This window comes from Vibrio algicola (genome assembly GCF_009601765.2).
Taxonomy (GTDB): domain Bacteria; phylum Pseudomonadota; class Gammaproteobacteria; order Enterobacterales; family Vibrionaceae; genus Vibrio; species Vibrio algicola.
In genome coordinates this window covers 865,071-1,787,816 of record NZ_CP045699.1, presented here as the reverse complement: position 1 = coordinate 1,787,816, position 922,746 = coordinate 865,071, and the positions used below count along the sequence as shown (strand labels likewise).

General features: G+C 42.0%; 822 protein-coding genes, 15 tRNA genes, 1 other RNA gene, 15 pseudogenes, 3 riboswitches and 1 other annotated feature (2 of these 857 running past the window's edge). Of the genes and pseudogenes, 468 read left to right on the top strand and 385 right to left on the bottom strand.

All coding sequences use genetic code 11. The features are described from left to right. From prfC to deoD, 8 genes are all read left to right on the top strand, one after another. On the top strand, positions 1–1,335 hold the 3' portion of the coding sequence (gene prfC, locus GFB47_RS08180) for a peptide chain release factor 3 (protein ID WP_153447545.1). The gene continues 246 nt to the left of window position 1, outside the view; the window shows 1,335 of its 1,581 coding nt (coding positions 247–1,581); its start codon lies beyond the left edge, outside the window; it ends in the stop codon at positions 1,333–1,335. Positions 1,336–1,501: 166 nt separating this feature from the next. Further along, on the top strand, positions 1,502–1,732 hold the full coding sequence (locus GFB47_RS08175) for a hypothetical protein (protein WP_407701675.1): 231 nt from the start codon (positions 1,502–1,504) through the stop codon (positions 1,730–1,732). 3 nt (positions 1,733–1,735) lie between these two features. Continuing rightward, positions 1,736–2,476 (top strand): TatD family hydrolase, encoded by a 741-nt coding sequence (locus GFB47_RS08170; protein WP_153447544.1) that lies wholly within the window; start codon positions 1,736–1,738, stop codon positions 2,474–2,476. Positions 2,477–2,742: 266 nt separating this feature from the next. Beyond that, the gene (locus tag GFB47_RS08165) at positions 2,743–3,996 is read left to right on the top strand and encodes a NupC/NupG family nucleoside CNT transporter (protein WP_153447543.1); all 1,254 of its coding nucleotides are present in this window, start codon (positions 2,743–2,745) and stop codon (positions 3,994–3,996) included. Between the two features lie 437 nt (positions 3,997–4,433). Then, positions 4,434–5,207: a deoxyribose-phosphate aldolase gene (deoC, locus tag GFB47_RS08160; protein ID WP_153447542.1), complete on the top strand. Its 774-nt coding sequence runs from the start codon at positions 4,434–4,436 to the stop codon at positions 5,205–5,207. A 191-nt stretch (positions 5,208–5,398) separates the two neighbouring features. Then, the gene (gene deoA, locus GFB47_RS08155) at positions 5,399–6,748 is read left to right on the top strand and encodes a thymidine phosphorylase (protein WP_153447541.1); all 1,350 of its coding nucleotides are present in this window, start codon (positions 5,399–5,401) and stop codon (positions 6,746–6,748) included. A 33-nt stretch (positions 6,749–6,781) separates the two neighbouring features. Continuing rightward, positions 6,782–8,002 (top strand): phosphopentomutase, encoded by a 1,221-nt coding sequence (gene deoB / locus GFB47_RS08150; RefSeq protein ID WP_153447540.1) that lies wholly within the window; start codon positions 6,782–6,784, stop codon positions 8,000–8,002. Positions 8,003–8,124: 122 nt separating this feature from the next. After that, a complete protein-coding gene (deoD, locus tag GFB47_RS08145; RefSeq protein ID WP_153447539.1) occupies positions 8,125–8,847 on the top strand; it encodes a purine-nucleoside phosphorylase in 723 nt (240 codons plus the stop codon). 167 nt (positions 8,848–9,014) lie between these two features. Here deoD and GFB47_RS08140 read toward each other — a convergent pair whose 3' ends face one another. Beyond that, complete coding sequence (locus GFB47_RS08140) at positions 9,015–9,617, bottom strand: YtjB family periplasmic protein (RefSeq protein WP_153447538.1); 603 nt, start codon at positions 9,615–9,617, stop codon at positions 9,015–9,017. A 214-nt stretch (positions 9,618–9,831) separates the two neighbouring features. Between GFB47_RS08140 and serB the strand changes: the two genes are divergently transcribed. Next, positions 9,832–10,812: a phosphoserine phosphatase gene (gene serB, locus GFB47_RS08135; protein ID WP_153447537.1), complete on the top strand. Its 981-nt coding sequence runs from the start codon at positions 9,832–9,834 to the stop codon at positions 10,810–10,812. 88 nt (positions 10,813–10,900) lie between these two features. Continuing rightward, a complete protein-coding gene (gene radA, locus GFB47_RS08130; RefSeq protein ID WP_153447536.1) occupies positions 10,901–12,283 on the top strand; it encodes a DNA repair protein RadA in 1,383 nt (460 codons plus the stop codon). 98 nt (positions 12,284–12,381) lie between these two features. Here the strand turns inward: radA and mtgA are convergent, their stop codons facing one another. After that, on the bottom strand, positions 12,382–13,071 hold the full coding sequence (gene mtgA, locus GFB47_RS08125; RefSeq protein WP_153447535.1) for a monofunctional biosynthetic peptidoglycan transglycosylase: 690 nt from the start codon (positions 13,069–13,071) through the stop codon (positions 12,382–12,384). A gap of 285 nt (positions 13,072–13,356) precedes the next feature. Between mtgA and fusA the strand changes: the two genes are divergently transcribed. Beyond that, complete coding sequence (gene fusA, locus GFB47_RS08120; RefSeq protein WP_153447534.1) at positions 13,357–15,447, top strand: elongation factor G; 2,091 nt, start codon at positions 13,357–13,359, stop codon at positions 15,445–15,447. 153 nt (positions 15,448–15,600) lie between these two features. Here fusA and GFB47_RS08115 read toward each other — a convergent pair whose 3' ends face one another. From GFB47_RS08115 to GFB47_RS08080, 8 genes are all read right to left on the bottom strand, one after another. After that, entirely contained in the window at positions 15,601–15,813 is a 213-nt protein-coding gene (locus GFB47_RS08115) for a VF530 family protein (protein ID WP_153447533.1), read from the bottom strand. 55 nt (positions 15,814–15,868) lie between these two features. Continuing rightward, on the bottom strand, positions 15,869–17,548 hold the full coding sequence (locus GFB47_RS08110; RefSeq protein ID WP_153447532.1) for an AMP-binding protein: 1,680 nt from the start codon (positions 17,546–17,548) through the stop codon (positions 15,869–15,871). A gap of 231 nt (positions 17,549–17,779) precedes the next feature. Further along, a complete protein-coding gene (locus GFB47_RS08105; protein WP_153447531.1) occupies positions 17,780–18,919 on the bottom strand; it encodes a glycerate kinase in 1,140 nt (379 codons plus the stop codon). A gap of 150 nt (positions 18,920–19,069) precedes the next feature. Further along, on the bottom strand, positions 19,070–20,281 hold the full coding sequence (locus GFB47_RS08100; protein ID WP_153447530.1) for a sugar diacid recognition domain-containing protein: 1,212 nt from the start codon (positions 20,279–20,281) through the stop codon (positions 19,070–19,072). Between the two features lie 107 nt (positions 20,282–20,388). Then, positions 20,389–21,627 carry a nicotinate phosphoribosyltransferase gene (gene pncB / locus GFB47_RS08095; RefSeq protein ID WP_153447529.1) on the bottom strand — a complete coding sequence of 413 codons (1,239 nt, stop codon included), beginning with the start codon at positions 21,625–21,627 and terminating at the stop codon, positions 20,389–20,391. A gap of 261 nt (positions 21,628–21,888) precedes the next feature. Then, entirely contained in the window at positions 21,889–22,920 is a 1,032-nt protein-coding gene (gene dapD, locus GFB47_RS08090; protein ID WP_153447528.1) for a 2,3,4,5-tetrahydropyridine-2,6-dicarboxylate N-succinyltransferase, read from the bottom strand. 237 nt (positions 22,921–23,157) lie between these two features. After that, entirely contained in the window at positions 23,158–23,799 is a 642-nt protein-coding gene (locus GFB47_RS08085) for a MarC family protein (protein WP_153447527.1), read from the bottom strand. A 140-nt stretch (positions 23,800–23,939) separates the two neighbouring features. Beyond that, positions 23,940–24,242 carry a YebG family protein gene (locus GFB47_RS08080; RefSeq protein ID WP_153447526.1) on the bottom strand — a complete coding sequence of 101 codons (303 nt, stop codon included), beginning with the start codon at positions 24,240–24,242 and terminating at the stop codon, positions 23,940–23,942. A 196-nt stretch (positions 24,243–24,438) separates the two neighbouring features. Between GFB47_RS08080 and GFB47_RS08075 the strand changes: the two genes are divergently transcribed. Then, positions 24,439–24,822 carry a cytochrome b562 gene (locus GFB47_RS08075; protein WP_153447525.1) on the top strand — a complete coding sequence of 128 codons (384 nt, stop codon included), beginning with the start codon at positions 24,439–24,441 and terminating at the stop codon, positions 24,820–24,822. Between the two features lie 55 nt (positions 24,823–24,877). Here the strand turns inward: GFB47_RS08075 and GFB47_RS08070 are convergent, their stop codons facing one another. Continuing rightward, entirely contained in the window at positions 24,878–25,078 is a 201-nt protein-coding gene (locus GFB47_RS08070; RefSeq protein WP_153447524.1) for a type 2 periplasmic-binding domain-containing protein, read from the bottom strand. 17 nt (positions 25,079–25,095) lie between these two features. On the opposite strand from GFB47_RS08070, the gene GFB47_RS08065 reads away from it, so the two are divergent. After that, on the top strand, positions 25,096–25,953 hold the full coding sequence (locus GFB47_RS08065; RefSeq protein WP_178306465.1) for an alpha/beta hydrolase: 858 nt from the start codon (positions 25,096–25,098) through the stop codon (positions 25,951–25,953). Between the two features lie 55 nt (positions 25,954–26,008). Here the strand turns inward: GFB47_RS08065 and GFB47_RS08060 are convergent, their stop codons facing one another. Further along, complete coding sequence (locus GFB47_RS08060; protein ID WP_153447522.1) at positions 26,009–26,905, bottom strand: LysR family transcriptional regulator; 897 nt, start codon at positions 26,903–26,905, stop codon at positions 26,009–26,011. A 207-nt stretch (positions 26,906–27,112) separates the two neighbouring features. Here GFB47_RS08060 and recC point away from each other — a divergent pair, with 207 nt between their 5' ends. The 4 genes and pseudogenes from recC (at position 27,113) to GFB47_RS08040 (ending at position 37,290) form a co-directional block, all read left to right on the top strand. Continuing rightward, positions 27,113–30,748, top strand: coding sequence for an exodeoxyribonuclease V subunit gamma (gene recC, locus GFB47_RS08055; RefSeq protein ID WP_153447521.1), 3,636 nt, complete (start codon positions 27,113–27,115; stop codon positions 30,746–30,748). Position 30,749: 1 nt separating this feature from the next. Then, positions 30,750–34,513 (top strand): annotated as a pseudogene (gene recB / locus GFB47_RS08050) (exodeoxyribonuclease V subunit beta). Then, positions 34,513–36,813 (top strand): exodeoxyribonuclease V subunit alpha, encoded by a 2,301-nt coding sequence (gene recD / locus GFB47_RS08045; RefSeq protein ID WP_153447520.1) that lies wholly within the window; start codon positions 34,513–34,515, stop codon positions 36,811–36,813. Before recB ends, recD begins: the two are co-directional and overlap by 1 nt. A gap of 15 nt (positions 36,814–36,828) precedes the next feature. Beyond that, positions 36,829–37,290, top strand: coding sequence for a YhcH/YjgK/YiaL family protein (locus tag GFB47_RS08040; RefSeq protein ID WP_153447519.1), 462 nt, complete (start codon positions 36,829–36,831; stop codon positions 37,288–37,290). 300 nt (positions 37,291–37,590) lie between these two features. Here the strand turns inward: GFB47_RS08040 and argA are convergent, their stop codons facing one another. Then, a complete protein-coding gene (gene argA, locus GFB47_RS08035) occupies positions 37,591–38,922 on the bottom strand; it encodes an amino-acid N-acetyltransferase (RefSeq protein ID WP_153447518.1) in 1,332 nt (443 codons plus the stop codon). A 271-nt stretch (positions 38,923–39,193) separates the two neighbouring features. Between argA and mltA the strand changes: the two genes are divergently transcribed. Then, positions 39,194–40,285, top strand: coding sequence for a murein transglycosylase A (gene mltA, locus GFB47_RS08030; protein ID WP_407701701.1), 1,092 nt, complete (start codon positions 39,194–39,196; stop codon positions 40,283–40,285). Positions 40,286–40,404: 119 nt separating this feature from the next. Further along, positions 40,405–41,217 carry a tRNA cyclic N6-threonylcarbamoyladenosine(37) synthase TcdA gene (gene tcdA, locus GFB47_RS08025; protein WP_153447517.1) on the top strand — a complete coding sequence of 271 codons (813 nt, stop codon included), beginning with the start codon at positions 40,405–40,407 and terminating at the stop codon, positions 41,215–41,217. 74 nt (positions 41,218–41,291) lie between these two features. Here tcdA and rnhA read toward each other — a convergent pair whose 3' ends face one another. Beyond that, a complete protein-coding gene (gene rnhA / locus GFB47_RS08020; RefSeq protein WP_153448188.1) occupies positions 41,292–41,762 on the bottom strand; it encodes a ribonuclease HI in 471 nt (156 codons plus the stop codon). Between the two features lie 68 nt (positions 41,763–41,830). Here rnhA and dnaQ point away from each other — a divergent pair, with 68 nt between their 5' ends. Both dnaQ and GFB47_RS08010 read left to right on the top strand, forming a co-directional pair. Further along, positions 41,831–42,580, top strand: a complete 750-nt coding sequence (gene dnaQ / locus GFB47_RS08015) for a DNA polymerase III subunit epsilon (protein ID WP_153447516.1) — start codon at positions 41,831–41,833, stop codon at positions 42,578–42,580. Between the two features lie 53 nt (positions 42,581–42,633). After that, a complete protein-coding gene (locus GFB47_RS08010; RefSeq protein ID WP_153447515.1) occupies positions 42,634–42,885 on the top strand; it encodes a DUF2999 family protein in 252 nt (83 codons plus the stop codon). A gap of 270 nt (positions 42,886–43,155) precedes the next feature. Here GFB47_RS08010 and fadE read toward each other — a convergent pair whose 3' ends face one another. Then, positions 43,156–45,651 carry an acyl-CoA dehydrogenase FadE gene (gene fadE / locus GFB47_RS08005; RefSeq protein WP_153447514.1) on the bottom strand — a complete coding sequence of 832 codons (2,496 nt, stop codon included), beginning with the start codon at positions 45,649–45,651 and terminating at the stop codon, positions 43,156–43,158. A gap of 336 nt (positions 45,652–45,987) precedes the next feature. Between fadE and lpcA the strand changes: the two genes are divergently transcribed. Further along, complete coding sequence (gene lpcA, locus GFB47_RS08000) at positions 45,988–46,569, top strand: D-sedoheptulose 7-phosphate isomerase (protein ID WP_153447513.1); 582 nt, start codon at positions 45,988–45,990, stop codon at positions 46,567–46,569. Between the two features lie 72 nt (positions 46,570–46,641). Further along, on the top strand, positions 46,642–47,475 hold the full coding sequence (locus GFB47_RS07995; RefSeq protein ID WP_153447512.1) for a class II glutamine amidotransferase: 834 nt from the start codon (positions 46,642–46,644) through the stop codon (positions 47,473–47,475). A 261-nt stretch (positions 47,476–47,736) separates the two neighbouring features. On the opposite strand, the gene purN is transcribed toward GFB47_RS07995, so the two are convergent. Next, positions 47,737–48,393: a phosphoribosylglycinamide formyltransferase gene (gene purN / locus GFB47_RS07990; RefSeq protein WP_153447511.1), complete on the bottom strand. Its 657-nt coding sequence runs from the start codon at positions 48,391–48,393 to the stop codon at positions 47,737–47,739. A gap of 118 nt (positions 48,394–48,511) precedes the next feature. Then, positions 48,512–49,552, bottom strand: coding sequence for a phosphoribosylformylglycinamidine cyclo-ligase (purM, locus tag GFB47_RS07985; protein WP_153447510.1), 1,041 nt, complete (start codon positions 49,550–49,552; stop codon positions 48,512–48,514). Positions 49,553–49,782: 230 nt separating this feature from the next. Between purM and upp the strand changes: the two genes are divergently transcribed. Beyond that, entirely contained in the window at positions 49,783–50,409 is a 627-nt protein-coding gene (gene upp, locus GFB47_RS07980) for a uracil phosphoribosyltransferase (protein ID WP_153447509.1), read from the top strand. Positions 50,410–50,617: 208 nt separating this feature from the next. Continuing rightward, a complete protein-coding gene (locus tag GFB47_RS07975; protein WP_178306464.1) occupies positions 50,618–51,832 on the top strand; it encodes a DUF2066 domain-containing protein in 1,215 nt (404 codons plus the stop codon). A gap of 55 nt (positions 51,833–51,887) precedes the next feature. Here the strand turns inward: GFB47_RS07975 and GFB47_RS07970 are convergent, their stop codons facing one another. The 3 genes from GFB47_RS07970 to GFB47_RS07960 all read right to left on the bottom strand — a co-directional run bounded on the left by GFB47_RS07970 (position 51,888) and on the right by GFB47_RS07960 (position 55,378). Beyond that, positions 51,888–52,508: a glutathione S-transferase family protein gene (locus GFB47_RS07970; protein WP_153447507.1), complete on the bottom strand. Its 621-nt coding sequence runs from the start codon at positions 52,506–52,508 to the stop codon at positions 51,888–51,890. 457 nt (positions 52,509–52,965) lie between these two features. Continuing rightward, positions 52,966–54,117 (bottom strand): iron-containing alcohol dehydrogenase, encoded by a 1,152-nt coding sequence (locus GFB47_RS07965; RefSeq protein WP_153447506.1) that lies wholly within the window; start codon positions 54,115–54,117, stop codon positions 52,966–52,968. A gap of 241 nt (positions 54,118–54,358) precedes the next feature. After that, complete coding sequence (locus tag GFB47_RS07960; protein ID WP_153447505.1) at positions 54,359–55,378, bottom strand: NADP-dependent oxidoreductase; 1,020 nt, start codon at positions 55,376–55,378, stop codon at positions 54,359–54,361. Positions 55,379–55,503: 125 nt separating this feature from the next. On the opposite strand from GFB47_RS07960, the gene GFB47_RS07955 reads away from it, so the two are divergent. Beyond that, complete coding sequence (locus tag GFB47_RS07955) at positions 55,504–56,430, top strand: LysR family transcriptional regulator (protein WP_153447504.1); 927 nt, start codon at positions 55,504–55,506, stop codon at positions 56,428–56,430. Positions 56,431–56,687: 257 nt separating this feature from the next. After that, positions 56,688–58,766: a DUF4962 domain-containing protein gene (locus GFB47_RS07950; protein WP_153447503.1), complete on the top strand. Its 2,079-nt coding sequence runs from the start codon at positions 56,688–56,690 to the stop codon at positions 58,764–58,766. A gap of 224 nt (positions 58,767–58,990) precedes the next feature. Here GFB47_RS07950 and GFB47_RS07945 read toward each other — a convergent pair whose 3' ends face one another. The 4 genes from GFB47_RS07945 to bepA all read right to left on the bottom strand — a co-directional run bounded on the left by GFB47_RS07945 (position 58,991) and on the right by bepA (position 62,118). Further along, positions 58,991–59,419, bottom strand: a complete 429-nt coding sequence (locus GFB47_RS07945) for a DUF2069 domain-containing protein (protein ID WP_153447502.1) — start codon at positions 59,417–59,419, stop codon at positions 58,991–58,993. 179 nt (positions 59,420–59,598) lie between these two features. After that, positions 59,599–60,222 (bottom strand): NAD(P)H:quinone oxidoreductase, encoded by a 624-nt coding sequence (gene wrbA, locus GFB47_RS07940; RefSeq protein WP_153447501.1) that lies wholly within the window; start codon positions 60,220–60,222, stop codon positions 59,599–59,601. Further along, on the bottom strand, positions 60,219–60,569 hold the full coding sequence (arsC, locus tag GFB47_RS07935; RefSeq protein WP_153447500.1) for an arsenate reductase (glutaredoxin): 351 nt from the start codon (positions 60,567–60,569) through the stop codon (positions 60,219–60,221). The genes wrbA and arsC overlap by 4 nt, the downstream gene beginning before the upstream one ends. 97 nt (positions 60,570–60,666) lie before the next feature. Further along, the gene (bepA, locus tag GFB47_RS07930; RefSeq protein WP_153447499.1) at positions 60,667–62,118 is read right to left on the bottom strand and encodes a beta-barrel assembly-enhancing protease; all 1,452 of its coding nucleotides are present in this window, start codon (positions 62,116–62,118) and stop codon (positions 60,667–60,669) included. 227 nt (positions 62,119–62,345) lie between these two features. Between bepA and GFB47_RS07925 the strand changes: the two genes are divergently transcribed. Next, entirely contained in the window at positions 62,346–62,588 is a 243-nt protein-coding gene (locus GFB47_RS07925; RefSeq protein ID WP_153447498.1) for a sulfurtransferase TusA family protein, read from the top strand. Continuing rightward, complete coding sequence (locus tag GFB47_RS07920; protein ID WP_153447497.1) at positions 62,576–63,649, top strand: AI-2E family transporter; 1,074 nt, start codon at positions 62,576–62,578, stop codon at positions 63,647–63,649. The genes GFB47_RS07925 and GFB47_RS07920 overlap by 13 nt, the downstream gene beginning before the upstream one ends. A gap of 85 nt (positions 63,650–63,734) precedes the next feature. Here GFB47_RS07920 and bcp read toward each other — a convergent pair whose 3' ends face one another. Further along, positions 63,735–64,199 (bottom strand): thioredoxin-dependent thiol peroxidase, encoded by a 465-nt coding sequence (gene bcp, locus GFB47_RS07915; RefSeq protein ID WP_153447496.1) that lies wholly within the window; start codon positions 64,197–64,199, stop codon positions 63,735–63,737. 19 nt (positions 64,200–64,218) lie between these two features. Next, the gene (locus GFB47_RS07910) at positions 64,219–64,758 is read right to left on the bottom strand and encodes a glycine cleavage system protein R (RefSeq protein ID WP_153447495.1); all 540 of its coding nucleotides are present in this window, start codon (positions 64,756–64,758) and stop codon (positions 64,219–64,221) included. 237 nt (positions 64,759–64,995) lie between these two features. Here GFB47_RS07910 and dapA point away from each other — a divergent pair, with 237 nt between their 5' ends. Next, complete coding sequence (gene dapA, locus GFB47_RS07905; RefSeq protein ID WP_153447494.1) at positions 64,996–65,874, top strand: 4-hydroxy-tetrahydrodipicolinate synthase; 879 nt, start codon at positions 64,996–64,998, stop codon at positions 65,872–65,874. 95 nt (positions 65,875–65,969) lie between these two features. Then, positions 65,970–67,034 carry an outer membrane protein assembly factor BamC gene (gene bamC / locus GFB47_RS07900; protein ID WP_153447493.1) on the top strand — a complete coding sequence of 355 codons (1,065 nt, stop codon included), beginning with the start codon at positions 65,970–65,972 and terminating at the stop codon, positions 67,032–67,034. Positions 67,035–67,102: 68 nt separating this feature from the next. Here the strand turns inward: bamC and GFB47_RS07895 are convergent, their stop codons facing one another. Genes GFB47_RS07895 through GFB47_RS07880 form a run of 4 tightly spaced genes read right to left on the bottom strand, consistent with a single transcriptional unit; the run spans position 67,103 to position 69,584 of the window. After that, entirely contained in the window at positions 67,103–67,336 is a 234-nt protein-coding gene (locus GFB47_RS07895) for a DUF2897 domain-containing protein (RefSeq protein ID WP_153447492.1), read from the bottom strand. Positions 67,337–67,351: 15 nt separating this feature from the next. Next, entirely contained in the window at positions 67,352–68,044 is a 693-nt protein-coding gene (locus GFB47_RS07890) for a M15 family metallopeptidase (protein ID WP_153447491.1), read from the bottom strand. After that, positions 68,044–69,183, bottom strand: a complete 1,140-nt coding sequence (gene dapE / locus GFB47_RS07885; RefSeq protein WP_153447490.1) for a succinyl-diaminopimelate desuccinylase — start codon at positions 69,181–69,183, stop codon at positions 68,044–68,046. Before dapE ends, GFB47_RS07890 begins: the two co-directional genes overlap by 1 nt. Positions 69,184–69,239: 56 nt before the next feature. Continuing rightward, positions 69,240–69,584: an ArsC family reductase gene (locus GFB47_RS07880; RefSeq protein WP_225874256.1), complete on the bottom strand. Its 345-nt coding sequence runs from the start codon at positions 69,582–69,584 to the stop codon at positions 69,240–69,242. A 243-nt stretch (positions 69,585–69,827) separates the two neighbouring features. Here GFB47_RS07880 and GFB47_RS07875 point away from each other — a divergent pair, with 243 nt between their 5' ends. Beyond that, on the top strand, positions 69,828–70,115 hold the full coding sequence (locus GFB47_RS07875) for a helix-turn-helix domain-containing protein (RefSeq protein WP_153447489.1): 288 nt from the start codon (positions 69,828–69,830) through the stop codon (positions 70,113–70,115). Between the two features lie 16 nt (positions 70,116–70,131). On the opposite strand, the gene GFB47_RS07870 is transcribed toward GFB47_RS07875, so the two are convergent. After that, positions 70,132–70,422, bottom strand: coding sequence for a DUF2956 domain-containing protein (locus GFB47_RS07870; protein ID WP_407701700.1), 291 nt, complete (start codon positions 70,420–70,422; stop codon positions 70,132–70,134). 257 nt (positions 70,423–70,679) lie between these two features. On the opposite strand from GFB47_RS07870, the gene GFB47_RS07865 reads away from it, so the two are divergent. Both GFB47_RS07865 and GFB47_RS07860 read left to right on the top strand, forming a co-directional pair. Then, the gene (locus GFB47_RS07865) at positions 70,680–71,138 is read left to right on the top strand and encodes a DUF2919 domain-containing protein (RefSeq protein WP_153447487.1); all 459 of its coding nucleotides are present in this window, start codon (positions 70,680–70,682) and stop codon (positions 71,136–71,138) included. Positions 71,139–71,211: 73 nt separating this feature from the next. Then, positions 71,212–72,114 carry a Dyp-type peroxidase gene (locus tag GFB47_RS07860; protein WP_153447486.1) on the top strand — a complete coding sequence of 301 codons (903 nt, stop codon included), beginning with the start codon at positions 71,212–71,214 and terminating at the stop codon, positions 72,112–72,114. Between the two features lie 260 nt (positions 72,115–72,374). On the opposite strand, the gene crr is transcribed toward GFB47_RS07860, so the two are convergent. The 5 genes from crr to cysZ all read right to left on the bottom strand — a co-directional run bounded on the left by crr (position 72,375) and on the right by cysZ (position 77,252). Next, on the bottom strand, positions 72,375–72,884 hold the full coding sequence (gene crr / locus GFB47_RS07855; RefSeq protein ID WP_153447485.1) for a PTS glucose transporter subunit IIA: 510 nt from the start codon (positions 72,882–72,884) through the stop codon (positions 72,375–72,377). A gap of 51 nt (positions 72,885–72,935) precedes the next feature. After that, positions 72,936–74,660 (bottom strand): phosphoenolpyruvate-protein phosphotransferase PtsI, encoded by a 1,725-nt coding sequence (gene ptsI / locus GFB47_RS07850; RefSeq protein WP_153447484.1) that lies wholly within the window; start codon positions 74,658–74,660, stop codon positions 72,936–72,938. A 176-nt stretch (positions 74,661–74,836) separates the two neighbouring features. Then, entirely contained in the window at positions 74,837–75,094 is a 258-nt protein-coding gene (locus tag GFB47_RS07845; RefSeq protein WP_017025938.1) for an HPr family phosphocarrier protein, read from the bottom strand. Between the two features lie 303 nt (positions 75,095–75,397). Further along, positions 75,398–76,366, bottom strand: coding sequence for a cysteine synthase A (cysK, locus tag GFB47_RS07840; protein WP_153447483.1), 969 nt, complete (start codon positions 76,364–76,366; stop codon positions 75,398–75,400). A gap of 124 nt (positions 76,367–76,490) precedes the next feature. Further along, entirely contained in the window at positions 76,491–77,252 is a 762-nt protein-coding gene (gene cysZ / locus GFB47_RS07835) for a sulfate transporter CysZ (RefSeq protein ID WP_153447482.1), read from the bottom strand. Between the two features lie 423 nt (positions 77,253–77,675). Here cysZ and zipA point away from each other — a divergent pair, with 423 nt between their 5' ends. From zipA to GFB47_RS07815, 4 genes are all read left to right on the top strand, one after another. Then, complete coding sequence (zipA, locus tag GFB47_RS07830) at positions 77,676–78,698, top strand: cell division protein ZipA (RefSeq protein ID WP_153447481.1); 1,023 nt, start codon at positions 77,676–77,678, stop codon at positions 78,696–78,698. Positions 78,699–78,828: 130 nt separating this feature from the next. Further along, complete coding sequence (ligA, locus tag GFB47_RS07825; RefSeq protein ID WP_153447480.1) at positions 78,829–80,847, top strand: NAD-dependent DNA ligase LigA; 2,019 nt, start codon at positions 78,829–78,831, stop codon at positions 80,845–80,847. A gap of 539 nt (positions 80,848–81,386) precedes the next feature. Further along, the gene (locus GFB47_RS07820; RefSeq protein ID WP_153447479.1) at positions 81,387–82,463 is read left to right on the top strand and encodes a porin; all 1,077 of its coding nucleotides are present in this window, start codon (positions 81,387–81,389) and stop codon (positions 82,461–82,463) included. Positions 82,464–82,542: 79 nt separating this feature from the next. Next, a complete protein-coding gene (locus tag GFB47_RS07815; protein WP_153447478.1) occupies positions 82,543–83,340 on the top strand; it encodes a DUF2057 domain-containing protein in 798 nt (265 codons plus the stop codon). Between the two features lie 97 nt (positions 83,341–83,437). On the opposite strand, the gene GFB47_RS07810 is transcribed toward GFB47_RS07815, so the two are convergent. Together GFB47_RS07810 and GFB47_RS07805 are read right to left on the bottom strand one after the other, a co-directional pair. After that, on the bottom strand, positions 83,438–84,292 hold the full coding sequence (locus tag GFB47_RS07810; RefSeq protein WP_153447477.1) for a tetratricopeptide repeat protein: 855 nt from the start codon (positions 84,290–84,292) through the stop codon (positions 83,438–83,440). A gap of 237 nt (positions 84,293–84,529) precedes the next feature. Beyond that, positions 84,530–85,456 (bottom strand): TIGR01777 family oxidoreductase, encoded by a 927-nt coding sequence (locus GFB47_RS07805; RefSeq protein WP_153447476.1) that lies wholly within the window; start codon positions 85,454–85,456, stop codon positions 84,530–84,532. Positions 85,457–85,577: 121 nt separating this feature from the next. Between GFB47_RS07805 and yfcE the strand changes: the two genes are divergently transcribed. Then, positions 85,578–86,111, top strand: a complete 534-nt coding sequence (gene yfcE / locus GFB47_RS07800) for a phosphodiesterase (protein ID WP_153447475.1) — start codon at positions 85,578–85,580, stop codon at positions 86,109–86,111. A 108-nt stretch (positions 86,112–86,219) separates the two neighbouring features. On the opposite strand, the gene GFB47_RS07795 is transcribed toward yfcE, so the two are convergent. Both GFB47_RS07795 and GFB47_RS07790 read right to left on the bottom strand, forming a co-directional pair. Further along, on the bottom strand, positions 86,220–86,726 hold the full coding sequence (locus GFB47_RS07795) for a regulatory protein ToxS (RefSeq protein ID WP_153447474.1): 507 nt from the start codon (positions 86,724–86,726) through the stop codon (positions 86,220–86,222). Between the two features lie 13 nt (positions 86,727–86,739). After that, complete coding sequence (locus tag GFB47_RS07790; RefSeq protein ID WP_153447473.1) at positions 86,740–87,585, bottom strand: winged helix-turn-helix domain-containing protein; 846 nt, start codon at positions 87,583–87,585, stop codon at positions 86,740–86,742. A gap of 210 nt (positions 87,586–87,795) precedes the next feature. Between GFB47_RS07790 and htpG the strand changes: the two genes are divergently transcribed. The 3 genes from htpG (at position 87,796) to hemH (ending at position 91,674) form a co-directional block, all read left to right on the top strand. Beyond that, the gene (gene htpG / locus GFB47_RS07785) at positions 87,796–89,721 is read left to right on the top strand and encodes a molecular chaperone HtpG (protein ID WP_153447472.1); all 1,926 of its coding nucleotides are present in this window, start codon (positions 87,796–87,798) and stop codon (positions 89,719–89,721) included. Between the two features lie 222 nt (positions 89,722–89,943). After that, the gene (adk, locus tag GFB47_RS07780; RefSeq protein WP_153447471.1) at positions 89,944–90,591 is read left to right on the top strand and encodes an adenylate kinase; all 648 of its coding nucleotides are present in this window, start codon (positions 89,944–89,946) and stop codon (positions 90,589–90,591) included. Positions 90,592–90,690: 99 nt separating this feature from the next. Next, positions 90,691–91,674, top strand: a complete 984-nt coding sequence (gene hemH, locus GFB47_RS07775; RefSeq protein ID WP_153447470.1) for a ferrochelatase — start codon at positions 90,691–90,693, stop codon at positions 91,672–91,674. 210 nt (positions 91,675–91,884) lie between these two features. On the opposite strand, the gene GFB47_RS07770 is transcribed toward hemH, so the two are convergent. Next, a complete protein-coding gene (locus GFB47_RS07770) occupies positions 91,885–93,384 on the bottom strand; it encodes a peptide MFS transporter (protein ID WP_153447469.1) in 1,500 nt (499 codons plus the stop codon). Between the two features lie 408 nt (positions 93,385–93,792). Between GFB47_RS07770 and rfaH the strand changes: the two genes are divergently transcribed. Beyond that, positions 93,793–94,293, top strand: a complete 501-nt coding sequence (rfaH, locus tag GFB47_RS07765; RefSeq protein ID WP_153447468.1) for a transcription/translation regulatory transformer protein RfaH — start codon at positions 93,793–93,795, stop codon at positions 94,291–94,293. 218 nt (positions 94,294–94,511) lie between these two features. Here the strand turns inward: rfaH and asnB are convergent, their stop codons facing one another. From asnB to nagA, 4 genes are all read right to left on the bottom strand, one after another. Continuing rightward, positions 94,512–96,176: an asparagine synthase B gene (gene asnB, locus GFB47_RS07760; RefSeq protein ID WP_153447467.1), complete on the bottom strand. Its 1,665-nt coding sequence runs from the start codon at positions 96,174–96,176 to the stop codon at positions 94,512–94,514. 214 nt (positions 96,177–96,390) lie between these two features. Beyond that, positions 96,391–98,013: a cation:proton antiporter family protein gene (locus tag GFB47_RS07755; RefSeq protein ID WP_153447466.1), complete on the bottom strand. Its 1,623-nt coding sequence runs from the start codon at positions 98,011–98,013 to the stop codon at positions 96,391–96,393. A gap of 142 nt (positions 98,014–98,155) precedes the next feature. Next, complete coding sequence (gene nagC, locus GFB47_RS07750) at positions 98,156–99,370, bottom strand: DNA-binding transcriptional regulator NagC (protein WP_153447465.1); 1,215 nt, start codon at positions 99,368–99,370, stop codon at positions 98,156–98,158. A 1-nt stretch (position 99,371) separates the two neighbouring features. Continuing rightward, complete coding sequence (nagA, locus tag GFB47_RS07745) at positions 99,372–100,508, bottom strand: N-acetylglucosamine-6-phosphate deacetylase (RefSeq protein WP_153447464.1); 1,137 nt, start codon at positions 100,506–100,508, stop codon at positions 99,372–99,374. A 526-nt stretch (positions 100,509–101,034) separates the two neighbouring features. Between nagA and nagE the strand changes: the two genes are divergently transcribed. Together nagE and glnS are read left to right on the top strand one after the other, a co-directional pair. After that, entirely contained in the window at positions 101,035–102,597 is a 1,563-nt protein-coding gene (nagE, locus tag GFB47_RS07740) for an N-acetylglucosamine-specific PTS transporter subunit IIBC (RefSeq protein ID WP_153447463.1), read from the top strand. A gap of 220 nt (positions 102,598–102,817) precedes the next feature. Next, entirely contained in the window at positions 102,818–104,482 is a 1,665-nt protein-coding gene (gene glnS / locus GFB47_RS07735; protein WP_153447462.1) for a glutamine--tRNA ligase, read from the top strand. A gap of 170 nt (positions 104,483–104,652) precedes the next feature. Here the strand turns inward: glnS and fcrX are convergent, their stop codons facing one another. The 4 genes from fcrX to GFB47_RS07715 form a co-directional block, all read right to left on the bottom strand. Further along, positions 104,653–105,102, bottom strand: a complete 450-nt coding sequence (gene fcrX, locus GFB47_RS07730; RefSeq protein ID WP_153447461.1) for a ferric iron uptake transcriptional regulator FcrX — start codon at positions 105,100–105,102, stop codon at positions 104,653–104,655. A gap of 165 nt (positions 105,103–105,267) precedes the next feature. Then, the gene (gene fldA, locus GFB47_RS07725; RefSeq protein WP_153447460.1) at positions 105,268–105,795 is read right to left on the bottom strand and encodes a flavodoxin FldA; all 528 of its coding nucleotides are present in this window, start codon (positions 105,793–105,795) and stop codon (positions 105,268–105,270) included. A gap of 81 nt (positions 105,796–105,876) precedes the next feature. Next, the gene (locus GFB47_RS07720; protein WP_153447459.1) at positions 105,877–106,098 is read right to left on the bottom strand and encodes a DUF2788 domain-containing protein; all 222 of its coding nucleotides are present in this window, start codon (positions 106,096–106,098) and stop codon (positions 105,877–105,879) included. Positions 106,099–106,208: 110 nt separating this feature from the next. Next, positions 106,209–107,006 carry an alpha/beta fold hydrolase gene (locus tag GFB47_RS07715; RefSeq protein WP_153447458.1) on the bottom strand — a complete coding sequence of 266 codons (798 nt, stop codon included), beginning with the start codon at positions 107,004–107,006 and terminating at the stop codon, positions 106,209–106,211. Between the two features lie 224 nt (positions 107,007–107,230). On the opposite strand from GFB47_RS07715, the gene GFB47_RS07710 reads away from it, so the two are divergent. From GFB47_RS07710 to pgm, 3 genes are all read left to right on the top strand, one after another. Beyond that, positions 107,231–107,671, top strand: coding sequence for a c-type cytochrome (locus GFB47_RS07710; protein ID WP_153447457.1), 441 nt, complete (start codon positions 107,231–107,233; stop codon positions 107,669–107,671). A gap of 310 nt (positions 107,672–107,981) precedes the next feature. Then, positions 107,982–108,518, top strand: a complete 537-nt coding sequence (gene seqA, locus GFB47_RS07705) for a replication initiation negative regulator SeqA (RefSeq protein ID WP_153447456.1) — start codon at positions 107,982–107,984, stop codon at positions 108,516–108,518. A gap of 96 nt (positions 108,519–108,614) precedes the next feature. Continuing rightward, positions 108,615–110,255: a phosphoglucomutase (alpha-D-glucose-1,6-bisphosphate-dependent) gene (pgm, locus tag GFB47_RS07700; protein WP_153447455.1), complete on the top strand. Its 1,641-nt coding sequence runs from the start codon at positions 108,615–108,617 to the stop codon at positions 110,253–110,255. 121 nt (positions 110,256–110,376) lie between these two features. Here the strand turns inward: pgm and GFB47_RS07695 are convergent, their stop codons facing one another. After that, the gene (locus tag GFB47_RS07695; RefSeq protein ID WP_153447454.1) at positions 110,377–111,186 is read right to left on the bottom strand and encodes a DUF1853 family protein; all 810 of its coding nucleotides are present in this window, start codon (positions 111,184–111,186) and stop codon (positions 110,377–110,379) included. Between the two features lie 139 nt (positions 111,187–111,325). On the opposite strand from GFB47_RS07695, the gene GFB47_RS07690 reads away from it, so the two are divergent. Next, positions 111,326–112,090 carry a Nif3-like dinuclear metal center hexameric protein gene (locus GFB47_RS07690; protein ID WP_153447453.1) on the top strand — a complete coding sequence of 255 codons (765 nt, stop codon included), beginning with the start codon at positions 111,326–111,328 and terminating at the stop codon, positions 112,088–112,090. A 170-nt stretch (positions 112,091–112,260) separates the two neighbouring features. On the opposite strand, the gene GFB47_RS07685 is transcribed toward GFB47_RS07690, so the two are convergent. Further along, positions 112,261–113,550 carry a citrate synthase gene (locus GFB47_RS07685; protein WP_153447452.1) on the bottom strand — a complete coding sequence of 430 codons (1,290 nt, stop codon included), beginning with the start codon at positions 113,548–113,550 and terminating at the stop codon, positions 112,261–112,263. Positions 113,551–113,938: 388 nt separating this feature from the next. Here GFB47_RS07685 and sdhC point away from each other — a divergent pair, with 388 nt between their 5' ends. From sdhC to sucD, 8 genes are all read left to right on the top strand, one after another. Then, on the top strand, positions 113,939–114,331 hold the full coding sequence (gene sdhC / locus GFB47_RS07680; protein WP_153447451.1) for a succinate dehydrogenase cytochrome b556 subunit: 393 nt from the start codon (positions 113,939–113,941) through the stop codon (positions 114,329–114,331). Then, positions 114,325–114,672, top strand: a complete 348-nt coding sequence (sdhD, locus tag GFB47_RS07675; RefSeq protein ID WP_153447450.1) for a succinate dehydrogenase, hydrophobic membrane anchor protein — start codon at positions 114,325–114,327, stop codon at positions 114,670–114,672. The genes sdhC and sdhD overlap by 7 nt, the downstream gene beginning before the upstream one ends. Further along, positions 114,673–116,439 carry a succinate dehydrogenase flavoprotein subunit gene (gene sdhA / locus GFB47_RS07670; RefSeq protein WP_153447449.1) on the top strand — a complete coding sequence of 589 codons (1,767 nt, stop codon included), beginning with the start codon at positions 114,673–114,675 and terminating at the stop codon, positions 116,437–116,439. A 14-nt stretch (positions 116,440–116,453) separates the two neighbouring features. Next, complete coding sequence (locus GFB47_RS07665) at positions 116,454–117,167, top strand: succinate dehydrogenase iron-sulfur subunit (RefSeq protein ID WP_153447448.1); 714 nt, start codon at positions 116,454–116,456, stop codon at positions 117,165–117,167. A 148-nt stretch (positions 117,168–117,315) separates the two neighbouring features. After that, positions 117,316–120,126 (top strand): 2-oxoglutarate dehydrogenase E1 component, encoded by a 2,811-nt coding sequence (gene sucA, locus GFB47_RS07660; protein ID WP_153447447.1) that lies wholly within the window; start codon positions 117,316–117,318, stop codon positions 120,124–120,126. 128 nt (positions 120,127–120,254) lie between these two features. After that, entirely contained in the window at positions 120,255–121,475 is a 1,221-nt protein-coding gene (gene odhB / locus GFB47_RS07655; RefSeq protein ID WP_153447446.1) for a 2-oxoglutarate dehydrogenase complex dihydrolipoyllysine-residue succinyltransferase, read from the top strand. A gap of 174 nt (positions 121,476–121,649) precedes the next feature. After that, the gene (gene sucC, locus GFB47_RS07650; RefSeq protein ID WP_153447445.1) at positions 121,650–122,816 is read left to right on the top strand and encodes an ADP-forming succinate--CoA ligase subunit beta; all 1,167 of its coding nucleotides are present in this window, start codon (positions 121,650–121,652) and stop codon (positions 122,814–122,816) included. Next, entirely contained in the window at positions 122,816–123,688 is an 873-nt protein-coding gene (sucD, locus tag GFB47_RS07645; RefSeq protein WP_153447444.1) for a succinate--CoA ligase subunit alpha, read from the top strand. The genes sucC and sucD overlap by 1 nt, the downstream gene beginning before the upstream one ends. A 111-nt stretch (positions 123,689–123,799) precedes the next feature. Here the strand turns inward: sucD and znuB are convergent, their stop codons facing one another. Then, on the bottom strand, positions 123,800–124,585 hold the full coding sequence (znuB, locus tag GFB47_RS07640; protein WP_153447443.1) for a zinc ABC transporter permease subunit ZnuB: 786 nt from the start codon (positions 124,583–124,585) through the stop codon (positions 123,800–123,802). A gap of 3 nt (positions 124,586–124,588) precedes the next feature. Further along, positions 124,589–125,392, bottom strand: coding sequence for a zinc ABC transporter ATP-binding protein ZnuC (gene znuC, locus GFB47_RS07635; protein ID WP_153447442.1), 804 nt, complete (start codon positions 125,390–125,392; stop codon positions 124,589–124,591). A 91-nt stretch (positions 125,393–125,483) separates the two neighbouring features. On the opposite strand from znuC, the pseudogene znuA reads away from it, so the two are divergent. From znuA to feoB, 7 genes and pseudogenes are all read left to right on the top strand, one after another. After that, positions 125,484–126,447: pseudogene (gene znuA, locus GFB47_RS07630) on the top strand (zinc ABC transporter substrate-binding protein ZnuA). Positions 126,448–126,559: 112 nt separating this feature from the next. Then, positions 126,560–126,877, top strand: coding sequence for a hypothetical protein (locus GFB47_RS07625; RefSeq protein WP_153447441.1), 318 nt, complete (start codon positions 126,560–126,562; stop codon positions 126,875–126,877). An 11-nt stretch (positions 126,878–126,888) separates the two neighbouring features. After that, positions 126,889–127,380, top strand: coding sequence for a hypothetical protein (locus GFB47_RS07620; protein ID WP_153447440.1), 492 nt, complete (start codon positions 126,889–126,891; stop codon positions 127,378–127,380). Next, on the top strand, positions 127,307–127,807 hold the full coding sequence (locus GFB47_RS07615; protein ID WP_178306463.1) for a peptidoglycan DD-metalloendopeptidase family protein: 501 nt from the start codon (positions 127,307–127,309) through the stop codon (positions 127,805–127,807). Before GFB47_RS07620 ends, GFB47_RS07615 begins: the two co-directional genes overlap by 74 nt. A gap of 143 nt (positions 127,808–127,950) precedes the next feature. Further along, positions 127,951–131,445, top strand: a complete 3,495-nt coding sequence (locus GFB47_RS07610) for a helix-turn-helix domain-containing protein (RefSeq protein WP_225874312.1) — start codon at positions 127,951–127,953, stop codon at positions 131,443–131,445. Between the two features lie 713 nt (positions 131,446–132,158). Next, entirely contained in the window at positions 132,159–132,389 is a 231-nt protein-coding gene (locus GFB47_RS07605) for a FeoA family protein (RefSeq protein ID WP_153447437.1), read from the top strand. After that, entirely contained in the window at positions 132,386–134,674 is a 2,289-nt protein-coding gene (feoB, locus tag GFB47_RS07600) for a Fe(2+) transporter permease subunit FeoB (protein ID WP_153447436.1), read from the top strand. Before GFB47_RS07605 ends, feoB begins: the two co-directional genes overlap by 4 nt. Before the next feature lie 243 nt (positions 134,675–134,917). Here the strand turns inward: feoB and GFB47_RS07595 are convergent, their stop codons facing one another. Continuing rightward, positions 134,918–135,349, bottom strand: coding sequence for an HIT domain-containing protein (locus GFB47_RS07595; RefSeq protein ID WP_153447435.1), 432 nt, complete (start codon positions 135,347–135,349; stop codon positions 134,918–134,920). Between the two features lie 82 nt (positions 135,350–135,431). Here GFB47_RS07595 and lpxM point away from each other — a divergent pair, with 82 nt between their 5' ends. After that, complete coding sequence (gene lpxM / locus GFB47_RS07590) at positions 135,432–136,400, top strand: lauroyl-Kdo(2)-lipid IV(A) myristoyltransferase (protein ID WP_153447434.1); 969 nt, start codon at positions 135,432–135,434, stop codon at positions 136,398–136,400. A gap of 153 nt (positions 136,401–136,553) precedes the next feature. Here lpxM and argS read toward each other — a convergent pair whose 3' ends face one another. Further along, positions 136,554–138,287, bottom strand: a complete 1,734-nt coding sequence (argS, locus tag GFB47_RS07585) for an arginine--tRNA ligase (protein ID WP_153447433.1) — start codon at positions 138,285–138,287, stop codon at positions 136,554–136,556. A gap of 197 nt (positions 138,288–138,484) precedes the next feature. On the opposite strand from argS, the gene GFB47_RS07580 reads away from it, so the two are divergent. Together GFB47_RS07580 and GFB47_RS07575 are read left to right on the top strand one after the other, a co-directional pair. Further along, the gene (locus GFB47_RS07580; RefSeq protein WP_225874255.1) at positions 138,485–139,138 is read left to right on the top strand and encodes a VOC family protein; all 654 of its coding nucleotides are present in this window, start codon (positions 138,485–138,487) and stop codon (positions 139,136–139,138) included. A 147-nt stretch (positions 139,139–139,285) separates the two neighbouring features. Further along, positions 139,286–139,888, top strand: coding sequence for a pilus assembly FimT family protein (locus GFB47_RS07575; protein ID WP_153447432.1), 603 nt, complete (start codon positions 139,286–139,288; stop codon positions 139,886–139,888). A gap of 30 nt (positions 139,889–139,918) precedes the next feature. On the opposite strand, the gene GFB47_RS07570 is transcribed toward GFB47_RS07575, so the two are convergent. After that, entirely contained in the window at positions 139,919–140,371 is a 453-nt protein-coding gene (locus GFB47_RS07570; RefSeq protein WP_153447431.1) for a type IV pilin protein, read from the bottom strand. A gap of 101 nt (positions 140,372–140,472) precedes the next feature. Between GFB47_RS07570 and GFB47_RS07565 the strand changes: the two genes are divergently transcribed. The 4 genes from GFB47_RS07565 to GFB47_RS07550 are packed head-to-tail and all read left to right on the top strand — an operon-like array spanning position 140,473 to position 143,374. Then, positions 140,473–141,009, top strand: coding sequence for a GspH/FimT family pseudopilin (locus tag GFB47_RS07565; protein ID WP_153447430.1), 537 nt, complete (start codon positions 140,473–140,475; stop codon positions 141,007–141,009). Then, on the top strand, positions 140,990–141,649 hold the full coding sequence (locus GFB47_RS07560; protein WP_153447429.1) for a PilW family protein: 660 nt from the start codon (positions 140,990–140,992) through the stop codon (positions 141,647–141,649). Before GFB47_RS07565 ends, GFB47_RS07560 begins: the two co-directional genes overlap by 20 nt. Next, on the top strand, positions 141,646–142,920 hold the full coding sequence (locus GFB47_RS07555) for a hypothetical protein (protein WP_153447428.1): 1,275 nt from the start codon (positions 141,646–141,648) through the stop codon (positions 142,918–142,920). Before GFB47_RS07560 ends, GFB47_RS07555 begins: the two co-directional genes overlap by 4 nt. Next, the gene (locus GFB47_RS07550) at positions 142,910–143,374 is read left to right on the top strand and encodes a type IV pilus modification PilV family protein (protein WP_153447427.1); all 465 of its coding nucleotides are present in this window, start codon (positions 142,910–142,912) and stop codon (positions 143,372–143,374) included. Before GFB47_RS07555 ends, GFB47_RS07550 begins: the two co-directional genes overlap by 11 nt. A gap of 144 nt (positions 143,375–143,518) precedes the next feature. Here the strand turns inward: GFB47_RS07550 and purU are convergent, their stop codons facing one another. Beyond that, the gene (gene purU / locus GFB47_RS07545; protein ID WP_153447426.1) at positions 143,519–144,361 is read right to left on the bottom strand and encodes a formyltetrahydrofolate deformylase; all 843 of its coding nucleotides are present in this window, start codon (positions 144,359–144,361) and stop codon (positions 143,519–143,521) included. Between the two features lie 194 nt (positions 144,362–144,555). On the opposite strand from purU, the gene GFB47_RS07540 reads away from it, so the two are divergent. The 5 genes from GFB47_RS07540 (at position 144,556) to rnd (ending at position 151,346) form a co-directional block, all read left to right on the top strand. Continuing rightward, positions 144,556–146,472, top strand: a complete 1,917-nt coding sequence (locus GFB47_RS07540; RefSeq protein ID WP_153447425.1) for an ATP-dependent DNA helicase — start codon at positions 144,556–144,558, stop codon at positions 146,470–146,472. Positions 146,473–146,653: 181 nt separating this feature from the next. Next, positions 146,654–147,370: a tRNA (adenosine(37)-N6)-threonylcarbamoyltransferase complex dimerization subunit type 1 TsaB gene (gene tsaB, locus GFB47_RS07535; protein WP_153447424.1), complete on the top strand. Its 717-nt coding sequence runs from the start codon at positions 146,654–146,656 to the stop codon at positions 147,368–147,370. Positions 147,371–147,375: 5 nt separating this feature from the next. Then, positions 147,376–148,317, top strand: coding sequence for an alpha/beta fold hydrolase (locus GFB47_RS07530; protein ID WP_225874254.1), 942 nt, complete (start codon positions 147,376–147,378; stop codon positions 148,315–148,317). A 119-nt stretch (positions 148,318–148,436) separates the two neighbouring features. Further along, positions 148,437–150,140 (top strand): long-chain-fatty-acid--CoA ligase FadD, encoded by a 1,704-nt coding sequence (fadD, locus tag GFB47_RS07525; protein WP_153447423.1) that lies wholly within the window; start codon positions 148,437–148,439, stop codon positions 150,138–150,140. Between the two features lie 87 nt (positions 150,141–150,227). Beyond that, the gene (gene rnd, locus GFB47_RS07520; protein WP_153447422.1) at positions 150,228–151,346 is read left to right on the top strand and encodes a ribonuclease D; all 1,119 of its coding nucleotides are present in this window, start codon (positions 150,228–150,230) and stop codon (positions 151,344–151,346) included. Between the two features lie 100 nt (positions 151,347–151,446). On the opposite strand, the gene minE is transcribed toward rnd, so the two are convergent. The 3 genes from minE to minC are packed head-to-tail and all read right to left on the bottom strand — an operon-like array spanning position 151,447 to position 153,198. After that, positions 151,447–151,707 (bottom strand): cell division topological specificity factor MinE, encoded by a 261-nt coding sequence (gene minE, locus GFB47_RS07515; RefSeq protein WP_153447421.1) that lies wholly within the window; start codon positions 151,705–151,707, stop codon positions 151,447–151,449. A gap of 1 nt (position 151,708) precedes the next feature. After that, positions 151,709–152,521 (bottom strand): septum site-determining protein MinD, encoded by an 813-nt coding sequence (gene minD / locus GFB47_RS07510; protein ID WP_153447420.1) that lies wholly within the window; start codon positions 152,519–152,521, stop codon positions 151,709–151,711. An 11-nt stretch (positions 152,522–152,532) separates the two neighbouring features. Further along, entirely contained in the window at positions 152,533–153,198 is a 666-nt protein-coding gene (minC, locus tag GFB47_RS07505) for a septum site-determining protein MinC (RefSeq protein WP_153447419.1), read from the bottom strand. A gap of 225 nt (positions 153,199–153,423) precedes the next feature. On the opposite strand from minC, the gene GFB47_RS07500 reads away from it, so the two are divergent. The 4 genes from GFB47_RS07500 to GFB47_RS07485 all read left to right on the top strand — a co-directional run bounded on the left by GFB47_RS07500 (position 153,424) and on the right by GFB47_RS07485 (position 159,253). After that, positions 153,424–153,699, top strand: coding sequence for a YcgL domain-containing protein (locus GFB47_RS07500; RefSeq protein ID WP_153447418.1), 276 nt, complete (start codon positions 153,424–153,426; stop codon positions 153,697–153,699). Between the two features lie 33 nt (positions 153,700–153,732). Then, positions 153,733–154,713: a lytic murein transglycosylase gene (locus tag GFB47_RS07495; RefSeq protein ID WP_153447417.1), complete on the top strand. Its 981-nt coding sequence runs from the start codon at positions 153,733–153,735 to the stop codon at positions 154,711–154,713. Positions 154,714–154,915: 202 nt separating this feature from the next. Further along, the gene (locus GFB47_RS07490; RefSeq protein WP_153447416.1) at positions 154,916–156,073 is read left to right on the top strand and encodes an efflux RND transporter periplasmic adaptor subunit; all 1,158 of its coding nucleotides are present in this window, start codon (positions 154,916–154,918) and stop codon (positions 156,071–156,073) included. A 12-nt stretch (positions 156,074–156,085) separates the two neighbouring features. Beyond that, entirely contained in the window at positions 156,086–159,253 is a 3,168-nt protein-coding gene (locus tag GFB47_RS07485) for an efflux RND transporter permease subunit (RefSeq protein WP_153447415.1), read from the top strand. A 261-nt stretch (positions 159,254–159,514) separates the two neighbouring features. Here GFB47_RS07485 and folD read toward each other — a convergent pair whose 3' ends face one another. Beyond that, a complete protein-coding gene (folD, locus tag GFB47_RS07480) occupies positions 159,515–160,372 on the bottom strand; it encodes a bifunctional methylenetetrahydrofolate dehydrogenase/methenyltetrahydrofolate cyclohydrolase FolD (RefSeq protein WP_153447414.1) in 858 nt (285 codons plus the stop codon). 264 nt (positions 160,373–160,636) lie between these two features. Here folD and GFB47_RS07475 point away from each other — a divergent pair. From GFB47_RS07475 to GFB47_RS07425, 12 genes are all read left to right on the top strand, one after another. After that, positions 160,637–160,713: transfer RNA gene (locus GFB47_RS07475), tRNA-Arg, on the top strand. Between the two features lie 157 nt (positions 160,714–160,870). Next, positions 160,871–161,458 carry a hypothetical protein gene (locus GFB47_RS07470; RefSeq protein WP_153447413.1) on the top strand — a complete coding sequence of 196 codons (588 nt, stop codon included), beginning with the start codon at positions 160,871–160,873 and terminating at the stop codon, positions 161,456–161,458. Positions 161,459–161,676: 218 nt separating this feature from the next. After that, the gene (locus tag GFB47_RS07465; RefSeq protein ID WP_153447412.1) at positions 161,677–162,288 is read left to right on the top strand and encodes a hypothetical protein; all 612 of its coding nucleotides are present in this window, start codon (positions 161,677–161,679) and stop codon (positions 162,286–162,288) included. Between the two features lie 503 nt (positions 162,289–162,791). Then, positions 162,792–164,096 (top strand): trigger factor, encoded by a 1,305-nt coding sequence (gene tig / locus GFB47_RS07460; protein ID WP_153447411.1) that lies wholly within the window; start codon positions 162,792–162,794, stop codon positions 164,094–164,096. Between the two features lie 305 nt (positions 164,097–164,401). Continuing rightward, a complete protein-coding gene (clpP, locus tag GFB47_RS07455) occupies positions 164,402–165,028 on the top strand; it encodes an ATP-dependent Clp endopeptidase proteolytic subunit ClpP (RefSeq protein ID WP_153447410.1) in 627 nt (208 codons plus the stop codon). A 137-nt stretch (positions 165,029–165,165) separates the two neighbouring features. Beyond that, positions 165,166–166,446 (top strand): ATP-dependent protease ATP-binding subunit ClpX, encoded by a 1,281-nt coding sequence (gene clpX / locus GFB47_RS07450; protein ID WP_153447409.1) that lies wholly within the window; start codon positions 165,166–165,168, stop codon positions 166,444–166,446. Positions 166,447–166,692: 246 nt separating this feature from the next. Continuing rightward, on the top strand, positions 166,693–169,044 hold the full coding sequence (gene lon, locus GFB47_RS07445) for an endopeptidase La (protein ID WP_153447408.1): 2,352 nt from the start codon (positions 166,693–166,695) through the stop codon (positions 169,042–169,044). Positions 169,045–169,250: 206 nt separating this feature from the next. Next, positions 169,251–169,526 (top strand): HU family DNA-binding protein, encoded by a 276-nt coding sequence (locus GFB47_RS07440; protein ID WP_153447407.1) that lies wholly within the window; start codon positions 169,251–169,253, stop codon positions 169,524–169,526. A gap of 170 nt (positions 169,527–169,696) precedes the next feature. Then, on the top strand, positions 169,697–171,556 hold the full coding sequence (gene ppiD / locus GFB47_RS07435; RefSeq protein WP_153447406.1) for a peptidylprolyl isomerase: 1,860 nt from the start codon (positions 169,697–169,699) through the stop codon (positions 171,554–171,556). Positions 171,557–171,774: 218 nt separating this feature from the next. Beyond that, positions 171,775–172,737 carry an OmpP1/FadL family transporter gene (locus tag GFB47_RS07430; protein ID WP_225874253.1) on the top strand — a complete coding sequence of 321 codons (963 nt, stop codon included), beginning with the start codon at positions 171,775–171,777 and terminating at the stop codon, positions 172,735–172,737. Between the two features lie 33 nt (positions 172,738–172,770). Beyond that, positions 172,771–172,962, top strand: coding sequence for a hypothetical protein (locus GFB47_RS16565; protein WP_225874252.1), 192 nt, complete (start codon positions 172,771–172,773; stop codon positions 172,960–172,962). Between the two features lie 186 nt (positions 172,963–173,148). Then, the gene (locus tag GFB47_RS07425) at positions 173,149–173,445 is read left to right on the top strand and encodes a ComEA family DNA-binding protein (protein ID WP_153447405.1); all 297 of its coding nucleotides are present in this window, start codon (positions 173,149–173,151) and stop codon (positions 173,443–173,445) included. A 53-nt stretch (positions 173,446–173,498) separates the two neighbouring features. Here GFB47_RS07425 and rrtA read toward each other — a convergent pair whose 3' ends face one another. Continuing rightward, the gene (gene rrtA / locus GFB47_RS07420; RefSeq protein WP_225874251.1) at positions 173,499–174,035 is read right to left on the bottom strand and encodes a rhombosortase; all 537 of its coding nucleotides are present in this window, start codon (positions 174,033–174,035) and stop codon (positions 173,499–173,501) included. 44 nt (positions 174,036–174,079) lie between these two features. On the opposite strand from rrtA, the gene GFB47_RS07415 reads away from it, so the two are divergent. The 5 genes from GFB47_RS07415 (at position 174,080) to GFB47_RS07395 (ending at position 179,363) form a co-directional block, all read left to right on the top strand. After that, on the top strand, positions 174,080–174,754 hold the full coding sequence (locus GFB47_RS07415) for a tRNA-uridine aminocarboxypropyltransferase (RefSeq protein ID WP_153447404.1): 675 nt from the start codon (positions 174,080–174,082) through the stop codon (positions 174,752–174,754). 124 nt (positions 174,755–174,878) lie between these two features. After that, positions 174,879–175,892, top strand: a complete 1,014-nt coding sequence (locus tag GFB47_RS07410; protein WP_153447403.1) for a hypothetical protein — start codon at positions 174,879–174,881, stop codon at positions 175,890–175,892. Between the two features lie 3 nt (positions 175,893–175,895). Beyond that, entirely contained in the window at positions 175,896–177,047 is a 1,152-nt protein-coding gene (locus GFB47_RS07405; protein WP_153447402.1) for a BamA/TamA family outer membrane protein, read from the top strand. Continuing rightward, positions 177,047–178,042 (top strand): alpha/beta fold hydrolase, encoded by a 996-nt coding sequence (locus tag GFB47_RS07400; protein ID WP_153447401.1) that lies wholly within the window; start codon positions 177,047–177,049, stop codon positions 178,040–178,042. The genes GFB47_RS07405 and GFB47_RS07400 overlap by 1 nt, the downstream gene beginning before the upstream one ends. 58 nt (positions 178,043–178,100) lie before the next feature. Beyond that, positions 178,101–179,363, top strand: a complete 1,263-nt coding sequence (locus GFB47_RS07395; protein WP_153447400.1) for a DUF4056 domain-containing protein — start codon at positions 178,101–178,103, stop codon at positions 179,361–179,363. 82 nt (positions 179,364–179,445) lie between these two features. On the opposite strand, the gene yfbR is transcribed toward GFB47_RS07395, so the two are convergent. Both yfbR and GFB47_RS07385 read right to left on the bottom strand, forming a co-directional pair. After that, a complete protein-coding gene (gene yfbR, locus GFB47_RS07390) occupies positions 179,446–180,108 on the bottom strand; it encodes a 5'-deoxynucleotidase (protein ID WP_153447399.1) in 663 nt (220 codons plus the stop codon). Positions 180,109–180,198: 90 nt separating this feature from the next. Further along, positions 180,199–181,413, bottom strand: a complete 1,215-nt coding sequence (locus tag GFB47_RS07385; protein WP_153447398.1) for a pyridoxal phosphate-dependent aminotransferase — start codon at positions 181,411–181,413, stop codon at positions 180,199–180,201. A 147-nt stretch (positions 181,414–181,560) separates the two neighbouring features. Between GFB47_RS07385 and GFB47_RS07380 the strand changes: the two genes are divergently transcribed. The 6 genes from GFB47_RS07380 (at position 181,561) to GFB47_RS07355 (ending at position 188,656) form a co-directional block, all read left to right on the top strand. Then, positions 181,561–182,868, top strand: a complete 1,308-nt coding sequence (locus tag GFB47_RS07380; RefSeq protein ID WP_153447397.1) for an isochorismate synthase — start codon at positions 181,561–181,563, stop codon at positions 182,866–182,868. Further along, entirely contained in the window at positions 182,865–184,739 is a 1,875-nt protein-coding gene (menD, locus tag GFB47_RS07375) for a 2-succinyl-5-enolpyruvyl-6-hydroxy-3-cyclohexene-1-carboxylic-acid synthase (protein ID WP_153447396.1), read from the top strand. Before GFB47_RS07380 ends, menD begins: the two co-directional genes overlap by 4 nt. Beyond that, entirely contained in the window at positions 184,729–185,541 is an 813-nt protein-coding gene (gene menH, locus GFB47_RS07370) for a 2-succinyl-6-hydroxy-2,4-cyclohexadiene-1-carboxylate synthase (protein ID WP_153447395.1), read from the top strand. Before menD ends, menH begins: the two co-directional genes overlap by 11 nt. 87 nt (positions 185,542–185,628) lie before the next feature. Next, a complete protein-coding gene (gene menC / locus GFB47_RS07365; protein WP_153447394.1) occupies positions 185,629–186,681 on the top strand; it encodes an o-succinylbenzoate synthase in 1,053 nt (350 codons plus the stop codon). A gap of 74 nt (positions 186,682–186,755) precedes the next feature. After that, entirely contained in the window at positions 186,756–188,258 is a 1,503-nt protein-coding gene (gene menE / locus GFB47_RS07360; protein ID WP_225874250.1) for an o-succinylbenzoate--CoA ligase, read from the top strand. A 215-nt stretch (positions 188,259–188,473) separates the two neighbouring features. Further along, on the top strand, positions 188,474–188,656 hold the full coding sequence (locus GFB47_RS07355; RefSeq protein ID WP_225874249.1) for a hypothetical protein: 183 nt from the start codon (positions 188,474–188,476) through the stop codon (positions 188,654–188,656). A gap of 32 nt (positions 188,657–188,688) precedes the next feature. On the opposite strand, the gene GFB47_RS07350 is transcribed toward GFB47_RS07355, so the two are convergent. The 3 genes and pseudogenes from GFB47_RS07350 to GFB47_RS07340 form a co-directional block, all read right to left on the bottom strand. Continuing rightward, positions 188,689–189,621 (bottom strand): YeiH family protein, encoded by a 933-nt coding sequence (locus GFB47_RS07350; protein WP_153447393.1) that lies wholly within the window; start codon positions 189,619–189,621, stop codon positions 188,689–188,691. Positions 189,622–189,798: 177 nt separating this feature from the next. After that, positions 189,799–191,067 (bottom strand): annotated as a pseudogene (locus tag GFB47_RS07345) (MFS transporter); the annotation flags it as partial. A gap of 92 nt (positions 191,068–191,159) precedes the next feature. Further along, the gene (locus tag GFB47_RS07340) at positions 191,160–191,771 is read right to left on the bottom strand and encodes a TetR/AcrR family transcriptional regulator (protein WP_153447391.1); all 612 of its coding nucleotides are present in this window, start codon (positions 191,769–191,771) and stop codon (positions 191,160–191,162) included. A gap of 179 nt (positions 191,772–191,950) precedes the next feature. Between GFB47_RS07340 and GFB47_RS07335 the strand changes: the two genes are divergently transcribed. Continuing rightward, positions 191,951–192,829: a Tim44 domain-containing protein gene (locus GFB47_RS07335; protein ID WP_153447390.1), complete on the top strand. Its 879-nt coding sequence runs from the start codon at positions 191,951–191,953 to the stop codon at positions 192,827–192,829. Positions 192,830–192,961: 132 nt separating this feature from the next. On the opposite strand, the gene pta is transcribed toward GFB47_RS07335, so the two are convergent. Next, positions 192,962–195,103 carry a phosphate acetyltransferase gene (gene pta / locus GFB47_RS07330; protein ID WP_153447389.1) on the bottom strand — a complete coding sequence of 714 codons (2,142 nt, stop codon included), beginning with the start codon at positions 195,101–195,103 and terminating at the stop codon, positions 192,962–192,964. 133 nt (positions 195,104–195,236) lie between these two features. Further along, the gene (locus GFB47_RS07325) at positions 195,237–196,433 is read right to left on the bottom strand and encodes an acetate kinase (RefSeq protein WP_153447388.1); all 1,197 of its coding nucleotides are present in this window, start codon (positions 196,431–196,433) and stop codon (positions 195,237–195,239) included. 349 nt (positions 196,434–196,782) lie between these two features. On the opposite strand from GFB47_RS07325, the gene yfbV reads away from it, so the two are divergent. From yfbV to GFB47_RS07300, 5 genes are all read left to right on the top strand, one after another. Beyond that, a complete protein-coding gene (gene yfbV / locus GFB47_RS07320) occupies positions 196,783–197,232 on the top strand; it encodes a terminus macrodomain insulation protein YfbV (protein WP_153447387.1) in 450 nt (149 codons plus the stop codon). Positions 197,233–197,466: 234 nt separating this feature from the next. Continuing rightward, entirely contained in the window at positions 197,467–198,435 is a 969-nt protein-coding gene (locus GFB47_RS07315) for an ABC transporter substrate-binding protein (RefSeq protein WP_153447386.1), read from the top strand. A gap of 167 nt (positions 198,436–198,602) precedes the next feature. Beyond that, complete coding sequence (locus GFB47_RS07310) at positions 198,603–199,535, top strand: ABC transporter permease (RefSeq protein ID WP_153447385.1); 933 nt, start codon at positions 198,603–198,605, stop codon at positions 199,533–199,535. Next, positions 199,532–200,326, top strand: a complete 795-nt coding sequence (locus GFB47_RS07305) for an ABC transporter ATP-binding protein (RefSeq protein ID WP_153447384.1) — start codon at positions 199,532–199,534, stop codon at positions 200,324–200,326. Before GFB47_RS07310 ends, GFB47_RS07305 begins: the two co-directional genes overlap by 4 nt. A gap of 130 nt (positions 200,327–200,456) precedes the next feature. Next, positions 200,457–201,929 carry a sensor domain-containing diguanylate cyclase gene (locus GFB47_RS07300; protein WP_153447383.1) on the top strand — a complete coding sequence of 491 codons (1,473 nt, stop codon included), beginning with the start codon at positions 200,457–200,459 and terminating at the stop codon, positions 201,927–201,929. On the opposite strand, the gene dusC is transcribed toward GFB47_RS07300, so the two are convergent. Further along, positions 201,922–202,869, bottom strand: a complete 948-nt coding sequence (gene dusC / locus GFB47_RS07295; protein ID WP_153447382.1) for a tRNA dihydrouridine(16) synthase DusC — start codon at positions 202,867–202,869, stop codon at positions 201,922–201,924. The genes GFB47_RS07300 and dusC overlap by 8 nt on opposite strands. Positions 202,870–203,046: 177 nt before the next feature. Here dusC and GFB47_RS07290 point away from each other — a divergent pair, with 177 nt between their 5' ends. Together GFB47_RS07290 and GFB47_RS07285 are read left to right on the top strand one after the other, a co-directional pair. Continuing rightward, complete coding sequence (locus GFB47_RS07290; protein WP_153447381.1) at positions 203,047–203,703, top strand: YecA family protein; 657 nt, start codon at positions 203,047–203,049, stop codon at positions 203,701–203,703. Positions 203,704–204,230: 527 nt separating this feature from the next. After that, on the top strand, positions 204,231–205,271 hold the full coding sequence (locus GFB47_RS07285) for a porin (RefSeq protein WP_456119758.1): 1,041 nt from the start codon (positions 204,231–204,233) through the stop codon (positions 205,269–205,271). Between the two features lie 594 nt (positions 205,272–205,865). On the opposite strand, the gene dsbB is transcribed toward GFB47_RS07285, so the two are convergent. Continuing rightward, the gene (dsbB, locus tag GFB47_RS07280) at positions 205,866–206,390 is read right to left on the bottom strand and encodes a disulfide bond formation protein DsbB (RefSeq protein WP_153447379.1); all 525 of its coding nucleotides are present in this window, start codon (positions 206,388–206,390) and stop codon (positions 205,866–205,868) included. A gap of 134 nt (positions 206,391–206,524) precedes the next feature. After that, complete coding sequence (nhaB, locus tag GFB47_RS07275; RefSeq protein ID WP_153447378.1) at positions 206,525–208,114, bottom strand: Na(+)/H(+) antiporter NhaB; 1,590 nt, start codon at positions 208,112–208,114, stop codon at positions 206,525–206,527. Positions 208,115–208,625: 511 nt separating this feature from the next. Here nhaB and fadR point away from each other — a divergent pair. After that, positions 208,626–209,465, top strand: coding sequence for a fatty acid metabolism transcriptional regulator FadR (fadR, locus tag GFB47_RS07270; protein WP_153447377.1), 840 nt, complete (start codon positions 208,626–208,628; stop codon positions 209,463–209,465). Between the two features lie 24 nt (positions 209,466–209,489). Here the strand turns inward: fadR and GFB47_RS07265 are convergent, their stop codons facing one another. Together GFB47_RS07265 and metG are read right to left on the bottom strand one after the other, a co-directional pair. Next, positions 209,490–210,314: a hypothetical protein gene (locus GFB47_RS07265; protein WP_153447376.1), complete on the bottom strand. Its 825-nt coding sequence runs from the start codon at positions 210,312–210,314 to the stop codon at positions 209,490–209,492. A 159-nt stretch (positions 210,315–210,473) separates the two neighbouring features. Then, positions 210,474–212,537, bottom strand: coding sequence for a methionine--tRNA ligase (gene metG / locus GFB47_RS07260; protein WP_153447375.1), 2,064 nt, complete (start codon positions 212,535–212,537; stop codon positions 210,474–210,476). Between the two features lie 247 nt (positions 212,538–212,784). Here metG and apbC point away from each other — a divergent pair, with 247 nt between their 5' ends. The 4 genes from apbC to GFB47_RS07240 all read left to right on the top strand — a co-directional run bounded on the left by apbC (position 212,785) and on the right by GFB47_RS07240 (position 217,767). Beyond that, positions 212,785–213,885 (top strand): iron-sulfur cluster carrier protein ApbC, encoded by a 1,101-nt coding sequence (gene apbC, locus GFB47_RS07255; RefSeq protein WP_153447374.1) that lies wholly within the window; start codon positions 212,785–212,787, stop codon positions 213,883–213,885. A gap of 237 nt (positions 213,886–214,122) precedes the next feature. After that, complete coding sequence (udk, locus tag GFB47_RS07250) at positions 214,123–214,764, top strand: uridine kinase (protein ID WP_153448181.1); 642 nt, start codon at positions 214,123–214,125, stop codon at positions 214,762–214,764. A 49-nt stretch (positions 214,765–214,813) separates the two neighbouring features. Beyond that, entirely contained in the window at positions 214,814–215,395 is a 582-nt protein-coding gene (gene dcd, locus GFB47_RS07245; RefSeq protein WP_153447373.1) for a dCTP deaminase, read from the top strand. A 167-nt stretch (positions 215,396–215,562) separates the two neighbouring features. Further along, on the top strand, positions 215,563–217,767 hold the full coding sequence (locus tag GFB47_RS07240) for an AsmA family protein (protein ID WP_153447372.1): 2,205 nt from the start codon (positions 215,563–215,565) through the stop codon (positions 217,765–217,767). A gap of 249 nt (positions 217,768–218,016) precedes the next feature. Here the strand turns inward: GFB47_RS07240 and cobO are convergent, their stop codons facing one another. The 3 genes from cobO to rne all read right to left on the bottom strand — a co-directional run bounded on the left by cobO (position 218,017) and on the right by rne (position 224,112). Then, on the bottom strand, positions 218,017–218,616 hold the full coding sequence (gene cobO, locus GFB47_RS07235) for a cob(I)yrinic acid a,c-diamide adenosyltransferase (RefSeq protein ID WP_153447371.1): 600 nt from the start codon (positions 218,614–218,616) through the stop codon (positions 218,017–218,019). A gap of 128 nt (positions 218,617–218,744) precedes the next feature. Next, positions 218,745–220,304: a SulP family inorganic anion transporter gene (locus GFB47_RS07230; protein ID WP_153447370.1), complete on the bottom strand. Its 1,560-nt coding sequence runs from the start codon at positions 220,302–220,304 to the stop codon at positions 218,745–218,747. A gap of 730 nt (positions 220,305–221,034) precedes the next feature. Then, a complete protein-coding gene (gene rne, locus GFB47_RS07225; protein ID WP_153447369.1) occupies positions 221,035–224,112 on the bottom strand; it encodes a ribonuclease E in 3,078 nt (1,025 codons plus the stop codon). A gap of 595 nt (positions 224,113–224,707) precedes the next feature. Between rne and rluC the strand changes: the two genes are divergently transcribed. Then, positions 224,708–225,652: a 23S rRNA pseudouridine(955/2504/2580) synthase RluC gene (gene rluC / locus GFB47_RS07220; RefSeq protein ID WP_153447368.1), complete on the top strand. Its 945-nt coding sequence runs from the start codon at positions 224,708–224,710 to the stop codon at positions 225,650–225,652. A 10-nt stretch (positions 225,653–225,662) separates the two neighbouring features. On the opposite strand, the gene GFB47_RS07215 is transcribed toward rluC, so the two are convergent. Next, complete coding sequence (locus tag GFB47_RS07215; protein WP_153447367.1) at positions 225,663–226,250, bottom strand: Maf family protein; 588 nt, start codon at positions 226,248–226,250, stop codon at positions 225,663–225,665. 209 nt (positions 226,251–226,459) lie between these two features. Between GFB47_RS07215 and yceD the strand changes: the two genes are divergently transcribed. The 15 genes from yceD to GFB47_RS07140 all read left to right on the top strand — a co-directional run bounded on the left by yceD (position 226,460) and on the right by GFB47_RS07140 (position 239,652). Then, a complete protein-coding gene (gene yceD, locus GFB47_RS07210; protein WP_153447366.1) occupies positions 226,460–226,984 on the top strand; it encodes a 23S rRNA accumulation protein YceD in 525 nt (174 codons plus the stop codon). A gap of 44 nt (positions 226,985–227,028) precedes the next feature. Beyond that, positions 227,029–227,199: a 50S ribosomal protein L32 gene (gene rpmF / locus GFB47_RS07205; RefSeq protein ID WP_153447365.1), complete on the top strand. Its 171-nt coding sequence runs from the start codon at positions 227,029–227,031 to the stop codon at positions 227,197–227,199. A 9-nt stretch (positions 227,200–227,208) separates the two neighbouring features. Beyond that, entirely contained in the window at positions 227,209–228,234 is a 1,026-nt protein-coding gene (gene plsX / locus GFB47_RS07200; protein ID WP_153447364.1) for a phosphate acyltransferase PlsX, read from the top strand. Positions 228,235–228,239: 5 nt separating this feature from the next. Next, positions 228,240–229,190, top strand: a complete 951-nt coding sequence (locus GFB47_RS07195; protein WP_153447363.1) for a beta-ketoacyl-ACP synthase III — start codon at positions 228,240–228,242, stop codon at positions 229,188–229,190. A 75-nt stretch (positions 229,191–229,265) separates the two neighbouring features. Beyond that, positions 229,266–230,192 (top strand): ACP S-malonyltransferase, encoded by a 927-nt coding sequence (gene fabD, locus GFB47_RS07190; protein ID WP_153447362.1) that lies wholly within the window; start codon positions 229,266–229,268, stop codon positions 230,190–230,192. Positions 230,193–230,294: 102 nt separating this feature from the next. Beyond that, positions 230,295–231,029 carry a 3-oxoacyl-ACP reductase FabG gene (gene fabG / locus GFB47_RS07185; RefSeq protein ID WP_153447361.1) on the top strand — a complete coding sequence of 245 codons (735 nt, stop codon included), beginning with the start codon at positions 230,295–230,297 and terminating at the stop codon, positions 231,027–231,029. A gap of 181 nt (positions 231,030–231,210) precedes the next feature. Further along, positions 231,211–231,444, top strand: coding sequence for an acyl carrier protein (gene acpP, locus GFB47_RS07180; RefSeq protein ID WP_153447360.1), 234 nt, complete (start codon positions 231,211–231,213; stop codon positions 231,442–231,444). A gap of 106 nt (positions 231,445–231,550) precedes the next feature. After that, positions 231,551–232,795: a beta-ketoacyl-ACP synthase II gene (gene fabF / locus GFB47_RS07175; protein ID WP_153447359.1), complete on the top strand. Its 1,245-nt coding sequence runs from the start codon at positions 231,551–231,553 to the stop codon at positions 232,793–232,795. 99 nt (positions 232,796–232,894) lie between these two features. Continuing rightward, positions 232,895–233,761: an aminodeoxychorismate lyase gene (gene pabC, locus GFB47_RS07170; protein WP_153447358.1), complete on the top strand. Its 867-nt coding sequence runs from the start codon at positions 232,895–232,897 to the stop codon at positions 233,759–233,761. Continuing rightward, positions 233,758–234,780 carry an endolytic transglycosylase MltG gene (mltG, locus tag GFB47_RS07165; RefSeq protein ID WP_153447357.1) on the top strand — a complete coding sequence of 341 codons (1,023 nt, stop codon included), beginning with the start codon at positions 233,758–233,760 and terminating at the stop codon, positions 234,778–234,780. Before pabC ends, mltG begins: the two co-directional genes overlap by 4 nt. Then, positions 234,780–235,424: a dTMP kinase gene (tmk, locus tag GFB47_RS07160; RefSeq protein WP_153447356.1), complete on the top strand. Its 645-nt coding sequence runs from the start codon at positions 234,780–234,782 to the stop codon at positions 235,422–235,424. The genes mltG and tmk overlap by 1 nt, the downstream gene beginning before the upstream one ends. A 12-nt stretch (positions 235,425–235,436) precedes the next feature. Further along, a complete protein-coding gene (locus GFB47_RS07155; protein ID WP_153447355.1) occupies positions 235,437–236,402 on the top strand; it encodes a DNA polymerase III subunit delta' C-terminal domain-containing protein in 966 nt (321 codons plus the stop codon). A 129-nt stretch (positions 236,403–236,531) separates the two neighbouring features. Then, a complete protein-coding gene (locus GFB47_RS07150; RefSeq protein ID WP_153447354.1) occupies positions 236,532–237,305 on the top strand; it encodes a TatD family hydrolase in 774 nt (257 codons plus the stop codon). Positions 237,306–237,561: 256 nt separating this feature from the next. Continuing rightward, positions 237,562–239,181 carry a PTS transporter subunit EIIC gene (locus GFB47_RS07145; RefSeq protein ID WP_153447353.1) on the top strand — a complete coding sequence of 540 codons (1,620 nt, stop codon included), beginning with the start codon at positions 237,562–237,564 and terminating at the stop codon, positions 239,179–239,181. Between the two features lie 3 nt (positions 239,182–239,184). Further along, complete coding sequence (locus tag GFB47_RS07140; protein ID WP_153447352.1) at positions 239,185–239,652, top strand: RDD family protein; 468 nt, start codon at positions 239,185–239,187, stop codon at positions 239,650–239,652. Between the two features lie 105 nt (positions 239,653–239,757). Here the strand turns inward: GFB47_RS07140 and GFB47_RS07135 are convergent, their stop codons facing one another. Both GFB47_RS07135 and GFB47_RS07130 read right to left on the bottom strand, forming a co-directional pair. Next, a complete protein-coding gene (locus GFB47_RS07135) occupies positions 239,758–239,859 on the bottom strand; it encodes a MetS family NSS transporter small subunit (RefSeq protein WP_153447351.1) in 102 nt (33 codons plus the stop codon). A 1-nt stretch (position 239,860) separates the two neighbouring features. After that, positions 239,861–241,333, bottom strand: a complete 1,473-nt coding sequence (locus GFB47_RS07130; RefSeq protein ID WP_153447350.1) for a sodium-dependent transporter — start codon at positions 241,331–241,333, stop codon at positions 239,861–239,863. A 641-nt stretch (positions 241,334–241,974) separates the two neighbouring features. Between GFB47_RS07130 and GFB47_RS07125 the strand changes: the two genes are divergently transcribed. Then, the gene (locus GFB47_RS07125) at positions 241,975–243,168 is read left to right on the top strand and encodes a patatin-like phospholipase family protein (protein ID WP_153447349.1); all 1,194 of its coding nucleotides are present in this window, start codon (positions 241,975–241,977) and stop codon (positions 243,166–243,168) included. Between the two features lie 239 nt (positions 243,169–243,407). Further along, a complete protein-coding gene (tagH, locus tag GFB47_RS07120; protein ID WP_153447348.1) occupies positions 243,408–244,538 on the top strand; it encodes a type VI secretion system-associated FHA domain protein TagH in 1,131 nt (376 codons plus the stop codon). Positions 244,539–244,639: 101 nt separating this feature from the next. On the opposite strand, the gene pyk is transcribed toward tagH, so the two are convergent. Beyond that, positions 244,640–246,085, bottom strand: a complete 1,446-nt coding sequence (gene pyk / locus GFB47_RS07115; protein WP_153447347.1) for a pyruvate kinase — start codon at positions 246,083–246,085, stop codon at positions 244,640–244,642. A gap of 426 nt (positions 246,086–246,511) precedes the next feature. On the opposite strand from pyk, the gene mlc reads away from it, so the two are divergent. Next, positions 246,512–247,726: a sugar metabolism global transcriptional regulator Mlc gene (gene mlc, locus GFB47_RS07110; RefSeq protein WP_153447346.1), complete on the top strand. Its 1,215-nt coding sequence runs from the start codon at positions 246,512–246,514 to the stop codon at positions 247,724–247,726. Between the two features lie 124 nt (positions 247,727–247,850). Here the strand turns inward: mlc and GFB47_RS07105 are convergent, their stop codons facing one another. Further along, entirely contained in the window at positions 247,851–248,591 is a 741-nt protein-coding gene (locus tag GFB47_RS07105) for a YciK family oxidoreductase (RefSeq protein ID WP_153447345.1), read from the bottom strand. 181 nt (positions 248,592–248,772) lie between these two features. On the opposite strand from GFB47_RS07105, the gene sohB reads away from it, so the two are divergent. Further along, positions 248,773–249,834, top strand: a complete 1,062-nt coding sequence (sohB, locus tag GFB47_RS07100) for a protease SohB (protein ID WP_153448180.1) — start codon at positions 248,773–248,775, stop codon at positions 249,832–249,834. Positions 249,835–250,127: 293 nt separating this feature from the next. Continuing rightward, on the top strand, positions 250,128–250,976 hold the full coding sequence (gene focA, locus GFB47_RS07095; RefSeq protein ID WP_153447344.1) for a formate transporter FocA: 849 nt from the start codon (positions 250,128–250,130) through the stop codon (positions 250,974–250,976). A gap of 390 nt (positions 250,977–251,366) precedes the next feature. Here focA and GFB47_RS07090 read toward each other — a convergent pair whose 3' ends face one another. Continuing rightward, the gene (locus tag GFB47_RS07090) at positions 251,367–251,624 is read right to left on the bottom strand and encodes a DUF2498 family protein (protein ID WP_153447343.1); all 258 of its coding nucleotides are present in this window, start codon (positions 251,622–251,624) and stop codon (positions 251,367–251,369) included. 372 nt (positions 251,625–251,996) lie between these two features. Between GFB47_RS07090 and topA the strand changes: the two genes are divergently transcribed. Continuing rightward, complete coding sequence (gene topA, locus GFB47_RS07085; protein WP_153447342.1) at positions 251,997–254,639, top strand: type I DNA topoisomerase; 2,643 nt, start codon at positions 251,997–251,999, stop codon at positions 254,637–254,639. Positions 254,640–254,727: 88 nt separating this feature from the next. Here the strand turns inward: topA and GFB47_RS07080 are convergent, their stop codons facing one another. Beyond that, positions 254,728–255,696 (bottom strand): LysR substrate-binding domain-containing protein, encoded by a 969-nt coding sequence (locus tag GFB47_RS07080; RefSeq protein ID WP_153447341.1) that lies wholly within the window; start codon positions 255,694–255,696, stop codon positions 254,728–254,730. Between the two features lie 147 nt (positions 255,697–255,843). Continuing rightward, entirely contained in the window at positions 255,844–256,602 is a 759-nt protein-coding gene (gene miaE, locus GFB47_RS07075; RefSeq protein WP_153448179.1) for a tRNA isopentenyl-2-thiomethyl-A-37 hydroxylase MiaE, read from the bottom strand. Between the two features lie 232 nt (positions 256,603–256,834). Between miaE and GFB47_RS07070 the strand changes: the two genes are divergently transcribed. From GFB47_RS07070 to serS, 6 genes are all read left to right on the top strand, one after another. After that, positions 256,835–258,073 carry a methyltransferase gene (locus GFB47_RS07070; protein ID WP_407701699.1) on the top strand — a complete coding sequence of 413 codons (1,239 nt, stop codon included), beginning with the start codon at positions 256,835–256,837 and terminating at the stop codon, positions 258,071–258,073. Between the two features lie 213 nt (positions 258,074–258,286). After that, entirely contained in the window at positions 258,287–258,781 is a 495-nt protein-coding gene (lrp, locus tag GFB47_RS07065) for a leucine-responsive transcriptional regulator Lrp (RefSeq protein ID WP_153447339.1), read from the top strand. Positions 258,782–258,973: 192 nt separating this feature from the next. Further along, complete coding sequence (locus GFB47_RS07060) at positions 258,974–262,240, top strand: DNA translocase FtsK 4TM domain-containing protein (protein ID WP_153448178.1); 3,267 nt, start codon at positions 258,974–258,976, stop codon at positions 262,238–262,240. 121 nt (positions 262,241–262,361) lie between these two features. Next, positions 262,362–262,973 (top strand): outer membrane lipoprotein chaperone LolA, encoded by a 612-nt coding sequence (gene lolA, locus GFB47_RS07055; protein WP_153447338.1) that lies wholly within the window; start codon positions 262,362–262,364, stop codon positions 262,971–262,973. Positions 262,974–263,017: 44 nt separating this feature from the next. Next, entirely contained in the window at positions 263,018–264,367 is a 1,350-nt protein-coding gene (locus tag GFB47_RS07050; RefSeq protein WP_153447337.1) for a replication-associated recombination protein A, read from the top strand. A 178-nt stretch (positions 264,368–264,545) separates the two neighbouring features. Next, a complete protein-coding gene (gene serS, locus GFB47_RS07045; RefSeq protein ID WP_153447336.1) occupies positions 264,546–265,856 on the top strand; it encodes a serine--tRNA ligase in 1,311 nt (436 codons plus the stop codon). Positions 265,857–265,940: 84 nt separating this feature from the next. Here serS and GFB47_RS07040 read toward each other — a convergent pair whose 3' ends face one another. Together GFB47_RS07040 and bioA are read right to left on the bottom strand one after the other, a co-directional pair. Next, complete coding sequence (locus GFB47_RS07040) at positions 265,941–266,513, bottom strand: ATP-dependent zinc protease family protein (protein ID WP_153447335.1); 573 nt, start codon at positions 266,511–266,513, stop codon at positions 265,941–265,943. A 235-nt stretch (positions 266,514–266,748) separates the two neighbouring features. Then, positions 266,749–268,071, bottom strand: coding sequence for an adenosylmethionine--8-amino-7-oxononanoate transaminase (bioA, locus tag GFB47_RS07035; RefSeq protein ID WP_153448177.1), 1,323 nt, complete (start codon positions 268,069–268,071; stop codon positions 266,749–266,751). Positions 268,072–268,244: 173 nt separating this feature from the next. Here bioA and bioB point away from each other — a divergent pair, with 173 nt between their 5' ends. The 4 genes and pseudogenes from bioB to bioD all read left to right on the top strand — a co-directional run bounded on the left by bioB (position 268,245) and on the right by bioD (position 272,113). Beyond that, on the top strand, positions 268,245–269,291 hold the full coding sequence (bioB, locus tag GFB47_RS07030) for a biotin synthase BioB (RefSeq protein WP_153447334.1): 1,047 nt from the start codon (positions 268,245–268,247) through the stop codon (positions 269,289–269,291). Between the two features lie 31 nt (positions 269,292–269,322). Further along, a pseudogene (bioF, locus tag GFB47_RS07025) lies at positions 269,323–270,477 on the top strand (8-amino-7-oxononanoate synthase); the annotation flags it as partial. A gap of 125 nt (positions 270,478–270,602) precedes the next feature. Further along, positions 270,603–271,439 carry a malonyl-ACP O-methyltransferase BioC gene (gene bioC, locus GFB47_RS07020; RefSeq protein ID WP_153447333.1) on the top strand — a complete coding sequence of 279 codons (837 nt, stop codon included), beginning with the start codon at positions 270,603–270,605 and terminating at the stop codon, positions 271,437–271,439. After that, positions 271,436–272,113: a dethiobiotin synthase gene (gene bioD / locus GFB47_RS07015; RefSeq protein ID WP_153447332.1), complete on the top strand. Its 678-nt coding sequence runs from the start codon at positions 271,436–271,438 to the stop codon at positions 272,111–272,113. The genes bioC and bioD overlap by 4 nt, the downstream gene beginning before the upstream one ends. Before the next feature lie 138 nt (positions 272,114–272,251). Here bioD and GFB47_RS07010 read toward each other — a convergent pair whose 3' ends face one another. Continuing rightward, the gene (locus GFB47_RS07010) at positions 272,252–272,404 is read right to left on the bottom strand and encodes a hypothetical protein (protein ID WP_178306460.1); all 153 of its coding nucleotides are present in this window, start codon (positions 272,402–272,404) and stop codon (positions 272,252–272,254) included. 351 nt (positions 272,405–272,755) lie between these two features. Between GFB47_RS07010 and htpX the strand changes: the two genes are divergently transcribed. Next, the gene (gene htpX / locus GFB47_RS07005) at positions 272,756–273,619 is read left to right on the top strand and encodes a protease HtpX (RefSeq protein WP_153447331.1); all 864 of its coding nucleotides are present in this window, start codon (positions 272,756–272,758) and stop codon (positions 273,617–273,619) included. A 215-nt stretch (positions 273,620–273,834) separates the two neighbouring features. Here the strand turns inward: htpX and rsmS are convergent, their stop codons facing one another. The 3 genes from rsmS to dinG form a co-directional block, all read right to left on the bottom strand. After that, on the bottom strand, positions 273,835–274,017 hold the full coding sequence (gene rsmS, locus GFB47_RS07000; RefSeq protein WP_225874311.1) for a pleiotropic regulatory protein RsmS: 183 nt from the start codon (positions 274,015–274,017) through the stop codon (positions 273,835–273,837). A gap of 37 nt (positions 274,018–274,054) precedes the next feature. After that, entirely contained in the window at positions 274,055–274,621 is a 567-nt protein-coding gene (locus GFB47_RS06995; RefSeq protein ID WP_153447329.1) for a primosomal replication protein, read from the bottom strand. 79 nt (positions 274,622–274,700) lie between these two features. Beyond that, entirely contained in the window at positions 274,701–276,791 is a 2,091-nt protein-coding gene (gene dinG / locus GFB47_RS06990; RefSeq protein WP_153447328.1) for an ATP-dependent DNA helicase DinG, read from the bottom strand. Between the two features lie 587 nt (positions 276,792–277,378). Here dinG and GFB47_RS06985 point away from each other — a divergent pair. The 3 genes from GFB47_RS06985 (at position 277,379) to GFB47_RS06975 (ending at position 281,389) form a co-directional block, all read left to right on the top strand. Further along, on the top strand, positions 277,379–278,395 hold the full coding sequence (locus tag GFB47_RS06985) for a porin (RefSeq protein ID WP_153447327.1): 1,017 nt from the start codon (positions 277,379–277,381) through the stop codon (positions 278,393–278,395). Positions 278,396–278,866: 471 nt separating this feature from the next. After that, positions 278,867–279,877 (top strand): porin, encoded by a 1,011-nt coding sequence (locus GFB47_RS06980; RefSeq protein ID WP_153447326.1) that lies wholly within the window; start codon positions 278,867–278,869, stop codon positions 279,875–279,877. A gap of 207 nt (positions 279,878–280,084) precedes the next feature. Further along, positions 280,085–281,389 carry an inosine/guanosine kinase gene (locus GFB47_RS06975; protein WP_153447325.1) on the top strand — a complete coding sequence of 435 codons (1,305 nt, stop codon included), beginning with the start codon at positions 280,085–280,087 and terminating at the stop codon, positions 281,387–281,389. A gap of 86 nt (positions 281,390–281,475) precedes the next feature. Here GFB47_RS06975 and GFB47_RS06970 read toward each other — a convergent pair whose 3' ends face one another. Then, entirely contained in the window at positions 281,476–281,892 is a 417-nt protein-coding gene (locus tag GFB47_RS06970) for an H-NS family histone-like protein (protein WP_153447324.1), read from the bottom strand. Between the two features lie 410 nt (positions 281,893–282,302). Next, positions 282,303–282,598, top strand: a riboswitch (Lysine riboswitch). A gap of 104 nt (positions 282,599–282,702) precedes the next feature. On the opposite strand from GFB47_RS06970, the gene GFB47_RS06965 reads away from it, so the two are divergent. The 12 genes from GFB47_RS06965 to GFB47_RS06910 all read left to right on the top strand — a co-directional run bounded on the left by GFB47_RS06965 (position 282,703) and on the right by GFB47_RS06910 (position 295,421). Next, the gene (locus GFB47_RS06965; protein WP_153447323.1) at positions 282,703–284,283 is read left to right on the top strand and encodes a Na+/H+ antiporter NhaC family protein; all 1,581 of its coding nucleotides are present in this window, start codon (positions 282,703–282,705) and stop codon (positions 284,281–284,283) included. Positions 284,284–284,533: 250 nt separating this feature from the next. Next, positions 284,534–284,657, top strand: a sequence feature (His leader region). A 57-nt stretch (positions 284,658–284,714) separates the two neighbouring features. Next, entirely contained in the window at positions 284,715–285,611 is an 897-nt protein-coding gene (gene hisG / locus GFB47_RS06960; RefSeq protein WP_153447322.1) for an ATP phosphoribosyltransferase, read from the top strand. 5 nt (positions 285,612–285,616) lie between these two features. After that, positions 285,617–286,975, top strand: coding sequence for a histidinol dehydrogenase (hisD, locus tag GFB47_RS06955; RefSeq protein ID WP_153447321.1), 1,359 nt, complete (start codon positions 285,617–285,619; stop codon positions 286,973–286,975). A gap of 12 nt (positions 286,976–286,987) precedes the next feature. Beyond that, a complete protein-coding gene (hisC, locus tag GFB47_RS06950; RefSeq protein ID WP_153447320.1) occupies positions 286,988–288,034 on the top strand; it encodes a histidinol-phosphate transaminase in 1,047 nt (348 codons plus the stop codon). Between the two features lie 184 nt (positions 288,035–288,218). Next, the gene (gene hisB, locus GFB47_RS06945; protein WP_153447319.1) at positions 288,219–289,292 is read left to right on the top strand and encodes a bifunctional histidinol-phosphatase/imidazoleglycerol-phosphate dehydratase HisB; all 1,074 of its coding nucleotides are present in this window, start codon (positions 288,219–288,221) and stop codon (positions 289,290–289,292) included. After that, positions 289,292–289,945, top strand: a complete 654-nt coding sequence (hisH, locus tag GFB47_RS06940; RefSeq protein WP_178306459.1) for an imidazole glycerol phosphate synthase subunit HisH — start codon at positions 289,292–289,294, stop codon at positions 289,943–289,945. The genes hisB and hisH overlap by 1 nt, the downstream gene beginning before the upstream one ends. An 18-nt stretch (positions 289,946–289,963) precedes the next feature. Next, positions 289,964–290,701 (top strand): 1-(5-phosphoribosyl)-5-[(5-phosphoribosylamino)methylideneamino]imidazole-4-carboxamide isomerase, encoded by a 738-nt coding sequence (gene hisA, locus GFB47_RS06935; RefSeq protein ID WP_153447318.1) that lies wholly within the window; start codon positions 289,964–289,966, stop codon positions 290,699–290,701. Further along, positions 290,683–291,456: an imidazole glycerol phosphate synthase subunit HisF gene (gene hisF, locus GFB47_RS06930; protein ID WP_153447317.1), complete on the top strand. Its 774-nt coding sequence runs from the start codon at positions 290,683–290,685 to the stop codon at positions 291,454–291,456. Before hisA ends, hisF begins: the two co-directional genes overlap by 19 nt. Next, positions 291,453–292,136: a bifunctional phosphoribosyl-AMP cyclohydrolase/phosphoribosyl-ATP diphosphatase HisIE gene (hisIE, locus tag GFB47_RS06925; protein WP_153447316.1), complete on the top strand. Its 684-nt coding sequence runs from the start codon at positions 291,453–291,455 to the stop codon at positions 292,134–292,136. Before hisF ends, hisIE begins: the two co-directional genes overlap by 4 nt. A gap of 207 nt (positions 292,137–292,343) precedes the next feature. Further along, positions 292,344–292,766, top strand: coding sequence for a MarR family winged helix-turn-helix transcriptional regulator (locus tag GFB47_RS06920; RefSeq protein ID WP_153447315.1), 423 nt, complete (start codon positions 292,344–292,346; stop codon positions 292,764–292,766). An 18-nt stretch (positions 292,767–292,784) separates the two neighbouring features. Next, positions 292,785–293,876 carry an HlyD family secretion protein gene (locus GFB47_RS06915; protein ID WP_153447314.1) on the top strand — a complete coding sequence of 364 codons (1,092 nt, stop codon included), beginning with the start codon at positions 292,785–292,787 and terminating at the stop codon, positions 293,874–293,876. Positions 293,877–293,900: 24 nt separating this feature from the next. Next, entirely contained in the window at positions 293,901–295,421 is a 1,521-nt protein-coding gene (locus tag GFB47_RS06910) for a DHA2 family efflux MFS transporter permease subunit (RefSeq protein WP_153447313.1), read from the top strand. A 113-nt stretch (positions 295,422–295,534) separates the two neighbouring features. Here GFB47_RS06910 and GFB47_RS06905 read toward each other — a convergent pair whose 3' ends face one another. From GFB47_RS06905 to GFB47_RS06890, 4 genes are all read right to left on the bottom strand, one after another. Beyond that, positions 295,535–296,041 (bottom strand): YchJ family metal-binding protein, encoded by a 507-nt coding sequence (locus GFB47_RS06905; RefSeq protein ID WP_178306489.1) that lies wholly within the window; start codon positions 296,039–296,041, stop codon positions 295,535–295,537. Positions 296,042–296,048: 7 nt separating this feature from the next. Next, positions 296,049–297,281: an EAL and HDOD domain-containing protein gene (locus tag GFB47_RS06900; protein ID WP_153447311.1), complete on the bottom strand. Its 1,233-nt coding sequence runs from the start codon at positions 297,279–297,281 to the stop codon at positions 296,049–296,051. A 193-nt stretch (positions 297,282–297,474) separates the two neighbouring features. Continuing rightward, positions 297,475–298,215 carry a UDP-2,3-diacylglucosamine diphosphatase gene (lpxH, locus tag GFB47_RS06895; RefSeq protein ID WP_153447310.1) on the bottom strand — a complete coding sequence of 247 codons (741 nt, stop codon included), beginning with the start codon at positions 298,213–298,215 and terminating at the stop codon, positions 297,475–297,477. A gap of 88 nt (positions 298,216–298,303) precedes the next feature. Then, positions 298,304–298,798: a peptidylprolyl isomerase gene (locus GFB47_RS06890; RefSeq protein ID WP_153447309.1), complete on the bottom strand. Its 495-nt coding sequence runs from the start codon at positions 298,796–298,798 to the stop codon at positions 298,304–298,306. A 246-nt stretch (positions 298,799–299,044) separates the two neighbouring features. Here GFB47_RS06890 and cysS point away from each other — a divergent pair, with 246 nt between their 5' ends. Next, complete coding sequence (cysS, locus tag GFB47_RS06885) at positions 299,045–300,427, top strand: cysteine--tRNA ligase (RefSeq protein WP_153447308.1); 1,383 nt, start codon at positions 299,045–299,047, stop codon at positions 300,425–300,427. Between the two features lie 99 nt (positions 300,428–300,526). Beyond that, positions 300,527–301,105: a thymidine kinase gene (locus GFB47_RS06880; protein ID WP_153447307.1), complete on the top strand. Its 579-nt coding sequence runs from the start codon at positions 300,527–300,529 to the stop codon at positions 301,103–301,105. Between the two features lie 235 nt (positions 301,106–301,340). On the opposite strand, the gene GFB47_RS06875 is transcribed toward GFB47_RS06880, so the two are convergent. The 5 genes from GFB47_RS06875 to cmoA form a co-directional block, all read right to left on the bottom strand. Continuing rightward, positions 301,341–302,318, bottom strand: a complete 978-nt coding sequence (locus GFB47_RS06875; RefSeq protein WP_153447306.1) for an alpha-L-glutamate ligase-like protein — start codon at positions 302,316–302,318, stop codon at positions 301,341–301,343. A gap of 3 nt (positions 302,319–302,321) precedes the next feature. Then, on the bottom strand, positions 302,322–303,830 hold the full coding sequence (locus GFB47_RS06870) for an inactive transglutaminase family protein (RefSeq protein WP_153447305.1): 1,509 nt from the start codon (positions 303,828–303,830) through the stop codon (positions 302,322–302,324). A 134-nt stretch (positions 303,831–303,964) separates the two neighbouring features. Continuing rightward, on the bottom strand, positions 303,965–304,741 hold the full coding sequence (locus GFB47_RS06865) for an ATP-dependent zinc protease family protein (protein WP_153447304.1): 777 nt from the start codon (positions 304,739–304,741) through the stop codon (positions 303,965–303,967). A 122-nt stretch (positions 304,742–304,863) separates the two neighbouring features. Then, complete coding sequence (gene cmoB, locus GFB47_RS06860; protein ID WP_153447303.1) at positions 304,864–305,835, bottom strand: tRNA 5-methoxyuridine(34)/uridine 5-oxyacetic acid(34) synthase CmoB; 972 nt, start codon at positions 305,833–305,835, stop codon at positions 304,864–304,866. A gap of 57 nt (positions 305,836–305,892) precedes the next feature. Further along, positions 305,893–306,621, bottom strand: a complete 729-nt coding sequence (cmoA, locus tag GFB47_RS06855) for a carboxy-S-adenosyl-L-methionine synthase CmoA (protein ID WP_153447302.1) — start codon at positions 306,619–306,621, stop codon at positions 305,893–305,895. A gap of 444 nt (positions 306,622–307,065) precedes the next feature. Here cmoA and aspS point away from each other — a divergent pair, with 444 nt between their 5' ends. The 16 genes from aspS to nadA all read left to right on the top strand — a co-directional run bounded on the left by aspS (position 307,066) and on the right by nadA (position 321,707). Further along, positions 307,066–308,838 (top strand): aspartate--tRNA ligase, encoded by a 1,773-nt coding sequence (gene aspS, locus GFB47_RS06850; protein ID WP_153447301.1) that lies wholly within the window; start codon positions 307,066–307,068, stop codon positions 308,836–308,838. 124 nt (positions 308,839–308,962) lie between these two features. Then, positions 308,963–309,484 (top strand): crossover junction endodeoxyribonuclease RuvC, encoded by a 522-nt coding sequence (ruvC, locus tag GFB47_RS06845; RefSeq protein WP_153447300.1) that lies wholly within the window; start codon positions 308,963–308,965, stop codon positions 309,482–309,484. Positions 309,485–309,572: 88 nt separating this feature from the next. Further along, a complete protein-coding gene (gene ruvA / locus GFB47_RS06840) occupies positions 309,573–310,190 on the top strand; it encodes a Holliday junction branch migration protein RuvA (RefSeq protein ID WP_153448174.1) in 618 nt (205 codons plus the stop codon). 45 nt (positions 310,191–310,235) lie between these two features. After that, positions 310,236–311,243 carry a Holliday junction branch migration DNA helicase RuvB gene (ruvB, locus tag GFB47_RS06835; protein ID WP_153447299.1) on the top strand — a complete coding sequence of 336 codons (1,008 nt, stop codon included), beginning with the start codon at positions 310,236–310,238 and terminating at the stop codon, positions 311,241–311,243. Between the two features lie 471 nt (positions 311,244–311,714). Continuing rightward, positions 311,715–313,301 (top strand): cytochrome ubiquinol oxidase subunit I, encoded by a 1,587-nt coding sequence (locus GFB47_RS06830; protein ID WP_153447298.1) that lies wholly within the window; start codon positions 311,715–311,717, stop codon positions 313,299–313,301. A 14-nt stretch (positions 313,302–313,315) separates the two neighbouring features. Beyond that, complete coding sequence (cydB, locus tag GFB47_RS06825) at positions 313,316–314,452, top strand: cytochrome d ubiquinol oxidase subunit II (protein ID WP_153447297.1); 1,137 nt, start codon at positions 313,316–313,318, stop codon at positions 314,450–314,452. Positions 314,453–314,464: 12 nt separating this feature from the next. After that, positions 314,465–314,572: a cytochrome bd-I oxidase subunit CydX gene (gene cydX / locus GFB47_RS06820; RefSeq protein WP_153447296.1), complete on the top strand. Its 108-nt coding sequence runs from the start codon at positions 314,465–314,467 to the stop codon at positions 314,570–314,572. A 13-nt stretch (positions 314,573–314,585) separates the two neighbouring features. Beyond that, positions 314,586–314,867, top strand: a complete 282-nt coding sequence (locus GFB47_RS06815; RefSeq protein ID WP_225874248.1) for a cyd operon YbgE family protein — start codon at positions 314,586–314,588, stop codon at positions 314,865–314,867. 310 nt (positions 314,868–315,177) lie between these two features. Next, complete coding sequence (gene ybgC, locus GFB47_RS06810) at positions 315,178–315,609, top strand: tol-pal system-associated acyl-CoA thioesterase (protein WP_407701698.1); 432 nt, start codon at positions 315,178–315,180, stop codon at positions 315,607–315,609. Then, complete coding sequence (tolQ, locus tag GFB47_RS06805) at positions 315,599–316,285, top strand: protein TolQ (protein ID WP_153447293.1); 687 nt, start codon at positions 315,599–315,601, stop codon at positions 316,283–316,285. The genes ybgC and tolQ overlap by 11 nt, the downstream gene beginning before the upstream one ends. Before the next feature lie 2 nt (positions 316,286–316,287). Further along, complete coding sequence (gene tolR, locus GFB47_RS06800) at positions 316,288–316,737, top strand: protein TolR (protein WP_153447292.1); 450 nt, start codon at positions 316,288–316,290, stop codon at positions 316,735–316,737. Between the two features lies 1 nt (position 316,738). Continuing rightward, positions 316,739–317,734 (top strand): cell envelope integrity protein TolA, encoded by a 996-nt coding sequence (tolA, locus tag GFB47_RS06795; RefSeq protein WP_407701674.1) that lies wholly within the window; start codon positions 316,739–316,741, stop codon positions 317,732–317,734. A gap of 13 nt (positions 317,735–317,747) precedes the next feature. Further along, entirely contained in the window at positions 317,748–319,097 is a 1,350-nt protein-coding gene (gene tolB, locus GFB47_RS06790) for a Tol-Pal system beta propeller repeat protein TolB (protein WP_153447291.1), read from the top strand. Positions 319,098–319,134: 37 nt separating this feature from the next. Next, complete coding sequence (pal, locus tag GFB47_RS06785; RefSeq protein WP_153447290.1) at positions 319,135–319,656, top strand: peptidoglycan-associated lipoprotein Pal; 522 nt, start codon at positions 319,135–319,137, stop codon at positions 319,654–319,656. 12 nt (positions 319,657–319,668) lie between these two features. Next, complete coding sequence (gene ybgF, locus GFB47_RS06780) at positions 319,669–320,430, top strand: tol-pal system protein YbgF (RefSeq protein WP_153447289.1); 762 nt, start codon at positions 319,669–319,671, stop codon at positions 320,428–320,430. A 215-nt stretch (positions 320,431–320,645) separates the two neighbouring features. Next, a complete protein-coding gene (gene nadA, locus GFB47_RS06775) occupies positions 320,646–321,707 on the top strand; it encodes a quinolinate synthase NadA (protein ID WP_153447288.1) in 1,062 nt (353 codons plus the stop codon). A gap of 112 nt (positions 321,708–321,819) precedes the next feature. Here the strand turns inward: nadA and GFB47_RS06770 are convergent, their stop codons facing one another. Continuing rightward, the gene (locus tag GFB47_RS06770; RefSeq protein WP_153447287.1) at positions 321,820–322,395 is read right to left on the bottom strand and encodes a UPF0149 family protein; all 576 of its coding nucleotides are present in this window, start codon (positions 322,393–322,395) and stop codon (positions 321,820–321,822) included. A gap of 298 nt (positions 322,396–322,693) precedes the next feature. On the opposite strand from GFB47_RS06770, the gene GFB47_RS06765 reads away from it, so the two are divergent. Together GFB47_RS06765 and GFB47_RS06760 are read left to right on the top strand one after the other, a co-directional pair. Next, positions 322,694–323,167, top strand: a complete 474-nt coding sequence (locus GFB47_RS06765) for an L-alanine exporter AlaE (protein ID WP_153447286.1) — start codon at positions 322,694–322,696, stop codon at positions 323,165–323,167. Positions 323,168–323,293: 126 nt separating this feature from the next. Then, positions 323,294–323,381: transfer RNA gene (locus tag GFB47_RS06760), tRNA-Ser, on the top strand. A gap of 214 nt (positions 323,382–323,595) precedes the next feature. On the opposite strand, the gene GFB47_RS06755 is transcribed toward GFB47_RS06760, so the two are convergent. The 5 genes from GFB47_RS06755 to GFB47_RS06735 form a co-directional block, all read right to left on the bottom strand. Beyond that, positions 323,596–324,069 carry a hypothetical protein gene (locus tag GFB47_RS06755; protein WP_153447285.1) on the bottom strand — a complete coding sequence of 158 codons (474 nt, stop codon included), beginning with the start codon at positions 324,067–324,069 and terminating at the stop codon, positions 323,596–323,598. Between the two features lie 51 nt (positions 324,070–324,120). After that, on the bottom strand, positions 324,121–324,582 hold the full coding sequence (locus GFB47_RS06750) for an NfeD family protein (RefSeq protein WP_153447284.1): 462 nt from the start codon (positions 324,580–324,582) through the stop codon (positions 324,121–324,123). A 2-nt stretch (positions 324,583–324,584) separates the two neighbouring features. Beyond that, a complete protein-coding gene (locus GFB47_RS06745; RefSeq protein WP_153447283.1) occupies positions 324,585–325,532 on the bottom strand; it encodes an SPFH domain-containing protein in 948 nt (315 codons plus the stop codon). 162 nt (positions 325,533–325,694) lie between these two features. Further along, entirely contained in the window at positions 325,695–326,612 is a 918-nt protein-coding gene (locus GFB47_RS06740) for an EamA family transporter (RefSeq protein ID WP_153447282.1), read from the bottom strand. A gap of 125 nt (positions 326,613–326,737) precedes the next feature. Continuing rightward, positions 326,738–327,586, bottom strand: coding sequence for a patatin-like phospholipase family protein (locus GFB47_RS06735; RefSeq protein WP_153447281.1), 849 nt, complete (start codon positions 327,584–327,586; stop codon positions 326,738–326,740). A 203-nt stretch (positions 327,587–327,789) separates the two neighbouring features. On the opposite strand from GFB47_RS06735, the gene GFB47_RS06730 reads away from it, so the two are divergent. Then, positions 327,790–328,920 (top strand): GGDEF domain-containing protein, encoded by a 1,131-nt coding sequence (locus tag GFB47_RS06730; protein ID WP_153447280.1) that lies wholly within the window; start codon positions 327,790–327,792, stop codon positions 328,918–328,920. Between the two features lie 47 nt (positions 328,921–328,967). Here GFB47_RS06730 and GFB47_RS06725 read toward each other — a convergent pair whose 3' ends face one another. Beyond that, positions 328,968–330,155, bottom strand: coding sequence for a sugar efflux transporter (locus tag GFB47_RS06725; RefSeq protein ID WP_153447279.1), 1,188 nt, complete (start codon positions 330,153–330,155; stop codon positions 328,968–328,970). 199 nt (positions 330,156–330,354) lie between these two features. On the opposite strand from GFB47_RS06725, the gene GFB47_RS06720 reads away from it, so the two are divergent. The 3 genes from GFB47_RS06720 (at position 330,355) to udp (ending at position 333,498) form a co-directional block, all read left to right on the top strand. Further along, positions 330,355–331,893, top strand: coding sequence for a bifunctional GNAT family N-acetyltransferase/carbon-nitrogen hydrolase family protein (locus GFB47_RS06720; protein ID WP_153447278.1), 1,539 nt, complete (start codon positions 330,355–330,357; stop codon positions 331,891–331,893). A 136-nt stretch (positions 331,894–332,029) separates the two neighbouring features. Then, on the top strand, positions 332,030–332,446 hold the full coding sequence (locus GFB47_RS06715; protein WP_153447277.1) for a CBS domain-containing protein: 417 nt from the start codon (positions 332,030–332,032) through the stop codon (positions 332,444–332,446). A gap of 281 nt (positions 332,447–332,727) precedes the next feature. After that, entirely contained in the window at positions 332,728–333,498 is a 771-nt protein-coding gene (gene udp / locus GFB47_RS06710; RefSeq protein ID WP_153447276.1) for a uridine phosphorylase, read from the top strand. A gap of 131 nt (positions 333,499–333,629) precedes the next feature. Here the strand turns inward: udp and GFB47_RS06705 are convergent, their stop codons facing one another. Then, on the bottom strand, positions 333,630–334,790 hold the full coding sequence (locus GFB47_RS06705; RefSeq protein ID WP_153447275.1) for a Card1-like endonuclease domain-containing protein: 1,161 nt from the start codon (positions 334,788–334,790) through the stop codon (positions 333,630–333,632). 425 nt (positions 334,791–335,215) lie between these two features. Here GFB47_RS06705 and hinT point away from each other — a divergent pair, with 425 nt between their 5' ends. The 13 genes from hinT to GFB47_RS06640 all read left to right on the top strand — a co-directional run bounded on the left by hinT (position 335,216) and on the right by GFB47_RS06640 (position 343,495). Further along, on the top strand, positions 335,216–335,566 hold the full coding sequence (hinT, locus tag GFB47_RS06700) for a purine nucleoside phosphoramidase (RefSeq protein WP_153447274.1): 351 nt from the start codon (positions 335,216–335,218) through the stop codon (positions 335,564–335,566). A 97-nt stretch (positions 335,567–335,663) separates the two neighbouring features. Continuing rightward, positions 335,664–337,049, top strand: coding sequence for a COG3014 family protein (locus GFB47_RS06695; protein ID WP_153448172.1), 1,386 nt, complete (start codon positions 335,664–335,666; stop codon positions 337,047–337,049). Next, entirely contained in the window at positions 337,046–337,438 is a 393-nt protein-coding gene (locus tag GFB47_RS06690) for a YcfL family protein (protein ID WP_153447273.1), read from the top strand. The genes GFB47_RS06695 and GFB47_RS06690 overlap by 4 nt, the downstream gene beginning before the upstream one ends. Before the next feature lie 11 nt (positions 337,439–337,449). Further along, a complete protein-coding gene (gene lpoB, locus GFB47_RS06685; RefSeq protein ID WP_153447272.1) occupies positions 337,450–338,040 on the top strand; it encodes a penicillin-binding protein activator LpoB in 591 nt (196 codons plus the stop codon). A gap of 43 nt (positions 338,041–338,083) precedes the next feature. Next, positions 338,084–338,980: a phosphotransferase gene (locus GFB47_RS06680; RefSeq protein ID WP_178306458.1), complete on the top strand. Its 897-nt coding sequence runs from the start codon at positions 338,084–338,086 to the stop codon at positions 338,978–338,980. 169 nt (positions 338,981–339,149) lie between these two features. Further along, positions 339,150–339,689: an alpha/beta hydrolase YcfP gene (ycfP, locus tag GFB47_RS06675; RefSeq protein WP_153447270.1), complete on the top strand. Its 540-nt coding sequence runs from the start codon at positions 339,150–339,152 to the stop codon at positions 339,687–339,689. 402 nt (positions 339,690–340,091) lie between these two features. Continuing rightward, a complete protein-coding gene (locus GFB47_RS06670; RefSeq protein WP_153447269.1) occupies positions 340,092–341,381 on the top strand; it encodes an NAD(P)/FAD-dependent oxidoreductase in 1,290 nt (429 codons plus the stop codon). A 547-nt stretch (positions 341,382–341,928) separates the two neighbouring features. After that, positions 341,929–342,204, top strand: a complete 276-nt coding sequence (locus GFB47_RS06665) for a hypothetical protein (protein ID WP_153447268.1) — start codon at positions 341,929–341,931, stop codon at positions 342,202–342,204. 475 nt (positions 342,205–342,679) lie between these two features. Then, positions 342,680–342,753: transfer RNA gene (locus tag GFB47_RS06660), tRNA-Cys, on the top strand. A gap of 26 nt (positions 342,754–342,779) precedes the next feature. Then, a tRNA-Gly gene (locus GFB47_RS06655) sits at positions 342,780–342,855 on the top strand. Positions 342,856–343,043: 188 nt separating this feature from the next. Next, positions 343,044–343,130: transfer RNA gene (locus GFB47_RS06650), tRNA-Leu, on the top strand. A gap of 31 nt (positions 343,131–343,161) precedes the next feature. Beyond that, positions 343,162–343,237 (top strand) — tRNA-Gly (locus GFB47_RS06645). 184 nt (positions 343,238–343,421) lie between these two features. Next, positions 343,422–343,495: transfer RNA gene (locus tag GFB47_RS06640), tRNA-Cys, on the top strand. A gap of 102 nt (positions 343,496–343,597) precedes the next feature. Here GFB47_RS06640 and GFB47_RS06635 read toward each other — a convergent pair. The 3 genes from GFB47_RS06635 to mfd all read right to left on the bottom strand — a co-directional run bounded on the left by GFB47_RS06635 (position 343,598) and on the right by mfd (position 348,537). Further along, positions 343,598–344,134, bottom strand: a complete 537-nt coding sequence (locus tag GFB47_RS06635; RefSeq protein ID WP_153448171.1) for a GNAT family N-acetyltransferase — start codon at positions 344,132–344,134, stop codon at positions 343,598–343,600. A gap of 66 nt (positions 344,135–344,200) precedes the next feature. Beyond that, complete coding sequence (locus GFB47_RS06630; RefSeq protein WP_153447267.1) at positions 344,201–344,965, bottom strand: peptidoglycan binding protein CsiV; 765 nt, start codon at positions 344,963–344,965, stop codon at positions 344,201–344,203. A gap of 65 nt (positions 344,966–345,030) precedes the next feature. Continuing rightward, a complete protein-coding gene (gene mfd, locus GFB47_RS06625) occupies positions 345,031–348,537 on the bottom strand; it encodes a transcription-repair coupling factor (RefSeq protein WP_178306457.1) in 3,507 nt (1,168 codons plus the stop codon). Between the two features lie 431 nt (positions 348,538–348,968). On the opposite strand from mfd, the gene lolC reads away from it, so the two are divergent. The 3 genes from lolC to lolE all read left to right on the top strand — a co-directional run bounded on the left by lolC (position 348,969) and on the right by lolE (position 352,280). Next, positions 348,969–350,180 (top strand): lipoprotein-releasing ABC transporter permease subunit LolC, encoded by a 1,212-nt coding sequence (gene lolC, locus GFB47_RS06620; protein WP_153447266.1) that lies wholly within the window; start codon positions 348,969–348,971, stop codon positions 350,178–350,180. Between the two features lie 67 nt (positions 350,181–350,247). Beyond that, the gene (lolD, locus tag GFB47_RS06615) at positions 350,248–351,021 is read left to right on the top strand and encodes a lipoprotein-releasing ABC transporter ATP-binding protein LolD (protein ID WP_153447265.1); all 774 of its coding nucleotides are present in this window, start codon (positions 350,248–350,250) and stop codon (positions 351,019–351,021) included. Positions 351,022–351,023: 2 nt separating this feature from the next. Further along, positions 351,024–352,280, top strand: a complete 1,257-nt coding sequence (gene lolE / locus GFB47_RS06610) for a lipoprotein-releasing ABC transporter permease subunit LolE (RefSeq protein ID WP_194704530.1) — start codon at positions 351,024–351,026, stop codon at positions 352,278–352,280. A gap of 316 nt (positions 352,281–352,596) precedes the next feature. Here the strand turns inward: lolE and GFB47_RS06605 are convergent, their stop codons facing one another. Continuing rightward, positions 352,597–353,106: a DUF2062 domain-containing protein gene (locus tag GFB47_RS06605; protein ID WP_153447263.1), complete on the bottom strand. Its 510-nt coding sequence runs from the start codon at positions 353,104–353,106 to the stop codon at positions 352,597–352,599. Between the two features lie 8 nt (positions 353,107–353,114). Between GFB47_RS06605 and GFB47_RS06600 the strand changes: the two genes are divergently transcribed. From GFB47_RS06600 to kdsB, 5 genes are read left to right on the top strand one after another with little or no spacing between them, the layout of a single operon-like run. Then, complete coding sequence (locus tag GFB47_RS06600) at positions 353,115–355,457, top strand: DNA internalization-related competence protein ComEC/Rec2 (RefSeq protein ID WP_153447262.1); 2,343 nt, start codon at positions 353,115–353,117, stop codon at positions 355,455–355,457. Positions 355,458–355,487: 30 nt separating this feature from the next. Further along, positions 355,488–357,254 carry a lipid A ABC transporter ATP-binding protein/permease MsbA gene (msbA, locus tag GFB47_RS06595; RefSeq protein ID WP_153447261.1) on the top strand — a complete coding sequence of 589 codons (1,767 nt, stop codon included), beginning with the start codon at positions 355,488–355,490 and terminating at the stop codon, positions 357,252–357,254. A gap of 42 nt (positions 357,255–357,296) precedes the next feature. Continuing rightward, positions 357,297–358,295, top strand: a complete 999-nt coding sequence (gene lpxK / locus GFB47_RS06590) for a tetraacyldisaccharide 4'-kinase (protein ID WP_153447260.1) — start codon at positions 357,297–357,299, stop codon at positions 358,293–358,295. Next, a complete protein-coding gene (locus GFB47_RS06585) occupies positions 358,285–358,464 on the top strand; it encodes a Trm112 family protein (protein WP_153447259.1) in 180 nt (59 codons plus the stop codon). Before lpxK ends, GFB47_RS06585 begins: the two co-directional genes overlap by 11 nt. Next, positions 358,464–359,216, top strand: coding sequence for a 3-deoxy-manno-octulosonate cytidylyltransferase (kdsB, locus tag GFB47_RS06580; protein WP_153447258.1), 753 nt, complete (start codon positions 358,464–358,466; stop codon positions 359,214–359,216). The genes GFB47_RS06585 and kdsB overlap by 1 nt, the downstream gene beginning before the upstream one ends. 105 nt (positions 359,217–359,321) lie before the next feature. On the opposite strand, the pseudogene GFB47_RS06575 reads toward kdsB, so the two are convergent. Then, positions 359,322–359,759: pseudogene (locus GFB47_RS06575) on the bottom strand (arsenic resistance protein); the annotation flags it as partial. An 81-nt stretch (positions 359,760–359,840) separates the two neighbouring features. Here GFB47_RS06575 and GFB47_RS06570 point away from each other — a divergent pair. Beyond that, positions 359,841–360,511 (top strand): annotated as a pseudogene (locus GFB47_RS06570) (transposase). Positions 360,512–360,689: 178 nt separating this feature from the next. On the opposite strand, the gene GFB47_RS06565 reads toward GFB47_RS06570, so the two are convergent. Continuing rightward, positions 360,690–363,146 (bottom strand): YgiQ family radical SAM protein, encoded by a 2,457-nt coding sequence (locus tag GFB47_RS06565; protein WP_153447257.1) that lies wholly within the window; start codon positions 363,144–363,146, stop codon positions 360,690–360,692. A gap of 271 nt (positions 363,147–363,417) precedes the next feature. On the opposite strand from GFB47_RS06565, the gene GFB47_RS06560 reads away from it, so the two are divergent. Both GFB47_RS06560 and GFB47_RS06555 read left to right on the top strand, forming a co-directional pair. Beyond that, complete coding sequence (locus GFB47_RS06560; protein ID WP_153447256.1) at positions 363,418–364,098, top strand: hypothetical protein; 681 nt, start codon at positions 363,418–363,420, stop codon at positions 364,096–364,098. 105 nt (positions 364,099–364,203) lie between these two features. Then, positions 364,204–364,398 (top strand): DUF4250 domain-containing protein, encoded by a 195-nt coding sequence (locus GFB47_RS06555; RefSeq protein WP_153447255.1) that lies wholly within the window; start codon positions 364,204–364,206, stop codon positions 364,396–364,398. A 28-nt stretch (positions 364,399–364,426) separates the two neighbouring features. Here GFB47_RS06555 and GFB47_RS06550 read toward each other — a convergent pair whose 3' ends face one another. After that, positions 364,427–365,356: a LysR substrate-binding domain-containing protein gene (locus GFB47_RS06550; protein WP_153447254.1), complete on the bottom strand. Its 930-nt coding sequence runs from the start codon at positions 365,354–365,356 to the stop codon at positions 364,427–364,429. A 328-nt stretch (positions 365,357–365,684) separates the two neighbouring features. Between GFB47_RS06550 and metE the strand changes: the two genes are divergently transcribed. Further along, positions 365,685–368,099 (top strand): 5-methyltetrahydropteroyltriglutamate--homocysteine S-methyltransferase, encoded by a 2,415-nt coding sequence (gene metE / locus GFB47_RS06545; RefSeq protein WP_153447253.1) that lies wholly within the window; start codon positions 365,685–365,687, stop codon positions 368,097–368,099. A gap of 85 nt (positions 368,100–368,184) precedes the next feature. Here the strand turns inward: metE and GFB47_RS06540 are convergent, their stop codons facing one another. Then, complete coding sequence (locus GFB47_RS06540) at positions 368,185–368,940, bottom strand: hypothetical protein (RefSeq protein WP_153447252.1); 756 nt, start codon at positions 368,938–368,940, stop codon at positions 368,185–368,187. Positions 368,941–369,249: 309 nt separating this feature from the next. On the opposite strand from GFB47_RS06540, the gene GFB47_RS06535 reads away from it, so the two are divergent. Then, complete coding sequence (locus tag GFB47_RS06535) at positions 369,250–369,915, top strand: DUF1214 domain-containing protein (protein WP_218619080.1); 666 nt, start codon at positions 369,250–369,252, stop codon at positions 369,913–369,915. Between the two features lie 173 nt (positions 369,916–370,088). Here GFB47_RS06535 and GFB47_RS06530 read toward each other — a convergent pair whose 3' ends face one another. After that, positions 370,089–370,526 (bottom strand): META domain-containing protein, encoded by a 438-nt coding sequence (locus tag GFB47_RS06530; RefSeq protein WP_153447250.1) that lies wholly within the window; start codon positions 370,524–370,526, stop codon positions 370,089–370,091. A gap of 213 nt (positions 370,527–370,739) precedes the next feature. Here GFB47_RS06530 and GFB47_RS06525 point away from each other — a divergent pair, with 213 nt between their 5' ends. Beyond that, complete coding sequence (locus tag GFB47_RS06525; RefSeq protein WP_153447249.1) at positions 370,740–371,018, top strand: DUF1289 domain-containing protein; 279 nt, start codon at positions 370,740–370,742, stop codon at positions 371,016–371,018. A 216-nt stretch (positions 371,019–371,234) separates the two neighbouring features. Here GFB47_RS06525 and rplY read toward each other — a convergent pair whose 3' ends face one another. The 3 genes from rplY to GFB47_RS06510 all read right to left on the bottom strand — a co-directional run bounded on the left by rplY (position 371,235) and on the right by GFB47_RS06510 (position 374,841). Continuing rightward, positions 371,235–371,513: a 50S ribosomal protein L25 gene (gene rplY / locus GFB47_RS06520; RefSeq protein WP_153447248.1), complete on the bottom strand. Its 279-nt coding sequence runs from the start codon at positions 371,511–371,513 to the stop codon at positions 371,235–371,237. A gap of 144 nt (positions 371,514–371,657) precedes the next feature. Then, a complete protein-coding gene (locus GFB47_RS06515; RefSeq protein WP_153447247.1) occupies positions 371,658–373,448 on the bottom strand; it encodes a DEAD/DEAH box helicase in 1,791 nt (596 codons plus the stop codon). Positions 373,449–373,608: 160 nt separating this feature from the next. Then, the gene (locus tag GFB47_RS06510) at positions 373,609–374,841 is read right to left on the bottom strand and encodes an outer membrane protein transport protein (protein WP_153447246.1); all 1,233 of its coding nucleotides are present in this window, start codon (positions 374,839–374,841) and stop codon (positions 373,609–373,611) included. A gap of 756 nt (positions 374,842–375,597) precedes the next feature. On the opposite strand from GFB47_RS06510, the gene rsuA reads away from it, so the two are divergent. The 10 genes from rsuA (at position 375,598) to fabV (ending at position 389,165) form a co-directional block, all read left to right on the top strand. Further along, positions 375,598–376,296, top strand: a complete 699-nt coding sequence (rsuA, locus tag GFB47_RS06505) for a 16S rRNA pseudouridine(516) synthase RsuA (protein WP_153447245.1) — start codon at positions 375,598–375,600, stop codon at positions 376,294–376,296. Between the two features lie 155 nt (positions 376,297–376,451). After that, positions 376,452–377,639, top strand: coding sequence for a Bcr/CflA family multidrug efflux MFS transporter (locus tag GFB47_RS06500; RefSeq protein WP_153447244.1), 1,188 nt, complete (start codon positions 376,452–376,454; stop codon positions 377,637–377,639). A gap of 59 nt (positions 377,640–377,698) precedes the next feature. Beyond that, positions 377,699–378,346 (top strand): DUF2913 family protein, encoded by a 648-nt coding sequence (locus GFB47_RS06495; RefSeq protein WP_153447243.1) that lies wholly within the window; start codon positions 377,699–377,701, stop codon positions 378,344–378,346. A 132-nt stretch (positions 378,347–378,478) separates the two neighbouring features. Next, positions 378,479–379,153, top strand: a complete 675-nt coding sequence (locus GFB47_RS06490; protein ID WP_153447242.1) for an ABC transporter ATP-binding protein — start codon at positions 378,479–378,481, stop codon at positions 379,151–379,153. Then, entirely contained in the window at positions 379,134–381,587 is a 2,454-nt protein-coding gene (locus tag GFB47_RS06485; protein ID WP_153447241.1) for an ABC transporter permease, read from the top strand. Before GFB47_RS06490 ends, GFB47_RS06485 begins: the two co-directional genes overlap by 20 nt. Beyond that, positions 381,587–382,699 (top strand): lipocalin-like domain-containing protein, encoded by a 1,113-nt coding sequence (locus GFB47_RS06480; protein WP_153447240.1) that lies wholly within the window; start codon positions 381,587–381,589, stop codon positions 382,697–382,699. Before GFB47_RS06485 ends, GFB47_RS06480 begins: the two co-directional genes overlap by 1 nt. A gap of 189 nt (positions 382,700–382,888) precedes the next feature. Beyond that, positions 382,889–384,079 carry a Na+/H+ antiporter NhaA gene (gene nhaA, locus GFB47_RS06475; RefSeq protein ID WP_153447239.1) on the top strand — a complete coding sequence of 397 codons (1,191 nt, stop codon included), beginning with the start codon at positions 382,889–382,891 and terminating at the stop codon, positions 384,077–384,079. 627 nt (positions 384,080–384,706) lie between these two features. Further along, a complete protein-coding gene (locus GFB47_RS06470; RefSeq protein WP_153447238.1) occupies positions 384,707–385,336 on the top strand; it encodes a TetR/AcrR family transcriptional regulator in 630 nt (209 codons plus the stop codon). A gap of 91 nt (positions 385,337–385,427) precedes the next feature. After that, positions 385,428–387,722, top strand: a complete 2,295-nt coding sequence (locus GFB47_RS06465; RefSeq protein WP_153447237.1) for an acyl-CoA dehydrogenase — start codon at positions 385,428–385,430, stop codon at positions 387,720–387,722. A 240-nt stretch (positions 387,723–387,962) separates the two neighbouring features. Then, positions 387,963–389,165 carry an enoyl-ACP reductase FabV gene (fabV, locus tag GFB47_RS06460; RefSeq protein WP_153447236.1) on the top strand — a complete coding sequence of 401 codons (1,203 nt, stop codon included), beginning with the start codon at positions 387,963–387,965 and terminating at the stop codon, positions 389,163–389,165. A 119-nt stretch (positions 389,166–389,284) separates the two neighbouring features. Here the strand turns inward: fabV and GFB47_RS06455 are convergent, their stop codons facing one another. The 7 genes from GFB47_RS06455 to GFB47_RS06425 form a co-directional block, all read right to left on the bottom strand. After that, positions 389,285–390,205 carry an IS5 family transposase gene (locus tag GFB47_RS06455; RefSeq protein WP_153447235.1) on the bottom strand — a complete coding sequence of 307 codons (921 nt, stop codon included), beginning with the start codon at positions 390,203–390,205 and terminating at the stop codon, positions 389,285–389,287. A 230-nt stretch (positions 390,206–390,435) separates the two neighbouring features. Next, positions 390,436–392,118: an aspartate:alanine antiporter gene (locus GFB47_RS06450; RefSeq protein ID WP_153447234.1), complete on the bottom strand. Its 1,683-nt coding sequence runs from the start codon at positions 392,116–392,118 to the stop codon at positions 390,436–390,438. A gap of 371 nt (positions 392,119–392,489) precedes the next feature. Beyond that, a complete protein-coding gene (locus GFB47_RS06445) occupies positions 392,490–392,756 on the bottom strand; it encodes a GrxA family glutaredoxin (protein WP_153447233.1) in 267 nt (88 codons plus the stop codon). A gap of 141 nt (positions 392,757–392,897) precedes the next feature. Continuing rightward, positions 392,898–393,758, bottom strand: coding sequence for a MurR/RpiR family transcriptional regulator (locus GFB47_RS06440; RefSeq protein WP_153448169.1), 861 nt, complete (start codon positions 393,756–393,758; stop codon positions 392,898–392,900). Positions 393,759–394,081: 323 nt separating this feature from the next. Next, positions 394,082–395,740 (bottom strand): pyridoxal-dependent aspartate 1-decarboxylase PanP, encoded by a 1,659-nt coding sequence (panP, locus tag GFB47_RS06435; protein WP_153447232.1) that lies wholly within the window; start codon positions 395,738–395,740, stop codon positions 394,082–394,084. A 159-nt stretch (positions 395,741–395,899) separates the two neighbouring features. Beyond that, the gene (locus tag GFB47_RS06430; protein WP_153448168.1) at positions 395,900–396,427 is read right to left on the bottom strand and encodes a hypothetical protein; all 528 of its coding nucleotides are present in this window, start codon (positions 396,425–396,427) and stop codon (positions 395,900–395,902) included. A 193-nt stretch (positions 396,428–396,620) separates the two neighbouring features. Beyond that, positions 396,621–397,526, bottom strand: a complete 906-nt coding sequence (locus tag GFB47_RS06425) for a lysine exporter LysO family protein (RefSeq protein WP_153447231.1) — start codon at positions 397,524–397,526, stop codon at positions 396,621–396,623. Between the two features lie 481 nt (positions 397,527–398,007). On the opposite strand from GFB47_RS06425, the gene GFB47_RS06420 reads away from it, so the two are divergent. After that, complete coding sequence (locus GFB47_RS06420) at positions 398,008–398,601, top strand: TfoX/Sxy family DNA transformation protein (RefSeq protein WP_153448167.1); 594 nt, start codon at positions 398,008–398,010, stop codon at positions 398,599–398,601. 123 nt (positions 398,602–398,724) lie between these two features. Here GFB47_RS06420 and GFB47_RS06415 read toward each other — a convergent pair whose 3' ends face one another. Beyond that, entirely contained in the window at positions 398,725–399,282 is a 558-nt protein-coding gene (locus tag GFB47_RS06415) for a hypothetical protein (protein ID WP_153447230.1), read from the bottom strand. A gap of 345 nt (positions 399,283–399,627) precedes the next feature. Between GFB47_RS06415 and GFB47_RS06410 the strand changes: the two genes are divergently transcribed. Together GFB47_RS06410 and serC are read left to right on the top strand one after the other, a co-directional pair. Next, the gene (locus GFB47_RS06410; protein ID WP_178306456.1) at positions 399,628–400,893 is read left to right on the top strand and encodes a DUF945 family protein; all 1,266 of its coding nucleotides are present in this window, start codon (positions 399,628–399,630) and stop codon (positions 400,891–400,893) included. A gap of 189 nt (positions 400,894–401,082) precedes the next feature. Continuing rightward, positions 401,083–402,165, top strand: a complete 1,083-nt coding sequence (serC, locus tag GFB47_RS06405; RefSeq protein WP_153447228.1) for a 3-phosphoserine/phosphohydroxythreonine transaminase — start codon at positions 401,083–401,085, stop codon at positions 402,163–402,165. Between the two features lie 253 nt (positions 402,166–402,418). On the opposite strand, the gene cydC is transcribed toward serC, so the two are convergent. The 4 genes from cydC to GFB47_RS06385 form a co-directional block, all read right to left on the bottom strand. Further along, on the bottom strand, positions 402,419–404,140 hold the full coding sequence (gene cydC / locus GFB47_RS06400; RefSeq protein WP_153447227.1) for a heme ABC transporter ATP-binding protein/permease CydC: 1,722 nt from the start codon (positions 404,138–404,140) through the stop codon (positions 402,419–402,421). Next, positions 404,133–405,917 (bottom strand): heme ABC transporter permease/ATP-binding protein CydD, encoded by a 1,785-nt coding sequence (cydD, locus tag GFB47_RS06395; protein WP_153447226.1) that lies wholly within the window; start codon positions 405,915–405,917, stop codon positions 404,133–404,135. Before cydD ends, cydC begins: the two co-directional genes overlap by 8 nt. A 135-nt stretch (positions 405,918–406,052) precedes the next feature. Next, positions 406,053–407,009, bottom strand: a complete 957-nt coding sequence (trxB, locus tag GFB47_RS06390) for a thioredoxin-disulfide reductase (protein WP_153447225.1) — start codon at positions 407,007–407,009, stop codon at positions 406,053–406,055. Positions 407,010–407,184: 175 nt separating this feature from the next. Further along, positions 407,185–408,021: a DUF2797 domain-containing protein gene (locus GFB47_RS06385; RefSeq protein ID WP_153447224.1), complete on the bottom strand. Its 837-nt coding sequence runs from the start codon at positions 408,019–408,021 to the stop codon at positions 407,185–407,187. A gap of 319 nt (positions 408,022–408,340) precedes the next feature. Between GFB47_RS06385 and GFB47_RS06380 the strand changes: the two genes are divergently transcribed. Next, on the top strand, positions 408,341–408,577 hold the full coding sequence (locus GFB47_RS06380) for a diguanylate cyclase domain-containing protein (RefSeq protein WP_153447223.1): 237 nt from the start codon (positions 408,341–408,343) through the stop codon (positions 408,575–408,577). On the opposite strand, the gene GFB47_RS06375 is transcribed toward GFB47_RS06380, so the two are convergent. The 4 genes from GFB47_RS06375 to GFB47_RS06360 form a co-directional block, all read right to left on the bottom strand. Continuing rightward, a complete protein-coding gene (locus tag GFB47_RS06375; RefSeq protein ID WP_407701673.1) occupies positions 408,578–409,348 on the bottom strand; it encodes a SanA/YdcF family protein in 771 nt (256 codons plus the stop codon). Positions 409,349–409,546: 198 nt separating this feature from the next. Then, a complete protein-coding gene (locus GFB47_RS06370; protein ID WP_153447222.1) occupies positions 409,547–411,238 on the bottom strand; it encodes an NAD-dependent malic enzyme in 1,692 nt (563 codons plus the stop codon). 544 nt (positions 411,239–411,782) lie between these two features. Further along, positions 411,783–412,886, bottom strand: a complete 1,104-nt coding sequence (locus GFB47_RS06365; RefSeq protein ID WP_153447221.1) for a phosphoribosylaminoimidazolesuccinocarboxamide synthase — start codon at positions 412,884–412,886, stop codon at positions 411,783–411,785. Positions 412,887–413,115: 229 nt separating this feature from the next. After that, a complete protein-coding gene (locus GFB47_RS06360) occupies positions 413,116–413,523 on the bottom strand; it encodes a hypothetical protein (protein WP_153447220.1) in 408 nt (135 codons plus the stop codon). Positions 413,524–413,858: 335 nt separating this feature from the next. Between GFB47_RS06360 and aqpZ the strand changes: the two genes are divergently transcribed. Continuing rightward, positions 413,859–414,563, top strand: coding sequence for an aquaporin Z (gene aqpZ / locus GFB47_RS06355; protein ID WP_153447219.1), 705 nt, complete (start codon positions 413,859–413,861; stop codon positions 414,561–414,563). 170 nt (positions 414,564–414,733) lie between these two features. On the opposite strand, the gene GFB47_RS06350 is transcribed toward aqpZ, so the two are convergent. Together GFB47_RS06350 and GFB47_RS06345 are read right to left on the bottom strand one after the other, a co-directional pair. Further along, positions 414,734–414,919, bottom strand: a complete 186-nt coding sequence (locus GFB47_RS06350; protein WP_153447218.1) for a hypothetical protein — start codon at positions 414,917–414,919, stop codon at positions 414,734–414,736. Positions 414,920–415,063: 144 nt separating this feature from the next. Further along, positions 415,064–415,756: a DUF2786 domain-containing protein gene (locus tag GFB47_RS06345; RefSeq protein ID WP_153447217.1), complete on the bottom strand. Its 693-nt coding sequence runs from the start codon at positions 415,754–415,756 to the stop codon at positions 415,064–415,066. Positions 415,757–416,007: 251 nt separating this feature from the next. Between GFB47_RS06345 and ydiJ the strand changes: the two genes are divergently transcribed. Beyond that, positions 416,008–419,226: a D-2-hydroxyglutarate dehydrogenase YdiJ gene (ydiJ, locus tag GFB47_RS06340; protein ID WP_153447216.1), complete on the top strand. Its 3,219-nt coding sequence runs from the start codon at positions 416,008–416,010 to the stop codon at positions 419,224–419,226. A gap of 86 nt (positions 419,227–419,312) precedes the next feature. Here ydiJ and artM read toward each other — a convergent pair whose 3' ends face one another. The 6 genes from artM to GFB47_RS06310 all read right to left on the bottom strand — a co-directional run bounded on the left by artM (position 419,313) and on the right by GFB47_RS06310 (position 423,938). Further along, positions 419,313–419,987 (bottom strand): arginine ABC transporter permease ArtM, encoded by a 675-nt coding sequence (gene artM, locus GFB47_RS06335; protein WP_153447215.1) that lies wholly within the window; start codon positions 419,985–419,987, stop codon positions 419,313–419,315. After that, on the bottom strand, positions 419,984–420,685 hold the full coding sequence (gene artQ / locus GFB47_RS06330) for an arginine ABC transporter permease ArtQ (protein ID WP_153447214.1): 702 nt from the start codon (positions 420,683–420,685) through the stop codon (positions 419,984–419,986). Before artQ ends, artM begins: the two co-directional genes overlap by 4 nt. Before the next feature lie 95 nt (positions 420,686–420,780). After that, positions 420,781–421,512 carry an arginine ABC transporter substrate-binding protein gene (locus tag GFB47_RS06325; RefSeq protein ID WP_153447213.1) on the bottom strand — a complete coding sequence of 244 codons (732 nt, stop codon included), beginning with the start codon at positions 421,510–421,512 and terminating at the stop codon, positions 420,781–420,783. A gap of 63 nt (positions 421,513–421,575) precedes the next feature. Then, entirely contained in the window at positions 421,576–422,304 is a 729-nt protein-coding gene (artP, locus tag GFB47_RS06320; RefSeq protein WP_325076687.1) for an arginine ABC transporter ATP-binding protein ArtP, read from the bottom strand. Positions 422,305–422,641: 337 nt separating this feature from the next. Beyond that, positions 422,642–423,355, bottom strand: coding sequence for a DUF3581 domain-containing protein (locus GFB47_RS06315; RefSeq protein ID WP_153447211.1), 714 nt, complete (start codon positions 423,353–423,355; stop codon positions 422,642–422,644). A 280-nt stretch (positions 423,356–423,635) separates the two neighbouring features. Beyond that, positions 423,636–423,938: a hypothetical protein gene (locus GFB47_RS06310; RefSeq protein WP_153447210.1), complete on the bottom strand. Its 303-nt coding sequence runs from the start codon at positions 423,936–423,938 to the stop codon at positions 423,636–423,638. Between the two features lie 456 nt (positions 423,939–424,394). Between GFB47_RS06310 and thrS the strand changes: the two genes are divergently transcribed. The 11 genes from thrS to GFB47_RS06255 all read left to right on the top strand — a co-directional run bounded on the left by thrS (position 424,395) and on the right by GFB47_RS06255 (position 436,522). After that, complete coding sequence (gene thrS / locus GFB47_RS06305; RefSeq protein ID WP_153447209.1) at positions 424,395–426,320, top strand: threonine--tRNA ligase; 1,926 nt, start codon at positions 424,395–424,397, stop codon at positions 426,318–426,320. A gap of 3 nt (positions 426,321–426,323) precedes the next feature. Beyond that, positions 426,324–426,875 (top strand): translation initiation factor IF-3, encoded by a 552-nt coding sequence (gene infC, locus GFB47_RS06300; protein ID WP_153447208.1) that lies wholly within the window; start codon positions 426,324–426,326, stop codon positions 426,873–426,875. 144 nt (positions 426,876–427,019) lie between these two features. After that, positions 427,020–427,214: a 50S ribosomal protein L35 gene (gene rpmI, locus GFB47_RS06295; protein ID WP_027695677.1), complete on the top strand. Its 195-nt coding sequence runs from the start codon at positions 427,020–427,022 to the stop codon at positions 427,212–427,214. A gap of 43 nt (positions 427,215–427,257) precedes the next feature. Beyond that, positions 427,258–427,611: a 50S ribosomal protein L20 gene (gene rplT / locus GFB47_RS06290; protein WP_153447207.1), complete on the top strand. Its 354-nt coding sequence runs from the start codon at positions 427,258–427,260 to the stop codon at positions 427,609–427,611. A gap of 467 nt (positions 427,612–428,078) precedes the next feature. Beyond that, positions 428,079–428,558, top strand: coding sequence for a YgjV family protein (locus GFB47_RS06285; protein ID WP_153447206.1), 480 nt, complete (start codon positions 428,079–428,081; stop codon positions 428,556–428,558). A gap of 84 nt (positions 428,559–428,642) precedes the next feature. Next, a complete protein-coding gene (locus tag GFB47_RS06280; RefSeq protein ID WP_153447205.1) occupies positions 428,643–429,173 on the top strand; it encodes a GNAT family N-acetyltransferase in 531 nt (176 codons plus the stop codon). Positions 429,174–429,235: 62 nt separating this feature from the next. Then, positions 429,236–429,775, top strand: a complete 540-nt coding sequence (locus tag GFB47_RS06275; RefSeq protein WP_153447204.1) for an NUDIX domain-containing protein — start codon at positions 429,236–429,238, stop codon at positions 429,773–429,775. A gap of 301 nt (positions 429,776–430,076) precedes the next feature. Further along, the gene (gene pheS, locus GFB47_RS06270; protein WP_153447203.1) at positions 430,077–431,057 is read left to right on the top strand and encodes a phenylalanine--tRNA ligase subunit alpha; all 981 of its coding nucleotides are present in this window, start codon (positions 430,077–430,079) and stop codon (positions 431,055–431,057) included. Between the two features lie 13 nt (positions 431,058–431,070). After that, positions 431,071–433,473, top strand: a complete 2,403-nt coding sequence (pheT, locus tag GFB47_RS06265; protein WP_153447202.1) for a phenylalanine--tRNA ligase subunit beta — start codon at positions 431,071–431,073, stop codon at positions 433,471–433,473. Positions 433,474–433,931: 458 nt separating this feature from the next. Beyond that, on the top strand, positions 433,932–435,548 hold the full coding sequence (locus GFB47_RS06260; RefSeq protein WP_153447201.1) for a peptide ABC transporter substrate-binding protein: 1,617 nt from the start codon (positions 433,932–433,934) through the stop codon (positions 435,546–435,548). A 278-nt stretch (positions 435,549–435,826) separates the two neighbouring features. Then, positions 435,827–436,522 (top strand): TPR domain-containing protein, encoded by a 696-nt coding sequence (locus tag GFB47_RS06255; protein ID WP_153447200.1) that lies wholly within the window; start codon positions 435,827–435,829, stop codon positions 436,520–436,522. 7 nt (positions 436,523–436,529) lie between these two features. Here GFB47_RS06255 and GFB47_RS06250 read toward each other — a convergent pair whose 3' ends face one another. The 3 genes from GFB47_RS06250 to nrfA form a co-directional block, all read right to left on the bottom strand. Beyond that, positions 436,530–437,129 carry a Fic/DOC family protein gene (locus GFB47_RS06250; RefSeq protein ID WP_153447199.1) on the bottom strand — a complete coding sequence of 200 codons (600 nt, stop codon included), beginning with the start codon at positions 437,127–437,129 and terminating at the stop codon, positions 436,530–436,532. Continuing rightward, a complete protein-coding gene (locus GFB47_RS06245) occupies positions 437,119–437,271 on the bottom strand; it encodes a hypothetical protein (protein ID WP_178306454.1) in 153 nt (50 codons plus the stop codon). The genes GFB47_RS06250 and GFB47_RS06245 overlap by 11 nt, the downstream gene beginning before the upstream one ends. A 498-nt stretch (positions 437,272–437,769) precedes the next feature. Further along, positions 437,770–439,236 carry an ammonia-forming nitrite reductase cytochrome c552 subunit gene (gene nrfA, locus GFB47_RS06240; RefSeq protein WP_153447198.1) on the bottom strand — a complete coding sequence of 489 codons (1,467 nt, stop codon included), beginning with the start codon at positions 439,234–439,236 and terminating at the stop codon, positions 437,770–437,772. A gap of 487 nt (positions 439,237–439,723) precedes the next feature. Here nrfA and nrfB point away from each other — a divergent pair, with 487 nt between their 5' ends. From nrfB to GFB47_RS06205, 7 genes are all read left to right on the top strand, one after another. After that, positions 439,724–440,329, top strand: a complete 606-nt coding sequence (nrfB, locus tag GFB47_RS06235) for a cytochrome c nitrite reductase pentaheme subunit (RefSeq protein ID WP_153447197.1) — start codon at positions 439,724–439,726, stop codon at positions 440,327–440,329. Position 440,330: 1 nt separating this feature from the next. Further along, a complete protein-coding gene (nrfC, locus tag GFB47_RS06230; RefSeq protein ID WP_153447196.1) occupies positions 440,331–441,023 on the top strand; it encodes a cytochrome c nitrite reductase Fe-S protein in 693 nt (230 codons plus the stop codon). After that, positions 441,020–442,000 (top strand): cytochrome c nitrite reductase subunit NrfD, encoded by a 981-nt coding sequence (gene nrfD / locus GFB47_RS06225; RefSeq protein ID WP_153447195.1) that lies wholly within the window; start codon positions 441,020–441,022, stop codon positions 441,998–442,000. Before nrfC ends, nrfD begins: the two co-directional genes overlap by 4 nt. Before the next feature lie 126 nt (positions 442,001–442,126). Beyond that, complete coding sequence (locus GFB47_RS06220) at positions 442,127–444,136, top strand: heme lyase CcmF/NrfE family subunit (RefSeq protein ID WP_153447194.1); 2,010 nt, start codon at positions 442,127–442,129, stop codon at positions 444,134–444,136. Beyond that, positions 444,129–444,608 (top strand): heme lyase NrfEFG subunit NrfF, encoded by a 480-nt coding sequence (gene nrfF / locus GFB47_RS06215; protein ID WP_203218751.1) that lies wholly within the window; start codon positions 444,129–444,131, stop codon positions 444,606–444,608. The genes GFB47_RS06220 and nrfF overlap by 8 nt, the downstream gene beginning before the upstream one ends. A gap of 360 nt (positions 444,609–444,968) precedes the next feature. After that, on the top strand, positions 444,969–445,265 hold the full coding sequence (ihfA, locus tag GFB47_RS06210) for an integration host factor subunit alpha (RefSeq protein WP_153447193.1): 297 nt from the start codon (positions 444,969–444,971) through the stop codon (positions 445,263–445,265). Between the two features lie 65 nt (positions 445,266–445,330). Beyond that, on the top strand, positions 445,331–445,975 hold the full coding sequence (locus tag GFB47_RS06205) for a thiopurine S-methyltransferase (protein WP_153447192.1): 645 nt from the start codon (positions 445,331–445,333) through the stop codon (positions 445,973–445,975). A gap of 48 nt (positions 445,976–446,023) precedes the next feature. Here GFB47_RS06205 and purT read toward each other — a convergent pair whose 3' ends face one another. The 7 genes from purT to GFB47_RS16765 form a co-directional block, all read right to left on the bottom strand. Then, a complete protein-coding gene (gene purT / locus GFB47_RS06200) occupies positions 446,024–447,199 on the bottom strand; it encodes a formate-dependent phosphoribosylglycinamide formyltransferase (RefSeq protein ID WP_153447191.1) in 1,176 nt (391 codons plus the stop codon). 171 nt (positions 447,200–447,370) lie between these two features. Further along, entirely contained in the window at positions 447,371–448,261 is an 891-nt protein-coding gene (gene cdd / locus GFB47_RS06195) for a cytidine deaminase (protein ID WP_153447190.1), read from the bottom strand. 342 nt (positions 448,262–448,603) lie between these two features. Then, entirely contained in the window at positions 448,604–449,290 is a 687-nt protein-coding gene (locus GFB47_RS06190; RefSeq protein WP_153447189.1) for an LrgB family protein, read from the bottom strand. 1 nt (position 449,291) lies between these two features. Beyond that, the gene (locus GFB47_RS06185; RefSeq protein WP_153447188.1) at positions 449,292–449,687 is read right to left on the bottom strand and encodes a CidA/LrgA family protein; all 396 of its coding nucleotides are present in this window, start codon (positions 449,685–449,687) and stop codon (positions 449,292–449,294) included. A gap of 22 nt (positions 449,688–449,709) precedes the next feature. Continuing rightward, on the bottom strand, positions 449,710–451,134 hold the full coding sequence (sbcB, locus tag GFB47_RS06180; RefSeq protein ID WP_153447187.1) for an exodeoxyribonuclease I: 1,425 nt from the start codon (positions 451,132–451,134) through the stop codon (positions 449,710–449,712). Positions 451,135–451,641: 507 nt separating this feature from the next. Beyond that, positions 451,642–451,788: a phage integrase N-terminal SAM-like domain-containing protein gene (locus tag GFB47_RS16770; RefSeq protein WP_218619079.1), complete on the bottom strand. Its 147-nt coding sequence runs from the start codon at positions 451,786–451,788 to the stop codon at positions 451,642–451,644. Continuing rightward, positions 451,749–451,928: a phage integrase N-terminal SAM-like domain-containing protein gene (locus tag GFB47_RS16765; RefSeq protein WP_218619078.1), complete on the bottom strand. Its 180-nt coding sequence runs from the start codon at positions 451,926–451,928 to the stop codon at positions 451,749–451,751. Before GFB47_RS16765 ends, GFB47_RS16770 begins: the two co-directional genes overlap by 40 nt. 355 nt (positions 451,929–452,283) lie before the next feature. On the opposite strand from GFB47_RS16765, the gene GFB47_RS06170 reads away from it, so the two are divergent. Both GFB47_RS06170 and GFB47_RS06165 read left to right on the top strand, forming a co-directional pair. Next, the gene (locus tag GFB47_RS06170; RefSeq protein ID WP_153447185.1) at positions 452,284–453,198 is read left to right on the top strand and encodes a hypothetical protein; all 915 of its coding nucleotides are present in this window, start codon (positions 452,284–452,286) and stop codon (positions 453,196–453,198) included. 112 nt (positions 453,199–453,310) lie between these two features. After that, the gene (locus GFB47_RS06165) at positions 453,311–454,030 is read left to right on the top strand and encodes a hypothetical protein (protein ID WP_153447184.1); all 720 of its coding nucleotides are present in this window, start codon (positions 453,311–453,313) and stop codon (positions 454,028–454,030) included. Positions 454,031–454,096: 66 nt separating this feature from the next. Here the strand turns inward: GFB47_RS06165 and GFB47_RS06160 are convergent, their stop codons facing one another. Beyond that, positions 454,097–454,546 (bottom strand): tellurite resistance TerB family protein, encoded by a 450-nt coding sequence (locus GFB47_RS06160; protein ID WP_153447183.1) that lies wholly within the window; start codon positions 454,544–454,546, stop codon positions 454,097–454,099. 241 nt (positions 454,547–454,787) lie between these two features. Here GFB47_RS06160 and GFB47_RS06155 point away from each other — a divergent pair, with 241 nt between their 5' ends. The 8 genes from GFB47_RS06155 to GFB47_RS06120 all read left to right on the top strand — a co-directional run bounded on the left by GFB47_RS06155 (position 454,788) and on the right by GFB47_RS06120 (position 462,488). After that, positions 454,788–455,477 (top strand): sulfite exporter TauE/SafE family protein, encoded by a 690-nt coding sequence (locus GFB47_RS06155; RefSeq protein WP_178306488.1) that lies wholly within the window; start codon positions 454,788–454,790, stop codon positions 455,475–455,477. A gap of 154 nt (positions 455,478–455,631) precedes the next feature. After that, positions 455,632–459,654, top strand: coding sequence for an ATP-dependent RNA helicase HrpA (gene hrpA, locus GFB47_RS06150; protein WP_153447181.1), 4,023 nt, complete (start codon positions 455,632–455,634; stop codon positions 459,652–459,654). A gap of 129 nt (positions 459,655–459,783) precedes the next feature. Further along, positions 459,784–460,275, top strand: coding sequence for an outer membrane beta-barrel protein (locus tag GFB47_RS06145; protein WP_153447180.1), 492 nt, complete (start codon positions 459,784–459,786; stop codon positions 460,273–460,275). A gap of 188 nt (positions 460,276–460,463) precedes the next feature. Continuing rightward, positions 460,464–460,754, top strand: a complete 291-nt coding sequence (locus GFB47_RS06140) for a YkgJ family cysteine cluster protein (protein WP_153447179.1) — start codon at positions 460,464–460,466, stop codon at positions 460,752–460,754. Between the two features lie 118 nt (positions 460,755–460,872). Then, positions 460,873–461,121 carry a DUF3297 family protein gene (locus tag GFB47_RS06135; RefSeq protein ID WP_153447178.1) on the top strand — a complete coding sequence of 83 codons (249 nt, stop codon included), beginning with the start codon at positions 460,873–460,875 and terminating at the stop codon, positions 461,119–461,121. A 154-nt stretch (positions 461,122–461,275) separates the two neighbouring features. Continuing rightward, positions 461,276–461,629: a YkgJ family cysteine cluster protein gene (locus GFB47_RS06130; RefSeq protein WP_153447177.1), complete on the top strand. Its 354-nt coding sequence runs from the start codon at positions 461,276–461,278 to the stop codon at positions 461,627–461,629. 36 nt (positions 461,630–461,665) lie between these two features. Beyond that, on the top strand, positions 461,666–462,028 hold the full coding sequence (locus GFB47_RS06125) for an MmcQ/YjbR family DNA-binding protein (RefSeq protein ID WP_153447176.1): 363 nt from the start codon (positions 461,666–461,668) through the stop codon (positions 462,026–462,028). Positions 462,029–462,062: 34 nt separating this feature from the next. Then, positions 462,063–462,488 (top strand): GFA family protein, encoded by a 426-nt coding sequence (locus GFB47_RS06120; RefSeq protein WP_218619077.1) that lies wholly within the window; start codon positions 462,063–462,065, stop codon positions 462,486–462,488. 34 nt (positions 462,489–462,522) lie between these two features. On the opposite strand, the gene GFB47_RS06115 is transcribed toward GFB47_RS06120, so the two are convergent. Both GFB47_RS06115 and GFB47_RS06110 read right to left on the bottom strand, forming a co-directional pair. After that, positions 462,523–463,017, bottom strand: a complete 495-nt coding sequence (locus tag GFB47_RS06115) for a peptidylprolyl isomerase (protein WP_153447174.1) — start codon at positions 463,015–463,017, stop codon at positions 462,523–462,525. A 14-nt stretch (positions 463,018–463,031) separates the two neighbouring features. Continuing rightward, positions 463,032–464,537: a carboxypeptidase M32 gene (locus GFB47_RS06110; protein WP_153447173.1), complete on the bottom strand. Its 1,506-nt coding sequence runs from the start codon at positions 464,535–464,537 to the stop codon at positions 463,032–463,034. 214 nt (positions 464,538–464,751) lie between these two features. Between GFB47_RS06110 and GFB47_RS06105 the strand changes: the two genes are divergently transcribed. The 7 genes from GFB47_RS06105 (at position 464,752) to GFB47_RS06075 (ending at position 471,285) form a co-directional block, all read left to right on the top strand. Next, a complete protein-coding gene (locus GFB47_RS06105; protein WP_153447172.1) occupies positions 464,752–465,393 on the top strand; it encodes a LysE family translocator in 642 nt (213 codons plus the stop codon). A 137-nt stretch (positions 465,394–465,530) separates the two neighbouring features. Next, complete coding sequence (locus GFB47_RS06100; protein WP_178306453.1) at positions 465,531–465,689, top strand: hypothetical protein; 159 nt, start codon at positions 465,531–465,533, stop codon at positions 465,687–465,689. A 72-nt stretch (positions 465,690–465,761) separates the two neighbouring features. Continuing rightward, the gene (locus GFB47_RS06095) at positions 465,762–466,460 is read left to right on the top strand and encodes a hypothetical protein (RefSeq protein ID WP_153447171.1); all 699 of its coding nucleotides are present in this window, start codon (positions 465,762–465,764) and stop codon (positions 466,458–466,460) included. A gap of 208 nt (positions 466,461–466,668) precedes the next feature. Further along, positions 466,669–467,364 carry a GntR family transcriptional regulator gene (locus tag GFB47_RS06090; RefSeq protein ID WP_153447170.1) on the top strand — a complete coding sequence of 232 codons (696 nt, stop codon included), beginning with the start codon at positions 466,669–466,671 and terminating at the stop codon, positions 467,362–467,364. A 215-nt stretch (positions 467,365–467,579) separates the two neighbouring features. After that, a complete protein-coding gene (prpB, locus tag GFB47_RS06085) occupies positions 467,580–468,446 on the top strand; it encodes a methylisocitrate lyase (protein ID WP_153447169.1) in 867 nt (288 codons plus the stop codon). A gap of 102 nt (positions 468,447–468,548) precedes the next feature. Next, complete coding sequence (prpC, locus tag GFB47_RS06080) at positions 468,549–469,751, top strand: bifunctional 2-methylcitrate synthase/citrate synthase (protein WP_153447168.1); 1,203 nt, start codon at positions 468,549–468,551, stop codon at positions 469,749–469,751. Positions 469,752–469,824: 73 nt separating this feature from the next. Beyond that, a complete protein-coding gene (locus tag GFB47_RS06075; protein ID WP_153447167.1) occupies positions 469,825–471,285 on the top strand; it encodes a bifunctional 2-methylcitrate dehydratase/aconitate hydratase in 1,461 nt (486 codons plus the stop codon). Positions 471,286–471,432: 147 nt separating this feature from the next. Here the strand turns inward: GFB47_RS06075 and GFB47_RS06070 are convergent, their stop codons facing one another. Both GFB47_RS06070 and GFB47_RS06065 read right to left on the bottom strand, forming a co-directional pair. Next, positions 471,433–471,915 carry a YajQ family cyclic di-GMP-binding protein gene (locus tag GFB47_RS06070; protein WP_153447166.1) on the bottom strand — a complete coding sequence of 161 codons (483 nt, stop codon included), beginning with the start codon at positions 471,913–471,915 and terminating at the stop codon, positions 471,433–471,435. 60 nt (positions 471,916–471,975) lie between these two features. Continuing rightward, positions 471,976–473,037, bottom strand: a complete 1,062-nt coding sequence (locus tag GFB47_RS06065) for a 3-deoxy-7-phosphoheptulonate synthase (RefSeq protein WP_153447165.1) — start codon at positions 473,035–473,037, stop codon at positions 471,976–471,978. Positions 473,038–473,241: 204 nt separating this feature from the next. Between GFB47_RS06065 and GFB47_RS06060 the strand changes: the two genes are divergently transcribed. From GFB47_RS06060 to GFB47_RS06040, 5 genes are all read left to right on the top strand, one after another. Next, positions 473,242–474,150 (top strand): putative PEP-binding protein, encoded by a 909-nt coding sequence (locus GFB47_RS06060; RefSeq protein WP_153447164.1) that lies wholly within the window; start codon positions 473,242–473,244, stop codon positions 474,148–474,150. Positions 474,151–474,320: 170 nt separating this feature from the next. Continuing rightward, on the top strand, positions 474,321–474,800 hold the full coding sequence (locus tag GFB47_RS06055) for a PaaI family thioesterase (protein ID WP_153447163.1): 480 nt from the start codon (positions 474,321–474,323) through the stop codon (positions 474,798–474,800). Positions 474,801–474,949: 149 nt separating this feature from the next. Further along, positions 474,950–475,786 (top strand): CvfB family protein, encoded by an 837-nt coding sequence (locus GFB47_RS06050; protein WP_153447162.1) that lies wholly within the window; start codon positions 474,950–474,952, stop codon positions 475,784–475,786. Between the two features lie 612 nt (positions 475,787–476,398). Continuing rightward, on the top strand, positions 476,399–477,463 hold the full coding sequence (locus tag GFB47_RS06045; RefSeq protein ID WP_153448164.1) for a porin: 1,065 nt from the start codon (positions 476,399–476,401) through the stop codon (positions 477,461–477,463). Between the two features lie 350 nt (positions 477,464–477,813). Continuing rightward, on the top strand, positions 477,814–478,071 hold the full coding sequence (locus GFB47_RS06040; RefSeq protein ID WP_153447161.1) for a hypothetical protein: 258 nt from the start codon (positions 477,814–477,816) through the stop codon (positions 478,069–478,071). Between the two features lie 234 nt (positions 478,072–478,305). On the opposite strand, the gene rsmF is transcribed toward GFB47_RS06040, so the two are convergent. The 4 genes from rsmF to GFB47_RS06020 all read right to left on the bottom strand — a co-directional run bounded on the left by rsmF (position 478,306) and on the right by GFB47_RS06020 (position 485,677). Beyond that, a complete protein-coding gene (gene rsmF, locus GFB47_RS06035) occupies positions 478,306–479,745 on the bottom strand; it encodes a 16S rRNA (cytosine(1407)-C(5))-methyltransferase RsmF (protein ID WP_153447160.1) in 1,440 nt (479 codons plus the stop codon). A gap of 112 nt (positions 479,746–479,857) precedes the next feature. After that, on the bottom strand, positions 479,858–482,497 hold the full coding sequence (locus tag GFB47_RS06030) for an MlaD family protein (RefSeq protein ID WP_153447159.1): 2,640 nt from the start codon (positions 482,495–482,497) through the stop codon (positions 479,858–479,860). Continuing rightward, the gene (locus tag GFB47_RS06025; RefSeq protein ID WP_153448163.1) at positions 482,487–483,713 is read right to left on the bottom strand and encodes a paraquat-inducible protein A; all 1,227 of its coding nucleotides are present in this window, start codon (positions 483,711–483,713) and stop codon (positions 482,487–482,489) included. The genes GFB47_RS06030 and GFB47_RS06025 overlap by 11 nt, the downstream gene beginning before the upstream one ends. Positions 483,714–483,844: 131 nt before the next feature. Continuing rightward, a complete protein-coding gene (locus tag GFB47_RS06020) occupies positions 483,845–485,677 on the bottom strand; it encodes an ABC transporter ATP-binding protein (protein WP_153447158.1) in 1,833 nt (610 codons plus the stop codon). Between the two features lie 67 nt (positions 485,678–485,744). On the opposite strand from GFB47_RS06020, the gene GFB47_RS06015 reads away from it, so the two are divergent. The 13 genes from GFB47_RS06015 (at position 485,745) to rmf (ending at position 507,479) form a co-directional block, all read left to right on the top strand. Then, positions 485,745–486,218: a GAF domain-containing protein gene (locus GFB47_RS06015; protein WP_153447157.1), complete on the top strand. Its 474-nt coding sequence runs from the start codon at positions 485,745–485,747 to the stop codon at positions 486,216–486,218. 102 nt (positions 486,219–486,320) lie between these two features. Further along, on the top strand, positions 486,321–486,971 hold the full coding sequence (gene proQ, locus GFB47_RS06010; protein WP_153447156.1) for an RNA chaperone ProQ: 651 nt from the start codon (positions 486,321–486,323) through the stop codon (positions 486,969–486,971). Positions 486,972–486,988: 17 nt separating this feature from the next. Then, entirely contained in the window at positions 486,989–488,995 is a 2,007-nt protein-coding gene (prc, locus tag GFB47_RS06005; RefSeq protein WP_153447155.1) for a carboxy terminal-processing peptidase, read from the top strand. A 168-nt stretch (positions 488,996–489,163) separates the two neighbouring features. After that, complete coding sequence (locus tag GFB47_RS06000) at positions 489,164–489,832, top strand: hypothetical protein (RefSeq protein ID WP_153447154.1); 669 nt, start codon at positions 489,164–489,166, stop codon at positions 489,830–489,832. A gap of 289 nt (positions 489,833–490,121) precedes the next feature. After that, on the top strand, positions 490,122–492,728 hold the full coding sequence (gene pepN, locus GFB47_RS05995; RefSeq protein WP_153447153.1) for an aminopeptidase N: 2,607 nt from the start codon (positions 490,122–490,124) through the stop codon (positions 492,726–492,728). A gap of 327 nt (positions 492,729–493,055) precedes the next feature. Next, positions 493,056–497,936, top strand: a complete 4,881-nt coding sequence (locus GFB47_RS05990; protein ID WP_153447152.1) for an NAD-glutamate dehydrogenase — start codon at positions 493,056–493,058, stop codon at positions 497,934–497,936. A gap of 149 nt (positions 497,937–498,085) precedes the next feature. After that, entirely contained in the window at positions 498,086–499,096 is a 1,011-nt protein-coding gene (gene pyrD, locus GFB47_RS05985; RefSeq protein ID WP_153447151.1) for a quinone-dependent dihydroorotate dehydrogenase, read from the top strand. 155 nt (positions 499,097–499,251) lie between these two features. Next, positions 499,252–499,797, top strand: coding sequence for a cell division protein ZapC (locus GFB47_RS05980; protein ID WP_153447150.1), 546 nt, complete (start codon positions 499,252–499,254; stop codon positions 499,795–499,797). A gap of 781 nt (positions 499,798–500,578) precedes the next feature. Next, a complete protein-coding gene (gene rlmKL, locus GFB47_RS05975; protein WP_153447149.1) occupies positions 500,579–502,717 on the top strand; it encodes a bifunctional 23S rRNA (guanine(2069)-N(7))-methyltransferase RlmK/23S rRNA (guanine(2445)-N(2))-methyltransferase RlmL in 2,139 nt (712 codons plus the stop codon). 44 nt (positions 502,718–502,761) lie between these two features. Next, entirely contained in the window at positions 502,762–503,097 is a 336-nt protein-coding gene (locus GFB47_RS05970; RefSeq protein WP_153447148.1) for a glutaredoxin family protein, read from the top strand. After that, positions 503,075–505,021, top strand: coding sequence for an ABC transporter ATP-binding protein (locus GFB47_RS05965; RefSeq protein WP_153447147.1), 1,947 nt, complete (start codon positions 503,075–503,077; stop codon positions 505,019–505,021). Before GFB47_RS05970 ends, GFB47_RS05965 begins: the two co-directional genes overlap by 23 nt. A 52-nt stretch (positions 505,022–505,073) precedes the next feature. Beyond that, the gene (locus GFB47_RS05960; RefSeq protein ID WP_153447146.1) at positions 505,074–507,056 is read left to right on the top strand and encodes a DUF3466 family protein; all 1,983 of its coding nucleotides are present in this window, start codon (positions 505,074–505,076) and stop codon (positions 507,054–507,056) included. A gap of 249 nt (positions 507,057–507,305) precedes the next feature. After that, entirely contained in the window at positions 507,306–507,479 is a 174-nt protein-coding gene (gene rmf / locus GFB47_RS05955; RefSeq protein ID WP_153448162.1) for a ribosome modulation factor, read from the top strand. 129 nt (positions 507,480–507,608) lie between these two features. On the opposite strand, the gene fabA is transcribed toward rmf, so the two are convergent. Both fabA and GFB47_RS05945 read right to left on the bottom strand, forming a co-directional pair. Further along, positions 507,609–508,133, bottom strand: coding sequence for a bifunctional 3-hydroxydecanoyl-ACP dehydratase/trans-2-decenoyl-ACP isomerase (gene fabA / locus GFB47_RS05950; RefSeq protein ID WP_153447145.1), 525 nt, complete (start codon positions 508,131–508,133; stop codon positions 507,609–507,611). 64 nt (positions 508,134–508,197) lie between these two features. Next, entirely contained in the window at positions 508,198–509,871 is a 1,674-nt protein-coding gene (locus GFB47_RS05945; protein WP_153447144.1) for a S16 family serine protease, read from the bottom strand. A gap of 335 nt (positions 509,872–510,206) precedes the next feature. Here GFB47_RS05945 and matP point away from each other — a divergent pair, with 335 nt between their 5' ends. After that, complete coding sequence (gene matP, locus GFB47_RS05940; protein ID WP_153447143.1) at positions 510,207–510,656, top strand: macrodomain Ter protein MatP; 450 nt, start codon at positions 510,207–510,209, stop codon at positions 510,654–510,656. 286 nt (positions 510,657–510,942) lie between these two features. After that, positions 510,943–511,239, top strand: coding sequence for a c-type cytochrome (locus GFB47_RS05935; RefSeq protein WP_153447142.1), 297 nt, complete (start codon positions 510,943–510,945; stop codon positions 511,237–511,239). A 465-nt stretch (positions 511,240–511,704) separates the two neighbouring features. Here the strand turns inward: GFB47_RS05935 and GFB47_RS05930 are convergent, their stop codons facing one another. Then, positions 511,705–512,124: a hypothetical protein gene (locus tag GFB47_RS05930; protein WP_153447141.1), complete on the bottom strand. Its 420-nt coding sequence runs from the start codon at positions 512,122–512,124 to the stop codon at positions 511,705–511,707. A 215-nt stretch (positions 512,125–512,339) separates the two neighbouring features. Here GFB47_RS05930 and ccoN point away from each other — a divergent pair, with 215 nt between their 5' ends. The 11 genes from ccoN to ttcA all read left to right on the top strand — a co-directional run bounded on the left by ccoN (position 512,340) and on the right by ttcA (position 522,866). Then, positions 512,340–513,770 (top strand): cytochrome-c oxidase, cbb3-type subunit I, encoded by a 1,431-nt coding sequence (ccoN, locus tag GFB47_RS05925; RefSeq protein ID WP_153447140.1) that lies wholly within the window; start codon positions 512,340–512,342, stop codon positions 513,768–513,770. 12 nt (positions 513,771–513,782) lie between these two features. Then, complete coding sequence (gene ccoO, locus GFB47_RS05920) at positions 513,783–514,400, top strand: cytochrome-c oxidase, cbb3-type subunit II (protein WP_153447139.1); 618 nt, start codon at positions 513,783–513,785, stop codon at positions 514,398–514,400. A 14-nt stretch (positions 514,401–514,414) separates the two neighbouring features. Beyond that, entirely contained in the window at positions 514,415–514,594 is a 180-nt protein-coding gene (locus GFB47_RS05915; RefSeq protein WP_153447138.1) for a cbb3-type cytochrome oxidase subunit 3, read from the top strand. Further along, positions 514,594–515,619, top strand: a complete 1,026-nt coding sequence (gene ccoP, locus GFB47_RS05910) for a cytochrome-c oxidase, cbb3-type subunit III (RefSeq protein ID WP_153447137.1) — start codon at positions 514,594–514,596, stop codon at positions 515,617–515,619. Before GFB47_RS05915 ends, ccoP begins: the two co-directional genes overlap by 1 nt. A 55-nt stretch (positions 515,620–515,674) precedes the next feature. Next, on the top strand, positions 515,675–516,154 hold the full coding sequence (locus tag GFB47_RS05905; protein ID WP_153447136.1) for a FixH family protein: 480 nt from the start codon (positions 515,675–515,677) through the stop codon (positions 516,152–516,154). A gap of 9 nt (positions 516,155–516,163) precedes the next feature. Further along, entirely contained in the window at positions 516,164–518,599 is a 2,436-nt protein-coding gene (locus GFB47_RS05900; RefSeq protein WP_153447135.1) for a heavy metal translocating P-type ATPase, read from the top strand. Continuing rightward, positions 518,599–518,802: a cbb3-type cytochrome oxidase assembly protein CcoS gene (gene ccoS, locus GFB47_RS05895; protein ID WP_153447134.1), complete on the top strand. Its 204-nt coding sequence runs from the start codon at positions 518,599–518,601 to the stop codon at positions 518,800–518,802. The genes GFB47_RS05900 and ccoS overlap by 1 nt, the downstream gene beginning before the upstream one ends. Then, positions 518,799–519,470, top strand: a complete 672-nt coding sequence (locus GFB47_RS05890) for a sulfite exporter TauE/SafE family protein (RefSeq protein WP_153447133.1) — start codon at positions 518,799–518,801, stop codon at positions 519,468–519,470. The genes ccoS and GFB47_RS05890 overlap by 4 nt, the downstream gene beginning before the upstream one ends. 139 nt (positions 519,471–519,609) lie before the next feature. Continuing rightward, positions 519,610–520,356: an FNR family transcription factor gene (locus GFB47_RS05885; protein WP_153447132.1), complete on the top strand. Its 747-nt coding sequence runs from the start codon at positions 519,610–519,612 to the stop codon at positions 520,354–520,356. Between the two features lie 205 nt (positions 520,357–520,561). Then, entirely contained in the window at positions 520,562–521,503 is a 942-nt protein-coding gene (uspE, locus tag GFB47_RS05880) for a universal stress protein UspE (RefSeq protein ID WP_153447131.1), read from the top strand. 409 nt (positions 521,504–521,912) lie between these two features. Further along, complete coding sequence (gene ttcA / locus GFB47_RS05875) at positions 521,913–522,866, top strand: tRNA 2-thiocytidine(32) synthetase TtcA (protein ID WP_153447130.1); 954 nt, start codon at positions 521,913–521,915, stop codon at positions 522,864–522,866. 94 nt (positions 522,867–522,960) lie between these two features. Here ttcA and GFB47_RS05870 read toward each other — a convergent pair whose 3' ends face one another. Genes GFB47_RS05870 through GFB47_RS05860 form a run of 3 tightly spaced genes read right to left on the bottom strand, consistent with a single transcriptional unit; the run spans position 522,961 to position 525,211 of the window. Beyond that, complete coding sequence (locus GFB47_RS05870; RefSeq protein WP_153447129.1) at positions 522,961–523,617, bottom strand: DUF2987 domain-containing protein; 657 nt, start codon at positions 523,615–523,617, stop codon at positions 522,961–522,963. Further along, positions 523,617–524,402, bottom strand: coding sequence for a glucosaminidase domain-containing protein (locus GFB47_RS05865; RefSeq protein WP_153447128.1), 786 nt, complete (start codon positions 524,400–524,402; stop codon positions 523,617–523,619). The genes GFB47_RS05870 and GFB47_RS05865 overlap by 1 nt, the downstream gene beginning before the upstream one ends. Continuing rightward, positions 524,399–525,211, bottom strand: coding sequence for a hypothetical protein (locus GFB47_RS05860; RefSeq protein WP_153447127.1), 813 nt, complete (start codon positions 525,209–525,211; stop codon positions 524,399–524,401). Before GFB47_RS05860 ends, GFB47_RS05865 begins: the two co-directional genes overlap by 4 nt. Before the next feature lie 331 nt (positions 525,212–525,542). Between GFB47_RS05860 and potA the strand changes: the two genes are divergently transcribed. The 4 genes from potA (at position 525,543) to GFB47_RS05840 (ending at position 529,579) form a co-directional block, all read left to right on the top strand. After that, positions 525,543–526,694, top strand: a complete 1,152-nt coding sequence (gene potA, locus GFB47_RS05855; RefSeq protein ID WP_407701697.1) for a spermidine/putrescine ABC transporter ATP-binding protein PotA — start codon at positions 525,543–525,545, stop codon at positions 526,692–526,694. A 4-nt stretch (positions 526,695–526,698) separates the two neighbouring features. Further along, a complete protein-coding gene (potB, locus tag GFB47_RS05850; protein ID WP_153447125.1) occupies positions 526,699–527,556 on the top strand; it encodes a spermidine/putrescine ABC transporter permease PotB in 858 nt (285 codons plus the stop codon). After that, positions 527,556–528,341, top strand: a complete 786-nt coding sequence (gene potC / locus GFB47_RS05845) for a spermidine/putrescine ABC transporter permease PotC (protein ID WP_153447124.1) — start codon at positions 527,556–527,558, stop codon at positions 528,339–528,341. Before potB ends, potC begins: the two co-directional genes overlap by 1 nt. A 194-nt stretch (positions 528,342–528,535) precedes the next feature. Then, a complete protein-coding gene (locus tag GFB47_RS05840) occupies positions 528,536–529,579 on the top strand; it encodes an extracellular solute-binding protein (RefSeq protein ID WP_153447123.1) in 1,044 nt (347 codons plus the stop codon). Between the two features lie 142 nt (positions 529,580–529,721). Here GFB47_RS05840 and cobB read toward each other — a convergent pair whose 3' ends face one another. Further along, the gene (gene cobB, locus GFB47_RS05835) at positions 529,722–530,441 is read right to left on the bottom strand and encodes a Sir2 family NAD+-dependent deacetylase (RefSeq protein ID WP_153447122.1); all 720 of its coding nucleotides are present in this window, start codon (positions 530,439–530,441) and stop codon (positions 529,722–529,724) included. 268 nt (positions 530,442–530,709) lie between these two features. Between cobB and GFB47_RS05830 the strand changes: the two genes are divergently transcribed. The 3 genes from GFB47_RS05830 (at position 530,710) to GFB47_RS05820 (ending at position 534,347) form a co-directional block, all read left to right on the top strand. Beyond that, complete coding sequence (locus GFB47_RS05830) at positions 530,710–533,061, top strand: ATP-binding protein (protein WP_153447121.1); 2,352 nt, start codon at positions 530,710–530,712, stop codon at positions 533,059–533,061. A gap of 1 nt (position 533,062) precedes the next feature. Beyond that, positions 533,063–533,953 carry a mechanosensitive ion channel family protein gene (locus tag GFB47_RS05825; RefSeq protein WP_153447120.1) on the top strand — a complete coding sequence of 297 codons (891 nt, stop codon included), beginning with the start codon at positions 533,063–533,065 and terminating at the stop codon, positions 533,951–533,953. A 121-nt stretch (positions 533,954–534,074) separates the two neighbouring features. After that, positions 534,075–534,347: a DUF2960 family protein gene (locus GFB47_RS05820; protein ID WP_153447119.1), complete on the top strand. Its 273-nt coding sequence runs from the start codon at positions 534,075–534,077 to the stop codon at positions 534,345–534,347. 327 nt (positions 534,348–534,674) lie between these two features. Here the strand turns inward: GFB47_RS05820 and nagK are convergent, their stop codons facing one another. Then, positions 534,675–535,601 carry an N-acetylglucosamine kinase gene (nagK, locus tag GFB47_RS05815; protein WP_153447118.1) on the bottom strand — a complete coding sequence of 309 codons (927 nt, stop codon included), beginning with the start codon at positions 535,599–535,601 and terminating at the stop codon, positions 534,675–534,677. A gap of 205 nt (positions 535,602–535,806) precedes the next feature. Here nagK and GFB47_RS05810 point away from each other — a divergent pair, with 205 nt between their 5' ends. The 4 genes from GFB47_RS05810 to GFB47_RS05795 all read left to right on the top strand — a co-directional run bounded on the left by GFB47_RS05810 (position 535,807) and on the right by GFB47_RS05795 (position 539,474). Beyond that, positions 535,807–536,271: a C40 family peptidase gene (locus tag GFB47_RS05810; protein ID WP_153447117.1), complete on the top strand. Its 465-nt coding sequence runs from the start codon at positions 535,807–535,809 to the stop codon at positions 536,269–536,271. Between the two features lie 166 nt (positions 536,272–536,437). Further along, positions 536,438–537,310 (top strand): fructosamine kinase family protein, encoded by an 873-nt coding sequence (locus GFB47_RS05805; protein ID WP_153447116.1) that lies wholly within the window; start codon positions 536,438–536,440, stop codon positions 537,308–537,310. A 373-nt stretch (positions 537,311–537,683) separates the two neighbouring features. Next, positions 537,684–537,887, top strand: a complete 204-nt coding sequence (locus tag GFB47_RS05800) for a CPXCG motif-containing cysteine-rich protein (RefSeq protein ID WP_153447115.1) — start codon at positions 537,684–537,686, stop codon at positions 537,885–537,887. Positions 537,888–538,100: 213 nt separating this feature from the next. Next, positions 538,101–539,474, top strand: coding sequence for an MATE family efflux transporter (locus tag GFB47_RS05795; protein ID WP_153447114.1), 1,374 nt, complete (start codon positions 538,101–538,103; stop codon positions 539,472–539,474). Positions 539,475–539,568: 94 nt separating this feature from the next. Here the strand turns inward: GFB47_RS05795 and GFB47_RS05790 are convergent, their stop codons facing one another. Next, entirely contained in the window at positions 539,569–540,456 is an 888-nt protein-coding gene (locus GFB47_RS05790; RefSeq protein WP_153447113.1) for a DNA ligase, read from the bottom strand. 235 nt (positions 540,457–540,691) lie between these two features. On the opposite strand from GFB47_RS05790, the gene hxpB reads away from it, so the two are divergent. Further along, positions 540,692–541,345, top strand: coding sequence for a hexitol phosphatase HxpB (gene hxpB / locus GFB47_RS05785; RefSeq protein ID WP_153447112.1), 654 nt, complete (start codon positions 540,692–540,694; stop codon positions 541,343–541,345). A 76-nt stretch (positions 541,346–541,421) separates the two neighbouring features. Here hxpB and GFB47_RS05780 read toward each other — a convergent pair whose 3' ends face one another. From GFB47_RS05780 to GFB47_RS05745, 8 genes are all read right to left on the bottom strand, one after another. Then, complete coding sequence (locus GFB47_RS05780; protein ID WP_178306452.1) at positions 541,422–542,489, bottom strand: formate dehydrogenase subunit gamma; 1,068 nt, start codon at positions 542,487–542,489, stop codon at positions 541,422–541,424. 11 nt (positions 542,490–542,500) lie between these two features. Then, positions 542,501–543,163, bottom strand: a complete 663-nt coding sequence (gene fdh3B, locus GFB47_RS05775) for a formate dehydrogenase FDH3 subunit beta (RefSeq protein WP_153447111.1) — start codon at positions 543,161–543,163, stop codon at positions 542,501–542,503. Between the two features lie 11 nt (positions 543,164–543,174). Next, positions 543,175–546,036, bottom strand: coding sequence for a formate dehydrogenase subunit alpha (locus tag GFB47_RS05770; RefSeq protein WP_153447110.1), 2,862 nt, complete (start codon positions 546,034–546,036; stop codon positions 543,175–543,177). A gap of 11 nt (positions 546,037–546,047) precedes the next feature. Beyond that, positions 546,048–546,266, bottom strand: a complete 219-nt coding sequence (locus GFB47_RS05765; RefSeq protein WP_153447109.1) for a transcriptional initiation protein Tat — start codon at positions 546,264–546,266, stop codon at positions 546,048–546,050. A gap of 141 nt (positions 546,267–546,407) precedes the next feature. Beyond that, positions 546,408–547,130 (bottom strand): TorD/DmsD family molecular chaperone, encoded by a 723-nt coding sequence (locus GFB47_RS05760; RefSeq protein WP_153447108.1) that lies wholly within the window; start codon positions 547,128–547,130, stop codon positions 546,408–546,410. Between the two features lie 2 nt (positions 547,131–547,132). Then, positions 547,133–548,824 (bottom strand): 4Fe-4S binding protein, encoded by a 1,692-nt coding sequence (locus tag GFB47_RS05755; RefSeq protein ID WP_153447107.1) that lies wholly within the window; start codon positions 548,822–548,824, stop codon positions 547,133–547,135. 236 nt (positions 548,825–549,060) lie between these two features. Then, positions 549,061–549,906 carry a hypothetical protein gene (locus GFB47_RS05750; protein WP_153447106.1) on the bottom strand — a complete coding sequence of 282 codons (846 nt, stop codon included), beginning with the start codon at positions 549,904–549,906 and terminating at the stop codon, positions 549,061–549,063. After that, positions 549,896–550,339: a DUF3305 domain-containing protein gene (locus GFB47_RS05745; RefSeq protein WP_153447105.1), complete on the bottom strand. Its 444-nt coding sequence runs from the start codon at positions 550,337–550,339 to the stop codon at positions 549,896–549,898. Before GFB47_RS05745 ends, GFB47_RS05750 begins: the two co-directional genes overlap by 11 nt. A gap of 208 nt (positions 550,340–550,547) precedes the next feature. On the opposite strand from GFB47_RS05745, the gene GFB47_RS05740 reads away from it, so the two are divergent. The 9 genes from GFB47_RS05740 to GFB47_RS05700 all read left to right on the top strand — a co-directional run bounded on the left by GFB47_RS05740 (position 550,548) and on the right by GFB47_RS05700 (position 558,491). Next, positions 550,548–551,375 (top strand): formate dehydrogenase accessory sulfurtransferase FdhD, encoded by an 828-nt coding sequence (locus GFB47_RS05740; RefSeq protein WP_407701691.1) that lies wholly within the window; start codon positions 550,548–550,550, stop codon positions 551,373–551,375. Between the two features lie 104 nt (positions 551,376–551,479). Then, positions 551,480–552,298, top strand: a complete 819-nt coding sequence (locus GFB47_RS05735; RefSeq protein ID WP_407701690.1) for a substrate-binding domain-containing protein — start codon at positions 551,480–551,482, stop codon at positions 552,296–552,298. A gap of 53 nt (positions 552,299–552,351) precedes the next feature. Continuing rightward, positions 552,352–553,050 (top strand): ABC transporter permease, encoded by a 699-nt coding sequence (locus GFB47_RS05730; protein WP_153447102.1) that lies wholly within the window; start codon positions 552,352–552,354, stop codon positions 553,048–553,050. A gap of 125 nt (positions 553,051–553,175) precedes the next feature. After that, the gene (locus tag GFB47_RS05725) at positions 553,176–553,883 is read left to right on the top strand and encodes an ABC transporter ATP-binding protein (protein WP_153447101.1); all 708 of its coding nucleotides are present in this window, start codon (positions 553,176–553,178) and stop codon (positions 553,881–553,883) included. A gap of 9 nt (positions 553,884–553,892) precedes the next feature. Then, entirely contained in the window at positions 553,893–554,492 is a 600-nt protein-coding gene (gene mobA, locus GFB47_RS05720; RefSeq protein WP_153447100.1) for a molybdenum cofactor guanylyltransferase MobA, read from the top strand. Between the two features lie 13 nt (positions 554,493–554,505). Beyond that, on the top strand, positions 554,506–556,308 hold the full coding sequence (locus GFB47_RS05715) for a bifunctional molybdopterin-guanine dinucleotide biosynthesis adaptor protein MobB/molybdopterin molybdotransferase MoeA (RefSeq protein WP_178306484.1): 1,803 nt from the start codon (positions 554,506–554,508) through the stop codon (positions 556,306–556,308). Positions 556,309–556,572: 264 nt separating this feature from the next. Next, positions 556,573–556,649, top strand: a tRNA-Val gene (locus GFB47_RS05710). A gap of 60 nt (positions 556,650–556,709) precedes the next feature. Beyond that, positions 556,710–556,786, top strand: a tRNA-Val gene (locus GFB47_RS05705). A gap of 400 nt (positions 556,787–557,186) precedes the next feature. Next, positions 557,187–558,491: a dicarboxylate/amino acid:cation symporter gene (locus GFB47_RS05700; protein ID WP_153447098.1), complete on the top strand. Its 1,305-nt coding sequence runs from the start codon at positions 557,187–557,189 to the stop codon at positions 558,489–558,491. 238 nt (positions 558,492–558,729) lie between these two features. Here the strand turns inward: GFB47_RS05700 and thiE are convergent, their stop codons facing one another. From thiE to thiD, 6 genes are read right to left on the bottom strand one after another with little or no spacing between them, the layout of a single operon-like run. Next, complete coding sequence (thiE, locus tag GFB47_RS05695) at positions 558,730–559,395, bottom strand: thiamine phosphate synthase (protein ID WP_153447097.1); 666 nt, start codon at positions 559,393–559,395, stop codon at positions 558,730–558,732. A 43-nt stretch (positions 559,396–559,438) separates the two neighbouring features. After that, positions 559,439–560,281 (bottom strand): hydroxyethylthiazole kinase, encoded by an 843-nt coding sequence (gene thiM, locus GFB47_RS05690; protein WP_153447096.1) that lies wholly within the window; start codon positions 560,279–560,281, stop codon positions 559,439–559,441. Between the two features lie 51 nt (positions 560,282–560,332). Further along, the gene (locus GFB47_RS05685) at positions 560,333–561,280 is read right to left on the bottom strand and encodes an ABC transporter substrate-binding protein (protein ID WP_153447095.1); all 948 of its coding nucleotides are present in this window, start codon (positions 561,278–561,280) and stop codon (positions 560,333–560,335) included. A gap of 28 nt (positions 561,281–561,308) precedes the next feature. Then, positions 561,309–562,109: an ABC transporter permease gene (locus GFB47_RS05680; RefSeq protein WP_153447094.1), complete on the bottom strand. Its 801-nt coding sequence runs from the start codon at positions 562,107–562,109 to the stop codon at positions 561,309–561,311. Then, positions 562,102–562,854, bottom strand: a complete 753-nt coding sequence (locus GFB47_RS05675) for an ABC transporter ATP-binding protein (protein WP_153447093.1) — start codon at positions 562,852–562,854, stop codon at positions 562,102–562,104. The genes GFB47_RS05680 and GFB47_RS05675 overlap by 8 nt, the downstream gene beginning before the upstream one ends. 8 nt (positions 562,855–562,862) lie before the next feature. Continuing rightward, complete coding sequence (thiD, locus tag GFB47_RS05670) at positions 562,863–563,738, bottom strand: bifunctional hydroxymethylpyrimidine kinase/phosphomethylpyrimidine kinase (protein WP_153447092.1); 876 nt, start codon at positions 563,736–563,738, stop codon at positions 562,863–562,865. Between the two features lie 97 nt (positions 563,739–563,835). Beyond that, a riboswitch (TPP riboswitch) is annotated at positions 563,836–563,934 on the bottom strand. Positions 563,935–564,022: 88 nt separating this feature from the next. On the opposite strand from thiD, the gene GFB47_RS05665 reads away from it, so the two are divergent. Further along, positions 564,023–564,829 carry a sterol desaturase family protein gene (locus tag GFB47_RS05665; protein ID WP_178306483.1) on the top strand — a complete coding sequence of 269 codons (807 nt, stop codon included), beginning with the start codon at positions 564,023–564,025 and terminating at the stop codon, positions 564,827–564,829. Positions 564,830–565,002: 173 nt separating this feature from the next. Here GFB47_RS05665 and GFB47_RS05660 read toward each other — a convergent pair whose 3' ends face one another. The 10 genes and pseudogenes from GFB47_RS05660 to GFB47_RS05615 all read right to left on the bottom strand — a co-directional run bounded on the left by GFB47_RS05660 (position 565,003) and on the right by GFB47_RS05615 (position 572,036). Then, on the bottom strand, positions 565,003–565,899 hold the full coding sequence (locus GFB47_RS05660; protein ID WP_153447090.1) for a DMT family transporter: 897 nt from the start codon (positions 565,897–565,899) through the stop codon (positions 565,003–565,005). 144 nt (positions 565,900–566,043) lie between these two features. After that, positions 566,044–566,988, bottom strand: a complete 945-nt coding sequence (locus tag GFB47_RS05655; RefSeq protein WP_153447089.1) for a zinc transporter ZntB — start codon at positions 566,986–566,988, stop codon at positions 566,044–566,046. A gap of 205 nt (positions 566,989–567,193) precedes the next feature. Further along, positions 567,194–567,805: a glutathione S-transferase family protein gene (locus GFB47_RS05650; protein WP_153447088.1), complete on the bottom strand. Its 612-nt coding sequence runs from the start codon at positions 567,803–567,805 to the stop codon at positions 567,194–567,196. A 51-nt stretch (positions 567,806–567,856) separates the two neighbouring features. Next, the gene (locus GFB47_RS16685) at positions 567,857–567,982 is read right to left on the bottom strand and encodes a hypothetical protein (RefSeq protein ID WP_267904240.1); all 126 of its coding nucleotides are present in this window, start codon (positions 567,980–567,982) and stop codon (positions 567,857–567,859) included. Next, positions 567,979–568,647, bottom strand: a pseudogene (locus GFB47_RS05640) (transposase). The gene GFB47_RS16685 and the pseudogene GFB47_RS05640 overlap by 4 nt, the downstream one beginning before the upstream one ends. A gap of 105 nt (positions 568,648–568,752) precedes the next feature. Further along, on the bottom strand, positions 568,753–569,070 hold the full coding sequence (locus GFB47_RS05635; protein WP_153447087.1) for a heavy metal-binding domain-containing protein: 318 nt from the start codon (positions 569,068–569,070) through the stop codon (positions 568,753–568,755). Between the two features lie 109 nt (positions 569,071–569,179). Beyond that, the gene (locus GFB47_RS05630) at positions 569,180–569,473 is read right to left on the bottom strand and encodes a YciI family protein (protein WP_153447086.1); all 294 of its coding nucleotides are present in this window, start codon (positions 569,471–569,473) and stop codon (positions 569,180–569,182) included. Between the two features lie 112 nt (positions 569,474–569,585). Beyond that, positions 569,586–569,975: a VOC family protein gene (locus GFB47_RS05625; RefSeq protein ID WP_153447085.1), complete on the bottom strand. Its 390-nt coding sequence runs from the start codon at positions 569,973–569,975 to the stop codon at positions 569,586–569,588. Positions 569,976–570,085: 110 nt separating this feature from the next. Further along, entirely contained in the window at positions 570,086–570,478 is a 393-nt protein-coding gene (locus tag GFB47_RS05620) for a hypothetical protein (RefSeq protein WP_153447084.1), read from the bottom strand. A gap of 1,021 nt (positions 570,479–571,499) precedes the next feature. Then, on the bottom strand, positions 571,500–572,036 hold the full coding sequence (locus tag GFB47_RS05615) for a DUF2058 domain-containing protein (RefSeq protein ID WP_153447083.1): 537 nt from the start codon (positions 572,034–572,036) through the stop codon (positions 571,500–571,502). Positions 572,037–572,206: 170 nt separating this feature from the next. On the opposite strand from GFB47_RS05615, the gene GFB47_RS05610 reads away from it, so the two are divergent. The 3 genes from GFB47_RS05610 to dbpA all read left to right on the top strand — a co-directional run bounded on the left by GFB47_RS05610 (position 572,207) and on the right by dbpA (position 574,563). Then, on the top strand, positions 572,207–572,776 hold the full coding sequence (locus GFB47_RS05610) for a DUF1415 domain-containing protein (RefSeq protein WP_153447082.1): 570 nt from the start codon (positions 572,207–572,209) through the stop codon (positions 572,774–572,776). Between the two features lie 34 nt (positions 572,777–572,810). Next, positions 572,811–573,038: a glutaredoxin family protein gene (locus tag GFB47_RS05605; protein WP_153447081.1), complete on the top strand. Its 228-nt coding sequence runs from the start codon at positions 572,811–572,813 to the stop codon at positions 573,036–573,038. Positions 573,039–573,162: 124 nt separating this feature from the next. Then, positions 573,163–574,563 (top strand): ATP-dependent RNA helicase DbpA, encoded by a 1,401-nt coding sequence (dbpA, locus tag GFB47_RS05600; RefSeq protein WP_153447080.1) that lies wholly within the window; start codon positions 573,163–573,165, stop codon positions 574,561–574,563. A 76-nt stretch (positions 574,564–574,639) separates the two neighbouring features. Here dbpA and GFB47_RS05595 read toward each other — a convergent pair whose 3' ends face one another. From GFB47_RS05595 to GFB47_RS05570, 6 genes are all read right to left on the bottom strand, one after another. Then, entirely contained in the window at positions 574,640–575,422 is a 783-nt protein-coding gene (locus GFB47_RS05595; protein ID WP_153447079.1) for a MipA/OmpV family protein, read from the bottom strand. 15 nt (positions 575,423–575,437) lie between these two features. Then, positions 575,438–577,063, bottom strand: a complete 1,626-nt coding sequence (locus tag GFB47_RS05590; RefSeq protein WP_153447078.1) for a phosphoethanolamine transferase — start codon at positions 577,061–577,063, stop codon at positions 575,438–575,440. Between the two features lie 96 nt (positions 577,064–577,159). Then, the gene (locus GFB47_RS05585; protein ID WP_153447077.1) at positions 577,160–578,464 is read right to left on the bottom strand and encodes an ATP-binding protein; all 1,305 of its coding nucleotides are present in this window, start codon (positions 578,462–578,464) and stop codon (positions 577,160–577,162) included. Positions 578,465–578,466: 2 nt separating this feature from the next. Next, entirely contained in the window at positions 578,467–579,168 is a 702-nt protein-coding gene (locus GFB47_RS05580) for a response regulator transcription factor (protein ID WP_153447076.1), read from the bottom strand. A 105-nt stretch (positions 579,169–579,273) separates the two neighbouring features. Continuing rightward, entirely contained in the window at positions 579,274–579,798 is a 525-nt protein-coding gene (locus GFB47_RS05575) for a lipocalin family protein (RefSeq protein WP_153448160.1), read from the bottom strand. Positions 579,799–579,897: 99 nt separating this feature from the next. After that, complete coding sequence (locus tag GFB47_RS05570) at positions 579,898–580,230, bottom strand: DMT family transporter (protein WP_153447075.1); 333 nt, start codon at positions 580,228–580,230, stop codon at positions 579,898–579,900. A gap of 244 nt (positions 580,231–580,474) precedes the next feature. Between GFB47_RS05570 and GFB47_RS05565 the strand changes: the two genes are divergently transcribed. Together GFB47_RS05565 and GFB47_RS05560 are read left to right on the top strand one after the other, a co-directional pair. Further along, entirely contained in the window at positions 580,475–581,734 is a 1,260-nt protein-coding gene (locus GFB47_RS05565) for a D-amino acid dehydrogenase (protein WP_153447074.1), read from the top strand. Positions 581,735–582,002: 268 nt separating this feature from the next. Continuing rightward, a complete protein-coding gene (locus GFB47_RS05560; protein WP_153447073.1) occupies positions 582,003–582,578 on the top strand; it encodes a nucleoside triphosphate pyrophosphohydrolase family protein in 576 nt (191 codons plus the stop codon). A 301-nt stretch (positions 582,579–582,879) separates the two neighbouring features. Here the strand turns inward: GFB47_RS05560 and btuD are convergent, their stop codons facing one another. The 3 genes from btuD to GFB47_RS05545 form a co-directional block, all read right to left on the bottom strand. Further along, positions 582,880–583,629 carry a vitamin B12 ABC transporter ATP-binding protein BtuD gene (gene btuD, locus GFB47_RS05555; RefSeq protein WP_153447072.1) on the bottom strand — a complete coding sequence of 250 codons (750 nt, stop codon included), beginning with the start codon at positions 583,627–583,629 and terminating at the stop codon, positions 582,880–582,882. Between the two features lie 279 nt (positions 583,630–583,908). Continuing rightward, positions 583,909–584,904 carry a vitamin B12 ABC transporter permease BtuC gene (gene btuC, locus GFB47_RS05550; protein WP_153447071.1) on the bottom strand — a complete coding sequence of 332 codons (996 nt, stop codon included), beginning with the start codon at positions 584,902–584,904 and terminating at the stop codon, positions 583,909–583,911. A 3-nt stretch (positions 584,905–584,907) separates the two neighbouring features. Further along, positions 584,908–585,852, bottom strand: a complete 945-nt coding sequence (locus GFB47_RS05545; RefSeq protein WP_153447070.1) for a precorrin-2 dehydrogenase/sirohydrochlorin ferrochelatase family protein — start codon at positions 585,850–585,852, stop codon at positions 584,908–584,910. Positions 585,853–586,327: 475 nt separating this feature from the next. Between GFB47_RS05545 and GFB47_RS05540 the strand changes: the two genes are divergently transcribed. The 4 genes from GFB47_RS05540 to GFB47_RS05525 all read left to right on the top strand — a co-directional run bounded on the left by GFB47_RS05540 (position 586,328) and on the right by GFB47_RS05525 (position 590,540). Next, positions 586,328–587,350, top strand: coding sequence for an amino acid ABC transporter substrate-binding protein (locus tag GFB47_RS05540; protein ID WP_153447069.1), 1,023 nt, complete (start codon positions 586,328–586,330; stop codon positions 587,348–587,350). A gap of 101 nt (positions 587,351–587,451) precedes the next feature. Continuing rightward, complete coding sequence (locus GFB47_RS05535) at positions 587,452–588,660, top strand: amino acid ABC transporter permease (protein WP_153447068.1); 1,209 nt, start codon at positions 587,452–587,454, stop codon at positions 588,658–588,660. Between the two features lie 13 nt (positions 588,661–588,673). Next, positions 588,674–589,771 carry an amino acid ABC transporter permease gene (locus GFB47_RS05530; protein WP_153447067.1) on the top strand — a complete coding sequence of 366 codons (1,098 nt, stop codon included), beginning with the start codon at positions 588,674–588,676 and terminating at the stop codon, positions 589,769–589,771. A 19-nt stretch (positions 589,772–589,790) separates the two neighbouring features. Further along, positions 589,791–590,540, top strand: coding sequence for an amino acid ABC transporter ATP-binding protein (locus GFB47_RS05525; protein ID WP_153447066.1), 750 nt, complete (start codon positions 589,791–589,793; stop codon positions 590,538–590,540). A 140-nt stretch (positions 590,541–590,680) separates the two neighbouring features. Here the strand turns inward: GFB47_RS05525 and GFB47_RS05520 are convergent. Beyond that, a pseudogene (locus tag GFB47_RS05520) lies at positions 590,681–592,432 on the bottom strand (glycoside hydrolase family 19 protein). 336 nt (positions 592,433–592,768) lie between these two features. Between GFB47_RS05520 and GFB47_RS05515 the strand changes: the two are divergent. The 3 genes from GFB47_RS05515 to GFB47_RS05505 all read left to right on the top strand — a co-directional run bounded on the left by GFB47_RS05515 (position 592,769) and on the right by GFB47_RS05505 (position 595,326). Continuing rightward, the gene (locus GFB47_RS05515; RefSeq protein ID WP_153447065.1) at positions 592,769–593,647 is read left to right on the top strand and encodes a hypothetical protein; all 879 of its coding nucleotides are present in this window, start codon (positions 592,769–592,771) and stop codon (positions 593,645–593,647) included. A gap of 248 nt (positions 593,648–593,895) precedes the next feature. Next, positions 593,896–594,558, top strand: a complete 663-nt coding sequence (locus GFB47_RS05510) for a Bax inhibitor-1/YccA family protein (RefSeq protein WP_153447064.1) — start codon at positions 593,896–593,898, stop codon at positions 594,556–594,558. A gap of 438 nt (positions 594,559–594,996) precedes the next feature. Then, the gene (locus GFB47_RS05505) at positions 594,997–595,326 is read left to right on the top strand and encodes a TusE/DsrC/DsvC family sulfur relay protein (protein WP_153447063.1); all 330 of its coding nucleotides are present in this window, start codon (positions 594,997–594,999) and stop codon (positions 595,324–595,326) included. Positions 595,327–595,350: 24 nt separating this feature from the next. On the opposite strand, the gene yccX is transcribed toward GFB47_RS05505, so the two are convergent. After that, positions 595,351–595,623: an acylphosphatase gene (gene yccX, locus GFB47_RS05500; protein ID WP_153447062.1), complete on the bottom strand. Its 273-nt coding sequence runs from the start codon at positions 595,621–595,623 to the stop codon at positions 595,351–595,353. Between the two features lie 162 nt (positions 595,624–595,785). Here yccX and GFB47_RS05495 point away from each other — a divergent pair, with 162 nt between their 5' ends. After that, on the top strand, positions 595,786–596,973 hold the full coding sequence (locus GFB47_RS05495) for a class I SAM-dependent methyltransferase (RefSeq protein WP_153447061.1): 1,188 nt from the start codon (positions 595,786–595,788) through the stop codon (positions 596,971–596,973). 103 nt (positions 596,974–597,076) lie between these two features. Continuing rightward, the gene (locus GFB47_RS05490) at positions 597,077–597,427 is read left to right on the top strand and encodes a DUF2750 domain-containing protein (protein ID WP_153447060.1); all 351 of its coding nucleotides are present in this window, start codon (positions 597,077–597,079) and stop codon (positions 597,425–597,427) included. Between the two features lie 141 nt (positions 597,428–597,568). Here the strand turns inward: GFB47_RS05490 and GFB47_RS05485 are convergent, their stop codons facing one another. The 4 genes from GFB47_RS05485 to GFB47_RS05470 all read right to left on the bottom strand — a co-directional run bounded on the left by GFB47_RS05485 (position 597,569) and on the right by GFB47_RS05470 (position 600,680). Then, the gene (locus tag GFB47_RS05485) at positions 597,569–597,913 is read right to left on the bottom strand and encodes a rhodanese-like domain-containing protein (RefSeq protein ID WP_153447059.1); all 345 of its coding nucleotides are present in this window, start codon (positions 597,911–597,913) and stop codon (positions 597,569–597,571) included. 75 nt (positions 597,914–597,988) lie between these two features. Continuing rightward, complete coding sequence (queC, locus tag GFB47_RS05480; RefSeq protein ID WP_153447058.1) at positions 597,989–598,678, bottom strand: 7-cyano-7-deazaguanine synthase QueC; 690 nt, start codon at positions 598,676–598,678, stop codon at positions 597,989–597,991. Between the two features lie 23 nt (positions 598,679–598,701). Then, positions 598,702–600,186 carry a bifunctional NUDIX hydrolase/phosphatase PAP2 family protein gene (locus tag GFB47_RS05475; RefSeq protein WP_178306451.1) on the bottom strand — a complete coding sequence of 495 codons (1,485 nt, stop codon included), beginning with the start codon at positions 600,184–600,186 and terminating at the stop codon, positions 598,702–598,704. 17 nt (positions 600,187–600,203) lie between these two features. Beyond that, positions 600,204–600,680 (bottom strand): GNAT family N-acetyltransferase, encoded by a 477-nt coding sequence (locus GFB47_RS05470; protein ID WP_153447056.1) that lies wholly within the window; start codon positions 600,678–600,680, stop codon positions 600,204–600,206. A 214-nt stretch (positions 600,681–600,894) separates the two neighbouring features. Between GFB47_RS05470 and GFB47_RS05465 the strand changes: the two genes are divergently transcribed. Then, a complete protein-coding gene (locus tag GFB47_RS05465; protein WP_153447055.1) occupies positions 600,895–601,518 on the top strand; it encodes a LysE family translocator in 624 nt (207 codons plus the stop codon). Positions 601,519–601,708: 190 nt separating this feature from the next. Then, positions 601,709–603,097, top strand: coding sequence for an L-cystine transporter (locus GFB47_RS05460; RefSeq protein WP_153447054.1), 1,389 nt, complete (start codon positions 601,709–601,711; stop codon positions 603,095–603,097). A 140-nt stretch (positions 603,098–603,237) separates the two neighbouring features. On the opposite strand, the gene GFB47_RS05455 is transcribed toward GFB47_RS05460, so the two are convergent. After that, the gene (locus tag GFB47_RS05455; protein ID WP_153447053.1) at positions 603,238–603,786 is read right to left on the bottom strand and encodes a 3'-5' exonuclease; all 549 of its coding nucleotides are present in this window, start codon (positions 603,784–603,786) and stop codon (positions 603,238–603,240) included. 309 nt (positions 603,787–604,095) lie between these two features. Between GFB47_RS05455 and GFB47_RS05450 the strand changes: the two genes are divergently transcribed. The 4 genes from GFB47_RS05450 to GFB47_RS05435 all read left to right on the top strand — a co-directional run bounded on the left by GFB47_RS05450 (position 604,096) and on the right by GFB47_RS05435 (position 610,587). Continuing rightward, on the top strand, positions 604,096–604,722 hold the full coding sequence (locus GFB47_RS05450; protein WP_153447052.1) for a DUF2760 domain-containing protein: 627 nt from the start codon (positions 604,096–604,098) through the stop codon (positions 604,720–604,722). After that, positions 604,722–606,605 carry an Hsp70 family protein gene (locus GFB47_RS05445; RefSeq protein ID WP_153447051.1) on the top strand — a complete coding sequence of 628 codons (1,884 nt, stop codon included), beginning with the start codon at positions 604,722–604,724 and terminating at the stop codon, positions 606,603–606,605. Before GFB47_RS05450 ends, GFB47_RS05445 begins: the two co-directional genes overlap by 1 nt. 81 nt (positions 606,606–606,686) lie before the next feature. Next, entirely contained in the window at positions 606,687–609,509 is a 2,823-nt protein-coding gene (locus tag GFB47_RS05440) for an Hsp70 family protein (RefSeq protein WP_153447050.1), read from the top strand. A gap of 469 nt (positions 609,510–609,978) precedes the next feature. Continuing rightward, the gene (locus GFB47_RS05435) at positions 609,979–610,587 is read left to right on the top strand and encodes an HD-GYP domain-containing protein (RefSeq protein ID WP_153447049.1); all 609 of its coding nucleotides are present in this window, start codon (positions 609,979–609,981) and stop codon (positions 610,585–610,587) included. A 2-nt stretch (positions 610,588–610,589) separates the two neighbouring features. On the opposite strand, the gene GFB47_RS05430 is transcribed toward GFB47_RS05435, so the two are convergent. The 8 genes from GFB47_RS05430 to GFB47_RS05395 form a co-directional block, all read right to left on the bottom strand. Further along, entirely contained in the window at positions 610,590–611,981 is a 1,392-nt protein-coding gene (locus tag GFB47_RS05430; RefSeq protein WP_153447048.1) for a mechanosensitive ion channel family protein, read from the bottom strand. A gap of 44 nt (positions 611,982–612,025) precedes the next feature. Continuing rightward, entirely contained in the window at positions 612,026–612,409 is a 384-nt protein-coding gene (locus tag GFB47_RS05425; RefSeq protein ID WP_153447047.1) for a VOC family protein, read from the bottom strand. Between the two features lie 145 nt (positions 612,410–612,554). Next, positions 612,555–613,031, bottom strand: a complete 477-nt coding sequence (locus tag GFB47_RS05420) for a DUF2947 domain-containing protein (RefSeq protein ID WP_153447046.1) — start codon at positions 613,029–613,031, stop codon at positions 612,555–612,557. 124 nt (positions 613,032–613,155) lie between these two features. Next, positions 613,156–614,757: a transcriptional regulator TyrR gene (gene tyrR, locus GFB47_RS05415; protein ID WP_153447045.1), complete on the bottom strand. Its 1,602-nt coding sequence runs from the start codon at positions 614,755–614,757 to the stop codon at positions 613,156–613,158. A 68-nt stretch (positions 614,758–614,825) separates the two neighbouring features. Beyond that, positions 614,826–615,992, bottom strand: a complete 1,167-nt coding sequence (locus GFB47_RS05410; RefSeq protein WP_153447044.1) for a YcjF family protein — start codon at positions 615,990–615,992, stop codon at positions 614,826–614,828. Next, positions 615,989–617,395 (bottom strand): YcjX family GTP-binding protein, encoded by a 1,407-nt coding sequence (locus GFB47_RS05405; RefSeq protein WP_153447043.1) that lies wholly within the window; start codon positions 617,393–617,395, stop codon positions 615,989–615,991. Before GFB47_RS05405 ends, GFB47_RS05410 begins: the two co-directional genes overlap by 4 nt. 130 nt (positions 617,396–617,525) lie before the next feature. After that, positions 617,526–617,720 carry a hypothetical protein gene (locus GFB47_RS05400; protein WP_153447042.1) on the bottom strand — a complete coding sequence of 65 codons (195 nt, stop codon included), beginning with the start codon at positions 617,718–617,720 and terminating at the stop codon, positions 617,526–617,528. 110 nt (positions 617,721–617,830) lie between these two features. Further along, entirely contained in the window at positions 617,831–619,348 is a 1,518-nt protein-coding gene (locus tag GFB47_RS05395; RefSeq protein ID WP_153447041.1) for a fumarate hydratase, read from the bottom strand. 255 nt (positions 619,349–619,603) lie between these two features. On the opposite strand from GFB47_RS05395, the gene GFB47_RS05390 reads away from it, so the two are divergent. From GFB47_RS05390 to GFB47_RS05375, 4 genes are all read left to right on the top strand, one after another. After that, positions 619,604–621,073, top strand: a complete 1,470-nt coding sequence (locus GFB47_RS05390; RefSeq protein WP_153447040.1) for a chorismate-binding protein — start codon at positions 619,604–619,606, stop codon at positions 621,071–621,073. A 69-nt stretch (positions 621,074–621,142) separates the two neighbouring features. Next, a complete protein-coding gene (locus GFB47_RS05385; protein WP_153447039.1) occupies positions 621,143–621,739 on the top strand; it encodes a CoA pyrophosphatase in 597 nt (198 codons plus the stop codon). A 224-nt stretch (positions 621,740–621,963) separates the two neighbouring features. Continuing rightward, complete coding sequence (locus tag GFB47_RS05380) at positions 621,964–623,220, top strand: aromatic amino acid transport family protein (RefSeq protein WP_153447038.1); 1,257 nt, start codon at positions 621,964–621,966, stop codon at positions 623,218–623,220. 84 nt (positions 623,221–623,304) lie between these two features. Continuing rightward, positions 623,305–624,666, top strand: a complete 1,362-nt coding sequence (locus GFB47_RS05375) for an L-serine ammonia-lyase (RefSeq protein WP_153447037.1) — start codon at positions 623,305–623,307, stop codon at positions 624,664–624,666. A gap of 121 nt (positions 624,667–624,787) precedes the next feature. Here GFB47_RS05375 and GFB47_RS05370 read toward each other — a convergent pair whose 3' ends face one another. After that, entirely contained in the window at positions 624,788–625,084 is a 297-nt protein-coding gene (locus tag GFB47_RS05370; protein ID WP_153447036.1) for a hypothetical protein, read from the bottom strand. 572 nt (positions 625,085–625,656) lie between these two features. Between GFB47_RS05370 and asnS the strand changes: the two genes are divergently transcribed. Beyond that, entirely contained in the window at positions 625,657–627,057 is a 1,401-nt protein-coding gene (gene asnS / locus GFB47_RS05365; RefSeq protein ID WP_153447035.1) for an asparagine--tRNA ligase, read from the top strand. 127 nt (positions 627,058–627,184) lie between these two features. On the opposite strand, the gene GFB47_RS05360 is transcribed toward asnS, so the two are convergent. Next, entirely contained in the window at positions 627,185–627,526 is a 342-nt protein-coding gene (locus GFB47_RS05360; protein WP_153447034.1) for a hypothetical protein, read from the bottom strand. Next, a complete protein-coding gene (locus GFB47_RS05355) occupies positions 627,519–628,712 on the bottom strand; it encodes an MFS transporter (RefSeq protein WP_225874298.1) in 1,194 nt (397 codons plus the stop codon). Before GFB47_RS05355 ends, GFB47_RS05360 begins: the two co-directional genes overlap by 8 nt. Positions 628,713–629,008: 296 nt before the next feature. Between GFB47_RS05355 and GFB47_RS05350 the strand changes: the two genes are divergently transcribed. The 4 genes from GFB47_RS05350 (at position 629,009) to GFB47_RS05335 (ending at position 635,503) form a co-directional block, all read left to right on the top strand. Beyond that, positions 629,009–630,199, top strand: a complete 1,191-nt coding sequence (locus tag GFB47_RS05350) for an amino acid aminotransferase (RefSeq protein WP_153447032.1) — start codon at positions 629,009–629,011, stop codon at positions 630,197–630,199. 295 nt (positions 630,200–630,494) lie between these two features. Beyond that, entirely contained in the window at positions 630,495–632,648 is a 2,154-nt protein-coding gene (locus GFB47_RS05345) for an FAD-dependent oxidoreductase (protein WP_153447031.1), read from the top strand. 190 nt (positions 632,649–632,838) lie between these two features. Beyond that, complete coding sequence (locus tag GFB47_RS05340; RefSeq protein WP_153447030.1) at positions 632,839–634,773, top strand: DUF294 nucleotidyltransferase-like domain-containing protein; 1,935 nt, start codon at positions 632,839–632,841, stop codon at positions 634,771–634,773. Between the two features lie 10 nt (positions 634,774–634,783). Then, the gene (locus GFB47_RS05335; protein WP_153447029.1) at positions 634,784–635,503 is read left to right on the top strand and encodes a 3'-5' exonuclease; all 720 of its coding nucleotides are present in this window, start codon (positions 634,784–634,786) and stop codon (positions 635,501–635,503) included. Between the two features lie 80 nt (positions 635,504–635,583). Here GFB47_RS05335 and GFB47_RS05330 read toward each other — a convergent pair whose 3' ends face one another. From GFB47_RS05330 to GFB47_RS05300, 7 genes are all read right to left on the bottom strand, one after another. Beyond that, on the bottom strand, positions 635,584–637,158 hold the full coding sequence (locus GFB47_RS05330) for a BCCT family transporter (RefSeq protein ID WP_153447028.1): 1,575 nt from the start codon (positions 637,156–637,158) through the stop codon (positions 635,584–635,586). Between the two features lie 273 nt (positions 637,159–637,431). Next, positions 637,432–638,100, bottom strand: a complete 669-nt coding sequence (locus tag GFB47_RS05325; RefSeq protein WP_153447027.1) for a response regulator transcription factor — start codon at positions 638,098–638,100, stop codon at positions 637,432–637,434. Between the two features lie 12 nt (positions 638,101–638,112). Beyond that, positions 638,113–639,483: a cache domain-containing protein gene (locus tag GFB47_RS05320; RefSeq protein ID WP_153447026.1), complete on the bottom strand. Its 1,371-nt coding sequence runs from the start codon at positions 639,481–639,483 to the stop codon at positions 638,113–638,115. A 186-nt stretch (positions 639,484–639,669) separates the two neighbouring features. Next, the gene (locus GFB47_RS05315) at positions 639,670–640,965 is read right to left on the bottom strand and encodes a TRAP transporter large permease (RefSeq protein ID WP_153447025.1); all 1,296 of its coding nucleotides are present in this window, start codon (positions 640,963–640,965) and stop codon (positions 639,670–639,672) included. Continuing rightward, complete coding sequence (locus GFB47_RS05310) at positions 640,962–641,522, bottom strand: TRAP transporter small permease subunit (RefSeq protein ID WP_153447024.1); 561 nt, start codon at positions 641,520–641,522, stop codon at positions 640,962–640,964. The genes GFB47_RS05315 and GFB47_RS05310 overlap by 4 nt, the downstream gene beginning before the upstream one ends. Before the next feature lie 92 nt (positions 641,523–641,614). After that, entirely contained in the window at positions 641,615–642,709 is a 1,095-nt protein-coding gene (locus GFB47_RS05305) for a TRAP transporter substrate-binding protein (RefSeq protein WP_153447023.1), read from the bottom strand. A 521-nt stretch (positions 642,710–643,230) separates the two neighbouring features. Beyond that, positions 643,231–643,638, bottom strand: coding sequence for a MarR family transcriptional regulator (locus GFB47_RS05300; protein ID WP_153447022.1), 408 nt, complete (start codon positions 643,636–643,638; stop codon positions 643,231–643,233). A 207-nt stretch (positions 643,639–643,845) separates the two neighbouring features. On the opposite strand from GFB47_RS05300, the pseudogene GFB47_RS05295 reads away from it, so the two are divergent. Both GFB47_RS05295 and GFB47_RS05285 read left to right on the top strand, forming a co-directional pair. Then, positions 643,846–644,298, top strand: a pseudogene (locus GFB47_RS05295) (DUF2982 domain-containing protein). 51 nt (positions 644,299–644,349) lie between these two features. Continuing rightward, positions 644,350–645,270, top strand: a complete 921-nt coding sequence (locus tag GFB47_RS05285) for an IS5 family transposase (protein ID WP_153447020.1) — start codon at positions 644,350–644,352, stop codon at positions 645,268–645,270. A 105-nt stretch (positions 645,271–645,375) separates the two neighbouring features. Here GFB47_RS05285 and GFB47_RS05280 read toward each other — a convergent pair whose 3' ends face one another. The 7 genes from GFB47_RS05280 to gyrA all read right to left on the bottom strand — a co-directional run bounded on the left by GFB47_RS05280 (position 645,376) and on the right by gyrA (position 655,081). Continuing rightward, positions 645,376–646,029 carry an MBL fold metallo-hydrolase gene (locus tag GFB47_RS05280; protein WP_153447019.1) on the bottom strand — a complete coding sequence of 218 codons (654 nt, stop codon included), beginning with the start codon at positions 646,027–646,029 and terminating at the stop codon, positions 645,376–645,378. 123 nt (positions 646,030–646,152) lie between these two features. Next, a complete protein-coding gene (locus GFB47_RS05275) occupies positions 646,153–647,259 on the bottom strand; it encodes a DUF1513 domain-containing protein (protein WP_178306450.1) in 1,107 nt (368 codons plus the stop codon). 4 nt (positions 647,260–647,263) lie between these two features. Beyond that, complete coding sequence (locus tag GFB47_RS05270; RefSeq protein ID WP_153447018.1) at positions 647,264–648,328, bottom strand: imelysin family protein; 1,065 nt, start codon at positions 648,326–648,328, stop codon at positions 647,264–647,266. Positions 648,329–648,340: 12 nt separating this feature from the next. Continuing rightward, on the bottom strand, positions 648,341–649,795 hold the full coding sequence (locus tag GFB47_RS05265) for a di-heme oxidoreductase family protein (RefSeq protein ID WP_153448157.1): 1,455 nt from the start codon (positions 649,793–649,795) through the stop codon (positions 648,341–648,343). A 116-nt stretch (positions 649,796–649,911) separates the two neighbouring features. Beyond that, entirely contained in the window at positions 649,912–651,186 is a 1,275-nt protein-coding gene (locus tag GFB47_RS05260; protein ID WP_153447017.1) for an imelysin family protein, read from the bottom strand. 390 nt (positions 651,187–651,576) lie between these two features. Next, positions 651,577–652,176, bottom strand: a complete 600-nt coding sequence (locus GFB47_RS05255; protein WP_153447016.1) for a GTP cyclohydrolase II — start codon at positions 652,174–652,176, stop codon at positions 651,577–651,579. Between the two features lie 244 nt (positions 652,177–652,420). Beyond that, the gene (gene gyrA, locus GFB47_RS05250; RefSeq protein ID WP_153447015.1) at positions 652,421–655,081 is read right to left on the bottom strand and encodes a DNA topoisomerase (ATP-hydrolyzing) subunit A; all 2,661 of its coding nucleotides are present in this window, start codon (positions 655,079–655,081) and stop codon (positions 652,421–652,423) included. Between the two features lie 313 nt (positions 655,082–655,394). Between gyrA and ubiG the strand changes: the two genes are divergently transcribed. The 4 genes from ubiG (at position 655,395) to yfaE (ending at position 660,486) form a co-directional block, all read left to right on the top strand. After that, complete coding sequence (ubiG, locus tag GFB47_RS05245; protein ID WP_153447014.1) at positions 655,395–656,105, top strand: bifunctional 2-polyprenyl-6-hydroxyphenol methylase/3-demethylubiquinol 3-O-methyltransferase UbiG; 711 nt, start codon at positions 655,395–655,397, stop codon at positions 656,103–656,105. Between the two features lie 462 nt (positions 656,106–656,567). Then, entirely contained in the window at positions 656,568–658,856 is a 2,289-nt protein-coding gene (nrdA, locus tag GFB47_RS05240; protein WP_153447013.1) for a class 1a ribonucleoside-diphosphate reductase subunit alpha, read from the top strand. Positions 658,857–659,058: 202 nt separating this feature from the next. Further along, positions 659,059–660,192, top strand: coding sequence for a class Ia ribonucleoside-diphosphate reductase subunit beta (nrdB, locus tag GFB47_RS05235; protein WP_153447012.1), 1,134 nt, complete (start codon positions 659,059–659,061; stop codon positions 660,190–660,192). 15 nt (positions 660,193–660,207) lie between these two features. Next, the gene (gene yfaE, locus GFB47_RS05230; protein WP_153447011.1) at positions 660,208–660,486 is read left to right on the top strand and encodes a class I ribonucleotide reductase maintenance protein YfaE; all 279 of its coding nucleotides are present in this window, start codon (positions 660,208–660,210) and stop codon (positions 660,484–660,486) included. Positions 660,487–660,502: 16 nt separating this feature from the next. On the opposite strand, the gene GFB47_RS05225 is transcribed toward yfaE, so the two are convergent. Continuing rightward, a complete protein-coding gene (locus tag GFB47_RS05225) occupies positions 660,503–661,720 on the bottom strand; it encodes a CinA family nicotinamide mononucleotide deamidase-related protein (RefSeq protein WP_153447010.1) in 1,218 nt (405 codons plus the stop codon). Positions 661,721–661,932: 212 nt separating this feature from the next. On the opposite strand from GFB47_RS05225, the gene GFB47_RS05220 reads away from it, so the two are divergent. Together GFB47_RS05220 and GFB47_RS05215 are read left to right on the top strand one after the other, a co-directional pair. Continuing rightward, on the top strand, positions 661,933–662,796 hold the full coding sequence (locus GFB47_RS05220) for a DUF3943 domain-containing protein (protein ID WP_153448156.1): 864 nt from the start codon (positions 661,933–661,935) through the stop codon (positions 662,794–662,796). A 104-nt stretch (positions 662,797–662,900) separates the two neighbouring features. Then, positions 662,901–663,446 carry a glycine cleavage system protein R gene (locus GFB47_RS05215; protein WP_153447009.1) on the top strand — a complete coding sequence of 182 codons (546 nt, stop codon included), beginning with the start codon at positions 662,901–662,903 and terminating at the stop codon, positions 663,444–663,446. Positions 663,447–663,459: 13 nt separating this feature from the next. On the opposite strand, the gene GFB47_RS05210 is transcribed toward GFB47_RS05215, so the two are convergent. Continuing rightward, the gene (locus GFB47_RS05210) at positions 663,460–663,810 is read right to left on the bottom strand and encodes a hypothetical protein (RefSeq protein ID WP_153447008.1); all 351 of its coding nucleotides are present in this window, start codon (positions 663,808–663,810) and stop codon (positions 663,460–663,462) included. 38 nt (positions 663,811–663,848) lie between these two features. Beyond that, a pseudogene (nspC, locus tag GFB47_RS05205) lies at positions 663,849–664,919 on the bottom strand (carboxynorspermidine decarboxylase); the annotation flags it as partial. On the opposite strand from nspC, the pseudogene GFB47_RS05200 reads away from it, so the two are divergent. Next, positions 664,920–665,276, top strand: a pseudogene (locus GFB47_RS05200) (transposase); the annotation flags it as partial. A gap of 76 nt (positions 665,277–665,352) precedes the next feature. Here the strand turns inward: GFB47_RS05200 and GFB47_RS05195 are convergent. The 4 genes from GFB47_RS05195 to uvrY all read right to left on the bottom strand — a co-directional run bounded on the left by GFB47_RS05195 (position 665,353) and on the right by uvrY (position 670,545). Beyond that, positions 665,353–667,152, bottom strand: coding sequence for an AMP-dependent synthetase/ligase (locus tag GFB47_RS05195; protein WP_153447005.1), 1,800 nt, complete (start codon positions 667,150–667,152; stop codon positions 665,353–665,355). A 264-nt stretch (positions 667,153–667,416) separates the two neighbouring features. Next, positions 667,417–667,977 carry a CDP-diacylglycerol--glycerol-3-phosphate 3-phosphatidyltransferase gene (gene pgsA / locus GFB47_RS05190; protein ID WP_153447004.1) on the bottom strand — a complete coding sequence of 187 codons (561 nt, stop codon included), beginning with the start codon at positions 667,975–667,977 and terminating at the stop codon, positions 667,417–667,419. Between the two features lie 46 nt (positions 667,978–668,023). Then, on the bottom strand, positions 668,024–669,895 hold the full coding sequence (gene uvrC / locus GFB47_RS05185) for an excinuclease ABC subunit UvrC (RefSeq protein WP_153447003.1): 1,872 nt from the start codon (positions 669,893–669,895) through the stop codon (positions 668,024–668,026). Positions 669,896–669,900: 5 nt separating this feature from the next. Continuing rightward, a complete protein-coding gene (uvrY, locus tag GFB47_RS05180; protein ID WP_153447002.1) occupies positions 669,901–670,545 on the bottom strand; it encodes a UvrY/SirA/GacA family response regulator transcription factor in 645 nt (214 codons plus the stop codon). Positions 670,546–671,077: 532 nt separating this feature from the next. Between uvrY and GFB47_RS05175 the strand changes: the two genes are divergently transcribed. The 3 genes from GFB47_RS05175 (at position 671,078) to GFB47_RS05165 (ending at position 674,638) form a co-directional block, all read left to right on the top strand. Next, positions 671,078–673,540 (top strand): DNA polymerase II, encoded by a 2,463-nt coding sequence (locus tag GFB47_RS05175; protein ID WP_153447001.1) that lies wholly within the window; start codon positions 671,078–671,080, stop codon positions 673,538–673,540. Between the two features lie 172 nt (positions 673,541–673,712). Then, positions 673,713–674,282, top strand: a complete 570-nt coding sequence (gene efpL / locus GFB47_RS05170) for an elongation factor P-like protein EfpL (RefSeq protein ID WP_153447000.1) — start codon at positions 673,713–673,715, stop codon at positions 674,280–674,282. A 35-nt stretch (positions 674,283–674,317) separates the two neighbouring features. Then, positions 674,318–674,638: an HI1450 family dsDNA-mimic protein gene (locus tag GFB47_RS05165; RefSeq protein WP_153446999.1), complete on the top strand. Its 321-nt coding sequence runs from the start codon at positions 674,318–674,320 to the stop codon at positions 674,636–674,638. A 162-nt stretch (positions 674,639–674,800) separates the two neighbouring features. Here the strand turns inward: GFB47_RS05165 and rluB are convergent, their stop codons facing one another. Beyond that, a complete protein-coding gene (gene rluB / locus GFB47_RS05160; RefSeq protein WP_153446998.1) occupies positions 674,801–675,817 on the bottom strand; it encodes a 23S rRNA pseudouridine(2605) synthase RluB in 1,017 nt (338 codons plus the stop codon). Positions 675,818–676,088: 271 nt separating this feature from the next. Here rluB and GFB47_RS05155 point away from each other — a divergent pair, with 271 nt between their 5' ends. Then, entirely contained in the window at positions 676,089–676,778 is a 690-nt protein-coding gene (locus tag GFB47_RS05155) for a DNA-3-methyladenine glycosylase I (protein WP_153446997.1), read from the top strand. A 93-nt stretch (positions 676,779–676,871) separates the two neighbouring features. Here the strand turns inward: GFB47_RS05155 and GFB47_RS05150 are convergent, their stop codons facing one another. Next, positions 676,872–677,492, bottom strand: a complete 621-nt coding sequence (locus GFB47_RS05150; protein WP_153446996.1) for an L-threonylcarbamoyladenylate synthase — start codon at positions 677,490–677,492, stop codon at positions 676,872–676,874. 36 nt (positions 677,493–677,528) lie between these two features. Then, positions 677,529–678,416 carry an RNase RNM gene (gene rnm, locus GFB47_RS05145; RefSeq protein WP_153446995.1) on the bottom strand — a complete coding sequence of 296 codons (888 nt, stop codon included), beginning with the start codon at positions 678,414–678,416 and terminating at the stop codon, positions 677,529–677,531. Positions 678,417–678,944: 528 nt separating this feature from the next. On the opposite strand from rnm, the gene GFB47_RS05140 reads away from it, so the two are divergent. The 10 genes from GFB47_RS05140 (at position 678,945) to gspS2 (ending at position 687,921) form a co-directional block, all read left to right on the top strand. Beyond that, entirely contained in the window at positions 678,945–680,606 is a 1,662-nt protein-coding gene (locus GFB47_RS05140; protein WP_153446994.1) for an anthranilate synthase component 1, read from the top strand. Positions 680,607–680,616: 10 nt separating this feature from the next. Continuing rightward, the gene (locus GFB47_RS05135; protein ID WP_153446993.1) at positions 680,617–681,210 is read left to right on the top strand and encodes an aminodeoxychorismate/anthranilate synthase component II; all 594 of its coding nucleotides are present in this window, start codon (positions 680,617–680,619) and stop codon (positions 681,208–681,210) included. Positions 681,211–681,268: 58 nt separating this feature from the next. After that, positions 681,269–682,267, top strand: a complete 999-nt coding sequence (trpD, locus tag GFB47_RS05130) for an anthranilate phosphoribosyltransferase (RefSeq protein WP_153446992.1) — start codon at positions 681,269–681,271, stop codon at positions 682,265–682,267. Between the two features lie 17 nt (positions 682,268–682,284). Beyond that, the gene (gene trpCF / locus GFB47_RS05125; RefSeq protein WP_153446991.1) at positions 682,285–683,736 is read left to right on the top strand and encodes a bifunctional indole-3-glycerol-phosphate synthase TrpC/phosphoribosylanthranilate isomerase TrpF; all 1,452 of its coding nucleotides are present in this window, start codon (positions 682,285–682,287) and stop codon (positions 683,734–683,736) included. Between the two features lie 10 nt (positions 683,737–683,746). After that, positions 683,747–684,937 (top strand): tryptophan synthase subunit beta, encoded by a 1,191-nt coding sequence (gene trpB / locus GFB47_RS05120; protein WP_153446990.1) that lies wholly within the window; start codon positions 683,747–683,749, stop codon positions 684,935–684,937. Then, positions 684,937–685,764, top strand: a complete 828-nt coding sequence (gene trpA, locus GFB47_RS05115; protein ID WP_153446989.1) for a tryptophan synthase subunit alpha — start codon at positions 684,937–684,939, stop codon at positions 685,762–685,764. The genes trpB and trpA overlap by 1 nt, the downstream gene beginning before the upstream one ends. Before the next feature lie 145 nt (positions 685,765–685,909). Beyond that, positions 685,910–686,449, top strand: a complete 540-nt coding sequence (locus GFB47_RS05110; protein WP_153446988.1) for a septation protein A — start codon at positions 685,910–685,912, stop codon at positions 686,447–686,449. 96 nt (positions 686,450–686,545) lie between these two features. Beyond that, entirely contained in the window at positions 686,546–686,941 is a 396-nt protein-coding gene (gene yciA, locus GFB47_RS05105; protein ID WP_153446987.1) for an acyl-CoA thioester hydrolase YciA, read from the top strand. 277 nt (positions 686,942–687,218) lie between these two features. Then, on the top strand, positions 687,219–687,518 hold the full coding sequence (locus GFB47_RS05100; RefSeq protein WP_153446986.1) for a YciI family protein: 300 nt from the start codon (positions 687,219–687,221) through the stop codon (positions 687,516–687,518). Positions 687,519–687,528: 10 nt separating this feature from the next. Further along, complete coding sequence (gene gspS2, locus GFB47_RS05095) at positions 687,529–687,921, top strand: type II secretion system pilot lipoprotein GspS-beta (protein ID WP_178306447.1); 393 nt, start codon at positions 687,529–687,531, stop codon at positions 687,919–687,921. Positions 687,922–688,110: 189 nt separating this feature from the next. On the opposite strand, the gene GFB47_RS05090 is transcribed toward gspS2, so the two are convergent. The 3 genes from GFB47_RS05090 to GFB47_RS05080 all read right to left on the bottom strand — a co-directional run bounded on the left by GFB47_RS05090 (position 688,111) and on the right by GFB47_RS05080 (position 691,130). After that, positions 688,111–689,046, bottom strand: coding sequence for a class I SAM-dependent methyltransferase (locus tag GFB47_RS05090; RefSeq protein ID WP_153446984.1), 936 nt, complete (start codon positions 689,044–689,046; stop codon positions 688,111–688,113). Positions 689,047–689,073: 27 nt separating this feature from the next. Continuing rightward, entirely contained in the window at positions 689,074–689,790 is a 717-nt protein-coding gene (locus GFB47_RS05085; RefSeq protein WP_153446983.1) for a TIGR01621 family pseudouridine synthase, read from the bottom strand. A 140-nt stretch (positions 689,791–689,930) separates the two neighbouring features. Then, the gene (locus GFB47_RS05080; protein ID WP_153448155.1) at positions 689,931–691,130 is read right to left on the bottom strand and encodes an amino acid permease; all 1,200 of its coding nucleotides are present in this window, start codon (positions 691,128–691,130) and stop codon (positions 689,931–689,933) included. Between the two features lie 418 nt (positions 691,131–691,548). On the opposite strand from GFB47_RS05080, the gene cls reads away from it, so the two are divergent. After that, positions 691,549–693,003 carry a cardiolipin synthase gene (cls, locus tag GFB47_RS05075; protein WP_153446982.1) on the top strand — a complete coding sequence of 485 codons (1,455 nt, stop codon included), beginning with the start codon at positions 691,549–691,551 and terminating at the stop codon, positions 693,001–693,003. 44 nt (positions 693,004–693,047) lie between these two features. Continuing rightward, positions 693,048–694,238, top strand: a complete 1,191-nt coding sequence (locus GFB47_RS05070) for a cystathionine beta-lyase (protein WP_153448154.1) — start codon at positions 693,048–693,050, stop codon at positions 694,236–694,238. Positions 694,239–694,349: 111 nt separating this feature from the next. On the opposite strand, the gene GFB47_RS05065 is transcribed toward GFB47_RS05070, so the two are convergent. From GFB47_RS05065 to pspA, 4 genes are all read right to left on the bottom strand, one after another. Further along, a complete protein-coding gene (locus GFB47_RS05065) occupies positions 694,350–694,922 on the bottom strand; it encodes a DNA-3-methyladenine glycosylase I (protein ID WP_153446981.1) in 573 nt (190 codons plus the stop codon). 107 nt (positions 694,923–695,029) lie between these two features. Further along, a complete protein-coding gene (gene pspC, locus GFB47_RS05060; RefSeq protein WP_153446980.1) occupies positions 695,030–695,425 on the bottom strand; it encodes an envelope stress response membrane protein PspC in 396 nt (131 codons plus the stop codon). Positions 695,426–695,428: 3 nt separating this feature from the next. Beyond that, positions 695,429–695,647, bottom strand: a complete 219-nt coding sequence (gene pspB, locus GFB47_RS05055; protein WP_153446979.1) for an envelope stress response membrane protein PspB — start codon at positions 695,645–695,647, stop codon at positions 695,429–695,431. Between the two features lie 114 nt (positions 695,648–695,761). Next, positions 695,762–696,430, bottom strand: a complete 669-nt coding sequence (pspA, locus tag GFB47_RS05050; protein WP_153446978.1) for a phage shock protein PspA — start codon at positions 696,428–696,430, stop codon at positions 695,762–695,764. 291 nt (positions 696,431–696,721) lie between these two features. Here pspA and pspF point away from each other — a divergent pair, with 291 nt between their 5' ends. The 5 genes from pspF (at position 696,722) to GFB47_RS05025 (ending at position 701,542) form a co-directional block, all read left to right on the top strand. Beyond that, the gene (pspF, locus tag GFB47_RS05045; RefSeq protein WP_153446977.1) at positions 696,722–697,750 is read left to right on the top strand and encodes a phage shock protein operon transcriptional activator; all 1,029 of its coding nucleotides are present in this window, start codon (positions 696,722–696,724) and stop codon (positions 697,748–697,750) included. A gap of 175 nt (positions 697,751–697,925) precedes the next feature. After that, a complete protein-coding gene (locus tag GFB47_RS05040) occupies positions 697,926–698,888 on the top strand; it encodes an ABC transporter permease (protein ID WP_153446976.1) in 963 nt (320 codons plus the stop codon). Further along, complete coding sequence (locus GFB47_RS05035; protein ID WP_153446975.1) at positions 698,875–699,762, top strand: ABC transporter permease subunit; 888 nt, start codon at positions 698,875–698,877, stop codon at positions 699,760–699,762. The genes GFB47_RS05040 and GFB47_RS05035 overlap by 14 nt, the downstream gene beginning before the upstream one ends. Beyond that, complete coding sequence (locus tag GFB47_RS05030) at positions 699,762–700,757, top strand: peptide ABC transporter ATP-binding protein (RefSeq protein ID WP_153446974.1); 996 nt, start codon at positions 699,762–699,764, stop codon at positions 700,755–700,757. Before GFB47_RS05035 ends, GFB47_RS05030 begins: the two co-directional genes overlap by 1 nt. Beyond that, the gene (locus GFB47_RS05025) at positions 700,754–701,542 is read left to right on the top strand and encodes a peptide ABC transporter ATP-binding protein (RefSeq protein WP_153446973.1); all 789 of its coding nucleotides are present in this window, start codon (positions 700,754–700,756) and stop codon (positions 701,540–701,542) included. The genes GFB47_RS05030 and GFB47_RS05025 overlap by 4 nt, the downstream gene beginning before the upstream one ends. Positions 701,543–701,608: 66 nt before the next feature. Here GFB47_RS05025 and GFB47_RS05020 read toward each other — a convergent pair whose 3' ends face one another. After that, entirely contained in the window at positions 701,609–701,998 is a 390-nt protein-coding gene (locus GFB47_RS05020; RefSeq protein ID WP_153446972.1) for a DUF2750 domain-containing protein, read from the bottom strand. Positions 701,999–702,100: 102 nt separating this feature from the next. Beyond that, the gene (locus GFB47_RS05015; protein ID WP_153446971.1) at positions 702,101–703,006 is read right to left on the bottom strand and encodes a manganese-dependent inorganic pyrophosphatase; all 906 of its coding nucleotides are present in this window, start codon (positions 703,004–703,006) and stop codon (positions 702,101–702,103) included. 319 nt (positions 703,007–703,325) lie between these two features. On the opposite strand from GFB47_RS05015, the gene GFB47_RS05010 reads away from it, so the two are divergent. Then, complete coding sequence (locus GFB47_RS05010; RefSeq protein ID WP_153446970.1) at positions 703,326–703,565, top strand: TIGR02647 family protein; 240 nt, start codon at positions 703,326–703,328, stop codon at positions 703,563–703,565. Positions 703,566–703,815: 250 nt separating this feature from the next. Here the strand turns inward: GFB47_RS05010 and mukB are convergent, their stop codons facing one another. From mukB to cmoM, 4 genes and pseudogenes are all read right to left on the bottom strand, one after another. Next, entirely contained in the window at positions 703,816–708,282 is a 4,467-nt protein-coding gene (gene mukB, locus GFB47_RS05005; protein ID WP_153446969.1) for a chromosome partition protein MukB, read from the bottom strand. 118 nt (positions 708,283–708,400) lie between these two features. Further along, positions 708,401–709,043, bottom strand: a pseudogene (gene mukE / locus GFB47_RS05000) (chromosome partition protein MukE); the annotation flags it as partial. Between the two features lie 4 nt (positions 709,044–709,047). Next, the gene (gene mukF / locus GFB47_RS04995; RefSeq protein ID WP_153446968.1) at positions 709,048–710,400 is read right to left on the bottom strand and encodes a chromosome partition protein MukF; all 1,353 of its coding nucleotides are present in this window, start codon (positions 710,398–710,400) and stop codon (positions 709,048–709,050) included. 66 nt (positions 710,401–710,466) lie between these two features. Further along, a complete protein-coding gene (cmoM, locus tag GFB47_RS04990) occupies positions 710,467–711,249 on the bottom strand; it encodes a tRNA uridine 5-oxyacetic acid(34) methyltransferase CmoM (RefSeq protein ID WP_153446967.1) in 783 nt (260 codons plus the stop codon). Positions 711,250–711,360: 111 nt separating this feature from the next. Here cmoM and elyC point away from each other — a divergent pair, with 111 nt between their 5' ends. The 7 genes from elyC to GFB47_RS04955 all read left to right on the top strand — a co-directional run bounded on the left by elyC (position 711,361) and on the right by GFB47_RS04955 (position 718,543). Then, positions 711,361–712,155 carry an envelope biogenesis factor ElyC gene (elyC, locus tag GFB47_RS04985; RefSeq protein WP_153446966.1) on the top strand — a complete coding sequence of 265 codons (795 nt, stop codon included), beginning with the start codon at positions 711,361–711,363 and terminating at the stop codon, positions 712,153–712,155. Positions 712,156–712,571: 416 nt separating this feature from the next. Continuing rightward, a complete protein-coding gene (locus GFB47_RS04980; protein WP_153446965.1) occupies positions 712,572–713,576 on the top strand; it encodes a substrate-binding domain-containing protein in 1,005 nt (334 codons plus the stop codon). A 310-nt stretch (positions 713,577–713,886) separates the two neighbouring features. Beyond that, entirely contained in the window at positions 713,887–715,044 is a 1,158-nt protein-coding gene (locus tag GFB47_RS04975; RefSeq protein WP_153446964.1) for an ABC transporter substrate-binding protein, read from the top strand. Between the two features lie 56 nt (positions 715,045–715,100). After that, positions 715,101–716,894 (top strand): ABC transporter permease, encoded by a 1,794-nt coding sequence (locus tag GFB47_RS04970; protein WP_225874296.1) that lies wholly within the window; start codon positions 715,101–715,103, stop codon positions 716,892–716,894. Beyond that, complete coding sequence (locus GFB47_RS04965; RefSeq protein WP_153446963.1) at positions 716,891–717,604, top strand: ATP-binding cassette domain-containing protein; 714 nt, start codon at positions 716,891–716,893, stop codon at positions 717,602–717,604. Before GFB47_RS04970 ends, GFB47_RS04965 begins: the two co-directional genes overlap by 4 nt. Beyond that, positions 717,594–718,232, top strand: a complete 639-nt coding sequence (locus GFB47_RS04960) for a CDP-alcohol phosphatidyltransferase family protein (protein ID WP_153446962.1) — start codon at positions 717,594–717,596, stop codon at positions 718,230–718,232. The genes GFB47_RS04965 and GFB47_RS04960 overlap by 11 nt, the downstream gene beginning before the upstream one ends. Continuing rightward, positions 718,229–718,543 (top strand): putative signal transducing protein, encoded by a 315-nt coding sequence (locus GFB47_RS04955; RefSeq protein ID WP_153446961.1) that lies wholly within the window; start codon positions 718,229–718,231, stop codon positions 718,541–718,543. Before GFB47_RS04960 ends, GFB47_RS04955 begins: the two co-directional genes overlap by 4 nt. 41 nt (positions 718,544–718,584) lie before the next feature. Here GFB47_RS04955 and GFB47_RS04950 read toward each other — a convergent pair whose 3' ends face one another. After that, complete coding sequence (locus GFB47_RS04950; RefSeq protein WP_153446960.1) at positions 718,585–719,400, bottom strand: alpha/beta fold hydrolase; 816 nt, start codon at positions 719,398–719,400, stop codon at positions 718,585–718,587. 96 nt (positions 719,401–719,496) lie between these two features. On the opposite strand from GFB47_RS04950, the gene GFB47_RS04945 reads away from it, so the two are divergent. Next, on the top strand, positions 719,497–719,913 hold the full coding sequence (locus GFB47_RS04945; protein WP_153446959.1) for a VOC family protein: 417 nt from the start codon (positions 719,497–719,499) through the stop codon (positions 719,911–719,913). Between the two features lie 93 nt (positions 719,914–720,006). Here GFB47_RS04945 and pyrF read toward each other — a convergent pair whose 3' ends face one another. The 7 genes from pyrF to aroA all read right to left on the bottom strand — a co-directional run bounded on the left by pyrF (position 720,007) and on the right by aroA (position 726,898). After that, positions 720,007–720,702, bottom strand: a complete 696-nt coding sequence (gene pyrF / locus GFB47_RS04940) for an orotidine-5'-phosphate decarboxylase (RefSeq protein WP_153446958.1) — start codon at positions 720,700–720,702, stop codon at positions 720,007–720,009. A 119-nt stretch (positions 720,703–720,821) separates the two neighbouring features. Next, positions 720,822–721,991 (bottom strand): lipopolysaccharide assembly protein LapB, encoded by a 1,170-nt coding sequence (gene lapB / locus GFB47_RS04935; RefSeq protein ID WP_153446957.1) that lies wholly within the window; start codon positions 721,989–721,991, stop codon positions 720,822–720,824. Between the two features lie 12 nt (positions 721,992–722,003). Further along, on the bottom strand, positions 722,004–722,294 hold the full coding sequence (locus tag GFB47_RS04930) for a LapA family protein (protein WP_153446956.1): 291 nt from the start codon (positions 722,292–722,294) through the stop codon (positions 722,004–722,006). Between the two features lie 265 nt (positions 722,295–722,559). Beyond that, positions 722,560–722,844: an integration host factor subunit beta gene (gene ihfB / locus GFB47_RS04925; protein WP_153446955.1), complete on the bottom strand. Its 285-nt coding sequence runs from the start codon at positions 722,842–722,844 to the stop codon at positions 722,560–722,562. A gap of 73 nt (positions 722,845–722,917) precedes the next feature. After that, complete coding sequence (rpsA, locus tag GFB47_RS04920) at positions 722,918–724,588, bottom strand: 30S ribosomal protein S1 (RefSeq protein WP_153446954.1); 1,671 nt, start codon at positions 724,586–724,588, stop codon at positions 722,918–722,920. Between the two features lie 171 nt (positions 724,589–724,759). Beyond that, positions 724,760–725,440 carry a (d)CMP kinase gene (gene cmk / locus GFB47_RS04915; RefSeq protein ID WP_153446953.1) on the bottom strand — a complete coding sequence of 227 codons (681 nt, stop codon included), beginning with the start codon at positions 725,438–725,440 and terminating at the stop codon, positions 724,760–724,762. Between the two features lie 174 nt (positions 725,441–725,614). Beyond that, a complete protein-coding gene (gene aroA, locus GFB47_RS04910) occupies positions 725,615–726,898 on the bottom strand; it encodes a 3-phosphoshikimate 1-carboxyvinyltransferase (RefSeq protein ID WP_153446952.1) in 1,284 nt (427 codons plus the stop codon). 180 nt (positions 726,899–727,078) lie between these two features. On the opposite strand from aroA, the gene aat reads away from it, so the two are divergent. The 3 genes from aat to infA all read left to right on the top strand — a co-directional run bounded on the left by aat (position 727,079) and on the right by infA (position 728,837). Next, positions 727,079–727,801, top strand: a complete 723-nt coding sequence (gene aat, locus GFB47_RS04905; protein ID WP_153446951.1) for a leucyl/phenylalanyl-tRNA--protein transferase — start codon at positions 727,079–727,081, stop codon at positions 727,799–727,801. Positions 727,802–727,809: 8 nt separating this feature from the next. Continuing rightward, complete coding sequence (locus GFB47_RS04900; protein ID WP_153446950.1) at positions 727,810–728,502, top strand: arginyltransferase; 693 nt, start codon at positions 727,810–727,812, stop codon at positions 728,500–728,502. Positions 728,503–728,618: 116 nt separating this feature from the next. Then, complete coding sequence (gene infA, locus GFB47_RS04895) at positions 728,619–728,837, top strand: translation initiation factor IF-1 (RefSeq protein ID WP_001040192.1); 219 nt, start codon at positions 728,619–728,621, stop codon at positions 728,835–728,837. A gap of 145 nt (positions 728,838–728,982) precedes the next feature. Here the strand turns inward: infA and clpA are convergent, their stop codons facing one another. Continuing rightward, positions 728,983–731,247, bottom strand: coding sequence for an ATP-dependent Clp protease ATP-binding subunit ClpA (gene clpA / locus GFB47_RS04890; protein ID WP_153446949.1), 2,265 nt, complete (start codon positions 731,245–731,247; stop codon positions 728,983–728,985). A 100-nt stretch (positions 731,248–731,347) separates the two neighbouring features. Further along, entirely contained in the window at positions 731,348–731,668 is a 321-nt protein-coding gene (gene clpS / locus GFB47_RS04885) for an ATP-dependent Clp protease adapter ClpS (protein ID WP_153446948.1), read from the bottom strand. Positions 731,669–732,108: 440 nt separating this feature from the next. Between clpS and cspD the strand changes: the two genes are divergently transcribed. Then, positions 732,109–732,327, top strand: coding sequence for a cold shock domain-containing protein CspD (gene cspD, locus GFB47_RS04880; protein WP_153446947.1), 219 nt, complete (start codon positions 732,109–732,111; stop codon positions 732,325–732,327). Positions 732,328–732,401: 74 nt separating this feature from the next. Here cspD and GFB47_RS04875 read toward each other — a convergent pair whose 3' ends face one another. The 14 genes from GFB47_RS04875 to GFB47_RS04810 all read right to left on the bottom strand — a co-directional run bounded on the left by GFB47_RS04875 (position 732,402) and on the right by GFB47_RS04810 (position 746,056). Further along, positions 732,402–732,965 carry an HD-GYP domain-containing protein gene (locus GFB47_RS04875; protein WP_153446946.1) on the bottom strand — a complete coding sequence of 188 codons (564 nt, stop codon included), beginning with the start codon at positions 732,963–732,965 and terminating at the stop codon, positions 732,402–732,404. 276 nt (positions 732,966–733,241) lie between these two features. Then, complete coding sequence (locus GFB47_RS04870) at positions 733,242–735,482, bottom strand: NADP-dependent isocitrate dehydrogenase (protein ID WP_153446945.1); 2,241 nt, start codon at positions 735,480–735,482, stop codon at positions 733,242–733,244. A 624-nt stretch (positions 735,483–736,106) separates the two neighbouring features. Further along, a complete protein-coding gene (locus tag GFB47_RS04865; RefSeq protein WP_153446944.1) occupies positions 736,107–737,108 on the bottom strand; it encodes a phage major capsid family protein in 1,002 nt (333 codons plus the stop codon). A 37-nt stretch (positions 737,109–737,145) separates the two neighbouring features. Next, entirely contained in the window at positions 737,146–737,403 is a 258-nt protein-coding gene (locus tag GFB47_RS04860; RefSeq protein WP_153446943.1) for a hypothetical protein, read from the bottom strand. After that, positions 737,404–737,607, bottom strand: coding sequence for a hypothetical protein (locus GFB47_RS04855; RefSeq protein WP_153446942.1), 204 nt, complete (start codon positions 737,605–737,607; stop codon positions 737,404–737,406). A 1-nt stretch (position 737,608) separates the two neighbouring features. Then, on the bottom strand, positions 737,609–738,196 hold the full coding sequence (locus GFB47_RS04850) for an HK97 family phage prohead protease (protein WP_153446941.1): 588 nt from the start codon (positions 738,194–738,196) through the stop codon (positions 737,609–737,611). 508 nt (positions 738,197–738,704) lie between these two features. Next, complete coding sequence (locus GFB47_RS04845) at positions 738,705–739,040, bottom strand: hypothetical protein (RefSeq protein WP_153446940.1); 336 nt, start codon at positions 739,038–739,040, stop codon at positions 738,705–738,707. Further along, positions 739,033–739,512 (bottom strand): hypothetical protein, encoded by a 480-nt coding sequence (locus GFB47_RS04840; RefSeq protein WP_153446939.1) that lies wholly within the window; start codon positions 739,510–739,512, stop codon positions 739,033–739,035. Before GFB47_RS04840 ends, GFB47_RS04845 begins: the two co-directional genes overlap by 8 nt. 249 nt (positions 739,513–739,761) lie before the next feature. After that, positions 739,762–740,526: a hypothetical protein gene (locus GFB47_RS04835; protein WP_153446938.1), complete on the bottom strand. Its 765-nt coding sequence runs from the start codon at positions 740,524–740,526 to the stop codon at positions 739,762–739,764. Between the two features lie 2 nt (positions 740,527–740,528). Then, complete coding sequence (locus GFB47_RS04830) at positions 740,529–740,843, bottom strand: hypothetical protein (RefSeq protein ID WP_153446937.1); 315 nt, start codon at positions 740,841–740,843, stop codon at positions 740,529–740,531. Positions 740,844–741,434: 591 nt separating this feature from the next. Next, the gene (locus GFB47_RS04825; protein WP_153446936.1) at positions 741,435–743,282 is read right to left on the bottom strand and encodes a hypothetical protein; all 1,848 of its coding nucleotides are present in this window, start codon (positions 743,280–743,282) and stop codon (positions 741,435–741,437) included. A 152-nt stretch (positions 743,283–743,434) separates the two neighbouring features. Then, positions 743,435–744,247, bottom strand: coding sequence for a hypothetical protein (locus tag GFB47_RS04820; protein ID WP_153446935.1), 813 nt, complete (start codon positions 744,245–744,247; stop codon positions 743,435–743,437). A 283-nt stretch (positions 744,248–744,530) separates the two neighbouring features. Continuing rightward, positions 744,531–744,839, bottom strand: a complete 309-nt coding sequence (locus GFB47_RS04815) for a hypothetical protein (RefSeq protein WP_153446934.1) — start codon at positions 744,837–744,839, stop codon at positions 744,531–744,533. Continuing rightward, complete coding sequence (locus GFB47_RS04810) at positions 744,836–746,056, bottom strand: tyrosine-type recombinase/integrase (RefSeq protein ID WP_153446933.1); 1,221 nt, start codon at positions 746,054–746,056, stop codon at positions 744,836–744,838. The genes GFB47_RS04815 and GFB47_RS04810 overlap by 4 nt, the downstream gene beginning before the upstream one ends. Before the next feature lie 186 nt (positions 746,057–746,242). On the opposite strand from GFB47_RS04810, the gene GFB47_RS04805 reads away from it, so the two are divergent. The 5 genes from GFB47_RS04805 (at position 746,243) to GFB47_RS04785 (ending at position 751,706) form a co-directional block, all read left to right on the top strand. Beyond that, complete coding sequence (locus GFB47_RS04805) at positions 746,243–746,944, top strand: pseudouridine synthase (RefSeq protein WP_153446932.1); 702 nt, start codon at positions 746,243–746,245, stop codon at positions 746,942–746,944. Between the two features lie 108 nt (positions 746,945–747,052). Further along, on the top strand, positions 747,053–748,213 hold the full coding sequence (gene mnmA / locus GFB47_RS04800; protein ID WP_153446931.1) for a tRNA 2-thiouridine(34) synthase MnmA: 1,161 nt from the start codon (positions 747,053–747,055) through the stop codon (positions 748,211–748,213). Positions 748,214–748,278: 65 nt separating this feature from the next. Further along, on the top strand, positions 748,279–748,896 hold the full coding sequence (hflD, locus tag GFB47_RS04795) for a high frequency lysogenization protein HflD (protein WP_153446930.1): 618 nt from the start codon (positions 748,279–748,281) through the stop codon (positions 748,894–748,896). A gap of 87 nt (positions 748,897–748,983) precedes the next feature. After that, positions 748,984–750,354 (top strand): adenylosuccinate lyase, encoded by a 1,371-nt coding sequence (gene purB / locus GFB47_RS04790; RefSeq protein WP_153446929.1) that lies wholly within the window; start codon positions 748,984–748,986, stop codon positions 750,352–750,354. 191 nt (positions 750,355–750,545) lie between these two features. Beyond that, entirely contained in the window at positions 750,546–751,706 is a 1,161-nt protein-coding gene (locus tag GFB47_RS04785) for a ribosomal protein uL16 3-hydroxylase (protein WP_153446928.1), read from the top strand. A gap of 1,065 nt (positions 751,707–752,771) precedes the next feature. On the opposite strand, the gene GFB47_RS04780 is transcribed toward GFB47_RS04785, so the two are convergent. From GFB47_RS04780 to GFB47_RS04660, 25 genes are all read right to left on the bottom strand, one after another. Further along, positions 752,772–752,969, bottom strand: coding sequence for a hypothetical protein (locus tag GFB47_RS04780; protein ID WP_153446927.1), 198 nt, complete (start codon positions 752,967–752,969; stop codon positions 752,772–752,774). Continuing rightward, positions 752,969–754,561: a hypothetical protein gene (locus tag GFB47_RS04775; RefSeq protein WP_153446926.1), complete on the bottom strand. Its 1,593-nt coding sequence runs from the start codon at positions 754,559–754,561 to the stop codon at positions 752,969–752,971. The genes GFB47_RS04780 and GFB47_RS04775 overlap by 1 nt, the downstream gene beginning before the upstream one ends. After that, complete coding sequence (locus GFB47_RS04770) at positions 754,558–755,208, bottom strand: baseplate complex protein (RefSeq protein ID WP_153446925.1); 651 nt, start codon at positions 755,206–755,208, stop codon at positions 754,558–754,560. The genes GFB47_RS04775 and GFB47_RS04770 overlap by 4 nt, the downstream gene beginning before the upstream one ends. Continuing rightward, the gene (locus GFB47_RS04765; protein ID WP_153446924.1) at positions 755,201–756,097 is read right to left on the bottom strand and encodes a hypothetical protein; all 897 of its coding nucleotides are present in this window, start codon (positions 756,095–756,097) and stop codon (positions 755,201–755,203) included. The genes GFB47_RS04770 and GFB47_RS04765 overlap by 8 nt, the downstream gene beginning before the upstream one ends. Next, the gene (locus GFB47_RS04760) at positions 756,075–756,554 is read right to left on the bottom strand and encodes an enoyl-CoA hydratase (protein WP_153446923.1); all 480 of its coding nucleotides are present in this window, start codon (positions 756,552–756,554) and stop codon (positions 756,075–756,077) included. Before GFB47_RS04760 ends, GFB47_RS04765 begins: the two co-directional genes overlap by 23 nt. Continuing rightward, positions 756,547–757,266: a hypothetical protein gene (locus GFB47_RS04755; RefSeq protein ID WP_153446922.1), complete on the bottom strand. Its 720-nt coding sequence runs from the start codon at positions 757,264–757,266 to the stop codon at positions 756,547–756,549. Before GFB47_RS04755 ends, GFB47_RS04760 begins: the two co-directional genes overlap by 8 nt. Continuing rightward, positions 757,266–758,846 carry a phage tail-collar fiber domain-containing protein gene (locus tag GFB47_RS04750; protein WP_153446921.1) on the bottom strand — a complete coding sequence of 527 codons (1,581 nt, stop codon included), beginning with the start codon at positions 758,844–758,846 and terminating at the stop codon, positions 757,266–757,268. The genes GFB47_RS04755 and GFB47_RS04750 overlap by 1 nt, the downstream gene beginning before the upstream one ends. 14 nt (positions 758,847–758,860) lie before the next feature. After that, the gene (locus tag GFB47_RS04745; RefSeq protein ID WP_153446920.1) at positions 758,861–759,550 is read right to left on the bottom strand and encodes a phage tail protein; all 690 of its coding nucleotides are present in this window, start codon (positions 759,548–759,550) and stop codon (positions 758,861–758,863) included. Then, the gene (locus GFB47_RS04740) at positions 759,543–760,727 is read right to left on the bottom strand and encodes a baseplate J/gp47 family protein (RefSeq protein WP_153446919.1); all 1,185 of its coding nucleotides are present in this window, start codon (positions 760,725–760,727) and stop codon (positions 759,543–759,545) included. The genes GFB47_RS04745 and GFB47_RS04740 overlap by 8 nt, the downstream gene beginning before the upstream one ends. A 20-nt stretch (positions 760,728–760,747) precedes the next feature. Then, positions 760,748–761,086 carry a DUF2590 family protein gene (locus GFB47_RS04735; protein ID WP_153446918.1) on the bottom strand — a complete coding sequence of 113 codons (339 nt, stop codon included), beginning with the start codon at positions 761,084–761,086 and terminating at the stop codon, positions 760,748–760,750. Continuing rightward, the gene (locus GFB47_RS04730) at positions 761,079–762,968 is read right to left on the bottom strand and encodes a phage tail tape measure protein (RefSeq protein WP_153446917.1); all 1,890 of its coding nucleotides are present in this window, start codon (positions 762,966–762,968) and stop codon (positions 761,079–761,081) included. Before GFB47_RS04730 ends, GFB47_RS04735 begins: the two co-directional genes overlap by 8 nt. Before the next feature lie 21 nt (positions 762,969–762,989). Next, positions 762,990–763,133 carry a DUF6890 family protein gene (locus GFB47_RS04725; protein ID WP_153446916.1) on the bottom strand — a complete coding sequence of 48 codons (144 nt, stop codon included), beginning with the start codon at positions 763,131–763,133 and terminating at the stop codon, positions 762,990–762,992. A 41-nt stretch (positions 763,134–763,174) separates the two neighbouring features. Continuing rightward, a complete protein-coding gene (locus GFB47_RS04720; RefSeq protein ID WP_153446915.1) occupies positions 763,175–763,459 on the bottom strand; it encodes a putative phage tail assembly chaperone in 285 nt (94 codons plus the stop codon). 36 nt (positions 763,460–763,495) lie between these two features. Further along, entirely contained in the window at positions 763,496–763,792 is a 297-nt protein-coding gene (locus tag GFB47_RS04715) for a hypothetical protein (protein WP_153446914.1), read from the bottom strand. 42 nt (positions 763,793–763,834) lie between these two features. Next, entirely contained in the window at positions 763,835–764,146 is a 312-nt protein-coding gene (locus GFB47_RS04710; RefSeq protein WP_153446913.1) for a hypothetical protein, read from the bottom strand. A gap of 56 nt (positions 764,147–764,202) precedes the next feature. Next, on the bottom strand, positions 764,203–764,625 hold the full coding sequence (locus tag GFB47_RS04705; RefSeq protein WP_153446912.1) for a DUF5675 family protein: 423 nt from the start codon (positions 764,623–764,625) through the stop codon (positions 764,203–764,205). After that, positions 764,619–764,840: a TraR/DksA C4-type zinc finger protein gene (locus GFB47_RS04700; protein WP_218619092.1), complete on the bottom strand. Its 222-nt coding sequence runs from the start codon at positions 764,838–764,840 to the stop codon at positions 764,619–764,621. The genes GFB47_RS04705 and GFB47_RS04700 overlap by 7 nt, the downstream gene beginning before the upstream one ends. Positions 764,841–764,865: 25 nt before the next feature. Continuing rightward, positions 764,866–765,321 (bottom strand): phage protein, encoded by a 456-nt coding sequence (locus GFB47_RS04695; RefSeq protein WP_153446911.1) that lies wholly within the window; start codon positions 765,319–765,321, stop codon positions 764,866–764,868. A 24-nt stretch (positions 765,322–765,345) separates the two neighbouring features. After that, entirely contained in the window at positions 765,346–766,464 is a 1,119-nt protein-coding gene (locus tag GFB47_RS04690) for a DUF2586 domain-containing protein (protein WP_153446910.1), read from the bottom strand. 32 nt (positions 766,465–766,496) lie between these two features. Beyond that, positions 766,497–767,255: a phage virion morphogenesis protein gene (locus GFB47_RS04685; RefSeq protein ID WP_153446909.1), complete on the bottom strand. Its 759-nt coding sequence runs from the start codon at positions 767,253–767,255 to the stop codon at positions 766,497–766,499. Continuing rightward, positions 767,252–767,746, bottom strand: coding sequence for a phage tail protein (locus GFB47_RS04680; RefSeq protein ID WP_153446908.1), 495 nt, complete (start codon positions 767,744–767,746; stop codon positions 767,252–767,254). Before GFB47_RS04680 ends, GFB47_RS04685 begins: the two co-directional genes overlap by 4 nt. Further along, a complete protein-coding gene (locus GFB47_RS04675; protein ID WP_153446907.1) occupies positions 767,743–768,207 on the bottom strand; it encodes a head completion/stabilization protein in 465 nt (154 codons plus the stop codon). The genes GFB47_RS04680 and GFB47_RS04675 overlap by 4 nt, the downstream gene beginning before the upstream one ends. A gap of 151 nt (positions 768,208–768,358) precedes the next feature. Beyond that, entirely contained in the window at positions 768,359–769,087 is a 729-nt protein-coding gene (gpM, locus tag GFB47_RS04670) for a phage terminase small subunit (RefSeq protein WP_153446906.1), read from the bottom strand. Positions 769,088–769,104: 17 nt separating this feature from the next. After that, a complete protein-coding gene (locus GFB47_RS04665; protein WP_153446905.1) occupies positions 769,105–770,121 on the bottom strand; it encodes a phage major capsid protein, P2 family in 1,017 nt (338 codons plus the stop codon). A 54-nt stretch (positions 770,122–770,175) separates the two neighbouring features. After that, complete coding sequence (locus tag GFB47_RS04660) at positions 770,176–771,051, bottom strand: GPO family capsid scaffolding protein (RefSeq protein WP_153446904.1); 876 nt, start codon at positions 771,049–771,051, stop codon at positions 770,176–770,178. 187 nt (positions 771,052–771,238) lie between these two features. Between GFB47_RS04660 and GFB47_RS04655 the strand changes: the two genes are divergently transcribed. Further along, entirely contained in the window at positions 771,239–773,032 is a 1,794-nt protein-coding gene (locus GFB47_RS04655; RefSeq protein WP_153446903.1) for a terminase large subunit domain-containing protein, read from the top strand. A 5-nt stretch (positions 773,033–773,037) separates the two neighbouring features. Continuing rightward, positions 773,038–774,135 (top strand): phage portal protein, encoded by a 1,098-nt coding sequence (locus GFB47_RS04650; protein WP_153446902.1) that lies wholly within the window; start codon positions 773,038–773,040, stop codon positions 774,133–774,135. A 66-nt stretch (positions 774,136–774,201) separates the two neighbouring features. On the opposite strand, the gene GFB47_RS04645 is transcribed toward GFB47_RS04650, so the two are convergent. Beyond that, entirely contained in the window at positions 774,202–774,387 is a 186-nt protein-coding gene (locus GFB47_RS04645) for a hypothetical protein (protein ID WP_153446901.1), read from the bottom strand. A 93-nt stretch (positions 774,388–774,480) separates the two neighbouring features. Beyond that, complete coding sequence (locus tag GFB47_RS04640; protein WP_153446900.1) at positions 774,481–775,053, bottom strand: hypothetical protein; 573 nt, start codon at positions 775,051–775,053, stop codon at positions 774,481–774,483. Between the two features lie 147 nt (positions 775,054–775,200). On the opposite strand from GFB47_RS04640, the gene GFB47_RS04635 reads away from it, so the two are divergent. Continuing rightward, positions 775,201–775,452 carry an ogr/Delta-like zinc finger family protein gene (locus GFB47_RS04635; protein ID WP_153446899.1) on the top strand — a complete coding sequence of 84 codons (252 nt, stop codon included), beginning with the start codon at positions 775,201–775,203 and terminating at the stop codon, positions 775,450–775,452. 3 nt (positions 775,453–775,455) lie between these two features. On the opposite strand, the gene GFB47_RS04630 is transcribed toward GFB47_RS04635, so the two are convergent. The 11 genes from GFB47_RS04630 to GFB47_RS04580 all read right to left on the bottom strand — a co-directional run bounded on the left by GFB47_RS04630 (position 775,456) and on the right by GFB47_RS04580 (position 781,182). Further along, positions 775,456–775,668, bottom strand: a complete 213-nt coding sequence (locus tag GFB47_RS04630) for a hypothetical protein (protein ID WP_153446898.1) — start codon at positions 775,666–775,668, stop codon at positions 775,456–775,458. Between the two features lie 97 nt (positions 775,669–775,765). Beyond that, positions 775,766–776,080, bottom strand: a complete 315-nt coding sequence (locus tag GFB47_RS04625; protein ID WP_153446897.1) for a DUF4406 domain-containing protein — start codon at positions 776,078–776,080, stop codon at positions 775,766–775,768. Continuing rightward, positions 776,077–776,640, bottom strand: a complete 564-nt coding sequence (locus GFB47_RS04620; RefSeq protein WP_153446896.1) for a 3'-5' exonuclease — start codon at positions 776,638–776,640, stop codon at positions 776,077–776,079. Before GFB47_RS04620 ends, GFB47_RS04625 begins: the two co-directional genes overlap by 4 nt. A gap of 4 nt (positions 776,641–776,644) precedes the next feature. Then, the gene (locus tag GFB47_RS04615) at positions 776,645–776,866 is read right to left on the bottom strand and encodes a hypothetical protein (RefSeq protein ID WP_153446895.1); all 222 of its coding nucleotides are present in this window, start codon (positions 776,864–776,866) and stop codon (positions 776,645–776,647) included. Then, on the bottom strand, positions 776,859–778,868 hold the full coding sequence (locus tag GFB47_RS04610) for a rolling circle replication-associated protein (protein WP_153446894.1): 2,010 nt from the start codon (positions 778,866–778,868) through the stop codon (positions 776,859–776,861). Before GFB47_RS04610 ends, GFB47_RS04615 begins: the two co-directional genes overlap by 8 nt. A gap of 15 nt (positions 778,869–778,883) precedes the next feature. Next, positions 778,884–779,168 (bottom strand): hypothetical protein, encoded by a 285-nt coding sequence (locus GFB47_RS04605; RefSeq protein WP_153446893.1) that lies wholly within the window; start codon positions 779,166–779,168, stop codon positions 778,884–778,886. Beyond that, the gene (locus tag GFB47_RS04600) at positions 779,165–779,398 is read right to left on the bottom strand and encodes a hypothetical protein (protein ID WP_153446892.1); all 234 of its coding nucleotides are present in this window, start codon (positions 779,396–779,398) and stop codon (positions 779,165–779,167) included. Before GFB47_RS04600 ends, GFB47_RS04605 begins: the two co-directional genes overlap by 4 nt. Positions 779,399–779,630: 232 nt before the next feature. Beyond that, positions 779,631–780,032 (bottom strand): hypothetical protein, encoded by a 402-nt coding sequence (locus GFB47_RS04595; RefSeq protein WP_325077402.1) that lies wholly within the window; start codon positions 780,030–780,032, stop codon positions 779,631–779,633. Between the two features lie 26 nt (positions 780,033–780,058). Next, on the bottom strand, positions 780,059–780,271 hold the full coding sequence (locus GFB47_RS04590; protein WP_153446891.1) for a hypothetical protein: 213 nt from the start codon (positions 780,269–780,271) through the stop codon (positions 780,059–780,061). A 27-nt stretch (positions 780,272–780,298) separates the two neighbouring features. Beyond that, positions 780,299–780,835: a phage regulatory CII family protein gene (locus tag GFB47_RS04585; protein WP_153446890.1), complete on the bottom strand. Its 537-nt coding sequence runs from the start codon at positions 780,833–780,835 to the stop codon at positions 780,299–780,301. A 134-nt stretch (positions 780,836–780,969) separates the two neighbouring features. After that, complete coding sequence (locus GFB47_RS04580) at positions 780,970–781,182, bottom strand: hypothetical protein (protein ID WP_153446889.1); 213 nt, start codon at positions 781,180–781,182, stop codon at positions 780,970–780,972. Positions 781,183–781,254: 72 nt separating this feature from the next. Here GFB47_RS04580 and GFB47_RS04575 point away from each other — a divergent pair, with 72 nt between their 5' ends. From GFB47_RS04575 to xthA, 5 genes are all read left to right on the top strand, one after another. Further along, positions 781,255–781,935: a phage repressor protein CI gene (locus GFB47_RS04575; protein ID WP_153446888.1), complete on the top strand. Its 681-nt coding sequence runs from the start codon at positions 781,255–781,257 to the stop codon at positions 781,933–781,935. Positions 781,936–781,963: 28 nt separating this feature from the next. Continuing rightward, positions 781,964–782,479, top strand: coding sequence for a hypothetical protein (locus GFB47_RS04570; protein ID WP_153446887.1), 516 nt, complete (start codon positions 781,964–781,966; stop codon positions 782,477–782,479). Positions 782,480–782,497: 18 nt separating this feature from the next. Continuing rightward, complete coding sequence (locus tag GFB47_RS04565; RefSeq protein WP_153446886.1) at positions 782,498–782,872, top strand: hypothetical protein; 375 nt, start codon at positions 782,498–782,500, stop codon at positions 782,870–782,872. Between the two features lie 3 nt (positions 782,873–782,875). After that, positions 782,876–783,928, top strand: a complete 1,053-nt coding sequence (locus GFB47_RS04560) for a phage integrase (protein ID WP_153446885.1) — start codon at positions 782,876–782,878, stop codon at positions 783,926–783,928. A gap of 85 nt (positions 783,929–784,013) precedes the next feature. After that, positions 784,014–784,820 carry an exodeoxyribonuclease III gene (xthA, locus tag GFB47_RS04555; protein ID WP_153446884.1) on the top strand — a complete coding sequence of 269 codons (807 nt, stop codon included), beginning with the start codon at positions 784,014–784,016 and terminating at the stop codon, positions 784,818–784,820. A gap of 397 nt (positions 784,821–785,217) precedes the next feature. Here xthA and GFB47_RS04550 read toward each other — a convergent pair whose 3' ends face one another. The 4 genes from GFB47_RS04550 to GFB47_RS04535 all read right to left on the bottom strand — a co-directional run bounded on the left by GFB47_RS04550 (position 785,218) and on the right by GFB47_RS04535 (position 788,450). Further along, positions 785,218–785,895, bottom strand: coding sequence for an ABC transporter permease (locus tag GFB47_RS04550; RefSeq protein ID WP_153446883.1), 678 nt, complete (start codon positions 785,893–785,895; stop codon positions 785,218–785,220). 2 nt (positions 785,896–785,897) lie between these two features. Beyond that, a complete protein-coding gene (locus tag GFB47_RS04545) occupies positions 785,898–786,644 on the bottom strand; it encodes an ABC transporter permease (protein ID WP_194704529.1) in 747 nt (248 codons plus the stop codon). 69 nt (positions 786,645–786,713) lie between these two features. Then, entirely contained in the window at positions 786,714–787,484 is a 771-nt protein-coding gene (locus GFB47_RS04540; protein ID WP_153446882.1) for an ABC transporter substrate-binding protein, read from the bottom strand. A gap of 195 nt (positions 787,485–787,679) precedes the next feature. Continuing rightward, positions 787,680–788,450, bottom strand: coding sequence for an ABC transporter ATP-binding protein (locus GFB47_RS04535; RefSeq protein ID WP_153446881.1), 771 nt, complete (start codon positions 788,448–788,450; stop codon positions 787,680–787,682). A gap of 317 nt (positions 788,451–788,767) precedes the next feature. Between GFB47_RS04535 and GFB47_RS04530 the strand changes: the two genes are divergently transcribed. The 11 genes from GFB47_RS04530 (at position 788,768) to GFB47_RS04480 (ending at position 805,901) form a co-directional block, all read left to right on the top strand. Further along, the gene (locus GFB47_RS04530) at positions 788,768–790,432 is read left to right on the top strand and encodes a mechanosensitive ion channel family protein (RefSeq protein WP_153446880.1); all 1,665 of its coding nucleotides are present in this window, start codon (positions 788,768–788,770) and stop codon (positions 790,430–790,432) included. A 269-nt stretch (positions 790,433–790,701) separates the two neighbouring features. Next, positions 790,702–792,186, top strand: a complete 1,485-nt coding sequence (locus GFB47_RS04525) for a diguanylate cyclase domain-containing protein (RefSeq protein WP_153446879.1) — start codon at positions 790,702–790,704, stop codon at positions 792,184–792,186. A gap of 249 nt (positions 792,187–792,435) precedes the next feature. Next, positions 792,436–793,827: a sensor domain-containing diguanylate cyclase gene (locus GFB47_RS04520; RefSeq protein ID WP_153446878.1), complete on the top strand. Its 1,392-nt coding sequence runs from the start codon at positions 792,436–792,438 to the stop codon at positions 793,825–793,827. 718 nt (positions 793,828–794,545) lie between these two features. After that, positions 794,546–796,822, top strand: coding sequence for a formate C-acetyltransferase (gene pflB / locus GFB47_RS04515; protein WP_153446877.1), 2,277 nt, complete (start codon positions 794,546–794,548; stop codon positions 796,820–796,822). 192 nt (positions 796,823–797,014) lie between these two features. Continuing rightward, the gene (gene pflA, locus GFB47_RS04510) at positions 797,015–797,755 is read left to right on the top strand and encodes a pyruvate formate lyase 1-activating protein (RefSeq protein WP_153446876.1); all 741 of its coding nucleotides are present in this window, start codon (positions 797,015–797,017) and stop codon (positions 797,753–797,755) included. 147 nt (positions 797,756–797,902) lie between these two features. Further along, complete coding sequence (locus tag GFB47_RS04505) at positions 797,903–798,403, top strand: YfbU family protein (RefSeq protein WP_153446875.1); 501 nt, start codon at positions 797,903–797,905, stop codon at positions 798,401–798,403. 288 nt (positions 798,404–798,691) lie between these two features. Further along, positions 798,692–800,626, top strand: coding sequence for a PrkA family serine protein kinase (locus tag GFB47_RS04500; RefSeq protein ID WP_153446874.1), 1,935 nt, complete (start codon positions 798,692–798,694; stop codon positions 800,624–800,626). Positions 800,627–800,724: 98 nt separating this feature from the next. Then, positions 800,725–801,996 (top strand): YeaH/YhbH family protein, encoded by a 1,272-nt coding sequence (locus GFB47_RS04495; protein ID WP_153446873.1) that lies wholly within the window; start codon positions 800,725–800,727, stop codon positions 801,994–801,996. 10 nt (positions 801,997–802,006) lie between these two features. Then, positions 802,007–803,569 carry a SpoVR family protein gene (locus tag GFB47_RS04490; RefSeq protein WP_178306444.1) on the top strand — a complete coding sequence of 521 codons (1,563 nt, stop codon included), beginning with the start codon at positions 802,007–802,009 and terminating at the stop codon, positions 803,567–803,569. A gap of 477 nt (positions 803,570–804,046) precedes the next feature. After that, entirely contained in the window at positions 804,047–805,654 is a 1,608-nt protein-coding gene (locus GFB47_RS04485) for an ABC-F family ATPase (RefSeq protein ID WP_153446870.1), read from the top strand. Positions 805,655–805,739: 85 nt separating this feature from the next. Further along, complete coding sequence (locus tag GFB47_RS04480; protein ID WP_153446868.1) at positions 805,740–805,901, top strand: hypothetical protein; 162 nt, start codon at positions 805,740–805,742, stop codon at positions 805,899–805,901. A gap of 88 nt (positions 805,902–805,989) precedes the next feature. Here the strand turns inward: GFB47_RS04480 and GFB47_RS04475 are convergent, their stop codons facing one another. Beyond that, positions 805,990–806,361 (bottom strand): LysM peptidoglycan-binding domain-containing protein, encoded by a 372-nt coding sequence (locus GFB47_RS04475; protein WP_153446867.1) that lies wholly within the window; start codon positions 806,359–806,361, stop codon positions 805,990–805,992. Between the two features lie 114 nt (positions 806,362–806,475). Next, positions 806,476–807,009, bottom strand: coding sequence for a YeeE/YedE thiosulfate transporter family protein (locus tag GFB47_RS04470; RefSeq protein WP_153446865.1), 534 nt, complete (start codon positions 807,007–807,009; stop codon positions 806,476–806,478). 368 nt (positions 807,010–807,377) lie between these two features. Here GFB47_RS04470 and GFB47_RS04465 point away from each other — a divergent pair, with 368 nt between their 5' ends. Beyond that, positions 807,378–809,948: an MMPL family transporter gene (locus GFB47_RS04465; RefSeq protein WP_153446862.1), complete on the top strand. Its 2,571-nt coding sequence runs from the start codon at positions 807,378–807,380 to the stop codon at positions 809,946–809,948. A gap of 97 nt (positions 809,949–810,045) precedes the next feature. Next, a protein-coding gene (locus GFB47_RS04460; RefSeq protein WP_153446861.1) for an IS3 family transposase occupies positions 810,046–811,202 on the top strand; the annotation gives its coding sequence in 2 pieces (ribosomal slippage) (positions 810,046–810,301 and positions 810,301–811,202; 1,158 coding nt in all). On the opposite strand, the gene GFB47_RS16760 is transcribed toward GFB47_RS04460, so the two are convergent. The 5 genes from GFB47_RS16760 to GFB47_RS04440 all read right to left on the bottom strand — a co-directional run bounded on the left by GFB47_RS16760 (position 811,135) and on the right by GFB47_RS04440 (position 814,952). Continuing rightward, positions 811,135–811,470, bottom strand: a complete 336-nt coding sequence (locus tag GFB47_RS16760; RefSeq protein ID WP_407701689.1) for a DUF6538 domain-containing protein — start codon at positions 811,468–811,470, stop codon at positions 811,135–811,137. The two genes, GFB47_RS04460 and GFB47_RS16760, sit on opposite strands and share 68 nt — an antisense overlap. 320 nt (positions 811,471–811,790) lie before the next feature. After that, positions 811,791–812,663 carry an NAD-dependent epimerase/dehydratase family protein gene (locus tag GFB47_RS04455; protein WP_108092694.1) on the bottom strand — a complete coding sequence of 291 codons (873 nt, stop codon included), beginning with the start codon at positions 812,661–812,663 and terminating at the stop codon, positions 811,791–811,793. A gap of 274 nt (positions 812,664–812,937) precedes the next feature. Next, the gene (locus tag GFB47_RS04450) at positions 812,938–813,408 is read right to left on the bottom strand and encodes a GNAT family N-acetyltransferase (protein ID WP_153446859.1); all 471 of its coding nucleotides are present in this window, start codon (positions 813,406–813,408) and stop codon (positions 812,938–812,940) included. Between the two features lie 274 nt (positions 813,409–813,682). Next, a complete protein-coding gene (locus tag GFB47_RS04445; protein ID WP_153448149.1) occupies positions 813,683–814,279 on the bottom strand; it encodes a tyrosine-type recombinase/integrase in 597 nt (198 codons plus the stop codon). Positions 814,280–814,469: 190 nt separating this feature from the next. Next, positions 814,470–814,952 (bottom strand): MepB family protein, encoded by a 483-nt coding sequence (locus tag GFB47_RS04440; RefSeq protein ID WP_153448148.1) that lies wholly within the window; start codon positions 814,950–814,952, stop codon positions 814,470–814,472. Between the two features lie 472 nt (positions 814,953–815,424). Between GFB47_RS04440 and GFB47_RS04435 the strand changes: the two genes are divergently transcribed. Next, complete coding sequence (locus GFB47_RS04435; protein ID WP_153446857.1) at positions 815,425–815,982, top strand: hypothetical protein; 558 nt, start codon at positions 815,425–815,427, stop codon at positions 815,980–815,982. Positions 815,983–816,300: 318 nt separating this feature from the next. On the opposite strand, the gene GFB47_RS04430 is transcribed toward GFB47_RS04435, so the two are convergent. Together GFB47_RS04430 and GFB47_RS16755 are read right to left on the bottom strand one after the other, a co-directional pair. Next, on the bottom strand, positions 816,301–817,230 hold the full coding sequence (locus tag GFB47_RS04430) for a PD-(D/E)XK nuclease superfamily protein (protein ID WP_153446855.1): 930 nt from the start codon (positions 817,228–817,230) through the stop codon (positions 816,301–816,303). A 140-nt stretch (positions 817,231–817,370) separates the two neighbouring features. Beyond that, positions 817,371–817,523 (bottom strand): DUF4113 domain-containing protein, encoded by a 153-nt coding sequence (locus tag GFB47_RS16755; RefSeq protein WP_153446853.1) that lies wholly within the window; start codon positions 817,521–817,523, stop codon positions 817,371–817,373. Positions 817,524–817,718: 195 nt separating this feature from the next. Between GFB47_RS16755 and GFB47_RS04420 the strand changes: the two genes are divergently transcribed. Next, the gene (locus tag GFB47_RS04420; protein WP_153446851.1) at positions 817,719–818,051 is read left to right on the top strand and encodes a YegP family protein; all 333 of its coding nucleotides are present in this window, start codon (positions 817,719–817,721) and stop codon (positions 818,049–818,051) included. Between the two features lie 60 nt (positions 818,052–818,111). On the opposite strand, the gene GFB47_RS04415 is transcribed toward GFB47_RS04420, so the two are convergent. From GFB47_RS04415 to GFB47_RS04365, 11 genes are all read right to left on the bottom strand, one after another. Continuing rightward, the gene (locus tag GFB47_RS04415; protein ID WP_153446849.1) at positions 818,112–819,272 is read right to left on the bottom strand and encodes a Y-family DNA polymerase; all 1,161 of its coding nucleotides are present in this window, start codon (positions 819,270–819,272) and stop codon (positions 818,112–818,114) included. 4 nt (positions 819,273–819,276) lie between these two features. Beyond that, positions 819,277–819,681 carry a LexA family protein gene (locus GFB47_RS04410; protein WP_153446848.1) on the bottom strand — a complete coding sequence of 135 codons (405 nt, stop codon included), beginning with the start codon at positions 819,679–819,681 and terminating at the stop codon, positions 819,277–819,279. A 422-nt stretch (positions 819,682–820,103) separates the two neighbouring features. Continuing rightward, complete coding sequence (gene cas6f / locus GFB47_RS04405; protein ID WP_153446846.1) at positions 820,104–820,715, bottom strand: type I-F CRISPR-associated endoribonuclease Cas6/Csy4; 612 nt, start codon at positions 820,713–820,715, stop codon at positions 820,104–820,106. Further along, a complete protein-coding gene (gene csy3, locus GFB47_RS04400; RefSeq protein ID WP_153448147.1) occupies positions 820,712–821,743 on the bottom strand; it encodes a type I-F CRISPR-associated protein Csy3 in 1,032 nt (343 codons plus the stop codon). Before csy3 ends, cas6f begins: the two co-directional genes overlap by 4 nt. A 28-nt stretch (positions 821,744–821,771) precedes the next feature. Beyond that, positions 821,772–823,871, bottom strand: a complete 2,100-nt coding sequence (locus GFB47_RS04395) for a type I-F CRISPR-associated protein Csy2 (protein ID WP_153446844.1) — start codon at positions 823,869–823,871, stop codon at positions 821,772–821,774. Between the two features lie 2 nt (positions 823,872–823,873). Beyond that, complete coding sequence (locus GFB47_RS04390; protein ID WP_153446842.1) at positions 823,874–825,085, bottom strand: TniQ family protein; 1,212 nt, start codon at positions 825,083–825,085, stop codon at positions 823,874–823,876. Positions 825,086–825,206: 121 nt separating this feature from the next. Beyond that, the gene (locus GFB47_RS04385; RefSeq protein WP_153446840.1) at positions 825,207–826,952 is read right to left on the bottom strand and encodes a restriction endonuclease subunit S; all 1,746 of its coding nucleotides are present in this window, start codon (positions 826,950–826,952) and stop codon (positions 825,207–825,209) included. Beyond that, positions 826,952–828,451 (bottom strand): N-6 DNA methylase, encoded by a 1,500-nt coding sequence (locus GFB47_RS04380; protein WP_153446838.1) that lies wholly within the window; start codon positions 828,449–828,451, stop codon positions 826,952–826,954. Before GFB47_RS04380 ends, GFB47_RS04385 begins: the two co-directional genes overlap by 1 nt. A gap of 81 nt (positions 828,452–828,532) precedes the next feature. After that, on the bottom strand, positions 828,533–829,528 hold the full coding sequence (locus GFB47_RS04375) for an Abi family protein (protein WP_153446836.1): 996 nt from the start codon (positions 829,526–829,528) through the stop codon (positions 828,533–828,535). 239 nt (positions 829,529–829,767) lie between these two features. Next, entirely contained in the window at positions 829,768–832,224 is a 2,457-nt protein-coding gene (hsdR, locus tag GFB47_RS04370; RefSeq protein ID WP_153446834.1) for an EcoAI/FtnUII family type I restriction enzme subunit R, read from the bottom strand. 130 nt (positions 832,225–832,354) lie between these two features. Then, complete coding sequence (locus GFB47_RS04365; protein WP_153446832.1) at positions 832,355–832,876, bottom strand: hypothetical protein; 522 nt, start codon at positions 832,874–832,876, stop codon at positions 832,355–832,357. 112 nt (positions 832,877–832,988) lie between these two features. On the opposite strand from GFB47_RS04365, the gene GFB47_RS04360 reads away from it, so the two are divergent. Further along, a complete protein-coding gene (locus GFB47_RS04360) occupies positions 832,989–833,303 on the top strand; it encodes a helix-turn-helix domain-containing protein (protein WP_153446830.1) in 315 nt (104 codons plus the stop codon). On the opposite strand, the gene GFB47_RS04355 is transcribed toward GFB47_RS04360, so the two are convergent. The 6 genes from GFB47_RS04355 to GFB47_RS04330 form a co-directional block, all read right to left on the bottom strand. Next, the gene (locus tag GFB47_RS04355) at positions 833,300–834,328 is read right to left on the bottom strand and encodes a TniB family NTP-binding protein (RefSeq protein ID WP_153446828.1); all 1,029 of its coding nucleotides are present in this window, start codon (positions 834,326–834,328) and stop codon (positions 833,300–833,302) included. The genes GFB47_RS04360 and GFB47_RS04355 overlap by 4 nt on opposite strands. Continuing rightward, positions 834,328–836,196: a Mu transposase C-terminal domain-containing protein gene (locus GFB47_RS04350; RefSeq protein ID WP_153446826.1), complete on the bottom strand. Its 1,869-nt coding sequence runs from the start codon at positions 836,194–836,196 to the stop codon at positions 834,328–834,330. The genes GFB47_RS04355 and GFB47_RS04350 overlap by 1 nt, the downstream gene beginning before the upstream one ends. A 5-nt stretch (positions 836,197–836,201) precedes the next feature. Then, complete coding sequence (locus tag GFB47_RS04345) at positions 836,202–836,825, bottom strand: TnsA endonuclease N-terminal domain-containing protein (RefSeq protein WP_153446824.1); 624 nt, start codon at positions 836,823–836,825, stop codon at positions 836,202–836,204. 119 nt (positions 836,826–836,944) lie between these two features. After that, positions 836,945–837,041: signal recognition particle sRNA small type (gene ffs / locus GFB47_RS04340), an RNA gene on the bottom strand. A 162-nt stretch (positions 837,042–837,203) separates the two neighbouring features. Further along, positions 837,204–837,665, bottom strand: a complete 462-nt coding sequence (locus GFB47_RS04335; protein ID WP_225874306.1) for a GGDEF domain-containing protein — start codon at positions 837,663–837,665, stop codon at positions 837,204–837,206. Positions 837,666–837,691: 26 nt separating this feature from the next. After that, a complete protein-coding gene (locus tag GFB47_RS04330) occupies positions 837,692–838,531 on the bottom strand; it encodes a substrate-binding periplasmic protein (protein ID WP_153446821.1) in 840 nt (279 codons plus the stop codon). Between the two features lie 94 nt (positions 838,532–838,625). On the opposite strand from GFB47_RS04330, the pseudogene GFB47_RS04325 reads away from it, so the two are divergent. Together GFB47_RS04325 and GFB47_RS04320 are read left to right on the top strand one after the other, a co-directional pair. Continuing rightward, positions 838,626–838,766, top strand: a pseudogene (locus GFB47_RS04325) (IS5/IS1182 family transposase); the annotation flags it as partial. Between the two features lie 273 nt (positions 838,767–839,039). Further along, entirely contained in the window at positions 839,040–839,345 is a 306-nt protein-coding gene (locus tag GFB47_RS04320) for an MGMT family protein (protein ID WP_153446819.1), read from the top strand. A 17-nt stretch (positions 839,346–839,362) separates the two neighbouring features. Here the strand turns inward: GFB47_RS04320 and GFB47_RS04315 are convergent, their stop codons facing one another. Next, complete coding sequence (locus GFB47_RS04315; protein ID WP_153446817.1) at positions 839,363–839,824, bottom strand: YbaY family lipoprotein; 462 nt, start codon at positions 839,822–839,824, stop codon at positions 839,363–839,365. Positions 839,825–839,921: 97 nt separating this feature from the next. On the opposite strand from GFB47_RS04315, the gene tesB reads away from it, so the two are divergent. Both tesB and GFB47_RS04305 read left to right on the top strand, forming a co-directional pair. Beyond that, positions 839,922–840,785 carry an acyl-CoA thioesterase II gene (gene tesB, locus GFB47_RS04310; RefSeq protein ID WP_153446815.1) on the top strand — a complete coding sequence of 288 codons (864 nt, stop codon included), beginning with the start codon at positions 839,922–839,924 and terminating at the stop codon, positions 840,783–840,785. Positions 840,786–840,821: 36 nt separating this feature from the next. Then, entirely contained in the window at positions 840,822–841,877 is a 1,056-nt protein-coding gene (locus GFB47_RS04305) for a PLP-dependent cysteine synthase family protein (RefSeq protein ID WP_153446813.1), read from the top strand. A 95-nt stretch (positions 841,878–841,972) separates the two neighbouring features. Here the strand turns inward: GFB47_RS04305 and GFB47_RS04300 are convergent, their stop codons facing one another. Further along, complete coding sequence (locus GFB47_RS04300; RefSeq protein WP_153446811.1) at positions 841,973–845,086, bottom strand: multidrug efflux RND transporter permease subunit; 3,114 nt, start codon at positions 845,084–845,086, stop codon at positions 841,973–841,975. Beyond that, the gene (locus GFB47_RS04295) at positions 845,086–846,258 is read right to left on the bottom strand and encodes an efflux RND transporter periplasmic adaptor subunit (protein WP_153446809.1); all 1,173 of its coding nucleotides are present in this window, start codon (positions 846,256–846,258) and stop codon (positions 845,086–845,088) included. The genes GFB47_RS04300 and GFB47_RS04295 overlap by 1 nt, the downstream gene beginning before the upstream one ends. Positions 846,259–846,514: 256 nt before the next feature. Here GFB47_RS04295 and GFB47_RS04290 point away from each other — a divergent pair. The 10 genes from GFB47_RS04290 to GFB47_RS04250 all read left to right on the top strand — a co-directional run bounded on the left by GFB47_RS04290 (position 846,515) and on the right by GFB47_RS04250 (position 854,329). Then, positions 846,515–846,599: transfer RNA gene (locus GFB47_RS04290), tRNA-Tyr, on the top strand. A gap of 146 nt (positions 846,600–846,745) precedes the next feature. Further along, a tRNA-Tyr gene (locus GFB47_RS04285) sits at positions 846,746–846,830 on the top strand. A 130-nt stretch (positions 846,831–846,960) separates the two neighbouring features. Further along, positions 846,961–847,045, top strand: a tRNA-Tyr gene (locus GFB47_RS04280). 130 nt (positions 847,046–847,175) lie between these two features. Continuing rightward, positions 847,176–847,260, top strand: a tRNA-Tyr gene (locus tag GFB47_RS04275). A 591-nt stretch (positions 847,261–847,851) separates the two neighbouring features. After that, the gene (locus tag GFB47_RS04270) at positions 847,852–849,378 is read left to right on the top strand and encodes a nucleobase:cation symporter-2 family protein (RefSeq protein ID WP_153446807.1); all 1,527 of its coding nucleotides are present in this window, start codon (positions 847,852–847,854) and stop codon (positions 849,376–849,378) included. Positions 849,379–849,551: 173 nt separating this feature from the next. Continuing rightward, a complete protein-coding gene (locus GFB47_RS04265; RefSeq protein WP_153446805.1) occupies positions 849,552–850,934 on the top strand; it encodes an 8-oxoguanine deaminase in 1,383 nt (460 codons plus the stop codon). Between the two features lie 462 nt (positions 850,935–851,396). Continuing rightward, a complete protein-coding gene (locus tag GFB47_RS04260) occupies positions 851,397–852,722 on the top strand; it encodes an anaerobic C4-dicarboxylate transporter (protein ID WP_153446803.1) in 1,326 nt (441 codons plus the stop codon). 408 nt (positions 852,723–853,130) lie between these two features. Then, positions 853,131–853,286, top strand: a complete 156-nt coding sequence (locus tag GFB47_RS16555; protein ID WP_225874294.1) for a DUF5993 family protein — start codon at positions 853,131–853,133, stop codon at positions 853,284–853,286. A 9-nt stretch (positions 853,287–853,295) separates the two neighbouring features. Then, a complete protein-coding gene (locus GFB47_RS04255) occupies positions 853,296–853,838 on the top strand; it encodes a disulfide bond formation protein B (RefSeq protein ID WP_153446801.1) in 543 nt (180 codons plus the stop codon). A 188-nt stretch (positions 853,839–854,026) separates the two neighbouring features. After that, on the top strand, positions 854,027–854,329 hold the full coding sequence (locus tag GFB47_RS04250; protein WP_153448146.1) for a cysteine-rich CWC family protein: 303 nt from the start codon (positions 854,027–854,029) through the stop codon (positions 854,327–854,329). A 9-nt stretch (positions 854,330–854,338) separates the two neighbouring features. Here the strand turns inward: GFB47_RS04250 and GFB47_RS04245 are convergent. Continuing rightward, positions 854,339–855,493 (bottom strand): annotated as a pseudogene (locus GFB47_RS04245) (IS3 family transposase). A 61-nt stretch (positions 855,494–855,554) separates the two neighbouring features. Between GFB47_RS04245 and GFB47_RS04240 the strand changes: the two are divergent. Then, positions 855,555–855,719, top strand: a complete 165-nt coding sequence (locus GFB47_RS04240; protein ID WP_325077460.1) for a winged helix-turn-helix domain-containing protein — start codon at positions 855,555–855,557, stop codon at positions 855,717–855,719. Between the two features lie 99 nt (positions 855,720–855,818). Here the strand turns inward: GFB47_RS04240 and GFB47_RS04235 are convergent, their stop codons facing one another. From GFB47_RS04235 to GFB47_RS04210, 6 genes are all read right to left on the bottom strand, one after another. After that, positions 855,819–857,240 carry a glycoside hydrolase family 1 protein gene (locus GFB47_RS04235; protein WP_153446797.1) on the bottom strand — a complete coding sequence of 474 codons (1,422 nt, stop codon included), beginning with the start codon at positions 857,238–857,240 and terminating at the stop codon, positions 855,819–855,821. 516 nt (positions 857,241–857,756) lie between these two features. Then, complete coding sequence (locus GFB47_RS04230; RefSeq protein ID WP_153446795.1) at positions 857,757–858,719, bottom strand: LacI family DNA-binding transcriptional regulator; 963 nt, start codon at positions 858,717–858,719, stop codon at positions 857,757–857,759. Between the two features lie 220 nt (positions 858,720–858,939). Continuing rightward, positions 858,940–859,248 carry a PTS lactose/cellobiose transporter subunit IIA gene (locus GFB47_RS04225; RefSeq protein WP_153448145.1) on the bottom strand — a complete coding sequence of 103 codons (309 nt, stop codon included), beginning with the start codon at positions 859,246–859,248 and terminating at the stop codon, positions 858,940–858,942. Positions 859,249–859,326: 78 nt separating this feature from the next. Further along, positions 859,327–860,724: a glycoside hydrolase family 1 protein gene (locus GFB47_RS04220; protein WP_225874293.1), complete on the bottom strand. Its 1,398-nt coding sequence runs from the start codon at positions 860,722–860,724 to the stop codon at positions 859,327–859,329. A gap of 88 nt (positions 860,725–860,812) precedes the next feature. Continuing rightward, positions 860,813–862,135: a PTS sugar transporter subunit IIC gene (locus GFB47_RS04215; RefSeq protein ID WP_153446794.1), complete on the bottom strand. Its 1,323-nt coding sequence runs from the start codon at positions 862,133–862,135 to the stop codon at positions 860,813–860,815. 180 nt (positions 862,136–862,315) lie between these two features. Then, positions 862,316–862,621 (bottom strand): PTS sugar transporter subunit IIB, encoded by a 306-nt coding sequence (locus GFB47_RS04210; protein WP_153446792.1) that lies wholly within the window; start codon positions 862,619–862,621, stop codon positions 862,316–862,318. A 187-nt stretch (positions 862,622–862,808) separates the two neighbouring features. On the opposite strand from GFB47_RS04210, the gene GFB47_RS04205 reads away from it, so the two are divergent. The 7 genes from GFB47_RS04205 to GFB47_RS04175 all read left to right on the top strand — a co-directional run bounded on the left by GFB47_RS04205 (position 862,809) and on the right by GFB47_RS04175 (position 870,290). Then, positions 862,809–864,089, top strand: a complete 1,281-nt coding sequence (locus GFB47_RS04205; RefSeq protein ID WP_153446790.1) for a PTS sugar transporter subunit IIC — start codon at positions 862,809–862,811, stop codon at positions 864,087–864,089. A gap of 158 nt (positions 864,090–864,247) precedes the next feature. Next, positions 864,248–865,153 carry an ROK family protein gene (locus GFB47_RS04200; protein WP_153446788.1) on the top strand — a complete coding sequence of 302 codons (906 nt, stop codon included), beginning with the start codon at positions 864,248–864,250 and terminating at the stop codon, positions 865,151–865,153. Positions 865,154–865,539: 386 nt separating this feature from the next. Further along, entirely contained in the window at positions 865,540–866,901 is a 1,362-nt protein-coding gene (locus tag GFB47_RS04195) for a PTS sugar transporter subunit IIC (RefSeq protein ID WP_153446786.1), read from the top strand. 68 nt (positions 866,902–866,969) lie between these two features. Beyond that, the gene (locus GFB47_RS04190) at positions 866,970–867,275 is read left to right on the top strand and encodes a PTS sugar transporter subunit IIB (RefSeq protein WP_153446784.1); all 306 of its coding nucleotides are present in this window, start codon (positions 866,970–866,972) and stop codon (positions 867,273–867,275) included. An 82-nt stretch (positions 867,276–867,357) separates the two neighbouring features. Then, entirely contained in the window at positions 867,358–868,767 is a 1,410-nt protein-coding gene (locus GFB47_RS04185; RefSeq protein WP_153446783.1) for a GH1 family beta-glucosidase, read from the top strand. Between the two features lie 41 nt (positions 868,768–868,808). Next, the gene (locus GFB47_RS04180) at positions 868,809–869,147 is read left to right on the top strand and encodes a PTS lactose/cellobiose transporter subunit IIA (protein ID WP_153446781.1); all 339 of its coding nucleotides are present in this window, start codon (positions 868,809–868,811) and stop codon (positions 869,145–869,147) included. A 129-nt stretch (positions 869,148–869,276) separates the two neighbouring features. Then, the gene (locus GFB47_RS04175) at positions 869,277–870,290 is read left to right on the top strand and encodes a LacI family DNA-binding transcriptional regulator (protein ID WP_153446779.1); all 1,014 of its coding nucleotides are present in this window, start codon (positions 869,277–869,279) and stop codon (positions 870,288–870,290) included. A gap of 69 nt (positions 870,291–870,359) precedes the next feature. Here GFB47_RS04175 and GFB47_RS04170 read toward each other — a convergent pair whose 3' ends face one another. Beyond that, entirely contained in the window at positions 870,360–871,043 is a 684-nt protein-coding gene (locus GFB47_RS04170) for a MalM family protein (protein WP_153446777.1), read from the bottom strand. A gap of 493 nt (positions 871,044–871,536) precedes the next feature. On the opposite strand from GFB47_RS04170, the gene GFB47_RS04165 reads away from it, so the two are divergent. Both GFB47_RS04165 and GFB47_RS04160 read left to right on the top strand, forming a co-directional pair. After that, entirely contained in the window at positions 871,537–872,748 is a 1,212-nt protein-coding gene (locus GFB47_RS04165) for a carbohydrate porin (RefSeq protein WP_153446775.1), read from the top strand. 305 nt (positions 872,749–873,053) lie between these two features. Beyond that, positions 873,054–874,052 carry a LacI family DNA-binding transcriptional regulator gene (locus GFB47_RS04160; RefSeq protein ID WP_153446773.1) on the top strand — a complete coding sequence of 333 codons (999 nt, stop codon included), beginning with the start codon at positions 873,054–873,056 and terminating at the stop codon, positions 874,050–874,052. Between the two features lie 87 nt (positions 874,053–874,139). On the opposite strand, the gene GFB47_RS04155 is transcribed toward GFB47_RS04160, so the two are convergent. The 6 genes from GFB47_RS04155 to GFB47_RS04130 all read right to left on the bottom strand — a co-directional run bounded on the left by GFB47_RS04155 (position 874,140) and on the right by GFB47_RS04130 (position 881,603). Further along, positions 874,140–875,159, bottom strand: a complete 1,020-nt coding sequence (locus GFB47_RS04155) for a LacI family DNA-binding transcriptional regulator (RefSeq protein WP_153446771.1) — start codon at positions 875,157–875,159, stop codon at positions 874,140–874,142. 189 nt (positions 875,160–875,348) lie between these two features. Beyond that, positions 875,349–876,398 (bottom strand): murein tripeptide/oligopeptide ABC transporter ATP binding protein OppF, encoded by a 1,050-nt coding sequence (gene oppF / locus GFB47_RS04150; protein WP_225874292.1) that lies wholly within the window; start codon positions 876,396–876,398, stop codon positions 875,349–875,351. Then, positions 876,398–877,366, bottom strand: a complete 969-nt coding sequence (gene oppD, locus GFB47_RS04145) for an ABC transporter ATP-binding protein (RefSeq protein WP_153446769.1) — start codon at positions 877,364–877,366, stop codon at positions 876,398–876,400. The genes oppF and oppD overlap by 1 nt, the downstream gene beginning before the upstream one ends. 15 nt (positions 877,367–877,381) lie before the next feature. Further along, positions 877,382–878,284 (bottom strand): oligopeptide ABC transporter permease OppC, encoded by a 903-nt coding sequence (gene oppC, locus GFB47_RS04140; RefSeq protein WP_153446767.1) that lies wholly within the window; start codon positions 878,282–878,284, stop codon positions 877,382–877,384. Between the two features lie 15 nt (positions 878,285–878,299). Continuing rightward, positions 878,300–879,220, bottom strand: coding sequence for an oligopeptide ABC transporter permease OppB (gene oppB / locus GFB47_RS04135; protein ID WP_153446766.1), 921 nt, complete (start codon positions 879,218–879,220; stop codon positions 878,300–878,302). 751 nt (positions 879,221–879,971) lie between these two features. Continuing rightward, complete coding sequence (locus tag GFB47_RS04130) at positions 879,972–881,603, bottom strand: ABC transporter substrate-binding protein (protein WP_153446764.1); 1,632 nt, start codon at positions 881,601–881,603, stop codon at positions 879,972–879,974. Positions 881,604–882,311: 708 nt separating this feature from the next. Here GFB47_RS04130 and GFB47_RS04125 point away from each other — a divergent pair. Continuing rightward, positions 882,312–884,846: a glycosyl hydrolase family 18 protein gene (locus GFB47_RS04125; protein ID WP_153446762.1), complete on the top strand. Its 2,535-nt coding sequence runs from the start codon at positions 882,312–882,314 to the stop codon at positions 884,844–884,846. A 108-nt stretch (positions 884,847–884,954) separates the two neighbouring features. On the opposite strand, the gene GFB47_RS04120 is transcribed toward GFB47_RS04125, so the two are convergent. The 5 genes from GFB47_RS04120 to moaA all read right to left on the bottom strand — a co-directional run bounded on the left by GFB47_RS04120 (position 884,955) and on the right by moaA (position 889,149). Beyond that, a complete protein-coding gene (locus GFB47_RS04120) occupies positions 884,955–886,541 on the bottom strand; it encodes a polysaccharide lyase family 7 protein (protein WP_153446761.1) in 1,587 nt (528 codons plus the stop codon). Positions 886,542–886,809: 268 nt separating this feature from the next. Continuing rightward, entirely contained in the window at positions 886,810–887,280 is a 471-nt protein-coding gene (gene moaE, locus GFB47_RS04115) for a molybdopterin synthase catalytic subunit MoaE (RefSeq protein ID WP_407701688.1), read from the bottom strand. A 1-nt stretch (position 887,281) separates the two neighbouring features. Beyond that, positions 887,282–887,527: a molybdopterin synthase sulfur carrier subunit gene (gene moaD / locus GFB47_RS04110; protein WP_153446759.1), complete on the bottom strand. Its 246-nt coding sequence runs from the start codon at positions 887,525–887,527 to the stop codon at positions 887,282–887,284. Positions 887,528–887,539: 12 nt separating this feature from the next. Further along, the gene (gene moaC, locus GFB47_RS04105; RefSeq protein WP_153446757.1) at positions 887,540–888,016 is read right to left on the bottom strand and encodes a cyclic pyranopterin monophosphate synthase MoaC; all 477 of its coding nucleotides are present in this window, start codon (positions 888,014–888,016) and stop codon (positions 887,540–887,542) included. A 77-nt stretch (positions 888,017–888,093) separates the two neighbouring features. Next, the gene (gene moaA / locus GFB47_RS04100) at positions 888,094–889,149 is read right to left on the bottom strand and encodes a GTP 3',8-cyclase MoaA (protein ID WP_153446755.1); all 1,056 of its coding nucleotides are present in this window, start codon (positions 889,147–889,149) and stop codon (positions 888,094–888,096) included. Beyond that, positions 889,138–889,325, bottom strand: a riboswitch (molybdenum cofactor riboswitch). Its footprint overlaps the gene before it by 12 nt. Positions 889,326–889,506: 181 nt before the next feature. Here moaA and yvcK point away from each other — a divergent pair. Further along, positions 889,507–890,397: a uridine diphosphate-N-acetylglucosamine-binding protein YvcK gene (gene yvcK, locus GFB47_RS04095; RefSeq protein WP_153446753.1), complete on the top strand. Its 891-nt coding sequence runs from the start codon at positions 889,507–889,509 to the stop codon at positions 890,395–890,397. 91 nt (positions 890,398–890,488) lie between these two features. On the opposite strand, the gene uvrB is transcribed toward yvcK, so the two are convergent. Continuing rightward, positions 890,489–892,519, bottom strand: coding sequence for an excinuclease ABC subunit UvrB (uvrB, locus tag GFB47_RS04090; protein ID WP_153446752.1), 2,031 nt, complete (start codon positions 892,517–892,519; stop codon positions 890,489–890,491). 593 nt (positions 892,520–893,112) lie between these two features. Here uvrB and GFB47_RS04085 point away from each other — a divergent pair. From GFB47_RS04085 to GFB47_RS04035, 11 genes are all read left to right on the top strand, one after another. Beyond that, positions 893,113–893,188: transfer RNA gene (locus GFB47_RS04085), tRNA-Asn, on the top strand. 181 nt (positions 893,189–893,369) lie between these two features. After that, positions 893,370–893,948, top strand: a complete 579-nt coding sequence (rsxA, locus tag GFB47_RS04080; RefSeq protein WP_153446750.1) for an electron transport complex subunit RsxA — start codon at positions 893,370–893,372, stop codon at positions 893,946–893,948. A gap of 3 nt (positions 893,949–893,951) precedes the next feature. Further along, complete coding sequence (rsxB, locus tag GFB47_RS04075; protein ID WP_153446748.1) at positions 893,952–894,581, top strand: electron transport complex subunit RsxB; 630 nt, start codon at positions 893,952–893,954, stop codon at positions 894,579–894,581. Between the two features lie 10 nt (positions 894,582–894,591). After that, a complete protein-coding gene (gene rsxC / locus GFB47_RS04070) occupies positions 894,592–897,024 on the top strand; it encodes an electron transport complex subunit RsxC (protein ID WP_153446747.1) in 2,433 nt (810 codons plus the stop codon). Continuing rightward, positions 897,024–898,076, top strand: a complete 1,053-nt coding sequence (gene rsxD, locus GFB47_RS04065; RefSeq protein WP_153446745.1) for an electron transport complex subunit RsxD — start codon at positions 897,024–897,026, stop codon at positions 898,074–898,076. Before rsxC ends, rsxD begins: the two co-directional genes overlap by 1 nt. Positions 898,077–898,082: 6 nt before the next feature. Next, entirely contained in the window at positions 898,083–898,709 is a 627-nt protein-coding gene (gene rsxG, locus GFB47_RS04060; protein ID WP_153446743.1) for an electron transport complex subunit RsxG, read from the top strand. A gap of 91 nt (positions 898,710–898,800) precedes the next feature. Beyond that, entirely contained in the window at positions 898,801–899,499 is a 699-nt protein-coding gene (locus GFB47_RS04055) for an electron transport complex subunit E (RefSeq protein ID WP_153448141.1), read from the top strand. 122 nt (positions 899,500–899,621) lie between these two features. Beyond that, a complete protein-coding gene (gene nth, locus GFB47_RS04050; RefSeq protein WP_153446742.1) occupies positions 899,622–900,257 on the top strand; it encodes an endonuclease III in 636 nt (211 codons plus the stop codon). Positions 900,258–900,310: 53 nt separating this feature from the next. Further along, entirely contained in the window at positions 900,311–900,727 is a 417-nt protein-coding gene (gloA, locus tag GFB47_RS04045; RefSeq protein WP_153446740.1) for a lactoylglutathione lyase, read from the top strand. Positions 900,728–900,901: 174 nt separating this feature from the next. Continuing rightward, on the top strand, positions 900,902–901,546 hold the full coding sequence (gene rnt, locus GFB47_RS04040) for a ribonuclease T (protein WP_153446738.1): 645 nt from the start codon (positions 900,902–900,904) through the stop codon (positions 901,544–901,546). Between the two features lie 61 nt (positions 901,547–901,607). Beyond that, the gene (locus GFB47_RS04035) at positions 901,608–902,927 is read left to right on the top strand and encodes a Na+/H+ antiporter family protein (RefSeq protein WP_153446736.1); all 1,320 of its coding nucleotides are present in this window, start codon (positions 901,608–901,610) and stop codon (positions 902,925–902,927) included. A 107-nt stretch (positions 902,928–903,034) separates the two neighbouring features. On the opposite strand, the gene GFB47_RS04030 is transcribed toward GFB47_RS04035, so the two are convergent. Then, positions 903,035–903,370, bottom strand: coding sequence for a Grx4 family monothiol glutaredoxin (locus GFB47_RS04030; RefSeq protein WP_153446734.1), 336 nt, complete (start codon positions 903,368–903,370; stop codon positions 903,035–903,037). Positions 903,371–903,669: 299 nt separating this feature from the next. Here GFB47_RS04030 and sodB point away from each other — a divergent pair, with 299 nt between their 5' ends. Continuing rightward, positions 903,670–904,254, top strand: a complete 585-nt coding sequence (gene sodB, locus GFB47_RS04025; RefSeq protein ID WP_153446732.1) for a superoxide dismutase [Fe] — start codon at positions 903,670–903,672, stop codon at positions 904,252–904,254. A 297-nt stretch (positions 904,255–904,551) separates the two neighbouring features. Next, positions 904,552–905,214 (top strand): SDR family oxidoreductase, encoded by a 663-nt coding sequence (locus GFB47_RS04020; protein WP_178306442.1) that lies wholly within the window; start codon positions 904,552–904,554, stop codon positions 905,212–905,214. A 243-nt stretch (positions 905,215–905,457) separates the two neighbouring features. Here the strand turns inward: GFB47_RS04020 and adhE are convergent, their stop codons facing one another. After that, complete coding sequence (gene adhE, locus GFB47_RS04015; RefSeq protein WP_153446729.1) at positions 905,458–908,142, bottom strand: bifunctional acetaldehyde-CoA/alcohol dehydrogenase; 2,685 nt, start codon at positions 908,140–908,142, stop codon at positions 905,458–905,460. 636 nt (positions 908,143–908,778) lie between these two features. On the opposite strand from adhE, the gene GFB47_RS04010 reads away from it, so the two are divergent. Both GFB47_RS04010 and GFB47_RS04005 read left to right on the top strand, forming a co-directional pair. After that, positions 908,779–909,417, top strand: coding sequence for a YchE family NAAT transporter (locus GFB47_RS04010; protein WP_153446727.1), 639 nt, complete (start codon positions 908,779–908,781; stop codon positions 909,415–909,417). A gap of 72 nt (positions 909,418–909,489) precedes the next feature. After that, entirely contained in the window at positions 909,490–910,353 is an 864-nt protein-coding gene (locus tag GFB47_RS04005) for an ion transporter (RefSeq protein WP_153446725.1), read from the top strand. Positions 910,354–910,537: 184 nt separating this feature from the next. Here GFB47_RS04005 and asd read toward each other — a convergent pair whose 3' ends face one another. Together asd and yejK are read right to left on the bottom strand one after the other, a co-directional pair. Further along, the gene (gene asd, locus GFB47_RS04000) at positions 910,538–911,653 is read right to left on the bottom strand and encodes an aspartate-semialdehyde dehydrogenase (protein WP_153448140.1); all 1,116 of its coding nucleotides are present in this window, start codon (positions 911,651–911,653) and stop codon (positions 910,538–910,540) included. A gap of 280 nt (positions 911,654–911,933) precedes the next feature. Then, positions 911,934–912,935, bottom strand: coding sequence for a nucleoid-associated protein YejK (gene yejK / locus GFB47_RS03995; RefSeq protein ID WP_153446724.1), 1,002 nt, complete (start codon positions 912,933–912,935; stop codon positions 911,934–911,936). A gap of 101 nt (positions 912,936–913,036) precedes the next feature. Here yejK and GFB47_RS03990 point away from each other — a divergent pair, with 101 nt between their 5' ends. From GFB47_RS03990 to GFB47_RS03975, 4 genes are all read left to right on the top strand, one after another. After that, positions 913,037–913,252 carry a YejL family protein gene (locus tag GFB47_RS03990; RefSeq protein WP_153446722.1) on the top strand — a complete coding sequence of 72 codons (216 nt, stop codon included), beginning with the start codon at positions 913,037–913,039 and terminating at the stop codon, positions 913,250–913,252. Between the two features lie 41 nt (positions 913,253–913,293). After that, on the top strand, positions 913,294–915,114 hold the full coding sequence (locus GFB47_RS03985) for a DUF3413 domain-containing protein (protein WP_153446720.1): 1,821 nt from the start codon (positions 913,294–913,296) through the stop codon (positions 915,112–915,114). A 75-nt stretch (positions 915,115–915,189) separates the two neighbouring features. Continuing rightward, a tRNA-Ser gene (locus tag GFB47_RS03980) sits at positions 915,190–915,280 on the top strand. Positions 915,281–915,359: 79 nt separating this feature from the next. After that, the gene (locus GFB47_RS03975; RefSeq protein ID WP_153446719.1) at positions 915,360–915,875 is read left to right on the top strand and encodes a hypothetical protein; all 516 of its coding nucleotides are present in this window, start codon (positions 915,360–915,362) and stop codon (positions 915,873–915,875) included. A 24-nt stretch (positions 915,876–915,899) separates the two neighbouring features. Here GFB47_RS03975 and GFB47_RS03970 read toward each other — a convergent pair whose 3' ends face one another. The 3 genes from GFB47_RS03970 to GFB47_RS03965 are packed head-to-tail and all read right to left on the bottom strand — an operon-like array spanning position 915,900 to position 917,455. Further along, on the bottom strand, positions 915,900–916,817 hold the full coding sequence (locus tag GFB47_RS03970; protein WP_233282233.1) for an IS3 family transposase: 918 nt from the start codon (positions 916,815–916,817) through the stop codon (positions 915,900–915,902). After that, on the bottom strand, positions 916,745–917,065 hold the full coding sequence (locus GFB47_RS16550; RefSeq protein ID WP_225874291.1) for a hypothetical protein: 321 nt from the start codon (positions 917,063–917,065) through the stop codon (positions 916,745–916,747). Before GFB47_RS16550 ends, GFB47_RS03970 begins: the two co-directional genes overlap by 73 nt. Before the next feature lie 21 nt (positions 917,066–917,086). Next, positions 917,087–917,455 carry a hypothetical protein gene (locus GFB47_RS03965; RefSeq protein WP_218619091.1) on the bottom strand — a complete coding sequence of 123 codons (369 nt, stop codon included), beginning with the start codon at positions 917,453–917,455 and terminating at the stop codon, positions 917,087–917,089. Between the two features lie 402 nt (positions 917,456–917,857). On the opposite strand from GFB47_RS03965, the gene GFB47_RS03960 reads away from it, so the two are divergent. Beyond that, positions 917,858–918,565 carry a GntR family transcriptional regulator gene (locus GFB47_RS03960; RefSeq protein WP_153446716.1) on the top strand — a complete coding sequence of 236 codons (708 nt, stop codon included), beginning with the start codon at positions 917,858–917,860 and terminating at the stop codon, positions 918,563–918,565. Positions 918,566–918,693: 128 nt separating this feature from the next. Here GFB47_RS03960 and GFB47_RS03955 read toward each other — a convergent pair whose 3' ends face one another. After that, positions 918,694–919,893: an enolase C-terminal domain-like protein gene (locus GFB47_RS03955; RefSeq protein WP_153446714.1), complete on the bottom strand. Its 1,200-nt coding sequence runs from the start codon at positions 919,891–919,893 to the stop codon at positions 918,694–918,696. 261 nt (positions 919,894–920,154) lie between these two features. Between GFB47_RS03955 and GFB47_RS03950 the strand changes: the two genes are divergently transcribed. After that, positions 920,155–921,588: a PTS transporter subunit EIIC gene (locus tag GFB47_RS03950; RefSeq protein WP_153446712.1), complete on the top strand. Its 1,434-nt coding sequence runs from the start codon at positions 920,155–920,157 to the stop codon at positions 921,586–921,588. Positions 921,589–921,694: 106 nt separating this feature from the next. After that, a pseudogene (locus GFB47_RS03945) lies at positions 921,695–921,931 on the top strand (PfkB family carbohydrate kinase); the annotation flags it as partial. A 558-nt stretch (positions 921,932–922,489) separates the two neighbouring features. Here GFB47_RS03945 and GFB47_RS03940 read toward each other — a convergent pair. Next, a protein-coding gene (locus tag GFB47_RS03940) for a GGDEF domain-containing protein (protein ID WP_153446710.1) crosses the window boundary here: on the bottom strand, positions 922,490–922,746 show its 3' end. 1,126 nt of this gene lie beyond the right edge of the window; the window shows 257 of its 1,383 coding nt (coding positions 1,127–1,383); its start codon lies off the right edge, out of view — the gene reads right to left on this strand; it ends in the stop codon at positions 922,490–922,492.

Sequence of the window (922,746 nt, the reverse complement as noted above, 5' to 3'; positions counted from 1 at the left end):
CTACTCGATACTCCTGGGCACGAAGATTTCTCGGAAGATACTTACCGTACATTAACCGCTGTCGATTCATGCTTGATGGTGATTGATGCGGCGAAAGGTGTCGAAGACCGTACGCGTAAATTGATGGAAGTCACTCGTCTACGTGATACGCCGATCGTAACCTTTATGAACAAATGTGACCGTGATATTCGTGATCCAATGGAGTTGTTAGACGAAGTTGAAAACGAATTGAATATGGCTTGTGCACCAATATCATGGCCAATCGGCAGTGGTAAAGAGTTTAAAGGTGTTTACCATATTCATCGCGATGAAACGATTTTATACGCTACGGGTCAAGGTCATACCATTCAAGAAGAGCGCATCATTAAAGGGTTAGATAACCCTGAATTAGATAGCGCAATAGGTGAAGATCTGGCGGCGAATTTACGCGATGAACTTGAGCTTGTGATTGGCGCTTCAAATGAATACGACCAAGAGCTTTTCTTAGCGGGAGAGTTAACCCCTGTTTATTTTGGTACCGCTTTGGGTAACTTTGGTGTTGACCACATGCTTTCTGGTTTAACCGAGTGGGCACCATCGCCAATGGCGCGTGAAGCCAATCAGCGTAAAGTTGAAGCTACAGAAGAAAAATTCTCAGGTTTTGTGTTTAAAATCCAAGCTAACATGGATCCAAAGCACCGTGACCGTATTGCTTTCATGCGTATTGTGTCGGGCACTTACAGCCAAGGCATGAAGATGAACCATGTTCGCAGTGGTAAAACTGTCAGCATTTCCGATGCCGTGACCTTTATGGCTGGTGACCGTACTCGCGCCGAACATGCGTATGCAGGCGATATTATTGGTTTGCATAACCATGGCACCATTCAAATTGGTGATACCTTTACTCAAGGCGAAGCATTGAAGTTTGCTGGTATCCCTAACTTTGCGCCAGAATTATTCCGTCGTATTCGTCTGCGTGATCCGCTTAAACAAAAGCAATTGCTTAAAGGTTTGGTACAGCTTTCAGAAGAAGGCGCGGTGCAAGTATTCCGTCCATTACAAAATAATGATCTGATTGTTGGCGCGGTAGGTGTGTTGCAGTTTGATGTGGTAGTGGCGCGTTTAAAATCTGAATATAACGTGGAAGCGATTTATGAAGGCGTAAATGTGGCAACCGCGCGTTGGATCGAATGTAATGACGAGAAAAAACTGGATGAATTTAAGCGTAAAAACCAAACGAACCTCGCATTAGATGGCGGCGATAATCTATCGTATGTTGCCCCGACCATGGTCAATTTGAACCTGGCCAAAGAGCGCTTCCCTGAAGTGAACTTTAGAGCAACACGCGAGCACTAAGAGCGAAAGCTGAAACGGACGTAATTCGTTCTTAGAATAAAGTTAAATGACCGCTGTAGTGATTTAGATAGTTTTGATTATCTATATTGCTTAAGCGGTTTTTATTTATCGCCGTCTTGAGGCTATACTGAAATCACTCACCTCAATGACAGTAAAAGGAGTGGCTATGTGGTGTTCTGGTTTTAAAATATTTAACGCTTTGGGGCGATGGAAACAACAATGTAAAACTTACCTTGCTCGTTACGATGCTTGGTGTGAGGAATTGGGTTTAACTCCTGAGCATAAACGCAGCTGTTGCGCTTATAAAGCCGATCCTATCCATCAAAAAACACCAGCAGACAAAATCTATCAGGCACCTGCCCAACACCATCCCGTTACACCAAACTTTAAAGCTTAGAAAATGACTGACTCCTCGTGCTTGGTCGATACGCATTGCCATTTTGATTTTTCTGCCTTTGATGATACCCAACATCACCTTGATATTGCTCAGCAAGCGGGCGTGACTAAAATCATTATTCCTGCGATTGGTGAATCTAACTGGTCGAAACTCGCAAACCTTTCATCACAATTTCCCTCTTTATACTACGCTTTGGGGCTTCATCCGTATTTTATGGCTCAACATGGCGATGATGCGATTTTAAAGCTAAAGCAATCGTTATCTTGTCGCAGTAGCAAGTGTGTCGCAATTGGAGAGTGTGGACTAGACTTGAGGCTGGAAGAGCAATGGCTCACACCCGAGAAGCTCGATAAGCAATATCAGTTATTTGAAGCCCAGGTTTTATTGGCGATAGAATTTGAATTACCATTGATAATTCACGCACGTAAAGCACATGATCAGGTGGTGAAAATTCTGCGTAAACACCAACCCAAAAAGGGCGGCGTTATTCATGCTTTTAGCGGCAGTTATCAGCAAGCAATGGAGTACATCAAACTCGGTTTTTATATCGGAGTGGGTGGGGTGATCAGTTACCCACGAGCCAGCAAAACACGCGATGTTATTTCACGACTTCCGTTATCGTTTTTGTTGCTCGAAACCGATGCGCCGGATATGCCATTAGATGGATTTCAAGGTGAAAACAATCATCCTACGCAGCTAAAATTGGTTTTTAAAGCGCTTGTTGAGTTGCGATTAGAAAATTAAAAACAGCTCGAAAAACAACTTTGGTTAAATAGTCACCACTTATTTTGTTTGTAAAGATAGAAATAGTGAATAAAAAGCAACCGTTTGCCCTGTGTTAATTATTGTTTAAGTGATCTAAGTCACGAACATTTGTGTTTTTCATTATATTTACATTAATAAATGAGATTAGGGTATTACTTTGTTACGGGATGTCAGCGTATAATCGCCCTCTCTTTAGAGCTCCACCTTGAAATACACTTTAACTTACTATAAGGAAGTCATATACCATGAGCCTGGTTATGAGTATCGTCGGAATGATCTTTTTGCTAGCAGTAGCAGTTCTATTTTCTGACAACCGAAAAGCAATTAATTTAAGAACCGTGGGTGGCGCATTTGTCATTCAATTCTGTCTAGGTGCATTTGTACTTTATGTTCCTTGGGGGCGTGATGTTTTAGCCTCAATGACGAATGGCGTACAGCATGTATACGACTTTGGTAATGAAGGTATTGGGTTCCTTTTTGGCAACCTAGTAAACTTCTCTGTTGATGGTGTTGGCTTCATTTTTGCCTTTAAAGTTTTGCCTACTATCATCTTCTTCTCTGCGTTAATTTCAGTGTTATATAACATTGGTGTTATGCAGATCGTTATCAAACTTCTAGGTGGTGGTTTACAAAAAGCCCTAGGTACTTCTCGCGCAGAATCTATGTCAGCCACAGCAAACATTTTTGTTGGCCAAACAGAAGCACCGTTAGTGGTTCGTCCTTTTGTCCCTAAGATGACTCAATCTGAACTATTCGCAGTAATGTGTGGTGGTTTAGCTTCGGTTGCTGGTGGTGTTATGGCGGGTTACGCAGCAATGGGTGTGCCACTGTCTTACCTAATAGCAGCATCATTTATGGCCGCTCCTGGTGGTTTACTGTTTGCTAAAATCATCAAGCCAGAAACTGAAACACCAATTGATCAATTGGGTGATGAAGATGTTCTTGATGAAGACAAGCCTGCTAACGTAATCGATGCTGCAGCTGTTGGCGCATCAGCTGGTTTATCTCTAGCCCTAAACGTTGGTGCAATGCTACTTGCTTTCATCGGCTTGATTGCACTGCTTAACGGTATGCTTGGTGGCATTGGTGGTTGGTTTGGTATTCAAAACTTAACTCTAGAACTTATTTTAGGTTACATCTTTGCACCTGTTGCATGGTTGATTGGTGTTCCTTGGAGTGAAGCAACAATTGCAGGTTCATTTATTGGTCAGAAAACCATCTTGAATGAATTTGTGGCTTACTCTAACTTTGCCCCATACCTAAAAGAAGGCGCAGCGGTTATTCTTGATGAGAAAACCAAAGCCATCATTTCTTTTGCATTGTGTGGTTTTGCTAACCTTTCTTCAATTGCGATTTTACTAGGTGGTCTGGGTGGTCTTGCACCAGAACGTCGTTCTGAAATTGCACAGATGGGTATGAAAGCAATCCTTGCTGGTACATTATCTAACTTAATGGCAGCAACTATTGCTGGTTTCTTTATCACATTACAAACCATGTAATTGATATAGACGCTAGAAAATAAAACTAAGCCGCAGCTATTCACATAGCTGCGGTTTTTTGTTTTTAAGCAACAACAACAATAAATTTCCACTCTCAAAAAAAATGTGATTGATTTAACATTTTTTTTGAGATACAAACCGTTTGCGTTACATCAGAAAACAGATAACGCCAATTTAATCAGTATAATTAATATGACTACACAAGATGTGTATATACCTAAGTTATTTGGGTATACAGCCTATTGAACTAGGTTGTGCGGTGACAAGGATTGCAATTAATGCCGAGTGTTTCTGGCATTAAGTCTTCAAGGAACCAAGTCCGTTCATTTCATACTATTTATTAGGGGGAATCCCCAATCAGTTTTGATTAATGAGCTAAACTTGAAAACAACATTGATCAAAGCTTAATCGATATAATTTACCAATCGGAGATAGAAATGAGCGATTTACAAGCAGCAGCTTTACGTGCACTAAAATTAATGGATCTCACTACGTTGAATGAAGACGATACGGATGAGAAGGTGATTGCTTTATGCAAGAATGCAAAATCACCGGTTGGCAACACTGCCGCCATTTGTATTTACCCACGTTTTATCCCTATTGCGAAGAAAACTCTACGCGAACAAGGCACTCCTGAAATCCGTATTGCAACCGTCACTAACTTCCCACACGGCAACGATGACATTGATATTGCAGTAGCAGAAACCAAAGCGGCGATCGCTTACGGCGCCGATGAAGTGGATGTGGTTTTCCCATACCGCACTCTAATTGCCGGTGATGAAAAAACTGGTTTTGAATTAGTGAAGCAATGTAAAGCCGCATGTGGCGATGTATTACTAAAAGTGATCATTGAAACCGGCGAGCTAAAAGAAGAAGCCTTGATCAAACGTGCTTCACAACTTTCAATTGAAGCTGGTGCGAACTTTATCAAAACTTCAACGGGTAAAGTGCCAGTGAATGCAACGCCAGAATCGGCTGAAATTATGCTGCAGGTGATTGCGGATATGGGTGTGGCGAAAACTGTTGGTTTTAAACCAGCTGGTGGCGTTCGCACTGCAGAAGATGCACAAGCTTACCTTGCTATGGCGGATCGTATTTTAGGCGCAGATTGGGCCGATAACATGCATTACCGTTTTGGCGCTTCAAGCTTATTAGCTAACTTGCTAAACACTTTAGGTGAAGGCGAGAAAGCGGCGGAAGGCGGTTACTAATCTCTTTGTTTTGAGAATGTAATGCTGTCTATACCTAAGCGACATCTTTAAGTTAGATATTTAAGTCAGCCGGGTATATCGAGATAACCTGATTGTTAGGGTTAGGTTATCTTTGTTCTTTTTCGCCATGAAATATTATTGCTGAATTGAACAAATAAATATCGTTCAGATAAACAAGCAGGCAGGTTGTGATGTTTTTACCTCAAGAAATTATTCGAAAAAAACGTGATGGTGAAGTGCTCACTACTGAAGAAATCAATTTTTTCATTCAGGGCGTAGCCAATGACACTGTTTCAGAAGGTCAAATTGCTGCGTTTGCGATGACCATCTTTTTTAATGAAATGACGATGCCCGAGCGAATTGCACTGACCTGTGCGATGCGCGATTCAGGTATGGTGATTGATTGGTCACATATGAATTTCTCTGGCCCGATTGTTGATAAACATTCAACGGGTGGCGTGGGCGATGTGACCTCTTTAATGCTTGGCGCAATGGTCGCAGCTTGTGGTGGCTTTGTTCCTATGATTTCAGGGCGTGGCCTTGGTCATACTGGCGGCACGTTAGACAAATTAGAATCTATTCCTGGTTACAATATTATGCCAAATAATGAACTGTTTGGCAGCGTAACCAAAGAGGCGGGGGTGGCAATTATTGGTCAAACTGGTGATTTAGCACCAGCCGATAAACGTGTTTATGCCACTCGTGATATTACGGCAACGGTCGATAATATCTCTTTGATCACCGCGTCTATTTTATCGAAAAAATTAGCTGCAGGCTTAGATTCATTAGTGATGGATGTCAAAGTGGGTTCTGGTGCATTTATGCCAACCTATGAAGCCTCAGAAGAGCTAGCACAATCTATTGTTGCTGTCGCCAATGGCGCTGGGACTCAAACCACCGCTATTCTTACCGATATGAACCAAGTGTTGGCCTCATCGGCAGGTAATGCAGTTGAAGTGCGTGAAGCGGTGCAGTTCTTAACTGGTGAGAAAAACTCTCGCGGTGAAGTGCGTAATCCTCGTTTACTCGATGTCACCATGACTCTATGCGCAGAAATGTTAGTGCTTGGTAAATTGGCGGATGAGACTGAGCAAGCTCATACCAAATTACAAGCGGTACTCGATGACGGTAGCGCAGCCAAATGCTTTGGCAAAATGGTTTCAGGCTTAGGTGGTCCGAAAGATTTTGTTGAAAACTATGATGCATACTTACCAAAAGCCGAGATTGTAAAACCGGTTTACGCTAAGCAATCTGGTACGGTTACTGCGATGGATACTCGCGCGATTGGTATGGCGGTAGTATCGATGGGTGGTGGTCGTCGAGTGGCTAGTGATGAGATTGATTATGCGGTTGGTTTTGAGCAGTTTATTCGTTTAGGTGAAACCGCTAATGAAGCAACGCCACTGGCAATGATCCATGCTCGCAATGAAGCGCAGTGGCAACAAGCTGCTGATGAATTGCAGCAAGCGATCACGGTTTCAAATGACACTTATCAACAAACACCGAATATTTATCGTCAAATTCGAGCACAAGATCTGTAATATGATCTTGCGTGCTTGGTAGGAGAGCTAATTATGAAACGTGCAATAATTCTAGTACTGGACTCTTTTGGAGTCGGTGCTTCGCAAGATGCAGATAAATTTGGTGATGTTGGCGCAGATACTCTCGGCCACATAGCAGAACAATGCAGCCAAGGCCTAGCAGATAATGATTTGCGTAGCGGCCCATTGCAGCTGCCAAATTTATCGAAGTTAGGCTTAGGAAAAGCGGGGCAAGAATCAACCGGAAAATTCCCAATTGGTCTAGATGAAGATGCCGTGATCACTGGCGCTTATGCCCATGCTGCCGAGTTATCTTCGGGTAAAGATACCCCGTCTGGTCACTGGGAAATTGCAGGTGTGCCAGTATTGTTTGATTGGGGCTATTTTAGCGATAAAACCAATAGCTTTCCTCAAGAGTTACTTGATAGCATCGTAAAACGCGCAAAGCTGCCTGGTTATCTTGGTAACTGCCATTCATCGGGTACGGTTATTCTTGATGAGCTTGGTGAAGAGCACATGAAAAGCGGTTGGCCGATCTTTTATACTTCGGCAGATTCTGTTTTCCAAATTGCTTGCCATGAAGAAACCTACGGCTTAGATAACTTACTTGAGCTGTGCGAGATTGTTCGTGAAGAGCTAGAACCTTATAATATTGGCCGTGTTATTGCGCGTCCATTTATTGGCGCTAAAGCGGGTGAGTTTGCTCGTACTGGTAATCGTCATGATTTATCACTTGAGCCGCCAGCGCCGACAATATTGCAAAAATTAGTCGACGAAAAAAATGGTGAAGTGGTCTCTATCGGTAAGATCTCTGATATTTATGCTGGCTGTGGTATTACGCAAAAATTCAAAGCCACCGGCCTAGAAGCATTATTTGATGCCACGCTTGAGCAAGTAAAACGTGCCGGTGATAACACCATCGTATTTACTAACTTCGTTGATTTTGATTCTTCTTACGGTCACCGCCGTGATGTGGCAGGTTATGCTGCCGCATTGGAATACTTCGACAAGCGCTTACCAGAAATTCAAGCACTGCTAAAAGAAGACGATATTCTGATCTTAACCGCCGACCATGGTTGCGATCCAACCTGGCCGGGTAGTGATCATACGCGTGAACATATTCCAGTGTTAGTATCAGGACCTAAGATCCCAGCCGGCTCTTTAGGTCGTCGTGATACTTTTGCCGATATTGGTCAAAGCCTAGCGAAGTATTTTGATACTTCTGATATGGATTACGGCAAGTCGTTTTTGTAAGCAAGAACGAAAAACTCGAAATATAATCGTCGTCATCCCTGAGACGACGATATAAACAGAATAATTATTTTAATTACTGCTTTAAAATGAGCAGTGAACGAAAACTAATAAAGGAAAACAACATGGCAACTCCACATATTAATGCTGAAATGGGTGACTTTGCAGACGTAGTATTGATGCCTGGCGATCCGCTACGCGCCCAATACATCGCAGAAAACTTCTTGGATGGTGCGGTTCAAGTTTGTAATGTTCGTAACATGCTTGGTTACACTGGTACTTACCAAGGTCGTAAAGTCTCAGTAATGGGTCACGGTATGGGTATTGCTTCTTGCTCTATCTATGTCACTGAGTTGTTTAAAGATTTCGGCGTGAAAAAAATTATTCGAGTGGGCAGCTGTGGCGCAGTAAGCGATAGCATTAAATTGCGTGATGTTGTGATTGGCATGGGCGCATGTACTGACTCTAAAGTGAACCGTATGCGCTTTAAAGATCACGATTTTGCAGCGATTGCGGATTACCACATGGTAAAAAATGCCGAAGAAGCGGCGAAAGCGCGTGGCATTAACGTGAAAGTGGGTAACCTTTTCTCTGCTGATTTATTCTACACTCCAGATCCAGACATGTTCACCGTTATGGACAAATACGACATCCTAGGTGTTGAAATGGAAGCGGCGGGCATCTATGGTGCAGCGGCAGAATACGGCGCAAAAGCAGTCGCAATTTGTACGGTATCGGATCACATTAAATCGGGTGAGCAAACAACATCTGATGAGCGTGCAACCACGTTTAACGAAATGATCCATATCGCACTAGACTCTGTGATTTTAGGCGATAAAGACGCTTAATCTATCGTTTAAATAGCATTGTGAATCTAATGCTAAGCGGTAACTAAAAAAACTCCAATGGCTGATGCGATTGGAGTTTTTTGTTAGCGCGTAATCAAGAGAGTTATAACAATTTGAGTCATTGGGTGATCAGAACTCGGCTATTCAAATAGTAAATGGAATCGGTACTACAAATCTTTCAATAAGATATTTTCGATATTGTCTTTAGGCTTGTAAATCAGTAGCAAACACAGTAAACCGCCACTAAAGAAACTGATGATAAGCATCAAATACATTAAATGATCACTATTGCGGTAACGATGGTCTGAAATAGCGGTCACTAAACCTTTCTCAAAAGTAATGCGGATAAAGCCAATTGCATTGTGGTCGTTAAAAATAGGTTCGACCAATTGTTCGCGGCCAATGTTAGAGCTTTGAAGTGGGGTATCTAAGCCTAAAGTTTCTCGTACCGATTTTGCATCGTCGCTGGCGGCTAAGCGAATGCCTTCTGCGTTATAAATGGTTGCATCATGCACTAAAGGTTCGGCTGAAATTTGATTGGTTAATTTTAATAACGCATCTTGCTCATCATTGACAATAAGATCGCTGGCCGACATCGCCGCTTGAGAAATGAGTAGGTTAGTCAAAGTATCAAGTTGATGATTTTGAATTCGTTCATTATCTCGACTGATCACAAAGCTGTTTATAATGGTGTAAGCAAACAGACCGCTGAGCAGTACAATCGCCAATAAACGCAAAAAAACACGCCATGAAAATAAAGAGGTTTGCATAGAGACCTTAACCGATAAATAACACTATTGATAAGTATAACTGAAGTCTGGGATTTTCTGAAAGTAATATACCCAAGCGAATTCAAGTAGCTGCTTGAAGTTACCTAGTGAAAACAGGTTAGAAACAAGAGATTTATCATTTGAGTGAGTGAAATACTTGCATAACTAATTTGCAATAGGGTAACTTGGAGGCAGTTAAATAAGGATATGAAACATGGATGTCGTAAAAAAATTAAAGATACAGCGTAATATCTCACTGCAAAAGCGCTTTCCTGAAACTCAAATTCACAGCAGTTTAGCCAAAGTGAACTCGCAATGGATCGTGTTTGGTGAGTATTTACCACCTGAGTATTTTGATGCCATTGATACTTTTACCGGTGTTGAACATGCGGTGCTGGATGCTTGGAAAGTGGGGCGCTACGAAGTGGTGTTGATGTCTGGTGAGTTCTCGCCAGAGTTGATGGAATTTGTGCATGGTATGAAGCTCGACTGTGCGCCGGTCACGATACTCCCTGAATTGCATAAACCCGGTTTAATTGTGATGGATATGGATTCCACCGCGATTCAAATTGAATGTATTGATGAGATCGCTAAATTGGCAGGTGTTGGTGAACAAGTGTCAGCCATTACCGAACGGGCAATGCAAGGGGAATTAGATTTTGAAGCCAGTTTGCGTGAGCGAGTCGGCGCATTAGCGGGCGCGAATGAATCAATTCTTGAGCAAGTACGTTTGACATTACCGTTTATGCCAGAGTTAGAAGAGTTGATTAATACCTTAAGCTTACTGGGTTGGAAAACCGCGATTGCATCCGGTGGCTTTACCTATTTCTCCGATCATCTTAAATCAGTATTAGGACTAGATTTCGCTCAATCCAATACGCTTGAAATTGTCGATGGTAAGCTAACCGGACAAGTATTAGGTGATGTGGTTTCGGCGCAAACCAAAGCCGATATTTTGGTGAGTCTCGCCGATGAATATGATGTTGAAGCGCATAATACCATTGCCGTTGGTGATGGGGCCAATGACTTAGTCATGATGGCAACCGCAGGCTTAGGGGTGGCGTATCACGCTAAACCCAAAGTTGAACAACAAGCACAAACGGTAGTCAGATATGCCGGTCTTGGCGGTATCGTATGTATCTTATCCGCGGCATTAATTAAACAAAAACGTGTCAGCTGGAAAGCGATCCCGTAGAATTAGTGCAAGTTTAAAACTTCAAACAAAGGCAGGGCTTAATCGTTCTGCCTTTTTCCATTAAATGATTGAAAATTGAGAGAACTTGATGGCGAGTAAAGCAAAACGCGCTTATGTGTGTAATGACTGCGGAGCAGATTTTCCACGTTGGCAAGGGCAGTGTAGTGCTTGCGGAGCATGGAACACCATTACCGAAGTACGACTGGCCGCCTCACCGCAAGTGGCGCGTAATGAACGTTTATCGGGTTATGCCGGTGGCAACACTGAATCTCAAGTTCAAAATTTATCTGAAATTGACTTACAAGAAGTGCCACGGGTATCGACCGGCTTTAAAGAGTTTGATCGAGTCTTAGGTGGCGGCATTGTACCTGGGTCGGCGGTTTTGATCGGTGGTAATCCTGGCGCAGGTAAAAGTACTTTATTGTTGCAAACCGTGTGTCGTTTAGCCGCGCAAATGCCCACATTATATGTCACTGGCGAAGAGTCGCTGCAGCAAGTAGCAATGCGCGCGTCCCGTTTGGGGTTACCAAAAGATCATTTAAAAATGCTGTCAGAAACCAGCGTAGATAAGATTTGCCAAATAGCCGAAAAAGAACAACCTAAGATCATCGTGATCGATTCGATCCAAGTGATGCATGTAGCAGACGTGCAATCTTCACCAGGCAGTGTGTCTCAAGTGCGGGAATCGGCCACCACCTTAACCCGTTATGCCAAACAAAATAATGTGGCAGTATTTTTAGTCGGGCATGTGACCAAAGATGGCACACTCGCCGGGCCTAAAGTATTAGAACATATTATCGATTGTTCAGTATTGCTCGATGGTGGCGCGGACAGTCGCTTTAGAACATTACGCAGTCATAAAAACCGTTTTGGTGCGGTGAATGAACTGGGCGTATTTGCTATGACAGGGCAAGGCTTAAAAGAAGTCAGTAATCCATCGGCGATTTTCTTATCGCGCGGCGATGAAGAAACCTCAGGCAGTTCGGTGATGGTCGTGTGGGAAGGTACCCGTCCACTTCTGGTTGAGATCCAAGCGCTGGTGGATTATTCGCAATTAGCCAATCCGCGCCGAGTGGCGGTAGGCTTAGATCAAAATCGATTATCAATGCTGTTGGCGGTATTACATAAACATGGCGGCTTACAAATGGCCGATCAAGATGTCTTTATCAATGTGGTTGGTGGGGTTAAAGTTGCTGAAACCAGCGCCGATTTAGCATTGTTGATGGCGTTGCTTTCGAGCTTTAAAGATAGGCCATTACCCAAAGATGTGGTGGTGTTTGGCGAAGTCGGCTTAGCGGGAGAAATTCGCCCAGTGCCAAGTGGCCAAGAGCGCTTAATGGAAGCACATAAGCACGGCTTTAAACGCGCGATTGTGCCAGCTGCCAATATGCCTAAAGGCGGTATTGCGGGCATGCAAATCCACGGGGTAAAAAAACTCTCAGAAGCCATTGACGCTTTTGATGAGCTTTAAGTGTTCTATTGTTCAGGGAGCGTGGCGTGTGATCTCTTATACCAATTCCATTTAATATTTGCTCAATTTTGAACGATCATTAAATTTATGGCTTGGTATTATTTCATTTCTTTTAGATAACCTAAGCCAAGTTGATTCATTTGAGTTTCAATCCAACTCATGCGTTGCCATTGGTATGGCGTGGGTTGGTTGACTTTAAATAAGTAGGGATTAGGTAATACCGCCGCCAGTCGCGCTGCTTGTGTGGCAGAAAGTTGGTTGGCATTAATACCGAAAAAATGTTGGCTAGCCGCTTGCACTCCGAAAATACCCGGACCAAATTCGGCTAAGTTTAAATAAATCTCGAGAATGCGCGGCTTGTTCCACTCGAGTTCAACCAACACACTTAACCAAGCTTCAATCCCTTTACGAACTAAACTCTCACCTGGCCATAAAAATAAATTTTTTACTGTTTGTTGAGTGATAGTGCTGGCACCACGTCGACGTTCGCCAGTAATGATATCTTCCACCGCTTTGGTAGTGGATTCAAAATCAATGCCGTGATGATTAGGGAAGTGTTGATCTTCGGATGCGATTACCGCGAGTTGCATATAAGGAGAAATAGCATCAATTGTGACCCATTTTGCTGCTGGCTGAGGTTGATAATTTTTAGGCGGCGCGAATTCACGCTGTAATTGCCAACTCCAAAGTACCGGATTTACCCAACGTAACGGCAGCGTAATGAGTATAGATAAGCCGATAAAACCAATAATTAGACGTAATAGCCATTTTTTTATCCATTTTCTCATGCTAATCCTTTCGCTTTTTTTATTTTTGCTTAAAATGCGTTCACAACATCCATTGTTCGGTGAGATAAACCATAGCAGATATTGTAAGTTGGTGATATTCAAGCTGTAACAATCAAGACGTAAATAGAGAGAACGTATCAAAAATCAGTATTAATCACCAAGATTTAGCCGCTTGATACAAGCGAAGAAAAAGATTTTTTATGCAAATGTGCACAGGGGATATCAGTCTTGACAGATTGTGTTATACTCTGCGCGAACTTTATATCCTATTAATAGAGTAAGACAATGACTGACTTATCAAAATACAGAAACATTGGTATTTTTGCCCACGTTGATGCGGGTAAAACAACCACCACTGAGCGTATCCTTAAGCTAACAGGTACTATCCACAAAACGGGTGAAGTACATGATGGCGAATCAACTACTGACTTCATGGAACAAGAAGCTGAGCGCGGAATTACTATCCAGTCAGCAGCAGTAAGTTGTTTCTGGAAAGACCACCGTTTTAACGTTATCGATACTCCTGGACACGTTGACTTCACTGTTGAAGTATATCGTTCTCTTAAAGTTCTTGATGGCGGTGTTGGTGTATTCTGTGGTTCTGGTGGTGTTGAGCCTCAGTCAGAAACTAACTGGCGTTACGCTAACGAATCTGAAGTTGCACGTATCATTTTCGTAAACAAACTGGACCGTATGGGTGCAGATTTCTACCGTGTTACAGAGCAAGTGAAGAAAGTACTTGGTGCTACTCCACTTATCATGACTCTACCAATCGGTATTGAAGATGACTTTAAAGGCGTTGTAGACGTTCTTTCTCGTAAAGCATATATCTGGGACGAAACTGGTCTACCAGAAAACTACACTGTTGAAGATGTTCCTGCGGACATGGTTGACGATGTAGAGCAATACCGTGAAGAAATGATCGAAACTGCTGTTGAGCAAGACGACGACCTAATGATGGCTTACATGGAAGGTGAAGAACCTTCTGAAGAAGAAATCAAGCGTTGTATCCGTAAAGGTACTCGTGACCTAGCGTTCTTCCCAACATACTGTGGTTCTGCATTTAAGAACAAAGGTATGCAACTAGTACTTGATGCTGTTGTAGATTACCTACCAGCTCCAACTGAAGTTGATCCACAACCTCTAATGGATGAAGAAGGCAACGAAAATGGCGAGCACGCTATCGTGTCTGCTGATGAAACATTCAAAGCACTTGCATTCAAAATCATGGATGACCGTTTTGGCGCGTTAACTTTCGTTCGTATTTACTCTGGTAAATTGAACAAAGGCGACACCATCATGAACTCATTCACTGGTAAAACAGAGCGTGTTGGCCGTATGGTTGAGATGCAAGCGGATGATCGTAAAGAGCTTACTTCAGCACAAGCGGGCGATATCATCGCTATCGTTGGTATGAAGAACGTGCAAACTGGTCACACTCTTTGTGATCCTAAGCACCAAGTAACTCTAGAACCAATGGTATTCCCAACTCCAGTAATCTCGATTGCTGTACAGCCTAAAGATAAAGGCGGTTCTGAGAAAATGGGTATCGCTATCGGTAAAATGGTTGCAGAAGATCCATCATTCCAAGTTGAAACTGATGAAGAAACAGGCGAAACCATCCTTAAAGGTATGGGTGAGCTTCACTTAGACATCAAAGTAGACATCTTGAAGCGTACTTACGGCGTAGACCTTATTGTTGGTCAACCACAAGTTGCTTACCGTGAAACTATTACTCAAGCAATTGAAGATAGCTACACGCACAAGAAACAATCTGGTGGTTCTGGTCAATTTGGTAAAATCGACTACCGTATCAAGCCGGGTGAGCAAAACTCTGGCTTTACGTTCAAATCTTCTGTTGTGGGCGGTAACGTTCCTAAAGAATTCTGGCCTGCAATCGAGAAAGGTTTTGCTGGCATGATGGACAACGGTGTTCTAGCGGGCTTCCCAACTCTAGACGTTGAAGTTGAACTATTCGATGGTGGCTTCCACGCAGTCGATTCATCTGCAGTAGCATTTGAAATTGCAGCGAAAGGTGCATTCCGTCAATCTATGCCTAAAGCTGGTGCTCAACTTCTTGAGCCTATCATGGCAGTTGACGTGTTCACTCCTGAAGATCACGTTGGTGATGTTATCGGTGACCTTAACCGTCGTCGTGGCATGATCAAAGACCAAGAAGCTGGCGTTACAGGCGTTCGCATCAAGGCAGACGTACCGCTTTCTGAAATGTTCGGTTACATCGGTTCTCTACGTACAATGACATCTGGTCGTGGCCAATTCTCTATGGAATTCGCTAACTACTCACCATGTCCAAGCAACGTAGCAGAGCAAGTAATTGCTGACGTTAAAGCACGCAAAGAAGCTGAGAAGAAGTAATTCTTATTAGTCACTTTTAAAGCTTAAATAAAAACCCGCTAGTGATAGCGGGTTTTTTTATGTCTTAAATTTGGTTACTGGTTACTGGTTACTGATTACTGGCGCTTTTTGTCATCAATAATTGGAGCTAACCAGATCTTTTCGTACGAAGTATTACCCTTTAAGTCCAATATAAATATTCTCAACCTTCACGCGCGCCCATTCGGTTTTACGCAAAAATTTCAAACTCGATTTGATACTCGGATCGGAAGTGAAACAGCGAATGTTAACCATCTGTCCTAATTGCTCCCAACCGTAATGCTCCACTAATTCAGTGAGTAATTTTTCAAGAGTAATACCGTGTAGTGGGTTGTTGTTTTGCGACATAATAAGCCTAAAGGTAATTGAACTATGGCCAGTATATAGCAATCTGGCCTTAGACTCATTCCTCCCACACCACAAATTTATCACTTGGCCAGTTAGCACCAACATCATGATATTTTTTCTCTAGCACATGACGTTTGATTTTTAAGGTTGGGGTTAAGATATTATTTTCAATCGACCAAGGTTCTTTGATCATTAACACGCCTTTGATTTTGGCATGGGATTCTAAATCTTGGTTAATTTGAGCAATGATCTTTTTGGTCTTTCGCTCATAACGATCGCGATCAAAGTGTTTAAAGGCGTGCGGGATCACCAGTAAAATTGGCGCGGGTAAGCCCAATCCAATTAAACACATCATTTCGACTCGCGAATGCTCAAAGATTTTTTTCTCAATCGGAACAGGGGAAACAAACTTGCCTTTAGCGGTTTTGAAGGTGTCTTTTTTACGCCCTTCAATGGATAAGAAGCCTTCATCATCCAAACTGCCAATATCACCAGTGTGTAGCCAACCATTGTCATCAAAACTTTCTTGAGTCGCTTGATCATTCTTGTAATAACCGGCAAATAATCCATGACCACGCACCATGATTTCTTGATCGCTGGCAATTTGTATTTCTACCCCAGGACCTGCTGGGCCAACGGTGCCAATTTTATCGGCTCTAAATGGATAGTTAATAGTGCTATAAGCAAAGGTTTCGGTCATGCCCCATGCTTCGGTGATATTCATGCCAACCTTGTGATACCAGTCTAACAACGCAGGTGAAATTGGCGCAGAGCCACAGCCAAGTACTCGCGCTTTATCTAGGCCTAAACCGGTGGCGATTTTCTTTTTAACGATAGAGTTAATAAACGGGATCGCCAGTAAAATGTTTAACTTACGTTGTGGCATTTTATCTAAAATACGTTGTTGGAATAGCGTCCATAAACGTGGCACCGAGATAAACAAAGTAGGTTGCTGGTTTTTAACATCATCAATAAAGGTATCTAAGCTCTCGACAAACCCCGTCGGCACGCCACCAATCATTGACGAGCCTAGGATATACACTCGCTCGGTAATATGGGCCAAAGGAAGGTAAGATAACAATTTATCGTCGTTTTCGAGTACGATATGGTTGCTAATGTTATGCGCACTCCACGCAAAGCCGCCATAAGTGAGCATTGCGCCTTTCGGCAGGCCAGAGGTGCCCGAGGTATATACCAGCGACATCAAGGTGTCAGTACGGTGATTGGGTCTCTCTGTGCTTGGCTGATGGCTTTCAACTAAAACAGAATATTCATGCTGACAAGTGGGAACATTGGTATACGGTAAACTTATTGACACTATTTCAGGATGAGCCGCTAACACTTCAACCGTGGCTTGATTGTCGTCTAATTTACCCACAATCACCGCTTTGGCTTCACTATGGGTTAAGCAATGTTCAATCGTTTCTCCGCCTGCAGTTGGGAAAATCGGTACACTCACATAGTCACCCAGCATTAAGGCTAAATCACAAATAAACCACTCGGCGCAGTTTTTTGAAATGAGGGCGATTTTATCTCGTGGCTCGAAACCTAATCCTTGTAATGCTGTGACTAAACTTAAGGCTTGATCGACCACTTCAAAATAAGTGAAGGTTTTCATTTTTCGATCAATTGGTTGCGATAAATAAATTTCGTTTGGACGCTGTTGTGCCCACTCTAATACCTTTTCGTGCGGCATGCTTAACGTATTGAAATCCATCTCTAAGCTTGAGCTCATAATCACACCTTGTGGTTGTTTTTACATAATATTAACATTTGTAGCGTGATAATTAGCAAAGCACAATAAGACAAAGGTCCAACCAGTTGATATTTGTGATCGCAGTAGCCGCTTACTGTGTAAATATTTATGTCGGTGTGATGTGTTGCATTTAATTGATTCAATTGGTTCAACTGATTTGGTTAATCAGGTTAATTCGATTATGGCTGTTGTTTTGTGGTGCTGGTTTAACTACCGGCTAACTTGCCAAACCCGTGCCACATTCTCGGCTAAGTTCGCCATGTTGATTTCAGCCTCGGCAAAAGCGGTGGCTAGGTCTAACGGGCGAGGAATGGCGGCAAAGACCGCGTCAATACCGTAGTCATACACTTCTTGATAGTTATCACCTAAACAACCCGCCAATGCAATCACAGGGATATCATAGCGTTTCGCGGCTTTGGCGACTCCGACTGGGGTCTTACCATGAGCACTTTGCCAATCAATGCGGCCTTCACCTGTAATGACTAAATCGCTACCTTTTAACTGAGTGTCGATGTTTAATGTTGCTAATACGATTTCGATACCTGGCTTTAAAGTGGCAGAAGTAAAGCCGAGGAAGGCCGCCCCTAAGCCGCCAGCCGCGCCAGCACCTTGGATGTCTTTTACTGATTTTCCCAGTTGTTGCTCGATTAAATCAGCGTAATGACTGAGCGCTTGATCAAGTAGCTGAGTGTCTTGTGCACTGGCGCCTTTTTGCTGACCAAAAGTGACGGTTGCGCCATCTTCGCCGCATAATGGATTATCCACATCACACGCGATCTCAATGTCACAATTGGCTAAACGCGCATCAAGGCCACTGATATCAATCGTTTTTATTTGAGTTAAGCCAATACCATTACCTGCAATGGGTTGTTGGGCCTCATCTAAAAAACGCACTCCTAGAGCTTCTAGCATTCCCATACCACCATCATTAGTGGCGCTGCCGCCTAGGCCTAAGATTAATTTTGTCACGCCATTATTGAGTGCATGCAAAATCAACTCTCCAGTGCCAAAGCTGGTGGTGAGTTTAGGATCGCGCTGTTCAGATTTAACATGGTGTAACCCGCTGGCAGCCGCCATTTCGATAATTGCGGTTGATTGGTTATCTCCACCAAGTCGTCCATAAAAAGCCTCAACTGGCATTTTTAATGGGCCAGTTACACTAAGTTCGATCAACTCACCTTGAGTGGCATCAATTAAAGATTGCACGGTTCCTTCGCCGCCATCGGCAACAGGAACTTGTACATATTCGGCTTGAGGCCACACACGGCGCAGACCATCTTCAATGGCTTGGCACACTTGCTTGGCGGTTAAACTTTCTTTAAATGAATCGGGGGCGATAACAATTTTCATTTTGATGTCCTTTACCCTGTTATGAAGGTTTTATTATGGCAGCAAGTATGGATAAATCCTTTAGCGATAGTGCCAAATATCACAAGCGGTGAAATGTCAAAAACTGTGCAAATGAACAATAAGAATGCGAAGTCGAGTTCATGCCCCAATTTATGCTGTTACCTCTATTAGCTGTGACGAAATATACAATTCAACCAATCCGGTAAAATTATGCGGTGAAATATGAGTGATCGATTCAATTTTATCGAGGCGATAACGCAGAGTGTTACGGTGAATAAACAGACTTTCAGCGCAAGCTTTTAAATTACCTTGATGCTCAAACAGTGCGTGCAAGGTTTTAAGTAATTGTCCTGACTTATCTTGTTGCTTTAAGCTCGCTACAGCTTGGCTGAGTTGCTCACCTTGCCATTGCTGCGCTAAAGGCGATAACAGTACCGGCAAACGAAATTCATCAAATAGATATTTGGCTTGTTGTGGTGCTTTATTTTTCCCACTGGCGAGAACTTGCAAGGCACTTTGATAAGACAAATGGATATGATTAAAATTGGTAAAAAACTGTCCGAGGGCGATATGTAAGTGATGGATGCCTTGGCGTTTAAGTTGGATTAATAGTCGGTCTATTTTTTTACTCTCAGTCGCAGGAACCCTTTGACCCTTTTTTATATGGCAAGGCGCCAGCACCACGATTTGATTAGTAGACGTGACCGCCATTAAATTATTTTTAGTGGGATGTTCAAGCGAATTAACCGCTTGTTTAATCGAACTAAAGTCATTAGCGTCAATATCCTTATCAAGCTCGATCAGCATAGCAATTCTTGGTTGAGAAAGATCCAATTGCAGTCTATTCGCCCATAAGTTTAGTTGTTCTTGATCCAGTTGATTGGTTATCAATAAAGAAATAAATTCCTCGATATGGCGTTTATCCCACTGTAATTGCTCGACCAAAAATGAATGTTCAATCAACATTTCAGCTGTCATTTTAACCAGCTTAGCGTAGGTGCGGATTTGCTCGGGATCGCCGGTGATCCCAACCACACCAACGATTTTTTGTTGGTGTTTAAGCAATAGATTTATTCCAGCTTTAACCCCTTTTAACGTGTGTTCGCTATCATGATCAGATTGGCTCACCTCCACCGTGTCATCATGCTGAATCGCTAATAATGCCCCATCATGTAATTGCCCAATACGGCTAGGATCACCACTTGAGATAATTCGACCGGTGTTATCCATCACATTAATATTGGTGTTAATGATCGCCATCGTACGGTCAACGATTTGCTGCGCTAAATGTGTCTCTAGAGATTGATTTGTCAGTGAACGATTCGAAAGTAACTGAGTGGTGGAAAGATTGTTAAGCGGCATGAGAGCGTCCTACTAAGATAACCTGCATTGAGATTATCTTAGAAAGAGCGCTTTGTCAGTGATGAGATGATAAGTTGTGATTTAGAGTTAATTGTGAGCTTGCACAATTACGATGCCAGCTTAAATGCTTTTTTTAACTGCTGTAAATAAGCTTCGTCGCGACACATACTTTTGCCAGGTTCATCGGAAATCTTAGCCACAGGTTTGCCTTGGCAAGCGGTCAGCTTTAATACGATGTTTAAACTATCGACATTTGGGATATCGCAGGTCAGCTTAGTGCCAATGCCGAAACTGGTTTGAATACGCCCAACAAAGTGAGTGTAGATTTCGGTGGCTTTTTCAAGCGATAGACCATCAGAAAAGACTAAGACTTTGGTGGTTGGATCAATGCCTAGCGTTTGGTAATGACGAATTGCTTTCTCGCCCCATGCGATTGGAGCACCACTATCATGACGCAAACCGATAAATTGATGCGAGAAGTCCGCGTTAAAATCACGCAAAAATGCATCCATAGTGATGCAGTCGGTTAACGCCAGCCCAAGCGTGTTGGGGTATTCTTTTAACCATGAGCTTAATGCCATTTGCTGTGAATTGGCCAAAACAGCGCAGAGTTGCTGATGTGCTTGGAACCATTCATGCGCTTGAGTGCCGACTGCAGGAATATTGTATTTATACGCCAGCGCATAATTTGATGTGCCGGTAAATTGCGGGCAGTGCTCAATCAGCTCACTTACAATCGCGTCTTGTACTGCTTTAGAAAAACGGCGACGCGTACCAAAATCAATTAAATTGAAATCAGAAATGTTTGGCTGTTGATTAAAGAGGGCAAGCTTGTGCTTTAAGTGAGTCACCGCATCACTGACTTGAATATCAGGGTATTTTAGTTGCAAACGTAATTCACTGATGATCGCCAGTAATGGCACTTCCCATAAAATCACATCCAACCATTTTCCGCTTAACTTGACCTTGAGTTGTCCTGCTTGCACGCAGACCTCAATGGTATCTTCACTGAGCTGAAATTGTGCCAAATACGCCAGATAATCGGCTTGATAAAAAGGTAATGATGCAAGGTAATCTAACTCAGGTGCGGTGAAGCGTAATTGGCATAAGGCGATAATTTGAGCTTTTAGTGGTTCGAGTAATGCGCTTAAGTCTTCTTGGCTACGACAATGAAACTCGGCCACCACATCAACATTCGGATATTGATGAAAAACCGCTTGTTGCATATGCAGTTTATAGGCATCGGTATCAAGCAGTGAGTCGATAATAACTGAGCCTACACTCGCATCTTCAGCAAGGGTCGGGGTGGTTTGTGTCGATTGGATCGCAGAGTGAGAAATAGTCATAGCATAATTCAAATTACAATAATCTGGCTATTTTACCTGACAACGGGGCGTATGGGAAAGATTCTCACTATTACGTTATTTTTGAGTACTAAAACTATTTGGCCTGCTATGATCTAAAAGCTTTTGGGTCATGATAGGTTCCCCTTGGTTTAGATACAAAAAATCCCAGATAAATTCTGGGATTTCAATTAACTAGCGGGTTCATGTTTTTAAGTGTTGAGCTTTTTAGCTATCACAACCTAAAAGGATAAATACCATCAATTAGTTATTGCTGTGTAGCTCACTGTTAAGCTCAACCGCTGACTTATTGGTGAGGCATTCAATCTTACCTGTCACTGAATTGCGACGGAATAAAAGATCAGGTTTACCAGCAAGGTCGCGTGCTTTTGCCACTTCAACTTCATTGCCAGAGGCATCAAGCATGGTTACTTTAGTACCAGCGGTAATGTAGAGACCTGATTCAATGGTACAGCGATCGCCCATTGGGAAACCAAGACCGGCGTTGGCACCAAGCAGGCTGTTTTCGCCAATCTTGATCACCACTTTACCGCCACCAGAAAGCGTACCCATGATAGACGCGCCGCCACCGATATCAGAGCCTTCGCCAACCATCACGCCAGCAGAGATTCGACCTTCAACCATGCTTACCCCAGTAGTACCTGCATTGAAGTTAATGAAACCTTCATGCATAACCGTTGTACCTTCACCCACATGCGCGCCAAGACGAACACGAGAAGTATCGGCAATACGCACTCCTGTTGGAACAATGTAGTCCACCATTTTAGGGAATTTATCCACGCAATCGACCGTGATCACTTCACCTTTTAGGCGAGCATCAATTTGACGCGCCGCAAGTTCAGGTAAATCGATAGGACCTTGGTTAGTCCAAGCAATATTGTGCAGCAGGCCAAAAATACCATCTAGCACAATACCGTGTGGCTTAGCTAAACGATGAGAAATAAGTTGCAGTTTTAAGAAGCCTTCAGCAACCGACGTTGGCTGCTCATCGGTGGCTAAAATAACGAGCACTAATGGCGCTGATGATTGCGTTGCTTTTTCAGCAAAATCGGCATTGGCAATATCACCTTGAGCTGCAAAAGCGGTTGCCAATTCTGATGCGATTTCAGGAGTGATCTCAATCGCTTGGTTGCCTTGCTTGTAACCAGTCACTTGAGAAATCGCCGCGACCAAAGTATCGGATGGATTGATTACTGGGCTTGGGAAGAATGCTTCGATGATTTTGCCATCACGGTTTTTAGTTGCGGTGCCGAAGGCAAGTGCGAAATTAGCCATTTAAGATGTTTCTCCATATAAAATAATTGGTATCAAGTTGATTGAATCGACTGATTGAATGTAAAACTGTTAGTTCAATCATAATGATTGCGCCGCGCAGTGAAAAGGCTTGAAGTGAAAATAATGTAATTAATTGAGGCAGACAATAAAAAAGCTAATCGCAGTATTTAGCGATTAGCCTTCAATATTCAGCCTTCTCATTGGATAAACCATGAAGGCGTGAAGCTATAAGTCAGCTTAAGTGAACGCTTTGAATGCTTGCTCAATACCTTCAATCAGCATTTGCATACCGATAACCGCCAAAATTAAACCCATCATTCGAGTGACCACATCCAATGCACTTGGACCAATCGCTTTGACAAATCGCTCGCCAAACACAAATAAGAAATAGGTTAAAATACACAGTAGCCCAAAAGAAACAATGGTGGTGACCAGTTGGGTTATGCCACCAGAAGCGGCGAAGTTCATCGCGGTTGCTATGGTGCCGGGACCGGCCAAAAGAGGCATTGCAAGGGGGGTAATCGCTAAGCCCAAAGCGGCTTTTTTTTGTGCTTCTATATCAACATCTTTAGTTTGCGGTTTATCGGCTGGCGACTTGCCTTGCAGCATGTGAAAACCAATTAAAAATACCAAGATCCCGCCGGTAATGCGTAAGGCGTATAAGGTAATACCAAAGATATCGAAAATGACCTTACCACTGATGGCGAAAATGGTAATAATAATAAACGCGAGGAAAGTGGATCGTAACGCCACCGATTTTGTGGTCGCTCTATCATCACCTTTAGTTAAGCCTAAAAAAATCGGCGTATTTGCGATAGGGTTCATGATGGCAAAAAAGCCCATAAATACGGTTAAAACATGAATGATTAACTCTTTCATTTTAATGCCTTTTTAATTTATTAATAGCATCAACACTAATCCTTCTGTGCGTTAACTTCAATTACTTCGGCAATAAAAAAGGCAACAACCGCGATTTGCGATTATTGCCTTCTGGTATTTAAAATCAGATCAGGGAAAAACTAAGCCGCATCTGCGTCATCGCTTTCTTCATCAGTCTCTGGGACTGCTTTTACCGCTTTCTTTGGTGTTGGTTTACGTTTAGCACCAAGCGCGTAAAGGACTTCATCTTTGTTTTGAGCCAGATAAAGCGACAATTCTTCTTTTTGTGCGTCATCTTCGATCAGTTTGCTGGTTTCTAACAAAGTAAATAGCTCATCCGCCATATCTAACATTTTGTCATAAGCGTCAGCTTCAGCTTTAGAAGTAAAAGTCATCTTCTCTTCTCCGTTGCGTTCCACCACGTACTTGACGATTACAGCCATGGTTATCCCCGTATTATGTAAGTTTATTTCGACTGGGTTTTTATACAGTTTTTTAAGCTGATTGTCCAGTAAGGTTGAGGAGGGAGCTTCGGCTTCTGTTCACCTCGTAACACCTTGTATACAAGTTATGCTTGTGTCCAAAGCGCGCCTTTGGTTACACTTTCATCACTATTCAAACACTTAATAAAGTTGTGCTATGAAAAATTTAATCCCGTTTATTGCCTTATTGGTTAGCGCCAATGTTTATGCTGCCGGATCGGATCTGAAAGCGACGATGAAAGAAATGAAACTCGAATTCAAGCATGCGGCTGAAGCGCAAACTATCAGCGAGATGCAAGTGCCAGTGACCAACCTGACTGAGTTGATTGATAAAGCGAAGTTAGGTGCTTATCCACCAGAAAAGCAAGACTTGTACTTGGAAGGTTTTAATAAATTAACGGTTACGTTGGAGAATGTAGAAACGAGCCTAAAAGCAGGGGAACTTGATCAAGCGAAACAACAATTACGCCAAGTCGATGAGCTTAGAATTGAATACCATGATAAGCGCAACCCAAGTATTTGGAGTAAATTGTTCGGTTAAAATCTATCTTTTAGCTGAAAGTACCTCCAATAACGAGAGAATGAAAACACACGGTTCAAACAGAAAATACGTCGGTTTTTAACTCTTTAGTGCGCTTAATTAAATAGTCTTTAAATTCTCGTACTCGCAGTGGCATTTTATATCTTGGTTGGTAATACAAGCTGAATTCAAATTCACTGCGGGTATAAGGTTGAAGTAGCGCAATCAATTTACCTGAGTCAAGTTCCGTTGTGACCAACACCTCATTATGACGCATTGAGTTCGCGCGAAGGGTTGGCAAGCTTAACGAAAGCCTATACCCCAACGCCAAAAGGCAATCTTGATATTGTTAATGTGGATGTGAATACCAATGGCCGACGTATCCCTGCGCGTATCTATCATAAGCCATTGAGCAATAAAGCGACTAAGCCAGGTGTGCTTTTCTTTATTCATGGCGGCGGGCACCTTAGCGGTTCGGTCGGTGTGTATGATCCTATCGCTCGCAATTTGGCATTGGCAACGGGTGACATTGTGGTGGCGGTCGATTATCGTCTTGCGCCAGAAAATCCTTACCCAGCGGGTTTGAATGATGCGCGCGCCGTTTTACTGCAAACATACTCTTTGTTAGACAGCCAACATATCGCCTATCAGCATAATCTAACCTTAGCTGGCGACAGTGGTGGTGGTGCTTTTAGTGCGACTCTAGCGGCGGAATTTCAAACCTCACATGCCGGATTTATTAACCAACTTGTTTTAATTTACCCTAGCTTGGATTACACCCTTGCTTGGCCTTCATTAAAAGAAAATGGCACTGGTAAATTATTAGATGAAACTAAGATCAGTTGGTACTTCGATCAGTATTTCCAAAATAAAGAAGATCGCCGTGAGCACTCGCCATTATATATGCCAATAACCAAGGCTTATCCAAAAGTGTTGTTGTTTACCGGTGGGCTTGATCCCTTGCGTGATGAAGATTTTGCTTATGCGGCGCGTTTAAAAGCCGCTGGAGTTCCAGTTCAACATCAACATTTTCCAACCGTGACACATGCGTATTTGATGATCCAAAATCTTGTTCCAAAAGAAGTGCAAACCACCTACCAGCTTATTGGTGAATTTGTCGTGCATAACAGCACGCAGACGAGTGCAAAATAAGATCTGTAATCAAGTGAGAGCTAACGTTAAGTTGGCTCTCATTGGTTTTACTCCACTAACCATGCTTTGGCAGTTTCCAGTCAGAGCAAAACTGAATAAAGGTTTTTAATAGTGGGCTTTGGTATTTTTCTTTATGCACCAATAGCCAAAAACGGCGGGTCATATCTAATGGTAGTGGGATCTCTATGACTCGTTTACTGTTAATGGCTGATTGCGCCGCCAGACGAGATAAACAGGCTAAGCCTAGGTTGGCGGTGGTAGAATTTAAAATGGCTTCGGTGGTATTAAGTTGAAATGCCTCATGCCAATTCTCTAGTCTTGGCGCGATGGTACGTAGGAAGAATTCTCGCGTGCCGGAGCCGGGTTCTCGTAATAACCATTCACTTGATTCTAAATCGCTAATGCGTAAATTGCTTTGCTGAGCCAGTGGGTGATCGGGCGAGCACACGACGCACATTTCATCTTGTCCCCATTCTTGCATGATCAATTGATCGGACTGAACTTTCCCTTCGACCAAGCCAATATCAAGCTGATAATCCATGAGCTTTTGGCAAATCAGCGCGGTATTCGAAATAAATAAACCTTGGTGATGATGTTGAGTTTGCAGACGAAAATCGCGTAATAAATACGGTGCCACTTGGTTGCCAATGGTGTCACTCGCGCCAACTTTTAGTTCACCGTTTAAGGCATCGTTGGCTTGGAATAAGCTGCCAATATCCTCGGTGCGGTGCAATAACTCATCAGCAAGAGGCAACAGTCGTTTACCTTCTTGGTTTAATACTAAGCGATTATTGACCCGATCAAATAATGAGTGGCCGAGTTGACGCTCTAATTCTGCTAAAGACAAACTGACTGCTGCTTTGGATAAGAACAACTTTTCAGCCGACACCGTCAAGGTTTTATGTTGGGTGATGGTGGCGAATACTTTGAGTTGTTTCAGTGTGATGTTCATATTTGTCCTGGGTAATGAGGCATTGGCTTTGAAACTAACAATCGGCCTATCTTACACGCGTGTATTGATGGTGGGAAATCAATTACCTTATTTTGTGATGATGGGGTTTTAAGATTGTAATGTTCGATTTATCAAATGCCTATAGGGTGAAAAATGGCTTTTGTGATAGTCTTTTACCATCCCTCCAAAATTATTGTCAGGTGCCTTGTGTTTACTATTTACCATTCCAACCAAGTTGATGTGCTTAAATCATTATTAGTGGAATTGATTCGTTTAAATCCACTGCAAAATCCGTTCGATTCAGAGCAAATCTTGGTGCAAAGCCCAGGCATGTCACAATGGTTAAAAATGGAAATGGCGCAAGAGTTTGGTGTGGCAGCCAACTTAACCTTTCCGCTACCGGCGACCTTTATTTGGGAAATGTTTACCAAGGTGCTGACTGATGTTCCAAAGCGCAGCGCTTTTAATAAAGAAGCGATGACCTGGAAATTAATGCAACTGTTGCCGCAGCAATTAGAACTAGCCGAATTTTCGCCACTTAAACAGTACCTGCAAGACGATGATGACCAATCCAAACGCTATCAATTAGCCGAGAAAATTGCCGACACTTTCGATGGTTATTTAGTTTATCGCCCTGAATGGATCGCCACTTGGGAAGCGGGTGAGGTGGTGGAAGAGCTCGGCGATGAGCATCCATGGCAACCTATTTTATGGCAAGCTTTGTACGATCAAACCGTGGCGCTCGATCAATCACCTTATCATCGAGCCAATCTCTATGATCATTTCATTGATACATTAGAATCTATGCTGGAAACGCCACAAGGATTACCACCGCGTTTATTTGTGTTTGGTATTACCGCGCTACCCCCTCGATATATGGATGCGCTGCATGCTCTTGGCCAGCATATTGATGTACATTTAATGTTTACCAATCCTTGTCGTTATTACTGGGGCGATGTGAAAGACCGTAAATATCTGGCCAAGTTGGCGGCGAAAAATCGGCAAAAAATGCGTTGGTTGCATAATCACTCTGAGTTAGGTGAAGCCACCGAACAATTGAAAGGCAGCATTGAACAAAATGCTCAACCAGAATGGCAACAACTGCATACGGAAGAGGCGGTAGGCAATAGTTTATTGGCTTCTATGGGCAAACTTGGGCGCGATAATCTGTATTTGCTGTCTCAACTGGAAGCCAATGAAATCGACGCGTTTGTCGATATTGAGTCGCAAAGTTTACTGCATTGTATTCAAGCCGATATCTTAGAATTACGCGAACATCAAGACGATCAAAAACTAAACGATAGTGAGCACAAACCCGTTATAGCGTTGGGCGACCATTCGCTGCAATTGCATGTTTGTCATAGCCCGATGCGCGAAGTAGAAGTGTTACATGATCGATTATTGGCCATGTTTGATGCCGACCCTAGTTTAAAACCGCGCGATATTATCGTGATGGTGGCGGATATTAATGCCTACAGTCATGCCATTCAGGCAGTGTTTGGCAATGCGCCCAATGAGCGTTTTATTCCTTATTCGATTTCCGATCGCAGCGCCGATCAAGAAAATCCTATTCTGCAAGCGTTTATGGCTTTATTAGCGTTGCCAAAACAGCGTTGCCAAGCATCCGAAATTTTACAACTGCTAGAAGTGCCGGCGGTGATGGCGCGATTTGGGATTGAACCACAGCAATTTGAACGAGTGACTAATTGGGTTGAGCAAGTGGGGATCCGGTGGGGATTAGATGAGAAAACCGCACAACAGTTTGAATTGCCGAATCAAAAACACAACACTTGGTTATTCGGTATCGAACGGATGTTGATGGGGTATGCGATTTCTGAGCAATCAGGATTATTTCATGGTGTCGAAGGGGATATCGCACCCTTTGATGAAGCCCAAGGCATGGATGCGGAGCTTGCCGGTAAATTAGCCGAATTTGTGCGCTGTTTGCAGTATTATCGCGACCAATTGCTACAAACTCAATCCTTTGACAATTGGCAACATACCTTATTTAAACTGTTAGAGGATTTCTTCTCGGTCGACTTAGAAGGCGAAAGCGTGTTGGCGTCGATTCGCGCTTGTTTGCAGCAGTTACAGCAACAATTAAGCGATGCCGGCGTTACCGATGCGATTTCACCGCAAGTACTAGAGCAATATTTACAAGATCACCTCTCCAGTTCGCGTGTCAGTCAGCGCTTTTTAGCTGGACAAGTGAACTTTTGTACCTTGATGCCAATGCGCTCGATCCCCTTTAAAACTGTATGCTTGTTAGGCATGAATGATGGTTTGTATCCACGCAGTGTCAATCCTGAAAGTTTTGATTTGATCGCAGGGCGAACTCGCGCAGGTGACCGTTCGCGCCGAGATGATGATCGCTATTTGTTTTTAGAAGCCCTGCAATCGGCGCAAAACAATTTATACATCAGTTACGCAGGGCGCTCGATCCAAGATAACAGCGCCAAAGAGCCATCGGTGCTGGTGGCGGAGTTATTGGAATACTGCCAACAAAACTATGCCTTAATTGGTAGTGAGCACTTACCAAGTGATGATTCTGGTGTGGCGCTTATAAACACGATCACCCATTATCATCCGCTGGTGCCCTTTAGCCCCAGTGTGTTTGCTACCGGCAATGCACACGATAACGACTACGATCCCGCCATTGCCAGTTATGCCAAAGAGTGGCTTCCGGTGGCACGTTCAATTGACGTGGCGGATGGCATTGATAATTCAAGAGATAATGAAGCGCCAGCGGAGTTAGAACCTTACATCAAACAACTTGAACCGGACCACCTTGGGGTGTATTCACTTGAACTGCAAGAGTTACAACGTTTTTGGCGCTTGCCGGTTAAGTACTTCTTCAATCAACGTTTAAAAGCGTATTTTGATGGCAGTGAAGCATTATCCAATTGCAGTGATGATGAACCGTTTAACCTGAATGGTTTAGAGTCGTACCAGATTAGTGAACACTTACTTAGCGCATGGTTGGCAGCGCGAGTTAATGGCGATCCAAACCACGATTTTAGCTCGATAGCTCAGCAGGTGATTGGGGAACAAAGCGCGCAAGGGAAATTACCCTTGGCCCAGTTTGGCCAGCTAACTTCGACGCAATTGATCAATAAGGTCGAACAACTGATCCCGCCATTAACTCAGTTAACTGCGCAGTTGCAACCGGACATTGAAATCAATCTTAGCCTTACGATTGAGCTTGATGGGGTGGTTTACCCACTTAAAATCAGCGGCTGGTTGAATGGTCTTTATCGACACTCAGCTCCCGATGTTACTTCAGACGCCGCTACTTCAAATAAAACCAGTTTGGTTCGCTACCGCACCGGCTCAATACATGGCGTTAATATGCTGGGGTGCTGGTTAGAACATCTGTGCATGAATGCCAGTGGCGTGTGTCAAACCAGCGAACTGTTGGGGCTGAATAAACAAGGTTTGCAACACTTTCAGTTTCAAGCTCTTGAGCAAAATATGGCTTTAGATTTACTCACCGAATTAGTGAGGTATTACTACCAAGGCTTAAATGCGCCGTTATGCTTTGTGCCAAAAACCGCCATGGCTGGAGTCGAAGTAGGGTATGAAAAATCCGATTGGAGTCAAAATAATTCGACTTGGTTTGGGTTTACGAAAGAAAGTGATAAAGAAAAAGCAATCAAAGCGATGGCGAAAGTTTTCCAAGACAGTTACAGCTTTGCCGGCGAAGGCAGTAACGATTATATTCAACGAATTTGGAAGCAATGGACGCCAGAGTTGGGAGCTGAATTATTACAACGTGGTGAGGCGGTGTTAAAACCTATGCTTGATAAAACCGTGGCAGTTTCAGACCAAACAGGGAAACAATAATATGACGCAATCACTTAATAGTATGACGTTTCCTTTGCATGGTGCGCGCTTAATTGAAGCCTCTGCTGGAACCGGAAAAACCTTCACCATTGCGGCGTTATATTTGCGTTTATTGCTGGGTCATGGCGGTAAAAGCGCTCATGAGCAACCATTAAGCGTTGATCAGATTTTGGTGGTGACCTTTACCGAAGCGGCAACAATGGAATTGCGCGGTCGTATTCGCAGCCGTATTCATGAAGCCCGCATCGCGTTTAGTCGCGGCGAGAGTGACGATGCTATTATCTGTCGGCTATTGGACGAGGTGACCGATCACCAAAGTGCGGTGGCAATTTTACTGCAAGCGGAACGCCAAATGGATGAAGCGGCCATTTTTACTATTCATGGTTTTTGCCAACGGATGCTGACCCAAAATGCCTTTGAATCGGGCAGTCGTTTCCAAAATGAATTACTCACCGATGAAAGCCAATTAAAACTGCAAGTGGTGAGTGACTATTGGCGTCGCACTTTTTATCCGATGTCGGCCGATTTAACCATAAAAGTCAGCCAAGTGTGGTCATCCCCGCAAGATTTATTGCATGAGATTTCAAATTATTTATCTGGTGAAGCGTTAACTTTTCCTAATGATATGAGCACCGATCCCAAAGTGGATTTAGATCTGTTGTTGCAAGAAAATCTTAAACGGATTGATAAGGTGAAGCAATTATGGCGCGATGCTAAAGAGAACTTTAATGATGTGATCAGTGAGTCTGCGGTCGATAAACGTTCTTACAGTTCGCGCAACTTGCCTAATTGGGTGGCGCAAGTATCCGATTGGGCGCAAAGCCAAGACCGAAGTGGTTTTATCCATGAGCATGTAGAGAAGTTTTCTCAGCAAAGAATCAACGACAAAACCAAAAAATCGCCAGTGGCTACCCATGAGGTTTTTACTGCGATTGATGAGCTACTTGATAACCAACCAGACTTTGGCTTGTTCTTCAAATATCGCGCCATTACCCAATGTCGAAAAATGTTGCTGGAAGCGAAAAAAGCCCATAGTTGGTTATCATTTGATGATTTATTAAGTCAGCTTGGTGGTGCGATTGAAAGCGATGAACAAGGGCTATTAACCGAACGTATTCGCCAATTATTTCCCGTTGCCATGATCGATGAATTCCAAGATACCGATCCATTGCAATACCGAATCTTTAGCCGTATTTATCTTGAGCACTCCCAATGTGGTTTGTTTATGATTGGCGATCCTAAACAGGCGATTTATGGCTTCCGTGGCGCGGATATTTTTACTTATATTCAAGCTCGCAATGAAGTTAGTGCTCACTACACCTTAGACACCAACTGGCGCTCTAGCCAAGCGGTCATTGAGGGAGTGAATGGCATCTTTGAATTTGATCAATACCCATTTATTTATAACGATGACATTCCATTTTTACCGGTCAATGCCAGCCCCAAAGCCGATCTTATGCATTGGAGCCTCAATGGGCAACCGCAACCCGCACTCAATGTTTGGCTGCATAAAAGTGATGATGGCGCGCCAGTGAAAGCCGATGATTACACCGCTGAAATGGCCAATGCCACCGCCTATCAAATCAATCATATTTTATCGGCGGCGCAACAAGGTAATGGGGTCTTTAATGATAAAAAAGGCCAGCCTCACGCCATTCAAGCCAGTGATATTGCAGTATTAGTGCGCACCGGACGCGAAGCCAAACAAGTCAAACAAGCGCTGTCACAGCAAGGCATTGCCAGTGTGTATTTGTCTAATCGTGACAGTGTGTTTGATAGCGTGGTGGCAAAAGATGTATTGCGCTTATTAACGGCCGCGCTCAATCCAAGTGATGCCGGTTCGCTGCGCGCTATTTTGGCCAGTGATTTATTTGATTTGAGCATGGGACAACTCGATAGTTTTAACACTGATGAAAATGCGTGGGAAACGATCGTGAATGAATTTGAAAACTATCAACAGATCTGGTTAAAACGTGGTGTATTACCTTTGATCCGCGCGGTATTAACGCAACGTCATATTGCCGAACGTTTGTTAGCAAAAGCCAGTGATGGTGCCGATAAGGATCATGACGGCGAACGTAAACTGACCGATCTGTTGCATTTAGCCGAACTGACGCAACAAGCCAGCTTAGAACTCGATGGTGAAAGCGCGTTGATCCGTTGGTTAGCCGATAATATTGAACAGCACGATGATGGCGCGGGCGATCAAGTGCAACGTTTGGAATCGGAGCGTAACTTGGTGCAGATCATCACCATTCATAAATCCAAAGGCTTGGAATATGACTTGGTATTTATGCCGTTTGTGATGAACTACCGCGCAAGCAGTGTGGCGAAATACCACGACGATGAAGCCCAAATAACCATGCTCGATTTATCCAAACCTGAAGAGGGGTTGGAACTGGCAGAAAAAGAACGCTTAGCCGAAGATTTGCTTGCTTATTGTATGTTGGCTTAACTCGCGCTGTGTATGGCTTGTTTATTGGCGTGACCTCGATTAAAAAAGGCAATGGCAAAGTATCGAGCAGCGAAAAAAGTGCGCTCGGCTATTTATTGCAACATCATGAGACATTAGACCCAAGTGGTTTGAGTGACGCTTGTGCTGAATTGGCAGGCAAAGTGCCAGCGGTGACGATTTGTGATGCACTGCCAGATACCCCAGCCAGTCCATATATTCCCCAACCAAGTAAAATTACGGATTATCAAGCGCTACAATTGAAAGCGCGTATTGACCGCTGCTGGCACATGACCAGTTATTCAAGCTTGATTAAGCAATCTCATGCTCATACTAGCGATGCTCATCAATCAGCGGAATTTGATGTTGCGGTGGATTTAGACAAACCAATTGATAGCGATGCGGTGCTCGATAGTCAATGGGTTCAATCCGATGCCAATGGGGATTGGGATCTCGATGATCCTAATGATGCACAGGCGCAGATTGAAGCCGATCCTTGGTCGATGTTTGCCTTTCCGCGTGGCGCTCGTCCTGGCACTTTCTTGCATAGTGTGTTTGAAAATATTGAATTTACCCAAGCGGCGACCAGCGCTGACAATACCGCGCAAATTGAAGCGTTATTAAAGCAAGAAGATTACCCGCTTGAATGGTTGCCAACGTTGCAAACCATGGTTGATAACGTGCTCAACACGCCATTAGACGGGCAAGATTTGTGTTTATCGGGCTTATTGCCAGCGCAACGTTTGGTTGAAATGGAGTTTTTATTGCCTATTGAAGCGTTATCGGCCATGCCGCTGAATAACATCCTTCATCAACATGATCCGCTTTCTGCCCAAGCGCAAGATTTAGGTTTCTTTCCGGTGCAAGGTATGTTGAAAGGCTTTATTGATTTGGTGTTTGAGCATCAAGGAAAGTATTACGTGCTTGACTGGAAATCCAATCATTTGGGCGATCGTTATCATGATTATCAACAACACCAATTGGAAAATGCCATGCTCGATCATCGTTATGATCTGCAATATCAAATCTATTCGCTGGCACTGCATCGTTACTTGCGCAGTCGTTTAGCCAATTATGATTATCAGCAGCATTTTGGCGGAGTGTATTATGTTTTCTTACGCGGGTTCTCAAAACCGGATCCATTAGAGGTTAAGGCTCAACCTCATGGCGTGTTTAATACTCGTCCAAGTTTGGCTTTTTTGACCGAATTAGATGCACTGATCGCCGATGTTTCATCTGACATAAATAAACCTAGCACCGATAAAAACAGCATTGATAAAGATGAAGGCCAACAACAAGGAGAGCTTTTCTAATGGAGACTCAAATTCAAGAAAATGCTAACCGCGCACTCAGCTTTATGCATCGGTTGCAAACCGATGGTCTATTACGAGCCATTGATGTGCAATTAGGTGGCTGGGTGTATCAACAACAGCTTTTATCTCAACCACAAGTGCCCAATTTAGTGGTGACAGGGAGCCGCACCACCCATGCAGAATCGATGGCATTACTGGCCTGTATGGTGAGTTATGAGTTTGGTCGTGGCCATATTTGCCTTAATCTGGATGAATGGGATTTGTTTGAAAGCCTATCGCTGCGTTTCTTATTTAAGCGCCAACCAAAGTTACAGCAAGATTATGGTGAGTGGCTCGAATCGCTTAAATCGTGTGACTGGCAGCAAGTTTGTCGCGATTCATTATTAGTGACACTCGATCCAAAATTAGCCGACCTTGGCAGCAGTGCGCCGCAACCTTTGGTGTTGGAAAATCGCCGTATTTACTTAAATCGGTATTGGCAATACGAAAGTCAAGTGGCAGAGCAATTGCGTCAACGCGCCGAACCGTTGGCCTTAAGCTCATTACAAATTAAGCAACTCACTCAAACCTTAAATCGCTTGTTTTCGCGCGATTATGGTTATTTATGGGATAAGCTTTGCGATACGTTATCCAGTCAAATTCAGCGCCAGCAATGGGTGTGTGAAATGTTGGATGTACAACTTGATAGAATGGCATCTGAAACGACTCTTGATTGGGCGGCAATTGATACCGCGCTAACTCAAGCTAAAACGGTGGATGACCTACAGGTTTTAGACTTCTTAGTGCCGCAATCGGTGTGTCTAAATTGGCAAAAAGTGGCGGCGGCGGTAGCATTAACCCGTCGTTTTGCGGTGATCTCAGGTGGCCCAGGTACCGGAAAAACCACCACGGTAGCGAAATTATTGGCCGCCTTGATTGAGCAATCGCTGGGCGAGTCCGATCCAACTCAAGTGAAGGTTCCTACCATTAAGCTGGTGGCGCCAACCGGAAAAGCGGCCGCGCGTTTAACCGAATCCATTGGCAATGCTATCGATCAACTGCCGATTGCGCCTCAAGTGAAAGCGTTATTGCCAGCCCAATCTAGTACCATTCATCGCTTGTTAGGCGCAAGACCCAACACCGTAGCGTATAAATATAACCGTACTAATCCATTGCATGTGGATATTTTAGTGGTCGATGAAGCCTCAATGGTCGATTTGCCTATGATGTTCCGATTACTCGAAGCACTACCAAAACAGGCGAGATTAATCTTATTGGGTGATAAAGATCAACTGTCGTCGGTAGAAGCGGGGGCCATTTTAGGGGATATTTGCCGATTTTCTGAGGTGGGATACCAAGCTAATTATTTGCACACACTGGCGACATTAACCCAGTTCGACACTCTGCCATGTGCCACTCAAGGCAGTTCGATTGCCGACAGTTTATGCATGCTGCAAAAGAGTTATCGTTTCCATGCCCGCTCTGGCATTGGTCAATTAGCCAAAGCGATGAACGCTGGCGATGCACAACAAATGCAACGCACTTGGCAACAAGGTTTTAATGATATTACGTTGCATCCGTTTTACCCCGATACGGCAGTGTCTGCTGCGGATGGCCAAGCCAGCACTAGTATTGCAGATGCCCCATTAACCCAAAAGCAAATTCGCCCTCAATTGTTGGCTTTATTGGTGCAAGGTTTCCAAGCGTATTGTAATGGTTTATCCGGTGGCGTCAGTGAGAAAAGCAAAACTGAGATGGAGCAAAAGGCTCGTGATGTTCTCAATGCTTTTGCCTCGACTCGTTTATTGTGCGCAGTGCGTGACGGGGAGTTTGGGGTACAAGGCATGAACGATGCAATTGAAAAAGCGCTGACTCAAAAGCGCCTTATTCAGCCGATAGATAATGCACAATGGTATGTCGGTAAACCGATTATGATCAGCCAAAATGATGCCTCGTTAGGTTTGCATAATGGGGATATTGGGATGTGTTTACTGGATGAATCGGAAGAGGTGGCAAGACTGCGAGTGTATTTTGAAATGCCAGATGGTCGAATAAAAGGCATCCTGCCTAGTCGGATCCCATCCCATCAATTGGCTTTTGCGATGACGATCCATAAATCGCAAGGCAGTGAATTTGAGCATACTGTTTTGCTTCTACCTGTGAAATTAAACCCTATTCTAACGCGCGAATTAATTTATACTGGCGTTACACGAGCTAAATCTCGCTTAGATTTATTCGCCAATCCACAGGTTTTGGCGCAAGGTGTTACCATTAAAACCAAGCGTACCAGTGGTTTGAGTGAAAAATTAATAAAAAATTAGAATGGACAATAGCCTATGTATTTTGGAAATGTAAAACGTTTGGAGTGGAGTTTTCTACCGGCTCATTTTTTAAATTATCTTGAGCAAGCACTGACAATTGCGGCAAATCATGAAGAAACCGGTCGTTATAATATTGATGGCGACAACGTTTTTTGTGTACTGATGACACCAGAAACCGAGCCAAAAGAGTTGCGAAAAACAGAAATTCACCGTGATTATCTTGATATCCAACTTCTACTTGAAGGAGAAGAAACGTTTGGTTATTCAATTGAAACGCCTCAGCCATTGTTAGATAAGCCGGAGTACACCAATGATGTGCTGCTGTTTAATGAAGTCGGTAATGAGAGTTATATTTCCTTGCGTGCGAATGACTTTATTATTTTCTATCCGGGTGAATCACATCGACCACAATGCGCGACGCGCGAGCCAATGGCGATCAAAAAAATCGTGGTAAAAGTGCATAAGAGTATGATTTAGGCTAGAGAACCGAGAGTCTGGTATCGAGAGCCGAAAAGTTAAAAGCAAAAACCGAAAACGCTTCGCTGCGAGATCAAAGCCTTTACTGAGGTAACTTTGATCTGGTGCGAAGCGTTTTTTTTGAGGTGATTATCGGATCAATTGAATACGCCGAAAAGACGCTGTCCCATCCTTGGACGCTTGAGAAAAGGCCATCCATGGCCTTTTACACTTTTCTCTGTACTCAATCTTGATCGGTCATTAAATTTATGAAATTTACCCGCAACCCGAGCGTAGCGTCCTCGCATCCCGCGCTTCAGTTCAAACCTTCAATACCAAAATTTTTGATTTACGTTGATAGTTATACAAACCTTGTTTTGCCATTGGTAGCGATTCCACCCCAACTTCCTCAAAGCCTTGTTCTCTAAACCAGTGCAAACTGTGAGTGGTGAGGACAAACAGTTTCGTGATCCCTTTTTGCTTGGCTTGTTGACGCATGTGATTGAGCAATAGTGCGCCGCGATCGCCATCTCGGTAATCAGGATGAATGGCCACGCACGCCATTTCTGCCATTTTATCGTCGATATAAGGATAGAGGGCGGCACAGCCTATGATCAGGCTGTCTTTTTCGATAATGGTAAATTGATAAATTTCTTGTTCAAGTTGTTCACGCGAACGACGCACTAAAATGCCTTGTTCTTCTAAAGGGTGGATCAGATCTAAGATCCCGCCAATATCGTGAATGTCAGCATTACGAGTTTGTTCAGCGCTGGCCATGACGATTTGAGTACCAATCCCATCAAAGGAGAACAACTCTTGCAGCAGCGCACCATCAGCTTTGTAACTGACTAAGTGACAGCGAGGCACGCCGGCACGACAGGCACTGATCGCGCCACGTAAAAAACGAAATGTACCGCTGGAGTGGCCATTTTCGGTGTCATGTTGCGCTTCAATGTCTTGAACGATTTTTTCGGCGCACGTTGGGAATAATTCGGGGATCACGTGGTTTTCGTTATCAAGAATGCCTTGCTCTGAGCAAAATCCGATCAGTTTATAAGCTTTAAGACGAATGGCAACTTGAGTAGCCACATCTTCGTACATTAAGTTAAAGCTTTCTCCGGTGACCGAACTGGCGATAGGGCCGAGTAGCACGATCGAGCCCATATCTAACATGCGATTAATGGCGGCGTGATCAATACGGCGAACTTTGCCGCTATGACAATAATCGATACCATCATCCACTCCCAGCGGCTGGGCAATGATAAAATTACCACTGGCGACATTCAGTTGAGTGCCTTGCATTGGCGTATTACGCAAACTCATCGATAAGCGGGCAGTGATGGCAAGTTGTAATTGTCCCGCCGCTTGCATCGCCATGCCGAGCGCATTTTCATTGGTGATACGAACGCCTTTATGATAAGACGATTCACATTGATGTTTGGCTAAATTGGCATTAATCTGAGGACGAGCGCCATACACCAACACAATTCGGACTCCTAAGCTGTGCAGCAAAGCGATGTCGTTGATGATGTTGTCAAAATTGCTATCGGTAAAGGCTTCTCCACCGAGCATGATTACCATGGTTTTACCACGATGAGCGTTAACGTAAGGGGCGGATTGACGAAATCCTTTCACTAATGCAGTACTGCGCATTCTATACAACCTTCCATGATTACTTATATTAAAATAATGACTAATTATTCATTGTGGTGCAATGGTTATTTTATAATATTGATCGTAATACACTGTGCCATAAACCAAATAAAATGTTGAGAGATGTGTCTTAACTGTTCATCTTGCTTGTGCCTTTTGGGTATTTTTGTCATGCTGCTCGAAACTCTCTCTTAACCCCTTTTATGGTGATTATCTCGTGTCTCTATTCTCAATATTTTCTTCATTGTCTAGTTTGCCTGCTTGGTCGACAGTGAAGCGTTATTCTCAACTGACCTTGGCCTGTGGCGGCGCAATTTTAATGGTGGGGTGTGCCAGTCCAACCGAGCGAGGACAGCAATATTTAGATGGGTCTTTGTCGGCCACGTTAACCGCTGAAGATAAAGTCGATTCAACCGCCGCGCGCGATTACACTACCTTTGCCGCTCAAGCTGCGGAAGTCGAGAAAAAATCCCCCTCTTTAAAAGCGAAATATCATAATTTATACGCGCAATTAAATGTGTGGGCACAAGAAAGTGGCGATCCTAACGAGTTAGCCAAATATGGGGTGAATTTTGATCAACTAGGCGGCGCTGATAAAAAAGGCAATATCTTATTTACCGGTTATTTCTCGCCTGTGATTGAAATGCGTCATACCCCAGATCATTTATTTAAATACCCCGTTTATGGCAAACCTGAATGTGGTGCCGTGTGTCCAACTAGGGCGCAAGTTTATGACGGCGCTTTAGAGGGGAAAGGATTGGAATTAGGCTACGCCTCTAACATGATCGACCCATTTTTAATGGAAGTGCAGGGTAGCGGCTTTGTCCATTACGCCGATGATGACACCTTAGATTACTTTGCTTACGCCGGAAAAAATAACCATCCTTATGTCAGTATTGGACGAATATTGATCGAGCGCGATATTATTCCTAAAGAAAAAATGTCGATGAAAGCAATTAAAGATTGGGTAGCTAAAAACGATCCTGACACGGTAAAAGAGTTGCTGGAGCAAAATCCATCGTATGTCTTCTTTGATCGCCAGCCGGGTGCAAGAGTGGCCGGTTCAGCCGGTATACCGTTATTGCCAATGGCATCGGTTGCCGGCGATCGCAGTATTTTTCCTATGGGAACCCCAATCCTTGCCGAAGTGCCATTATTGGACGCTAACGGCAAATGGACTGGGGTGCATATCATGAAATTGATGATCGTGTTAGATACCGGCGGGGCTGTCAAAGGTGGCCATTTAGATTTGTATCATGGCATGGGCGCTCGCGCTGGTATTGCGGCGGGTCATTACCGTCATTTTGGTCGAGTGTGGAAATTAGATTTAACAGCGCCGCCATTAGCACTGCCAAAGAATTAATTATTCTACCCAGTTGATGTTTTGTATAAGAGTGTGCATTTCGCCTCGGATTTTGAGGTATAATGCGCGCTCTTTTTTTATTGGTGCTTGCGCTCCGTTAGACTCACAAAGGCTTACCTATGAACACACAACAACCCGCATCAGACAGTTATAACCAACGTTTTGGTGGTACTCGCCGTTTGTATGGTCATAGTGAAGTGGATATTTTACGCGCGGCGCATGTGTGTGTGATCGGGATTGGTGGCGTGGGTTCGTGGGCGGTGGAAGCCTTAGCTAGAACGGGGATTGGGCATCTCACCCTTATCGATATGGATGATGTGTGTGTCACCAATATTAACCGTCAAATCCATGCAATGACTGGCACGGTTGGGCAAAGCAAAATTGAAGTGATGGCTGAACGTGTCAGGCTAATTAATCCTGAATGTGAAGTGACGTTAATCGATGATTTTATCACCCCAGATAACACTGCTGAGTATATCTCTAAAGAATTTGATTACGTATTAGATGCGATTGATAGCTTAAAACCAAAAGCGGCCTTACTCGCTTATTGCCGCAGTAATAAAATTAAAGTGATCACGATTGGTGGTGCGGGTGGACAAGTTGATCCGACTCAAATCAAAGTGGCGGATTTATCCAAAACGGTGCAAGACCCATTAGCCAAAAAATTGAAAGACACCTTGCGTCGTTTGCATAATTTTAGCAAAAATCCGCAGCGTAAATTTGGCATTGATTGTGTGTTTTCAACCGAACAATTAAAATACCCACAACCTGATGGCAGTGTGTGCGGGGTGAAATCCACCGCCGAAGGGCCTAAACGTATGGATTGTGCCAGTGGCTTTGGCGCAGCAACCGTAGTAACCGCCAGCTTTGGTTTTGTCGCAGTGGCAAGGATTGTAGAAAAAATCTTGTTAAAAGCTAAAGCTAAAAACTAGCCACGAGAGCCGAGGAGCTTAATCGTCTTTTGCTCTTCGGAGCTCGAGTGAAGCGTCCTCGGAACTAAGCTTTACTACTTATCACTCCGCTCAAAGCCAGTATCTTCAGCAGTTGGCGATTCGGCGGCGGCACGCGCAATATCATCACAGATTTCATTTTCTCGATGACCTGCATGGCCTTTGACCCATTTCCACTCAACCTCATGGCGGGCGGTTTCAGCATCTAATGCTTTCCATAAATCGACATTTTTAACCGGTTTTTTGGCCGCGGTTTGCCAGTTTCTTTTTTTCCAGCCGTGGATCCACTCAGTAATGCCTTTACGCACATATTGACTGTCGGTGGTAAGCGTTACTTTGCAGGGCTCTTTGAGTGATTTTAACGCTACCACCGCCGCCATCATTTCCATGCGGTTATTGGTGGTCAGTTGAAAACCTTCAGATAAATATTTTTCTTGTTCTTTATAGCGCAGCACAATGCCATAACCGCCAGGGCCGGGGTTGCCTAAACAAGAACCATCAGTGAAAATCTCAACGTATTTCGTTATCATTTGCTATAGTGACCTTAATTTTTATCTGGGGCTTAAAACCCTCATAGTCTGACACAGAGTTTATTATGAATACCAGTACCAATTCATCTCATGACCGCATCATTGTTCTGGATACCGAAACCACGGGTATGAACCGCGAAGGTGGGCCGGTTTATATAGGCCATCGGATCATTGAAATTGGTGCGGTTGAAATTATTGATCGTAAACTGACGGGTCGTCATTTCCATTGCTACATTAAACCGGATCGTCAAAGTGATCCTGAAGCCATTGGGGTGCATGGTATCACCGATGAATTCTTGGTCGATAAACCACAATATAAAGCGATCCATCAAGAATTTATTGAGTTTATCCGTGGCGCTGAATTAGTTGCTCACAATGCGCCCTTTGATACCGGATTTATGGATTATGAATTCAAACTCAATGGCAGCAATGAGAAAACCGCAGAATTGTGCAAGGTTACCGATACCTTGGCAATGGCGAAAAAAATCTTCCCTGGAAAACGAAATAATCTCGACATTTTATGTGATCGTTACGGTATCGATAACTCGCATCGTACTTTGCACGGCGCGTTACTCGATGCCGAAATTCTAGCCGACGTTTATTTACTGATGACCGGCGGACAAACCAGCATGCAATTTAATGCGGGTCAGTCTAAAGACGGCGGGGTGGGTGAAACCATTCGCCGTGTATCGGCCGATCGCGTTTTGCGAGTATTAAAAGCCAGTGAAGAAGAGCAACAACAACATGAAGAACGTTTAGACTTGGTAGCCAAAAAAGGCGCTTGTTTATGGCGTGAAACGGTTGTTAACGATTAATCCAATTAAAGCTATTAATCCCCAAAAAATAACCCCAAAAAGGTAATGCCACAATGAACCCAATTATTGCAATGTTAAAAGAAAACAATATCCAAGATGCGCAAATTCGTGAATTGTTTGAAATCATGACTCAAAACCCAATGGCGGCAATGGCAACCATTAGTCAATTGGGTTTACCGCAAGATCAACTGCAAATGTTAATGGCGCAAGTCATGCAAAACCCTGCCTTGCTGAAAGAAGCGGTGAATGAGCTAGGTTTAGATTTTTCAAAAGTGGAAGCGGCGAAAGATCAATTGCAAAAGTAATATCAATTCCATTTAATATTTGATCAATTTGAATACGCCGAAAGACGCAGCTCTGTCCTTGGTCGCTTGAGAAAAGACCATCTATGGCCTTTGATACTTTTATTTGACCTCAATTTTGAACCATCATTAAATTTATGGAATTGGTATCATCCTGAAACTTGATACTAAAAAGCACGAAACCACATCAAGGGGTTCGTGCTTTTGTTTTTCTAGTTTCTAGCTTCTAGCTTCTAGCTTCTAGCTTCTAGCTTCTAGCTTATGTCACTATTTCTAAGCCACTTGACTCAATGGCTTACTCGGCTTTTTTACTATTAACTCACTTGGATCAAAATCATCCACGTTGATGGTTTCTAAACGTACTGTCTCGGCATCGCGTAGTACTTGTGCTTCTTGCTCGCTGATCCAGCCGTTGTCTAAACCTAGTTGCGCCACTTTATCCAATTGGGTAAATGGGCGACGTTTTTCGGCTTTTTTACAAATAGCATCGAAAATAGGCTCGGCCTTTAGAATGGTTTCTAATGCAAATTCAATTTTTCCTACTGGGTTATGCTCACTTGGTTCAAGATACTGATTACGTCCGATACGAGAACGAGTGGCCGATGGCGTTTGTAGAATTTGCGCCACTTGGTTATCTAGTGCATCACTTGGCGCACGGCGCACGGTTCCTAGTGGCAAAATAAGCACGCGTAATAAAGTTGCCGCACTGCGCGATGGGAAGTTACGCAATAGTTCGGTTATTGCCTCTTCGGCTTGGCGCAAACTGTCTTGTACACTCCAATGCACCAGGGGTAAATCGGATTCTTGATAACCTTCCATTTCAAAACGTTTTAGAGTGGCTGAGCTTAAGTACAATTGGCTTAATACATCCCCTAAACGCGCCGATAAACGCTCTTTACGTTTCAGTGATCCGCCCAGTACTGCCATCGATACATCCGATAGCAACGCCATATTGGCACTGTAACGGTTAAGTTTTTGGTAATAACCTTTGATTTGGTCGTGCACTACGCCGTTAAAATTAGGATCGTTTGGCACTGGCGAGTCTGAGCCGCGACCATCGGTAATACCCAACCATAAACTGCGAACGGCGTTACTCATACTAAAGCCGATATGACCAAATAATGCGCTATCAAAACGGGCGAGAGCATTGCGTTCAGTTGAGTGTGCGGCATCCATTTCTGCCAGTACATAAGGGTGGCAGCGGATCGCGCCTTGTCCGTAAATGATCATTGAACGGGTTAAAATGTTCGCGCCTTCCACCGTTACCGCGATTGGCGAACCTTGGTAACCACGCGCTAAGAAGTTGGCAGGGCCTAAGCACACACCTTTACCGCCGGCGATATCCATAGCATCAATTAAGCAGCGTTGGCCGCGATGGGTACAGTGGTATTTCACAATTGCAGAGATAACCGATGGCTTCTCGCCTAAATCAATTCCTGCAACGGTTAATTGGCTCGCAGCATCCATCATATAAGCATTACCCGCCAGACGTGCTAGTGGCTCTTCAATGCCTTCCATGTGTCCGATCGGTTGTTTAAATTGACGGCGAATTCGAGCGTAAGCCCCGGTTGCCAATGCGGCGCTTTTAGTACCACCGGTTGAGTTGGAAGGTAAGGTGATACCACGACCCACTGATAAACATTCCACTAGCATGCGCCATCCTTGACCTGCCATATCTGGGCCACCGATGATGAAATCTAAAGGCACAAAAATATTGTCGCCTTGCGTGGGACCATTTTGAAAAGGAACGTTCAGTGGGAAGTGGCGTCGACCTATTTTTACGCCTTCCATATCGGTTGGAATCAGGGCGCAAGTGATACCAATATCTTTCTTGGTTTCGCCTGCTTCATCTTTAAGCCCCAATAAACCATCTGGATCTTGTAATTTAAACGCCAAACCTAATACCGTCGCCACTGGAGCAAGGGTAATGTAGCGTTTATTCCAAGTCAGGTTCATGCCTAACACTTCTTGGCCTTGCCATTGACCTTTACATACAATGCCGTAATCGGGAATGGCGCCTGCATCAGAGCCAGCTTCTGGGCTTGTTAATGCAAAACAAGGAATTTCTTTGCCTTCTGCTAGGCGAGGTAAGTAGTGATCTTGTTGCTCGGTAGTGCCGTAATGTTGAAGTAACTCGCCAGGGCCTAAAGAGTTCGGTACGCCAACGGTCGAGGAGAGTACCCCTGAAACGCCGGTCAGTTTTTGTAGCACAATCGATTGAGCGTAAGCGGAGAATTCTAAGCCGCCGTATTTTTTCTTAATGATCATGGCAAAGAATTTATGATCTTTGAGGTACTGCCATACTTCTGGTGGTAAGTCCGCCAGTTCATGGGTGACTTCATAATCGTTGGTCATGCGGCACACTTCATTGACTGGGCCATCAATAAAGGCTTGTTCTTCAGCGCTTAATTGCGGCGCTTGAATATCGGTCAGCTTGCTCCAATCAGGCTTGCCTTTAAATAGCTCGGCTTCCCACCATACGGTACCTGCATCAATTGCTTCTTTTTCGGTTTGCGACATCGCCGGTAGAATTTTCCGGAAAACTTGTAATGTCGGTTGGCTAAACAAGCGGCGACGTACGGCTGGGATGGCAATGAGCCCGCAGCCAATAAGGTATAAAACAAACAACACTGGGGTGGTCCCCGTCAGCAGTGTTGCGGCTGCAAAAATAATCCCTACCACAGCCAAAGTGACACGTTGTGAACGGCGGTGATAGAGACAAATACCAAGCGCTACAAAGGCAAGGATAAGCGTGAATAAGATGGTCATCGTTATATTCCTTATTATGATGTCGCAGACCATTTTTAGACTGAATGATAAAAGTGGTCGTACCAGATAGATCCATTGTAATGGAGTTGTTGATAAAATGTAAAATAGCAATGTATCTGAAAAGTGATCTCAAGCAGAAAAATTTTTATTTAGCGCTGAAAATCTTCTTGAAACAAAAATAGCGGACTTTTGGTCGACAGGCTTTCAGCTTTATAGGTACACTCTAATAATAGTAAGAAATAACAATAAAATGAGCCTGTATCTAAAGTGACTGGGTATAAAGGCTGAACTCTATCCTCTTTGCCTAAAAGAGAGCATTCAACAAGAGAGAAATATATGTATCAAGATTTGATCCGAAGTGAATTAGCGGAAGCGGCTGACGTACTCAATGCTTTTTTAAGCGATGACAAAAACCTACAACAAATTGAGGCGGCAGCAAAAATGATTGCCGATTCCTTTAAGCAAGGTGGCAAAGTGTTATCGTGTGGTAACGGTGGTTCACACTGCGATGCAATGCATTTTGCCGAAGAGCTCACCGGTCGCTATCGTGAAAACCGCCCAGGTTATCCTGGTATCGCTATTTCAGATCCAAGTCATCTGTCTTGTGTTAGTAACGACTTTGGTTATGACCATGTATTCTCTCGTTATTTAGAAGCGGTCGGTTCGAAAGGCGATGTGGTATTTGGTTTGTCGACATCGGGTAATTCAGCCAACATCTTAAAGGCGATGGAAGCGGCTAAAGCCAAAGGCATGAAGTCGATTGCTTTAACGGGTAAAGACGGCGGCAAAATGGCGGGTGTTGCGGATATTGAAATTCGTGTACCGCATTTTGGTTACGCCGATCGGATCCAAGAAATCCATATTAAGATCATTCATATCGTGATCCAGTTGATTGAAAAAGAAATGGAACAAGCTTAAATCGCCAGTTTGAAAAGGTATTAAGTTTATGTACCCAAAATCAGACGGGTATAATAATAAAAGGGAATTTGGATGTGCGAACTACTTGGCATGAGTGCTAATGTACCAACGGATATTTGCTTTAGCTTTACCGGTTTGATCCAGCGCGGTGGAAAAACCGGTCCTCATAGTGATGGCTGGGGGATCACGTTTTATGAAGGCAAAGGCTGCCGAAACTTTAAAGATCCTAAGCCGAGTTGCCATTCAAAGATCGCAGAACTGGTGCAAAATTATCCGATTAAAAGTTGTGCAGTGATCAGCCATATTCGACAAGCTAATCGGGGTGAAGTGAATTTAGAAAACACCCATCCGTTTACCCGTGAATTATGGGGAAAAAACTGGACCTTTGCCCATAATGGTCAGTTGAGTGGTTATGATGATTTGCAAACCGGGCGACATCGTCCAATTGGTGAAACCGACAGTGAGCAATCTTTTTGTTGGCTATTAAAGCAACTGGAAGACAAATACCCTGAGCCGCCTCATGCCAGACAAATGCCACAAGTGTTTCAATTTATCGCCGCGTGTTGCGATGAGCTTAAGCAATTAGGCGTGTTTAATATGCTGCTGAGCGATGGTGAGTTTGTGATGATGTATTGCACCAATAATCTGCATTGGATCACTCGCCGCGCGCCTTTTGGTAAAGCCTCATTAATTGATGAAGAAGTCACCATCGATTTTCAGCAAGAAACCACCCCCAATGATGTGGTGTCGGTGATCGCCACTCAGCCATTAACCGATAACGAACGGTGGCACAAAATGAAACCAAGTGAATACGGTGTCTTCCAATTCGGTGAGCTGATTTTAGATAACAGCTTAGATTTGATTGATCAGCCGTTTGCACCCAAAGCGTCCCCTTGTGGTGATTAGGTCGCACTCTGGTTTCAGCCTTGGGATCGGATAACTCAAAAATAATAAAAGCTCGATCATGATGTGATCGAGCTTTTGTATTTTTGGGCGTAATAAATGGCTTACAGATTCGAATCACACCAATGGCAATCATTTTATGATGGATCAATATTGGATACAGAGAACAGTGTCAAAGGCCATGGATGGCCTTTTTCAAACGTCCAAGGATGGGACAGCGTCTTTTCGGCGTATTCAAATTGATCCATTTTTAAGTGGGGGATTTTAATCTTCGGCGTAGCCATGTAATCCAAGCACCTTACCATCTAGATATGCTTGCCCGCCTTGCATTTTTAAACGCTCCTCGACAAACCATTTGGTCACCAGTGGGTAAATATGATGCTCTTGAACTAATACACGGTCGGCAAGATCATCGGCGGTATCATCTTCAAATACCGGTACTTTGGCTTGCAGAACAACAGGCCCGCCGTCTAATTCTTCGGTTACAAAATGTACGCTAGTACCGTGTTCACTATCACCGGCGTCAATGGCGCGCTGGTGAGTATGAAGCCCCGAGTATTTTGGTAGCAAAGAAGGGTGGATATTGAGCATTTTGCCTAAGTAGTGGGTCACAAAATCACGGCTGAGAATGCGCATGTAACCGGCAAGAATAATCACATCCGGCTGATAAGCATCGATTTGTTTCATTAACTCGGCATCAAATGCTTGGCGATCGGATTTGCCATCGGCTTTTAAAAAGGGCTGAGCGGAAACAAAATGGCCATCAATACCATGTTTTTTAGCGCGCTCAAGACCATAGGCATCTTGTTTATTAGAAAATACCGCGCACACATTCGCTTGGATTGAACCGGATTCACATCCATCGATGATGGCTTGTAAATTACTGCCTGAACCTGAGATAACAACAACAATCTTTTTCATGAGATAACCTTGCAGATAAAATTAGGCCCTTAGACTTTATCAGTTAATAACCGAAAAGCTAAGGGCCTAATCTCGTCATATTTGAATAACCAAAGCGACTATTACCAAAAAACGACGATTAGTTAATAACGACTTGCTCTTCACCAGCTTCAGCCGTAGCCACTGCGCCGATAACCCAAGCGTTTTCACCTTCAGCGTTGAGTAAATCAACGGCTGCTTGTGCTTGGTCTTGCGGTAATGCCACGATAAGGCCGACACCACAGTTAAAGGTACGGTACATTTCAAAGGTATCAACGTTACCTTTTTGCTGTAACCAAGAGAAGATAGCCGGCCATTGCCAACTGTTTCCATCGATCACCGCTTTAGTGCCTTCAGGTAATACGCGTGGGATATTTTCCCAGAAACCACCACCTGTAATGTGTGAGATAGCATGAATGTCATGCTCTGCAATCATTTTAAGGGCGGATTTGATGTAAATTTTAGTTGGTTCAATTAAGTGCTCGCCAATAGTGCGGCCATTTAAGTCTTCGGCTAAATCAGCTTGAGAAACTTCAAGAATTTTGCGAACTAACGAGTAACCATTTGAGTGTGGGCCACTCGACCCTACTGCGATTAATGCATCACCTGGTGCGACTTTAGTGCCATCGATAACGTCCGCTTTTTCAACTACGCCAACACAAAAGCCTGCGACGTCATAATCTTCGCCTTCATACATGCCTGGCATTTCAGCGGTTTCACCACCGATTAATGCACAACCTGCTTGAATACAACCTTCGCCAATACCAGTAACCACTTCGGCCGCAGTATCAATATCTAGCTTGCCAGTGGCGTAGTAATCGAGGAAAAAGAGGGGTTCTGCACCTTGTACGATCAGGTCGTTGACACACATGGCCACTAAATCGATGCCAATGGTGTCATGTTTTTTCATATCCAGTGCTAAGCGTAGTTTTGTGCCTACACCATCAGTACCCGATACTAGAAGAGGTTGTTTGTATTTGGTTGGCAGTTCGCATAACGCACCAAAACCACCGATGCCACCCATTACTTCAGGGCGACGAGTACGTTTCACTACACCTTTAATTTTATCGACTAATGCGTTACCTGCATCAATATCAACACCAGCGTCTTTGTAGCTTAGAGATGAATTGTTACCACTCACAGAGAAATCCTCGCCTTTAATTAGGTTGTCTTTAAAATATAGGTTTTAAAATATTTCGTTTCAGGTGAAAAACGGGGCTATTCTAACAGGGGATGAAGTGAAAAGGAAAACGTTTGCGTCAGTTTTTTTTATGGCCTTTTTTTACCGAATAAATAGAGATAGAACAATGCAATTTGACCGCTTTGCAGTATAATCAACGCGTTTGTAAAAATTTAAGCATGGAGTTGGACATGAAAGTTGTAGAAGTAATGCACCCACTGGTGAAACATAAACTTGGTTTGATGCGTGAAAATGACATTAGCACTAAACGTTTCCGTGAATTGGCAACAGAAGTGGGCAGCTTGTTAACTTACGAAGCAACCGCTGATTTTGAAACTGAAAAAGTGACGATTGAAGGCTGGAATGGCCCAGTAGAAATCGATCAGATTAAAGGCAAAAAAGTAACGGTTGTACCTATTCTGCGTGCTGGTTTAGGCATGATGGATGGTGTATTAGAACACATGCCAAGTGCGCGTATTTCGGTTGTCGGTGTTTACCGCGATGAAGAAACTCTTGAGCCAATCCCATACTTCAACAAGTTAACCTCTAGCATTGATGAGCGTATTGCTTTAGTGGTTGATCCTATGCTGGCAACTGGCGGCTCTATGATCGCAACTATCGACTTATTGAAAGAACATGGTTGTCAGAGCATTAAAGTATTGGTTTTGGTGGCAGCGCCAGAAGGTCTGGAAGCATTAGAAAAAGCGCACCCAGATATCGAACTTTATACGGCCGCGATTGATGAGAAATTGAATGACAAAGGCTACATCGTTCCTGGTTTGGGCGATGCTGGTGATAAAATTTTCGGTACTCAATAATCTGAAAATTATTTCTGCTCAATAGCTTATTGAAGCGCTTCTAAATAGAGGCGCTTTTTTATGTTTGAATTTATGTCTTTCACTGCGGTCTAACTAAAATTAAAGTAGAATATAAAGCGACTCAGCACTATCGGTTGTATTTAATTCTTTTTTCTCATTAATGATGATGGGCTTATCCTGTCTCATTATGATCTTTGACAGGTTTATTATGCGTTACATACTCACATCTTTTCTATGCTTACTGGCGTTTAGCTCAGCAGCGTATGCTAAAACGAAAGTCGATATTTATCATGTCGAAGTACCCATGACGGATGTGAAAAATGCCAAAACAGTGGCATGGGCGCAAGGATTAAAGCAGGTATTAATTAAAGCTTCAGGCGATACTAAGATTATTAATAATGCGGTAGTAAAAAAAGCACTCACCGATCCTTCCGATTACCTTGCTCAATTTGAATCGGGCAGTATGGATGACACTCCAAGCATGGTGATGGATTTTAGCCCCGAGCCAGTGCAATCATTATTGTCTCAAGCGCATGCTATTTTTTGGCCCCAGTTACGTAATAATGTTTTAGTGTGGGTGATTGAAGATCAAAACTTTGAGCGTCAAATTGGGTGGGAACAGTCTGGCCTTGATAGTATCGCGCCTTTGCAAGCCTCAAGCTTAAAAGCCGGTTTACCTATCACGCTGCCTTTAGGTGATATGGATGATATGACCCATATTACTGCGCCCGAGCTATGGGGCAGTTTTGATCAACCGTTAGCCAAAGCTAGCCAACGTTATCCAGTGGATGGGGTATTGGTACTTAAAGTGACCCGAATGGGTGATGGCGCTCAGGTTGATTGGGCTTTGCATGATATTGCACCCAATAAAATTGCGACTACACAACGTGAACCTGTCACCGGCTCAACCGAAGGGTCCCTTCAAGACAGTATCAATAATGCGATTGTGCAAGTGAGTGCTTATTATGCCAAACAAAATAAAGTGGCGGTAAACCAAGCATCGGATGATTCATTACTTGGCCATTTTAATGGTATTAATTCGGCTCAAAATTTCTTTACCTTAGAGCGTATGTTGAAAGGGTTAAGCAGTGTGGCGGCTGTGCAAGTTCACCAGATCCAAGGCGATAATATTGTGTTTAAAATTGATTTATTGTCGGATGTTGAAGAGTTTAAAAAAGAAGCGGTAAATAAACAGCAATTGACTCAAATCCAAGCCCCTGTCGCTTCAGATGAATTAACACAACAGGATGCTAGCCAAGAGTCAGTAACACAAGAGCAATCATCAGGAAACGAAGCGGCAGTTGCTGATGGAGTCAGCGCAGATGCAACAGCAATAAATGCGAAGCAAACAACGCCTGCCAAAGAGCCTTCATCACAGCCAACGCAAGATGATAATCAGTTGTGGTTTGATATAAAAGAGTAATCGCTTGAAGTGATAGTTCAACAAAAGGGAGCCTTAATATGGCTCCCTTTTGGGTTTAAATCTGGTGCTGTTTTTCTAGTTGTTGTGCTTTTTCTGCCGCAGGACGTTGATGTAAAGCGGCCAGATATTGTTGTAATACCGGGTAGTTGGTAAGTTGCTCAAGTTTATAAGCGGTTTCAATAATGAAAGACAATAAGATATCGGCGGCGGTAAATTGATCACCCACAAGCCAAGTGTTGTTGTCTAAATGATCGTTTAAATAACCAAGAATTAAATGCAATTCTTTTAGGCTGTAACCACTCAAGAACGGCGGTTTACTCCCGTCAATTTGAACCAAGTAATGCATTAATAGAGGCAATGCAGCAGAGCTTTCAGCAAAGTGCAACCACTGTAAGTAATGGGCATATTCTGGAGTGTTTTTAGCTGGAACTAACAAATTTGCGGCGTATTTTTCTGCCAAGTATTCAGTAATTGCGCCCGATTCAGCTAATACTAAATCATCTTCTTGAATAACTGGAGACTTACCGAGTGGATGGATCTGTTTAAGTTCAACTGGAGCTAAGTGGGTTTGTGGATCACGTTGATAGGCTTTAATTTCATAAGGAACTTGTAGCTCCTCTAATAACCAAATGATACGTTTTGAGCGAGATTGAGCTAAATGATGCAGGGTGATCATAGTGATATCCTTGTCGAATGTGAGGTGTTTCTCTGTGGCTCTGCGTATAAAAAGACTCTCTTATGGTGCTAGGGGATGTATTGGCAGTGGACTGTCGTTACATGCACCATAAGAGAGAAATCAAGATTTAGATGCTAATCAGAACCTTGATATTTTTTATCGTTAGATTAGGGGCTGTTGATCTTTCGTGATTAAATTTTGTTCGAGATAAAAGCCTTTTAATCGAGGAAAGTCGATTGAAGCCTAATTATTCTAAGTAAATGAGACTTAACGAAGAGTAAAAGGCTTTTAGCCGAACCCTTCGGGCTGCGTTTGTTGGTCTTTCCTACTTCGTCATCGGCTTTTCGTGTAGCCAGCTACACCACAAAGCCTCTTCCTTGTATAAAAATCCAACAATTCGCAGCAAAAAAAAACACGAAAGATCAACTGCCCCTAATTGCTTAAGCGTAATATTGGCTTATAGCGCAGTTTGATAAATTTGACGTGAACGCTCTAAATCGATAGAACCATTCTCGCCAAGTTTAGTCATGCCGTGTGCTTCTAAGCTTGCCATTGCGGTATCAATATCCGCTTGAGTTAGGTCAATTTCACTTAATGATACTGGCGTGTTCATATCAATGAAGAACTGCTTGGTTCTTGTAATGATTGCATCGATACGCGCGTCATCAGATCCTTCAGTAATGTTCCATACACGTTCACCATATTGCAGTAATTTCGCTTTTTTCTCTGCGCGACATACTTGCATAATGGCAGGAAGTATAATGGTTAAGCTACGACCATGATCCACACCAAAGTTACCGGTTAGCTCGTGACCAATCATGTGGGTAGCCCAATCTTGAGGAACACCAACACCAATTAAACCACTTAGCGCTTGAGTCGCCGCCCACATCACGTTAGTACGTGCTTCGATGTCTTGTAGATCGGTCATTAATTTAGGACCTTCTTCGACCAATGTCAGCAAAATACCTTCCGCAAAACGGTCTTGGATTTTTGCGTTTGCAGGGTAAGTTAGATATTGCTCCATTACGTGGATAAAGGCATCCACTACTCCGTTTGAGGTTTGACGCTCAGAAAGGCTAAGCGTCGTTTGAGGATCAAGAACCGCAAACTGAGGTCGCACAGAAGGGTGCATAAATGCTAATTTTTCTTTACCGCGAGTAACCACAGCGCCGATATTGGTTTCAGAACCGGTTGCTGGTAGCGTCATGATGCAACCTAATGGCAATGCTGATTCAATCTTGCCTTGTTTGGCTAAGATATCCCACTCTTCTTCGCCTTGGTAGCTGACTGCTGCGGCAATAAATTTAGTGCCATCAACTACTGAACCACCACCAACCGCAAGTAGGTAGTCAAAACCTTCCGCGCGGATACGCTCAACCGCTTTCATTAGTGTGTCGTATTGTGGGTTTGGCTCAATACCAGAAAATTCATCCCAGTTATGTTCGCTAAGCGCCGCAACGACTTGATCGTAAACACCGTTACCTTTGATAGAACCGCCACCGTAAGTCACTAAGATTTTTTTATCTTTTGGAATGCTGTTAGCGATCGCGGCGATTTGACCTTGGCCAAAATGAATTTCTGTGGTGTTTTGGTAACTAAAGTTGTTCATGTATTGCTCCTGTAGAACGATTATCCCCTTCGTACTTGAAGCTGCAGCTTTGTTGGTTACGTTCACTCACCCCAATCACTTAGACGAGCTAAGCTCATGGGGCTTCGTTTACTTGCCGCCGCACTGCAACATCAATTACTTTGGGGAATGATAGACCGTTTACTAATAAAATTTATTGTTTAAATGATTAAGGTGAATGAGCATATATTCATAAATATGCAGTTTCAAATACAAGGACTAATTAAAGTTGGATCAGCATCTTGCCGATATTCTCACCTTTGAATAAACCCAAGAAAGCATCGGGTGTTGATTCAATACCTTGGCGAGTGGTTTCTTTCCAGCTGACTTTGCCTTCTGCCGCCCATTGGCTTAATTGTGCCACATAGCTTGGGTAATGCTCCCAATGATCAGACACGATGAAACCTTGAATTTTTAAGCTTTTCTTAACGATGTTAGCCAAGTTGTTTGGACCGGCTTTAGCATCGGAAAGATTATATAAATCAATCATTCCGCACACCGCCATTTTACCGTAACGGTTTAATAAATTTAACGCGGCCTCTAAATGATCACCCCCGACGTTTTCATAACAAACATCAACGCCATTCGGACAATGTTCGGCTAATGCGGCCTCTAATTCTGCTGCGTTATTGTAGTCTTTATAGTTGATCACCGCGTCAACACCGAGTGATTTCAACCACTCGACTTTTTCGGCGCTACCAGCACTACCGATCACGCGACAACCTTTAATTTTTGCAAACTGACAAACTAAACTGCCGACTGCGCCAGATGCGGCAGACACTAAAACAGTATCGCCTTGTTTTACTTCACCGATGATATTTAAACCGACCCAAGCAGTTAAACCAGGCATGCCGGCAACGCCTAAAAAGCTTTGCTCTGGTAATGAAGTTGCCGGTAATTTTTGCACCATATCGCCGTTTGAAATGGCATATTCACGCCAACCTAGCATGCTGTTGACTTTATCACCGACTTTAAAGTCTGGATGTTGCGATTCGATGACTTCACCAATCGCTGAACCTTGCATCAATTCACCAAGTTGAAATGGTGGGACGTAACTTTCAGCATCACTCATGCGGCCACGCATATAAGGATCAACCGATAACCACAAGTTTTTAATAATGAATTGACCTTGAGAAAGTGAAGGCAAGGTTTCAGTTTGTAGTTCAAAGCAGTCCGGTGTTGGCATTCCATTTGGACGTTGCTTGAGAGCATAACCGCGACTGGTGATAGTGTTTACTGACATGGTGACCTCGTTATTTAGGGCAAAAATACAATAAGAAGGAAGTAAATTTGAGTTGGTATAATAGACCGGTAAGTATTATATTCCTAATGCATGAAATTAATTATAGAAATGACTTAGGATCATAAATGTCAAAACTCAATCAAGTGGATTTAAATTTACTGGTGGCATTGCAAGCGTTGTTACGGACTCGCAGCGTGACCAAAGCGGCGATCCAATTAAATGTGACTCAATCTGCTATGAGTCGAACATTGCAGCGTTTGCGTCATCAATTTGGCGATCCTTTGTTTGTGCGCAATCGAGGCGGATTATTGCCTACCGAGCGCGCGCAAAGTCTTGCCACAAGCTTAGACTGTTTATTACAAGATGCTGAATCTTTATTAACACCCGCCGAATTTGATCCGCTGCAAGCGACCACCCAATTTAGCTTTATGATGACGGATTTTTTCTCGCAAGTGTTTATGCCTCCGGTGTTCCAATCATTATTTGAACAAGCGCCAAACATGAGAATTCAATGTTTAAATAGCCAACCGAACTTGATGGAGATGTTAGCGCAGGGGGAAACCGATCTTGGCTTTAGTAGCTTGGCTGGCGCCGTATCGGCCGATATCTATGCGCAAAAGCTCGGCCAAGATAGTTTAGTCACCGTGATGCGAAAAGATCATCCGTTAGCGGGGCAAGAGTTAACCTTAGAGCGTTATTGCCAAGCTTCACACGCTTTGATCACCATGGGCGGCGATCACCTCGGCACCATTGATGTGGCACTCGCAAAGCTGGGTTATAAAAGACATGTCGCACTACGGATGCCACATTTTACTGCTGCGCCTCATGCGGTAGCAAAAACGGATTTATTGCTCACCTTACCCGGCTGTTTAGCGGCGCACATGGCAGAAGCGTTAGATTTAGTGATCGTGCCACCACCATTAGATATGCAACCTTTCACTTACTATATGGTGTGGCATGCAAGGCAGCATAACAATATTGCCCATCGCTGGTTACGGCAACAACTGCAACAAGTGATCACTCAGCGTTGCTTAGAAGGGAATTGTTTCTAATCTAAGCGTAGTAATTATCTAATTACTACGCTTGGTAAAAGGGGAGAAGATCTTGAAGTGGCCTCTTAACGCATCATATTATGCGAAAAAATTAAATGATGAAGGTAGATCCCACTTACTTGGTTGAGGGGATCATCACAGTTTTAATCTAAAATTGAAGGGTGTATTTTACTTGCTTGCTTATTTTGTACTACAATAAGATTAATTGGTATTTATCACCTATTTTTTAAATTTTATTATTGAATAAGAGAGTCCGCATGAGCAACCAAAAATCTCTTGATGCGATCAGGAAGATCAAGCTAGAAAACGACACATCAGCAGGAAACCTTGTTGATTTAATGCCGATCGAAGTTCAGAAACGCGATTTCGATTTATCTTTTCTGGATACCTTAAGCGAAGCACGCCCACGTCTTTTGGTTCAATCAAAAGATCTTGCAGAATTTAAAGCTAAAGTGAAGCAAGATGATTCTTTTTGCATGTTCGATGATTTCTTCAATAATTCTACGGCTAAATTCTTAGAGACAGCGCCGTACGACGAGCCGCAACCTTACCCAGAAGAAACGGTAGGAAAAGCATCGTTATGGCGTCCTTACTGGCGTCAAATGTACGTTGATTGTCAAATGGCGATGAATGCAACCCGTAACTTATCCATTGCGGGTATCGTGAAAGAAGACGAAGCCATTATTGCGAAAGCGAAAGCTTGGACCCTAAAACTGGCGACTTATGATCCAGATGGTGTGACTTCTCGTGGTTACAATGATGAAGCCGCGTTCCGCGTGATCGCAGCGATGGCATGGGGTTATGACTGGTTACACGCTTACTTCACGGAAGAAGAGCTTGAAATCGTACGTAACGCACTTGTGACTCGTTTAGATGAAATAATGCATCACCTGAAAGTGACGATAGACCTATTGGCTAACCCACTTAACAGCCATGGTGTTCGTTCAATTTCTTCTGCCATTATTCCGACTTGTATTGCGCTATACCATGATCACCCGAAAGCCGGTGAATACATTGCTTACGCGTTAGAGTACTACGCTGTCCATTACCCGCCATGGGGCGGTGAAGATGGCGGTTGGGCTGAAGGTCCTGACTACTGGAATACCCAAACCGCATTCTTAGGCGAAGCATTCGATCTATTGAAAGCGTACTGTGGCGTTGATATGTTTAATAAGACATTCTATGAAAACACCGGCGACTTCCCATTATATTGCATGCCAGTTCACTCTAAGCGTGCTAGCTTTTGTGATCAGTCTTCCATTGGTGATTTCCCTGGTCTTAAATTGGCTTATAACATTAAGCATTACGCTGGTGTTAACCAAAAACCAGAATACGTTTGGTACTACAATCAATTAAAAGCACGTGATACAGAAGCGCATACTAAATTCTACAACTTCGGTTGGTGGGACTTTGGTTATGATGATCTTCGTTTCAACATTCTTTGGGATGCGCCTGAAGAACAAGCACCATCAAACGATCCATTGTTGAAAGTCTTCCCTATTACGGGTTGGGCGGCGTTCCACAACAAAATGACTGAACGTGATGAGCATATCCATATGGTCTTCAAGTGCAGCCCATTTGGTTCGATTAGCCACTCACATGCGGATCAAAATGCGTTCACACTGCATGCCTTTGGTGAAACATTAGCATCGGTTACCGGTTACTACGGCGGTTTCGGTGTGGATATGCACACTAAATGGCGTCGTCATACTTTCTCTAAAAACTTACCGTTATTTGGTGGCAAAGGTCAGTACGGCGAGAATAAGAATACTAATTTCGAAGCTCACCAAGACCGTTTCTGCATTGAAGCCGGTGGCAACATTACCGATTTCGACACTGAATCAGAGGTGAAATTTGTTGAAGGTGATGCCACTAGTTCTTACGCTTACTTCGTGCCAGATCTAGAATCTTACAAACGTAAAATTTGGTTTGTGAAAGGCAAAGTATTCGTGATGCAAGACAAAGCGACACTGAAGTCTGAGCAAGACATGACTTGGTTGATGCACACTACATTCACTAATGAAGTCGCGGAAAAATCCTTTACTATCCGTGGTGAAAAAGCGCATTTAGATGTTAACTTTATCAATAAAAATCCAGATAACATTGTTTCAATTAAAAATGTTGAAGGCTTTGGTGAAGTAGACCCGTACGAATTTAAAGACTTAGAAGTTCACCGTCACGTTGAAGTTGAATTTAAAGCGGCCAAAGAGCACAACATCCTAACGTTATTGGTTCCTAATAAGAACAATGGTGCGCAAGTTGAAGTGTCTCATCAAGTCATCGGCAATTCGCTTGAACTTACGGTAGACGGCGAAACGGTAACGATTGAGTTGTAATTCCATAAATTTAATGATGGTTCAAAATTGAGTACATAGAAAAGTGTCAAAGGCCATGGATGGCCTTTTCTCAAGCGAGCAAGGACGGTTCAGCGTCTTTTCGGCGTATTCAAATTGATCAAATATTAAATGAAATTGGTATTATATCTAATCGCTCCAAATAAAAAGACCATCGTTAACTATTATTTTTAGTTAACGATGGTCTTTTTTATTGTTTGTGTTGCTTACTTTATCTCAGACTCATAACGTGCTTTTTCTTGTTTTTCTACGATCGATAAGCGCGTCAGTTTTAAGCCTAATGCTTTACCTTTATGGCGAGCATATAAAATATTAGCCACAAAGCTTAAGGAAGTTAATAGCAATTCGACTGCCCCTAACCAGCGTTCTCCTTCATCAAGATACAACACTGTTAAAGAGTGCAGAAAATAGAACATCAAAATAAAGTTGGCCCACGCATGGGTGTAGGGTTTGCCTTTAAGAATGCCGATTAATGGTAAAAGTAAGGGGATCATCCACGCTACCGTTAAGCCGATATAATTAATGTGTGGGTGAGGGGAGATAAACGCATGCCAAGCCAATACCCAACTCACCAAACAAAGGTAGCTGATAAGGGCGAAATAGCGCGACGGTCGAGAGTGAGTAATCTGAGTCATAACTGCCTTGTAATAACTATGAAAGATTATATCAATACGCTTCTATCGATATTGTTAATGGAGAAAAGTGTCAAAAGAACATGGATGTTCTTTTCCAAGTCCCCATGGACGGTTTAAACGTCTTTTGGTAATCAACAATATTCTTAGAAGCACTTGCTGAGAAACACTTAGTTAGAAACTTAATTTAATACTTTTAACCGTTTAGCAATCGTCGCTAAACGTTGTCCTTGTGCAAACGCGAGTGTTTTGACTTGCGTGTTTAAGCTGATGCCACCGTGATTGACAGGATCACCACTGATTGAACTAGCACCATAAGGAGTGCCACCTTGCGAACTGGTGTGTAAGTCGGGTTCAGAATATGGTAAGCCCATCACCATCATGCCATGATGAAACAAAGGTAACATCATTGATTGCTGGGTGGTTTCTTGTCCACCATGAGGCGAAGAGGATGAGGTAAACACACAAGCTGGTTTATCAATTAAACTGCCGGACACCCATAATGAGGTGGTGTTATCCCAAAAGTGCTTCATTGCTGCGCTCATGTTACCAAACCAAACCGGACTGCCTAACGCTAATCCATCACAATGGGTTAACTCTTCAAGCCTGATCACAGGATCGCTGCTGGTAGTGTGATCGCGTGGCGCTATTTCACTTTCTATACTTGTTATTTCTGCCACAGTGCGAAGTAGCGCTTGGCAACCTGTGACCGATTCAACCCCACGGGCTATTTGACGTGCCAATTGCAAAGTGGTGCCATGTCGGCTGTGATACAGCACCAGAATGCGGGTCGGTTCAGTACTCATAAAATCTCAAGCACTTGCTCTGGTGGTCGTCCGATACGGGCTTGGCCATTTTTGACAACAATAGGGCGTTCAATCAGTTTTGGATGTTGTTGCATGGCTTCAAATAACGCTTCATCATTGACCTTGCTGTCGCCCAAATTTAACGCTTTATACTCATCTTCTTTGGTGCGCATCATACCGCGAACGCTTGCTAAGCCTAATTGTTGGAAAATGGTTTTTAAGACTTCTATGTTTGGGGTATCGTCTAAGTATTTGACTACTTGTGGCTCAATACCTTGCTCGGTTAACAATTCAAGCGTTTGACGGCTTTTTGAGCAGCGTGGGTTGTGGTAGATAGTGACAGACATATTTATTCCTTAAATTCATGTGATGTTAAATGTCGATGCTCATAAGCAAAACAAACTTAACGGATTACATTAATGTTCTTTTAAAGTGCCATTGACGTTATTTTAAAGCAGCAAAGCGTTGTTGAGAAAAACGCAATTGATCGATTCTGGCATCGTATCTTGCTTGTTCTAAACTGCCTAATGTGGCCATTTGACTGGCTCGGGTATAATTCTTTATCGCTTTATTCCAATCGGCGCGCAAGGCAAATAATTCAGCTTGAGCTGCCAATTGTTCTTTTTCATTGCTAATACTGGCATTAGCATCGGCTAGCAATGACCAACCAACCGTATCATCAGGGTTGCTATGGGTGTAGCGCTGCAAGATAGGGATGGCTTCTTTACTCCGCTGTGCTTCCATCAAGATGTTGGCATAATTTATGGTTAATACCGCATTGTTGGGTTTTCTTTGCAGCGCTTTTTGTAGCAAATTAAGCGCTGTGTTGTATTCTTTTTTCTTCGAATAGAGATCGGATGCGGCATCCAAATAAAAATTATTATAAGGATCATTGGCCAATAATCGCTTCATGATGGCTTCCGCTTTAGCGACCTTTCCGGTATCGATATAAACCAGCGCTTCGCCATATTCAATGGTGGGTTTTAGGATCGGGCTGGATTTTTTTAAATGACGGGCAAACCAATCAAGCGAGCGATCAGAGTCTATATTGGCATAACGTGCAATCACGCGGGCTTGGGCTAAATGAAAATTCAATGATACCGGCAGTGACACTCTTGGGTAGTTATTGGCACGGTCTCGAGCTTCGGTTAAACGCGCCGCCGGTAAGGGGTGACTTAATAGCATCGGGGGCGGGGTGCTGGCATAGCGATATTGATCGGCTAAGTGACCAAAAAAATCCGGCATGCCTTTAGGGTTAAAACCGGCACGCGCTAAAGTAGCAATGCCAAATCGGTCGGCTTCTTGCTCATTAGAACGAGTGTAGTTAATGCTGGCTTGCATAGAACCGGCCGTGGTCGCATTCAATGCGGCAATACCCGCTTCCGGTGACGCGATAGCTAATAGAAGTGAACCGACTAACGCCGCAATAGTTAAAGGCGTATTACGGGCTTGCGCTTCCATGTGTCGAGCTAAATGTCGTTGGGTAATGTGCGAGATCTCATGGGCAAAAACCGACGCTAATTCGCTTTCATTATTGGCGTGCAAAAACAGCCCAGTATTGGCTACGACATAACCACCAAAGAAGGCAAAGGCGTTAACACTGCGGTCGCGGATCAAGTGAAAATGGAAAGGGGTTTTGACGTTATTTGCATGGGCGACTAATTGATGACCAAGGTTACCAATATATTCATCCATAACAGGATCGCTAATAATAGGGCTACTGGCACGCAAAATTCGCATGTAAGCATCGCCATACTCTAGCTCTTTATCTATGGTTAAGGTGCCGGCGGCTGTGGTGCCAATATCAGGTAAATCTTGATCGGCATAGGCTAAAGTTTGGGTGCAAAGTAGTGCTGAGAGCACAATACCGACAGTGGTACGTAAAAATCGCTGCATATTGACTATATAAAATCCATTTCTGACCGTTAGGATAAATTTAAGATGCCAAATTCGTCACTTGGTTTCTTTTTCATATACAATATACCCGTTTCACTTAGAGCGGCACTTCGTTCTTTATAACGGACTGCAACTCCAAATACTTTGGGTATCGTTAACTTAAAAAAGTGAAAGTTGACCATAAACCAAATCATACGCTAACTCTATCATAAAGTTTGAATGAAATAATGAATGCTGATTATCTAGATCTTCGAACCGAGCGATGCCCGATGGCACTGTTGCTGGCTAAAAGAGCGGCAATGCAATTAAATGCTAAGCAACAACTGACAATTTTGTCCGATGATCTTGCTTCGATAAAGGATATGATGTTTTTTTTCGCACAACCACCTTTTGAAGTGAAAGTGGATAAAATAAACGATATAACGACTTTATATGTCACCAAAAGGAACACGCTGAAATGTTCGAAATGATTATCCGTTGGTATAAACGCCGTTTTTCCGACCCGCATGCGGTGAGCTTGGTTGCCACCTTAATTATCGGTTTTATCATTATTTATTTTTTCGGGCATCTGATTGCTCCGCTGCTTATTGCCATCGTGTTAGCTTATTTATTGGAATGGCCGGTAGCACGTTTAAGAAAGTGTGGCCTACCAAGACTACCGAGCGTGCTCATCATTGTGGCACTGTTTATTGGTTTAATGTTATTGGCTTTGTTTGGTTTAGTACCGACAGTCTGGCGACAAGTGGCTAATTTACTTAATGATATGCCGAATATGTACAATACCACACAAGCTTACATTACCAGCTTGCCGCAACGCTATCCCGATCTTGCCAACCTTCAGGTTATTGACTTAATTGTAGAAAACACTCAAACCAAAGTACTCGGCATGGGCGAAACGGTGCTGCGTGGCTCAATGACTTCTTTGATGAGCATTGCGACCTTAGGGGTGTATTTAGTGTTAGTGCCATTATTGATCTTTTTCTTGCTCAAAGATAAAAATACCATGTTGTCGGCATTAAGTGGCATTTTGCCGAAGAATCGCCGTTTGGCAACCAAGGTTTGGGATGAGATGCACAGCCAAATTTCCAATTACATCCGCGGTAAAGTGGTCGAAATTGTGATTGTTGGTGTGGCGACATACTTGGTGTTTTTGATCTGTGGTCTGCGTTATCCAGTATTATTAGCGGTTGCCGTTGGCCTGTCTGTGCTTATTCCGTATGTTGGTGCGGTAGCCGTGACAGTGCCAGTGGCTTTGGTTGCGCTATTTCAATGGGGTTTAACGCCAGATTTTTATTGGCTGATCATCGCTTATGGCGTAGTGCAAATGCTAGATGGGAACGTGCTAGTACCGGTGTTGTTTTCAGAAGCGGTTAATTTGCATCCAGTAGCGATTATTGTTGCGGTGTTAGTCTTCGGCGGCTTATGGGGGTTCTGGGGAGTGTTCTTCGCTATCCCGTTAGCAACACTTGTGAAAGCGGTATTGCATGCGCTACCGAGTGTCGACGAACCTCAGGATTCCTCAGCAGCATAATTCTGTACGAGATTAAGATTATCAGACATTAAAATGCCCAATCCACTTGATTGGGCATTTGGGTTTTTATTACCGAGTTTTGGGATTATTGAGCAAAATAATCCAAAACCACTTGATGATGATCTTTGGTCTTAAATTTATTGAATACATGTTCAATCATGCCATTCTCATCAATTAAAAAGCTAATACGATGCAGGCCATCATAGGTTTTGCCCATGAAACGCTTTTCGCCCCACACACCAAATTGCTCTGCCACCGCGTGATCTTCATCGGATAATAGCGTGAAGTTTAACTGGTCACGCTCAATGAATTTCCCTAAACGTTTGACTGCATCAATGCTGACACCAAGTACCGCAATATTTAATCCATCAAGTTCGCTTTTAATATCACGTAAACCTTGTGCCTGAACGGTACAGCCAGGTGTCATCGCTTTAGGGTAAAAATAAAGCAGAATTTTACGACCTTTAAAACCGCTTAGAGAAACGGTGTTGTCGTCTTGATCTTGTAAGGCAAAATTTGGCGCAGGGACGCCAGCAGTTAAGGTTTGCATGCTATATCCTTATATTATTTTATTCGTGATAACTAATTTTAATGGTGCCAGTGACTGCAAGTGATTGGCATAATTGGTTAAAGTCGGCTTGTAACCCATCAGGGACTGGCGCGTCTTTACTAAGGCCTGTCATGCTGATTGAAAAGTGTTTTTGATGAGCCTGGGGATCGGTCTCTTTAGTAAGGGTTTTGGCACTTAACTTGGAAATGCTCAACTCTCTTTGAGAAAAGAAATGAGTGAAAGCATCGATGAGACCCACTTTATCTTCGGCTTCTATTTTTATATCGATTTTATAAATATAGCTTGGCGTTTGATGGGTTGCGGTGCGTTTCATCACAACCATTAAATCTTGAGCGGAACCCATAACAGGCAAAAGGGTCTCAATACGAGTAATGGCCGATGCTTCTCCAGAAACTAGCATGATTAAGGTAAATTCGCTGCCGAAAATGGCGATGCGACTATCAATTATATTGCCGCTGGCTTGCGAGATGATATTAGTAATTCGATTACAAATTCCGGGCCTATCGGTGCCGATTGCGGTAATAACTAAGTGATGCATGCGAGTTCCATCGTCCTTATGAAAGAGGCCATCATGTTAGCACATATTATTCGCTCCGTGATCAGCGTATAAGATCAATAATTTTCATCACCATATTTGTTATTTATGAGTGGTTTGTGGCTGTAAAGAGGATAGATGACATTATTTAGTGGTAAATGTCGAGAAAGGTAGGGAGAGTGCTTGTCTTTATTGATGGGGTTAAAGTAACATGCCAATAGAATTTATAAGGAGAAAACCATGTTCTCAGGAAGCATCGTTGCACTAGTTACGCCTTTTAATCATAGCGATGAAGTTGACTATGATAGTCTCAAACAACTAGTGGAATATCACATTAAGTCTGGAACGAGTGCGATTGTGGCGGTCGGTACCACCGGCGAGTCAGCCACTTTAACCGTTGAAGAGCATGTTAAAGTTGTGAATAAAGTGGTTGAATTTTCAGCCGGACGTATTCCAGTGATTGCAGGAATGGGCGCTAATGCCACTCATGAAGCAGTCACTTTTAGTCGCTTACTCAATAACTCAGGTGTTGCTGGTTGCCTAAGTGTGACGCCATATTACAATAAGCCAACTCAAGAAGGCTTATATCAGCATTACAAAGCGATTGCTGAAGTGAGCGAAGTGCCGGTGATTTTATATAATGTACCTGGTCGCACTGGGGTCGATATGCTACCAGAAACCATTGGGCGCTTATCTAAATTAGATAAAATTGTTGGTGTAAAAGATGCTACCGGTGATACCTCGCGCGTGAAACAGTTTCGCGAATTCTGTGGCGACGATTTTGTTTTATTAAGTGGTGATGATGCGACTGGTTTAGAGTTTGTTAAGCTGGGTGGTGATGGCGTTATTTCAGTGACCAATAATATTGCAGCAGCAGAAATGGCGACTATGTTCTCTCTGGCAGCGCAAGGTAAATACGACCAAGCTGAGATAATCAATCAACAATTAATGCCACTTCATACGCATCTTTTTGTCGAGTCGAGCCCTATTCCTGTTAAATGGGCGGCACATAAATTAGGCTTGATTGCTCAAGGCGATTTACGTTTACCACTAACTGAATTAAGTGCATCAGCACAACCTATTGTAGAGAAAGCATTAAAAGACGCTGGTATTCAATAACAGTGTGGGGCGATAACCGATAACGGTGATGGCTTTCATCGAAGGTGACCTTTAGCAGATATTGACCAAAATGTATTTCAGGAGTTTCAAACCATATGAAGTTTTCCCATCAACTTGTGCTTAGCTCGCTTGCTGTTTTGGTGTTGTCTGCTTGTTCAGGCGACCCTGCTTCACGCCGTCAAGCCAAAGATGATTTTAAATATTTAGATACTAAGCTTGACCAACAATGGGTACTGCAAGCTGATGCTCAGCCGCAGTTTTACCCGCAATACAATATTCCTCAAGGGGATTTTAAAGGCGCTACTGGTCGTGATGTTGATATCCGCCCTCCACAAGAAGTGTTAGAACTCATTCCTGGTGCGCGAGTTGAACGCAGTGATAACAGTGTGATCTTATGGTTAGTCAGCAAAGATGAGTTGGATAAAATATGGGGTATGATCCATACCACCATTAGCGATAAAAAGATTAAATTACGCCAAGATACGCCGACCTCGATTGAAACCGATTGGGTCGATTTAAGCGCGCAAGATGAATCTTTCCCAATCGCAGCACGTTATAAAATTGACCGCATTGAACAGAATAATCGTTATGCATTCCAAGTGACATTGGTGCAATTTCGTGAAAACAATAAAGAGCTCGATCTCACCCCAGAAATCGAAGACCGTTATTCCAGTAATATGGTGAATAACATCACCAATCAATATGATAAACAAGTGACCGAAGAAGCCCGTATTCGAGCACTTGAGTTATTGAATAAAATTCCGGTTACCATGGGTAAAGACCGAAGCGGTTTACCTGTGATCATTGCTCGTGCTCCGTATGATGTGATGTGGTCTAAGTTTGCGGGCGTATTACCATTAATGGGCTTTACGGTTGATGATAAAAACCAATCGCAAGGCACGGTGGAAACGAAATATGAAGCGCTGGATGATGAGGTTTGGAGTGAAATCAATATCAGACCACTCTCCATTAAAGATGGTAAATATACTTTCTTGGTTGGTGATTTAGATAACCGAACCTCAATCAATGTGACCGACAGTAAAGGTAAACCGATCCCTGAAAGTGATATGGAATCCTTTATCCCTGCATTGCAGGCTTACTTAGATAATAATTCGAAAGCCAGTCAAGTGGCTGAGCAGGAAAAGAAAGATAACGAGTAATATTTAGCGCTATTACTTTATACAAAAAAACCGCCAGCTTTGAGTTGGCGGTTTTTTATTGATTGGTATTAATCATCTGATTTTTGAGATGGGTTTTCTTTATTTGGCTGTGATGTTGAGGTCTTTTGCTCTTGTGCATCTTTTTCTTTATAAATGGCGATCAGCTTTTCAAGTTCGGTCTTTTTGTTGGGGTTTTTGCGCGCCAAATGCGTTTGACCTAAATGCTTCATTGAGGCTAAGTTGCCGATAATAAAGACCACGATGATCAGGCTTATCACCCAAGGGTTAGTAATGTACTCCATACTGCAGATCCTGTGTTATGGCGCTTGGTAAGGCGTCACATTGATGATGTATTGATTATAGAGCGTCTGCTGATTTTTCAATACAGTTTCTAGCCCCAAAAATGGATATTGCTGCCAAACTTGTTGTAGATCATCAGGAGTGAGTTGATCTTGCATCATTTGACTGGTTTCACCATGGCTGATATGCCAAGGTTCAATGGCGACCCCACCTAATTCTTGTTGATAGGGGAGATAAAAACCGTATTGTGGTAACGCTTGTTGTAGCCAATCGGAGAACTCTGCTTGATGACCGGTTTGATACTCCCAAGGCTCAAGTTGTAACTTGGTGTTCTCGGGTAGGCAGTTATGTGCATAGATATCTAACTCGCATCCCCAATGATGACGACTGGCACCGGGTAGCGCCGACCATCGCATAATGGCATGGATCTTCTCTAATGCGCTTAATAATGAGCTGTCTAATGGTTGGCTTTGATTATCTAAAATCGGACGTTGACCACTAAATTTATTATTCCAAATAACGGCTTGTTGTTGATAATCGCGAAAGCTGCTGGCAATCGAAAAATCAAAACCATGGCCTTGAGCAGACGCAATTAAGCCTTGTAACGCTAATTTTATTTCTTTATGAATAAGAAATTGACGTTGACCGACCGTGATGGACTCAAGATGACTTTGGCTCAATCCGGTTAACTGCTCAAGGGAGTATTTCATTAGACTAAACAATTCTCCAAGGTTTTTTGATACATATCGGTTAGCTTTTCTAAATCAGCAATGTTGACGCACTCATTGACTTTATGAATGGTGGCATTAACGGGACCCAATTCAACCACTTGGCTGCCCATGCGAGCAATGAATCGCCCATCGGATGTACCGCCGGTAGTTAATAACTGTGCCGGTTGATGATTGACCGCTTTTACTGCTTTGACTACGGCATCAATGAGTAGCCCTTCCGAGGTTAGGAATGGGTTACCGTTCAATGTCCACTTGATATCATAATCTAACCCATGGCTATCTAAAATGGCATGCGCGCGGCGTTTAATATCCGTATCGGTGAGTTCGGTACTAAAACGTAAGTTAAATTGCACCTGTAACTCACCAGGCACCACGTTTGATGCGCCGGTGCCTGCGGCAATATTGGGGATCTGAAAACTTGTGGGTGGGAAGAAATCATTACCGTTATCCCAAACCGTAGCGGCTAATTCCGATAACGCCGGCATTGCCTGATGAATAGGATTTTTAGCTAAGTGTGGATACGCGACATGACCTTGCACACCTTTAACCACTAAATCGCCAGTGATAGAGCCACGACGACCATTTTTAATTACATCACCAACATGATCGGTACTTGATGGTTCACCCACAATACACATATCAATGATTTCATCGCGCGCCATCAAAGTATCAATCACGCGAGTGGTGCCATTAATAAATGGACCTTCTTCGTCAGAGGTAATTAAAAAAGCAATCGAACCTGTGTGCTCAGGGTGAGCAGCAATAAAACGTTCTACCGCGACCACCATACAGGCTAATGAGCCTTTCATATCCGCAGCGCCACGAGCATGCAGATAGCCATCAATGATGGTTGGTTCAAAAGGAGGGGTGTGCCATTGTTCAATTGGTCCAGAAGGCACAACATCGGTATGACCGGCAAACGTGAAGAGTGGCGCTTGGTTGCCACGTCGTGCCCAAAAATTGGTGGTGTCATCAAAGACCATGATTTCGATTTCAAAACCTAATGCTTTTAGGCGTTCAATCATCACTTGTTGGCAACCGGCATCTTCAGGGGTGACTGATTGACGTTGCAGTAAATCCTTGGCCAGTGCGAGTACTGGGCTATCTGTGTTCGACATCCGTGTGTTCCCTTATTTTGAAAGTATTGAAACTAAAAACTATTGAGAAATATAAATTATTTAAAAAAGTCTGCGTATTGTTCAGCTTTAAAACCAATCATGCCTGAAGTCGCTGAAATGACGATCGGGCGTTTTATCATGGCTGGATATTCAATTAACAGCGAGATTGCGCTGCTTTCATCTAAATCGTCTTTTTGTTGCTGCGTTAATTGACGATAAGTGGTACCGCGTTTATTGAGTACTTGCTGCCAACCAAAACGTTGACAAAAATCTTGCACTAATACTTGGTCGATACCTTGTTTACGATAATCGTGAAACTGGAATTCAATACCGGTTTGCTCAAGCCATTTTTTGGCTTTTTTGATAGTGTCGCAATTTGGAATGCCATACATGGTGATCATTTGATTTTCCCTTTGATTATCTTACCTCTATGACTAAGAATCCTACACAATTCGCGAGCGGAGATAAATGAACAATGATTAAAAAAGCTATTTGCTTGGAAAATTCACATATTGCTTTGGAAATACACATAATAGTGGCATGTTTTGATCCTACTCAAAATGGTGAACTCGTAATATCGCATAATGGGTCGCGTAAATAAGTGAATAAGGAATGTCACTTAATGAATTTTTGAGGAATCTGTAATGGAATTAAGCCCTGTTTTTGCCAAGCGACTGTATTTAGCGCTATTAGTCGCAGATATTGAAAGACCCAACGTGCCAAAATTAATTGAATTAACCGGATGGCCACGTCGAACCATACAAGATGTACTAAAAGCCTTACCTGCGATAGGTATCCATTTGGAATTTGTCCAAGATGGTTGTCGCTATAATGACGGCTATTATTCAGTAAACGATTGGGGCCCTTTCGATTGCCAGAAATTACATGGTTGGAAAAACGACATTGCCCACGATTTAGGTTTTAACCATTAAGACGCTGCTCTCTCGATCACGCCAATGAAATATACGCGATAAAACCTACCCAACTGATCACAAGCAATATCCAAGCGATGTTGTTTGTGGTTTGCTTATTTGATGTTAAATCGATGGATTCATCATGGGGCGTAGTAGGCGTATTGCTCTCGGTTTTATGCTGCTTTTTACGTAACTTATCGGCTTCACGTTGTTTTTCTTTCTGCTGCTTTTTGTATAAAGTAATGCCTTTCTCGATCCCCTGTGCTATCAACTTAGTTTGATCTTTCGTTTGGTTTGGTTTTTGGATTGAACGAGCAACTTTCATTGCCTCTTGCTGGGTTTCCGGTGATGGTAGGTCTTTTTTCGCTTTCATAAGATTGTTGCTCTTTCTTGTTGAAAAGGGTGAAGAATTTTCGAAATAGACTGGTGATAAGTGTCAGGCTAGAATGCTATTATATCGACTAAAATAGGATAAACCAGATAATACCAATTTAAGTCACTATCGGATCATCGAATGACTGAGATTGGTATCAAAATCAGACCCAAAGCGATGGATTTAAATTAAAGGATAAAGGAGTTAACTTGCGCTACGCAATTGAAGATTATGATAAAAATGGTTTCTTAAAACCGTCTGCGTGGTTATGGTTAGGCTGGATATTTTTAGCTAAAGCTTGGATTGTGTTTATTGTCGCCAGTGCCAGCCGAGATTTGAGTGTTAAGTTATTAACTTTAATTTACCCAGTGAATAATAGTTTATATGCAGGTTTAATTGTTGGATTACCCGTTGTGGCGTTAGCGTGGTGTATTGGGCTTAGAAAGCCAGAACGCAAATGGCTCAATCGGTTAATAAGCCAAGGTTGGTTACTCACCACTTTAACCGTCGCGATTCAATTTGGTTTAACCCTTTATCATTTAAGTTTTACCTATTGGAGGTTCAACTGGAGTGATGCCTTAACCTTGCTCGGCTTAATTTGGTTTTTACTTTTCTTGCTGCAGTCACAAAAAACCAAAGATACCTTTGTGGCTCCCCATATTGATTAGATTAGCTCACATATTAATTAGATTAACGCAGTACGGATATGTACCACGTTGCGGATTTTAAAAGGAATAAAATATGTCACAACCTCAATTGGCGATAACGCCAGATGCAAACCCATTTGCACTCTATAGTTTAATTAAAATAAAACAAAATCATGCGCATGTTTTAGCGCAACTGCAAGCTCTGCCATCATTGGTTGAGCAACTTAACCAACAGCAATCTGGGGCGAATTTAGTCTTATCGTTATCTTTTACTCATGCTTTTTGGGGGAAGCTGAATCAAGCGATGCCTGCAGAATTAGAACCATTTTCTGTTTTAGGTAATGGGGATGTTATTGCGCCGACGACCGATGTTGATGTGTTATTGCATTGTCATTCATTACGCCATGACTTGCATTTTTATTTGCTGCGCAAGCTGATGGAACAAATTGAACAAGATGTTGAGATTGTTGATGAAACTTACGGATATCGTTATTTAGATTGCCGTGATATGACCGATTTTATTGATGGTACTGAGAACCCGAAAGATGAACAACGTCATGAAGTGGCGATTATTCCTGAAGGTGAATTTGCTGGTGGCAGTTATGTGATGGTGCAACGCTTTATCCACAAATTACCGGCTTGGAATCGTTTAGGCGTAGCAGCACAAGAAAAGGTGATTGGTCGTACTAAGCCAGATTCCATTGAGCTTGATGATGTGCCGGCCGCTTCGCATGTGGGTCGAGTCGATATTAAAGAACAAGGCAAAGGCTTAAAACTGGTTCGCCATAGCCTGCCGTATGGTTCAGTATCGGGTGAGCATGGTCTACTGTTTATTGCTTATTGTAATCGACTGCATAACTTTAAAGTGATGCTAGAAAGTATGTATGGTGTGACTGATGGCAAAACCGATCAGTTATTACGCTTTACTAGCGCGGTAACGGGAGCGTACCTTTTTGCCCCATCACAGAAAATGCTGGCTGAACTGAAACTAGCGTAAAGCCCAAAGGTACAGTTCTATCCATATTGTTGATGGAGAAAAGTGTCAAACTACATGGGTGTTCTTTTCTAAGTGCCCATGGAGGGCCTTTTCTCAAGCGCTCAAGGATGGATCTGCGCCTTTCGGCGTATTTAAATTGATCAAATATCAAATGGAATTGGTATTAGAAGGTAGTATCAGTTTGAGCATCAGGTATAAATAGTTTGATACAAACAAAAAACGCTGCCTAAGGCAGCGTTTTTAATATCAGAAAGTAAAGATTACTTAACGATACTGATAACCGGAGTTTCACCAACAACAACGCTACCAGAAAGTTTGTTCAACTCTTTGATTTCGTCCATGTTAGAGATAACGACTGGCGTTAGTGTTGATTTTGCATTTTCTTGCAAGTAAGCAAGATCAAATTCAATCACAGTGTCGCCAACTTTAACCGTTTGGCCTTCTTCAGCGATACGAGTAAAGCCTTGACCTTTAAGTTCAACAGTATCGATACCGAAGTGAACGAAAAGCTCAACACCGTCATCAGATTCGATTGAAAATGCGTGGTTAGTTTCAAAAATTTTGCCGATTGTACCGTTTACTGGTGCAACCATTTTGTCGCCGTTTGGCTTAATAGCAATACCATCACCAACGATTTTTTCAGCGAATACGACATCAGGCACATCTTCGATGTTCACGATTTCACCAGAAATTGGCGCGATGATTTCGATCGCTCCGGCATCAGCTGTGTCGTCAGATACTAGCTTCTTAAGTTTGTCAAACAGACCCATGTTGTGCTCCTAAGCAGTTAATTTTTAATCTCTAGTCGAATGATTATATTATTAATTCGACTTTTCTGCGATAAATTTATCAACGCAAGCTTCAATTTCTGCCGCGGTAGCCATTGCAAGTGCTTCATCAGCCATTGCTTTAACTTCTGCGTAGTTTGAATTACGGATGATTTTCTTAACGCGTGGGATAGAAATACCGCTCATGCTGAACTCGTCTAGTCCCATGCCTAATAGCAATAGAGTAGCACGTTCGTCGCCAGCAAGCTCGCCACACATACCAGTCCATTTTCCTTCTTTATGAGAAGCATCAATTACTTGCTTAATCACAGTCAGGACAGCTGGAGATAACGGATTGTATAGGTGAGAAATAAGCTCATTACCACGGTCAACTGCAAGAGTATACTGAGTTAAGTCGTTAGTACCAATACTAAAGAATGACACTTCTTTGGCAAGGTGGTGAGCAATCGCTGCTGCCGCTGGTGTTTCAACCATCACACCGATTTCGATATTTTCGTCAAAAGCCAGACCTTCGCTGCGAAGTTCTGCTTTATATTGTTCGATCGCCGCTTTCAGTTCACGAATTTCTTCCACTGAAATGATCATTGGGAACATGATACGTAAGTTACCATGTGCCGATGCGCGTAAAATACCGCGTAGCTGATCTTTTAAGATGTCACGACGATCTAGGCTGATACGGATTGCACGCCAGCCTAAGAAAGGGTTCATTTCTTTTGGCAGATCCATGTATGGAAGATCTTTGTCGCCACCGATGTCCATGGTACGAATGATAACCGCTTGGTCACCCATCGCTTTCGCGACTTCAGTATACGCTTTGTATTGCTCTTCTTCTGTAGGAAGGGCATCACGATCCATAAATAGGAACTCGGTACGGTATAGACCCACACCTTCGCCGCCATTACGGATAATGCCGTCACAGTCTTTCACGGTACCAATGTTGCCACATACTTCAACGTGACGTTCATCGGTTGTGACCGCTGGAAGGTCTTTTAATTTGGCTAATTCTTCTTTTTCAGCAATAAAGGTATCGCGAATTTGTTTCGCTTCAGCCAGTTCTGCCTCAGAAGGATTAATAATTATTTTGTTGTTGATCGCATCAAGAATCAACGTATCACCATTCTTAACTTGTTTGGTGATGTCGTTAGTACCGACAATCGCTGGCAATTCTAAAGAACGCGCCATGATCGAGGTATGAGAAGTACGACCACCGATATCACAAGCAAAACCAAGAACGAAGTCTAGATTGATTTGCGCTGTTTCTGAAGGGGTTAGGTCATTAGCAACCAAGATAACTTCTTCATTAATCGCGCTCAAAGATACGATGTTGATGCCTAATGCATTTTTTACGAAACGGCTGCCGATATCACGGATATCTGTTGCGCGTTCTTTAAGGTAATCATCATCAAGTGACTCAAGGGCAACGGCTTGCTCTTCAATAACAGAATAGATAGCAAAATCAGCCGACATTTTGTCTTTTTTGATCAGTGCTAAAATCTCTTCTTCTAGTTCTTCATCTTCAAGCAGCATGATATGCCCTTCGAAGATGGCTTCTTTTTCTTCACCAAAAGTTTCAAGTGCTTTTTGTTTAATCCCTTCTAATTGCTCAGAAGATTTATTACGAGCATCAAAGAAGTTTTTTACTTCAGCTTCAACTTGATCGTCAGAAATAGGAGTTTTATTTAGGACAATTTCATCTTCTTGAAGAAGTAGTGCTTTACCGAAAGCAATACCAGGAGATGCTAGAATTCCAGAAATCATAGCCTTACCTTAATTTGTTCAAATTTAAAAAGTAGGTGGAGATACCCAACATTACTGATGCAGCAATAAGAGATTAACTAAAGCCTCAATCGCTTAGTCTCGCTAAGCGATAAAGGCTCAATTTAAATCTACCAAGCTGCAGCGTTAACACGGGTACCACTAAACACTAGGTGTGATTAGTGTAGCTCATCCATAAGAGCGACTAGGTGATCAACAGCTGCTTCAGCTTGTGCGCCTTCAGCAGAAATTGTCACAACAGTACCTTTTACTAGGCCAAGAGTTTGTAGTTTGAAAAGGCTCTTAGCACTTGCACTTTTACCGTTAGAAGTCACAGTGATGTCAGCATCAAATGCTTTAGCTTCTTTAACAAACTGAGCCGCTGGACGTGTGTGAAGACCGTTTTCTGCAGTGATTTCTACTTGCTTCTGATACATGTGTGTTACCCCGATTAATTTACTTTGTTATAGGATTTGAAAACAGTTTAGCTTACCTTCTTATGCGCTGCTTCGCTAGTTCATAAAATGGTGCACAAAACAGTCTTCGTTCCAATTATTTAAGTCATGTTTATCTATTTAGTACATGAGCGTCTATTTTTTTAATAGTCATTGTGCTACTAAATTAGCCTCTTTATTTTGAAGCTTAAAATAAAACATCCTGATTATTACTAAAGGTGTACTAGGGATCAACAAAAAAGCCCCATAAAGGAGCTTTTTTCGGTAAAAAATTGATTTGAACCCTTATTGTTGATTCTCTTTCTCAGTAAATAGTCCTGCAAATAATGCCGTGCTGAGGTAACGCTCGCCCGAACTTGGAAGGATGGCAACGATTGTTTTTCCTTCAAATTCAGGTAGTTCTGCTATCTTGTTGGCGGCTACAACCGCCGCGCCTGATGAGAATCCGGCTAAAATACCTTCTTCTTCCATTAAACGGCGTGTCATTTCAATTGATTCTTCAGAAGTCACGCTTACGGCTTTATCAATTAAGCTTAAATCTAAGTTACCCGGAATAAAGCCTGCGCCAATACCTTGGATTTTGTGTGGCCCAGGTGTCAACTCTTGTCCTGCCAATGCTTGAGCAATCACTGGTGATTCAGTTGGTTCAACCGCAACTGTGGTGATCGCTTTGCCTTGAGTGTTCTTAATATAACGGCTTACACCGCTTAAAGTACCGCCAGTGCCGACACCCGCGACAAACACATCAATTTGACCATCGGTTGCTTCCCAAATTTCAGGACCGGTGGTTTTTTCATGAATAGCAGGGTTAGCTGGGTTGTTAAATTGCTGCAATAATAAATACTTGCTTGGGTCGCTGGCGACAATTTCTTCCGCTTTGGCAATGGCGCCTTTCATGCCCTTGGCCGCTTCGGTAAGCTCTAGATTCGCGCCTAATGCTTTTAATAACTTACGACGTTCGATGCTCATTGAATCCGGCATGGTTAGTGTCAGTTTGTAACCACGCGCGGCGGCAACAAAAGCCAATGCAATCCCAGTATTACCTGACGTCGGTTCTACAAGTTCAACCCCGGGCTTTAATTGTCCCGCTTTTTCTGCTTCCCATACCATATTAGCGCCAATACGACATTTAACACTAAAGCTTGGGTTGCGCGATTCAACTTTCACTAACACATTGCCTTTACTCACTCGATTAAGTCGAACCAGTGGTGTGTTACCGATAGTTTGGGTGTTGTCTTCATAGATCTTAGTCATGTTAATGTTCCTTCATTCACGGTGAGTGCGATTTATTTGGCCTAACAGATGCTAGGCGATAGCAAAATCATAATTCCTCATCCTGGGTTGGAAAAGGAATAAATAGTTATAAGATATGGGAAATTTAATTTCTTTGCTGGTAGCGCTCGACCCACATTGCGGTCGCGCCACATACGGCAACCGGCATCACAATTAAGTTTATAATTGGGATCATGGTACATATCGCAACCAAGCTGCCAAAGCTATAAGACAGCATTTTATCCGAGGCTAAATCGTCTTTCATTTTAGCAAAGGTCACTTTATGGTTATCAAATGGATAATCGCAATATTGAATCGCTATCATCCAAGCGGTAAACAAAAACCACAGAATAGGCCCGATGGTTTGCCCTAATGCGGGAATCAGCAGCAAGATCAACAAACCGAGTGCTTTAGGAATGTAATACACCAATTTTATCCATTCACGATGCAAGATGCGTGGCGTATCTTTAACTAAAGAAAACAGCGATTGATCGGTTAAGGTTTGTCCTGTTAATTGGATCTCTAGTTTTTCCGCTAGCAGACCATTAAAAGGGGCGGCAATCCAATTGGCAACAGTACTAAAAAAGTAACTAAATGTGGCAATAATGGTAAGAGCAAGAATTGGGAACAACAGATATGATAACCAAGATAAAAAGCTTGGAATGGTGTCGATCCAATGTCCGAGCCAATCACTTAAGTTGGAGTACAAATAGTAGAGTGAGCCACCAAATAACAGGATATTAATCAGTAGGGGGAAGATGACAAAGCGTCGAATGCCTGGTTGAAAGCACAATTGCAGCCCATACATAAAGTAGCCAAAGCCGCTTCTGGCAGGGTATGACGATACAGGTGTCGGCGTTGGGGACATAAAAACTCCATCAGAACGATTGTGAAAAACAGCTTGCCCGACTATTCTACTGATATAAACCAAGAAGAAAAGCGAAGCAATAACAAACTGAAATGAAGACAGTAACATTCTGATAACGCTTGAATAGATTAATTTTGAGGCTGCGTTAGATGCTCAATTATTCAACAGTGATGAGCTGTGAACGAAAAATTAAATGGTTTGAGTGTTCTTTGAATTGTGATGAAAGGCAAAAGGCGTGATAAAGTATTCAGAATATTGACATTTATAGGCTCTAAAAAGAGATAAATTTTGATAAAGTAACTCAATATCCAAGTCACTTGGGTATACTAGGCTTTGTAGTGCCTTGAAACCCCGCTAAAACCAAGACGGGCGAAGGATGCAAGGTAGATTCGAATCATAACATTATAGAATTGAGAGTGACCAATGCATGAATTGCGACTAGTACTCATTATTGTTGGCGGATTGTTGATTATCGCTTTGTTAGCACATGGGATCATGTCTAATAGAAAAGAGGGTAAATCAAAATTTGCGGATAAACCATTAAGTAAGCTTAAAGAAGAACAAGAGCCAAGCTTAGCGGCTGCACCGGTTGTAAAAGCACGAAAAGAACCTGAATTTAACAGTCAAGATCCACTTGATGAACATCCCGATCCATTGTTTGGCGAATCGGATGTTTCGTTTGCCAGTAGCAATAAATTTTCAGCCACTGATAATATTGAGTCTGTTGTTATAGATAACCAACACCATAACGATGGTGAGCTCAATACGAATGTAATGGCAGAACAAGACCCATTACTTGCTCAAAATGATAGTTTTTCTACCCCCTTGCGCGAACAGAGTCACTTAAATGAACCGATCTCTGTAAATGAACTAGATACAAACATAAATATCACGAGCGATTTGGCACCGGCTGACTATAAGCAACCAGTTGTTGAACCCGTCATAACTAAACCGGATCCTTTCAGCGGTAATGCCGCAGTTAATAATGAGCAGGAACCGGTGCAAACAGCAACAAGTGATGATGCATTAGAAGTTATTGTGCTGCATGTGCACGCGGCGGGTAGTACAGAATTTAATGGTACAGAGCTGTTTTCAAGTATGAATAGGAATGGCTTGTTTTTCGGCGCGATGGATATATTCCATTACCATGAAGCGAAAGATAGCAATGGGAAAGTGTTATTTAGCGTGGCTAATATGATGAAACCAGGCACCTTGGTTTGTGATGATCCGGATCAGTTTTCGACCAAAGGCATCTCTTTCTTTATGGCGCTTTCCGGTTATGGTGATAGCGATCAAACCTTTACTGATATGTTGCGTACTGCGCAGCAAATTGCCGATGATTTAGGCGCTAATGTGCTTGATGACCAACGTAAATTAATGACTCCAAATCGTCTTTCTACCTATCGTCAGCAAATTCGTCAATATATCAACAAAACCTTTGACTAGAAATTAACATCAACTTTAATTGGGCTTCCTATTGGGAGCCTTTTTTGTTTTAACCGTGGTAGACATACCGAAAACACTCTAGTTGAATTATTAAATATGAGTGATCAGATGTAAGTTAAGTGAGAACAACATGACACAAGAAATAGCACAAAAAATTGAACAATTACGCGAAGATCTTCATTACCACGGTGTGCGTTATTACGTTGAAGATAACCCTCAGATCACGGATTCAGAATACGACCGTTTGATGCGAGAACTTATCGATTTAGAGAAAGAATATCCACAGTTTATTTCTGATAGTTCACCCAGTATGCGTGTCGGTGGCAAACCATTAGCCGGTTTTACCCAAGTCGAGCATGAGATCCCGATGTTGTCGCTCGACAACGCATTTGATGACCAAGAATTGGAAGCATTTGATAAAAAACTGACTTCTCGTTTGGATGCTAGAGGGCGAGAAACTTTTTGCTGCGAACCTAAACTCGACGGTTTAGCGGTCAGTTTGCTGTATGAAAACGGTGTATTAGTTCAAGCGGCAACTCGCGGTGATGGTGCGACTGGCGAGAATATTACTACCAATGTGAAAACCATTAAGTCGATCCCATTAAAGCTACAAGGTACCGACTGGCCAGTGCGAATTGAAGTGCGTGGTGAAGTGTTTATGTTGCTTGATGGTTTTAATGCATTTAACGAAAAAGCATTACAAAAAGGCACCAAACCTTTTGCTAACCCACGTAATGCCGCGGCTGGCAGTTTACGTCAACTCGATTCCAAAGTGACCGCTACCCGACCGTTAAGCTTTTATGCATACAGTGTTGGGGTGGTTGAAGGCGCTGAATTACCTCAAAGCCATTATCAACGTTTTTTGCAGCTTAAATCATGGGGATTACCTATGTGCCCAGAAACCAAGGTGGTGGAAGGTCTTGAGCAAGTAAAAGCCTACTATCAAGATATATTGATTCGTCGCGCACAACTTGCCTATGAAATTGATGGCGTGGTGATCAAGGTGGATGATATTGCCTTGCAACAAGAGCTAGGTTTTGTCGCGCGCGCCCCTCGCTGGGCGATTGCCTATAAATTCCCTGCCCAAGAAGAGATGACTACCCTCAACGATGTTGAATTTCAGGTTGGGCGAACCGGCGCCATTACGCCTGTTGCCAAGCTTGAACCTGTGTATGTTGGCGGGGTGACGGTCAGTAATGCAACTTTGCATAATGCTGATGAGATTGAGCGTTTGGATATTCATATTGGCGATACCGTGATTGTGCGCCGCGCCGGAGATGTTATTCCTAAAATTGTCGGAGCTGTACCTGAGCGTCGCTTAGCAGGGGCAACAGCAGTGCTGTATCCACAACACTGTCCAGTTTGTCATTCAGAATTAGAACGAGTTGAAGGTGAAGCGATCACTCGTTGTACTGGCGGGCTGATTTGTAAGGCGCAACGGATTGAAGCGTTAAAACATTTTGTCTCTCGAAAAGCGATGGGTGTCGATGGTTTAGGGGTGAAAGTACTTGAGCAATTAGTCGAAAAAGAAATGGTCGAAACCCCAGCCGATCTATTCAAATTAAGTGCGGGTCTATTAACCGTACTGGATCGAATGGGGCCTAAATCGGCACAAAATGTAGTGAATGCGTTAGAAAAATCGAAGCAAACTACCTTACCGCGTTTTTTATATTCTTTAGGGATACGCGAAGTTGGGGAAGCCACCGCATTAAATTTAGCCCTACATTTCACTCAAATTGAAAAGATCAAACAAGCCACCCAAGAGCAATTAATTGAAGTGTCCGATGTAGGAAAAGTCGTCGCAGAACATATTGTCCACTTTTTTGCACAGACTAAAAATGTCGAGGTAATGGAACAATTAATCGAACAAGGCATCCATTGGCCAGATATTGTGCCCCAACTTGATACTGCTGAATTACCGCTAGCGGGCAAAACGGTAGTGATCACTGGCACCTTTGAAGCCATTAATCGCAATGAAGCCAAAAACAAATTACAAACTTTAGGGGCAAAAGTTGCCGGTAGTGTGTCGAGAAAGACCGATATTGTGTTTGCAGGAGCCGCGGCAGGCTCTAAATTAACCAAAGCACAAGATCTTGGCGTCGAGATACAAGATGAACAACAATTATCCAATTGGCTTAATTTAAAGTAAGATGTTGATTATTAAGAGTATATTTTAATATTTAAACTTAGTTTTAAAGAATAAAAAAGCGTTAACAATATCGTAGTGAAAACCAAAGGTGCCATTTATTGGCGCCTTTTTTTTTGCCTGAAGGTTTCTATGATTAAGTGTGCCTATTGATTTGGTGGGATGATAAATCACATAAATAATAATAAATATAAAAAAATGTGATCTTTATGTTTATTTATATCTATTATATTGTTTTTAAAGGGTTTTGTTTTCATCTTGGCGCTTAGGTGATGAGTGTGATCCAGATCGCTTTAGTTCGAAAACTTTGCGGTCACTCATGTTTTATTGTTAATAAATTAACTTAATGTTGATGTTTTTTTACATGAAGATAGTCTTAATAGCGTGAATGCACACAGTGTATGAAACATCAGAAAGATAAGTTTTTCGTTTAGTTAGTTTACTTAGCGAAATAATGAAAATTAGCCTTGTTGCTTTCGGCGGCCACTTAAAGCAGCAAGGTACTCAAAAAACAGCTATGTCCAATTTTTAGGAGTTATTCCATGGAAAAGATATTTAAACGTACGCTACTTGGCGCTGCAGTTTCTCTAGCAGCAGTATCTGGTGCAGCAAACGCGGTTGAAGTTGGTCTTAATTCTGACTTTAAAGTAGAAGTGTATGGTGTTGCCGCGATTTCGGTTGTTAATTACAACGTTGGTGACAATCGTGATGCAAGTACAGGCGCAGTGATTGAAAATGAATCACGCATTGGTTTCCGTGCAGATAAAGATATCATTGATGACTTAAATGTCTTTATGCAAATTGAATCTGGTTATGTAGATAATACTGATTGGGGCCAAGGTGGTAACCCTGGTGGTGTTTTAGGTTTCCGTGATACCTTTGTAGGTCTTCAAGGTGATAGTTGGGGTAAAGTACGTTTTGGTCGTATGCTAACACCAATGTATGAAATCATTGACTGGCCTTTCTCTAACCCAGGTCTAGGCAGTGTGTTTGATTGGGGTGGTGTGCAAGCTACTTATGATCGTCAATCTAACCAAGTTCGTTATGACTCATTGAATTATGGTGGTTTCTCATTTGCCGCTTCTGTTGGTCGTGATACTGGTGGTAGTGCATTTGGTGGCGGTAACGCAACTCGCGATTCTTATTTTGGTGGTTTGAATGCTAAATACACCATCAGCAAAATTACCTTCATGGGTGCACTTGAAACTGGTACAGATTTCAAAGGTGTGAAAGGCGATGATAACTTCGCATACATCGCAGGTGTGGATATTGCATTGCCAGCTGGTTTTGGTCTTGCAGCAGCGTATAAGCATGAAGAAATTAATGCTGATATGAAAGCGGGTGATAAATCTCAAGACTCTTACTCAATCATTGGTCAATACTGGTATGACAATATTGGCTTTAAATTAGGCTATGCAGCTAATTTAGATTCTGAGCAAGGTGGAATTGATATGGATGATGACATGAGTACTATTTCAGGACAATTGATGATGACAGTTAATGGTTTTGTTCCGTACATTCGTGTTGCAGGCCGTAAGGCACACCGCACTGATTCAGCTAAAGTAGCAACAAATGATACAGATATTGTGACACGTGTTGGTATTGAATACGGTTTCTAATTCCTTTTTTTCGATATAATACGTAAACCCAGACGCTGGCTTAGGCCAGCGTTTTTCTCCTTAAAGTAGTAGGTGACATATGAAAAAGGTTTATTTTTTATGTTCAATATTATTATTATCAGCATGTTCAAATTTTGCTGATGATGGTGACTATTCGGATGCAATTCAAAAGGTTGAAGACAGATCTAATTTTGTTGAGGTTCAAGGAAAAGCATTTTCAACAGGTGATATCATTGTTGGAGATAGTCAAATATTAAATAGTGCTGCTAATATTACAGCCATTTTCCCTAAAAAAGATTCAAAAAATCTTGAATTATCGCATGTTGCGATGAGTATGACCTTTTTCAAAACATATAACTTCTACACATCAGCTATTTATAATGGCAAAACAGTTGCTTTAAAAGACTACAAAGTATCAAGCGAAGTTTGTAATGATAACTGTACAACAACGCAATATGTTACATTTCCGGTTGATATGGAAACACTTCAACAAGCAAGAACTACAGGGCTTGTTTATCAAATCGTGACTCCAAATAAATCCTCTGTAATCGATTATAAAATTCCAGCTGGATATGTCGAAGCATTGTTTAATGAGGCCAATGGACATATATCAAATTCTACAAATATTGCGGCAGCGACAACAATTGCACCTATCACTCAAGCGAGTAAGCCACAAGAAATGGTACAGTACTGGTTCGATGAAGCATCGGCTGAACAAAAGCAAGCCTTCTCAAGTTGGGCATTTCAAAACCGTAAACAAGTGGCGGGTGAGCTAAAAGGCAGCGATAAACCAAGTCAAATGTTGGATTACTGGTATAAAAAAGCCACGCCAGAGCAAAGAAGCGATATTCTCTCTTGGTTACTTAAAAACGAATAGCGTTTATTGCCAATAAAAGTAATAGAAGCACCTAAAATAAAACCGCTCATAAGATAAACTTATACGCGGTTTTGTGTTTTTAAAAGGCTTAGAAACGCTAATACAACAACGAATAAAGCTGGCGACGATAACGGCTGGCTAAACTATTGCCTTGCCCTAAAGCGGCGAGGATATCCATACAAGCTTTCTTAATTTCCCCATCCAGCGCGTGCAAATCTTGCTTCAACACTTGCATCAATAATTCCAGCGCTTCTTCATCACGATTCACTTGATGGTACTGCAACGCTAATTCGCTTAACACCGATAAATCATCAGGCGCTTGCTGGTATTGTTGCTCTAATAATTGAATTTCTGGACTGTCGGCAGCTTGGAGGTGCAATTGAAGTTTAGCGATTAAACCTTTGTAATAACTGTCTTGGTATTCCAGTGGGATAGATTCTAATTGGCTGCTGGCAAGATCAAATTGTTGCGTTTCGAGTAAGCAGTCTGCAATGGCCAATTTTATATCGCCGCGCTGATTCAACTCTTCTGGTAAAGCTTGCAGTAAAGCCAATGCTTCAGCGTGCTGCGCCGCTTCCATCATCTCGATCGCTTGTTTAAGCTGTAAATCTTCTTGGCTAGGTAAATGTTTATTTAACATCTGCATGATGGCTTCAATCGATTGCTCGCCGCCCATGCCATCCACCGCTTGACCATTAGAAAATAACGCAATGGTCGGGAGAGATTGTACCCCGAATTGGCTTGCGAGTGCCGGTTGTTGTTCGCAATTTAATAACGCGACTTGCACAACACCTTGGTATTGCTGAGCGAAGCGCTGTAAATCAGCGATCACATTTGAGCTTTCAGGCATGGAAGGTGCCCAGAAATGGATTAATACCGGTGTATTGGCTGAATCTTCGATCACAGGACGAAAATTTTGCTCATCGAGTTCGATAATGATGCTTGGTTGCATGTCACATTCCTTAATCTAGAGGGCAGGGATCCCTGAGTCTGATTAAGTAATTAGGGCAAAGCTGAAATTTTCAAGAGTGCAGCAAGCAGAAAAGTACTACCACCAAGCCAATACACAGCCAGTTAAGTTTATTTAACGTCATAATTCCTCAATAAAACATAAAATGAGAAATTCATAATAACCTTAAATTATTAAGGTTTAATGACATTAATAAATAGATATTATCTCCACAGGGTATTAACGGGATCCGGTTGATTGTAATAGCTGCTTTAACGCCGGTTCTAGCCTTGAATAAGTAAAGATAAAACCTATTTCAGTCAGGTGTTTGGGTTTGGCTCTTACGCTATCAAATAAGATTGCTCGAGATTCCCCCATGATCAATTTGAACACCCATTGTGGCGTGCTGATCAAGCAAGGACGACGCAATGTTTTTGCTAATAGACGACTAAAGTGCTTATTTGGGACCGGGTGAGGAGCGCATAGGTTAAAAGTGCCACTCGTTTGTGATTGTTGCAGCAGGTAAGTGATAGCGCGAACTTCATCTTGAATATGAATCCATGGCATATATTGATTTCCGCGTCCCAACTTTCCGCCAACGCCAAAACGAAAGGGAGGGAGCATGGCAAGTAAAGCTCCACCTTGAGAGCCTAAGACAATCCCGGTTCTTATAATACATACCCGAGTCTTTGTGCTTGAGGCTTGCATAGCAATATTTTCCCATTGTTGGCAAACATGATGGGCAAAGGAATGATTGATAACGATTGGAGGGGTATTTTCCATAACAACATGTTGCTTCTGATCTCCATAATAACCAACAGCTGATCCACTGATCAGCGTGTGTGGTGGGTGTTGACTGGCTTTAATTAAACTGACAATTTGCTGAGTAATATCCCAGCGACTATGGCAAATTTTTTGTTTTTGGCTTTCAGTCCAGCGTTTGGTTGCAATAGGTTCGCCAGCAAGATTAATAATGGCATCTATATGATCGAGGTTATGCCAAGTAGATAGACAGCTGACATAATCAATATTTGAAAAATCAGCATGCTTCAATTTAGATTTTGCTTGATCTGATGAACGAGTCAATACCGTGATGTGATGGTCAACTAAATGTTTGATAAGTTCAGAACCAATAAAACCGGTTCCTCCGGTGAGTAAGATATGCATACGGCCTCCTTGTAATCAAATTATAGTGCGAATTGAGACAAAACCTAGTTTATTGCTAAAACGGTATCTTGTGGTGGTATATAATTGATTCATCATAATCTTACTAGATGACGTTAATACGATGAAACTGTTTTTTATTTCAGATTTACATGGTTGTTTACCTGCTACTCAACAAGCTCTCGCTCTCTATAAAGCCTCGCAAGCGACCCAACTTATTCTATTGGGGGATGTGCTAAATCATGGCCCTAGAAATCCGATCCCTGCTGGCTATGATCCTGCCGCTGTTGCTGATGCTCTCAATCAATATGCCAGTGAAATCATTGCAGTACGAGGCAATTGTGATAGTGAAGTTGATCAAATGCTATTAGATTTTCCTATGATGTCGGACTACGCGGTAGTGTTACTCGAAGATGGACGTAAATTATTCCTCACTCATGGTCATACTTATAACCAAGATAATCTACCGATGCTAGCCAAAGGCGATGTGTTATGTCACGGCCATACTCATATTCCAGTGGCTAAAAATGTGGATGATTTATTTATTTTTAATCCTGGTTCGGTGACTTTTCCACGTCAAGGCTACACTGCCAGTTATGGCTTGTATCAAGCAGGACAATTTAGCGTAATGGATTTTGCAGCAAAGCAATTTCTGTAATAGAAGATGGTAAGGAGTTGGATTGGAAAGGACATCAAATATACTTTCAATTTGAAAGAGTATTTGATGCCCTTTTATGGGGCGATGTTAATGCTATTTAGTTTGATATTACTGTGAATACAATATGGTCGAACCATGCTCTAGCGTGGTTAACAGCAAGGCATTATCATTAATCACATCGATTTTACGGCTTTGTTGTGAACTGACTTTAAATAGCTGTTTGATGTGAGTTAACTGTGGCTTTGATAAGCCTGCTGTTATCGCTGTCGAAGTATCTTTAAATACTTCAGGTGTAATAATGATGTAGTGATCACTCAGTTCCCACTGTCCCGATTCAGAAATATTTAACTCAATAGGTTGTTTGAACTTTTTACTGTATAAATTCAGTGACGATATTTTTAAATAGGTGCCATTTGGCAAATACTTCACATTAGAAATGATTTTTGCTTTATCAACAATATGGGATTTATTCCATTCCGACATATGAGCTACTAAGGTAGATTGCCATTCTCTGGAAATTAATACTTTCTTTAATTTAAAATCACTGTGCCAATAGACCCAACCACTAAAAATGATTGAACTTGCAAGCGCCACTGTGGTGATTATTTTTTTCATTTTTAGCTTATCCTTAGTGACAAACAGAAGAAAAATCAGTTTGGTCGACAAAGATTAATATCGACTGATTTTGGCTCGAATGATCAGCGTCATGAATAAAGTTCAGCGCCATTTGACCATTTAGGCTGCCAGTCGCAATGATCTTTTCTAAGCTTGAAGAGCCTTCAATTCTGCTGCGATAAATCTTAGTGCAACGTTCAATTGCCGGTAACCACGATTTAATTTCAGGGTGGTTTTCAGGCTGTAGTAATGGCACATCATTGACCAAAGTAACTTGATCAAATTGAGTCGATGACGGCGCGTTGACCGATAATGCTAAAAGCGGTAATAACAGGATCACTGCCCATATTAATCGAAATCCCCAAACTGGTTTGGGTGATATTACAGCTACTGGTGATATTGGAGCCTCGGGAGTAGTAGGGGCAATAACCGGCGCTTCGTTTACCGTTGCGGATAAATTGTGACTTAAGTCATCATCGGTTTTATCTTCTTGTGGCGCCTCTGCATTGTTGGCCGAGCAACTTTCGACCGTAGAAATCAATTGATAACCACGTTTTGGAATAGTTTTGATAAATTGTGGTGACTTGGTGGAGTCACGCAACATTTTTCTTAAGGTGGATATTGCCTGAGTTAAACTTGAATCATCGACCTGAAATCCTTGGTCGCGCCAGACGTATTCATGCAATTGATCTCGGCTTACCACTGTGGTGGACTGCTCAATAAGAATTAATAGAATACGGCTTTCGTTACTCCCTAAGCGTATGACTTCATTATCATTTAATTGATCAAGTAAGGTATTGCTGTACGGATCAAAGATGAATTTTTGGGCAAGAATATATTTAGTGCCGATGCTAGTCATTTAGGTATTCTCAATGATAAAAGGGTTTAGTGCTTTATTTCACAGTGATAAAATCCAGTGAAATTTAGTTTTTCTGATATTTTCCGCTGCTATCATAATAAAAATTGATAAGAAAAACACGGTTTTGATGAATTTTTACCTTGAATTTATATTTGTCAGCCCAATTTAGTTAGTAATGATTTCAATAACACTAACTATGTTGGAGTTCTAATGAGCGATACAAAGACACAAAATAAAGAAACACGCGGGTTTCAATCAGAAGTAAAACAACTACTGCATTTAATGATCCACTCTCTTTATTCAAATAAAGAAATTTTCCTACGTGAGTTAATTTCTAATGCGTCAGATGCGGCGGACAAACTGCGTTTCCAGGCATTATCCGATGGCGGGCTATACCAAGGTGATGCTGATTTAGGGGTCAAGCTGTCTTTCAGTACTGAAACCAACACTCTAACCATTATCGATAATGGTATTGGTATGACGCGCGATAATGTCATCGAACATTTAGGCACTATCGCCAAATCAGGCACCGCCGATTTCTTCTCAAAATTATCGGAAGACCAAACTAAAGACTCACAATTAATTGGTCAATTCGGTGTTGGTTTCTACTCAGCATTTATCGTAGCCGATGCAGTAACCGTTCGTACTCGCGCGGCAGGTGTGCCCGCGGATCAAGCAGTACAATGGCACTCTGCAGGCGAAGGTGATTACACCATCGAAGACATCAATAAAGAGTCTCGTGGTACCGAGATTATTTTGCACATGCGTGAAGATGGTAAAGAGTTTTTATCCGAGCACCGCTTGCGTGATGTGATTGGTAAATATTCTGATCATATTGGGATCCCTGTTTCGATCTGGACTGAAAAAGACGTCGAGACCGATGAAGAAAACGAAGATGGCACCAAGGTTACGAAAAAAGAAAGCGGCTGGGAGCAAATCAACAAAGCTCAGGCGCTATGGACTCGTGCCAAATCTGATATTAGTGACGAAGAATATAATGAATTTTATAAACATGTTTCGCATGACTTTAGCGATCCGATGACTTGGAGTCACAACAAGGTTGAAGGTAAGAACGATTACACAAGCTTGTTGTATATTCCTGCTAAAGCCCCATGGGACATGATGAACCGCGATCATAAAAGTGGTTTGAAATTGTACGTCCAACGCGTGTTTATTATGGATGACGCCGAGCAGTTTATGCCGTCTTACTTGCGTTTTGTGCGCGGTTTGATTGATTCAAATGATCTGCCACTTAACGTATCGCGCGAAATCCTGCAAGACAACAAAGTGACCCAATCACTGCGTAATGCCTGTACTAAGCGCGTATTGGGTATGTTAGAGAAAACCGCCAAGCGTGATGAAGAAAAATACCTAGCGTTCTGGAAAGAGTTCGGCATGGTATTAAAAGAAGGCCCAGCGGAAGACTTCTCTAATAAAGAAAAAATTGCAGCTTTATTGCGTTTTGCTTCAAGCGATGTTGATTCTTCTGAGCAAACCGTGGGGCTGGCCTCTTACGTTGAGCGGATGAAAGAAGGCCAAGATAAGATTTATTATCTTACAGCCGACAGTTACGCTGCCGCTAAAAACAGTCCGCACTTAGAACAATTTAAGTCGAAAGGCCTAGAAGTGATCTTAATGGTTGATCGCATCGATGAATGGTTAATGAATTACTTAACTGAATTCGATGGCAAGCAATTCCAATCGATCACTAAAGCAGGTTTGGATTTATCGAAATTTGAAGATGAAGCTGAAAAAGAAAAACACAAAGAAACTGAAGAAGAGTTCAAGTCTGTTGTTGAACGCACGAAAACCTATTTAGGTGATCGCGTTAAAGAAGTACGCACTACCTTTAAACTGGCCACCACGCCAGCAGTTGTCGTGACGGATGATTACGAAATGGGCACTCAAATGGCAAAACTGCTGGCGGCTGCCGGTCAAGAAGTGCCAGAGCTGAAATACATTTTGGAATTAAATCCAGAGCATGAGATGGTAAAACGCATGGCAGATGAAGCAGACGAACAAGCTTTTGGTCGTTGGGTTGAAGTGTTACTTGGTCAGGCGATGTTATCAGAGCGTGGTGCGATGGATGATCCGAGCCAGTTCTTAGCGGCAATGAATGGTTTGCTAGAGAAATAAATCGCCAATTAGATAATAAAATACTGTGATAAGCGTTGGCTTTTGCTGACTTTGATATCATAAACGCAGATAAGGTCAGAATTTGTGATAGAATTCTGGCCTTAATTCAGTCAATAGGACGATCTGATTATCAATTAATCATCCGCTCTATCCTTATACCGAAACTTATCGTGTCACACATTCTGTGAGCTTCGGTATAACAACAAAATAAGAGGAATAGTCATGCGCATCATTCTTTTAGGTGCTCCAGGTGCTGGTAAAGGTACTCAAGCTCAATTCATTATGGAAAAGTTTGGTATTCCACAAATTTCTACTGGCGATATGCTACGTGCGGCAATTAAAGCCGGTACTGAAATGGGCAAACAAGCGAAAGCGGTTATCGATGCTGGTCAATTAGTATCAGATGATATTATTCTTGGCTTGATTAAAGAGCGTATCGCACAAGATGATTGTGAGAAAGGTTTCCTACTTGATGGCTTCCCTCGCACTATCCCACAAGCAGATGGCCTTAAAGGCATGGGTGTAGCGGTTGATTACGTGATTGAGTTTGACGTAGCCGATAGCGTTATCGTTGAGCGTATGGCGGGTCGTCGTGCTCACCTTGCTTCTGGTCGTACTTACCACATGATTTACAACCCACCAAAAGTGGAAGGCAAAGATGACATCACCGGTGAAGACTTAGTGATCCGTGATGACGACAAAGAAGAAACGGTTTTAGCTCGTCTTGGTGTGTACCATGAGCAAACAGCACCACTTATCGAATACTACGGTAATGAAGCAGCAGCCGGTAACACCACTTACCTGAAGTTTGACGGCACCAAAGCGGTTGACGTTGTGAGTGCTGAACTTGCAGCAGCATTAACCAAATAATCTCGATCCAATCAATTGATAATTTGGTATATTAGGCGACTATATTGTTTATAGTCGCTTTTTTATGCCCGCTTTAATTCGAAGGAATGAATGTTAATCATGCGAAATTGTTCAGATCTAAATAGTGACACACAAAAAAAACAAGGTGTATTACTGGTTAACTTAGGCACCGCAGACGAAGCCACGCCAGCGGCGATCCGACGCTTTCTAAAAGAATTTTTAAGTGATAAGCGAGTGGTGAATATGACTCGTTTGATCTGGTATCCATTGCTTAATGGCGTCATTTTGCCGATCCGTTCGCCCAAAGTCGCCAAAGTTTACCAACAAGTGTGGATGGAAGAGGGATCGCCTCTGTTGGTGTACTCCAAGCGCCAAGCTCAAGCACTACAAACAAAGTTAGCCATGCCTGTGGAACTTGGTATGACCTATGGCAACCCCAGCCTGCAAAGTGGGGTTGAGGCCCTGATGGCGCAAGGATGTGAAGAAGTGATCATTTTGCCGTTATATCCGCAATATTCAGGTACGACGACTGCAGCAGCATCGGATGCATTAATCCGCGCGTTTAAAACCATGCCAGTGATCCCTGCTTATCGCTTTATCCGTGATTATCACGATCATCCTTTGTATATAAGAGCCTTAGCACACAAAGTTCGTCAATATTGGCAACAACATGGTCAAGGCGATTATTTACTGTGTTCCTACCATGGTATTCCACAACGATTAGCCGATGAAGGGGATATCTACCCGCAGCATTGTGAGCGCACAACCGAGCTATTAAAACAAGAGTTGGGTTTATCTGAACAACAAATGGGAATGAGTTACCAGTCTCGTTTTGGGCGAGAAGCATGGTTACAGCCTTATACTGACCAAACCCTGAAAAATTTAGCTCAGAAAAAGTTGAAAACTTTAGACATCATCTCACCCGCTTTTTCGGTTGATTGTATTGAAACCCTAGAAGAGATCGCGATTGAATGTCGGGATATTTATCAGCAAGCAGATGGTATGGAATACCGTTATATCGAGTGTTTAAATGACTCGGATGAGCACATTGAAATGATGGCCGCGCTGGCGACATCGGCGTAATTTTTGTCGAGCTCTTTAAGCTGCATTGTTATTTGAAGTCGTATTGTTATCTTAAGTTACATTGCTATCTATGTCGTATCGTTATATCAATACCCATCATGTGATGATTTATCTTTATTGAGAATAAAAAAACGCAGCTTATTATAAGCTGCGTTTTTATTTATCTTCAGAGCCGCCTTGAGATGGATACTCATCACTTTGTTGTGAGGCTTATTGAATACCTTGATGTTGCTTATCAAGTTTACGCATTAACGGCAGAAACACCAGCGCAATGAAAGTACACACTACTGCAGCGATACCCAAATTATTAAATAGGCTAGTGTAGATTTCAAGACTCTGCAATGGATCGGTCATGCCTTTTGGAATACTTGCATAGTTGGCAACCACACCACCTAAATATTGAGCAATACCAGAAGCCACATAATAGGCGCCCATCATAAAGCCGCCCATACGCTCTGGTACATAGCGTGCAATCATCGCAAGACCTAGACCACTTACCAGCAATTCACCCAAAGAGTAAGAGCCGTAACCGGCAATCATCACCCAAGAGCTTGTTTTACCATTCACAGCAAAGTTACCTGCAAAACCATAAATGAAGAAACCAATTGCAACCACGGCAAAACCTAATGCAAACTTACCCGCGATGGATAAATCTTTATTATTTTTACCAGCTTTGGTGTAGATAAGCGCCAAGATTGGGCTCAATAGCATAATGAAGATTGGGTTTAATGCTTGGTACTGAGCAGGAGACCACGTCAGTATATGGGTACCAAATACCACAAAGTTTAAATCAACGTTACGCAATGCAAATAGTGCAAGTGAGGTTGACATTTGTTGGTAGAAAATAAAGAAGAACACGGTTTGAATGATCAGCACTAGCGCGGCAATTAGACCAGCACGTTCATGTTTTTCACTGCTACGAATAAGATGGACAAAAATCGCAAGTACCACAATACCGGCTACGTATACAAATAGACGAGCCAATTCTTGGTATTCTAAAATTAACGCTGAAACACCGACTGCAACCAATGAGCCGAGTAATACTAATACCAACTTGTTTTTGTTGACAGGCTTAGTATCAGGTTCAGAGCCGTAATTCGCTAACGCTTTGCGCATGACAAAATAGTTAGCCATACCAACTAATAGACCCACACAACAAACAGCAAAAGCAGCATGCCAACCGAAATTGTTACCGTAATGCTCATTGACGTAATCTTTGATCCATGGTGTTAGCAACATAGAGATAGTAGAACCCACGTTAACCGCCATATAATAGATAGTAAACGCACTGTCTATTTTAGAATCATCACCTTCGTAAATTTTACGAACTAGATTACCGGCATTAGGCTTAAACATACCGTTACCAACAACGATTACACCTAGTGCAAGGAACAGAACCCAAGTATTTTCAGATGGGATCGTCATCAAGGCGTAGCCTAAGGCTAGAATGGCTGAACCAATCAACATGGTACGCTTAGTGCCTAAGATTTTATCGCCAATCCAACCGCCGATCGCCGGTGATACATAGATTAACGCTGCACAAGCACCCCAAACGAGGTTGGCGCGACTATCATCGAAGCCAAGACGTTGGATCATGAAATATACGATTAACGCTTGCATGCCGTAATAGCCGAAACGTTCCCAGAGTTCGATAAGTGAAACGGTCATAAATGACTTGGTTTTACTCACTGTTACTTGTTGTGATGTCATGTGATTTATCCAAATTAAAAATAATTGACCTGTACTCCGTTATGTACAGTTTGCGGTAAATTCTGTTGTGTTTATACTTTTCTCTAAAAGCTATAGTTATTGTGTCCAAATCCATTTGGCTCAAGCATCCAAAATATTCGCATTAGTTTTGCTAATCCAGATGACCACGTAAACTAATGTAGCCATTATATATACAGCGCATGTAGCAAAACTACAATGCTTTAGCGCGATAAATCGGATAAGTGCGAGTTATTCGCTTAAAAAATGTGCTACATGTTATTTGTTACGGTTTAATGTAAATGGTAAGTTAATGTTTCAAGCTGTGGGATGTATAAAAGTAACTTATGCTTCTGAATGGGGTTTTGTTAGCACAAATGTTAGAATGTGAAAAAATGAAAGGGTGTGGTTATGAAATCTTGGTATTTGTTGTACTGCAAGCGCGGTGATCAACCACGTGCAAAGTTACATTTAGAGAATCAAAACGTGGTGTGCTATTACCCTGAAGTGGATATTGAGAAAGTGGTTAGAGGCAAGCGAAAAATGGTGACAGAGCCATTATTTCCGTCTTATGTGTTTATTCAATTTGATGCAGACACAGGACCGAGTTTTACCACTATTCGATCTACTCGTGGAGTGGTAGATTTTATTCGTTTTGGTGCTTTACCTTCTATTGTGCCTGATGCATTAATTGCTGAGCTTAAAAAAATTGAAGCACAGACTGAAGGTGTGATGTCAGGGTTGCCACAGATTGGTGATACGGTTCAAGTGACTGGTGGACAATTCTCCGGCTTTGATGCTATCTATAAAGAAGCCGATGGTGAGAAGCGCTCTATTTTGTTGGTTACCCTAGTTAACCAGCAAGTTAAAGTAAAAGTCGGCAATCAAGATATTGCTTGGCAAAAAAACTGAAAAAGAGATGTAATACCAATTCCATAAATTTAATGATCGTTCAAAATTGAGTACAGAGAAAAGTGTCAAAGGCCATGGATGCCTTTTCTCAAGCGATCAAGGACGGATCAGCGTCTTTTCGGCGTATTCAAATTGATTAAATAGAATGGGTATTATTGATACAAAAATATCCCTGTAACGTCCGTTGCAGGGATATTTTTTTCACGACTTATCTAAGATTAATAGGCGTCGTTATGGATTGCTTTCACTGCGCGACCAGATGGATCTGCGTTGTTTTTAAACGATTCATCCCACTCAATCGCGGTAGCAGATGAACAAGCGACCGATGGGCCACCAGGGACACACATCGCGGCGGACTCTAATGGGAATAGCTCAGCGAAGATTTCACGATACACATAGCCTTCTTTAGTGGTCGGCGTGTTGTATGGAAACTTAAAGGCAGCGCTTTCTAATTGCTGCGCGGTCACTTTTTGTTCCGCTTGCTCTTTTAATGAATCAATCCAGTTATAGCCAACCCCGTCAGAGAATTGCTCTTTTTGACGCCATGCAATTGATTCTGGTAGGTAATGCTCGAAACATTCACGTAATACGTGTTTCTCCATTTTTCCGTTGCCACACATTTTATCGGCAGGGTTTAAACGCATTGCGACATCAATAAATTCTTTATCTAAGAAAGGTACGCGGCCTTCAACCCCCCAAGCGGCCAGTGATTTGTTGGCACGAGCACAATCGAACATGTTTAAAGCGAGTAATTTACGCACCGTTTCTTCATGGAATTCTTTGGCATTTGGCGCTTTATGGAAGTATAAGTAGCCGCCAAAAATTTCATCGGCACCTTCACCAGACAATACCATTTTAATCCCCATCGCTTTGATCTTACGCGCCAGTAAGAACATAGGGGTTGAAGCGCGAATGGTGGTGACATCGTAAGTTTCGATGTGGTAAATCACATCACGGATAGCATCAATACCTTCTTGTACCGTATAAGTCATTTCGTGGTGAACGGTTTCTAGTTTTTGTGCTACCGAGCGAGCGGCGATAAGATCGGGTGCACCTTCAAGACCAATGGCAAAGGAGTGCAGTTGTGGCCACCAAGCTTGTGACTCTTCGTTATCTTCAATCCGCATCGCAGCAAAGCGTTTGGCTACCGCAGAGGTAATTGAAGAATCCAGACCACCAGACAGCAGAACCCCATAAGGCACATCGGTCATTAATTGGCGCTTCACCGCATCTTCTAGTGCTTTAGTTAGGTCTTCTTTGCTCGTCAAGTTGCCTTGAACCGCGGCATATTCCATCCAATCGCGTTGGTAATAGCGTACCGGCTCAGCATCTTCAGAACGGTAATAGCTACCTGGAGGGAATTCACTGATGGTTTTACAAACCGGTACTAAGGCCTTCATCTCTGAGGCAACATAATAGTTACCGTGCTCATCGTAGCCTTGGTATAGCGGAATAATACCAATGTGGTCACGTCCAACTAAATAGGTGTTTTTTTCTTCATCATACAATACGAAAGCGAAAATACCGTTCAGCTCTTCGAGTAAATCTTCACCCAATTCTTGGTATAACGCCAAGATAACTTCACAGTCGGATTCGGTCTGGAAATTGAATTTATCGGCGTATTTAGCGCGGATTTCTTTATGGTTATAGATTTCACCATTAACCGCCAAAATGTGTTTTTTATCTTCACTGTAGAGCGGTTGCGCCCCACTGTTTAAACCGACGATAGATAGACGTTCATGAGCTAAAATTGCATGCTCGTTAGCATAAATACCAGACCAGTCAGGGCCGCGATGACGAAGTTTTTTAGACATTTCTAATGCGCTAGCACGCAGTGCGAGTGGGTCTGATTTGATGTCTAAGATGCCAAATATTGAACACATACTATTTCCTTAAATCCATTTGAAATTCTGTACCCCTCTCGTGAAGGGTTATTGTTTTGCGTTACATTCAATTTGCCACTATCAACAAAAAATGCAATATATAATCAGCAATAAAATGATTAAATAGCAGCAAAGGTGAATCTCATTCTCTATATGTTGTTTCTTGGTGAATGAAATCCATTCCTGGTTGTGTTTTAATCAATAAATATATGAGTTAGAGTAAATCGACACTTTTATCCCAATTGCCAGGCTGCATAGGTTTGAATTGAGGATCAAGCTCATCACAAACGTGGCGAGCAAAACCGGCGCCGGCTTCGTTATAAATATTAAAAGCAGCATCGACGCCATTCTCACAAAATTCGGTCACTTGATCGGGGTATTCTGCGATAGCGGCGGTTTGGCCTTGGAAGTTACGCGACTTAAGTTGCTCTAATGCAAATTTATTCCCTTGGTGGTGCGGCATTGCCAACAAGACGAGTTTCACATTGGCAATATCAAGAATGCGCTCCCAAAAATCGGAGTCGGTCGCATCACCTTGTATCACATTGCGGCCACTTTGAATGTGGGTATTGACCATATCTTGCCGAGTTTCCACCCCTAAACATATTTTGCCATAACGACTGCGAATTTCATCATACGCACCGGTTCCAATGCGGCCCATGCCTAAGATCAGCACTTGAGCATTACCAGGGTTAATACGTTTATCGCGTAGATTTAGGTGCTCATCAGTTTGTTCTTTCAGCCACTTAGAGCAATAACGATAAATTTTATGGCCCATATTGTTGAGTGGCGCTGAAACAATAAAAGATAGCGAAACGGCAATCGCGATCGCTGCCATCATTTCCGCCGGTAGCCAACCTAATTTGTAAGCAAGGCCGGCCACAATTAAACCAAACTCACTAAAATTGAATAGGGTAAGGGTCGCCAACAACGAGGTACGAACTCTAAACTTAAAGCAGTTGATTGTCACAAAGTACAAGATGCCTTTTATAGGTAGCAGCAACAAGAATATCAGCGCCAAAATAAAGGCATCTAATGTGGGGTCGCCAGACAAACCAATGTTAAGGAAAAAACAAACTAAGAAGAGTTCTTTGATATTAAATAATGATTTAGATAGCTCCGATGCCTTATGGTGTCCAGCCAGTAGCATGCCTAAGATTAACGCCCCTAAATCGGCTTTCATCCCAACCAAGGTAAACAACCCTGCGCCCATCACTAATGCCATAAAAAAGCCATACAGAACCAGCATTTCACCGTGTCCACTTTTGTCTAATACTTTGTAAAATAATGGACGTAAGAAGGGGAGGATAAATAAAACTACCGCATACCATTCAGGAATTTTACCTGTTGATACCGTTAAGAAAATTACGGCAAAAATATCTTGCATCACCAATATACCAATCGAGATCATGGCATAAGTTGAGTTCATTGCGCCTTTTTCTTCTAGGCTTTTAATCGCAAAAACAGTACTAGAGAAGGATAAAGCAAAGGCAAGTAACAATAACTGTGGTAATTGAATATCAGATAAGAGGGTAATGCCGACGGTTTTTAACCCAATTAACGCGAGGGTAAAAAATAAAGTCGAGGCAATATTATGCACCGACGCACTGGCCCATACTTCTTTATTGAGCAAGACTTTGACATCGAGTTTTAGACCGATAGTAAATAGCAGTAAGGTGACGCCGAGATTAGACAGTGTATCCAATGTGGAACTGGTTTGAATGCCATAGTATTGCAACACAAAACCGGCAATCAAAAAGCCAACAAGGGGTGGGAGGTTAACTCGTAATGCGATAAAACCGGCTACGAATGCCGTAACGATAAGAACAATATCCATATTTATCCGCGTGGTGAAAATACCAATCGTAATCATTAGCGGATCACTATGATTGGTATAGGGCAAAATCAGAACATATATTGCTAATATGACAGCAACATGAATACGCTCTAAAATCTATTAGAGCGTGCACTTTATATTGTTAATTTTCTAACAGTTTTTGCAATAACACCCCATTGAGCATAGCGCGTTTGATCATGGCAAAAGCACCCATGGTTGGTTGGGTGTATAATTGAGATTCGACAATAGGTAGATTTTGATGAAAAGTCTTTAATGAATGATTTTGTATGTTGCGTTCAATCGCATGAAAGATGATTTCTTTGGCTTTAACAATTTCACCAGCAATGATGATTTTTTGTGGGTTAAATAAGTTAACCGTCATCGCAATAGCTTTTCCTAAATGGTTGCCTACACGAGTTAATGCTTGGGTGGCTAATTCATCACCACGATTCGCATGTTCGCAAATTGCAGTCATATCGAGCGGGTGTATATTTTGCAGCGATGAAGGGTAACCTTGATCGAGACGTGATTGAATATGAGCAATAATGGCAGGATTCGCCGCCACGGTTTCTAAACAGCCAAAATTACCGCATTGGCATTGTTCGCCTAAAGATTCAATTTGAATATGACCTATCTCGCCAACATTGCGATTGGTCCCAAGGAACACTTGGCCATTAACAATGATACCCGCGCCCGCACCACGATAGACACTGACTAAAATAGAATCTAAGCAATCTTTACTGGCACCAAAATAATGCTCAGCTAAGGCTAAACCGCGAATATCATTACCTACGAAGGCTTTTACACCAAAGGTTTCACTGAGTAAGTTACCAAGAGAAAGATTATCAATCTCGGTGTTCGGCATGTATTCAACCACGCCAGTTTCTGGGTTCACTAAGCCGGGAAGGATAAGACCAATCGCGATCAACTGTTTAATCGAATCTTTATTTTGTTCAATGAAGTGATGGGTATAACGAACCACACCATCGAGAAGATCGTGTTGATTATCATATTTGAAAACGGCGTGGTGCTTGGCAAGTTCAAATCCGCTTAAATCATATAAGCTGAATTGAATATAATCACGACCTAGACGGATTGCGATTGAATGAAAGGGAGCGGTTTCTGTGGTTAAAGAAATCGCACGTCGGCCTCCGGTGGAAGCTTGTTGTGCCACTTCTTTAATTAATCCTCGCTCAATTAATTGGCGAGTGATTTTAGTCACACTGGCGGGGGCAAGTTGGCTAACATCCGCGACTTGGATCCTAGAGATAGGACCCTGTTGATCGATTAAACGATAAACCGCCGCGCTATTAAGTTGCTTTACTAAATCTACATTACCAATTTGTCCGCCATTCATGCTATGTCTGCTCGTATTGTCCGTTAACTATTGTCGCCTTAACTTTGAAGTTACGGTCAAACACGGTTAGGTTTGCCACCATTCCTTGTTTAACTTGACCAAGTTTATCATCTGCGCCGATTGCGCGCGCAGGATAAAGCGTTGCCATACGTAAAGCTTCGTCTAAAGCGATGCCTACATGTTCCACCGTGTTTTGTACGGCTTCTATCATGGTTAAAGCTGATCCACCTAATGTGCCGTTTTCATCAACACACTTGCCATCTCGGTAATATACTTTCTTACCGACAAAAATAAAGTGATCCATTACAGCACCTGCTGGAGCTGTGGCATCGGTCACTAATATGAGCTTATCGCCTTTTACTTTGTGAGCGATTCGGATGTTAGCGTAATCAACATGGAAACCATCTGCAATAATACCAGCATACACCTCAGGGGTATCATAAATCGCGCCCACTACACCCGGTTCGCGACCCACCATTGGCGTCATCGCATTAAATAGATGAGTAGCAAAACTGATGCCGTTGGCAAAACCTTCACGTGCTTCAGAATAGGTTGCATTGGTATGGCCGATTGAAACCACAATACCCGCGTCACGTAAGCGTCGAATATGTTCAGGATTATTTTGCTCTGGCGCTAAAGTTACCTTGGCAACCACATCGCTGTTATTACAGATAGCAGCAATCATATCATCGTCTGACTTACGAATAAAATCAGGACGGTGAATACCTTTCTTTAATACATTGAGGAACGGGCCTTCAAGGTGTAATCCGAGAACCTGGTGTTGGTATTTAGCAAGATATTCACGACCGGCTTTAAGTGCTTGGTGCATATCTTCATCTGAAGAAGTGATCAAAGTCGGTAAGTAGCTGGTACAACCTGATTTTAAGTTGGCTTGATGCATAGTTTGCATGGTATCAACCGAGATCAGGTCATTAAACATCACCCCTCCACAACCATTAAGTTGCAAATCAATAAAGCCAGGGCAAAGAATATCGCCTTGTAAATCCTTGGTTTCAATACCTTGTGGTAAATCTTCTGCTTTAATTACAGCATGAATTTTACCCGCATCAACCAATACAGCGTGCTGGGTAAGCACATCATGTCCGGTGTAAATTTTTGCATTAAGCAGCGCATACATAGGGAGCACCCTTCTAATTTATTTAAAATCTTGATGGTTGTCGGCTTTGGTTAGTTATCGTTATACTTTTTCAAAGCAGAGCAACAAATGTGAGTATAAAATAGACTTATACCATTATCGTTTAACTTGGCGTGTTTGGCAGTCTAAAAACAGCTAACTGTGTTGATTCACACGATTAAACAGCAAGTTTGCGAGGCAAAGCAACCGTATTAAAGCTGATACACGTCAAATTCAGAGACTATAGGTTAAGCAAGCAAGAACCTTTATATAGCCATTTAGAATGAATTCATGTTAAAGGAAAAAAACCATTAATTCGAATGATAAAATAAGTTTTCAAAACTATCTAGTCCCAAGATGCTAAAATTGGCGTAATTAGCTGCGATCAGACAAATAACTCTTGATTGAGATCACAAATAATGAGGTTTTAATTTGCGGGCTAAAATTAATCACATAGACTGTCGCTGTACTAAATTTTTTAATAAAAATAAGTTTTGAAGTTCATACAAAATCCTTAGGGGGGAATTCAATGAATATTCTGGGATACGCACAAAGATTAGGTAAAGCACTAATGCTACCTATTGCAACACTACCTGTTGCAGCGTTGTTATTACGTTTAGGTCAACCTGATATATTGGATATCGCATTTATGGCATCTGCTGGTAATGCAATCTTTAGTCAGTTACCTTTACTATTTGGTTTAGGTATCGCGATTGGTTTATCGAAAGATGGGGCTGGTGCTGCTGGTCTTGCTGGTGCAGTTGCTTATTTTGTTATTACCGCGACAGCTCAAAATATCGATTCAACTATCGATATGTCATTCTTTGGCGGTATTTTTGCCGGTATCATCGCAGGTCACTGTTATAATGCGTTCCATAAAACGCGTTTACCTGAGTGGTTAGCTTTCTTCTCTGGTCGTCGTTTAGTGCCTATCATGGCTGGTCTTGTGGCTCTAGTTGCTGGTGCTATTTTCGGTGTGATCTGGCCTGTGATTCAAAACGGTCTTGACGCACTAGCACACGGTATTTCTACTTCTGGTGCAGTCGGTCAATTTATTTACGGTACATTAAACCGTGCATTAATTCCTGTTGGTCTACACCATGTGCTTAACTCTTACTTCTGGTTCGGCATGGGTTCATGTCAAGAAATCATGGTAACAGGCGTTGGTGCATTCTCGAATATTCACCAATTATGTGTTGACCCAGCGATTGCTAAAACATTAGTTGTTGGTCAAGAGCATACGTTTGATTTTGCTAACTCTGTTACTCCTCATATTACTGCAGTTGTGAACACTGTGACTGATACGATTAAAACCGGTGATTTGAACCGTTACTTCGGTGGCGATAAATCTGCTGGGGTATTCATGAATGGTTTCTTCCCAATCATGATGTTTGGTCTTCCTGCTGGTGCGTTTGCTATGTACCTTGCCGCTCCAACAGAGCGTCGTAGCCAAGTTGCTGGTGCATTGTTCTCAGTAGCATTCTGTTCTTTCCTAACTGGTATTACAGAACCTCTAGAATTTATGTTCATGTTCCTAGCACCGGGTCTATACGCTGTTCACGCGGTATTTACTGGTCTGTCTCTTGTTGTTGCTAACATGTTTGGCACATTACATGGCTTTGGTTTCTCAGCCGGTCTTATCGACTTCGTATTGAACTGGGGCTTAGCAACCAAACCTTGGACTCTACTTGTTATTGGCCTATGTTTTGGTGCGCTATACTTCTTCACATTCAGCTTCCTAATCCGTGTTTTCGATATGAAAACGCCTGGTCGTGAAGACGAAGAAGTTGAAGTAGAAAGCAAACCTGGTGCAAGCAAAGGAAAAGGCGATGTTGCTCGTCAATACCTAAAAGCGCTTGGTGGTCATGAAAACGTGACAACTATCGATGCTTGTATTACTCGTCTACGTTTAACGCTAAAAGATCGCTCTATCGTTAACGAAGCGGTGCTTAAGAAACTTGGCGCGAAGGGTGTGGTAAAACTTGGTGAGAACAACCTTCAAGTTATCCTTGGCCCACTAGCTGAAATCGTAGCCGGCGAAATGAAAGAAGTTCCAGCTTCTGATGACCTATCAGATGTTATCCTTCCATAGTTTCAACTAAAACGAAAACTTGATTGAAGCCCCGAAGTTCGGGGCTTTTTTTATACCTGAAATCGATAGGGCGTTCTGAATTGGCGATAAAATAGCAACTTGGATTTAAATTGATGGGATTTGCAAAGAAAATGACGGTTGTTGTTGTGTAACGGCGCAGAATTGTGGATCATTAGTCCCTATTAAAAACCACTCTATTATTTTTACCGAGGTACTGTCGATGAGTGAAGTCGAGGCACGTCCATCTAATTTTATCCGTCAAATTATTGATAAGGATTTAGCCGATGGCAAACACACAGGGATCCATACTCGTTTCCCACCTGAACCAAATGGCTACTTACATATAGGCCATGCTAAATCCATCTGCTTGAACTTTGGTTTAGCTCAGGATTATCAGGGGCAGTGTAACCTTCGCTTTGATGATACTAACCCTGCCAAAGAAGACATCGAATACGTTGATTCTATTAAAACTGATGTTAATTGGTTAGGTTTTAATTGGGATGGTGAGATTTGCTATTCTTCTAATTATTTTGATGCCTTGTATGGTTATGCGATAGAGCTTATCAAGAAAGGCTTAGCTTATGTTGATGAACTCTCTGCGGATGAAATGCGTGAGTATCGCGGTAGCTTGAAAGAAGCTGGCAAAAACAGCCCATACCGTGAACGTAGTGTGGAAGAAAACCTAGCATTATTTGAAAAAATGCGTGCCGGTGGCTTTGAAGAAGGCAAGGCATGTTTACGTGCTAAAATCGATATGGCGTCATCGTTTATCGTGATGCGCGATCCGGTTATTTACCGTGTGCGCTTTATTGAACATCATCAAACGGGTGACAAATGGTGCATTTACCCAATGTACGATTTTACTCATTGTATTTCGGATGCGTTGGAAGGTATCACTCACTCGGTTTGTACGCTTGAATTCCAAGACAACCGTCGCTTATACGACTGGGTGCTCGACAATATCACGATTGACGCGCGTCCACATCAATATGAGTTTAGCCGTTTAAATCTTGAATATACCGTGATGTCTAAGCGTAAGTTGAGCCAACTGGTAACTGAAAACTTGGTTAATGGTTGGGATGACCCACGTATGCCAACCATTTCAGGCTTGCGTCGACGCGGCTTTACTCCTAACTCTATCCGCGAATTTTGCTCGCGCATTGGTGTCACCAAGCAAGATAATATGATCGAGTTTGGGTCACTTGAAGCGTGTATTCGTGAAGACTTAAACGAAAATGCACCTCGCGCAATGGCGGTGCTTGATCCGGTTAAAGTGATTATCGAGAACGTGGGATCGGAAGAAACCTTAACCATTTCTAATCATCCAAACAAACCTGAAATGGGCACTCGTGAAGTCCCATTTACGCGTGAGCTTTGGATTGAAGCAGACGATTTCCGTGAAGAAGCCAATAAGAAATACAAACGTTTAGTATTGGGTAAAGAAGTACGCTTGCGTGGCGCTTATGTTATTCAAGCGAACCGTATTGAAAAAGACAGCGCAGGTAATATCACCACTATCTTCTGTTCTTATGATCCTGACACGCTAGGTAAAAATCCAGCTGATGGTCGTAAAGTGAAAGGCGTGATCCATTGGGTTTCTGCCGATAAAGGCGTAGCGGCAGATGTTCGTTTATACGATCGTCTATTTACCGTGCCAAATCCAGCTGCAGAAGAAGATTTTACCGCGGTAATTAACCCTGAATCATTAGTGGTTAAAAAAGCATTTGTTGAGCCAAGCTTAACACAAGCGGAAGCCGGTAAAGGGTTCCAATTTGAGCGTACCGGTTACTTCTGTATTGATGCCAAAGATTCGACCGCAAACCAATTGGTGTTTAACCGCACTGTTGGTTTACGTGACACTTGGGCAAAAATAGAAAGTAACTAAATCTAGTAGCTAAGCCTAATAGCTTGGTCTAGTAGCTTGCAAAAATCGAGGTGGCTAATTGCTGCCTCGACTTGTTTTTAGGGATGAAAATTTGATATAAAAAAATGCACCTAATTGATTAGGTCCATTTTTTAGATGTATACTTTTTGGTGAGTAGAGAGTGAAAAGGCTTATTTACGTGCTTTGTGCGCGTTAGCATCGCCTTTACAGCTACCACTTGCACAGCGACCGTAAAGGTAAAGGCTGTGGTTGGTTAGTTCGACATTATAAAGCGCGGCAATTTCTTTTTGACGCTCTTCGATCAAATCATCCGAAAACTCAATTACCTCACCACAATCTAGACAAACGAGATGGTCATGGTGATGTTGAGTGGATAATTCAAAAACAGATTTTCCGCCTTCAAAATGATGGCGGGTCACAATGCCTGCATCATCAAATTGGTTTAATACACGGTAGACGGTAGCAAGGCCAATTTCTTCACCTAGATCGATCAGTCTTTTATATAAATCTTCAGCGCTAATATGTTGGCAGTCTGGTCTTTGCAATAACTCGAGGATCTTTAAACGAGGTAAAGTGACTTTAAGACCTGCTTCCTTTAGTGCTTGGTTATTATCTGACATTCTACTTTCCTGTGTAATTCTGCTTATTTCTTGAGTATACCTGTGAGTCGTATTAACAATAAACTACCTACTACAAAGAGTTAAGCATTATGTTGTAATTATGTAGAGAGACTCAGAAATACTAAAAAAAACGCCTCAGAGTGTGAGGCGCCATTTTTATGATTTTTAGTCAGCAAGCTCTGCAAGACACATCTCATCATAAATCTGCTTAGACCAAGCTTTTACTCGAGTATCGGTTAGTTCTGGTTGGCGATCTTCATCAATACATAAACCAATGAAGTTATTATCATCAACTAATGCTTTTGATGCTTCAAATTCGTAACCTTCGGTTGGCCAGTAACCAATGATAGTGCCGGCTTTAGCTTCGACGATATCACGCACGGTACCCATCGCATCACAGAAATACTCTGCATAATCTTCTTGGTCGCCACAACCAAAAATAGCCACGAGCTTAGTTGAGAAATCGATGCATTCAAGTTCTGGGAAAAAATCATCCCAATCACATTGAGACTCACCGTAATACCAAGTCGGAATACCTAGCAGTAATAGATCGAAGTTATCAATATCTTCTTTGCTGCTTTTAGCGATGTCTTGAACATGAACCAGTTGTTTGCCCAGTTCTTTTTGAATCATTTTAGCAACCGCTTCAGTATTACCTGTATCACTGCCAAAGAAGAGTCCTACACTTGCCATAGAATATTACCTATCTATCATTACCGGAAAACGCCGGTAGCTATCAAATTGAAAATACGAATTAAGATTAAAAAAGTGGAATTAACCGAGTCCCGTGCCTTCCCAGCTAATTTGTATCAGGCCTTTAACCACAAAACCGAAACAGCCAAGAAAGAGAACTAACCATACAATCCGGCGTCCAAATACTGGAACATTACCTTGTTTTAGTACATCTTTAATCGCCAGCCCAATCAATAAAAAGAGTGCGGCAAAAAAGAAATCTAATCCAAGTGATTCGATAGTATCGATATGATCATAAAGCATGGTTAACACCACCGTTCTTATTTATGTTGCGACTATATCATTGTTAGCCAGTAAAGTTAATCTGAGAGGCGATCACAATGCGTCTAAATCTCACTTAATTATCTAATTTGTTATTTTGTTATAAAGCGACGCAATGAGCGTAATACTTCAGTTGGCTTTTCTGCGTGTAACCAATGTCCGGTATTGTTAATGATATGCGCTTTACTGTGTGGAAATTGCGCTTGGATCTGAGCTTGATGTTCAATCCCAATATAATCGGAATCGGCACCTTTTAAAAATAGCGTTGGATTATTGAAAGGAGCGATGTCTGACCATGCTTGAATATGATCATATTGATCACTTAAGGCTTTGAGATTGAAGCGCCACTGCAGGTGATTATCGCTATTTTGATCAGATTTAGGATGAAATAACGACTTAGCTAGAAACTGTCGAACCCCTTCTATTTCAATATGTTCCTCCATTATCGCCAGCGCTTGTTGTCGATTGGTAGGTGGATTATCGACGACGGCCTGTAAGCCGGCCAATACATTGTCGTGGCGACGTTGTTGGTAGGCAACCGGCGCCATATCTAACACCGCAAGATGATGAATGTTATCGGGGATCATGCTGGCCAGTTTCATCGCAGCTTTTCCGCCCATTGAGTGCCCAACCACCGCCAAACTATCGACGTTAAGATGATTGAGTAATTGAATGAGATCCTTAGCCATTGCCTCATAATTCATGCTATCGCAATGAAAAGAGCGGCCATGATTGCGTAAATCGACATTGATGACGGTGTGATCGAGGCGTAAATTTCGCGCTAACACTCCGAGGTTATCCGCACTGCCAAATAAGCCATGGATAAGAAGAATAAACGGACCTTGTCCTTCAACGGTGTGATGCAGTAAAGGATACGAGGGATGAGACATGGACACTTGACCTATAAAGAGAACGAAAAAACACGATCATAACCTAACTTGCACAATATAATGTTTTGTTTTTGTTGCTAATAGTTAGAATCGTTAACAAATGTGTCTGTTATTAATGCTGTATTGAATAAAGAATAGTGCATTGGATTGTGAAAAATTGAAAAGCCTCAACTAAAATAATGATAAATAAGCAGTAAGACTTAACTCAACTAATAGGAAGTTATATGCGAACGAAACTAATAGCAACGACATTCTTGCTGTTACCTCTCTTTGCTTCGGCAACCACGCTACCGAAAGAAAAAGAAAGTGTAGTAGCGTTTTGTTCTACCTGCCATGGGGTGACAGGGGTATCCACTTTGGATCATATTCCTAATTTATGGGGGCAGTCTCAAAGCTATTTACGCGAGCAGATTGAAAAATTTCGTGACAAAAAACGTCATACGACCTTTATGGATGCGTTCATATATCAAATTTCAGATCAACAAATTGATCAAGTGGTTAAGCATTATTCTTCGGTACCTGCAGCCGATACCTTTAAGTTGCAATGGCGTGGGGATAAATGGCCGGGTGATATGCAGTTAGGTGAAAAAATTGCTTACACCGGTAAAATGGACGCCAATGTTCCGGCTTGCGTGCGTGTCATGCACCGAACGGGGTTGGGGTGAAACCTTCATTGCCACGCATCGGCGGTCAAAATTTTGCTTATTTAGTCAATCAAATGAAATCATGCCAAAGACTCTCAATATGGTAAACCGTCTCCGGATGATAAACATATATTAGGTTCTAAAGCCTATTAAACAATAAAATGTTGGATTGGGAGTTTGTATAAAGATCAGGCTCTCAATCTACATATTCGAACAGACAGTGATCTATTCGATCTTTTTTCTTTCGCTGTCACTTGAATTGGCATAGAGAATCAATCTAGATAAGGGTATAATCGCGCCAGAGTTAATTGATTGAGATTGTGAAAAGCACATGAAAACCATTGAAATAGATGAAGAACTGTATCGTTATATTGCGAGTCAAACCCAACATATTGGTGAAAATGCCTCGGATATTTTACGTCGACTTTTGATCGGTGATCAGCAAGGATCACAAGTTGTTGTAGCTAAAAAAACCACAGTAAGCGATAACAAAGAAAAGACCCCAATCGCGACACAAGCCGTGGATAAAGTTAAAGCAATGCGCTCGGTACTTATCTCTGATGAGTTTGCCAGCAAAGATAAAGCGATCGATCGTTTTATGTTGATCTTATCGTCGCTTTACCATATAGAAAAAGCGGGTTTTGCAGAAGCTGCGAAAGTCAAAGGTCGTACACGCGTTTACTTTGCTGATAACGAACAAACCCTCTTAGAAAGCGGTAAAACGACTAAGCCTCGCTCAATTCCGACTACACCATTTTGGGTTATTACCAATAATAACACCAATCGTAAGCGTCAAATGGTGCAGCAGCTTATGACTCATATGGGCTTCCAAGCCGACTTGATTGAAAAAGTGTGTAACGCGATTTAATGTAAAGTGGGCACTAATATTTCTAGAAACCTCATAATATTGCTAATGACGTATTATGAGGTTTTTTTTGTATGTAATTTTTTGAAGGGTTATTTTATGGCGATTCATCCTAGAGCAGGGACTAAAACTTTACCTGAAGATTTGATTAATATTCCAGCCTTAGTCAGTGATTATTACGAGATTAAGCCGCAAGCAGATAATAATGCCCACCGGGTGCAATTTGGTACTTCTGGTCATCGTGGCACGTCACTAAAATCGACCTTCAATCAAACACATATTCTTGCGATTGCACAAGCCGTGGTGGATGAGCGTAATCGCGCCGGTGTCACAGGGCCTTTATTTGTCGGTAAAGATACTCATGCGTTATCAGAGCCTGCATGTCGTACACTGTTGGAAGTTTTAGCTGCTAATGATGTTCAGGTTATTGTTCAGGCTGATAACGGCTTTACCCCAACACCGGGTATTTCTCATGCCATTCTAACGCATAACTTAGCCCATACGGATAAAGCGGACGGCATTGTTATTACCCCTTCTCATAATCCGCCACAAGACGGTGGTATCAAATACAACCCAAGTCACGGTGGACCGGCAGAAGGCGAAATTACCCAACGAATTGAAGATGACGCTAATCAATATATTGCCAATGATTTGCAAGGGGTTAAGCGCATTGATTTAACCAGCAACGCCGCCAATATTACAGCAAAAGATTTAGTGCAACCGTACATTGATGATTTAGTGAATGTGGTTGATATGGGCGCAATTCAAAAATCCGGCCTAAAAATTGGTATCGATCCACTCGGCGGGGCCGGGATTGAATATTGGCGCCGGATTGCGCAAACCTATCAACTGGATATGACCTTAGTAAATCAAACCGTGGATCCTTCATTCCAGTTTATGACGCTCGATAAAGATGGTGTGATCCGCATGGATTGTTCATCCCCTTATGCAATGGCAAGCTTGTTGTCGTTAAAAGATGACTATGATCTCGCCTTTGGTAACGACCCAGATTATGATCGCCACGGCATTGTGACGCCGGAAGGTCTTATGGATCCAAACCATTACTTAGCCGTTTGTATTGATTATCTATTCCGTCATCGTGAAGGCTGGGGCACAGAAGTACAAGTCGGTAAAACGTTAGTGTCGAGTGCGATTATTGATCGCGTTGTGGCCGATCTTGGCCGGACATTGTGCGAAGTACCGGTTGGCTTTAAATGGTTTGTGGATGGTCTTTATGAAGGTCGTTTTGGTTTTGGCGGCGAAGAAAGTGCAGGGGCATCCTTCTTGCGTAAAGATGGCACCCCGTGGTCAACCGATAAAGACGGCATTATTTTATGTCTCCTTGCGGCCGAGATCACCGCAGTGACCGGTATGAATCCACAGCAATATTACAACCAACTGGCAGCGAAACACGGCGCTTCGGCTTATAACCGTATTCAAGCGGTTGCTAATGTGGCGCAAAAAGACGTATTAAAAAGTATGTCGGCTGAAATGGTCAGTGCTAATGAGTTGGCTGGCGAAACCATCACCGCACGCTTAACTCACGCTCAAGGTAACGGCGCTGCAATTGGCGGTTTAAAAGTGACCACTGAAAATGGTTGGTTTGCCGCTCGTCCATCAGGCACAGAAGATATTTATAAAATCTACTGCGAAAGCTTTAAAGGCAAAGATCACTTAGCCTTGATTGAGCAACAAGCACAAGAAATCGTTAATCAAGTGTTTAAAAACGCTGGTTTGTAGAGACGAAAATTAAGGCCAAGAGCTGAGGATACTTCGCTCGGGAGCCGAAAAATAAAAGCTCGATACTGATTAAAGTATCGAGCTTTTTTATATAACGCACGCTATGAACTTGAAATGAGTATTAACCATGCGGCCAAGTATCGGGCAAAACAAACCAAAATCGACCTGACTCAGATTGGCAATGGACAAATTGATCGTTTGTTTGCTGTAACAATTCACTCTCTCTATCCTTACCCGTTAACCATTGTCCTTTTTTTAACACATATAACGATTCATGGATTAAATCCCGTTGATGATAAAAACACCAATGGCCGTTAATTTGACTCGCATCGATGTCATGACCTAAACAGGTCGTGGGAATTGTTTGGGCGAGAAAAGGATTAGTATATAAGCGTCCTTGTAATAAAAGCTTGGGCTTTATGTGATCAAATTGAGGGGCATTAAATTTGCCGTGATGCGCTTTAAATGAGGGGTGTTGTGACATCTGAAGCTGGTGGGTCAACATGTGGTTTAACTTTAAATCTAACCTATCTTGGCTATTGGGCCCATACCAAAGACCATCAAATAATAAATAAAATTTGCTCGCCACTTCCCAATGCTCAACCGTTTTGCTCGGTATATGCTCAAGAATAAAGTCTATTGCGCCAATGGTTCGCCCGTTTTGATTTAGCTGTATTTCTTCTGCCACAACATGATAGTCAGGGTGAGATTGAAAGTGCTGTAAACATAAATGTTGATACCAAAATCCAAGACGAGCATTACCTGAATAGGGAAGCGAAATTGTGCGTTGTTCAGCAATAAAAGGCAGCGCTGCGAGGGTGTGACCATCGGGTTGCATAATTGGAGGATGACGTGCAATCCAATCACTGATTTGGTTAAAGAACACCTGTTGCTGGCTGTGATTAATGTTATTGTTTTTTGTCACTGGCATTATGCATCCTTGCGTCAATATTTGAAGATCTCATTTCTTTGATTGGTATGAGTCATTACCGTACTTAATTAAGGCAAATCTTGCTATTATTTACTAATAAGTAATGATTTATCGAGAAACTACGACCTATTGAGAAACTATGAATAACTTAGAATTAGAGCAGCTATTAAATCAAACTTTATCACCGCAGTTGATAAAAGACTATTGTCCGAACGGATTGCAAGTGGAAGGTAAGCCCCAAGTCTCGACTATCATTACCGGCGTGACCGCTTCACAAGCCTTGATTGATATGGCGATCGAAAAAAATGCCGATGCCATTCTGGTTCATCATGGCTATTTTTGGAAAGGAGAAGCAGAGGCGATCCGTGGCATGAAAGGGGCGCGCATTCGCAGCTTGATCAAACACGATATTAATTTATATGCCTACCATCTTCCGCTCGATATTCATCCACAGTTAGGTAATAACGCCCAATTAGCCTCCCTATTGAGTATAAACACATTAGGAGGGCTGGAAGGTCATCCACAGTCTGTTGCTATGTATGGTGAGTTTGAGATTGCTTTAAGCGCGAATGAGTTGAAACAAAAAATCACCACAGTGCTTAATCGTGCGCCATTGCATATTGTCTCAGAGCAGGGGCCGGCCAACAAAAAAATTAAAACCATTGGTTGGTGTACTGGTGGCGGGCAAGATTACTTAGAGTTAGCCGCGCAGCAGGGGTTAGATGCGTTTATTTCGGGCGAGATCTCAGAGCGAACCACTTATATTGCGCGCGAATTAGGTATTGATTATTTTGCAGCCGGACACCATGCCACCGAACGATACGGCGTAAAGGCGCTAGGGGAGTGGTTAGCTGAAAATCATGGCTTAAATGTCGAGTTTATTGATATCGATAATCCGGTTTAATCCTAATAGTTTTATAATCGATCAACATTGATCAAATGTTAAGTGGGATTGGGTTGAGGGGTAATTCACCATAAAACCATAAAACAAAAAAGCGAATCACTTCGACATTATCAAGTGGTTCGCTTTTTTTAGGTTTATATTTTCTAGCAACTAGCAACTAGCAATCGGTATTACTCTCTTTCATGCAGAGGTTTAAAATCACGTTGGTGCTGGCCAGTATAAAGCTGACGAGGGCGACCAATACGATTGCTTGGGTCATCGTGCATTTCATTCCAGTGAGCAATCCAACCAATAGTACGAGAAATTGCAAAGATAACGGTGAACATTGAGACCGGAATTCCGATCGCTTTCAAGATGATACCTGAATAGAAATCGACATTAGGGTACAGTTTTTTCTCAATGAAATATGGGTCTGAAAGCGCAATGCGTTCTAATTCCATCGCGACATCAAGCAGTGGATCTTCAATGTTGAGTTCTTGCAATACATCATGACACGCTTGACGCATAACCGTGGCGCGAGGATCGTGGTTTTTGTAAACACGGTGACCAAAGCCCATTAAACGGAACGGGTCATCTTTATCTTTCGCTTTTGCGACATACTCTTCAATTTTATCGACACTACCAATCTCTTCTAGCATCTTCAAACAGGCTTCGTTAGCACCTCCGTGAGCGGGTCCCCAAAGTGATGCAATACCCGCTGCAATACAAGCAAATGGATTCGCACCAGAAGAACCGGCCAGACGAACCGTTGAGGTAGAAGCATTTTGTTCGTGATCGGCATGCAAAGTGAATATTTTATCCATAGCACGTGAAACCACAGGATTAACCACATATTCTTCACAAGGATTAGCAAACATCATGTGTAAGAAATTACCCGCATAATCTAAATCGTTACGTGGATAAATGAATGGTTGACCCATCGAATATTTGTAACACATCGATGCAAGGGTTGGCATTTTAGACAGTAAACGGAATGCGGTGATTTCACGATGTTTTTCATTGTTGATATCTAACGCATCATGGTAGAAAGCAGCTAAAGCGCCAACGACACCACACATCACTGCCATTGGATGCGCATCACGACGGAAGCCGTGGAAGAAGCTGGAAATTTGCTCATGCACCATAGTGTGATTCGATACGATTTTTTTGAATTTTTCGTACTCTGTGCGAGTAGGTGCTTCGCCATAAATTAGAATATAACAAACTTCTAAATAATCAGCATTATTAGCCAACTGATCAATAGGGTAACCGCGATGCAAAAGGATCCCTTTGCCACCATCAATATACGTGATTTGAGATTCACACGATGCTGTAGCAAGAAAACCTGGGTCGAAAGTGAAATAACCACTGGCACCTAATTTTCGTACATCAATAACATCTGGACCTTCTGTTCCAGTTAATATTGGGAGTTCAATAGGTGCTTGACCTTCAATATGAAGGGTAGCTTTCTTATCCGCCATGACATTCTCCTTGTTTATTATTATCCATCCGGGATTTTTTGTGTGTGGTTTTTGTACTTAGATTCGCGGTTAAAGTCAATTTTTCTGCTCGAATCTGTGTGTTAGTGTTCATTTTTAACATGGAAAAAGTTAAAAATATGTTCTACGTAGCATATTTTGTTACAAGAATTGAAATTATGTGTTACCAGTCGTATAGTGCAATTGAAAATTTTAGTTAGTGCCTTATATTATCAGGGGTTAGAGGCTATTTCTTGATAAGTGATAACAGATGTTAACGAGAATTTGATGGGAGTTTTGGGTGCCCATCCGAATTAATTGTTAATAAAATGCGGCAAAAGGCAATTAATTGATCTATGTCGATAACTATAAATGCTCTAGATGGAGCTGAGTGAGCAAAACCGTGAAAGAAAAAAAATCCAGACCAGTAAACCTTGATTTACAAACCATACACTTCCCGATAACTGCGATAGCGTCTATTTTACACCGTGTATCTGGTGTGATTATGTTTGTTGCGGTGGGCATTTTATTGTGGCTACTTGCTATTTCCCTATCCTCTCCCGCAGGTTTTAACCAAGCGGCAAATTTAGTCGACGGTTTTTTCGTCAAATTCATTCTCTGGGGCATTTTAACCGCCTTGGGGTATCATATCGCGGGTGGTATTCGTCACTTGCTTATGGATATGAAATATTTTGAAGAACTTGAAAGTGGTGCATTAAGTGCCAAAGCTGTGATGGCGGTTGCCGCTGTGTTATCAATTCTGGCGGGGATCTTAGTATGGTAAAATCGATTTCTTCTGTTGGGCGCAATGGCGTTCACGATTATTTATTAATTCGCGCTTCCGGCATCCTACTGACACTGTATACCTTGTATATGGTGTGCTCTATTGCCTTTGGCGGCGACATTAATTACCTCAGCTGGACTGCATTTTTTAGCGGAACCTTTACCAAAGTTTTTACCATGATCGCCTTGGTGGCCATCCTGGTTCACGCTTGGATTGGTTTATGGCAAGTGATCACCGATTATATTAAACCCGCTAAACTGCGCGCACTGGTTCAATTTGCAGTGATTGTTGCATTATCAGCGTATTTCTTCTCTGGCCTATTTATTTTGTGGGGTGTCTAAGTGTCTATTCCTGTTCGTGAATTCGATGCCGTTGTCATTGGCGCAGGTGGTGCGGGTATGCGCGCTGCCTTACAAATTTCAGAGCAAGGCCTATCATGTGCCTTGCTATCAAAAGTATTCCCAACTCGTTCTCATACGGTCTCTGCTCAAGGCGGCATTACCGTTGCATTGGGTAACTCGCATCAAGATGATTGGCAATGGCACATGTACGATACCGTTAAAGGGTCGGATTACATTGGTGATCAAAATGCGATTGAGTACATGTGTAAAAATGGTCCTGAGTCGGTTATCGAATTAGAGAAAATGGGCTTGCCTTTCTCTCGTTTTGAAGATGGTTCGATTTATCAACGCCCATTTGGTGGTCAATCAAAAGATTTTGGTGGTGAGCAAGCGGCTCGTACTGCCGCTGCCGCTGACCGTACTGGTCACGCTTTATTGCACACCCTTTATCAGCAAAATATTAAACACAAGACCACTATCTTTTCTGAGTGGTATGCGCTGGATTTAGTCAAAAATGAAGATGGTGCCGTTTTAGGGACCACCGCGCTTTGCATGGAAACTGGCGAGATTTGCTATTTTAAAGCTAAGGCGACTATTTTAGCCACTGGCGGTGCCGGCCGTATTTATCAATCGACCACCAATGCGCATATCAATACCGGAGATGGTGTGGGTATGGCGCTGCGCGCGGGCGTTCCGATGCAAGATATCGAAATGTGGCAATTCCACCCAACCGGTATTGCTGGCGCTGGCGTGCTAGTGACTGAAGGGTGTCGTGGTGAAGGGGGTTATCTGCTTAATAAAGATGGCGAACGCTTTATGGAGCGTTATGCACCTAATGCCAAAGATTTAGCCGGCCGTGATGTGGTCGCGCGTTCCATGATGATTGAAATTCGTGAAGGCCGTGGCTGTGAAGGTCCTTGGGGGCCTCATATTAAATTGAAACTTGATCACTTAGGTAAAGAGGTTTTGGATGCTCGCCTGCCGGGTATTTTAGAGCTTTCTCGTACTTTTGCTCACGTTGATCCAGTGAAAGAGCCTATCCCTGTTATTCCAACTTGTCATTATATGATGGGTGGCGTTCCAACTCAGGTATCGGGTCAAGCTATTAAGCAAAATGCTGATGGCAGCGATAGCGAAGTTCAAGGCTTATTTGCTTGTGGTGAAATAGCTTCAGTTTCGGTGCATGGCGCCAACCGTTTAGGCGGAAACTCACTGCTTGATTTAGTGGTATTTGGCCGTGCAACCGGTTTGCATCTGGGCGAAACATTGGCGGCACAAGCGGAAGCAAAACCAGCAACTGATGAAGATATTCAAGCCTCACTTGCTCGTTACAATCGTTGGGAAAGCAGTACCGGCGGCGAGGACCCATTCCAAATTCGCAAAGATTTACAAAGCTGTATGCAAAATAACTTCTCGGTATTCCGTGAAGGCGATGCAATGGCAAAAGGTTTAGAAGAACTAAAACTTATCCGTGAGCGTTTAAAAAATGCTTACCTGTCAGATAAATCAACCGAGTTTAATACCCAACGTATTGAATGTTTAGAGTTGGATAATTTGATGGAAACAGCATTTGCGACCGCAGTGGCAGCGAACTATCGTACCGAAAGTCGTGGCGCTCATGCTCGCTTTGACTTCCCAGATCGTGATGATGCCAATTGGTTATGCCATTCTATCTACAATCCGGTGACTGAAGCCATGTCCAAACGTGATGTCAACATGCAACCCGTGTTGCGTGAAGCCTTTCCACCTAAAGCTCGTGTTTACTAAGGGAGTAAAGAACAATGAACGTAATTTTCTCTCTGTATCGCTATAACCCAGATGTCGATAATAAACCTTACATGAAAGACTACACGTTGGACGTGGAAGAAGGTTCCGACATGATGGTGCTCGATGCACTTATTTTGTTAAAAGAGCAAGATGCCAGCATATCATTCCGCCGCTCATGTCGTGAAGGTGTATGTGGTTCAGATGGCCTAAATATGAATGGTAAGAATGGCTTAGCTTGCATTACCCCATTGTCAGCGCTGCTTGGTAAAGGTAAAGTGGTGATTCGCCCATTGCCTGGTTTGCCAGTGGTGCGCGATTTGATTGTCGATATGACGCAGTTCTACGACAACTACGCCAAAGTGAAACCATTTTTGATTAATGATGGTGAATTACCACCATCGCGTGAACATTTACAATCACCAGAAGATCGTGCGCATCTTGATGGATTATATGACTGCATTATGTGTGCGTGTTGTACCACTTCATGCCCATCATTCTGGTGGAATCCGGATAAGTTTATCGGTCCTGCTGGTCTATTGGCGGCGTATCGTTGGTTGGTTGACAGTCGTGATACCGCAACAGATGAACGCTTGTCAGATCTTGACGATGCATTTAGCGTTTTCCGTTGCCATGAGATCATGAACTGCGTTAACGTTTGTCCTAAAGGATTAAATCCGACTAAAGCGATTGGTCATATCAAGTCGATGCTGATTAATCGTTCAGTCTAACACTTATTTGAAAAATTGAGTTTGCTGTCGGTCTTCGGGCCGACTATTTCAAAGGTCAACACTGGTATTAGGCAAATACTGGCTACAGTAAATGCACAATATTAGGAATGGCCAAAGCATAGAAAAACCATAACGGTTAAGGGAAAATATGCACAACGGCGTGATGAAGGCATGGCTCGAGTCTTCACACTTGGCTGGCGCCAATGCAACTTACGTAGAAGATCTCTACGAATTGTATCTTAGTGATCCGGATCTGGTCAGTGATGAATGGAAACGTGTGTTTGAAGCTTTGCCAACGCAAGCTTCACAAGAGGAACAACCTCACTCACGTGTTCGTGATTACTTCAGACGACTCGCGAAAGAAACAAAGCATTACAATGTCCAAGTTAGTGATCCTGATGTCGATGCAAAACAAGTAAAAGTTCTCCAGTTAATCAATGCTTACCGTTTCCGTGGGCACCAAGCTGCGAACCTTGATCCTCTCAATATTTGGAAGCGTGAATCGGTTGCTGAACTGGATCCTGCTTTCCATAACCTCTCCCAAGATGACTTTGATGAGTCATTTAACGTGGGGTCTTTTGCCGTCGGGCAAGACACCATGGCACTTAAAGATATTTTCCAAGCTCTCAATAAAATCTACTGTGGTTCAATCGGTGCTGAGTATATGCACATCACCAACACAGAAGAAAAACGCTGGATCCAAGACCGTTTGGAATCTGTGATTGGTGAAGGTAGCTTTACGCTAGAAGAGAAAACCACGTTCCTTGATGAGTTAACCGCCGCAGAAGGGCTTGAGCGTTATTTAGGCGCAAAATTCCCAGGTGCGAAGCGTTTCTCATTAGAAGGTGGTGATGCTCTTATTCCAATGATCAAAGAATTGGTTCGCCAAGCCGGAACACAAGGCATGCGCGAAGTGGTTATTGGTATGGCGCACCGTGGCCGCTTGAACATGTTGATTAACGTGTTAGGTAAAAAGCCACAAGACTTATTCGATGAGTTTGCCGGTAAACACGGCGAATCATGGGGCACCGGTGATGTGAAATATCATCAAGGTTTCTCAGCTGATTTTGCCACCCCTGGTGGGGATGTGCATTTGGCGTTAGCCTTTAATCCATCACATCTTGAAATTGTTAACCCAGTAGTCATTGGTTCGGTCCGTGCCCGTCAAGATCGTTTAAACGATAAAGATGGCGGTAAAGTTCTGCCGATCACCATTCATGGCGATTCGGCTATTGCCGGACAAGGTGTGGTCGCAGAGACGTTTAACATGTCTCAAGCGCGTGGTTATCAAGTCGGCGGTACGGTTCGTATCGTGGTCAATAACCAAATTGGATTTACCACTTCAAATCCGCGTGATATGCGTTCAACCATGTATTGTACCGATATCGCCAAGATGGTGCAGGCACCGATTTTCCACGTCAATTCCGATGATCCTGAAGCAGTAGCCTTTGTCACTCGCGTGGCGCTGGATTACCGTAATACCTTTAAGCGAGATGTTGTGATTGATCTGGTTTGTTATCGCCGTCATGGTCATAACGAAGCGGATGAGCCAAACGCGACTCAGCCTTTGATGTATCAAAAAATCAAAAAACACCCAACGCCACGTAAGCTTTATGCTGATGTTTTAGTCGATCGAAAAGAGATTAAACTTGAAACGGCGACGCAAATGGTGAACGAGTATCGTGATGCTTTAGATCGCGGTGAAGTGGTGGTGAAAGAATTCCGCCCAATGGCATTGCATTCGGTTGATTGGGCACCTTATATCAACCATGAGTGGAATGAAGAGTGGGCCAATAAGGTTGACCATGACCGCTTAATTGAATTGGCTAATAAAGTGTGCCAGTTCCCTGATAGTCATCAATTGCAAAGTCGAGTGTCTAAGCTCTACAACGATCGCCAATTAATGACCAATGGTGAAAAAGCGATTGATTGGGGCATGGCTGAAACCTTGGCTTATGCCACGATTGTTGATGATGGCAAGCGTATTCGTATTTCGGGTCAAGATTCTGGCCGTGGTACTTTCTTCCATCGTCATGCGGTGCTACATAACCAAGATGACGCAAGCACTTATGTTCCATTATCGAATATTCATGATAAACAAGGGCCATTCCAAGTGTATGACTCAGTGTTATCAGAAGAAGCGGTATTGGCGTTTGAATATGGCTATGCCACGGCAGAACCAGGTGGCTTAACCATTTGGGAAGCTCAGTTTGGTGATTTTGCCAATGGCGCGCAAGTGGTGGTCGATCAGTTTATTTCTTCTGGTGAGCAAAAATGGGGGCGTTTATGCGGCTTAACACTTTTGCTTCCTCATGGTTATGAAGGTCAAGGTCCTGAGCACTCATCGGCACGTTTAGAGCGTTATTTACAACTGTGCGCTGAGCAAAATATGCAAGTGGTGGTGCCATCAACACCGGCTCAGGTGTATCACATGATCCGTCGTCAAGTGGTGCGCCCAATGCGTCGCCCGTTGATCGTGATGTCACCGAAATCGCTACTGCGTCATCCATTGTGTACTTCAACCCTCGAAGAGCTGTCACAAGGGACGTTCCAACCGGCGATTCCTGAGGTGGATGAACTTGATGCAAGCCAAGTCAAGCGAGTGGTTTTATGTTCGGGGAAAGTCTATTTTGATTTACTTGAGCAGCGCCGTAAAAACGAACAGCATGATGTGGCGATTGTCCGTGTCGAGCAGCTTTACCCATTCCCGTATGAGGATGTCAGCCAAGCTATCGCACAATATACCAATGTAGAAGACTTTGTTTGGTGTCAAGAAGAGCCGCAAAACCAAGGTGCATGGTATAGCAGTCAACATAATATGCGCTTTGCATTGCCAGATGGTGCGGTCTTGAAATATGCAGGTCGTCCAGCTTCTGCGTCACCGGCGGTCGGTTATATGTCGGTTCACTTGAAGCAACAAAAATCGTTAGTGGAAGATTCATTGAACTTGAGTTTTTAACGCGATTACATTTTTTTAGCGATGCTCGTCAGTGGTATTGATTTACCACTGACTCAAAAAATAATTGAGTGTTAGCGGTTGCCAAAGGGCGGGCTAGCATTAATCAGCTCAAAAGGATAAGACAGATTATGACCATTGAAATTCTTGTTCCAGACCTACCAGAATCTGTTGCCGATGCAACGGTAGCAACATGGCACAAACAACCCGGTGATGCCGTTTCGCGTGACGATATCTTAGTGGAAATCGAAACCGATAAAGTCATTTTAGAAGTTCCTGCACCTGAAGATGGCGTATTAGAAGCGATCATTGAACAAGAAGGTGCCACGGTATTATCGAAGCAAGTGATTGCTAAGTTAAAACCTGGCGCAGTGGCGGGCGAACCGACCAAAGACACGACTGAGTCAACCGAAGCCTCTCCAGATAAACGCCATACGGCTGCGTTATCAGAAGAAACTAACGATGCGCTAAGCCCAGCGGTTCGTCGCTTAATGGCTGAGCACAGTCTTGAAGTCTCACAAGTAAAAGGCACCGGTGTCGGTGGTCGCATTACGCGTGAAGATGTGGATGCTCACCTTGCTAACGCGGCTAAAACCAGTGCAGCAACGACCGAAACGAAAGGCAGCGCAGAACTAGAAGCACCAGCGGCGGCGCGCACTCAAAAACGCGTACCAATGACTCGCTTACGCAAAACAGTAGCAAAACGCCTACTGGAAGCGAAAAATAGTACCGCGATGCTAACCACATTTAACGAAGTGAACATGAAACCTATCATGGATCTTCGCGCGCAATATAAAGATCAGTTTGAAAAACGTCACGACACTCGTTTAGGCTTTATGTCTTTCTACGTGAAAGCCGTGACAGAAGCACTTAAGCGTTACCCTGAAGTAAATGCTTCGATTGATGGTGATGATATTGTTTATCATAACTATTTTGATATCAGCATGGCGGTTTCAACCCCGCGCGGTTTAGTGACTCCAGTACTGAAAAACTGTGACTTACTCGGCTTTGCTGATATTGAAAAAGGCATTAAAGAGCTCGCCATCAAAGGTCGTGACGGCAAGCTGCAAGTGGAAGATTTAATGGGCGGTAACTTTACTATCACGAACGGTGGTGTGTTTGGTTCATTAATGTCTACCCCGATTATTAACCCGCCACAAGCAGCTATTTTAGGTATGCACAAAATTCAAGATCGCCCAATGGCCGTCAATGGCAAAGTAGAAATCCTGCCAATGATGTACCTTGCATTGTCTTATGATCACCGTTTAATTGATGGTCGTGAATCAGTGGGCTTCTTAGTCACAATTAAAGAATTGCTGGAAGATCCAGCTCGCTTATTACTTGACGTATAAGCGGATCTGATCCCGACTAAGTGAGCGTTTATCTAAACTAACGCTTAGTCGGCTCCCATATCAGATGAGCAACACCGAAAGACCCTACGAGATAGCATTTACGAAATAGCATTTTAGTGTAAATGCTAATGGAAATAATAATTCCTTACGGATAAAAAAAACGGAAGTAACACTATGAATTTGCATGAATATCAAGCGAAACAATTGTTTGCTGAATTTGGATTGCCTGTACCTGAAGGTTACGCTTGCGATACTCCACAACAAGCCGCTGATGCCGCAGGTAAAATTTCGGGTGATAAATGGGTAGTAAAATGCCAAGTTCACGCTGGCGGTCGCGGTAAAGCGGGCGGAGTTGAGCTGCATGATACTAAAGATGGCATTAAAGCATTTGCCACCAAATGGCTAGGCCGCAACCTAGTCACTTATCAAACTGATGCTAAAGGTCAGCCAGTACGTAAAATTTTGGTTGAAGCGGCGTCTGATATTGCTAACGAATTATACCTTGGCGCGGTGGTGGATCGCGGTTCTCGTAAAGTGGTTTTCATGGCCTCGACAGAAGGTGGCGTGGAAATTGAGAAAGTAGCAGAAGAAACGCCTCACCTTATTCACAAAGCGACAATCAATCCATTGGTCGGTCCTCAACCCTACCAAGGCCGTGAATTGGCGTTTAAATTAGGCTTAAAAGGCGACCAAATTAAACAATTCACTAAGATCTTTATGGGTCTAGGTGCGATGTTTGATAAATGTGATTTGGCCTTATTAGAAATTAACCCTCTAGTGGTGACGGGCAATGGTTCTTTAGTGTGTCTTGATGGCAAAATCACCATCGATTCAAATGCCATGTATCGTCATCCTAAATTGCGCGAAATGCATGATCCTACACAAGAAGATGAGCGCGAAGCGCATGCCGCTAAGTGGGAATTAAACTATGTTGCGCTGGATGGCAATATTGGTTGTATGGTCAATGGCGCAGGTTTGGCAATGGGCACCATGGATATCGTTAACTTGCATGGCGGTCAACCGGCGAACTTCCTTGATGTCGGCGGCGGCGCAACCAAAGAGCGCGTAACCGAAGCCTTTAAGATCATCTTGTCAGACGATAACGTTCAAGCGGTATTGGTGAATATCTTCGGCGGCATTGTTCGTTGTGATTTGATTGCAGAAGGCATTATCGGCGCGGTGGAAGAAGTTGGCGTAAAAGTACCGGTTGTGGTGCGCTTAGAAGGCAACAATGCTGAACTAGGTTCGAAGAAATTAGCTGAAAGTGGATTAAATATTATTGCAGCAACGTCATTAACGGAAGCTGCAGAGAAAGTTGTAGCTGCTGCGGAGGGTAAATAATGTCAGTATTAATTAATAAAGATACAAAAGTTATCTGCCAAGGTTTTACTGGTGGTCAAGGTACATTCCACTCAGAGCAAGCATTGGACTACGGCACTCAAATGGTGGGTGGTGTTTCTCCTGGTAAAGGCGGCACGGTTCACTTAGGTTTGCCGGTCTTTAATACCGTGCGTGAAGCTGTCGAAACCACAGGTGCAACCGCATCGGTTATCTATGTACCCGCGCCATTTTGTAAAGATGCGATTCTAGAAGCTATTGACGCGGGCATTAAGCTTATCGTTACTATCACCGAAGGTATTCCAACGCTTGATCTTGTCGATGTTAAGGTCTGCCTAGATGAAGCGGGTGTGGTGATGATTGGTCCTAACTGCCCAGGGGTGATCACTCCCGATGAATGTAAGATTGGTATCATGCCAGGACACATTCATAAGAAAGGTCGCGTCGGCATTGTGTCACGCTCAGGAACATTAACGTATGAAGCGGTAAAACAAACCACAGACGAAGGCTTTGGTCAATCGACTTGTGTTGGTATTGGTGGCGATCCGATCCCTGGCTCTAACTTTATTGATATCTTGAAGTTGTTCCAAGAAGATCCAGAAACTGAAGCGATTGTGATGATTGGCGAAATCGGCGGCACTGCTGAAGAAGAAGCGGCGGCTTATATCAAAGATCACGTCACCAAACCTGTAGTGTCTTACATTGCAGGGGTGACCGCTCCTGCTGGTAAGCGTATGGGCCATGCTGGCGCTATCATCTCTGGTGGTAAAGGCACGGCGGAAGATAAATTCCAAGCACTAGAAGCGGCTGGGGTTAAAACCGTGAAGAGCCTAGCCGATATTGGTAAAGCACTGCGCGAAATTACTGGTTGGTAATCAACCTTCATACTTCAAGCGGTCGCTTCAAGTATTGTAGGTAATGAGTAATAGAAAAAGGCCACTGAAAAGTGGCCTTTTTGTTGGTTTAAAGTTTTAAAAACAGATCACCTAAGCATTGGTTTTCTTAAATTGGCTAAGCATAAACAGCGCTGTAGCTGAAATCACCACCGAAGGGCCGGCGGGGGTGTCATAAAACCAAGATAAATTTAAGCCTGCAAAAACCGATACCACACCAATGCATGAGGCACCGATTGCCATTTGCTCGGGTGTTCGTGCAAATCGTCTTGCGGTGGCAGCGGGGATGATCAAGAGCGAGGTAATAATTAAAGCCCCAACAAACTTCATGCCAACTGCAATCACTAGTCCAACCAACAGCATTAATACCACTCGCATTAAAGGGACATTTACCCCTTCAACTCCGGCTAATTCTTCACTAATGGATGAGGATAATAAAGGCCGCCAAAAATACACCAGTAGCGATAGGGTCACAATACCGCCGATGTAAATAAAGATCAGATCAGATGGGCTAACGGCCAGTAAATCCCCAAACAAATAACTCATTAAATCGACACGAACATTATCTAAAAAGCTCACCGCCACCAAACCAAGAGACAGCGCACTGTGGGCTAAAATCCCCAATAAAGTATCAGTAGCGACTACTTTTTGTTCTTGCAGAGTAGCCAGGATCAAGGCAATGGCAAGACAGCAAACCACCAGAGAAAGGTATAAATTCACATCTAACAAGAAACCCAGTGCCAAACCAAGCAATGAGGCGTGCGCTAATGTATCGCCAAAATACGCCATCTTACGCCATACCACTAAAGACCCAAGTGGCCCCGCAATAATGGCGATACCTAAGCCGGCAAGAACGGAAGGGAAAAGTATATCAAACATAGATTATTGACCGCTTTTGGGTGTGTGTGATGAAGAATGTGAGCAATGTTGGTGCTCACAATCAGTAGCTTCATCTTCGATTGCCTCGCCAGATAAATCATGGTGATGATGATGCTGGTGGTGGTAAACCGCTAAAGTATCTTTGGCGGTTTGACCAAACATGGCAAGGTAAGAAGGGTGCTGAGTAATGGCTTCTGGTGCGCCAGAGCAACAAATATGATGTTGCAGACAAATAACTTCATCGGTTTGCGCCATCACTAAATGAAGATCGTGAGAGATCATAAATACTGCGCAACCAAATCGCTGGCGAATGGTGTTAATTAAGGCGTACAGTTCTATTTGGCCTTGTACATCAACCCCTTGCGCAGGTTCATCTAATACTAATAAATCGGGTCGTTGCAATAATGCTCGGGCTAATAATACTCGTTGGTTTTCACCACCAGACAGTTTATGCATATCATTCGTGGCTAAGTTTTCCGCCCCCACCAAACGCAACGATTCCATCCTCTCTTGAGTACTATAACGTCCTGCTAAGCTCAGAAATCGATCGACCGTTAACGGTAAGCTGTCGTTAAGTCTGAGTTTTTGCGGTACATAACCAATCCGAAGTTTTTTAATCCGCGTTATGCTGCCGCTATAGGTTTTATGTAGACCTAGCATCACTTTGACTAACGTTGATTTGCCGGCACCATTGGGACCGATCACTGTGGTGATCTGCCCTTTTTGGACGGTTAAACTAATATTACTTAACACCGCTTTATCATGAAACTTAACCGTGACGTCTTGTAATTGAATGAGATCAGACATGTTTAAACCAACTTGAGTAATTGTTATGTTATATAGTAACATTGCGGTCGCAGTTTACCAATACGCTGTATTTTATATAAGGGAGATGAAAATGCACCAAAGTATCGGAAGTAAATGGACAAAATTCACATTGGCGGTGGCAATATTGTTCACTTCGGCTCAAGCGATGAGCCAAGAGACAAAGCTAACTGTGATGACATCAATTAAACCTTTGCAGCTTATTACTCAAGAATTGACATTAGGTGTGACCGATACACAAGTACTGCTCAATGCGACTGCGTCTCCTCACGATTATGCATTACGACCATCTGATATGAGAAAAATTAAAGGTGCCGATCTATTTATTTGGGTTGGACCTGGTTTAGAATCCTTTTTAGAGAGCGCACTGGAAGGGAATACTAATACCTTACAACTTGATCAATCGGATCAAATTACTAAGTTGAAGTATGGTGAAGAAGGCGATCATGACCATGCCGACCATGACAGCCACGACCATGCCGCACATGAAGATCACGATGATGGCCATCACCATCACGGTGGCTATAATCCGCATTTATGGCTTGGTCCACAACAAGCACAACAAATGGCGAAAGTGATCAGTGATAAATTAATGGCACTGGATCCTGAACATAAAGCGACGTATCAAAAAAATTATCAAGCGTTTGTTACTCATCTTTCAGCCACAATTTCTGGAATTAAACAACAATTAGCCCCCGTGAAATCTCACGGCTATTATGTGTTTCATGATGCCTACAGTTATTATGAAAATTACTTTGGGCTAAATAACCTCGGGCATTTTACAGTTTCTCCCGATCGCCGACCTGGCGCTAAAACACTTATTACGATTAGAACTGCGTTGCAATCAGATAAAGCCTATTGTGTGTTTTCTGAACCGCAAATTTACTCCAGCCGTGATCGATTCTGTTACCAGAGGCACGAATGTAAAGCACGGCTCTTTGGATCCTTTAGCCACCGATTATCCGGTTAAACCAGGATCCTATTTTACCTTCCTACAAGATTTAGGGCATAGTTTCTCTACTTGTCTTACTCGCTAGGAAATCTGCTTGTTCAAATTGAACTTATTTCATCAATATAAACCACGCCACCTTATCCGGTGGGGGTGGTTTATTATTACTCGGACTGAGTTTAATCGCGGTCATTATTACTTTGGTTATCAAGCTTAGAACTCCTGATCTTGACAGCAAGCCACATTTCAATAACAGTCAACAGCAAAGTGAGCCTTATGATGCAGTGATCGAGCGCGATGACCCTGCATTTTTAGAGCAAGAAAAACAGTTCACTGGGCAGCAACACGCGCAATCAAACCTACCCGAACTTGTCCATACCACAAGTACACCCGATCTTATCCATAGCCATACCGTAACAGATGGTCAAAGCCTCAAAACTATTTTTGATTTATATGGTTTAAAGTCAGCGGATTTATTGGCCTTAATCAAAGCCAACTCCACACCGCGCTGCAAATAAAAGACAATCAAGTGATCGAGTGGCAATTAACCTCGACAGGCAAAATCGCATCATTATCCATTTTCCGCACCCCTAAATTAGTCAGTCAATTTCGTTGGGAAAATGGCCAATATCAGTATCGTCCATTGCGTAAAAAAGGCATTCATAAAACTCGAATTTACCGAGCCAGTATGGAAGGCAATTTTTTCCACACAGCTTCGGATATAGGGTTAACCCCACCACAAATACGCAGTATTTATCAAGCGTTGTATTGGGATATTGATGTTACTCGTCAAGCCAAATTAGGGGACCAGTTAAAGGTTGCTATTGCGCAGAATGTCATTGGAAATCAAATTGTCGGTCAAGGAAAAGTGATCGGAGTCAGTTATCGCACCCAGCATCAACACTGGTTATTACTACGGGCTGATAATGGGCAATTCTATGCTCCCGATGGTAGCAGTAATCAGAAAACCTTACGTCGTTGGCCGCTGTCACAGCCTTATAGGATCAGTTCTGATTTTTAATCCACAACGTTTAAATCCGGTCACACACCGAATTGCTCCGCATTATGGCACCGATCTCGCGGTACCCGTTGCCACACCAGTATTGGCGACAGGGGAAGGGCAGGTTGTACGAGTAGGGGAGCATCCCTTAGCTGGCTTATATGTAGTGATCAAAAATGGCCCAATTTACAGCACTCGCTTTTTACATTTGAGTCGAATTTTGGTTAAGGTAGGACAACAGGTTCACCAAAATGAAGTGATTGCTTTGTCAGGTAATACTGGTCGCTCTACTGGGCCTCATTTGCATTATGAATTAAGGAAAGAGGGGGTTCCGGTGAATGCAATGCTTGCACCTTTGCCGCAAGCAAGCGGGCTAACTCAACGGCAGAGCGCGCAATTTAAACAAAAAAATCGTGTATTAATTCATCAATTAAGTGATCCGTTTTAAAAAACAGCCCCAAAATAGTCGTTCTCCTTTCTTGTATTTCCTAACTAGGATAAATTAGACATTCATAATTATTAGCGCGAAATATCAATAAAAAAACCATCCCGCGCTGAGTTCTATTTATTTTGTGTTAAGGCTTGCTCGTGATGCTGCGTATTGGGCGTTTATTCGCATTACTGATGATTTCATTTTCAGTTAATGCACTAGATGCAAATTCAATTTTTTATCCGTTACCTAGCCAAACGCAAGGGCAATTCCTGACGGCCAAAAAATTGTTTCCAAATCCTAAAGGTGGTATCTGGGTTCAAGATATTCGCAATCATATTCATTTCTATGATGGGCAGCACCTACTCACCAATAAAAATCGAAGTCTGGATGGTAATACCGAAAATATGGTGTATGCCGATGGTGATTTTTGGTTCACAGAGGCGAATAAGCTTTATCGTTTATCGTCTGACGGTCAGCGTGATGTGGTGTTAAATTTAGTCAATGCGCAATCATTTATAAAGGTCGGCTATTCTAGTGGCAAGATCTGGGCATTTTCGGCAAAATTTTTTCATAGTTATGATTTAACCACCGGAAAAGTTCGTTCTATTCCAACGGTTGAGATCACGCAAGCAGCTATTGGGGAAGATGTTCAAATAGAATCGGCTGTTTTTATTCATCAACACTGGGTGGTGAGTACTCAATATGCGGTTTTCTTATTGGGCGACACCGGGATAAAAAAGCTGACCGGTAATGAAATAACAGGCATCAATAAAATCTATTATGACCAACAACAAGATCGAATTTTATTGGCTACGCAAACAGGGGTTAAGTGGCTTAATGGAACCACAGGGGCGCTGCAACCACAAAGTATTGGGAGTGAAGATGTCACCAGTATCGCGATAAGCGCAACCGATTATTGGATAGGCACTCAAAATGGCTTGTTGGTTTATAATATTCACCAAGCTTCAACCACAATATTTCAAGCCAACTATCAAGATGATTATTCCCTCGCTAATAATTCGATTTTTGATCTGGCCTTAGATCAAAAAGGGGGGATATGGATAGCCACCGCGCGTGGAGTCAGTTATTACTCACAATCAAGTGCGATGTTTAAGCGCGTACGTTTTGGCACACAAAAAAATCAAATTCCATTTGGTCGAATTAACAATATGTTAGTTAATAATGATGGCGATAGTTGGTTGGCGACGACAACCGGGTTATATCGAATTCATGCTGCTAAAAATGGTGATAAAGCGGCCAAAGTAGAACGTATAATGACCGGAAATATTCGTAGTATTGTCAGAGTAAAAAGTCAATATTGGCTTACTCGGGATAATGAATTATGGTGTTTTGATCCGATCACCTACCATAATCAGAAAATCAATGTGGAGGAAGGCCGATTTAACGATACCATTACCCATTTAAGTGCGGATTCGGCACAAACGCTATGGTTTTCAACTGCATCTGGCTTGTATCGTTATTTCCCAACCAATAATAGTATAAAAAACTTTTCCCTGACTTGGATGCAAAAGGGCACGATTAACGGAGATATTACCGATTTATATGCGGATAAATATGGGCGGGTTTGGATAGGAACCGATCATGGTTTATATGAGTACCATAAAGGGCGTATTTTATTTGATACCTTTAGCGCAGAGTTTGGCGGTACCGACAGCATTAGTCAAGTGAGTGATAAAACGCTGTGGGCGGTGAATAACTATGGCGTGATCTCTATTGATATAGCCAAAAGCCGTGTCGTCCCCGTACCGCTGCAAGACTCGAATAGTTCGGCTTTATGTGTTGCAACGGCAGCCAATGGCACCTGGCTTGCCACGACCAAAGGAATCAGCTTTTATAATCCCGCAGGCTTATTAGTCAAACACTTCTCATCGCCTTTTGGCATGGTTTCAAATGAGTTTTTACCCGATGGCTGTGCGTTATCGCCCGATGGTAATCAATTGGTACTCAGCAGCAAACTTGGACTGGTTCAAGCCTCCACTCCACAGTTACTTATGGCTCAATTACCTGAAAATAATGTCATAGTTGGAGAAGTGTTACTTGATCGCTCTCGGGTGGCCATTTCTCCTAATCCAGACCGTGAATTACACTTGAGTTATGGTAAAAGTGTGACGTTTTTATTTGGGGTATTGCCGGATCTGGATGTGCCTCATTTACAATACCGATTAGTGGGTAGCCATAAACATGATTGGGTCTCCCTACAGGGCTCACAGGTGACGTTTAATAAATTAAGCCCTGGTAGCTACGCAATTGAATTTAAAGCTTTGTCTCAATTCGGTAGTAATAAAAAGAATACTCAATACCGTTTTATTATTGATAAACCTTGGTATTTAACCTCTTGGTTTGCCATTTTAACCATAGTGTTAATGCTGCTGCTAATTCTTGCTATTTTTGTTTGGCGCGCGCGAGCCATGATGAGCAAGAACATTCGTTTGCGTCGATTGATAAATTTGAAAACTAATCAATTGAAACATCAAAGTCAATTATTGATCAGCAGTAATGCCGAGTTACGCCGCCAAGCAGAGACTCGAGAATCACTAATTAATGAGGTCAGTGAAGAAGCGGCAGCGTGTATTGAAAATATTAAAATTAATATGGATCAATACTCAAAAAGTACGCAATTAGAGTTGTTACAACAATCGTTGAGCTACTTAGAACAAATCAGTCTTTTGCATTTATCCAGTGAGAAAAAAGTGATCCCTCAAGGCAAAATGGTGTCATTGGTGATTAAAGCCATTACTCAAGGTTGGCAATTGGATGCTGAAAATGCAGGTGTTAAATTGGTGGTATATGACGAGACACCAAATTGCATGATAAGAGTACGTTACGCGAATTTTGATACTGTATTGAATAGTTTACTGGCGAGTGCGTTGATACGGGCGAAGAAGGGTCAAGATGTTACCTTATCCACCAAGTTAAAAGATAATCAGCTACAAGTGATAGTGCAAGATCAAGGTATTGGGATTTCAGAGTCAGAAATTTTAGCTTATGAAGCTCAAGAATTCGGTCTCGACATTACGCCTATTACTCATAAACCTCTCAATACCACTCTAGCGGTGATGGCGGAATTAGTGCAACAAAATGGTGGAACCTTTAGCTTTACCACCAATACTATTACTCAGGTGACTCAATTAATCGTGACATGGCCGATTGATGGCTATCGAATAAATGCATTAGCAGAGGGTGTGATATCGACCAAATCAAGTGAGATTCTAGATACAGATGCCTTGGTTGATATGGAAGAAATTGATAGTAAGCACTTGCAAATTAATGGTAGTGAAGGGGATGATAAAGTCCTTATTGATCTTAAAGAGCAATGGCTAACCAAGGTATACGACTTGGTAGAGCAGAACTTTTCGGATCCTGATTTTGGCACCAGTGTGGCAGCCAAACTATTATTTGTTTCAGAGCGTAGCTTACAACGTAAATTTAAAAATTTAACGGAACGTTCCTTTATGGATTATTTGACTCAGTATCGTTTAGAAAAGGCGTGTGAAATGCTAATGTCGGGCTATAAAGTGGCTGATACCGCATTTGAATCCGGTTTTAACGACCCTTCTTACTTTAGCCAGCGCTTTAAAACCCACTTTGGGCTGACCCCTTCTAAATTTATTGAAAATACCCAACAAGATTAGCACTGTTGCTGATCAAGGCTGCTAGGCTTTTACAACCTTATCAATTCTATCTAATACCAATCAAATCAAAGGCAATCAACCGCAATATGGCACAATTTATGCCGTAATAGGTTGTTAGACGCAGTGATTGATTTGAATAGTGCTTATTTTAATAGGGAAATAAAGTAGATTTGTAATAGATAAAAAGGATAACTAAGAGGGTGACAACAAGTGCCATATTCAAGATATGGCACTCATCAGTCCAGAATAAAAAAAACGTGACACGGCCGGGGGGACTATGTCACGGGTGCCAACGACACCTTCGCTTGCTGCCGAGTGTATTGATTGCTCAACACACCTCAGGAATAAAATTCGTTAGGGTGTTCCCTATCGACAAGGTTATTTATAGCGCGACTGGGCTTAATTTGCGCATAAAAATAACGACAAGTTATCATGATAAAAGCGACAATATAAATTTTATTGAAAATAGCTGTTTTTATTCAATGGCTTATAGCCTGGTCCTTGTTGGTATAAATAAAAATAAACCCCATCACTTTTAGTTAAATTGACGTTTTTGACAATAGAGAACAATTTCAAATCTGACGTTTTTGACGGTGGTAATGAGAATAACTATCAAATAACAGGATAAATTGATATATATCAAAAAAAGTTACTGACTTTACCTGTATCATGAGTGAAAATAGGAATGGTTATCATTAATGGTTGGGTTTTACATGAAATTAAGTGAACTTAAAAGTGGGCAAAGTGCTCGCATTGTTGATCTATCAGAATTAACACCAGATATAAGGAAGAAACTGATGATCATGGGAATGCTGCCAAACACCCAAGTTAAGTTGATTCGTAAAGCGCCAATGGGTGATCCATTACAGGTCGAAGTCAGAGGGGTATCACTTGCTATCCGTGGCAAGATTGCCTCTGACATTGCAATAGAGGTAGAGGTATGAACTTTAATATTCTAACCGTTGGTAACCCTAATAGTGGTAAAACGACATTATTTAATGGTCTTACCGGTGCCAAGCAGCAAGTTGGCAATTGGGCGGGAGTCACGGTTGAGAAAAAAACCGGCTCATTTGAATTTAATGACGAATCCTTCAGTCTTACTGACCTGCCTGGTATCTATTCTTTAAACAGTGCCAATGATGCCAACAGTGTCGATGAATCTATTGCTTCTTCCGCTATTTCGTCTATGCCTGCCGATTTAATCATTAATGTGGTCGATGCCACCAGTTTAGAACGTAGCTTATATATGACACTGCAACTGCGTGAATTGGGCCGCCCAATGATCGTGGTGTTGAATAAATTAGATGCCCTACATCGTGAACGCCAAGAAATTGACGTTAAAGCACTGCAACAAGAGCTAGGTTGCCCCGTCTTTATACTGTCGGCGATTAATAAAAAGCAGGTGGCGCAATTTAAAGCCGACTTGCATAAGATTGCACATCAGAATTTACAGGTTGATGGATTAGTTCTTCATTATCCAGGCAACATAGAAGCGGCAATTGAGCAAATCAATCCACTGTGGCCTCAAGATGGTATTTTGCTTCCTCGTGCACTTTCTATTCGTGCAATCGAACAAGATGGTTTGGTGACAAAAACCCTTTCAGACCGTGATCAAGCGGTATTGGAGGCGTTAACTCAGCAACTCTCAGCAACAACCGATATCGATCTGGCGGTTACCAACAGTAAATTTGAATACTTGCATCAATTGTGTCATCAAGTTCGTCAATTAGATTCTTCATTCAGTAAGAGTTTTACCGAGAAACTCGATCAGTTTGTGCTCAATAAATGGTTTGGTATTCCGGTGTTTTTCGCCATCATGTATTTGATGTTTATGTTCTCCATCAATATCGGTAGTGCGTTTATCGATTTTTTTGATATTGGGGTCGGCGCATTATTGGTTGACGGCGGCCATCATTTATTAGATCCGCACTTACCTGTGTGGCTTGTGACTGTGATTGCGGATGGTTTTGGTGGTGGTATTCAAACCGTTGCTACCTTTATTCCGGTGATCGCTTGTTTGTATCTATTCTTAACCTTACTAGAAAGCTCTGGTTATATGGCGCGCGCTGCTTTCGTATTAGATAAAGTGATGCAAAAAATAGGCCTGCCAGGTAAAGCATTTGTGCCTCTTATTTTAGGTTTTGGCTGTAATGTGCCCGCTATTATGGCAACTCGCACTTTAGATCAAGAACGTGAGCGTAAACTGTCGGCGGCGATGGCACCATTTATGTCTTGTGGGGCGCGCCTACCGGTTTATACATTATTTGCCGCTGCATTCTTCCCAACCAATGGTCAAAACGTGGTATTTGCTTTATATCTACTGGGTATTTTAGCGGCAGTGTTTACCGGCTTAGTGTTGAAACACACCCTGTATCCAGGTAAGAGCACCAGCTTTATCATGGAAATTCCAGATTATGAAATTCCCACTTTGCGTAATGTGGTGCTAAAAACATGGCAGAAATTGAAACGCTTTGTTTTTGGTGCGGGTAAAACCATTGTATTGGTAGTGGCGGTGTTAAGTTTCTTTAATTCATGGGGTGTCGATGGTTCATTTGGTAACCAAGACAGCCAAAATTCGGTGCTATCCCATGCGGCAAAAGTAGTGACACCGGTATTATCTCCCATGGGGGTCGAGAAAGATAACTGGCCAGCAACGGTTGGTATTATTACCGGTATCTTTGCTAAAGAAGCGGTAGTGGGCACATTAAATAATTTATATTCCGACCCTTCAGGTGAAGAAGAAGAATTTAATTTAACCGCGAGTTTAATGGCTGCGCTGCAAAGTATTCCAGATAATTTAGCCGCGCTTAACTTCAGCGATCCATTAGGCATTGAAGTAGGCGATTTAGGCGATAAAGATGCAGCAGCGGCCGACCAAGGTGTGAGTAGCGGTGTGTTTGGAAATATTCAAGCTTACTTTGTTACCGGTGGCGCGGCGTTTGCCTATTTAGTCTTTATCTTATTATATACGCCATGTGCGGCGGCAATGGGGGCTTATGCGCGTGAATTTGGCCGTAATTATGCGATATTCATTGCATCTTGGACCATGTTTTTAGCTTATGCCTCGGCAGTGGTGGTCTATCAGGTTTCGAGCTTCGAGATGCACCCAATGATGAGTTCTATCTGGCTTGCGATCATCACGGTCATTTTATTGGCGGTATTCTTCACCATGAAACGCATCGGTGCTAAAGAGCAAAGCATGCGGATTGATATTGTGAACATCAGCTAGAAAAAGCGAGCCACACTTGAAGCAATAGTAATAGTAATAGTAATAAGTAGAAATTTAATGATTTATCAAAATTGAGTACAGAGAAAAGTGTCATAGACCATAGACGGACAGCCTTTCTCAAGCGACCAAGAACCAATCAGGGTCTTTTCGACGTATTCATATTGATCAAATATTAAGTGGAATAGGTATCATTAAAAATGCTCAGATCATCCGATCTGGGCATTTTTCTATCCGGAAGAAAAATCAAGTTGGAGTAAATGGAACCTGATGCAGGCTAAACGCTTGTTGCAATTGCTGAACTAATTGCTGTTGCGCGTCACAAGGGCGAGATCGTCCTTCGGTATTGCCCCACACTGGACCTGGCCAAGCAACGTCGCTTTCAAAACGTGCAATATGATGGATATGCAGTTGCGGCACCATATTACCCAGTGCGCCAAGATTGAGTTTCTTGGGTTTAAAGCTAAGCTCTAAAGCTTGAAAGACCACTTGAGATTCAAGTAAAAATTGCTGCTGATCCGGCATTGGCAGATGGTGTAATTCTTGTAATCCGGCCACTTTGGGCACTAAGATCACCCAAGGGCCAATGTGCTCTTTATGCAGTAAAGCGATGCTGAGTGGGAAATCACCAATAATATCAGTATCGGCTTGCAATTGAGGGTGTAATGTAAAGCTCATAGTGGACCTTCTCATCTTTTTAATTCTAGCGGATTGTTATACCATACCTTTTATATCAAATTAGGCGATCAATAATAATAATATGAGTAAATCAGAGACCAACTCCCCTCAAGCAGCAACCACAGATAAGCATCTTTATAATCCAACCTTTGAATGGCGCTTTTTGCATCCTCGTCATTGGCTAACTTGGATAGGCTTATTTTTTGCTGTGTTTTTAGCTTTCATCCCGCATCGTCTACGTGATCGTTTGGCCGCTAAGTTGTCTCGTCTAGCCTTAAGGCGAGAAGGTGGGCCGATGAAAAAAGCGCGCTTAAATTTACTCAATTGCTTTCCCGAGAAATCTGATCAAGAACGTCAAAAGCTGATTGAAGATTGTCTGGCGACCGCAGGGCAATTTATGTTTGGTTATCCAGAGCTTTTGTTGCGTAGCCGTAAGCATAACCAGTCGCGTGGTGTGGTGCATGGTGGTGAAAACCTATTCCCATTATTGGATAAAGGCGAGAAGGTCATTGCGTTAGTGCCACACTTTTGGGCAATTGATTACGCTGCCGTCATGATTGCCGCGCAAGGCTACCAAGTTTCCTCGATTGTCAAAGAGCAGCGTGAACCTATTACTAACTGGCTTATTCACCGTCAACGTATGCAATATGGCGGTAAAATTTATGAGCGCAGTGTCGGCATTAAACCGTTTTTAAGAAGCGTTAAAGACGGGTATTTAGGCTATTACTTACCAGATGAAGATCATGGCGCGCAAAATTCAGTCTTTGTGCCTTTCTTTGCCACCCAAAAAGCGACCTTAAAAGGTTTCGGTAAAGTCGCGAAACTCAGTCGTGCTAAAGTGGTGCCAATGCTTCCGGCCTATAATGCCGAGTTGGGTAAATACGAATTGCATATTCTGCCGGTGATTGAAAATTTGCCGAGTGGCGATGAAGAAACTGATGCCCGAGCGATGAACAAAGCGGTGGAAGATTTGGTTAACATCGATCCTAAACAATACATGTGGATTTTAAACTTACTGCGCACCCGACCGGATGGTACAAGATTGTATTAAGTGTATTAAGTGTATTGAGTTTCCGCTTATATTTGAAATGATGCTTTAATCGCGGTATTCAAATATTCAATGAAATTGGTATAAAAATGCCCATAACGACATGATCGTTATGGGCATTTTTTATAGCCGACTGAGTAGAGTCAGTTCAGTTGTTTACATACGTTCTAGCGTTTCAATGCCTAATAAGTCTAAACCTTGCTTGATGGTTTTAGCCGTTAGTGCAGCCAATTTTAAGCGGCTTTGTTTAACGGTGTCATCTTGATTGTTTAGAATTGGGCAAGCTTCGTAGAAACTTGAGAACTGACCCGCTAATTCAAACAAGTAGCTACACATTAGGTGCGGTTGACCTTCTTTGGCGACCGATTGAACCGCTTCATCAAATTGCAGTAATTTAGATACTAGCGCTTTTTCACGCTCGTCACCGATGAGGATCTCACCGGTTAGGCTGTTCATATCAATGTTTGCTTTAGCAAAAATAGAGGCTACGCGGGTATAAGCGTATTGCATGTAAGGCGCAGTATTGCCTTCAAATGCCAACATGTTATCCCAATCGAAGATGTAATCTGTGGTGCGGTGTTTTGATAGATCAGAATACTTAACCGCAGCCATGGCGACTGTGTTGGCAATCTTGGCTTTTTCTTCGGTCGCAAGATCAGGGTTTTTCTCTTCAATCAGTTTTTGTGCACGTTCACAGGCTTCATCGAGTAAATCAGCGAGACGAACCGTACCACCGGCGCGAGTTTTAAATGGACGACCATCTTTACCAAGCATCATACCAAACGCATGGTGTTCTAATGATACCGACTCTGGCACATAGCCCGCTTTACGCACGATAGACCAAGCTTGCATTAAGTGCTGGTGCTGACGTGAATCAATAAAGTAAAGCACGCGATCTGCGCCGAGGGTTTCGTAGCGGTATTTAGCGCAAGCAATGTCGGTGGTGGTGTATAAGAAGCCACCATCACGTTTTTGCACGATAACGCCCATCGGATCGCCATCTTTATTTTTGTATTCATCAAGGAAAACCACTTGTGCGCCATCACTTTCAACCGCCAAGCCTTTTTCTTTTAGATCGCTCACAATCACAGACAACATAGGGTTGTACATGCTTTCGCCCATGACGTTTTCACGCGTCAGAGAAACATTTAAGCGATCGTAGTTAAGTTGATTTTGGATCATGGTCACATCGACCAGTTTTTTCCACATCTTAGCGCAATGCTCATCGCCACTTTGCAGTTTCACCACATAAGCACGCGCGCGAATCGCAAACGCTTCATCTTCATCATATAATTTTTTCGATTCGCGATAGAAGCCTTCAAGATCGGCCAGTTCCATCGACACTTCACCTTGCTCTTTTTCAACGCGTTCAAGGTTGGCAATCAACATACCAAATTGAGTTCCCCAATCACCAATGTGGTTGGCACGGATAACATTGTGACCTAAAAACTCAAGGGTACGAACCACCGCGTCACCAATGATGGTTGAGCGTAAGTGGCCAACGTGCATTTCTTTGGCAACGTTTGGTGCAGAGTAATCGGCAACGATGGTTTGAGCTTGCTCAGCCGCAACCCCTAAACGCTCATCAGACAATGCGCTAGAGGCTTGTTTGGCTAAAAATTCAGGGTCTAAAAAGATATTAATAAAGCCCGGACCTGCGATCTCAGTTTTATTAGCAATGCCATCGAGATCAAGTACGTCTAATACTTTTTGCGCAAACTCACGCGGATTCATGCCTAATTTTTTTGCAACGCCCATAACTCCATTCGCTTGGTAGTCACCAAATTGGGCTTTGGCTGATTGACGAACAGCGGCAGGGCTTCCTGCAGGAGCGCCAGCGGCTTCTAAGGCTTGAGATACTTTGTCATTGATCAGTGCTGCAATATTCACACGTGCTTCCTATGGTAATGTCTGGATTGAAAAACAAAGCTTCAATCGAGCGCAAATTTTTAATCAGAAAATGTGAACTATGATACCAAATAATAGAAGGTTATTAAAAAATAAATCGTCATTTTTATCTATTGGTGACAAATGGCTTAGGTTACACTCTTCTAGCGTCTTTAACTTGCTTTAAAAGGAATGGAATTTTGTCTTCTTCATTGTCGAAACCTCAATCAATAACGACCGAGCAATCAATAGAAAAAGAACCGCTTATTGATCCGCTTATTCAACAACTCAGCCCCGCGGCTATGGCGTTGTCAGTGGTTGATTTTTGGCAAAAAATGGACGCATTAGCCCAATTGATTGGTTTGGATTACCACGATCTAAAAGCCGACCATTTAGCGATGCGGATTAACGATCAAGTTGTGGCGGAACAAGTTCATCGAGCTTGGTTGAGTGAAGGACAACAAATATCCAATGCGATGATCAACGGTCGCGCTATTATTGTGATCCATTTAGATTCAGCCTTGCAAGTGACTGACCACAAGATCGACTGTTTAGAGTTACCTTATCCCAGCGACAAAGCCTACCCACAGCAAGGTTGGGAGCATGTGGAATTTGTGGTACCAAGTAAAGCCCAAACTGCAGAGCAATTAGTCGAGCAGATTAAACGTCAGTTTCCGTTAATGGCCAAGAAATGGGGGAGATTTGCCGAACTTGGGGTCAAAGTGAAGTTATCGAGCCCGCAAGGCGCGGGGGAACGCTTGGTCAATCCGACCGTGGCATTTAAGCATCAAGGCGTGTGTATTAAACTGCATCCACATAGCCTGCAAGCGGTGATCGCCAGTGAGGCGAAATAGTCGTTATCCTATGAGATAGAAGGTCGTGAATACAGAGAGATTCTTAATATTGAGAATGGGGCGCTATTAACAACGATGATGAGTTTCTCAGTAGTTTTTTAATGCCTAGCCTAAAAAGATGACGTGATTTTTTTAGGCTCGGTTGCAATGCATCAAATCTCACTAGACAAAATATCGGCTCGAACAAAAGTAACGCTCAAACAAGCATCGGGTTTTACCTTAATGGAAGCTATTATTGGCTGCGTGGTGCTGAGCGTATTATTGGTAGCAAGCGTGCCCTCGTTACAGGATTTATTTGAAAAGCTTAAAATGCGCAGCTTAGCCAATGAAGTGACCAATATCGTGATGATGGCCAAGACCGAAGCGGTGTTTAAGCGGCATCCGGTGTGGCTGCACTTTGTACAAAAAACCAATAGCGCAATTTATCAAGGTGGTTGGGTGTTTAGCCTACAGAACAATAATGCCACGGTGGATTATACCACCTCCAAACACGGCGCCATTTATTACCTTAATGGTGAGCGCTTTAAAAATATCAGCGTTTTCTCAACCCTTAACTTCCACAAAATTAAATTTGACCAAGTTCATGGTAAACCAATGGGGGTGGCAAGAAGTTTTACTTTCTACATCGACCCCGCTCGCGGTTTAAAAGTGAATCTGCATAATATTACCGGCCGAGTCCGAGTGTGCGGTATTAATATTGCTAACCAAGGCAACAGTGACAAATATTATTATGGTTACCCAGAGTGCTGAGTGGTTGTCTTTCTTCGTAACCAACAGCCTCTACCAACACCCATCGACAGCAACACCCGCTTTGTTTGCCGTGCCCACAGAACCTGCGTTTAAGCTTAAGGTGCCACATTTGTCTTTTATTTGGGGGGAGTTTTTTCTTGGCACTGCCTTGATGGTATAAGCCTCCATGTTTGTTGCCGAACTTTCTGTCACAGAAAATGTATAGCGTTCGCTGTCAGTATCACAAAAGTCACAACTGCCACCTGAAACGATGGTTGCAGAATTATAAGCTCCAATCTTGCTTTTACTCAGTTCCATTTCAATTTGGATCTTCAACATATCTGCCATTGCCGAAGAACGGTGTCCTTTCAGTACATGTTCTTGATAGCTTGGATAGGTGATAGCGGCTAGCACACCAATGATGGCGACCACTATCAATAATTCGATCAATGTCATTCCTTTATGTCGCTTGGTGTTTTGCATACATCCATTTTTACGAATCATTTCTATAAGTTCCTTCTGTAAACTTCGACCATTGTTATTAAGTGTTAGCATCAGTTCAACCAAAAAACTCAGGATGTAACCAGTTGCAAAAGAATTTGGGAATGGAACGAGGGTTTTCCCTCATAGAATTGATGATAACCATCGTAGTGATGACCATTTTGCTGGCAGTAGTGGCACCCTCGATGGGCTATTTCAATGAAAAAGCAAAAATGCAGCGCCTAGCGAATGAATTAAGCGGTTTTCTTATTCAAGCTCGCTCAGAAGCAGTGATGCAAAATAAAACCTTGTACTTATCTTTTTTGCCTAACACTCCATTAGGCTCTGCTCCAACCACTTACGATGGTAAATGGGGACTAGCGCTGCGAGCCTCAAGTGCGATTCCAGGCAGCCTAGCCGCGCAACAAAACAATGCTGAAATGTATTTATCGGGTATGGCATTTAAAAATATGACTATCTCTACCAATAACCATTGGCCAGCATTAGATAGTGTCAATGGACGACCTGAAGGGGGTAGTAATTCTGAAGTGACGTTTTCTATTGATACAGAGAAAAAATTGAAAATTATTCAGGAAGGTATTTCTGGCCGAGTCAATATTTGTGGAGTAGGAGGAGATCTTTATGGCTATCCGGGATGTTAAGTCGCAATGTAACCGGTCATTAAAGCAACAGGCAGGCATGTCTTTGATTGAATTGTTGGTTGCTTCTACCATTGGTATTTTAGCGATCATGGCGGTGGGCAGCATGTTTATCTCTGGCCAAAAACTGGCGACGGAACGCAGCTTAAAGTTATTAGTACTGCAAAATATGAATGATGCAATGCGCTATATAAAAGAAGATGCACAGCGCGCAGGTTTTAACGGTAATAATGGCAGTTCATTGATTTTGTCGGGTGCCAGTGAGGTGATCACGGTGACGTCATCTGCGGTGGGAGCGACCTTGGCTTATATCTATGAAAATAATAATGGTGATATTACTTACACTAAATTCACCGGAGATACAGGAACTAAAAAATTAGGTATCTGCACTAAAACTAATATCAGCCGTGTATCACCAGTAATGCCTACATGTAGCGCAATAGGTGAGCCAGGGTTATCGCTTATGGATGATAGTCGAGTGATATTGAGCCAATTTGTTATTGATGAAACACCATTAGGCAACAGTGTTAGTTCTGCTTATTTCACTATCACAATGAAAGCAAAGCTCGCAAGCCCGCCAACATCTGGTCAGGATTATGAACAAACAATGGTAACCAAAATCAAACAAAGGAATTGGCAGTGATGAAACATCAAAAAGGCGCGGTGACATTACTCTATACCGCCATGCTGTTGATTGCGATTTTGACTCTTTCAATTGCGTCGTATAAGAATGTTTTCTTTCAAGCCAAGCGTGCGCAAAATGAAATTACTTCACGACAACTACATTGGGCTGCGGAAGGGGGATTGGAGTGTGCTTTTGCTGAGATTCAAGCATTAAAAGCGTTACCAACTGATTTTTTAAACTGTTTAAGTTTAAGTGGTGCTGAGATCACACCAGATATAGGTTCACCATTAATACTCAATTCTTATTATGGAAACACAAATATCAAAAAAACAGTTTTAATGCCAGGGAATAGGAGCTCTGGGGCACTTAAGTCATCCTCAAACCTATATTTTAAAGGTTCTTTTAATTTCCTTCCAGATCCTGGGAGTCTATCCGCGACAGCGGATAAATGGGAATGCATGGCTGTACGATATAAAAATATATTTGAATTATTTGGCACTATAGGAAATAGTCAATTTGTTGCAAACCAACCTTATAGTGGCTTCCCTACAGGCCAAAGTTGTGTCGCAGATCATTGGACCCATGCTGCACTTAGGATATCCGATACTAAAAATGATTTCTTTCAAGATATTAATCTAGAACCTTTTGAAGATCTTTTTGGTACACCAAGAAATGAATGGATGGATGTGATGTATGATGAAAATTTTGCTCGTATCCCATCAGGGTTAGGTGATGTAAAACCTAGTAATGGTGTGCTTCCAATTAGCACTCAGTACTTAACAGATTGTGCTGATAAAATTGTTGACCAAGTTAATGATGGTAAAGATTTAATTTGGATTTATGGTAGTTGTGAGTTGGCGAATGATTCAACAACCTCTAGAACTGACTTAGATAAAATAGAAACAGCGATAGATAATAAATTTCCTGGTGCTGGAATTGTCTTAGTTATACAGGATGGTATATTTTCAGTAAAAGGGGCGCATGAATTCCCTGGAATGATATATCACTTTGAATCTGTACCATCTGCATATACTCCTAGCAGTACTATTTGGGATACGATGCTCTCTCATCAAGGTAATCCTATACCTTCCGCTGTCCCTTTAGATAAAACTATGTACTACCAATCAGGATCATTTGTTCCACTTGGAGGATATGTGATGGATGCTCCTGGCAAATACGCTGTCTTTGGTTCATCAATGAATTTTCGTTATAACAGAGATGTTGTGGAGAATGCGTTGAATAAAATAAGAAAAATAAAATGGCTAAAAGGATCTTGGCATGACTTCTAAACAGCAAGGCTTTAGCCTCATTGAAGTATTGATCGCTTTTTTGGTATTGGTGTTTGGTGTGATCGGTTTAATTAAACTGCAAAGCTACATGGAGCGCCAATCGGATTATGCTATCCACAGTATACGCGGGCTGCACTTGGCTGAAGCGAAGCTAGAGTTATTTCGTACTCGTTCAATTAGTGGAGCCAATGGAACCTTAGCATATAGCGATATTGGCAGTGGTTGTGAAATTGTACTAGGCAATGACTCGGTAAGTACGACAATTATTAGCGGGGGAAGTTGTACTTTACCGTCAACTTCGGGAGCCTATCAAGTGACATGGACAGTAGGTGAATCGTTATCTGGTGCGTTAAAAACGATAGATATGAACAGCAGTTGGAAAGGTCGTTGGAACGAAACTCAAAGCCTTGCTCTCAAAACTATGCTGTCGAAATATAACGAGTTTGATAATTAATAGCGTCAAAACCCGTCATCCCATGCATGAGCCGAAGCGAAGAGACAGGGGATCTCGCTTTGGGCTGCCGCAATAAAGAAAAAAGCGAGATCACGGTTAACCCATGCCTCGCTTTTTCAAAAACGTTATTGTTAAGATATGACCTTACAAAATCACCGTCTTATTGCCGTAAACAAACACATGGTCATTGACCACCTTGTTTAACGCCTTGCTTAATACATTCTTCTCCACATCCCGGCCCGCTTGCGCCATATCACTGGCACTAAAGTTATGATCCACTGGGATCACGTCTTGCTTAATGATAGGGCCTTCATCGAGATCGTTAGTAACAAAGTGCGCGGTCGCACCAATGATTTTTACGCCGCGATCAAATGCTTGTTGATATGGTTTCGCGCCAATAAACGCAGGTAAAAAGCTGTGGTGGATATTAATAATTTTATGCGGAAATTGCGCCACAAAATTGGCGGTGAGCACTCGCATGTATTTGGCCAATACCACATAACGCGGATCGTAAGATTTAATCACATCGAGCATTTTGTCTTCATGCTGCTCGCGAGTTAAACCTTCGTGTGAAATATGATGATACGGAATATCAAAACGTTCCGTTAAGGTTTGCAGCTTGTCGTAGTTTCCGACCACCGCTGCAATCTCAACATCTAAGCTACCATCGTAGGCTTTCATTAAAATATCACCCAAACAATGGGCTTCTTTGGTGACCATGATCACCACTTTTTTACGTGATGAGCTGATAAGCGAGCGCTTGCTGTTGGTTGGCAACGCTTGATCTAAATCGGCTAATAATTCGTCATCATGGAAAATGCCTTCCAGTTCAGTGCGCATAAAGAAGTGGCCACTGGCGTTATCAACAAACTCATTATTGTGGATGATATTGAGTTTATGTTGGTAACAAATATTAGTGATTTTTGCGATTAAGCCGTATTCATCGCTACAATGAGTGAGCAGGGTTTTACGTTCTGTGTTTAGCATACTGCTTCCAAATATAAAGAGGTTGATAGAGATCACATACTGATAATCTAACGGTCATTGAACTTTTAGGCAAGCATATCAAGCGAGCTTGGTACGACAACCCGCCATTATTCCGATCGGTTTCAATCACATTCATTTCACCTGTTGCTTAAAGCTGTCATAATTGCGCTAATTTCTTTTTAAGACAAGATGCGATGATAGCCAAAACATTCTCAGCCTCCGGCGCATTAGGTAAAGCCATTCCCGGTTTTCAACCACGGCAGCCGCAAATCGATATGGCGCAAGCGGTGCAAGATGCGATCACTCATCAACATCAATTAGTGGTGGAAGCGGGCACGGGGACAGGTAAAACGTTTGCCTACCTGGTTCCTGCATTATTAAGTGGCAAGAAAGTTATCATCAGCACTGGATCAAAAAATCTGCAAGAACAACTGTTTCACCGTGACTTACCTAAAATGGTCGATGCACTCGGGTTTATGGGCTATGTAGCGCTGCTAAAAGGGCGATCTAACTATTTGTGTCTTGATCGACTCAGTCGTCAGCTGGTGGAAAGCCACAGCAATGAAGCCGACCCTGAGTTACTGACTCATTTAGTGAAAGTTCGAGCTTGGTCATCCAGCAGTAAAAGTGGCGATTTAGGCGAATGTGATGACATTGCCGAAGACAGCCCAGTGATCGCAACCATTACTTCAACCAATGATAATTGTTTAGGCAAAGAATGCCCCAGTTATCAAGATTGTTTTGTTTTGAAAGCGCGTAAAAAAGCGATGGACGCTGATGTCGTGGTGGTCAATCATCATTTGTTTTTGGCCGATCTCGCGATCAAAGAAACTGGCTTTGGTGAGCTTATTCCTGAGGCCGATGTATTTATCTTTGATGAAGCGCATCAAGTGCCCGATATTGCCAGTCAGTATTTTGGCCAGTCGATTTCCAGTCGTCAAATGCAAGAGTTGGCCAAAGACATTGAAATTGGTTATCGCACCGAAGCCAAAGACATGCGCCAGTTGCAAAAAATAGCGCTCAAGATCACTCAAACCTTTATGGATCTACGGATTATTTTGGGTGAAACCAATGCTCAAATGCGTGGCAATTGGCGAGAAGCAATTAAATCGGTCGCTGTGCAGCGTGAAATTAAACGTTTGCATGAGGCGCTTGATTTAGCTTTGGAAGTGTTAAAAATCGCCTTAGGTCGTAGCCAGCTATTAGATACCGCTTATGAACGTGCCAGTTTGATCAAAAATCGATTATTGCGAGTGTGTGACACCAGTATTACCGGCTATTCATATTGGTATGAATGTTCGCCGCGTCACTTTACGCTGCATATTACCCCGCTGTCGGTGGCGGATAAATTTCAGGAACAAATTGAACAAAAGCAAGGCGCTTGGATCTTCACTTCGGCGACCTTAGCGGTCAAAGATGATTTTAGTCACTTTACTCAACGGCTTGGCATTACGCCTAAGCAGCAATTTACTCTGCCAAGCCCGTTTGATTATCCTAACCAAGCGTTATTATGTGTGCCTCGTTACTTACCTGAGCCCAATAGTGTTGGTTTGGCGGACAAACTGGCCGAGATGTTAGCACCGGTGATCGTCGCTAATAAAGGACGTTGTTTCTTCTTGTGCACCTCGCATAAAATGATGCGTCAGCTAGCGGATTTATTTCGGGAGTCGTTAGATCTTCCGGTTTTAGTGCAAGGCGAAACCAGTAAGCAAAAACTGCTAAACGAGTTTATGCAGTTAGGTAATGCGGTGTTAGTCGCTACTGGCGCGTTTTGGGAAGGGATAGATGTTAGAGGCGACACCTTAAGCTGTGTTATTATCGACAAATTACCCTTTACCGCTCCAGATGATCCACTGTTAAAGGCGCGAATTGAAGATTGCCGTTTAAAAGGCGGAGAACCTTTTGCACAAGTACAATTGCCCGATGCGGTGATCACCTTAAAGCAAGGAGTGGGGCGATTAATTCGCGATGAAACCGATAAAGGTGTGCTGATCATTTGTGATAATCGATTAGTCACACGCGATTACGGCGGCTTATTTTTACAAAGTTTGCCACCGATCCCACGCACTCGGGATCTCAATAAAGTGTCCCAGTTTTTATTGACACAATAATCGCGCTATAGAGAAAAAATACCGTTTGATCTGTGTTATTGATGAAGAAAAGAACAACAGTAGAAAGTGATACTTTCTCAGTGCCCTGTGAGGGTTAGATGTTTTTCGCAATCGGCAGCACGGTTTGGATGTTGAGAACATTATTCTATTTAAAACTAAAATAAATTAGCTTGAGGCTTACATGAGCGCAAAAATTCTTGCCTTAGATACATCAACAGAAAATTGCTCTGTTGCATTAATGATTAACGACCAACTTTATACGCGCAGTGAAATTGCGCCGCGTGATCACACCAAAAAAATTCTACCTATGGTCGATGAAGTACTCAAAGAAGCAGGCGTGTCATTACATGATTTAGATGCGCTGGCGTTTGGTCGCGGACCGGGCAGCTTTACCGGCGTTCGTATTGGCATCGGTATTGCGCAAGGTTTAGCTTTTGGCGCTGAGTTGCCGATGATTGGTATTTCAACGCTTGCTGCTATGGCGCAGGCAACTTACCGTCAGCATCAATCAGAGAAAGTGGTCGCAGCCATTGATGCCCGCATGAGTGAGATTTATTGGGGACAATACCAACGTCAAACCGATGGTCAATGGAGTGCGATCGCGATTGATGATGGTCAGGCTGAATGTGTGATCCCGCCAAGTGAACTTGTTGCCCATCTTGTTAAGGCACAAGGGGATTGGACTCAAGCCGGTACTGGTTGGCAGGCGTATCAAGAGCCACTGGCAGATTTACCTTTGTCACAAGTACAAGGTGATGTTTTATACCCTGAAGCGCAAGATATTGCGGTATTGGCTCAGTTTGAATGGCGCAAAGGCAATAGCGTAGAAGCTGAACAAGCAAGCCCGACTTATCTGCGTGATAAAGTCACCTGGAAAAAACTGCCTGGGCGTGAGTAAGCGATTTGAATTTAATCCATGTTACTTGCTTACAAGAAACCCGCATTAGCTTACCTCATTTGTGCCTTGCGGGTTTAGAACATAGCACGGCGCAAGATGCCGATATAAGCGTGGTTTTTATTCATGGTTGGCTAGATAACGCCGCCAGTTTCACCTCATTGCTTGAGCAATTACCGCCCTCAATCGACAATAACAAGATGCATTACTTGGCGATTGATTTACCTGGGCATGGTTTATCTCAGCATAAATCGACGAGTAATTTTTATCCATTTCACGACTATATCTCCGATATTCAGCAATTATTACGCCAAATAGCGCCCAAAAACCTGATTTTAGTCGGTCATTCACTTGGTGCTTTGATCGCAAGTTGTTATAGTGCCGCCTTCCCAGAAAATGTGCTGGCTTTGATTCAAATTGAAGGGTTAGGGCCATTAGCCGAATCGGCGGACAACAGTGTGCAACGTCTGCGTAAAGGGATACTCAACCGACAAAGATTTGCGGCTAAACCATTACGCGGTTATGACTCGAAAGCGCAAGCCTTACAACACCGAATGCATGCCAACCAATTAAGCGCTGATCAACTTGAGCCTTTAATTACTCGTGGTTGTGTGTTTGATGGTGAGCGTTGGCAATGGCGATACGATCCTAAACTTCGTTGTGATTCTTTGTACCGTATGACCCAAGATCAAGCACTCAATTATTTAGAGGCAGTGGTATGCCCTAATTTATTGATATTAGGTACCGAGGGTTATCCCGCTATCAAACAAGCGACCCAACGAATACCAAGTTTAACTAACATACAACAAGTGGAGGTTGAAGGTGGGCATCATTGTCATCTACAACAACCGCACAAAACTGCTCAGCTCATTGAGCAATTTATCCAACAGTTTGAACTGGATTCGACAATCACTAAAAATGTTGAGTCAAAGTGTGATTCAAGCAAATGAGATTTTTGTTAATAGTGCGTAACCTGTTTCAATAGCATTAGCTGCTTGAGATGGAAAATAATCATTGCCTAAAATGAAAATACTCGTTGCTTAAGATAACAATAAGAAAGGAAATTAACGTGGAAAAAGCGTGGCTAAAACGTTACCCAAAAGACGTACCTGAAACAATCAACCCAGATCAATATTCTTCGCTCGTCGATATGTTTGAGCAATCGGTACATAAATTTGCCGACCAACCTGCCTTTATGAATATGGGCTCGGTGATGACCTACCGTAAACTCGAAGAGCGCAGTCGTGCTTTTGCGGCCTATTTACAAAATGATCTCAAATTGAAGAAAGGGGATCGTGTCGCATTAATGATGCCAAACGTACTGCAATACCCGATTGCGTTGTTCGGTATTTTACGCGCCGGTATGATCGCGGTTAACGTCAACCCGCTGTATACCCCACGCGAATTAGAACACCAACTTAGCGATGCCGATGCTAAAGCGATCGTGATCGTCTCGAACTTTGCCCATACCTTAGAAAAAGCGGTCGCCAATACCCCCATTAAACACGTTATCTTAACGAGTCTTGGGCAAATGCTGCCGAAAGTGAAAGGGACTGTGGTCGATTTCGTGGTTAAGTACGTCAAAGGTATGGTGCCAAAATATCATTTACCCGGTGCCATTTCTTTTCGTAAAGCGTTGTACCGTGGTCGCCGTTTGCAATATGTTAAACCATTTATTGAGGGCGATGATATTGCGTTCTTACAATATACGGGTGGCACAACCGGCGTTGCCAAAGGCGCGATTTTAACCCACCGTAATATGGTGGCGAACGTACTGCAAGCCAAAGGGGCCTATGGCACATTCCTACGCGATGGTCGTGAATTAGTGGTCACCGCGCTGCCGCTATACCATGTGTTTGCACTAACGATAAACTGCTTATTATTCTTGGAAGTGGGTGGACGTAACTTGCTGATCACTAACCCAAGAGATATTCCGACCTTTGTTAAAGAGTTAGATAAATACCCATTTACCGCCATTACAGGGGTGAACACCTTATTTAATGCATTAGTCAATAATGAAGATTTTAAAGAATTAGATTTTAGCCATTTACGTTTCGCGGTTGGCGGCGGCATGGCTGTGCAACGTGCAGTGGCCGAAAAATGGCATAACATTACCAATCGCTACTTGCTAGAAGGCTACGGTTTAACTGAGTGTTCACCATTAGTAGCAGCCTATCCGCATGATTTAACCGACTATAATGGTTCGATTGGTTTACCAATGCCATCGACGGATGTGCGTATTATCGATGATGAAGGGAATGTCTTGGCGTTTGATCAAACTGGTGAGCTGCAAGTGCGTGGCCCACAAGTGATGGAAGGCTATTGGAAACGGGCCGAAGCGACCAAAGAAGTGATCACCCAAGATGGTTGGTTATCGACTGGCGATATTGTGCGCTTTGATGACGAAGGCTTTATGTTTATTGTCGATCGTAAAAAAGACATGATCTTAGTCTCCGGTTTTAATGTTTATCCCAATGAGATTGAAGACGTGGTGGCGATGCACAGTAAAGTGCTCGAAGTAGCTGCCATTGGTCAACCGAGTGAGAACTCTGGTGAGATCGTAAAAATTTATGTAGTAAAAAGTGATGCGAGCCTAAATAAAGATGAGTTGATTGCCCACTGTCGCGAGCACTTAACCGGCTATAAAATACCAAAAGTGGTTGAATTTAGAGATGAGTTGCCAAAAAGTAATGTTGGTAAGATCTTGCGCCGTGAGTTGCGTGATGAAAATATTGCAAATCTTGATAAATCAGCGTCGCAAAAAACAGCTTGAACATAAAGTAAATTAATTAAATTATTATATTGTATCCAATGCCAGCAACGATTTAGCTGGCATTGTTGTACTTTAAAAAGGATTGTTGTGAATTATAAAATAATTACCACTACGGAAGCACTAGAACTTGTATGCCAACAGGCTCGTTTAGTCGATGTTGTGATGCTCGATACTGAATTTGTCCGTACCCGCACCTATTATCCTCAACTTGGTTTGATTCAGTTGTACGATGGTGAGCAACTGGCATTGATTGATCCGGTCGCGATTGACGATATGTCCGCTTTAGCCTCGCTATTAAAAGATGAGTCGGTACTTAAAGTGCTGCATGCTTGTGGCGAAGATCTTGAAGTATTCCAACACGCCTTTAAGTGCATCCCAACACCGATGATTGATACCCAGTTAATGGCGGCGTTTTTAGGTAATGGATTATCGACGGGCTTTGCGACTTTAGTGAATGAGTTTCTTGGCGTTGAGTTAGATAAAAGTGAGTCGCGCACTGATTGGTTGGCCCGCCCATTAACACAAAGACAAATGGAATATGCTGCGGCCGATGTGTACTACTTATTGCCGTTGTATCAAAAGCTAAAACAAGCGGTCGAAGATGCCGGTTGGAGCGAAGCGGCGATGCAAGAATCGCAAGCCTTGATCAAAAAACGAATTAAGAAAGTCGATCCTAATAAAGCCTACCTAAATGTGAAAGGAGCATGGATTTTAACTCCTGAGCAATTAGCGACTCTTAAAATAATGGCAAAATGGCGCTTACAAGAAGCGATCAAGCGTGATCTAGCACTGAACTTCGTGGTTAAAGAAGCCAACATGCTAGAGATTTGTCGCCAACAAATGACCAGTTTGCGCTTAATGGACGCGGCTGGATTCGATCAACGTGAGATCCGTCGCCACGGCAACACACTTATTCATTTAGTGCAGCAAGCTCAAGCCGTGCCAAGTGAGCAATGGCCTGCTAAAATCACCCGTTTAATGGACAACCCAGACTATAAACAATTGTTTAAAGTGCTAAAAGATGAAGTGAAAGCGGCGTCAGAAGACACAGGTTTAGCCTCTGAATTTTTAGCCTCGAAAAAACAGCTGAATCAATTTATTACTTGGGTATGGAAACATGAACGCAATGAAGCCAAATTGCCCGATGTAATGAAAACGTGGCGCAAAGATGTGTTAGGTGATCGTTTGAATGGAATGATGGAGTAGCCGGGTGGTGTAATAAAAAAAGCCGATATGTCACCAGTGAAGTGACATATCGGCTTTTTTGTAGTCTAGAAACAGCTAGCCAATAGAGGTAGCTGTGACGTTAGTCTTTCTCTGGTAACTGAATGTTTAGCTCCAGTACCGACAAATCATCATCGCTTTGTTCTAAGCTCACATTGACCATTTGCGGATCAACATCCACATACTTACTTAGCACCTTCAAAATGTCTTCTTTCAACTGGGGTAAATAAGAAGGGCTAGCACTGCCTTGATTGCGACGCTCGGCAACGATGATTTGCAATCGCTCTTTTGCTAAGTTAGCGGTGTCTTTTTTCTTAGGTCGGAAGAATTCTAATAACGACATATCAACCTCCAAATAAACGCTTAAAGATGCCTTTTTTCTCTTCGGTTAAGAAGCGAAATGGCTTTTCCTCACCTAACAAACGCTCAACAGTATCGCTGTAGGCAAGGCCAGCATCAGACTCATCATCATGGATAACTGGAACACCTTTGTTAGAAGCATTAAGAACAGAGGTACTTTCTGGGATCACGCCAACTAAAGGAATATGTAGGATTTCTTCCACATCTTCCACGCTTAGCATCTCACCGGAGGTGACGCGCGCTGGGTTATAGCGAGTTAACAGTAAATGTTGTTTAACCGGCTCAAGCCCTTGCTCTGCGCGTAACGATTTAGAATCAAGCAGGCCTAAAATACGGTCAGAATCACGCACCGATGAGACTTCAGGGTTGGTAGTGATCACCGCTTCATCAGCAAAGTAGAGTGACATTAACGCACCTTGCTCAATACCGGCAGGGGAGTCACAAATAATGTAATCAAAGCCCATATCATGCAGTTCAGTTAGGACGCGTTTTACGCCCGTATGGGTTAATGCATCTTTATCTCGCGTTTGAGAAGCAGGTAGAATGTATAAATTCTTGCAGCGCTTATCCTTGATTAATGCTTGGTTTAGCGTGGCTTCACCATTGATAACATTAACAAAGTCATACACCACACGGCGCTCACAGCCCATGATTAAATCTAAATTACGCAAACCGATATCGAAATCAATTACAGCGGTTTTCTTTCCGCGTAACGCAAGGCCAGCGGCAATTGCTGCGCTGGATGTGGTTTTGCCCACACCGCCTTTACCGGACGTCACGACAATAGTACGTGCCATTTTATTTCCTTTTAAATGCTGAGTAGTTCAAATTGCAAGCGTGTATCTTGCAATGTAAGTAAGACTTTTTTCTGCCAAAATTGGCTGTCGATTTGATCGATAAGCTGATAATTACCGGCAATAGACACCAGTTCGGCCTGTAAATCTTGGCAAATGATGCTGGCATTTTTTTGTCCACTGGCTCCAGCTAATGCACGGCCACGACAAGTACCATGAATATGAATACTACCATCGGCAATCACTTCTGCGCCGGCACTGACATGGTTTAAGATCACTAAATCACAATCTTTGGCATAAACTTGCTGCCCTGAGCGTATTGGAGTGCGTATTACTTTGGTAGGCACTATTTCAGCCGGTGCTTGATACGGTGTTTTGCTAGTGGACATCACTGCAAATCCGGCAGCATGAACTAAGCTTTTTACCGTGTTACTGTTTGAACCTGTGACCCCAACTGGGATCATGCCAGATTTAACTACGCCTTGATGCAGTGCTTTGAAATCAATATCAACTTGGGGTGCATTTTCAATATTAATTACCAAAGGAGCATGAGTAAAAAATGCGGGCGCTTGATCGACCTTGTTGTGTAAAAATTGTAGACAGTTTTCGACATTATCTTCTGTCAGTTTCAAGACAGAAAGTGCAAAACTGCTGCCTTTTAAATCTGGTTTTGAGGCCATATGAGTGAATACCCTAACGATTAAATAAATGGCTGAATGCACAATTGGTTAGCACCAGAGAGAATCTATTATTAATAGCCTTTTTGCTTAGAAAACCTAGCAATTGTTTAGCAATGTAAAATGATAACAAATTTCTGATGTTCTTGTTATAGTCTATCTCAATATTCTCTGAGTTAAGTGCTTGTCAAATAATTGCTTAGAGAACCATCTATTAAGGAATGAGTTATGTTGTGTTCTGTTTATAAAAGCGGAAAAAAAGAAGGGATGTACCTTTATATTTCTAAAAAAGATGACTTTTCTAGTGTGCCAGAGACTCTAATGCAAATGTTTGGAACCCCAAAGTTTGTGATGGTGATGAAAATGGAAGGGCGCAAACTTGCCACTGTCGATATCGAAAAAGTGAAACAATCCCTGCAAGACGATGGTTTTTTCTTACAACTGCCCCCACCGCCAGTCAATCTGCTAGAAGAATATAAAGCGAATAAACAAAATCGGTCATAGAGCTTTTAAATATTTATAAGTAAGGAAAGTATAATGAGAAAAGCATGGAGTGGGATTGCCGTGATGTTACTGGGTTGCAGTGTGAGTGTGTCATCATACGCTACCGAAAAAGATGATTTTCAATCTTATGTGCAAAAGTTGAAAACTCAAGCGAGTGAGTCGGGTATTAGTAAAACTACAATTGATGCCGCATTCAAAAATGTCACGTTTAAGCCTAAAGCAATAAAAGCAGACAATAATCAGCCAGAAAAAAAACTCACTTTAGATGAATATATTCCGCGCGCAGTACCCGATTGGAAAATAAAACAAGCTAAGCGTTTATATCATGAGAACTTTGATGACTTGCAACGAATTGGTAAAGAGTATGGAGTACAGCCTCGTTTTATTGTCGCGTTATGGGGGGTTGAAAGTAATTTTGGTCGCTTTACTGGCAACTATAATGTGATTAACGCTTTGACCTCACTTGCCTTTGATGGTCGCCGCGAAGCCCTTTTCCGCAAACAAACTATGGCCGCGTTAACCATTATCGAACAAGGGCATATTAGTGCTGATGATATGAAAGGGTCATGGGCAGGTGCGATGGGCCAATGTCAGTTTATGCCAACCTCATTTTTATCTTTTGCCCAAGATGGCAATGGTGACGGTAAAAAAGATATCTGGAACACCAAAGCGGATGTTTTTGCTTCAGCGGCTAATTACCTTAAGCAAGAAGGGTGGGATGATACCTATACTTGGGGGCGTCAAATTCATGTGCCAGTGGGTATTGATCAAAATTTACAAGGCCGCGACGAAAGCAAAGGTAAAATGCTACAAGAGTGGAGTAAATTAGGAATCACCCGTTTAGATGGCAAGCCATTACCTAAGTTAAATCAAGATATTAAAGCTTGGTTGATCATGCCTGATGATGAGTCCGGTCGCAGTTATCTCGTTTATAACAACTATAATGTGCTGATGAAATGGAACCGTTCTTATTATTTTGCTTTAGCGGTGAGCTCTCTCGCAGATAGCATTTAAAACAGTTACTTACGACAGGTAGGAATGCACTTCGGTGGCTGGTTTTTTTGCTGAGTGTTTTTTTATCTATCGTAAATTTATGTAAACAGGGGATTTTTTGATTTCAATTGGTCAAAGATAAGTATACTTTTCTCATTGTCACAAATTTTATTTACAATTTATGGGTCTTTTTTTCCATAACTTATTTATTTGAGAAACTACTATGCACACGAAACGATTATATGCCGGTTCATTGTCTGTCTTACTAGTGCTAGCCTTAGCGGGCTGTGATGCTAAAAAAGAAGCGCCAAAAGCGGCTGCACCACAAGCTGCGCAGGTTGAAGTTATCACTATGGCGAAAAAGCCAACTACTATTTTCACTGAATTACCTGGCCGTATCGTTTCGACTCGTGTTGCAGAAGTTCGCCCACAAGTAACGGGCATTCTACAAAAACGTTTATTTGAAGAAGGCCAAATGGTGCATAAAGGCGATTTACTTTATCAAATTGACCCATCACCTTATCAAGCCGATGTAAATAGCGCTAAAGCCGCATTAATGAAAGCGCAAGCGGATGAATCTGTAAGTAAGAAAACTGCGTTACGTTATAAAGATTTGGTCAAACGTAAGCTGATCAGTCAAGAAGATTACGACACCGCCGATGGTAATTGGAAGAAAGCAAGAGCTCAGTCTGCTGTGGCAAAAGCGGCGTTAGATAATGCCAATATTTCTCTTTCTTATGCCAAAGTGAAAGCGCCAATTACAGGACGTATCGATATCTCAACCGTGACTGAAGGTGCTTTAGTGACGGCTAACCAAGCACAAGCACTTACTAGTATTGAGCCTCTGGATCCTATCTATGTTGATATGACGCAATCTTCTCTCGCCATGGCGCGTATTAAAAAGAGTTTAGGTGCTAACACTAATCCAAGTGTTGCAGTTAAATTAGAAGATGGCAGTCAATATGATCAAATGGGTACACTGACCTTCTCTGGTACCAAAGTAGATACTTCAACTGGTAGCGTCACGCTACGTGCAAAAGTGCCAAATGCAGAGTCTATTTTATTGCCGGGTATGTTTGTTCGTGCGCAAATTATTACCGCTGATAAAAAACCATTGTTCACCTTGCCACAATCTCTTGTGGTTTACGGGAAAGATGGCAGTGCTTCTGTATTAGTGGTTGAAAACGGTAAAGTTGCGGTACGAAAAGTCACCACTGGCGACACAGTGAATAAAGGTACCGACTGGGTTATTACATCGGGATTAAATGATGGCGATACTGTGATCGCAAATAATTTGCTGCGTGTGCGTCCAGGCATGGCAGTGAAAGTGGTGAGTACGGATACCGCATCAGCTAAATCAACTACTCCTGCAACAAAATAGGTAGCGATAATTATGGCTAATTTTTTCATCGATCGCCCTATCTTTGCTTGGGTTATCGCAATTTTGGTAATGCTTGGTGGTGCGCTGGCCGTGATCGGCTTACCAGTACAGCAATATCCAACCATTGCTCCACCTGCGGTACAAATTAATGCAACTTACCCGGGTGCGTCGGCGCAAACTGCTGAAAACTCGGTTACTCAGGTTATTGAGCAGAATATGACAGGTTTGGATAACTTGTTGTACATGTCTTCTTCAAGTAGCTCATCTGGTTCTGTTACGGTTACTTTGACGTTTGCTTTGGGGACTGACCCAGACATTGCTCAAGTTCAAGTTCAAAACCAATTAACACAAGCTACCAGCCAAATGCCTAGCGAAGTGCAAAAGCAAGGCCTGAGTGTGCGTAAATCATCTTCGACCTTTATGTCGGTTATCGGTTTTATTTCCGAAGATGGCAGTATGACATCGAGTGACATTAAAGATTATGTTAACTCACATATATCAGACCCTGTCAGTCGTGTTAACGGGGTTGGTGATACTCAAGTATTTGGTTCACAATACGCAATGCGTATTTGGTTAAATCCTGCAAAGCTTACCAGTTACCAACTAACGCCAACGGATGTATACAATGCGATTGAAGCACAAAATACTGAAGTGACGGTTGGTCAAATTGGTGGTGCGCCTGCGGTTCCTGGTCAAATGATCAATGCCACCATTACTGCGCAAAACCGATTGGAAAGCGTAAGCCAGTTTGAAAATATCTTATTGAAAGTGGGGACTGATGGTTCTCAAGTTCGAGTAAAAGACATTGCTCGAGTTGAGTTAAACGGTGAAGACATGAGTGTGCTTCCTCGCTTTAATGGCCAGGGTGCATCAGGTATTGGTATTAAACTGGCAACTGGTGCCAATGCGATTGATACTCAAAAATTAGTGGATCAAAAGTTAGCTGAACTCGAAAAAAACATGCCGAAAGGTCTGAAAATGGTAAAAGCAATGGATACTATTCCATTTGTTAAGCTTTCCATTGAAGAAGTTATCCATACATTATTTGAAGCCATCGTACTGGTATTCTTAGTAATGTATTTGTTCCTACAAAATATTCGCGCAACCTTAATTCCAACCATCGCGGTACCAGTCGTACTTCTCGGTGCGTTCGGTGTTATGTCGGCAATGGGCTTTAGTGTTAACACCTTAACCATGTTTGGTATGGTGCTGGCCATCGGCTTGCTGGTGGATGATGCCATCGTAGTGGTGGAGAACGTTGAGCGGGTCATGGCAGAAGAAAATCTGCCGCCCAAAGAAGCCACCAAAAAAGCAATGAGCGAAATCTCAGGCGCTTTAGTGGGTGTTGCGATGGTACTGTCGGCGGTATTTATCCCTATGGCCTTTATGAGTGGCTCAACCGGTGCGATTTACCGTCAGTTCTCATTAACTATTGTAGCCTCAATGGTGCTTTCTGTTCTGGTTGCGATGATCTTTACGCCAGCATTATGTGCCACTATGTTGAAACCATCACATGGTGAGAAAACTACTGGCTTCTTTGGTTGGTTTAACCGTAAATTTAACAGCACCAGTAAAAGCTACACTGCGGGTGTGGGTAAGCTATTAAGCCGACCAAAACGCTTATTCGTTGTGTACGTAGTTATCCTGCCGTTAATTGGTTGGATGTTTATGAATATCCCAGCAAGTTTCCTACCGGATGAAGACCAAGGTAACTTTATGGTCTTAGTACAACTTCCTGCTGGTGCGACACTAGAGCGTACCGAGAAAGTGATGGATGATGTACGCCAATACTTTGACGAAAATGAAAAAGATAATGTTGAGTCTTTCTTCCAAGTCGCGGGCTACAGCTTTGTTGGTCAAGCACAGAATGCGAGTATGGCATTCGTAGGCTTAAAAGATTGGTCAAAGCGGACTAACCCCGATCAAGATGTAAATGCCATTATTGGTCGTGCAATGAAACACTTTGCCGGTAATAAAGATGGCGTGATCTTTGCTGTTAATCCACCAGCTATCCGTGAACTCGGTCAAGCGACTGGTTTTGACTTCTTCTTAGAAGATCAGGCGGGCTTAGGTCATGATAAATTAATGGCGGCGCGTAACCAACTGTTGCAAGCAGCGGCAAAAAGCCCTGTGTTGCAAAAAGTGCGTCCTAATGGCCTAGAAGATACCGCTCAGTACTATATCGATTTGGATTACGAAAAAGCCAAAGCGCTTGATGTTAGTATTGGTGATATCAACCAAACGTTGTCGATTGCATGGGGTTCATCGTATGTGAATGACTTTATTGATAAAGGCCGTGTTAAGCGTGTCTACATGCAAGCAGATGCGCCATACCGTATGTCACCAGACAATTTAAACGACTGGTATGTACGCAACGGCAAAGGAAAAATGGTTCCATTTAATGCCTTTAGTCATTCGCATTGGGGAACCAGTTCTCCGAACTTGCAACGTTACAATGGTAACTCGGCAGTTGAAATCTTAGGTGAGGCAGCACCAGGTTATAGTACTGGTGATTCTATGGATGCCATTGAAGCTATCGCTAAAACGCTACCACCTGGTGTGGCGGTGAGTTGGACCGGGATGTCTTACCAAGAACGAATGTCAGGCTCGCAAGCACCAATGTTGTATGCGATTTCAATGGTTATCGTATTCTTGAGCTTGGCGGCACTGTATGAAAGCTGGTCGATCCCAGTGGCGGTTATTCTGGTGGTACCTTTGGGTATTCTAGGTGCATTGGCGGCAACCATGATGCGCGGTTTAGAAAATGATGTGTACTTACAGGTTGGTCTGTTAACCACCATAGGGTTATCCGCCAAAAATGCCATCTTGATCGTTGAGTTCGCCAAAGATCTCTACGATAAAGGGATGGGCTTGATGGAGGCGACGATGGAAGCGTGTCGTCTACGTTTACGACCAATCCTAATGACATCATTTGCCTTTATTCTTGGGGTAATGCCATTAGCGTTAAGTACCGGTGCGGGCGCGAACTCTCGCCATGCGATTGGTACTTCGGTTATCGGTGGTATGTTAACTGCGACCTTCCTTGCGATTTTCTTTGTACCATTGTTCTATGTAGCAGTGATGAAAATTTTCGGTGGTAAGCGACCAGAGCCAACAGCGGAAGTGGAACAAACTGCACCCGCTGAACCTGTTCAACTTGATAAACCCTCTGAATCGTAATTGATAAATGATCCCGTCGTCAGGCGGGGTAATGCGAAATAGAGATATGAAAAAGGCTTGCCATTACGGCAAGCCTTTTTGGTTTGAAAACAAGTCAAAAATTAATACCAATGCCATAAATTTAATGAGCGTTCAAAATTGAGTACAGAGAAAAGTGTCAAAGGCCATGGATGGCCTTTTCTCAAGCGACCAAGGACGGATCAGCGTCTTTTCGGCGTATTAAAATTGATCAAATATTAAATGGAGTTGGTATAAGTGGTATTACTCTTGCGAAAATTTCTCACAAGCGAGCATGGTATTTTCAATTAAACTGGCGACAGTCATTGGTCCCACACCACCAGGTACTGGCGTTATATGGCTGGCCTTGGTTTTGGCCACATCGTATTCGACATCGCCAATTAACTTACCATTGTCCATACGGTTGATGCCAACATCGATCACGATTGCGCCTTGTTTGATCCAGTCGCCAGGAATAAAGTTAGGCTTACCCACCGCGACAACTAACAGATCGGCCTGACGTACATGACCTTCTAAATCTTTAGTAAAACGATGGCAAGTGGTCGTTGTACAACCGGCTAATAGCAACTCTAGCGTCATAGGACGACCAACGATATTTGAAGCACCGACAATCACAGCATGCTTACCGTGAGTTTCAATGTTATAACGCTCTAATAAGGTGATGATGCCTTTGGGAGTACAAGAGCGTAATTTTGGCATACATTGGCATAAACGGCCGACATTATATGGGTGGAAACCATCAACATCTTTTTCTGGTGAGATGCGTTCTAAAATTTTAGTGCTATCGATGCCAGCAGGAAGAGGAAGCTGAACTAAAATACCGTCAATTTCAGCATCGTTATTAAGCTTATCAACGATGGTAAGTATTTCAGCCTCGGTGGTGGTGGCTGGTAGGTCAAACGATTTAGAAACAAAACCGACTTCTTCACAAGCGCGGCGTTTACTTCCTACGTACACTTGAGAAGCAGGATCGCTTCCTACTAGCACTACAGCCAGACCAGGTGCTCGTAATCCGGCATCTACTCGAGCTTGAACTCGCGCTTTGACTTCGGTACGAACCGTTTGTGAAATTAATTTTCCATCAATAATTTGAGCAGACATGATATTCCTTAATATCTTCAACACCAGCTAAGCTGACAATGGCGGTATTGTCGCAAAAAATGAGATTAACATCCATAGTGCAATCGATTGCTTTTTCGGGCGAAAGGGTAATTCTTTGGTGATGTCGCTTACTTCTTTGCTCGGCCCTAGTACAACGACTATTATTTGACAATTAGTGTAGTGGCTTTTTTTTCATCACTTAACTTCTAGAGCAATACAAAGCCTTGACCTCTCACGGTTAACTCGTATAATTCACCCCATAACGCGCCCTTAGCTCAGCTGGATAGAGCACGTCCCTTCTAAGGATGTGGTCGTAGGTTCGAATCCTACAGGGCGTACCAAATTGAAACCCCTGATAACAGAGATGTTGTCAGGGGTTTTTTGCATTTCTACCACAGTGAATTTTTTGATCTATTTGATGAACTTTTATTCTTTAGATAGTCACTAATGAATAAATCACTTACAGTCGATATATTGGAAATAAGAAGGGTAAAGCACATGGCTCGATTAGGAGTGGTAATACAGACGATTTTAGCGGCGTCAATATTTTATTTGGGTTACACCATTTATTCGTTTACCTCGACCATTACCTCGGTGGTGGAAACCTATCCACAGGTGTTGAGTGATATTAATGCTACGGCAGATAAATTGCAGATTGATCAGTGGCTAAAAGTGGCGCGTACATTTGAAAACCTTACTCCAAGAGCCTTAACCGTAGCAGAAAAAATGCAGGGTACGGCAAGTGATATTAATAAGACGGTCGGGGATGTCAACAAAACGGTCGCCTCGGTGAATAGAAAAATCCCAGGTATAGTGAAAGAAGTGCATGGCGTAAATAAACAAATTCCAAATATTTTAAGTGAAGTTAAAGCGGTACGTACACAAACTGTTCCAGCTCTTGTTAAGGAAACATCAAGTATTCGCAAGGAATTACCACCGATGCTAGTACAAGTGAATCAGATCCTAGATAAGAGTGGAGAGCTGTCTGAACAAGCGGCTCAAGGTGCCGTAAAAGGAGTAATATTGTCACCCATTAACCTAATTAAAGATGCTGGAGAAGGCATTAAGTCGAAAGTAAGTAAATAAAATGGCATATCAAGCACCATCATCCGCTCCGCTTTGGCATAAAAAATTGACTAAAAAAGACAAAAAATAATCGCATCTGGTTATTCTAATTAATGCCAAGCAAAACCGCAGTTTTTCGATATGAGAAAGCTGCGGTTTTTTTATTCTCATCATTGTTTTTATTGGCTTTAAATTAGAATGAGCTAGAGTATTGCTAATGATCACAAGAGGGTATCGCTATGTTTTCAATGCATCTAAAGGTGTTAAAACGTTGGTGTCAGCTTAGCTTAATAGCTTTGCTGACCTTGTTTGTGATGGGGTGTTCAAGTAGTACGCCCAGTAACACATCCCAATATTACTTTACTAATGGCAGTGATGGCTGGTGGTATGACGACTATTGGTTCTATCAAGATCATGTCTACCCAGATTGTTGCCATGGTGATGGTGAGTTTAAACAAGCGGTTAATAGCTGGTGGCATACCTTAGATCCAGATAAACAAGCCGAAATAAAAGATAAAGTTAAAAACTGGAAAGATGGTGATGGCCCTGATATTTCAGCGCTAAAACAAGATCTCAATACCAAATATCAATCGCTACCGGCGGATAAACAACAAGCCTTGTCAGAAAAACGTGACCAAGTACGCGAGCAAATGTCGGGTAAGAGCTTAACCACCGAGCAAAAAAAAGCCGTGCGCACCAAATGGGAAAGCAAACAACGCCCAACGCTGCAACGCGCTAATGTTTCGCGTCCAAATATATCTCGCCCTGCGGTACTTCCGCAATTTTCACGCCCATCCGGTGGGTTTGGCGGAGGTGGACACTTTGGTGGTGGTGGTCACGGTCGCCGTTAGTTGGTATGCAGTAAAACATAAGTGGTCATACCTGTCGTTTTTTTGAGCAAACAAGCTAGGTGGAATAAAAAAAACCGTTAATCCCTTGAAATCAATTCGGTCAAGCCCCATTACTGAGTTGTGAACATTCTGGCTTTCGTTATCAAAATCACGAAAATATCGAAAAATACAGAATGTGAGCGTGAGAATTTAGGTCTTGGCTCGACAGGCTGTATTCATGCCGCTAGAATGGCGCGTCTGAATTTTTATCCTGAGACTAATAGGAGAGGCCTTTGATGAAAGAGCATGGCTTTTTTGTAGAAGGTTTCACTCATTAGTTCAATTATTGGTTACAGCGGAAGTTGCCATCGTGCAGTTTTAGTTGATAACAGATAGTTGATGCTCACTAATTTTAAGTGTTCATTTGAACGCCACACAAGCAATGATGTTGAATTTCGCCCATTGGGTGCAATTATTCAGCTCATGCGCTCAGAAAACTGAGCCAGTTTTGAGGTTTATATATAATGCAAGCTACTGTTGAAACTCTAGAAGGCCTAGAACGCCGTCTGACTATTACTGTTCCTGTTGCAAACATCGAAGATGCAGTTACTGCTGAACTACGCAAAATTGCGAAAACTCGTCGCTTTGACGGTTTCCGTAAAGGTAAAGTTCCGATGAAAATGGTTGCTCAAATGTTCGGTCACTCAGTACGTCAAGACGTAATGGGCGAAGTAATGCACCGTCATTTTATCGAGTCTATCGTTAAAGAAAAAATTAACCCAGCTGGCGCACCAACATTTGCACCAGTAGAAAACGAAGCTGGCAAAGATGTTGTCTTTACTGCAACGTTTGAAATTTACCCAGAGCTTGAGCTTAAAGGTCTTGAAAACATCACTGTTGAGAAACCAGCAGTAGAAGTTAAAGACGAAGACGTTGCTGAAATGATCGAAACCCTTCGCAAGCAACAAGCGACTTGGGCTGAGGTTGACGAAGCAGTGTCTGAAACTTCACGCGCAACTATCGACTTCGTTGGGTTTATTGACGGCGTAGAATTCGAAGGCGGCAAAGCCGATGCATTCCCTCTTGAAATGGGCCAAGGTCGTATGATCCCTGGTTTTGAAGATGGTGTATTAGGTAAAAAAGCGGGCGAAGCATTCTCTATTGATGTGAATTTCCCAGAAGATTACCACGCAGAAAACCTAAAAGGTAAATCTGCTAAATTCGATATCACATTGAGCAAAGTTGAAACACGTGAACTAGCCGATATTGATGACGAGTTTGTGGCTAAATTTGGCGTAAAAGAAGGCGGCGTTGACGCACTTAAAGCTGAAGTTCGCAAAAACATGGAACGTGAGCTTAAGCAAGCGATCAAAGGTCGTATTAAAGAGCAAGCAATCAACGGTTTGGTTGAGCAAAATGCAATGGACGTTCCATCTGCACTTATCGATCAAGAAGTTGAAGTTCTTCGTCAGCAAGCATCTCAACGTTTCGGTGGCAACCCTGAAGCCGCAGCTCAACTACCACGTGAATTGTTCGAAGAGCAAGCTGCACGTCGCGTTAAAGTTGGCCTATTGCTAGGTGAAGTGATCAAAACTGAAGAGCTAAAAGCAGACGATGACCGTGTTAAAGCGCTTATCGAAGAAATGGCGACGGCTTACGAAGATCCATCTGAAGTGATTGCTTACTACGAGCAAAACGAGCAAATGATGAATAACATCCGTAACGTTGCTCTAGAAGATCAAGCTATCGACGCTATCATTGCTAAAGCGAACGTTTCTGATAAAGAAGTGAGCTTCAATGAACTAATGAACCAGCAACAACCTGCTTAATTACTAGGTGAGTTGCACTGGGATAAAGAGTGAGAATACTTGCTCTTTATTATACTTAAGTCTACTTGTATTATTCGATAGACGATAAGTATACGATGGCTCGATATGACACTCTGCAGAGGCGTTCATTTCGGGCCATTTATTTTTTATAGCTAGCTGTTAATAGCGGGCTTATAGGTTTATGATTAATAGGCTGTTGTTAGATAAGTTGATGTTAAGCGAATTTTTGATAACAAGATTTTTTAACGCCAATTGATTCTAATAGCATGACAGTGATTATGAATCTACTACAGGGAAAGCGGAATATGAGCTACCAAGAAAATAATACAATGTCTCCAATTATTGATGCGCTGGTACCAATGGTGGTAGAGCAAACTTCTCGCGGTGAACGTTCGTACGATATCTATTCTCGTCTATTAAAAGAACGCATTATCTTTTTGACTGGCCAAGTGGAAGACCACATGGCAAACCTAGTGGTAGCACAATTGCTATTTTTAGAGTCAGAAAGCCCAGACAAAGATATTTTCTTATACATTAACTCTCCAGGCGGAAGCGTAACAGCAGGTATGTCTATCTATGACACCATGCAGTTTATCAAGCCAAATGTGAGCACAGTATGTATGGGGCAAGCATGTTCAATGGGTGCATTCCTATTGGCAGGCGGCGAAAAAGGCAAGCGTTTCTGCCTACCAAATTCACGCGTGATGATCCACCAACCACTTGGCGGATTCCAAGGTCAAGCGTCGGATATTCAAATTCACGCCCAAGAAATTCTAACCATCAAGCAACGTTTGAATGGTTTACTTGCAGAACACACCGGCCAGCCATTAGAAGTGATTGAACGCGATACAGATCGCGATAACTTCATGTCTGCCCAGCAGTCAGTCGATTATGGTTTAGTCGATTCAGTACTGAGCAATCGTCCGGCGTAAGCGGTTTTTATGGTGTAATAAAATGCCAACCGCGAACCAAACAATTTATCTTGAATCAAGCAATCAAGTTGTAATAGGCAATCCAAGATAAATTGTTGTAGACTGAAATAAAGAATTAAAGGTTAAGAGGATAGCGAATGACAGATAAAAGCAAAGAGGGTGGTAGTACAAAACTGCTGTATTGCTCTTTCTGCGGCAAAAGCCAGCATGAGGTTCGCAAACTGATCGCAGGTCCTTCCGTATACGTATGTGATGAATGCGTCGATTTGTGCAACGATATTATTCGTGAAGAAGTTAAAGATGTCGTGCCACAGAAAGAATCGGAAGCATTGCCTACACCAAAAGATATTCGTGAACACTTAGACGATTACGTTATCGGCCAAGATTACGCTAAGAAAGTGCTATCTGTGGCAGTGTATAATCACTATAAACGCTTGCGTAATGGTGACACTACCAAAGATGGCGTCGAGTTAGGTAAAAGTAATATTTTGCTAATCGGTCCAACCGGTAGTGGTAAAACCTTACTGGCTGAAACGTTAGCGCGTTTCCTAGATGTACCGTTTACCATGGCCGATGCCACCACGTTAACTGAAGCTGGTTATGTGGGCGAAGACGTGGAAAATATCATCCAGAAATTGCTGCAAAAATGCGATTACGATGTAGCTAAAGCCGAGCGCGGTATTGTTTACATTGATGAGATTGATAAAATTTCACGTAAAGCTGAAAACCCATCAATTACTCGTGATGTATCGGGCGAAGGTGTACAGCAAGCCTTACTGAAACTGGTTGAAGGTACCGTTGCTTCTGTTCCGCCTCAAGGTGGTCGTAAGCATCCTCAACAAGAGTTTTTGCAAGTTGATACTTCTAAGATCTTATTTATCTGTGGTGGTGCATTCTCAGGCCTTGATAAAGTGGTTGAGCAACGTGTTGCCATCGGAACCGGCATCGGTTTTGGCGCAGACGTACGCAGCAAAGACGAAAGTAAAACGATTGGTGAATTATTCAAGCAAGTTGAGCCAGAAGATTTGGTTAAATATGGTTTGATCCCTGAGTTTATTGGTCGTCTGCCTGTCACCACAACCTTGACAGAGCTTGATGAAGAAGCCTTGATCCAAATCCTATGTAAGCCAAAGAATGCGCTGACAAAACAGTACGGTGCATTGTTTGATTTAGAAGGTGCTGAACTTGAGTTTCGTGAAGACGCGTTAAAAGCGATTGCTAAAAAAGCAATGGATCGCAAAACGGGTGCTCGTGGTCTTCGTTCGATTTTGGAGTCGGTTCTACTTGAAACCATGTATGAACTGCCATCAATTAAAGATGTGACCAAAGTTGTGATTGATGAATCTGTTATTAAAGGAGAGTCTGAACCTCTTTTGATTTATCAAAACGCCGAAAACCAGATCGCAAGTTCTGAATAACATCATGTTATACAAAAAATAACATCAAAAGGGGGCTATAAGCCTCCTTTTTCTATTTATGTTATTGAATCTTACCATCCCGCCCCCATATACTTTTCAGTAGTGTTAAAAAACTCAATCAATATGACCTTTAATGATTGGAGAGAAAATACGTTGCTGGCGATACGTGACTAATTATACGTTGCCGACCAAGTGACAACTCCAAACACGAAAGGTACCGAGTACCAACGGAATAGAGAGAATAATATGAACTTGGAGCGTTCCGAGCGTATCGAGATCCCGGTATTACCTTTACGAGATGTCGTGGTTTATCCCCATATGGTCATTCCATTGTTTGTGGGTCGTGAAAAATCGATCCAATGCCTAGAAGCAGCAATGGACAATGACAAACAAGTGTTACTAGTGGCGCAAAAAGAAGCGGATACTGACGAACCTAGCACGGAAGAATTATTTAAAACCGGTACCGTCGCCACCATTTTACAATTATTGAAACTGCCAGACGGTACAGTAAAAGTCTTAGTGGAAGGCCAACAAAGAGCCAAAGTTCACGCTTTTATCGAACATGATTTCTTTATGGCTGATGCCGAGTTTTTACCGACTCCGACCATTGATGAGCGCGAGCAAGAAGTGATTATTCGTAGTGCGATTAATCAATTTGAAGGTTTTGTAAAGCTCAATAGCAAAATTCCACCAGAAGTGCTTACCTCGCTTAATGGTATTGATGATGCCGCGCGTCTAGCCGATACCATTGCCGCTCACATGCCTTTAAAACTGAATGATAAACAGCGAGTGTTGGAAATCTCAGATGTGACCGAGCGCCTAGAGTTCCTAATGGGGATGATGGAATCGGAAATCGACATACTGCAAGTTGAGAAACGCATCCGTGGCCGAGTGAAAAAGCAGATGGAAAAATCTCAGCGCGAGTACTATTTGAATGAGCAAATGAAAGCCATTCAAAAAGAACTGGGCGATATGGATGATGTTCCCGATGAATTTGAAGCGCTGCAGAAAAAAATCACTGCTGCTAAAATGCCAAAAGAAGCTCGCGAGAAAACCGAGCAAGAACTGCAAAAGCTCAAAATGATGTCACCGATGTCAGCAGAAGCGACCGTAGTGCGTAGCTATATTGATTGGATGGTTGGCGTTCCTTGGGCTAAGCGTTCAAAAGTGAAAAAGAACTTAGCCAAAGCAGAAGAAGTACTTAATGCCGATCATTATGGTCTAGAGCGTGTTAAAGAACGCATCTTAGAGTATTTAGCGGTGCAAAGCCGAGTGAATAAGCTCAAAGGCCCAATTCTGTGCTTGGTCGGTCCTCCTGGCGTGGGTAAAACCTCTCTAGGTCGCTCGATCGCCGAAGCTACGGGTCGTCAATATACTCGTATGGCATTAGGCGGCGTGCGCGATGAAGCAGAGATCCGTGGGCATCGCCGCACCTATATTGGTTCTATGCCAGGCAAGTTGATTCAAAAAATGTCGAAAGTTGGGGTGAAAAACCCATTATTCCTATTGGATGAAATCGATAAAATGGGCTCTGATATGCGCGGTGACCCATCGTCAGCGTTACTTGAAGTGTTGGATCCTGAACAAAATAATGCCTTTAACGACCATTATCTTGATGTGGATTTTGATTTGTCCGATGTGATGTTTGTGGCAACATCGAACTCAATGAATATTCCAGGTCCGTTATTGGATCGGATGGAAGTTATTCGCCTTTCGGGTTATACCGAAGATGAAAAACTCAATATTGCCAAAGATCATTTAACTGAAAAACAAATTGAACGTAATGGCTTAAAACCTTCAGAGATCACCATCGAAGATTCAGCGATTGTGGGCATTATACGTTATTACACCCGTGAAGCGGGCGTGCGTAGCCTAGAGCGTGAGATTTCCAAGATTTGCCGTAAAGCGGTAAAAAATATCTTGTTGGATAAAGATCTTAAAACCGTCACCGTTAATATGGAAAATCTTAAAGATTATCTTGGAGTTCAACGCTGTGATTACGGTAAGGCTGATGACAGTAACCGCATTGGTCAAGTGACAGGTCTTGCCTGGACTGAAGTAGGTGGCGACTTACTCACCATTGAAACCCAATCTATGCCAGGTAAAGGCAAGCTTACTTATACCGGTTCGCTGGGTGATGTGATGCAAGAGTCGATTCAAGCAGCCATGACCGTGGTGCGTTCTCGGGCTGAAAAATTGGGTATTAATCCTGACTTTTACGAAAAACGTGATATTCATGTACATGTACCTGAAGGAGCAACACCAAAAGATGGTCCAAGTGCCGGTGTTGGCATGTGTACCGCATTGGTGTCGAGCTTAACCGGTAATCCGGTACGCGCCGATGTGGCGATGACGGGTGAAATTACTCTGCGCGGTGAAGTGCTTCCGATTGGCGGATTGAAAGAAAAACTATTGGCGGCGCATCGTGGCGGGATCAAAGTTGTACTCATTCCGAAAGAAAATGAGCGTGATTTGGAAGACATTCCAGCCAATGTTATTGCCGATCTGGTGGTCAAGCCAGTGCAGTGGTTAGATGAGGTTTTAGCTGTAGCACTAGAAAATGACCCTACAGGTTGTGTGATTGGTATCACAAACTAGTGATATTAAACATATTTAGTTAAAAGATTAGCGCTGACAAGGCGGAAAGTACTTGTCAGCGTTTTTTTTCAAGGCTAAGTTAGGTCTTTATAGACCCGAGCTACTGGTCGCAAAGACTTTAGCAATAAAGGCTCAGGCTACAAATTAATTTTATTATGGAACGGATGCTACTTATTGACATAAGTGGCGATAGAGGGGAGCAACAAGTGAATAAGACTCAATTAGTAGAAAAAATTGCTGGCGACGCAGACATCTCTAAAGCAGCCGCTGGTCGTGCATTAGATGCACTTATTGAAACAGTAACAGAAACACTAAAAGCAGAAGACCAAGTCGCATTAGTTGGTTTTGGTACTTTCAGTGTTCGTACTCGCGCAGCTCGCACTGGTCGTAACCCTAAAACGGGTGATGAAATTCAAATTGCTGAAGCAAAAGTACCAGCATTCAAAGCAGGTAAAGCACTGAAAGACGCGTGTAACGCATAATAAATCATATAAAATTGAGTTTTTTCGAATTAACTCAATCTTTCTCAATCAAAAGGCGCATCTTACTGGTGCGCTTTTCTTTTTCTGATATTATCGTAGACATTATTTTAATCTTGCCAAATGCGGTTATCGCGCTTGGTGACAGTCAGTATTTAGAGAGCAATTAAATTATGATGGATCGACTACGCGAAGGCGTAAATGGCATCGCAATTAAAATCATCTTAGGATTAATCATCCTTTCATTTGTATTTGCGGGTGTAAGCAGTTATTTAGTGGGTGGCGGCAGCAGTGTTGCAGCAAAAGTCGGACATACTGAAATTGATCGTAGCTCGTTTGAACAAGCTTATCAAAATCAACGTAATCGAATGCAATCTCAAGGTGGCAATCAATTCTCTGCCATGATGGGTGATCCTCAATACGTGGCGGCATTTCGTAAAAACGTATTAGACCAAATGATTAATGATGAGCTATTACAACAATATGCTGAGTCGTTAAATCTACGTATTAGTGACAAGCAAGTGCGCGATCTACTGTTGACCATGCCTGAATTCCAAAAAGACGGTAAATTCAACCAAGATATTTATTCTGCTACGCTACGCCGTGCCGGATTCTCAGCCGACAGTTTTGCGGAATACCTGCGTAAAAACTTAGTCCGCAGCCAAGTCGCCAATTCTATCCAAGCCAGTGAGTTTGTGTTGCCAACTGAAGTTAAAATGGAAACGCAACTTCTTACTCAGCAACGTGATATTCAATCATTTACCTTGAATGTGGCCGATTTCGCTAAGCAAGTGAAAGTGACAGGCGATGAGCTACAAGCGTATTATAAGTCGCATCAAGAAGCCTACACTCGCCCAGAGCAAGTGAAAGTCGCATACCTTGAGCTTTCTGCTGAGCAATTGAAAAAATCTATTACCATCACAGATGCAGACACACAAAAATACTACCAAGACCATTTAGATAAATACTCATCGAAAGGTCAACGTAAAGTGGCGCACATCTTAATTAAAGGTGATGAAGCGAAAGCAAAAGCTATTTTGGCGCAATTAAAAGGCGGAGCAGACTTTGCGACTTTAGCCCAAAAAGATTCTGCTGATGTTGGCAGCGCAAAATCAGGTGGTGACTTAGGTTGGATTGAAAAAGGGGTTATGGATCCAGAATTCGAAAAAGCGGCTTTTTCACTCAAAAATAAAGGTGAAATTTCAGATGTCGTGAAATCAAGCTTTGGCTATCACATCATCATGCTAGAAGACGAGAAACCAGCTCAAGCTAAACCTTACGCTGATGTTGTTGCCAGCATTAAAGCCGATTTGATCGATGAAAAAGCAGTCGATAAATTTTATAAACTGCAAACCAAACTTGAATCAGTTGCATTTGAATCACCAGATTCTTTGGACGATTCAGCCAAAGCGGTCGACGGTACGATCCACAAGACGGATTTTATTTCAGAAGCCAATGCACCAGAAATACTTAAGTCAAAAGATGTGTTGAAAGCACTAAAAAGCTCTGATGTTAAGAATGAAGGCTTAAACTCATCCGTGATTGAGATTGCACCAGAACATGTGGTTGTAGTTCGCATTGAAGATAAGCGCAGTGAAACTGTATTACCATTTGAGCAAGTGAAACCTCAACTTGAGCAAGCGGTCGCGGCAAGCAAAGGTGAGCAAGAAGCGCTATCAACGGCGCAAAAAATGGTGAAAAGCCTTAAAGCGGGCGATGATTCTGTTCTTAGCGCGCAGAATGTGAGCTTTGGCAAATCACAAACCATCGACCGTCGCTCTCCATTGGCTGTGAATGTTTATGCGATGCCCCATCCTGCAGGTGATAAACCGGTTTATGGCCAATCTCGCGATCAACAAGGCAACATCGTGGTGGTGAAATTAAATAAAGTGACCACTAATGATAATGCGCAATTTGCTCAACAGATCAGTAACCAACTGCTACAAATGAATAATCAACAAGATCTCGCGGCCATCATTGCATCATTACGTGAAACGACATCAATTGAATATCACGGATTAAAAGAGCAATAAACTCACCGTTATATATATTGAGACTAAAAGGTTGCCGCTGGGCAGCCTTTTTTTATAACACTACAAGGTGCTTGTGTGAGTCCTTGAATGTCCAAGCAATGTAAAATAATCCAAATTTGAGAACACTCACTTTTTAATATATAAAAAGACGATAAAGATCAAAAACTAAACACATTATCTATACTATTAATAGTTGCATCAAATTTTATTAATCCCTTTTGAGTAGAACCGTTATTAAACCTTTAGGTAAGTTCATTTTTCCATTGGCATTAGTCAGTGCTTCTGCCATGGCAGCAGGACCTTCTTTATACGAAATTGGTACAGATGATGTCGGTTTAGCTGCCGCCGGCATGGCAGCACGGGCGCAAGATGCGTCAGTACTTGCAATTAACCCTGCGGGTTTATCACATGTTAAAGGCAAGTCTTTTACCGGTGGCGCACAATTATTAGTTGGTGATAATGACTATACCCGAGATACTGGTCAGACTGCTGATAATGTGGTGGGTGCATTGCCAACGGTATCGGCGTTTTATAGTCAACAGTTAGATGACAAATGGACGGTTGGTCTTGGTACTTACGGCAACTACGGCAGTGGTGTTGATTTTGGCGATGCATTGAATGTCGGTAATAAAGCCACAGTGTTAAATAAAGCGACCTTAATGTCTTTGATTAGCGCACCTTCGGCTTCTTATCGATTTAATGAACATTGGTCGGTTGGTGCGGCGCTTGATATTAACTACGGTATTTTAAAGCTTGAACGCAACGGTATTGATGGCGGAAAACTAAAATCGGATGATCACGATTTTGCTTTTAGCGGAAAAGTTGGGGTACTCTATGAATACAGTGATGATACTCGTTTTGGTTTGAGCTATTTAAGTGAAACGGACTTTGATCTGGATGCAAAAGACCTATCTGACTATGGTTCACTGGGCTTAAATTCGGTGGTCAAAACCCCACAGCAAGTGATGTTCAGTGCATTTCATCAACTAAATGCTTCTTTCGCCATTATGGGCAACATTGGTTGGCAAGATTGGAGTCGTTACTCTGATAGTGAAATTAACGCCAATGCTAACATTAAGGGTAACAATGTATCGTCCTCTGGTTCTTCAGGTGACTCATTATTTAGGGGTGCAATATCAAATCAATCAAGATTGGTTATGGAATATGGGGGTTGCGTTTGATTCTAGCTTCTATAGAAACCAAGATATACTTCATTGACCGTACCTTCTGGCGATGCGTGGCGTATCGGTACAGGGGTGAAGTATCAGCTTGATGAGACACAATCAATTGGTTTAGCATTTGAATATGTGCCAATTGAAGATTCATACGTTCAAGGCCTTGTCAGTGGCTCTTATGCTAGTGCCTTATACTTCCTGATGATGAACTACAGCTGGCAGAGCATCTAAACAATGATCGTAGCGTTGATGAGTTCAGCATTGTAATGAGGGTGCATCAACGCACATAAAGTTGTAATTATGATGTTGTTCAACAGAGTGTCTCTATGCGAAATGTCCCATGTCCATATTTGAGACACCGCTAGATTGAAATCTTTACTAGGCTCAAATTTCAACTTTAAAATGGAGATTTAGCCGATGCGAATTTTACGCAGTTTATGTTTATTATTGATGGTCACTTTTTTACCTATGGGGGTTGCGGTGGCTGCGGATACCGACGCTCAACACGAAGGGATCGAGATTACGGTCAATGTTAATACTGCCGATGCTAATGAAATAGCCACAATGCTCAAAGGTATTGGTGAGAAAAAAGCGCAACAGATCGTTGACTTTCGGACTGAAAATGGAAAATTTAAAGATCTGGAATCGTTAAAGCAAGTCAAAGGGATCGGGCAATCGACCATTGATAAAAACAAAGACCGCATTTTGCTGTAGCTTTAAGAGAGAAATAAGGTTTAACAGTAAAAGCAGTTATACGATTTTAGCGCTTAGCTTATCCCTAAGCGCTTTTTTGTACTTACAAAAGCAGGATGGGTAAAGCATAAAGCTAAAATTAAACCAGTGAGTGAGCCAAATAGATGAGCATTTATCGCAACCCCTGCACCAATTAATGCTTCACTGCCGGTAGGCGAGCCAAAGCATTGTTCCCAAGTGATTTTCACCGCTAATCCAATCGCGAGTAACAAGCTTGCTTTACGTCCTTGTCGCCATTCTTTTATCGCATAAAAACCAAACAATCCATGTAATACGCCAGATAAACCTACGTAAACTTGAATGGAGGTTAACAATAATAAGCTGCCAACCGATAAACAAAGCAGCAACAATACTGCAGTATATGTTCGGATGGTAAATTCTGCTCGGAAGATATAGCTGATCAGCCATAAACCGGCCATGTTCATACCTAAGTGATAGAGATTGGTATGAGTGAAATTTCCTGTTACGATCCGCCATACTTGCCCACCGGCAATCAAATGACTATCCCATAGCATCCAATTGTGCAATGTAGGCAATTGAAACAGCGCCATGACAGCACTTATTATCATTAGTAAACGGAACAAATAACGTCCTTATGTCTCGATATTGTCTTCAATGCGGCAAAGCTAAACTTGCTTGTATTTGCCAATGGATCACACCAATTTTCGCCCAAACGCAGTTGGTGATCTTACAGCATCCATCAGAAACCAAACGTCCGATGGGCAGCGCTAAGATTTTAACATTAAGCTTAAAGGATTGTTTGTGTTTTGTGGGAGAAGATTTTAGTAAGCACCCGCAACTTAATACCTTATTGAGTGAGCCTAATGTTAATACCGCAGTTTTGTATCCCAGTGATAGCAGCCTAGCGATAGAGGATTGGTTATTATTACTGGGTCAGTCGCGCATGCTTAGCAAGCAAGATAAGCAGTCACCGGCTCAAATGACGGGCACAGAACAGAGTGTGACAAAGCAGCGCTTAATTTTACTCGATGGTACTTGGAAGAAAGCCTATAAAATGTGGCAACTGTCCAGTAATCTTCATCACTTAACCAAAGTTCAACTCTCGGCCGATGTGATGGGAAATTATCGTATTCGTAAAGCGCCAAGTAGCCAGCATCTTTCTACCCTCGAAGCGGGCTGTTATGCATTACAGGTACTTGAACCTTATATTGATTTTAGTTCGCTTATTTATTGTTTCGAAAAAATGGTGGATTTTCATATTGCCCAAATGCCCGATGGTGTATTTGAACGTAACTATCTAAATAAATAAGGGACATGAATAGATAATAAAACTAAGTCGCTATGATTTATTTTGCTAAATAGATGAGTGAAGTGTATCCTTATTTCTAGCTAGTCAGTAGGAAGACGCATGCATTCGGTTTTTTAAGGATAAAATGTTTAACCAAATAATCATTTCATTTATAGCGTTTACTGCTTTGTTGTCTACTGCCGTTGGTGCACAGACAAACCAATCTCACGCGTCAAATCCTCAATCAAATGACCTTATCGGCCCGCAAGAAAACCCAAACAACGATCGTATGTTTCCAATTTGGGGAAAAGAAGCGCGCGACCGAGGCTATGTGTTACCAAAAACCTACGGCTTATCCTTAAGCTATTTTTCGATGGATCAACCGATCAATATTAATTCTATTAACCTTTCTGGTCCTATCAAAGGCTTACCAAATAAAGATTTAAGCACGGTATCTAATGCCATATTTGACCAATATCTTGATATATCGGATGCCAAACAAGAAGCAACCAATGTGACGTTACGGGCCGATATGTGGCTATTTCCGTTTTTAAATGTTTATGGTTTGGTTGGCGTGACCGACGGTACTAGTTCAGCTCCTATTACCTGTAAATCTGGTCGTCCTACACGAGTGATTGGTAATCCTTTAGCGCCGATAATGAATCAAATCTGTGGAAAAAACCCAGACGAAACCCGCCGGATTGGCACCTTTGATCTTGATTATCGAGGGACGACTTATGGCGTCGGTATGACTGTCGCTGGAGGTGTCGGCAATTGGTTTACTATTGTGGATATGAATTATAGCCGTACCGAACTCGACATTTTAGATGGACAAATTGATTCGGTCGTAATTAGCCCACGGATCGGTTATCGCTTTATGCCACTAAATAAAGAGTTAAGAGTCTGGGTTGGCGCGATGTATCAAGGAGTGCAACAAGAAATGGGTGGCGAACTTAATGATATTTTATCAGGTCAACTGCGCGCCAAGGTGAATCAAATCGCTCCAGATGGCAAGTTCAATGTAAAACAAGAACTCGAATCAGAATGGAACACCACGCTAGGCTTTAACTATGTATTAAATTCAACATGGGATGTGATCACAGAGTTTGGTTTTGGTGAAAGAACCAGTGCGTTTGCTGGCTTAGAGTATCGATATTAATTGATGAAAAACATTTTTATTTACTTCAGTGTTGTGGTGTTTTACTCGACCCAAGCTTGCGCGGTGGTGCCACTATGGCCAGAGAAAAAAGATCATAAAAAAAATGCGATCGATCGGATGTTAGATGGTCTTGGTGCCAGTGGCGATTATGATCCCAGTAAAAAAATAGATTTTTCGGTATTACCTGGGCCATTTTATACCCCTGAAATGGAATTTGGTATTGGCGTTTCTGCCGTCGGGCTTTATCATGCGGCCAGTGATACGAGCCATGAACAACCTTCCAGTGTGACCATTAACGGCTTTGCTTCCAGCAATTTTTCAGCCGGTATTACGGTGCATAATATTACCTTTTTAAATAATGGAGAGCATCGGCTTGAGTTATTAGCCGAAATATCAAAAGCGCCGGATGTGTATTATGGCAGCGGCTATGATGCAGGAAAAAAAGACAGTAATAAGATTGATTTTACCCATGAGATCTTCCAGTTTTCTCCCAAGTATTACTATAAATTAAGACCAAATTTATTTGTTGGGGTTGGTTTTGATTATCAAAAAGTTCAAGCCAGTAGCGCAGAATTTAATAATGTCGGCGTAGGTATGCCAGAGATATTAGATGATAACGAAGCGTTAGGTCTGGTGGTTAACTTAACGTATGATTCACGCGATTATGTATTAAATCCTTATACCGGATGGCTGTTTCAGGTGGATATGGCGCAATATTTTGAAGCACTAAGCGATGAAAACTTTACCACTTATAATGCGGTGCTATCGAACTATATTGATTTAGAGCCGGTACCAGGGGTGCTAGCTTGGCAAGTGAAAGGCGCTTTTACTAATGGTGACGTGCCGTGGAATTACTTACCCGAAGTGGGCGGTGCGGACAATTTAAGAGGCTATATTGAAGGTCGTTACCGTGATAATCAAATCCTCTACACTCAAGTTGAGTATCGTTTACCTTTATATGGGCGTACCGGCATGGTGACTTGGGTCGGGGCGGCAAGTTCGGGCGAACAAGTTAATCAAATCGGTAAAGATGTGTTAATGAGTTATGGCGTTGGCTACCGTTTTCGAGTCAAAGATAGAGTGAATTTACGTTTAGATTATGCCATTGGTGAGGATGAGTCTATGGTGTATTTCAATGTTAATGAGGCATTTTAATGAAGAATATTGGCTTAGTGATATTGTGTCTGTTACTAAGCGCCTGTAGTGCGACCACCAACCTCTCTGTAGATCATTTAGAATCGAGCCTGCAAAGTGAGAATTTCACAGAGCATACTGTGACGCTTAATAACCGCGAGCATCATACTCAATTCCATTATTGGGATAACCAAAAAGTCAGTGACAATACTGTGATCCTGATACATGGTGTCGGTGGCGATGCCTTATCAAACTGGCAATCGACCATGTTAGCTTTAGGTGATAAATATCGAGTGATCGCGCCAGATATTTTATGGTATGGCCAATCGATTAGCGATCTCACTCCAAGTTTAGAAGACCAAGTCACCGCATTAGCAGACTTGCTTCAGCAGTTGGACATTCAGGGAAATGTACATTTAGTCGGCCATTCTTATGGGGGGTTTATTGTGTACGGTTTGCTCGCCAATAATGACCTCGCGACCACTGCCACTATTATTTCTAGCCCCGGCGGCGCATTTGATCAAACCGATCTCGATGCGCTAATGACTCGCTTTGATATTAAGCAACCGAGTGATTTATTTGTACCGCAAGATGATGTGGGATTAAAGCGTTTAATGAATGCCACCAGTGAAGACCCATTACATGTTCCCGCCTTCACCATGGGTGGATTTTATGATAAATATTTTGCCAGTAACGCACAACAAAAATCGTATATGCTCAATCACTTGATTGCGTCACGTGATGATTTAGTTGCAAAAGTAACGCATAAAAAATCGCAGCCTAACGGTTTGCCCCCGATGCAACTTATTTGGGGTGAAGATGACCGAATTTTCCCACTTGAAAATGGAATGTTGCTGTCGAAACAATTGAGTGCGCCTCTTTATATTGTGACCGGAACGGCGCATAATATTTTGCTAGAAAAGCCCGATACCATAAATCGATTGTTGAATCACTTTATTAAGCAACATGCTGCTCTATCGGACATAAACCTATCGCCTCAACTTGCCGTGAAATAGCAAGGCCGTAAATATAGACACTTAATATGGGCACTTTAATCGTTAAGGTAGAACCTGCATGAAAAACACACCATGGATATTTGCTTGCTTGTTGTTTGGAGTAACGGGTTGTTCATCAAACTCATGGCAAGAAACGACTCAGCCGCAAGCCAGCGATGTGGCTCAGATCCTCGCGTCGGCCAAACCTATCCGCCAAGACACGATATCAAGCGCAACCAGTTTTGAATTGCCCACCGAAGTGCGTCCTTGTTGCGCTTTTGGTAATCGTCAACGAGTGGAAGTGGGCAAGATTAAAGTGCCGTTTTTCCAACTGCCGAATACTGCAGATATTGATGCTTTAGGTTTGCATATTTATGGTTCTAGTCAGTTTTCAATGCGAAAAAGTGATGATTCAAATGTGGTAGAAGGTGAGCATAATGGTATTTTGTATACCGTAAAAGGCGGCTTTATCGATCTGGCGCATGTTCGTGACACTGCCGATAATACCGTCGGGCTTTTTTATAAAATCTACCCTAAGTTGGGGCAAGAATTTAGCATCGAATTAGAGCCAGAATTAGGTGCGCGCAGCATTCACTTTAAAGCGTTCCCAACCGAGCATTTAACTGAGCAACAAAAAAGAACATTGAGTATTGAACTTGCGGCCTATTACGCATTTAAAATGGCGCAAGGGCATGAAATCTCACAATGGCATGGATTTAAAAGCTTTCCACTGTTTCCAGAGTTAGTGTCGGCTTATTCATTAGAAGATCTGTATTCCAATATGTTAGGCGCTAAGTTGGCCTCTAAATTGGTGATTGATAATCTTGCCCTTTCACTCAATAGTTACAACCGCAATATGACAGTCTGGATCCAGCAAGCGCTTGAGTATTTACAGCCACTTAATAAAGAATTAAGTTCTGCTGCGTTTAATGCGGTAGATGGTATTTGGTGGGACTCACATGTGCCAATCCCACAAAAATACATGATATTAAAGCGTAACTATCAATTAACCATGCAACAAACACCGGCGTTATTGACTCGCTCAATAATCAATCAAGGGGACAATACAGATCTTGACCCTGTGATACCCGATGATATTAAACCGTTAACTTTATCTTTAACCGATCGCGATTTTAATATTGTGTTTGATGATATTTCGTCGATGAGCATGAAAATAGAGAATAGATACCTGGATTCCTTTAGCGATCATATTCCTGCAAACTTATATCCGGATAATACCTTAGATAGCAAGGTATACCCACAGATTGGATTATATGATCAACAGTTCGATAAAAAAGAATACCAAGCAATAATGGACAAGCGGGAGCAAAAGTTGCAATAAGGGTTGTGAGTATTGAATCGTTAATGGGAGCAGAAGGATCAAACCGATGATCCTTCTATTTTACTAAAGGGGATTAATGACGTTAGCTAATCTCATCTAACGTCAGTTCAAAGCTTGGTGCGAATACGGTTAAGAAATAACGCATTTCAGGAGTTTCGCGCTGCTTTAGGGTTAACTCTAAACGGGCTTTTGCTTGTTCAAATTCATGGTTTCCTGCCGAAAGTTCTTCTAAGCATTTTAAATAAGCACACAGGCTATCGGCTTGTTTTACTAGCGCTTGATCTTGTGGGTCGATGGCATCACTAATCAAAAATGGTGCAAAATCTTGTTGTATCTCTTCGGGCAGCATTGCCACCAGTCTTTTCTCTGCTTCAAGCTCAATCTTTTTATATTCTTTAGCAATCGCTGGGTTGTGATATTTGACCGGGGTCGGTAAGTCGCCAGTCAACACTTCGCTGCTGTCGTGATACATACCCAGTAACGCGATCCGCTCTGGGTTCACATTGCCGCCAAATTTTTTGTTTTTAATGATGGCAAGGGCATGGCCGACAAACGCGACTTGCAGGCTGTGCTCAGAAATATTTTCAGCTGAAATTGAGCGCATTAATGGCCAGCGTTGGATCAGTTTCATTCGCGCCAGATGAGCAAAAAAATGGCTTGGTTGGTGCGGGTTATTATCTGGGTTATTGTTTGCGGTATTGTCTGGATTATTTTGTGGGTGGTTATTATCGAATTCAGCGTTCATACGACGTCCTGCTAGATGAGAATCATAAAGGAGAGATAGGGGAATAAAATCGGCTTTATTCAATCCGTGTCGAATAAAGCCGAATGTTCATTATTGAGAATAAGTAGACAAAAATCGCTCAAAACGACCAATGGCAACTTCAAGATCCTCTACATGCGGTAAGGTGACGATACGGAAGTGGTCTGGTTGCTTCCAATTAAAGCCAGTGCCTTGTACCAGTAATACTTTCTCTTGTACTAAGAAATCGAGCACCATTTTTGCATCGTCTTTGATGTTGTATTTTTTGGTGTCAATTTTAGGGAACAAATACATCGCCCCTTTAGGTTTGACACAAGTGATACCGGGGATCTGAGTGATCAACTCATAGGCTTTATTACGTTGTTCGAGTAAACGTCCACCAGGCAATAATAATTCATTGATACTTTGATAGCCACCCAGCGCCGTTTGGATCGCATGTTGCATCGGCACATTGGCACACAAGCGCATTGACGACAGCATATCCAAGCCATCAATATAGCCTTTGGCCAAATGTTTTGGTCCAGTTAAGAACATCCAACCGCCACGGAAGCCACACACACGATACGCTTTTGATAGTCCATTAAAAGTCGCCATTAGCACATCGTCGGCTAGGGTTGCGATCGAAGTATGGGTTGCGCCTTCGTACAATACTTTATCGTAGATTTCATCAGCAAAAATGATCAAACCGTGTTGGCGGGCAATTTCCACCACTTCGAGCAAAAAGTCACGGCTATAAACAGCGCCGGTCGGATTGTTTGGGTTAATCAATACAATCCCGCGGGTGGTCGGGGTGATTTTCTTTTTAATATCCTCGAGATCAGGATACCAATCAGACGACTCATCACAGATATAATGTACCGGCTTGCCACCTGCCAGTGAGGCGGCTGCGGTCCAAAGTGGGTAGTCGGGAGCGGGGATCAATATTTCATCGCCATTATTGAGCAGAGCTTGTAGAGACATAACGATCAATTCGGAGGCGCCATTACCAATGTAGACATCTTCAACTTCAAGCTCACGCAAGCCTAATTTCTGATAATGTTGCACCACCGCTTTACGCGCTGAATAAATGCCTTTTGAGTCACAATAACCTTGAGAAGTTGGCAGGTTACGAATTACATCGACTAAGATTTCATCAGGGGCATCAAAACCAAATGGGGCAGGGTTACCAATATTGAGTTTTAATATTTTTTGCCCTTCTTCTTCCATGCGCTTGGCATGTTTTAAGATCGGACCTCGAATGTCGTAGCAGACATTATCGAGCTTTGATGACATCTCGATGTTTTTCATGGCAGGTTCTCGGCTTTCGGAAATGATAGTGATTTAAGTTACACTATTTTTTAGGTGCAAACCACTGAAAAAACAGGTGAGCACAAGTAAGGGGATGAGGTATAATGCGGTTATTGAACATCATTAAAAATAGATTGAGAGGTTGGCTTGTCTGATTTGCATCAAGTGATTTTATCCTTAATTGAACGAGTGGAAAATGGACAAGCGGCGGATGGAAATCGCCTCAGTAAAAGCGTAACAATACCCAATGATTTTTGCAGTATAGATTGGTTAGAGGCGCAACCACTATTTCCTAAGTTTTATTGGCAATCACGCGATGGCCGAGAAGAAGTGGTCGCTTTAGAACAACTGCATGCGTTTACCGATCCTTCTGCTGCCTACACGATTTTAGGCGATAATCAGCGCGTGTGGGGCGGTAAAGCGTTTGATAATGAGCAATCGAAAACTCAGCGTCAGTCTTGCTATTTCTTTTTACCTATCGTTGAGTTGATCCGTCAAGATGATAATTGGAGCTTGAATATCAATCTATCAAGTGACGTTCAGCGTACCTTACAAGTCTTGCATCATCTAAAAACCCAATATAGCCCGATCCCGCCACTGCAACCTCAAGTGGGTAACATTCATTATTCTCCTCAATTTAATGAATGGCAGCATATTGTTAATAAAGCTTTAAGCGCGATTGATAATGATCAGTTTGAGAAAGTGGTGCTAGCGCGTAAAACCAATGTTGAATTACCCGCGCCGATCCGAGCCACCCATTTGCTTAAAGCCAGCCGCGCGATTAATCATAATAGCTTTCATTTTTTGCTGTCGTTTTCAGAGCATCATGGTTTTATGGGCTCCACTCCAGAGCGATTATACAGCCGAATTGGGGAAAGTTTAGCTACCGAAGCGGTCGCTGGAACCATTGGTCGCAGCGACGATGCACAAGAAGATGCACGTTTATCACAATGGCTATTATCCGACGATAAAAATTTGCGTGAAAACCAAATCGTCGTCGATGATATTGTGCAGTGCTTAGCGCCTTATACCAGCAATATCGACGTGCAACCGGACGCGGCTTTAATTCAACTACGAAAAGTGCAGCATTTGATTCGGCCGATCCATGCAAATCTATCTTCAAATGTCAAAGGGGTGCAATTGCTGTCGGCGTTGCAACCGACCGCGGCGATGGCGGGATTACCGCGTGATGATGCGATCCAATTTATTCGCACTAATGAGCCCTTTACCCGTGGTTGGTACAGTGGTTCGGTCGGCTATTTTGGTCACGATAAAGCCGAGTTTTGCGTCGCGATCCGCAGTGCTTTAATTAACGATAATACCGTTAAGCTATATGCCGGTGCGGGAATTGTTCCAGGCTCAGAAGCGCAATATGAATGGCAAGAATTGAATCGAAAAACCGCCACCTTGCTCAGTCTTATTTCCGATCATAACGATAATGAGGAGTTGGCGTGAGTCAGGCAGGGATCAACCGAATTTGGGCGCAAGCTCTGTTAGAAACCTTGGCGGAGAACGGAGTGAAACATATCTGTATTGCGCCGGGATCTCGCTCAACGCCATTAAGCTTAGAAGCATTAGAACTTGCTGAGCAACATGGCTTTACGCTGCATACTCACTTTGATGAGCGCGGATTGGCGTTTTTAGCCCTTGGTCTTGCCAAAGCCAGTCGAGAAAAAGCAGCGGCGGATAAACAACAAGCAGTTGAGCGAGTCGCAATTATTGTGACCTCTGGCACCGCGGTAGCCAATTTATTGCCTGCGGTGGCTGAAACAGGGTTAACGGGGGAGTCATTAGTATTGCTGACCGCCGATCGCCCCGAAAATTTAATTGGTGTTGGCGCTAATCAGGCCATTCAGCAACAAGGTATATTTTCATCGCATGTGGTGACCAGCGTGCATTTACCAAGCCCAAGTATTGATACGCCTTTAGCGGACAGCTTGCTTGAAATCCAATCGGCTTTAGCACTGCAAGCGAGTCAAACGGGTTCGCTGCATATTAACTGTCCCTATCCAGAGCCGCTGTATTTGCAGTCTGAGCAACAAAAGCTGCAATATCTGCCGTATTTGCAACAAGCACGCTGCCAAGCTAAATCTCAAGTTCAAGCTCAATGCCACAACAAGCATACCATTCAATCGGCATTGAACGCCGAAGTGAGCAATCAACGCCAGCAAGCGTTACTCAATCAAATTGGGGATAAAAAAGGCGTGGTCATTGTTGGTAAAATGCCACTTAAACAAGCGCAGTTGGTTCGACAATTTGCCGAGCAACTCGGATGGCCTGTGTTGTGCGATCCTCAAAGTGGGATCAGCAGCGGTTGGGCGCATTATGATCTGTGGTTACAAAATGATGGCTACCAAAAGCAGCTATCGGCAGCGGATTGTATTTTGCAATTTGGCGCACGATTAGTCTCAAAACGGCTTGGTTTTTGGATTAAATCGATGGCTAACCATGAAACCTGCCCATATTGGTTGTTTGATCCTGCAGCCAGTATTTTAAACCCCGATCATTTACCACAACTGCGCACTGTCTCGTCAATCGAAGCAAGCCTTGGTTTATTACAAGTTGCGATTAACGACCAAACACAGAATACCCAACATTGGGGCGATGATTTACAACAAGCATCGTCGGTGGTGGGTAAAGCGGCGCAAAACGTGATTAATCAATCTACGGCTGTTAATCAACCGGCTGCGCTCAACCAAGCGATGGTGTTAAAACCACAAGCCGCGCTGACTGAATGTCAACTTGCCGAGCAATTACCCGCTTTGTTAGCGGCGCTAGGAAGCGGTGATTTATTTATCGGCAATAGCTTGATTGTCCGATTAGTCGATATGCTGAGTGCGATCCCAGATACATCGGTTTATACTAATAGAGGTGCATCGGGCATTGATGGTTTAATTGCCACCACTGCCGGTGTTCAACGTGAAAAACAACAGGCGATGTTGACCTTAATTGGCGACACCTCTTTGTTATATGATCTCAATTCACTGTCACTTTTAACCTGTGTGCCTAAGCCACATGTGGTGTTAGTGAGTAATAATGATGGTGGCGCGATTTTTGATTTACTGCCAGTGCCCGATGCGCAAAAACAAACGCTTTATCAAATGCCACACGGCTATCAGTTTGAATTTGCGGCCAAACAATTTGGGTTAGATTACTTGCAACCCGCACTACTGACACAATGCTTGCAAGGGATAACCGATTACGTGCAACGCTTTGAACAAGGCGAAACCAATACAGCTTTGGTGGTGGAAGTGATCACACCACCCGAGCAAGCTTCCACTCAAATTCAAACTATTTTACAGGCGGTAAAAGTTCATGTTGTATAGCCAAGTAATGGATAACTCAAGCGAGGCTGGATCCGTTCAGCCAATTCCGGTGTTTTTACATGGATTTTTAGGCTCGACGCAAGATTGGAAAAGGTGTCTTTCTTATCTTAAGTCTCCTCAATCAATTCAAGTCGATTTACCTTGTCATGGTATGAGCAAATACTGTGAAGTGGATGACTTTGAAGGGGCTTGTCAGCAAATTCAATTGACCATTTTGGCACAGTTGAAAAAACGCAAATTGCCTTTAGATTCACCGTTAGTGCTGGTGGGTTACTCTTTAGGTGCACGTATCAGTATGTATGGTATTTCGCAAAAGAGCTTGCCAGAACTGAACATTAAAGGTGCTATTTTAGAAGGCGGCAATTTCGGTATCCAAGCGGAAGAAGATAAAATGCAGCGCTGGGAAGGCGATAAACATTGGTCGAAACGCTTTGCGACCGAATCAATGGAAGAAGTGTTGTTTGATTGGTATCAGCAAGGTGTGTTTGCTACTTTAACTGAAGAGCAACGTGAATTGTTAGTCGAAATGCGTAGCGATAATTTAGGCTCTCAATTAGGTTGTATGCTGCGTGCGACTTCATTGTCGAAACAGCCTTATCTGCTGGATGCGTTAAAAGCTCAGTCATTGCCGTTGCTGTATATTTGCGGTGAACACGATGCAAAATTTAGAGCATTAGCTGAAGAAAGTGGTTTGAATTGTAAAATAGTCACGAACTCGGGGCATAACTCGCACCATGAACAACCGCAGCAATATGCTCAAATCGTGGATGAGTTTCTTATCTCACTTGATTTAGCTAAATAATCACAGTAAAAAGTTATTAATAAGGCGTGTGAGTATTGTTCACATGCCTTTTTCGTTTTTATAAATACGCATTAATGATGGTTTCTTATGACAAATACAACTCGCCAAGCTTCTCTTTACCGTTATCAATTGCCAATGGACAGCGGGGTGATTGTTCGCCAGCAACGCTTGTTGCAACGCGAGGGTTTGATCATTGAATTGAGTGACAACGAGCGCATGGTTTATGCTGAAGTTGCACCACTACCAAGCTTTAGTGACGAAACGGTTGAGCAAGCCCAAGCTCAGTTGCTGCCATTGCTCGAACTTTGGCAAGCGACAGGTCAATGGCCACAGTTTGAGGTGTTATATCCTTCGGTTGCTTTTGGTCTATCAATGGCGCAGTTGGAGTTGAATAACGAACTGCCAGCACAAGGACAATACTTGACCGCACCCTTGTGCAGTGGCGATCCGGATGAATTATTGCCGGTGTTTGAAAAAATGCAAGCGGCAAATTTATTGCAAAAAGTGGCCAAAGTAAAAGTGGGCCTGTATGAGCCTATTCGTGATGGCATGTTAGTGAATCTATTTTTAGAATCGATCCCAGATTTATATTTGCGGTTAGATGCTAATCGTAGTTGGCAGTTAGCCAAAGCATTAAAATTTGCTCAATATATTGCACCTGAATACCGCTCTCGCATCGCCTTTTTAGAAGAGCCATGTCAAACACCAGAACAAAGTGTTCAATTTGCTCAGCAAACCGGCATTAATATTGGCTGGGATGAAACAGTGCAACAAAGTGTGCAGCAGCATTCGAGCCAAGCAGAGTTCAATTTTGAGGATCTCTGCTTTGATGGTGTCAATACCATAGTGATCAAGCCAACATTGATTGGTTCGATTGCACGTTGTATTGAATTGATTGAGCAAGCAGAGAAAAATGGACTGCAAGCGGTTATCAGCTCAAGCTTAGAATCGACAATCGGTTTAACACAACTGGCTCGTTTTGCTGCTTGGAAAACGCCGCAACAAGTCCCAGGTTTAGATACGCTGCAATTGTTTAAAGCACAACTCCAGCTGCCGTGGCCAGAAAGCACCTTACCGGTGATCCCACTATTGCAACAACAAAAAATCTGGAGCAGTGTCGAACCCTCTAAAGATATTTAACCGTCAACAGCCCCTAGAGTCGAATGTTGGCGTGATTGATTCCTTGTTTTTCGACCTTTAATGCGAGTAGCACGATGAACGATATGATCCAGCATTGGCATCAGAAAAGTGTGGAACAAGCCAATATGTTGAAAGCGCCTGCTGCTAAAGCAGTCGCTTTGAAAACAGCAGATTGCAGTTATAGCTGGCAACAACTGGATCAAAAAATTGATGCGGTGGCGCAGAATTTGGTAACTCAAGGATTGGCTGCTAACAACATTGTAGCGGCGGTTGGAAAAAACCATCCTGATATGGTGATCTTGTATCTAGCATGTGTGCGATTGGGGGCATTATGTGCGTTGATCCCACCGCAATCACCAGCCTTGCTGCAGCAAAAACTCGATATTATCCAAGCGCAATTCTTATGGTTAGGAGAAGGTTGTAGTGCGTTGGATTCATCTTTGTTTACCGCTCATCCAACACACAACGCACAGATTGTGGCACTTCAAATCGATGGGGTTAATAATAGTGGCGCTAGCACTGTCACTAGCCGTTCAAACCCGCAACTCAATCAATACCAGCCGACTAACCCTGCCAGCATTGTGTTTACCTCAGGCTCTACCGGCACTCCCAAAGCGGTGGTGCATTTAGCCAAGCAACATCTTGCTAGCGCCCAAGGTTTAATCGCTGAATTTGAATTTAATGCGCAAGACTCATGGTTGCTCAGTTTACCTATGTACCATGTTTCGGGCTTATCGATTATCTGGCGTTGGTTATCTCAAGGGGCGCAATTGGTGATTGGCAGCGGCGAGTTAATCTGCGATCTGCAAGGCGTTACACATGCATCACTGGTGCCGACACAGCTACAACGGGTGTTAGATGCAGCAGTGTCAGCGCCGTTAAAACTCAAACGAGTGCTGCTTGGCGGCGCACATATTCCAGTTTCACTCACCAATCAAGCGGCCGAGCAAGGGATCGAATGTTGGGCCGGTTATGGCATGACGGAAACGGCGTCAAATGTGATCGCCAAAAAGTGCGATGGCTCGCCAACGGCTGGTCATGTGCTTGCGCATCGTAAAATCAAACTGCAGCAAGGGCGTATTTATGTGGCGGGCGAAGTGTTGGCGGCAGGTTATTTATCGCAAGGTAAACTCACCCCTTTAGTGACTCAGCAACAACCTTGGTTTGATACTAAAGATCTCGGCATAGAGCATGAGCTAAAAGAGGATAAAGGGGATCTCTGCGAGATAGAGATCGTGGGCCGCGCCGATAATTTATTTACTTCCGGTGGTGAGAATATCCATTGTGAAGAAATTGAAGCGGCGTTAATCCAACATCCACAGATCAGCCAAGCCATCGTGATCCCAGTAGCTGATGCTCAATATGGTCATCGCCCGATTGCTTTTTTACAAACCACAAGCTTACAGACTGAGCCTGAATATAAAGCCTTCCTGCTGTCATATTTAGATAAATTCAAATGCCCAGATGGCTACTTTCTGATTCCTCGATCTCTTCTCTCTACGGGAATTAAGATCTCCCGCGCTGAGTTGAAACGTTATTATCTCAATTCAATAAAGGTAATGAAGGATCAAAATTGAGTACAGAGAAAAGTGTTAAAGGTCATGGATAGCCTTTTCTCAAGCGATTAAGGACGGATAAGCGTCTTTTCGGCGTATTCAAATGGGTCAAATATTAAATGGAATTGATATAATACGGATAAAGTTATGTATTAGTCCAAATCGGAATTTATCCCCCAGCAATGATTAAGCCATAATTATCATCAAGTGCATCAAGTAAAAGCATTCAAGGATTGATGATGAAGATAATATTAGTGATTGCAGTATTGGCATTGATTGCGGTTTCGATAAGTTCGCAAGGTTTGAGCTCAGCTATTGCAGAATTAGGGGCGTTTATTTTAGTGGTGGTCTCAGCTTTTAAGTATCAAAAGCGGCGCAGAGCAGATAAAAAAGAGGCCCAAATTGAGCCTCATGTTTGACCCTAAATGTGATCATCGCGCCATATAGGGTGTTACTGAATATGAGTCAATATCCAAGTCAGGGAACTGACCGAAATAACTACCCACAGTATCACGCCAAAAATCATAGGTTTCGGGCCTGTGGCTTTTAGTTTTTGAATTGAAATGCCACAGCCAATCAAGAATAAACACAAGACTAATGTTTGTTTTGCGAAGGTATAAATCGCATGATAAACGGCAGAAAACTGTGGTACTTGGTCACTAAATACAATCGCACCGATATAGAATAAAATGAAGAAAGGAATGGTGATCTTCTTACTGTCATTCTTAAATAATAAGGCACTGATAAAAGCGACCGGCACAATCCATAACGCACGTGCTAATTTTAACGTAGTGGCAATTTGCAGCGATTGTTCACCATAAGCTTGCGCCGCGCCGACCACCGATGAGGTATCGTGGATCGCAATTGCTGCCCAAGTTCCAAACTGAGACTGGCTTAAGCCTAATGCGTGCCCAATCACTGGGAACAAAAATAACGCCACGGAATTTAACACATAGATCACAGCTAAAGACATTGCTACCGGTTGATCTTTAGCATTAATCGCAGGGGCTACGGCGGCAATCGCGCTGCCGCCACAAATCGCGGTTCCTGAAGCGATTAAATGCCCAGTCTCTCTTTCTAATCCCATTCGTTTTGCTAATAAGGTACCAATGATCAAGGTACTAAAAATAGTAGTCACAATAATGCCAAAGCCATTTTGAGTGGCGCTTACTGCTTGTTGGATATTGATACCAAAACCTAAGCCAACGATAGAATACGCTAATAACTTCTTGATGATTTTGGTTAACGGGATAGTGTGGGGAACAAAGCCAAAGCTTACCAGCAAAAAACCAATGGTTAATGCAATTGGCGAGTTTACCCAAGGGGTAAAGCACATTAATGCGGCAAAAGTAAACACACCGTACTGACGTAAATAATGGATCATAACAAACCTAACAATAGCGAGAACAGAAAAGGACCGTGATAATACCCTCATTTTTAATAATAGTTGGGTTTAATATTATTAACCTATTGTTTGGTTTTTTTTAACGCTAAGAGGTATTAGATGAGTATTTTTGCTTCACTCGTTTATTATGCTGTCATTTTATGCCACGGAAGCGGCTTTATACCAAAGAAGAAAGATAACCACAGCGTTGCATGCCGCTAACAGTTCAAAAAAATCAGGAATGGATAAATTGAGCATCGCTAAACAGATGATACTAATAAGCGCGCTTGCCACCATGAAAATGGCATTGTAGATATTATTGGCGGCGATCACTTGGGCGCGTTGGTTCGGCTGCGCCAAGATTTGCATTTGAGTGTAAAGCGGCACAATAAATAACCCTCCAGAGATCCCTAAACCAAATAGACTAATGAACACACCCCACAGGGATGGCTGAGCAATAAAAGCCCATAAAGAACTGCTTGGTGTGATAATGCTTGTCGTGATAGCACTTGGGGTACTAAAGCCGAGTAAGAAACTGCATACCGAAATCAGTGCACCACCGAGTAACACTAACTTCAGATTCACTTGATGGCGGGAAAGTCTAGCGCACAATAACGACCCTACCGCGATGCCGACTGAGAACAGAGTGAGTAGCAAAGAAACACTGGCTTGATTGCCCAATAAATAGTGTTTAGTAAAATTAGGAAATTGGGTTAAATAGCAAGCGCCAAGAAACCAAAACCAGCTGATCGCTAAGATAGAGAGATAAATATGGTTGTTTTGTTTGGCGATCGCCAATGTTCGCTGAGTTTGTGTAATTGGCTGCCACTGAAATGGCTGGTGGCTTTTTTCTGCAGGTGCTGCTGGGATCTTATTGCTGGCGATAAAGCCCAATATAGCAAATATGATCACCATCACTGCTGCTATCACTTCTGCATGACCGCTACCAGCAATAAAGCCCGCGCCAATAGTTCCAAATAAAATGGCCAGAAAAGTGCCAGTTTCAACCAATGCGTTGCCAGAGACTAATTCACCTGCTTTAAGATGTTGCGGTAATAACGCATATTTAACGGGGCCAAAAAAGGCTGATTGGGTCCCCATCAAGAACAACAGGATTAGCAAGGAGAGGTAGCTATGAAATAAAAACCCAATTGCGGCTAGCAACATAATGATGACTTCTGCCATTTTTATTATGCGTATAAGTTTCGACTTTTCATAGTTATCAGCCAAGACACCAGCAGTGGCAGAAAAGAGAAAAAACGGCAGAATAAAAAGGCCAGCAGCCAAATTAATAAAAATATCGGAGGATACGGGGAGGGTGTCTACTGCGGCGAATGCCACCAATAATAACAGTGTATTTTTGAAAATATTATCATTGAAAGCACCGAGGAATTGAGTGATGAAATAAGGCAGAAATCGACGTTTTTTCAATAAAGAAGATGACATAAATTGTCTGCCTTAAATAAGATAAATCAAGCATGTTGTTGCTGTATCTCGATTGGTGTGACTCACATCAGAGCTGCGATTTTCTCACATGACTATTGTTTTAAATCAGAAGCTTTTAAACCAGAGAAATAATTATCAAAGAAGTTATGGATCAGTGCTTTGCCTTCTAACTCAGAGTTAGTGTAAAACTGATCACCAATACTAAGCTCAGTAATACCATGCACAGAACCCCAAATGATTCGGCTGATGGTGACTACTTTTTGCTCGGATTGTTCAGGATCTATTAACCTGATTTGAGTTTCAAGCATTTGGATAACGCGAAATATTCTTTCAGCGGCGTGTTTGGGTAATTCATCACCATGCATATTATGCTCGAACACTAACTGCCAACGATGGGGTTGACGCGTCGCAAATTCAAAATAACAAATAGAGAAAGCTTCTAAAGTATCAAGTGGTGATAATTCTTGTTTTTGAATTATTTCATACTCTTGATATAGCTCATCCAAGGTTTGTCCAACCACCTCGAGCAGCAGTAGATTATAACTACCAAAAACATTGATTAAAGTGCTGGGTACATAGCCAATCATAGTGGCAATTTTACGTAAACTTAATGAATGGTAAGGGCGTGTTTCTAAAAATTCGCGCACCTTATCTAATGTAAGCGCGAATAACTCTTCACGCGTGTGGTCATTTCTTCTTGCCATAGGAAACCGTAGGTAATTAATATAGGTGAATAATACGGAGAATGTCAGTGTAACGTCAAGGCGTTATAGCATTATTTGATGCGGGTACTGCAATATTCTGAAACATAGCATAAGTAGATTCTTCTTAGATAGCAGCTATGATGCATACAGATTCTTCAATTTAATAAGAAAGGAATAATATGAAACGTTTTCTTGTCATGATGGTTGCATTGGTGACGGTAACGATGATGTCAGTACCAACAGCTGAAGCGAAGCGCTTTGGTGGTGGTAAATCATTCGGTAAAAGCTTTAAGACAGCACCAGCGCCAAAACAGAATATGCAAAACACTAATAACCTAAATAAACCAGGCGCAACCAATTCACCACGCCGTGGCATGATGGGTGGAATGCTTGGTGGTTTATTGGCGGGGGGCTTATTAGCGTCTTTGTTTATGGGCGGTGGTTTTGAAGGTATTCAATTTTTCGATATTCTGATCATTGCGGGTATCGCTTTTGTGGCATTTAAGTTTTTACGCGGCATGATGGGGGCAAAAAAAACAACCATCAATCGAGGTCCTCAAGCTGCATACTCTTCTGGCGCAATGAATCGTCAACAGTTCGAACAACCTAACGTACAAAATTTTGAACAAACTCAAAATGGCGGTGGTTTTGGGGCGACAGGGCAATCGGATGTTCCGCATAACTTCCCACCAGGATTTGATCGGGTGGCATTTGTGGAAGGTTCGCGTGAACATTACCGCACGCTGCAAGGCGCATGGAATTTTAATCAACTAGAAACGATTGAAGAATATGTTTCCCCAAGTTTGTTTGAGCAATTAAAAGCGGAACGTGCCGAGCTTGAAGGTGAGCAACATACTGATGTTATGTTTGTTGATACTGAAATTGTTCGCGGTGAATATGATGCCTCAAAAGCACAGTTAAGCTTGCAGTTTAGCGGTCGTTACCGTGATACTGTGGAAAACGTAGAGCAAGATATTGATGAGGTATGGCATTTAGAACGTGATTTAACCGCGCAAAATGCACCTTGGTTGATTGTTGGTATTCAAACTAACTCATAACCTTAATAACCGTAGCTCGGCTTTAACCACGAGCTTAGGTAATAAAACAAGCTTACGTAATAAAAAGAAACCCCAGCAATTTAATCATTGCTGGGGTTTTATTTTTTGCGAGCTTAACAATCTAATAAAAGATTATTTAGCGTCTTGTTGACCGGCTTGAATAGCGGTTAGAGCAACAGTGTAGACGATATCGTCAACCAATGCGCCGCGGGACAAATCGTTCACAGGCTTGCGCATGCCTTGTAGCATTGGACCGATTGATACTAGGTCTGCAGAGCGCTGTACAGCTTTGTAAGTTGTGTTACCCGTGTTTAGGTCTGGGAATACAAATACAGTCGCTTTACCGGCTACAGGAGAGTTAGGCGCTTTAGAAGCCGCAACGTTCTCCATGATAGCAGCATCGTACTGCAGAGGACCGTCGATAACTAAGTCAGGACGTTTCTCTTGAGCAATACGAGTTGCTTCGCGTACTTTATCAACGTCTGCGCCTTTACCTGAAGTACCGGTAGAGTATGAGATCATCGCAACGCGAGGGTCAATACCGAATGCTTTGGCAGAATCGGCAGATTGAATTGCGATTTCAGCCAATTGCTCAGCGTTTGGATCTGGGTTGATTGCACAGTCACCGTAAACCAATACTTGATCAGGCAGTAACATGAAGAAGATTGACGATACGATAGAAGCATCTGGCGCAGTTTTGATGATTTGGAACGGAGGAACGATAGTATTTGCCGTGGTGTGAACCGCGCCAGAAACCAAACCGTCAACTTCGCCCGCTTCAAGCATCATAGTGCCTAAGAATACAGAATCTTCTAGTTTCTCGCGTGCCACAACTTCAGTCATGCCTTTCGCACCACGTAGTTCAACTAAGCGTGCCACGTAGTTTTCACGAACGTTAGCAGAATCGATGATCTCAACGCCAGCACCAAGCTCAACACCTTGCTGTTGTGCAACACGACGAATTTCGTCAGGGTTACCAAGTAGTACACAAGTTGCGATACCGCGTTCAGCACAGATAGCTGCCGCTTTAACTGTACGTGGCTCATCACCTTCTGGAAGCACAATACGTTTGCCAGCACGACGAGCAAATTCAGTTAACTGGTAACGGAATGCTGGTGGGCTTAGACGACGAATGCCTTCAGTGCCTTCAGATAAAGAATCAATCCAAGGACCATCGATGTGGCTTGCCACGTGATCGTTGATGTATTCAATACGTTCTTTATCGTCTTGTGGTACTTCAAGGTTAAAGCTTTGTAGGTTTAGCGAAGTCTGCCAAGTGTTACCTTGAGCTTTAAAGATCGGCAGACCTGATTCAAATGCAGGCTTACATAGATCAATAATTTTCTCAGGGATATCGTAACCACCGGTTAGCAAGATCGCACCAATTTCAACACCGTTCATAGAAGCAAGTGCCGCAGCAACGATCACGTCTGGACGGTCAGCAGAAGTCACTAATAGTGAACCTGGCTTGAAATGTTCAATCATGTTTGGCAGAGAACGTGCACAGAAAGTAATGCTCTTAATACGGCGAGTATTGATTTCACCTGCATTAATGATGTCCGCATTTAAGTGCTTGGCCATATCGATAGCACGAGTGGCGATCAGTTCAACATTCCAAGGCACGCAACCTAATACACGGATTGGGCTAGAGTTGAAGATCTGCATTACTTCGATATTCGCTTGTGCGATAGTTTCATCAAAGATGTCAGACAGGTCAGGACGAGTACGGCCAGCTTCATCCACAGGTGCATTTAGCTTGTTGATGATAACGCCAGAAATGCTCTTGTTTTTAGTGCCACCAAAGTTAGAACAAGCAACCTCAATACGCTCTTTAAGTTGCGCTGGGTTGTTGTTAGCAGGTGTCGCAACAAACACGATTTCTGCGCCAAGTGTTTTGGCGATTTCAGCATTCACTTGGTTGGCAAATGGGTGCTTACGTGTTGGGACTAAACCTTCAATTAGCACGACTTCAGAGCTAGTGCTAACAGCATTGTAACGGGCCACGATTTGCTCAAGCAATTCGTCCATTTTTTCGTTACTAATGAACGCGCCTGCTTCAGACATTGGTGTTGATTCGGCAATCTTCATATCACTGCTTGCTGCGATGATGCTAGAGGTTAGATCTGGCACATCTTTGCCGCCACGAGGCTGAGCGATTGGTTTGAAGAAAGAAACATTAACACCCTTACGCTCCATCGCGCGTAGGACACCCAAACTAACACTAGTAAGACCAACACCAGCGCTAACAGGAACAAGCATTATAGTACGAGACATGAAAAATATTCCTCTAACTATTCCCTCATTGATTGAAGTGGTGACTTCAAGTTTTGAGGGTATATGTAAAATGGCAATGAGGGATTCATTAACCAGAAAGAAAACAGGCTAACCGAAGTTAGCCTGTTAGATTTTATAGGCCAGTTAGGCGAGCAGTATCTTCTGCAATAACCAATTCTTCATTGGTTGAGATAACCATTGCTGGAATGCTGCTGTCATCTGCTGTGATAACACCTTCACCGCCGAAACGAGCAGCAAGGTTTTTGTCGTTATCTAGTTTGATACCAAAGATGCCAAGACGGTTAAGGACTTGCTCACGGATTGGACCAGAGTTTTCACCGATGCCACCTGTAAATACGATAGCGTCAAGACGACCATCTAAAGTCGCAGTGTAACCGGCAATGTATTTTGCTAGACGGTGACAGAAAACATCCATCGCACGTTTTGCTTCTGGCTTATCTTGGTAGTTGTCTTCAACAAAACGACAATCCGAAGTCACTTGAGTTAGACCTTGTAGGCCTGACTCTTTGGTTAGGATAGTGTTGATTTTTTCAACAGAGTAACCTAGTGCATCGTGCATGTGGAAGATGATCGCAGGATCAAGGTCACCACAACGTGTACCCATTACCAAACCTTCAAGCGGCGTTAAGCCCATTGAAGTATCAACAGATTGACCATTTTTGATAGCACAAACCGATGCGCCGTTACCGAGGTGACAGTTAATGATGTTAACTTGATCAACTGGCTTATCCATGATGTTTGCAACTTCACGGGTAATAAATAGGTGAGAAGTACCGTGCATACCGTAACGACGGATGCTGTTCTCTGTGTATAGGTTGTATGGAATCGCGTACAAGAACGCTTCTTCCGGCATTGTTTGGTGGAATGCAGTATCAAATACAGCTACATTCTTAAGATTAGGGAATGCAAGTTTAGCCGCTTCAATACCTGCAATCGCTGCTGGGTTATGAAGAGGAGCAAGAGTAGTAACATCTTTAATTTCTTGCACAACAGCATCAGTAATAAGAACAGATGATGTGAATTTTTCACCACCATGTACAACGCGGTGACCAATTGCCGCCACGCCTTCGCCTAATTCAGGCTTAGAAGCTAGGATAGTATCTACGATAAATTTAAGTGCTTCAGCGTGCGCAGCACCATTACCTAGTTGAGCTTCATGCTTTCCATCGAGCTTCCATTTAATACGAGCTTCTGGAAGGCCTAAACATTCAGAAAGGCCGGTAAGAAGTTCATCGCCAGACTCCGCATCAACGATTGCAAATTTAAGTGAAGAACTACCGCAGTTTAAAACTAGGACTAGCTTTGACATGAGTGAATACCTGTATTCGTTCAGAAAATTAACTGTAATGAAATAAAACAATTCAAAAATAGACGACAACCAAGGATAGTCGTATTATTCTTAAATAGGTAACGCATTACGATAACAACCGCCATAACAACGGATTGTGGTAAGAAATGCGTTAGTACTAAAAACGATTTATGCGATTTACATCACCATAACCACTGCAAAAAAATGCAATGTAAGGTTGTAATCGCGTAAAGGATAACGATTATAGCGTAAGATAACAAAAAAAAGTTGTATCAATATTAACTTTAATCAATTTTTTACAGTTATTTTTTAATTGTTATAAAATTTTTTTAGCAAAAGGAAGGTTGGCATGAGTCGAGTAAGCTTTATACATCGATTTAAAGAGGGTCAACATTATATGGATCACTGGCCAGTTCGCAAAGAATTGGCGCCTATGTTTCCAGAACAACGTATGATCAAAGCAACTCGTTTTGGCATTAAAGTGATGCCGGCAGTGGCGGCGATAAGTATTTTGCTACAAATGACGTTTAATAACCAAGCCGCGATGCCGCAAGCGATTGTGATCGCATTGTTTGCTATTAGTTTACCTTTACAAGGGATTTGGTGGCTAGGAACACGTTCCAACACACAATTACCACCAAGTTTAGCCAACTGGTATCGCGAGTTGTATCAAAAAGTCGCCGAGTCCGGGATCGCGCAAGAACCGATCAAGCCTCAACCGCGCTATAAAGAATTAGCTAGCATGTTAAAGCGTGCTTTTAAACAACTGGATGAAGCGACATTAGAACGTTGGTTTTAATCGCAATCGCCTAGCAACCCCATATCTAACACCCCAGTATTTTTTGCTAATCAAAGCCTCAATGACCTAGTTCTCTTATGAATTAGTGCTTGGGGCTTTATTGTTACGGTAATGTGAACTCAAAGACTTCCTTTTTTTGTTATTAGCTGATAATAATGTATTAATCACTACCATTAATGGTAGTGATTAATGATAACAGAGCTACAACACAAATTGCTGGATCAAGGAGTTAAGATGAAAGCAAAAAACATTATTGCAACAGCGGCATTAGCTGGGGCGGCATTATTGTCATCGACAGGTGTATTAGCAAAAACAGTGAAAGTGGATGTATCACAAATTGTTGAACACCCTGCGCTGGATGCCACTCGTAACGGTTTGATCGATGGATTAAAATCGCACGGTTACGAGCAAGGTAAAAATCTTGAACTAGAATATCGCACTGCGCAAGGAAATCCTGCCATAGCCTCACAGATTGCCCGTCAGTTTGTTGGGAATGAACCTGATGTGTTAGTGGGTATTGCCACGCCTTCCGCACAAGCATTGGCAGCAACCACCAAGAATATTCCGATTGTCTTTACCGCGGTTACCGACCCAGTTGAAGCAAAGTTGGTCAAGTCGTTAGATAACCCTTCTGGCAATGTTACTGGTCTGTCGGATATGTCACCGATTGCTCAGCATCTTGATTTAGCCAAAGAGCTTATCCCAACCCTAAAAACCATTGGGGTAGTGTATAACCCAGGCGAAGCCAATTCAGTGGCGTTAATGACAGTACTGAAAAAAGAAGCGGCGACTCGTGGCATTGAGATTGTAGAGAGTACTGCGCTAAAGAGTGCGGATGTACAATCGGCAACTCAAGCGATCGTGGCAAAGTCTGATGTAATCTACGCCATGATTGATAATACCGTTGCCAGTGCGATTGATGGCATGATTGCCGCAGCAAACCAAGCCAAAAAACCGGTATTAGCAGCCTCTGTTACTTATGTTGACCGTGGTGCGGTGATTGGTTTAGGCGCAGATTACTATCAAATCGGGATACAAACCTCTGACTATGTGGTATCGATTTTGGAAGGCAAGAAACCCAATGAGTTACCGGTGCATGTTGCCAAAGCATCAGAGCTTATTATTAACCCAGCGGCAGCTAAAAAATTGGGTGTCACTATCCCAACCACGATTGTTGATCGCGCTAAGGTATTCAAAAAATAGTGCGCCAATAAAGGAGGTGAGTTGGAGATATATTCCAACCACCTGCTCGTTTTATATGCCCAGATGAAAGGGTGTATTGTTATTTAGCATACCTTAACAATTTAAGGTGTTGTATCACTCTACTGAGTATGGATTGCGTAGAGTGAATAAGCAGAAAAGGAGTAGTTATGTCTGCTTTTGCCTTCTATGGCGCGTTAGAGTTAGGCCTTGTATATGGCTTAGTGGCTTTGGGCGTTTACATTACTTTTCGAGTTCTCGATTTTCCCGATTTAACCGTTGATGGTAGTTTTCCGATGGGCGCTGCAGTAGCCGCGACGGCTTTAGTGGCGGGCGTTAATCCTTGGGTCGCTACAGGGCTGGCTTTTTTTGTCGGCAGTTTGAGTGGCCTAGTAACGGCTTTTCTCGCGGTTCGCTGTGGCATTCTTCACTTATTAGCTTCCATCTTGACCATGCTAGCCGCTTTTTCGATAAATATCCGTATTATGGGAAGGCCTAATCTTTCTCTATTAGGGGAAGAGACGATTTTTACTCCACTAGAAGCGTTCGGAGGCGATTTATTTATTCGTCCTTTAGCGGTGGCGGTTGTGGTTGTGGTGGCAGGATTATTAGTCATCCGGTTGTTAAACAGTGATTTTGGTTTAGCGTTAAGAGCCACTGGGGTGAATGCTCGTATGGTGTCGGCTCAAGGCGCTAGTACAGCGTTTTATACTTATTTTGGATTAGCACTATCCAATGGCTTGGTTGGCTTTGCTGGCGCTCTTTTAGCGCAAACCAGTGGTTTTGCCGATGTCACTTCTGGCGCAGGAACCATAGTGGTTGGTTTAGCTGCGGTGATTTTAGGTCAAACACTTATTCCTAGTCGTAAGATCTGGGTCGCAGTAGTGGCGGTAATTGTGGGGTCGGTGCTCTATCGTATTGCGATTCAATTTGCACTCAATACCGGCATGTTTGGTATGAAAGCGTCTGATCTTAATTTAGTCACCGCGTTATTAGTTGCGGTAGCCCTTGTTGCACCAAAAATAAAAAGCAGTATGAAAGCAAAAAAGGCAGCCAAACTCGCCATTATACAAGCGTCAGATGCCAATAAGGAGTCACTATGATTGAGCTAAAAAATATTGAAGTGACCTTCAACCCTGGCAGTATTTTAGAAAATAAAGCATTGCGTAAAGTGTCACTTAAAGTGCCGCAGCATCAGTTTCTTACTGTTATTGGTTCTAATGGTGCGGGTAAGTCGACTTTACTAGGCGCTGTGACAGGTGAAACGCCGATGATCGGTGGCCAAGTTCAGATTGATAATGTCGATGTGACTAAGAAATTGGTGCATCAACGTGCTCAAATGTGTGCGCGGGTATTTCAAGATCCGTTGGCGGGAACCTGTGGCGATCTGACCATTGAAGAAAATATGGCGATTGCTTATTCACGGGGTAAACGACGCGGGTGGAATATGGCATTGTCTGCTTCACGTCGTAAAATATTTCAAGATCGCATTAGTATTTTAGGTTTAGGCTTAGAAGATCGCTTAGGTGACAATATTGGATTGCTTTCTGGCGGCCAACGTCAAGCGGTGAGTTTGGTGATGGCAACCTTATCGGAGAGCAAACTGTTACTGCTTGATGAGCATACCGCCGCGCTTGATCCTCGGATGGCAGCGTTTGTGATCGATCTAACCAAAACAGTAGTTAAAGAGTTTAATTTGACTGCCATGATGGTGACTCACTCGATGAAAGATGCCTTGGCTTGTGGTGACCGCACCATTATGTTACATCAGGGCGAGATTGTACTGGATGTCGATGGTGATAAACGTAAAGGGATGCAAGTTCCTGAGCTATTAGAAATGTTTTCTAAAGTGAGAGGAGAGGAATTAAGCGATGACAGTTTGTTGCTGAGTTAACTAAAATGTAAGTAATGATGGCGCAATCGGTTGCGCCATCATTACTATCTCTCTCTTTAATTCACTGCTATTTAACTGATTAGACATCTGATATAGTGTTTTAGTCTAACTTTTTGGTTTCTCCTTTCTTATGTATCATCAATCGAAAATCACCTATAAAACTGCTATTTTAGCGCCTTTAGCATTAGCTTTAATGATGGTTGCTATTTTGGCGCTAAATTACGCCAAAAGCTTAGGCGAAGAAGTGAATATTGAATATGGCCGAATGACTAGTAAGCTGGAGCATTCGATTAAAGTGTTAGGGGCAACTAACTATATATTCTCAACATATTTCACCAATGGTAGCCCGAAAAGTACCCGTAATATCCCCTATAATCGCCAAACGGATAGTGAAGGTTTTTGTACTTGGTTTCCTAGTCAAGAAAAAATGCAATCCGCTTATCGCACTGATAACAAAAACGTCTTAAAAGTGAACTATGCCGTTAAAGGCTTAGAGGGCAGTTGCGATCCTAACAGCCCAGTCTATCAAGATATTGAGAGTAAATTGACCGTAGCCTCTTCGTTCTCATTTTTAAGTGAGTTGGAGCCGTACATTGCGGGTTTATATTATATTTCGCCGAAAGGTTATATGGTAGCCTCGCCAGCAGAAAATGTGCGTTTGCTGGATAAAAATGCAGTTCCGATTTTAACCCATAGAAACTATTGGCAAAATACCCAAGATAGCACTAATAATATTACTCTTACTGGTCCGCATAACGACGTTATATCTGGTAAACCAATATTGACGGTATCTACAGGGTTATATGATAACGATCAATTCGAAGGGGTGGTGATATTAGATATATTGATCTCAAAATTATCTCTCGCCTCAGAGCCTCTGAGTAAAAATATTCGCTTTAGCCCTGATGATGAGCGAGCCTTGCCAAGTGATGCACGGATGCCAAGACCGGTTTGGATTGAAGGGGTTAAAACTAATCAAGTGATGTATTTTCAATGGTCTTGGTTAGAAGAAGTACAAGGCTTTTTCAATAATAATATCCAAAGATTAGTTGGGATTTTATTATTGTATATTTTTACCACCTCTATTTTTATTTATCTCAAACTGAATTACGAGCGACATTACTTCCGTGAACTGTCACAGCGTGATCCCATGACCTCATTGCTAAATCGTCGTGGACTAGAACTGGCATATAAAGGTGTGATCCAACAAGAATTTGAAGGTGTCGCAATCTTTGATATTGATGACTTTAAAACCATTAATGATACTTATGGTCATGATATCGGTGACGAAGTGATTTGTTATATCGGCCAAGTTTTACACCGTAATACGCGCGCATCTGATGTTGTCTCGCGCTTTGGTGGTGAAGAGTTTGTGGTGTATATGCAAGGCAGTAATGAAACCAAGATTATCGATGCGCTGACCCGAGTTCAAAAAGAAATCACCAAAGGTTCACATCGAGTGATGAAAAGTGGTTTTTCAGTTTCAGGTGGCGCAATAATCAGACCAACTGGAGAAAAACATACCTTCGATTCATTATTAAAAGAAGCGGATGACAAGCTGTATGTTGCTAAGCAATCCGGTAAAAACAGAGTGATTATTTGATCTGATCTTTCAAAGCCTGAATATAATCAATAATCGGTTCAGCTTTGTTGAACCGACGGATATTACGGAATAAATCATCAGCTTGAGCGTATTCTTGGCGCAAGTAAGCTAACCATTGTTTAATCCGATTGGGGTAATATAACCCTTTATCGCCTTCGATCTCGTACATTGAATAGTCCAGCATTAGGTCAACCACTTTCTCCCACGCCATTACCGCTTGGTTATGTTTAACTACATTACCAAGATTGGGCACATTAAACGCGCCTCGGCAGACCATTAAGGCATCGGCTTTGGTTTGCGTTAAGCAGTCTTGTCCATCTTGATAATTCCAAATCTCCCCATTGGCAATAATCGGCAGTTGGCACCGTTGCTTGATTTGTTCGATATATTCCCACTTAATTTCACTGGCTTTATAACCGCCCATTTTGGTGCGGGCATGAACGGTCAGTTCTGTCGCACCGGCTTGTTCAATTGCATCGACAATCTCAAAACAATCTTGTGGATCTTCCCAACCTAAGCGGATCTTGGCGGATACTGTAATATCTTTTGGAATAGCATCACGGCAAGATTTTACTATTTGATAGATCAATTCGGGGTGTTGTAACAGTGCTGCGCCACCTTTGCTTTTATTGACCATTTTAGCGGGGCAACCAAAGTTAATATCCATGCCATGAGAGCCTAACTCCACCGCGCGCACCGCATTTTCAGCCATCCAATTAGGATCTTGTCCCAATAACTGTAACCGAACTGGCGTACCCGAACGGGTGGTACAACCATGCAATAATTCAGGGCAAAGCCGAGTAAAAACATGTTCCGGTAAGAGGCGATCCACCACACGCACAAATTCGGTTACGCATAGGTCATAATCATTAAGATTGGTGAGTATTTCTCGCATTAAGTGATCGAGAACCCCCTCCATTGGACCAAGAATAACGCGCATAGTGAACCTCAAATATATAACAGCGAAGAAAAGAGGCGAGATTGTAGAGGCAAAGCTGGGAAATGTCACTGGCTAGCGTGATCTTATAGTAGCAACGTTCATTGGGTTACTGGGTTTTTAATGGCTGAAAAAGGCGGAACTGGTACACTAAGCGAAAATTTAAACGAGATAATATTAATGAATGATTTAATCGATAATGAAACTGTGAGTAGCAGCCAGTATCCAGCCGAATTTTGGGAAGGGGTGATCTTAGCGGCTAATATGAGCCCAAAACCTTTAACACCAGAGCAGTGGATTGAACCACTAATAGCCGATATTGAAGCGGATACCAAACAAGCCTTAGTGACTCGCTTTGAACAACAATATGCTTATTTAATGGTGTCAGATTATGATTTATTCACGCTATTGAAAATCACGTTAACCGAGCCTTTAGGATCAGTGAATACTGATTTAGTGGATCATGCAGCCTTGCAAGCAACGGCACAGGGTTTTATGTCAATATGGCCAGTGGTGGAAAATGGTTGGAATGAAGCAGGACAAATTTCAGATGGTAGCGTGCGAATGCTACAGGCGTTATTGACTACTTTTATGTTGATTGTTGATCAAGAGCAAACACAACAACAAATGCAAGCAGCTGGCATAACAGAAGTGCCGTGTTTAAAACAAATGTTGCCGCAATTAAACTTGATGATTAACGAAGTTGCTCATAGTGCCAATGAATTAATGCAAGGTAAACAAGCACAGTACATCAATCCGTATAAAGGCTTGGGGCGAAATGATCCTTGTCCATGTGACAGTGGTAAGAAGTTTAAACAGTGTTGCGGTAAATCGTAATAAGTTTATTTTAAACAAACATACGTAATGATTGAGTCTTTTTCTCTGTACATAGAAATATTTCCCATACGATAAAATCGCCTTATCTCAGTCAATGAAGGAGGCGGTTTTTTCTTAATAGCCATGAATTCATCGGTGAAACAAACCATTAGGTATAATCATTGTCGATATAGATCACACATTTAACCATAAATAAATAAAAAAAAATCTAAATTACGATGGGGTTATTAAATAATTTAAAATCTTTTAATTCCAATGGTTTCTATTGTTATCAGTGTCTTACGGGTTTATTGGCGTTTTTGACGAGATTTTGGATGAGATATTAGTATTTTTTACTTATCGAAATGTGAACTTTCACGTAAAAAGTACCCACACCGTTACCAATAAGCGTGTCTATACTGTTTTGGTGATAAAAAAGAATTCATGACTGCTAGAGAACCAAATGTTAGTGGAAACCACTGACTTCAAGAAGTTCTCAACAGTTTAACTAGTAAGAAGATACCTTCTTAAATATTAGGATAATGACAATGAAAAAGACTCATATTGCTTTAGCTATCGCAGCTCTTGCTGCTGCTGCCGGCGCTAACGCTGCCACTGTTTACAAAAATGATTCTACTCAATTAGACATCGGCGGTCGTGCCGAGTTCCGTGGTGACTTTATTGGTCAAGATAACGGCGATAAAATTGACGGTACGATGCATAATGGCTCACGTTTCCGTATTAACGTTGGTGGTGAAACCAAAATTACTGATAGCATCTCAGGTATTGGTTTCTACGAAGCTGAGCAAGATGTGAATTCATCTGGCGATAATAGTAACGATAATAATGGTTTTAACCTACGTTATGTATTTGCAGGTTTCAAAACCAACGTCGGTGATTTCACTTTCGGTCGTCAAGATACTTCTACCGTTATGATTTCTCAAATGTCAGATATCTCAACTTACTCTGGCGCGCAGAAAAACATGATCGCAGCTGGCGATGAGCAAGTAAATAACAACATTCAATATGCAGGCAATTTCCTAGATAATGATGCATTAACGGTTAAGGCCAACGTTATTTTAGGTGATAAAGATAATACTAACGGTTACGGTGTTGCTGCGAAATACACCCTGCCAATGGGTGTTGGGTTTGCGGTAGGTTATGCTTCAAACGGTATCGAAGATAATGCTGGCGTAGCTTATCGTGGTGATACAGCAGATCAAATTATTGCAGGTGTTAGCTATGGTGTAACTACTGAAGGTCTATACCTTGCAGCGACTTACACTAATGGTGATTTAAACGATAAACAAGATTTTGATGGTGTTGAAGCATCTGCGCAATACAAATGGAACAATGGTTTCCGCGTAATTGGTGCTTACGAGAACCAAGAAGCTGATAGCGATACTATTAATAACTGGTACGAATTAACCGGTGGTTATGACTTCACTCCAAATCTATACGCTTACGTTTCTTATAAACTAAACGGTCTTGATAAAGGCGATGCCACATTCAATGATTACCAAGTTTCTGGTGCGACACTTCGTGATGCTGAAGATAGCATGCGTCTAGGTCTTCTTTATACTTTCTAATTTGAGAGTATAAAAGGTAATATTTATTAACGTCAGCCTGAGTGCTGGCGTTTTTTTATGCCTGAAATTTAATCATCCTATCCAATCATTGTTAATGATGCTAACGGTCGTAGCCACTACTTGGTTATCTAATGTCAATTCCATTTAATATTTGATCAATTTGAATACGCTGAAAAGACGCTGATCCGTCCTGGCCGCTTGTGAAAAGGCCATCCATGACCTTTGACACTTTTCTCTGTACTCAATTTTGAACGATGATAAATTTATGCAATTGGTATAACCTCTCCCTGTTGGGTCTTTATGTGGGTTATTGCCTATTGCCATCTCTAATTTTTACCACTCCGCAGAGCTTTAAAAGCATCTGCCAGTATTTTAGAACCTAAGTGCTGTGGGATAATCCTGATATCGCTGATGGATACGAGGGATGAAACTAGCTTCACCCATTCACTCATTTATTCACTAACTCACAATGCGTCAAGCCTGGTGAGGTGATGCGTTCTCACTGTGAAGCGAACGTGACACAAAAAAAGACCCTATCAACCACGATTAATAACCGAAGCGATAGGGTCTTCTCAATTATGGTGTTGTAGGTGGCTATTTGGCTTTAGAAAACTGAGCTAAAATAATCACAGTGACCGCAATTAAGTTACAAGCAAAAATGACCACTAACCATTGTGGCATTGATAAGCTTAAAAATTGCCACACAATTTTAGAGCAATCGCCGGTAGGTTCAAACATCCATGGTGCCCATTGATTGAGCGGTGCCCAATTTGGAAATTGCGGAAAAATATCGCAGGTCGAAAAAGGGGAAGGGTGGAGTTGAAAGCCAACGTGCTCACGGGCTAATTCAAACCCTCTAAAGGCGGTATATGCCCAACCTGCAAGCCCTATATAGCGCAGCATGGCGTTACGAGGGTTTATTAAACCAATCAAGGCTGCGCTTGCCACGCCTAACATCGCCACACGTTCGTATACGCACATAACACAGGGCGATAGCATCATAACGTGTTGGAAAAATAGTGCGCAAGATTCAAAGAAAATAATAAAAAGGAACAATATCAGCCATGCACGGCGCTGGAGTGAAAACTGTTTTAATGATGGTAGGAAAGACACGAACATATCCTTTTAGAGTCTAATAAAGTTATTGCTATTACTATGTTGGTATATAGATGGCAAAAAGCTCTGAAAGTTCAGAGCTTTGAATGCTTTTTATTAATAGCAATTATGAAACGACTTTTATTAATAGTAAACCATTAATGCCCTATTACGGGTGATCCCTGCGTCGCAATTTCAATTGTGGTGGTAGTGATCCAGCCAATATGATGGAAATAAGCGGTTAGAGGTTCTAATAAATACTGAATGCCAAGATAACCGACAATAGCCAGTACGATGGTATAGGGCAGTGCCATGATCACCATTCGGCCGTAGGACAATCGGATTAACGGTGCTAATGCTGAAGTAAGCAAGAATAAAAATGCAGCTTGACCATTTGGCGTGGCTACCGACGGCAAGTTAGTCCCGGTATTGATCGCAACTGCTAATAAGTCGAACTGTTTACGGCTGATAGCACCTTCAAGTAATGCGGTTTTGACTTCATTAATATAGACGGTTCCAACAAAGACGTTATCCGATACCATCGACAGTAAACCATTGGCGATATAGAACATCGAGATTTGCTTGTTGCCTTCTAGCTCCAACACCGCATGGATGATCGGTTTGAATAGGTGCTGATCAATGATCACCGCAACAATGGCAAAAAAGACGGCGAGTAATGCGGTAAAGGGCAACGCTTCTTCAAATGCTTTACCAAGCGCATGCTCTTCGGTGATGCCAGTAAATGAAGTGGCAAGAATAATAACGGATAAACCAATCAAACCAACTGCGGCTAGGTGCAAGGCTAAACCGGCGATCAACCATACGGCGATAATGCCTTGAACATACAGTTTGGCAATATCTTGCTTAGTACGTTTTTTTTGTTCTTCTTGATCAACTTCTAGCAATATAGTGCGCACGTTATCAGGCAGTTCAGCGCCATAGCCAAATATTTTAAACTTTTCAACTAAAATACAAGTGATGATACCGCACACAAATACAGGGACGGTAATCGGTGCCATACGCAAAATGAATTCGCCAAATCCCCAACCTGCTTGGTCTGCAATGATCAAGTTTTGCGGTTCACCCACCATAGTCATTACGCCGCCAAGCGCAGTACCGACGCCCGCATGCATCAATAAAGAGCGTAAAAAGGCGCGGTAATCTTCTAAATCGGTACGAGTAATATCCGGCACCATTTCATCGGTAGTATGATCATGATGTTGTGAATTCGGGTTCGATACAACGCGGTGGTAGATGGCATAAAAACCAATCGCCACACTAATGATCACGGCGATCACCGTTAAGGCATCTAAGAAAGCAGAAAGAAAAGCGGCCGTAACACAAAATGCGACTGATAAAAGAATTTTTGAACGCACGCCGAGTAAAATTTTGGTAAACATAAACAACAACAGTTGTTTCATGAAGTAGATACCGGCCACCATAAAGATAAGCAGTAACAAAACCTCAATATTAGCGGCAAGTTCATGTTTTACTTGCTCGGCACTGGTCATGCCAATCGCAACCGCTTCAATCGCCAGTAGGCCACCTGGTTGTAATGGGTAACATTTTAATGCCATTGCTAAAGTGAAAATAAATTCAGCGACTAGTAACCAACCAGCCGTAAAGGGATCGATCAGAAAGAATACGAATGGGTTAATTATTAAGAAAGCAATGATGGTTAATTTGTACCAATCAGGTGCTTTACCAAGGAAGTTCTTAGTAAATGCTCGTCCTAAGCTCATGGTCATGGTTATACTCTTTTTTCGATAAAAGTTGAAATCAGGTACTATTATGCCTGATTTTTAATTCAAAGTTGCCAATAAACGCAAATTTGCAAAGCTCATAAGGGTCAAGTAAGTCATATATTTCAAGTGTATAAATAACAAGGCAACCGTTCATAAAGCCGATTGTTTAAATTCAAACAAAAGGATACACATCAATAACAATTAGTAAACATTAATGGTTGAAATTATCGAACCACATAGATTTTTATATGAAATCAAAAGTAACACAATTAAATTGATACAATTTGTTTCTGAATCGAAGGCTTAATACTGTTGGAAACACCTCGATTTATAGCCGTTATAATACTCTCATTTATAATTAGGGCATATAATATTACAAATTAAAGCGTGAAATCTAATCATGTAAAATTGAAAGACCAATAGTGTGACGAGGGTATATTGTAAGTTTTGTGTCAGTTGTAAGTAGTGGTATGATGAGTCGCATCGATACACCTCATTTGGACTCAGTGAATACATGGTCATTAAGGCAAAAAGCCCAGCAGGGTTTGCAGAAAAATACATTATTGAAAGTATCTGGAATGGCAAGTTTCCACCAGGTTCTATTTTGCCCGCAGAAAGAGAGCTTTCTGAGTTGATTGGCGTTACTAGAACGACGCTACGAGAAGTTCTGCAACGTCTGGCACGCGACGGATGGCTAACTATTCAACATGGTAAACCAACCAAAGTAAATAATTTTATGGAGACATCAAGTCTACATATTTTAGATACTTTAATGACTTTAGATAGCGATAATGCCACCTCTATTGTTGAAGACCTTTTAGCCGCGCGCACCAGTATTAGTCCTATTTTTATGCGTTATGCGTTTAAATTAAACCCAGATGCTTGTATTAATACTTTAAATCGTGTGATCAGTTCATGTGAGTTAGCATTAAAGCATGATAATTGGGAAGCCTTTTTAGCCGAATCACCATACGCTGATAAAATTCGCTTAGCAGTGCGTGAAGAGAATGAAACCGATGACGCTAGACGTAATGCTATTTTGATGGCGAAAACCTTCAATTATTACGATTACATGTTATTTCAACGTTTAGCCTTTCATTCTGGTAATCAAATTTTTGGCTTTATCTTTAACGGTATCCGCAAGTTATACGATCGAGTGGGTGGGTTTTATTTTTCAAACTCAGAGGCTCGTCTATTAGCCTTGCAGTTCTACAAGCAACTGTTAGTGGTGTGTGAATCTGGTGATCGTGAGCAACTTCCCGCCCTTATCCGTGAATATGGTGTGGAAAGTGGTCAAATCTGGATGGTGATGAAAGAAAATCTACCGGTTAATTTCACCGAAGATGACAGTTAATCGATAGATTTTATGTTTAAACATTTAAGCCTGTTGAATATCAACAGGTTTTTTTTCGTCTGATGAACCCGCTATTGTCGGCAGAGGTAAGTACAATGATTCACATAGTGCAGAGATCACTTGATCATATAAAGTGAAGATCACGCTCGAGATCTCAGAAGACATTTGATATAAGTCTTCTTCGCATAATTTGGCAATATGAGAATTCTGCAATTGGGTCAGACGAGTCTCTTGCGCCATATCAACAAAGGTCAGTGGGCTTAATAAAGATAATTTATTTAAACGACGACTTAATGATTGTGCACTTCGTTCCAGTTTTATCTGACCTTGCTCTGAATTTTTATCAATAATCGCAATACGAAATTGCGTTAAGCTGTCTAAGCCATCAAAAACGTCGAGCCAATCACTGCTGTATTGTTCTATCAGATCCTCTTTACCCGATTCAGTTAGCCACATGATCATGGTTTCATCAATAAGATACAATGATTGCCTGATCAAACGTCCGTGCACGATTTGGTTGCGTGCTAAGTTAAATAACGCCCATTTTTGGTGCATAAGCTGAATTTGTTCTTGTAAAATTCGAAACTCAGAATGGGGATTAACACGATCTAGCTTTAGCTGTAGTTCACTAATGTTTGCTTCTGATATAGCGATGGTATCTGCCATATTGGCTGTGCCGTTAATATGCTGATGAGTCAGTTGGCGATGCTGACGTAGAAGCGAGACCAACTGGCGTAATAAGAAGATGGTTTGAAATCGAACTTGATGATTCTTTTCTCTTTTCTGTGCCAGTAAAAACAATAAGGCCATTATACCCAATGCGATTGCAATACATAGATAAGTAAACATAGCCGCTCCTACTTCATTTCGGCAAATACCCATTAAGTAGTAGCAATAATGATGCCAGATTGAACGTTATAATCTTGAAATAAAAAGCCCCTCAACTAATATCGATTTAGCTAGGGGCCTTTAGGCGTTGGTTTAGATGTTAAATCATGCTTTACAAGATTACATTACTCGCATGCCTGGTTGAGCGCCTTCATGCGGCTCTAAAATCCACAGATCTTTTCCACCAGGACCCGCGGCTAAGATCATGCCTTCCGACATGCCAAACTTCATTTTACGAGGTTTAAGGTTGGCCACCATTACGGTTAACTTACCTTCAAGCTCTTCAGGGGTGTAAGCTGATTTAATGCCCGAGAACACTTGACGAATTTCGCCGCCAATGTCGAGTTGAAATTTAAGCAGCTTGTTGGCTTTAGGTACTGCTTCACATGAAATGATTTTAGCGATACGCATATCGATTTTAGCAAAATCATCAAATTCGATTTCATCGGCAACCGGTTCTTTATCTAGTTCAGTTTGAGCGCTCTGCTCGGCTTGTTCTTTCGCCGCCATTTCAACCGCTGCATCTTCTTTTGATGCTTCAACCATGGCTTCAACATGCTTAGGATCGATACGGTTAAATAATGCTTTAAACTTAGTCACTTCATGGTTAGTCAACGGAGTGGCCATGCCTTCCCACGTTAATGTATCGTTTAAGAAGTGTTCAGTACGCGCCGCCAATTCTGGCATTACAGGTTTTAGGTAAGTCATCAATACGCGGAATAAGTTAATACCGACTGAGCAAATATCTTGCAGTTCTTGATCTTTACCTTCTTGTTTGGCGATAACCCAAGGGGCTTTTTCATCCACATACTGGTTGGCTTTATCGGCCAATGCGGTGATTTCGCGGATGGCGCGACTAAATTCACGCGTTTCAAACGATTGAGCAATGCTGTCAGCGGCATCAACAAATTCTTGATATAACTCAGGCTCTGCAAAATTGCTTGATAACTTGCCATCAAAACGCTTAGCAATGAAACCTGCATTACGTGAGGCTAAGTTTACAATTTTGTTGACTACATCGGAGTTAACGCGTTGGGTGAAGTCTTCAAGGTTTAAATCAAGATCATCAATGCGGCTGTTGAGTTTTGCGGTGTAGTAATAACGCAGACACTCAGGGTCTAAATGCTGTAAATAAGTGCTGGCTTTAACAAAGGTGCCTTTTGACTTAGACATTTTGGCGCCATTGACGGTGACATAACCATGAACAAATACATTGTTTGGTTTACGGAAACCGGCGCCATCTAGCATTGCTGGCCAAAATAGGCTGTGGAAGTAGACGATGTCTTTGCCAATGAAGTGGTAAAGCTCAGTGGTGCTGTCTTTTTTCCAGTATTCATCAAAGTTAAGCGTGGTGTCACCAGCGGCTGCGCGTTTATCACATAGGTTTTTAAATGAGCCCATGTAGCCGATCGGCGCATCAAGCCAGACGTAGAAGAATTTGTTCGCTTCACCTGGGATCTCAAAACCAAAGTAGGGCGCATCACGTGAGATATCCCATTGTTGCAAGCCGGATTCAAACCATTCTTGCATCTTGTTGGCGGTTTCAGTTTGCAGTGAGCCAGAACGAGTCCACTCTTTTAACATCGCTTGAAATTGCGGTAGGTCGAAGAAGAAATGCTCCGAATCTTTCATGACTGGAGTCGCGCCAGAAACCGCCGATTTTGGATTAATAAGATCGGTTGGGCTGTAAGTTTCGCCGCAGTTGTCACAGTTGTCGCCATATTGGTCTTCGGCTTTACATTTCGGGCAAGTGCCTTTAACGAAACGATCAGGTAGAAACATTTCTTTTTCAGGATCGAAAAGCTGAGAAATAGTACGGCTAGTGATAAATCCGTTTTCTTTCAAACGCAGATAAATCATCGAGGCTAATTCGCGGTTTTCATCGCTGTGGGTGCTGTGGTAGTTATCAAAACTAATATTAAAACCGGCAAAATCGGTTTGGTGTTCTTGTTGCACAGCGGCGATCATTTCTTCTGGTTTAATACCCAGTTGTTGAGATTTCAACATGATTGGTGTGCCGTGGGCATCATCGGCGCAAATAAAGTTAATGGTGTTACCACGTAGGCGCTGATAGCGAACCCAAACATCCGCTTGAATATGTTCTAACATGTGGCCAAGGTGAATTGAGCCATTAGCATAAGGAAGGGCACAGGTTACGAGAATTTTTCTTGGGTCAGTCGCCATTATTATTCACTTCTTAATTCTTTGATAGGAGGCTATAAATTCGTATTTTAGGGTTAACTAAGTCGAACTCGCCATAAACTTGTTAAGATTCTACCTTATGCAAGCCATGACTCCAAGAAACCCGTCCGGTAAACGATGATATTTTTCTATTTTGGTAACGAATTTTATTGCGACTCAAACTGCAACTGGCGGTAACTTGGGTATATACTGCTAGGATATTCAATTCATCAACTGAGTTCGAGGTCGCATGTCTTTATTTTCTTCAAAGTCTTCATCAAGTGAGCCGTTATTGCCATCCGTATTAAGCCAATGGTTAAATCAATTTGAACATCCTCAACTTATACCTCAATGGGCTGATACGGCAGGTTTAATTGCGTTAAAACCCGATGAAAGTGTTGTGGTCACGCTGCCTTTTTATGCTCAAGGGCTACAAAGCCAATTAAAAGCATGGATTGAAGAGCAAAAAGTACAATATGATGATTTGCCTGTGATCGAGGTGGTCACGAAAGTGAAAACCATGAAAGCCACCAATGCCACGCCAGTTAAAGGCGTTAAAAATATTATTGCGATCACATCGGGCAAAGGTGGGGTGGGTAAATCGACCACAGCGGTTAATTTTGCGCTGGCACTGCATAAATTGGGAGCAAAAGTTGGCTTGCTCGATGCTGATATTTACGGTCCATCGGTGCCATTAATGCTTGGCACGCAAGGCAAAAAACCGGCGGTTGTGGATAATAAATGGATGCAACCAGTAGAAGCGCATGGTTTATACACTAACTCGGTGGGGTATTTAGTGGCGCAAGATGATGCGGCAGTTTGGCGTGGCCCAATGGCGTCAAAAGCATTAGCCCAAATTTTAAATGAAACCCAATGGCCCGAGTTGGATTACTTAGTGATCGACATGCCACCAGGCACTGGTGATATCCAACTAACTCTCTCTCAACAGATACCTGTGACTTCTGCGTTAGTTGTTACCACTCCTCAAGATCTAGCATTAGCCGATGCCGTCAAAGGGGTCGCGATGTTTGATAAAGTCGGCGTTCCTGTGTTGGGCGTGATTGAGAATATGAGTTATCACATTTGCTCAAACTGTGGTCATCATGAAGCGTTATTTGGTCAAGATGGTGCCAAGAAAATGGCGCAAGATATGGATCTCGCGTTATTGGCACAAGTACCGCTGCATATTGATTTACGCAGTGATATCGATAATGGTTGCCCAACCGTTGCCGCCAAACCAAGCAGTGAACATGCGCAGATTTATATTGAATTGGCAGCGCAAGTGAGTTGTCGATTATTTTGGCAAGGCGATCCTGCGCCAGAAGCGATTTTATTCACCGAAGTAAAATAATAAACATAAAGAAATGAAAGCACCTAGATAGGTGCTTATTTTTTATTCTTTTTTCCCTCACTTAAACCATTTCGTCGTTAAAGAGGATATTTTGCGAGCATCGAGCTGGAGTTTTTTGCCAATACATGGCGAGCGACGCTGCCTTTTTAATGAAATCAGTATATAATCAAACGGTTTATTTGCCCTTAGGGGTTCCGTTATCATTGACCTTGGGTGCTTTACATGTCAGAACAACAAATACCTGAAACAAACAAATGTGTCATCGTCGGAATTGCCGGCGCGTCAGCTTCAGGGAAGAGCTTAATTGCTAGCACCATTTATAAAGAATTACGAGCCAAGGTTGGCGATCATCAAATTGGAGTGATCACAGAAGATTGCTACTACCGTGACCAAAGCCATTTGAGCATGGAAGAACGTGTTAAAACTAACTACGATCATCCCAGCGCGCTAGACCACGATTTGCTATGCGAACAATTACAACTATTGATGGCTGGTAGTGCAGTAGACATTCCAGAGTACAGCTATTCAGAGCATACTCGCACAAAAAACACCACTACCATGACACCTAAAAAAGTGATTATTTTAGAAGGAATTTTATTGCTGACTGAACCTCGTTTGCGTGACTTGATGCACGCGTCGGTATTTATGGATACGCCACTCGATATTTGTCTACTACGCCGCGTAAAACGTGATGTAGAAGAACGTGGCCGAACCATGGATTCAGTGTTAAAGCAATATCAAAAAACAGTCCGTCCGATGTTTATGCAATTTATCGAACCATCGAAACAACACGCGGATATCATCGTACCGCGCGGCGGAAAAAACCGTATCGCGATTGATGTTTTAAAAGCGCATATTGCCCGTTTATTAAAAGCTTAATTCATTATTTACGTCGTACCGATTGGCGTGAAACGAGGAGATAAAATCTGTGAGATTGTGTGATAGGGATATAAAGAAATACATGGCGGAAGGTAAAATCACCATGACGCCAGCCCCATCTGAAGATAGCATTAGTGGTTTAACAGTCGATGTTCGTTTAGGACATAAATTTAGAGTGTTTAATGACCATTGTGCGCCATACATTGATCTCTCAGGCAAGAAAGAACAAGTTACGGCTCAGCTTGAAAAAGTGATGAGTGATGAAATTGAAATCCCTGATGATGGTGAGTTCTTCTTGCACCCTGGCCAATTGGCACTTGCGGTGACTTATGAATCGGTCGATTTGCCGGCGAATATCGTGGGTTGGCTCGATGGTCGTTCTTCATTAGCTCGTTTAGGCTTAATGGTTCATGTGACGGCGCATCGGATTGATCCCGGTTGGTCTGGTCGTATTGTACTGGAATTTTACAACTCAGGCCGCTTGCCGTTAGCTTTAAAACCTATGATGCCAATCGGCGCGTTGAGCTTTGAAGTATTATCAGGTGAAGCAGAAAAACCTTATAACAAGCGTGAAAATGCCAAATACAAGAATCAACAAGGCGCTGATGCGAGCCGTATCAACCAAGATTGATCCGAGTCCATTTAGAGTCACTTTAATTGTTTAAAAATTAATTGTTTAAAAATGGACTGCGGGATATGCAGCCATTTTGCTTAGCATTCATTATCATGCTCTGGCTTTCATCATGATAATGGACTGTCTTTGTCAGTCTTTTCATTTGTACTGTGTGAGGGATCTCCATGAAAAAAGTACTCATTTTCTTATCTGTTCCTATTATCGCCATTGGTATTGCCGTTCTGGCATTAGTTGTGTTCGTTAATCCTAATCAATTCAAACCTCTCATTATTGAACAGACCAAAGCGCAAACTGGTTTTGATCTTGTTATCGATGGTGATATTGAGTGGTCTTTCTTTCCGCATTTGGGTTTTAATATTGGCAAAACAGAATTACTTAATCCAAATGGCTTTAAGCGCCCGCAAATTGTCAAAATTGATTCAGTCGGTTTAGATGTATCTGTTCTACCATTGCTTGAACGCCGCTTAGATATTGGTGATATTAATCTTACTGGCGCTGATATTTTTATTCAGACTAAAAAAGATGGCAGTTCAAATCTTGATATCGCCAAGCAGTCTCTTGAACATAATGCTCAAGAAGAAAGTGGGCAACAAAATGAAACGCAGCAAGATTCGGAAAGTGGGCCAACGCCAGACTCACCTGCCTCAGATCAAATAGGAAGTCAATGGACAGTAAGCCTCGCAGGTATTACGGTAAATAATGCAAAATTGGAAATGCTTGATCAACAAAAAGGCACCGAAATTGCGTTGTCTAATGTGAATTTTGCGTTATCGCAGTTTGCTTTTGATGAGTGGAGCCAAGCTGAATTTAGTTTGTCTGGCCGTAATAATAAGCAAACTTTTTCTGCGGCGGGCAAAACAGAATTCAAGCTTTCGCAAGACTTAAAAAATTATGAGCTACGCAATTTGGATACCCAGGCCTCGTTTAAAGACGGAGCGACCGATATCAAGAAGATTTCTTTACAACTGGCGACATTCAAATTTGATCAAGCCAATGAATTGAAGTTAGCGGTGCAAGGTAGCGCTTCTGGTATGAATATCGATATGACGCACAGTGCCAAATTGACGGTCAATAAAGCGATGTCGTTGGTTCGTTTAGATGATATGGATCTTAAAGCGAAGTTGGATGGAAAAACACTGCCACTAAGCCCGATGACGATTGCGATGAAATCATCACTCAGTTTTGATCTCAATAAGCAATATTTAGACTTGAAGTTAAATAAACTCACCGCCAATGATTTAGTCTTTGATGGTTCGACTCAAGTATCGTTAGCCGCCAGTATTCCTAAAATTGTGTTTGCTTTGCATAGCCCTGAGATTAATGTTGATGCGTTATTAAAGCAAATGGAAGCGCCGCAACCAGCGGCAACAAAAACCGCTTCGGTTGATAGTAAAGACAAGACGTCTAAACAATCGACCTCTAAACAACAAGCACCTAAGCAACAGACAGCGACAAAATCGACATCGGCCACCGAACCCGATTTGAGTGCCACGCGGACGTTAGATGTCACAGGTAAAGTCACGATTGATAAATTGGTGGCCAGTAATGCAAAAATGCAAAATGTTGCCACTCAATTTAAAGTTAACCGTGGCGTGATTGACCTGCAACGCTTTGCAGCCAATTTATACCAAGGTTCTGTCTTAGCGACTGCGCACATTGATGCTCGTAAGTCGGTTGCCAGTTATAAAGTGCATAAGGTTGTTAAAGGTGTGCAAGTTCAACCGTTACTTGCCGATGTGTCAGAGATGGATTTTGTGTCAGGTACCGGCAATATCAATGTCGATGTGAGTGGTAAAAGCTTGATCCCCGACACCTTGAAAAAGAACCTTGCTGGCACAGTTAAAATAAGCTTCCAAGATGGTTCTTTATATGGTGTTAACTTACCGTATGAGTTCCGCAATGCCAAAGCGAAGCTAAAAGGTGAAACTATCGCAGCGGATAAAGTTAAGAAAACGGACTTTAGTGCATTAACTGCAACAATGAAGTTGTCAAAAGGGGTGATGACCACCAATAACCTGACGATGCAATCACCACTCTTACGTATTTTAGGCAGTGGACATGCCAACTATGTGAATGAGACGCTCGACTTCTTAGTCAAAACCTCGGTGGTTGGCAGCATGAAAGGTCAAGGCGGTAAAGATCTGGATGATCTTAAAGATCTGACTATTCCGGTCACGTTAAAAGGGTCGTGGGCCGCGCCAAGTGTCGGGATTGATCTTAAGTCTATGTTCAGTTCAGAGAGCAAACAAAAAGCGCAAAAAGAAATCAATAAAGGCATTGATAAGCTTTTAGGCTCTGATAAAGACTCCGATAAAAATAAAGAACTAAAAGAAGCCGCTGGTGGCTTGCTGAATAGCTTATTTAAATAAGCGGTCGTTGCCTTAGTTTAAAAGATAAAGCCCAGTTTGATCTTAATGAGCAAACTGGGCTTTTTATTGTTTATTAGTCCAATTCCATAAATTTAATGAACGTTCAAATTGAGTACAGAGAAAAGTGTCAAAGGCCATGGATGGCCTTTTCTCAAGCGACCAAGGACGGATCTGCGTCTTTTCGGCGTATTCAAACTGATCAAATATTAAATAGCATTGGTATTAGTATGATTTTAAGATACTGAACGCCTACCAATCTATCCCTTTACGAGCTTTAATGCCAGATTCGAAAGCATGTTTGACATTGCGCACCTCTGAGACGGTATCGGCAATTTCAATTAAGCGGCGATGGGCGGCGCGACCTGTGATGATCACCGATTGCATGGCAGGGCGGCTCTCAATCGCTGCGACAATCTCTTCAAGTTCAATATAACCATAAGTGACCATGTAGGTTATCTCATCTAATAACACCACATCTAGGAGGCTATCTTGCAGCATGCGTTGGCATTGTTTCCATATTTCTTGGGCGGCAAGTGTATCGGCGTTTTTATCTTGTGTTTCCCAGGTAAAACCGGTCGCCATTACATGAAATTCTACCCCTAGTTGTTCAAGTAGATTTTTTTCACCGTTATCCCAAGTGCCTTTAATAAACTGGGCAACGCCGCATTGTTGTTGATGGCCGACCGCGCGAGCCACCATTCCAAATCCAGACGTCGTTTTGCCTTTGCCGTTTCCTGTGATGACTAACACTAAGCCTTTTTCTTGTTTCGCGGCATCGATACGTGCATCCACCGCTTGTTTAAGCTTTTGTTGGCGCAGCTTATGTTGTTGGGTATTTTGATTAGGCATAAAGTCGTCCGTGAATAAATGATTGGGCAATGATAAAGCAAATCATCGTTTATAAAAATGTTTCAGCGAAATAAAAATAAACCCAGCACAATGGCTGGGTTTGAATGAATTAGCAGAGATACCCGATATTAATCGGCGAGTAAATCAGTGATCACTTTATAAGTTGGATCTTCTTTTACGTTAATTTCCACTAAGCTGCCGGCTTTATGCAGCAAGGTGTGGCAATCTTGGCTTAGGTGACGTAAATGTAGAGTTTTACCTTGTTTAGAGTAACGCTCGGCAATGGTTTCAATCGCTTCAATTGCTGAATGATCCGCTACGCGTGACTGAGCAAAATCGACAATAACATCTTGTGGATCGTTTTGTGCGTCAAACAGATCGGTAAAATGTGAGGCAGAACCAAAGAAGATTGGACCGTTTATTTTATAAACTTTTGAGCCGTCTTTATCAATAGAAGAAACGGCATTGATGTGTTTCGCGTGTTGCCATGCAAACATTAATGCAGAAGCAACGACACCAACACCAACCGCAACCGCAAGGTCTGTCATCACGGTTACGATAGTCACTAAGATAATGATAAAGAAATCTTGTTTTGGTACGCGACGAGCCAGTTTAAAGGTTGCCCATTCAAATGTGCCAATGACCACCATAAACATGACGCCAACTAATGCTGCTAATGGGATCATTTCAATCCACTTAGCAGTAAATAAAATAAAGCACAGTAGAGCAACAGCGCCAACAAAACCAGATAAACGACCACGTCCACCTGAGTTAATGTTGATCATCGATTGACCAATCATAGCGCAACCACCCATAGCGCCAAACACTGAACAAGTTAAGTTACCAATACCTTGACCGATACACTCACGGTTACCTTTACCACGAGTATTGGTCATTTCATCAACCACAGTTAATGTCAGTAGTGATTCAATCAGACCAATTGAGGCGATAATTAAGGCATAAGGGAAAATAATTTTCAGTGTTTCAAAAGTAAATGGTACAGCCGGAATGGCAAATTTCGGTAAATCACCCGCAAGTGTCGAGCTTGGATCGCCAGACATGGTACGTAAGAAATCGACCACAGTACGAGTATCAAAGTTAAACACTTGGGTAATCGCAGTTACCACAACAATCGCCACTAGGGACGAAGGGATAGCTTTGGTTAATTTAGGTAAAAAATAAATAATTGCCATAGTTAATGCAACAAGGCCCAACATGATCATCATTTGACCTTGTGGTAACCAAGTCATGATGCCATTGATATCAGGTGCTTTGAATTGACCTAATTGAGCGGTAAAGATCACAATCGCTAAGCCGTTAACAAACCCGATCATAACTGGGTGCGGTACGATACGGATAAATTTGCCCAGTTTTAAAATGCCGGCAGCAATTTGCAGTATGCCGACTAATAACACTGCGGCAAATAAATATTGTACGCCATGAACAGCGACTAAGCTGACCATAACAACAGCGGTTGCACCGGTTGCGCCTGAGATCATTCCAGGACGACCACCGAAGATGGATGTCATTAAACCCATAATGAAGGCGGCGTATAAACCAACCATAGGGTCAACGCCAGCAACAAAGGCGAAAGCGACAGCTTCAGGGACCAATGCTAAGGCGACGGTTAAACCAGATAGAACATCATTTTTGATAGATTGAGTAGAAATTTGTGGAAATTCGAACATGTATTCTCAGTTTTAGGTAAGGGAATAGCCACGTCATTAAACTGCAGAAACTGAGTGTTAAAAGATTACAGTTAACTCGGTGGGTGATTATACCAATCGCAGTAACTATCTGGTCATCCTTGCTGGTTAAAAATCTCGATAACTACGTTGTAAATTTTGATTGTAGAATACTACTAATCGAAAATTTACGCTTTGTTCTCAAGCTTTTTTTCTACGCAATATCTGATCATCTAATTACTTTGATTGGTATTAATTGCATGCGAATGTTACAGAATGGTTGAAATAACTGCAACATCTTCTGTAAGTGTGATCCTTATTTCCCATTAATGAAACAGATTGAAGAGGCTAGGGGCTGTTGATCTTTCGTGGTTGTTTTTGCTGCGAATTGTTGGGTTTTTATATAAGGAAGAGGCTTTGTGGTGTAGCTGGCTACACGAAAAGCCGATGACGAAGTAGAAAAGACCAACAAACGCAGCCCGAAGGGTTCGGCTAAAAGCCTTTTACTCTTCGTTAAGTCTCATTTACTTAGAATAACTAGGCTTCAATCGACTTGCCTCGATTAAAAGGCTTTTATCTCGAACAAAATTTAATCACGAAAGATCAACAGCCCCTAATAATAGAGGTCAGTTTAAGTGTCAGTATCAATGATTGTGTTGTTTATATTCAATAATAAAAAAGACCACACGAGGTGGTCTTTATATTATTAATTTACCAAGTGGGTAATTAAGTATTACTCACTGAGTGTTTTCGACATTGCTGCTGATGCTTGTCCTGCCGCACTGTTACTACCGGCAACTTTGCCCGTGTAAGTTGAGGTGCGGAAAGGCGCTGCCACGACAGTGATGTCTTTTAGTTCACCAGAACCCGATGCTTTTGCCATTGGTGCGCTAATGTGAGTTTTCACTTTAACGTCGCTCGGCGCTGTCGCGGGTGCTTGAGCTGCTTTTGCAACTGGCTTGACTTCAGTTTCAACTTTAACCGCTGAAGTTTCGGCTGTAGCTTGTGCCATAACTTTATCTTCAACTGGCGTGGTAGCAACCGCAACAGGAGCTTCAACCACTGGTGTGACTTCTGGTGTGGTTACCACAGGCGCTGCTACTGGCTCGACTTTAGCCGTTGGTGCCGGCTTAGCTGTAGGCTCAATTGGCGCTTGAACTTGTTGCTCGATAGCTTTTGGACGGTAGATAACCACTTTGCCCATCGACATTTCAGGACAAGCAACGCCACCAAAGCTTACTTTAGCTTCAACGGTATTGGTTGTTTGAACGTCTGCTACTTGCTCTTGAGCTAGCGCGATATCTTGTACCACAGGTGTTTGTGCATGGTGTTGTGGTTTGTTTGGCGTATATTGCGGCCAAACTTTACCCATTGCCATCTCAGGAGAGGCAACACCACCAGAACGTAAGCGGTATGGATTAGGACGACGGTCACGAGTACGGCGACGACGTTGACCGCTAGCACGAAGGTGACGAGGTGAACGGCGATTACGACGTTGCTGACCGTCTTCTTTTTGCTCAACCTTCGCTTCGGTGTTGGTCGCAGTTGTTTCAGTCGAAACAGCTTCTGTCGATACGGTTTCAGTCGCTACAACAGCATTGGCATCAGAAGTTGCTACCGCAGTGACGGTTTCTTCTTCTTTGGCCGGTTGATTAACACGAACTTTTTTCTTCATCTGACGACGTTGACGACGCTGTTTCACTTGCGTGGTTTTTTCTTCGTGAGATGTGGTTACGTTCGCTTGAGCATCTGCCGCTATTTGCTGACCTTGTTCTGCCAGTTTACTGGTGTCTTTAGTCTGCGCTGCAGATTTTCTGTCTTGCTTAGGTTTGCGTTTTCTTTCTTGACGAACTTCTTGCTCAACTTTGGTATCAAGTGGTTGTACTTGTTCATCTTCACGAGGTTTACGACGCTTATTGCGCTGCTCGTTATTACGCGAATCATTATTGCGGTCGTTACGATTATTACGATCGTTACGGTCACGATAATTATTATTACGGTTACGGTTATTACCTTGCTCATTACGCTTGTTGCGTGGCTGAACTTTTGGTTTTTCCACTTCTTTCGGTGCTTCTTCTTTCGCGGGCTCACTTGAACCTAAGAAGAAGTTGGCAATGGCTTTAAAGAAACCGCCCGATTTTTCTGCTTTTGGCGCAGTGGTGGCAACGGGGGTTACTGGCGCAGCAGTTGGCGCTGGAGCCGGTTCCGATGCAGCAAAACCTTTTAGCACAGGTTCTTCAATACGACGAGGCTTAATGGTTGCCACAGGTTCACGGCTTTCTGCTTCTTTAATCGCTTCAACACGTTGAGGCAATAAGTAAGACAAAATCTTGTGTTCTTCGCCATCACGTAAACGAACGACATCAAAGTGTGGCGTTTCCATGTCTGCATTTGGCACAACAATAATGTTAACTTGCTGGTTTTTCTCGATATGTTGAATCGATTTGCGTTTTTCATTCAATAAGTAAGACGCAATAGGCACAGGGACAACCGCAAGCACTTGCGAACTGTTGTCTTTTAGCGATTCTTCTTCAATTAAACGTAATACCGATAATGCTAATGATTCATTGTCACGCACGACACCGGTACCGCTACAGCGAGGGCAAATATGATGGCTCGCTTCAGCAAGAGATGGACTCAAGCGTTGACGAGACATTTCAAGCAAACCGAAGCGAGAAATACGACCGATTTGAACACGAGCACGATCCATACGAACCGCGTCACGCATGCGAGTTTCTACTTCACGCTGATGACGAACTGGGGTCATATCGATAAAGTCGATCACCACTAAACCACCTAAGTCGCGTAGACGCAATTGACGAGCAATTTCATCTGCAGCTTCAAGGTTAGTATTTAATGCGGTTTCTTCGATGTCGCTGCCTTTGGTGGCGCGCGCTGAGTTGATATCAATCGAAGTCAATGCTTCAGTAGGATCAATAACGATTGAACCACCAGAAGGTAGACGAACTTCTCGTTGGAAAGCCGATTCGATTTGAGTTTCAATTTGGTAGTGAGTAAATAGAGGGATCTCACCATCGTACTTTTTGACACGAGAAACGAAATCTGGACGAACCACTTCGATATGTTCTTTAGCGCGTTCATAAATGGTGTTGCTATCGATAAGGATTTCACCGATATCACGACGTAGATAATCACGAATTGCGCGAACAATAACGTTACTTTCTTGGTGAATTAAGAACGGGGCAGGAGCGGTATCCGCTGCGCCTTTAACCGCAGTCCATTGCTTTAATAGGAATTTAAGATCCCATTCAAGCTCTTCTGCTGTTTTACCTACGCCAGCGGTACGAACAATCAGTCCCATGCCGTGTGGTAATTCTAAAGTGCTTAATGCGGCTTTTAATTGGGTGCGCTCATCACCTTCGATGCGACGAGAAATACCGCCGGCACGAGGGTTATTAGGCATAAGAACTAAATAGCTGCCTGCTAAAGAAATGAAGGTGGTTAAGGCTGCGCCTTTTTGACCGCGTTCTTCTTTCTCAACCTGTACAATTACTTCTTGACCTTCTTTTAGCACTTCTTTAATGCTAGGGCGGCCTTGGTAAGTGTAACCAGCAGGGAAATATTCTTTGGCAATTTCTTTAAGGGGAAGGAAACCGTGGCGATCTGCTCCGTAGTCTACAAATGCAGCCTCTAAGCTTGGTTCTACGCGTGTAATACGGCCTTTATAAATATTTGCTTTCTTAGATTCATGGCCTGGGCTTTCGATATCTAAATCAAATAGCTTTTGACCATCAACTAATGCGACGCGCAACTCTTCTTTTTGAGTCGCGTTGATCAACATTCTTTTCATTGTGTTTTTTCTCGTTGTTTTTCTTCGTGATAATTGCTTATCGCTTTAGTCGTCCAAAGGTGCCAGATCCCATGGCTTTGGCTTCAGCCTCACGGCTGTAAAGGGGATGCTCTGGGGCACAATAGTCACCAGACAATATAAGATTGCCTGGTCCGATTCGAGTCGGTATTACTTCTGCATTGGTTACGTGAGTAGGCGATAAGTTGATCTTCTTAGTGTTATGTCTTACGCCAAATGCAGCACGCACATAAGAAGCTTTCTACTCAAAATTGCAAATGAGTGGGATGAAATTGTATAGGAAATATTCAATCTACCATTTGCAGGTGTGAACTATAGCAGCGCCAAGAAATATCGGCAATCAGCTTTGTTGTAAAGTGAGTAAATAAATAGGAAAACCTGTGGTTAACTTTAAACAATGCACTTAGGATAGTGATTTGTATCATGGATAATAACGTTATAAATCAGTTTTTTAGCCTGTACATGTGTTATTTTTTGAACAATTACAGTGCAATGACTAGGCAACGGGATAAAATAGTAATAATGGTTTGGTTATTATTGTGACACATGTCGCCATTTGAGTGGTAGAATACGCGCTATGAACGAAATTAAAACTGAAATAAAATTTGTCGAGATTGATGCCGATATGGCAGGGCAAAGAATTGATAATTTTTTGCGCAATCAACTTAAACAAATCCCAAAAAGCATGATTTATCGAATTTTGCGTAAGGGAGAGGTCCGAGTAAATAAAAAACGGATTAAAGCCGAATATAAATTACAAGCGGGTGACTCGGTGCGTATTCCTCCGGTGAGGATCACGTTAGAAGAAGATGCTCCACAGTTGAGTACTAAGCTTGATAAAGTGTCGCAACTTGAAAACTGTATTATTTTTGAAGATGACAGCCTACTTATTCTAAATAAACCTTCTGGTACTGCGGTACATGGTGGGAGCGGTTTGAAATTTGGTGCAATTGAGGCATTACGTGCGTTGCGCCCCGATGCGCGCTTTTTAGAATTAGTCCACCGTATTGACCGTGATACGTCGGGCATATTGTTGGTGGCAAAAAAGCGTTCGGCGCTGCGTCATCTGCAAGCTCAGTTTCGCGAAAAGACGGTACAGAAATATTATTTCGCGTTGGTAATGGGGCAATGGAAGCCAAGCTGTAAATCAGTTAAAGCACCATTACTTAAAAACGAAGTCAATAGTATTGTACGTGTGAACCCAAATGGTAAGCCATCTGAAACTCGCTTTAAAGTATTAGAAAAATTTGAGCATGCGACCTTGGTTCAAGCGAGTCCTATTACTGGACGCACCCATCAGATCCGTGTGCATTGCCAATATGTTGGTCACCCGATTGCTTGGGATGATCGCTATGGTGATCGCCGTTTTGATGCTTACACCGCCAAAGTGGGCATGAAACGCTTATTTCTGCATGCGGCTAATATTAAATTTACGCATCCCGCGACGGAAGACAAATTTGAAATATCAGCGCCAATGGAAGCCAAGCTTGAAGCCGCGTTAACGAAATTACGCGGCCAATAAACAAGCTGGTTTAAAGTACGTCGAACCCTTGTCGCGCTAACATGTCGGTTAACGTGATAAGTGGCAGGCCGATTAAACTATTGGGATCGATGCCTTCTAAGCGTTGAAACAGGGCAATGCCTAAGCCTTCACTTTTAAAACTGCCGGCACAATAGAAAGGTTGTTCTTTATCGACATAGTTTTCGATTTGTTTGACGGTTAGTTGACGGAAATGAACGATAAAAGTATCTAGCTGTACCTCACATTCTGAGGTGGCAGAGTTATACAAAGCCACACCGGTATAAAAGGTAATAGCACGGCCATTGGCTTGGGATAATTGAGCAATAGCATTGTCACGATCAAGCGGTTTACCTATAATCTGGTCATCAATCACGCAAACTTGATCAGAACCAATCACTAAATGATGTTGGTTGGGGTTTAAATGGCAAGATTGCGCTTTTGCTTGTGCCAGTCGCCTCACCAATTGTTGCGCGCTTTCACCAGCCAGTGGGGTTTCATCACACTGAGGTTCGAGTGTGCTAAAGGGTATCGATAATTTTTCTAGCAAGGCTTTTCGGTAAACGGAAGTAGAGGCTAGAATTAAGTTGGTATGCTGCATTATGGTTGTACCTAAAGTCAGTAACGCTAATAAAGGTTATAGCACTAAAGTGGTGACTAATGTTACGCGCTACGATAAAGCAATTAGCGGTTCGCGTCATATAGATTTGATTCGAGCTAAGATTTAAATAAAAAATTGGCAAGAATAAGTGTAAGTTTTTTACCTTTTTCTTTGACTAAATTTGTTTTGAAGGATAAGATTCGCGCCCTATGCAAAAGGTAAAAATACCGCGTACAGTAGACCCAGCAAAATCTGCTCAAAAACGCTTAGATTATCAAGGTATAATCCAAGTCAGTTTATTAAAGCAAATTGCCGAGTTAACTGAAGGCGTTAAACGTGACGCAGAAGTCACATTGAGTTTTGAGTTAGATGAACAGCGACTCACCGTTATCTCTGGTAAAGCTAACGTTGAAGTTGATTTAGAGTGTCAACGCTGTAATCAAAACTTCACCCATTTGTGTGAAGTAGAGTTCACTTGTACTCCTTATTATAATGAGAAAAGTGAACAAGACGCACCGGAAGAGTACGATTTGGTAGATCTAAACGAGTACGGTGAGTTGGATTTGATTAAATTAGTGGAAGACGAGTTCATTCTAGAATTACCTCAAATTGCAATGCATGACGAATCTGTTTGTAGCGTTAAATCAAACAATTTGGTATTTGGTCAACTTCCAGATGAACTTCTAGAAGACAAACCGAATCCATTCGATGTTTTAAAAAATTTGAAGCGTTAGTCCTTGATAAAAGCACCAACGTCTAAAAACAAAGGAGTAGGGTCATGGCCGTACAAAAAAGTAAAAAATCACGTTCAATGCGTGGCATGCGTCGTTCACACGATGCGCTAACTACAGCTTCATTATCTGTAGACGCAACTTCAGGTGAAACTCACCTACGTCACAACGTGACTGCTGACGGTTTTTACCGTGGCAAAAAGGTTATCAATAAGTAAGGTTAACCTTTGCAAACTATAACCGTTGCACTTGATGCAATGGGCGGGGATTTCGGTCCTCGCGTAACAGTGCCTGCCGCCGTGCAGGCATTGTCACATTTCCCAGAGCTGAAAGTTATTCTTGTCGGTGATCGTGAGCTTATCACGCAACAACTGACCACTATCGGATTTAGTCCGACCCATCGTCTCGTCATTAAACATAGTGACAGATGCATTTCTAATTGTGACAAACCTTCTCTTGCACTGCGAAATAGTGTAGGCAGCTCGATGCGTATTGCTTTGGATCTGGTTGCAGATGATGAAGCCAATGCTTGCGTGAGTTGCGGTAACACTGGTGCACTAATGGCGTTATCAAAATTTCGTCTAAAATTATTACCCGGTATCGATCGCCCTGCATTGGTCAGTGTTTTGCCGACCACCACTGGTAACAAAACCTGGATGCTCGATCTCGGTGCCAACGTATCGGTTGATGCCGACACCTTATTTCAATTTGCTGTTATGGGTAGCGCTTTAGCCGAAATTCATATTAATGAACGACCTAAAGTGGCGATCTTAAATATTGGTGAAGAAGAAATTAAAGGCAATGATTTGGTTAAACGCTGTTCAGAGCTTCTGACCCAAACCAAAGAAGTCAATTATTGTGGTTATATTGAAGGCAATCAACTGTTTCATAATGTAGCGGATGTGGTTGTTTGTGATGGATTTGTCGGCAATGTATGCTTAAAATCTTGTGAAGGTGTTGCGCATTTATTTCTTGATAAAGTCAAAAACCACTTTAGTTCGTCGAAGTTAAAGGGCTGGATTGCAAAAAAATTATTTTCTAGCTTATTTAATGAGCTAAAAGTACTGAACCCCGACCAGTATAATGGTGCAAGTTTGCTAGGATTGCGGGGCACTGTTATTAAGAGTCATGGTCAAGCAGATACATCTGCTATTATCAATGCAATTGGTGAAGCGGTACATGAAGTCAAACAGCAAGTCCCAAGCCGTATCAGCGATCGTCTAGAAGCAGTATTACTCGAGAGGCATTATTAGTCTGCATGAATAGTAAAATTTTAGGAACGGGCAGCTACCTGCCACAACAGGTGCGTACTAACGCCGATTTAGAAAAAATGGTCGATACCAGTGATGAGTGGATTGTCACTCGCACCGGCATTCGTGAACGCCGTATCTCGGCGGTAGATGAATCGGTTGCAGATATGGCTTTTCAAGCATCATTAAATGCGATTGAAATGTCAGGTGTCGATAAAAATGATATCGACTTGATTATTTTAGCAACCAGTACCGCCAGTCATAAATTCCCATCTTCAGCCTGCCAAGTGCAAGCAATGCTAGGTATTACCGGTTGTCCAGCCTTCGATTTATCGGCCGCTTGCACTGGTTTTGTGTACGCATTATCGGTTGCCGACCAACATATTAAATCGGGTATGGCGAAAAATGTGTTAGTGATCGGCGCAGATGCGTTATCAAAAACCTGTGATCCAACCGATCGTGGCACCATTATTTTATTTGGTGATGCAGCGGGTGCTGTGGTACTGGGTGCTTCTGAAGAGCAAGGCATTATCTCAACGCATTTACACGCCGATGGCCGTTTTGGTGAGTTATTGAGCTTAGAAGAAGCAAAACGTGGTGAGCCTATCGATGCTTGGCTACACATGGCCGGTAATGAAGTGTTTAAAGTCGCCGTGACTCAATTATCAAGATTGGTAAAAGATACCTTAGAAGCGAATGGCATGGCCAAAACCGAACTCGATTGGTTAGTGCCGCATCAAGCGAACTTGCGTATTATTTCAGCCACAGCGAAAAAACTGGCAATGTCATTAGACCAAGTGGTGGTTACTCTTGATCGTCATGGCAATACTTCTGCTGCCACGGTCCCAACAGCGCTGGATGAAGCGGTGCGTGATGGTCGTATTCAACGTGGTCATATGCTATTGCTTGAAGCCTTTGGTGGTGGATTTACTTGGGGCTCAGCTCTGGTTAAGTTCTAGGGTTAAATTTTAATTTCTATTGGCAGATCATCTAAAGTGGTCTGCTCGTTTCATTTAAGTAAAAGGAAATTTGCAATGAGTAAGTTTGCTGTAGTATTCCCTGGACAAGGCTCACAAAGTGTCGCAATGTTGGCCGAACTTGGTGAGCAATACGATGTAGTCCAAAAAACATTTGCCCAAGCATCTGAAGCACTAGGTTACGATCTTTGGGCTTTGGTTCAAAATGGCCCGGTGGAAGATTTAAACGAAACTTTCCGTACTCAACCGGCATTACTTGCCGCTTCAGTAGCGATTTGGCGTGTTTGGCAGGAAGTGGGAGGGGAACAACCTCAACTGATCGCAGGACATAGCTTAGGAGAGTATTCTGCTTTGGTATGCGCGGGCGTGATTGATTTTCAACAAGCGATCAAGCTGGTGGCACTGCGCGGCGAACTGATGCAACAAGCGGTTCCTGCGGGTATTGGCGCAATGTATGCCATCATTGGTTTAGATGATGCAGCGATTGCCAAAGCCTGTGAAGAGGCTGCGCAAGGTGAAGTAGTTTCTCCGGTAAACTTTAATTCACCAGGTCAAGTGGTGATTGCGGGCAATAAAGCAGCGGTCGATCGTGCTGGGGTATTATGTAAAGAAGCGGGCGCGAAACGTGCCTTGTCACTACCAGTTTCAGTGCCTTCACATTGTGCATTGATGCAACCGGCGGCAGAGAAGCTTGCATTGGCATTAGCGGACATTGAATTTAGTGCGCCAATGATCCCGGTGATCAACAATGTTGATGTGATTGCACAAACCGATCCGGCTAAAATCAAAGATGCGCTTGTTCGTCAATTACATAGCCCGGTTCGTTGGACGGAAGGCGTGGTTAGCATGCATGAGCAAGGTATTGAAAACTTATTAGAGTTCGGCCCAGGCAAGGTTCTGACCGGCTTAACAAAACGCATTGTGAAGACGTTAACGGCACAAGCGGTAAATGATGTCGCATCACTGGATGCCGCGCGCGGATAATATTGAGTCTCAACCAGAGCAATTATCGGTACCGTTCATTCCTTTGGTTGGGATAATACAATTATTTAATGATGATTATTGTCGTGATAATAAGGACATAAAATGAAGCTTGAAGGTAAAATTGCACTGGTCACCGGTGCGAGTCGTGGTATTGGCCGAGCCATTGCTGAGTTATTAGTGGAGCGTGGCGCAACTGTAATTGGAACCGCGACCAGTGAATCTGGCGCACAAGCTATTAGTGATTATCTTGGTGATAAAGGTAAAGGCTTAGCGCTTAATGTGACTGATTCTGATTCTGTTGCTATCACTATCAAAACGATCAATGATGAATTTGGCGCTATTGATATTCTAGTTAACAATGCTGGTATTACTCGTGATAACTTGCTGATGCGTATGAAAGACGACGAATGGCAAGATATTATGGATACCAACCTAACTTCGATTTTCCGTTTATCAAAAGCGGTCCTTCGTGGCATGATGAAAAAACGTCACGGTCGTGTTATAAATGTAGGTTCTGTGGTCGGTACCATGGGTAATGCAGGTCAAGCAAACTATGCTGCGGCTAAAGCTGGTGTGATTGGTTTTACTAAATCAATGGCTCGTGAAGTGGCTTCTCGTGGTATAACTGTTAATACAGTTGCACCTGGTTTTATCGAAACCGATATGACAAAAGCACTGAATGATGACCAACGTGCTGCTACACTTGCACAAGTGCCAGCAGGTCGTTTAGGTGATCCGCGTGAAATTGCATCAGTTGTTGCCTTTTTAGCTTCAGATGATGCGGCTTACATGACTGGCGAAACGCTACATGTAAATGGTGGTATGTATATGGTTTAAGTCTATATGTTGGTTTTTTAATCGCCACATGTATGATTTAAGTCAAAAATATATTAATTTTCAGTAAAAAAGTGGAAAATTGTGGTTCGACCAGTAAGGTCAGGCTTGCAACTTTTCTAACTTTGCATAAACTACTGTCAACATCGCATTTAAGCGAACTCTCTGTAATAGGAAAAGAAAAATGAGCAACATCGAAGAACGCGTAAGAAAAATCATTATTGAACAACTAGGTGTAGATGAAGCAGAAGTGAAAAATGAAGCTTCTTTCGTTGATGATCTAGGTGCTGATTCATTAGATACAGTAGAGCTAGTAATGGCTTTAGAAGAGGAATTCGATACTGAAATCCCTGATGAAGAAGCAGAAAAAATTACTACTGTTCAAGCTGCGATCGACTACGTAAACAGCGCACAGTAATAATAACATCCCCAGGCGGTCTCCTAGACCGCCTGAGTTTTATCTATTGAACACCTCTCTTTTTATATCTCTCACATTCTCTCAATAATTCTCCGGAGAAAAAATCGTGTCCAAACGTCGTGTAGTAGTTACAGGCATGGGGATGTTATCACCGGTTGGTAATACCGTTGATTCTTCTTGGAAAGCCTTATTAGCCGGTCAAAGTGGTATTGTAAATATCGAACACTTTGATGCCACCAATTTCAGTACTCGTTTCGCAGGTCTAGTTAAAGATTTTAACTGTGAAGAGTACATGTCGAAAAAAGATGCGCGTAAAATGGATTTATTTATCCAATACGGTATCGCTGCGGGTATTCAAGCCTTTAAAGATTCAGGTCTAGTGGTAACAGAAGATAATAACGCCCGTGTTGGGGTGGCGATTGGTTCTGGTATTGGCGGCATTGGTATCATTGAACAAGCCGCCGTTGCTCTAGAGACTAAAGGTCCGCGTAAAATCAGTCCATTCTTTGTACCATCAACCATCGTCAATATGATTGCAGGGCACCTGTCTATCATTAACGGTCTACGAGGTCCAAATATTGCGATTTCAACCGCTTGTACCACAGGTTTACATAATATTGGTCACGCGGCACGTATGATCGCTTATGGCGACGCTGACGCAATGCTTGCTGGTGGCGCTGAAAAAGCTTCAACCCCACTTGCAATGGGTGGTTTTGCCGCGGCTAAAGCATTATCAAGTCGTAATGATGAACCACAACAAGCTTCTCGTCCTTGGGATAAAGACCGTGATGGTTTTGTGCTGGGTGATGGTGCTGGAATGATGATGGTTGAAGAATACGAACACGCGAAAGCTCGTGGCGCAAAAATTTACTGCGAAATTGTCGGTTTTGGTATGAGTGGCGATGCTTATCACATGACGTCACCAAGTGCTGATGGCTCGGGTGGCGCGCTGGCAATGGAAGCGGCGCTGCGCGATGCTGGCATTACCGGCGATAAAATCGGTTATGTCAATGCTCATGGTACTTCGACTCCTGCGGGCGATGTGGCCGAAACCCTTGGGATTAAACGTGCTCTTGGTGAAGAAGCGTGTAAAACTGTCTTGGTATCATCAACCAAATCTATGACGGGTCATTTACTTGGCGCGGCCGGTTCGGTTGAGTCGATCATTACTGCGATGAGTTTGGTCGATCAAATTGTACCGCCAACCATTAATCTCGATAACCCTGATGAAGGTTGTGATCTAGATTATGTTGCTCATACCGCGCGTAAAGTCGAAAATATGGAGTACGCTCTATGTAACTCATTTGGCTTTGGCGGTACTAACGGTTCATTGATCTTTAAACGACTGTAATATCTGTCGGGTATTTATTGTTTGATAAGATGAAAAAAACGGCTTAATGCGTTAGCATTAGGCCGTTTTTATTGAATTGTAAAATGGAATTGAAACTCAATGTTTTATGTCAATGGTAAGCCACAAACCGAGATCGCGATAAGCGACCGTTCATTTCAATATGGCGATGGTTGCTTTACCACTATGCTGGTGGTCAATGGACATATTCAGCATTGGGCTTTACACCAACAGCGTTTAGAACAAGCGCTATCAGTGCTGCAAATGCCACTCCCTGATTGGAAACAAGTCCAGCAGTGGCTAGCTATTGCGCTTGAACCTATTTTACAAGCCTCATTGGCATCATCAATTATACGAAGTGGGCTGAAATTACATATTAGCCGTGGATGTGGCGGACGAGGTTACAGTGCGATTGGTGCCGATACTCCTTTGATCACTATTCATACTTTTGATTACCCGCAACACTACCAAGCATGGCAGACAAATGGTATCAAACTTGGCATCAGTGATTTGTCGCTCGGCCTCAACCCGATGCTGGCTGGGATTAAACATAATAATCGTTTAGAGCAAGTGCTGATCAAGTCCAAATTTGCTCACACTTGTTATGATGATGTGGTGGTGTGTGATATCAATCAACAGGTGATCGAAACTAGCGCTTCCAATTTATTTTGGATAAAAAACAATCATCTGTACACGGCGGATTTGAGTTCTTGTGGTGTGACAGGTACGATGCGTCAGCAAGTTTTACCATTGGCCCAATCGTTCAACTTAAACGTTAACATGGCTAATTATGTGTTGGCGGATTTGCTCGGCGCTGACGAAGTCTTTATCTCCAATGCGCTGCATGGCATTGTACCAGTGGTGAAGATTGACACAGGCAATAGCCATTTAGCTAAAAAAGATAACCCGCAATATTGTTATCCCATTGGAAACCAAACACGTCAATTTCAGGAGAGACTAAATTCGTGATAAAGAAATTACTTATTTTACTTGTGCTATTAGCTGCAGCTGCAACCGCGGTGGTGTTCTATGCCAAAGCGCAAGTGCAACATTATATCGAACAGCCTGTTGCAGTGAGTTCGCCACAATTGTTAACCATCTCTCATGGCATGACGTTACGCATTGCATTGCGAACAATGGAGCAAGATAATTGGTTGCAATCAACGCCTTTTACTCGCTTATTGCCGCGTTTATATCCAAATTTGGTGCATCTGAAAGCGGGAACGTATCAAGTGATGCCAAAGCAATCATTAAAGTCACTATTAACCACAATGGTTTCAGGCAAAGAACATCAATTCTCCATCACCTTTATTGAAGGCAGCCGCTTTAATGAGTGGCTCCCGTTACTGAAAAATGCGCCAGGCTTAATCCATAAAACTCAAAACATGAGTGAAGCTGAAATTGCGCAATATCTTGGCGAAGATAAAACCAAATTAGAAGGTTTATTGTTAGCTGAAACGTACCATTACACCGAAGGCATGAGCGATCTCGAAATTTTAAAACGTGCTCATCATGCGTTGAACCGCGAACTTGATTTGGCATGGAAAAACCGTGAGAAAAACTTGCCGCTGAAAACCCCATATCAAGCACTCACGTTGGCTTCTATTATAGAAAAAGAAACCGCGATTGAATCGGAGCGTAAACGTATTGCATCGGTTTTCATTAATCGATTAAACCGCCACATGCGATTACAAACTGATCCTACCGTGATCTATGGCATTGGCGATAAATATGACGGCAATATTACGCGTAAAGATTTGCGCACCCCAACGGCTTACAATACCTATGTGATTAATGGCTTGCCACCAACGCCAATCGCAATGCCAGGAGTGGAATCTATCCAAGCGGCGTTAAATCCAGAGAAAAGCCATTATCTGTATTTTGTCGCCAGTGGTAATGGCGGTCATGTATTTACCTCATCATTGGCTGAACATAATCGAGCTGTACGCAGTTATCTTAGAACCTTAAAAGCGAATAAGAATAAATAATGAGTAATCCAAAATTTGTGGTAGTCGAAGGCTTAGAAGGGGCGGGTAAAAGTACCGCGATTAGTACCATTCTGGATGTATTTTCCGAGCAAGGTCTTGGTGATGTCGCCCAAACCCGCGAACCGGGTGGAACCGTGCTAGCAGAGAAAATGCGTAGCTTAGTTAAAGATGATCACGATGGTGAGCAACTGCAAGATATTAGTGAGCTATTACTCATATATGCAGCAAGAGTACAATTGGTTGAGAACGTGATTAAGCCTGCTCTGGCTCAAGGGCGTTGGGTATTGGGTGATCGCCACGATTTATCTTCTCAGGCTTATCAAGGTGGTGGTCGTAAGATCCCAGCTGACATCATGGCAAATTTGAAACAGATCACCTTAGGGGATTTTAAACCCGCTCTAACCTTGTATCTTGATATCGATCCAGAGCTTGGCTTACAACGCGCCAGAGGCAGAGGTGAACTTGACCGTATCGAAAAAATGGATCTGAGTTTTTTTGAGCGTGCCCGTGATCGTTACCTACAAGCGGCGCAACAAGATCCAACGATTATCACTATCAATGCCAATCAAGATTTAGAATCGGTGACGGCAGATATTCGCCATGCCTTAAATACTTGGTTTCAACACTCTATATCCGCTAACTAGGAGTACTTTTTGATGTCAGAATATCCTTGGTTAGTCTCTACATGGCAGCATTGGCAAGACCTTTTACAACAAGGCGCTTTGCCTAATGCCATATTATGCCAAGCCAAATCAGGCACTGGGATCGAGGATATTGTCGAAAAATTAGCAATGGCGGTGGTGTGCAAAAACAGCGAGCAACAAGCGTGTGGATTTTGTCATAGTTGTGAGTTGAGTAAAGGTGAAAATCATCCGGATATCCATTGGATCCGACCTGAGAAAGAAGGCAAAAATATCATCGTTGATCAAATTCGAGAAGCGAATCGATTAGCGTTAGAGTCGTCACAGTTGGGCGGTAAACGCATTATTATTATTTCACCGGCTGAAGCGATGAACGAGTCAGCGGCGAATGCATTATTAAAAACATTAGAAACCCCACCCGAGCAGTGTCATTTTGTTTTATTGACCACCGATAAATCCCGCTTATTAGCGACCATTACTAGCCGTTGCCAAACATGGTTGGTAGGTGCGTTGAATAAAGAGGCACTGTTGAGTTGGTTAAGCACTCAACCGACGCTCGACAATCAAATTCCGCCGGATTGGCAGCATATTAAAATGTACGCCGATTCCCCATTACTCGCGGTTGAGTTTATTAAACAAAAGAAAACTCAAGAATTTGAACAATTACAACGATTACTACTCAAGGTTGTACAAACCAAGCAAGTTAATATTACCGAGGCACAAACCTTATTCAAATTAGAACCGTTGGATAAAATTCGTTGGTTAACCTACATTTTGAGTGATGTGCAAAAATCTCATTTTGGAATATTAACCGAGATTAATAACTCCGATTTCATTCAACTATCTCAGCTTTTACCTTACCAATTGGCTTATGAGCAATATCATGCATTAGTGAAACTGCAGCAATTGCTTAGCACTTCCAGCGGGCTCAATACTGAATTGCTGATTGTCGATTGGCTGCTAAAGTTCACACTAGCTTAATGCTTAAACCTAGCTGATTTGAAAGGGTACGACTAAATGTACCGATTTTGCAGTGGCTAGGGTTTTGATTTAACGCGCCTCTTATTCTATTTTTACTTTTATTCATCTCTAATTTGGGAATGCACTCACATGTATATCGATTCACACTGCCATTTAGACAAACTTAATTATACTGATTTGCACCTTGATGTAGCCGATGTCATTGCCAAAGCAAAACAGGTTGGGGTAGAACAAATGCTGAGTGTTGGCGTGACCTTAGAAGCCTTTCCAAATATGCTTAACATGATCGAAGCGTTCGATAACGTGTATGCCTCTTGTGGTGTGCACCCACTCGATTGTGAAAGTGAATTTGATTACGCGCAATTTAAAGCATTTGCTGCCAATCCCAAGGTGGTAGCAATAGGTGAAACGGGGTTTGATTTTTTCTATCAACCTGAAACCGCTGTGCGCCAAACTGAATTATTTGAGCAGCATGTTGAATTAGCAGTAGAAGTCAATAAACCTCTGATCATCCATACACGTAATGCTCGGGCTGAAACGTTAGATCTGCTCAGAAATGGTCATGCTGAAAAATGTGGTGGGGTGATCCATTGTTTCACTGAAGACTTAGCCTTTGCAGAAGCTGCAATGGAACTCGGTTTTTATATTTCCTTGTCAGGCATTATCACCTTTAATCAAGCCAAAGAATTACAACAAGTGGTGAAACGTTTGCCTTTGGAGCGATTATTGATTGAAACTGACTCACCTTTCCTCGCACCGGTTCCGCATCGAGGCAAAGAAAACCAACCGGCTTATGTGGTCGATGTGGCTAAAAAGCTAGCAAAATTACAACAGTGTGATTTAGAAACTGTACAGCAAACAACCACGTTAAACTTTCAAGAATTATTTATTAATCGTCATTAATAACTGTTAAAAATTATAAATATCGTCTACTTTTTAGCCATCTCTCTGGTTTTTAAAATATGTGATCATGGTCACCTTTATTGATATTTAAAGCTTTTTTTCGATACAAAAATTAAATGAGATCAAAAAAAACACAGTCTTTACGCTTACGAGGGTTGAATGGTTTGACAAGCTATACAAGGGCGAATAAGGTACGCCCACTAGGTATTTTTGTAATATTTAGTAAACATAATTATAATTTAAGGAGTAAGGGGTTATGAAAGCCTTTTTTAGTAAATTATCGCAAGCTTTAATGCTTCCGATAGCGCTGTTGCCAGCAGCAGGTATTATGCTGGGTATCGGGGGAAGTTTCACCAATCAGAGTATGATTGATGCATACCAAATTTCAATTTTACAAAACGGTACGGTACTGAATAACTTCCTGCAAGTTATGACTGCTGCCGGTGATGTTGTTTTCGGTAACATTCCACTGCTATTTGCGCTTGCAATTGCCATTGGTTTTGCTCGTGCTGAGAAAGGTTCTGCCGCTCTTGCTGCTGCTATCTCTTACCTAGTAATGAACGTTGCTATTGCTAAGACACTTGCAGTATCTGGCATGGTAGATGGTAATACAGTGGTACTGATGGGGACCCATTATGCTGGTATTTTAGGTGATATTTTAGGTATCTCTAATACGTTAAGCATGGGTGTATTTGGCGGTCTTATTGCGGGTGGTTTCACCGTTCTACTGCATAATAAATACCATGATGTCGTTCTTCCAGATTACCTAGGCTTCTTTGCGGGTGCTCGTTTCGTTCCGATCATCTCTGCTTTTGCGGCATTGTTCTACGGTATCGCGCTTGTATTCATCTGGCCTTACATTGGCGCAGTATTCGGTTCTATCGGTGCTGCTCTTGGTGATATGACAGCTTCTGGCCACGGTTATATTGCTTCATTTATCTTTGGTATCGTTGAACGTTCTTTGATCCCTGTTGGTCTTCACCATGTATTCTACTTGCCACTATGGCAAACAGAGATTGGTGGCACTGCACACATTGCCGGTCACGTGGTTAAAGGTACGCAAAATATCTTCTTCGCTTCACTTGCAAGCGGCGATTACTCACAATTCTCTTCAACCAACTTTATGACGGGTAAATTCCCATTCATGATGTTTGGTCTTCCAGCAGCTGCGTACGCGATGTACACACTAGCCGATGATGCAAACAAGAAAGTAGCGGGTGGTTTACTATTCTCTATCGCATTAACCGCATTCTTGACAGGTATTACTGAACCAATTGAGTTCACATTCCTATTCTTGTCTGCACCACTTTACTACTTGATCCACGTGCCACTAGCGGGTATCTCGTTCATGCTTATGGACTTGTTAAACGTGAAAGTTGGTATGACATTTAGTGGTGGTTTCATTGACTTCAGCTTATTTGGTATGTTGCCAGGCTTAACGGGTACGGCAAACAATTGGTACTACATTCCAATCGTTGGTGCTTTTTATGCTCCAATCTACTTCTTCCTATTCCGTTGGTACATCGTGAAATTCGATGTTAAAACTCCAGGTCGTAAAGGTAGTGCGATTGCAGTGGTTTCTAAGAAAGATTTCCATGCAGCTAAAGCGGCAGAAAAATCAGGTAGCAGCGATACCCAAGTTGATGCCATGATTGAAGCTCTTGGTGGCGCAGACAACATCAACGATGTTGATGCTTGTATTACTCGTTTACGTATCAGCGTAAAAGATGGTAGTAAAGTATTAGGTAACGATCACTGGACACAAGAACTGGGCGCGAAAGGCTTAGTGAAAGTCGGTGATACGGCTATCCAAGCGATTTACGGCGCACAAGCTGCCAAATACAAAGCAGCGATTAACTCTAAGCTTGGTCGTTAATGAATGAGCTTTAAGCAAAAATATAAACGAACCGGTTCATTTGTCATCGATCTCGCTATTGTGCAGATGTTTGCCAAAATAGCGAGTGAGATCTACAGTGGGGTACTGGCGTATGCTTCCCAAGGTACAGGTGTCTCGGTTTCGTTTCATGATGCGATAGCCTTACCGGTTTTGCTGCTTATTATCATCAGCGTGTTGTTTATTACGATTGGCGTTTATATGGGGTATCACTGGCTGTGTTATCGATTGCTTGGCAATTCATTCTCACGATATTTTTTGCGTCTTTCGGTCGAGTCGTTAACCGATGAACCGATGACACAATCGCGCTACTTAAAGCGTGAATTTCAAAAGATATATTTAAGTGTGGCAACGTTAGGGGGCTATGTTTTATACAGTGGCGCTCAATACCTTACTCACTCAAATCCACCTTGGCATGATAAGAAGTTTTCGACCACAGTAGTTGAATATTGAGTTCGAATACTAAATCATTGCTATTGAGTTTATAAATAAAAAGCCCATTTCTTCAATCGAGGAAATGGGCTTTATTTTATATCATGTACTCAGTTTGAGTACTCGCTATTGGTTACTACTATTCATTGCTCTGCGGATACAAAGAGCAGCGCCGCCCCAAGTAATACCAAGACCAATGATCATCATAATAATGGCACCTGTTGTCATATTAGGCCTCTTTCTTGTTGGTTACGTTAATGATAATGGCGATGACTAGCATGGCAGCTAATAAGCCCCAGCCGAGTAACATCAAATCGAATTGCCCATAACCGCCATAACCTTCATTAACGGTATCAATGACTTTACTGCCAAAGATATAAGCAATAATGACAGGGCTTAGGAAACGGATACATAAATCAAACCAAACCCCAATAGTCACTTCCGATATCTTATTGGCATAATCCCGGATGTCGGCAACTTTAAACAACCAACCGACCAAGATTAACTCAATTAAACAACTAGCCAATAGAGCAATATTGTTGATAAAGAAGTCGACTAAATCCAATAGAAGTAGACCCCCGTTAGTGGCAAATGAAAGCGAGACTAATAGCCCTGTACCACACACGATGGATACCGCTTTTTTACGTGATAACTTAAGCTTATCAATAATAGATGATGTCACCGCTTCCATAATTGAAATATGCGAACTCAGGCCGGCAACCACTAATGCTAAGAAGAACAGTGGGCCTAAGATATAAGGTGCTGGCAGTAGGTTGATAGCGGCAGGAATGGTCACAAAGGCTAAACCAACCCCAGCGGTGACCACTTCGGTTAACTCTTTGCCTTGTCCTTGTGCCATATAGCCAAGCACAGAGAAAATCAAAATACCGGATACGATAGAGAAACCACAGTTAATCAATACTGTCATCAAAGCATTATTGGTGATGTCTGATTTTTCTGGTAGATAACTTGAGTAAGCCAGCATAATGGCGAAACCAACAGAAAGGGTAAAGAATATTTGCCCATAGGCAGCGGCCCACACGGTTGGGTCGCTTAGCTTGCTAAAATCAGGCTCAAATAAGTAGTTAAGACCATCAAGCGCACCAGGAAGGAACACCATACGACCAATCAGCGCCAAGACCATGATAAATAGAACGGGCATCATGATCTTGCCGGCACGTTCAATCCCGCCTTTAACACCACTGAAAAGTGCCGCAAAGGTAATGCCCCAAGCTACAATCATAGGAATCGCAATATGCCATTGCACACTCCCCAGTTGGCTTGGACTGTTACCATCACCGAGTTGTAGATATTCACCAAAGAAATAAGCGTTAGGATCAGCGCCCCAACTTTGATCGACCGCTAAACCAACATAAGAAATAGCCCAGCCGATGATCGCAACATAGTACACACCAATTACGGCGGCGATCATTACTTGAAACCAACCCAGCCACTCAAATTTAGCGTGGATTTTGGCTAATGTTTTCGGCGCTGAACCACGGAATTTGTGTCCCATGGTGAATTCTAAAATCATAAAAGGAATACCAGCGGTGAGCATGGCAAAAAGGTAAGGAATAAAGAAAGCACCGCCACCATTTTCATACGCCATATATGGGAAGCGCCAAATATTGCCCAAGCCGATGGCAGAGCCAACCGCCGCTAGAATAAAGCCCGTACGTGAGCCCCATTGTTCTCGTTTCATATTTACATCCTCTGTAGCGGTATTTATCCAAGTCAGCCGCACCGAATACCGTCGGTTTTTTATTCTAATTGGCGACTAACAAATCAGGTTATTATTCTAAATATTGTCAGTAGTAGCAGGAAAAAGCGCTGTTATGCACTCTCAGAGTATCGACCGATAAAAAAGAACGCAATAGGTAACTGTTAAGGTGTATTAATAGCAGTATAAAGTATTTATCTTGATATTTTTATCATGATGTTACATACAACCAACTAATTGTTAATTTTTAGTGTTATAAACTGCTTTTGTCGAATAAAGCATAAGATAAATATTGTTTAAATTGTCAGATTTATTGATGAATAAATAGCCAACATTTGAACTGATACGATATTTTATGCCAATTTATACTGAGTTAGTCGCGTAATGACTAGATAGTGAGCAGGATAGAAAAGTTATTTTATTGTTGTGATTTGCTCACCTCTTACTTGTTGATTCGTGTTAGAATTTCAGTTGTTTTTACCTCTAGGAGTATTATTATGAGTCGTGATTTTAAAATTGCTTTATCTGTGATTGGTAGCATTATGGTTTTCTTGGCAATTTTTGTCGTGATCGTTGCTACACATCGCTAAGCGTTTCTTTAGTTGATGTAACATGGAGGTTGTGTGAATAACAGTGGCGTTGTAACGGATGTAGATATTTCTGTCGATCACACGATCCTTAATAAGTATGCCAACGGACGGCATGCTTTAATCGCCCAAGGTGGTGGTCAAAAAGGTATTTTTACCACTGGAGTATTAGACAGTTTATTAGCGGCAGCCATTGATCCATTTGATGTTTTTTATGGTACATCCGCTGGGGCATTAAATGTTGCATCTTTCCTTTCGCGTCAATCTGGTCTAGGTAAAGCTTTCATTACTGATTTAACGACTCGCCCTGAATTTTTCCGCTTATTTTCTCATATCCGTAATAAACAACGACTCGATCTTGATTGGGCTTTCGAGCTTCTGCATACGCCTCAATATTTACTTGATATGGATGTGGCGCGTTTTTCTCTAGGCGAGCGGCAGGCTTATGCGGCGGTCACTAATGTCGCCAGTTTACATGATGAATATTTACCGATAATGACCACCAACTGGCGGGATGTCTTGCGAGCCACTTGTGCGATCCCTGGCTTATATCGTAAAGAAGTACAAATTAATGGTCAGTGTTATGTTGATGGTGGCGTGTCGGCATCGATTCCCACGCAAGAAGCTTGGCGACAGGGTGCGCGTATGATAAGTGTGATCCGTACCGAACCAGTTGGCTTGCCAATAGATATGGAAGAGGAAAGTCACGAATCTTTTCTTAATCGAGTGGGCTTAAATAATCATTTTGAAGCGATTCAAACACGGATCGTCAATCGAACCGCGGGGTGGCGCAAAGATTTTAGTGGATTTCTCCAGCAACGCATTGCGAAATCCCTTGAAATCGTAACTGACAAGCCAAAGCCGTTATTAAATGGTGGGCGCTGGTTATTCGGCGGCAGTGATGTGTACCGTTTGTGTCATTTAATGGGTGATCAGTTTGATTCCGGTTTGATGGATATGTTGATGGTGCATCATCAAACCTATTCGATGACACATAACTTTATGCTCAATCCACCCGATGATTGTTATGTACTGCAGATTGCCCCTGAGCAACCATTAAGATCCTCATCTTTATTGAGCAAGTTAGATGATCTCGAGTTCGATTATCAACTCGGAATAGAAGCGGGAAAAAAATACGTTGAATTACTGCTGAGCTTAGAGAGTAAACCGGATCTGATTCATTCATCTGCCTATATTCGAGACAATAAACGTTGGTTAGATAGCGAATAAATGTCGTTCAAAGATGATTTATTTTTGAGTTAAGTTAACCGTGTCGCAGAAACTAATCTGCTACTTTTCCCCGTCAGATTTTTATCCCACTATTAGCCCTATAACCTACTTAGTTAACTCTGAGTAGGAGGATGACATGCATCTAGAGGTCATTGAATACCAACCGTAGTAACTATCTAATTACTTTGATTGGGATAAGATCCAAGTTTTCCATCGCTAAGCGTAGTCAGGGAGTGAATATGGAAGAGCAACTTTTTTTAACCTTTGTTGTTATGAATACCCGTTTATTGAAGACCGGTGGGGCGGCTTCATTTCAATTTAAGCAACAGGGTGGTTTCATTGGTAACGATGATACTTGCCATTGGGTTTTACCGGATCCAAATAATGCTTTGATCACCCCATATTGTCAGATCACATTTAGCGATAAGCAGTATCATCTGGTGGACTTGCAAGGTGGTATTGGCATTAATAATCAAGAGCCTAAATTTGAGCAAAATAATACGACATTGATCCGAAATGGTGATGTTTTTCGCATTGGTTCTTACCAGATTAAAGCGCATGTCAAAATGGTTGAGGTCGAGGTAGAAATGATGCATGAATATCAGGCATCAAGTCAGCAATCCATTCAAACTCAACAGACAAGCCAAACAAGCACCACCCAATCTTATATCCCTCAATTGGATATGGAGGTGCCAGCAGCCAAAACAACGCTAATCCCGAGTGCCAAGGTAGAAGCCCCAACCGTTACTCAAGCGGCAGTATCTAACAGTGAGACACCACCCGAAACAGCGCCAACCACTTCTATTGAAGTAGAAGTACAGCAAAGTTCAGTGCACAAGGAGCAAAGCATGACGGTAACGGATAGCCAAACAGTCACCGATGTAAAAAAACAATCTTTACAGGCTTGTCTACAAGGCTTACTGGCCATACACCAAAGGCAAGATAGTCAATTTCATTTGTTAAACCGCAGTTTCCAACCGATCCAAGATAATCCGCTGCAAATGGGGTTAGGCTTAGAGGAAACAGAGGAAGTCATGTTTGGTGGCGAAAAGAGTCTATTTCATTTAGAACCAGCGCAAGCAATCAGTGAGAGTTTAAAATCGGTAGAGTCGCACAATGAGCGAGTCCATAAAGCCACAGCCACTGCACTGCAATATATCTTGAATGAATTGTCACCGGACACATTAAAAACCCGATTTGACACTTATCGTAAAAATGCACCCGCTAATGTCGATGCTGATGCGTGGGCTTGGAAGATGTATCAATCGTATTTTTCTGAATTGACATCAGGTCGCCAAAAGGGATTTGAAAAACAGTTCTGGGAAGTATTAGAGCAGTCTTATGATTCCTTGCGGCGTCAAGGCTCGTAAGCCATTTTAGTGCAGGTAACGCTAAAAAATTAAAAGTAAGAAAGGAGCTAATTTAGCTCCTTTTTGTTTGGTTTTACATTGAGTAATGTATTTTATTGGTATTATTCTACTTCAATAATACGCATACAGTTAGTTGAGCCAACCAGATCCATCACATCACCTTGAGTAATGATCACAATATCCCCTTTTACCAATAAATGCTTTTCTTTTAGAGTGTTAATCGCTTCGATAGCGCAAGGTAAACCGGAGCCTGCGTCGTTGTTGAAATATACGGGTGTAACACCACGATAAAGGGCGGCACGATTTAGGGTTCTTTCATTTCGAGACAAAGCGAAAATCGGTAAGCCTGAACTCAAACGAGACATCATCAATGCCGTGCGGCCAGATTCGGTTAATGAAATCATGGCGGTAATGCCTTGCATATGGTTGGCAGAGTACATGGTCGCCATCGCGATGGTTTCTTCTGCCGATTCAAACTTACGGTCTAATCGATAATTCGACACATTAATTGATGGCATTTTTTCAGCGCCAACACAAACTTCGGCCATTGATTTGACGGTTTCTATCGGAAATTGCCCTGCCGCAGTTTCAGCCGATAACATCACCGCATCAGTACCATCTAATACCGCATTGGCCACATCCATGACTTCCGCTCGAGTTGGCATAGGGCTGGTGATCATCGATTCCATCATTTGGGTCGCGGTGATCACGTTACGATTTAAGCTACGAGCGCGGCGGATCAGTTGTTTTTGCACACCGACTAACTCCGCGTCGCCAATTTCAACGCCGAGATCGCCACGTGCTACCATCACTACATCCGATGCTAAAATAATATCGTCCATCGTTGCTTCACTGACCACGGTTTCGGCGCGTTCAACCTTCGCTACCAATTTTGCTTCTAAGCCTGCGTCGCGTGCTAAACGGCGAGCGTAATGCATATCTTCGCCATTGCGAGGGAAAGACACCGCTAAGTAATCTACTTTGATTTGCGCGGCGGTTAAGATGTCTTGTTTATCTTTTTCGGTCAGAGCATCAGCCGATAAGCCTCCGCCTTTTTTATTGATGCCTTTATTGTTGGATAGAGGGCCGGCAACGGTGACTTCGGTATTTACCTTGGAGCCTTCAACCGACAACACTTTAAGTTGTACCCGACCGTCATCAAGCAGCAATATATCTCCCGCAAACACATCATTTGGTAGCGCTTTATAGTCTACACCGACGGCATATTGGTCGCCGAGGCCTTTGGCCATTTCACTATCTAAAGTGAATTTATCACCAATAGTTAATTGAATTTTACCGTCTTTAAATGTCGAAACGCGAATTTTAGGGCCTTGTAAATCCCCCAAAATGGCGACATGAATGCCTAAATTAGCGGCAATTGTGCGCACTTTCTCTGCGCGAATAATATGATCTTCCGCCGAGCCATGGGAAAAGTTCATTCGTACCACGTTGGCGCCAGCTTTGATGATTTCCTCTAGTACATTATCTTTATCGGTGGCAGGACCTAAAGTAGTGACAATTTTAGTACGTCTTAATTTTGTTGACATGAAAACTCCATTTTTGATTACAGCCCAAATGCCGATATGTTGGTTTAAAACATCGAGATAGACAGGTGAGCACACGAGTGAAATTATTCCCAAGTTATCATTAAACAAGCGTAATTTTGATGGGTAAATTATTATTTTGTGGCTTACATAGCATAGTTTATTTTAAAACAGCATAGTTTATTTTAATCGTGAAAATATGACTTTATCGTGAACATTTGTAACGGTTTAATCTGATGTGAACGATTCATTACCTTGTTTTAAACGCATGCTTGCATACATAAAATCAATGAGATTGAATATAAAAATGCTTATTTTAGGCTGAAAAAAAATTATAACGTGATACTTGTCACGCTCCGTTGCCTTTAGACTTCACAATTAGTTCGCAGTGTAAAAAAATTAGCTATTGGATTTCATTTGGAGTGCGTTATGTACATGGCTCAGCCTGGTCATATTGATCAAATTAAGCAGATAAACAGCGGTCGTGTCTATAAGCTGATTGACCAATATGGGCCTATATCGCGTATTGACCTATCCAAATTGAGCGGCTTGGCTCCGGCGAGTATCACTAAAATTTCACGTGAATTAGTGGATGGTCATTTAATCCATGAAACCGTGGTGCAAGAGTCGATTAGCCGAGGTCGTCCTGCGGTTGGATTGCAAACTAATAACCAAGGTTGGCAGTTTTTATCTATTCGTTTAGGCAAAGGGTATCTGATCATTGCGCTGCATGATTTAGGCGCAAAGGTGTTGGTTGAGCATCGAGTAACAATTGAAGAGCGAGATCAAACCTCGTTATTAGTAAGAATATTAGCCGAAATCGAACATTTTTTTGCACACTATGCTGATAAACTTGAGCGAGTCACCAGCATTGCATTGACCTTACCGGCACTGGTTGATTTTGCGCAAGGCACGGTGATCCAAATGCCGTTTTATCATATCCATAAACTGGCGTTAGGACCTGAAATTTACGATAAAACAGGACTGCCAGTTTTTATTGCCAATGACATGAGCGCTTGGGCATTAGCTGAAATGTTATTTGGTAATGCTCAAGAAGTGGATAACTCATTGTTGATCAGTAACTTTCAAGGCGTAGGGGCAGGGGTTATTTTAAATGGCCGTTTGATCTATAACCGTTATGGTAATATTGGTGAGCTGGGTCATATTCAAATCGATCCCAATGGTGCGGTTTGTCAATGTGGCAAAACGGGCTGTTTAGATACAATTGCTTCGGCCGAATCAGTGTGCACATCGGTGGTAACGCGGATTGCGAATGGTGAGCCTTCCTGTTTAGATATCAATAACATCAGCATGGAAACGATCTGTTCGGCTTCAATAAATGAAGATGCCTTAGCTAAGGGCGTGATTGAGCAATTGGGTCGAGATTTAGGCAAAGGCATTGCCATGATGGTGAACATCTTTAGCCCTGAGAAAATCTTACTTGGCGGCGCGCTTAATCATGCAAAGTCGATTTTGTATCCAGTGATTGTCGAGACCTTAAAGCAGCAAAGCTTGTACCCAGAACATAGGGAAGTACAATTGGCTGAAAGCCGTTTCTTTACCCAAACCACTATGCCAGGCGCAGCGTTAATCAAACAAGCTTTGTATAATGGCAGTTTATTACTCAAGGTAAGCGAAGGTTAAGAGTGTGTAATGGTAGGTGCTTTGGACGTAGCGCCGAGTTATTAAACAGAAATGCCAGCCTATCATCGGCTGGCATTTTGTTTCATTGACTCAGAAATAATAATGAGGCAAGTCTCGAGCTGATTTATTTAGGCTGAGCATCAATACATTGTCCGTGCACATCGCCACATTCATCACTGACTAAATAGAGATACAGCGGCATAATATCGGCCGCCGTTTTTAATAAATTTGTATCTTCTGCTGGGAAGGCAGAAGCGCGCATTTTAGTGCGAGTGGCACCTGGGTTAATCGCATTCACACGAACCTGAGTATCGGTTAACTCGTCGGCTAATGTCATCATCATGCCTTCGGTGGCAAATTTTGAAATCGCATAACTGGCCCAGTAAGCTTTGCCCACATGACCCACAGTGGATGAAGTAAACACAATACGACCATGCTCAGCCGCTAAGATCAAAGGTAAGACCGCTTGAGTCATCAACAATTGTGCTTTGACATTAATTTGCATCACTTCATCAAAGGTTGATTCTTCAATTTGTGCAAATGGGGTCAGGACACCTAACATTCCCGCATTATGTAATACCGCATCTAAACGACCAAATTGTTGCTTAATGGTCTCACTCATATCGATATAATGTTGCTTGGTCGCGCCTTGCATATCTAAAGGGATGATGGCGGCTTGCGGATAACCTTTGGCTTCAATTTCATCATACACAGAGGTTAATTTAGCCACGGTGCGGCCTAATAAAATCACGGTGGCGCCATGTTGAGCATAATGCAACGCGGCTTCTCTGCCGATCCCATCACCGGCTCCGGTGACTAAAATAACCTTATCTTCGAGTGCATTGGCGGGAATAGTGTAATTCACAACGTTTTCCTTATAGGCAGCCCGCAGAGCAGGCAGAGAAAAAATAGTAATAGAGACGAAAAAACACTCTATTTAATCGACGTTAAGTACAGAGCATAAATGGATAATTTGAGTCTAAAACTGCATCTTGACGTGCTTTCGGTATACAATACACCAATTGATTGGATATGAGGAAATGACATTGGAATTTTTGTTGGATTACGGATTGTTTTTAGCCAAGATCGTGACGTTTGTTGTCGCGGTTATTGCATTAATTGTTGGGATTAAACTGTTAGGCAGTAAAGGCTCTAGCGCCACTGGTGAGCTTAAAGTAACGGATTTATGCGAAAAATATAAAGATACCGTTGCTCAACTGGAAGATCATTTGCATGACGAAACCTATTTAAAAGCACGGGATAAAGCGCAAGCCAAAGCCGATAAAGCCAAACATAAACAACAAGCGAAACAAGCCAAAAAAGAAGCCAAATCGGGGGAGTTAACATCTGATCGTAAACCGCATTTATTTGTATTGGATTTTAATGGCAGTATTGATGCCAAAGAAGTGAGCAGTTTACGCGAAGAAATTACCGCTATTTTATCTGTCGCTAAGGCCGAAGATGAAGTGTTGCTTCGTTTAGAAACCGGTGGCGGCATGGTGCACGGTTATGGCTTGGCTTCATCACAATTGGATCGCTTGAAAAAGGCCAATATACCGCTCACGATTGCGGTAGATAAAGTTGCCGCTAGCGGTGGTTATATGATGGCGTGTGTGGCCGATAAGATTGTGTCGGCCCCGTTTGCAATAGTCGGTTCTATTGGCGTGATCGCGCAAATTCCAAACTTTCATAAAGTATTGAAGAAGAACGATATTGAGTTTGAACAACTCACCGCCGGCGAATACAAACGCACTTTGACCATGTTTGGTGAAAACAGCGATAAAGCACGCGATAAATTCAAACTCGAGTTAGAAGAAACGCATGTGCTATTTAAAGACTTTATTCATGAACATCGTCCAGCGTTAGATTTAGATAAAGTGGCGACAGGTGAACATTGGTTTGGTTCGAAAGCGTTCGAGCTTGGCTTGGTGGATGAGATCAAAACTTCAGATGATTTGATTATCGACGCGACCAAGCAAAAAGCCGTATTAGCATTGCACTATGTGAAGAAGAAGAAGCTGTCCGACAAATTTGCCGGTACCGCAGCCAAAACCGCAGACAATGTATTTTTAAAATTGTTATCGCGTGGTCAACGACCGATTGTTTAGAGACTGATTATTTAGCGGCGATCGCGAACGTTAAATCGCTCTATCTCGATTTAAATGGAATAAGCTCACAGATTTGTGGGCTTTTTTTTCATCAAAAAGTCGCATTATTTAAGTTTTGTGCCATTTTTATACTGTATCGTTTGTTTTCTTGAGTTAATGAAGATGTTTTAGCGCAAAAAAGCGTAAGGAAATAATTATTTTACCTGTTGATATAAAAACTTGAATTTTATCACAGTAACGTGCAATATCAGCCTCCCAAATTAATCCTGTACCTAAAATGTTACGAGAGAGCAATGGAACATAATCAATTCGAATCACTGATGCCAGCTGAAATGGCGCAGAAAGCGGCGGAAGCCGGAGCTTACAAAGTAAAGAAACCATTTTTTAAAACCTTTATGCTGGCGGTTACCGCAGGCATACATATTGGTATCGCGTTTATTTTTTACACCACCGTCACCAGTGGCACACAAGATGTCGCACCTGGCTTTTCACACTTTGTTGGTGGCCTTGCGTTTAGTTTAGGTCTGATTTTAGTTGTGGTCACTGGCAGTGAGTTGTTCACTAGCTCAACCTTGACCGTGGTGGCTAAAGCCAGCGGCCTTATCACTTGGGGCCAACTGGTTAAAAACTGGATTTATGTATACTTTGGTAACTTAGTCGGCTGTCTTATGCTGGTTGTTATTATGTTAATTGCTCAGCAATATATGAGCGATAACGGCGGTATCGGTATTAATGCGATGCATATCGCGCAGCATAAAATGCACCACAGTTTTTCCTCTGCTGTCGCACTTGGTACTATGGCTAACTTATTGGTTTGTATTGGTGTTTGGATGTCTTATGCCGGTCGTACAGTGACCGATAAAATGTTGATTTTGATCTTGCCGGTTGCCATGTTCGTATCATCTGGCTTTGAACATAGTATTGCCAATATGTTCCAAATTCCATTTGCGATTGGGATCAAAACCTTTGCTCCAGACAGTTTTTGGCAGATGACGGGCACAACGGCTAGTCAGTTCGCGGATTTAAATATGATGGATTTCATCACCAATAACCTTATTCCGGTGACGATTGGTAATATCATTGGTGGTAGCGTATTTGTGGGTGGTTGGTTCTGGTCAATATTCTTACGTAAATCGAAGTAAGATTGCAGTCTAAATTGCTAAAAAATGCCCTAGCTTATCACTAGGGCATTTTTGTATGTTTCTAGGTTGGGTATTAACCAATCGTGCTATTACCATTGGTTATCACTATCGAGCCGTCAACAGACTTAGGGGCAGTTGATCTTTCGTGATTAAATTTTGTTCGAGATAAAAGCCTTTTAATCGAGGCAAGTCGATTGAAGCCTAGTTATTCTAAGTAAATGAGACTTAACGAAGAGTAAAAGGCTTTTAGCCGAACCCTTCGGGCTGCGTTTGTTGGTCTTTTCTACTTCGTCATCGGCTTTTCGTGTAGCCAGCTACACCACAAAGCCTTTTCCCTGTATAAAAAACCAACAATTCGCAGCAAAAACAACCACGAAAGATTAACAGCCCCTAGTGAACCGTGTGTTCGAGAGTGAATTCTTTTGACAGGTGTAGTGCAAGGTATTTAAAGATATTAAACACCGCCATGGTTTTTTCGGTCGGAATGCCTTGCTCATCTAGAAAATAGTCACCTTTAAAGATCAAAACATCGTCTTTTTCGGTTACCGATGTGGCGCGTATACCTTCGATGTAGTTTTCATTTTCTTGGATCACCTGATTGGCAATAAGAAGAAGTTCGAATTCTGAAATGCTTTTTTTCTCAGTCATAATAAACCTGCTTGTGAATAGAAATTGGCGAGTTTGCAGTGCCAATAACCATAGTGTAAATCGAAAAAACGACTGAGGTAAATAAAAAAAGCCAACAAGATATATATAAGAGCGAAGTCTGGAGGGAAATTAATGACCAAGTCAGCCAAGATGGCGCGATTTGTATCCGAACCTTTATCTGCAAGCATCGCAATCGGTTAGCATATTGAAATAAAAGCGGGTTTTTTGTCTAGTTGTCGCTCATTTAGATAGAAATATGAAAAAATTGGTTGATCTTATTTAAAACTCACTCGATAGTAAAAAAAGAAGCAATTTTATAAAAGTGCATGCAGTTAGTACAAATGCAGCCGATGAGGATGTGTAAATTTAGTTATGGGTAAATCTCTAGTTATCGTGGAGTCACCAGCCAAAGCGAAGACGATCAACAAATATCTTGGTAAAGATTTTGTGGTTAAGTCGAGTGTTGGTCATGTACGTGACTTGCCCACTGCCGGTCAGAGCAGTGGCAAAAAAGCAACACCTATCTCAACCAAAGGGTTGAGCCCAGAAGAAAAAGCTCGCATCAAGAAAAAGAAAGATAAAGCCGCATTAATTAAAAAAATGGGGATTGATCCTTTCAATGGCTGGGAAGCGAACTATCAAATCCTACCGGGTAAAGAGAAGGTGGTTGCGGAATTACAAAAACTTGCTAAAGATGCAGACTGCATTTATCTCGCGACCGATTTGGACCGCGAAGGAGAAGCCATCGCGTGGCACCTTCGTGAGATCATCGGTGGTGATGATTCGCGATACAAACGTGTAGTGTTTAACGAAATTACTAAAAATGCCATTCAACAGGCGTTTGAAACACCGGGCGAACTGAACATTGATGGTGTGAACGCGCAGCAAACGCGTCGTTTCCTTGACCGTGTGGTTGGCTTTATGGTGTCACCGCTACTTTGGAAAAAAGTCGCGCGTGGATTATCTGCCGGTCGCGTTCAATCAGTTGCGGTAAAATTGCTGGTGGAACGTGAGCGTGAAATCAACGCATTTATTCCGGAAGAGTTTTGGGATATTCATGCCGATACTCAAACGCCAGATAACACAAATTTCCGTTTATTAGTCGCCCAACAAAATGGTTCGGCTTTTAAACCCGTCAACGAAGCGCAAGCAAAAGCGGCGTTAGCGGTATTAGATAAAGCCAAATACGAAGTGTGTAAGCGTGAAGATCGCCCAACCTCAAGTAAGCCATCTGCGCCTTATATTACTTCAACATTGCAACAAGCGGCCAGTACCCGTCTTGGTTATGGTGTGAAAAAGACCATGATGCTCGCTCAGAGGCTCTATGAGGGTGGTTACATCACTTATATGCGTACCGACTCAACTAACTTGAGTTCAGAGGCTGTAGAGGCTTGTCGTGGCTTTATTGAATCTGAGTTTGGTGACGCATATCTGCCTGCCAAAGCGTTAGTTTATGGCAGTAAAGCCGGCGCACAAGAAGCGCACGAAGCGATCCGACCATCCAGCGTCGAAGTTAAAACCGACGACTTGCAAGCAATGGAAGCCGACGCGCATAAGTTGTATAGCCTAATTTGGAATCAATTTGTCGCTTGTCAAATGACACCCGCTAAATACGATTCAACCACGGTGAGCGTCAAAGCCGAAGAGTTCACATTAAAAGCCAAAGGTCGCATCCTTAAATTTGATGGTTGGACTCGCGTGCAACGTCCAATGGGGAAAAATGAAGATCAACTTCTGCCAGCGGTAAGCGTAGGGGATACTTTATCTCTGCAACAACTGGACCCTAAACAGCACTTTACTAAACCGCCAGCGCGTTTCACTGAAGCGGCATTAGTAAAAGAGCTTGAGAAAAAAGGCATTGGTCGCCCATCGACCTACGCTTCCATTATCTCAACCATTCAAGATCGTGGTTACGTTAAAGTCGATCAACGTCGTTTCTACGCTGAAAAAATGGGCGAGATCGTAACCGACCGCCTAGATGGCAGCTTTAACGATTTAATGAACTACGACTTTACCGCTCGTATGGAGCAAAAACTTGACCAAATCGCCGAAGGTGAAGCCTGTTGGACGGATGTGCTGGATAACTTCTTTGATGATTTCACTACCGATATTGAAAAAGCGGATCTGGATGAATCGGAAGGTGGCATGACGCCAAATAAGATCGTCGAAACTGATATTCAGTGCCCAACCTGTTCGCGTCCAATGGGCATTCGCACCGCCTCAACGGGTGTGTTCTTAGGCTGTTCGGGTTATGCGTTACCGCCAAAAGAGCGTTGCAAAACTACCATCAACTTAGGTGATGAAGAAGGCATTATCAACGTACTGGAAGAAGACGTTGAAACCGCAGCATTGCGCGCCAAAAAACGTTGTCCGATTTGTGAAACCGCAATGGATGCTTACTTAATTGATGAAACTCGTAAAATGCACGTTTGTGGTAACAACCCAAATTGTGATGGTTATGTGGTTGAATTTGGTGAGTTTAAACCAAAAGGTTACGACGGTCCGTTAGTTGAGTGTGACAAATGTGGTTCAGACATGGTGCTGAAAAACGGTCGCTTTGGTAAATATATGGGCTGTACCAGTGAAGACTGTAAAAACACCCGTAAGATTTTACGCAATGGTGATGTTGCGCCGCCTAAAGAAGATCCGGTTCACTTGCCTGAATTACCTTGTTCGAATTCAGATGCGTATTTCGTCTTACGCGATGGCGCTTCTGGTCTGTTTATGGCAGCAAGCAACTTCCCGAAATCTCGCGAAACCCGTGCGCCATTAGTAGCTGAAATGGTGGAATACAAAGACCGTATCTCACCTAAGTTCCAATACTTAGCCACTGCGCCAGTTGCCGATCCAGACGGCTTGCCAACTGTAGTTCGCTTTAGCCGTAAATCGAAAGAGCATTACGTTCGTTCAGAAGTCGATGCAAAACCAACCGGTTGGACAGGTTTATACGTCAACGGCAAATGGGAAATTACCGACAAACGTAAAAAGCCTAAAAAAGAAACCAAAGCAGGCTAATTAATTCGTTAGTTCTTATATACCCCAGTCACTTCAATGTGGCTGGGGTTTTTGTTTTAAGCGAGCTGGATTTTTAACTGAAGTAGGATCAATACTGCGGCAGGCTAAAGCTTTGTGAGAGTTTCTTGATCTCTAAATCATTCATGGTGACAATTTTTTCCATGGTTTCACGGGTAAGGTGAGGGCAGAAATGCTCAATGAAATCGTAGGTGTGACGCTGCAAGAAAATATTGCGGCTAAAGCAGATCCAAGCGCTGCAAGATGGCAGTTCTTCAATATCAATGGTAACGATATTGTCATCATGAATGTTATTGGCGGCTACGGAGGCGACAATACCAACCCCGAAGTTCATATTGACGTATTTTAAGATCACGTCGACATCCATTACCGTCATAAAGTAATTGGGCGTTAAGCCTCTTTCTGAGAAAGTTTGCTCTTGCACAAGCTTGCCAGTCGAGCCCGCTTCGTAACTAATAATAGGGTAGTTGGCCACATCGGCTAAGGTGACTTTAGATTTAGCGGCTAGTGGGTGATCTTTTGGCACTACCAAAGACATGCGCCATAAATATGCGGGCAAAATGATGGCGTTTGATTCGGGTTTCACATCTTGCGCGATGATGGAAAAGTCTGAGTGACCTTTTTGAATTAAAGAGCCATTTTGATCCGGTTGTACTGCGCCAATATGGAAGGTGATTTGTGGGTAGCGTTTAACAAATTTATTCACGGTTGCTGGCAGGATAAATCGAGCAATAGTGTTGGTGGTGTAAATGTTAAGGCAGCCATTATCTGGATTGACGAAAGTTTTCGAGATCTCAAGTATTTTGCTCTCAATTTCGAGCATTTTCTCCACTTCATTTAAAATCAACTTCCCTTCTGGGGTAATGGAATTTAAATGCTTGCCTTTGCGCTCGAAAATCTTCAACCCTAATTCTGCTTCAAGCAAACCAATTTGTTTGCTCACGCCCGGTTGAGTGGTGTAGAGGCTTTGAGAGGCTAGCGAGATATTTAAGTCATTTTTTACGATGGCGCTTAAATACTTAAGCTGTTGTAATTTCATCCATCCTTCCTATGGTAAATTTATCCCTTAATATTTTTAAGATGCTTGATTATTGTGAATGTGGCAAGCGATTTTGATAAGTACAGCAATAAATACCATTTTCCTAGATTGTTATAGTAGCCTACGCACTTATCAATTTTGTAAAGGCTATTCGGTTGGGCTGCCACTGTGGAAGCGAAATGATGAGTCCGGCGCTTGAATAAGTTGCGCTTCATGTAAACCGATCAAAGTGACACGCTCACTAATATCTTCACCCGCAATTGCCGCGGCAAGGGATAAATAATCTTGGTAGTGACGAGCCTCTGAGCGTAATAATGAGACATAAAATTTATTCAATTCATCATCTAAAAATGGTGCTAATTTGGCGAATCGCTCACAAGAACGGGCCTCAATGTAAGCACCGATGATCAGCTTATCAATTAAAGCTTGTGGTTCATAAGTCCGCACCATTTTCATCATGCCTTTTGCATAAGTGCCAGCGGTCATATTTTGATATGCAATATCTCGGCTTTGCATAATATCGAGCACTTGCTCAAAATGATGAAACTCTTCTTTGATTAAACGCACCATTTTATCGACTAGATCTTGCCCGTGTGGGATGTTGTCTTTCACGGTTAAACTGGCCGACTGCATAATGCTTTTTTCTGGGAAGGCGACATCTCGAATGCAACGATAGACATAATCTTCATAAGGCTTAGCCCATTGCATTAATGTGGCGGTACTGTCTTTAGTAATGGCGTATTTTCTTACCACAAACATTGCCGTTTGCGCCGCTTTAAGCTCACAGTTACAATGATCAATTAATAATGACGTCAATTGCTGTGGTTGGCGTGCTTTTTCAATCCAAGCATCCGGCGTGGTACATTGTAAAAAAGCATCAATCGGTTCGAGCAGTTGTTGGATCATTGATTGTTGAGGCGTGGCCGTTATAGATTTAGCGGTTATAGGCTTGGCATTTATAGAATTGGCTGTTATAGACATAGCAATTATCAGATCGTTAAAATAATGATAAGTGCGATTTTATCATAGTGAGCATGCATTTGGGCATTTCACTTTCAAATCATACTGCGATTGACTCCGCGACACACAAGGCACTCCTTTTATAATGCAACCGCAACTTTCTCAATCATGTAAAGATTTGGCTCAATCATTTACAACCTTGGATGTTCAACTGCACCAGACCCAAGCGCTATGGCGTTTTGAACCGTTTCATCAAAGTCTATCGCCAGTTCTGCCTTGGTTAGATAGCCACCCGGAACTGTGTGAGTGTTTAAGCGCGCTAACCGATGACGACATTCTTGATCTAAAAGAGGATACGCCGCGATTAATTCAATTGTTATCGCCTTTTATTCCACAATTAAGCCAATTGACTCGTCTGTGTGAACTGCCATCAAATTTACCGGAAGAATTAGCGCTACCGCAAGGATTTGAGGTTGGGATCCCAGGGCGTAAGTGGCAACAAATTTGCGCGATGGGACAAGCGGCACTGACAAATAATAACAGCAGTGAGTGGTTAGAATGGTGTGCAGGAAAAGGTTACTTAGGTCAGATTTTAGCTCAGCAATCTCAATTGCCAGTCATTAGCTTTGAATGGCAGCAAAGTTTATGTGATGCCGGACAAATGATAGCCCAACAACGTCATTTACCGATGAGCTTTATTCAAGGTGATGCATTATCACAGGGCGCCAAACAGGTGTTAAAGCCCAATCAACACGCGGTTGCCTTGCATGCGTGTGGGGATTTACATGCTCATTTAATTGAAATGGCCGCAGAGGTGGGGTTATCGGCGTTGACCATTTCGCCTTGTTGTTATCATCTAACTCGCTCGGATGGTTATAAAGCGTTATCAAACTTAGGGCAGCAAGCCTTATTGCAGCTGACCAAACAAGAACTAAAAATCCCACTGCAAGAAACTGTCACCGGTGGACAAAGAGTTCAATTACATCGCCGCCAAGAAATGACTTATCGCTTAGCGGTGGATAGTTTATTGAGAGAAGGGCGGTGCGAGAAACATTATACGCGGTTGCCTAGCATCAAAAAGTCGCAATTAAGTTTAGGCTTTGAGCATTTTTGTCACTGGGCTAACCAGTACAAACCTCTCAATTTATTAGTGGATAATGACGAACAGAGTAATATGTCTAAATGGTTGTATCGCGCAGAACAGCGTTTTATGTTGATGGAGCGTATGAGCCTGGTGCAACAAGTATTTCGAAGAGCACTAGAAATGTGGTTAGTGTATGACAAAGCATTAAAGTTAGAAGAACAAGGCTACCAAGTAAGCCTAAGTACATTTTGCCCGCGATTGGTGACACCGAGAAATATTCTCATTCAAGCTCAAAGAGTTAACACTGAGTCGTACACCAGCTCCTTTTTATAGGGCGTTTTTCGACTCACAGCACTGTTTTTTGCTTCTAAAGCTTGTGTCTATCCTTATTTTGTCTTTAATATTGGGTTTTATACCTATTTTTAGGTTATTCATTGGATAAAAATGAAGTATAGTAGGGTTTCAGTGATATTTGCTACTAACTAATAAATCACTCAGTTAAAAAGAATATATTTTTTGCAAGGACGTAAAATAAGGTGGAAGTAAATGATAGATAACGAAAAGAGACCGTCCAAGGATTTGGATCGGATTGATCGCAATATTCTTAATGAACTACAAAAAGACGGACGTATTTCTAACGTCGAACTGTCTAAGCGAGTTGGTCTTTCTCCAACCCCATGTTTAGAGCGTGTGCGCCGTCTAGAACGCCAAGGCTATATTACTGGCTATACTGCACTACTTAATCCTCAGTACCTTGATGCCTCACTATTAGTGTTTGTGGAAATTACCCTAAACCGTGGCGCGCCAGATGTGTTTGAGCAATTTAATACCGCAGTGCAAAAACTGGATGATATTCAAGAATGTCACCTTGTTTCGGGCGATTTTGATTATCTATTAAAAACCCGAGTATCAGATATGGGTGCTTACCGTAAGCTACTTGGTGATACTTTATTGCGTCTTCCTGGGGTGAATGACACTCGCACTTATGTGGTGATGGAAGAAGTAAAACAATCCAGTCAACTTGTGATCCAAACACGATAGAACAAAATTCAACCTCATCGTTGCCAAGATGCGTTTAAATCTGCGTCTTGGCGGCGTTTTGGTGTAGGTTTTTTTCCTTGTTTCGGTTATTGTTAGCAGGTGTTGTCTACCGAGCGACTTAGGTCGCTCGTTGTATTTTAAGACCACTGAGCTCGGAGATAGGGGAACATTTTGTTTACGACCAGCAAAAACATTTTCAAACTAAATAAAGCGCAAGCCGTTACGGTTATTAAAGCCAAAGAAACGAAAGTAAGACCACGTTTGAATGGATCAGAACGCCTAAAAGAAGGCGGATTTATTGTGGGATTATTAGTGGCGATCTTGATGATGGTGGCGTTATTCTCTTTTAATCCAGCCGATCCTTCATGGTCCCAAACAGCATGGGGTGGGCCTGTACACAATGCTGGTGGCTATATTGGTGCATGGCTTGCCGATACTCTATTCTTCACCTTTGGCTCTTTTGCTTATCCACTTCCTTTTATTATCCTCGGCGCGAGCTGGGCTTTTTTCCGTTCTCGAGATGAAGATGAATCAATTGATTTATTATTGTGGGGCACGCGTCTGCTTGGCTTAACCATTATGTTGCTTACCAGCTGTGGTTTAGCTGATATTAACTTTGATGATATTTGGTATTTCTCATCCGGCGGGATTGTCGGTGACGTATTAACCTCATTATCGATGCCTGCGCTTAATAATCTCGGTTCAACTTTAGTGTTTATGTTTTTATGGGGCGCGGGTTTTACGCTGCTTACCGGTATTTCTTGGCTGTCGATTGTTGAGAACTTGGGTCAGTGGTCATTACGAGCTTGTCAGCGTATCTTTAACCGCAGTCGTGGTGAACAAACGCAAGTCCTGTCTTCGGCTGGTTTCCAACAACAAGAATTAGCGTCATTACAATTTGATGATGTTGAAGAAAAAGATCTGTCTTTATCATTAGATGCAGTAGACGATAGCAGTGAAGAGATTGAAGCGGCTCAAGAACCAGAGAAAAAAGCCCCCCGTTTTAATATTCACTTCCCACGCAAAGCGAAGAAAACGACGCATCAAGAACCGGTGATGTCTAGCAATGAATCGATCCAACCAAGTGAAGAGGATCTTAATGATCCGTTGTTTTCGGCTCCTGCGACAGCAACCCCAATTAGCTCTCATTCAGCGAGTCCAATAACAGATCCTCAACCTGTCACTCAAATGCTAACAACCAGCAGTGAGCACAGTGCCAATATTACCCAAACCGCTGACGTGATTAGTCAAAGTGAACAGCCAGCAGCGCCTGTGGCTCAAGAAACACAAGACCGATACCAGAATCTGAATGCGACCATTGCGGAACTTGATCATGACGCCGAATTGCATGGTGACTTTGCCTCGCAACAATCTGAAAATGAAAATAATGTGAGCCCTGATCCACAAGCAAACCAACAAGTGAGTGTTGCGCCTTCGACATTCAATATTGATCCTGTTGATGATATTACGCCATCATTAGGCAATATTGATATCGCAGTAGAACCAGAAAGCCCGATTGTGGTTAATACCGATTTAGTTGAAGATGACTCACAGCCATTGGTTGCGGCTAATACTGCGCAGGCGGTGACTCAAACCAATGAAAATCACAATAGTGAAAACCAGGCGATTGTTCAGCCAAATATTGAACCTCAAGCGCCAAGCACCAATGAACCGGTTACTCAGTCTGAAGCTGAGGCCGCGCCATCTGTGACGGCAAGTCATTCACAAAACCGGATTCCTGCTGCGACACAAGAGCAAAGCGTTCATTCTGAGGCTGTGGCAGTAGAAAGCGCAACGGCCACTGAGCAGGTGAGTACTGCGGCTATCGACACTGACACGGCTGTCCATACTGATGCGGATAGCGCCGCATTCCAAAATATGGTCGCAACCGCTCAGGCTCAACAAATGGCCTCGCAAAATCCATTTTTGATCCAGTCTGATCATAATTTGCCAGTACCTACTGCGCCAATGCCGACTCTTGAATTGCTTTACCATCCTGAAAAGCGTGAGAATCATATCGATCGTGATGCGCTTGAAGGGATTGCTCGTTTGGTTGAATCAAAACTTGCCGATTATAAAATCGAAGCGCGAGTAGTGGATATTTTCCCAGGTCCTGTGATCACCCGTTTTGAGCTCGATCTTGCGCCTGGCGTTAAGGTGAGTCGTATTTCGGGTTTATCAATGGATTTAGCTCGCTCATTATCAGCCATGGCAGTGCGCGTGGTTGAAGTCATTCCGGGTAAACCGTATGTCGGCCTTGAATTGCCGAATATGAGCCGCGAAACCGTGTATTTATCCGATGTAATTAGCTCTGATCAATTCCAACATAATAAATCCCCGACCGCTGTCGTGTTGGGGCAAGATATTGCTGGTGAAGCGGTAGTAGCTGACCTAGCTAAAATGCCCCATGTTTTGGTCGCGGGTACCACTGGTTCGGGTAAGTCGGTTGGCGTGAACGTGATGATCTTAAGTATCTTATATAAAGCGACGCCAGAAGAAGTGCGCTTTATTATGATCGATCCGAAAATGCTAGAACTGTCTATTTACGAAGGCATTCCACATCTACTTTCCGAAGTCGTAACAGACATGAAAGATGCGTCAAATGCACTGCGTTGGTGTGTTGGCGAGATGGAACGCCGCTATAAATTGCTTTCAGCTGTCGGGGTACGAAATCTAAAAGGTTACAACGACAAACTTAAAATGGCTGCGGAAGCGGGGCATCCTATCCACGATCCATTATGGCAACCTGGTGATAGCATGGATGAAATGCCACCACTATTGGAAAAATTGCCGTCTATTGTGGTGATCGTAGATGAATTTGCGGATTTGATCATGGTAGTGGGTAAAAAAGTGGAAGAGCTTATCGCCCGTTTAGCGCAAAAGGCGCGTGCGGCTGGTATTCACTTGGTGCTTGCGACTCAACGCCCATCGGTGGACGTTATTACCGGTTTGATTAAAGCCAATATTCCCGCTCGCGTGGCATTTACTGTATCCACTAAGACCGATTCACGTACTATCTTAGACCAAGGTGGCGCAGAATCATTATTAGGTATGGGCGACATGTTGTATCTTCCTCCTGGTTCTAACCACCCAGTACGTGTGCACGGTGCCTTTGCTTCTGATGATGATGTCCATGCAGTTGTGAATGATTGGAAGGGACGTGGCAGACCGGTTTATATTGATGAAATTGTCCATGGTGAGCCGACGGCAGAAAGCTTGCTTCCAGGTGAGAAACTGGAAGATGAAGAAGAAATGGATCCATTGTATGACCAAGTGGTGGAGTTTGTGACCGATTCTCGTCGAGGTTCTGTATCAGGGGTGCAGCGCCGCTTTAAAATTGGTTATAACCGCGCGGCGCGTATTGTTGAACAGTTAGAAGCGCAAGGCATTGTGAGCACGCCAGGGCATAACGGCAATCGTGAAGTGATTGCGCCTCCTCCGGTGAAGCAGTTCGACTAATTTACCCTTCATATTTGAAATTACGGCCTCGCTGTAACTCCAACAACTTTGGGTAGACTCTGCGTACTTGTCGCGATAAATATATAGTTAGCAAATATTGATGATTTTAAAGGATTCGACAATGAAAAAATGGTTAACGGTTTTGTTATTTGCTGCGGCATCTGTGTCGAGCACTGCCGCTTTTGCTAATGCGAAAGATGTCTTAAGTTCTCGCCTAAGTCTAAATGACGGTTTTAGCAGTGATTTCTCACAAAAAGTGACCAGCCCGGAAGGCGAAGTGTTAATGGATGGTAAGGGGAGCGCGCAGATCTCACGCCCAAGCCTTTTCCGTTGGGAAACCAAAACCCCCGATGAAACGATCTTAGTCTCTGATGGCAAAAGCGTTTGGTATTACAGCCCATTTGTTTCGCAAGTCACCATTTTGAGCCAAGCACAAGCCACTGCGCAAACGCCATTTGTGTTACTAACACGTAATAAAGCCAGTGATTGGGCACAGTATACTATCACTCAGAATCAAGATGTCTTCACTTTAAAACCAACCGCTAAAGACACCACTGTCGGTACATTCCAAATTGCCATTGATGCCAAAGGCGTGGTGAAAGCCTTCAATGTAATTGAGCAAGATGGACAAAAAAGTGAGTTCGAATTTAGCCACTTTAAAATGGAAGTCCCAAATAAAGCGCTGTTTAGCTTTAAAGTGCCAAAAGGGGTCGAAATCGACGATCAACGTTAATAGTTGATACCTGAATATCTGCGTGGATTAATGGGTTATAGAATATGAGCAATTTTAATTTAGACTTTTCAGCTGATGAGGATTTTCGCCCATTAGCCGCGCGTATGCGACCAATGACAGTCGAACAATATTGCGGTCAACAACATATTCTAGGCCCGAATAAACCGCTGCGCCGCGCGCTAGAAGCCGGTCATATTCATTCTATGATTTTATGGGGCCCACCGGGTACCGGTAAAACCACCTTGGCAGAAGTGGCGGCTAATTACGCCAATGCAGAAGTAGAGCGTTTATCGGCGGTCACATCTGGAGTAAAAGATATTCGGCTGGCGATTGAAAAGGCGCGCGAGCATAAATTATCTGGCCGCAAAACCATTCTATTTGTCGACGAAGTACACCGCTTTAATAAAAGCCAACAAGATGCTTTTTTGCCACATATCGAAGATGGCACCGTAACCTTTATCGGTGCGACCACTGAAAACCCTTCTTTTGAACTCAATAACGCATTGTTATCGCGCGCGCGGGTATATAAATTAACCGCATTAGATTCAGCTGATATTTTGCATGTGGTGGATCAAGCGATCCAAGATAGCGAACGTGGTTTGGGTAATATTGCCGCCCAGTTTGAAGATGATGTCCTGGAGCGCTTAGTCGAGTTGGTCAACGGTGATGCGCGTATGTCGCTTAACTACCTTGAGCTTATTTACGATCTGGCCGAAGAAAATGAGCAAGGTATTAAAGTCATCACCTTGGCATTATTAGCGGAAGTGGCCGGGGAAAAAATTGCCCGTTTCGATAATAAAGGCGATATGTGGTACGACTTAATTTCAGCGGTGCATAAATCGATTCGAGGTTCCAATCCCGATGCCGCGTTATATTGGTCGGCGCGTATGATTGCCGCTGGTTGCGATCCTTTATACCTAGTGCGCAGATTACTTGCGATCGCATCAGAAGATATTGGTAATGCCGATCCCCGCGCTATGCAAGTGGCCGTTTCCGCTTGGGATTGCTTTACTCGTATAGGCCCTGCGGAAGGCGAACGCGCCATTGCTCAAGCGGTGGTATATTTAGCTTGTGCACCTAAAAGTAATGCGGTTTATACGGCTTGGAAGCAAGCGTTGCAAGATGCGCATAATCAACCTGATCATGATGTCCCTCATCACTTGCGTAATGCCCCAACCAACTTAATGAAAGATCTTGGTTATGGTGAAGAATACCGCTATGCCCATGATGAGCCTGGATCGTATGCCGCTGGTGAAAACTATTTTCCTCCCGAAATGGCACAAACTCGCTACTATCATCCCAGCGATCGAGGCTTAGAAGCTAAAATTAGCGCTAAACTAGAATATTTGGCTGATTTAGATTTAAAAAGCCCACAAAAGCGCTATCAAAAGTAGTGCTTTTTGGGTATTTTAGTAAGCAATAAATAACCTCATTATTTGACGTTACGTTCAGGTGACCGTTTGGTAAACATCCGATAAATCTGATTAACAAAAACGTCAAATAAAGCGGATACCTTTTCTTTAAAAGCAGATTTTGACTGCTTTATTCACACTTAGACCAACAGGATTAGCAATGCTTGATTCTAAATTATTTCGAACAGAGCTGGATGAAACAGCTGCCAAATTAGCCCGTCGTGGTTTTACTCTTGACGTAGAAACCATTCGCAACCTTGAAGAACAGCGTAAGACGTTACAAGTTAAGACTGAAGAGCTGCAAGCATTGCGTAATTCCCGTTCGAAATCCATAGGTCAAGCAAAGGCACAAGGCGATCACGAACAAGCTGAACGCATTATGCAAGAAGTCGGCACTTTAGGCGCCGATCTTGATAACGCCAAAGCGGCATTAGTTGAATTGCAAACCGAGCTTGATACTATTACTTCTGCGGTTCCAAACTTGGCAGATGATTCTGTACCGCAAGGTAAAGACGAAGAAGACAACGTCGAAATTTCGCGTTGGGGCGAGCCGAAAACGTACGATTTTGAATTAAAAGACCATGTTGATTTAGGCGAAATGGCGGACGGTCTTGATTTTGCTAGCGCGGTTAAAATTTCAGGTTCACGTTTTATCGTAATGAAAGGTCAGTTTGCGCGTCTGCATCGTGCCATTGCCCAGTTTATGCTCGACCTTCATACTCAAGAGCACGGCTACACAGAAATGTATGTTCCGTATCTTGTTAATACCGACAGTTTATTCGGTACGGGCCAAATGCCTAAATTTGCTGAGGATTTATTCCATACTAGTCCGTTGACTGAGCAAGTAAGTGAAGTGCCATTAAAAACGCTTTCATTGATCCCAACCGCTGAAGTGCCAGTAACCAACATGATGCGTGACACCATCAGTGATGAAGCGGATCTACCGATTAAAATGACCGCTCATACCCCATGTTTCCGTTCAGAAGCTGGCTCTTACGGGCGTGATACTCGTGGTCTTATCCGTATGCACCAATTTGATAAAGTTGAATTAGTGCAAATCGTAAAACCAGAAGATTCTATGGCGGCGTTAGAAGAGCTGACGACTCACGCAGAAAAAGTACTTAAATTGCTGGAATTGCCGTACCGAAAAGTCGTGCTATGTACTGGCGATATGGGCTTTGGCGCAACCAAAACTTACGATTTAGAAGTGTGGGTTCCTGCGCAAGAAACTTACCGTGAGATTTCATCTTGTTCAAACTGTGGTGACTTCCAAGCTCGTCGTATGCAAGCGCGCTTCCGTCGTAAAGGCGAGAAAAAACCAGAATTAGTCCACACTCTTAATGGCTCAGGCCTTGCCGTTGGCCGTACTATGGTGGCGATCTTAGAAAACTATCAACAAGCTGATGGTCGCATTGAGATCCCGCATGAGTTACGTTCATACATGAATGGCTTAACGCATATTGGTGGCTAGTAAACCCCAATAAAGAATCAATAAAAAACCGAAGCCTATTAAGCTTCGGTTTTTTTATGATTAATTTTTACTAAGTGAAATATATTACTTAGCCGTTTTAGTCTCGGCAGCGAGTTTTGTTTTTGGTTGCAGATAAGCATGGGACACATCGACAACCGCTTCTTTATCGATAAAAGTACGGCCAATCAATACTGGGAATTCTAATTGGCTACGATCGACTAAAGTGAAATCAGATTTAGTTTTATGATCGCCAATTTGGATATTAAGATCAATAACAGGACGAGAAGCGGAAGCTTTAGTTGTACTCGCTTGTTTTACTTCTACCCAACGTTTTACCGGCGCGGTAAACAGTTTTGAAGTCCAATCATCATGGGCCAATTTATAATCGACCATGTTCTTGCCATCTTTTTTGTAAAGACGAATGTTAACGGCGCTGATGGATGAGGTGGTGGCACCGGTATCAATACGCGCTTTGATATTGCGATTGATGTCGGAAACATAGACCCATTCCGTCTCGCCTAAAATCAAGTCACCATTTTTAAGATGAGTTGCGACAGGAATATCCTTTGCAGTAACGGTACTAACCGGTTGTGCTTTTTCTGCTGCAATTGCTGAAAATGAGCAAGAGAATAGTGCGATAATTAACCATTTAAACATATTAGGGAACCTTTTATTCCATCTGAAAAGAGCTGAACAAATACTAACATAAAGCGCGCTCTGCATGCAGGGTGTGCTGGGATTTTTCGTTAGATTTTACCTTGCTACGAGATAGGGCGTTTTTTGGCAACCAACCATATCCCTTCATTACTATCATGTTAGTATAGCGCTTGTTGTCCGCTAGTATTCATTTTTGTGATGTTTCGATTTTATTTATGTGTTGTGGAACTCAATTCTATTTTTGAAAACAAGCGTCATCACATAACGCACTCTCGATTGCTTGGATCAATTGCACAATATGATCCGCCGCTGAGATATAAGGAGGCATGATATAAATCAGCTTACCAAAAGGGCGGATCCAGACGCCATGCTTAACAAAGTGAGCTTGGATGTTTTCCAAATTAACTGCAATATGAGTTTCAACCACTCCAATCGCGCCTAACCACCGAACGAATTTGACCTTGTCGTTTTGCATAAGTTCCGGCAGTTTCTGCTCAAAAATATGTTCAATACCCAACACCTGTTGTTGCCAAGCACCCGTTTTAATCAAATCCAAACTGGCGGTGGCGACCGCACAAGCTAATGGGTTGGCCATAAAAGTAGGACCGTGCATAAAACAACCGGCGTCACTGCTGCATACTCCATCCGCAACTTTGTTGCTGGTAATAGTGGCGGCTAAGGTCATGTAACCACTGGTGAGTGCTTTCCCGATACATAAAATATCAGGTTGGATTTGTGCATGCTCACAAGCAAACAGTTTACCGGTTCGCCCAAACCCAGTAGCAATTTCATCCACGATCAGCAATACATCATAGTGGTCGCATAAACGCCGTACCGCTTGCAAAAACTGTGGGTGGTAAATGCGCATTCCCCCCGCGCCTTGCACTATAGGCTCTAAAATCACTGCGGCCAATTGTTGATGATGTTGGATTATTTTTTGCTCAAAATCGATAACATCGTTGCGATCAAATTCAGGCCATTTGCCATCTTGTCTCTGAGCATGTGGTGGCGATTGGGCAAAGATATGTTCGGGTAAAAATCCTTTGTACATCTGGTGCATCGAATTGTTAGGGTCGGTCACCGACATGGCCGCAAAGGTGTCGCCATGATAACCATGTTCTAAGGTCAAGAATTTGGAACGCAGCGGAGTATTGCTGGTCGCTCTTTGCTTTGCTTCTTTTCCATACCAATACTGCAACGCCATTTTTAAAGCCACTTCGACCGACACCGAGCCAGAATCGGCTAGAAAAACGTGTTCTAAGTTAGAGGGCACTAAATCCAAAATATTTTTGCACAACGCAATGGCGGGATCATGGGTTAGGCCGCCAAACATAATGTGCGACATTTTATCAATTTGCTGATGCGCCGCTTGATTGAGCTTGGGGTGGTTGTAGCCATGAATAGCCGACCACCAAGAAGACATACCATCAATCAATTGTTGGCCATCTTCTAAATGGATCATCACACCATTGGCATGTGAGACCGGATAACAAGGTAGGGGGTTAATGGTTGAAGTATAAGGATGCCATATATGGTGGCGGTCAAATTGTATATCTATCATTAGTGGTGCTCGATAAGTACGCGGCTGTAAACCTTTGCGATTATTTTGTGTTGACAGTGTATAGGCTGCGAGTAGACTAGCCAAGCTTTATCCCTCTTGCGGCTATCTGAAAGGGAAGCGCATCAACTTTGGTCATCCCAATTGTTCAATCTAAATTTAAGGAATTTGCAGTGGAAGCTCGTCAAAACTGGACTGTTCAACAAGTACAAACCTTACTCAATAAACCTTTTATGGACTTGTTGTTTGAAGCTCAGCAAATTCATCGCCAGTATCAGCAAGTCAATCAAGTTCAAGTCAGTACTTTACTGTCAATCAAAACCGGTGCCTGCCCAGAGGATTGCAAATATTGTCCGCAAAGTGCTCATTACCGTACTGATGTTGAAAAAGAGCGTTTAATGGAAGTGGATCGAGTTTTAGAGGCGGCGCAAAAAGCTAAGCATTCAGGTTCGACGCGTTTTTGCATGGGGGCGGCGTGGAAAAACCCTAAGCAACGCGATATGCCGTATTTAACCGAGATGATCAAAGGCGTTAAAGAGCTAGGGTTAGAAACCTGTATGACGTTAGGGATGTTAACCCCAGATCAAGCCGATGAGTTATCCGATGCGGGTTTAGATTATTACAACCATAACCTTGATACCTCACCGGAGTTTTACGGCAAAATCATCACCACTCGTACCTATCAAGATAGATTGGATACCTTGTCACATGTTCGCGATGCAGGGATGAAAATCTGCTCTGGCGGCATTATCGGTATGGGCGAAAGTGTGTCGGATCGCGCCGGTTTATTGGTGGAGTTGGCAAATCTACCGACTCAACCAGAAAGTGTCCCGATTAATATGTTGGTCAAAGTAAAAGGTACACCGATGGAAAATGTCGATGATGTTGAGCCTTTTGACTTTATCCGTTTAATCGCCATTGCGCGAATTATGATGCCTCAATCGGCGGTGCGCTTGTCGGCTGGGCGCGAAAATATGAATGAGCAAATGCAAGCACTGTGCTTTATGGCGGGAGCCAACTCAATTTTTTACGGTTGTAAGTTATTAACGACACCCAACCCTGAAGAAGACACCGATCTGCAATTATTTCAAAAACTGGGCATTAATCGACAACCAGTGCAACAAAAGCCAGATCAACAACAAGAGAATGATTTACTTGAACAAGTGATTGAACAGACAGCGATCAGACCAAGCGCTAATGACCTATTTTATCCGGCTTAAATGCCGCTAATGAAAAAGAATGAATTTGAGAATGGTGATGTTCAGTCAACGTATTTCACAGCAACTACAACAACGTCAACAAGCGGGACTGTCGCGTCAATTACAGCCTGTGACACAGCTCAATAACGGCGAATTAATCGATCAGCAGCAACAGCGATTGGTAAATTTTTCCAGTAATGATTATTTAGGATTAGCGCAAGATCCCGAGTTGCAACAAGCATGGCAACTCGGCATAGCTAAGTTTGGCTGTGGCAGTGGGGCATCGCCTTTAGTGACTGGATTTAGTTCGGCCCACGCAGATCTTGAAGCTCAATTGTGTGAGTGGCTGGGGTTTGAACGAGCGATTTTATTTAGCTCTGGTTTTAGTGCCAACCAAGCGATGTTGTTTGGTTTGATGCAGGCGGGCGATGTGCTTATTCAAGATAAGTTAAATCATGCTTCGTTAATGGAAGCCGGTTCATTGTGCGCCGCAGAGATGCAACGGTTTAAACATAATGATATTGCGCATTTAGAGCAGCGTTTACCGTCACAGGATAATAAGCCTTGCTTAGTGGTGACAGAAGGGGTGTTTAGTATGGATGGCGATCAAGCGAGATTATCAGCGATTGAGTCCGTTTGTCATCAGCATCAAGCTTGGCTGGCGGTGGATGATGCCCATGGTATTGGGGTTTTAGGTGACAATGGCACGGGCAGTTGTGCGGCGGCGGGTATTAAGCCCAATATATTGGTGGTGACATTTGGTAAAGCGTTTGGTTTGTCGGGGGCCGCGATTTTATGCGACCGTAATACTGGCGATTATTTGACTCAATTTGCACGTCATCATGTTTATTCAACCGCGATCCCGCCTTCGCAAGCTTATGCTTTATCTCATGCGGTCAAGATGATCCAAACTCAGCAATGGCGACGCGATAAACTCAATGATCTTAACGAGTGCTATGCGGATCAATGCCAAAAACTAGCAGGGTATGTTGCGACTAAAACGCCGATAAAGCCGTTTATTTATGGCAGTGTGAATAAGGTGATGCTGGCGTCAGAAAAGTTAAAGCAAGCGGGTTTTTGGGTGGGCGCGATCCGCCCGCCTACGGTGGCCCAAAATAGCGCTCGGTTACGCATTACCCTAACCGCCAATCATAGCCAAGCCCAAGTGCAACAATTAGCGCAATGTCTTATTCAGTTAGCGCAAGAACGTTCGATACTCCAAACTAGCGACATGTCTTTTAAAAGCGCAGCTTGTATCGACGCAGCTTGTACCGATGCACTTTGTAGCAAGGAAACCGCTACTAATGAACTTGGCATAAGAGGGGGGATGTAATGAGCTTTGCTACTCTTGAGCAAGAATGCCACCACAGCCGAGTGAGTGATAAGCAAGCCATTGCGGATGCTTTTAGCAAAGCGGCCAGAACTTATGATCAGCATGCCGCTTTTCAGCGAGAGGTTGGCCAGCGCTTAATGGATAAATTACCCAACGACTTATCTGGTTTATCGGTATTAGATTTAGGCTGTGGAACCGGCTATTTTACTGAACAATTATTAAAACGTGGTGCTGATGTGACGGCCTTTGATTTGTCATATTCGATGCTAGAGCAATGCCAACAACGTTGTGATGGGGTTATGGCCCAAAGTGACAATGTATCAAGGGTGAGTTATCAGCAAGGTGATGCGGAAGACCCTCCTTTTTCCGCCGCTAGCTTCGATATTATTTTCTCCAGCTTGGCTATTCAGTGGTGTCATGACTTATCTCATTTGTTTCAGATGTTAAGCCGAATGTTAAAAAAAGAGGGGCAATGTTATTTTTCGACATTGTTAGAAGGTTCTTTGATTGAATTAAAGAGATCTTGGTCACAAATTGATAAATATCAACATGTGAACCAATTTCATCAGTGGGATCAACTAAACTTTGCGTTAGCGCAAACTTCAGCGCAGCGCTATCACGTAGACTCAACCGAAATTCAAGTTTGGTATGACTCCGCATTTGAGTTAATGAAAGATTTAAAAGGCATAGGCGCAACCCATGTTGATGGTCGCAGTGCCGGTTTAACCAAGCGTCGTTCATTACTGGATGTAGAGAAAGCATACCAACAATTTCGTAATCCATTAGGTCAGCTACCTGCGACCTATCATGTTTGTTTAGGGCTTATTTTAAAATGATGAATTCAGTATTTATTGCCGGTACGGATACCGATGTAGGTAAAACTATGGTATCTCAGGCACTATTGCGTGCTTTTACAGAAAAAGGATTCTCAACCTCAGGTTATAAACCAGTGGCTTCAGGCTCGGAGATGACAGAGCAAGGGCTACGAAATTCAGACGCATTGCACCTGCAAAGCGCTTCAAGTGTTGAATTAGACTATGACACAGTGAATCCTTACACCTTAACCATGCCAGCTTCACCCCACTTTGCGGCGCAAAAAGACGGCGTAGTGATTGATTTTAATGCATTATCGACAAGCTTGGTGGCGCATAAAGAAGCGGCCGATTTGGTTGTGGTTGAAGGGGCTGGCGGCTGGCGAGTTCCTGTTACCGAACAAACCTGTTTATCCACTTGGGTTCAGCAAGAAAAAATGCCGGTTATTCTAGTGGTTGGGATCAAGCTAGGCTGTTTGAGTCATGCGATGTTAACCGCAGAAGCGATTGAAAACGACGGTTTAGAAATCGTCGGTTGGATCGCCAATCGCATTAATCCAGGTACAGAGCACTATTCAGAAATTATTCGTATGTTAGAGCTAAAAATTAATGCCCCTAAACTGGGTGAGATCCCATATTTACCTGGCTCAAAGCGCAAAAATGCCAATAAATATTTGGATGTTTCAAGCTTGATTTAATAACATTGACATTATGTATTTAGCATACAAAAACGCGACTCCAAAAGAGCCGCGTTTTTTTATGTTCAATTTTTACATTTTGACAAAGGTATCTGCGTAATGAGTCATCTTGTTACTAATGAGGATTACGTTAACCCTTCACTGCTTTAAATTGACACCAGGGATCACAACGTTCACTTCTTCGTCTTTGTTTTCATTAATGCCTAAATGCTGCTTAGCTTCATCCTCTGAGAGTCCCAGATGGCAAGATAATAAATCAATCGCCATTTGGTAGTTCGCTTGCTCTGACATCTTACTATCCCTATTATTTATTGAAGTCTATAGATAAAATAAAGGGCTAGCGTTTATAAATCAATACGACCAAAGTCTTAGCTAACATGGTTCAATGAGTTTGAATCTCATCATAATGACTAGGGGCTGTTGATCAATGTAGTCGTTAAATCAACGGGAATTTAACCTTGTTTAAAATGTGGAATTTTGAGTGCTATCACATTGTTTAATAATAAAAATCAATATTCAGTGCGATATTTATCAAGCAAACAGATAAAGACATCAAATGTTTCAATTTAACGCTTAACCTATGATGAGAAATCTACGATTATAGCGAAAGATAATTAAGCTTCTAATTTTATGGAGACAACGATGAAGCGAGTGATGTTATTTTTAGCAACCAACCTAGCCGTCGTGCTGGTGTTAAGTGTTGTTCTGAATATTGTTTATGCAGTGACTGGAATGCAACCGGGCAGTTTATCGGGTTTATTGCTGATGGCGGCGGTATTCGGCTTTGGCGGTTCATTTATTTCTTTGCTAATGTCGAAAAAAATGGCTCTGCGTTCTGTGGGGGGGCAAGTTATTGATCAGCCACGTAATGAAACCGAACATTGGTTAATTCAAACCGTGACTCGCCAAGCGCAACAAGTTGGAGTCGGTATGCCAACTGTGGCGATTTACGAATCCCCGGATATTAATGCATTTGCCACAGGCGCTAAACGAGATGATTCATTGGTTGCGGTGTCGAGTGGTTTATTGCATAGCATGACAAGAGAAGAAGCCGAAGCGGTTTTGGCCCACGAAATGAGCCATATTGCTAATGGTGATATGGTCACTATGACCTTGATGCAAGGGGTAGTGAATACTTTTGTGATTTTCTTATCGCGCATGATCGCCAATATTGTCAGTTCAAATAATAGCGATGAAGGCCGTGGTGGCAGTATGATGAGCTATTTCATTATTTCTATGATACTGGAAGTGGTGTTTGGCTTCCTCGCCAGCTTTATTACCATGTGGTATAGCCGTCATCGTGAATTTTATGCCGATGCGGGCGCTGCTCAATTGGTAGGCAAAGAGAAGATGATTGCTGCATTAGAGCGATTAAAAATGAGTCATGAGCCACAATTAGAAGGCTCAATGATGGCATTTGGCATTAATGGTAAGCAAACCATGATGCAATTATTAATGAGCCATCCACCGCTAGATAAGCGGATTGAAGCACTGCGTAATAGCTGATTATGTATAGATAGCAATCATAAAGGCTTGGATCTCATTTGAGACCAAGCCTTTTTTTGTTTGTGGTTATACTAATTGCATCAATCTAATGATCGTTCAAAATTGAGTACAGAGAAAATGTCAAAGGCCATGGATAATCTTTTCTCAAGCGAATAAGGATGGATCAGCGTCTTTTCGGTGTATTCAAATTGATCAAAACTTAAATGGAATGGGTATTATTTTGATTGCTTTTTTAAATCAGTCTTAACGATCTCAAGCGCCTTTAAAGCCACGCTAGGGTCAATATTATGACTTTCTAATAAGTAAATCAGATCAACCGCTAGCTTGATCTCATCGGGTGCATTATCAAGTGGGCTCGATACCGAGTCACTATCATTAGCACGATCACTATCATTCACAATTTCGGTTTGTCGCTTTTGTTCTGCTGGATTGGATTTAGACATAATCGTTACTTGGGTTGTGTTTTTCACGGTAAGTGATTTGGCGTTCAATCTTTAATTTCGCTTCTTTACAACGCGCTAAACGTTGCTCTGCGGTCATTAAATCTTGTTGCGCTTGTGTTTGGTTATGTTGGCCAGTGTGATTCAATGCGGCGGTCTTTTGGCGAACTAAATCCTGTAAACGGGTTTCCCATTCTTGGTGCTGAGCTAAATTTTGATATAACTCGCTGATCGGTTTGCGGTAATGACTGCTGTGTTTTATTTCGGTATTGCGGATTTTTTGGGTAGCGAGTTCGCGTTGGATTGCGCCTAATTGGGATAATAATAATTGGGTTAAATGCTCTGCGCGCAATGCGGTTAACCGTTTTGCGGACTGTTCGCGAATAATGGTGTCATAGGTTGCGCGTGTTTCTGCCACACAAGGGACAAGCAGGCGAGCACGACAGCGAAATAAATGCTCATCAAATAATGCTTGATGGTGTTCGCCTTTTTGTCGGTCGCGACTGGCAGCTTGAATCGACATTTGGTCAAGTTTGCTGGCAATGTCGTTAAATGTGCTCATAAGTGACCTTAACTATCATGATATATGAATTTCTCATTTGTATGTGCGTTGTGCTCCTCACTTCAATATGAGCATAGCCTCAATACTCAATATTACGAGCAAAAGGGGGGAGGGAATCTAACAATGCCTTGCCATAACGCTTACTAATAATACGGCGATCAAGCAATACAACTCTACCAGAATCTTGCTCTTTACGCAGCAGTCGTCCGACCGATTGGATCAGTTTCTTGCTCGCTTCCGGCACCGAGATTTGTAAGAACGGATTGCCACCTTTATGGCTAATGTATTCTGAGTGGGCTTCTTCTACTGGAGAAGTTGGAACGCCAAAAGGGATCTTAGTGATGATCAAGTTTTCTAATAGCTTACCTGGTAAATCTAACCCTTCTGAAAAACTGCCGGTACCAAATAGAACACTGGTTTGGCCAAATTGGCAATAAGCACAGTGTTTTTTAAGAATTTCGCCGCGTGAGGCTTTACCTTGTACCTGCAAATTCCATTTATTCTTAACCGCGATCTTGTCTAACGCTTCGGTGACTTTGTTCATTTGCCAATAAGATGAGAAGAGTACCAAATTGGCTTTTTTCTCTTCGATGTATTTTGGTAGTAACTCAATTAAGTAGTCAGTGAATTCTTGCTGTTGCGGTTCTAATTTTAGTTTAGGGATCAATAACTCAGCATTGTTGGCGTAGTCGAATGGTGAGGCCAAGGCTAAAAATTGAGTGGCATCTTCCGGTTTTAAACTGACCCCAGCTTGAATCGCAAAGTATTGGAATGAATTCAGCGCGCGCATGGTGGCAGAGACTAATACCCCACCATAACAACGACTCCAAAGCTTTTGATCGAGTCGCCAACCGATTTCTAATGGAGACACATTTACAATAAAGTCATTATCACGCTCAGGGCTGATTTCAAGCCAACGGGCCAGCGGTGCGCCTGTTTCATGGTTAGGCTCAGCCATTAATTGCCAAACCTTCGCGAGATTTTCCAATCGTTGTAAGTAAAAGCCAGCTTCGGCTAATGCAGGCTCTGCGATGCGGCTTGAGAGTTCGCCATCTTTCACGCGCTCGCTAATTAAGTCGGTGATTTTTGCCATTGCTTTATTGGCTTTTTGAGTCAGCGATTTTAAGCCTTTGGATTCTTCTTCCAGCCACGCGGGCAGTTCGCCATGTTCAAAGCGATAAACTTGGTCTTTAAATTGTTCGGCGTTGAACTGTTGGCTTAATTGAGTCAGTGATGGGATCAATTGTTGAATCGCATCAATCAAATCATTTTGAAAACGACCGCTGCGTTTTATATCGGTCAGACCCGTAAACTTAGTGACCGATTTATTTAAGCTTTCTAGCCAACTGGTGACGCCTTTTAAACTTGCCGCCGCAGAAGCATGCTCACGCGCCACTTTTGGTAAATGATGCGCTTCATCAAAGATATAAATGCTTTGTTCAGGTTCGGGTAAAATTACGCCACCGCCTAAATCAATATCGGCCATCACTAAGCTGTGGTTGGCAATAATGACATCGACCTTATCTAAATTAGCTCGAGATTTTTGGAATGGGCAGTCTCGGTGAGAAGGCATCGAATTATTGCAACTGTGCTTATCGCTGGCAATCACTTTCCAAATCTCATCAGAAATTGTGGCAGGCCAACTGTCTCTATCACCATCCCACTTATTGTTGCTGATCGCTTTAAACAAAGATTGCAGTAATTCAATATCTTTGGTTTTTGGCTTGGTTTCAAACATACCCAGTTGCGAGCCGCTGCCTTGCGCGGAATTTTGCCCACTGGCGGCAACTAATTTTTCTAAACAGCAATAGCGTTGACGACCTTTGGCTAAGATAAAGCTAAAAGGGGTTTCAGTCAGCCTACGATAAAGCGGCATATCTTTATGCACCAGTTGTTCTTGCAGTGCCACGGTAGCGGTCGAAATAATGATTTTCTTTTGGCTAAATTGTGCGAAAGGAATGGTCGCCATTAAATAGGCCAGAGATTTACCAATACCCGTTCCTGCTTCTGCCACAATCATGCGATTGGAATCATGATAAGTGCCCGACAAGGTTTTCGCGATTTCAGCTACTAAGTAGTTTTGCGCTCGGCGGGGTATGAACCCATCCAGTTGATGAGATAGGTTTTGATAGCTTGTTTTGATGGCTTTTTGAATGGTTGGCGACAGCATAGATTCTTCTCATTAATTGATGCTGAGATAGTAGCATAAAATGCCGTTTTGGCCTTTAAATGAGATAGAAAGGAAGTTGTTGTAAAATTGTTGGGTTTATCAATTGAGCTAATAAAAGCTAAAACAAACAGTTTTTAGTGGCTTTTACCAATGAAAACAAGACGCTTATCACAAAATAAGATGGAACTTTTAAAATAAAGGCGTTAAGTATCGAATTCCCATGTTGCCTTTGTGTTAATTCTTTGTTGTGGGCTATTCGTGATATTTAACTCTAAATAAATGTTGTTTTTTAGTGTTATACGTTGATATTTTGTTTTGTTCTCGTGTGCTGTGTTGATTTCGAGTTACAATGCACTTTTATGAAAATGGATGTAATTAATAGTTAAATCATTATAAGTAAAGGGTTTTTATCATTTTTTATATGATCGATTATGTTTTTTTATGAAATTTGACACTTTGACGGAACTTTAGCAATCTTGTTGTGCGAATCAGATGTATGGCTTGTTGGTCGGAGTTACCGATAAGCATAAATAACAAGAAAGGAATCCCAAAGGGAATTTCAAAACAATTAAAGGCAGTGGATTATTATGAAAAAATCGTTAATCGCATTAGCAATTGCAGCAACGACAGCCGCAGGCTCTGTAAGCGCGGCAGAGATTTATAAAACAGATGAAGGCTCAATTAACTTTTATGGTCAACTTCGAACTGAGCTGAAGTGGAACGACATTGGCGAAAATAACCCTGAACTTAGTTCTGGTTCTTCACGCATGGGTATCGATGGTGCTTATAAGTTAACAGATGACGTTAAAGTTATTGGTTTAGTTGAAGTTTCTGTCGATGAAGACTCTGATATGTATGTACGTCAGCATATATTTGGTTTGGCAAGTGATAGCTTAGGTACAATTAAATTTGGTAAACAGTGGACAGTTTCGGATGATGTGTATGGCGCTGATTACTCTTACTTCTATGGTGGTTCAGCGCTTCGTTACGGTACACTGTCTGGTGCCGAACATGATGCAATGATTAAATATGAGTATGTGGCTGATAGTTTTTGGATTAAAGCTGATTATGGCCTGCCTAATAATGATAAGGAGCAGGAGCTTGCAGAATTATTTGCAGGTACGTCATTTGGTGATTTAGATGTTCATGTTGGTGGTGGTTATAATATTGACCAAGCTATAGATGTGAAGAATACTTACGGTGAAGCTACTGCAGAATATAATTATTCGAAAGGTGTTATTGGTTTTACGTATTATTACGCTAAATTAGAAAGTCAATCTGCAGTGGACTCAAGTATTGAAGAGAATGGCTTCTCATTAGCAGGAACATTTGCTTGGTCTGATAAAGGTACAGGCTACGCAGGTTATGAATATACAAAGCAAGATCCTGATTCCGGCAATCTAGATTCTGAAGATGGTACATTGATTTACCTTGGTTCTGACTACCAAATGCTAGAGTTTGTGAGGGTTTATGCGGAAGTTGCATATGCTGACGGCACAACTTTAGGTTATGAAGCTGGTGGCTCTGGCAGTGGTAATTTTGTTGGTCCAACAATGGTTGATTCTGAAGTTCTTTTAGGTCTAGGTGCTCGCTTCTACTGGTAATTACTAATTTTAAGCACTCAAACAATAAAATAGCTCCTGATAGGAGCTATTTTTTTATCTGTAGATAAATTCACTAAGAAAACTTACAAAAACGTGATCTCGAACATTGTTTTTTATTTGCGTTTATTTTGAACGTTGTGCAATTTATTCTGTTGAATATTCCTCATCTACGGGGTTATGGCAGGATATTTTGTGAAAATATCATTGATCGGGAGAATGTTTAATATCTGATATCATAGTTTCCATGAATGCCAATGTTATTCGCATGGTTGAATTTTAAGGTATTTCTTATCCATCTAATTGATAATTAGAGTGTTTTATGTTTTTTTACCTTGTTTGACTTTTTTGTGTCTATTTTGCATTCTTGTTTCAGCTTGAAAGCGGTATCGATCGCATCTTTACGCTTACTGTTTTCGTATAGCCAAAACAATAAAGACAAATGGAATTAAATTGAAAAGGCAGTAATTAACTATGAAAAAGACTTTTATAGCGTTAGCAGTGATAGCTGGCACGGTATCGGGAGCCGCGCAAGCCACTGAAGTTTACAAAAACGATACAACGTCAATCGACTTAAATGGCCGTTTTTACTCAGTCGTGGAAACGGTAAAGGCAAACGGGCATACCAATACCGATGTTAAAATTGATGACTCTCGCTTGGGAATGAACCTCCGCCATCAAGCGAATGACTCTTTAGCATTAATTGGTAAATATGAGCTTCAATTTACTACTGCAGAGGATGACAGTGCATTTGAAAATCGTGATGCATGGGCAGGCTTTGATTTTACCAATATTGGTCAGTTAACTTTTGGTCGTAACTCTACCGTTTATGATGACTTTTACCTTGGTGGCTTTGATGAATACTATGGCTTTAGCCAAACATTAGCAGACCGTGGTCGTGATAACGGCATGATTAAGTTTGTTTCTGCGCCAGTATTCGGTGGTTTAACTGTTGCGGGTAACTATCAAACTCGTAATGAAGCGGAAAGTATCCGTGGTGCGTATACCGCTGGTGTAAAGTATGATTTTACATTTGATGAATCGACGCTAACAATTGGGTTGAGTAATTTTGATTACGATATTATTAATAGCTCGGATCATGTCACCGGACAAAATCTAGGGGCTAAATATGCATTAACAGATAGCTTTGCCGTTGGTGCCGATTATGGTCTACAAAACAATCGTCTAGCGGGTGCAGGTAAGACGAAGACTGCAGTTGATTCTGATATTACGTTATGGCGTGCTGGTGCCGAGTACACCGGTTTTTCCGATTACCGTATCTATGGTGGTTTAGGTCAAGTGACTGTTGATGATAAAACAGCAGCGAAAAAGGACGGTCAGGGTTACTATGTAGGAATGTCTTATAATATCATTCCAAACGCCTATGTATTTGCTGAGTACGCGTCATATGATAAAGATACCTTAAACGCGAGTGGGGATGCTGGTTCAGATAAATTTGCTCTCGGCCTTAACGTTAACTTCTAATGTTATCGTTATACCCCCATAATGTGTTGTGAAATCATTTGGGTATAGTCTACTTTATATAAAGCCACTTCCTTTAGTGGCTTTTTTCATTTATGGAGAATAAATGATTTTTTGCTTATCGCAACCGATTGCTATTTGTCTCCATATTGATGAAGTCCACTTCTGACGCTACAATCCATAACCCTGTCCCTACTAAATATACTCATTATGAAATTTCCTGGTCAACGTAAGTCCAAACACTATTTTCCTGTCCATGCTCGCGATCCATTAGTCAGCCAAGCACAAGAAAGCAAAACAATGACACGCACTCACATTATTGGTATTGATCAAACCTTGGTTGATATTGAAGCGAAAGTCAGTGACGACTTAATCGAAAAATATCAATTAAGTAAAGGACATTCATTAGTGTTGGACGACGATAGAGCAGAAGCTTTATATAATGAATTAAAAGAAAAGGACTTGATCACCGATGAATTTGCCGGTGGCACCATAGGCAATACACTGCACAATTACTCAGTATTAGCCGATGATAAATCGACCTTATTGGGCGTGATGAGCAACAATATTAAGATCGGTAGCTATGGTTACCGCTATATCTGTAATACTTCAAGTCGTATGGATTTGAACTATTTACAAGGGGTTGATGGCGCGATTGGCCGTTGTTTTGCATTGATCAGTGATAATGGTGAGCGTACCTTTGCTATCAGTGAAGGAAAAATGAATCAACTTTCCCCCAATAGTATTCCGGAATCTATTTTCCCTGGTGCGTCAGCATTAGTATTAACTGCTTATTTAGTGCGTTGTAAGCCTGGCGATCCTATGCCAGACGCCACAATGAAAGCAATTGAATTTGCCAAGAAACACCATGTTCCAGTGGTATTAACACTTGGTACTAAATATGTGATCCAAGATGATCCTGAGTATTGGCGAGAATTCATTCAACAGAATGTTTCAGTGCTGGCCATGAATGAAGAAGAAGCGGAAGCATTAACGGGCGAACATGATCCATTAGTGGCCTCAGACAAAGCTTTAGAGTGGGTTGATCTTGTCTTGTGTACCGCAGGGCCGGTTGGTTTATATATGGCAGGTTATACTGAAGACGATGCAAAACGGGAAACGACACTACCGCTATTACCGGGTGCGATTGGTGAATTTAACCGTTTTGAATTTAGTCGACCAACGCGTCGATTTGAATGTAACAATCCGATTAAAGTCTATTCTCATATTGCCCCATATATGGGGGGTCCTGAGAAGATTAAAAATACCAATGGGGCAGGCGATGCCGCGTTATCGGCAATATTGCACGATATGGCCGCCAATAAATACCACAAAGAAAATATCCCTAATTCCAGTAAGCATGAATATCCATTCTTAACCTATTCATCATTTGCTCAAGTTTGTAAATATGCTAACCGTGCCAGTTATGAAGTGTTGGCGCAACATTCTCCTCGTTTATCTCGCGGATTACCTGAAAAAGAAGATAGCTTAGAAGAAGCGTATTGGGAAAGATGAACATCGCTTTTAATTGACGATGGTAAAAGGTTAGACACAAAAAAGGGGCGCTAAATTAGCGCCCCTTTTAACGTTTTAATCAATGATTACTTGATTAAAAATGTATCAATTGATTTGCCAGAGTCAAGAGCTTCTTGGATAACAGAAGGTGTACGACCTTGACCAGTCCAAGTTTTTACTTCGCCATTTAGCGTGTATTGATATTTTGCAGGGCGTGGCTCGCGTTTTTTACGAGACTTAGTTTTTACTTCGCCGCCGCTCATCGCTGCAACAAGATCTTCTAAGTTAATGCCATCTTTTGCGAGTTTATTTGCGTAATCCGCTAAAATTGCATCACGTTCAGCTTGTTGAGCAAGCTCTTGTTCTTCAGCTGCTTTTCTTTCTTCATATACAGTAGAAAGTTTTTCTAGTAGCTCTTCTACTTCTTGTAAAGTGAATTCTTCACGAGTGAAAGCGCGCAAGCTGCGAATATTAAGCAGTGCTGATTTTTTGATTTCTGACATGGTTGATCCTATTTGGTATTAGGTAGAATAATTAATAGTGTTGTTGCATCTGTGTGTAGATAATAACGTTCTTTATTTTATATGTGAAATTTTATTTTAACTAATGTGTAAAATTATTTAAAGATACAGCTATAAGATTAGACAAATCCGACGAAGTTCAATTATATATTAAATTATTTTGTATATCGTTTGATTGCTGCTCGATATCATACATAGCGTTTAGAATAGTACTGGGCTTATCGTTTATATATAAGCCACTTACTGTATGTATGTATGTATATGAAGAATGGTGGAGATTGATTAGTCATTTATCTTGCCATTTTCCTCTGTATCATTACAATAAGCGGCATCTTTCCCTATGGCATCTTGAGATCCGCTAAAATGCGTATCTTGACTAGATGGTTGTATTGAAAAGATGTAGAGGTGCAAGTTTCATCAGTAACTTATGCTAGGGTGATGCCGATGAGTATAAGTGAAAGGGATATTTGCCGAAGTAAGAATAAAATTGCCACGATAGTGCTTATTTTATTGATATTTATCAAAATAACTTACTGGGGGTGCATCGAATAGGTGTACCACTGCCATAGTTTATATTTAAAAGAACCGACATAATGCATTCAACTGCTGTCTGTTTTATCTACGCTTGCTGTTGGCGTAATGTCGGTTTAAATATATTATTTACCCACTATGGAGCGCTACTGTAAGCAAACCTACTCATAGCTTTGCTTGTGCTAAGATATTTTATTGTTTGTAATGCTCAATAATATCCTTTCTGCAGTAGATCTCTGACCAATTTTGGTTCTTAAGATCATGAATTTAATAGATTTTACATCCTCTCCGGAATCCTTGCTCCCCCCATTAGTTGCACTCACGATGGCGATCTTAACTCGCCGTGTATTGTTGTCATTAGGGCTCGGTATCTTGCTCGGTGGCTTTTTGCTGGCTGATTACTCTTTGGTCCATACTTTCTCTTATGTCAGCAGTAAAGCACTTGGCGTGTTTGTCGATGGTGCAAGTTTAAATTGGAATAATATCTTTATTCTTTTTTTCCTTATCTTGCTTGGTATGACGACTGCGTTATTAACGTTATCTGGCGGGACTTATGCTTTTGCCGAATGGGCGCAAAAACGCATCAAAACCAAACGTGGAGCAAAGTTACTCGCTGTTTGGCTTGGGGTATTCATCTTTATTGATGATTATTTTAATAGTTTGGCGGTAGGAGCCATTGCGCGCCCAGTGACCGATCGTTATTACGTTTCACGCTCTAAATTGGCTTATATCCTCGATTCAACCGCTGCGCCTATGTGCGTGATCATGCCAGCGTCGAGTTGGGGGGCGTATATCATGACTGTGGTCAGTGGCATCCTGGTCTCGCATGGTATTACTGAGTATTCAGCATTAGGAGCTTATATGCGCCTGATCCCAATGAACTTTTATGCCATCTTTGCTTTGTTAATGGTGTTTGCAGTCGTATGGTTTGATTTAAATGTGGGCCCAATGCGTCAACATGAACTCGCGGCTAAACAAGGTAAAACCGATGATAAAGATGATAACGCGGTCGATTTAACCGAAGAGTCTGAGATCGAAGAGAGTAAGAATGGCCGAGTGTCCAATCTGATCTTGCCAATCGTGGCGCTGATTGTGGCCACGGTATACTTTATGATTGCCTCGGGTGCCAATGTATTAGAAGACGATGGGCAAGCCTTTAGTTTATTAAAAGCATTTGAAAATACCAATGTCGGACAATCACTTTGTTTTGGCGCTTTAGTTGGTATCGTGGTTGCTTTAATTACCGTAGCAAGACAAAAAATGCCAATTAAAGATGTGGTAATCACATTATGGATTGGCGCTAAATCGATGTTTGGTGCGATTTTGATCTTGGCATTTGCTTGGACCATTGGCGCGGTCATTAAAGATATGGGTACGGGTGCGTATCTTTCTACCTTGGTGGAAGGCAGCATTGATGATCACTGGTTGCCGGTTATTTTATTCTTGCTCTCTGGTGTGATGGCGTTTTCTACCGGTACCTCGTGGGGCACATTCGGTATTATGTTACCGATTGCAGGCGACATGGCTGGCGCAACGGATTTAGCGCTAATGTTGCCAATGCTCAGTGCGGTATTAGCGGGCTCTGTGTTTGGTGACCACTGTTCGCCAATTTCAGATACCACTATCTTGTCATCAACTGGCGCACGTTGTAATCATATCGATCACGTCTCTACTCAGTTGCCTTATGCACTGGCTACGGCGTTTATTTCAGCGGTTGGTTTCTTAGTGCTAGGCTTAACGGTCAATGTATGGTTGGGTCTATTAGCATCGAGTATTACCTTTGTGCTGGTTTGTTTTGCGCTTTCTATTATTGCAAAGTCGAAGATGCCAACTAAAGCTTAAGTCTCGCCTGCTTATACATAAGGTATTAACAATAAACCGTTTAGCTCGCCATTTGCGCTGCTAAGCGGTTTTTCGCTTTAGCCGTTCAATGCACTTGGCAGATCCCGTATTGATGAAAAATCCAAGTTTCGGCTAACATCTTAAAAATAATTAAATTAATAGTTGAAAAAATTGGCGAGCTTCGATAATGTGAACTTATACAAACTGATTAACAAAAGTGAAAACTTATGCGTACATTTGATATGAACATTCATCATCACCATCATCCTGTTTTATCTTGCGGGTGAGTGTATGCATCCGGAAGATAACTCTTCCGGCGCTGAATCAGTAACAGATTCAAACCCTCGGAAGAGTAATCTCTCCGGGGGTTTTTTCATTTTGGACGGTTTTAATTAATACATTTAATAAAACAAATTACAGGGATAGAGATTATGCAAACCAAACGATTAAGAATTGCGATTCAAAAAAAAGGCCGTTTAAGCAAAGAGTGTCAATTGTTGCTTAAAAAATGTGGCGCTAAGTTCAATATTGCCGGTGAGCGCCTAGTGGTACACAGTGAAAACATGCCAATTGATTTATTGCTGGTTCGTGATGATGACATTCCGGGCCTGATCATGGATGGTGTGGTTGATTTAGGTTTTATTGGCGAAAACGAATTAGAAGAAGTGCGTCTTGATCGTAAAGCGCTGGGTGAGCCATGCGAATTTAACACTTTGCGCCGTTTGGATTTTGGTGGTTGTCGTTTGTCGATTGCAATTGATAAAGACGAAGCTTACAACGGCCCGCAAGATCTCGCCGGCAAGCGTATTGCGAGCTCTTATCCACACTTGTTAAAAAGCTACATGGATGAACAAGGCATTAACTTTAGCGCTTGTATGCTCACCGGTTCTGTTGAAGTTGCGCCACGCGCCGGTCTTGCCGATGCGATTGCGGACTTAGTCTCAACTGGCGCCACTCTTGAAGCCAATGGGCTAAAAGAAGTCGAAGTGATTTTCCGCTCAAAAGCGACGCTTATCCAACGCAAAGGGGAATTCTCTCAAGATCAACTTCAATTGATTGATAAATTACTGACTCGCATGCAAGGCGTTATTCAAGCCAAAGAATCAAAATACATCATGTTGCACGCACCATCGGACAAACTAGAGCAAATCAAAAAATTACTGCCTGGCGCAGAAGATCCAACCGTGTTGCCACTTTCTCAAGAAAAAAATCGGGTTGCGGTCCATTTAGTCAGTACTGAAAATCTATTCTGGGAAACGATGGAAGGCTTGAAAGAGCTAGGTGCAAGTTCGATTTTGGTATTGCCAATTGAGAAAATGATGGAGTAAGCACGATGAAAACAGTGGTTTGGCAATCATTAAGTGAGCAGCAACAACAAAGTATTTTGGAGCGTCCTGCGATCAGTGATGGCGCGAATATTACCGATATTGTCACGGGTGTCATCAAGCAAGTGCAACAAGACGGTGATGCGGCGCTGAAAGCATTAACGCAAAAATTTGATAACGTGGCACCAGATTCCATATGTGTGTCAGCGGCTGAAATTGACGCCGCATCAAATCGTTTATCCGATAAAATGAAGCAAGCGTTGCAACAAGCGCATAAAAATATTTCAGCTTTTCACCAAGCACAAAAAGCGAAGCCATTAAGTGTTGAAACCCAACCGGGCGTGGTGTGTGAATTAGTCACTCGCTCGATAAATAAAGTCGGCTTGTACATTCCAGGTGGCAGCGCGCCATTACCTTCAACGGTATTAATGCTCGGTGTGCCGGCACAAATTGCCGGTTGTCGCAAAGTAGTGTTATGTTCGCCACCGCCGATTGCCGATGAAATACTCTACGTTGCCAAGCTCTGCAATATCGATGAAGTGTATAACGTGGGTGGCGCTCAAGCGGTGGCTGCCATGGCTTATGGCACCCAAACTGTGGCAAAAGTCGATAAAATCTTTGGCCCGGGTAACGCATTTGTGACCGAAGCGAAACGTCAAGTCAGTAATGATTTTTCTGGCGCGGCGATTGATATGCCAGCGGGCCCTTCTGAAGTATTAGTGATTGCCGATGAAGGCGCGGATGCCGACTTTGTAGCGGCCGATTTATTGTCTCAAGCCGAACACGGACCTGATTCTCAAGTGGTGTTATTAACCCCATCAGCTACGATTGCCGATCAAGTTGCAGATGCGATAAAGCAGCAACTTAAACAGCTTTCGCGTAGCAATATTGCCGAACAAGCATTGGGTTCAAGTGTGCTTATTATTACAGAGTCGCTAGAGCAATGCGTTGAGATTTCCAATACTTATGGCCCTGAACACTTAATTGTTCAAACCCAAGACCCACGGGCATTACTGCCATTATTGGATAACGCGGGTTCGATTTTCTTAGGTCAATGGTCACCAGAGTCGGTGGGTGATTATGCCTCAGGCACCAATCATGTCTTACCAACCTATGGTTACACACGCACTTATTCTAGTTTAGGTTTAGCCGATTTTTCAAAGCGTATGACAGTGCAACAATTAACCCAACAAGGTTTACAAGGTTTGGCCGATACCGTGGTGACGATGGCAGAGGCGGAAGGGTTAGATGCGCATAAACGCGCGGTGACGATCCGTATCGAAAAGCTAGGCCGTATTGAAAAGCTAAGTAGTATTGATCAGTTAAGCCGCACTGAAGAATCAAATCAAAGCCAGTTAGGCGATTAATTAGGAGTCAACATGGAAAGGTTAGCTCGTAAACAAGTTCAAGCATTAACCCCTTATTTATCTGCTCGTCGTATTGGTGGCTGCGGTGATGTGTGGCTCAATGCCAATGAATCGCCATTTGATAATGAATATAAAACCAATTTCTCACGTCTTAATCGTTACAGCGAGTGCCAACCGAAAGCATTAATTGATGGCTATGCCGCTTATGCCGGTGTCGCGCCAGAGCAAGTATTAACTTCTCGCGGCGCTGATGAAGGCATTGAGTTATTGATCCGCGCATTTTGTGAGCCCAATGAAGATGCGATTTTATATTGTCCACCAACCTACGGAATGTATGCGATTAGCGCTGAAACTTCGGGTGTTGAGCGTAAAGTGGTACCTTTAACCTCTGATTGGCAATTAGATCTTGAGGCTATCCAAGCAAATCTGGCTAAGGTAAAACTGGTGTTTGTGTGTAGCCCTAATAACCCAACCGGCAATCTGATCAAGCGTGAAGACATTATTCGTTTATTAGAGTTGACGCAAGATAAAGCGATTGTGGTGATGGACGAAGCTTACATTGATTTTTGCCCTGAAGCGTCTACGGTTGATTTACTGGCGCAGTATCCAAACTTGGCTATTTTGCGCACCATGTCGAAGGCTTTTGCTCTAGCTGGACTGCGTTGTGGCTTTACTCTTGCCAATCCCTCTATTATTGAGGTGTTATCAAAAGTGATTGCGCCGTATCCAGTGCCAGTGCCGGTGTCGGATATTGCGGTGCAAGCGTTATCAGAAGCAGGCCTTGCTCGAATGCGATATCAAGTGTTGGATTTAAGTGCCAACCGAGCGTATTTACAAGCCGGTTTAGGTATGCTCGATGGTATTGAAGTGTTTGAAGGTTGGGGTAACTATTTATTAGTTAAGTTCAATGATGGTGACGCAGTATTTAAGGCTGCGTGGGATAACGGCATTATTTTACGTAACTCACCGATCAAAGATTGTGTCCGCATTAGTATCGGCAACCGAGATGAGTGTGAGAAGACGTTAAGTTTTCTGCGCAACGCTTTGATCGCCGCTTAAATAAAATCATTAAATATATACCCAAAGTAATTGATGTTGCAGTGCGGCAAGTAAATGAATCCCATGAGTTTAGCTCGTCTAAGTGATTGGGGTGAGTGCACGTAGCCAACAAAGCTGCAGCTTAAAGTACGACAGGTATACACGGCAGTCTAGGATTGCCGTAAGCTCTGAGAAGGAAATCGATGTGAGCCAAGCCAATAAAATTCTTTTTATCGACCGTGATGGCACCTTAATTGTTGAGCCTCCGGTTGATTTTCAAGTCGACCGTTTAGACAAACTTAAGTTTGAACCAAACGTGATCCCCGTATTATTAAAGCTGCAAGATGCCGGTTATCGTTTAGTGATGGTGACCAATCAAGATGGGTTAGGTACCGACAGTTACCCGCAAGCGGATTTTGATGCGCCGCACGATATGATGATGGAAATCTTCGCATCACAAGGGGTGAAGTTTGATGATGTGTTGATCTGCCCACACTTTGAGGCTGATAATTGTTCTTGCCGTAAGCCGAAACTGGGGATGGTAAAAGATTATCTGCAAGCGGGAAAAGTGGATTTCAAAACCTCAGCTGTGATTGGCGATCGCGCCACTGATATACAACTGGCTGAAAATATGGCGATTCGCGGTATTCAATACAACCCAGAAAGCATGAACTGGTTGGATATTCTAAAAGACCTAACCGTCAATGCTCGTAAAGCCACCGTGATCCGTACCACCAAAGAAACCGATATTAAAATCTCGGTGAATCTCGATGAGCAGGGCGGTAATAGCATTTCAACCGGTATGGGCTTTTTTGATCACATGCTCGACCAAATTGCCACTCATGGCGGTTTTCAAATGGTGGTTGAGGTGGAGGGGGATTTGCATATCGATGATCACCACACCATAGAAGATACGGCTTTAGCACTGGGTCAAGCACTCAAAGAAGCATTAGGTGATAAGCGCGGTATTGGTCGCTTTGGCTTTAGTTTGCCAATGGATGAATGTTTAGCTCAATGCGGTTTGGATTTATCTGGCCGTCCTTATTTGAAATTTGACGCTGAATTTAGCCGCGAGCAAGTCGGCGAACTATCAACCGAGATGGTGGTGCACTTCTTCCGTTCACTCACCGATACGCTAGCGTGTACCTTACACTTATCTTCTACTGGGCATAATGATCACCACATCATCGAGAGCTTATTTAAAGCCTTTGGTCGTACTTTGCGTCAGGCAATAAAAGTAGAAGGTAATGAACTGCCAAGCAGTAAAGGGGTGCTTTAATGTCGCTAATATCCTCTGATATAAACAATCAAAAAGTCGTGATTATTGATACCGGCTGCGCCAATGTGTCATCGGTACGATTTGCGATTGAACGCTTAGGTTATACGGTCACGATTTCTAAAGATCCCGCGGTGGTTTTGGCGGCAGATAAGCTATTTTTACCGGGTGTCGGCACCGCATCGGAAGCGATGAAAAACCTGCAGCAACGTAATCTCATCGAATTGGTTAAGCAAGTCGAAAAGCCCTTACTTGGCATTTGTTTAGGCATGCAGCTTTTGGGTAAGTTATCAGAAGAAAAAGGTCAGCAAGGCGCTCAAACTAACTCGCAAGACGTCGCGTGTCTTGGCTTGTGTGATGGTGAAGTTCGTTTGATGGACAGCGGCGATCTGCCATTGCCACACATGGGTTGGAATACAATTCAACCGGTGGCAGGACACCCATTGTTTAACGGTATTTCGCCAGAGAGTTATTTTTATTTTGTGCATAGTTATGCGATGCAAGTTGGTGATCATACTATTGCCCGTTGTGATTATGGTCAGCCGTTTACCGCGGCGTTGCAAAGTGGCAACTATTATGGGGTGCAATTTCACCCAGAACGCTCCTCGAAAGCTGGATCTAAGTTGATCCAGAATTTTCTCGAATTAGATGGATAAATTAAAAAGGATTTAATCGTGATCATTCCTGCACTCGATTTAATTGATGGTCAAGTAGTACGCTTATTTCAAGGCGACTACGGACAGAAAACAGAATACAAAGTAGACCCAGCTGAACAATTTAACCTATATCATCAAGCGGGAGCGAACTGGCTTCACTTGGTGGATTTAACCGGCGCGAAAGACACCAATGCGCGTCAGTTAGATTTGATTGCAAAGTTATTAGCCAGCACCCCAGCCAACATTCAAATTGGTGGTGGTGTACGCACAGAGCAAGATGTGGTCGATTTACTTGAAGCTGGAGCACAACGTGTTGTAGTGGGCTCAACTGCAGTAAAACAATCTGAGCTAGTTAAAGGTTGGATGAGTAAATACGGTGCTGAAAAAATCGTGTTAGCGTTAGATATTAATATTGACGCGCAGGGTGTACGTAATGTGGCGATTTCTGGTTGGCAAGAAGACTCAGGCGTCACCATTGAAGCGCTGATAGAGGATTATCTCACGGTCGGCTTAACCCATGTGCTGTGTACCGATATTTCGCGTGATGGCACATTGACCGGTTCGAACGTTGAATTGTATATCGACCTTTGTAAACAATACCCACAAGTGCAATTTCAATCTTCAGGTGGCATTGGCAGTTTAGAGGACATTGCGGCGTTAAAAGGCTCAGGAGTTGCGGGCGTGATTGTTGGCCGCGCATTACTTGATGGTAAGTTTAGCGCCGAGGAGGCATTCTCATGTTGGCAAAGCGAATAATTCCTTGTTTGGATGTAAAAGATGGCCAAGTAGTTAAAGGGGTGCAATTTCGTAACCACGAAATTATTGGTGACATCGTCCCTCTGGCGCAACGTTACGCGGATGAAGGCGCTGATGAGTTAGTATTTTATGATATTACCGCATCCAGTGACGGGCGAGTGGTAGATAAAAGCTGGGTGGCGCGAGTCGCTGAAGTGATTGATATTCCTTTTTGTGTTGCTGGTGGCATTAAGTCTGCCGAAGATGCAGCGCGAATTTTAGAGTTTGGCGCGGATAAAGTGTCGATCAACTCGCCGGCATTAGCAAACCCTGAACTTATTACCGAACTGGCGGATAAATTTGGCGTGCAGTGTATTGTGATTGGTATCGATTCTTACTTTGATAGTGAAACCGGAAAATATCAGGTTTACCAATTTACCGGTGATGAAGAACGCACTAAGGCAACAAAATGGGAAACCCGAGATTGGGTGATTGAAGTGCAAAAACGCGGCGCTGGTGAAATCGTGTTAAATATGATGAACCAAGATGGCGTGCGTAATGGCTACGATTTAGAGCAATTAAATATGGTACGGGAAGTGTGCCATGTTCCGTTGATTGCATCAGGTGGCGCGGGTGAAATGGTGCATTTTAAACAAGCCTATCAAAAGGCCAATGTTGACGGAGCGTTAGCCGCTTCAGTTTTTCATAAGCAAGTGATCAACATTGGTGAATTAAAACAGTATTTGAAAAATGAAGGCGTGGAGATACGTTTATGAGTGAAGTAGCAAATCAAAATCAACTTAGCGCATTTCAAGCATCGGATTGTGCAACTTTAACGGCGCGAATTAACTGGGAAAAAGTCGACGGATTACTGCCAGTTGTAGTGCAAGATTTTCAATCAAGCCAAGTGTTAATGCTCGGCTATATGAACTCAGACGCGCTGCAAAAAACCGCGCAAACCGGCTTAGTCACCTTCTTTTCAAGAACCAAGCAACGCTTGTGGACTAAAGGTGAAGAGTCGGGTAACTCGCTTAATGTCGTTAATGTGGCGCTTGATTGCGATCAAGACACCTTATTAATCCAAGTTAATCCGATTGGGCCAACGTGCCATACTGGCACCACCACATGTTTTGATGCAGGCCAACAAATTGACCCGAGTAAACACAGCGAAAGTCAATTGGTGTGGCTTCATCAACTTGAGCAGTTATTGGCTGCCCGCAAGAGTGCCGATCCCGAGTCCTCTTATACTGCCAGTTTATATGCCCGTGGCACTAAGCGTATTTCGCAGAAAGTGGGCGAAGAGGGCGTTGAAGTCGCGCTTGCGGCAACGTCGGGTGACAAGGCGGAATTAGTGTGTGAGTCTGCTGATTTGATGTATCACTTATTTGTTTTGCTGCAAGACCAAGACTTGTCGTTTAACGATGTGATTAATAAGCTGAAAGAACGTCATCAATAACGCCGCATAAAAAATCAGCAATCAGAAAATCGCTTAATGTCTACTGACATTAAGCGATTTTTTTGTCTGTTATTATTTTTATTACCCACTTGTGCAGTAAACGCTTGTAAATTTAATAAGCAATGCTTACTATATGTGTGACTTACCGCACGTCATCATGAGTGTGAAATGTTCATTCAATCATAACTAATTGATACAAAGGTTTTTATGGCTAGGGCACCGATTGGGTATTTATTATCAGACGTTTCGCGTTTGATTCGACATGAATTTCAAAGCGATCCCGCGATGGGCGAAATGACTTTAGCGCAAGCCAGAGCATTAAGTTTGATTTCTCGCCATGAAGGGATCAAACAGGTCGAGTTGGCTGAATTGCTCGAAATTAAACCTATGACATTAGGGCGAATTATCGATCAATTAGTAGAAACGGGGTTGATTGAACGACGCCCAAATCCTAGTGATCGCCGCGCCTATTTGATTTATTTATTGCCAGCTGCACAACCAGAACTCGATCATATTCAAATGGCTGGAAGCCGAGTATGGGCCAATGCTTTAGAAGGGTTATCTGAAACAGAGATTGAAGCCTTTGTACAAACATTAGAACGTATCCATAAAAACTTACCGTCTTATTAACTTTGGAAATATTTATATATGACTAAGCCATCTACCGATAATGACTCACCTGAAACAAAGACGGTTGAATCTCTATCGCCAGCAGTGAAAAGCCCTAAGAAGAAAGCGAAACGTGTTGTCCTCCTTTTTGTCGTGCCTCTTCTTATTATTGCGGGCAGTGGTTTTATCTATTTGACTGGTGGTCGTTATGTTGAAACCGACAATGCCTATGTTAAAGCGGATAAAACATTGATTAATGTTGAAGTACCAGGACGTGTCACTAAAGTATTGGTAAAAGAAAATCAACAGGTTAAATCCGGTCAACTATTGCTCACCATAGATGCAAAGCCGTATAAAATTGCGGTTCAACAAGCGCGTTCTCACCTTGATGATGTACGCACTGGGCTGCTGACCACTAAGGCTGAATACAAGAGTAAACTGGCTAACTTAGCCGTATCAGAAAACCAATATAACTTCGCGAAACGTGAAGAAAAGCGTCAATACGATTTATGGCAGAAAAAGTATTCATCGCAAGCAGAATATGAAGCAGCGGAAAATAAATCGTTATTATTTCAACTTCAAACCAATATGTTTAAAACCCAGTTAAAACAAATTGCGGAAAGTTTAGGGGGCGATATCGAACGTCCTGTTGAACTACACCCTAAATACAAATTGGCACAGGCGCAATTAGCCCAAGCCAAATATAACTTGCAACACGTTGAATTACGCGCCCCAGCAGACGGTGTAGTTTCTAAGGTGATGAAAAAAGGTCAGTATATTTCACCAAATAACACCACTATGTTACTGGTTGCTAATACTCACCTTTGGATTGAAGCGAACTTTACGGAAAAAGAAATGACCAATGTAAAAGTAGGTCAAAAAGTGGCTATTGATGTCGATTACGCGCCTGATAATCAATGGACAGGTCATGTCAAAAGTATTAGTCCCGCCACCGGCGCCGAGTACTCTGTGATCCCTGCGCAAAACGCAACCGGTAACTGGGTGAAAGTGACCCAACGTTTACCTATCCGTATTCAAATTACGCCACAAAAAGATGCACCACAACTGCGTGCGGGTATGAGTGCCACAGTGACGGTTGATACCCAAAATGAACGCCATTTAGACCTGTAATTATTGAATCAGTCCGAGGTTTAAATGAGCCAAATTATTGTCAGCCAAGAAGAAAAAGATTTGAAGTCGAAACGACTACTGATCACTTTCTCGGTGATGCTTGCCACCATAATGCAAGCATTAGATACCACTATTGCCAACGTTGCTCTGCCACACATGCAAGGCGCGATGGGCGCGACTCAAGATCAAATATCTTGGGTATTAACCTCGTATATTGTTGCGTCGGCAATTGCGATGCCGATGACGGGGTTTGTTGCCGCTAAAATTGGCCGTAAGCGCCTGTTTATTTTTTCTGTGATTGGTTTCACCTTAGCTTCGGCCCTATGTGGCGCGGCGCAATCGCTTGATCAAATAATTACGTTTCGTTTGCTGCAAGGGGTATTTGGTGCCAGTTTAGTACCGTTATCTCAAGCGGTGATGTTAGATACTTATCCGAAAGAGCAACATGGATCTGCAATGGCATTGTGGGGCATGGGCGTGATGGTGGGGCCGATTTTGGGGCCTTCACTTGGCGGTTGGTTAACCGAGTATTATAACTGGCGTTGGGTGTTTTATATTAATATCCCATTTGGCGCTTTGGCTTGGTTTGGTATTGCCGCTTATGTGAAAGAAACCTCGTTGGATGCGAAACGAAAATTCGATATGTTCGGCTTTGCGTTAATAGCGGTGGCGATTGGCTCATTACAATTATTTCTGGATCGAGGCGAGTCGCAAAACTGGTTCTCAAGTATGGAAATCGTGATTGAATGTGCATTAGCCGCGATCACGCTGTATATGTTTTTGGTCCACATGTTTACTGCCAAAAAGCCATTTTTAGAGCCGACTATGTTTAAAGACCGCAACTTTGTGGTTGGGGTAACAATTGGTTTTATGATGGGGGTGGTGCTGCTTGCTACCATGGCATTATTACCACCCTTTATGCAAAGTTTGATGGGTTATCCTGTGTTGGATGTTGGTTTCCTTTTAACGCCTCGCGGTTTTGGTACCATGACCAGCATGATGATAGTAGGACGAGTGGCTCGTAAGGTCGACCTACGTTATCTGATGTTTATTGGTGTGTGCTTAATGATTTTCTCATTATGGGAGATGACGTTATTTACGGCTGAAGTCAGTTCGTGGGATATTATTCGAACCGGTGTAGTACAAGGACTCGGTTTAGGTTTGGTGTTTGTGCCATTATCCACCATGACATTCTCTACGCTACCCACACACTATAGGACCGAAGGCACTGCGTTTTATAGCCTGATCCGAAATATTGGTAGTAGTATTGGGATCTCGGTGGTAACCACTTATCTGGCGCATCGAGTGCAGATCAATCATGAGTCATTTTCGCAATTTATTACCCCATTCAGTTTGCCGCTTAAAATGGCATCGGAGCATGGATTATACAATATTTCGACTCAAGCAGGCTTGTTATCGATCGATGCAGAAGTGAACCGACAAGCGGCTATTTTAGGTTATTTACAAGATTATCGTTTGATGATGTTTGTCTGTTTGTTCATGTTGCCGTTGTTATTTTTATTTAAAAAGCCGAGTAAGCAATAACGAATAGACGACAAATTTATTGCTATGAATATGATATAAAAAATGCCCAGCTCTCTTTAACTGATAGGTAAAGAGTCTGGGCATTTTTAGATTAAAGTGAAGCACAAATGGTATTAACCGCAACACTTCTTAAATTTCTTACCACTGCCACAAATACACGGATCATTACGACCCACTTTTAAGCTTTGAATGCTTTGATTTAATCGAGGATCATCGCTTTGAGTTAACTGGGGTGATTGTGGCATAAAACCATCAATGTAAGTCCAAAGTCCATTTTCTTTAATAAATCGTGAACGTTCGTGCAAACAAAATTCGTTCTCTCCTTCCATAAAGTAAGCTTTAAATTCGACATAACCTTGGTCGTTATTGACCGAACTCGCGGCGACGACTTCTAAACGGCACCACTGGCTTTCAATTGATTCTGCAATCGCGGCACGCTGCGCAGGAGCTTGGCAGGATGAATGATAGGTATCCACCACAAAATCGACTAATTTCAGGACATGAGCACTATAGCGAGCACGCATTAATTGCTCGGGCTGCTTGGCTAATGTCACATCATTATGAATAGGCTGACAGCATTGTGAATAGGGGATGTTACTGCAACAAGGGCAAAGCATAATCGATCTCTTATTGTTTTAAACCCGATACCGAAGTGTCGATATCAAGATAACGAAATTCTGGGGTGGACCAATCATTAGCTTGAGCAAAAACCTGCAAAGCCTGATGGGTTTCAAGTGATAATGTAGCGCTTAAATTGACGATATTGTCGGCTTGATTGTTTTCTAAGGCAAGCGCAAGTTTTAATATATCGCCCAGTATTCCCTGTTGTTGAGTTAAGGCAAGTTTGGCCGCTGAGGTCAGTGGTAGCGATTGGATTAAATCGGCCAAAGGTTGTTCAAACAATTTATCCAGTTGTGAAAACATACCAATAAAGTAAGCCTGATCAGCATCTATTTCGAGTGGGCTGAGTTTTGCTAATTGAAAACAGCATTGAGCGCGTTGCATCGACGATTGATAATAAGGTGACGGTACCGAATCATGCTCAGCAATTATTGATAGCGAGATAAATAATTTGATATTTTCATTGCCAAGTAACTGTAATGATTGTTGCACTGAGACAAACGTACTTGGGTGGTGCGCAGTCATAAAATGCATCAACTTATAGGTCATAGTGATGTCATTTTCAATTAAATGGGCGACATAATCACAGTCAATAATATCTTGTTGCACAGCTTGTTTGAGCTCTTCAATCATAAAAGAGGCCGATTCAATCCGGCGTTTTCGGATGATTTCAGGTCGATGAAAGTGATAGCCTTGAAAGTAGTGGAATCCTGCCTGAATACAAGCTTGAAATTCGCTATCATCTTCAATTTTTTCTGCCAGATATTTTAGCTTAAATGCCTTGTTTTGATGCATAAAAACTTGCGCCTCAGCAATGCTGAACTGGCGAATATCAAATTTAATTAAGGTAATAAAAGGTAAGAAACGTTGCCATTTATCCGAAGGCACAAAATCATCTAATACGATGCGATAGCCTTTGCTGTGCAAGGATTGTATCGCGTCAAAGAGTTCGTCATTGGGCGGACAGTCTTCCAATACTTCGATCATTAATAACTCAGATGGAAATAGAGTAGGCATTTGTTCAATTAAGCTTTGATATGGGAAATTGACCAAGAATATCTGGCGATCAATATCTTTCACATTGGTCAAAAAGAAATGCTCGATCAATAACCGGCTGGTGGCTTTGTCGGGATCCATCTGCGGAAAGGTATTAACTAAGCTCTCACGAAATAATAACTCGTAAGCTACGATGGAACTGTCTAGATCAACAATAGGCTGGCGTGCAATGTAAGAGTACATCTGCTCATCTCTTTTATTTTTGTAAATATCGCTTGGTAATATCAACAGTGTAGTGGATATAACCGGTTCGTGTATGAGTTCAACACGCGACAATAACGAAATACGCTTGGACCATATATGAAAACGATTGCATTTACTATTTTAACAACAGTATTTTGTGAACTGCCTTTGTGTTAGTTATTTAGATGCTGGATTATCGGTCGCTTTGGGAGATAAAACGGCGAGTTTGTAGCGATGTTGATTCAGGAGTGCAAACTAAAACTGACCCTTGCTCATACCAATCGCCTAATACAATCCGGGTGGCGTTGCCTTGTTTGGTCTGAAGTTGATGCACCAATGGACGGTGTGTATGGCCGTGGATCATCTGCGTTACTTGGTAGGATTCTAATACCGCAATCACTTCACTGGGCGTGACATCCATTATATTCATTTGTTTGGTTTGCTTAACTTGTTTGGCTTTATTTTGTACGTGAGACACAATTTTTTGGCGAATGAATAATGGGATATGATTGAATAAGAACTGTAGCCAAGGTTGATGCACGCGAGCGCGGAATTTTTGGTAGTTTTCATCCATAGTGCACAAGGTATCACCATGCAAAATGACCGTTGGAATGCCGTATAAATCAATTAAACACACATCGTCAAGCAAGGTTACGCCAGTTTGCTGACAAAATCGTTTACCCAGTAAAAAATCACGATTTCCTTGAATAAAGTAACACTTAACCCCTTGTTTGGTTAAGCTCGAAAATGCTTGTTTAATCGTGTGGTTGAACGGGGTGTCATCATCATCACCGATCCAAAATTCAAATAAATCGCCTAATACATATAAGGCTTGCGCTTGTGGTGCTTCGGTTTGCATAAAATGCAGAAAACAATCCGTAATATCAGGACGTAATGGAGAGAGGTGCAAATCTGCAATAAAAAGCGTGCTCATTGAGGCCTATGTATTTGGGAATTTTAGAAAGAGGAAATTGAATAAAAAGGAGAGAACATAGCCTCTCCTTTTTACGGCAATGAAACTATTAAGCTTCGATAGTGGTACTCGTGATCAGTACGTCTTCTAGTGGTACATCTTGGTGCATACCGTAAGAGCCAGTGTTTACATTTTTAATTTTTTCAACGATGTCCATACCTTCAACTACTTCAGCAAATACGCAGTAACCCCAACCGTTCATTGATTCAGATTGGAAATCAAGGAAAGTGTTGTCATTGACGTTGATGAAGAACTGAGAGCTAGCAGAATGTGGTTCGTTTGTACGTGCCATAGCAAGTGTACCGGTTTTGTTGCTTAGGCCATTGTTAGCTTCATTTTTGATTGTTGCGCGAGTGGTTTTTTCTTTTAGGCCAGAAGTCATGCCGCCGCCTTGAACCATAAATCCGTCGATAACACGGTGGAAAAGCGTGTTGTCGTAGAAGCCATCTTGACAATATTGTAGGAAGTTAGCACTGGTTAGTGGTGCTTTTTCTTCGTTTAACTGAATTTTAATATCGCCGAAGTTGGTGTGCAGGATGATCATGGTGTAGTCCTTTCGTTCTTGATTAAATCTATACTTTGTTACATAAGTATAGGAGAAGTGAGTAAGGGTAATTTTATAGTAACTCGGGGTGAAAGCAACCGTAAGCCACTTAGGAATAACATTTGTCGCTATGCTGCTTAAAAAAGAGCCGATCAAGCACCAGAAAAGGCTTGAGGTTATCGACTTAATCGCCGCTTTGAGTATAATGAAAAACTTGAATTTTTACCCAATCAATAGATAGAGATCATGTTAAGAATATATAACACATTGACCCGACAGAAAGAGGAATTCAAACCCATTCATGCTGGCAAGATTGGCATGTATGTTTGTGGGGTAACCATCTACGATCTCTGTCATATTGGTCATGGTCGTACTTTTGTCTCTTTTGATGTTATTTCACGCTATTTACGCTTTTTAGGCTACGACCTAACGTTTGTGCGTAACATTACCGACATTGACGATAAAATCATCAACCGCGCAGCGGAAAACAAAGAAACTTGCGATTCATTGACTGAGCGTTTAATTGAAGAAATGTACGCCGATTTCGATGCGTTAAATATTAAACGCCCTGATGTTGAGCCTCGTGCGACTCGTTTTATCTCAGAAATTATTGACTTGGTTGAACGTTTAATTGAACGTGGTTTTGCTTATGTTGCCAGCAATGGTGATGTGATGTTTGAAGTGAAAAAATTTGAACAATACGGCAAATTATCCGGTCAAGATCTCGAGCAACTGCAAGCTGGTGCTCGTGTTGATATCGACAGCGCTAAACGCAGCCCGATGGATTTCGTAGTGTGGAAAATGTCTAAACCTGGTGAGCCAACATGGGAATCACCTTGGGGGCCTGGTCGCCCTGGTTGGCATATTGAATGTTCGGCCATGAACTCGTCTATTTTAGGCCAACATTTTGATATTCATGGTGGCGGTTCTGATCTGCAATTCCCGCACCATGAAAATGAAATCGCTCAATCTTGCTGCGCTCACGATACCCCTTATGTGAATACTTGGATGCACAGCGGTATGGTGATGGTTGACCGTGAGAAAATGTCTAAATCACTGGGTAACTTCTTTACCATTCGTGATGTATTACAGCATTATGATGCCGAAACTGTGCGTTACTTCTTAATGTCGGGACATTACCGCAGTCAGTTAAACTACAGTGAAGAAAACCTGAATCAAGCACGAGCTTCTCTTGAGCGTCTATACACGGCATTACGCGGTTTAGATCTTAATGCTGCGCCTGCTGGTGGTGAAGAATTTGTTGCCCGTTTTAGCAGCGCAATGAATGATGACTTTAATACCCCTGAAGCTTATTCAGTTTTGTTTGATATGGCGCGTGAAGTTAACCGCTTGAAAACACTTGATATGGACAAAGCTTCAGCATTGGGCGCATTAATGCGTGAACTGGCGGATGTGATTGGTATTTTGCATCAAGACCCAGACAGCTTCTTAAAAGGCGATGCCGGTAATGAAGATGAAGTGGCTGAAATTGAAGCCCTGATCAAATTACGTAACGATTCTCGTGCCAACAAAGATTGGGCTAATGCCGATGTGGCACGTGATAAGTTAAATGAGCTTGGTATTGAGCTTGAAGATGGCGCACAAGGCACTACTTGGCGTCGTAAATAAACGGATACCGATACATTTTAAAAAGGGAAGGCTGGTGAAAAACCAGCCTTTTTTATAACTATATTTTTTATAACTACAGACTTCGAATAGGTATTTCTTGTGGCTCAGATGTATTTCTATTACTCGGCAATGAATGCGGGCAAATCGACAACTTTATTACAATCTTCATTTAACTATCGCGAACGTGGCATGAATTCAGTGATTTTTACTGCTGAAATTGATGATCGCGATGGCGTGGGTAAAGTGAGTTCGCGTATTGGTTTGCAATCGGATGCGCATTTGTATAACGCTAACACCGATATGTTTAGCGCGGTTAAAACATTGAACCAGGCTGAGAAAATTCATTGTATTATGATCGATGAATGTCAGTTTTTATCCAAGCAACAAGTGTATCAATTATCTGAAGTGGTCGATAAATTGCATATTCCGGTATTATGCTATGGACTGCGCAGTGATTTCTTAGGTGAGTTATTTGAAGGCAGTCAGTATTTACTCGCTTGGGCGGATAAATTAATCGAATTGAAAACCATTTGTCATTGTGGACGTAAAGCCAATATGGTGGTGCGCATGGATGAAAATGGGGTCGCGATAGCCGAAGGGGATCAAGTCGCCATCGGGGGTAACGATCGCTACGATTCAGTATGCCGCATGCATTACAAAGAAGCGCTAGGTAAGTAATACCAATTTCATTTAATATTTGATCAATCTGAATATGCCGAAAAGACGCTGATCCGTCCTTGGTCGCTTGAGAAAAGGCCATTTATGGCCTTTGACACTTTTCTCTGTACTCAATTTTGAACGATCATTAAATTTATGGAATTGGTATAAGACAATTTGTATTATTTGTAAGCAAAGACAAAAAAGCCGCCGATATAAAAATATCGGCGGCTTTTACATTTAACGAGTATAAAGCTTAGAACTGCGGTTTGGCTGCGAACTGCTCGGCAGCATAAGCGACGCGCTCTGCCGGTTTCGGGTAGTTGGCTAGAACGGGTGTACCCAAACTTTCTATATGATGTAAACGAGGCAGTAGACCTGCGCCATTGGCAATTTGAATGGCTAAACCCGGACGGGCATTCAATTCAAGCACCATTGGGCCTTCTTCTTTATCGAGTACCATATCGGTGCCCATGTATCCCAAGCTAGTCATCTCCCACGCACTGGAGGCTAAAGTTAATAACTTTTCCCAGTTCGGCACGATCAAGCCATTCAATGGTTTATCGGTATCAGGGTGATTAGCGATAGGGCGATCATATTGAACCGCACGTACGGCGCGTCCGGTGGCAATATCTAAACCGACACCTACTGCGCCTTGGTGTAAATTGGCTTTACCATCAGAAGCAGCTGTAGAGCAACGCATCATCGCCATTACTGGGTAGCCTTGAAACACAATCACGCGAATATCTGGCACGCCTTCATAGCTATAACCTTCAAAGGCAGTATCATCAAACTTGATCAAGTTCTCAACCACGGCAACATCGTTTTTACCGCCTAAAGAAAATAAACCCGCCAATGCATTACTGATATGACGTTCGACATCTTCTTTGTTGATCGCTTGTCCAGAGGGTTTGATATAAACACCATCTTTATGCGAGATAATAACCAAAATACCTTTGCCGCCCGAACCTCGAGCAGGCTTTATTACAAAGCCAGGCCATTTATCGACCATGGCATGAATCGTTCTCACTTGCGCCTGTTGGGTAATCACACCAATCAGTTTAGGTACGGTTGCGCCGTGTTCTTGGGCAATGATTTTGGTTTTTAATTTATCATCTACTAACGGGTATTTTGAACGGTCGTTGTAGCGCCCGATATAGGCGCCGTTACGTTTGTTCATACCCATCACGCCTTTCGCGTTTAGCTTTTGCGGTGAGGTAAACATAGAAAACATAATTTAGTCCTCCGCAAGTGGTTTGAATCTTCTCAGCTCAAGTAAGCGATAGCCGGTGTAGTTACCGAGAGATAAAATACAAGCTAAGATAATGAACTGCGTACCGATAAAGTTAAAGGTGTAATGCTGGACATATGGGTTAGTCATCGCAAGATAAATAATCACAGCGGTAAGTAACGAACCACCACCTTGCATAACCACTTCTTTCGCACCTTCTTCTTCCCATAGAATAGACATACGTTCAATCGTCCAAGACAAGATGATCATTGGGAAGAATGTAATAGTCAGACCTTGAGTTAAACCGATATTAAACGCCACTATAGTAAAGACCGAGATGATCAATATTACCGTGATGATCACCGCGGATATTCGCGACACCAGAAGTAGGTTAAGTTTGGATAAATATCCCCTGATGATTAAACCAGTACCGACAATTAATAGGAAACCGACAATGCCGGGTAACAGTTGAGTCTGAACAAACGCTACTGCGATCAATACTGGCATGAAAGTACCAGAGGTTTTTAGACCGATTAACACGCGTAAGAACACCACAATAAATGCCCCGATAGGGATAAGCATTATGGTCTTAAACATAGACTGCTCTTCTAGCGGTAAGCTGTGAATCGAGAAGTTTAATAATTTATCCGCAACAATTTTTTGTTTGGTTGCATTGGTTGGTGACACGTCATGCGAGAGCATGGAGAAGTAAACTTTACTGTTTTTACCGCCAATAACATCCAGCAATGATACATTCGATTCATCCCAAATAAGCATGTTGTCACTCACGCCTTGCTCATTGGTGTCGGAGTTAAAGAGCTGCCATGCATTGCCATCCCAAACTTCTATCATAGGAATAATAGACTGGCGACGACGACCATCTTCCATTTCTAACACACCCACGGTTTTGTTGTAGATTTTTGAGGTGGCTAATAATTTAGAAATGGCATCGACTTTATTCATATCATCAAGCAATAAAGAAGCATTCTGATTATCAGGGTCATTAAACTGTTTAATAATCTCACGGGTGAGAGTGGTATTATCCGATGAGCGTTGTGATGCTTGGTTTAAAATTGAAGTTGCTGCAGCTTGCTGAGGGCCTGTGAGTGTTGGCTCAACAAAATCCTTAGCCACTGGCGGTATTGTTGATACGTGCGCTTGTGGATCAACTAAAAACTGGGTTTTATAATAAATCGTTTGTGGGCCGTTTGCATGACGAATAGACCATTCAGCGCGGCGACCAGTATCGGTTTTGATATAAGAAAGGCCATAACCAGGAGATGAAGCGCTTTCATCCACTAAGGTAAATCCATTTTGAGTATGAGGAGCGGCTAAAGAAACTTTAACCGGACCATCAGAGGCAAGAAATTCCACTCGCGCTTCGATATCCCAGACTTGTCGTGTTTCACCTGGAGTCCAAGGTACGCCATAGTCTTGATGGCGCATCACACTGAGCGTTACCCCAGTGGCGACCAAAATGGCAATGAGAAAATAAAAGGCTACTTTAGACGTCATAATTTTTCCTTAAATCAGTCTATACCCATGTTGTATTGAAATTATAGCTTCAATTGCGTTGGGTAATATTTATATTAATTGTTGTTAGTATACCTAAATTAATCAATGTCTTGTCACTTTATAATGACGAAAGATCATTTTTTAGTTTCAGCATGATGTTTTTTCTGTATGAATTTACGGCTCACATCGACTACGGCAATATCTTGAATGAATTCCCTTCCTAAAAGTATTGGATAATCCATTTGTGAACGGTCTGCAAGGGTAAATTGTGCTTTTTCATGTACCTTGCCAATTTGAATCCAAAGTTCAACCACAGGACGACGTTCTACTTGATCGCTACTTGATTGACGAATCTTGACATGGCGTATAATCGGCGCTTCAACCCATTTACGGGCCTTAGGATCGCTATCATCAGACACATGGAACTTAACCCAACGCTTACCGTTACGGTCAAACTCTTGCATATCGACAGCGTTGATGGATGAGGTGGTGGCACCGGTATCGATGCGCGCTGTAAATTCTGATTTAACCACATCGATATAAAGATGCTCCAAAGAGCCCAACGCAATCATACCGGCTTTTAAATTGGGCACGGTACTGGCAAGCAACTCTGGTTTGTCTTTGTTACTGCTTGATGTTGCTGCACGAGTAGGGGAGCTGACTCTGGTAGTACGTTGGTTTTTCTTGAGTACTTCAACTTCGTTGGTGAGGTTGATGATAGAAGACTCTAAACTTTCGATATAATCGGTTTGATTACTCAAGTTTAAATTTACTGATTCTAGTTGTTGAGACAACTTCTGATCACTCTTTGCCATTGCATCGAGTGTTTTTTGTGAATATTGGTCACCATCTACTAATGTGCAAGCAGAAAGTAGTGAAAGTAGTGCGAGACTTGCTGTTACTTTGAACATACTAAAAATCATCATCCTTGATATTAGTGCAATAAGTTAAGTTATTGTTAGTAAAAGTTTAGCCGATCTAATTCATGAGGTGAAGCACTCATGATAAAGCTTGAGTGATCACGAGCAAAAATTTAAGGATTAGTGGCAATTAAAACTGCACGGCGCGGCGCAGGGTAACCTTCAATGGTTTTACTTGGATCGGTTGGATCTAAATAATCGGGTAGAGAATTGTGCGTCATCCAATCAGTTGTGCGCTGTTCACCGACAGATGTGGTATTTTCATCCACAATTTTAACATCAATGAAACCACATTTTTCCAACCACATTTTTAACGCTTTTGCCGATGGGAAGAAATAAACATTACGCATTTGAGCATAGCGATCGACTGGCACTAAAACGGCGTTTTCATCTCCTTCAATCACTAAGGTTTCAAGCACCAATTCCCCACCAGACACTAACTGGTTTTTAAGTTGGTATAAATGATCAAGTGGTGAGCGGCGATGATACAACACGCCCATACTAAACACGGTATCAAAGGCTTTGAGTTCGGGTAATTGCTCGATACCGAGTGGCAGAAGATGAGCGCGTTGGTCGCTGCCCATTAATTTACGCATCGCTTCAAACTGGATTAAAAATAGGTGGGAAGGGTCGATACCGACACACATTCGCGCGCCTGCGCCCAACATACGCCACATGTGATAACCATTACCACAGCCCACATCGAGCACTGAGCGATTGGTCAGATCAGAAATATGCGGTAACACACGGTCCCACTTCCAATCGGAGCGCCATTCGGTATCAATATTTAAGCCGTGTACATGATATGGACCTTTACGCCAAGGGTGAAATGTGCGTAATAGGCTCTCAAGTTTTTTTTGTTCGCCAATCGCCAATGCTTGGTTGTTAGTGATCCGCACTTCCTTGCTAATTTCAATGTTATCTGGGTGCTGGTCTGAAATTTTATTTAACGCTCTTACCCAACGTTCAAAATCACCATGTTCGGCATTTTGCCAATCGGTTAATTGCTGCGGCAGCGTATTTAACCAAGGTTGAAGGCGTTGGTCTTGAGCAATAAGTTGATAAAAACTAGCAAAGTTAAACATAAAATTATCTTTTTTAAGTGAATGTATAGAGCGTGTTTACGCGTCAGTCGAGTGGTATTACTTGATGGCAAACATCGAACCAAAATTAAAGCACTGGAACCATACTTCGTAACTGCTAAAACCGATGCTTTTAAAGCGGGCTTTATGAGTGTCGATACTGTCTGGTTTCATCACGTTTTCAATCGCACTGCGTTTTTGACTGACTTCAAGTTCGCTATAACCGTTGGCGCGTTTAAAATCATGGTGTAAGTCGATCAATAACTCATTCGCTTCGTTGTTTTTGAAAATATATTTTTCCGACAAGATCAAAATGCCGCCTGGACGTAGACCGTCATAAATTCTTTCTAGCAAAGTGAGGCGATCATCGGGGGTCAAAAATTGCAGAGTGAAGTTTAAAACCACCACAGATGCATTTTCGATAACCATGTTACGGATATCGGCTTCAACCACAGTAACAGGGGTGTCGGAGCGATAGGCATTGATATGCAATTTACAGCGCTCGACCATGGCAGGAGAGTTATCCACCGCAATGATTTGACAGTTTTCTTGATTAATATGACGACGCATAGACAACGTAGCCGCACCAAGTGAACAACCTAAATCATAAACATTCGAGCTAGGTTTGGCGAAGCGTTCCGCCAGCATACCAATGGCAGAAATAATATTGCTGTAGCCTGGTACCGAACGTTGGATCATATCAGGAAAGACTTCGGCTACTTTCTCATCAAAAGTAAAGTCACCCATTTTCTCAATTGGGGCTGAAAAAATCCTATCACGTTGAGTCATACGTTCTCGCTTACTAGCTAAGTTTGGCAAACAAATGCTTAAATATTGAATGGTTATTTTAAGGCAACTTGCGTGCTTCTGCTATGGCTGAAAGGGGATATTTGTCATTATTTTACCGAGTTGACACAAATGGATAAAAGATGGACGCCAATTGTTGTTTGTTTGAACAAATAGTGTTTCCAATTTTGCGTGAGGAACTCGATTGTCGTTTGTGCGCATTAACCGCTTTCTCTTATGGTGAACGATGATCTGAATAACAATTGACCAGTTATTCTCGCTTGTTAAATGAAAACGATGGAAATCAAACAAATTATTTCGGTAGTGGTCGATTTTTGTTGTCTTTCCAAGTATAAATAGTCAGATATAAATCCGGACGGCATTTTCTGTATTACAGAGAGTTTGTCGTCATTCGAACACTAAATTAGAGAGATTGGGAAATTCATTATGCGCACCCAGTATTGTGGTCACCTGAACAAAGCCCTTGCGGGACAAACTGTAGAACTTTGCGGATGGGTTAATCGCCGTCGTGATCTAGGCGGTCTTATCTTTATCGATATGCGTGATCGTGAGGGTATTGTTCAAGTTGTCATCGATCCAGATATGACCGAAATTTTCGCTCAAGCGAACCAATTGCGTAATGAATTTTGCATTAAATTAACCGGTGAAGTTCGCGCTCGTCCTGATACGCAAATCAATAAAGATATGGCGACTGGCGAAGTTGAAGTGTATGCCACTGGTCTTGAAATCATCAACCGCTCTGAAGCGCTGCCATTGGATTTCAACCAAACTAACTCAGAAGAGCAACGTTTAAAATATCGTTACATCGATTTACGTCGCCCTGAAATGAGCGACCGTATTAAGTTGCGCGCCAAAGCTTCTAGCTTTGTACGTCGCTTTTTAGATGATAGCGGCTTCCTTGATATCGAAACGCCAGTATTAACCAAAGCCACGCCAGAAGGTGCGCGTGATTACTTAGTACCAAGTCGTGTGCATAAAGGCAGCTTTTACGCATTGCCACAATCACCTCAGCTATTTAAACAATTGCTGATGATGTCGGGTTTTGACCGTTATTACCAAATTGTAAAATGTTTCCGCGATGAAGATCTTCGCGCCGATCGCCAACCAGAATTTACTCAAATCGATATTGAAACCTCATTTATGTCGGCTGAGCAAGTGCGCGGCGTAACTGAAACTATGGTGCGTGACATGTGGCAAGAGCTGCTGAATGTTGACCTTGGTGATTTCCCAATCATGCCATTCTCTGAAGCGATCCGTCGTTTTGGTTCAGATAAGCCTGATTTACGTAACCCACTTGAACTTGTCGATGTTGCCGACCTAGTAAAAGATGTTGAATTTAAAGTGTTCGCCGGCCCTGCAAACGATGAAAAAGGCCGTATTGCGGTTATTCGAGTACCAGGTGGCGCGTCGCTTTCTCGTAAGCAAATTGACGAGTACGGCAGCTTTGTGGGTATTTACGGCGCCAAAGGTTTGGCTTGGATGAAAGTCAACGATCTGGATGCCGGCTTGGAAGGTATTCAATCACCAGTAGCTAAATTCCTGAATGAAGAAGTGATTAAAGGTATTTTAGAGCGTACCGGCGCACAATCTGGCGATATTATTTTGTTTGGCGCAGATAAAGCCAATATTGTATCTGAAGCCATGGGTGCGCTGCGTGTTAAATTAGGTAACGATCTAGAATTAACCGATAATGCTGCTTGGAAACCACTTTGGGTGATTGATTTCCCAATGTTTGAACAAGATGATGAGGGTAATTTGCATGCGATGCACCACCCATTCACATCGCCATTAAACCTAACAGCTGAAGAATTGCTTGCTAATCCTGCTAGCGCGATTTCAAATGCTTACGATATGGTGATCAATGGTTATGAAGTGGGTGGTGGTTCTGTTCGTATTCACAACACTGAAATGCAATCGGCAGTATTTGGTTTGCTCGGTATTGAAGAAACAGAGCAACGCTTGAAGTTTGGTTTCCTATTAGATGCACTAAAATACGGCACGCCTCCTCATGCTGGTCTTGCGTTTGGTTTGGATCGCTTAGTGATGCTACTTTGTGGTACTGATAATATTCGTGACGTTATTGCCTTCCCTAAAACTACGGCTGCAGCATGTCCGTTAACTAATGCGCCAAGTCTGGCAAACCCAGCAGCATTAGAAGAGTTGTCGATTGCGGTTGCGATTGCAAAAGACAACACCTAAGAAAAATAACATAACCTTTATTATGCTCAAGTGAGCGCAAGGGTTTACTAATTAACACCTACATTCTATTGATTAGTGTGTAGGTGTTTTTGTTTATAATGGCTTTGTTGCCACAAGGAAAACCATGACCATTATCCTCGGTATCGATCCTGGCTCTCGCATTACAGGCTATGGCGTGATCCGACAAGAAGGCCGACATTTGCAGTATTTAGGCAGTGGCTGCATTCGTATGTCTGAAAAAGAATTACCGGGGCGCTTAAAGCAAATCTATGCGGGCGTTTCAGAAATTATTACCCAGTTTCAGCCAGATGTATTTGCTATCGAGCAAGTGTTTATGGCCAAAAACCCTGATTCGGCGTTAAAGCTTGGTCAAGCTCGTGGCAGCGCGATTGTGGCTGCCGTAAATGTCGATTTGCCAGTGTATGAATATGCGGCACGATTAATCAAGCAATCGGTAGTGGGAACCGGCGCAGCTACCAAAGAACAAGTTCAACATATGGTGCAAAGTATGTTGAAATTGTCGGCCAAACCACAAGCCGATGCCGCCGATGCATTAGGCGTAGCAATTTGTCATGCTAATACCAATAAGACCTTAATAGCGTTAGCCGGTAAAGCCAGCGGTGCTCGGCGTGGCAGGTATCGATAAATGTGCAGTTTAATTTAATATGTACTGGATGTTTATCCAGTAACTTATTATGATTGGCGATATAATCAAGTTTAAGAAGGAAAGTGGTGTGATTGGTCGTTTACGTGGCAATATTATAGAAAAACAACCACCGGAAGTATTAATTGAAATTGCAGGCATCGGCTATGAAATCAAAATGCCAATGAGCTGCTTTTATGAGCTGCCCAATGTTAATGAAGAAGCCATTATCTATACCCATTTTGTGGTGCGCGAAGATGCACAACTTTTATATGGTTTTAATACCGTGAAAGAACGCGCGCTGTTTCGCGAAGTAATTAAAGCCAATGGTGTCGGTCCAAAACTCGGTTTGGCTATTTTATCGGGTATGACCGCGTCTCAATTTGTCACTTGTGTTGAACATGAAGATGTCACCACGTTAGTCAAATTACCCGGAGTAGGTAAGAAAACCGCTGAACGCTTAGTGGTCGAAATGAAAGATAGATTGAAAGGCTGGACCAGCCATGATTTGTTTACGCCTGCAACTGATGCTGCGCCAATGGATTCTGGTTTTACGTCTTCGTCGCAACACGCGGAAGAAGAAGCGGTCAGCGCCTTGATCTCACTCGGTTATAAACCACCGATGGCGTCAAAAGTTGTCGCACAGGTTGCCAAGCCTGACATGAGCAGTGAAAACATTATCCGTGAAGCATTAAAGTCAATGGTATAAAATACCCGACTTAATCTCTCTTAAACTACGTTATATAGGTCTTAAATGATTGAAGCTGATCGCCTAATTGCTCCCGAAAATCCGATATTTCGCGATGAAGATATTATCGACAGAGCAATACGTCCAAAAAAATTGGCAGATTACCGTGGGCAAGATCATGTGCGCGACCAAATGGAAATTTTCATAAAAGCGGCACAGATGCGCAGTGAACCGCTTGATCACTTATTGATTTTCGGGCCTCCAGGACTTGGTAAAACCACGTTAGCCAACATTGTTGCCAATGAAATGGAAGTGAATATTCGCACCACTTCGGGGCCGGTGTTAGAAAAAGCGGGCGATCTTGCCGCTTTGCTGACCAATCTTGAAGAAAACGATATCTTATTTATCGATGAGATCCATCGTTTAAGTCCAGTGGTAGAAGAGATCCTTTATCCTGCAATGGAAGACTACCAATTGGATATTATGATTGGTGAAGGTCCGGCAGCACGTTCAATCAAAATTGATTTACCGCCATTTACTTTAATTGGTGCCACCACGCGCGCCGGTTCACTGACTTCGCCATTACGCGACCGATTTGGTATTGTGCAACGTCTTGAATATTATAAAATTGAAGATCTGCAATTTATCGTTAAACGGAGCGCTGATTGTCTTGGCCTTTCGATGGACGATGATGGCGCATTAGAAGTGGCAAGGCGGGCTCGCGGAACACCGCGTATTGCTAACCGTTTATTACGTCGAGTACGTGATTACGCTGAAGTTAAAGGTAATGGTCATATTTGCGCCGACACCGCCGATAAAGCGCTTAATATGCTCGATGTCGATAATCAAGGTTTCGATTATATGGATAGAAAACTGCTTTTGGCGATCATGGAGAAGTTTGCCGGTGGCCCTGTGGGGTTAGATAACTTAGCGGCGGCGATTGGCGAAGAAAAAGATACCATTGAAGATGTGATCGAGCCTTATCTTATCCAACAAGGCTATTTGCAGCGCACGCCAAGAGGGCGCATTGCCAGTGATCGTGCCTACCTCCATTTTGGTATCGATCGAAAATAATTTATCATTCAATTTAAAATAGCGACACCGCATTGTAGAAAAGATAATTGTTAGTGATGTTAACGAACAATTATCTTATCTTTTATTTTGTATGTATCTGCTATTCCCCGCGCTACAGTTTCCCTATTTTTATTCCTTTCGATGCTATTTTCTAGATTAAAGCGTGTTTATTTTTCCTCATTAATGATTTGACACAACTTGTCAGGCTATTTCTACTAAACCGGATTGATTGAATAAGTGAGTTTTGATTCAAATCAAAGAAAAATTAACAAGAAACCTTTTGTAACATGAGAATTTAACAAGTAATATTAGCGCAGCTTTAATTGGCTGATATTTAACATAAAATAACTATTTATGTACATTTTTGTAACAACTCGGTATTGCGGGTTATTTTACAAAAGGGTACTAACACTACTTATCCTAATCGCCAGTTACCCTCTAATGAGGTAGGTGAAATAAAAAGGAGTTACCATGATTGATGTTGTTGATCTATCGCGGTTGCAATTTGCAATGACAGCGATGTATCACTTCCTATTTGTTCCTTTGACTCTCGGTATGGCATTTTTACTTGCCATTATGGAGTCAGTTTATGTAATGACTGGAAAGCAAATCTACAAGGACATGACTAAGTTCTGGGGTAAGCTTTTTGGTATCAACTTTGCACTTGGTGTGGCAACTGGCCTAACCATGGAGTTTCAGTTCGGTACTAACTGGTCTTACTATTCGCACTATGTAGGTGATATTTTTGGCGCCCCTCTGGCTATCGAAGCACTGGTTGCATTCTTCTTAGAATCAACTATGGTCGGCTTGTTCTTCTTTGGTTGGGATCGTCTATCAAAACGTCAACACTTGGTGGTAACTTGGTTAGTGGCATTTGGCTCTAACTTCTCAGCATTGTGGATCTTGATCGCCAATGGCTGGATGCAAAACCCAGTCGGTGCAAACTTTAACTATGAAACCATGCGTATGGAAATGGTGAGCTTCTCTGAAGTGATCTTTAACCCAGTCGCTCAAGTTAAATTTGTCCATACCGTTTCTGCTGGTTACACCTGTGGTGCAATGTTCATTCTTGGCGTAAGTGCTTATTACTTACTAAAAGGTCGTGACATTCCATTTGCTCGCCGTTCATTTGCTATTGCTGCCTCTTTTGGTATGGCTGCGATCATGTCAACGTTAGTACTTGGCGATGATTCTGGTTATGAATTAGGCGATGTTCAGCAAACTAAACTTGCAGCAATTGAAGCAGAATGGCACACACAAGAAGCACCTGCATCATTCACTGCATTTGCTTTCCCAAGCCAAGATGAGCAAACCAACAAATACTCAATTGAGATCCCATATTTAATGGGTATTATTGCGACACGTTCATTAGATACCCAAGTTAAAGGTATTGATCAGCTTCAAATTGAACATGAAGGTCGTATCCGTAACGGTATGATTGCGTATGGTTTACTAGAGAAACTACGTGCCGGTGATAAGTCACCAGAAAACGTGAAAGCGTTTGATGAAAGCAAGAAAGATCTTGGTTATGGCATGCTACTTAAGCGCTATACCGATGATGTTCCTCATGCAACAGAAGAACAAATTCATAAAGCAGTGAAAGATTCGATCCCAACGGTTTGGCCGTTATTCTGGTCGTTCCGTATCATGGTTGCTTGTGGTGTTGTGATGCTGTTGGTATTTGGTTTTGCCTTTGTACAGACTTGTCGTCAACGTATTGGTCAACACCCTCTACTCCTTAAAGTGGCACTTTGCAGCATTCCACTGCCTTGGATCGCTATCGAAACCGGCTGGTTTGTGGCTGAATTTGGTCGTCAACCGTGGGCGGTAGGTGAAATATTACCAGTGAACATGGCGGTGTCTTCATTGTCTCGTGGTGATGTATTAACCACTATCTTTGGTATTATTGCACTGTATACGTGCTTCTTAGTGGCTGAAGTTTACCTAATGGTTAAATTCGCACGTAAAGGTCCTAGTAGCTTGAAAACAGGACGTTATCACTTTGAGCAAAACGACACTTCTTTAGAAAGTAAAGTTTCTCGTCAAGTTGAAGTATAAGCAGGGGATCATTTATGTTTGATTATGAAGCATTACGATTTATCTGGTGGGCATTGATCGGTGTACTATTCATCGGTTTCTCAATCACAGATGGATTTGATATGGGTGTGGGCGCGTTAGTCCCACTTATTGGTAAAACGGATACAGAGCGTCGCGTGATGATTAACTCAATCGCACCGCACTGGGATGGAAACCAAGTTTGGTTAATTACTGCTGGTGGCGCATTATTTGCGGCATGGCCAATGGTATACGCGACTTCTTTCTCTGGTTTCTATTTTGCAATGTGTCTGACACTTGCCGCGCTTTGGTTGCGTCCAATCGCGTTAGATTACCGTTCTAAAATTGAAACACCAAAATGGCGTAACAATTGGGACATTTGTATTTCAATCAGTGGTTTTGTTCCACCATTAATTTTTGGTGTGGCATTTGGTAACCTACTTCAAGGCGTACCATTTGAACTGAATGATTTCATGATGTCTCAGTACCATGGTGGTTTGCTTGGCTTACTGAACCCATTCGCATTAGTATGTGGCTTGGTCAGTGTGTCAATGTTTGTACTTCAAGGTTCAACTTGGTTACAAATGAAGACTTCTGGTGAGGTTTACCAACGTGCTCGTGCAGTATCGGTTATTACTGGTCTAGCGGTTGCAGTACTGTTTATCGCAGCAGGTTTCTGGGTTCAAAACATTGACGGTTATGTATTGAAAAGTGTTATTGATCACAATGGTCCATCAAACCCTCTTCTTAAAGAAGTGGCACGTGAACCAGGTGCTTGGATGAACAACTTTGTTGAATACCCGTTGATGTGGATTGCTCCAGCATTAGGTGTGGTGATGGCATTGTTTGCTGTGGTTGCGACTAAAGCACAGAAAGGCGGATTGGCATTTGTTGCTTCAAGTTTGACTTGTGCTGGCGTTATTTTAACCGCTGGTTTTGCCATGTTCCCATTCGTTATGCCATCAAGCTTGAACCCTAATGATAGCTTTACTATGTGGGATTCGACCTCAAGTCTGTTGACACTGGAAATTATGACCGGTGTTGCCGCTGTGTTTGTGCCGATTATTCTTGGCTACACTTCGTGGACTTACTACAAAATGTTTGGTCGTATTGATGATAAATTCATCGAAGAGAACAAAAACTCACTTTACTAAGGAGCAATCAATATGTGGTATTTTGCTTGGATTCTAGGCGTGTTACTCGCCTGTGCATTCGGTATTGTCAATGCTCTTTGGTTAGAGCACTCAGAAATGATGGACGAGGATCGTGAATAATATTAGTCAAAAAATGACTGATATACACGCGCCAATGGATAGGGCTCTTTTTAGAGCCCTGTTTTTTATTGTTGCGATGTTTCATATCAGTATGTTTATGTGGTTACCAAAAGCTTATGCCGAGCAAGTAGGTGGTTTTAACTTGATTTTGACCATCTTATTTATTTGGTCAATTTGCAGCACCATGATCTACAGTGTTGGTTTTAAACCCATTTACTGGTTATGGCAGGGTTTATTTAGCCCATACATTTCTGGTGTGATCTTACTCTTCTTTTCTTATCTGTATTTTGTATAAATAGATTTGATTATAAAATAAACAAAGTGGCACCATCGACAACTTGCGTCGATGGTGCTTTTTTTATTTATAGCGCTACGGTTATGAAATAAATATTAAACATAATAAAAACGATGCAAAGGGAAGGCTTTGTGGCTAATCTTCCAGGCTGTAATGCCTATTGTGCACCGCTCAAACTAGTAATAAGCTGAAGATGACGCAAAAGTGAGCGATATCTGTTCAATTGAGTCTGTTTTGGATAAATTTGTACGTATGTTATTATTGAATCTCGTAACTTACTGTATAGTGAATAGTAATAGATATATTGTCGATGGGAAGTGACATGGAAGAACAAGCAACATCTGCATTCAAATGGCCAATTACCATTTATTATGAAGATACAGACGCAGGTGGCGTTGTATATCATTCTAATTACCTCAAATTTTTTGAGCGCGCGCGTACTGAGCTACTGCGCATGCTTGGCATTTCTCAATTTACTCTACTTGAACAAGAGATTGGTTTTGTGGTTCGCCATATGGATATCGATTACATCCATGGCGCGACGTTAGATCAACAGTTAAACGTCATCACCACTATTTCTAGCCTTAAAAAAGCATCAATAATATTTTGTCAGGAGTTAGTCAATCTTGATGGCAAAGTGTTGTGTAAAACAAATGTTAAGGTAGCCTGTGTCAACATTACAAAAATGAAACCACAAGCTATCCCTAGCTCAATTATGTTGGAGTTAACCCGTGTCAGCTGATATTTCAATTTTTGACCTTTTTTTACAAGCGAGCTTATTGGTTAAGCTTGTTATGCTTATTCTGTTAGGAATGTCGGTGCTGTCTTGGGCTGTGATCCTAAAAAGAAGTAAATTACTCAACCGAGCATCTAAAAATGCCTCAACGTTTGAAGATAAGTTTTGGTCAGGTATCGATCTGTCTAAGCTTTATCAAGAAGTGAAAGGGCGTAAAGATGAATTAACTGGCACCGAGCAAATTTTTTATGCAGGTTTTACAGAGTTTGCCCGTTTGCGCCGCACGCCAGGTGCTTCTGCTGAATACGTGATGGATGGTGCAGGTCGCACAATGCGAGTGACACTCTCAAAAGAAATCGATGAGCTTGAAAATCAACTGCCGTTTTTAGCTACGGTAGGTTCAATTAGTCCTTATATCGGCTTATTTGGTACGGTATGGGGTATTATGACGGCGTTTATCGCATTAGGTCAGGTAAAACAAGCAACCTTGGCAATGGTCGCTCCAGGGATCGCGGAAGCTTTGGTGGCTACAGCAATGGGTTTGTTTGCGGCGATCCCTGCGGTAATGGCATTTAACCGTTTAACCAATCAAGTGACTAAGCTTGAGCATAACTACGTTACGTTTGCCGAAGAATTCCACAGTATTTTACATCGCCAAGTTATGACTGAGAATAAGGAATAATCATGGCGGGTTACGGTCGTAAAAAACGTCAACTTAAAGCTGAAATCAATGTCGTCCCTTATATCGATGTGATGTTAGTGCTATTGATTATCTTTATGGTGACCTCACCTTTTGTTACCCAAGGGGTGGAAGTTGAATTGCCGAAAACAGAAAGCGCTAAGCCAGCGTCAGATATTGCCGGTGACTCTGGTGCCAGTTTTATTATTGTTGAGATCAACCAAAAAGGACAGCTTGGACTAAGTGTCAATGATGAGGATATGATCCGAGGTCTCACTATGGACCAAGTCGTTACTCGAGTGAAAGCAGAACGCAGCATTAACCCTGAATCTCCAGTGGCAGTCGGTGGAGATGCGAAGACTTCTTATGCCGATGTTGTCTTGGTCTTAGATCAACTTAGTAAAGCAGGCATAGAGAAAGTCGGTCTGCTCACTGATATTAAAGAGAACAGCTAATTTGTTGATATTTAGCAAAGAATACAAATCAGCTATATTGTTTTCGATAGCTCTGCATATTATCATCCTAGTGCTTCTTGTGGGCGGCTCGTGGTTTTCTGAAACTGAAAAAAAACCGCAGCATAAAATGGTAGAGGCGGTGGTGATTGATCCAAAAGCGATCGCACAGCAAGCGAAAGGTATTCGCGAAAAACGTGAAGCCGCCCAAAAAGCCGAACAACAGAAAATTGAAAAGCTACGCCAACAAGCGCAGCGAGTTGAGCAGAATAGAAAGAAAGAAGAACAGCGCTTAAGAGCGGAAAAAGAACAACAAGTTGAAGCGGCCAAAGCAGCGCGTGATGCCGAACGACAAAAGCAAATCGAACAAGAAAAGCAAAAAGTTGCAGCCCAAAAAGCGAAAGTAGCCAAAGAACAAGCAGCTAAGGCAGAAGCGCAACGTCAAGCGAAAGCAAAAGCAGCGGCAGAAGCAACCGCTCTAGCTGAAGCCAAAGCTGCAAAAGTTGCGGCCGAGCAAAAAGCTAAAGCCGACGCAGAAGCAAAAAAACAAGCGAAGGCTAAGGCCGATGCCAAAGCCAAAGCTGACGCTCAAGCGAAAGCCGAGCAAAAAGCAAAATTAGCCAGAGAAAAGAAAGCGCAAGATGAAGCTTTAAATGATGTTTTCTCCGGACTTGAAGCCGAAAAAGCACAGGTTTCAGTGGCGAGACAACGTTATATCAGTTCTGAACTGGATAGATATGGCGCAATTTATACCCAAATGATCCAAGCAAAATTGTTAACCGAGGATTCATTTAAAGGTAAATCGTGCAAAATTAATATTAGATTAGTTCAAGCAGGCAAAGGCGCTATTATTAGTAAAGTATCGCCGATCGATGGTGATGCGCGGCTTTGCTCTGCTGCTAAACGAGCGGTTGCTCAAGTAGGGACATTCCCATTGCCAACCGAGCAAGATGTGATTGACCAACTTAAAAACATCAACTTGACCGTTCAACCTGAATAGAAAGGAATTATCAGTGATTAAACGTATATTACTAGGATTGTTTATTCTGCTCACTGCAAGCCAAACGGCCAATGCAGCGCTAGAGCTTGTGATTACCGAAGGTGTCAATTCGGCCCGTCCAATCGGTGTGGTGCCTTTCCAATGGACAGGAAAGACCGCAATACCTCAAGATGTTGCCGCCGTTATTGCCTCTGATTTACAACGTAGCGGTAAATTTAGTCCTGTCGCGACCTCAAAAATGCCACAAACGCCTTACTCGGATTCGGAAATTAATTTTTCGCAATGGAATTCAATGGGGGTTGATTCCTTAGTTACTGGCTCGATTAGCCAAAATGACAAAGGTGATTACATTATTAATTATCAATTAGTTGATATTGTGCGTGGTCAACTGAATAATGGTCAGAACAAAGCCTTAGATAGTGATGGTAAACTCGTATTATCTAAAGATTATTTGCTATTAAATAAGCGCGCAGTAGTGCCGGCGAAGCGATTACGTGAGTATGCTCACCGTATTTCGGATTTAGTTTATGAGAAACTAACGGGTGAAAAAGGTGCATTTCTAACCAGAATCGCCTATGTTGTTGTAAGTAGTAAAAGTAATTATCCGTATCAATTAAGAATTGCCGATTATGATGGCTACAACGAACGATTGGTTTTACGCTCTAAACAACCGTTAATGTCACCAGCCTGGTCACCAGACGGGCGTAAATTGGCGTATGTCAGTTTCCAAACCGGTCGTGCAGAGTTGTACATGATGGACATCTATACGGGTAAATCGGAAGTGCTAACTGCATTCCCTCGTCATAATGGTGCGCCAGAATTTTCGCCAGATGGTAAAAAATTAGCGTTAGTGCTATCCAAATCTGGCAGTTTACAAGTTTATATTCTCGACCTACAAACCCGTAAGTTAGACAGAGTCACGACGGGATGGGCGAATAACACTGAACCATTTTGGACTCCAGATGGTCAGTCACTCATATTTACTTCTGATAGAGGTGGTTTACCGCAAATCTACAAAGTGAATTTGTCAGATCAAGCGACGACTCGTTTGACTTGGCAAGGTAGCCAGAATCTTGGTGGGCAAATTACCCCTGATGGTCGATTCCTTATTATGGTGAATCGTAATTCAAATGGGTTTAATATTGCGAAACAAGATCTGGAAACAGGAGCAGTTCAAGTGCTAACAAAAACGCAATTGGACGAATCTCCTAGTTTGGCGCCAAATGGTAGTATGGTGATTTATAGCTCGATGTATCAAAGCCGAAATGTGTTATCTATGGTTTCGATTGATGGTCGATTTAAAGCTCGTTTACCGGCGACAAATGGGAGAGTTAAAGCACCTGCTTGGTCTCCATTTTTATAATTAAGAATAACAATTTTACAATATAAGGAAGATATACATGCAACTTAATAAAATTCTAAAAGGTTTAATTATTGCCCTGCCTCTTTTAACCGTTGCAGCTTGTAGTTCTAGTGATGATGCAGCAAACAACACTGACTCACAAACGAGCTCACAAGAAACAGCAGTAACAACACCAGTTGTTGACGATGGCGCAATGTCTGAGCAAGATATCGCAGCTGCACAACAAAAACTGCGTGAAAACTCTACTGTATTCTTTAAATTTGATACTTCAGAAATCTCTTCTGAGTACGAAGATACATTGGCAGCACACGCTAAATTCCTAAGCACAATGCCAGATGTTAAAGTAACTATCGAAGGTTATGCTGATGAGCGTGGTACTCCAGAGTACAACATCGCACTAGGCGAACGTCGTGCTGAAGCGGTATCTAAATATATCCAAGCACTAGGTGTTCAAGCTGACCAAATTTCTATCGTAAGCTACGGTGAAGAAAAACCTTTAGAAATGGGCCAAACAGAAGCGGCTTATTCTAAAAACCGTCGCGCAGTTATCGTTTACTAATAGGCGATATCTATGCTTAGTAACATAAAGCGAGTTATTACGCTTTCGTTACTCGTATTAGCAGCAAGCCCTGCGCTTGCTGCTTCTACTTCAGTATCTGATGTTAATAGCTCTAGCCGTTCAGAAACCGACATTCAACGTGTCCAGCGTTTACTTGATAACAGTAATCGTGTCCAAGCTCGTCTGCAACAACAGGTTGATGCGCAAAATGCAGAAATCACCACTCTACGCGGCACCATAGAACGTAGTAACTATGATATGAAGCAATTGGTTGAACGCCAACGTCAACTCTTTATTGAGCTTGATAATCTGCGTACCGATGTTAAAAAAGCCAAAGTAGCGCCCACCACTGCATCGGCGGTTACATCAACGGTGGCTGCCATTCCAGCATCAACGTTTGATGCCAGCAAAGACGAACAATCTTCTTATCAAACCGCGGTTGATATGATTTTAAAAGACCGTAACTATGACGGCGCTATTACCGCATTCCAACAATTCAAAACCCAATATCCAAACTCTAGCTTGTCTGGTAACGCGAATTATTGGTTAGGCCAATTGTATTTTGCTAAGAAAAAAGATGGCGATGCTGCCAGAAGTTTTGCTGCTGTGATCTCAGAAGCTAAATCACCAAAACGACCAGATGCCTTGGTTAAACTGGGTGATATCGCCAAGAGAAACAATAAAGCGGATATCGCTAAAAAATACTACCAACAAGTCATTAAAGAATATCCAGACTCTTCAGCGGCTAAACTCGCGCAAGGCAGTTTACAGTGACAGTTTGTGTATAGCTCAATATGTCTTATTACTTGATTGAAAACCATCTTAACCGATGGTTTTTGTTTTTAATCATCTCGCGATTGGGATTATATCAATTAGTTAGGGTATGTTAGGGGTGAAATCGTCATTTATCTGCCGGCGAACGGTAACTTCAATTCGTTTGGCTATCGGTGTACAATGCTGAGAATATTTGATTGCCGAGAGTAAGAGCAATGACGTACATTACCGATACCATCGATACTATTTATCCATTTCCAGCAAAACCGGTTCCGTTGACTCAAGATCAAAAAGATCAGCATATAACCAATATTAAAAAGCTGCTAATTGAAAAAGATGCAGTGCTTATCGCGCATTATTATACTGACCCAGAAATTCAAGCATTAGCAGAAGCGACGGGTGGTTATGTTGGCGATTCGTTAGAAATGGCTAAATTTGGTAACCGCCATTCAGCCAAAACGCTGATCATTGCTGGTGTACGCTTTATGGGTGAATCGGCAAAAATTTTGACGCCAGAAAAACGAATCTTAATGCCTACTCTAGAGGCAGAATGTTCACTTGATTTAGGTTGTCCAACCGATGCTTTCACCGAATTTTGTGATGCCCATCCAGACCATGTTGTGGTGGTATACGCCAATACTTCTGCCGCAGTCAAAGCACGCGCTGATTGGGTGGTGACTTCAAGTATTGCACTGGAAATTGTTGAACACTTAGATGCCCAAGATAAAAAAATCATTTGGGGTCCCGATCGCCATTTAGGATCCTACATTGCTAACCAAACTGGCGCAGATATGTTGCTATGGCAAGGTGAGTGTGTGGTACATGATGAGTTTTCAGCTAAAGCTCTAAAAGACATGAAAGCGCTATATCCTGAAGCAGCGGTATTGGTTCATCCTGAATCACCTGCTAGTGTGGTAGCGTTAGCCGATGCAGTAGGTTCAACCAGTCAATTGATTAAAGCGGCTAAGTCCTTACCGAATAACAAATTGATCGTGGCAACGGATAAAGGCATTTTCTTTAAGATGCAGCAATTAGTGCCAGAAAAAGAATTGGTTGAAGCACCAACGGCAGGTAACGGCGCCACCTGTCGCAGTTGTGCGCATTGTCCGTGGATGGCAATGAATGGCTTAAAAGCGATAGAAAACGCCTTACAGCAAGGTGGTGCTGAGCATGAGATCTTTGTTGATGAGGCTATCCGAGTAAAATCGCTGATCCCGCTTAACCGAATGCTTGATTTTGCCGAATCCTTAAACATGAAAGTCAAAGGCAACGCATAAACACAAATTTCAGTTTGATGTGTATTGAATTTGATATGCATTAAAAAAGAGGTCGATAAGTGAGTTCTTATCGGCCTCTTTTTATTTGCTTATGCTTTGTACTTAGGGCGGTTTAATGATTAGCTTGTTGGGCTAAAGCATGACCTCGTTGAGTTAAACCACATAGCATTAATGGAATGGCATTATAAATTTCTTGGAATTCATCTAAGCCAGTTAAACCTTGGTCAGATAACGTGGTGATCGCCGTTTCTGGATCGTACAACATGCTGATAGACAACAATACACCTCCAAGCAGTGCATCATCTTCGCTATCTTCTGGCATTAAGGTTTCCCAATCATCACGGGTTAGTTGCCAACCTTGTAAAAGACCCTCAGCAAAGTCACGTACTGCTTCTGTAACCACTTCTTCTTCATCTAGGTCATAACCTTCCGGCCAAGCCCAAGAACCGTCTAATAGAGCAGGGTGGATAATATTCCATTGCTCAATCACAAGTTCAGCATATTGCTCAAATTGCTCTGCAGTTTCAAAAGGAGCAACCTCATCACCACCCCATAAATAGGCGAGCCAATCCGATGGATCCAGCAAATGTGGCGCGGCAGCCATTGCGGTTAAAAAACCGATCGTTTGCTCATTATTAAGCAGTTTGTTCTCGAGTTCGGGTTGGCTGAGTAGTTGGTTTAAAGTCACGATAATATCCTTACAAGAATGTATAGCACTATGATAACAAGGTGTGAGGTTTTTAAATACAGCTGTACCGAAATAGAGCTAGTGAACCGTGCTGGTATATTAAATTTATCTAGCTTTTAAAACTGGTTTACCAGCTAAAAAGCAATCATAAAAACTAGATATTGACTCAAGAATAGTGATATAAACTTTGTTTTTTACCTGGTAAAGGTCATATAATCTGCAATTATCCGGTGAGGGCAGAATAAGCGCCCAAATCGAAATCAAATCCTAGCAGTATTGATGACTTTAAGGCGCAGCAATGACAGCAACTAACCAATTACGCTTTCGACAATTAGCGGCAGATACCTTTGCCATGGTCGTTTTTTGCTTTATCTCAGGCATGCTGATTGAAATTTTTATATCTGGCATGACGTTTCATCAGTCATTGGCATCGCGTCTTGTTTCGATCCCTGTCAATATTGCGATTGCGATGCCTTATGGTGTGTTCCGTGATTGGATGCTACGCCAAAGCAACAAAATATCGTCTAATACATTGAGTAAAAAAATTGCTGATATGCTGGCTTATGTACTGTTCCAGTCACCAGTCTATGCATTGATCTTATTGTTTGTTGGCGCATCGCCAGAACAGATCATTACCTCAGTGCTGAGTAATGCAGTGGTCTCTTGTGGTTTGGGGGTTTTGTACGGCACATTCTTGGATCTATGTCGCCGTTGGTTCCGCGTGGCAGCGTACCAAGAAAGTCAGGAAGTGGTAGAAACAACCGCCGCTTAACCAGTGAAAGTGTTAAATAATGAGCAGTTAAACCATAATAGAGTAAAAATCGGCATTTAAGCTTGACCTTACCCTATAGAATCATTAAATTAGCGCTTCGTTAAGCAAAGCCTTAACACACAATACGGTGAGTTGTCCGAGTGGCTTAAGGAGCACGCCTGGAAAGCGTGTATACGGCAACGTATCGAGAGTTCGAATCTCTTGCTCACCGCCAAATTATAAAGGTCTGATTATTCAGGCCTTTTTTCATTTCTAAAGGTTAATGACAACATGATAGCCCACACTGAGCTAACACATGTTATCTAAGCACCGCTTATCATCACGTAAAGCCACCTACCAATCACCAGTAAAACAGGGGGTTATTCCTTTCGTTGGAACATCCGAATTGATGGTATTTTTATACGTTCTGTACGGTTACAATGTGGGTTTTAACCATCATATTCAGACTCGCACTGAAGTCCGTGATAATACTGCATATCATCAATAACTGATTTATCTTCTGTCGTTTGAGATATAGTGCGGATCGCTTGACTTAGATCGGTAGGGTTCAAGACATCACTTTTCCCCCAATATTTGTCTCCCCATAAGACTTCAGATTGACGGAAGATAATATCTTCACCGTTATTGTCTTCTGTGCGGATAGTGACAACATGGAAAAGCGCATCAGGGTATTCAGTTTCAAGTTTTGCGCGATAGGCATAACTGGCTTGAAGTTGTTCGACGATATCGATCGCATCAGCTTGAAGTTGTGTATTTCCATCGGCAATAAAATCGCTGTAAATATCATCAACTGTGATGTTGTATTGATTAGCGATACGATACTCTTCATGTTCCATATCATCTTGCAATTGCAGATAGGTATCTTGATTAGACTTTAATTCAGCACATGTTTTACCTTGCAAGGTTGGGTAGTTTCCTTTAATTGAATCCCAAAATGAATATTTGCTTAAACCTTAGTCCACACTTTCTACCCACAAAACACCGACGTCTTGCTTTACAACACTAACCGTTTGTCCTTTTGATAGCGGTTGTTGACTACGTACTTTCCAATTAATACCAGAATAAGCATGTAATACCGTATCACTGGAGGAGTTAACATCGTCCGTTAACACAAAAGTGATCTGAGCAAAATCGGTACGTTGATGTTCTTTATCAACAGGTTTGTTTTGTAGATGTTTAAGCGGACGCCATAAGATTAGAGCAAAGATACACGTTAAAACACCACCGAGCCAAATAGCGTTGTGGATGTTAGCTTCAAGCAAATTAAACTGCATGCTCAGGCCGGTAAAAAACACGCCGAGTCCCATGAAAAATAATAAGAATGTAGAAAAACCAAACACCGCAATCTCAATAATTAGTAGCACAATACCGAGGGCCATTAAAACTTGCGGGAAATAACTGTGTATCAAATCCATAATTAACCTTTAGGGCGATTTAATGAGTTAATAATCGACATGCCTTGTGCCACTAATGAGCTGGCGTCAGTGCCGTTTTCTGGTAGTAATACCACCGATGACTCTTTGGCAATTGCATGTTTGGCTTCAATCGCTTTTGTGGCAAGATCAAGCTGAATCGCTTTTTGGCCTTCTTCGGTATTGGCGGCATCACCGACGGTTCTTAGTGCTTCGGCTTGAGCTTCAGCAACCGCAATAATCGCTTTTGCTTCACCTTCTGCTTTTAAAATCTGCTCGGTTTTATCCGCTTCAGCCGCTAATACTTGAGCTTGTTTTTTACCTTCTGCAACGTTGATTGCCGCTTGGCGATCACCTTCAGATTCTAAAATTTGAGCTCGTTTTACCCGCTCAGCTTTCATTTGTGCTTCCATCGATTCCATGATGGAACTTGGTGGCACAATATCTTTGATCTCGTAACGTAAAACCTGAATACCCCAAGGTTCAGCCGCCATATTGATTGCAGCCACAATGTTGGTATTCAGTACATCACGCTCTTCAAAGGTTTTATCCAATTCCATTTTGCCAAGTTCAGAACGCATTGTTGTTTGCGCTAATTGAGTCACGGCAAATGCGTAATCATCGACACCGTAAGTCGCTTTGTATGGGTCTAATACGCGGAAGTAGAGAATACCATCCACTACTAATGAGATATTGTCACGCGTGATGGCCGATTGAGATGGAACGTCTTGAGCTTGTTCTTTTAAACTACGTTCTGCAGAAATACGGTCAATGAAAGGAACAATGAAATTGATACCTGCCACTTTTGTTGAATGGTATTTACCAAAACGCTCCACTAACCAAGCTTGGTTTTGGGGAACAAATTTTATCCCACTTTTTAAAATCGCGATGATAAAAATAAATAGGACAATGGGGACAATATTGCCAAATAAAATATCGATTATAGGGTTCATACGTTTCCTTGTTGTATGTCATTAAGTGATGGCTATTATTCTACTCTTTATTCGCTTGATTGGCTTGTATAACAAAGATAAGCCACATACGGATACAGAACAAAACGACCATTATCGCTTTTTTATGTAACTTATAGAGTTGTAAAGGCGACGATCATTGGTCTAATTGGCATTAAAACCAGAGTCTCTTTGGTTTTGTACCCATAACTTGATTTTTTGATTAAAAATATAAATACACAAGCCAATGATGATGATGCCGCAACCCATAAATTGTAGCGAATTCAGTGTTTCGCCTAAAATAAACGAACCTGAAAATAATCCGATCACCGGCACGAGAAGCGCAAAAGGCACCACGTTAGCGGTGCCATGTTTGGCGATCACAAATCCCCAAGCGCTGTAGCAAAATAATGAGGCAGCAAAAGCAAGGTACACAATCGTTAAGCCACTGGATAAGGTAGGGTAGCTTATCGCTTGGATCACTAACTCTCTATTATCTAACAAATAACTTGAAATGAAGAATGGCAACACTGGGACTAAAGAGGCCCAAACAACCAAGTGGATCATATTGGTATGCGGGTAGCGCACTGAAATAGTGCGGTTACAAATGTTGCCTACACCCCAAGAACATGCCGCACACAAGGTGAAAAAATAACCGGCAAAACTGATATGGGTGTCTAATACGCCTATCAACAAACAGACCACGCCACTAAACGCGATAAAACCACCGAAGAGTTGCAGTCGATTTATTGTATCTTTATAAATAGTCACTCCTAGAATAGCAGTTACGAACACCTGCATTTGTAATATGAGTGAGGCTTGACCCGATGGCATTCCAACATGTAAGGCGTAGAATAAAAACGCAAATTGACCAAAACTGATGGTTAAGCCATACCAAATAATCCAGCGCCAAGGCACTTGAGGTTTTGGTATGAAAAAAATGAGAGGCAATGCGACAAAAATGAAACGAGAGCCTGCCAGTAAAAAAGGCGGCATGTCTTGTAGCCCTAGCGTAATAATGACGAAATTAATGCCCCAGACAAACACCACTAATAAAATAAGAAATACGCTGCGAGCATCCATGTAAAACCTCTAATCTTAACCGCGATCTCATCATCCACATGCTGGTAAATCGCGCCAATGTGGATGAATGACAAATCAACAAATGTACAAAAAAGTTACCATGGCACGTGTTGTTTAATTAAGCATTAATTATTTATTGTACTGAGGTAATGCTTGGCCTGTTCGACACCCATTTGATAACCAATATCTAGCTTTTGTCGGTCTTTGGTTAAACGGCCAACGGGGAAGTCATCGGGTGGGGCAATCACATGAATAATACAATCATGCGGTGGATTGTTAATAAAATTGATGGTGCGGTTATATATCTGAGCTCGTTGTAGCGCAGCTTCTGCCAAATTAGGATGACGAGCTAAAAATTTGCGTGTTAACCACGGCGCTCTGCTAGTTTTTTTTATATAGCCTAAAGGGCGCGACAAAATGACGGTAATTTCTTTGGCGCCCATCTGGTAGGCTTTTTCTACTGGAATAGAATCGGCCACGCCGCCATCAGTCATCGGTTGCTGTTCAATCATAGGGAAATGTCGATAAGCAAGCGGCACCGAACAAGAGGCTTTTAATAACTCGACCACATTAGTTGGGGTGGCTGCAATGTAATGGGCCTTCCCTGTCTCTACATTGGTTGTTACCACATACAACGGGATAGGTTGAGCAAATAATGCTTCAGTATCAATAGGGATTTCATCAATAGTGATTTGCCATAACCAATCTAAATCGAGCCAATGACCCCCTTTTAAAAAGCGCCCAAAGCGAATAAATTCTGGTCGGCAGGAGTAATCGGTTATCACGGTGTAGGTTCGTATTTTTTGATTGGCGAGCCAAGAGGCCAAACTGGTTGAGCCGGCAGAAACCCCTAAACAAAAATCAAACGAGGTATAATCCGTGTCAATAAAATGGTCGAGTACCCCAGAAGAGAAAATGCCACGCATAGCCCCACCTTCCACTACTAATGCGTGTGCATGAGAGAATAATTCCATTTGTATTTTGCCTTGTATGACTCAATATTTAATCTATTAAATCATGCCTAAATTGCTATTTGCAATCAATCGCATGGCTTTAAGGTTAAAAGATAAAATCAACCACTAAAAGGAAGCGTTTTTTTACGAGTGAAGAGGTTATTTTTGTTATGTTTTGGCCAAGAAGTGATAAGCTGATACAAAGTTTAAAGAGAAGCGAAACTATGGCTCAAGTACATCAAACATTGTCTGAACAATTAAGAATTGGCGAACATGAAATTGAACGTCGTAAGTATTTTATGGGATTTACAGAACAAGATAGTGATTTACTTAAATCATCACGTTCTTGGGTAGAACCATTAGTGCCAGCACTGGTTAATGAATTCTATATATTGCAAACTTCAATTCCTGAAATCTCCTTAATTATTGGCGATAGAGAAACGTTAAGTAATTTGCATAATAGTATGAGCCAATATGTATTGGATCTGTTTAGTGGAGACTATCAATCTGAATACGTCGATAAGCGATTACGCATTGGTAAAATTCATCACCGCATTGGCCTAAGTCCGAAGTTGTATTTGTCGGGTATTAATCAGCTGCAATTATTAATTGAAGATATGATCGATGATAATGCAGGAGAGTATGATATCGATTCGCTCGCGCTTAAACGAGCGGTACGTAAATTATTGTATTTTGATAATCAATTTGTGTTTGAGACTTACATTGCGGCATTGCAAAATGAAGTTGAAATCGTCAATACCCAACTTGAAAAATATGCTGCAAGCTTAGAAGACCAAGTTGCGCTACGTACTCGTCAATTGACTGAATTATCGATGCGAGATCCATTGACCAATTTATATAATCAACGCGCGTTTTATGAACAACTTGAAAAAGATGCCGCGATAGCACAACGTAGCGAAGGTTATTTTTCACTACTATTTATTGATATTAATAAATTTAAACAAGTGAATGATACCCATGGGCATAAAGTCGGTGATGAGGTATTAGTTGCAGTGGCGAAAGCTATTGAATCAACGGTTCGCAAAGCAGAAACTGCAGCGCGTAACGGCGGTGATGAATTCTGTATTTTATTACCTAATACCAAAGTTGAAAACTTGACCTTTTATTGCGATCGCTTATTTGCTGAATTCGATAAAATCAAGCCACTCGATATCACATTAAGTGTCGGTGGGGCCGAAATTTCACCTGAGAATGGTTTTGATATTGAAAACTTAGTGCATCGTGCGGATAGAAAGATGTATGAAGCGAAACAATTAGCCCATAAATCAGGTAAGAGTGAGCTGATATTAGACTTATCATCCTTCAATAAAAATAATAGTATAACCACAGTCTAGCGCTTAAGAATAAGCGTTGACTGTGGTTTTTTTATGGCTTTTTACTGCTAGGCTTTTGCTTCTTTTACCGTCCACATCGCTAACAGGGCGACAAGAGTCATGGCTGCCGAAACAAAAAACACCGCATGAAAACCAAAGTACTCAGCTATGCTGCCAGCAAATGCGCCGCCTAATATTCCGCCGGTTTTAATCGCATTAGAGTAAAGAGTGGTAACTTGCCCCATTTTCTTGGGTTTAAGATCTTGGAAAAAAGAGATCCCAAGCGCCGCCGTTACGCCAATAAATACCCCATTCAGAATTTGCAACGCGATAAAACCGCTTAAGCTGGTGTTGACTATGATGCCAACATAAAACAAAGCACCGGCGACAATCGAGACCATCATCATAGGTTTTTTGCCAAACCGTGCCGCATAGCTGCCACATAACAACATGATTGGAATTTCAATAAATGCGGCGGTTCCCATCATCCAACCCGCCACGGCCGAGTCCATGTGTAAATTGGTCGTGATGTACAGCGGCATACTGATCAAATACATATTATTCGAGCAATACATAAACACGAATGCAATCGAGAGCAGCATAATATTTTTGTCTTTCCACAACGATTCATCGATCTCTGTTGGGTTTTTAGGGGTGGGCTCTATGGTTGGAAAAGTTTTGTGGATCACGATACATAAAATAACAAACATAAATGCAGCTAATAAAAACAGCTGAGTAAAACCAAACCCAGTGGCAATAAAGAACGCGATCGGTGGGCCAATCACCCAGCCTAAGGAAATTTGGGCTCTCAGTACGGTGCTGAATTTTTCGGAAGGTTTGGTGCTGCGATCTAGAATTTCTCGTGCTAAAGCAAAGATTTGCGGAATAGAGGCAGAAGTGGTGCTAATAAAAATAGCCGAGCAGGCGAGTAATACCCAATAATTACGGTTGAAGGCAAAGATCATAAAACCCAGTGCGCCCATGATGTTACATACTAAGATTAAGCGTTTTCGATCAATACCATGATCCGACCACCAACCGATCACTTGGCTGATTAGCACGCCAGAAATGGTCATCACCATAAAGAAAATGCCGATCAATAATGGGCGAGCGCCAACTTCTTCCGAGATGAATAAACTCATTACCGGCGCGGTAAAAGCCCCTGCAATCCCAACAAAGAAGCAACTAAAGAGCAAAGAGGTAGTGATACGATCGGGTTGAGAACCGGGAAAGAACGAATAGATTAAGCGTTTCATAATAGCAACATGTCGAAGAAAAATTCGCCGATAGTTTAGCAAGATCAATAATCTAAACCTACCACTAATTGATAAGTGTGGAGGTAATGATGATTAAATAAGCAAACAGAGAATGAATTTCTCATAAATCCTTGTTTGCTCACTGGAAATTTTTAATCTAGATTGCATAATGGAATAAGAATACAAGGAAGGAATACTCATGGACGAAAATAATACCCCGTTACTTAATCTTAGGGTTGTCACCCCAGAAGATTATCACGAGCTCGCGGCATTAATGGATTTGGTTTTTCCAGATGTGGGCGGCGCTTGGCCAGAGTCCACCATTATGGAACTGGTGACCCAATTTCCTGACGGCCAAATTTGCCTAGAAGATGACGGCAAAATTATTGGCGCCGCGTTAACCATTAAAGTCGATTACTCGCGTTTCTCTTTGCCACATAAATACACCGATATCGTCGATTTAAAAAATGTTGCACAACATAATGTTAAAGGCGATGCGATTTATGGTTTGGATGTATTTGTGCACCCAGATTATCGAGGGTTGCGCTTAGGCCGTCGTTTATATGAAGCGCGAAAAGAATTATGCCGAGCCGCTAACTTAAAAGCGATTTTAACCGGTGGTCGAATTCCTGGCTTTCAACAATATTCCGATCAAATGAAGGTCAGCGATTATATTGAAAAAGTGAAACGTCAAGAACTGCACGATCCAATTTTGTCATTCCAACTTTCCAATGATTTTGATGTTAAACGCTTGATGCGCGGTTACTTACCAGAAGATGAAAAGTCACAAGGTTATGGCACGCTACTTGAGTGGGATAATATTTTTTATGAAGAAGAATTAGAATCAATCCACCAAAATGAAAAAAGTATTGTCCGAATTGGGGTGGTACAATGGCAAATGCGTCATGTGATGTCGCTAGATGATTTGGTGAATCAGGCAGAATTCTTTATTACCTCGTTAGCGAATTATCAGTCCGATTTTGCCTTATTCCCAGAATTTTTCAGTGCGCCATTAATGGGACTGGCACCAGATCTTCGCTCGGTTGAGGCTATGCGTTATTTGAGTGAATATTCAGGCGAAATTATCCAACGATTCTCGCACCTCGCAGTGACCTATAATATCAATATTATTTCTGGCAGCTTGCCGGTTCAACAAGATGGCAAGATGTATAACGTCGCTTATATGTTGCATCGTGATGGCAGTATTGAAGAGCAATATAAGATCCACATTACCCCGCATGAAGAATGGGATTGGGTAATCGAAGGTGGCAATCAAGTTAAAGTGATGGAAACCGATGCCGGAAAAGTAGGTATTTTGATTTGTTACGATGTTGAATTCCCAGAGCTTGGCCGAATGTTGGCCGAACAAGGGGTGCAAATCTTGTTTGTTCCATTTTGGACCGATACTAAAAATGGCTATTTGCGAGTGAGAATTTGCGCCCAGGCGCGCGCGATCGAAAATGAATGTTATGTAGCGATAAGTGGCAGCGTTGGTAATTTACCTAGAGTCGACAACGTGGACATTCAATATGCGCAATCGGCGGTATTTTCACCATCGGATGTGTATTTCCCCCATGATGCGATTATCGCCGAAGCCGATCCTAATACCGAGATGATGATTTATGCCGATGTGGATCTGTCTAAATTGAAGTTATTACACAGTGAAGGTTCCGTGACCAACCTAAAGCATCGTCGCCCAGATTTATATCAATTTACAAAAACCAACCCTAAAGCTTAAAACGTAAGTTATCATTGATTGAGTTTGACGATAGATAAAATAGTTAAAATCCATTTAGTAAAATCAAGAAATTAGACGACACTTAACTTAGGGCAGCAAAAATGCCCATCACAGATAATGAATGATAGGAGTGCTTATGGCATCTTTAAAAGTGCGAGATTATATGCGTCCACGTGCAGTGACATTTACCGAAGATATGTCACTGTCAACGGCGATGGAAAAAGTATTAAATGCCATCAATATTGGTGGGCCTGTCATTAACGATAACCATGAAGTCGTCGGATTTTTATCAGAGCAAGATCTTCTCAATCGCTTAGTGCAAGTCAGTTACCACTGCCAAGATACTCATACAGTGGGTGATTGCATGAATAGAGAAGCGCTGACCATTAGCCCTGAAATGTCCGTTTTAGCCTTAGCCGAGATGATGGAAGTTGGCAAACCTAAAGTGTATCCAGTAGTGGAAAATAAAAAGCTAGTGGGAATAATTTCACGCCGTGAAGTGTTAAAAGCGGTCAGTGATAATTATGATACTTGCTTTAAAAAGCCAGTATAGATTTAAGCTTCGAGTCTTTAAGCTCCAACAATGCCACTGATTGTATAAGTGCCTTTAGACACAAGCCGAAATAATTATTCGGCTTGTTCTATTTTGTGGTGATGCACAGCGCGCCAATTATGAGAGGGCAACCGATTAGCTATGTATGTCATTAATGTCGCTCATTGGTAGATGTGAGCATGATCACTCAATCGTCCTCGGTTATTGACTAGATTAGGGCTAAGCAATTTTTTGAATAAAACGGTTGTATTTACCAACCTATTTTTTGTAAGGAGTCATCCGTGACAGCATCGAACTCTTCAAACGTATTTCATTTAGGCATTAACCAAAGCGACTTAAATGGCGCAACCTTAGCCATCATTCCTGGCGATCCGGGTCGTGTTGAGAAAATCGCACAATTAATGGATGAGCCTGTATTTTTAGCCAGTCACCGTGAATATACTGTTTTTCGTGCCAAATTAAATGGTAAGCCAATTGTGGTCTGTTCAACCGGTATCGGTGGTCCGTCAACGTCTATTGCGGTTGAAGAGTTAGCCCAGCTTGGGGTGCGTACTTTCTTACGTGTTGGCACAACCGGTGCGATCCAATCACACTTAAATGTGGGTGATATGATCGTGACTACTGCCTCTGTTCGTCTTGATGGTGCCAGTTCGCATTTTGCTCCAATCGAATTTCCAGCGGTTGCCGATTTTGATGTTGCCACTGCGATGAAGCAATCTGCACAAGAAGCTGGCGCGGTCGTACACACCGGCATTACTGCATCAAGCGATACTTTCTACCCAGGACAAGAGCGTTACGATACTTTCTCTGGTCGTGTGCTTTCTCGCTTGCAAGGCTCAATGGATGAGTGGCAGAAAATGGGTGTATTAAATTTTGAAATGGAATCAGCGACCTTATTCACCATGTGTGCAAGTTCAGGCTTACGCGCAGGTTGTGTGGCGGCAGTGATTGTAAACCGCAGTCAAGAGGAAATCCCAGATCAAGAAAAACTCAAAGCGGCAGAGAACAACTCATTACAAATTGTGATCGGTGCAGCTGCAAAGTTGATGTAAGTATCTTTGTTTAGTGTTTAAGGCAAACAAAAATGCCCTGACTTTAACTAGAAATAGAGTTAAGTCAGGGCATTTTTTCAGTTAAAATTTTGAATGGTTCAAAACGGTTGCCAAAAAAGAGTATTTTTTAGTTATAACTCTTCTTGGCCTCCTGCGTCATTAAACCAATTTGTTAAGTAAGTTTTGAGATCTTTAAGCTCATCAGGGCCAATTAGAGCTAAACCTAAATCTTGTGCCCGTGATATATCATTATGTCGCATAGGACGAAAACTGACGAGCATGGCGCGGGCTTGTAAACCACCTAATAGATCACGTAATGATTCCAGTTTATACAGAGTATCATCGCCATCATCACGCATGCCTTTGGTTTTACATTCGATAATGTGCAGCTTGTTATTAACCACAGTAGCAACATCTAGTTCATTACGAACCTCACGATCACCAATTTCGCGATAGACTTGAACGTTTAAAGAGTGGTCTTGAATGGTTGTTAACTCATCTTGGATTTCGCATACAATATTGTGCACATAATTTTCTAGCCATTCACCATTAGAAAAACGACGCGCATCTTCATTATGGAAGGTGAGAGTACCGTTTTCATAAGTGGCTAATTGAATATCGACTAAATCACTCAACAGCATATCGAGTTCTTTATAACCTTGCTGCTTTTCAGTTAAGGCTACATCGAGTTTTTGTTCCTTACGACAAGTGGTGGCGAGGTAGTTAAGGGTGGCTAGACCTGGGCCGAGTTCTAAAGCATTATTGGCCCAGCGTTTACATAGAGTGTGTAACTTTGCATCTAAAGAGGTGGGGATTTCGGTGACAGGAAATTCGCAGCGAGCGCCAAAAATAGTCAGGTAATCACTGATGCGAATATGATCTTGTACTTGTCGGTCTTCAAGAGAATCAGGATAAAGCCAGCACTGTTTATCACTAAAAGGTTCGACCACAAAAATTGGCCAATTATAACTGCGAAAAACTTCATAAACCGAGAGTAGGCGGTGTCTTAAACCACAACTGGCATTAAACTTGATGACCTTTTCACGTGTAATAAGCTGCTCGGCAAGTTTTTTAACATGACGTTTGATTTCTGAAGTATCAACAACACTTGAGATTTCAAAAAATTCAGAGGTTAATCCACGATAGCTTAAAACAAAAGCTAATCTTTCATACATTTTAAATTGGCGACGGTCACCAATAAAAATCATATGGCTGCATTCAGATCGGCTATCAAGTAGTGGAGTAATTAGTCTCACAGGATCTTGGTCTATAATACCAATGCAAGTCGCCATATCATTTCCTTCTGGGCCGAGTTGGCCATTTTAATCAAAATACGGGTCATTATCTTTGCTGTACATCTAAAATGAGATTATGGAAAATGGTACAAAAAAAGATAACTACGTTTAATCAATATGGGGCTGATCTCATTGAATTACAAGTGTATTCAATATGAATTAACCCGATAGCGGTTAGGCTAATGGTGCTTATTGCAATTTCTTCAATCGAGTTAGCCAATAGACAGCACAAATACCCAGAGGTTCAGCCTAAGAGTGAAATTATCTCAGATATTTTATCTATAAAAGTTAAAATAGCGCAAAATTGTTATAGTATATGATTAAGCTAAGCTAATAAGTTCAATCGATATTTTTTTGAGCTTGAGACTTAAGTATTAATTACTATGAGTGGACAATACAGTTCTGGTCACATGGAGAGCAACATGGCGGAAGAAACCTTATTTAGTAAAATTATTCGTAAAGAGATCCCTGCCGATATTTTATATCAAGATGATTTAGTGACGGCGTTTCGTGATATCAATCCGCGAGCACCAAGTCACATCCTGATTATTCCGAATAAAATCATTCCAACTACCAATGATGTGGAAGAGGAAGATGAAGCCTTAATGGGGCGTTTATTTACCGTAGCTAAAAAGCTAGCTAAGCAAGAAGGGATTGCAGAAAATGGCTATCGCCTGATAGTGAACTGCAATGCTCATGGTGGCCAAGAAGTGTACCATATCCATATGCATTTAGTTGGTGGTCAACCGTTAGGGCCGATGCTGGTTAATTAATTTTTGGTTTAGCAACGAAAAGCACATGAATAAATTAAAAACATCACAATTAAATGTAAATAGACATTGGTTTGGTTTCGCACTGTCACATTGCCGTATGGCGCTAGTGTTGGTGGCAACCTTGTTTTTATCTGCCTGTGCCAATTTATCTGCTGGTAATTTGTTTAGTCATTATTCGGCGCAAAATCACGATGCCTACAAAAATGTGATGGTGGGTGACTATCAAGAGGCGGCGGAAGAGTTAAAAGAGTCTGACGTCGGTGGCCCTATCTTGAGCAATATGGAGAAAGGGCGGGTGACGTTCTTAGCTGAACGCTACCCCGATAGTTTTTCTGCCTTACAACTTAGTGATAAAGCGGTCAACACCTTAGATCAACGTGCTACGGTTTCCGTAAGTGAAAGCGCCAATCAAGCTGGCTCGTTAGCGACTAATGATAATTTAACCACTTACGAACCGGCTGATTATGAGCTCGGTTATTTGCATTTGTATTTAGGCTTAAACTACTTACAACAAAATGATTTGTCAGGGGCATTGGTTGAAATGCGTCGCGCCAATCAAGTGCAGGAAAAAGCGCAAAAACGCCGCGAAAAAGAACTAAAAGAAGCACAAGCCGATATGGCAAGTAACGGTGTAAAGCCAAATATGGGTAGCGTGCTTTCAAACTATCCCGCTGCCGGCAATACCTTACAAGCGGTGCAAAATGCTTATTTACTCTATTTATCGGCATCATTATATGAAGCTGGCGATCAGTTAAACGATGCGTATATTGATTACAAACGAGCGCTGGCGGTTTACCCAGAAAATAAACAAATTATTGAAGCAACACTGCGCGTGGCGAAGCAATTAGGGATGCGCCAAGATCTAAGTATGCTAACCAAACAATATGGCGAGCCGAAATCTATTCCGAAAGGCCAAGGTCAAGTGGTTATTTTAGATGAGCAAGGGATCGTAGCGGCAAGAGATAACTGGCGTTTAAACCTGCCATTATTCAATAGCCGTGACCAAGTGAAAATTTATAGTGTGACCTTACCATATTATAAATCCATTCCTAACCAACATTTTAATGCTATCCAATTAGAAGGACATTCGTTAACACCAAGTTTACTTGCTGATACCAATGTAATGGCAAAAAATGATCTATCGGAACGGATCCCTGCCATGGTATTAAAGCAAGGTTTACGTTTATATGTTAAAGACCAAATGCTTCATCAAGCGGCAAAAAATGATGATTCAGGCATTGCGAATATCATCGTTAATATTTGGAATGTCGCCACCGAACAACCAGATACCCGCAGTTGGCAAACGCTACCAGGAAAAGTGTATAGCAGCAGTATTAATTTACCAGCAGGGGATCACGCCGTTACTATAGGGGCAAAATCTTATACATTACCGGTAAAAGCGAATCAGAGAATGTTGGTATGGGTTTCAAGACAGGGAAATTCAGTTACTATGTGGCATAAGCAATTAGGAGAAATCGAATGAAAAAATGGATGATTGCCTGTTTCGCTGTCATAGCGTTAGCAGGGTGCTCAAGTAATAATACTTCGGGTTTAAGAATAGACAGTAGCAGCCAACAAGTGCTTTATGGTGATAGCGAGCTTGATAGTCGTTTAAGCATCAAAGATATTAGCACCAAAAATTTGAACGGCAATACGCGCGGCGTGGTGCAAGTTGAAAGCAAGTACAAAGGTGACCAACAGCTTCAATACCGCTTCTACTGGTATGATGAAGATGGAATTGAAGTTAATGCCAAACAAGGTGCATGGCGTCAGTTTATCCTACGTGGTTCAGAATCAATCAGTTTATCTGAAGTATCGGTGAACCCGAATGCGAAAGAGTTTCGTATTCAAATTCGCCCACAAGATCAATAAGGAAGTTTGTAATGAAAAAAAGTACCATAGTATTATTAAGTCTAGCGGTCGTGTTAGGCGGTTGTGCGAATAAAGTAGAATATGGTGATGCCAATGCAGCAGAAACCACTACGGTCGATTTCGGTTCAACCGATCTACAAAAAATCGCCAATGAAATGGTCGATAGCATGTTAGCGTCAGGCTCGGTTGCCGCGATCACCAAAGACAGCCGTCCGATTGTGTTTGTCGATAACATTAAAAACAAAACCAGTGAGCATATTGATACAGAATCTGTTACCGATTCGGTCAGTACTAAAATGCTAAACTCGGGTAAATTCCGTTTTGTTGATATGGATAAAGTGGAAACCGTGCGTAAGCAACTGAACTTCCAAAATAATGATCAACTTGTAGACCAAAGCAGCGCGATCAAGTTCGGTCAAATGGTCGGTGCGCAATACATGCTGTACGGCAATCTGTCTAGCATTGTAAAAGAAGCCGGCAGCGACAAAGATGTTTACTACAAAATGACCATGCGTTTAATGGACTTGAAAACCGGTCTGATTGAATGGGCGGATGAAACCGAAATCCGTAAGCAAGAGTCTAAAAGCTTCTTTGGCATGTAATGTCAGTGCTTAAAGATGTCAGAAGTTGTCGATAGACATGGTTATGAATAGTTGGCAACAAGCGCTTAAACAAGAGCCAAATTTAAGCGCGCTACTGCAACATCTGACCAAACCACCGGTGAGCGCGATAGCTCTGACCGGTGGTTTAACCAATCAATGCTGGAAAATAACCACCGATTGCGGCAAACACTTTGTATGGCGACCTTACTCAGCCTCTACCGCACAACTGTCGTTAAACCGTACCGATGAATACCAGATATTACACGCGTTGCAAGCTGCCACATTCTCTCCGAAAGTGGAGTGTTTACTCGAGCAAGGGTTATTACTTGAATGGGTAGAGGGTGAAAATCTAAACTGCGCTAGCCACGATGAATCGCAGCGTCATGTTATGCACTCGTTAGCCAAACTACATCTCTATTCAATCCCTGATGCATCTTATTTAGCCTCAATTAATACATTTGATTATCAAGCCTGTATTGAAGGTTATTGGCAACAACTTCCGCCACATCAGCACACATCACTCCAGCGACAACGATTAGACTATTTCTCTTCTAAAGTGAATGTTTTATACGCGCGGAGCTTAGCGTTCGCACCACAGTGTTTATGCCATTTTGATTTAGGGATCTATAATATGATCCAACAGCCAGATTCGAGCGTGGTGGTAATTGATTGGGAATACGCTGCACTTTCAACCCCGATAGTCGATTTAGCCACAAGCGTATTGGCGGGGCAGTTTGATGTACTAAAAAGTGTTGAAAGCTATGCAAGTCATCAAGATATCGATAAAAAGCAGTGGTTTAATTTAGTCAATCAATGGATACCGTATTTACGCTTTATGGCAATGTTATGGCATCAACTTGCACTTAATCTTCATGCTAGACAATCGGATAAAGATGCGATTAAAATATTGAATCATCAATTAGAATTAGATGGTTATTGAGTTTGGGCGAGTAGTTTTAGGTTGTCGTTTAAACCAAACAAGCAACACAGATCACTTTTTATTACTTTATAGAAAAATAAATACACAATCAGCCGTTTAAAACCTTAATAATCATGGTAGATTGAAGTGATTAAAGGAAAGTGCGCATTCAAGAACTGAGGATGGTTCAATGATAATTTATTTACATGGCTTCGACAGTACAAGCCCGGGAAACCACGAAAAAGTACTGCAACTTCAATTTATTGATAGCGATGTGCGATTTGTAAATTACAGCACCCAACATCCAAAACACGATATGCAGCACTTACTAAAAGAAGTGTCTAAATTGGTTGAAGAAAGCAAGGATGATGCGCCATTGATCTGTGGTGTAGGCTTAGGTGGATACTGGTCGGAACGCATTGGCTATTTATGCAATATTAAGCAAGTGATTTTTAATCCCAACTTGTCACCAGAAGATAACATGCAAGGACGAATAGATCGCCCTGAAGAATATACTGATATTGCCACTAAATGCATCAGTGAATTCCGAAGTAAAAACAAAGACAACTGTTTGGTGATTTTGTCTAAAACCGATGATATTCGTGATAGTAATCTAACCAATGAAGCGCTTTCTCCGTATTACACTATCGTATGGGATGAGAAAGAAGGGCATAAATTTAAAAAAATCTCACAGCACCTACAACAAATAAAAAACTTCAAAGCAAAATAGAAAATCATCTGTTTTCGTACAAAAAAAGAGCTGGCATTGGCTCTTTTTTTGTTTCTGCCATATTATTCATACCGATTTCCTCCTTTTTTATTGATCCTAATTTTTGTGTGGATATAATGAGCCAGATCAAATTTTTGATGTTTACTATGATAACTTAATAAAATAACGATCTATATCAATCAATACGACCCATTTTCTTTCTCAGTTATAGGTTCTTTACTTATCGTTATGTTGCTGCTGTTATCGAAAGCAAAATGGCGAAACAAGATGAAGACTGTAGACTGGAATACTCCTTTTTAGTATTGAAAGACCCAAATTTATTGGATTGGCATTTGTCGGTTACCGAGATAATCGATTAATGCCAAACAAGCCTGTTTTATTATTATCATTTAGGAGTGTCAAATGACGCGGATTGTAGTTGTTGGTGGAGGCGCTGGTGGTTTAGAGTTAGCGACAAAGCTAGGTCGTACATTAGGACGTAAACGTCGTGCTGAAGTTACATTGGTCGACCGTAAAACCAGCCACCTTTGGAAGCCATTATTGCATGAAGTTGCCACGGGTTCGTTAGATGAAGGTGTGGATGCATTAAGCTACCGTGCGCATGCAAAAAATCATCATTTCGATTTTCAAATGGGCAGCCTCAATGCTATCGATCGTGATAGTAAAAAAATCACATTGAGTGAAATTCGTGACGAACACGATGAATTATTAATTCCAAGTCGAGAAATTGAATACGATATTTTAGTGTTGGCGATTGGTTCAACCTCTAACGACTTTAATACCCCAGGTGTACGTGACCACTGCATTTTCTTGGATAGCCCAGAACAAGCGCATCTTTTCCGTAAAGAAATGAACAATTTGTTTTTAAAATTGCATGCACATCATGGTGAAGGCAAAGTTGATATTGCGATTGTAGGGGGCGGCGCAACCGGCGTTGAACTTTCAGCAGAACTGCATAATGCCATTAAAGAATTACATACCTACGGCTTTGAAGACCTTGATTCTAGTAAATTAAACATTAATTTGCTTGAAGCGGGTGAGCGAATTTTACCTGCATTACCCACGCGTATATCGGGCGCAGCACATAACGAACTGGTGAAGCTAGGGGTTAATGTTCGCACTCAGACTATGGTCACTCAAGCGGATCAACATGGTTTAACCACTAAAGATGGTGAGCATATTCCTGCTCAGTTAATGGTGTGGGCAGCAGGGATAAAAGCGCCTGACTTTATGAAAGATATCGCAGGGCTTGAAACAAACCGCATTAATCAATTGGTTGTTAAGTCTACTCTGCAAGCCACACGTGATGAAAATGTGTTTGTCATTGGCGATTTAGCCTCTTGTCAGCAAGCCGATGGATCTTTTGTGCCGCCACGCGCGCAAGCTGCCCATCAAATGGCCAGTCGAGCTTACAATAATATCGTAGCTAAAATTAACGACCATGATCTTAAAGATTACGTGTATAAAGATCATGGCTCATTAGTCTCATTGAGCCGCTTTTCGACGGTAGGCAGTTTAATGGGCAACTTAACTAAAGGCTCGATGATGATAGAAGGGCGTATTGCTCGTGTTGTCTATATTTCATTATATCGGATGCACTTGGTGGCATTACATGGTTGCTTTAAAACCGGCTTAATGATGCTAGTTGGCCGTATTAACCGGGTATTAAGACCAAACCTGAAATTGCACTAAATGTTAAACTAAGCTTCATTATAAAATATCTAATCATATATTTGATTAATAAGTTAGGGGGATCTGTGAATTACGCAGATCCCCCTTTTTTAATTGTGACTTTTATTTTTTGATATGGATTGTCGATGGAATAGTTACCGTTTTATAAAAAGCAATGAGTTTATCGCGACTGTAATAGTTAAAAAGTCCCTCGTCGCAAATGTAAAGGTAAAGTAAATTGAATGTTGATAAATTGTTTTAATTTCGGTAGTGTCATTGCGTTTAAATTAAGGGTGATATGATAAAATGGAGTAAAAACAAGGATGAAGCTAGAGAGAGTAATGCTATTGTTAGCGATGTTAATAGGATTGACAGCGTGTACATCTCAGGATGATATAGTCGAATCAAAAGAACCTAAATGGGAAAATATCGAAATAACAGGTGATGGCACAGGTTACTATTACTGGGATGAGGGAAAGCCGGCAATAAAAATAAAATTAAATGGCACTATTTATAAGGCCAAGTTTAAAAAATTGAGATTGGCGGTAATTTTGGCAACAAGTGTGAAATGTTTATATTCGATCATAAAGTGTTCGGTTGTTATGTTTTGCATCCAAAGGAAATCATCAATAAAGATATCTATATTGGAATGTGTGATACAGAAAATTTCGATCCTGATATATTAGCTTGCGAGTTGATGGAAAATTATAACATCAAAAAACTACGAATTAAGTCCGTTTCTCGCTCGGGAGGGATAAAAGAAGTGTGGTTTGCACATCCCCCAGAAATTATTCCTGAAAAATATCTTGATGGGCGAATAAAAACCTTATCTGTATTTAGGTAGATATTTATTGCTCACTAAAGGCTTACTCGCAACTCAAATTGGTCATCTTCTGCTTTAGGGGAAATGACCTGTTTTCCGTGTGAATGTTTGTGTTAAAGAGTGATAGCTAAAAAAGCATGTTAGATATTGATAACCAGAGCTGAATCGATATGCTTGGATACAGATAATAAGTGTAGTACTAGGATTACACGGTGAGCTAAGAGGTAGGGAAAACGCTAGAATTCGTGTTTAACCTGTTTTTAAGCAGAAAGATGTTGGAAGCAAAGCAATATAATTTTCATATTATAAGCTGTTAACACCTCGTTTTTGCTAGAAATTTGACCAAATTAACGGTTTTTGTTTATAAAGTCGGCAAACGAATTAAAAATTAAAAAATAGTGTTGACGTACCTGTCGGAATCCGTAAAATGCCACCCCGTACTCAAGAGGAACTTCACACGGTCTTAGAGGCTGTGAAAAGGGAATCTACAAGGTAAGGCGCCTTGGCAGAGTGGCTATGCAGCGGATTGCAAATCCGTGGACCTCGGTTCGACTCCGGGAGGCGCCTCCAATTACTTTGATGAGTTACAACGGAACGCGACACTAGCTCAGCTGGTAGAGCGCAACCTTGCCAAGGTTGAGGTCACGAGTTCGAGCCTCGTGTGTCGCTCCAAATTCAAATAACATTGCAATGCAGTGTTATGATACATGAGAAACCTTGCCAAGGTTGAGGTCACGCCTTAAGCCTTGAAGATCGGGAGCCTCGTGTGTCGCTCCAAAAATTTGCGATATTGAATGTGAGTTCAGTATCAAGATGGTGTCTTAACTTTTCAGTTAGGCGCATCGCAATAAGAATTGCGTGCCCTGGTGGTGGAATTGGTAGACACAAGGGATTTAAAATCCCTCGGCGTTCGCGCTGTGCCGGTTCAAGTCCGGCCCGGGGCACCATCTATTAAAAAGTCTGTAGCAATACAGCAACGCGACACTAGCTCAGCTGGTAGAGCGCAACCTTGCCAAGGTTGAGGTCACGAGTTCGAGCCTCGTGTGTCGCTCCAAATTAATATCACATTTACACGGTGATATGGCATATGAGAAACCTTGCCAAGGTTGAGGTCACGCCTTAAACCTTGAAGATCGGGAGCCTCGTGTGTCGCTCCAAATAACTAAGCCCTAACAGTTATGTTAGGGCTTTTTAATTCAAACACTATGATCAAATTATCATGGTGAGTAAAAAATAATGGCGCCTTGGCAGAGTGGCTATGCAGCGGATTGCAAATCCGTGGACCTCGGTTCGACTCCGGGAGGCGCCTCCATTATTCTGTAAAATGCTTGAAAATTATTGCAAAAAAGTCCTAACAGCAATGTTAGGGCTTTTTTACGTCGGTATAAAATCGTTCGATTTTGAGACGGCTGTTTTAAGGCACGATAGCGAAGACAAGAGCGTCTTTGGGTTTTCCTTGGAATATGTATCGATTTCTTGCTATTCCTTCATCTAGCGCTCCACAGGCGAGTGCTAGTTTATGGCTGACGGTGTTCTCAGGATCGCAAATCAATTCTAAACGCGTCAGTTTTAATTGCTCAAAGCAGAACTGGATTAAAGCTTGCATGGCTTCTTTGGCATAACCACACTGTTGAAAATTATCACACACCCAATAGCCGAGACTACCAAGGTTAAACCCTACTCTTTGGTCGGTTAATGCTGCCATACCAATAAACTGGTCGGTTTCTTTATCAAAGATGCCAAAGCCATACGCGAGGTTTTTTACCCAGTTTAATCGGGTGCAGGTTAAGAATTTTTGCGCTTCATGCAAGCTGAAATCAGCATGACACCAATCAAGCCAAGGATACAAAGACGCAGAGCTTTGAATGGCAGTGGCGAAAAGGTTAGCTTGTTGAATATCAATCAATCTTAAAGTCAGGCGTGCAGTGCTAAGTGAGAAGTCTGGAGTCATGATCTGGATATTAAAACGTGTTGTCTTGGCATAAAAAAAGAGGCTCATCAGAGCCTCTTAGCGAGATTATCTTGCTTTGCTTACTTTGATTATCATACCTAAATATGGATTATCAAGGTAGTGCGTCTCACCACTGCGCATTTGGCGTTTTTGCTGCATGCGGTAGCTGTTTAAGAAATCTTTTACTTCAGTCTTAGGTTTAATCGGTTCAAGATTGCCGACCTGAACTTCTGCATCATCGTCGTTATCATCAGAAGCGGTATCGGTGACGGCATCTTGTAGCACTACTTCATGTTGGCCTGGGATCTTTAAATCTAAGTTGGTTTTAACATATAAGTAATGCTGAACGTAGACTTGCATGGTTCCATCAAGTTCGTTAACCGGACCTTTGGCAAGGGCTGGTGGCACGGTGCCGTCTGGTGACTCATCTTTAATTTGAGACAAAGAGCGTCCGTCATTAGCAAAGGTGCCAGAAAAATCTTGTCCAGCTTGAATATGGAAGATTGGTGCACGGCTAGGTCCACGGTCGGTTTGACGCCATGCAACGTGCACTAATGGTTTAAAACCGGCGTGACGATCTAATGCTTGATATTGTTTATTTAGGCGATAGTAGCCACTTGGAAGTAAAAAAGCGCCATTAGATGACATCATCTTTTTGTCACGGTAAGAAAATGAACGATCAAAGTCGATAGGCTCAATCGAACTTGGCCATGCTTCATTCACTTGTGATGGCTCAACATTGCGTTTAAAAATAATCACTTCGATATCAAATGATCGTGCAAAGGTTGGTACTGAAACAAAAACCAATAGAAGTAGGATCAGCTTTTTCATTGTTGCTCCGTTATAAAAGATACGCCTGAAAATAAGAGTATCTTTGTTAATTTAATAATTATTGTTTATTTTTGTGCTTTAGGCAGTTGGTTTTGCTTAAACTGCATTAATAAATCATTTATAAAAGCGATACGGTCACGTCTATCTGCTAATGGTACAGTAAACTTGAACTTTGTTGGGCCTTCCATACCATATTTTTTTGGTTCGGATTGCAGCAATTTGACCAAAAATAGTGGGTTAATATCCGCAGTTGGTGAAAACTCGATGTAACCGCCTTTTTCATGACCTTCAATTTTTTTCGCTTTTATCTGCGCGGCTTGCAATTTCATTTCGCCGATCACCAGTAAATTTTTCGTCGCATCGGGTAGTGTACCAAAACGGTCAATCAGTTCTACTTTCATTTCAGCCAATTCATTTTCGTTGTTCACACTGGCAATACGCTTATACATGGATAAACGCGTATTGATGTCAGGAATATAATCATCGGGCAGTAAAGCTGGTAGGCGCAATTCTACCTCAGTTTGTTGGCGTAAAAGTTCATCTAATGACAATTCTTTGCCTTGTTTTAAGGCTTCGACCGCTTGTTCGAGCATTTCCATATACAAAGAAAAACCCACCGATTGAATTTGACCACTTTGATCGTCACCCAATAATTCACCCGCGCCACGAATTTCCAGATCGTGTGTGGCCAAAGTAAAGCCTGCCCCAAGATCTTCAAGAGAAGCAATCGCATCCAAACGCTTCACCGCATCTTTGCTTAATGCTTTAGGATGAGGGGTGAGTAAATAAGCGTAGGCTTGATGATGAGAACGACCGACACGACCACGGAGTTGATGCAATTGAGCAAGGCCCAGTTTATCGGCCCGATCCATAATGATGGTGTTGGCGGTTGGGACATCGATACCGGTTTCAATGATGGTGGTACAGACTAAGAGATTAAAACGCTGATGGTAGAAATCATTCATTATGCCTTCTAGTTCACGCTCTCGCATTTGCCCATGAGCGGTAGTCACACGCGCTTCAGGGATCAATTTGGCCAGATCTTCGGCCACTTTATCTATGGTATCCACTTGATTGTGTAAGAAATACACTTGGCCACCACGCATGACTTCGCGTAGAACCGCCTCACGGATCACCGCGTCATCATTTTGACGAACAAAAGTTTTAATCGCTAAACGACGAGCTGGCGGGGTGGCGATGATGGACAGATCACGCATACCGCTCATCGCCATATTTAAGGTTCTTGGAATTGGGGTGGCGGTTAAGGTCAAAATATCGACATCGGCGCGCATTGCTTTCATTTTTTCTTTTTGACGCACCCCAAAGCGATGCTCTTCATCCACTACTAATAAACCTAAATCACCAAACTTGATATCATCTTGCAGCAGTTTATGCGTGCCGATGATAATGTCGACTTTGCCTTCAGCCAGATCCGCTAAGATCTGCTTTTGCTCTTTGGCTGATTTAAAGCGCGATAACACTTCCACACGTACTGGGAGATTGGCAAAGCGGTCACGGAAGTTTTCAAAATGCTGCTGTGCTAACAAGGTGGTCGGAACTAATACCGCCACTTGTTTGTTGTTATCCACCGCTAGGAATGTGGCGCGCATGGCAACTTCTGTTTTACCAAAACCTACATCACCACACACCAGTCGGTCCATCGCTTTAGCTTGGCACATATCCGACAAGACGGCGTTAATCGCCATATCTTGATCATCGGTTTCATCAAACGGGAAGGTGGCTTTAAAGTTGGCGTATTGTTCGCGGTCTTGAAGAAATTTAAAGCCTTTTTTGATTTCTCGTTTGGCGTAAATATCCAATAGTTCGGCGGCAACATCACGTACTTTTTCAGCGGCGCGTGTACGGGCTTTGTTCCACGCGTCACTGCCTAATTTATGCAATGGGGCGGTTTCTTCTGCGCCGCCAGAGTAACGGCTGATCAAATTAAGCGATGAAACGGGCACGTACAACTTGGCATTGTTTAAATATTCTAAGGTGACGTATTCAGTCAACATCCCGCCGGCTTCAAGGGTTTGCAGCCCAATATAACGGCCAATACCATGATCAAGATGCACCACAGGTTGGCCCGATTTTAGTTCAGCCAAATGGCGGATCACGGTATCGCTATTGACCGCTTTACGATCTTTTTTGCGGCGTTGGATCACCCGATCGCCTAATACGTCGCTTTCACAAATAAAGGCAAAGTTTGGTAGGCTAGCATCGCTGGATTGATGAATAAAACCGTGCTCAGTCGAGCCTAGTACTAAACAATAGGTGTCTTTATTGGTCAAAGCATCTTCGAGTGATTTGGCGGCTTTCGGGCGAACTTTACTGCTTTTCAGTAGCTCGTTTAACGCTTCGCGACGACCTTCCGATTCGACCGAAAAAATCACTTTTGCAGTGGCATTTTGTGATAAATCATTATTTTCAGACAAATAATGCTCTAAAAATTTACGCAGCTCTGCTAACGGCTCTTTTAACTGATGTTGCGCATGTAAATTCGGCAGGGCGCTGACATTGGCATTCACCCGTCCGGTTTTTTCTTGCAACGCTTCAATGCTCAGCGTGACTTGCGGCATGGCTTTGAAATGGCCAAATAGCTCATCTTTTTTCAGCCATAACTCATGCGGTTCAAGTAATGGACGTAATGGGTCGACTTTGCGTTGATCATAGCGATAATCGACATCGGTCAAAAAGGTATCGATCTGCGCTTCCAAATCACCGATAGTCAGCAATAAGGTGTTATCGGGCAGGTAGTCGAATAGGGAGTCAGTGTGATCAAAAAACAAAGGCTGCCAGTACTCAATACCACCCGGCCAAGTCGCTTTTGATACCTGCATATAGACAGATTCAGGTTCACGACGAGCTTCAAAACGTTGACGCCAGCGAATACGGAAATCTTCAATTGCGCTTTCTGTAGTTGGAAATTCATGCGCGGGCAGTAAACGGATCTCATTAATATCTTCAATGGTGCGCTGTGATTCGGCATCGAAGGTGCGAATGCTGTCGATCTCATCATCGAAAAAATCAATCCGGTAAGGATTATCACAACCCATTGGGAATAAATCGATGATCGAACCACGATGGGCATATTCGCCCGGAGCAAAGACCTGATCCACATGACGATAACCAGACTTTTCTAATTGCAGGCGCAGCTTTTCTAGCGAATATAAATCGCCATTTTTGACCATTAAGGTACTTTGTAGCAAATATTCTTGCGGAGATTGGCGTTGCAATAGGGTACTAATTGGGATGATCAATAAGCCTTGTTGCTGAGTTGGCAATTGATACAGTTGAGCAATACGATCGGAAATAATATCTTGGTGTGGCGAGAAATTATCGTATGGCAAGGTTTCCCAATCAGGAAATAGCGACACCGATTGTTGAGTAAATTGGCCGACTTCGTGTTGCAGTTTGATCGCCATTTGGTGATCGGGAACCGCTAATAAGGTGACGCCTGAATGCTGTTGAGTGTATTTGGCGATGGATAATGCCAGCGCGCCACCGACCAATTGGCCTAGGTGTTTTTTATCTCCCGCTTTGGTTGGCATTGGGATATTTACTAAAGCCATGGAGCCAATAGCAGAGTTTGACGAAGTCTTAGTCATAATTTTGATTGGGCTTTTTTGATTTAGGTCGAACCAGAATAAATATCTGGCTTGAATAATCATTTGATTATCGTCATGTGGCGTAACTAATCAAGTATATCCAACAAATTGAGGTTATTTTCTTGCCAAGTTTAGTTGAAGTGGCAATAGCAATAGCAATAGCAATAGCAGAAGTGGCCACTTTGTGCTTTCGCCACATTTTACCTTTCATCGTTGTCTGGTTAATCTCTCCTCAATCATTTGGTTATCGGTCAATCGAAATGCATCAAATACGCTTAATTGACAATAAAACATTCAAAATGACCAAAAAGTGACGTTTGAGTTATCGAATATTGGTAAATCCATGTCACAATCGTTATTCTTTGTTTTCTTTCTTGTTTGTAGGATCTTTTCTCATGTTTCATCCTGTCTCGGCCTTTATTGGATTACGTTATTTACGAGGTCGTTCCGGTGATAAATTCAGCCGTTTTGTGTCTTATATGTCCACCGCTGGGATTTCTATCGGCGTGTTGTCTTTAGTCACGGTCTTGTCGGTTATGAATGGCTTTGAAGGGCAGTTAAAACAAAAAATCCTTGGCGTATTACCACAAGCAGTGGTGAGTCAAGCCGATGGTAAAACCCAGTTTGATTCCCAGAAACCGCCCGCATTTTTAAGCAAAATCCCCAATGTTGAACAGATCTCGCCAGTGGTGCGCAGTGAAGCGATTATTCAAAGTGCTTCGCGTTTAAGTGCGGGATTGATGGTTGGGATTGAACCTAAGTCATCCGATCCGATCGCCGAGCGCATGATGATGGGGCAGATCTCAGAATTGCAATCGGGTACTTATCGCGTTTTTCTCGGTCATACCCTAGCCAGAACCTTAAATGTTACTTTGGGCGATAAAGTCCGCTTGATGGTCACTGAAGCCAGTCAATTTACCCCGTTAGGCCGTATACCGAGCCAACGTAACTTTACCGTGGCAGGAATTTTTAATACCGGCTCTGATGTCGATGCGATGTTGATGGTGACCAATATTGAAGATGCAGGCCGTTTGCTGCGTTATTCTCCTAATACTATTTCAGGCTGGCGTTTATTTTTTGATGACCCGTTTATTGTGTCAGATTTAGCCCAAAAACCGTTACCGACTGGTTGGCATTGGTCTGATTGGCGCGAGCAGCGCGGAGAATTATTTCAAGCGGTGAGAATGGAAAAAAATATGATGGGTTTAATGTTAGGGCTGATCATCGCAGTGGCAGCATTTAACATTATCTCAGCCTTGATCATGGTGGTGATGGAGAAGCAATCTGAAGTCGCGATCCTAAAAACACAAGGCATGACTAATCATAAAATTCTCGCCATTTTTATGGTGCAAGGGGCGAGCAGCGGTGTGATCGGCGCGTTGGTTGGTGGCGCTCTTGGTACACTATTGGCGTCACACCTCAATCAAGTGATGAACACGGTCGGTTTATCTCTCTTTGGCGGTGGCATGCTGCTGCCCGTCGTTATCGAACCGATGCAAATTGGACTGGTGATCTTTATGGCGATCATGCTGAGTTTGTTAGCCACCTTATTTCCTTCTTATCGCGCAGCGTCAGTCAAACCGGCTGAAGCGTTACGTTACGAATAAAAACCTTGTCGATACTTATCGTCATGCTGCTGAGTTTAAGTAGCTGTTAAAAAATAGAGTAGTCATTATGAAACCGTTAGTCAGTAGCCCTTTATTAAGCAGTCCTTTGTTAAGTTGCAGTAATATCTGCAAAACCTACAAAGAAGGTAGCCTTGAGACTGAAGTGCTTAAAGGTGTGAGTCTTGAAATTCATCAAGCCGATTTCTTGGCAATTGTCGGGTCATCGGGCTCGGGAAAAAGTACTTTATTGCATATCTTAGGCGCGTTAGACAACGCAAGCCAAGGCGATGTGACCTTATTAGATCAATCTTTACTCCGCCTTTCTGCCAACAAACAAGCTAAGTTACGCAATCAGCATATTGGCTTTGTGTATCAGTTCCACCATTTGCTCGCCGATTTTACCGCGCTGGAAAATGTGTCGATGCCTTTATTGATTGGTGGCATTAAACCGGTGCAAGCGAAACAGATGGCCACCGAAGTATTAGAAAAAGTCGGCTTAGCTCATCGATTAGAACATCGACCTTCAGAGTTATCGGGTGGGGAAAGACAACGTGTGGCGATAGCGCGTGCGTTAGTTAATAAACCAGATTTGGTGTTGGCGGATGAACCAACCGGTAACCTAGATCAAAATACTGCCTTGGGCATTTATGATTTGATGCGCCAGTTAAATCAAGATTTTGGCACTGCGTTTTTGGTGGTGACTCATGATAACGATCTGGCGCAAAAAATGGACAAACAATTTACCATGCAAGATGGCATTTTAGATTGGCACTCTCCAATCAATAATGCAGCAAGGAATAGTGCTGTAAGCGATCTCGTTTCGACTACGGTAGGTGAATAACCATGTTGTTATCTCTTTTTATTGGCCGAAAATTTAGCCGCGCTAAAGAGCGTAATAAGTTAGTGTCATTCATCTCATTGTCGTCAACCTTAGGCATTGCAGTTGGCGTTGCCGTGATCATCATTGGTTTATCGGCCATGAATGGCTTTGAGCGCGAATTAGAAAATCGAGTATTGTCGGTGATCCCTCAAGCTGAAATTGAAGGAGTGCGAGGTCCTATCGAGGATTGGCAGCAGGTGGTCAACATTGCCACTAAAAATAAACAAGTGAAAGCCGCCGCGCCTTATGTGCGTTTTACGGCGTTAGTTGAGCGTGGAAGTAAATTAAAAGCGGTAGAAGTGCGTGCAGTAGATGCCGATTATGAGCGCGCAGTATCTCAACTGTCTCGCTATGTTGAAGGCAATGCATGGCAAAACTTTCGCCCAGATCAAAAGCAAATCATTTTAGGCAAAGGTGTTGCCGATCAACTTAAAGTGAAAGTGGGGGATTCGGTTTCAGTGTTGATCCCGCCCACTCATGTTCAGCAAAGAGGCGGCAGTGTGGCTCAATTAAGCACGCCTAAAAGAGTTCGTCTCACCGTGGCAGGATTACTCAACCTGGGTGGACAAATTGACCATGGTTTGGTGATGGTGCCGTTACAAGATGGTCAGCAATACATGAAAATAGGTGACGGTGTCACGGGTGTGTCGTTAAAAGTTGATGATGTCTTTAACGCTGATACCATTGTGCGCCAAGTAGGTAGTCAACTGCCGGTTTACGCTTATTTAAAAAGCTGGAAAGAAAAATACGGCTTTTTGCATCACGATATTTTAATGGTGCGCAGTATTATGTATCTGGTGATGGTGTTAGTGATTGGGGTGGCGAGTTTTAATATTGTCTCAACCTTGATGATGGCTGTTAAAGATCGCGCTTCGGATATTGCGATTTTGCGCACCATGGGTGCCAGTGACGGTTTGATAAAGCGGATCTTTATTTGGTATGGCGTGTTATCTGGCGTGTTGGGCAGTATTGTTGGCAGTGTGTTTGGGGTATTGGTGGCATTGAACTTAACGCCATTGATCAAAGGCTTAGAAAGCTTACTTGGCCATCAGTTCTTATCGGGTGATATCTATTTTATCGATTTCTTACCATCACAGGTAGTGTGGTCAGATGTGATGTTGGTTTCCGGCACCGCGATAACATTAAGTTTATTAGCGACTTGGTATCCCGCTTCGCGCGCCAGTAATCTTAATCCTGCGACAGTGCTGAGTGCGAAATAGTGATAAGAATTATCTAATAACAATTCCAAGATGCAATGATCTATTAAGGCAGGATACGCAGAAAAGTATCAAAGGCCATGGACGTGCTTTATCAAGCGCCCAAGGATGGGACAGCGTATTCAAATTGATCAAATATTAAATGGAATTGGAATGACTTAGTTCCGTCTTTGTCTCAAAAAAAGAGTGCTATCAGTTTGGTTCATTAAGAACGTTAACTGGATAGCACTTTTTTTTATGTTTTCAATTTATTGTTGAGCGGCAGACTACACTGATATCGGATGTTGGATTGCGGTATACATGCGTGTGGGTACCCGAGTTAGCGTAAACGTCGCTTTTGCCAACTGCGCACCACCGAATAACGCCATAAGCCTTTAATGCCGAAGTAACCAACAAATGACAATACCGCGCCACAAACAAAACAACCTAGTAATAACGGTGGCCCAATAGTGTGGATTTGTTCAACAAAAAAGCTCCACGATAATTCAAAATGAAAACTTTGCGGCGGGGTGTGGATGATCCAAGTGCCAATTCGATAAGCAAAATAAAATAATATCGGCATAGTCAGCGGATTACTGATCCAAACTAAAGCGACCGAGAGTGGCAGATTAACCCCACACATAATAGCAGCGCCGGCAGCCATGATCATTTGGCTTGGCAAAGGGACAAAAGCAATAAACAGTCCAACCGCAAACGCACCGGCAGCGGAGCGACGATTCAAACACCATAAGTTTGGGTTATACAATACATTGCCAAATATCTTTAAGGCTTTTTGGCGTTTGATCGTTTCATGATCGGGCATGAAACGTTTAATTAATTTTTTTGGCATAAGTCAGGATGGCTCATATTAATCGCAATTGGAATTGGCTCTGTTTTATTCTCACTGTCGCAAGTGGCGCGTTGTGGCCATGGATGCCGACAGGATTCTGGCTAGTGCCTATTGTGTTTCTTTTTATCATTATCAGCCTCGTCCACTCGTTTAAGTGGGGGCGTGGCATCATTCTCGGTTGCTTGATTGTGGTACTGCAAGCAAATTACTTTAGTTTAATGACACACACACTGTTTCAAAGCGGTGAGAATATTAGCATAAAAGGTCAGATTACCGACTTTTTTAAACCACAAGAACATGGTGGCAGGCTAATTCTTCGTGTCGAGCAAATTAATCAGCAACAACTCGCGTGGTGGTCATCGCCTAAGATTAACGTATTTTTACCGCAAACTCCTACCAGTTTAATGATTAATTCGAGTCCACAGCTTGGAGAGCAGTGGCAATTTAAACTAAAGGTTAAACCTATTATAGGACGTTTAAATCAAGCGGGCTTTGATAGTGAACAGTATTACGTTGCGAATGGTTGGCATGCCAAAGCGGTTGTGGATGCGAGTCACGCCGAAAATAAGCGGCTTAAAGATAGCGGATTACTGCGTAATACGCTGCATAAACGTGTGAAATCAATGATTACAGATTTGGCGAGTCAGCCTTATTTATTAGCATTAAGTTTTGGTGATCGCTCGTTAATGTCTACGCAAGATTGGCAATGGTTAAGAGATAGCGGTTTATCCCATTTAATGGCGATCTCAGGTTTGCATATCGGGCTGGCATTTTTTATTGGCTGGTGGCTCGGCAAGCGAGTGATGAGTATCATGCTGATGTTGAGCCGCTTTGATCGTTTAGCGGCAGTTATTCCTTACCTTTTTGCAATTTGTTGCGCTGGCAGTTATGCCTATTTAGCCGGTTTTTCATTGCCAACCGAGCGAGCTTTTATTTTTGGTTTATGTTTTTTATTACGTCATTTCTTACACGCACATTGGTCGTTATGGCAAGTGCTGCTGTATTCTTTAGCCATCATTCTTATTATCCAACCTTTTGCGGTTTTACTCGCCAGTTTTTGGTTGTCTTTTAGCGCTGTGATCGTAATTTATCTCTGTTCGTGGTTTTGGCTCAAAGCTCAGAGTACTCGCTATGTATGGGCAGTCAAAATGATCAATATCGCGCTGCTCCAATGTGGTTTATTTATTGGTTTAATGGCGATCACGATATTTATTTTTGGCGGTTTTAGTTGGGTATCGCCAATGGTTAATATTGTGATCATACCTTGGGTCAGTTTATGTACTGTTCCGCTCATTTTTATGGCGCTAGTGATGAGTGCTTTAGTCGAAGTTGGCGTGCCGTTGCAGTGGGGAACATCCTTATGGCAATGGGCCGATTGGAGCCTGTCGTGGGTAATAATGGTAATGCAGTGGGTACAAGGAAGTTGGCTGCTGGTATCAGAACTCTGGGCTTACGGCGCATTAATTTTGATGATGTCTCTGCTGATGAGCCACTATTGTGGTTGGTACCGTAGCGCAGTGGTATTTATGGTGTTGTTTGTTGCCGCCTACTTTGGGACGCGGCCAGCCCCTAAATGGCAAGTGGAAATCTTAGATGTTGGACAAGGTCTGGCGATTTTGATTGGTCAGCAAGATAAATGGTTATTATATGATACCGGTAATAAATGGCAGGGCGGCAGTATGGCGCAATCGGTCATTCTTCCTATATTGCGACAACAAGGCATAAGTCAATTAGACGGTTTTATTGTCAGTCATTTTGATTCCGATCATGCGGGTGGACGCGATATTATCGAGCAACAACTTCAACCCAAATGGCAACGAAGTAGTCAACAATTAACCGGATATTTACCTTGTGTGGCAGGAGAAGTTTGGCAGTGGAAAGACCTAACTTTTAATGCGATTTGGCCGCCTCGTTTAGTGAATCGAGCCTACAATCCTCATTCTTGTGTGATCCAAATAACCGATGGTCAATATAGCGTGTTATTAACCGGAGATATCGACGCGATTGCTGAAATGATCATGGCAAGAAAACACTATCCTTGGCATTCAAAATTAAAATCAGACGTAATGATTGTGCCGCATCATGGCAGTAAAACGTCGTCAACCGCTTCTTTTGTGCAACAAGTGAATCCCGAGATCGCGATTGCCTCTTTGGCACGCAATAATCAATGGGGTTTACCCAATGCTTTAGTGAAGCAGCAATATCAAAAACTCGCGGCAAAATGGCTCGATACAGGTGAACAAGGACAGATAAGTTTGCGTTTTAATGCCAACAATTGGTCTGTTCGCTCATTAAGACAGCAGCAATATTCGCCTTGGTATAGGCAGATTGTGCGTAAGGGGTTAGAATGACAGTAATTGTCTAATAAATTATAAGCCGATATGACTAAGAAAAAAGACGCGCCATTACAAAACGATGAAACGACTTTCCAAACCTTTAAAAAATTATGGCCGATGGTCAGCATTTATAAAGCCGGTTTGATTGTGGCAAGTATTGCACTGGTGATTAATGCCGCCAGTGATACTTACATGGTGTCATTATTGAAACCGCTGCTCGATGAGGGTTTTGGTAAAGCAGATTCCAATTTCTTAAAGATCCTGCCATTTATTGTTATGGGCATGATGATTGTGCGTGGCTTGAGCGGCTTTGTGTCGACTTATTGCTTAAGTTGGGTATCGGGCAACGTGGTGATGCAAATGCGTCGCAGATTGTTTAATCATTTTATGCAAATGCCAGTCAGCTATTTCGATAAAGAATCAACCGGTTCATTATTATCGCGCATTACTTATGATTCTGAGCAAGTCGCCTCGGCCACCAGTAAAGCACTGGTCAGTATTGTGCGTGAAGGCGCCAGTATTATCGGTTTGTTGTTCTTAATGTTTTATAACAGCTGGCAGTTATCGCTAGTATTAATTGCTGTCGCGCCCGTGGTGGCGTGGGCGATTGGTATTGTTTCGAAGCGTTTTCGTAAGATCAGTAAAAACATGCAGAACATGATGGGTAACGTGACGTCATCTGCCGAGCAAATGTTAAAAGGTCATAAAGTTGTCTTAAGCTATGGCGGCCAAAGCGTTGAAAAAGAACGTTTTGATAAAGTCAGTAACAACATGCGTCAGCAATCAATGAAAATGGTGTCAGCGCAAGCCGCCGCCAACCCAATCATTCAAGTGATTGCCTCTATTGCACTCGTCGTGGTGTTATATCTTGCCAGTATTGATTCGATTAAAGATCAGCTAACTCCTGGTACTTTCTCTGTGATTTTCTCGGCCATGTTTGCCTTAATGCGTCCATTAAAATCTTTAACCAACGTAACGTCTGATTTCCAAAAAGGTATGGCAGCTTGTCAGACTTTATTTGGTCTGATGGAGATGCAAGCAGAAGTCGATAACGGTAAATTTGAAAAACCAAAAGCGGTGGGTGACATTAAAGTTAAAGATGTGACGTTCTGCTACCCAACCAAAGATACGCCGGCGCTGCGTAATGTCAGCTTTGATCTACCCGCCGGTAAAACAGTGGCATTGGTGGGGCGTTCGGGCTCGGGTAAAAGTACCATCGCCAATTTATTTACCCGTTTTTATGATGTCAATGAAGGTGAAATTTTCTTAGATAATACTGAATTGCGTGATTATACCTTGTCTAATTTGCGCACTCAGTTTGCTTTGGTTTCACAAAATGTGCATTTATTTAATGACACTATTGCTCATAACATTGCTTATGCCGCGCAAGATCAATACAGCATCGAGCAGATTAAGCATGCCGCAACCCTAGCGCATGCAACCGAATTTATCGAAGCGATGGATAACGGTTTTGATACCATGATCGGTGAAAATGGAGTTAGCCTTTCTGGTGGTCAACGTCAACGTTTAGCCATTGCGCGTGCGTTATTGCGCGACTCGCCTGTGCTTATTTTAGATGAAGCGACTTCTGCGCTGGATACAGAGTCCGAGCGTGCGATTCAAGCTGCGCTGGATGAACTGCAAAAGAATAAAACGGTATTGGTGATCGCGCACCGTTTATCGACCATTGAAAGTGCTGATGAGATCTTAGTGGTGGATGAAGGTGAAATTATTGAACGTGGTGATCATGCGCAATTGATTGAAAAAAATGGTGCTTATGCTCAATTACACCGTATTCAATTTGGTGAATAATAAACGCCGGCATGGCAATTTAGCGAATGGATGGCGCATAAGATGATCGAAAAAATTTGGTTTGAGCGCCATTGGCTGGGTTGGCTGTTGTCACCGCTTTTGTGGCCATTAAGTCGTGTATTTAAATGGATAAGCGAACGTCGTCGTCAGCAATATCAATCCAATGCGAAAGCCAGTTACCGCGCTAAAGTGCCCGTGATTGTCGTGGGAAACATTACCGCCGGTGGTAATGGTAAAACGCCGGTTGTGATTTGGCTGGTGGAAACGCTGCTCGAATTAGGCTTTAAACCGGGCGTGGTGTCACGTGGTTATGGCGGTAAAGCGCCGCAGTATCCCTTTATGGTGCAGCAAGAGTCAACTCCCGCACAATCGGGTGATGAGCCTTTACTGATCAAGCGTCGCACGGGAGTGGCGGTGGTGGTCGATCCTATTCGCAGCCAAGCAGTACAAGCATTGGAAGCGCAAGGGGTCGATATTATTGTGACCGATGATGGTTTGCAGCATTATGCCTTGCAACGTGATATTGAATTTATTGTTATTGATGGTCAAAGACGTTTTGGCAATCAACAATTTATCCCATTTGGTCCTTTGCGCGAAGGCTTAGAGCGTTTATCGCAAGTGGACTTTTTGATAACGAATGGTGGTCAAGCGCAAAATCAAGAAATTGAAATGAGTTTGCAACCTAGCATGGCCATCAATTTAAAAACCGGTGATAAAAAATCGGTCAGTGACTTAACGCGTTTGGTTGCTTTTGCTGGTATTGGTCATCCTCCTCGATTTTTTAATACCCTGAGCGAGCTTAACGCTGCGGTGATCAAGACCCAAGGTTTTGCCGACCATCAAGATTTCGAACAAGCTGAACTTGATGCACTGGCAAAACAAGGCGATCACCTCATTATGACTGAAAAAGATGCGGTAAAATGTCACCAGTTTGCCCAAGATAATTGGTGGTACTTGCCGGTGTCTGCCAAGATCAGCGACCAGAACAAACAACATATTATTCAAAAAATTATTAAGGTAAAAAGCGGTTATGGATCATAGATTACTTGAGATTGTGGCGTGCCCTGTGTGTAAAGGCAAAGTGGTACTGGATAAAGAGAAACAAGAACTGATTTGTAAGTTTGATCGTCTTGCTTACCCGATTAAAGATGGCATTCCTATGATGCTTGAAGTGGAAGCTCGTAAGATGGGAATGGACGAGGGTCGATAATGTCTTTTACGGTTGTTATTCCTTCTCGCTATCAATCTTCGCGCTTGCCGGGTAAGCCTCTAGCCGATATTGGCGGAAAACCTATGGTGCAATGGGTGTACGATCAGGCAATGCAATCTGGCGCTGAGCGTGTGATTGTGGCAACTGATGATGCACGGATTAAATCGGTGGTGGAGAGTTTTGGTGGTGAAGTGTGTATGACCTCGCCCGATCATCAATCCGGCACGGAACGTTTAGCCGAAGTGATCGAAAAAATGGCGATTGCCGATGATCATATTATCGTCAATGTGCAAGGTGACGAACCTTTGATCCCGCCAAGCATTATTAAGCAGGTGGCGCATAATTTAGCCAATAGCATTACGCCAATGGCAACATTAGCGGTTGAAATTGATCATGAAAGTGAAGTGTTTAACCCCAATGCAGTCAAAGTGGTGACCGATCAAAATGGTTATGCTTTGTATTTTAGCCGCGCCTCTATTCCATGGGATCGTGATGCGTGGGCAACCGAGCCTAAAACGATTGTCCATCCATTAATGCGCCATATCGGAATTTACGCTTATCGTGCTGGCTTTATTAATACTTACATTGGTTGGCAGCCAAGTGCGCTTGAACAGATTGAATCATTAGAGCAACTGCGCGTGCTTTGGTATGGTGAGAAAATTCATGTTGCAGTGGCAAAAGAAGCGCCAGCAGCAGGGGTTGATACTCCAGAAGATTTGGAAGTGGTGCGACAGATCATTGCACAAAGGTAAGTGTGAGCGCTCGTTGTTGTACGGTATTTAAGCAATAAAAAAGCTCAGTTCGGTATTCTCTTTCTCGTTGAAAGAAGATAAGAACTGAGCTTTTTTGTGTTGCTATTATTTATTTACGCGGTAGTTTTGCTTCATTTTCAATACCATGTTAACCAAGAAGAACAGTACTGGGACTTCAATTAGTGGTCCAATTACACCCGCAAATGCTTGGTCAGAATTAATCCCAAACACGGCAATCGATACCGCAATGGCCAATTCAAAGTTATTACCGGTCTCGGTATAGGCGATAGAGGCATTTTTATCAAAATCGATACCGAGCTTTTTACCAATAAAGAAACTGCTAAAGAACATCACTACAAAATAAATCGTCAACGGAATCGCAATTAAAACCACATCCATTGGTAATTCAAACATCATTTCGCCTTTTAGGCTAAACATCAATACGATGGTCGCCAGCAACGCAATAAGCGTAATGGGTGAAATGCGCGGAATAAATACTTGGGTATACCATTGTTCTCCTTTCGCGGCGACAAGCCATTTACGGGGCTTTGTTGCGTAATTCGATGGAACTAAATGTGAAACTGACGATCAGATCGTTTACTCCCCACTAAACCATCGATATTCATACCAAAACCTCGTTATAAGACCAAAAACTGGAAGTTATATAATCAATCACTGATTAAACGTGGTTCACTGACTTTCTGGATTGATGAAGAAGCTATCCAAGAATGGAAAGAAGCTAAACAAGGGGTGCGTGGTAGACCTCGTATTTTCAGTGATTTAGCAATAACAACAGCGCTTATGGTAAAACGTATATTTTCAATGCCCTTAAGGGCATTGCAGGGATTTATTGATTCTGTATTTCAACATTGCTAATGTCCCGCTCACTTGCCCCCATTATTCTTGTATTAGTCGTAGGGCTAAAGAGGTTGAAGTCTCATTCAAAACGAAAGCTCGTGGCACGATACTCGACAATGCTATGAAGCCTTCGTATCAAAAAAGCCACCCCACTTGTGCCCCCAAGACTTGGTGCAGTCTTTTGGGAAAAGGGACATCCGCGAAATTTATCCGTCGGGTTTCAACAGTTTTATGGTTCTAATAAGCAGTGGAAAACACGGTTTGGGTATCATAAAAGGTCAATTTCAGAAACGGCAATGCATCGAGTGAAAAAGCTATTGGGCGGAACACTCAGCTTAAGAAATTATAATGCCCAAGTTGGAGAAGCTTACGCAATGATCAAAGCTTTAAATAAACTAACAGGGCTAGGTATGCCTAAAACTTACCGAATTGATTGAAATAATACCATTCTAGTGTTGTCACCTCTAAATTTGAATTACGCAACAAAGCTTTGTTAAAGTGAAAAAGATAATTGCAGAGAGAGGTAGGGTTTAGCCTATGAGAAATAACAAAAAACGCCAGCAATCTCAGCTAGCGTTGTCGATGTGAACGTTATTAATAAGCTACAGAAGAAGCCTAGAACGGCTGCCGAGTTCGATTTGGTTTCTTACCTGAGCTCGATGGTTGACTGGCATTCGGCTTCTTTGTCCGATTCGGTTTGTTCGAATTGGATGGGGTGGTTTTACCTTTTGCCTTAGCTTGTCCACCGTTCGCTTGCTCGGAGCGAGCTTGATGGGGCTTAGTGCTAGAAGAATGGTTGCCGTTATTTTTCGGGTTGCGATTTTTATTGTCGCCTGACTTCTGTTTTCGGCTATTTTCGTTGCGAGGATCTTCTTTACGAATATCCGGCTGACCACCATCATTTTTACTGGTGAAATTGGTGTGCTTGGTAGCAAAACGCTTAGCACCATGACGACCGGTTTGACGACGTTGCGCCGGTGTTAAGGTATTGGCCGCATCTTCAGCAGGGATCAGGCAGCTTGGTTTATCCCCAATAAGATGCTTTTTACCCATATTGATCAATGCTTCACGAATAAGCGGCCAGTTGGCAGGATCGTGATAACGCAATAATGCTTTATGTAAACGGCGTTGACGCTCACCTTTTGCCACTACCACATCTTCGCGTTGTTTATACTTCACTTTTTTCAGTGGATTGGTTTCTGAGTAATACATCGAAGTGGCATTGCACATAGGCGATGGGTAGAAGTTTTGCACCTGATCACACTCGTAACTATTGCTCTTTAACCATAAGGCTAAATTCAACATATCTTCATCTTCTGCGCCAGGATGAGCGGAGATAAAATATGGGATCAAATATTGCTTCTTACCGGCCTCTTTGCTGTATTTCTCAAACATATCTTTAAAAGTGTCATACGCGCCCATGCCCGGCTTCATCATTTTATCTAATGGGCCTTTTTCGGTATGTTCTGGGGCAATTTTTAGGTAGCCACCGACATGGTGTGTCACCAATTCTTTGACATATTCAGGCGATTGGATCGCAAGATCGTAACGTACGCCAGAGGCAATCATCACTTTCTTAATACCCGGCACTTTGCGCGCCGCGCGATATAAATTAATGGTGTGCTGATGATCGGTATCGAGCTTATTACAAGTACCAGGGAAAACGCACGATGGACGGCGGCAGTTTGCTTCGGCCTTTGGATCGGAGCAGCCTAAACGATACATATTCGCGGTAGGGCCACCAAGATCGGAAATTGTGCCAGTAAAACCAGGAACTTTATCGCGGATTTCTTCTAACTCGGTCAAGATCGATTGTTGCGAACGGTTTTGAATAATACGCCCTTCATGCTCGGTAATGGAGCAGAATGAACAACCACCAAAGCAACCGCGCATAATATTAACCGAGGTTTTGATCATGTCGTAAGCTGGGATCTTCGCTTTACCATACATAGGGTGCGGAATACGGGCATAAGGCAGACCAAACACAAAGTCCATTTCTTCAGTGGAAAGCGGAATAGGGGCTTGGTTAACCCATAACTCACGGTCACCATGTTTTTGAATTAGCGCACGACCAGAGTAAGGATTGGTTTCAAGGTGCATAACGCGAGTGGCATGCGCGTATAAAATACGGTCGTTATTCAGCTTTTCGAAAGGAGGTAGACGAACTGCGGTGGTTTTTGAATCGTGACGAGGTGTGCGATCCAATTTAATGTTCGCAGGTTGCATCTCAACCACTTGGGTTTTGGCCGCATCTTCTGCTTGTTGATCTTTTGATTGGGTGTCGCAGTTGCTTTCGACTTCATAAGGGTTGATCGGTACAAAGACGGCTTTGCTTGGTTTTTCAATTCGTGAAGAATCGATCACAGTGTAGCCTTCCGGTTCAGCGGCAATATTGATCGCAGTACCACGAATATTGGTCATGTCTGCAACCAGTTCATTGTTGGCAAGGCGATGCGCCACTTCAACTAAGGCGCGTTCCGCATTACCAAATAATAAAATATCGGCTTTGGCATCAAATAATACCGAACGGCGGACTTTATCTGACCAATAATCATAATGGGCGATGCGGCGTAAACTGGCTTCAATTCCGCCTAAAATAATCGGGGTGCCTTTGTAGGCTTCACGACAACGTTGCGAATAGACTAACACTGCGCGATCGGGGCGTTTGCCACCTTCGTTATTAGGAGTGTAAGCATCATCGTGACGTAGTTTGCGATCTGCGGTGTAGCGGTTGATCATCGAATCCATGTTACCGGCGGTGATACCAAAAAATAAATTCGGTTTGCCTAAGGTCATAAAATCGTTTTTATTGTCCCATTTCGGCTGGGCAATGATCCCCACTCGAAAGCCTTGAGATTCCAATAAACGGCCGATCACTGCCATACCAAAACTTGGGTGATCGACATAAGCATCACCGGTTACAATAATAATGTCACAGCTATCCCAACCAAGGGCGTCCATTTCTTTTCGACTGGTCGGTAAGAGAGGCGCTGGGCCAAAGCACTCGGCCCAATACTTAGGATATTGGTCGATAGGGGTTGGCTTCGATGAGAGTTGGATGTCGCTGTACATAAATTGACCTCTGATTTGGGATGCCAAAGTATACAGATTTCGTACTGAAACGACTAGTAGAAAGTAAAACTATTTTATCGTGATAGCCTCATTTTATAAGGGGTTAAGTCGGTATTCTGATAACTTAGTTAGCCTTTTTATTCTGCCAAATAAGCGTAAATTTTAAACGCTCTCTTTGTGGTATTTATAAGATATTACACAAGATTTTAAACCATAAATTTGCTAATATTCGCGTCATAAAAATAATGAAAACTGGAAGCTTTACTTTACTATGTATACTTATTTACTTAGCGTGATCCCCCCAATGCTGCTTGGCGCTCAAGTGGTTTTACTGGTTATTTTACTCAAAGGGGATATTTGCCCAGGACAGCGAGGTCGTATCCATAAGCAATTCCCCATTATTGCGGTTGCTTGGCTGGCGCTGGGGCTGTTGTATTGGCCGTTGGCATTGGTGGGGGCGCTTATTTTGTTCTTCTTCTCACAAGTCAAAGTGAAAAAAACACGCGATTCAGGACCGATTTGGTTGTTATATGTTGCGATCGCGGTGGCCGCATTCTTCAATATCCAACTTATATTAGGCGGCGATTGGGGCAATATGCTGTTTATGCTGGTGGCAATGGTGACACTCGGCGCAAGTTTGAGTCATGTGTTCTTACTGCTCGCTCGTTCACGCTTGCAAGCTTTTCATCGTTTATTGCCTGTGGTGGCGATCATTGGCGCGATGTTAGTCAGCATTGTGGTTTTATTGCAAAGCTCTCAATACAGCATCGCTTATATGCATGACATTACCTTGCCACTTATCGTGTGTTTTGTTTCTTTGATTGTCAGCGTGGTGTTTTCAAGTTGGCATTTGTTTACCCAAAAAACTATTCAAAAGACGCAACCTATTTGTGGCTTTATTGTGTCGTTTTCAGCCTTGGTTGGCTTTAGTTCATTATTGTTTCAATTTTAACCTGACTGAAAAGATCACAGAAAATTTATCGCGCACGGTCTATGCTTATTGCTAGATGTCCCGACATAAGCGACATCCTTTGATTTGATAAGCAGGAGCGTGACGATGGACTTAAGCAACGTAAAAAGAGTCGATAGTGTGATTTTACTGGGCATTGTGAACGAAAAATTACGCTTAGAATGCGACAGTTTTAATGAGTTGATCAGCATGTATGAAATGGACACTGAAGATCTGGTTGGTAAACTCGATATGCTAGGTTATCAGTATGATCCATTAACCAACCAGTTCAAAGCAAGATAAAACACATTCGATCAACCGCCCCTAAAAACTACGCCATCTTGATCCCATCTAAATGACTTTGGCACTGCTGCTTAGCGGTGCTAAAGAATGCGTCTAAATAACGTTTATCTTTTTCTGAATTTCTGACCGCGGCAAATAAACGTCGCCATAAGCCTTTATCATTTGGGGTATTGGAAATAAGCGGTTTGCTAGTAATTAATCCTTGGCGAGAAAACTCACTGATCGCCCAATTAGGCAGCGCCGCCACACCTAATCCAGCCGACACCATTTGCACCAACATTAAAGTATTGTCAGCCTGTTTCCACTTCGCAGGCTCAATTCCGGCAGGTTGGAGGAAGTGCTTTACCACATCTAAGCGTTGTTTTTGCACCGGATATGACAGCATAGTTTGTGATGCTAAATCTTCAGGGCTAATGAACTCTTTGTCTGCGAGTGGATGATTGGTGGCGGTGATCAAGCGCATTTCAAAATCAAATAACGGCTCATAATGCACCTCTGAGCGCGGCTGTATATCGGAAGTGATCACCAAATCTAGTTCACCTGACACTAATGCCGGCAAAGGTTCAAACCCAAAGCCAGAAGAAAAATCCAGCGTCACACTGGGCCAAGTGATTTGATATTCTTTCAGTGCTGGCATCAACCATTGAAAGCAAGAATGGCATTCGATCGCCATGTGCAAACGTCCATTAACATCTTCTTTTAAGCTGGCAATGTCATTCTCAGCCCGCGCCAGTTTAGGTAACAGTTCTTCTGCCAATGCTAATAAAATAGCGCCTTCTGAGGTGAATTTAACGGGCCGAGTCTTGCGCAAAAATAATTGGCCACCAAGGCGAGATTCTAACTCCTTTAATTGGTGAGATAAGGCCGATTGAGTTAAGTGCATCATGGTCGCCGTCGCGGTCAATGATCCGGTATCGCGTAATGCCACCAGCGTTTTTAAATGTTTAATCTCAATCATTGATCATCCTTAATCTGTTGTTTTCGATTGATTTATCCGTGCTTTGTTTATCAGGCTGATTTTTTACTCAGTGACCTGTTTTACCAAGTGACCTGTTGTACCAAGAGATCTATTTTACTGAGCGATTTATTTTCATAAGTGCTCTGTTTTAACAAGCTACTGGTTTCAGGCTTGGTTGTAAACGTCTAGATGTCCAAAAATGGATGGGGAACGCTCTATTTATGAAAAAAATTCATATTGATTGTGAATTTATAGACATTGCTCATGTTGCTGTGAAAAGGGATTATTTAGCCATCCAGACGGATTTATTTAGATAAGGATATTCATTATGACAACTTCAACGCATTCAACTAATAAAACCATTACTCACATTCTTGGCTATCCGCGAGTGGGAGACAAACGTGAACTTAAATTTGCCCAAGAGCAATATTGGAAAGGGCAGATCAATCAAGCCCAACTCAAACAAGTCGGCAGTGATTTACGCCAACGTCATTGGAATGATCAATCGACTAGTGGATTAAGCTATGTGGCGGCGGGCGATTTTGCTTGGTATGACCATGTATTAAGCACCAGTTTGTTACTCGGACATGTTCCGGCCAGACATTCTAACGGTGGTTTCCCTGATTTAGATACCTTATTTAAAGTGGCGCGTGGTCAATCGGCCTCAGAAGGCGACAGTTGTGGTTGTGGCTCTGTGCATGGCTCTGATCATGCGGGTGATAATAATGGCGCGGCCGCCGGTGACATGACCAAATGGTTTAACACCAATTACCATTACATCGTGCCCGAGTTTAGTCAAGAGGACAGTTTTCAAGTCAGTTGGCCGCAATTATTTGAAGAAGTAAACCAAGCCATTCAAGCCGGTCACAAGGTTAAACCAGTGTTACTTGGGCCATTAAGCTATTTGTATCTAGGCAAAGAAATTAATGCTGAAGAAGTTGACAATGGCTTTGATCGATTAAGCCTATTACCACGGTTATTATCGGCCTATCAAGCGATCTTGAGCAAACTAAAATCACTCGGGGTGGAATGGGTACAAATTGATGAGCCAATCTTAAGTTTAGAGTTAGAGGATAAATGGTCAAATGCTTTCAAATTGGCGTATCAGATCTTACAAAGTGATGTGAAAATCCTCTTAACCACTTATTTTGATTCGGTGGAAGATAACTTAGCCAAAATTGTGGAGCTTAATGTTGATGGCTTGCATATTGACTTATCGGCATCACCACAACAACTGGAAGCGGTTAATGCTGCGATCCCACAAGATTGGGTGTTATCGGTCGGGGTGATCAATGGGCGAAATGTGTGGCGCGCCGATCTGCAAACTTGGCTTGAAAAGCTGCAACCAGTCAAAGCGCAACGTGGAGATAAATTATGGGTAGCAAGCTCGTGTTCATTATTGCACAGTCCGATTGATTTAGAGCTTGAAACGGATCTCAGTGAAGAAGTAAAAAGTTGGTTTGCGTTTGCGAAACAAAAACTTAATGAGGTGAGTTTGCTAGGGGCGGCACTCGATGGAAATGGACATGCCATTGAAGCTTGTGCCACTTACAGTCAGCCAATTAAAGATCGCTTAACCGCCACGCATGTTAATAAACCTCAAGTTCAGCAACGCTTAAAGGGATTAACCAAGGCGCTAACCCAACGCAGTGCCAGTTATCCCGAGCGTGCTCAGCATCAAGCGCAAGTGTTAGGTTTGCCTTTATTGCCGACCACCACCATTGGATCTTTCCCTCAAACCGCCGACATTCGTCAGCAACGCAGTGCATTTCGCCGTGGTCAATTAAATGCGGATGATTATCAGCAAGCATTAAAAGGCCATATTCAAGATGCGGTTAAACGCCAAGAAGCGTTAGATCTTGATGTCTTAGTGCATGGTGAAGCCGAACGTAACGACATGGTGGAATATTTTGCCGAAAATCTTGCCGGCTTCCAAGTGACTCAATTTGGCTGGGTACAAAGCTATGGTTCACGCTGCGTAAAACCGGCCATTGTTGTGGCCGATATCGAGCGTGAAAAATCAATAACAGTTGATTGGTCGGTATACGCGCAATCTCTCACCTCAAAGCAAATGAAAGGCATGCTGACCGGTCCGGTGACGATCCTTTGTTGGACTTTTCCACGCGAAGATATCACTCGCAAACAAATTGCCGACCAACTGGCGTTTGCCCTACGTGATGAAGTCGAGGATTTACAGCGAGCGGGAATTAATATTATTCAAATTGATGAGCCAGCTATTCGTGAAGGGTTGCCACTGAAAAAACGCGATCATAAAGCATATTTAGACTGGGCAGTGGACGCATTTAAAATATCAGCTTCCAGCGCGAAACCAGAAACTCAAATTCATACCCACATGTGTTACAGCGAGTTTAATGAGATCATCGATTCAGTTGCCGCGTTAGATGCCGATGTGATCACGATTGAAACCTCGCGTTCAAATATGGCGTTATTAAAAGCGTTTGAAGAATTTAATTACCCTAATGAAATTGGACCGGGGGTTTACGATATCCATTCGCCTAATATTCCAAGCCAACAATGGATCGTGAGTTTATTAAAAACGGCCGCCACTAAAATTCCGATTGAGCGTTTATGGGTCAATCCAGATTGCGGATTAAAAACCCGTAACTGGACAGAAACCGAAGCGTCATTAAAAAATATGGTCGCTGCGGCTAAAACATTACGTCAACTCTATCAAGTGACCGATACGGTTAAGGCCGAAGAGTTAGAGACAGAATTAAGCTAACCACATTTATATTAAAGCCTAATTGTCACAATTAGAGAGCAATAAAGCACCGCAGTTAATAGCTGCGGTGTTTTTAGTGGGGGAACTATTGAGTGGCACAAATAACATTAAAGCGAATAGGGGACAGGTGTTGGCGAACATCGATTTTATTATTAATCCGACGAATCGTTTCATTGGATGTGAGCCAGAATTGTGATTTAGCTGCATACTCAATTACAAATTTCGTGTCGGATAATAGCGCTTTATAATCACTGAAATTAGCAATATGGGCATCGGCGCTGCGACACACTTCTTGAGCTTGTTGATAGGTAAATAGCCCTAAGTTGGTGTCATTATAGTGAGTCACATTTCCTTGATATTGGTTGCCATAGATGGGTAACAATAAATGAGTCTTAGCTTGTTGTTGCACCAATAGCATTTGAGGCAATATTTTCACCGATGATTTACTTTTGATCAATGTGATATTGGTCAGTGGGGTATATTTAATTAAGGCATCTTTATAGCCGAAAGAATGCATAATGGCTTGCACTCGATACACATCGCTCAATGCCAAAGGGCCAATAAAAAGGCGAAAGCCTTGTTTAAAAAGTTGATGGGTTTGAGGTAAGCCGTGTTTTTGTTGATATTGCATTTTTAGTTTTTCATAACTGGCGATATCAACATACTTAAACTGTACAAAATAGACTGATTTTTTGGCAATGCTTTGATTGGTATGATCAAAAATGTTCAGCTGGCAGTTTTGTGAAAGTTGCTGATCGGAATACACACTGGCTTGAGTGATTTCACAGGCTTGAGCGGGTAAGACAAGGACGATAAGTAGAATGAAAATAGACTTCAACAATCAAATCACCTTATATCAAGTCGAGGGAATAAACCAAAATAACGTAAATATCAGTAAAAGTCAGCACTAATAACATAGAGTTAACATTGAATTTGAATATTTGAAAATATGATACGTTGATCTCCCTTGTAATAAGTGAGGCTTTTAATACCAGATATCTAGGCGGCAAATCCACCGAAACAACGCTTTATCGATCCAATTAATAAACGCTACCCGACCTTACCATTCTTTGATGAGCGTCATTTCCAAAATCTCTATGATATCGTCTCGGTTGAGCCGGTAAAAGAGCAAGATAAAGTGATGATGGGGATGCTGAAATCTCTTGGAATAGAGAAGGGTAAGCCTTTTGCACCGGATGCTATCACTAAAAAAGCCATGCGCCAAGGGGCCATTGATGCTTGGTATTATGTGCAGCATTGGTATGATAATCCACCGAAGCGTTTTTTCTTCTGGTCGAATCGTCACTACGCATCATTACTACAATCTGATGCCAATAAGCGTTTTTCATTCACATACGATGACAGTATTGATATAACCGCGCGTGCGGCTCAATACGTATGGTGTACCTATGTGCCGAAAGTACTAAGCGATACACCAGCCAATTGGTACTTAGCCGCAATGGATGATGCCGATGGCAATAAGTTGGAAGCAGGTAAGCTGTATAAAGTCACCGTACCGACGAATATGCCGGTCAAACAATTCTGGGCATTAACGGTTTATGATCGCGCCACCTTCTCATTTATTTATACCCCGTCCTCGAGGACTACATTATCTTCATACGATATGGATAAAATGAAGAAAAATAGCGACGGTAGCGTAACACTTTATGTGGACCCAAAAGCGCCAAAAGGATTTGAAGAGAACTGGATCCCAACCGCCGGTAAACGTCCATTACCAACGTTCCGTTACTATGGCGCAACGAAAGAACTGCATAATAAAACCTTTGTGATGCCAGATTTTACTTTAGTAAAGTAGAACGCGAATCAGTCAAGTGGCTAAGATATTAAGAAACCGGAAATAAAAAGGTCAGAGTTTACGTTTTAACCGTAAATTCGGACCTTTTTTTCGATGCTAAGATAAACCACTATTATTAAATATAAAGCAATCTATTAACCATTTATATTGAGTCGTATAAATGCTGTTATTGGTTATTGCACCCAGTCTTTTAACACAAAAGTCAGCGTATGTTCATCATTTGAAAGCTCTAAACTTTGCTTGTTAAGATCAATGGTGCTCCAAGCCGATAGCGTACTGGCGACAGCGCGCTCAGTGGTCATCGCATCGCCTTGGCACATCTTCATGGTCATCGCCATTTTACTAATACGAAACTCGCCCGTTTCAGCATTAATTTCCGCCATGCCACGGTAAGAATTACAACCAGTAGAACCGTGTGAGTTCATGTTCTCACCAATTTCAATATCAGGCACTTGGCCAAATTTATTTTCAGCGACCGGCGTACCATCTATTTCGCTTAATTCCCAGTGATGATGCTGCAAGTCACTTGGGGTAACCATGCTGACTTTGTCTTGAGAAGAGCAGGCAGCCAGTAATAACGATAAGCTAACCAAAGGAATAATTTTTTTCATGGTGATCTCCGAACAATAGGCGATCGCTTAGATGGCATAAATACAGCTAAGCGATAAAGCAAGCTAAAGTATAATAAAAATCAAGCCGATGAATAGCAAAACAATCGTTATATTAACATTCGTTTACTTAACGATTGTTTTATACTCAATAAATAAAGGTATGTTAAATCTTCGCTAGGCTTAAAAAATAGACGCAACGGATGAGGTGGTGGTATGGAGCAACTTGAATTTTTTACTGTCCCCAGTCCTTGTGTTGGCGTGTGTAGCGTGGATGCTAAAGGTTATTGCCAAGGTTGCATGCGTAAACGTGAGGAGCGCTTTAACTGGCTCGCCTACACTGCTGCCGAGCAACGTCACATTATCAAACTGTGTAAACAACGTTACTACCGCCAGCAACTGGCATTGCGAAATCAAAAGCGTAATCAAAAAAACAGCATTCCAATCACTCAAGTCGAAGAGGAAGAACTGCCGCCGCAAGGGAGTTTGTTTTAAAGGCGAATTGAAATAGCACAAAGCAATACTACAAAGAAATAGTACAAAGCAATAGAACAAACGATGATGGGATTGCAAAACGGCGAAAGCCCGATGTTGGTAGCATCGGGCTTTCTATGTTTCTTGCTATTTCTAGCCTGAGCATCGAGTGGTAAATTCGAGTCTCATTTTACCTTTTATGCAAAAGGTGGATTTAAACGAATCTAAGATGGGATCTTAAACGCGGATGAAATCCATGTGCTCAACTTTTGGCTTAAATGCGTGGCGTTGAACGTCTTGTGGCTTAACTTTTACTTCTTTGCCATCAACTACTAGAGTGATTGCTTCGTAAAACTCAGGCTTATCCATTTGGTTGATCACGTCAGAGTGGATCAATGCGATAGATACTGGAGCTGCTTCACCACCGTAGATGATTGCAGGGAATTGTCCAGTTAGACGTAGGCGGCGGCTCGCACTCTTACCTAGTTCAGTACGTACTACTGCTTCAAATTTCATAGTATTTACTCTCAAATTAGTAAATTAAAAGATGTTTAATCACATAGCGACCTAGTGATTAAGCGTTGCTTCAAGATTATTGATCAACAATAAGGCTTGAAACGAGCGCGGATACTACCATTGCAGAGTTTATTGAGCAAGATGTTAACTCAATTCTTCTGAAAAAATCTTATCTCTTATTTTCCAAAATCGACCGACCTTTCTGGCAATAATAAATAATGGCAATCGAAAGCGATGCTGATGGTTAACCACTTGAGTCGGAGAGCTTTGTTCAAACGCGCGATGCCTATCAGCAAGATGGGGGCGTACAAATTGTTCGGCAAAGTTCTGCTTTTGCTTTTTAGTGGTTAAAGACCAAAATTCATGTACTTGAGCGTGTTGGTCTTGCTCGGTTGATTCGCCTAAATAGCTGACTTTAAGTTGCGACTTACCGTTGTTGTCCTTATGAACATCCAGCTGCATGTCGGTACATTCAAACACTAACGCATCTTTAAGGTTTAAGGCATCGCGCAGCTTTTTATCTGGGTCAACTAAGGTGGCATCGCATTGGTGGCAGATACGCGCGGCAATGTCGTTATCAGCGCCACATTCGCCACAGAATTTAGCTTTAAAACGATAACCGCAATGTTCGCGCTGGCCGGTCGGCTTATCCTCATCATCCAATACTTCAAAATAGCCTTGGCAGCGACGACCATAATGTTCAATTAACATGCCGTTATTGTCGAGTTTACCCCAGAAGGTATTATTAAAGCCGCAAGCAGGACATGGGATGGTGACGGTGTCACTTGTTGGGTCGGGTTTGGGTTCGCCCACTTCGGGTTGATATAAATCGTAATTATTGCCGGCATAATCGAGCACTAAACATTCTTGCTTGTTTTCAGCTAAGCGCAAACCGCGACCGATGATCTGCTGATACAAACTGACCGATTCGGTTGGACGTAAAATAGCGATTAAATCCACATGCGGCGCATCAAAACCTGTGGTCAGTACCGAAACATTGACCAGATATTTGATTTGTTTATTTTTAAACGCGTTAATGATGCGGTCGCGTTCTAGTTGGTGGGTGTCGCCAATCACCAAGGAAGATTGAGCGTGTGGCAGTAAGCCTAATATTTCTTGTGCATGGCGCACAGTGGCAGCAAAGATCATGATCCCTTGCTTGTGTTCGGATAACTCAATAATTTGCTCTACGATTTGCGGCGTGGCGCGCTTTGACTGCTCGATCACCAAATCCAACTCAGACTCTTTATAACGTCCAGCTAAAGCGGGTTTTAAGTGAGAAAAATCATAACTGAGCACTGGTGCATCGATCATTTTAGCTGGCGTTAAGAAGCCTTCATCAAGCAAATACTGGATAGGCAGTTCAAAAATACAATCACGGAAAAAACGCGCGTCTTGTGATTTAACTTGGCCACGTTTACCTCGCACATGATATTGATAAATCCAACCCATGCCTAAGCGATAAGGGGTGGCGGTTAACCCTAAAATTTTGATCCCAGAGTTAACGCTTTGCAAATGTGAAATGACTTTACGGTAGCTGCTTTTAGGGTTATCGGGCACGCGGTGACATTCATCAATCACCAACAATGAAAACTGATTGGCAAATAAATCAAGATTGCGCACCACAGATTGTACCGAAGCAAACACCACTTGCTGTTCGGTTTCTTTGCGCCCCAGCCCTGCGGAAAATATCGACCCTTTTAATGGTTGGTCATCGGTGGAATAGCTTTCGTATTTGGCATGATTTTGCTCGACCAGTTCTTTTACGTGAGTCAGCATCAACACTCGACCTTTAGCTAAACGCGCCAGTTCGGCGATCACTAAACTTTTGCCTGCCCCTGTTGGCAGCACAATCACCGCAGGATCGCTATTAGAACGAAAGTAATGGATCACCGATTTAACCGAATCGGCTTGGTATGGACGTAAAGTAAACATGATGATAGACAGTAAAGAGAACAGAAAAGTAGGGTACTGAGATCGAGGTGATATTGCTAGAGGGTGTGGGTTGCGAAGCTGAAATAAATGATCAGATTAGATAGATAAAACAAAGCCCACTGCGGTGAGTGGGCTTGGATGGTGATGCATAAAGCGAGGCTTAGAAGCTGTAGTTCACCTGAACCGAGCCAATGTAAGCGGCGCTAGATGCTTTAAATTTCATGCCTTCTTCTTCAAAGTTAGAGGAACCACCATCAATATAAGTAAAGCCAGCATCTAAAGATAGGTTCTCTGTCCAAAGGTAAGTCATACCAGCGCTGTACCAATAGCGGTCGCTATCAGGGATACTTAAGGTTGGCTCACCAGCTTGTTCATCATAGGCAAAACCGGCACGCAGAATGATACTATCGGTTGGTTGATAGGTAGTACCAATAGACCAACGTTGGTTGTCCTCATATTTTTCTGGTTTATTAAAGCAAGTTCCAGCAGGGTATGGGCTGATAGGTGTTGGGTTACTACATTTATTTCCTTTAGCTGTTATTTCTTCAAATTTACTCCAATTGGTCCACTGCCAACTGTAGTGCACTGCCCATTGGTTATTCAACTGGTGGAAACCTGATAAGATTACAATATCGGGTAAATCTATATCAAGATCGGCGTCGGATTTCGAACCTGGTACTCCAGTGATCAGGCCGGTTCCATCAGTAAAGTCACCATCTTCAAATTCAAGTTTTACCGCTGATTTGTACGAAGCAGAGAAACGGTTATTTTCATTCATCTCATATAATGCACCCACATTCCAGCCATAACCAAAAGTATCGCCTTCCATTTTAATTAAAGTAGATGATGGTGATGTTGGATTAAGTGCTCCCATGGTACGTTTTAGTTTTGCTTTGGCGTAGACGAAGTTTACCCCTGCACCGACACTAAATTGGTCATTGATACGGTAAGCGACATTCGGGTTAATTTTAAAAGTGGTTAAAGATGTGCTACCCGAAATTGAACCGGCTACGAAATCAGAAGGATAATCGGTCGAGACGCCATAATCGGTGTACATGCCAATGCCCCAAGCCCAATTATAATTAACTGGTTGTACATAATAAAATGCAGGGACCACCTCCGCCGGCGCGACATCATCGGCGGAATAATCTCCTGATATGTCAATTTCTGGCTCAATGAGTGAAATCGCACCAGAAAATTGGGCGCGATCAAACAGCATCATGGAAGCGGCGTTGGCCGACATTTCACTGGCATTATCGCCAACCGCACCCGCACCAGAGAAAGCTCGTCCTAAACCTGATGCTGAATGTTCGACTACTTGGAAGCCCGCTGCATGGACTTGCGTGGCAAGTAGTACAGAAACGGCAAGTAGTGTGTATTGTGTTTTTTTCATGCTTAATCCCTTATACATTATTATTTTGTTGTATAAATCTGCCGTCACTCAGCAGTTGTTAATAATGTTATTACTAATTATTGGTGGTGTGTATTTTTTATTCTCAAAAGTGTTAGCTAGTTAATACTTTTGTAATTTTTGTTATTTAACTTAACAAAACAGGTAAGACCAGTTTAAGTTGTTGTTTATAATGTAAATGCCAGTTTTTATAATTTTCGATTAAAAATTAGCCGTGCCACGCATTAGACTTAAGTCTTATAGATTGCGCCAGACTACTAGGGCGATAAGACTAAAGTCTCGATGCTTGGTTTGCGAACTAAATTATGTTTCGGGTTGTTTCGATATATTTATTATTTGAATGAATCTGGTCGCATTGGTTTGCAGTGGAAATGTTAACAAGCTAGGCCGACAAAATAAATAACAAATCAGCTTAAGTGTGAATTTAAAATATCGTTTGATTGGTTTGGTGAATATATGAGCATTTGTTGAGTGAAAATCACTTAGGTTTGGTTATCGAGCGTAAAAGTTAAGATGAAAAAGCGGGCAGATTATTTTCGGAAAACAACACAAATTTGTAGGGGGGAAATATCTGATGTGCTGTTTTGCACCGTGGAGAGGAATTTTAAGAGACCGGCGACTCAAACCTTAGACACTTATTTATCGGTTGCAGGCAATCTAAAAATAGAAATAGTGTGAAATAGTTCAACTCTTTTGCTAAACACGCTTATAATGACGGTGAATTAATTAGAGGTAGACATGCGTTTAGATAAATTTTTATGTGAAACATTAGGCGTGACCCGCCGAGAAGCCACCATTTTAATCCGTCGTGGTGAAGTTTGTGTCAATGATGCGGTAGTGAAAGTCGCGACTGGCAAGATCACAGAACAAACCAAAGTGACATGGCAAGAGCGTGTTTTGCCTATGCCTGGACCACGCTATTTTATGCTTAACAAACCAGAAGGCTTTGTTTGTTCACATGAAGATAGCGCTAATCCAACCGCGTTTGCCTTATTAGATGAAATTAAAATCGACAAATTGCACTTTGCAGGGCGTTTGGATGTGGATACTACCGGTCTTGTATTGATCACCGATGATGGACAATGGTCTCACAAGATCACCTCACCAAAACGTAAGTGCAATAAAACTTACCGTGTCTGGCTAGAAGAGGCGATTGGTGACGATTACGCTGCGCAACTGACCGAAGGTGTGCAACTGCATAGTGAGAAAGGCTTAACCTTGCCGGCAACGCTTGAAATTGTCGATGCATCACAAAATGAACTACTGCTCACCATCTGTGAAGGTAAGTATCATCAGGTTAAACGTATGTTCGCTGCGCTGGGCAATAAAGTCGAGAAACTGCATCGTGAATCAATCGGAGACATCATTTTAGATGACGAGTTAGAACCAGGCGAATACCGAGTTCTTACCGCAGCAGAGATCCAATCGATTATTTGATTCCATTGTTTGACTCATGGTGGGTGATGCAGCGATAAGCGAGCAGCCAACCATCGATCACGACAAGCACTTTACAGTTCAATCGGTAGAGTGCTTGTTTGTTTTTATAATTATACTAATTCCTACAGTTGGTATTACTCCATTTAGGAGATGCTATGTCTCAACAAGATTCTAAAAGCCACTTTTTTCTTTTTCTTATTCTAGGATCTATCGGTTTACTCACCCCTTTTGCTATTGATATGTACTTGCCTGCAATGCCTAATATTGCGCAAGACTTTGGTATCGATAGTGGTTTGGTTCAAGGAACGCTGACCGCTTATACCGCCGGTTTTGCCATTGGGCAATTACTGCATGGACCATTAGCCGATAGTTACGGTCGCCGTCCGGTGATGTTACTTGGCACTGTATTTTTTGCCATCACGTCGGTTATTTGTGCCACCACCACCAGCATTGATGCCTTGTTGTACACTCGCTTTGCTCAAGGTTTTGCGGGCGCAGCATCAGCCGTTGTGGTGCAAGCAGTTGTGCGTGACATGTTTAACCGTGAAGATTTTGCTCGCGCGATGTCTTTTATTACTTTAGTGATCACTATTTCACCTTTGCTTGCCCCTATGGTGGGTGGACACTTAGCTGTGTGGTTTGGCTGGCGTTCTATTTTTACCACGCTTGCCATTGTGGCGTGCTTGGTGTTGGTGGCGGTTTTCTTTAAGATCCCAGAAACATTAGCGCCAGAAAATAAACAACCGCTGCGTTTTAAAACCACCATGATAAATTACTATAAATTGTTTACTAACCCAGTCGCGTTTGGTTTGATTTTTTGTGGGGCGTTTTCATTTGGTGGCATGTTTGCGTTTATTACCGCAGGTTCGTTTGTTTATATCGGTATCTTTGGGGTAAAACCGGAAATGTTCGGTTACTTGTTTGCCTTGAATGTGATCGGTATGGTGGTAATGACCAGCTTTAATGGTAAAGCGGTGCGCAAAATGGGTTCTCATTGGATGCTACGTTTTGGATTAAGTTGTCAAACATTGGCCGGAGTGGTGTTATTTGCCTGTTGGTTATTTGGCTGGGGCTTATGGGTTATCGTGCCATGTGTGATTTTATTTGTTGGTACCATTTCTATTATTGGTAGTAATTCAATGGGCTTATTGCTTAATAATTACCCCGCTATGGCAGGAACAGCCTCATCTCTAGCGGGTACGTTACGTTTTGGTACTGGCGCTGTGGTCAGCGCAGTGATTGCCGTTTCACCAAGTGGTTATTTATGGCCGATGGTATTTGCGATGTTTGGCTGTGCGGTTATTTCATTATCGTCTTATTGGTTGTTGAGTCGTAAAGCCTAAACGGCATCTCGAATCCAATAAGGATAACTATATAAAGAAAAAAGTGAGAGAAAGAATCAATGCAATACTCAATAGAAATTCAAAATGTAGTTAATAGTGCTTTAGCGGAACTAAAAGAACAACATCAGAAAAAACGTTTAGCCAATACACCGATCACCAATACTCATTTTTTAACTCGCTGGGTGACCAACAGCATTAAAACTCAGCGTTTTGATGGCAGTGTTAAAAACGATTTGATCCGTTGGCAGAAATTGAGCCGCAGTAAAGGGGCGGGCAGTGAGTTAGTCAGCTTATTTGAACGTATCTCGGCGGTCTATCATCGGTTAACGCCGATTGATCAAGAACCGCAAGCGGTAACTGATAAACAAATTGAAGCGTTTATGGATCATATGGAAGCGCAAGGCTGGGAAGTGGTTAATGAATTCGAATTAACCGAGAAAACCCAGATCTTCGCGGATCAGCCTAATTCGTTTGTATTGTGCTCGTTACAGTGTGAGCAATGCTTTGAGGGGGAGAATTTAAGTAAGCCGATGAGTTTTTATGTTCGAGGCAATCATCGCGCTTTTGTCGAAGAGGCAAGTAATAGCGGCTTCTTATTGCATAAACAAACCGATTATAAGTCGATTGTGAAATATCATGGTGAATATGTGATTTTTCCTAATAATCAGGGTAAATCGTTAGCCGAGATCCAGTGGGCATTAGTATAGAATTTAATGCAAGTTTGGCATATTGAGGTCAATGATAATTGAATTTGCACCTTATGCGCGGCTAAGTTACTTTCTAAAGCAAACTAATTGGTGTAGATTCTCACACCAATATATGACAATGGCGAGAAGTTAATGTTACAACTTAAAAATCTTTGTAAAGGATATATGGACGGGGAAGTGTTTATTCCCGTTTTACAAGGTGCAGAGTTAGCATTAGAACGTGGTGATCAACTGGCATTAATGGGGGAGAGTGGCTCTGGAAAGAGTACTTTGCTTAATTTAATCGCAGGGCTTGATGCGTGTGATTCTGGTGAAATTAGTTTTTCAGATTTCCCTATGCATGATGCAGCAGAAAAACAACGTACCGCTTTTCGTCGTAATAATATTGGTTTGATTTTCCAGCAGTTTAACTTACTCACCACCTTGAATATTGCTGACAACATTCGCTTTTGCCGACAACTCAAGGGGCTGCCTGAAGACTTGAAACTTTGGCGTCAAATCCTTTCCTCGCTCGATCTTATGCCATTATTAGGGCGCTACCCTGAAGAGGTCTCGGGTGGGCAGCAACAAAGAGCTGCGATTGCTCGAGCTTTGTATATGGAACCCTCGTTGTTGCTGGCCGATGAACCAACCGGTAGCTTGGATGAAAAAAATGCCGAAGCTGTCATGAGACTTCTGATCAGTTTAACCACTCAAATGGAATGCACACTCTTATTAGTCACTCACAGTGAACGAGTGGCAAAGCATTTAGCCGATGGCTGTGTACGTCTACAAGGAGGAGTGCTTAATGTCGTGGCTTGTAGCTAAATCACTACTGGGTCACTACCGTCGGCATCCCTTACAAATCCTATTAGTGTGGTTAGGGTTAACGCTAGGTACTTCCTTACTTGTTGGGGTACTTGCGGTTAACTACCATGCTAAGCAAAGTTATACTCAAGGCGAAAAACTTTTTTCCAACCCTCTGCCTTACCGTATTCAAGCAAAACACTCTGGCAATAAAATCCCGCAAGGTTTTTATATTCAATTGCGCCGTAATGGCTTTAAAGAATGTTCCCCATTTGATACTTACCGTGTTTCGACCAAAAAAGGCACGCCACTCAATATTGTCGGTTTTGATCCAGTTTCGATGCTGTCTTATCGTTCGGAAAAAGTGTTATCGGAAGTCGATCTTCTGTCTTTAATGCGACCCCCTTATCCTGTCTTAGCCAGTAAACAATTAGCAAAATATCTCGACTTAAGTGATGGCAGTTATATCCCTTTACAAGGTGGAAAAACCTTAGGTCCGATTAAAATTGACGCCAAAAGCCGTATTTCTGGTGCGCGATTGATTGTGGATATTTCAATGCTACGCCAACTCAACCCAAGTGGTGGATTTGATATGGTGGCCTGCAGCGCGATGTCACCCAATAAACTTGAAAAATTACGCAGCACGTTACCCGACGGTATTTCGATGCACCGTAATACCCGAGTAGAGTTAGGCGCATTGACCAAAGCTTTCCACATGAACTTAACCGCAATGGGCATGCTGTCGTTCTTGGTTGGATTGTTTATTTTCTATCAAGCGATGTCATTATCTTTCACTCAAAGACAGCCAATCGTTGGAATACTGCGCTTAACTGGGGTGTCGGGTTGGCAGTTAACCCGTGCTCTTTTTCTCGAAATTGTTGGCTGGATCTTGATTGGTTGGATCAGCGGAACCTTGTTGGGGTTAGAGCTTGCCAATAGATTAATGCCGTCGGTTTCGGCCAGTTTAAGCGATTTATATAAAGCTGATGTTGGATTAAGCATTGATTGGAATTGGGAATGGAGTCGTTACAGTTTACTGATGACTGTGATTGGGTGCTTATTAGCCTGTGTCTGGCCATTGGTGCGATTAGTCCGTACTCAACCGATCCGTTTAGCGTCTAAACTCTCTATGGTGCGTTTCGCTGGGCGTGAATTTACCTTGCAAGCGGTTATTGCCTGTTTTTGTATTGTGGCTGGGGTGGCATTATATCAAACCACGACTTCGCAAGCGGAAGGCTTTGCTCTTATTGCATTATTGCTGGTCAGTGTTGGTTTGATGATGCCATTTTTCTTATGGCGATTATTTAATAGTTTTTCTTTTAGTATGCCATGGGTAAAAGTACGCTGGTTCTTCTCTGACTTGAGTGCCAGTTTAAGCTACCGAGGCGTTGCCGCTATGGCATTTATGCTCGCGCTGGCAACCAATATTGGTGTTGAAACCATGGTGGGAAGCTTTCGTCATACCACTGATCAATGGTTGGTGCAGCGTTTATCGGCTGATTTGTATATCACCCCAACCATGGCATCAGCGGCGCGTATTGGAGAATGGTTACCAAAACAACCAGAAGTGAAAGGGGTATGGTGGCGTTGGGAAAAATCATTACAAACCGATACTGGTAGCATGCAAGTGGTGAGTTCTGGGCATTCGGAAGGGGAACGGCGCGCATTAACCGTCAAGGCAGCTGTGCCACAATATTGGGATAAATTGCAGCAAGAACGAGGCGTGATGGTCAGTGAATCGATGGCATTAAAAGAAAATCTCCATCCTGGCGATCATATTATTTTACCAGAGCCACTTGGGTTTAATTGGCGGGTACTGGGGGTGTATTACGATTATGGTAACCCCTATAAACAAGTGATTATCTCTGAATCTATGTGGAATAAGGTTTTCCCTCGCGGTGGTGATGTTGCCTTAGGTGTGGTGTTAAAACCCGATGCCAATGCAGTTGATTTATCCGCTCAGATAGAAAAACGTTTCAGTCTGTCTGCTGACCGAATATATAACAATAATATAATGCATACCCAAGCTATGATGGTGTTTGATCAAACCTTTAAAGTGGCGGATACATTAGGGAAGTTGACATTATTTATTGCGGTATTTGGTTTGTTCTTCTCAACGGTTGCAGGAGAAGTTTCACGGCAAAAACAAATTGCTTTATTACGCTGTTTTGGGATCTCAGGAAAAGAGCTGGTATTACTGGGGGCACTACAGTTACTCACCATCGGTTTGTTTACTGCTTTTATTGCGCTGCCCCTAGGGATCATTTTAGCTCAGGTGATGGTCGATGTGATACTTAAAAGTGCGTTTGGCTGGACGATGCAATTACAAATATTACCATGGCAATATTTGTCTACTTTTGCTTGGTCATTGTCTACTTTATTTATTGCCGGTGCTTGGCCTGTATGGTTAATGGTTAAAACGACGCCAATGAAGTTACTGAGAGATTCTTTATAATGAAGCACAATAAATGCTTAGGGCTTAAACCCATATTCATTGCCGTGATGGTATTGTGTGCCTTGATTTTGATGCCATCATTATTTAAGAATTTTTTAACCAAGACCCCCGAATCGGTAGAGGTGACACCACTTCATTATGACAAATTCGTATACGAACCAGTATTGCCGGGTAAAGCGGTTTCAATTGTAAAAGATATGAATGAGCATACCGATTTTCATTACGAAACTTGGCATTATCGCGCCAATGTTAAAGGTTCAGATGGTAAAGATTATGGTGTTCAGTGGCTAATGTATCGTATTGCCAATAGTGATAATACTGGTGTGGGTTGGAAGAATGCGCAAATTTATACCACGCAAGTGGTGGTTTCAACTGAAGGTAAATCGTGGGCGCAGCAAAGGATAGCCCGTGGTGGTGTAGGGCAAGCAGGGGTATTAATGGACCCGTTTCGTTTATGGATTGATAACTGGTCTTGGCAATCGAGTAACAATACTGCCGCTCCAAGCAGGATCATGGTTCATAGTGATGACTTTAGCGTGGATTTACGCACTGCGTCTTTTGGGCCTTATGTGTTGATGGGGGATAAAGGCTACAAGGTGACACACGATCTTCTGTCGAAAGCGAGTTATCAATTTAGTGCACCATTTCTTCGTACTAAAGGAAAATTAGTGCTCAATGGAAAAACTGTGGAAGTACAGGGGCTGGCGTGGATTGATAAAGAGTGGGGCAATGATTTAGTGCCTGAGAAAGGTTTTGCGTGGGATGCATTTTCGATTCATCTTACCGATGGCCGTACACTGGCATTAAATCAATACCACCAACAAGATAAAATGAAATATGTGACCGGAACACTAGCAGCAAGAAATGGTTCTGTGATCAATATTGATAACGATGACATTCGTCTTTACCCTTTAGAGAAGGTGACGTTACTTGATGGTAGGGTCTTGCCGCTACGCTGGGTTATCGAAATACCTAAATATGATATTAGCCTTATTACTCAAACCATGAAAAAAGAGTTGTGGTTACCGTTCTGGATCCCATCTTGGGAAGGTCCTATTCGAGTCACTGGCAGTCAAATGGGTGTCGGATTCATGCAATTGACCTATGATTAATGTTATTAAAACCGATATAAGTCAATGAATTCACTTTAGTTTTGTCGTATTGTATTATTAATGCGGCGTGATGACTCGGAAAAATCGATGGATAAACTCCAAACATTCGATTTTTACTTATCATAATGACTGGTAGTATGAATGCCTTCTTCATATCACCAAAAATCAGTTAGTTTAAAGGGAATAATAATGAGTGATAGTATTTTAAATTTTTTCAAAAAAGAATCGGCGAGTGGCATCATTTTAGTGATAGCGGCTGCGATTGCGATGTTAGTGGCAAATTCTTCTTTAAATGAAATGTATCAACACGCTTTGCATATCGATATTTTTGGAATGTCTTCTTCGCATTGGATTAATGATGGCTTGATGGCTGTGTTTTTCTTGCTTATTGGTTTAGAAGTAAAACGTGAACTTTTGATTGGAGCTTTAAAATCAAAAGAAACGGCATTATTTCCAGCGATTGCTGCTGTAGGTGGCATGCTAGCTCCTGCTTTGGTTTACCTTGCTTTTAATGGTAGTGATCCCGTTGCGGCGAGTGGTTGGGCAATCCCCGCGGCAACCGATATTGCGTTTGCTTTAGGTATTATGGCACTACTCGGTAGCCGAGTTCCAGTGAGCTTAAAAGTATTCTTATTAGCATTGGCAATTATTGATGACCTAGGTGTGGTCGTGATCATTGCCTTGTTTTATTCAAGTGATTTATCGACGCTTGCTTTATTAGTTGGCTTTATTTCAACCGCGATATTATTTGTGATGAACATAAAAAATGTCACTCAAATACGTTGGTATTTACTGGTTGGCTTTATCTTATGGGTGAGCGTACTACAATCGGGTGTACATGCAACGCTTGCCGGTGTAGTGATTGGTTTTGCTATTCCTCTACAAGGTAAAAAACAAGCAGGTAAAGAAGATGGCCGTTCGCCACTGAAACACTTAGAACATGCTCTGCATCCTTATGTTTCTTTCTTAATTTTGCCTCTATTTGCTTTTGCTAATGCCGGTATTTCATTAAAAGGTGTTTCTTTGAGTGGGTTAACCGACATGTTACCGTTAGGTATTGCTCTTGGTTTGTTAATTGGTAAGCCGCTAGGCGTGTTTAGTTTTAGTTGGATTTCAGTCAAGCTTGGTTTTGCTAAACTGCCAGAAGGGATTAACTTCAAACATATCTTCGCGGTATCGGTGTTGTGTGGTATTGGTTTTACCATGTCGATCTTTATCTCATCATTAGCCTTTACTAATGTGGATGCCTCTTTTGACACCTATTCACGTTTAGGTATTTTGATTGGTTCAACCACCGCAGCAATTTTGGGTTATGCCTTATTGCATTGCTTTTTGCCAAAAGAGAAAGAAGCGAAGCAGGTTGTATCAAAACAAGCGTAATTGAATGATCAACGTGGTTGAATAAATCACGGAACAGGCTTCATTTCGTAGCCTGAATTGAGAAGCAATAAATGGTAGTGAGTATTTTTATGTTGAAAAACATACTGATATCACTGCCTTTTTTTTGCCAAATTTTTGACATGTAAATGCCATAGCAAAGTTAGGCAGGTGTATTATCGCAGCATTTAGATTAAGAATATTGACTGGTTTTCAAGACAAAAAAAAGCCCATATCAAATTGATATGGGCGAAACAATATAGGAGTTACATATGAAAAAATGACAGTTAGCAATAACACAATATTGGGCAGTATAAAATACTGGAAACATTAAGATAAATTACCGAGGGAAGATAAAGCATCATTTAATTTCTACTGGTTACCTATTATAGGACTGAAGATTTATCATTCAGTTCCATTTCTTTTTACAAAATCCACAATAAATTTTAACGTATTGATCTTGCAAATATAATTTAGTTCTGTTTGATTTAATATTACCAGTTTGTTGCATTTGTGATCTCAAAGCTTGTTTCTAATTATCATCCCGCCTAAGATTCAAACAGATGTTTAATACGAGTGATTGATTTACTGTATGAGATAAAATGAACAACGAGAGAATTGAGAGCGACAATGAGCCCTAAAAATACCACTAAAGCAAAAATCATGGATGTGGCGGAAGCGTTATTTGCCGAGCATGGTTTTAATGATACTTCACTACGCACCATCACCACCAAAGCTGGCGTTAATCTTGCATCGGTGAACTATCATTTTGGTGATAAGAAAACTTTAGTGCGGGCAGTATTGAATCGCTACTTAGAAGCGTTTATGCCGGAGCTTGAAAAATCATTGCACATATTGAATCAAACAGACGGTTACAATATGAGAGCGGTTTTTAATACCTTGAGCGCACCGTTGATGTCATTAGATAAGGTGCGACCGAATGGTGCCAGTCGATTTATGTTATTGACGGGGCGTGGCTATACCGATGTACAAGGACACTTGCGTTGGTTTATTACCACTCGCTATAGCAGCGTATTAAATTTATTTACCGATTCTGTCAAAAAAGCTAGCCCAGGAATTGATGAAGAAATGCTGTTTTGGCGACTACACTTTACCTTAGGTACTTGTGTTTTCACTATGTCATCGAGTAAAGCATTAGCGGGCATTGCGTTTAATTCTTATGGTAAAAAAGTAGATTCAGATGCGGTGATACAACAATTAATCCCTTTTCTCGCTGCTGGCGTGGCCGCAGAGGGTTAAGAAATCAATAAATAAAACAAGTAGATAAAATTAATAAAAACAAAATATACAACAAATCAACTGTTAACTTCGTGGATAAAAGGAATAAATTATGAGCGGTTTACGACAAAAATGGATTAGCGAACCAGCGTTTAAATGGTTTAAAAAAGTATTACCACCACTATCCAATACTGAGCGTGAAGCGATGGAAGCCGGTAGTGTGTGGTGGGATGGGGAGCTTTTCTCAGGATCGCCAGATTGGCAGACGCTGCATAATTATCCGAAACCACAATTAACTGGTGAAGAGCAGTCATTTATTGATAATGAAGTTGAGACTCTACTTAACATGTTGGATGACTATAAAATCGTGCAGCAAGATCGTGATATGCCAAAAGAAGTATGGGATTACATTCGTAAAGAAAAGTTCTTCGCGTTGATCATTGGTAAAGAATATGGCGGTAAAAGTTTCTCAGCTCACGCCAACTCAACCATAGTGACTAAAATTGCCAGCCGTAGTATCAGTGCGGCGGTGGCGATCATGGTACCGAACTCATTAGGCCCAGGTGAGCTGCTTTCACATTATGGTACTCAAGAGCAAAAAGATTACTGGTTGCCTCGTTTAGCCGATGGCACCGACATTCCATGTTTTGCATTAACAGGGCCTGAAGCGGGTTCAGATGCTGGTGGCATTCCAGATAAAGGCGTAGTGTGCATGGGCATGCATGAAGGGCAAGAAGTACTTGGTATTCGTTTAAGCTGGAACAAGCGCTATATCACATTAGCACCCGTTGCCACTGTACTCGGTTTAGCTTTTAAACTTGACGATCCCGATCATTTACTCGGCGATAAAGAGCAGCTTGGTATTACTTGTGCTTTGATCCCAGCCGATCACGAAGGGGTAGAGATTGGTGAGCGTCACGATCCACTTGGTTTGGCCTTTATGAACGGTCCAACCCGTGGTGAAGATATCTTCATTCCGATGGACTGGTTGATTGGCGGTGCAGATTATGCCGGTAAAGGTTGGCGTATGTTGGTGGAATGTTTATCGGCAGGGCGCGGTATTTCGTTACCTGCATTAGGTACAGCGATTGGGCATTTAACCAGCCGAACAACGGGTGCGTATTCTTATGTGCGTAAACAATTTGGTATGTCGATTGGTAAATTTGAAGGCGTGGCTGATGCTATGGCGCGAATTGGCGGCATGACTTATATGTTAGAAGCCTCGCGCACTTTAACCACCACTTCATTAGATATGGGCGAAAAACCTGGCATTGTGACCGCAATTGCCAAATATCACATGACAGAAATGGCGCGGACTATTTTAAATGATTCTATGGATATTCACTCTGGCCGTGCGATCCAAACGGGACCGATGAACTATCTTGCGCATCATTACTATGGCGTGCCCGTTGCGATCACAGTCGAAGGGGCCAATATTTTAACCCGTAACCTCATGATCTTTGGTCAAGGTGCGACTCGTTGCCATCCATTCGTATTGCCAGAAATGGAAGCGGCGGCAAACCCTGATGAAGCGGCTGGGGCAAAAGAGTTTGATGGTTTACTGTTTAAGCACATGAGTTATGCGATCAAAAACAGTGTAGGTGCGCTCACTATGGCATTGACCGGTTCGCGTTTGGCTAAATCTCAAAGCTCAGGTGAAACCAAACGTTATTACCAACACATGACCCGTTTGAGTAAAGCATTGGCAGTAACCACCGATTTTGCAATGTTGACACTTGGCGGTGAACTTAAACGTAAAGAGATGATTTCGGCGCGTTTAGGTGACACGCTCAGCTACTTATATTTAGGCTCTGCAGTTCTAAAACGTTTTGAAGATGAAGGTCGTCAGCAAGCCGATTTAGACTATGTTCATTACGCCATGACTCATTGTTTAAGCCAAGCGTCTAAGGCACTGGAAGAAGCATACGATAACCTGCCAAGCCGAGTGGCAGCCAATGTGCTGAAACTGTTGGTATTCCCATTAGGCAATCGTTTTAAAGCGCCTAGTGATAAGCAAAAAAACAATGTGGCAAATAGTATGATGACGCCAGGGGTAGACCGTGATCGCTTAACCAAACTTTGTTTTATTGGTGAAGATGAAAACGACAGCGTTGGACTCATTGAACGTGCCTTTATTGCGATGTACGATATTCGCCACCTAGAACGTAAAATGATCACCGCTGTGAAAGAAGGGAAATTGCCGAAAGCGGGTTTGCTAAAAGATCGGTTAGAGCTGGCACTAGAGCAAAAGATTTTGACGCAGAGTGAAGTCAAAGAAATCTTAGCCGCCGATGAACTGCGCTACCGTTCGATTCAGGTTGATCACTTTAGTCATGATATGAGTGAGATCCGCACCCATAGTCAGCCTGCAGGTAAACGCGCAAAAAAGCTTGATAGTGCTGCTTAATCAATAAAAAATAAGCAGTATTAGCGAGAGATAGTAAGAAAATGGACGGACCCTTGAGGTAGGCTAAGCTAAATACGCTAAGCTCAATCGAGGGTTTTTTTATATCTAAATAGGTATGAAGAAAGAAAAAAGCGCAAAACAGGTCTAACCACAGTGCTATTTGTGGCAAAAAAACAGAAATAGGGTGCGAAAGCCGAGATAAACTTTTATTCTACAGGGGTTTTTAAAAGGAAGCTCAATATGATCATCAAACCAAGAATTCGCGGATTTATCTGTACAACCACTCATCCTGTTGGTTGTGAAGCAAATGTAAAAGAACAAATTGAATACACTAAAGCTCAAGGTCCAATTGCAAATGCACCAAAACGTGTATTGGTTGTTGGTTCTTCAAGTGGTTACGGCTTGTCTTCCCGTATTGCTGCGGCGTTCGGTGGTGGTGCATCGACCATTGGTGTGTTCTTTGAAAAAGCCGGAACAGAAAAAAAACCTGGTACAGCGGGCTGGTATAATACTGCCGCTTTTGACAAGCTAGCCAAACAAGAAGGCTTGTATTCAAAAAGCTTAAATGGCGATGCTTTCTCTAATGAAGCAAAACAAAAAACCATTGATTTAATCAAAGCTGATCTGGGTCAGATTGATATGGTGGTGTATTCACTTGCCTCACCAGTACGCAAAATGCCAGACACGGGCGAAGTAATTCGTTCATCACTAAAACCAATTGGCAATACTTATACTGCCACTGCGGTTGATACCAACAAAGATATTATCATCGAAGCCAGTGTTGAACCGGCAACTCAACAAGAGATCGACGATACTGTGACCGTAATGGGCGGTCAAGATTGGGAATTATGGATGTCAGCGCTGTCTGATGCCGGTGTTCTTGCGCAAGGCTGTAAAACCGTTGCATACAGTTACATTGGTACGGAGTTAACCTGGCCAATCTACTGGGATGGTGCGTTAGGCAAAGCGAAAATGGATCTAGACCGCGCAGCCACCGCACTAAACGAGAAACTTGCCAACTTAAACGGCACAGCCAATGTTGCCGTGCTTAAAAGTGTTGTCACTCAAGCAAGTTCTGCTATTCCGGTTATGCCACTTTACATTGCGATGGTATTTAAGAAAATGCGCGCAGAAGGTGTACATGAAGGTTGTATGCAACAAATTCATCGCATGTTTACCCAACGTCTTTATCAACAAGATGGCTCAGTACCAGCAGTCGATGATAAAAACCGTCTACGCTTAGATGACTGGGAACTGCGTGAAGATATTCAACAACATTGCCGCGATCTATGGCCACAAGTGACCAGTGAAAACTTAAAAGAGTTGACCGATTACGTTGAATATAAAGAAGAATTCTTAAAACTGTTTGGTTTCGGTGTTGAAGGCGTGGATTACGACGCTGATGTGGCAACTGAGATTAACTTTGATGTACAAGATATCTAATTGATTGCTAATCATAATCAATAGACCACAGGCGCTCATTATGGGCGCCTTTTTATTACCTATACCGGCTTTGTTGCGTAATTCAAATTTAGAGGTGACAACACTAGAATGGTATTATTTCAATCAATTCGGTAAGTTTTAGGCATACCTAGCCCTGTTAGTTTATTTAAAGCTTTGATCATTGCGTAAGCTTCCCCAACTTGGGCATTATAATTTCTTAAGCTGAGTGTTCCGCCCAATAGCTTTTTCACTCGATGCATTGCCGTTTCTGAAATTGACCTTTTATGATACCCAAACCGTGTTTTCCACTGCTTATTAGAACCATAAAACTGTTGAAACCCGACGGATAAATTTCGTGGATGTCCCTTTTCCCAAAAGACTGCACCAAGTCTTGGAGGCACAAGTGGGTTGGCTTTTTTGATACGAATGGCTTCATAGCATTGTCGAGTATCGTAAGCACCATCGCCTGATACTTTTAAGATCTTTCGACGTGTTTGCTTTAGTAAATTAGGTAGAACGTCTCCGTCACTGACATTCGAGAAAGTGAGTTCTGCCGCAATAATTTCATGAGTAACGACATCAACACCTATATGTAACTTACGCCAGATCCGGCGCTTCCCATCAGTTCCATGTTTCCTGACTTTCCATTCACCCTCGCCGTAAACCTTGAGGCCAGTAGAATCAATGGCTAAGTGTTGTATCGTGCCACGAGCTTTCGTTTTGAATGAGGCTTCAACCTCTTTAGCCCTACGACTAATACAAGAATAATGAGGGCAAGTGAGCGGGACATTAGCAAGTTGAAATACAGAATCAATAAATCCCTGCAATGCCCTTAAGGGCATTGAAAATATACGTTTTACCATAAGCGCTGTTGTTATTGCTAAATCACTGAAAATACGAGGTCTACCACGCAGCCCTTGTTTAGCTTCTTTCCATTCTTGGATAGCTTCTTCATCAATCCAGAAAGTCAGTGAACCACGTTTAATCAGTGATTGATTATATAACTTCCAGTTTTTGGTCTTATTACGAGGTTTTGGCATGAATATCGATGGTTTAGTGGGGAGTAAACGATCTGATCGTCAGTTTCACATTTAGTTCCATCGAATTACGCAACAAAGCCCCTTTTAGTATGTAAATATTATGTAATGTAGTGGGTTTATTAATAAGGAAGGCGTTTAAATTAATAAATAATTCAATCAATAATATACAAGAGGTCGATATTATTGATTGAATGTATTGTTGATGGGAAGTGGCCAGTAAAAACAACTGATTAGCTTAATATGATTAACAGTGTTCCAGCTAGTGTCATTAATATATTGGCAATCGCGTAAGTACCAGCGTAACCTAAAGCTGGAATCGTTGATTTAGCATAGTCATTCACAATATCCATTGCCGGAGCACAGGTGCGAGCGCCGATGATGGCACCAAACAATAGTGCGCGGTTCATTTTCAAAATGTAAGCACCAAATAGGTAAGCACAAATAACCGGAACCACACTGACAATAAAACCAAACCCAAGTAATTGGATACCAAATTTATCAATATATTCAAGCATATTACTACCCGCGCTTAAGCCAATCCCGACCATAAAGACCATTAAGCCGAGATCTTTGACCATATTCAGAGCACCTTGTGGTACATAGCCAAATGTGGGGTGGTTAGCACGTAAAAAGCCAAGCATGATGCCGGAAATTAACAAACCGACCGCGTTACCTAAGCCAAAAGTTACTTGGCCAAAAGTCATGGTGATTAAGCCAAATAATAAGCCAATGATAAAGAAACAGCAGAAAGTGAGTAGATCGGCAATTTGACTGTGAACCGAGATAAAGCCAATACGTTCGGCTAAACCGAGTACGCGGCTTTTTTCACCACTGACTTGTAAAATGTCGCCTTTGGCTAATACGATATTTAGATCCATTGGCATTTCGATTTGCGCACGAACCACACGGCTTAAGAAGCAACCATATTCCGCAATATTTAAATCGGATAATTTTTTACCGGCAATACTGTCGCTTTTGACTACGATTTCTTCTTCAGCAATGCGTAAATCGAGTAGATTACGATCAAACACTTCTTTACCGTTACGAAAGCTAGGATCTAAGCGAGCATGACTGTCGGGATAACCTACTAAAGCGATTTCATCACCGGGTTGTAAAATGGCATCACCATCAGGGTGGGCAAGAATACCATTACGGCGAATCCTTTCAATATAGCAACCGGTTTGACGATAAATGCCCAATTCACGCAGATTTTTACCACCAGTCCAATCAATCAGTTCTTGCCCGACACGGTATGCGCGAATAATCGGCAAATAGACTTTACGTTGACCCGCACCACCTAAACCACGTTCTTGCGCAATACGTTGGGCGGAATCGCTTAAATTTTCTGTTTGTAATTTAGGCAATAATTTGGCGAATAAGATCATACTGATCAAGCCAATTAAATACGACAAAGCATAACCAACTGAAAGGTTATCTAAGGTTGTGGATAATTGAGAACCGGTCGGAATGGTACCTAAACCAGAATTTAATGCATCTTGCGCGCCCACTAAAATAGGGGTTGCGGTCATTGAGCCTGCCATAATACCGGCAGAGAGGCCAAAATCTAAGCCAAGAACATGACCGAGACCATAGGTAAGCAATAAAGCGGTACTCAAAACTACTAAGCTTAAGAAAAAATAATGCTTACCATCGCGTAGGAAGATGCCGAAGAAGTTGGGTCCAGCTTCAATCCCCACACAGTAAATAAAGAACATAAAGCCAATGGTGAGTGCTTCAGCACTAAAGTGGAAGCCAAGGTGGCCCATGATTAACGCTGTTACCAACACGCCAATTGAGTTACCAAGTTGGAATTGAGCGATACGAATTTTGCCAATGGCAAGGCCAATCGCGAGCACCACAAAAAGAAGCAGGATGGAGTTATGTTCTAACAATGACGCGACATCTATGTTCACAATTTATCTCGAAAGAATAGTATACCAATAAGACTAAAGATCGGATCATCGGCTTAGCGTACTGGTATTAGGTAAAACAAAAAGTTAATTGTGCTGATCAATTGATCGTTAACAGGGACAAATCTTTCTTAAGTAAGTTTAACCAATGAGAAGACCATCAATAAGCAACAGGAGAAGTGTATAGGATAAAGTGTGATTAAATAAGAGCTAACATGGATTTTTGCCATTTAATTTTTGTTTGTGAATCTTGTGTTACTGCCAGCGATGAAAATGCAATAAAAAAGCCCACTAAAAGAGTGAGCTTTGTAACTTATAAGCTATAAACACGATTAATAGGCACTTGATATTAGCCGATTAAAATCGCTATCCGTTTATTCGCTAAATAAACCAAGATTGGCTTTGGCATACGCTTCAAATTCTGTGAATCCACCAACGTGATCTTGGTCAACAAAGATTTGTGGTACCGTTTCAACTGGCTTACCTACGGTTTTTTCTAAATCCGCTTTTGAAATGCCTTCTGCATGGATATCCACATAACGATAATTAAAATCATCACGTTGTTCTTTTAATTTATCGGCAAGATCCTTTGCTCGAACACAAAACGGACAACCAGGACGACCAAAAATTACGACAAACATATTTCTCTCCTTTAGCTTGAATAGGTTCACTATGCCTCAAGATAAGGTGGTTTTAAAGATGGTTTTGGCTTTTATTTTGATAGGAAAAAACGATGAGTATTTTTTATCCTAAAAACGCATCTGAGTTAGGTTGAAATAGCATCACTCCGGAAATAAAGGTGCTTTTTCATAGCGTGAAGCTTTTAATGCGTCTTTGACTCGTTTTAAATTATCTCTAAAACCAGAACCTCGACGTAATGTGAACCCTGTGGCGAGTACATCAATTACCGTCATTTGTACAATACGACTCGCCATTGGCATATATACATCAGTATCTTCTTGTACATCTAAAGAGATAGATAATGAACAGACTTGTTCTAGCGGTGAAGCTTTGGCAGTGATAGCAATGACAGTAGCACCGTTCTCCTTGGCTAAATGTGCTATTTCCACTTGGCTTTTAGTTCGGCCGGTGTGGGAAATTAACACTACAACATCATTTTCAGCGCAGTTAATACAGCTCATACGCTGCATTAGAGGATCATCAAAGCAGGAAGTGGGAATATTAAAACGGATGAATTTATTTTGTGCATCTTTGGCGACAGATGAAGATGCTCCAAGACCAAAAAAAGAGATACGTTTGGCTTGAATTAATAAATCAACCGCGCGGTTAATTTGGAAAGGGTCGATGCTGTTTTTCGCCACATCGAGACACGCCATGGTCGATTCGAAAATTTTATGGGTATAAGCTTCAGGCCCGTCAGATTCTTCGACATTACGGTTCACGTAAGGCGTGCCATTGGCCAAACTTTGCGCTAAATGCAGTTTGAAATCGGGAAAACCTTTGGTATCCAAGCGGCGACAAAAGCGGTTAACGGTTGGTTCACTTACATCGGCAATCTTGGCTAACGTCGCAATGCTCGAATGGATCGCAGTTTGTGGTGATTCAATGATCACCTCAGCCACTTTACGCTCTGATTTACTGAAAATATCGAGGTTTTTTTGAATTTTCTCTAATGTATTCATACTGCTTCTCAGATAAAATTTGCCAGTATGCTGATCTTTAAACATCGAAAATAATACTGGTTGGATGAATGGCATCCAAAGTAGTATCAGTATACCCATGCAATAGCGGTAATTTGTCGTATTGAGGTTATCTTTCTTACCAAAATATGACAAAGTTCAAATTAAATTACAGTTTTGGATGTTTTTTTAGCCATTTAAGCCAAAGAATAGATAATTATGAAATTTTCTCACGATTTTAGAAAGAAAATTTCATAATTTAAATTTCATTGGTTGTCTGTGTAAACTGCAATAATTCGTCGATTTATACCAGATTGAGATGGCGATTATTCAATGGGATCTCGGTCTAAAATAATGTGTGTCAATTGCATTATTTTCGGTAACACAAATGGACTGGTTTGGGCGATGATGCGCTGTTCTTCAATAATTGAATGCAAAATCTCGATGGTGGTTAGTGGGTTCGCTAACACCACACGCAAGACGCTGGTTTCCATACGTTGCCATTTTTCTGGCGTTAAGCGAGTACGAGACACAAATGAACGCCCATTTTCACGCTGGCTCTTTTGAATAAACTGAGTCAGTTCATTTAGGTATTGATGCAATGTTTTCAATTCATCTGCTGTGGCAAGTTGCAAAGCGCGTTGGGTGTCTTGCGGTACATAGCGATAGGTAAGTAAACACAGTTCTGGTTCGGAGATTAATTCAAAATCTAGCTGTTTTTTGATCAAATCAGCAAAATAGCGCGCTTTTTTAAGGCTTTCGTTGATTAGCAGTTCATAACCCGGACGGCTAATAATATGCATGCTTGAGTAAACCAGCATTGCCATACCCGAACGAGATCCTTCAAGGGTATGTGAGCCTAAATCTTTTGACCCTTTACGCAGTATGTATTCAGCATGGTGTTCAATCGAGTGCATGGCGGAAGGGTCTTTAAATAACACCATGCCCGCACCCATCGGAATATACAATTGTTTGTGCGCGTCTATAGTGACAGAATCGGCCAGTTCAATTCCTTTTAGTAAATAACGATGCTGATTCGACATTAAAGTCGCACCACCCCAAGCGGCATCGACATGGAAATGACACTGTTCGCGTTGGGCTATTGCGGCGATTTTTTCGAGTGGATCAATATTACCGGTTTCGGTGGTGCCAGCTACGCCGATAATGGCAAAAGGTTTGATCCCTTGCGTTTTGAGTTGCTGAATTTTTTGCTCAAGCGCGATAGAACAAAGGCGATTATTATGATCGGTTTTGACCGCGACTAAATTTTGTTGCCCAATTCCCAGTACATCGGCGGCTTTTTTTAACGAATAATGACCACGTTCTGAGACCAATATTGCCATGCCTTTATAGCCATAGTGCATCATGGCGTTGAACAGGCCTTCTTTTTCTACTCCTTGGAAATCACCATCGGCTTTTAATGCATTATTACGCGCTACCCACAGCGCAGTAATATTAGCGATGGTGCCACCAGAGCAAAATGCGCCTAAAGAATGTTGTGCACTGTGCATCCAATGTTGATAGAAAGAATCATCTTGCGAATAAATAAGACGATGTAACATTCCAAGCACTTGGCGTTCTAATGGAGTAAAGGCTTTAGAGGTTTCAATTTTGACTAAGTTTTGATTCAGCGCGATCATGATTTTAGACAGCGGCATTAAGAAATAGGGTAGAGCTGAGGTCATGTGACCAATAAAGCTTGGCGCGGAAGTATGCACCGAATGCGACACCACTGTCTCTAATAAATGTTGAGTATGTTCAGAGACAAAGGTGGGCAGTTCTGGGATCGCCGGATCAGCGAAATCTTTTTCAATTTCCGAGAGTGGCTTTTCTTCTGCCACAATATGCTCACGCAAAAATTGGTTTAAATTCTGAGAAAGCTTTTGTTCTATATTGCCTAAAGTAGAATCGGGCGCTTCAGGGACGGTGAATATCCGCAATAAACTTTCAAAGTTAACATCAACAATTTTATCTTCGGATCCCATAACTGACGGTCTTCGTATTAGGTAAACAATAGGCAAAACAATTTAGCTGAAAAGCATAAAAGTCTCGCCAGATAAATAAGCCGGTTGTAAAGGTACATGACATTGTTTTACCAATATGAATATCAATACCACCGACACAGATTTCTTGCTTAGTAAGCTTTACTGGCAAACAATCGCATTGGTTTTCGCCATCGCTTGATTGTACTTGTCTAAGGCCGGTTGGATATTGCTGGGATGACTTAGCAGATCAGCAAAAGCCGAACGAAGTTGATAGTTCATTTTATTGGGTGGTGCTTGGCGGTCATCAAAAGTCGTTTTGGCAATTTTGCCTAATTTGTCATCACGTTGAGCAAGCTGCTTGATCTCCGGCTGTGTCAGCTTTAACCATGACTCGACCGATTCTTTTGTCGCCACTTTGTCGGGAGCATGTTGTAAGTAATCATGCACCACCGCGCGGTTTAGCTCAAAATGGTGAGTGCGTCCGGCTAAAAACCATTGCCCAACCTCTTTTAAATCAGGATCCTTTTCGGCAGTGATAGTCACCAAATCTTGATACCAAGTTAAAGAGGTATCGATATACGCATCGTATTTATTGTTGAGGCATTGAACATCGGGAGTCGGGTTTGCCATCGCAATGCCAGAGTAACTTGAAATGGCAACAACAAGTGCAATAACGGATTTTTTCATCATCTATCCTTGAAAGTATGGCAATGCGTTCACCATAAAACGGGTTAACACCGAAAATATAAATTGAACGATGGTAAATTTAAGACGCTCAAGTGTAACATTATTGTAAACAACTGGTATGGATAAGCGAGCAATTCATACTTTCTAGCTCTGGGTTTGTGATCTGACTTTTAATTCAAATAACGATTGTTTGCTATTGCCCCAGTGAGATAAAAAACAGCATAAATACAGGAACTAATAAACTTAAAATAAAACCACTGACAATGGCAATCGGTACGCACCGAACCCCACCGGTACTTTGAATTACAGGCAGGGTGAAATCTAACGAGGTTGCCCCAGCGTAGCCAATGGATGAGCAAGGATAACGACGAATAAATAACGGTATTGCTATTAATGCGACTAACTCGCGCAATAACTCTAAAAAGAAAGAGGCTCCACCGTACACTGGTCCATAAGCATCACCCATTAAAATACCCGCTAATGAATACCAACCAAATCCAGAAGACATTGCAAGTGCATTCGTCAAAGGGATGTCGAGTAAATAGGCGGCAATTAATCCGCCACACCAAGAGGTTAGTACCACCACCAAGGCAATGATCATCCCATGCTTATTTAACAAAATTTGCTTGAGTGTTAAGCCACTATTGCGCAACTGAATACCAATGAAAAATAACAACAATAATAAAATGCTTTCACTGGCACTGCTAATGTATGGAACTTGAAAAGGCATCAGCAGACCTAGCAACAGACCCGCACCGACCACTAATATAAGTTTGGCAGACTCTAATGCCATAAGGTGAATCGGCATTGTTTTACTATTACTGCAGGCTTCAACAGGCATCCATTTATCGATAAAAGGTAAACTCGCTAAATTGCATGTCCCAATAGCCAAGAAAAAGGTCAGTGTATATAAGCCAATAGTCTGTAAATTGGCACTGAGGTTATCGAGCGCGGAAAGGCTTAACCCCATTAAAAATAGAATGACATAAATTAGTTGCGAGACCGTTTTGTTAATACGATCTAGCCATTGCTCATTTTTTAAAGCAATTAAGTAACCAATAATCAGAGGTAAAAAAATCAGAAAAACACCAGAATACATATGTACCTTAAACTATATCATTGAAAGTAAATTAAAAAACAAACTTAATCGGATGGTAAAAGCTATCTATTGATAGAGTAAATAGTGGCATATAATATCTTAATAATTCAATATCTTAAAGGCTAAGACTGCGATAATGTATCAATTGTTGTTAAAATGATGGGAAAATAAGCGTGTACTTTTTTTGTGATGATTTTTATCTGTCTAATTTAAGCGTTGAGACATGAGTTAATGATACGGGTATGCAAAGAAATGCGATCGATATCTATTTTATTGTGCTTTTAGATTGTTGTGATGTGAGCTGTGCACTTACTTAATTCTCAGCATGAAGTATCATTTGTAATTGAAGTCGGTCATAAAACGTAAATAAAAATAAAGTCGTTTTAGTTTGATCGTAAATAAGGATATTTTTGCTCAATAGCCATTTTATGGCACTTGTAGATTGATCGGGGGGTTAATCATAAGTTATGGAGGTTTTACAATGGGCACTAGCATGGAGCTGGACTTTTTTAAATATGTAGCTAAATTTGGTTCTTTTCAGAAGCGATCAATGTTTGGCGGTGTTGGGTTATTTAGTGATGATGCGATGTATGCATTAATTTCGGGCAATATCATTTTCATTCGTGGTGGCGGTGATTTAGATGACTTTCTAAAGACCAAAGGGTGTAAACGCTACAAACACATTAAAAAACAAACCGTTGCAACGGTTAATTATTTTGATATTACAGATGTATTTACTAATAGAGATGAATGTTTAGACGATTTAATTAACACATCAATTAATCACTCTAAACAAGAAAGGGCTTTTCAAAAGTCAGCAGAAAGCAAACGACTGCGTGATTTACCTAATATGCAACTCACCTTAGAGCGCATGGTGAAAAAAGCTGGGATCCCGGATGTTGGAACCTTTTTAAATCTTGGCCCTGAAGATGTATTTCAACGAGTGAAAGCAACTTACGGTGGTGATGTTGATATTCGTCTATTGTGGAAATTTGCAGGTGCTGCAGATGGTTGTCATTGGAAACTTCTTCAAGAACCTAGAAAACAACAACTTTTATCCAATGTACACCATTAAGAAAAGATAAACGTTATATGTGATTTCATGTGTCATAAAAAACCTCGCAATGCGAGGTTTTTTTATGGGGCATATATCAATAATTAATCAGTTTAACTAATCGACCCAACGAAGAGGGGAGAATTAGTACTTGAACCGGGTTGTGACCATTAATTGGCTGCCGTAAATGTAATTTAATTTACCTTCTAAGCCGATCGAAAATAATTCAGTAGCATGGAAACGGCCATAAAAGGTACCGTAAACATCGTCGGTATCGGATTGGTTATTAATCTTGAAGTAGCCAACTTGACCACCTAGTTCGAACTGTGGACCAATCCATTGACGTAAACCTAAATTGACTTCAACTCCGGTATCGTTATCGAATTTTTTACGATCATCGACCATTTTAAAAAGCATTTCACCGGTAATATCTGCCCAGTTATTGACTGGAGCATGGAAACCCAAACCCGCTGACATATCATAATCATTATCAAATTCAGAATCGATAGAGAAAATAGCATGAGCATTAGGGTGGATTGATTTGCTGATCCCTGCCCCAAAGGTCATCGGAGCAATACCAACACGTGCATCCACATAGTCGTAGTTAAAATTACTCATGTTGGCAGAGTTGGTTGAGTTACCAGCCGCGAAAGAAGATGTGGATGCCAACAGTAAACTAGTTAAAATTAGTGATTTACGCATGTTCAAGAAAACCCTTTCTTAATACAGTATAAAAAGCGGCAAAAGATAAATGAGAGAATGATGCCTGTATACAGTTATATTGCCGTTGTGTGCTTGCCTGTGTTGATATTATCCAATAGGTTCAACTCAGATATGCAATGAAGTGGGTAAATTAACAAAATTCATCGGTTTATTAAATGATTTCGATAAATATTTACGCTGTAATCGCCAAAATTTATACTTTAAAGACGATTTTTCTCTCAATCTTTCAATTTTGTGCTTTTGTGTTGAGTAATTTATGACAACTGAAATTCATTTGCGATAAACTGAATGATAACCATAATGATATTATCAGCAAGGATCAGAATGAATAGTTTGAAAAAATTTGCAGCAATCGGCGGCACGATTGCCGTGGCGGCGTGTTGGCCATTAGCAGTAGGGCAAATTGCTCAAAACATGATTTCCGATGGCATTAGTCACTTGGATCAAAAAGAATTGAAAGTAGAGCTAGTGGATTATAATCGCGGCTACCTCAACTCAACTGCCACCACCAAAGTGACGGTGATTGATCCCGCATTAAAACAGCAGTTAGAATTAAACGGATTCCCGACTAGCATGGTGTTTGATCATAAAATTAAGCATGGATTAATCTCAGTTAGTACCGATACTCAAGCGGAAGACTTTAAAGCGTTACCTCTAAAAGCCCATTCTGTGACTCAATTGAATGGGTCAACTTCGATTGATGTGCAATCTGAACAACTGGTGGTGAATTTTTTACATGATGCGAGTTCAAAATTAACTATTGCACCAATCAAAGCGTCTGCTGATTTTACCTCCGACGGTCATATTAAATTTGATTACCAAATACCTTCTTTTTCTGGCGACTTTGCTAATGGTGAAGCGATTAAAGTGAAAGGTCTGACCGGTTCTGGCGATGGTTATAAAGAGCAAGGTTTCTGGTTTGGTCGTCAGCAAGTCTCGGTGGCGAATGTCGATGCATTAACCTCGGCTGGTGATAAATTATTCAATCTGCATAAATTCCATTATGTATTTAATACCGATGAAGACAGTAAAAAGGTGAGCTTTAACAGTCATCATAACGCCAGTGCCGAAAGCTTAGATTTTGAATCAGACAAATTAACCGATCTTGGTATTGAATTCTCTTTTGATAACATTGATAAAGCATCTTTTACTCAGTTATTATCCGTTTACCAAAAAGACACGCAACCACCATCGCAACAAGATATGAAAGTGGCTATGCAACATGTGGATACGTTATTTGAAAAAGGCTTATCGGTCGCCTTAAATAAAATTCAAGTGACGATCCGTGAAGGTAAATTTAATGGTAATTGGACGCTTAACTTACCGGCAAGCGATCAGAAAGTGACGAAAAACCCAACTGCGGTGTTTAATAGCGTGACCGGTGATACCCATTTCTATATTTCCAATGAAATGGTCGATCAGTTTCCATACATTGAATCTGGCTTAGATAACTTTATCAAAGAAGGCATGATGGCCAAAAAAGAGGATGGTTATTATGTCGATGGTAAAGTGATTAATGGCAACATCGAGTTTCATGGTGGTCACAAAGTGCCAATGTTTATGTTATTGGCGCCGTTTTTGATGCGTTAATCAATGCGGTGATCCTGTTTGTTATGACAAGCAGATAACAGTAAAAAATACAACCAAGAGGTCATTATGGCCTCTTTTTTTATGGTATATCAAAAAGGTATTTTGTACTGACCTCAAAAGGTGGTATTACTATATTTCAATCATATCTATTGTTAACAATACATTATCGCAGCAGGAGCAAATTCAATCATGGAATCAATCTATAACTTTAGTGCCGGCCCCGCAGCACTACCAAAACCGGTTATGCAGCAGGCTCAAAGTGAGTTTATTAATTGGAATGATCTTGGCACATCCGTTATGGAAATCAGCCACCGCAGTAAGCCTTTCCTGAAAGTGGCAGCGGAAGCTGAACAAGATCTACGCGATCTGTTATCTATTCCGACCAATTATAAAGTTTTATTTTGCCAAGGTGGAGCACGCGCGCAATTTGCCGCGGTACCAATGAATTTACTGGGTGATAAGAAAACGGCTGATTATATCGATGGTGGTTATTGGGCGCAAAGTGCGGTCACTGAAGCCAATAAATACTGCCAACCGAATGTGATTAACGCCATGGTTGAGATTGATGGTAAAAAAGCCATTACTCCTGCCACAGATTGGCCGTTGTCGGATGATGCTGCTTATGTGCACTTTTGTCCTAATGAAACCATTGATGGTATTGAAATCAATGACCTTCCTGTCACCGATAAGCCGATTGTGGCGGATATGTCGTCAACTATTTTGTCGCGTCAAATTGATGTATCGAAATATGGTGTGATTTATGCTGGCGCACAAAAAAATATTGGCCCGGCTGGTATTTGTATTGTGATTGTGCGTGACGATTTACTCGATCTGGCGAGCGATTTATTACCAAGTATTCTGAATTACAAAGTATTGTCTGAACAAGAATCAATGTTTAATACGCCGCCAACTTACGCTTGGTATTTATCGGGTTTAGTTTTTAAATGGCTAAAAGCGCAGGGCGGAGTGACGGAGATTGAAAAAATTAACCGCACTAAAGGCGAAGTGCTTTATGGTTATATTGATCAATCGAGTTTCTATAAAAATACCATCCACCCAAATAACCGTTCTTTAATGAATGTTCCATTTCAATTAGCCAAACCAGAGCTTGATGGGTTGTTTTTACAACAAGCAGAACAACGTGGTTTACAGGCACTAAAAGGGCACCGAGCAGTTGGTGGTATGCGAGCGTCGCTTTATAACGCTATGCCGCTAGAAGGAGTACAAGCGTTGGTGGACTTTATGCAAGAATTTGAGCAAGCTAATGCGTAACACCAATTCCATTTAGTATTTGATCAATTTGAATACGCTGAAAAGACGCGGATCCGTCTCTGGTCGCTTGATAAAAGGGCATCTATTGCCTTTGACACTTTTCTCTGTACTCAATTTTGAACGATCATTAAATTTATGGAATAGGTATCACACCGCTTAGAAAATTGACGTTCTTGAGGTTGATTTCAAGCGAATAAAAAACCGCCAGTTGGCGGTTTTTTTGTTGGTCTAATAACCAAAGAGTCAGTATCAACTACAGTCGCTGATGTAACCTATGATACAAACCTTGCTGAGCTAACAACGCTTGATGAGTACCAAGCTCTACAATCTCACCTTGCTCCATTAAAGCAATCGAGTCCATAGCGTCTAGGCCAATCAAGCGGTGGGTGACAAATACCACGGTTTTATTGACCGAGTGTTTGTGTAATAACTGCATGATCTGTTGTTCAGTTTGTTTATCTAAACCTTCGGTTGGCTCATCGAGTAATAAGATTGGCGAATCGTGTAAAATCGCGCGTGCGATCCCAATACGGCGTTTCTCACCACCTGATAACTGTCGGCCTCCGTCTCCTAACCAAGCATCAAGACCATTGCCTTCGGTTAAATGCTCTAAACCTACTTCGTGTAAAATGGCGACTAATCCTTGGTCATTAGCGTCTGGTTTTGCTAAAAGAAGGTTATCTTTTAACGTGCCATTTAAAATATCCACCCGTTGACTCACCACTGAAATACTGTGGCGTAAGCCTTTTTCAGTCCACTGTGAGATGGGTTGATTATCAATTAATAACGCCCCTGATGTGACATCAAATTGACGAGTTAACAATTGCAGTAAAGTCGATTTACCAGAGCCAGTTTGACCGACAATCGCCATTTTTTGGCCCGCTTCAAGCGAAATACTCACTTTGTTTAACGCCAATTCCTCGCTGTCTTGATATTTAAAACTCACCTCTTGCAGTTGAATGCTGGCATCTTGACATTGCTCAACACCGGTTGCTGGATAATGTATATCTGGCGTTGCGGTGAGCACTTCATTAAGACGGCGCGCTGATTCTAAGGTTTGTCCAAGATATTGGAATGCGCCAGCAATAGGCATTAACAGCTCAAAACACGCCATAGTTGCAAACGCTAGCATCGCCACCATCGGTCCTGGTGGTTGACCATTCATGCCATCGGCGGCCATCCAAATGATCAAGACCATAGTCCAACCATTAGCCAGCAGAAGTAGCGCACTGGCAAGGCCGGTTAAATTGGCATTGTTAAACTGATTTTTCACCAATTTTTGTTGATGATCGTTGATCGCCTGACGGTATCGAGGCTCTGCGCCAAATAACACCAATTCACTATGACCTTGCACCCAATCTAGAGTAGCAATGCGTAAATTCGCTTTATTTTGGGTTAAATGAGTACCATTATGCTTGCCTAACTTGTAGAACAAAATTGGCCAGATCAACAGCAATGACAGCAAAATGCCACCCAATGTTAAGCCAATGGTCATATCAAACCAACATAGGAAGAAAGTCAGTGAGACAATCCCTAATGTGCCTACTACGATAGGACTGATAAGACGCAGATAGACATGATCCATCGCATCGACATCGGCCACAAGGCGGTTAAGTAAATCGGCATCACGCAGTTTAGAAAAACGCCCAGGGATGAGTGGGGTTAATTTTCTAAAAAAGAAGATACGTAAATCAGCCAATAGCTTAAAAGTAGCATCATGGCTGACTACTCGCTCGCCCCAACGGCCAGCCGTTCTGGCCATTGCAAAACCACGCACACCGCCGCCTGGCAGCATATAGTTAAAAGATTGACGGGCAATGGTTAAACCGGCAACCGATGCTGCTGCAATAAACCAACCGGATAAAGTCAATAAGCCGATAGAGGCCACTAAGGTCGCAAAACCTAATAGCATTCCCAGTGAAAGGCTAAACCAATGCTTTTTATATAATTTGAGATAAGGCAGTAACTCACGCATCTAAATTCCCCTTATTCTCGCTATCCATTTGTTGTTTTGAAGACAGCATTTGTGCAAATAGTCCTGTGTGTTGGATGTCATCATAACGACCCGATTGGACAATTTCTCCAGACTGCATCACCAGAATATTGGCCACTTGTTTCAAATGCTCTAACTGGTGGGTCACCATGAGTGTGGTGGTGCCTTGAGTATTGGCATTAAGCGCTGTCATAACTAAATGTTCGCTATGCGCATCTAAGCTAGCGGTTGGTTCATCGAGTAGCCAGAAGCTGCCTTTTTGTAACATGGCGCGGGCAAGGGCTAAACGTTGTGCTTGTCCAACCGAAAGACCACCAGAGCGATCGCTAATGTGATAATCCAATCCGTGTTTTGAGACAAATTCATCGGCAAAGGCATCTTTTAACACTTTAGTGAGATCGGGTTCGCTAATGTCATGCTGACCCAGAGTCACGTTTTCGTAAATACTGCCATTAATCAATAATGGATTTTGACCGACCCAACTTATGTGTTGACGCCAGTGCTTTAAGTTAAGCTCTTTGACTTCAACGCCGTTAATGGTCAGCGATCCTGAATAAGGCAAAAAGCCAAGTATCGCATTAATTAAACTGGTTTTACCTGCGCCACTAGGGCCGACTAAAGCCGTAGTTTGGTTAGCATCAATGCAAAAGGAAACCGGACCAAGCAAATGTGTTTTTTCGGAGCTAAATACTTCGAGATTATCGGCACAGATGATAATGCTATCGGGAGTGGGTAAGTCAGTAGTGCCCGATTTAGCGGCTTCAACATCTGCTTCTAAAAACTCAACTAAGCTTTCTGCCGCGCCTAATGCTTGCGCTTTAGCGTGGTAGTAAGTGCCTAAGTCGCGCAGAGGTTGATAAAATTCAGGTGCTAAAATCAATACAAACAGGCCGGTAAATAAGGTAATGCCAGCGCCGTAATAACCAAAATCAAGTTCACCAATGTAACTAAAACCAAAATACACCGCGGTGATGGCAATTGACAGTGAGGTGAAGAATTCTAGAACCGCAGAGGAGAGGAAAGCAACCCGCAATACATCCATGGTGCTTTTACGCAATACATCGGAGGCACTGCGCAGTAATTCAGTTTCCGCTTCAGCGCGATGGAACAAACGAATGGTGGTCATCGATTGTAAACGATCGTAGAAGTGACCGGATAAACGCTGCAGCGCTTTAAAGTTGCGTTTATTGGCATCGGCGGCTTTCATACCCACTAAAGCCATAAAGAGTGGCACAAGTGGGGCGGTGATCAAGAAAATAAGCCCTGCCGCCCAGTTGGCAGGAAACACTACCACTAAAATAATAAACGGAATAAACACCGATAACGCCATTTGCGGCAAGTAGCGCGAGAAGAAATCTTGCATATCTTCAACTTGCTCTAACAATAGTGTCGCCCAAGTACCCGCTGGTTTGCCTTTAATATAAGCCGGACCTAAATCACGCAGTTTATCGAGAATTTGCTGGCGAATATAAATCCGCACATATTCCCCACAACGATAACCGGTAATTTCACGTCCCCAAGTACAAGCTGCACGGCCAACAATCATCGCCGCCAAACCAATAAAGGAAGGGATGAGTTGGTGCTTATCAACGTGCTCAATAATGATTTGATGAAGGATCGAGGCGAGTAGACCGGCTTGACCAATTAAAAATAAAGTCGACACGATCCCAAGCGCGATCGTGGCACCTAGCCATACTTTGGCCAGTTTACCTTGTTGCTTGAGCCACTGGTTTAAATGGCGTCTTTGTTGTTTTTCCATGTAAGCTTGTTTCCCATCTGGAGGGTAGGGTCATAAACATTATTTATAGCGGATCAGCTCAGCACAAAGCGCCGGAGCTGATAATAAAGACACCGCTATATTAATGAGTGATGACATTAACTTGAGAGGTTGAAATTAATCATTGAGCGAATCAAGATAGCGCTCGGCATCCAATGCTGCCATACAACCGGTTCCTGCGGATGTTATTGCTTGTCGATAGTTATGATCCATTACATCACCAGCTGCAAATATGCCTTCAATGCTGGTTTGGGTAGCATTACCATTTAAACCTGATTTGACCACAATGTAGCCATCTTTCATTTCTAATTGATTTTGGAAAATATCGGTGTTCGGTTTATGCCCAATCGCAATAAAAGCACCCATCACGTCAATGACTTCTTCGGCGTCCGATGTGGTTGCTTTAATTCGAACCCCAGTCACGCCCATATCATCACCGACCACTTCTTCAAGGGTGCGATCAGTATGCAAAATGATATTGCCGTTATTGACTTTATCCATCAGACGATTGATTAGGATCTTTTCGGCGCGGAAACTATCGCGGCGGTGAACCAGATGCACTTCTGAGGCAATATTAGACAGGTATAATGCTTCTTCGACCGCTGTATTACCGCCACCGATCACCGCGACTTTTTGATTGCGATAAAAGAAACCATCGCAGGTTGCACAAGCCGATACGCCACGACCTTTAAAGGCTTCTTCAGAGTCTAAGCCTAAATATTTGGCTGAAGCACCGGTTGAAATGACCAGTGCGTTACAAGTGTATTCGGTTGAATCGCCTTTTAAGCGAAACGGGCGTTGGCTGAAATCAACTTCATTAATATGATCAAATAACATTTCAGTTTCAAAACGTTCAGCGTGTTGTTTCATTCGCTCCATTAAAGCAGGACCGGTTAACCCCTCAGCATCACCAGGCCAATTTTCAACTTCAGTGGTGGTGGTTAACTGACCACCTTGTTGCATGCCGGTGACCAGTACTGGGTTTAGATTGGCGCGAGCGGCATAAACGGCAGTGGTGTAGCCGGCAGGACCCGACCCAAGAATGAGTAAATTACAATGCTTAACGTTGCTCATTGGAACTCCGAAATGAAATGAGAGGAATGCGAATTCTTATCACGCGATTGTATGGAAAATATCGCGCTAAAGAAAGCGATAGATTGCATTCTTGTTATAGTTCAACAGCCCCGAGCATTAAACCTAATTACCATAAGGTTTTACTGTGGCTGCCTCCTATTAATCACGATTGGGGTTAATCAGAAAATGTCACTTCATAGGAACTGAATTTTCGAATATTGATCACGCCCGTATCTAAAATTAAATATTGGCCTTTAATGCCTTGTAAAACGCCAGATACCACGGGGTTTTTATCAAAGTTATGAGAAACAATTTTTACCGGATGTTGTTCAACAGGGTAGTCAATCGGTGTGATATCAGCGGATAAAATCTCGATCGCGTCTTCGCCATATTGCTGCTTAATGGCCTCAATGGTTGGTAAAACCTGTGGCAATAGCTCAGCAAACTTATCTTGCAATGCCATCGGCGCGCCATCTTCTTTTAGCAAGGTACGCCAATTGGTTTTATCGGCAATATGCTTGGCCAGTTCAATTTCAATTAAACCCGAGATATAACGGGTTTTTACTTTAAAAATCGGCAGGCCTTGAGTCGCCCCTTGATCGATCCAGCGAGTGGGGATTTGAGTGTGACGAGTAATGCCAACCTTCACACTTGAGGTATTGGATAAATAGACGAAATGATCGACCATGCAATTTTCTTCGCCCCATTGTGGTTCACGGCAAGTTCCCACCTCATAATGGCAGGTCTCTGGCTTCATTATGCACATATCGCAGCTGGCTAATTTTTTCATGCACACATAGCAATGGCCTTGTGAGTAACTCTTTTTGGTTTTTTTACCGCAAGATGAGCAAAAAATATTACCCGAGTGAGTCAAGGTGATCACATGCCCAATATAAGGCATTAGGTCAACGCTTTGATCGCCAACCGGCAGGCGATACTGAACTTGATTGTTTTGTTGGGGATCAAGAGAGGAATGCAGTTTGGCCAATGTTCCTGTAATGCTAAAAGTCATGCTTAAACCTAGTAGTAAAATAAACAGTTTACCGGATTTTTTAGCGATAACAATTCGCGATATTAATCACTAACATAAAAGGTGTGAAGTAAACGTGAAAATATGATTTTAAAACTATCAATAGCGATTGTTCCTAGCGTGGTTATTCCAAATATTATTCCTATTTGATATGAATCAAAAAACCTTAGTGTACTAAGGTTTTAGTGATAAATGACTATCAAATCTAGTGCTTTTTTTTGTATGGTGAATTAAGTTAGGGAATAAATTGGTGTTGCAGTGTTTGTTGAATCAATAGACGCTCAAACACTCATTGTAATGGATTGCATTTATAACCGCTGCTGCAAGGGTTGCGGAACGAGTTCGTTTGGCGGTTGAACAATACCCATGGCACGTGGTTGGTAAGTTAACCTGCAGTTTTGGTGTAACTGAGTTGGTAGGCTCTGAACGTATTACCAAGATGATTGCTCGCGCCGATGAAGCCTTATACCATGCAAAAAATAACGGACGTAACCGAGTTGAAGTGTTGGAAAAGTTGACGATCCCACAAGATCGTTAATTATTTAAGCGATTGACTTGGTTCAATATGGGATAGATTTTTCTGCTCTGAAGCAGATAGCTTTTCTGCTTCTAATTTATCTTCATGTCCAAAAATAGGATTAATCGGACCTAAAAATTTCGGTTGAGATTTTAAAATATACAGATCAAGAAATGCTTTGGTACGGGCAAATACTTCTCTTAATCGAACATGAAATCCAGAGGTTTCAACTGGCCCTGGTACCGCCAAGCAGCTGGCATCAATATGATGATATTGAGCAATATACAGCGCTCGTTCACAATGAAAGTCTTGGGTGATAATTAAGAAATGATCGGCTTGAAAAATATCTCGTGCACGGATGATTGAGTCGAGAGTTCTAAATCCGGCATAATCTAAATTAATATTCTTGTCTTCAACCCCTGCTTTTAATAAATCCCGCTTCATGGTCCACGGCTCGTTATAAGAGCGGTGGGCATTGTCACCACTGAGTAGAAATGTACGAATTTTACCCTGTTGATACAGTTTGATCGCAGCTTCTATCCGGTGTGAATAATAGGTGTTCAAAGTGCGACCAATGTATTTGCTGGTACCTAAAACCAAGCCGATGTTATACGGAGGAACATCTCCAACATTGTGGTAAATAGAGTCTTGGGTTTTCCAGCTAATAATACGATCAATGGCAAAAACAGAAAGGCACAGCAGCAAAACGCCAGTCACAACAATGGACAACGTAATCATGATATATGAACGATTAAGCAAGGTGCGTTTGTGTGGCATTGAAACTGTTTCCATAACTAATCTTTTCCTAGTGGCGACAGTTTAACGCAGTGACGGGGCGCAATGTCATACTTATTTTCAATAAAAAAGTTGAATGAAATTTGTCACATAACAAATCATGTGGCATGAAGGATAACAGTCAATGTGAGCCTGAAAAACAAAAATGCCCACTATTTTTAAAATGGTGGGCAAATTAGCTGAATCATATTTTAGTTAAAAGGCTGTTCGTTTGTAATTACGATACTCAGGTTGCCAGAAACCATTATTAATCGCGGTTTCAAGTGCTTCGTCGGTAATTTCAAGCGCAACCCCTTGTTCGATGGCCTTCTTGGCTACCGCAAAAGCAATCTTCTTAGATACCGCATTAATTTCTTCTAATGGGGGTAACAAGGCCCCTTTGCCTTTGATTGCCAGTGGAGAACATTGAGCCAAAGTGCGGCTTGATTCTCTTAGCATTTCATCGGTAACACGCGACGCTGAAACCGCCAATACCCCTAAACCAATACCAGGGAAGATGTAACTGTTGTTACATTGGGCGATAGGGTAATCCTTACCTTCATAGCGTACTGGTTCAAATGGGCTGCCGGTTGCAACCAGTGCTTGGCCCTTGGTCCATTGGAAAATATCGTTCGGTGTTCCTTCTACTCGGCTAGTAGGGTTCGATAATGGGAAAATAATTGGACGCGCACAGTTTGCGTGCATCGCCTCAACCACTTCTTGACTAAATAATCCAGGCACACCTGAAACACCAATCATCACGGTTGGTTTGGCATTTTTGATCACATCAAGCAAAGAGAAACCTTGCTCACCACCTTTCCATTTCGCAATGTTTTTCTTACTCTGACGCAGTTTTTTCTGGAAATCGAGTAGGTTCTTCATGCCTTCTTGCAATAAGCCCCAACGATCAACCATATACACTTGTGAGCGAGCTTGCTGATCGGTTAATCCTTCAGCAACCATTTGCGCAATAATCGCTTCTGCGATCCCACAACCAGCAGAACCTGCGCCAACAAAGGTAATTCGTTGCTCACATAATTTACTGCCCGCTGCATGACATGCGGCGATCAATGAACCCACCGAGACTGCTGCAGTACCTTGAATATCATCATTAAAACAACAAATTTTATCTTTATAACGCTCAAGTAAAGGCATGGCATTTTTTTGCGCGAAATCTTCAAACTGGATAAGTGCGTCAGGCCAACGACGTTGAATTGATTGAATAAAATCATCAACAAACTTGGTGTATTCATCACCGGTAATTCGAGGGTGACGCCAGCCCATGTACATAGGATCAGCTAGGCGTTGGGGGTTATTGGTGCCCACATCTAATACAATTGGTAGGGTGTAAGCTGGGCTAATACCACCACAAGCGGTATACAGTGATAACTTACCAATTGGGATCCCCATGCCGCCAATACCCTGATCGCCAAGACCAAGAATACGTTCACCGTCAGTCACTACGATTACTTTGACATTTTGGCTGGTGGCATTGTTGACCAGATCATCGATACGATCACGATTAGGGTAAGAAATAAATAATCCACGCCCACGACGATAAATATTCGAGAAGTTCTCACATGCCGCGCCCACGGTTGGGGTGTAGATGATCGGCATCATTTCGGTAATGTGATTTTGAACGAGTCGGTAGAAAAGGGTTTCATTGGTATCTTGAATATTACGCAGATAGATATGTTTATCCATATCATTATCAAAAGCTTTGTATTGCTGATAAGCGCGTTCAACTTGTTCTTGAATGGTCTCAGTTGCTTCAGGCAATAGACCTTCTAAGTTAAATGCTTTTCTTTCTTCAAAGGTAAAGCCGCTACCTTTATTTAAAAGAGGGGTGGCCATTAATACTGGGCCGGCGTAAGTGATATATAAAGGACGTTTATCATTCTTATTCATGTGCGGACTCTTTTGTTTTTCGCGATCGATGGATCTTAAATGGTGTCGTATTGCACTATTTTTTGGCGTTTAACAGTTGTAAGAACATTCTTGACCAATAGTTCAGTGTACTGGGCTTGAAGTAACAATTTGTTACGACCTTTTCTTTGTTGCTCTATGATAAAAGGGTTCTGAGTATTGTAAACAATTTTAGCCCTATGTTTGACTATAACGCACAAATTATACAGATTAATCATCTAAGCTGCTGCAAAGGTACTTTAAAGGTAGTGCGAAGGTTAAAATTCTACAACATTAAGTTCACAAAAATACGTGCTCCACCGCTCAATAATTAACATCAATGTACAAATCATTGTATACAATGCTCTAGTGTGGCGTTTGGGTGAGTATTTGCCCTAAGAGCAGGAAGATCAGTGAAGAGTCTCTGGGTATAAATGGTGAGCATAAGAAGACATCGACTGACTTGAGATTGTTGCTTTCAAGTCAGCCGATTTTTATTTTTGGAGCGTTAATTTTTAGATCTTACTTTATTTTGTGATATGAAAACTTAGTCAATTAAATCGTATTCTTTTCGTAGTACATCGATGATTTCTTGTTTTGGATCATCACTCAGTACAATCGTTTTACCGGTGACTTTTTCGGCAATGGCAAGATAGGTCTGTGAGATTTTCATGATCTCTTCTACGGGCAGCGCATTGTCTTCTGCTAAGGAAAAACGCTCTGGCATACGTTTTTTATTTAACAAAATATCGGGATCGGGGAAATGGTTAAGCAAAAATTGACGGAAACCTTCTTTGGAGTTTTCGACAATTTGACCATTGTTATAGGCTTGTTTATCCCAAATACGTGATGAATCTGGCGTGCCAACCTCGTCCATATAAATCAGTTTTTCATTGCCTTTTGCATCTTGAACATAACCAAATTCAAACTTGGTATCGACAAAAATCTGATCAACATTATCCAGTGCTTGGCTAATCACTTTAAAACCTTCTTTTAATAGCTTTTCATATAAAGCGATATCGGATGGTTGAGAAAAGTTAAATGCGGCAAAATTATTTTCAATGTCATGGCGAGTGACATTAACATCATCGGCTTCAGGCACATTAGGAATACCCTTTAAAATACCTTTGGTTGATGGTGTCATAAGAAGTTCTGGTAACACTTTATCTTTTTCTAGCCCTTCAGGCAGTGCAATGCCGCAAAATTCACGTTCGCCTTGTTGGTAAGCTCGCCACATTGAACCAGTAATATATTGACGACAAATCGCTTCAATCATGACTGGTTTGGCTTTTTGTACGATCCAGACAAACGGATGAGGGATATCAAGAATATGGCTATCGGCTAATCCATTGTCTTTAAAAAGTTGAAACCAATGATTAGAGATAGCGTTCAGTGCCGCGCCTTTTCCTGGTACGCCATTTAAACCACCTTCGCCACGCCAAATACAATCAAAGGCTGAAATACGATCACTGATTACCATAATGGCAAGTGGGGCATCGGCTGCTACGTTATAGCCTTTTTCTTTAATTAAGCGGCGGCTATCTTCTTCGGTGAGCCAATAAACAGAGCGGACTTTTCCACTGTGGACTGGTTTGTCAGTACGGATTGGAAGATCATCATTGACAGCAAGAACTTGATTAGCAGGGCTCATTTCCACATTCCTATTAAAAGCTAGGGCGAATAATTTAAAGTTAAATACATAACCTAAATCAGATTAATCACGAGAGGTATTATTCTCATACCACAAAGCCGAATAATAACAGAATAGAGGCGTATCCATCCAGCACAAAAGCAAACGATTGCTTAAGATTTAATTGCTGCAAGTTTTATGGTCATAAATGAAACTATGAATTTACTTATTTTGATATTTAGCCTAAGCATTAATGCATATTGCGAGTTAAGGTTTGTTGGATTGCTTGGCTAATAAAGAAGACTTCGCAACCAGTTTGCTGCGCTTGTAATTCGATTTGCTGGCGCTCTTGGTGACTAAATTCATCACCGGTCACAATCGCGCTGGCATTATTGATGGACAGAACTTTCATGATCACGTCTTTTTCACTCATCACTTGAGATGACTTCATCTTGATCACTTTTTTGGCCTCAATATGAAACATGTGTAATTCGCTGACGGTAGGCAGAGCCACTTGGTCAGTAAATATAATCCATTTTTGTTGTTTGGCTAAGATGGCTAAGCGAGCAAACAAAGGGCTACTGGCTGAATACGTTTCTTCATTTGCCGCCAAAATGTGTGAGGTTGATGCTTGATTGAAATTCGTTTGGGTCAACATAGTACTGTCCATATATCCATACTGTATGCATATACAGTACTTGTGTTTTTATGATTGATCAAGTCAAAAATTGAACTATTTATGACCATCTGTGATGACAATCACTTTTTTAGTGGTGCTTTTTAAAAACTAAGGTAAACTTTTCATATAGCTAACTTGCTAATATTTCAGTAATTAATGAAATGTAGTCTTTAGCTTAGATTTGATTGCAGTCTCGATTGTGATTTCCGATAAATGTTTAGGATAGGACTAGAGCTTGCTCGCTAGAATCACTTAGCAGTCTAAAAGAGGCAAAGTTCTTGAGCGGTTATTTTTTAAAACAAAGGAATTATAAAATGAATAAATATTTAGCAGAATGTTTTGGTACGTTTTGGCTAGTACTTGGCGGTTGTGGTAGTGCTGTATTAGCTGCGGGCTATCCTGAACTGGGTATAGGTTTTGTTGGGGTGGCACTGGCCTTTGGTTTGACGGTATTGACCATGGCATTTGCGATTGGTCATATTTCAGGTTGTCACTTAAACCCAGCGGTTTCTATCGGTCTTTGGGCGGGTGGTCGTTTTCCGGCAAACCAACTTTTACCTTACATTATTGCGCAAGTTGCTGGTGGTATTATCGGTGCAGGTATCCTTTATCTGATCGCATCAGGTAAAGCCGGATTTGATCTTGCGGGTGGTTTTGCATCAAATGGTTACGGCGCTCATTCTCCAGACGGTTATTCTATGATGGCAGTATTGGTGTGTGAAGTTGTAATGACAATGATGTTCTTAATCGTGATCATGGGCGCAACCGATAAACGCGCACCTGCAGGCTTTGCCCCAATCGCGATTGGTTTATGTCTAACCCTTATTCACCTTATCTCTATTCCAGTCAGTAATACTTCTGTTAACCCTGCTCGTAGTACTGCGGTGGCGGTTTTTGTGGGTGATTGGGCAACGTCACAATTGTGGTTGTTCTGGGTTGCGCCAATCATTGGCGGCATTCTAGGTGCGCTGATCTACCGCGTTATTGCTTGTGAAAAAAACGAAGCGGCAGCAGCATAATAAATTCGAGAGTCATGAAATTTTGGTCATGACGGTTTGAATGGAGATGAAAATCAACACTGAACGGTTTTCATTGTTGTGTTGTTAAAAATAAAAAAGGCGCTGATGACTTTCCATGAGAAAGAATCAGCGCCTTTTTAATGTGTGTAACATAGCTGAGTTTGTGCGGTCTAATTCAGACGGGTTTGTTTGGCGCGTAAAGCCAGTTCAGCCAAATTAAATTGTCGTACGTCGATTTTGGCTAAGTCATGACAACCTGTACAAGAATGGTTGCTGATCCCGTCGACATAATCTAAGCGAACCAAATTGTCAGTAAACTGTTTACACCAATCGCATGTTCCGTGTTTATTTTCCATTTTCTTCCTTGTTGTTATCACTCGTCGCTAGTGATAATGCGTTATTTGTATTTCAAAAAAGCGCCATTAAGCGGTAGCGTTTAAGAGACTGCTGGCGACTAGAGCCCAAGATTAAATTATCGTTCTCAATCTTGGATGGTTGAATTATTCGATTAACTTTTTATTTTGTTCGTTGCCTGTGCCATCAATAGGGCGGTTGACTGAAATTTTCCGACCTTTCTTTAATCCAACTTCATAATCGGCAGTGAAGTTATTCATCGCCTCTCTTAACTGTTGCTTAAAGGTTTCGCGATCGATGTTGGCAAATTCTTTATCAATGTAGTTATTGATCTTATTGGCCGAATCATCATCGGGTGCGATTAATGGTAGCTTTTCTAATGCGCCTTCAATCCAACCGGAAACAAATGAATTCACCCGACGAGTCACTTCTGCGCTGCTAGTACCAGAACCCGAAAAACTATTGCGAAATTGCCCTGTATGCTCATTCATTTCTCTATAAACGATATCAAAAGCAAACGCTGCAAAAATAGCGCGATCGGCTTCTCCAATAAACTCGACACGTTTTAATCCTTTATGGTTGAGCAATACTGCCTCTACGCCAAAACGAGTGTTGATACCGCGAATAATACGCAGCAAGTTAGAGCTAATATTGGCGGGTAATAAATGACTAGACTGAGTTTTTCCGAGCTTAATGAAATCAATATCGTCTTTATCTAAGCCATATTTTAGCATTAGATTATGGGCCATTTTGATTGCTTGCGCGGCCTCATTCACATTGGCTGAGTTACCAAGTTCAAGACATTTAGCTATTTTTTTAAGCGCTTTTTGTTTAGACATTCAGTTTGGGCTATTTATCGAGTAAGGAAAATGAGCCGAGCATTCTACCGTTTTTCGTGTCCTTTATAAAGCTGAACTGCATTTTGATATCACAATCTTGCTCTGAAAAATCAAAATTATCTATTCCTAACACTAACTTAAATGTTGTAAAGTGAAGGAATTCATAAAAACATCCGAATCCCACATGGAATGGGTAACGCAGTGTTGCTAATCAATACTGTGATGACGTTAGGATAGGGAGCAGAAACACAATGGTCGTTAAACACGATAATGCCACCAACACTGAAGCGACAAGCAAGGACACTTCATCAAATGCCGGCAATAATAAACGCGCGTTGCCAGCCCTGACACAGAGTTATTCTGTCGATCCTAAAGTTGCGACATATCTTGAAGAACTCAAACAATCGGGCTTTGACGGTGATATTGAGCAAACCTATGCCAGCCGTTTGGCTATGGCGACTGATAACAGTGTGTATCAGCAATTACCGCAAGCGGTGGTGCATCCTAAACATACTCAAGATGTTCAATTAATTGGCCGAGTGGGCGCGCAAGACCAATATCAGAGTGTGACCTTTTCTGCCCGTGGTGGCGGTACGGGGACTAATGGCCAATCCTTGACCAAAGGCATCGTGGTCGATATGTCTCGCCACATGAATAAAGTTCTCGAAATTAATGAAGCGCAAGCTTGGGTTCGAGTGCAATCTGGGGTGGTGAAAGATCAATTAAATGATGCGGTGCGTCAATATGGCTATTTCTTTTCACCCGATCTGTCTACCAGTAATCGAGCGACAATTGGCGGTATGGTGAATACCGATGCTTCCGGTCAAGGTTCGCTAAAATACGGCAAAACCTCGGATCATGTGTTATCACTGCAAGCGGTCTTTGCCGATGGGTCTGTGTTTGATACCCAAGGTGACACTCAACCTGAATTTGACACTCTTGCCAGTAAAGCGCTGCTTGCAACCGAGCAAATCTGCCGTGAAAATCGCGCGGCGATAGAAGCAAAATTCCCACCACTGAATCGCTTTTTAACGGGTTATGATCTCAAGAATGCGTTGCAATTTACACCCGTAACCAGTGGATCTGAGCCAGAAGATACACGCACCGAACAAGGCGAGTTTGATTTAGCTCGGGTGTTGTGCGGCGCAGAAGGCTCATTAGCTTTTATTACCGAAGCCAAACTGAACCTAACTAAAATTCCTAAAGCGCGCACTTTAATCAATGTGAAATACAACTCATTTGACGCTGCGTTACGCAACGCGCCATTTATGGTACAAGCGCAAGCGCTCTCGGTCGAAACCATTGACTCCAAAGTATTGAATTTAGCCAAGCAAGATATTGTGTGGCATACCGTCAGTGACTTACTGACCGATGTCGAAGGCAAAGACATGCAGGGTATCAATATTATTGAGTTTGCCGACCCGAGTGAAGCTAAAGTGCATGGGTTGGTCGAAGATTTGGTGGCGACACTAAAAATCAAACTTGCAACCGAACAAGGCGGCATTATCGGTTTTCAAGTGTGCAGCGATTTGGATAGCATCAACAAAATTTATAATATGCGTAAAAAAGCGGTGGGTTTACTTGGCGGCGCAAAAGGTCGAGCCAAACCGATCGCGTTTGCCGAAGATACTTGTGTCCCTCCAGAAAACCTTGCCGATTATATTGCCGAATTTAGAACTTTACTCGATGGTCAATCGTTAAACTATGGCATGTTTGGTCATGTGGATGCGGGTGTGTTGCATGTGCGTCCGGCGCTCGATTTATGCGACCCGGAACAAGAAAAACTGATGCACCAAATTTCGGACGATGTGGTCAAGTTAGTGGCCAAATATGGCGGTTTAATGTGGGGTGAGCACGGTAAAGGTTACCGCTCTGAATATGGCCCTGAATTTTTTGGTGATGAGTTGTTTATGCAACTTCGCCGCGTGAAAACGGCCTTTGACCCACTCAATAAAATGAATCCAGGTAAGATTTGTACTCCGGTCGATAGCGACGATCAGTTGGTGAAAGTTTCGGATACCAAACGAGCATTTTATGATCGTCAGATCCCGGTTAATGTTCGTGATAGCTTTAATCAAGCGATGGATTGTAATGGTAACGGTTTATGTTTTAACTACGACGTAAACTCTCCTATGTGTCCATCGATGAAGATCACCGCCGATCGCCGTCATTCACCCAAGGGCCGTGCTGGTTTAGTGCGTGAATGGTTGCGTCAGTTAACCGAGCAGGGGATTGATGTTTTAGATCTCGAGCAGCAAACCTTAACCCAATCAACGTCAATTAAAACCATGATTGACCGTATTCGTCACAGTATAAATAAGAAAAAACAGTACGATTTTTCTCATGAAGTGTACGATGCGCTCAATGGCTGTTTAGCTTGTAAAGCTTGCGCCAGCCAATGTCCGATCAATGTCGATGTTCCTTCGTTTCGTTCGCGTTTTTTAAATCTCTATTATTCGCGTTATCAACGTCCGGCCAAAGATTATTTAGTCGCCAATATCGAAAGCTTGTTACCGCTAATGGCCAGCGCGCCTAAAGTGGTCAATGGCATGTTAGGGATGAAATGGGTGCAGAGTTTAACCAAGGCAAGCATTGGTTATATTGATACCCCGTTATTATCCGTGCCAACCCTCAAACAACAGTTATCTCAAAAGCAATGGGATAGCCGTTTTAGTTTGTCGTATTTACAAGCGTTATCAGAACAAGAAAAACAAGACTATGTGCTGGTGGTACAAGATCCGTTCACCAGTTATTACGATGCACAAGTGGTGTCAGATTTTGTTGCTCTGGCGGTTAAATTGGGCAAAAAGCCAATCATTTTACCGTTCAAACCCAATGGTAAAGCGCAGCATATTAAAGGTTTCTTAAAGCAATTTACCCAATCGGCCACCACCACCGCTGAGTTTTTAAATGATATCGCGAAATTGGACATTCCTTTAGTGGGGATCGATCCTGCGATGGTGTTGTGTTATCGCGATGAATATAAAGAAGTGCTGGGTGAACAAGCCTGTCAATTTAGGGTGCTGTCGGTGCATGAGTGGCTACAACCTAACCTAGAGTGCTTTAACTATGTAAAACCACCTGTTATGCAGGATGTCGCGCAGCAGCACAGCAGTGATATACAAGCACAGCAAAATCAAGAGAGCTTAACTTGGTATCTATTCTCGCACTGTACGGAAAAGACCAAACTGCCTAATGCTGAAAAAGAGTGGGGGCAGATCTTCCAACACTTTGGCGCTCAGTTACAAAGTATTGCGGTAGGATGTTGCGGCATGGCGGGAACGTTTGGCCATGAAGCGGATAAGTTTGATATGTCACAAGGGATCTATCAACTCAGCTGGCAACCGAACTTAAATCGATTGCCTAAGGAACGATGCTTATCGACTGGTTATTCTTGTCGTAGCCAAGTGAAGCGTTTTGAAGGTGAGAAATTACGCCACCCACTGCAAGCCTTGTTGTCGATACTGTAACGAGAGTAAATCAAATTAAAAGCCTAGACTGAGATAATTCAGTCTAGGCTTTTTTGATCATCAAATGATTTAGATTGCGATTATTCTTAATGGCCAGTATTTTCAAACGCGAGCACTTTCTTTTCGACTTGTCTGAAAATTAAAGACAAAGCGCCATTCACCACTAAATAGAAAGCACCTGCAATGCCAAACACCACCAAAGTGTCGTAGGTTTGGGCATTAATGCGTTGCGCGTAACCCATTAAATCCATAATAGTGATGGTACTGGCAAGTGATGTGCCTTTGAAGACTAAAATCACTTCGTTGGAATACGCTGGGATCGCGCGACGAATGGCATAAGGAAGTAACACGCCGAGGGTGGTTTTGGTGCTCATACCTAACGCGCGACAAGCTTGCCATTGACCTGATGGAATGGCATCAAATGCGCCTTTAAACAGTTGAGTACTATAAGCGGCAGTATTAAGCGCTAACGCGAGCATTGCGCAAAACCAAGGCTGGCTTAACCAATTCCACGCGATGCTATTTTTGATCACCTCAAATTGCCCTGGGCCGTAATAGATTAAGAATATTTGCACCAAAAGTGGGGTGCCAGTAAATAAAGTAATTAAAGCGCGACTCAACCAGTGGATCACCGGAGTACGAGTGATCAGACTAATGGTCATTAAGAGCGAAAGGGTGCAACCCACCAGCAAAGCGACGACAGTTAACTCAAGGCTAGTTTGTAAACCGGTGACAAGTTGCCAAATATGTTGTTCATTCATGCTTTGGCTCCGGTTTTGTTGTTATTTATGCTAATGGTGTTTTCTTGCAGTTGGTATTTGTTATTAATGACTTTAACCACGCGTTGTGTGATCAACGTGATCACAAGATACACCATGGCTGCGGTGGCATACCAAGTGAAACTTTGATGCGTGGCTGCCGATGTTAATTGTGCTTGCTTTAATAAATCGGTGACGCCAATTAATGACACCAATGCCGTATCTTTTAATAGTACTAACCATTGATTGGTTAAACCCGGTAGGGCATGGCGGATCGCTTGAGGTAACACAATGCGAATAAAAACTCGGCTCTTACTTAAACCTAAAGCATTCCCCGCCTCTTTTTGGCCCTTAGGTACGGCTTTTAATGCCCCACGTAAGCTTTGGGCGGCGTAAGAGGCAAAGATCAACGAGAGTGCAATCACACCAGATAAAAAAGGGCTAATTTCAACATAGTCGCCAGTAATATAAAAAATCACTTGGCTAGAACCAAAGAAAATAAATAGTACGACTAAAAGCTCAGGTAAACCTCTGATAATGGTTACTAGCGCGGTCGTTGGCCATGAAATCAGGCGCAAACGAGACATCTCTCCACCAGCAAATAATACTGCGAGTAGAAGACCGACCGCTAAACTGCTGAACGCCAATTGAATGGTCAGCCAACTGGCGTTAACCAAAGCAAGAGAATAACCTGAAAGCATTTTTTATTTCCGTTTTACTGATATTTGATCCCGATGAACTTAGTTGGGATAAGATTATCGGCAACTAAGGTTCATCGGGTAATGGGGTTTATTTGTTATTTTGCAAAGTATTGGTCAAAGATTTTTTGATACTGACCATTGGCTTTGATGGTTTTTAATGCTGCATTGAGTTGATCGACTAATGCTTGATTGTCTTTATTGACTGCAATCCCAAAACCATTACCAAAATATTGTTTATTGGTCACAGGCTTACCGACATAAGCGAGCTTGTCGTTACCTTTAAACCATTCTGCCACCACTGCGGTATCACCAAATACGCTATCGATACGACCATTTTGCATATCGATAAACGCATCTTGGTAACTGGCGTAAGGTACCGCGGTGACGCCGGCCATTTGATCAACTAAATAGCTTTGATGAGTTGAACCATTTTGCACCCCGACGCGTTTGCCATTGAGCGCGGCTTGGTCGGCGACTTTGCCCTTATTCGAGACAAATGCAGCAGCATTGTCGTAATAAGCGTTGGTAAAGGTGACTTGTTTTTGACGAGCATCGGTAATATCCATCGCTGAAATCGCGGCATCATAACGTTTGAATTTTAATGCAGGGATCAAGCTATCAAAGGCTTGGTTATGGAAAGTACAGCTCGCCTTGATTTCAGTACATAGCGCTTTGGCTAAGTCGATATCAAAACCTTGAATTTGGTTACTATCATCCATGTATTCAAATGGTGCATAAGTCGCTTCTGTTGCAAATTTCAGCTCTTGTTGGGCAAAAGCATGAGTAGAAGTAAGCGCGATGAGACTGGCTAAAAGAATTTTTTTCATTGTATAACTCCATTTATATCTGTGATTTTTATCATTTGCACCTACATAGGTACGAAGAAATAATTAATGTTGTAAGTAATGTTTAAAAGCGTCGGTTTTAGGGCTGGTGAAGCTGGATTTATCTCCGTATTCCACCACATAACCTTTTTCTAAATACAGTAAATGTGAGGCGATTTTTTTGGCGAAATCGACCTCATGGGTCACCACCACTTGAGTGATGCCAGTGCGGCTTAATTCTTTAATGATATTGACAATTTGAGTGGTGATCTCTGGATCTAACGCCGCAGTAGGTTCATCAAATAGTAATACATCCGGTTTCATCATTAATGCTCGAGCAATGGCGACACGTTGTTGTTGACCACCAGAGAGTTGCAGCGGCCAAGCATCGGCTTTATCTTCTAATTGAAGTTGAGTCAAAATGGCAATTGCTTCTTGTTTGGCCATCTCTTTCGTTATACCAAGCACTTTAATTGGCGCTTCAATTAAATTATCGAGCACACTCATGTGAGGCCATAAATTGTATTGCTGAAAAACCATGCCGACTTTTTTGCGTAAGCTTAAGCCGTCTTTCTCAGAAATATTATGGTTAAAGTCATAAGTGGTGCCAGCAACATTAAGTGAACCGCTGTCGGGTAATTCTAATAAATTCAAGATCCGAAGTAGGGAGCTTTTACCCGCGCCACTTGGCCCTAGCAATACTAAGGTATCACCGGATTGACATTCGAAGCTCACATCGTGCAAGACTTGAGTCGAGCCATAGAATTTGTTGATTGCGTTAATTTGAATAGTCATGCTCTCATACTGCATTAATTGTCACTAGCTAGATATACTAATCAGTACGCCATATTATGCAAGAAAAAATTGTTTAAAATAAAGAGTCAAGACGAACACCCTAAAATTGGCGAATAAACAGCCCGATTATACGACATTTGTTATGCTGATGTTTCAGGGTTGTTTTTATATTGATGCTTATTGAGTGAAGTTTTAGAATTGAAAAAAGAAAAGGCAATGAATAAAAAAAGCCAAAGAGCTTTAACTCTTTGGCTTTTATTTTGAATGCTACTGGCAGTTAACATAAGATCTAAGCTATGAATAGCGTCAGACGTCATTGATACATTTGATCATGTAATTACTGTGCCGCTAAATAAGCTTCTTTGCGTTTATTGAAAATGTCGACAAAATAGTTGAGTTCTTCACTACAAAAAGGTTTTAAGCCACTCGCAATCATGCGTTTCACCCCTCGACCAACGACTTCACCTTGTTCTTTAAAGGCGAAATTTAACGTTACAATTCCTCGTTTGCCGGAAACATCAAAACTGGCGCCTGAAAATTCAACTTCAGGATGGGTCAAATCTAAACGAGAAAATTCAATATCCATGCTTTCATAGATCACTAATGGGCGCTTGCAGTTAAACATCTGCTGTTGCTCTTCCATTAATGGCACCATAATGTGCGGGAAGTTTCGACCAGAAAATTGAACGTAATTAGTGACAACATGTTCGATAAAAACATCATTGTTACAAACCTTACCTTCATGGTGCATGTGTAAGTACTCTTTGCCTTTATCATCTAAAAGTGCAATCTCGTTAGCCGTAGTTTCCTCTATATGTAGAGGGACACCATCTGCAACCATTCCTGAAAAGCGAAAACTCATTTTTTCGCTGATGCCTTTTTTCTGTAATAATACGGCAAATAATAGATCGCCAGGAATACAGAAGCGCTTACTATCTTCATCGTGAATAGGATTGAAATCGCCAGCTACTCTTTTGGCAAACTTGCTCGCTTGATCACGAGTAAACTCGAAGGTATTGCCTTCCGTGGATACATAAGGTTTTAAGAACATAAATCACTACTGGTAATAAAAACAGCCGCGATTATATATGACTATTCAATATAAATGGTCATTCCAGTGAAAATAAATGTGAAAAAACAGGTCATCTAAGCGGGATTTTGGAGCGTTACGAGGTTTAGGCAGAAAATCTCAGGCATTTTGGCGTTTATGCAGCCCTGAAACTTAAGCTTAATCGGGAAAGAGGAAACACTTTGTGTAAGGGTATGGTACGAAAAAGATATTCTGCTAAAAAGGCATACTGGAAAGAGTGTAATGAATTCACGGTATTAAATTAGCCAGAACGCTCGATAGGATAAATATTGCAGTACAGCTCTTTTTCAAATTGACGTTCCAATGTTTCACGCCAGTTTTTTGCATCGGTGAGAGGGATCAAGATAAAATGTTCTCGGGCAGTATCAGTAACGAAAGCGATATTAAAGCGCATAAGTTCATAATGAGTATCGTGTACAAAATCCAAGTTAAAGGATTGGCGACCAGTCAAATGCATAATGTCCTCGCGACTGAGAGTCACCCCTTGTTTTTCTTGTAGGAATTTATTTTTTAACCATGATGCAAACTCTTTTGCACTGACCATAGATTCTTCCTTGTCACAATGAACATTCTAAAATTAATCGGTTTTATTTATTATCACTTTTTCGTTGTATTATTTCGTTTAGGAAAAATGTGTGATTTACTAACTAATCATTAACAACTTTAGACAAAAATATCTTAATTCACCAGTTTATAATCAAACTAATTAGAGTTGTCGTAGAGGTAAAAAGTAGCCAAATCATTTACCAAACTCAATAAGTGGATGTAATAGCCTCCTAGGAAGATGATTAATAGTGAGTAATTATTTTTATTGCGCGAGAACACTTTCAATTTTGAGCAATTTCCTTACAATATGTCGCTTAACTTTTGTGTGGCTACTAATGGGTTTAAAACATAGTATCCATAGTCGAGGTTGAAAACATTAACTTACTCATTAACGAGTGAGCTTCAATAAATCATGTGCTACTTGGTATGTGGCACCACTGTAATAGGACAAATCATGCCTGTAATTACTCTTCCTGATGGCAGTACTCGCCAATTCGACAACGCTGTATCTACTATGGATGTTGCACTTTCTATCGGTCCTGGTCTTGCAAAGGCTACGATTGCTGGTCGTGTAGACGGTAACCGTGTGGATGCGTGTGACTTAATTGAAAACGATGCGAGCTTACAAATCATTACTGCTAAAGATGAGGATGGTTTAGAAATCATTCGTCACTCTTGTGCTCACTTGCTTGGACATGCAATTAAGCAATTGTTCCCAGAAGCAAAAATGGCGATTGGTCCAACTATCGACCGTGGCTTTTATTACGACATCGATCTTGAGCACTCATTAACTCAAGACGATCTTGATGCGATCGAAAAGCGCATGAAAGCGTTAGCCAAAACCAAATATCAAGTCGTGAAAAAGAATGTTAGTTGGCAACAAGCGCGCGATACGTTTGAGTCTCGCGGCGAAGAATACAAAATTGCAATCTTGGACGAAAACGTTGCTCGTGACGACCGTCCAGGCTTATACCACCATGAAGAATATATCGACATGTGTCGTGGCCCTCATGTGCCAAATATGAGCTTCTGCCAAAACTTCACACTACTTAACGTAGCAGGGGCTTACTGGCGTGGTAACAGCGACAATAAAATGCTGCAACGTATTTACGGCACTGCATTTGCTGATAAAAAACAATTAAAAGAGCATCTTGTTCGTCTAGAAGAAGCCGCTAAGCGTGATCACCGTAAAATTGGTAAGCACTTAGATTTATTCCACATGCAGCAAGAAGCGCCGGGTATGGTGTTCTGGCATCACAATGGTTGGTCAATCTTCCGTGAGCTAGAAGTCTTTGTGCGTGAAAAACTGACTGAATACGACTACCAAGAAGTAAAAGGTCCATTAATGATGGATCGTGTGCTTTGGGAACGTTCTGGCCACTGGGATAAGTACGCTGATGCGATGTTCACCACTTCTTCAGAGAACCGTGAATACGCGATCAAACCAATGAACTGCCCAGGTCATGTACAGATCTTCAACCAAGGTCTGAAATCTTACCGTGATTTACCACTACGCATGGCAGAGTTTGGCTCTTGTCACCGTAATGAACCGTCTGGCGCATTACACGGCATTATGCGTGTGCGTGGTTTTACTCAAGATGATGCCCATATCTTCTGTACTGAAGAGCAGATCCAAGATGAAGTGATCCAGTGTATTAAGATGGTTTACGATGTCTATAACACTTTCGGTTTTGAAAATATCGAAGTGAAATTATCTACTCGCCCTGAACAGCGTGTAGGCAGTGATGAGATCTGGGATAAATCTGAAAGCGATTTAAAACTTGCCTTAGAATCAATGGAAATTCCATACGAAATTCAAGAAGGTGAGGGTGCATTCTACGGACCGAAAATTGAATTTACCTTACATGATTGTTTAGATCGTGCATGGCAATGTGGTACAGTACAGCTCGATTTCAATTTACCAGGCCGTTTAGGTGCCACTTACGTTGGTGAAAGTAACGAACGTCTCGTTCCTGTTATGATTCACCGTGCGATTTTAGGGTCACTTGAGCGTTTCATCGGTATTTTGATCGAAGAATATGCCGGTTTCTTCCCAACTTGGTTAGCGCCAGAACAGGCTGTGATCACGGGAATTACCGATAAACAAGCCGATTATGTGCAACAAGTTGCACAAAAATTGCAAAAATCTGGCTTTAAAGTGAAAGCGGACTTGAGAAATGAGAAGATAGGCTTTAAAATCCGCGAACACACATTAAAGCGTGTACCGTACATCCTCGTTTGTGGTGACCAAGAAATGGAAGCTGGCGAAGTCGCAGTACGTACTCGAAAAGGCACAGACCTCGGTAAATTCAAAATTGAAGATTTAATTTCATATCTTCAAACCGAAGTTTCAAGCCGTAAGCTCAATCTGGAGGAATAACCTATTAAAGGCGGAAGAAAAGGCCAACAACCGGCCAAGCAAAACCAGCATCGTTTAAACGATGAAATTCGTGGCGTGACCGAAGTGCGCTTAACAGGTGCTGACGGTGAACCAGTTGGTGTTGTCACCATTGATGAAGCCCTCGAAACGGCTCTTGAAGCTGGTATGGATCTGGTAGAAATCAGTCCAAACGCTGAACCACCAGTCTGTCGTGTGATGGACTATGGTAAATTCCTCTTTGAAAAGAGCAAAGCGACTAAAGAGCAAAAGAAGAAGCAAAAACAGGTCCAGACTAAGGAAATTAAATTCCGTCCTGGAACTGATATCGGAGACTATCAGGTAAAACTACGCAACCTGACGCGTTTCCTTGAAGACGGCAACAAAGTGAAAGTAACTATTCGCTTCCGTGGCCGTGAAATGGCTCACCAAGAGATTGGCGTAGACGTTCTTAAGCGTTTGAGAGTGGACACTGAAGAGTTAGCAGTGGTTGAATCTTTCCCAACGCGTATAGAAGGTCGCCAAATGATCATGGTGTTGGCCCCTAAAAAGAAGTAATTAACGGCCTTACAAGTAATAAAACCTCACGCCAAACTTAACGGTAAGGTGCGAGGTTTTGTTCGCCCTAATTACATATTATTAACCGATATGTCTATTAACACATAGAGTGATTAATACATACAATGCGGAGTTATTCATCCAATGCCTAAGATGAAAACAAACCGAGGCGCTGCGAAGCGTTTCAAAAAAACTGGTGGCGGCTTTAAATTTAAGCACGCGACAAAACGTCATATCCTGACTAAACGTACTACTAAAAACAAGCGTCAGCTTCGTCCAAACGCCATTCTTCCTAAATGTGAAGTTGCTGGTGTTGTACGTATGCTTCCATACGCTTAATTTTTTGTTAGTTAGTTAATTTTAATAGTTTAGGAGAGACATAATGCCTCGCGTAAAACGTGGTGTACAAGCTCGTGCACGTCATAAGAAAGTTCTAAAGCAAGCTAAAGGTTACTACGGAGCACGTTCACGTGTTTACCGCGTAGCTTTCCAAGCAGTTACAAAAGCTGGTCAATACGCATACCGTGACCGTCGCAATAAAAAGCGTACGTTCCGTCAACTATGGATCGCTCGTATTAACGCTGCTTCTCGTCAAAATGGTCTATCTTACAGCCGTTTCATTAACGGTCTTAAGAAAGCATCTATCGAGATCGATCGTAAGATCCTTGCTGATATCGCTGTATTCGACAAATCTGCATTTGCAGTACTAGTTGAAAAAGCGAAAGCTGCTCTTTAATTAGAACCAGTTATTAGAATAATAAAAAGAGAGCCTCGGCTCTCTTTTTTTATACCTGAAATATGGCGTTAATCCATATAAGTATTAAAGGTATATCAATATTGACACGAATGATTTTTAATGGACGCAACAGTGACAGCTGTGCGCAATTAAAGTACAGTGAGTCCTACTAAATTTAACCGCTCACCGATATGAGGATTGTACAATGACCACATTTAGCACAAGATCCTCGTGTTCTCATGCTCTTGACTCTTCGATTCCAACTCAAGCGGTGGCGATTACCTCCCCTGTAATTAGCACTTCAAAACCTTGCTCAAAAGATTCGACATATAACTAGCACGTCAAAATAGAACGCAATTTTGCAGCTTGCTATAAGCCATTTCGGGTGAATAATGAGCATCCTACATTCTTTTTATCGTTGTTATTGTTAGTGGAGGGCTGATGTCCTTTTTTATTGCATCACAAATATGGTAGGCGTAGCAGCTTTATTTGATATTGCCTCATTTCAGTTTAAAAACCGTACTTCATTGTTGACTGCATTATGTATTTCAGCGCTTTTAATTGCCGCACATTTTGCACTGCTCGGGCAATGGACCGCTGCATGTTTGCTTTTGATTGGGGCTTGTCGTTATTTAGCTGGAATTTTCTTTTTCGACCCTAGAATGAAATGGCTATTTTATTTTGTGACAATGCTCGCCACTGTGGTGACATTCAGTGGATTAACCAGTGTGTTAAGTTGCATGGCTTCGTTGCTAAATACCAAAGCATCGTTTAGCCATAATGATAAATTGATGCGCTTGTTAATGACGATTGCCATGACAGTTTGGTGTGTGCATGATTATATTGTCGGATCGCCAGTAGCGGTACTTATCTATATTGTATTTATAGTGAGTTGTGCGGTGGGCTATTATAGAATTTATGGCAAAAAGCCAATTTTGGTAAGCTAACTGCTATTTTCTGTGGATGAACTGTTCACACCGACATGCTTTAGGTAAAGTGCCAAATACGACATTTTATTGTAGAGGACATTTATGTTTACGATAGAGATTGATAGCGAATTGAAATTAGCCCTTATTGAGCGATCTTTTGCCCACAAATACTTTGAGATAGTCTCCAAGGAAGAAAAATATTTATCTCAATGGCTTGCATGGCCCTCTCATGCTAAATCGGAAGATTTTTTCTTACGGTTTGTAAGTAAATCGTTACTGGATTACGCCGAAGGTAAAGCAATGACATGCGGTATTATTTATCAAGATGAATTGGTAGGTAATATCAGTTTTAATTCGATTAATCATAACCTTAAAATGGCTGAAATCGGATACTGGTTACGGGAATCGTACCAAGGTAAAGGCATCATCACTCGCTCTGTCTCTAAATTTATCAACATCGCATTTTCTGATTTAAATCTCGAGAAAATTCAAATATCCGCGGGCGAAAATAATATACCGAGTAGAAAGGTTTGTGAACGTTTAGGCATGAAGTTAGAAGGAGTGATTTCTAATTGTGAAAATCTAAATGGTCGAATTATCAATCATGCTGTTTATGGCTTATCGAAAGAGTAAATTAACTTCAGTTAAAGTCTTTTAAGCCTTAGTGGCCCTCAATTTTTATAGGTATCGAATCAATGAAAGAAATAAAAACCCTCGATTCTACAGTGGTTTATCAAAATAAATGGATGACAGTTCGTGAAGATAAGATCGAGCGAGCTAGCGGAGCGGAAGGGATCTTTGGGGTAGTAGAAAAACCGGATTTTGTGGTCATTCTACCGATTGAGAATGGATGTGTGCATTTAGTGCAGCAATACCGTTATGCGGTAGAGCAACGTTTGTGGGAATTGCCACAGGGTGCATGGGAAGATAATCCTAATGCGGATCCGCTGGAGCTGGCTGCCGGAGAGTTACGCGAAGAAACCGGTTTAATCGCAAGCAATATGCAATACGTTGGCTTTCAGTACCTCGCTTATGGTTATTCTACCCAAGGCTATCATATTTATCTGGCGTCTGACTTTAAACACACTGCCACACAACTCGATGCGGAAGAAGAAGGTTTGGTGTCGAAATCATTTTCACTATCTGAATTTGAAGCGATGATTTTGTCGGGTGAGATTAAAGATGCCACCAGTGTCAATGCCTATGGATTGGCGAAGTTAAAAGGGTTGATATAGTTACCATTGGCTCAATTATGGTTAAGTGACGCCAATCTCGCCATTATTAGGGTAAATTAACCAGAATAAACGGCGATTTCAATTTGGCTTTAGGGCTGCATTTCATTACTATATAGCACTATTTTCGTGGGCTTTTTGAAAGCGTTTTAGGTGATAGTCATTTTGCATAACTTTTTACTGGGGTTATTCAAGCTTAACCTCTACGAGACGTTGAGCAAAATGGCAATATCTACTTAATAAGCAGAATAAAAGCCAAACTAAAAACCATAGCCAACACTACCCAACGGTAGGTGAGGAAACGATGCAATTAGAACAAATTATTGCCAATGCAACGGCCGCGATTGAGCAGGCTGATTCTGTTGTCGCGCTAGAAGATGTGCGTGTACAGGTATTAGGAAAAAAGGGCGATTTAACCCTTCAACTGCAAAGCTTAGGTAAATTACCGCCTGAAGAGCGTCGCACTGCGGGTCAAGAAATCAATAAAGCAAAAGGTTTAGTGCAACAAGCGATCGCCGCTCGTAAAGACGCATTACAACGTGCAGAACTAGAAGCGAAGCTAGCAGCAGAAACGCTGGACGTTTCTCTACCTGGTCGTCGCATTGAAAACGGTGGTATTCACCCTGTAACTCGTACTGTTGAACGTATCGAGCAATTCTTTGGCGAACTTGGTTTTAGTGTTCATTCTGGTCCTGAAATCGAAGATGCGTTCCATAACTTCGATGCTTTGAATATTGCAGAAGATCACCCAGCCCGTACCGATCACGATACTTTCTTCTTTAATCCTGATCTTATGTTACGTACCCATACTTCTGGCGTGCAAATTCGCACCATGGAAGAGGGCAAACCGCCATTCCGCTTTATTGCGCCTGGTCGTGTATATCGTAACGACTACGATCAAACTCACACGCCAATGTTTCACCAAGTAGAAGGTATGCTGGTGGACGAGCATGTGAACTTTGCTCAACTTAAAGGCATTTTGAACGACTTCTTGCGTAACTTCTTTGAAGAAGATCTAGAGGTGCGTTTCCGTCCGTCTTACTTCCCATTCACAGAGCCTTCTGCTGAAGTAGATGTAAAACGTAAAGATGGAAAATGGTTAGAGATCTTAGGTTGTGGCATGGTACATCCAAATGTATTGCGCAGCGTGGGCATCGACCCTGAAAAATACTCAGGTTTTGCCTTTGGTATTGGTATCGAGCGTTTAACTATGCTTCGTTACGGCGTAAATGATTTACGTGCATTCTTTGAAAACGATCTTCGTTTCCTAAAACAGTTTAAGTAAGGGCTAGAGCATAATGAAATTTTCTGAATCTTGGCTACGTGAGTGGGTAAACCCAGCCGTCAATAGTGAAGAACTAGCACATCAAATTACTATGGCTGGTTTAGAAGTGGATGATGTACTGCCGGTTGCAGGCACATTTACTGGTGTCAAAGTAGGTCAAGTGGTGTCGTGTGAACAACACCCAGATGCCGACAAACTGCGTGTTACCAAAGTCGATGTTGGCGCAGAAGAATTATTAGATATTGTTTGTGGTGCTTCTAACTGTCGTTTAGGCATTAAAGTGGCTGTTGCGACCGTTGGCGCAGTACTGCCAGGCGATTTCAAAATCAAAAAAGCGAAATTACGTGGTCAGCCATCTCACGGCATGCTGTGTTCGTTCACCGAGCTTGGTATTGATGTGGAATCTGATGGTATTTTAGAGCTGTCTCAAGATGCGGTATTAGGAACCTGTTTCCGTGAATACCTTGATCTTAATGATGTCACTATTGATGTTGATTTAACCGCTAACCGCGCCGATTGCTTTAGTTTACGCGGTCTTGCGCGTGAAGTTGGTGTATTGAATCGCCTTGAAGTGAAGCAACCAAGTGTTGAAGCCGTTGCGGCAAGCATTGACGATACCATCACGATTGATATTAACGCTGCTGACGCTTGTCCTCGTTACCTTGGACGTATTGTCCGCAATGTGAACGTAAAAGCCGAAAGCCCGGTTTGGATGCAAGAAAAACTGCGTCGCTGTGGTATTCGCTCTATTGATCCAATCGTTGATATCACCAACTTTGTGATGCTTGAGCAAGGTCAACCAATGCACGCGTTTGATTTAGCTAAAATCGACAGTGGCATTGTGGTTCGTATGGCTGAGCAAGGCGAAAAACTGACGCTGCTTGATGGCAACGAAGCGGAGCTAAACAGCGATACATTAGTGATCGCAGACAAATCAAAAGCCTTGGCAATTGCCGGCATCTTTGGTGGCGAAGCATCAGGCGTAAGCACCGATACTCAAGACGTATTGTTAGAGTGTGCATTCTTCGGACCCGATGCGATCCGTGGCCGTGCTCGTAGCTACGGTCTACACACAGATTCATCCATGCGTTTTGAACGTGGTGTGGATTGGTGTTTACAAGTTTCTGCAATGGAACGTGCGACTGCATTATTGGTTGAGATTTGTGGTGGTGAGGTTGCCCCAATCGTTACCGCTGAATCAAAAGCCGATCTTCCAACTGCTAACACGGTGGCTTTACGCCGTGCAAAACTAGACAGCTTGTTAGGCCATGAAATTCCATCAACCGATGTAGTTGAGATCTTAACTCGTCTAGGCTGTGATGTTAAAGAAACAACAGAAGGTTGGACGGCAACATCTCCTTCATGGCGTTTTGATATCGCGATTGAGCAAGATTTGATTGAAGAAGTAGGCCGCATTTACGGCTACGACAACATTCCAAACCAAGCACCTGTTGCCGCGCTTAGCATGAACTTGCATAAAGAAGTTAATCAACCGCTAAAACGCGTACGTGATTTACTGGTTGACCGTGGTTACTTTGAAGCGATCACATACAGCTTTGTTGAACCTGAACAGCAAAAATTGATCGTGCCAGATATTGAGCCATTGATTTTGCCATTCCCAATTTCTGCCGATATGTCAGCGATGCGTCTTGGTTTAATCCAAGGTTTGCTCAACACCGTAGTACATAACCAGAAACGTCAACAATCTCGCGTACGTATGTTTGAATACGGTATGCGTTTCATTCCTGATCAATCTGCTGAAAACGGCATGCGCCAAGAAGAAATGCTAGCCGGTGTGATCGCTGGAACTCGCGGTGAAGAACATTGGGATATCGCCACTAACAGCGTTGATTTCTTTGATCTGAAAGGCGACTTAGAGGCGGTACTTGAGCTGACTTCAAACGAGCTTGCTTACAGCTTTAAATCGTCGAAACACCCAGCATTGCACCCAGGTCAAACGGCTGCTATCGTGATCAATGCCGGTTTAGAGACTGAAAAAGAAGTCGGTATTATTGGTACGGTTCACCCAGAACTCGAACGTAAGTTTGGTCTTAACGGCCGCACTATCGTGTTTGAAATCGAATGGGCAGCGATTAATCAACGTGTATTGCCAGAAGCGGTAGCGGTATCTAAATTCCCAGCTAACCGCCGTGATATTGCGGTAGTCGTCGATGAAACCGTAGCCAGTGGCGATATCGTTGCAGCTTGTCTTGCTTCTGGTGGCGAGCTATTAACGGGCGCGAAACTGTTTGATGTGTATCAAGGTCAAGGCGTGGAAGAAGGCAAGAAGAGCCTAGCTATCGCATTAAGCCTTCAATCAATCGAACGTACCTTAGAAGATGCAGACATTGCCGCTTCTGTAGAGGCGATTGTTGCCACATTAAGCGATAAATTTAATGCCAGCTTACGCGACTAATTCTCGTAATATGTTGGATTAATAAGTTGTAACCTCACTCGCAAAAGAGTGTGTAAAATCCGTTTCAAGACTATTCATCTGCAATAGCTCTGGAAGCGGATTTTTTTTGTCTAAAACTTGCTCATAATATTACTTTATTCTTCTAATTTTACGTATTCGATGATCAGAAGGTTTCTATAGGAAGTATTAAGTAAGATAAGTGTAACGAGATTGGTTGTTTTTGATTTAAGGTAATGAATTTTTGTTAAAAGTCTGGTAAAAATAATTATGCTTTCTATCAGGAAGGCTACATTATTGGTGTAATTGATATGATATTTACAGTGAGTTTGAAATGACTATTTTGAATTTGCGGTTTGAAATGAATAGCTTTGAATAAGACACACAGATAGTGTCACTCAAGATGAGACAAAAGCGATCATATCTGCAGGATGCACAAACATTATAAAAGGAATTACCAGATGCAAAAATTGATAAAAACAGGGGTGGCGACCGCCATTTCTTTGCTGCTTATAAATCCCTCTTTTGCTGCGCAAGTGCCCGCTGGTGTTGAACTGGCTCAAAAACAAGAAGTGGTGCGCGGTAATGGCGATGAAGTGCCAACCCTTGATCCATCCATGTCTTCCGATACTGCCAGCTCTCGCGTGATCAGCGATATGTTTGAAGGTCTTGTAACCGAAGATCAACAAGGCAATATCATTCCAGCGCTGGCTACTAAATGGGAAGTCTCGGACGATGGAAAAACCTATACCTTCCATTTGCGTGATGCCAATTGGTCGGATGGCTCGCCAATCAAAGCCAGTGATTTTGTGTTTGCGTTTAAACGTGTCGTTAACCCAATTACGGGTGCGCCATATTCTTGGTATTTAGAAATGGCCGGCATCAAAAACGCCAAAGACATTACCAAAGGCAGTAAGAATATTGATACCTTAGGCGTGAAAGCGCTAGATGATCATACCTTCCAAATTGAACTTGAACGTTCAGTGCCGTATTTCACCAAAATGCTGGCGCATGAAAGTACTTTTGCGGTACCCGAAGCAGCAGTGAAAAAATTTGGTCAAGCGTGGACCAAGCCGGGCAACATTGTTACCAGCAGCGCCTACATATTATCCGATTGGGTGATCAATGAAAAAGTTGAGCTAGTTCGTAATAAAGCCTATTGGAATGATAAAGATACCGTGATCAACAAGGTGACCTATCTGCCGATTTCGGATGTGAATGCAGAGTATAACCGCTTCCGTACTGGCGAAATGGACATCACTTCAGTGGTGCCACTGGAATTGTATCAAACCATCAAAAAAGAGCGTCCAGATCAGTTATTAACCATGCCATCACTCGGCACCTATTATTACTTGTTCAATCTTGATAAAAAACCATTTGATGATCCGCGGGTACGTAAAGCGCTGGCGTATTCTATTGATCGCGACGTGATCGCCGAGCGTATTTTAGGGCAGGGGCAAATTCCAGCTTACACTAATACACCACCGGCCGTTGCTGGCTTTAAAGTACCGGATCTTGATTGGGCGAAAATGTCGCAAAAAGATCGTATTGCTAAAGCTAAGCAGTTATTGGAAGAGGCAGGCTACAATAAAAGTAACCCACTAAAATTTGAGCTTGAATACAACACTAGTGAAGCACATAAAAAACTGGCGATTGTGATGGGATCAATGTGGAAAAAGAATTTAGGCGCGGATGTAACCATTGCAAACCAAGAATGGAAAACCTTTATTCAAGCCTTGGCCGATAAAAACTTCTCTGTCGCGCGTTACGCATGGATGGGGGATTACAACGAAGCGTCAACCTTCTTATCGTACTTTGATTCAGCAGGTATGAATTATGGCGGTTGGCATGATGCGGATTACGATAAAGCCATGGCAGATGCTAGCCAAGCGCAAGATGAAGCCAAACGTTTAAGCTACTATCAACATGCCGAGCAGATCTTTGCTAATGATATGCCTGCTATTCCGGTGTATTTCTACACTCGTTCTGTGCTAAAAAATGAGGCACTTGGCGGATTTAGCGCCACCAATGCGTCAGACCGACGTTATACTCGTGATATGTACATGATGAAGAAATAATAGCGTTTGCTTATTGCTGTTAATTTAAGCCACAAGCGACTTTATAAGACACAAGCTATTTTATAATCCAAAAACCAGTCCAATCACTAAGCGGATGCTTTAGAGGTTGGGCTGGTTTTTTTGCTAGTGACTGTTTTTTGATGAGAAAGGCAAATAAAATGACGAGTAATGTGTGGGATCAAATTAGTTTCAGAGGGATTCAGTTAATATGAGTGTTCAATAAAAATAAGCTTTAGAAACTCATAAAACCTCGTAATAGATAACAATAGGAAGCGTTAATGATTGGGATTTTTGGTGTGGTATTGGTGCTTGCCGTGGTGGTGTATTTAGCTTATTGGCGCAGTAAAAAGAACACTCAAAATAGCCCTAATGGGTGGTTTCCAATCTTGCTAGTCACGTTCTTAGCCTCGGCGTCATTAACTATTTATCATTATATTGGCCAACCTGATTGGCAGCAAAAGCAAGCCTCGACTCAAAATAGCCGACAGCAACACAGCGATCCCCAATCAAATCAACAAGGTTTGATCCAAACCGGCTCACAAGTTAATCAACAACAAATTGAAGCGATGCAAGCGTTAGTAATGAAAGACAAACAAAAAGGGGAGAGTTGGTACGCGTTGGGCAATGCTTATATGTACGCCAATCAGTTTGAAAATGCCGCTACCGCTTTTAGTTACGCCGAACGTTTAGCTAAAGAGCCACAAGCCAATATTTATTCCGCCCATGCGACTGCGTTATATTATGAAAATAATCAAAGGATTACCCCACAAACACAAGCCTTGTTAGATAAGGCGCTTGCGGTCGATAAAGACAATGTGCCTACATTGATGTTATTGGCATCGGATCATTTCTTAAATGCTGAATACCAAGATGCGATTGATCTTTGGCAGCATGCACTCGACACCAATCATGACGATGTTGATCGCGTCACCATTATTAAAGCAATTAACCAAGCCAAAGAGTTGATGCATTGATAGCGGATTAATTTTTATGCAGAGTGATGGCTTGATGAAAAATATTCTTTAATGGTGCTAGGTCAAAATGCACACCTGCAATGTTAGCTTCAATCCAACACTCTGGAGTTATTACAGGCCATACAACATCATATCCTGCTACAAACAACATTTCTTCGAAAAAGAAACGTAGTGTTCTCCCATTACCTTCTCTAAAAGGATGAAGTAAGTTCATTTCACAAAATAAATCAGCAGCTTGAGTTATAAGGTGCTCTTTATTATTTGCAGTTGATAAAGATGCTATTTGAGAGAATAACTTGTTTGCTTCAGGTTCAATACGTGAATAAGTACAAAAGCGAGTGTTACCTTTAGATATATCTACGTCTCTGAGCTGACCAGCCCAACGATAAAGATCTTGAAATAAAACAAAGTGTAAATGTTTTAAATGTCCAAAATTGAAGTGATCCAGTTGGGTCTTGTTACTTTGGTAGGAAAGGTATCTTTCTTTGGAAAATGCAACCTCAGCTTCCTCCAGATCAAGACTATCTTTTATATTGAGTTTATTTATGAGGACGTCAGATCCGGAGTAGCAATACCGGTAGTGATTAACCCCATATTTATCGCGCATATTGTTGTTTAAGATCTTTTATTGATCGAGATTTATGGGCTTTTAATTCCATACCTTCATAAGATAAACTGGTCTCAAAGTTTTTTAAATCGGGAGTGAATTTTTCGGTCGGCTTATTTGAATGTTTTAAATTCTTATCCATATAAAAGTCCCCATTTCATTGATCAATAGTCTGATTTTAACGTATAGCGAATTCTCTTGTCAGAATAAATATCAAATGGTCTTTAGTGCGTTTAAATGATGAGGAAAGAACGTAATCTATAGTGTTAGCATCTCAAGACAGTTTAGGGGCTGTTGATCTTTCGTGATTAAATTTTGTTCGAGATAAAAGCCTTTTAATCGAGGCAAGTCGATTGAAGCCTAGTTATTCTAAGTAAATGAGACTTAACGAAGAGTAAAAGGCTTTTAGCCGAACCCTTCGGGCTGCGTTTGTTGGTCTTTTCTACTTCGTCATCGGCTTTTCGTGTAGCCAGCTACACCACAAAGCCTTTTCCTTGTATAAAAACCCAACAATTCGCAGCAAAAACAACCACGAAAGATCAACAGCCCCTAGTTATTAGACAATAAAAAGCTTGGTCACAATCATGACCAAGCTTTTAAGTTCACACTAACACGTTATCGGTGTTATTGAGGCCCGCTATTATTGAGGATAGCTTGCTTCTCGTTTCTTCGCTTCTTTATCCCACTCAGGTACAACCGTCTTCAAGAAGTCTTGTTTCTCTTGATTCATGCCTTTCATATCCATACCCAGTGCTTTTTGCGCCGCTTCTTTGGTTGAGATATCAGGGATCTTGACTGGATCCGTGATGCCTTTCTTCGCAAGTAGGCGGATAAGTTTGGTACGAGCATCTGTCGCACGGTCTACCGCAGTACCAAGAACGCGTAGCGCGACTTCTGGTGCGTGCATGTGAACACCGTGTGAGGCGATTGCGTAATCCCAACGCCATTGTGCATGTCGAATATCAAGTAAGATGTCTTTCATTTCTGCTGGGGTAGCACCCGCATCCCAAGCGGCTTTAGCTTCAAAGTGTGCTGCCACAATTTGTTTCTCAGCCAGAAGTTTCATCTCTTGAACTTTGTCTTTACGAGACTTAACAATGTTCATCATGGTTTTCTTGTCTTGGGTATGACATTGCGCACAGGTGTCGTCAAAGCGGTCGAAAGGGTTACCTACTTTATGGTCGGTATACACTTTGCCATCTTTGTTTTTCACTTTAGGCATATGACAATCAACACAAGCAACGTTGTTTTTACCGTGGATGCCAAGCTGCCAAGTTTCATACTCTGGATGCTGCGCTTTTAGCATTGGTGTTTTTGAAACGGCATGAGTCCAATCACTAAAGCCAATTTTGTCGTAGTATGCTTCCATTTCGTCAACGGTTACTCCGTTATCCCATGGGAATTTAACCGCGTTTTTCTTGTCTTTCTGGAAGTAGTATTCAACGTGACATTGACCACACACTTGAGACTGTTGACCAAAACGATCTTGTTTCTCAAATGGGCGACCGATAGTATCCATTGCGCGCTTGCCGTAAGGACGGGCAACACGTAGCGCAGGTTTGCCTTTTTTGAAATCATCACTTTGAGTATCATGACAATCGGCGCAACCAATCGGGTTAACAATTTGTGCTCCTAAGCGAGCCCACTTGCCTTCAAAGTAACCGTCTTCACCACGCTCATCAATCACACGCGGTACGTCAGGGCCTTTACAGCTCCAACATGCCATTGGCATCGGGCCAGATTTCGCATCTTTAGGGCCGCCAGTACGCAGAGTTTCACGCACATCGGTAACCGCATAGAAGTGGCCGCGTGGGGCATTGTAGTCTTTAGCAAAGCCATAACCTGCCCATAAAACCACCATATTAGGATCGTTTTTGAGTGCATCGGTAATGTGTTTGCTTTTAGAGGTATCTTTCCAGCTTTGATATTGCTCTGGGTGGTCAGATTCAAATTTTTCATTTCGAGGATCAAAACGCATTTTCTGATTCGCGGATTGAGTCGTCGCTTGGGTTTGCTTTGCTTCGGTCGCTTGAGCTGAGGTGGTTAACGCAAAAGTAGTTACGCTCAACAGAGACAAAAGGGTCGCATTCACAGCGTTTTTTTTCATCCATTTTATATTCACAGTGATTACTCCAGTCATTATTTCAAAAAGCCAAGCGTTGTGAATGCGGCAAATGATTAATAAGCAGTAGAGTGCTGATAAATAATAGCAACAAGTTTGATTCATAGGCAGTATGAATTGTAAGGTTATTGATCAAAATCAATAGAAGATATATTAAAAATGTGGGTTTAAAATAGTGCCGATCAGCTCCATTTATTTTTGCTGAAAATAGGTTTCAATGTCGGTGTTAAGCGTTGTGGCTAATACATTTTTAAGTACCCTTTGATTCAAAGGATTTGAGTTGCATCTGAGAGCGATTGTGATCCCAGAACGAATATAGATTGTTGATTCTAATTATTACACTTGGTAACGCAATTGTTATAAATGGGTTCAATAATCATACAAAAATCGTGGGTTGAACAGTTTCTCGCATAGTTAATATGAGCAAAACAGATCGGTAATCGATCATTTTGTTAAGAAAAAGGTGCAGAAAATGGACTGTAAAAAGAAAGCCTTAAAATCAATAGGGGTAGGACTTACCTTATTGATCGGGTTGGTTTTTTCAATAGGAGCGTCCGCCAACACTGAGATAGCACAACTAAATCAAACACAAAAAATCTCTTCTGATGGGAAGTATGAGGTTCAATTTGTGCGTGATAAAAATTACGCGTGTACTCAATGTCATAAGGACGATCATGACGCTTTAAAAGGTGCTCATGCGACCGCTATTAATGAAAAAACTGGCCGTAATGTCGGTTGTATCGATTGTCATAGTAATATTGGACCTCATCACCGTGATCGCGCTGACAAAGTGATTAAATTTCACCGTGGTCAAGTGGCGGCAAGTTTAGTTATGCCAGTTGATGATGCAAAAAACATATCCAAACAAAATGCACAATGTGTTGATTGTCATGCCCCTGCAGAACTGCGTAAAGCTGACTGGACCCATGATGTACATGCATTAAAACTATCTTGTGCTTCTTGTCATAAGGTTCACCCAACGACTGATCCGATAAAAAATATTGAAAGTAAGCAGCGCATTCAGATGTGTGTTGATTGCCATTCAGCTTTTGAAGCTAACCATAAACGAGGTGACTAGTATGTCGTGTTCAAGACGTAACTTTTTACTTGGTACTGGTGCGGTAATTTTTACCACTGGTGTGATCTCCAATACCGCAGTGGCTTCGGGCAAAAAACTGATCGCGAGCATGAAAGATGGCAAGATCCGTTACGGCATGGTGCATGATGAAAATCTTTGCATCGGCTGTACGGCCTGTACCGATGCTTGTCGTGAAGTGAATAAAGTACCTGAAGGCGTAACGCGTTTAAAAATCAAGCGCAGTGAAGCAATTGGCGAATACCCAAATGCGGGTTATACCTTTGAGCGTATTTCTTGCCAACATTGTGATAATGCGCCTTGTGTGCATGTATGCCCAACGGGAGCTTCTTACAAAGATCCTAAAACGGGCATTGTCGATGTCCATCATGATTTATGTGTCGGTTGTGGTTATTGCCTTGCAGCTTGTCCTTATCAGGTTCGTTTCTTTAATCCAGAAACCCATGTAGCTGATAAGTGTAATTTCTGCCGTGATACCAACCTTAAAAATGGTAAGCAACCAGCTTGTGTTGAATCGTGTCCAACCAATGCATTGGTATTTGGTGACTTAAATGATCCAAGTAGTGAGATAAGCAAAGTGATTCATTCTCACCCTGTGTATCGCATGAAATCTGAACTCGGTACCGAGCCTAAGATGTATAAAGTGCCGAACAGTAAAGGGGAGATCTTAGGATGAGTGATATCTTAACCAATGCGTTTCATTTCGATTCTTTAGTTTGGGATTGGATCATTGCGCTGTACTTGTTTTTGACAGGCATGTCGGCGGGTGGGGTGATGATTTCAATTTACTTAAAGCGTAAAGTGATTGAAGGCCCTGCAAATTTAAACGGTATTTTAAGAGCAAATGCCATTTTTGCGCCACTTGGGATCATCTTTGGTCTCAGTATTTTGGTTTACCATTTACAACGTCCTTGGACCTTTTGGAAAATCATGCTGCATTACAACCCAACATCCGTGATGTCGATGGGGGTAATGTTGTTCCAAATCTACATGGTGGTGTTGTTTATTTGGTTGGGCGTGATGTTCAAACAAGAAATCTACGACTTTATGAGCAAGTATTTGTCGGGATTATCGGCCATTCGCAACCTGATTAATACGGTTTTAACCGCGTGTAAAAAGTTTGAGAATGGAATTGAAATATTTCTGGTGGTATTAGCGGTGCTACTGGCTGCGTATACTGGTTTCTTACTTTCAGCGCTCAAAACCTATCCATTACTTAATAACCCTGTTTTGCCGGTATTATTCTTGTTCTCAAGTTTATCCTCTGGCGCAGCCGCGTGTATTTTGTTTGGGGTCGCAGGCTTTAAAGAGCCAACCGATAGCCCAAGTATAAAATGGATCCACGGATTTGAGCGTCCGGTGGTTTTGGTCGAACTGTTTGTATTGTGTGCTTTTTTTGTTGGCCTGTATTTTGGCGGTGGACAAAAAGAAGTGGCGGTGGCAACGGCAATCGGCAGTGGTTTTTGGGCAACGTGGTTCTGGATTGGTGTTGTCGGTATAGGTATGTTGTTACCTTTAGCGTTAAATCACTTTAGTTCGGCGCAAACCCAACATAAGAAAACCTTTGTTATCGTGGTAACCGGATTGAGTTTACTCGGCGTGTTAATGCTGCGTACCTTTATTTTGTATGCAGGACAAATGACGGTGGTGTGATTGGATTCCTATATTGCTTGGAGAATACAAATCTTTAAGCGATATAGGTCTATTGCTCTCCAAGTTAATAAAGGCAGCGCTATTTAAGTTCTGCCTTTGGTTTTTATTTTTTTAATTGGTAACTCTATGCTTCCAGAAGTCGGTCATTTTATTCTTATTCTTGCGGTAATGTGCGCAGTGTTAACCGCGTGCTTGGCAAGTCTATGCTTATATAAAACATCGATTATGGACCCTAAATTTATTCAAGCTAATCACGTTGGCCTCTCGGATACAAACCATCGAGCTGACTTTTATGCTAAAGCCGCAAGAGAGTTAAGCTACGCCACATTTATTTTAGTGGCGATCAGTACTGTTATCTTAGCGGTGTGTTTTGCGCAAGATGATTTCTCGGTTCAATATGTGGCTCTGCATTCTAATACTCATTTGCCTATTTTTTATAAAGTGGCTGCCGTTTGGGGCGGACATGAAGGTTCATTCTTATTTTGGTTGTTGTCGCTCACCGGTTGGTCGGCGCTGGCCGCCTATGTTGGTCGTAAACGAGATCAACAATTTATGACGATTGTTATTTTGGTGTTGGCCTTAATTGCAATCGCGATTGGTGGTTACATTATTTTTGCTTCTAATCCTTTTTTGCGGGCATTTCCTGTGCCATTTGAAGGGCGCGACTTAAATCCTATGTTGCAAGATATTGGACTCATCATTCATCCACCGATGTTATATCTCGGGTATGTGGGTTTTTCGGTCAGTTTTGCTTTCGCTATCGCCACCCTTATTTCACCTAAGATTGAATTGGATTGGGCTAAGTGGATGCGGCCGTGGGCGGTGGCTTCGTGGGCGTTTTTAACTGGCGGAATTGTATTAGGCGCTTGGTGGGCTTATTACGAGCTAGGTTGGGGCGGCTGGTGGTTTTGGGATCCTGTTGAAAATGCCTCTTTAATGCCATGGTTAACCGGCACGGCATTGCTGCATTCTTTGTCTATTTCTCAGCATAAAAAGCAACTGGTAGGCTGGAGTTTATTGCTGGCCATCTTTAGCTTTTCACTCAGCTTACTCGGCACCTTTATTGTGCGCTCTGGGGTGCTAACCTCGGTGCATGCGTTTGCCGCCGATCCGACTCGTGGCGTGGTGTTGCTGGTGATATTGTCACTGGTATTGATCTCGTCATTGAGTTTATTTGCTTGGCGAGCCAATCGTTATATTCAACCAGTACAATTCTCGTGGTTGTCGCGCTCAATGGCGTACTTTATGACCAACGGCTTATTGGTTCTAGCGACATTTTCGGTGTTGCTCGGCACGCTATACCCAATGATTTTCCAAATTTTTGATTTGGGTAATATTTCGGTCGGCGCGCCTTATTTCAACAGTATTTTTGTGCCGATTGTGTTTGTGATGTGCATTGTGATGGGGATCATGCCGGCTTTAAAATGGCATAAAACCAATATGAAAGCTTTGTTAGAAAATACCAGAATGGGCTTTTTATTGGCGATTGTGATTGGCGGTGCGGCCAGTTACGGATTGTATCGACCTGAATATCAATGGTATGAGCAAAGTTACGCTTTGGTCGTATTGAGCCTGATTTTGTCTTGTTGGGTGATAGTATCGGCGTTACAAGCTTGGTTTAAATCATCGGGGGCGCGACTCAAGCAACTTGCGATGGTACTCGCTCACTGCGGCGTGGCGGTGACGATTATTGGGGCAACTTTAGTCAGTTATTGCGCGGTGGAAACCAATCAAAAGCTCGCGCCGGGTTCACAAGTGACATTAAATGGTCATCAATTAGAATATCAAAAAACCAAACTGGTACTAGGACCAAACTATACTGCGGAGAAAGGGGTAGTGGCACTGTATGACCCTCAAGGGCAATATATCACCACCATTTATCCAGAACGTCGTCATTACACCGTTCGAACCATGAATATGACTGAACCGGGTGTTTATAATACCGCGTTAGGAGACTGGTATATCACAATGGGCGATAAAATAGATAAAACCCATTACGCAGTGCGGATCCAATATAAACCGTTCGTTGGCTGGTTATGGCTTGGCGGATTATTAATGGTGTTAGGTGGAGGCCTATCTGTTACGCGTTATATGTTACAAAAACCTCGATGCCTATTGGAGAGTCACTATGCTTAGATTGTGGAGTGGATTAAAAATCAGCGGTGTGATGTTATTGAGTGTATTAGTGTGGCAAAACGTGGCAGTAGCCAGTGGATCGGTGAGTATTCAAGCTGCTACCGAAACGCAAAATAGCGATAACGCTCAGTTGGTGGATGTGTTTGCGTTTAAAAATGCCCAAGATCAGCATCGAGCCGATTATTTAGCCCGCCAACTTCGCTGTCCTCGCTGCCAAAATCAAAACTTGACCGAGTCAAATGCGTCGATTGCGCGAGATATGAGACTGCAAGTGTATAAGATGGTCGATCAAGGGCACAGCAACGAAGATATTCTTAACTTTATGACCGATCGTTTTGGTGAGTTCGTACTCTATAAACCAAAATTTGAAGCCTCAACCTATGTGCTATGGTTAACGCCATTAATGCTGTTGCTTATGTTGATAGTGGCGGCGAGATCTTATACAAGAAAAAAATCAGCGTTAAATAAATGAGTTTAGATAATTTTTAACTTTATGTTATAACAGTAATTATTATGTAAATGACACTTTAAATGCATCTTTTTATTGCCAGATCGCGTAATTTCAAAAACAAAGTTAAACACTAATTATATTATTTAAATAGATATTAATTTTCAAAAATCACTAATTTGCAGAGAATAAAACCAATAACTTCCACTATTTATACTATGCTCAGTGCTGTAAATGGCTAGAAAGCTAAATATTGAATTAAAAAATTTGGCGAAAATCATAAGGTTGGCTTACACTTTCGTAGTTATCGTTAGCTTTTAGCTTGCTGACATGTAAATACAACATATTCCACAAATACTGTGGTTACAAATGAGGGATAGTTTTATGGCGCTCACTAAGGCCGATTTGGCTGAAAACCTGTTTGAAAAACTTGGCTACAGTAAACGTGATGCTAAGGAAACCGTAGAAGTGTTTTTTGAAGAAGTTCGAAAAGCATTAGAGAACGGTGAACAGGTAAAATTGTCTGGTTTTGGTAACTTTGATCTTCGTGATAAAAGTGAACGTCCAGGACGTAATCCTAAAACTGGCGAAGACATTCCAATTTCTGCACGTCGAGTGGTGACATTCCGCCCGGGTCAGAAGCTTAAAGCTCGTGTTGAAAATATCAAGATAGAAAAATAACATTGAGTATTTAACCAATAAAGGTCACTTAGGTGGCCTTTTTGTTATCTGGAGTAAGGATAAAAATGCAAGATCAAGAATTTTGGCACAGTAAATGGGCAGCAAATAAAATTGGTTTTCATCTGGCTGATGTGAACCCCTTACTGCCGCAGTTTTGGTCACACTTACAACCGAAACAAGAACACAATGTTTTAGTGCCCTTATGTGGTAAAAGCGAAGATTTGATTTGGCTTGCCACTCAACATCAATCGGTCACTGGGGTTGAGCTCAGTAATATTGCGGTACGTGCTTTTTTTGCCGAGCATCTCTACACACCAACCGTAACATCGCTTAATAACCTGCATGAGCTTTATCAATTTGATGAGTTGTCGATCTACAGCGGTGATTTTTTTACTGCGCCATTAGAAAGTTATGACTTAATTTATGATCGCGCCGCGATGATAGCGCTACCACCAGCGTTGCGTGTTGACTATGTAGCAAGAATTAAGTCGTTAATGAAACCAAACGGTAAAATTTTATTGATTGGATTGGATTACGATCAAAATGAAATGCAAGGCCCACCGTTTAGCGTGCCGGAAGATGAGATCCGCGCCATGTATGCGGGTATGAAAGTGACGCGTTTACAACGTGATGAAGCCAGTGCCAATCATCCCAAAATAGAAAATGGATTATCACGCTTTGCTGAAGAAGTGTGGTTAATTGAAAACTAATGTACCTTTTTCGTGGCTCACATTCCGAGCCACGATGATGATAAGCGATTAGTAGCGGATCTCTATTTTGCTGGCACTTTCAACGGCCTCTTCTATTGCCTGCTCAACACTGTCTCTGCGAGTTAATGCTATCCCTAAACGGCGGCGACCATCAATGTCGGGTTTACCAAATAAACGGATTTGAGTTTGAGGCTGCGCGACCGCGTTTGCCAAGCCATCAAAGCCAATATTGTTTGATGTTCCTTCGCCTAAAATAACCGCAGATGCCGATGGCCCATATTGGATGATAGAGTTAATTGGCAAGCCGATAAAAGCGCGCACATGTAAGGCAAACTCGGATAACTCTTGTGATATCAAAGTCACCATGCCGGTATCGTGCGGGCGAGGGGATACCTCACTAAAGATCACTTGATCGCCTTTAACAAATAATTCCACGCCAAATAAACCATAACCGCCCAGTGCATTGACGACTTTCTCTGCCATGTGCTGCGCCGCTTGGATCGCACTCGCCGACATAACTTGTGGTTGCCAAGATTCACGGTAATCGCCATCTTCTTGTCGGTGTCCAATCGGAGCACAAAAATGCACACCATCGACCGCGCGAACAGTCAGTAGCGTTATTTCATAATCAAAATCAACAAAGCCTTCCACAATGACCCGACCCGCACCCGCGCGGCCACCTTCTTGAGCGTATTGCCAAGCGGTTTGCATATCAGCCTTGGTTTTTATTACGCTCTGTCCCTTGCCTGATGAGCTCATGATAGGTTTAACCACACATGGCATGGAGACAAATTCAACCGCTTGTTCAAACTCTTGATAAGTATCACAGAAGCGATATGGTGAGGTTTGAATATTAAGATCTTCAGCCGCTAAACAGCGAATACCTTCACGGTTCATCGTCAATTGTGTGGCTTTCGCAGTCGGGACAACATTTAAGCCTTTTGCCTCAAGTTCCACCAATTTGTCGGTCGCAATCGCTTCGATCTCGGGGACGACATAGTCTGGTTTTTCTTTGGCGATAATGGCTTCAATCGCATCACCATCGAGCATATCCACCGTATAACTGCGATGAGCAACTTGCATGGCAGGAGCATTAGGGTAGCGATCAAGCGCGATCACTTCTAATCCCAAACGTTGGCATTCAATCGCCACTTCTTTACCGAGTTCGCCTGAACCTAATAATAAAACTTTCGTTGCGCTCGTTGTCGTCGCCGTTCCAAACATGATAAAGATTCTCTACAAAATGAAATTGGCTCAGATCATACTGATTTTTCTCACCCAAGCAATCGTTTGCGCAATAAGTTCGGCAATAAAAAATTAAATGCATAAAAAACGCCCAATCTGTGGTTGTAGTAACCAACAACAGATTGGGCATTATTATTTTTGAACTCTATCTTAAAGCGCTGCGTATTCCAGCGTAATATCAGGATTAATCGCTTCTAAAGTGGCTTGGGTATCCGCTAAATGACTAATGGATCCATCAGCGATCTCAGCTAAACAAGCGGCTTCAATAGTATCGAGTGAATGACCGGCTAATAGTAATAAATTAATCGCCACTTGCAGTGGTGGCAAACTTGGATTGAATGCCGCGTTCTCGGCGTAGCTGCCATTAAAAATCGCGCCGCTTGTCACTTGTAATGAAACGCCGCTGTAATTGTTAGAGTAAGGTGCGTGACTCATATTTAAAGCATCCACTGCCGCTTGCATTAATGGTGTGACTTCTGGAGCGCTATGGGATTGCTTGTTTTGATCCATTAAACGGCGAGGCTCTTCTAAATCACCAGGGCCAAAAGAATCAGGTAATAATTGTGCCAGTGACATTGCAGGGCGCTGTGGTAATTGAATAATCAGATCGTTGGCACTGGTTAACTCATTCATAAACTGACGGCAGTGACCACACGGAGAATGATTGATGGTGATATTTTTAATTCCCGTTTCACCTTTCATCCAAGCATGGCTGATCGAAGATTGCTCTGCATGAACCGTTTGTCCTAATTGCGTGCCTGAAAACTCAAGGTTGCCACCAAAATAGATTGCACCAGATAAACCTTCAGCAATCGCGCCAACATGAAAATCAGAAATAGGGCAATAGGAATGTGAAGCGGCAAGCGGAAGTAAAGCCAGTTTAAGTTGCGTATCGTTTAAGCCAGAATCGGCCAAAAGATCTTGATATTGGCTTGCATCAAGGTGACCACTAAAGTCTGGATGATTAAAATACTGGGTAGCCTTGGCTTGGACATGTGATGGTAAAGATCCAAAAAGCTCAATGTTGTGCTGAATCGTCATGGGATGTTCCTTTTAATTTTTCGATACCGAATGGGCACTTAAGAAATTTGTGCAAATGATTCGATAATTAACAATATGGGGTTGATCACGTTTTTTTTAAAGTATATACATTCAAGTTTCATTAAAGAGTTACATGCGTCAAATAATGAGGCGGAGTCGACAATTTATTGCTTTATTAAGTGAGCTAGATCTCATTTAAAGTGGTATTGCTATTGATGTTCAAAGATTGGAGAGAAAAACAGGAAGCATAATAAGCTTCCTGTTGTTTTTGGGGGCAGATTGACTGAACATTTAACACTAGCAACTTGCCGAGCCAAGCCCTTTTTAAATCAAGCTTTAACTTTAACCAATAAAGCCACCTACCCACAAACAAAAAGCGAAGAATACTGGCGCAAGTATAGACGTTATAATGCCGCAACTAACGAGTGCCAAAGAGCTAAAAGCAGCATCTTCCGCATTTTTACCGGCGCAAGTAGCGGTACCTAACGCGTGCGATACTGTCCCCATAGTCAAACCGCGTGCAATTGGGTGGGTCACGCCGAGTAATGTATAAATTGGGTAGGCAAATACCGAACCAAATACACCAACAATTAACACTAAAATGGCCGCGATAGCGGGTTCGCCACCTAAGCTTTTGCCTATTTCCATCGCTATCGGGGTAGTGACTGATTTACCCATAAGGCTGGCGACTAACGTCGGGTCGGTATGCAAGGATACGGCAATTAATCCGGCGGTGAGCATCGACATGCAACTGCCAACACCGCAAGCAAGAAAGATGATTTTCCAATTTTGTTTTATTTGGGGCAGTTGTTCATAAAGTGGGTAGGCAAGCGCCACAACGGCAGGTTGCAGTAGATAGGTCATCCAGTCGTTTTGAGCGTAATAGACTTTATATGGCACATCAAGCGCCATTAAAATCGGAATAATAATGATGATGCTCAACAACAAAGGATTGGCGAGTGGATTGTTGATTTTTATCGCCAGCCATCGCACCGCAAAGAAAACCACAAACGTTAGTAGTAACCACATATTATGACTCCTTACTTTTGCTTGTTTTTTCTACTTTATCGTGAGAGCTGAGTATTTTTTGTAAGCTCAGTGCGAGCACCACTAAAACAATGGTTGTTGCCCCCACGCTGCTGGCAAAAATAGACAGCGCATTGTCAATCAGCATCGGGAAGTGATCCATTAAGCCGACACTGATCGGCACAAATAGAATGATCATATAGCGAATAAAAGCATGCGCACTAGGGCTTATCCATTCCACTTTTATCAGCCCTGATGCCAAAAGTGCAAACAAAATCAACATGCCAAAAATACTGCCAGGGATCGACAGTGACAGCAAAGCTTGGATGCCATTACCGAGCCATAGACAGCCCATGATAATGGCAAAAGAAATAATATACCCCATAACCTTTTTAAACACTTTACATCCTTATAGTGCTTGTTTAAGAAGCGATCGATTCAACATATTGATACACCGCTTTCAGAACGTCCATTTTCGCGCTATCACTTTCATGTTCGTGTGCAAGATTCTCAAGATTTAGGAGGTAATCTTCAAGGTTAGCTTCAAAGTATTCTCGGCAATGTGCGCGCCATTGGTCTTGTTCTTGCTCATTGAGTGTCGCAGGGTAATTTCGAGCGCGGTAACGGAATAATAAGGGGGCGATCCGGGAGTCTTTAACCGAAAGCTCTAAACCGGCTAGATTCTCCGGTTTTGTTTCACGGATAATATCCATTGTTGATTTATCGGCAGGTGAGAAAAAGCCTGAATAAAGCTGGGTATCCACATTATCATCTTGCGGATATTCACGCTCAATACTGTACAAACCGATTAATTTTTCGCGGATCTCAGGATTGGCTTTTAATATGGCCAAATTAGCCAAGCACTGGGCGCGATCGATCCCTATGTTGGCGGCATTTTCTGCGGTTAAGGTTTTTGCAGGCGCTAGGATTGGGCACTTATTGAGATGCACCAGTTTTATCGGAACCGGCAGTTCATCGGGCGCTAAATCATCTCGCTTGGTATATAAACGTTTTTGCAGCTGTTCGGCGTCTAATTCCAGTAATGGGCTAGGATCTTTAGCCAGATCGACCACAATCACCGCATTAGCGTTAGTTGGGTGCCACGCCATTGGCACAATCCAACTGGTATTAGAACGCTGCACACCAAACATGCCAGAGACATGCATTAAGGGCGTCATGTTCACAATATCAATTTGTGCTTTTAATTTGTTTTTATGGCGCATATTGAGCAGGTAATTGAATAGCTTAGGTTGCGCAGCTTTTAATTTTTTCGCCAGTTCGATGGTGGCGATCACATCCGCCATCGCATCATGAGCATTACTGTGTTCGATACCGTTGGCAACCGACAGTCGATCGAGTTTAAAACTTGGCAGTCCATCGTCGTTTTCTGGCCAATTGATGCCATCTGGGCGCAGCGCGTAACAAGTCCGCATCACATCTAATAAATCCCAACGCGAATTGCCGTTTTGCCATGACCATGCATACGGATCGTAGAAATTACGATAGAGAGTGTAGCGGGTGACTTCATCGTCAAAACGCACATTGTTATAGCCTAATGACGTGGTATTGGGCTGAGCGAATTGTTCATGGATAAGGCGAATGAATTCAGGCTCAGGCAGTCCTTTTTGCACGGTGAGTTGCGGTTTAATTCCAGTCACTAATGCCGCTTCTGGATTAGGTAGGTAATCGGCAGGCGGCTTGCAGTAAATCACCAAAGGCTCGCCAATAATATTGAAATCGGCATCGGTGCGCACCCCAGCAAATTGGCTAGGTCTGTCTTTAGCCGGACTCACGCCCCATGTTTCATAATCGAAGAAGAAAAAAGTTGGTTGCTCATTGTTTTGCATTGATGTCACCCGTTTGGAATGAATTTCTTTCTAACGCCTTATGAACCATGGGGTATTAGGCCTTATCCGCATTGTGTCGTGTTGTAATCAATATCATGGTTGATGTCATTAAAAAATCAACCCACGAAGATAAGTAAGTATCCAACAATAAGCCTTAACTAGGCAAGGTGAATCAATAAATTAATGCCCGATCGGCGTAAATAAGGACGATATTTGCAGCGATAATAATCAAAGGCTGCATATTAAAACAGTAGTATTAGCTATGAGTCAGGGTATTAATCTAAAGGGCCTTTTCTGAAGCAAAACTGACTTCCAATGATATGTGTATATAATTCCGTGGTTCTTACATCGCTGTGACCTAAGAGCTCTTGAATCGTTCTTGATTCTGAGCCCACAGCCATACAAAAGGGCGCATATTAACCAGTTTTGCCCATTAAGATGGCTTAAAACTACATTGGCTTCTTGATGAGTTAATACGGTAGGTATTCGCTTCGGTTTCTTTGTAAATTAATAGCTTAAATCCGGTGTCTCAACTTTTAGAACGTGTCGATACATAAAAATGATGGCACATAATGCTTGGTTTTGTGTCGCACTGGATACTTTCCTCTCGTTTGCTAAGTAAGAAAGAAAAGTTTCAATGTGAGAATTTGACATGTCTCGGTGTTTTTAGGGGGTTTCATTTTGTTAAAACGAATGAATTGTCTAATCCAAAATAGATAGGATTTCTCCGTTTTTAAGCTGTAATGGCGCACTTTAATTTGTTGTCGAATAGACTCAATAAATGGTGAAGACATTATACAACCTCTTAACTGTGTTTATATACAGTTATAATGGTGTTTTGACCAAACTGCCATTAAAATGGAGAAAGCGAGAACAAAAAAGAACGGTTCAGTATTGTGATTTTAATCTAACTCACTGATTTAAAATTAAAGTATGTAATAACCTTAAGTTTGGGATTGTTACAATTGGCTTGTTAAACCCAGTTCTCGCTTTCTCCATCGCATAAAATCGGCTAAATGCTGTAAAAAATTCATCATTAGAGTATCTTATGATGATCAATGAATTGATTAGCAGTGAACGTGTTGAAATAATCTTCGGGTTTATCCGTGTTTCTTGCTAATACACTGTTAGCTAGCCAAAGGAGTATTGATGCTAGATTATATTATTGAGAACAAAGAGTGGTTATTTTCTGGAGTAGGTGTGGTTATAGCCACATTTATATTGTCCACTTTATTTAAAAGTAAGACCCAAGACAAAAAGAGCGACTCTTCTGATGTTTCAACTATTCCATCTCAAAGCCCTCCTCAGGTAAAAGAAATAAAAGAAGACACCGAGGTGGAAAAAGTCGCCAAGAGATTTAAAGAAACGTTAGAGCTTATGAACGAAGGCCGAGAGTATTCTAAGTTTACCATTCCTCAATTAGCTCAGATTATGAAGCTTCACAAAATTAGTGAACTTGAAAATGTATTTACTGGTCAAGAAGAGCCTACGTTTGATTTTATCGAGCACTATTCAAATACTTTTGGTGTAAACAAACAGTGGTTAATTGAAGGGAAGAGTTCTCCATATTCCAACAACTTTCGTTCACACAGTGATCCAATGGATTACTTATCAGAAATAACTGAATTAACCCCAGAGGGAATATATTTTATTAGGGATAATACAGATACAGCAGCAGCATTCATTTTATTAAAACTAACTAAGTGGAAGTACGTTATTTTTGATAGAACGTGGCATATAAGTGATGAAGTTGGAGCAGGAGGCCAACGTCAACTTTATAGTTTTTATAAGCTAGTTAAAGAACTGAGAGATAAGCTACACCTGCACACTAAATGCTGGGGATTAACATTAGATAAAAAAGAGTTTTCAGCTCTCTTAAATGGTAATGTTTTTCCGGGCTCGCATTTAGATAATGGCTTTTCGGAAGATCCTTGGTGGGATGATTTAACAGATATAAATCATGGTTACCCAATAGCGGAAAACTATGAGAAGTGGCATGGCAAGAGTTTTATTAAAGCTCAAGAAATAATAAAGTGGCAACTAGCAGAGAGAAAAGCTAGCTAACAAGTTGCTTAAACGGACAAAAAACAGCTGGCTTTTGCTCGTTCCTCGCTCATTTTAGCCAGCTATTTTATTGCCGCTTAGCAAAGCGTTATATTTTTCGAGGTTGAATTGAATGATCGATGCAATAAGTTACTTAAACATTGTAGAAGCTGTAAATAGAGATTTGACCTCAATGCCTAAAAGGATGATGTTCTTTGATTCAGTTGAACCCGCATCAGAAAGGCTTGCTACGAGTATTAATGAGAAAACCCAAAAACACAGCTTAGTTGCGGTACTATTTTGTAACCCTAGAACTGAGTTTTGTAAAAAAGAGATTCTTGAATCTTTAAGTTATTTGCATCATCGCTCAGGTAAGGCTATAAATATTTTTTGTTGCGGTTACGGTGCATACTGGCCACATGGGAAATATCCAGATCTAGAACCTGTGACAAAAATTGATGGCACTGATTGGTTGTATAGTGACAATGCCTTTGTTTCCGTGATTAACGAATTTGAAGATAAAACAAATTGGAAATATAGTGGGGAAAATGAGCTTCTTTTATTAGATGTGAGTCCATCAGTAGATAACGGTAATTTAAATATAAACAATGCTATTGTCTGTAATCTTGAACAAATGAAAAAAGATGAAGCATTTTCATCTGTTCGATCTTTGTTTGAAAAACTTATACGCTATTGTGCAACAACTGAATCCGCGGATGCTTGGACTTTTAGTGATACCCAAGGATTAGACATAGCGAAAAGTTTGCTAAAAAATACATTTCTTAGTTTCTTACCAAAAGACCTTCAAAAAACATATAAGCAAGCTGAGAATTACGTGATCAAAAAAATATAACAAATAAGGATAGGTGTCGCGCAGCCGACACCTCTTTTTATTTTTTCATATTCAAATCACGTCAAGTTAAGGTGAGGGAGCAACCGATAATTTAGCGCGGATAAACTCATTATGGTTGACGTAAAGCAGTTCAGCAACGCGTCGGATCACCGCTTCTTCTATCGGGTCAAGGTAACCATCAGCATAAGCCACTTGCCACATGGCTTGGATTAATTCAAAGCGTTGTGATTGATCTAAATCTCGCAGTTGGTCGGTAAAATCATAGACCGAAGCGGAATGCTCAGAGCGAATGCTGGCTTGGCTTAGCAGTTCTTGGACTTCACTTTCGCTGCTGCCAGTTAACTTCATTAACATATTAGTTTGGGCGATAATTTCTTGTTCATCGACCAAATGATCGGCTTGAGAGACTTGGCATAACAACGCCGCCATCGCCAATTCACTGTTACCTGTGGTGTTTGAAGCGTAAGCAGATTCTTCAACAAGTTGATTAAATAGAGTTTTTATAGATTTAAACATAACAATCTTCAATTTATTTAAAGGAACTAAAGGTATAGTTAGTTTTTTGCTCATAAAGTTCAAGTTTATAAACAAATAAATTGATATTTAAGATGAAATTTATTACTCATTTTTTATCACCATTCAGTAGAATTATTTTGATCTAGGTATGTATACAATGACTTACTCTGGTTTATCATGCATTTTTAACATTACCTTTTGAGTTAACATGTTCGATTTTAACAGCACCGTATTGATCGCTATGGCGATCATCTTCCTTGGCGCGTTTGTACAAAGTGCGATTGGTTTTGGTTTAGCCGTGGTTGCTGCGCCATTATTATTTCTCGTTTCTCCTGAATACGTTCCTGCTCCGGTTATCATTGTCGCTTTCTTTAACTCGATATTTAACGCGTATAAATACCGCAATAGCATTGCCATCGGTGGTTTAAAAATGGCGATTTACGGTCGAATTCCAGGCTCTATTGCCGGTGGAATACTGCTGTTGTATGTGTCCAGCTCAATATTGTCGTTATGGTTGGGCGGAATGGTATTACTGGCGGTATTGATCAGTTTATTACCGATACGTTTTGAACCCACTGCAAACCGTATGGCGATAGCAGGTTTCTGTTCAGGCTTTATGGGTACCAGTTCGAGTATTGGTGGCCCGCCAATGGCGCTGATTTTACAACACCAAGACGCTTCATCGTTACGGGGTAACTTGGCGGCATTCTTTGTGCTGAGTTCATTTATCTCTTTATTTGTGCTTTATTTTGTTGGAAGTTTTCATTGGCAACATGTGATCATGACACTACCTTTATTACCAATGGGTTGGCTGGGTTATGTAGCCGCGCAAGTGGTGGTGAAATATGTGTCGAAAGAATGGATCCGTATTTTTACCTTAGTGATTTGTTTGACTAGCGGTGTTACGGCGATTGTTCGCGGCTTATCTTAACTTTCTTATCGATTTAGGGCTGTGTTATCATAGCTCTAATTTCCGTTCCAATATCCTTCGCTTTTAAAGCCACAATCTATCGATTCATTTGATTGAATCGATAGGGCGATATTGTTACGTGCTTTCAAACTTTTAAGTCTCAATAGGAATTGCTTTGACCCAGTCTCAGCCTCATCAACCAAATTCTTCTTCTCAGCAAAGCCCATCTTCACAGAAAGGCACGTCTTCCCAACAAGGGAATAGCGCACATAGTCTGCGCTGCGCACTGAAAGACTGCATGATCCGCGATCGTTTTCGTTTAAGTAAGCGTATTCACGGTGCTAACAAGATTAAAAATCCAGACGCAAAAGCCAAAGTGTTTGATGAAATCGCCATGGATATCGCCAAGTCGATGATGGTAGTGCAAAATCGCAGTTTACAAAAACCGCATATCGAATACCCAGATATTCTGCCAGTCAGCCAAAAGCGTGATGATATCGCCGATGCGATCGCCAATAACCAAGTGGTGATCATTGCCGGTGAGACGGGCTCGGGTAAAACCACTCAAATCCCTAAAATTTGTAGTGAGCTTGGCCGAGGTCGCACTGGTTTAATTGGTCACACTCAGCCACGTCGATTAGCGGCGCGCTCGGTTGCCAATCGTATTGCCGAAGAAATGCAAACGCCATTGGGTGAATATGTCGGCTATAAAGTTCGCTTTAACGATCAGATCTCCGATAACACTCAAATCAAATTAATGACCGACGGTATTTTACTGGCGGAAATTCAGCACGACCGTTTTTTAAACCAATACGACACCATAATTATCGATGAAGCGCACGAACGTAGCCTTAACATCGATTTTATTATGGGCTATTTGAAAGAATTATTGCCAAAACGCCCTGATCTTAAAATTATCATCACCTCGGCAACCATCGATCCAGAACGCTTTTCGAACCATTTTAATCAAGCGCCAATCATTGAAGTGTCAGGCCGTACTTATCCGGTGGATGTTCGTTACCGTCCGCTTAATCCAGATGACGCTGGCTCTGATGAAAAGAGAGAAGATCACGACCAGCTAGAAGGCATATTCCAAGCGGTCGATGAATTGTGTGACGAACCAGGTTTGGGCGACATTTTGATCTTTATGAATGGTGAGCGTGAAATTCGTGATACCGCCGACGCCTTAACCAAACGCGCGGTTGGCAATCGCAGCATGCGTGATACCGAAGTCGTGCCGCTGTATGCGCGTTTATCTTCAGCCGAGCAAAACAAGATTTTCCAATCCCATACTGGTCGCCGTATTGTACTGGCGACTAACGTGGCCGAAACCTCGCTGACGGTTCCTGGGATCAAATATGTGATCGATCCGGGTACCGCGCGTATCAGTCGTTATAGTTATCGCACCAAGGTACAACGTCTGCCAATCGAGGCGATCTCACAAGCCAGCGCCAATCAGCGTAAAGGGCGTTGTGGGCGTGTCAGTGATGGTATTTGTATTCGCCTGTATTCGGAAGATGATTTCAATACGCGTGATGAATTTACCGATCCTGAAATTATTCGCACCAACTTAGCATCGGTTATTTTGCAGATGACCTCATTGGGGTTAGGCGATATTGATGCCTTCCCATTTGTAGAAGCGCCCGATAAACGCAATATTCAAGATGGGGTACGTTTACTGGAAGAGTTGGGCGCAATTAACCCCAATTCGAGCGATCCTAAAAAACGGTTAACCGCAACGGGGCGAAAATTGGCGCGCTTGCCGATTGATCCTCGTTTAGCTCGTATGGTGCTAGAAGCGGTGAAATACAATTGCTTAAAAGAAGTGATGATCATTGCGGCGGCGTTGTCTATCCAAGATCCGCGTGAACGCCCATCGGATAAGCAACAAGCTTCAGATGAAAAGCATAAACGTTTCTTCCATGAAGATTCCGATTTCTTAACCTTTGTTAATGTGTGGGATTATCTTAAAGAGCAGCAACAAGCACTATCGAGTAATCAGTTCCGCAAGCAATGTAAGCAAGATTACCTTAACTATCTACGAGTGCGTGAATGGCAGGATGTGTATTTCCAAATCCATCAAGCGATGCGTGAAATGGACACCAAGTTAAACAGTGAACCAGCTAATTACGAAGCGGTGCACAGCGCTTTATTGGTGGGCTTGTTATCGCATATTGGTATGAAAGATGCAGAAAAGAGCGAATATCAAGGCGCGCGTAATGCTCGTTTTCATATCTTCCCAGCTTCTGGCTTATTTAAGAAACAACCCAAATGGATTATGTCGGCCGAGCTGGTTGAAACCTCCAAACTTTGGGGACGGATCATTGCCAAAATCCAACCAGAATGGATTGAACCGCTGGCGCCGCATTTAATCAAACGCAGTTACAGCGAACCGCATTGGTCGAAGAAACAAGCTGCGGTGATGGCGCATGAGAAAGTGATGTTGTACGGCATTCCAATCGTGCCAAAACGCACCATTAATTATGGCCCGATTGATCCCACGTTATGTCGAGAAATTTTCATTCGTAGCGCGTTAGTAGAAGGCGATTGGGAAACCAAGCATCATTTCTTTAAACAAAACCGTCAGTTATTAAAAGAAGTTGAAGAGCTTGAACATAAATCTCGTCGCCGCGATATTTTGGTCGATGATGACGAGTTGTTTGATTTTTACGATCAGCGAGTGGATACCGAAGTGGTGTCCGGCCGTCATTTTGATGCGTGGTGGAAGAAGGCGCGTCAAACCGAAGCTGAACTGCTGAATTTTGAAAAAGCGATGCTGTTTAGAAATGATGCCAGTCATGTGACCGATCTCGATTATCCGAACTTTTGGCATCAAAATGGTTTAAAGCTTAAATTAAGCTATCAATTTGAACCAGGGCAAGCGGCTATTGATCAAGACCGAGATGGTGTCACCGTGCATATCCCATTGCCGATCTTAAATCAGATTAGCCAAGAAGGTTTTGATTGGCAGATCCCAGGGCTACGACATGAGTTAGTGGTGAGCTTGATTAAGTCGCTACCAAAAACGCTACGCCGTAACTTTGTGCCAGCACCAAACTATGCCGATGCTTTTCTATCAAGGGTGTCATCTCAAGAAAAGGCAATGGAATTACCACTGTTAGATGCGTTAGAAAAAGAATTGCGCCGTATTACTGGTGTTGAGATCAAACGAGAAAACTGGCAGTTAGAACAAATTCCTGATCATCTAAAAGTGACGTTCCGCGCGGTCGATCACCGTAAGCGTAAATTGAAAGAACATTCTGATTTATATGAACTAAAAGAAAGTCTTAAAGAGAAAGTACAGCAGACTTTATCTAAAGTTGCTGATGACGATATCGAGCAGCAAGGTTTACATACTTGGAGTTTTGGTGAGCTGCCAACGGTTTATCAGCAAAAACGCGGTGGCTTTGAAGTCAAAGCGTACCCAGCGCTGGTGGACAGCAAAGACAGTGTCGAGATCAAACTGTTTGAAACTGAACAAGAGCAACAACAAGCAATGAAGGCAGGACAGCGCCGCCTTATTTTGCTTAATGTGCCATCACCCATTAAATATCTGCACAGTAACTTGCCGAATAAATCGAAATTGGGTTTGTACTTTAACCCTTATGGCCGAGTGCTGGATTTGATTGATGATTGCATTGCCTGTGGTATTGATAAGCTGATCGAACAAAAAGGTGGTTTGGTGTGGCAACCAGAGCAATTCGAAGCTTTAAAAGAACATGTTAGAGCGGAACTGGGCGATACCGTGGTGGATATTGCCGAACAAGTTGAAACGATTTTAACCACCGCATTTAGTATTAATAAAAAGCTCAAAGGTAAAGTGGATTTCACTATGGCGTTTGCATTATCTGATATTAAAGCGCAAGTGGAAGGGCTCATTTTTAAAGGTTTTGCCACCGAATGCGGTTGGAAGCGTCTGCCGGATATTTTGCGTTATATGAAAGCAATAGAACGTAGGATGGAAAAACTGCCGATCGATCCAAACCGAGATCGCTTGCATATGTTAAAAGTCGAATCGGCAGTAAAAGATTATAAACAGCTATTAAGCAAGATCCCGAAAGGGGTAGAAGTCCCTGAGAACGTTAAAGAAATTCGCTGGATGCTCGAAGAGTTACGAGTCAGTTTCTTTGCCCAACAGCTCGGCACGCCGTATCCGGTGTCCGATAAACGGGTTAAAATTGCCATTGATGCTTGTTAAGTTTAAAGGGATAAAAGTAAAAGTAATGTAATTGTTGGTGTTTTTACTTGATTTCAATAAGTAAGTCCTGAATTATATGTGAAAATAACAAAGCGCGAGGCAGCTCGCATAAATTTCGAAGGAATCGATATGAAAAGAACATTATTAGCCTTAGCTCTTGCAACGGTTGCCACCTCAGCTTCTGCTGATTCTTGGTTATACGCGGGGGCAAACTATGGTGTGGCTGATTACACCCAAAATGGTGCAGACAACCATAACGTATACGGTTTAAATGTCGGTACTGGTATTCTTCCTTTCATTGGGTTAGAGGCTGGTTATTGGGATTTGGGTGAAGCTCAAGGTTCCGATTTAAGTGCACTTTATCTTGGCATTAAACCGAGTATTAATCTTGGGCCATTTGAGTTTTATGGCAAACTTGGTGCCAATAAATACGATATCAGTGGTGGAATGCTTGGCAGTGATGACGGCTACGACATGATGTATGGTGCGGGTGTCGAATACACCATCTTTGATAGCATTCCAGGTGGTTCATTATCAATAGGTGCGGCTTACAACAGTTTTGGTTTCGATAAATTTAAAGCCAACACCTATACCGTTAGTGCCACTTTCCATTTCTTATAAGTTAACTGACTTATAAGCGGACTGGCGATCAAATGAGTTGGTTATAAAACTTGTTGGTTAAAAGATACAATCAAAGCGCGACTTTAGGGTGGCGCTTTTTTTTGCCTATAAAAGAGACTTTTACGATAAAGATTGGTTTTTAGCGTAATATAGAGGGATACAAATCGAATTTAAAAATGAAGTGAATCATGACCATCAATGTTAAAAATATTCCAGATGACCAAGTTGCTTGTTCTAATTGCCAAGCCTGTTGCTGCCGATTAGAAGTCATGATCATTACCGACACTGGCGTGCCTGAAGAGCATATTGCTTATGATCAATGGGGCGGTGAAACCATGCTACGCTTAGATGATGGTTGGTGCTCGGCAATGGATCGAGATAATTACATGTGCACTATTTATGAAAACCGTCCATGGATTTGTCGTGAATTCGAAATGGGCTCACATGAATGTCTTAATGAGCGAAAGTTAATGCTCTAACCTAATTACCTCACATCGGTATTGTCGTAAGCTATTACTTGTGATGAGATACATTCCTTGAGCGTAAGGCTGATATTGACTACAATGACGCACTTTCTATCTTACACAGGTCACGAACATGAACGACACTACATCACAACCAGCTTTACCTGATCATCTTTCTGGTAATCCACGCAGCCCACACCATGTGGCTGAATGCTTCGAGCATATCATTGGTATTACACTTAATGGTAAAGAGCGTTTCGATGTTGAAGAATATTGCATTAGTGAAGGTTGGGTTAAAATCCCTTCACCTAAAGCGCTTGATCGTCGTGGTCAACCAATGTTGATAACACTAAAAGGCACGGTTGAAGCTTTTTATAAGTAAACCGTATTGCTTAAATCGTTAATGGTTACCCAAAGGAGCTAGAGAAATTTAGCTCCTTTTTTGTTGCGCTAAAATCGATGACTATACTTATACGTCAGCAGCGTACAATTAGGCGAAATAAGCAAATAGAATACAAACGAAAAAGGTAAGCCTTATGAATAACAACCGAGAAGTGATTGCGTATTTGCGTGAACGTATTCCATCGTTTGAGTGTAAACCCGGTTGTCACGACTGCTGTGGTCCGGTGACAACGTCTTCTGAAGAAATGTCTCGTCTGCCGGTGAAAACGGAGGCCGAACATGATGCCGCATTAGATGACTATAATTGTGTTCATTTAGGCCCGAATGGTTGTACGGTGTATGAAGAGCGCCCGTTGATCTGCCGATTATTTGGCACGACACCGAGAATGGCATGCCCAAATAATTGCCGACCCGATGAAATGATCGATCCAAAAACCGAACGGCAGATCCATCATTACATCAAGAATACTCGTCAAGTTTTAGTGTGATTTACTGAGTTATCATTAAACATGGAATCAAAGTGTATGGATGACAATAAATTCAATCAGTTTTGTGGGGCGTTTCCGGCAACCACCTATGTGATGCAATGGCATAATGCCCATGTTTGGAAAGTAGGCGGAAAAGTGTTTGCGATTGGCGGGTGGGGGTCAGATGATAATCCGGCTTATACTTTTAAAACGTCCGAGCAAAACTTTCTATTTTTGCGTGATCATGAAGGTTATCGACCTGCGCCATATTTTGCTAGTCGCGGTATGAAGTGGATACAACAAACCGATACCACCGGCGAGTTAGACGAAGAACTAAAATATTACATTACAGAATCATATCGCTTAGTGTCTCTGGGTTTAACCAAGCGGATACAACAAGAACTCGGTCTTAATCAATAAGCCACTAGGTACATACTTTAAGGATAAAATGAAAATGTCAGATTTGAATAACAATGTAGGACAATGTTTATGTGGCGCAGTGAAAGTCGAGGTTAGCGAGCTTGATCCTAAGTTTACCGTTTGCCATTGCAATATGTGCCGAACGTGGGGCGGCGGACCATTGCTTGCGGTTCAATGTGGCACTGAGGTTAAGTTTGAGGGTGCTGACAATATTCAACAATACGCATCATCAGCGTGGGCAACCCGAGGCTTTTGCCGCCAATGTGGCACCCATCTTTTTTATCGTTTCAATAAAACGAAAAGCTATAATATGCCAGTTGGGTTATTTTCCGATATTGAAAACCTGGCTATGACGATGCAATATTTCAGCGACCAACGCCCAGAGCACTATTGTTTTTCAAATCAAACTCAAGAAATGACGCAAGCACAGATTGAAGCGTATTTTGCGTCGATTTCTTAATGGTTAGAAACGAACTCTAAGCTTAAAACTAAAACTAAAGCTGAACCGTTACTTTTTGTATGATGATGGGCTCACATGGCACATCATCATGCTCTCGTTGACTGGTGGTTTTCGCTTTAGCGATCGCGTTTACCACTTCCATTCCGGCACTGACTTGCCCAAATACCGCATAACCCCAACCTAAATTGGTGGTGGCGGTGTGATCTAAGAAGTCGTTATTATCTAAATTGATAAAAAACTGCGCAGTAGCAGAATGCGGCGCTTCGGTTCTTGCCATCGCAATACTGCCAATCACATTTTTCAGGCCACGATTGGCTTCATTGGTGATCGGATCGCGAGTGGTCTTTTCTTGCATATCCGGTGTGAAACCGCCACCTTGTATCATAAAACCATCAATCACTCGGTGAAAAATAGTGCCATCGTAAAACCCATCCTGACAATACTGTAAGAAATTACGCGCACTGACGGGGGCTTTCGCACGGTTTAATTCAATTTCAATCTCGCCGAAATTGGTTGAGAAAGTGATCATATTATTTATCCTAGTTATCGTAAATAGCGCGTTTCTAAATGTCGTTTAAAGTGCTCGGCATTGAGTACCTCACCGGTCGCTTTCGTCACTAAATCATCAGTATTATACAAACTTCCTTGGCTCCAAATATTACTTTCCAACCAATTAAAGATAGGGGCCAGGTTGCTGGATTGGATCGCGGCGCTCACATCTACGCTTTGTTTCATGCTGGCCATAAATTGCGCCGCGTACATTGCACCAAGAGTGTATGACGGGAAGTAACCAAATGCGCCATCGGTCCAGTGGATATCTTGCATACAACCATTTTGATAATTGTCTTTGGTGCTAATGCCAAGGTAGTCTTGCATTTTTTGATCCCATAATTCAGGGATGTCTTGATAGCCGATTTTACCATTGATTAAGTCACGCTCAATCTCATAGCGTAAGATCACATGAGCAGGATAGGTCAGTTCATCGGCATCAACTCGAATAAAGCCTTTTTCTACCCGAGTGTAGAGCTTTTGGAAGTTCTGTTGACTAAAGGCGGCATCGTTGTGACCACTGAACGACGATGCCGCCATATTGGATAGATGTTGAATAAATTCAGGGCTGCGGCCTAGCTGCATTTCAAAAAATAGCGATTGAGATTCGTGGATCCCCATTGAACGGGCTTCACCAACAGGCAGTCCGGCAAATTGTTTTGGCAAACCTTGCTCATATCGCGCATGACCAGTTTCATGTACCACCCCCATTAAGGCTTGCATAAAATCGGCTTCATCATAACGAGTGGTAATGCGGACATCTGTTGGTACACCACCGCAAAATGGATGCACGCTTTCATCTAATCGCCCGTGATTAAAATCGAACTGTAACAATGTCATGATCTCTAAGCCGAGCTCTTTTTGCTTGGCAGTCGAAAATGGTCCTTGCGGTTGAATGATCGTTTGCTGTGCTTGTTGGTCAATCACACTATCAATCAAGTTTGGCAACCAGGTTTTGACATTGTTAAATACCACATCTAACGATTGAGTGGTGGTGCCAGGTTCATACAAAGACAGCATTGCATCATAAGGTGTGCAGTTTGTATCTTTATTATTACTATTATTGGCTTCAGCGCGGATCTGCGCTTCTTGTTGTGAAAGATTGACCACTTCTTGCCAGTTTTTAGCATAACCTTGCCAATCATTATTTTTACGTTGAGTGCGCCAAGCATGTTCACATTTAGAACCTGCCAGTGATTTCGCTTGTACCAGATCTTGCGGCAGAACATTGGCTTGTTGCCAGCGTTGTTTCATTTCGCGCAAACTGGCTTGCTCGCGGTGATTTAAGCTTTCTTGTTCAGCTTGAGCAAACCAGTCACCAAGTTGCGGCTCGGTATTGAGTTGATGCAATAACACCGAAAGTTCTGCCATCGCGTTCGAGCGAGCTTGATTGCCACCACTTGGCATAACGGCAGCTTGATCCCAGCCAGAAATAGCGGCTAAATGGTTAAAATTTGCGATCTTGAGAGTGTGTTGCACCAGTTTTTGATAATGGCTCATAATATCCCTATAGTCTCGGAAATGACATTGACGGTTTCGTTATTCTATTGTCTCTGCGTATCTTAGCGAAGCGGCAGTCGAACCGCTATGTATCTTTGTTGAAATGTTATTGATGATTCAGTTAAAAAAGATTTCAATCTCTCTTGCTGGCTGATATAAATCTTATTCATCCTACAACTTTTTCAATATTCAACTTAAAGGACGTGACATCTTCATGGATCTCTACATCATCAATGCCAGTGCTTTTTTAATTACTATTACCATATTGACGTTAACCCCAGGTTTAGATACTGCCATTGTGATTCGTAATACTACTCGTAACGGCAGTGTGCATGGTTGCATAACCAGCTTAGGTATCTGTTGTGGCTTGTTTGTGCATGCGACGTTATCGGCGATTGGGATCTCGGCTATTTTGCTGCAATCGGCGCAACTGTTTCATATTATGAAATGGATTGGCGCGGCTTATTTGGTATATTTAGGCATCACCAGCTTGATTGGTGTTTGGAAAGGGCAAGGCAAGCTTGAGATTGGAAATGTCACTACCAAACAAAGCGCCAGTATCAAGCGTTCGTTCCGCGAAGGGTTATTGTCCAACGTATTGAACCCGAAAACAGCGGTGTTTTATCTCGCTTTTTTACCGCAGTTTATCAATCCAGAATACTCTCCACTGCTACAATCATTATTAATGGCATCGATCCACTTTGTGATCGCGATGGTATGGCAATGTGGAATTGCCACTATGATCCATTCAGCTAAAAATTGGGTACAAAACTCATCGGCGATGAAATGGATGGAAGGCGTGACTGGGGTGGTGCTGGTATCATTAGGGATAAAGCTTGCGTTAGATAGCCAATAATTAAGTTGAAGTAAAAATAAAAGCGTAAAATGTGAACAAAAAAGCAAACAATCTGAAAAACTTGCGTTGAGATAAAGTAATAATACTATCAGAATGTTATACCAACACTTCATAATAATTAAGTAAGAGGGGTAACCATGATCAGACTTATTTTTATCGCTGTTTTTGCTGCTCTTGCGTATTTATTGATCCGCTATCGTGCTAATGCGAAAGTGCAGCAGTGGATCATTTACGGCTTATTAGGCTGCTTTGGGGTGTATATCTCCATTGTGGTGATAAGTGAATTAATTCGATAATGTTCAAGTTTGAGTATTGTTATTTTTACTGAATATGTAAGTAATCAATAGATAGGATGTACGGTGTCGGCAATGATCAATAAAAAACACATTAGTTTGGTAGGCCTGTTGGGTGTGATAGTCGGCTCGGCAGTGACATATTCTATTGTATCTTCAACCCAAGATGCGTCTTTACAACAAAACCAACAAGTTCAACAAAAACAGTTGCAACAAGTAAAGCAATGGCAACAAAAAGCCCAAGATTTGCAAGCGGATCTATCAAAAGAAGTGGAAGCGTTTCAAACCTATAAATCGGAAAGTAAAGATGATAAGCAAAAGATAGCAGACTTAACGGCTGAATTAGAAAAACTAAAGCAAACACAACAAAAGGTTAAAAAAACCTTAGTGGTGCAAAAGAAAAAAGCAGCAGTGCTAAAAACAGAAAATAAAGAATTAGCCAAAACCACAGAACTGCAATCGGATATGTACGAGCAGTCACATGAATTGTTTGTTAAACAAGGCGCGCTACAAACTGATATTACGAAATTGTCGACAACTCGTGAGAAGTTAATCGCCCAGACTAAAAACTTCACTGAACAATGTAAGTTATTTAAAGATGGTACCAGTTGGGATCCTAAATCAGATTCTTGTGCCAAAGAAAAGTTAGCCAAAGAGCAAACTATAAAATTGACTAATAGCTTGAATAACAAGCAGAAACAATTAGATGAACTCAATGCATTGATCAAGAAGTTGGGGGTCAAACCAGAAGCAGCGCCTAGCATAAAAGAGTAATTCTTCACCAAGAACGATGCTAATAACCAATAAACACCAGTCATGCGGCTGGTGTTTTTTTATGCGAAAAATTAGTGATCGTTATCATATTGTCAACAATGCCAGATTGATATTAACTATTTCGTAACATATAAAGGGGTTAATCCGATAGATTGTTGACAGTCATTGAATTTATAACGGTCATTCAAACAATAGATAGAGTAGCTAAATGAATATGCCAACCCCTGATGCAATACGCCCTAATGAAACGGGTGAAAAAGATGAAACCAAATCATTTAGCCTAACGGAATACCTGATTGAAAATATTGTTGATGGCACCATTGCTCAAGGATACAAAATTTCAGAGCCAGAAGTGGCGCGACGCTTACAAGTCAGTCGAGGCCCGTTGCGTGAAGCCATGATGCGAGTCGAGGGATTAGGGCTTATTGAACGTATTCCCCATGTTGGCGCTCGAGTGATCACACTGACGCCAGAAAAATTGATTGAGTTGTATCAAGTGCGTGAAGCGTTAGAAGGCATGGCGGCGCGATTAGCGGCGCGTTTTATGACAGAAGAAACTTGGCAGCAGCTTAAGCAAGTATTAGAAGCACATGCCGAGCATATTGAGCAAGTCGATGGCGAAACCTACTTCCAACAAAATGGCGACTTTGATTTCCATTATCAAATTATTCTTGCCAGTAAAAATAAACAATTAATCAATATGTTATGCGGTGAGCTTTATCATCTTGTTCGTATGTATCGTTTGCAGTCAGCCACTCGAACTGCGCGGCCGAAACGCGCATTAGATGAGCATTACTTCATTTTACAAGCACTGCGAAATAAAGATGAAGAGTTGGCTGAGATGTTAATGCGACGCCATATCGCTGCCAGCCGCAAGATAATAGAAGCGCAACTTGAGCAATAATATCCGTTTATACCCAAAGTAATTGAAGTTGCAGTGAGGCGGCAAGTAAACGAAGCCCCATGAGCTTAGCTTGCCTAAGTGATTGGGGTGAGTTAGCGCAGCCAAAAAAGCTGCAGCTTCAAGTAAGACGGGTATATATCTTATTCGCGTTAGCGTCAATATACACGGCACAACGATTAACAGCGGCACATCTACTAATTAATAAGGGAAACATTATGAGTCATGGTGCAAAATTTCGAGCGGCAGTCAAGCAAGCTCAACCATTAGCGATTGTTGGAGCCATCAATGCCTACAGCGCCATGATGGCCAAACAAGCAGGGCACCAAGCCATTTATCTGTCTGGCGCGGGGGTGGCGAATGCCTCTTATGGACTGCCAGATTTGGGTGTCACCACCTTAAACGATGTGTTAATTGACGCCGAACGTATTACTAATGCCTGTGATTTGCCTTTGCTGGTGGATATCGATACCGGTTTTGGGGGCACATTCTCAATTGCCAGAACTATTAAAGCGATGGAAAAAGCGGGTGTGGCTGCGGTTCATATTGAAGATCAAGTGGCGCAAAAACGTTGTGGACATCGTCCGAATAAAGCGATTGTGTCACAGGCTGAAATGGTTGACCGAATTAAGTCAGCGGTCGATGCGCGTATTGATCCTCAGTTTGTGATCATGGCGCGTACCGATGCGTTAGCCGTTGAAGGGATGGACGCAGCAATTGAGCGTGCGGTGGCTTGTGTTGAAGCCGGAGCAGATATGATTTTTCCTGAAGCGATTTTAACGTTAGAACAATATCAGCAATTTTCCCGCGCAGTAAAGGTGCCGATCTTAGCCAACATTACCGAATTCGGCCAAACCCCTTTATTTAATCAACAAGAGTTAGGCGAGCATGGGGTTGAAATGGTGTTATATCCATTAAGTGCTTTTCGAGCCATGAATCAAGCGGCTGAAACTGTCTATCAGTCAATCAGCCAAAATGGCGATCAAAGTGCAGTGCTTGAGAAAATGCAAACTCGCGACGAACTGTACCAATACCTTAACTACCATCATTATGAAGATAAATTAGATCAACTGTTTAAATCGTAATGTATTAAAGAAATGAAAAAATAACAACAACAATGACGATAAACAGAAGGCAAAGATCTTCACTGTCATACTTTGAACCAATAACGCTAAAAGGATGTTTGTATGTCTACTGCTAACGTTTCAAATTTGCAAGAATCGCTCGCGGCTTCCGATCCAATACAACAAAACACACAGTCAAGCAAAACGGCTTTATCTGGAGCCGGTTTACGCGGCCAAAGTGCTGGGGAAACAGCCTTATGTACCGTGGGGAAAACAGGGACCGGTTTAACTTATCGCGGTTATGATATTACCGATCTGGCTCAGCATGCTCAGTTTGAAGAAGTGGCGCATTTATTGTTACGCGGTCACCTTCCAAATAGCCTTGAGCTTGAAAACTATCTTCAACAACTCAAATCATTGCGCGGTTTACCTCAAGCGTTAATTGCGGCATTAGAGTTGATCCCAGCGAATGCTCACCCAATGGATGTGATGCGCACTGGTTGTTCTATATTGGGTAATCTTGAAATGGAAGAGGATTTTTCGCAGCAATTAGATGCTACCGAGCGAATGTTAGCGTTATTTCCAGCCATCATTTGTTATTGGTATCGCTTTAGCCATGACGGTGTTCGTATTGAAACGGATGATCAAACTGAAGACAGTATTGGTGGTTATTTTCTTAAAATGCTGACCGATAAACCTAGCACCGAATTACAACGTCAAGTGATGCATTGTTCATTGGTGCTATACGCCGAGCATGAATTTAATGCCTCGACCTTTACCGCGCGAGTATGCGCATCTACTTTATCGGACATTCATTCTTGTATTACCGCCGCAATTGGCACTTTGCGTGGGCCGTTACATGGCGGGGCGAATGAAGCAGCGATGGCGATGATCGAGCAATGGCATTCAACTCAGCAAGCCGAGCATGAATTGATGAACATGTTGGCGAATAAAGAAAAAGTGATGGGCTTTGGTCACGCGATTTATCGTGAATCGGATCCGCGTAATGCATTGATCAAGCATTGGTCAAAAGTGTTATCGGAATCGGTTGGAGATAGCCATTTGTATGCGGTATCTGAAAGAGTTGAAGCAGTGATGAAGCGGGAGAAAAACCTGTTTTGTAATGCCGATTTCTTCCATGCCTCTGCGTATCACTTCTTAGATATTCCAACCAAGCTATTCACTCCAATATTTGTTATGAGTCGCTTAACTGGGTGGGCGGCGCATGTGTTTGAACAGCGTGCTAATAACCGAATTATTCGCCCAAGTGCCGATTATGTAGGCCCAGAGCATCAACAATGGTTGCCAATAGAGCAACGGCCATAACGGTTTTCGAGATTATTTATAAAAATCGAGCTTACGCATATCACAGTTAAAAAATCGAAAGGAATTCAACATAATGACAAATCAAATCAATCAAGCTGAAGTCAACCATCGCCCACAACCGGATGCGTTATTACTGCAAATTGCCGATTATGTAACAGAGGCAGAAATCACTTCACCCGAAACTTTAAACACCGCGCGCAACTGCTTAATCGATACACTAGGTTGCGGCTTACTGGCATTAAAATTTCCTGAGTGTACTAAGCATTTAGGCCCAATTGTACCCGGCACAACAGTGCGTAATGGGGTAAAAGTACCAGGTACCGCTTATGAGCTTGATCCGGTGGCCGGTGCGTTTAATATTGGCTGTATGATCCGTTGGTTAGATTTTAATGACACTTGGCTGGCGGCAGAATGGGGGCATCCTTCAGATAACTTAGGCGGCATTTTAGCCACCGCTGATTATTTAAGCCGAGTGGCGGTTTCTCAAGGCAAAGCGCCACTAAACATGAAAGATGTGCTGGTGGCGATGATCAAAGCCCATGAAATTCAAGGAGTATTAGCTCTGGAAAATAGCTACAACCGCGTAGGACTTGATCATGTATTACTGGTGCGGGTGGCTTCAACGGCGGTCGTTACTAAAATGCTTGGCGGCAGTCGTGATCAAATTGTTGATGCGGTATCACAAGCTTGGGTTGATGGATGTGCGTTGCGTACATATCGTCATGCGCCAAATGCGGGTTCGCGTAAATCGTGGGCAGCAGGGGATGCCACCTCGCGCGCTGTGCGTTTAGCCATGATCACCATGAAAGGCGAAATGGGGTTACCCTCGGTATTATCCGCACCAACTTGGGGCTTTAACGATGTATTGTTTAACGGTGAAGCGTTTAAGATGAGCCAAGGCTTTGAGAGCTATGTGATGGATAATATTTTATTTAAGTTATCGTTCCCAGCCGAATTCCATGCACAAACCGCGGTTGAATGTGCGGTAACATTGCATAATAGCGTCAAAGATCGTTTTGATGATATCGCACGAATCGAAGTCACCACCCATGAATCGGCAGTGCGGATCATTTCAAAAACTGGCGATTTGGCCAACCCAGCTGATCGTGACCATTGTTTGCAATATATGATCGCGGTGCCATTAATCCATGGTGATTTAGAGGCAGAGCATTATGAAGATAGCTTCCATCAAGCCGATCATCGTATTGATGTATTACGCGATAAAATGGTGATCCAAGAAAATAGCCAATACACCACCGATTACCTTGATCCGGACAAGCGCTCAATTGCCAATGCGCTGCAAGTGTTCTTTAAAGATGGTACCTCTACCGATAAGATTGAAGTTGAGTATCCTATTGGCCACCGTCGTCGCCGCGAAGAGGGGATCCCTGTGCTTGAAAGTAAGTTTGAGCGCAACCTCAAAACCCGTTTTGTACCAAGTAAAGCGCAACAGATTGTAGAAGCGTGTACCGATCAGAAAACATTAGAAGCCATGCCAGTGAATGAATTTATGGATTTATTTGTGGCGTGTTAGCCTGTGACAGGTTTTTGTTTTTAGTTGAAGCAATCTAATTCAACAAGTTTAAAGATCTATCAATATTGAGCATAGAGATAAAAAAAGCCTGACTTCAAAATAAAATGAAGTCAGGCTTTTTAGGTCCGTAAATGTTAACTAGAAAGCTTAATCTTTAAAGTTATTAAACTGGAAAGGTTGCTCTAGTTCCGACTGGCGAATCGCGCTCATAGCTTGTTGCAAATCATCACGTTTTTTGCCCGTTACCCGTACTTTGTCACCTTGGATTGACGCTTGAACTTTAAGCTTCGCTTCTTTGATAAGCTTAACCACTTTCTTGGCTACATCGGTTTCGATGCCTTGTTTAAAACTGGCTTCTTGAGTGTGCATTTTACCGGTCTGTTCTGCTTTTTTTAAATCGACCGCATTAGCATCGACACCACGCTTCGCCAATTGACCGCGCAACATAGTCATCATCTGACCCAGTTGGTAATCGTTTTCAGCAGAAAGCTTCACGATGTCGTTTTTAAACTCAAATTTTGCTTCTACATTACGAAAATCAAAGCGAGTATCAAGTTCACGGTTGGCATTTTCCGCAGCGTTACGTACTTCAACGCTATCTACTTCAGAAATAATATCAAATGAAGGCATGGGTTTATCCTTTCTTAATTTGTTGGTTGCTATACCGGTTTTACTTTGGGTATAGGTTGGTTATTTTACAACTGTCTTTTTGATTGAAGCGGCGAGCATATCTAACATGGTTACCGTGTCATCCCAGCTTAAGCATGGATCGGTAATCGATTGACCATAAGTGAGGTTATCGAGATCCGTCATTGGTTGATTGCCTTCTTCAATAAAGCTTTCCGCCATAATACCGGCAATGTAAGTCGAACCACTTTCAATTTGTTGGCAAATATCTTGGGCAACATCCAATTGTTTACGATGCTGTTTTTGACAGTTGGCATGGCTAAAATCGACAATCAAACGCGGCGTTAATTCAACATCGGCCAATTGCTGACAAGCTTGTGCTACCGACTCGGCATCAAAGTTAGGGCCGGTATCACCTCCGCGTAAAATGGCATGACCATGTGGGTTGCCCGCGGTGCGGTAAACTGTCATACGACCATTTTTATCGGGTGAGCAAAAATAATGTGAGGATTGCGCGGCGCGAATGGCATCGGTTGAAATTTTCACATTACCGTTAGTACCGTTTTTAAACCCAACAGGGCAAGATAACGCTGAGGCCATTTCACGGTGAATTTGCGATTCAGTCGTGCGAGCGCCAATGGCTCCCCAAGATATCAAATCAGAGATATATTGACCGGTGACCATATCTAAAAATTCAGTCGCGGTAGCAAGGCCAAGAGTATTGATATCCAATAGCAATTTACGCGCTTTATTTAAACCCGCTTCTAAAGCGTAACTGCCATCAAGATTGGGATCAGAAATTAAACCTTTCCAGCCAATGATAGTGCGTGGCTTTTCAAAATAGGTACGCATGACAATCAACAATTGATCTTTATATTGTGCTTGCAGCTCATTTAAGCGTTGCCCGTAATCCAGCGCAGCTTCAGTGTCGTGTACTGAGCATGGGCCCACGACCACTAATAAACGAGGGTCATTCCCCGCAAGGATCGCTTCGATCTGACGGCGAGAATTATCGATATGCTCGGCAACAGAGTCGCACAATGGGTGTGCTTGAGTTAATTCTAATGGGGTCGGCATTGGGCCGAGTGCTTGAGTTCTTAGTTCGTCTGTTTGTACTTGTGTCATTCGACTGTCTTATTGATAAAATACACCCGCTAAAGATAACGGAAATGGCCAAGGGAATAAACGTCCAATCAGGTTTTTCTCCATAAGAATGAGTGAATTCAGGCTATTTTTTTCTATTTACTCCAATCTATTGATTTTTTCGCTTGTTTTGTGATGGTTTGATCAGTATTTTCTTTGTATACAGATGTATTTAATGGAGTAGTTATGTCTCAAACAAACGATGGGAAGATCCCAAATAATTTACAGTTGGGTGATGTATTGTCATCTCACACCGATAGCGTTCTGCCAGACGCACAGCATTTATTTGTGTCGTTGAGTGATTTGATTTGCGAGCGTATTGGTTATCATCCTGAAATTGGTTTACAGCTTGAGACGTTAAGCGTATCAGACAAAGCGCAACTGTCTGCTATCGTGGGTGAAGACACATTAAGCGCCGATGTCATTGATAAGCATTTTGTCGAAACCTTAGTCAAGGTGATCAACTCGGCGATCCAACCTTCGCATCAAGATATACGAATTTGTTTATCCGATACCGACAGCCACCGTTATAGCGCTTTATTAGGTGGTCAGATTGAAGATCAAGAAGTTAACCCTGCCATTGGTTTGCGCGGAGTCGCACGTTTTGCATCGAATCAGCATACCCACTCTTTTGAACTCGAATGTCGGGTTATCAAACAGTTGAGAGAAAAGGGACTGGATATTGACATTGTGGTGCCCTTTGTTCGAGCGTTAAGTGATGCTGCAACTATTATCGACCGTCTTGCCGTACAAGGTCTACCTCGCGGATTAAATGGCTTAAAAGTATTGTTTTGTTGTGATGCACCCGCGTCTGTTTTATTGGCTGATCGCTTATTGCAATATTTTGATGGCATGGTGGTTAATACCAATAATCTGACTCAATTAACCATTGGCGCAGATCAAACCAGTGCGGCATTAGGGTCATTATTTAACCCAGAGCATGAAGCGGTGGTGATATTGATCCATCAGGCGCTAAAATCGGCTCAACAAGCCAATAAACCTTGTGTGGTGTATTGCCAGAAATTAGCCCAATACCCAAAAATTCGAGATGTTTTACTCGAGCATGAAAGCTTGCAAGTGCTGGCCGGTTTATAAATACCGTTCCAATTTGAATGAAAGCGCTATCACAAACCGACCATTTATTAGGTCGGTTTTTTTATGCGCTTAACAACTTAGAACTTTGTCCGTTGACTTGGATGTTAATTAAACGTTAACTGGTCCGACATGGTGAGATCTTAAATCGAATAAAAATAAGAGGGATAGAAATGGATATTCTAACAACCGCAAATCAGCATCTTAGTTATTTTGGAGAGCAACTTGTACCGATGATCGGCTATTGCAAACCTGAGATCATTAAGATCACCCAAGAAACGGTTGAAATAAAAATCCCGTTAAATAAACCGACTAAAAATCATCTTAATAGTATGTATTTTGGCGCATTGGCGGTGGGCGCAGATGCCGCAGGGGGATTTTTAGCCATTAGTAAATCTGAGCAGATGGGGAAAAAAATCTCACTCGCATTTAAAGCAGTGAAAGCTGAGTTTTTAGCTCGGCCAGAAGATGACGTGGTGTTTGTGTGTCACGACGGCAAACTGATTGATCAAATGTTAGCCGAAACAGTGAAAACGGGGGGGCGAGTCAATCAACCTGTCACCATTACCGCGCTGTGTCCTACCTTAAATGGGGAGGATCCCGTGGCTATTTTTGAACTGACTTTGTCGGTAAAGGCACTAGCGGCAAACTAGAAAGGTTAACAAGATAAAATAATCGGATTTACTTTACGTAATCATGAGTAAATCACGTATAATTGGATGGTCATTTTTAGTCGCCCTTTATTTCAGTATGAGCATAAAGGACGACATTATCACTATCCGTAAAAACAAAAAGAGCCTCCATGATTAATATTGGTCAAATCAACACCCTTAATGTCACTAAAAAAACCGATTTTGGTTACTTCCTTGATGCCGATGATTTCGGTTCAGTATTACTGCCAAACAAGTTCGCACCCGATGGTATTGAGGTGGGTAGTGATGTCGATGTGATGTTGTATTTTGATTCAGATAATCAATTGTCAGCCACCACAGAAACTCCGATCGCTCAAGTAGGGCAATGGGGCATGATGCATGTGGTCGGGGTCAATAATATTGGCGCATTTGTTGATTGGGGAATTGATAAAAAAGATTTGTTGATCCCATTTAGTAACCAGCGTGTACCTCTAAACGAAGAACAAAATATTCTGGTGTATGTTTATTCGGATTCGGCATCGGGCCGCATTGTGGGTACCACTAAATTCAATAAACTGTTAGATAAAACCCCCGCCAATTATGAGATTAATCAGCAAGTTGAATTGTTGATTGCCGAGCGTACCGACCTTGGTTTTAAAGCTATTATTCATGGCGAGCATTGGGGAGTGATCTTTAAATCGGATGTGTTTGGTAAGTTATTTGTTGGTAAGCGATTAAAAGGCTATATCAAAGCGATCCGAGAAGATGGCCGCATTAACTTATCGTTGCAAAAAATTGGTGTAGCAAAAATGGATGACCTGAGTGAAAAGGTGATGCATGTGCTACAAACCAAAGGCGGCTTCCTACCATTAAGTGATAAGTCGACCCCAGAAGCGATCTTTACCGTATTCAGAACCAGTAAAGGCACCTTTAAAAAGACCATCGGCGGTTTGTATAAAGACGGTAAAATTCGTATCGAAAAAGATGGTATCTACTTGAACGATTAATCTCAAGTGCAGAGTTAAGCATGACGTTCTTGTACAAAAGCCTCTTCGGAGGTTTTTTTGTGCCTAAAAATTGAGAAATGCACTGAGTATAATTACTTAGTTTCATTATTCGCATTGTAAATTATTTGAATTATAAACAATCTTATCCAGTGCAATAAAGCTCCTACGATAGGATGGATTGTTAACTAGCTCCTAAATAATCATCCATATCTTACTCAAACATTGATATTGACCTTAAATCAATTAATTCGTGACAAAAATAAACAGGTAGATAAATTGTTAATTAATTGATCGTAATATGTGCCATTCACCGGTTATGCACGATGTTTTATTGGTTAGTGGTCACTTTTATGACACTTTTCAATAAAAAAATTTGGCAGGGAGGGGAACTTTATCCTAAATTGTAGCCATTCCAGTTCATAGCGTCTCTTTTGAAAGGCGAATAAATTATGGCTGGAATTGATAATTCTATTAGTATCAAATGGTTGCATGGAAGCGCATTCATTTTTTGAACTTAATTCATGTCAAAAAATAGAACAAGGTTTGGATAAGTCATTCGATTTTAATCAGCATGCCGCTGGTTAAAACAGTATAATAATTAAAGGTTTTATGATGAAAAAGTTACTACTGTCTACATTAATCCCTGCATTACTTCTCTCCACTGCAGCCAGCGCTGCTGATATCTATAAAGCAGAAGACGGTTCTCATGTAAACTTATACAGCCGTTTGGGTTACAACATCACAAACAAAGGTACCAACGATCAAGATACTCGTGGTGTGTTTGATGGACGTATCGGCCTTAGTGGTTCTCAAACTATTAATGAACATGCTGACGTTATCGGTCAAGCACAATATCAAGTTGGGGCAGCGGAATACGCTAACTCATTAGATCCAAAATCTTCTGATTTAACCGCTCGTTATGTATGGGCCGGTATCGATGGACATGAATACGGTAAAATTAAAGGCGGTCGTGTTGATTCTGGTTTGATCATGTTTACTGACATTGGTGATGTGTTCGCAACATCAGATGTGTCTATGGCGCGTCAGGCAGGTATGGTTGATAAAACAGCAGTACAAGTTTTCCGTCAAGACGGCACTCTGCAATACCAAAACACCATTGGTAACTTAGACGTTTCTGCCGGTTATATTTTCGGTAATGACACTTCAGCACTGGATTATGGTTACAATGCCGCGCTTCGTTACACCATTGATATGGGCGCTGCAGGTACATTAGCTCCTGTTGTGGCATATCAAAAAACTGAAGCTGACGATTCAAATGATAATCCAAATGCAGATTACCAATTCTGGGGCGTGGGCACACGTTACTACCTAAACAAATTAATGTTAGGTGCATTGTATTCTCAAGATGAAGTTGACGGTATCTACGCTGATAAGAGTACTGATAAAGTAATGGAATTCACCGCGGTTTACGACTTAAACGATGATTGGGCATTCCGTGCCGGTTACCGTAACCTACAAAATGACGACGGTGATGGTTTAGAGCTAAACGATACTACTTTCGAAGTTCAATACAAACTAACGGCAATGTCTTCTATTTACACTACTTACGAAATCCGTGATGGCGACAATGGTGTTGATTTAGCGAATAAAAGCACTAACTTCGGCGGCGATGCTGACGAAAACTTCTACAGTGTTGGTATTCGTTTCGAAATCTAAGTTTCACAAGCTAGATTTAAATACATTATCCTAAATGAAGCGCATAGCAGTCAATGTTATGCGTTTTTTCTCTTTATAAGATATTGAATCGACCAGTGACAGGTAAGCCAACTTTAAATCTAGAGGCTAAGGGTAAATTATCATGTTTAACTGTGTTTTTATTTTTAAATTAAAACGTTGTTCGATTGTATCTTCATGATAAATAGATTGTTTTGTGGACATGTGAATAACGGTAAATTGTTTTACATCAATCTTTTTTCATTTAGGGTTGAAACCTGTGTGCGATTGGATTTTAATGCACACCGCTGCACCATATACGGGGCAGTATTTTTTTGAAGTAAGGGTTCTCTATGTATCTATTTTGTCGTCAATCAGTACAAGACTATCAAGTTTGGCAGGATTTTTTTCGCGTCAGCACAGTAGTTTATGAGGAAGCAGGCTTAATACTAAAAAACGTATGGAAAGGAGAGTCCAATAACGTCTTTATCATTTTTAAAGTTGAAAATGTAAAGGTGGCCAAAGCTTTTATAAAATCACCAGCAACAGAAAAACATCGCGAAAAAGCGGGTGTGTTAACCAATGAAATGCACTTTATGGAAGAAATATAAGCGTAAATTATAATGAGTATGATGGGGTTGTGGCTTTAACCTTCGCGCTCTAATTATTCCAATATCGATTGAATTTGTGTATGCCTAACACGGCATAAAGTGGTATCAATCGATATTGGTTTAAAATTAATAACGGCAAGAATTATTCGTTTCAAAATCAATCGCTTTAAAATCAATTAATTCAAGGCGAATAGGTGCAAAACTAATTGGTGCAAAGCTAATTGGCTTAAAAAATCAGAATAAGTTTTTATCTCTCACCAGTTCTCTCGGCAGCCCATTCTTGATCCGGTTGCTAACCCATTTACCTAGTCCAATCACTTGATGTTCAAAACTGACAATAACCTCACCCGAACCGGTTTGGTTAGGCCGTACATCGCGCCCCATAAACCATTCACGTGCTTCTGCTTGGCTTAATTCAACCATTGTGACATTACCTGGCTTGGCTAATGCCATAATCGCTTCATGTTGCCAGCGAAACGGTGATTGGTTTGGCTTTTTGGAAGGCTTGAGTATCTCAGCTAATTTTATCCCAATACGACCAAAGCGAAGTTCTCCGATCATGTGAGTCATAGCACTTGGGAATAACCACACTTCTTTATCTCGGATCCAAACTTCGCTGCTGTTGGGAATAGAAAGTGCGAGGGTATCGTCTAATGAGTTTTGCAGATCTAAAACTAATTTTTCAGGCGCTTTTTCAAATGGAAACTGACCCAAACGTTTTTTGACTTGTGGCGGTGTGACAGAAGCAAGTTTTTTGATTTTAGCAACAAAAAAACCTTCACTGTCAAAGATCTGTGGGTAAATATGCAAGAAGCCTTCTTCGGTCATTGCTTGATCTGCGCCGCTAAATAATTCACCTAGAGGCTGAAACTCCACCGCATCGCCAAAGGTCTGTTTTAAATGCTGACAGACTTGTTGATTTTCTTGCAGGTTTAATGTGCAGGTTGAATACACCAGCGTGCCATTGGGCTTTAAGGCATGAAAACCACTTTCAATTAAATCTTTTTGGGTGAGGGCTATCTCGCTGACCGAAGATAAACTCCAATTGCTCATCGCATCGGCATCTTTTCGGACAGTGCCTTCGCCTGAGCAGGGAGCGTCGAGTAAAACGGTATCAAACTGTTCAGAAAGCCATCCGCCAAACACACGGGCATCAAAGTTAGTCAATGCGGTGTTATGTACGCCACAACGCTGCACATTGGCACTCAGTACCTTTACTCGGCTAGCAGAGTATTCGTTTGCCACCAACGCGCCATCATTTTTCATTGCGGCGGCGATTTGAGTGGTTTTAGAACCTGGAGCAGCGGCCATGTCGAGAACCAGATCAAGCTGCTGATTATTATCCAATAACGCGGTAACCGGTAACATCGAACTGGCTTCTTGAATATAAAATAAACCGGAGAGATGTTCAGCGGTATTTCCCAGTGGAACGGTTTCGTCGGCGCGATCAAGCCAAAATCCGCAATCACACCAAGGCACGGCCTCGAGTGTCCACTGTTTTTTTTCTGCTAAAGATAAAAAATCGCTAACGGAGATTTTTAAGGTATTGACGCGAATGCTACGGCGCAATGGACGTTGGCAGGCCGAAATAAAGTCTTCCATGCTTAAATGAGACGGCATGGTGGATTCGACTAAAGATAAAAATTCAGATGGCAGCTTAACGTTAGGGTGCAAAATAGCCTCGGAGTACTAGAAAATGACGCAGCGATTTTATGCTTTATTACGAAAAAATGCAGCCAAAAAATGGCTGCATTGTAATTATGTTATTGATTATAGTTAGCGACCATTAATGAGGTATCGCTTTTTGCCACGTTAACCATTCTGGTTGAGGTTCTTTATGTAATAAGAAGGTGGTTTTAGCAACGGCTTTTGGTGCTAACTCATCTTCTTCTGGGGTTGCAAAGGCTATGCCACCGTGCAAAATACTGTCCATAGTGCCTGCTTTTACATTGGCGCCTGATAAACCAATGCTAACATTGACCCCGGAAATATCCCAAAAAACCGAGTTTTTACGCACAAGGTAAGCATATTTAGGGGAAACTTCTAAGGTTGTGATCACGCGATCGGCTAATGGTCCCAACTCCACAGCCGACACTCGGCCAACTTCAAAACCACGATATAACAAAGGAGTACCGACCTTTAATGACTTTTTGCTTAAGCTTTGTAAGTAAAAAGTCACACCCGCTGGTGATTGCGGATGGGTATTTAAATTAAATTTATAACTGGCCGTTGTGCTAGTCGACGGTTGCACTTGAATATAAGGACTTAATAAAGTGTCGATATTTTTAGCGCCATCAAGGCCAATTTCAGGGGATACCACCCAGAACTGACTGCCTTGTTTGGCAATATTTGCTACATATTCAGGGAAGATACGCGCGGTAATATCAACATTGTTTAACTTAAAGTCAGGGCGGACAAAGGTGACTTCACCAATCGCAACACCTTGATATTTAATTGGCATGCCTTTCTTAACCGTGCTGTTGTGTTTAGTCGTTAAGGTGATTTGACGGCCAAATTGACGAGCGGATTTATAATCGTCGTACAATATCCAGTTAGCATTTAATTTGTTTTCGACACCAGTTACTGAATCGAATGCAATACCGCCCTTGATTAACGATGCTAAAGGTGACGTGGTCACGCTAACGCCGCTTAAATTGGCATCCACTTTAATACCTGAGTAATTCCAAAAAACAGTATGAGGCGTGATCAAGTGTTGATAACGGTTCTCGATACGTATATAAATTTTAACTCCGCCGTCGACCAGTTTAAAGCTTGATACTTTACCCACTTGAAGGTTGCGATAAAGGATAGGGCTGCCTTTGGATACTGAGGGAAGTTTCGGTGCAAGCAAGGTTAAGCTAGTGGTGCCAGAAGTTTCATATTTTGCTAGATCGGCTAAAGCATTGCTTGAATAAAGGTGGTATTGATTATTGATAGTGCCTGAGCCTCGGCTATCAAAGCTAATCGAACCGGCTAATAATTGTTTCATTGGTGGCATTGAAACACTGAGTCCCATACCATTAATTTGAGCATCAACACTGCCGCTAACAAAGAATCGACTTTGTGATTTAACTAATTTGGCATATTGAGAATTGACTTGGGCATCAAAGATCACTTTATCGTCTTGTAAAAATACTTTGTTTACATTGCCGACAGGGATCCCTTTGTAAAGAATTTGGGTGCCAGCTTCGAGTCCATAAGTATTATCCGAGGTTAACCTTATTGGCGTGGTGAGGTTTTTGGTGCGTAACAAATCATTTTTACGAATAACATCGAAATGGCGAATTTTTGGTCCAACGCCAGGGACTAAAGTTAAGAAGTTTCCGGTGATCAGATTCGACACATTTTCCATATCGGTTAACGACAGTTTTGGCTCTTCTAAAACAAACTGTGAGCCTTGGTTTAACACTTCATTAAAAGCAGGTTGGATGGCGGCAGAGGCTCTAACCGATTCTTTATCGTCAGATAAACGCACATTGGTGATTTGACCGATCTCGATACCTTTGTACATGATAGGAGCATTGGCCGAGACTTTACTTTTATCGGGTAATGTCATGCTGATGCGAGTACCACGCCCAGCGGTTTTTATATCTGGGTATAAACGATAAACGCTATCTGGCAAGATAGATTTGCCATCTTGGGGCGAATCGACCGCAATGCCGCCAGTGAGTAGCGCATTTAAGCTTTCTAGTTGTACGTCGATACCATTAAAACCAACGCTGGTATTCATGCCACTGACATTCCAAAAACGACTGTCAGAATTAATAATGTGAGCGTACTTCTTTTGAATCGAGACATTAATTTTAACTTCACTTGAATCTTTCGATAAAGTGAAATTAGTGACTTCGCCAATCGGGATCTTGCGATACATGATTTTAGAGCCTACCGAGATGGAGCCTAAATCTTTCGAGGTTAAGGTGAGATTAAAACCATTTTGAGCGCGAATATCCATCGGCTCTTCGGCTTGGGCAGTATAGTTGGTCGAGAAATTTTTCGACGGTTTGTTTATTTCCGAATTATTAGGATCGATGGCAATATAATTACCAGACACCAAAGCATCAAGACCTGTGATACCACTTAGGCTGGCTTGAGGTTTGACTAACCAAAAACGGGTATGTTTAGAAAGGAGTTGGCTGGCTTTTGGATAAATGTCGGCAGAAACATAAATATCTTTTAAATTATCCGATAAACTGATTTTTTTAACAATTCCGACCTCTAAACCTTGATAACGGATCGTGGTCCTTCCTTCAACTAAACCTTGAGCATCAGAAAAGTGGATTTGTATGCGTTCACCCATTTGAGAGTAAGTCTTATAACCAAGCCATCCTGCCAAACACAGGGCAATTAATGGCAAGATCCATAATGGTGATATTTTACGTTCACTTTTGACCGTGACTTTATTCATAGGGGGCTGCTCATTTTTCATGTAGTGATTCTTTTTGTGGTGTGTTTGAAGCAGAATCATCCCAGATGAGGCGGGGATCTAAGCTTTCTGCGGCAAGCATGGTTAGGATAACAACACCGGCAAACGCAATTGCAGCGGGGCCGGGTAAAAAATCAAGAATTTGATCGCGGTCAACCAAAGCAATGGTGATGGCGATAACATATAAATCCAGTATGGACCATTTTCCTATCCACTTTACAAATAAGTAAATTTTCATCCTTCGAGTGTAATCTGTGACGTGCTTAAACTGAATGCCGATCAAAATGTAAATCAAACCAATAATTTTTGCGATAGGGACCGCTATACTAGCAACAAAAATAATGAAGGCAATTTCTGGCATGCCACTTTTCACAAACGAGATAACGCCTGAAAAAATCGTGTCTTCATAGCGTTTACCATTACTGTAGAAAATCGAAATATACAGCAAGTTTGCCGGTAAAATTAGAATCGCTGCGGTGATCAAAAATGCCCACGTCTTTTGAATTGAATTGGGCTTACGTTTATGAATGATGAAACCGCAACGCACACATGACTGGCTTTCTGGTTGAGATAAGTGGCAGTGATGACAATGAGTTTGAACATCATCAAATTGAAACTGCTCGGATGACTGCCAACGTTGCCAATAACGGCTCACACTCAAACGAGATAATAAAAAAATGGTCACAATTTGAGTTAAGAAAATACAGGCGAGGCCCATTTTTGGTGTGATCGTGGCGTACTCGCTTAATTTAAAGAAGGCGATAGCAATCCCGAGCAGGAACACATCTAGCATCATCCAGTGTTTTAAGCGTTGAAAAATCAGTAGAGAATACTTGAATATTGTAAAGTGTTGACGGGTGAGTCCCCAATGGGCTGTGATGACGGTTCCAAAGACAATTAACGGGGTTAATACACTACAAAACAACACAATAAAGCCGAGAATAACGGAGCTTTCTTTCATTAACGCGTATGAACCACTGACTAAATTAGCGGAAAAATTAATATTAAACAGTCGAATGGTCACAAAGGGAAAAAACAAGCAAGGGATCAGAAACAACAATCCCGTCAATGCGAGAAATAAGTTGTCTCTTAACGGTTTATGACTGCCACGATAAAGTTGAGTGTCACAGCGAGGACAGTGTGCATTTTTGCCTTGTGGTAGTTCGAGAGTTGAAATTTTGATCTCACAAACAGGGCAAATAATCTGTGCTTGCTTAATATTGAAAGCAGAGGTTGACGAGGAAGGCGCTAAAACAGCACCTTGCTTGTTATTGTCCTTTATATTCTCTAACTGGCCGGAGGGTTCAGAGGTCACAAAGCGATCCTAGCGAAATAACGTAGGCGTGTTTATCAGAACTGTATTTCAGTGGCAGGATTTGACTGACCACGTTCAATATTACTTGTGCCATAAAGCGCTTGATAAAGTCCTTGTTGATTGAGCAACTCCCCATGAGTGCCGGTTTGTGTCACTTGCCCATCTTCGAGTACATAGATGAGGTCGGCTTGTTTTATGGCCGATAATCGATGCGCGACAATTAAGGTGGTACGCCCAGCTAAAAATGTACTCATCGCGCGATGAAGCCGAGATTCGGTGGCAGTATCTAATGCCGAGGTTGCTTCATCGAGAATAACAAATTTCGGATCGGTTAATAACATTCTGGCAATCGACAGTCTTTGTCGCTGTCCGCCGGATAATCGCACCCCTTGACGACCGATTTGAGTATCAAGCCCATCCGACAATTGATTAATAACATCATCGAGTTGCGCCAGATTGAGTGCATACCATAAAGCATTATCATCGTGCTTACTACCAAGAGTCAGATTTTGCCTCAAAGTATCATTGAATAAAACAGGGTTTTGCAGCACAACTGCGATTTGATCTCGAATAATTTCAAACCCTATTTTTTCGCAATCGGTATGATTGAATGAAATTGTACCACTTTGTGCGCGATAAACGCCAATAAGTAATTGGATTAAAGTGGATTTACCGCTACCACTAGCCCCAACCAGCGCCACTTTTTTGCCGGCTGGTATGGTTAATGTTAGTTGACGTAAAACTTTTTGATCGAGATTGTAAGCAAAGTCAACATTATGAAGTTCAACATCGACACTGGCGCTTGAGACAAAAGGGTTAGTGGTAGAGATAGGTCGATACTCTTCTTCCATTTGCAATAAGCTATTAATGCGTTGTAAGGCCGCTTTTGCACTGTACCAAGAGAACTGCACCGCTAATAATTCTTGTACCGGACCTAACATAAACCACAAGTAACCAAATACAGCAAAGATTTGCCCGATAGTGAGATCGCTAAACACCACCATTAGCATGGCAACCACACGAAATAATTCAAAACCGAGCAGAAACAGTAAAAAAGAGAGTCTGCCTGCGGCTTCAGATTGCCAAGCAAATTGATCGGCGTCATTACGAATGTGATTGGCTTGTTGTTTTAATTCTTGTAGGTAAATCGATTCTTTATTGGCCGCGCGCAACTGATAAATACCATCTAAAACTTCAACTAAACGATTTTGAAAACGCTCGAAAGACTGGTTCTCTTTTTGTTTTAGGTGCTTAACTTTACTGCCCAGTTTGCGTGAAAAGTAAATCACCAAAGGATTCACCAGTAAAATAAACAAGCCCAAACGCCAATCAAGCCATAACAAAACGACGGCAGTACCCAATACCGTTAAGAAACTAATGGCAAATTTACTTAAGGTGGAACCAATAAATTTATCAATAGTTTCAATGTCGGTGACTAAGTGGGCATTGATACTGCCACTACCACGAGTTTCGTATTGTTGAATGCTAATTAAGCCCAATTTATCAATCATTTTACTGCGGATCTGGTAAGTAATGGTCTTTGACACTAAAGTGAATTGACGGCTTTGTAGAATATTCAACAATTGACTGCCAGTGCGCATTAAAATGATCAATCCAAAGGCCAGCCCAATGTAACCTGCTGGGGTGTGCAATGATGTTGGCAAAATATGATCCATCACTTCAATGCCAGTCGATGGATGATTTAATAGCACTTCATCGACCATTAATGGCATTAATAACGGGATAGGGACACTGAGAATGGTGGCGACTATCGCGATTAAATTTGCAGCAATCAGTTTTCTTTTGTGCTGTTTTACTTGAGTAATAAGCCAAGACTGGTTAATTATAGGTTGATTATTAGTATTCATGAGTGATAATAATTCCTATTTGTAATATTGACATTGTACGGAATTAGTTAAAATATGGAAGTGAAGCATGTCAAATAAGTTGTACTCACGTTTAACCGCGCAAGTGGTCGCGATGATCGAATCAGAACCTGATTTTATTGCGAACCTAGCTAATATTAGCTCGATATTGAATATGGAGCTGGAATCCATTAATTGGGTCGGCTTTTATATGCTTAAAGACAATGAGTTAGTGTTAGGTCCATTTCAAGGCAATCCTGCTTGTGTTCGCATTCCGGTTGGCCGTGGTGTTTGTGGCAGTGCCGTGGCACAAAATGCAATCCAGCGAGTGGCAGATGTACATGCATTTTCTGGCCATATTGCCTGTGATGCTCAAAGTAATTCAGAAATAGTGATCCCATTCTCCATTAATAATGAGATAGTAGGGGTATTGGATATTGATAGCCCACTATTTGACCGATTTAGTGCCGAAGATGAAAAAGGCTTGTCAGATTTGATGGCACAGGTAGAAATAATCCTTCAAAAGCATATTTCACCACGATAATTTGCACATGCAGGTGGTTTTTCATTTCCATCTCACTATAATAGCCAAAATAATTTTATGAACACCCGTGCGGAAATTTACCCGCATTAACCAGGACCCCCCATGGAAAACACTGAAAAGTTAAAAAACAGCAAAGAAGTTATTGCGTATATTGCTGAACGTTTCCCACTATGCTTTACCCTTGAAGGCGAAGCTAAGCCTCTAAAGATTGGTATCTTCCAAGACCTTGCAGAGCGTTTAAGCGAAGACGAGAAAGTGAGCAAAACTCAATTGCGCGCCGCATTACGTCAGTACACGTCATCTTGGCGCTACCTTCACGGTGTAAAACTTGGTGCAGAACGTGTTGACCTTGATGGTAATGCGTGTGGTGAGTTAGAAGCAGAACATGTTGAGCATGCTAAAACAGCACTCGCTGAAAGCAAAGCTCGCGTTCAAGCTCGTCGTAAAGAACAAGCGGATAAAAACCGAGAAGAAAGAATTGCAGCCGCTAAAGCGAAAGCCAAAGCTGCTCCAAAAGCGCCACGTAAACCTAAAACAGATCCAAAAGCGAAAGTTGCAAAACCAGCAAAACCTGCAGTTGTTGAAACTCGCGCGTTAAATGCTGATGAAATTGTTCTTGGTAGCGATATTAATATTAATATGGGTCAGGGCAATATGGCTGCAACTATTGTCGAAATTAACAAGGATGATGTTCGTGTTCGCCTTGCTAACGGCTTACAAATGGTCGTGAAAGCGGAGCACTTGCGCGTATAAAGGGGATAATCCTACGCATGAATTTCCGATTAAAAGCGTCACTATTTGCTGTTAGCCTTGTGCTAACAGCAAATTCAGCTTTGGCGGCTGAAGCTAAAATTAAAGAGTCTCAGATTCCGGTATTAACGGCTGAGGCTCAGCATGCTATTGCCAGTCAACGAGTGGCATCTCGCTTTACTCGTTCTCACTATAAACACTTCAAACTTGATGATGCCTTTTCAAAAGGTATTTTTGATCGTTATCTAGAATCTCTCGATTACAGTCGTAATGTTTTCACTCAATCAGATATTGATGCTTTCAAACCATTTGAAAGTGAGATTGATGATCAGCTGAAATCTGGCGACACTAAAGCCGCTTTTGATATGTTCAATTTATCGATGAAACGTCGATATGAACGTTATTCTTACGCACTAACTTTATTAGATCATGAAATCAAATTTGATACTGATGAGAAAATGGAGCTGGATCGTTCAAAAGCCAAATGGCCACAAAACGAAGCAGAAGTTGATGAGTTATGGCGCAAACGTGTTAAATACGATGCATTAAACTTAAAATTAACCGGTAAAAAATGGCCGGAAATTAAAGAGTTGCTAACTAAGCGCTATAACAATGCCATCAAACGTATTACTCAAGCGCACAGTGAAGATGTATTCCAAATTTACATGAATGCATTTGCTCGCCAAATCGATCCCCACACCAGTTACTTGTCACCACGTTCAGCCGATGAATTCCAAGCAGAAATGAGTTTATCGCTTGAAGGGATAGGTGCAGTACTGCAAGCCGATGACGATTACACCACGATACGTTCTCTTGTGACTGGCGGTCCGGCTGCGGGTTCTAAGCAATTGGCAGAAGGTGATAAAATTATTGCCGTCGGCCAAGATGGCAAGAAAATGGTCGATATTATCGGCATGCGTTTGGATGATGTGGTGCAATTAATTAAAGGGCCAAAAGGCACTAAGGTTAATCTGCAGATACTGCCAGAGGGTAAAAACGCCAAAAGTCACGTTGTCACAATTGTACGAGATAAAATCCGTTTAGAAGACCGCGCAGTGAAATCCAAAGTGATTGAACAAAACGGTAAGAAAATCGGCGTACTTGAAGTACCAAGCTTCTATGTTGGTTTATCCAAAGATACAGCAAAATTGCTGGTGGATTTGAATAAACAGAAAGTAGACGGTGTGGTGGTGGATTTACGTAACAATGGTGGTGGCGCATTAACCGAAGCTATTGAATTATCGGGATTATTTATTACTCAAGGGCCGGTGGTCCAAGTGCGTGATAGTTATGACCGAGTTAATGTAGACAGTGATAATGACGGTATCGAAAACTATGATGGCCCAATGACGGTATTAATTAACCGTTACAGCGCCTCAGCGTCAGAGATTTTTGCCGCCGCAATGCAAGATTACGATCGCGCCGTTATTGTCGGTGAAAACTCTTACGGCAAAGGTACGGTTCAACAGCATCGCTCATTAACGCATATCTATGATAACTTTGATAAGCCATTAGGTTTTGTTCAATACACTATTCAAAAATTCTACCGCATCAGTGGTGGCAGTACTCAGCGTAAAGGCGTAGCACCGGACATTGCGTTCCCAGCCGCCGTTTTACCTGAAGATACCGGTGAAAGTGTTGAAGATAATGCCTTGCCGTGGGATCAAATTGCAAAAGCAAATTATGAAACTGTGGTGACGCCAAGTGATGAACAATCGCTGGTGACCAAACTTATCGCTGAACATAAAGCGCGTATTGCCAATGATCGTGAATTTACTTTCATTAAAGAAGACATTAAAAAGTATCAGGCTGAAAAAGACGATACCACCATCTCTTTAAATGAAAAATTCCGCGAGCAAGAGTCGGATAAAGAAGATCAACTAAAACTGGATCGTATTAATGTACGTGAAAAAGCGGCGGGTAAACCAACGTTTAAAACATTAGAAGATGTTCCTAAAGATTACGAAGCTCCCGATGCTTATCTTGATGAAGCGGTAGCGATAACTGCCGATATGAGTAACAGTTAACTTTTTCTCATCGATCAAAATAAGTAAAATAGAAACGAAGCCCTCAGTGAATTTTCACCGGCTTCGTTTTTTTATGCGTCAAAAAAATTGTAGTTCAAACAAATTTGCGAGTTAAATCACATAGCCTAAACTTTAACTACCGTGTTTAAATTTGGTAGTGATAGGCGTATGTTGAAAAGTATGATGATCCTTTTATGTTCGCTCAGTTTAGGTGCTGCCACTGTTGATGCGCCAAAGAAAATGGACATGTTCTTATTTGAAAATCCATTTTTGATTGGGCAATGGGTTGTGTTAAATCCAATGCCAGACGAGTTGCCAGATGATTTTCTTTATATTCGTTTGCAACTTGAATCGAATTATCGCTTTAGCATCGCGATTAAACGTAAGGATAAATCAGTCGATAGTTGGCAAGGGGATTTTACCGTCGATGATGGGGTGCTGACATTAGGACCGAATTCGCATGATCCACAAATTTATAGTTATCGAGTCAATCCGCATAAACTACTACTCAATGGTGTCGCTTTTACTAAATTACTCCCTGCTCATTTATCGGGTTATTGGCAAAGCACTTACATTCGTGGGGTTGATGTTGCTTCGAGTCAACTCAGTCATATTACCTTGCAGTTAGAGCCCAATTTTTATTTCTCCATTCATTCCATGACTCAAGATGGAACGATAAAATCCCGTGAAGGGGTGTATTACATTGAAGATAATAATATTTCGTTTATTTTTCAAGATGGTGAACAAACCTCACAATTTAGTCTGCAAGCCAAGCAATTGATCTTGTCGAGTAATGATCTTGATATGTACATTGCCTTTCAACGAGATGATGAGTAGCAGGATCGATAATTAAAATATCCTCAGCCAAGCGAATATTTTATCTGTTGGCCAATTAGCATACTTTTACTGCTGTGAATCTGGGAATAAGCAAACAATTATGCAAGAATGGAAGTAGCAATAAATCTAACTTTTATCAGCCTATCTGTGATGGCCTTCAAGGTGATTACGGGTAAAAGGGTTAGAATTATCCGATTCAATATTGCGCCACTCTGTTTGTGAACATTTGACTTTTTTGTGATCATTTAACAAGGTTCAGACGCATGGAAACTACTCAAAAGGAAGAATAATGAGCCAGCTGCCTCAAGCAAAATTTCGTAACGATTACACCTCTCCAGAATTTACCATTACCGATCTTGATTTAACCTTTGATCTGTTTGATGACAGCACCACGGTTATTGCGGTATCTAAAGTGATCAAACTTGGCACCTGCAATAGCCTGACTTTAGATGGTGAACACATGGAATTGGTGGGCGTTAAAGTTGATGACATAAAATGGCAAGATTACCAACGAAGCAAAACAAACCTAACCATCAATAATCTGCCTGACAATTTCACCTTAACCATTGAAACCAAAACTAATCCATCGGCTAATACCGCATTAGAAGGTTTATATAAATCGGGCGGCGCATTTTGTACTCAATGTGAAGCGGAAGGATTCAGACGCATTACTTACTTCCTTGATCGCCCAGATGTGTTAGCCAAATACACCACCACAGTGATCGCTGATAAAGCGGAAAATCCATACTTATTGAGTAATGGTAACCGAATTGATAGCGGTGATTTAGAGCAAGGTCGTCATTGGGTTAAATGGCAAGACCCACACCCAAAACCTTCTTATCTATTTGCTTTAGTGGCAGGACAATTTGATGTATTACGCGATCAATTCACCACTAAAACCGGTCGAAAAGTCGATCTTGAGATCTTCGTTGATCAAGGCAATTTAGATCGCGCCCCTCATGCAATGGCATCACTTATCAATGCCATGAAGTGGGACGAACAACGTTTTGGACTGGCTTACGATTTAGATATCTACATGATCGTAGCAGTTGATTTTTTCAATATGGGCGCAATGGAAAACAAAGGGTTAAACGTGTTTAACTCCAAATATGTACTCGCCAATGATCAAACTGCAACCGATGCCGATTATTTAGGCATTGAAGCGGTCATTGGGCATGAATACTTCCATAACTGGACCGGAAATCGTATTACTTGTCGTGACTGGTTCCAATTAAGTTTGAAAGAAGGCTTAACGGTTTTTCGTGATCAAGAATTTTCTTCTGATTTAGGCTCGCGCGCGGTCAACCGTATTAACAATGTACGCATTATTCGGGGCCCACAATTTGCCGAAGATTCAAGCCCAATGTCGCACCCAATTCGCCCTGAAAAAGTCATAGAAATGAATAACTTCTATACATTAACTGTGTATGAAAAGGGCAGTGAAGTGATCCGTATGATCCACACATTGTTAGGCGAAGAGAAATTCCAACAAGGCATCCAACTGTATGTGGAACGTCATGATGGAACGGCGGCAACCTGTGATGATTTTGTCGCGGCAATGGAAGAGGCTTCGGGTGTGGATTTAAGCCAATTCCGATTATGGTATAGCCAATCGGGTACGCCAAATGTCACTGCAACCACTCAATATAATCCAGACAAGCAAACCTTTACGCTACAACTTGAACAACACACGCCAGCAACGCAAGATCAACCCCAAAAGCAAGCGCTGCATATTCCAATGAATGTCGAATTGTATCAAGCTGATGGTCAAATTATTCCATTGCAAATACAAGGTTCGCCATGTGATAACGTATTGGATTTTAAACAAGATCAACAAAGTTTTGTGTTTGAAAATGTTAGCGAGCAACCGATTATTTCTTTGCTACGTGAATTTTCAGCGCCAATAAAACTCACTTATGATCATTCAGATCAAGAGTTAATGTTCCTGATGGTTAACGCTCAAAATGAGTTTGCACGTTGGGATGCAGGGCAAAATCTGATCGCCAAATATTTACGTACAAATATCGCAGCTTATCAACAAAACCAAGCATTTGAACTGAATGATAATGTGATTGATGCGTTTCGAGGCGTGATTTTAAGCGCCGAACTTGAGCCTGCGTTTATTGCTGAAATGCTAACCTTGCCAAGTCAAAATGAAGTTGCAGGCTGGTACAAACCGGTCGATGTCGATGCCATTAATGCGGCGCTTGGTTTTATTAAGCAAACCTTAGCGGTTGAATTAATTGATGAATTAACCGCGACGTATCACAGCTTAAAGCAAAGCGAATACACGATTGAGCATGCGGCAATTGGCCAACGCTCGCTACGTAATGTATGTTTATCTTACCTTGCGACGACCGACATTGGTGAGTCATTAGTTTGCCAACAGTTTGAATCTGCCAATAATATGACCGACACTATGGCGGCAATGAGCGCGGCTAACCAAGCACAACTGACTTGCCGTGAAGCTTTAATGAAAACCTTCAGTGACAAGTGGAGTCATGATGGTTTAGTGATGGATAAATGGTTTATGTTGCAAGGTACTAACCCTGCTAAAGATGCGTTATCTATGATCCGAACCACTATGGATCACAGTGCCTTTAGCTTAAAAAATCCAAACCGTACTCGCAGTTTAGTGGGTGCTTTCTTTAATAATAACCCAGTCAATTTCCATGCTGTTGATGGATCGGGCTACCAGTTTGCCACTGAGATTTTATTGTTCTTAAACGAAAGTAATCCACAGGTAGCGTCACGTATGATTGACCCATTACTGAAATATCGTCAGTTTGATGAGACTCGCCAGCAATTGATCCGTACCGAGCTTGAAAAAGTGTCAAAATTAGATAACTTAGCCAAAGATTTATTTGAGAAAATCACCAAGGCGCTAGAAGCCTAACATTGACCGGAAATGTAAATATTAAGTTAATATGATGACGAAAATGGTGGCCACATGGTCGCCATTTTTTATCTAAAAATCATAGTGATAGTAAAATAAATGGCTAATTAGCCTTTTTGTAGCGATAAATTATACCATTCACACAAAATCTAGCGGTATGACCATGTGTTGATGTCTCAAAATCGAATTTTACTCGATTAAATAAGCTTTAAACTATTTAACTTTATCGTAATATATCTCTTACACTAAATGAGTGGTATGCAAAAAATGCCAATCATATTTATGCCAACCTCAAGTTAATTGTCTATCCAATGATGGAGTAAGAAAATGTCATCTAGTGAAAAAATTGTTCCGGTTTTACTCGAGAAAGTGTATCAGTTAATTAAGGATAAATTAGAATCACCTTCGCAACAGTTGGTGGTCCATTTAGCTGAGCATCTTTATAGTAATATTTCACACGATGATCTTTTTCAAAGGAATGAATCCGATCTCTACGGCGCGGTAATGAGTCTTTGGCAACACCTCTCAGAGAAAAAAGAAGATCAAATGTCAGTGCAAGTTTTTAATCCAACCTTAAGTCGCCAAGGTTGGCAATCGACTCATACTATTATCGAAATTGTGGTGCCGGATAGTGCTTTTCTGGTCGACTCGGTCAAAATGGCGATCTCTCGTTTTGATCTTACCAGTCACTTTATGGCCAATGGTCCAACCCAAATTGAATATAACAATGGTCAAGTGTGTGGGATAAATAGCGGTGAAGGAGGAATGCAATCATTGTTCCATATTGAAGTGGATCGTATTGCCGATAAACACCGAATGAGTGCGTTAAAAAATGAAATTTTATCGGTGATCACGGATGCAAAATTGGTGGTATCGAACTGGCAACAAATGGCAGATAAATTACAAGCAGTGATTAAAGAGACTGAAAAACAAAGAAAAAACATCCCAGTTGAAGCGGAACGTTTAGAGGCAGGATTTGCATTTCTCACTTGGCTTGGTGAGCATAACTTTACCTTTATGGGCTATAAAGAATATGACTTGCAAACGGTCGATGGTGAGTACGAACTTGTATCAGCCGACAGCGACGCATTAGGTTTACTGACACAAGAACAACGAGTGCAAAATACAGGGCGACTTTCGACCCTTTCCGATAGCGCAAAACTTGAAGCGAAAAAGCCCGATTTATTAATGCTCACTAAAGGCAGTCATGCTTCGACAATACATCGACCCGCTTATACCGATTATGTTGGGATCAAGAAATTTGATAACAAAGGTAAAGTGGTGGGAGAGCATCGCTTTATCGGTTTGTACACTTCGGCGGTATATAACCAAAGTGTGGAAGACATTCCGCTAATTCGAGATAAAGTGTCACGAATTCTGCAATCAAGTGGTTATCTAAAAGGATCTTATTCATGGAAAGCACTGCATAATATTTTAGAGAACTACCCAAGAGATGAATTGCTTCAAGCCAAAGAAGAAGAATTATTAGAAGTAGGGATGGGCGTAGTGCAAATGCAAGACCGAGATTTATTGCGTTTGTTTGTGCGTAAAGACCCATTTGGCCGTTTTTACAGTTGCATGGTGTATGTCACCAAAGAGCGGTACAACACTGAGTTGCGCATCAAGACCCAAAGTATTTTTCAAGATCATTTTGGCAGTGACCAAGAGGTCGAATTTACCACCTATTTTTCTGAGAGTCCGTTAGCTCGTACCCAATATATAGTGCGAGTTGATAACAATGACAATGATATTAATGTTAAGGCAATAGAGAGAAACTTAATGGAAGCCTCTTTTTCTTGGGACGATCGATTAACTCAATCTGTGATCAGCAATTTTGGTGAAAATAAAGGCACGGCTTTAGCCAAAGATTATCAAGATGCCTTTCCTCGCTCGTACAAAGAAGCGACCTTGGCAGGGGGCACCGCCGTTGCCGATATTGAACAATTAGAAAAATTAGATGAAAGTAATAAACTCGGTATGCTTTTTTATCGTCCGCAAGAAGTCAAAAAAGATTCAAAAGCGGTAAAATTGAAACTTTACCATCGCGATGAACCGATTCACTTATCTGATGTGATGCCGATGCTAGAAAACTTAGGATTACGGGTGATCGGTGAATCACCCTACGAGATCCAAAAAGCAGATGGCACGGTTTTCTGGATCCTCGATTTCTCAATGCTGCATCAAAGCAAACAACAGATTGATCTTCGTGAAGCGCGCGAACGATTCCAACAAGCGTTTGCTGCTATTTGGAATGGTGATTTAGAAAGTGATGGCTTTAACCGTTTGGTGTTATCAGCAGGGTTAAGTGGGCGAGAAATAACGATTTTACGCAGTTATGCACGTTATATGCGTCAAGTTGGCTTTCCGTTTAGCCAGCAATATATTGAAGATACATTATCAAATCATGCAGAATTGGCACAAATATTAGTGGATCTGTTTGAGGCGCGCTTTGATCCTAAATTGAAGTCGCGTGCTAAAGCAGAAGATAAATTGATCGTAACGATTAAAGCCAAACTTGAAAAAGTAGAAAGCTTGGATGATGACCGGATCATTCGTCGTTACATGGAAATGATAAAAGCCACCATTCGAACCAATTATTACCAAGTCGATCAAGACGGATCGCCTAAGCCTTGGTTGGCATTAAAACTGACCCCGCGTAAGATCCCAGAAATCCCAGCGCCGGTGCCAGAGTTTGAAATCTTTGTCTATGCACCCGATGTAGAAGGGGTGCATCTACGTGCCGGCAAAGTGGCACGAGGTGGTTTGCGATGGTCTGATCGTCAAGAAGATTTCCGCACTGAAGTATTAGGTTTAGTCAAAGCGCAACAGGTTAAAAATACAGTAATAGTTCCGGTGGGGGCAAAAGGCGGCTTTGTGTGTAAACGCCAGCAAAATTTGACTACCCGTGATGAAATATTTGCCGAAGGCCAACGTTGCTATAAGCGTTTTATTCGAGCCCTGCTAGATGTCTCCGATAATATCATTGAAGGAAAAGTGGTCGCGCCAATCAATGTGGTTCGACATGATATCGACGATCCTTATTTGGTTGTGGCAGCCGATAAAGGCACCGCAACCTTTAGTGATATTGCCAATTCTGTCGCGGCAGAATACAACTTCTGGTTAGATGATGCTTTTGCCTCTGGTGGCTCGAATGGCTATGACCATAAAGCAATGGGGATCACCGCCAAAGGGGGGTGGGAATCGGTAAAACGTCATTTCCGTGAAATGGGAATTGATACTCAAACTACTGATTTTACTTGTGTTGGTGTCGGTGATATGGCGGGGGATGTGTTTGGTAATGGTATGCTGTTATCGAAACATATTCGGTTACAAGCCGCTTTTAACCATATGCATATCTTTATTGATCCCAATCCGGATGCGGCGCAAAGCTGGCCAGAGCGTGAACGTCTATTTAATCTGCCAAGATCAAGTTGGGAAGACTATGATCCGAAGCTGATCTCCAAAGGCGGTGGAATATTCTCAAGACGATCTAAGTCGATCTCGCTAACGCCTGAAATTCAAAAAATGATCGGCACACAAAAGCAATCTTTAACCCCAACTGAATTGATCAAAATGCTATTACAAATGGAAGTCGATCTGCTTTGGAATGGTGGTATTGGTACTTATGTTAAGTCCGCAAAAGAAAATAATACCGATGTCGGTGACCGAGCCAATGATGCGTTACGTGTTGATGGTAAAGATCTTAAAGCAAAAGTTATCGGAGAAGGTGGCAACCTTGGCATGACCCAATTAGGCCGGATTGAATTCGCTTTATCTGGCGGGCGAGTCAATACCGATTTTGTCGATAATGTGGGTGGTGTAGATTGCTCGGATAACGAAGTGAATATAAAGATCTTCTTAAACGGATTGGTGGCCAATGGTGATCTTACCTTTAAACAACGTAATATTATCTTAGATAGTATGGAAGATGAGATTAGTGAGATTGTACTGGATGATGCTTATTGCCAATCGGAATCCATTTCAGTCGCCCAAAGCCAAGGGACGGAACAGGTGAAATCTTTGATCCGTTTTATCCATGCGTTAGAAAAAATGGGCAAATTGGATCGAGGGCTTGAATATCTACCCGATGATGAAACCTTACTCGAGCGTGAAAAACAAGGTAAGGGCTTAACTCGTCCAGAAATCTCAGTGCTTATTTCGTATGCAAAGATGGTCCTAAAAGAACAACTGGCATGTGATGAGATTGCCGATGAAGCCTATAACGCCAAATTATTAGTCAATTACTTCCCGTCTAGGTTACGCGGTAACTATGAGACGCAAATACCATCACATCCATTACGTAAGGAGATCATTGCTACATCGCTAGCCAATCAAATGGTGAATGAAATGGGATGTAATTTTGTCAGCCGTTTGCAAGATGAAACAGGTGCGGCGGTAGTGGATATCACCAATGCTTATGTGGCTGCTCGTGAGATATTTAATGCTGAAGCGATGTTTACTGAGATCCGACAACTCGACAATGTCACCAGCAGCGAAGTGCAATATCAATTATTGATGTTGGTACGTCGGAATTTAAGACGAGCATCACGCTGGCTTATTCGTAATCAGATGGCCAAGCGAACAGTGGGAGAGATAGTTGGGCAGTATCAAGCTGGGATCGATACGGTAGAAAATGGCTTGGCACAATTTTTAGTCTCTGCCGAAATGGCTGAGCACGATACATTGGCACAAGCTTGGATTATGCAGGGGGTGAGTCAAGCATTAGCGGAAAAGGCTTCACGTTTGAGTAGTTTATTTTCCGCCTTGGATATCGTGACGGTTTCAAATGAAGTGGGGATCACGGTTGAACAAACCTCGGCCATGTATTACACCTTAGGCGATCGTTTATCCTTACATTGGTTCTTAGAGCAGATTAACAATCAACCGGTTGATAATAACTGGCAAGCATTAGCTCGAGCGACATTCCGAGAAGATCTCGATTGGCAGCAACGTCAACTAACTTCGCAAGTATTAGGCTGTTCCTGCATGGAGAAAACGACTAAAGACGTCACAGTGTCACTTAATGAGTGGATTACTGCTAATAAAGTGTCATTAATTCGGTGGGAGAATATCCTCAATGAATTTAAAGTCGGCAATGCACATGAGTTTGCTAAGTTCTCAGTAGCATTACGAGAATTGATGTTATTAAACCTAAATTGTGCGGCCAATCAACCGATCGGTTCACTTAATGACCATAAAAGTCACTGATATCGCTTAAACTTTGATCTAAAACTAGAATTCGGTTTGGCTAGCCGCAATGCAACCGATTGCGGCTAGTATAATTCTAGTGAGAAAGGTATACTTCGCCCCAAATTTTAGGGGCTTTTTCTTTTGGATCGACACAGTTAGGAGCAAGCATGCTTTATCGTATTGCCAGAACAGGTTTATTTCAATTCAGTGCAGAAACCGCACATGAATTTGCGGTTAATAATATTCGCCGCTTACACGGTACACCGCTTGATTTATTTTATCGCCAGAACCTACCGACTCGTAGCGTTGAAGTGATGGGGCTAACCTTTAAAAATCCGGTTGGTTTAGCGGCGGGCATGGATAAAAATGGTGAAGCAATTGACGGCTTTGGCGCGATTGGGTTTGGCTTTCTTGAAGTCGGCACAGTAACACCACGTCCACAACCTGGTAATGACAAACCACGATGCTTCCGTATTCTTGAAGCGGAAGGCATTGTTAACCGTATGGGGTTTAATAATGAAGGTGTCGATCAACTGGTTGAAAATGTTAAGAAAGCCAAATATGACGGTATTATCGGTATTAATATTGGTAAGAATAAAGACACGCCAATAGAAAAGGGTACTGAAGATTATTTAATTTGTATGGAAAAAGTGTACCCACATGCCGGATATATTGCCGCTAACATTTCATCTCCAAATACTCCAGGGTTACGTACACTTCAATATGGCGAAGCATTGGACGAATTACTGGCCGCATTAAAGCAAAAACAACTGGAGCTTGAAAAACAACACAATAAATACGTACCATTAGCATTAAAAATTGCCCCTGATTTAAGTGATGACGAATTAGTGCAGATTTGTGACTCGTTGAAAAAACATAAGATTGATGGCGTGATCGCAACCAACACCACTTTAGATCGCACTTTAGTTGAAGGGATGAAAAATGCCAGTGAGACCGGCGGCTTAAGTGGTAAGCCATTACAATCTCGCAGTACCGAAGTGGTGCGTCAACTTTATCAACAATTAGGTGAAGAGATCCCAATCATTGGGGTAGGTGGGATCGACTCTTATATTGCGGCAAAAGAAAAAATGCAAGCTGGTGCTAAATTAGTCCAAGTGTATTCGGGCTTTATTTATCGTGGACCAGAATTAATAAAAGAAATCGTTAAAAATATCTAATTAATATCGATATTTACATTATTTCAGTCTGAAAGAGGAATTAAGTTTTCCTCTTTTTTTTTGCCCATCTGTTTGTAAAATGAATAATACCTAAGGGATAGACGGAAGAAGTAGAGTGTCTATTTTCACTTTATTTGTTTTAAAAAGGCGGGCTCATGCTAAAACCAAGTGATAGATGGAACTGGTATTATAATGAAACGGATAAAGCCCTAATGCTAGACCTTGGGCAAGACGATATGGTTTTTAACGTCAATATTGCAAAAAAAATGTTAGTCAATACGGCCTTTGAAGCGAATGAATTCTCAATCGACGATGCCAATAGCTATCATACGTTTTGTGAGCAGGTAAATTTACTTCCTATATCCGATCCCCGTAAGTCTGAATTAGCCCTTAATGGTGTCGCAGCCCGTCGTTTTCATAAACCTGTACAACCTAAAAGCTGGTTCTTTTCATCTCAAGGTGGCGACTTTATCCCAGTAGAAGGCGAAATCGTCCATCTACGCAATTGCTACAACGACGGCCTATTTATGGTGGTTGAAGTAGGGGAAACCGCGAGTATGTGTCTTTCGGTTTCATTGAAAGATTTCAGCTTAACCGAATCGAAAATACTGCAATTTGGTGAGCCTATTAAGGTTATGCACGATAGATTTGCCAAAGCATACCTACAAACTCAAGTCGATAATTTTGCAATGGTAGGGTAGTCCGCGATTGATTTTTTGACGCTCTGCATAATTTCGTTCCTTGTTGTATTTTACGCCGGCTGATGTCGGCTTTTTTTTGTTTAAAATTTGCCTTTCTCTATTACCGCTACGGGCAGCTGCGCTCAATGGTTGCTGTTATTGTTTTCAATCAAATGGGATTACCTTCAAAAAAGCGTTAATCCACTCCCAAACAAACAAGACTATTGGCTTATATATTGGCGTAATGATAATCGTAAAGTGGTGAGTAAGTGACCAATGCTGTCTTAAATATGGCGTGACTAGCATCACATAGTTGTGGTGTGCCTTTATCTAATGAGCGGTTATTTGGATTTAATCCACTGGTCGCAATGACGTAAACTTAGGCCATAAATAAAATAAATACCCCTTTTAACCGCATTTTGTAATTAATTTACACTGCAAAAGCCCCACTGGTCTATACCAATGTTATGGTGAATATCTATGCGAATAAGCGCTTACTCTGCAGATTGATTAATAAAAGTGATATGCGCAATGTGCATTCATGTGGTAACCACTATGGTGAGATGAACACAGTGCCAATGAGCAAGAAAATGGTAAAAAAAGGGTCAAAATCTGAAATTATTGTCAATAAACGGACATGTAAAAACAGCATTCAGTGAGCTAGTTGGATTAAAGCGCGGGTTAAATGAAAAGAAATGCTGAAATAACAAGATAAAAGGGGCTAAGTGGTGCGAGATGTTCGCATCTGTAGGGGGTTTCAGTATATAATCGCGGTCCATTTACTAAGTTACTGACCGAGATAATGAATCAATATTTAGCTATCACTTCTAACGGCCTCGAAAATCTTCTTGCTGACGAACTTACGCAGTTAGGTGTCACCGATGCGAAACCGGTTCAAGCTGGTGTTCGTTTTACCGCCGACAATGCTCAAATCTATCGTTGCTGCCTATGGAGTCGTTTGGCTTCTCGCTTTGTTAAAGTGCTATCTGAGTTTTACTGCAATGATGATATGGACTTATACCTATCGGCATCGGCAGTGAATTGGTCTAACCATTTCTCGGTTGATAAACGCCTGATTGTCGATTTTAACGGGACCAACCGTGAAATCCGCAATAGCCAGTATGGCGCAATGAAAGTGAAAGACGCGATTGTCGATTGCTTTACTAAAAAAGATTTAGGTCGCCCGGATATCAGTAAAGAACAACCGGATCTTCGTATTCATGTTCGTTTGCATCGTGACCAAGCCATTTTAGGTATTGATATGGTTGGTCTTGGTTTGCATCAACGTGGTTATCGTACTGAAGCGGGCGCAGCGCCTTTGCGTGAAACGTTAGCTTGTGCGGTAATATTGCGTAGCGGTTGGGACCATTCACAACCGTTACTCGATCCTATGTGTGGCTCCGGCACCTTGCTGATTGAAGCCGCGTTAATGGCTGCTAATATGGCGCCAGGTATGCAACGTCCTAAATGGTCGTTTGAATCATTGAATGATTTTGAAGCCGAAACTTGGGCAGAAGTGAAAACTGAAGCAAGCGTACAAGGTCGTAAAGGACTAAAAGCGCTAAGCAATACTCAGTTCTTTGGTGTCGAGATCGACCGCCGCGTAATGCAAGCTGCCAAAGACAATGCGAAACGTGCTGGGTTAGGTGACATTATCCAATTCCAACTGGGTGATGCGGCCAAACTTGAAAAACCCGCAGCATTTGATACCGGGGTGGTGATTTGTAACCCGCCTTACGGTGAGCGTATGGGCACCGAGCCTGGTTTGATTGCGTTATACACTGAGTTAGGTGCACGTCTAAAAAGTGAATTTACAGGTAGCCATGCGTCGATCTTCTCGGCCAGCGATGAGTTATTAAGTTGCTTACGCATGCGTGCTGACAAACAATATAAACTCAGTAACGGCGCGTTACCGTGTCACCAAAAAAATTATTCTATTACTGGTCGTGTTAATCCGAATGGTGAAACGCTACGTCAAGCCGATAAAGAAGAAGCGCAAGTGGCACCAGATTTCGCTAATCGCTTGAAAAAGAACATCGCAAAAATTGGCAAATGGGCCAAACGAGAGCAACTCGATTGTTACCGTGCTTATGATGCCGATCTTCCAAACTACAATGTGGCGATTGATCTGTATCTCGATCAAGTGGTGATCCAAGAATACGCACCGCCAAAGACCATTCCTGAAGAAGTGGCCAAGCGCCGTTTAACCGACATCATTCGTGCAACCATCCAAGTATTAGGGGTGGATGCCAACAAAGTGGTGCTTAAAACGCGTGAAAAGCAAAAGGGCAAGCGTCAATATCAGAAGCTTTCTCAAGATTCTGAATATTTGCAAGTTAACGAATATGGCGTGAAGTTACTGGTTAACTTACAAGACTATTTAGATACCGGTTTATTCTTAGATCATAAATTGACTCGTCGTCGTTTAGGCCAAATGTCGGCGGGCAAAGATTTCTTAAATTTATTTGCCTATACCGGCAGTGCCAGTGTGCATGCGGCGGCTGGTGGGGCTAAATCGACCACTACTGTCGATATGTCGAATACGTATTTGCAGTGGGCGCAGCGCAATATGGAACTCAATGATTTCACCGGTGATGCTCATCAATTTGAACAAGCAGATTGCTTACAATGGCTCAAGCATGAAGATCGTCAGTTTGATTTGATCTTTATCGATCCACCAACGTTCTCAAACTCAAAGCGTATGGAAGATACCTTTGATGTGCAGCGCGATCACTTAAGCTTGATGGAAAACCTTAAACGTTTAATGCGCCCTGAGGGTGTGGTGGTGTTTTCAAACAACAAACGTCAATTCAAAATGGATTTAGAGGGTTTGGCTGACTTAGGTCTAAAAGCTGAAAATATCTCGGCCAAAACTCGCCCATTAGATTTTGAACGTAATAAGCACATCCATAATTGCTGGGTGATCACTCATCAAGCATGATGTTGTACGTGATGAAAATGGTTTCGTTTTAAAAGGATAGGAATGTGTTAACGCTGTATTCAACATCAGGCTGTCATTTATGTGAAATGGCATTTAAGCAATTACAACAACTTAATCTAACAGACAATGTTAGGGTGGTTGATATTGCTTTTGATGATGACTTATTTGCTCGTTACGGTGTCACTATTCCTGTCCTGACTATCAATTTAGCAACGGATTTAGAAGCCGTTCTAGAAACGAATGTAGACACAATAAATCCAGATACAATGAACCAAAATAGTGCTTCTCAAGCGACTCAAGTCAACGAGTTATTTTGGCCTTTTAATATTGAAGAATTACAAGTGTGGTTAAAACAAAATGGCATTAATTACCATCCATAACGGCCAATTGGCTTTTGGCGATCATCCTTTATTGGATAGAACTGACTTCTCATTACAACAAAACGAAAGAGTGTGTTTAGTTGGCCGTAATGGCGCCGGTAAATCCACCATGATGAAAGTGCTATCAGGCGAAATTCTGATGGACGATGGCAAAATTCAAGTCACTCAAGATGTAGTGGTATCACGCCTTGAACAAGATCCACCGCGTAATGCCGAAGGCACGGTATATGATTATGTGGCAGAGGGCGTGGCGGAAGTCGGTGGACTGCTAAAAGAGTATCACCATCAATTAGATATTATGATGGAAGACCCATCTGAAAAAAATATTAACCGTTTAGCGAAAGTGCAAGAGCAACTCGATCACAATGATGGTTGGCGCTTAGAAGATCGGATCAAAAATATACTGACGTCATTAGCGTTAGATGAACATGCTTTATTGACCAGTCTATCGGGTGGTTGGCAACGTAAAGCGGCATTAGCTCGCGCGTTAGTGTGCGACCCTGATGTATTACTACTCGATGAACCAACCAACCACTTAGATGTGACTACCATTGAATGGCTGGAAGCATTTTTAAAAGATTTCCGTGGTTCGATCATCTTTATTTCGCATGACCGTGCTTTCATTCAGTCAATGGCGACTCGTATTATCGATCTTGATCGCGGTAATTTAAGTTCATTCCCTGGTAACTATGAACAATACCTGATAGATAAAGAAGAAGCATTGCGCGTGGAAGAAATGCAAAATGCCGAATTTGATAAAAAATTAGCCCAAGAAGAAGTGTGGATCCGTCAGGGCATCAAAGCTCGTCGTACCCGTAATGAAGGTCGGGTTCGCGCGCTTAAAAAATTGCGAGAAGAACGTTCCGAGCGCCGTGAAGTGATGGGGAAAGCCAATATTCAAATTGATGAATCAAACCGTTCAGGCAAGATCATCTTTGAAGCAGAAAATATCAACTATCAAATTGATGGAAAAACCATTGTTAAAGACTTTAGCTTTAATATTATGCGTGGCGACCGTATTGCGCTAATTGGTCCAAATGGTTGTGGTAAAAGTACCTTATTGAAACTACTTCTGGATAAATTACAGCCCGACTCTGGTCGTCTGCATTGTGGTACCAAGTTAGAAGTGGCGTATTTTGATCAATACCGAGAAATACTCGATCCTGAAAAAACCGTGATGGATAACTTAGCCGACGGTAAACAGGAAGTGACAATAGGCGGGCGTACGCGCCATGCTTTAAGTTACTTGCAAGATTTTTTATTTGCACCCAAACGTGCTCGTACCCCAGTAAAAGCACTATCTGGCGGTGAGAAAAACCGTTTGTTATTGGCAAAACTGTTTATTAAATCGAATAATTTATTGATCCTCGATGAACCGACCAATGATTTAGATATCGAAACATTGGAACTTTTAGAAGATTTGCTTGCCAACTATCAAGGGACTTTGCTTCTTGTTAGTCACGATCGTCAATTTGTTGATAATACAGTCACAACTAGTTGGATTTTCGACGGCGACGGTAAGATTGAAGAGTTCGTTGGGGGCTATCACGATGCTCAAGCTCAACGCTTACAAGTATTAGCCACCAGAGGTGATATTGCTGCGGCGACCAAAGAGTCACATACAGCGGTTAAAGAAGCAACAAAGGAAACGAAAACGCTTGAGCAGGCTCCCAAAACACAAACGGTAGAGAATAAACCGAAGAAGTTATCCTATAAACTGCAACGAGAACTTGAAGCTTTACCCAAAACATTGGAAGCACTTGAAGCAGAAATAGAGCAATTACAAACTCAGGTGAACCAACCTGATTTCTTCAGCCAGAGCAGCGATAAAACTCAATTAACTTTGGATCGTTTAAACGCTGCTGAACAAGAATTAGAAACTGCATTTGAGCGATGGGAACAACTGGAATCGATGCAGGGCTAACGATGATATCCAACAATCACGGATATAAATCTATTATGGAATTAAGCTATTAATGTCAAATTCAACATTTAAATTAACTCTCATTGCCGCCTCATTACTGGCAGCACAAACTGCATCAGCTGCGATTTATAACGTCGTTGAAGTGACACCATCTACTACCGAGAATCAATATTACGGTAGTGCGATTGAATCAAAAGAGATCACAGATACGACAAGTAAAGGTTGTTTTGAATCTGATGCGTCTTGTGCCGATTATGTATTAGCCGGTGATACTCGTAACGGCACTGAAGGTATCTCATATTCGGATGAAGTCCCATTTAATTACGACAATCGCTTTACTATTTTAGATAAAGCTGATTTGGAAAATTATTGTTACGATCAGCTGGGTTATAACACTTGTGATGTGTGGGCTGATGATCAATGGTATGGCGGTGATGGCGATACTGATGGTGGATTAGAACGAGAACGTGATGCATTTTATAATAAAAATTATAAAAGCAATGCAACGGCATTTGATTCTACAGGTAGTGTGAGTATTCCAACACAATCTAGTTATCACCCTGGTAATGGAAACTTTATCCCGGATACTCAAAATGCAGTAATAACCAATTTAGATGTGACTAATCCAATAGGTATTGCAAGTAGTGGTTATTATAATGTTGGTGGTAATTATGCATTAGCATTTCGCCAGCGTGGCTTTTATGACTCAACGTTTTTAACGCCACCGGCATCGTTACCTTTAGACACAAGTAGTAATCAGATAGTGACTAAAATGGGCCGTACCTTTGCTTATGGTTCATTTTCTTATACTGATAACAGTGGTGATACTAAAACCTATGTTGTCGGATCATCGGCGGTTGCTCCATTTGATAATGGGGATGATGATAAAAACTATTATGGTGATCTGAGTCGATGCACCAGTGAATCCGATCCTGCAGCAATAGCAGATTGTCAGAACTTTGCATTTGCGACTAAAGCAGCTTTATGGGATGTAACGGATTTGACAGATCCAACAAAGCCAACAAAGCCTGATGAACTTCAGGTTACAAATACTGTAGCCAATTGGAAAGAGGCGAAGGATGCAAACAGTGATGATGATTACGCTGCCCAAGCCAGTGCTCGATCGGGAGCAGTGTCCGCAATCACCAAATATCAAGGTAAACCGGTATTAGCGGGGTTTGATACATGGAAAGATGATAACCGATACTATATGCAAGCAGCGATATTTTATCCTAACTCTGATTTTGATAATACGGGTGTCAGTGATAATGCTTGGATACCTGTTTTTATCAAGAATACTAAAATTGATGATGGTGACGATTATATTTACAGTAATAGCTTAGTTAAAGCGATAAACCGTAACCTTATTGCTATTGGTGAAACTAAGCGTTTTGGTAATTACCCTGAAAATGGTGCCGCTAATAACCGTCTATTTTATGTCGATGCCGCGACTGGATCGGCAAGTACAGAGCCTAGTGCAGTCTATTTAAGCGGTGATATTTTCTTTAAAGGTGCAGGTGGTGAAGCTAACGCAATCAATAACTTCAATGAAGTGGTTGGTTCAATTGACGCTGAGAAGGATCGTGAAGTCGATGGTAAATCTCGTCGCCGCCGTGGTTTTATCGACCCATTGAATTTGACTAACAGCAACGATGATCGAATGAAAATATTCGATAACAAAGCCTGGTGGTTAGATAACTTAACCAACGATGGAATACAATCTGGAGTAAATAACCAATACCGTATTATTAATGCTACCGGTATTAACGATGATGGAGTTATTTCAGCTACAGCCTATAAATGTGATGGTGGGTATGATAATTTGACCCATAATTCATATTGTCAAAATGGTAAGTCAGGCGCTGAAAGCTTAGTGGCGGTTAAGTTGGTACCAATTCCTGGTGCAACCAGCAAAGATATTACAACTCGTGGTGGTGAAAAAACCGACACTAAAAGAGCTGGCAGTTTAGGTGTTTGGGCTCTTATGCTATTAGGTTTTATTGGCTTTAGACGTAAAAGTTCCATTAAGCGTTAATTTAATTGGTTAAACTTTGTCAAAATTACCGGCCCATCACAGATTGATTGGTCGGTTTTTTTTCGTCTTGAGAAAATAGAGAAACTAGACGATGATTAATAGACCCCAAATATTTGGGGATATACAGTCGTTCTGTTACTGATCAAGTCGAGTGTCAATTATCTGACTAACAAGGAATGAATTGAAGGTATTGATTGGTATGACTGACAATAGTTGTTTATTAAACTAATGTATGAGGAAGATACTATGATGAAGAGACAGAAACGCGATCGTTTAGAAAGAGCGCAATCTCAAGGATACAAAGCAGGTGTAAACGGACGATCGATGGATGACTGTCCATACCAACAAATGGATGCAAAATCTAACTGGTTAGGTGGTTGGCGAGATGCTCGCGATGATAAACAATCTGGTATGATTAAATAATTCAATTCAAAAGGCATCATTGTCATATTCGATGGTGCTTTTATTACCACCCTTAATGCACTATAACTAAATGCATTTAATGTAAATAAATCAGCGCCAAACGCTGACTTATTCACATTAAATGCTATTTTAGAAAGCAGAAGTATCTTGGAACAAACCCACTTTCAAATCTTTGGCGACATAAATCTCTTTACCGTCAACCAAGACACGACCATCAGCAAGGCCCATGACTAAACGGCGGTTAACCACACGTTTCATATGGATCTCATAGGTGACTTTCTTAGCGGTTGGAAGAATTTGACCGGTAAATTTTACTTCACCTACACCGAGTGCTCGGCCTTTACCTTCACCGCCAACCCAACCGAGGAAGAATCCAACTAATTGCCACATAGCATCTAAACCAAGGCAACCTGGCATTACTGGGTCGCCAGGGAAGTGACAGTCAAAGAACCATAAATCTGGAGTGATATCGAGTTCAGCGATAATCAATCCTTTGCCGAAGTCACCAGAATCGGCTTCATCGGTGATGGTAGCAATACGATCCATCATTAACATATTAGGTGCAGGAAGCTGTGGACCAGTAGGGCCGAACAATTCACCTTGGCTAGAAGCTAATAGATCTTCACGAGTATATGAGTTACGTTTGTTTTGCATTATTAAATTACTCCAGAAATAGTCTGTGTATCTTAGCGAACGCGTGTAAGCTAAACAAGTCTGATCAGTCAATACCGATAATGTTTTTGATCTTATTCAAAAAACCTCGCGGTAAGTGATCTGGTTTATCGAAGTTTTCAATCCGCTCAGATATTTTATTGAGTATTGTGTCTTCATCCTCATCACCGCGGAAAGCTTTACCAAATATAAGCGGCAGTGCTTCATCTACCGATTCGACCGACCAAAGGTGAAATTGTTCATTTTTTATCGCCTGAACTACATCTTTATGTAATGAAAGATGTTTTAGATTAGTTTTGGGTAAAACCACACCTTGGTGACCCGTGAATCCTTGATGCTGACAGATATGGAAAAAGCCTTCAATCTTTTCATTTAAGCCACCAACGGCTTGAACACGGCCAAATTGATCGACCGCACCCGTAACCGCAATTTGTTGATTGATCGGATATTCAGAAAGGGCACTAACCAGTGAACAAAGCTCAGCTAATGAGGCGCTGTCGCCATCAACTTCGCTGTAAGATTGTTCAAATACAATCGAAGCGGCAAATGGCAGGGCTTCTTCAAGATCCAATGCACTGCCTAAGAAGGCTTGCATAATCATCATTCCCTTAGCGTGTAAATTGCCACCAAGCTCTGCTTTACGTTCAACATCGGCAATATCACCATCGCCAAAATGGATCACACAGGTTATACGAGCTGGTTCCCCATACGTGACAGGGTGACCAGGGATTTCAATCACGGTTAAACCATTAACTTGCCCAATACGTTGACCTTGCGTTTCGATGATCACTTGCCCATCTAAAATATCATCGAGTGCACGTTGTGGCAGATAAGATTGACGATACGCCTTGTTCTCGATGGCTTGTTGAATATGTATTGCTTCAATCGGGGCTTGCTTCGATTCAATTGCGGCTGAGGCCAGCATACCTTTTATCCAAATTGGACATAAAGGCATACGTTGTTGATCTTCGGTTTGTCTTGCCGCTTCATTTAATAACTCTTTCCACGCTAAACTATCTGCTGGTAAAGGCAGATTTGAGGACATAGCAAGGCCGGTGACATAAGAAAGATAAGTCGCGAATGAATCAGGTTCTAGTTTGAAATCTTCTTCAATTTCAGCAAAAAGGCACAATTGGGTGCGAATATCAGCATCAAACATGTCGAGATCGCCAAGTTGCATCCGGTCGCCTACAATCACTAACTTAATATCATAGGTTTGGCTTGGCTCTTGATTGAGTATTTGTCTTGGATCGGATGAGATTGGTGAGCACGGGTAGCCCAGTACCGCCGCTTTTAGTATTGGCCAAATTCTAGGGTTCGCTAAGATTAAGTTCGACGAAATAATCAAATAACCATGGTTTGCTTGCTGCAATAAACCGGCAGATTGCTGAGTGTTTTTCCCATCGATGACTTGATATTGACCAAATAACACTTCAGGTTCAATACTTTCTGAACAAACGATAGCGGCGCTTTTATTAATATGACCGTCGTTTTGTAACTCGATAAGCGAGTCTTGGATGTATTGTCGATAGACTAGATTATCGGGCGAGTTAATCAGTAAGAAACGGGTAAAGCCATTTAACTGTTCAAATTGGTTAAATGCTGCTTTTAATCTAGGTTGGACGGTTAAAAAACTGACAGCATCAAGAGAAGATAAAAAAAGAGTATCTTCATATTCAGAAAAGTTAGGTATTGCAGATTGCCAAGGCTCTTTTATCATTCGTATTTGAGTTCAATAAGTCGGTTAAAGGTAGGAAGTATATAGAAAAACGTTCTGACCTAATAGCGGTTTGTATCGTAATTGTCTGCATTTAAATAGAAAATCAAACCAATTAACCCTAACATATAGTTAAAGTTATGAAGCTTGCCATTAAGCGACAAGTTAACGGCGTCAATAAAGTGGCTCTTTCATGTTAAAAAAGACAACTAAGACGATTAGAGCAATAATCATTTTACAACATACCATTATGTGAACACAAGCATTGAGAAAAAATGCTAGAATGGTTACGCTGTCACTATAGATGATGAGGTTTGATACACCAGAAGGATCATAATGTGAAATATCAACAATTAGAAAATTTAGAATGTGGCTGGAAATGGCAATACTTGGTCCGAAAATGGAAGGATGGGGAGTTAATTACTCGCTATCAAGATAGCAGTGAATCAGCGGCAGCCGTTGATGGTTTAAAAAAGCTTGAACATCAACCGACACAAGTAATTGATTGGATTAATGAACATATGAATCCAGAATTGCATAACAAGATGAAACAAGCGATCCGAGCCAAACGAAAACGCCATTTTAATGCTGAGCATACGCATACTAAGAAGAAATCGATCGATCTTGATTATGCGGTATGGGAAAAGCTATCGGAACGAGCTCAAGAGCTGGGGTGCACTTTATCAGATGCGATTGAATACTTGGTATCTGAAGCATCGCGTAGTGAAACAGCCAATAAAAAAGTATCGAGTATCAAAGCAGATTTAAGCAAATTATTAGACTTTTAACGTCTATACGTTTTCACGGTAATGACGTTTTTAACTGTGTCTTAGCCGCTTTAAACTACCCCAACAGGGGTATTTTGCATGCTGTTTTTTGATGGATACAACATTTTTGGCGATAAATTTTTCATTTCCTTCATTTTTAGACTAGATTGTATACATTGTTGTTTACACTTGTCGTGCGGCATTATCTATAGCGCAAACTTTTTTGATAAATAGTTTTTGGGAAGCGATGATTGGGCAGGCCATCTCATCATCACTTATTTTTCTCAATTCTTTTGGAGTTACGGTTATGAAAAATCTTTCTTTGGTTATCTTAGCAGCATTGATTAGTACGCCGGTATTTGCTGCTGATATTGCAGCCGGTAAAGCAAAAACGGCAGTATGCGCATCATGTCATGGCGCAGATGGCATAGCCACAATCCCAACATACCCAAATATAAAGGGACAAAATGCGGCTTATTTAGCAAAACAATTAAAAGCATTTAAATCAGGTGATCGAGTTGATCCTGTAATGAAACCAATGGCAAGCATGTTAACCGATGAAGATATCGAAAATGTGGCGGCGTATTATCAAAGTCTAAAATAAAGCGCTCTAAAAAACGAACGCCAAGCTAGTATCAGTATGCTTACGAAAACTCAATAACGATGTGGATGTGTCAATAAAGATGTGATAACAGAGAACACTCCGGACGCTATAGTTAGACATATTCTTGATTAGTAAGATTGAGAGTAAGATCCGTTGTTGCTTCAAGCTTGATGTCTCCCCTAGACTTAAGCGCCAAAGTGCGCATTATGTATCTTATGTTAAATGGGATTGAACTTTGCATGAAATGTAACTAACTATGGCGCTAATTGGCTTTATGTTGGCTTTGTATTGTAACTTGTGTTTGTCCTTCTTTGTGCTTTTCATTCTAATTAATCTCACTAAGCAATCAGGCGCCAATTCTTTACGTCGTCTAAGCACTACTTTACCACTTCAATTTAGAACACCAAAAAGCCACGAGATTTGTCGTGGCTTTTTTGATGCCTTTTTCTCTAACCTATTTAGCCTTTAATTCTCTTTGCTTTCATCGGTAGACAGTTTGATTTGCGCAGATTGTCCATTTGGTAGCATGACGTCCCATTGAGATTTCTTCGCTAATGTTGTGGTGATTATCCAATCGCGTAATTTTAAATCCATTTTGTTAAGCTTAAGTTGCTTGGATTCAATTGATACTGTTTTAAGGCTTTGCTTGCTTTCTTGAGCTGAGTTTAATGAAATCATAATCTGAGACGGTGAAAACTCACTGAATGTGATATCAAGCTTTGTATTATCGAGTTGCAAACTACAAGGTGTATTAAGGTGGCATTCAAAGCGAGTTTCTTCTTTTACTTCATGCTGATAGCTACGCCAAAAGAAAGCTGTTAATAAAACAATCATTATGATGAATATTTGCACAAGTCTTGCCTTGGTTAATTTTTCTGCTGCCATTGATATAAATTCCTATGTAACTCACTTCAAACTTTTAGTAAGAAGTATGGTTAACCTATTGGTAACTCGGGTATAGTGGTGATGAAAATGTTGCTTTTATTTAAAATCATTGTTACCAGTTGGTGTTTTAACTGATAACTAAGGTTTGGGTGACATTACAACACTATTTTAGTGTTGATGCTATGTAGTTAATTATAAGATTGGAAGCATTCAAGATGAGCCAAGAAAATCAGCTTGAGCATAATTATAACTACACGGTTGTCCGTCAGTTTGCCTTAGTAACCATACTTTGGGGAATTGTAGGGATGAGCGTTGGTGTTTTAATAGCCGCTCAATTAGTTTGGCCACAGCTTAACTTTGATACGCCGTGGTTGACGTACAGCCGTTTACGTCCACTGCATACAAATGCAGTTATATTTGCGTTTGGTACCAGTGCCCTATTCGCATCTTCTTATTATGTTGTGCAAAGAACATGTAAAACCCGCCTCTTTGGTGGATTGTTAGTACCCTTCACTTTCTGGGGATGGCAGTTAATTATTTTAGCCGCAGTCATCTCTCTACCTTTGGGTTATACAACCAGTAAAGAATACGCAGAATTAGAATGGCCAATTGATGTGGCCATTGCAATTGTGTGGGTATCTTACGCCATTGTCTTTTTTGGAACCTTGGTTAAACGAACGACGTCGCATATTTATGTGGCTAACTGGTTCTTTGGCGGGTTTATTTTAACCGTTGCCGTTTTACACATAGTGAACAGCATGGCAATTCCGGTTTCGATGGGGAAATCCTATTCGATCTACTCCGGCGCTGTCGATGCCATGGTGCAATGGTGGTATGGACATAATGCGGTAGGCTTCTTATTAACCGCCGGTTTCTTGGGGATGATGTATTACTTTGTGCCTAAGCAAGCTGAACGTCCGGTTTACTCGTATCGCTTATCGATTGTCCATTTCTGGGGATTGATCTCTCTTTATATATGGGCGGGTCCTCACCATCTTCATTATACTGCACTGCCTGACTGGACTCAGTCTATTGGTATGGTGATGTCGGTGATTTTATTTGTGCCATCCTGGGGCGGTATGATCAACGGTATTATGACGCTATCAGGTGCATGGCATAAATTGCGTTATGATCCAATATTGCGTTTCTTAATTGTGTCTTTGTCTTTCTATGGTATGTCTACTTTTGAAGGCCCAATGATGGCAATTAAAACCGTCAACGCCCTTTCGCACTATACTGACTGGACTATCGGTCACGTACACTCTGGCGCTTTAGGCTGGGTTGCGATGGTCACTGTGGGTTCGCTTTATCACTTAATTCCAAAACTGTTTGGTCAAGAACGTATGTATTCAATTAAGTTGATCAACGTGCACTTCTGGCTTGCCACTATTGGTACGGTTTTGTATATCGTTGCGATGTGGATTTCTGGTGTTATGCAAGGTTTGATGTGGCGTGCGGTCAATGCCGACGGAACATTAACCTACAGCTTTGTTGAAACTGTTGAAGCTTCTCATCCGTTCTACTTAGTTCGCTTTATTGGTGGTGTCATTATTGTGTCAGGTATGCTGCTTATGGCGTACAACACTTATAAAACCATTAGCTCACCAGCAAATAGTTTAAAAGCTATTCCACAACCGGCCTTATAAGGAGACTAGAGTATGAGTTCTAATAAGAATCGCCATTCAATAGTCGAGAAAAATGTCGGTTTACTGGCAATTTTAATGGCTTTTGGCATCAGTTTAGGTGCATTAGTGGAAATTACCCCGCTAATGTTCCAAAAACAAACCACTGAACCTGTTGATGATTTGAAACCTTATACTGCATTGCAGATGGAAGGTCGTGATATCTACATAAAAGAAGGTTGTCACGTTTGTCATAGTCAGATGATCCGTCCATTCCGAGCAGAGACGGAACGTTATGGTCACTACTCTGTTGCAGGCGAGTCGGTATGGGAGCATCCATTTTTGTGGGGTTCTAAACGTACTGGACCTGATCTGGCACGTGTGGGTGGTCGTTATTCTGATGAATGGCATCGAGTCCACTTGATTGACCCACGAGAAGTGGTACCTGAGTCAATTATGCCAGGCTATCCGTGGTTGGCTGAAAACGAACTTACCGGTGAGCTAACAGAGAAGAAATTACGTCTTTTCCGTGACTCATTTGGTGTGCCATACAGTGATGAAGATATTGCTAATGCCAAGAAAGATGTGGAAGGTAAAACGGAGCTCGATGCTCTTATTGCTTACCTACAATCGCTTGGCCATGCAATGAAATAAGGAGCAATAATTATATGGATATTATTACCATTCATAGTATTTGGACGCTTGTTATTTTCTTTAGCTTTTTAGGTGTTGTTTGGTGGGCTTACGGTAGTAAAAAGCGCCAATCTCGCTTTGATGAAGCGGCTAACTCGATTTTTGATGATGAGCCGTCTTCACAAGAGAATAAAAAACAGGGAGGAGTCCAGTAATGTCTACATTCTGGAGTGTCTGGATCACCGTCATTACCTTAGGAACCATTTTTGGTATTGCGGCGATTTTGATCTGGTGTTTAAAAGACAAAATGGGCGTTGAAGAAGGCGCAGATATGGGGCATGAATACGATGGTATTCGTGAACTTAACAATCCACTACCAAAATGGTGGACTTATCTGTTCTTCTCAACCTTTGCTTTCTCTGCTGTTTACTTAGCTTTGTTTCCTGGCTTAGGCAACTTTCCTGGTTTACTTGGCTGGACAAGCTCACCGCAGCTCGTGACAAATGTGACGCAGTTGAATGCAGCGGTTAAAAACGCACAAGATAACAAGCAATTAGATCAATATGCTAAAGAGTTAGATGTCGCCGATAAATTTTATGGCGAATCATTTAAACGCTTAGCTTATAACGACGCAGGAACGGATTATCGTCCTATTCCTGAAATTGCTTCTGATCCTGCGGCATTAAAAGTGGGACAGAATTTGTTTTTACAAAACTGTTCACAGTGTCATGGTTCGGATGCACGCGGTCAAAAAGGTTTCCCTAATTTGACGGATAATGCTTGGTTGTATGGTGGCGAGCCGGAAGCGATCCTCACCACTATTAAGCAAGGTCGTCATGGTGAAATGCCTGCTTGGGGCGAGTTATTAGGTAAACAAGGCACGCACGACGTGGTGAGTTATGTGTTAAGCATGTCTGGCCGTAAAGTGAATGCTCGTGAAGCGGCTGCTGGTAAGATTAAATTTGCATCTTGTATCGCATGTCATGGTACCGATGGTAAAGGTAATCCGGCATTTGGCGCGCCAGATTTAACCGATAAAAATTGGCTATTTGGTGACTCTCGCGCGGATATTACCGAAAGCGTGACCTTTGGGCGACAAGGCGTGATGCCGGCTTGGGAAAATATTTTAGGTGCCGATAAAGTGCAACTTGTTGCCGCTTATGTCTGGAGCTTAAGCAATACTCAGCCAGATCAGCAACAAGCAGATCAAACATCGCAAGCGGTTGAAGCCGATAAATAAACCTGTAGTTTAGCAGCCCCGTTCTGGGGCTGTTTCTTTCATCAGAGAGTGTATTATGCAAACACCTTGGTATAAACAATTTTGGCCGTGGTTTCTTTTATGTCTCCCAATGTGCGCCGTAATTGGCAGTTTTGTTACCTTAGGTATATTTACGAAAAATAGCGTAGATTTAGTGTCAGAAAATTATTATAAAGAAGGCAAAGGCATTAATGTTGACCTATCTAAAATCCATGTGGCTAAGGCCTTCAAACTAGAAGCATCTGTTAAATCAACAGCAACTGGCGTTGAATTTAACTTTAAAAAAGGCAACTTAGATTTATACCCTGCTTTAAATGTTAGTTTTACTCACCGAACCTTGCCTGATCGTGATTTTGTACGCACTATCACCTCAGATGCTAAGGGACATTACCGATTAAACTTAACCGATCCAATTCAAGGCCCTTGGTTTATTAAACTTGAGCCCTATGATAAAGAATGGTTAATTCAAGGCAAAGTGACCTTTCCTTCAGAGTCTCCGACAGTATTACTGAATTAAGGAACATGAATGACACAAGCACCGACGATACAAGCGTGCTATCACTGCGGTGATGTAGTACCAGATAAAGCCAGCTTTAACGTTGAAATTCTCGGCCAGTCTCGAGAAATGTGTTGTCCAGGCTGCCAATCGGTGGCCCAGACTATCTTAGACAGTGGATTAGTCTCTTATTATCAATACCGCACCGCGCCTGCCGAAAAAGCCGATCTTGTTCCTGAACAACTTAAAGAGCTGATTCATTACGATAATAAAGAAGTACAAAGTGAGTTTGTTCGGCACAGTGCAAACACTGCAGAGGTGACACTGTCACTGGAGGGCGTATCTTGTGCTGCTTGTGCTTGGTTAATTGAAAAGCAATTAAGTTCAGCGGTTGGTGTTATTCAAATTCGAGTCAATATTACCACCAGTCGCGCCATTTTATGCTGGGATGATACTCAAACCAAACTCAGCGAATTACTTAAATCCATCCATCAATTAGGTTATAAAGCAGCCCCCTTTGAACCCAATAAACAAGAAGAAAACTATCACCAAATGATGAAGCAATACTTGTATCGCTTAGGCGTCGCAGGTTTAGCCACTATGCAAGTGATGATGCTGGCAGTTGCTTTATATTTTGAAGTATTTTCTGATCTGGATAATGAATTTAAGCAATATTTACGCTATGTGAGTTTAATCTTTGCCACTCCCGTTTTACTGTATTCTGCCCAGCCTTTTTATACCAATGCTTGGCGCAGTTTAAAAGCGCGTACTTTAGGTATGGATGTCCCAGTTTCGATTGCATTGATCTTTGCCTACTTCGCCAGTGTATGGGCAACCGTGGCCGGCAAAGGTGAAGTCTTCTTTGAATCTATCTCTATGTTTACTTTTTTCTTACTGATTGGGCGCTTTCTCGAAATGCGAGCACGGCGTAAAGCGGCAACGGCTAGTGCTAACTTATTGAAATTAATTCCTGCGATGGCGCGCAAGATTGATGGCACACAAATACCGGTCAGAAGCTTACAAATTGGCGATTGTGTGCGGGTGCTGCCGGGAGAGCATATTCCAGCCGATGGGAAAGTGACTCGTTCAATCACACAAGTTGATGAATCGATGTTAACCGGTGAATCGATTCCGGTATTAAAACAGCTTGGAGATTTCGTGTTTGCTGGAACCATCAATGTTGATGAGGCCTTTGATCTCGAAGTGACCTGTCATAAAGCCGATTCAGTGATCTCGAATATTGTTCGTTTGCAAGATGAAGCGGAATTCTCTAAGCCCAAAATAGCCGAAGTGGCCGATCATGTGGCGAAGTACTTTGTTGCCGTGATCTTACTTATTGCCCTATTTACTTGGCTTTATTGGCACCAATACCAACCTGAATCTGCTTTTTGGATCATGTTATCGGTTTTAGTGGCAACCTGTCCTTGCGCCCTTTCTTTAGCGACACCAACGGCGGTGACTTGCGCTACCTCTCGCTTAAGTAGTCTTGGGATTTTATTGCGTAAAGGGCATGTATTTGAAACCTTGTGTAAGGTCAATCATATCGTAGTCGATAAAACAGGCACACTTACTGCGGGTGATATCCATATTAATAAAGTGACCTTAACACCATTCGCGTTGCAGCAAAATCTGACAGAAGCAGATTGCTTAGCCATTGCGGCAAGTTTAGAGCAATTTGCTAATCATCCTATTGCTCATGCCTTTAATGAGTATAAAGATAGCGAGATTGCCTTTACTGAAGTCAACAATGTGATTGGTTCGGGTTTATCTGGGCAATATCAAGGAGAACAATGGCGTATTGGCAACCTCAGTTTTGCGCAAGATCATAATCACTCGCCCTTTGAACCATCCCTTTTGAATGAAGATCAAACCGCGCTTACGCATCAAGCGCCAACGATTTACTTGTCATCGAATGGGCAATTGATGGCCAGGTTTGAGTACAACGACCCTATTCGCCCCGAAACGCCAGATTTTATTAAAGCAATCCAAGATACTGGTATCGACATCACTATTTTGACCGGAGATACGCAATCGAGCACTCAAAAAACTGCCAATTCTCTTGGGATCAAAGATTACGTTTGCCAAGCTAAACCGGAAGATAAGTTAGCCTATTTAAACAGGCTGAATAAAAACCAAGTCACATTGATGATTGGCGATGGCATTAATGATGCGCCTACTTTAGCGGGTGCGCATTTGTCGGTTGCAATGGGCGGCGGCTCGGATGTGGCGAAAGCATCGGCAGATATGGTGTTATTAGGCGATAAGTTAAATAAAATTCTCGAAGCGAGGCAATTAGCCCTATTTACCCGAAAGATTATCAGGCAAAATCTAGCTTGGGCGTTAGGCTATAATTTGGTGATCTTACCGCTGGCGGTGATGGGCTTAGTTGCGCCTTATATTGCGGTAGTCGGTATGTCGTTAAGTTCAATCATCGTGGTGACTAACTCATTAAGGTTAATAAAATAATGGAAAGCTTGTATATATTAATTCCGATAGCCATCGTATTTGTGTGCATAGCGGTTGCGATTTTTATATGGGCAGTCAAAAGTGACCAATTTGATGATCTTGATCGTCAAGGGCACAATATTTTATTTGATGATGATACAGAAGACACCATTAGCACGAAAAAAACGCATAACACTAATGATTCGGATAACAGCATAAAATGACTCAAGATTGGATCGCCGCATTTTTAATTGGTATTTTAGGTGCTGGCCATTGTATGGGAATGTGTGGCGGCATCGCTGGCCTGATGAACTTAGGTCAAACCAATGTTAAGTCGACGTGGTTAAACCCGCTTTTTTATAATCTAGGACGTGTGGCCAGTTATGCTTTGATTGGCGCTATCATTGGTGGATCTTTTTCAACCATAACCCAGTATTCTGGTATTAACAGCCCATTAGTCTGGTTGCGCATTGTTTCTGCTGTCTTTATGATTTGTTTAGCTTTGTACATTGGGCAATGGTGGCAAGGCCTAACTTATATCGAAAGTGCTGGCCAATCTATTTGGAAGTATATCTCACCAGTAGGCAACAAACTCCTTCCTATTAAACACCCGCTCTACGCCATCCCATTTGGTTTTATCTGGGGTTGGTTGCCTTGTGGTATGGTCTATTCAATGTTGACGTGGTCGGCAGCGGCAGGCAGCGCCAAACAAGGGGCATTAGTGATGTTAGCCTTTGGATTAGGGACATTGCCTTTTATGTTTATGGTTGGGATCAGTACAGGAAAGCTGCAAACTTGGTTGCGATTATTGATTGTTCGTCGTGTCGGTGCGGTTATTTTGCTCACTTATGGCGCATTTCAACTGCATCAATCTATTTCAAAATTATTATAGTTGCTGAAACTTCCCTATAAGCAATTAAAAAATATCATATTGTTGGCTATAAACGTCACCGCGTAGCACTTTCATCTATCCTTTAAGCTTATAAACTGCTAAAATATTGATGTATATCAACTATAATGCTCGGTAATTTATGATTTCAGATAATCCTAAAACGAAACGTGTCCAATCTGGCGGTTGTGCTATTCACTGCCAAGATTGTAGTATCAGTCAGTTATGCATTCCTTTTACTCTAAATGATTCCGAATTAGACCAATTGGATGAGATCATTGAACGTAAAAAACCGGTTCAAAAAGGTCAAGAAATTTTCAAAGCTGGCGATGAGTTAAAGTCATTATATGCGATTCGTTCAGGCACGATTAAAAGCTACACCATTACCGAGCAAGGTGATGAGCAAATTACCGCCTTCCATCTTACGGGTGATTTAATTGGTTTTGATGCAATTAATAAAAATGCCCACCCAAGCTTTGCTCAAGCACTAGAAACGTCGATGGTGTGTGAAATACCGTATGAAACATTAGACGATCTATCGGGTAAAATGCCAAAATTACGCCAACAAATTATGCGCTTAATGAGCCATGAGATTAAAGGCGATCAGGATATGATCCTGCTGCTTTCTAAGAAAAATGCCGAAGAACGTTTAGCTGCTTTCCTGTATAGCCTATCAACGCGTTTCTCCCAACGTGGCTTTTCTCCTCGTGAGTTCCGCCTTACCATGACTCGTGGTGATATTGGTAATTACCTTGGTTTAACGGTTGAAACCATCAGTCGTTTATTAGGTCGTTTTCAAAAAAGTGATATCCTCACCGTGAAAGGTAAGTACATCACAATTAATGATCATGATGAACTGCAAAAATTAGCAGGTGTGGTTAGCGAGTAACCCATTACCCCGTCACCGTATTCAAACCGCTATTTTTAATAATCAAATACTTAAAAGACCGGATAGTCACACTATTCGGTCTTTTTGTTTGTAAAATATTGATCTCCACACTTAATAAAATGCCAAGTTTCAGCTACAGTTAATATAAAGGTTAATCAATACTTTAACTCGGCTAACTAAACATTGCTGTTATGGGAGAGCTATTATGGATGAATATAAAAATATTTTAGTTGTGGCGGATATCAACAATACTGAGCAATCGGCATTGGCACGCGCATTTCAAATTGTGAAAGGTCTTCCTACTCCGCCGCCAATCACATTCTTTTTATCTATTTACGATTTTTCTTATGATATGACCTCAATGTTGTCATCGGATGAACGCGATGCAATGCGCCGTGGCGTGATCCAGCAACGAGAAGAATGGATGAATAAAGTGGCAGCGCCCTATTTAACCAAAGGCGTTAAGTTCAAAGTAAAAGTGGTTTGGCATCATCGACCGTTTGAAGCGATTATTGCCGAAGTCTTTGCCAGTAATCACGATCTATTATTAAAAGCGACTCGAAAACATGACACTTTAGAATCGGTATTTTTCACTCCAACCGATTGGCACTTATTGCGTAAATCGCCATGCCCAGTATTGTTGGTGAAAAATCATGATTGGCCAGCCAATGGCAGTATTGTTGCCTCTGTGCATGTCGGCTCAGAAAGTGAAGCGCATGTGTCGCTTAATCATTATATGACAGAGCAAGCGAAGAAATTTGCTAAACCATTAAAAGCCGAGGTTTACTTAGCCAATTCTTATCCTGTCACTCCTGCCAATATTACGGTTGAGTTGCCAGAATTTGATCCTACCTCTTATACCGATGCAGTGCGTGGTTTTCATTTGACCGCGATGAAGAAATTAAGACAAGATTACGGCATCGATGAGGAACATACTCGGGTGTTAGAAGGTTTGCCAGAGGATGTGATCCCTAAGATTGCCAAAGAAGTTGATGCGGGTCTGGTGATATTGGGGACAACGGGACGAACCGGGTTATCGGCGGTGTTTATTGGTAATACTGCTGAGAATGTGATTGATAAAATTAATTGCGATATTCTGGCGCTAAAACCTCATGGTTACATTAGCCCGCTTGATCCTAATAATTAACGGTTAACTAGGGGCTGTTGATCTTTCGTGGTTGTTTTTGCTGCGAATTGTTGGGTTTTTATACAAGGAAGAGGCTTTGTGGTGTAGCTGGCTACACGAAAAGCCGATGACGAAGTAGAAAAGACCAACAAACGCAGCCCGAAGGGTTCGGCTAAAAGCCTTTTACTCTTCGTCAAGTCTCATTTACTTAGAATAACTAGGCTTCAATCGACTTGCCTTGATTAAAAGGCTTTTATCTCGAACAAAATTTAATCACGAAAGATCAACAGCCCCTAAGTTAGGCAGTTAAAAAAAACAAAAGAGCAATCAGTCTGTATTGCTCTTTTGCTATTTGTGGGTATCATACCGCCTTCATTGTTGTGTCTAATGATTGCATTGACAGTATTTAAGTAAGTTAAGGTCTCCCTCCATGAGTTCGAATCAAAATAAATCCGCCCAATTTGAATCTGACGCGATCATTAAAGCGCAGCAAAATAACTTAAATAAGTTGGAAAAGCGTCTGCGTCGTAATACCGGCCAGGCGATTGCCGATTACAATATGATTGAAGATGGCGATCGTATTATGGTGTGTTTATCGGGCGGTAAAGATAGCTTTACCATGCTTGAGATTTTGATGGGCCTAAAGAAAAGCGCACCGATTAATTTCGAACTTATTGCGGTAAATTTGGATCAAAAGCAACCGGGTTTTCCTGAACACATCTTGCCGGCCTACCTTGAACAATTAGGTGTGCAATACAAAATTGTGACCGAAGATACCTATTCTATCGTGCAAGAGAAGCTTGAGCCGGGTAAAACCACCTGCTCTTTATGTTCGCGTTTACGTCGCGGGATTTTATACCGCACTGCCAAAGAGCTAGGGGCGACGAAAATTGCATTAGGTCATCATCGGGATGATATTTTAGAAACGCTATTTTTGAATATGTTTCATGGCGGTAAATTAAAGGCGATGCCGCCGAAACTGGTTTCTGATAACGGAGAGCATGTTGTGATCCGTCCGTTAGCCTATTGCCGAGAAAAAGACATCATCAAGTTCTCTAACTTACGTGACTACCCTATTATTCCTTGTAATCTATGTGGCTCACAACCAAACATGCAACGCCAAAATATTAAGCAGATGCTCAATGATTGGGATAAGCAATTCCCAGGTCGTATTGAAACCATGTTTAAAGCCACACAGAATGTTGTACCAAGCCATTTAACAGACCACAATCTATTTGATTTTAAATCGATTGATCGCGATTCAGGGGTTATCAACGGTGGTGATATTGGTTTTGATAAAGAAGAAATGCCAATCAATACCACGCCAGATGAAGATGTAATGAACTTCGATCCTAAACTGCAGTTAGACATCACCAATGTATAAACTTGTTTTATAAACAATAAACAGGTTATAAAAAAGCGGAACTGACATTAATTGTCAATCCCGCTTTTTTTTGTATTTGATCAGATGAAAGCTTTTAGTTTTTTTCAACCAAAGGCAGTGTTCTAAACGTGGCTTTGGGAAGATGTAACACGGCATCAGGTTTCAAATCAGCAAGTTTAACCAAAGCTTTACCCTGAACAATAGAGATATCTCGCCCGTTAGTCACCGGAATAATGCCATTGCCTAGGTCGCTAAATTCAAGCGTTAAACCAATCACATCCGGTGAGAACCAACTTGAGAACATACCACCAAGATCATCCAGCATTTTGTCCATCTGTGGCATTAAACGTTTAATTTGGTCGTAATTCACATCACCAGATAAAGGCTGTTTGGTCATCACGACCATAGAAAAGTCACATTGTTTCCCCTCTTCAGTATTGATATAAACCAGAGGTGCCACTTTACGCAAATTGTTATCCAGTGGAACAATAAGCTCTTGGCTTGCGGGAATCACAAACTCTTCGTAATGCTCTTCTTTTTCCATCCACGCTTTATCAATTTTACAGATATTGCTCGATGCATGTTGTTGGAAGAAAAAAGCGACCTTGATATCTGGGTGGCCTTCTTCGGCGTTGTTTTTCATCTGAGTAAATAATTTGGAATAATTAAATCGATATTGCTGAGCATTAACCGGTGCAGATAACATACAAGTCACTAACGCAGTCAGCGCAAGGCGTTTTAATTGATGCATTATTGATGCTTCCAATAAGTATGGTTATGGGTGATCATACCTTGTAAATCGTTGACATAATCTTGGCCTCGTTCTGAATAACTTAATAAGCCATCGGTTAACTTAAGCGCTGTTGCCATTGAGGCTAAGTCTTTATTACCATCCGCTAACTTTTGACGAATATCACGTAAAGAACGATAAGCGTTATTGCGATTCATGTTCATAAAATAGGCATGGATAGAGGCTTGGGCATTGTCGAACTTTGCCACTTCATGAGTTGCACCTTCAACTCGATGTAAAGGAACTACGCCACAACCTTCGCTATAGCACCATTGACCAAAGAAATTATTAGCTTTCTTGGCAAAACGTGACGTCCCCCATGCAGACTCATTCGCCGCTTGTGTTAACACTAATGCTTCAGGCAAAATATTGACACGCAACAACATATCATCCACCCATTGTTGGTTAATACCATCTGCTGGTAATTCAACATTATACATATCGGCCAGTTTTCGAGCAGTTTTTTGCTGTGACGAACTCACATCATTTGTTGTAAGTGACGCTTCCATGGCCAAGATTTGTTTTCTTTCCTTACTGACTCGTTGGTTTTCTTTCTCAAAACCAGGACGAAGTCGATTATAAAATTTTCGTTTTTTTTTATCAATATCAACGTGCTCAGTTTTAACTTTTGTTACTTTTTCCACTTTGGCCTTAGGTTTGGAGTCGCTTGGAGTATAGTGATTTTGAAAATAGTAAACCGCCCAAAAAACCAAAATGATGGCTGCCATTATTAATTTTTTCATCATGCTTCAAATACCTTTGATTGTTTATGTCCATTACTCGGTGGCGGATTATTGCCACCGCCTGATGTGACTTTTAAGCGGATACCAAACATTTCACGATAAAGAACCCCTTTGACATGAAAATAGAATGGCAACACAAAAATTAAACCTACACCGTAGAATAAGGCGGCAGCAAAAAACATCATCAACACTAAGATGTAAATGGAGATCAACGGCAGTATCTTTTTGTTTACCGCTCTAAATGACATTAATAATGCTTTTAATGGTGTCATTTGTTTTTCGCAAATCAGTAACGGGGCGTGACTAAATGCCATTGATAAATACAACGAGACAAAAGGAATAATCATCCCGCCGATCCCTTGTAGAGATAGAGCAAGTACCGTCATCACCATAAGAGGAATGGTGTATTGCAGCCCTTTTAGCATGTGGCGAGGTTGAGTTTTAAATCCGGTTGAGTGACTCATTGCCATTAAACAAACACCTGCATAAAGCGGCGCACTGATAATTTCATAACTGAAGTTAGCAATAATGGCGGCGTCAAAAATGTTTTGGTGTTGAGCCATATTGCTAGGATCGGTAAATAGCTGCAAAATGACACTAGGATCGCCAAGCTGTAATTTTAAAGCAATGGCAAAAATTACAATTTGTAATACCAGTAACAGCACAATGGTTGGTGAGAAGGAAAGGAAATTCTTAATCGTGAGTTGCCATGCTTCTTTAATCACGGCATTCGCTTTGAGTTCATATTGACCATTGAGGGCCGTTGTGAGGTTTCCACCAACATTAAATTCTTTATCTAAATCAACATTCATCGATATATATCCAAACCACTGCAAATTTGCTTATGGCGCACATTATACCCATGCCACATCAAGATGCGAGTTTCCGGCATTTTTAATCCATTTCATTTTGTAAAATTATCGAAATATCAGTATTAAAAGCGATTTCTTGGCACAATTCTGAGTCAGATTTTGAATTCACTACCACAATAGAGGATAATGCAGCACATATTTAAGCAGTATTTCTATTTTGGTCATTTTTCTACACGCTCTTTATCTCAAAAATTACTAGGAATTGTCTGCAATGGCGACTATTATTCGCCCTCAAATTTTTACACCTAATTTTGCTTTTCTTTAGGGAGAAATACAGAAATTGAATGTTGAACACTCGCGCAGCGAAACAGTAATAAAACTGACTGGCATTAGTAAGGCTTTCGATGGTAAAACCATTATTGAAAACCTTGATCTGAATGTAAATCATGGCGAATTCCTAACGATTTTAGGCCCTTCAGGCTGCGGAAAAACCACGGTGCTGCGCATGATCGCCGGTTTTGAAACCGTTGACTCTGGCAGTGTGCTGCTTGCCAATGAGGATGTTACCCAACTCCCACCAGAGAAACGTCACGTCAACACTGTGTTCCAAAGCTACGCTTTATTTCCTCACATGACTGTATTTGAAAATGTTGCTTTTGGTTTACGGATGCAAAAAGTGGCAAGTGCTGAGATTGAAACTCGGGTACTTGATGCTTTAAAAATGGTGCGTCTTGATAGCATGGCGCAAAGAAAGCCTCACCAATTATCGGGTGGCCAACAACAACGCATTGCGATTGCCCGTGCGGTGGTGAATAAACCGAAAGTATTGTTGCTTGATGAATCCCTGTCTGCGCTTGATTACAAACTGCGTAAACAAATGCAGTTGGAATTAAAACAGTTGCAGCGCCAGCTTGGCATTACCTTTATTTTTGTTACTCACGATCAAGAAGAAGCCCTTTCGATGTCGGATCGCATTATTGTGATGCGCGATGGCGTGATCGAACAAGATGGCTCTCCGCGTGAAATTTACGAAGAACCAAGTAATTTATTTGTGGCGAGCTTTATTGGGGAGATCAACGTATTTAATGCCACTGTGATCCGTCGGATTGACGACAACACTATTCTCGCCTCTATTGAAGGCTGCGAATCGGTGGTGCACTTTAAAAAGCCGGTGCAGCAAGGACAAGAATTAAAGGTATTGCTCCGCCCTGAAGATATTCGGATTGAAGAAATCAAAGAATCGGAAGATCACGGCATTGTAGGCCATGTTACCGAGCGTACCTATAAAGGCATGACGTTAGATTCTGTAGTTGAGTTAGAAGAATCAGGCATGCGAGTGATGGTGAGTGAATTCTTTAATGAAGACGACCCAGATGTTGACCACTCAATTGGTCAAAAAGTCTCGATTACTTGGGTAGAAAGTTGGGAAGTGGTGCTTCCTGATGAATCGGAAACCCTTCAATCTATTGCAGGCGCTGAGTAACATCATGATGAAGAAAATTAATCTTCAAAACAGCATCGTGTTCTTAATTGTGTCATGGTTAATGCTGTTTGTTTTCATTCCAAATTTAATGATTATTGTGACTAGTTTCTTAACTCGTGACGATGCGAATTTAATTGATCTAACCTTTAATCTTAACAACTACGTTCGATTAGTTGATCCGCTTTATGCCAAAGTGATGTGGCATTCTTTGTATATGGCGATGGTGGCGACTGGATTGTGCTTAGTCATCGGTTATCCTTTTGCTTACATTGTGGCAAAAATGCCGGAAAAAATGCGCCCTATTATGCTTTTTTTGGTGATTGTGCCATTTTGGACTAATTCGCTGATCCGGACTTACGGATTAAAAGTAGTGCTCGGCACCCAAGGTATATTCAACAAAAGCTTAATGGCGATCGGTTTGATTGAACATCCTTTTCGGATCATGTACACCGAAGTTGCGGTCATGGTTGGTCTGGTTTACATCCTACTACCCTTTATGATTTTGCCTTTGTATTCTGCGATTGAAAAGCTCGATCGTAGTTATATTGAAGCGGCAAGAGATCTTGGTGCCAATAAACTTCAAACCTTAATTAAAGTCATTTTGCCTTTAACCATGCCAGGCATTATTGGTGGTTGCTTATTAGTATTATTGCCTGCTTTAGGTATGTTTTATGTGTCTGATTTGTTGGGCGGTGCAAAGAACTTGTTGATTGGTAACGTGATCAAAAGCCAAGTGCTGAATGCGCGCGATTGGCCATTTGGCGCGGCAACCAGTATTGCCTTGACTTTATTGATGGCCTTAATGATTTATGCCTATTATCGCGCCGGTAAGTTACTCAATAAAAAAGCGGAGTTAGATTGATGAGCAACAATGTCGGCACCAAAGTCGCCAAATCCAGCTTTATGAGTCTGGTGTATTTGTTTTTATATCTGCCAATTTTGGTGTTAATTGCGAATTCTTTTAATGCTAGCCGATTCGGCATGCGTTGGGATGGTTTTACTACCAAATGGTATTACGACTTAATCAATAACGATAGCTTGATCCAAGCCGCTGGTCATTCGATCACCATTGCAGTCATTTCTTCGACTGCTGCCACTATTATTGGAAGTTTGACGGCCGTCGCCCTCTTTCGCTATCAATTTAAAGGCAAAGGCGTGGTTAATGGTTTATTGTTCATTGTCATGATGTCACCTGATATTGTGATGGCCATTTCATTATTGGCCTTATTTTTAGTAGTTGGCTTCCAGTTAGGGTTATTAACGCTATTAATCTCACACATTACCTTTTGCCTACCCTTTGTGGTGGTAACGGTTTACAGCCGTTTGAAAGGTTTTGATGTAAAAATGCTAGAAGCCGCCAAAGATCTCGGTGCCAGTGAATGGGTGATTTTAAAACGCATTATATTGCCACTTGCCAAACCTGCGGTTGCCGCCGGCTGGCTATTGAGTTTTACCCTGTCATTGGATGATGTGATCATCAGTTCTTTTGTCACTGGCCCAAGCTATGAAATTTTACCACTGAAGATTTATTCTATGGTGAAGGTCGGCATTTCACCTGAAGTAAATGCATTAGCCACTGTTATGTTAGGTGTGTCATTATTATTAGTGATGATCTCTCAGCTTTTAGCCCGCGATAAAATCAAATAATTATCTGTTTCAACTGTATTTAGATCCGCGGATTTCTGGTATCAAAGCCATTCGCGGATTTTTTCTATTGGTGTTTTATTTATCAATAACACTTTTAAAAATACCCGTTATATTCTCGCGGAAACTTGCAGCTTGAAGTTACTTGGGTATACTTCACTCTGTTTTAATATCGACATACCTATTGGGAGACATAAATGAAACCATGGTCTAAGTTACTTGTAGGCGCAACGCTTGCTGCCTCATTAACGACGAGCTATGCGCAAGCGAATGATAAAGAACTCTATTTTTATAACTGGTCTGAGTATATTCCAAGCGAAGTATTACAAGAATTTACCAAAGAGACTGGCATTAAGGTTATCTATTCGACTTACGAGTCTAACGAATCCATGTATGCGAAACTGAAAACCCAAGGTAAAGGTTACGATCTTGTGGTGCCTTCAACGTATTTTGTGTCTAAAATGCGCAAAGAAGGCATGTTACAAAAACTCGATAAAACGAAACTGACGCATTTTGATGGCCTAGATCCAAATTATTTAAATAAACCTTTTGATCCAGGTAATGACTATTCGATCCCGTACATTTGGGGCGCAACCGGTATTGGTGTTAACACTGATATGCTGGATAAAAATAGCTTCCACAAATGGGGTGATTTATGGGATCCGAAATGGGTGGGTCAATTAATGATGACCGATGACCCACGTGAAGTATTCCAAGTTGCACTGACAAAACTGGGCTATTCGGGTAACACCACCAATCCTGACGAAATTAAGCAAGCTTACGAAGAGTTGAAAAAACTGATGCCAAACGTATTAGTATTTAACTCGGATAACCCTGCTAATCCTTATATGGCGGGTGAAACATCACTCGGTATGATTTGGAATGGCTCTGCTTATGCGGCGCGTAAAGATGGCGCACCTATTCATGTCGTATGGCCAGAAAAAGGTACTATCTTCTGGATGGACAGTTTAGCCATTCCAACAGGTGCTAAAAATGTCGATGCTGCGCATAAGATGATTGATTTCTTATTGCGTCCAGATAATGCGGCTAAAATTGCATTAGAAATTGGTTACCCAACGCCAGTGAAAGCCGCTTACCCATTATTACCAAAAGATTTTGTGGAAGATCCCGATGTGTTCCCACCTCAAAAAGTCTTTGATAGTGGCGAATGGCAAAACGATGTTGGTGACGCGAATGTATTGTATGAACAGTACTTCCAAAAATTAAAAGTCGATATGTAATTCGGCTTCAAATAATAAATATCGTTTGAGTTATTAATACCAAAAGCCCGTAAATAAATGCGGGCTTTTTGTTGATACTCATCTTATTCTTTGGCTATACAGCAGAATTTCGTCATATTAAGCGGCTTATTTTGATCGTTATTTATTCTTCGTCTGCTAACAGCTCACTGACTAACTTTGGCACTTCAATGCTTGCTTTACCATAACGCTTTTCAGCAAATTCACTTTCAACTGCACTTGGATCTAAATTCAATTCTATGGTGTGAGCGCCATGCATGCGAGCGTCGTGCACAAACCCTGCCGCAGGATAGACAACACCCGATGTACCGATAGAAATAAATAAATCAGCCTCTTCAATGGCAGAATATATTTCAGCCATACGCAGCGGCATTTCGCCAAACCAAACGATATGTGGCCTTAACGGATTGGGGATTTGGCAACAATGACACAGATCTTCTGTATGTAAATCCTCATTATGTTCAAGTACTTGATTGGATTCAGGGCAACGAATTTTAAGTAATTCACCATGCATATGAATAATATGTTGGCTGCCGGCTTTTTCATGTAGATCATCAATATTTTGGGTAATAACCGTAACTTTCCCACTCGACAGCTTTTCTAGCTCTGCTAAGGCTAAATGCGCTAAGTTAGGTTTTATAGCGGGATCATTTAACCCTCGACGGCGTTGATTATAAAACTCTTGAACTAGTTTTGGATTTGCATCGTAGCCTTCAGGGGTCGCCACATCTTCAATCCGATGATTTTCCCATAAGCCATCTTGTGAACGAAAGGTTTGAATACCGGATTCAGCAGAGATGCCCGCACCGGTTAAAATGACAATATTTTGATATGGGAAGTTCATGCTCTGTCCTTTAAAATGTGCCGTTCGACCTTAAACTGGATCTAATTTACCTCTTTTATTATGAGGATAACAACACTGTTTTGATCTCTGAGTCCTATTTCTCATATTTATGATCTTCTCAACGTGAGCTGAGTGGCTGTTTGAGCTAAAAGTAGCTATTCCGCGATAAATTACGACTATGATTATCATCTATATACCAAAGTTATTTGAATATAGTATATTATCTAGATTAAATACTTGTTCTATCAACCATTTAAAAGTGAATTTTATGGGTAAATGTTACCGTTTTCTTTGTCTAATCTTGATGGTATCCTCATTTGCGGTACACGCTGAATGGAATCCAACTCCTACTTCAGATAAGCAACCGGAGGTTTCATCAGCAGCGAAACACATTGCAGAAGATGTTGAAGCGCTTCCAGAGCGGTTATTTATGTCGGCCAGTGATCATCAAAAAGTCGATGAATTATTATCGGCCACACTGTACCAAATCGATCATGGAACCGGTGAGTTTGAGCAAACGTTAACTCAATACCGACGTCATGGCGATAAATCGACTTGGGTTGAAGTTCAAGAGTATTATTTATCATTACACAGTTTTAGCCAATCTAAGCAACGGTTACTTAAACTCGCCAATAGAAATGTTCAACAAAAGCTTACTGGGTTTGGTCCTTATGGTGTGACTCAGTTTAAAGCTGAACTACATCTAACTCAGCTGAATACTCAATACCTTATCTTTTTTCAATATCAAAGTTTTAAAGCATTTTTAAAAGATCTGACTATTTCCCCTGTTCCTGTCATTGCCATGTTGGTCAAATTATTTCTTGTCTATTTAGCGCTGACTTGGTGGCTACGTAATAGTAACAACATTATTAAACAGTTCCGTCAAACCAATTTAGAAACAGCCTCAAAACCCACATTACTGGTACGCTTTATTTGGTATATCAGTAAAGCAAACCGCCCTATTGCTTGGTTGATTGCTATAACTATATCTTTGGATATTCTTGCCACATTACCAAGTTTGCAACATGTCAAATTCCTCGATATTTTCACTTGGTGGATTTTAGGCGGCTCAATTGCGGTTAAATTCATTTTAGAGTTTGCTTATCGAAACAGCCGCAATACGACTAAAGAAATTACCACTATCCGCTTATCGACCATTCGTTATTATGTTTGGAGTGCCATTGGTGCAGGAGTGATTTTACAAATTGCCCAAACCACCATTGGTGAAGGGACTATTTATAATTGGGTATCAAGCCTATTATTCTTATGGTTTATTTTAATCACCATATTGGTTTTGCGTAAGTGGAAACCTTATGTATTTAGTCAAAATCATCAAAAATTGGATCACCCTGTATGGGCTCGCTGGGCGATCAGCAACAAGGATAAATTTGGGCTTTCTACTGTTTGTGCGGCGATCATGACCTTTTGGATTATATCCCGTAATTTAAAACAATTTGCCATCGCAGCCCTTTCACAATATGCCTTTTTTAGTCAAGCTCTGGCCTACTTATTTAGAATCGAAGTGGCTAAACAAAATGATAATGGCGGGCAAAATACCAATTTAGTAAAATTAAAAGGTGATGATATATATAATTATATTTTGCCGGGTAAAGAAGATAGTGAACTGATTAGTTATGCCGCTGATGAGATCAAGCAACTGTCTAAATATATTTTGTCGGATAGCCCTGCTATGTGTGTTATCTCGGGCGAACGAGGCATTGGAACCACAACCTTACTCAAGCAGGTTTTATATAGAGTCAATAATGCTCAACCAATTTACTTAAACTGCCCTAATGCCGGTTACAGTGAATTGATGGCTGAATTAGCTGAACAACTAGGGTTAAGCCGAGAATCAACGGATATTCAGATCTTGGGATATTTACGCAAAAGTGAAACCTGTTACTTAATTGCGGTGGATAATGCCCAGCGCTTGGTTAAACCTATGGTGGGTGGATTAACCGGTTTAATGAAGTTTACCAATTTAATGCGTCGTTCTAAAAAGAATCATCGCATAATGATGGCGATCGAAAAATCCAGTTGGCGTTTTGTGGATAGAGCGCGTGGTGAACGACTTCTGTTTGATTTAGTGGTATTTATGCCGCGTTGGACTGAAACGCAAATATCCCAGTTATTGGATACTCGTTTAAATCATGAGATTGAAAACCCTGTTTCGTTTGGTGATTTAAATCTTCCCAAACAATGGGATCAAGATGATTTATCCGAAGAAGAACGTGCTAGACGAGGATTTTACCGAATACTTTGGCATTATTCTGATGGTAACCCGACGGTTGCCCTGCGCTTCTTTAGATTATCGTTACGACAAGATCAAAAAACCAATGAGGTTGTTGTTCGTCTGTTCCAAGCGCCAGAAGCAGAAGAACTCGAAAAAATGCCAAAACCTATGTTGGCAATTCTACGCTCAATTGTGCAGTTGGAAATATCGACACCTGAAGAGTTATCTGAATGTACCCAACTAACCATCCCCGAAGTTATTGGCACGTTGCGCTTTTTTGAAAGCCGTGGCTATATTGAATGGTCTGATGAAAAAGCAAAAATATCCGATCATTGGTATCGATACATAACTAACGCCCTGCATCGTCAGCATTTATTGGTGAAGTAACATGAAAAAACTCTTTATCTTTGTTTTATTATTTATGGTCAATGGTGCTGCTTTCGCGGCAGAAACTACAGATGACCATCTGGAGAATATTGCTCAATTTACTAACCTAGTACGTTGGGGCGGTGTTCTTTTTTCATTCCTGGTCATTCTTGCAGCATGGGTGCTGCTACGCTTTACCAATAAACTGGTAGAGACGTTTAGTAGTCAGTTTGTGCAGTATCGGATGATCATGCAAAAACTGCTCTCTTTCTTCCAATTTTTTGTCTATATGACCGCAGGTATTGCGGTATTTATGATGAGTTTTCGCATCAATGAACAAATATTGACTCTGATAGGCGGCACGCTAGCGGTATCGATTGGTTTTGCATTAAAGGATTTGGCGGCTTCGTTTATTGCCGGTTTAACGGTTATGATTGACCGCCCTTTTCAGGTTGGTGACCGCGTCACGTTTGAAGGGAATTATGGCGATATTATTACCATAGGTTTGCGTTCTGTGCGTATGCGTACCTTAACTGATGATATTATTACTATTCCTAATAATAAGTTTTTAAGTGAAGTCACCATGAGTGGCAACTATGGTGCACTCGATATGCAGTGTGTTATTCCATTTTATATTGGTATGGATCAAGATTTGCTTTTGGCCCGTAACCTTATTCAAGAAGCGGCATCTTCGAGTCGTTACATCCACCTACCTCAGCCGGTGGTAGTATTGGTGAATCAAGAAATGGCCGATAATTACCTAGCGATCAAACTCACTTGCAAGGCTTATGTGGTCGATACGGTTTATGAAAAGCTGTTTGAAACCGATATTACTTTACGAGTAATGAAAGAATTCAAAAAACATAATATTCAACCGCCACAAATTGCGGTGCGCTCATCCTCGAGTAATTAACACTCAGTGACGAGAATTAAAAGAAACCCAATACCTAAGCACTTTCTAGTAATAAGCTTGGTATTGGGTTTCTCTCGTATTATACTCCCTGAAAATTCAGCCCTATTTTGACTGAGGTCTTATGTCTCGCACTATTACTTACACTTATAAAAACGAAGCTAAAACATTAGCGTTTAGCTATCGTGAATTTCACAGCATTCAAGAGGCCGTTGCTGCGCATGAAGGCATCGACATTAAAGAGTATTTAAAAATGGAATTGTCGCTAGAAGCCGTTTCAGATACCAAAACAGTGCGTAACTTTCGTGATGCGCATTTTGCCAAGCTTGGCTTTGGTAAAATTGCGTTACTGCCAAAAGAAAATGTCGGCATTGGCAAGAAAAAGAAAGCAGAATAGACCAATTCCATAAATTTAATGATCGTCCAAAATTGAGTATAGGAAAAGTGTCAAAGGCTAGAGATGGTCTTTTCTCAAGCGACCTAGGACGGTTCAGCGTCTTTTCGGCGTATTCAAATTGATCAAATATTAAATGGAATTGGTATAACCCGCGATTAATGATCATTCCCTGCAGATAGAAAAACGCACATCAACCCGATGTGCGTTTTTATTTGTCATAGTAACTATTGCAATGATTTATGGCCTATTACACTTTAATGTCAATCAATGCCAATCAAAGTAATTAGCTCACCAAGTCGTGACTACAATTGCTATAAGTGGCATTGATTAACATTCAATATTAAGGAATGCCGCGCCACGTACGCCACCTGAATCGCCATGTTTGGCCTTAAGGATCTTAGGCATTTTACCAATCGACAATAAGTGCTTTGGAATACGTTTCGGCATTTCCGAGTAAATAAGATCATAATTTGATAAACCACCACCCAGCACCACCACGTTAGGATCGAAAGCGGTAAATATATTGCCGAAACAAATGGCCAGTAACTCCATAAAACGTTCAACATGCTCAACCGCTTTTGGCTCACCTGCCGCCTGTTGTTTTATCAGCTCAATGGCGGCAATACGTTCACCGTAATAATGTTCATAAAGCTGCTCAAAACCACGGCCTGATAAGTAATTATCAATACAACCTTGTTTATCACAACCACAGCCAAATAATGGCGCCTCTTTATCGCTTGAGCTATTTTGTAAATATAACCATGCATCTAATGGCATGCGGGTATGACCAAGTTCACCAGCAACATGGCTGCGACCTGAAACTACATGGCCATTGATAACAATACCACCACCAAAACCCGTACCCAAAATAAGGCCTAATACCCCTTCTTGACCTTGATGTTCTTCATCCCATGCTTCAGACAAAGCAAAACAGTTGGCATCATTGGCGACTTTAACTGGACGATCCACCAAAGCTTCCAGATCCGCACGCAGAAATTGCCCTTTAGCCGCTGGAACATTAGAGGTTAATACTGCGCCGTCATCGACACTTTCCATTCCAGGAATACCAATACCAATACTGCCTTTTGTGTTAAACTGCTGATCATATTTTTTTATCAAACTTGAAAGTGTTAACAGTAATGCTTGGTAATCATCACCTGGTGTTGGCATACGTTCGGTCGCTACTCGCTCTAAATCATCATTAAACGCACCAAATTCTATTTTGGTTCCACCTACATCAAAACCGTAATACATCCCTTTTCTCCCAAAATATTAAGTCTAATTTTTAAATTTATAATACCGATATTATGCATAAAGTTGCGACGCAAACCGTGATTGGAAACCAATTTAAAAGGCATAAGCAACTGAATGCTCATTAATTCTTCATTATAAGTAAGATTATTTCCAATCGCTCAACTTACCGTTTAAAGTAAGTTTACTCTTTTGTTATGGATGCAATATGTCAATATTTTTCCGCTTGATCATCAGTTTGTTGTTTTTAATTCTTGCCGGCTGCGCATCGACACCGCCGCCCCCCTTACCGCATACTAACCTTCAATCAAAGGATCTGTCTGCGCTTTATAATAAATGGGTTGGTACCCCTTATCGCTTCGGTGGCCAAACTCGTTCAGGCATTGATTGCTCTGCTTTTGTGCAGGTCACTGTGATGTCTTTATATCAGCTAAATTTACCCAGAACGACTGAATTACAAAGTGAGCAAGGTGTCACTATTCCAGAAGAACAAGCTGCATTTGGCGATCTTATCTTCTTTAAAACAGGCTGGAATCAACGTCATGTAGGTTTTTACTTAGGCGATAAAAAATTCTTACATGCTTCTTCTTCTAAAGGCGTCATGATTTCTCGAACTGATAACCCCTATTGGGCGAGTGTATTTTGGCAATTTCGCCGACTCACCACGATGTAAAACACGGAACTCATAACCAACTTAAGACACTAAACACAAGCGCTATGCAGGGCAAAGAGCTTTTGAGTTTTTTGAATAAAAATTGTTATTTTTGCGGAACACTTCTCTAAATGTAAACATAAGCTAAGCTAAGGTAATACCAAACTGTTTTCGGTCAGGAGGTCTTATGTGGCAAGCCATAACACAACAACTTTCGGATGTGCTTTCTTTTGAATTTATCTTAAGGGAAAAAGAGCGTCTTAATGATGGTGAGACCAACCGTTGCTACTTAATCGGTGATGGCGAACAACGTTATTTTATTAAGGTTAACGAACGGAATTGTCTGGCAAAGTTTGAAGCAGAATTTGAAAACTTATCAGCCTTAAACGCCACCGCCACTTTATGTGTCCCTGAACCTATTTTATGCGGCACCACCAAAACCCATTCATTTTTGGTCCTCAACCATTATGTGACTAAGCCACTACAACTTGATGCTGACTTTTACCAATTAGGCCAGCAACTTGCGCGTTTGCACTGCTGGGGCGAACAACGCGATTATGGTTATGATGCCGATACTTATGTAGGGTTAAATCTACAACCAAACGCATGGCATAAAAAATGGTGCCTATTTTTTGCCGAACACCGTATTGGCTGGCAATTACAATTATTAAAAGAAAAAGGCATTGAGTTTGGCGACATAGAGACCATAGTACAGAAAGTCAAACTCTCACTTGCAGGACATCAACCTAACCCATCTTTATTGCATGGCGCATTAAGCCGGCACAATGTGGCTTTATCCTTTGCGGGCCCTTTATGCTATGACCCTTCTAGCTTCTGGGGCGATCGTGAATACGATCTAGCTATAGCGGAATATGATGGGCCAGCCAATGCTGCTTTCATGCAAGGCTATCAAGCTCTCTCTCCATTAGATAACGGATATCAACAACGCAAGACAGTTTATCAACTGTATTACTTACTGTGTTTGTGTAATCAATATGGCGGTGAGTACCTAATAGAATGTGATAATACAATATCCAGCTTCCTGGTTGAAAAACATTGAGTTAATTGTCAACAAAAAATATCTTTAAAGTTAATTGTGAATGATGTCTATTTTTTACTATTGATAGTATTGAATGTTACATAATGCATGATAGGTAGTAACAAGGATATATATTCACGCAAACTATAGGTGATTGTTATTTGCTTGTTTGATCACGATTTTTTTGAAGCCACTTGATTTTGCTTGCCCTAATTCAACCTTTTTGCTTTTTTTAAACCATAAACTAACTTACAAGGTTATGATTAAAGCTACTCAAGAATGAACTGTTAATACGAATGACTAACACCAATTAGAACGAATTTTGGTTTGATTGGTCATTATTAGCCCTGTTCATCTCATCGCGATTTACACGAGAAGTATAGTGAGGAAAGCAATGATAAAATACACAGAGAAAAAAGTATCCTGTCCTCATTGTGGGAATTTGATTAGGTTAACGATTGATGCAGCAAATGGTGATCAGAATTTTTACGATGATTGCCCTACTTGTAATCATGCCGTCCATTTAGAACTAAAAGTTGATGCTAATACTGCTAACGTCCATTTAACTATTGGTGATGAAGACCATTCTTTCTTTTAAGTCTTTAGACTGTACGCATGCCATCAGGCGAAGTGCTCACGACCTTAATCCGTTAAAATAGCAAAAAGCTTACTGTTCGCATAAACGTTCTATTCTCTATAACTGCTCCTACCTTAGGAGCTTTTTTTATGGCGGAATTATTGATATTTATATCGCTAATTAATATCTTAACTATATAATCGGCATCAAATATTTTACTAAGTAAGGGTTATTGTGCATCGTTACCGTAAGGAAGCGTCAATACTGGTGAAACTTGCTACCCCAGTACTCTTTGCTTCTGTTGCTCAAACAGGAATGGGATTTGTTGATACCGTGATGGCGGGCGGCGTCAGTGCGACTGATATGGCCGCAGTTGCTGTCGCGTCTAGCATTTGGCTGCCTTCTATTTTGTTTGGTATTGGATTATTGTTGGCGTTAGTGCCAGTGGTGGCACAGCTTAATGGCTCTGGACGGCAGACTCGTATCGCCCACGAAATTCAGCAAGGGGCTTACCTTTCGTTTTTGGTTGCGATCCCGATTATTCTGGTACTGTCTCAAACCCGTCATATATTGCATGTGATGGATATTGAGCCTGTGATGGCGGCCAAAACCAATGGTTACATGTTTGCCATGATCTTTGCGGTGCCGGCGTTTTTACTTTTCCAAACACTGCGCAGTTTATCCGATGGTTTATCTTTGACAAAACCGGCCATGTTCTTAGGTTTTTTGGGATTATTATTGAACGTGCCACTAAACTGGATCTTTGTTTACGGGAAATTCGGTGCCCCCGAACTTGGTGCGGTCGGTTGTGGCGTGGCAACTGCTATCGTGTATTGGTTTATGTTTGTCGCAATGCTGGGTTACATCATAAAAGCAAAACGGTTTAAAAATATTCATCTTTTTACTGAGTTTCATAAACCGAACCTGCATTCATTACAGCGTTTATTCCGATTGGGTTTTCCAATTGCGGCGGCATTATTTTTTGAAGTTACCCTGTTTGCGGTCGTGGCATTAATGGTGGCGCCATTAGGGCCTAATACTGTTGCCGCGCACCAAGTAGCAATTAACTTCTCATCGTTAATTTTTATGTTACCTATGAGTATTGGCGCGGCGGTCAGTATTCGAGTGGGACATCAATTGGGTGAGCACAGTGTTGAAGGCGCAAGAATTTCTTCACACGTAGGCTTATTATTTGGCTTATTTACCGCCGTTGTTACCGCCACACTTACTATTATCTTCCGCGATGCGATTATTACCCTGTATACCGATAATAAAGAAGTGACCATTATTGCGATGCATTTATTGTTAATGGCAGCTATCTACCAATGTACTGATGCGATTCAGGTTATAGCGGCGGGTGCTCTACGCGGTTACAAAGATATGAGCGCTATCTTTAGCCGCACCTTATTTTCATATTGGGGAATGGGCATGCCTTTAGGTTATATTCTTGGTATGACCGATTGGTTAAGTCCTGAGCCACTTGGGGTGACGGGGTTTTGGGTTGGTATTATTGTTGGCCTTTCTACGGCTGCGGTATTACTTTCTCATCGTTTGCATTGGTTACACAAGCAATCGGATGAAACTCAACTCAACTTTGCAGGGCGTTAAACGCCGCTTTAGATGAGTATTTAATCGGTAAGGCTGGTTACTTTCCAGCCTTATTTTTTATACCCAGCCAAACTTATCCTTCGAATGACACAACTTAAATCGCATCGTTTCTCACTTGTATAAATCGCGCAAAACGAGGTAAGCCCGAACTGGTGTAACCATTAAATCGAAACGTCACTTTTTCACCTAATGCGGGGGGATCACGGCGTTGTTGATCCGATAAACCGCTGCCAAGATAAAAGCGTTTGCCCTGCTTCCATTCGACATATAACGATCCCACGCTACCAAGATTACGCCCTTTGCCTTTTTTATAACCAATCACAATCGCTTCATCATCTTGAAACGATTTTAATTTTAATAAATCATCACTTCTGCCAGCGGTATAAAAGCTATCTAGTTTTCTTAGCATAATACCTTCGCCTTTGAGTGCTTCAACGCTATCAAGGTTTTGATATAGAAAATCTTGTGAATTAATCGGCTTTTGCTGCACTAATTCTAGGTATTCAGAGTTAGATTGCGAGATGAGTTTTTTCAATTGGCGATATCGATATTCAAATGACATTTTTGGGTCTGCAACATCAAATGCCATAAAGCGAATAAAACGCCAGTCTGGTTGATTGGGGCTTTTATCTAGTACCGTGCGTTGTACTTGCGAAAACTGCCCTCTTCCTGCCCATAACTCGCCATCTAACGCAATATCAGGAAAGCCTTTGGTAAACCATGTGGGTGCCATGATCGGCATGCCATTACGAGTAAACAATTGGCGACCATCCCAAAATGCGCGTATACCATCCAATTTTTCGCTATACCAATATTGGCTAATGTCGGCATCTTGCTGAAAGTCGTTCGCTAAAGGCAATGAGATGTGTCCCCATGCAGAATTATTACTTAGGGAACTGGCAGACTCAAGATTGGCGTCGGCCGAAAAAGATAACGTTAAACAGGCCGAACCGATCACTGTGAAGGTTGAATAACGGCGCATAAACAAGACTCTCTTTATGAGTAGTTAAAAATTAAGGTTAGCCAATTCAACACCAACCCGTTAATTTTACCGTCAGGTTGTGAATGTGATCAGACAAACCCGATATTGTTAATCAAGTGAATTACATTTTTATTGTTTGAAATATCATCACTCAGTATGGTTGTTGCGCAGAGTCATAGGAACGCCATAATCGCAGTGGTAGACTCAAATAAATTCTAAAATAAGAGTAACTAAAATGATTAAAGCCGCTGTGTTTGATATGGATGGTCTGATGATTGATTCAGAACCTTTTTGGCAACAAGCTCAATTAGAAGTATTTCCGCAAGTCGGCGTTTCACTCACCTTGCAAGATACCATTAATAGCACCGGTATTCGTATCGATCAGATCGTTGAAATGTACTATCGAAAGCAACCTTGGGAAAATAAAAGTTGCTCAGAGGTTTGCGATATGATTTTGGCGCGGGTGATTGAACTGGTTAAACAGCATAAACCTATGATGCCAGGATTGTTTCATGCGTTAGAAACCTGTCAGCAACAAGGCTTAAAAATTGCCTTAGCCTCCTCTTCGCCAATGGTATTAATTGAAGCCGCTTTAGAAGCACTTGAGCTAAACGATGTATTTGAAGCAGTGTTATCGGCAGAAGACCTCGCTTATGGTAAACCGCACCCTGAGGTGTATTTAAATGCAGCGGCGGCATTAGACGTATCACCATTAGATTGTGTGGCACTTGAAGATTCATTTACCGGTTTATTGGCTGCCAAAGCAGCGCAGATGAAAACCATCGTGATCCCAGAGGCCCGTACGCGTGAACAACCTCGTTTTGTGATCGCCGATCATAATCTAACCTCTTTAAATACAATCACTCCAGAGCTACTTTCGGCGCTGTAAATTGACTAAAGCTTAAAATAAAAAGCCCTAACTCTTGAACAGCAGTTAGGGCTTTGATTATTTGAATTTTTAAGGATTAAGATTTAGCGTTATCGGCTGTTTCTTGTGATTTTGGATCGGATTGCTCCGGCTCTTCAACCTTCCCTTGCGCTTTCATTTCCGCATACCAAATATCATGGTGCTCTTTAGCCCAAGTTTCATCCACTTCACCTTTCACCATGCCTTCAAGAGCCCCTTCCATACCGAATAAACCGATATAGATGTGGAAAATGAAGCCACATATCAAGATAAGTGCAGAGATCATGTGCGCTAAGTTAGAAACATCCATATCTCGTCGACCTTGGCCGAAGATAGGAAAATCCAACACAAAGCCACTGATCGCGGCAATAAAGCCACAAGTGATCAACATCCAGAAAATGATTTTTTCACCAGCATTTGAAAACTCTGCCGAAGGATGCGTACCTTTATGAGGTCCCACCATACCGCCCAGTTTTAAACACCACTGTAAATCGATTTTCTTGAAAGTACTTTTTCGCCACCACTTAATAAGTACTGCGCCAAGCAAGATAAAGAATATTGGACCAACATAGTTATGGAACTGTTTGGCTGCATAAACAATATCGCCCCAAGCATCGGTTGAGATCACAGGTTTAAGGAAGTGTTTCCCCCAAACTAATGTCATCCCGGTGATAGCAAGACTTAAGAACGTAAATGCCATAGACCAATGCAGTGCACGATCAATTCGCGACCAACGCTTAATCTTACGACCCGTTCGAGGTGCGCTAAGCTTTAGCGGGCCAACAATAAAGTAGGCCAGTGTTACCATAGCTAAGCTGCCTAAAACCGCAATCGCGCCCAAAGGTGACATCCATTTTTCTTTTAGGATGTACCACGTCTCACTTGGGTGGCTGACTAAAACATCATGCTCCATTGATAGAGATGTGGTGTAGCCTTTTTTGCCGTCTTGGACCTTTTTATAAAACTCATCTCCGGCTAAACGACTCATCTCAGTTTCAGCTGTTGTCGAAGGCATAACCCTTGTTGCTTTATTGCTATCATCGTTAGCCATGCTTGAAAAGCTTAAGCACAACATCACCACTGTAAAGGTAGAGATAACAAGCGTTTTGAATGATTTCATTAACATGGTCTCTCTCCTTATTGATTTGACGATGGATTCGACGATTGAGTCGCATCATGCGCCAAAGATGCATCGTAAGTCACACCGGTCACATTACTACGGTCATCAACATCACCACGATCATGCGCACGTTTAGCCATGATCCCTGCAATTTGTTCGGCAGGACCGGCCATTAATGCTTTAGTGGAACATAATGATGCACACATCGGCAGTTTGCCTTCAGCGATACGGTTAGCACCATACTTTTTACGCTCTTCTTCAGAGCCTGCTTCGGTTTCAGGGCCACCAGCGCAGAAAGTACATTTATCCATTTTGCCACGTTCAGCGAACGCGCCATGTTGAATAAACTGTGGCGCGCCAAATGGACAAGCAAATAAGCAGTAACCACAACCAATACATAAGTCTTTATTGTGCAATACAATATTGTCTTCTGTACGATGGAAGCAATCGGCTGGACACACCGCCATACAAGGCGCGTCATCACAGTGCATACAAGCTACTGAGATTGATGCTTCACCCACTTCACCATCATTAATGGTGACTACACGACGACGTTGAATTCCCCATTCAAGGGCGTCATCATTTTCATTTTTACACGCAGTGACACAACCGTTACATTCGATACAACGTTTGGAGTCACATAAAAATTTCATTTTCGATTTTTTATCTGTGCTAGACATGGTCATACTCCTTACGCTTTCGCCGTATTAGATGCTTTGCTGATCTTACACAGCGTCACTTTGGTTTCTTGCATTTGAGTCACAGGATCATAGCCATAGGTGTTGGCTGATTCTCCAAGTACAAATGGCGCGGTTCCTTCTGGGTATTTATCATGTAGATCTTTACCTTGGAACTTGCCACCAAAGTGGAAAGGAATAAAGGCTAAGCCAGGTTGAACCCGGTTGGTTACCATCGCTTTCACTAAGATGCGGCCTTGTTCTGCCCCTTCAACCCAAACATCATCACCATCTTTAATGCCGTTGTTATTTGCCTCTTGTGGGTTAATTTCAACAAACATTTCTTGTTGAAGTTCCGCCAACCAAGGGTTCGAGCGAGATTCTTCACCACCGCCTTCATATTCCACCAAGCGACCAGACGTTAAGATGATTGGATACTCTTTTGAGTGATCTTGATCTTGAATGGTTTTGTATAATGTTGGTAGACGATAAATTGCATCGCTATCATTCCAAGTCGGGTAATCGGCGATTAAATCACGACGTGGCGTGTATAGTGGTTCACGGTGTAAAGGCACGCGATCGGGGAACTGCCACACAATGGTACGGGCTTTACCGTTACCAAATGGAATACAACCATGTTTCACTGCCACACGTTGAATACCACCAGATAAATCGGTCTTCCAGTTTTTACCCTCGGCTAATGTTTTCTCATCGGCGGTAAGGTCATCCCACCAACCAAGTTGCTTCAATAGCTTATCGGTAAATTCAGGGAAACCATCTTCGATTTCACAATCTTTAGAGTAACTGCCGTCAGCCAGTAAACTCTTCCCTTCAAATTCAACACCAAAACGAGTACGGAAGTTACCGCCACCTTGAGCCACCGGTTTCGATGTATCATAAAGAATATGCGTCCCTGGGTGTTTCATTTCTGGGGTGCCCCAACAAGGCCAAGGTAAACCATAGGTTTCACCTTTGATTTCTGCCGCGTCAGTTTCTAGGTTTTCATGGCTAAATAAATGCCAATTTTGCTGATGATACTTTAAACGTTCAGGGCTTTGGCCGGTATAACCAATTGTCCACATACCACGGTTATATTCGCGGGTAATGTCTTCGATAACCGGTTGGTTGTTTTTCACTTCAACGTTTTTAAACAGCTGATCAGCAAAGCCTAATTTCTTAGTCAGCAAATACATGATTTCGTGATCAGGTTTTGATTCAAACAATGGCTCAATCACTTGATCACGCCATTGTATTGAACGGTTTGAAGCGGTTACTGAACCGTAGGTTTCAAACTGAGTAGTGGCGGGTAATAGATACACCCCATCGGTACGATCGTTAATAACGGCCGCAACGGTTGGGTATGGATCGACAATCACCATCATATCGAGCTTTTGCATTGCTTTTGGCATTTCGTGTCCACGGGTTTGCGAGTTAACCGCATGACCCCAATAGAACATGGCACGAATATTATCATTTTGCTCAATTTTCGATTTGTCTTCCAATACCCCATCAACCCAACGAGACACAGGGATCCCCATGTTGTTCATTGGTAATTTGCCGTTGTATTTGGTTTGGTCAAAACGCCCTTTTAGCCAAGCGTAATCGATGCCCCAAACTCGAGACCAATGCTGCCATGATCCTTCCGCAAGGCCGTAGTAACCTGGTAAATCATGCGATAATACGCCAAAGTCTGTTGCACCTTGTACGTTATCGTGACCACGGAAAATATTTGCACCACCACCAGATTTACCCATATTGCCAAGGGCTAATTCAAATACACAATAAGCACGCGTATTGTTGTTACCAGTAGTATGTTGGGTTCCGCCCATACACCAAACAACACAGCCTGGTTTATGGTGAGATAAAGTGTACGCCGCTTTATGCACTTCTTGTTCAGAAATACCGGTCACGCGTTCCACTTCTTTTGGCGACCATTTCTCAACTTCGGCGCGGATTTCATCCATACCAAAGACACGTTGATGAATGAATTCTTTGTCTTCCCAACCATTTTGGAACACATGCCACAACATACCCCAAATAAGCGATACATCGGTACCTGGGCGAAGCGGCAAATGTTGATCAGCTTTAGCAACCGTGCGGGTATTGCGAGGATCAGCAACCACAATCTTACAACCGCGTTCTTTGGCGATCAGAATGTGCTGCATTGCCACAGGGTGTGCTTCTGCTGGATTTGAACCAATAAACAAGATTGACTTACAGTTATGCATGTCATTGAATGAGTTGGTCATAGCGCCGTAGCCCCATGTATTTGCAACCCCTGCAACCGTGGTTGAGTGACAAATACGAGCTTGGTGATCGACGTTATTGGTCCCCCACATAGCCGACATTTTGCGGAATGTGTACGCTTGTTCATTACTGTGTTTGGCAGAACCTAGGAAATAAACCGAATCAGGGCCGGATTCTTTACGGATCTGGAGCGCTTTGTCGCCAATTTCATCAATCGCTTGATCCCATGACACTCGACGCCATTTACCACCTTCTAATTTCATCGGATATTTAAGGCGGCGTTCACCATGACCATGTTCACGCAACGCTGCGCCTTTCGCACAATGTCCACCAGCATTAAATGGGTGATCAAAAGCAGGCTCTTGCCCGGTCCATACGCCGTTTTGTACTTCAGCATAAATGCCACAGCCAACAGAACAGTGAGAACAAATTGTACGCTTAACTTCTGTTGGGGCTGAGCGGTCAACGTCTTGGGCTTGCGCTTTTTTCATAATGCCAGGAGCAAACATTGATGCTCCAACCACAGTGCCACCCGCGGCAATTGTGGTATTTTTCATAAAGGCACGACGACTCAAGCCTAGTTGATTTTCACTTTTAGATACGCTATCGGAGCGTTTAGTCAATTTCATAATCGCAACTCCTATAGAGAATCGAAATAATCACGAATGTGTTGCGTTTCGTGATAGCCCTTTTTCAGTTTTGGTTGCTCGGTATTTTGAGCTTTCGGCTCACTTGCGACCGCACTGCCAGAAAGTCCAGCTGCGACAGCGCCGCCGACAACAACCGCTGTTGTCATACCTTTTAGCAACCCACGTCGACTTTCGTTGACGCTCTGGTCGAGAGGTTTTGATGTTTTCATTTATTGCTCCTTCTTGGCCATATTGGTTTGGCCTTTAGGGAAATCTCTACTTTTCAGCTTTGATTTCTAATTGCTCATGTTGCTTTCTTCTCTTATGCAAAGTTGCACAAGACAATTTTAATGTCGGGTATGGATCGATATTTATTTCAGGTTCGTGATTTCGATGCCATCGGATTTTTGGGTGTAACGGGTTTGTTCAATCAAACAAAAGTGACGTAAGGCGCGTGACACGGCTTGGTAATATTGCGCCGATTTTGCTTGTTCTATGGCATTACAAAATGAGACAAACCAAGGCTTAATATGAGCATTAAAGAAAGATTGCTGATCGTCAAACCCTTCACTTTGCAACATAGACATCACTTCTAATAATGCCGCGATGTTATCTTCTGGTTCACGCACATCTTGTTGACGTTCAAAGCCCAAACGTTTCAGGTCCTGGCGAATATGCACCAATGGCTTTTCCATTAAAGTGCCGGCTATATGCCATGAACTAAATGGCACGACTTCACCACAACCAATACCAATAAATAAATCTTGGTATTCATCTTCCAAATCTTCAATTTTAGCCGTTTGTGAGGCTTGTTTTAACCCAAACCAAGCATTCGACATGGCGTGAACATCACTTTCTTCTACTTCAAGTTCGCTCAACCAATCTAAAATTTCTTGATTAGGCGATTGACGCAGTAAACAAGCCAATAAACCATAAATCTCGGCCGTCGCATTGTCCGCGCTGCCATCTTGTGCTGCTTCGTCTTGTATCGCTCCATCTTGTATTGAAGCGTCTTGTGCATCCGCATTGGTGGCTTTTGGATCGAACACTGGGGTTTCATCATTACTTGAGTGATTGAGATTCTCTGGGTGCATAATTAGATATCCAGTTGTTTTTCAGGGTTGATTGAAAGATCGTTAAAGATGTCACGCACTCGGCAGTCTTCACACATCGCCACGCGACGCAGTTTATCTTCTGTCGCAAACTGAGAGTGACCACGTAATTTATCTTGCAACATTTTTATCATCGACTCTGGAGCAAAAGGCTTATTACAACTTAAACAATGCGCGGCAGGTTCGTGATGTAAGGTGGCATCCGCTTTACGACTGCTCGCGTCCCAATTAAATTGAGGTTGAAGTGAAAGCACTTTTTCAGGGCATGCGGTAACACATAAACCGCATTGCACGCAGTCTTCTTCGGTGAACAATAATGCAGGGCTGTCCCCTTTAGCATGCAAGGCGCGAGTTGGGCATACCGACACACAGCTCATGCATAAGGTGCAGTCTTTAGTGTCACAATTTACGCTCCCGAAAGGCGCTCCGTCAGGCACGCTTGAAATCCCTTGTGTCACCTGTTCAGCGTCAAGAGAATGGTGCTGAGCCAATAAATCTAATGATGCAAATAGACGGTCACGTTTTTTACCCGCCAATGGCTCGCGAATCTTAACCTTTAATGGGGTTGAAATAAGCACCGGACGTTGCATGCGAAGTTCTTCAATATACATCACGTTAATGCGTTCTTTTTCTAAACCAAGCTGACTTAGCAAAGTTTGCGCGATATCGGTTTCGTGTTTTAAAACGCGAATAATGGTCTCTGGCATGTGATTACTGGCGGCAAATATCACCTGACAAGCGCCATGAGTGAGGGCGGTAAACCAAGTATCAATTCCGACACTTGGTAGTTCATCAAGCGTGATAGGGATAATGTTATCTGGCAGCATGCCGAGCATCATAACGGTGTATTTCTCATGGCGAGAGCTGCAAAACATAATGATTGGGTTTTCGCCACCTTGATCAAAATATTTCGCTAACACGCGTTCAATAAAGGTTTGGGTTTCAACGGGGTTTGGTAGAGCGTAGCTGATGGCTTCTGTTGGACACGATGTGGCGCAGGTGCCGATACCTTGGCAAAGATAAGGGTTAATTTCGATGTTATGGCCAGTTTGCGCAGTGCCTTGACTGGTCAGTGCGCCAGCGGGACAGGCATCCACACACAATTGACACCCTATTACTCCACGAGAGCTGTGGGCACATAAATCGGTATCGAGACGAAAAAATTTAGGTTTATCAAAAGTGCCAATTAAATCTGGAATGGCGTCTAACGATTCTTCTAGTGTTGGATACCCTCGCCCAGCTGGGTAATAACCTGGCACTGGAAGTTGCTCGGCCATATTACCGCTTTCGGTTAAATCTAAAATCACATCAAAGGTTTTTTCGCCGGTCGCAATACTAGCAAGATTGGTGGCGGCGCCATTTTTTATGGCCGCCACTTCAAAACTACCAAGATAACCCTTGATAACAACGCTATCGGCAAAATAAAGTTGAGTGGTCGGGATGGTATGTTCAGCATCGCTTTGATTCATGCTTAATACGGTCACGCTATTCATACTTGAGAAGTGTGAAAATACCGATTCGACGGTGACTATATCACCAATAATCAATAAATCACCGCGCGATTCGTAACTGACCGTTGGTGGGATAAGGTTATTTAACTCGACGGTCGTCGAAATAGCCGCATAACGAGCTTGTCCATTGATGCTGTCTACCGATTTTAAAAATGACGTTAACATTGCTTTTCTTCTTATTCGATATGTTTGCTTAAACCACAACACAACTTTCTTAAGTTCAATTTAAGTAAAAATGATGTTATTAAATTATCCATTATTTTCTCATGGATAATCATCTATTTGTAATAAAAAAGTGTATTTTGAGATAATTAAACACAACACATTGCAAGGATAATTATCATTCTTATTTAGCCATGTGTTTTTGGTGTTTTTGCGCTGTTTAGTTTGAGTTTAGTCGCTTAGTACGGCTTAGGTTTATTTATTACTTTTTTATCAATAAATTCAGTGTTGGCAAGATTATTATTTGTTTCGACCTTGTCTTCTAACCCTTTGGTCTTTGAATCAATATTATCTTCAACAGACTTATCTGGCGTAATGATCACCGCATCTTGTTTAGCTTGGTATTGAAGCAAATCTTCGTCGATTATTGCCTCTAGATCCTCAGCTTGATGTGGGTGTTCCATTGCCCTTTCTTCATCAGGTTCTAACACATCATCAATACGTTTATGCCAGCTTCGCAATGTTGATGCTACATCCTGAGAAATTGATTTCACCGCTGAATAATCCATGTTGTAGCTGTCGAGTGGATCGATATCGGAAAACTCACCACCTAAAAACAAATCGCGTAATTGTTTTTTCTTATCCCCCTTTGAAAAGCCTTGTTCAAAAACATGGGCTACAGTGGCAATCGATGGTTTCGATAGTGATGAATGACAAGATGAGTCAGATCCCGCTAAATCTGATGAATTGTGGCCAGCTTCATCCACTATAAGTGTATTGGCAGGTTTAAGGCCGGCACGCTCTGGGTTTATGGTCTGAACATTTTCTGAGGCTGCGTTAGTTTCAGTGGCACTATTAGCTTCTAGGGAGCCACTTTCTTTTGGGAACCCACTCTCTTTTGGAACACCATTAGCTACAGGGGCAGAAGTCAGCGTCGATGTCGGGGCAATATTTGAAATCGCTGAATTTTCAATATTGGATAAGCTATCGTCACCGCTTTGATCGCCAGCAGAATGATCGCCGGATGAATGATTGTTATGTTGATTTTTTTTAGTCAGCCAACGCTGAAAACGATTAGTTTCCATTAGAACGCCCTGCGCCCTGACGTTTCTTCTTCCTCACTTCGATTAATTCACCATGACGGCCAATAAACGCTTCCATCCACGCTTGAATAGGTAATGGCATATCAATTGACAGCACTAAATAATCGGTATCCATATAACACGCAATGGTGGCTTGAGAGGCGGTCAGGTGTGAGATTTTAGGCGCTGAATTAGTATCTAAAAATTCCAGCGCCAGAAATAATTTAGGATTGTTCGAGCTCAAATTGAAGCGGTAATCGCTGCGCTCGTCTTTAAATAATTCAAGTAATTGAAAATAAGTATGCGGTTGCGAAGCTTGTGGCGATAGATCGACCCCTTCCCACTGCCAAGATTCAGTCTCCCAGCGACCAATTTGTTTAATGTGTTTTTCAAGTAAGCAGTTTAGCGGCCAACATTTTGGTGATTTTTCAATCATAATATCTATCCTTAATACTAATCGACCAGATTTTGTTTTAGGCTTGCGAGTAATAAATTGATTTAAATCATCAAACACACTCATAATAAGGAAATACTATCATTTAGTGATAGATGTTTACTGTGTTTAATCGCTTATTATTATTTTTTATCGTCTGCCTGAACATCAATTGTAGGCTTAATTTCTCGCTTTATCATAGGGAATTACCGTGTCTGACTTTCCAAGCATAATTAAAACCGGTGTGGTACCGGTGCAAACCCAACAAGTCGAAGTGTTTGATGAATACGGCGAAAAGCTTATCAAACAAGTGGCTTGCGAAAGACCATTAACCGTATTGTTAAATTGGAAAGAAATCGTGACCTTAATGACGTTAGGCTCAAGGCCTGATGCGTTAGTGCTGGGTTATTTAAAAAACCAAGGATTTTTGCATGATCCTAAATCATTAGAATCGATCATTATTGATTGGGAAACCAATAGCGCGGCGGTAGTGACTAATGAGAATATCGATCACCTTGATAAAGCATTAGAGAAAAAAACCGTTACTTCAGGGTGTGGTCAAGGCACCATGTATGGCAATGTCATGGCAGAACTCGAAAGCTACCAAGTGCCGCAGGTGGCATTAAAACAATCCGATATTTATCGCACCCTTGAAGCGTTAACCCATTTTAATGATACCTACAAAAAGGCCGGAGCGGTACATGGTTGCGCGGTATGTCGCGGCGATGAAATCCTATCATTTGTTGAAGATGTTGGTCGTCATAATGCGGTTGATACACTAGCCGGCGAACTGTGGCTTAAACAACAATCGGGACAAGAACTGGTATTTTATACCACTGGCCGATTAACCTCTGAAATGGTGATCAAAGTGGCTCAAATGGGCATTCCAACCTTACTATCGCGCTCTGGCGTGACGCAAATGGGACTCGATTTGGCCAAACAATTTGGTATCACCACCATAGCTCGCGCTAAAGGACTGCGTTTTCAAGTCTTTTCCGGAGTTGAAAAAATTGACTTTGATGTTAAAGGTCAAAAATAAATTCAATATGGAATTGGTGTTCAATAAAGTGTTTTTTGTACATTGATTCAACTATAACCGACTCTATGAAGTCATTTTTCTTATCACTAAAGATGGAATTTTTTATGAAAATGCGTTTTTGGGCAACGGCCCTACTTTGCCTTGCTGCTTTTACTTCAACCGCTCAAGCTCAAGATTCAAAAACAATTCGTTTAGCCACCACCACCAGTACTGAAAACTCGGGTTTACTGGGGTATTTATTACCAAAATTCAAATCAGAAACCGGTTACACCGTGGATGTGATTGCTGTTGGTACCGGTAAAGCCCTAAAAATGGGTGAAAATGGCGATGTGGACTTAGTCATGACTCATGCCCCTGGCGCAGAAGCGGCATTTATTGATAAAGGATTTGGGGTTGAGCCTCATCACTTAATGTATAACGACTTTGTGATTGTGGGGCCAAAATCGGACCCGGCCAAAATCAAAGGCAATAAATCTGCGCAAGACGCATTTAAAACCATTGCGACAGATAACGCTAAATTTGTTTCTCGTGGCGATGATTCGGGTACGGATAAAAAAGAAAAAGGGATTTGGAAACAACTGGGTATTAACCCGACTAGCTTTTCTGAATTCAAATCCGTTGGCCAAGGCATGGGCCCAACCTTGAATATGGCTTCTGAGCTGCAAGCTTATACCCTAACCGACCGCGGCACTTGGATCGCTTATAAAACCAAGCTGGATCTTGAAATTCTAGTAGAAGGTGACAAGGTGCTGTTTAATCCATACCAAGTTATCTTAGTTAATCCTGAGCGTTATACTCAATTGAACACTAAAGGTGCGCGTGACTTTAGTAACTGGTTGATCTCAAAACATGGACAGCAACTCATTAATGCTTATCAAATGCAAGGTAAGCAATTGTTTACTGCAAGCTACGACGGTAAATAATGCGCGTATTACTTTGGGTATAAACGAATAATTGCTTAAATAGAGAGATAAGAATGCAACTCTGGCAAACCACAGTGGATGCGGTACACCTATTAATGAACTTTGACCCTAACTTATGGAAGGTCGTCAGAGTGTCATTTATGGTGTCTTTTTCTGCCATTCTAATGGTTATCATCCCGTCGATTCTGTTTGCTTTTATACTCGCGTACACCGAGTTTCCGGGCCGCTGGATGTTGCTCTCTTTTATCCATACACTACAAGCTGTCCCTACTGTAGTAATTGGTCTGTTGCTTTATATGATTCTGTCACGCGCCGGTCCTTTGGGGGATTGGCAAATGTTGTTTACCCAAAAAGCGATGATCTTAGGTCAGATGCTGATTTGTTTTCCTATTTTAGTCTCGATGATGTACGGCGCGTTTCAAAATAGTGACCGTCGTTCTATCGAAACTTCTTACACATTAGGCGTCAATCGTTTTCGAATTTTAATGACCTTACTATGGGAAACTCGCTTTCCGCTTTTTGCCGCGGTTGTGGCAGGGTTTTCACGCATTATTACTGAAGTGGGCTGCTCTATGATGGTGGGAGGTAATATTTTAAATTCCACCCGAAACATTCCGACCGCAATCGCATTAGAAAGTCAGAAAGGCGCGTTTGCTCAAGGTGTTGCTTTAGGAATGGTTCTATTATTATTAGCCTTGATACTCAATTTTTCACTCACTTCTGCCAAAGGACAAGGTTACTTACGCACTTAATGCGTGCAAATTGTCATTGCTGATTTACAAGAAGTGGACACTCAAGCAACCTAATACAATAAAAAAATAATTAAAGTAAACAACAAGATGGTATTTTTTTTTACTTGCTGGTGGTATACGCAACTATGATCCCTTTACATGCCAATAATTTAACCATGCAATTTAAGGATAAGATGCTTTTTCATATCCCTAAGTTGCAATTGATGCCCAATGAAGCCGTCTATTTACGCGGCGATAATGGCGTGGGAAAAACCACATTATTAAAAGTATTATCAGGGCTGTTGCAACCCACCTCTGGTCAATTAAACCTGCATCAGTCACGCTTATCTCGTTGGTTCTCGCCGAATAAGCATAGGATTGTTTACTTACATCAAACGCCCTATTTATTTGATGATACCGTTTACAATAATGTGTTGTATGCGATTCGTTTTTCTTCCCTTTCACGCCAAGAAAAACGCGCTCAAGTTATATCGGCTTTACGCAAAGTGGGGTTAGAAACGTTAGCCAAAGAACATGTTTCGGTCCTTTCTGGCGGAGAAAAACAACGCATTGCGATGGCGCGAGCTTGGGTGACAAAGCCCACTATATTATTAATGGATGAACCAAGTTCAAGCTTAGACATTGAATCCATTACCCGCTTAACGGTACTGGCAAAAGAACTGTTAGCCAATGGGGTCAGTTTGGTGATCACCAGTCATCAACAAAATGAATTAACTGAGCTGTGTACTAAGCAATGGTGGATAAAAAATCATACCTTAGTAGAATCCCCTTTATTACAACTGATCAAAGTGCCACAACCACAACAAACCTTTACGCAAACTGAATATTTATAGAGAGCATATATGCTAACACCAGACAAAATTGATTGGGTTATTCTCGCCGGAGGACAAGGCTCTCGTATGGGAGGGGTAGATAAAGGTTTGGTTAAGTTAAATGACAAGCCATTAATTGAATATGTGCTAGCAGCGCTACAGCCTCAAACCGATTCGATCACCATTAATGCCAATCGCAGTCATAAGCAATATCAACAGTATGCCCCTGTGATCAGCGATACCTTTACCCAATTCCCTGGACCGTTAGGTGGCATTCATGCTGCGCTCACTCATACCGACACAAAACAACATGACTGGGTTGGTTTTGTGCCTTGTGATAGCCCCAATATACCGAGTAATTTAGCACAAATTTTTTGCCAAGCATGGCAAGCTGATGCCGATATTCTTGTTGCGCACGATGGCGATTTCTATCAGCCGGTTTTTACTTTATATCACCGCCGAGTAGCCGATAAATTGCATGACTTTTTAGCGCGTGATGAAAGAAAGATCATTGCCTTTTATGACCAGTGTCATACCTATCGTGTCGATTTTTCCGATCTCAAGCAAACTTTTATTAACCTTAATACACCAGAGCAACTTGCTGATTTTGCTCAGCATCTCAAAGAATAACTGCCAAAGGTAAATTATGAACACATACCCTATTCCAATTCTTGGTTTTGCAGCTTACAGCGGAACCGGTAAAACCACCTTACTTGAAGCACTGCTACCAAGGTTGACCGAAAAAGGTCTGCGCATTGGCGTATTTAAACATGCACACCATGATTTTGATGTCGATAAACCCGGTAAAGACAGTTATCGCTTACGCAAAGCCGGTGCCAACCAAATGCTGATCGCATCACGCAATCGTCATGTTTTAATGACAGAAACACCGGATCAAGAAGCGCATTTCTTTGATTTATTATCGCACTTTGATTGCAGTAAACTTGATTTCATTTTGGTTGAAGGCTGTAAAAATCTGTCGTTTCCAAAAATAGAATTACATCGTGATGAAGTGGGTAAACCTTGGCTGCATCCCCATGATGACAATATTATTGCGGTTGCTTCCAATAGCTCAGAACTGAATACTCACCTGCCCCATGTGGACATTAATGATTTGGATGCAATTGGTGACATGATTGTCAACTTCACTCAGTGCCGCCCATTAGCCTCATCAACAACACAAAAAACCGATGCCGCAAGTTGCGATAGTTTATCGCCAGCCTTTTTGTCGGTTGAACAAGGCTTAGAGAAAATCCTAACTACATTAAAAACGCCAGCGACGGTTGAATCAGCTTCGTTGCTCGATGCTCGCTTGCGTATCCTCGCGGAAGACGTCCATTCACCAATTAATGTCCCAGCCTACCAAAACTCGGCGATGGATGGATACGCGGTTCGCAGTCAAGATATTGCAGCGTCATTAGACCATTATGACGTGGTGGCACAGATCATGGCGGGCAGCAGTTTTGATGGTGTTATTGAGGCAGGACAAGCGGCGAAGATCATGACTGGTGCTCCTCTGCCTTCAGGCGCGGATACGGTTATCATGCGCGAACAAAGTCAAAGCAACGAAGCTGGTGACCGCGTAACTTTTTCTGTGTCGAACAATGAGTTTAAAGCAGGACAAAACGTGCGTAATGCCGGTGAGGATCTCGCTCAAAATAGCATTGTATTTAATAAAGGCACACGAATTCAATCACCAGAACTTGGCATGCTGGCTTCACTTGGGTTAAGTCAATATCCGCTTTTCTCTCAATTGAAAGTGGCGGTTTTCTCGACTGGTGATGAAGTACAAGCGCCGGGTAGCGAGTTAAACAAAAATTGTATCTACGATTCCAATCGCTATACCGTGATGGCGCAGTTGCAACGTTTAGGTTGTAGCGTGATTGATCTTGGCATTATTGAAGATTGCGAAAGTGCATTAGAAGCGACACTGTTAAAAGCCAGTACAGAGGCGGATGCGATTATTTCATCAGGTGGCGTTTCTGTTGGCGATGCGGACTTTATTAAAACCGTCTTAGAGCGTATAGGTCAGATTAACTTTTGGCGTATCAACATGCGCCCTGGTCGCCCACTTGCTTTTGGCCACATCAATGACACTCCATTCTTTGGTTTACCAGGTAATCCTGTGGCGGTAATGGTGTCATTTTTAATGTTTGTTGAGCCAGCGCTACGCTTTATGCAAGGTGAAACCAACTGGCAAGCACCGAAGATCCAAGCTGAAGCAACCGAAGTGGTACGTTCGCGCTTAGGCCGTACTGAGTTTACTCGTGGTATTTATGCTTTAAATCAATTTGGTCAACTGCAAGTGCGCACCACTGGCATGCAAGGCTCGGGGATTTTACGCTCGATGAGTGAAGCTAATTGCCTTATCGAAGTGCCGCCTCAAGTAGAAATGGTAAAAAACGGTGAGATGGTGAAAATCATTCCACTCGATGGCCGTTTATAAGCTCCAAATAATAAGTTACAACATGAATTGAGGTCAGTTTAAGCGGACCTCTTTTCATTTTTTAATGCCATAAATATCATTAAAAGAGCAAAAAAACAGCAAACAGCACATAAAGGCGACAAACACGCGCAAAGTGATAAATTTCTGCTTGCAACCCGATTAAGGCATGGTTAATATCTTCCCCGTTAACGCAGTTTTATGTTTACCTATTTTATTTATAGAGTTGTTTTAACTAGCAATGTTTAAAAGAATGCTTTAAAAAATGCCCGCTTAGCTCAGTTGGTTAGAGTACTTGCATGACATGCAAGGTGTCACTGGTTCGAGTCCAGTAGCGGGCACCATTTTTCAAAGTCTTTTTTATTAAGTTACCTCTCCGGTAGCAAATGATAAGCACACAATTTGCCCGCTTAGCTCAGTTGGTTAGAGTACTTGCATGACATGCAAGGTGTCACTGGTTCGAGTCCAGTAGCGGGCACCAATTCCTTTATCGGATAATAAAATATCCGTTAAAGATAAAAAGCCTACAGAAATGTAGGCTTTTTTGATCTATCCGCTTTGTTCTGTTTATTTCGATTAGTATGCCCCCCCCTGATGTATTCCGCTCACCGCTTTTAGTCTCCATTAAGTGGTATATTTCCTCTGATTAGCGAAACTGCACCACAAAATGTTAACCTTTCGTACCATATCAACATTAAATCACGATAAAGTAACTTTTTAGCAACTTATTCCCTGTTATTTTTCGCTATTGGCTTATATTTAGTGATCAAAATCACACGGGTTAGGTATATTTTGTTACTAATTGACTACAAGTTGCTTTTTGTCTGCTAGTCTGATCCAGCTTTGAAAGTTGTACAAAGTAACCTAATGGAGATTTGTTCATGACGAACGACAACAAAAAATCAAAACGCTCTTTAACCGCACGAATTATTACTGGTATGGTTGCCGGTATCTTATGCGGTTTTATTATCCAATCCTTTTTTAGTAACAACACTTTTATCAATGAATATTTAGTCGAAGGCTTATTTGATGTCGGCGGAAAAATATTTATCGCCAGCTTAAAAATGCTAGTTATCCCTCTTGTCTTTGTTTCTCTTGTTTGTGGTACCAGTTCCTTAAAAGACATCACCACTTTAGGCCGATTAGGTGGCAAAACCTTAGCTTTTTATATCGGTACCACCGCCCTAGCGATTTCTTTAGCGCTGGTTATGGGGATCTTTCTTCATCCAGGCTCTGGCGCAGATTTATCATCCGCCGCATCTTTTACTTCAACAGAAGCACCATCGTTAGGACAAGTGATTGTTGATATGTTCCCAACTAACCCAATGGCAGCGATGTCGCAAGGCAATACCCTTCAAGTTATCGTGTTTGCGGTGTTATTTGGTGTTGCGATCAGTCTTTCAGGCGAAGCCGGGCAACGTGTTTCAACGTTCTTCAGTGACGTAAACATCGTAATTATGAAGCTGGTTACGCTACTTATGGAAGTCGCGCCTTACGGTATCTTCTTCTTAATGGCAAAACTGTTCACTGGCCTTGGATTAGATTCCATTGCGAACCTTGCCGCTTACTTCTTAGTGTTAGTTGCTGCGCTGCTTATCCATGCGTTTATTACTTATAGTATTTTGCTCAAAGTATTATCGGGCTTAAATCCATTGGTTTTTTGGAAGAAAATGAAAGATGCGATCATGTTTGCATTCTCTACCGCCTCTTCTAACGCCACCATTCCAGTTACGATGGAAACCGCAACACATCGTTTTGGTGTCAGTAATAAGATCGCTTCTTTTACCATCCCTCTAGGCGCGACCATCAACATGGATGGTACCGCTATCATGCAAGGTGTGGCGACAGCCTTTATTGCTCAAGCTTTTAATGTCGATTTAGGCATTGGCGATTACATGACGGTGATCTTAACCGCAACGCTAGCTTCAGTTGGTACCGCGGGTGTTCCTGGTGTTGGTCTAATTATGCTTGCGATGGTGCTTAATCAAGTTGGTTTACCATTAGAAGGTATTGCCTTGATTATGGGCGTCGATCGTCTACTAGATATGATCCGCACTGCGGTGAATATTACTGGTGATAGTGTAGTGACTTGTATTGTGGCTAAATCTGAAAATGAACTGGATGTTGATCTGTTTAATGATCCAGATGCAGGCAGAATTGAGATTGATTTGAAGCACAAGGCTTAAGTTATTTAAAACGTTTAATCCTGCACTATCTAGGGCCTTAGTACATCAGTGTCTTAAGGCCTTTTTTTATACCAATTCCAGTAATTTTATAACCTATACAAATTGAATGCAGAGAAAAGTGTAAAAGGCCATGGATGGCCTTTTCTCAAGCGACCAGGATGGGACCGCGTATTTTCGGCGGATTCAACTTGATCAGGTATTAAGTGGTTTACTAGTTATAGATACAGTACCGCCTCTTTTAACTACTTTGTATTAAAGCTAATAACTCGATTGTCGCCTCTTTAGGAGAATCGGCAGCAAAGATTGCCGACACTAATGCAATACTATCGACCTTGGTTTTTGCAATACTCACAATATTACTTTTATCGATCCCACCAATGGCGACTAACGGTAAATCACTGTCGAGTACCGCTTCAGTCAGTCCCTTAATACCCCATTGATACTGGGTGTCGGTTTTTGTTGCGGTGTTGAAAATAGTACTGATGCCTAAATAATCGATAGGAAGAGTCTGGGCTTGTGATAATTGTTGCTGGTTTTCAACGGTTAAACCTATGATTTTATCTGGGCCAAGGATCTGCCTTGCTAGCACCGCAGACATATCCGATTGACCTAAATGCACCCCATCTGCGTTTACCGCCAATGCAACATCAACGCGATCATTAATAATTAATGGTACTGGTTTGAGGTTAAGTTTTATCTGCTGTTGGTTAAACTCATCAATCACTTGTTTGGTTACTTGAGTACGTTGAATAAATGTTTGGATATTATGATCTTTATGTCGCACTTGAACGATTGAAACTCCACCTTGTAATGCTTGCAGCAAGATATGGCGTAAGCTTTCTCCTTCCGTTGTTTCATCGGTCACTAAATAAAGTGGATAGTCGAAACGATTAATAGCATTCATTATTAGCCTATAGTTTGTTTTGTTATTCTCAGTGGATGTCACATCACAATGCAGTAAGGCCGGTATATGGCTGGCATTTCAATGTATTGATCAATGCCAGTTGATCAAGTTGGTAGAGCTTATCGAATAAATGCATTTGTAAACTGCCAGGGCCAGTACTTTGTTGTGCGGCCAGTTCGCCTGCTACACCTAATACCGCAGTAGCACATAAGCCTGCATTATCAAAATCAATCGCGGCAAATGCACCGGTTAAGGCACTATGAGTACAACCGATTCCTGTTACTTGCGGCATCAATTTATCACCATTGCTTAACTGAAATGTTTGCTGTTGATGCACGACATAATCAACTGCACCAGAGATCACAACATGATTGGCTTGGTATTGCGCAATCACTTTATGCGCAGCCTCCATTGCGGCTTCACTTGGATCTTGAGCATCCACCCCTTTTACTTGGCTATCAATACCGACTAGCGCCATAATCTCAGAAGCATTGCCTCGTACAATCAGTTTATCCGCCAAGTCACAAAATTCGCGAGCGACGGTAGTTCTTAATTTGCTGGCCCCACAACCTACAGGATCGATAACAATCGGCTTTTGATAATGATTGGCTTGGGTGATCGCAAAACGCATCCGTTCAATCCAAATCGAGTCTAATGTGCCGATATTGATCACCAAGGATCCAGTAAAGCTCATCATTTCTGCCATTTCATCGCGGCTGTGTGCCATGATCGGTGATGCCCCTATTGCCAGCAAAGCATTAGCGGTATTGTTCATCACCACATAATTGGTGATGCTCACCACTAAAGGTTTATTGAGGCGCAATCTATCGAGTTGTTGTGAAATAAATTGCTTTGCTACCACAGGTTTGCCAGTAAAGTTTGTCATTTATTGAGCCCTTTAATGCTTATTTGAGTTTGAGTAATTAACGCCACAAAATTATAAATACGGAGTAGGATCGACCGCTGTTTTGATCACTTTATTTTGATACATAAAATCAGCAAATGCTTTATAACCCTGAACATCTGCCGCGGTTGGGCGCAATGCAAAACGAGTTAAAGTATCAGCCCAAGCGTGTTGATTAAGCTGTGTATCTAATGTTTTAGGGTTGTACGATTTAAAACTATTCCAAGCTTGGTCAGGATGATTAACGATATATTGCGTTGCCAAGGTTAACGCGTGATTAAATTTCGCGATGGCGGCCGTTTTTTTGCTGTTTTGGCTTACCACAAAAATCAATTCTTCATAACTTGGTACGCCGTGCTCTTCTGGATAAAACGCTTTTACTTTTACCTTTTCAATTGCCAGTTGATTCGGCTCAAAATTACGCAACCCGCCCCACACTGCATCGACTTTGCCTGAGGCTAATGACGCCGATAAATTCCATCCCACATTTACCATCTTGATATCACTAAGCTTTAAACCTGAATGACGCAACATGGTACCCACCATTGCATCTTCAGTACCAGCCACCGCGATACCAACCGTTTTACCTTTTAAATCTTGGACTGAATTAATTTTACCGTTATCTAAAGTTAAAATTGTATTTAAAGGGGTCGCAATTAAGGTTGCCGAACGTTTCAGCGGTAAACCTTGAGCAAGATCCATCACAAAATTAGGTTCATAAGTGACAGCCATATCTACCTTTCCTGCCGCAACCATTTTAGGGGGTAATGTTGGGTCTGCTGGTTCTTGAATGGTGACATCCAATCCTTCTTGTTTAAATAGTCCTTGTTGCTGTGCAATGATGATCGGGCCGTGATTGGGATTTACGAACCAATCTAGCATCACAGTCAGTTTGTCATTGGCGTAAGCTTGACTAGTAATAGTGAGTAAAGCGGTGGCGAATAGTATGTGTTTAAATCTTGCTGCGATTATACGAGGCATATGCTTTCCTTTTAATCTAAATAAGTTTTTAGCCTTGGTTCGGCCAATGAATGAAATGATGTAACAAACGGTCAGTCAAAAAATACAGCCCGACCGTCATAATCGATAAAATAAACAAACCTGCAAACATATCAGCCACTTGCATTCGGGCATTAGTTTGCAACATGTAATAACCTAGCCCAGCGCTCGCGCCAACCCATTCACCAATCACGGCCCCGATCGGTGCGATCACCACCGCCACTCGTAAGCCAGACGCCAGCGCCGGTAATGCCGATGGCAGTTTCACTCTGAGTAAGGTTTGCCATTTAGTCAGTTGGAAAGTTTGCGCCAGTTCTAAATAACCTTTGGGTGTGTTTTTTAAACCGTCATAACAACAAGTGGTGATTGGAAAAAAAATAATGATTGCCGCCATCACGACTTTGGACGCCATGCCATAACCTAGCCATAACATTAATACCGGTGCCAGTGCGAACACGGGGATCGCTTGGCTAATGATAAGCAAAGGTAATAACCAACGGTTGACGGTAGCATTAAGTAATAAAATCAATGAACACATCACCCCAAACACCAGACCTAGCAGTAGCCCCAAGAGAATCTCTTGTAACGTCACCAAAGAGTTGGCACGAAGTACATCGGCATTTTCGACTAATGCTTTGCCAACCTCGATTGGTGTAGGAATAATGTAACTTGGCAGAGCAAACAACGACACGGTAGCTTGCCATAACAACAGTATTACCAATGTCGTGGTCACGATTTGCACCACCATGGCAATTTTTGATGATGTTTTGATAGTGGGATTTGTTGTTTTGTTGATTGAAAGACTATTCATGGGCTTGCTCCATGCTATCAATACTCAACCGTTGCAATAATTGATTATGGGCTAGAACCAATTCAGCACTGGTTTCTCTTGGGGGGAAGCTTGTCGAGTGGAATTCAACCTCATGCAATTTTGCCGGCGTGCCCTTCATAATTAAAATTCGGTCAGCAATTCGCAATGCTTCTTGTGGATCATGAGTAATGAACAACACGGTTTTATCTTTTAATAACTGACAAGCTAACTTTTGTAACTCGTAGCGTGTGACCGCATCAAGCGCTGCAAAAGGTTCATCCATTAATACCACAGGTTTATCTTGCATTAAGGTTCTGGCGATGGCGACTCGCTGCCTCATTCCGCCCGATAATTGATGTGGAAAATGCTGAGAATAACCAGATAAACCTAGCTTATTCAGTAACTGTGTGGCTTGCTCAATTTGTGTTTTGGTTATGCTGCCACAGATTAAATACGACTCTAGGCACACGTTATGCAGCACATCTAACCAAGGAAATAATAAATCTTGCTGCCCCATATACGCGACAGGATCTAAACGGTGCGGATCTCCAGAACCTATATTTCCGCTCTGTACGCAACCCTTGTGCTCAAAACCAGCGATTCGTTTTAATAACGTTGTTTTGCCACAACCACTTTTACCTAATAAACAGGTCCAACTTTTTGCTTTGAACCCAACCGTTAAGTTTTCAAAAATTGCTGGTAGTTGAGGTTCAAACTGAAAGGTCAACTTATCAATATTAATCATGATTTAGCCTAACCATAAAAAGCATGAAAATGATGAACCGGACCTGAACCTTTGCCAACAGTAAGCTGATCGGCTGCCGTCAGTGCGTCAGATATATACATTTTCGCTTGGCTAATTGCCTCACTTAATGGCATACCCTGTGCTAAATAAGAGGCGATGGCAGAAGATAGCGTGCAACCTGTACCATGAGTGTTTTTAGTGGCTATCCTTGGATGAGAAAACCGAGTGATCTTATTGCCATCAATCAGCCAATCACAACTGTGCTCACCGGTGAAATGCCCACCTTTAAGTAAGGTTTTGACTTGTTTAAATCTAGGATGTGACTGCAACTTGTGGATGAATGCTTCAATCTCAGATTCGTATTTTGGCGTGTCACAGCCCAATAACAGCGCGGCTTCAGGAAGATTAGGGGTGAGCACGGTGACAAAAGGAAAAAGCTCATCGACTAAGATTTGAATGGCCGCTTTTTCAATTAGCGCATCACCACTGGTCGCAACCATGACCGGATCTAAAACCACATATTGTGGTTGATATTGCTGTAATTTCTGCGCAATCACTTTGATCACACTGGCGTCATTTAACATGCCAATTTTGACAGCTGAAATATTAATATCAGAGAAAACCGCATCCAATTGCAGCCCAACAAATTCAGCATTAACCGCCAATATTTCACTCACGCCTTGCGTATTTTGCGCGGTTAATGAGGTAATAACTGAACAAGCAAAACTGCCAGTAGCGGAGATAGCTTTTATATCGGCTTGAATCCCAGCGCCACCGCCAGAATCGGAGCCGGCAATGGTGAGCACATTGGCAATATTTGATGAAACCGCATTAAGCGTAGATCTTGGAGTGTGATGGGATAATGGCTTGTTGGTGTTTGACATTTCGACAACTTCCTATTGATGGCAAGGAAGTAATTCGATTCAAGCTGGTATCTCGTTTTGAAAAACCAATATCGGTCAACAATGAGAAAAGCAGTGTGGCGATCCGAAGTTAGTTCCCTACGCCAATGTTAATTGGATCAGGTTCAACGGGTCTCACAGTAGTGATCTCAGCCTTGCGGCTCCCCGACTAATATGTTTGTTAATGTAATGGCTTGGCAAACTAATGTAAAGTACTAAGGCATTATGCCTTCATCATCGATTAAGCGATTTATATGACCGATTTTATGACCAACAACCAAACCTTAATCCGTTTGGTGTGCTTTATTTTAGTACTACTTGTTATGGCCGTATGGGAAATACAACGTCCCCGTAAAGCCTTAACACAACCCAAAAATTTTCGTTGGTTAAATAACTTGGGATTTGTGGCATTAAACGGCGCACTACTGCCATTCACTTTACCTTTCTTGGCAATGGGAGTGGCTTTTACTGCAACTCAGCATCAATGGGGGTTACTTCACTGGCTCAAGTTGCCGTCGCCGATTGAAGTATTAATCTCGATTGTTTTACTTGATGGTATTATTTATTGGCAACATCGTTTGTTTCATCAAATCCCGTTGTTATGGCGCTTACATCGCGTCCATCATTCCGATCAAGATATCGATGCCACCACAGGTTCGCGTTTTCACTTTATTGAAATTTGGTTATCGATGTGGGTAAAAATAGCGGCTATTGTCATATTAGGCATTTCACCCATTGCGGTACTGCTATTTGAAGTGATTTTAAACGCCAGCGCCATGTTTAATCATAGTAATGTGCGTTTGAATTTGAAGTTTGATGCCCTGCTGCGTAAATTCGTTGTCACGCCAGATATGCACCGTATTCATCACTCGGTGCACTTAAACGAAACCAACAGTAACTATGGCTTTTGTTTATCGATTTGGGATCGTTGTTTTGGCAGTTATATTGCTGAGCCAAAAGATGGCCACCGAGATATGAAAATTGGATTAGGAATCTTTCGGCAACCACAGGAACAAGGTTTGCTCAAGATGCTAACTCAGCCGTTTAGAAAAGATGAGTCGCATCAAAAGTAATATCAATTGTATCAATTAAATGATCGTTCAAAATTGAGTACAGAGAAAAGTGTCAAAGGCCATGGATGGCCTTTTCTCAAGCGACCAAGGACGGATCAGCGTCTTTTCGGCGTATTCCAATTGATCAAATATTCAATCGAATTGGTATAATCAGTCAATGTTAGCCTTTATGGTTACTGTACTTGTTTTGATTTATTTCTGTTCGGTTTGTAATTGGCATAAGTGATGATAATCCCTGCCGCAACAATAAATGCCCCACCACCGAGAGTGAAAATAGTCGGTAGTTCATCGAATAACCAGTAACCGAAGATACAAGCAAACAGGATCTGGAAATAAAAGAATGGCGCGACATGTGAGGCATCCGCTATCTTCATTGCTTTAATCAAACACAGTTGTGACACAATCGTGACCACAGGAATGGTGATGAAATAAGGGATGGATTCCATCGTTGGGGAGATCCACATATCTGGCTGCGCTATCAAAAGAATGGTTGAGACTGAACCCAAAATAAAAAACGAGTTAATAAAAATTGAAATAAACGACACGCTCGAATCAATGGTTTTGGTCAGCAAGTTATAACCGGTGTTGGCAACCACGATCACTAATGGCAATAAGTAGATTAAATGTAAACCACCAACATCGGTCGGATTCATCACGATCACCACCCCAGCAAAGCCTAATAACGTGGCGATTATCTTGACCGGTGTTAGGGTTTCTTTAAAGAAAATCGCCCCACCTAACATGTAGGCCACGCTGCCCATCTGCACAACGATGATATAGACTTCAAGCGGAATGTATTTCAAAGAAATTACTGAGGTAATGGCGCACACCAAAAACAATGCCGAGCGGATCAGCAATTTGCCATTGGTGGCTAAAATAGCCGTCTTGGTTTGTTTGGGCATAAAGATAAGCATGCATAAAAATGGGATGGTAAAGCGGAAAAACACCATTTGTACTGGATGAAAGCCATGTAATATCAGATATTTATCGGCACTATCTTTTAAGGTTAAAGATAAGGTGGCAAGTATGACCAACATTGCGCCTAACATGTTTTTATTTTGAACGGGCATGATAATTATCTACACAAAAAATGTAGCGTTAACTTAACCCAAACATAAAAAAAAACAAGCCAAAGTCAGGCTTGTTTTTGCATTGTAAGATTGCTGTGTTACTTTGACGCCACATAAAAAGGTGACACTGTAATTATTGGTTAATTAAAAGAATCTCAACCACTTAAGCAACAATAATTCCCCTATCAAGGTAACAACCAGCGCGGCACAAAAAATAGCGAACGCGATTGGGTTTTCGACCCCAGGCATGCCGCCAATGTTGATCCCGAGCAAACCGGTTAAGAAACCTAATGGCAGGAATATCGCCGCCACTATGGTAAATAAATAGGTATTTCGGTTCATTTTTTCTGCTTGCTCTTGTTCAATTTCCGATTTCATTACTTGGATCTGCTCCAAGTAAAATTCCATCGATTCGGTTAAGCGCGTAGTGGTATCCAGCACGTTCCAACTATGAGTTTCAACCGAGCTAATCTCGTTAATATTGGCTTCAACCAGATCATTTAATGCATAACGTTGTGGTTTTAGAAAGCGGCGTAATTTTAGGATCCGCTTATGAATCAAATGCAGTTCGTTGTCATCATGTTCCACTTCATCTAATTCAAACAATCGCTCTTCGGTTTGGTTTAAAAACTTTTCAATATTCTGGTTTAAACCACTAATGATCGCCATTAATAAATGCGGCAACGATTTAGGACCATTGCCTTTAAGTAAAGCATTGCGGATACTGCTAATGGTTTTGGAAGAGACCTTTCTGGTGGAGATTAAGCAATTATTTTTCCAAAACAGTCGAATACTGAGCATATCATCGGGTTTCGCGCCTTGGTTCAGGTTCACCCCTCGTAAGATGAGCAAAAATGAGCCATCTTCATATTGTTCAAAACGAGGGCGTGTATCATCAGTCAATAAGCTATCGATAATACCTTGCTCAATCTGATTGAATTGCAGCCATTTTCGCAAGCCGGAAGATTCACGTTGGCAGTGATACCAATTACCAGATTCGACGGTTAATTGTTGTTCATTTTGATCTTTTACTTGTTGAGGTTTTTTGTTGTTAAACGTCCATTGATCGATCAGAAAAGTCTCTGTCATTTTGTTTCTCTCACTGTAAATCCTTCTGTCTCTATTAATGCAGAGCTTTACCCATCACGCAAGGTTTTGTTAGTGAATATATACACTTGGTCAGTTTTTATAAGCACAAAAAAACTCACCTTGCTATTCGCTTAAAACCGGTGAGCTTTAATTTATGTTGCAGAAACCAGCATATTAAATCAGCACGGTTTTGTCATGATGAGCATTACTGAAAAGCCGGACGTTGCGATAACATCTCAAACCAACGGGTTATATTGGGATAATCGCTTAGAGCGTCGATTTCTAACGCTTTAAGACAAATAATACCGACAAATAAGAATCCGGTAATGTCGGCAATGCTGAGTTTTTTCCCCGCAATAAATGGATGTGTTGCGAGTTGCTTATCAAGCTTAGGTAAAAACTCTTCAACCCGACGTTTTGACTCCACCCCCCATTCTTTAACACAGCGCTCACGGTCACTATAGACACCCGACAAGTTTCTAAATGCTTGGAAGCCTGCGTATAAACCATCAAGTTCAACAATGCGCTGCCACATTTCCACTAAACCGGCTTCCACCGGCGTTTCACCAAACAAGCTGAAGTTTTGCTTTTGTTGTGCAATATAACGACAAATTGCCACCGTTTCACTAATGCAAGTGCCATCATTCAGCTCTAGCATTGGCACTTTGCCATTAATGCTTTTGGCTAAATACTCTTCGGTTAAGTTTTCGCCAGCTCGAACATCCAGTTGAACCGTTTCAAGCTCAATCCCAAGCTCTTTTAAAAATATAGTCACCCGGCGAGAGCTTGGATTTGGCGCAAATTCGTATAATTTCATTGTTATAATTTCCTTTTATCAATGGCAACAATTCATGTTCAATCATAACAGCTATCCGCGTAATATCACCTCTATCGCGGCTAATTCTTGTGCACTGAAATCTTGGTTATCAAGCATTTGAACTGCATCTGTAATTTGTTGCTTCTTACTCGCGCCAATTAAAACTATTCTGGTCAAGCCCAATAGGACACCTGACTTTGTAATTTTTCATAGTCGATTGGCGTTAAATCACCAAGCGTAGTATGCAACCTTTCATGGTTGTAATACCGGATATATTCTTCAACATCTTCTTTTATTGCATCACGCGTTAAATAAACCACATTGAGTAGCCATTCATTTTTCAAGCTACCGAAGAACCGTTCGACGACTGCATTGTCTAAACAAGCTCCAACGCTGCTCATTGATGATGTGATGCCATTAATTAAGCTCTTGCTCAGTAATGATCTGAGCAGGTCTTGCTAACCAATCATAAAATGCACTGCGGCTTACTTTTAGTGCGTTACAAAGCATTTTTATTGGAAATCGAGAGCGATGCTCTCGAATAAATTGAAACTTTACTTCATTTCTTTCGCAAAGAAGGCGCTGGCTTTTTTTAGGATCTCTTTCTCCATTCTAAGCTGCTTTACTTCCTTTCTCAGAGCCATTAATTCCGTTTTTTCATCTGCGTTGACAGATGAATTATTGAGTTCGTCAGCCTTCTGCTTCCAAGTGTAAAGCAGGTTTTGTGATACTCCCAACGCATCAGCAGCTTGGGCGACAGAATACCCTTGTTCGGTAATAAGGCCGATTGCCTCTTCTTTAAATTCTTTCGTATAAGTTCGATATTGACGTTTTGTATTCATATTCACCTCGATTGATTATCGTATTATCCACAATCAAGGTGTCCAGATCGATTAGACCAGAATACCCAGATAAGGTGTCGGCTGCGCGACACCTATCCTTATTTGTTATGTTTTTAATTTAACCGCTGTACCAAATACCATAATTTCGGATGAACCATCCATAATTGTACTTGTAGTAAATCGAACACCAACAACGGCATCTGCTCCTTTTTCACGAGCATTTTCAACTAAACGTGAAACGGCTATATCACGTGCATCGGTGAGCATTTCGGTATAACCACGAATTTCACCACCAACAATACTCTTCAAACTAGCCATAATATCACGGCCAATATGTTTTGCTTGAACAACATTACCAGTAACAATACCCACTATTTCTTGAATCTCTTTACCCGGAATTGATTCGGTAGTCGAATAAATCATAAAGCCTCCTTTAAACATAACGCCTTGCTAAGAGGCGAGTAATTGTTGGCTAAAATGTGGAGCGAAGCGGAACCGAGCCAACTGTTACGAGTCCTGCTTGAGCAACTTGTTATATGCAATTTTTGATTGCTTCGAACTCTTTTGCCGCCATAGTCGGAACAAACTCTGTAATTTCGTAGTTTGCCAAATCTGCGATGTGAAATGGATCTTCTTTTACGATTGTTTCCACTTCGTCTTTATTTGATGCATTTACTAAGATGATTCCGCCAGTACGAGGAACTTTACGACCTGAGGCGATGAATTTACCTAAAGCATAATATTTTTCTAGGAAAGTGACATGCTCACTTATGAGTTTATCAACTTCTGATAATTCCGATTTGTATGTTAGGGATACGATAAACATTGAACACTCCATTGCATATAACGCCTAAATAACAGGCTAAGTAATAGTTGGCTAAAATTGTGTAGCGAAGCGAAACGTAGCCAACTGTTACGTATCCTTGTTGATTTTCTTGTTATATTTTCATTTGACGCTGAAAACCTGAATTATCCCTAATACTAATTGGGTTACCATCAGGGTCTATAACTCTAATAATTGATCCCCAATCATTTTCAATGATTTTCGCATTACTATCAAATTTGCAAATATGCTCTAGTGCTTTTTGAATGCTAGCAACATTAAATCTTAGTATTGTGGGGTTTTGGGATATATCCTTTTCTGATTCGCTAGCTACGCCGCCTGTTTCTAACATTAGATAGGAACTGCCAAATTCTAGACACGTTAATTTAAAGTCACCATCAATCTTTGTAAACATCTCAGGTAAATTAAAAACTGTTTTATAAAATGAAACACATTTATCAAAGTTAAAAACATTTAATATGATGCCCTGATTTTGAATATCCACCAAACCTCCCTGAAAATATAACGCCTTGCTAAGAGGCAAAATATAGTTGGTTAAAATAAGCGAGGCACGAGCAAAAAACCAACTGTATTTTGTCCTGCTTGAGCAACTTGTTAGTTTTTTTCTACAACACTCAAGCCAATTTCAGTATATCTTGCCCAAGGATCTTGGTTATCCCAATCATCCGGCATTTTTGAGTTTAAACCTGCATCATTAAGTGCTTGATCTTCGGTTTTCGTAACTACAACACCGATACAAAACTTTTCTAAGAATTCATATATTTTATACTGGTCACACTCGACTTCGTTAAATAATTTATGAATAAGTACTTTCCTAGGAATAAGATGTTCATGTACCAACCCTTTAACTGATGGTTCCTGCGTTGGCCAGATTCTTAGAGCTTCTTCAGACCAATACTTACAGCCTTTATGCTTGCCATAAAATTCAGACCAAACCCACAAAATTTCAGATGCAACACAAAACTGAGTTCCGTAGCTTAAATCCATATCTAATATCATTTTTAAATCGTGACAAATTTCTTCTTTCGTGCGAAATCTATCATTTTTTTCTGAAATTCTAGCGATGACAGCACTCCTAAAAAACTAACAGTGTATTAGCAAGAAACTCGGATAAACCCGAATGGATTTTACACACGATCGCTGCTAATCAATTCATTTCTTGCCATAAGATACTCTAATAATGGTTTTTTAAAAGCATTTAGCCGATTTTATGCGATGGAGAAAGCGAGAACTGGGTTTAACGAGCCAGTTGTGACAGGGATGAACTTTTAATGTTTATATATTGTTGTTAATTAACAATTGCTTAAAGTTGAGCCTAATAAGACACATCTAAGCATAAGTTCTCGCTTTCACACAAAACCGCTTAATACTCACAAAATTGAATTATAACTGTATAAATATACAGAGCAAGACTGGAATACTGTGCGGTGGACTCTCCACGAAATCAAGATTCAAATAAGCCATAACAACCCGTCCCACGCATTAGAACGAGGTTTCAGTAGCAACCCCATCCAACTTCCCCTTCTATTGATTATCATTGCCAATTAACCATATCAATCAAGGGGAAGAGTTTGTTTGGTGATCGCTGAAATAACCTCGACAACCCAACTGCCCCCTTCCTTTACCAAATACATTGCAGTTAAGCACCTGAATCTTCAGCCAAGGGAGGGTTGGGGCGGGTTGTTTCGGTGGTATTTATCGCAACAATTCGAGTCTCAACAGGCCGTGTGAGATCCTCACTATTCAGGATGACGAGCTTCTGGCTATAGCATTGACAGTTTAAGTTAGAATTGAAAGCGAGATTCCCTGTCTATTCGCTTAGGCTCATGCATGGAATGACGGGGATTTACCACCCAAATAGGTCATCTCGGAAACGAGGGACGAGTTATCCGTGAGCTCGCTTTTGTTCATGAAATCAGTAATTAAAAACGTGGGATGTAAAAAAGCCCCAGCTAAAATAACTGAGGCTTAATGGCATTATTCGATAGCGTTCAAATAGGGTTCTGGTTTACCACATCAGATCATCAGGTACCACGAAGTCGGCGTATGGGTCGTCTTCATCTTGCTCTTCTACGCTTAATACATTATTTAACACGATGGTATTTTCATCACGCAATGCAATTTTATCCGCTACACCGGCTGGAATAATGGCATATTCAGGCTCTTCGCTCATTGATGCACAACGCGCTATCGCCAAACGACCTTTGGTTAATTGGTCCTGCGTTTCTTTATCAACATGCAGTTTTTTAACTGTGGTGCCGTCGGTAAAGTTATAACCAATATCGCCATCACGGATAGTGATACGGTTCATTTCAATTAACTGTTTAACTTGGGCTTTAAGTTCTTTTGATAACACCGCTTGTTTTTGCTCGGCACTTAATGCTTTATCGCGCTCGATTTGCGCTTGTTTATTCTCTTCAACCGCCGCGCGAGCTTCACGAGCTTGTACGCGTGATTTTTTAGATGATTTCTTCGCTTTTGCTAATTTTTTGCTGTTCACCAAACCGGCTTTAAGCATTTGTTCTTGTAGGGTTAATTTAGCCATAATGGGTTCAATAGCTCTCTAAGTCTTAATTGGAAATTTCTTAGCTGCGATTATACCTGTAATTTTTGTCAAGGTGCAGATTAAAGCTTGAGTTTACTTCAGATTATTAAGATCAACAGTTGCCCCGAACTGTGTTAAAATGCGCCGCGATTAATTATTTGAGGTTCACCATGTCAACGCTTAACTTTACCGAGATTGAATCTCAAGTCGAACAATGGCTGATCGATGTCGTGATCGGGTTAAATCTATGCCCTTTTGCTGCCAAGCCGCAACGCAATGAACAGATCCGTATATTTGTGTCCGATGCAAAAGTGGAAGAAGCATTACTCGAGGATGTGTTCCAAGAGTTCACTCGCTTAGTGCAAACGCCTGTCAGCCAGTTAGAGACAACATTGGTTGTGATCCCGAATATGTTAAGCGATTTCGATGACTATAATTTCTTCTTAGATTGGATCGATGCCTTAGTGAAACAAGAGCAATGGGAAGGCACTTTTCAAGTTGCGACTTTCCACCCTGATTATTGCTTTGCAGGCGCACACCCAGATGATGCTGAGAATTTAACCAATCGCGCGCCCTATCCTGTTCTACACTTGATCCGTGAAGACAGCATGGCAAAAGCGGTAAAACATTACCCAAATCCAGAAGCGATCCCAGACACCAATATTGCTCGAGTGGAATCGTTAAGCGAACAAGAAAAACAGCAATTATTCCCTCATCTGTTTAGCAAAAAAGATAAATAAACGACAACATACGTAATAGGTAAAGAACATTAGTATGAAAAGAGTTGTACTTTATGTGGGTGCAAAATGCCCACACTGCAAAGCGGCGAAAATGTATTTAGATTCTAAAGGCATCAAATACCGCTTATGCGACGCTCAACTGCAACGCGGCCGCAAAGAATTAGAAGCAATGGGCGCGCGTGGCGTACCAGTATTAAAAATTGGCGATCGCATGATGGCGGGCTGGAACGCCGCCAACTTTGACAAAATATATAATAGTTAACATTTATAACAGCTAATAATTGTGTCGTTTATCAGTTCAATACTGGCGATGCAATAAACCCCATTCAAAACAGGTTAAGCAAAATGTCGCTTAGTCTGTCTCTTTATTATTAGGAAACAACACTTTGACTTCAACCACAACAAACGCATCATTTAGCAGCCTTAATCTTGATAGCGCACTTATTGAGAACTTAGACAGCTTAGGTTACCAATCTATGACCCCTATCCAAGCCGATAGCCTTCCGCTTATGTTGGCAGGTAAAGATGTGATTGGACAAGGTAAAACCGGCTCTGGTAAAACCGCAGCATTCGGCCTTGGTTTATTGGCTAACCTCAATGTGAAACGTTTTCGCGTTCAATCGTTAGTATTGTGCCCAACGCGTGAATTGGCCGATCAAGTCGCCACTGAAATTCGTAAGTTAGCGCGTGGCATTCATAACATCAAAGTGCTGACCTTATGTGGCGGCATGCCATTTGGTCCTCAAATTGGTTCTCTTGAGCATGGCGCGCATATTCTTGTTGGTACGCCTGGTCGCATTTTGGATCACCTTGATAAAGGCCGAATCGATTTATCAGAAATGAACACGCTAGTTTTAGATGAAGCGGATCGCATGCTAGACATGGGTTTCCAAGATTCATTAGACGCCATCATTGCAGAAGCGCCAAAAGAGCGCCAAACCTTGTTATTCAGCGCCACTTTCCCGCCTGAAATCAAAAAAATTGCTGACCGCATTATGAATAAACCTGAATTGGTTAAGGTTGAAAGCCAGCATACCGATAGCAGTATTAGGCAGTTCTTCTATAAAGCCGACAGTTTTGAAGCGCGTATACAAGCGACTCAGATTTTATTGTTAACGCACAAGCCTGAATCATCGGTTATTTTTTGTAATACCAAACGTGAAACGCAACAAGTAGCAGACGAGTTAGAATACAAAGGCTTTGATGTTATTGCCTTGCACGGTGATTTAGAACAGCGCGATCGTGACCAAGCCTTACTGCGCTTTGCGAACAAAAGTGCTTCTATTTTAGTGGCAACCGATGTAGCCGCTCGTGGTCTTGATGTTGAAAATTTAGATGCGGTGATCAACTTTGAACTGGCTCGTGACGCAGAAATTCACGTTCACCGTATTGGTCGTACTGGTCGCGCTGGCAGTAAAGGTATGGCATTTAGCTTATTCTCTCCAAAAGAAATGTTTAAAGTTGCTCAAATTGATGAGTATATGGACATTGCGATTTCGCCATCGACCCTGCCTTCTTCAGATGTAATGTCTGATGCGCCTTATGTTGCTCAAATGGTGACAATTCAAATTGATGGCGGCAAGAAACAAAAAGTACGTGCCGGCGATATTCTGGGTGCATTAACCGGTGGTGAGCAAAGTATTCAAGGTAGCCAAGTAGGTAAGATCAACTTATCTGACATTCGCGCCTTTGTTGCTGTGCATAAAGATGTTGCCAAGAAAGCGTTGAAGATTATTTCTAACGGTAAAATGAAAGGAAAAACGTTCCGAGCTCGTATTATTAATTAATCTGACTTTTTATCGATGATCAAAACAGCCCTGTGAGTTCTTGCTCACAGGGCTGTTTTTATTTAATTTAAAGCGATTAAAAGTGGAAAGCAACCATAGCGGTGGTTGCCCATTGGTTGGCACTGTCAACAATAGGTGAATCTGAAATACGAGAGCCTAATCGGCTATAGCCGGTAGATTGCGTTATATCCATATAACTAGTGACCGGAATAATAAATTTGTAGCCAACACTATAGGTAAAGTCACTCTTTCCTTTGAACGCGGATCTTGACGTTGTGGCTTCGCCTTTACGTACGCCATAATAATAATCAACATACTCCGCACTTAAATAGCTCACCCCAATGTAAGGCACAAAACTAGCAGAGCCGATGCTGATCGGGTGGAAGTAAGTTTCACTGGCATTGCCACCATTATAAACCCCTGTCACATCATGTTGATATTTACCCGACAGCGTCCCTCCCCACAATTTGGCATCGGTGCTAAAACCTAGATCAGCGCTGATATGTCTTTTACTCATACCATTTAGACTCGCCGCAGTATTGTGGTCATAACCTAAGTTAGCCAATGTACCGAAGACCGCCATGGTGATCTTATCATCGTCATTTCCCCAAAAACGATAGTTTACGTTCCCAGCATCAATATTAAAATCGTCACCATGGTAACCAGCCGATAAAATTGGCATGGCATTATTTTTTTGTCCTTTATAAACATCACTTCCATACATGCCGCCAAATGCAATATTAAAATCGCCTTGGTGAGTATAGATATTGCCATTTTTAATATAAGCATCCGCTTGGCTTGCTTGCGCGGTAACTGTAATAAACAAAAGACATGCGCTTGATATAATATATTTTTTCATAATATAACCTTTGTTTTATTGTATTTTACATGTTGAAAGTAAATCTAATGATGGGTTGTAAACTTCTGTCTTCACATTCAGTAAACTTAAAATCGTGTGAAAGACATAATCTTGAGATAATCCATTTTTATTGGCCAAATTCTGTAAGCATTGAGTAGAAATATGCATATCCTTTTTAAAGTCATTCGACATCCACAACATCATAGGGACTGTTTTTTGATATTTAGGCGCAATGCTGTAAGGCATTCCATGTAAATATAATCCATTCTCACCCAATGACTCTCCATGATCGGATATATAAAACATGGCAGTACTGTGTTGTGTTTCATTTTTTAATTTTGATATTATTTTTGATAAAACCAAATCGGTATACAAAATTGTATTGTCGTAAGTATTTACGATCTGATCAGTACTACAGTTTTCAATGTCACTTCGATCACATGTTGGTGTGAATTCATGTTCCATTTTAGGATAGCGCTTAAAATAGGTTGGTCCATGACTGCCATTAAAATGCAAAATAATCAGTTGATCTTGTGGTTTAATATCCTGAGCCAACTTATTCAGTAGCACTTCATCAAAGCAATTTGTACCATCACAGAAATCATTATTATCCGATCGCGGTGCCATTTTTTTAATGACATGCTTGGCGACCTTTTTATCACCGCCATCATTATCCTTCCAGAGAACGTCGACGCCTGCTCGTTGTAGAATATCGAGTACATTATCTTGGCTATTGGCAATATCATGATCATAATTGCTACGGTTAAGTGCTGAGAACATGCAAGGCACTGAAATAGCCGTTGCTGTACCGCATGAGCTTACATTTTTAAATGAATACACATTTTTATCTTCCGTAAATGGTGTAGTATTTCTAACATAACCATTAACCAAGTAGTTTTGCGCTCTTGCCGTTTCACCCACAACCATGATGACCAATTTCGGTTTTCGTGCTTGATCTGCGTTGGGAATAATTGCATCACGCCCTATCTCTCTGTATACGATTGGCGTTGTAAAGTACTGATGTTTTATATACTTATAAGTGCTATATACAAACTCATTAGGGATAATCATCTTCTTTAGATAGCTATTGTTTCTCCCAATAGATGCATAGTCTTTATAATAAAATAAAGCGATGAAAAAAATAATCACTACCGAGCACATAATGACTTTAATTTTATTTAATAAAAACATTATTGCAGAACGATCTTTTTTTATTTTTACTTTATATAACACAATTGATGGTATCACACCGACACTTATAAACCATGTGGCGAATGAAATATTAAGATAAGATATCGCTTCGTTATAATCTGTCTGGAAAATATTCACGATCATGCTATCGTCGAATAAAGTCCCATAATGATAACTTGAATAACTGACTATACTGGAAAGTAAAATGATAGGGATAAAAACCAGTTTAGTCAGATATGGCCATGTAAACAAACTGAATATAATAATCAGCGCACAAAAGAAAAAAACAGGTACACTAACTAAAAAGACCCAGCGAATGACCTCCCCAGCAGAAACCACATGGTAAATTTTCGCATAAACTGGAAAGTTAATGATTGTAGCGAAAAATAACGCAATCAGTATTGTTATTTGATGTGAATAAAAAGCATTTCTTAATGTTTGTTTTTTCATTTTATCTCAACATATTAAAACAGTGTTTTCTATGTTAAGTATATTAATCCGTCTCTATGTCAATGTATGTCTCCATTATGTATGGTTTTGTCACGCTCAGCTTTGTTGTGGTAAACGTAAGGTAAACTTAGCCCCTCCATGCTGGCTGGCACTGACTTGAACTTCGCCTTTATGCAATAAAGCGATCTGTTTAACGATGGCTAAACCTAAACCAAACCCGACTTGTTGTTTGTTTCTTGATGAATCTGCACTATAAAAAGCATCAAAAATAAAAGGCCAATGTCGGGGTTCGATCCCTGCTCCATCATCTTCCACTATGATGGTACAAGTGTGTTGAGTTAACTGATAAGAAAGATAGATAACCGACTGACAATGTTTATTGGCATTACTGAGCAGGTTATTTAATGCTTGGGTCAATATATAAGGATCACACTCCAGTTGATCAGTTTGATCCTCCTGATTAGACGGCGTGTCATTGAGCATCTCAATTCTGGCGCCGTTTGAACTACGCCATTTATCGGCTATATTGGAAATCCACGGGTAAATATCAATATTATCTTTATTAAGTTCAACATCTGCCCTTTCTGCTTTAGCGTAATACAGTAATTGGCTGACCATGGTTTCCATCTCGTCAATATCTTCAATAATACTGATGATTTTTTTCTTTTGCTCTATAGGCAAGATTTCATCACTCAATAGCTCCGCTTGCCATTGAATTCGAAATATAGGCGTTCTCAATTCATGGGCAACGGCATTGGTAAGGGCTTTGTTTGTATAGATAAGCGCAGATATTTTATCGGCCATATAATTAAAATTTCGATTTAATGAGCCCACTTTTGCGTTACTTTTCTCTGATACCCGAGTCTCAAAACCCCCGTTGGCAAAGGATAATGTTGCCTTTTCTAGTGCACGAACTCTACGACCTAAAAACCAAATAAATAACACACTGTAAACGGAAAAACCTCCGATGAAAAATACCCACAATATGTCATCGTCAAATTCTATAGATTGCCGTAAAGAGGTGCTCATATCAGGGCGTAGGCTATAAATGTCATTGTTGAGCGTAAATCGGAACCAAAGCACACGATCATCATCATGAAAGGTATGGCTTTGAGGTGAAGTAAAAGAGAAAAAAGTCGTTACGTTGTTAGGAATGCGGTCTGGGCGGCTAAGGGTTTGTCTGGTGGTTTTAGCATAACTGGCCACAGCGGCTAACGCTGCCTCTTCACCTTGATTATGATAAATATTACCAACTAAATGGTGTAAGCCTTGTCCTTCAAAATCTTCCAATAAGTAGTCATAGTCAACATTAAGGTCATAAACAATAAAATTGTAACCCACTAATATAAGACACAAATGTAAGACTAACCCAACAAAACACTCGAGGTAAATTCGTTTCATTGTTACTCCCAAGCGCTTGCTGAAAACAAATAACCTTTGCCTCGGACTGTAATAATTTTATTTGGCGAGCTCGGATCATCATGCAACTTTTTACGCAGCGACACTATTTTGTTATCTATTGTCCTATCAATCCCATCGTAATCAATACCGCGTAACTGCTTGGTAAGAATATCTCGCGATACAGGGGTATTTGGGCTTTGAGCTAAGTGCCATAACAAATCAAATTCACTGTCGGTTAAAGAGATCAGCGCATTATTGAGATGACATTTCTTACATGTACTGTCTAGCTGCAAACTATCAAATACACAGTGCTCGGTGTTTTCAACAGAGAGATGGTAATTACGCCTTAATACCGCCCTTAGCCGTGCCAGTAATACGCGAGGTTTGATTGGTTTAGTTATGAAATCATCCGCCCCGACCTCAAGCGCCGCGACATGGTCAAAATCATCATCGCTTGCGGTTAACATCACTATCTTGCCTAAGTATTTTTGCCGAATGCGGCGGCAAATACTTAATCCATCTTCATTGGGTAACATCAGATCTAAAATAATAATATCAGGATTGATGGATTCAATCAGCTTGGTGATGTTTTCGCCATTTGATAAGACTTCTACTACAAATTGTTGCTGTAAAAAGTAGTCCTTCAGCATAGTTTGTAGCTTTATATCATCTTCAACGATAACCATAGAGATGCTATCAGTCATAAATATCTCTTATATATTGAATTTGCGCATAGTTATAACTGATAGGATACAGGCATAAATGAGGTGCAAGCAATAAAACTCGCGGTTTAACGTTCTCAAAGTGCACTATCGTTCTGTTGGCTTCTGGTCAACAAAAATAAGCTGCTTTGTATCAAAACCTTTTTTATTAGCTTGATCCACAAACTCTTTTTTGACCTCGTCAGTCAGTATTGGTGTCCGCGACATTAGCCATAAATAAGAATGATCGGGGCCAGATACAAAGGCATATTGCCCATCTGGATCGAGATGAAATATCACATAGGAACCATAAAACGGACCAAAAAAAGATACTTTTAAATACCCTGTGGTACTGTCCTCGACAAGATAGGCTTTCCCCTCAGCTTGTTGCCATTGTCCTTTTTGTTTTGAATAGCCTTTATTGAGCACCTTGATACCACCGTCCTGCCGAAAAGAATACTCCGCACTAACATGTGATAAACCACGTTCAAACGAATGGTCTAAACGGGCTAGTTCATACCATTGACCCGTATAATTATTGGGATCAAAGTTATTGATTGGCGTTACCGATGATGGCATACCTAAACACCCTGTCAGTGATACTAAACTGATCAGAGTTAAAAAACGGAACATGTAATGATTAGGTTTCATTGGAAGTTATCCTCAGTTGGTATTGATCCTAGATTTTCGACATAAGCGACATATTCAATACGTATCAGCTGAATAAATCGATCAGTGACCGCCCGAATGAGAAAACAGATTGATCACCACCACACCGGCGATGATTAAACCCATACCTAAAACTGCGGCTAAATCCAATTTTTGTCCATGCAACAACCAAGATACAACCGCCACTAACACAATGCCTAACCCCGCCCATATTGCATAGGCTATCCCTACTGGTAAGGTTTTTAATGTAAGGGATAAGCAATAAAATGCAATCACATAGCCTATAACCACCACAGTTGATGGGATTAATTTTGTAAACCCTTCGGCTGACTTCATTGCTGATGTCGCGATGACTTCAGAGACAATTGCGATGCCTAAAAATAGCCAATGTTTCATAAACTCCTCAACAGGATAAACTATACAGACAACAATTTTACGACAACGCTGCGAGAGAATACATTAAAATAATATTACGCCCCCCTTCAATACCCTAGCATTAACATTAGTTAGTTATAAATATACAAAAAATCAACATTAACAGTGGTAAATTTCAATTAACCGCTAAAAACAAAGCACTATTCTCTTAGTTTTAATTTAAGCTTAGAGGAATAAAATGTTTCATTATTGTTAAGGGTGGCGTATGCATGTAATCGTTTTAGGTGGAGGTGTGTTAGGTGTGGCCAGTGCTTGGTATTTGGCAAAGTCAGGACATCAAGTCACGGTTGTTGATCGCCAAAATAGTGTAGCGCAAGAAACCAGTCATGGTAATGCAGGTATGATCTCCCCTGGTTACAGCTCCCCTTGGGCGGCACCTGGAGTACCATTTAAAGCGATTGGTTGGATGCTACAAGATCTGTCACCTTTTATGATCAATATGAAAGAATTGGATGGTTATACCCTATCTTGGATGACTAAAATGCTCGCCAACTGCAATACTCGCAGTTATCAAACCAACAAAGCTCGGATGCTGCGTATTGCTGAATACAGCCGTGATTGTTTTGTCGATTTACGCCGTGAAATCGATATCGACTATGAGGCTCGCCAATTGGGAACCTTACAATTATTCCGAAAACAGAAGCAAATTGATGCGTTGCAAAAAGACATTCAAGTCTTAAAACAATTAGGTATTGAACATCAAGCTTTAGACATGTCGGGTTGTATTGCACATGAACCGGCTTTGCAACATGTAAAAGATAAATTTATTGGTGGCTTGAGGTTGCCAGGTGACGAAACCGGTGACTGTTTTAAGTTTACCACTCAACTTGCCAAACAATGTGAGCAACTGGGTGTGACCTTTTTGATGAACACCAGTATCCAAAAACTCAATCAAGCCAACGGAAAAATCATCAGTGTCAGCACCGATAAAGGTGAGATTGTGGGTGATACTTATCTTTGCGCTTTAGGCTGTTACTCACCCCAGGTTTTAGATACCGTTGGGATCAAAGTACCGATTTACCCAATCAAAGGTTACTCACTGACCCTTACGATTGAAGATGAAAACCGCGCCCCACAATCAACGATCATGGATGAAACCTATAAAGTAGCAGTGACACGTTTTAAGGATCGTATTCGGGTGGGAGGCACAGCGGAAATCGCTTCTTATAATCTTGATTTACCTGAAAAACGCCGTGCCAGCATTGATTTTGTGGTGCAAGATATGTTCCCAGGTGCTGCCGATGTTGCCAAAGCTGAATTCTGGACAGGCTTACGCCCTATGACCCCCGACAGCACCCCTATTTTAGGTGGCACTCAATACTCCAATTTATTTTTAAATACTGGTCATGGCACTTTAGGTTGGACCATGTCATTAGGCTCGGCCAAGTTTGTCAGTGACATCATTAACAACAAAAAGCCGGATATTGATCCCGAAGGTTTGTCTATCGAACGGTATTATGGCTAGGTGATTGAGTCCTTCACTGTGGATTTAATCGATATATCCACAAGCAGAATGTGAGATAAGCTCAATGAGAAAGCGAAGTTACCGAACCGTTCTCTTTGCCAGTCAGTTTGTTGTCTTTAATTTTCTTGTGTTATTTGACAGGAACAATCACCTCACGTCTGAGTGGTGTTTTAAACATGCTCAATTAAATTCAAACCTTATCAAAAAAACCACCATAGAATAAAATTTGTTATCATCAGAAAAATTATATTCTTTAGGATCTAACCCAATGCAATTTACCCTGCTTACTTTAGAGCTATTTGCTCACTTATATCAAGACATTTCTGAATTTCGCTTTACCTTTGACTTACCTATAGCAGACTTATCGAGCTTAGATGACAAAGCGGACACCCTTCACACCTCGCTTGCGATTGAGGAGCTGACCGAGTTAGCAGAAGCCGATTGTAAAACAGAACAAGCAGACGCCATTATCGATACCGTTTATGTCTTAATGGGACGTTTAGTTCATCGCGGGGATGATAGCGTGAAAGCCAACATTGGGATCAGTTACATCATTGAATTATTGCTGCATGTGGCTAAAAATCGTGGGGTTGAATTTTTACCGTGTTGGGATGAAGTACATTCAAGCAACATGAGTAAAGTGTGTCGTAGTGAACAAGAATTTATTGAAACCCAAGCCTTTTATGCTAAACAAAATGTCGAGTTAGAAGCGGTTAAAAAAGGTGACTATATTATTGCAAAGTGCGCCAAGGATATCGAGATGCAGGGCAAAACAGTACGTAAAGGTAAAGTATTGAAATCGGTTTATTATCGCCCCGCGGATCTAGAGTCTTTAACTCAGTAATTCTTAAGTCTCAATCTACCTTTTTTAAAATAAACAGATAAAAAAAAGCCTGTCTTAAGTAAGACAGGCATAGCTGTTGTGATTGTAATAACAACGAATAGGACGAGAATGCATCACTTTAATTAATGCAATTACTGTGCCAACTTTTCCACGCACAACCCAAAAACACTTAAAGCATTGAAAATAAGTATAAATAAAATTTAATCATTAGCGTCCATGATTCATTATCATTAACTGCACGATGAACTTACAACTTGATTGCATCATTTATGGGGCATTTGCTACTTTTTAGTACATGACTTTAATCAATCAACAAGTAGGCGTTGTCTTCAATCACTATCTTTTTAACTTGGGTCGTAAATACTGTTGTTAACAGTTCTGATGTCATCATTTTTTCAGTTTTTCCCTGCGCCTGAATGACCCCTTTTTTTAAGATAACCACACTATGCGAGTGTCGTAGTGTTCGATTTAGATCATGGTTCGCCATCAATACCGCTAAGCCTTTCTGGGCCATCACATCGATCAATCTATACAACAAACCTTGTTGCCCTACATCTAACGGCGCTGCCGGTTCATCTAAGATCAACAACTTTGCCAGTGGATTTAACGATGGCCATACCTGCAAACACATTCCCGCTAAACGCACTCGTTGCCATTCGCCGCCCGACAGCTGTTGGGTTTGTCGTTCTAATTTATCGGCTATATCCAAGATTTGTGTGATCTCTGACATCGCAGACTCAACCAATGCACACTTGGCGTTTGTTGGGATAGACAACGAAAGATAATGCACCACCGACATACTGAAAGCAGATTGAAATTGTTGGGCTAAATACGCTCTTTGAGTGGCCAAGGCAGTTAAGCTTTGTTGCTTAATGTCTTGCCCCGCGATCTTTATATGCCCTTCACAAGCTAATAAGCCTGACACCGACTCAAGTAAAGTACTTTTGCCACTGCCATTAGGGCCAATAACATGCACAATTTCGCCCGCGTCGATAGTCAGTGACATTGGCATTAACCTTGGAGCAACGGAGACGTTATCAATTTCAATCATAATGCGTAGGTTAGTCCTAGGGGCTGTTGATCTTTCGTGATTAAATTTTGTTCGAGATAAAAGCCTTTTAATCGAGGCAAGTCGATTGAAGCCTATATTCTAAGTAAATGTGACTTAACGAAGAGTAAAAGGCTTTTAGCCGAACCCTTCGGGCTGCGTTTGTTGGTCTTTTCTACTTCGTCATCGGCTTTTCGTGTAGCCAGCTACACCACAAAGCCTCTTCATTGTATAAATACCCAACAATTCGCAGCAAAAACAACCACGAAAGTTCAACAGCCCCTAATATTTATCGTAATGACGCAATAGCAACCATATAAAAATAGGCGCGCCAATACTGGTGGTCACAACCCCTAAAGGCAATTCAGCTGCATTAAGCGATATTCGAGCAAACAGATCAGCTAATACCAATAATGTTGCCCCACACAAAGCCGACATCGGTAACAGATAACGATTTTCACTGCCTAACGTTAAGCGAATTAAATGGGGGATCACTAAGCCAATAAAGCTTATCACCCCACCAATGGCGACTGAACATCCAACTAAAATCGCCACCACCACAATCAATTTCCAACGTAACGCAGCAACATCTAATCCCAATTGTTGAGCATGTTTTTCTCCGACCATTAACAAGTCGAGTTCACGCCCTTTAGTGCATAACCAAGCAATGCAAGGCAACATCAAAATCGTGACGCTCAGTTGCTGCCAAGTGATGCCTCCCACACTGCCCATTAACCAATACATTAAGATGCGTAGATTAAAGTTATCACTAAAGTAAAACGCCCATGTCACCGCTGAACTGGATAAAATCCCTAATGCCACTCCGACCAATAATAGTCTCGCAGTCGTGAGGTTCATGCTTTTGGCCAGTCCAACAATAATGACGGTAAATACCAGTGCTCCGCCTATTGCTGCCAGCATGGTACCTAACACACTAGCCAACAGTGGGAAACAAAAAAGCAGTATCACCATGCCTAAGCTAGAACCGCCCGATATACCAATAATACCGGGCTCTGCCAATGGATTACCTAAAAGCACCTGTAAGCTGGCACCTGAAACGGCTAATGCCGCGCCAATTACCATCACCGCCAGCAAGCGCGGCAGACGCAAATTGATAAATATCTGTTGTTGAAATTCAGACCAAGGAAATTGCAGAGGCAAAGAAACTTCGCCCACCATAAGGTAAATCACACTGATGATGCACATCAATAGACCCATCGCTATAAAAGGTTTACGCCAACGAGCTTGTTTATAATTGATTAATTGGTGATATTGCATAAATTATTGATCGGCAATTTTAAGTAAGTCATTGTTGCCTTTCATGAGTTTTAATTCATTATCGAGGCAATTCTTGGGGATAAAAACACAGATCCGACGCTGATCTATTTTGGCTTGTTGCAACTGCGCAGCTAATTGGGCGTTATTATCATATTGTTCTCGGTCGGCATCTCGTCGGCATAAATCAATAAAACCAAATGGACAATCTTGAGGATAAAGAACCAATTCAGATTGTTGCATCAGGCGTAAGGCTTTAATTGACAGCAGTTCAACATCATTGGAATACTCAAACCACACTTGTGACCCCGTAACTGCAATCTCATCTTTTGTTGTCAGTAATCCTTGATACAGTTCCTCTAGTTCATGTCTTTCGCTGGCTTTATCAATAAGTGGCGAGCTAAAAAATTGCTCCCAAAATTTTCGTCTTTCATCGACAGAATTTAATGCTTGCTTGATGCTATTACGTTTAGAGGCCGCGAAGTCGGCCACAATAGCAAGGTTATGAGGCAAGATGGATTCCAGCTTTTCACGTAAGTAGCGAATGAGAACAGGCGATGCCCCACCACTTGAAATGGCTACCTGAATACGCCCTCGGTTGATCATTGAAGGGGTAATAAAGTCGCAATATGGGGTGTCATCCACCACATTGACCAAGATATTTTGTGCTTTGGCATCTTGGTGGACTTTGTGATTGAGCTCAGGGTTATCTGTGGTTGCCCATACTTGAACATAATCCACCAACATCTCTGTCTTATAAAAGGACTGAACCCATAATAATGATTCTTGTTGTGCCAATTGCAATAGATGCTTATGAACTTGAGGCGAGATCACCGTGACTTTAGCGCCCGCTCTTAGCAGCATATCCACTTTGCGGCAGGCCACATCCCCGCCTCCGACAACGAGAACAGGTTTGTTATTGAGATCGATAAAAATTGGAAAATAGCGCATCAGGATCCTTAAGTGCGATAAATGGCTTAATCAGATGTTACCAAAATTGTGCAAGCAGTGTTACTTGATCAATATCACAAACAATTTTACTTTGAAATTAGTCAATATCAGGATAAAAAACTCTAAATTTTCCCACTCCTGCAATTAATAATTTTATCAATTCGACTTTATCCAGAATTTATACTCCAATGTTCACCAATGTCGCAAAATTGCACTATTTACATTTATTTTACATTTGGTCATTCTAAAAGAATTGAAGAATTTGTGATGTTACTCAAACACATATTACATTATCTATTTGTGTAATCCTCATTCTTTCCTACGCTTAAATGGTTAGGAATGTGTTTTGACTCTATTTTATAGTCAAAGTACATCAAATTTTAAGTAGACATGAAGTTTCACTTAAATGACTTATTCACAGAAACCCTCAATCAGTAGAAGCTGATTATTATGGACGTATACAGGAAGAATACATATGGCGAATAAAATCAAACTATTAGCATCTGTTGTAGCCGTTTCTGCGGCGATGATGGCAAACACTGCTTCAGCCGGTACGCTACAAGATGTACAAAAAGCTGGCGAGTTAAAATGTGGTGTAAGTACCGGTTTGGCTGGCTTTTCTAACCCAAATGAAAAAGGCCAATGGGAAGGTCTTGATGTTGAATACTGTCAAGCCGTAGCAGCGGCTGTTCTTGGCGATAAAACCAAAATTAAATTTATTCCTTTAAACGCTAAAGAGCGCTTCACTGCCCTACAATCGGGTGAAGTCGATGTCCTATCTCGTAACACCACTTGGACGCTACAACGTGATGGTTCGCTTGGTTTGAACTTCGTTGGTACCACTTACTATGATGGCCAAGGCTTTATGGTGAAAAAAGATCTCGGCGTGAAAAGCGCGAAAGAGCTTGATGGTGCCTCTATTTGTGTACAAGCCGGTACCACTACCGAGCTAAACCTTGCCGATTACTTCCGTGTGGAAGGCATGTCCTTTAAACCGGTGGTATTCGATACTATGGACCAAACCGCTAAAGGCTTTGATTCAGGCCGTTGTGACGTTCTAACCTCCGACCAATCGCAACTTTACGGACTGCGTTTAAACCTGAAAAATCCTAGCTCTGCAATGGTTTTGCCTGAAATCATTTCTAAAGAACCGCTCGGCCCTGTTGTTCGTCAAGGTGATGACCAATGGTTTAACGTCACCAAGTGGACTCTATTTGCCATGATTAACGCCGAAGAATACGGCATTACTCAGGCAAACGTTGATAAAATGAAAAAATCAAACGATCCAAATGTAAAACGTATTTTAGGGCTTGATGGGCCTAAAGGCGAAGGTTTAGGACTTAAAGATGATTGGGCTTATCAAATCGTGAAACAAGTCGGCAACTATGGCGAAATGTTTGAGCGTACGGTTGGTCAAGGTTCTCCTCTAAAGGTTGATCGTGGCGTGAACAAGTTATGGAACGCGGGTGGTTTCCAATACGCACCGCCGATTCGATAGTTTTCATTAGTTCTCGAAAAATTGAAGCTTTGATAAAAATATAAAGCTAAGGGGCGGTTTCGGCCGCCCTTTTTATAATCAGATTTTGAGGTTACTGCAGTATGAAACCCACTAAATCAAATGAAGCCGTCAATCCGTCCAATACGGGTAACTCGCTTTCAAGTTTAATTTACAACCCTACATTTCGGTCGGTTGTTTTCCAAGTGTTAACCGTCGCTGTAGTAGGTTACTTCCTCTACATCATTATCAACAATACCGTTACCAACCTTAATGATCGTGGTATCTCCACCGGCTTTGGTTTTCTCGATCGTGAAGCAGGGTTTAGTATTGGCTTAACCCTGATTGATTATGATGAAACTTATACCTTTGGCCGTACTTTCTTTGTTGGTCTACTCAATACCGCCCTTGTCTCTGTTCTTGGGATAATCCTCGCCACTATCGTAGGGTTTATCGTTGGTATTGCTCGCTTATCATCCAACTGGATTGTGAACAAACTTGCTGCGGTCTTTATTGAAATCGTGCGAAATGTTCCTCCGCTGCTACAAATTCTTTTTTGGTACTTTGCGGTTCTGCAAGCCCTGCCCTCTGCTCGCCAAAGTTTAAGTTTAGGTGAAGCGGTATTTTTAAATATTCGCGGTTTATATTTTCCTAAACCGGTATTTGAAAATGGCAGTATGTTTATCGCAATCGCAATAATTATCGCAGTAGCATTGAGCGTCGGCGTTTATTACTGGGCTAAGAACAAACAAAAACTCACCGGCGAACAAACCCCTGTAGGTCGTATCAGTTTAGGCTTATGCGTTGGGTTACCGCTGATTGCTTATTTTATGGCAGGTATGCCAATTTCTGCAGATTATCCTGCGTTAAGAGGTTTTAACTTCCAAGGTGGTATTACTATTCTGCCGGAGTTATTTGCTTTATTAATTGCCTTGGGTATTTTTACCGCCGCATTTATTGCCGAAATTGTTCGTTCCGGCATTGAAGCGGTCGATCATGGTCAAACCGAAGCTTCGATGGCGCTCGGTATTTCTCATACCAAGACCTTGAAACTGGTGGTTATCCCACAAGCCATGCGCATCATTATTCCACCGTTAACCAGTGAGTATTTGAATCTAACCAAAAACTCATCGCTCGCAATGGCGATTGGTTATCCTGATTTAGTTTCTGTGTTCGCAGGAACAACCTTAAATCAAACTGGGCAAGCGATTGAAATTATCTTTATGACCATGGGGGTATATTTAGGTTTAAGCCTACTGACTTCTTGGCTTATGAATATGTATAACAATAAAGTCGCATTAGTCGAACGATAAGGAGGAGTACCAGATGAAAACACATCAATTTCAACCAAATCTTCCGCCTCCGCCTAATACTGTAGGCGTCGTCGGATGGATGCGAAAGAATCTATTTAGTAATGTTGCCAACAGCATCACTACCCTTTTATTAGCTGTTTTTTCGGCTTACATTATTTGGGATGTGTTGGCATGGTCTGTGTTTAATGCCGACTGGTTTGGCAGTACGCGCGATGATTGTACCAGTACAGGTGCTTGTTGGGTCTTTATTAGCGTGCGCTGGGAACAGTTCATGTATGGATTCTACCCAAATGCAGAGTTATGGCGACCTCGGTTATTTTATGCAACTTTAGCGGTATTAGTGGCATTAATGGCGTATGAAAAAACGCCAAAACGCGCTTGGATTTTTATCTTCTTTGGTAGTGCTTACCCTATTCTAATGGCTGGTCTACTGGAAGGTTCGATGTTTGGCTTGCCAGTGGTGGATACTCACCAATGGGGCGGCTTATTAGTCACCTTGATACTGGCTATCATCGGTATTGTATTATCGCTACCTATTGGTGTGGTTTTAGCGCTTGGACGCCGTTCAAAAATGCCAATCATTAATAAACTCAGTGTTATTTATATTGAAATATGGCGTGGCGTACCATTAATCACTGTCCTGTTTATGGCCTCGGTCATGCTGCCACTGTTTTTTGCGAGTGGTATTCAAACCGACAAACTGGTTCGTGCTTTGATCGGTGTCACCATGTTTTACTCCGCTTATATGGCAGAAGTAGTGCGTGGTGGTTTACAGGCGATACCAAAAGGTCAATATGAAGCGGCGGATTCTTTAGGCTTAGGTTATTGGAAGAAAATGCGCTTAATCGTATTACCTCAAGCTTTAAAAATTACCATTCCATCAATCGTTAATAACTTTTTATCGTTGTTTAAAGACACCAGTTTAGTCTTAATCATTGGTATGTACGATGTGCTTGGTATTGGCCAATCGGCGAATACGGATCCAAACTGGTTAGGCTACTCTACTGAGAGTTATGTCTTTGTCGCATTAGTTTTCTGGGTATTTTGTTTTGGTATTTCGCGTTACTCGATTTACATAGAAAACAAACTTCATACTGGGCATAAACGTTAAGTGTAATCAAGGAAGCATTATGACTAACACACAAGATCACATGATCGAAATAAAAGATATGAACAAATGGTACGGTGAGTTTCACGTATTAAAAAACATTAACCTTAACGTTAAAAAAGGTGAGAAAATTGTAATCTGTGGCCCTTCTGGCTCTGGAAAGTCCACCATGATACGTTGCATTAACCATTTGGAAGAACATCAAAAAGGCAGTATTCGAGTATCGGGAACTGAATTGACGGAAGATTTAAAGACCATAGAAACCGTGCGTAAAGAAGTCGGCATGTGTTTTCAGCACTTTAACCTCTTCCCTCACCTAACAGTTTTAGAAAACTGTACGTTAGCGCCAATTTGGGTCAAAAAAATGCCGAAACATGAGGCAGAAAAAATTGCGATGAAGTTTTTAGAGCGGGTTAAAATACCAGATCAAGCCGACAAATACCCTGGCCAATTATCTGGTGGGCAACAGCAGCGTGTTGCCATTGCTCGCTCACTATGTATGAACCCACAAGTGATGCTGTTTGATGAGCCCACCTCGGCGCTCGATCCAGAAATGGTGCGAGAAGTACTCGATGTTATGGTCGAATTGGCAAGTGAAGGTATGACGATGCTATGTGTTACGCATGAGATGGGCTTTGCCAAAGAAGTCGCTGACCGCGTGATCTTTATGGATGCAGGCGAAATCATTGAAGAAAACAATCCAAAAGATTTCTTTGAAAACCCTCAATCTGATCGCACCATTAATTTCTTGAGTCAGATTTTGCATCATTAACGATTAATCATTTGCTCTCAATTGTTAGTCATACCCATAAACAAACTCGATGTATATAAACAGAATAAAAGCCTTAGCGAAATTAAACGCTAAGGCTTTTTTATGGTTTGATATTGGTAATTTATGCCTTCACTGAGCCATTATTGGCAAGTGATTTCATCCCAAAACCAATTGGATTGTGTTGGTGTTTCCCATACGCCGGGTGAGTTTTTAGCCACAAAGCGTTTGCCATTATGGGAGACTTTATCGCCCTCACCGACTTGAGTTGAACCGGCAACCCACGGCGTAAACTGTGCAGGATTTGGTTCGGGTTCAGGCGTTGGATCCGGTGTTGGATCTGGTACTGGGGTTGGGTCTGGTGTCGGTTCAGGATCGGGCGTTGGTTCTGGATTTGGCGCAGGCGTAGGATCAACGGCATCCGAAACTAATTCCCAAGGACCACCAGCATTGGGTTTATCCCCTTGTGTCCACCATTTGGCTTTATACACGCTGCCGTCATAACTCACTTCCATTCCACCAGTATACACTTTGCCGCTTTCCCAAGCATCGACGCCATCAACAGGTGGATTAATTGGATCGGGATCGACAGGGGTTAATTCATCGACCACTCGAACGTCCGGCCAACCGGCATGAGAACTATAAAAGTTGGTCACACATTTTTCATAATCCCCCTCGACTAAGGCTGAATATGCGGTTTGGAAGCCTACTAATTCACATTCAAACGAGTAGCCACCAGGGCGATCTGCATAATACTTCCAGTTACCATCCCAGTTGGTGTACAACACATCTGTGGCACCATTTAGATTCAAGCTGCCATAAGGGGTTTGCTGATAGCAAGTATTGGTTTCGTCAGCTTCAATAGGGATTTGAAAATGTTCAGCTAAACCTTCCCAATAACGGATACGGTTAACGGGTTGTCCTTTATCTTTATTTTGCTCGCCACATTCAATGCCACCATTAATAATATTAATCGTGGTACTAAAACCATAGCCAATACCGGCATCAAGTTCTCGTTGCGAAGGTACCCAAGTGCGATCTATCACGTGTAGCATGGCAGGTTTTGGGGCTTGTGGGGTTAAGAAGAACCAAATAGCCGACGCTAAGTTAAGCCATGTATCGGCAACCAAACCTGGGTTGTTCAACAAGACTGTTGCATCACCGTCATACATCACTTCTGAAAACGCACCATAGTTAAAATGGTAAGACAGTTGTTTAGCGCCACGTCCAAAGTAACCTTGTCCAGCCGAACACGGCCAACGTTTATTTTGCCAATCATCTTGACCACAACCTGTAGTGTAGCCAGTTTGACCTTCTGACCACCCCATTTCACGTACATGCACTAGCGCTTGTTGCCATTCTTCTAATGCTAACGGGTTATCCGATGTGTTTTCGGTTGAGATATGACCGCCGGTTTCTTGTGAGAAATGCGCAAACGCCGTTACAATCGATTTTTTACAAATAGCATCGGAATCTCGACCGTCGGTCTACTCTCCACAAAAAGCGGGAAATTTACCAATCGCACGCAGAAAACGAGTGTAAGTATATTCTGGTGCGGCCATTTGCGTTAAGTAATCCCAATCCGATTGCGGGAATACTCGCTCAACACGCTTAACGTTATCAGGATTACTCGCCAGTCCTGGTTCAATCGCCTCGACGATGCTATTGGATCGGGTTTGTAATGCTTTAGCCCAAGTGTCATACATAGGATCGGATGTTTTTGCCTGTTCAGCAGCATCAATATCCGCTCGTGCAACGACATAACCAGCCGTGTTCTCCGGATCTGGCTGAATATTCATATCGGCTAAAGAAGAAGTAGAAAAAAGTGAACCATCTAATAAAGCCAAATAAGTGGGTTTGATTTTTTTGTGATGTGGTCTAGATAGAGAAAGCATAGATTCATTCCTTATGTTATCTATTCATCTCTAGAGTAGTGGCAATTATTCGCGGCTAATAGTGTTAAGTTGTTGTTTACATGTTATTTGCGAGCAACCTCAGATCATCAATGAATGGTTAGTCTGCATCGAGAATTAAATGTGCAATCTGATAAATATTGACAATTATTAACGTCTTATTAACCGAGATAAAATAAAACAAAATGTAACTGACCAATGCAACAATACAATATCTGTCTCAAAAATTGAGCTTAAGCACCTTGCCTAGTAGTTTGTTTTATTTAGAAAATTTAAAATGAAATCACTAAACGTTTATAAAGATAGGTCCGTAGTAAAATGAAATTAACCACCAAACGCATTACGTTAATCTTTAATGTTGCCACGATAAAGCACGATGCTTTTATCCAGTATTTGCTATCAAGTAAGAGCTACGATAAAGAGACGGGTTTTTTCAAAGTGACCTGTGAAATACCAAGCGAACCTCAAGAACTCTATGCAGGATTAGACGATAAGCTTACGTTATTACTGCCAAAAGCTCTCCATCAACATTGTTTTGCGATCGTCAATAGCAAAGAAGCCCGACACACAACCAACCACGACGTTCTTTATTCGTCGCAAGATTTTACATTTAGCGATAATCTCATTGCTATTTTACAATCCATTCCCGAGGCGATGGATGAATCTATGTTGCTTGAATATCTTAATGTGGATGTCCGAACCCCTCATTACCAAGCGCTTTTTTGGGCTTCTGCTTTGAGTGCTTTACCAAATGAATCCAAAGGTCGATATGCTATTGATCTATTTGGTTTACCCCTATTTACTCAAGCTAAAGCGGCGGCAAGGTTCAATGCTAAATCATGGTTGAACGCGGCTTGTGCTGAATTATCACTTCGTAAAGAAAGCCACCTTTGCTACTCAGTTTCACGAGAAGTGGGGGAAGAAAGACAATACCTTTCCTTTGATATCGACCATGAAAATAAACTGACCAATTTAAAATGGCTCGCAGATATCGAATCCGCGCATTTATTTGCCCGAGTTCCCTACTCTCAAGTTCAAGAAATTACGTCAGCCTACGATGATGAAAAACAAATAAATCGAGTCCTACGTGAATATTGTGACTCCCCTAAACAATTGGATGCCCTCGAGAATATGTTGCCATTCTTGCAATCGATGGATACCAGTATCAGCTTAGAATGGGTCACTCTGCAAAATTAATAATTTCAAGGTTTTTAATAGGCCAAGAAGTTGAATTTAGTAAACATAAGCTGTTACAAGTTATTCTTTAGCCTCTGGCTGTAATACTAGTAAACTGTTTATACTCAGTCGATAGCAATAGAACAAAGGTTGACGCTTGAAAAAGTGAACTAACGACCTCATCTATGGACTAACAAAGATATAAGCCCTGCATCGTTAGATAACTAAACGAATTGAGCTTAACAAAAGTGTTATTACTAAGGAAAACTATGAACAGTCCACTAACATCACGCACAGCGATTAACGAAAGCGTATTACAAAGCAATAAAGTATTACGCAATACTTACTTCTTATTATCGATGACATTACTTTGGTCAGCGGTTGTTGCTGGCTTTTCAATGGCGTTAGACTTACCTCGTCCGGGTATTATTATCATGCTGGTTGGTTTCTATGGTTTACTGTTCTTAACCGAGAAGAATCGCGAAACCAGTCTAGGTTTGGTTTTTGCGTTCTTATTTACCGGTTTCTTAGGTTATACCTTAGGTCCAATTTTGAATATGTACGTCGCACAAGGTATGGGCGATATCATCGTCACATCTTTAGGCGGAACCGCTCTCGCTTTCCTTGCTGCATCGGCTTATGCATTAACCACTAAACGCGATCTTTCGGTATTAAACGGCGTAATGATGGCTGGCTTTATTGTGATTGTGGTGGGTATGGTGGCCAGTTTCTTCATCCATATCCCAATGTTCCACCTTGCATTAAGTGGTATGTTTATTTTGTTCTCAACCGGTGCAATTTTGTTAACCACACAAAATATTATCCGTGGTGGTGAAACTAACTACATTTCAGCCACTATTACATTGTATGTTTCAATTTATAACATCTTCATTAGCTTACTAAGCATCTTAGGTGTCACTAGCCGAGATTAATCTGTTCGCGTTGATAACGTTAATCAAGCAGTATCAAGAAGCCCGCCAATAATATTGGCGGGCTTCTTTTTATTTTTATATGGCTAGGGGCTGTTGATCTTTCGTGATTAAATTTTGTTCGAGATAAAAGCCTTTTAATCTAGGCAAGTCGATTGAAGCCTAGTATTCTAAGTAAATGAGACCTAACGAAGAGTAAAAGGCTTTTAGCCGAACCCTTCGGGCTGCGTTTGTTGGTCTTTTCTACTTCGTCATCGGCTTTTCGTGTAGCCAGCTACACCACAAAGCCTCTTCCTTGTATAAAAACCCAACAATTCGCAGCAAAAACAACCACGAAAGATCAACAGCCCCTAAGGTATTTTTCTGGCGATAGCTTGGCGCAAGCGACAAATTCAGATATTCTGCATCACGTCTATCGTCTCAACATTTTCTAGGTGCTTCATGTATCAACTTAACAATCAAAACATTGCCGCCGATGCGCAAGGCTATTTACTTGACCATACACAATGGACGCCAGAACTGGTGCCAATTTTAGCTCAATCGGAAAATATCGAACTCAGCGAAGCTCATTGGGAAGTGATTTTGTTTGTGCGCGATTTCTATCTTGAATTTAATACTTCTCCGGCGGTACGCATGCTGGTAAAAGCAATGGCAAAAGCCCACGGCCCAGAAAAAGGCAGCAGCAAATATTTATTTAAGTTGTTTAAAAAGGGCCCAGCGAAACAAGCCACTAAGCTCGCAGGCCTACCTAAACCGGCTAAATGTTTATAAAGCCATTCCTTAGATCCTCAGCCACTAGAGAATACTAAAATCTCGGGTGACTTGCTTGTCGGTTGGCTGCTCAACTAACTTGGCGACAAACGCGCTGCGAGGCCCTTTTTTAAGCCAAGCAACAAATTCATCTACCTTATTGGCATCACCGCATACTAAGACTTCTACATCGCCATTGTTTAAGTTTTTGGCGTACCCTGTTAATCCCAACGATAAACCTTGGTGCGCGGTTTGATAACGAAACCCGACCCCTTGAACTGAACCCGATACAAAAAATAATCGATTACAAAATGCCATATATGCTCCTTTGACTATAATTATGCTGCTATTGCTATTTTTTAAAGTCATTGTTACCACTTTATCATTAAAATATTAGCAATAATTACGGTTAAATTTGCTTTCCTTGGCACATTAACTGAAAATACTCCCTTTCCTTTCTATTTAGGCAATTCAATCATTATGACTCCAGCTATTTACCTTGTTAAAGGCCGCGAAAAAGCCCTTCTTCGTCGCCATCCTTGGATCTTCTCACGTGGCATTCAAAAAGTGGAAGGCAAGCCCGAACTTGGCGATACTGTGGATGTATTCTCGAACAATGGTCAATGGTTAGCAAAGGCGGCCTTTTCTCCACAATCTCAAATTCGCGCCCGAGTTTGGTCTTTTGAAAAAGAAGACATTGATACCGAGTTTTTTGTTAAACGTCTACAAGATGCGCAAGCAATGCGTGAGCCAATTATTGCTCGTGGTGGCTTAACCGGTTACCGTTTAATCGCCGGCGAATCTGACGGCTTACCTGGTATTACTATTGACCGCTACCAAGACTTTTTAGTTTGTCAGTTATTAAGCGCTGGCGCTGAAGCCAAACGTGAATTGTTGATTGATGCTATTAAGCAAGTCTTTCCAACTTGCAGTATTTATGAGCGTTCTGATGTTTCTGTACGTAAGAAAGAAGGTCTAAAAGAACGTCAAGGTATTATCCACGGTGAGATGCCGCCAAGTTCACTGGTGATTGAAGAAAACGGCGTGAAGATCCAAGTTGATATTGTCAAAGGTCATAAAACCGGTTTCTATCTTGATCAACGAGACAGCCGTCAACAAGCGATGAAATACGTTGAAGGTAAATCAGTATTAAACTGTTTCTCATACACTGGCGGTTTTGGTTTATACGCATTAAAAGGCAATGCGGCACATGTGGTTAATGCCGATGTTTCTCAACCGGCACTGGATAACGCCAAAGCAAATGCCGAACTCAATGGTTTTGATGTTTCTAAAGCTGAGTTTTTAAATGCGGATGTGTTTAAGTTATTACGCGAATATCGCGAAAACGGCACAAAATTTGATGTAGTGATCATGGATCCGCCTAAATTTGCCGAATCAAAAGCTCAGTTAAATGGTGCATGTCGCGGCTACAAAGACATCAATATGCTGGCGATGCAAATCTTAAACCCTGGTGGCACTTTATTAACCTATTCATGCTCAGGCTTAATGGAAACCAACTTATTCCAAAAAATCATCGCCGATGCCGCACTTGATGCAGGTCGTCGAGTTCAGTTTATTGAACGTTTTGCCCAAGCGGCCGATCATCCGGTCGATAGCGCCTATCCTGAAGGTTTTTACTTGAAAGGTTTTGCTTGTCAGGTTAATTAAGCCCGACCAGATAACCTATTTATTCAAATTGCCACTTGCTTAGAATGAAAGAAAATAAGTACGTGGCTATAAACCAATATCTACATTCATTAGAGAGTGAACCATGTCAAAACTAACGAACGATATCGAAGCAAATCTAGCCTTATTTGTACAAGAGACTCAAGACACTAAATTGGTTTGGGGCCTAAGAAATGAAGATGGTTGGCTAGCGTGTGATTCAACCGAATTTGAAGAAAGCGAAGTGATGCCATTTTGGTCAACTAAAGAAGATGCTCAAGCTCATAATGTGGAAGAATGGTCAGATTTTGAAGTACTAGAGATCCCACTGGATATTTTTGTTGAAGACTGGTTGATCACCCTTGCAGAAGATGGTGTTTTGATTGGCACCAACTGGAACGCTCAATTAGAAGGCAAAGAACTTGAGCCTTCTGAATTGGCAAAGCAATACCTATAAACTCATATAGCTCAATAATATGAAGTAATATTGCTGTTTTTTTATCTCAGCGGTTGATTCAATAAACCCCGTGACTGTGCTTGCCACTGTACGGGGTTTATTTTTTATATCGAGAAACCAATAAGTTTCCCCAGCTTAACACTAGTCTGGTTTACTGGTTTCCAGACCTCTCGCTTTACGAGCATCTTCAATACTACCTTCATTGAATACCTTGTTATACCCAGCTTTATTTAGCACAGACTTGGCTATTCCAGCCCGATTCCCACTGCGGCAATACAAGTGGATTTCTGTTTCAGGGTCTGGGTATAACTTACTGACCTTGTCGAGTATTTGGGTGTGAGGAATAAATACATCACCTTGTATATGGTCAACCTTATACTCAGCAGGCGAGCGCACATCAATCCAGACGCTCTCAGCTTGTGCCAAGAGAGGAAACAACAAGACGAGAGAAACCAAACTCCCTTTCAACATGTTTTTTATATTCATAACTCTATCCTTAAGTTAATAGTTCATCATTTTTTTGGAGATCGAGGCAATAGCCTGCAAATTTCTGCTTGGAGATTACCTATTTTGCATTGCGGCCAATTGCGCCATGACAGTGTTTTTATTAGCTAAATATTCATCTAGCCCTAATTTGCGTAAATCGCACGCTGGGCAGTCGCCACAACCATCACCAATAATACCGTTATAACAGGTTAGCGTTTGTGTTCTCACCAAATCGAGCGCATCGTTTTGATCGGCTAAAGCCCATGTTTGCGCCTTATTTAACCACATTAATGGGGTTTTTATCTCAAATTGTCGGTCCATACCGAGAACCAAAGATTGATTAATCGATTTAACAAACTCATCACGACAATCAGGGTATCCTGAAAAATCGGTTTCGCACACCCCAGTGATCACCGCCTTGGCCCCAACTTGGTAAGCATAGATGCCTGCCAGGGTTAAAAATAGAATATTTCGACCAGGTACAAAAGAATTGGGTAAACCGTTATCTTGTAGTTCATGTGATACTTCAATATCATCACGAGTTAACGAGCTGATCGCCAGTTCATTGAGTAAACCCACATCCATCACTTTGTGCGCATCAACGCCTAATTTTATCGCCAGTTGCTGCGCCACTTCTATTTCTAACTTATGGCGTTGGCCATAATCAAAGGTGATGGCATGAACTTCATCGTACTGTTTCAATGCTTGGATCAGACAAGTAGTCGAGTCTTGACCACCACTAAAAACCACAACTGCTTTATTCATAATTTACATCCCATTAGAATTATTTAATAGCGATAAGCGTTTTGATGGGCTTGAACTCGCCCAAGAGTCATCGCATTAAGGGTTAAGATCAATACCATTAAGTAATGAATAAGGTAAGTGAGCACCCCACTGTATGAGAAGATATCCGCCAGTTTATGGTATCCAAACATTACTAATATAGCCACAATCCAAGTCAGTAGCAGTTGTCGCTTAATGGTACCCACTTTTCCTAAATGCCATCGTCGTGGTTTAATCGTTAAAATTACAGCAAAGGCCAATGTCATTGCCGCTAATTCGCCAATTAATAATGAATGGCTATAAAAAGCAAATCCGTTTAGCAGTATCGTTAATATCCACCACAAAGCAGGGCTCGCCATAGTATTTAGCGCGTGTAAGTTTTTTTGCTGCTCGATGCGAAGATAATGCCAAGCAATAAGCAAACCTAGGGCATAACCAAAAAACACATCCGACCAAAAATGCGTCCCTAGCCAAACACTAGCAAAACCTTGAGCCAATATCAGCAGTACCAATAAAGGTAAGTTTTTATGGTATTCAAACTCTTCATATTGCTCGACCAAGCCATTAAATATATAGCTAAGCCAAACCACACTCAAAGTGGCGCTTAAACTTGGTGTGCCAAAGCCGGCTTTTTCCGACATTTGCAGATCAGGTAAATAAGCATCTGGTCGAGGCAACTTCAATCCGATTTGAGTAAAAAATACCAAGACAGCGGCAATCACAACAATTAAACACAAATGAGTAGTAAACTTTGAGCCAAACAAATAGTTAAATAACGGCAGCATAAAGAGAATAAAGAAGAAACCTGACATGGTATCAAGCATCGTCATTACCCATGAAAATGCCTGACTGAATGGGTTATCTAAATCTCGAACACTGCTTTGCACCATTTGGATAAAAGGTAATTCTATTTGATGCAATGCGGGCGCGGCCGTAATTGCGTCATTGATATATTGGACCGGTTGATTATCAACATCATGGCCAGAAACCTGCTGTTTCCATTGGGCAGGAAAACGATATTGATTGGCCGACATATAATTCGGTGAGGCTAAATAAACACGGCGAGATTCAGAGCCAAAGCTCGGCGCAAACCAAGCCGGTAAACTATGGAATCCTTCTTTATTTTGAAAACGAAAAGCGACAATCGCGGAATCGGCGCTACACTCAAAAATATAGGCGGTATCGGTTTGGGTCAGCAGTTTCTTCACATGCACCACCAAACCACTTTCTTCCCAAGTTTCTCGCTCAGCTGCCGCCGCGGGTGTTTCTCCTGCTTCAATCGTTCCCCCTGGCAGAGAGTAGCGATTGGTGAGCATTTCTTGTACAAACACCACTTGCTCGTCGGCTTTAATAAAGCACAACGCCCCTTTTAATTGAGGCGTGTTTGGATTTACTGTTTGTGCACTGCTCTGAATTGAGAAAATTAAGGTGAACATAGCGAGCATCGCAATGATGGCTTGATTCAATTTACGTTTCCATGTGAATGACATCAGATTGGGTACCATGCTTATTTAATCAATGATTTTCGGAGATAATGGATGTGAGACTCAAATTCCATTTTGTTATAAAAGGCTTTACCCGCTTGGTTAAAATCCCAAACTTCGACAAACAATTGCACCACGCCATAAGCAAATAACGTCGATTCTATACGTTCAAATAGCGCAACCGAGACCCCTGTATTTCTATGCTCTGGCAGTATAAAAAATTCATCTATACTCCCCATTGGTAATGGCTTACAGATTGAAGAGATTAGCTCGCAAAAGTGGCCAGTAATAAAACCAAGGATTTTTTGATCCTTTTCTGCCACGAAGACCAAACATTCTGGGTGCTCGATATAACGCGCGATGCTTTTTTCTTGTTCGACGTCTTGCGCGGTTTTAAACAATTCAGGTTGAGCCTGATGATGATGGTCATGCAATTGGTACATTAACTCATTTAAACACTCAAGATCTTGATTGGTTGCAGATCGGATTGTCACTGGCATCTTGTTGATAACCTATTATTATTTTTAACACAAAAAACAGTGACTTATTTTACTGTAAACTGCCTTGCTTGTATTTAACAATTCCATGATTTGTCAAAATAATTTCAAATTTATCCCTAGATGTTATCAAATTTTAGTTAATCATTATTAATACTTGTTCAAATTCGATCTATTCATTTACACTAAATTTCAAACTCATCAATAAGAGTCACTCATGCTCGATTATGCCCTGCTTTCTGCCTTTATTCCGACCTTCTTTTTTGTCTCAATCACACCAGGGATGTGTATGACTTTAGCCCTGACCCTTGGAATGAGTATAGGGGTTAAACGTACTTTATGGATGATGGCGGGTGAATTAGTCGGTGTGGCTCTAGTGGCGACTTCAGCGGTGATCGGGGTGTCTGCCATTATGCTCAATTATCCAGGTTTATTTCTGGTTTTGAAATGGATTGGTGGTGCTTATCTGATGTGGATAGGCATTAACATGTGGCGAAATAAAGGGAAAATGTCGCTCAATTTAGAGAATATCGACCAACCAACCCAACGCTTACAATTGATGAGCCAAGGTTTTATTACCGCCATAGCAAACCCAAAAGGATGGGCATTTATGATCTCGCTATTGCCACCTTTTATCAATGTCGATAAATCGGTCCCTCATCAAATGATGGTGTTGATAAGCATCATTTTATGCACTGAGTTTGTGTCTATGCTGGCGTATGCCACCGGTGGCAAAAGTTTGCGACTATTTTTGAGTAAAGGAAACAATGTCCGTTTTCTTAATCGTATCGCGGGTTCTTTAATGATTGGGGTGGGGATATGGCTGGCGATGATTGATTAACCTGCCATTTGACTAAATAACAATACATTATCGCTCATTTATTGCTCACTTTGAGAGCTTATAACCAAATATGATATTTAATGCCTTATTCTGCTTTGTGCACCAGTTCAAAGATTGGTACTTTGTTATTAACTTGTTTAACAATAACAATCTGACCTGCGTGCAGGTTATCAATAAAGGATAATATATTATGTCGCTTGCTGTTATCGCCAATCTCGCGGTATTTGTGTGCATTCTCTTTTTCTTGTTCCAACAACAAAGAAAAGCCAGCACCTTATCTCGTCAAGTTTTATTCGGTTTAGTCTTTGGTAGCGCCTTTGGTCTTCTTATTCACCTCTTTTATGGTGAAGGCAACCCTATCATCAAAGACACGCTTGAATGGGTGAACGTGGTAGGTAGTGGTTATGTTGGCCTATTAAAAATGGTGATCATGCCATTAGTATTAGTGTCTATGATTGCTGCAGTGGTAAAACTTGAAAGTTCAGGTTCGCTAGGAAAAATTAGTGGTTTAACTATTGGTATTCTTCTTTTCACCACTATGATCGCGGCATTAATTGGTATTGCGGTTACTCAAATATTTGGCCTTTCTGTCGCTGGACTTTCTGAAGGTGTACGTGAAACGGCGCGCATGAGTGTGCTTGAATCCCGCATGGGCAGTGTGGCCGATCTCACGATTCCACAAATGCTGGTCAGCTTTATTCCAACTAATCCATTTGCTGATTTAACCGGTGCACGTTCAACCTCCATTATTGCGGTAGTCATATTTGGTATTTTAGTGGGTGTCGCTGCTCGTCGTGTGATGATTGAGAAAAAAGAACTCGAATCGCCAATTCGCACTTTCATTGAAGCGGCGCAATCTATTGTTATGCGTCTAGTGAAAATGATTATTGCTTTAACGCCTTACGGTATTGCCGCATTAATGACCAAAGTGGTGGCAACCTCAAGCCTAGGGGATATTTTAAGTCTGCTTGGGTTTATCGTGGCGTCTTATGTGGCTATTTTCTTAATGTTTATCGTGCATGGCTTGCTTGTCTCGCTGGTCGGGGTTAGCCCAAAAGAATACTTTAAACGTATTTGGCCAGTACTGACCTTTGCCTTTACTTCACGCAGTTCTGCGGCAACGATCCCGCTGAATGTTGAAGCGCAAATCGCGAAGCTTAATGTTCCGCCTGCGATTGCCAATTTATCCGCAACCTTCGGTGCCACTATTGGTCAAAATGGTTGTGCGGGTATCTACCCTGCAATGCTTGCTGTTATGGTGGCGCCAAGTGTTGGTATTAACCCAATGGACATCAACTTCATTCTTTCGCTAGTGGCTATCATTGCCATCAGTTCATTTGGTATTGCCGGTGTTGGTGGCGGCGCAACGTTTGCCGCGCTTATTGTATTACCTGCAATGGGTCTACCTGTCGCTATCGTGGCACTGTTAATTTCAATTGAACCTTTAATTGATATGGCGCGTACTGCTCTTAATGTGAGTGGCGCAATGACCGCCGGTACCATCACCTCGCGCTTATTAGGTGATAAAAAGGCCATCAATAAAGAGTTTAAAGCGATCTCAACCCAAGCGGCTGAGTAAGATTTAGCAAGCGAAAAGGGCTTAAGCGAAGGCGTCGAGCGATATACGCTTAACCACATAAAACACAAAAACCCGTAATGCATATTCTGAAAAACAGAATTCATTACGGGTTTTTTATATCTATGATTTAGCTACAATCGTTATAAGATCGCTAACGCCACTTTGGCAAGGTTATAGGCATCCACATAACCAGAATGTTGACGCCCTTCCCACTCAATATTCAAACTTTCTTGTGCAGCGCGATGACCAATTCGTTTGTCTTTTAAGCGCGATTTCAAGCGATAGATGGTGGCTAAATTAACAAATTCTTTAAACGGAAAATCTAAGCCTTTTTGCTCACATTCTGCGCGTAAAATCTCGTCATCACGACCCCATGAAGCATAGATTTTTCGTGGTCCGCCAAAGTTTTTCACTAGCGAATGTAAAACATCTTCTAATGGACGGCCTTGTTTTTGAACTTTTCTTGGTGTGATGCCAGTAAGCTCATAGCAAAAACCTGAAATTTCATCATGCTCTGGTTTTACAAAAAACTGTGCCCGTTTCACAATAACACCTTGGCTAAGATCGATCTCCGCTAAGCCAATTTCTATAATCTCACCGGTACTTTTTGTGCTACGTTGATTGGCGATATCATCTTTACTCCAGCAGCACATTTCTAAATCAAAGCATACGACTCGGTTATAATTCATTGCATTGGACTCAATTTCAAAAAAAAGGATTCTAACAAAATTCTGCTTATTATTAGTAAAAAGTTTTCTTCACATCGCTACTTCGGCGACATTTTCACCGTTACTTTGTTCAGCTTTCGCCTAAGCTTATAAAAATGCATTGTTTTAGTCGATTAAATAAGCAATAACATCGCAATGTATAACGCGACAAACCCACTTATGATAAAATAATGCCAACTTTATGACTGACTCTTATCTTTTAATCGGCCTTGATTTTTACCGTTAAGCCCAAAGATAAGCAATTGAATACTTTCTTATAGAGACATCATCATGACTTTTGATTTATCCGCAATGCCAACCACCTTTGATCTTCTCCATGTTATTTTAGCCGCCACCACCGTGCTATTTTTATTGCTGTCTTTGCGCAGTAAAACGGTTGAAAAAATCGTTGAGAAACCCGTCGAAAAGATTGTTGAGGTTGAAAAGCCAGTCGAGAAAATCGTTGAAGTCGAAAAAGTCGTCGAAGTGGAAAAAATCGTTGAGAAAATTGTCGAGGTTGAATCTAAACTCAAAACTTCGCCAACCGATTCTGCATTGCAATTGATGTCACTTTTCCAACAAGAAGCCCGTTTGATCGATTTCTTATCGGAAGACTTAACGGGCTTTAGTGATGAAGAAGTGGGCGCGGCGGCTCGCGTTATTCATATTGGCGGTCAAAAAGTGCTGGCTGATCATTTCTCTCTTTCTCAAATTCGCAGCGAAGATGAAGAAACGCGTATTACCGTGGCCGAAGGCTTTAACGCCCAACAGATTCGTTTGATCGGCAATGTATCGGGCCAAGCACCTTTTAGCGGCACGCTTATTCATCGTGGTTGGAAAGCCGATTCGATTACCCTGCCTAAATTATCTGAAAACTACGACGCTTCGGTATTAGCGCCAGCAGAGGTTGAGCTTTAATGGATATCAATACCCACTCTCATTTATCGTCATCGGACCAAAATAACGTGGCTCAATTTTTTGTTGGGATCGATTTAGGCACCACCAATTGTGTTTTATCTTATAGCCCAATGAATGATGATGCGGCGCAAGTGAATGTCTTCCCTATCGCGCAATTAATCGCGCAAGGGCAAGTACAAGACTTAAATCAATTACCATCATTTTTATATCAAGCGCATGAAACGGAATTGTCTGCTGGCAGCACTACGCTACCTTGGACTGAGCAGCCGAGTGCGTTAGTCGGTGCGATTGCTCGCCAAATGGGCAATAAAACGCCAATGCGATTGGTTGCCAGTGCCAAGAGTTGGTTATGCCACGGTGGTGTTGATCGCCGTGAAGCATTCTTACCGCAATCAGGTCAAACCGATGCGGACGACATTGCTAAAGTCTCGCCTTTAAAAGCGACCGAATTGTATTTGTCGCATTTAATTTCGGCTTGGGATCATCAACATGCCACTGCGCCTTTGCGTGATCAGCATGTCACCATCACCATTCCTGCCTCTTTTGACCCCGCGGCAAAAGAGCTTACTGCTGAAGCGGCTCGTAATGCTGGTTTGCAACATGTGACACTATTGGAAGAGCCTCAAGCGGCGCTTTATAGCTGGATTGATAGCAATAGTGCCCAATGGCGTGAGCAAGTTGAACTGGGCGACTTAGTATTGGTGGTCGATGTGGGCGGAGGTACTACCGATTTATCTTTGGTGTCCGTAACAGAACAAAACGGCAATTTAGCTTTAGAGCGGATTGCGGTCGGTGAACATATTTTGCTTGGTGGCGATAATATGGATCTGGCGCTCGCTTATCGCCTAAAAATGAATTTAGCCCAACAAGGTAAGCAACTGCAACCTTGGCAAGTACAAGCGATGGCGCATTTATGCCGTGATGCCAAAGAAGCGCTATTATCAGATAACACCTTAACTTCTGTACCTATTGTGGTGCCAAGTCGTGGTTCGAAATTACTAGGCAGCACATTAAAAACCGAATTAACCCAACAAGATGTACAACAAACCTTGGTTGACGGTTTCTTCCCTCAAGTTGCGGTCACGGAACATCCAGTACAATCGACTCGCGCAGCATTAAGTCAATTAGGTTTGCCTTACGCGCAAGATGCGGCCATCACGCGTCATATTGCCGCCTTCTTGACCCGTCAGCATCAAGCGCAGCAAGATCACAATCATCAAGATCAAGCTGCAAGTTTTATCAAACCAACCAAAGTACTATTTAACGGTGGGGTTTTAAAATCAGATTTATTATCCAAGCGCTTATTAAGTACCATCAATGGCTGGTTAACGTCAGATAATAGCGATGGTATTTCGGCCTTAACTGGAGTTGACCTTGATTTAGCGGTCTCTCGCGGCGCTGCCTATTATGGTTTTGTGCGTCACAACATGACCAATAACAATGCCGGTGTGCGTATCCGAGGCGGTATCGCCAACAGTTATTATGTTGGGATTGAAAGTGCGATGCCAGCCATTCCAGGTATGGCACCACCAATGGAAGCGATTTGTGTTGCCCCATTTGGTTTAGAAGAAGGCAGTCACGTTCAAGTTGAAAACCAAGAGTTCGGCTTGATCATAGGTCAGCCAGTGCAATTCCAATTTTATGGTTCTACCACGCGACGCGATGATAGTGTCGGTACCCATCTTGATTTTTGGATGCCGGAAGAGCTAGAAGAGCTGCCTGAAATTCAGGTAACGCTAGACGCTCAACAAGATCGAAATATTGGGGATGTGGTAGTGGTAAAACTTGCCGCAACAGTCACCGAAATAGGTACATTAGAACTTGAAGCGATCGCCAAAGATAACGGTCAGAAATGGCATGTTGAATTTAGCGTACGTCAGTAAATAAAATCCAACAATGGCACTTTAACTCTGCGTAAAGTGCCTTTTTTATCGCCTCATTGATTGATTAAAATAGGTCCGACTATGTCATCATCTTCTCGCACAACCAAAGCCCATTACTTAATTGGTATCGATTTAGGAACCACCAACAGTGTGCTGGCGTATTGCGAAATCCAAGATGATCTTACCCATAGCCCCGTTGCTATTTTTGATATCGACCAATTGGTGGGCCCAGGTGAAGTCACTCGTAAGCCACTATTGCCTTCCTTTCGGTTTCATCCGGCCAATAATCAATTTCAAGCGCACGATCTCACCCTCCCTTGGGAAAACCAAAGTGTCAGTGGTGATTTACCTCAGGCTATTATTGGTGAATGGGCGCGTGAACTTGGCGAAAAAGTGGAAGGTCGTCAAGTTTCCAGTGCCAAAAGTTGGTTATCGCACGATGCAGTGGATCGAGGTTCGGATATTCTGCCGTGGTCTAGCGGCGATGATGTCGAAAAAGTCTCACCAGTAGTGGCCAGTGCCAGTTACTTAAATCATATCCGTCAAAGTTGGAACCATCATCATCCAATCCATAGATTAGAACAGCAAGAAGTGGTCATCACCATTCCGGCTTCCTTTGATGAATCGGCGCGAAATTTGACCTTACAAGCGGCCAAACTTGCAGGTTTACCTCATGTACATTTGCTCGAAGAGCCACAAGCGGTATGTTATGACTGGTACAGTCGCCATCTTGATAGCGCGTCCGATCAATTAGCCAATATACCTTCTATTTTAGTCTGTGATGTGGGTGGTGGTACGACCGATCTTAGTTTGATTTCAGCTACTTACACCGATGGCAATTTAAACTTGAATCGAATCGGGGTCGGCGATCACTTAATGTTAGGTGGCGATAATATTGACCTTGCTTTGGCTCATCTTGCCGAGCAACGTCTGGCCGATATGGGGTCAAATTCAAGCAAAAAACTCAATGCCGCTTCGCTGATGAAGCTGATCCAACAAACCCGTAAAGTCAAAGAAGATTTATTGCGCCCTGATGCACCCGAGCAAGCCAAAATATCCGTATTAGGTTCGGGATCGCGTTTAATTGGTGGCACTAAAAGCGCGCCAATCTCCAAACAAGAGATCCATCAAATTGTGTTAGACGGATTTTTTCCTTTAACCGAAAAGGAAGAAATTTCGCAAAAACGCCGCACCGCTATGGTTGAATTTGGCCTGCCTTATGCCGCTGATGCTGCGGTGAGTCGTCATATTGCTGAATTCATTCAAAACCATTCTCCTGATAAACAAATTCCAAGCGGATTATTGTTAAACGGCGGCGTATTTAATAGTGAGTTAGTTGAAAACCGCATGGTGGATTTACTCAGCCAATGGCAAGGTTCCCCCATCACACTCTTAGATAATCCAAGTCCAGATTTGTCGGTGGCTTTTGGCGCAGTCGCTTATGCCAAAGCTCGCCGTGGCGCTCAACTTAAAATTGGTGGTGGCTCTGCGCGCTCTTATTTCTTGCACTTAAAGCATAAGAAAAAATCCTCACAAGCACTGTGTTTGTTGGCTAAAGGTACTGAAGCAGGTCAAGAGATACGTTTAACCGGACGAAAGTTTTTACTGACCTTGGGCGAGCCGATCCAAATTGATATGCTGACCTCAACTCAAGAGCAGTTTATTGATGATGCCAATCGACTTACCCACCCACAAAACAGCTTATTATTAAGTGTCGATCGTAATATCGATCAAGCCGTTTTTCGACCACTGCCCCCTTACATTGCCACTCTAGATAGCCAAACCTCGCGTGAGACGCTACAAGCCAATCAAAAAGATCGAGTGGAAGTGATGTTAGCTTGTCAGTTAACCGAAGTGGGCACCTTAAAATTAGAATGTGTCAGTTTAGAAGATGACAGCCAGCGGTGGTTGTTAGAATTTGATACTCGCAAGCATGAAGAATTCGAGCAAGCACAAGCTCATCCAAGGTTAGAGGCCGCTCAAGTGCTCATTTCCAGCGCTTACTCTGCCAATAAAAAAGTTGATAATCCAAAGTTAATAAAAACATTAAGCAAAGATTTAGAAAAACAATTAAGCAAACGCGAAAATTGGGACTTCCCTACTTTGCGTCAGTTGTTCGACAGCTTCGCCTTAGGCAAGAAACGTCGTCGCCGCTCAGCCGATCATGAAAAGCAATGGTTACGTTTAGCCGGTTTTTGCTTACGCCCAGGTTTTGGCGATCCCACCGATGAATGGCGCTGTGAACAAACATGGGCGCTGTACCAACAAGGTATTCAATTCCCATCCAGCCAAACTTGGTCCGACTGGTGGATATTCTGGCGTCGTATTGCGGGCGGTTTACACCAAGAACAACAAGAAACCATTTTAGCCGATATTGCTAAATACTTGCATCCCGGTGCTCATCGCGCTAAAGGCGCAAGTAAGGAAGTCAGTGAGCATGGTTACGAAGCGATGGTGCGTTTGTCTGCCTCATTAGAGCATTTAGACAGTGAAGACAAAATATTACTGGCCACTTGGTTTTTTAATCGCGCGCAAAAAAGTACCGATTTCATCCAAGCTCATTGGTGGGCCGTCGCGCGCTTGGCTTCTCGCAGTCAGCTTTATGGCAGCCAACACAATATTATTCCCGCCGCTCAAGTGAGCCAATGGTTATTAAAAATGCTCGAACTGGATTGGAAGCAAGAACCGACTATTGCTTTTGCGGCCGTTATGATGGCGCGTAAAACCGGCGACCGAAGCTTAGATATTGCCGATGATATTCGCGTAGCATTAATTGAAAAACTCAAAGCCAACCGCGCTAGCCAATCTTGGGTTGATCTGGTCAGTGAGGTCACACAATTGAGCTCCGATGAATCGAAGAAAATTTTTGGTGATTCCATTCCTGCAGGGATCATATTGTTATAACTAGGTCTGTTTGATTGGCATAACATTTAAGACCGCAACTTGATTAAACCCAACGACCATACATGTAATGGTCGTTCGATTAAAATTAAGTTGATATTTGCTGATCGTCCACTTTCCCGAGCAAAAGGCCAAAGTTGATGTGATCTTTATCACCAGCTGATGATAAGTTGACCGACGACACCACTCCTACCCCCCCACCAGATATACCACTAAAGTAGTAGGCTAATGTATGAATTCAGATACAACTCACAACATAAAAATATTAAATATTATATAACAATAACTTATGCTCTAAATAAGCGAGTTGATAATAAATTGACATTGTTTAGCTTAATAATCATACAATTTTAATCTATACTTTGCGCAAATAGAGCCTAGCCAAATCATTGATGATAATACTGGCCGCTTTCGATTGACATGGATGTTGTAATTTTAATGGCTAATGCCTTAATTGTGAGTCCCTACATAGATGAAACAAAGCCCTTATGTTCGCGACAGCCTTTACTACACTTGTCATATCACTAACACAACCTCTTATACTATGCTGCTGGTCGAGCACTTAGCCAAGCAACATGCCCAAATAACACCTTTATTTAAAACGGCGATCGAAATTGCCGCCTTGTGGCACGATATCGGAAAACAATTTCTACCCGAAGATATTTTAAGCAGCCCAAATAAACTCACCGAGGATGAATTTACTCTGATCAAAACCCATACCACATTGGGTAAAGAATATATTGATACCTTGAGCTTAGATATTGATGAGCAAACTTATCAGATTTTGTCGGATGTGATTTTATACCATCATGAAAAGTTTGATGGCTCCGGCTACCCTATGGGAATAGCAGCCAATGAGATTCCATTTAGTGCTAAAATCGTGGCATTAGCCGATGTATTTGAATCACTAACCTCAAAACGCAGCTACAAACCGGCCTTTAGCTTTGAAAAAGCCAAGCACATTATCGTTGAGGAGAAAGGATCGCACTTTGACCCTGTGGTGGTGGAGGCTTTCTTATCCATTCAAGAACAATTTAAAGCTCATCTGAAAAGCCTTAATTGTAGCCAGTGCGCCGCATAAATTTATTCCGGCGGGTGTTGATCTGCTTTATCTGATTGATGGCCTTTCAACATCCGAATTTCACGTTGTGGGAATGGGATCTGGAAGCCGTTGGCACGCATCGCTTCAAAAATCATAAGCAATAAATCACCACCCACTCGATTCTTACCATCATCAATCCCTAACATCCAGAACTCGACAAACATGTTGACCCCTGAATCTCCAAACCCATCGATTTCGCAATCGGGTTGCTCTTCAAATGGAACCCCTTCTCCGCTGATCACTTGCTCGTGTGAGGCGACAGTTTGTTTAATGATATCAACCAGTTTTCGGATGTCTGAATCATAAGCCACAGAAAAATCGACACGATAGCGTTGCTTCTTATTTTTATGGGTCCAGTTGGTAAAGCTTTCAGTGACAAACTTTTCATTCGGCACCATGATATCTTTACCATCAAAGGTTTCTAAGGTAGTCGAGCGTAAAGTTAATTCGCGTACCACTCCGGTTCGGCCATCTTGCAGTTCAATATAATCATCGACTGAAATAGATCGGTCGAGCAAGATAATAATACCGGAAATAAAATTAGAGGCGATGGCTTGTAATCCAAAGCCTAATCCGACACCGAGTGCCCCACCAAATACTGCCAGAGCGGTTAAATTAATGCCTAGAATGCGTAATAAGAATAAGAAAATCACCACAAAGATCGTCACTTCAAACAGTTTGGCAGCCACTTCTTTGGTTCGAAAATCCAAACTATGTTGGCGACGAATGATTTCTTTTCCCGTCGAGTTAGAAATACGGCCGAACCAAAACAATAACGACCCAAACAACAAAACACGCACCACACCATAAGCGGATATATTAATTTCACCTAAATTGATTTCAATTGATTCTAAAATGGTGACAATCGGTTTCAACCAATCGACCGAATGTAAAAACAGCAACGGTAGGCCAATCCAACGAAACACAAAAGCAATAAAGCGGTATTTGACGTTATCATGGATAATGCGATGGCAAACCAGTAATAGTCCGATGGTTAGAGCGGTACTCACAAGCCAAGACTGCCCCAGCAGTTTATGACTAATTTCCACCGCAAAATTCATCATAAAAATAGCGAGCAATGGGAAAATTAAATTGCCTATTTTAGCGCTAATATTGCGCAACGGGCTGACTACCGCACTTTGATTAAGCTGACTTGCTTGTTGCTGTGCGGATTCTAATTGTTCAATACTGAGTGAACTGGGTAATGGCGCGAAAGTTGGAAAGGCTTTTCGCAGTGACTTTGCCACCCAAAAAGCACAACCGAACACAATAAATACCAATGCTAATTGAGTATAAGTATCGCTATCCTTTAATACCAAAAGGATCTGATGACTATTATCAGATATGATTTTTTGATAATGCTGAAAATCCATTAGCCTGCTCCTAAATCACTACCAAACCTTCATAGCGAATCGTATTAAGTCATTGAATGCAAACCAAACATATTCCCTTCAGTGTCGATAGCTAAACTGATAAAACCGTATTCACCAATTGGCATCTTAGCTTGCTGGATTTTCCCACCAGCGGCAACCACACGAGAGGACTCAAGCGCGCAATCTTGACACGAAAAATACACTACCGTGCCATTACCACTCACGTTATAGCCATCCATTTTTACTAATGCCCCGGTCGCGCCATAAGTTTCCATATTTGAAGGAAAAGCGAGCATTTCAATGCCTTTATGTTCGGTTGGATCCCCCATAGGTTTTAACTTGATATCAAGCACTGATTGATAAAAAGCCTTCGCTCGATCTAACTCATTCACATAAATTTCAAACCAACCAACGGGATTACTCATCATTTTATTATTCCTATCAGATATATAGAACCTTAAGTATAGGCTGCTATTTCTGGTTTAGATGGGAAAATAACAGTTTTTAGAGACAAAAAAAGCCGCCACTGGCAGCTTTGATTTTATATGTAAACCGTTGATTTAGTCTGTGCAATTATAGTATGCGTTGACCTATTTTGACCGTTCCGTTGGTATTAAACCACAAGGCTTCCGTACGACGGCGACCAATTAAAATCGGACCATCATCGAAAAATAGAAAGTTCTTCCAATGCTTTTTAAAAATCGACCACTTGGTTTCGATGATATTGTACTTCTCATAGCAAAAGTACACTGTCACGTCATCTTGCCAATCAATATGCTCGAGAATTTCTGCTGGTAACTCAGGATCGTCGGCTTCCCACGCTGCAGACCAATCAACCTCATCACTCCAATTACTGGCTTTAGATGGCCAGTCAGATGAGCTTAATCGTTCGGCATCTGGGCTTTGTTTACTGATGTTTTCCATCCATAAATGCGCAGCACGTTGTTGTGTGATCGGTTTAATATGGATTAAGTCTTGCTCAGAAACCGGCATCGATTGGTGAGTAAAAATCCACTTTCTTTGGTATTCATCCAAAGGTAAATATGCCATACAGCCCTACTTTTTTAATTAATTGTTGTTCTTTGTTCGAGTATATCAGGTTACCCAATATTTCGACCATTCCTGATCTCATCGGAACAAATTCTTCGCTTTAACGATGACAATAGTGTCAGCATTAAGCTTTCCTTATTCCATAGTCACGCAGTTTATTGGCAATTGAAGTATGAGAGACCTCTAAACGCTTGGCCAATTTCCGGCTTGAGGGAAACGACTGGTACAAACGTTGTAGAATTTGAGACTCATAATTTTTCATCATCTCATCTAAATTACCATCAAGATTAAAGCTGGGTAAATGTGCTTCAAATGCCGATACACTCGGTTGTAATTTTGGTAACTGAAAGTGTTCAAAATTCAGTACATCACTATCCAATTGTGTCATGGCGCGTAGCACCGAATTTTCCAGTTGACGAATATTGCCCGGCCAAGGGTACAAGCTTAATTGTTCGACAAGGTGTTCTCCATAACTAGGGGTTAGCAACCCTAATTGTTGAGCGTATTTTGCCACAAACATATCGAGTAAAGGCAAAATATCACTGCTACGTTCACGCAATGGTGGAATAGACAAATTAAGCACGTTCAAGCGATAGTATAAATCTTCTCTGAAACTGCCTTCTTGGGTTAACTGCGATAAAGTTTGCTTGGTTGAGGCAATCACTCGTACATCAACATGCATTTCTTGCTCTTCACCCACTCGGCGAAACGAACCATCTTGCAAGAAACGCAATAATTTAATCTGTAAGTGGGGGCTCATTTCGCCAATTTCATCAAGAAAGACTGTGCCTTGGTCCGCTTGTTCAAAAATGCCTTTATGACCCGCTTCATTGTTAAATGTTCCTGGCGCATGACCAAACAGTTCGGTTTCTGCGACATCATCAGGCATTGAAGCGCAGCTAAGCACTAAGAAAGCATGATTCGCTCGTAATGATCGATTATGACAAGCTCGTGCTAGCATTTCTTTGCCGGTGCCGGTATCGCCTTCGATTAAAAGCGGTTGATCTAACATCGCCAGTTTTTTCGCTTGGTTGATCAAACGTTGATGCATATTAGAACTGCCAACAAAATGCTCAAACCCTAATGGATTGTACTGTGATACTGCCTTTAATTTCACTTCTGATGCGACAATTGGTTTTAATGTCACGACTGCGCCCGCCAGCAAAGACTCACCTGAACTTTGCGTAATAATCACCGGCATCACATCCATTAAATAGTTGAGGCCTTCAATGGTAATGTTATCGCGATAGCGTAATAAGCTTTGATCTAACTGAGCAGGTTTTATTTTAGGTTCGCCGCTTTTAATAGCATGAAACCAAGGCGCAGATTGTAGTTTAGGAATGTAATGAAAAATGCTGAATGACTGAATTTGCTCCACCGTCACTTTAAATAAGGCTAATGCGGACTCATTGGCCATATCGATCTCGCCTTGCAAACCAATCGAAATGATGGGATCCGGCAAGGTATCTAAAATGGCATTCAGCTCGCGTGTTTCGCGCTCACTGGGGATGAAAGGAATTTTCCGGACATCGGTCACGGTCGGGATCTGACGAATTTTAGCCATCAACTCACTAAAAATCTCAAAATTAAGCGCTGGACAATTGAGGTAGATAACGCCATTACCTGCAAATTCCATCGCCCGCAATTCGACCTGATATGACGTTAATAACGCCACTAATGGCTGCGTAATATTGGTGTGGTCTTCACATAAGACTTCTAATCTCACGGTACTGCCTTTAAAGTGTCACGAAAAGTTGACACTAGTTTGAAACAAGCTAAGCAGAGGGTCAAGATTTACTTGTTCTTACCCACCACTCGTAAGACGATCTGTTTGCGAATTTCAGCTAGGCGAACCGCTTTGTCTTTTTGCCAGGGCAGTGGTCGTAATAACGCCATCGCTTTAATACCAAGGCGCGCGGTTAATAATCCGACGCCAATACCTTGCGCGGCGCGTGCCGATAATTTACCAGCAATATCCATCGATAATGCATGCATGCTGGCATCCACCACTAATTCACTCGCCCCTGCGGCGGCCATATTTACAAACACTAATTTGACTAAACGTAAACGAGAGAAATAGCCAAGCTCAACGCCATAGATTTTGCCTAGCTCATCAATTAATTTGAAATTACGCCAAGCAATTAACGCCATATCGGCAATGGCAAGTGGGCTTATCGCCACTAAAACGGCTGCTTCACAGGCATAATTAGCAACCAGTTTTTTAGCTTGCTGATCTTGCACGCTGACCACCATCGCATCATATAATTCAATCACATCCGCATCATTATGGTTGGCAGTGACAGAGGTTTTCCAACGATCAAAGCCGACATGCTCAAGGGTAATACCCGCTTCTTGAGCAATAGATTCACAAAAAGGCACGGCCTTACCATAACTTGAAGCGTGTGAGGCTTTATTGTCTGGTGAGGCAAACATCATATCCATCGCTTTTTCTTGATGACTCAGTTGTTTACCCAGACGACGTAATTTCCATAATTCTTTCAGCGTAACGGCAATACCAAATGATGCCGCGCTCGCGATCAGTGCCGACCACCCTAGTGATAGCCAATCATGGGTTTGATAGGCGGTTAAAACATTATCAACACATTGCCAGCCTAATAACCCCGCAAAGGATAATCCGCCTAGGCTCCAAAATATCCGCCGCTTACCTTTTGGCCGTATGACTGCCACTATTTTTTCTTCAAGCGCTAGATCGTTATCTGATGCCGCTTGTTGTTCTAACGTCATCGGTGTGAATTGCGTGTGATCGTTAAAATGAACTTGGTCATTAAAATGCAGCGAGGCGTTTAGCTTATCTAAAGGTTCGGCTTCGACATAACCGGTTTGTTGTGTCGCTTGCGCCAACCGATCTCTAGGATCTTGATTTTGTTCACGCTTATCCGACTTGGGGGTAACATCAGCTTTATCAGTTGAGAAAACTTGTTTCGATTTATATTCACTCATCGTAGTTTATCTCCTAATAAAAACTGCATCGCTTTGTCCATTCGAATGTGGGGTAATGATTGACCTTGCGGGATCTTAAGCGGTCTAAACTGATGAAAATCAAAACCATGTTGTTGCCAATACGCTTGGTTGGGTAGCGTTGAGGGCACTTCTCCGGGATAAAGTGTTAAGGTTTCTTGCTCTAGAGTGGTGCCTTTTATCGCTTGTAAGGTGGTATCACCGCGACTGGCATAACCTGGCATAGTGGCTTGAATCGATGACAAACTCATGCACTCCATATCAATGCCTTCATAAGACACATGTTGCCAAGCCTCATTAACCAATTGTTGGAGTAACGACACCATATTGCCATGTTGATCTGGGGTGACATGATCGGCTTTCGTTGCAGCGAATAACACTTTATCAATTTTGGCTGAAAACAGGCGTTTTAGAATCGAATTACGTCCATATTTAAAGCTTTGTAATAATTGCGTGATCGCCCTGCTCATATCATTAAATGAGTCGTGACCGGCATTGAGTGGTTGCAGACAATCCACCAGCACGATTTGACGATCAAAACTGGCAAAGTGTTGCTGGTAAAAGGCTTTAACGATTTTCTTTTTGTATTCATTAAAGCGAGAACGCAGCATCGCATAAGCACAGTTTTTGCTGATGCCTTGTACCGGTTTACCATCCGAATCTAACTCAAGAATGGCAGGGAAAAACTGCAGCACCGGCGCGCCTTCAAGCTCACCGGGCAACACAAAGCGACCCGGTTGCACCCAATGTAAGCCTGCTTTTTTACATTCATGCAAATAAGCGGTATAGGCACGAGATAACTCAGCCACCCGATTTTCATTGGCCTGCTGATATAAATCAAAATGGTTTAACTTTACCAACCATTCTTTGGCTAAACGAGCTCGAATGCTGGTGGCGTTATCACCTTGCAGATTTTTTAATTGTTGTTTCGACCATTGCTCGAAGCTCATATCGAGTAAAGGAAGATCCAACAACCATTCTCCTGGGTAATCAACAATATCCAAATATAAAGTGGAGGTTGATTTCAGTAGACGCCGCGCCCCTTTGTTCGGCTTAAAACGTATCGCCAAGCGGATTTCACTAACATCTCGGGTCGGTTCTGGCCACTGCGGTGGGGTTTCATTAAGTTGCTCAATCGCTAAATCATAATCAAAGCGTGGCACCATTAAGTTGGTTTGCGGGATCCGCTTTGCGCCTAATAATTGCTTATTACGACTTGCTTCAAATAGAGGTAAATTATCTTGGGTCGAACTATGAAGTAATTGATTCACTAAAGAGGTGATAAAGGCCGTTTTGCCTGCACGAGACAAGCCCGTCACCGCCAAACGTAAATGGCGATCAAGACTGCGTTTGACTAAATCATTCACTTCTTGTTGTAACTTCATTTACTACCTCAACTCATACCTGTGCGACGAGAGTCTATATTATCACTGTCTAATCTAAAAACGAAAAGGCCCACATAAATCTATGTGAGCCTTTGTAAGCGTGGTTTTGATAACCTAATCGAAGAAGAAATTAATCTTCTTCAATCATTTTATAAATCACAAACAGTGCTAACTCTAAGAATAAAGCTAAAACAATGGTCATGGTGACAAAGGTGCCAAGTGGTTGGCTAAAAATAGATACACCAAAGCGTATAATTTCAAAACCAGTGTAACCACCAACGATGATTGCGATAAGAATTTGTAATACTCTTACAAAACGTGGCATTTTATCTCCTAAATATTTAACCTCATGGACTTATGTGACTTAAGTGACTTAAGTGACTTAAGTCCATGTTCAATAACTAAACTATAATCAATTTCAGTTAATTAGTCAGGTTATTTTTCCATTTCTGCGATTTTTACTTTCCAAGTATCTGGGCCAATTTGGTGTGCATTTGCACCAGTGGAGTCCACGGCTACCGTAACTGGCATGTCTTCGACTTCAAATTCGTAAATCGCTTCCATTCCTAACTCTTCAAATGCCACTACGCGTGCTTTCTTGATAGCCTTCGCCACTAAATATGCAGCGCCACCAACCGCCATTAAATACACCGCTTTATGGTTTTTGATTGATTCAATGGCCGCAGGGCCGCGCTCAGCTTTACCTATCATGCCAGTTAATCCCGTTTGGCTTAACATCATGTCAGTAAATTTATCCATGCGGGTCGAGGTGGTTGGTCCTGCTGGGCCGACCACTTCATCACCAACCGCATCAACAGGACCAACGTAGTAAATAAATTTACCGGTAAAATCGACCCCTTCAGGCAGACCTTCGCCACTTTCTAATAAGCTTTGAATACGTTTATGCGCCGCATCACGGCCGGTTAATATCTTACCTGACAGCAGCACGGTTTCGCCTGTTTTCCACTCTTGCACCTCTTCTTTAGTCACTTGATCAAGGTTAACCCGGCGAGTATTGGCCCCCGCTTCCCAAGTGATTTGTGGCCAATCTTCTAATTTCGGTGGCTCGAGTTGCGCCGGACCTGATCCATCAAGAGTGAAATGGACATGACGCGTCGCAGCACAATTTGGAATTAAACAAACCGGTTTAGAGGCCGCATGGGTTGGCGCTGTTTTAATTTTCACATCGACCACGGTTGTTAATCCGCCTAAACCTTGCGCGCCTATGCCTAATTTATTAACACGATTAAAAATATCAACCCGCAGTTTTTCTTCTGTGGTTTCAGGGCCGCGTTCAATCAGTTCGGCAATATCAATATGTTCCATTAGCGATTCTTTGGCTAGCACCGCAGCCTTTTCGGCCGTTCCGCCAATACCGATACCCAGCATGCCTGGTGGACACCAACCCGCACCAAGCAGTGGCATCGTTTTTTCAACCCATTCAGCTACATCATCTGACGGGTTCAGCATCACCATTTTGGTTTTGTTTTCAGAGCCGCCACCTTTGGCCGCAATTTGGATATCCACTTTATTACCCGGCACCATATTGATATGAACCACACCCGGAGTATTGTCTTTAGTATTGATTCGCTTACCCGCAGGGTCAGATAAAACAGAAGCACGCAATGGGTTATCAGGATTGGTGTAAGCTTGACGAATACCTTCATCAACCATTTGCTGTACCGTCATGTCGGTTTGATCCCACGACACTTCCATACCAATATTGACAAAGCAGGTCACAATGCCGGTATCTTGACAAATTGGGCGGTGACCTTCAGCAGCCATACGCGAGTTTATTAAGATTTGCGCGATGGCATCCTTTGCCGCTTGGCTTTCTTCTTTGTTATACGCTTTCTCAAGCGCCTGAATAAAATCGAGAGGATGATAATAAGAGATATATTGAAGTGCGTCAGCGACACTGCTGATCACATCTTGCTTACGAATAACAGTCATAGTTGCCTCAGTTATAATTATGTTCCATCAGCAAAATATCGCATTACAGTGGTGCAGATATCGGAAAAGATAAAGACTTTGCATTCATTACCAATTTTTTATGCCAATGCTGATGGAATTGTTATTAGATTATTGGGTTACGGCCTTGTAACTCGATTGCTTTGTGCCAAATTATGATACTCTTGCTGCTCACCAGATACCATGTAGTGATTGAACCTTTGTCACACTTTAACCAATGAAAAATTAAATAAAAGCATGAAGATAGCCCAACCACATTCTGTTTGCGTTCAATCGCTTGAGTATTCAGCAGATTTAAGTCTGACCTATTTCTCTCATCTGCAACATTTACCCTGGGCAATGTTGTTACGCTCAGCGGCGCAAGGTCATCCCAATAATCGCTTTGATATTTTAGTCGCCAATCCGATCGCAACTTTAGTCACTCACGCTGCAACGACTCAGATCACGATATCTTCCGATGCTGGTAATCCCATTTACTCAAGCCAAGATCCATTTGAATTATTAGCCCATTACCAAGATTTATTATTGCCAAGCCTTGCGCCCATTGACGACATTCCTTTTATTGGGGGCGCGCTGGGTTACTTTAGTTATGATTTAGGTCGTCAGGTTGAGACCATGCCAACCACTGCTAGCGCCGATATTCCTACTGCTGATATGGCGGTCGGTTTATATGAGTGGGCTCTGGTCGTCGATCATCAATTGCAACGTGCCTATCTAGTCGGCCAGAACTTACCTCAGTATCAGCAATGGCTAGAAAATCAAAAATGTCTTTATCAACAGCAAGTCGATATCAATGAATCGTTTAGATTAAAGAGTGACTGGTCATCCAACATGACCAAATCTGAATACGGGCAAAAATTTTCGCTGATCAAAGAATACTTAGCCGCCGGTGATTGTTATCAAATCAACCTAGCGCAGCGTTTTAATGCCGCTTATCAAGGTAGTGAGTGGCAAGCCTATCAAGCATTAGAAACCAGTAATCATGCGCCTTTTTCTGCTTTTATTCGTACCGATGAAATCGCAGTGCTAAGCATTTCGCCTGAACGGTTTTTGTCATTAGAAAATCAGCCTTGTGTCGCTTCAGTTGGACCACTCTCAGTTGACCCTCTCACAACCGATTGCAAACCATCAACAAAACGGGTGATCGAAACCAAACCGATCAAAGGTACTCGCCCGCGCAGTCTTGATCCAATCGAAGATGCGCAACTTGCACAACAACTCCAACGCGCCCAAAAAGATCAGGCTGAAAACTTAATGATCGTCGATTTGCTGCGTAACGATATTGGCAGAGTGGCAAAACCAGGTAGCGTCACCGTGCCAGCATTATTCGAAGTAGAGAGTTTTCCAGCAGTGCACCATTTAGTTAGCACCATTCGCGCTCAACTTGATGACAATCAAACCCCTTCTTCTTTATTACGCGCTTGTTTTCCAGGTGGTTCAATCACGGGCGCCCCCAAAATTCGTGCCATGCAGATCATTGAAGAATTAGAACCCCATCGTCGCAACATATACTGTGGCAGCATTGGTTATATTAGCCGTTGTGGAAACATGGACAGCAACATTACCATTCGTACTCTGATTGCCTATCAACAGCATTTATACGCTTGGGCAGGCGGTGGCATTGTGGCAGACAGTGAAATGGAAGCCGAATATCAAGAAACCCTTGATAAGGTGAGTCGAATTTTGCCCATATTATCGAAAGTCTAATCAAGCTCACTTCAAGACCCAGCGAACAAATCTATAATAAAGGGATGGATTGAGCTTTAAGGATAAAGCATGACGCGAGATCAACTGCTGCGACAATTTTCATTAACGACGCCAAGTCAATATCATGCTGACAGTTTGCGAAGGATCGCGCATCTTAATAAACAGTCATTGCGAAAAGCGGCCGTACTTATTCCTTGTATCGATCGACCTGATGGCATCTATGTTCTATTTACCAAACGAGCTTCGCATTTAAAGCACCATGCGGGCGAAGTGAGCTTTCCGGGTGGCAAATATGAATTATTTGATCGCTCGCTTGCCGATACCGCATTAAGAGAAACCAACGAAGAGGTCGGCGTCTTAACCAACCAAATTCAACTGCTTGGTCAATTGCCCTCTTTAGTTACCGTTAGTCAGTTTGAAATTACGCCATTTGTCGCGTTAGTGAAACAGGATTATCGTTGTGTAATCGATCCTAATGAAGTCGATAGCGTGTTTGAAGTCCCTGCCAACTACCTTTTTAATCCGCAAAACTTGCACACCTCAACCATGATCCTACGCGGAAATCAGCATCCTATTTTTTCTATTCACTATCAAAAATACTTTATTTGGGGTGTTACAGGACAAATCATTCAATCACTTCAAAATCAGTTGCAATTTAAACCCTAAATAAATTTTATAGCTTAAAATAATCTGTAGCACATAATAACCACTGATTATCACTTCATTAGTAAAACTAATGCGAATGAAGCTAACTTTGTGACACAGCGCAAGTTATGCGTCCCTCCCTTTCATTATCTGAAATTACTTGATTTCGATCGTGTTTTTTAGCATTCAAACGCGCATAATCTTCGCCAATTCTTCCTGTTCCCAAAATTAAGAGAATTCATATTATGCAAACTACAACCAATACAACAACGCAAAGCGCAGCAGCGTCGAGCAAATGGACCTATAAAGATTTTTCATGGGTTTTATCACTTTTCGGTACCGCGGTTGGTGCTGGCGTATTATTTCTTCCAATCAAAGCCGGTGCGGGTGGTTTTTGGCCATTAGTCATTTTGGCTCTCATTGCAATGCCTATGATTTGGCTAGCGCATAAAGGGTTAGCACGTTTCGTTCTCTCTTCTAAAAATCCTAATGCAGATATTACCGATGTTGTTGAAGAACACTTTGGTAAAACTGGCGCGACCATCATTACTTTTGCATATTTTTTTGCAATCTACCCTATCGTACTTATCTACGGTGTGGGCATCACTAATACCGTAGATTCTTTCTTAGTGAATCAAATCGGCATGGAATCCATTCCTCGTTGGTTACTGTCTGGTGCATTGATTTCATTAATGACTTGTGGCGTGATCTTCGGTAAAGATTTAATGCTGAAAGTAACCTCTGCCATGGTTTACCCATTAGTATTCATCTTACTTGCGCTTTCTATCTTCCTTATTCCAGAGTGGAACACTTCAATGGCTGAAGTCACACCAGATTGGGTTGCTATGCCTAAGATCATTTGGCTTGCTATTCCTATCATTGTGTTCTCTTTTAACCACAGCCCAATCATCAGCCAGTTCTCGAAAGAGCAACGTCGTACATACGGTGATAACGCGGCTAAGAAAACCGATATGATCACAGGTGGCGCAGCGACTATGTTGATGGTTTTCGTTATGTTCTTCGTATTCTCTGTTGTTCTTTCTTTAACTCCTGCACAACTTGGCGAAGCACAAGCACAAAACATCAGTGTTCTGTCTTACCTGGCTAACATTCACTCTTCTCCAATGATTTCTTACTTAGGTCCAATCGTTGCTTTCGCGGCGATCACGTCAAGCTACTTCGGTCACTTCCTTGGTGCACATGAAGGTTTGGTTGGTCTAGTAAAATCTCGTTCAGGAATGGAAGAGAAGAAAGTAAAAAAATTGTCTCTTGTGTTTATCGTGTTGACAACTTGGATCATCTCTATCATCAACCCAAGCATCTTAGGTATGATTGAATCTATCGGCTCTCCAATGATTGCTGCTATCTTGTTCATTCTTCCTATCTACGCAATGCGTAATGTTCCTGCGATGGCGAAATTCAAAACTTCACCTATTGCACAAATCTTCACTGCAGTATGTGGTGTTGCCGCTATTACTTCAGTAATCTACAGCCTTTTCTAATCACTGCACATTTAGCTAACCATTAGAAAACTATAAATAATATAAGCCTCTTACTTTTAAGGGGCTTAATTAGAGGTAAATAACATGATCAGTGTTTTTGATATCTACAAAATTGGCGTTGGCCCTTCGAGCTCTCACACTGTTGGCCCAATGAAAGCCGGTAAACAATTTATTGATGACCTTCGCGGCATGGGTACATTGCGTGATATTACTAAAATTACTGTCGATGTTTACGGTTCATTATCGCTGACAGGGAAAGGTCACCAAACTGATATCGCTATCATTATGGGATTGGCAGGAAATACGCCAGAACATGTAGATATTGACGCTATTCCAGGCTTCATTGCGCGCGTGGCTGAAACCGAGCGTCTACCGGTTGGTATGCATTGTCATACGGTAGAGTTTCCTAAAGAAGGCAGCATGAACTTCCATAACTCTAACTTGTCTTTGCATGAAAATGGTATGCAAATTCACGCATGGGTGGATGGTGAAGTGTCTTACAGTAAAACTTACTACTCTATCGGTGGTGGCTTTATTGTCGATGAAGAGCACTTTGGTAAAGAGCAAGAATCTGCATTTAGTACCCCTTACGAATTTAATTCAGCTACCGAGTTATTGAGCCTATGCAAAGAGCATGGTTTGTCGATCAGTACCTTAGTGATGAAAAATGAAAGCGCGCAACATTCAAGTGATGATGTTCGTACCTATTTTGCTAACATCTGGAAAACCATGCGCGAATGTATGGAAAAAGGCATGAATACAGAAGGTATTTTGCCTGGACCATTGCGTGTGCCGCGTCGTGCTTCTGCATTACGTCAACAGCTATTAACCTCATCCAATACCTCAACCGATCCAATGGCAGTAATCGATTGGGTCAATATGTACGCTTTTGCGGTGAATGAAGAAAATGCGGCGGGTGGTCGTGTGGTGACAGCGCCAACCAATGGGGCATGTGGCATTATTCCTGCGGTATTAGCGTATTACGATAAGTTTATTCAGACCGTGACCGAAAAAGATTACATTCGCTATTTTGCCGCCTCTGGCGCAATTGGCGGTTTATACAAACAAAATGCTTCAATTTCTGGCGCAGAAGTTGGTTGCCAAGGTGAAGTTGGTGTGGCTTGTTCTATGGCGGCAGCGGGTCTTGCAGAATTGTTAGGCGGCAGTCCTGAGCAAGTGTGTATGGCGGCTGAAATTGGCATGGAGCATAACTTAGGCTTAACTTGCGATCCTGTGGCAGGACAAGTGCAAGTTCCGTGTATCGAGCGTAACGGTATTGCGGCAGTGAAAGCAATCAACTCGACTCGTATGGCAATGCGCCGCTCATCTGAGCCACGCGTTTCATTGGATAAAGTGATTGAAACCATGCTAGAAACCGGTAAAGACATGAACTCAAAATACCGTGAAACCTCACAAGGTGGATTGGCAATTAAAGTGATTTGTTAAAACCTAATATCTGAGACCGACGATTAATAATCGACACTAAAAAAAGCGCGTTTAACTTTCTGTTTGAAAATTAAACGCGCTTTTTGATTTTGCTATCTCTAAGTATCTAAATCTCTATATTTTATTTCTGCGTTGCTTTTAATTTTTCGACCTGTTTGAGTAAGGCATCCAAGTTCATATCAAACACCCAACTGACCGGTTTTTCGACCACAATATCACAACGATTTTTATCACCAACAAAATGTAAGCTTAATGGCCCTTCTGCGGCAGCTTTCAATTGCTGAGGCGAGATATCCAACGCGAAATTTTCATACACCACCGAATCGGATTTATTTTCAGGTTGATAAACCGTCACCTTATATTGCTCACTATCATCAAATGCTTTGTTGATGCCGTAAGGGCCTTGTGAGGACTTCAACCGAACATACAGTTGCGTTTGTTGATGGCCATTGGCGTAAACCGATGTGCGATATCGATACCCCGCCCCATCAAATTTGCCATCACATTTGGTCCAATAAGACGCCGTTTGTAAGTCAGCGCTTCGAGTGAGAGGATCTTGTTTTAAAGTTATATTTTGGTTAATTTCGTCGGCTGAGCCAATTGAAACCTGATCGCCACCAATGGTTGAACACCCACTGACGAGTATCGCAACGCTTAATCCTGTGGCTATCTTTACATTTGATAGGCTTAAATTCGGTAATCAATATTTCACATCCACCTCTTTATTTGAACGCTTCAATGTTTCATGTCTATTGTCATTGTAACGAGAGTTGAGCCATTAGTTTGCTTGTAATTAACACTAATTTATCGAATTAAGGATGCAAATCGCGTTTAACAGGCTAAAAATGCAATGAAACCCACAATTAAAGGTTGAAGCAGAGGCTATGACAGGTAATATATCAGGTAATTGCGATGCGATTTTCATCGTACAAATTTAAGACAGATTGCACCCTTTCGTCGTCAATGATGGGTGTTTTAATGGAGAATAAAATGACTTACGCGCCTGTAACAGACGTTCTAAACGGCAAATTAGCGGTAGACAGTGAAATCACTGTTCGCGGTTGGATCCGTTCACGTCGCGATTCCAAAGCTGGGATCTCTTTCCTTGCCATTTACGATGGTTCTTGTTTCGACCCGATCCAGGCCGTGGTCCCAAATGAACTGAATAATTACCAAGACGAAGTATTAAAACTCACGACCGGTTGTTCTGTTGAAGTGACAGGTAAGATTGTTGAGTCTCCTGCTAAAGGTCAAGATTTTGAACTTGCCGCTACCGCAGTAAAAGTCGTTGGTTGGGTTGAAGATGCTGATACTTACCCAATGGCTAAAACACGTCACTCAATTGAATACTTACGAGAAGTGGCTCACCTTCGCCCGCGTACTAACGTGATCGGCGCTGTGGCTCGCGTGCGTAACTGCTTATCACAAGCTATTCACCGTTTTTACCACGAGCAAGGATTCTTTTGGGTTTCTGCTCCGCTTATTACTGCATCCGATGCAGAAGGCGCGGGTGAAATGTTCCGCGTTTCAACACTGGATCATAACAACCTGCCTTTAGATGACAAAGGTAATGTCGATTACAACGAAGACTTCTTCGGTAAAGAAACTTTCCTAACCGTATCAGGTCAACTTAATGCTGAAGCTTATGCTTGTGCCTTAAGTAAAGTGTACACTTTTGGCCCAACCTTCCGTGCTGAAAACTCGCACACCAGCCGTCACTTAGCAGAATTTTGGATGGTTGAACCTGAAATTGCTTTTGCTGATCTAAACGATGCCGCAAAACTTGCTGAAGATATGCTTAAATATGTCTTTGCTGCCGTACTTGAAGAGCGTCGTGATGATCTTGAATTCTTTGCCTCTCGCATTGATAAACAAGCCATCACTCGCCTAGAGCAATTTGTTGATTCTGACTTTGCTCAAGTGGATTACACCGATGCTATCCAAATTCTACAAGATTCAGGCCGTAAGTTTGAATTTGATGTTGAATGGGGAATCGATATGTCTTCTGAGCATGAACGTTACCTTGCAGAAGAGCATTTCAAAGCACCGGTTATCGTGAAAAACTACCCGAAAGACATTAAAGCGTTCTACATGCGTCTAAACGATGATGGTAAAACTGTGGCAGCAATGGATGTCCTTGCACCTGGTATCGGCGAAATCATTGGTGGCGCACAGCGTGAAGAGCGTTTAGACGTGCTTGATGCTCGTATGATTGCGATGGGTATCGACCCTGAACACATGTCTTGGTACCGTGATCTACGTCGTTACGGCACCGTTCCTCACGCTGGCTTTGGTCTTGGTTTTGAGCGTTTAGTGTCTTATGTTACTGGCATGGGCAACGTTCGTGACGTGATCCCATTCCCACGTACACCACGCAGCGCAAGTTTCTAATTCAGAGTTTCCTAATTAGAAATTTAACCATATAAATAATAAAGCCTGTCCAATCAAAATGGATAGGCTTTTTTTGTTGAATGTGTCTCGTCCTAAATAAGGTTTACACTTTCCAAACTTAAAAATTTCATAACAAACTGTGCGTTTTATTAATTTTAAGCCAAAAGCTCTCTTGGCATATATTAATGAAATTTTTTCGCTTTGGTCTGATATCCAAAGAAGTCGGTTCAGATATTAATTCATAACTAATAAAACATTCTTGGCAAACAAGATCCGAATCCATTTCACCGATCTCTCGCTCTATGCTTTGTTTGATCACAACGCCATTATGAAAGAAGAAATCATATTCTTTGATCTCAGTAACAACGCCATCCTCTTCATTTAATTCTTCTGATTTACATTCCCACTTTTTAATTTTATGGGTCTCATCATTTTTTATGGCGGCGACATAGTTAAATAAATTATTCATCAATTGTTACTCTACGCCCGGCAAATAAACCTAATGTTGCAGAAGTGACGCAGACTATCACTATCATGGTGATCATTTCACTCCAGCCATTATTGAGCGTGTGTAAATACCCCCCTAACATAGGGCCAATAGCCGCTAATGAATAACCAATAAATTGTGCCATACCTGAAAGCGTTGTGGCTTGTAATGGACTGTTGGTGCGAAAACTAATAAACGACAAACCTAAAATAAACCAAGCCCCAGAGCATAAACCTAATAAAAATGACCAAACATAAGCAAATTGCGGTAAATATAATAATCCAACAGCGCAAGTTGCCGCGATAGCACAGATCCCAAACGCAGGTAAACGCTGATCATTTAATTTTGCCATTAACGGGATAATAAAGATGCCTGGTAGTGCGGTGCCGATTTGAAATACGCCGTGTACCATTCCCGCTTCTTCAGAACTAAAACCAGATTGTATTAACAGGCTCGGCAGCCAAGCAATCATAGTGTAAGTAAAATACGATCCCAGACCTAAGTAAAATGATACTTGCCATGCCAACGCTTTACTCCATAGATTAGTAGACGTGCTTCCTGACGTATTGACAGGGCTGGGTTTACTATTATAGCGCAGTTGCGGTAGCCAAAAAATCATCGCAATAAAGGTTAAGGCCGATAATGCAGCCAAAGCTCCTTGCCAGCCCCAACCATAATCATTCGCCAGTGGAATTGAAAATGCAGAGGCCGCGCCGGAAGCTATCCCCATTGCCAAAACATAACTCGAGGTCATGATCGCCACTTTCATTGGGAAATCTCGTTTGACCACAATCGGCAACAACACATTACCGATACTGACTCCAAGGCCAATTAAGGCGGTGCCAATAAATAGCGCACTGACACTGCCAAATGATCGAAACAGCAATCCTGCCGCAATAAGAACCAATGCAGAAAATATGGTGTATTCCAAACCAAACTTTTTGGCCAAATAAGCCGACGGTGGAGCAAATAATGCAAACGCAATGAGCGGTAATGTGGTCAACATGCCAGCTTGAGTCGCCGACAAATGGAAAGAGTTTGAAATTAAATCAATCATCGGCGCAATGCCAGTCACTGGCGCTCGGAGGTTTGCTGCGATCAGCATAACGCCAATGACAAGTAACATCATTTTATTGCGTTCAGTGACTAATGTGAGGGGCTTTGTCATATTGTCCATTATGTTAATTGCGCATAATGCCATTATATCGGAATTGTTATTAAATTGTATACAATAGAAAGGACTTATCTTGAACATAGTGTTTTATATGTAAACGAGTGGTTTACCTAGATCCTTTACATAACTGGCAAGCGCGGTCGCAATATATTTAATCTTTCATTTCAAATTCTCGACTGAGCAGGGTTAACCAGTGTTTAATTGATAAACCAAGTCGATTTACAGTTGAATCCCCGAGAGGTTAACGGTATAAATAATCGAATCAATTACTCATATACATGGACGGATTTATGTTTGAAAAAGTACCTGCAGCACCTGCCGACCCTATTCTCGGTTTAACTGAAGAGTTTAAAAGTGATACACGCGCCACTAAAATCAACTTAGGGGTAGGCATTTACAAAAATGAAGCCGGACAAACCCCTGTTCTTGCGACCGTTAAAAAAGCGGAAGCGGCACTTTTAGAATCAGAAAAAACCAAATCATACCTGACGATTGAAGGTACGGCTGAATATGGTCTTGCTGTGCAGAAATTACTATTTGGCGCTGAGGCTAAAATCATTAGTGACAAATTAGCCAAAACTGCACAAGCTCCTGGTGGTACTGGCGCGTTGCGTGTCGCAGGTGAATTTATTAAGCGTGAATTAGACGCCGGTAAAATCTGGATATCAAACCCAACGTGGGCCAACCATATTGGTGTCTTTACCGCCGCTGGCGTTGAAACCGCGCAATACAACTATTACAACGCAGAAACTCACGATAAAGATTTCGATGCTATGTTAACTAGCCTTGAAGCGGCACAAGCGGGTGATGTCATTCTACTGCACGGTTGCTGTCATAACCCAACCGGTATCGATCCAACTGCGGCTGAATGGGAACAGTTGGCAAAACTATGCGCGGCAAAAGGCTTGTTGCCATTATTTGATTTTGCTTATCAAGGTTTTGCTAAAGGGGTTGAAGAAGATGCTGCCGGTCTGCGTATTTTTGCACAATACTGTGAAGAAATTCTGGTGGCCAGTTCGTTCTCGAAAAACTTCGGTTTGTACAACGAACGTGTTGGTGCTTTCACTCTGGTCGCAAAAAATACTGACGTCGCGACCACTGCGTTTTCTCAAGTGAAAAAAATCATTCGTTCTATTTACTCTAACCCACCCGCACATGGCGCGGCAGTCGTAACGCATATCTTAAACAATGCAGCACTGCGCAGCGAATGGGAGCAAGAAGTGGCAGAGATGCGCGATCGAATTCAAGAGATGCGTACTCTATTTGTGCAAACGCTAAAAGATGAAGGCGTGACGCAAGACTTTAGTTTTATTGAAGCTCAAAATGGTATGTTCTCTTTCTCTGGCTTAAATAAAGACCAAGTAGGACGATTAAAAGATGAGTTTGCAATCTACATTGTTGGCTCTGGCCGTATCAGTGTTGCTGGCATGACCAAAAATAATATGGGTCCATTATGTAAAGGTATCGCTGCGGTTTTATAACCCATACAAAAAATAAAGGTCAGCATCTACTGGCCTTTTTACCTCTTATCCCTCCACTCACATGAACATGCCAAATATCATAATTAGCAATGTGAAAACACCATCCCACTCACCCCATCAATACATCGACATATAATCTTATTTTTTTTGTAGGGATCTTCTAAAAGCCTTTTGGTTTCTTGCTCACACAATTAAAAAAGATGATATAAATTTGAAATTAATAAATAAAAAAACCTTTCTTAATTATTAATCGAGAGTAATTGGATTTTCTCGCCACATTATAAATGGAATGATTATGTTAAAAAAAATAGTGATACTCACAAGTGCCGTTGTCTTGGTCATCGTGTTTTTTGCACTCGATCTTCATCATGTGTTAACACTTGATGGGATTAAGTATCGCATGGACGACTTCCAACATTGGCAGCAGACCTCCCCTATTCTAGTAGCTTCTGCCTTCTTTTTTATCTATGTCATTGTTACCACGTTATCTTTACCTGGCGCCGCTATATTAACCCTCGCTGGCGGTGGTTTATTTGGGTTAGCCACTGGCCTATTGATCGTCTCTTTTGCATCGAGCATTGGGGCGACATTAGCCTTTCTGGTGTCCCGTTATCTATTACGTGAGTCAATTGAAAAGAAGTTTTCTAGCAGGCTAAAATCCATCAATCAAGGAATTGAAAAAGATGGTGCATTTTACTTGTTCACACTGCGTCTGGTGCCGGTATTCCCTTTCTTTTTAATTAATCTCTTAATGGGTTTAACCAAAATTAAAACCCTCACCTTTTACTTAGTGAGTCAAATTGGGATGCTGGCAGGTACCATTGTTTATGTTAATGCTGGCACCCAACTGGCTCAATTAGATAGCTTAAAAGGCATACTCTCTTTTAACTTGATTATTTCTTTTGCTTTATTAGGCATTTTTCCTTTGATCGCTAAATCCATCATCTCATCGATTCAAAAACGTCGTGTCTATGCAAAATGGACCAAACCTAAGCAATTCGATCGAAATATGGTGGTGATTGGTGGTGGCGCCGCAGGTTTAGTCAGTAGTTATATTGCCGCCACCGTGCGCGCAAAAGTCACGTTAGTCGAGACACACAAAATGGGTGGCGATTGCTTAAATTATGGCTGTGTACCCAGTAAAGCCATCATTAAAAGCGCCAAGGTTGCCGAACAATTTCGTCATGCTGAAAATTATGGATTAGACAGTCACAACCCGACCTTCTCGTTTAAAAAAGTGATGCAACGTGTGCACGATGTGGTGGCGCAAGTCGAACCGCATGACAGCATTGAACGTTACACTGGGCTTGGAGTTGAGGTAAAAACCGGTTACGCCACTATCGTGGATCCTTGGACGGTGGAAATCAAAGCTCAAGATGGCAGTATCGAACGTTTGACTACCAAAAGTATTGTCATTGCCACCGGTGCGCGACCATTTGTGCCGCCACTGCCTGGTTTAAATGATGTGGGTTATGTTACCAGTGATACCTTATGGGAAACCTTTGCCAAACTCGATACGCCCCCTAAACGCTTAGTGGTGTTAGGCGGTGGCCCTATTGGCTGTGAATTATCTCAAAGTTTCGCTCGCTTAGGATCAAAAGTCATTCAAATTGAAATGGCTGATCGTATTATGTTGCGTGAAGATTTAGAAGTATCTGAGCTTGCGCACACCGAACTTAGTGCCAGCGGCGTTGAGATACTGACCAATCACAAAGCATTGCGCTGCGAATTACGCGGTGAGATTAAAATCATGGTGGTTGAACATAATGATGAAGAGATCGAAATTGAATTTGACCAACTATTGTGCGCGGTTGGACGCTCTGCTCGCCTTGAAGGTTACGGCCTAGAAGAATTGGGCATTGAAACCAACCGCACAGTTCAAACCAATGACTATTTGGAAACCCTTTATCCCAATATTTTCGCCGCCGGAGATATTGTCGGCCCCTATCAATTCACTCACGTTGCCGCCCACCAAGCATGGTTTGCCGCGGTGAATGCGTTATTTGGCAACTTCAAAAAATTTAAAGTCGATTATAGAGTGATCCCATGGACCACATTCATTGACCCTGAAGTGGCTCGGGTCGGATTAAATGAAACCGAAGCAACACAACAAGGCATTGATTTTGAAGTCACTCGGTTCGAGTTTGAAGAGCTCGATCGCGCCATTGCTGAAAGTAGCACCAAGGGCTTTATTAAGGTCATCACCCCAAAAGGCAAAGACACGATTTTGGGCGTCACCATTGTCGGCCAACAAGCTGGCGATCTTATTGCCGAATTCGTGTTAGCGATGAAGCATGGTTTAGGCTTAAATAAAATTTTAGGCACCATCCATGCTTACCCTACTTGGGCGGAAGGTAACAAATACGCCGCCGGTGAATGGAAAAAAGCCCATGCTCCACAAACGGTTTTAAATTGGCTAGAGAAATATCATACATGGCGTCGAGGGTGATCTCATTGAGACCCTAAACGAAATGCTGTGATAGTGGGGAAATCATTCAATTCTATTGATCGATTCCCCCATTTTTTTGCTTGTCATTTCTGCCCCTCATAATCAATCTACTCAAATCAATAAAAAGGCTTTAGATCATCGTCTTGATTGCCTATAGTTAAGCTATATCCCATTAGCAGTTGTGGACCTCATGGAAGCAGAATTACAAGAAATTCAGAACTTTATTGCTCAATACCCGCCCTTTGATGCATTACCGGAAGAAAAGCTGGCCTATATTGCTCAAAATACCGAAATTTCCTATTACCGCGAAAAAACACCCATCATTAAATTTGGCGAACATATACAAGATTTATACATGGTGCGATCGGGTGTGGTAGAAATATATCGTCGTAAAGGTGAGCTGTATAACCGGTTAGATCAAGGCGATATCTTTGGTCAAATGGGTTTACTGATGAATGGTAAGGTGCGTTTGCCAGCCACGGCTATCCAAGATTCTTTGCTGTACTGTATTCCAGTTGCAGTATTTAACGAACTGTATGAAAGTGAAGAAAGTTTTGCCGATTTTGTCGAAGTAGAAAACAACGCAAGATTGCGCCAAGCGATCTCGGAAAACAATAATGCTAATGACTTAACCACCTCAAAAGTAAAAACTCTGATCACCCGTGATGCTTTTACCCTCGATAAACACCAAACCATTCAAGCCGCGGCTAAATTGATGGCCGATGAAAATATTTCGGCGTTACTGGTGATTGATGACACTATTTGTATTGATGAAGAGAATGACAGCCAAGTAGTTGGCATTATTACCGATCGAGACTTATGTACTCGGGTGTTAGCCGAAGGTTTGGATCCCAGTAATCAAGTGAGTGAAGTGATGTCGAACGAATTGATTTCACTCGATCATAATGCCTATGTTTATGAAGCAATGCTTGCCATGTTACGCTGTAACGTTCATCATCTTCCTATTCTTAAAAATAAGCAGCCAATCGGCATTATTGAAGTCGGTGATATCATACGTTACGAATCGCAAAACAGTTTGCTGCTGGTTAATCAGATTTTTCACCAGCAAAGTATCGAAGAATTAGAAGTGCTTTCTTCACAAGTTAAAGACTGTTTTGTGCGTTTAGTACATGAAGATGCCAACTCTCACATGGTTGGCAGCGCAATGGCGGTCATTGGCCGCAGTTTTAAACAGCGCATGGCGGAACTGGCCGAAGAGCATCTTGGCACTCCTCCGGTTCCCTATTGTTTACTGGCTTTAGGCTCGATGGCGCGAGATGAACAACTGATTGTTACCGACCAAGATAACGCCTTAATTTTAGACAACAGCTATGATGAGGCCCAGCACGGTGAATACTTTGCCAAATTAGCCGAATTTATTTGCCAAGGTCTGGCTCGCTGTGGTTATGAACTCTGCACCGGCGATATTATGGCAACTAACCCGATTTGGCGTATGACACGCACCGAATGGGAAGAGTGTTTTGCCGATTGGATTGATAACCCCAACCCTAAAGCATTATTAAATAGCTCGATCTTTTTTGATCTTGATGGTGTCTATGGTCGTACTAAGTGGGCCGAAAACTTGAACGGCTTTATCGTACGTCGTGCGCGTCGTAACAATAAATTTTTAGCTTGCTTGGCGAGAAATGCCAATAATCGTACCCCGCCATTAGGTTTCTTTAAAAGTTTTGTGATGGAAAAAGATGGCCAACACAACAACTCAATTAACTTAAAACGTCGCGGTACTGCACCATTAGCCGATTTAGTGCGAGTACATGCTCTTGCGGTAGGTTCACGCTCTCAGAACTCTTTTGAGCGCTTAGATGACATCATTGAAGCCGGTATTTTACCTAAAGGTCGTGGACAAGATCTGCGTGATGCAATGGAATATATTTCTATGGTGCGTATTCGTCACCAAGCGATCGATGTCGAAAATGAGATCGAGCCCGATAACAATATCGAACCCGATAATATGTCAGATTTTGAACGCCGTAATTTAAAAGATGCCTTTCAGATCTTAAGTAATGCCCAAAATTTCTTAAAGTATCGTTATCATGGCAATTCATTTAAAAATACCCCTCCTCCGGCTCAGACGCAAAAAAACGCCATTCGACGCATGCGCTAAGGGGTAAAATATGACTGAAAAAGTATATCTCGAACCTAATTTTAATTGGCAAACTTACTTTAAACAGCAAGTGGGTAAAGTCAAAGATCATCGCCTGCGAGATTTCTATCGCGCCGGTGTGGTGGATCCAAACACCCCACTCAGCCAAGTCGAATTTGTGGCACTTGACTTTGAAACCACCGGTCTGGATAGCGATAGCAGTGCCATCATCAGTATTGGATTAATTCCATTTACTCTACAACGTATCTATTGCCGTCAAAGCAAGCATTGGTTGGTCAAGCCGCGTAAACCGATGAATGAGGATTCTGTCATCATTCACGGTATTACTCACAGCGATTTATCCGACGCTCCTGATCTGCGAAGAATTTTAGAAGAAGTGCTCGACTCCTTAGCCGGAAAAGTAGTCGTGGTTCACTATCGCAACATTGAGCGCGAGTTCTTTTATAAAGCGTTAAAACTGCGTTTAGGTGAAGGCATTTTATTTCCTATGGTCGATACACTGGAAATTGAATCGATCGTGCAAAACCGAGCCGTCAGTGGTTGGTGGAATAAATTGCGAGGTAAGAAGCCGGATTCGGTTCGCTTAGGCACCAGTCGGACTCGTTATAACCTGCCCGCCTATCAACCCCATCACGCACTGGTTGATTCCATCGCCACGGCAGAATTATTACAAGCACAAATCTACCACCACTATTCACCCGACACCCCAATTAAAGATATTTGGTGTTAACTCGATTACATAGACAATAAAAAAGGTTGGCACTTTTAAAGTGACCAACCTTTTTTTGATTGTAAATTTAAGCGAGTTTGTTATTTGCGTGGTTCGGTTCTCATTCCGAGAATTAAACTGACACACATGATCAGCAACACAAACACAAACGGTAATGCGGTCGACACCGCTGCCGCTTGTAATGCGCCAATCGCATCGCTGCCACCAACCCAAAGTAGTGCCATCGCAACTGCGCCTTGAACCACAGCCCAGAAGATACGTTGCGGTACTGGTGAATCAATTTTACCACCAGCCGTGATGCTATCGATAACTAAAGAGCCTGAATCCGATGAACTAACAAAGAACACCAAAATGAGCAAAATCGCAATACATGAGATAATTTGGCTCATTGGCAGAGCATCAAACATTTGGAACATCGCCATGGTCACATCAGAGAAACCATTTTGACCTAACATGCCGACTTTATCGGTTAACTGTTCAATACCAACGCCACCGAATGCGCCCATCCAAACAGACGTAATGATGGTTGGTAGAAGCAATACTGCGGTAACAAATTCACGCACGGTACGCCCACGAGAAACACGAGCGATAAACATACCAACGAATGGCGACCAAGACATCCACCAAGCCCAATAGAATACTGTCCAGCCGTGCATCCACGCTTCATCTTCACGACCAAATGGATTCGACAGTGGAATAATATTTTTTACATAGCTAACAATTGTTTCAGGGATCGATACCGATACCACATTGAAACACACCACAATGATGAACATGAGCAGAATAAAAGCGACCACCATGTTGATGTTACTAATAAGCTTAACACCACCATCGATGCCGCGGATCACTGAAATGGTGGTTAAAATGGTTACGCCAACAATAACGATAAGCTGCAACCCAACTCCTGCGTCAATACCAAACACATGGCCAATACCCGCTGCGGCTTGTTGCGCGCCAAAACCAAGCGAAGTTGCAAGACCAAACAAGGTAGCTAATACCGCTAAAATATCAATGATATGACCAGGCCAACCCCAAGTACGATCGCCTAAAATAGGATAGAAAATTGAGCGAATCGAAAGTGGTAAACCTTTATTGTAAGTAAAGAAGGCAAGTGATAGCGCGACAACCGCATAAATTGCCCAAGGATGCAGACCCCAGTGATACATGGTCGCACCCAGCGCCATTTTAGCCGCTTCAGGGGTATTTGCTGCCACATTAAGAGGCGTTCCAAACCAGTCGGTATAATACGCTGCCGGTTCTGCCACGCTCCAGAACATCAAACCAATCCCCATACCGGCAGCAAATAACATTGCCAACCAAGAAAGATAAGAATGCTCAGCTTTCGCTTCATCACCACCTAAACGAATTTTACCAAAAGGCGATACAATCAAAGCAAGACAGAAAATAACAAAAAGGTTGCCTGATAGAACGAATAATACGTCGAATTTATCGATGATGGCATTTTTCACCCCATCTAATGCCACTTTTGCAGTCGAGGCATCGGTCACTAAAATCGCGATTAGAAACAGCAGGATCAAACCTGCACTGATGGTAAATACGGAGTTATGTACATCAAAACCCCACTTTTGGACATTATCTTGTCCTATCGTATAGTCGGTACTGTCTATACTGTATTTGTCTATACCCTTAGTCATACTTCTCGTCCATTTTGGAATAACAAATCGTTCTTAGCCTGCAAAAACATTTGCACACTAAACATAAAATTATAAATAATTAATTTTCTCTGATCTAGATCCTAACGAACCAGTCAAAAATATCTAGTTAAACTGTCAAAAACACAGTTAAACGAACAAAAAAACAGCATAAAATGCAAAAAAAGACCATTTAATAAGCGGCACCTCCCTGTGATCTAGATCCGAAAAACATTTCGCTCACTAAACATTATTTTAGTGATAAAACTATTTTTGTTATAACAATCCTTTTTGCATTGCATATTTGGTTAATTCTGCAGTTGAATGTAAATCGAGTTTATGTTTAATATTTTGCCTATGCGTCTCCACCGTTCGGTAACTAATTTCTAACGCTTTGGCAATTTTCTTGCTGCTATTACCTTGCGCCACTAATTTTAAGATCACATCTTCACGGCGACTTAACGGATTCACTTTGCTATTAACGGGATCGCTAATAGGTTGAGTAAATAACGTTTGAGTCACCGATTCGCAAAAATAAGTCGAGCCTTGATGTACGGTTTTTATTGCCTGTACTAATTTATCGGCTGAAATATCCTTGAGCATATACCCAACCGCACCAGCTTGCATAACTTTCATTATGTATTCGCGATTATCATGCATGGTGAGTATTAATACTTTTACCTGTGGGTATTGCTGTTTAATTTGTTCCGCCGCTTCAAGCCCCGTCATTATTGGCATGCTAATGTCCATTAACACCACATCAGGGTGATGCACCCCTACAGCCTCAAGTGCTTCTAGTCCATTACTGGCGGTCGCTACTACATCTATACAGGCTTCTAATTGTAAGCGAGCCACAAAGCCATCCAACACCACTTGATGGTCATCCACCACCAAGGTTCGTATTTTGCCATCACGTCCAATTTTTTGATCCACAATGTCATTCATATTGTTCAGACCTTATATCTTTCGGATAATATTGGTTTTAAGTAATACGGTTATTTCGGTTCCACCGTTTTTTTCACTATTGATCTCAAACTCACCCCCTAAAAAATCGACCCGTTCACGCATGTTTCGTAAACCAATACCGCTTTTCGAGCCAATTTGCGATAACGGAAACCCAACTCCATCATCACGCACAATCAATTGAATTAAATTGGCAATGTGTTGCAAACGAACATCAACTTGAGAGGCCATAGCGTGCTTCTCTATATTCATCAGTGCCTCTTGCACCACACGATATAGCGTAATATTAATTTCATTATCAAGGCGCTGATCGCCAAGTAATATCGTTTTATTGAGTTGTAATTGAGTGTGCTCGGAAAAATCACTTAATAATGAATTAATTGCAAACTCCAAGCCCAAATCATCTAACGCACTGGGGCGCAGATTATGCGAAATTCGTCTAACTTCTAAAATGGCGGTTTGCAGTGAGTGTTCGGCTTTGCTGATCATCGATAAGGTTTTACTATTAATGCAGCCCTCTGTGATCACGCTGTGCGATAAAATATCTAAATGACACTTACTCGAGACTAATAGCTGATTAATACCATCGTGCAGTTCACGCGCAAGGTGTTTTTTTTCATCCTCTTGAAACAAAACCGTTCGATTCACTAAGTCTTTTAAACTTTTATCGGCCAATTTGTATTCATGAAAATTTATCGCCAGGGTCAAAACAATGATCACCGCCACCGTCACGGATAACAACGCTACCACAGAGAAAAAAGTTGCTTCGATATTTTGGTTAATGGTCTCGGTCAAGCCCATGACCTCTTGCTCTATGTCATCAATATATAACCCAGTCCCCACCATCCATTGCCACTTATCTAACCACACGGCGTAACTTAGCTTTCTTTCCAATTGATTATTGCTGGGCTTGTTCCATAAATATAGATGAAATCCGCCACCAGTCTGAGCCTCAAAAAGCAACGCTTCAATCAAGTAGTCACCATCAGCATCTTGCAATTTTATGAGATTTTTACCGATCAGATCTGGTTGGATAGGATGAACAAGATTGGTGCCGCTTTTATCGTACACAAAGAAATAGCCATCGTGACCATAGCGTAAATTGGATAAAATAGTTTTTACCCGAGATTTGGCATCGGCATCATTTTTAGCCGCAGGATGATAGACATGACTAATCGCGGCAAGCGCAAGTTGCAGATTATCTTTTAACGCCCGTTCGCGAGACTCCACCAGCGTGGCGCGAAAGGTATTGATTTCTTTTTCACCTAACGCTTTGGTTTGGTGAACAAAGATCCAACTGATACTTGCTGTTACGCACAATAACGGGATCAATGTGAGTAAAAACAGTTTCGCTTTTAACGGCATTCCCTACCTCGAAACTCAAATTAAAGCGTCTAAAAACATCCATTTAGATGAATAATATTAACACTAAAGTGAAATTTTCGATGGGATAAAAAAAGAATTCAGCGTACTGGTCACAAAACCAATATTAAAAACAATAAAGGCAGTGACTAAAATGCCACTGCCTATTAAACCCACTTTGTATCAATGCTAATAAAATGCGCTCATGCCGTAGAACTCAGGGAATATAAGCAACGAGATCAACACCATCACTTGTATCGCAATAAACGGCATTACGCCTTTATAGATATCGCGCGTGGTGATGCCATCCGGCGCAACCCCTTTTAAGTAGAATAAGCTAAAACCAAATGGCGGCGTTAAAAATGAGGTTTGCAAATTCATTGCGATCAATATGCCAAACCACATCAAATTAATGCCCATCAGCTCGGCAACCGGCACTAAGATTGGCACGATAATGAAACAAATCTCAATAAAGTCGATAAAGAAACCCAACACCAAGATCACTAGCATGGTGACAATTAAGAAGCCCCATTGATCCCCCGGCAGAGACGTCATCCACTCTTCAACCAAGTAATCACCACCGGTATAAACAAACGCCATTGAAAACGCAGTGGCTCCCAACAAAATTGCAAATACCATCGCAGTCACTTTGACCGTTTCTTGCGCGCTTTCATACAGCATTTTCCAGCTAAACTGACGGTATAATAATGCTAAAACAATCGAACCTGCACCGCCCAGAGCCGCCGATTCGGTTGGAGTAGCGATCCCCGCAAAAATCGATCCTAATACCACCACAATCAAGGCCAGTGGCGGGATAACCGCAAACAAAGCTTTACGGATTTCTTGTTTGCGCGAAATATTCTCTTCTCGCGTCATGCATTGCGCTTCTTGAGGATTTAGGTGCGCATAAATTAAAATATAAATGACATAAGCGCCCACCAATACCAACCCCGGCAAAATAGCAGCATGGAATAAATCACCCACCGGCACGCCAAGTACATCACCTAACAAAATTAACACGATGGAAGGTGGTATAATTTGTCCTAAGGTGCCCGAGGCGCAAATAGTGCCGCAAGCCAGCCCTTTGTTGTAATTGTATTTCATCATAACTGGCAAGGAGATCAGCCCCATCGCCACAACAGATGCTCCCACTACTCCAGTGGAGGCCGCCAGTAATACGCCAACCAATACAGTAGAAATCGCGATCCCGCCACGCACGCCACCAAATAAACGCGCCATCGATTCGAGTAATTGTTCGGCTAATTTTGTTTTTTGTAACACTAGCCCCATAAACACAAATAGAGGTACTGCCATTAATACGGTGTTTTGCATGATCGATTGAATACGGTATGGCATAAAAGCAAACATTTCGGGCCCTTCTGCCCATATACCAAAAATCAAGGCGATGCCGCCAAAGGTAAATGCCACAGGAAAACCAATTAACAAGGCAAATAACGCCACCAAAAACATCACAATACCGATCATGATAACTCTCCTTGTGTATTGGATGACTTCGCTTCTTTTCCAAGTTCAGGGTGCAGCGGATTGATCAAACGATTGATCGAATTGAGTAACATGCCGATACCACTGACCGCCATGCAGAAAAAAGATAAGGAAATAGTGGATTTAATGATCCAACGATACGGCAAACCACCAGGATCGCCCGAGGTCTCACCAAGCTCATACGATTCATGAGCATAATTAATGCCATACCAAGCGACTAATAAACAAAAAGGCAGTAATAAAAAAACCACCCCTGCAATGTCGATAATGGCGCGAGTGCGAACGGAAAGGTTTTCGTAAATAACATCGACTCGTACATGGCCACTGGTGCGGATGGCATAGGGTACGCCTAATAAAAATACCACCGAGAATAAATGCCATTCCATTTCTTGCATGCCAATCGAAACGTCATTAAAGGCATAACGCATCACCACGTCATACACCACATTAAACATCAACATAATAAACAGCACGCTAGCAATCCAACCGAGCACGTCACCAAAACGGTTAAAGCCCCTCTCCAGTTTTATTAAGCTCATCTCTCTACTCCTTGAGAATGCCACAGTGACAATGAAAAAAGCCGCAAAGTCGTGATGATGAATAAGGTCATCTTCGACTTTACGGCTAGGGCTTATTTAGCTTCGTTATCTAAATAGGCTTTGGTGGAAATATCGGTCCATGCTCGTACTTGTTTTAAATACGCCGCTTGTGACATTTGTATTTCTTTGGTGAGTGGATCTTTTGCGGCATGCTCTTTAAGTAGCTTATCGTTCGCAGCGCGCAAAGCATCCATCACTTCAGGTGGGAAGTTTTTGACTTTCACATTGGGATAATCGGTTTTAATCGTCGCCCAGTTTTTACCACTTTCATGCACAGCCTGAACATACATATCGTAAGCGGCGGTTTTCATTGAAATGCGCAAGATCTCTTGTAGATCAGCCGGCAACTTATCCCACACTCTCTTATTGACTAAGAATTGCAACTCAGAGCCCGGCTCATGCCAACCGGTGTAGTAATACGGCGCAATTTTATGAAAGCCCATGCGTAAGTCTAATGATGGACCGACCCACTCTAGCGCATCGATAGTACGACGCTCTAATGCGGTATAAAGCTCACCCGGGGCAATATTGGTTGGTTTTGCCCCAAGCTCTGCCATGATCTCGCCAGCAAAACCAGGGATACGCATTTTCAACCCTTTAAGATCATCAACCGAATTGATTTCTTTTTGAAACCAACCGCCCATTTGAAATTCGGTATTTCCGCCAGGGAAAGACATCAAATTGTGCGGGCTATATACTTTTTCCATCAACTCCATGCCACCACCGTAGTAGAACCACGCATATTGTTCAGCCGGTAACATACCAAAAGGCATAGAAGTGAAATATAAAGTGTTCGGTACCTTGCCTTTCCAATAATAAGAACCCGAATGGCCCATGTCGTATTGACCCGATTTCACCATATCAAACACCCCTAAAGGCGCTTTGTGTTTATTGGCAGAATCAATTCGAATTTGTAATCGACCATTGGACATTTGTTCTGCCATTTTAGCCATGTTTTTGGTGGCATCTCCAAACACAGGGAAATTTGGTCCCCATGTTTCTGCAAGCTTTAAGCGATAAACCTTTTCTGCGGCGCTAACACTGGTTGCCATCATGGCACTACAAGCAAATATCGCTATCAAGGTCTTTTTCACCACACCCTGCAACGTTTTTTTCAATAAACTCATACCTTCGTCCTTTGGTTATTATTGTTTTATCCTCAATTTATTGAAGTGACTGTTTAACTATTTTCAATGACTCACAGCGACTTTAATAATTTTAAAACAGTGGATTTATGTCCAATCCAAAGCAAGATTTGCTTATATAAGACAACTTTCCAATCGGGAGCTATACGCATTTAACGCCTCTAAACCAAGGCACAACCAAAGCAGTTCAGACCAAAGTATTAAGTATAAGTACTGACCCTTTTCTATTTTCCTTTAAATTTCAGTTGCTAATATCTTTATATATTTGCTTAACGTTTATTTCTACCTAAGTAGTTACGCTTGAATTTTTGTCACTTAATTGTGAATATTGTGATGTTAAACGCTTACCTCATCGACCAAGCCATATCATTAAGCATTAAGCATAAAAAAACCCTCGAGATTGAAAGATCAATCTTGAGGGTTAATATATTTCACTTAGTTTTGCTATCTGCAGGACAACATTCGCTCAACTGCAGATTTAAGCTAAAATGATTTACAAAGGCTTATGCCAATTTGTAAATCACTTTATTACCTTCTGCTTGCTCTTTAACCACTAGGTTTTCTTCAAGTAGTTTTTTCAAGCCGCCGGTCGCCCATGCTGCGGCTTTAGCATCTTCTTGACCTGCTGCTAAGCCAATATTTTTAGGGCTAATACCAGGCGCATTTGCCGCGACAATATCAAGAACAGACTGCTGCTTTGGTGTTAATTTAACGTCTTGAGTGGCTTCTACTGCAGCGTCAATTGCGGCAGTCGCCACTTTTTCAACTTTAGCAGCAACGGTTTTGACTTTTGCTACCGCTTTTTCTGCTTTAGGCTTCACAGCAACGACTGTTTTTTCTGTCGCTACTTTGGTTGCTTTAAAGGTTTTTTTTAGTTTACGTTGTACATTGCGTTTATGTGCAAGTCTCATCAAAGTTCTCCACAAGTCACTATAAATAGTGTGGTAAAAATGTTGAACGGAGTTATAACAAAATATAAATCAAATTCACAGCGACTGGCTGTTTTTTACACTAAATTGCTAACATTTATTTGAAAATTCACAAAATGCAGTAATAAGTCTTAACTTTGATTATTCATTCTGCATTTAAAAATAGCGTCTCACCACGAAAGGATATCGATGCCAACCTTACAATTATTCCAGCAACAACCGTCTATTCCGCTGTGGTTGAAATACACTCTCGTCGCGGTACTATTATCTGGCTGTCTCATTATTCATGCCTACTCAAATAGCAAAATCACGCTTCTTTTTGCATTCATCATCGCCAGTTTATATTTCACGGTTCAACAATTAATCTATAGCCAAAATATTGGTTTTACCTTAACCCGTGATCATCTACAACAACATGTATATCGTGGCGGTTGGGTTTTAAAGTGGCAAAATATCTGTCATATCGGTAGCGGTGAATACCTAAGGCAAGGTTGATCGACGCCAATACCTTGGGTCGGTATTGGCATAAAAGATCATCAGCCTTTTATTAATTCAATTAGCCCGAAAGTGATCACTAAAATTTTAATCGAACAACGTAGTTTGCTCTACTTAGGGCTTTGTTGCGTAATTCGATGGAACTAAATGTGAAACTGACGATCAGATCGTTTACTCCCCACTAAACCATCGATATTCATGCCAAAACCTCGTTATAAGACCAATAACTGGAAGTTATATAATCAATCACTGATTAAACGTGGTTCACTGACTTTCTGGATTGATGAAGAAGCTATCCAAGAATGGAAAGAAGCTAAACAAGGGCTGCGTGGTAGACCTCGTATTTTCAGTGATTTAGCAATAACAACAGCGCTTATGGTAAAACGTATATTTTCAATGCCCTTAAGGGCATTACAGGGATTTATTGATTCTGTATTTCAACTTCCTAATGTCCCGCTCACTTGCCCTCATTATTCTTGTATTAGTCGTAGGGCTAAAGAGGTTGAAGTCTCATTCAAAACGAAAGCTCGTGGCACGATACAACACTTAGCCATTGATTCTACTGGCCTCAAGGTTTACGGCGAGGGTGAATGGAAAGTCAGGAAACATGGAACTGATGGGAAGCGCCGGATCTGGCGTAAGTTACATATAGGTGTTGATGTCGTTACTCATGAAATTATTGCGGCAGAACTCACTTTCTCGAATGTCAGTGACGGAGACGTTCTACCTAATTTACTAAAGCAAACACGTCGAAAGATCTTAAAAGTATCAGGCGATGGTGCTTACGATACTCGACAATGCTATGAAGCCATTCGTATCAAAAAAGCCACCCCACTTGTGCCCCCAAGACTTGGTGCAGTCTTTTGGGAAAAGGGACATCCACGAAATTTATCCGTCGGGTTTCAACAGTTTTATGGTTCTAATAAGCAGTGGAAAACACGGTTTGGGTATCATAAAAGGTCAATTTCAGAAACGGCAATGCATCGAGTGAAAAAGCTATTGGGCGGAACACTCAGCTTAAGAAATTATAATGCCCAAGTTGGGGAAGCTTACGCAATGATCAAAGCTTTAAATAAACTAACAGGGCTAGGTATGCCTAAAACTTACCGAATTGATTGAAATAATACCATTCTAGTGTTGTCACCTCTAAATTTGAATTACGCAACAAAGCCTAAAAAAACCAGTTTGAGGTGAACTGGTTTTCTTAATATTGCTCACTAATGCTTAATACAATGGCATTTCATCGGCGACATACGGGTTCGACTTTCGCTCTTGTCCAAAAGTCGATTCAGGGCCATGACCAGGAATAAAACGCACCTCATTACCGAGTGGCCACAACTTGGTTTTAATGCTGTTAATTAAAGTTTGAAAATCCCCTTTCGGAAAATCCGTACGGCCTATTGCGCCGTTAAATAAAACATCGCCAACAAAGGCAATTTGCGCTGATGGGCTAAATAACACCACATGACCTGGGGTATGCCCTGGAGTATGGATCACTTGCAATCTTTCCTCGCCAAATTCAATACTGTCGCCTTCTTGTAACCATTGAGTTGGCTCAAAAGGGTCAATAGGTGGAAAACCAAACATCTGGCTTTGATTCATTAAACCTTGTAGCCAAAATGCATCATCAATATGAGGGCCGATCACTGGCACATTCATTTGCGCTTTTAGCTCTGGCGTGCCACCAACATGATCCAGATGTCCATGGGTTAACACGATTTTTTCAAGTGTGACACCTAAGGTATTAATGATGGTGACTAAGTGCTCAACCTCACCACCGGGATCAACAATCACCCCTTTCATGGTTTGATCGCACCATACGATAGAACAGTTTTGTTGAAATGGAGTGACTGGAACAGATTGATATTGAAGGCTCATAGCAGTAATGTCTTGATAAGAATAGTAGCGAAACTATGACATTTCAGTGTTATTTTTACAAGTGCTTGCTTAACTCTGAGTAGTTACTGAACTCTGAGTAGTTGCTTAGCTCGGGGGACTTGTTTAGCTCGGTATAGCATTCCAATGGTTATCCCATCGAATGGTTGAATTAAATCTCTGAACATCATCGAGGGGCGATCTGGTCACCACTTCACCAGATCCAGAGCTAACAAAAAATTCACCATTGTGCGCCACTACGCCAGAGGCATCGGGTAAGGGCTGTAACTCAAGTAATTTATTTTGCGAAATCGACCAAATACCATAGCAATTACCCGGTGGTGATGTCGCAAGTACATAGTCCCCCACCACCGCAATACTGGCGATATAATGATTAAATCGCGCCCATTGCTCTGGTTCGGCGTTCAAAGAGATTAATTCTCCCTCACCTTGTTGCATTGCAATTAACGCCGGGTAATCATCCGGTTGGCCGCGATATTGTTGGCCACATAAAATTAAGTCATGCTGATCATAACCAAGATGACGAATGCTGAGTTTTTTATCGCCTAATCCTACTTGACTAATGATGCGCCCAGTTTGATCTAATCGGGTTAAGGTCGGTTGCATCGTGTCTAGGTTCAATGCTTCACGACCTTGAGTATGAACCCCACCCACACCGACCGCATAACTGCCATCATTTAAGCCAATAACTTCATGCGGGCCGATCCCTATCCCATGCCATTCATCGACTTTTTTATAATCTTGTTCAACATCATAAATACCAATTAATCCTTGACTGCTCTGTTTGATCCCTTGGGTTGCCAGCAGAAATTTACCATCCACGCTAAATACACCATGGCCATAAAAATAGCGGTCTGCTTCGGCCTGAATAAGCTGTTTTTTTAAGCCGGTTTGGTAATCAAACACTTGAAAGTAACTACCAGGGCGACGAGCGAAAGCCACGGCGTCACTAAATCCCATCGTACTTTGCTGACTAATGGCGACGCCGTGCGCTCTTTGAGGCAAAGCAATTTGATAAATAGGATTACCTTGCCAATCAGCCACTACACAATGAAAACGTTGATTAAAGCCAACAGAGTTACCGATTAGCGCAGCCTTATTACTTGGCTTACTGGCGTGATATAACCAAGCCAGTCCACCACAGACGATTCCCCCGCCACCAAGCACGGCTAAGGTTAATAATTGACGCCGCTTAGCATTAAAATCTGTCATGGGATCAATCGCCATCGGTTGAGTTAAACCCAACGACCACGCCCAACTCAACCGCCACTTCATCATGTAATAGGTATTTGATCCGCTCTAATTTATTAAACTGAGTCAGTGCCTGTCGATACCCTTCTTTGGTTTGCAACATCTCAAATAAACTGGCTTGTTTCGGCCATGTGCTGATGGTTTGATCAAACTGTGCTAACAGCCGATCGGCCAATTCACTATGATCTTGCGCTCTTAATTGCGCATCTAATCCTAGCCCTTTCGCCAAATATAATTGACGCAACGCTTGCAGATTACTTGTCATTAAAGCTAACGATTGCTTCGATCGCCACGCCTCGGAAAAGTACGGTCGTGGATGGCCGATTTTTGCTAATGGTCGACTCATCTTTAGCATTAAAAAGTCTAATTGATTAGTGAGCAAACCAATATACTCCGCTTGCCACTGACTATCATCATAACCAGACCACGGATTGGATTGCCATTGAGTCGTTATAGTTTGAGCATGATTATGCAAGGTGTCTGTGGTTGCCCTAAGCAGTCCACAGCTGAATTTATCGCCGCTAATTAATGGCGATTGCGCATCAAATAATAACCACTCCAAGCCCGTTACCCCCTGCACCGTCACGCTTTGATTAGCGATACTTTCGGTATTCCATAATGCTTTTTGTTGTAACAGTTGCTGCATTTTTTGACCGGTGATATTTTTCTTATCCGGCCAAAATTGTACATTCCAGCTTAATGCGACCGCTTTGGCTGGCCCTTTTGCCTGACCTTGTAACGGCATCCAAGCTTGCATCATTTCAAGCCATTGTTCTTGTAGTGCTTCTAAACTGAGTCCATTATTCGATTGGCAATATTGTGCGACTGCTGTTTGTAATTTTGCGCTTGACGTTGAAAAGCCTTGTGCAAACTCGAGTTCTAATTGATGTACCTGTTGCTGGCTATTTTTAGGCTTCGATGACGCAATCTGCTGGGTTTTAATATTGCCAGTTGTATCCGATAAATAAGCGTAATAAAGACCGCCTCCGACCAAACAAGCACACACTGCAATGATGATACGTTTCAACATAAATCCAGTTCTCTATAGGGAATTTAAAAAGTCGGTCAAGGCGTCGCGATCGGCTTTGCTTAAATTAAGCACTTGTTCTTTGGCCGATTGAGCTTCACCACCATGCCACAATACCGCTTCCATTAAGTTACGCGCCCGTCCATCGTGTAAGAAATAACTGTGTCCGTTCACTTCTTCGGTATAGCCAATGCCCCACAAGGGTGGTGTACGCCATTCTGAGCCTGTGGCTAAAAATTCAGGTCGGTTATCCGCTAAACCTTCGCCCATATCATGCAATAACAGATCGCTATAAGGATGGATGGTTTGATTGGACAGCGATGGTAATTCATCACTCTGCGCCGTTTTGATTTCTGGAGTATGACAAGACGCACAGCCCACATTTTCAAATAGTTGTTGCCCGCGTATCACGCTTGGATCTGTGGTATTTCTGCGGATCGGCACCGCTAAATGTTGCGAATAAAACTCGACAAATTTTAAGATTTTATTGCTAACTTCATAATCTTCGGTTGAATTCACCTCATTCGCAGCGGCATTATTGGCGCGATTCCCATTTGGCATTTCGGCGCAAATTGTTTGTTGCGGTGAACAGTTTTCATGCGGAAATAAAGCACTGGTTAAGCCAAGATCGCCATTAAACGCCCCTGCATCTTGTTGAATCGCGCTAGGTTGCCCTGCTTTCCAACCAAATCGTCCCACTTGCGTGGATTTTGTTTGCACATCCCAGACTTGATTTAACTTACCTGAAATACCTTTATTATCGCGCTGTTGCTGGTCAGCGATATTCTGCAGCGTTTCAACCGAGATAGATTCAAGTAACCCTAAACCTATCATTGGCGGCGCAATGCGAGCCGATAACATGGTATCTGGATGCAATTCTCCGTAATTGAGATCATGCAACTTGATGCTAGGCTTTCTTAATTCAATTGTTTCACCATCACTAAAACGGACATTAAACTTGCTATATTCAATCTTAATTTTGCCTTCCGGTTTAGCGTTTGGAATGGCAAAATCTTCCAGCTGATCGCCATACATAGGTTCAGGGATCACCCCAGATATGACCAATTGTTGTTTTTGCTTTGCCGTCAGGGCTGGAATACTCAACCGGACCAACATCGAAACCGCTTGGTCTTCTCCCTCTTCAGGTGGATGCCCTCGACCATCTTTAATATGGCAATTTTGGCAACCATTGGTATTAAAAAGTGGCCCTAATCCATCTCTTGCATCCGTGGTCGCTGGCGCGGCGACCCAAGGGTTACGAAAAAAACTATTCCCGACACTAAAATCCAACCGTTTCGATAATGGCAGATTATTAGCCGGCATAGAAAAAGCATTACTGCCTTGTTTATTGGTACTGGTATCGCCGCCAGATTTGATACCGTACGCCAAAGCGGTTGATGGCAGATAAAGTGCAAAAATGAGGGCAAAGATTGTACGTTTATGGGGTTTAGATATAAGTGTTACTGGCATCGTGGGCATCGTGGCTTTCATGGTACATCCTGTAAGGGCTCAGAAAAGACGAGCCCTAATCCATTGTTCTCTCATCCGAAAATACAATCACCGAATGTGAGGTCCTTGAAAAAAAATTAAAATTCGTGATCCGCGTTATCAGGGCTAAGGCTCGTAATACCAATCACAGCCGCCGCTTTTTCAATCGCTTCCGTTTGTTTGACTAACGCTTGAATCGAGTCATTGACTAACGCATTGCCAGCTTTATTGTTTGAAGCAATAAGTTGGTCAAAGTGTTGGTTATTTTGCTCGGCAGAATCCACTAACTTATGCACTTGATCTCGAGTACTCTCAAATTGTGTCGCGATCTGTTTTGCCGCTGCCGCATCCTTACTGGCTACAAGATCTTTAATACTTGCGCCTGTTACAACAGAGCCATCAACACGAGTATAACTGCCGTTAAATACGTTATAGATACCCAGTTCATTAAAGTAATGCGAGTTATGAGTATTATCAGAGAAACAATCATGCTCATCTTCGGTTGAATTGGCTTCTAACGCCACTTTCATACGTTCGCCAGCCAGCTCTCCTAGCGATAATGACCCCATACCAAACAGCATTTTACCAATGCCATCTCGTGCCGGTTGGCTGAGCAACTGACTACGATAATTGTCTTTTTCCTTGCCATCCCACTGAGCTTTCATCCAATCTAAATCTTGCACTAACAATTGAGACGCCGCTTCAAGGTATTGAGCACGACGATCACAGTTGCCATTAGTACATTGCTTGCCACTGGCAAAATCCGTATAAGGACGCTCACCGGTTCCGGCTTGAGTGCCGTGTAAATCTTGTCCCCATAGCAGGAATTCAATTGCATGGTAACCAGTAGCAACGTTTGCCTCCGAGCCCGCGAGTTCATTTAAACTGGCTAATAACTCTGGCGTAATTTTAGTTGCATCAATTTTATCACTACCAACTTGAATCGATTTATTGGCAATAATATTGGCTTGAGCGCCTTCATTACCTAATTCAAAGTGGTAACCTTTGGCGACATAATCAATTAAACCTTCATCAAGCGGCCAAGCATTAAGTTGCCCTTCCCAATCATCCACAATGGCATTACCAAAACGGAATGTTTCTGATTGCTGATAAGGAGCACGCGACGCAAGCCAAGCGGTGCGTGCTTGGTTAAGCGCTTGTTGAGATGGGTTTTGCACTAGTGCTTGAATCAAGGATTGTAATTTCTGCGCGGTAATATGAGCATCGTCAAATACGGCGTAAGCTAAATCAGCATAATTTTCGACCACTTGTTGCTCAGTAACAGCGCTTTGAGATCCAGCCGCCCAAGTCATTGGACTGGCAAACATAAGAGCAGAAATAACGGCAATGCGAGGAGTTGCAGAGGTAAACATAATTCTTCCTTGATACAGGTTAATGGTAATCATTATCATTAAGATTAATCAACAAGAATAATACTTATTTACCATACTTTTACAACCTTGTTTTTACTTAACATGCTAATTTTCTGCGTTGTCGCAACAAATTTATACCAATCCCATACATTTAATGATAATTCAAACTTGAGAACAGAGAAAAGTATCAAAGACCATGGATGTCCTTTGCTCAAGCGCCCAAGGACGGATCAGCGTCTTTTCACCGTATTCAAATTGATCAAACCTTAAATGGAAATGGAAATGGAAATGGTATTAGTGTTCGTTGCCAAAATTAGGTACAAAAAAACCGCTATCTCGTGAATAAGATAGCGGCGTTTTAGTGATGACGGTGATAAACACATCGTCAAATCAATCGAATTTTAAGCGGTGTTTACCATGTGAAGCTTTGGCTTTTAAGTAGCTTTCATTGCCGCTTTTCAAATGCACATGAGTTGGGATAACTTCTTCTAGTTCAATGCCAAACTCTTGTAGCTCTTTCATTTTTTTAGGGTTATTGGTGATCAATTTAATTTTATCGATCTGTAAGGCTTTAAGCATCTGCGCCGCTTCTGAAAAATCGCGCAAATCATCCCCAAAACCTAAATGATTATTGGCTTCATAGGTATTCATACCTTCACTTTGCAGGCGATACGCATCAATTTTATTGTACAAGCCAATACCACGGCCTTCTTGGCGTAGATATAATAAGATCCCGCCTTGCTCACCCATTTTATTAATGGTTTCATCCAGCTGTTCACCACAATCACAACGAGATGAATGGAAAACATCACCGGTTAAACATTCTGAATGCATACGAACTAATGGCGTTTGATCTTGTTTATCGGCTTGCTTAAAGATGATAGCAATATGTTCTTTGTCGGTTTTCAGATGGTGAAATGACAATATTTCGGCATTAATATCACTATTAACACCCACTTTTAGGTCGACTCTGGCACGCACTTCAGCCATTTTGCTCTCTCTTATTCATTAGTTCTGCTACGCAATATTATTTCCTTAAACACTCTGAGACACAAGTAAAGTTAAGGTTAATGATGCAAATAATTATTGTTATAATATAACATCTAAATCCGCATTCAAGTAAAAACACAGTATTTTAGTCAGACATTCAATAGCGGTATAAAATTTAAACAAAAAAAAGCCGAAGATCGAAATCTTCGGCTTTCATTTCAAATAACAAATGAAGAGTTAATAATCACTCTTGATCTGTGTCTTGGGTATCGTCATCTTGCGCCGCTGGAGCATCTGAAGCCTCTTGCGTATTGATCGTGTTTTCAGCATCGAGTTCAGAGCCTTCTTCACCATCAATAATCGCGTTTTCGTCTTCTTCAATCTCTTCAATGCGTTGTAATCCGACTACTTTCTCTTCTTCAGAAGTACGGATCAACGTCACGCCTTGAGTATTACGACCTACTTGGCTCACTTCCGATACGCGAGTACGAACTAATGTACCGGCATTGGTGATCATCATGAACTCATCGGCATCGAGAGCTTGAACCGCGCCAACAACTTGGCCGTTACGCTCAGACACTTTAATCGATACCACACCTTTGGTGCCACGACCTTTGGTTGGATATTCAGTGATAACGGTACGTTTGCCATAACCATTTTCAGTTACGGTTAATACGTCGCCACCTTCATTCGCAGGGATGATAAGTGAGACCACTTGATCGCCTTCTGCTAAACGAATACCACGAACACCCGAGGCAGTACGTCCCATTGCGCGAACATGTTCTTCACTAAAGCGAACCACTTTACCCTCTTTCGAGAACAACATGATTTCATCAGTACCAGAAGTAATATCGACGCCGATTAATGAATCTTCTTCACGTAGGTTAACCGCAATAAGACCGTTAGCGCGCACATTAGCAAAGCTGGCGAGCGAGGTTTTCTTAACGGTACCGTCACCGGTTGCCATAAAGATAAATTTATCTTCAGTAAACTCGGTTACAGGAAGGATCGCAGTAATACGCTCGTTCTCTTCTAGCGGTAGAATGTTCACAATTGGCTTACCACGCGCAGTACGTGTCGCATGCGGCAATTGGTAAGTCTTCAAGCGGTACGTTTTACCACGGGTTGAGAAGCAAAGAATATTGTCATGGGTATTAGCAACGAGCAGACGTTCGATGAAATCTTCATTCTTCATCTTAGTCGCACTCTTACCTTTACCGCCACGGCGTTGTGCTTCGTAATCGCTTAGAATTTGGTACTTAACGTAACCTTCATGTGACAAGGTAACCACTACATCTTCACGCGCAATCAGCTCTTCCATGTCGATATCATGGCTGGCTGCAGTAATTTCAGTGCGACGCTCATCACCAAAGCCTTCACGAACCGCTTCAAGTTCTTCGCGGATCACTTCCATCAAACGCTCTGTGCTTGAAAGGATGTGAATAAGTTCTGCGATTTCATCAAGTAACGCTTTGTATTCGTCCAAGATTTTATCGTGTTCTAAACCAGTTAAACGGTGTAGACGCAATTCTAGGATTGCTTGGGCTTGTTGCTCGGTTAAGAAGTACTCGCCATCGCGGATACCGTATTGATCTTCTAACCAATCAGGACGCGCAGCATCGGTCCCTGCACGCTCAAGCATGCCAGCAACATTACCTAACGGCCAACCGCGAGCCACTAAACCAATTTTTGCTTCAGCAGGGGTGGGTGCGTTTTTGATAAGTTCGATAATTTCATCGATGTTGGACAATGCTAGCGACAAGGCTTCAAGGATATGAGCACGGTCACGAGCTTTACGCAATTCGAAAATAGTACGACGTGTCACCACTTCGCGGCGGTGATCAACGAAACACTTAATCATTTCTTTTAGGTTGAACAGTTTTGGCTGGCCGTTATCCAGTGCAACCATGTTCACGCCGAAAGTCGTTTGCAGTTGAGTTTGTGAGTAAAGGTTATTAAGAACCACTTCACCCACTGCATCACGCTTACATTCAATCACAATACGCATGCCGTCTTTATCTGACTCATCACGTAGTGCGCTGATACCTTCAACTTTTTTATCTTTTACTAGCTCAGCGATTTTTTCAATCACGCGAGCCTTGTTCACTTGATATGGAATTTCAGTAACAATAATGGTTTCGCGACCATTTTTTTCCACATCAATATGCGCTTTTGAACGCATGTAAATTTTACCACGACCCGTTTTATAAGCATCGACAATGCCTTTACGACCACTGATCAACGCAGCGGTAGGGAAATCAGGGCCTGGAATGTATTGCATTAACTCATCAATAGTCACATCTTCATTATTGATGTAAGCCAAGCAACCATCGACCACTTCACCTAAGTTATGTGGTGGAATGTTAGTTGCCATACCAACGGCAATACCAGATGAACCATTGACTAATAAGTTCGGGATTTTGGTTGGCATAACCGCAGGGATTTGTTCCGTGCCGTCGTAGTTATCAACGTAATCAACCGTTTCTTTATCAAGGTCGGCAAGCAGTTCGTGTGCAATTTTCGACATGCGAACTTCGGTGTAACGCATTGCGGCTGCAGAATCACCATCGATAGAACCAAAGTTACCTTGGCCATCTGCTAGCATGTAACGTAAGGAGAATGGTTGGGCCATACGAACGATGGTGTCATAAACCGCACTATCACCATGTGGGTGATATTTACCGATCACGTCACCAACGACACGAGCGGATTTTTTATAAGGCTTATTCCAATCGTTACCAAGCACGTTCATCGCGAACAAAACGCGACGGTGAACCGGTTTAAGACCATCGCGCACATCAGGAAGTGCACGACCTACGATGACGGACATCGCATAATCTAAATACGAACTTTTCAGCTCGTCTTCAATATTTACTGGCGTAATTTGTTTAGCTAAATCGCTCATAGAGCCATTATCCCTCTATTCTTTTTGATCGCATGATTTATATAAAAAGCCAAAACTAGCTTTAAAATAGCGACACGCACAAGGGTTAAAAATATAACACATAAAACCGATTTTCGGCATCTATTTCATGTCGGTTTTAAGCACTTGATAGCAACTTCTCGCTTTAACTGTTGAAAAATTAAACTGGATTGGAATTTATCTCATTTATCAAACCCATCTTGCTCTATTTGTCACTTTCTTCTTTGCTGATTTTGTTGCTCTCTTATTCCTGATATAGTGACAATCATCTTAATTGTTAAAAGAACAGACCAATATGACGACCACACAAAACGTTGATCCAGCTGAAATCAAAAAATTTGCCGATATGGCTTCTCGTTGGTGGGATCTTGATGGCGAGTTTAAGCCTCTACATCAAATTAACCCTCTGCGTTTAAACTTCATCTTAGATAATGCTGATGGCTTATTTGCAAAGACAGTGCTTGATGTGGGTTGTGGCGGCGGTATTTTAGCAGAAAGCATGGCCAAACAAGGCGCGGAAGTCACAGGCCTTGATATGGGCGCAGAGCCGCTTGAAGTCGCACGCTTACATGCGCTTGAAACCGGAACAACCCTGACTTATATCCAAAGCACAATTGAAGATCATGCCGAGCAACACCCTGCCAGTTACGATGTCGTCACTTGTATGGAAATGCTGGAACATGTTCCCGACCCACTATCGGTGATCCAAGCGTGCGCTAAATTAGTCAAACCTGGCGGCCATGTCTTTTTCTCAACTTTAAACCGCAATATCAAATCCTATTTATTTGCCATTGTGGGCGCAGAACAAGTGATGAAATTAGTGCCTAAAGGTACTCATGAACACGCCAAGTTCATCCGTCCTTCAGAATTACTTAAAATGGTTGATAGCACACCACTACAAGAACAATCGATTACCGGTTTAGGCTACAACTTATTAACCGATACCTATTCTTTGGGGAAAAATGTCGATGTGAACTATATCGTTCATACTCAATTCATCCAATAAACCTTTCCTTTCTCTCCTATTATTTTGTATGAAATGCTGACCTAAAATGTTGGCTTTCATACATTGACATTTCATAAAAATGTGCTTGATCGCGCATAAATAAATCGATCTTTTTTCTGATCAAATCCCATCAAAGATCAAGCGATTTATTTTTTTGTGCGTCTACTTTGACAACACTTTTCAACTTGCTTTTGTAGCGATCCAAGTAATACATAATTGTATAGGTTAGTGGCTACTTACTGAAAAAAATCTATCCCTGAGTTATCCACAAGCCATAGCGATGTCTCGACTTGAAAACAGAAGCATTTCGCACTATCTTGTAGCCATTCGAGCAAGTGGCACCATATATAGTGTTTTGTCACTTTTATTATCACTAAGCAACATAATCAAAAGCTCGCACATTTTTAACACCTCACAGTATCGTAGCTGCGTACCATTTATAGTTAGGGAACTCATACTAGAATGAATCAACAATTGACAGTCACCAAGCGTGATGGACACAAAGAAAGAATTGATCTTGAAAAGATCCACCGCGTGATCGCATGGGCCGCAGAAGATCTTGATAATGTTTCCGTTTCGCAAGTCGAATTAAAAGCTCATATCCAATTTTATGATGGCATTACCACTTCTGATATTCATGAGACTATCATTAAGTCGGCTGCTGATCTTATTTCAGAGCAAACCCCTGACTATCAATACCTAGCAGCACGTTTATCGGTTTTCCATTTGCGTAAGAAAGCCTACGGCGAGTTTGAGCCACCAGCATTATATGATCATGTGGCAAAACTGGTTGACATGGGAAAATACGATAAGCATTTGTTAGAAGACTATAGCGTTGAAGATTTTAACGCGATGGATGATTTTCTCGATCATAACCGTGACATGAACTTCTCTTACGCCGCGGTTAAGCAGTTAGAAGGTAAGTATTTCGTACAAAACCGTGTGACGAAAGAAATCTACGAAAGCGCCCAGTTTTTGTATATTTTAGTGGCAGCGTGTTTGTTTGCTAAATACCCAAAACAGACGCGTCTTGATTACATTCAGCGTTTTTATGATGCGGTGTCTACTTTTAAGATCTCACTACCTACCCCTATTATGGCGGGTGTACGTACTCCTACTCGCCAATTTAGCTCGTGCGTATTAATTGAGTGTGGCGACAGCTTAGACTCAATCAACGCAACCGCGAGTTCAATTGTGCGTTATGTTTCTCAACGTGCGGGAATTGGTATTAATGCGGGTCGTATTCGTGCTCTCGGGTCTGAGATCCGCAATGGCGAAGCCTTCCACACTGGTTGTATTCCATTTTATAAATACTTCCAAACCGCAGTAAAATGTTGCTCACAAGGCGGCGTTCGTGGCGGCGCGGCAACCATGTTCTACCCACTTTGGCATGGTGAAGTCCAATCTTTATTAGTACTTAAAAACAACCGTGGTGTTGAAGAGAACCGTGTTCGTCACATGGATTACGGCGTTCAGCTTAATAAATTAATGTACTCTCGCTTAATTAAAGGCGGCCACATTAGTTTGTTCTCCCCTTCTGATGTTCCTGGTTTGTACGATGCTTTCTTTGAAGACCAAGCCAAGTTTGAACAGCTGTATGTACAATACGAAGCCGATACATCGATTCGCCGTGAAACGGTTAAAGCGGTTGAGTTATTCTCGTTATTAATGCAAGAACGAGCCTCAACTGGTCGTATCTACATTCAAAACGTCGATCACTGTAATACTCATAGCCCGTTTGACCCAAGTGTAGCCCCAGTTCGTCAATCTAACTTATGTCTTGAGATTGCTCTGCCAACTAAGCCTCTAAGCAATGTTGATGACGATGAAGGCGAAATTGCATTATGTACGCTTTCTGCCTTCAACTTAGGTGAAATCAAACAACTGAGCGATTTTGAAGACTTATCGGATCTGGTTGTTCGCGCATTAGACGCCCTACTCGATTATCAAGATTACCCGCTGCCAGCGGCGCGTAAAGCCACCATGAACCGTCGTACCTTAGGGGTTGGCGTGATCAACTATGCGTATTATTTGGCTAAAAACGGGGTAAAATATTCAGATGGCAGCGCCAATGGTCTGACTCACCGCACGTTTGAAGCGATGCAATATTACCTTCTAAAAGCCTCGGTAGAACTCGCCAAAGAAAAAGGCGCGTGTCCGGCATTTAACGAGACCACTTATTCGCAAGGTATCTTGCCAATTGATTCTTACAAAAAAGATTTAGATGCGATTTGTAATGAACCTTTGCACCTTGATTGGGAAGCGCTACGCACCGAGATCACCACTCATGGTTTACGTAACTCAACCTTAACTGCATTGATGCCATCAGAGACGTCATCACAAATATCTAATGCAACCAATGGTATTGAGCCTCCACGCGGTTTTGTATCGGTTAAAGCTTCTAAAGATGGTATTTTGAAACAAGTAGTTCCTGAATATCAGGCTTTGAAAAATCAATACGAATTATTGTGGAAGATCCCGTCTAACGATGGCTACCTGCACTTAGTCGGTATTATGCAAAAATTCATCGATCAATCGATTTCAGCCAATACTAACTACGATCCAAGTGTGCAAGCCAATGGCAAAGTACCGATGAAGTTGTTATTAAAAGATTTATTAACCGCCTATAAATTTGGTGTCAAAACATTGTATTATCACAACACCCGTGATGGTGCGAGCGACGACCAAGGTGAAAACGGCACTGTGGTTGAGCAAGACGATGACTGCGAAGGCGGTGGTTGTAAGATCTAAATCTATTTATTTATAGCCTGCGATTTTTGTTGCAGGCTGTTTTCATTAAATCGCCTCTAAACTCACCGCTTAATATCCGGTGTTTTAGAAGGTAGAACGGCAATGTATTTTCTGGTTCAGATGAAAAGCAAACAAGGTTTTATCTCACCCATAAATAACACTGTCTTTGAGTAGCGTTTGGCTATTCATTCAAGAGGTTAGCATGGCATACAGTATTTTTAATCAAAACAAAAATGATCAATTAAAAGAACCTATGTTTCTGGGTCAATCGGTTAACGTCGCGCGTTACGATCAACAAAAATTTGAGATTTTTGAAAAGTTAATTGAAAAGCAGTTAAGCTTTTTCTGGCGTCCTGAAGAAGTGGATGTTTCTAGTGACCGTATCGATTACAACAAATTGCCTGATCACGAAAAACACATTTTCATCAGTAATTTAAAATACCAAACTTTGCTCGATTCTATCCAAGGCCGCAGCCCAAACGTTGCCCTATTACCACTTGTTTCTTTGCCAGAACTTGAAACTTGGATTGAGACATGGTCATTCTCAGAAACCATTCACTCGCGCTCTTACACTCATATTATTCGTAATATTGTTAATGATCCAAGTGTGGTATTTGACGATATCGTTGAAAATGAACACATCGTAAAACGTGCTAAAGATATTGCTCATTATTACGACGAACTTATCCGCCTGACTAATGATTACCATCGTTACGGTGAAGGTAATCACGTTCTTAATGGCGAGAAAGTCAATGTCAGCCTAATGGCACTGAAGAAGCAACTTTATCTTTGCTTAATGTCAGTTAATGCTTTAGAAGCGATTCGCTTTTACGTTAGTTTTGCTTGTTCATTTGCGTTTGCGGAACGTGAATTGATGGAAGGCAACGCTAAAATCATTAAATTAATTGCTCGTGATGAAGCGCTTCACCTAACGGGTACTCAACACATGTTGAATATTTTGCGTAATGGTCAAGATGACTTTAGCTTTATGCAAATTGCCGAAGAGTGCAAACAAGAATGTTTTGACCTGTTTAAAGAAGCAGCAGAGCAGGAAAAAGAATGGGCCGATTACCTATTTAAAGACGGCTCAATGATTGGTTTGAATAAAGACATTCTTTGCCAATACGTTGAGTACATTACCAATATTCGTATGCAAGCGGTTGGTTTAGGTATTGCTTACCCAGAAGCAACCTCTAACCCTATTCCGTGGATCAATGCTTGGTTGTCTTCAGATAACGTCCAAGTGGCGCCACAAGAAGCAGAAATTAGCTCATACCTCGTTGGCCAAATTGATAATGAAATTGATGCCGATGACTTTGGAGATTTTGAGCTGTAATCGCTCTTATTGCTTATGAAAAAAATGCAAGTCAACCAAGCGACGTTACTCGAAACCAATAGCAATACCACTTTGTTAGAAGCGATGGAAAGTGAAGGGTTACAACCTGAATTCCAATGCCGTGATGGACATTGTGGTGCCTGTAAATGTGAATTGGTTTCGGGTGAAGTAGAATACGTTGGCTTTGCATTAGCTTTTACTCACCCCAAAGAAATTTTGCCTTGTATCTGCAAGGCAAAAACCGATTTAGTGTTAGATAAAGTGCGCTATCAAGCCATCAAGCAACGTGCTTAGAGAGCAAACTGCGCGCTTAAATTTCAATCTTATTCACACATTCAAAATAACCATATTGCCCGATAACCTTGAGATCGGAGGCTTGTCTACGCAACATATCCAATAACACCATAGTGACTATCACTTGTTTTGCGATCAATGGATAGTCGCGTTTAAATGTCACTTGCTGCGCCCATGCCCCCTGCTCGGTGCTCAAGGTCAATGCTATGCTGCCATCTTCTAGCCAGAAATTGGCCAAACTAACGTCTGCTTGGGTGTCTTGTCGATACTCTGCACACAACAATACACTGTCTGCCAACTCTGCTAATTTCGGCGCTTGATTATCCACGATACTTTGCTGGAAAACGCTAGATTGAGCATCATCAGACCCTGTGGATCCCGCGTGATACATTTGGCGGGCTAATTCACCACCCGTCACTTGCTCTAATATCGACAACTGCCATTGTTGGCTTTGCAGTGCATCCACCACCCCATTAATAAGCGGTTTATCAATACCCACCACATTATCGATTAAAATATCGGCGATCTGCTGCACAATCTCGTTCAACTCAGGGTGTCGAACTGGACAAAATACTTTCACTTCGATAAACGGCAAATAAGAGCGATAACCGAGCGAAAAACCTTGCGGTAATGTCAGTGATTTAAGTGAATCGGCAATACTCGACTCCCCTAACCCCAACACATAAATCTTATGACACGCTTGCTGCTCCACACTTGGGTAGAGTTGGTGCAATAACGGCAGGATTTCATCTGTGACCATACGCTTAAACTCAAACGGGACACCGGGAGTAAACATAATTAAGGCATCATTCAAACGCATACTAAAACCACAGGCCGTTCCCACCGGATTATCAATGATCTCGGAGCCTATAGGTAACATGGCTTGTTTGACATTACTTGGTGCCATTGGCCGACCTAACGATGCAAAATATCCTTCTATATTCTCAAGCCACTCTTGCTTCAACTCTAATTCAACCCCTGCCGCCTGAGCCATAGCCTGGGCGCTCATATCATCACTAGTTGGCCCTAAACCACCGTTGACGATCACCACATCACTGCGCAGACTTAAGGCCGTAATTTCAGCCACCAAGCCGTCAAGTTGATCGCCTACCGTGGCGCGATAATCCAAGCCAAATCCATGCTGAAAGAATTGCTCTCCAAGCCAAGAGGCATTGCTATCCACGATGTCACCATGCAGTACTTCTTCTCCGGTACTTAACATCGATATCTTCATTTATATTTTCCCTTTTTTGATATTCATCGGCACAAGATCTCATTCACCACAACGAGGCACTATCCACTTGCATTCACTGCAATCATAAGTAATGATCTGCGGCAACATTAGCGTTATAATGCGGCGTTATTTATAACTTACATCATTCATAATGAGGATCATAACGTTTGAGAAGCCAGAAACTGCGGGGGCTAACATCTTACTTATTAGCAATGTTCACTTGCGTTTCGACCTCAGCAAGCGCACTTGAATACTCTGCGTCGCTTGTTTCTCCGGTAAGTTGCAATAACACCACCTTACTCTCTAATTATTGCCAACCCAACCAACAATACACTTTATCGCTCAATTCTAAACCAATCAACGACGACAAAGATATTAATTCAATCCCCCCACGCTACCTAACCATCAGTGACGGCAAAGATTGGGATTATTTACTCGGTCAAACTTATACCTTCTTCGGTTTAAGCCTAGCAGCTGTCGGTTTAATGACTTTATTGCCTGAAGGAGTCACTCATTGGGATAGTGACCAGCGTTCTTTCGACAGCCTAGGCCAGAAATGGAAAGATAATGTCTCGCAAGGTCCAGTATGGGATAACGATTCATTTTACCTTAATTACATTATGCATCCCTACTTTGGCGGAGTTTATTATACCGTTGCACGTCACTCTGGTTTTAATGGCTTTGAATCCTTTTTGTACTCTTTTACTATGTCGACCTTTTTTTGGGAGTATGGGGTAGAAGCGTTTGCCGAAGTGCCATCGTGGCAAGATATTATTGTGACCCCAATCTTAGGTTCCTTGGTGGGTGAAGGTATGTATCAAGCGGAACAATACATCGCCTTTGAAAATGATGGTGAACTGCTCGGCTCTGAAACAGTCGGAACCATCAGTTTGTTTTTATTAAACCCAATTGGCCATATTCATTATTGGTTTACCGGTGATGATGAGAGTAATAGTGAGTTATCGTTAACGAGCGACCCGTCTTTAAGCTATCCCAAAACCAATTTACTCAACCACAATACCAGCCATTATGCAGGTAATGAATTTATTGGTATGACGTTTAAATATCATTTTTAATCAATTTTTTTGCCTTGCTTCACTCTATTTCTTTACAAAGTATCTAAACTTATCTTAATAACTCAATTGAGTTCCATCTCGTTTGGTCATTAAAGGAGAACATTATGATGCAAACATTCATTGTTAATTTTGCAGGTCAAACCTCCCCGCCGATTATTCATCAACTGGCTAAAATCACCCATGAAAACGGAGGTAAGTGGCTGGTGTCAAAAATCAATTATCTGGATGAACAAGTCTCTGGGTTGATCAAAATAAAAATGCCAACACAACATATTGAGGCTGTGAAAGATGCCTTTACTCAACAAAAAGGTCTGACTGTTTATTTTGCCGATTCCACTGATTGTAGCGAAGAAAAGACATCCGATGACCAACAAAACAACCTGTATAACATGCGAGTCGATGCAGAAGATCGAGGTGGGATTGTGCATGATATTTCCCAAACCGTTGAAACGGAGCATGGGCAGATCATCAACATAGAAAGTAATCGCGTATTTTTAGCCGATAGCCTTGGGGTCAGTGCCAGCATGTTTAGCTCACATTTAACCGTAACTCTGCCCACTGCCACCAATATTCAAGATGTGATCTCAGAATTGGAAACCTTGGGCATGCAAGCCAATGTGGTTAAAAAGAGCAAGGCGAAACAGAGTTAATTCGCTCGCAGATCTAAAAGCTTGATGCTTCATTGCCAAGCGCCGATAAATCAAAGCAGATCTCACCGGCAGGTTTAAGACTAAAGGTGACTTTGTTTTGGTGCGTTCCTGTTTCATCTAAATTGGTGCAGGGACTGAATACAAACCAGTCATAACGATATTGCAGTGCATATTGATTGCCTTGAATATGCACAACTTCTTGTAGTGTTATACCGTTATCATTCATCGCGCGCGGATCAATATAATCAAGGTTAGGAATAAGCTGGCGTTCAAATTCGGCTTGTTGCGCCACTAAAGCCGCCATTAGTTTCTCTACATTTGTTTTATCTTCGATCTTAAAAATAGCGTCTAATTTTATTTTCATCTTATCCCCTGAGCTTTAGTTTATTTGATGGTATTGCACTAGCTGACCGACCATTGTGACAATGATCGCTTAAAATCCTCGTAACCAAACTCATTTAATTTTTGAATATCCCCATTGCTACGCTGGCAATACACACTTGGCATTTTTAAGCCATTAAACCAGTTCAGTTTGACCATGGTATAACCGGCGCTGTCTAAGATATGTAGTCGTTGACCAATGTTTAATGGTTGCTCAAATTTAGCCACACAGAATTGATCTCCTGCCAAACAAGAGCATGACCCTATCACATATTCAAATTCACCAAACTGGGATGCTTCACCAATACTAGCAGGTTCATTATAGATCAAGGTATCAAGTCGATGCGCTTCGGTGGCAGAATCGACAATAGCGGTTTGCATGCCGTTCTCTACGATATCCACCACCGTCACCACCAGATCCGCCGTATTGGTAATAATTGCTTCACCCGGCTCTAAATACAATTGCACGCTATGTTTTTCGCTAAAATGTTTGAGTGCTTGCGCCAGTTTTTCTAACTCATAATCCGGCCAGGTAAAAAACACACCACCGCCTAAGCTAACCCAATCCAGTTTGTCTAAATACTCACCAAATTGATGTGAGATGTCATCAAGCAGCGCAATAAAATCATCGGCTGATTTATTCTCACAGTTGATATGAAACATCACCCCATCAAGGCTATCAAATAACGAGGGTGAGAGTTGTTGTTGCTGTACTCCTAAGCGTGAGAACTGACGCGCAGGATCGGCTAAATCTTGCCCTGCGCGGCTCACTCCCGGATTTAAACGCACCCCTATCGAGGCTTTACCTTCCACTAAGTGACGATAGGCTTGCAACTGGCTCAGCGAATTGAAGATCATCTTATCGCAGATATCAACCACCGCTTTCACGTCATCTTCACTGTAACCAACACTATAAGCGTGAGTTTCTTTGCCAGACCCCCTACCACCAAACGTCTCATAACCTAATTGCACCTCAAAAGGGCCACAGCTGGTGGTGCCATCAAGATAAGGTTTCATGATGTCAAATACGCCCCAAGTCGAAAAACACTTGAGGGCTAATACCAATTTAACGCCACTTAGGGCTTTTAATTTCGTGCATTACAAATGGCAATTACACTTCGTAAGCCTCAAAGAGGCTTACTTTTCCATAGTGATAGAGGCTCACAGTACACCAGCAGTTCATTTCAGCACCTGTTAACGAGAAATAGCATCACATCATCAATGAGCAGCGTTGGAGCTTGTTTAGACAATGCTGTCGTCGAACGGTTCTTCGGTAGCTTGAAAAATGAATGGATACTCAATGTGGTTTATTTAACGCGTGATGCAATGAAAGAAGATGTTGAAGAATATATCCGGTATTACAACCATGAAAGGTTGCATACTACGCTTGGTGATTTAACGCCACTCGACTATGAAAAATTACAAAGTCAGGTGTCCTATTCGGCTTGACCAGAATAGTATAACTAGGGCAGACCCAATCAGATTATAGCTATCTTAAAGATAGCTAGCCTAAAGATAGATAGCTTTAAACATACATCGCTTGAATTTCGTTGGCATACGCTTGGTAAATGTTTTTACGGCGTAATTTTAAGGTTGGGGTTATCAAACCTTGCTCAATCGAAAATGGGCTTGGCAATAACGTAAATCTTTTGATTTTTTCAAACCCAGCCAACTCTTGTTGCAGTTCTTTCAAACGCTTTTCAAAATGCTCAACCACTTTGCTATTACGCAAAAGCTCAAGCGGTGATTCGTAGCGTAGTCCTTTCTCTTTTGCCCACAATTCTAAAGATTCAAAAGAAGGCACGATTAAAGCGGTAACATAGTTACGCGAGTCAGCGATCACTGCCACTTGCTCAATGAACGGACAGCAACCTACTTTACCTTCAACACGTTGCGGCGCAATGTATTTGCCATTAGAGGTTTTCATTAACTCTTTAATGCGATCGGTAATATATAAGTTACCGTTGGCATCAAACTCACCCGCATCGCCAGTTTTAAGCCAACCGTCTTGGAACGTTTCTGCGGTTTCCACTGGGCGATTATAATAGCCACGCATCACGATATCACCACGAACTAAGATCTCGTTATTTGCGCCAATCTTCACTTCAGTTTCACTTAGCACCTGACCATTAGATCCGGTAACACGATTGCCAATAGTATTACAGGTGACTGTTGCCGTGGTTTCTGTCATGCCATATCCACACAACACCGGAATATTGATCGCATGGAAAAAACCGGCTACGTCTTTATCTAACGCCGCGCCACCACAAGGCATAAACTTCAAACGCCCACCGAGTACTTGTTGCAGTTTTGAAAAGATCAGCTTAGTCGCAATAACGTGTTGCACACTCAGCCAAGGATTAGCTTTAGCACGCTGTTGTTGTACCTCAAATTGACGAGCCCCCACCGATAGCGCCCAAGCAAACATTTTTTGTTGTGTCGCTGAGCCTTTTGCCACTTTCGCTTGGACTGCGCTATACACTTTTTCTAAAAAGCGTGGCACTACACATAAAGTATGTGGGCGAACCTCTGCAATCGCTTCTTTGATTTTATTGGTGTCAGAAAGGTAGACATTTTTACCACCACGACACAGAACGTAAAAGCTCCACGCACGTTCAAAGACATGACTAAGCGGTAAGAAAGCGAGTGATACATCCCCTTTGGCAAACGCGAGCTTTTGATCGTGTTGGCGCATGGTTGAGGCAATATTGCGGTAATCCAGCATCACACCTTTAGGATCGCCAGTGGTACCGGAAGTATAAATAAGCGTAAGCAGATCATCTAAATTAGCATCTGATAAACGTTGTTGTAGTTCAATCTCACAATCAACGTCAACCACCATAGTGTCACTGATCAGCGTATCGAAATGGTGATGACAGTGTGTATTTAATAATTCCACACTTTGATCAAACACCACAATATGGGCAATACTATTACTGTGTGCTTGTAAATTACACGCCACTTTGTATTGTTCGGTGTTATCCACAAACAAGACTTTTACCTGTGCATCATTGATTATATAGCGAGCTTGCTCTGACGTACTGGTTGGATAAATCGGCACCACCACAGCGCGCGCTTTCAAACAAGCGATGTCCGCACAAGCCCATTGTGGTTTGTTATCGGATAAAATGGCGCAGGTATCTTGTACCCCTACCCCAAAATGGATCAGAACTTGCGCTATTTTTTGTGAGATGGTATCAAATTGAGTCCATGATACTTGATGCCAAGGCGCGGCGGTTTCAAATCCTTCCAGAGCGATTGTATCCTGTAAAGCATCGCTTTGTAGACGTAAAGAACCAATGAGATGATATTGTTCTAATGACATGTTGTGTTTACCTAATTATAAAAACTGGACTCATAAACAGATTTGAGCTTACAAGTGTTTCTTTTTTTGCGTATTCTATCTTATACCCTCTAAAATGCTACGATTTTTAGCTTACAGTTGTAAGTTTTTGCTTCAGATTTGTTCTGCGTCATGTTTCAAAGACATGACTTTATTTTAGTCGCTAAACGAATTTTAGGTATAAAAAAACCCCGCATAATTGCGAGGTTGTTAAATTCATATCAAAACGATTTATACCCTAAGCGCTTAATCGTCTTTTTCACCGGCTAATAAATCACCTTTCGCCGCTTTTAAATATTGGATCATCGACCAGTAAGTTAACGCTGTGGCGATATATAACGCGGCATAACCAACCCACACCATCCAATCATCGTAACGCCAAATTAATACCCATAACGCAAACATTTGACTCAGAGTTTTCCATTTACCAATCCAAGAGACCGCAACACTGGCACGTTTTCCAATTTCAGCCATCCACTCACGCAATGCCGAAATAATAATTTCTCGCGCGATCATTGTTGCTGCAGGAATCGTGATCCAAATCGTATGGTAATGCTCAACGATTAGAATTAATGCTACCGCCACCATAAGTTTATCGGCAACAGGATCTAAAAATGCGCCAAAGCGAGAAGTCTGGCCTAATTTACGCGCTAACAGCCCATCGAGCCAGTCGGTAAATCCTGCAACCCAAAATACCATTGCGGCAGCAAAAGGCGCCCAAGTATAAGGAAGATAGAAAATAACGACAAAAACTGGGATCAGCGCCAATCGAAGTAAAGTCAAAATATTCGGTATAGTAAATCGCATAATTACGGGCTCTTGGTGAGTGCTGCTCAATGTTGCGTTAAAAACATTATTGTTTCAATGCTTGATGAATGATTTCTGCTAAAGATTTACTGATCCCTGGCACTTTGGTTAGTTCTTCGACAGTTGCACGCTTTAATTCTTGAATTCCACCCATGCTTTTTAATAAAGCTTGCCGACGTTTAGGACCCACCCCTTCAATTCCCTCTAAGGTACTGGTTCTTCTTGTTTTCCCACGTTTGGCTCGATGACCACTAATCGCATGGTTATGACTTTCATCACGAATATGCTGAATTAAGTGTAATGCCGGTGCATCGCTAGGTAGATTGAACTCTTCACCATTGGTTTTGATTAAGGTTTCGAGCCCAGGTTTACGAGTTACCCCTTTAGCAATGCCGATCAATTCAGGTCGTTTGGGCCAATCTTGCCAATATTTTTGCAAGATTTCATGCGCGCGATTTAGCTGCCCTTTACCACCATCAATAAAAATAATATCGGGAATTTTTTCAGCATACTGTTCATCGGTATATTGCTGTTTTGAATAACGTCGGTCCAGCACTTGCGCCATCGCCGCGTAATCATCCCCCCCCGTAATACCTTCAATATTATAACGTCGATAATCTTGCTTAACCGGACCTTCTCGATTAAACACCACACACGAGGCAATGGTACTCTCTCCCATGGTATGGCTAATATCAAAACATTCCATGCGCTCAATACGTTGCAGCTTAAATTCTAACTCTAATGCTTTAACTCTTTGATTGACCGTCATCTTGTGGCTAATTTTTGCGGTTAGCGCACTCAATGCATTGGTATTGGATAAACGCAAATAACGCTCTCGCATACCACGAGGTTTGGTATGAAATTGAACTTTATGCCCCGACAGTTGTGCCAATGCCTCTTGCAGGCTGGAGGATCCATCAAATACGTTGTCATCGAATAAATCCCCATTCATGGTGATTCGGTTAGGAATGCTTGAGGCTTCGTTATGACTTAAATAATACTGATTTAGAAAACTCGAAAACACTTCTTTATCATCGGTATTTGCTGGAATTTTAGGGAAATGACTGCGACTACCAAGGATCTTTCCTTGCCTTATCATCAATAAATGAATACACGCCAAACCATTTTCTTTGGCAAATCCAATCACATCCATATCATCCAGTGAATCATCTGACACAGATTGCTGCTCTTGCACCCGACGAATGGCCTGAATTTGATCGCGATACTTAGCCGCCTGTTCAAACGCCAATCCTTGGCTGGCTTGTTCCATTTTTGCTATCAAAGCGTTCAGAACCTGATCGTCCTTTCCTTGCAAAAAGAGACGCACATAATGGACGCTTTCGGCATACTCTTCATCGCTTACTAAGCCTTTGACGCACGGCGCTGAGCAACGCTCAATTTGATACATCAAACACGGTCTGGTTCGGTTAGCATACACACTGTCTTCGCACTGACGCACCGGAATAATTCTTTGCAACAAATGCAAGGTTTCACGCACCGCACCAGCTTCAGGGTAAGGACCAAAGTATTCCCCTTTACGCCGCTTTACGCCGCGATGATACGCCAACCTTGGGTGTTTATGTTTTGAGATCAGAATATAGGGATACGATTTATCATCACGCAGTAACACATTGTATTTAGGTAGGTATTGCTTGATGTAATTGTGTTCGAGGATCAAGGCTTCGGTTTCAGTATGAGTGACCGTCACATCAATTTTTTGGATATGCGAAACCAGCGCCTTGGTTTTCTCGTTATCTACGTTTTTACGAAAATAACTCGACAGGCGCTTGTTTAAATTTTTGGCTTTACCAACATAGATAACATCATCCATGGCGTTATACATACGATAAACGCCAGGTTGTTGTGAAACGGTTGATAAAAAAGCAGCAGAATCAAAATCTGCCAAAGGCACATCCATAGACTCTACAACGTCTCAGTTGTGATCATGCCATAACGAATTGCAAGGTGGGTCAGTTCAACATCCCCACCAATATCCAACTTGCTGAATAATCGATAACGATAACTGTTGACCGTTTTCGGACTCAAATTTAATTGCTCCGAAATATCGGTTACCTTCTCACCTTTGGTGATCATTAGCATGATCTGCAATTCACGCTCTGATAACTCTTTAAAAGGGTTATCCGAGGGTGCAGAAAATTGACTTAACGCCATTTGTTGCGCGATCTCTGGTGAAATATAGCGTTGACCACTATTGACCATGCGGATCGCATTCACCATTTCATCGGGCCCTGCGCCTTTGGTTAAATAACCAGAACCGCCTGCCTGCATTACTTTGGTTGGAAATGGGTTTTCGGTATGAATCGTCAAAACAATAATTTTGACATCGGGATTAAATCGTAAGATTTTTTTGGTAGCTTCCAAGCCGCCAATACCCGGCATATTCATGTCCATTAAGATAACATCCGCGTGATTAGCACGGCACCATTTTACAGACTCTTCACCACTGTTAGCTTCCCCTACTACTTTCATGCCACGGACGTCTTCAATAATACGTCGAATCCCTGTGCGAACCAGCTCGTGATCATCTACAAGAAAAACATTTATCACTCTTGTATCTCCACACTTGGATTATCGCTAATACTGTTAAGCTTAGTTGATAGGCTTAATTTTTATAGCATTCTACCTTAGTTAGTTAAAAACATGACCATAAATCTAATGATCAACGTCAATTTTTAAGGAAATTATAATAAAAAAACTTAATTTCTTTAACATACTGTATTAAATGACTTTATTTAAGCCAATAACCTTATAAAGAAAATGGTTTAACTAACGAGTTGTTGGTTATTATACATTTGTATTATTAATGGTTTTATCCATAATGCAAATAAAAAACCGTCAAACGCCGGAATAATGATATAGCCCAATTCATTGACGTTATCGTAAGCGCTTGCTATCCCAACCACAATTACCACTCCATAGTTATGCTAAATCATTAAATCTGAACTTTCTGGAACTGATTGAGGTTTATTAAAGCATCTTAGATTTATAAAGCACCTAAGAACGATAAAGCTCCTAAGATTTATAAAGCATCTTTTGTTATTCTAACTCCAATTCATTCACACTCTCTTTGGATAAAGCAGTGTCATCATCGATCCAACAGGGTTTTATCTTATCTCGACAAGCCCGAGATGTGCGTTCGTCTTTTCAGATTAATCACAGCCATTCTATGCAGACTTCTGATCAGCTCAACCATAATAAAACCCTTATCGAAATTTGGCTGGCTACCGACTCGGGTCCTGTTCAGTTACTCATCCAAGACCAACAAGTTGTGTTTTTTATTACCAAGCAAGATCAAATAAAGGCTGAGCAACTTATCGCGGATACCTTTGGAGAGCAAACTCCCATTCAGATGAAAAGCGTGCCACTCAAAACCTTTGAACAAAATGCGGTGCTTGCCTGTTACACGCCGAATAATCAAATATCCTATCAAGCAAAACAACTTTTTAATCAGCACGGCATTATTACCTTTGAAGATGACATTCGCTTAACCGACCGCTATTTAATGGAGCGCTTTATCCGAGGCGGAGTGCAATTTATCGGTGATCGCACCCAAAAGCAGGGTTATCAAAGCGTCAGGCAAGCAAAATGTAAACCGAGTGATTACAAACCTAATTTAAGCGTGGTTTCACTCGATATTGAATGCTCCGAAAAAGGTATTTTGTATTCTGTTGGGCTTGATTCAACACTAGACAGTCGCGTGATCATGATTGGTGAGGCCCCTAATCCCCTAGCTCCCACCCAGAAAAAAAATGAAGAGCTGCACATTGAATGGGTAGCAAATGAATTAGCATTACTTAAAGCGTTAATCCAATGGTTTCGCACTTTTGATCCCGATATTATTATTGGCTGGAATGTTATCGACTTTGATTTTCGCTTACTCGATAAACGTGCCAAATGGCATAAGCTACCGTTAGCGATCGCACGGGGTAGTCAAAACCTCTATTTCAGGCAATCAAAAACCACCCAGCAAGGCTTTGTGTCTATCCCTGGTCGAGTGGTATTAGATGGTATTGATACGTTAAAAACCGCGACTTATCATTTTAATTCTTGGACATTAGAGTCGGTTTCACAACAGTTACTTGGTGAAGGCAAAATCATTCATGATCCGTTTAATCGTATGGATGAAATTAATCGTCAATTTCGTGAAGATAAACACTCCCTTGCCCGTTATAACTTGCAAGATTGCCGCCTAGTGACGCGAATTTTCGACCAAACGCATCTGCTCCAATTTGCGATTGAACGTACTCAGTTAACTGGAGTGGAGCTTGATCGTATTGGCGGTTCGGTGGCCGCTTTTACCAATCTCTACCTGCCTCAATTGCATCGCGCTGGCTACATTGCGCCTAATCTTCAATCGGAGAATTGGCTTGCTAGTCCCGGTGGCTATGTGATGGATTCCGATCCCGGCTTGTATCACTCGGTATTAGTGTTGGATTTTAAATCGCTCTACCCTGCTATTATTCGCACTTTTCTTATTGACCCACTTGGTTTAGTCGAGGGCTTACAACAGTCGATCGGAAAACAAGATGATCAAGCGGTCGCGGGATTTAGAGGTGGACAATTTCATCGCGACAAGCATTTTCTACCCAAGATGATCGAACAATTATGGCAAGCAAGAGATGTCGCCAAGCGCAATAAAGAAGCGGCATTTTCTCAAGCCATCAAAATTATTATGAATTCATTTTATGGCGTACTGGGCTCGTCTGGTTGTCGATTTTTTGATACTCGCCTTGCATCATCAATTACCATGCGTGGACATGAAATCATGAAGCAAACTCGGGTGTTAATTGAAGCGCAAGGTTATCAAGTTATTTACGGTGATACTGACTCCCTATTTGTGTCTTTAATCGAGCCACATACCCCAGACAAAGCCGATAAAATTGGTCATCACTTAGTGACAACAATTAACCATTGGTGGCAGCAACACATACAAGAAGAATTTCATTTAACCTCGGCGTTAGAGTTAGAATACGAGACCCATTATCAGCGCTTTTTAATGCCGACGATTCGCGGCGCTGAAACCGGTTCTAAAAAGCGTTATTGCGGTATGATTGTCGAGCAAGGCGTTGAAAAAATGGTGTTTAAAGGGCTTGAAAGCGCTCGTACAGATTGGACAGCGTTGTCACACCATTTTCAACAAACCCTATATAACATGGTGTTTCATGATAAAGATCCACAAAGTTTTATTCGTCAATATGTTGACGATACCTTAGCCGGAAAATTTGATGATGATTTGGTCTACCAAAAGCGTTTACGCCGTAAGTTAAACGAGTATTTAAAAAACATTCCGCCTCAAGTTCGCGCCGCCAAACTCGCCGATGATCACAATGCTCGATTAGGTCGTCCACTGCAGTACCAAAACAAAGGGCGTATTCAGTATCTCTTTACCATAAACGGACCGGAACCAAAAGATTACTTACACAGTCCAATTGACTACCAACATTATATTGATAAGCAATTAAAACCTGTCGCCGATGCTATTTTGCCTTTTATTGGATTAGACTTTGAATCGGTCATCGCGCCACAAATTGATTTATTTTGAGGCCCTTTTACTGTCTACCGCCACTTTTCTTTGTCGTTCGGTGCAGATCGTGATATTTTCTGCTCGTCATTTACAATTCATCGCGGTAAGACACTATATTGATATCAATGCAGTAACCATAATATCAATGCCGTGACCAAGCGATGCTTAAAAAATTTATTAGGAAACACTCATGCCTAAAGCCAGTGAAATTAAAAAAAATGCCGTTGTTGAAGTGAACGGTCAAGTTTACTCTGTTCGTGAAGTTAGCAAATTAACCCCAAGTGGTCGTGCTGGCGCGAGCTTGTATCGCATGCGCATGTACAACATCGCTACCGGTGCTAAAGCTGACGAAAGCTACAAAGCCGACGAAATCCTGACTTTGGCTGATTTTAGCCGTCGCAGCGTGATGTTTTCGTACATCGATGGTGCTGAATATGTCTTCATGGATAACGAAGATTACACCCCTTACCACTTCAACAAAGAAACTATTGAAGATGAGATTTTATTCTTCAATGAAGATACCCAAGGCCTAAGCGTGTTAATCGTCAATGACAAGCCAATTGGCATTGAATTACCGACCAGTGTTGATCTTGTGATCGTTGAAACCTCACCATCAATTAAAGGTGCATCGGCCAGTGCTCGTACTAAGCCTGCCACTTTAACGACTGGTTTAGTGGTTCAAGTACCTGAATATATTGCTAATGAAGAAAAAATCAAAATCAACACTTCTGAGCGTAAGTTCATGAGCCGTGCAGATTAACAACACATATTCACTTTTAAAAATATTAGGAAATTATGACTGATTTAATCTCTCTTGATGATGCCATCGATGTTGCGTATGACATTTTTCTTGAAATGGCACCCGATAGCTTAGATGCTGTCGATGTGATTTTATTCACCGCTCAATTTGAAGATCGCGGCGCAGCAGAAGCGGTTGAGACTGGCGATGATTGGTCACAACATGTTGGTTTTGAGGTGGATAAGGAAACGTACGCAGAAGTGAAAATTGGTTTAGTCAATGAAGCCGATGACACACTTGATGATGTCTTTGCTCGTATGTTGATCAGCCGTGATCCTGACAATAAGTTTTGTCATATTCTTTGGAAGCGTGATTAAGTTTTTGTAAGAGGGATAACTTATACCCATTCCATTGAATCTTTGATCCATTTGGTATTGCCTTCAAACTAAAACCTCCAAATAGCAAAATGCCGAACTCGCTTTAACAGTGAGTTCGGCATTTTTTATGTTTTCAATCTATACCCATCTTACTTGGGTAGATTAAATTCTTGTTCTGCCCTTTGGCTTAGGCAAACCGTTATTCACACGGCGTTGCTTCGGCTTTCCATCGCGCCCGCCGACGGCCTCACCATTGTTTGCTTTATTGGTGGTGGTGCCTTTTGTAGCCACGTTACCGCGCGTGGTTGAACGGCTACGACCTTTAGTAGTCGTAGTGGCTCTTTCTTCATGGCGTTTAACCGCACGACGAATTTTTTGCCCACGCGAACGATCACGTTTACGCGAACCTGCCATTGGATCAATCAAAGTTTCACGCTCTGGTTTTAAGTCTACCATTTCACGCAAGTAGTTCACTTCTTTCAGTTCAAGCTCAATCCAACCACCACGAGGCAGTGATTTTTCAAGATAGATTTCACCATAGCGAACACGTTTCAGACGGCTAACCGTTACCCCTTGAGATTCCCATAAACGGCGAACTTCACGGTTACGACCTTCGGTGATCATGACATAAAACGTATGGTTCATGCCTTCGCCACCCGCATGCACAACGTCTTCAAAACGTGCCATGCCATCTTCAAGTTCAACACCGCGCGTCACGTTGCGAACCATTTCTTCGGTCACTTCACCAAAAACACGCACCAAATATTCACGCTCAACTTCACGGCTTGGGTGCATTAAACGGTTGGCTAATTCACCATCGGTGGTAAAGAGTAATAGACCACCGGTGTTAGCATCTAGACGACCCACCGATACCCAGCGCGAGTCTTTAATTTTTGGTAAGCGATCAAATACGGTACGGCGACCTTCAGGATCGCTACGCGTACACAACTCACCTTCGGGCTTGTTGTACGCTAATACGCGGCAGATCACTTCTTCCGATTCTTTTACCGATACTTTATGGCCATCGATACGGATAAGGGCATTTTCATCTTCTAGGCGATCGCCCAGTTTTGCCACTTGACCATTAAGACTCACACGACCAGCTTGGATCATCGCTTCTAATTCACGACGAGAACCATGCCCTGCACGAGCTAAGATTTTCTGTAATTTTTCGTTCATGGGTTAACCTTTTGTTTGTCGACTTCACAGCCGTCTTTTATTGTTCTCATGATGAATTAACCATACAAAACAATAAATTAAAAATTATTTAGCTTTTCATCCGTCTTTAAGCTTCCATCATGGATTGCTCAAGCGCTAAGAAAAGGCAGCATAGTATACATCAAACCCTACTGAGATAGAATATTTTTCCACCACGTGGACATCATTATCATTACCTTCTGTCACTATTTTTGTTAACCTCATCGCTTCCCTCACAACTTAATTAATAATTATGACGATTGAACATTTCGATGCTATTTATCAACGAGCCGCAGAACGTAAAGGTGGAGAACTACAATTAGAGTTGTTGGTGAGTAAACCCCTTTCTCAAGCAGAGTTACAACACATCACCGACGATCGTTGGCTGGCTGCTTTTACCATGAAGGTGTTTCAATGTGGTATTTCGTGGCAGGTAGTCAGAAAAAAATGGCCTAATTTCGAAAGCTTATTCTTTAACTTCAAGCTTGAACCGTTAATGATGCTACCCGAAGAAATATGGGAACAAAAAGCACAAGATCCGAGTATTATTCGTCATCTTACCAAAGTAAAATCCATTCCAAAAAATGCGCAAATGATTCATTCTGCTCAGTTTGAATTTACGTCGTTCTCTCACATGGTTGCCCATTGGCCAACGGATAATATTATCGGTTTATGGCAGTATTTGAAAAAACACGGAAATCGATTAGGTGGTAATACTGGCCCTTATACTTTACGTCAAATGGGCGTTGATACCTTTATTTTATCGTCCGATGTTGAATCTCACTTAAGAAATATTGGTGTGATTGATAGCGCTCGAGGAACAAAACGTGCCATGCAAGCAGCACAAAAAGCGTTTAACCATTGGCAACAACAATCAGGTCGTAGCCTTTCCGAAATTAGCCAAATTATCGCTTATAGCTGTGGTGATAATCAGGTGCTGTAAATCGCCGATAGAAATCAACATTAAAAAGCCTCACCGTATAAAAAACACGATGAGGCTTATATAATTAAGTGACCACGACAGGTAACTGATGAATCACTCAAACGGTGAAGGATCCCCTGCACCGCGTCTTACTACCACCATTTCATCTTCACTAAAATCAATGACTGTGGTTGGTTGCTCGCCTAAGAAACCGCCGTTCATGATTAAATCTACCGAATGTTCCAGCTTATCGCGGATATCCTCTGGGTCGGATTCGGCGTAATCGTTGCCCGGTAAAATCAGAGTGGTCGACATTAACGGTTCGCCCAATGCTTCGAGTAGATCCAAGGCAATTTTATTGTCTGGCACACGAATACCAATGGTTTTACGTTTGGCGTTCATTAAGCGACGTGGCACTTCTTTCGTGCCTTTAAAGATAAAGGTATAAGCGCCAGGAGTATTGCTTTTCAATAAACGGAAAGCGCTATTATCAATACGGGCATATAAAGAGAGTTCCGATAAATCGCGGCACAATAAAGTAAAGTTGTGTTTATCATCAATTTTACGAATGCGACAAAGGCGTTCTAGTGCGTTTTTGTTTTCAAGTTGACAGCCTAGCGCATATCCAGAATCGGTCGGATAAACGATAACGCCGCCATTACGGATGATCGCAACCGCTTGTGTGATCAAGCGTGCTTGCGGATTGTCTGGGTGTAAATAAAAAAACTGGCTCATTGTTATTCCTTGAGTCTGTGACGGGCAAGTATTCGCTTAATTAATCTTATCTTCTGGTGTCGAATAGCTACCGGTTAACGGTATATGTGCGATTGCTTGCCAATCCTTCCACACGGGTTCAACCCCGGCGGGTAACCATAAATTTCGGCCCAATTCCATCCACGGGGAAGGATAATGAAAGTCCGAACCTTGTGATGCTAATAAGTTGTATTGTATCGCATAATCCGCCAGCGTGCGTCGTTCTTGTGGCGCTTGTTGTGGTTGAGCAACTTCCATTGCATCACCACCTGCTTCAACGAATGCGGCAATTAAACGCTTCATCCATTTGGCTGTCAATTGATAACGGCCTGGATGCGCTAAAACTGCCTCGCCTCCTGCGGCATGAATCGCATTAACCGCATCGATCATGGTGCACCACGATGGCGGCACATAACCGGGATTATTACGGGTTAAATATTTTTTGAACACCATCTGCATGGTTTTCGCGTAACCATTATCCACCAGCCATTTAGCAAAGTGAGAACGCGTAATTGAGGCCTCACCCGCAATGGCTTGGACTTCTTCTAATACTCCCTCACGCGTGTGTTTGGCTAGGCGCTCTGCCATCAACTCGGAACGATCAATTCGACGTTGTTTTTGTTCGGCAATAAGCTGCTTTAATTCAGCGTTTTCAATATCAATATTCAAACCCACAATATGGATATCTTTATTTTGCCAAACGGTCGAGATCTCTATGCCATTGATTAAATGAACTGGCAAAGATTGCTCGTTGATATAGCGTTTCGCTTGGTCTATCGCATCGATGCTGTCGTGGTCGGTGATGGCAAATACATCAATATTAAATTCGACGGCACGATCGATCAATTGCGTTGGAGAAAAACGCCCATCGGAACATGTGGTGTGGCTATGTAAATCAATACGCATTAAAGAGTCTCAATGTATACCCGTATGACTTAAAGCAACCGCTTTAAGTTATTTTGGCTATATTTTAAAAAAGGCTTGACTAAAAACCACCAAACTAGTTTACTAGTACATAAGTTTTCAAGCTAACGAATTGTGTTAGTCTTTTCAGTACAAGGAACTAGAGCTATGTTTTCATCGTTATCACAAGATTCTAACATTCATCGCAATCACAAAGAACCGCTTTGTGTGCTTTCCTTGCTCTCTCTTATTCTTAGCTGGCATGCTTGGCGCTTACTATCTTAGTTGGGGCTTGCTTTATATCGTTAGGCAATCAACCCGCTGAGAATGCGGGTTTTTTAATGCCTCTCGTGCTTTACACCAACTAAAACGATTAAATAATCACCAAAATAACGCTTTCATTTTATCTAAGTCGATTAATAGTAAAAAAGTTATTGGGGCATGATTAAGTTTATGCGACTATCGATAAATAGCAAAAATCGGTAAGCCTGTGAAAGCAAACGGAATTAAAATCAAGTAAAAGGACGTCTTATGAATAAGGCAGCACAGATCCATAATGCAATGATAAGCAAAAAGCACCCGATTGAAGTATTTCAATTAGAGACTCCTTATCTCGAAGACCCGACACAAGTGTTTAATGCTTTATGCGTCAACGCAGATCATGCGCAAGACACACAAAACAGTTTGTTATTAGAAAGCGCCGAGATCAGCTCAAAAGAGAATTTAAAAAGCTTATTATTAATTGATGCTGCGGTTCGGATCGAATGCCGTGGTCATAATGTGGTGATGACCGCCAAAACAGAAAATGGTCAGCAACTACTCAAAGCGGTAAAACAAAATATTAATCAAGCCAATAACGTATTAACTAAGGCTTGTGAGTCACAGCTCGAACTTACTTTTTCGACCTTAAATGAATTACTGGATGAAGATACGCGCTTACGTGAAGCTTCAAGCTTTGATGCGTTACGTTTAGTTCAGCATAGCTTTGATATTGAAGGCAAAGATAAACACGCAATTTTTATCGGTGGTTTATTTGCTTATGATTTAGTCGCTAACTTTGAATCATTAGGTCATGCTAGCAGCATTGATAACTGCCCTGATTATGTTTTTTATGTCGCCGAAACCTTAATGGTGTTTGATCATCAAACCCAACATTGTAGTGTGCAAGCCAGCGCCTTTGATGCTAGCCAAGTGACCAAACAACAATTGCAACACCGCCTGCAAGAAATCCGTCAACATTGCACCGATGTGCCACCATTACCGACTGCGATTAATGTTGACGATATGACGGTTACAACCAATATCAGTGATGAGCAATTTTGCCAGATCGTGCGCGATCTTAAGCAAAATGTGATTCAAGGCGATATTTTCCAAGTGGTGCCCTCTCGCCGATTTACCTTACCTTGTCCTTCACCGTTAGCCGCTTATAAAGCGCTTAAGCAAAGTAATCCCAGCCCATATATGTTTTATATGAAAGACGAATTATTTACTTTGTTTGGCGCCTCACCAGAAAGTGCTTTGAAGTATGATGCTGAGAGCGAACAAGTTGAAATTTACCCTATTGCCGGCACTCGTGGTCGCGGTAAAAATGCTGACGGCACGATTAACTTTGATTTAGACAGCCGCATCGAATTGGAATTGCGCAGCGATAAAAAAGAAAATGCCGAACACATGATGCTGGTTGATTTAGCGCGTAACGATGTGGCTCGAATTGCCACTGCTGGCTCTCGCCATGTGGCCGACTTATTAAAAGTGGATCGCTACAGCCATGTCATGCATTTAGTATCACGCGTGGTGGGCGAATTACGCTCAGATTTGGATGCGTTGCATGCCTATCAAGCCACAATGAACATGGGCACCTTAACGGGCGCACCTAAAATTCGCGCGATGCAGTTTATTCGTGAAGTAGAACAACAACGTCGAGGCACCTATGGCGGCGCGGTTGGGTATTTGACCGGCGAAGGCGATTTAGACACTTGTATCGTGATCCGTTCAGCTTATGTTGAAAACGGCATTGCCACGGTTCAAGCTGGCGCGGGGGTGGTGTTTGATTCCGACCCACAATCAGAAGCCGATGAAACGCGCGGGAAAGCTCAAGCTTGTATCAGTGCCATTCAAGCCGCGCACCAAGCTCAATCGAATCCACCAGCGTCTCATCAACCAGTTTCACACCCACAAAGCTCACAAGGATAAGGTGACTATTATGGCTAATATCGTATTTGTCGATAATTTTGATTCTTTCACTTATAACCTTGTCGATCAGTTTCGCAGCTTAGGTCATTGCGTCACTATTTATCGTAACAACATTGCCGCTCAAACAATTGAACAGGCAATCAGCCAATTAGATAACGCGGTTGTCGTATTATCGCCAGGGCCTGGTGAGCCGAGTAAAGCCGGTTGCATGCCAGAGTTGATTCAACGATTAAAAGGCAAGGTGCCGATGATTGGAATTTGCTTAGGCCATCAAGCGATTGTCGAAGCCTATGGCGGCACAGTGGCAGGCGCGGGCGAAATCATCCATGGTAAAGTCTCAATGATGGTGCATGGTAATCACCCAACTTATCAAAATCTGCCCTCTCCCTTTGCTATTGCACGTTATCACTCATTAGTAGCAACCCATGTGAGCGAGCAATTAACCGTAACATCGGAAGTCGATGGGCTGGTAATGTCCGTGGTTGAAGAAAATCATAAAGTGTGTGGCTTTCAGTTTCACCCTGAATCGATCATGACCACTTATGGCGCAACGTTATTAGAGAACACCATTCATTGGGCGTTAGATACTCAAATGCAAGCCTAATAACGAATAACAAAAGCGCATAACGAATAGAGCCAAGAATTTAGAGTAAGGACACCACATGCAAAACATCATTAATAAACTGTACGCCCAAACGGATTTGAGCGAAAACGAAAGTCATCAATTATTCGATATCATCATTAAAGGGGATATGGATCCTATTTTACTTGGCGCGGTGTTAACCTCGCTTAAAATCAAAGGTGAGACGCCGCAAGAAATTGCCGGAGCCGCTCATGCTTTATTAGCTAATGCCTCTCCTTTTCCTACTATTGAAGGCGACTTTGCCGATATCGTCGGAACTGGCGGCGATGGTTCGAACACTTTTAATATTTCCACTACAGCCGCTTTTGTTGCCGCCGCATGTGGCGTAAAAGTCGCCAAACACGGTAACCGTGGCGTATCGAGCAAATCCGGTTCATCTGACCTACTTGATTCGTTTGGCATTAATCTTTCAATGAGCCCAGAAGAGACCAAAGCCGCCATTGATGATATTGGGGTGGCATTTTTATTTGCTCCGCAATATCACGGCGGCGTTCGTCATGCCATGCCAGTACGCAAAGCAATGAATACGCGTACTATTTTTAACCTACTTGGCCCTTTAATTAATCCAGCTCGCCCTAATATACAATTAATGGGGGTTTACGATGAGTCATTAGTCCGCCCAATCGCCAAAACGTTAGCCCAGATGGGACTAAAACGTGCCGCTGTGGTGCATGGTAGTGGATTAGATGAAGTCGCGATCCACGGCTCAACCTTGGTGAATGAAATCGTCAATGGTGACATTATCGAATACACTTTAACCCCGCAAGATTTTGGGGTGAACACTCATCCACTTGAGGCAATTCAAGGCGGAGAGCCAGACGAAAACCGCGCCATCATCACGCAAATTCTCAATGGTGAAGGCAGCGAGGCGCAAGTGTCTGCAGTGGCAGTTAATGTCGCGCTGCTATTGCGTTTATTTGGCCAGCAAAATCTCAAAGCCAATACTCAACAAGCAATAGAGGCGATGAATTCTGGCAAAGCGTATCAACTCGTCACTCAACTTGCCGCTCGCGGTTAATCATTAAAGGAAAGGCAATGGAAACGGTACTCGCAAAAATAGTGGCTGATAAACGAATTTGGGTGGAAGAACGTAAAGCGCAGCAACCGCTCACCAGCTTCAAAGATCAACTCACACCCAGTGATCGCAGTTTTTATGACGCGCTCAATACTGGCAAAACCGAGTTTATTTTAGAATGTAAAAAAGCCTCGCCATCAAAAGGCTTGATCCGTGATGACTTTGATCTCGATTACATTGCTTCGGTCTATGCCAAACATGCCAGCGCTATTTCAGTTTTAACCGACAGTAAATATTTCCAAGGTGATTTTGAGTTTATTCCTCAAATTCGTAATCAAGTCACCCAACCTGTGATTTGCAAAGACTTTATGATTGATGAATACCAAGTCTACTTGGCGCGTCATTATCAGGCCGATGCCATTTTATTAATGCTGTCTGTGCTCGATGATGAAGAATATCGTCACCTTGCCAATGTCGCCACCCGCTTAAACCTTGGCTATTTAACCGAAGTCAGCAACGAAGAGGAGCTGGAGCGTGCAATTGCGCTAAAAGCCCCCGTCGTTGGGATCAACAACCGCAATCTACGCGATTTATCCATCACCCTTGAGCGCACCAAAGAACTGGCACCTCGCCTGCCAAAAAGCACTATAGTGATCTCAGAATCGGGGATCCATAACCATCAACAGGTGAAAGAACTTTCTCAGTTTGCCAATGGATTTTTGATCGGCAGTTCATTAATGTCGGAAGACAACTTAGAGCTGGCAGTACGTCGAGTATTGCTGGGCGAGAATAAGGTCTGTGGTCTCACCCACCCTGATGATGCCAACGCCGCCTATCAATCAGGTAGTGTGTATGGCGGTTTGATTTTTGTTAAAAACTCCAAACGTTGTGTCGATATTGAGACTGCGCGCTTAGTCATGAGCGGCGCACCTCTTCATTATGTTGGAGTGTTTCAAAACCTCAGTAGCTATAAAACACAGCTGGTTAAAAACAAAGCTCTGCAAGGCCACAGTTTGGATGAAATCGCACAAATCGCCAATCAATTAGGTTTAGCGGCGGTGCAATTACATGGCAATGAAAGCCAAGCCGATGTAACCGAGCTTAGATCTTTATTACCTAAAAGCATTCAAATATGGAAAGCCTATGGGGTGAGTAATGCCCTGCCAACCCTCTTAACCAAACATGTTGATAAACACTTACTTGACGCGCAAGTCGGTAATCAATCTGGTGGAACAGGAAAACGCTTTGATTGGTCATTGCTCGATCAACTGGCCAGCACAGCCGCAGGGAAAACCTCTACCAGTCATCGTGCCCGTATTATGCTCGCGGGCGGACTATCGCCTGACAACATCGTTGAAGCCGGACAATTAGGCTGTATTGGATTGGATTTAAACTCAGGGGTTGAACGTGAACCTGGTAAAAAAGATCCGGTTAAAATTACCGCCGCATTTACAGCATTAAGAAATTATTAAGGAAAATACCATGCCTAAGTTAGACCCTTATTTTGGTGAATTTGGTGGTCAATATGTCCCACAAATTCTGGTTCCCGCGCTTGATCAACTAGAACAAGCTTTTATCGACTCGCAACAAGATGAAGCTTTCCAAGCAGAATTCATGGGCTTATTACAAGAATATGCCGGTCGCCCAACCGCATTAACTTTATGCCGCAACATGACCAAAGGCACCAAAACAAAACTGTATCTAAAGCGTGAAGATCTGTTGCACGGCGGCGCGCACAAAACCAACCAAGTGTTAGGTCAGGCATTATTAGCTAAACGCATGGGTAAGAAAGAAATTATTGCCGAAACCGGCGCGGGACAACATGGCGTTGCCGCAGCACTCGCTTGTGCTTTACTGGACTTAAAATGCCGCGTATACATGGGCGCTAAAGATGTTGAGCGACAAAGCCCCAATGTATTTCGCATGAAGCTGATGGGCGCGGAAGTGATCCCAGTTCATTCAGGTTCTGCCACGTTAAAAGATGCCTGTAATGAAGCGCTGCGTGACTGGTCTGCAACTTATGAAGACGCGCACTACCTACTTGGCACTGCGGCAGGCCCTCACCCATTCCCAACCATTGTGCGTGAATTCCAACGTATGATCGGCGAAGAAACCAAGAATCAAATTCTCGCTCGTGAAGGTCGTCTGCCCGATGCCGTTATTGCCTGTGTCGGCGGCGGCTCAAATGCAATCGGTATGTTTGCCGATTTCATTCCCGATACCGAAGTGGGGTTAATTGGGGTCGAACCTGCCGGTTTAGGCATTGATACCGACCAACACGGCGCGCCATTAAAACATGGTAAAACCGGTATCTTCTTTGGTATGAAATCCCCACTAATGCAAGACAGCTTTGGTCAAATTGAAGAGTCTTACTCTGTTTCTGCTGGGCTTGATTTTCCATCAGTGGGACCACAACATGCTCATTTGAATGCGACAGGTCGGGCGCAATATGTATCCATTACCGATGATGAAGCACTCGATGCGTTCCAAAATCTCGCTTCACATGAAGGTATCATTCCTGCTTTAGAGTCCTCTCATGCATTGGCTTATGCGTTAAAAATGGCGTACGAGGATCCGGAAAAAGAACAACTGTTAGTGGTGAACTTATCCGGCCGTGGTGATAAAGATATTTTCACCGTACACAAACTATTAGAAGATAAAGGAGCGGTCTAATGACAAACTCAACCACTCACACCGGTCGTTATGAAGCGTTATTTAATGCGCTCGAAGCCAAAAACCAAGGCGCGTTTGTTCCTTTTGTCACCATTGGCGATCCAAACCCTGAGCAATCCCTGGAGATTATCCATACTTTGATCCAATCAGGCGCTGATGCATTAGAGCTAGGATTTCCGTTTTCAGATCCTCTTGCCGATGGCCCAACCATTCAAGGGGCAAATATTCGCGCACTAGATTCAGGCACCACGCCAGATACTTGTTTTGAGATCATTACTCAAATTCGCCGTGAATACCCAGATATGCCAATTGGCTTATTGGTTTATGCCAACTTAGTGTTTGCCCGTGGTATTGATGACTTTTATGCTCGTTGCCAACAAGCCGGTGTTGATTCAGTGTTAATTGCCGACGTGCCAACCGGTGAGAGCGAACCATTTAATAGCGCCGCCAAAGCTCACGGCATCCACCCTATTTTTATTGCGCCACCAACCGCTAATAACACCACATTAGAGCAAGTCTCAAGCTTAGGATGCGGTTACACTTATTTGCTGTCTCGCTCGGGTGTGACTGGGGCCGAAACCAAAGCCAATATGCCAGTACATGCCTTGCTTGAACGCTTAAATCAATTTAATGCTCCTCCTGCATTATTAGGATTTGGTATTTCAGAGCCGGCCCAAGTACACCAAGCGATCACCGCTGGCGCAGCAGGCGCAATTTCAGGCTCTGCAGTAGTGAAAATCATTGAGGCTAATAAAGATAACCCGCAACAGATGCTAGATAAACTGGCCACATTTGTCTCTGGCATGAAAGCGGCGACACTAAAATAAAGACACAAGTTAGCAACGAGTGTTGAATATTTAAACAAAGGGAGCAGTTTTGCTCCTTTTTTGTCGCAAAATATCTCTAAACAGTTTCTATTCTAATGAAAATGATTAGACTGACCCCATCATTGACAAACTAATTAAAGAACGCATGAAGCAAATTATTGATTTTATTCCACTGGTTATTTTCTTTTTCTTGTACAAAAGCTATGACATTTATGTGGCGACTGGAGCACTCATCGTTGCCACGGCTGTGCAAGTTGCTGTGACTTACTTTGTGTATAAAAAAGTAGAGAAAATGCAAATCATCACCTTTTTGATGGTGGCAATTTTTGGCGGTATGACACTGTTTTTCCACGATGATAATTTCATCAAATGGAAAGTCACCATTATTTATGTTTTATTCTCAGTTGGCCTTTTAGTGTCTGATTACCTGGGCAAACCTGTGATAAAAGGCATGCTAGGTAAAGAGATCACCCTACCCGATCAAGTATGGAAACGCGTTAACCTTGCTTGGGTGGCTTTTTTTGCGGTGTGCGCGGTGATCAACATCTATGTCGCTTACCGATTACCATTAGATGTTTGGGTTAATTTCAAAGTTTTTGGACTACTCATCGCCACCTTCAGTTACACCATCTTAACTGGCTTTTATATCTACAAATATATGCCGAAAGAAAACCAAGAGAAATAATTTCTCGCTTTGGTTATAATCTGTATTATTTTAACTATCAATCGCCACTATTATGTGGCGATTTGATTATCAGAAAGCCCGATTTAGGAAAAACAAATGAGCACAACTGTTGAAACCCCTACCGGTTCAATGATTTTACGCACCCTAGCCATGCCCGCCGATACCAATGCCAATGGCGATATATTCGGTGGTTGGATCATGTCACAACTCGATTTAGCCGGTGCTATTTTAGCCAAAGAAATCGCCAATAGCCGTGTGGTGACTGTGTCGGTTTCGAGCATTACTTTTAAGCGGCCCGTAACCGTTGGTGATGTGGTGTGTTGTTATGGTGAGTGCATCAAAGTTGGCAATACCTCTTTATCTATCGCACTCGAAGTGTGGGTAAAATCGGTTAGTGTTGATGGTATTGGTGATAAAAATAAAGTATGTGAAGCCACCTTTAACTATGTTGCCATCGATGGTGAAGGCCGCCCAAGAACGGTAAAAAAATAATTTATCTCCAAATGATGCCCTATGAACATAGTACGCTATGTGATTAGGGCGAGTGAACGCAGTCAACAACGCTGTAGCTTCAAGTATGAAGGATATAATTGTGCAGCACGTGCGCATAATGTAGTCTACCAAGCGGCTTTTGTTACCAAACGGTAGCCTTATTATTTATGGCAGCGTATATTAGCCATATCTCTGATTTTTCATGAATACCTACCTATTACTTTCATGGAATGATAACTTGAAGTAAAACGAGTACATAAATAAAGGATTATGATCAATGTGGTATGTTATTTTCTCTCAAGACGTTGAAAATTCTCTTGAAAAGCGCATGAGCGTGCGCGAAAAACATTTAGCTCGCCTTAATACTTTAAAAGACGAAGGCCGACTATTAGTTGCAGGCCCGATGCCCGCTATCGATTCAGACAATCCTGGCGAAGCTGGCTTTACCGGTTCAACCGTGATTGCAGAATTTAGCTCGTTAGCCGAGGCTCAAACTTGGGCTAATAACGACCCTTATATTGATGCGGGCGTGTATGCCCACGTTACCGTTAAGCCATTCAAAAAAGTGCTGCCATAAAGAGCCTGATATGAAATTAAAAACCGTGATCCTTGCACTGCTAGCCAGTGCGACTTTATTTGGTTGTAGCTCAACTGATAAAGTATCTTTAATGGCCGATCATCGCGCCACAATCTTGGAATCGAACCTACCTTATAAGCAAGGTCCATTGCATATCATGAGCGCTAAATCGACCGAGCATACGGTTGAACTGCTGATGATTTATAACAACACTGGCGAAATAGCACCAAGCGCTTTAGTCGATGCCAGCATTGCTTATTACTGCAGTGACAGTGAAGTACGTGCTGTGATCGACAAAGGCGTTATTTACAAACTGGTGCTGCGCAATGAACGCGGTAAGTTAATCAGCGAACAAGAAGCAACAAAACAAGTGTGTGAGTCTTTAGACGAGGCAAAAAAATAACACTCACGATTAACTACATCTAAAAACGGCGTATTAACTTAAAGTTAGTACGCCGTTTTTGTTTTTTATTGGTATTGTAACGTCATCTGTTTAATTCAAAACACTGATTACACTCTGCCTAAATTTTACTGTCAATTAACAATGCCAATCAAGGGGAGGAGCTTGATAAGTAATCTGACACATAACTCACTAACGACTAAACACTAGCGCCTTCAAACTGGCTTGTTCATCAATATCGGCGAACTCTAATGGATTAGCTAAACGTTGCTGATAGATAAGCTCTGGCGCTTCTTCTAGCATGGTATCAATTAAGAAGTCTTGTGTGACGGCTGGTGAATTGACGCAAGCAAGCACAATGCCCTGCGGTGTTAACAATGACGGTAAACGACGTAAGATTCGCTTGTAGTCTTTAGTCAATGCAAAGCTGCCTTTTTGAAAGCTAGGCGGATCAATCACAATCACATCATACGGGCCAGCTTTGGTGATTTTACCCCATGATCTAAATATATCGTGCCCCATAAAGGTCACTTTCGATAAATCATGTTGGTTTAATCTGTGATTGTCTCGCCCACGGGTTAATGATGCGCGCGCCATATCCACATTAACAACTTTACTTGCTCCGCCTTCAATCGCTGCGACTGAAAATCCACAAGTGTATGAAAAAAGGTTGAGGACCGCTTTATCTTGCGCGCGTTGCTGTAGCCATTCACGCCCAAGACGCATATCTAAAAATAAGCCTGAATTTTGATTCTTACCCAGCTCAAGTTGATATTTTAAGCCATTCTCAATCGCGACCGGTTTTAACTCAATATTACCTGTGATCACTTCAAATGGTGCGCCATGTTCATAGCGATGTTGTAATCCAATCCCCTGTGCGCCGATGTGTTTCCATTGCTCAGTTTGGCTTAAATGTTGTAAACCTTGCGCTAGCGACTGCATAAACTCGTCATCCACCGGCTTGAATAAGTTGACAATTAATTGCGTTCCTAACCAGTCGGCAGTGAGCTGATCTAAGCCTTGCCATAAACGACCCCGTCCGTGAAAAATTCGGCGTATTTCGTTATCACAATTTGGCAATGCTTTATTAAGTTCATTAAAAAAATCAGGTAGCGCATTAACTTGCATATTCAGGTTCACTTTTTATTATGTGTATTATTTATTGGTTTTGATCACAGGCCAATCAAGCTGACACGGTTTTCCCCATGTCTTTAACGCATGTTGAACCGCCTCGCTTTGCCACTTCTCACCCATATTCTCAAGGCGATTCCATTTAGGATCGGATGGGTCACAATGTACTCCGACGATGTTGCCTTGATATTGGAATTTTAAAGCGTAAGCATGCAAATAGCCACGGTCGGCATTGCTCGATGGGGTATAAATTGGATCGCCTACAATCGATGAGCCAATTGAATTTAACGCCACTCGAATTTGATGAGTTTTACCTGTTTTGGGCTTACATAAAAAGACACGTTCGCCCGACTCTCCTGCTACCGAGAAAAATTGGGTTTGCGCAGGATTAGTTTGAGTCGTCGTTAGTTTCCAACTAGAGCGGCGTGAACGCTCCATATCACCAGAGATGAGGCCTTGTTTTTTCTTTGGTTTTTTCACCCCTATCGCAAGGTAAAATTTGGTCACCGCGCGGTCTGCAAACTGTTGAGACAACTCACTGGCTGCTTGGTGATTTTTAGCCAAGAGCAGCAATCCTGAGGTCATTTTGTCGAGTCTATGCACTAAAAAAAGAGATTGATAACCGGTTGCTTTACTGATCTCAAGCAATAGAGAAGTATCACCATCATCTTTGTGCACGCTCACATTAGGATGTTTGTTGATCACTAAAAAATCGGGGTTATCCATTACAATATCAAACATGTCACACCTAATTTGAAGGTTAAATCGTCGCTAACATTGTTGGCAGCATTAAGGAGCAAGAGTATACAACAGAATCAAAAATGCCGACATCGAAGCCGGCATTGGAAATTGAATACAATGTGCCTTACTTGTCGTCAACCTTAGTTAAAAAACCAAGACATTAAGATAAAGGCACCAAAGAAAAATGACATGATCAACGCTACAGATCCGCCACCAGCAGTATAAGGTTCTTTCATTCCCATTAACTGGAAGCTAGGTTTACGCACTCTAAGGACCATGGCGAGTGGACCCCAAATAGCCAAGAACACCAAGGTAATGCCGGCATATTCAAGCATATTTAAAAACTTATTCGAGAATAATCCCGTCACCACCAAAGGCAAAATAAAGGTTAATGCAAACACGGCGACTTTAGCAACCAAACCGCTATTTAGGTTCAGTGTTTTCGCTAGCCCTTTAATACCATCTTTATTTTGGTCAAACAAAGCCATCGACACCCCTAAAAATGAGGTTATTAATGCTAGTGCAGAAAAAATAGAAATGATGGTTTTTAGCGCGCCAGATTGACCGCCAAATGCACTGATTAACTGCGAAACATTATCAAATTGACTGATCTCAGCGGTGCCTAAATTACCGATAATGGCAAATAACCACGTTAAATAACACACCAATGGAATAACCGAACCAAGTAAAATCATATTCCGGATTTGTTTCCCATCGGCTTCTTTGTTATACATGACCAAAGACGGGATCACCACCATAGAGCCAAAACTGGTGAAGATGGTGGTGCTGTGTTTCACCACATCTTGCCATTGGAATACAGGAGTTTGCGCTAGATAATCTGGCTCGATATGCGTAAATAATGTCGCCACAACCGTCAATAACATGCCGATCATTAATATAAACAACACTCTATTTAGAATATCGATATAAGATTTACCGGCGATAATCACAAACGCCATCACGAAGGTAAACGCGGCATAACAAATCGGTTGAGCAACATCTAAACCCACTTCTAACAGTAAGTTATGGAATAAGTCACCAATGCCTAAAGTGTAAGCCACTAAAATACAAATCAGCAGCATATAAAAGAAGAAGTTAATGAAGTATTTACCGCCCGTTCCCAATGTCAGTTCGGCAACACTGTTCATTCCGCCATTTTGGGCCGTTTTGGTACAGGCTTCTGCCAGCAATAGAGCGCCGTAAGTGGTCCCTACAAAAATCACTGTCATTAAAATCAGACTGACTGTAAAGCCAAATTGAGCCAGCGCCATGGGGATCCCCAACATTCCTGCGCCTAATGCGGTTCCTGCAAGGATCAGAGAACTACCGAATAATTTCATATTCACAACATTGTTCCTTTAACATCAAAAGTTTACAGTTTTCACTCTGTTATTTATTTTTATATTTACACACAAATAAAGCAGTGATCTCGAAAAGTTGACTATCAGTAAAGCAGGTTACGTCACAAATTTAAAGCCAAAGCAGCATAATTTATCATTTTCTTTTAAAAACCTAGCTGAATACTGGTTAAACAACCTTAACAAACAGATTAAAACGCCACCAATTATTCATAAGAGCAATCTTTTTATACTGTTATCTTAGCTAGCTCGCCGCTTCATATTGAAATCGCTTTATGTTGAAAACCGCTTTGGGTTCGAGGGCTTTTTATTTGATATTTCAATCGAAAGCGTTCAAATCTAAATCAATTTAGTGCTAGAGTATCAGACATTGTTTTTATGATTTATATAATGCGAGTTCATGGAAAAACTTTATCAAATTCTAGCCTTAGCCGGTGTGATAAGTTATTGGTTGCTGGTAGCAGCAGTCACTATCCGAGTGGTGGTAAAACGCCGCGCGGTCAGTGTGTCTCTCGCATGGATAATGATCATCTATATTCTGCCCTTTGTTGGGGTCATTTGTTATTTCTTATTTGGCGAACTGAATCTTGGCCGAACCCGAGCCGAACGTGCTAAACAAATGTTTGAACCTTACGGCGAATGGTTTACGCAGTTGCAACAATGCCAAGCCCACCAACCTAAATTATTAAATTTACAGCTGTCGCAGATCCATGATATTTGTACTAATCGCACTTCTATCCCTGCTCTGTGTGGTAACACTCTTTCACTGCAAGACACACCCGATAAAATTCTGCTGTCGATTATCCGCGATATTGAGGGAGCAACCGAAAGCATTCGCATCGAATTTTATATTTGGCAAAATGGTGGATTGATCGACTCGGTCAATGCTGCGTTAGTACAAGCGGCTAAACGTGGAGTTAAAATTCAAATCCTGATTGATTCTGCTGGTAGCCCTAAATTTTTCCGAAGCCATTGGTATAGCTTAATGCGAACCTCTGGTATTGATGTTCGAGAAGCGCTGGCAGTGAATGCTTTTCGTATGTTCTTCCGCCGTCTTGATTTACGCCTGCATCGAAAAATCATTACCATCGATGATCAAGTGGGTTATACCGGCTCAATGAATATGGTCGATCCAATTTACTTCAAACAAGACTCTGGCGTGGGGCAGTGGATTGATGTGATGGTTCGAGTTACTGGCCCGACGGTTAATATCTTGGCCGCTATTCATGCATGGGATTGGGAAGTTGAAACGGGCGAGCGTCACTTGCCTACCTTCCCTGTTTGCACGATAGAAACCAATGGCGCTCTGCACCCTATTCAAGTAGTACCATCAGGCCCTGGCATGCCAGATCATCTCATTCAACAAGTGTTAGCGTTGGCAATAAATCAAGCGCAACATTCGGTTAGGATCACTACCCCTTATTTCGTACCAAGTGATATTTTACTGCAAGTGATCAATATGACCGCTCAGCGTGGTGTTACGGTCGAATTAATCATCCCAAAAAAGAATGACTCCTTGTTAGTTAACTGGGCCTCAAAATCGTTTTTTACCGAGTTACTCAATGCGGGAGTGAAAATCTATCAATTTGATGGTGGTTTATTGCACACCAAATCGGTGGTTATTGATCAACAATACTGCTTAATTGGTAGCGTCAATCTTGATATGCGCAGTTTATGGCTCAATTTTGAATTGACCTTAGCGGTCGATGATGATGAATTCACTAAAGAGTTATATTGGGTACAACAAACCTATATTGAACAATCTCATCTTATTGACTCAAATGAATGGCAAAAACGCAGTCTATTTCATCGAGCATTAGAACGCTTATTCTATTTATTCAATCCATTACTTTAGGGTGCTGATCTCATCAACGCTCACTCTCTTTAAAAGGAATTATGATGTCAAAAAAACTTGAAACCAAACTTGTGACAGCAGGACGCAATAAAAAATGGACACATGGCGTGGTAAATCCACCAGTACAACGCGCCTCAACGGTGGTATTTAATACGGTTGCAGAAAAAAATGCCGCCACCATAAAGCGCCAAGGCCATACATTATTTTATGGTCGCCGTGGTACCGAAACCCATTTTTCCTTTCAAGAAGCAATGGTAGACGTCGAAGGCGGCGCAGGGTGTGCACTCTACCCTTGTGGCGCAGCAGCGATCACCAATACTATCCTAGCCTTTGTTGAGCATGGCGATCATATCTTAATGGTCGATACTTGTTACGAACCAACGCGTGATTTTTGTAATATTATCCTCAAAAAAATGGGCATCGAAACCACTTATTACGATCCGATGATTGGTGAAGGCATTCGCGAACTCATTCGTCCGAATACCAAAATCTTATTCACTGAATCTCCTGGCTCTTACACCATGGAAGTGCAAGATATTCCTACCCTATCTAAAATCGCCCATGAGCAAGATATCATTGTCATGATCGATAATACGTGGGGCGCGGGCGTTAACTTCTCTCCATTTGAGTTTGGGGTTGATATTTCTATCCAAGCGGCAACTAAATACATTGTCGGCCATTCTGATGTGATGCTCGGCACCTCTGTTGCCAACGAAAAATACTGGCCACAACTGCGCGAACAAAGCTATTTAATGGGGCAATGTATTTCACCTGATGATGCCTATACCGGCTTACGCGGATTGCGCACACTAGGGGTTCGATTAAAACAACATGATACCAATGCACTTGCAGTAGCCAAATGGTTAGAACAGCGCCCTGAAGTGGATCATATCCGTCATCCTGCGTTTGAAACCTGCCCTGGGCATGAGTTTTATAAGCGTGACTTTACCGGGGGAAATGGTTTATTTTCTTTTGTATTAAAAACCAGCAATAAAGAAGCCACCACGGCGTTACTTGATACCGTTGAGCATTTCAGCATGGGCTATTCTTGGGGCGGGTTTGAGAGTTTAATTCTTGCCAATGAGCCAAGCACTTTCGATACCATGCGCACTGTGGCCAACCCTCATTTTACAGGCACATTAGTTCGCGTGCATATTGGATTGGAAAACGTCGAGGATTTAATTGAAGATTTAGCGCGCGGTTTAGAAGCTTATAATGCGGTGTTAAATCGTTAATTTTTTTAACTTATTTTTCATAAAAATATTATGACATAAAAATGGCGAGCGGTTTTGGAGCACTTTACAGGTCTACAAGATCATAAAATCACAGGCTCGCCATTTTAAAACTTATTTACATTTCGCATAACAAGGGCAATCGATTACGTGATCATTCACCATTCCCATTGCCTGCATATACGCATAGCAAATGGTTTCGCCCATAAATTTAAAACCACGTTTCTTTAAGAACTTGCTCATTGCTTTTGATTCTTCTGTTACCGCTGGCACTTCATCCATGCTTTTTCTGGCCGGTTGCAAAGGTTTGCCATCGACAAATTGCCATAAAGCTGCAGATAACGAACCAAACTCTTGTTGCAGCGCGATCGCGGCTCGCGCATTAGAAAACACCGAGGCAATCTTGGCTTTATGTTTGACGACATCAAAGTTTTCAATAATAAACGGAACACGTTGCTCATCGTATTGCGCCAAAGTATGAATATCAAACCCTTCAAATGCGGCGGTGTACCCTGCGCGTTTATTTAAAATTGTGCGCCAACTCAGTCCTGCTTGCGCGCCCTCTAAACAGATAAATTCAAATAGCACCGTATCGTCATAGACGGGTACGCCCCACTCTTTATCATGGTATTCACGCTCATTATCATGCTTCATTGCCCATCCGCATGTACTGTCTTGCTCTGTCATGAGTTTGCCCTATCTGCTAAATGCTAAATGCCAAAAATCTCTGACAGCTTAACTGATATCAGAGATTTTTAATTGTAGAATGATCGATAAAAATAAAAGCTTAATTTTTATAATTGGTTAAATTGTTTAAATTGTTTATTAACCTTATACGCATCGGATGTGACATACGCTTCCATCTTCCTTATTTTTTCTTCGATTTGTTGATATTCACAATCGAGATCGGATAATAATTCCGATGGGACTTTCCCCGCCTGCCATGGTTTATTTTTTAGAGCGTGATCTTCTGTATCGCCTTGTTCTTGCATAGAAGCCGGTCGCTTCTCTACCATCAACCAAATACCAACATAGGCGAGTAATACCAGTAAATTTCCGCCTAACAAAAATATAGATACCGCTAGAATTCGGATCCACCACACTTCAACACTAAAATAACGCCCGATGCCTGCGCAAATACCGGCGATTTTGCCCGTGGTGGGTTCTCGATAAAAGGTTTTTTTAGTCATCAATTACCTCCAGTTTGGGGCTTCTGAATCTAAGATTTTTTCTAATGTTTTGATCCGCGCTTGCATGCCTTCGGCTTTACTCGCGAGTTGTTTTAACTGCTCAAGTTCCTCACCTGACAATCCATGTCCGACTTGTCGCTTACTGCGATAATGTAAAATCAGCCATAAAGGGGCGACGAAAATCATAAATACCACTAAAGGTGTGGCAAGAAATGTCATCATGTACAGCTCCTACTCTTATAAAACTACAATCCTGCATCGTGGAAACAGGTTAAACAACACCAATCAAATAACGCTCAAATTATTCAGTGATTTTGATTGGTATCAAAAAGTAAATTAGTGCTTATCTTGCATGCTTTGCTTTAGTTTTTCTAATTCTTTTTCAATCTCATCATCGGCTTGCAGCTCTGCAAATTCTTGATCGAGGTTTTTGCCTTTTTCGCCGAGATCATAACTATCCGCTTCAGCTTCTAGTTCATCAATCTTACGCTCGTATTGTGCAAATTTAGACATCGCCTCTTCGGTTTTGCCAGTATGCAATTGCTTTTTAATATCACGGCGATGACCCGCACTTTGTTTACGGGTAATAATAGATTGCTGACGAGCACGAGTTTCCGTGATCTTAGCTTCTAATTTTGCTATCTCTGAGCTTAGCTTTTCAATTGATTCTGCCAATAGTGCTTTTTCATTTGATAAGCCTTTTAATACATCATCGATTCTTTGCTTTTCGATTAATGCGGCGCGAGCCAGATCTTCACGTTGCTTAGTGATGGCTAAACTGGCTTTCGCTTGCCAGTCTTGCGCTTGGTCTTGTAATAATAAGATGCGACGGCTGATTTCTTTATCATCGGCTAAAGATTTGGCTGAGTGAGTGCGGACTTCAACTAAAGTGTCTTCCATTTCTTGAATAATAAGGCGGATCATTTTTTCTGGATCTTCGGCCTTGTCTAACAACGCACTGATATTAGAATTAACGATGTCGGCGAAACGTGAAAAGATTCCCATAATAACGTCCCTCTTGGCTATGCTGATTAAAAATACTAAGTTGTTGATTAAATATGCTAAATTTACTTTAAGATATATAAGTCGTTTAATTTAAGCCCTAAGTTAATGAAAGATTTTAATTCCACCTATTACCTGCTTAGAATAAACAATACATAAAACATGCCAAAAAATTAATCCTTATTAAACAGTCAGTTATCGTGTGCGGTTTTTTATCCTCAAAACTGATATGATGAATTTAACCAATTGTTAGTGAAATTTATCATCTTAGATGCAACCAAATGGATTATTGTTATGAAAGTACAAAACTTGATCGGTCAATCTAGTAATTTCCTCGCGCTACTCGATAAAACATCTCAATTGGCTGCCATTAAGCGACCGGTACTGATTGTGGGCGAGCGCGGTACTGGTAAGGAATTGATCGCTCAGCGTTTACACTATCTTTCTAAACGATGGCGACAACCGTTAATCACGCTTAATTGCTCGACTTTTACTGACGGGTTAATTGATTCTGAATTATTTGGTCATGAATCTGGCGCCTTTACTGGGGCTAAAAACCAGCATAAGGGTCGTTTTGAGCGCGCCGAACTTGGGACGTTATTTCTTGATGAACTTGCCACTGCCCCGATGAGTGTGCAAGAAAAATTATTGCGCGTGATTGAATACGGTGAATATGAGCGGGTTGGCGGCAGTAAAATGCTCAGCGCCGATGTACGGGTCATTTGCGCCACCAATAGCGATTTACCCCAATTAGCCGCCAAGGGTGAATTTCGTGCCGATTTATTGGATCGGCTTGCGTTCGATGTACTCACCCTGCCACCGTTGCGTGAGCGTATTGAGGATATTTTACTGTTGGCTGAACACTTTGCCATTCAAATGTGCCAAGAACTCGGTTTTGAGATGTTTGCAGGGTTTAGCACGCAAGCTCAACAAGAATTATTAAGTTACTCGTGGCCAGGTAACGTACGAGAATTAAAAAATGTGGTCGAGCGCGCCGTCTATCGCCATGGCCTATCTAGCGCAGTCATCACACAAATCGAGTTTAACCCTTTCGCAAAAAGTGACACTGTCACCATCAATGTATCGAATAACACCGCAGAAATGGAGATAACAGGAGATTCTCACCCAGCAGTTGAGCTTAACCATATTGAATTCCCAATTAATTATAAACAATGGCAAGCACAACAAGATTGCGATTTACTGCAATCAGCATTGCAACAAGCCAAATATAATCAACGTCATGCCGCCGATTTACTTGGCCTGAGCTACCATCAATTACGCGGTATGCTGAAAAAATATAATATTTCGCCAAAATCGCATTAGGCGGCTCATTTTAAACTCGAAATCAACCTATTCAAGCCGCTGACTATTCGAGACAAATGGCGTAGAATTAGTTATGATCGTTAGCTTATTATTCTGATGTCACCTATGCCCTTCCATCTCTTAAGTTGCGGCTTCAAATATATCGGGATCATTACCCATGGCAAGGAATCCATAGATGTTCGTGTACACCTTACGACGAATGAATTTATTTATCATTACGCTATTGATGCTAACATTAATTGGTTTCAGTATTTTGCGTATTGACCCGCACTCTCAAGCAGCGATGCAGCCTTTCTTTCAAGGCTGGTTCGATTATTTAACTCAATTATTTCACCTCGATTTAGGCACCAATGCCATCGGCGTTCCGGTGCTCGCAGAGATTAAAAGCGTTTTCCCTGCCACGTTAGAGCTGTGTTTCTTTGCCATGCTGTTTGCTTTGGTTATCGGCATTCCTATCGGCACACTTGCTGGTATTCGCCAAGGTAAACCCATTGATACTATTATTTCTTTTAGTTCTATGGTCGGATATTCAGTGCCGATATTCTGGCTCGCTTTAATGATGATCATGTTCTTTTCATTAGATTTAGGCATTACTCCTGTCTCTGGTCGTTATGATTTAATTTACCATGTACCGTATATTACGGGTTTTTCAGTCATTGATGCCTTTTTAAGTGACGACCCATTGCGTAGCCAAACTCTGCATAGTATTGCCATGCATCTCTTGCTGCCATGCTTAGTCCTCGCCCTCCCTCCGACCACCGAAGTGATCCGTTTAATGCGCGCGTCTGTAGCCGATGTCCGTAAACAAAACTATATTCGGGCGGCGCGTACTCGAGGTCTGTCTTCATTTGAAATCATTTTTCATCACGTGCTACGCAATGCCATCCCACCAATCATTCCCAAGGTTGGGGTGCAATTATCCAGCATGCTGACTTATGCCATTATTACCGAATCCATTTTCCACTGGCCGGGCATTGGCCGTTGGTTATTAGAGGCACTGGCTAATAAGGATTATGTCTCTATTCAAGCGGGCGTAATGGTGGTAGCAACTTTTGTACTTATCGTTAATATTCTTTCGGATTTAATTGGCGCACTTGTTAATCCTCACATAAGGAAGCAGTGGCATGCTGTCAAATAATATCTATCAAGAAGATCAAGTTCCGGGACAGTTTGAACGCTTTTGGCGTCATTATCGTAGCAATAGTTTGGCTATGTTTGCGCTGTGGTGTTTTATTGCCCTAGTAATTTTAACCATTGGTGCCCACTGGATAGCACCACACGATCCATTATTACACTCAAGCCATATCTTACAGCCACCATCATGGAGTCATGACGGTAGTGTCGAGTTCTTTTTAGGTACAGATGAATTAGGGCGCGATATACTTTCCCGCTTATTAATAGGCTCACAACTGACCTTTGGTTATGGCATCATCATTACCTTAGTTGCCACCTTTATAGGCTGTGCAATTGGCATTTTTGCTGGCATGACCAAAGGGTTACTTTCAAGCGTATTAAACCACTTACTTGATACCGTAATGTCGATCCCTGCTATTTTACTCGCCATTATTTTTGTCGCACTTCTTGGGCCCGGTGAATTAAATATTCTACTCGCAGTGTGCTTAGCGCTGATCCCCCGTTTTATTCGCTCTTTATATTTAACCGTAAACGCTGAAGTGGCTAAAGATTATAATATTGCTGCAAGGCTAGATGGCGCCAATGCTTTTCATCTATTATGGAGCTCCATTCTGCCCAACTTAACCACTGTTATTGCCGCTGAAATGACGATGGCAGCCTCGATTGCTATTTTAGAAATTAGTGCACTCGGTTTTTTAGGTTTAGGCGCGCAAGCCCCAATGCCGGAATGGGGTACCATGCTCGGGAATTCGATTGTTCTTATTTATAGTGCTCCTTGGACAGTCACCCTACCCGGTATTTTTATTATGTTTTCGGTCATAATGATTAACCTAATGGGTGAAGGTGTTCGTCAAGCTCTAAGCGCAGGAACTGAATAATGCCGTTATTAGATATTCGAAATCTCACCATTGAAATTGAAACCCCTCACGGCACGGTCAAAGCGGTTGATCGAATGAGTTTAACCCTAAATGAAGGTGAAATTCGTGGTTTAGTGGGCGAATCGGGGTCAGGTAAAAGCCTTGTTGCCAAAGCCATTGTTGGACTCACCAAAGACAACTGGAAAATCACCGCCGACCGAATGCGGCTCGATAAAATTGATTTATTACAACTGACGGCCAAAGAACGACGCCGTGTGATCGCGCGTGATATTGCGGTGATTTATCAAGAAGCCAGTAGCTGTCTTGACCCATCAGAAGAAATCGGCCATCAATTACGAGAAGCGATTCCAGCCGCCTCTTTTGAAGGAAAGTGGTGGCAGCGTTGGCATTGGCGTCATAAATTAGCCAAAGCATTACTGCATAAAGTGGGCATCAAAGATCACCGTAAAATTATGCGATCCTACCCTTATGAACTCACCGATGGTCAATGCCAAAAAATCATGATCGCGATGGCGATTTCATCTAAACCTAGGATCTTAATTGCCGATGAACCGACTAACGATTTAGATCCGATCACTCAATCACAAATTTTGCGTTTACTGAGCCGCATGAATCAAGTCAACAAAGTGACCTTAATGCTGATCGGCCATGATTTAACCACCATTACTCAATGGGCGACGCAAATTACTGTAATGTACTGTGGTCAATCGGTGGAATCGGCTAAAACCAAAGATATTCTCAATGCGCCAAAACACCCATATACGGTGGCGTTGTTACATGCGATGCCTGATTTTAACGAATGGATCCCACATAAAAGTCGCCTGCCTTCACTGCCTGGGTCAATTCCGCCATTACAACACTTACCGATTGGATGTCGTTTAGGTCCTCGCTGCCCTTATGCACAAACAAAATGTGTCAATGTACCGCCACGTCAAAAAATCAAAACTCATAAATTCAGCTGTCATTTCCCATTAAATATGGAGAAACCACAATGAGTGCATTATTAGAAGTCATCGATTTATCCAAAAACTTTGTCACCCGCTCTGGTATATTTCGTCGTCAAATTCACCAAGCAGTTAAACCTATTTCTTTTACTTTAGAAGCAGGACAAACGGTTGGTATTATTGGACAAAATGGTTCAGGAAAATCCACATTAGCAAAAATGCTGGCGGGCGTGATTAAACCAAGCCATGGCAAAATTTTCGTCAATGGTGAGCAACTATTCAATAAAGATTATTCAACCCGATGTAAATTGATCCGCATGATATTCCAAGATCCTAATAGCTCGCTTAATCCGCGTATTCAAATTGGTCGTATCTTAGAAGAACCATTAAAGCGCAATACTCAAATGTCGCCAGAAGCTCGTGCGTTACGAGTTAAAGAAACCTTGCGTAAAGTTGGCTTACTGCCTGAGCATGCTCATTTCTACCCACAAATGCTCGCTACAGGTCAAAAGCAGCGTGTGTGTTTGGCTAGAGCCATTGTGTTGCAACCATCGGTGATCATCGCTGACGAGGCTTTAAATGGGCTTGATATGGCGATGCGCTCACAGATCATCAATCTATTTCTAGAACTGCAAGAAGAAATGGGAATTTCGTTTGTGTATGTCTCTCAGCATATCGGAGTGGTAAAACACATTACTGATAAATTGATTGTGATGCATGAAGGCGAAGTGGTGGAATCAGGGGAAACCGTAAAAGTGATCGCTCATCCGCAGCATCCGATCAGCCAAAAACTGATCGAGAACCACTTTTACAGTGCGCCGAGTCATGTGAAATAATTGAATGAAAGCTAGGCGACGATTGAACGCCGTCAACGACGCTTCAAATCCAACGATGACCAATATTCAGCGTTTTTGAGCTTGTTTCTTCAATTCAAAATCAAACTCATCAGGGAATACAATTACCCCTTCTTGGTCAGCATTTGGGAAAACCACCACTGACAATTCATCGTCCTCTAAACCATGACTCCAGCGACTGTGCCATTTGTTTAATGAAATCGCTTCAGGTTGACACTCTTGCCAATCGCCGGTCGCCCAAGCTTGTGCAAATTCTTGATTTGGCCACACAGGCACACAATCTTCGTCTTCGGTGTTAAGCATGACGCAACCATCTTGATCAACTAAGATCCAGATTTCGCGGTTCGCTACCACTTCTTTGACACAATATTGAAAACGTTTTTCACTGTCGTATTGGCCGATTTTTTCAATTGTTGCTGCATCAAGTTGTTGAGTCATATTGTTTCCTATTTATAGGGTTTTGTTGCCGTTTATTACGTATAAAAAAGGCGAGTCACCCTCGCCTTTTTCATGTTTAGCTCTCTAACTATGAAGGATATTTTAGACTAATTCGCCTTGCAACCATGGCCAACCCTGCTTCTTACGGCTTAAGGTATTTTCCATCACTAAAGAACCCTCTTTTAGGTGCTTCTCTAGTTTGCTTGACCATTCACCTTTAAATAACAACTCAGTGGTGCTGGTGGTGATGTCGGTTAGCATAAGCGCAGCAAACGCTAAGCCATCTTCTTCACAGCGACGCTCAAGGTCGGCATTTAATGCATCAAACATACCATCGACTTGTTCCATGGTTGCCAATTCAACTTGACCCACCACAACATCGCGGCCATTAAATGGGTAAGCTTTTAAATCTTTCTCGACCAATTGCGCCGCCGTTAAACCTTCGATATCGGTTTTTGCGATCAGAAGATTTTTGATAAATTCGTCTAAGTTATCAATCTCAGCGATTTTCGCTAATTCTTTTACCGCAACTTCATCTTTAGGGGTACAAGTTGGCGAGGCAAAACCGACTGTATCTGAAAGAATGGCTGACATCATCAACACAGCTAACGGCTTAGTGATTTCCGTTTCTTCCATTTTGAATAAGTTGAACAGAATAGTACAAGTACAACCAACAGGCCAAATCCACGCTTCTAATGGATTCACCGTCATCACATCGCCTAAACGGTGGTGATCGACAATACCAACGATTTCCGCTTCTGCGATATCATCTGGCGCTTGAGAAATATCGGTGTAGTCCACCAGCCAGATTTTTTGCCCTGCGACACCAGTACACATTTCAGGTTGCTCAACACCGGCTTGCTCAAGGATATATTGCGTTTCACGGTTAAGCTCACCTTGACGTACAGGTTTGGCTTCAAGACCACGAGCTTTTAATAATTCAGTCGCAACTAATGCGCTACAAATGCTATCACTGTCTGGATTTTTATGACCGACTACTTGAATCATGGTTTATGTTCCTATTACAACGGTTTATGTCACAGCCTCAGCGCAGTATTCTGCCACTCAAGCTATTAAAGATAATTTGGGGTGATACTTTACCTGAATTTGAAAATTTGTCATCGCTTGTGGGGAAATAAGCTGCACTATTTATTGTACGAGAAGTCGCTCGAACAGGAGATAGCGCGTGGCGTAATTCAATTTTGCTGTAATAATCAGCACTCAAGTCAATTTAAAGTGAACAAACTACCAAAAGCACCTTTTACTGCTTGCCAAAATGCCGTGTTGCAACCTATTGTAAGAGCATGATTAAAGCTAAGGGAACACTATGAAATTTAAAACTGAAAATGTGGCTGAATTAAACCTGTTACTTCAATTTAACCCAGCGAGTCAACAAACTGGCATTAAAGTTCGCAGTGATGCGGATGCTGAACTACAAGCTGCGGTTAAGAGCTTATTTGAAAAGAATTTATGCACCCTTGCTGATGGCGGCTATTTAACCGACGAAGGCATTGAAGCGTCTGAGCATGCTTTAAAACTTCTGCATGTGCTGTCTTCTAAAGCATAAAAAATAGTGACACCGAATCAATGATCCCTGCCTAGTGCGGGGATTTTTTTTCTGTTCTAATCCGATTAAGCGCTAGGCGATAACTTTTATCTCAGCTATTGGTATTTTTAAAAAGCAGGCAATGATGATCAGGTCGTGACTAAAATGAGGAATATACTGTTTAAAAAACGCCCCAGTCAGACTGAGGCGTTCGTTTTTATCTTTATGTTAGTACGCATGATCCATTATATGGATGACGCCATTCTATAGTTTATTCCACCGTATCTAATACTTCTTTTTCGTTATTCTCATTGGTGATTTTCGGCTCATTACCAAACCCACGCAACCCAACTACATGCACGTGCTCATGATCTTTAAACACTTTACGAACCAGTTTGTAGGTGGTGCCTTTTTCTGGGCTGATGTTCTCTGGCGCGGCGATCAATAATTGCATATCCAAACGATCACACAGTTCAAATAAGGTATTGATCGATTTGGTATCCAAACGGGCGGCTTCATCTAAGAATAATAAACGACACGGCACAATATCTTTACTGCGCAAACGACGAGATTCTTCTTCCCAGCTTTGGATCACCATCAGCAAAATAGACTGACCTGTACCAATCGCTTCACCGGTCGATAATGCGCCTGATTCTGCTTGTAACCACCCTTCTGAACCACGGTTGACTTCGATGCTCAGTTCTAGGTAATTACGGTAATCAAGCAGCTCCTCGCCTAAAATCTGCGGCGAACGTTGCCCCATATCAATATGAGGGTTTACTCGTTGGAACAATTTCGCCATCGCTTCAGAGAAGGTCAAACGTGGATTATCAAACAAGTCTTGATGTTGCTCTTGCTGCTCCGCCAAACCAAGTAATAAGGTTTGATGACTTTCGCGAATGCCTACATTTAACCGCACCCCACGCACCTGACCAAAGGCAATATTCGATAAGCCTTGGTTTAGCATCCGAATACGGTTTTGCTCACGCTGAATGGTTTTCTTAATAATGCTTGCCACTGAACCTGAACTGATCGCCAAGCGATTTTCACGCAAGGTAAGCTCTTCGGTTAAGCGCGCCAGTTCCACTTCCATTTCTTCAATCGCTTCAACCGGATCGTTGGTGCGAATGATATCTTGGCGAATACGTTCACGCAGATGTTGATACACCGCCACATAGAACAATACTTTCCCTTCTGGGCGGGCATTATCTTCAGATAAACGTAGCGAATCACGCAGAGTTTCATTATTGGCGACCGCTAAACGCAATGCCCCTAATGATTTATCTGACATTGAGCGCAGTTCGTTATCTGATAGGTACGCTAACTCTCGGCGATGCAAACGACGTTCTACATCATTTAAGCGAGCAATGCGCATCACGCTGCACCAACCGGCTTTGGCATTAACCACAAACTTGCGTAGCTCTTGGTATTCTTTTTCGATTTTCTTAACACGCTTACTGAGTGCTTTCATTTCAAGCTCAGTCGCGGTTAAGGTACGTTCAAATTCACTCTTACGCTGACGTGAGACTTGGACGCGTTCATGCAATTCGGTTTTACGTTCTTGGGCTCGCTCTAGTGCGCCAAAATCTGGCGTAATGCCCTGATCTTGCAGCTCTTGTTTGAATTCTTGTACGGTTTCTAGTTTCGCTTGATGCGAAGACTTGAGTGATGCCAGTAATTGATTGTATTGGTTCAATTGCGCTTGAGCTTGTTTGAATGCTTCACGGGCACGGACTTTATTTTGCTCCGCTTGGGTCAACTTCATTTTAAGCTGCTCACTTAACTCACTGCTTTGGTCAAGCAAACTGACTGAGTCGGCATAAGCAAAGTAATGGCGACGCTCATGCAGATCCGCGATAGCAAATATTTGCGTTTTTAGCGTTTGCAATTGCGTATCGGCTTGCTGGTAATTGGCCTTAAGTGCATCAAATTGTTGTGGATCGATCTCTAATGCCGACACCACATTGCTCAATTGATTAACCGCTTTACCGTGTTGTTGCATAAAGCGTTGGAATTCTGCTAACTGTTCGAGCTTTTTTTCCAGTTCATCAAAGCGATCATTGAGGGTTTCATCTTCAATCAGATGCATCACGCTGGCTAATTTATTTAAGCTAACCATCGCTTGTTTACTGGTTTGCAGTTGGCTGCGTTGATGTTGCTCTTTACTTTCAAGATCGGCTAGCTGACGCAGAACTTGATTTAAGCCATCGCGTATTTGTGCCAGTTGTTGCTCTGGATCGGCGTTAAACGCAACGTGAATATGCTGAGACACGAACTCATTATAACTGCTGTATAAACGTTGCAGTTTTTGTGAATCAAATGCGGCTTTAGCAAAGTTCTCTGCCACTTCATCACGCTCTGCGCGTAAAAGCTCTAACCGTTGTTCACGCGCTGCTCGTCCAAATAATGGAATTTCTGGCAAGCGAGAATAACGCAGTTGACGATCGTTGAGTTGTACGCATACCGCGCCATCAAGTTCATCGGCATTAAAATCACCATCATCAAAGGCATCAACATCACCTTGAATAATATAAAGATCGTCAGGGCAATCCTCTAGTTCAAGCAATTGTTCTTTAATACCGTCTAGATTAGACACCACGATCGCATGGCGTGATGGACCATACATGGCGCTAAAATAAGGTGCATCGTCAATCGCAATATCATCATAAATTTCAGACAGCAATACCCCGCCTAAAGTGTCCGCTAAGCCTTTTAAACGTGGATCGTTAGAGCCTGATGGCGACGCTAAATGTTCGATATCACGCTCAAGTTCATCACGACGGATCGCTAGGCGTTCTTTAATGATTGATTGTTGTTTTTCTTGCTCCAACACTTGTTGCATTTGCGCCATAACCGCATGGCTATCGCTTAGCTCGCCGTCGGTTTGTTGTTGGATTTTGTCTAATGCGTCATTGGCTGCGATCCAAGCCGGTGCTTGTTTTTGCAAGATTTGGATTTCATGCTCAGCATCTTGTTGGCTGCGACGACAATCACCCCGGACATCGCGCAATTCTTCTTGCGCCATTTCAACGGTTTCAATCACATCCAAATGACGTTCACGTTCTTGCTCTAATACCATTTCATCATCAAGGCGGACTTGATGTTGCTGCTGGTATGCGTCCACCAGTGACACCGCTTGTGACTGCTCGTTTAAGCTACGTTCAAGATCGCGATGTTGCGCGCGCCATTGTGATTCGTTTTGTAACCATTGCTGTGCTTGCTGCGCTTTTTGGATTGCTTGTTTGGCTTGTGGCAACGCATCACTACGTTCAATATCACCGGCAATAGTTTTGACTAAAGCCAATGCTTGCTCAAATTGTTCGGTTGCCGCTGACGACATATCCAATTTATGTTTAAGCGATAGCAAGGCTGAGGTTTGCTCAGCTTCTTGCTGCTTTAATTGCGACAAGTGGGTTTGTGCCACGTCTGCGCTTAACTGCGAATTATTGGTTAATTGCTGGGCTTTTTCTAATGCTTGCACCGCTTGCTGATATTGCAGAGCGCGGGTTTGCTGTACATCGAGCGCCTGTTGGTAATCCGCCAGTTGCGATTTTAAGCTATCCACTTCTTGTTCTGAAACATCGGCCTGTTCTTCGGCCATCGCGACTTGCTCAGCGGCTTCTTCCACCACCATCATTTGTTCTTCTAAGCGCTCACTCAGCTCTTCTAAATCTTCTTGATAGCGTTCGATTTTCTCTTGCTGACGCAGCGCGGTTTGCACTAACTGCAGATGATCAGATGCAGCTTGATGATCTTGCTCTAAACCGGATTCTTGCTCAACCAATTGCTCGAGTTCTGCTTGAACTTGAGTCAGTAAATGCGCTTGTGAACGCAGTGTGGTACTCGATTGATTCAATTCACCGCGTAATGCTAAGGCTTGATCGAGTTTAGTGCGGCGATCGTTGGTATGGCGCATGTAATCGGCAGCAACATAGTTGGTCGATTCGGTGATCAAGTGCTTGAATAAATCACGGTCGGCTTGAGTGGTTTTAATCGCTTCCAACGTCATGCGGTTTTCACGCAGCGCCGATTCCATATCTTGGAAGGCTTTTTTCACTCCGCCATTTTGCGGTAATAAATAATCACGCAATGAACGAGTAATGGCACTTGAAATACCGCCATAAAGCGACGCTTCAATTAAACGATAAAACTTAGAACGATCGCCGGTGTTGCGCAATTTCTTCGGCAAAACGCCCATATCAAACATTAGGCTATGGTAATCTGCCACCGAAGTGAATGCTTTTAATAACACTCCTTCATATTCTGCCACGATATCTTTTAATTCGTTAAATGAACGCACACGCGCCTGACCATTAGCTAAATTTTCGATCAACACATCAGTTGGTTTAACGTGGCTTGGCAGGCCTTGAATAAGGAAAGGTTTAATATCGACTTTCTTATCTCGCCCTGCCACTTGTTGCAGACGTACTGCAAACAATAAGCGTTGGTTACGAGAGTTGACAACATCCAGCGCGGCGTAACAACTGCCCGGTTGTAATTTACCGAATAAACCTTTGTCACGAGATGCTTGTGAGCTACCTGCTTCCGTGGTATTTCTAAAGTGCAGTAAGCTTTGGTCAGGGATAAGCGCAGTAATAAAAGCCGCCATGGTGGTGGATTTACCTGCACCGTTACCGCCAGAAAGTGTGGTCACTAAACCATCAATATCAAAAGTACGGGCAAAGAAGCCATTCCAGTTGATCATGGTGAGTGATTGGTATTTACCTCTTGCGATCATAAGTCACCTGCTTGTTCTTGTTGCTCATTTTGTTGCGTTTCTGGGTTAACGTCATTAGCTTGAGTTAGGTTATCTTCGTTGTCATCGCTTTCGCTTTGTGGATTGACCTTTGACAGATCAGTCACCGCTTCACCATCACGGATCAAACGAAGTTGCGCTTCACGAACATCATCGCCAATACGCACGTCTCCGCCAAAACGAAATACTGCTTCACTGATACGAAATTTATTATCATCTCCAACCGGTAAAACCATGCCAATTCGACGCAAGCGGCGCAGTGAAGTGCGCACTTTTTCAAACAGTTTTTCTTTATCAAGATCGGATCCTGCCGCGCGGTTAGTGACCAAACGCATCAGTTTTTTCTCATCGGCGAGACTGATCAGTTCTTCATATAATTCTTGATTGGTAAAAATACCTTCATGCGCCAAACGCTCTGGGCTTAGGTATAAGAAACACAAGATTTTCCCTACCAGCATATCAAGCTCTGATAATACACTACGGCCAATCAATGAGGTCGAACGTGGGCGCAAATAGAAGAACCCTTCTGGCGCACGGACTAGCTCAGCATTGTAACGTTGATAGAAAGTCGCCAATTCCATGTCGAAATCAGTTAAAAAGGCATGGTTATCCATATCGTCACTTGAGATATGACGTCCGGCACGCAGCATGCTGTCGAGTGCAGGAAAAAGAGGATTAGATAATGCTTTTACCAGTTGCTCTGGCATATATACGTCTTGAGAGTCGACGGTGTCTGGAGCCATATAATCAGTATTTATCGATGACATTTGCTTGTACCTTTGCGCCAAAGTTATTAATTGCTTGCCAATCAGGTTGAATTGCTTGGTAATCGGATTCCGAATACCCCATTCTTACCGCTTGATCGACCACCATTCTGGCTAAATCAAAATGTTGAGTGGTTGGGTGTTGCGCCAAATAATCGCGCAGTACCAAACCGAGATCGATAGCTTGCCCTGTTTGTTGGTGGGCTTTTAGCATCGCTTCTACGCGCAGACTCAGTTCATCGTCTACCACGCTTAATTCTTCATATTCCACTTCATCGGGAACAAAACCGGTCACTTCATCGTCACGCAATATCATCGCTTCATCACGCATATCGCGCAAACGCTCAGCATCGGAATGTACCATATACCAAGGTGCGTCGAAGTAATCGGTAACCGATTGACGCAAACGCTGACTGAAGGCGCGGTTTTGGTCCATATCAATCGCGGTACGGATAAATTTATGCACATGGCGATCATAACCAATCCACAAATCAATCGCTTGCTGGCCCCAACTGATGATCCGGTCTAGCTTGGTTTGCAGTGAAAATAAGATCGTATCAATAAGTTCTAGATCGTCTTGGCCATAAATCAGCTGTTGAATATCCAACAGTTGGGATTGCAATTCATCACCGGCGGCTTGCAAGGTATCTTGTAATTCATTGAGCGTACTGGAGGTTTCGGACAATAAATTCTCGCAACTGCTGATCGCTTCACGCCAATCTTGATTTAATAGCTCGGCAATTTGCGCTTTGATTTCAATTTGCTGATCGTCCATCGCGCGTTGGTTCAAATCAATGCGATCAAAAATCTCACTGACTGAATATTTGAGCACGCCGTAAACATTTTTCTGCCATTGACCTAGAGTGCTCGCTTGCTGCGCCGATTCGACCGCTTTAGACATTTCATCCGACACCAATGACAGTTGGATCGACAATTTGAGTTTAGAGAACTCACGATGACGAACGTAATAATCGGTGATCGCAACACCCAGCGGTGATAAACGATATATGCTTGCACCATCGGTCATTTCGCTGACAAAACGGCTGATCAGGCGTTGTGACACTAATTCGTTAATCGCATTGTTGGCGCGAAAAGCAGATGCTTCACCGGTTTCTTCAAACTGACGGGTAACGATTTTAAATGAATCGTGTAATTCACCTTCGCCCAGCTCTTGATCAAAGCTTTCATTGCTCAATACCGCAATTGAGATCAAAAATGCCAATCTCTCGGGGCTAAGATCTAATGAAAAATCGTGTTGTTTAACCCAACCAACCAGCTCATCTAATGGCTGCTGACTGATATTCGGCTCGACAACGTCTTGAGTTATTTCACTCATTCTCGTTCCTGTTTATCCTGTTTATACCAACTGATTGATACCAATTGGCCATACATCCGTTTTCTTTCACAGTGTTTTTTGAGCCCACACATGAATATAACGACCTAATGAGAGATAAGGCTCAGTGCGACACAGTTGTTGCTCTAATGCCACGATATCTTCAAGTTGATAATCACCCATATATTGTTGATCACCAATGTAATCAGAGAAGCAGCGGATCCCTGACTTACCTTTAATAATGAAGCCTTCGTTTTCTATCCATTGATACACTTCATGTGGATACAGACCTTTTTGCGGTTGCAACTTAAATCGTTTTCGATGTGGCATACCTTGCAAAATATGGGGGATATTACCACAAGTTACATTTTTCAAAACCAGTCCATGATGATTATAAAACATTACCGATGCGATACCGCCCGGCTTCACTTTCTCTAATACTGTTTGTAAAACCTGTTGTGGATTTTCGAGCCATTCCATAACTGCATGAAATAAAACTAGATCAACGGGTTTATCGAACTGCTCAGTTAAGTTTTGTAATGCTGAATGAATAAAGGTAAATTGTGCTTCCAGTTGATTTGATATGATATCTTGTTGGGCTAGTGCTAACATTTCACTGGAAATATCACATAGAACAACCTGATGACCGAGTTGTGCCACCTTTTGTGACATTTGTGCCAAACCGCCACCGGCATCTAAAATGCTAAGTTTTTTGAGATCAGCATCTAATTTATTTAAGATCTGTTCCATGTCTTGCCAAATAATTGTCTGACGGATTTCACCTTTATCAGAACCATAGATATTTTTGGCGAATTTTTGTGCAATATCATCAAAGTTTCGGTCTTTATTCATTCTTTTATTTTAAGATAACTGAACATTGCGTGTATTCTGTCACAGCAAATTCAGGAATAAAGAAATTACTGCTATTTATTGACCAAATGATTACTTTTCGGACTATCTATAATGTTTGAGTTAAAAAAAATCGTGTCATCCTTTATGATGCCGCTGCCTGCATTACTGATCATTGGCTTTTTAGGCCTATTTTTGATCATGTTTACCTCACGACGCGGTACTGGTTGTATCTTCACTTTTATCTCTTTATTAGGGATCTTCCTTTTATCTTTCCAACCCGTCGCCACCAGTTTATTAAAACCAACCGAACGCCAATATACTGCATTTTTACCGGTTGAAGGATCGATTGATTATGTGATGGTTCTTGGCAGTGGCCATACGGTCGATGATGAAATCCCCCCAACCTCCGAATTATCTCGAACTGGCTTAATGCGCCTAGCAGAAGGGATCCGCATTTTACGCATGTATCCCGGTGCTAAATTGATTTTATCGGGTTACGCCGCCGGTTCATCGGTCAGCAATGCACGTATGATGGCCAATGTCGCAGTATCGTTAGGAATAGCGAAAGCGGATATTATTTTATTAGAAAGTGCCAAAGATACGTGGGAAGAGTCTCATCAAGCCGCCGGCTTTGTGGGTAATAAACGTTTAGTGTTAGTAACATCGGCCAGTCATATGCAACGCGCACTAAATGATTTTCATTCTGCTGATTTGGATCCGATCCCTGCGCCAACCAATTATTTAGCGGTCGATAACATCAATCAAGCTTGGGAACGCTTCACCCCTCAATCGAAATATCTGGAGCAAAGTGAGCGTTATTGGCACGAGCAACTGGGTCGTTGGTGGCAGGTTATTCGCAACAGTTTGTCCGATGAAAAAACCGCGGTGCAACCAACCAGTGTATAAGCCTCTAAGCTAACAATAGTAGGTCTATCTCTGGCCTACTAGCCAAACCTTCACTTCCCAATTTTATCCATGTCGACATTTGTTTCTATCTTACTTGATGCAAACGATACCGCTTTTAACTATTATAGGTTAGTGCTTAAATTATTATTTTATTGGCGCTGATAATGCAAGACTCAAACAAATAGTAAGAAATTATCACTTGGTGATTGTCAGCGGTTAAAATTAAGACTAAGATCCCTCTTCAAAAAATTATAATAATAAAATAACACCCTGATTTTTAACACAATTAATTACAACACTGGTTTGCTCGTATCTATTTATGGATTTTTGCGACACATTTTCCAACCCAAATAGCTATCACTATTAAATTCAATATCGATTCGCTGGCTTTTTCCGGCGGCATTAAGGAAATCATTATGGCTACAATTAAAGACGTCGCACGTATTGCAGGGGTGTCTACGACAACCGTTTCGCACGTGATCAATAAAACTCGCTTTGTAGCAGAAGCAACTCAAGAGCGCGTGATGGCAGCCGTTGATGAATTAAATTATGCCCCAAGCGCCGTCGCACGTAGTTTAAAATGCAATACCACCAGCACCATTGGTATGTTAGTCACTCAATCAACCAACCCATTCTTTGCCGAAGTGGTTGAAGGTGTCGAAAGCTATTGTTATCGCCAAGGCTATACCTTGATCTTATGTAATACTGGCGGTTTAGTAGAAAAGCAACGTGATTATGTTCGCATGTTGGCCGGCAAACGCGTCGATGGGTTACTTGTGATGTGTTCTGATCTGGATGAAGATTTACAAAAAATGCTTGATGGTCATCCTGACATTCCAAAAGTCGTGATGGATTGGGGCCCTGAGACATCAAAAGCCGATAAAATCGTCGATAATTCTGAAGAAGGTGGTTACTTAGCCACTCGTTACCTGCTCGATCACGGCCATACCGATATTGCTTGTTTAAGTGGTCATTTTGAGAAAGCAGCATGTAAAGAACGTATTGCCGGTTGTAAACGTGCAATGGCAGAAAAAGGTTTAACCATACCAGATGAATGGCTACTTGAAGGTAACTTTGAGTGTGATACTGCGGTTATCGCAGCGGATAAAATTTTAGCGATGGATAAAAAACCAAGTGCTGTGTTCTGTTTTAACGACATTATGGCTTTGGGTTTAATGAGTCGCCTGCAAGAAAAAGATCTGCGAGTGCCTGAAGATATTTCAGTGATTGGCTATGATAACATTGATCTCTCCCCTTATTTTTCGCCGCCATTAACCACAATTCACCAACCTAAGCGACGTTTAGGTAAAACGGCGATTGAAATTTTACTTGAACGTATTAAAGATAAAGCCCACGCCAAGCAAGTATTTGAAATGGTTCCTGAAATCATCGAACGCTCAACCGTCAAAAAATTGAATTAATTCGATTGTTTTATACCAAGGTCGGCCACTGTTCTGGCCTTTTTTATACCTAAAATTGTGCTATCAATACGTTATACCAATTCCATAAATTTAATGATCCTTCAAAATTGAGTACAGAGAAAAGTGTCTAAGGCTATGGATGTCCTTTTCTCAAGCGACCAAGGACGGAGCAGCGTCTTTTCGACGTATTCAAATTGATTAAATATTAAATGGAATGGGTATTATCTATTTTGATGAAAGTTTTCTGCTTATGCGAGTGTCTACTTTACTAGAATAAAATTGCAACATGGAATAAACGACAAGGATGGATATGAAAGGTTTTTTATTTGTTTGCTTACTCGCGGTATCAAGTACCTTATCAAGCTTTAGTGCTTCTGCTAATGACAATAATTGGTCCGATGTAGAAACGAAAGCCAAAGGACAAAATGTGTATTTTAATGCTTGGGGTGGCAGCCAGGAAATCAACCAATATTTACGCTGGGTTGGCATACAAGTTAAACAGCAATATGGGATTAATTTGCATCATGTTAAGGTTACCGATATTGCAGAAACCACCGCTCGCTTAATCGCTGAAAAAGCCGCAGGAAAAGATCAATCTGGTAGTGTTGATATGGTTTGGATCAATGGCGAAAACTTTAAGTCCATGAAACAAAATCACTTATTATTAGGCCCCTTTGTTCATCAACTGCCGAACTGGACACTGGTGGATAAAACGCTGCCGGTCGAAAAAGATTTCTCAGAACCAACGCTAGGGCTTGAAGCGCCATGGGGTATCGGTCAATTGGTATTTATCTATGACAAAAATACCTTAAACCAACCACCAACATCCGCGCAAAGCCTACTTCGCTATGCCAAAGCCCACCCAGGTAAAGTCACTTACCCTAAACCGCCGCAATTTCATGGCACTAGCTTTTTAAAAGCCTTATTAATTGAACTGGCGAGTGATCCGACCGTACTCAATAAACCTGTCGAAGAAGTGGATTTCGCTACCGTAACGGCGCCTTTGTGGGCCTATTTAGATCAACTGCACCCAGTGGCTTGGAAACAAGGTAAACAATTCCCTATTAATCAACCTGAACTCATCCAAATGCTTGATGACGGTCAAATTGATATGGCACTAACTTTTAACCCCAATGAAGTTTTTTCTGCTCAAGCTGCGGGCAAACTTGCCACCACTACCAGTACATTTGCTTGGCAATCTGGCGCACTGTCCAACATTCACTTTTTAGCCATACCTTGGAATGCTGCGAGTAAAGAAGGCGCTTTGGTGGTGATTAATTTCTTACTCAGCCCTGCCGCACAATCCCACAAAGGCGATCTTGATGTCTGGGGCGACCCATCAGTATTACAAGCGAAATACCTAATGGGCGATGCTAAAAAGACTCAATTATTTCCATCGGTTGCAGAGCCTCACCCAAGTTGGCAAAGCGCTTTAGAACAAGCTTGGCTACAACGATATGGTCAATAGCTTGACTTGCATAAAGATTTATCAACAAAAAACAATCCCACACTCATTGGAGTCGTATGCTTAGAGTCGGTTATGTGTTGGTGTTAATGATTGCTATTTTTCCATTACTGCCTGGGGTGGTCGGCATGGTGCTACCTGCATTTAACTACATTCCGGTATTGGGAAGCCATCATGTTAATCTCTTAGCTTTTATACAAGTTTTTGATTGGCCGGGAGTATGGCAATCACTTATGCTTTCGGTGTGGAGCGCATTATTGAGTACCTTTATTGCCGCTATCGCTTGTTTTAGTATTTTGCAAAGCTACTGGCAAACTAAAGCATGGCAACGAATAGAAAAAACACTCGCCCCTCTATTAGCGTTGCCACATGTTGCGTTTGCCATCGGTTTTTTATTTTTATTTTCCGATACTGGATGGCTGGCAAGGCTGATTGAATCACTGCTTGACACTCACTCGGGATCCACTTGGATTTCTGTACCGGATCAATATGCTATCGGTCTTTCTATCGCATTAGCTATCAAAGAAACCCCTTTTCTATTGCTAATGAGCATCCCTATTTTAAATAATCTAAAAGTAAAACAAACACTACAAGTTGCGCACAGTTTGCAGTACTCAAATACACAAGCGTGGTGGCGTTTGATCTTGCCACAATGGTGGAAACATATACGCTTTCCATTATTTACTGTGATCGCTTATTCTGCCTCAGTAGTCGATGTCAGTTGGATAGTCGGCCCGACTAACCCTCCTACTTTTGCGGTGTTGGTTTGGCAATGGTTTAACCAACCCGATCTGGCTTTACTCCCTAGGGCGGCGGCAGGCGCGGCGATCCTCTTTCTGCTATGCAGTGCATTAATTGCCTTTTTATGGGCGCTTGAAGTTTATTTTTTAAGCTATCAACGACAATGGTTAATCCGTGGACGACGCACAGACTCGACCAGTAAACGGCGTTGGCGCATTGCCAATCTGACCTTTCCTATCATTGCATCAGTCAGTATTGCCGTTATTCCAATGATCTTAATTTGGACCTTTGCTTTGCGTTGGTCGTTTCCCGACCTATTGCCCTCACATTGGAGCGGGCGTTTTTGGTTCAGCGAGTGGCCGTATATTCAGCAAACTTTACTCACCAGTGTTTATATTGCCTTACTCAGCAGTTTAGCCGCGTTAATTTTAGCGATTATCGCGCATGAATATCGTCAGAAATATCGTTTGGCACTTCCAATTTATCTTATTGCACTGCCGATGTTGATCCCGCAACTTTCGTTATTATTTGGTATTCAAGTGGCCACCTTGTGGTTTGAAAGTTCGCCTTATTATCTCTGGGTATTATGGGCCCATTGCTTTTTTGCTTTCCCTTATATTTATATGGCGCTTGATGGCCCGTGGAAAAGCTTTCCAATCAGGCTTACTCAAACGGCGCAAAGTTTAGGCTTGTCTCCATGGCGAGCATGGTTAAAAGTAAAAATGCCGATCTTATTTAATGCTATTGTGTTTGCATGGGCGGTTGGCATCAGTGTCAGCTTAGCTCAATACTTGCCAACTCAAATGTTAGGCGCGGGACGGATAAGCACTTTAACCACCGAAGCGGTTGCATTATCCAGTGGCCATGATCGTCGCATTATGGCTTTATATGCCCTGTGGCAAGCTTTATTACCTTTGATCTTTTTTGTTATTGCTCTGAGTGCCAATAAGTGTCGGCGATATTTAAGCAAGTTGAGCTTCCATACTTGGACTGCAACATCAAGATTCCGCCCAACAAGAGTCCGCCCAAAAACAGCCTCGATGACATCGACACATCAAACAAAACAATCATCAGGCTTGCATCCAAATACTCACAAAAGGCTGGTGAAATGAGTTTAGTATTACAAGACCTCGATATCCAAGCTCACAACGGTGAGTATTTATGCCGTGGGGTAAATCTTAGTATTCCAGCTGGTGAAATTATCACTATCATGGGACCAAGCGGCTGCGGAAAATCGACTCTACTCAGTGCCATAGCTGGACATTTAGCCGCCGATTTTACTCTCAAAGGGAATATGAGTATTGATGGTGATGACATTCATTTATTAGCGCCGCACCTAAGACAAGTCGGGTTGTTATTCCAGGATGATTTACTCTTTCCGCACTTAAATGTTTGGGAAAATATCGCCATCGCCCTACCGGACAACATCAAGAAACAGCAACGAAAATCCCTTGCATTAGCTTGCCTTCAAGAGGTTGAATTACAACCACTGGCTTATTCGATGCCAACACAAATATCGGGAGGGCAAAGGGCCCGCATTAGTTTATTGCGTATGTTGCAAGCCAAACCAAAAGTCGCTTTACTCGATGAACCTTTTAGTCAGTTAGATCAACACTCTCGTAGCAGTTTTCGACAATGGGTCTTTGCCCAATTATCTGAGCATCAAATTCCAACCTTGATGGTAAGTCATGATCGCAATGATGCACCGCCTTCAGGATCTATCTTGGAATGGGGGCAATTAAGTAATAACGCTGGTAACTTAGCCAATACATTAATCAAAAACGACGACCATTTAACCAAGAGCAAAATGCATGTTCGATAAACATATTATTCCTTACATTAAAAAGCCTTTAACTGTAGGGGCTAACCTTCTCATCAAGCGCAATATTAGCGCCAACCAAGTTACTGTCGTGGGCTTTTTAATTGGTCTATTGGCACTGCCTGCACTCTGGTCTCAGCATTACACTTTAGCGTTGCTCCTCATTATTATTAATCGCATTGCTGATGGATTAGATGGGGCGATCGCCAGACAAAGCAAGATCACCGAAGCTGGCGGATTTTTAGATATCAGCTTAGATTTTATGTTTTATGCGCTAATGCCATTAGGGTTTATTCTGGCCGAGCCACAACAAAATGCCATTGCGGGTGCAATACTATTAGTTTCGTTTGTCGGTACAGGAAGCAGTTTTTTAGCCTTTGCATCAGTGGCGGCAAAATTGGGAATTGATAACCCTATTTACCCAAATAAGTCTTTGTATTATATCGCAGGGATCACCGAAGGCAGCGAGACAATCGCATTATTTATTATTTGTTGTTTATGGCCGCAGCACTTCGCAATATTTGCCTATATTTTTGCCTCGCTGTGCTTTATCACCACTGCAAATCGAATTTGGTCAGGGTTTCACACTCTTAACCTGCACGCTCAATCACGTAATAAGGGATCAGAATGAAAATCTACAGTGCCAGTAACCCAATTGAGGCGCATATCGTATGTGGTTTATTGCAAAGCCAAGGAATTGAAGCGAAGGTATACGCGGAAGATTTATTTAGTCTTAAAGGTGAAATCCCATTTAGCAATGAAACCGACCCTTACATTTGGTTATTGCATCAACAAGATGAGTCACAAGCAAGAACGATCATCTCCGATTACGAAACGCAACCGGTTGAATATGCGCCTGATTGGCAATGCGATACCTGTGGCGAGATGGTAGAAGCACAATTTCCTTTATGCTGGAATTGTGAAGCTCAAAGAGTCGAATAATCTACTCTGCGTAAACCCACAACAAACGAATTCTTAAGCTGTCACGTTGCTGTGTTGATTGCGTTGCTATGTTGATGAATGAAAGCGATGGAATGAAAATTGAATTCTTGCGGTTTTTCTATATTACAAACATGACCACAATTTGGCAGCTCGCATAATTGGCTTAACTTATGTTTTTTAACCATCTCTTTCACTGGGCGAATAAACATGTAATCCATATCCCCCATCAAATAAAGGGTTGGGATCGCTAATTCTCGTTCACGAAAGTAGCGCATCATAGGGTTCACATCCGCAGACAGCTTAAACCAACGTTTAAATTCTTTTTGGCACAGTTTTTTGGCTTCATTAATGAATAAATGACGTGATTCTTTTTGACTCGATTGAGGCATGATGACATAGGCAAACAAGCTGTATAACCACATATAAGGCAAGACGTGTTTGCACATATCGCCGAGCTTAACTAACACTTGAGAACGGGTATTTAAACGGGTGATTGCCCCACCTAATACCATACTTCTTACTCGTTCAGGCTGTAACTCTGCTAAATTACGCACAATAATAGTGCCAAGTGAAATTGCAACAAAGTGCGCCGATGCAATTTTCATATGATCGATGACTTGAATAACATCGAGGGTCACATCTTTAAAGGAGTAACTTTTGGTTATGATATCTTTAATGATTTTATTTGAGCGGCCATGACCACGCAAATCAATTAGTAGGATATTAAAGTGTTCACGGTAAGCTTTAAGTTGCTTAAACCAAATCGCAGAACTGCCACCTGCACCATGCACAAATACCACCCACTCAGTACTGGTTGGATGTTGATATGATTTATGGAATAGTAGTGGTTTTGTCATGATTTACCTCTTCACTTGAGCACAAAGTATAACACAGCTCCGCTCAATTAAAGATAATCAAAGTGTGTGAAAATAACAATGACAAGGATGAAAGCAATGTATTTAGAACACATCAATCTGGTGGTCAGTGATGTTCCTGCCATGCTCAATTTTTATCAAGCTGCATTTCCGCATTGGAGTATTCGCAGTGAAGGAGATAGCGATTGGAATGGCAAGCCAAGACATTGGTTGCACTTTGGGGATGACGATTACTATATTGCACTCAGTGATAATGGTGTAGGAGAAAATAGAGACTTAAGTGGTCATCAAACCGGCTTGGCCCACTTTGCTTATGTGACCAATAACCTGAGTGCTACGATTGAGCGCCTGCAACAAGCTGGCTACTCTATTGCCAAACCAGGCGCCGATAATCCATTTCGTTGTAATGTTTATTTCATCGATCCTGCGGGGTTTGAGGTGGAATTCGTAGAATATTTAAGTGATATTCCCAGTGAAAGAAATAATGATTTATAGCCTTACTGGTTCACTAACTAACTAACTAACTAAAAGTAAACGTAGGTGGTGCTTTCATTCAACACCACCTATTACTTTCTCCACTACAGTTAATTAAGCCAGCCTGGCATTAATATCAATCAGCACTTGGTTTGGATTACTCGCTTGCGTGATCGGGCGCCCTATCACTAGGTAATCGGAACCGGCTTGCATCGCATCCGACGGAGTCATAATTCGACGTTGATCCCCTGCCGCACTGCCAGCAGGACGAATGCCTGGTGTGATTAACTTAAACTCGTTCCCTAACGCTTGTTTTAGCAGGCTTGATTCGTGAGCTGAACACACAACTCCATCTAAACCACTATTTTTGGTTAGCATCGCTAAACGCTGTACTTGAGTTTGTGGTTCGACATCTAGACCAATACCGGCCAGATCAGATTGCTCCATACTCGTGAGTACCGTCACCGCGATCAGTAGTGGGCGATCTTTTCCATACGGTTCTAGAATTTCGCGTGATGTGGTCATCATACGCTCACCGCCACTGGCGTGCACATTGGTCATCCAGACGCCCAGTTCTGCTGCCGCGCGAACTGCTTTTGAGCAAGTATTTGGGATATCATGAAATTTCAAGTCTAGGAAAACAGAAAATCCACGTTGGTGCAGTTGACGTACAAATTCCGGGCCAAATAAAGTGAACATTTCTTTGCCAACTTTTAAACGGCAGCTGTTAGGATCAATATTATCAACAAAGCTTAACGCATCAGCTTGATTCTCATAGTCTAAGGCTACTATCACTTTTGGATCTAACATTGTCACTCCTAACTTTATATGTCGAATAATAGATAAACAATTGGCCGCTAAATGGCAATGTCATCCACTAACGACCAATGGTTTAGCGATTATATTATATTGGTTATTATCGCTTAATTTTACTCACCATCTAACCCACGAATAGGCTTGATAAGTCCCCAGCCTTTACACGAAGGACAATGCCAATAAAGCGCATGAGTCGCAAAGCCACATTTACGACATTGATAATGAGGTTTTGCTTTCATTTGCCCCCCTACCATCTCTTGTAATGTGGTGAGGCTGTCCTTTGCTCGACCTTCTTCCGCCTCTGCAATATGATAATCAATTAGGCGATAGAAGCCTTTCATGGTTGGGTTTTTGATCAGTTGTTTCGTTAATAATGTCTGAGCCGAAGCTATACCTTCATGCTGAGCCACCATTTGAGCCAACATTAACTCGGAGGATACCCCCGCTTTTAACCCAATCGATTTGCGTAAAAATTCCAGCATACCGGCATCATTGCCAATTTGATGATAGCAGTCGGATAGTGTTGGTAGTACTTCTGAAGTAAAATCAATATCTTGTTCAAGAACCTTCTCTAAACATTGGATTGTTTCACTGTAACGTTCTGATTCTAAATAGATATTACCTAGCGCAATATTAGCTCGCACACATTTTGGATCTTCGGTGAGTGCGCGTTTAAAATACAAAATAGCTTTTGAGGTATTGGTTAAACTGACTTCATGCATCGCAAGTTCACACCAAAAATGCGCCAAATCACGACGAATTCTTTTTCTGCCCATGGCAACTAAAGCATCACCATATTGAATCGCTTTGCTCCACTCACGAGTTTGCTGATAAATCGTAACCAGTTGCAGCAAGGCTTGTTCTTTATGTTCAGGTTCTTCAACTAATTGTTCAAATATTTTTTCAGCTCGGTCAAAAAAACCTGAAACCATATAGTCTTTGGCTAATTGTTGTAGTGCGATATTTTTTTGATCTATGGTTAAGCCTTCTCGAGAAATCAAATTCTCATGAATACGGATAGCGCGGTCAACTTCGCCACGACGACGAAATAGATTGCCCAACGCGAGATGGGTATCTATGGTTTCATCATCGATCTGAAGCAGTTCAATAAACTGATCAACCGCTTTGTCAGATTGTTCAGACAGCAGCAAGTTAAGACCCTTGACGTATTGTCGAGAGATCTGATGGGATTGTTCTTGCTTATCATGTCGAGCACTACGATGACCCATATACCAGCCATAAGCGGCTGCAATAGGTAATAGTAGAAACAGTAGCTCTAGCATTAACGAATAAACCTAACCTTTAATATCTGGTAGTGATGAAGAAGAAGAAGACACTGATTTTTTGCTTTTCGCTAATTGCTTTCGTAAACGTGCGATGGTTAATTTGGATTTTAAATATAAGCTACCAAAGATCAACCAAGCAAGGCCAAAAGCGACAATGAAGACACCACCCAGTAAGGTAGATAAATGAAATTCATTTTGAGCAATCAAATAGTTAAATTTTACCATCTCTTGATTTTGAGCCCCTAAAGCAAGGGCGATAAGAAATAAGGCAATCGCTATTATTATTTTTATAACTTTCATTATTAGCACTCATCAGCGTCCATACAATACTTCTAATTATGCAGCAAATTCCGGTGACACTCCAATACCAATCGTAGAAAGCACAAAATATTATTCGAAAGGTTAATACCGGTCATAACTTGGCGAATTTCTTATATGATAACTATCATTTATAACATTCAACTATGGTCAATATATCAACAATATTTCTCGATTAAACTTCGAGTTAAAAAACAAAAAGCGGCAACCAATAAAGGTATGCCGCTTTTTTTCATCTTGCAATGATTTAAATACTGCTGTTCACACGCTCGCGAAGCTCTTTACCTGGCTTAAAGTGAGGAACGTATTTACCTTCCAGTTCCACTTTTTCGCCCGATTTAGGATTACGTCCAACACGTGGTTCACGATAATGCAGAGAAAAACTTCCGAAACCACGGATTTCTATACGATCACCTGCTTCTAGTTTATTAGCCATATGCTCAAGGATATCCTTTACAGCATCTTCTATTTCTTTAGCTGATAGGTGTGTCTGTTGTGCACAGAGCCTTTCAATTAATTCAGACTTAGTCATAGGTGATTCCCTCATTCTACTCTAACTTTATCAAAAAAAAGGGAGCCATAGCGGCTCCCTTCTATAGGCAGTATTATTCGCCTTTAGCAGCCTTGAATGCGTCAGCCATAGCGTTACCAAACGAAGATTCATCAACCTTGTTTAGAGTAGCCATTGCTTCTTGCTCTTCAGCTTCGTCTTTAGCTTTGATAGATAGGTTGATTACGCGGTTTTTACGGTCTACACCAGTAAATTTCGCTTCAACACTATCACCAACACTGAACACTAGAGATGCGTCTTCGATACGGTCACGTGCTGCTTCTGAAGCACGGATGTAACCTTCAACACCTTCAATTAGTTCAATTGTAGCACCTTTTGCGTCAACTGCAGTAACAGTACCGTTTACAAGCGTACCTTTTTTGGTGTCAGCAACATATGCATTGAACGGGTCGTTTTCCATTTGCTTAACGCCAAGAGAAATACGCTCACGATCAGCATCTACTGCTAGAACAACTGCAGAGATCTCGTCGCCTTTTTTGTAGTCACGAACCGCTTCTTCACCTTGAGCATTCCAAGAAATGTCAGATAAGTGAACAAGACCGTCGATTCCACCGTCAAGACCGATGAAGATACCAAAGTCAGTGATAGACTTAATCTTACCAGTTACTTTGTCGCCTTTAGCTTGCGCTTCAGCGAAAGTCTGCCAAGGGTTAGCTTTACATTGTTTTAGGCCTAGAGAGATACGACGACGTTCTTCGTCGATATCAAGAACCATAACTTCAACTTCATCGCCAACATTAACCACTTTAGATGGGTGGATGTTTTTGTTAGTCCAATCCATTTCTGAAACGTGTACTAGACCTTCAACGCCTTCTTCGATTTCTACGAAGCAGCCGTAGTCAGTTAGGTTAGTAACACGACCAGTTAGTTTGTGACCTTCAGGGTAACGCTTAGCGATTGCTACCCATGGATCTTCGCCAAGTTGCTTAAGACCTAGAGAAACACGAGTGCGCTCACGGTCAAACTTAAGAACTTTAACTAGGATTTCATCACCAACATTTACGATCTCAGATGGGTGCTTAACACGCTTCCAAGCCATATCTGTAATGTGAAGTAGGCCATCTACACCACCAAGGTCAACGAATGCACCGTAGTCAGTAAGGTTCTTAACGATACCTTTAACTTCAGTACCTTCTTGTAGAGTTTCAAGAAGTTCGTCACGCTCAACGCTGTTTTCAGATTCGATAACAGCACGACGAGAAACAACAACGTTGTTACGTTTCTGGTCAAGCTTGATTACTTTGAACTCTAGCTCTTTGTTTTCTAGGTGAGCAGTATCGCGAATAGGGCGAACGTCAACAAGAGAACCAGGAAGGAATGCACGGATACCGTTAAGTTCAACGGTGAAACCGCCTTTCACTTTACCGTTGATGATACCAACAACAGTTTCAGCTTCTTCACAAGCTTTCTCAAGAACGATCCACGCTTCGTGACGCTTAGCTTTCTCACGAGAAAGTTGAGTTTCACCGAAACCATCTTCAACCGCGTCAAGCGCTACATCTACTTCATCACCAACAACTACTTCAAGTTCGCCAGTAGCGCTCTTGAATTGTTCAGCTGGAATAGCAGATTCAGATTTAAGGCCTGCGTCTACAAGAACGAAACCGTTCTCGATAGCAACAACAGTACCTTTTACAATAGTACCTGGGCGGAATTCTAGTTCGTTTAGCGACTCTTCAAAGAGTTGAGCAAAAGATTCAGTCATTATAATAAGATCTTCATATAATTAAACGTCCATGGGTATCCTACCGCATGGGGTTGATAAATTAGCCAGTCATCATCCTTGCGACCGACGGTCCTTATCGCCAAGTATTTAACCTAAGTGAAATCTGCGTTTAAGATCTAATCCTAAACGCAAGACCCACCGAGCTAAAAGCTACTTAGCGAGTTTAGATTTGATATATTCTAGCGATTTCTCTACTACTTCCTCAATAGAAAGTGACGTAGAATCAATCACTAAGGCGTCACCTGCAGGGCGTAAAGGCGCTACCGCTCTGTTGCGGTCACGATCATCACGCTCCTGAATGTCGCATAAAAGTTGGTCAAAGTTACCACTTAACCCTTTAAGTTGCAACTGGTTAAGGCGTCTTAGCGCTCTTTCTTCTGCCGCAGCATCAAGGAATATTTTTGCTTCCGCTTGTGGAAAAACCACGGTTCCCATGTCTCGACCATCCGCCACTAAACCAGGCTTAGTATCAAAAGCACGCTGACGACGTAATAATGCTTCACGCACACGAGGCAGAGAAGCCACTTTCGATGCGGCAGTACCGGTTTCTTCTTTACGCAATTCTTTAGAAACGTCTTCACCTTCTAGGATCACTTTAACCAACTCACCCTCAGCAATAAATTGCACGTCAAGATGGGTCGCAATTGGAACAAGTGCATCTTCAGATTCAATATCAATGCCATGATGAATAGCCGCTAATGCTAATACCCGATAAATTGCTCCGGAATCAAGAAGATGGAAGTTAAGCTTGTCTGCCAGTAGCATGCACAATGTGCCTTTACCTGCGCCACTAGGGCCATCGACGGTAATAACCGGATGTTGAGACGACATAAAAAATCTCCAAGAGAGTAGAAGAATACCAATAAGGTGCCAAATTATAGCGAAAAGTTGGACTCACTTCATGTTTAATTCGATTTTTGTTCTTAAATCATCAAAATAAAAACGGCTCAAACAAAAAGAGCTTCTATAAAAGAAGCCCTTGAAATTTATTATTTATTAAACGGATTAATGCTGACTCAACGCTTCAAACTTTTCAAAGTAAGTCGGGAAGGTTTTAGAGGTACATTTCGGATCATTAATCGTCACTGCAGTATCACTCAACGCCACTAGGGAAAAGCACATTGCCATGCGGTGATCATCATAAGTATCAATCGCAGCATGGATCAGCTTTTGTGGTGGTGTAATAATAATATAATCATTGCCCTCTTCCACTTGCGCACCCACTTTGCGTAACTCAGTTGCCATCGCCGATAAGCGATCGGTCTCTTTCACCCGCCAGTTATAGACGTTACGAATGGCGGTGGTACCTTTGGCGAATAATGCTGCGGTGGCAATCGTCATTGCGGCATCAGGAATATGGTTAAAATCCATATCGATCGCATTAAGATCTTTACGGCGACACAGTACATAGTCATCGCCCCACTCTATTTCTGCGCCCATTTTCTCAAGCGCATCCGCAAATTGAATATCCCCTTGGATGCTATTTTTGCCAATACCGGTGACTTTGATCTCCCCGCCCTTTACTGCCGCAGCAGCTAAAAAGTAAGAGGCCGAGGAAGCGTCGCCTTCAACGAGGAAATCGCCTGGTGATTGATAATGTTGACCAGCAGGAATAACAAAAGACTGGTAGTTTTGATTTTCAACTTGCACGCCAAATTTGGCCATAATATCGAGAGTGATATCGATATAAGGTTTCGATACAAGTTCACCTTCAATTTCAATCCGAACCTCACCTTGTGCAAGTGGCGCAGTCATTAAAAATGCGGTTAAGAATTGACTTGAGATTGAACCGTCTATTCGTACTGTACCTGCTTTTAAACCTGTCGCATTAATTTTTAATGGTGGATAATTATCATTTTCAAGATAATCAATATCCGCGCCAGCAGTACGCAAAGCATCAACCAAATGGCCAATTGGGCGCTCTTTCATTCTTGGCTCGCCAGTAAGTACAAACTCACCTTGGCCTAAACATAATGCCGCCGCTAATGGACGCATCGCCGTTCCGGCATTACCTAAAAATAACTCTAGCGGTTGAGTCGCATTAAACACGCCGCCTAAACCTTCAATCTCACATACCGTGTTGTTATGTGATAACTGGTATTGAACCCCCAAAGCAGACAGAGCAGTCAACATGTGACGAATATCATCACTGTCGAGTAAATTGGTGAGACGTGTTTTGCCCGTTGCCAGCGTAGCAAGTAAGAGTGCGCGATTTGACACGCTTTTTGAACCGGGTAAGTTCACTTCACCGGATATTTTATCAATGGGTTGTAGCGTTAGGGTTTCCATACGTGACGATATTCCTTGATATTAGAAAATTAACTGAAGAGACAAGTACTTCATTGAAACTGATATAGGCAGATTAACCAAAAAAATGCGTTAAGGCTAGCGGGTGTTTCGTTAACCGTATTTTACTCGAACTGACATCTGTAATATCTTAATCTAATACTCGAACAAAAAATTGAATTTATGACTATTCACTTGCCGTACCTTGAAAACCCCAACACGCCCTTTCCCGCGGTTGAAACGGCATTATCCGATCCCGATGGCCTACTCGCGTTTGGTGGCGATCTATCGCCTATCCGCTTACTTTCTGCTTATCAGAACGGCATATTTCCTTGGTACTCTCATGATGACCCTATTTTATGGTGGAGCCCATCTAAACGCGCGATCTTAAAACCCAGTGAATTTACGCCATCAAAAAGCTTAAAAAAGTGCTTGCGACAATCTAATTATCAAGTGAGCTTAAACAAAGCGACCAAAGAGGTGATTGAGTTATGTGCTTCCACTCGCAGTGCCGAGGAAACCTGGATCACTACCGAGATGCAACAAGCTTATATTGACTTGATCAAGCTGGGTCATTGCCATTCAATTGAAGTATGGGATGGCGAGCAATTAGTCGGTGGATTATATGGACTGCTGATTGGAAAGGTCTTTTGTGGTGAGTCGATGTTCTCTTTACAAACAAACACCTCAAAAATTGCCTTTTGGCATCTATGTTATTATTTTGATTCTATCGGCGGAAAGTTGATTGATTGCCAACTCGAAAACGCGCATTTAATCAGTTTAGGGGTGAATATTTTCGAGCGATCAGTATTTATTCAAACCTTACAACAACTGACCACTAAAACCATCGAGCGCGATTTGCTTTCACCTCGTACGTTACATGCACCTACTGCTGCAAAAGAATAAGAACTATTATGTCAAATACGAATATAAGAATTGGTTTAACTGAGAACCACCCTTGCAGCTACTTGCCAGAGCAAGAGGAACGTATTGCGGTGGTACTTGATGATGATTGCCACAGCACGGAGCATTACGCGTTGTTTCTCGCCAATGGATTTCGTCGTAGTGGCAATATGATTTACAAACCGCATTGCGATGAATGTAACGCCTGTCAGTCGATTCGCTTATCGGTCAATCATATTCAACTGTCTAAAAGTCAAAAACGAATACGAAATAAAGCGGCGGGGTTACGTTGGGTATTTCAATCTGAGCTGGATCCACAGTGGTTCGATCTTTATGAACAATACATCAATCAGCGACACAGCACTGGCAGTATGTACCCAGCCAACAAAGAAACATTTGACCAATTTTCGCACACTGATTGGATGGAGCCGCAATTTTTACATGTCTATGAAGACGACAAATTGATTGCGGTAGCAGTAACCGATAACCTTGATGACTGCTTGAGTGCTTTTTACACCTTCTTTCAACCCGATCACCCGCTATCACTAGGAACCTTGTGTATTTTATTGCAATTAGAGCAATGCAAAAAATTGGCCAAACAATGGCTATATTTAGGTTACCAAGTGGATGATTGTCCAGCGATGAATTACAAAGTTCGCTTTCATCACCATCAAAAGCTAGTAAATCAACGTTGGCAAGGGTAGAATACGCAACAACTTTGATCTTAGGCTCTATTTTTATGAGCTTGAGATAATTACCCCCTATTTAAACTGTCGTTTCTAACAGTTAAAAATAAGCCAAGTTTCGGTAAGAGGATTAAATGGCAAAAGAAGACGTAATTGAGATGCAAGGCACTGTCCTTGACACATTACCAAACACTATGTTCCGTGTTGAATTAGAAAATGGTCACGTTGTGACTGCTCACATTTCTGGTAAAATGCGCAAAAACTACATTCGTATTCTTACGGGTGACAAAGTAACTGTAGAGATGACTCCTTACGATCTCTCTAAAGGCCGCATCGTCTTCCGTGCTCGTTAATCATCCATTACGATGATAATTTGATGATTTAACATTATCGAATTGACCTAATTAAAAAACCGAAGCCATGAGCTTCGGTTTTTTTATGCCTTACTTGCCTCTTCACTGTTACGGCAAGTGCCTTACAAATAGGCTTATATTGTGCTTAATGTACCGCTTCTTCTTGATTTGAATAGATAAATTCTAATTTATCGTCTTTCAAGCCAATTTTTACCGTACCGCCCCCCACTAGCGAACCAAACAACAGTTCATTGGCCAATGGCTTTTTCAGTTTATCTTGGATCACGCGCCCCATAGGACGAGCCCCCATCGTTTTGTCATAGCCTAAATGCGCTAACCAATGACGAGCATCTTCTGATACCTCCATCGACACGCCACGCACATCTAATTGCGCTTGCAGTTCAACAATAAACTTATCAACCACTTGATAGATCATGCTTTCACTCAAGCTATTAAACCAAATGATGTTGTCTAAACGGTTTCTAAACTCTGGCGTAAATAGTTTTTTGATTTCCGACATCGCATCATGGCTGCTGTCTTGTTGAATAAGACCAATCGATTGACGCTCAGTTTCTTTAACGCCTGCATTGGTTGTCATCACTAAAATAACATTGCGGAAATCGGCTTTTCGGCCATTGTTATCGGTTAAGGTGCCGTTATCCATCACTTGTAATAACAAGTTAAATACATCACCGTGAGCTTTTTCAATCTCATCTAGCAGTACGACTGAATGAGGATGTTTGATCACCGCATCAGTCAGTTGGCCACCTTGATCATAACCAACATAACCTGGAGGCGCGCCAATTAAACGACTGACTGAATGACGTTCGCCGTATTCAGACATATCAAAGCGCAATAATTCCACTCCAAGTAACTTAGACAACTGCACGGTCACTTCCGTTTTACCGACACCGGTAGGCCCCGCAAACAAGAATGACCCAACCGGTTGATGTTCATGCCCTAAACCTGCCCTCGTGAGCTTAATCGCCTCACACAGCACATCAATGGCAGGATCTTGTCCAAATACCAACATTTTGAGGCGGCTATCAAGTTTGGCTAATACCTCTTTATCTGAAGATGACACTGATTTTTCTGGAATACGCGCCATTTTAGCCACAATAGATTCAATATCCGCGACATTGACGGTTTTCTTACGCTTATTAACTGGCGCTAAACGACAACGTGCGCCCGCTTCATCCATTACATCGATGGCTTTATCTGGTAAATGGCGCTCGTTAATGTACTTAGCCGACAGTTCAACCGCAGCACGCAATGCTTTATTACTAAAGCGCACGTCATGATGTTCTTCATATTTCGATTTCAAACCAATCAAAATCTTGGTGGTATCGTCAATCGATGGCTCTAAAATATCAATCTTTTGGAAGCGACGTGCTAGTGCTCTTTCTTTTTCAAAAATAGTATTAAATTCTTGATACGTGGTCGAACCGATACAGCGCAACTTACCATTACTTAATAATGGTTTAATTAAGTTCGCGGCATCAACTTGTCCACCAGATGCAGCGCCAGCACCGATAATGGTATGAATTTCATCAATAAATAGAATACTGTCTTCTTCTTTCTCAAGCTGCTTTAAAATGGCTTTAAAGCGTTTTTCAAAATCACCTCGATATTTTGTTCCCGCCAGAAGCGAGCCAATATCCAATGAATAAATCACACTATCTTTGATCACATCTGGCACTTGTCCTTCAATAATACGCCAAGCGAGCCCTTCCGCAATCGCCGTTTTCCCCACACCAGCTTCACCGACCAGTAATGGGTTGTTTTTACGACGGCGACACAATACTTGAATGGTTCTTTCAAGTTCATGATCACGACCGATCAATGGATCTATTTGGCCTTTTTTCGCTACTTCATTGAGGTTAGTGGCAAAGCTATCCAACCTTTCTTCTGAGTTATTATCTTGAGCTTGATCTTCATTAAGAGAGTGAGGCGAATCCGCACCCGTGTCAGCATCATTTTTACGGATGCCATGAGAGATGAAATTAACAATATCTAAACGACTAATATCATTTTTCTTTAATAAGTAAGCGGCGTGAGATTCTTGCTCGCTGAAGATCGCGACCAATACGTTTGCGCCTGCTACTTCGCTACGACCCGAAGATTGCACATGAAAAACAGCTCGTTGTAACACGCGTTGAAAACTAAGCGTAGGTTGAGTTTCACGCTCTTCATCCGCTTCTACAATCAGCGGTGTAGTTTGATCAATAAAAATATCAAGCTCTTGGCGCAAGATATCAATATCGGCTTGGCAAGCAGATAAAGCTTCATTGGCTGATGGGTTATCGAGCAATGCCAATAGAAGATGCTCTACGGTCATAAACTCATGGCGCTTTTCTCTGGCACGTACGAATGCCCCGTTCAAGCTTGTTTCTAATTCTTTATTTAGCATAGCTATCTCCCCAAAGAACAACTCACTTTACTACCTGTTTAGACTGAGCTTGTTTCAGACCCAATCTAATCAAAACAGCTAAGCTAAGTCTTAGCCAGGTTTACACCTGTTCCATTGTGCACAACAAAGGATGATCATTTTGTTTGGCATGCATTGAAACCTGCATGACTTTCGTTTCAGCAACTTCAGCCGTAAATGTGCCGCAAATTGCTTTACCATCAAAATGTACTTTCAACATCACTTGAGTTGCGCTCTCCAAATCCATGGAGAAAAATCGATTCAAAATTTCGATAACAAAATCCATCGGTGTGTAATCGTCGTTATTCAAGATCACGTTATACATCGCCGGCGGTTTAACTTTCGTCTTTTCATGTTCTAGAAGGTCGAGACCCGGTGCTGACCATTGGTATTGATTACTCATTATAAAATTCTACTTATTTACTACTTTAATGATTGGTTTAGCTGGTTGGGCCAAAGCTGGTTGATTATAGCTATCGGTTCACATTAAAAACTGGCGGCCACCTTGCTGCAATAATCTTGTTGAAACAGACCAATCAAATTCCCTTCTAATTAAGAGACTAATGCACCAATGCCATCCCTGCAAATAAAAGATCACTATTGGTAAAATCTCGCAACTAATTCGCTCAAAAAACAACCAAAATTCAGAACGTGCTTATATAAAAAGTACCTATCACAACATCAATAGTTAATGAAAAGTTAAATCGACCTCTGTTATTTTGCTATTCATCGGGCAATTATCACTCAAAACTATTGACTGTTAGCAATGATTGTCTAAATTATGTGCTGAGTGGTTAAAAAATTAACCGTGATCTTCGTTAAAAAGCATGAGGGATGTACAGCATGGCTACAGGAACAGTTAAATGGTTTAACAATGCCAAAGGATTTGGATTCATTTGCCCTGAAGGAGAGGAAGGCGATATCTTTGCTCACTACTCCACAATAAAGATGGATGGTTACCGCACACTAAAAGCTGGCCAACAAGTATCCTATGAAGTGGAAAGTGGACCTAAAGGGTCTCATGCAAGCTTAGTCATGCCGGTCGAAGACCAAAGTAAATAATAGCCGTAGTAGCAATTATCTTCTTTTTGAGCGGCAATTATGTCGCTTTTATTTTGTCTGTCACTTTATCTAAATTAAGTACACTTGCCTGGGCAACAAGTGAAATATAGAATTTTTTCCCATTCTGAAGCAATCGCTAAAAAAGCATCAACTACAATAGGATCAAACAAAGTTCCCCTTCCCTCGACAATGGTTGTTTTCGATTGTTCAAAACTATATTGGCATTTATAGGTTCGACACGAAGAGTTTAATGCTTCAAATACATCGGTAACCGCAACAATTCGAGCACTAAGTGGTATATCGCTACCCATTAAACCGGCAGGATAACCTGAACCATCGTATCGCTCATGATGATATAAAATAACATCACTTATGATCTTTTGAGTATCCAGATCGTAATCACTTTTAACCGTTTTAAAAAAGTCAAAACCAAGTTGTGAATGTTGTTTCATTACCGAAAATTCGGGCTCAGTCAGTTTATTGGAGCTTCTTAGCACTTCTGTAGGCACAAACTTTTTACCAATATCATGCCAAGCAGAGCCTAAGACAACGGCGGCTGAAAAAACTGTATTAATACTGGCATCTGACTTTGATAACTCTTTAACCAAGCTCTCGGTATATTTTATAGTATTTAAAATATGCTGTTAGTAGATTGAAGAATCAAAATCTAAATACGCTTTGGTCATAACACGATCACCATCTCACTTGAAAATATTTGTTCGCAGAATCGCTTAATTATAAGCGTAAATATAAAGCCCATGAATATTATACTAACCTTCACTATTATCTGGTCATTCCTGCTACTGAAATATTCGATAACTGTAATTGAAAACACTTAATTCTCATCAAAAAAAAAGCAGTTCATTATAAGCTGCTTTTTAGGATGGTCAATACTATTTCAGCCTATTTTGAGGTTAGATATTATCAATAATGGCATTCAATGTTTTCGATGCTCGCATTAACTGAGAAACTTTAACATCGTCAAAAAAGTAGTAACCACCTAAATCCCCCGGTGCGCCTTGAGCATTGTTCAGCTCTGCCACAATCGTCGTTTCACCTTGAGCTAATTCAGTTGCAATCGAAGTAAATTGTTGTGCCAACTCTGGATCGGCTGATTGCTCTGCCAGTGCTTTGGCCCAGAATGTGGCAAGGAAGAAATGGCTACCACGGTTATCAAGCTCGCCCACTTTACGCGACGGTGATTTGTTCTCATCTAAGAACTGACCCGTTGCCTTATCTAACGCATCGGCAAGGACTTTCGCTTTCGCATTGCCGGTAACAGTACTTAAGTGCTCCAATGAAGCCGCTAATGCCAAGAACTCACCTAATGAATCCCAACGTAAGTGATTTTCTTTTTCCACTTGCTGAACGTGTTTAGGCGCAGAACCACCAGCACCAGTTTCAAATAAACCACCACCATTCATAAGCGGAACAATCGACAGCATTTTAGCTGAAGTTCCAAGCTCAAGAATTGGGAATAAATCAGTGAGATAATCACGTAATACGTTGCCGGTCACCGAGATAGTATCTAAACCTTCTTTAATGCGCTCAAGTGAGTAGTTGGTTGCCGCTACTGGCTCAAGGATCTTAATGTCGAGACCATCGATATCAAAGGTTGGCAAATAAGCATTCACTTTTTTGATTAACTCTGCATCATGCGCACGATTTTCATCTAACCAGAAAATAGCCGGAACGCCCGATGCACGCGCCCGTGTCACTGCCAGTTTCACCCAATCTAGAATAGGTGCATCTTTCACTTGGCACATGCGGAAGATATCACCTTGTTGCACTTCTTGTGTTAACAGCGCCGTTCCGTTGCTATCGACGACGCGAATGGTACCGGCTTGTTTGGCTGCAAAGGTTTTATCATGTGAACCGTATTCTTCGGCTTTTTGCGCCATTAGACCTACGTTCGGCACACTGCCCATAGTGGTTGGATCGAATGCACCATGCTGTTTACAAAAGTCAATTACCGCTTGATAAACACCAGCGTAAGAACGGTCTGGGATCATCGCTTTAGTATCTTGTAGCTGACCATCGTTATTCCACATTTTACCCGATGAACGCAGCATAGCGGGCATCGAGGCATCGACAATCACATCACTTGGTACATGTAGGTTAGTAATGCCGCGATCAGAATCGACCATGGCAAGCGCAGGGCGTGTTGCGTAAACCGCTTGGATCGCTTGTTCAATTTCTTGTTTTTGATCGGCTGGTAAAGATTCAATCTTACTGTAAACATCGCCCAAACCATTGTTGACATCCACGCCTAATTCTTCAAATAAGCGTCCGTATTTAGCGAAAACATCTTTGTAATACACTTTGACCGCATAACCAAAGATCACTGGATCCGATACTTTCATCATGGTGGCTTTTAAATGCAGAGAAAGCAAAATGCCCTGCTCTTTAGCCGCCGAAATTTCTTTTTCATAAAAATCGACCAATGCTGCTTTGTTTAACACCGCGGCATCAATGATTTCTTTATCCAATAATGGGAATTCTGATTTTAGTACTTCCACATTGCCGGCCGCATCAACATGTTCAATACGAACCGATGTTGCGCCATTAATTGTGACTGACTTTTCGCTGCCGTAAAAATCTTGCTCTGTCATGCTGGCAACATGTGAGGTTGAATCTGATGCCCAAGCTCCCATTGAATGTGGGTTTTTCTTGGCATAGTTTTTAACCGATAGTGGCGCACGACGATCAGAGTTACCTTCACGCAATACTGGGTTAACCGCACTGCCTTTGATTTTGCCATACGTTTCTTGAATTAAACGTTCTTCGTCTGTTTTGGGCTCATCAGGGTAATTTGGTAGCGCATAACCTTTCGCTTGCAGTTCTTTAATCGCAGCGCGCAATTGCGGAATAGAAGCCGACACGTTTGGCAATTTAATAATGTTGGCTTCTGGCGTGTTGGCCAGCAAACCTAATTCCGTCAGAGCATCACCAATACGTTGGTCTTCGGTTAAGTACTCTGGGAAATTAGCAATAATACGACCCGCCAGTGAGATATCACGAGTATCAACCGCAATGCCTGAAGAAGCCGTAAAAGCACGAATAATTGGCAATAATGAATGCGTTGCCAAAGCTGGAGCTTCATCAGTAATGGTATAAATAATAGTTGGCTGTTTATCTGTGTTTTGAGTAGGCATTAAATTTCCCTATATATTTATCGAACCGCGATGCATTTCAAACAGAGAGTTTGAAGCAAATAAGCAGTGGTCTCTAGAGGGGATCGTTGGGAGATCCATCCTCTCCTCGTGATGGCCTTCTTGCGTTATAAAATCTGGGTTAGAATCTATCGCTAAGCTGACGTAATTTTTGTTATGTATTCTTTCTGATCTGTCTCAGACGAATTTAAACAAACTTAATGATTGAGTCTGTTATTATGTTTTCAGCGCGCACCATAATAGCTTAAATCCTATTTTAGTAAAACTTAGGCTCTAATTTTGTTTACATTTTTGCAAGGTACTTATACTTTCTAACCCTCATAACTTCATTTAATATCAATGCTTTAACCACTCCAAATAACGCCCAAGTGACATGTGGGGTAACATTGCGGATCTGTGATGAATATCATCTTTAGATTTATTTACCTTTTTTTTTAGCCAACTTGCCAAAAGTCGAAAAACGACTTTATTTCCAGATCTGGGGTTTTCTCTGGGAAAATTTTTTTTATTCTAGACCTCAAAAATAGCAATCTCTCTCCTTTTGTTCGGTTCCAATAAAAAAGGCTACCCGAATGGATAGCCTTGTATGCAAGTTACAACAAGTTATTATGGGTTGGTACTCGGTGCGACTTTAATCAATGTCACCGGAGTGATTAACTCGTATGAAATATTCAATTGTGCTTTGTAACTTACGATTTCTTGTTGCAGACCGCTTGTGATTGATACGCCAGTTTGTTGGGCATACTTAGCAAGACCACCAGCATTGGAACCACGAGCAACCAATTTTGGTGCTGGGTCGTTCCCGTCAAGTTGTACGATCGCTGTTTGTTTATCTGCGATAATCTCAAGTGAATTACCATCAGCCGCACCGACTAAATCATTATTACCAATTATCAGAATGTTGTCATCTGCGCACTCTGCACTTGGTAGCAGTTCAAACAATTCAGAACTGATCAAGTTCTTATTCAGCGCAACCATTGCAAAACCTAGCAAAGCTGGTGGCACCACGATAAATACTTTCTGGTTGAATGCTAATTTCTTGCCGATTTCATCAATGAAAATAGACTCACGATTTGTTGCCGTTGCTGCTACTTCTACGTTAGAACCCGTTGCCAGCAATCCGACTGGGTTGCGTGTCGATTCAGTAGTCGTTGAAAGCAAGTTTTGCTCTAGTGCGCGATTAATTGAGCGACCAATGACAAACTGACTGATAAAGCTCTCTAATTGACCGTTTGAGCCGTCCAGACTTTCGCGTGTGGCGTTTGCGATACAAGCAAGTTTATGCTGTGCCCCGAGGCGTTTTGCCGTGATTATTCCCTTGACTACAGGAATCATTTCGCCTTCACCGACAAAACCGCATCCGTCAATATCACCACTGATTGGGATTGAAGCTGTCTTGTTCAGATCGACGGTTTTGACGCTTGCATCTGCAAATAGAGATAGTGCACTGGCTGGCTGATTGGGCGTGATCAAGCTCGATAACTGGTCTTGAATTAATACCGCGTTGGTTCCTGTTCCAGTTTCATTAATCGGTACTTCACTTTTTGCAAAGTAACCAATCGTGCCTTGTGCGTTAGCTGCTGCTTTAATAATTTGCTGAATACTCATTGTTTTTACTTCCTGAAAAATTAATATAAAAGATGTGCTAAATGGTCGTAACTAGCACGTTTGTTGTGTCAGCGTTCCAATCGCTCCACAGTGTCGCCCAATCACGACCGCTTGTGCTGCCACTCTCGATTGTTGAGCCGTAAAAACGACCGTAATATCCGACCTTTCCATCGTATGTGTAACGAGTAATAAATGGTCGGGCAGCTTGCTGCTCTGTGAGTCCTAATTGCTCAGCTTGGCTACCTTTCACAATCGGCTTATAGATCGTGTCTAGTTTCGTGATTAGTGGGTTCATTTAAACACGCTCCAACATTTCGCCAATTGTCAGATCCGAACCTTTGAAAACGCGCAATGTATAACGCCCACTCGATAGTTCGCGGGTGAACTCTGCATCAGTAACAGTCCTGTGTTTATTACGTGCTAGACACTTCACTGCTCCACTTTTATTTACTGCATACGCTGGCTGGCCACCGCTTAATAATACGATTTGTCGACTCATTTTAAGCCCCTTGTTCGATTGATTTGAGCCACTCAATAGCGGCTTGTCGTTTAGTAATGCCCTTACAACGCGCGGCTTGAGCGATAGTAATTGGGGAATTGTTTTTCATTTCTTTAACGCGCTTCATAATGGCAATATCTTCTTCGCTTTTTAAAATTTTCGCGAGAGGGTTGGAACCGATTGCGCAGATGCTAAGCTCTAAAATTCGGATCTTCTTGAATCGCAATCCTTGAAAATTTCCGCTCTTATCTTTCATCACATCATAATCTGCTGGCGTACTCTGAAAGCCTATTGACGTACAATCCCAAGCACCAGATTTTGCATTATCGAACCCTTTTTGTGACTCCTCACCGTTCACATAGTGGTCATCGAAATTCATACTTACTGCGAGTACATTGCCTTGCGCTTTTGCGCTATATCTTAGCCGCCAATCCTCGTTGAACCCGATCGTGGTACCGCTAACGTGTGATGAAAAGATTGGGATCGATCTGTCGTTCATCTCATCGACACTGTAACTATCGGTTTCGATAATGTCCCCGTCCAAATCGACAACCGCGCTTGACGCAATTGCATCTAGTGTGAATTTCATTTTGCTTAAATCCTATTGATTAAAAATTAAGGCTAAGAAGTGGTGTCACTGTTTCGCAATCAAAGCAGCGTACGCAGAAAACGTTAACCCTGATAACTTCTAACTAGCCACTCACGTTGAACCCTTCGAGGACGTGAGCCAGCGACACCACTTCTTAACCCTATGTGGTACATTATATCACCCATGTACAGCGAAAAGCTGCTTTAGGATCTATTTCCTGCACTTTTGATGTCAAAATATATGACAAACATCACACTTTTGCTTTAGGTCGGACATTTTATTGAAAATGTCCGAACGTGGTCTATCCCAGACACTTTCGCGAAAGTGTCTGGACAAAAGTAAAAATACGGCCTCAAGCCCTTGATTTGCCGCGCCTACTCAGTAACTTTCGCGAAAGTTACTGATCGTGGTCTATTCCACGTTCAGACAATTTGCCGAAATTGTCTGAACGGCTATGGTAGAAAATCCGCCTTCTTGCCTTACTCCGATTTCGATTACTCTTCATCGCCTAGCCTATCAAATCGTCAATTGTGAGCGGCTGATCTGGGCACCTTATGAAGACACCCACGAATAGGAAAATTCCTCTTTCGGCTTCGGTGCTCTCGGCTCTATACTTAGTTTCGCCTATTTGCACACCCCAGCGTCTATCGTTCGTACTGGATAGCTGCAATGCTGCGAAGCGATTAATCAGTTCACGGTTGTTAATCACGATATAGTGACCAGCCACAGCAGTTTGTAAAATCTGCCATTCTCGCCCGTTGGCTTTATCAAGTCGGACTAAGTTCTGCTTGAGGTTGGGAATATTTTCGGCCAGTTGGCGCACTTCTGGGAAAACTTTATTCATTAAATTTCACGTCCTTCATGTCGATATTAATCACGTTTGTTTTAACTTCTTTTTGTTGGCGTGGTGCCATTTGTCGCCCTTTTTTAGCTCGACTAACGGCTGTGTTGTTGTTTGCGTCTGTCAGTGCTAATTGGCGGATAAAGCTTTGTAGCAGCTTCTTCTCGTTTGATAAGTCAGCGAGCGCAGGGTGCGGCTTGATAACTCCGGTCAGTGTGGTCACATACCGGTTTTCTATCTTCTTACCGATAAACTTTTCAATTTTAATGATCGTAGTTTGGGTCTTCGCGATTTGAGCAAATAGAACGCGCTCCACCTCAAGAACTTCGCGCTCGGCTTCGAGAACTAGCATTGAATAGAGTTCCGCCTCCTGCTTGTCGAGCGTCATGCCCAACGGTGGAAGTTGTTGCGGTGTTTCACTACCGTATTTCTTCGCCATCGCTCGCAATTGTGCGGCTGAATATAAACCGGCCATAAAAACCTCTTTAAATTTAAAAAAAATGTTGGTATAGTGCCGTTTCTCACCCCATACCGACCACCGTACTCGTCAGCTAGTACATTCGCCCAGAAAATTACCGAATTGACATTTCCTGAACAAGATTGGCTTGTTCACGCCTCTTCCATTCTGAGCCACCAAACGCCCCCTATACATTGCGTTAATAGCACGGGAGGGCATCCGCTTGCCTTGTTTGTTATCGTTGTTTAAATCGCTTGTTTGATGCGCTCACGTTGGGGTGGTGGTGGTGGTCATACCTAATATCATTCTTGTCTGATCTCTAGCTTCAAGTGATAGCATTGGCATGGCTAGGTTGCGGCCTTTGACTGGTGCTGGTGGTGCATCATCTGTGCTCAACTTAATTCGTAAGATCTCACTGTTGCGCTTCGCTTGCTTGTTGAATACTGCGATCACATTACTACTCTCTATCATTGCAGAACCTCGGTATGCTCCTCGGCTCAGTGGATTACATGATTGAATATATCGACCTATACCAACGTTGAACAATGCCTCACGCCTTGACTCTGGGTTGATCGGTAGCGATTTCTCTGTACCCTCTTTCAAGCTATCTCGATATCGCTGTAGTGCAATGATTGACTCAGCAATCGTCCGTTTGCGTTTGGTGCTGGTGGCTTTCTTTTGCTTATGTCTAAGCCGACCGATCGCATGATTCAAACGTTTGATAGGATCAGGCTCTATCGCTTCATTATCGACTTCACACTGCGCTAGACGCTCAAGCCCTGCGATTGTGTTGTATGCGTAAAACTCACGCTTCATCGAAGAGTCTAACTGCTTGCTGATATGCTCAATCGCGTTTAGGGCTGATATTCGGCTTATAACTCCGCGTGTGAGTCGTTCAAGCTGCATCGCGTATCTTGCTGTCGCGTTGGTCTCAGATGGCGTTAAAACATCACCAGCCAGTTCTAAGACCGTTATACCTCGACCAGCGTTGTGGCTAACCGTTGTCGTGTCAGATTCAATAGTCCAACTCATGATCAAAGTATCTCTGCGCTTTCGAGCGTAAACACTTCGACACGTTGCGATCCTTCTTCTTTAAATAGGCGCGTCATTTCGACTGCTTGATACTCGTTCTTGACACAAACAACAAGTGGCCTTCCGTCTAGAGCTTGTCGCATCATGATCGTATGAAAATGCGAGATAAGCTGGATCGTGCCTTTTCGATTTATATTGACGACTCGCTTTAAATCAATCTCAAAACCTGCAAATTTCAGATTTCCAATAAATGATCGGATAGCTCCGTCTAGTGTCGTTTCGTCTAGTACGTTTTCAACATTGATAATCACAACCATGATCAAACCCCATTAATTTCGATGTGGTTATTATATCACCGCCATAGCTAGAGCGATTATCATGTTCATAGGTGATTACACCATCAAAAGCAGCGTCTTTTTATTCATTGAATATGAGGTTTTGCTAAGGAAAACCACCAGCTAAAATCGGTCTAAATATCCCGATAACCCCGATATCCCCGATATCCGATACCCTATGTGTATGTGGGGGGGGGTCTAAAAAGTGCCTAAAAAGATCATTTTTCTATTAAATGAAAAAAAAATATATAGGGGGGGATATTTGGGATATTGGGGTATTAGTAAAGAAAGTAGTAGTAATGTTTATATATAATAATATATATAAAAAAAATAGTATATATATCATATATATATATACCTATAAAGGTGATAATAATTCTCATTCGCGCACCCGTTCCCGATATCCCGATATTCTTTCGGTTTTGGATATCACCCCACAATCGGGATATTTAGGACGGGATATTGTGTTTTTGGTCGGGATATTGACCACCAGCGTGATCCACCAGCTTTTTACCATCCACCAGCCAAAAAAATAGCGACCGGTTAGGCCGCTATTAATTGGTTAAATTTTAACTATTTGCTAAGGGTACAATCCTTGGTTTTATCATCAAATATGATCACCCCTTCATAAACCATAAAATTAAACGTTTCGTTCCATATATTATCGTCTTGCTTGGCGTCCAGTTCCCCTATCTTAAATACGCGCTGCTTAAGCTTGCCCTTCTTCATTGTTTTATCTTTCGTAGTGTTAAGGGTGTTAACAATCCTAGCCGAGATCATTTCCTCTTTCGCACCATCACGCAATTGTACTATTTCGCGCTTATCCTTCGCTATTTCGCTTTGTCCCGCCATGAGTGCAATGTCAGCTAATGAATTAAGGGTGAAGACTGCAGCCCATTTAACCATTTCCAAGGTTACTTTGAGGTTTTGGTCGCCAAGTGCCATTATCGAACCGATACGGCTCACATGCTGCGATACGCGAGCAAATAACGCGCCCGCTGTTGGGTGGTTTAAGTATTCATCTTGATCCATTAAATCCGATAACTTATCAATAAATTCGAGGGCTTCGTCTGTTGCAAATGTACTGGTCTTGCCTTGTTCTTTTTGAGCCTTACAACCAGCGTTAGCCGTTACGATAAGCTTATAGTCAATCTTCTTTACGTCCTCACGCGGCCGTAGTGCCTCGCGGTGCTCTGGGGTATATTTAAGTAACATACGAGCCATAAAGCCATCTTGCATGGTTTTATAGGTAGCAAGTTGACCGCTTAGGCGTTCTGGGGTTGATGCAAGCGCAAGGCTTACTATCGGGTTCTTAACGCCATTTTCGCAGCCTTCCATTATTGATTCTAAAGCCACCAGCCTAGGCTTAAGTTTATGATCAATATTGTGTTGCATTGCTGCGATCTGTTCGTCAGTGTATACGCCATCTTGAGCGACTTTATTCTCAATGTCTGCGATCTGTTTGAGTAACTTGTTAACACTCGCTTGTGTGGTTTCTGCCACTTGTGCTGCGTGCATTGACGATGGCATGTATAGCTTGTCTGTTGCACCCTTTAATAGCTCAGCCATGATATTTTGCTGGCTTGATTGCGCACCATCACCGATCGCGTTTAGTAGTGAATGTCCTTCATCGACTAAATATAAAAAGCGTTGCCTGGTCAAGATATCAATCGTTACGTTTTTATCCGATCGTGGCTTGTCGTTCACTTTGTCGTTAAGTTCTAACAGTTCAGCGCAATCTTTAACGTATGCTTGACCTGTATCTTTACCTGCACCAGAAAGGCTAACTAGGGTAGTTAACAGTGACAGCTTACCATCATCAAAGCCGGTGATATCGTGCTTAATGGCAAGCAATGAAAGGGCATGTAAACCATAAATCGGATATGAATCTAGCAATGGGCGTCGACTGGTGGCGTATATGTCCTTGCAAATTGCACCTAATAACGCTGGTGGTTTTTGGTAGTCGATACCATTAAGATCAAGCTGGGCGAAAATCTCGGACGTATCAAACCCCAATCCACCAGCGAGAAGATTCTGCTTTTGTAGTTTGCGTTCCTCGACTCGTTCCAAGGCTTCCGCCTCGTTTTTGGCTGCCCTTGCTGCCTTTTTGGTGTCCGTTACTTCCTTCATCTCAAACAGACCTTTGACAGATTCAACACTCAGATATTGATCTTCGGCCTCTACTTCGTTTTCGCGTGCATTATAAGTACCGATTAGCTCGCACTCTTCACTGTACGCACCATAAGCAACGTATGGCGTATCATCAGTGTTAAATTCTATATACTTGATAATAAACGAACCATCATCGAGAACGAGGTCTGCCTCTCGTCCGTCCACCATCGGTAAGCTGTCGCCGGTGGCCTTTCGTGTTTTATTTTCTTGATCTGATACTTTTAAATTGTTGCTATTTTCATTATTCATTCATGATATACTCATATCGTTGTTGTAGCGGATTATTCCGTTTTGGTAATGGGGCGGATTCCCCACTATCTAATGCAGATATTCATTGTTATTCCTCATAAGCTTGCTTTGTCTATTTGTTGAAATAGCCACCTTTAACGAGGTGGCTTTTTTTATGCGGCTTTCTTAATTTCTGCTTGAATTTTTCGGCAAATTTCTTGTTCTAACCCTTCCATGTACTCCGGTTCCATCGGCATTATCTCAATCCATTCCGCGTTCCACTTCTTGATCTCGGCTAGTAAACGTTTCCGAACTGCACGGCCTACGCGGCTGTTAATATCGAATCCGTGGGCGTTCATTGTTTGGTTTGCGATCTTAAATTTTGCAATCCAGTATTCTAAAGCTGCTTCTGTTGGAGTTTGGAATCGTCCGATGTGTTTTATCTTCCCGTTGATGCTGCAATTGGTTAGGTACGACTTTGACTTACAGCCTTTACTGAACGAAACCCCTTGAGGTAACGATCCACGAGCCGCGCCACTATCAAGAAGTAGGCTGTTAATTGCTTGAGGGATAAATACGCAATACTCAGGCGCATAGATTTTGTTGTTGATTTTTAAAATATCCTTATCGAGTTCAAAACCATCAACTGCATTAACTTGGTGCCACGCTTCAAAGTTACTGAATGTGCGCCAAGCCTCGTGTACGGTTACGTCAACGTAAGTAGGGCTACGCTGGTGGAATTTTGGGTCATATGCCCGCTGCATCATGCTACGCCACACGGCATACGCAGGTTCCCATATCACCTTGTTTTTGCCACCAACGATAACGTTTATCCGTGTCATGTAATCGGCATCATTAAGGCCGTGACCGTGTGTTAGCTTGGTTTTTGTGCGATTGCTCGGATAATGCGGGAACCCGTTCACCACGCTTTCTGGTTTGCCGTATTTGGCTTCTATAGCATCAGCTTCTTCTTTAGTTAGTTTCATTGCCTTGCCTTATTTCGGATACAAAAAAGGCCGCTCGACTCAATGCGTTAGCAAAGTAGAGCAGCCTCGCGACCTCTTCTGTAAAACTGGTTAATCTTAACGCTCTAAGTCTCGATTGAGATTAGAGAATAAAACAACATTCAATTTTTAATAAATAATATTATCGAATAGTCAACATTTATTTTTCAAATGAAATTAAGTAGATTTAAAGGTCAAACGTAGGCTGTATAACGCATCACCACAATATAACCAAAAGTTATATAAGATCGTAAAAAAAGTGTGATTAATTATATGTACGCACTTCATAACTATGACTGCTTATCTTGCGTATATTGTATGTTTTCGTTTCAGTGCCGGAACTTGACCAGCGCGGTTTTGGCGGTAACTTAACTGAGTTATCAAATTTTGGCGCTGCACTCGGCCACTCTTTTTTTACGGCTGGCTTTTCGGTTCCATCTGACAATTTAAAAACAGTAGTGCCGCTTTCATTAACTGCGATCCCTCCAGTATGCGCTTTCAAAACACTGTAATCCGGTGATGCCATTGCACCACCAGCCCACCAAAACAAAAGTAATGCTATTACCCTGATCACACCTCAATACCTCTCTGTCGCCAACCACCAGCACCAGCCCCACTTTGGTTATTAACTTCACTTACCGCTTCCACACGTTCTACGTGCCCCCCGCATTGGACAAGGTCGCTCATAAACTGATAAAGCGGCTTTCGCTGTTCTAAGTAATCCGCTTTGTTATATATCCGACTGATATCACTCATTACCTTATGACTTAAACACGTTTCTATCATTAAAGGGTCGAACGATGCTGTATTCAGAATTGACGAAAACGTGTATCTCAATCGGTGCGGGGTCGTCTCTGTCTCGTTTATCGCATCATAAACACTAGTTATAAACTGCCGATCCCTTGGCTTGTCTAAGTTACGTCTAGCGTGAAATATATAATGATCTGGCTGCTGTCTACCGTTCTGCATTGACTCAAACCAGCCTTTAATCAATTCTGTCATGTGAATTCTAACGACAGTATTGACCTTCGTTTCGAATATCGTCGCAACTCCACCAGCTAGATCTATATCCTTCCACTTCATATTGAGCAACGACTGGATACGAACGCCCCACACTAACAATAACAAGGTCGCTATCTTTCGATTATCATCTAAGCCGCATTTGCTTACTCCGCTGATAAACTCGGGCAACCTGTCGGCTGTGATGTACTTCATCTCTTTTGTGTCGGGCTTACGTTCAAGCTTTAACAATCCCTGAAATTGTGAGCTATCTAAGTCCAGATATTCAGATTCACACCACTTCGTGACACCTGCAATTATCGTATAGAAAAATCGCTTCAAGTCGTGTGATTCAATGTTTGCCCTTGCATAGTCTATGATCATACGTCTATCCACCTTTGTGTATAACGCACTCTTTACATAGCCCGAGTGGTTGCTCCAGATATTTCTATATGTTCGCTCAGTCGTGCGGCTGAACTTGCTAACAACTAACCAGCGTTCGAAACATTCATTTAACGTCGGAATGTTGCCGCCCTTCGATATGTGCGGATCTCGCCCTTCCGCTACTTGAGCCAATAAATCACGACAAATAGAGCGTGCTTGTGTGATCGTTAGAATGTGATAATCTGCAATCTTAAGTAGTCGGATCTTGTGAGTGATTGGTGACTTGTATCTAAACTGCCAGCTTTTATGACCGCTTGGTGTCATTCTAAAAGTTAAGCTTTCTTCTGTGTACTGCACCAGCTTTCCGTTGCGTTCGATACTGTCTAAGTGCTTCTTAATTAGCTTCATAGTGTCGCCTCGATGATCGTGTTACTCGTGTTTCATGTAACACGTCAAGTAACATCCGATAGTTAAAAACGTTTGAATTATTGCTTTCTGGCTATCCTCGCGAGTAACCATAAATCCAGTAATACCAAGGTTTCTAGTTATATCCTACCCATTCACTTAGTCAACACATTTTTTAAGGTACTTAACATGTCGACCCCATCACGCAGCCATAAAGCATCAAAAGGTTCGGATAACATTCAAACACATCCGACCACTAAAGGTCGACCGAACCGTTCCAACAACAAGCAAAATTCAGCCCGCGTTTTCAAAAAAAAGCCGCCGAATAAAAATGCACCTCGTAGAATAAGCGCCGCCGAACGTAAAGTGGTTTTATTTAACAAGCCTTATGACACTTTAAGCCAGTTTACCGACGGTGAAGGTCGCAAAACCTTAGCCGATTTTATTGATATAAAAGAAGTGTATGCTGCGGGGCGTTTAGATCGTGATAGCGAAGGGTTATTAATCCTCACCAATGATGGTATTTTGCAAGCTAAAATCACCCAACCACAATCTAAATCACCGAAAACCTATTGGGTTCAAGTCGAAGGTGCGCCAAGCGAGAGTGACCTCGATAAATTGCGCCGTGGGGTCGAACTTAAAGATGGTATGACTTTGCCCGCTAAAGTTGGACTCATGCCGATACCCCACATTGAAGAGCGCGATCCGCCAGTGCGTTTTCGTGCATCGATTCCAACTACTTGGCTTGCTATCACCATTATTGAAGGGCGTAATCGTCAAGTACGTCGTATGACCGCCAATATTGGTTTCCCTACCCTACGTTTAATTCGTTATTCGATTGGTGATTGGACATTAGGTGACTTGCAGCCAGGTCAATATCAAGTGTTATAACGACAATATTACCTAGGTTAAGCGTAACAAAATCGCCATTAAGAAAGGTGTAACCACTGCTAACTTTCTGTTAGAATTCGCCCCAGATAAATTAAGTGGTAGTCATACATGTCAGATAACAGCCAAAAGTCCCCAAATAGTGATAAAAAAGTCATCGTCGGAATGTCCGGTGGTGTAGATTCATCCGTTTCAGCTTACCTTCTTCAACAGCAAGGCTATCAAGTTGAAGGCCTTTTCATGAAAAATTGGGAAGAAGATGATAACGAAGAATATTGTACTGCGGCGGAAGATCTAGCCGATGCTCAGGCTGTATGTGACAAACTCGGTATCCACTTACATACCATTAATTTTGCTGCTGAATATTGGGACAACGTGTTTGAGTATTTCTTAGCCGAATACAAAGCCGGTCGTACTCCAAATCCTGATATTTTGTGCAACAAAGAAATCAAATTTAAAGCCTTCTTAGAATTTGCCGATGAAGTACTTGATGCCGATTTTATTGCGATGGGTCATTATGTGCGTCGCACCTTCCCGACAGTCGAAGAACAAGCGGCTGGCATCTTGCCGAAAATGCTGCGTGGCATCGACAATAATAAAGATCAAAGTTACTTCTTATATACCCTTAGCCATGAGCAAGTGGCGCGCAGTTTATTCCCTGTCGGTGAGCTTGAAAAGCCCGAAGTTCGCCGTATTGCTGAAGAGCAAGATTTGATCACCGCCAAGAAAAAAGATTCTACCGGCATCTGCTTTATTGGTGAGCGCAAATTTACTGAATTCTTATCACGTTACTTACCGGCGCAACCCGGTAAAATTGAAACCCCAGAAGGTCAAGTGATTGGCGAGCATCAAGGTTTGATGTACCACACCTTAGGCCAACGTAAAGGTTTACACATTGGCGGCCAAAAAGGCGGCGGTGGTAACGAAGAACCTTGGTATGTTGCAGAAAAAGATTTAAAACGGAACGTATTAATTGCAGTTCAAGGTGGCGAGCATCCACTATTAAAATCAACCGGTTTAATCGCCGCTCAATTGGATTGGGTTGATCGCACGGCGATCACCGAGCCGCTACGTTGCACAGTGAAAACGCGTTACCGCCAACAAGACATTGCCTGTACCATTGAGCCGATGGACGCAACCACTTCAGAAGATAACCCAAGCATTCGAGTTATTTTCGATCAACCACAAGTTGCCGTCACCCCTGGACAATCGGCGGTGTTCTACAGTGGCGAAGTTTGCCTTGGTGGTGGTATCATCGAGGCTCGACTTTAAGTCATTATCATTTTGGGCTTCCTATTCGGAGGCCCTATTTATAAGTTTCAATTGGAGATCGACACGTGGCACAAACACTTTATGACCGTACCTTAGCGTTTGCAGGGATCTGCCAAGCCGTCGCACTTGTTCAACAGGTGGCGAAAAACGGGCATTGTGACGACGACGCGTTTGAAGCAACATTAAAAACCATCGTTAATATGAATCCAAGCAGCACCTTAGATGTGTTTGGCGATGAATCCAATTTAAAACTTGGCTTAGAAACCTTAATTAAAGGCATCGACAATAGCCCAAGTGGTACCGAAGCGACACGTTACATTATCAGCATTATGTCGCTAGAACGTAAGCTCAATGCTCGTTCTGATGCCATGACGCAACTGGGCGATCGCCTAGAAACCGTCTCTCGCCAAACCGAACATTTCGATTTACTCGACGACCAAATGATCAGCAACTTAGCCAGCGTCTATTTAGATGTGATAAGCCCTGTTGGCCCGCGCATTCAAATTGCGGGAACGCCAGCCGTATTACAACAAACCACTAACCAACATAAAGTGCGAGCGCTATTATTAGCCGGCATGCGTTGCGCGGTATTGTGGCGTCAAGTGGGCGGTAAGCGTCGTCATTTATTGTTAGGCCGCAAAAAAATGGTCGAACAAGCGAAAATTTTATTAGCGCGTGCATAAAAAACTTAATTAACATAATAATAAGAAAAACCAATACCCAATTCACCTCAAATTTAAACACACTAAAACTTAATTCAGGAGATCCACATGGAGTTGTCAGCATTGACTGCTGTTTCACCGGTAGACGGCCGTTACGGAAGTAAAACGATTGCGTTACGCGAAATCTTCAGTGAGTACGGTTTACTTAAATACCGTACTATCGTTGAAATTCGCTGGTTACAAAAGCTTGCCGCCACCGCAGCCATTGCAGAAGTGCCAGCTTTTAGTGATGAAGCCAATCAATACCTTGATAACCTAGCGGCTAACTTCTCAGAAGAAGATGCTAACCGTATCAAAACGATTGAAAGCACCACCAACCACGATGTCAAAGCGGTTGAGTATTTCCTGAAAGAAAAAGTGGCAGCAATGCCAGAACTGCACGCAGTCAATGAATTCATTCACTTTGCTTGTACTTCTGAAGATATCAACAACACGTCGCATGCTTTAATGCTTAAAGAAGCACGCAACCAAGTGATCTTACCGCAAATCCGTACTGTGATTGATGCGATTAAAGGCCTTTCGGTAGAATACCGTGATATTCCTTTATTGTCTCGCACCCACGGCCAGCCTGCTTCACCTTCTACTATGGGTAAAGAAATGGCTAACGTAGCATACCGTATGGAGCGTCAATACAAGCAAATCGCTAACGTTGAAATCCTAGCGAAAATCAACGGCGCTGTTGGTAACTACAACGCACACATCTCTGCCTACCCAGAGCTTGATTGGCATTCATTCAGCGAAGAGTTTATTACTCAATCTCTTGGCGTTGATTGGAACCCATACACCACTCAAATCGAACCGCATGATTACATTGCTGAGTTATTCGATGCTATAGCACGTTTCAACACTATCTTGATCGATTTCGATCGTGATATTTGGGGCTACATTGCACTGGGTCACTTTAAGCAAAGAACGATTGCGGGCGAAATTGGTTCTTCAACCATGCCGCATAAAGTTAACCCAATCGATTTTGAAAACTCAGAAGGTAACCTTGGTTTGGCCAATGCTATCTTTGGTCATTTGGCGCAAAAACTGCCGATTTCCCGCTGGCAGCGCGACCTTACCGACTCCACCGTTCTACGTAACTTAGGCGTTGGTTGTGGCTATGCAGTAATCGCTTATTCTTCAGTAATGCGTGGTATTAGCAAGCTTGAAGTTAACCGCGCCGCGCTAGAAGCAGAGCTAGATAAAAACTGGGAAGTATTAGCCGAACCAGTACAAACTGTGATGCGTCGTTACGGTATTGAAAAACCTTACGAGAAGTTAAAAGAACTGACTCGTGGTAAGCGTGTTGATGGCGAAGGCATGCGTGCATTTATCGATGGTCTAGAAATCCCTGAAGATGAAAAAGCGCGTCTTAAACTGATGACACCCGCTAACTACATTGGCGATGCAATAAAGTTAACTGATCAGCTTTAATTATACCGTCGTTTCTTTCTAAAGGGTTAGCTTAGGCTAGCCCTTTTTGTTATTTTCAATTCAACAGCCCCTAATATCAATCTACGTCATGAGATGATCTGATAATTACTTTAATTGGTATAAATACTCCCTTTCTTCTTTTTCTGCTACAATCGCGCCCCTGTTTCGCTTCTCTTTTTCTAAGGCTTACCATGTACCAATTATCATTTTCGTTATCTGAATTTCTAGCTGAATACTGGCAGAAAAAACCGACCATCATCAAAGGCGGTCTCTTCTTTAATACTCCAGAAGAAGGTTTTGTCGATCCAATCAGCCCAGACGAATTAGCCGGCCTTGCGATGGAAGAAGAAATAGATTCGCGCTTTATTTCTAATTTAAATGACGATTGGCAAGCTGAACATGGCCCATTTAGCGAAGAAAAATTTGCCGAGCTTGGCGAAACTAACTGGTCTTTGATCGTGCAAGCTAGTAACCATTGGCACCCACAAGCCAACGATATGCTGGCACCATTTAAAAGCATGCCGGGTTGGTTATTTGATGACTTAATGGTGAGCTTTGCCATGCCAGATGGCGGCGTTGGTCCGCATATCGATCAATATGATGTATTTATTTGCCAAGGCTTAGGTAAGCGTCATTGGCGTGTCGGCGCTAAAGATGAAGGCCAATATCAAGAAGTGTGTCGCCATTCAGCGCTGCGTCAAATCGAAGGTTTTGATGCAATTATTGATGATGTATTAGAGCCGGGCGACATCTTATACATTCCACCGGGTTTCCCACACGATGGCTATGCTTTAGAAGCCTCAATGAGCTATTCGGTTGGTTACCGCTCACCAAAAGAGCAAGAACTGGTCAGCAATTTTGCCGATTACGTATTAGCTTGCGATCTTGGCGATGTTCACCTGCACAACCCTGAACAAAAAGCACAAGATAAGCACGGCATGATCCAAACCGCGGATGCTGACATCATGATTTCCATGCTGCAAAAAGCTTCGCAACAACCAGAATTATTAAATAACTTCTTAGGTTGCATGCTGAGCCAATCACGCCATCAACTCAATATTGTTCAGCCTGAAGATGAGTGGGATATTGATGAGTTTATGCAGCATATTGAGTCGGGTGAAAGCCTATTTAAAGTGCAAGGCTTACGCGCGCTGTACCATGAAAACAATCCGCTCACTCTTTTTGTTAATGGTGAGGTATTTGAACTCAATGAAAGCTTGCTCAACTTCATTCCGTTTATTACCGAGCAAGATGAGATTAATCACAAAATTTTAAATCAATTAACCGCCTTCCCTGAAGCAATGCAGTTATTGATCAAGTTGCTTAACCGTGGTTATTGGTTTACTGAGTGATCTTGCAATATTGAATACATAAAGATTAGGTAAAGAATCGAGCGATTAAGTGAGCGTGCCTAATAATATCAGCGCGCTCACTTTTATTTTTGAACTTATCTCTTTAAGATGGAACAAACCCAACACAGGACAGTGAATTCTAATGAAAGTAATTTCCTTTAATATTAACGATTATTTAAAGAGATTACTATCAATCACTTACACAATGTAAAAATCAATAATGGCGATATAGTGGCGATTAATTATCATTTTTTAATGACTCATGCCGCCACTTTTCTTTGTTCCCCCGCCTTCTATTTTTGAAATTTTACTTTTCAATATAAACACCCGCCCAAGCCTTGTTGGTATTAGGGTTGCTTGTTTTCGCGCGCATGCATTAGAGATCGTTTGTGATCTTTTATTTGTGACCGAATTAATAACCACCCATTAAAATCAATCACTTGCATTTATTTGCGAGATCTTTTGTGATCGTTTGTTTTTCGTGTTGATGAAAATAGTTTCACTGATTGAAATTTTATATTGCTTGTTTTGGTGTTTTTTTGAGGTGCTCGTCATCCTCTCGCGCCCCTTGTTGTATAAGGTCTGGTGGTTTATTGGGTGGGCTGTGGCTCGGGGTGGTTTTGCGCATTCCCAAAAGTGAACAAAAAACACCCCTAAAACCGCGCAGGCGGGTGAGGAGTGTGCGGATTTCGTCACGCAAGAGGTCGCGTTCGTGGAATTCTGCGCGCGTTCTGGCTGTGTGTGCGGACTTGTGGTTTTGTTTGAGTGCGTGCGTATCTTCTGGCAGCGTTGCTGTGTGATTGTCTGCGGCGTTCGTGTTGGGTGGGTTGAGTGCTTATGATTTGTTGTTGTGATGATTTTTAGGCGAAAATATAGCGACACATTTGGTCGCTGTTTGTTGTGTCATGTCTAATTATTATCTCAACGTTTCCCTTGGGTTTTTACATAAAAGCACTGGAACTCTTTGTGCTAATGTCCGGAGTTACTTATACAAAAAGTCCGGAGTTCTTTTTGAAAAGTCCGAACCTTTTTCTATGGATTTTTCTGGGGGATTTTCTAGGGTTTTTATTGTATCGGCCACTGGCCTGCTGAACTGCCCGAACTGACTGCGGCTTTTGCATTGGCTTTAATTTCGTCTACCACCGCATTTGCTATTGCTTGGGCCATTTCATCGGATTTCGCATGGTTGCCGGTGGTGACGAATCCTTGCGCTGTTAGCTCTGACAATATTCTGTCTTTCAATGATGATTTACTGAGTGCCATTATTTGCCTGCCTTCACTGTTGCCGATAAATCAGAATGAGGTAATCCGGTGAATGAACAAATACAATCTCCCTGTACCACGCCTTTGCCTCCGTTCATTGTGATCAGGTCGGCAGTGAAACGCATGTTCTTTGCTGTTGCTTCCCAATCTTTCTCTATTGTTTCGAGTCGATTACCCATGATTTTTAACATATCATCTTGAGCCACTACCACATCACGCAGCTTTCCGATGGCTTGCACCAGTTCGCCACCGCTTGCGATGTGCATATTACCGATCGCGCCTAGCTCCATGTTATCGCCGGCTAATAGATTTAATGTGCCAAGCGCCTCAATCACTTTCATGCCGCCGATGTTTTCAATGCTATTGCCTAACACTTCGGTGTTACTTTCGCCAAATTCAGCAAAATAACGATCGGCTTCATCGTGCTTGATAAACGCTTGCTCTGTTTTGGTTTGGTCGGTTGAATCGGTTTGATCGCCATTTGCACCAATGCGTTTGAATACTTCAGCGCGTTGCTGTTGCAGTTGTTCATCTGGCGCGATGTCGGGCAATGTCCAATTCATGCCAAGCACGGTTCTAACAAATGCTTTATCTGGTCGGCCATACGCAAAACCCAATTCGACTATGGTTCCCTCGCACGGGGTTGCAAGGTTTCCGGCTTCCGCTCCGCCAAACATCACCGGCAGTGGTAAGGCTTTATAGATTGGTACCGCTTTATCTTCTGCGTTGTTTTCATCGAGTAATTGAACATCAACAGCAAATCGTGGGCGGTATGGGTCGTTCATCTGCCCGGCTTTTGCTTTATCGGCCACGGCCACTACCACACCAAATTTCGGTAAGTGAAAGCCGGCGGCTAATTCGGGGTAATCTTGTTCTATTTGGCGTTGGGTGTTAGTTTTTTGGTTTTGCTTTGGTACCCATTCCAACGTCATTGCATCGTCTTCAATTGTTACTTTTGTAATGCGCTGATTATTGACGATCACACCTGGGCGTAAACTTGGGATCACAACGGTTTTTAGGAAATTACTGCCTTTTGATAAATCCGATACTTCAACAGGGATCGTGACTGGCTTATCTGCCCACAATGAATGTTCGTAACTGCCGCACCAAACGAACGGGCCGGTTTGCTGAAACCAACAAAAATCAGGAATGGCGAACGCTCGGCCGGCATCTTTTAAAATCTGGTAACCGGTGCCCGCTGCGGTAAAGTTGGAAATTTGTGTTTTTAGGTAATCCGCGTCTTCTGGTAGCACGAATTTGATTTTGGTTAATTCTGTTAAACGTAATAAAACATCTTTGAACGTAGCGTGTTGAATACTGACTGACAACGGCGAATTTAATAGATAACAAAGCTCACGAACCATTATGCGAGAATAGCCGCTTTCGGCTGGGTTCGACTTGGTGACGTATCCGGTAAACCATTGCGCGATATTGTCATCCACACCCAATTTAATTGTGACCAGTGCGCCTTGTTCTACTTCACCTTCAACTGTTAACGCACAGCGACCGCCTGCCGACAACTCAAGTACCATTAAGTTACTGGCGAGTTGTCGATATTCGTTATTGATGTAAATCCGTTTAATTATTTTCATTTGAACTGGTCTTGTATTTGTTTTTGAATGTCGTCCATGAGCGTGTCGATGTTACCCTGCACATCATCTACCGATTCAACCAAGCCTTTTGGAATGCTTAAAATATCAAGCAGTGGGTTTGATTCGGCGGCAATTTGTTGTTTCTCGATCAACTCATTGGCACTGATGTGTTCGCGCAATGTAAATGCCACGTTCCACGCTCGCAAACCACTGGCTTGTGATGCAGCAACCTTGCCCGTAAAACTCACTTGTCGAATTTTTAGGGTTTGAGCGGTATCACACCCGATCACATAAACCTTGGAATTGCCTTTTTCATCTACTGCGCGCGCCAAGTTGAATATTTTGGTCATTGTGGTGGGGTCTGAAAATGGAATTAAGCCATTCACATTCAACATGCAGCCCTTGTTACCTTGCTTGGCTTTTGATGTTGAACTGGTTTGCCCCGACACATCCGCCTCTTTAATATCAAAACTTGGGTCGATTTTGCAGGATTTAAGCGGCAGCATTTCGCCATCTATGGATAATATTGGATTATTTAAACGGCTTGGTGCCAAACCCAAAAACAGATCAAGCGTGCGGTTTCCGGTTGAGTTGGGAATGTCCACATAATCGTTAATATTGATGTCAAAATCTGGAACATTAAACATTCAGCAATTCCTCCAAAAACGTTAATGGCTCGGCGGATGTAAACATGACCACTGCACTTAATGCAGCTTGAGCGTTTGGCACACTGCTGTCTTTTAGATCGCTTGCGATGCTTGATGCACTGCCCGAGGTTTTGAACGTTTGCACACTACCGCTGATATTTTTTAGTGAATCAATGGCGGCTTTCCATTCGCTCAATGCTGCATTGCGTTTAGTTTCCAAGGCTTGCAGTTTGGCGACAACATCATTCTGATCACTTGCCAACGATTCGAGTTGTGCTACTTGTGCACCTTGGTATTTTAATGCGTCTCGCAATGGGTTTTGATTTATGTATCCGTTGGGTTTATAGCGAGGAACGAGATCAACGGCTGGGGTGTTCATCTTATCACCGACTGATAACTCGGCTTTTACTCGGCGTGATAGTGCCGCCAGTTCTGACACTGGCAACACTTGCACAAAATCGGCTAATACTTGGTTAAATTGTTGGTGATTGTCCGCAGTTAATAACACGGCCAGCGCGTTTACTGTTCCGGCTGGGCGGTTGTCGTCGGCTTGATCATTCAGCTTTGTGATTAAACCATTTACGGCATTTTGAGCGGATAAAAACACACCGCTTTCTTGCTGCTGCCCTATTCCGTATTGGTACGGATGAACGGTTAACACTTGGCCGCGAACTAGCAACCCGTTTAGTTGCGCTCGCAGGTTTAATAACGCATTAGCATCACCACTTAATGCACCTTTGGCGAACGTGACCGAACCTGCAGCACTTTGTAGGCCGCCGAGGTTGGTTTGCATGTCGCTTGCCACATTCGCTAAAACCCCTTCGGCTTGTTGCTGAATAGTGTTAGCAGTTGCGGGCCATTGAATATCAGTGTTTTTCCACTTTGCCATACATTATCCATAAATCGTTTGGGCTGAACCTGCTGCCGTCTTCGCTTGGGTTTTGCATTGAGTATTTCAGTGCGTTGTATACCCACTCGCTGCAAAAGTATCGACGTTTGCATTTTATGAATGGCAGCACTGCGCCTAGTGCTCCGAAATAATCATATTTTCCTTCGTTAGTGAGATGAAAATAATGATTAATATCGTTTAGGTTGGCGGTGTTTGTGACGTCTACTAATCGCCAATTGTCGGTTTTGATGTCGATGATTTTTTGACGCACACCGCCATCTCGCCCACTAGACGAGTAACACAAGTACCCGTTTGTGGTTTTGACTGCTAATTCACAGTGTGAGAATTTACCCCATGTGACGACTCGGATCATGAAATCAATGAATCGATAGAGTAGCGCGATGGGGCTGTCTATCTTTTTTCGGCCGCAATAAAACGCGATATAAATTTTATTCATAACTGTCCGCCAATGTTTGCATGTTGTCGCAAATCTGTGTGCATAGGGTTTCGATTTGCTCGACTGTTAGCTCTGGATTTTTGAGTTCGTATTTACGCATACGCTCTACTGCCAGTTGTGCTTGCAGTGCGCGTAAACCCTCGGCTTGCGTGAGTATCAAATCAGTTGCGGTTTGATAGTCTAGCCCTGCGCTGTCTGCGAATGATGTGACGTAAATACTGACATCACCGGTGTAGCCTGCTGCTTTATATTCATTCGCGGCTTTTTCACGCTCGACGTATTCTTCCGCAAAGCGTGACCAATACAATGAAATGGTCGCGGCTTTGTTGTCGATTGCGCTGATGCCGTTAGTGATGGTTGCGGTGCGTTGGGCTTCAACGTTGGTTACCCATGCGTCATTAATCCATTCATCGAATTGTGTGCTGGGCTTATCTAGCGTGTAACCATCATCAACCAGAGTTTTATCGTCGAACTCTTTCGACTGTTTGGTTTGCTTGTTGTATGCCGTGACTTTTACAAAGCGTTCTTTTACTACCCATTGTGATTGCTCGGTCGGCCAGTACGGTACGTTGTCATTTTCATCACGAAATGATTGATATTGATTGTCGTCTAACTGAACATCTAATTGAGGTTTATCGGTAGCGAGTGGCATTTCAATAGTAGAGTCAATCGCTCGAATGGCTTCACCTGTTTTTGCATCATATAAAATCATTAGAACACTCCTTTTGGTAGCCAGATGAATGAATCGAGAAATGCGCCCATTATGTCGGTGAATGTGTCTGTTCGTGCGGATAATGATGCATCAAAATAAACATTACTTTGTGTACCGATATCTGATTGAGCAGACGTATTATTGGTATTAGCCCCTGATTTGTAACGTAGAGCTCCTGTTCCACCTGAGACTAATGTTCCAAATTCATTAAATCCGCGAATATTGATATTCCCCTCAATATTCTGAACGTGATCTTCTTTAAACTCACCCGCACTACCATAAACCCCTGCTGCTTTATCGTGCATGTATTGTGGTTTATTTGGTGTGGTGAAGTAGGCACCCGTTTCATCTGCACCATAACCCCACCATCCGGCGTAGGTTTTTGAACCATCGGTAATTGATGCGGCTTTGGTGGCTTCATCTATTAAGTTGGTGAAGTTCTGAATTAACGACCATGCCGTTTCGTATTCACTCACATAGCATTTTTGGCCTACGGATGGCGCAACAAAGTCAGGATTCGGCACGTAACCTACGCCTGCGTTGAATACTGGGGTGAAGGCAAGGGCGCGGAGGAGTTCGTTGCGTTTAGCGTATTGGCTATGCGGATCACTCGCCACTTTATGCGCTTCTAATTCATCATCGACACTTTGCACATGGGTGTTGGTGTTATTCAGCGCGGTATTGAGATCGTCAATCTGCTGCTGAATATCATCAAACTTGGCTTGTGATAGGCTTTTCGCTCTTGCGTCTGTCACTGTTCCATCGGATTCTATATCTGCAATTTTTGCAACGTAATAATCAACTCCGTTTTGAGTGTAATCAGACAGTGCCGAATCGGAAACTTGCAAATCAATCACATTTTCAAATGCTGATAATGCAGACCCTTGGCGGTTAGCGATGGCGTAAATGGCGCTTGGTTTGGTGGTAATGGTTAGGGTTTGGTCGCCGCTTAATTCAACACGCAAGCCGCCAATGTACCCAACCCCGCTATTAACAAAATACTGACTGGTTGATCCGTTACGCGTGACTTCAAACGCATCGGATGCAAATGCATCGTGCCCATAAAAATCTAGATTCGTTAAACGGTGGTCTTCATCAATTCCTTTTAGCCGTGCTGAGTAATCTATTTGCCATGTTTGCGCATCCACTGTGATGTTGGTTGCGGCGGCGGCTCCGTCAAATTGCATGAGCATGGATTTTACTAGGCTGTTGCCCTGAGTTCCGCTTGTGTTGTCGGTTTTGATTTTCGATTCTAATTCTTTATGCACGATCATACCGACGGCGGTGCGCTCGTTTTTGTCGATCAAATACATGGCATTAAAATCGAAATCACCCACGGTGGTATCCATCACAATTGAATAGACCACGGCGTTTAAATTCACTTTTCCGGTTTGGTCCACGTCTTGCTCGTGCACAATTTGGTTCGCAGGCGGCAAGGCTTCACTGCGGTCGATCGGTATTGTGTGATCAAGATTGGGTATGTTCGCCAACACAATTCTATTTAGGTCAACGGATTGACCCGCGGTGAGTTTGGCTTGTAAGTAGCTTTCAAAGCTAAATGGAATAGCGGCTTGGCTCATATTGGCCTCTTTTTTTAATTTAATCGAGCGACATACAAAGATGCCGACTGGTCAATAACGGTTTTGTCTACATTCATTTTTGCAATCAATTGGCGGTTGGCGCTAAACAACTGGAACGATGCCCCGAAAAACCCACCGCGCATATATTCTTTAGTTGGATATGTCACTTGGAACCGATAACGGCGGCACGTTCGGCCGTAGGTTTCGATTAAGCTTTGCATTAAAATCGATTTGTTAGAAATATCAGAATCGGTCACTTCAATGTTGATCACATCCCAATTGATTGGGTCTTCGCGTTCATGCAGTTCTACATAGCCAATGCCCAAACGCTCAAATATATTTTTGAATCCTTGCACTTCGCCGGCTTCTTTGGCATTGATGAAAGCGAACTTTACGCGTTTACGAAATAGATCAAGCGGCTCGTCTTTTAATCGCTCGATGTTTCGGCCCCATGCGATCAGCGGCAAGATTGATTCACTGCATGTTAGCGGCTCAAACTGGCGCATTGGCAGTAATAGCCAATTTCGCACTTGCTTGAAGAACCCGAACACGCCTTGTGATATGTAATACGGTTCTTTTAGAATTCGGTTGCCTTTGCCATCGGTTGCGATGGTTTGGCCATCTTCCCACCACGGCACATTTTGCGGTGGGTTTTCGGGCAACTGGGCGATCACGTCTATGTTTTCGATTTCATCTTTATTCATTGGAATTCACCACCAACGTGTTTAGTCGTGGAATATCGAGTGCGTTTTGAATGTGCGCGAGTGAGAATTCGATGTTTTCTAAATTTGGTAATGTGTTGTGCAGTTCTTGCGCCATGTTTGAGAATGAAAATAGCGATTGTGGCCACGTTCTGGTCATTTCATCAAAGTCGGTGCTTTCACGAAACGCGGCGCGGATGCGTAATTCAATATCGCTGAGTAATACCGCTTTTTCGGCATCACTCAAGTTAGCGATTGGGTACACCGTCGCGGTTAAATCTTGTTGCGTTTCTGGCATGGCTTGGCAATCCATTATGTCGCCGTGGCCGTGGTAACCTTGGTTCATTATGTAATCGTTTAGGTTGTCCAGCACGGCTTGCGGAGTTTCGCCGCTTTCCATCATGATGTAAGCAATGGCGGAACCTGGCAGCACATCTCCGGTATTTTTAAAATAAATCTGGTCAGCTCGAATACCCGCCACACTTGAGATAATCGAACGGTAAACTGCGTCAATGTGGTGATTACCCACGGCGGTAAACGCGTTTTGTGAGCGTAGGCAAAGTTCGTCGTCGCTTTCTATGTCTGCGCCCAATTGAATGATCCAATCGACAGGGTTGGTAACGGAATCAATGCCCGACACGGCAACCGGTAGAATGTTGTAATAACCGGCAGCTAGGTTGTACGCCATCCCCGCTTCAATCGCTTGGCATGGCACAAGACCGAACGCCTTCCCGGCTGGAATAACCACGGTTTGCATCACAGCTAGTTGATAAATATTGTCGTCGATTCGTTCGGTCGAAATAATGGTACCGGCGTTAATCGTCACGGCATCGGCGGCGTTGGTTTTGTTGAATTGAATGTTGCCAATAGTGAATGCGGCGTCTTTGCGAGTTGTGTTGGTTTCCCATGCTTTTAAATCTGCAAACACTCCGGTAGCCGTAGCGGTGAATAGATTTGGCAGTATGTTTTGAGTCAAAAAAACGTTAATTAGCCATAGCACGGGGGTAGTGACAACGGCGCGAACCCAGCGCCAAAACGGTGACATGCTCGAATCGTTTGAAAGCGTACTTCCGGCATCTTCTGCCGCTTGCGCCAGTACGACCGCCAAGGCTTCTTCCGTTGTTGGAATGCCTGCATCGGTGACGATTTGTGAAAAATCAATGCTTGGTCGTGTGGTCATAGTTGCGTTCCTAGCCTGTTTTATAAATTAATTCGTGAGCCAATGGCGCCGTATTCTTTGGTGACGGCGGTTAAAAAGTATCGGTTGACGTTTTCTTCAATACAGCTCGCGGTTCCCGGTACTATTCGATCGTCGCTTTCGGTTAGCATTTCGATTTTTGTTAGTACCGTTGCGCGTTTGGCGTTGTTGCGTTCGCCTTGCAGTTCGCGCGCTAAGCCGCTTTCTAAAATTCTGTGTTTGATGTCTTGGGCAATACTGAATACATCATTTGTGTAAATTGGCTGATTACCTGCGTCGAGGTCCCAACCGCCTAGGCTGACTTGAATATCGATGTATTTTTTGTCGAGTGTGTTAGCCATGGGCCATATCCTGAGTTTCTGCCAGTTCTTCAATGCTCATGCTTGGTGATGATTGGTTTACCGTCACGCCATGAATATTGACTGTTTTGCCGTTATTGTTGTTTGTTAATTGGCTGCGAATTCCGCCCACGGGTACGTTGGTTTGTTTTTGGCCTTGTAGGTAGCTGTAAGCTTGGGTTGGTGTTGTGGCGTTATAAGGTTGATAAACGCTGTCGTTCGAGGCCGTTTTGTTGATTTGTTTGGTTACTTTTGTGACTTCGTCGTCATCGCCCATGAACGGCAAGCTTTTCGCAAAATCAATCACTGAGCGGATTTTGCTCATGATGAACTGCAATTTATCAATGATGAATTTGAATGGTTTAGCAAAAGCCTGTCCGAGCATTTCGCCCACCTCGCCCATCCGTGTGATCGCGTCTGTGCCGGCATCCATTTGCGGCAACCAACTGGCAATTTTATCGATAACCCAGCCAATGCCATCACCGATCATGCTGAACATATCTAACAGCGGTTCGAATAGAACGCTCACGCCGGATGCTTTTACAAACCCGTTGTAAAATCCGACTAAAAACGGTTGGATATAGTCCCAAAAATAAATTATCCCTGCTCCTAATGCGGCAACGCCCAAGACGACGGCGGTAATTGGGCTTGTGATGATTGCCATTGCGCCACCAAAAAAACCAGCAGCAATGGTGGCGATACCAAGGGCGATACCAATACCTAAAATTGCGGTAATGGCAAAGCCGGCGTATTTGGTTAGCGTTGGATATTGATTCATGTATTTCATTAATTCTTTTGAGCCGTTCGCCATTGCGCTGGCTACTTTTGCAAGCGTTGGAAGTATTGCGCCACCTAATACAATTTTTACTGCGTCGAGTGCTTGGTCGAGTCGTTCCCACTGGTCAGTTTGTTTAGCTGCCATTTGCTCTGCAACTTTCATTCCCTTAACATCACCAAGTTTGTCAATGCTTGTGCCTAGTCCATCAACATCGGCCATTAATAGTTTAATCATGCCGCTGGCTTCGGCGGTTCCAAATGCTTTGGTTAACTCGGCAGATTCAGCCACATCTATCACATCGCCATATTTCCCCTTAATTTTTTCTAGGATCTTGGTCATCGGTAATAGTTTATTTTCTGAATCAACAAAGGTGAGGTTTAATGCTTTCTGTGCTTTATCAGCACCTTTTAAAAATGCGCGGTATTTGGTTCCAGCTTCACTGCCCGACATGGTGGCTTGCAGGGTTCCAAGGATCGCCATTTGCTCGTTCATGCTCACGCCAACCCCTGTTGCATCTGCACCTAAGCGCGAAAAGGCGCCCGACATTTCCGCACCGGTGGTTTTAAACATTTGCACGGCTGATGCAGTTTGGCCTGCGACTTGTTCCACCCATTCGCCTTTACCCATTTTATCGGCTTGGTTTTTAAATATTCCGTACATGGTGCCCATGTAGTTGGTAATGGTTTTGGTATCGGATTTGGTGGCGGCCGCTAATACGCCCGAGGCTTTGGTAAACTGTGCAAGTTCATTGCCCTTCAACCCTGCAATCGCAGATTGAATATCATAAGAAGCCTCAACAAATTCAGTTGCCGATTTCCCATAAGCAACGGAAAACGATAAGGCCGACTGTTTGAGGCTGTCCATTGATTTTTGAGTGGTTCCGAGTGAGGCAAGCTCACCCATTTTCCGATCCATTTCAATGGCGGGCATCATGGCAGACTTAATAGCCGCCCCTCCGGCGAAAATACCGGCAGCGCCTATACCAATGTTGGTAAAGCTTTTTTTGGTTTGCTGTGCAAGGGAATCAAACTGGCGCTGCATTTTGCCAAGCGGTTTACTCACTTGGTCAATCAGCCCAATTTGCATCATCAATTTTTCCATTGCCATGCGGATCCCTTACTCAAAATCTTAACCATTAAACGCTTTACCAATCCCGTTGCATACGCCAATGGTGATGCGTTCGGTGATGTCGTTATACAACCACAGTGCGTTGGCTATGCTGTGCGCATCGTCTGGTTCATTCGGTAACAACAATTGTTTTATTGCTAACATTTGCCCCAGTTCGTTATGCTCTAGCCGCTGCGCTGCGGTACTTATTTTTTTACTTCGACTTCAATATCGCCGGTGTATTCTTCGTTCAGCTCTCCCACTAACGAGATCGCCACGCTTGGCAGATTTAGCAGCGGTTCTAACACGGCTTTGTCTTCATCGACCACGACACGCTTTAGATATTTCACTGAAGGAACCACTTTGTCCGTCATTGAAATATCGTTGACGTATTTGTTGTAACTCTCAAGCGTTGGCGCGAAGCGAATTTCATGCAGTTCGCCGAGCACTTTGATTGATAATGTGATGATGTTGCCTGTTGATTTGCTCATGTTTGTATCCTTTTATTTACTGTTAATGGTTGCTTGTTAATTAATTCGGTTTTGGCTCAATTTGCCGTCTATCGTTTTTAACCAATCGCGCACTTCTCGTCTAAACGTGCGAGACACTTCTTCTTGTTTGTCTTGGTTTTTAGACAAGTACGCAATCGATAAGCCGATTTGTTCCGCCGTGGCGGTTTGGGTTATCGTGTTTTGTTCAATTCTTTTGTCGAGCGTATTGGTGTACCCAGTGAAACTTATCGCGAGCACAAGGATCGCAATCACATTGCCTACGCTAATGTTTTTATCGAGTTTCCAGCGGTTTTCATTGTCTTGGTTTGGCATAATCCACCCATTTACTACATCTAAATTGATGACGATCCGGTGTCATTTTTTGGTTCTGTATTTCGCGATTAGCCCTTCACTGGCTCCGCCTGCAAAGTAAAAAATCATTATCCAGAATACTGGCTCGCCTAATGTGTCTACGTTCCACTTCATTATTGTTAATGCGGCCTCTTTGTCGGCACCAAAGCAAAAGAACCCAATTGCAGCAACTAGAAAAACGGTGACAAATGGAATGGTAAATGTCAGTGCTAATAGTCGTTGAGCCAGTTTGAACGGTTCATACAGTTTCAATAAGTTGGCTTTGTTTTCGGCCTTTTCTTCATCTGTATAAAACACCTTATCGATGGCATTCATTGAGCTATCGATCACTTTGCTTGAGCCGAATATCTTTGAAATAAGCCCGAACATAGTTATGCTCTCACTATCGTTAGTTGATGCTCTTCGCCGTCAAGCTCTGCCATTAGCGAGTTAAATGCGGCGGTTGAATTCAGCACTGCCCATTCGCTGCCCAAAATGCCAAACGCAACGCCTGGGGCTAAACACCCTTCAAGTTGATCAGCAGTGTTGGCTTTGTGGGTCAAAATATGGGTGCGAAGGCTTGGGCCATAACGAGTTACGCCTAGCGATTCACATTCCAACGCGTAGCAAGTGCCGAACTTTGGCGACTCATGCGGTAACCAGCGGTACGTTCCTTCTGGTATACATGAAATGCTGGCTTGGTTGTTTTTATCTGCGCGTTCGACCATGGCGCATACTTTTGAACCGTCTTGGCGGTAAAGGTATGAGTAGGTGCCGTGTTCGAAATAGCGGCGTTTTAATACAAAATTCAAAATCGTTTTCCTCGCTCAATCAGTGATTGGCAATCGACACAACACATGCAACCACGGATCGCGTGCTGTCTTGCTTGCGGAATTGGTTCGTCACAATAATGGCAAAATGGGGAACTGGCGGCCGCTCTAGTCATTTGATTGGTCGCTAACTGGCTGCGAATTGCTGAGTTTAAAATCATCTGTTCGCGTTCGGTTGTGTTATCAATAAAGTCCGGCATCCTGCTCCCCTTCTTTTTTCGCTATTTAGCCAAGTAAGTTGCGCGTGTCGTCATCGCTCAAATACGGCACACCGCCGATGTGAACGAAATCTGGCGAAGTCACAAAGCCTTTCAACTTATGCGTTAGCACTTCTGCACCTTTGGATTCAAAATCGAGAATAGAATCCATCACTAGTTTCACGCCAAAGCATTCGACTTTTAGCTCTTCGCTGCCAGTGTCGGCAAAAAACATGATGTCGTCGGTGTCCAGTTCGCGGAAGCTACCTGCACTTTTTGCCGCTTTGATAATGCTTGGCAAGTATTTGGTCGAGACTTCTAGCTCAATTTCTGCCGCGACATCGCCGTCGATAAACCCGTCTGGAATACCGTTGGTTAGTGCCACCGCGCTGTTATCTGTGATTGTTACTGTGGCTTTTTCGATGTGCATCGTTTCGCCCAGTAATTCGGTGTCAAAACTTGATCCGCTTATACGTCGTCCCATGTTGAGTTCCTCTTTTTTTTAGGGTTAAGCTGCAACACTTAGGTCGAGCATAAGATTGATTTCAATTTGTTTCGGGCAATCATAAGGCGTGACGGTTGCGTATAGCTTCACGCTTGTTTTGCTTACCCATGTGATCGCAAAGTCATCATCACTTGGCGGCATGATTTCACCTGGGAACATTTCGCCGTTTAGCAGGGTTGATTTACTCATTGTGCGCATGTCGGCTAAGAAATACTTAATGGCGGCGGCGATGGAATACGGGGTTGAGTTGAACGCGCGGTCACCAATGCGGGCAATGGCACGGATGCGCATTTTGCGAGACACCTTGTCCATTACTCGGCAGTATTCGATCACTTGATAATCGCCACCGTCAACATCTAACATGCGACCATCGGCCCAGTAAATGCCGTCGTAATCTGGCCACCACATTGGCACGCTAAATCGGTTGGCTTCTAGGGTTTGCAATGTTGCGGTGTTCAGTTCTACGCCAGCCATGTCTAGCGGTAACGTTTGGTCTTCGCTGATGATTGCGCCTGTTTTGACTCGGCATGGTGAATCGGCAATAGAAACCGCTCGGCTGCATAAACGGCCAGCGTAAATGCCTACGGTATTCGGCCAAATACTTGGGATTAACCCCACGCCATCGGCTGCGATCCCATCTTGCAACGCGACTAATTTTGTTTCGTAATCGGCCCATGCTTGGGTTGCGGAATCAATCCCGACTACGGCTAATAAATAGCGAGTGAAACGACCATAAGTTGCGATCATTTCGGCTTTTAATGCTTGGGCTTTGGTGATTTCTGCGGTGTCGTCATCAGCAATTGGATCACATAACACCACGCATTCAAAGCTCTGGGTTTTATTGGCTTCGCGTACTGCGTCTGCCCAGTCTCCATCGGATGCCAATACGTAAGCGGCGGCTGTCCAGTTTTGACCAGCGTTTAGCATTGCCGCTTGCACGTTGGCTTTTAAATCGGAATCTGTATCACCAAAAGCAGTGTCTAGGTTGGTTTGGGTGTTGAGTGAAATAAGCGTATCGATGCCGACCGAGCCTTTCCCTACAAATAGGAAGTGGCGTTCTACTTCGGCAGTGTCGCCTTGCATTTGGTTTAACTGGTTAATCGTAATTGTTGGCCATGCCATAGCTACGTTCCTATTGTTGGTTAATTACTGGTTTAACTTGCTGATTGTCGTTTCAATTCTTTTTTTATAATCATTGCAACTCGTCTGGGGCTCACGCCAAGTAGCTCTCGCTTTGGTCTTTCAATTTGCCAAGCATTTCGGATTTTTCTTCCCTCAAGATCAGCAATTGCTTTGTTTGCCGCCGCCATATTCATATTGGCTACAATCCACTTAATCGTGGGAGACACTTTTTTATACTTAAACTTATCTGGGTTATGAAACCCGCCATTTTTCTTTAATATTTCTCTTCGCTTTTTATCAATTTCTCTTGAGTGGTCTTTTTCGTCTTGCTCGGTCATTTTGTACTTACTTATTTTGTAACCTAGCTTTTTAAGGTCTTTCGCTTGCTGCCGTGTTGCTGGCGTTTTCCTTGGGTCTGGGCGGTTATTTTTCTTGTTCTCTTTCCACATTTCTTTTGCTCTGAATTTCTGTGGCAACCCTTCTTGGTGGTAATTTGCTACATAGCCAATACTGTTTAACCACCCAAAATCCATTTCCCAGTTATTACGGCTTTGTGCATATTTGAGATGCTTAGGCAGCTTCTTAAACATTTTTTTATTTCCGCGCTCTCGTTTTTTCCATTTCGTTCCTGATGGTGACTGCTGAGAACGTATATCTTTTTTCGTTTTCTTTTTTTCGTATTTACCAATTTCTGTCAGTATTTTTTTTCTGCCTTCTTTAGGCAGCATTAGCACCTGTAACTTGTCTTGTAGCCTTAAATAACTTCTTTGGTCATAACTCACCGTCATCATTTTTTGATAACTTCCATTTCAAAGTTTTCAGCCACCCATATTTCATACGGCGCAATCTTGTAGCTTTTGCCTCCCAGTTCGATCAGGCCGTCTGGGTCTTCGACTACCATGATGGGCTCACGGAATTCAATGGTGATTAATAGCTCGGCATTACTTTCATCTTCTATCGCAACTTGAACATCTGGATCCGCTAGGTCATATTCGTCTCGGTTGTCGTTGTCCATCAACCACGCGCCGATAATTGCGTAGAGTGTTGCTGGATCAAACTTGTTAAATGGAAATGATTCAAAATGAATATCTGCGTCATAGTTCATCACCATCATATTCAAGCCTTGCCCCATATTCTTGGTAGTGAGCTGTAGCTCGGTTCTGTCCATTTCAGTTGTCATTCTTTTACAAATGCCTGAGCCCAGCTTTTCATTTAAATACTCCGATAACATGCGGAGCATATAGCCTTGTTTGAATTGTTCAGGTGAATTCAACTTGTTCATATCATCGTCACCGTGCTGCGTGTTTTGCCGTACATGTTGCGAATAATGCGGTTTGATTCGGCTAACAGTTCGTTTTTTGTTTCTTGCGATCGTTCGGCTAGGTCTTTGCCTGCATCGCGTTGGTGAACAGTGGCAAAATCGGGAAGTAAGTCGGCTTTGGCTCTGGCGAATACGGCGCGCTCGTATTGAATGCATAGCGCGTTTTTGCCTGCAATGGTTGCGCCAGTGGTGACGTCGGCGGCTGAATTGATGCCGTTTTCGAGGTAATCGGCTTTGAGTAATTCCAGTTCGATGTTGCAGCTATCAATTGCCGCAACAATGGCGTATTGAATGTTTTCGGCGTCTTGGGCCATTGGAGTGCTGCGGCGGCGTTCAAAATCACCGGCGTTCAGATTCGGCCAAAATCCATCATTGGTGATTTCGGTGTCCTGATATGTTGGTGTGCCTTGGCCTGTTAGCATTCCGTTTACTCCGTTACAAAGTGCCCAATGGTTTTAATAAGTGAGGCTCTAGCCACAGCGTCATAGAATTCGAGATTGCGAAAGGATAAACGCGTCTCGATTCTCGGCTGCCGAGCCTCGGCGGCGTGGAGTTCTTTTAACTTTTTAGCGATTACAGATTCTTACCCGTTTCAAGCGCTCGAATTCTGGCATCTATTTTTTTGATATTGGAGGCCACGCCCGCTTTTGCGTAAACGTCTTCGGCTTGCTTCAATATCGCCTTGGCTTTGTTGAGTGTTTCCACACTGCCAACGCTTGTGATTGCAATGTCTCCATCTTCATTGCGGAGCAACTGCAACCCTTTAAATTTGTAAAACTTGGCGACGATTTGCTCGTGAATCTTCCAAGTTGTCGTTACCTTATCGGCTACTTGGCTAAAGTAAGGTTCTACGCTGTTGCCATGTTTGGCGTTTGCTTCCGCCCATTCCAAAACTTGATCGGCGCAGAATGTTGGCCAACCGCGTTTTATGTAATCTGGCGTTGGTACGTCTAGCTCGATGGATTTTAAACACCAGTCGATGGCTTTTTCTAATTCGCCCACGTCAAACAGCCACACCAATACAGTGCTAAAAACTGGGTTGTCGTAGGATTTGCCACTTGCGAGAAATTGCTCGGCAAGTGGCGCATACTTCGGGATTAACACCATGCGTTTGTGTTCTACTCGGTCTGCAACTCGGGTGAAGCGTGCGCGCAGTTCGGCGCGGTCTTGGTCGAGTTCGACAATTTTTAGGTGCAGACTATCGGCGCTTGCTTGCGGTACTGCGGTTTGTTGGTCCGCAGTTGCAATGGACACTTGATGTCTTTTAGCTAAGTTGTCGCGCATTCCTGGTGATAAACGCATGAGTTAATCCCTTTTGCTTATGGTGTTACTGGCGCAGGGCCTAAATTCACCTTGCTTTCATCAAACGCGGCGTAGCAGTCGTAGTTTCCTACTGCATAACCTTCCCAGCGTAAGTATGAGTTTTCGAACGTTTTGCGATCTTCTTCGTGCTTAGCTTTACGATGGCGCGTGTTGCGCTGCGTTAAGATTTGCAGATTAGAAAGGAACGTTACGACCATGCGTTTGCCAGGCATGAAATCCGGCACGATGGCTTTGCGGCCAGCGATGGAATATGGCAGGTTTTGCGCGGCGATTTTCTCGCTTGGCTTGTCTGCTGCATCGTATAAACGAGCAGATTCAGCGGCCACCAAGTCAGCACCAACTAACACGACTAAACGTGGGTCGTTGCGAAATTGTGGGGCGATTTTGGTTTGAATAAGATCAGACGCCATTGCATCTAGGGTTTTGTAATCACCGCCGCCGTCTGCATCTAAGTACACATCCGTGGTAATGATTTGTGCTGCTTTATCTCGTGCAACAAGCGCCTGCCAACCGATGTTGACATCTTCACCGTTGGGTTTAGATGTTGCATTGGTGGTTGCGGCGGCTGATGTACCGTTAAAACCAACGCGCAACATGTCACGCGCAAACGCTTCGGCGGCAGATTCGTTCAACAGTTTCATGAACTGGCCTTCGCTGCCTGAGTTCGCCCAAATTGAAAGCGTATCCCACGACACAGAACAGTTTGAATCTGTCTCAACCAGTGCATAATCATGGCCAGTAACCGCGCCGTCTTTAGTGAAACGACCGCCAGCTTTACGACCCGTGTGTAAACCTTGCGCGCCAACTTCGACGACTTGGCCGACAATTTGGTCTACGTCCATCACATTGATCATGCTTAGGAACGCCGACGATTCTAGAATCTTTTTACGCAGTGCGGTTTCTTTGGGGCCTGTGATGGCGAATTGCTCGGCAACGGTTGTCACGCCAAACTGTTCCGCCATTTGTGCGCCATAGGTTTGCAGCATGGCGCGAGCGACTTGGTTCAATTGCATAAGGGGTTCCTTATTAAAATCTGCTTTGGTTTTAGATATTGGCGTGGTTGCCGATTAAATTAAGCTGTATTTGTTGTCTTCACCGCCGCCGGTGTTGTTCGGGCGTTGGCCTGGGGCTTCTTCTTCCAATTTTGCGAACTTGTCTTTTAGCTCGGTCACTTGGTCATTAAGTGGTTTAAGTTGCTTTTCAAGCTCTGCCGATAAATCCGCTGCGGTGAATTGTTGTGGCGCTTCTTCCACCACTGGCGCAGGTGCTTGCGTGGCAAATTCTTGCTTGAGTTCGTCTTTCAGTTCAGTTTTTAGGGTTTTGAACTGCTCTGCAAAGATGGCTTTTAGTTGTTCTTCATTCACTTTGATTTCCTCTTGTGATTGATTAGCATGTGCGTTGGGTTGCGGCAGTTCCCCACCTGTTTTAAAAAAATTGGCTAATGTGCTGAATGCTTTTGCGAGTCCGTTTTGATCAACGGTGAAATATTCGGTTAGGTCTAGGCTTTCTAATTCGCTGTATTCGTGCTCGCTATCTTTTGAGAATTTCAAACGAGTGGTGCCCGAACTGGCAGGCGAATCGGTGACGGCTAGGCCCATCAAATAGCATTGGCCTTGGCCTTTATAATCTGGGTTTGGTTCGATGGAGGTAAACAGCTTTTGCCCGTCTGCATTGGCATCGAGCAAGTATTGATTGGGTGTAATTTTGGCGAATAGGCGAAGTTTTCCGCCTTGTTTGGCTTGCTTTAACTCTTCAACGGTTCCCCAGTTTTTACCTTCAAAAATCGACCACGCGGAACGGTAATGCTCTGGCCAAATTAATGCGGCATATTCATCAACAGAATATGAATCGGCCATGTCTTTTATCCAGTTGGCGGTAATGGCGCGACCATCTACAGTGGCCCCTTCTGTTGCGACGATTTTCCAATCACTGGTCTTTGGCATTCGCTTGTCCGTTCTTCAAAAATTTCTGAGATAAACCAAGATTAAGCCTTTGATTCTCCCTTTTCATTCAGCTTTGTTCGGCTCAATTCGGATATGAGCAAAAACCGAATTTTTCCGAATTTATCTAGCCGATTGCGTTCTTTTATCTGCGTAATATTGAGTCAAGACAAAGAATTGAAGGTGTGACATGGCATACAGCCCCGAGATACGACAAGCCGCGCGCTCGCTTTATTTAAAAAGCTGGACGCCGAAAGATATTGCGACCGAGTTGAAGCTGGGTAATGAGCGCATTGTTTATTACTGGGCGGATAAATACGGCTGGCGCGATATGTTGCGCGAGTACACGGTGGAAGATGCGATCACACACCAAATTTTGGCGTTGCTTGAGATTAACGAACCGAGCAAGGCACAGCTGGACAAATTGGATCGGCTGATTGCGCATGATGTGAAGCTGAAGAAAATGCGAGTGGATGCGCAGGCCAAAGAGATCCGCGCGCAATCGGGCAATCAAAGCAAGTCTAGTAATCAGCATAAATCGAATAAAAACAAAGGCTCGAATGATGCGAGCGACACGGATGTCGGCAGCAAAAAGAAAGGTAAAGGCACTAAAAATAACATTAGCGAATTAACGGCTGAGTCTTTTCACGAGTTTCATGAGTCGCTGTTTGAATATCAACATACGATGCGTAATAACAAGCATCAACGCATTCGTAATATTTTAAAATCACGCCAAGTCGGGGCCACGTATTATTTTGCGTTTGAGGCATTGGAAGATGCGATACTAACGGGTGACAATCAAATTTTCCTTTCTGCCTCTCGTGCTCAAGCGGAAGTTTTCCGATCGTACATCACTAACATTGCTAAAGAATGGTTGGATATTGATTTAACCGGTAACCCGATCATTTTATCCAACGGCGCGGAACTGCGTTTTTTATCGACTAACTCGAAAACGGCGCAGTCGTATCATGGTCATGTGTATGTCGATGAATATTTTTGGATCCCCAAGTTTGATGAATTAAACAAATTAGCCTCGGCCATGGCGACGCATAAGAAGTGGCGTAAAACGTACTTTTCTACGCCTTCCGCTAAGACGCACCAAGCGTATCAGTTTTGGACTGGTGACCAATGGCGCGTTGGTCGTGACTCTCGCGCGAAAGTTGAATTTCCGACAATGGATGAATACCGCGACGGTGGCCGCTTATGCCCGGATAAACAGTGGCGTTACGTTGTTACGATTGAAGATGCGGCAAAAGGCGGTTGTGATTTATTTGATATTGATGAATTGCGCGATGAGTACAGCAAAGACGATTTCGACAATCTGTTTATGTGCGTGTTTGTTGATGGTTCGCTGTCGGTGTTTAAGTTCAGTCATTTAGAACGGGCGATGTGTGATTCGTCGCATTGGACCGATTTTGACATTAATGCCGGGCGGCCTTTTGATAGCCGTGAAGTTTGGCTAGGTTATGACCCATCACGAACGCGAGATAATGCGTGCTTGGTGGTGATGGCCCCGCCTGTTGTGGCGGTGGAAAAATTCCGCGTGTTAGAAAAGCATTATTGGAAGGGGTTAAATTTTCAGTACCAAGCCGATCAAATCAGTAAGGTTTTCGAGCGTTATAACGTGACCTATTTGGGTATTGATATAACGGGCATTGGTGGCGGTGTGTGGGATTTACTGAGCAAGAAGCACCCACGCGAAGCGCGCGCAATTCACTATTCACAAGAAAGCAAAAATCGATTGGTGATGAAGATGATTGATGTGGTTGAAGATAACCGATTGTCTTTTGATGCCGATCATAAAGATTTAGCGATGGCATTTATGGCGATTAAGCGCGTTACGACCTCAAGCGGTAATTCCCTCACTTTTAAAGCAGATCGCAGTGATGTAACGGGCCATGCCGATGGGTTTTGGGCGATTGCTCATGCGGTGATAAATGAGCCGTTGGATTATAAAGACGCACGCAAATCAACTTGGAGTTAAGCAAGATGGCGAACAAGAAAAAGTTTTCGGCAAATAAAAGCGCAGACAGCGGAAAGGTGATCACGGGCGAACCGGAACAGGCCGATCATTCAACTTACAGCCTCGACCCGAGTTATGAAGCGGTCGATTCTAGCAGTTGGCTTACTCAATATTGCGGTTTGTTTTATAACCACGCTGGGGATTATTGGCAGCCGCCGATTTCACGCAAGGGTTTGGCAGACATTGCAAACGCCAATGCTTACCACGGCAGTTTGTTGAAGGCGCGATCGAATTATGTGACGGCGAGATTTCAAACCGGTGGCAACATGCGCCGCCGCGAATTAAATGCGTTTGTTTATGATTACATGCTGTGCGGCGATGCGGCGTTGGTAAAATTGCGTAACCGCCTTGGTCGTGTTGTGGGTTTGGCGCCCATTCCGAGTATTTATTTACGCCAACGCAAGAACGGGGATTTTTGCCAATTGCTGCGTAATGATGATAACGATTATTTGGATACCGAAGATATTGCGCTGTATCAACAAAGTTATGCGGCCAAAGATGTTATTTTTTTGCCGCAGTACGATCCCCAACAGCAAATTTATGGCCTGCCCGATTATATGGGCGGCTTGCAAAGTGCATTGTTAAACCGTGATGCAACCTTGTTCCGCCGCCGTTATTACAAAAACGGTGCGCACATGGGCTTTATTTTTTACGCGACCGACCCCAATTTATCGGTGGCCGATGAAGAAATGCTGAAAGAGAAGATCGCAAGCTCTAAGGGTGTGGGTAATTTCCAAAGCATGTTTGTGAATATTCCAAATGGTGCGGAAAAAGGGATCCAGTTGATACCGGTTGGCGATATTGCGACTAAAGATGAATTCGAGCGGATTAAGAATATTACCGCGCAAGATATTTTGACCGCGCACCGGTTCCCAACTGGTAAAGCGGGGATTATTCCGCAAGGTATTGCGGCGCAGTCGGACCCATTGAAAACGGATTGGGTTTATACCAAAGATGAAACGCTGTTGGTGTGCCAGCTGATCATGGATGAAGTGAACCGCGACCCCGAGATTCCAGCGTCGCTTAAAATGGTGTTTGATTTGGGGAATGAGATGGTGGGTTAGAGTCTACTATAGTGGACAAAAAAATAGCGCCGATTAGGCGCTGATTTTCAAAAATCTAATTTTGATTTATGCAACTTGGCAAGAATCATCTGGTGACTTCAATTTATTAGTTAACTTTGGGTTTTGCTCTTCTAGTTCAGATAGCATGTCCCAAGTCATTCCAAATCGCTCACTTGCGGTTTTACCGTTTGCATACACTTTTGCTGCAAAGTCTTGTAAATCGCTAATAGTTACTACTTGAACGTTTTTCATGATGACCTCTACGAATGTGTTAACACATTTGTGGTTTGAAGTAGTCGGATATGATGGGCGTAGAATTATACCGATATTAGATTAAATTACAAATCATTCAGCTTCTAAGTTTCTATACATTGCGTCTAAACCTGAAGAATTATAACTCTCTACATACTCAAAACCATATGTTTTATAGTATGGCACAATACCTTCTATTGGCCCTACAATGACGAATTTTGATATATTCGCCTGCCCCGCATTATTTAGATATAACCCGTAAAATGATAGCGCGTCAACAATTATCAATAAAAATTGTGAATTAAGTTCCGACCCAGAATCCCTTCTTTTTTCGATGAAATTTAATTCAATCGCCGTCTTATCTTCAGTTACGCACCCTAATGCGAAACCTATGCAGCATCGTCCTTTTTCAGCATTCCCATAATAAACTACACATTCAATCATATGATCAAAGTTTGAAACTGAATCCATAAATGGTTGTGATTTTAAACTGAGGTCCCAACTAATTAAGCCTTTCCCTTTTAGCTCTAAAATATCTTTCATTGCTAAAGGATTTGTATTTGCCACCTCTAAAGCAATATCCAAAGGAAACCGGTCACTACTTCTCGCCGCCGACATTGAAAATATTGCTTGCTGTATTTCACTAAGTGACAACTCAGAATTCATAGTAATTACCTAAAATTAACGATTGACTTAATATAAAGTCACCCAATAAAAACACAAGGAATATATGTATTTACTCTTTCTCACTGTACAAATTAACAGCATTGCGTCATGATCAACGAGTTGGTTGGACGGTTAAAGGTGATGGTTATGCGTGTATTGTGCCCCGAGTGCGGTGAGAAAAGCCGTATTCATAAATCGAACAGATTAGACCCTAAATTTACGGATTTATATTGCAGTTGTAGTGACCCCGAGTGCGGCCACTCTTTTGTGATGAATCTCAGTTATTCTCATACGTTAAGCCCTTCGGCTAAGACGACTTCCCAAATGGCGTTTTCGTTGGCGGCTGCGTTGCCACCCGAACAACGCAAACAGCTACAGCAACAACTTTCTATTCTTTAGTTTTCAAATTTGGAATGCGGGGCTTTCTGCCTCGTCTGCCATATCTATCATGTTTTTTAATTGTGCGCGCACTTGGGGGCTCAGTTCTGCCCCGCTGTTTGCGATCACTATGTTCATTATCCGCAGCCCTTGTTCCGCGCGGCTTTCTCCGCTGGTACTCAGTGCCACTGCATCTATGATGAATTCTAAATCTTTTATAAGCTGTTGATTTTTCATGCTCGCCCCTTAAATTACTGTGCAAATATACAGTATGTTTTTACTGTATGTCTAGTTTTTGATTGCGGGGACGATCACGGATTAGCGTGTTTGTTTTTCAGGGTTCTAATGCGATTAATATATCCCCCTCTACGCTAAACACTTTCTTACCCAGTTTTTTGGCGAGGTAATATTCTGCGGTTGCGCCTAGGCTGCATTCCCAACCCTCTAATAATACGATGCCTTCACACGCGCGAACCATGGCGCAGCAAATATCCATGTATTCGTGTTGCTCTAGGCCACTGGGTAAAACTGCAGGGTTGATGATGATGTGATCACGATATTGTGCGCGGAGTTCAAGTGCGGTGACATAAAACTCGAATTTGTTGTCATTTTCATAGCCTGACATTGGGCCCGCAAGGTAGAGTTTCATTGGTCACCCTCCGCAAAGTTCATCCAAATTTCAGACACGTATTGCGCTTGAAACTTGGCATCGTTTAAAGCGGAATGGTGGGTGCCTTGGCGAACCATGGTTTTCTTTGGATCAATTTGTAGTATTGATTTCCCCATCTCTACGATGGTTCGCACGTCTAAATCATTCCAGTGTACAAAGCGAGGAATCACTCCCGTTGCTTTGTAGGCGTTCATTAAAATCACGTTATCAAAACCTGCGCCATTTCCCCAAACAGCTAATTCTTTAGGTTTTCCAATGCTCGTTAGCCAGTCATTAAGCTGATGCAATGCATATCCAATTGAAACGTCTGGTTTACCGAATGTTTCTTTTCTGGCTTCTTCGCTTTGCTGTAGCCACCACTTAACTGTTGAGCCGTCAATTTTTCCGTATTTCTCGGCACTTTCTAGATCAATATGGCACTCAAATTCTTTACCTAAATCACCGGTGGTTGGGTCAAACACGACCGCGCCAATGCTGACAATGGCCGCGTTGCTTGAGTTGCCCATTGTTTCTAGGTCTAACATGATGTGTTTTTTCATTGGATTATCCTTTGTGCTTTGCGTAATAATTTGGTTTCATGGTGGCTGCTTTGGCTTTGCGTTGCTTTATGATTTCTTCGTGCCTTTGCTCCCACCCGTTTTCTTTGGCGGTTTCGTTTCGTATGGCTAGCTCGTATTCTTCATCACTCAAAAATGCCAATGAACCTACATCGTGGTTTTTGTTGGCTTGCCATTCTTTGTACCGTTCCGATCTGTTTTTAGGCATGGTAGATTTCCCTTTCGTTTTGCTCTCGTAATTGGTGGTAGTAACTGAGTTGCCGTTCTCGCTCATCGTCACTGACGTCTGGCGGTGGCGGCGATTTTAATACGGCTTTCCAGTAGCATTGGTTGTCTCGATGTCGTTGATACTCACCACTAAACTGTTCATCGGCGGCTTTTTTTATATCGGTTAAGTCCACGTCTCGCCCTTTCATCTCCCAATTTCTTGCGCCTGCGGCCCAAAACATGAATTGGTCTACTTTTTGGGCGGCGTCTTCGCCCTCGAACGTGATGCAGAATCGGTTGTCTGAACTCACATGCACACCACGCGCTTTTATTTCGTGATTGGTTTTTTCGGCCAACTTTTCGAGACGGATGATTCTCGCCTGCATTTTCTTAAGTGTTTCTTCTGGCTTACCCTGTTTTTTGGCGATAGCTTTGGCCTTGATGGTTTGGTCTTTTGCGTAATGCAGTTTGTTGACTTGCCGCCTCAATGGCTTTTTCCATTGCTCGAGTTTGTATCCCATTTCTTTGATGACTGCGATCATGTTTCCGGCATCGAATGAGGCGAGGCACTCCCAATTTGGGGCGCGTGAACAGCTGGCGATGCCGTAACGATTACCACGAATTAGCCCTTGGCTGCCGTTGTCGCCTTTTGCCGCATAACCCACTGCTTTGATGATGTAAGTGCCTGCGGCTTTTGGCTTTTTGATTTTCTCTATCTTGACAGTTCCGTGCCCCCATACTTTTTCGATTCGCCTAGCCCACGGGCTAAATTGATGATGCGGCACATCCCAACGCAATAAAATATGCACGTGTGGGTTCGGTTCTCCGTCTTCGTTCGCTGGACATTCTGCTACCCAAATGTAGTGAAAATCACCGGGGATATTTGTTGGTCCAAATTCACTAGGGTTGGTGTGACCTGGTATTTTTAGTGCGGCTAAATCACTGTAAGGTGCGCCCGTTTCTTTGTCTGCTCGACGAGTGTGATCAGCAATCCAGCCGCGCTGATATATTTTTTTAAGGCCGTCTAAAAATCTTGATACTTCTTTCCCTATTGTTGTTTCTAGTGTTTTTTCCATTGTGAAGGCTTGCGGCGGTTTGAATCGTATATCGCAATAATCACCGGCGATTTCTCCGCCCATGTTCATGCGCTTTGACACTGTGTTTTCTTTGGTTGGAATGGTCCAGTATTCTCCGGCGATGTCACACACTGGGTCCATGTATTTTTTTTCTCGCTTACCTGCGCGAGTGGTGACCATGTTGCGTTTGTATAATATCGGGTGGTGTTCGCCTGCGTTCTGGTATCCGGTTCCGTCTGTCATGCCGCCAAAAATTGCCAATCGCTGTTCTTTTGAGAACGTCGGGGTTAGGAATGTAGTAAACCCGCCGTGGCATTGGGCGGTATAGGCTGAGGCTTCGAAGATTCTACTTACCGATCTCGGCGTTAGTTTTTCGGTAAACCGCTCGCCAACGTTTACGTCTGGTGCGTTGGTTGGTGACGTTGCGGTGATCGCCTGAAATTTATAGGTGTTGTTCCATTCGCGGTGCTGTAGCTGCATTGAGATTGGCGAATTGTCTTGCTCGGCCAGTGCTCGCTTGCCGTTCTGATTAAAAATGCGTGTTTCGTTGCGCTCTGCGGTTTCGTACAACTCGTAATAAGCACCGTTAGACTCCGGACTGATTTCTATGAACGATGGGCGAGTGGTTCGTTTCAGGAGCCTTAAAATCGCATCCTGCTTGGCTCGTCTCTCTCTCAAATAACGTGTCGGACTTTTGCGCCCTTTGACTAGCCTATGTCTTTCTGCCGTTCCGGCAGCCGCTTCGCGGATGTGTTTTGTGCGTTGGAAACAGATCTGTTCGTGGGCACGAATCTTATCTAGTTCGCTTTTCATCCAGTCATAAGAATTAGATCCAAAAAAACCAGTATCATAACTGGCATTGTTTTCTTTGATTTTATCGTGGGGCATCACGGCCCCAGCGATATAAGCGAGATCATTAAATTTCATAGCACCATCGTCTAATTAAAATGCAGGGTTAATCCCAAAGGCCAATCTTTGCAACTCGCTAAAATTTGGGATAGTAATGTTGCGGCGTTTTCCTTTGCGCTTAACAAATACCATTCCTTCATCTTCAACGGCTCTAGGGCCTCGCTTTGTTGGCTGACCCAATGCAATGGCGCGAGTCATAGACATGCCCTGCACGTTGATTCGGTTTCGGATCGTCGCCTCGTTAATGCCAAAAAACTCGGAAATAGCATCGATGCCCTCGATCCCTTGGAACACATAACGAACATTTGGATTTTTCATAATTGGTGCAACTCCTGCGTATTCACGATCATAAAACCACCGCGATTATTTCCCTTTAGCACTACGCCGTTGACGGTGTGAGTGCATTCCAATTCAAGACAAGCCTGCTCAATCGCATCGGATTCGTTGTCGAATTCACCGATTTGAATGTTCATGATTTCGGCGGTGTCTGGATGACGTATTAATTGACCGTCTGGAGTTAGATGTGCGGCTGCGTAGGTTAGTGGCATTGGTATTTCTCCCCGCACGGTTCGCATATTGTTCGATTTTTTGATTCGCTGAGTTCTATATCGACTGCAATCAAATCCAACTCAATGCCACAATCTGTGCAAATAAAACTCTCGATAACATCGTCCTTGCATTCAAAACACACCACGCGTGCTGTTCTGTCTATATGTCTCAAAAGAACACAATGTTTAATGCCACCACATTCCGAACACTCTTCTTTTATGCTAGTAATCATCACATCACCTCAAGATTTTTATGGCCGTGGATCATGTCTGTTTGCACCCACCATGTTTTCATGTCGTTTGTTAGTGTCATGTTTTTGCAGTACATCGACACAAACGTTAATGCGCGAATTGCACCAAGGGCTTGCTGCTCTAAATCGCGGTTATTGTCGCTAGTGTTAAATACCACCATCCAAAACACCCACCACATTTTGATAAACTCTGGTAAGGTCAAACCCTGTTTTGCTCCGTTGGTGTTCACTAACATGGCGCGGTCTGAATCGAGCGCGAAATAGGAATCGACCATTGTGTGCTCGACATCAAACACACGAATAAATTGTTGGATTTTGGCGGTGGTAAAACCCTCGCCGCGCAATGCAGAAAACAGCTCGCCACCGGATACGGTAATTTTCATAATTAGCTCCACGCTATTAAATTTGTTTAGAACCAATCGCGTTTAATGCGATCGGATTTGGCTTTCAGCTTGGCCTTGTTCAGTCGGCTGGCGTTTGGGTATTCGCTGCGCAGGTCGGCCAGCATTTTTTCGCCTAGCGTTTTCCGCACCTCTCGCAATTTTTCTAGACCGTGTTTTTTCTGCTCGGCGGTCAGTGAGTACGCGACTAAATCTGGGCATGGCATGTGAATTTGTTCCATAGTTAAAATCCCTCTAACGTTGATTAATTAACTCAGTCCTGGCATGAATCCGTTTAATGCCATGTCGCTGCTCATTGAAACCAACGTGGTAAAGCTTCCGCTGCGATTTTCTAGATCGCTAACAAGCATCACGAGATTTCCTATGCCGAGTTGGCATTTTTGAATGAGGTTATGGCGTTCGGTGCGGGACATGTTGATTTTGTTAATGGCGCTGGCGGCCATACGCTGTAAATCACCGCTGTGCATTCCGGCTTCTAATGCTCGGGTGATCAAATCGGCTTGGTTATTACTTTTTGGAATTTGAGCGGTAACCACATCCACGCCATTAAGTAGGCAGTTCAACAATGTGAAATTGCCACTTACTTTGGTGATTGCGATTAGCTCGATCGGGTTTAATTTATGCGGTTGCTCGGGGTTGAGTTTGTTATGCAATATTTTTGCGCTCATGCCGAGGGCTCTTGCTATTTGTGTCATGTTTTCTGTACTGGCAAAGGCACAACACGCATCATCAAAAGCGCTCTGTGTCTCGTCACGAAATTCACACATGTTTTCATTTGCGTTCATGGCAGATACTCAAATGCAAGATGAATAGCAAAAGGCGCAATAATGGTGATGCCGATAAACACGCCCACCATTATTTCAATCGCCCAATCCGGTAAATTTGGCTTTTCCATATCCAAGTCCTTTTGGTTTGGTGGTTAGCCGAGGGCTGCCATGGTTTCGCGTGTGGCACGTTCATAAATGGCTATTAAGTTGATTTGTGGGTGTTCGCGTGGGGAGTCTTTCTTTTTAATGATCATGCGGCCATCTCCGATCATCTTACGAAGTGACGCTTTGCTGATGCCGGAGTGACGCGAATATTCATCTAACGTCATAAATGGGACGGGTATAACTGGCTGATACGAAAGCATAGTGTTATCCTTTTATTGTTTTTCATCTTTGTTTCTTGCTACTGGTCTCTAATCACAGCAAGAAACTACAAAATGGATATTAAATCTAAAATGCATTTCGATCAACTAAATTGTGACCTGTCTCGCCAGATAAATTACAAGAGCGGTATTGAGTTCATAAAAAAACTCAAATTAGCACTGAATCTTGATCAGCAACTTGAGATTGCTGATGCCTTTGGTGTGTCTAAATCTACGGTTGCCTCTTGGGTTCAACGAGATTTAACCCCTTACGAACTTGCAATCAGATTGCATTTGCATACTGGTCTATCTTTGCGTTGGTTGCTTTTAGATGAAGGCGAGATGTTTTCGGCGGGTAATTCATACTCGATTCAAGAATCAAAACAGATTCACAGTTACGCAGATAAGCGCCTGCAACCCAAAAAACTGTTTGATATCGATACATTTGACCTAAAAGGCTCAAAGCTTAATTTATTGGGCACGACTACCATCGACCAAACTTTGCTGGATGACTTTGGGGTGCAAAATGTATTGGCGATAAAAGAGCTATACGGTTTGAGCATTGTAGACAAGGAAAATACAAACCCGATTAGCGGTTATTACTTGATTGATATAGACGGGGTGTATTCCATTAATAAAATTCAGCGCGTACCTGGAAAGATACTAGCACTGACTTTTAATTCGGATGTCGTCGAGTTCCCAAGCGATGAAATTCGAGTGCTGGGAAAAGTGGTTATTCAAATTAATAAGAAATAATTAAATTTAAAATGCAAAGGAGTGCGTTATGGGTTGGTTGGGTTTTGCAGTTATCGTGATTGGTATTCTTTGGTTTAAGAAAACGTCTTCCAAAGCCAAAAATGCAATGAAAGACCCTGCTGTGTTTAAACAGTATGTTAAATCTAAAAACTACTCGGTAGCAGAACAAAAAGATCTATGTGAAAGGTTTGGCTTAGATTACGACGAAGTATCTACACCGATTAGCAATCACCCAGAAGCCAAGAAACCGACTGAACCTACTCCACCAATAAATAAAACTTTCCCGAATAGAGTTAAACATCATCCTAGCAATACTTTCGATGTTCACTTTACTGGTTTCAAAAAAACGGAAAAAGCCATTCTCATTGAATTAGCTGAATCAAAAGAAATGGTCGTACGCAAAGACGTGACCAAATATTTAAACCTACTTTGTTACGGCTACAACGCCAGCCAAAGAAAATTAGATTTAGCACGCCAACAAGGTGTGATTATTTTAAAAGAACCAGAATTCAAGCATTTTGTTGAAACTGGTGAAATCCCATAACTTGAGTAAGGACATTCAATGAAAAAAACACTTTTAGCGTTAACGCTTTTATTTAGCACCTCTACATTTGCGGCAGCTCAATTTATTAATCCAATGGATTTTGACGGTTCACAAACCCAAAAAGACCAAGTGGTGGAATATATAAAGGATCGGGTGCATAAAGACTATTGCGAAGGTCCAATTGATATGTGCCAAGAATCGATGCTTCGTATGATGGAAAAGAAAAATCTTGCCGATTTTAAGGCGGCCACCAAAGTAACTGACCGTAAAATCATGGATAAGGTAATTAAAGATTACTGCGGCAATAGTATGCTTGATATGTGCACTTACACCAATATTCTTATGATGTATAAACAAAACGAAAAAGCGAGCAAGCAATCTCTTGAGTGGTAATTAATGTCCATTCGCAATCTAAAAGACAGCAGTAAAAAACCTTGGCTTTGTGAGTGCTATCCACAAGGCCGAGGCGGTAAGCGCATTCGTAAAAAGTTCGCCACCAAAGGTGAAGCGGCGGCGTTCGAACGTTTTACGATGAATGAAGTAGACGACAAACCGTGGCTGGGTGAGAAAACCGATCATCGTAGGTTGAGTGATTTGGTTAACCGCTGGTTTGAACTTCACGGTAAAAACTTAAAATCTGGGGCTCATGCTAAACGCCGTCTTGAGATGATGGTTGAAAATATGGAGAACCCTATCGCTATTATGGTGACTGGCACTCATTTCGCTAACTATCGAGCAAACCGAAAAATGAAAGGTCGTGTTCGCAACGGTGGCGAGGTGGCGGCGAGCACTTTGAATCACGACATTTTATGGATGAAATCGGTTTTTAATGAACTTCGACGTTTAAAAGAGTGGAAGCACCCCAACCCTCTGCAAGATTTTAAAAATATAAAACTATCCGAATCTGAACTGTCATATTTAACGCCGTCGGAAATTGAGCATTTGTTTGATGTGATCAAGGCCAGCCCAATGGCAGACCAAATAACTTTAATCTGTAAAATTTGCCTTTCGACTGGCGCGCGCATAAGTGAAGCGATGAATCTTACGCGGTCGCACGTCCAGCCTTTCAAAATAACTTACACAAACACGAAAGGAAGAAAGAACCGGACTATCCCTATTTCTGAATCTCTGTTTAACGAGTTATCAGCCCGACAAAACCATCAACTGTTTACTTGCGGTTATGGTGTGATACATAAATGGCTAAGCGTGGCACTTCCAAATTTACCAAGCGGCCAAACAACTCACGTTCTACGCCATACCTTTGCCAGTCATTTCATGATGAACGGTGGAAATATTGTTGTGCTAAAAGACATTCTTGGACACTCTGACATTAAAACAACAATGACATACGCCCACTTTGCTCCAAGTCATTTAAGTGATGCAGTAACACTAAACCCATTAAATAAAATGGCGGCAAAATTGGCGACAAAGAATATTAAGCACGCTTAATCACGCTTACTAATACTGTTTATGCAGACACATACAAATGCAACACCCCAACAAATTCAATAACTTAACATGGATAACAGAAGAAATGAAAATAATTTCCTTTAATATTAATGGCCTTCGTGCCCGCCTTCATCAACTGCAAGCCATTATTGATAAACATCAACCCGATGTGATTGGCTTACAAGAAATCAAAGTTCACGATGAAATGTTTCCAGTTGAAGCGGTCGAAGCGATGGGTTATCACGTTTATTTTCATGGTCAAAAAGCCCATTACGGCGTGGCAATGCTGTGTAAACAAAAACCAGTTGCAGTACAACGTGGTTTTTCAACCGATACCGATGAGCACCAACGCCGCATGATCATGGTGACGTTAGAAGATGCATCCGGTCAAAAAACAACGGTAATGAATGGATATTTCCCACAAGGCGATAATATCAGCCATGAAACTAAATACCCTTATAAGCGCCAGTTCTACACCGATTTAATGACTCACTTGAACTCCAATCATAACAACGAAGAGCAAGTGATCGTGATGGGTGACATTAACATTAGCCCAATTGATCTCGACATTGGTATTGGTGAGCCGAACGCTAAACGCTGGCTAAAAACCGGTAAATGTTCATTCCAGCCAGAAGAGCGTCAATGGTTGAAAACATTAATGGATTGGGGGTTTGAAGATACTTTCCGTAACCTACACCCAAATGTGGATGATCAATATTCGTGGTTTGATTACCGTTCACGCGGCTTTGATGATAACCGCGGCCTGCGTATTGATGTAATTTTAGCCACCCCATCTCTGGCGGCTAAATGCATTGATGCAGGGATCGACTATGAATTACGCGGCATTGAAAAGCCGTCTGATCACGCGCCAATTTGGTCGGAATTTAAATAAAATAAATTAAAGAAAACAAAAGATAAAAATAGAAAAGCGCCGACTCTAAATACATTTAAAGTCGGCGCTTTTGGTTTATAACTTGAGCTATGCTCAAAATAATTGCCATTATGACTAGGGGCTGTTGATCTTTCGTGGTTGTTTTTTCTGCGAATTGTTGGGTTTTTATACAAGGAAGAGGCTTTGTGGTGTAGCTGGCTACACGAAAAGCCGATGACGAAGTAGAAAAGACCAACAAACGCAGCCCGAAGGGTTCGGCTAAAAGCCTTTTACTCTTCGTTAAGTCTCATTTACTTAGAATAACTAGGCTTCAATCGACTTGCCTCGATTAAAAGGCTTTTATCTCGAACAAAATTTAATCACGAAAGATCAACAGCCCCTAGCTAAGTATCGGCATTTAACTTAATGGTTTGGTGTACGCCAGTAATCGTTTTTCGGTTAATTTAAACGCATAAATGAGCGACATACTTAAGATCATATAAAACACTCCAGCGGTAAAGAACGCTTCAAATGGCGCATAAGTTCTTGAGTTCACTAAACGTGCTACGCCGGTGATATCCATTACGGTCACAATACCTGCAATCGCCGAACCATGTAGCATAAAAATGACTTCGTTACTGTATGCCGGTAATGCTCGACGTAAGGCACTCGGTAGAATGATACGTCGATACACTTTCCAATTAGACATACCATAAGCTCTAGCTGCTTCTATCTCACCTTTATCTAAGCCACGAATCGCACCTGCAATAATTTCGGCGGTATACGCTCCGGTATTTAAAACGAAAGCGACTAAAGCACAAAACCAAGCATGCTCCCACAAGGTATCTTTGACTTGCATAAATTGATTCATACCGTAATAAATCAGGTATAACTGGATCAATAAAGGCGTACCACGAAAAAAGTAGCTATAGCACCACACAGGAAAGTTGATTAATTTATTTTTACTGCTTCTTGCCACGCCCGCTGGAATAGCAATAAATAAACCAATAATAAGCGATAAACCCACCAACCAGAATGTGGTCCATAAGCCTTCTAAGTACAAAGGCAAGCTATCAATGATGACTGAAAAATCCATCCTTACCTCGTATGTAATGTATACTTGCGTTCCAGTAACCTGAGCAACGCAATTGAAACACTAGTGAAAAATAAGAAGATAACGGCGATCGTCATGTAAAAAGTGAAAGGCATTTTGGTTGAACCGGCAGCCAATGCGCCCACTCGCACCATATCGTCTAAACCAATAATGGAGACCAACGCGGTTGTTTTTAATAACACCAACCAGTTATTGCCAAAACCAGGGATAGCATGACGGATCATTTGTGGTAATAAAATGCGTCGAAACGCTAGACTGCCACTCATTCCATACGCTTTTGCCGCTTCTAGCTCACCTTTATCCACCGCCATAATAGCACCACGGAAGGTTTCTGCCATGTAAGCACCAAAAATGAAACCTATGGTCAATACACCAGCAGTAAAAGGACTTACATCAATATAATCGGGTAAATAAGCCGTCCACTCATGCGCTGTGTTATAGCTTGTCATCCAATCATTTAATTGTTCATTCAAAGAATAAAGAGAATTATTGAGCAAAATTTGCCCACCAAAAAAGATCAGCATCATCAAGACCAGATCAGGGATCCCTCGGATAATCGTGGTATACAAAGTGGCAATCATTCGTGCCCAACGGTAAGGCGATAACTTAGCGAGTGCGCCTAACATACCTAATATTACTGCCACTACTAAAGACAGCACCGCAACTTCAATGGTTACAATCGCGCCTTTTAAAATGGTCTCTTCATAACCTTGTAAAAAATCAAATATCATAAGCGTCTAATTTTATGAGAGGTCGAGTTCCAAATAAACAGAAAACAACCTCTTAATGGGTTAACGGTTTTATTTACCGTAAACATCGTAATCGAAGTATTTAGCCGCAATTTTCTGATAAATACCTTTGGCTCGTAATGATGCAATCGCTTTATCAATTTGATCGGCTAAGTCTTGGTTTTGTTTACGTACCGCAATGCCAAAACCGTCACCAAACCATTTCTCATCGGTTAATGATGGGCCAGTAAACTCATAACCTTCGACTTTATCTAGCATACCGCTCTGTAGTGCTGATGCATCACCAAATACGGCGTCAATACGGCCACTTTCAAGATCAAGGTAAGCTTCATCAAAGGTGCCGTAGCGAGAGACATCGACGATACCTTTATAGTTATCTTCAATGTATTGATCATGAGTGGTTGAACGCTGCACCCCTATTTTCACGCCCTTAAGGCCCTCTTTAGTAAAGGTTAAATCGGCGCCTTTCTTGGCAATAAATTTATTTGGGATCAACGCGTACTTATGAGTAAAGCCCACTTTCTTTTTACGCTCTTCGGTAATAGACATACCCGCAATAATGGCATCGTATTTACGTGCGAGTAACGCTGGAATTATACCATCCCAATCTTGCGCCATAATTTTACATTGCGCTTCCATCTCTTTACAGATGGCGTTGGCAAGATCGACATCAAAACCGGCTAATGAACCATCAGCTTTAGTGTAGTTAAATGGAGGGTAAGCGCCTTCTGTTGCAAAGCGCACTGTTTTCCAATCCTTGGCTTGTGCGATACCTGACACCGCTGTTGCTGCGATTGCCGCAACTAAAAACCACTTTTTCATATCCATACTCCTGTGATTATTACGTAATACTCTTCAGTTTGAGCATCTGTTTTTTATTATGGTGCTGCTATTTAGGTCAAGTGACCTGTTATTCATATAACGCTAAATTAGCATTATATTGAATGATTACCGCGATTAACGGTGGCCTGTTGGATAGATTTATCATTGCTCGACAAATAAACCGATCCGTTAGCGTTAATACACTGACGAGATAAATTGTTTAAAGCGTTCTGATTCTGGATTACTAAATATTTTTTCAGGATGTCCTTCTTCTTCAACTACTCCTTGGTGAAGGAACATAACATGACTAGAAACATCACGAGCAAACGCCATTTCATGGGTCACCACTAACATCGTTCGGCCTTCTTCGGCTAAATCACGCATTACGCCCAACACTTCTCCAACCAATTCAGGGTCAAGCGCCGAGGTGGGTTCATCAAATAACATGACTTCCGGATCAACCGCTAAAGCACGAGCAATAGCGGCGCGTTGTTGTTGTCCACCGGATAAATGCCCTGGATAGTAATTTTTACGATCATACAATCCTACTTTCTTTAGCAATAATTCTGCATTTTCAATCGCTTGTGCTTTAGGGATACCAAGAACATGAACGGGTGCTTCGATCACATTTTCAAGTACCGTTAAATGCGACCATAAATTAAAGCCTTGAAATACCATAGCAAGACGCGAACGAATACGTTGAACTTGTTTATCGCTGGCAGGAATGGACTCACCTTGACGATTATCTTTCATTTGTATTAATTCACCTTTAACCCATACCTCACCTGAAGTTGGGGTTTCAAGTAAATTAATACAACGTAAGAAGGTGCTCTTGCCGGAACCGGAAGATCCAATGATTGAGATAACATCGCCTTGATTGGCGGATAAAGAGATACCTTTAAGAACTTCATTTTGTCCAAAGGTTTTATGCAGATCTTTTATATTAAGTTCAGGTTCAGCGGTCATCAAAGACGACTCCTTGTCTTAAGTTCACCATCCGTTGGTGACGTATATGCGCAGGGTTGGCATACAAAACCAACAATTTCGTCTCATTGGACGAGCAAAAACTGCAACTACTTATTGCTTTATAATAGCGTCAGTCATTTCGATTACAATCATAAGTTAACAAAATTGAGGAAACACTCAATAAGAAGCAAGTTATTTATATACATCTTTCGCAACCATTAACACCTGAAATTGGTCACTTTGGAGATGGTCCGTTTTTGTTAAGTTCACGCTAAATATGAGAGTATCTATTTGCGTTTGTTGTCAAGTAAGCAATAATGGCGCACATTCAAACTCCCTTGGTTTCCAACTTCATGCGCTACGCTTTTATCATACTGTCCACCTTCCTTTCTTGCTTTAGCTCTATCGCTTTAGCCGCACCGACTACCTCTGCTGCTCATCAGCAAATTATTGAGCAAAATAAAAATATTGAGTTTCTCACCAATCAAGCCTTAACGGCGACTGGTAACCAATTATCGATTATTCAATTAGAATTGTTTGATAGTAATAGTGCATTAAGAAGTAGTCTTTCAGATGCGATTGGAAGCAAAAACCCAGAGACATCTTTTCTGATTGAACAAATAAAAATCCAAATTGCGAATGACCATAAATACCTCACCTATTTGGAAAGTAGCATCACCGAGTTACAACAAAAAACTCAAGAAGCCAGTAAAGAAGACCGCTTGTTGCTACAAATTCCATTAAACGAGCACCGTCAAATTTTAGCCAAAATCTATCAATTTCAATATCAAAATTATGTCTGGCTCAAAAAACTGGGTGAGAATGATACTGCGGAGATGACGAAATTTACCCATCAAGTCAATCTTGCGGCTAAGTTTACTGCCGCCTCATTGCATTATTCATTGACTCGCCAAAGCTCTCTCAATGAGCAATTGACCAAAGTTCCAGTGGCGCAAAAAGGTCCATTTGAACTCGAACTCAGTTACTTGCAGCGTAATATAGATACCTACAGTAAAATGTTAGCCACTTATATCGATATTGCCGAGCCGCTTGGTTTAGATACGGTAAACTTTAAGCATCAACTGTTTACTGCTACTGGCGCAATTACTCACGATTTTATCAGTTGGGCGATGGTGACCTCGACAGTATCAAGTGTCGGAAGCAATATTGGCAAATGGCTAATGTCCAACAGCCCAAATTTGATTTTTAATCTGTTTATGTTTTTGTTGGTGCTCACCATTGCCCACTTCATAGCCAAAGGCGCCAATGTACTGGTCACCAATACGGTAAAAACTGGGCATTTGAAACTGAGCAACCTGATGCAGCAGTTTTTAGTTTCAATGTCGATGAAGCTTATTTATTCGATCGGTTTTCTGGTTGCATTGGCACAAATAGGCTTAGATTTAACCCCTATTCTGGCAGGCTTCGGTGTGGCTGGTATTATTATTGGTTTTGCATTGCAAGATACTTTATCTAATTTCGCTTCAGGTATTATGGTACTTATTTATCGGCCATTTGATGTCGGTGATTGGGTGAGCGCAGCGGGCGTTGAGGGTAAGGTTAGCCATGTTAGTTTAGTTAACACCACCATTCGAACCTTTAACAATGAAGTATTATTGATCCCTAACTCAAAAATTTGGACCGATGTGATCATTAACCGTACTTACGAAAAAGTGCGCCGCGTTGATATGATTTTTGGTATTAGCTACAAAGATTCCATTCCTCATGCAGAAGAAATTTTCAAAGCTATTTTAGATGATGATCCGCGAGTGCTTCGCAGCCCAGAACCCATTATTCAAGTCGACTCTCTTGGTGATAACTCGGTTAATTTTGTAGTACGACCTTGGGTTAAAACCGATGACTTAACCGATGTACGACGCGAAGTGACTCGTGAAGTGAAAATGCGTTTTGATGCAGAAGGGATCAGCATTCCATTCCCACAGCGTGATGTTCACATCCATCAGATTGATACTAGCCTATAGCGAGTTATACCATTTATCTTGAAAATAATGACCATTCTTGCCTAATATTTAGAATGGTCATTAGCGACTACTAAGCTTCATTTGATCTTCCCCACAGTTAAATAAACGCCTAATTTCAATAAGTAACACATAAGGCACTTAATTATAGGAAATTACTTCTATATTTAATCATAAATTGATCCAGTTACAGATTTATAAGCAGTCGTTTGTTATTATCTATCTATCTAACTTTGCTATTTCTCTTCTTTCTGGCCATCGAAATCAAGATAATGAATAAAAAAACACTACCCTCAATCATCACCATCATTATCGTCCTTATCAGTATTTGGTCGATCACTTATACCACTACGCAACTTTATAATGTTGATAAGCACCTGACCAATACCACCAATGCTATTTTCACCAAAACGGTTGATGCTAGCTATGACATCATTGACACCACCATCAATGAATCACTAAAAAACTATTTACGTGGTATTGCGGTCACCATGAAAGGTATGCTTGATGTCAGTAAGAATATGGATCTCAACCAAAATAAGATAAATCACTTTCTAGACAAATTTGTCGCTGAAACCCGCATTGGCGACAATGGCTATATTTCCATTCTCAATAACAAGGGAAAACTACTCACCCACCCTTATTTAAAAGGCAAAAACCTAGCGGAACATAATTTCATTCAGACTCAGCTTTCTAACGATCAATCCATGACTGAATATAAATGGAAAAACCCAGGCGAGAAAGAAGCCCGTTTAAAGGTCTCTTATTCGATGAAACTAAGCAATGGTAATGTAATTAATGTCTCAGTCTATAAAGACGAAATGGTCAAACTGGTCGACCGCGAACTGCTAAAACATAAGCTTGAAAAATACAACTTCGGTAAAACTGGTTATGTGTATGTGGTCGACAGCCATGGTCGACTCGTGCTGCACCCAACCAATGAAGGCCAATCTATTCGAGTGTTGATTGGTGATAGTACTGATGACTTCTTAGCTGCGGTTAAAAAGAAACCTGAAGGGTCATTTACTTACCCTTTAACTATTAATAATAAAACCATCATGAAAACGGTAGCGTATAAATACTACCCTTATCTCGACTGGATTATTGCATCTGGTATTTCAAACTCTGAGCTGAAGCAACCAACGAACTTACTATCTAAAAGCCTGATAATGGCGGGGTTAAGTTTTGCAATGATCATCAGTATCTTGATCTGTATTTTAAGTAAACGTCACAACAAGCTAATTTTAGCGGAAAAAAAAGACTTTCTGACTGGACTCAACAATCGCCGCCGCTTTATGGAACTAGCAACATCACACTCGACCAATTCCGATAGTGTTTATTCTATTGCATTGTTTGATATCGATAAGTTTAAAGCCATCAATGATAATTTTGGTCATCAAGAAGGCGATAATGCCATCGTCGAAACCGCCAATATTTTAAAAGAATATGAATCGGACAAAATCATTGTTTCGCGCCATGGCGGGGAAGAGTTTCTGCTATTAATGAAGAATATGGGTAAGCAAGAAGCAAAAGAAATTGCCGATTTGATCCGTCTAAGAATTAAGCATCTCGGTAGCTTAAGCTTCACCTTTACCATCAGTGCAGGTGTGTTTGAAGCCAACAGTAATACACATCAATTAAGTGAAGCGATCTCGTTTGCTGATCATGCTTTATATCAAGCTAAACACACTGGCCGCGATCGGGTAATGATACATCAGGCTAAAATTGAAGCGAATGTACACGGGAATAAAAACTAATCCTCTTGCTCTTTCATTATGACTATTGCTTTTTCTCTATAATTCGTGATTTTAATCGTAAAACCGCTTAGTGTGGCTGATATTGGGTCCCGCATAAAAGGTTTAACCAAAACTTAACCTAACTATGGATTATTCCTTATAAAGCCGTGATAGCATTCTCGGCCTATTTGAGGCAACCACAGCAGTTTATGTCATGAAAAAATCCCCTCTCGCTATTGTATTTATTAGCGCATTATTAATCTTTACTTAGTGTCTTCTATTTTCACTATCATCCAATTTGAGCGTGTTGATACTGATATTGATAATATTACCCACTCAGTGATTAAAAGTAGCGTACACGCCAGCTATGACATCATGGACACCACGGTAAATGAATCGATCAAAACCTATTTAAAAGGGGTTGCAGCAACCGTTCAGCGAATGACCAATGCAGGAATAGAATCCGGCTTATCACCCGTTCAAATTGATCGTTTATTAGATCAATATACCAATAGTACTAAAATAGGCGAGCACGGTTATGTCTCTATTACTAGTGCTAAGGGGCGCTTATTGTATCACCCACATCGTAAAGGTGAGGATGTCTCGCAATATGACTTTGTGAAAAAACAATTAGCGCATGACCAAACCTTCCTTGAATATGAATGGCGCAACCCGGGTGATAAAAAAGCCACCATGAAAGCGGCTTACTCACTGAAGCGTAAAGATGGCTCGGTGATCGAAGTCAGTGTGTACAAAGAAGAAATGCTGCACTTAATTGATACTCATTTATTAAAGAAAAAATTAGCCGATTATCAACCAGGCAAAACGGGTTTTATCTATATTATTGATAAAAATGGAAAAATAATCTTAAAACCAACCGGTAGCGAACACCTCTCGAGCGAAGCTTTATTTGATTCAAATATGACTGGTTTCCTTAAGCAGGTACAAGCCCAACCTGAAGGCACCTTTATTCAACCGGTTATGATAAATGGCAACAAGTTTGTCGAAACCGTTGCTTATAAACACTACTCCTTCTTGAATTGGACGGTAGCGACGGGGATCTCAAATTCAGAGCTTACCGAATCTACTTCGGATTTATATGGCAGCTTGATCACTGCAGCGGTCAGTGTATTCCTCGTTATTGCATCGTTACTTTTTGTGCTGACAATTCGCCACCGCAAACAAATTATTGCCGAGAAGAAAGATTACCTCACCGGTTTAGATAACCGTCGCCGCTTTATGGAACTGGCGCAAGTGGTTGAACAAACTTCATCTAATATTTATTCGATTGTCTTATTTGATATCGATAAATTTAAAAACATTAATGACACTTACGGTGAAGGTGATGAAGTCATTCGGGAAGTGGCACACGTCCTCAAGCAATTTGAGTCAAGCAATGTGTTTGTTTCACGTCATGGCGGTGAAGAGTTTATCTTACTACAGAATGATATTGATGAAATTGAAGCTAAATCTATCGCTGAAGGCATTCGAATTAGGATTTCAAAAATCACATCACTGAAATGTCGATTCACCATTAGTGGTGGTGTTTTTGAAGCCGATTCAGATAAACATAACTTAACCGAAGCGATCGCCTTTGCTGACGAAGGCTTGTATGAAGCAAAAGAAAGCGGTCGTAATAAAGTCGTCATTAAACATACCTAGTGCTTTATCAACTCTGTTGAATGGAAGAACAGTCAAACCTCTACTACTAAATATTTAAAATCAACATAGCCAAGGTGATATACCTTGGCTTTTTTGTATCTCAATTTCACATCATATCAAGGTTAAAACTGGCATCTTGTTATATTTGCTCACACCATCGTTATCACGCCCTCACCCGCACAAAACCTTGCACAGCCAAAACTAAACAAAATTTGTATTTTTTATAAAAATATTTTATTATTTACGATAATTAATGACAAAACGTGATCCAGATCAACACCATATTGGCTCAGTATTGGTAATTTTATCTAAAATAGTTGAGCGAAGATTAATGCGAGAATTTATAGCTAATTCGATTTTTATTATCAATAATTCATCGAATATCACTTGAAATTAATCGTATAAAGACTACGCTTACTTGGATTCAAATAGACGGTCAGTCTATCCATAAATGAATAAATCAAAAGCTATCAAACCCTATACTTTAGTGGTATGTTATTGCTCGATTTATTCGACGAGGACGTTAGGATACTTTCCCTTCGACTCTCGCGCTTTGAGCAAGGATGTTCACACAATAGTAACAATACCAATAGAGAATATATCTCATCTATTGGTATTGTTATTAATCAGAGTGTACTGGTGCCTTAGGGCGATAGTCCCACTTCTTTTAGTGCGCTATTACAGTACGTATTTTTTCTACTAAAAAGGTAGGTATGTCATGGCAGAGCAATTTGCTAAAGCTTGGGAAGGTTTTGCACAAGGTGATTGGCAAAACGAAGTAAACGTTCGTGATTTCATTCAAAAGAACTACGCACCTTATGAAGGTGATGAATCTTTCCTAGTTTCTGAGGGTACTGAAGCAACTAACGCGCTTTGGGCTCAAGTAATGGAAGGCATCAAGATTGAGAACAAAACTCTTGCTCCACTTGATTTCGACACTTCTGTTATTTCTACTATCACTTCGCATGAAGCTGGATACATTAACAAAGATCTTGAAACTATCGTTGGTCTTCAAACTGAAGCTCCTCTGAAACGCGCTATCATCCCTAACGGTGGTATTCGCATGGTTGAAGGTTCTTGTAAAGCATACGGTCGTACTTTAGACCCACAAGTATCTAAAATCTATTCTGAGCTACGTAAAACACACAACCAAGGTGTGTTTGACATCTATACTCCAGACATCATGAAATGTCGTAAATCTGGCGTATTGACTGGTCTTCCTGATGCATACGGCCGTGGTCGTATCATTGGTGATTACCGTCGTATCGCGCTTTACGGTATCGACATGCTAATGAAAGATAAATTAGCACAATTCACTTCGCTACAAGAGCGTTTTGAAAATGGTGAAGATCTTACTCTTACTATGCAACTTCGTGAAGAGATCTCAGAGCAACATCGTGCTCTAGGTCAAATCAAAACTATGGCAGCATCTTACGGCTGTGATATTTCTGAGCCTGCACAAACTGCACAAGAAGCAATTCAGTGGACTTACTTCGGCTACCTAGCTGCGGTTAAATCTCAAAACGGCGCGGCAATGTCTCTTGGCCGTACTTCTACCTTCCTTGATATCTTCATCGAGCGTGATATTGCTGCTGGCAAAATCACTGAAGCACAAGCGCAAGAAATGATCGATCACTTCGTAATGAAGTTACGTATGGTTCGTTTCCTACGTACTCCTGAATACGATGAGTTGTTCTCTGGTGACCCAATCTGGGCAACAGAATCAATGGGTGGTATGGGTCTTGACGGTCGTACTCTAGTAACACGTACTAACTTCCGTTTCCTAAACAGCCTATACACTATGGGTCCAAGCCCAGAGCCGAACATTACGGTTCTTTGGTCTGAAAAACTTCCTGCTGGCTTTAAGCACTTCTGTGCAAAAGTATCTATCGATACTTCTTCTATCCAGTACGAAAATGATGACCTAATGCGTCCTGACCTAGCATCTGATGATTACGCAATCGCTTGTTGTGTATCACCAATGGTTGTTGGTAAGCAAATGCAGTTCTTTGGTGCTCGTGCTAACTTAGCAAAAACTATGCTTTACACCATCAATGGTGGCGTAGATGAGAAACTGAAAATCCAAGTTGGTCCTAAACTAGAAAAGATTACTTCTGAAGTACTTGACTACGACGAGCTATGGGAAAAAATGGACCACTTCATGGATTGGTTAGCGACTCAATACGTTACAGCATTGAACTCTATCCACTACATGCACGACAAGTACAGCTACGAAGCATCACTAATGGCTCTTCATGACCGTGACGTTCGTCGTACAATGGCTTGTGGTATTGCTGGTCTATCTGTTGCAGCCGATTCACTATCTGCAATCAAATACGCTAAAGTAACTCCAATTCGTGACGAAGACGGCCTAGCGCTAGACTTCAACATCGAAGGTGATTACCCTAAATTTGGTAACAACGATTCACGCGTAGATGATATCGCATGTGAACTAGTATCAACATTTATGGGCAAAATCCGTAAACTAAAAATGTACCGCGATGCAACGCCAACACAATCTATCCTAACTATCACGTCTAACGTGGTATACGGTAAGAAAACTGGTAACACACCAGATGGTCGTCGCGCTGGTACTCCATTCGCTCCAGGTGCTAACCCTATGCACGGTCGCGATGAGAAAGGTGCTGTAGCATCTCTAACATCAGTAGCAAAACTACCGTTTGCTGATGCACAAGATGGTATTTCTTACACCTTCTCTATCGTACCTAACGCACTAGGTAAGACTGACGAAGCGAAGAAAGCGAACCTTGCTGGCCTAATGGATGGTTACTTCCACCATGAAGCGTCTGTAGAAGGTGGTCAACACCTTAACGTTAACGTTCTTAACCGCGAAACTCTAGAAGACGCCGTTAAGCACCCAGAGCTATATCCTCAGCTAACTATCCGTGTATCTGGATACGCTGTACGATTCAACTCTTTAACAGCAGAACAACAACAAGACGTAATCGCACGTACTTTCACTGAAACTATGTAATTTATATTTAATATAGACTTTCAGTCATAAAGCCCTACTCTTCGGAGTGGGGCTTTTTTCGTTTGCTCCTGTCACTCTTTGCTTCTAGTAACACATTCTTATTAAAGAAAATCACTTAATCCCATCATTACCCTATTTTACCAACTACATTTGTAATAAAATAGAGACATAAATTTACAGAGGATTAATCCAATGCCAGCAACTGGTCGAATTCACTCTTATGAGTCTTGTGGTACGGTCGATGGACCGGGTATCCGCTTCATTGTTTTCACACAAGGCTGCATGATGCGCTGTATGTATTGCCATAATCGTGATACTTGGGATACGCATGGCGGTAAAGAAGTAACCGTAGAAGAAATCATCACGGAAGCGAAATCTTATCGCCATTTTATGAAAGCCTCTGGTGGCGGTATTACTTGCTCAGGTGGTGAAGCTATGTTGCAACCTGAATTTGTCCGCGATTTATTTAAATCGGCACATGAAGAAGGCATTCACACTTGCCTAGATACCAATGGTTATATTCGCAAACATACCGATGTGATTGATGAAGTATTAGCTGTTTCAGATCTTGTGATGCTCGATATAAAGCACATGAAAGATGAGATTCATCATGACTTTATCGGTGTTTCTAACCGTCGCACATTAGACTTTGCTCGTTACTTACACAAAATTGGTCAAAAAACTTGGGTTCGTTATGTGATTGTTCCTGGTTATACCGATGATGTAGAGTCAGCCGAGATGCTCGGTGAGTTCATTAAAGATATGGACAACATCGAAAAAATAGAACTGCTTCCTTATCACCAATTAGGTGCGCATAAATGGGAGGCATTAGGCTTTGATTATCCATTGGATGGCGTGAATCCGCCGCCAAAAGAAACCATGGAGCTCATGGCCGAAACTTTGAGTAAATATCATGATAATGTGATTTACTAGTTGGTAACTCATTATCCTGTTTAATAACGAGTTAATTTAATAACAACGCATTCAACTATCACACCACTGCGGCTTTCTTTTTAACACCAAGGGAATAACTCAAAATAGTCGCAGTGAATTCCCATTTTTCACTTTTCGAGGTCACACATGGAAATGACAAACGCACAACGCCTGATCCTGTCAAATCAATACAGCATTATGGAACAACTAGAACCAGCTAACGCCGAAAAATACAAGCGTTTACAAACCATTGTCGAGCGTGGTTACGAACTTCAAATGCGCGAACTTATCAAACACTTTGGCTGCATTGAAGAAAGCCAATGTCGTGAAATTATCGATATCATGGAAATGTATCACGCATTGCAAGAGTCAAATAATATGCTAGCTGATACTGACAAAGCACAAGTTGATCAACGTCGTCTACAGTTCTTAGGTTTTGACATTGCAACTGAGCATCAAGCAGTAAATTATGTTCGTTTCTTAGTTGATTCTGAAGGTCTGTACCCTCAATTTGATAAAGCAGATCATTACTTTAATGCTCAAATGCCAATGACTGAAAAATACCGCAGAATGGTGATCACATGGCGCAACTGCCCTCGTCAATACCACCTTTCAGCAACGGAATTAACGCAAATTTTTAATGCTTAATTTTTCGTTTTAAAGCCCAAACATTAACGACCCGTGAGTTATTATTCATGGGTCGTTTTTTATTGTGGCTATTCCTAGTTTACACCGATTAAAAGTATCACCTTCCAGCCTAACCTCCCACTACTTCAAACAAATTCAATAAAAATAAACCCTAAATAACACCATAATTATTAAGCAGAATACGAAAACGAGTCTAGTCTTATGAGTAGAGGAAATTAAAACTTCAGTCGATACACCCGAGGTGATAAAGCCGTAATATCAGAGCGGGTATTTTCAAGGGGATTCACTATGAGTATTTTTGATCACTACCAATCACGTTATGAAGCATCTAAAGATGAAGAGATGTCTTTACAGGACTTTTTATCGCTCTGTCGACAAGATAAAAGTGCTTACGCCAATGCCGCCGAGCGGTTATTATTAGCCATCGGCGAGCCTGAAATTATCGACACCGCAAAAGAACCTAAACTCAGTCGGCTATTCTCAAACCGCGTGATCGCTCGCTATGAAACCTTTGAACACTTCTACGGCATGGAAGAAGCGATCGAACAAATCGTCTCCTATCTAAAACATGCGGCGCAGGGCTTAGAAGAGCGGAAACAAATCCTCTATCTACTTGGCCCTGTTGGGGGAGGTAAATCCTCATTAGCCGAAAAACTAAAAAGCTTGATGCAACAAATCCCTATTTATGTGTTATCTGCTAACGGCGTGCGCAGCCCGGTTAATGACCACCCTTTTTGCCTGTTTGATGTCGAAGAAGACGGTGAGGTATTAAAAAATGACTACGGCATTGAAAAGCGTTGTTTGCATTCCATCATGTCACCGTGGGCGGCAAAACGGTTAAATGAATTTGGCGGTGATATTACCAAGTTTAAAGTGGTTAAAGTGCGCCCTTCCATTATTAATCAAATCGGGATAGCCAAAACTGAACCAGGTGATGAAAATAACCAAGATATTTCATCACTTGTCGGTAAAGTCGATATTCGTCAACTTGAACATTTTTCACAAGATGATCCTGATGCTTACAGTTATTCCGGTGCATTATGTAAAGCTAACCAAGGGGTGATGGAGTTTGTCGAAATGTTCAAAGCACCAATCAAGGTGTTACACCCATTATTAACCGCAACCCAAGAAGGCAACTACAACGGAACTGAAGGGTTATCTGCGCTGCCTTTTGATGGCATGATTTTAGCCCACTCCAACGAATCCGAGTGGCAAACCTTCCGCAATAACAAAAATAATGAAGCATTTTTAGACCGGGTTTATATTGTTAAAGTCCCTTATTGTTTACGCACATCAGAAGAAATAAAAATCTACCAAAAACTGCTGACTCACAGTGAATTATCCACAGCACCTTGTTCGCCGAGCACCTTAGAGCTGTTGGCTCAATTCACCATTTTATCGCGCTTAAAAGAACCTGAAAACTCATCCTTATTCTCTAAAATGCGGGTATATGATGGTGAAACATTAAAAGACACCGATCCGAAAGCCAAAAGCTATCAGGAGTACCGCGATTATGCGGGCGTGGATGAAGGGATGTCTGGGCTTTCAACCCGCTTTGCGTTTAAAATTTTATCGCGTGTTTTTAACTTTGATCAAAGTGAAGTGGCCGCCAACCCAGTTCATCTGTTTTATGTCATCGAAAAACAAGTTGAGAGAGAGCAGTTCCCGCAAGAAGTGGCTGATAAGTATTTAGAATTCTTAAAAGGCTATTTAGTGCCAAAATATGTTGAATTCATCGGCAAAGAAATTCAAACCGCTTATCTCGAATCCTATTCAGAATATGGGCAAAACATCTTTGATCGCTATGTTACCTATGCCGATTTTTGGATCCAAGACCAAGAGTATCGCGATCCTGAAACTGGCCAACTGTTTGACCGCTCAGCGTTAAATGATGAACTGGAAAAAATAGAGAAAACCGCCGGCATTAGTAATCCGAAAGATTTTAGGAATGAAATCGTCAATTTCGTCTTACGTGCCCGTGCTAATAACAGTGGTCAGAATCCAGCATGGACCAGTTATGAGAAATTACGCACTGTGATTGAGAAAAAGATGTTCTCCAATACAGAAGAATTACTGCCTGTGATTTCATTTAACGCCAAAACATCGCAAGACGATCAGAAAAAGCACGACAATTTCGTCGCCCGTATGATGGAAAAAGGCTACACCAAAAAGCAAGTGCGTTTATTGGCAGAATGGTATTTACGCGTGCGTAAGTCTTCATAACATTCCATTATAGATTAACGTAAAAATCGGCAGCCTATGTATTTTTTACATCAGACTGCCGAAAGTTAAAGGGCAATTCTATGTCCTAGGGGAAAGCGATGACACAGTTCATTGATAGACGGCTTAATGGGAAGAATAAAAGCACCGTCAACCGTCAGCGGTTTATTCGCCGTAATAAAGAGCAAATCAAAAAATCCGTGTCTGAAGCGGTAAAACAACGTTCCATCACCAATACTCAAACTGGTGAGGATATTGCTATCCCATCAAAAGATCTTAATGAGCCTGTTTTTCATCAAGGTAAAGGCGGCGTTAAAGAGCGCGTGCATCCCGGTAATGACCAATTTACTACCGGAGATAGAATCGATCGTCCACCAGCAGGTGGCGGTGGTTCAGGCTCAGGTAAAGGGGATGCCAGCCAAGATGGAGAAGGTCAAGATGATTTTACTTTCCAAATATCCAAAGACGAATACCTCGATATTTTATTTGAAGATCTGGCGCTGCCTAACTTACAAAAAAACCAAATCAACAAAATTACCGAATGGGAAAGCCATCGCGCGGGTTATCAAACCTCTGGTGTTCCGGGCAATTTAGCCATTGTTCGTTCGCTGCAACAATCATTAGCACGTCGTACTGCAATGAGCGCATCTAAACGTCGCAAAATTGCCGAGTTAGAATCCATTCTCGATGATATTTCAATGTCGGAACCTGCTCGACCATTAGAAGAAAAACAAATCAAACTCGAAATAGAAGAACTGCGCCAAAAAATTGCCCGTGTTCCTTTTATTGATACTTTTGATTTACGTTTTAAAAACTATGAACGCCGCCCTATTCCTTCCAGTCAAGCGGTGATGTTTTGCTTAATGGATGTCTCCGGTTCTATGGATCAAGCCACCAAAGACATTGCCAAACGCTTTTATGTTCTGCTGTATTTATTTTTAACTCGCACTTATCAAAATGTCGAGGTTATTTTTATCCGCCACCACACTCAAGCCAAAGAGGTAGACGAACATGAATTTTTCTACTCGCAAGAAACCGGTGGTACCATTGTTTCTAGCGCCTTAAAAATGATGTCCGATATTATTAAAGACCGCTTTCCTACTAACGAATGGAATATTTACGCCGCGCAAGCCTCTGATGGGGATAACTGGGCGGACGACTCGCCCCGCTGTAAAGAGCAATTAGAGAAACAGATTCTGCCCTATTGCCAGTATTACTCTTATATCGAAATCACCCAGCGCTCGCATCAAACCTTGTGGTGCGAGTATGAAAAAATCGCGGAACATGCTGATAATTTTGCCATGAAAAACATACGTTCGGTGGAAGATATTTTCCAAATATTCCGCGAACTGTTTCAAAAACAAACCAGTTGAGGGCTGAATTATGGATAATATGACTCAATCAAAACCAACCGATCCACAGCCTGGCAACACCCGAAAAACCTTATCGGCTGGCCCAGACTGGACGTTTGAATTATTAGAGCAATATCATACCGAGATCAAACGAGTGGCGGCGCATTATCGATTAGATACTTACGAAAATCAGATCGAGGTGATCACCGCCGAACAAATGATGGATGCTTATTCCAGTATCGGCATGCCAATTAATTACCACCATTGGTCATTTGGTAAAAAATTCATTCAAACTGAGCAAAACTACAAGCATGGCCACATGGGGCTCGCTTATGAAATCGTGATCAACTCAGATCCTTGCATCGCCTATTTAATGGAAGAAAACACCATTACTATGCAGGCACTGGTGATGGCGCATGCCTGTTATGGCCACAACTCATTTTTCAAAGGCAATTATTTATTCCAATCTTGGACCGATGCCAGTTCCATTATCGATTACTTACTGTTTGCTCGTACCTATATTACAGAATGTGAAGAGAAATACGGCGTAGAAGAAGTTGAGCAAATTCTCGATTCTTGTCATGCATTAATGAACTATGGCGTCGATAGGTACAAACGCCCAGAGAAGATCTCAATCGTAGAAGAAAAAGCGCGCCAAGAAGACCGCGAACAATATCTGCAATCGCAAGTGAATGAATTATGGCGCACCGTTCCGCACCCACATTCAGAACAAGACACCCAAGCGCCTCGTTTTCCTAGTGAACCCCAAGAAAACATCTTATATTTCATTGAAAAACATGCGCCATTACTTGAATCCTGGCAACGTGAAATTGTGCGTATCGTGCGCAAAGTGAGCCAGTATTTTTACCCACAAAAACAAACTCAAGTTATGAACGAGGGATGGGCTACTTTTTGGCATTACACCATTTTAAATCACTTATACGATGAAGGCTTGGTAGAGGATAAGTTCATTCTCGAATTTCTCCACAGTCATACTAATGTGGTGGCACAACCTAACTACAACAGCCCATATTATAATGGCATCAACCCTTATGCTTTGGGCTTTGCCATGTTCCAAGATATTAAGAGAATATGTGAAAATCCAACGCAAGAAGATAAAGAATGGTTTCCAGAACTGGCCGGCAGTGACTGGTTAGAGGCTTTGCATTTCGCCATGCATAACTTCAAAGACGAAAGTTTTATTAGCCAATACTTATCGCCAAAATTGATCCGAGAATTTAAACTGTTTTCCGTTCTCGATGACGATAGACGCAACTACATTCAAGTCAGTGCCATCCATGATGAGTTGGGATATCAGGCTATCCGAGAAAAACTCGCCTCTCAGTACAATTTAAGTAATCTAGAACCCAATATTCAAGTTTGGAATGTTAATGTGCGTGGCGATCGCTCACTCACCCTACAACACATCCCGCAAGATAGGGTGCCATTACATACTAACTACCCAGAAGTGATGAAACATCTGCACCGCCTATGGGGCTTTGATGTCATCTTAGAAGAAGTAAAAGAAACAGGAAATCGAGAGATCTTAGCCAGTTGCCCAGAACGTAATGATAAAATGGCTCATCGAACCTAAACGACATTAGCTAGGCAGGATCAGTTATAGGTTATAGTGTTATTGAACACCACTTTGCACTTTGTAATAAACCCAACCAAATAATGCCGCAAAAACTACAATGGTGATCAATAACTTTAACCAAATTAATTTCATGCCAATTTCCCATCATAAAATTGATGACTTAATGTCACTTAACGCCTTTTTCATCACCATTTTAGCTTAACCTTTTCATCTCAGCTTGCCTTTGTTCAGACAACATTAGGCTGAATGGCAATCAATAAATCATCGTTATAAATTAACCCATTGAAAATAAACGCTAATAATTAAAATTATGAGTTAAAGGCACACTTTAAAAACTAACTTCTGTGACTTGGCTCACGCATCTATTATTTACTCCATAAACCTGTATAATTCGTCGCCTATTAATTCACACTTTTAATCCGTTGATTTGCACTATCACAATACGATAGTTCAATACATACCTAGGGAACTTCTTTGATTTCTACCGCTAACATCACCATGCAATTTGGCGCTGAGCCTTTATTTGAAAATATTTCTGCCAAATTTGGTAACGGCAATAAGTACGGTCTTATTGGTGCCAATGGTTGTGGTAAATCGACCTTTATGAAGATCCTCAGTGGCGCTTTGGCTCCAAGTTCTGGTAACGTTTCTATCACACCGGGATTAAAACTCGGCGTACTAAGCCAAGATCAGTTTGCTTTTGAACAACAAAATGTTATCGATGTTGTGATCATGGGCGACCGTAAGCTTTGGGAAATCAAACAAGAACGCGAACGCATTTATTCATTACCAGAAATGAGTGAAGCCGACGGCATGAAAGTGGCCGAGCTTGAAAGTGAATTTGCAGAAATGGACGGTTACACAGCCGAAAGCCGCGCCGGTGATATTTTAATCCAAGCCGGTATCGAAGAAGAATTCCATTTTGGTTTAATGCAACAAGTTGCCCCAGGTTGGAAATTGCGTGTGTTATTAGCACAAGCTCTATTTGCAAATCCTGATATTTTGCTACTTGATGAACCAACCAACAACCTTGATATTAATACCATCAACTGGTTGGCTGAAGAGTTAAACCAACGTAAATGCACCATGATCATCATCTCGCATGACCGTCACTTCTTAAATTCTGTTTGTACTCACATGGCCGATATCGATTACGGTGAGCTTCGTATCTACCCGGGTAACTACGAATACTTCCTTGAAGCATCAGGTTTGATCCGTGAGCAACTATTGTCAAACAATGCTAAAAAAGCCGCTGAAATTAGTGAACTGCAAGACTTCGTCAATCGCTTTGGTGCTAACGCCTCTAAAGCAAAACAAGCCAGTTCTCGCGCGAAAAAAATGGATAAAATCAAACTTGATGAAGTGAAATCATCTAGCCGTATTAGTCCATCGATTGATTTTGGTGAAGGCAAGAAACTGCACCGCTTGGCGCTTGAGTTAAAAGATTTAAGCCATGGATTTGAAGACGAGATATTATTCGAAAATGGCAATTTATTACTTGAAGCCGGTACGCGTTTAGCCGTGATTGGCGAGAATGGTGTGGGTAAATCAACCTTACTTCGTTGTCTGGTAAAAGAATTAGAGCAAAATCATGGCGTAGTAAAATGGTCTGAAAATGCGTCTATCGGCTATTGCCCGCAAGATAGCACCGCAGATTTTGATAACGATTTAACTATCTTTGATTGGATCTCACAATGGCGCACCGCGAAGCATGATGACTTAATGGTTCGTGGACTTTTAGGCCGCTTATTATTTACCGCTGATGATGCCAATAAAAAAGCCAAAAACTGTTCAGGTGGTGAAAAGAACCGTCTGTTATTCGGTAAATTAATGCTACAAGACATCAATGTTTTGGTTATGGATGAACCTACCAACCACATGGATATGGAAGCGATTGAAGCATTAAATGATGCCTTAAAGGTGTATCAAGGTACGTTAATCTTTGTTAGCCATGACCGTGAATTTGTCTCGTCTCTTGCCACCTCAATTATAGATGTTAAAGACAAAAAATTGGTTAACTTCCAAGGCACTTATAATGAATATCTTTCGCACCTAAGAAGAGCCGCTTTAGACGCTGCATAATTAGCTTATGACTTGAAACTAGCCGCAATGATCGATGGGTCATTGCGGCTTTTCATATCTTGATGATTCATTGCTTGTTGTGGATATGCAAAATAGCTTTGTGCATGGTGATGATCCGGTTGTTCATAGCATTCCGGTTGATGGTGGCAAAGAATTGGTCATTGGTATTAATGCACTACAGCGCAAGACTCTTTACGCCGAGTTAACGGCTGCTGGCGTGATGCTGATCGCCTCGACAGACCTTTAAGGCGCTAAAAAAAAGCCACCGATTCGGCAGCTTTCTTACTTATGGTTCAATCTTGATTTTGTCGATTTCTCTTATTAACAAACCATCGTTATTTAATATTAACGGTTGTACCAATTAAGAGCTTTTTCGATTTATCAATGTCAGAGTTTAATGCCATTAGATCTTCTAGTGACATGTCATGATCTCGAGAGATAGACATAAGCGTGTCGTTTTCTTTGACGGTATAAACCTTCATCATTTGCTCTGCTTTTTGTTGCATCGCTTCATTGTTTGCTTGCAACTGAGAAACGGCTTCTGCATTCTTAGCTGACATTTCTTTTTGAGTTTGTAATTCATTGGTTAGAGTTTGGATTTGTTCAGTCGTTTGTTTTTGTTGTGCCATCATTTCATCATTTGATGAACAGCCGGCCAACACACCCACAGCAATCGCAGCAAAAGCAAATTTAGAAACTGTTTTCATTATAAACTCCCTATATTATTACGTCGTTATTCAATAACGCCGTAATAACATTAACAAAGAAATAGGATTCTCGCCATTTTCTGCTCACAAAAACAAACTTATTTTATCGAAAACTCAACCATGTAAGCCAAACAATGGTCGCAGGCGAATGCCAATCACACTACCAGCCAAAGCCATCAACATCCAAACCCAGCCATGCAAACTGCCAGAAGCAATGCCATCAAAAAATCCACCGAGATTACAAGCGCTGTACATCGCTGCCATTCCCATCAGTAATCCACCAATAATCGATGCCATACTGTGATCAAAACGAAGTGGCGCCGCGATGCTAGTGTTATTGATGCAACGTGCGAATGCCGCGCCTAAAACCCCTAACCAAAACATGCCAACCATTGGGTTAAAAAACAAAGAGTGATCTAGGCTCGGGTTCCCTTTAAACAAACCAAATAACGAGCCTCCATGTATGCCCATTTCATAAGCGGCGTCGGTAATAGTCCACGCCGAACCATGCTGTGCCAATACACTAGAGTTAAGAAACGCAATAATGATACCGCCGGTTAAGACCGTGAAACGCCCCTCCCGCCAGAATAAATTGCCACAATAATGCTCCTCCCGATAAAACCAGAATAGGGAGCAACCATTTACGATTCATATTAAAGTTTCCTGCTCATATTGAATTAAGACAGTAGTAAATAAAAACTGTCCTGAATAAAGACTGGATAAATTGAATTGTTGCACAGGTTACTCTTATTCATATTTTGTTACTTGATATGAATCAATCGTGAGCTTCTGATTATAATTTTGTATGGGCTATTTAATTTAATAACCTAGCCAAATGACATGAGTTTTATAAAGCTGGACAGCGCCAATCTCAGCTTATCACTGACGTCGTCGCAGGCTTAAAAAAACAAAAAAATGGACCGTTTTTCCGGCTATTATTGATTTTAATCTTTTTCACAAAATACCTTAAAGAGTATACTGTTGGCCTGATCATCTAACGAATCGATAAGCTTGTTATGTTCTCTTTCTTTTCTCGTAATGCAAAATCCACTCAATCTTCCACCCCGTCTTGGCCGTATGTTTTGTGCCTATTGTGCCTGTGTGTAAGCAGTTATTTTGGGGTAGTGTATAGCCAAGATCACTTTAATGTTGATTCAGATCTAAACCATTTAGTGAAGCAAGATGCCGCGTGGAAAGATAACCTTAATAAAACATCACAACAATTTGGCGATTCTGAAAGTTCATTGGTGGTGGTCATTTCTGGCGATGATCGTCAACAAATCCAACAAGTGACCGAACATTTAACCCAAGATTTCTCGCGCACCCCTTTATTTAAAGATGTGTTCTCTCCCTCTACCTTGCCTTGGTTAAAACAGCAAGCGTTGTGGTTTTTATCCAAACAAGAATTTAACGATTTTAATCACAACTTAAGCGCGCTATTGCCACGGCTTCAAACCGCTGCGATGAGTCAAAGCACCAGCAAAAATCAAAGCAGCAGCAATCCAGCCGCGCCTGCAATGCAATTATTGGCGCAATTAAACCAAGCGATTGAAACTAAAGATGAGAAAAGTGCCAAACTCTTAATTAGCGCTCTCAACCAAGTCGCCGATATTGATCATGCTAACCAAACTGACACCCCAAATAAAATATCTGCCAATCAATCGGTTAATTGGCTCTCTTTATTATTCCCGCAAAGCAAAACCACCAATTATCAGATCATCAGCGTTAACGCAATCCCACAACGCGATCAAAAAGAGCCTAACCGTATGATTATGGAAACCGCTCATCAACTGATCAATAAATACGCCAATTTGCCAAACGTAAAAGTTCGCTTAACCGGACAAACGGCATTAGATTTTGATGAAATAAAAGACGCTAATCACAGTGTAAAACTGGCCGGCGCTATGTCGCTGATCGGACTTATCATTATCTTAGGGTTTGGCATCCGCTCGGTTCGCATTATTGTGGCCAGTTATATCGCGGTAATTGTTGGGCTTATTTGGACGTTAGCGGTTGGTTTATGGTTAGTCGGTTCGTATAACACCATTTCGATTGTCTTCTTAGTGATGTTTATTGGCCTTGGGGTCGATTTTTCGATTCATTTTTGTTTACGAATACGGGAAGAACAAGGCAAGCATGACAATAATACCGACTGTTTAAAAGCGTCGGTTAGAGGCACATTTGTCCCACTGAGTTTATGCGCATTAACTTCAGCAATTGGCTTTTTAGGATTCTACCCTACCGCCTATACTGGGCTGGCTGAATTAGGCATCATTTCCGCTGCCGGTATGTTAATGGGATTATTAGCCACGTTTACTGTGATACCGGTGTTTTTCTTCTTGTTCGGTTATCCTAAATACCAGCCACAAGCTAAAAAAAAAGTGCAACAAGATGGTGAATATTGGTTGGTAAAACACCATAAATTGGTCATCGGGATCGCGATTGGATTGTTAATTGTCACCGGAATTGGTGCCAGTCAAATGCGCTTTGATTTTTCGACCTTAGTGCTTAAATCGCCGCATTCAGAATCGGTACAAACCTTAGAAGAAATTCAACAGCAAGGGTTAACCTCAAGCTACCAAATGATGATGTTGGCCTCATCGCCCGCGCAAGCAAAACAATGGCAACAAAAATTGTCACATCTACCCGAAGTGAGTAATGCTTTATCGATTAATTCATTTTTGCCGCAAGATCGTCAAAGCAGAATGATGACATTAGCCAAAACGCTTCAACAACCACCCGCGGCTGCCGCCCATACTATTCAGCTAGAGCCACTCATTAGCAAGCTTGAACACACACAAGGTGTTCACCCTAGTACCCTAAAATGGCTGAAAAATACCCCGCCACAAGATCTCTATCGCAGCATTTCGCGTTATGCTTTATTGCCTTTATCTTCCATGCAACAAAACATGCAGCAGATGATGCAAGCGCCGCAACCGACAATCAAGGATATTCCTCAAGCACTGGCGCAACGTTATTACAACCAAGACTATGCGTTAGTGGTCGCCTACCCATCGGGCAATATGCGTGATGTTAAACAGCTCGACCAATTTATTGCTGCGGTACAAAAAATTGCCCCAAATGCCACCGGTCGCCCAGTAGCAGAGCAACAAGTCGGTAAGATAATTACCACCGCCTTCATACAAGCCACCTGTTATTCATTAGGCTTGATAGCATTAGTCTTGTTGTTTGCCTTAAAGCATAAGCATGACGTGGTGCTAAGCTTTATTCCATTACTGCTCACCACCTTGTCGACAATGGCGGTCGCGCATTGGAGTGGTTATTCACTCAATATGGCCAATATTATCGTGATCCCGCTTATTTTTGGGCTAGGTGTCGATAACGGCATTCATATTGTTGAACGTTTTCGCTCGGTGGGATCGGTGAAAGAGTTTTATCAATCCTCCACACCTAAAGCGGCGATTTTAAGCTCTCTTACTACCATAGTGACCTTCGGCTCGTTATTACTTGCCGATCACCGTGGCATGTTCAGTATTGGATTTTTACTCACCATCGCAATAGGCTTTTTATTGTTGTATAGCTTAACGGTATTACCGGCTTTATTGTTTAGCGTTAAGAAACATTAAGGTTATATTCTAATTGTCAAAATGAATGGGTATTATTCTGGTCTAATCGATCTGGACACCTTGATTGTGGATAATACGATAATCAATCGAGGTGAATATGAATACAAAACGTCAATATCGAACTTATACGAAAGAATTTAAAGAAGAGGCAATCGGCCTTATTACCGAACAAGGGTATTCTGTCGCCCAAGCTGCTGATGCGTTGGGAGTATCACAAAACCTGCTTTACACTTGGAAGCAGAAGGCTGACGAACTCAATAATTCATCTGTCAACGCAGATGAAAAAACGGAATTAATGGCTCTGAGAAAGGAAGTAAAGCAGCTTAGAATGGAGAAAGAGATCCTAAAAAAAGCCAGCGCCTTCTTTGCGAAAGAAATGAAGTAAAGTTTCAATTTATTCGAGAGCATCGCTCTCGATTTCCAATAAAAATGCTTTGTAACGCTCTAAAAGTAAGCCGCAGTGCATTTTATGATTGGTTAGCACGACCTGCTCAGATCATTACTGAGCAAGAGCTTAATTTATACAGAACTGCCAAGCGCTTATTCAAGCGCAGTCGTGGAAGTTTAGGCTCTCGTCAATTAGCTAAGAAACTACGTGAAGAAGGCTTCACTATCGGGCGTTATCGTACTCGCACCATCATGCGTAAGTTAGGTCTTGTTGTGCGTCAGCGTCGAGCTTATAAAATCACCACCAAGCGGAAACATAGTGATAGCGTTGCAGATAATATATTAAAACAACAATTTAATCCTACAGTGCCCAATCGTATTTGGGCCGGAGATGTTACTTATCTGAGAACCAATCAAGGTTGGATGTATCTGGCTGTAGTCATGGATTTACATTCACGCCGGATCATTGGTTGGGCATTATCAGATCGCATGACGGTAGGTCTCGTTGAACGTGCATTACAAATGGCAATTACACTTCGTAAGCCTCAAAGAGGCTTACTTTTCCATAGTGATAGAGGCTCACAGTACACCAGCAGTTCATTTCAGCACCTGTTAACGAGAAATGGTATCACATCATCAATGAGCAGCGTTGGAGCTTGTTTAGACAATGCAGTCGTCGAACGGTTCTTCGGTAGCTTGAAAAATGAATGGCTACTCAATGTGGTTTATTTAACGCGTGATGCAATGAAAGAAGATGTTGAAGAATATATCCGGTATTACAACCATGAAAGGTTGCATACTACGCTTGGTGATTTAACGCCAATCGACTATGAAAAATTACAAAGTCAGGTGTCCTATTGGGCTTGACCAGAATATGTAATCTAGATTTAGTCGTAACAGACACTAAGACAGGTTCGCCATTGATCTGTGTGGAGTCAAATTGATTTTCGGGCTCAGCAATCTTTTGCCTAAGTTCAAGCTCTAACTTCAGCGCAAGTAAAGCAGCACGCTGATAATCTCTTGTGTGCAAGGATCTTTTAAATTCAGTTCGATTATAGAATTGAGCTTGAAATGCTTTAGGTATTTGATAGCGAAAGTACCAAATTCCAGATGGTTTTCTAGTGAGATAGCGCATGTTTAGTACCACTGTTTAGTACCAATTTACTTTCATTGTTATAGCTAGGGAAGTAATTACTTGATAAGTAAAGATAAAGCAGTAGAAGGTGATGTGTGCAACATAAGTCTGCATAATAAAAATAAATAATCAATAACTTACATGCACTTTTGCAATAGAAGATTGCATAACTTTGCAGTAAAAGTTTGCATAAAAACCAAACCATACAAATTTCTGTAAGAAAGTTACTTACAACTCTTCAATATCACTTCTGAGTAAACTTAACGTTTATTACTACTCACTAACTCATAATTGGACAGAAGCGCGTTAGAGTATTGGTTCTAACATGCGAGATTGGGATTAGACAAAGTATCTTGAAACCTTAAACGCTTGTATGTGTAATTTTCTATGTACTTCCTTAAGGACTCTTTCGGTTCAAACAAAGGGCTAACTGGAAGTTTAAGATTCAGTTTTTCTATTTCTACTGCCGAAAAGCCAAAGATATTTTCAAACTCACGCCAATTACTTTTGCTGACTTTTTTTATGATTCGAGAGTCCAGCAACAACTGGGAAAACTCTTCAGGGCTATACCCCTTAGTCTCGGCAATAAAATGTTGTGCTGAGGAAATTCGACCTTGCACCAACGATAAATAAAACCTTGCGATGTCATTGACGTGGATGTATTGGTTATGACCTTGAGATGGTATAGCTACTTGAATCGTTTGGTCAGATAAAGAGTCGACAATTCGCTTTAGCTGACAGTTTTCACCGCCATAAACCAAACTAGGACAATAAACTACATGCCACTTCTTTTTAATAGCACGACCTATTGTAACTGCGTCCAGTTTCACCACATCTAAAGGCTTCAACCTAAACACTTTGAGGTCGTTGTGAGACGCATTACCGAATAGCCAAACGCCCGAAGTGTGAATTTTGGTCGCACCTTCAGCCGCTAGCCTATCCAACTGCGTTAGCAGCTTGGACTCTATATCAACTATTTCCTCTGGCGAAAATTCTGACCAATGTGGACGAGCACAATTTACAACAATATCAAAGTAACCAGATAAATCTGCGGGCACTTTAGTGAGCTTTCTAGCATCAGGTAGGACACCGCTAGCCCTGCTGTATGTCGAAACTTCAAAACCACTTTCAACAAACATCTTCGTCACGTGGCTACCAATATATCCATTGGCTCCTGCAATAAGTACTTTCATTCTTTCCCTTAACTTTGGATTACACATAACGCTTTTTATACTCCTATCATGCAGCCTTTTTAATCATTGATCAATTTACAATCAATGGGTTAATGATAGATATTGTGTATTAGATTGCAAAATGACGCATAATTTTTAAAAAGCTTACTTCGACACTCCCTCGGATAACTACAGGTAAGGCAAACGTACAATCACAGATTGTGAGTAAACTTTCGCGCTGAAAAGGAATGGGGCACAAACGTTTTAGAGACACGTCTCTGGGCAAAAACGCTTGTTAGTACTCAAGATCTAACAGCATTGGAATATCAATCATTCCTTGCCGATTTCTGATGCCCTCAGTGCGTTTAAAACCAAACCGTGAGTATACGCTTTCTGCATTTACCGCCGAGTTAACCGTAAAGATACCGCTGTTCCCATTTTTTATTGATTCTTCTTTAACCGCTTCCCATAATTGGCGGGAAAGCCCATTGCCCTGAAAATTATCATCGACAAAAAGGTGATATAAATGAGAGTTGTCTCGAACTCCAGCCACGCCAACCACTTCATCATTCGCAGTCACGGCAATAACATAGTTGTAATTGGTGGATAAATACTTTCCTACATTTTCCTCTGACATTGAATTGAGCAAAATATAGTGTGCAGACGCATCACAAGTAGGACAAATATATTTTTTTGCTAAAGGTAAGATTAATTCACTGATTGCCTTCGAATCACTGATTACTGCACTTCTGATATTTACGCTCATTGTTTCTCCTAATTGCTAAGAGGCGTTTGTATTCCATGATCACATAATGCCTTTCTTTTTACGCTTCAACAATAAATTAATAGGTTAGTGATAAAGATAATGGGGGCGGTTTTCTGTGTGGCATAATTTTGACAGCTACCGAATTTGGATAACTTTTCGTAGGGCAAAACGCATGCCCCTAAATTGTGTAAAGTATTTGCTCTAACGAACTTTGGGGCAACAGCTTGTCAGAATAGTAGCTAATTGAAACCCTAAAAAATAGGGTTCCTTTCGACTAACAATCAGTGCCTTCTGAAAGTAACAATGCGTCTTCTAATTCAACACCAAGATAGCGAATCGTGTTATCTACCTTTGTATGTCCCAGCAAAAGCTGCACCGCTCGAATATTTTTCGTTTTTGCATAAACTAATGTCGCTTTGGTTCGCCTCATTGAGTGAGTGCCATAAAGGTTAGAATCCAACCCTAGATCTGACGCCCACTTTCTGACTAGGTATCTATAGTACGAATAGCTAATTGGTTGTTGCTGTCGTCTTTGGCTTGGAAAAAGAAAATCGCTGGCGTTTAGCGAAGAAATCAAAATCCATTTCATTAGACTTTGTTGAGTTCTTGTCGTTATTTCAAATTGAACTTCAATGTCTGTTTTGCGCTGAATATGCTTAACACGACTAAATATCATATCTTGCGAAGATACATCGCAAACCCTGAGCGAGAGCAAGTCACTAGCTCTAAGTTTGCTATCAATAGCTAAGTTAAGTAGTGCAAGCTGCATCAAACTATTTTCAATCTCTAGTCTGGTTCTGATCCGCCAAATTTCCTCAAGCCGAAAAGGCTTTTTGACGCCACTTCGTTTTGTTTTTTTGAAAACCACCATGATGACCTCCTTCTTTATTTGGTCATCACGATTGTAGTTGGAAGGAAATGGACAAAAGTTGAGCCAGTGAATTTCCAAAATTTGCAACTGCTCAATAACTTTTTGTATGGCAAAGCGGGTTTTGGAAAGCTAGTGTGATGAATAAAATCGCATCACACTAGTAAAAAGGTTTGGTCTAGGGGGGGTAAATCTAACTTAAACTGCTGAAAATATTATTGAATTTTTCTAAGTCAACAATCTCATTATCTTCAATCCATAAAAAGAAATGACTCTGCCACCTCTGAGTTTTCTTTGCTGAATCGGAAAAAACTTTAGATTTCAACTCTCCACGGCTTGAAGTCCACGGCGGAAAAACTCTGAAGGCCATTTTTCCTTTAGCTTTATTTGAGGTTACAACTCCCTTATCAATCAAAGCAGTCAACGGGAAGATATAAATACCTCTCTTCGATATGTCGCAATCACTAACCTCAACAAAAAGATAATCTAAATCATGCTCTTCGTAAGGCATCGTCCTTCTCGGATCGGTACTATTTTCATCAGGTCTCTTCCATATTGATAGAAAATTACCTGGTCTATCTGGTGTAACATTCCCCTTTCTATAAAGAATTTTTTTTCCATCTATTGAGAATTCAAGAGCTTCATACTTACTATTCTGAGGATATCGATCTAACACGACAGGACTGGTTAACTCGCATCCTTTAGAGATGAAGTTATGACGTATAAACACACTTACCTGATTAAGATACTTACACTGAGACAAAATATTCCCCCTTCAAAAATTCGATACAACATAGCACATGTTAATGAACCGTTATCTAGTGAAGAAAGTTACACATAAGTAAAGAATCAGCACAAATGAAGGTTCTGGACATTTTTGCGTTACGTAATTTACCTTAATTAGGATAACGTTTAGTATAGAGAAATCGCTTGTTCAGATGTCTACTCCTGCTGGAACAGATCATGACTCATGTGTTATCTAATCGACGGCAATGACTTGTTCTATATGAGCTAGAAACCCTAAATGTAAGATATTGTATGGGAGTTGGTGATGTTCCATTTTCCATTCTGTATAATCCAATCGGTCGAGTATCTAGTTAGTCGATGACCACCATACTTAAATTTATTATTTAACACGTGGAGTGCAGATGAGTCTGAAATCAAACTTAGTCAAAGTGGGTTGTTTGGTAGTTGCAGTAGTTCTATTTTTATCAGGCTATGAACTTGGGGCAAGCATTACTGAGAATCGTCTGACAAGGCTAGCATATTCAGAAATGTATGGATGGGGAAGCCCACTTTATTCATGGTCGGTCACATCCAATAACAAAGTAATATCTCTCAAGTTACCTTCTGGCCTTAGGGGTAACAGTAGCTATATCGGGATGAGCAGTGATAGAAAAGCGCCTTTCGTCATTGTTAAAGAGGTTCCAAGTAAAGGACTCCGCTGTCTTAACGTTGAATCTAAAACCATTAAGATTAAAAATCAGTTTGTAAATGTCGAACAGCAATGTTTAGCAAATGGGTTTGTTCGAATATCTCCAATTTCAGAAGAAGCGATAGCTTACTTTCAATCAGTGCTCGAAAGTGAAGAGTTTATTAGCTTTCACCTAAGCGGCGAGTACATCGAGAACTTCAGAAGCAAACACTTTATGCGCTCTTTTGAGCAATATGAAAAAGAAATAGCAGCACTTAATAGAGTTCTATAGGGAGTGGTTAGTTTGCTTAATGACAAAGCCGCTTGATAATCACACAACGATGGTAGCGGTTTTTAACAAAATTTTGAACAAACATGGTTGTGTATCACCCTTAATCAAGGTGTATTGCTTGTTTATTGAGTCTAGTAAGTAAAATGTCTCGCAGCAGAGTCTATCAGCTTGCATCTCAGGCTACTTTTTCTAAGGTAAAGTTAGCTGGTGTCCTTGATAGTGAATTTTGCGCAAAAACGGAATGGGGCATTTATGTGTTTTATGCCCCATCAGCAGGCCTCTGGATATAAGTTTTCCTTAGTATCGTTTCTTTAACGGTCACACAGAATGGTAATTTTCCATCCACGAATGCAACTGCTGGGCTTTATTTAGAGCGATACCAATTTCTTCCAATACTGAGTCAAAACTCTGTTCTGCGATTGATATTTCAGGTAATGGTGTTTCTATATTTACTGATTTTCCCGACTTTATTATTCGATATCCACTACATTCCAAACCTTCAAAGTGACTTTTGATATCGTCAAAGTTGTCTGCTTGGCCTAGAAACTGCAACTTGATGACTTTGCCGTAGATCTGGTGAATGATTCGTATTTTTTTATTTATTGGTTCGGGATAGAAATGAATCCAGTCGTGCCCATTAGCTCGGGGTTTGGGTTGCTCAGGATTCAATTGAGGAAAATGTTCTGAGGCATAAGCTAAGTATTTTTGTGCAAAATCTGTTGTTTTAATGCAAACCGTCGCAACGTAACCCCTTCTGTTTTTTTCAATAGCATCTCTTAATGTCTGTGCCTTATAGAGTCCTCGCTTATCACCTTGGGCAGCAAGGTAAACCATTATTTCTTCGTATGAAATAGCAGCGTCGTATGGCTCAGCATTTCGAGCGATATATGCCTTTGGAGCAATGATACATGTTCTAAAATCTTGCCAAAGACCATCTTCTAGACCTCTGTTACCCCTAAGTCTATATATCTCTCCTTGTTGAGCCTGAGCTGAAGCATCTATCTTGTTTTCAATAAGTATTGCTTGTGAAGATAAGTCATCTGATTGATAGATATAAACTAAGTCTGACTCGCCTAGGTTAGTATCTACGACCGAGTGCCAAGCACCGAGCGTTTTTATTGAGGTTATTTCTTCGCGAACACGACAAACAAACCATTGAGCAAATGAGTCGGAAACATTAAGCTCCTCTAGCACTAATAAATCAACATCACGTTCATTAACACTCTGAAATGTGTTTAGTTCTTTCATTAGCCATAACTTTCCTATAGTTGTTATCTGGTAAGCGTCCACTTCCCTAGACATTACATTGATAAAAAAAAGTAGGTCAAATCATCTCACTATGATTTGTGAGGTTGAGCGCGGCTAGCAAGGAATGGGGCAAATATCATTTACACTAACACCTCACAATCGGCAGATCCCTCCCACCATGTCGTATAGTGAGGCGACAACCTTTCTCGCCACATTGCCCATTTTTCGTCGAACCCTTGCACAACCAAGAACACGCTATCGGTTCCATAACGCTGATTCAGTGCATCCCCCATTAACGCTGGGTTATCCGGTTACTCATTTAGAAAATCGACTTGGGTATTTTTACCATCCACCAAATCCAACAAACCTACGCCTAACTTAAAAGACTGCAATTATTGACTGCAAATTAAACAAAAAAAAGCTACAGTTGATAAAGTAACTTGTCAAATAACTAATATTAATCACTAAAATAAATTGTAGAGGTTGTTATGTCTGGAAAGTTTGAAATGTATACAGATGCTGCTGGTGAGTTTCGTTTTCGCTTGAAAGCCGGAAATGGTCAGAATATTTTAGCCAGTGAAGGATACACAACAAAAGCCAGTTGTGAGAACGGTATTGAATCGGTAAAAACCAATGCACCTGATGATTCAAGATTTGAGCGAAAAGAAACCGCGTCAGGAAAGCACATGTTTAATCTAAAGGCTGGCAATCACCAAGTAATAGGCACCAGTCAATCTTATGCAAGCATAGCATCAAGAGATAATGGTATTGAGTCTGTGAAAACGAATGCACCTAGTGCACAAGTCGAAGATCTCACATAAATAGCCGTAATTTTACGGTGGTTTGATTAAGTCACCGTAAATATATATTGATCGTTTAACTCAACACCTCACTACCGGCAGATCCCCCCACTTAGTCGTATATTGAGGCGACAACCTTTCTCGCCTCATTGCCCATTTATGCTCAATCCCTTGCGCTGCCAAAAAGACGCTGTCGGTTCCATAACGTTGATTTAATCCATCAAACACCGCCATTAAGCGAGGGTCGTCGGGCTTTGGATTCAAAAAATCAATCTGAGCGTGCTTACCTTCCACTAAATCTAACAATCCAACCCCTATTTTGTAATAACGCTCACCTTGCTGAAACATTGCTTTCGCCATTGCCATGACCGTATGAGTGAGCACGGTGGTATCAGAGGTGGGATACGCAAAGGAATGCACCATTTTATGTGATACCGGCTTGACATCATAAGGAGAGCTGGCTGCAAAACACATCAACACCTTGCATAAACTGTGTTGTTGCCGTGCTTTATAGGCCGCAATGGCGGTATGCTTGCTAAGTGCTTGTTGTAATGAATGCAAATAGACGATCCGCTCAACTTCAACGTTAAATTGGCGCTGCGCGACAGCCGGTTCAAGGCGAGATAAATCCCACGCCGTATGTACTTTCATCACTTTTAATTTGGCACTCAATCGTCGCCCAATCCCCCACACCTCACTCACATCGACCGATTTTAATACCTGTTGTCGCGCTGTCTCATTATTGAGAATGCACACCCCTTGATAGCCTTCGATTTTCTTGGCGGCATGGTTGGCAAGCTTGGCCAACGTAAGGGTTTCTCCCATCCCAACGCACACCGGCAAACGACACTCTTTCCACACCGCGCGACGGATCAGTGCGCCATGAGTTAGTAAACAAGGGATGGCTTGGTGACAGTGTCTCAAAGATAAGAATGATTCATCAATCGAGTAAATATGCTGAACAGGAGCAAAGCGTCCGATCACCGCCATCATTTTGGCCGAGAGATCCGCATACAGTTCATAATTAGACGATAAGGCGATCACCCCTTGCTTTTCACATAACTCGCGCACTTTAAAAAAAGGGGCAAACTTAGGAATGCCGAGTTCTTTGGCTTGTCGATTGGCCGCCACAATGCAGCCATCATTATTAGATAGCACCACCAAAGGCTTGCCACGCAGATCAGGACGAAACACCTGCTCGGCGCTGCAATAAAAGGCATTGGCATCGACCAGCGCAAACATGGTGTTAGCTCGCGAGTAAATAACTTGGACGATGACAGCGGATCGAGCGCACGACCACGCCTTCAATCGAAAATTGATCGTAATCGAACACCGCCACCGGTTGAATTTTTTCATTCGCCGACAGCAATAGTCGATTTTTCATATCAATGATTTTGCACACAAATTCACCATTAAAATTGGCCACGACCACATCTAGATTCTTGGCCACTTCATGGCGATCCACGATCAAAATATCCTGACTAAAGATGCCGACATTTTGCATCGAGTCACCACAAGCTTTGCACAGAAAGGTTGAACTTGGGTGATCAACTAACAAATCATCAAGCGATAAACTCAATTGAGAATACTCTGCAGCTGGCGACTCAAAGCCTGTGATACCGGCACCGGCGGAAATAGGAATGACTTTCATAAAACCCTTAGAACACTGTATATAACAACAGTGTTATTTTTAAGGATAAATACTCATTTTGCAAGTTATAAAATCATGAAGTTATTTTAATAGATACTCCTAACGCCATTTAATACTGAAAATAGAACAAAGCCCACTAAGCAGTGGTGCTTAGTGGGCTTTATCTTTTATATATTTTACTGCCTATCAGCAGGTATGGATGCTGTCTTCCAGATCTATTTTTAGCTGCCTACTCGGCAGGTCACCGCATCCAATTGATCTGCTCTTGAGATAGTGCATTTTTAGCTGCCTACTCGGCAGGTCACTATAAAAATTAGACGTAATATTATGCATTTTCAAGTTATTACACCATATAACGTTGAAAATACCTTTTTTATCTCAATCACTACCCTTTTGATTTTAAAGTAATGCATTATCAGTCTTTACAACATTGCGTTCTTCAGGTCTGGTACTGTTCCTTTCCAAGCTTGATTAGTTGCTAGGCCATAAGCATTAAAATTAGTATCCACCACTTCAACATTACTTTGCTTTTGCACATGAAGCATCATCTCTTCGCCGGTAGATTTACTGGTTAATGGTACTCGATGGAATAATTCAAATTCTCGTTCTTCATTCGGTTGCGGTGTTATCAATTTCCCCATAGTTTCAGCCCTTGATTGAGCACGCTTCATTCTGCGGCGCTTTGACCCAAGAAAACTTTTCCCAATAGTTTGATTTCGAACAAATCTGATTTCAGGCAAATCAGTAGGGACTGGTACCACGGGTGAGAGGTCAAACAGTTCTTCGCTTTTCATCAATGAAAAATAAGGCTGAAACGACAAACCAATCAACAGTTCTTTATCGTCTGCCACAAAAGCAACTGCATTTCCTAGAGTATCATCACTCCATAAAGGAAAGCTCACGCCCACTTGATTTTTACCGGTAAGGTTATTGTTGATAAAACCATGCAGCGTTGAGATACAACGACCGGCGAGTAAACCAGCATCCACATCCTCCAGTAAGAATTTAACAATGAAATAATACCGTTGCGTCATTGAGAGTCCTTACTACTATTGAATAACCCACCTTTGACTAATACCGACATAATAAAATGCACTTCATCTGGTATTGTTTTTGACTGATTTAACACATCAATCCAGTGCTCAGCTTGGCTTATTAAATAATAGAAATCCGTATTCAAACTCGAATGCCGCCTAGCGATCACATACTCTCGATCGGCTCCATACTCATTCACTCTTAAGGGTTTATCTGCATCGTCTTGCCACCAATCATCAATGCATTGAATGGCTGCCCCAACTTTTTGTGCATGAAATGCTACCGTTTCAAGTTCATCTGGAAGACATACGGTAGACAGTCGCTTTGTTGGCTTACCATTTTCTTTTTGATCCAAGAATTCTTGGCTTGGGAATACTTCATCACCCCAGCCCACACTAATGGTCGCTTTGATATCCATATAAAAATAATCTTGTGAACTGGTTAGTGCTTGAGTTAGATAATGGGTTAGTTTATTCAAAACCGTTGTCGATTTTTTATCCCACGAACCGTGCCAACTCAGTTTTAAAGCATTTTCAATCACAAAGGACGTTTGCTCGCTGTTAAGCACTTCAATCCTCACACCTCGACTTTCTCTATTTCGCCATAACCACGTTCCTAATAGGATGTTCTTGGCATAACGCTGTGCGAGTTCTTCATAGCCGCCGTTTTCAGCATATAACATTGCCAAATGAGTTAATGTCACTCTCACTTCCTCATCGGAACAGACCTCAGGCTTTAATGAATTAGCTTTAATTCGCAGTGAAAATGCACAATAAATCTCGTTAACGGTGGGTGGTACGTAACATTCTTCTATAAAATGGATATTACCTTGCGCCAATTCATGTGGTGCCACATTTTTACGTTTCAAATCGCCAGAGTATGCTTGCGAATAATCACCTTTAGAACCTCTTAATCGAGTCCTATCAATACTGATGGGCTGCATTTTTTGGTCATTATCGAGAAAGAAGAAACATGCCTTTCCTGAACTGAGTGACCTTACATAATTAAGCTGCTTACATAACTTCATCATTCACCACTCTTATGCTGTTGAAATCTCATGCCTTTGGAATAAGAATAGATGCTGAATAATTATGTTGCGTCCAAAATGCTTGCTTAAAAAAGTGATCCTTCGCACTAAAACGAACATCAATCGGATTTAGTCGCTTTGCTACACCTAATGTATTTTCGGCATAGGCATGAAGTGACGTTAATGAATTCGATCTGAGTGTCGGTTGTTCAAGAAAATGATATCCATTAGAAATCGGTATGAGTGAATCATCTTGTGCAAGTATTGATGCTAACTCAGAAAAACGGGTTGGTTGGAGATCCGACGGGACTAACCATACGCCATAAGCAGGTAATGATTTTATTCGATAAAACACATCACTTTGCTTTTGATAACAACAAAGCCAATTATCAGCTGAATCTAATCGAGGTTGGAATAACGCACCTCCCGAAAATATTGTGGGTAATGATGTTTTTAACTGACGCCCATAATCAGACAAGCGCCCAACACTTCTTACCTTTATCACCATATCAAACTCAATATCGACAAGGTTAGTTGCGATGATAGTCGGTCTTTTTGCGTGAGATAAGGTGCGTTTTGCCGCTAACACACTCGGCTCAGTTAACTTGGCCGTCATATTGATATTTTCATTGCGAATAAACACCGCGAAGCTTTCAAATTCAAACGTAGCAGCACCATCTAACGATTGATTTAATTGCCGTTGGTAATTATGAACAAATCCCCAAATCGACGTCAGTGATGGCGCTCCACATAAATACGGACAGCTCATTGCATTGGCATCTTCAACACGTAATGAACTTAAATGGATATATTGTTCTTGCTCGTCATGATTGACCTTATGATCACCATAATCATTCGGCGCAGCTTGTGGCGAACTTAGTTGTTCTAGTATCCATTTCAATTGAATTTTTAATACCGAAAGCAGCTCTGGGTGGTAAGCATACCTGCTGGAATATCGATTATTTTGTAGCGTTTGGTGTAAACGTTGATTAAGTAGTATTAATAATTCCGATAATTTTGATTCTGTACCATATAAAAATGGGTCGATGATAGGATCGTCACTGTCAATAATGTGGCTATCTAACTCCGAATCAATATGATCTCTTAATTCAATTAACGGTAATAACCACAACCCAATCTGCTTACGAGCAATACGAAGTTGATATTGCCTAACATGTTTTCGTTGCTTCCTTGTTTTAAGCGCCTCCGCACCACATAAATGACTAAGCACTTTACAAAATTTAGCATTGGTTAATTGATAATCATCGAAAAAACATTGAGTTTGATTTTTACTCGAAGAAAATGTGCGTTTTTTACTGGCTTGAACCTCAATCGGATAATGCAAGACTTTCATATTTCCACCCAGCGAACCACACAAGTTACCAATGCTGGGTGAATTAGGGAAATACATGGTTGTAAACTTCAATGTTCGACCTGATTGACGCGACATTCGTTCTAGTTCGACTTGCATCACATGGCTGACAACTGGCGTAATAGAGAGGTAGTCGTTATTCCATGGAAACCGAACTTGCTTGCTAAACGGATCTACCCTATTTGGCAGCGTTGAAGTCGGTAAGTCTTTTTCAATTGCATTTTTTAGTGCTTTAAATGCCGCAACTTTAAGCCCACAAGACTTTAATACTTTGAGCCAAAATTCATCTTGCTGGGCAATGAAGCAAAGAATATTAGTAGGATTGCCTTGCCACATAAACTCATTCAAAAGCCAAATCGTGTGTTTATACACCGCTGAGTTATGCGACCACCCCAAAGAACTCATTACACTGGTACTTGAAATGAAAGATTCATCGCAAATCAGTGGTTCCGCCAGTAAACGTTGTTTTGCAACTCTGCAATCTGGAAATTTAAGGTTATGAGTATGCATCCACTTTACTTCATCACAGCCGATCGAGATATTTTCAGGGTTCGATAAATATTGTTTCGCGCGTTCTTTATCTAACCAATTTTTACATTCCGGTTTAGTTAAAGATAAATTCACCAGAACTCGCAAGGCGTCTCGTTCGTTACCATCAACCTCGACAAGATCAGAATATGGCATAAAGGCTTTTTTTAATGCCGCTTGCCTATCGGTTAGGTTTTCAATTGCGATCAATTCACTTAACTTTGTCATATTCACCAATCCGGTAAGTACACATTCATGCCGTCGCTGCTTGAGCACATTCTGGCTAATTTCATCTCAATAATGCTTCGCAAGGTAAAAGCCGACTGTTGCGAAGCTAATTTACTGTGCAATTTAAGCCTAACCGCCGCTTTAAGCTCTCCAAACTCGTACAACCGATATATCTCATCGGTTGTACATGACAGCAGTGTAGAGGCTTCTAATGGGCTTAATAACACATCACCAATATTGGCTTGCTTATTACGAGGGTTATTAGCTATCAATTGTGTTAATCCATCCAATACGGCCATTAATACTGGATTATGATTTATTCGCCGGTTTGGTAGTTGCCGACAATCTTTAAGTAAAGTTCCAAAAACTTCATGAAAAAAGGTTTTATTCCAAGGACGAACGCGCACCATATCGGCTTTATTAAACGTTGCATTGAGATCTTGTTGTAAACCCTTCGGCCAGCTTTCACAATAGTGAACAAAGCTTTCCATATTGATACCTTCAAGCTCACCATAACGATTAACATACCAAAGTAAAAAACCGTATCGCTCTGAAATACTAATACTTGATGCCATTAACCCTGCATCATCAACCACTTCTCCCATTAGCCAACGAGCAACCTGCACTTGTGACACACCTGCTTGCTCCGGTATTGCCATTGTTAAATCATAACCACAATCACATTGAGTGATGCTTTCTGTACTTTGGTATTCAAGGCGAGTTTTGCATTCAGGGCAATGATGAAGCAGCTTGATATGATGAATGTGACAAGCTTGATGGGGAATAAACTGCCATTGCTGACGTATATGAGGGGATTGCGCTAAACATTGCGAACAAACTGGCGTGAAACGCTTTCTAAGAAAGGAAAAAGGATAATCAATATTATTACGAAATACGGCCTTGTAATTTGGCGAGAAGATAGCTTTAGAGTGAGAAAGCGGCGTATTCATGATATTGAACTGGGGTAACTCGAACTTCTTAGCAAGATGCATAAACACACGCACTCGCATTTGACTGCTTGTTTGTGCGTGATACAAATTCACACGGCTTAGCTCAAAGGGAAAGGCACCGGCCATTGCCTCGTGTTGCTCAAGCGTCTCGTGCCAAAGGTCTTCTGCGAAATGCGCAAAACGCTCGTAACCTTGATACTGGCTAAGCCGAAGTAAAAAGCTTTCGAGCGTTTCATCTGGGTAGTGGGTAAATTTGAATTCCATTGCCAACCTAAAACTTAGTTATTCTAAGTTTTAGTATTGACCAATATTTCACAAAATCAAATTGAAATAGTGACTTAGCTTACAGTTTTCGTAGATAAATCATTATTTATGTCAGCCACAATTACACCGCCTGCTCAACAATCGCATCGGTTAAATGCAGTTGGGTTTGTTGGGACTCACTGAGTTTGGTTTTGAGTTGGTCACAGATTGCCATGAGTGCATCGGCTTTGGATACGATCCGGTGTTGTTCTTCTGTTGGTGGCAAGCCAAATTGAATGCTTTCACAATTTGTCTTGTTTAAATATGCGATAGTTGTAGATGTAGCCACATTTTCTAAAAATTTACCTTCCACTTTAATTACCATACTTAAATATTCCGGTAACAATCCATTTAAAACTATAAATGCATGAACTTGTTGGTTTGAAGTAACAGAGGTTGTATTGATTGCGGTCAGTCCAAATCTTCCAACGCAGCTCATCAGTACACTTTTTTCAGGTATTAAACGAGCTGAATACTGCTGAACTTCTAAAGCAGTCAAAGCCAACTCAACATTAGTATTATCTAGATAAAAACCTTGTGTTGGAAAGGCTGGTAATGTCACCCAAGGTATATTCCCAGTGAAAGATTTTGGTCTATCTCGATTAGGTACTATTGACGGACACACTTGACCAGTTTGCACAGAAACCCAATTACTAGGGTACTGAATATCTGTATTTATAGGCTTCAACTTTGAAGTTTTCTGATAAATTTTATCTTTAATTAACTGCTCTTTTTCGGCTTTGATGCGCTCTAGCAGTTTGCTAGCTGGTTCGTCGTTTGGGTTTTGTGGGACAAGTTTCCCCATGACCGCCAGTTGTAAGATGGTTTGTTTGAGTTGGTCAATGCTGACTTCAGTGGTGAACAGTAGATCAAAATACGCCGCTAAGCGTTTCCAGTTTTGATTGAGTTCGGCTGCGTTTTCGCTTGCAACTAACGTGGCTAATAAGGTTTCCACCAATTGTTGATGAGCGCTGAGTTGTTTTTCAGTTTGGCTTTCAAGCTGATCACACAAGATCATCAGTTCATCGACTTTGGCTACTATGCGGTGTTGTTCTTGGAGTGGTGGAATTGGAACTAACAATTCTTCCCACTTACCTCTATTAATGATGGGAGTTGCTGAACCTGTAGAAATATCTAAAAGTTCTTCATAAAAAGTAATAGTTGATACTGCTAAATACAGATACTCAGATCTTATTTTAAGAGCTCTAATTGCATTGATTTGTTGATTGAATCCCATTGTTTGCTTTGCTATAGCTGCTTTTCCAATCGAACCTCCAATACAAACCATCAAAATATCACCCAGAACACACTCAGTGCTATTTTTTAATCCTTCTGCACTTAGAAACTTTTCTGATTCTAATATTTGTCCATTCAGTGTGATTTGTCCCGGCCCAATAAAAGGTATGTTACCCTTAAAATATTCGACTTTCTTAGTGTTTGGTGTTTTACCCGTAGAACCAAATCCTGTATTCCCCAGCCGACTCCACTCCCACCCATTCGGCAGTTCAAATGGCTTTTCTTCCTCACTGATCTCTGGCAAGGCTTTGGGCTTTTTGATTTTCTTATCTTTCACCAATTGCGCTTTCTCGATCGCAATGCGCTCAAGCAAAACCTCAGCAGGTTCATCACTGGGATCTTGCGGCACTAATTTGCCACGTACCGCTAGTTCTAAAATCAGCTCACGAAGTTTTTTAATACCGTATAAATCAATCTTCTTGCTTGAACCGCGACCAGAAGCGGATTTGCTTTTAATCGTCGATGTCCAGATATCTATATGTTCTGTAATAAGGGATTCAACATTATGTTCTCTTGAGTGTTCATTTGACATTAAGCTTGCTCTCCTGATTGAGATCCGGATGTAAGAGCTGCACCTAAAATATCTTTTAACTGGTTGCGTAATTCGCTAATCTCAGCTTGTTGGGTTTGGTACTCTGCCAGTAATGCAACAGGATCATGATTGACCACTTCGCCTTGATACGGGTTTTTAATGTCTAGGTTGAAGTTGCGTGCAATAATGTCATCAATTGACACTTTCCAAGCTTGATGGGTTTCGACACGGCTGGCAAACCCATCTTCTTCACAGCCCCACCAATCGATTTCCGCTTGAAATTCTTCAAACTTCATTGGCTTGGTTTTGTTGTAGTTCTTCACGCCTTCTGGATATGGGTGTTCGTAAAACCACACATCTTTGGTCGGCGTGCCTTTAGTGAAAAATAGAATGTTGGTTTTAATGCCAGTGTAAGGGTTAAACACCCCATTAGGCAGGCGAACGATAGTGTGTAGGTTGCATTCCTCAGTAAGCATTTTTTTGATTTTGGTTTTCACGCCTTCGCCAAATAAGGTGCCGTCTGGCAATACCACCCCTGCACGACCGCCAGCTTTTGTCTCATCGCCCGAATCCAACACCTCAATAATTAATTGTAGGAATAAATCGGCGGTTTCACGGGTTTGCATATCACTTGGGAAGTTCTTTTCAATGCCGTCTTCTTCGGTGCCACCAAATGGCGGATTGGTCGCAATCACGTTAATGTTGCTGTCCCAACTTGAAAGCGGCTTATTGAGCGTGTTGCCATGTTTGATTTGCACTGGCACTTCAATGCCATGCAGCATCATGTTGGTGATACACAATAAATGCGGCAGCTGTTTTTTCTCAACACCATGAATTTGCTGTTGCAACGTTTGGTGATCGGCGGCGGTGTTAACGTAATTCTCTTTCACATGGTCAAACGAACAAGCTAAAAAACCGCCCGTGCCGGTTGCTGGATCCATAATGGTTTCGCCCAGTTTTGGATCGAGACGATTAACGATAAAACGTGTGACGGCTCGTGGAGTATAAAACTCGCCAGAATTACCAGCACTTTGTAGATCACGCAGAATTTGCTCGTAAATATCACCAAATAAGTGACGTTCGCTTGAGTCGGTAAAGTCAATTTCATTCAGTTTGTTGATCACTTGGCGCAGTAGCGTGCCATTTTTCATGTAGTTAAAGGCATCGCTAAAGGCTTCTTTCACCACATGGCCGCGTGGGTTTAGATCCACTGGTGCGGTAAAGTTTTTCAGGTTGTAAAACAGATCATCATTCACAAACTCAAGCAGTGCATCGCCCGTGATGCCTTGTGAGTCTTGCGCCCAATTGCGCCATAGATATTTTTCAGGAATTGGCGCTTTGTAGTTGTCCAGTTCTAGCTCTAACTCTTCTTCTTGGGCATCAAATACTTTAAGAAAAAGTAACCAAGACATTTGCCCTAAACGCTGTGCATCGCCATCAACACCGGCATCTTTACGCATAATATCTTGAATGGATTTAATCGCTGAACTGATAGACATAACAAACCTGTTTTAACTGACTGAAATTTGGGTGGGATTATAACCTGTTCTATCGGTTTATTCAGCTTATACCTGTATTGTTTAGTGGGGGTTTGGCAAGCCTAAAGAGGATAACGGACAACCCGGTACGGTTGGGAATTCTTCAATTAAATGATTCAGCTGTTTGAACCATGTCGAATTAGGACCGATCTGTTCAATTAAAAACCACATGACTCGCATGACACCATAAAGACGCGACAGTGTATTTTCGTCACCTCTAATATCATCAAAGTATGCGTGACTGGTTAATTTTAACTGTTTTGAGGATTGTTGATTCCAGATCCTTGTATGGTGAGCACAGCGGTTTCGTAAAATATTCATTTCCATTAACCATGCTCTTAATACGTCTGTTTCTTTCTTATCTGTGATGCCTAATTTTGCACAAATATTTTGGCGATATTTATCTTTCAGCATGCCGTAATATTTCGATAACGTGCCAAAATCCCATGCTTCAATAACAACCCAAAATGGCATTTCTTTATCGTTTCTTTGATGCCAAACAATACAATCTTCACGGCTGCGTTTAATGAGCTTTTCATGTTTGTTTTGCCAATCACTCCACAAACTTCTTTTATTGCCTTTTCGTGTTAAAAATTTACCATTGATGTAATCGGCATCCTGCCATGCTAATGGATCCGGAATGTCATCTCCTGAACCCGGCATTTTCGCTTTTCCTCTTCCTAGTTCATGGGCAATAACAGAACGAATATACACTTCAATTCGCTCTAAACCATCGAGCATAACTAGCCTAAGTTGCTTATCAAAAAGATACAGATTAACAACTTGTTCAAACTGTGTTTTAGGTTCAAAGTGATTAGAACGTTTTGGCCGATTTAAAAACTCACAGTTGATAGGGTTCTGATTATCATCACGTTGAATTTTACGAGCGGGATACCAAAAACCACTGAGACGATAATAGCCTACTTGGGTTAATTTTCTAATAGCTCGTGGGGTATCAGCAATATGCATTCCTCTATCAGTGAGAATGTTGATTAATTCATCATATTGCTTAAATGGTTTTGCTGGAGTGAGAGGCATTGTTCGTCCTTTGAATCAACACAATTTTACAGTTGCAAAAACTTTTACGCTTCCAAATACGAGAACGCCCAGCCTTGATTCCAAAGTCATCTCTTGAGATAACTTCAGAAACAGGGGACTGGGCACTATTGGGATTAAGTATGCTTAAACCGCCTTAAACTGTCAACTACCGTTACAGACTGTCATTAAGTTAAAAGTGCATTTCATCTGTTACATGGTGATTATGCGACAAATTCTGATTATGCCGATTGATAGATTTCAGCTTCCAGTTCATTTACAGCTTCAAGGTAAGCTTGTTTGCCACCAAATCCTTTTTTGATTATTTCAAGTGGTCTACCCATTTCATCGAATGGTTTTACTTTTAATACATGAATATTTTCGATTTCTGTCACACCTTCATCGGCGTATTTGTCGAGTAAATTACTCAAAACAACTTGTGCGGTTTCACCATACTTAGTGAAGTAGTTACGCTTTTTGACATTTTCTGCACGTTCTTTACGGGTTAGCATTGGCATGTCGTAAGCAACGTGGCAAATCATGTCGAACGGATCCATGTCTTTACCGACTTCCTCTTCTAACGCTTGCCAAATAATGCCTTCTTCGGCTAGTTCGTCAATGATGGCTTGTTTGCGGTCGGCGTCTTGCCATTTTTTGGTAAAGTCATTTAATGAGGTAAATTGCTTAGCGATGGTTTTACGGGTGTAGTCTTTAAAGGATTCTGTCACCAGTTTGCCGTCGGTATCGTAGTATTGAACCCTTTCGGCTAAGGCTTTTACTTGTACACCATTGACATGATATTTACGGATTTTTTCTTCATCGGTCCAATCATCGCCACCGGTTGTATTGGTTGGATCATTATCACCAGAAGGTGTACCGAACGGCGCATCTGGTTCATGGATTGAATCGGGGTCAATATCATCACCGAATGGGTAGTCAGCATCAATGATATCTTCTGGATCAACACCATCAACAATATCCGTTATACCTTCTGGATTATCAAAGTCTTCGGGTTTGGTCACTTTAATGCGTTCCGGTTCTCCATCGAATTTTTCATCGGCAAAAAGTTCGGTCGCTTTTTTAAAATCTAAAATCGTGAACCAAAGTTTGCCGTATTTATCATTTATGCGAGTTCCACGGCCAATGACTTGCTTAAATTTAGTCATGGATTGAATACCTTGATCCAATACTACTAATTTACAAGTTTGAGCATCGACTCCGGTTGTCATTAACTCCGATGTAGTGGCAATAACTGGGTATTTCCTTTTCGGATTGATAAAATTGTCTAATTGAGCCTTTCCAATCTCATCATCACCAGTAATTTTCATGACGTACTTTTCGTTTTTCGCCATTTGCTCTGGGTTTAAATTGACTAAAGCGCGGCGCATACGTTCTGCGTGATCGATGTCGTTACAAAACACGATGGTTTTTGCCATAGGATCGGTGCGCTTTAGATAGTTGGTGATGGTTTGTGCGACAAGGTCGGTTCGTTCGTCAATTACCATGGTGCGATCAAAATCTTTTTGGTTATAAATACGGTCTTCAATAATGTTGCCGTCTTTATCTGTTTGTCCTTTGCGCGGTCGCCAACCTTGAACATCTACATCTATATCAACACGCACCACTTTATAAGGCGCTAAAAAACCATCTTCAATGCCTTGCTTTAATGTATAGCTGTAGACTGGGTCGCCAAAGTATTCGATATTAGAGACTTCGTCGGTTTCTTTTGGTGTCGCGGTTAAGCCAACCTGAGAGGCTGAACTGAAATATTCTAAAATTTCTCGCCATGCACTTTCTTCTGATGCACTACCACGGTGGCATTCGTCAATCACGATGAGATCAAAGAAATCTGGATCGACTTGTTTATAGGCTTTTTGACTTTCTTCTGGGCCCGTTAAGGCTTGGTATAAGGCTAAGTGAATTTCATAAGCGGGATCGACCGTTCGGCCTGTCACTTTGGTCATGGCGGGACCGAAAGGTTGAAAGTCATTGGTTTTGGTTTGATCGACCAAAATGTTCCTATCGGCAAGAAACAAGATGCGTTTCTTAGCTTTGGACTTCCATAAACGCCAGATGATTTGAAAGGCTGTATAGGTTTTACCCGTGCCAGTTGCCATTACCAATAATACGCGATCTTGACCCGACGCAATGGCTTCTACGGTTTTATTTATAGCTTGAAGCTGATAATAACGAGGTGACTTGCCGCTGCCATCATCATGGTAGTCTTGAGTAATAACCGGCAGGTGTTCCGTTTTATACCCTTTCCAGATACAAAACTTCTCCCAAAGTTGTGCCGGCGTTGGAAAATCTTCTAACTGAATTTCGGTTTCTAATTGGCTGAGATTTGTTTTATCATGGAAGATAAAGCCATCACCATTGGAAGCAAAAATAAATGGTACTTCAAGTAAGTTGGCATAATCTAGACCTTGCTGCATACCTTTGCCAACTTCATGCTTATTCGCTTTTGCCTCTATAACCGCAAGCGGCATACTCGGTTTATGGTAAAGAACAATATCGGCTGATTTTACTTTTTTACGCGCAGCAGCTTGACCTCGAACAATCACTTTTCCATCACGCAACTTCACCTCTTGGCGAATTTGCGTCATATCATCCCAACCCGCTTGTTTAACAGCTGGTAGAATAAACTTTGTAATGATATCTGTTTCTGAAAGTTTACTTTTGTTAATGCTTGTGGTCATACGCTTAGCTCGACATTCCTTTAGTGCTATGAATATAACCGATTTATGTATTAAAACCGAATAGTTATAAATCACACTATGAGTAAGCTCTGATATTTATTACGTTGTAGTATTGATAAGAATAAAAAACTCAAACGCCTCGATCATCAATATTGGTACTTGAATACTCAATAACCGTTGATAAGGCGTTAATTTTGCCTAATAACCGAGCCGATTTGTCACTCGTTTGTACTATCAACCCCTGCAATACACTCTTATGTTTAGGCAAGCGACTTATTAGAGTTTTATACTCATCCACTTCCCCTAGAACAATCGCTAAGTCTGTTTCAGCTTTCGCTTTTTCGTCATCAAGTTCAGCTAGTATAGGATTATCTTGAAAGATGGTATTTAGCCCGTTCAATTCAAAATTTGATTCTTTTAAATAAAGCGCACCTAATTTTTTAAATCGTCGGTGTCGCTGAAAACCATATGATCGAAGCCTGCCTAAAGTTTCTAACCGACAAACATTACGGTAAACATATTGGTATGTTTTTTTTCGAACATCAAAACTTGAATCTTTCAACATCAAAAGGTTAACAACATCTCTAACAGTAAAGTCACTCATCTCATTTTCGATCAAAAACTTACGAATAAAATCTTTTTCTTTTTTCATCACTGACCTATTCAAATAATCCAAACAACAAAACTTAGGATTGCTAAGTATACAAAATTAAGTAAAACTTAGACAATCTAAGTTATCGATAGGACAAAAAAAAGATGCCTCAGTGCAAAAAGACAACCCAATCCCAGCGAGGCTCAAAGCTGCTCGTAAAAAAGCCAAAATCACCCAAAAAAACCTTGGGGTAAAAATTGGTATGGAAGAAAGTTCAGCAAGTGGGCGAATGAACCATTACGAAAAAGGTAGACATATACCTGATATAGGTACCTTGCGCCGTATGGCGGAGGAGCTTGATGTACCGCTTAATTACTTCTTTTGTGATGATGATGTCATGGCGGAATTGGTGTGTGCGATCAATAAATTGAGTGATAATGATAAGTTGGATCTGATCGATACATTGAAGAAAAAAAGCAATGTTTAAACTTTTAATCCACTTTTTGTTAATAAGAGATTTAATGGCAGCGCATCTGTAAAACGAGGACTGATAATTTTCTCTTCATCCTTGATTGCAAATGCGTTGTATCTTGTTGGTTCAGCTAACTCGGTAATTTTTATAGATTCAGGATGTTCGAATGGATTTTTTTCAGTTCTAAATTGCGGACATTTAAGGTTAAGTGTTTTCGTTAACACCTCTACATCAACCGTTTCTTTTTTAAGCTCAAAGCTCATTAACATCGCATCTTCTAAAAAATGCTTTAATGCTCGAAACTCCCCTCTACAAATCGAAAATAAAGCTAGCGCTACTTCTTGCTTATGCAATTCAGGAGATAGCTCAAATCCCATTCGTTCCGATAAACCTTTAAGCAAACGCACAAAATGCGCTCTATTTTTACTCAGTTTAAAGTACGTCAACTCTCGACGCCAAGTTAAGCGAGAATTCCACTGTGGTTCCTCTGCAAGTAAATGCGAATACGGCATTCCAACTAAAACAAAAGAAACGCCAGCTTCTTCACTAATAAACTTAAACATATTAGCTATAGCTTGACGCTCTTTTGCCGATGAAAACTCTATAAGCTCTTGAACCTCGTTAACAATAATCAATTCGGTTTGCTTTCGCTTTAACTGTACAACAACAGATTCAGCTAGGGCTAAGTCATTCTTATTACGCGCACCTCGTCCGCTAGATTGGGTATTCAAATCCTTCAGCAGTTGTAACATTGTGCTTTGCTCATTAACTTTCGGAGGTATCCGTGTGCTAAGAATGGGTTGAATAGAAAATGATGTCTTTGAATGAGCTTGTTGTTTACGTAAGTAATTATTAATTAAAGCTGTTTTTCCACTTCCTGTTTCGCCAGTTATCAAAAATGATTCTTGTTCACCACCAAGAGACTTATTAAGGCGCATACGATCAAATATGCGGTATATTTCTGAAATTTCTGGGTATTCAATAAAACAGGTTCGAAAGTCTGATATTTGTCTTTTCTGAATGTCGGTAAGCATCAACATCAATAACCCTCAATATCGTCAAATTCGTCATTCCAATCAACCGTTTCAATAATCATCTCCGGTTTTAACTTAATTGGTGTCTGGTTAGTCGCGCTGGTTGATACCGTCGTTGGGCCATCACTCCCTACATCATGGTATTTGGCTAGTTTTGAAGTGCTACCTACCTTCGCATTACTTGCCTTTTTATTCGAACTACGATTAATTTCAGATTGGATACGGTCTTCTATATATAGACGTGATTCCGCTAAACTAATCTCATCAACACTAAAGCGCGTATTCAGTTTACGAATTCGTTCTATCACTTTATGCTGAAATAGACTTAATCCATTGGTATAACCAGTATTATCGACGACTGGAACTCTGATGTAACGAGACTCGTTTTCTAAATAAACATAAATGTAACTAAGATCCATTGGGTCTGTTTTAGTTTTGACGAATAACTTTTCAGATGTATCTAATGCATTATTTTTTCGGTATTCAATCAACTCTTCTGACTGATACCTCATGTTATACAATCGAATCCCCCCTAATGCGATGGTTCGATGATTTAACGGGCCTAACTCTACTTTAAGCTGTTCTTGTTCATGGTCTTTATATTCTATCGGTCGAAATTTTGACTCATTCCAGCGGTGGATCGGTACTCCATTTTCTCGCGCATCGGGGGACTGATGATAAATATCGATGATCCATTTATGTAGAAGCTCTAAAAATACACTAACCTGCACTATTGCATCTTTTTTCGGGTTGTAGTCTTTCAGCTGCTCAATACGAGAAAAAGTTTTTCCGGGAAATTTGTTAATTAATCCCTTATTCAATTTATCATAAAGCTTTTCTACGCCTGATTTCTCCCATGGTTTTCCGGCTTTTGTGTATAGAATATTTGAAACCAATGGCCGCAATGCATCTTCTAGATCACCACTCCAAAATTCTGCACCATTATCAACGACAAGGTTTTGTATCTTTCCGTGGCATGGCCACTCATTGGTAATGAACGGATACTTATCTTTCACCCAATCCTTTTCTAAAACAGTATTCAAAATAGCTTTACGCACGGAGTTATAGCTAGGTTCACGAAAATTAACACTCAATCCAACGATGCACTTACTGTATCTATCATAAAGCGTCGTGAGATATGGCCGCCCTAATGGAAACTCTTTTTCATCATCAATTAAAATTACATCAGCAGGAGAGTGGTCAATTTCGACGTATTCCATTGGCATCGTTGCAGGTATAAATTGACCTACTGAGCGATATTTCCTATCGGCATAACGCTTACCAAACCTTGCTAAATCAACGTCGTACGGCGCTAATGAATTAATGCGATTATAAAATGATCGTTGACTGAGTAATTCTATGCTTCCGGTGACTATTGATTTATTCGCTACAATCACTAAAGATTTATAATATAAATAAGCATCCGCAACACTCACTCTTTCTTTTGTTAAATATTTTTCAGTGATCGCTTTATCAAGATACTTTTGCGAATCATTATTTTTACCTCGTCGGCCTTTCAATGCATGCTTAGGCACTAATGCATGAACCGACTTTCCTGAGTCATAGTATTCTTTTTTCCAGTTAACGAGAGTGCGCCAACTAGGCGCTGGTAACGGGAGAGTAGATGATGCTTCAATAAGCAGATTTGATAAGTTTTTTTGAGTCCATCCACCATCAATGCGGGATTCGATAAATCGAATATAAGAGAGGCGTTTTTGGATTTCATCCTGAATAACTTGAGTATATGAATCGATTGTTTTTTGTGGCTGATATGCATCTTTTTCAAATAAATTCGTCAATTCATTTTCAGCGGATTTTAAGTCTTCATTCTGCTCAAATTCATCAAAAAAACTATTAAGCTCATCGAAATCCATAACGGTTAACACCAAACATGTGTATCAAGCGATATATCGGCCGATTTTAAGTCTGTATTTAGCTTCCCCTGCGAAAGCCAAGTTAATGTACCCGACAAGGTATCCACCTCTGAAATCCCTAATAGCCTTGAGATATCATGCAGTTGTATTCTCTGGCTTTTTTGAACAATTTTTAAAATCTCATATTGAATATCAGATACGGTTTGAAGACCAGAATAGCGGTGCAACAACTTTAAATTATTCAAAATGGGGTTTATGCGAATTTGTTTTTCGGTAATTAGAATGAGTTTTTTATTGAAGTGTTCAAGTGATAATTGCTGTTTTGCAGAAAATCGACGTCTAAAGTCAGGGTTATGGATTTTAGAGGAATGTTTTACTTCAATGAACGTTTCAACTCCATCATAATTAACTATATTAAAATCAGGAGTATAGCGACATTGGCGATCATTGAAACTGTAATAAAAACCTTTCGGCTGAGAAGTAAATTTTTCTATATCAGGGGAGTATTCTAAATGGAAGCACATGTCTAATTCTAGTATCGACATGGTACGAACGACAGCATTGTTCTTCAAACTCATAAATTTTGAGAGATTATGAACATGGGAGGATTTTTTTGTTTGATCAAACATATTGAAGTCCGTTTTGTTGTAAACTTACAACTAAACATAGACTATGCAGACTTCTCTTGCAAATATGCAAACTACTTTGCAATTTATGCAGACTTATGTTGCAAACATCAGAAGGGTGGAAGCCCCAGCCACATCCCGGCACACACGTCATCCGCTGTGGCTGCTGCCTTCCGGCTCTGACCAAGTTCACGAACTAGTATTGCGGGAGGACCAGGACCTCCATTGATTCTATCCTCTAAAGGTTAAAATTTCTTTCTTCCTAAAGAGTGCGGTGATTATGTCGGATAGCGTAGGGCAATGCAAGTCGAATTTTGCTTCAATAAACTGTTTGCACAACTTTTCAACAATCCCCCTACTCTCTCATGTATTCAAATTAAATCACGCTTGATTCTGTTTGTTTTTATACATTTCCACATCTGCTAAATGTAGCACTTCATCAATAGGTAAATTTATTGCTCTCGGCATCGAAAACCCAAGTGAAGCGTTTACTTGTACAAAATGCTCACCACTTTCCGATAAAAAATCAAACGCAAGTATCGGTTCCAGTAATGTTTGCAATTCAGCCTCGGTCACCATGCCAATCAATACGAATTCATCCCCCCCTAAACGAAATGAATGAGCCCGCCAGTGAGTCAATATCCGTTGTGAAATTTGCTTTAGTACCTCATCGCCAACTTGGTGGCCATACGTATCATTAATGTGTTTAAATTTATTCACATCGAGATAAACCACTGTTTTGTTAGCTGGTATTCCGCGAGAGTATTTTTGATATAAAGCGCGCCGATTTTTTAGTTTGGTTAAGTTATCGGTAGTTGATTGGCGGTGGACATACCAAATCACGGAAGATAAAAAGACCGTATTAAAGATCAAAATCCACAAAACACTTGATTCGATTTTTGTTCTTTTTGCGTCATTGCACGCCAATCTGGTTGAACATCGTATTTATTGATGATCGGCGTAGTATCAACCAAATTAATCGCCAAAGTAAATAAATCGGCCAGTTTTTTGCCTTTTTCAGTTTTGACAAAAGCAAAGCCTAATTCTGAGCGATGGAAACTGCCAATCAAAGCGTCTTCAACAATGGGTAGCATTGCGTCATTGCCTTGTTGCATTTTATTGAAGTTTTGCTTATTGAGTATGGCGTAATCTGTTTTTCCAGCCAGTAATGATTTAATTTGTTCATCACGAGATCGTAATCGATAGAGTTTCTTTTGCGGTAACATGTCGGTTAAAAGATGATCGTAATAATCGCCTTTTATTACGCTTATTCTTTCGACTATCATTTCAGAGACATTTTTATATGTTCCTTCTTTATAACCTTCACGCTTTACTGCAATTGCTTCTGGTAAAAAGTATTCTTGGCTAAAATACATTGCTTTTTTTCGACTTGCAGTAAAGGTTACTGGCCCAAGAATATCAATTTTTTTATTGCGTAAATCGGCATACATATCATCCCAAGCTTCGTTAGCATGACTGATGATGTTGCATTGAAGATCTAGGATTTTACAGGCCTTATTTAGAATATCGGCCGAGATACCATACACACTGCCGTCTTTGGCATATTGTGAAAATTGAATTAAATTTTCAAACTTCACTTTGATCGGCGTATTTCGGTCAATTCCAGCTTCTGTTACGGCTTTTCTTAATGCTTGTTGACGAATTTCAAATTGGTAGCTTTCGATTGAGGTTCGCAGTTTTTTCTGCATGTCTGGAGTATGGACATAGGCTTTGTTGCGTAATTCGATGGAACTAAATGTGAAACTGACGATCAGATCGTTTACTCCCCACTAAACCATCGAAATGCATCGAGTGAAAAAGCTATTGGGCGGAACACTCAGCTTAAGAAATTATAATGCCCAAGTTGGGGAAGCTTACGCAATGATCAAAGCTTTAAATAAACTAACAGGGCTAGGTATGCCTAAAACTTACCGAATTGATTGAAATAATACCATTCTAGTGTTGTCACCTCTAAATTTTAATTACGCAACAAAGCCGGTTACGGGTTGAGTCATTTGATGTTGAAGACTGTTGGTGACAGACTCTGGAGCAACAGCACTTATGCTTTGAAAACTGATAAAAACAAAAAATAAGCATAAGTATCGAAACAAACCTAACTCCCAAAATAAAATGCCAAAATAGCCATCATGTGTTTATATAATATAGGGTATGACACACTAAGCCAATCAAACATTAATCATCAAAGGTAAATAAGCGGTGACACCATTCGAACAACAAGTCTATTTTGTGTTAAATCAGATCCCTAAAGGGAAAGTGACAACTTACGGTAGCGTAGCCAAAATGGCCGGTTTTCCAGACTATGCTCGCCATGTGGGTAAATTATTGGCCAACCTTCCCGCTGACAGTACATTACCTTGGTTTAGGGTAGTTAATAGCCAAGGGCGAATATCATTAAAAGGCTCAGATTTAGACAGGCAAAAAGCCCACTTACTCAATGATGGTGTGCAAGTGAGCTTCGAAGGAAAGGTAAAACTTAAACTGTATTTATGGCGACCAGAGTAACATCCAACGAGGAAGTTTTATTTAACGCCAACCAGCATTAATTGTACTGATTGGGTTTGATTGCTATCGGTGATCACGCGGTAGGCGGTGTCGGTGGTAAAGCGTAATTTACCATTAAGGGCGATTTTAGCTCGAACCACATAAGTATGATTTTGCAAAATTTTGTTGTTATCAAAATCGAGTTTAAAGTTAAATGGCACTTGCTTTCCACCAGTAATCATCGATTCGGTGGCAATAATATCGGCTTTTTTATCTGCGATGGAGACATCTTCCAGTGTCACCGTTAGAACCGCTGTTTCAGGCAAGGATAAACGCTCACGATAAGCAACCGTACCAACAATACTTTCTAGCATAATAGGTTTTCCAACTTGCGCAGCTTGTGCCGGTGTTTCTTGAGTATCGATTGTCGGTGAGCTACTGCAACCCGCCAACCATGATGCACAGATTATTGATGAAACTAACATTACTGACTTTTTCATACACTTCCTTATCTAGTTTTTGCTAACTCAATGTCGGTTACTCTTGTAATTTAAAGCAACTCAAGCTAATAATTTGACAATACAATACGGAGGACAGATGAGCAATCAATTACAAGAATTACTCAATCTTCATCAATTAGAACAATTGGATGTTGGGCTATTTCGTGGCCAATGCGAAAATTTAGGCTTACCCCAAGTTTATGGCGGGCAAGTTATTGGGCAGGCGTTATCTGCTGCGGCCGAAACGGTTGCAAAAGATCGCTATGTGCATTCTTTTCATAGCTATTTTTTGCACCCTGGCGATATTAATCACCCGATTATTTACGATGTCGAAACATTGCGAGATGGTCGCAGCCTGTCCACTCGTCGAGTTAAAGCAGTCCAACACGGTCGCCCTATTTTTTACCTGACAGCTTCGTATCAAGCGCCGACTGAAGGACTTGAACATCAACAGGTCATTATGCCTGAGGTCGAAGGACCTGAAGGCTTGCCAAGCGAAACCGATCTTGCCAAAGATTTACTCAAGCATTTACCGGAAAGTATTCAACGCACGTTTTGCAGTGAAAAGCCGATTGAGGTTCGTCCAGTGATCATGAATAACCCGATGCAACCGAGCACCTTACCGGGAAAACAATATTTATGGATCAAAGCCAACGGAAAACTATCCGATAATCCTGATATTCATCAATATTTACTGAGCTACGCTTCTGATTGGGGATTTTTAGTGACAGCGTTATTTCCACACGGAGTATCACTGCTTACGCCTAAATTTCAAGTCGCCACTATCGATCATTCAATGTGGTTTCATCGTCCCTTTAGAATGGATGAGTGGTTACTATATAGTATCGATAGCCCAACCAGCAGTAACACTCGCGGCTTAGTGAGAGGCGAAATTTACGATCAACAAGGTCATTTAGTCGCCACTGCTGTTCAAGAAGGTGTGATGCGTTTTCGTGATTAAAATTAAAAATCAGACCATTTATTAAGGAAGATATTCATGAGTGTCGATAGAGAATGGATCAACCAAGCTATCACCAAAATTGAAGCCGATGTACAGCGTTCGGCTGATACCCATTTGTTTAAATTAGATATTCCGCATCTAAGTGGCATAGATATTTATTTAAAAGATGAAAGTACCCATCCAACGGGTTCGCTGAAACATCGGCTCGCACGTTCTTTGTTTTTATTTGCGCTTTCTAACGGTTGGATTGGTCCTAAAACCACCATTATTGAATCCTCATCGGGCAGCACGGCGGTATCGGAGGCGTATTTCGCCCGTTTATTAGGCGTTCCCTTTATTGCCGTTATGCCAAAAACCACCGCTAAGAAGAAAATTGAACAAATTGAATTTTATGGTGGGCAAGCACATTTAGTCGAACGTTCTGATCAAATTTATGCTGAGTCTCGCCGTTTAGCCTCCGAGTTAAACGGTCATTATATGGACCAATTTACTTACGCAGAACGTGCTACCGATTGGCGTGGTAACAACAATATTGCAGACAGTATTTTTGATCAAATGCGTTTGGAGCCGCACCCTATTCCAACGTGGGTGGTGATGAGTCCCGGTACCGGTGGTACATCCGCCACCATTGGTCGTTTCTTGCGCTATAAAAAACACGCGACCAAGTTATGCGTGGTGGATCCAGAAAACTCGGTATTTCACGATTATTATAAAAGCGGCGATCTGACTTTAACCATAGATAACGGCAGTAAAATTGAAGGTATCGGTCGCCCACGAGTAGAGCCAAGCTTTATTCCTGGGGTGATTGATGAAATGCGCACCATCCCCGATGCAGCCAGTATTGCCACCATTCATTGGCTTGAACCTATCCTTGGCCGTAAAGTTGGCCCTTCGACCGGCACCAATTTATATGGGGTGTTGAACATCGCCAATGAGATGAAAAGTCGCGGAGAAACCGGCTCAATTGTGACTTTAATCTGCGACAGCGGTGAGCGCTATTTAGATTGCCATTACAACCCTCAATGGATAGAAGATAATATTGACGATCTCACCCCTTACTTTCAAGTGTTAAAAGATATCACCAAACTCTAAAAAATGTCAGACCGTTCTTTCCTATAATAAAAAACCAGACAGTCATTCAGCTTTGTCTGGTTTTTTGCCCCCTACTTATTAACGTTTTAAAGCACTCAACCATGCCCCGGACGCGATTTAGTGTCTTTATTTAATTCTTGCGCTAACAAGGCTTCAACATGGCCTGGTGAATGGGTTTTGATCGAGATAATGCGATACATTTGCGGGATCACAAATAAGGTCACTATGGTTGCAAAGCTCATTCCAAATAATACGACAGTGCCTACTGCTACTCGGCTTTCATAACCGGCACCAGTGGAGAACACCAAGGGTAAGGATCCGGCAATGGTGGTAAAGGCGGTCATTAATATCGGGCGTAAACGACGTGCAGAAGCATCAATAATCGCTTTTTCAAATTCAATTCCACGGTCGCGTAATTGATTCGCAAATTCAACGATCAAAATACCGTTTTTAGTCACCATACCGATTAACATGATCATGCCAATTTGACTGTAAATATTCAGCCCTTGATGCATAAAATACAACCCTAAGAAGCCGCCGAACACCCCCATAGGAACAGTAAACATCACCACCAGCGGATTAATAAAGCTTTCAAATTGCGCCGCCAACACCAAATAGGCCACTAATAACGCCAGCGCAAAAATGATAAAAATACTCGATTGGTTTTCTTTGAAATCTTTCGACTCGCCTGAATAAGAAACCGAAATATCACTTGGCAGTTTATCTATCGCTTGTTGATCGAGATAATCTAAGGCTTGTCCTAGGGTATAGCCAGGCGCTAAGTTGGCACTTAAGGTGACCGATTTTTGTTTGTTTTTATGCGACAAACGGTTGGCGGAGGCAATTTCTTCAATATGGGTCACGGTATCTAAGGTGACTAGTTCGCCTTTATCGGTGCGCAGATAAATCTTGCTTAAATCGTTGACGTTATTAAAGCTGTTTTCATCACCACGTAAATACACATCGTATTCTTCGCCGCGCTCAAGGTAAGTGGTTTCGGTGCTGCCACCTAACATCACCTCTAATGTATCGGCAATTTCACTCACGCTAACCCCCAGCTCGGCGGCGCGTTGCTTATCGACACTAACCACTAACTCTGGTGTTTTCTCAGAGTAATCAAGATCGACACCGGTGATCACGCCGTCATGCTCTGCCTGATGTTGCAGGGTTTCCGCCCATTTCGACAGCTCTTTATAATCGGAACCACTTAATACAAATTGCACCGGATTATCCGAGCCCCCTCTAAAGCCAGGCATCATTGGCCACACTCGCACATCGGTGATCCCCGATAATGCTTTTCGCACCATACCTAATGCTTGCAGCGCCGTCACATCACGTTTATTCCAATCTTCCAGCACCATGATCACAAAACCGGTTTCATCTCCGGCTCTGCCGCCAAATGCCGGTGCATCGACACTAAATGATTTTAAGATCCCTTGCCTAACTAATGGTTGTAAACGTTTTTCAACCTCAGTCATGTTCAAGCTCATGCGGTTAAAACTGGTGGCATCTGCACCTTTTACAAACGCAAATAACACCCCTTTATCTTCTTGTGGCGCTAATTGTGATGGCACTAAGCTCATCAAAAATGCGCTACCGCCGATACAGGCAATAATTGCGATTGGAGCCATCCAACGGCAACGTATTGCTTTGGTTAACAAGGAACGATAACCACTTTCCATCCGTTGAAAACCCTTCTCCACACAGGTATTAAAGCGATTAGGTTTTACATTGGCGCGCAGTAACTTGCTGCCGAGTACAGGGGTAAGTGTTAATGCAATTAAAGATGAAAACAGCACCGCCATCGACAAGAGTACCGAGAATTCAGTAAACAATAAGCCGACCATGCCATCCATAAAGGAGATAGGCAGAAACACCATCACCAATACTAACGTCGTCGCCATTACCGCAAAACCAACCTCTCGCGTGCCTTTATAAGCGGCAAGTAGTGGAGGCTCGCCTTTTTCTAGGTGATGGAATATATTCTCAACCACCACAATCGCATCATCGACCACCAGACCTATCGCTAAGATCAAGGCCAGCAAGGTGATAAGGTTGATTGAAAAGCCAAAATAATACGCCGCCATAAAGGCTGAAATTAACGACACTGGGACGGTAACCGCGGGGATCAATGTGGCGCGAAGTTGTCCTAAGAAAATATACAACACCAAAATAACCAAGCCAGCGGTCACAAATAAGGTGCTATACACTTCTCCAATGGAACGTTCGATAAAAATGGTCGCATCATATTCAATTTTTAAATGAGTCCCTTTGGGTAAGAATTTTTGAATATTATCGACTTCGGTGCGAACTTTTTTGGCCACATCCAGTGGGTTAGCATCGGTTTGAGTGATAATCCCCATACTCACGCCAACTTCGCCATCGCTCTTGTACATCGAGCTTTCATTTTTGGCGCCTAGATACACTTTCGCCACATCTTTTAAGTATATTGGATGGCCATCACTGCTTTTGTGAATAGAGAGATAATTAAAATCCTCGGTAGTTAGATAGTTACGTGTGGTTCGCACCGTCATTGAGGTGGTGTCATTACGCACTTCACCACTTGGGTTCTCGACGTTTTCTCGATTCAGCGCATCAGAAATATCGGATGTCGTCACTCCAAGTCCCGCCATTGCAGTCGGATCGAGCTTCACATACATCACCTTGTCTAAACCGCCACTGATATCAATCGAGCTCACACCTGAGATCAAACTAAACCTGTCCAATAATACTCGGTTGATATAATCGGTCAGCTGGATCCTATCCATGCGATTTGAAGTTAGATTGATATGAATCGCGGCATCACCGGATCCATTATCTTTTGATACAATCGGATCATCAGCTTCATCAGGCAATCCACGTTGCGCGCGTGCGATAGCATCACGCACATCACTTACCCCTGTAGTTAAGTCATAGCCAAGATCAAAGGTGACTTGAATACGAGAGCTGCCATTACGAGAAACCGAATTGATATCATCAATGCCACTGATCCCCGATAACTGATCTTCTAAAATGGTGGTGACTTGGCTTTCCATGATACTGGCGGAAGCCCCGTCATAACTGGTCGAAATTGACACCACAGGATTAGAAATATCCGGCATTTCACGCACGGCAAGTTTGGTAAATGATACATAACCAAATACGCACAGTAATAAACTTAATACAATTGCGACGGTTGGGCGCTTAACCGATACATCAGATAGCCACATTATTTCACTCCTTGTGACTGTTCTGTTTTAACCGCGTCGATTTTAGCATCGTCAGCTTTAAGCTCATTGGTATTAAGATCGGGTTGTTTCAATGTGCCCGATTTAATCATCTTGGTTTCTTCCACTACTTTTACTGCCATGCCATCACGCATATTGACTAAGCCTTTGGTCACCACTTGTTGTCCGACCTTTAAACCTGAATTGACCACAATTTTATCTTCGATTCGATCGCCCAATGTGATCTCAGAACGGATCACTTTGGCAGTTTTAGTCGCCGCATCTGTGGTAATGATATAAACAAAGCGTTTAGTACCGGCGTACTCCATCGCTTGTACCGGAATAATCGGTTTGTGAATAGTGGGAAAATGGATGGTGGCCGACATCAACATACCAGGTTTTAATTTTTGGCCTTTGTTGGGAATATTAACCCGCACTGGCACGCTTAAAGTAGCAGCGTTAACACGAGTATTGATATGCGTTACCTTGCCTGCAAATTGCTCATTCTTCCATGCTCGACTGGTGGTTTTAACCTCCATACCGATTGAAATTTGAGACAGGTATTTTTCTGGTACTTGCAGATCTAAGCGCATATTAGACAGGTTATCTAAGGTGAATAAGTCTTCACCGACTGTCACCATTTTACCGTTACTAAAATCAATAAATCCGATAGTTCCGGCAAAAGGGGCTTTGATTTGCATATAAGACAATTCGGCCGTGGCGGCGTCTAAGCGCGCTTTAGCAATATCGACACTGGCACGTTGCGCATCGAGCTCGGTCTGGGTAATGGCGTTTTTACTGACTAATTTTGAATATTCGCGTTCTTTACGGCGTTCATCAATTAAATAGGCTTTCGCTTCATTAAGCGCTGCTTGGGCTTTGGTTTTATCAATTTCAACTAAACGTTGGCCAGCTTTAACCACCTGATTGGACGTAACGTTAATACGTGAGATTTTCCCCGCCACTTCCGGCTTAATTTCAACCGACTGTTGTCCTTCTAATTTACCCACTAAAGTCAGTGATTGTTGCACATCATGGGCCAAAACAATTTCAGCGCCAACATCGGTGGCTGGGCGTACTGGTTTTTTCTGCGGTGGCGTGGTGCTAGCAAGACAAGAGAGAGACGCGAGAATTGAGACAGCAAGACTAACCGATCGAACGATCTTATGTTTCATATACAAATTCCATTTGATAACTTACTTCTCATTCTATCAGCAGAATTAACCAATATCGTCAATCTATGTAAATTTCATTAGATATGATGTAAGAATTTTTCACTCTCCATCTGTGGTTTATTTGTTTTTTTTAGCCGATTTGCTTAATAAAATACCAATAAATACAGAGGTTGTTCGAAAACTCGGCATTCAATCAATTATTTAAAAAAATACCTTTACAGCTTTTAAGAGTTTGCTATTATCAGCCCGCACTTGTGGAGGAGTTCCCGAGTGGCCAAAGGGAGCAGACTGTAAATCTGCCGGCTCCGCCTTCGATGGTTCGAATCCGTCCTCCTCCACCATTATTCGACTTATTAGAGTTTATCTCTGATAGGGGCAACACAGTTAATATCTGTCGCAGTAAAATGTGACACGTTCTAGATGTTCACACTTTAACTTACAAGTTAGAGTCAGGTCAGTGACATTGATGACGAACAACACAATTTGTGGAGGAGTTCCCGAGTGGCCAAAGGGAGCAGACTGTAAATCTGCCGGCTCCGCCTTCGATGGTTCGAATCCGTCCTCCTCCACCATTATTTAACTTATTAGAGTTTTGCTCTAATAAGTGCAACAGCTAAAAAGCAACACGTTCTAGATGCTCACACTTTAGCGTAAAGGTTAAAGTCAGGTCAGTGACATTGATTACGAACAAACACAATTTGTGGAGGAGTTCCCGAGTGGCCAAAGGGAGCAGACTGTAAATCTGCCGGCTCCGCCTTCGATGGTTCGAATCCGTCCTCCTCCACCATTATTTAACTTATTAGAGTTTGGCTCTGATAAGTGCAACAGCTAAAAAGCAACACGTTCTAGATGCTCACACTTTAGCGTAAAGGTTAAAGTCAGGTCAGTGACATTGATTACGAACAAACACAATTTGTGGAGGAGTTCCCGAGTGGCCAAAGGGAGCAGACTGTAAATCTGCCGGCTCCGCCTTCGATGGTTCGAATCCGTCCTCCTCCACCATTATCTCTTCTTAGCTTTTAGTTTTCATTCAAAGATAAGAGCAAGAAACCAGCCTAAATAGCTGGTTTTTTTTCGTCTGCAATTTGCCCTCGCTTTATTTATCGTCCCTCATTTTCCATTACGCTCATCCCTTCCATGGTCACAGTTCACATTTTTGCAATCAAAAAATCCCACAAATAAAGAACAATAATCAATTTAATTGTACACAATAACTAGTGTGAACAATTGCACCTTTTGCTGGCAAACCTGCACCATATGATCGCACAAATATTAGTAATCATAAGGCTCTAGCTCACAATATCCAATAAAAACGCTTGTTTCATACCGTTGCTTTTTATGGCACAGATATTGCGAGTTAGATCTAGATTACAAATTTATTAATAAGTAATTTACAAAAATCATTGCACACAATATTGTTGCGATTGTGTTAACTAACTTCTATACCTATATCCACAACATCGACAACAATACATTTGATGACTATAAAAATAATAAATGATGGCAACGATGAAAACTGAACTCTTTGGTACTGATAATACTTAACAGGGAAACAAAATCGCTGACAGTGGAATAGACAAATAAGGATATGTCATGAAGCTCTTATACACGTTAAACCAACGTCCACCCGCGGCAACCACACTACTACTTGCACTACAACACATGCTGGCATCGATCGGGGGGATCGTTGCCGTGCCGCTTATCGTTGGGGCATCGGTTGGGCTACCTGCCACCGAAATTGCCGACCTCATTAACGCTGCATTACTGGTGGGTGGTATTGCTACCGTGATCCAATGTGTGGGGATTGGTCCGGTTGGGATCCGCTTGCCGGTGGTGATGGGTTCCAGTTTCGCTTTTTTAGGCGTGGCGATTGCGATTGGTAAAAGCGATGGCATGAGCGGGATCATGGGCGCAGCCTTTGCCGGTTCATTCCTAGTGATCGCCGCCAGTTTCTTTATGGATAAAATAAAACGATTATTTCCCGACGTGGTCAGCGGTGTGGTTATTACCTTAATTGGTTTAACCATTTTACCTGTTGCCATGAGTTGGATTGGAGATGCACCCAAAGGCAGCGCTGAATTTGCCACTTTACCAAAACTTTTCTTAGCTCTGGTGTCTTTAGGGATCGTTATTTTAGTCTCAGTGTATTGCAAAGGTGTGATCGCAGCGTCTGCCATCGTGATTGGATTGGTCGGTGGCTATTTAGTCGCATTAAGCATGGACATGGTCAATTTAGAGCAAATATCACAAGCTTCATGGGTTGGCAGTCCCACTCCGCTCAAATACGGCATGACCTTCTCTTGGGGGGCTATTTTAAGTATGAGCTTGGCTTATATTATCGTGGTGGCCGAAGCAACCGGTGACTTTATGGCGCTGGGAGCAAACTGCCAAAAAGAAGTCACAGGGAAAGATCTTAAACGCGGCGTATTAGGTGATGGTCTGGGCAGTACTTTATCGGCATTAATGTCGGGTATGCCACTGGCGTCATTTAGTCAAAACGTTGGTATTGTTGGTATTACCGGTGTAGCTAGCCGTTATGTGGTGGCGGTTACTGGGGCATTACTTATCCTTGGAGGATTATTCCCTAAACTCGCGGCGATTGCGGTTACTATTCCTAAACCTGTGCTGGGTGGTGTCGGTTTTATTATGTTTGGTATGATCGCTTATGCCGGTATTCGCATGCTAATCAAAGCGGCAGATACTAAGCGTAATGCCTTGATTATTTGTGTCAGTTTAGCATCGGGTTTAGCGGTCACGATTGAACCTCGCTTAATTCAGCATCTACCCCATGCACTTGCCAGTTTCTTACACTCTGGGATCACCACAGGAACAATGATCGCGATTGCGATGCACCTATTGTTGCCACAAAATCACAAAGAAGAGCGTGAGATGAAGCGACAAGAAGTGGTCGCAATGGCAAAAGATGAAGAATGTCATTCACCTTCGTTCAAAGTAATGGAATCAAAAGCCACCATTTCAAAAGCGATAGCAACCATTGAAGCAATGCGCCTCGAGTCAGAGGAAATCATGCAAAATGAAGCGCAAGTTAAAACAAATGCCAACTCGGTAGATGAGAAGGAAAACCAAGCTGAAGAAAAAATAACACCCAAGCAAATTTGATGCCTAATACTTCTATGAAATAAGTACCTACTTAGTCATCAAACATCAAAATAATAAAAGTTAAACCAACCGGTCGCTTTATCAGGATCGGTTATGTCGAAAATCTAGGCTTTAATTCATCAAACAAAGACCTGCTCCCCTGCAATGGATGCGTAGGCTAAGGATAGCTATGAATGACACTCAATATAAATAATCAAACCACTTGGATAAAAAACCCTCTCGCGATTTATACCGGAACCGACATCTATGCTCGCGGCGGGATCGTCACTCGAGGCAATCTCATCATAGAGCTGGTTGCCCACAATGCCACGCCACACCATCCAATTGATATTGTGGTTGACGCCAAAAATCATGTCGTAACACCAGGGCTGATTAATGCCCACCATCATTTCTATCAAACCTTGACCCGCGCTTATCCTGACGCATTAAATAAAGAACTGTTTAACTGGCTTAAAACCCTATACCCCGTTTGGGCGGGGCTGGATGAAGAAATGCACGCGCTTTCTACTGAAGTCGCCTTAGTTGAAATGATGATGTCGGGGTGTACTACCGCCTCCGATCATCACTATCTAATTCCGGTTGGTTTAGAGCATGCGATTGATATTCAGGTTGAAGCGGCGCAACAACTTGGTATTCGCGCTATCTTGACCCGTGGTTCAATGAGCTTAGGAGAAGATGATGGCGGCCTGCCACCCCGTCATACCATTCAAACGGAGCAAACCATTATTGATGACAGTCTGCGTTTAATTAAGCATTATCATCAACCTGAAGCTGGCGCGATGACTCAAATTGCGCTTGCGCCCTGCTCACCTTTCTCGGTCACCACCGATCTAATGAAAGAAACTTCGCGCATTGCCCACCAGAAAAACGTAATGATGCATACCCATCTATGTGAAACCATTGATGAAGAAGATTTCTGCCTGCAGCGCTTTGGTCATCGTCCGGTGGATTACTTAGAAAGTGTTGGCTGGCTCAACGATAAAACTTGGCTGGCGCATGGTATTCACTTTAACGATGAAGAAATTAAACGCTTAGGCCAAGCCGGTGTAGGGATCAGTCATTGCCCAACGTCAAATATGATGTTGGCATCGGGTATTTGCCGCAATAACGAACTAGAAGCGGCAGGCGTAAAAGTCGGCTTAGGCGTCGATGGTTCGGCCTCTAACGATGGTTCAAATATGATCGGTGAAGTGCGTATGGCAATGTACTTGCAACGGCTGCGTTATGGCTCGGCTAACGTCAGTCATACTGATGCTTTACGCTGGGCAACTAAAGGATCGGCAGCGGCTATGGGACGCACAGACATCGGCACGTTAGAAGTAGGCAAACAAGCCGATGTATCGATGTTCACGCTGGATGAAATACGCTTTTCTGGTTCACACGATCCGCTCGCGGCATTAATCATGTGTGGCGCGCAACAAGCTGATCGCGTGATGATCAACGGCCAATGGCGAGTACACGATGGTCAGGTGATAGGTCTCGACCTTGAAGATTTACTCATCCGCCACCGCGCCGCCGCCAAACGATTAGCAGAAAAAGCCTTAGCACTGCGTTAAGTTATATTCATTAAGAGAATAATATCAATTCCATAAATTTAATAATGGTTCAAAATTGAGTACAGAGAAAAGTGTCAAAGGCTATGGATGGCCTTTTCTCAAGCGACCAAGAACGGATCAGTGTCTTTTCGCCGTATTCAAATTGATCAAATATTAAATGGAAATGGTATAAGCACCAAAACAACAAAGGCCGATCAGATGATCGGCATTCTTTTATCGGCACTAGCTAAGCTGCAACAAAAGAACTGTCTGTGGCCTCTAGTTAAACCCTATAATCACCATAAAGCGAGATCCCCTGTTTATTTGCTTATCTTCATTCATAAGATGGCAGGTATGATCACATTCATTAAACGAATAAATAGTTTTTATATGCCATAGATCAAACATACACCCCCTCCAAAGTGGTAGTTTTTGCATAAGAATCATAACTACTCATAAATGGGTATAAATAGGTGGTGTTTTATGTTTTACCTACACATGCTTTTATTACTTGCCGTGATATTCACTGGCATTCGATTTGGTGGAATAGCCTTCGGCTTGCTTGGCGGTTTAGGGGTCACCGTACTGGCGTTTGTTTTCGGTGTTGCGCCTGGTACTCCACCGGTTAGTGTGATGCTCATCATCTTAGCCGTGGTCGCAGCTTCTGCAACATTAGAAGCGACAGGTGGTTTAAAACTGTTGGTTAAATTTGCAGAAAAACTATTGCGTAAACACCCCAATCAAATTGTTTTCCTTGGTCCATTTTGTACTTACCTTTTAACTATCCTTGTTGGTACAGGGCACAGCGTTTACCCTCTTCTTCCGGTTATCTACGATGTCTCGATTAAAAAAGGGATCCGTCCAGAGCGACCAATGGCCATGGCGTCGGTTGCTTCTCAAATGGGGATCACCGCAAGCCCGATCGCTGCCGCTGCTGCTGTAGTGATGGCAACCGCTGCTAAAAATGATCTCGATATTTCACTGATCCATGTTTTGCTAGTGACGATCCCAGCCACATTTGTGGGTTTAATGGCCGGTTGTACTTGGAGTTTATTTCGCGGTAAAGATCTCGAGAAAGATCAAGCTTATATAGAACGTTGCAAGAATCCAGAATTTAAAGCCGCATTAATTGATGATGCAGCCGATGATGAAAACAACATTGCCAATAGCAAACAAGCAAAAACCGGCTTAACGGTTTTCTTATGCGGTATTGGTGTGGTGGTGTTTGTGGCATTATTTGGTAAAGATTTAAATCTATTGCCTAAAGGCGTAGGGATGTCGGTTGCGATCCAATTTCTAATGCTTGCCGTCGGTGCCGTGATTTTATTGTGTACCAAAGTTCAACCAAAAGAAATCGTCAAAAGTAACGTGTTCACCGCGGGTATGACGGCAGTGATTATCATCTTTGGTATTGCCTGGATGAGTGACACTATTATTGAGCACCACAAACCTTACTTAATTGAAATGGTGAGCGATATTGTGAGCGTACACCCTTGGACATTCGCATTAGCTATGTTTGCCACTTCGGTATTCTTAAAAAGCCAGGCGGCAGTGTTAACTATCATGTTCCCATTAGGTTTCTCGCTCGGTATTCCACCAGAAGTATTAGTGGGTGTTATTCCAGCTTGTTATGCTTACTTCTTCTTCCCATTCTACCCATCCGATCTGGCTGCAATCACGTTTGACCGTTCAGGTACTACATCAATAGGAAAGTATGTGTTAAACCATAGCTTCTTTATTCCCGGCATGATTGGTGTATCAACCGCGACCGTGGTGGGCTACTTTATTTCAACCACCATTTTAGGTTAATACTTAACTGACACAATTAAAGTAGATAATTAAAATCTTCACACAAACTAAAACGGCAGATCAATCGATCTGCCGTTTTTTTATCCTTTCTCTCCACCTCTGATCGAAGAACAGCTATCTGAAATCATGCTTTAAACTCTTTTTTCTAACTCGCTATGAAAACTATCCCGCAGCTTATTTAATTAATCCGCATTTAAAACTTGATCAAGTTCAATAAACAAACAAATATATATTAAATAGTAAGCTAAAGTTGATTGAGATCAAAATACCAATCTTAATACCCATTTTTCAAGATTGTAGCTTGCGACTCAAACGTCTATCTTTAGCGCCAACAACATGTAACTCACTAACAATAAAGTATTTTTTGTGTTTTACATAACCACCATCAATTATTAAAGGTTATTCATTATGATGAGTTTGCTTTTTTTGGTTTTTCTGGTTGCCATGATTTGTGTGCTAACTAAGAAAAAATCACTGGCGTATGCCCTTTTCACTGTTGGTATGGTTCTTAGCTTATTCTGGCTAAATCACCATGCAACTGATCCTCTTTCCATTTTACTATAGGGCTTGATAATGAATCGTTCACAAATCAGCTTATTAAATACCCTCGGCATGCTGGGAATGGCAGTCGTGCTATTAATCGCCCTATTTGCCCAGTTATCGTTAAATGAACTTCCTTGTCCTTTATGTTTATTACAACGTATCGGCTTTGTGATGGTGCTATTTGGCTTTATGCTCAATGTGGTATTTGGCACTCAACAACGCCACTACGGTGTGATTTTATTCGGCGCGATGTTTGGCGCGGTGGCCGCTCTTCGTCAAGTATCACTACATGTGCTCCCAGGTACTCCAGGTTACGGCAGCCCAATCTTAGGTTTGCATTATTACACTTGGGCGTTTGTCTTGTTTATGGCGACCATTTTTGCGGTTGGCGTACTGCTAGCACTATGGAATGAGTCTTGGTCAGACAAAGACTACCAGATGAGCGGTATGGCGAAGACGCTATGCATTTTTTCGATTGTTATTGTGGCATTAAACCTACTTTCTACCTTTATTGAATGTGGTCCATATCAGTGCCCAGATAACCCTGTGACGTATTGGTTACTTAATTTGTAAACGGTATTACGTCATAAGCTCAAAACTAACAGTCCCTCATAATGCATATTTATTAGGGGCTGTTTTTTTCTATATTTCAATCAGAACCTCCCTTTCTATTTTTCCGCACTCTTCATGTTTGATGACGCGTTATTTCACCCATGTTAAAGTCACTTCATCATTACCCAATAATCGACAAATCATTCTTTATGAAAACACCTTGTATTGCGGCATGCAAAAATAATGGCGGTATCTGCTCTGGTTGTCATCGCACTATGGCTGAAATCTTAAATTGGAGCAAAATGGACGATAACCAACGCGAGGAAATTATGAATAAACTTAGCGGCGAACAAACCACTCACGCTTGCCCTGAGTGTGGTGAAGCCAACCATTGTGATATTGCGGCAGGTAAAGAGACGTGTTGGTGTTTTGAGGTAGAAGAAAGAGAACTGGATAAAAAGCACAACATTTGTTTGTGTCGAAAGTGTTTGGAGAGTAAAGCATTAGTCTAATTATTCTGGTCAAGCCCAATAGGACACCTGACTTTGTAATTTTTCATAGTCGATTGGCGTTAAATCACCAAGCGTAGTATGCAACCTTTCATGGTTGTAATACCGGATATATTCTTCAACATCTTCTTTCATTGCATCACGCGTTAAATAAACCACATTGAGTAGCCATTCATTTTTCAAGCTACCGAAGAACCGTTCGACGACTGCATTGTCTAAACAAGCTCCAACGCTGCTCATTGATGATGTGATGCCATTTCTCGTTAACAGGTGCTGAAATGAACTGCTGGTGTACTGTGAGCCTCTATCACTATGGAAAAGTAAGCCTCTTTGAGGCTTACGAAGTGTAATTGCCATTTGTAATGCACGTTCAACGAGACCTACCGTCATGCGATCTGATAATGCCCAACCAATGATCCGCGTGAATGTAAATCCATGACTACAGCCAGATACATCCAACCTTGATTGGTTCTCAGATAAGTAACATCTCCGGCCCAAATACGATTGGGCACTGTAGGATTAAATTGTTGTTTTAATATATTATCTGCAACGCTATCACTATGTTTCCGCTTGGTGGTGATTTTATAAGCTCGACGCTGACGCACAACAAGACCTAACTTACGCATGATGGTGCGAGTACGATAACGCCCGATAGTGAAGCCTTCTTCACGTAGTTTCTTAGCTAATTGACGAGAGCCTAAACTTCCACGACTGCGCTTGAATAAGCGCTTGGCAGTTCTGTATAAATTAAGCTCTTGCTCAGTAATGATCTGAGCAGGTCGTGCTAACCAATCATAAAATGCACTGCGGCTTACTTTTAGAGCGTTACAAAGCATTTTTATTGGAAATCGAGAGCGATGCTCTCGAATAAATTGAAACTTTACTTCATTTCTTTCGCAAAGAAGGCGCTGGCTTTTTTTAGGATCTCTTTCTCCATTCTAAGCTGCTTTACTTCCTTTCTCAGAGCCATTAATTCCATTTTTCATCTGCGTTGACAGATGAATTATTGAGTTCGTCAGCCTTCTGCTTCCAAGTGTAAAGCAGGCTTTGTGATACTCCCAACGCATCAGCAGCTTGGGCGACAGAATACCCTTGTTCGGTAATAAGGCCGATTGCCTCTTCTTTAAATTCTTTCGTATAAGTTCGATATTGACGTTTTGTATTCATATTCACCTCGATTGATTATCGTATTATCCACAATCAAGGTGTCCAGATCGATTAGACCAGAATACAATTAATGGATCAAATTTATCCCGACAGCCGGATCGTGACCGATCGCACCATCGATAGCCACATAAAAAACCTACGCAAAAAATTAACGGATATTAATCCAGACACCGATTGCATTAAATCGATTTATGGTATGGGTTATAAGTTCGAAATTTCTGCTTAATATCTAACTTTTTAATCGAATATTGCACGATGACTCTATCAATCATGCCTAAAAAAAGCAGTACCACTTGGGTACTGCTTTTCATTTTCAAACGATGAATTACAACGTTTTACCATTACTCTCAATCACTTTTTGATACCAGTAAAAACTGTCTTTTTTGTAGCGTTTTAGCTCTTTCTCACTTTCTTCATCACGGTCGACATAAACAAATCCGTAACGTTTAGCATAACCATTTAACCAACTAAATAAGTCTTGGAATGACCAAGTGCAGTAGCCTAATACTTCACAGCCATCGTCAATCGCGGCTTCAATCGCTTCAACATGTTGCTTTAAGAAATCGATACGGTAATCATCGTGCACTTTACCATCTTCGGTTAAGGTATCAAATGCGCCTAAACCATTTTCACTGATCAGTACCGGCAAACCATAGCGTGAGGTAATACGGCGTAACGATACACGTAGACCATTTGGGTCAATAGCCCAGTTCCAATCGGTCATTTTTAAATAGTCATTATCGGCGCGAGCATATAACTCTTCAGTTGGGATAGCTTTTACATCAGACACAATCGACACTTGAGCCGCATTACCAGCTTGCACATTTTCTTGCTTATTATTAGGGTCGATATAGGTGGCAGATTGATAATAATTCAACCCCATGAAATCACACACACCAGCTTTGAGTAATTCTTTATCCCCAGGTTGGAAGTCAACTTTAATGCCTAGATTTTCAAGTAGTTTTAAACCAATTCGAGGGTATTCACCTTTAGCATAAACATCCATCCACAAGAAGTTTTCGATCTCTTGGGCGTTTTCCATCGCGATCACATCTTCTGGTTTTTCACTTTTTGCGTAGGTTGGTCCATAGGCAAAACTTGGTCCTACTTGTCCTTCAATATCCATATCACGGAATAATTTAATCGCACTGGCATTGGCTAAACTGGCAATATGGTTAGCATTAATAAAACGTTGATAATCTGATACTTTTGGTGGGTGTAGCTTTTGTACATAACCTAACCCCGTGAATATATTTTGTTCATTCATCGTGACCCAGTACTTCACTTTATTGCCAAATTCTTGATATAACAATTCACAATAATTAGTGAAATCTTTGATGATTTCGCGACTTTCCCAACCTGCATATTCATCTTGTAGTGTTTGTGGAAGATCCCAATGATAGATGGTTAAGATAGGCTCAACGCCAGCCTCGATCAGCTTGTCGATAACCTTGTGATAAAACTCAACCCCTTTTGGATTGACAGTACGACCATCCGCCATGACGCGTGGCCAAGAGACTGAAAATCGATAGGCGTTTAAACCCATTTCTTTCATTAAATCGATGTCTTGTTCAAATTGATGATAGAAGTCGATCGCCACTTCGCCAGTGGTATTTTTAAAGGTGTTACCCGGAATACGTGAATAGGTATCCCAAATTGATGGGCCTTTACCGTCTAAACTTGCGCCGCCTTCAATTTGATAGGCCGCGGATGCACTACCCCATAGAAAATTATTTTGAAATGCCATTTTATATCCTTGCGAAATTGATAGTAAATAAGGGTTATTTAGGCTTCATAGCGATAGTAAACCATATAGTTATCACACCTAAAATCAATACTGATAAATTACGCTATTCATACCGATAAAACCTGAAATAAACCGTAAAACTGGGTTTTTATACGTATCTAATAGTGAATTATTTACCTTAATCACAGTCATGATCCGCACCATGAAACTTCATTATTTTGTTTCATAATCATGAAAGTTTCACGCCAAAACGGCTATTGTTAGTTATATTCCCAACTCACTTCACGTTACAAGTTTCAGCGACGAATACCCATTCCATAAATTTAATGATTGTTCAAAATTGAGTACAGAGAAAAGTGTCAAAGGCCATGGATGGCCTTTTATCAAGTGACCAAGGACGGAGCCGCGTCTTTTCGGCGTATTCAAATTGATCAAATATTAAATAGAATTGGTATAAAGCACTCTTTAACATCAGAAAATTAACGAGGTAATTAGGTAAAACGAAGGAGGGAAAATTTAAAGGTCTGCAACCGATTCACGGCAGACTAAGCGACCCGAAATCAACGGGCTATCTTTCATTTTTAGGCTGGTTTTCTCAAGCATTTGCTCAAGGTTCTCCATGCACACTTGTGCCAATTGATGGCTAGAATGACTAATGCAGGTTACGGTTGGGTTGAGTTGTTGAGCAAGCGGAGAATCTTCTAAGGAAATCACCGAGACGTCTTCGGGTACTTGGATATTAAACTGACGCATTAAACGCATTGCTTCAGCCGCGTAACTGTCTCGCTTTACTACGATGGCGCTATATTGAGTAAAACTGTTAATTAAACCCAGTAACGATTGTTCTGGATTTTGTTTCGCTTCAATCACTAAACGGCGATCATAAGGCAACGACAAATTTTGAATCGCATTTTTATAACCATTCAATAATTCAGAACAATTGGCTTGTGTTAAATCATCTACCAACAAAGCGATTTTTCGATGTCCTTTTCCGAGTAAATAACGACAGGCACTTTCTGCTGCAAATTGATAATCAAATCCAACCGAAGTTTGCACATCGGTGAGCATACCATCCATGTGCAAGACGTTCTCAAACGCCGAAGTGTTGATGGTGCCATTAATCATTATCACCGCTTCACATTGCGAATTCAGTTCAAACAATGCATGTTGTTGCTCATCCACACTTTCGGCAAATTGCACCAGCATTAATTTATTCATCGCTTTAAGTTTACGCGAAATGGCAGGAAGGTAACTGGTGACACTGGCAGCGTCTGAAGTGTTGAGCACCACACCAACATAATGGCTCGATTGAGTGGCTAAGTTTTGCGCGGCAACGTTGGGGCTATAGTTGAGTTCTTGAGCAGCTTTTAACACAGCTAATCGACTATCTTCACGCACACCACGACTGCCGCTCATAACACGCGATACGGTCGCTTTTGATACATTAGCCAATCTTGATACATCTGTGATGGTTGCCATTGAGTTCTCTATTTACTCATACTACGAATGAATAGTCGATTATACCCTGCTTTTCGATAGGTTATCTAGCATTAGCTTCACATCAACCATTAACAAAATGTGTTGAAACGAATCGTCCTCGCTACTTCTACTTCACAGTGACTTAAATATAAAAATCGGTCTACTTATTGTCTTAATCCATATTCTAATAAGCAGACCTAGGGAATTTTTAATTCTATATTTAAGCAGCGAGACGCTTATGCAGATCAATCAACTCTGCCATCATTTCTTTTGCCAGCATACTGGTCATTAAGTGATCCTGAGCATGTACCATAATAAGCGTCATCTTGGTTTTTCCTTCGCCTTCATCCGCTTCAATTAATTTGGTTTGAACTAAGTGAGCCAAATTAGCAAACTCTTGTGACTCTTTCATTAGCGCTTCGGCTTTATCAAACTCACCCGCTTTGGCGGCAAATAATGCTTCAAAGGCAAGGCTTTTTGATTGACCCGCGTTAATGATAATACCCATAACTTGTTCTTCTAAATCCATATCCATTTTGTTTTCCCAGTCATTCTTCAGTTAATTTGTGTTTTAATTTGATGCTTAAGGTGGTTTAACGATAAAAAACTAAAAACCATTATTTTTTGATACTTCTGCGAACCACTCACCGCTTAATTTTTTGGTTCTGGTTTGCGTGGCTAAATCTAAGCTATAGAAGCCATAACGATTTTTATAAGCATTATTCCAAGACCAATTATCAATAAAGGTCCAAAGGTGATAACCGCGACAATCCGATCCTTCTTGAATCGCTTTATGCAACCAAGACAGGTGGTCTTGAATAAACTCGATTCGGTATGTGTCTTGGATTTGTCCATCCTTCAAAAACTTATCTTCACCTTCAACACCCATACCATTCTCTGAAATAAAGCATGGAATGTTGCCGTAGTTTTCACGTAAGTTAGTCATGATGTCATAAATGCCTTTTTCGTAGATTTCCCAGCCACGATGAGGGTTCATCTTACGCCCTGGCATTTCATAGTTTTCAAAGAACCATTCCGGCATAAATGGACCATTAGTATCAACAGCCGTTAATCGCGCTTTGACTCGGCGAGGCTGATAATAATTCACCCCAAGTATATCTACTTTCCCTGCCGCAATGATCTCACGATCGCCGGTTTCACACACAGGCATTTGACCATGTTCAGTTAACAAATCAACTAACCCTTGAGGAAATTCACCGGTTACTGATGGATCTAGAAAACTACGATTAAACAACAGGTCCGCAATATTGGCCGCTTTTAAATCAGCAGGGTTTTGCGAGCGAGGGTAAGACGGCGTTAAGTTTAAAATAATGCCAATCTGTCCCTCCTGTTGTTGGTTTTTTTGTTGATATTGACGGTATTTCGCTACCGCTTTAGCATGCGCTAACATAGTGTGATAACCGACGGTGACCGCACGACCAAAATCTACAACATTCGGGTAATGGAAGTCATATAAATAACCACCTTCAACCGGCACAATGGGCTCGTTAAAGGTAAACCAATACTTAACTCGGTCACCAAATAACTCAAAACACGTTGCGGCAAACTCAGTGTAGGCTTCGACCACTTTACGGCTTTCCCAGCCGCCTATTTCTTGCATTGCCATTGGCATATCAAAATGAAATAAGTTAATAAAAGGTTCAATGCCTTGCGCCAACATTTCGTCAATTACATTGTTATAAAACTCAACCGCTTTAGGGTTAACCTCACCACAACCATTGGGAATTAAACGAGACCATGAAATAGAGGTACGAAAAGAGTTATGTCCAATCTCTTTCATTAGCGCAATATCGCTACGATAGTGTTGGTAAAACGTCGACGCATCGGTTGCACTGACATCACCAAAGAATCGATTCGGTTGTGTCTTGTACCAATGGTCCCAAATGTTTTCACCTTTACCATCTTCAAATGCAGCACCTTCTGTTTGTGTCGCAGACGAAGCGCTTCCCCACCAAAAATTTTTCGGAAATTGATGTTGCATCATTGGTATCCTTTTCAATTTTTTGAACTGCGGTAATCTTTAATTATCGGAATAAAGCTTACCGCAGTGACTAATCTATTCGTGAGTGACATTATGCAGTTGCAGTTTGACCTTGAGTTTCTTCCGCATGTTGCTTGGCTTCATCTTCAAGTAACTGTTTTTCATACGCCTTGATAAATGGTAAGTAAACCACAGCGGCAATCGCCATACAGATAAAGCATAAAATCACAGGACTCAATGCCCAGTTTGCTGCCCACGATGCCCCTATTGGCCCTGGTGTTGTCCATGGTGTCACTGAAACGACTCGTGCAACTAAATCAAATTTCAAAGCGAAGTAAGCCACTACCGCATTAATCATTGGCACGCACACGAATGGAATAAACATCACAGGATTCATAATGATTGGTGTACCAAACAATAGCGGTTCGTTGATATTAAACAGTGCAGGCACCGTACTTAACTTACCCACGGTTTTCAGGTGAATTGAGCGGCTACGAGCCAACATAAACGCAAGTGGTAACGTAGAGCCTACCCCACCAATCAGTAAGTAGTGATCCCAGAATCCTTGTAGGAAGATAACTGGTGGCTCCATGCCATTGGCTAGTGCTGTTTGGTTTACCGCTAAATTAGCCAACCAAAATGGATTCATAATTCCGGTCACAATTAAAGCGCCGTGAATACCCGCAAACCATAGAATTTGACACACCAAGACCGCCAGTAGAATAGCTGGTAGCGAATCCGAAGCAGAGACTAAAGGCTCAAGCATTGACATGATCGCTTGCGGAATAATCATGCCCGTTTCAGCTTCAATGAATAAGTTCAAAGGATGAAGTGTTAAGATAATCACTAATACTGGTATCAAGATTTCAAACGAGCGAGCCACCCCAGCAGGCACTTCTGGTGGCAGTTTAATCGTAATATTTTTACGTTTTAAGAAGGCATATACTTCAGTTGCGTAAATCGCGGTGATCAGCGCGGTAAAAATACCCGGCCCACCAAAATAGGTCATCACTAACTTGCCATCTTCAATTGGCGCGGCCACTAATAAGAAAGACATTAACGCTAATAAGCCTGTCGCAAGTGGGTCTAAATCATAATGACGCGCTAAACTTGCCGCGACCCCAGTTGAGATAAAGAACGTCATCACGCCCATACTCAGGTTAAACGGCAACATTAATTGCTCGCGGTATTCGTTAGAAAAACCTAACCATGTTTGTGCAAATCCCCAAGAAGTGTCAGGTGAAAATGGAGGGAAGATAAACACCAACATGAATGAACCAACAATCATGAAAGGTAGAGCAGAGATAAATCCATCACGGATCGAAGTTACGTGTCTTTGATTTCCGATACGCCCAGCAATTGGCGTAACCTTTTGTTCAATAAAGTTCGTCAATGCATCATTGATAGAGCTCATGAGATGTCCTTAAGGTAGTCGTATTATTCAATGCCTCTTCTAAGGCACCTATACCCAAGCAACGTAAGTCAGGGGGGATGTTACTTGGGTATAACAGTAAGCGAAGGTTAATGTCGTTGGCGGTACGTTTTATTTATTTTTTTGTACTCGTCCATTCAAACTATTTCTCTATCAAAGGAATTAGCCAATCAAAGATAATGCATGATCGAGGACTTTATCGCCCTTCTGCATGCCATAATCCATCATATTGATTGGTTCTACTTTAATGCCGTATGGATCCGCTTTCTTTTGTAAATCGGCTTGCATATATTTAATTTGTGGACCTAAAAGGACACATTCAAAATGAGGGGCATGCTGGTCAAACTCTGATGCTCCAAAAGCCTGAATATCCACTTCCAAACCACGCTTATCGGCTTCCGCGATCATTTTTTTCATTAACATGCTGGTCGACATACCAGCAGAGCAACAAAGCATAATTTTTTTCATAATAACCTCAGTTTTGGTTTAACATATTAAGTAAACAAAGTGTGTTTCGATGTCACTAAGTTATCATGTGGAAACTTTTTGGAAACCGGTTTCCAAAGCCTGGAAACTTAAATGTGAATTTGATCACTCGATTGCAGAGAAAAATCTGGCAAAATGAGATCTAGTTAAACAATTCAAGCGAGAAAAAATGGATCAGCAAACCAATCGACTGCTTATGAAACGTGTCGAACGTCACATTTCACCAATTGCTAATTGGTTGGCGAGCAGTAAACACCTAATTGCGATCAGAGATGGGTTTCAGATTTCGATGCCGTTTATTGTTGTGGGCAGCCTATTTGTTCCTTTTATTTTTCCGCCCTTTAATCCTTCGAATTACCCAAGCATTAATGCGTTTCTATTAGAGTACCGAGCATTTTTTTCTACCATGTTTGAGCACACCATGGGGTTAATTGCTTTGTTTATTGCCTTTGGTGCCAGTGCCAGTTTGGCCAAGCAATATGGTATTCCAGAACGTTTATCAGGCTTAACAGGTTGCGTGGCTTTCTTATTGTTAACCGGAACCATTGAACACGCATCACCTGGCAGTTACCTAGGTGGTAATGGTTTATTTACCGCTATTATTTCAAGCATATACAGTATTGAAGTGATCCGATTTTTTTATCGCAAGGGATGGTATTTCGATATGCCAGAAGAAGTACCGCTCATTACCCGTAATGGTTTTAAATTAATCTTACCTTTGTTATTTATCATGTTGTCTTTGGCGATAATTAACTTAACTTTAAAACATTATACTGGTTTGTATTTTCCGCAATTAATCACTGACATATTCAAACCTTTGGTGATTGCCAGCGATACATTAACCGCCGTGCTTCTCTCGCTATTGCTTTGCCAACTGCTGTGGTTTATGGGGATCCACGGATCATTAATTGTTACCGGCATTATGAATCCGTTTTGGCTCAGTGGACTTATTGCCAACCAAACAGCGTTAGCCGCAGGTGCGCCGGTTCCTCATATCTATTTGCAAGGTTTCTGGGATTATTATTTGTTAATTGGTGGAGTGGGTTCGACTTTGCCTCTGGTTTTTATGGCGCTAAAAAGTCGTTCAAAACAATTAAGCTCAGTGGGAAAAATAGGGCTTATTCCCTCTATGTTTAATATCAACGAACCGATTTTGTTTGGATTTCCGATTATCATGAACCCAATGTTCTTTCTTCCTTTCGTATGTGTGCCATTAATCAACGCCACTCTTGCATGGCATTTTACTCAGCTTGGTTTGTTAGACCCTTTTATTTCAATGTTGCCTTGGTCGATGCCCGCCCCGATTGGTGCATCGTTATCTTCAAATGGGAGTTGGCATAACATCTTGATGGTGCTGTTTGCGATGTTTAATTCTTGGATGATTTATCGACCTTTCTTTAAGGTGTATGAAAAACAATTAATTTCCCAAGAAACTCATTCTTCTTCATAGCAAGTTTCATCAATAAAATGTGAGTACCGACGTAATTTCACATCTTTTTTGTACGATATCGTTCAAATTGGTCATAAAGGTAGCTCGACAACCGCTCGATATTGATAAATTGTAGCCATACGTCACTATGAACGCGCTTTTTCTAAAAGGTATGGTATATGAAACAACAGTATTATTTGGCTTTAGATATCGGTGGAAGTGCGGTCAAATATGCCGTAATGAACCAACAAGGGGTCATTATTGTAAAGGGAGATTATCCTAGCCCTACGACTTCAATCGATGACTTTTGGCAACAGTTTGACCTGAACTTATCACACCTTTTCCAGCAATATTATATTATTGGCCTTGCTATTAGTGCGCCAGGTTCCGTCGATTGTGATTCGAGTGTCATTTATGGTCACAGTGCTTTGCGTTATTTACACGGTCCCAACTTTCGAGAATATGTTGAGCACCATTACCATATTAATTGCGAGATCGAAAATGATGCCAACTGTGCCGCTTTGGCCGAATTATGGCAGGCAAAAGAAGTTGATGATTTTTGTCTGTTAGTGATTGGCAGCGGTGTTGGTGGGTCAATGGTTATCGATGGTAAGGTCCACCACGGCCAGCACCTACACGGCGCCGAGTTTGGTTATATGTTTGTCGGAGTCGATGATGCAGGTCGACCGGTAACCTTAAGTGGTTGCGCCGCCACTCGTTCACTGATCCAAAACAGCGCAAAAGTGCTTGGATTGCAAGAACATGAACTTAACGGTAAGCAAGTCTTTGAACTGGCAGAAAGTGGTAACCAACGTATTCAAGCCGTGATCGATAAATGGTACCAAATGCTCGCTTATGGTATTTATAACGTGCAATACATTAGCGATCCCAATCGAATTATATTAGGCGGTGCAATTAGTAGTCGAACGGATTTTATTGCTCGCATAGAACAGAAGCTCGATCAAATCTTTATTGAGAATCCCTTTTCTAGCGTCCGCCCACAACTTAGTGTTTGTCAGGCCGGTAACGATGCCAATTTGATTGGCGCCTTGTACCATTATTTGCAAAGACAAAGCACAGACTAAGCCATTACTTGATAATCAATTTACGTTGTTTTCTCCACATTTCTACATACCTCAAACTTACCGAGTAAATATTTTTGAATCATTGTTCATTATTTATTATCTAAAAAACAAATAAATACAGTGCATTACACCAAGTATTCACGGTTTACCTAGTCAAAACCTGTACCTCAAGCAATCACAATCACCAAATGAGCATTCCATGAAACAACCTCAATTTTGATTCATGGGCAAACCTACATTGGGATATATCCCACGCTTCTTTTAGTCAAAATCTTAGGAATGTGAAAGTTATCAAGTTTTATTAAAAACCCGCTGTAACCGGTCTCTGTAACCGGTTACATTTTGATTTAGACAATTATAACTATTCTATATTTACCGGGGGATACATGAATACAGACAAAATGAGCATAATTGATAAAGTACTGCCAAAAGTACTTAAAGTTGTAACTTCAAAGCCTATCACCGCCATTAAAGATGGCTTTATGCTAACCATGCCACTCACCATTATTGGTTCCGTCTTTCTTTTAATTGCCTTTGTGCCAATCCCTGGCTATGGCAGTTTTATGGCCAGCATTTTTGGTGATGCGTGGACTACACCATTATTTCAAGTCGTTGGTGCAACATTTGATATTTTAGCCGTCATAGCCGTATTTGGTATTGCTTACACTTATGTACAAAACGAAGGCTATAACGGTGCTAACGCTGGCATTCTTGGGATTGTATCTTTTCTGATTGTGATGAAATCTTTTGTTCTCGCACCTGATGGTATTACCGAGATTGGTGGTGTGATCCCAAAGGCCTATTTAGGCGGTAAAGGTATGATTGGTGCCATTATTATTGGTCTAATCGTAGGTAAAATTTACGCCACCGCGCTAAATCGTAATTGGGTAATTAAGTTACCAGAACAAGTGCCTGAAGGGGTTTCTAATGCTTTTAAATCTCTCATTCCTGGCTTTGTCATTATCACTTTGGCTTTCCTAACTTACATTTTCTTTGAAGCTGTATTTGATAAAACTTTTATTGAAACCATTTACTTTATTGTACAAGCACCGCTACAAAACCTTTCCGACTCTTATTTCGGTGCGCTTATTGTTGCCATGCTTATCTCATTACTATGGTGGTGTGGCGTACATGGCACCGCGATTATAAGCGGTATAATGGGGCCGATATTCGTAGCTAATGCACTTCATAATCAAGATGTTATTAACAGCGGTGGCATTTTAGTTGCTGGTGACAATGCTAAAATTGTGACACAACAATTTATCGATCAATTTATTACCGTGGGCGGTGCAGGCCTTACTTTCGGCTTAGTTATCTGCATGTTGTTATTTTCACGCTCTGTGCAAATGAAGCAAATCGGTAAAATTGCGGTAATTCCTGGCCTGTTTAATATTAACGAACCCGTTATTTTTGCCACACCAATCATTTTCAATCCAATCATGTTAGTGCCTTTCTTACTTGCACCAATGATCTCCGTCACTATGGTTTACCTATGTATCGATGTTGGCTTAGTCGGTCCGTTCAGCGCAATACAAGTGCCTTGGACAACTCCTATTATTCTCGGTGGATTCATCATTGGCGGCTGGAGCGCAGCACTACTGCAAGTCGTAGTCTGCGCTATGACGGTTGCGGTATATTTCCCATTCTTTAAATACCAAGACAGATTGGCATTATCTCAAGAAGCTGGAAGTGACGAAGACACCCAGCCAGAAGAATCTGAGATGAAAAACCCTGCACAATCAATGTAATAACCAATAAATGGATTGCCACTTATCCAGTGGCAATCTCAAACAAGATAAATATAAAGGCATTCAATATGAAAAAGATTTTATTACTGTGTAACGCGGGCATGTCAACCTCGATGGTGGTGAAAAAAATGGAAGAATCTGCGCAAGCTAAAGGCATTGATGTAGAAATACAAGCATACGGCGCAGAGACATTCCAAGATCATTTAAACAGCTACGACATTTTCTTACTCGGCCCACAAATCCGCTTTAAGAAAGCCGAATTTCAAGCCATTGCCAATGGTGTAGGTAAGCGTGTAGAGGTCATCGACATGATGGATTACGGCATGATAAAAGGCGATAAAATCCTCGCTGACACATTAAAACTGATGGGGTAATAAACGCTTAAGTCCCTCAAGTGGCTAAGGCGATGTTGGGGATCATAACGATTAAATTTAATATGAATAAATGGGAAACCACATGAAATTTGCAAACGATTTTTTATTTGGTGCTGCCACCGCATCTTATCAAATTGAAGGCGCGTGGAATGAAGATGGCAAAGGCGTAACCAATTGGGATGAATTCAGCAAAATCCCTGGCAAAACATTCGAAAATACCAATGGTGATGTTGCCGTTGATCATTATCATCGCTACAAGGAAGACATCGCTTTAATGGCGGAGATGGGATTAGAATCTTATCGTTTTTCCATTTCATGGGCGCGCATCTACCCTGAAGGTACCGGTAAGATCAACCAACAAGGCATTGATTTTTACAACAATATAATTGATGAATGCTTAAAATATGGCATTGTCCCTTTCATTACTTTATACCATTGGGATTTACCTTTAACGTTAGAAAAAGCCGGCGGTTGGCTCAACAAAACCACCGCTCAAGCCTTTGTACAATATGCCTCCACTTGTTTCAAAGCATTTGGCGATCGCGTCAAGCACTTCATTACCTTTAATGAAACTGTGGTATTTTGTGGCCATGGTTATCTCGAAGGCGCTCACCCACCCGGCATTCAAAACGACCCTAAGAAATACTTCCAAGCCACCCACAATGTATTTTACGCCCACGCATTAGCAGTATTAGCTTATAAAGAATTAAATTTATTTGGCGAGATTGGTTTGAGCAATGTCTTTGCACCCGCTTTTGCGATTGATGAACAACAAGATAATATTTTTGCCGCTAATCATGCTAATCAATATCAATTAAATTGGTATTACGATCCTGTTCTTTTGGGTCGCTATCCCGAATACGTTATCGAACGGTTAGAGCAACAAGGTTACTTACCCGATTGGACTTTAGAAGAACTGGCAATCATCAAAAAGGCCGCCCCTTTCAATGATTTTATGGGACTAAATTATTATCAACCAGTTCGTGTCGAAAAGTTAACCGGCCCAGTACAGTCCGTTGAACTTACTCGTGAAAATGCGACAGGCCGCCCTGGTAAGCCAAGTTTTGATCATGTTTATCGCAGTGTCATGATGGATGATAAACGCTACACCAAGTGGGGATGGGAAATTTCACCCGATGGATTTGTAGATGGTTTGGATATGCTGAAACAACAATATGGTCAAATCAAACTCTATATTACTGAGAATGGCTTGGGTGATGAAGATCCGATTATTGATGGCGATGTGCGTGATACTCCGCGTATCGAATACATTTCTGAGCACCTCAGCGCGGTGAAGCAAGCCATTCAGCATGGCGTGCATATTAAAGGTTATTTTGCTTGGTCTGCCATCGATCTTCTCAGCTGGCTCAATGGATATAAAAAACAATATGGCTTTATTTATGTCGATCATAACGACAATTTAGCGCGTAAAAAGAAAGACTCTTTCCATTGGTACCACGGGATCATTCAATCTCGCGGCCAAGATCTATAAATAGAAAATAATTAAAACACATCAAATTAGAAGGGATAATTATGTCAAATGATCAAGATGTTCTTAGTGGCGAAGCACTAGAATCAGCAGTAATGGAACTTATCATCAATGCGGGTGAATCAAAGTCTTGTGCAATGGAGGCTTTATATGCCGCGAAGAAAGGCCAATGGGATGACGTAGATACATTTTTAGCGCAAGCATCTGCCGCATCTAAACGTGCTCATGATGTCCAAACTGGATTGATAGGCCTAGATGAAGGTGAAGGCAAAGTCCCAGTAAACTTAATCATGGTACACGCACAAGATCACATCATGACAGCGATGCTCGCGCGTGAATTAATTGAAGAACTCATTTCGCTTCACAGAAGCATTCAAAAATAACCTCGATACCGTTACTATTGGTAGCATGTATTAGATAATAAGGATCTAGCCAAAGTAATCCATAAACTTAGCTAGATCCTTTTTTATTGGCTCTATATTCCTGTACTTTGATGAGATCAGACAATAATTATGGCAACAATCAATGATGTATGTAAGCTGGCAGGTGTCTCTAAAGCAACGGTATCACGCGTGATTAACGCTAAAGGTCAAGTGAAAGAGGCAACCAGAAACTTGATCTACCAAGCAATGGAAGAGCTTAACTATAAACCCAACCGTTTAGCTCAAGCGCTCGCCACCAACAGTTCGAATAGTATTGGCTTAGTGGTCTCATCTTTTGATGGTTATTACTTCGGCATACTCTTAAAAGAGGCGACACGTATTGGCTATGATGCTGGTAAGCAATTAGTTGTTATTGACGGACATAACGAAGTTGAGCGTGAAATCGAAGCGGCACATTCGTTAGATGCTCGAAAATGCGATGTAATTATTATTTACAGCCGAACCATGAGCACGGACGATTACCTTAATCTGCAACAATCCCTTTCTGTCCCCTTGGTGGTGATTAATCGAAGTCTACCCGATGGTTTAGGTCATGCTGTGGCATTTGATCAATATTATGCCGCCGAGCTCGCCATTAATCACTTAATTGAAAATAATCATCAGCAAGTCGCGATCATTACGCTTTCTCTTGCGACTTCAACGGGGCAATTTCGTCTGCAAGGTGCGACTGAAACATTAGCCAAGCATGGGTACCCTTTTAATCCGCAGTTGCTAGAAGATACTGAAGGAAAAATTCATGATGGTTATAATGCTTGTAAAAGCTTGTTAGACAAACGGCTCATGAACCCATTTAGCGCTATTTTTTGTTTCAATGATATGCTGGCGATTGGCGCCATTAAGGCATTAAAAGAGGCGGGTATTCGTGTACCGGAAGATGTCTCTGTTATCGGTATTGATAATGAAATGATTGGTACTTTTTTCACACCAGAGCTCACGACTATCGATATCCCTATTCATAAAGTCACCACACTAGCAATGGAAAAGGCCTTGAAGTTAGCCTCAGGCAAGCCATTAGAGCCGAGTACGGAAATTTTAAACGGCACATTAATTACTCGCAATTCAGTGTCACCCCGTCAGATCTAAAAAAGGCGACCATTGGCCGCCTTCTTGTCTCCTATTCATATCAAAATAGCGTCTATTTAAATACCTAAATTATTCCTGTGTCACTAAATTCAAAGAGATGCTGCCTACAGGCGCATTAATCGTTGTATACCAAGGTCTTGGTGGCTGGTTAATGCCATTTTCTTTGTTATAGGCTTGCTCAGGATCGGTCAGTTGTTTGGTTTTTCCGAGCACATCTTTATGGGTGTAAATCGCGATATATTGGGCCGTTTTGTTGGTGCTATCGATATTAATTACCATTTCATAACGATCTCTTTCGCGCAGAACTTGTGACTTAAACGTAGACTGATATTCCCCCTCTATGGCAGAAAAATCTTTATTTAATAATTGAGCGTAAGGTGCAAAAACTGTCTCACGCGCATAACTATTAATATTGAGTTTCTGACCATCATTAATCGGTGCTAACTTAATTAAGCGAACAAAGGACTTACCTGAATCCAAGTGCATAACTTTGTCTTTCTGACTAATCGTTAAATTTTCAATATGATCACCACTCATCACAAATGGGGTGAGATCTGAAAAATGCTGCGCGGTCACTGCTTGCTTGTCGAGCGATTGAATTAAATCAACACTTGTCTTGCCATCAACGCTTTTCGCTTCTGCTATTTCATTGGTTTTGCTCGGCCCAAATAAGTTCGGATTTAAAATATTACCATCTTTATCCGCGCAACCTGTTAATAGTAGCAATACACTTAATGCGATTATTTTTTTCATGCTTCTTTCCTGCTCGATAATTCCAATGGCTTTAACTATAGATTGAGGCTTTTATTGCTTGCTTGCAACTTCTGTCATTTCGGGCGATCGCTACTTTTTGAAATATTTCACCCTTATGAAACCTTTCACCAAGCGCCGTATTTTTCTTTCAGGCAAGATCCCATTTACCATGCGTACTTTCACATCTTTTTTTTATATCCATGAAACAAACCGGTTTATCCCAAATAAAAACCGATAATAAATTATTTACTTGAACTTGATAATATCATTACAATACAACACCTTATGAGTCACACCTCCAAGTGTAATTAATCATAGTGTGATTTAGCTATCAAGCTTAGACGGAATATTTTGTTTCATGGCTCCCATCACCTCTAGTCAACTGTGATTTTATTCAATCATTTCAAATCTTTCACTTCATATAATTTCCCACAGATTAAGAAACCTATAAAAATTTATAACAAGCACCTTCGAGTGCAAAAAGGGAATACATATGAAAATCTCTACACTAGCCTTGGCTTTAGCCGCTGCCACTACTCTACCTTTTACTGTTCAAGCTGATGATAGTTTTACTTTTAGTGGTTACGCTCGTTATGGTGCAGGCTATAGTGACGATGGTCCTTTATATAAAGGTTCTTTGCAAAACGGTATCAACGTGATCCAAACCGCAGGCAACCAATACACCAAAACCGGTCGTTTAGGTAACGAAGGTAATGGTTTCGAGTTCAAATTAAATAAAGCCTTTATTCAAGATGATATGAAATGGGATGTTGCAGTCATGCTTGATGATGGCTATGACGGCCAAGCAACCGGTATTTCTCAAGCATACGCAGGTGGTAGCGGCATTTTTGCTACTCAACCTAATGCTTATATTTGGGCTGGTCAACGATTTAATGACCGAGAACAACTTGGTACCAATGATTACTATGTACTGCAAAACGATGGTACGGGTGGTGGTGTTGATAACTTAGATTTCGGCTTTGCCAAGTTTGATATTGCGGTGGTTGCTGGAGATAAAGGCCGTAACGGGCGCTATGCAGTTACCTCTCAACTGCATGACATTATCTTAACCGATAATCAAAGCTTACGTTTCCATGCTAACTTTGGTTGGGGTAATGGTTATGAGCAAGATGGAACTGATGATGCTGCAACTAAGAAAGTTGATGATCATACCGCTTACCAATTAGCCGGTATTTATCGCCTGACTTGGGCCTCAGGTTGGAATGAATTCCTAGTTCGTTACGGTAATGGTACTCGTAGCCAAATCTTGAATAATGGTACAGGGGGAGATGGTGATACTTTAGGTGCTTTCATGCAGGGTGAAATCGATTTCACCAATAACATTTTGATGGAATACACTTTCAGCCATGAAGACAACGACCTAGAAACCAATGTTAGCGGTACCGATGAAAAATGGAATCAAGCGGTTATCCGTCCTGGATACCGTTGGAATGACCGTATGAGTACTTGGTTAGAACTCGGTTATGACCAAGTTAAATTTGGCGACAATTTAGGCACTAACTCATCATGGAAAGCGACATTATCGCAAAATGTTGGCTTGGGTAGCTTTATGGGTTCACGTCCAATGTTACGCTTCTTCGCAACTTACGGTGAGCTTGATACGGAATATGTTGCAGCAACTCAAGCCAAAGATGGCACTTCAGATGGCCTAACCTTTGGTGCCATGTTTGAAGCTTGGTGGTAAGCCCCTTGATTTTAATTTAAATCACCATGTGTAATCTTTCAAAATCACCCGTTACTTCCAGCGGGTGATTTTATTTTATCCATTGCTCGTTATTTTTCTGCCTTCCAAAGCTATGAAACAAGCCACAAATATTTCATGGCAAACCTGATTAACGTCATTACTTTCAAGTTTTCTATATTTCGATCTCATTAAGACATCATGGCGTGATCTGACTCGCATTTTGCATCTCTATTCAACACTAAAATCGCGACAAATAATAATAACGCTAACCAATTAGCAACCAGATAATTTAATGAAGGCAGAAGATGGCAACGATTAGACAAGTTTCAGAGTTAGCCGGTGTCTCTCAAGCAACCGTTTCACGTGTAGTCAATGGCAGCAGTCGTGTTAGTCACGATAAGAAACTGCGAGTTGAAAAAGCCATGCAAACTCTTGATTATCAACCGACGTCCATTGCTCATTCATCAGCTCGGATTAAAACGGGTTCAGTTGGATTAGTGATCCCCGAATTGGCAGGGCCTTATTACGGCAATATAATGCACAGCATTGAAACCACCTTGCGCCCACTGGGTTATCATTTAGTGGTTACCTCTGGAGGCGATAATATTCAGGCAGAACAATCTGCCGTTGATTTTCTACTCAGTCGTCGCGTTGACGCGTTATTACTTTATACCTCATACCTTTCTGATGATGATTTAATTGATCTATCCAATCAAAATATTCCCTTAGTTATCCTAAGCCGTGAGATCCCCGAATTATTAGATTCTTGTATCGATCTTGATGATGAAATGGGTGGACTCGTCGCGACTCGTCATTTAATTAAACTAGGGCATCGTAAGATCGCTTGTATCACCGGTCCATTAGCCAAATCCGGCGCTCGTGCGCGTTTGCAAGGTTACCGAACAGCGTTAGAGGAAGCCAATATTATCTATGATGCCAAATTGGTTATTGAAGCAGGTTACACTGAGCTTTCCGGCATCCGAGCTTTTGAAAAACTGATTAATCGCACCCAAGAATTTTCAGCTATTTTTTGTTGTAACGACTTAATGGCTATTGGGACATTAGGAGTGCTAAAAGAGCATAAAACACAATCACCTATTTCGGTCATGGGTTTTGATAACATCTTGTTTAGCCAATATGTATCCCCTTCTCTCTCAACGGTTAATTATCCAATTGAAAAAATGAGCATCGAGGCAGTGCACCTGCTGCTGCAAAAGTTAAACAAGCAAAAACCGGATGTGCAGTTCAAATTCTCACCGACATTAGTTACTCGTGAATCGACTCGTGCCTATCCGCATATTTAAGCCTATCACTGTATTCTCACCTCTAAAAAAATCGTTGTTAACAAAAGCTAACAACGATTTATTCTTAACAAACATGGTATAAGAGAATTAATTTAAGCTAAATTTCGCGGTTGAATCACGCATTTTAAGTTCAACTGGCGGAATAGGATGAGGTTGCTTATTGCCATTGATCACATCTAATAATGTATAAACGGCTGCTTGTCCAAACCCTTCTAATGGTTGTTTGATGGTGGTCAGAGGCGGTATAAAATAACGCGACATAATTAAATCATCAAAGCCGACTACAGATACATCTTGTGGTACTCGAATATCATGTTGATACAAGGCTTGCATTGCCCCATAGGCACTTTGGTCGTTGGCGGCAAAAATTGCACTAAAAGAATGCTTTTCTTTAATTAAACGACAGACCGCGTCGAATGAGTCTTTCATTTCAAATTCACCTTTGCGGATCAGTTTTTCATTAATCGTTAACCCTGCATCACGTAATGCTCGCTTATATCCTTCCAGACGCTGTTGCGCATCAGCATGGCTGATAATGCCTTGTAAATGTACAATTCGGCTATGCCCTTGTTGAATAAGGTGATTGGTCGCCATATAAGCCCCAATACTGTTATCGACTTTAATCGAAGCCACTTGTGGACTTTCTATTTGTCGCCCTATCGCAACAATCGGTGTACTTTTGGCATACTGATTGATTTGCTCATCACTCAAGGTGCCCGTTAACGTCATAATACCATCGACTTTCTGACTGATCAGTTTGTCCATCGCCTTGGTTTCGGCTTTGTTATCCCAATAACCAGTAGCGATCAATAAATTGTAGCCGCGACTGGCCACGGCTTTTTCCATACCGAGTAAAATTTCACTTGAAAAAGGGCTTTCTGCGCTTTGAATAAGTACACCTAGAGTCATGGTTCGAGAAACGCTTTTCACCCCTTGGCGCGCACTGGGTTTGTAACCTAAGGTTGAGATGGCATTTTCAATTAATTCGCTTTTATCAGCCGCAACAAAAGTGGTTCGATTCAAAAATCGAGAAACGGTACTTGGCGACACACCAGCCAGCTCTGCAACATCATAAACAGTTGGCAACGAGATTTTTTTACTTTTCAATTGATTTCCCCTGCAAGTAATATTCTTTAATTTCTTATTGTTATATTTTGGGATTATTTTAGGCTGTAAAAAATATACCTCAATAGACCGAGATCAAAAATGACGACTGGCACGTCCTTATTTCCCTCAAAAAAAAGCAGCACCAATTTGGCACTGCTTTTGATTATTGAATCATGTAATAACTTAGGCTTAATCCACCAGCAAACAAGAAACTGAATGCACGTCCGATCCTTTTAGTTGCGGTTTTTGCTCGGCACATTGTGCGGTGGCAATTGGGCAGCGGGTACGGAACACACAACCCGATGGTGGATTGATTGGCGACGGTAAGTCCCCTTCCAACATTTGGATTTTCTTGGCGCGTTCTTTTCTTGGGTCGGGGATCGGTACAGCAGACATCAACGCTTTGGTGTAAGGGTGCTTTGGATTCGAAAATAATGCATCCGATTCACCTAATTCTACCGCGTTGCCTAAATACATCACCAATACCCGATCGGAAATATGTTTGACCACCGATAAATCGTGCGCAATGAATACCAAACTCAAACCCAACTCATTTTGCAATTCTTTAAGCAAGTTAACCACTTGCGCTTGGATAGACACATCGAGCGCTGATACCGGTTCATCACAAATGATCATTTTCGGGTTTAAAATCAAAGCACGGGCGATACCGATACGTTGACATTGACCACCTGAAAACTCATGCGGATAACGGTTGATAACGTTCGGCAGCAAGCCGACTTTATCCATCATCGCTTTCACTTTCGCTTTTACTTCGGCTTTACTTAGCTTGGGATAAAAAGTCACTAACGGTTCGGCAATGATGTCACCGACACTCATTCGCGGGTTTAATGACGCCAATGGATCTTGGAAGATCATTTGAATTTCTTTGCGTTTCTCACGCTTTTGCACTGCTTGCATACGGGTTAAGTCTTGACCTAACCACAATACTTCACCTTCGGTGGCTTCGACTAAACCAACAATGGCACGCGCAAACGTCGATTTACCACAGCCCGATTCACCCACAACACCAAGGGTTTCGCCTTCAAATAAACGGACATTGACGCCATCAACCGCTTTAAGCTTTGACGGTTTCGCCCATGGCCACGCCGATTTAGCAGCAATGTTAAAGTGGACTTTAAGATCTTTAATATCCAGTATGAGTTCTTTACCGACAGTACTCGATTGAGGTGCGGCGCTCAGTTCAGGTGCGCCGTCTGTTACTAATGTTGACTGAGTCATTATTTCCAGCCCTCCCATTGAGAGAAACATGCGCGAGAACGGTCTTCACCAAACGGCAGCAGTTGTGGCGCTTCACTACGACAGCGATCCATCACACGGTGACAACGTTCTTGATATGGACATCCCGGTGGTAAGCGCAGTAAGTTTGGCGGATTACCCGGAATGGTTGGCAATACCTCACCAACAGAATCTAAACGAGGGATAGCTCGTAGCAAACCTTCAGAGTACGGGTGGCTTGGATCATAGAAAATGTTATCGACCGAACCATATTCCATCGTACGACCCGCGTACATAACCAACACCTTGTCACACGAACCGGCTACCACACCTAAGTCATGGGTGATCATAATAATCGCGGTATTAAATTCATGTTTAAGCTCATTAAGCAGATCCATGATTTGCGCTTGGACTGTTACATCAAGCGCGGTGGTTGGTTCATCGGCAATCAATAATTTAGGACGACATAACAACGCCATGGCAATCATCACACGCTGGCGCATACCACCGGAAAACTCGTGCGGATACATGGTGATTCGTTTACGCGCTTCTGGGATTTTCACCGCTTCAAGCATTCGTACCGATTCTTCAAATGCTTCGCTTTTCCCCATGCCTTTGTGCAACATCAGCACTTCCATCAACTGATCACACACCTTCATATACGGATTAAGTGAGGTCATTGGATCTTGGAAAATCATCGCGATTTGTTCGGCGCGAATGGTGTTAAGTTCTTTTTCTGGCAAGTTGAGGATTTCTTTGCCTTCAAACTTAGCACTACCCGAAATAACACCATTTTTAGCCAGCAAACCCATAATAGCAAAAACAGTTTGAGATTTACCTGAGCCGGATTCGCCCACAATGCCTAATGTCTCACCTTGTTGCAGTGAGAAGTTTAAATCGTTGACCGCGGTTACCATGCCGTCTTGGGTTTTAAATTCAACCCGTAAGTCTTTTACATCTAATAAGCTCATAATACTTCCTTGTTCTTATCTGTCTTTAGGGTCAAGTGCGTCACGCAGGCCATCGCCAACATAGTTAAAGCAGAATAACGTTACTACCATGAATGCGGCAGGGAACCCGAGTTGCCAAATCGCAATCTCCATGGTTTGTGCGCCTTCTTGCAGTAATGCTCCCCAACTTGTCATTGGTTCTTGAACCCCAAGACCAAGGAAAGATAAGAATGATTCAGTCAAAATCATACTTGGCACTAATAGCGTGGAATACACAGCCACAATACCTAAAACGTTTGGCACGATATGGCGAGTAATGATTTTCCAGTTACTTACCCCACATACATGCGCCGCTTCAATAAATTCTTTGTTACGCAAGCTCAACGTTTGACCACGCACAATACGCGCCATATCCAGCCAGGCAATCGCACCAATCGCGACAAAGATTAAAATGATATTACGACCAAAGAAGGTCACCAATACGATCACAAGGAACATAAATGGTACCGCGTATAAAATCTCAAGAATACGCATCATGATACGGTCGGTTTTTCCGCCAATAAAGCCAGATGCTGCGCCGTAAAGAGTACCAATTAAAACGGCCACTAATGCGCCCAGTATGCCGACCATAAGAGAAATACGACCGCCCATTAAGGTACGAACATATAAATCTCGCCCTAAACTGTCGGTACCGAATATATGATCCATTGATGGTGCGGCTTGCAGTGAGTACCAATCGGTATCATCGTAAGCAAAGTGGGCAAACATCGGCAGAAAAATAACCGATAGTGTGATTAACACAAGAATGACTAAACTCACCATCGCCGCTTTATTACGCATAAAACGGATACGGGCATCTTGCCATAAACTGCGACCTTCAATTTCTAAGTTCTCAGAGAACTTTTCGATCGCTTCCATATTTTGTTGTTTATTTAACATAGCGATAGCCTCTGATTAGTAACGAATTTTCGGATCAATATACGCCAGAAGCACATCGACTACGGCATTGAAGAGAATGAATAAGAAACCAATCAAAATGGTAATTCCCATCACTAACGAGTAATCACGGTTAAACGCTGCGTTGACAAATAACTTACCAATACCTGGCAGGCCAAAAATAGTTTCGATCACTACCGATCCGGTAATAATGCCAACAAATGCTGGCCCCATATAGGACACAACAGGTAACAACGCAGGTTTAAGTGCATGTTTAAAAACAATATAACGATAGCTCAACCCTTTAGCACGAGCGGTTCGAATAAAGTTACTGTTAAGGGTTTCAATCATGCTGCCACGCGTAATACGGGCAAAAGTGGCAACATAAAGCAGCGACATCCCGACCATAGGTAAGAACATGTAGAAGAAGCCCCCCCCTTGCCAGCCACCAGCGGGGAACCAACCTAAATTTATCGAGAAGATATAGATCAAGACAGGGGCAAGAACAAAGGAAGGCATCACCACCCCGAGCATCGCGGTGGACATTATCGTGTAATCGACCCAGGTATTTTGCTTCAAAGCGGCAATGGTTCCGACCCCGACCCCCAATATCACAGTGAAGATGAAGGCAAAGAAACCCACTTTGGCAGAAACAGGTAGCGCTGCGTAAACTAATTCATTCACGGTGTAGTCTTGGTACTTAAAAGATGGCCCAAAATCCCCTTGTAGGATATTGGTTAAATAGGTGGTGTATTGGGTGAGTACCGGCTGATCTAAACCGTATTTTGCGTTAATGTTTGCCATCACTTCCGGTGGTAACGGGCGTTCACTTGAAAACGGGTTACCTGGGGCAAAACGCATTAGAAAGAAAGACACAGTGATCAATACCAGCAATGTGGGTATTGCCTCTATCAGCCTTTTCAAAATGAATTTAAACATAGTATTACTTCCAATAGTGACTAATTTTAGTTAATCCTGCATAAGCGCCATTGTTGCAATGAAGCGGTCTACTTACACATTCCCTTTTATTTTTTTATATTTGCTACTTGATGACTAGCTCTAACTGATAGCAGAATCATGGGGTGGTTAAGCCGCACGATTGAGTTATCGCCTAGCGTGCAACGTTAATTTGAATGGATCCATTTCACGTTACTTTATGACTATCGAGGGAAAAATTAAATATCGTTAGGAAGGCCGAATCATTCGGTGTTCACGCAAGTTCAATGATAAACGCACAGTGAATATCACTACGGTTATATTGAGTTGTATGCGAGTTCCTTTCTCATACAATTTTCCGACAAGTTGTCATGCCAGATAAAACACACTAAGCAAAACGATGTATCGCTTACTCATGATCACTTCAATATGCATTCATTTGCGTTCGAATCTGATCGTGTATTTCTATAAACACACTACCAAGAAACGGCATAATAATCTATAAAATACACATTCAAAGCCCATAAAAGCCACCTAAATATGAGTTAAACCACATAAGATAGTAATTTATCGCTCACATTTAATACAAATCATTTGCATTACAGAGTGTATGGTTATTACCGCATTCATCATCAGCTTGGAAACAACAGTAAAAAGGCTTTGCAGCTGAGCTACTGCCCCGCTACAAAGCCATATTTTTACGTCATTAGCTTGCTATTTTTACATCATTAACTGGTTATCTTGACTGCAAAAATCACTTCGCTTTAATGTAAAGATCTTTGGTATAAATCTTATCTTCGGCGTTATTTTCAGGGAATCCACCAACCAGTGGCGACACTAAGCGTGCTTTCACATATTGGAAAATTGGCGCGATCGGCATATCACGCGCGAGCAGTGTTTCTGCTTGGGCGTACAAATCGGCACGCTCTGCATCACTGGTCGATGCCAATGCTTTTGCCATCACCGCATCGTATTCTTTGCTGTGATAACGAGGATCATTCGAGCTATTGTTAGATTGCATTAATGACAAGAAAGCCGATGCTTCGTTGTAATCGCCACACCAACCTGCACGAGTCACTTCGAAATCGCCTTGACGACGCGTATCTAAGTAGGTTTTCCACTCTTGGTTTTCAAGTGTCACGGTCACGCCTAATGATTTTTTCCACATTGACGCAATTGCAACGGCATTTTTCTTGTGGTTATCATCGGTGTTGTATAACAAGGTAAATTTAAGCGGATTTGATTTATCGAAGCCAGCTTCTTTCAGCAATTCTTTGGCTTTAGCAATGCGCTCCTTTTGTGTCCATTTGGCATACTCAGGCAATGCTGGGTGGAAATCTGCCACAATTTCAGGTGTTAATGTGTAAGCTGGCTTTTGACCTTGACCGAGTAAAATTTTTGTCATCACATCACGATCAATGGTGTAAGACAGTGCTTTACGCACTCGTACATCATCAAACGGTGGTTTCTGGTTATTAAAACCGTAGTAGTAAGAACATAAGTTACCGACGACTTTTAGATCTTCTGGATGTTCTTTTTGCAGGTTTTTGAAATGCTCATTTGGCAGTTCGTCAGTCATTTGAAGCTCACCAGAAAGGAAACGGTTCATTTCAGCGACTTGGCTTTCAATTGGTAAATAGGTCACTTTGTTGATAATAGTGTCTTTATCATCCCAATACGTTTTACTACGAACCAATTCCATGCGCTCGTTTAATACCCATTTATTAAGAACATAAGCGCCGTTGCCGACGAAGTTTTCAGCTTTAGTCCATTGATCGCCATACTTTTCGACGACTTTCTTATTCACCGGCATCACTGTAGTGTGCCCCATCATTTTTACAAAGTACGGTACCGCTGATTCAAGTGAGACTTCAAGGGTATTAGCATCGAGAGCCTTTACACCTAATGTCGATTTATCTGCTTTGCCACTAATGATTTTTGCCGCATTTTTCATGGTAGTCATTTCTAAATACCATGCATACGGAGAAGCGGTAGCCGGATCAACGGCACGCTGGAAAGCAAACACAAAATCATCGGCGGTGACGGGATCACCATTCGACCATTTTGCGTCTTTACGCAGATGGAAAGTAAAGTTTTTGTTGTCTGTGGTTTCCCAAGTTTCGGCCACGCCAGGAACGACATTACCGTCACCGTCTTGAACCACTAAACCTTCAAATAAATCACGAATAACGTTGGACTCTGGCACACCTTCGGTTTTTTGCGGATCAATAGACGCCACTTCTGCGCCATTACCTTTTACCAATTCTTGCTTATCGGCAAGCTTAGTGCCTTCAGGAACATGGGCAGCCATTGCAGGGAAAGTTGCCGCGCCAAACGTTAACCCAGCACCAATTAATAGCGCTTGAGTGATTTTATTCTTAATCATATTGTTAAACTCCAAGTTTTTATTTAAATGCATCCATGACTTCTTTATCGGTATATCTCCCCCAGTACACTGGGTGTAGCACGTAAATCTAATAACGTAGCCTTATAAGAATATTTTCACTACTGTAACTTACGCGAGCCAGATAAAGACTCGATAACATTAGCAATCTTTAACGTTAACAACCATAGTGAATATCAAAAAAGGCTACGTTATTAACACTTTTATTACCCACCTGCATAATAATTCAACAGACCCAGCCAAATAAGCATAAATATCCAGCAGTGTGCGTTTATTTATTTCCATCACTCGGCTAAAAAACACGCCCACAACAAATACATCATGTAACAAAATGTTAATAATCACCATTAATCAAGCAAAGTTGTCTCTAGTTGATATTTCAGTAGTTACAACCAAAGAATTGACAAGTTTTATCAAATATCGAGCCTACTCGACATTTATCTGAAAATTTAAACACTTGATTAACATTTACTACAAGGTCGATTCAAAAAGACACCATTGTACTTTGTCAGCATGATGTTACTCATCAACACTGCTATGGATGCTACGTAAACCTAATTATGTTTGGTATATGTCTGCAGCTTCCATCGCCCCCTAATTTTTGCGATGGATCATACCAATCAGCGTATTTAGACAATCCGATATCTACACCGATTGGTATTACTTCAAGGAATGAGAGAGAGAAATGATATGAAGCGTTTCAATCTAACCGCAGTAGCAATGTCGTTAGCGTTGGCTTCTGTAGCAGCAAATGCCGCTCCAGGTGCCCCCGCTTTAGATATGTATGGTTCGAAGAATTTACAATTTTCTAAAATTGATTTGGCGATGGAAACAACGTCAGGTTACAACAGCATGGTGCAATATCACGACCAAGCTAAAGTCGATATCATCTTTAACCAATACAGTGGCGTTAAAGGTGATACATACAACATTTATTTTGATGGTGAAGTGGTGGCAACAGGCCCAATTAACGGCAGTAAAACCACCGCATCATTTAGTTATCCTAAAGGCGGCGTCTACCAAATGGTGATCGAAGCTTGTGATGATACTGGTTGTACTAAATCAAAATCAGAAACGTTAACCATTGCTGATACTGACGGCTCTCACTTAGCGCCATTGGTGATGCACACCGATCCAAACAATAAAAGCTACAACACTGACAAAGATACCGTGGTCGGTACCTATTTTGTTGAATGGGGTATTTATGATCGTGAATACACCGTTGATAACCTTCCTGCTGATAATTTAACCCATATCCTTTACGGCTTTATTCCAATTTGTGGGCCAAATGAATCGCTAAAATCTGTGGGTGGAAATAGCTTTAATGCGCTACAAACCGCGTGTCAGGGCGTGCCTGATTACAACGTGGTTATCCATGACCCTTGGGCGGCGTATCAAAAAAGCTTTACACAAGCAGGACACGAGTACGACACCCCTATCAAAGGTAACTTTGCAATGATGATGGCGCTTAAACAGCGCAATCCTGATCTGAAAATCCTTCCTTCTGTGGGTGGATGGACACTTTCTGATCCTTTCTTTTCTTTCACCGATAAATCAAAGCGCGATATTTTTGTCGCCTCTGTTAAAGACTTCTTAACCACTTGGAAGTTTTTTGATGGGGTTGATATTGACTGGGAATTCCCAGGTGGTGGTGGTGAGAATGCCAACCTAGGCGATCCGCAAAAAGATGGCCCAGCATACGTTGCTTTAATGCAAGAACTGCGCGCGATGCTGGATGAGCTTGAAGTGGCCAATGGTAAAGAGTATGAGTTAACCTCTGCGATTAATGCCGGTCACGATAAGGTTGAAGATGTGGATTATGGGCAAGCGGTTCAATATATGGATTACATCTTCGCCATGACTTATGACTTCTATGGCGGTTGGAATAACGTTCCGGGTCACCAAGCTGGTTTATATTGCAGCAGCGCACTCCTTCCTGGTCAGTGTGATGGTACTGGCAACGACGCGGAAGGAAAGCCATTTAAAGGCCCTGCTTATACCTTAGATAATGGTATTCAGTTGCTATTAGCTCAAGGTGTTCCAGCCAATAAGTTAGTTGCTGGTGTTGCAATGTATGGTCGTGGTTGGGATGGTGTGATGCCAAACACATTAACCGATGCGACGAATCCAATGACCGGTACGGGTAACGGTAAATTTACTGGCACCAAAGCTCAAGGTGTTTGGGAAGCTGGCGTTATTGATTACAAAGGCATTAAAGAGTTCATGTTAGGCGCCGACAAACAAGGCATCAATGGCTACGAATATGGTTATGATGAAAGCGCACAAGCGCCTTATGTTTGGAATCGTTCAAACGGTAAACTTCTGACCTTTGATGATGACCGCTCAACGATTGCTAAAGGCGAATACGCGCGTAGCTTAGGTTTAGCTGGTTTATTCTCGTGGGAAATTGATGCTGATAATGGTGATATCTTAAATGCAATGCATGAAGGTTTAGCCGGTGAAGCCTCTAACCGTCCACCAAGCGCTAATGCTGGTGTTGATAAAGTGGTGGTTGGCCCTGCGGCGGTAGTACTTGATGGTTCTGGGTCGAAAGATGTCGGTGGCTCAATTGCTTCTTACGCTTGGACACAAACCTCGGGCCCTGCGGTAACCCTGAGTAATGCAACGGCAGCCAAAGCCAGTTTTGATGCTACGGAAGTAACGGAAGCACAAACGTATATCTTCTCTTTAACGGTTACAGATAACGAAGGTGCTACTGCTACCGATACGGTTGTGATCACGGTTAATCCTGTCGATGTTCCGGTTGAAAATACCGCGCCAGTGGCTGCAATTGTTGCTCCAACCCAAGCTCAAGCCGGTGATACGGTTGTGATTGACGCATCAAGCTCTACCGATGCTGAAGGCGATGCTTTAACTTATACTTGGACTCTGCCTTCTGGCGTGACTGGTAGCGGTGCAAGCATTAGCTTTGTCGCGGGTGAATATGATGCTGATACTACTCTAAACTTTAGTGTGACGGTCAGTGATGGTCAGCTGTCTAGCTCTGCATCCATTTCGGTTGTCATTCTAAAAACTGAAGGAAGCGTAGACCCTGATCCAACCTGTGATAATGCTTGGGATAGTGCGGCAGTTTATACCGGCGGAGATCAAGTGACACTAGAGGGCACTCTTTATGAGGCTAAATGGTGGACACAAGGTCAAAATCCTAGCCAATCGGGTGAATGGGGTGTTTGGAAAAACCTAGGTGCAGTAACCTGTAACTAATTTTACAAAGATAACCATGACAAAAGCCAATAGATCACTCTACTGGCTTTTATTTTTTGATAAGACGTTAAATCATAACCCTCTTATCTTGTTCACTTTTCAGAAAATTTACTTTCCTGTGTATGTGCTATGAGACTTATCTAGTTTGTAGAAAGTCGCTTGAGCGTAATCATCTGGGTCACCAGAGATATTTTGGTTATAAACACCGGCTTTAAAGTACATGTACTTACCACCCACATCGTAACCACTTTCACTCATATCAACGACTTGTTTTACATCCGGCTTACCAGGGCGCATAACTGTAACTGTCATCGTGTTACCTTTAACCGCGATTTGGTAGCTAAATTTCTCGCCAAGTGCGATACCTTTATCACCGATTTCACCCGTCATGCCACCCACTAAGTCATAGAATGTCTCCGTGCCTTTCAAGGTGTTTTCGTGTGCGAAGTAAACCGTACCTGTTGGTTGGTTTGGCAATTTACGGTAGTACAGTCGAATTGGCTCATCATCTTGATCATGGATTTGACCAATAATAAAGCGACCAACTTGACCGGCTTCACCTGTTGTCGTGGCGTGGTCAATTTTAAGTGTCGCGTTTAGTACACCATCAACACCACCGGCGGCTTTTTGGTCAGCCACTGGCGCAGAACTGAATACCCAGTTGTTTTTGTTAACCCCTTTCGTTGGGATTGATTTATCACCTTTACGCAGCATTTCACGTAGTTCAGTACGAGCATATTGGGTATTTGGTGAAGTACGAACACCTTTCACAAACGTTTTGAATACCAAACCACCGTCTGCAGCGGTGTAGAATACATCAGGGTGTGAGTAACCGTTAGCCAGGTCCCATTCACTCACATCATCAGGGCGGTTATTTTTATCATGGTCAAACGGCTGAGATAGGTACCAAGATGTCATATCGAAGTTTTGACTTGGTGCATTACCGGCTTTTGGTGTTGCTGGTAAACCCGTTGGGGTTGGTAGTTCGCCACGACCACATTTAACAGTTGTTAAACAAGGGTATACCGCAACTGCGCCAAAATCACCTTTACGTAAATTTTTGCGCGCATCTTTTTGAGCGGCAGCATCTGCTTTCATTTGAGCAATAAGAGAGGTCTCAGCAGCAATCACATCAGGGGTAATAATTTGATTAGTTGGGCAAGCATTCACACCACAATTTACTGCCGCAAGCTCTGTCACACTGTTCCAATCATTACCGGTATTACCATGACCAACATACTTGATGTAACGTGCAGTAACCGGTGCAAAAGCAAAACGCTCTAAGCCAATAACGCCACCAGAACTCATTTGATTTTCAAGTACAGGAGTCCATGTTTTACCATCGGTACTAACAAGAATATCAAACTTACTTTGACGCTCATTACCTTTACTAAATGCTGCGCGAACTGCATTAAATTCATGAGCCGAACCATAATCAATCATCGCCCATTCGCCATCACCATTAGCAGACCAGCGTGTTTGAATATCATTATCTATCAGACGATCAGGACCATTACCATCATGACTGCTTGCTGAAACAGCAACCGGAGTTAATACCGCTTCACCCGTGAAACCTTGCGCCGTTGACTGATCTTGTGCAAGTTGCTGAGCAGGAGTAAGCGTTGCTGTTGATGTACAACCGACCGCTAGCAATACTGAAGATGCTAGCAAGGTTTTAAGATAAATATGCTTCATGTCTAGGTCACCTATTCGCTATAAAATATGAAAAACAAAAGAATTAGCTTTAAACCATTGATTTATTCAATGTGTTCGTTAGTTTTTACATCATTTCATAATCTTGTAATACAAATAAGTCACTAACAACAAAAACGAGATCACAGTCAGATATTTTGATTGAATTTATCATCAATATTTGTGTGAGATCTTACTTTTTATCTTCGAATAAGCACAATAAAATTGATTTAATTGAAGCTATACGCATCAAATTAATGAGCGTATCGCGTTATTTCTTCCAACGTTGCGCCGCTTTAGCATCACAATCACGCGACTCCAACCAACGAACCTCATCGGTGGTGCGCTCTTTCTTCCAAAATGGTGCTTTGGTTTTTAAATAATCCATCACGAATTCACACGCTTCAAACGCTGCCACTCGGTGCACGCTCGATACGCCAACAAACACAATTTGATCGCCTAAATCTAAATCACCAATACGATGGATCACGCGAATATTCAATAATGGCCAACGTTGCTTTGCTTGATCACAAATAGAAATTAGTGAGCGCTCGGTCATGCCAGGGTAATGCTCTAGACTGAGTCCGGTGACATTATCGCCCAGATTCATATCGCGAACCTTCCCCACAAAGGTAACTACCGCGCCCGCTTGAGAACCTTGAGCAAGTTGTGCGTATTCTGCGCCAACATCAAAATCATCATAAGGGACAGACACCATTTCAAATGCGTTGATATCCATCATATTAACCTCCGGTCACCGGTGGAAAAAAGGCCACTTCATCGCCCGATTTAACTAAAGTTTCCATTGGTACCATATCTTGGTTTACCGCCACAAGTAACTTGCCTGATTGCAACGCTTGCGCCCATTGTTCACCTTGTTGGCAAAGTTGATCACGCAAGGCATCGGCGGTTAGGTTATCGGCATCGACATTAATGCCCTCTTCGCCAATTTGTTCACGCGTTTGAGCAAAAAATAATACTTTAATCATATTAATAACCTTCTATTCTGCTTTGAAATGACCAGACTTACCGCCGGTTTTTTCCAGTAATCGGACTTGACCAATCACCATGTCTTTTTGCACTGCTTTACACATATCGTAAATGGTCAGTGCCGCGACAGAAGCTGCGGTTAATGCTTCCATTTCTACCCCAGTTTTGCCGGTCAGCTTGCATAAAGATTCAATGCGCACTTGATTGGTTTCAGGTAGAGCTTGTAAATGCACTTCAACTTTTGTCAGCAGTAATGGATGACACAGCGGGATCAAGTCCCAGGTTTTTTTCGCCGCTTGGATGCCTGCAATGCGAGCGGTAGCAAACACATCGCCTTTATGATGATCGCCAGACACAATCAATTGCAGCGTTTCAGCCGACATGCTCACCCACGCTTCTGCGCGTGCTTCACGGACCGTTTCTTGTTTGGCAGAGACATCGACCATATTGGCTTCGCCTGAAGCATTAATGTGTGTAAATTTTTCCACGTTATATTCCTGTCACAATACAGGCCCTCATCAGAAATACTAACAAGAACCGTGATTAAAGAGAGAGACTAAAAGTATTAGCCGCCGATCGAGGCGAGATGAGGTGTCATACCGGTATTGCCATCTTGCAAGAAGTGACTGACTGATTTGGTTTTAAGCGCGCCTTGAATGCGTTCAATCAAGGCACCTTCTTGTTGATCTTGTTCGAGCAGATCGCGCAATTCTACCCCTTGATCGCCAAACAAACATAAGTGTAATTTACCGGTTGCCGAGACTCGAAGGCGGTTGCAGGTTTCACAGAAGCCTTTTTCGTACGGCATGATCAACCCAATCTCACCTAAGTAATCAGGGTGCACAAACACTTGCGCGGGACCATCATTCGCTTCTTTGATTTTGAGTAACCAACCATTGGCGATCAGATGATTGCGGATGCTGACGCCCGATTGATGCTGCTGTTGGAATAGCGTATCCATTTCGCCCGTTTGCATTAATTCAATAAAGCGCAATTGAATTGGTCGGGTTTTGATCCAATGGAGGAATTCAGGTAGCGAGTGGCCATTTAATTGTTTGAGCAGCACTACATTGACTTTGACTTGCTGATAGCCAATTTCAAAGGCGCGCTCAATCCCATTCATCACATCGTGAAATTTATTTTCACCTGTGATCTGGTGGAACAATTTTGGATCTAGACTATCGACACTGACATTAATGTGCGTCAATCCTGCCTCTTTCCAGTCATCCACTTGTTTGGCCATGCGATAACCGTTAGTGGTGGTGGCGACTTTATTGATGCCTTTGGTTTCGGCAACACTGGCAATAATATCGGTAAAGTCTTTGCGTAAACTTGGTTCACCGCCGGTTAAACGCACTTTAGTGGTGCCACAATCGGCGAACGCATTGACTACACGTTTAATTTCAGATTGATCTAAAAAAGACGAGTTTTTACGACCGGTTGGATGATAGCCATCGGGCAAACAATAGGTACACTTAAAATTACACACGTCAGTGATCGACAGACGTAAGTAATAAAACTTACGCTGAAAGTTATCGACAAATTCCGTAGAATCTGAAGCGGGAGAGTCACTAAGACCCCCCTCTTTTTGAGGAGTATATTGATTAACTAATTGGGTCACGAAACACCTTTCCAAATACGGGAGGTCAACTCATTTCTAAGTAAACCCTGGTGACAAAATTTGCCACTGGCGTAAAAAACATATTTAACTTTTCATCAGATGTAATAACGTATCATTCCGCTATAGATAAGATAAAAAGTAAACGTAGTGATCCACGCTCGGAGTTTTGACATAACAATCGACTTTCTGTTGGAAATGGCCAATTGATAAGATTATTGTCAAAGTCTACGCAAGAAACGTGATTTTTGCCATACCCATTTCAGGCTAAGCCCGTTATATTTAGTTAATCCAAATCAAAGAAATGTGAAGAAGCTCTTCAAATCGCTTCTATCAACATTTTTAACATGACATTTATTTATGACTATTCATACCAAAAACAAAGTTGTCGCAATAGGCGGTGGACATGGTTTAGGCCGTATTTTGGCCGCGTTAAAAGATTTTGGCCATAATGCCACCGGTATTGTGGCGACTACCGACAATGGCGGTTCAACCGGACGTATTCGTCAATGCCAAGGCGGTATTGCTTGGGGCGATACGCGTAATTGTATTAATCAGTTGATCACCGAACCGACCACCAGTTCGATGATGTTTGAATATCGTTTTCGAGGAGCGGGAGAGCTTAACGGACACAATTTAGGTAACTTGATGCTGACCGCGCTGGGTAATCTTTCCATTCGTCCATTAGAAGCGATTAATTTGATCCGTGATATGTTGCAAGTCGAAGTCAATATTGTACCGATGTCGGAACACCCAGCAGATCTCACTGCGTTGTCGGTTTCAGGTCAATGGGTGCGGGGGGAAACCAATGTCGATGAAATGTCTGAGTTACTACAACGTTTGTACGTTGAGCCCGAAGTACCGGCTACCGATGAAGGGATCCATGCGATCCAAGCTGCCGACTGTATTATCTTAGGACCTGGCAGTTTTTTAACCAGCATCATGCCGCCATTGTTATTACCCGAAATAGGCAAAGCAATTGCCGAATGTTCACAAGCCAAAGTGGTGTTTATTGATAATCTCGATAATGAATACGGCCCTGCTGGCATGATGACGTTAGAGCAAAAATTAAATTGGTGCCAACGTGCTTGTGGCGGTCGTCAAGTGGATATTTTATTGGGTGAGAACTTTAGTGATGAGTTAAAACTACAATATCAATGTGTTGAAGTAAACTTAGCATCACCTAACCACGAATGGCGACACGACCGTAAAAAACTGCAACAACAAATCGAAAAGATTATTTTGCAGTGACGGATGCCAAGTGATCTTAAGCGGTGCCTGAAAATGGCAATAAAAAGACAGTTTACCTCCATCAGAATAAACTGTCTTTGGCATCCCGCGGTTAACTATTGGTAATAAACTGCGCCCTGAGTTTTTCGATTTCATCGCGTTTATGCGCTGCTTGCTCAAACTCTAAATTTTGTGCATGTTGGTACATCTCATTTTCAAGTTGAGTAATGCGTTTATCAAGCTGTTGGGGCGTCAAGGCTTGGTACTCCGCTGCTTGCTCGGCGACTTTCGATAGCGAAACGACATTGCTGGCTTTTTTACCTTTGCGCGTCCCAACATGACTCAATTCCATAATGTCTTGGATGCTTTTGGTCAATGCTTGTGGCGTGGCACCAATCGATTCATTGTAAGCATGTTGTTTTGCACGACGACGGTCGGTTTCATCTATCGCTTTTTTCATCGATTTGGTTATCGAATCACCGTATAAAATGGCTTTACCTTGCAAGTTACGCGCGGCGCGACCGATAGTTTGGATCAACGACCGCTCAGAACGTAAGAAGCCTTCTTTGTCAGCGTCTAAAATGGCGACTAAAGACACTTCCGGCATATCCAAACCTTCACGCAGTAAGTTAATTCCGACTAACACATCAAACTCACCTAAACGTAAATCACGAATAATTTCGACACGTTCCACCGTATCAATATCTGAATGCAGATAACGCACTTTAATGCCATGCTCGGTTAAGTATTCGGTTAGATCTTCTGCCATCCGTTTGGTTAAGGTGGTGACCAATACCCGCTCATTGACTGCCACTCGTTTGTGTATTTCCGATAATAAATCATCGACTTGAGTGCCGACTGGACGCACTTCAATTTCTGGATCGAGTAATCCGGTTGGCCGCACGACTTGCTCGGCCACATCATCGCCCGATTTATCCAGTTCATATTGACTTGGCGTAGCAGAAACATAAATGGTTTGTGGTGCTAAGGCTTCAAACTCTTCAAAACGTAACGGGCGATTATCCAACGCTGACGGCAAACGAAAACCAAATTCCACCAGCGTTTCTTTACGCGAGCGGTCACCTTTATACATCGCGCCTATTTGCGGCACCGTAACGTGCGATTCATCTATGATCAGCAAGCCATCTTTAGGCAGGTAATCAAATAAGGTTGGTGGCGGCTCACCTTCTTTTCGCCCACTTAAGTAGCGAGAGTAGTTTTCAATTCCGGAACAAAAACCGATTTCATTCATCATTTCAACATCAAACTGAGTTCGCTGAGTAATGCGTTGATCTTCTACCAACTTATTATTTTCACGCAGGTGTTTTTGCCGCTCAACTAACTCAAGCTTGATCTCTTCAATCGCTTCAAGAATTTTTTCTCTTGGGGTCACATAGTGAGTTTTAGGATAAATGGTCGCGCGCGCCATATCCCGTTGCTTGATCGCGCCAGTCAGCGGGTCAAAAATACTGATGCATTCCACTTCTTCGTCAAACATTTCAATCCGCACCGCATCATGTTCAGAATCAGCCGGAAACACATCCACCACTTCACCACGGACACGGAAATTACCACGTTCAAACACCATATCATTCCGGGTATATTGCAATTCGGCCAAACGGCGGATGATGTCACGCTGATCCAAGATGTCACCACGACGAATATGCAGCATCATTTTTAAATAAGAATCAGGATCTCCCAAACCATAAATAGCCGAAACCGACGCCACAATAATGGCATCCTTACGTTCAATTAATGATTTGGTGGCAGACAAGCGCATTTGTTCGATATGCGCATTAACCGATGAATCCTTTTCAATAAAAGTGTCGGTGGTTGGAACATAAGCTTCAGGTTGATAATAATCGTAATAAGAAACGAAATACTCAACCGCATTATGAGGAAAAAAAGCTTTCATCTCGCCGTACAATTGCGCGGCTAAGGTTTTATTCGGTGCTAAAATAATGGTCGGTCTTTGCGCGTTGGCAATCACGTTGGCTAAGGTAAAGGTTTTACCCGAGCCCGTAACACCTAATAAGGTTTGATGAGCAAGGCCCGAATCTAGACCATCGGTTAATTGCTCAATAGCAGCAGGTTGGTCACCAGCCGGATCGTAGGCCGATTCCAATTGATATAATTTACTCATAACACTCTCAACTTGGTCATAATGGTTTCGCGCAAAGGTTGCAGGGGTCTACTGTATCCAAACATTTTAAACTTGTGAATCGGTATCGCTGTTTAAAAAATAGCAGCGAATTAAAATAGCGGATGATCTGGTTAGAATCGCATCCAAAACAGCCTATTTAGCGCTAGCGAATTAAATTTAATTCTGTTAATATTCTTGTCCCTCGATTTAGCTACTCGCAACATACCCTCTATTTTTACCCACTGCTTTTCCCCAAAAAAAATCATTTCATCTCATTTTATTAACATTTCTCTTTTCTTTGTTCATTTAATCCACATCAACACTAACTAATTAACTTACTCACAAAGCTATAAAATACAATCAATTAGACCATACTTATTAATTAAACACTTGTTAATAATACAGTGACCAATTAATTGCTCAGGTTTCATGCACACACTTATCCACAAATTTAGTGGATAACTAGCTCTAGCCCTTGCCAGTCAATTGATACAAGAAAGTAAAGCTAAAAAACTTAAAAAAAATCACTTTTTTATTGCTTCGTGGATTGACAGTAAAAACGACTCTCGCTAGAATCCTCCTCGTTGAATAATTCCCTGTTAGTTCAGTTGGTAGAACGGCGGACTGTTAATCCGTATGTCGCAAGTTCAAGTCTTGCACAGGGAGCCAAATTTAAAAAAGGCCGCATATTAATGCGGCCTTTTTGCGTTTTTTTCTCGCTTTAAATCAACTTTATTGCTTTTTCCCGATAAATACTGCCTTAAATGACTAAATACCTATTTTCAGTAGGTTGTTATTAGTGTCACAAATGACGATAATATCGGGATCACTATTAACCTAATGAGATGATATGACCGATTACCTTCTCTTGCTTGTTGGCACCGTCTTAGTCAATAACTTTGTGCTCGTCAAATTCCTCGGCATCTGCCCGTTTATGGGCGTATCAAAGAAATTAGAAACCGCCATTGGCATGGGGCTGGCGACGACGTTTGTTCTCACTCTCGCGTCGGTCTGCTCTTATTTAGTTCAAACCTATATTTTGCGCCCATTAGGGATTGAATACTTACAAACCATGAGCTTTATTTTAGTGATTGCGTTTGTGGTTCAATTTACCGAAATGGTGGTGCATAAAACCAGTCCTACCCTTTATCGTTTATTAGGTATTTTCTTGCCCTTGATCACCACTAACTGTGCGGTTCTGGGCGTTGCTTTGCTTAATATCAATGAAAATCATAACTTTATAGAGTCAATCATCTATGGCTTTGGCGCGGCGGTAGGCTTCTCGCTAGTATTGATTCTATTTGCCTCAATGCGTGAACGTATTGCCGCGGCAGATGTTCCTATGCCATTTAAAGGTGCATCGATTGCGATGATCACCGCAGGTTTAATGTCACTCGCCTTTATGGGCTTTACTGGCTTGGTGAAATAATTCATGAGTACCATCGTTATTGCTGTTGCTGCCATTGCCGCTTTAGCCGCCGTTTTTGGGGTTATTCTGGGCTTTGCCTCTATTCGTTTCAAAGTCGAAGCCGATCCAATCGTCGATCAAATTGATGATATTTTACCGCAAACACAATGTGGTCAATGTGGCTACCCTGGTTGCCGTCCTTACGCGGAAGCGATTGCCAATGGTGATGCTATCACCAAATGCCCACCAGGCGGTCAAGCGGGCATTGAGAAACTGGCAAACTTAATGGGTATTGATGTTCCATCCGATAGCGCCAACATTGAAGAAGCGGTTAAGAAAGTCGCCTTTATTCATGAAGATATGTGCATTGGTTGTACTAAGTGTATTCAAGCTTGCCCAGTCGATGCGATTGTCGGCGGCACGAAAGCAATGCACACGGTGATCAAAAGTGAATGTACTGGCTGCGATCTTTGTGTTGCGCCCTGCCCGACTGACTGTATTGAAATGATCCCAGTTGAAACCACCCCCGATACTTGGAAGTGGACCTTAAACACTATTCCGGTTGTCACTGATTTATCTCCGGCAACCCAAAATGAGACTGCAAACATTGAAGCCTCTGCTGACACTGCATCCAAATCTGAAACCGTGAATTGAAGGAAATAGAATGTCGTCTTTAATTGAACAAATTCGTCACGGTCAACTCTGGGATTTCCCCGGCGGCATTCATCCGCCGGAAAATAAAGATCAATCATCACACACGACTATGGTTTTTCCACAACTGGCCGATGAATTTATCCTGCCATTGAAACAGCACATTGGTCGTCCGGGGGATATCTGCATTAAAGTTGGCGATCATGTCTTACGTGGTCAGCAACTTACTCATGCCAATCTCGCCTTTATGGTGCCGGTCCATGCGCCGACATCTGGCACGGTCACCGCGATAGAAAAACGCACTATCGCTCACCCATCTGGCTTATCTGATCTGTGCATAATTATTAAACCCGATGGACTCGATACTTGGATTGAAAAACAAGCCACACCAAACTATCAAGATGTCGATCCCGAAGCTCTGATCGAAAAGATCCGCCAGTCGGGTATCTCAGGTATGGGCGGTGCGGGTTTTCCTACCGCTCGTAAGCTGCATACCGGATTAGCAAAAACCAAAATACTCATCATCAATGCCGCAGAGTGCGAACCTTACATCACCGCCGATGATCGCTTAATGCGCGACTTTGCAGAAGAAGTGATCCAAGGCGTTCAGGTGATCCAGCATATTCTAAAACCTGAAGTCACCATCATCGGCATTGAAGATAATAAAAAAGAAGCCACCGCCGCACTCGAACTCGCCGCCAAAGAAGTGGATTTAGTGATCCGTGTGATCCCGACCAAATACCCATCCGGTGGTGCGAAGCAATTAATCAAGGTATTAACTGGGCGTGAAGTGCCTAGCAAAGCGCACTCGGCTGCAGTCGGCGTACTGATGCAAAACGTCGGTACAGCTTTTGCGATTAAACGTGCGATTGTCGATGGCGAGCCTTTAATTGAACGTGTTGTGACCTTAACGGGTGATTCTTTTGCGCAAAAAGGCAATGTCTTTGCTCGTTTAGGCACGCCAATTTCATCACTATTAGAACAGTTTGGATATAAAGCTGACAAACGTCATCCTCGCCTGATCATCGGCGGTTCATTAATGGGCTTCACCTTACCGCATCCCCATGTGCCGATCACCAAGATCACCAACTGTATTTTAGCGCCAAAACGCAAAGAGTTGGCACCGGCTTCACAAGAAATGGCCTGCATCCGCTGTACTGCTTGTGCCGAAGTGTGCCCAGTGTCATTGCTACCACAACAAATGCAGTGGTATGCCAAAGCACAAGATTACGACAAATGTGAAGAATACCATCTGTCGGATTGCATCGAATGTGGCGCTTGTGCTTATGTTTGCCCAAGTGAGATCCCGTTGGTGCAATATTATCGCCAAGCCAAATCCGAGATCTGGACCCGTAATCAAGAAGCCAAAGAAGCCGAACGCGCTAAACTGCGTTTTGAAGAAAGACAACAACGTCTTGAGCGAGATAAACAAGAGCGTGAAAATCGCTTTAAGCAAGCGGCGGATAAACGTCGTGGCGAGATGAATAAAACGGCAGGTGGCGATGATGCGATAGCCGCCGCGATTGCTAGAGTGAAAGCGCAACAAGCCACACTCACGCCGGATACCACAACCGTGAAACCGGCTGTTGCTGCGGCCATTGCTCGCGCTAAAGCCAAACAAGCAGCTGCCGCAAAAGCCGGACAGAGCGAGCCTGATAACAGTGAAATGATGAAATTGCGTGAAGAGCGCAAACGAGTAGCGCGCGAGAAAAAAGCGCAACTACAAGCACAAGCTGAAAGCAAATGCGAAACCGACAAAGAAACCAACACCGAAGCTGATACTGACAAACAAGATATCAGCGCGGAACCTGAAGCTAAATCAACCCCTGCACCCGCGCCAAAAAATGCCGCCGTGGCCGCAGCAGTGGCTCGAGCTAAAGCGCGTAAAGCCGAACAGCAGGCACAGCAGCAAACACAGGCTGACAGCGAAACCGAAGCTGATATTGACACTGACACTGACAACCAAAATAACAGCGCGGAGCCTGAAACAAAATCAACCCCGGCACCTACGCCCAAAAATGCCGCCGTGGCCGCTGCAGTTGCTCGAGCCAAAGCGCGTAAAGCAGAACAACAGGCGCAGCTGCAAGACCAAACTGACAGCAAAAGCGACACCGATACCGATACTGACACCGACAAACAAAATATCAGCATGGAACCTGAAACTAAATCAATGTCTGCACCCGCGCCAAAAAATGCCGCCGTGGCCGCAGCAGTTGCTCGAGCCAAAGCGCGCAAAGCCGAACAACAGGCGCAGCAACAGGCACAACAGCAAGCACAGCCTGACAGTCACTCAGAAAGCCAAGTTGCGGGAGCGGAGAAACTCATGGCACAAACAGAGCAATCAGATGCCGTAGCAGAAAAAGCACAACCAACATCTGATTTATCGCTTGATGATCTGTTCGATATACCGGTCTTTATCGGCAAAAATAAACAGGAGAAGAAATAGTGGCGTTTTTTATTACCAGCTCACCGCACGTTCATGTCAAACGCAATACCTCCAACATTATGATGTGGGTAGCCTTATGTTTACTCCCTGGTATTGGCGCACAAACCTACTTTTTCGGTTACGGTGTATTAATTCAAGTTGTATATGCAGTCTTATTAGCTTGGTTTTTTGAAGCTGCGGTCATGCTGCTAAGAAAACGCTCACCTTTAACCGCATTAAAAGATAATAGTGCTATGGTGACCGGCATGCTACTTGCGGTTTCGATACCGCCACTCTCTCCTTGGTGGCTAATGGCAATTGGTTTGTTTTTTGCCATTGTGATCGGTAAACATTTATACGGAGGTATTGGACAAAACCTCTTTAACCCTGCAATGGTCGCGTATGTGGTACTACTGATTTCATTCCCAGTACAAATGACCAGTTGGTTAGCACCAGAGGTGGTCACTAGCTTGCATTTGCACTTCTCTGATTGCGTCAAATTAATTTTTAGCGGCTATAACGGCGATGGTTTATCACTATTACAAGTGCGAACCGGTATTGATGGTGTCACTATGGCAACCCCACTGGACACGTTCAAAACATCCATTCGTGCTGGGCATACTGCCAGTGAGATCATGCAACAAGCCCCTTACAGTGGTTTATTTGGCATAGGCTGGCAATGGGTTAATATTGCATTCTTATTTGGTGGTGCAGTGTTATTAAAAATGCGCATTATCCAATGGCAAATACCCACTGCAATGCTGCTAAGCTTATTCGTGATGAGTGTCTTAACCAGTTTATTTGATCCAGGAATGACGGCCTCGCCAGCACTGCAATTGTTATCTGGTGCAACGATGCTAGGGGCATTCTTTATTGCGACCGATCCTATTACGGCCTCCACCACCACCAAGGGACGTTTGTACTATGGCTGCATGATTGGTGTAGTGGTGTTTTTAATTCGTTCTTGGGGCGGTTTCCCTGATGGCGTTGCATTTGCCATCTTACTGGCCAATATGTCGGTACCGTTAATTGATTACTACACCAAGCCCCGTACTTACGGCCATACAAGGTAAAATATTATGCTTAATGCCATGAAGAAAAATGGGGCCATTTTGGCGGTATTTGCCATTGCTTCCACCGCGTTAGTCGCGGTTACCAATTGGGTCACGGCAGACACCATTACCCATCAACAACAAATGCAATTGCAAAAGACACTCAATCAAGTGATCCCACGCAGTATGCACGATAAGCCTCTATTTTCATCGTGCATGTTATTGCCGTCGCAAACCAGTGTCACCACCAAACCTATGCCGGCCTATTTAGCCACCAAAGATGGCAAACCGACCGCGATTGCAATTGAATCTTATGCCCCAGATGGTTATAACGGCGCGATCAAAATCATCGTCGGCATGGATATGGACGGTGTGATCACCAGTTCGCGAGTGCTAGAACATAATGAAACCCCTGGCTTAGGCGATAAAATTGAAGTGCGAAAAAGTAAGTGGATTTTCAGCTTCGATCATAAAACCGTCACCGATGAAAATAAAGCGGAATGGGCAGTACGTAAAGATGGCGGGCAGTTTGACCAATTTACCGGTGCTACCATTACTCCGCGCGCCATGGTCAAAGCTATTAAGAAAACCGTTATTTACTTTAAGCAAAATAAAGCCACTATTCTTAATCAACCATTAAATTGTGAGGGATAACATGTCTAGTCTCAACACCGATTTAGCTCAAGATATAACGCCATCGTCTGATATTTCAGATCTAGAAGCAGCCGATCAAGTCGCGTCTGAAATGTCTGTTTCTGAGCAAAAACAATTAATGAAGAATGGGCTATGGGATAACAACCCAGCTTTAGTGCAACTGCTTGGTTTGTGCCCGTTGTTAGCGGTATCGTCCACCGTCACCAATGCTTTAGGTTTAGGTCTCGCCACTATGCTAGTGCTGATTTGTACTAATACCATCATCTCTTTAGTGCGAAATTACGTGCCCAAAGAAGTGCGTATCCCTATCTTTGTGATGATCATTTCTGCAGTCGTTACCTGTGTGCAATTATTGATGAGCGCTTACGCGTATGGTTTGTATCTCTCACTTGGTATTTTCATTCCTTTGATCGTGACCAACTGTGTGATCATCGGTCGCGCTGAAGCTTATGCCTCAAAAAATAATGTTAAAAATGCTGCGCTCGATGGCTTTTGGATGGGACTTGGCATGTTGGCCGTTCTCACTTTATTGGGTGCATTGCGTGAAATTATCGGTAAAGGCTCATTATTTGATGGCGCTGATTTACTGCTGGGCAATTGGGCTTCTGTGCTGCGTATTGAGTTATTCCATATTGATAGCAGTTTCTTACTTGCACTCTTGCCACCAGGTGCGTTTATTGGCGTCGGTTTTTTAATTGCCCTTAAACAGGTGATTGATAGCAATATCGCCAAGCGCAAACCGAAACAAGAGAAGCCAACCATTGCTCGTGCTCGCGTGACTAAAGTTTGATGATAAGCGTAATGGCTAATAGCTAATAACTAATGGCTAATGAACCGTGTCATTGAAAATCACTCATTTAACTGATAAAAATGCGTGAATTGGTCATAAATAAATAGTTTAATAGGCAATGTATGAATAATGAAAAACGCAAGATCATACTGGAGCGGTTGCGAGAAAATAACCCTAACCCGCAAACCGAACTTAACTGGTCATCGCCCTTTGAGCTATTAATTGCAGTTTTACTTTCAGCTCAAGCCACCGATGTCAGTGTCAATAAAGCCACCGACAAACTCTACCCTATCGCCAATACTCCAGAAGCGATTTACGCCCTGGGTGTCGAAGGCTTAAAGCAATACATCAAAACCATTGGCTTATTTAATTCTAAAGCTGAAAATACGATTAAAACTTGTAAAATGTTGATTGAACTGCATAACAGCCAAGTACCTGAAGATCGCACCGCCTTAGAAGCACTGCCGGGTGTGGGCCGAAAAACCGCTAACGTGGTCCTTAATACCGCATTTGGTTGGCCGACGATCGCGGTTGATACTCATATTTATCGTGTATCAAATCGCACTAAACTCGCGATGGGAAAAACCGTTGATGATGTCGAACAAAAGTTATTAAAAGTTATCCCTACTGAGTTTAAACTCGATGTTCATCATTGGTTAATCTTACATGGGCGCTATACCTGCATCGCTCGTAAACCAAGATGCGGTAGCTGTATAATTGAAGACTTATGCGAGTTCAAAGATAAAACCGAACTATAGACAATCAATATAGCCGTTTATTCAAGAATCATTATTAAAATAAGGAACATACAATGTCGAATGGAAGAGTGCTACACACTATGGTACGCGTGGGCGACTTAGATAAATCTATCGCATTTTATACCGACGTGCTTGGTATGGATTTACTACGTAAAAATGACAATACCGAATATAAATACAGCTTAGCCTTTGTCGGTTACGGCGATGAATCCCAAGGCGCGGTGATTGAGCTCACTTATAACTGGGATACTTCAGAATACGATCTTGGGACGGGTTATGGTCATATCGCATTAGGCTTTGATGATATTTACAGTGCTTGTGATGCCATTAAAGCGGCCGGTGGTCAAGTGACTCGTGAGCCTGGTCCAGTCAAAGGCGGCAGCACACATATTGCTTTTGTAAAAGACCCAGATGGCTACATGATTGAATTAATTCAAACCAGCCAAATGAGCGCCGGATTAGAAGGTTAAATTTAGCTTAGTTTGCTATGTTAACATCACGATTTAAAGAGCCTTTTGTGGCTCTTTTTTATGCTTGTTTTCCGGTGGACCTTTCACTTCCTCCAGTCTTGAAAATTGAAAAATGGATGAAGTTCAGATGCTAATCTGCAATAATACTGGGCTAATTCACGGATCAGAAAACCAATGACTGACAAAAATGACGCTTTGACACTAAAAAGTCGCTTTCGTGGCTATTTTCCTGTTGTTATCGATGTAGAAACAGCCGGATTTAACTCAAAAACTGATGCGCTGCTCGAAATTTGTGCCGTCACTTTAGCCATGGACGATAACGGGGATCTTTACCCAGCTTCAACCATTCAATTTAATGTTGAGCCTTTTGAAGGGGCTAACCTTGAAAAAGAAGCGTTAGAGTTCACCGGCATACGCGATCCTTACAGCCCATTACGTGGCGCAGTAAGTGAAGCAGAAGCACTTAAAGAAATATTTAAGCTCGTCCGAAAAGAACAAAAAGCAGCAAACTGTGGTCGTGCGATCATGGTTGCGCATAATGCCACTTTCGATCTGAACTTCGTGATGGCGGCGGCTGAGCGAAGCAAATTAAAACGGATCCCATTCCACCCTTTTGCCACCTTTGATACTGCGGCATTAAGCGGACTGGCCTACGGACAAACCGTATTGGCGAAAGCTTGCATTGCAGCAGGAATGGAGTTTGATAATAAAGCGGCTCATTCAGCCCTTTATGATACTAAAGTGACTGCTGATCTTTTTTGTAAAATCGTCAATAAATGGAAAGCTTTAGGTGGTTGGCCGCTTGAAGCAAGCGAATAATCAATCGAAAATGAATCAGCTGATCATTGAATCGACCCAATAATTAAAACTAGAGAGCACTATGAACCCTGTTGTTATTTCCGTTTGCTTAATGCTAGTACTGTCGTTACTGCGCGTTAATGTTGTTATTGCACTAACGCTTAGTGCCATTACTGGGGGCTTACTGGCTCACCTTTCCCTTGACCAAACCGTTGCCGCTTTCCAAGCTGGCCTCGGCGATGGCGCTGAAATTGCTCTAAGTTACGCCCTACTTGGTGCGTTTGCTGTAGCGTTAGCCCAAACTGGTATTACCGATTTACTGTCCAATGCGGTGATCAAACGTGTGCATGGTGAAACCAATCAAAAAGCGTCTGCCATTTTAAAGTATGCCATCCTTTCAAGCTTATTGATCTTAGCGGTCTCATCACAAAACATCATTCCAGTCCATATTGCTTTTATTCCGATTATTGTTCCACCGCTACTGTCTGCGTTAAATAAAATGAATATTGACCGCCGTATGATTGCCTGTGTGATCACCTTTGGTTTGGTCACACCTTATATGATTTTGCCGATTGGTTTTGGTGGCATTTTCTTAAACGATATTTTATTACCTGCGTTAGTCAATAATGGCTTAACCAGCGCTACCGCAAGCCAAATTCCTGCGGCGATGTTTATTCCAGCGTGTGGCATGATTTTTGGTTTATTAGTGAGTATCTTTATTACTTACCGTAAGCCTCGTCAATACGAGGAAGTCGCCACAACACCTGAATCACTACAACAAGTAGGCATTGATAAAAAAGCGGTCGTCATTGCAGTCGTCAGTATCGTGGCCACTTTATCTGCTCAGCTTTATTCTGGTTCGATGATTGTTGGCGCGTTAGTCGGTTTCATTATTTTATCATTTGGGAAGCCTTTCCAAACCAGTCAGGATAGTTTTACTCGCGGTGTACAAATGATGGCGATGATTGGTTTTATCATGATCTCTGCCAATGGTTTTGCCAGCGTAATGAAAGCCACAGGCGGTGTTGAGACCTTAGTCGGGTTCTTGCAACACAGCATGAGTGGCCATCAAGGTATTGCCGCATTCGCGATGTTAATCGTTGGTTTGTTGATCACGATGGGGATTGGTTCGTCGTTCTCAACCATTCCTATTATTGCCACTATCTATGTTCCTTTGGCATTGTCATTTGGTTTTTCACCAGCGGCAACCATTGCACTAGTCGGTACCGCTGCGGCGCTAGGTGATGCGGGGTCTCCAGCTTCAGATTCGACCTTGGGGCCAACCTCTGGTTTAAATGCCGATGGACAACATGATCATATCAAGGATTCTGTGATCCCAACCTTCTTGCATTACAACTTGCCATTAATTGCCTTTGGTTGGATTGCCGCGATGGTGCTGTGATTTTTCATTATTGTTAAATCCCAAAAGCCACCATCAAATATAAAAAAACCGCTTACTGATCTTTCGTCAGTAAGCGGTTTTTTGTTCAGCAAGATAAACGACAGCGATTATTCTTCGCTAGCAGGCGCGCGTGCGGCAGCTTCTGTGATCAATGTTTGTAATTCGCCTTTTTGGAACATCTCGATGATGATGTCACAACCACCGACTAACTCACCTTCAATCCACAATTGTGGGAAGGTAGGCCATTGTGCATAGCTTGGTAGTTCAGCACGAATATCAGGGTTTTGTAGAATATCAACGTAAGCAAATTTCTCGCCACAATTCATTAGAGCTTGAGACGCTTGAGATGAGAAACCACAGCTTGGTAGCTTAGGTGAGCCTTTCATGTAGAGCAAAATTGTGTTTTCAGAAATTTGTTGTTTGATTTTATCGATAGTTTCCATTGTATTCTCACTCGCTTATTCTAGGTTTGTGCGGACATTCTACTTGTATATGCACTCAAATAAAAAGCCATTATTTATAAGGGTATTCTAAATGCAGCTTTATCGCTCGATTTTTTTACATTTAACGCCAGTTCTTAACATTTTTTCATACACAACACTGTTAATAAAGTTAAAAGTTGCTAAGATACCTAGAGTTGAACAAATGGCTTAAGAATAATAATTGAAAGCTGCTTATCAATTTTAAATAGTTGAATTAATAAGCGTAAAGCCTCTTTCTTATATACACGGAGATTTAAGCAATGGCATTTGAATTACCAGCACTACCTTTCGCAAAAGACGCACTAGAACCACATATCTCAGCTGAAACTCTAGATTTTCACCACGGTAAGCACCACAACACTTACGTTGTTAAGCTAAATGGTTTAGTTCCTGGTACTGAGTTTGAAGGCAAATCACTAGAAGAAATCATCAAAACTTCAACTGGTGGTGTATTCAATAACGCAGCACAAATCTGGAACCACACCTTCTACTGGAACTGCCTAGCACCAAATGCAGGTGGCGAACCAACAGGCGCTGTCGGTGAAGCAATCAAACAAGCTTTTGGTTCTTTCGAAGAATTCAAAGCTAAATTTACTGATTCTGCAATCAACAACTTCGGTTCTTCTTGGACTTGGCTTGTTAAGAATGCCGACGGTTCTCTGGCTATCGTCAACACATCAAATGCAGCCACTCCGCTGACTGATGAAGGTGTAACACCACTTCTAACAGTTGATCTATGGGAACATGCATACTACATCGATTTCCGTAACGTTCGTCCTGATTACATGGCTGCTTTCTGGGCGCTAGTAAACTGGGACTTCGTGGAAGCTAACCTAATCAAATAAGACCGCTTGTGCTGCTGGTCAGCACAACATGAAAAGTCTCTTCAAAAAGATCAGCTTAGCTGGTCTTTTTTTATTTCTGCCTACCGCCCCTACTTTTATCACTGAGTAATAAGTTAGTTACATCGTTTCAGTGCATAAATAAGAGATCGCCCACAAGACAATTGTTCATTTATCTACCATGCTTAAGTGCTACCTGTTAGATAGGGAGGAAGTTTTGTCCCTCTAAAAAAGTCAAAAATAAACTTAGTGAGTAGCAAAACCCTCCCATAAACTCATTTGATACCCATGAGGTGTGCTATGAATATTTATAATTCTGTTGTCGTGATCACGTCAGCAGGCTCTCATCTAGGTCAAACGTTAGCGCAGCATTTCCTCTCTTTACATGCCAACGTGATCTTAGTCGATGATAACGAAGCCGCACTTAATCGTACCTTGCAACAATGTCAGCCAACGTCATCCGCCCTGTTAACTTACCTTTTAGATGACCATAGTTTTGAAAGTGTGCAACCCTTGTTTTCTTCCATCAATAAGCATTTTGATCAAGGTATTGATGTGTTGATCAACCTTTATCCTTCACTGCCTGCGCCATCTTTAATGGATGAAACCAATTTTGATCACTACAGCGGTCAAATGTCGTCACTGGCAAGTACGATGCTGTGCTTTAGTAAGTTGGCGGCCAAACAAATGCAACACAATCAAAAGAAAGGTGTGATCGTGAATTTGTCGTCTCAAGATGCCGAAAATAGCTCTGATCATAACTCGGCCTCATTGATTTCAAATTTCACCCAAAGTTGGTCGAAGGAATTACAACCATTTAATATTCGAGTTGGCGGGATCTTGCCACCTCCACCGCATGGTCGAACCAACAATTGGGCGCGTAATCGAGATGAATTGATCCGCAACACTGAATATATTGTTGAAAACGATTCCTTTAATGGCCGTGTGCTCGATTGCCATTAATGATCGTTCAAAATTGAGTACAGAGAAAAGTATCAAAGGCCATGAATGGTCTTTTCTCAAGCTACCAAGGACGGATCAGCGTCTTTTCGGCGTATTCAAATTGATCAAATATTAAATAGAATTGGTATAAAATTCCCCTTAGGTTCAAATCATAGGCATAAAAAAACCTCATCAAAATGATGAGGTTTTTTATGACAGTTCATTTGCGATTAGCTTATTGCTAACCGCTTAGAATGAATAAGATTATTTTTTCTTCGCTGATTTCTTAGCGACTGGAGCTGGCTCTTCGGTTTTCTTAATAACGGTAGTCCCTTCGAAAGTTTCGCCTTCGATGTATGCTTTTCCGTAGTAAGTTGCGATTAGCACTTCTTTAAGCTCTGTGATCAATGGGTAGCGCGGGTTAGCACCAGTACATTGGTCATCAAACGCATCAACCGCTAGTTCATCAAGTTTAGCTAGGAAGTCCGCTTCTGGAACGCCTGCTGCTTGAATTGACATAGGAATATCAAGTTGAACTTTAACTTCGTCTAACCATGTTAATAGACGTTCAATTTTCTGTGCTGTACGGTCACCCGGTTGGCTTAGACCTAAATGGTCAGCAACTTCTGCGTAACGACTGCGTGATTTAGGACGGTCGTATTGAGAAAATGCTGCTTGCTTAGTTGGATTGTCGTTGGCATTGAAACGGATCACGTTTGAAATCATCAGTGCGTTAGCAAGACCGTGTGGGATGTGGAACTCAGCGCCAATTTTGTGAGCAATTGAGTGACATACACCAAGGAATGCGTTAGCAAATGACATACCTGCAATTGTCGCCGCATTGTGTACTTTTTCACGAGCGATTGGGTCTGCTGCGCCATTTTGGTAGCTAGATGGCAAGTATTCTTTAAGCATTTTAAGCGCTTGAAGAGCATGGCCGTCTGAGTATTCATTCGCAAGAACTGATACATAAGCTTCCAATGCGTGAGTGATCGCATCGTAACCACCAAAGGCAGTTAGCGACTTAGGCATGTTCATAACCAAGTTAGCATCAACAATCGCCATGTTTGGTGTTAGTTCGTAATCTGCTAATGGGTATTTTGCGCCCGTTTTATCGTCGGTTACAACGGCAAACGGTGTTACTTCAGAACCGGTACCAGACGTGGTTGTGATACAAACTAACTCTGCTTTTTTACCCATTTTAGGGAATTTGTAAATACGTTTACGGATATCCATAAAGCGCATTGCCAATTCTTGGAAATCAGTTTCTGGATGCTCGTACATTACCCACATGATTTTCGCTGCATCCATTGGCGAACCGCCACCTAGAGCAAGGATCACATCTGGTTGGAAGCTTTGCATTGCTGCTGCGCCTTTTTCAACAACAGAAAGCGTTGGATCCGCTTCTACGTCGAAGAAAGTTTGAACTTCAATACCTTGGGCTTTCAATAAACGAACGACTTCGTCTGCATAACCGTTGTTGAATAAGAAACGGTCAGTTACTAGGAATGCGCGTTTTTTATCTTCTAAATCCGTTAGTGCGATTGGAAGACTACCACGACGGAAGTAAATAGATTTTGGAAGTTTGTGCCACAACATATTCTCTGCTCGCTTAGCTACCGTTTTCTTGTTGATAAGGTGCTTAGGACCCACGTTTTCTGAGATAGAGTTACCACCCCATGAACCACAACCTAAAGTCAATGATGGTGCAACGTTAAAGTTGTACAAATCACCGATACCACCGTGAGTGGTTGGGATGTTGATAAGAATACGAGCGGTTTTCATTTTATCGCCAAAGTAGCGAATACGATCTTTGTTCGTATCTTGGTCTGTGTATAAGCCAGAAGTATGACCGATACCACCAATTTCAACCATAGTGATTGCTTGGTCTACGGCATTTTCAAAAGAAGACGCGCGGAACATACCTAATGTTGGAGACAGTTTTTCGTGTGCAAATTCGTCATCGTAGCTGACTACGCCACCTTCACCGATAAGGATCTTGGTGTTTGAAGGAACAGTAATACCCGCCATTTCAGCAATTTTAGTCGCAGGTTGACCTACGATATCAGCGTTCAAGTTACCGTTAATCAATAAGATTTTACGTACTTTATCTGCTTCTGATTTAGAGAGAACATAACCACAGTGAGCGGCAAAACGTGCTTTCACTTCGTCGTAGACTTCATCCATAACGATGATAGCTTGCTCTGAAGCACACACTACGCCGTTATCGAATGTTTTTGACATAAGAACAGAAGCGACTGCACGTTTGATATCTGCAGTTTCATCGATAACAACAGGAACGTTACCTGCGCCAACACCGATAGCGGGTTTACCTGAAGAGTAAGCCGCTTTAACCATACCTGGACCACCAGTGGCAAGGATAAGGTTGATGCCATCGTGCTTCATTAGTGCATTTGATAATTCAACCGATGGTTGGTCGATCCAACCGATGATGTCTTTTGGCGCGCCAGCAGCAATTGCCGCATCTAGCACGATTTTAGCTGCATCGTTCGTTGAGTTTTTGGCACGTGGGTGTGGCGAGAAGATGATGGCGTTACGTGTTTTCAATGCGATAAGTGATTTAAAGATCGCAGTAGACGTTGGGTTAGTGGTTGGAACGATACCACAGATGATACCGACTGGTTCTGCGATAGTCATGGTGCCGAACTCTTCGTTCTCTTCTAATACACCACACGTTTTTTCGTCTTTATATTTGTTGTAAATGAATTCTGAAGCAAAGTGGTTTTTGATTACTTTATCTTCAATGATACCCATACCCGATTCTGCTACCGCTTGTTGCGCTAGAGGGATACGAGCTTGGTTAGCTGCCAAAGATGCTGCACGGAAGATTTTATCTACTTGCTCTTGTGAGAAAGTGGCATATTCCTTTTGTGCCGCTTGAACACGTGCAACTAGCGCATCAAGTTCAGCTAAATTCGTTACAGACATAGTGGATCTCCTAAGATTTAAAAATTATTTAGTAAGCGAACCAAACTACCAATCAAGGTGTGATAAACATCATGATTGTAAAATGGAACTCTTAGTAAATTGCTTTCAAAACTGAGTATAAGCGTTCATTAAATTAAAATATTGACTTAGATCAGTTATTGAATTCAATTTACCTCTAAAGCAGTAGTACAGACGAGGCACCAATACGTATCTGGTTGATTTAATAACACTTTATTTATTTTATATATCGAAAAAATATTTAAGATTCCGACATTAAATATGCGTCATTTCACATTAAAATGTAATAAAATTACTGTAAAAAACAACCTTACAACAAAAGACTCGTGCTACAAGCAGTATACCTAAACCCGCACAACATGTAACACTTTCGTAATAGTTTTTACACCAAATACACGCTTTTACCCTCACCTTTCCTTTCCTAGCCTTTAACCATAATATAAGATTGAAAAAACGCTATTTAAGCCTCGAATTAATAAAGAATTTCCCTTACATTATCGTTATTCTGTGTGACAGTATGACGAATACCATAATCTTGATGATTGTGGCTGCATAGATAACAATATGCTTCACGTCCTTACACCTTAACCGCCTTTTTATTATGTGAGATGACACCTTATGGGCTCGATTGAACTTGCCATTTACTTCCAATTTTTCTTTGGCTTAGTCGCTGCGGTGAACCCGATTGGCATCATGCCAGTATTTGTTTCGCTCTCCACTCACATGACGCCGGAAGAAAAAAATAAAACCGCCGCAACCGCCAATTTCGCGGTAGCGGTGATCTTGATTGTATCCCTTCTTTTTGGTCAAGTGCTGCTTAATCTATTTAGTATTTCTCTCGATTCTTTTCGAGTTGCGGGCGGCATGTTACTGCTAAGCATCGCTTTCTCAATGATGAGTGGTAAGCTAGGGGAAGATAAGCAAAACAAACAAGAACGAAATGAGTTTATTAGTCGTGAGCAAATTGGCGTTGTGCCACTTGCGATGCCGTTAATGGCCGGCCCTGGTGCGATCAGCTCCACCATAGTGTACGGTGCTCGCTACCCAACCATGATTGATATTTTCGGCATTATTGCCACTATCATTGTGTTCTGCTTTTGTTCTTGGCTGCTGTTTCGATCTGCCCCGATTATTGTTCGCGTGTTGGGACAAACCGGAATTAACGTTGTCACTCGTATTATGGGCTTGATCTTAGCGTCACTCGGGGTCGAATTTATTGCCACGGGACTCGGCAGTTTGTTCCCAGGCTTAATGTAGTCGCCAACACCATACCTGAATGGCGATAATTGCACGAAAATAGTTAAGTAACTGAACGGAAAGGATCCCGTTATGCAAGAGCAAGAAAAAGATCAACCAGAAGGCTTGAAACATAAGCTTTATGTGATCATCTTCGGCACCCACACCACTGCGGGTCGCCGCTTTGACATCATGCTTATTGTGGCGATTATTTGCTCATTGATTATTTTGATCTTAGATTCAGTGCCTTCCTTTGTGGCAAAGTGGCACTATGAATTCGATCTTTTAGAATACTTGTTTACTGCGATTTTCACGCTTGAATACCTGCTGCGCCTATATTGCTCTCCCAAGCCCAAAGCCTATGCGAAAAGCTTTTATGGCATCATAGATTTACTCGCTATTTTGCCCACCTACTTGGCCTTCTTTTTCCCTGCCGCCAGTTTTATTGGCATTATCCGACTATTACGTGTGATGCGGATTTTCCGTATTCTTAAACTAGTTCGATTCTTACAAGATTCGAATTTATTAGTGCGTACTCTGGTTACTTCACAACGAAAAATCTTAATATTTTTCAGCGCTGTGGCAATTTTAGTCACTATCTTTGGCGCATTAATGTATGTGATTGAAGGGCCTGAAAATGGCTTTACCAGTATTCCGCGCGGAATTTATTGGGCAATCATTACTATCACCACCGTAGGCTATGGCGATGTGGTACCACAAACACCATTAGGACAAGCAGTGGCCGCCCTCACCATGTTATTGGGTTATTCAATTTTGGCCGTGCCGACTGGAATTATTACCGCAGAATTAAATCAAGAAATGAAAGCGCATCGTAGCTTAGTACTGTGTCCAAATTGTACTAAGAGTGGCCATGAGACTGACGCGCTGTTTTGTAAGCATTGTGGCAGCGAGCTTGCCGATCCCGATAAACGAGTGGTTCCGGTCAAACAACCGTAATCTTATCACTTACGTCTCATAAACTAACTGAACTAATACCAATTCCAAAAATTTAATGATCGTTCAAAATTGATCAAATATTAAATGGAATAGGTATAACTAAACGACATAAGCCACATAAAAAAATACCGCCTCAAATTGAATGCTTGAGGCGGTATTTTTATTTACGTGTCGTGAGATCTGATTACTTCTCAGCTAAGATAATACGCAGAGTACGACGTAGTGGTTCTGCCGCGCCCCAAAGCAATTGGTCACCAACCGTGAAGGCATTTAAGAACGTATCACCCATTTCCATTTTACGCAAACGACCAACCGGCACTGAAAGCGTACCCGTAACTTTGGCAGGTGAAAGCTCTTGCGCGGTGATCTCTTTCTCATTCGGGATCACTTTAACCCAATCATTATGGGTGGCGATGATTTCTTCAATCTCATCCATCGGCACATTCTGCTTAAGCTTAATAGTTAACGCTTGAGAGTGACAACGCATCGCACCAATACGCACACAAGTGCCATCAATTGGTACTGAATCTGCGCCTTGCAGGCCAAGGATCTTGTTGGTTTCCACCGTGGCTTTCCACTCTTCTTTACTTTGACCATTTTCGCGTTTGACATCAATCCACGGGATCAATGAACCGGCCAAAGGCGCACCAAACTCACTGGTAGGGTAAGCACTTGAACGAATCGTTTCGGCCACTTTACGGTCAATATCTAAGATAGAACTGGCAGGGTCTGCCATTTCAGCACTCACCGATTGGTTAATCACGCCCATTTGCGCAATAAGTTCACGCATATTTTTCGCGCCAGCGCCCGATGCCGCTTGATAGGTCATCGCGCTCATCCATTCGATCATGCCTTTCTCGTACAGGCCACCTAGGCCCATTAGCATTAGGCTCACCGTACAGTTGCCACCCACAAAGGTGTTAGTCCCTGCATGCAACCCTTGTTGAATTTGGGTTAAGTTAACCGGATCCAAAGTAATGATGGCATCATCTTTCATACGCAATGTAGAAGCCGCATCGATCCAATACCCTTTCCAACCCGCTTGACGCAGTGCTGGATAGACTTTTTCCGTATAACCACCACCTTGACAGGTAATGATGGCATCTAATTGTTTTAAGCTTTCAATATCAAAAGCATCTTGTAGCATGCCAGCATCCTTGCCTAAGAAAGGGGCAGGAATGCCTACTTGCGATGTGGTATAGAACACAGGTTCGATGAGGTCAAAATCCTTTTCCTCAACCATGCGTTGCATCAGTACAGAACCCACCATGCCACGCCAACCAACTAAACCCACTTTCATCATGTTCATCTCTCCCTGATATTTATAAATTATGACTATACCCGCCTTATTGAACCTGCCTTTATATTGGCTAAGTTCGATAATTTTGGGTATAAAGCTTGTCTTAATCGAGCAACCCGAATCAACAAGCTTAAAATACAGTTATTACTATCTCATTGCTCAACACATTCTTCAAACAACAATTTCAGATAAAACCAATCACACTACCTCGACCAGCATAAATGCGATTGATTTAACTAAATGGTTTTATCAAACATGTGTTGAGAACACTCAATACCAATTAAGAATTTCTCACTAACTGATCTTTCAAGTTTGGTGGAATGCCTTTAATAGTTAACGTATCGGTTTCTGGATCATAAAAAACCCTTTCACCCAATAACATGGCATCAAAATTTATCGACAAACCGCCACCCGCACCCACATATTTGGCCAACTTACGAATAGTTGAACGGTCAACGGGGAAGCTATCTTCTAATTCATAACCTTGCTTTTGAGTAAACTCTTGAAAGTTATCATCATGTCCTGCGCCAGAAAGCTCACCAGATAATTCACGGATCTCCAGTTCATCACCCGCTTTTAATTGCTCATTACAGTAATCATGCACTTGTTTGCGGTATGCTACGGTTTCATCTTTATTGAGTTGTGAATCGGCGCAGTAATCGTCTACCGCTTGCATCAACACTAAATTTTGTTTCTTGGTATCAAGCCCGACTTCAGCTTGCAAAAAGTCTAAGAAGAAGTCAGCCACTTTGCGCCCCACTCGACCTTTAATATAGGTGAGGTAGCGATTAGATTCTGGGTCAGTTTCATAGCGCGACAGATCAATACGAACCGCGATGTCCATTTTATTGATATCAAGGTAGTCAGTCCCTGAAATATCCAGATCATCATCCACTTTTAAACTTTGATTCGATGGCAGCAAGGCGATAAACAAATATTCAGTCGCTAGTGACTGATATTGCGCCATCACCAATACCCCTTCTTCGGCAAAAGGATATTTCTCTAATTCTGTTTTTAAACGCTCAGCAGATTGTGAGGAAAACTCATAAAAATTTGATTCACCTTGGCGAAATTGCTTCATCCAATATTGGAATTCGCTTTCTTCTTTGTAAGTGCCAAAGCCTTTGCCGCCTTTGGCATTAAAGGTGCGATGAAGTTCTGCGACTAATTGTTCTGAAACGGCATCATTAGACAAAGCGGTGTTACGCAAGTTAACAACAAGCTCATCTTGATCATTTTTTGTCAATTTGTGCAGTATAACGTTGGAAATATTTAAGCTCATGATAAATTAGTTTCAAGTTGATGTTTCAGTTGTGAGGTAGACTAGGGTATCATAAGCCGCTTTTACTATCATTAACCGAATCAGGAAGCAAATAGACACTTATGCCTATTAATTCAAAATACAGCGACAAACAAATCGAACAAATCTTGGCTGAAATTGCAGCGGTACTCGATAAGCACCAAGCGAGCTCGGATCTTAGTTTGATGATTGCTGGTAACATTGTGACAAACATTTTAAATTCCGATGTACCGCGTGCACAGCGTAAACTCATTGCAGACAAATTTTCTCAAGCTCTTTTATCATCAATTGATGCCTAAATTGCCTTTTAACGTTAAATTGAGTTAGAACGATATTTCAAATGGTTAATAGCGGAAACACATACGGAGAGCGCGTCTCTCGACTCGTCAGTTGGGGACATTGGTTCTCTTTCTTTAACATCATTATCGCTATGTTGATTGGCAGCCGTTTCATTGCTCAATCACCATGGCCGGATACGGTTATAGGTCAAGCATACCTTTTGATCTCGTGGTTCGGGCATTTCGCGTTTTTAGTGTTTGCGCTCTACATTTTAGTTTTATTCCCACTGACATTCGTGATCCCTTCACGCAAGTTATTACGTTTAGTCAGTGTGTGTTTTACTACTCTTTGCTTAACCTTGCTATTGCTCGATACTCAAGCCTACGAAAAACTCCATCTGCACTTAAACCCTGTCGTATGGGAACTGTTATTAAGTAAAGAAAAAACCGCTTTTAATGCCCAGTGGCAATACCTCTTTGCCGCAGTACCGATTTTATTTTTAATCCAAATTGTTATTTCAGAGTGGATCTGGAAGAAGCAACGCTCATTGTCACGAAAAAAAATCGGCAAACCCGTCACGATAATCTTTTTCTTATGTTTTTTAAGTAGCCACCTGATTTACATTTGGGCGGATGCTTTTTTCTATCGCCCGATCACCAGTCAGCGAACAAATTTCCCATTGTCGTACCCAATGACGGCAAAATCCTTTATGGAAAAACATGGCCTTTTAGACCGTTCAGATTATTTAGAACGCTTAGAGGAATATGGTAGTGGTAACGGTGAAGTGGTGAACTACCCGCTAGAGCCAATGAAATACGATGGTTTAGGCAAAAAATACAATGTGCTGATGGTGATGGTCGATAACTTGCGTAGTGATATGTTAACTCAACAAGTTATGCCATCGACTTTTGAATTTGCTAAAAACAATCAAAATTTTGTGAATCACTATAGTGCCACTAATAATGTCTATGGCGTGTTCAGTTTGTTTTATGGGCTGCCAAGTAATTATTCTGCCAGTATTAAAGCACAAGATACACAGCCGCTCATTATTGATTCAATGGCAAAACGTCATTATCAAATGGCCGCGTTTAGTGATGATAAATTTGAAGGCTCAGAGCTTTATGATGAAATCTTTAGCTCGATAGATGTGCAAAAAAACACAGCTCAAGATCACGATTCCAATAATGAGATTGTAGATGATTGGAAAACGTGGCTCAGCACTACCTCAAATAAGCCTTGGTTTAGCTATGTAGAGCTGTCTAATGTCGAAAGATTCGAGAACAACACACAAGTATTAAACCAATTCACCCCTAAATCGAAAAATGCCATCGCTATGCTAAAAGCGAGTTATCAATCGGCAGCATTTACCGCCGATCAGTCGATTCAAAATATTTTAACTGAGATCGATAGTAAAAATTTATTAAACAATACCATAGTGGTGATCACCTCCAATCATGGCATGGAGTTTAATGACACCAATAGTAATACTTGGGGCTCAGACAGTAATTTCAGCCGCTATCAACTGCAAGTTCCTATGGTAGTTCATTGGCCAGATAAAAAGCCGACGGTATACACCCAACATACGAGTCACTTAGATTTATCCGCAACCTTGATGCAAGATTTATTTGAAACCTCGTCAAACCCTTATGATTTTAGTAGTGGCCGTAACTTATTTGATACAAGCAAACGCCCATGGATCTTAGCGGGTGATAATAAAAATATCGCACTGGTCACCAAAGATACCACCACTGTGGTTGATCAATTTGGTAACTACAAAGTCTACGATAAAAACTATAAGCGCCAAAAACATGCTAAGCCTAAACTGTCATTCATGCTGCAAGGCCTATCAGAGCTCAAGCGTTTTTACCACCAGCCTAACTGATTAAAAAATAGGCTTTTATTGGTAATAAAAGGTTTACAACACACAAAGAGCTGTATATTATCTACAGCGTAAATCGGAGGGATGGCTGAGTGGTCGAAAGCACCGGTCTTGAAAACCGGCGCCTGTTAATAGCGGGCCTAGGGTTCAAATCCCTATCCCTCCACCACTTTCTAAGCTCTTGATTTTTCAAGGGCTTTTTCCGTTTTTAGGGTTCTTTTTATCACCTACACAAACAGGTGAGACAATTGTACCTTTTAAAACAAGCCAATTCCGTATATTACTCTCACGTATGCTGCCCTAAAGCCTTACACAAGTTCGGTTACCCATTTGACATCAAAGTCAGCCTTCTAACCAAAGATCGCGCTACCGCTTTGCTGCGTAACTTGCATATCTCAGCCACTATCAAGCAATTCCTATTCAACGAGTTACCAAGCAATAAGTCTAAACTCCTACCATTCCGCCAGTTTAAACAAGCCCTCGATCAGGCTATTGATACAGTTCGCCGTAACTCATTCACAACCATCAATTACTCTGTCCCAGCCTTAAAAACCGTGACCGTTTCGGCTGACGAAATAGCACCTCAAACTACCAATAAAGCCACCAGCATTCCTCAACCAGAAAATGAGACAATTAGCCCATCAGATGCACTAGATGAGTTCATCGCCAGCAAGAAAAACACCAATATTCGCTCATTAACAGTGCACCAGCTTAATCAGCGCATTAGTCACTTCATCTGTACCCTCAAAACCCAAGATATGTAATGGTCAAGTAATCCTGTAGGACTTCTAAGCCACTTTTAGTAATCCTTGGCGTTTTTGAACTGGCGTTAAATAATTAATCGCGGAGTTCAATCGCCTGTAATTGTAGAAGCTAATATACCGTTCGACGGCGATTGCCACCGATGGGTGATTGATGAAGCTTAGGTCGTTCAGATATTCCGTTTTCAAATTGAGGAAAAATCGTTCTTGTACGGCATTGTCCCAGCAACACCCTCGCCGACTCATACTTTGTATCATGTTGTGATCGAGAAGCGTTTCTTGGAATAACTTTGCCGTATATTGTACACCCTGATCGGAGTGAAACATCAACCCCTTCGTTGTTGGTTTATGCTGAGCAATCGCGTTCGTTAAAGCTTGTTTGGCCAACTGGGCATCCGGTGTTTTCGACAGTGCATAACCAACAATTTCTCGATTCGCCAAGTCCATCACTGTGGCTAAATAGCTCCAACCTTGATGTGAGCGAATAAACGTAATATCGCCAACCCAATGAGTATTCAAATCAGTCGGGTTAAATGCTCTTTTTAATAAGTTTGGTGTAGTCGGTCGTTCTTTTCCCTGAGCATAATAGTGTGGTTTTTTCGGTCGCTTAGCGACTAATCTTAATGTTTTCATTAGCCTAGCGGTTTTAAATAAACCAACAGTGACGGATTCTTCTTTATTCAACTCAAAAGCCAATCGTCGCTTTCCATAACAATAAAAAGTGTCTTCGAAAATAGTCTTCATTTTATTCCCGAGCACCTCATCGGCAACTCGAGTCACTGGCGTGTAGTCATAGCTTGATATGGGTAACTCAAGCAGCCCACATAATCTCTGAATAGAAATTTTAGGCTCTGCCTTGCTCAGTTGTTGAATCACTTCAAGTTTGGATTGTCGCGTATGAACAAGGCGGTTGCTTTTTTTAACAAGCGAACATCTTCTCTTGATTCTGCCAACTCTTTTTTCAGTTCTTCGATTAATCGTTTATCGGCATCTAAAGGCACTTTATCGGGTGCGAATTCACCACGCTGTTCATCTATGTACTGCTTTTTCCAACGAGCAACCGCAGTAGCGCCAGCGCCTGATATATCCATAATTTGTTGATTGGTATAATGCTCTTCAATCATCAATCTGGCGTACTCGTGCTTTTGTTTATGTGTGTAATTGAGTCGTTTTTTTCGAGTGTTAATGTTCATAGCTAGGTTCCTATATTGCAGTCAATTATAGGCTATAGAACCCTCCAAGATCATTAAACCATTACACTTGCCAATTTCGATAGACTCGAATAAATCTTTAGTAGTCAATAAGCTGAAGTTAACGTCCGAAAAAGGAATGCTATATACAATAATATTACCGACATGACAGATATAATTTCGTCCATAACCATCGATAAACGAAATATCAAATTCATCTGCTAAATCTTGTTTATACCTTGCTTCTCGAAGCAATCGCTTTAACTCCGAGCTTCCTGAAAACAAAATAGGATTAATAATACTTTTTCCTAACACAGAAATATCAATGATATTGTTTTTTGCGTTGGCATAAACTTTTGAATCAGAAGTTTTGTACCAGAAGTTTTGTACCAAAGTAGCTCCCTTAATATATTAACTCTCTTCTTCCTTGGAACTTCTCACACTGAAATTAAAACGCCCCGTGGGATTATGGGACGCATAAAGTGCAGTGCATGGTTATGCATAGCCATCCAAAGGAAAAGGATCTTGCCATTACACGCTCAAAAAGCTGTCGATCATTTTCAGTCGATCACCAAATCCCTTTGAAACTAACAGCCGCGAAAATAAAATACACAGAAAAAATAAGCATATCAGCTTAAATTGAGAAGTATCGTATTTCCGACTAGGATTTGAGCTAAATTATCGTGTCAACTTAACTTTCTATGTTACAATTTTGAGTCATTCAGAGCGTGCTGAATCCCTGATTTAGTTAACTATTTTTTAGTCACAGTGAATACACTTTAAAGTTATTGATCTATGAAAAAGTACGAGTTAGTTGTCCAAGATATTGTTAGCAAGATCTGTCAAAACAGTATCAATCATAAGCTTCCTGCAGAAAGAGAGCTATCTGAAATATATGGGTTATCCCGATTTACTATTCGAAAAGCGCTAGCAAAACTGGAAGCGATTGGCATGGTGACATCTAAGGTAGGCTCAGGGTACTTTGTTAATACATCTTTAGTTGGCACCCCTCTAGTTTATAACTCCGTTACTGAAAACAGCTTTGAAGAAATATCTTATAAAAAGATCAAATTGAATAAAACGTTACCAAACAATCACGAACAACAAATATTTTCTCTACGTGACGATGAATATATTTGGAAGATCAAACGACTTAGGTTAATTAATAATAAAGTCATTCAAATTGAAGAAACGAAAATACCAGTCAGTATCTTTAATGAAATGAACACAGACATCATCGAGAGCTCGATTCAAAAACATGCACTAGCTCAAGGCCTAGAGATCGATAGTTATCTAACGACTTATCAAGCCATCAACGTATCCAAAGATGACGCTGATTTGCTGGGTTGTAAGAAGAATGTGGCAGCAATGAACATCACTAACCGTGGCTTCCTTAACTCTGGAGAATTGTTCATTGTCAGCGACATTATCGATATCAACTATCAATGTACCTACCACACGCCTTTTAACAGTGAGAGCATGAACTTTCGAGACAAAAAATAACGGTTTTGTTTGTATTCAAACCACTTTGCCTTCCCAGGTTTAATTTCTCTAGTTTTCCGTAGCTCCTCCCCACTCCGAAAAAATAACAACCCACACAGTGGCGGGTTGTCAGTAGAATTGAACAACTGTTATGGAGTGTGGATCGCGCCATCAGGAAGGCGACTTTGAGTCCACTCGTGGGGGCGATACATAACAGGGAACTCGGCTGCAACCTCTCGGTCGATTTCAACACCAATACCTGCGATTTCAGAAGCGTATAAGTAGCCATTAATTGGCTCTGCAGCGTTCGGGAATACCTTGTGCGTGTTCTCGTTGTACTCGACATGCTCTTGAATGGCGGCATTGTGTAAATGCACATTCAAATGCGTGTTTACCGCTGCGCCAATTGGCGTCATATCTGGTGGGCAATGCCATGCAATACGAACACCAAAATTCTGACATAGATGACCTAGTTTCAGAGCTGGGGTAATGCCACCGATTTGTGAAACATGGCAACGAATGAAGTCGATACGACGATTTGCAATCAATGATTTCCACTCTTCGGGGTTATTAAATAACTCCCCTAAACCTAATGACACTGAGCTCTGGCTGCGAATATTATCCAACCATTCCGTTTGATTTGGCGGCAGAATATCTTCAATGAAGTACGGCTTATATTGCTCGACTTCCTTAGCAAATTGTATTGCCTGATTTGGGAAAAGGCGCTCATGCACATCGTGAAGAATATGGAATTGATTACCATATTTATCTCTCAGCGACTTAAACATCGTTAGAGTATTGTCCATGTACTGATCTTGATCGTAGTACGAACCTTCAGTCGGGTTTTGAGTAGTATGTAAATCGGTTGGAACACCGCCATAGAAACCAAGCTGACAACGGATATGCTTGTAGCCTTTGTCTAGGAAAGATTCCACCAGCTCATAAATACCTTCCATCGTATCGCTAGTCGCATGTGTGTATACAGGAATAGCATCACGAGACTTACCACCAAATAACTGGTGTAACGGCATGCCCGCTAATTTGGCTTTAATATCCCACAGTGCCATATCAACACCGGAAATTGCATTATTGATAACAGGGCCATTTCGCCAATAAGCGTTAACCATCATCATTTGCCATAAGTCTTCAATATTATTGGCGTTTTTACCAATAAGAATAGGTTTTAAATATTCATCGACCATTGCTTTTACAGCAAGCGGTCGTTGTTGGAATGTCGCACAACCAAACCCTATCACGCCTTCATTCGTTTCAACTACCACGGTAATGAGATTGTGTCTGTCTGGTTTAGTAATAATACAATGGATATTAGATATAATAGTTTCTTTCACAATTAAATTACCTAAACTTAAGTCAACTCCTATTATCTAACCGCTTTAAAAACCACATTTCAAGCGCTAATTTTCAGTAAAAATAATTGGTACGTTAAGTGTTTTTATTTGATATAACAAAACATACCAATTGCCCCAAAATAGTAAAAAAATAATTTTTAGACTTTCAAGTGTGATTGAGATCTCTTTTTATTGTGTTGGAATTAAATTGGTTGCCGTTAAGATTACTCGAGTTAAATATATTCAAATAACAGGTGTAGTATGCAAATGGTAGAAAATAGTGATGCTGTTATTAATAACTCAAAGTTATCACCAAAAAAGAAAAATTTCCTAAAAAACATACAGTTATTGGTTTCTTTACTTGGTGGTAAAGACAATATCGTGAGCATCACACACTGTATGACAAGGCTGCGATTCAAATTGGCAGACGAATCTATGGTAGACGAAGATGCGATCAAACAGATCGCTGATGTGAAAGGGTTGGTGCTTCAACAAGGTCAAACTCAAGTTATCATCGGGGTTGAAGTAGAGAAGTGGTTTAATGCGCTATCAAACACTCAACGAGCTGACGCAAATCCGGCTGATGAGCTAGAAAAAGGCAAACTGTTCCAAGGCGTGATGCGCATTGTTGCGGGTATCTTCGGCCCTGTAGTTCCAGCGATTGCCGGTGCAGGTATGTTGATGGGCTTACTTTCTGGCCTTATTGCAACCAATGTTATCTCTGAAAGCTCAGACACGGTTTATTTCTTCCGCTCTATCTCTCTTGCTGTGTTCTTCTTCTTACCTATGCTAGTCTCTTTCTCTGCAGCCAAGGTATTTAAGGTAAACGAATACATCGCTCTTGCTGTTTCCTCTGCAATGTTAGCCCCAAAGCTAGTAGATAAAGCGGTGATGCTAAAAGATGTAGGCGCGGCACCTAAACTGACGGTGTTAGGCTCAGTACCGATTGAACTACTTAACTACGGGGGCGCTATCGTGCCCGCCATTCTCGCTATCTGGTTATTGTCGAAAGTAACACCTCTAGTTGACAAACTGGTACCCTCTTCAGCAAAACCTGTATTTACACCACTGCTTGCCTTTACGGTGACTTCAACCATCACACTATCATTTGTTGGCCCTGCCGGTATCTGGTTAAGTAATGGAGTGGGTTGGGTAATGAGTTCACTATTGGAAATCTCTCCTACGTTAACAGGCTTTGTGTTTGGTCTAACTCGTCCGATTACGATTGTATTTGGTATTCACCACAGCATGACACCAATTTGCCTGAACAACTTTGCACTGTATGGTAAGGATTTACTTATGCCAATCATGTGTTTAGGTAACATGGCAATTGCTGGTGCGACAATGGCAATCTGGCATAAGCAGCGTAAAACAGTTTCTAAAGAGCAATCTTCAATCACGATGGGCTCAAGCGTTACCGCTATCTTAGGTATCACTGAACCGGCTCTATTTGGTGTCCTAACGAAATACACCAAAGCAATGATGACCGCGAGTTTAGCGGCTGGTGTGTTCGGTGCTATCTCTGTAACGATAGATACCCACTTAACGAGCTACATTCTTTCTTCTGTCTTCAGCTTACCAGCTTACCTTGCAGCCGGTACGCAAAACTTCATTCAAGCACTAATGGGCGTGGTTGGTGTGTTCGCACTGTCTTATGTTCTAACGCTGTTGTTCGTGAAACTAGACAACAAGTAAGAGCTCCTCTCAACCTATTGGGAAAAGAATCAACGTGGCTAGCTTCCTTGTAGCCATGTTCCATCATTTATACCTAGCAATACCAATCTTTCTGTAAGGGCACACTATGAGCCACATTGCGATTATCGGCGAGTGCATGATTGAACTGAACGGCTCTCCATTCGGTACCATGCAACAGACCTATGGCGGGGATACGCTCAACGCCGCTGTTTATTTGAACCGTAGTGCCACCAGCCATTTCTGTTCGTCAAATGCACCTATGATTCGTACCAGTTATGTCACAGCGCTAGGCTCAGACACTATCAGTCAGCAGATGCTTAACCGATGGCAAGATGAAGGTGTAGTGGTTCACTAAAATTGGTCAAGTATTCAGAATAAATTATCTAGGGCGCTTTTGTCCCCAAACAAGTTAAGCTGTGTTATACCTCGGGTTGTTATAACACAGCTTAACTCCAGAAAATGATCAAAGCTCACTGCCTTTATTTATTTTTAATTATCAGTGCTGGTGGCTTTAATTCCCTTACCACTGAGTGCCTACAATTAGGGTAAAATATACCTAGCGTAATTCACTAAATTAGTCTAAGTTCAAATAAGTAACTCAATTGATTTTTTTGATTTAAAGAGCAACCTAAATACAATTCAGTCCACATAACAAGTGCTTACCTAGCGGAATGTTAGGGATAAATCACCAGAAATGAGTGATGTTTTAGGATTCAAATCCCTCCACCACTTTCTAAAAGCCCGCTAAATTATTTAGCGGGCTTTTTCCATTTCTAAACATGACTATTACCAATAGCCATGAATACGGTGGATTTAATGGTGTCTACCGATATAGTTCGCCATATGGCAAGCTTTACCCTGTTTAGGCTTTATGTTCGCTATATAACAAGCCATCTCTTAGTTAGTACTCTGCTTTACTACGCCGCTTTTGTTCATACATGGCTTTATCAGCAAGGTGAATAGCTTCGTGCAATAAATCTACCTCGTCAAAGTGGCTATAGCCAATCGCAAGCGTAAACGAAACATCTTGATAAAAAGGCACATTATCAATTCCCGCTTTTAGTTTATTTAATACCACTTCCGGCTCTAATACCTTCCCATTCGTGACTACTAAGAACTCATCACCACCTAAGCGTACTGCAATGTCAGACGATCGGA

What these genes read in the sequence shown, in the direction of transcription:
- GFB47_RS04945 (WP_153446959.1), top strand. Translation starts at nt 719,497, where the DNA reads ATGTATTTAGAACACATCAATCTGGTGGTCAGTGATGTTCCTGCCATG.
- prpC (WP_153447168.1), top strand. Translation starts at nt 468,549, where the DNA reads ATGTCTACTGCTAACGTTTCAAATTTGCAAGAATCGCTCGCGGCTTCC.
- GFB47_RS05945 (WP_153447144.1), bottom strand. Translation starts at nt 509,871, where the DNA reads ATGATAAAAGAGCCTTGGCAATCTGCAATACCTAACTTTTCTGAATAT.
- GFB47_RS04970 (WP_225874296.1), top strand. Translation starts at nt 715,101, where the DNA reads ATGCTTAGAGTCGGTTATGTGTTGGTGTTAATGATTGCTATTTTTCCA.
- GFB47_RS04605 (WP_153446893.1), bottom strand. Translation starts at nt 779,168, where the DNA reads ATGAAAAATCCAAATGTTCGTTATGTGTTCCAAGGGATCGAGGGCATC.
- GFB47_RS04270 (WP_153446807.1), top strand. Translation starts at nt 847,852, where the DNA reads ATGAAGCTCTTATACACGTTAAACCAACGTCCACCCGCGGCAACCACA.
- serB (WP_153447537.1), top strand. Translation starts at nt 9,832, where the DNA reads ATGGATGTCGTAAAAAAATTAAAGATACAGCGTAATATCTCACTGCAA.
- ccoP (WP_153447137.1), top strand. Translation starts at nt 514,594, where the DNA reads ATGTCTACATTCTGGAGTGTCTGGATCACCGTCATTACCTTAGGAACC.
- dnaQ (WP_153447516.1), top strand. Translation starts at nt 41,831, where the DNA reads ATGAATACCAGTACCAATTCATCTCATGACCGCATCATTGTTCTGGAT.
- GFB47_RS06100 (WP_178306453.1), top strand. Translation starts at nt 465,531, where the DNA reads ATGATCAGACTTATTTTTATCGCTGTTTTTGCTGCTCTTGCGTATTTA.
- GFB47_RS04585 (WP_153446890.1), bottom strand. Translation starts at nt 780,835, where the DNA reads ATGAACGCAAATGAAAACATGTGTGAATTTCGTGACGAGACACAGAGC.
- GFB47_RS04765 (WP_153446924.1), bottom strand. Translation starts at nt 756,097, where the DNA reads ATGGCAAAGTGGAAAAACACTGATATTCAATGGCCCGCAACTGCTAAC.
- GFB47_RS07145 (WP_153447353.1), top strand. Translation starts at nt 237,562, where the DNA reads ATGAAAGCCTTTTTTAGTAAATTATCGCAAGCTTTAATGCTTCCGATA.
- pyrF (WP_153446958.1), bottom strand. Translation starts at nt 720,702, where the DNA reads ATGTTAGATCCAAAAGTGATAGTAGCCTTAGACTATGAGAATCAAGCT.
- GFB47_RS05450 (WP_153447052.1), top strand. Translation starts at nt 604,096, where the DNA reads ATGACTTTTGATTTATCCGCAATGCCAACCACCTTTGATCTTCTCCAT.
- GFB47_RS04560 (WP_153446885.1), top strand. Translation starts at nt 782,876, where the DNA reads ATGTCCATTCGCAATCTAAAAGACAGCAGTAAAAAACCTTGGCTTTGT.
- GFB47_RS06130 (WP_153447177.1), top strand. Translation starts at nt 461,276, where the DNA reads ATGAATAACAACCGAGAAGTGATTGCGTATTTGCGTGAACGTATTCCA.
- GFB47_RS05990 (WP_153447152.1), top strand. Translation starts at nt 493,056, where the DNA reads ATGTCATCTAGTGAAAAAATTGTTCCGGTTTTACTCGAGAAAGTGTAT.
- GFB47_RS05040 (WP_153446976.1), top strand. Translation starts at nt 697,926, where the DNA reads ATGTTCGTGTACACCTTACGACGAATGAATTTATTTATCATTACGCTA.
- GFB47_RS04295 (WP_153446809.1), bottom strand. Translation starts at nt 846,258, where the DNA reads ATGAAACATAAGATCGTTCGATCGGTTAGTCTTGCTGTCTCAATTCTC.
- GFB47_RS05700 (WP_153447098.1), top strand. Translation starts at nt 557,187, where the DNA reads ATGACGAACGACAACAAAAAATCAAAACGCTCTTTAACCGCACGAATT.
- GFB47_RS06445 (WP_153447233.1), bottom strand. Translation starts at nt 392,756, where the DNA reads ATGTTTGTCGTAATTTTTGGTCGTCCTGGTTGTCCGTTTTGTGTTCGA.
- tig (WP_153447411.1), top strand. Translation starts at nt 162,792, where the DNA reads ATGCAAGCTACTGTTGAAACTCTAGAAGGCCTAGAACGCCGTCTGACT.
- GFB47_RS07845 (WP_017025938.1), bottom strand. Translation starts at nt 75,094, where the DNA reads ATGTATCAGAAGCAAGTAGAAATCACTGCAGAAAACGGTCTTCACACA.
- GFB47_RS08060 (WP_153447522.1), bottom strand. Translation starts at nt 26,905, where the DNA reads ATGAACATCACACTGAAACAACTCAAAGTATTCGCCACCATCACCCAA.
- artQ (WP_153447214.1), bottom strand. Translation starts at nt 420,685, where the DNA reads ATGCTTTCAGGTTATTCTCTTGCTTTGGTTAACGCCAGTTGGCTGACC.
- oppB (WP_153446766.1), bottom strand. Translation starts at nt 879,220, where the DNA reads ATGTTTAAATTCATTTTGAAAAGGCTGATAGAGGCAATACCCACATTG.
- GFB47_RS07920 (WP_153447497.1), top strand. Translation starts at nt 62,576, where the DNA reads ATGTTCGAAATGATTATCCGTTGGTATAAACGCCGTTTTTCCGACCCG.
- lolC (WP_153447266.1), top strand. Translation starts at nt 348,969, where the DNA reads ATGTTTCATCCTGTCTCGGCCTTTATTGGATTACGTTATTTACGAGGT.
- GFB47_RS05730 (WP_153447102.1), top strand. Translation starts at nt 552,352, where the DNA reads ATGCAACTCTGGCAAACCACAGTGGATGCGGTACACCTATTAATGAAC.
- fcrX (WP_153447461.1), bottom strand. Translation starts at nt 105,102, where the DNA reads ATGTCAGATAATAACCAAGCACTAAAGGAAGCAGGTCTTAAAGTCACT.
- csy3 (WP_153448147.1), bottom strand. Translation starts at nt 821,743, where the DNA reads ATGAAGTTATGTAAGCAGCTTAATTATGTAAGGTCACTCAGTTCAGGA.
- GFB47_RS06160 (WP_153447183.1), bottom strand. Translation starts at nt 454,546, where the DNA reads ATGTTTAAATCTATAAAAACTCTATTTAATCAACTTGTTGAAGAATCT.
- GFB47_RS04980 (WP_153446965.1), top strand. Translation starts at nt 712,572, where the DNA reads ATGGCTACAATTAAAGACGTCGCACGTATTGCAGGGGTGTCTACGACA.
- GFB47_RS04130 (WP_153446764.1), bottom strand. Translation starts at nt 881,603, where the DNA reads ATGATTAAGAATAAAATCACTCAAGCGCTATTAATTGGTGCTGGGTTA.
- GFB47_RS04930 (WP_153446956.1), bottom strand. Translation starts at nt 722,294, where the DNA reads ATGAAAGTTATAAAAATAATAATAGCGATTGCCTTATTTCTTATCGCC.
- uspE (WP_153447131.1), top strand. Translation starts at nt 520,562, where the DNA reads ATGGATGAATATAAAAATATTTTAGTTGTGGCGGATATCAACAATACT.
- GFB47_RS04770 (WP_153446925.1), bottom strand. Translation starts at nt 755,208, where the DNA reads ATGTTTAATGTTCCAGATTTTGACATCAATATTAACGATTATGTGGAC.
- GFB47_RS04855 (WP_153446942.1), bottom strand. Translation starts at nt 737,607, where the DNA reads ATGAGTCGACAAATCGTATTATTAAGCGGTGGCCAGCCAGCGTATGCA.
- lapB (WP_153446957.1), bottom strand. Translation starts at nt 721,991, where the DNA reads ATGCTAGAGCTACTGTTTCTACTATTACCTATTGCAGCCGCTTATGGC.
- GFB47_RS05770 (WP_153447110.1), bottom strand. Translation starts at nt 546,036, where the DNA reads ATGAAATTGACTAAACGCTCCGATAGCGTATCTAAAAGTGAAAATCAA.
- GFB47_RS06745 (WP_153447283.1), bottom strand. Translation starts at nt 325,532, where the DNA reads ATGAACCCTATAATCGATATTTTATTTGGCAATATTGTCCCCATTGTC.
- gpM (WP_153446906.1), bottom strand. Translation starts at nt 769,087, where the DNA reads ATGCGTTTATCACCAGGAATGCGCGACAACTTAGCTAAAAGACATCAA.
- GFB47_RS05930 (WP_153447141.1), bottom strand. Translation starts at nt 512,124, where the DNA reads ATGGCAGCAGAAAAATTAACCAAGGCAAGACTTGTGCAAATATTCATC.
- pta (WP_153447389.1), bottom strand. Translation starts at nt 195,103, where the DNA reads ATGTCTCGTACTATAATGCTTGTTCCTGTTAGCGCTGGTGTTGGTCTT.
- GFB47_RS06090 (WP_153447170.1), top strand. Translation starts at nt 466,669, where the DNA reads ATGAATATGCCAACCCCTGATGCAATACGCCCTAATGAAACGGGTGAA.
- GFB47_RS05380 (WP_153447038.1), top strand. Translation starts at nt 621,964, where the DNA reads ATGCAAACTACAACCAATACAACAACGCAAAGCGCAGCAGCGTCGAGC.
- nrdA (WP_153447013.1), top strand. Translation starts at nt 656,568, where the DNA reads ATGAATCAACAATTGACAGTCACCAAGCGTGATGGACACAAAGAAAGA.
- rnm (WP_153446995.1), bottom strand. Translation starts at nt 678,416, where the DNA reads ATGCGTATTGATTTACATAGCCACACCACATGTTCCGATGGGCGTTTT.
- pspA (WP_153446978.1), bottom strand. Translation starts at nt 696,430, where the DNA reads ATGGGAATCTTTTCACGTTTCGCCGACATCGTTAATTCTAATATCAGT.
- GFB47_RS05485 (WP_153447059.1), bottom strand. Translation starts at nt 597,913, where the DNA reads ATGAATATAAAAAACATGTTGAAAGGGAGTTTGGTTTCTCTCGTCTTG.
- GFB47_RS04845 (WP_153446940.1), bottom strand. Translation starts at nt 739,040, where the DNA reads ATGAATAAAGTTTTCCCAGAAGTGCGCCAACTGGCCGAAAATATTCCC.
- GFB47_RS04390 (WP_153446842.1), bottom strand. Translation starts at nt 825,085, where the DNA reads ATGGAATTCAAATTTACCCACTACCCAGATGAAACGCTCGAAAGCTTT.
- lpxM (WP_153447434.1), top strand. Translation starts at nt 135,432, where the DNA reads ATGAGTAAATCAGAGACCAACTCCCCTCAAGCAGCAACCACAGATAAG.
- GFB47_RS06455 (WP_153447235.1), bottom strand. Translation starts at nt 390,205, where the DNA reads ATGCCAAAACCTCGTAATAAGACCAAAAACTGGAAGTTATATAATCAA.
- mtgA (WP_153447535.1), bottom strand. Translation starts at nt 13,071, where the DNA reads ATGAGAAAATGGATAAAAAAATGGCTATTACGTCTAATTATTGGTTTT.
- GFB47_RS07615 (WP_178306463.1), top strand. Translation starts at nt 127,307, where the DNA reads ATGGTAGCAGTAATCAGAAAACCTTACGTCGTTGGCCGCTGTCACAGC.
- rpmF (WP_153447365.1), top strand. Translation starts at nt 227,029, where the DNA reads ATGGCCGTACAAAAAAGTAAAAAATCACGTTCAATGCGTGGCATGCGT.
- rnt (WP_153446738.1), top strand. Translation starts at nt 900,902, where the DNA reads ATGACTGACAAAAATGACGCTTTGACACTAAAAAGTCGCTTTCGTGGC.
- odhB (WP_153447446.1), top strand. Translation starts at nt 120,255, where the DNA reads ATGACCATTGAAATTCTTGTTCCAGACCTACCAGAATCTGTTGCCGAT.
- GFB47_RS04200 (WP_153446788.1), top strand. Translation starts at nt 864,248, where the DNA reads ATGAAACAACAGTATTATTTGGCTTTAGATATCGGTGGAAGTGCGGTC.
- GFB47_RS08010 (WP_153447515.1), top strand. Translation starts at nt 42,634, where the DNA reads ATGAACCCAATTATTGCAATGTTAAAAGAAAACAATATCCAAGATGCG.
- GFB47_RS05750 (WP_153447106.1), bottom strand. Translation starts at nt 549,906, where the DNA reads ATGGAAACTAATCGTTTTCAGCGTTGGCTGACTAAAAAAAATCAACAT.
- GFB47_RS08115 (WP_153447533.1), bottom strand. Translation starts at nt 15,813, where the DNA reads ATGTCGCAAAACAACAACCCACTACACGGTATTACTCTTGAAAAATTA.
- dinG (WP_153447328.1), bottom strand. Translation starts at nt 276,791, where the DNA reads ATGCTGTCGCCAACCATTCAAAAAGCCATCAAAACAAGCTATCAAAAC.
- GFB47_RS07755 (WP_153447466.1), bottom strand. Translation starts at nt 98,013, where the DNA reads ATGGATATTGTTCTTATCGTTACGGCATTCGTAGCCGGTTTTATCGCA.
- GFB47_RS04480 (WP_153446868.1), top strand. Translation starts at nt 805,740, where the DNA reads ATGCAAAATAGCTTTGTGCATGGTGATGATCCGGTTGTTCATAGCATT.
- GFB47_RS04655 (WP_153446903.1), top strand. Translation starts at nt 771,239, where the DNA reads ATGGCATACAGCCCCGAGATACGACAAGCCGCGCGCTCGCTTTATTTA.
- GFB47_RS04420 (WP_153446851.1), top strand. Translation starts at nt 817,719, where the DNA reads ATGTCTGGAAAGTTTGAAATGTATACAGATGCTGCTGGTGAGTTTCGT.
- GFB47_RS04830 (WP_153446937.1), bottom strand. Translation starts at nt 740,843, where the DNA reads ATGGTTGTGATTATCAATGTTGAAAACGTACTAGACGAAACGACACTA.
- GFB47_RS05590 (WP_153447078.1), bottom strand. Translation starts at nt 577,063, where the DNA reads ATGAAAAAACAAACATTAAGAAATGCTTTTTATTCACATCAAATAACA.
- GFB47_RS04190 (WP_153446784.1), top strand. Translation starts at nt 866,970, where the DNA reads ATGAAAAAGATTTTATTACTGTGTAACGCGGGCATGTCAACCTCGATG.
- GFB47_RS04020 (WP_178306442.1), top strand. Translation starts at nt 904,552, where the DNA reads ATGAATATTTATAATTCTGTTGTCGTGATCACGTCAGCAGGCTCTCAT.
- GFB47_RS04465 (WP_153446862.1), top strand. Translation starts at nt 807,378, where the DNA reads ATGTTCTCTTTCTTTTCTCGTAATGCAAAATCCACTCAATCTTCCACC.
- GFB47_RS05905 (WP_153447136.1), top strand. Translation starts at nt 515,675, where the DNA reads ATGCAAACACCTTGGTATAAACAATTTTGGCCGTGGTTTCTTTTATGT.
- yfbR (WP_153447399.1), bottom strand. Translation starts at nt 180,108, where the DNA reads ATGAACGCTGAATTCGATAATAACCACCCACAAAATAATCCAGACAAT.
- GFB47_RS07155 (WP_153447355.1), top strand. Translation starts at nt 235,437, where the DNA reads ATGTCAGAATATCCTTGGTTAGTCTCTACATGGCAGCATTGGCAAGAC.
- bcp (WP_153447496.1), bottom strand. Translation starts at nt 64,199, where the DNA reads ATGCAAACCTTAACTGCTGGCGTCCCTGCGCCAAATTTTGCCTTACAA.
- ubiG (WP_153447014.1), top strand. Translation starts at nt 655,395, where the DNA reads ATGACGACCACACAAAACGTTGATCCAGCTGAAATCAAAAAATTTGCC.
- GFB47_RS04260 (WP_153446803.1), top strand. Translation starts at nt 851,397, where the DNA reads ATGTTTTACCTACACATGCTTTTATTACTTGCCGTGATATTCACTGGC.
- efpL (WP_153447000.1), top strand. Translation starts at nt 673,713, where the DNA reads ATGCCTAAAGCCAGTGAAATTAAAAAAAATGCCGTTGTTGAAGTGAAC.
- GFB47_RS06585 (WP_153447259.1), top strand. Translation starts at nt 358,285, where the DNA reads ATGGATCATAGATTACTTGAGATTGTGGCGTGCCCTGTGTGTAAAGGC.
- pspF (WP_153446977.1), top strand. Translation starts at nt 696,722, where the DNA reads ATGAAAGTACAAAACTTGATCGGTCAATCTAGTAATTTCCTCGCGCTA.
- GFB47_RS04630 (WP_153446898.1), bottom strand. Translation starts at nt 775,668, where the DNA reads ATGAAAAATCAACAGCTTATAAAAGATTTAGAATTCATCATAGATGCA.
- rpsA (WP_153446954.1), bottom strand. Translation starts at nt 724,588, where the DNA reads ATGACTGAATCTTTTGCTCAACTCTTTGAAGAGTCGCTAAACGAACTA.
- GFB47_RS07690 (WP_153447453.1), top strand. Translation starts at nt 111,326, where the DNA reads ATGAATAACTTAGAATTAGAGCAGCTATTAAATCAAACTTTATCACCG.
- serS (WP_153447336.1), top strand. Translation starts at nt 264,546, where the DNA reads ATGCTTGATTCTAAATTATTTCGAACAGAGCTGGATGAAACAGCTGCC.
- ihfA (WP_153447193.1), top strand. Translation starts at nt 444,969, where the DNA reads ATGGCGCTCACTAAGGCCGATTTGGCTGAAAACCTGTTTGAAAAACTT.
- gspS2 (WP_178306447.1), top strand. Translation starts at nt 687,529, where the DNA reads ATGAAATTAAAAACCGTGATCCTTGCACTGCTAGCCAGTGCGACTTTA.
- GFB47_RS05915 (WP_153447138.1), top strand. Translation starts at nt 514,415, where the DNA reads ATGGATATTATTACCATTCATAGTATTTGGACGCTTGTTATTTTCTTT.
- GFB47_RS04455 (WP_108092694.1), bottom strand. Translation starts at nt 812,663, where the DNA reads ATGAAAGTACTTATTGCAGGAGCCAATGGATATATTGGTAGCCACGTG.
- GFB47_RS06325 (WP_153447213.1), bottom strand. Translation starts at nt 421,512, where the DNA reads ATGAAAAAAATTCTTTTAGCCAGTCTCATCGCGCTTACTTCTACTCAT.
- GFB47_RS05315 (WP_153447025.1), bottom strand. Translation starts at nt 640,965, where the DNA reads ATGATCGGTATTGTGATGTTTTTGGTGGCGTTATTTGCCTTGTTAATT.
- GFB47_RS06565 (WP_153447257.1), bottom strand. Translation starts at nt 363,146, where the DNA reads ATGTACAGCGACATCCAACTCTCATCGAAGCCAACCCCTATCGACCAA.
- pgsA (WP_153447004.1), bottom strand. Translation starts at nt 667,977, where the DNA reads ATGCGATTTACTATACCGAATATTTTGACTTTACTTCGATTGGCGCTG.
- nagA (WP_153447464.1), bottom strand. Translation starts at nt 100,508, where the DNA reads ATGTATGCGCTGCTTAATGCAAAAATTTACACCGGACATGATGTGCTT.
- GFB47_RS06105 (WP_153447172.1), top strand. Translation starts at nt 464,752, where the DNA reads ATGGATCTCTACATCATCAATGCCAGTGCTTTTTTAATTACTATTACC.
- GFB47_RS05140 (WP_153446994.1), top strand. Translation starts at nt 678,945, where the DNA reads ATGAATAAGGCAGCACAGATCCATAATGCAATGATAAGCAAAAAGCAC.
- nrfA (WP_153447198.1), bottom strand. Translation starts at nt 439,236, where the DNA reads ATGAAAAAAAACGCTGTGAATGCGACCCTTTTGTCTCTGTTGAGCGTA.
- lon (WP_153447408.1), top strand. Translation starts at nt 166,693, where the DNA reads ATGAACTTGGAGCGTTCCGAGCGTATCGAGATCCCGGTATTACCTTTA.
- GFB47_RS05080 (WP_153448155.1), bottom strand. Translation starts at nt 691,130, where the DNA reads ATGAAATTATTCGGTAGTTCTCTGATCCTTGCAGGAACCGCATTAGGC.
- dapE (WP_153447490.1), bottom strand. Translation starts at nt 69,183, where the DNA reads ATGTCGAACACAGATAGCCCAGTACTCGCACTGGCCAAGGATTTACTG.
- GFB47_RS06135 (WP_153447178.1), top strand. Translation starts at nt 460,873, where the DNA reads ATGAACGACACTACATCACAACCAGCTTTACCTGATCATCTTTCTGGT.
- rsxB (WP_153446748.1), top strand. Translation starts at nt 893,952, where the DNA reads ATGAGTACCATCGTTATTGCTGTTGCTGCCATTGCCGCTTTAGCCGCC.
- GFB47_RS05340 (WP_153447030.1), top strand. Translation starts at nt 632,839, where the DNA reads ATGGAAGCAGAATTACAAGAAATTCAGAACTTTATTGCTCAATACCCG.
- GFB47_RS05355 (WP_225874298.1), bottom strand. Translation starts at nt 628,712, where the DNA reads ATGACAAAGCCCCTCACATTAGTCACTGAACGCAATAAAATGATGTTA.
- GFB47_RS07770 (WP_153447469.1), bottom strand. Translation starts at nt 93,384, where the DNA reads ATGACATCACAACAAGTAACAGTGAGTAAAACCAAGTCATTTATGACC.
- GFB47_RS06095 (WP_153447171.1), top strand. Translation starts at nt 465,762, where the DNA reads ATGATCAATAAAAAACACATTAGTTTGGTAGGCCTGTTGGGTGTGATA.
- gloA (WP_153446740.1), top strand. Translation starts at nt 900,311, where the DNA reads ATGTCGAATGGAAGAGTGCTACACACTATGGTACGCGTGGGCGACTTA.
- GFB47_RS07810 (WP_153447477.1), bottom strand. Translation starts at nt 84,292, where the DNA reads ATGCAACCAAGCATCATTATCGAACTCGATGAGCAAAATTTTCGTCCT.
- GFB47_RS04185 (WP_153446783.1), top strand. Translation starts at nt 867,358, where the DNA reads ATGAAATTTGCAAACGATTTTTTATTTGGTGCTGCCACCGCATCTTAT.
- GFB47_RS06030 (WP_153447159.1), bottom strand. Translation starts at nt 482,497, where the DNA reads ATGAAAAATGAGCAGCCCCCTATGAATAAAGTCACGGTCAAAAGTGAA.
- trpCF (WP_153446991.1), top strand. Translation starts at nt 682,285, where the DNA reads ATGGAAACGGTACTCGCAAAAATAGTGGCTGATAAACGAATTTGGGTG.
- GFB47_RS05890 (WP_153447133.1), top strand. Translation starts at nt 518,799, where the DNA reads ATGACTCAAGATTGGATCGCCGCATTTTTAATTGGTATTTTAGGTGCT.
- GFB47_RS04680 (WP_153446908.1), bottom strand. Translation starts at nt 767,746, where the DNA reads ATGAACAAGTTGAATTCACCTGAACAATTCAAACAAGGCTATATGCTC.
- GFB47_RS07540 (WP_153447425.1), top strand. Translation starts at nt 144,556, where the DNA reads ATGATAGCCAAAACATTCTCAGCCTCCGGCGCATTAGGTAAAGCCATT.
- cysS (WP_153447308.1), top strand. Translation starts at nt 299,045, where the DNA reads ATGTTAAGAATATATAACACATTGACCCGACAGAAAGAGGAATTCAAA.
- GFB47_RS06050 (WP_153447162.1), top strand. Translation starts at nt 474,950, where the DNA reads ATGATTAATATTGGTCAAATCAACACCCTTAATGTCACTAAAAAAACC.
- cobO (WP_153447371.1), bottom strand. Translation starts at nt 218,616, where the DNA reads ATGCCTAATCAAAATACCCAACAACATAAGCTGCGCCAACAAAAGCTT.
- thiM (WP_153447096.1), bottom strand. Translation starts at nt 560,281, where the DNA reads ATGACAAACTTTACTGGCAAACCTGTGGTAGCAAAGCAATTTATTTCA.
- GFB47_RS06665 (WP_153447268.1), top strand. Translation starts at nt 341,929, where the DNA reads ATGTTTATATTCGATCATAAAGTGTTCGGTTGTTATGTTTTGCATCCA.
- uvrB (WP_153446752.1), bottom strand. Translation starts at nt 892,519, where the DNA reads ATGAGTAAATTATATCAATTGGAATCGGCCTACGATCCGGCTGGTGAC.
- potC (WP_153447124.1), top strand. Translation starts at nt 527,556, where the DNA reads ATGAGCAACAATGTCGGCACCAAAGTCGCCAAATCCAGCTTTATGAGT.
- GFB47_RS05735 (WP_407701690.1), top strand. Translation starts at nt 551,480, where the DNA reads ATGAAAATGCGTTTTTGGGCAACGGCCCTACTTTGCCTTGCTGCTTTT.
- GFB47_RS05260 (WP_153447017.1), bottom strand. Translation starts at nt 651,186, where the DNA reads ATGTTTACCTCTGCAACTCCTCGCATTGCCGTTATTTCTGCTCTTATG.
- GFB47_RS07950 (WP_153447503.1), top strand. Translation starts at nt 56,688, where the DNA reads ATGAGCAACCAAAAATCTCTTGATGCGATCAGGAAGATCAAGCTAGAA.
- znuB (WP_153447443.1), bottom strand. Translation starts at nt 124,585, where the DNA reads ATGTTTGATATACTTTTCCCTTCCGTTCTTGCCGGCTTAGGTATCGCC.
- ruvC (WP_153447300.1), top strand. Translation starts at nt 308,963, where the DNA reads ATGACCATTATCCTCGGTATCGATCCTGGCTCTCGCATTACAGGCTAT.
- thrS (WP_153447209.1), top strand. Translation starts at nt 424,395, where the DNA reads ATGCCTGTAATTACTCTTCCTGATGGCAGTACTCGCCAATTCGACAAC.
- yfbV (WP_153447387.1), top strand. Translation starts at nt 196,783, where the DNA reads ATGAGTCGAGTAAGCTTTATACATCGATTTAAAGAGGGTCAACATTAT.
- GFB47_RS05615 (WP_153447083.1), bottom strand. Translation starts at nt 572,036, where the DNA reads ATGGCTAAATTAACCCTACAAGAACAAATGCTTAAAGCCGGTTTGGTG.
- GFB47_RS07230 (WP_153447370.1), bottom strand. Translation starts at nt 220,304, where the DNA reads ATGTTCGAATTTCCACAAATTTCTACTCAATCTATCAAAAATGATGTT.
- GFB47_RS07790 (WP_153447473.1), bottom strand. Translation starts at nt 87,585, where the DNA reads ATGACTAGCATCGGCACTAAATATATTCTTGCCCAAAAATTCATCTTT.
- GFB47_RS04730 (WP_153446917.1), bottom strand. Translation starts at nt 762,968, where the DNA reads ATGGCAATGGAAAAATTGATGATGCAAATTGGGCTGATTGACCAAGTG.
- GFB47_RS05560 (WP_153447073.1), top strand. Translation starts at nt 582,003, where the DNA reads ATGCAATTTACCCTGCTTACTTTAGAGCTATTTGCTCACTTATATCAA.
- pal (WP_153447290.1), top strand. Translation starts at nt 319,135, where the DNA reads ATGCAACTTAATAAAATTCTAAAAGGTTTAATTATTGCCCTGCCTCTT.
- GFB47_RS03960 (WP_153446716.1), top strand. Translation starts at nt 917,858, where the DNA reads ATGAAAAAGTACGAGTTAGTTGTCCAAGATATTGTTAGCAAGATCTGT.
- bioD (WP_153447332.1), top strand. Translation starts at nt 271,436, where the DNA reads ATGATGAATTCAGTATTTATTGCCGGTACGGATACCGATGTAGGTAAA.
- nrfB (WP_153447197.1), top strand. Translation starts at nt 439,724, where the DNA reads ATGGACTGTAAAAAGAAAGCCTTAAAATCAATAGGGGTAGGACTTACC.
- rpmI (WP_027695677.1), top strand. Translation starts at nt 427,020, where the DNA reads ATGCCTAAGATGAAAACAAACCGAGGCGCTGCGAAGCGTTTCAAAAAA.
- GFB47_RS05580 (WP_153447076.1), bottom strand. Translation starts at nt 579,168, where the DNA reads ATGACTGATAGCATCTCTATGGTTATCGTTGAAGATGATATAAAGCTA.
- GFB47_RS04645 (WP_153446901.1), bottom strand. Translation starts at nt 774,387, where the DNA reads ATGAAAAACGTTCAAGTAGTAACTATTAGCGATTTACAAGACTTTGCA.
- GFB47_RS04955 (WP_153446961.1), top strand. Translation starts at nt 718,229, where the DNA reads ATGAAAATCTACAGTGCCAGTAACCCAATTGAGGCGCATATCGTATGT.
- GFB47_RS06900 (WP_153447311.1), bottom strand. Translation starts at nt 297,281, where the DNA reads ATGTACTCTTACATTGCACGCCAGCCTATTGTTGATCTAGACAGTTCC.
- GFB47_RS06020 (WP_153447158.1), bottom strand. Translation starts at nt 485,677, where the DNA reads ATGAATACTAATAATCAACCTATAATTAACCAGTCTTGGCTTATTACT.
- GFB47_RS05030 (WP_153446974.1), top strand. Translation starts at nt 699,762, where the DNA reads ATGCCGTTATTAGATATTCGAAATCTCACCATTGAAATTGAAACCCCT.
- GFB47_RS05150 (WP_153446996.1), bottom strand. Translation starts at nt 677,492, where the DNA reads ATGAGCCAGTTTTTTTATTTACACCCAGACAATCCGCAAGCACGCTTG.
- serC (WP_153447228.1), top strand. Translation starts at nt 401,083, where the DNA reads ATGGAATCAATCTATAACTTTAGTGCCGGCCCCGCAGCACTACCAAAA.
- GFB47_RS05195 (WP_153447005.1), bottom strand. Translation starts at nt 667,152, where the DNA reads ATGTCATTAGAACAATATCATCTCATTGGTTCTTTACGTCTACAAAGC.
- GFB47_RS07395 (WP_153447400.1), top strand. Translation starts at nt 178,101, where the DNA reads ATGAAAAACACACCATGGATATTTGCTTGCTTGTTGTTTGGAGTAACG.
- GFB47_RS06680 (WP_178306458.1), top strand. Translation starts at nt 338,084, where the DNA reads ATGAATAGTTGGCAACAAGCGCTTAAACAAGAGCCAAATTTAAGCGCG.
- lrp (WP_153447339.1), top strand. Translation starts at nt 258,287, where the DNA reads ATGATAGATAACGAAAAGAGACCGTCCAAGGATTTGGATCGGATTGAT.
- GFB47_RS05220 (WP_153448156.1), top strand. Translation starts at nt 661,933, where the DNA reads ATGTTCACTTGCGTTTCGACCTCAGCAAGCGCACTTGAATACTCTGCG.
- GFB47_RS04780 (WP_153446927.1), bottom strand. Translation starts at nt 752,969, where the DNA reads ATGGCACTCAGTAAATCATCATTGAAAGACAGAATATTGTCAGAGCTA.
- GFB47_RS05275 (WP_178306450.1), bottom strand. Translation starts at nt 647,259, where the DNA reads ATGACAGATTTTAATGCTAAGCGGCGTCAATTATTAACCTTAGCCGTG.
- GFB47_RS05820 (WP_153447119.1), top strand. Translation starts at nt 534,075, where the DNA reads ATGTCTCGCACTATTACTTACACTTATAAAAACGAAGCTAAAACATTA.
- adhE (WP_153446729.1), bottom strand. Translation starts at nt 908,142, where the DNA reads ATGTCTGTAACGAATTTAGCTGAACTTGATGCGCTAGTTGCACGTGTT.
- GFB47_RS07970 (WP_153447507.1), bottom strand. Translation starts at nt 52,508, where the DNA reads ATGATCACCCTGCATCATTTAGCTCAATCTCGCTCAAAACGTATCATT.
- GFB47_RS04615 (WP_153446895.1), bottom strand. Translation starts at nt 776,866, where the DNA reads ATGCCTAAAAACAGATCGGAACGGTACAAAGAATGGCAAGCCAACAAA.
- ycfP (WP_153447270.1), top strand. Translation starts at nt 339,150, where the DNA reads ATGATAATTTATTTACATGGCTTCGACAGTACAAGCCCGGGAAACCAC.
- wrbA (WP_153447501.1), bottom strand. Translation starts at nt 60,222, where the DNA reads ATGAGTACTGAACCGACCCGCATTCTGGTGCTGTATCACAGCCGACAT.
- cdd (WP_153447190.1), bottom strand. Translation starts at nt 448,261, where the DNA reads ATGACGATTCAGCACAACATTGAGCTTTTTGGATCTTTACCATCACAT.
- GFB47_RS04860 (WP_153446943.1), bottom strand. Translation starts at nt 737,403, where the DNA reads ATGAACCCACTAATCACGAAACTAGACACGATCTATAAGCCGATTGTG.
- GFB47_RS04835 (WP_153446938.1), bottom strand. Translation starts at nt 740,526, where the DNA reads ATGAGTTGGACTATTGAATCTGACACGACAACGGTTAGCCACAACGCT.
- dusC (WP_153447382.1), bottom strand. Translation starts at nt 202,869, where the DNA reads ATGCGCGTTATTCTTGGTCCAATGGAGGGGGTTCTCGATCACTTAATG.
- GFB47_RS07485 (WP_153447415.1), top strand. Translation starts at nt 156,086, where the DNA reads ATGGCTAATTTTTTCATCGATCGCCCTATCTTTGCTTGGGTTATCGCA.
- GFB47_RS05565 (WP_153447074.1), top strand. Translation starts at nt 580,475, where the DNA reads ATGCATGTAATCGTTTTAGGTGGAGGTGTGTTAGGTGTGGCCAGTGCT.
- GFB47_RS05805 (WP_153447116.1), top strand. Translation starts at nt 536,438, where the DNA reads ATGTGGCAAGCCATAACACAACAACTTTCGGATGTGCTTTCTTTTGAA.
- ptsI (WP_153447484.1), bottom strand. Translation starts at nt 74,660, where the DNA reads ATGATTTCTGGAATTCTAGCATCTCCTGGTATTGCTTTCGGTAAAGCA.
- GFB47_RS04750 (WP_153446921.1), bottom strand. Translation starts at nt 758,846, where the DNA reads ATGAGCCAAGCCGCTATTCCATTTAGCTTTGAAAGCTACTTACAAGCC.
- GFB47_RS04650 (WP_153446902.1), top strand. Translation starts at nt 773,038, where the DNA reads ATGGCGAACAAGAAAAAGTTTTCGGCAAATAAAAGCGCAGACAGCGGA.
- GFB47_RS07795 (WP_153447474.1), bottom strand. Translation starts at nt 86,726, where the DNA reads ATGAAAAAAATAATCACCACAGTGGCGCTTGCAAGTTCAATCATTTTT.
- GFB47_RS04805 (WP_153446932.1), top strand. Translation starts at nt 746,243, where the DNA reads ATGTCGACCCCATCACGCAGCCATAAAGCATCAAAAGGTTCGGATAAC.
- GFB47_RS07575 (WP_153447432.1), top strand. Translation starts at nt 139,286, where the DNA reads ATGCATCAAATCTCACTAGACAAAATATCGGCTCGAACAAAAGTAACG.
- GFB47_RS04865 (WP_153446944.1), bottom strand. Translation starts at nt 737,108, where the DNA reads ATGAGTATTCAGCAAATTATTAAAGCAGCAGCTAACGCACAAGGCACG.
- GFB47_RS07215 (WP_153447367.1), bottom strand. Translation starts at nt 226,250, where the DNA reads ATGCAGCATACCAACTTAATTCTAGCCTCTACTTCCGTTTACCGAAAA.
- GFB47_RS06470 (WP_153447238.1), top strand. Translation starts at nt 384,707, where the DNA reads ATGAGCCCTAAAAATACCACTAAAGCAAAAATCATGGATGTGGCGGAA.
- dapD (WP_153447528.1), bottom strand. Translation starts at nt 22,920, where the DNA reads ATGGCTAATTTCGCACTTGCCTTCGGCACCGCAACTAAAAACCGTGAT.
- GFB47_RS07560 (WP_153447429.1), top strand. Translation starts at nt 140,990, where the DNA reads ATGGCTATCCGGGATGTTAAGTCGCAATGTAACCGGTCATTAAAGCAA.
- minE (WP_153447421.1), bottom strand. Translation starts at nt 151,707, where the DNA reads ATGTCGTTATTAGAATTCTTCCGACCTAAGAAAAAAGACACCGCTAAC.
- aat (WP_153446951.1), top strand. Translation starts at nt 727,079, where the DNA reads ATGACTATTCACTTGCCGTACCTTGAAAACCCCAACACGCCCTTTCCC.
- ruvB (WP_153447299.1), top strand. Translation starts at nt 310,236, where the DNA reads ATGATTGAAGCTGATCGCCTAATTGCTCCCGAAAATCCGATATTTCGC.
- GFB47_RS08100 (WP_153447530.1), bottom strand. Translation starts at nt 20,281, where the DNA reads ATGCCGCTTAACAATCTTTCCACCACTCAGTTACTTTCGAATCGTTCA.
- rluC (WP_153447368.1), top strand. Translation starts at nt 224,708, where the DNA reads ATGAACGAAATTAAAACTGAAATAAAATTTGTCGAGATTGATGCCGAT.
- GFB47_RS05375 (WP_153447037.1), top strand. Translation starts at nt 623,305, where the DNA reads ATGATCAGTGTTTTTGATATCTACAAAATTGGCGTTGGCCCTTCGAGC.
- hxpB (WP_153447112.1), top strand. Translation starts at nt 540,692, where the DNA reads ATGATTAAAGCCGCTGTGTTTGATATGGATGGTCTGATGATTGATTCA.
- pncB (WP_153447529.1), bottom strand. Translation starts at nt 21,627, where the DNA reads ATGACTATTTCTCACTCTGCGATCCAATCGACACAAACCACCCCGACC.
- GFB47_RS06715 (WP_153447277.1), top strand. Translation starts at nt 332,030, where the DNA reads ATGGCATCTTTAAAAGTGCGAGATTATATGCGTCCACGTGCAGTGACA.
- GFB47_RS04380 (WP_153446838.1), bottom strand. Translation starts at nt 828,451, where the DNA reads ATGTCTATCAGTTCAGCGATTAAATCCATTCAAGATATTATGCGTAAA.
- GFB47_RS06280 (WP_153447205.1), top strand. Translation starts at nt 428,643, where the DNA reads ATGTTTACGATAGAGATTGATAGCGAATTGAAATTAGCCCTTATTGAG.
- mnmA (WP_153446931.1), top strand. Translation starts at nt 747,053, where the DNA reads ATGTCAGATAACAGCCAAAAGTCCCCAAATAGTGATAAAAAAGTCATC.
- GFB47_RS08040 (WP_153447519.1), top strand. Translation starts at nt 36,829, where the DNA reads ATGTATTTTGGAAATGTAAAACGTTTGGAGTGGAGTTTTCTACCGGCT.
- prc (WP_153447155.1), top strand. Translation starts at nt 486,989, where the DNA reads ATGAATTTCCGATTAAAAGCGTCACTATTTGCTGTTAGCCTTGTGCTA.
- GFB47_RS16555 (WP_225874294.1), top strand. Translation starts at nt 853,131, where the DNA reads ATGATGAGTTTGCTTTTTTTGGTTTTTCTGGTTGCCATGATTTGTGTG.
- GFB47_RS07150 (WP_153447354.1), top strand. Translation starts at nt 236,532, where the DNA reads ATGTATATCGATTCACACTGCCATTTAGACAAACTTAATTATACTGAT.
- GFB47_RS04575 (WP_153446888.1), top strand. Translation starts at nt 781,255, where the DNA reads ATGGATATTAAATCTAAAATGCATTTCGATCAACTAAATTGTGACCTG.
- GFB47_RS06420 (WP_153448167.1), top strand. Translation starts at nt 398,008, where the DNA reads ATGGGCACTAGCATGGAGCTGGACTTTTTTAAATATGTAGCTAAATTT.
- purB (WP_153446929.1), top strand. Translation starts at nt 748,984, where the DNA reads ATGGAGTTGTCAGCATTGACTGCTGTTTCACCGGTAGACGGCCGTTAC.
- tcdA (WP_153447517.1), top strand. Translation starts at nt 40,405, where the DNA reads ATGAACACACAACAACCCGCATCAGACAGTTATAACCAACGTTTTGGT.
- GFB47_RS04500 (WP_153446874.1), top strand. Translation starts at nt 798,692, where the DNA reads ATGAGTATTTTTGATCACTACCAATCACGTTATGAAGCATCTAAAGAT.
- GFB47_RS05465 (WP_153447055.1), top strand. Translation starts at nt 600,895, where the DNA reads ATGCTCGATTATGCCCTGCTTTCTGCCTTTATTCCGACCTTCTTTTTT.
- GFB47_RS07400 (WP_153447401.1), top strand. Translation starts at nt 177,047, where the DNA reads ATGAAGAATATTGGCTTAGTGATATTGTGTCTGTTACTAAGCGCCTGT.
- GFB47_RS06145 (WP_153447180.1), top strand. Translation starts at nt 459,784, where the DNA reads ATGAAAAGAACATTATTAGCCTTAGCTCTTGCAACGGTTGCCACCTCA.
- GFB47_RS16760 (WP_407701689.1), bottom strand. Translation starts at nt 811,470, where the DNA reads ATGCGCTATCTCACTAGAAAACCATCTGGAATTTGGTACTTTCGCTAT.
- GFB47_RS07405 (WP_153447402.1), top strand. Translation starts at nt 175,896, where the DNA reads ATGAAAAACATTTTTATTTACTTCAGTGTTGTGGTGTTTTACTCGACC.
- GFB47_RS05470 (WP_153447056.1), bottom strand. Translation starts at nt 600,680, where the DNA reads ATGCCAGTGACAATCCGATCTGCAACCAATCAAGATCTTGAGTGTTTA.
- GFB47_RS06500 (WP_153447244.1), top strand. Translation starts at nt 376,452, where the DNA reads ATGTCTCAACAAGATTCTAAAAGCCACTTTTTTCTTTTTCTTATTCTA.
- lolA (WP_153447338.1), top strand. Translation starts at nt 262,362, where the DNA reads ATGAAAAAATGGTTAACGGTTTTGTTATTTGCTGCGGCATCTGTGTCG.
- GFB47_RS06205 (WP_153447192.1), top strand. Translation starts at nt 445,331, where the DNA reads ATGCAAGATCAAGAATTTTGGCACAGTAAATGGGCAGCAAATAAAATT.
- GFB47_RS08110 (WP_153447532.1), bottom strand. Translation starts at nt 17,548, where the DNA reads ATGAGCTCAAGCTTAGAGATGGATTTCAATACGTTAAGCATGCCGCAC.
- GFB47_RS05400 (WP_153447042.1), bottom strand. Translation starts at nt 617,720, where the DNA reads ATGCCACGTTTTGTAAGAGTATTACAAATTCTTATCGCAATCATCGTT.
- GFB47_RS04600 (WP_153446892.1), bottom strand. Translation starts at nt 779,398, where the DNA reads ATGCCACTAACCTACGCAGCCGCACATCTAACTCCAGACGGTCAATTA.
- GFB47_RS03985 (WP_153446720.1), top strand. Translation starts at nt 913,294, where the DNA reads ATGGTTAATAGCGGAAACACATACGGAGAGCGCGTCTCTCGACTCGTC.
- deoC (WP_153447542.1), top strand. Translation starts at nt 4,434, where the DNA reads ATGAGCGATTTACAAGCAGCAGCTTTACGTGCACTAAAATTAATGGAT.
- GFB47_RS05280 (WP_153447019.1), bottom strand. Translation starts at nt 646,029, where the DNA reads ATGAGCCTTCAATATCAATCTGTTCCAGTCACTCCATTTCAACAAAAC.
- hisIE (WP_153447316.1), top strand. Translation starts at nt 291,453, where the DNA reads ATGAGTGAAGTAGCAAATCAAAATCAACTTAGCGCATTTCAAGCATCG.
- cmoM (WP_153446967.1), bottom strand. Translation starts at nt 711,249, where the DNA reads ATGAATAAAGACCGAAACTTTGATGATATTGCACAAAAATTCGCCAAA.
- GFB47_RS04300 (WP_153446811.1), bottom strand. Translation starts at nt 845,086, where the DNA reads ATGTGGCTATCTGATGTATCGGTTAAGCGCCCAACCGTCGCAATTGTA.
- nrfC (WP_153447196.1), top strand. Translation starts at nt 440,331, where the DNA reads ATGTCGTGTTCAAGACGTAACTTTTTACTTGGTACTGGTGCGGTAATT.
- fadR (WP_153447377.1), top strand. Translation starts at nt 208,626, where the DNA reads ATGGTCATTAAGGCAAAAAGCCCAGCAGGGTTTGCAGAAAAATACATT.
- GFB47_RS07305 (WP_153447384.1), top strand. Translation starts at nt 199,532, where the DNA reads ATGATTGAGCTAAAAAATATTGAAGTGACCTTCAACCCTGGCAGTATT.
- GFB47_RS06910 (WP_153447313.1), top strand. Translation starts at nt 293,901, where the DNA reads ATGAGCCAAATTATTGTCAGCCAAGAAGAAAAAGATTTGAAGTCGAAA.
- uvrC (WP_153447003.1), bottom strand. Translation starts at nt 669,895, where the DNA reads ATGGATGTGCCTTTGGCAGATTTTGATTCTGCTGCTTTTTTATCAACC.
- GFB47_RS04175 (WP_153446779.1), top strand. Translation starts at nt 869,277, where the DNA reads ATGGCAACAATCAATGATGTATGTAAGCTGGCAGGTGTCTCTAAAGCA.
- GFB47_RS04265 (WP_153446805.1), top strand. Translation starts at nt 849,552, where the DNA reads ATGACACTCAATATAAATAATCAAACCACTTGGATAAAAAACCCTCTC.
- GFB47_RS06560 (WP_153447256.1), top strand. Translation starts at nt 363,418, where the DNA reads ATGTATACTTATTTACTTAGCGTGATCCCCCCAATGCTGCTTGGCGCT.
- GFB47_RS05490 (WP_153447060.1), top strand. Translation starts at nt 597,077, where the DNA reads ATGTCAAAACTAACGAACGATATCGAAGCAAATCTAGCCTTATTTGTA.
- GFB47_RS05495 (WP_153447061.1), top strand. Translation starts at nt 595,786, where the DNA reads ATGACTCCAGCTATTTACCTTGTTAAAGGCCGCGAAAAAGCCCTTCTT.
- GFB47_RS04475 (WP_153446867.1), bottom strand. Translation starts at nt 806,361, where the DNA reads ATGAAAACAGTTTCTAAATTTGCTTTTGCTGCGATTGCTGTGGGTGTG.
- GFB47_RS05610 (WP_153447082.1), top strand. Translation starts at nt 572,207, where the DNA reads ATGTCAACGCTTAACTTTACCGAGATTGAATCTCAAGTCGAACAATGG.
- GFB47_RS07875 (WP_153447489.1), top strand. Translation starts at nt 69,828, where the DNA reads ATGGAATTAAGCCCTGTTTTTGCCAAGCGACTGTATTTAGCGCTATTA.
- oppC (WP_153446767.1), bottom strand. Translation starts at nt 878,284, where the DNA reads ATGTTAAATAAACAACAAAATATGGAAGCGATCGAAAAGTTCTCTGAG.
- GFB47_RS07960 (WP_153447505.1), bottom strand. Translation starts at nt 55,378, where the DNA reads ATGTCAGTAAACACTATCACCAGTCGCGGTTATGCTCTCAAGCAACGT.
- GFB47_RS04365 (WP_153446832.1), bottom strand. Translation starts at nt 832,876, where the DNA reads ATGAAAAAAGAAAAAGATTTTATTCGTAAGTTTTTGATCGAAAATGAG.
- prpB (WP_153447169.1), top strand. Translation starts at nt 467,580, where the DNA reads ATGAGTCATGGTGCAAAATTTCGAGCGGCAGTCAAGCAAGCTCAACCA.
- menC (WP_153447394.1), top strand. Translation starts at nt 185,629, where the DNA reads ATGACAAATACAACTCGCCAAGCTTCTCTTTACCGTTATCAATTGCCA.
- ccoO (WP_153447139.1), top strand. Translation starts at nt 513,783, where the DNA reads ATGAGTTCTAATAAGAATCGCCATTCAATAGTCGAGAAAAATGTCGGT.
- GFB47_RS05255 (WP_153447016.1), bottom strand. Translation starts at nt 652,176, where the DNA reads ATGGCTGAAGTGCGTGCCAGAGTCGACCTAAAAGTGGGTGTTAATAGT.
- GFB47_RS05660 (WP_153447090.1), bottom strand. Translation starts at nt 565,899, where the DNA reads ATGCCCGTTCAAAATAAAAACATGTTAGGCGCAATGTTGGTCATACTT.
- aspS (WP_153447301.1), top strand. Translation starts at nt 307,066, where the DNA reads ATGCGCACCCAGTATTGTGGTCACCTGAACAAAGCCCTTGCGGGACAA.
- GFB47_RS06310 (WP_153447210.1), bottom strand. Translation starts at nt 423,938, where the DNA reads ATGGTCAGTGCAAAAGAGTTTGCATCATGGTTAAAAAATAAATTCCTA.
- GFB47_RS06360 (WP_153447220.1), bottom strand. Translation starts at nt 413,523, where the DNA reads ATGTTGACCCAAACGAATTTCAATCAAGCATCAACCTCACACATTTTG.
- mukB (WP_153446969.1), bottom strand. Translation starts at nt 708,282, where the DNA reads ATGATCGCAAGAGGTAAATACCAATCACTCACCATGATCAACTGGAAT.
- GFB47_RS06140 (WP_153447179.1), top strand. Translation starts at nt 460,464, where the DNA reads ATGACCATCAATGTTAAAAATATTCCAGATGACCAAGTTGCTTGTTCT.
- GFB47_RS04590 (WP_153446891.1), bottom strand. Translation starts at nt 780,271, where the DNA reads ATGGAACAAATTCACATGCCATGCCCAGATTTAGTCGCGTACTCACTG.
- GFB47_RS04820 (WP_153446935.1), bottom strand. Translation starts at nt 744,247, where the DNA reads ATGAAACTAACTAAAGAAGAAGCTGATGCTATAGAAGCCAAATACGGC.
- sdhD (WP_153447450.1), top strand. Translation starts at nt 114,325, where the DNA reads ATGGTAAAATCGATTTCTTCTGTTGGGCGCAATGGCGTTCACGATTAT.
- GFB47_RS04710 (WP_153446913.1), bottom strand. Translation starts at nt 764,146, where the DNA reads ATGAATGCCATCGATAAGGTGTTTTATACAGATGAAGAAAAGGCCGAA.
- GFB47_RS04775 (WP_153446926.1), bottom strand. Translation starts at nt 754,561, where the DNA reads ATGAAAATAATTAAACGGATTTACATCAATAACGAATATCGACAACTC.
- trpD (WP_153446992.1), top strand. Translation starts at nt 681,269, where the DNA reads ATGCAAAACATCATTAATAAACTGTACGCCCAAACGGATTTGAGCGAA.
- GFB47_RS07335 (WP_153447390.1), top strand. Translation starts at nt 191,951, where the DNA reads ATGAAACGTTTTCTTGTCATGATGGTTGCATTGGTGACGGTAACGATG.
- GFB47_RS05155 (WP_153446997.1), top strand. Translation starts at nt 676,089, where the DNA reads ATGACGATTGAACATTTCGATGCTATTTATCAACGAGCCGCAGAACGT.
- GFB47_RS08080 (WP_153447526.1), bottom strand. Translation starts at nt 24,242, where the DNA reads ATGGCTGTAATCGTCAAGTACGTGGTGGAACGCAACGGAGAAGAGAAG.
- rsxG (WP_153446743.1), top strand. Translation starts at nt 898,083, where the DNA reads ATGCTTAATGCCATGAAGAAAAATGGGGCCATTTTGGCGGTATTTGCC.
- GFB47_RS07880 (WP_225874256.1), bottom strand. Translation starts at nt 69,584, where the DNA reads ATGATCACCATGTATGGCATTCCAAATTGCGACACTATCAAAAAAGCC.
- GFB47_RS07130 (WP_153447350.1), bottom strand. Translation starts at nt 241,333, where the DNA reads ATGAAACGAGAACAATGGGGCTCACGTACGGGCTTTATTCTAGCGGCG.
- GFB47_RS06255 (WP_153447200.1), top strand. Translation starts at nt 435,827, where the DNA reads ATGATTGGGATTTTTGGTGTGGTATTGGTGCTTGCCGTGGTGGTGTAT.
- rne (WP_153447369.1), bottom strand. Translation starts at nt 224,112, where the DNA reads ATGAAAAGAATGTTGATCAACGCGACTCAAAAAGAAGAGTTGCGCGTC.
- GFB47_RS05345 (WP_153447031.1), top strand. Translation starts at nt 630,495, where the DNA reads ATGTTAAAAAAAATAGTGATACTCACAAGTGCCGTTGTCTTGGTCATC.
- GFB47_RS06530 (WP_153447250.1), bottom strand. Translation starts at nt 370,526, where the DNA reads ATGAAAAAAATTATTCCTTTGGTTAGCTTATCGTTATTACTGGCTGCC.
- GFB47_RS04415 (WP_153446849.1), bottom strand. Translation starts at nt 819,272, where the DNA reads ATGTTTGCGCTGGTCGATGCCAATGCCTTTTATTGCAGCGCCGAGCAG.
- GFB47_RS06535 (WP_218619080.1), top strand. Translation starts at nt 369,250, where the DNA reads ATGCTGAAATCTCTTGGAATAGAGAAGGGTAAGCCTTTTGCACCGGAT.
- hemH (WP_153447470.1), top strand. Translation starts at nt 90,691, where the DNA reads ATGCGAAATTGTTCAGATCTAAATAGTGACACACAAAAAAAACAAGGT.
- cas6f (WP_153446846.1), bottom strand. Translation starts at nt 820,715, where the DNA reads ATGACGCAACGGTATTATTTCATTGTTAAATTCTTACTGGAGGATGTG.
- bioC (WP_153447333.1), top strand. Translation starts at nt 270,603, where the DNA reads ATGAGCTTTGCTACTCTTGAGCAAGAATGCCACCACAGCCGAGTGAGT.
- menH (WP_153447395.1), top strand. Translation starts at nt 184,729, where the DNA reads ATGTTGTATAGCCAAGTAATGGATAACTCAAGCGAGGCTGGATCCGTT.
- GFB47_RS04570 (WP_153446887.1), top strand. Translation starts at nt 781,964, where the DNA reads ATGGGTTGGTTGGGTTTTGCAGTTATCGTGATTGGTATTCTTTGGTTT.
- GFB47_RS07425 (WP_153447405.1), top strand. Translation starts at nt 173,149, where the DNA reads ATGCGAATTTTACGCAGTTTATGTTTATTATTGATGGTCACTTTTTTA.
- GFB47_RS04495 (WP_153446873.1), top strand. Translation starts at nt 800,725, where the DNA reads ATGACACAGTTCATTGATAGACGGCTTAATGGGAAGAATAAAAGCACC.
- sbcB (WP_153447187.1), bottom strand. Translation starts at nt 451,134, where the DNA reads ATGCAAAACAATGAGCAACCAACTTTTTTCTTCTTCGATTATGAAACA.
- GFB47_RS06000 (WP_153447154.1), top strand. Translation starts at nt 489,164, where the DNA reads ATGTTGAAAAGTATGATGATCCTTTTATGTTCGCTCAGTTTAGGTGCT.
- GFB47_RS04965 (WP_153446963.1), top strand. Translation starts at nt 716,891, where the DNA reads ATGAGTTTAGTATTACAAGACCTCGATATCCAAGCTCACAACGGTGAG.
- GFB47_RS03950 (WP_153446712.1), top strand. Translation starts at nt 920,155, where the DNA reads ATGCAAATGGTAGAAAATAGTGATGCTGTTATTAATAACTCAAAGTTA.
- GFB47_RS05360 (WP_153447034.1), bottom strand. Translation starts at nt 627,526, where the DNA reads ATGAATAATTTATTTAACTATGTCGCCGCCATAAAAAATGATGAGACC.
- GFB47_RS05545 (WP_153447070.1), bottom strand. Translation starts at nt 585,852, where the DNA reads ATGCGCTATTTTCCAATTTTTATCGATCTCAATAACAAACCTGTTCTC.
- GFB47_RS07285 (WP_456119758.1), top strand. Translation starts at nt 204,231, where the DNA reads ATGAAAAAGACTCATATTGCTTTAGCTATCGCAGCTCTTGCTGCTGCT.
- cydX (WP_153447296.1), top strand. Translation starts at nt 314,465, where the DNA reads ATGTGGTATTTTGCTTGGATTCTAGGCGTGTTACTCGCCTGTGCATTC.
- GFB47_RS07495 (WP_153447417.1), top strand. Translation starts at nt 153,733, where the DNA reads ATGAGAAAAGCATGGAGTGGGATTGCCGTGATGTTACTGGGTTGCAGT.
- adk (WP_153447471.1), top strand. Translation starts at nt 89,944, where the DNA reads ATGCGCATCATTCTTTTAGGTGCTCCAGGTGCTGGTAAAGGTACTCAA.
- lpcA (WP_153447513.1), top strand. Translation starts at nt 45,988, where the DNA reads ATGTATCAAGATTTGATCCGAAGTGAATTAGCGGAAGCGGCTGACGTA.
- msbA (WP_153447261.1), top strand. Translation starts at nt 355,488, where the DNA reads ATGACTAAGAAAAAAGACGCGCCATTACAAAACGATGAAACGACTTTC.
- asnB (WP_153447467.1), bottom strand. Translation starts at nt 96,176, where the DNA reads ATGTGTTCAATATTTGGCATCTTAGACATCAAATCAGACCCACTCGCA.
- thiD (WP_153447092.1), bottom strand. Translation starts at nt 563,738, where the DNA reads ATGTCAAACACCAACAAGCCATTATCCCATCACACTCCAAGATCTACG.
- GFB47_RS05595 (WP_153447079.1), bottom strand. Translation starts at nt 575,422, where the DNA reads ATGAAAAAATATATTATATCAAGCGCATGTCTTTTGTTTATTACAGTT.
- GFB47_RS04900 (WP_153446950.1), top strand. Translation starts at nt 727,810, where the DNA reads ATGTCAAATACGAATATAAGAATTGGTTTAACTGAGAACCACCCTTGC.
- GFB47_RS07415 (WP_153447404.1), top strand. Translation starts at nt 174,080, where the DNA reads ATGTCTCGATATTGTCTTCAATGCGGCAAAGCTAAACTTGCTTGTATT.
- GFB47_RS08085 (WP_153447527.1), bottom strand. Translation starts at nt 23,799, where the DNA reads ATGAAAGAGTTAATCATTCATGTTTTAACCGTATTTATGGGCTTTTTT.
- GFB47_RS05630 (WP_153447086.1), bottom strand. Translation starts at nt 569,473, where the DNA reads ATGTTTATCGTATCCCTAACATACAAATCGGAATTATCAGAAGTTGAT.
- GFB47_RS06915 (WP_153447314.1), top strand. Translation starts at nt 292,785, where the DNA reads ATGACTAAGCCATCTACCGATAATGACTCACCTGAAACAAAGACGGTT.
- GFB47_RS06260 (WP_153447201.1), top strand. Translation starts at nt 433,932, where the DNA reads ATGCAAAAATTGATAAAAACAGGGGTGGCGACCGCCATTTCTTTGCTG.
- tmk (WP_153447356.1), top strand. Translation starts at nt 234,780, where the DNA reads ATGAGTAATCCAAAATTTGTGGTAGTCGAAGGCTTAGAAGGGGCGGGT.
- GFB47_RS05755 (WP_153447107.1), bottom strand. Translation starts at nt 548,824, where the DNA reads ATGTTAACGTCATTTTTAAAATCGGTAGACAGCATCAATGGACAAGCT.
- GFB47_RS06985 (WP_153447327.1), top strand. Translation starts at nt 277,379, where the DNA reads ATGAAAAAATCGTTAATCGCATTAGCAATTGCAGCAACGACAGCCGCA.
- sodB (WP_153446732.1), top strand. Translation starts at nt 903,670, where the DNA reads ATGGCATTTGAATTACCAGCACTACCTTTCGCAAAAGACGCACTAGAA.
- GFB47_RS07350 (WP_153447393.1), bottom strand. Translation starts at nt 189,621, where the DNA reads ATGATCCATTATTTACGTCAGTACGGTGTGTTTACTTTTGCCGCATTA.
- GFB47_RS08175 (WP_407701675.1), top strand. Translation starts at nt 1,502, where the DNA reads ATGTGGTGTTCTGGTTTTAAAATATTTAACGCTTTGGGGCGATGGAAA.
- GFB47_RS07465 (WP_153447412.1), top strand. Translation starts at nt 161,677, where the DNA reads ATGTTTTCAATGCATCTAAAGGTGTTAAAACGTTGGTGTCAGCTTAGC.
- upp (WP_153447509.1), top strand. Translation starts at nt 49,783, where the DNA reads ATGAAAGTTGTAGAAGTAATGCACCCACTGGTGAAACATAAACTTGGT.
- proQ (WP_153447156.1), top strand. Translation starts at nt 486,321, where the DNA reads ATGGAAAACACTGAAAAGTTAAAAAACAGCAAAGAAGTTATTGCGTAT.
- GFB47_RS04445 (WP_153448149.1), bottom strand. Translation starts at nt 814,279, where the DNA reads ATGGTGGTTTTCAAAAAAACAAAACGAAGTGGCGTCAAAAAGCCTTTT.
- GFB47_RS04355 (WP_153446828.1), bottom strand. Translation starts at nt 834,328, where the DNA reads ATGTTGATGCTTACCGACATTCAGAAAAGACAAATATCAGACTTTCGA.
- bepA (WP_153447499.1), bottom strand. Translation starts at nt 62,118, where the DNA reads ATGCAGCGATTTTTACGTACCACTGTCGGTATTGTGCTCTCAGCACTA.
- fabD (WP_153447362.1), top strand. Translation starts at nt 229,266, where the DNA reads ATGAGTAAGTTTGCTGTAGTATTCCCTGGACAAGGCTCACAAAGTGTC.
- GFB47_RS16550 (WP_225874291.1), bottom strand. Translation starts at nt 917,065, where the DNA reads ATGAACATTAACACTCGAAAAAAACGACTCAATTACACACATAAACAA.
- GFB47_RS05065 (WP_153446981.1), bottom strand. Translation starts at nt 694,922, where the DNA reads ATGACAGAGCAAGACAGTACATGCGGATGGGCAATGAAGCATGATAAT.
- GFB47_RS06245 (WP_178306454.1), bottom strand. Translation starts at nt 437,271, where the DNA reads ATGGATAAGAATTTAAAACATTCAAATAAGCCGACCGAAAAATTCACT.
- GFB47_RS05390 (WP_153447040.1), top strand. Translation starts at nt 619,604, where the DNA reads ATGAAGATAGCCCAACCACATTCTGTTTGCGTTCAATCGCTTGAGTAT.
- GFB47_RS04450 (WP_153446859.1), bottom strand. Translation starts at nt 813,408, where the DNA reads ATGAGCGTAAATATCAGAAGTGCAGTAATCAGTGATTCGAAGGCAATC.
- GFB47_RS04410 (WP_153446848.1), bottom strand. Translation starts at nt 819,681, where the DNA reads ATGAAAGTCATTCCTATTTCCGCCGGTGCCGGTATCACAGGCTTTGAG.
- asd (WP_153448140.1), bottom strand. Translation starts at nt 911,653, where the DNA reads ATGAAAGTGGGTTTAGTTGGTTGGCGTGGCATGGTGGGTTCTGTACTG.
- pspC (WP_153446980.1), bottom strand. Translation starts at nt 695,425, where the DNA reads ATGACTAAAAAAACCTTTTATCGAGAACCCACCACGGGCAAAATCGCC.
- GFB47_RS05445 (WP_153447051.1), top strand. Translation starts at nt 604,722, where the DNA reads ATGGATATCAATACCCACTCTCATTTATCGTCATCGGACCAAAATAAC.
- GFB47_RS06040 (WP_153447161.1), top strand. Translation starts at nt 477,814, where the DNA reads ATGTATCTATTTTGTCGTCAATCAGTACAAGACTATCAAGTTTGGCAG.
- GFB47_RS05535 (WP_153447068.1), top strand. Translation starts at nt 587,452, where the DNA reads ATGAAACCCACTAAATCAAATGAAGCCGTCAATCCGTCCAATACGGGT.
- minC (WP_153447419.1), bottom strand. Translation starts at nt 153,198, where the DNA reads ATGGCCTCAAAACCAGATTTAAAAGGCAGCAGTTTTGCACTTTCTGTC.
- GFB47_RS04230 (WP_153446795.1), bottom strand. Translation starts at nt 858,719, where the DNA reads ATGGCAACCATCACAGATGTATCAAGATTGGCTAATGTATCAAAAGCG.
- GFB47_RS05900 (WP_153447135.1), top strand. Translation starts at nt 516,164, where the DNA reads ATGACACAAGCACCGACGATACAAGCGTGCTATCACTGCGGTGATGTA.
- fadE (WP_153447514.1), bottom strand. Translation starts at nt 45,651, where the DNA reads ATGACCATCTTATTCACGCTTATCCTTGCCTTTGTAGCGCTTGGTATT.
- GFB47_RS06015 (WP_153447157.1), top strand. Translation starts at nt 485,745, where the DNA reads ATGTCAAATAAGTTGTACTCACGTTTAACCGCGCAAGTGGTCGCGATG.
- GFB47_RS05965 (WP_153447147.1), top strand. Translation starts at nt 503,075, where the DNA reads ATGGCATTAATTACCATCCATAACGGCCAATTGGCTTTTGGCGATCAT.
- GFB47_RS05635 (WP_153447087.1), bottom strand. Translation starts at nt 569,070, where the DNA reads ATGATTTATTCGACTACCGAATCAATTCCGGGTAAAGAGATTCAAGAA.
- trxB (WP_153447225.1), bottom strand. Translation starts at nt 407,009, where the DNA reads ATGAGCAACGTTAAGCATTGTAATTTACTCATTCTTGGGTCGGGTCCT.
- GFB47_RS04395 (WP_153446844.1), bottom strand. Translation starts at nt 823,871, where the DNA reads ATGACAAAGTTAAGTGAATTGATCGCAATTGAAAACCTAACCGATAGG.
- GFB47_RS04035 (WP_153446736.1), top strand. Translation starts at nt 901,608, where the DNA reads ATGAACCCTGTTGTTATTTCCGTTTGCTTAATGCTAGTACTGTCGTTA.
- rsxC (WP_153446747.1), top strand. Translation starts at nt 894,592, where the DNA reads ATGTCGTCTTTAATTGAACAAATTCGTCACGGTCAACTCTGGGATTTC.
- pyrD (WP_153447151.1), top strand. Translation starts at nt 498,086, where the DNA reads ATGCTTTATCGTATTGCCAGAACAGGTTTATTTCAATTCAGTGCAGAA.
- GFB47_RS04165 (WP_153446775.1), top strand. Translation starts at nt 871,537, where the DNA reads ATGAAAATCTCTACACTAGCCTTGGCTTTAGCCGCTGCCACTACTCTA.
- GFB47_RS05830 (WP_153447121.1), top strand. Translation starts at nt 530,710, where the DNA reads ATGGGTAAATGTTACCGTTTTCTTTGTCTAATCTTGATGGTATCCTCA.
- pepN (WP_153447153.1), top strand. Translation starts at nt 490,122, where the DNA reads ATGAGCCAGCTGCCTCAAGCAAAATTTCGTAACGATTACACCTCTCCA.
- GFB47_RS04235 (WP_153446797.1), bottom strand. Translation starts at nt 857,240, where the DNA reads ATGGCATTTCAAAATAATTTTCTATGGGGTAGTGCATCCGCGGCCTAT.
- purU (WP_153447426.1), bottom strand. Translation starts at nt 144,361, where the DNA reads ATGCTAAACACAGAACGTAAAACCCTGCTCACTCATTGTAGCGATGAA.
- GFB47_RS06165 (WP_153447184.1), top strand. Translation starts at nt 453,311, where the DNA reads ATGATCGATGCAATAAGTTACTTAAACATTGTAGAAGCTGTAAATAGA.
- GFB47_RS06695 (WP_153448172.1), top strand. Translation starts at nt 335,664, where the DNA reads ATGGCGCTAGTGTTGGTGGCAACCTTGTTTTTATCTGCCTGTGCCAAT.
- purN (WP_153447511.1), bottom strand. Translation starts at nt 48,393, where the DNA reads ATGAAAAAGATTGTTGTTGTTATCTCAGGTTCAGGCAGTAATTTACAA.
- GFB47_RS05980 (WP_153447150.1), top strand. Translation starts at nt 499,252, where the DNA reads ATGCTAAAACCAAGTGATAGATGGAACTGGTATTATAATGAAACGGAT.
- pgm (WP_153447455.1), top strand. Translation starts at nt 108,615, where the DNA reads ATGGCGATTCATCCTAGAGCAGGGACTAAAACTTTACCTGAAGATTTG.
- GFB47_RS04010 (WP_153446727.1), top strand. Translation starts at nt 908,779, where the DNA reads ATGGGCTCGATTGAACTTGCCATTTACTTCCAATTTTTCTTTGGCTTA.
- GFB47_RS04785 (WP_153446928.1), top strand. Translation starts at nt 750,546, where the DNA reads ATGTACCAATTATCATTTTCGTTATCTGAATTTCTAGCTGAATACTGG.
- rplY (WP_153447248.1), bottom strand. Translation starts at nt 371,513, where the DNA reads ATGAAATTTGAAGCAGTAGTACGTACTGAACTAGGTAAGAGTGCGAGC.
- rrtA (WP_225874251.1), bottom strand. Translation starts at nt 174,035, where the DNA reads ATGGCGCTGTTTCAATTGCCTACATTGCACAATTGGATGCTATGGGAT.
- clpA (WP_153446949.1), bottom strand. Translation starts at nt 731,247, where the DNA reads ATGCTAAATAAAGAATTAGAAACAAGCTTGAACGGGGCATTCGTACGT.
- GFB47_RS06315 (WP_153447211.1), bottom strand. Translation starts at nt 423,355, where the DNA reads ATGTTCTTAAAACCTTATGTATCCACGGAAGGCAATACCTTCGAGTTT.
- GFB47_RS05540 (WP_153447069.1), top strand. Translation starts at nt 586,328, where the DNA reads ATGGCGAATAAAATCAAACTATTAGCATCTGTTGTAGCCGTTTCTGCG.
- GFB47_RS04030 (WP_153446734.1), bottom strand. Translation starts at nt 903,370, where the DNA reads ATGGAAACTATCGATAAAATCAAACAACAAATTTCTGAAAACACAATT.
- GFB47_RS05860 (WP_153447127.1), bottom strand. Translation starts at nt 525,211, where the DNA reads ATGAATGTTGATTTAGATAAAGAATTTAATGTTGGTGGAAACCTCACA.
- GFB47_RS04755 (WP_153446922.1), bottom strand. Translation starts at nt 757,266, where the DNA reads ATGATTTTATATGATGCAAAAACAGGTGAAGCCATTCGAGCGATTGAC.
- acpP (WP_153447360.1), top strand. Translation starts at nt 231,211, where the DNA reads ATGAGCAACATCGAAGAACGCGTAAGAAAAATCATTATTGAACAACTA.
- GFB47_RS04725 (WP_153446916.1), bottom strand. Translation starts at nt 763,133, where the DNA reads ATGTTAGCAATAAAACAATTGTTGTTACCGAATGAACCAGACGATGCG.
- fdh3B (WP_153447111.1), bottom strand. Translation starts at nt 543,163, where the DNA reads ATGTCTAGCACAGATAAAAAATCGAAAATGAAATTTTTATGTGACTCC.
- GFB47_RS06055 (WP_153447163.1), top strand. Translation starts at nt 474,321, where the DNA reads ATGGATATTCTAACAACCGCAAATCAGCATCTTAGTTATTTTGGAGAG.
- cydD (WP_153447226.1), bottom strand. Translation starts at nt 405,917, where the DNA reads ATGGAAAAACAACAAAGACGCCATTTAAACCAGTGGCTCAAGCAACAA.
- GFB47_RS05015 (WP_153446971.1), bottom strand. Translation starts at nt 703,006, where the DNA reads ATGATTCAAGTAGTCGGTCATAAAAATCCAGACAGTGATAGCATTTGT.
- nagC (WP_153447465.1), bottom strand. Translation starts at nt 99,370, where the DNA reads ATGAATGGCGGACAAATTGGTAATGTAGATTTAGTAAAGCAACTTAAT.
- asnS (WP_153447035.1), top strand. Translation starts at nt 625,657, where the DNA reads ATGACTTACGCGCCTGTAACAGACGTTCTAAACGGCAAATTAGCGGTA.
- ydiJ (WP_153447216.1), top strand. Translation starts at nt 416,008, where the DNA reads ATGGTCGTTAAACACGATAATGCCACCAACACTGAAGCGACAAGCAAG.
- GFB47_RS06875 (WP_153447306.1), bottom strand. Translation starts at nt 302,318, where the DNA reads ATGTTTTCTATGTTTACCTCACCGCAAAAGCTAAACGCGAAAGGCGTG.
- yccX (WP_153447062.1), bottom strand. Translation starts at nt 595,623, where the DNA reads ATGGCATTTTGTAATCGATTATTTTTTGTATCGGGTTCAGTTCAAGGG.
- ppiD (WP_153447406.1), top strand. Translation starts at nt 169,697, where the DNA reads ATGATGGATCGACTACGCGAAGGCGTAAATGGCATCGCAATTAAAATC.
- GFB47_RS07710 (WP_153447457.1), top strand. Translation starts at nt 107,231, where the DNA reads ATGCGAACGAAACTAATAGCAACGACATTCTTGCTGTTACCTCTCTTT.
- GFB47_RS04760 (WP_153446923.1), bottom strand. Translation starts at nt 756,554, where the DNA reads ATGAATAAAATTTATATCGCGTTTTATTGCGGCCGAAAAAAGATAGAC.
- GFB47_RS07805 (WP_153447476.1), bottom strand. Translation starts at nt 85,456, where the DNA reads ATGCATATCTTACTCACCGGAGGAACCGGTTTTATTGGTTCTGAACTT.
- GFB47_RS05285 (WP_153447020.1), top strand. Translation starts at nt 644,350, where the DNA reads ATGCCAAAACCTCGTTATAAGACCAATAACTGGAAGTTATATAATCAA.
- GFB47_RS05605 (WP_153447081.1), top strand. Translation starts at nt 572,811, where the DNA reads ATGAAAAGAGTTGTACTTTATGTGGGTGCAAAATGCCCACACTGCAAA.
- GFB47_RS04665 (WP_153446905.1), bottom strand. Translation starts at nt 770,121, where the DNA reads ATGCAATTGAACCAAGTCGCTCGCGCCATGCTGCAAACCTATGGCGCA.
- GFB47_RS06250 (WP_153447199.1), bottom strand. Translation starts at nt 437,129, where the DNA reads ATGCGCGATAAATATGGGGTTAATCACTACCGGTATTGCTACTCCGGA.
- GFB47_RS07385 (WP_153447398.1), bottom strand. Translation starts at nt 181,413, where the DNA reads ATGAAAAACATCGAGATGTCATCAAAGCTCGATAATGTCTGCTACGAC.
- hisC (WP_153447320.1), top strand. Translation starts at nt 286,988, where the DNA reads ATGGAAAGGTTAGCTCGTAAACAAGTTCAAGCATTAACCCCTTATTTA.
- GFB47_RS07715 (WP_153447458.1), bottom strand. Translation starts at nt 107,006, where the DNA reads ATGTCTCATCCCTCGTATCCTTTACTGCATCACACCGTTGAAGGACAA.
- GFB47_RS04315 (WP_153446817.1), bottom strand. Translation starts at nt 839,824, where the DNA reads ATGAAAAAGTCAGTAATGTTAGTTTCATCAATAATCTGTGCATCATGG.
- GFB47_RS07695 (WP_153447454.1), bottom strand. Translation starts at nt 111,186, where the DNA reads ATGCCAGTGACAAAAAACAATAACATTAATCACAGCCAGCAACAGGTG.
- hisG (WP_153447322.1), top strand. Translation starts at nt 284,715, where the DNA reads ATGCAAACCAAACGATTAAGAATTGCGATTCAAAAAAAAGGCCGTTTA.
- hinT (WP_153447274.1), top strand. Translation starts at nt 335,216, where the DNA reads ATGGCGGAAGAAACCTTATTTAGTAAAATTATTCGTAAAGAGATCCCT.
- GFB47_RS04505 (WP_153446875.1), top strand. Translation starts at nt 797,903, where the DNA reads ATGGAAATGACAAACGCACAACGCCTGATCCTGTCAAATCAATACAGC.
- GFB47_RS05165 (WP_153446999.1), top strand. Translation starts at nt 674,318, where the DNA reads ATGACTGATTTAATCTCTCTTGATGATGCCATCGATGTTGCGTATGAC.
- GFB47_RS05010 (WP_153446970.1), top strand. Translation starts at nt 703,326, where the DNA reads ATGAAATTTAAAACTGAAAATGTGGCTGAATTAAACCTGTTACTTCAA.
- GFB47_RS05885 (WP_153447132.1), top strand. Translation starts at nt 519,610, where the DNA reads ATGATTTCAGATAATCCTAAAACGAAACGTGTCCAATCTGGCGGTTGT.
- GFB47_RS06725 (WP_153447279.1), bottom strand. Translation starts at nt 330,155, where the DNA reads ATGAAACGCTTAATCTATTCGTTCTTTCCCGGTTCTCAACCCGATCGT.
- cydB (WP_153447297.1), top strand. Translation starts at nt 313,316, where the DNA reads ATGTTTGATTATGAAGCATTACGATTTATCTGGTGGGCATTGATCGGT.
- GFB47_RS05310 (WP_153447024.1), bottom strand. Translation starts at nt 641,522, where the DNA reads ATGAGCTTAATAAAACTGGAGAGGGGCTTTAACCGTTTTGGTGACGTG.
- GFB47_RS04700 (WP_218619092.1), bottom strand. Translation starts at nt 764,840, where the DNA reads ATGCCGGACTTTATTGATAACACAACCGAACGCGAACAGATGATTTTA.
- GFB47_RS07665 (WP_153447448.1), top strand. Translation starts at nt 116,454, where the DNA reads ATGAACGTAATTTTCTCTCTGTATCGCTATAACCCAGATGTCGATAAT.
- znuC (WP_153447442.1), bottom strand. Translation starts at nt 125,392, where the DNA reads ATGTCTGATCTCATTCAATTACAAGACGTCACGGTTAAGTTTCATGAT.
- cmoA (WP_153447302.1), bottom strand. Translation starts at nt 306,621, where the DNA reads ATGACTCAACGTGATAGGATTTTTTCAGCCCCAATTGAGAAAATGGGT.
- GFB47_RS07815 (WP_153447478.1), top strand. Translation starts at nt 82,543, where the DNA reads ATGAAAAAGGTTTATTTTTTATGTTCAATATTATTATTATCAGCATGT.
- GFB47_RS07975 (WP_178306464.1), top strand. Translation starts at nt 50,618, where the DNA reads ATGCGTTACATACTCACATCTTTTCTATGCTTACTGGCGTTTAGCTCA.
- hisH (WP_178306459.1), top strand. Translation starts at nt 289,292, where the DNA reads ATGTCGCTAATATCCTCTGATATAAACAATCAAAAAGTCGTGATTATT.
- GFB47_RS06485 (WP_153447241.1), top strand. Translation starts at nt 379,134, where the DNA reads ATGTCGTGGCTTGTAGCTAAATCACTACTGGGTCACTACCGTCGGCAT.
- GFB47_RS08165 (WP_153447543.1), top strand. Translation starts at nt 2,743, where the DNA reads ATGAGCCTGGTTATGAGTATCGTCGGAATGATCTTTTTGCTAGCAGTA.
- GFB47_RS05430 (WP_153447048.1), bottom strand. Translation starts at nt 611,981, where the DNA reads ATGGATTTTCAGCATTATCAAAAAATCATATCTGATAATAGTCATCAG.
- GFB47_RS04685 (WP_153446909.1), bottom strand. Translation starts at nt 767,255, where the DNA reads ATGATGACGGTGAGTTATGACCAAAGAAGTTATTTAAGGCTACAAGAC.
- GFB47_RS05790 (WP_153447113.1), bottom strand. Translation starts at nt 540,456, where the DNA reads ATGCGCCGTTATTCAACCTTCACAGTGATCGGTTCGGCCTGTTTAACG.
- mukF (WP_153446968.1), bottom strand. Translation starts at nt 710,400, where the DNA reads ATGAGTGAAATAACTCAAGACGTTGTCGAGCCGAATATCAGTCAGCAG.
- GFB47_RS06865 (WP_153447304.1), bottom strand. Translation starts at nt 304,741, where the DNA reads ATGTTCAAAGTAACAGCAAGTCTCGCACTACTTTCACTACTTTCTGCT.
- GFB47_RS04350 (WP_153446826.1), bottom strand. Translation starts at nt 836,196, where the DNA reads ATGGATTTCGATGAGCTTAATAGTTTTTTTGATGAATTTGAGCAGAAT.
- GFB47_RS05650 (WP_153447088.1), bottom strand. Translation starts at nt 567,805, where the DNA reads ATGAAATTATACGAATTTGCGCCAAATCCAAGCTCTCGCCGGGTGACT.
- tagH (WP_153447348.1), top strand. Translation starts at nt 243,408, where the DNA reads ATGGAAGAGCAACTTTTTTTAACCTTTGTTGTTATGAATACCCGTTTA.
- seqA (WP_153447456.1), top strand. Translation starts at nt 107,982, where the DNA reads ATGAAAACCATTGAAATAGATGAAGAACTGTATCGTTATATTGCGAGT.
- GFB47_RS06815 (WP_225874248.1), top strand. Translation starts at nt 314,586, where the DNA reads ATGACTGATATACACGCGCCAATGGATAGGGCTCTTTTTAGAGCCCTG.
- GFB47_RS07910 (WP_153447495.1), bottom strand. Translation starts at nt 64,758, where the DNA reads ATGCATCACTTAGTTATTACCGCAATCGGCACCGATAGGCCCGGAATT.
- deoD (WP_153447539.1), top strand. Translation starts at nt 8,125, where the DNA reads ATGGCAACTCCACATATTAATGCTGAAATGGGTGACTTTGCAGACGTA.
- btuC (WP_153447071.1), bottom strand. Translation starts at nt 584,904, where the DNA reads ATGCAATATCACCAATTAATCAATTATAAACAAGCTCGTTGGCGTAAA.
- rfaH (WP_153447468.1), top strand. Translation starts at nt 93,793, where the DNA reads ATGAAATCTTGGTATTTGTTGTACTGCAAGCGCGGTGATCAACCACGT.
- GFB47_RS07240 (WP_153447372.1), top strand. Translation starts at nt 215,563, where the DNA reads ATGAAAAAAGTACTCATTTTCTTATCTGTTCCTATTATCGCCATTGGT.
- GFB47_RS07500 (WP_153447418.1), top strand. Translation starts at nt 153,424, where the DNA reads ATGTTGTGTTCTGTTTATAAAAGCGGAAAAAAAGAAGGGATGTACCTT.
- topA (WP_153447342.1), top strand. Translation starts at nt 251,997, where the DNA reads ATGGGTAAATCTCTAGTTATCGTGGAGTCACCAGCCAAAGCGAAGACG.
- GFB47_RS05305 (WP_153447023.1), bottom strand. Translation starts at nt 642,709, where the DNA reads ATGAGTTTATTGAAAAAAACGTTGCAGGGTGTGGTGAAAAAGACCTTG.
- GFB47_RS05110 (WP_153446988.1), top strand. Translation starts at nt 685,910, where the DNA reads ATGAAGCAAATTATTGATTTTATTCCACTGGTTATTTTCTTTTTCTTG.
- fabV (WP_153447236.1), top strand. Translation starts at nt 387,963, where the DNA reads ATGATCATCAAACCAAGAATTCGCGGATTTATCTGTACAACCACTCAT.
- GFB47_RS06045 (WP_153448164.1), top strand. Translation starts at nt 476,399, where the DNA reads ATGAAAAAGTTACTACTGTCTACATTAATCCCTGCATTACTTCTCTCC.
- GFB47_RS07135 (WP_153447351.1), bottom strand. Translation starts at nt 239,859, where the DNA reads ATGACAACAGGTGCCATTATTATGATGATCATTGGTCTTGGTATTACT.
- btuD (WP_153447072.1), bottom strand. Translation starts at nt 583,629, where the DNA reads ATGATTGAAATTGATAACGTCTCCGTTGCTCCAAGGTTAATGCCAATG.
- GFB47_RS06705 (WP_153447275.1), bottom strand. Translation starts at nt 334,790, where the DNA reads ATGGCGACTTGCATTGGTATTATAGACCAAGATCCTGTGAGACTAATT.
- oppD (WP_153446769.1), bottom strand. Translation starts at nt 877,366, where the DNA reads ATGAGCTTATTAGATGTAAAAGACTTACGGGTTGAATTTAAAACCCAA.
- nhaB (WP_153447378.1), bottom strand. Translation starts at nt 208,114, where the DNA reads ATGACCATGAGCTTAGGACGAGCATTTACTAAGAACTTCCTTGGTAAA.
- fabG (WP_153447361.1), top strand. Translation starts at nt 230,295, where the DNA reads ATGAAGCTTGAAGGTAAAATTGCACTGGTCACCGGTGCGAGTCGTGGT.
- sucD (WP_153447444.1), top strand. Translation starts at nt 122,816, where the DNA reads ATGTCAGTATTAATTAATAAAGATACAAAAGTTATCTGCCAAGGTTTT.
- GFB47_RS04525 (WP_153446879.1), top strand. Translation starts at nt 790,702, where the DNA reads ATGAATAAAAAAACACTACCCTCAATCATCACCATCATTATCGTCCTT.
- GFB47_RS05025 (WP_153446973.1), top strand. Translation starts at nt 700,754, where the DNA reads ATGAGTGCATTATTAGAAGTCATCGATTTATCCAAAAACTTTGTCACC.
- GFB47_RS05420 (WP_153447046.1), bottom strand. Translation starts at nt 613,031, where the DNA reads ATGGCATATTTACCTTTGGATGAATACCAAAGAAAGTGGATTTTTACT.
- GFB47_RS06410 (WP_178306456.1), top strand. Translation starts at nt 399,628, where the DNA reads ATGAATAGTTTGAAAAAATTTGCAGCAATCGGCGGCACGATTGCCGTG.
- GFB47_RS05510 (WP_153447064.1), top strand. Translation starts at nt 593,896, where the DNA reads ATGAACAGTCCACTAACATCACGCACAGCGATTAACGAAAGCGTATTA.
- nagK (WP_153447118.1), bottom strand. Translation starts at nt 535,601, where the DNA reads ATGTATTACGGTTTTGATGTAGGTGGAACCAAAATAGAATTTGGTGCG.
- nrdB (WP_153447012.1), top strand. Translation starts at nt 659,059, where the DNA reads ATGGCATACAGTATTTTTAATCAAAACAAAAATGATCAATTAAAAGAA.
- GFB47_RS04610 (WP_153446894.1), bottom strand. Translation starts at nt 778,868, where the DNA reads ATGAAATTTAATGATCTCGCTTATATCGCTGGGGCCGTGATGCCCCAC.
- GFB47_RS06525 (WP_153447249.1), top strand. Translation starts at nt 370,740, where the DNA reads ATGGAGCAACTTGAATTTTTTACTGTCCCCAGTCCTTGTGTTGGCGTG.
- artP (WP_325076687.1), bottom strand. Translation starts at nt 422,304, where the DNA reads ATGACTATTCAAATTAACGCAATCAACAAATTCTATGGCTCGACTCAA.
- GFB47_RS05745 (WP_153447105.1), bottom strand. Translation starts at nt 550,339, where the DNA reads ATGATTGAAAAATCACCAAAATGTTGGCCGCTAAACTGCTTACTTGAA.
- GFB47_RS05620 (WP_153447084.1), bottom strand. Translation starts at nt 570,478, where the DNA reads ATGGATTTAAGCTACGGAACTCAGTTTTGTGTTGCATCTGAAATTTTG.
- ligA (WP_153447480.1), top strand. Translation starts at nt 78,829, where the DNA reads ATGACACAAGAAATAGCACAAAAAATTGAACAATTACGCGAAGATCTT.
- GFB47_RS04205 (WP_153446790.1), top strand. Translation starts at nt 862,809, where the DNA reads ATGGATCAGCAAACCAATCGACTGCTTATGAAACGTGTCGAACGTCAC.
- cls (WP_153446982.1), top strand. Translation starts at nt 691,549, where the DNA reads ATGGAAAAACTTTATCAAATTCTAGCCTTAGCCGGTGTGATAAGTTAT.
- GFB47_RS06115 (WP_153447174.1), bottom strand. Translation starts at nt 463,017, where the DNA reads ATGATCACTTTCTCAACCAATTTCGGCGAGATTGAAATTGAATTAAAC.
- GFB47_RS05810 (WP_153447117.1), top strand. Translation starts at nt 535,807, where the DNA reads ATGTCAATATTTTTCCGCTTGATCATCAGTTTGTTGTTTTTAATTCTT.
- GFB47_RS07195 (WP_153447363.1), top strand. Translation starts at nt 228,240, where the DNA reads ATGAATAGTAAAATTTTAGGAACGGGCAGCTACCTGCCACAACAGGTG.
- GFB47_RS06970 (WP_153447324.1), bottom strand. Translation starts at nt 281,892, where the DNA reads ATGTCAGAAATCAAAAAATCAGCACTGCTTAATATTCGCAGCTTGCGC.
- nrfD (WP_153447195.1), top strand. Translation starts at nt 441,020, where the DNA reads ATGAGTGATATCTTAACCAATGCGTTTCATTTCGATTCTTTAGTTTGG.
- minD (WP_153447420.1), bottom strand. Translation starts at nt 152,521, where the DNA reads ATGGCACGTACTATTGTCGTGACGTCCGGTAAAGGCGGTGTGGGCAAA.
- zipA (WP_153447481.1), top strand. Translation starts at nt 77,676, where the DNA reads ATGCATGAATTGCGACTAGTACTCATTATTGTTGGCGGATTGTTGATT.
- pspB (WP_153446979.1), bottom strand. Translation starts at nt 695,647, where the DNA reads ATGATGACATTTCTTGCCACACCTTTAGTGGTATTTATGATTTTCGTC.
- GFB47_RS04695 (WP_153446911.1), bottom strand. Translation starts at nt 765,321, where the DNA reads ATGGGACGACGTATAAGCGGATCAAGTTTTGACACCGAATTACTGGGC.
- GFB47_RS08170 (WP_153447544.1), top strand. Translation starts at nt 1,736, where the DNA reads ATGACTGACTCCTCGTGCTTGGTCGATACGCATTGCCATTTTGATTTT.
- GFB47_RS05840 (WP_153447123.1), top strand. Translation starts at nt 528,536, where the DNA reads ATGAAACCATGGTCTAAGTTACTTGTAGGCGCAACGCTTGCTGCCTCA.
- GFB47_RS05475 (WP_178306451.1), bottom strand. Translation starts at nt 600,186, where the DNA reads ATGTCATTCACATGGAAACGTAAATTGAATCAAGCCATCATTGCGATG.
- moaD (WP_153446759.1), bottom strand. Translation starts at nt 887,527, where the DNA reads ATGATTAAAGTATTATTTTTTGCTCAAACGCGTGAACAAATTGGCGAA.
- cspD (WP_153446947.1), top strand. Translation starts at nt 732,109, where the DNA reads ATGGCTACAGGAACAGTTAAATGGTTTAACAATGCCAAAGGATTTGGA.
- GFB47_RS06110 (WP_153447173.1), bottom strand. Translation starts at nt 464,537, where the DNA reads ATGAGCCATTATCAAAAACTGGTGCAACACACTCTCAAGATCGCAAAT.
- GFB47_RS04565 (WP_153446886.1), top strand. Translation starts at nt 782,498, where the DNA reads ATGAAAAAAACACTTTTAGCGTTAACGCTTTTATTTAGCACCTCTACA.
- GFB47_RS06070 (WP_153447166.1), bottom strand. Translation starts at nt 471,915, where the DNA reads ATGCCTTCATTTGATATTATTTCTGAAGTAGATAGCGTTGAAGTACGT.
- GFB47_RS05320 (WP_153447026.1), bottom strand. Translation starts at nt 639,483, where the DNA reads ATGCCGTTAAAAGCGAAACTGTTTTTACTCACATTGATCCCGTTATTG.
- GFB47_RS06365 (WP_153447221.1), bottom strand. Translation starts at nt 412,886, where the DNA reads ATGAGCCCTGCTAATCAAGTTCTTGCTGTCAATGATGATCTTCCAATC.
- aqpZ (WP_153447219.1), top strand. Translation starts at nt 413,859, where the DNA reads ATGAATAAATATTTAGCAGAATGTTTTGGTACGTTTTGGCTAGTACTT.
- GFB47_RS06065 (WP_153447165.1), bottom strand. Translation starts at nt 473,037, where the DNA reads ATGACACAAGTACAAACAGACGAACTAAGAACTCAAGCACTCGGCCCA.
- GFB47_RS07355 (WP_225874249.1), top strand. Translation starts at nt 188,474, where the DNA reads ATGATGAAGATAATATTAGTGATTGCAGTATTGGCATTGATTGCGGTT.
- lpoB (WP_153447272.1), top strand. Translation starts at nt 337,450, where the DNA reads ATGAAAAAAAGTACCATAGTATTATTAAGTCTAGCGGTCGTGTTAGGC.
- GFB47_RS05655 (WP_153447089.1), bottom strand. Translation starts at nt 566,988, where the DNA reads ATGACAGAGACTTTTCTGATCGATCAATGGACGTTTAACAACAAAAAA.
- GFB47_RS05425 (WP_153447047.1), bottom strand. Translation starts at nt 612,409, where the DNA reads ATGATGAGTAATCCCGTTGGTTGGTTTGAAATTTATGTGAATGAGTTA.
- GFB47_RS05410 (WP_153447044.1), bottom strand. Translation starts at nt 615,992, where the DNA reads ATGAGTGAATATAAATCGAAACAAGTTTTCTCAACTGATAAAGCTGAT.
- GFB47_RS06190 (WP_153447189.1), bottom strand. Translation starts at nt 449,290, where the DNA reads ATGTGGTTACTACTAACGTTTGTGGTTTTCTTTGCGGTGCGATGGCTG.
- GFB47_RS07490 (WP_153447416.1), top strand. Translation starts at nt 154,916, where the DNA reads ATGCACACGAAACGATTATATGCCGGTTCATTGTCTGTCTTACTAGTG.
- GFB47_RS05575 (WP_153448160.1), bottom strand. Translation starts at nt 579,798, where the DNA reads ATGTTCCGTTTTTTAACTCTGATCAGTTTAGTATCACTGACAGGGTGT.
- GFB47_RS04160 (WP_153446773.1), top strand. Translation starts at nt 873,054, where the DNA reads ATGGCAACGATTAGACAAGTTTCAGAGTTAGCCGGTGTCTCTCAAGCA.
- GFB47_RS06630 (WP_153447267.1), bottom strand. Translation starts at nt 344,965, where the DNA reads ATGAAAAAGCTGATCCTACTTCTATTGGTTTTTGTTTCAGTACCAACC.
- GFB47_RS07090 (WP_153447343.1), bottom strand. Translation starts at nt 251,624, where the DNA reads ATGACTGAGAAAAAAAGCATTTCAGAATTCGAACTTCTTCTTATTGCC.
- nhaA (WP_153447239.1), top strand. Translation starts at nt 382,889, where the DNA reads ATGAGTGATAGTATTTTAAATTTTTTCAAAAAAGAATCGGCGAGTGGC.
- GFB47_RS04055 (WP_153448141.1), top strand. Translation starts at nt 898,801, where the DNA reads ATGTCTGTTTCTGAGCAAAAACAATTAATGAAGAATGGGCTATGGGAT.
- GFB47_RS05335 (WP_153447029.1), top strand. Translation starts at nt 634,784, where the DNA reads ATGACTGAAAAAGTATATCTCGAACCTAATTTTAATTGGCAAACTTAC.
- GFB47_RS06490 (WP_153447242.1), top strand. Translation starts at nt 378,479, where the DNA reads ATGTTACAACTTAAAAATCTTTGTAAAGGATATATGGACGGGGAAGTG.
- GFB47_RS06975 (WP_153447325.1), top strand. Translation starts at nt 280,085, where the DNA reads ATGAAATTTCCTGGTCAACGTAAGTCCAAACACTATTTTCCTGTCCAT.
- GFB47_RS05675 (WP_153447093.1), bottom strand. Translation starts at nt 562,854, where the DNA reads ATGATTAATATTGATAAGTTGACCTTTCAGTTTGAACCTCAACTACCA.
- GFB47_RS05530 (WP_153447067.1), top strand. Translation starts at nt 588,674, where the DNA reads ATGAAAACACATCAATTTCAACCAAATCTTCCGCCTCCGCCTAATACT.
- GFB47_RS05385 (WP_153447039.1), top strand. Translation starts at nt 621,143, where the DNA reads ATGACGCGAGATCAACTGCTGCGACAATTTTCATTAACGACGCCAAGT.
- GFB47_RS04305 (WP_153446813.1), top strand. Translation starts at nt 840,822, where the DNA reads ATGAGTGTCGATAGAGAATGGATCAACCAAGCTATCACCAAAATTGAA.
- cmoB (WP_153447303.1), bottom strand. Translation starts at nt 305,835, where the DNA reads ATGTTTAACTTTGCTAGTTTTTATCAACTTATTGCTCAAGACCAACGC.
- GFB47_RS06870 (WP_153447305.1), bottom strand. Translation starts at nt 303,830, where the DNA reads ATGACGTCTAAAGTAGCCTTTTATTTTCTCATTGCCATTTTGGTCGCC.
- GFB47_RS04720 (WP_153446915.1), bottom strand. Translation starts at nt 763,459, where the DNA reads ATGAGCAAATCAACAGGCAACATCATCACATTATCAATCAAAGTGCTC.
- rmf (WP_153448162.1), top strand. Translation starts at nt 507,306, where the DNA reads ATGAAGAGACAGAAACGCGATCGTTTAGAAAGAGCGCAATCTCAAGGA.
- panP (WP_153447232.1), bottom strand. Translation starts at nt 395,740, where the DNA reads ATGGGATCCGAAGATAAAATTGTTGATGTTAACTTTGAAAGTTTATTG.
- nth (WP_153446742.1), top strand. Translation starts at nt 899,622, where the DNA reads ATGAATAATGAAAAACGCAAGATCATACTGGAGCGGTTGCGAGAAAAT.
- GFB47_RS07140 (WP_153447352.1), top strand. Translation starts at nt 239,185, where the DNA reads ATGAGCTTTAAGCAAAAATATAAACGAACCGGTTCATTTGTCATCGAT.
- GFB47_RS04490 (WP_178306444.1), top strand. Translation starts at nt 802,007, where the DNA reads ATGGATAATATGACTCAATCAAAACCAACCGATCCACAGCCTGGCAAC.
- GFB47_RS04715 (WP_153446914.1), bottom strand. Translation starts at nt 763,792, where the DNA reads ATGCCAAACCAAGACAATGAAAACCGCTGGAAACTCGATAAAAACATT.
- GFB47_RS06515 (WP_153447247.1), bottom strand. Translation starts at nt 373,448, where the DNA reads ATGTTTACTTTACGTCCATACCAAGCCGATTCGGTTAAATCGGTGATC.
- GFB47_RS07340 (WP_153447391.1), bottom strand. Translation starts at nt 191,771, where the DNA reads ATGGCAAGAAGAAATGACCACACGCGTGAAGAGTTATTCGCGCTTACA.
- GFB47_RS08075 (WP_153447525.1), top strand. Translation starts at nt 24,439, where the DNA reads ATGAAAAATTTAATCCCGTTTATTGCCTTATTGGTTAGCGCCAATGTT.
- GFB47_RS04690 (WP_153446910.1), bottom strand. Translation starts at nt 766,464, where the DNA reads ATGGCATGGCCAACAATTACGATTAACCAGTTAAACCAAATGCAAGGC.
- GFB47_RS04005 (WP_153446725.1), top strand. Translation starts at nt 909,490, where the DNA reads ATGCAAGAGCAAGAAAAAGATCAACCAGAAGGCTTGAAACATAAGCTT.
- apbC (WP_153447374.1), top strand. Translation starts at nt 212,785, where the DNA reads ATGTCTTTATTTTCTTCAAAGTCTTCATCAAGTGAGCCGTTATTGCCA.
- GFB47_RS16765 (WP_218619078.1), bottom strand. Translation starts at nt 451,928, where the DNA reads ATGTCTTCACCATTTATTGAGTCTATTCGACAACAAATTAAAGTGCGC.
- GFB47_RS07310 (WP_153447385.1), top strand. Translation starts at nt 198,603, where the DNA reads ATGTCTGCTTTTGCCTTCTATGGCGCGTTAGAGTTAGGCCTTGTATAT.
- GFB47_RS05135 (WP_153446993.1), top strand. Translation starts at nt 680,617, where the DNA reads ATGGCTAATATCGTATTTGTCGATAATTTTGATTCTTTCACTTATAAC.
- GFB47_RS06605 (WP_153447263.1), bottom strand. Translation starts at nt 353,106, where the DNA reads ATGCCAAAAAAATTAATTAAACGTTTCATGCCCGATCATGAAACGATC.
- GFB47_RS05570 (WP_153447075.1), bottom strand. Translation starts at nt 580,230, where the DNA reads ATGAAACATTGGCTATTTTTAGGCATCGCAATTGTCTCTGAAGTCATC.
- dsbB (WP_153447379.1), bottom strand. Translation starts at nt 206,390, where the DNA reads ATGTTCGTGTCTTTCCTACCATCATTAAAACAGTTTTCACTCCAGCGC.
- GFB47_RS05270 (WP_153447018.1), bottom strand. Translation starts at nt 648,328, where the DNA reads ATGTTGAAACGTATCATCATTGCAGTGTGTGCTTGTTTGGTCGGAGGC.
- GFB47_RS05825 (WP_153447120.1), top strand. Translation starts at nt 533,063, where the DNA reads ATGAAAAAACTCTTTATCTTTGTTTTATTATTTATGGTCAATGGTGCT.
- GFB47_RS06730 (WP_153447280.1), top strand. Translation starts at nt 327,790, where the DNA reads ATGGCTCAAGTACATCAAACATTGTCTGAACAATTAAGAATTGGCGAA.
- GFB47_RS08070 (WP_153447524.1), bottom strand. Translation starts at nt 25,078, where the DNA reads ATGCGTCATAATGAGGTGTTGGTCACAACGGAACTTGACTCAGGTAAA.
- GFB47_RS04120 (WP_153446761.1), bottom strand. Translation starts at nt 886,541, where the DNA reads ATGAAGCATATTTATCTTAAAACCTTGCTAGCATCTTCAGTATTGCTA.
- GFB47_RS07325 (WP_153447388.1), bottom strand. Translation starts at nt 196,433, where the DNA reads ATGTCAAAGCTAGTCCTAGTTTTAAACTGCGGTAGTTCTTCACTTAAA.
- GFB47_RS05085 (WP_153446983.1), bottom strand. Translation starts at nt 689,790, where the DNA reads ATGTTTGATATTGTAATGGATAACCCCGATTTTTTAGTGATCAACAAA.
- GFB47_RS05225 (WP_153447010.1), bottom strand. Translation starts at nt 661,720, where the DNA reads ATGAAGATATCGATGTTAAGTACCGGAGAAGAAGTACTGCATGGTGAC.
- GFB47_RS07870 (WP_407701700.1), bottom strand. Translation starts at nt 70,422, where the DNA reads ATGAAAGTTGCTCGTTCAATCCAAAAACCAAACCAAACGAAAGATCAA.
- GFB47_RS06060 (WP_153447164.1), top strand. Translation starts at nt 473,242, where the DNA reads ATGTCTCAAACAAACGATGGGAAGATCCCAAATAATTTACAGTTGGGT.
- htpX (WP_153447331.1), top strand. Translation starts at nt 272,756, where the DNA reads ATGAAGCGAGTGATGTTATTTTTAGCAACCAACCTAGCCGTCGTGCTG.
- GFB47_RS05300 (WP_153447022.1), bottom strand. Translation starts at nt 643,638, where the DNA reads ATGAGACTTGCACATAAACGCAATGTACAACGTAAACTAAAAAAAACC.
- GFB47_RS05100 (WP_153446986.1), top strand. Translation starts at nt 687,219, where the DNA reads ATGTGGTATGTTATTTTCTCTCAAGACGTTGAAAATTCTCTTGAAAAG.
- glnS (WP_153447462.1), top strand. Translation starts at nt 102,818, where the DNA reads ATGAGTGAAGTCGAGGCACGTCCATCTAATTTTATCCGTCAAATTATT.
- feoB (WP_153447436.1), top strand. Translation starts at nt 132,386, where the DNA reads ATGAACTTTAATATTCTAACCGTTGGTAACCCTAATAGTGGTAAAACG.
- fabA (WP_153447145.1), bottom strand. Translation starts at nt 508,133, where the DNA reads ATGCAAAACAAACGTAACTCATATACTCGTGAAGATCTATTAGCTTCT.
- lolD (WP_153447265.1), top strand. Translation starts at nt 350,248, where the DNA reads ATGAAACCGTTAGTCAGTAGCCCTTTATTAAGCAGTCCTTTGTTAAGT.
- pyk (WP_153447347.1), bottom strand. Translation starts at nt 246,085, where the DNA reads ATGTCAACAAAATTAAGACGTACTAAAATTGTCACTACTTTAGGTCCT.
- yfcE (WP_153447475.1), top strand. Translation starts at nt 85,578, where the DNA reads ATGAAACTGTTTTTTATTTCAGATTTACATGGTTGTTTACCTGCTACT.
- GFB47_RS06920 (WP_153447315.1), top strand. Translation starts at nt 292,344, where the DNA reads ATGGCTAGGGCACCGATTGGGTATTTATTATCAGACGTTTCGCGTTTG.
- GFB47_RS05665 (WP_178306483.1), top strand. Translation starts at nt 564,023, where the DNA reads ATGACCAACAACCAAACCTTAATCCGTTTGGTGTGCTTTATTTTAGTA.
- GFB47_RS04550 (WP_153446883.1), bottom strand. Translation starts at nt 785,895, where the DNA reads ATGGATTTTTCAGTCATCATTGATAGCTTGCCTTTGTACTTAGAAGGC.
- GFB47_RS04660 (WP_153446904.1), bottom strand. Translation starts at nt 771,051, where the DNA reads ATGCCAAAGACCAGTGATTGGAAAATCGTCGCAACAGAAGGGGCCACT.
- GFB47_RS05585 (WP_153447077.1), bottom strand. Translation starts at nt 578,464, where the DNA reads ATGAAACGAATTTACCTCGAGTGTTTTGTTGGGTTAGTCTTACATTTG.
- gyrA (WP_153447015.1), bottom strand. Translation starts at nt 655,081, where the DNA reads ATGAGCGATTTAGCTAAACAAATTACGCCAGTAAATATTGAAGACGAG.
- GFB47_RS07470 (WP_153447413.1), top strand. Translation starts at nt 160,871, where the DNA reads ATGGCTCGATTAGGAGTGGTAATACAGACGATTTTAGCGGCGTCAATA.
- GFB47_RS07945 (WP_153447502.1), bottom strand. Translation starts at nt 59,419, where the DNA reads ATGACTCAGATTACTCACTCTCGACCGTCGCGCTATTTCGCCCTTATC.
- GFB47_RS05440 (WP_153447050.1), top strand. Translation starts at nt 606,687, where the DNA reads ATGTCATCATCTTCTCGCACAACCAAAGCCCATTACTTAATTGGTATC.
- cysK (WP_153447483.1), bottom strand. Translation starts at nt 76,366, where the DNA reads ATGACTAAGATCTATGAAGACAACACCCAAACTATCGGTAACACACCA.
- GFB47_RS06750 (WP_153447284.1), bottom strand. Translation starts at nt 324,582, where the DNA reads ATGGATTTGATACACAGTTATTTCCCGCAAGTTTTAATGGCCCTCGGT.
- rluB (WP_153446998.1), bottom strand. Translation starts at nt 675,817, where the DNA reads ATGAACGAAAAATTACAGAAAATCTTAGCTCGTGCAGGGCATGGTTCT.
- GFB47_RS05460 (WP_153447054.1), top strand. Translation starts at nt 601,709, where the DNA reads ATGTCGCTTGCTGTTATCGCCAATCTCGCGGTATTTGTGTGCATTCTC.
- GFB47_RS04180 (WP_153446781.1), top strand. Translation starts at nt 868,809, where the DNA reads ATGTCAAATGATCAAGATGTTCTTAGTGGCGAAGCACTAGAATCAGCA.
- GFB47_RS06690 (WP_153447273.1), top strand. Translation starts at nt 337,046, where the DNA reads ATGAAAAAATGGATGATTGCCTGTTTCGCTGTCATAGCGTTAGCAGGG.
- GFB47_RS05330 (WP_153447028.1), bottom strand. Translation starts at nt 637,158, where the DNA reads ATGACTAAGGGTATAGACAAATACAGTATAGACAGTACCGACTATACG.
- GFB47_RS07610 (WP_225874312.1), top strand. Translation starts at nt 127,951, where the DNA reads ATGCTGCGTATTGGGCGTTTATTCGCATTACTGATGATTTCATTTTCA.
- GFB47_RS06735 (WP_153447281.1), bottom strand. Translation starts at nt 327,586, where the DNA reads ATGGAATTATTCTCTCATGCACACGCATTAGTAGTGGAAGGTGGGGCT.
- ccoN (WP_153447140.1), top strand. Translation starts at nt 512,340, where the DNA reads ATGAGCCAAGAAAATCAGCTTGAGCATAATTATAACTACACGGTTGTC.
- GFB47_RS05760 (WP_153447108.1), bottom strand. Translation starts at nt 547,130, where the DNA reads ATGCACCCAGAGAATCTCAATCACTCAAGTAATGATGAAACCCCAGTG.
- GFB47_RS04640 (WP_153446900.1), bottom strand. Translation starts at nt 775,053, where the DNA reads ATGAATTCTGAGTTGTCACTTAGTGAAATACAGCAAGCAATATTTTCA.
- GFB47_RS07570 (WP_153447431.1), bottom strand. Translation starts at nt 140,371, where the DNA reads ATGATTCGTAAAAATGGATGTATGCAAAACACCAAGCGACATAAAGGA.
- GFB47_RS05325 (WP_153447027.1), bottom strand. Translation starts at nt 638,100, where the DNA reads ATGAATGACATTGTGGATCAAAAAATTGGACGTGATGGCAAAATACGA.
- GFB47_RS04375 (WP_153446836.1), bottom strand. Translation starts at nt 829,528, where the DNA reads ATGCCTCTCACTCCAGCAAAACCATTTAAGCAATATGATGAATTAATC.
- GFB47_RS04330 (WP_153446821.1), bottom strand. Translation starts at nt 838,531, where the DNA reads ATGCAGAAAAAACTGCGAACCTCAATCGAAAGCTACCAATTTGAAATT.
- GFB47_RS08140 (WP_153447538.1), bottom strand. Translation starts at nt 9,617, where the DNA reads ATGCAAACCTCTTTATTTTCATGGCGTGTTTTTTTGCGTTTATTGGCG.
- GFB47_RS06120 (WP_218619077.1), top strand. Translation starts at nt 462,063, where the DNA reads ATGTCAGATTTGAATAACAATGTAGGACAATGTTTATGTGGCGCAGTG.
- xthA (WP_153446884.1), top strand. Translation starts at nt 784,014, where the DNA reads ATGAAAATAATTTCCTTTAATATTAATGGCCTTCGTGCCCGCCTTCAT.
- deoA (WP_153447541.1), top strand. Translation starts at nt 5,399, where the DNA reads ATGTTTTTACCTCAAGAAATTATTCGAAAAAAACGTGATGGTGAAGTG.
- cobB (WP_153447122.1), bottom strand. Translation starts at nt 530,441, where the DNA reads ATGAACTTCCCATATCAAAATATTGTCATTTTAACCGGTGCGGGCATC.
- GFB47_RS05455 (WP_153447053.1), bottom strand. Translation starts at nt 603,786, where the DNA reads ATGAATTATAACCGAGTCGTATGCTTTGATTTAGAAATGTGCTGCTGG.
- cydC (WP_153447227.1), bottom strand. Translation starts at nt 404,140, where the DNA reads ATGCGTGAGTTACTGCCTTATCTCAAATTATATAAAAAGCATTGGTTT.
- GFB47_RS06155 (WP_178306488.1), top strand. Translation starts at nt 454,788, where the DNA reads ATGGCGATCATCTTCCTTGGCGCGTTTGTACAAAGTGCGATTGGTTTT.
- GFB47_RS04675 (WP_153446907.1), bottom strand. Translation starts at nt 768,207, where the DNA reads ATGCTAACAGGCCAAGGCACACCAACATATCAGGACACCGAAATCACC.
- ybgC (WP_407701698.1), top strand. Translation starts at nt 315,178, where the DNA reads ATGGGAAGTGACATGGAAGAACAAGCAACATCTGCATTCAAATGGCCA.
- GFB47_RS04545 (WP_194704529.1), bottom strand. Translation starts at nt 786,644, where the DNA reads ATGATATTTGATTTTTTACAAGGTTATGAAGAGACCATTTTAAAAGGC.
- GFB47_RS06980 (WP_153447326.1), top strand. Translation starts at nt 278,867, where the DNA reads ATGAAAAAGACTTTTATAGCGTTAGCAGTGATAGCTGGCACGGTATCG.
- mlc (WP_153447346.1), top strand. Translation starts at nt 246,512, where the DNA reads ATGTACATGGCTCAGCCTGGTCATATTGATCAAATTAAGCAGATAAAC.
- GFB47_RS04580 (WP_153446889.1), bottom strand. Translation starts at nt 781,182, where the DNA reads ATGCTTTCGTATCAGCCAGTTATACCCGTCCCATTTATGACGTTAGAT.
- yciA (WP_153446987.1), top strand. Translation starts at nt 686,546, where the DNA reads ATGAGCACAACTGTTGAAACCCCTACCGGTTCAATGATTTTACGCACC.
- lpxH (WP_153447310.1), bottom strand. Translation starts at nt 298,215, where the DNA reads ATGAGCACGCTTTTTATTGCAGATTTGCACCTCTCTCCATTACGTCCT.
- GFB47_RS06635 (WP_153448171.1), bottom strand. Translation starts at nt 344,134, where the DNA reads ATGACTCCAGACTTCTCACTTAGCACTGCACGCCTGACTTTAAGATTG.
- GFB47_RS07965 (WP_153447506.1), bottom strand. Translation starts at nt 54,117, where the DNA reads ATGAACAACTTTAGTTACCAAAACACCACAGAAATTCATTTTGGCCAA.
- yvcK (WP_153446753.1), top strand. Translation starts at nt 889,507, where the DNA reads ATGACTATTCATACCAAAAACAAAGTTGTCGCAATAGGCGGTGGACAT.
- arsC (WP_153447500.1), bottom strand. Translation starts at nt 60,569, where the DNA reads ATGTCTGTCACTATCTACCACAACCCACGCTGCTCAAAAAGCCGTCAA.
- miaE (WP_153448179.1), bottom strand. Translation starts at nt 256,602, where the DNA reads ATGATCCAACAACTGCTCGAACCGATTGATGCTTTTTTACAATGTACC.
- GFB47_RS04735 (WP_153446918.1), bottom strand. Translation starts at nt 761,086, where the DNA reads ATGGCTAACACACTCGACAAAAAATACATCGATATTCAAGTCAGCCTA.
- GFB47_RS04960 (WP_153446962.1), top strand. Translation starts at nt 717,594, where the DNA reads ATGTTCGATAAACATATTATTCCTTACATTAAAAAGCCTTTAACTGTA.
- rlmKL (WP_153447149.1), top strand. Translation starts at nt 500,579, where the DNA reads ATGAATCAATATTTAGCTATCACTTCTAACGGCCTCGAAAATCTTCTT.
- nadA (WP_153447288.1), top strand. Translation starts at nt 320,646, where the DNA reads ATGACGTACATTACCGATACCATCGATACTATTTATCCATTTCCAGCA.
- artM (WP_153447215.1), bottom strand. Translation starts at nt 419,987, where the DNA reads ATGAATGAACAACATATTTGGCAACTTGTCACCGGTTTACAAACTAGC.
- GFB47_RS08105 (WP_153447531.1), bottom strand. Translation starts at nt 18,919, where the DNA reads ATGAAAATTGTTATCGCCCCCGATTCATTTAAAGAAAGTTTAACCGCC.
- GFB47_RS06425 (WP_153447231.1), bottom strand. Translation starts at nt 397,526, where the DNA reads ATGTATTCTGGTGTTTTTCTGATTTTTTTACCTCTGATTATTGGTTAC.
- GFB47_RS07050 (WP_153447337.1), top strand. Translation starts at nt 263,018, where the DNA reads ATGAGCAATTTTAATTTAGACTTTTCAGCTGATGAGGATTTTCGCCCA.
- mobA (WP_153447100.1), top strand. Translation starts at nt 553,893, where the DNA reads ATGCTAACACCAGACAAAATTGATTGGGTTATTCTCGCCGGAGGACAA.
- GFB47_RS04385 (WP_153446840.1), bottom strand. Translation starts at nt 826,952, where the DNA reads ATGTCAAATGAACACTCAAGAGAACATAATGTTGAATCCCTTATTACA.
- metE (WP_153447253.1), top strand. Translation starts at nt 365,685, where the DNA reads ATGACAACTTCAACGCATTCAACTAATAAAACCATTACTCACATTCTT.
- GFB47_RS07080 (WP_153447341.1), bottom strand. Translation starts at nt 255,696, where the DNA reads ATGAAATTACAACAGCTTAAGTATTTAAGCGCCATCGTAAAAAATGAC.
- GFB47_RS05435 (WP_153447049.1), top strand. Translation starts at nt 609,979, where the DNA reads ATGAAACAAAGCCCTTATGTTCGCGACAGCCTTTACTACACTTGTCAT.
- GFB47_RS05865 (WP_153447128.1), bottom strand. Translation starts at nt 524,402, where the DNA reads ATGATGAAAAAATTAATAATGGCAGCCATCATTTTGGTTTTTTGGGCG.
- GFB47_RS06465 (WP_153447237.1), top strand. Translation starts at nt 385,428, where the DNA reads ATGAGCGGTTTACGACAAAAATGGATTAGCGAACCAGCGTTTAAATGG.
- GFB47_RS04220 (WP_225874293.1), bottom strand. Translation starts at nt 860,724, where the DNA reads ATGATGCAACATCAATTTCCGAAAAATTTTTGGTGGGGAAGCGCTTCG.
- GFB47_RS04810 (WP_153446933.1), bottom strand. Translation starts at nt 746,056, where the DNA reads ATGAAGCTAATTAAGAAGCACTTAGACAGTATCGAACGCAACGGAAAG.
- GFB47_RS06555 (WP_153447255.1), top strand. Translation starts at nt 364,204, where the DNA reads ATGGACTTAAGCAACGTAAAAAGAGTCGATAGTGTGATTTTACTGGGC.
- elyC (WP_153446966.1), top strand. Translation starts at nt 711,361, where the DNA reads ATGTTTGAGTTAAAAAAAATCGTGTCATCCTTTATGATGCCGCTGCCT.
- GFB47_RS07265 (WP_153447376.1), bottom strand. Translation starts at nt 210,314, where the DNA reads ATGTTTACTTATCTATGTATTGCAATCGCATTGGGTATAATGGCCTTA.
- GFB47_RS04530 (WP_153446880.1), top strand. Translation starts at nt 788,768, where the DNA reads ATGGCGCACATTCAAACTCCCTTGGTTTCCAACTTCATGCGCTACGCT.
- GFB47_RS07925 (WP_153447498.1), top strand. Translation starts at nt 62,346, where the DNA reads ATGAATGCTGATTATCTAGATCTTCGAACCGAGCGATGCCCGATGGCA.
- GFB47_RS07890 (WP_153447491.1), bottom strand. Translation starts at nt 68,044, where the DNA reads ATGAAATACTCCCTTGAGCAGTTAACCGGATTGAGCCAAAGTCATCTT.
- aroA (WP_153446952.1), bottom strand. Translation starts at nt 726,898, where the DNA reads ATGGAAACCCTAACGCTACAACCCATTGATAAAATATCCGGTGAAGTG.
- GFB47_RS07720 (WP_153447459.1), bottom strand. Translation starts at nt 106,098, where the DNA reads ATGCTTTATGATCATATCGATACTATCGAATCACTTGGATTAGATTTC.
- oppF (WP_225874292.1), bottom strand. Translation starts at nt 876,398, where the DNA reads ATGACTCAGTCAACATTAGTAACAGACGGCGCACCTGAACTGAGCGCC.
- GFB47_RS04170 (WP_153446777.1), bottom strand. Translation starts at nt 871,043, where the DNA reads ATGAAAAAAATAATCGCATTAAGTGTATTGCTACTATTAACAGGTTGC.
- recD (WP_153447520.1), top strand. Translation starts at nt 34,513, where the DNA reads ATGGAGACTCAAATTCAAGAAAATGCTAACCGCGCACTCAGCTTTATG.
- GFB47_RS05525 (WP_153447066.1), top strand. Translation starts at nt 589,791, where the DNA reads ATGACTAACACACAAGATCACATGATCGAAATAAAAGATATGAACAAA.
- GFB47_RS06285 (WP_153447206.1), top strand. Translation starts at nt 428,079, where the DNA reads ATGGTAGGCGTAGCAGCTTTATTTGATATTGCCTCATTTCAGTTTAAA.
- GFB47_RS07605 (WP_153447437.1), top strand. Translation starts at nt 132,159, where the DNA reads ATGAAATTAAGTGAACTTAAAAGTGGGCAAAGTGCTCGCATTGTTGAT.
- GFB47_RS07820 (WP_153447479.1), top strand. Translation starts at nt 81,387, where the DNA reads ATGGAAAAGATATTTAAACGTACGCTACTTGGCGCTGCAGTTTCTCTA.
- GFB47_RS06720 (WP_153447278.1), top strand. Translation starts at nt 330,355, where the DNA reads ATGGACGAAAATAATACCCCGTTACTTAATCTTAGGGTTGTCACCCCA.
- GFB47_RS06495 (WP_153447243.1), top strand. Translation starts at nt 377,699, where the DNA reads ATGCAATACTCAATAGAAATTCAAAATGTAGTTAATAGTGCTTTAGCG.
- deoB (WP_153447540.1), top strand. Translation starts at nt 6,782, where the DNA reads ATGAAACGTGCAATAATTCTAGTACTGGACTCTTTTGGAGTCGGTGCT.
- GFB47_RS07565 (WP_153447430.1), top strand. Translation starts at nt 140,473, where the DNA reads ATGGAACGAGGGTTTTCCCTCATAGAATTGATGATAACCATCGTAGTG.
- infA (WP_001040192.1), top strand. Translation starts at nt 728,619, where the DNA reads ATGGCAAAAGAAGACGTAATTGAGATGCAAGGCACTGTCCTTGACACA.
- ihfB (WP_153446955.1), bottom strand. Translation starts at nt 722,844, where the DNA reads ATGACTAAGTCTGAATTAATTGAAAGGCTCTGTGCACAACAGACACAC.
- GFB47_RS04840 (WP_153446939.1), bottom strand. Translation starts at nt 739,512, where the DNA reads ATGGCCGGTTTATATTCAGCCGCACAATTGCGAGCGATGGCGAAGAAA.
- GFB47_RS06430 (WP_153448168.1), bottom strand. Translation starts at nt 396,427, where the DNA reads ATGAAAAAATCCGTTATTGCACTTGTTGTTGCCATTTCAAGTTACTCT.
- tolR (WP_153447292.1), top strand. Translation starts at nt 316,288, where the DNA reads ATGGCGGGTTACGGTCGTAAAAAACGTCAACTTAAAGCTGAAATCAAT.
- GFB47_RS04625 (WP_153446897.1), bottom strand. Translation starts at nt 776,080, where the DNA reads ATGAAACTCTACCTTGCGGGCCCAATGTCAGGCTATGAAAATGACAAC.
- clpS (WP_153446948.1), bottom strand. Translation starts at nt 731,668, where the DNA reads ATGAGTAATCAATACCAATGGTCAGCACCGGGTCTCGACCTTCTAGAA.
- sucA (WP_153447447.1), top strand. Translation starts at nt 117,316, where the DNA reads ATGCACAACGGCGTGATGAAGGCATGGCTCGAGTCTTCACACTTGGCT.
- radA (WP_153447536.1), top strand. Translation starts at nt 10,901, where the DNA reads ATGGCGAGTAAAGCAAAACGCGCTTATGTGTGTAATGACTGCGGAGCA.
- GFB47_RS07290 (WP_153447381.1), top strand. Translation starts at nt 203,047, where the DNA reads ATGAATGATTTAATCGATAATGAAACTGTGAGTAGCAGCCAGTATCCA.
- htpG (WP_153447472.1), top strand. Translation starts at nt 87,796, where the DNA reads ATGAGCGATACAAAGACACAAAATAAAGAAACACGCGGGTTTCAATCA.
- fusA (WP_153447534.1), top strand. Translation starts at nt 13,357, where the DNA reads ATGACTGACTTATCAAAATACAGAAACATTGGTATTTTTGCCCACGTT.
- GFB47_RS04435 (WP_153446857.1), top strand. Translation starts at nt 815,425, where the DNA reads ATGAGTCTGAAATCAAACTTAGTCAAAGTGGGTTGTTTGGTAGTTGCA.
- GFB47_RS07010 (WP_178306460.1), bottom strand. Translation starts at nt 272,404, where the DNA reads ATGTCAGAGCAAGCGAACTACCAAATGGCGATTGATTTATTATCTTGC.
- GFB47_RS05685 (WP_153447095.1), bottom strand. Translation starts at nt 561,280, where the DNA reads ATGCCTCGTATAATCGCAGCAAGATTTAAACACATACTATTCGCCACC.
- GFB47_RS06740 (WP_153447282.1), bottom strand. Translation starts at nt 326,612, where the DNA reads ATGGATGCTCGCAGCGTATTTCTTATTTTATTAGTGGTGTTTGTCTGG.
- cmk (WP_153446953.1), bottom strand. Translation starts at nt 725,440, where the DNA reads ATGTCGTCTCAACATCCGGTTATTACCGTCGATGGCCCTAGTGGCGCA.
- pabC (WP_153447358.1), top strand. Translation starts at nt 232,895, where the DNA reads ATGTTTTATGTCAATGGTAAGCCACAAACCGAGATCGCGATAAGCGAC.
- mfd (WP_178306457.1), bottom strand. Translation starts at nt 348,537, where the DNA reads ATGGCTTTAGTAAATATCCCAATGCCAACCAAAGCGGGAGATAAAAAA.
- crr (WP_153447485.1), bottom strand. Translation starts at nt 72,884, where the DNA reads ATGGGTCTGTTTGACAAACTTAAGAAGCTAGTATCTGACGACACAGCT.
- GFB47_RS04210 (WP_153446792.1), bottom strand. Translation starts at nt 862,621, where the DNA reads ATGAAAAAAATTATGCTTTGTTGCTCTGCTGGTATGTCGACCAGCATG.
- dapA (WP_153447494.1), top strand. Translation starts at nt 64,996, where the DNA reads ATGTTCTCAGGAAGCATCGTTGCACTAGTTACGCCTTTTAATCATAGC.
- clpP (WP_153447410.1), top strand. Translation starts at nt 164,402, where the DNA reads ATGAGCTACCAAGAAAATAATACAATGTCTCCAATTATTGATGCGCTG.
- GFB47_RS05800 (WP_153447115.1), top strand. Translation starts at nt 537,684, where the DNA reads ATGATAAAATACACAGAGAAAAAAGTATCCTGTCCTCATTGTGGGAAT.
- GFB47_RS05405 (WP_153447043.1), bottom strand. Translation starts at nt 617,395, where the DNA reads ATGAAGTTACAACAAGAAGTGAATGATTTAGTCAAACGCAGTCTTGAT.
- trpA (WP_153446989.1), top strand. Translation starts at nt 684,937, where the DNA reads ATGACAAACTCAACCACTCACACCGGTCGTTATGAAGCGTTATTTAAT.
- GFB47_RS04225 (WP_153448145.1), bottom strand. Translation starts at nt 859,248, where the DNA reads ATGGATTTAGAAGAACAAGTTATGGGTATTATCATTAACGCGGGTCAA.
- fldA (WP_153447460.1), bottom strand. Translation starts at nt 105,795, where the DNA reads ATGGCAAGTGTAGGACTCTTCTTTGGCAGTGATACAGGTAATACTGAA.
- rplT (WP_153447207.1), top strand. Translation starts at nt 427,258, where the DNA reads ATGCCTCGCGTAAAACGTGGTGTACAAGCTCGTGCACGTCATAAGAAA.
- GFB47_RS04745 (WP_153446920.1), bottom strand. Translation starts at nt 759,550, where the DNA reads ATGAATAAAGATGAAATCGAAAACATAGACGTGATCGCCCAGTTGCCC.
- moaE (WP_407701688.1), bottom strand. Translation starts at nt 887,280, where the DNA reads ATGATGGATATCAACGCATTTGAAATGGTGTCTGTCCCTTATGATGAT.
- purT (WP_153447191.1), bottom strand. Translation starts at nt 447,199, where the DNA reads ATGTTTGGAACGGCGACGACAACGAGCGCAACGAAAGTTTTATTATTA.
- GFB47_RS06600 (WP_153447262.1), top strand. Translation starts at nt 353,115, where the DNA reads ATGGCTCATATTAATCGCAATTGGAATTGGCTCTGTTTTATTCTCACT.
- GFB47_RS06670 (WP_153447269.1), top strand. Translation starts at nt 340,092, where the DNA reads ATGACGCGGATTGTAGTTGTTGGTGGAGGCGCTGGTGGTTTAGAGTTA.
- pflA (WP_153446876.1), top strand. Translation starts at nt 797,015, where the DNA reads ATGCCAGCAACTGGTCGAATTCACTCTTATGAGTCTTGTGGTACGGTC.
- GFB47_RS07685 (WP_153447452.1), bottom strand. Translation starts at nt 113,550, where the DNA reads ATGGCGGATAAGAAAGCTACCCTTCATATTGAAGGTCAAGCACCTATT.
- kdsB (WP_153447258.1), top strand. Translation starts at nt 358,464, where the DNA reads ATGTCTTTTACGGTTGTTATTCCTTCTCGCTATCAATCTTCGCGCTTG.
- GFB47_RS05090 (WP_153446984.1), bottom strand. Translation starts at nt 689,046, where the DNA reads ATGCAAGTTAATGCGCTACCTGATTTTTTTAATGAACTTAATAAAGCA.
- GFB47_RS05265 (WP_153448157.1), bottom strand. Translation starts at nt 649,795, where the DNA reads ATGCCAGTAACACTTATATCTAAACCCCATAAACGTACAATCTTTGCC.
- yejK (WP_153446724.1), bottom strand. Translation starts at nt 912,935, where the DNA reads ATGAGCTTAAATATTTCCAACGTTATACTGCACAAATTGACAAAAAAT.
- GFB47_RS04950 (WP_153446960.1), bottom strand. Translation starts at nt 719,400, where the DNA reads ATGACAAAACCACTACTATTCCATAAATCATATCAACATCCAACCAGT.
- GFB47_RS06890 (WP_153447309.1), bottom strand. Translation starts at nt 298,798, where the DNA reads ATGATCATCCTGCACACCAACTTCGGCGATATTAAAATTCAGTTAAAC.
- hisD (WP_153447321.1), top strand. Translation starts at nt 285,617, where the DNA reads ATGAAAACAGTGGTTTGGCAATCATTAAGTGAGCAGCAACAACAAAGT.
- GFB47_RS04540 (WP_153446882.1), bottom strand. Translation starts at nt 787,484, where the DNA reads ATGAAAAAGTGGTTTTTAGTTGCGGCAATCGCAGCAACAGCGGTGTCA.
- GFB47_RS05935 (WP_153447142.1), top strand. Translation starts at nt 510,943, where the DNA reads ATGAAAAATCTTTCTTTGGTTATCTTAGCAGCATTGATTAGTACGCCG.
- yceD (WP_153447366.1), top strand. Translation starts at nt 226,460, where the DNA reads ATGCAAAAGGTAAAAATACCGCGTACAGTAGACCCAGCAAAATCTGCT.
- GFB47_RS05215 (WP_153447009.1), top strand. Translation starts at nt 662,901, where the DNA reads ATGATGCAAACATTCATTGTTAATTTTGCAGGTCAAACCTCCCCGCCG.
- GFB47_RS05035 (WP_153446975.1), top strand. Translation starts at nt 698,875, where the DNA reads ATGCTGTCAAATAATATCTATCAAGAAGATCAAGTTCCGGGACAGTTT.
- GFB47_RS07410 (WP_153447403.1), top strand. Translation starts at nt 174,879, where the DNA reads ATGTTTAACCAAATAATCATTTCATTTATAGCGTTTACTGCTTTGTTG.
- cysZ (WP_153447482.1), bottom strand. Translation starts at nt 77,252, where the DNA reads ATGTCCCCAACGCCGACACCTGTATCGTCATACCCTGCCAGAAGCGGC.
- GFB47_RS04825 (WP_153446936.1), bottom strand. Translation starts at nt 743,282, where the DNA reads ATGAATAATGAAAATAGCAACAATTTAAAAGTATCAGATCAAGAAAAT.
- potB (WP_153447125.1), top strand. Translation starts at nt 526,699, where the DNA reads ATGATGAAGAAAATTAATCTTCAAAACAGCATCGTGTTCTTAATTGTG.
- GFB47_RS06275 (WP_153447204.1), top strand. Translation starts at nt 429,236, where the DNA reads ATGAAAGAAATAAAAACCCTCGATTCTACAGTGGTTTATCAAAATAAA.
- GFB47_RS04595 (WP_325077402.1), bottom strand. Translation starts at nt 780,032, where the DNA reads ATGAAAATTACCGTATCCGGTGGCGAGCTGTTTTCTGCATTGCGCGGC.
- GFB47_RS06965 (WP_153447323.1), top strand. Translation starts at nt 282,703, where the DNA reads ATGAATTTAATAGATTTTACATCCTCTCCGGAATCCTTGCTCCCCCCA.
- GFB47_RS05210 (WP_153447008.1), bottom strand. Translation starts at nt 663,810, where the DNA reads ATGAAAATAAAATTAGACGCTATTTTTAAGATCGAAGATAAAACAAAT.
- rsuA (WP_153447245.1), top strand. Translation starts at nt 375,598, where the DNA reads ATGCGTTTAGATAAATTTTTATGTGAAACATTAGGCGTGACCCGCCGA.
- pheT (WP_153447202.1), top strand. Translation starts at nt 431,071, where the DNA reads ATGAAATTTTCTGAATCTTGGCTACGTGAGTGGGTAAACCCAGCCGTC.
- GFB47_RS03990 (WP_153446722.1), top strand. Translation starts at nt 913,037, where the DNA reads ATGCCTATTAATTCAAAATACAGCGACAAACAAATCGAACAAATCTTG.
- yfaE (WP_153447011.1), top strand. Translation starts at nt 660,208, where the DNA reads ATGAAAAAAATGCAAGTCAACCAAGCGACGTTACTCGAAACCAATAGC.
- lpxK (WP_153447260.1), top strand. Translation starts at nt 357,297, where the DNA reads ATGATCGAAAAAATTTGGTTTGAGCGCCATTGGCTGGGTTGGCTGTTG.
- hisF (WP_153447317.1), top strand. Translation starts at nt 290,683, where the DNA reads ATGTTGGCAAAGCGAATAATTCCTTGTTTGGATGTAAAAGATGGCCAA.
- GFB47_RS05070 (WP_153448154.1), top strand. Translation starts at nt 693,048, where the DNA reads ATGTCAAAAAAACTTGAAACCAAACTTGTGACAGCAGGACGCAATAAA.
- tesB (WP_153446815.1), top strand. Translation starts at nt 839,922, where the DNA reads ATGAGCAATCAATTACAAGAATTACTCAATCTTCATCAATTAGAACAA.
- GFB47_RS05960 (WP_153447146.1), top strand. Translation starts at nt 505,074, where the DNA reads ATGTCAAATTCAACATTTAAATTAACTCTCATTGCCGCCTCATTACTG.
- GFB47_RS04975 (WP_153446964.1), top strand. Translation starts at nt 713,887, where the DNA reads ATGAAAGGTTTTTTATTTGTTTGCTTACTCGCGGTATCAAGTACCTTA.
- GFB47_RS06440 (WP_153448169.1), bottom strand. Translation starts at nt 393,758, where the DNA reads ATGAATACATTAGAGAAAATTCAAAAAAACCTCGATATTTTCAGTAAA.
- folD (WP_153447414.1), bottom strand. Translation starts at nt 160,372, where the DNA reads ATGTCTGCTCAAATTATTGATGGAAAATTAATTTCACAAACGGTTCGT.
- GFB47_RS06370 (WP_153447222.1), bottom strand. Translation starts at nt 411,238, where the DNA reads ATGAATAAGAATGATAAACGTCCTTTATATATCACTTACGCCGGCCCA.
- pflB (WP_153446877.1), top strand. Translation starts at nt 794,546, where the DNA reads ATGGCAGAGCAATTTGCTAAAGCTTGGGAAGGTTTTGCACAAGGTGAT.
- GFB47_RS06830 (WP_153447298.1), top strand. Translation starts at nt 311,715, where the DNA reads ATGATTGATGTTGTTGATCTATCGCGGTTGCAATTTGCAATGACAGCG.
- tsaB (WP_153447424.1), top strand. Translation starts at nt 146,654, where the DNA reads ATGAGCGCAAAAATTCTTGCCTTAGATACATCAACAGAAAATTGCTCT.
- GFB47_RS05870 (WP_153447129.1), bottom strand. Translation starts at nt 523,617, where the DNA reads ATGCATCAATTAAAACGCCTTGCGCTGACTGCGTTAGTGACTTGTATG.
- GFB47_RS16770 (WP_218619079.1), bottom strand. Translation starts at nt 451,788, where the DNA reads ATGTCAAATTCTCACATTGAAACTTTTCTTTCTTACTTAGCAAACGAG.
- GFB47_RS06345 (WP_153447217.1), bottom strand. Translation starts at nt 415,756, where the DNA reads ATGTCTAAACAAAAAGCGCTTAAAAAAATAGCTAAATGTCTTGAACTT.
- trpB (WP_153446990.1), top strand. Translation starts at nt 683,747, where the DNA reads ATGCCTAAGTTAGACCCTTATTTTGGTGAATTTGGTGGTCAATATGTC.
- GFB47_RS04430 (WP_153446855.1), bottom strand. Translation starts at nt 817,230, where the DNA reads ATGAAAGAACTAAACACATTTCAGAGTGTTAATGAACGTGATGTTGAT.
- nrfF (WP_203218751.1), top strand. Translation starts at nt 444,129, where the DNA reads ATGCTTAGATTGTGGAGTGGATTAAAAATCAGCGGTGTGATGTTATTG.
- GFB47_RS07995 (WP_153447512.1), top strand. Translation starts at nt 46,642, where the DNA reads ATGTGCGAACTACTTGGCATGAGTGCTAATGTACCAACGGATATTTGC.
- focA (WP_153447344.1), top strand. Translation starts at nt 250,128, where the DNA reads ATGGAACATAATCAATTCGAATCACTGATGCCAGCTGAAATGGCGCAG.
- GFB47_RS05020 (WP_153446972.1), bottom strand. Translation starts at nt 701,998, where the DNA reads ATGACTCAACAACTTGATGCAGCAACAATTGAAAAAATCGGCCAATAC.
- metG (WP_153447375.1), bottom strand. Translation starts at nt 212,537, where the DNA reads ATGGCGACTGACCCAAGAAAAATTCTCGTAACCTGTGCCCTTCCTTAT.
- ccoS (WP_153447134.1), top strand. Translation starts at nt 518,599, where the DNA reads ATGGAAAGCTTGTATATATTAATTCCGATAGCCATCGTATTTGTGTGC.
- GFB47_RS05395 (WP_153447041.1), bottom strand. Translation starts at nt 619,348, where the DNA reads ATGACTGTTATTCGTAAGCAAGATGTGATCAGCAGTGTCGCTGACGCA.
- GFB47_RS06170 (WP_153447185.1), top strand. Translation starts at nt 452,284, where the DNA reads ATGCTAGATTATATTATTGAGAACAAAGAGTGGTTATTTTCTGGAGTA.
- menE (WP_225874250.1), top strand. Translation starts at nt 186,756, where the DNA reads ATGAACGATATGATCCAGCATTGGCATCAGAAAAGTGTGGAACAAGCC.
- GFB47_RS05725 (WP_153447101.1), top strand. Translation starts at nt 553,176, where the DNA reads ATGATCCCTTTACATGCCAATAATTTAACCATGCAATTTAAGGATAAG.
- GFB47_RS05505 (WP_153447063.1), top strand. Translation starts at nt 594,997, where the DNA reads ATGTATCAACTTAACAATCAAAACATTGCCGCCGATGCGCAAGGCTAT.
- GFB47_RS06415 (WP_153447230.1), bottom strand. Translation starts at nt 399,282, where the DNA reads ATGCGTAAATCACTAATTTTAACTAGTTTACTGTTGGCATCCACATCT.
- lolE (WP_194704530.1), top strand. Translation starts at nt 351,024, where the DNA reads ATGTTGTTATCTCTTTTTATTGGCCGAAAATTTAGCCGCGCTAAAGAG.
- GFB47_RS04215 (WP_153446794.1), bottom strand. Translation starts at nt 862,135, where the DNA reads ATGAGCTCTATCAATGATGCATTGACGAACTTTATTGAACAAAAGGTT.
- GFB47_RS06480 (WP_153447240.1), top strand. Translation starts at nt 381,587, where the DNA reads ATGAAGCACAATAAATGCTTAGGGCTTAAACCCATATTCATTGCCGTG.
- GFB47_RS04740 (WP_153446919.1), bottom strand. Translation starts at nt 760,727, where the DNA reads ATGACCACACGACCAAGCATTGATTTTTCACAAATCGTCACCGATGCA.
- GFB47_RS06385 (WP_153447224.1), bottom strand. Translation starts at nt 408,021, where the DNA reads ATGACTTTTAGCATTACAGGAACATTGGCCAAACTGCATTCCTCTCTT.
- GFB47_RS04635 (WP_153446899.1), top strand. Translation starts at nt 775,201, where the DNA reads ATGCGTGTATTGTGCCCCGAGTGCGGTGAGAAAAGCCGTATTCATAAA.
- GFB47_RS06995 (WP_153447329.1), bottom strand. Translation starts at nt 274,621, where the DNA reads ATGAGCACATTTAACGACATTGCCAGCAAACTTGACCAAATGTCGATT.
- GFB47_RS04195 (WP_153446786.1), top strand. Translation starts at nt 865,540, where the DNA reads ATGAATACAGACAAAATGAGCATAATTGATAAAGTACTGCCAAAAGTA.
- bamC (WP_153447493.1), top strand. Translation starts at nt 65,970, where the DNA reads ATGAAGTTTTCCCATCAACTTGTGCTTAGCTCGCTTGCTGTTTTGGTG.
- ttcA (WP_153447130.1), top strand. Translation starts at nt 521,913, where the DNA reads ATGAGTTCGAATCAAAATAAATCCGCCCAATTTGAATCTGACGCGATC.
- GFB47_RS07955 (WP_153447504.1), top strand. Translation starts at nt 55,504, where the DNA reads ATGTCAAAACTCAATCAAGTGGATTTAAATTTACTGGTGGCATTGCAA.
- argA (WP_153447518.1), bottom strand. Translation starts at nt 38,922, where the DNA reads ATGCGCAGTACTGCATTAGTGAAAGGATTTCGTCAATCCGCCCCTTAC.
- hsdR (WP_153446834.1), bottom strand. Translation starts at nt 832,224, where the DNA reads ATGACCACAAGCATTAACAAAAGTAAACTTTCAGAAACAGATATCATT.
- GFB47_RS04125 (WP_153446762.1), top strand. Translation starts at nt 882,312, where the DNA reads ATGAAGCGTTTCAATCTAACCGCAGTAGCAATGTCGTTAGCGTTGGCT.
- GFB47_RS07040 (WP_153447335.1), bottom strand. Translation starts at nt 266,513, where the DNA reads ATGTTTAAATGGTTAATTATCGCACTATTCTCTTGCTCATTTTCAGCA.
- GFB47_RS06765 (WP_153447286.1), top strand. Translation starts at nt 322,694, where the DNA reads ATGACAGCAACTAACCAATTACGCTTTCGACAATTAGCGGCAGATACC.
- GFB47_RS04345 (WP_153446824.1), bottom strand. Translation starts at nt 836,825, where the DNA reads ATGTTTGATCAAACAAAAAAATCCTCCCATGTTCATAATCTCTCAAAA.
- GFB47_RS06375 (WP_407701673.1), bottom strand. Translation starts at nt 409,348, where the DNA reads ATGGAAACAGTTTCAATGCCACACAAACGCACCTTGCTTAATCGTTCA.
- GFB47_RS04250 (WP_153448146.1), top strand. Translation starts at nt 854,027, where the DNA reads ATGAAAACACCTTGTATTGCGGCATGCAAAAATAATGGCGGTATCTGC.
- GFB47_RS04535 (WP_153446881.1), bottom strand. Translation starts at nt 788,450, where the DNA reads ATGACCGCTGAACCTGAACTTAATATAAAAGATCTGCATAAAACCTTT.
- GFB47_RS06125 (WP_153447176.1), top strand. Translation starts at nt 461,666, where the DNA reads ATGGATGACAATAAATTCAATCAGTTTTGTGGGGCGTTTCCGGCAACC.
- ybgF (WP_153447289.1), top strand. Translation starts at nt 319,669, where the DNA reads ATGCTTAGTAACATAAAGCGAGTTATTACGCTTTCGTTACTCGTATTA.
- thiE (WP_153447097.1), bottom strand. Translation starts at nt 559,395, where the DNA reads ATGAATGCTATTAATCGTTTCGACTATCCACTTTATTTAGTGACCGAT.
- GFB47_RS05780 (WP_178306452.1), bottom strand. Translation starts at nt 542,489, where the DNA reads ATGTTAATGAAATCATTCAAAACGCTTGTTATCTCTACCTTTACAGTG.
- pheS (WP_153447203.1), top strand. Translation starts at nt 430,077, where the DNA reads ATGCAATTAGAACAAATTATTGCCAATGCAACGGCCGCGATTGAGCAG.
- clpX (WP_153447409.1), top strand. Translation starts at nt 165,166, where the DNA reads ATGACAGATAAAAGCAAAGAGGGTGGTAGTACAAAACTGCTGTATTGC.
- GFB47_RS07895 (WP_153447492.1), bottom strand. Translation starts at nt 67,336, where the DNA reads ATGGAGTACATTACTAACCCTTGGGTGATAAGCCTGATCATCGTGGTC.
- rsxA (WP_153446750.1), top strand. Translation starts at nt 893,370, where the DNA reads ATGACCGATTACCTTCTCTTGCTTGTTGGCACCGTCTTAGTCAATAAC.
- GFB47_RS07860 (WP_153447486.1), top strand. Translation starts at nt 71,212, where the DNA reads ATGTCACAACCTCAATTGGCGATAACGCCAGATGCAAACCCATTTGCA.
- GFB47_RS04620 (WP_153446896.1), bottom strand. Translation starts at nt 776,640, where the DNA reads ATGAAAAAACACATCATGTTAGACCTAGAAACAATGGGCAACTCAAGC.
- GFB47_RS04870 (WP_153446945.1), bottom strand. Translation starts at nt 735,482, where the DNA reads ATGCCTACTCAAAACACAGATAAACAGCCAACTATTATTTATACCATT.
- GFB47_RS05680 (WP_153447094.1), bottom strand. Translation starts at nt 562,109, where the DNA reads ATGAATAGTCTTTCAATCAACAAAACAACAAATCCCACTATCAAAACA.
- GFB47_RS07315 (WP_153447386.1), top strand. Translation starts at nt 197,467, where the DNA reads ATGAAAGCAAAAAACATTATTGCAACAGCGGCATTAGCTGGGGCGGCA.
- GFB47_RS07300 (WP_153447383.1), top strand. Translation starts at nt 200,457, where the DNA reads ATGTATCATCAATCGAAAATCACCTATAAAACTGCTATTTTAGCGCCT.
- GFB47_RS05350 (WP_153447032.1), top strand. Translation starts at nt 629,009, where the DNA reads ATGTTTGAAAAAGTACCTGCAGCACCTGCCGACCCTATTCTCGGTTTA.
- GFB47_RS07550 (WP_153447427.1), top strand. Translation starts at nt 142,910, where the DNA reads ATGACTTCTAAACAGCAAGGCTTTAGCCTCATTGAAGTATTGATCGCT.
- queC (WP_153447058.1), bottom strand. Translation starts at nt 598,678, where the DNA reads ATGAATAAAGCAGTTGTGGTTTTTAGTGGTGGTCAAGACTCGACTACT.
- GFB47_RS16755 (WP_153446853.1), bottom strand. Translation starts at nt 817,523, where the DNA reads ATGGGGGATGCACTGAATCAGCGTTATGGAACCGATAGCGTGTTCTTG.
- GFB47_RS06350 (WP_153447218.1), bottom strand. Translation starts at nt 414,919, where the DNA reads ATGGAAAATAAACACGGAACATGCGATTGGTGTAAACAGTTTACTGAC.
- nagE (WP_153447463.1), top strand. Translation starts at nt 101,035, where the DNA reads ATGAATATTCTGGGATACGCACAAAGATTAGGTAAAGCACTAATGCTA.
- GFB47_RS06550 (WP_153447254.1), bottom strand. Translation starts at nt 365,356, where the DNA reads ATGATTGAGATTAAACATTTAAAAACGCTGGTGGCATTACGCGATACC.
- GFB47_RS05765 (WP_153447109.1), bottom strand. Translation starts at nt 546,266, where the DNA reads ATGAAAACATCAAAACCTCTCGACCAGAGCGTCAACGAAAGTCGACGT.
- GFB47_RS07595 (WP_153447435.1), bottom strand. Translation starts at nt 135,349, where the DNA reads ATGAGCTTTACATTACACCCTCAATTGCAAGCCGATACTGATATTATT.
- GFB47_RS04255 (WP_153446801.1), top strand. Translation starts at nt 853,296, where the DNA reads ATGAATCGTTCACAAATCAGCTTATTAAATACCCTCGGCATGCTGGGA.
- GFB47_RS04850 (WP_153446941.1), bottom strand. Translation starts at nt 738,196, where the DNA reads ATGAAATTCACACTAGATGCAATTGCGTCAAGCGCGGTTGTCGATTTG.
- GFB47_RS06510 (WP_153447246.1), bottom strand. Translation starts at nt 374,841, where the DNA reads ATGAAAAAAACACAATACACACTACTTGCCGTTTCTGTACTACTTGCC.
- GFB47_RS06075 (WP_153447167.1), top strand. Translation starts at nt 469,825, where the DNA reads ATGACAAATCAAATCAATCAAGCTGAAGTCAACCATCGCCCACAACCG.
- sucC (WP_153447445.1), top strand. Translation starts at nt 121,650, where the DNA reads ATGAATTTGCATGAATATCAAGCGAAACAATTGTTTGCTGAATTTGGA.
- GFB47_RS05515 (WP_153447065.1), top strand. Translation starts at nt 592,769, where the DNA reads ATGAAATTAACCACCAAACGCATTACGTTAATCTTTAATGTTGCCACG.
- GFB47_RS06220 (WP_153447194.1), top strand. Translation starts at nt 442,127, where the DNA reads ATGCTTCCAGAAGTCGGTCATTTTATTCTTATTCTTGCGGTAATGTGC.